This is a genomic window from Bradyrhizobium sp. LLZ17, assembly GCF_041200145.1.
GTDB lineage: Bacteria > Pseudomonadota > Alphaproteobacteria > Rhizobiales > Xanthobacteraceae > Bradyrhizobium.
In genome coordinates, this window is the sequence record NZ_CP165734.1 from 396075 (window position 1) to 1307791 (window position 911717).

General features: G+C 63.5%; 792 protein-coding genes, 15 tRNA genes and 108 pseudogenes (2 of these 915 cut by a window edge). 563 read left to right on the forward strand and 352 right to left on the reverse strand.

Features of this window, described 5'->3' with window-relative positions; all coding sequences use genetic code 11:
* Window positions 1-78 carry the start of a chaperonin GroEL gene (groL, locus tag AB8Z38_RS01895; protein ID WP_369722820.1) on the reverse strand. Its footprint begins 1563 nt before the window's first position, so 78 of the gene's 1641 nt are visible here — the first part of the coding sequence; its start codon is at window positions 76-78; the stop codon falls past the left edge of the window.
* 42 nt (window positions 79-120) lie between these two features.
* Complete coding sequence (locus AB8Z38_RS01900) at window positions 121-435, reverse strand: co-chaperone GroES (protein WP_369722821.1); 315 nt, start codon at window positions 433-435, stop codon at window positions 121-123.
* A gap of 383 nt (window positions 436-818) precedes the next feature.
* Here AB8Z38_RS01900 and AB8Z38_RS01905 point away from each other — a divergent pair, with 383 nt between their 5' ends.
* Together AB8Z38_RS01905 and AB8Z38_RS01910 are read left to right on the forward strand one after the other, a co-directional pair.
* Window positions 819-1106: an usg protein gene (locus AB8Z38_RS01905; RefSeq protein WP_369722823.1), complete on the forward strand. Its 288-nt coding sequence runs from the start codon at window positions 819-821 to the stop codon at window positions 1104-1106.
* A gap of 163 nt (window positions 1107-1269) precedes the next feature.
* Window positions 1270-1797: a cupin domain-containing protein gene (locus tag AB8Z38_RS01910; protein ID WP_369722825.1), complete on the forward strand. Its 528-nt coding sequence runs from the start codon at window positions 1270-1272 to the stop codon at window positions 1795-1797.
* A gap of 126 nt (window positions 1798-1923) precedes the next feature.
* Here AB8Z38_RS01910 and AB8Z38_RS01915 read toward each other — a convergent pair whose 3' ends face one another.
* Entirely contained in the window at window positions 1924-3174 is a 1251-nt protein-coding gene (locus AB8Z38_RS01915) for a NupC/NupG family nucleoside CNT transporter (protein WP_369722827.1), read from the reverse strand.
* A gap of 144 nt (window positions 3175-3318) precedes the next feature.
* Between AB8Z38_RS01915 and AB8Z38_RS01920 the strand changes: the two genes are divergently transcribed.
* The 7 genes and pseudogenes from AB8Z38_RS01920 to AB8Z38_RS01950 all read left to right on the forward strand — a co-directional run.
* Window positions 3319-4569 (forward strand): MFS transporter, encoded by a 1251-nt coding sequence (locus AB8Z38_RS01920; RefSeq protein WP_369722829.1) that lies wholly within the window; start codon window positions 3319-3321, stop codon window positions 4567-4569.
* Window positions 4570-4772: 203 nt separating this feature from the next.
* Window positions 4773-5657 carry a helix-turn-helix domain-containing protein gene (locus AB8Z38_RS01925; protein WP_369722831.1) on the forward strand — a complete coding sequence of 295 codons (885 nt, stop codon included), beginning with the start codon at window positions 4773-4775 and terminating at the stop codon, window positions 5655-5657.
* Between the two features lie 217 nt (window positions 5658-5874).
* A complete protein-coding gene (locus AB8Z38_RS01930) occupies window positions 5875-6948 on the forward strand; it encodes a sugar ABC transporter substrate-binding protein (RefSeq protein ID WP_369722833.1) in 1074 nt (357 codons plus the stop codon).
* 63 nt (window positions 6949-7011) lie between these two features.
* Complete coding sequence (locus AB8Z38_RS01935) at window positions 7012-7836, forward strand: ATP-binding cassette domain-containing protein (RefSeq protein ID WP_369722835.1); 825 nt, start codon at window positions 7012-7014, stop codon at window positions 7834-7836.
* Window positions 7833-9089: a sugar ABC transporter permease gene (locus AB8Z38_RS01940; RefSeq protein ID WP_369722836.1), complete on the forward strand. Its 1257-nt coding sequence runs from the start codon at window positions 7833-7835 to the stop codon at window positions 9087-9089. Before AB8Z38_RS01935 ends, AB8Z38_RS01940 begins: the two co-directional genes overlap by 4 nt.
* Before the next feature lie 24 nt (window positions 9090-9113).
* Window positions 9114-9842 carry an SDR family oxidoreductase gene (locus AB8Z38_RS01945; RefSeq protein WP_369722838.1) on the forward strand — a complete coding sequence of 243 codons (729 nt, stop codon included), beginning with the start codon at window positions 9114-9116 and terminating at the stop codon, window positions 9840-9842.
* A 47-nt stretch (window positions 9843-9889) separates the two neighbouring features.
* Window positions 9890-10144: pseudogene (locus tag AB8Z38_RS01950) on the forward strand (FGGY family carbohydrate kinase); the annotation flags it as partial.
* Between the two features lie 114 nt (window positions 10145-10258).
* Here AB8Z38_RS01950 and AB8Z38_RS01955 read toward each other — a convergent pair.
* The 5 genes from AB8Z38_RS01955 to AB8Z38_RS01975 all read right to left on the reverse strand — a co-directional run bounded on the left by AB8Z38_RS01955 (window position 10259) and on the right by AB8Z38_RS01975 (window position 15346).
* Window positions 10259-11017 (reverse strand): SDR family oxidoreductase, encoded by a 759-nt coding sequence (locus AB8Z38_RS01955; RefSeq protein WP_369722839.1) that lies wholly within the window; start codon window positions 11015-11017, stop codon window positions 10259-10261.
* Between the two features lie 46 nt (window positions 11018-11063).
* Window positions 11064-11822, reverse strand: coding sequence for a peptidase (locus AB8Z38_RS01960; protein ID WP_369722841.1), 759 nt, complete (start codon window positions 11820-11822; stop codon window positions 11064-11066).
* Between the two features lie 199 nt (window positions 11823-12021).
* On the reverse strand, window positions 12022-12858 hold the full coding sequence (locus AB8Z38_RS01965) for a transglutaminase domain-containing protein (protein ID WP_369726721.1): 837 nt from the start codon (window positions 12856-12858) through the stop codon (window positions 12022-12024).
* 120 nt (window positions 12859-12978) lie between these two features.
* A complete protein-coding gene (locus AB8Z38_RS01970) occupies window positions 12979-13923 on the reverse strand; it encodes an alpha-E domain-containing protein (protein WP_369722842.1) in 945 nt (314 codons plus the stop codon).
* A gap of 4 nt (window positions 13924-13927) precedes the next feature.
* Window positions 13928-15346, reverse strand: coding sequence for a circularly permuted type 2 ATP-grasp protein (locus tag AB8Z38_RS01975; RefSeq protein ID WP_369722844.1), 1419 nt, complete (start codon window positions 15344-15346; stop codon window positions 13928-13930).
* Between the two features lie 281 nt (window positions 15347-15627).
* On the opposite strand from AB8Z38_RS01975, the pseudogene AB8Z38_RS01980 reads away from it, so the two are divergent.
* From AB8Z38_RS01980 to AB8Z38_RS01990, 3 genes and pseudogenes are all read left to right on the forward strand, one after another.
* Window positions 15628-16364: pseudogene (locus AB8Z38_RS01980) on the forward strand (competence/damage-inducible protein A).
* A gap of 36 nt (window positions 16365-16400) precedes the next feature.
* Window positions 16401-16928, forward strand: a complete 528-nt coding sequence (gene gpt / locus AB8Z38_RS01985) for a xanthine phosphoribosyltransferase (protein WP_369722846.1) — start codon at window positions 16401-16403, stop codon at window positions 16926-16928.
* A gap of 143 nt (window positions 16929-17071) precedes the next feature.
* Window positions 17072-17689 (forward strand): hypothetical protein, encoded by a 618-nt coding sequence (locus AB8Z38_RS01990; RefSeq protein WP_369722848.1) that lies wholly within the window; start codon window positions 17072-17074, stop codon window positions 17687-17689.
* Here the strand turns inward: AB8Z38_RS01990 and AB8Z38_RS01995 are convergent.
* Complete coding sequence (locus AB8Z38_RS01995) at window positions 17686-17919, reverse strand: hypothetical protein (protein WP_369722850.1); 234 nt, start codon at window positions 17917-17919, stop codon at window positions 17686-17688. The genes AB8Z38_RS01990 and AB8Z38_RS01995 overlap by 4 nt on opposite strands.
* On the reverse strand, window positions 17919-18941 hold the full coding sequence (locus AB8Z38_RS02000) for a methionine synthase (protein WP_369722852.1): 1023 nt from the start codon (window positions 18939-18941) through the stop codon (window positions 17919-17921). Before AB8Z38_RS02000 ends, AB8Z38_RS01995 begins: the two co-directional genes overlap by 1 nt.
* Before the next feature lie 212 nt (window positions 18942-19153).
* On the opposite strand from AB8Z38_RS02000, the gene AB8Z38_RS02005 reads away from it, so the two are divergent.
* Both AB8Z38_RS02005 and AB8Z38_RS02010 read left to right on the forward strand, forming a co-directional pair.
* Complete coding sequence (locus AB8Z38_RS02005; protein ID WP_369722854.1) at window positions 19154-19762, forward strand: 2-hydroxychromene-2-carboxylate isomerase; 609 nt, start codon at window positions 19154-19156, stop codon at window positions 19760-19762.
* Window positions 19762-20739, forward strand: a complete 978-nt coding sequence (locus AB8Z38_RS02010; RefSeq protein ID WP_369722855.1) for an NADPH:quinone oxidoreductase family protein — start codon at window positions 19762-19764, stop codon at window positions 20737-20739. Before AB8Z38_RS02005 ends, AB8Z38_RS02010 begins: the two co-directional genes overlap by 1 nt.
* Window positions 20740-20836: 97 nt before the next feature.
* Here the strand turns inward: AB8Z38_RS02010 and AB8Z38_RS02015 are convergent, their stop codons facing one another.
* From AB8Z38_RS02015 to AB8Z38_RS02050, 8 genes and pseudogenes are all read right to left on the reverse strand, one after another.
* Window positions 20837-21727 (reverse strand): crotonase/enoyl-CoA hydratase family protein, encoded by an 891-nt coding sequence (locus AB8Z38_RS02015; RefSeq protein WP_369722856.1) that lies wholly within the window; start codon window positions 21725-21727, stop codon window positions 20837-20839.
* A 179-nt stretch (window positions 21728-21906) separates the two neighbouring features.
* Window positions 21907-23328, reverse strand: a complete 1422-nt coding sequence (locus AB8Z38_RS02020) for an amidase (RefSeq protein ID WP_369722857.1) — start codon at window positions 23326-23328, stop codon at window positions 21907-21909.
* On the reverse strand, window positions 23321-24493 hold the full coding sequence (locus AB8Z38_RS02025) for a M20 aminoacylase family protein (protein ID WP_369722858.1): 1173 nt from the start codon (window positions 24491-24493) through the stop codon (window positions 23321-23323). The genes AB8Z38_RS02020 and AB8Z38_RS02025 overlap by 8 nt, the downstream gene beginning before the upstream one ends.
* 13 nt (window positions 24494-24506) lie before the next feature.
* Complete coding sequence (locus AB8Z38_RS02030) at window positions 24507-26012, reverse strand: M81 family metallopeptidase (RefSeq protein WP_369722861.1); 1506 nt, start codon at window positions 26010-26012, stop codon at window positions 24507-24509.
* A gap of 213 nt (window positions 26013-26225) precedes the next feature.
* On the reverse strand, window positions 26226-27875 hold the full coding sequence (locus tag AB8Z38_RS02035; protein WP_369722863.1) for an ABC transporter ATP-binding protein: 1650 nt from the start codon (window positions 27873-27875) through the stop codon (window positions 26226-26228).
* A 127-nt stretch (window positions 27876-28002) separates the two neighbouring features.
* Window positions 28003-28889, reverse strand: a pseudogene (locus tag AB8Z38_RS02040) (ABC transporter permease).
* Window positions 28890-28908: 19 nt separating this feature from the next.
* Window positions 28909-29850, reverse strand: a complete 942-nt coding sequence (locus tag AB8Z38_RS02045; protein WP_369722865.1) for an ABC transporter permease — start codon at window positions 29848-29850, stop codon at window positions 28909-28911.
* A gap of 147 nt (window positions 29851-29997) precedes the next feature.
* Window positions 29998-31128 (reverse strand): M20/M25/M40 family metallo-hydrolase, encoded by a 1131-nt coding sequence (locus AB8Z38_RS02050; protein WP_369722867.1) that lies wholly within the window; start codon window positions 31126-31128, stop codon window positions 29998-30000.
* Window positions 31129-31399: 271 nt separating this feature from the next.
* Between AB8Z38_RS02050 and AB8Z38_RS02055 the strand changes: the two genes are divergently transcribed.
* Complete coding sequence (locus tag AB8Z38_RS02055; RefSeq protein WP_369722868.1) at window positions 31400-33010, forward strand: ABC transporter substrate-binding protein; 1611 nt, start codon at window positions 31400-31402, stop codon at window positions 33008-33010.
* A 239-nt stretch (window positions 33011-33249) separates the two neighbouring features.
* Window positions 33250-34848 (forward strand): glycosyltransferase family 39 protein, encoded by a 1599-nt coding sequence (locus AB8Z38_RS02060; RefSeq protein WP_369726722.1) that lies wholly within the window; start codon window positions 33250-33252, stop codon window positions 34846-34848.
* A 193-nt stretch (window positions 34849-35041) separates the two neighbouring features.
* Here the strand turns inward: AB8Z38_RS02060 and AB8Z38_RS02065 are convergent, their stop codons facing one another.
* Window positions 35042-36292: a multidrug effflux MFS transporter gene (locus AB8Z38_RS02065; protein ID WP_369722869.1), complete on the reverse strand. Its 1251-nt coding sequence runs from the start codon at window positions 36290-36292 to the stop codon at window positions 35042-35044.
* Window positions 36293-37865: 1573 nt separating this feature from the next.
* Window positions 37866-37954, reverse strand: a tRNA-Leu gene (locus AB8Z38_RS02070).
* 174 nt (window positions 37955-38128) lie between these two features.
* Here AB8Z38_RS02070 and AB8Z38_RS02075 point away from each other — a divergent pair.
* On the forward strand, window positions 38129-38554 hold the full coding sequence (locus AB8Z38_RS02075; RefSeq protein ID WP_369722870.1) for a twin-arginine translocation pathway signal: 426 nt from the start codon (window positions 38129-38131) through the stop codon (window positions 38552-38554).
* 24 nt (window positions 38555-38578) lie between these two features.
* Here the strand turns inward: AB8Z38_RS02075 and AB8Z38_RS02080 are convergent, their stop codons facing one another.
* Window positions 38579-39781 (reverse strand): FAD-dependent monooxygenase, encoded by a 1203-nt coding sequence (locus AB8Z38_RS02080; RefSeq protein ID WP_369722871.1) that lies wholly within the window; start codon window positions 39779-39781, stop codon window positions 38579-38581.
* A gap of 19 nt (window positions 39782-39800) precedes the next feature.
* Window positions 39801-40046 (reverse strand): zinc-finger domain-containing protein, encoded by a 246-nt coding sequence (locus AB8Z38_RS02085; RefSeq protein ID WP_369722872.1) that lies wholly within the window; start codon window positions 40044-40046, stop codon window positions 39801-39803.
* A 305-nt stretch (window positions 40047-40351) separates the two neighbouring features.
* Between AB8Z38_RS02085 and AB8Z38_RS02090 the strand changes: the two genes are divergently transcribed.
* The 3 genes from AB8Z38_RS02090 (at window position 40352) to AB8Z38_RS02100 (ending at window position 44452) form a co-directional block, all read left to right on the forward strand.
* The gene (locus tag AB8Z38_RS02090) at window positions 40352-41488 is read left to right on the forward strand and encodes a hypothetical protein (RefSeq protein ID WP_369722873.1); all 1137 of its coding nucleotides are present in this window, start codon (window positions 40352-40354) and stop codon (window positions 41486-41488) included.
* Window positions 41489-41630: 142 nt separating this feature from the next.
* A complete protein-coding gene (locus AB8Z38_RS02095; protein ID WP_369722875.1) occupies window positions 41631-42386 on the forward strand; it encodes an alpha/beta fold hydrolase in 756 nt (251 codons plus the stop codon).
* A gap of 1154 nt (window positions 42387-43540) precedes the next feature.
* Window positions 43541-44452, forward strand: a complete 912-nt coding sequence (locus AB8Z38_RS02100) for a prolyl oligopeptidase family serine peptidase (RefSeq protein ID WP_369722877.1) — start codon at window positions 43541-43543, stop codon at window positions 44450-44452.
* A gap of 126 nt (window positions 44453-44578) precedes the next feature.
* On the opposite strand, the gene AB8Z38_RS02105 is transcribed toward AB8Z38_RS02100, so the two are convergent.
* Both AB8Z38_RS02105 and AB8Z38_RS02110 read right to left on the reverse strand, forming a co-directional pair.
* On the reverse strand, window positions 44579-45037 hold the full coding sequence (locus AB8Z38_RS02105; protein ID WP_369722879.1) for a DUF4279 domain-containing protein: 459 nt from the start codon (window positions 45035-45037) through the stop codon (window positions 44579-44581).
* A 1387-nt stretch (window positions 45038-46424) separates the two neighbouring features.
* Window positions 46425-47809 (reverse strand): annotated as a pseudogene (locus tag AB8Z38_RS02110) (hypothetical protein).
* Window positions 47810-48058: 249 nt separating this feature from the next.
* Here AB8Z38_RS02110 and cysE point away from each other — a divergent pair.
* From cysE to AB8Z38_RS02125, 3 genes are all read left to right on the forward strand, one after another.
* Entirely contained in the window at window positions 48059-48883 is an 825-nt protein-coding gene (gene cysE / locus AB8Z38_RS02115; protein ID WP_369722881.1) for a serine O-acetyltransferase, read from the forward strand.
* A 159-nt stretch (window positions 48884-49042) separates the two neighbouring features.
* A complete protein-coding gene (locus AB8Z38_RS02120; protein ID WP_369722882.1) occupies window positions 49043-49261 on the forward strand; it encodes a DUF3126 family protein in 219 nt (72 codons plus the stop codon).
* 91 nt (window positions 49262-49352) lie between these two features.
* Window positions 49353-50546, forward strand: coding sequence for an FAD-binding domain (locus AB8Z38_RS02125; protein ID WP_369722883.1), 1194 nt, complete (start codon window positions 49353-49355; stop codon window positions 50544-50546).
* Window positions 50547-50731: 185 nt separating this feature from the next.
* On the opposite strand, the gene AB8Z38_RS02130 is transcribed toward AB8Z38_RS02125, so the two are convergent.
* Window positions 50732-51433, reverse strand: coding sequence for a hypothetical protein (locus AB8Z38_RS02130; protein WP_369722884.1), 702 nt, complete (start codon window positions 51431-51433; stop codon window positions 50732-50734).
* 222 nt (window positions 51434-51655) lie between these two features.
* On the opposite strand from AB8Z38_RS02130, the gene AB8Z38_RS02135 reads away from it, so the two are divergent.
* Together AB8Z38_RS02135 and AB8Z38_RS02140 are read left to right on the forward strand one after the other, a co-directional pair.
* Window positions 51656-51985: a hypothetical protein gene (locus AB8Z38_RS02135; protein ID WP_369722885.1), complete on the forward strand. Its 330-nt coding sequence runs from the start codon at window positions 51656-51658 to the stop codon at window positions 51983-51985.
* Window positions 51986-52075: 90 nt separating this feature from the next.
* A complete protein-coding gene (locus tag AB8Z38_RS02140) occupies window positions 52076-52606 on the forward strand; it encodes a gamma carbonic anhydrase family protein (protein WP_369722886.1) in 531 nt (176 codons plus the stop codon).
* Window positions 52607-52634: 28 nt separating this feature from the next.
* Here the strand turns inward: AB8Z38_RS02140 and AB8Z38_RS02145 are convergent, their stop codons facing one another.
* A complete protein-coding gene (locus AB8Z38_RS02145) occupies window positions 52635-52979 on the reverse strand; it encodes a hypothetical protein (protein ID WP_369726811.1) in 345 nt (114 codons plus the stop codon).
* Between AB8Z38_RS02145 and AB8Z38_RS02150 the strand changes: the two genes are divergently transcribed.
* Complete coding sequence (locus AB8Z38_RS02150) at window positions 52960-53316, forward strand: hypothetical protein (RefSeq protein WP_369722887.1); 357 nt, start codon at window positions 52960-52962, stop codon at window positions 53314-53316. The two genes, AB8Z38_RS02145 and AB8Z38_RS02150, sit on opposite strands and share 20 nt — an antisense overlap.
* A gap of 199 nt (window positions 53317-53515) precedes the next feature.
* On the opposite strand, the gene AB8Z38_RS02155 is transcribed toward AB8Z38_RS02150, so the two are convergent.
* The 6 genes from AB8Z38_RS02155 to AB8Z38_RS02180 form a co-directional block, all read right to left on the reverse strand.
* On the reverse strand, window positions 53516-54010 hold the full coding sequence (locus tag AB8Z38_RS02155) for a hypothetical protein (RefSeq protein ID WP_369722888.1): 495 nt from the start codon (window positions 54008-54010) through the stop codon (window positions 53516-53518).
* Window positions 54011-54179: 169 nt separating this feature from the next.
* On the reverse strand, window positions 54180-54911 hold the full coding sequence (locus tag AB8Z38_RS02160) for an aspartate/glutamate racemase family protein (protein ID WP_369726723.1): 732 nt from the start codon (window positions 54909-54911) through the stop codon (window positions 54180-54182).
* A 4-nt stretch (window positions 54912-54915) separates the two neighbouring features.
* Window positions 54916-55794: an ABC transporter permease gene (locus AB8Z38_RS02165; RefSeq protein ID WP_369722889.1), complete on the reverse strand. Its 879-nt coding sequence runs from the start codon at window positions 55792-55794 to the stop codon at window positions 54916-54918.
* A gap of 3 nt (window positions 55795-55797) precedes the next feature.
* Entirely contained in the window at window positions 55798-56757 is a 960-nt protein-coding gene (locus AB8Z38_RS02170) for an ABC transporter permease (RefSeq protein WP_369726724.1), read from the reverse strand.
* Complete coding sequence (locus tag AB8Z38_RS02175; RefSeq protein ID WP_369722890.1) at window positions 56757-58046, reverse strand: PotD/PotF family extracellular solute-binding protein; 1290 nt, start codon at window positions 58044-58046, stop codon at window positions 56757-56759. Before AB8Z38_RS02175 ends, AB8Z38_RS02170 begins: the two co-directional genes overlap by 1 nt.
* Before the next feature lie 41 nt (window positions 58047-58087).
* Window positions 58088-59074 (reverse strand): ABC transporter ATP-binding protein, encoded by a 987-nt coding sequence (locus AB8Z38_RS02180; protein ID WP_369722891.1) that lies wholly within the window; start codon window positions 59072-59074, stop codon window positions 58088-58090.
* 254 nt (window positions 59075-59328) lie between these two features.
* Here AB8Z38_RS02180 and AB8Z38_RS02185 point away from each other — a divergent pair, with 254 nt between their 5' ends.
* Window positions 59329-60036, forward strand: coding sequence for a GntR family transcriptional regulator (locus AB8Z38_RS02185; RefSeq protein ID WP_369722893.1), 708 nt, complete (start codon window positions 59329-59331; stop codon window positions 60034-60036).
* Between the two features lie 18 nt (window positions 60037-60054).
* On the opposite strand, the gene AB8Z38_RS02190 is transcribed toward AB8Z38_RS02185, so the two are convergent.
* The gene (locus AB8Z38_RS02190) at window positions 60055-60264 is read right to left on the reverse strand and encodes a hypothetical protein (protein WP_369722894.1); all 210 of its coding nucleotides are present in this window, start codon (window positions 60262-60264) and stop codon (window positions 60055-60057) included.
* 385 nt (window positions 60265-60649) lie between these two features.
* Here AB8Z38_RS02190 and glsA point away from each other — a divergent pair, with 385 nt between their 5' ends.
* The 4 genes from glsA (at window position 60650) to AB8Z38_RS02210 (ending at window position 65662) form a co-directional block, all read left to right on the forward strand.
* Window positions 60650-61648, forward strand: a complete 999-nt coding sequence (gene glsA, locus AB8Z38_RS02195; protein WP_369722895.1) for a glutaminase A — start codon at window positions 60650-60652, stop codon at window positions 61646-61648.
* 67 nt (window positions 61649-61715) lie between these two features.
* The gene (locus AB8Z38_RS02200) at window positions 61716-63356 is read left to right on the forward strand and encodes an MFS transporter (protein WP_369722896.1); all 1641 of its coding nucleotides are present in this window, start codon (window positions 61716-61718) and stop codon (window positions 63354-63356) included.
* Between the two features lie 361 nt (window positions 63357-63717).
* Window positions 63718-64281, forward strand: a complete 564-nt coding sequence (locus AB8Z38_RS02205; RefSeq protein ID WP_369722897.1) for an HdeD family acid-resistance protein — start codon at window positions 63718-63720, stop codon at window positions 64279-64281.
* Between the two features lie 25 nt (window positions 64282-64306).
* Window positions 64307-65662 carry an amidohydrolase family protein gene (locus AB8Z38_RS02210; RefSeq protein WP_369722898.1) on the forward strand — a complete coding sequence of 452 codons (1356 nt, stop codon included), beginning with the start codon at window positions 64307-64309 and terminating at the stop codon, window positions 65660-65662.
* Between the two features lie 157 nt (window positions 65663-65819).
* Here the strand turns inward: AB8Z38_RS02210 and AB8Z38_RS02215 are convergent, their stop codons facing one another.
* The 4 genes from AB8Z38_RS02215 to AB8Z38_RS02230 all read right to left on the reverse strand — a co-directional run bounded on the left by AB8Z38_RS02215 (window position 65820) and on the right by AB8Z38_RS02230 (window position 69919).
* Entirely contained in the window at window positions 65820-66446 is a 627-nt protein-coding gene (locus tag AB8Z38_RS02215) for a transglutaminase-like cysteine peptidase (RefSeq protein WP_369722899.1), read from the reverse strand.
* Between the two features lie 329 nt (window positions 66447-66775).
* A complete protein-coding gene (locus AB8Z38_RS02220; RefSeq protein ID WP_015685220.1) occupies window positions 66776-67327 on the reverse strand; it encodes a PilZ domain-containing protein in 552 nt (183 codons plus the stop codon).
* A 126-nt stretch (window positions 67328-67453) separates the two neighbouring features.
* Window positions 67454-68620: a CynX/NimT family MFS transporter gene (locus AB8Z38_RS02225; protein WP_369722900.1), complete on the reverse strand. Its 1167-nt coding sequence runs from the start codon at window positions 68618-68620 to the stop codon at window positions 67454-67456.
* 51 nt (window positions 68621-68671) lie between these two features.
* Window positions 68672-69919, reverse strand: coding sequence for an MFS transporter (locus AB8Z38_RS02230; protein WP_369722901.1), 1248 nt, complete (start codon window positions 69917-69919; stop codon window positions 68672-68674).
* A 246-nt stretch (window positions 69920-70165) separates the two neighbouring features.
* Here AB8Z38_RS02230 and AB8Z38_RS02235 point away from each other — a divergent pair, with 246 nt between their 5' ends.
* The 4 genes and pseudogenes from AB8Z38_RS02235 (at window position 70166) to AB8Z38_RS02250 (ending at window position 74530) form a co-directional block, all read left to right on the forward strand.
* The gene (locus AB8Z38_RS02235) at window positions 70166-71317 is read left to right on the forward strand and encodes a zinc-binding dehydrogenase (RefSeq protein ID WP_369722902.1); all 1152 of its coding nucleotides are present in this window, start codon (window positions 70166-70168) and stop codon (window positions 71315-71317) included.
* A gap of 140 nt (window positions 71318-71457) precedes the next feature.
* A pseudogene (locus AB8Z38_RS02240) lies at window positions 71458-71625 on the forward strand (glyoxalase/bleomycin resistance/dioxygenase family protein); the annotation flags it as partial.
* A gap of 102 nt (window positions 71626-71727) precedes the next feature.
* A complete protein-coding gene (locus AB8Z38_RS02245; RefSeq protein ID WP_369722903.1) occupies window positions 71728-72240 on the forward strand; it encodes a hypothetical protein in 513 nt (170 codons plus the stop codon).
* A gap of 314 nt (window positions 72241-72554) precedes the next feature.
* A pseudogene (locus AB8Z38_RS02250) lies at window positions 72555-74530 on the forward strand (DEAD/DEAH box helicase).
* A 63-nt stretch (window positions 74531-74593) separates the two neighbouring features.
* Here AB8Z38_RS02250 and AB8Z38_RS02255 read toward each other — a convergent pair.
* Window positions 74594-75118: a GNAT family N-acetyltransferase gene (locus AB8Z38_RS02255; RefSeq protein ID WP_369722904.1), complete on the reverse strand. Its 525-nt coding sequence runs from the start codon at window positions 75116-75118 to the stop codon at window positions 74594-74596.
* 168 nt (window positions 75119-75286) lie between these two features.
* Between AB8Z38_RS02255 and AB8Z38_RS02260 the strand changes: the two genes are divergently transcribed.
* The 4 genes from AB8Z38_RS02260 (at window position 75287) to AB8Z38_RS02275 (ending at window position 77624) form a co-directional block, all read left to right on the forward strand.
* Entirely contained in the window at window positions 75287-75676 is a 390-nt protein-coding gene (locus tag AB8Z38_RS02260) for a hypothetical protein (RefSeq protein WP_369722905.1), read from the forward strand.
* 166 nt (window positions 75677-75842) lie between these two features.
* Window positions 75843-76649: a transglutaminase family protein gene (locus tag AB8Z38_RS02265; RefSeq protein WP_369722906.1), complete on the forward strand. Its 807-nt coding sequence runs from the start codon at window positions 75843-75845 to the stop codon at window positions 76647-76649.
* 96 nt (window positions 76650-76745) lie between these two features.
* Entirely contained in the window at window positions 76746-76934 is a 189-nt protein-coding gene (locus AB8Z38_RS02270; RefSeq protein ID WP_369722907.1) for a hypothetical protein, read from the forward strand.
* A 198-nt stretch (window positions 76935-77132) separates the two neighbouring features.
* A complete protein-coding gene (locus AB8Z38_RS02275) occupies window positions 77133-77624 on the forward strand; it encodes a phasin (RefSeq protein WP_369722908.1) in 492 nt (163 codons plus the stop codon).
* A gap of 271 nt (window positions 77625-77895) precedes the next feature.
* On the opposite strand, the gene AB8Z38_RS02280 is transcribed toward AB8Z38_RS02275, so the two are convergent.
* Window positions 77896-78687, reverse strand: a complete 792-nt coding sequence (locus tag AB8Z38_RS02280; protein ID WP_369722909.1) for a Crp/Fnr family transcriptional regulator — start codon at window positions 78685-78687, stop codon at window positions 77896-77898.
* Between the two features lie 204 nt (window positions 78688-78891).
* Window positions 78892-79446, reverse strand: a complete 555-nt coding sequence (locus tag AB8Z38_RS02285; protein WP_369722911.1) for a PAS domain-containing protein — start codon at window positions 79444-79446, stop codon at window positions 78892-78894.
* Window positions 79447-79780: 334 nt separating this feature from the next.
* Between AB8Z38_RS02285 and AB8Z38_RS02290 the strand changes: the two genes are divergently transcribed.
* The 6 genes from AB8Z38_RS02290 to AB8Z38_RS02315 all read left to right on the forward strand — a co-directional run bounded on the left by AB8Z38_RS02290 (window position 79781) and on the right by AB8Z38_RS02315 (window position 85351).
* A complete protein-coding gene (locus AB8Z38_RS02290) occupies window positions 79781-81049 on the forward strand; it encodes a tyrosine-type recombinase/integrase (protein WP_369722912.1) in 1269 nt (422 codons plus the stop codon).
* Between the two features lie 441 nt (window positions 81050-81490).
* Window positions 81491-81793, forward strand: a complete 303-nt coding sequence (locus tag AB8Z38_RS02295) for a helix-turn-helix transcriptional regulator (RefSeq protein ID WP_369722913.1) — start codon at window positions 81491-81493, stop codon at window positions 81791-81793.
* A gap of 6 nt (window positions 81794-81799) precedes the next feature.
* Window positions 81800-82162 (forward strand): hypothetical protein, encoded by a 363-nt coding sequence (locus tag AB8Z38_RS02300; RefSeq protein WP_369722914.1) that lies wholly within the window; start codon window positions 81800-81802, stop codon window positions 82160-82162.
* Window positions 82159-82629: a bifunctional DNA primase/polymerase gene (locus AB8Z38_RS02305; protein ID WP_369722915.1), complete on the forward strand. Its 471-nt coding sequence runs from the start codon at window positions 82159-82161 to the stop codon at window positions 82627-82629. Before AB8Z38_RS02300 ends, AB8Z38_RS02305 begins: the two co-directional genes overlap by 4 nt.
* Window positions 82596-84107, forward strand: coding sequence for a VapE domain-containing protein (locus tag AB8Z38_RS02310; RefSeq protein ID WP_369722916.1), 1512 nt, complete (start codon window positions 82596-82598; stop codon window positions 84105-84107). The genes AB8Z38_RS02305 and AB8Z38_RS02310 overlap by 34 nt, the downstream gene beginning before the upstream one ends.
* Window positions 84108-84934: 827 nt before the next feature.
* Entirely contained in the window at window positions 84935-85351 is a 417-nt protein-coding gene (locus AB8Z38_RS02315) for a hypothetical protein (protein ID WP_369722918.1), read from the forward strand.
* 204 nt (window positions 85352-85555) lie between these two features.
* Here the strand turns inward: AB8Z38_RS02315 and AB8Z38_RS02320 are convergent, their stop codons facing one another.
* The 3 genes from AB8Z38_RS02320 to AB8Z38_RS02330 form a co-directional block, all read right to left on the reverse strand.
* Window positions 85556-86125 carry a hypothetical protein gene (locus AB8Z38_RS02320; RefSeq protein WP_369722919.1) on the reverse strand — a complete coding sequence of 190 codons (570 nt, stop codon included), beginning with the start codon at window positions 86123-86125 and terminating at the stop codon, window positions 85556-85558.
* On the reverse strand, window positions 86080-87168 hold the full coding sequence (locus AB8Z38_RS02325) for a hypothetical protein (RefSeq protein ID WP_369722920.1): 1089 nt from the start codon (window positions 87166-87168) through the stop codon (window positions 86080-86082). The genes AB8Z38_RS02320 and AB8Z38_RS02325 overlap by 46 nt, the downstream gene beginning before the upstream one ends.
* A 1624-nt stretch (window positions 87169-88792) precedes the next feature.
* Window positions 88793-89155, reverse strand: coding sequence for a hypothetical protein (locus AB8Z38_RS02330; RefSeq protein WP_369722921.1), 363 nt, complete (start codon window positions 89153-89155; stop codon window positions 88793-88795).
* Between the two features lie 419 nt (window positions 89156-89574).
* Between AB8Z38_RS02330 and AB8Z38_RS02335 the strand changes: the two genes are divergently transcribed.
* The 3 genes from AB8Z38_RS02335 (at window position 89575) to AB8Z38_RS02345 (ending at window position 91510) form a co-directional block, all read left to right on the forward strand.
* Window positions 89575-90303, forward strand: a complete 729-nt coding sequence (locus tag AB8Z38_RS02335) for a hypothetical protein (RefSeq protein WP_369722922.1) — start codon at window positions 89575-89577, stop codon at window positions 90301-90303.
* Window positions 90304-90362: 59 nt separating this feature from the next.
* Window positions 90363-90521, forward strand: a complete 159-nt coding sequence (locus tag AB8Z38_RS02340) for a hypothetical protein (RefSeq protein ID WP_369722923.1) — start codon at window positions 90363-90365, stop codon at window positions 90519-90521.
* 329 nt (window positions 90522-90850) lie between these two features.
* Window positions 90851-91510: a recombinase family protein gene (locus AB8Z38_RS02345; RefSeq protein WP_369722924.1), complete on the forward strand. Its 660-nt coding sequence runs from the start codon at window positions 90851-90853 to the stop codon at window positions 91508-91510.
* A gap of 457 nt (window positions 91511-91967) precedes the next feature.
* Here the strand turns inward: AB8Z38_RS02345 and AB8Z38_RS02350 are convergent, their stop codons facing one another.
* From AB8Z38_RS02350 to AB8Z38_RS02365, 4 genes are all read right to left on the reverse strand, one after another.
* On the reverse strand, window positions 91968-92711 hold the full coding sequence (locus AB8Z38_RS02350; RefSeq protein ID WP_369722925.1) for a Crp/Fnr family transcriptional regulator: 744 nt from the start codon (window positions 92709-92711) through the stop codon (window positions 91968-91970).
* A gap of 784 nt (window positions 92712-93495) precedes the next feature.
* Window positions 93496-93990 (reverse strand): VCBS domain-containing protein, encoded by a 495-nt coding sequence (locus AB8Z38_RS02355; RefSeq protein ID WP_369726725.1) that lies wholly within the window; start codon window positions 93988-93990, stop codon window positions 93496-93498.
* The gene (locus AB8Z38_RS02360; RefSeq protein ID WP_369722926.1) at window positions 93897-94925 is read right to left on the reverse strand and encodes a VCBS domain-containing protein; all 1029 of its coding nucleotides are present in this window, start codon (window positions 94923-94925) and stop codon (window positions 93897-93899) included. The genes AB8Z38_RS02355 and AB8Z38_RS02360 overlap by 94 nt, the downstream gene beginning before the upstream one ends.
* The gene (locus tag AB8Z38_RS02365; RefSeq protein WP_369722927.1) at window positions 94922-95629 is read right to left on the reverse strand and encodes a hypothetical protein; all 708 of its coding nucleotides are present in this window, start codon (window positions 95627-95629) and stop codon (window positions 94922-94924) included. Before AB8Z38_RS02365 ends, AB8Z38_RS02360 begins: the two co-directional genes overlap by 4 nt.
* Window positions 95630-96004: 375 nt before the next feature.
* Here AB8Z38_RS02365 and AB8Z38_RS02370 point away from each other — a divergent pair, with 375 nt between their 5' ends.
* From AB8Z38_RS02370 to AB8Z38_RS02380, 3 genes are all read left to right on the forward strand, one after another.
* Window positions 96005-96625, forward strand: a complete 621-nt coding sequence (locus AB8Z38_RS02370) for a FecR domain-containing protein (RefSeq protein WP_369722004.1) — start codon at window positions 96005-96007, stop codon at window positions 96623-96625.
* Window positions 96619-97446: a tetratricopeptide repeat protein gene (locus AB8Z38_RS02375; protein ID WP_369722928.1), complete on the forward strand. Its 828-nt coding sequence runs from the start codon at window positions 96619-96621 to the stop codon at window positions 97444-97446. Before AB8Z38_RS02370 ends, AB8Z38_RS02375 begins: the two co-directional genes overlap by 7 nt.
* 800 nt (window positions 97447-98246) lie before the next feature.
* The gene (locus AB8Z38_RS02380; RefSeq protein WP_369722930.1) at window positions 98247-98672 is read left to right on the forward strand and encodes a cupin domain-containing protein; all 426 of its coding nucleotides are present in this window, start codon (window positions 98247-98249) and stop codon (window positions 98670-98672) included.
* A 342-nt stretch (window positions 98673-99014) separates the two neighbouring features.
* Here the strand turns inward: AB8Z38_RS02380 and AB8Z38_RS02385 are convergent, their stop codons facing one another.
* Window positions 99015-99431, reverse strand: coding sequence for an ester cyclase (locus tag AB8Z38_RS02385; protein ID WP_369722931.1), 417 nt, complete (start codon window positions 99429-99431; stop codon window positions 99015-99017).
* A 1265-nt stretch (window positions 99432-100696) separates the two neighbouring features.
* On the opposite strand from AB8Z38_RS02385, the gene AB8Z38_RS02390 reads away from it, so the two are divergent.
* From AB8Z38_RS02390 to AB8Z38_RS02410, 5 genes are all read left to right on the forward strand, one after another.
* On the forward strand, window positions 100697-101032 hold the full coding sequence (locus AB8Z38_RS02390; protein ID WP_369722932.1) for a GYD domain-containing protein: 336 nt from the start codon (window positions 100697-100699) through the stop codon (window positions 101030-101032).
* A gap of 157 nt (window positions 101033-101189) precedes the next feature.
* Entirely contained in the window at window positions 101190-101501 is a 312-nt protein-coding gene (locus AB8Z38_RS02395) for a DUF3303 domain-containing protein (protein WP_369726726.1), read from the forward strand.
* A 133-nt stretch (window positions 101502-101634) separates the two neighbouring features.
* Complete coding sequence (locus AB8Z38_RS02400) at window positions 101635-101874, forward strand: hypothetical protein (RefSeq protein ID WP_369722933.1); 240 nt, start codon at window positions 101635-101637, stop codon at window positions 101872-101874.
* A gap of 508 nt (window positions 101875-102382) precedes the next feature.
* Window positions 102383-102904 (forward strand): hypothetical protein, encoded by a 522-nt coding sequence (locus AB8Z38_RS02405; RefSeq protein ID WP_369722935.1) that lies wholly within the window; start codon window positions 102383-102385, stop codon window positions 102902-102904.
* 129 nt (window positions 102905-103033) lie between these two features.
* A complete protein-coding gene (locus AB8Z38_RS02410) occupies window positions 103034-103216 on the forward strand; it encodes a hypothetical protein (RefSeq protein ID WP_369722936.1) in 183 nt (60 codons plus the stop codon).
* On the opposite strand, the gene AB8Z38_RS02415 is transcribed toward AB8Z38_RS02410, so the two are convergent.
* The 3 genes from AB8Z38_RS02415 to AB8Z38_RS02425 are packed head-to-tail and all read right to left on the reverse strand — an operon-like array spanning window position 103179 to window position 104138.
* Entirely contained in the window at window positions 103179-103469 is a 291-nt protein-coding gene (locus AB8Z38_RS02415; protein WP_369726812.1) for a hypothetical protein, read from the reverse strand. The two genes, AB8Z38_RS02410 and AB8Z38_RS02415, sit on opposite strands and share 38 nt — an antisense overlap.
* Window positions 103470-103481: 12 nt before the next feature.
* Window positions 103482-103799, reverse strand: a complete 318-nt coding sequence (locus tag AB8Z38_RS02420; RefSeq protein WP_369722938.1) for a PilZ domain-containing protein — start codon at window positions 103797-103799, stop codon at window positions 103482-103484.
* Window positions 103800-103829: 30 nt separating this feature from the next.
* Window positions 103830-104138: a hypothetical protein gene (locus tag AB8Z38_RS02425; RefSeq protein WP_369722940.1), complete on the reverse strand. Its 309-nt coding sequence runs from the start codon at window positions 104136-104138 to the stop codon at window positions 103830-103832.
* A gap of 346 nt (window positions 104139-104484) precedes the next feature.
* On the opposite strand from AB8Z38_RS02425, the gene AB8Z38_RS02430 reads away from it, so the two are divergent.
* Complete coding sequence (locus AB8Z38_RS02430; RefSeq protein ID WP_369722941.1) at window positions 104485-105453, forward strand: helix-turn-helix domain-containing protein; 969 nt, start codon at window positions 104485-104487, stop codon at window positions 105451-105453.
* A 447-nt stretch (window positions 105454-105900) separates the two neighbouring features.
* Here AB8Z38_RS02430 and AB8Z38_RS02435 read toward each other — a convergent pair whose 3' ends face one another.
* Entirely contained in the window at window positions 105901-106236 is a 336-nt protein-coding gene (locus tag AB8Z38_RS02435; protein ID WP_369722943.1) for a hypothetical protein, read from the reverse strand.
* Window positions 106237-107162: 926 nt separating this feature from the next.
* On the opposite strand from AB8Z38_RS02435, the gene AB8Z38_RS02440 reads away from it, so the two are divergent.
* Entirely contained in the window at window positions 107163-107375 is a 213-nt protein-coding gene (locus tag AB8Z38_RS02440) for a hypothetical protein (RefSeq protein ID WP_369722944.1), read from the forward strand.
* A 236-nt stretch (window positions 107376-107611) separates the two neighbouring features.
* Here AB8Z38_RS02440 and AB8Z38_RS02445 read toward each other — a convergent pair whose 3' ends face one another.
* The 3 genes from AB8Z38_RS02445 to AB8Z38_RS02455 form a co-directional block, all read right to left on the reverse strand.
* Complete coding sequence (locus AB8Z38_RS02445) at window positions 107612-107851, reverse strand: hypothetical protein (protein ID WP_369722946.1); 240 nt, start codon at window positions 107849-107851, stop codon at window positions 107612-107614.
* Between the two features lie 326 nt (window positions 107852-108177).
* The gene (locus tag AB8Z38_RS02450; RefSeq protein WP_369722948.1) at window positions 108178-108447 is read right to left on the reverse strand and encodes an SANT/Myb-like DNA-binding domain-containing protein; all 270 of its coding nucleotides are present in this window, start codon (window positions 108445-108447) and stop codon (window positions 108178-108180) included.
* 45 nt (window positions 108448-108492) lie between these two features.
* Window positions 108493-108780, reverse strand: coding sequence for a hypothetical protein (locus tag AB8Z38_RS02455; RefSeq protein WP_369722949.1), 288 nt, complete (start codon window positions 108778-108780; stop codon window positions 108493-108495).
* Between the two features lie 3611 nt (window positions 108781-112391).
* Here AB8Z38_RS02455 and AB8Z38_RS02460 point away from each other — a divergent pair.
* Window positions 112392-112658 carry a hypothetical protein gene (locus AB8Z38_RS02460; protein ID WP_369722950.1) on the forward strand — a complete coding sequence of 89 codons (267 nt, stop codon included), beginning with the start codon at window positions 112392-112394 and terminating at the stop codon, window positions 112656-112658.
* Between the two features lie 59 nt (window positions 112659-112717).
* On the opposite strand, the pseudogene AB8Z38_RS02465 reads toward AB8Z38_RS02460, so the two are convergent.
* From AB8Z38_RS02465 to AB8Z38_RS02480, 4 genes and pseudogenes are all read right to left on the reverse strand, one after another.
* Window positions 112718-112801 (reverse strand): annotated as a pseudogene (locus AB8Z38_RS02465) (cupin); the annotation flags it as partial.
* Between the two features lie 51 nt (window positions 112802-112852).
* Complete coding sequence (locus AB8Z38_RS02470) at window positions 112853-113569, reverse strand: Crp/Fnr family transcriptional regulator (protein ID WP_369722952.1); 717 nt, start codon at window positions 113567-113569, stop codon at window positions 112853-112855.
* Window positions 113570-114081: 512 nt separating this feature from the next.
* Window positions 114082-114714 carry an NYN domain-containing protein gene (locus tag AB8Z38_RS02475; RefSeq protein ID WP_369722953.1) on the reverse strand — a complete coding sequence of 211 codons (633 nt, stop codon included), beginning with the start codon at window positions 114712-114714 and terminating at the stop codon, window positions 114082-114084.
* A gap of 1262 nt (window positions 114715-115976) precedes the next feature.
* Window positions 115977-116195 (reverse strand): hypothetical protein, encoded by a 219-nt coding sequence (locus AB8Z38_RS02480; protein ID WP_369722955.1) that lies wholly within the window; start codon window positions 116193-116195, stop codon window positions 115977-115979.
* A 620-nt stretch (window positions 116196-116815) separates the two neighbouring features.
* Here AB8Z38_RS02480 and AB8Z38_RS02485 point away from each other — a divergent pair.
* The 3 genes and pseudogenes from AB8Z38_RS02485 to AB8Z38_RS02495 all read left to right on the forward strand — a co-directional run bounded on the left by AB8Z38_RS02485 (window position 116816) and on the right by AB8Z38_RS02495 (window position 117864).
* Entirely contained in the window at window positions 116816-116950 is a 135-nt protein-coding gene (locus AB8Z38_RS02485; RefSeq protein WP_369722957.1) for a hypothetical protein, read from the forward strand.
* A 248-nt stretch (window positions 116951-117198) separates the two neighbouring features.
* A pseudogene (locus tag AB8Z38_RS02490) lies at window positions 117199-117410 on the forward strand (hypothetical protein).
* Between the two features lie 217 nt (window positions 117411-117627).
* A complete protein-coding gene (locus AB8Z38_RS02495; RefSeq protein ID WP_369722959.1) occupies window positions 117628-117864 on the forward strand; it encodes a hypothetical protein in 237 nt (78 codons plus the stop codon).
* Between the two features lie 579 nt (window positions 117865-118443).
* On the opposite strand, the gene AB8Z38_RS02500 is transcribed toward AB8Z38_RS02495, so the two are convergent.
* Window positions 118444-118653, reverse strand: a complete 210-nt coding sequence (locus AB8Z38_RS02500) for a hypothetical protein (RefSeq protein ID WP_369722960.1) — start codon at window positions 118651-118653, stop codon at window positions 118444-118446.
* A 488-nt stretch (window positions 118654-119141) separates the two neighbouring features.
* Between AB8Z38_RS02500 and AB8Z38_RS02505 the strand changes: the two genes are divergently transcribed.
* Window positions 119142-119918: a hypothetical protein gene (locus AB8Z38_RS02505; protein WP_369722962.1), complete on the forward strand. Its 777-nt coding sequence runs from the start codon at window positions 119142-119144 to the stop codon at window positions 119916-119918.
* Window positions 119919-120104: 186 nt separating this feature from the next.
* Here the strand turns inward: AB8Z38_RS02505 and AB8Z38_RS02510 are convergent, their stop codons facing one another.
* Window positions 120105-122423, reverse strand: coding sequence for a hypothetical protein (locus AB8Z38_RS02510; RefSeq protein WP_369722964.1), 2319 nt, complete (start codon window positions 122421-122423; stop codon window positions 120105-120107).
* A 1392-nt stretch (window positions 122424-123815) separates the two neighbouring features.
* Window positions 123816-124950, reverse strand: a pseudogene (locus AB8Z38_RS02515) (IS3 family transposase).
* Window positions 124951-125111: 161 nt separating this feature from the next.
* On the opposite strand from AB8Z38_RS02515, the pseudogene AB8Z38_RS02520 reads away from it, so the two are divergent.
* A pseudogene (locus AB8Z38_RS02520) lies at window positions 125112-125311 on the forward strand (cold-shock protein).
* A 123-nt stretch (window positions 125312-125434) separates the two neighbouring features.
* Here AB8Z38_RS02520 and AB8Z38_RS02525 read toward each other — a convergent pair.
* The 3 genes from AB8Z38_RS02525 to AB8Z38_RS02535 are packed head-to-tail and all read right to left on the reverse strand — an operon-like array spanning window position 125435 to window position 127799.
* Window positions 125435-126493, reverse strand: coding sequence for a helicase-related protein (locus AB8Z38_RS02525; protein WP_369722965.1), 1059 nt, complete (start codon window positions 126491-126493; stop codon window positions 125435-125437).
* Window positions 126490-127275, reverse strand: coding sequence for an ATP-binding protein (locus AB8Z38_RS02530; RefSeq protein WP_369722966.1), 786 nt, complete (start codon window positions 127273-127275; stop codon window positions 126490-126492). The genes AB8Z38_RS02525 and AB8Z38_RS02530 overlap by 4 nt, the downstream gene beginning before the upstream one ends.
* Window positions 127275-127799, reverse strand: coding sequence for a DNA cytosine methyltransferase (locus AB8Z38_RS02535; protein ID WP_369722967.1), 525 nt, complete (start codon window positions 127797-127799; stop codon window positions 127275-127277). The genes AB8Z38_RS02530 and AB8Z38_RS02535 overlap by 1 nt, the downstream gene beginning before the upstream one ends.
* 1259 nt (window positions 127800-129058) lie before the next feature.
* On the opposite strand from AB8Z38_RS02535, the gene AB8Z38_RS02540 reads away from it, so the two are divergent.
* Entirely contained in the window at window positions 129059-129868 is an 810-nt protein-coding gene (locus tag AB8Z38_RS02540) for a rhomboid family intramembrane serine protease (protein ID WP_369722968.1), read from the forward strand.
* A 188-nt stretch (window positions 129869-130056) separates the two neighbouring features.
* Window positions 130057-130485, forward strand: coding sequence for a CBS domain-containing protein (locus tag AB8Z38_RS02545; protein ID WP_369722969.1), 429 nt, complete (start codon window positions 130057-130059; stop codon window positions 130483-130485).
* Window positions 130486-130488: 3 nt separating this feature from the next.
* On the opposite strand, the gene AB8Z38_RS02550 is transcribed toward AB8Z38_RS02545, so the two are convergent.
* Entirely contained in the window at window positions 130489-131520 is a 1032-nt protein-coding gene (locus AB8Z38_RS02550) for a patatin-like phospholipase family protein (RefSeq protein ID WP_369722970.1), read from the reverse strand.
* A gap of 232 nt (window positions 131521-131752) precedes the next feature.
* Between AB8Z38_RS02550 and AB8Z38_RS02555 the strand changes: the two genes are divergently transcribed.
* Window positions 131753-132850 carry a hypothetical protein gene (locus tag AB8Z38_RS02555; RefSeq protein WP_369722971.1) on the forward strand — a complete coding sequence of 366 codons (1098 nt, stop codon included), beginning with the start codon at window positions 131753-131755 and terminating at the stop codon, window positions 132848-132850.
* A gap of 338 nt (window positions 132851-133188) precedes the next feature.
* Entirely contained in the window at window positions 133189-133383 is a 195-nt protein-coding gene (locus tag AB8Z38_RS02560) for a hypothetical protein (protein WP_369722973.1), read from the forward strand.
* 836 nt (window positions 133384-134219) lie between these two features.
* Here the strand turns inward: AB8Z38_RS02560 and AB8Z38_RS02565 are convergent.
* From AB8Z38_RS02565 to thrS, 3 genes are all read right to left on the reverse strand, one after another.
* Complete coding sequence (locus AB8Z38_RS02565) at window positions 134220-135488, reverse strand: serine hydrolase domain-containing protein (protein ID WP_369722974.1); 1269 nt, start codon at window positions 135486-135488, stop codon at window positions 134220-134222.
* 63 nt (window positions 135489-135551) lie between these two features.
* Complete coding sequence (locus AB8Z38_RS02570) at window positions 135552-136115, reverse strand: nitroreductase (RefSeq protein WP_369722975.1); 564 nt, start codon at window positions 136113-136115, stop codon at window positions 135552-135554.
* Window positions 136116-136208: 93 nt separating this feature from the next.
* Window positions 136209-138251 (reverse strand): threonine--tRNA ligase, encoded by a 2043-nt coding sequence (gene thrS, locus AB8Z38_RS02575; RefSeq protein ID WP_369722976.1) that lies wholly within the window; start codon window positions 138249-138251, stop codon window positions 136209-136211.
* 316 nt (window positions 138252-138567) lie between these two features.
* On the opposite strand from thrS, the gene AB8Z38_RS02580 reads away from it, so the two are divergent.
* Complete coding sequence (locus AB8Z38_RS02580) at window positions 138568-138957, forward strand: hypothetical protein (protein WP_369722978.1); 390 nt, start codon at window positions 138568-138570, stop codon at window positions 138955-138957.
* Window positions 138958-139045: 88 nt separating this feature from the next.
* On the opposite strand, the gene AB8Z38_RS02585 is transcribed toward AB8Z38_RS02580, so the two are convergent.
* Window positions 139046-140332 carry an alpha/beta hydrolase gene (locus tag AB8Z38_RS02585; protein WP_369722980.1) on the reverse strand — a complete coding sequence of 429 codons (1287 nt, stop codon included), beginning with the start codon at window positions 140330-140332 and terminating at the stop codon, window positions 139046-139048.
* Between the two features lie 362 nt (window positions 140333-140694).
* On the opposite strand from AB8Z38_RS02585, the gene AB8Z38_RS02590 reads away from it, so the two are divergent.
* Window positions 140695-142062 carry an APC family permease gene (locus AB8Z38_RS02590; protein WP_369722981.1) on the forward strand — a complete coding sequence of 456 codons (1368 nt, stop codon included), beginning with the start codon at window positions 140695-140697 and terminating at the stop codon, window positions 142060-142062.
* A 2-nt stretch (window positions 142063-142064) separates the two neighbouring features.
* Entirely contained in the window at window positions 142065-143279 is a 1215-nt protein-coding gene (locus tag AB8Z38_RS02595) for a hypothetical protein (RefSeq protein WP_369722982.1), read from the forward strand.
* Here AB8Z38_RS02595 and AB8Z38_RS02600 read toward each other — a convergent pair whose 3' ends face one another.
* Both AB8Z38_RS02600 and yidD read right to left on the reverse strand, forming a co-directional pair.
* Entirely contained in the window at window positions 143280-143492 is a 213-nt protein-coding gene (locus AB8Z38_RS02600) for a hypothetical protein (RefSeq protein ID WP_369722984.1), read from the reverse strand.
* Window positions 143493-143586: 94 nt separating this feature from the next.
* Window positions 143587-143925, reverse strand: a complete 339-nt coding sequence (yidD, locus tag AB8Z38_RS02605; RefSeq protein WP_369722986.1) for a membrane protein insertion efficiency factor YidD — start codon at window positions 143923-143925, stop codon at window positions 143587-143589.
* Between the two features lie 237 nt (window positions 143926-144162).
* On the opposite strand from yidD, the gene AB8Z38_RS02610 reads away from it, so the two are divergent.
* Window positions 144163-145071 carry a hypothetical protein gene (locus AB8Z38_RS02610; RefSeq protein ID WP_369722988.1) on the forward strand — a complete coding sequence of 303 codons (909 nt, stop codon included), beginning with the start codon at window positions 144163-144165 and terminating at the stop codon, window positions 145069-145071.
* Window positions 145072-145076: 5 nt separating this feature from the next.
* On the opposite strand, the gene AB8Z38_RS02615 is transcribed toward AB8Z38_RS02610, so the two are convergent.
* Window positions 145077-145532: an iron-sulfur cluster assembly scaffold protein gene (locus tag AB8Z38_RS02615; protein ID WP_369722990.1), complete on the reverse strand. Its 456-nt coding sequence runs from the start codon at window positions 145530-145532 to the stop codon at window positions 145077-145079.
* Window positions 145533-145772: 240 nt separating this feature from the next.
* On the opposite strand from AB8Z38_RS02615, the gene folE reads away from it, so the two are divergent.
* The 4 genes and pseudogenes from folE (at window position 145773) to AB8Z38_RS02635 (ending at window position 149498) form a co-directional block, all read left to right on the forward strand.
* On the forward strand, window positions 145773-146462 hold the full coding sequence (gene folE, locus AB8Z38_RS02620; protein WP_369722992.1) for a GTP cyclohydrolase I FolE: 690 nt from the start codon (window positions 145773-145775) through the stop codon (window positions 146460-146462).
* Between the two features lie 29 nt (window positions 146463-146491).
* Window positions 146492-146913, forward strand: a pseudogene (hisI, locus tag AB8Z38_RS02625) (phosphoribosyl-AMP cyclohydrolase).
* Between the two features lie 185 nt (window positions 146914-147098).
* Window positions 147099-148166 (forward strand): lytic transglycosylase domain-containing protein, encoded by a 1068-nt coding sequence (locus tag AB8Z38_RS02630; protein WP_369722993.1) that lies wholly within the window; start codon window positions 147099-147101, stop codon window positions 148164-148166.
* Window positions 148167-148322: 156 nt separating this feature from the next.
* The gene (locus AB8Z38_RS02635) at window positions 148323-149498 is read left to right on the forward strand and encodes a DUF2336 domain-containing protein (RefSeq protein WP_369722995.1); all 1176 of its coding nucleotides are present in this window, start codon (window positions 148323-148325) and stop codon (window positions 149496-149498) included.
* A 124-nt stretch (window positions 149499-149622) separates the two neighbouring features.
* Here the strand turns inward: AB8Z38_RS02635 and AB8Z38_RS02640 are convergent, their stop codons facing one another.
* From AB8Z38_RS02640 to AB8Z38_RS02650, 3 genes and pseudogenes are all read right to left on the reverse strand, one after another.
* Window positions 149623-150201, reverse strand: coding sequence for an Hpt domain-containing protein (locus AB8Z38_RS02640; RefSeq protein WP_369722998.1), 579 nt, complete (start codon window positions 150199-150201; stop codon window positions 149623-149625).
* A 31-nt stretch (window positions 150202-150232) separates the two neighbouring features.
* Window positions 150233-150778: a response regulator gene (locus tag AB8Z38_RS02645; protein ID WP_369723000.1), complete on the reverse strand. Its 546-nt coding sequence runs from the start codon at window positions 150776-150778 to the stop codon at window positions 150233-150235.
* A gap of 98 nt (window positions 150779-150876) precedes the next feature.
* Window positions 150877-151655 (reverse strand): annotated as a pseudogene (locus AB8Z38_RS02650) (NAD kinase).
* A gap of 244 nt (window positions 151656-151899) precedes the next feature.
* On the opposite strand from AB8Z38_RS02650, the gene AB8Z38_RS02655 reads away from it, so the two are divergent.
* Window positions 151900-153471, forward strand: a complete 1572-nt coding sequence (locus tag AB8Z38_RS02655) for a S10 family peptidase (RefSeq protein ID WP_369723002.1) — start codon at window positions 151900-151902, stop codon at window positions 153469-153471.
* On the opposite strand, the pseudogene AB8Z38_RS02660 reads toward AB8Z38_RS02655, so the two are convergent.
* Together AB8Z38_RS02660 and AB8Z38_RS02665 are read right to left on the reverse strand one after the other, a co-directional pair.
* A pseudogene (locus tag AB8Z38_RS02660) lies at window positions 153461-154844 on the reverse strand (serine hydrolase domain-containing protein). The gene AB8Z38_RS02655 and the pseudogene AB8Z38_RS02660 sit on opposite strands and share 11 nt — an antisense overlap.
* A 101-nt stretch (window positions 154845-154945) precedes the next feature.
* Window positions 154946-155491, reverse strand: coding sequence for a tetratricopeptide repeat protein (locus AB8Z38_RS02665; RefSeq protein WP_369723003.1), 546 nt, complete (start codon window positions 155489-155491; stop codon window positions 154946-154948).
* A gap of 254 nt (window positions 155492-155745) precedes the next feature.
* Between AB8Z38_RS02665 and AB8Z38_RS02670 the strand changes: the two genes are divergently transcribed.
* The 4 genes from AB8Z38_RS02670 to AB8Z38_RS02685 all read left to right on the forward strand — a co-directional run bounded on the left by AB8Z38_RS02670 (window position 155746) and on the right by AB8Z38_RS02685 (window position 158205).
* Window positions 155746-156102 (forward strand): His-rich protein BRANT, encoded by a 357-nt coding sequence (locus tag AB8Z38_RS02670; RefSeq protein ID WP_369723005.1) that lies wholly within the window; start codon window positions 155746-155748, stop codon window positions 156100-156102.
* A gap of 207 nt (window positions 156103-156309) precedes the next feature.
* Complete coding sequence (locus AB8Z38_RS02675) at window positions 156310-156732, forward strand: hypothetical protein (RefSeq protein WP_369723006.1); 423 nt, start codon at window positions 156310-156312, stop codon at window positions 156730-156732.
* A 285-nt stretch (window positions 156733-157017) separates the two neighbouring features.
* A complete protein-coding gene (locus AB8Z38_RS02680) occupies window positions 157018-157725 on the forward strand; it encodes an outer membrane protein (RefSeq protein WP_369723008.1) in 708 nt (235 codons plus the stop codon).
* Between the two features lie 237 nt (window positions 157726-157962).
* Window positions 157963-158205 carry a hypothetical protein gene (locus AB8Z38_RS02685; RefSeq protein WP_369723009.1) on the forward strand — a complete coding sequence of 81 codons (243 nt, stop codon included), beginning with the start codon at window positions 157963-157965 and terminating at the stop codon, window positions 158203-158205.
* Between the two features lie 24 nt (window positions 158206-158229).
* On the opposite strand, the gene AB8Z38_RS02690 is transcribed toward AB8Z38_RS02685, so the two are convergent.
* Both AB8Z38_RS02690 and AB8Z38_RS02695 read right to left on the reverse strand, forming a co-directional pair.
* Window positions 158230-158484: a hypothetical protein gene (locus AB8Z38_RS02690; RefSeq protein WP_369723011.1), complete on the reverse strand. Its 255-nt coding sequence runs from the start codon at window positions 158482-158484 to the stop codon at window positions 158230-158232.
* A 298-nt stretch (window positions 158485-158782) separates the two neighbouring features.
* A complete protein-coding gene (locus tag AB8Z38_RS02695) occupies window positions 158783-159160 on the reverse strand; it encodes a hypothetical protein (RefSeq protein ID WP_369726727.1) in 378 nt (125 codons plus the stop codon).
* Between the two features lie 103 nt (window positions 159161-159263).
* Here AB8Z38_RS02695 and AB8Z38_RS02700 point away from each other — a divergent pair, with 103 nt between their 5' ends.
* The gene (locus AB8Z38_RS02700; protein ID WP_369723013.1) at window positions 159264-159428 is read left to right on the forward strand and encodes a hypothetical protein; all 165 of its coding nucleotides are present in this window, start codon (window positions 159264-159266) and stop codon (window positions 159426-159428) included.
* Between the two features lie 241 nt (window positions 159429-159669).
* On the opposite strand, the gene AB8Z38_RS02705 is transcribed toward AB8Z38_RS02700, so the two are convergent.
* The gene (locus AB8Z38_RS02705; protein ID WP_369723014.1) at window positions 159670-159843 is read right to left on the reverse strand and encodes a hypothetical protein; all 174 of its coding nucleotides are present in this window, start codon (window positions 159841-159843) and stop codon (window positions 159670-159672) included.
* 140 nt (window positions 159844-159983) lie between these two features.
* Here AB8Z38_RS02705 and AB8Z38_RS02710 point away from each other — a divergent pair, with 140 nt between their 5' ends.
* Window positions 159984-160244, forward strand: coding sequence for a PilZ domain-containing protein (locus AB8Z38_RS02710; protein ID WP_369723015.1), 261 nt, complete (start codon window positions 159984-159986; stop codon window positions 160242-160244).
* Window positions 160245-160311: 67 nt separating this feature from the next.
* A complete protein-coding gene (locus AB8Z38_RS02715; RefSeq protein WP_369723017.1) occupies window positions 160312-160584 on the forward strand; it encodes an NAD(P)H-binding protein in 273 nt (90 codons plus the stop codon).
* Between the two features lie 121 nt (window positions 160585-160705).
* Here AB8Z38_RS02715 and AB8Z38_RS02720 read toward each other — a convergent pair.
* Together AB8Z38_RS02720 and AB8Z38_RS02725 are read right to left on the reverse strand one after the other, a co-directional pair.
* A pseudogene (locus AB8Z38_RS02720) lies at window positions 160706-161912 on the reverse strand (ABC transporter substrate-binding protein).
* Between the two features lie 712 nt (window positions 161913-162624).
* Window positions 162625-163353 (reverse strand): GntR family transcriptional regulator, encoded by a 729-nt coding sequence (locus AB8Z38_RS02725; protein WP_369723018.1) that lies wholly within the window; start codon window positions 163351-163353, stop codon window positions 162625-162627.
* 122 nt (window positions 163354-163475) lie between these two features.
* Between AB8Z38_RS02725 and dctP the strand changes: the two genes are divergently transcribed.
* The 8 genes and pseudogenes from dctP to AB8Z38_RS02765 all read left to right on the forward strand — a co-directional run bounded on the left by dctP (window position 163476) and on the right by AB8Z38_RS02765 (window position 170471).
* Entirely contained in the window at window positions 163476-164465 is a 990-nt protein-coding gene (gene dctP / locus AB8Z38_RS02730; protein ID WP_369723020.1) for a TRAP transporter substrate-binding protein DctP, read from the forward strand.
* Window positions 164466-164562: 97 nt separating this feature from the next.
* The gene (locus tag AB8Z38_RS02735) at window positions 164563-165075 is read left to right on the forward strand and encodes a TRAP transporter small permease (RefSeq protein WP_369723021.1); all 513 of its coding nucleotides are present in this window, start codon (window positions 164563-164565) and stop codon (window positions 165073-165075) included.
* A complete protein-coding gene (locus AB8Z38_RS02740) occupies window positions 165075-166376 on the forward strand; it encodes a TRAP transporter large permease (RefSeq protein ID WP_369726728.1) in 1302 nt (433 codons plus the stop codon). Before AB8Z38_RS02735 ends, AB8Z38_RS02740 begins: the two co-directional genes overlap by 1 nt.
* A gap of 4 nt (window positions 166377-166380) precedes the next feature.
* Window positions 166381-166815, forward strand: a complete 435-nt coding sequence (locus tag AB8Z38_RS02745; protein WP_369723024.1) for a type II 3-dehydroquinate dehydratase — start codon at window positions 166381-166383, stop codon at window positions 166813-166815.
* A 78-nt stretch (window positions 166816-166893) separates the two neighbouring features.
* A complete protein-coding gene (locus AB8Z38_RS02750) occupies window positions 166894-167556 on the forward strand; it encodes a hypothetical protein (RefSeq protein ID WP_369723026.1) in 663 nt (220 codons plus the stop codon).
* Between the two features lie 421 nt (window positions 167557-167977).
* Window positions 167978-168031 (forward strand): annotated as a pseudogene (locus AB8Z38_RS02755) (hypothetical protein); the annotation flags it as partial.
* A gap of 125 nt (window positions 168032-168156) precedes the next feature.
* A complete protein-coding gene (locus AB8Z38_RS02760; RefSeq protein ID WP_369726729.1) occupies window positions 168157-169626 on the forward strand; it encodes an FAD-binding protein in 1470 nt (489 codons plus the stop codon).
* Between the two features lie 308 nt (window positions 169627-169934).
* Complete coding sequence (locus tag AB8Z38_RS02765; RefSeq protein ID WP_369723028.1) at window positions 169935-170471, forward strand: hypothetical protein; 537 nt, start codon at window positions 169935-169937, stop codon at window positions 170469-170471.
* Between the two features lie 26 nt (window positions 170472-170497).
* Here AB8Z38_RS02765 and AB8Z38_RS02770 read toward each other — a convergent pair whose 3' ends face one another.
* The 3 genes from AB8Z38_RS02770 to AB8Z38_RS02780 all read right to left on the reverse strand — a co-directional run bounded on the left by AB8Z38_RS02770 (window position 170498) and on the right by AB8Z38_RS02780 (window position 173077).
* The gene (locus AB8Z38_RS02770) at window positions 170498-171973 is read right to left on the reverse strand and encodes an FAD-binding oxidoreductase (protein WP_369723029.1); all 1476 of its coding nucleotides are present in this window, start codon (window positions 171971-171973) and stop codon (window positions 170498-170500) included.
* A 417-nt stretch (window positions 171974-172390) separates the two neighbouring features.
* A tRNA-Thr gene (locus AB8Z38_RS02775) sits at window positions 172391-172465 on the reverse strand.
* Between the two features lie 153 nt (window positions 172466-172618).
* The gene (locus AB8Z38_RS02780) at window positions 172619-173077 is read right to left on the reverse strand and encodes a hypothetical protein (protein ID WP_369723030.1); all 459 of its coding nucleotides are present in this window, start codon (window positions 173075-173077) and stop codon (window positions 172619-172621) included.
* Between the two features lie 265 nt (window positions 173078-173342).
* Here AB8Z38_RS02780 and AB8Z38_RS02785 point away from each other — a divergent pair, with 265 nt between their 5' ends.
* Together AB8Z38_RS02785 and AB8Z38_RS02790 are read left to right on the forward strand one after the other, a co-directional pair.
* Window positions 173343-173846 carry a hypothetical protein gene (locus AB8Z38_RS02785; protein WP_369723031.1) on the forward strand — a complete coding sequence of 168 codons (504 nt, stop codon included), beginning with the start codon at window positions 173343-173345 and terminating at the stop codon, window positions 173844-173846.
* A gap of 43 nt (window positions 173847-173889) precedes the next feature.
* Window positions 173890-174399 carry a hypothetical protein gene (locus tag AB8Z38_RS02790; protein ID WP_369723032.1) on the forward strand — a complete coding sequence of 170 codons (510 nt, stop codon included), beginning with the start codon at window positions 173890-173892 and terminating at the stop codon, window positions 174397-174399.
* A gap of 66 nt (window positions 174400-174465) precedes the next feature.
* Here AB8Z38_RS02790 and rlmB read toward each other — a convergent pair whose 3' ends face one another.
* A complete protein-coding gene (rlmB, locus tag AB8Z38_RS02795) occupies window positions 174466-175296 on the reverse strand; it encodes a 23S rRNA (guanosine(2251)-2'-O)-methyltransferase RlmB (protein ID WP_369723034.1) in 831 nt (276 codons plus the stop codon).
* A gap of 205 nt (window positions 175297-175501) precedes the next feature.
* On the opposite strand from rlmB, the gene AB8Z38_RS02800 reads away from it, so the two are divergent.
* Window positions 175502-175587, forward strand: a tRNA-Tyr gene (locus AB8Z38_RS02800).
* A gap of 48 nt (window positions 175588-175635) precedes the next feature.
* Here the strand turns inward: AB8Z38_RS02800 and AB8Z38_RS02805 are convergent.
* The 4 genes from AB8Z38_RS02805 to AB8Z38_RS02820 form a co-directional block, all read right to left on the reverse strand.
* The gene (locus tag AB8Z38_RS02805) at window positions 175636-176667 is read right to left on the reverse strand and encodes an LLM class flavin-dependent oxidoreductase (protein WP_369723035.1); all 1032 of its coding nucleotides are present in this window, start codon (window positions 176665-176667) and stop codon (window positions 175636-175638) included.
* Between the two features lie 96 nt (window positions 176668-176763).
* Entirely contained in the window at window positions 176764-178821 is a 2058-nt protein-coding gene (locus AB8Z38_RS02810) for an ATP-dependent helicase (protein WP_369723037.1), read from the reverse strand.
* A gap of 124 nt (window positions 178822-178945) precedes the next feature.
* The gene (locus AB8Z38_RS02815; RefSeq protein ID WP_369723039.1) at window positions 178946-179332 is read right to left on the reverse strand and encodes a YciI family protein; all 387 of its coding nucleotides are present in this window, start codon (window positions 179330-179332) and stop codon (window positions 178946-178948) included.
* A gap of 136 nt (window positions 179333-179468) precedes the next feature.
* Window positions 179469-180182: a substrate-binding periplasmic protein gene (locus AB8Z38_RS02820; protein ID WP_369723040.1), complete on the reverse strand. Its 714-nt coding sequence runs from the start codon at window positions 180180-180182 to the stop codon at window positions 179469-179471.
* Between the two features lie 347 nt (window positions 180183-180529).
* Here AB8Z38_RS02820 and AB8Z38_RS02825 point away from each other — a divergent pair.
* Window positions 180530-182937, forward strand: a pseudogene (locus AB8Z38_RS02825) (ATP-binding protein).
* A 349-nt stretch (window positions 182938-183286) separates the two neighbouring features.
* Window positions 183287-183360, forward strand: a tRNA-Gly gene (locus AB8Z38_RS02830).
* Window positions 183361-183840: 480 nt separating this feature from the next.
* Here AB8Z38_RS02830 and AB8Z38_RS02835 read toward each other — a convergent pair.
* Window positions 183841-185571, reverse strand: a complete 1731-nt coding sequence (locus tag AB8Z38_RS02835) for a winged helix-turn-helix domain-containing protein (protein WP_369723042.1) — start codon at window positions 185569-185571, stop codon at window positions 183841-183843.
* A 242-nt stretch (window positions 185572-185813) separates the two neighbouring features.
* Here AB8Z38_RS02835 and AB8Z38_RS02840 point away from each other — a divergent pair, with 242 nt between their 5' ends.
* From AB8Z38_RS02840 to AB8Z38_RS02905, 14 genes and pseudogenes are all read left to right on the forward strand, one after another.
* The gene (locus tag AB8Z38_RS02840) at window positions 185814-190328 is read left to right on the forward strand and encodes an autotransporter domain-containing protein (RefSeq protein WP_369723044.1); all 4515 of its coding nucleotides are present in this window, start codon (window positions 185814-185816) and stop codon (window positions 190326-190328) included.
* Window positions 190329-190989: 661 nt separating this feature from the next.
* On the forward strand, window positions 190990-191391 hold the full coding sequence (locus AB8Z38_RS02845; RefSeq protein ID WP_369723045.1) for a thioredoxin family protein: 402 nt from the start codon (window positions 190990-190992) through the stop codon (window positions 191389-191391).
* A gap of 97 nt (window positions 191392-191488) precedes the next feature.
* Window positions 191489-192196: a cytochrome c biogenesis CcdA family protein gene (locus tag AB8Z38_RS02850; RefSeq protein ID WP_369726730.1), complete on the forward strand. Its 708-nt coding sequence runs from the start codon at window positions 191489-191491 to the stop codon at window positions 192194-192196.
* 10 nt (window positions 192197-192206) lie between these two features.
* Window positions 192207-192761 (forward strand): sigma-70 family RNA polymerase sigma factor, encoded by a 555-nt coding sequence (locus AB8Z38_RS02855; RefSeq protein WP_369723046.1) that lies wholly within the window; start codon window positions 192207-192209, stop codon window positions 192759-192761.
* The gene (locus tag AB8Z38_RS02860; protein WP_369723047.1) at window positions 192762-193421 is read left to right on the forward strand and encodes an NrsF family protein; all 660 of its coding nucleotides are present in this window, start codon (window positions 192762-192764) and stop codon (window positions 193419-193421) included. It abuts the gene before it with no gap.
* Between the two features lie 323 nt (window positions 193422-193744).
* On the forward strand, window positions 193745-194236 hold the full coding sequence (locus AB8Z38_RS02865; protein ID WP_369723048.1) for a pyridoxamine 5'-phosphate oxidase family protein: 492 nt from the start codon (window positions 193745-193747) through the stop codon (window positions 194234-194236).
* Between the two features lie 123 nt (window positions 194237-194359).
* A complete protein-coding gene (locus AB8Z38_RS02870) occupies window positions 194360-196030 on the forward strand; it encodes a sulfatase-like hydrolase/transferase (RefSeq protein WP_369723049.1) in 1671 nt (556 codons plus the stop codon).
* 125 nt (window positions 196031-196155) lie between these two features.
* Window positions 196156-197142, forward strand: a pseudogene (locus AB8Z38_RS02875) (FGGY family carbohydrate kinase); the annotation flags it as partial.
* Entirely contained in the window at window positions 197061-197600 is a 540-nt protein-coding gene (locus AB8Z38_RS02880; RefSeq protein ID WP_369726731.1) for an FGGY-family carbohydrate kinase, read from the forward strand. The pseudogene AB8Z38_RS02875 and the gene AB8Z38_RS02880, both read left to right, overlap by 82 nt.
* Before the next feature lie 127 nt (window positions 197601-197727).
* Complete coding sequence (locus AB8Z38_RS02885; protein WP_369723050.1) at window positions 197728-199251, forward strand: sugar ABC transporter ATP-binding protein; 1524 nt, start codon at window positions 197728-197730, stop codon at window positions 199249-199251.
* Window positions 199244-200281 carry a ribose ABC transporter permease gene (locus tag AB8Z38_RS02890; RefSeq protein ID WP_369723051.1) on the forward strand — a complete coding sequence of 346 codons (1038 nt, stop codon included), beginning with the start codon at window positions 199244-199246 and terminating at the stop codon, window positions 200279-200281. Before AB8Z38_RS02885 ends, AB8Z38_RS02890 begins: the two co-directional genes overlap by 8 nt.
* Before the next feature lie 136 nt (window positions 200282-200417).
* Complete coding sequence (locus tag AB8Z38_RS02895; protein ID WP_369721816.1) at window positions 200418-201365, forward strand: ABC transporter substrate-binding protein; 948 nt, start codon at window positions 200418-200420, stop codon at window positions 201363-201365.
* Between the two features lie 181 nt (window positions 201366-201546).
* On the forward strand, window positions 201547-202617 hold the full coding sequence (gene gmd, locus AB8Z38_RS02900; RefSeq protein ID WP_369723052.1) for a GDP-mannose 4,6-dehydratase: 1071 nt from the start codon (window positions 201547-201549) through the stop codon (window positions 202615-202617).
* A pseudogene (locus AB8Z38_RS02905) lies at window positions 202598-203530 on the forward strand (GDP-L-fucose synthase family protein); the annotation flags it as partial. The gene gmd and the pseudogene AB8Z38_RS02905, both read left to right, overlap by 20 nt.
* Window positions 203531-203698: 168 nt before the next feature.
* Here AB8Z38_RS02905 and AB8Z38_RS02910 read toward each other — a convergent pair.
* Window positions 203699-204100 (reverse strand): formate/nitrite transporter family protein, encoded by a 402-nt coding sequence (locus AB8Z38_RS02910; RefSeq protein ID WP_369723053.1) that lies wholly within the window; start codon window positions 204098-204100, stop codon window positions 203699-203701.
* Window positions 204101-204171: 71 nt separating this feature from the next.
* A pseudogene (locus tag AB8Z38_RS02915) lies at window positions 204172-204294 on the reverse strand (hypothetical protein); the annotation flags it as partial.
* Window positions 204295-204451: 157 nt separating this feature from the next.
* Between AB8Z38_RS02915 and AB8Z38_RS02920 the strand changes: the two are divergent.
* From AB8Z38_RS02920 to AB8Z38_RS02965, 10 genes and pseudogenes are all read left to right on the forward strand, one after another.
* Entirely contained in the window at window positions 204452-204904 is a 453-nt protein-coding gene (locus AB8Z38_RS02920; RefSeq protein WP_369723054.1) for a DUF2231 domain-containing protein, read from the forward strand.
* A complete protein-coding gene (locus AB8Z38_RS02925) occupies window positions 204901-206235 on the forward strand; it encodes a sorbosone dehydrogenase family protein (protein ID WP_369723055.1) in 1335 nt (444 codons plus the stop codon). Before AB8Z38_RS02920 ends, AB8Z38_RS02925 begins: the two co-directional genes overlap by 4 nt.
* Window positions 206236-206245: 10 nt before the next feature.
* Window positions 206246-206449, forward strand: a complete 204-nt coding sequence (locus tag AB8Z38_RS02930; RefSeq protein WP_369723056.1) for a hypothetical protein — start codon at window positions 206246-206248, stop codon at window positions 206447-206449.
* 32 nt (window positions 206450-206481) lie between these two features.
* Window positions 206482-206652, forward strand: a complete 171-nt coding sequence (locus tag AB8Z38_RS02935; RefSeq protein ID WP_369723057.1) for a hypothetical protein — start codon at window positions 206482-206484, stop codon at window positions 206650-206652.
* 281 nt (window positions 206653-206933) lie between these two features.
* A pseudogene (locus AB8Z38_RS02940) lies at window positions 206934-208333 on the forward strand (MFS transporter).
* A 123-nt stretch (window positions 208334-208456) separates the two neighbouring features.
* A complete protein-coding gene (locus AB8Z38_RS02945) occupies window positions 208457-209305 on the forward strand; it encodes a 3-keto-5-aminohexanoate cleavage protein (RefSeq protein WP_369723058.1) in 849 nt (282 codons plus the stop codon).
* 111 nt (window positions 209306-209416) lie between these two features.
* Window positions 209417-210622, forward strand: a complete 1206-nt coding sequence (locus tag AB8Z38_RS02950) for an MFS transporter (protein ID WP_369723059.1) — start codon at window positions 209417-209419, stop codon at window positions 210620-210622.
* Window positions 210623-210780: 158 nt separating this feature from the next.
* A complete protein-coding gene (locus AB8Z38_RS02955) occupies window positions 210781-212010 on the forward strand; it encodes a CaiB/BaiF CoA transferase family protein (RefSeq protein WP_369723060.1) in 1230 nt (409 codons plus the stop codon).
* A gap of 144 nt (window positions 212011-212154) precedes the next feature.
* Window positions 212155-212370: a hypothetical protein gene (locus AB8Z38_RS02960; protein WP_369723061.1), complete on the forward strand. Its 216-nt coding sequence runs from the start codon at window positions 212155-212157 to the stop codon at window positions 212368-212370.
* 99 nt (window positions 212371-212469) lie between these two features.
* Window positions 212470-212862, forward strand: a complete 393-nt coding sequence (locus AB8Z38_RS02965) for a RidA family protein (protein WP_369723062.1) — start codon at window positions 212470-212472, stop codon at window positions 212860-212862.
* Between the two features lie 239 nt (window positions 212863-213101).
* Here AB8Z38_RS02965 and AB8Z38_RS02970 read toward each other — a convergent pair whose 3' ends face one another.
* A complete protein-coding gene (locus tag AB8Z38_RS02970; RefSeq protein ID WP_369723063.1) occupies window positions 213102-213773 on the reverse strand; it encodes a TetR/AcrR family transcriptional regulator in 672 nt (223 codons plus the stop codon).
* Window positions 213774-213982: 209 nt separating this feature from the next.
* Here AB8Z38_RS02970 and AB8Z38_RS02975 point away from each other — a divergent pair, with 209 nt between their 5' ends.
* The 3 genes and pseudogenes from AB8Z38_RS02975 (at window position 213983) to AB8Z38_RS02985 (ending at window position 217098) form a co-directional block, all read left to right on the forward strand.
* On the forward strand, window positions 213983-215218 hold the full coding sequence (locus AB8Z38_RS02975; protein ID WP_369723064.1) for an acyl-CoA dehydrogenase family protein: 1236 nt from the start codon (window positions 213983-213985) through the stop codon (window positions 215216-215218).
* A 103-nt stretch (window positions 215219-215321) separates the two neighbouring features.
* Window positions 215322-216381: pseudogene (locus AB8Z38_RS02980) on the forward strand (phosphotransferase family protein).
* A gap of 90 nt (window positions 216382-216471) precedes the next feature.
* Complete coding sequence (locus tag AB8Z38_RS02985; protein WP_369723065.1) at window positions 216472-217098, forward strand: LysE family translocator; 627 nt, start codon at window positions 216472-216474, stop codon at window positions 217096-217098.
* Between the two features lie 89 nt (window positions 217099-217187).
* On the opposite strand, the gene AB8Z38_RS02990 is transcribed toward AB8Z38_RS02985, so the two are convergent.
* From AB8Z38_RS02990 to AB8Z38_RS03000, 3 genes are all read right to left on the reverse strand, one after another.
* Window positions 217188-217484 (reverse strand): GIY-YIG nuclease family protein, encoded by a 297-nt coding sequence (locus tag AB8Z38_RS02990; protein WP_369723066.1) that lies wholly within the window; start codon window positions 217482-217484, stop codon window positions 217188-217190.
* 211 nt (window positions 217485-217695) lie between these two features.
* Entirely contained in the window at window positions 217696-218868 is a 1173-nt protein-coding gene (gene argE / locus AB8Z38_RS02995) for an acetylornithine deacetylase (RefSeq protein WP_369723067.1), read from the reverse strand.
* A gap of 1005 nt (window positions 218869-219873) precedes the next feature.
* Window positions 219874-220659 carry an SDR family NAD(P)-dependent oxidoreductase gene (locus tag AB8Z38_RS03000; RefSeq protein ID WP_369723068.1) on the reverse strand — a complete coding sequence of 262 codons (786 nt, stop codon included), beginning with the start codon at window positions 220657-220659 and terminating at the stop codon, window positions 219874-219876.
* Between the two features lie 134 nt (window positions 220660-220793).
* Here AB8Z38_RS03000 and AB8Z38_RS03005 point away from each other — a divergent pair, with 134 nt between their 5' ends.
* Window positions 220794-221492: a histidine phosphatase family protein gene (locus tag AB8Z38_RS03005; RefSeq protein ID WP_369723069.1), complete on the forward strand. Its 699-nt coding sequence runs from the start codon at window positions 220794-220796 to the stop codon at window positions 221490-221492.
* A 139-nt stretch (window positions 221493-221631) separates the two neighbouring features.
* The gene (locus tag AB8Z38_RS03010; protein ID WP_369723070.1) at window positions 221632-222399 is read left to right on the forward strand and encodes an SDR family NAD(P)-dependent oxidoreductase; all 768 of its coding nucleotides are present in this window, start codon (window positions 221632-221634) and stop codon (window positions 222397-222399) included.
* Between the two features lie 97 nt (window positions 222400-222496).
* Here the strand turns inward: AB8Z38_RS03010 and AB8Z38_RS03015 are convergent, their stop codons facing one another.
* Window positions 222497-223720, reverse strand: coding sequence for a serine hydrolase domain-containing protein (locus AB8Z38_RS03015; RefSeq protein ID WP_369723071.1), 1224 nt, complete (start codon window positions 223718-223720; stop codon window positions 222497-222499).
* 161 nt (window positions 223721-223881) lie between these two features.
* On the opposite strand from AB8Z38_RS03015, the gene AB8Z38_RS03020 reads away from it, so the two are divergent.
* From AB8Z38_RS03020 to AB8Z38_RS03045, 6 genes are all read left to right on the forward strand, one after another.
* A tRNA-Trp gene (locus tag AB8Z38_RS03020) sits at window positions 223882-223957 on the forward strand.
* Between the two features lie 353 nt (window positions 223958-224310).
* On the forward strand, window positions 224311-224580 hold the full coding sequence (locus AB8Z38_RS03025) for a hypothetical protein (RefSeq protein ID WP_369723072.1): 270 nt from the start codon (window positions 224311-224313) through the stop codon (window positions 224578-224580).
* Window positions 224577-225086, forward strand: a complete 510-nt coding sequence (locus tag AB8Z38_RS03030) for a hypothetical protein (RefSeq protein WP_369723073.1) — start codon at window positions 224577-224579, stop codon at window positions 225084-225086. Before AB8Z38_RS03025 ends, AB8Z38_RS03030 begins: the two co-directional genes overlap by 4 nt.
* A 637-nt stretch (window positions 225087-225723) precedes the next feature.
* The gene (locus AB8Z38_RS03035; RefSeq protein WP_369723074.1) at window positions 225724-225975 is read left to right on the forward strand and encodes a hypothetical protein; all 252 of its coding nucleotides are present in this window, start codon (window positions 225724-225726) and stop codon (window positions 225973-225975) included.
* Between the two features lie 222 nt (window positions 225976-226197).
* Complete coding sequence (locus AB8Z38_RS03040; protein ID WP_369723075.1) at window positions 226198-226410, forward strand: hypothetical protein; 213 nt, start codon at window positions 226198-226200, stop codon at window positions 226408-226410.
* Window positions 226411-226834: 424 nt separating this feature from the next.
* The gene (locus AB8Z38_RS03045) at window positions 226835-227038 is read left to right on the forward strand and encodes a hypothetical protein (protein WP_369723076.1); all 204 of its coding nucleotides are present in this window, start codon (window positions 226835-226837) and stop codon (window positions 227036-227038) included.
* 1035 nt (window positions 227039-228073) lie between these two features.
* Here the strand turns inward: AB8Z38_RS03045 and AB8Z38_RS03050 are convergent.
* Together AB8Z38_RS03050 and AB8Z38_RS03055 are read right to left on the reverse strand one after the other, a co-directional pair.
* A complete protein-coding gene (locus AB8Z38_RS03050; protein ID WP_369723077.1) occupies window positions 228074-228781 on the reverse strand; it encodes a hypothetical protein in 708 nt (235 codons plus the stop codon).
* Complete coding sequence (locus AB8Z38_RS03055) at window positions 228778-229173, reverse strand: hypothetical protein (protein ID WP_369723078.1); 396 nt, start codon at window positions 229171-229173, stop codon at window positions 228778-228780. Before AB8Z38_RS03055 ends, AB8Z38_RS03050 begins: the two co-directional genes overlap by 4 nt.
* Window positions 229174-229833: 660 nt before the next feature.
* Between AB8Z38_RS03055 and AB8Z38_RS03060 the strand changes: the two genes are divergently transcribed.
* A complete protein-coding gene (locus AB8Z38_RS03060; protein WP_369723079.1) occupies window positions 229834-230523 on the forward strand; it encodes a hypothetical protein in 690 nt (229 codons plus the stop codon).
* Window positions 230524-230595: 72 nt separating this feature from the next.
* Here AB8Z38_RS03060 and AB8Z38_RS03065 read toward each other — a convergent pair whose 3' ends face one another.
* The 12 genes from AB8Z38_RS03065 to AB8Z38_RS03120 form a co-directional block, all read right to left on the reverse strand.
* A complete protein-coding gene (locus AB8Z38_RS03065) occupies window positions 230596-231273 on the reverse strand; it encodes a hypothetical protein (protein WP_369723080.1) in 678 nt (225 codons plus the stop codon).
* Window positions 231274-231761: 488 nt separating this feature from the next.
* A complete protein-coding gene (locus tag AB8Z38_RS03070) occupies window positions 231762-232232 on the reverse strand; it encodes a hypothetical protein (RefSeq protein WP_369723081.1) in 471 nt (156 codons plus the stop codon).
* A complete protein-coding gene (locus AB8Z38_RS03075) occupies window positions 232225-232431 on the reverse strand; it encodes a hypothetical protein (protein WP_369723082.1) in 207 nt (68 codons plus the stop codon). Before AB8Z38_RS03075 ends, AB8Z38_RS03070 begins: the two co-directional genes overlap by 8 nt.
* Window positions 232431-233219, reverse strand: a complete 789-nt coding sequence (locus tag AB8Z38_RS03080) for a hypothetical protein (RefSeq protein WP_369723083.1) — start codon at window positions 233217-233219, stop codon at window positions 232431-232433. The genes AB8Z38_RS03075 and AB8Z38_RS03080 overlap by 1 nt, the downstream gene beginning before the upstream one ends.
* 1 nt (window position 233220) lies before the next feature.
* Window positions 233221-233385, reverse strand: coding sequence for a hypothetical protein (locus AB8Z38_RS03085; RefSeq protein ID WP_369723084.1), 165 nt, complete (start codon window positions 233383-233385; stop codon window positions 233221-233223).
* A gap of 2 nt (window positions 233386-233387) precedes the next feature.
* Entirely contained in the window at window positions 233388-233981 is a 594-nt protein-coding gene (locus AB8Z38_RS03090) for a hypothetical protein (protein ID WP_369723085.1), read from the reverse strand.
* Window positions 233974-234195 carry a hypothetical protein gene (locus AB8Z38_RS03095; protein ID WP_369723086.1) on the reverse strand — a complete coding sequence of 74 codons (222 nt, stop codon included), beginning with the start codon at window positions 234193-234195 and terminating at the stop codon, window positions 233974-233976. Before AB8Z38_RS03095 ends, AB8Z38_RS03090 begins: the two co-directional genes overlap by 8 nt.
* 485 nt (window positions 234196-234680) lie before the next feature.
* Entirely contained in the window at window positions 234681-235307 is a 627-nt protein-coding gene (locus AB8Z38_RS03100) for a hypothetical protein (RefSeq protein WP_369723087.1), read from the reverse strand.
* The gene (locus tag AB8Z38_RS03105; RefSeq protein ID WP_369723088.1) at window positions 235304-236233 is read right to left on the reverse strand and encodes a toprim domain-containing protein; all 930 of its coding nucleotides are present in this window, start codon (window positions 236231-236233) and stop codon (window positions 235304-235306) included. Before AB8Z38_RS03105 ends, AB8Z38_RS03100 begins: the two co-directional genes overlap by 4 nt.
* Entirely contained in the window at window positions 236224-237702 is a 1479-nt protein-coding gene (locus tag AB8Z38_RS03110; protein ID WP_369723089.1) for a DEAD/DEAH box helicase, read from the reverse strand. Before AB8Z38_RS03110 ends, AB8Z38_RS03105 begins: the two co-directional genes overlap by 10 nt.
* 134 nt (window positions 237703-237836) lie before the next feature.
* Window positions 237837-238067: a helix-turn-helix transcriptional regulator gene (locus AB8Z38_RS03115; protein WP_369723090.1), complete on the reverse strand. Its 231-nt coding sequence runs from the start codon at window positions 238065-238067 to the stop codon at window positions 237837-237839.
* Between the two features lie 660 nt (window positions 238068-238727).
* Complete coding sequence (locus AB8Z38_RS03120) at window positions 238728-239942, reverse strand: tyrosine-type recombinase/integrase (protein WP_369723091.1); 1215 nt, start codon at window positions 239940-239942, stop codon at window positions 238728-238730.
* Between the two features lie 532 nt (window positions 239943-240474).
* On the opposite strand from AB8Z38_RS03120, the gene secE reads away from it, so the two are divergent.
* From secE to AB8Z38_RS03175, 11 genes are all read left to right on the forward strand, one after another.
* A complete protein-coding gene (gene secE / locus AB8Z38_RS03125; protein WP_369723092.1) occupies window positions 240475-240666 on the forward strand; it encodes a preprotein translocase subunit SecE in 192 nt (63 codons plus the stop codon).
* On the forward strand, window positions 240666-241223 hold the full coding sequence (nusG, locus tag AB8Z38_RS03130) for a transcription termination/antitermination protein NusG (RefSeq protein ID WP_369723093.1): 558 nt from the start codon (window positions 240666-240668) through the stop codon (window positions 241221-241223). Before secE ends, nusG begins: the two co-directional genes overlap by 1 nt.
* Window positions 241224-241355: 132 nt before the next feature.
* Window positions 241356-241784, forward strand: coding sequence for a 50S ribosomal protein L11 (gene rplK, locus AB8Z38_RS03135; protein ID WP_007602986.1), 429 nt, complete (start codon window positions 241356-241358; stop codon window positions 241782-241784).
* A 6-nt stretch (window positions 241785-241790) separates the two neighbouring features.
* A complete protein-coding gene (rplA, locus tag AB8Z38_RS03140) occupies window positions 241791-242483 on the forward strand; it encodes a 50S ribosomal protein L1 (protein ID WP_369723094.1) in 693 nt (230 codons plus the stop codon).
* A 90-nt stretch (window positions 242484-242573) separates the two neighbouring features.
* Window positions 242574-243527, forward strand: a complete 954-nt coding sequence (locus tag AB8Z38_RS03145) for a 2-hydroxyacid dehydrogenase (protein ID WP_369723095.1) — start codon at window positions 242574-242576, stop codon at window positions 243525-243527.
* Window positions 243528-244103: 576 nt separating this feature from the next.
* On the forward strand, window positions 244104-244622 hold the full coding sequence (rplJ, locus tag AB8Z38_RS03150; protein ID WP_369723096.1) for a 50S ribosomal protein L10: 519 nt from the start codon (window positions 244104-244106) through the stop codon (window positions 244620-244622).
* Window positions 244623-244673: 51 nt separating this feature from the next.
* Window positions 244674-245045: a 50S ribosomal protein L7/L12 gene (gene rplL / locus AB8Z38_RS03155; protein ID WP_148750326.1), complete on the forward strand. Its 372-nt coding sequence runs from the start codon at window positions 244674-244676 to the stop codon at window positions 245043-245045.
* 502 nt (window positions 245046-245547) lie between these two features.
* Window positions 245548-249663 (forward strand): DNA-directed RNA polymerase subunit beta, encoded by a 4116-nt coding sequence (rpoB, locus tag AB8Z38_RS03160; protein ID WP_369723097.1) that lies wholly within the window; start codon window positions 245548-245550, stop codon window positions 249661-249663.
* Window positions 249664-249791: 128 nt separating this feature from the next.
* Window positions 249792-253988, forward strand: a complete 4197-nt coding sequence (gene rpoC, locus AB8Z38_RS03165; RefSeq protein ID WP_369723098.1) for a DNA-directed RNA polymerase subunit beta' — start codon at window positions 249792-249794, stop codon at window positions 253986-253988.
* 189 nt (window positions 253989-254177) lie between these two features.
* Window positions 254178-256232: an FAD-dependent oxidoreductase gene (locus AB8Z38_RS03170; protein WP_369723099.1), complete on the forward strand. Its 2055-nt coding sequence runs from the start codon at window positions 254178-254180 to the stop codon at window positions 256230-256232.
* A gap of 137 nt (window positions 256233-256369) precedes the next feature.
* Window positions 256370-258382 carry an ABC transporter ATP-binding protein gene (locus AB8Z38_RS03175; RefSeq protein ID WP_369723100.1) on the forward strand — a complete coding sequence of 671 codons (2013 nt, stop codon included), beginning with the start codon at window positions 256370-256372 and terminating at the stop codon, window positions 258380-258382.
* On the opposite strand, the gene AB8Z38_RS03180 is transcribed toward AB8Z38_RS03175, so the two are convergent.
* Window positions 258310-259548: an FAD-dependent oxidoreductase gene (locus AB8Z38_RS03180; protein WP_369723101.1), complete on the reverse strand. Its 1239-nt coding sequence runs from the start codon at window positions 259546-259548 to the stop codon at window positions 258310-258312. The two genes, AB8Z38_RS03175 and AB8Z38_RS03180, sit on opposite strands and share 73 nt — an antisense overlap.
* 637 nt (window positions 259549-260185) lie before the next feature.
* Here AB8Z38_RS03180 and rpsL point away from each other — a divergent pair.
* The 34 genes from rpsL to AB8Z38_RS03350 all read left to right on the forward strand — a co-directional run bounded on the left by rpsL (window position 260186) and on the right by AB8Z38_RS03350 (window position 282110).
* On the forward strand, window positions 260186-260557 hold the full coding sequence (rpsL, locus tag AB8Z38_RS03185; protein WP_007603006.1) for a 30S ribosomal protein S12: 372 nt from the start codon (window positions 260186-260188) through the stop codon (window positions 260555-260557).
* 15 nt (window positions 260558-260572) lie between these two features.
* A complete protein-coding gene (gene rpsG / locus AB8Z38_RS03190; RefSeq protein WP_045008219.1) occupies window positions 260573-261043 on the forward strand; it encodes a 30S ribosomal protein S7 in 471 nt (156 codons plus the stop codon).
* Window positions 261044-261075: 32 nt separating this feature from the next.
* Window positions 261076-263148: an elongation factor G gene (gene fusA, locus AB8Z38_RS03195; RefSeq protein WP_369723102.1), complete on the forward strand. Its 2073-nt coding sequence runs from the start codon at window positions 261076-261078 to the stop codon at window positions 263146-263148.
* 40 nt (window positions 263149-263188) lie between these two features.
* Window positions 263189-264379 (forward strand): elongation factor Tu, encoded by a 1191-nt coding sequence (tuf, locus tag AB8Z38_RS03200; RefSeq protein WP_129268061.1) that lies wholly within the window; start codon window positions 263189-263191, stop codon window positions 264377-264379.
* An 85-nt stretch (window positions 264380-264464) separates the two neighbouring features.
* Window positions 264465-264773: a 30S ribosomal protein S10 gene (gene rpsJ / locus AB8Z38_RS03205; protein WP_002712302.1), complete on the forward strand. Its 309-nt coding sequence runs from the start codon at window positions 264465-264467 to the stop codon at window positions 264771-264773.
* A gap of 53 nt (window positions 264774-264826) precedes the next feature.
* Entirely contained in the window at window positions 264827-265543 is a 717-nt protein-coding gene (gene rplC / locus AB8Z38_RS03210) for a 50S ribosomal protein L3 (RefSeq protein ID WP_369723103.1), read from the forward strand.
* 1 nt (window position 265544) lies between these two features.
* Window positions 265545-266165: a 50S ribosomal protein L4 gene (rplD, locus tag AB8Z38_RS03215; protein WP_369723104.1), complete on the forward strand. Its 621-nt coding sequence runs from the start codon at window positions 265545-265547 to the stop codon at window positions 266163-266165.
* On the forward strand, window positions 266162-266464 hold the full coding sequence (locus AB8Z38_RS03220) for a 50S ribosomal protein L23 (RefSeq protein ID WP_247436933.1): 303 nt from the start codon (window positions 266162-266164) through the stop codon (window positions 266462-266464). The genes rplD and AB8Z38_RS03220 overlap by 4 nt, the downstream gene beginning before the upstream one ends.
* Before the next feature lie 12 nt (window positions 266465-266476).
* On the forward strand, window positions 266477-267310 hold the full coding sequence (gene rplB / locus AB8Z38_RS03225) for a 50S ribosomal protein L2 (protein ID WP_369723105.1): 834 nt from the start codon (window positions 266477-266479) through the stop codon (window positions 267308-267310).
* A gap of 12 nt (window positions 267311-267322) precedes the next feature.
* The gene (gene rpsS / locus AB8Z38_RS03230; RefSeq protein WP_008136357.1) at window positions 267323-267601 is read left to right on the forward strand and encodes a 30S ribosomal protein S19; all 279 of its coding nucleotides are present in this window, start codon (window positions 267323-267325) and stop codon (window positions 267599-267601) included.
* A gap of 10 nt (window positions 267602-267611) precedes the next feature.
* Entirely contained in the window at window positions 267612-268001 is a 390-nt protein-coding gene (gene rplV, locus AB8Z38_RS03235; protein WP_369723106.1) for a 50S ribosomal protein L22, read from the forward strand.
* An 18-nt stretch (window positions 268002-268019) separates the two neighbouring features.
* Window positions 268020-268739, forward strand: coding sequence for a 30S ribosomal protein S3 (gene rpsC / locus AB8Z38_RS03240; protein ID WP_369723107.1), 720 nt, complete (start codon window positions 268020-268022; stop codon window positions 268737-268739).
* Between the two features lie 32 nt (window positions 268740-268771).
* Window positions 268772-269185 (forward strand): 50S ribosomal protein L16, encoded by a 414-nt coding sequence (rplP, locus tag AB8Z38_RS03245; RefSeq protein WP_063982581.1) that lies wholly within the window; start codon window positions 268772-268774, stop codon window positions 269183-269185.
* Between the two features lie 5 nt (window positions 269186-269190).
* Entirely contained in the window at window positions 269191-269397 is a 207-nt protein-coding gene (rpmC, locus tag AB8Z38_RS03250) for a 50S ribosomal protein L29 (protein ID WP_045008782.1), read from the forward strand.
* Window positions 269398-269410: 13 nt separating this feature from the next.
* Window positions 269411-269659 (forward strand): 30S ribosomal protein S17, encoded by a 249-nt coding sequence (gene rpsQ, locus AB8Z38_RS03255; RefSeq protein WP_369723108.1) that lies wholly within the window; start codon window positions 269411-269413, stop codon window positions 269657-269659.
* Between the two features lie 83 nt (window positions 269660-269742).
* Complete coding sequence (gene rplN / locus AB8Z38_RS03260) at window positions 269743-270111, forward strand: 50S ribosomal protein L14 (RefSeq protein ID WP_008549246.1); 369 nt, start codon at window positions 269743-269745, stop codon at window positions 270109-270111.
* On the forward strand, window positions 270111-270425 hold the full coding sequence (gene rplX / locus AB8Z38_RS03265; RefSeq protein WP_369723109.1) for a 50S ribosomal protein L24: 315 nt from the start codon (window positions 270111-270113) through the stop codon (window positions 270423-270425). Before rplN ends, rplX begins: the two co-directional genes overlap by 1 nt.
* Window positions 270418-270975 carry a 50S ribosomal protein L5 gene (gene rplE / locus AB8Z38_RS03270; protein ID WP_369723110.1) on the forward strand — a complete coding sequence of 186 codons (558 nt, stop codon included), beginning with the start codon at window positions 270418-270420 and terminating at the stop codon, window positions 270973-270975. The genes rplX and rplE overlap by 8 nt, the downstream gene beginning before the upstream one ends.
* A gap of 46 nt (window positions 270976-271021) precedes the next feature.
* Window positions 271022-271327 carry a 30S ribosomal protein S14 gene (gene rpsN, locus AB8Z38_RS03275; RefSeq protein WP_369723111.1) on the forward strand — a complete coding sequence of 102 codons (306 nt, stop codon included), beginning with the start codon at window positions 271022-271024 and terminating at the stop codon, window positions 271325-271327.
* A 14-nt stretch (window positions 271328-271341) separates the two neighbouring features.
* Complete coding sequence (rpsH, locus tag AB8Z38_RS03280; RefSeq protein ID WP_369723112.1) at window positions 271342-271785, forward strand: 30S ribosomal protein S8; 444 nt, start codon at window positions 271342-271344, stop codon at window positions 271783-271785.
* Entirely contained in the window at window positions 271758-272291 is a 534-nt protein-coding gene (gene rplF, locus AB8Z38_RS03285; protein WP_369723113.1) for a 50S ribosomal protein L6, read from the forward strand. Before rpsH ends, rplF begins: the two co-directional genes overlap by 28 nt.
* Window positions 272292-272302: 11 nt before the next feature.
* Window positions 272303-272665 carry a 50S ribosomal protein L18 gene (gene rplR, locus AB8Z38_RS03290; RefSeq protein WP_007603036.1) on the forward strand — a complete coding sequence of 121 codons (363 nt, stop codon included), beginning with the start codon at window positions 272303-272305 and terminating at the stop codon, window positions 272663-272665.
* A 44-nt stretch (window positions 272666-272709) separates the two neighbouring features.
* Window positions 272710-273300, forward strand: a complete 591-nt coding sequence (gene rpsE, locus AB8Z38_RS03295) for a 30S ribosomal protein S5 (protein ID WP_369723114.1) — start codon at window positions 272710-272712, stop codon at window positions 273298-273300.
* 25 nt (window positions 273301-273325) lie between these two features.
* A complete protein-coding gene (gene rpmD / locus AB8Z38_RS03300) occupies window positions 273326-273520 on the forward strand; it encodes a 50S ribosomal protein L30 (RefSeq protein WP_369723115.1) in 195 nt (64 codons plus the stop codon).
* Window positions 273521-273594: 74 nt separating this feature from the next.
* Window positions 273595-274080 (forward strand): 50S ribosomal protein L15, encoded by a 486-nt coding sequence (rplO, locus tag AB8Z38_RS03305; RefSeq protein ID WP_369723116.1) that lies wholly within the window; start codon window positions 273595-273597, stop codon window positions 274078-274080.
* A 147-nt stretch (window positions 274081-274227) separates the two neighbouring features.
* Complete coding sequence (secY, locus tag AB8Z38_RS03310; protein ID WP_354139697.1) at window positions 274228-275559, forward strand: preprotein translocase subunit SecY; 1332 nt, start codon at window positions 274228-274230, stop codon at window positions 275557-275559.
* Window positions 275560-275826: 267 nt separating this feature from the next.
* Window positions 275827-276672 carry an adenylate kinase gene (locus AB8Z38_RS03315; protein ID WP_369723117.1) on the forward strand — a complete coding sequence of 282 codons (846 nt, stop codon included), beginning with the start codon at window positions 275827-275829 and terminating at the stop codon, window positions 276670-276672.
* 187 nt (window positions 276673-276859) lie between these two features.
* Window positions 276860-277228 (forward strand): 30S ribosomal protein S13, encoded by a 369-nt coding sequence (gene rpsM / locus AB8Z38_RS03320; RefSeq protein WP_045008199.1) that lies wholly within the window; start codon window positions 276860-276862, stop codon window positions 277226-277228.
* Between the two features lie 131 nt (window positions 277229-277359).
* Window positions 277360-277749 (forward strand): 30S ribosomal protein S11, encoded by a 390-nt coding sequence (gene rpsK, locus AB8Z38_RS03325; RefSeq protein WP_007603045.1) that lies wholly within the window; start codon window positions 277360-277362, stop codon window positions 277747-277749.
* A 111-nt stretch (window positions 277750-277860) separates the two neighbouring features.
* Entirely contained in the window at window positions 277861-278892 is a 1032-nt protein-coding gene (locus AB8Z38_RS03330) for a DNA-directed RNA polymerase subunit alpha (protein ID WP_369723118.1), read from the forward strand.
* Window positions 278893-279013: 121 nt separating this feature from the next.
* Window positions 279014-279430, forward strand: a complete 417-nt coding sequence (gene rplQ, locus AB8Z38_RS03335; protein ID WP_369723119.1) for a 50S ribosomal protein L17 — start codon at window positions 279014-279016, stop codon at window positions 279428-279430.
* Between the two features lie 200 nt (window positions 279431-279630).
* Window positions 279631-280419 carry an SDR family NAD(P)-dependent oxidoreductase gene (locus AB8Z38_RS03340; RefSeq protein WP_369723120.1) on the forward strand — a complete coding sequence of 263 codons (789 nt, stop codon included), beginning with the start codon at window positions 279631-279633 and terminating at the stop codon, window positions 280417-280419.
* Window positions 280420-280428: 9 nt separating this feature from the next.
* Window positions 280429-280725: a DUF1330 domain-containing protein gene (locus tag AB8Z38_RS03345; protein ID WP_369723121.1), complete on the forward strand. Its 297-nt coding sequence runs from the start codon at window positions 280429-280431 to the stop codon at window positions 280723-280725.
* Between the two features lie 62 nt (window positions 280726-280787).
* The gene (locus AB8Z38_RS03350) at window positions 280788-282110 is read left to right on the forward strand and encodes a chloride channel protein (RefSeq protein WP_369726732.1); all 1323 of its coding nucleotides are present in this window, start codon (window positions 280788-280790) and stop codon (window positions 282108-282110) included.
* A 3-nt stretch (window positions 282111-282113) separates the two neighbouring features.
* On the opposite strand, the gene AB8Z38_RS03355 is transcribed toward AB8Z38_RS03350, so the two are convergent.
* Both AB8Z38_RS03355 and AB8Z38_RS03360 read right to left on the reverse strand, forming a co-directional pair.
* Entirely contained in the window at window positions 282114-283127 is a 1014-nt protein-coding gene (locus tag AB8Z38_RS03355; RefSeq protein WP_369723122.1) for a zinc-binding alcohol dehydrogenase family protein, read from the reverse strand.
* Between the two features lie 28 nt (window positions 283128-283155).
* Complete coding sequence (locus tag AB8Z38_RS03360) at window positions 283156-284751, reverse strand: OprO/OprP family phosphate-selective porin (RefSeq protein ID WP_369726733.1); 1596 nt, start codon at window positions 284749-284751, stop codon at window positions 283156-283158.
* A gap of 327 nt (window positions 284752-285078) precedes the next feature.
* Between AB8Z38_RS03360 and AB8Z38_RS03365 the strand changes: the two genes are divergently transcribed.
* The 3 genes from AB8Z38_RS03365 to AB8Z38_RS03375 are packed head-to-tail and all read left to right on the forward strand — an operon-like array spanning window position 285079 to window position 289086.
* Complete coding sequence (locus AB8Z38_RS03365) at window positions 285079-286485, forward strand: DegQ family serine endoprotease (protein WP_369723123.1); 1407 nt, start codon at window positions 285079-285081, stop codon at window positions 286483-286485.
* On the forward strand, window positions 286482-287819 hold the full coding sequence (locus AB8Z38_RS03370; RefSeq protein WP_369723124.1) for a replication-associated recombination protein A: 1338 nt from the start codon (window positions 286482-286484) through the stop codon (window positions 287817-287819). The genes AB8Z38_RS03365 and AB8Z38_RS03370 overlap by 4 nt, the downstream gene beginning before the upstream one ends.
* Window positions 287820-287871: 52 nt before the next feature.
* On the forward strand, window positions 287872-289086 hold the full coding sequence (locus AB8Z38_RS03375) for an RluA family pseudouridine synthase (RefSeq protein ID WP_369723125.1): 1215 nt from the start codon (window positions 287872-287874) through the stop codon (window positions 289084-289086).
* A gap of 144 nt (window positions 289087-289230) precedes the next feature.
* Here the strand turns inward: AB8Z38_RS03375 and AB8Z38_RS03380 are convergent, their stop codons facing one another.
* Window positions 289231-289677, reverse strand: a complete 447-nt coding sequence (locus AB8Z38_RS03380) for a hypothetical protein (RefSeq protein WP_369723126.1) — start codon at window positions 289675-289677, stop codon at window positions 289231-289233.
* Window positions 289678-289750: 73 nt separating this feature from the next.
* Here AB8Z38_RS03380 and AB8Z38_RS03385 point away from each other — a divergent pair, with 73 nt between their 5' ends.
* The 3 genes from AB8Z38_RS03385 to AB8Z38_RS03395 are packed head-to-tail and all read left to right on the forward strand — an operon-like array spanning window position 289751 to window position 292490.
* Window positions 289751-290545, forward strand: a complete 795-nt coding sequence (locus AB8Z38_RS03385) for an ATP12 family chaperone protein (RefSeq protein ID WP_369723127.1) — start codon at window positions 289751-289753, stop codon at window positions 290543-290545.
* Window positions 290546-290598: 53 nt separating this feature from the next.
* The gene (locus AB8Z38_RS03390) at window positions 290599-292230 is read left to right on the forward strand and encodes a flagellar hook-length control protein FliK (protein ID WP_369723128.1); all 1632 of its coding nucleotides are present in this window, start codon (window positions 290599-290601) and stop codon (window positions 292228-292230) included.
* Window positions 292227-292490, forward strand: coding sequence for an EscU/YscU/HrcU family type III secretion system export apparatus switch protein (locus AB8Z38_RS03395; RefSeq protein WP_369723129.1), 264 nt, complete (start codon window positions 292227-292229; stop codon window positions 292488-292490). The genes AB8Z38_RS03390 and AB8Z38_RS03395 overlap by 4 nt, the downstream gene beginning before the upstream one ends.
* A gap of 253 nt (window positions 292491-292743) precedes the next feature.
* Here AB8Z38_RS03395 and AB8Z38_RS03400 read toward each other — a convergent pair whose 3' ends face one another.
* The 3 genes from AB8Z38_RS03400 to AB8Z38_RS03410 form a co-directional block, all read right to left on the reverse strand.
* Window positions 292744-293739, reverse strand: a complete 996-nt coding sequence (locus tag AB8Z38_RS03400; RefSeq protein WP_369723130.1) for a dienelactone hydrolase family protein — start codon at window positions 293737-293739, stop codon at window positions 292744-292746.
* A gap of 230 nt (window positions 293740-293969) precedes the next feature.
* A complete protein-coding gene (locus tag AB8Z38_RS03405; protein WP_369723131.1) occupies window positions 293970-294566 on the reverse strand; it encodes a hypothetical protein in 597 nt (198 codons plus the stop codon).
* 157 nt (window positions 294567-294723) lie between these two features.
* Entirely contained in the window at window positions 294724-295128 is a 405-nt protein-coding gene (locus AB8Z38_RS03410; protein ID WP_369723132.1) for a DUF4260 domain-containing protein, read from the reverse strand.
* A gap of 140 nt (window positions 295129-295268) precedes the next feature.
* Here AB8Z38_RS03410 and AB8Z38_RS03415 point away from each other — a divergent pair, with 140 nt between their 5' ends.
* Entirely contained in the window at window positions 295269-296801 is a 1533-nt protein-coding gene (locus tag AB8Z38_RS03415) for an acyl-CoA carboxylase subunit beta (RefSeq protein ID WP_369723133.1), read from the forward strand.
* Window positions 296802-296960: 159 nt separating this feature from the next.
* A complete protein-coding gene (locus tag AB8Z38_RS03420) occupies window positions 296961-297308 on the forward strand; it encodes a hypothetical protein (protein WP_369723134.1) in 348 nt (115 codons plus the stop codon).
* 28 nt (window positions 297309-297336) lie between these two features.
* Here AB8Z38_RS03420 and AB8Z38_RS03425 read toward each other — a convergent pair whose 3' ends face one another.
* Complete coding sequence (locus tag AB8Z38_RS03425; RefSeq protein WP_369723135.1) at window positions 297337-297489, reverse strand: hypothetical protein; 153 nt, start codon at window positions 297487-297489, stop codon at window positions 297337-297339.
* Window positions 297490-297762: 273 nt separating this feature from the next.
* On the opposite strand from AB8Z38_RS03425, the pseudogene AB8Z38_RS03430 reads away from it, so the two are divergent.
* Window positions 297763-298076: pseudogene (locus AB8Z38_RS03430) on the forward strand (hypothetical protein).
* Between the two features lie 98 nt (window positions 298077-298174).
* The gene (locus AB8Z38_RS03435) at window positions 298175-298468 is read left to right on the forward strand and encodes a twin-arginine translocation signal domain-containing protein (RefSeq protein ID WP_369723136.1); all 294 of its coding nucleotides are present in this window, start codon (window positions 298175-298177) and stop codon (window positions 298466-298468) included.
* A 115-nt stretch (window positions 298469-298583) separates the two neighbouring features.
* Here the strand turns inward: AB8Z38_RS03435 and AB8Z38_RS03440 are convergent, their stop codons facing one another.
* The 3 genes from AB8Z38_RS03440 to AB8Z38_RS03450 all read right to left on the reverse strand — a co-directional run bounded on the left by AB8Z38_RS03440 (window position 298584) and on the right by AB8Z38_RS03450 (window position 300942).
* Complete coding sequence (locus tag AB8Z38_RS03440) at window positions 298584-298835, reverse strand: GCG_CRPN prefix-to-repeats domain-containing protein (RefSeq protein ID WP_249756523.1); 252 nt, start codon at window positions 298833-298835, stop codon at window positions 298584-298586.
* Between the two features lie 207 nt (window positions 298836-299042).
* Window positions 299043-300050: an alpha/beta fold hydrolase gene (locus AB8Z38_RS03445; RefSeq protein WP_369723137.1), complete on the reverse strand. Its 1008-nt coding sequence runs from the start codon at window positions 300048-300050 to the stop codon at window positions 299043-299045.
* A gap of 193 nt (window positions 300051-300243) precedes the next feature.
* Window positions 300244-300942, reverse strand: coding sequence for a metalloregulator ArsR/SmtB family transcription factor (locus AB8Z38_RS03450; RefSeq protein WP_369723138.1), 699 nt, complete (start codon window positions 300940-300942; stop codon window positions 300244-300246).
* Between the two features lie 246 nt (window positions 300943-301188).
* On the opposite strand from AB8Z38_RS03450, the gene AB8Z38_RS03455 reads away from it, so the two are divergent.
* Genes AB8Z38_RS03455 through AB8Z38_RS03465 form a run of 3 tightly spaced genes read left to right on the forward strand, consistent with a single transcriptional unit; the run spans window position 301189 to window position 302732 of the window.
* Window positions 301189-301497, forward strand: coding sequence for an NIPSNAP family protein (locus AB8Z38_RS03455; protein WP_369723139.1), 309 nt, complete (start codon window positions 301189-301191; stop codon window positions 301495-301497).
* Between the two features lie 23 nt (window positions 301498-301520).
* On the forward strand, window positions 301521-301871 hold the full coding sequence (locus tag AB8Z38_RS03460) for an antibiotic biosynthesis monooxygenase (RefSeq protein ID WP_369723140.1): 351 nt from the start codon (window positions 301521-301523) through the stop codon (window positions 301869-301871).
* A gap of 51 nt (window positions 301872-301922) precedes the next feature.
* Window positions 301923-302732 (forward strand): oxaloacetate decarboxylase, encoded by an 810-nt coding sequence (locus tag AB8Z38_RS03465; RefSeq protein WP_369723141.1) that lies wholly within the window; start codon window positions 301923-301925, stop codon window positions 302730-302732.
* A 58-nt stretch (window positions 302733-302790) separates the two neighbouring features.
* Here the strand turns inward: AB8Z38_RS03465 and AB8Z38_RS03470 are convergent, their stop codons facing one another.
* On the reverse strand, window positions 302791-303186 hold the full coding sequence (locus AB8Z38_RS03470) for a hypothetical protein (protein ID WP_369723142.1): 396 nt from the start codon (window positions 303184-303186) through the stop codon (window positions 302791-302793).
* Window positions 303187-303352: 166 nt separating this feature from the next.
* Here AB8Z38_RS03470 and AB8Z38_RS03475 point away from each other — a divergent pair, with 166 nt between their 5' ends.
* The gene (locus AB8Z38_RS03475) at window positions 303353-303997 is read left to right on the forward strand and encodes a trimeric intracellular cation channel family protein (protein ID WP_369723143.1); all 645 of its coding nucleotides are present in this window, start codon (window positions 303353-303355) and stop codon (window positions 303995-303997) included.
* A 190-nt stretch (window positions 303998-304187) separates the two neighbouring features.
* Here the strand turns inward: AB8Z38_RS03475 and AB8Z38_RS03480 are convergent, their stop codons facing one another.
* Entirely contained in the window at window positions 304188-305399 is a 1212-nt protein-coding gene (locus AB8Z38_RS03480; RefSeq protein ID WP_369723144.1) for a cytochrome c, read from the reverse strand.
* Between the two features lie 282 nt (window positions 305400-305681).
* Here AB8Z38_RS03480 and AB8Z38_RS03485 point away from each other — a divergent pair, with 282 nt between their 5' ends.
* From AB8Z38_RS03485 to AB8Z38_RS03525, 9 genes and pseudogenes are all read left to right on the forward strand, one after another.
* Entirely contained in the window at window positions 305682-309173 is a 3492-nt protein-coding gene (locus AB8Z38_RS03485; protein WP_369723145.1) for an indolepyruvate ferredoxin oxidoreductase family protein, read from the forward strand.
* 477 nt (window positions 309174-309650) lie between these two features.
* The gene (locus AB8Z38_RS03490; RefSeq protein ID WP_369723146.1) at window positions 309651-310808 is read left to right on the forward strand and encodes a thiolase domain-containing protein; all 1158 of its coding nucleotides are present in this window, start codon (window positions 309651-309653) and stop codon (window positions 310806-310808) included.
* Complete coding sequence (locus tag AB8Z38_RS03495; RefSeq protein WP_369723147.1) at window positions 310808-311197, forward strand: Zn-ribbon domain-containing OB-fold protein; 390 nt, start codon at window positions 310808-310810, stop codon at window positions 311195-311197. The genes AB8Z38_RS03490 and AB8Z38_RS03495 overlap by 1 nt, the downstream gene beginning before the upstream one ends.
* A gap of 202 nt (window positions 311198-311399) precedes the next feature.
* A complete protein-coding gene (locus AB8Z38_RS03500) occupies window positions 311400-312260 on the forward strand; it encodes a MaoC/PaaZ C-terminal domain-containing protein (protein ID WP_369723148.1) in 861 nt (286 codons plus the stop codon).
* A 123-nt stretch (window positions 312261-312383) separates the two neighbouring features.
* A complete protein-coding gene (locus AB8Z38_RS03505; RefSeq protein ID WP_369723149.1) occupies window positions 312384-313262 on the forward strand; it encodes an SDR family oxidoreductase in 879 nt (292 codons plus the stop codon).
* A gap of 106 nt (window positions 313263-313368) precedes the next feature.
* Window positions 313369-314316, forward strand: a pseudogene (locus AB8Z38_RS03510) (dihydrodipicolinate synthase family protein); the annotation flags it as partial.
* Between the two features lie 10 nt (window positions 314317-314326).
* Window positions 314327-315143 (forward strand): annotated as a pseudogene (locus AB8Z38_RS03515) (NUDIX hydrolase).
* Window positions 315144-315223: 80 nt separating this feature from the next.
* Entirely contained in the window at window positions 315224-316138 is a 915-nt protein-coding gene (locus tag AB8Z38_RS03520; protein ID WP_369723150.1) for a DMT family transporter, read from the forward strand.
* A 124-nt stretch (window positions 316139-316262) separates the two neighbouring features.
* Window positions 316263-318950, forward strand: coding sequence for a PAS domain S-box protein (locus AB8Z38_RS03525; protein WP_369723151.1), 2688 nt, complete (start codon window positions 316263-316265; stop codon window positions 318948-318950).
* A gap of 7 nt (window positions 318951-318957) precedes the next feature.
* On the opposite strand, the gene AB8Z38_RS03530 is transcribed toward AB8Z38_RS03525, so the two are convergent.
* Complete coding sequence (locus AB8Z38_RS03530) at window positions 318958-319308, reverse strand: GrlR family regulatory protein (RefSeq protein ID WP_369723152.1); 351 nt, start codon at window positions 319306-319308, stop codon at window positions 318958-318960.
* A 262-nt stretch (window positions 319309-319570) separates the two neighbouring features.
* On the opposite strand from AB8Z38_RS03530, the gene AB8Z38_RS03535 reads away from it, so the two are divergent.
* Window positions 319571-320068: a hypothetical protein gene (locus AB8Z38_RS03535; RefSeq protein ID WP_369723153.1), complete on the forward strand. Its 498-nt coding sequence runs from the start codon at window positions 319571-319573 to the stop codon at window positions 320066-320068.
* A 51-nt stretch (window positions 320069-320119) separates the two neighbouring features.
* On the opposite strand, the gene AB8Z38_RS03540 is transcribed toward AB8Z38_RS03535, so the two are convergent.
* Window positions 320120-320506 carry a VOC family protein gene (locus AB8Z38_RS03540; protein ID WP_369723154.1) on the reverse strand — a complete coding sequence of 129 codons (387 nt, stop codon included), beginning with the start codon at window positions 320504-320506 and terminating at the stop codon, window positions 320120-320122.
* Window positions 320507-320681: 175 nt separating this feature from the next.
* On the opposite strand from AB8Z38_RS03540, the gene AB8Z38_RS03545 reads away from it, so the two are divergent.
* The 3 genes from AB8Z38_RS03545 to AB8Z38_RS03555 all read left to right on the forward strand — a co-directional run bounded on the left by AB8Z38_RS03545 (window position 320682) and on the right by AB8Z38_RS03555 (window position 322132).
* Window positions 320682-321239, forward strand: a complete 558-nt coding sequence (locus AB8Z38_RS03545; protein ID WP_369723155.1) for a hypothetical protein — start codon at window positions 320682-320684, stop codon at window positions 321237-321239.
* Window positions 321240-321395: 156 nt separating this feature from the next.
* A complete protein-coding gene (locus AB8Z38_RS03550; RefSeq protein ID WP_369723156.1) occupies window positions 321396-321908 on the forward strand; it encodes a hypothetical protein in 513 nt (170 codons plus the stop codon).
* A 147-nt stretch (window positions 321909-322055) separates the two neighbouring features.
* Window positions 322056-322132: transfer RNA gene (locus AB8Z38_RS03555), tRNA-Arg, on the forward strand.
* 58 nt (window positions 322133-322190) lie between these two features.
* Here AB8Z38_RS03555 and AB8Z38_RS03560 read toward each other — a convergent pair.
* Both AB8Z38_RS03560 and AB8Z38_RS03565 read right to left on the reverse strand, forming a co-directional pair.
* The gene (locus tag AB8Z38_RS03560) at window positions 322191-323156 is read right to left on the reverse strand and encodes a helix-turn-helix domain-containing protein (protein WP_369723157.1); all 966 of its coding nucleotides are present in this window, start codon (window positions 323154-323156) and stop codon (window positions 322191-322193) included.
* 457 nt (window positions 323157-323613) lie between these two features.
* Window positions 323614-323886, reverse strand: coding sequence for a hypothetical protein (locus AB8Z38_RS03565; RefSeq protein WP_369723158.1), 273 nt, complete (start codon window positions 323884-323886; stop codon window positions 323614-323616).
* A gap of 320 nt (window positions 323887-324206) precedes the next feature.
* Between AB8Z38_RS03565 and AB8Z38_RS03570 the strand changes: the two genes are divergently transcribed.
* Window positions 324207-324668: a host attachment protein gene (locus AB8Z38_RS03570; RefSeq protein WP_369723159.1), complete on the forward strand. Its 462-nt coding sequence runs from the start codon at window positions 324207-324209 to the stop codon at window positions 324666-324668.
* 35 nt (window positions 324669-324703) lie between these two features.
* Here AB8Z38_RS03570 and AB8Z38_RS03575 read toward each other — a convergent pair whose 3' ends face one another.
* Entirely contained in the window at window positions 324704-324967 is a 264-nt protein-coding gene (locus AB8Z38_RS03575) for a hypothetical protein (RefSeq protein WP_369723160.1), read from the reverse strand.
* Window positions 324968-325263: 296 nt separating this feature from the next.
* On the opposite strand from AB8Z38_RS03575, the gene AB8Z38_RS03580 reads away from it, so the two are divergent.
* From AB8Z38_RS03580 to AB8Z38_RS03590, 3 genes and pseudogenes are all read left to right on the forward strand, one after another.
* A complete protein-coding gene (locus AB8Z38_RS03580) occupies window positions 325264-325710 on the forward strand; it encodes a hypothetical protein (RefSeq protein WP_369723161.1) in 447 nt (148 codons plus the stop codon).
* Window positions 325711-325815: 105 nt separating this feature from the next.
* On the forward strand, window positions 325816-326688 hold the full coding sequence (locus AB8Z38_RS03585) for a DMT family transporter (protein WP_369723162.1): 873 nt from the start codon (window positions 325816-325818) through the stop codon (window positions 326686-326688).
* Between the two features lie 95 nt (window positions 326689-326783).
* A pseudogene (locus tag AB8Z38_RS03590) lies at window positions 326784-327537 on the forward strand (hypothetical protein).
* A gap of 62 nt (window positions 327538-327599) precedes the next feature.
* Here the strand turns inward: AB8Z38_RS03590 and AB8Z38_RS03595 are convergent.
* A pseudogene (locus AB8Z38_RS03595) lies at window positions 327600-327912 on the reverse strand (histone).
* A gap of 66 nt (window positions 327913-327978) precedes the next feature.
* Window positions 327979-328530: pseudogene (locus AB8Z38_RS03600) on the reverse strand (FAD-binding domain-containing protein); the annotation flags it as partial.
* Window positions 328531-328653: 123 nt separating this feature from the next.
* On the opposite strand from AB8Z38_RS03600, the gene AB8Z38_RS03605 reads away from it, so the two are divergent.
* Complete coding sequence (locus AB8Z38_RS03605) at window positions 328654-330384, forward strand: methyl-accepting chemotaxis protein (RefSeq protein WP_369723163.1); 1731 nt, start codon at window positions 328654-328656, stop codon at window positions 330382-330384.
* Window positions 330385-330469: 85 nt separating this feature from the next.
* Here AB8Z38_RS03605 and AB8Z38_RS03610 read toward each other — a convergent pair.
* Window positions 330470-331130 (reverse strand): annotated as a pseudogene (locus tag AB8Z38_RS03610) (peroxiredoxin).
* A 381-nt stretch (window positions 331131-331511) separates the two neighbouring features.
* On the opposite strand from AB8Z38_RS03610, the gene AB8Z38_RS03615 reads away from it, so the two are divergent.
* Entirely contained in the window at window positions 331512-332084 is a 573-nt protein-coding gene (locus AB8Z38_RS03615) for a hypothetical protein (RefSeq protein ID WP_369723164.1), read from the forward strand.
* A gap of 41 nt (window positions 332085-332125) precedes the next feature.
* Here the strand turns inward: AB8Z38_RS03615 and AB8Z38_RS03620 are convergent, their stop codons facing one another.
* From AB8Z38_RS03620 to AB8Z38_RS03645, 6 genes are all read right to left on the reverse strand, one after another.
* Window positions 332126-333991 (reverse strand): alkaline phosphatase family protein, encoded by a 1866-nt coding sequence (locus AB8Z38_RS03620; RefSeq protein ID WP_369723165.1) that lies wholly within the window; start codon window positions 333989-333991, stop codon window positions 332126-332128.
* Between the two features lie 296 nt (window positions 333992-334287).
* Window positions 334288-334605 (reverse strand): response regulator transcription factor, encoded by a 318-nt coding sequence (locus AB8Z38_RS03625; RefSeq protein WP_369723166.1) that lies wholly within the window; start codon window positions 334603-334605, stop codon window positions 334288-334290.
* Window positions 334606-334656: 51 nt separating this feature from the next.
* On the reverse strand, window positions 334657-335172 hold the full coding sequence (locus tag AB8Z38_RS03630; protein ID WP_369723167.1) for an ABC transporter permease: 516 nt from the start codon (window positions 335170-335172) through the stop codon (window positions 334657-334659).
* The gene (locus AB8Z38_RS03635) at window positions 335169-335879 is read right to left on the reverse strand and encodes an ABC transporter permease (protein WP_369723168.1); all 711 of its coding nucleotides are present in this window, start codon (window positions 335877-335879) and stop codon (window positions 335169-335171) included. The genes AB8Z38_RS03630 and AB8Z38_RS03635 overlap by 4 nt, the downstream gene beginning before the upstream one ends.
* Complete coding sequence (locus AB8Z38_RS03640; RefSeq protein ID WP_369723169.1) at window positions 335876-336601, reverse strand: ABC transporter ATP-binding protein; 726 nt, start codon at window positions 336599-336601, stop codon at window positions 335876-335878. The genes AB8Z38_RS03635 and AB8Z38_RS03640 overlap by 4 nt, the downstream gene beginning before the upstream one ends.
* The gene (locus AB8Z38_RS03645; RefSeq protein WP_369723170.1) at window positions 336598-338025 is read right to left on the reverse strand and encodes an efflux RND transporter periplasmic adaptor subunit; all 1428 of its coding nucleotides are present in this window, start codon (window positions 338023-338025) and stop codon (window positions 336598-336600) included. Before AB8Z38_RS03645 ends, AB8Z38_RS03640 begins: the two co-directional genes overlap by 4 nt.
* Window positions 338026-338647: 622 nt before the next feature.
* On the opposite strand from AB8Z38_RS03645, the gene AB8Z38_RS03650 reads away from it, so the two are divergent.
* The 8 genes from AB8Z38_RS03650 (at window position 338648) to AB8Z38_RS03685 (ending at window position 343550) form a co-directional block, all read left to right on the forward strand.
* Window positions 338648-339283 carry a response regulator transcription factor gene (locus AB8Z38_RS03650; protein ID WP_369723171.1) on the forward strand — a complete coding sequence of 212 codons (636 nt, stop codon included), beginning with the start codon at window positions 338648-338650 and terminating at the stop codon, window positions 339281-339283.
* Between the two features lie 134 nt (window positions 339284-339417).
* Window positions 339418-339819, forward strand: a complete 402-nt coding sequence (locus AB8Z38_RS03655) for a curlin subunit CsgB (protein WP_369723172.1) — start codon at window positions 339418-339420, stop codon at window positions 339817-339819.
* A 122-nt stretch (window positions 339820-339941) separates the two neighbouring features.
* Window positions 339942-340334 (forward strand): curlin, encoded by a 393-nt coding sequence (locus AB8Z38_RS03660; protein WP_369723173.1) that lies wholly within the window; start codon window positions 339942-339944, stop codon window positions 340332-340334.
* Between the two features lie 17 nt (window positions 340335-340351).
* Window positions 340352-340762: a curlin gene (locus AB8Z38_RS03665; protein ID WP_369723174.1), complete on the forward strand. Its 411-nt coding sequence runs from the start codon at window positions 340352-340354 to the stop codon at window positions 340760-340762.
* Between the two features lie 182 nt (window positions 340763-340944).
* Window positions 340945-341283, forward strand: coding sequence for a curlin (locus AB8Z38_RS03670; protein ID WP_369723175.1), 339 nt, complete (start codon window positions 340945-340947; stop codon window positions 341281-341283).
* Window positions 341284-341328: 45 nt separating this feature from the next.
* Window positions 341329-341619 (forward strand): hypothetical protein, encoded by a 291-nt coding sequence (locus AB8Z38_RS03675; protein ID WP_369723176.1) that lies wholly within the window; start codon window positions 341329-341331, stop codon window positions 341617-341619.
* Window positions 341620-341752: 133 nt separating this feature from the next.
* Window positions 341753-342211, forward strand: coding sequence for a hypothetical protein (locus AB8Z38_RS03680; protein ID WP_369723177.1), 459 nt, complete (start codon window positions 341753-341755; stop codon window positions 342209-342211).
* Between the two features lie 634 nt (window positions 342212-342845).
* Entirely contained in the window at window positions 342846-343550 is a 705-nt protein-coding gene (locus AB8Z38_RS03685; RefSeq protein WP_369723178.1) for an SDR family oxidoreductase, read from the forward strand.
* A 92-nt stretch (window positions 343551-343642) separates the two neighbouring features.
* Here AB8Z38_RS03685 and AB8Z38_RS03690 read toward each other — a convergent pair whose 3' ends face one another.
* The 3 genes and pseudogenes from AB8Z38_RS03690 to AB8Z38_RS03700 form a co-directional block, all read right to left on the reverse strand.
* Window positions 343643-344203, reverse strand: a complete 561-nt coding sequence (locus AB8Z38_RS03690; RefSeq protein WP_369726734.1) for a serine hydrolase — start codon at window positions 344201-344203, stop codon at window positions 343643-343645.
* Window positions 344146-344985: pseudogene (locus AB8Z38_RS03695) on the reverse strand (serine hydrolase); the annotation flags it as partial. The gene AB8Z38_RS03690 and the pseudogene AB8Z38_RS03695, both read right to left, overlap by 58 nt.
* Window positions 344951-345793: an MBL fold metallo-hydrolase gene (locus AB8Z38_RS03700; protein WP_369723179.1), complete on the reverse strand. Its 843-nt coding sequence runs from the start codon at window positions 345791-345793 to the stop codon at window positions 344951-344953. The pseudogene AB8Z38_RS03695 and the gene AB8Z38_RS03700, both read right to left, overlap by 35 nt.
* 303 nt (window positions 345794-346096) lie before the next feature.
* Between AB8Z38_RS03700 and AB8Z38_RS03705 the strand changes: the two genes are divergently transcribed.
* The 3 genes from AB8Z38_RS03705 (at window position 346097) to AB8Z38_RS03715 (ending at window position 348017) form a co-directional block, all read left to right on the forward strand.
* Window positions 346097-346594, forward strand: coding sequence for a ferritin-like domain-containing protein (locus tag AB8Z38_RS03705; RefSeq protein ID WP_369723180.1), 498 nt, complete (start codon window positions 346097-346099; stop codon window positions 346592-346594).
* A gap of 75 nt (window positions 346595-346669) precedes the next feature.
* Window positions 346670-346987, forward strand: coding sequence for a hypothetical protein (locus AB8Z38_RS03710; RefSeq protein ID WP_369723181.1), 318 nt, complete (start codon window positions 346670-346672; stop codon window positions 346985-346987).
* Between the two features lie 187 nt (window positions 346988-347174).
* The gene (locus AB8Z38_RS03715; RefSeq protein WP_369723182.1) at window positions 347175-348017 is read left to right on the forward strand and encodes a hypothetical protein; all 843 of its coding nucleotides are present in this window, start codon (window positions 347175-347177) and stop codon (window positions 348015-348017) included.
* 46 nt (window positions 348018-348063) lie between these two features.
* On the opposite strand, the gene AB8Z38_RS03720 is transcribed toward AB8Z38_RS03715, so the two are convergent.
* From AB8Z38_RS03720 to AB8Z38_RS03730, 3 genes are read right to left on the reverse strand one after another with little or no spacing between them, the layout of a single operon-like run.
* Complete coding sequence (locus tag AB8Z38_RS03720; protein ID WP_369723183.1) at window positions 348064-349095, reverse strand: L-idonate 5-dehydrogenase; 1032 nt, start codon at window positions 349093-349095, stop codon at window positions 348064-348066.
* 26 nt (window positions 349096-349121) lie between these two features.
* Window positions 349122-349889: an SDR family oxidoreductase gene (locus AB8Z38_RS03725; RefSeq protein WP_369723184.1), complete on the reverse strand. Its 768-nt coding sequence runs from the start codon at window positions 349887-349889 to the stop codon at window positions 349122-349124.
* 11 nt (window positions 349890-349900) lie between these two features.
* Window positions 349901-351100 carry a mandelate racemase/muconate lactonizing enzyme family protein gene (locus AB8Z38_RS03730; RefSeq protein WP_369723185.1) on the reverse strand — a complete coding sequence of 400 codons (1200 nt, stop codon included), beginning with the start codon at window positions 351098-351100 and terminating at the stop codon, window positions 349901-349903.
* Between the two features lie 179 nt (window positions 351101-351279).
* Between AB8Z38_RS03730 and AB8Z38_RS03735 the strand changes: the two genes are divergently transcribed.
* The gene (locus tag AB8Z38_RS03735) at window positions 351280-352047 is read left to right on the forward strand and encodes a GntR family transcriptional regulator (RefSeq protein WP_369723186.1); all 768 of its coding nucleotides are present in this window, start codon (window positions 351280-351282) and stop codon (window positions 352045-352047) included.
* A gap of 21 nt (window positions 352048-352068) precedes the next feature.
* Window positions 352069-353433, forward strand: coding sequence for an MFS transporter (locus AB8Z38_RS03740; protein WP_369723187.1), 1365 nt, complete (start codon window positions 352069-352071; stop codon window positions 353431-353433).
* A gap of 8 nt (window positions 353434-353441) precedes the next feature.
* Here AB8Z38_RS03740 and AB8Z38_RS03745 read toward each other — a convergent pair whose 3' ends face one another.
* From AB8Z38_RS03745 to AB8Z38_RS03760, 4 genes are all read right to left on the reverse strand, one after another.
* Window positions 353442-354692: an arsenic transporter gene (locus tag AB8Z38_RS03745; protein ID WP_369723188.1), complete on the reverse strand. Its 1251-nt coding sequence runs from the start codon at window positions 354690-354692 to the stop codon at window positions 353442-353444.
* Between the two features lie 137 nt (window positions 354693-354829).
* Complete coding sequence (locus AB8Z38_RS03750) at window positions 354830-355270, reverse strand: EamA family transporter (RefSeq protein ID WP_369723189.1); 441 nt, start codon at window positions 355268-355270, stop codon at window positions 354830-354832.
* Between the two features lie 160 nt (window positions 355271-355430).
* Entirely contained in the window at window positions 355431-355835 is a 405-nt protein-coding gene (locus AB8Z38_RS03755; protein ID WP_369723190.1) for a response regulator, read from the reverse strand.
* On the reverse strand, window positions 355774-357897 hold the full coding sequence (locus tag AB8Z38_RS03760; RefSeq protein WP_369723191.1) for a PAS domain S-box protein: 2124 nt from the start codon (window positions 357895-357897) through the stop codon (window positions 355774-355776). The genes AB8Z38_RS03755 and AB8Z38_RS03760 overlap by 62 nt, the downstream gene beginning before the upstream one ends.
* A gap of 231 nt (window positions 357898-358128) precedes the next feature.
* On the opposite strand from AB8Z38_RS03760, the gene AB8Z38_RS03765 reads away from it, so the two are divergent.
* From AB8Z38_RS03765 to AB8Z38_RS03780, 4 genes are all read left to right on the forward strand, one after another.
* Complete coding sequence (locus AB8Z38_RS03765; protein ID WP_369723192.1) at window positions 358129-359199, forward strand: putative zinc-binding metallopeptidase; 1071 nt, start codon at window positions 358129-358131, stop codon at window positions 359197-359199.
* A 185-nt stretch (window positions 359200-359384) separates the two neighbouring features.
* Window positions 359385-361400 carry an acetyl-CoA carboxylase biotin carboxylase subunit gene (locus AB8Z38_RS03770; protein ID WP_369723193.1) on the forward strand — a complete coding sequence of 672 codons (2016 nt, stop codon included), beginning with the start codon at window positions 359385-359387 and terminating at the stop codon, window positions 361398-361400.
* Between the two features lie 88 nt (window positions 361401-361488).
* Complete coding sequence (locus AB8Z38_RS03775; RefSeq protein ID WP_369723194.1) at window positions 361489-362355, forward strand: oxaloacetate decarboxylase; 867 nt, start codon at window positions 361489-361491, stop codon at window positions 362353-362355.
* Entirely contained in the window at window positions 362352-362651 is a 300-nt protein-coding gene (locus AB8Z38_RS03780) for an acylphosphatase (RefSeq protein WP_369723195.1), read from the forward strand. The genes AB8Z38_RS03775 and AB8Z38_RS03780 overlap by 4 nt, the downstream gene beginning before the upstream one ends.
* Window positions 362652-362663: 12 nt before the next feature.
* Here the strand turns inward: AB8Z38_RS03780 and AB8Z38_RS03785 are convergent, their stop codons facing one another.
* Entirely contained in the window at window positions 362664-364184 is a 1521-nt protein-coding gene (locus tag AB8Z38_RS03785) for an ATP-binding protein (RefSeq protein WP_369723196.1), read from the reverse strand.
* A gap of 169 nt (window positions 364185-364353) precedes the next feature.
* On the reverse strand, window positions 364354-365208 hold the full coding sequence (locus tag AB8Z38_RS03790; RefSeq protein ID WP_369723197.1) for a LysR substrate-binding domain-containing protein: 855 nt from the start codon (window positions 365206-365208) through the stop codon (window positions 364354-364356).
* A gap of 110 nt (window positions 365209-365318) precedes the next feature.
* Here AB8Z38_RS03790 and AB8Z38_RS03795 point away from each other — a divergent pair.
* Window positions 365319-365740, forward strand: a pseudogene (locus tag AB8Z38_RS03795) (4-oxalocrotonate tautomerase family protein).
* A 60-nt stretch (window positions 365741-365800) separates the two neighbouring features.
* On the opposite strand, the gene AB8Z38_RS03800 reads toward AB8Z38_RS03795, so the two are convergent.
* Window positions 365801-366514 (reverse strand): DNA helicase, encoded by a 714-nt coding sequence (locus tag AB8Z38_RS03800; protein WP_369723198.1) that lies wholly within the window; start codon window positions 366512-366514, stop codon window positions 365801-365803.
* A gap of 197 nt (window positions 366515-366711) precedes the next feature.
* Complete coding sequence (lipB, locus tag AB8Z38_RS03805) at window positions 366712-367449, reverse strand: lipoyl(octanoyl) transferase LipB (protein ID WP_369723199.1); 738 nt, start codon at window positions 367447-367449, stop codon at window positions 366712-366714.
* 94 nt (window positions 367450-367543) lie between these two features.
* Between lipB and AB8Z38_RS03810 the strand changes: the two genes are divergently transcribed.
* Window positions 367544-367786: a FliM/FliN family flagellar motor switch protein gene (locus AB8Z38_RS03810; protein ID WP_015685538.1), complete on the forward strand. Its 243-nt coding sequence runs from the start codon at window positions 367544-367546 to the stop codon at window positions 367784-367786.
* A gap of 176 nt (window positions 367787-367962) precedes the next feature.
* Window positions 367963-368048: transfer RNA gene (locus AB8Z38_RS03815), tRNA-Leu, on the forward strand.
* Window positions 368049-368095: 47 nt separating this feature from the next.
* Here the strand turns inward: AB8Z38_RS03815 and AB8Z38_RS03820 are convergent.
* On the reverse strand, window positions 368096-368353 hold the full coding sequence (locus AB8Z38_RS03820; protein WP_369723200.1) for a hypothetical protein: 258 nt from the start codon (window positions 368351-368353) through the stop codon (window positions 368096-368098).
* Between the two features lie 290 nt (window positions 368354-368643).
* On the opposite strand from AB8Z38_RS03820, the gene AB8Z38_RS03825 reads away from it, so the two are divergent.
* Window positions 368644-369018 carry a hypothetical protein gene (locus AB8Z38_RS03825; protein WP_369723201.1) on the forward strand — a complete coding sequence of 125 codons (375 nt, stop codon included), beginning with the start codon at window positions 368644-368646 and terminating at the stop codon, window positions 369016-369018.
* A gap of 6 nt (window positions 369019-369024) precedes the next feature.
* On the opposite strand, the gene AB8Z38_RS03830 is transcribed toward AB8Z38_RS03825, so the two are convergent.
* Window positions 369025-370278 carry a polysaccharide deacetylase family protein gene (locus tag AB8Z38_RS03830; protein WP_369723202.1) on the reverse strand — a complete coding sequence of 418 codons (1254 nt, stop codon included), beginning with the start codon at window positions 370276-370278 and terminating at the stop codon, window positions 369025-369027.
* Between the two features lie 160 nt (window positions 370279-370438).
* Complete coding sequence (locus AB8Z38_RS03835; protein ID WP_369723203.1) at window positions 370439-371239, reverse strand: polysaccharide deacetylase family protein; 801 nt, start codon at window positions 371237-371239, stop codon at window positions 370439-370441.
* A gap of 82 nt (window positions 371240-371321) precedes the next feature.
* Here AB8Z38_RS03835 and mgtE point away from each other — a divergent pair.
* From mgtE to AB8Z38_RS03855, 4 genes and pseudogenes are all read left to right on the forward strand, one after another.
* Window positions 371322-372744: pseudogene (mgtE, locus tag AB8Z38_RS03840) on the forward strand (magnesium transporter).
* 250 nt (window positions 372745-372994) lie between these two features.
* Window positions 372995-373312, forward strand: coding sequence for a helix-turn-helix domain-containing protein (locus AB8Z38_RS03845; protein WP_369723204.1), 318 nt, complete (start codon window positions 372995-372997; stop codon window positions 373310-373312).
* A gap of 158 nt (window positions 373313-373470) precedes the next feature.
* Window positions 373471-374289, forward strand: a complete 819-nt coding sequence (locus tag AB8Z38_RS03850) for an aldo/keto reductase (RefSeq protein WP_369723205.1) — start codon at window positions 373471-373473, stop codon at window positions 374287-374289.
* Between the two features lie 48 nt (window positions 374290-374337).
* Window positions 374338-375246 carry a hypothetical protein gene (locus tag AB8Z38_RS03855; RefSeq protein ID WP_369723206.1) on the forward strand — a complete coding sequence of 303 codons (909 nt, stop codon included), beginning with the start codon at window positions 374338-374340 and terminating at the stop codon, window positions 375244-375246.
* 961 nt (window positions 375247-376207) lie between these two features.
* Here the strand turns inward: AB8Z38_RS03855 and AB8Z38_RS03860 are convergent.
* Window positions 376208-376927, reverse strand: a complete 720-nt coding sequence (locus tag AB8Z38_RS03860; protein WP_369723207.1) for a DUF599 domain-containing protein — start codon at window positions 376925-376927, stop codon at window positions 376208-376210.
* 124 nt (window positions 376928-377051) lie between these two features.
* Between AB8Z38_RS03860 and AB8Z38_RS03865 the strand changes: the two genes are divergently transcribed.
* The 5 genes from AB8Z38_RS03865 (at window position 377052) to AB8Z38_RS03885 (ending at window position 380162) form a co-directional block, all read left to right on the forward strand.
* Window positions 377052-377714: a glutathione S-transferase family protein gene (locus AB8Z38_RS03865; RefSeq protein WP_369723208.1), complete on the forward strand. Its 663-nt coding sequence runs from the start codon at window positions 377052-377054 to the stop codon at window positions 377712-377714.
* An 87-nt stretch (window positions 377715-377801) separates the two neighbouring features.
* Window positions 377802-378170 (forward strand): YidB family protein, encoded by a 369-nt coding sequence (locus tag AB8Z38_RS03870; RefSeq protein ID WP_369723209.1) that lies wholly within the window; start codon window positions 377802-377804, stop codon window positions 378168-378170.
* A gap of 188 nt (window positions 378171-378358) precedes the next feature.
* Window positions 378359-378562: a hypothetical protein gene (locus AB8Z38_RS03875; protein ID WP_369723210.1), complete on the forward strand. Its 204-nt coding sequence runs from the start codon at window positions 378359-378361 to the stop codon at window positions 378560-378562.
* 157 nt (window positions 378563-378719) lie between these two features.
* Window positions 378720-379679, forward strand: coding sequence for a hypothetical protein (locus AB8Z38_RS03880; RefSeq protein ID WP_369723211.1), 960 nt, complete (start codon window positions 378720-378722; stop codon window positions 379677-379679).
* A 42-nt stretch (window positions 379680-379721) separates the two neighbouring features.
* A complete protein-coding gene (locus AB8Z38_RS03885; protein ID WP_369723212.1) occupies window positions 379722-380162 on the forward strand; it encodes a DUF1489 family protein in 441 nt (146 codons plus the stop codon).
* Here the strand turns inward: AB8Z38_RS03885 and panC are convergent.
* Window positions 380159-381010, reverse strand: coding sequence for a pantoate--beta-alanine ligase (gene panC / locus AB8Z38_RS03890; protein ID WP_369723213.1), 852 nt, complete (start codon window positions 381008-381010; stop codon window positions 380159-380161). The two genes, AB8Z38_RS03885 and panC, sit on opposite strands and share 4 nt — an antisense overlap.
* A 260-nt stretch (window positions 381011-381270) precedes the next feature.
* Between panC and AB8Z38_RS03895 the strand changes: the two genes are divergently transcribed.
* The 4 genes and pseudogenes from AB8Z38_RS03895 (at window position 381271) to AB8Z38_RS03910 (ending at window position 385074) form a co-directional block, all read left to right on the forward strand.
* Window positions 381271-382194, forward strand: a complete 924-nt coding sequence (locus AB8Z38_RS03895) for a division plane positioning ATPase MipZ (RefSeq protein ID WP_369723214.1) — start codon at window positions 381271-381273, stop codon at window positions 382192-382194.
* Window positions 382195-382541: 347 nt separating this feature from the next.
* Entirely contained in the window at window positions 382542-383402 is an 861-nt protein-coding gene (locus tag AB8Z38_RS03900) for an alpha/beta fold hydrolase (protein WP_369723215.1), read from the forward strand.
* 127 nt (window positions 383403-383529) lie between these two features.
* Window positions 383530-384285: a VWA domain-containing protein gene (locus AB8Z38_RS03905; RefSeq protein ID WP_369723216.1), complete on the forward strand. Its 756-nt coding sequence runs from the start codon at window positions 383530-383532 to the stop codon at window positions 384283-384285.
* Window positions 384286-384349: 64 nt separating this feature from the next.
* Window positions 384350-385074: pseudogene (locus AB8Z38_RS03910) on the forward strand (molecular chaperone DnaJ).
* A 217-nt stretch (window positions 385075-385291) separates the two neighbouring features.
* Here the strand turns inward: AB8Z38_RS03910 and AB8Z38_RS03915 are convergent.
* The gene (locus AB8Z38_RS03915; protein ID WP_369723217.1) at window positions 385292-387088 is read right to left on the reverse strand and encodes a serine hydrolase; all 1797 of its coding nucleotides are present in this window, start codon (window positions 387086-387088) and stop codon (window positions 385292-385294) included.
* A gap of 385 nt (window positions 387089-387473) precedes the next feature.
* Between AB8Z38_RS03915 and AB8Z38_RS03920 the strand changes: the two genes are divergently transcribed.
* The 3 genes from AB8Z38_RS03920 to clpA all read left to right on the forward strand — a co-directional run bounded on the left by AB8Z38_RS03920 (window position 387474) and on the right by clpA (window position 391506).
* Window positions 387474-387812 carry a phasin family protein gene (locus AB8Z38_RS03920; protein WP_369723218.1) on the forward strand — a complete coding sequence of 113 codons (339 nt, stop codon included), beginning with the start codon at window positions 387474-387476 and terminating at the stop codon, window positions 387810-387812.
* Window positions 387813-388484: 672 nt separating this feature from the next.
* On the forward strand, window positions 388485-388817 hold the full coding sequence (clpS, locus tag AB8Z38_RS03925) for an ATP-dependent Clp protease adapter ClpS (RefSeq protein ID WP_014494655.1): 333 nt from the start codon (window positions 388485-388487) through the stop codon (window positions 388815-388817).
* 283 nt (window positions 388818-389100) lie between these two features.
* Window positions 389101-391506 carry an ATP-dependent Clp protease ATP-binding subunit ClpA gene (clpA, locus tag AB8Z38_RS03930; RefSeq protein WP_369723219.1) on the forward strand — a complete coding sequence of 802 codons (2406 nt, stop codon included), beginning with the start codon at window positions 389101-389103 and terminating at the stop codon, window positions 391504-391506.
* 96 nt (window positions 391507-391602) lie between these two features.
* Here the strand turns inward: clpA and AB8Z38_RS03935 are convergent, their stop codons facing one another.
* From AB8Z38_RS03935 to AB8Z38_RS03945, 3 genes are all read right to left on the reverse strand, one after another.
* Window positions 391603-393024 (reverse strand): MFS transporter, encoded by a 1422-nt coding sequence (locus AB8Z38_RS03935; protein ID WP_369723220.1) that lies wholly within the window; start codon window positions 393022-393024, stop codon window positions 391603-391605.
* A 148-nt stretch (window positions 393025-393172) separates the two neighbouring features.
* Complete coding sequence (locus tag AB8Z38_RS03940; RefSeq protein ID WP_369726813.1) at window positions 393173-393319, reverse strand: hypothetical protein; 147 nt, start codon at window positions 393317-393319, stop codon at window positions 393173-393175.
* Window positions 393320-393399: 80 nt separating this feature from the next.
* Entirely contained in the window at window positions 393400-394356 is a 957-nt protein-coding gene (locus AB8Z38_RS03945; RefSeq protein ID WP_369723221.1) for a helix-turn-helix domain-containing protein, read from the reverse strand.
* Between the two features lie 198 nt (window positions 394357-394554).
* On the opposite strand from AB8Z38_RS03945, the gene AB8Z38_RS03950 reads away from it, so the two are divergent.
* Together AB8Z38_RS03950 and AB8Z38_RS03955 are read left to right on the forward strand one after the other, a co-directional pair.
* On the forward strand, window positions 394555-395571 hold the full coding sequence (locus tag AB8Z38_RS03950; protein ID WP_369723222.1) for a carbon-nitrogen hydrolase family protein: 1017 nt from the start codon (window positions 394555-394557) through the stop codon (window positions 395569-395571).
* Window positions 395572-395600: 29 nt separating this feature from the next.
* A pseudogene (locus tag AB8Z38_RS03955) lies at window positions 395601-396640 on the forward strand (phenylacetaldoxime dehydratase family protein).
* Here the strand turns inward: AB8Z38_RS03955 and AB8Z38_RS03960 are convergent.
* Both AB8Z38_RS03960 and AB8Z38_RS03965 read right to left on the reverse strand, forming a co-directional pair.
* Entirely contained in the window at window positions 396637-397275 is a 639-nt protein-coding gene (locus tag AB8Z38_RS03960; protein WP_369723223.1) for an HAD family hydrolase, read from the reverse strand. The pseudogene AB8Z38_RS03955 and the gene AB8Z38_RS03960 sit on opposite strands and share 4 nt — an antisense overlap.
* Before the next feature lie 162 nt (window positions 397276-397437).
* Window positions 397438-398661 carry a hypothetical protein gene (locus AB8Z38_RS03965; protein WP_369723224.1) on the reverse strand — a complete coding sequence of 408 codons (1224 nt, stop codon included), beginning with the start codon at window positions 398659-398661 and terminating at the stop codon, window positions 397438-397440.
* A gap of 117 nt (window positions 398662-398778) precedes the next feature.
* Between AB8Z38_RS03965 and AB8Z38_RS03970 the strand changes: the two are divergent.
* Both AB8Z38_RS03970 and tsaA read left to right on the forward strand, forming a co-directional pair.
* Window positions 398779-399808: pseudogene (locus AB8Z38_RS03970) on the forward strand (transglycosylase SLT domain-containing protein).
* A 212-nt stretch (window positions 399809-400020) separates the two neighbouring features.
* Window positions 400021-400512, forward strand: a complete 492-nt coding sequence (tsaA, locus tag AB8Z38_RS03975; protein WP_369723225.1) for a tRNA (N6-threonylcarbamoyladenosine(37)-N6)-methyltransferase TrmO — start codon at window positions 400021-400023, stop codon at window positions 400510-400512.
* 141 nt (window positions 400513-400653) lie between these two features.
* Here tsaA and AB8Z38_RS03980 read toward each other — a convergent pair whose 3' ends face one another.
* The 4 genes from AB8Z38_RS03980 to AB8Z38_RS03995 are packed head-to-tail and all read right to left on the reverse strand — an operon-like array spanning window position 400654 to window position 403649.
* Entirely contained in the window at window positions 400654-401082 is a 429-nt protein-coding gene (locus AB8Z38_RS03980) for an HIT domain-containing protein (protein ID WP_369723226.1), read from the reverse strand.
* 59 nt (window positions 401083-401141) lie between these two features.
* The gene (locus AB8Z38_RS03985) at window positions 401142-402383 is read right to left on the reverse strand and encodes a GNAT family N-acetyltransferase (protein ID WP_369723227.1); all 1242 of its coding nucleotides are present in this window, start codon (window positions 402381-402383) and stop codon (window positions 401142-401144) included.
* 46 nt (window positions 402384-402429) lie between these two features.
* A complete protein-coding gene (locus AB8Z38_RS03990) occupies window positions 402430-403176 on the reverse strand; it encodes a glycerophosphodiester phosphodiesterase (RefSeq protein WP_369723228.1) in 747 nt (248 codons plus the stop codon).
* Between the two features lie 5 nt (window positions 403177-403181).
* Window positions 403182-403649: a RidA family protein gene (locus AB8Z38_RS03995; RefSeq protein ID WP_369723229.1), complete on the reverse strand. Its 468-nt coding sequence runs from the start codon at window positions 403647-403649 to the stop codon at window positions 403182-403184.
* 251 nt (window positions 403650-403900) lie between these two features.
* Between AB8Z38_RS03995 and AB8Z38_RS04000 the strand changes: the two are divergent.
* Window positions 403901-404745: pseudogene (locus AB8Z38_RS04000) on the forward strand (cell envelope integrity EipB family protein).
* Window positions 404746-404904: 159 nt separating this feature from the next.
* Window positions 404905-405306 (forward strand): RidA family protein, encoded by a 402-nt coding sequence (locus tag AB8Z38_RS04005; RefSeq protein WP_369723230.1) that lies wholly within the window; start codon window positions 404905-404907, stop codon window positions 405304-405306.
* A 6-nt stretch (window positions 405307-405312) separates the two neighbouring features.
* On the opposite strand, the gene AB8Z38_RS04010 is transcribed toward AB8Z38_RS04005, so the two are convergent.
* Window positions 405313-406602, reverse strand: coding sequence for a DNA polymerase IV (locus AB8Z38_RS04010; RefSeq protein ID WP_369723231.1), 1290 nt, complete (start codon window positions 406600-406602; stop codon window positions 405313-405315).
* Window positions 406599-406910: a DUF3572 domain-containing protein gene (locus AB8Z38_RS04015; protein WP_369723232.1), complete on the reverse strand. Its 312-nt coding sequence runs from the start codon at window positions 406908-406910 to the stop codon at window positions 406599-406601. Before AB8Z38_RS04015 ends, AB8Z38_RS04010 begins: the two co-directional genes overlap by 4 nt.
* 267 nt (window positions 406911-407177) lie before the next feature.
* On the opposite strand from AB8Z38_RS04015, the gene AB8Z38_RS04020 reads away from it, so the two are divergent.
* On the forward strand, window positions 407178-407543 hold the full coding sequence (locus tag AB8Z38_RS04020; protein WP_008566616.1) for a response regulator: 366 nt from the start codon (window positions 407178-407180) through the stop codon (window positions 407541-407543).
* Window positions 407544-407557: 14 nt separating this feature from the next.
* The gene (locus AB8Z38_RS04025) at window positions 407558-408931 is read left to right on the forward strand and encodes a PleD family two-component system response regulator (protein WP_369723233.1); all 1374 of its coding nucleotides are present in this window, start codon (window positions 407558-407560) and stop codon (window positions 408929-408931) included.
* A gap of 323 nt (window positions 408932-409254) precedes the next feature.
* Here the strand turns inward: AB8Z38_RS04025 and AB8Z38_RS04030 are convergent, their stop codons facing one another.
* Window positions 409255-409827, reverse strand: coding sequence for a TetR/AcrR family transcriptional regulator (locus AB8Z38_RS04030; RefSeq protein ID WP_369723234.1), 573 nt, complete (start codon window positions 409825-409827; stop codon window positions 409255-409257).
* 169 nt (window positions 409828-409996) lie between these two features.
* Here AB8Z38_RS04030 and AB8Z38_RS04035 point away from each other — a divergent pair.
* A pseudogene (locus AB8Z38_RS04035) lies at window positions 409997-411201 on the forward strand (MFS transporter); the annotation flags it as partial.
* A gap of 564 nt (window positions 411202-411765) precedes the next feature.
* Window positions 411766-412041, forward strand: a complete 276-nt coding sequence (locus tag AB8Z38_RS04040; RefSeq protein ID WP_369726735.1) for a YdeI family protein — start codon at window positions 411766-411768, stop codon at window positions 412039-412041.
* Between the two features lie 171 nt (window positions 412042-412212).
* Here AB8Z38_RS04040 and AB8Z38_RS04045 read toward each other — a convergent pair whose 3' ends face one another.
* On the reverse strand, window positions 412213-412341 hold the full coding sequence (locus AB8Z38_RS04045) for a hypothetical protein (protein WP_369723235.1): 129 nt from the start codon (window positions 412339-412341) through the stop codon (window positions 412213-412215).
* On the opposite strand from AB8Z38_RS04045, the gene AB8Z38_RS04050 reads away from it, so the two are divergent.
* Window positions 412331-413788, forward strand: coding sequence for a DUF5939 domain-containing protein (locus AB8Z38_RS04050; protein WP_369723236.1), 1458 nt, complete (start codon window positions 412331-412333; stop codon window positions 413786-413788). The genes AB8Z38_RS04045 and AB8Z38_RS04050 overlap by 11 nt on opposite strands.
* Window positions 413789-413949: 161 nt before the next feature.
* Here the strand turns inward: AB8Z38_RS04050 and AB8Z38_RS04055 are convergent.
* From AB8Z38_RS04055 to AB8Z38_RS04070, 4 genes and pseudogenes are all read right to left on the reverse strand, one after another.
* Window positions 413950-415064 (reverse strand): annotated as a pseudogene (locus AB8Z38_RS04055) (serine hydrolase domain-containing protein).
* Window positions 415065-415221: 157 nt separating this feature from the next.
* The gene (locus tag AB8Z38_RS04060) at window positions 415222-416343 is read right to left on the reverse strand and encodes an alpha/beta fold hydrolase (protein WP_369723237.1); all 1122 of its coding nucleotides are present in this window, start codon (window positions 416341-416343) and stop codon (window positions 415222-415224) included.
* 618 nt (window positions 416344-416961) lie between these two features.
* The gene (gene rpmG, locus AB8Z38_RS04065; protein ID WP_045008041.1) at window positions 416962-417129 is read right to left on the reverse strand and encodes a 50S ribosomal protein L33; all 168 of its coding nucleotides are present in this window, start codon (window positions 417127-417129) and stop codon (window positions 416962-416964) included.
* Between the two features lie 123 nt (window positions 417130-417252).
* A pseudogene (locus AB8Z38_RS04070) lies at window positions 417253-418577 on the reverse strand (LLM class flavin-dependent oxidoreductase).
* A 298-nt stretch (window positions 418578-418875) separates the two neighbouring features.
* On the opposite strand from AB8Z38_RS04070, the gene AB8Z38_RS04075 reads away from it, so the two are divergent.
* From AB8Z38_RS04075 to AB8Z38_RS04085, 3 genes are all read left to right on the forward strand, one after another.
* On the forward strand, window positions 418876-419415 hold the full coding sequence (locus tag AB8Z38_RS04075; protein ID WP_369723238.1) for a hypothetical protein: 540 nt from the start codon (window positions 418876-418878) through the stop codon (window positions 419413-419415).
* 85 nt (window positions 419416-419500) lie between these two features.
* Entirely contained in the window at window positions 419501-419953 is a 453-nt protein-coding gene (locus AB8Z38_RS04080) for a hypothetical protein (protein WP_369723239.1), read from the forward strand.
* Window positions 419913-420851: a hypothetical protein gene (locus tag AB8Z38_RS04085; RefSeq protein ID WP_369723240.1), complete on the forward strand. Its 939-nt coding sequence runs from the start codon at window positions 419913-419915 to the stop codon at window positions 420849-420851. Before AB8Z38_RS04080 ends, AB8Z38_RS04085 begins: the two co-directional genes overlap by 41 nt.
* 27 nt (window positions 420852-420878) lie before the next feature.
* Here AB8Z38_RS04085 and AB8Z38_RS04090 read toward each other — a convergent pair whose 3' ends face one another.
* From AB8Z38_RS04090 to topA, 4 genes and pseudogenes are all read right to left on the reverse strand, one after another.
* Window positions 420879-421628: an NUDIX hydrolase gene (locus AB8Z38_RS04090; RefSeq protein ID WP_369723241.1), complete on the reverse strand. Its 750-nt coding sequence runs from the start codon at window positions 421626-421628 to the stop codon at window positions 420879-420881.
* 32 nt (window positions 421629-421660) lie between these two features.
* Complete coding sequence (locus AB8Z38_RS04095) at window positions 421661-422101, reverse strand: DUF983 domain-containing protein (RefSeq protein ID WP_369726736.1); 441 nt, start codon at window positions 422099-422101, stop codon at window positions 421661-421663.
* Window positions 422095-424434, reverse strand: a complete 2340-nt coding sequence (gene rnr, locus AB8Z38_RS04100) for a ribonuclease R (protein WP_369723242.1) — start codon at window positions 424432-424434, stop codon at window positions 422095-422097. The genes AB8Z38_RS04095 and rnr overlap by 7 nt, the downstream gene beginning before the upstream one ends.
* Before the next feature lie 8 nt (window positions 424435-424442).
* A pseudogene (gene topA / locus AB8Z38_RS04105) lies at window positions 424443-427198 on the reverse strand (type I DNA topoisomerase).
* Between the two features lie 226 nt (window positions 427199-427424).
* On the opposite strand from topA, the gene AB8Z38_RS04110 reads away from it, so the two are divergent.
* Window positions 427425-427664, forward strand: a complete 240-nt coding sequence (locus tag AB8Z38_RS04110) for a hypothetical protein (protein ID WP_369723243.1) — start codon at window positions 427425-427427, stop codon at window positions 427662-427664.
* Window positions 427665-428003: 339 nt separating this feature from the next.
* Here AB8Z38_RS04110 and AB8Z38_RS04115 read toward each other — a convergent pair whose 3' ends face one another.
* Entirely contained in the window at window positions 428004-428471 is a 468-nt protein-coding gene (locus AB8Z38_RS04115; RefSeq protein ID WP_369723244.1) for a winged helix-turn-helix transcriptional regulator, read from the reverse strand.
* Between the two features lie 122 nt (window positions 428472-428593).
* On the opposite strand from AB8Z38_RS04115, the gene AB8Z38_RS04120 reads away from it, so the two are divergent.
* Complete coding sequence (locus AB8Z38_RS04120) at window positions 428594-429367, forward strand: SDR family oxidoreductase (protein ID WP_369723245.1); 774 nt, start codon at window positions 428594-428596, stop codon at window positions 429365-429367.
* Between the two features lie 175 nt (window positions 429368-429542).
* Window positions 429543-429758 (forward strand): hypothetical protein, encoded by a 216-nt coding sequence (locus tag AB8Z38_RS04125; protein WP_369723246.1) that lies wholly within the window; start codon window positions 429543-429545, stop codon window positions 429756-429758.
* 70 nt (window positions 429759-429828) lie between these two features.
* On the opposite strand, the gene AB8Z38_RS04130 is transcribed toward AB8Z38_RS04125, so the two are convergent.
* On the reverse strand, window positions 429829-430437 hold the full coding sequence (locus AB8Z38_RS04130; protein ID WP_369723247.1) for an FMN-dependent NADH-azoreductase: 609 nt from the start codon (window positions 430435-430437) through the stop codon (window positions 429829-429831).
* Between the two features lie 82 nt (window positions 430438-430519).
* Here AB8Z38_RS04130 and AB8Z38_RS04135 point away from each other — a divergent pair, with 82 nt between their 5' ends.
* Entirely contained in the window at window positions 430520-430933 is a 414-nt protein-coding gene (locus AB8Z38_RS04135) for a winged helix-turn-helix transcriptional regulator (protein ID WP_369723248.1), read from the forward strand.
* Here the strand turns inward: AB8Z38_RS04135 and dprA are convergent.
* Window positions 430930-432060, reverse strand: a pseudogene (gene dprA, locus AB8Z38_RS04140) (DNA-processing protein DprA). The gene AB8Z38_RS04135 and the pseudogene dprA overlap by 4 nt on opposite strands.
* Window positions 432061-432223: 163 nt before the next feature.
* On the opposite strand from dprA, the gene AB8Z38_RS04145 reads away from it, so the two are divergent.
* Both AB8Z38_RS04145 and AB8Z38_RS04150 read left to right on the forward strand, forming a co-directional pair.
* A complete protein-coding gene (locus tag AB8Z38_RS04145) occupies window positions 432224-432778 on the forward strand; it encodes a hypothetical protein (protein ID WP_369723249.1) in 555 nt (184 codons plus the stop codon).
* Between the two features lie 336 nt (window positions 432779-433114).
* Window positions 433115-434359, forward strand: coding sequence for an amidase (locus AB8Z38_RS04150; protein WP_369723250.1), 1245 nt, complete (start codon window positions 433115-433117; stop codon window positions 434357-434359).
* Here the strand turns inward: AB8Z38_RS04150 and AB8Z38_RS04155 are convergent.
* The 4 genes and pseudogenes from AB8Z38_RS04155 to AB8Z38_RS04170 all read right to left on the reverse strand — a co-directional run bounded on the left by AB8Z38_RS04155 (window position 434351) and on the right by AB8Z38_RS04170 (window position 438673).
* A pseudogene (locus tag AB8Z38_RS04155) lies at window positions 434351-435573 on the reverse strand (patatin-like phospholipase family protein). The gene AB8Z38_RS04150 and the pseudogene AB8Z38_RS04155 overlap by 9 nt on opposite strands.
* Before the next feature lie 147 nt (window positions 435574-435720).
* Window positions 435721-436317, reverse strand: a complete 597-nt coding sequence (plsY, locus tag AB8Z38_RS04160) for a glycerol-3-phosphate 1-O-acyltransferase PlsY (protein ID WP_369726737.1) — start codon at window positions 436315-436317, stop codon at window positions 435721-435723.
* A gap of 101 nt (window positions 436318-436418) precedes the next feature.
* On the reverse strand, window positions 436419-437726 hold the full coding sequence (locus AB8Z38_RS04165; RefSeq protein WP_369723251.1) for a dihydroorotase: 1308 nt from the start codon (window positions 437724-437726) through the stop codon (window positions 436419-436421).
* A complete protein-coding gene (locus tag AB8Z38_RS04170) occupies window positions 437726-438673 on the reverse strand; it encodes an aspartate carbamoyltransferase catalytic subunit (RefSeq protein ID WP_369723252.1) in 948 nt (315 codons plus the stop codon). Before AB8Z38_RS04170 ends, AB8Z38_RS04165 begins: the two co-directional genes overlap by 1 nt.
* A 206-nt stretch (window positions 438674-438879) precedes the next feature.
* Here AB8Z38_RS04170 and AB8Z38_RS04175 point away from each other — a divergent pair, with 206 nt between their 5' ends.
* Genes AB8Z38_RS04175 through AB8Z38_RS04185 form a run of 3 tightly spaced genes read left to right on the forward strand, consistent with a single transcriptional unit; the run spans window position 438880 to window position 442081 of the window.
* Entirely contained in the window at window positions 438880-439629 is a 750-nt protein-coding gene (locus tag AB8Z38_RS04175) for a M15 family metallopeptidase (RefSeq protein ID WP_369723253.1), read from the forward strand.
* A 20-nt stretch (window positions 439630-439649) separates the two neighbouring features.
* On the forward strand, window positions 439650-441293 hold the full coding sequence (locus AB8Z38_RS04180; RefSeq protein ID WP_369723254.1) for an acyl-CoA dehydrogenase family protein: 1644 nt from the start codon (window positions 439650-439652) through the stop codon (window positions 441291-441293).
* 23 nt (window positions 441294-441316) lie between these two features.
* Complete coding sequence (locus AB8Z38_RS04185) at window positions 441317-442081, forward strand: lysostaphin resistance A-like protein (protein WP_369723255.1); 765 nt, start codon at window positions 441317-441319, stop codon at window positions 442079-442081.
* A 131-nt stretch (window positions 442082-442212) separates the two neighbouring features.
* Here AB8Z38_RS04185 and AB8Z38_RS04190 read toward each other — a convergent pair whose 3' ends face one another.
* From AB8Z38_RS04190 to AB8Z38_RS04200, 3 genes are all read right to left on the reverse strand, one after another.
* On the reverse strand, window positions 442213-443133 hold the full coding sequence (locus tag AB8Z38_RS04190) for an AEC family transporter (RefSeq protein WP_369723256.1): 921 nt from the start codon (window positions 443131-443133) through the stop codon (window positions 442213-442215).
* Between the two features lie 3 nt (window positions 443134-443136).
* Complete coding sequence (gene ruvX, locus AB8Z38_RS04195; RefSeq protein ID WP_369723257.1) at window positions 443137-443628, reverse strand: Holliday junction resolvase RuvX; 492 nt, start codon at window positions 443626-443628, stop codon at window positions 443137-443139.
* A 78-nt stretch (window positions 443629-443706) separates the two neighbouring features.
* Window positions 443707-444597 carry a LysR substrate-binding domain-containing protein gene (locus tag AB8Z38_RS04200; RefSeq protein ID WP_369723258.1) on the reverse strand — a complete coding sequence of 297 codons (891 nt, stop codon included), beginning with the start codon at window positions 444595-444597 and terminating at the stop codon, window positions 443707-443709.
* Between the two features lie 100 nt (window positions 444598-444697).
* Here AB8Z38_RS04200 and AB8Z38_RS04205 point away from each other — a divergent pair, with 100 nt between their 5' ends.
* The 9 genes and pseudogenes from AB8Z38_RS04205 (at window position 444698) to AB8Z38_RS04245 (ending at window position 452836) form a co-directional block, all read left to right on the forward strand.
* Window positions 444698-445675: an NAD(P)H-dependent flavin oxidoreductase gene (locus AB8Z38_RS04205; protein WP_369723259.1), complete on the forward strand. Its 978-nt coding sequence runs from the start codon at window positions 444698-444700 to the stop codon at window positions 445673-445675.
* Window positions 445676-445693: 18 nt separating this feature from the next.
* Window positions 445694-446770, forward strand: coding sequence for an NAD(P)H-dependent flavin oxidoreductase (locus AB8Z38_RS04210; RefSeq protein WP_369723260.1), 1077 nt, complete (start codon window positions 445694-445696; stop codon window positions 446768-446770).
* A 77-nt stretch (window positions 446771-446847) separates the two neighbouring features.
* A complete protein-coding gene (gatC, locus tag AB8Z38_RS04215) occupies window positions 446848-447135 on the forward strand; it encodes an Asp-tRNA(Asn)/Glu-tRNA(Gln) amidotransferase subunit GatC (RefSeq protein WP_369723261.1) in 288 nt (95 codons plus the stop codon).
* Between the two features lie 81 nt (window positions 447136-447216).
* Window positions 447217-447431: pseudogene (locus tag AB8Z38_RS04220) on the forward strand (hypothetical protein).
* Window positions 447428-448903, forward strand: a complete 1476-nt coding sequence (gene gatA / locus AB8Z38_RS04225; RefSeq protein ID WP_369723262.1) for an Asp-tRNA(Asn)/Glu-tRNA(Gln) amidotransferase subunit GatA — start codon at window positions 447428-447430, stop codon at window positions 448901-448903. Before AB8Z38_RS04220 ends, gatA begins: the two are co-directional and overlap by 4 nt.
* The gene (locus AB8Z38_RS04230) at window positions 448894-449196 is read left to right on the forward strand and encodes a hypothetical protein (RefSeq protein WP_369723263.1); all 303 of its coding nucleotides are present in this window, start codon (window positions 448894-448896) and stop codon (window positions 449194-449196) included. The genes gatA and AB8Z38_RS04230 overlap by 10 nt, the downstream gene beginning before the upstream one ends.
* On the forward strand, window positions 449193-450671 hold the full coding sequence (gene gatB / locus AB8Z38_RS04235) for an Asp-tRNA(Asn)/Glu-tRNA(Gln) amidotransferase subunit GatB (RefSeq protein ID WP_369723264.1): 1479 nt from the start codon (window positions 449193-449195) through the stop codon (window positions 450669-450671). Before AB8Z38_RS04230 ends, gatB begins: the two co-directional genes overlap by 4 nt.
* Window positions 450672-452192: 1521 nt before the next feature.
* Window positions 452193-452459: a hypothetical protein gene (locus AB8Z38_RS04240; RefSeq protein WP_369723265.1), complete on the forward strand. Its 267-nt coding sequence runs from the start codon at window positions 452193-452195 to the stop codon at window positions 452457-452459.
* Between the two features lie 283 nt (window positions 452460-452742).
* Window positions 452743-452836 (forward strand) — tRNA-Ser (locus AB8Z38_RS04245).
* Between the two features lie 172 nt (window positions 452837-453008).
* Here AB8Z38_RS04245 and AB8Z38_RS04250 read toward each other — a convergent pair.
* The gene (locus AB8Z38_RS04250; protein WP_369726738.1) at window positions 453009-455420 is read right to left on the reverse strand and encodes a transglycosylase SLT domain-containing protein; all 2412 of its coding nucleotides are present in this window, start codon (window positions 455418-455420) and stop codon (window positions 453009-453011) included.
* 294 nt (window positions 455421-455714) lie between these two features.
* Here AB8Z38_RS04250 and dapA point away from each other — a divergent pair, with 294 nt between their 5' ends.
* From dapA to AB8Z38_RS04270, 4 genes and pseudogenes are all read left to right on the forward strand, one after another.
* Window positions 455715-456605: a 4-hydroxy-tetrahydrodipicolinate synthase gene (gene dapA, locus AB8Z38_RS04255; RefSeq protein WP_369723266.1), complete on the forward strand. Its 891-nt coding sequence runs from the start codon at window positions 455715-455717 to the stop codon at window positions 456603-456605.
* 55 nt (window positions 456606-456660) lie between these two features.
* Window positions 456661-457077 (forward strand): large conductance mechanosensitive channel protein MscL, encoded by a 417-nt coding sequence (gene mscL / locus AB8Z38_RS04260; protein ID WP_369726739.1) that lies wholly within the window; start codon window positions 456661-456663, stop codon window positions 457075-457077.
* Window positions 457078-457153: 76 nt separating this feature from the next.
* Window positions 457154-457626 (forward strand): annotated as a pseudogene (gene smpB / locus AB8Z38_RS04265) (SsrA-binding protein SmpB).
* Between the two features lie 4 nt (window positions 457627-457630).
* Complete coding sequence (locus AB8Z38_RS04270) at window positions 457631-458212, forward strand: peroxiredoxin (protein ID WP_369723267.1); 582 nt, start codon at window positions 457631-457633, stop codon at window positions 458210-458212.
* 28 nt (window positions 458213-458240) lie between these two features.
* On the opposite strand, the gene AB8Z38_RS04275 is transcribed toward AB8Z38_RS04270, so the two are convergent.
* Together AB8Z38_RS04275 and AB8Z38_RS04280 are read right to left on the reverse strand one after the other, a co-directional pair.
* Window positions 458241-458906 carry a uracil-DNA glycosylase gene (locus tag AB8Z38_RS04275; protein ID WP_369723268.1) on the reverse strand — a complete coding sequence of 222 codons (666 nt, stop codon included), beginning with the start codon at window positions 458904-458906 and terminating at the stop codon, window positions 458241-458243.
* Window positions 458887-459530: pseudogene (locus tag AB8Z38_RS04280) on the reverse strand (NYN domain-containing protein). The gene AB8Z38_RS04275 and the pseudogene AB8Z38_RS04280 overlap by 20 nt, the downstream one beginning before the upstream one ends.
* Window positions 459531-459852: 322 nt before the next feature.
* Here AB8Z38_RS04280 and rpoZ point away from each other — a divergent pair.
* The 12 genes and pseudogenes from rpoZ (at window position 459853) to AB8Z38_RS04340 (ending at window position 472311) form a co-directional block, all read left to right on the forward strand.
* Complete coding sequence (rpoZ, locus tag AB8Z38_RS04285) at window positions 459853-460245, forward strand: DNA-directed RNA polymerase subunit omega (RefSeq protein WP_369723269.1); 393 nt, start codon at window positions 459853-459855, stop codon at window positions 460243-460245.
* Between the two features lie 311 nt (window positions 460246-460556).
* Window positions 460557-462736: pseudogene (locus tag AB8Z38_RS04290) on the forward strand (bifunctional (p)ppGpp synthetase/guanosine-3',5'-bis(diphosphate) 3'-pyrophosphohydrolase).
* A 45-nt stretch (window positions 462737-462781) separates the two neighbouring features.
* Window positions 462782-463534: a pyridoxine 5'-phosphate synthase gene (locus AB8Z38_RS04295; RefSeq protein WP_369723270.1), complete on the forward strand. Its 753-nt coding sequence runs from the start codon at window positions 462782-462784 to the stop codon at window positions 463532-463534.
* Window positions 463531-463948 (forward strand): annotated as a pseudogene (acpS, locus tag AB8Z38_RS04300) (holo-ACP synthase). The gene AB8Z38_RS04295 and the pseudogene acpS overlap by 4 nt, the downstream one beginning before the upstream one ends.
* A 246-nt stretch (window positions 463949-464194) precedes the next feature.
* The gene (gene lepB, locus AB8Z38_RS04305) at window positions 464195-464959 is read left to right on the forward strand and encodes a signal peptidase I (protein WP_369723271.1); all 765 of its coding nucleotides are present in this window, start codon (window positions 464195-464197) and stop codon (window positions 464957-464959) included.
* A complete protein-coding gene (gene rnc, locus AB8Z38_RS04310) occupies window positions 464956-465777 on the forward strand; it encodes a ribonuclease III (protein WP_369723272.1) in 822 nt (273 codons plus the stop codon). Before lepB ends, rnc begins: the two co-directional genes overlap by 4 nt.
* Window positions 465767-466693 (forward strand): GTPase Era, encoded by a 927-nt coding sequence (gene era, locus AB8Z38_RS04315; protein WP_369723273.1) that lies wholly within the window; start codon window positions 465767-465769, stop codon window positions 466691-466693. The genes rnc and era overlap by 11 nt, the downstream gene beginning before the upstream one ends.
* A gap of 21 nt (window positions 466694-466714) precedes the next feature.
* Window positions 466715-467095, forward strand: coding sequence for a hypothetical protein (locus AB8Z38_RS04320; RefSeq protein WP_369723274.1), 381 nt, complete (start codon window positions 466715-466717; stop codon window positions 467093-467095).
* Window positions 467096-467192: 97 nt separating this feature from the next.
* Window positions 467193-467944 (forward strand): annotated as a pseudogene (gene recO, locus AB8Z38_RS04325) (DNA repair protein RecO).
* A gap of 100 nt (window positions 467945-468044) precedes the next feature.
* Window positions 468045-468329, forward strand: coding sequence for a hypothetical protein (locus tag AB8Z38_RS04330; RefSeq protein ID WP_369723275.1), 285 nt, complete (start codon window positions 468045-468047; stop codon window positions 468327-468329).
* 60 nt (window positions 468330-468389) lie between these two features.
* Window positions 468390-470647: pseudogene (gene parC / locus AB8Z38_RS04335) on the forward strand (DNA topoisomerase IV subunit A).
* Between the two features lie 120 nt (window positions 470648-470767).
* A pseudogene (locus tag AB8Z38_RS04340) lies at window positions 470768-472311 on the forward strand (GMC family oxidoreductase).
* Between the two features lie 41 nt (window positions 472312-472352).
* Here the strand turns inward: AB8Z38_RS04340 and AB8Z38_RS04345 are convergent.
* The 3 genes from AB8Z38_RS04345 to AB8Z38_RS04355 all read right to left on the reverse strand — a co-directional run bounded on the left by AB8Z38_RS04345 (window position 472353) and on the right by AB8Z38_RS04355 (window position 475951).
* Window positions 472353-473570: a YeeE/YedE family protein gene (locus AB8Z38_RS04345; protein ID WP_369723276.1), complete on the reverse strand. Its 1218-nt coding sequence runs from the start codon at window positions 473568-473570 to the stop codon at window positions 472353-472355.
* 177 nt (window positions 473571-473747) lie between these two features.
* Window positions 473748-475133 (reverse strand): chromate efflux transporter, encoded by a 1386-nt coding sequence (gene chrA / locus AB8Z38_RS04350; RefSeq protein WP_369723277.1) that lies wholly within the window; start codon window positions 475131-475133, stop codon window positions 473748-473750.
* The gene (locus tag AB8Z38_RS04355; protein ID WP_369723278.1) at window positions 475133-475951 is read right to left on the reverse strand and encodes a chromate resistance protein ChrB domain-containing protein; all 819 of its coding nucleotides are present in this window, start codon (window positions 475949-475951) and stop codon (window positions 475133-475135) included. The genes chrA and AB8Z38_RS04355 overlap by 1 nt, the downstream gene beginning before the upstream one ends.
* Window positions 475952-476149: 198 nt before the next feature.
* Between AB8Z38_RS04355 and dmeF the strand changes: the two genes are divergently transcribed.
* Window positions 476150-477106, forward strand: a complete 957-nt coding sequence (gene dmeF, locus AB8Z38_RS04360; RefSeq protein ID WP_369723279.1) for a CDF family Co(II)/Ni(II) efflux transporter DmeF — start codon at window positions 476150-476152, stop codon at window positions 477104-477106.
* Window positions 477107-477354: 248 nt separating this feature from the next.
* Complete coding sequence (locus tag AB8Z38_RS04365; RefSeq protein WP_369723280.1) at window positions 477355-478029, forward strand: N-acyl homoserine lactonase family protein; 675 nt, start codon at window positions 477355-477357, stop codon at window positions 478027-478029.
* A gap of 7 nt (window positions 478030-478036) precedes the next feature.
* Here AB8Z38_RS04365 and AB8Z38_RS04370 read toward each other — a convergent pair whose 3' ends face one another.
* On the reverse strand, window positions 478037-478228 hold the full coding sequence (locus AB8Z38_RS04370) for a hypothetical protein (protein WP_369723281.1): 192 nt from the start codon (window positions 478226-478228) through the stop codon (window positions 478037-478039).
* Between the two features lie 31 nt (window positions 478229-478259).
* The gene (locus tag AB8Z38_RS04375) at window positions 478260-479417 is read right to left on the reverse strand and encodes an MFS transporter (RefSeq protein WP_369723282.1); all 1158 of its coding nucleotides are present in this window, start codon (window positions 479415-479417) and stop codon (window positions 478260-478262) included.
* 165 nt (window positions 479418-479582) lie between these two features.
* On the opposite strand from AB8Z38_RS04375, the gene AB8Z38_RS04380 reads away from it, so the two are divergent.
* Window positions 479583-480839 carry an adenylate/guanylate cyclase domain-containing protein gene (locus AB8Z38_RS04380; RefSeq protein WP_369723283.1) on the forward strand — a complete coding sequence of 419 codons (1257 nt, stop codon included), beginning with the start codon at window positions 479583-479585 and terminating at the stop codon, window positions 480837-480839.
* Between the two features lie 115 nt (window positions 480840-480954).
* Here the strand turns inward: AB8Z38_RS04380 and AB8Z38_RS04385 are convergent, their stop codons facing one another.
* Window positions 480955-482199: an MFS transporter gene (locus tag AB8Z38_RS04385; RefSeq protein ID WP_369723284.1), complete on the reverse strand. Its 1245-nt coding sequence runs from the start codon at window positions 482197-482199 to the stop codon at window positions 480955-480957.
* A gap of 163 nt (window positions 482200-482362) precedes the next feature.
* On the opposite strand from AB8Z38_RS04385, the pseudogene AB8Z38_RS04390 reads away from it, so the two are divergent.
* A pseudogene (locus tag AB8Z38_RS04390) lies at window positions 482363-483716 on the forward strand (Nramp family divalent metal transporter).
* A gap of 6 nt (window positions 483717-483722) precedes the next feature.
* Here AB8Z38_RS04390 and AB8Z38_RS04395 read toward each other — a convergent pair.
* The 3 genes and pseudogenes from AB8Z38_RS04395 to hemB all read right to left on the reverse strand — a co-directional run.
* Window positions 483723-484499 carry an arginyltransferase gene (locus AB8Z38_RS04395; protein ID WP_369723285.1) on the reverse strand — a complete coding sequence of 259 codons (777 nt, stop codon included), beginning with the start codon at window positions 484497-484499 and terminating at the stop codon, window positions 483723-483725.
* 118 nt (window positions 484500-484617) lie between these two features.
* Window positions 484618-485151, reverse strand: coding sequence for an RDD family protein (locus AB8Z38_RS04400; protein ID WP_369723286.1), 534 nt, complete (start codon window positions 485149-485151; stop codon window positions 484618-484620).
* A gap of 239 nt (window positions 485152-485390) precedes the next feature.
* Window positions 485391-486449: pseudogene (hemB, locus tag AB8Z38_RS04405) on the reverse strand (porphobilinogen synthase); the annotation flags it as partial.
* Between the two features lie 123 nt (window positions 486450-486572).
* On the opposite strand from hemB, the gene AB8Z38_RS04410 reads away from it, so the two are divergent.
* The 12 genes from AB8Z38_RS04410 to AB8Z38_RS04465 all read left to right on the forward strand — a co-directional run bounded on the left by AB8Z38_RS04410 (window position 486573) and on the right by AB8Z38_RS04465 (window position 497176).
* Window positions 486573-487064 (forward strand): DUF6163 family protein, encoded by a 492-nt coding sequence (locus tag AB8Z38_RS04410; protein WP_369723287.1) that lies wholly within the window; start codon window positions 486573-486575, stop codon window positions 487062-487064.
* Between the two features lie 382 nt (window positions 487065-487446).
* Window positions 487447-487965, forward strand: a complete 519-nt coding sequence (ldtR, locus tag AB8Z38_RS04415) for a transcriptional regulator LdtR (protein WP_007603420.1) — start codon at window positions 487447-487449, stop codon at window positions 487963-487965.
* 199 nt (window positions 487966-488164) lie between these two features.
* Window positions 488165-488401: a hypothetical protein gene (locus tag AB8Z38_RS04420; RefSeq protein ID WP_369726740.1), complete on the forward strand. Its 237-nt coding sequence runs from the start codon at window positions 488165-488167 to the stop codon at window positions 488399-488401.
* A 37-nt stretch (window positions 488402-488438) separates the two neighbouring features.
* A complete protein-coding gene (locus tag AB8Z38_RS04425; protein WP_369723288.1) occupies window positions 488439-488660 on the forward strand; it encodes a hypothetical protein in 222 nt (73 codons plus the stop codon).
* 259 nt (window positions 488661-488919) lie between these two features.
* Window positions 488920-490218 (forward strand): serine hydroxymethyltransferase, encoded by a 1299-nt coding sequence (glyA, locus tag AB8Z38_RS04430; RefSeq protein ID WP_369723289.1) that lies wholly within the window; start codon window positions 488920-488922, stop codon window positions 490216-490218.
* A 41-nt stretch (window positions 490219-490259) separates the two neighbouring features.
* The gene (gene nrdR, locus AB8Z38_RS04435; RefSeq protein ID WP_045007969.1) at window positions 490260-490742 is read left to right on the forward strand and encodes a transcriptional regulator NrdR; all 483 of its coding nucleotides are present in this window, start codon (window positions 490260-490262) and stop codon (window positions 490740-490742) included.
* A complete protein-coding gene (gene ribD / locus AB8Z38_RS04440) occupies window positions 490739-491887 on the forward strand; it encodes a bifunctional diaminohydroxyphosphoribosylaminopyrimidine deaminase/5-amino-6-(5-phosphoribosylamino)uracil reductase RibD (RefSeq protein ID WP_369723290.1) in 1149 nt (382 codons plus the stop codon). Before nrdR ends, ribD begins: the two co-directional genes overlap by 4 nt.
* Window positions 491888-492496 carry a riboflavin synthase gene (locus AB8Z38_RS04445; RefSeq protein WP_369723291.1) on the forward strand — a complete coding sequence of 203 codons (609 nt, stop codon included), beginning with the start codon at window positions 491888-491890 and terminating at the stop codon, window positions 492494-492496.
* 157 nt (window positions 492497-492653) lie between these two features.
* On the forward strand, window positions 492654-493145 hold the full coding sequence (gene ribH / locus AB8Z38_RS04450; RefSeq protein WP_369723292.1) for a 6,7-dimethyl-8-ribityllumazine synthase: 492 nt from the start codon (window positions 492654-492656) through the stop codon (window positions 493143-493145).
* Between the two features lie 2 nt (window positions 493146-493147).
* Window positions 493148-493645 (forward strand): transcription antitermination factor NusB, encoded by a 498-nt coding sequence (gene nusB, locus AB8Z38_RS04455; RefSeq protein ID WP_369723293.1) that lies wholly within the window; start codon window positions 493148-493150, stop codon window positions 493643-493645.
* Between the two features lie 176 nt (window positions 493646-493821).
* The gene (gene thiL / locus AB8Z38_RS04460) at window positions 493822-494820 is read left to right on the forward strand and encodes a thiamine-phosphate kinase (protein ID WP_369723294.1); all 999 of its coding nucleotides are present in this window, start codon (window positions 493822-493824) and stop codon (window positions 494818-494820) included.
* 235 nt (window positions 494821-495055) lie between these two features.
* Window positions 495056-497176, forward strand: a complete 2121-nt coding sequence (locus tag AB8Z38_RS04465; RefSeq protein ID WP_369723295.1) for a sodium-translocating pyrophosphatase — start codon at window positions 495056-495058, stop codon at window positions 497174-497176.
* A 276-nt stretch (window positions 497177-497452) separates the two neighbouring features.
* Here AB8Z38_RS04465 and AB8Z38_RS04470 read toward each other — a convergent pair.
* Both AB8Z38_RS04470 and AB8Z38_RS04475 read right to left on the reverse strand, forming a co-directional pair.
* A pseudogene (locus AB8Z38_RS04470) lies at window positions 497453-498455 on the reverse strand (Bug family tripartite tricarboxylate transporter substrate binding protein).
* 96 nt (window positions 498456-498551) lie between these two features.
* Entirely contained in the window at window positions 498552-499058 is a 507-nt protein-coding gene (locus tag AB8Z38_RS04475; protein ID WP_369723296.1) for an outer membrane protein assembly factor BamE, read from the reverse strand.
* Window positions 499059-499156: 98 nt separating this feature from the next.
* On the opposite strand from AB8Z38_RS04475, the gene AB8Z38_RS04480 reads away from it, so the two are divergent.
* The 11 genes from AB8Z38_RS04480 (at window position 499157) to AB8Z38_RS04530 (ending at window position 506283) form a co-directional block, all read left to right on the forward strand.
* Complete coding sequence (locus AB8Z38_RS04480) at window positions 499157-499708, forward strand: ubiquinol-cytochrome C chaperone family protein (protein WP_369723297.1); 552 nt, start codon at window positions 499157-499159, stop codon at window positions 499706-499708.
* A complete protein-coding gene (locus AB8Z38_RS04485) occupies window positions 499705-500274 on the forward strand; it encodes a DUF177 domain-containing protein (protein WP_369723298.1) in 570 nt (189 codons plus the stop codon). Before AB8Z38_RS04480 ends, AB8Z38_RS04485 begins: the two co-directional genes overlap by 4 nt.
* Before the next feature lie 297 nt (window positions 500275-500571).
* Window positions 500572-501633 (forward strand): phosphate acyltransferase PlsX, encoded by a 1062-nt coding sequence (gene plsX / locus AB8Z38_RS04490; protein ID WP_369723299.1) that lies wholly within the window; start codon window positions 500572-500574, stop codon window positions 501631-501633.
* The gene (locus AB8Z38_RS04495) at window positions 501630-502610 is read left to right on the forward strand and encodes a beta-ketoacyl-ACP synthase III (protein WP_369723300.1); all 981 of its coding nucleotides are present in this window, start codon (window positions 501630-501632) and stop codon (window positions 502608-502610) included. The genes plsX and AB8Z38_RS04495 overlap by 4 nt, the downstream gene beginning before the upstream one ends.
* Window positions 502611-502744: 134 nt before the next feature.
* Complete coding sequence (locus tag AB8Z38_RS04500) at window positions 502745-503086, forward strand: integration host factor subunit alpha (protein WP_028171641.1); 342 nt, start codon at window positions 502745-502747, stop codon at window positions 503084-503086.
* Between the two features lie 24 nt (window positions 503087-503110).
* Window positions 503111-503686 (forward strand): MerR family transcriptional regulator, encoded by a 576-nt coding sequence (locus AB8Z38_RS04505; protein ID WP_369723301.1) that lies wholly within the window; start codon window positions 503111-503113, stop codon window positions 503684-503686.
* A 110-nt stretch (window positions 503687-503796) separates the two neighbouring features.
* Window positions 503797-503874: transfer RNA gene (locus tag AB8Z38_RS04510), tRNA-Pro, on the forward strand.
* Between the two features lie 187 nt (window positions 503875-504061).
* Window positions 504062-504373, forward strand: coding sequence for a hypothetical protein (locus AB8Z38_RS04515; protein WP_369723302.1), 312 nt, complete (start codon window positions 504062-504064; stop codon window positions 504371-504373).
* Complete coding sequence (locus AB8Z38_RS04520) at window positions 504373-504930, forward strand: toxin-antitoxin system HicB family antitoxin (protein WP_369723303.1); 558 nt, start codon at window positions 504373-504375, stop codon at window positions 504928-504930. The genes AB8Z38_RS04515 and AB8Z38_RS04520 overlap by 1 nt, the downstream gene beginning before the upstream one ends.
* Window positions 504923-505234 carry a hypothetical protein gene (locus AB8Z38_RS04525; protein ID WP_369723304.1) on the forward strand — a complete coding sequence of 104 codons (312 nt, stop codon included), beginning with the start codon at window positions 504923-504925 and terminating at the stop codon, window positions 505232-505234. Before AB8Z38_RS04520 ends, AB8Z38_RS04525 begins: the two co-directional genes overlap by 8 nt.
* Before the next feature lie 71 nt (window positions 505235-505305).
* Window positions 505306-506283: a DUF2806 domain-containing protein gene (locus tag AB8Z38_RS04530; protein WP_369723305.1), complete on the forward strand. Its 978-nt coding sequence runs from the start codon at window positions 505306-505308 to the stop codon at window positions 506281-506283.
* On the opposite strand, the gene AB8Z38_RS04535 is transcribed toward AB8Z38_RS04530, so the two are convergent.
* The 6 genes from AB8Z38_RS04535 to AB8Z38_RS04560 form a co-directional block, all read right to left on the reverse strand.
* The gene (locus tag AB8Z38_RS04535) at window positions 506270-507271 is read right to left on the reverse strand and encodes a tyrosine-type recombinase/integrase (RefSeq protein WP_369723306.1); all 1002 of its coding nucleotides are present in this window, start codon (window positions 507269-507271) and stop codon (window positions 506270-506272) included. The genes AB8Z38_RS04530 and AB8Z38_RS04535 overlap by 14 nt on opposite strands.
* A gap of 25 nt (window positions 507272-507296) precedes the next feature.
* The gene (locus AB8Z38_RS04540) at window positions 507297-507545 is read right to left on the reverse strand and encodes a hypothetical protein (RefSeq protein ID WP_369723307.1); all 249 of its coding nucleotides are present in this window, start codon (window positions 507543-507545) and stop codon (window positions 507297-507299) included.
* 3 nt (window positions 507546-507548) lie between these two features.
* Window positions 507549-507947 carry an HNH endonuclease gene (locus tag AB8Z38_RS04545; RefSeq protein ID WP_369723308.1) on the reverse strand — a complete coding sequence of 133 codons (399 nt, stop codon included), beginning with the start codon at window positions 507945-507947 and terminating at the stop codon, window positions 507549-507551.
* Window positions 507944-508357: a recombination protein NinB gene (locus AB8Z38_RS04550; protein WP_369723309.1), complete on the reverse strand. Its 414-nt coding sequence runs from the start codon at window positions 508355-508357 to the stop codon at window positions 507944-507946. The genes AB8Z38_RS04545 and AB8Z38_RS04550 overlap by 4 nt, the downstream gene beginning before the upstream one ends.
* Window positions 508354-508962, reverse strand: coding sequence for a lambda exonuclease family protein (locus AB8Z38_RS04555; RefSeq protein ID WP_369723310.1), 609 nt, complete (start codon window positions 508960-508962; stop codon window positions 508354-508356). The genes AB8Z38_RS04550 and AB8Z38_RS04555 overlap by 4 nt, the downstream gene beginning before the upstream one ends.
* Before the next feature lie 109 nt (window positions 508963-509071).
* Entirely contained in the window at window positions 509072-509509 is a 438-nt protein-coding gene (locus tag AB8Z38_RS04560) for a hypothetical protein (protein ID WP_369723311.1), read from the reverse strand.
* Between the two features lie 56 nt (window positions 509510-509565).
* Between AB8Z38_RS04560 and AB8Z38_RS04565 the strand changes: the two genes are divergently transcribed.
* Window positions 509566-510294, forward strand: coding sequence for a transcription termination/antitermination protein NusG (locus AB8Z38_RS04565; protein ID WP_369726741.1), 729 nt, complete (start codon window positions 509566-509568; stop codon window positions 510292-510294).
* A 163-nt stretch (window positions 510295-510457) separates the two neighbouring features.
* On the opposite strand, the gene AB8Z38_RS04570 is transcribed toward AB8Z38_RS04565, so the two are convergent.
* Window positions 510458-510961 carry a hypothetical protein gene (locus AB8Z38_RS04570; RefSeq protein WP_369723312.1) on the reverse strand — a complete coding sequence of 168 codons (504 nt, stop codon included), beginning with the start codon at window positions 510959-510961 and terminating at the stop codon, window positions 510458-510460.
* Between the two features lie 108 nt (window positions 510962-511069).
* On the opposite strand from AB8Z38_RS04570, the gene AB8Z38_RS04575 reads away from it, so the two are divergent.
* Window positions 511070-512202, forward strand: a protein-coding gene (locus AB8Z38_RS04575; RefSeq protein ID WP_369722007.1) for an IS3 family transposase whose coding sequence is annotated in 2 segments (ribosomal slippage) — window positions 511070-511325 and window positions 511325-512202 — 1134 coding nt in all. Because the reading frame shifts where the segments join, the coding sequence is not laid out codon by codon here.
* Here the strand turns inward: AB8Z38_RS04575 and AB8Z38_RS04580 are convergent.
* Window positions 512199-513374, reverse strand: a complete 1176-nt coding sequence (locus AB8Z38_RS04580; protein WP_369723313.1) for a caspase domain-containing protein — start codon at window positions 513372-513374, stop codon at window positions 512199-512201. The two genes, AB8Z38_RS04575 and AB8Z38_RS04580, sit on opposite strands and share 4 nt — an antisense overlap.
* Before the next feature lie 393 nt (window positions 513375-513767).
* On the opposite strand from AB8Z38_RS04580, the gene AB8Z38_RS04585 reads away from it, so the two are divergent.
* Window positions 513768-514127: a hypothetical protein gene (locus AB8Z38_RS04585; protein ID WP_369723314.1), complete on the forward strand. Its 360-nt coding sequence runs from the start codon at window positions 513768-513770 to the stop codon at window positions 514125-514127.
* Here AB8Z38_RS04585 and AB8Z38_RS04590 read toward each other — a convergent pair.
* Window positions 514104-514307: a hypothetical protein gene (locus AB8Z38_RS04590; RefSeq protein ID WP_369723315.1), complete on the reverse strand. Its 204-nt coding sequence runs from the start codon at window positions 514305-514307 to the stop codon at window positions 514104-514106. The genes AB8Z38_RS04585 and AB8Z38_RS04590 overlap by 24 nt on opposite strands.
* Before the next feature lie 182 nt (window positions 514308-514489).
* Here AB8Z38_RS04590 and AB8Z38_RS04595 point away from each other — a divergent pair, with 182 nt between their 5' ends.
* From AB8Z38_RS04595 to AB8Z38_RS04615, 5 genes are all read left to right on the forward strand, one after another.
* The gene (locus tag AB8Z38_RS04595; protein WP_369723316.1) at window positions 514490-515035 is read left to right on the forward strand and encodes a hypothetical protein; all 546 of its coding nucleotides are present in this window, start codon (window positions 514490-514492) and stop codon (window positions 515033-515035) included.
* A gap of 466 nt (window positions 515036-515501) precedes the next feature.
* Window positions 515502-515861: a hypothetical protein gene (locus AB8Z38_RS04600; RefSeq protein WP_369723317.1), complete on the forward strand. Its 360-nt coding sequence runs from the start codon at window positions 515502-515504 to the stop codon at window positions 515859-515861.
* Window positions 515862-516566: 705 nt separating this feature from the next.
* Window positions 516567-517406, forward strand: a complete 840-nt coding sequence (locus AB8Z38_RS04605; protein WP_369723318.1) for a hypothetical protein — start codon at window positions 516567-516569, stop codon at window positions 517404-517406.
* Window positions 517393-518283 (forward strand): hypothetical protein, encoded by an 891-nt coding sequence (locus tag AB8Z38_RS04610; RefSeq protein WP_369723319.1) that lies wholly within the window; start codon window positions 517393-517395, stop codon window positions 518281-518283. Before AB8Z38_RS04605 ends, AB8Z38_RS04610 begins: the two co-directional genes overlap by 14 nt.
* A 197-nt stretch (window positions 518284-518480) precedes the next feature.
* A complete protein-coding gene (locus AB8Z38_RS04615; protein WP_369723320.1) occupies window positions 518481-518894 on the forward strand; it encodes a hypothetical protein in 414 nt (137 codons plus the stop codon).
* 651 nt (window positions 518895-519545) lie between these two features.
* Here AB8Z38_RS04615 and AB8Z38_RS04620 read toward each other — a convergent pair.
* Together AB8Z38_RS04620 and AB8Z38_RS04625 are read right to left on the reverse strand one after the other, a co-directional pair.
* Window positions 519546-519998: a DJ-1/PfpI family protein gene (locus tag AB8Z38_RS04620; protein WP_369723321.1), complete on the reverse strand. Its 453-nt coding sequence runs from the start codon at window positions 519996-519998 to the stop codon at window positions 519546-519548.
* A gap of 165 nt (window positions 519999-520163) precedes the next feature.
* Complete coding sequence (locus AB8Z38_RS04625) at window positions 520164-520787, reverse strand: TetR/AcrR family transcriptional regulator (RefSeq protein WP_369723322.1); 624 nt, start codon at window positions 520785-520787, stop codon at window positions 520164-520166.
* 150 nt (window positions 520788-520937) lie between these two features.
* On the opposite strand from AB8Z38_RS04625, the gene AB8Z38_RS04630 reads away from it, so the two are divergent.
* A complete protein-coding gene (locus AB8Z38_RS04630) occupies window positions 520938-521912 on the forward strand; it encodes an alpha/beta fold hydrolase (protein ID WP_369723323.1) in 975 nt (324 codons plus the stop codon).
* A gap of 123 nt (window positions 521913-522035) precedes the next feature.
* Here the strand turns inward: AB8Z38_RS04630 and AB8Z38_RS04635 are convergent, their stop codons facing one another.
* Window positions 522036-522275, reverse strand: a complete 240-nt coding sequence (locus AB8Z38_RS04635) for a hypothetical protein (protein ID WP_369723324.1) — start codon at window positions 522273-522275, stop codon at window positions 522036-522038.
* Between the two features lie 326 nt (window positions 522276-522601).
* Between AB8Z38_RS04635 and AB8Z38_RS04640 the strand changes: the two genes are divergently transcribed.
* From AB8Z38_RS04640 to AB8Z38_RS04650, 3 genes are all read left to right on the forward strand, one after another.
* A complete protein-coding gene (locus tag AB8Z38_RS04640) occupies window positions 522602-523510 on the forward strand; it encodes a dihydrodipicolinate synthase family protein (protein WP_369723325.1) in 909 nt (302 codons plus the stop codon).
* Between the two features lie 144 nt (window positions 523511-523654).
* Window positions 523655-524626 carry an SDR family NAD(P)-dependent oxidoreductase gene (locus tag AB8Z38_RS04645; RefSeq protein ID WP_369723326.1) on the forward strand — a complete coding sequence of 324 codons (972 nt, stop codon included), beginning with the start codon at window positions 523655-523657 and terminating at the stop codon, window positions 524624-524626.
* Window positions 524627-524878: 252 nt separating this feature from the next.
* Window positions 524879-525994: an alpha/beta hydrolase gene (locus AB8Z38_RS04650; protein WP_369723327.1), complete on the forward strand. Its 1116-nt coding sequence runs from the start codon at window positions 524879-524881 to the stop codon at window positions 525992-525994.
* A 10-nt stretch (window positions 525995-526004) separates the two neighbouring features.
* On the opposite strand, the gene AB8Z38_RS04655 is transcribed toward AB8Z38_RS04650, so the two are convergent.
* Window positions 526005-526511: a MarR family winged helix-turn-helix transcriptional regulator gene (locus AB8Z38_RS04655; protein ID WP_369723328.1), complete on the reverse strand. Its 507-nt coding sequence runs from the start codon at window positions 526509-526511 to the stop codon at window positions 526005-526007.
* A 410-nt stretch (window positions 526512-526921) separates the two neighbouring features.
* Here AB8Z38_RS04655 and AB8Z38_RS04660 point away from each other — a divergent pair, with 410 nt between their 5' ends.
* Window positions 526922-528409, forward strand: a complete 1488-nt coding sequence (locus tag AB8Z38_RS04660; RefSeq protein ID WP_369723329.1) for a porin — start codon at window positions 526922-526924, stop codon at window positions 528407-528409.
* Window positions 528410-528686: 277 nt separating this feature from the next.
* On the opposite strand, the gene AB8Z38_RS04665 is transcribed toward AB8Z38_RS04660, so the two are convergent.
* The 3 genes from AB8Z38_RS04665 to AB8Z38_RS04675 all read right to left on the reverse strand — a co-directional run bounded on the left by AB8Z38_RS04665 (window position 528687) and on the right by AB8Z38_RS04675 (window position 530575).
* Window positions 528687-529163 carry a GcrA family cell cycle regulator gene (locus AB8Z38_RS04665; RefSeq protein WP_369723330.1) on the reverse strand — a complete coding sequence of 159 codons (477 nt, stop codon included), beginning with the start codon at window positions 529161-529163 and terminating at the stop codon, window positions 528687-528689.
* A 72-nt stretch (window positions 529164-529235) separates the two neighbouring features.
* Window positions 529236-529433 (reverse strand): hypothetical protein, encoded by a 198-nt coding sequence (locus AB8Z38_RS04670; protein WP_369723331.1) that lies wholly within the window; start codon window positions 529431-529433, stop codon window positions 529236-529238.
* 200 nt (window positions 529434-529633) lie between these two features.
* Complete coding sequence (locus tag AB8Z38_RS04675; protein ID WP_369723332.1) at window positions 529634-530575, reverse strand: acetamidase/formamidase family protein; 942 nt, start codon at window positions 530573-530575, stop codon at window positions 529634-529636.
* 189 nt (window positions 530576-530764) lie between these two features.
* Between AB8Z38_RS04675 and AB8Z38_RS04680 the strand changes: the two genes are divergently transcribed.
* From AB8Z38_RS04680 to AB8Z38_RS04695, 4 genes and pseudogenes are all read left to right on the forward strand, one after another.
* Window positions 530765-531532: a YdcF family protein gene (locus AB8Z38_RS04680; protein ID WP_369726742.1), complete on the forward strand. Its 768-nt coding sequence runs from the start codon at window positions 530765-530767 to the stop codon at window positions 531530-531532.
* Window positions 531533-531592: 60 nt separating this feature from the next.
* Window positions 531593-532375 (forward strand): annotated as a pseudogene (locus AB8Z38_RS04685) (DUF169 domain-containing protein).
* A gap of 9 nt (window positions 532376-532384) precedes the next feature.
* Window positions 532385-533563 (forward strand): trans-acting enoyl reductase family protein, encoded by a 1179-nt coding sequence (locus AB8Z38_RS04690; protein ID WP_369723333.1) that lies wholly within the window; start codon window positions 532385-532387, stop codon window positions 533561-533563.
* Between the two features lie 18 nt (window positions 533564-533581).
* Window positions 533582-534754, forward strand: a pseudogene (locus tag AB8Z38_RS04695) (trans-acting enoyl reductase family protein); the annotation flags it as partial.
* Window positions 534755-535192: 438 nt separating this feature from the next.
* Here the strand turns inward: AB8Z38_RS04695 and AB8Z38_RS04700 are convergent.
* The gene (locus tag AB8Z38_RS04700) at window positions 535193-536389 is read right to left on the reverse strand and encodes an FAD-dependent monooxygenase (protein ID WP_369723334.1); all 1197 of its coding nucleotides are present in this window, start codon (window positions 536387-536389) and stop codon (window positions 535193-535195) included.
* Between the two features lie 147 nt (window positions 536390-536536).
* Here AB8Z38_RS04700 and AB8Z38_RS04705 point away from each other — a divergent pair, with 147 nt between their 5' ends.
* Window positions 536537-537004, forward strand: coding sequence for a MarR family winged helix-turn-helix transcriptional regulator (locus tag AB8Z38_RS04705; RefSeq protein WP_369726743.1), 468 nt, complete (start codon window positions 536537-536539; stop codon window positions 537002-537004).
* Here AB8Z38_RS04705 and AB8Z38_RS04710 read toward each other — a convergent pair.
* The 3 genes from AB8Z38_RS04710 to AB8Z38_RS04720 all read right to left on the reverse strand — a co-directional run bounded on the left by AB8Z38_RS04710 (window position 536982) and on the right by AB8Z38_RS04720 (window position 541116).
* Window positions 536982-538229, reverse strand: coding sequence for an O-antigen ligase family protein (locus tag AB8Z38_RS04710; protein ID WP_369723335.1), 1248 nt, complete (start codon window positions 538227-538229; stop codon window positions 536982-536984). The genes AB8Z38_RS04705 and AB8Z38_RS04710 overlap by 23 nt on opposite strands.
* Before the next feature lie 88 nt (window positions 538230-538317).
* The gene (locus tag AB8Z38_RS04715; RefSeq protein WP_369723336.1) at window positions 538318-539865 is read right to left on the reverse strand and encodes an undecaprenyl-phosphate glucose phosphotransferase; all 1548 of its coding nucleotides are present in this window, start codon (window positions 539863-539865) and stop codon (window positions 538318-538320) included.
* Between the two features lie 117 nt (window positions 539866-539982).
* Window positions 539983-541116, reverse strand: a complete 1134-nt coding sequence (locus AB8Z38_RS04720; RefSeq protein WP_369723337.1) for a glycosyltransferase family 4 protein — start codon at window positions 541114-541116, stop codon at window positions 539983-539985.
* Between the two features lie 200 nt (window positions 541117-541316).
* On the opposite strand from AB8Z38_RS04720, the gene AB8Z38_RS04725 reads away from it, so the two are divergent.
* Window positions 541317-543551 (forward strand): GumC family protein, encoded by a 2235-nt coding sequence (locus AB8Z38_RS04725; protein WP_369723338.1) that lies wholly within the window; start codon window positions 541317-541319, stop codon window positions 543549-543551.
* Window positions 543552-543734: 183 nt separating this feature from the next.
* Here the strand turns inward: AB8Z38_RS04725 and AB8Z38_RS04730 are convergent, their stop codons facing one another.
* Window positions 543735-544916, reverse strand: a complete 1182-nt coding sequence (locus AB8Z38_RS04730) for a GNAT family N-acetyltransferase (protein WP_369723339.1) — start codon at window positions 544914-544916, stop codon at window positions 543735-543737.
* 129 nt (window positions 544917-545045) lie between these two features.
* Between AB8Z38_RS04730 and AB8Z38_RS04735 the strand changes: the two genes are divergently transcribed.
* Window positions 545046-546089, forward strand: coding sequence for a polysaccharide deacetylase family protein (locus AB8Z38_RS04735; RefSeq protein ID WP_369723340.1), 1044 nt, complete (start codon window positions 545046-545048; stop codon window positions 546087-546089).
* On the opposite strand, the gene AB8Z38_RS04740 is transcribed toward AB8Z38_RS04735, so the two are convergent.
* The gene (locus AB8Z38_RS04740; RefSeq protein WP_369723341.1) at window positions 546079-546300 is read right to left on the reverse strand and encodes a DUF2842 domain-containing protein; all 222 of its coding nucleotides are present in this window, start codon (window positions 546298-546300) and stop codon (window positions 546079-546081) included. The genes AB8Z38_RS04735 and AB8Z38_RS04740 overlap by 11 nt on opposite strands.
* A 139-nt stretch (window positions 546301-546439) precedes the next feature.
* Here AB8Z38_RS04740 and AB8Z38_RS04745 point away from each other — a divergent pair, with 139 nt between their 5' ends.
* Window positions 546440-547516, forward strand: coding sequence for a COX15/CtaA family protein (locus AB8Z38_RS04745; RefSeq protein WP_369723342.1), 1077 nt, complete (start codon window positions 546440-546442; stop codon window positions 547514-547516).
* 13 nt (window positions 547517-547529) lie between these two features.
* On the opposite strand, the gene AB8Z38_RS04750 is transcribed toward AB8Z38_RS04745, so the two are convergent.
* From AB8Z38_RS04750 to AB8Z38_RS04765, 4 genes are all read right to left on the reverse strand, one after another.
* The gene (locus tag AB8Z38_RS04750; RefSeq protein WP_369726744.1) at window positions 547530-547871 is read right to left on the reverse strand and encodes a hypothetical protein; all 342 of its coding nucleotides are present in this window, start codon (window positions 547869-547871) and stop codon (window positions 547530-547532) included.
* Between the two features lie 184 nt (window positions 547872-548055).
* On the reverse strand, window positions 548056-549336 hold the full coding sequence (locus AB8Z38_RS04755) for an O-acetylhomoserine aminocarboxypropyltransferase (RefSeq protein WP_369723343.1): 1281 nt from the start codon (window positions 549334-549336) through the stop codon (window positions 548056-548058).
* Between the two features lie 139 nt (window positions 549337-549475).
* Window positions 549476-550060: a CoA-binding protein gene (locus AB8Z38_RS04760; RefSeq protein WP_369723344.1), complete on the reverse strand. Its 585-nt coding sequence runs from the start codon at window positions 550058-550060 to the stop codon at window positions 549476-549478.
* A gap of 132 nt (window positions 550061-550192) precedes the next feature.
* The gene (locus AB8Z38_RS04765) at window positions 550193-551017 is read right to left on the reverse strand and encodes an enoyl-CoA hydratase (RefSeq protein WP_369723345.1); all 825 of its coding nucleotides are present in this window, start codon (window positions 551015-551017) and stop codon (window positions 550193-550195) included.
* An 85-nt stretch (window positions 551018-551102) separates the two neighbouring features.
* On the opposite strand from AB8Z38_RS04765, the gene AB8Z38_RS04770 reads away from it, so the two are divergent.
* The 6 genes from AB8Z38_RS04770 to AB8Z38_RS04795 all read left to right on the forward strand — a co-directional run bounded on the left by AB8Z38_RS04770 (window position 551103) and on the right by AB8Z38_RS04795 (window position 554788).
* Window positions 551103-551531: a PaaI family thioesterase gene (locus AB8Z38_RS04770; protein ID WP_369723346.1), complete on the forward strand. Its 429-nt coding sequence runs from the start codon at window positions 551103-551105 to the stop codon at window positions 551529-551531.
* 158 nt (window positions 551532-551689) lie between these two features.
* Window positions 551690-552154, forward strand: coding sequence for a 50S ribosomal protein L13 (gene rplM / locus AB8Z38_RS04775; RefSeq protein WP_018455120.1), 465 nt, complete (start codon window positions 551690-551692; stop codon window positions 552152-552154).
* Between the two features lie 2 nt (window positions 552155-552156).
* Entirely contained in the window at window positions 552157-552636 is a 480-nt protein-coding gene (gene rpsI, locus AB8Z38_RS04780; protein ID WP_007611021.1) for a 30S ribosomal protein S9, read from the forward strand.
* Window positions 552637-552865: 229 nt separating this feature from the next.
* On the forward strand, window positions 552866-554098 hold the full coding sequence (locus AB8Z38_RS04785; protein ID WP_369723347.1) for a diguanylate cyclase: 1233 nt from the start codon (window positions 552866-552868) through the stop codon (window positions 554096-554098).
* A 57-nt stretch (window positions 554099-554155) separates the two neighbouring features.
* Window positions 554156-554392, forward strand: a complete 237-nt coding sequence (locus tag AB8Z38_RS04790; protein WP_369723348.1) for a hypothetical protein — start codon at window positions 554156-554158, stop codon at window positions 554390-554392.
* 99 nt (window positions 554393-554491) lie between these two features.
* Window positions 554492-554788, forward strand: coding sequence for an antibiotic biosynthesis monooxygenase (locus AB8Z38_RS04795; RefSeq protein WP_369723349.1), 297 nt, complete (start codon window positions 554492-554494; stop codon window positions 554786-554788).
* Between the two features lie 88 nt (window positions 554789-554876).
* Here the strand turns inward: AB8Z38_RS04795 and AB8Z38_RS04800 are convergent, their stop codons facing one another.
* A complete protein-coding gene (locus tag AB8Z38_RS04800) occupies window positions 554877-556007 on the reverse strand; it encodes an AI-2E family transporter (protein WP_369723350.1) in 1131 nt (376 codons plus the stop codon).
* 280 nt (window positions 556008-556287) lie between these two features.
* Here AB8Z38_RS04800 and AB8Z38_RS04805 point away from each other — a divergent pair, with 280 nt between their 5' ends.
* From AB8Z38_RS04805 to AB8Z38_RS04825, 5 genes and pseudogenes are all read left to right on the forward strand, one after another.
* Window positions 556288-557061 carry a gamma-glutamyl-gamma-aminobutyrate hydrolase family protein gene (locus AB8Z38_RS04805; protein WP_369723351.1) on the forward strand — a complete coding sequence of 258 codons (774 nt, stop codon included), beginning with the start codon at window positions 556288-556290 and terminating at the stop codon, window positions 557059-557061.
* An 85-nt stretch (window positions 557062-557146) separates the two neighbouring features.
* Entirely contained in the window at window positions 557147-558304 is a 1158-nt protein-coding gene (locus AB8Z38_RS04810; protein WP_369723352.1) for a caspase domain-containing protein, read from the forward strand.
* A gap of 55 nt (window positions 558305-558359) precedes the next feature.
* Window positions 558360-558977 carry a hypothetical protein gene (locus AB8Z38_RS04815; protein WP_369723353.1) on the forward strand — a complete coding sequence of 206 codons (618 nt, stop codon included), beginning with the start codon at window positions 558360-558362 and terminating at the stop codon, window positions 558975-558977.
* 173 nt (window positions 558978-559150) lie between these two features.
* Window positions 559151-560533 carry a nodulation protein NfeD gene (locus AB8Z38_RS04820; RefSeq protein WP_369723354.1) on the forward strand — a complete coding sequence of 461 codons (1383 nt, stop codon included), beginning with the start codon at window positions 559151-559153 and terminating at the stop codon, window positions 560531-560533.
* Window positions 560533-561290: pseudogene (locus AB8Z38_RS04825) on the forward strand (slipin family protein). The gene AB8Z38_RS04820 and the pseudogene AB8Z38_RS04825 overlap by 1 nt, the downstream one beginning before the upstream one ends.
* A gap of 81 nt (window positions 561291-561371) precedes the next feature.
* Here the strand turns inward: AB8Z38_RS04825 and glnA are convergent.
* The gene (glnA, locus tag AB8Z38_RS04830; RefSeq protein WP_369723355.1) at window positions 561372-562781 is read right to left on the reverse strand and encodes a type I glutamate--ammonia ligase; all 1410 of its coding nucleotides are present in this window, start codon (window positions 562779-562781) and stop codon (window positions 561372-561374) included.
* A gap of 152 nt (window positions 562782-562933) precedes the next feature.
* Window positions 562934-563272, reverse strand: coding sequence for a P-II family nitrogen regulator (locus tag AB8Z38_RS04835; protein ID WP_007603495.1), 339 nt, complete (start codon window positions 563270-563272; stop codon window positions 562934-562936).
* A gap of 399 nt (window positions 563273-563671) precedes the next feature.
* On the opposite strand from AB8Z38_RS04835, the pseudogene AB8Z38_RS04840 reads away from it, so the two are divergent.
* Both AB8Z38_RS04840 and AB8Z38_RS04845 read left to right on the forward strand, forming a co-directional pair.
* Window positions 563672-564999: pseudogene (locus AB8Z38_RS04840) on the forward strand (NAD(P)H-hydrate dehydratase); the annotation flags it as partial.
* 175 nt (window positions 565000-565174) lie between these two features.
* Window positions 565175-565336, forward strand: a complete 162-nt coding sequence (locus tag AB8Z38_RS04845) for a hypothetical protein (protein WP_369723356.1) — start codon at window positions 565175-565177, stop codon at window positions 565334-565336.
* Here the strand turns inward: AB8Z38_RS04845 and AB8Z38_RS04850 are convergent, their stop codons facing one another.
* On the reverse strand, window positions 565337-566641 hold the full coding sequence (locus tag AB8Z38_RS04850; RefSeq protein ID WP_369723357.1) for a multicopper oxidase family protein: 1305 nt from the start codon (window positions 566639-566641) through the stop codon (window positions 565337-565339). It abuts the gene before it with no gap.
* 154 nt (window positions 566642-566795) lie between these two features.
* Here AB8Z38_RS04850 and AB8Z38_RS04855 point away from each other — a divergent pair.
* The 6 genes from AB8Z38_RS04855 (at window position 566796) to AB8Z38_RS04880 (ending at window position 574314) form a co-directional block, all read left to right on the forward strand.
* Window positions 566796-566880, forward strand: a tRNA-Leu gene (locus tag AB8Z38_RS04855).
* Window positions 566881-567060: 180 nt separating this feature from the next.
* On the forward strand, window positions 567061-568422 hold the full coding sequence (gene tig / locus AB8Z38_RS04860; RefSeq protein ID WP_369723358.1) for a trigger factor: 1362 nt from the start codon (window positions 567061-567063) through the stop codon (window positions 568420-568422).
* Between the two features lie 277 nt (window positions 568423-568699).
* On the forward strand, window positions 568700-569335 hold the full coding sequence (locus tag AB8Z38_RS04865; protein WP_369723359.1) for an ATP-dependent Clp protease proteolytic subunit: 636 nt from the start codon (window positions 568700-568702) through the stop codon (window positions 569333-569335).
* Between the two features lie 461 nt (window positions 569336-569796).
* Complete coding sequence (gene clpX, locus AB8Z38_RS04870) at window positions 569797-571068, forward strand: ATP-dependent Clp protease ATP-binding subunit ClpX (protein WP_045014137.1); 1272 nt, start codon at window positions 569797-569799, stop codon at window positions 571066-571068.
* A 318-nt stretch (window positions 571069-571386) separates the two neighbouring features.
* Window positions 571387-573810: an endopeptidase La gene (gene lon, locus AB8Z38_RS04875; protein ID WP_369723360.1), complete on the forward strand. Its 2424-nt coding sequence runs from the start codon at window positions 571387-571389 to the stop codon at window positions 573808-573810.
* Between the two features lie 99 nt (window positions 573811-573909).
* Entirely contained in the window at window positions 573910-574314 is a 405-nt protein-coding gene (locus tag AB8Z38_RS04880) for a GFA family protein (protein WP_369723361.1), read from the forward strand.
* A 504-nt stretch (window positions 574315-574818) separates the two neighbouring features.
* Here the strand turns inward: AB8Z38_RS04880 and AB8Z38_RS04885 are convergent.
* Window positions 574819-574893: transfer RNA gene (locus AB8Z38_RS04885), tRNA-Val, on the reverse strand.
* Window positions 574894-575025: 132 nt separating this feature from the next.
* Between AB8Z38_RS04885 and AB8Z38_RS04890 the strand changes: the two genes are divergently transcribed.
* Window positions 575026-575886, forward strand: coding sequence for a class I SAM-dependent methyltransferase (locus AB8Z38_RS04890; protein ID WP_369723362.1), 861 nt, complete (start codon window positions 575026-575028; stop codon window positions 575884-575886).
* A 210-nt stretch (window positions 575887-576096) separates the two neighbouring features.
* On the opposite strand, the gene AB8Z38_RS04895 is transcribed toward AB8Z38_RS04890, so the two are convergent.
* Both AB8Z38_RS04895 and AB8Z38_RS04900 read right to left on the reverse strand, forming a co-directional pair.
* Complete coding sequence (locus tag AB8Z38_RS04895; protein ID WP_369723363.1) at window positions 576097-577080, reverse strand: cation diffusion facilitator family transporter; 984 nt, start codon at window positions 577078-577080, stop codon at window positions 576097-576099.
* Window positions 577081-577208: 128 nt separating this feature from the next.
* Window positions 577209-577643: a hypothetical protein gene (locus tag AB8Z38_RS04900; RefSeq protein ID WP_369723364.1), complete on the reverse strand. Its 435-nt coding sequence runs from the start codon at window positions 577641-577643 to the stop codon at window positions 577209-577211.
* Between the two features lie 203 nt (window positions 577644-577846).
* Here AB8Z38_RS04900 and AB8Z38_RS04905 point away from each other — a divergent pair, with 203 nt between their 5' ends.
* Complete coding sequence (locus AB8Z38_RS04905; RefSeq protein ID WP_369723365.1) at window positions 577847-578740, forward strand: hypothetical protein; 894 nt, start codon at window positions 577847-577849, stop codon at window positions 578738-578740.
* Between the two features lie 51 nt (window positions 578741-578791).
* Here AB8Z38_RS04905 and pepT read toward each other — a convergent pair whose 3' ends face one another.
* The 4 genes from pepT to AB8Z38_RS04925 form a co-directional block, all read right to left on the reverse strand.
* Window positions 578792-580042 carry a peptidase T gene (pepT, locus tag AB8Z38_RS04910; protein ID WP_369723366.1) on the reverse strand — a complete coding sequence of 417 codons (1251 nt, stop codon included), beginning with the start codon at window positions 580040-580042 and terminating at the stop codon, window positions 578792-578794.
* A gap of 103 nt (window positions 580043-580145) precedes the next feature.
* Window positions 580146-580463, reverse strand: a complete 318-nt coding sequence (locus AB8Z38_RS04915; RefSeq protein WP_369723367.1) for an HU family DNA-binding protein — start codon at window positions 580461-580463, stop codon at window positions 580146-580148.
* Between the two features lie 216 nt (window positions 580464-580679).
* Window positions 580680-580756: transfer RNA gene (locus tag AB8Z38_RS04920), tRNA-Asp, on the reverse strand.
* 159 nt (window positions 580757-580915) lie between these two features.
* Complete coding sequence (locus AB8Z38_RS04925) at window positions 580916-581119, reverse strand: hypothetical protein (protein WP_369726745.1); 204 nt, start codon at window positions 581117-581119, stop codon at window positions 580916-580918.
* A gap of 242 nt (window positions 581120-581361) precedes the next feature.
* Here AB8Z38_RS04925 and AB8Z38_RS04930 point away from each other — a divergent pair, with 242 nt between their 5' ends.
* Window positions 581362-582270, forward strand: coding sequence for an alpha/beta fold hydrolase (locus AB8Z38_RS04930; RefSeq protein ID WP_369723368.1), 909 nt, complete (start codon window positions 581362-581364; stop codon window positions 582268-582270).
* Window positions 582271-582327: 57 nt separating this feature from the next.
* Here the strand turns inward: AB8Z38_RS04930 and AB8Z38_RS04935 are convergent, their stop codons facing one another.
* Window positions 582328-583620, reverse strand: a complete 1293-nt coding sequence (locus AB8Z38_RS04935; protein ID WP_369723369.1) for a spinster family MFS transporter — start codon at window positions 583618-583620, stop codon at window positions 582328-582330.
* A 55-nt stretch (window positions 583621-583675) separates the two neighbouring features.
* A complete protein-coding gene (locus AB8Z38_RS04940) occupies window positions 583676-584866 on the reverse strand; it encodes a Rieske 2Fe-2S domain-containing protein (protein WP_369723370.1) in 1191 nt (396 codons plus the stop codon).
* A gap of 176 nt (window positions 584867-585042) precedes the next feature.
* Between AB8Z38_RS04940 and AB8Z38_RS04945 the strand changes: the two genes are divergently transcribed.
* The 24 genes and pseudogenes from AB8Z38_RS04945 (at window position 585043) to mtnK (ending at window position 607142) form a co-directional block, all read left to right on the forward strand.
* Window positions 585043-585558, forward strand: a complete 516-nt coding sequence (locus AB8Z38_RS04945; protein ID WP_369723371.1) for a MarR family winged helix-turn-helix transcriptional regulator — start codon at window positions 585043-585045, stop codon at window positions 585556-585558.
* 506 nt (window positions 585559-586064) lie between these two features.
* The gene (locus AB8Z38_RS04950; RefSeq protein ID WP_018320139.1) at window positions 586065-586430 is read left to right on the forward strand and encodes an NADH-quinone oxidoreductase subunit A; all 366 of its coding nucleotides are present in this window, start codon (window positions 586065-586067) and stop codon (window positions 586428-586430) included.
* Window positions 586427-587008 (forward strand): NADH-quinone oxidoreductase subunit B family protein, encoded by a 582-nt coding sequence (locus tag AB8Z38_RS04955; protein ID WP_369726746.1) that lies wholly within the window; start codon window positions 586427-586429, stop codon window positions 587006-587008. Before AB8Z38_RS04950 ends, AB8Z38_RS04955 begins: the two co-directional genes overlap by 4 nt.
* 11 nt (window positions 587009-587019) lie before the next feature.
* Window positions 587020-587631, forward strand: a complete 612-nt coding sequence (locus AB8Z38_RS04960) for an NADH-quinone oxidoreductase subunit C (protein ID WP_369723372.1) — start codon at window positions 587020-587022, stop codon at window positions 587629-587631.
* A gap of 2 nt (window positions 587632-587633) precedes the next feature.
* On the forward strand, window positions 587634-588830 hold the full coding sequence (locus AB8Z38_RS04965) for an NADH-quinone oxidoreductase subunit D (RefSeq protein WP_369723373.1): 1197 nt from the start codon (window positions 587634-587636) through the stop codon (window positions 588828-588830).
* Window positions 588830-589792 (forward strand): FkbM family methyltransferase, encoded by a 963-nt coding sequence (locus tag AB8Z38_RS04970; RefSeq protein WP_369723374.1) that lies wholly within the window; start codon window positions 588830-588832, stop codon window positions 589790-589792. Before AB8Z38_RS04965 ends, AB8Z38_RS04970 begins: the two co-directional genes overlap by 1 nt.
* 11 nt (window positions 589793-589803) lie before the next feature.
* Complete coding sequence (gene nuoE, locus AB8Z38_RS04975; protein WP_369723375.1) at window positions 589804-590415, forward strand: NADH-quinone oxidoreductase subunit NuoE; 612 nt, start codon at window positions 589804-589806, stop codon at window positions 590413-590415.
* Window positions 590415-590621: a hypothetical protein gene (locus AB8Z38_RS04980; RefSeq protein ID WP_369723376.1), complete on the forward strand. Its 207-nt coding sequence runs from the start codon at window positions 590415-590417 to the stop codon at window positions 590619-590621. The genes nuoE and AB8Z38_RS04980 overlap by 1 nt, the downstream gene beginning before the upstream one ends.
* A gap of 15 nt (window positions 590622-590636) precedes the next feature.
* Window positions 590637-591962, forward strand: a complete 1326-nt coding sequence (gene nuoF / locus AB8Z38_RS04985) for an NADH-quinone oxidoreductase subunit NuoF (RefSeq protein WP_369723377.1) — start codon at window positions 590637-590639, stop codon at window positions 591960-591962.
* A 5-nt stretch (window positions 591963-591967) separates the two neighbouring features.
* On the forward strand, window positions 591968-592456 hold the full coding sequence (locus AB8Z38_RS04990; RefSeq protein WP_369723378.1) for a hypothetical protein: 489 nt from the start codon (window positions 591968-591970) through the stop codon (window positions 592454-592456).
* Window positions 592457-592463: 7 nt separating this feature from the next.
* Window positions 592464-594539, forward strand: coding sequence for an NADH-quinone oxidoreductase subunit NuoG (gene nuoG, locus AB8Z38_RS04995; RefSeq protein WP_369723379.1), 2076 nt, complete (start codon window positions 592464-592466; stop codon window positions 594537-594539).
* Between the two features lie 4 nt (window positions 594540-594543).
* A complete protein-coding gene (nuoH, locus tag AB8Z38_RS05000) occupies window positions 594544-595611 on the forward strand; it encodes an NADH-quinone oxidoreductase subunit NuoH (RefSeq protein WP_369723380.1) in 1068 nt (355 codons plus the stop codon).
* 14 nt (window positions 595612-595625) lie between these two features.
* Window positions 595626-596114, forward strand: coding sequence for an NADH-quinone oxidoreductase subunit NuoI (gene nuoI / locus AB8Z38_RS05005; protein ID WP_026232873.1), 489 nt, complete (start codon window positions 595626-595628; stop codon window positions 596112-596114).
* A gap of 9 nt (window positions 596115-596123) precedes the next feature.
* Entirely contained in the window at window positions 596124-596762 is a 639-nt protein-coding gene (locus tag AB8Z38_RS05010) for an NADH-quinone oxidoreductase subunit J (protein ID WP_369723381.1), read from the forward strand.
* The gene (gene nuoK, locus AB8Z38_RS05015) at window positions 596759-597067 is read left to right on the forward strand and encodes an NADH-quinone oxidoreductase subunit NuoK (RefSeq protein WP_092028826.1); all 309 of its coding nucleotides are present in this window, start codon (window positions 596759-596761) and stop codon (window positions 597065-597067) included. Before AB8Z38_RS05010 ends, nuoK begins: the two co-directional genes overlap by 4 nt.
* 8 nt (window positions 597068-597075) lie before the next feature.
* Window positions 597076-599178, forward strand: coding sequence for an NADH-quinone oxidoreductase subunit L (nuoL, locus tag AB8Z38_RS05020; protein ID WP_369723382.1), 2103 nt, complete (start codon window positions 597076-597078; stop codon window positions 599176-599178).
* A complete protein-coding gene (locus tag AB8Z38_RS05025; RefSeq protein WP_369723383.1) occupies window positions 599179-600687 on the forward strand; it encodes an NADH-quinone oxidoreductase subunit M in 1509 nt (502 codons plus the stop codon). It begins immediately after the preceding gene.
* Between the two features lie 22 nt (window positions 600688-600709).
* Window positions 600710-602146, forward strand: coding sequence for an NADH-quinone oxidoreductase subunit NuoN (gene nuoN / locus AB8Z38_RS05030; RefSeq protein WP_369723384.1), 1437 nt, complete (start codon window positions 600710-600712; stop codon window positions 602144-602146).
* Window position 602147: 1 nt separating this feature from the next.
* Window positions 602148-602954 (forward strand): biotin--[acetyl-CoA-carboxylase] ligase, encoded by an 807-nt coding sequence (locus AB8Z38_RS05035; RefSeq protein WP_369723385.1) that lies wholly within the window; start codon window positions 602148-602150, stop codon window positions 602952-602954.
* Window positions 602954-604623 (forward strand): annotated as a pseudogene (locus tag AB8Z38_RS05040) (ribonuclease J). The gene AB8Z38_RS05035 and the pseudogene AB8Z38_RS05040 overlap by 1 nt, the downstream one beginning before the upstream one ends.
* 67 nt (window positions 604624-604690) lie before the next feature.
* The gene (gene mce, locus AB8Z38_RS05045) at window positions 604691-605095 is read left to right on the forward strand and encodes a methylmalonyl-CoA epimerase (protein ID WP_369723386.1); all 405 of its coding nucleotides are present in this window, start codon (window positions 604691-604693) and stop codon (window positions 605093-605095) included.
* 9 nt (window positions 605096-605104) lie between these two features.
* On the forward strand, window positions 605105-605380 hold the full coding sequence (locus tag AB8Z38_RS05050) for a DUF1467 family protein (protein WP_369723387.1): 276 nt from the start codon (window positions 605105-605107) through the stop codon (window positions 605378-605380).
* Between the two features lie 92 nt (window positions 605381-605472).
* The gene (locus tag AB8Z38_RS05055) at window positions 605473-605820 is read left to right on the forward strand and encodes a hypothetical protein (RefSeq protein ID WP_369723388.1); all 348 of its coding nucleotides are present in this window, start codon (window positions 605473-605475) and stop codon (window positions 605818-605820) included.
* A gap of 35 nt (window positions 605821-605855) precedes the next feature.
* Window positions 605856-607142, forward strand: coding sequence for an S-methyl-5-thioribose kinase (gene mtnK, locus AB8Z38_RS05060; protein ID WP_369723389.1), 1287 nt, complete (start codon window positions 605856-605858; stop codon window positions 607140-607142).
* A gap of 112 nt (window positions 607143-607254) precedes the next feature.
* On the opposite strand, the gene AB8Z38_RS05065 is transcribed toward mtnK, so the two are convergent.
* On the reverse strand, window positions 607255-607662 hold the full coding sequence (locus tag AB8Z38_RS05065) for a hypothetical protein (protein ID WP_369723390.1): 408 nt from the start codon (window positions 607660-607662) through the stop codon (window positions 607255-607257).
* Window positions 607663-607888: 226 nt separating this feature from the next.
* Here AB8Z38_RS05065 and AB8Z38_RS05070 point away from each other — a divergent pair, with 226 nt between their 5' ends.
* The 5 genes from AB8Z38_RS05070 (at window position 607889) to AB8Z38_RS05090 (ending at window position 613551) form a co-directional block, all read left to right on the forward strand.
* A complete protein-coding gene (locus AB8Z38_RS05070) occupies window positions 607889-609478 on the forward strand; it encodes an ABC transporter substrate-binding protein (protein WP_369723391.1) in 1590 nt (529 codons plus the stop codon).
* A 60-nt stretch (window positions 609479-609538) separates the two neighbouring features.
* Window positions 609539-610462, forward strand: a complete 924-nt coding sequence (locus AB8Z38_RS05075) for an ABC transporter permease (protein ID WP_369726747.1) — start codon at window positions 609539-609541, stop codon at window positions 610460-610462.
* A complete protein-coding gene (locus tag AB8Z38_RS05080) occupies window positions 610459-611280 on the forward strand; it encodes an ABC transporter permease (protein WP_369723392.1) in 822 nt (273 codons plus the stop codon). The genes AB8Z38_RS05075 and AB8Z38_RS05080 overlap by 4 nt, the downstream gene beginning before the upstream one ends.
* Window positions 611277-612257: an ABC transporter ATP-binding protein gene (locus AB8Z38_RS05085; RefSeq protein ID WP_369723393.1), complete on the forward strand. Its 981-nt coding sequence runs from the start codon at window positions 611277-611279 to the stop codon at window positions 612255-612257. Before AB8Z38_RS05080 ends, AB8Z38_RS05085 begins: the two co-directional genes overlap by 4 nt.
* A gap of 265 nt (window positions 612258-612522) precedes the next feature.
* The gene (locus AB8Z38_RS05090; protein ID WP_369723394.1) at window positions 612523-613551 is read left to right on the forward strand and encodes an ABC transporter ATP-binding protein; all 1029 of its coding nucleotides are present in this window, start codon (window positions 612523-612525) and stop codon (window positions 613549-613551) included.
* Window positions 613552-613554: 3 nt separating this feature from the next.
* On the opposite strand, the gene AB8Z38_RS05095 is transcribed toward AB8Z38_RS05090, so the two are convergent.
* Both AB8Z38_RS05095 and AB8Z38_RS05100 read right to left on the reverse strand, forming a co-directional pair.
* On the reverse strand, window positions 613555-617349 hold the full coding sequence (locus AB8Z38_RS05095) for a hypothetical protein (protein WP_369723395.1): 3795 nt from the start codon (window positions 617347-617349) through the stop codon (window positions 613555-613557).
* A gap of 83 nt (window positions 617350-617432) precedes the next feature.
* Window positions 617433-618056 (reverse strand): LysR family transcriptional regulator, encoded by a 624-nt coding sequence (locus AB8Z38_RS05100; protein WP_369723396.1) that lies wholly within the window; start codon window positions 618054-618056, stop codon window positions 617433-617435.
* Between the two features lie 127 nt (window positions 618057-618183).
* Here AB8Z38_RS05100 and AB8Z38_RS05105 point away from each other — a divergent pair, with 127 nt between their 5' ends.
* Window positions 618184-618576, forward strand: coding sequence for a RidA family protein (locus AB8Z38_RS05105; protein ID WP_369723397.1), 393 nt, complete (start codon window positions 618184-618186; stop codon window positions 618574-618576).
* A gap of 42 nt (window positions 618577-618618) precedes the next feature.
* Entirely contained in the window at window positions 618619-619323 is a 705-nt protein-coding gene (locus AB8Z38_RS05110; protein ID WP_369723398.1) for an L-2-amino-thiazoline-4-carboxylic acid hydrolase, read from the forward strand.
* 225 nt (window positions 619324-619548) lie between these two features.
* On the opposite strand, the gene AB8Z38_RS05115 is transcribed toward AB8Z38_RS05110, so the two are convergent.
* The 6 genes and pseudogenes from AB8Z38_RS05115 to AB8Z38_RS05140 form a co-directional block, all read right to left on the reverse strand.
* Window positions 619549-619926, reverse strand: a complete 378-nt coding sequence (locus AB8Z38_RS05115) for a MaoC family dehydratase (RefSeq protein ID WP_369726748.1) — start codon at window positions 619924-619926, stop codon at window positions 619549-619551.
* Window positions 619927-620028: 102 nt separating this feature from the next.
* On the reverse strand, window positions 620029-620496 hold the full coding sequence (locus AB8Z38_RS05120; protein ID WP_369723399.1) for a MaoC family dehydratase: 468 nt from the start codon (window positions 620494-620496) through the stop codon (window positions 620029-620031).
* Window positions 620497-620623: 127 nt separating this feature from the next.
* Window positions 620624-621652, reverse strand: coding sequence for an ABC transporter permease (locus tag AB8Z38_RS05125; protein WP_369723400.1), 1029 nt, complete (start codon window positions 621650-621652; stop codon window positions 620624-620626).
* 11 nt (window positions 621653-621663) lie between these two features.
* The gene (locus tag AB8Z38_RS05130) at window positions 621664-623166 is read right to left on the reverse strand and encodes a sugar ABC transporter ATP-binding protein (RefSeq protein ID WP_369723401.1); all 1503 of its coding nucleotides are present in this window, start codon (window positions 623164-623166) and stop codon (window positions 621664-621666) included.
* A 6-nt stretch (window positions 623167-623172) separates the two neighbouring features.
* A complete protein-coding gene (locus AB8Z38_RS05135) occupies window positions 623173-624195 on the reverse strand; it encodes a sugar ABC transporter substrate-binding protein (protein WP_369723402.1) in 1023 nt (340 codons plus the stop codon).
* A gap of 143 nt (window positions 624196-624338) precedes the next feature.
* Window positions 624339-624742 (reverse strand): annotated as a pseudogene (locus tag AB8Z38_RS05140) (globin).
* Between the two features lie 470 nt (window positions 624743-625212).
* Between AB8Z38_RS05140 and AB8Z38_RS05145 the strand changes: the two are divergent.
* The 8 genes and pseudogenes from AB8Z38_RS05145 (at window position 625213) to AB8Z38_RS05180 (ending at window position 634343) form a co-directional block, all read left to right on the forward strand.
* Window positions 625213-625587, forward strand: a complete 375-nt coding sequence (locus AB8Z38_RS05145) for a DUF2946 domain-containing protein (protein WP_369723403.1) — start codon at window positions 625213-625215, stop codon at window positions 625585-625587.
* An 84-nt stretch (window positions 625588-625671) separates the two neighbouring features.
* Window positions 625672-628134, forward strand: coding sequence for a TonB-dependent receptor (locus AB8Z38_RS05150; RefSeq protein ID WP_369723404.1), 2463 nt, complete (start codon window positions 625672-625674; stop codon window positions 628132-628134).
* Window positions 628135-628175: 41 nt separating this feature from the next.
* A complete protein-coding gene (locus tag AB8Z38_RS05155; protein WP_369723405.1) occupies window positions 628176-628700 on the forward strand; it encodes a copper chaperone PCu(A)C in 525 nt (174 codons plus the stop codon).
* Between the two features lie 32 nt (window positions 628701-628732).
* Window positions 628733-629251, forward strand: coding sequence for a YcnI family protein (locus tag AB8Z38_RS05160; RefSeq protein ID WP_369723406.1), 519 nt, complete (start codon window positions 628733-628735; stop codon window positions 629249-629251).
* Window positions 629251-630812 (forward strand): annotated as a pseudogene (locus tag AB8Z38_RS05165) (copper resistance CopC/CopD family protein). Before AB8Z38_RS05160 ends, AB8Z38_RS05165 begins: the two are co-directional and overlap by 1 nt.
* Window positions 630813-630958: 146 nt before the next feature.
* Entirely contained in the window at window positions 630959-632278 is a 1320-nt protein-coding gene (gene proS, locus AB8Z38_RS05170) for a proline--tRNA ligase (RefSeq protein WP_369723407.1), read from the forward strand.
* Between the two features lie 72 nt (window positions 632279-632350).
* Complete coding sequence (locus AB8Z38_RS05175; protein WP_369723408.1) at window positions 632351-633631, forward strand: lipoprotein-releasing ABC transporter permease subunit; 1281 nt, start codon at window positions 632351-632353, stop codon at window positions 633629-633631.
* 7 nt (window positions 633632-633638) lie between these two features.
* The gene (locus tag AB8Z38_RS05180; protein ID WP_369723409.1) at window positions 633639-634343 is read left to right on the forward strand and encodes an ABC transporter ATP-binding protein; all 705 of its coding nucleotides are present in this window, start codon (window positions 633639-633641) and stop codon (window positions 634341-634343) included.
* A gap of 126 nt (window positions 634344-634469) precedes the next feature.
* Here the strand turns inward: AB8Z38_RS05180 and AB8Z38_RS05185 are convergent, their stop codons facing one another.
* Window positions 634470-635549, reverse strand: coding sequence for a zinc-binding dehydrogenase (locus AB8Z38_RS05185; protein WP_369723410.1), 1080 nt, complete (start codon window positions 635547-635549; stop codon window positions 634470-634472).
* A 111-nt stretch (window positions 635550-635660) separates the two neighbouring features.
* Here AB8Z38_RS05185 and AB8Z38_RS05190 point away from each other — a divergent pair, with 111 nt between their 5' ends.
* Window positions 635661-636500: a helix-turn-helix transcriptional regulator gene (locus tag AB8Z38_RS05190; RefSeq protein ID WP_369723411.1), complete on the forward strand. Its 840-nt coding sequence runs from the start codon at window positions 635661-635663 to the stop codon at window positions 636498-636500.
* A gap of 37 nt (window positions 636501-636537) precedes the next feature.
* On the opposite strand, the gene AB8Z38_RS05195 is transcribed toward AB8Z38_RS05190, so the two are convergent.
* The 5 genes and pseudogenes from AB8Z38_RS05195 to AB8Z38_RS05215 form a co-directional block, all read right to left on the reverse strand.
* Window positions 636538-636906 (reverse strand): avidin/streptavidin family protein, encoded by a 369-nt coding sequence (locus AB8Z38_RS05195; protein WP_369723412.1) that lies wholly within the window; start codon window positions 636904-636906, stop codon window positions 636538-636540.
* Window positions 636907-636921: 15 nt separating this feature from the next.
* Window positions 636922-637404 carry a CHAD domain-containing protein gene (locus AB8Z38_RS05200; RefSeq protein WP_369723413.1) on the reverse strand — a complete coding sequence of 161 codons (483 nt, stop codon included), beginning with the start codon at window positions 637402-637404 and terminating at the stop codon, window positions 636922-636924.
* Window positions 637355-638431 carry a CHAD domain-containing protein gene (locus tag AB8Z38_RS05205; protein ID WP_369723414.1) on the reverse strand — a complete coding sequence of 359 codons (1077 nt, stop codon included), beginning with the start codon at window positions 638429-638431 and terminating at the stop codon, window positions 637355-637357. Before AB8Z38_RS05205 ends, AB8Z38_RS05200 begins: the two co-directional genes overlap by 50 nt.
* A gap of 56 nt (window positions 638432-638487) precedes the next feature.
* A pseudogene (locus AB8Z38_RS05210) lies at window positions 638488-639793 on the reverse strand (MFS transporter).
* Between the two features lie 215 nt (window positions 639794-640008).
* A complete protein-coding gene (locus AB8Z38_RS05215; RefSeq protein WP_369723415.1) occupies window positions 640009-641061 on the reverse strand; it encodes a hypothetical protein in 1053 nt (350 codons plus the stop codon).
* 735 nt (window positions 641062-641796) lie between these two features.
* Between AB8Z38_RS05215 and AB8Z38_RS05220 the strand changes: the two genes are divergently transcribed.
* From AB8Z38_RS05220 to lpxB, 19 genes and pseudogenes are all read left to right on the forward strand, one after another.
* Entirely contained in the window at window positions 641797-642519 is a 723-nt protein-coding gene (locus tag AB8Z38_RS05220) for an outer membrane protein (protein ID WP_369723416.1), read from the forward strand.
* A gap of 475 nt (window positions 642520-642994) precedes the next feature.
* Complete coding sequence (gene dnaE / locus AB8Z38_RS05225; protein WP_369723417.1) at window positions 642995-646498, forward strand: DNA polymerase III subunit alpha; 3504 nt, start codon at window positions 642995-642997, stop codon at window positions 646496-646498.
* Window positions 646499-646612: 114 nt separating this feature from the next.
* On the forward strand, window positions 646613-647131 hold the full coding sequence (locus AB8Z38_RS05230) for a hypothetical protein (RefSeq protein WP_369726749.1): 519 nt from the start codon (window positions 646613-646615) through the stop codon (window positions 647129-647131).
* A gap of 127 nt (window positions 647132-647258) precedes the next feature.
* Window positions 647259-647999 carry a carbonic anhydrase gene (locus AB8Z38_RS05235; protein WP_369723418.1) on the forward strand — a complete coding sequence of 247 codons (741 nt, stop codon included), beginning with the start codon at window positions 647259-647261 and terminating at the stop codon, window positions 647997-647999.
* A gap of 182 nt (window positions 648000-648181) precedes the next feature.
* Window positions 648182-650535: pseudogene (locus AB8Z38_RS05240) on the forward strand (caspase family protein).
* 233 nt (window positions 650536-650768) lie between these two features.
* Entirely contained in the window at window positions 650769-651764 is a 996-nt protein-coding gene (locus AB8Z38_RS05245) for a 30S ribosomal protein S2 (RefSeq protein ID WP_369723419.1), read from the forward strand.
* Window positions 651765-651898: 134 nt separating this feature from the next.
* Window positions 651899-652821 (forward strand): annotated as a pseudogene (gene tsf / locus AB8Z38_RS05250) (translation elongation factor Ts).
* Window positions 652822-652881: 60 nt separating this feature from the next.
* Entirely contained in the window at window positions 652882-653598 is a 717-nt protein-coding gene (pyrH, locus tag AB8Z38_RS05255) for a UMP kinase (RefSeq protein WP_369723420.1), read from the forward strand.
* 57 nt (window positions 653599-653655) lie between these two features.
* On the forward strand, window positions 653656-654219 hold the full coding sequence (gene frr / locus AB8Z38_RS05260) for a ribosome recycling factor (protein ID WP_369723421.1): 564 nt from the start codon (window positions 653656-653658) through the stop codon (window positions 654217-654219).
* A gap of 116 nt (window positions 654220-654335) precedes the next feature.
* A complete protein-coding gene (locus tag AB8Z38_RS05265; RefSeq protein WP_369723422.1) occupies window positions 654336-655094 on the forward strand; it encodes an isoprenyl transferase in 759 nt (252 codons plus the stop codon).
* Window positions 655091-655936 carry a phosphatidate cytidylyltransferase gene (locus AB8Z38_RS05270; RefSeq protein ID WP_369723423.1) on the forward strand — a complete coding sequence of 282 codons (846 nt, stop codon included), beginning with the start codon at window positions 655091-655093 and terminating at the stop codon, window positions 655934-655936. Before AB8Z38_RS05265 ends, AB8Z38_RS05270 begins: the two co-directional genes overlap by 4 nt.
* Window positions 655937-655940: 4 nt before the next feature.
* Window positions 655941-657162, forward strand: a pseudogene (dxr, locus tag AB8Z38_RS05275) (1-deoxy-D-xylulose-5-phosphate reductoisomerase).
* A 44-nt stretch (window positions 657163-657206) separates the two neighbouring features.
* A pseudogene (rseP, locus tag AB8Z38_RS05280) lies at window positions 657207-658357 on the forward strand (RIP metalloprotease RseP).
* Window positions 658358-658532: 175 nt separating this feature from the next.
* Window positions 658533-661084, forward strand: a pseudogene (bamA, locus tag AB8Z38_RS05285) (outer membrane protein assembly factor BamA).
* Window positions 661085-661233: 149 nt separating this feature from the next.
* A complete protein-coding gene (lpxD, locus tag AB8Z38_RS05290; protein WP_369723424.1) occupies window positions 661234-662301 on the forward strand; it encodes a UDP-3-O-(3-hydroxymyristoyl)glucosamine N-acyltransferase in 1068 nt (355 codons plus the stop codon).
* Window positions 662298-662760, forward strand: a pseudogene (gene fabZ / locus AB8Z38_RS05295) (3-hydroxyacyl-ACP dehydratase FabZ). The gene lpxD and the pseudogene fabZ overlap by 4 nt, the downstream one beginning before the upstream one ends.
* Before the next feature lie 177 nt (window positions 662761-662937).
* Window positions 662938-663729, forward strand: a complete 792-nt coding sequence (gene lpxA, locus AB8Z38_RS05300) for an acyl-ACP--UDP-N-acetylglucosamine O-acyltransferase (protein ID WP_369723425.1) — start codon at window positions 662938-662940, stop codon at window positions 663727-663729.
* A gap of 19 nt (window positions 663730-663748) precedes the next feature.
* Complete coding sequence (locus tag AB8Z38_RS05305; RefSeq protein ID WP_369723426.1) at window positions 663749-664606, forward strand: LpxI family protein; 858 nt, start codon at window positions 663749-663751, stop codon at window positions 664604-664606.
* Window positions 664603-665781, forward strand: coding sequence for a lipid-A-disaccharide synthase (gene lpxB, locus AB8Z38_RS05310; protein ID WP_369723427.1), 1179 nt, complete (start codon window positions 664603-664605; stop codon window positions 665779-665781). The genes AB8Z38_RS05305 and lpxB overlap by 4 nt, the downstream gene beginning before the upstream one ends.
* A gap of 48 nt (window positions 665782-665829) precedes the next feature.
* Here the strand turns inward: lpxB and AB8Z38_RS05315 are convergent, their stop codons facing one another.
* The 8 genes and pseudogenes from AB8Z38_RS05315 to gltX form a co-directional block, all read right to left on the reverse strand.
* Entirely contained in the window at window positions 665830-666597 is a 768-nt protein-coding gene (locus AB8Z38_RS05315) for an SDR family NAD(P)-dependent oxidoreductase (RefSeq protein ID WP_369723428.1), read from the reverse strand.
* Complete coding sequence (locus tag AB8Z38_RS05320; protein ID WP_369723429.1) at window positions 666594-667709, reverse strand: ABC transporter ATP-binding protein; 1116 nt, start codon at window positions 667707-667709, stop codon at window positions 666594-666596. Before AB8Z38_RS05320 ends, AB8Z38_RS05315 begins: the two co-directional genes overlap by 4 nt.
* 10 nt (window positions 667710-667719) lie before the next feature.
* The gene (locus AB8Z38_RS05325) at window positions 667720-668577 is read right to left on the reverse strand and encodes a carbohydrate ABC transporter permease (protein ID WP_369723430.1); all 858 of its coding nucleotides are present in this window, start codon (window positions 668575-668577) and stop codon (window positions 667720-667722) included.
* Window positions 668570-669418, reverse strand: coding sequence for a carbohydrate ABC transporter permease (locus AB8Z38_RS05330; protein ID WP_369726750.1), 849 nt, complete (start codon window positions 669416-669418; stop codon window positions 668570-668572). The genes AB8Z38_RS05325 and AB8Z38_RS05330 overlap by 8 nt, the downstream gene beginning before the upstream one ends.
* Before the next feature lie 77 nt (window positions 669419-669495).
* Window positions 669496-670782, reverse strand: a complete 1287-nt coding sequence (locus tag AB8Z38_RS05335; protein WP_369723431.1) for an ABC transporter substrate-binding protein — start codon at window positions 670780-670782, stop codon at window positions 669496-669498.
* A 56-nt stretch (window positions 670783-670838) separates the two neighbouring features.
* Window positions 670839-672010, reverse strand: a pseudogene (locus tag AB8Z38_RS05340) (ROK family transcriptional regulator).
* A 177-nt stretch (window positions 672011-672187) separates the two neighbouring features.
* Window positions 672188-673424 (reverse strand): annotated as a pseudogene (gltA, locus tag AB8Z38_RS05345) (citrate synthase).
* A 260-nt stretch (window positions 673425-673684) separates the two neighbouring features.
* Window positions 673685-675111: pseudogene (gene gltX / locus AB8Z38_RS05350) on the reverse strand (glutamate--tRNA ligase).
* A 154-nt stretch (window positions 675112-675265) separates the two neighbouring features.
* Between gltX and AB8Z38_RS05355 the strand changes: the two are divergent.
* From AB8Z38_RS05355 to AB8Z38_RS05370, 4 genes are all read left to right on the forward strand, one after another.
* Window positions 675266-676945 carry a glutamine--tRNA ligase/YqeY domain fusion protein gene (locus tag AB8Z38_RS05355; protein WP_369723432.1) on the forward strand — a complete coding sequence of 560 codons (1680 nt, stop codon included), beginning with the start codon at window positions 675266-675268 and terminating at the stop codon, window positions 676943-676945.
* 7 nt (window positions 676946-676952) lie between these two features.
* A complete protein-coding gene (locus tag AB8Z38_RS05360; protein ID WP_369723433.1) occupies window positions 676953-677339 on the forward strand; it encodes a nuclear transport factor 2 family protein in 387 nt (128 codons plus the stop codon).
* A gap of 109 nt (window positions 677340-677448) precedes the next feature.
* Window positions 677449-677682 carry a DUF2171 domain-containing protein gene (locus AB8Z38_RS05365; RefSeq protein WP_369723434.1) on the forward strand — a complete coding sequence of 78 codons (234 nt, stop codon included), beginning with the start codon at window positions 677449-677451 and terminating at the stop codon, window positions 677680-677682.
* Window positions 677683-677776: 94 nt separating this feature from the next.
* Window positions 677777-680074: a ComEC/Rec2 family competence protein gene (locus AB8Z38_RS05370; RefSeq protein ID WP_369723435.1), complete on the forward strand. Its 2298-nt coding sequence runs from the start codon at window positions 677777-677779 to the stop codon at window positions 680072-680074.
* 179 nt (window positions 680075-680253) lie between these two features.
* Here the strand turns inward: AB8Z38_RS05370 and AB8Z38_RS05375 are convergent, their stop codons facing one another.
* The 5 genes from AB8Z38_RS05375 to AB8Z38_RS05395 form a co-directional block, all read right to left on the reverse strand.
* On the reverse strand, window positions 680254-680685 hold the full coding sequence (locus AB8Z38_RS05375; RefSeq protein ID WP_369723436.1) for a hypothetical protein: 432 nt from the start codon (window positions 680683-680685) through the stop codon (window positions 680254-680256).
* A gap of 191 nt (window positions 680686-680876) precedes the next feature.
* Window positions 680877-681080 (reverse strand): hypothetical protein, encoded by a 204-nt coding sequence (locus tag AB8Z38_RS05380; protein WP_369723437.1) that lies wholly within the window; start codon window positions 681078-681080, stop codon window positions 680877-680879.
* A gap of 186 nt (window positions 681081-681266) precedes the next feature.
* Window positions 681267-681968: a transcriptional repressor LexA gene (gene lexA / locus AB8Z38_RS05385; protein WP_369723438.1), complete on the reverse strand. Its 702-nt coding sequence runs from the start codon at window positions 681966-681968 to the stop codon at window positions 681267-681269.
* A gap of 176 nt (window positions 681969-682144) precedes the next feature.
* Window positions 682145-683356, reverse strand: a complete 1212-nt coding sequence (gene glp, locus AB8Z38_RS05390) for a gephyrin-like molybdotransferase Glp (protein WP_369723439.1) — start codon at window positions 683354-683356, stop codon at window positions 682145-682147.
* Between the two features lie 104 nt (window positions 683357-683460).
* Window positions 683461-684588, reverse strand: a complete 1128-nt coding sequence (locus AB8Z38_RS05395) for a helix-turn-helix transcriptional regulator (protein WP_369723440.1) — start codon at window positions 684586-684588, stop codon at window positions 683461-683463.
* Between the two features lie 398 nt (window positions 684589-684986).
* On the opposite strand from AB8Z38_RS05395, the gene AB8Z38_RS05400 reads away from it, so the two are divergent.
* From AB8Z38_RS05400 to AB8Z38_RS05410, 3 genes are read left to right on the forward strand one after another with little or no spacing between them, the layout of a single operon-like run.
* Window positions 684987-686501 (forward strand): YadA-like family protein, encoded by a 1515-nt coding sequence (locus AB8Z38_RS05400; protein ID WP_369723441.1) that lies wholly within the window; start codon window positions 684987-684989, stop codon window positions 686499-686501.
* A 43-nt stretch (window positions 686502-686544) separates the two neighbouring features.
* Window positions 686545-687111 (forward strand): hypothetical protein, encoded by a 567-nt coding sequence (locus tag AB8Z38_RS05405; RefSeq protein WP_369723442.1) that lies wholly within the window; start codon window positions 686545-686547, stop codon window positions 687109-687111.
* Window positions 687112-687140: 29 nt separating this feature from the next.
* Entirely contained in the window at window positions 687141-687923 is a 783-nt protein-coding gene (locus tag AB8Z38_RS05410) for a hypothetical protein (protein ID WP_369723443.1), read from the forward strand.
* 451 nt (window positions 687924-688374) lie between these two features.
* Here the strand turns inward: AB8Z38_RS05410 and AB8Z38_RS05415 are convergent, their stop codons facing one another.
* Window positions 688375-689001 carry an HAD family hydrolase gene (locus tag AB8Z38_RS05415; RefSeq protein WP_369723444.1) on the reverse strand — a complete coding sequence of 209 codons (627 nt, stop codon included), beginning with the start codon at window positions 688999-689001 and terminating at the stop codon, window positions 688375-688377.
* Between the two features lie 36 nt (window positions 689002-689037).
* Complete coding sequence (locus AB8Z38_RS05420) at window positions 689038-690168, reverse strand: alpha-hydroxy acid oxidase (protein WP_369723445.1); 1131 nt, start codon at window positions 690166-690168, stop codon at window positions 689038-689040.
* Window positions 690169-690474: 306 nt separating this feature from the next.
* On the opposite strand from AB8Z38_RS05420, the gene AB8Z38_RS05425 reads away from it, so the two are divergent.
* Entirely contained in the window at window positions 690475-691812 is a 1338-nt protein-coding gene (locus tag AB8Z38_RS05425) for a S41 family peptidase (RefSeq protein ID WP_369723446.1), read from the forward strand.
* 84 nt (window positions 691813-691896) lie between these two features.
* Here the strand turns inward: AB8Z38_RS05425 and AB8Z38_RS05430 are convergent, their stop codons facing one another.
* The 4 genes from AB8Z38_RS05430 to AB8Z38_RS05445 form a co-directional block, all read right to left on the reverse strand.
* The gene (locus tag AB8Z38_RS05430) at window positions 691897-694617 is read right to left on the reverse strand and encodes an EAL domain-containing protein (protein WP_369723447.1); all 2721 of its coding nucleotides are present in this window, start codon (window positions 694615-694617) and stop codon (window positions 691897-691899) included.
* Window positions 694618-694821: 204 nt separating this feature from the next.
* Window positions 694822-695052, reverse strand: a complete 231-nt coding sequence (locus tag AB8Z38_RS05435) for a hypothetical protein (protein WP_369723448.1) — start codon at window positions 695050-695052, stop codon at window positions 694822-694824.
* Window positions 695052-696077 (reverse strand): MFS transporter, encoded by a 1026-nt coding sequence (locus AB8Z38_RS05440; RefSeq protein ID WP_369723449.1) that lies wholly within the window; start codon window positions 696075-696077, stop codon window positions 695052-695054. Before AB8Z38_RS05440 ends, AB8Z38_RS05435 begins: the two co-directional genes overlap by 1 nt.
* A complete protein-coding gene (locus AB8Z38_RS05445) occupies window positions 696074-697489 on the reverse strand; it encodes an amidase (RefSeq protein WP_369723450.1) in 1416 nt (471 codons plus the stop codon). Before AB8Z38_RS05445 ends, AB8Z38_RS05440 begins: the two co-directional genes overlap by 4 nt.
* Before the next feature lie 120 nt (window positions 697490-697609).
* On the opposite strand from AB8Z38_RS05445, the gene AB8Z38_RS05450 reads away from it, so the two are divergent.
* A complete protein-coding gene (locus tag AB8Z38_RS05450; RefSeq protein ID WP_369723451.1) occupies window positions 697610-698203 on the forward strand; it encodes a CGNR zinc finger domain-containing protein in 594 nt (197 codons plus the stop codon).
* A gap of 6 nt (window positions 698204-698209) precedes the next feature.
* On the opposite strand, the gene moaC is transcribed toward AB8Z38_RS05450, so the two are convergent.
* The 4 genes from moaC to AB8Z38_RS05470 are packed head-to-tail and all read right to left on the reverse strand — an operon-like array spanning window position 698210 to window position 702500.
* Window positions 698210-698743 (reverse strand): cyclic pyranopterin monophosphate synthase MoaC, encoded by a 534-nt coding sequence (moaC, locus tag AB8Z38_RS05455; RefSeq protein WP_369723452.1) that lies wholly within the window; start codon window positions 698741-698743, stop codon window positions 698210-698212.
* Window position 698744: 1 nt separating this feature from the next.
* Window positions 698745-699566 (reverse strand): indole-3-glycerol phosphate synthase TrpC, encoded by an 822-nt coding sequence (trpC, locus tag AB8Z38_RS05460; RefSeq protein WP_369723453.1) that lies wholly within the window; start codon window positions 699564-699566, stop codon window positions 698745-698747.
* A gap of 7 nt (window positions 699567-699573) precedes the next feature.
* A complete protein-coding gene (trpD, locus tag AB8Z38_RS05465) occupies window positions 699574-700587 on the reverse strand; it encodes an anthranilate phosphoribosyltransferase (RefSeq protein ID WP_369723454.1) in 1014 nt (337 codons plus the stop codon).
* A gap of 14 nt (window positions 700588-700601) precedes the next feature.
* A complete protein-coding gene (locus AB8Z38_RS05470) occupies window positions 700602-702500 on the reverse strand; it encodes a SurA N-terminal domain-containing protein (RefSeq protein WP_369723455.1) in 1899 nt (632 codons plus the stop codon).
* Window positions 702501-702721: 221 nt separating this feature from the next.
* Between AB8Z38_RS05470 and tpiA the strand changes: the two genes are divergently transcribed.
* The 3 genes and pseudogenes from tpiA (at window position 702722) to AB8Z38_RS05485 (ending at window position 705802) form a co-directional block, all read left to right on the forward strand.
* The gene (gene tpiA / locus AB8Z38_RS05475; RefSeq protein ID WP_369723456.1) at window positions 702722-703477 is read left to right on the forward strand and encodes a triose-phosphate isomerase; all 756 of its coding nucleotides are present in this window, start codon (window positions 702722-702724) and stop codon (window positions 703475-703477) included.
* Between the two features lie 140 nt (window positions 703478-703617).
* Window positions 703618-704004, forward strand: coding sequence for a preprotein translocase subunit SecG (secG, locus tag AB8Z38_RS05480; protein WP_369723457.1), 387 nt, complete (start codon window positions 703618-703620; stop codon window positions 704002-704004).
* A 165-nt stretch (window positions 704005-704169) separates the two neighbouring features.
* Window positions 704170-705802 (forward strand): annotated as a pseudogene (locus tag AB8Z38_RS05485) (CTP synthase).
* Window positions 705803-705805: 3 nt separating this feature from the next.
* On the opposite strand, the gene AB8Z38_RS05490 reads toward AB8Z38_RS05485, so the two are convergent.
* The 3 genes and pseudogenes from AB8Z38_RS05490 to AB8Z38_RS05500 form a co-directional block, all read right to left on the reverse strand.
* On the reverse strand, window positions 705806-706468 hold the full coding sequence (locus AB8Z38_RS05490) for a class I SAM-dependent methyltransferase (protein WP_369723458.1): 663 nt from the start codon (window positions 706466-706468) through the stop codon (window positions 705806-705808).
* 110 nt (window positions 706469-706578) lie between these two features.
* Window positions 706579-707954: pseudogene (locus AB8Z38_RS05495) on the reverse strand (sensor histidine kinase).
* A pseudogene (locus tag AB8Z38_RS05500) lies at window positions 707951-708622 on the reverse strand (response regulator). Before AB8Z38_RS05500 ends, AB8Z38_RS05495 begins: the two co-directional pseudogenes overlap by 4 nt.
* 194 nt (window positions 708623-708816) lie before the next feature.
* Here AB8Z38_RS05500 and AB8Z38_RS05505 point away from each other — a divergent pair.
* From AB8Z38_RS05505 to AB8Z38_RS05515, 3 genes are all read left to right on the forward strand, one after another.
* On the forward strand, window positions 708817-709143 hold the full coding sequence (locus tag AB8Z38_RS05505; RefSeq protein ID WP_369723459.1) for an NIPSNAP family protein: 327 nt from the start codon (window positions 708817-708819) through the stop codon (window positions 709141-709143).
* 131 nt (window positions 709144-709274) lie between these two features.
* Window positions 709275-710126, forward strand: a complete 852-nt coding sequence (gene kdsA / locus AB8Z38_RS05510; RefSeq protein WP_369723460.1) for a 3-deoxy-8-phosphooctulonate synthase — start codon at window positions 709275-709277, stop codon at window positions 710124-710126.
* Window positions 710126-711337, forward strand: coding sequence for an MFS transporter (locus AB8Z38_RS05515; RefSeq protein ID WP_369723461.1), 1212 nt, complete (start codon window positions 710126-710128; stop codon window positions 711335-711337). Before kdsA ends, AB8Z38_RS05515 begins: the two co-directional genes overlap by 1 nt.
* Before the next feature lie 121 nt (window positions 711338-711458).
* Here the strand turns inward: AB8Z38_RS05515 and queF are convergent, their stop codons facing one another.
* A complete protein-coding gene (queF, locus tag AB8Z38_RS05520; RefSeq protein WP_369723462.1) occupies window positions 711459-711911 on the reverse strand; it encodes a preQ(1) synthase in 453 nt (150 codons plus the stop codon).
* Window positions 711912-711939: 28 nt separating this feature from the next.
* Window positions 711940-712911, reverse strand: coding sequence for a lyase (locus AB8Z38_RS05525; RefSeq protein WP_369723463.1), 972 nt, complete (start codon window positions 712909-712911; stop codon window positions 711940-711942).
* A gap of 177 nt (window positions 712912-713088) precedes the next feature.
* Here AB8Z38_RS05525 and eno point away from each other — a divergent pair, with 177 nt between their 5' ends.
* The 14 genes and pseudogenes from eno (at window position 713089) to AB8Z38_RS05595 (ending at window position 728462) form a co-directional block, all read left to right on the forward strand.
* A complete protein-coding gene (gene eno, locus AB8Z38_RS05530; protein WP_369723464.1) occupies window positions 713089-714372 on the forward strand; it encodes a phosphopyruvate hydratase in 1284 nt (427 codons plus the stop codon).
* Between the two features lie 34 nt (window positions 714373-714406).
* A pseudogene (locus tag AB8Z38_RS05535) lies at window positions 714407-715539 on the forward strand (zinc-binding dehydrogenase).
* A gap of 223 nt (window positions 715540-715762) precedes the next feature.
* Complete coding sequence (locus tag AB8Z38_RS05540) at window positions 715763-716314, forward strand: NADPH-dependent FMN reductase (RefSeq protein ID WP_369723465.1); 552 nt, start codon at window positions 715763-715765, stop codon at window positions 716312-716314.
* 175 nt (window positions 716315-716489) lie between these two features.
* The gene (locus tag AB8Z38_RS05545; RefSeq protein WP_369723466.1) at window positions 716490-716807 is read left to right on the forward strand and encodes a septum formation initiator family protein; all 318 of its coding nucleotides are present in this window, start codon (window positions 716490-716492) and stop codon (window positions 716805-716807) included.
* A 108-nt stretch (window positions 716808-716915) separates the two neighbouring features.
* Window positions 716916-717896: a GAF domain-containing protein gene (locus tag AB8Z38_RS05550; protein ID WP_369726751.1), complete on the forward strand. Its 981-nt coding sequence runs from the start codon at window positions 716916-716918 to the stop codon at window positions 717894-717896.
* A gap of 157 nt (window positions 717897-718053) precedes the next feature.
* On the forward strand, window positions 718054-719571 hold the full coding sequence (gene adh / locus AB8Z38_RS05555) for an aldehyde dehydrogenase (RefSeq protein WP_369723467.1): 1518 nt from the start codon (window positions 718054-718056) through the stop codon (window positions 719569-719571).
* 236 nt (window positions 719572-719807) lie between these two features.
* Window positions 719808-720830: a pyruvate dehydrogenase (acetyl-transferring) E1 component subunit alpha gene (gene pdhA / locus AB8Z38_RS05560; RefSeq protein ID WP_369723468.1), complete on the forward strand. Its 1023-nt coding sequence runs from the start codon at window positions 719808-719810 to the stop codon at window positions 720828-720830.
* Window positions 720831-720859: 29 nt separating this feature from the next.
* Window positions 720860-722250: pseudogene (locus tag AB8Z38_RS05565) on the forward strand (pyruvate dehydrogenase complex E1 component subunit beta).
* Window positions 722251-722253: 3 nt separating this feature from the next.
* On the forward strand, window positions 722254-722556 hold the full coding sequence (locus AB8Z38_RS05570; RefSeq protein ID WP_369723469.1) for a DUF5076 domain-containing protein: 303 nt from the start codon (window positions 722254-722256) through the stop codon (window positions 722554-722556).
* A 2-nt stretch (window positions 722557-722558) separates the two neighbouring features.
* On the forward strand, window positions 722559-722948 hold the full coding sequence (locus AB8Z38_RS05575) for a nucleoside deaminase (protein ID WP_369723470.1): 390 nt from the start codon (window positions 722559-722561) through the stop codon (window positions 722946-722948).
* A gap of 122 nt (window positions 722949-723070) precedes the next feature.
* The gene (locus tag AB8Z38_RS05580) at window positions 723071-724417 is read left to right on the forward strand and encodes a pyruvate dehydrogenase complex dihydrolipoamide acetyltransferase (protein ID WP_369723471.1); all 1347 of its coding nucleotides are present in this window, start codon (window positions 723071-723073) and stop codon (window positions 724415-724417) included.
* A 131-nt stretch (window positions 724418-724548) separates the two neighbouring features.
* Window positions 724549-725966, forward strand: a pseudogene (gene lpdA / locus AB8Z38_RS05585) (dihydrolipoyl dehydrogenase).
* A 206-nt stretch (window positions 725967-726172) separates the two neighbouring features.
* Entirely contained in the window at window positions 726173-727414 is a 1242-nt protein-coding gene (locus tag AB8Z38_RS05590; protein WP_369723472.1) for a threonine synthase, read from the forward strand.
* 76 nt (window positions 727415-727490) lie between these two features.
* Window positions 727491-728462 (forward strand): tripartite tricarboxylate transporter substrate binding protein BugD, encoded by a 972-nt coding sequence (locus tag AB8Z38_RS05595; protein WP_369723473.1) that lies wholly within the window; start codon window positions 727491-727493, stop codon window positions 728460-728462.
* Between the two features lie 200 nt (window positions 728463-728662).
* On the opposite strand, the pseudogene AB8Z38_RS05600 reads toward AB8Z38_RS05595, so the two are convergent.
* Window positions 728663-730821, reverse strand: a pseudogene (locus tag AB8Z38_RS05600) (transglycosylase SLT domain-containing protein).
* A 321-nt stretch (window positions 730822-731142) separates the two neighbouring features.
* Here AB8Z38_RS05600 and AB8Z38_RS05605 point away from each other — a divergent pair.
* The 8 genes from AB8Z38_RS05605 to AB8Z38_RS05640 all read left to right on the forward strand — a co-directional run bounded on the left by AB8Z38_RS05605 (window position 731143) and on the right by AB8Z38_RS05640 (window position 737938).
* The gene (locus AB8Z38_RS05605; protein ID WP_369723474.1) at window positions 731143-732879 is read left to right on the forward strand and encodes an adenylate/guanylate cyclase domain-containing protein; all 1737 of its coding nucleotides are present in this window, start codon (window positions 731143-731145) and stop codon (window positions 732877-732879) included.
* Window positions 732880-732985: 106 nt separating this feature from the next.
* The gene (locus tag AB8Z38_RS05610) at window positions 732986-733162 is read left to right on the forward strand and encodes a hypothetical protein (RefSeq protein WP_369723475.1); all 177 of its coding nucleotides are present in this window, start codon (window positions 732986-732988) and stop codon (window positions 733160-733162) included.
* A gap of 220 nt (window positions 733163-733382) precedes the next feature.
* Window positions 733383-733595, forward strand: coding sequence for a hypothetical protein (locus AB8Z38_RS05615; protein WP_369723476.1), 213 nt, complete (start codon window positions 733383-733385; stop codon window positions 733593-733595).
* Between the two features lie 152 nt (window positions 733596-733747).
* Window positions 733748-734044, forward strand: coding sequence for a DUF1488 family protein (locus tag AB8Z38_RS05620; RefSeq protein ID WP_369723477.1), 297 nt, complete (start codon window positions 733748-733750; stop codon window positions 734042-734044).
* Complete coding sequence (locus tag AB8Z38_RS05625; protein WP_369723478.1) at window positions 734041-734268, forward strand: CbtB domain-containing protein; 228 nt, start codon at window positions 734041-734043, stop codon at window positions 734266-734268. The genes AB8Z38_RS05620 and AB8Z38_RS05625 overlap by 4 nt, the downstream gene beginning before the upstream one ends.
* 10 nt (window positions 734269-734278) lie before the next feature.
* Window positions 734279-735043, forward strand: a complete 765-nt coding sequence (locus tag AB8Z38_RS05630) for a CbtA family protein (protein ID WP_369723479.1) — start codon at window positions 734279-734281, stop codon at window positions 735041-735043.
* 359 nt (window positions 735044-735402) lie between these two features.
* Window positions 735403-737127 (forward strand): dihydroxy-acid dehydratase, encoded by a 1725-nt coding sequence (ilvD, locus tag AB8Z38_RS05635; protein ID WP_369723480.1) that lies wholly within the window; start codon window positions 735403-735405, stop codon window positions 737125-737127.
* Window positions 737114-737938, forward strand: a complete 825-nt coding sequence (locus AB8Z38_RS05640) for a tetratricopeptide repeat protein (RefSeq protein WP_369723481.1) — start codon at window positions 737114-737116, stop codon at window positions 737936-737938. Before ilvD (AB8Z38_RS05635) ends, AB8Z38_RS05640 begins: the two co-directional genes overlap by 14 nt.
* 62 nt (window positions 737939-738000) lie before the next feature.
* On the opposite strand, the gene xth is transcribed toward AB8Z38_RS05640, so the two are convergent.
* A complete protein-coding gene (gene xth, locus AB8Z38_RS05645) occupies window positions 738001-738798 on the reverse strand; it encodes an exodeoxyribonuclease III (protein WP_369723482.1) in 798 nt (265 codons plus the stop codon).
* 134 nt (window positions 738799-738932) lie between these two features.
* Between xth and AB8Z38_RS05650 the strand changes: the two are divergent.
* Both AB8Z38_RS05650 and AB8Z38_RS05655 read left to right on the forward strand, forming a co-directional pair.
* A pseudogene (locus AB8Z38_RS05650) lies at window positions 738933-741262 on the forward strand (ATP-binding protein).
* A 67-nt stretch (window positions 741263-741329) separates the two neighbouring features.
* On the forward strand, window positions 741330-742457 hold the full coding sequence (locus tag AB8Z38_RS05655) for a dienelactone hydrolase family protein (RefSeq protein ID WP_369723483.1): 1128 nt from the start codon (window positions 741330-741332) through the stop codon (window positions 742455-742457).
* A gap of 158 nt (window positions 742458-742615) precedes the next feature.
* Here the strand turns inward: AB8Z38_RS05655 and AB8Z38_RS05660 are convergent, their stop codons facing one another.
* Window positions 742616-743518 carry a hypothetical protein gene (locus AB8Z38_RS05660; RefSeq protein WP_369723484.1) on the reverse strand — a complete coding sequence of 301 codons (903 nt, stop codon included), beginning with the start codon at window positions 743516-743518 and terminating at the stop codon, window positions 742616-742618.
* 182 nt (window positions 743519-743700) lie between these two features.
* Here AB8Z38_RS05660 and AB8Z38_RS05665 point away from each other — a divergent pair.
* Window positions 743701-744377 (forward strand): annotated as a pseudogene (locus AB8Z38_RS05665) (DUF4272 domain-containing protein).
* A gap of 280 nt (window positions 744378-744657) precedes the next feature.
* On the opposite strand, the gene erpA reads toward AB8Z38_RS05665, so the two are convergent.
* Entirely contained in the window at window positions 744658-744987 is a 330-nt protein-coding gene (gene erpA / locus AB8Z38_RS05670) for an iron-sulfur cluster insertion protein ErpA (protein WP_369723485.1), read from the reverse strand.
* A 116-nt stretch (window positions 744988-745103) separates the two neighbouring features.
* Here erpA and AB8Z38_RS05675 point away from each other — a divergent pair, with 116 nt between their 5' ends.
* From AB8Z38_RS05675 to surE, 12 genes and pseudogenes are all read left to right on the forward strand, one after another.
* Window positions 745104-746318, forward strand: a complete 1215-nt coding sequence (locus tag AB8Z38_RS05675; RefSeq protein WP_369726752.1) for a deoxyguanosinetriphosphate triphosphohydrolase — start codon at window positions 745104-745106, stop codon at window positions 746316-746318.
* Between the two features lie 9 nt (window positions 746319-746327).
* Window positions 746328-748117, forward strand: a pseudogene (gene argS, locus AB8Z38_RS05680) (arginine--tRNA ligase).
* Between the two features lie 140 nt (window positions 748118-748257).
* Window positions 748258-749799, forward strand: coding sequence for an SPOR domain-containing protein (locus AB8Z38_RS05685; protein ID WP_369726754.1), 1542 nt, complete (start codon window positions 748258-748260; stop codon window positions 749797-749799).
* 46 nt (window positions 749800-749845) lie between these two features.
* Complete coding sequence (gene nagZ / locus AB8Z38_RS05690) at window positions 749846-750874, forward strand: beta-N-acetylhexosaminidase (RefSeq protein WP_369723486.1); 1029 nt, start codon at window positions 749846-749848, stop codon at window positions 750872-750874.
* Window positions 750871-751710: a ScpA family protein gene (locus AB8Z38_RS05695; protein WP_369723487.1), complete on the forward strand. Its 840-nt coding sequence runs from the start codon at window positions 750871-750873 to the stop codon at window positions 751708-751710. The genes nagZ and AB8Z38_RS05695 overlap by 4 nt, the downstream gene beginning before the upstream one ends.
* A gap of 21 nt (window positions 751711-751731) precedes the next feature.
* Complete coding sequence (scpB, locus tag AB8Z38_RS05700) at window positions 751732-752469, forward strand: SMC-Scp complex subunit ScpB (protein WP_369723488.1); 738 nt, start codon at window positions 751732-751734, stop codon at window positions 752467-752469.
* 167 nt (window positions 752470-752636) lie between these two features.
* Window positions 752637-752870: a twin-arginine translocase TatA/TatE family subunit gene (locus tag AB8Z38_RS05705; protein WP_148739762.1), complete on the forward strand. Its 234-nt coding sequence runs from the start codon at window positions 752637-752639 to the stop codon at window positions 752868-752870.
* A gap of 88 nt (window positions 752871-752958) precedes the next feature.
* Window positions 752959-753525: a Sec-independent protein translocase protein TatB gene (gene tatB, locus AB8Z38_RS05710; RefSeq protein WP_369723489.1), complete on the forward strand. Its 567-nt coding sequence runs from the start codon at window positions 752959-752961 to the stop codon at window positions 753523-753525.
* A complete protein-coding gene (gene tatC, locus AB8Z38_RS05715; RefSeq protein ID WP_369723490.1) occupies window positions 753522-754334 on the forward strand; it encodes a twin-arginine translocase subunit TatC in 813 nt (270 codons plus the stop codon). The genes tatB and tatC overlap by 4 nt, the downstream gene beginning before the upstream one ends.
* A gap of 191 nt (window positions 754335-754525) precedes the next feature.
* A pseudogene (gene serS, locus AB8Z38_RS05720) lies at window positions 754526-755856 on the forward strand (serine--tRNA ligase).
* Between the two features lie 95 nt (window positions 755857-755951).
* Complete coding sequence (locus AB8Z38_RS05725) at window positions 755952-756302, forward strand: hypothetical protein (protein WP_369723491.1); 351 nt, start codon at window positions 755952-755954, stop codon at window positions 756300-756302.
* 90 nt (window positions 756303-756392) lie between these two features.
* Window positions 756393-757160, forward strand: a complete 768-nt coding sequence (gene surE, locus AB8Z38_RS05730; protein WP_369723492.1) for a 5'/3'-nucleotidase SurE — start codon at window positions 756393-756395, stop codon at window positions 757158-757160.
* Between the two features lie 22 nt (window positions 757161-757182).
* Here the strand turns inward: surE and AB8Z38_RS05735 are convergent, their stop codons facing one another.
* Entirely contained in the window at window positions 757183-757554 is a 372-nt protein-coding gene (locus tag AB8Z38_RS05735; RefSeq protein WP_369723493.1) for a response regulator, read from the reverse strand.
* A gap of 228 nt (window positions 757555-757782) precedes the next feature.
* On the opposite strand from AB8Z38_RS05735, the gene AB8Z38_RS05740 reads away from it, so the two are divergent.
* Together AB8Z38_RS05740 and AB8Z38_RS05745 are read left to right on the forward strand one after the other, a co-directional pair.
* A complete protein-coding gene (locus AB8Z38_RS05740) occupies window positions 757783-758433 on the forward strand; it encodes a protein-L-isoaspartate(D-aspartate) O-methyltransferase (protein WP_369723494.1) in 651 nt (216 codons plus the stop codon).
* A 109-nt stretch (window positions 758434-758542) separates the two neighbouring features.
* A pseudogene (locus AB8Z38_RS05745) lies at window positions 758543-759939 on the forward strand (peptidoglycan DD-metalloendopeptidase family protein).
* 81 nt (window positions 759940-760020) lie between these two features.
* Here the strand turns inward: AB8Z38_RS05745 and AB8Z38_RS05750 are convergent.
* Window positions 760021-761040, reverse strand: a complete 1020-nt coding sequence (locus tag AB8Z38_RS05750; protein ID WP_369723495.1) for an ATP-binding protein — start codon at window positions 761038-761040, stop codon at window positions 760021-760023.
* Window positions 761041-761219: 179 nt separating this feature from the next.
* Between AB8Z38_RS05750 and yajC the strand changes: the two genes are divergently transcribed.
* The 6 genes and pseudogenes from yajC to AB8Z38_RS05780 all read left to right on the forward strand — a co-directional run bounded on the left by yajC (window position 761220) and on the right by AB8Z38_RS05780 (window position 766873).
* Window positions 761220-761588, forward strand: coding sequence for a preprotein translocase subunit YajC (gene yajC, locus AB8Z38_RS05755; protein WP_148753779.1), 369 nt, complete (start codon window positions 761220-761222; stop codon window positions 761586-761588).
* A gap of 48 nt (window positions 761589-761636) precedes the next feature.
* Window positions 761637-763236: pseudogene (gene secD / locus AB8Z38_RS05760) on the forward strand (protein translocase subunit SecD).
* Between the two features lie 16 nt (window positions 763237-763252).
* A complete protein-coding gene (gene secF / locus AB8Z38_RS05765; RefSeq protein ID WP_369723496.1) occupies window positions 763253-764278 on the forward strand; it encodes a protein translocase subunit SecF in 1026 nt (341 codons plus the stop codon).
* A gap of 61 nt (window positions 764279-764339) precedes the next feature.
* On the forward strand, window positions 764340-764723 hold the full coding sequence (locus AB8Z38_RS05770; RefSeq protein WP_369723497.1) for an Mth938-like domain-containing protein: 384 nt from the start codon (window positions 764340-764342) through the stop codon (window positions 764721-764723).
* Window positions 764720-765583, forward strand: a complete 864-nt coding sequence (locus AB8Z38_RS05775; protein WP_369723498.1) for a phytoene/squalene synthase family protein — start codon at window positions 764720-764722, stop codon at window positions 765581-765583. Before AB8Z38_RS05770 ends, AB8Z38_RS05775 begins: the two co-directional genes overlap by 4 nt.
* 45 nt (window positions 765584-765628) lie before the next feature.
* The gene (locus AB8Z38_RS05780) at window positions 765629-766873 is read left to right on the forward strand and encodes a threonine ammonia-lyase (RefSeq protein ID WP_369723499.1); all 1245 of its coding nucleotides are present in this window, start codon (window positions 765629-765631) and stop codon (window positions 766871-766873) included.
* Between the two features lie 6 nt (window positions 766874-766879).
* On the opposite strand, the gene AB8Z38_RS05785 is transcribed toward AB8Z38_RS05780, so the two are convergent.
* The 7 genes and pseudogenes from AB8Z38_RS05785 to AB8Z38_RS05815 all read right to left on the reverse strand — a co-directional run bounded on the left by AB8Z38_RS05785 (window position 766880) and on the right by AB8Z38_RS05815 (window position 773986).
* Window positions 766880-768058, reverse strand: coding sequence for an aminotransferase class V-fold PLP-dependent enzyme (locus AB8Z38_RS05785; RefSeq protein ID WP_369723500.1), 1179 nt, complete (start codon window positions 768056-768058; stop codon window positions 766880-766882).
* Window positions 768059-768155: 97 nt separating this feature from the next.
* Complete coding sequence (locus tag AB8Z38_RS05790) at window positions 768156-768716, reverse strand: CAP domain-containing protein (protein WP_369723501.1); 561 nt, start codon at window positions 768714-768716, stop codon at window positions 768156-768158.
* Window positions 768717-768807: 91 nt separating this feature from the next.
* Window positions 768808-769902 (reverse strand): serine/threonine protein kinase, encoded by a 1095-nt coding sequence (locus AB8Z38_RS05795; RefSeq protein ID WP_369723502.1) that lies wholly within the window; start codon window positions 769900-769902, stop codon window positions 768808-768810.
* A gap of 7 nt (window positions 769903-769909) precedes the next feature.
* Window positions 769910-771336, reverse strand: a pseudogene (trmFO, locus tag AB8Z38_RS05800) (methylenetetrahydrofolate--tRNA-(uracil(54)-C(5))-methyltransferase (FADH(2)-oxidizing) TrmFO).
* A 126-nt stretch (window positions 771337-771462) separates the two neighbouring features.
* Window positions 771463-771615, reverse strand: a complete 153-nt coding sequence (locus AB8Z38_RS05805; RefSeq protein WP_018458011.1) for a DUF1127 domain-containing protein — start codon at window positions 771613-771615, stop codon at window positions 771463-771465.
* Window positions 771616-772110: 495 nt separating this feature from the next.
* Window positions 772111-772935 carry a lytic murein transglycosylase gene (locus AB8Z38_RS05810; RefSeq protein WP_369723503.1) on the reverse strand — a complete coding sequence of 275 codons (825 nt, stop codon included), beginning with the start codon at window positions 772933-772935 and terminating at the stop codon, window positions 772111-772113.
* 142 nt (window positions 772936-773077) lie between these two features.
* On the reverse strand, window positions 773078-773986 hold the full coding sequence (locus AB8Z38_RS05815; protein ID WP_369723504.1) for a DUF2189 domain-containing protein: 909 nt from the start codon (window positions 773984-773986) through the stop codon (window positions 773078-773080).
* Between the two features lie 333 nt (window positions 773987-774319).
* Between AB8Z38_RS05815 and AB8Z38_RS05820 the strand changes: the two genes are divergently transcribed.
* Window positions 774320-774733 carry a DUF3597 domain-containing protein gene (locus tag AB8Z38_RS05820; RefSeq protein ID WP_369723505.1) on the forward strand — a complete coding sequence of 138 codons (414 nt, stop codon included), beginning with the start codon at window positions 774320-774322 and terminating at the stop codon, window positions 774731-774733.
* Between the two features lie 51 nt (window positions 774734-774784).
* Here AB8Z38_RS05820 and AB8Z38_RS05825 read toward each other — a convergent pair whose 3' ends face one another.
* Entirely contained in the window at window positions 774785-775060 is a 276-nt protein-coding gene (locus AB8Z38_RS05825) for a GNAT family N-acetyltransferase (RefSeq protein WP_369723506.1), read from the reverse strand.
* Window positions 775061-775168: 108 nt separating this feature from the next.
* On the opposite strand from AB8Z38_RS05825, the gene AB8Z38_RS05830 reads away from it, so the two are divergent.
* Window positions 775169-776101 (forward strand): tetratricopeptide repeat protein, encoded by a 933-nt coding sequence (locus AB8Z38_RS05830; protein ID WP_369723507.1) that lies wholly within the window; start codon window positions 775169-775171, stop codon window positions 776099-776101.
* A 12-nt stretch (window positions 776102-776113) separates the two neighbouring features.
* On the opposite strand, the gene AB8Z38_RS05835 is transcribed toward AB8Z38_RS05830, so the two are convergent.
* Both AB8Z38_RS05835 and AB8Z38_RS05840 read right to left on the reverse strand, forming a co-directional pair.
* Window positions 776114-776389, reverse strand: coding sequence for a GNAT family N-acetyltransferase (locus AB8Z38_RS05835; protein WP_369723508.1), 276 nt, complete (start codon window positions 776387-776389; stop codon window positions 776114-776116).
* 107 nt (window positions 776390-776496) lie between these two features.
* A complete protein-coding gene (locus AB8Z38_RS05840; protein ID WP_369723509.1) occupies window positions 776497-776805 on the reverse strand; it encodes a hypothetical protein in 309 nt (102 codons plus the stop codon).
* A 176-nt stretch (window positions 776806-776981) separates the two neighbouring features.
* Here AB8Z38_RS05840 and AB8Z38_RS05845 point away from each other — a divergent pair, with 176 nt between their 5' ends.
* The 3 genes and pseudogenes from AB8Z38_RS05845 to AB8Z38_RS05855 all read left to right on the forward strand — a co-directional run bounded on the left by AB8Z38_RS05845 (window position 776982) and on the right by AB8Z38_RS05855 (window position 780319).
* Window positions 776982-778589: an acyl-CoA synthetase gene (locus AB8Z38_RS05845; RefSeq protein ID WP_369723510.1), complete on the forward strand. Its 1608-nt coding sequence runs from the start codon at window positions 776982-776984 to the stop codon at window positions 778587-778589.
* Between the two features lie 9 nt (window positions 778590-778598).
* Entirely contained in the window at window positions 778599-779459 is an 861-nt protein-coding gene (locus AB8Z38_RS05850) for a PCC domain-containing protein (RefSeq protein WP_369723511.1), read from the forward strand.
* A gap of 93 nt (window positions 779460-779552) precedes the next feature.
* A pseudogene (locus AB8Z38_RS05855) lies at window positions 779553-780319 on the forward strand (AAA family ATPase).
* Between the two features lie 746 nt (window positions 780320-781065).
* Here the strand turns inward: AB8Z38_RS05855 and AB8Z38_RS05860 are convergent.
* Window positions 781066-781725 carry an HAD-IA family hydrolase gene (locus AB8Z38_RS05860; RefSeq protein WP_369723512.1) on the reverse strand — a complete coding sequence of 220 codons (660 nt, stop codon included), beginning with the start codon at window positions 781723-781725 and terminating at the stop codon, window positions 781066-781068.
* Between the two features lie 68 nt (window positions 781726-781793).
* Between AB8Z38_RS05860 and AB8Z38_RS05865 the strand changes: the two genes are divergently transcribed.
* Together AB8Z38_RS05865 and AB8Z38_RS05870 are read left to right on the forward strand one after the other, a co-directional pair.
* Window positions 781794-782015 carry a DUF433 domain-containing protein gene (locus tag AB8Z38_RS05865; protein WP_369723513.1) on the forward strand — a complete coding sequence of 74 codons (222 nt, stop codon included), beginning with the start codon at window positions 781794-781796 and terminating at the stop codon, window positions 782013-782015.
* Window positions 781972-782370 carry a DUF5615 family PIN-like protein gene (locus tag AB8Z38_RS05870; protein ID WP_369723514.1) on the forward strand — a complete coding sequence of 133 codons (399 nt, stop codon included), beginning with the start codon at window positions 781972-781974 and terminating at the stop codon, window positions 782368-782370. The genes AB8Z38_RS05865 and AB8Z38_RS05870 overlap by 44 nt, the downstream gene beginning before the upstream one ends.
* Window positions 782371-782437: 67 nt before the next feature.
* Here AB8Z38_RS05870 and AB8Z38_RS05875 read toward each other — a convergent pair whose 3' ends face one another.
* From AB8Z38_RS05875 to AB8Z38_RS05890, 4 genes and pseudogenes are all read right to left on the reverse strand, one after another.
* The gene (locus tag AB8Z38_RS05875) at window positions 782438-782725 is read right to left on the reverse strand and encodes a hypothetical protein (RefSeq protein WP_369723515.1); all 288 of its coding nucleotides are present in this window, start codon (window positions 782723-782725) and stop codon (window positions 782438-782440) included.
* A 49-nt stretch (window positions 782726-782774) separates the two neighbouring features.
* Window positions 782775-785753: pseudogene (gene uvrA / locus AB8Z38_RS05880) on the reverse strand (excinuclease ABC subunit UvrA).
* 301 nt (window positions 785754-786054) lie between these two features.
* Window positions 786055-786744 (reverse strand): outer membrane protein, encoded by a 690-nt coding sequence (locus AB8Z38_RS05885; RefSeq protein ID WP_369723516.1) that lies wholly within the window; start codon window positions 786742-786744, stop codon window positions 786055-786057.
* Window positions 786745-786978: 234 nt separating this feature from the next.
* Window positions 786979-787761, reverse strand: coding sequence for an outer membrane protein (locus AB8Z38_RS05890; RefSeq protein WP_369723517.1), 783 nt, complete (start codon window positions 787759-787761; stop codon window positions 786979-786981).
* A gap of 444 nt (window positions 787762-788205) precedes the next feature.
* Between AB8Z38_RS05890 and AB8Z38_RS05895 the strand changes: the two genes are divergently transcribed.
* Both AB8Z38_RS05895 and gyrA read left to right on the forward strand, forming a co-directional pair.
* On the forward strand, window positions 788206-788703 hold the full coding sequence (locus AB8Z38_RS05895) for a single-stranded DNA-binding protein (RefSeq protein ID WP_369723518.1): 498 nt from the start codon (window positions 788206-788208) through the stop codon (window positions 788701-788703).
* 352 nt (window positions 788704-789055) lie between these two features.
* Window positions 789056-791795: pseudogene (gene gyrA, locus AB8Z38_RS05900) on the forward strand (DNA gyrase subunit A).
* Window positions 791796-791901: 106 nt separating this feature from the next.
* On the opposite strand, the gene AB8Z38_RS05905 reads toward gyrA, so the two are convergent.
* Both AB8Z38_RS05905 and AB8Z38_RS05910 read right to left on the reverse strand, forming a co-directional pair.
* Window positions 791902-793755, reverse strand: a complete 1854-nt coding sequence (locus AB8Z38_RS05905) for a potassium transporter Kup (RefSeq protein WP_369723519.1) — start codon at window positions 793753-793755, stop codon at window positions 791902-791904.
* Window positions 793756-793943: 188 nt separating this feature from the next.
* Window positions 793944-794201, reverse strand: coding sequence for a hypothetical protein (locus tag AB8Z38_RS05910; RefSeq protein ID WP_369723520.1), 258 nt, complete (start codon window positions 794199-794201; stop codon window positions 793944-793946).
* Window positions 794202-794449: 248 nt separating this feature from the next.
* Here AB8Z38_RS05910 and coaD point away from each other — a divergent pair.
* From coaD to AB8Z38_RS05945, 7 genes and pseudogenes are all read left to right on the forward strand, one after another.
* Window positions 794450-794948, forward strand: a pseudogene (coaD, locus tag AB8Z38_RS05915) (pantetheine-phosphate adenylyltransferase).
* Window positions 794949-794984: 36 nt separating this feature from the next.
* Entirely contained in the window at window positions 794985-795560 is a 576-nt protein-coding gene (locus AB8Z38_RS05920; RefSeq protein WP_369723521.1) for a peptidylprolyl isomerase, read from the forward strand.
* An 8-nt stretch (window positions 795561-795568) separates the two neighbouring features.
* Window positions 795569-795994, forward strand: coding sequence for a hypothetical protein (locus AB8Z38_RS05925; RefSeq protein ID WP_369723522.1), 426 nt, complete (start codon window positions 795569-795571; stop codon window positions 795992-795994).
* The gene (locus AB8Z38_RS05930) at window positions 795991-796455 is read left to right on the forward strand and encodes a peptidylprolyl isomerase (RefSeq protein ID WP_007590736.1); all 465 of its coding nucleotides are present in this window, start codon (window positions 795991-795993) and stop codon (window positions 796453-796455) included. Before AB8Z38_RS05925 ends, AB8Z38_RS05930 begins: the two co-directional genes overlap by 4 nt.
* 254 nt (window positions 796456-796709) lie before the next feature.
* A pseudogene (locus AB8Z38_RS05935) lies at window positions 796710-796805 on the forward strand (DUF2185 domain-containing protein); the annotation flags it as partial.
* Between the two features lie 187 nt (window positions 796806-796992).
* A pseudogene (gene queA, locus AB8Z38_RS05940) lies at window positions 796993-798065 on the forward strand (tRNA preQ1(34) S-adenosylmethionine ribosyltransferase-isomerase QueA).
* 203 nt (window positions 798066-798268) lie between these two features.
* Window positions 798269-798802 carry a hypothetical protein gene (locus AB8Z38_RS05945; protein ID WP_369723523.1) on the forward strand — a complete coding sequence of 178 codons (534 nt, stop codon included), beginning with the start codon at window positions 798269-798271 and terminating at the stop codon, window positions 798800-798802.
* Window positions 798803-798814: 12 nt separating this feature from the next.
* Here the strand turns inward: AB8Z38_RS05945 and AB8Z38_RS05950 are convergent, their stop codons facing one another.
* Entirely contained in the window at window positions 798815-799849 is a 1035-nt protein-coding gene (locus AB8Z38_RS05950) for a cysteine synthase A (protein ID WP_369723524.1), read from the reverse strand.
* A gap of 94 nt (window positions 799850-799943) precedes the next feature.
* A pseudogene (locus AB8Z38_RS05955) lies at window positions 799944-800376 on the reverse strand (class I SAM-dependent methyltransferase); the annotation flags it as partial.
* Between the two features lie 403 nt (window positions 800377-800779).
* Here AB8Z38_RS05955 and AB8Z38_RS05960 point away from each other — a divergent pair.
* From AB8Z38_RS05960 to AB8Z38_RS05990, 7 genes and pseudogenes are all read left to right on the forward strand, one after another.
* Window positions 800780-802249, forward strand: coding sequence for an efflux transporter outer membrane subunit (locus tag AB8Z38_RS05960; protein WP_369723525.1), 1470 nt, complete (start codon window positions 800780-800782; stop codon window positions 802247-802249).
* A pseudogene (locus tag AB8Z38_RS05965) lies at window positions 802239-803664 on the forward strand (efflux RND transporter periplasmic adaptor subunit). Before AB8Z38_RS05960 ends, AB8Z38_RS05965 begins: the two are co-directional and overlap by 11 nt.
* A 36-nt stretch (window positions 803665-803700) precedes the next feature.
* A pseudogene (locus AB8Z38_RS05970) lies at window positions 803701-806849 on the forward strand (efflux RND transporter permease subunit).
* Window positions 806849-809953, forward strand: coding sequence for an efflux RND transporter permease subunit (locus tag AB8Z38_RS05975; protein ID WP_369723526.1), 3105 nt, complete (start codon window positions 806849-806851; stop codon window positions 809951-809953). The pseudogene AB8Z38_RS05970 and the gene AB8Z38_RS05975 overlap by 1 nt, the downstream one beginning before the upstream one ends.
* Before the next feature lie 41 nt (window positions 809954-809994).
* Window positions 809995-810729, forward strand: coding sequence for a tRNA-uridine aminocarboxypropyltransferase (locus AB8Z38_RS05980; RefSeq protein ID WP_369723527.1), 735 nt, complete (start codon window positions 809995-809997; stop codon window positions 810727-810729).
* Window positions 810730-810891: 162 nt separating this feature from the next.
* Window positions 810892-810965, forward strand: a tRNA-Cys gene (locus AB8Z38_RS05985).
* 189 nt (window positions 810966-811154) lie between these two features.
* Window positions 811155-811301 (forward strand): hypothetical protein, encoded by a 147-nt coding sequence (locus AB8Z38_RS05990; protein ID WP_369723528.1) that lies wholly within the window; start codon window positions 811155-811157, stop codon window positions 811299-811301.
* 57 nt (window positions 811302-811358) lie between these two features.
* Here the strand turns inward: AB8Z38_RS05990 and AB8Z38_RS05995 are convergent, their stop codons facing one another.
* Entirely contained in the window at window positions 811359-811553 is a 195-nt protein-coding gene (locus AB8Z38_RS05995; protein WP_369723529.1) for a hypothetical protein, read from the reverse strand.
* 256 nt (window positions 811554-811809) lie between these two features.
* On the opposite strand from AB8Z38_RS05995, the gene AB8Z38_RS06000 reads away from it, so the two are divergent.
* The 11 genes and pseudogenes from AB8Z38_RS06000 to AB8Z38_RS06050 all read left to right on the forward strand — a co-directional run bounded on the left by AB8Z38_RS06000 (window position 811810) and on the right by AB8Z38_RS06050 (window position 823545).
* Window positions 811810-812073, forward strand: coding sequence for a hypothetical protein (locus AB8Z38_RS06000; protein WP_369723530.1), 264 nt, complete (start codon window positions 811810-811812; stop codon window positions 812071-812073).
* Between the two features lie 260 nt (window positions 812074-812333).
* Window positions 812334-813497 (forward strand): PspA/IM30 family protein, encoded by a 1164-nt coding sequence (locus tag AB8Z38_RS06005; protein WP_369723531.1) that lies wholly within the window; start codon window positions 812334-812336, stop codon window positions 813495-813497.
* 10 nt (window positions 813498-813507) lie between these two features.
* The gene (locus AB8Z38_RS06010; protein ID WP_369723532.1) at window positions 813508-814173 is read left to right on the forward strand and encodes an OB-fold-containig protein; all 666 of its coding nucleotides are present in this window, start codon (window positions 813508-813510) and stop codon (window positions 814171-814173) included.
* 30 nt (window positions 814174-814203) lie between these two features.
* Entirely contained in the window at window positions 814204-815910 is a 1707-nt protein-coding gene (locus AB8Z38_RS06015; protein WP_369723533.1) for a flotillin family protein, read from the forward strand.
* A 209-nt stretch (window positions 815911-816119) separates the two neighbouring features.
* Window positions 816120-816488 carry a hypothetical protein gene (locus AB8Z38_RS06020; RefSeq protein ID WP_369723534.1) on the forward strand — a complete coding sequence of 123 codons (369 nt, stop codon included), beginning with the start codon at window positions 816120-816122 and terminating at the stop codon, window positions 816486-816488.
* A gap of 135 nt (window positions 816489-816623) precedes the next feature.
* Window positions 816624-816698 (forward strand) — tRNA-Asn (locus AB8Z38_RS06025).
* Window positions 816699-816874: 176 nt separating this feature from the next.
* Window positions 816875-817054: a hypothetical protein gene (locus AB8Z38_RS06030; RefSeq protein ID WP_369723535.1), complete on the forward strand. Its 180-nt coding sequence runs from the start codon at window positions 816875-816877 to the stop codon at window positions 817052-817054.
* A 137-nt stretch (window positions 817055-817191) separates the two neighbouring features.
* Complete coding sequence (locus AB8Z38_RS06035; protein WP_369723536.1) at window positions 817192-817854, forward strand: protein-L-isoaspartate O-methyltransferase; 663 nt, start codon at window positions 817192-817194, stop codon at window positions 817852-817854.
* Between the two features lie 204 nt (window positions 817855-818058).
* Window positions 818059-819449: pseudogene (locus tag AB8Z38_RS06040) on the forward strand (TolC family outer membrane protein).
* A gap of 336 nt (window positions 819450-819785) precedes the next feature.
* Window positions 819786-820540, forward strand: a pseudogene (locus tag AB8Z38_RS06045) (PopZ family protein).
* A gap of 128 nt (window positions 820541-820668) precedes the next feature.
* Window positions 820669-823545 carry a valine--tRNA ligase gene (locus AB8Z38_RS06050; protein WP_369723537.1) on the forward strand — a complete coding sequence of 959 codons (2877 nt, stop codon included), beginning with the start codon at window positions 820669-820671 and terminating at the stop codon, window positions 823543-823545.
* A gap of 88 nt (window positions 823546-823633) precedes the next feature.
* Here the strand turns inward: AB8Z38_RS06050 and AB8Z38_RS06055 are convergent, their stop codons facing one another.
* The gene (locus tag AB8Z38_RS06055) at window positions 823634-824236 is read right to left on the reverse strand and encodes a DNA-3-methyladenine glycosylase (protein ID WP_369723538.1); all 603 of its coding nucleotides are present in this window, start codon (window positions 824234-824236) and stop codon (window positions 823634-823636) included.
* Window positions 824237-824366: 130 nt separating this feature from the next.
* On the opposite strand from AB8Z38_RS06055, the gene lipA reads away from it, so the two are divergent.
* The 3 genes from lipA to AB8Z38_RS06070 all read left to right on the forward strand — a co-directional run bounded on the left by lipA (window position 824367) and on the right by AB8Z38_RS06070 (window position 826669).
* A complete protein-coding gene (gene lipA / locus AB8Z38_RS06060; protein ID WP_369723539.1) occupies window positions 824367-825323 on the forward strand; it encodes a lipoyl synthase in 957 nt (318 codons plus the stop codon).
* Between the two features lie 6 nt (window positions 825324-825329).
* Entirely contained in the window at window positions 825330-825821 is a 492-nt protein-coding gene (locus AB8Z38_RS06065; RefSeq protein WP_369723540.1) for a type II toxin-antitoxin system RatA family toxin, read from the forward strand.
* A gap of 125 nt (window positions 825822-825946) precedes the next feature.
* A complete protein-coding gene (locus AB8Z38_RS06070) occupies window positions 825947-826669 on the forward strand; it encodes a mechanosensitive ion channel family protein (RefSeq protein ID WP_369723541.1) in 723 nt (240 codons plus the stop codon).
* Between the two features lie 61 nt (window positions 826670-826730).
* Here AB8Z38_RS06070 and AB8Z38_RS06075 read toward each other — a convergent pair whose 3' ends face one another.
* Both AB8Z38_RS06075 and AB8Z38_RS06080 read right to left on the reverse strand, forming a co-directional pair.
* The gene (locus AB8Z38_RS06075; protein ID WP_369723542.1) at window positions 826731-827342 is read right to left on the reverse strand and encodes a CinA family protein; all 612 of its coding nucleotides are present in this window, start codon (window positions 827340-827342) and stop codon (window positions 826731-826733) included.
* A 4-nt stretch (window positions 827343-827346) separates the two neighbouring features.
* Window positions 827347-828543 carry a bifunctional 2-C-methyl-D-erythritol 4-phosphate cytidylyltransferase/2-C-methyl-D-erythritol 2,4-cyclodiphosphate synthase gene (locus tag AB8Z38_RS06080; RefSeq protein WP_369723543.1) on the reverse strand — a complete coding sequence of 399 codons (1197 nt, stop codon included), beginning with the start codon at window positions 828541-828543 and terminating at the stop codon, window positions 827347-827349.
* A gap of 280 nt (window positions 828544-828823) precedes the next feature.
* On the opposite strand from AB8Z38_RS06080, the gene dusB reads away from it, so the two are divergent.
* The 3 genes and pseudogenes from dusB to ntrC all read left to right on the forward strand — a co-directional run bounded on the left by dusB (window position 828824) and on the right by ntrC (window position 832452).
* Window positions 828824-829825, forward strand: coding sequence for a tRNA dihydrouridine synthase DusB (gene dusB / locus AB8Z38_RS06085; protein WP_369723544.1), 1002 nt, complete (start codon window positions 828824-828826; stop codon window positions 829823-829825).
* Window positions 829822-830999: pseudogene (locus AB8Z38_RS06090) on the forward strand (nitrogen regulation protein NR(II)). The gene dusB and the pseudogene AB8Z38_RS06090 overlap by 4 nt, the downstream one beginning before the upstream one ends.
* 9 nt (window positions 831000-831008) lie before the next feature.
* A pseudogene (ntrC, locus tag AB8Z38_RS06095) lies at window positions 831009-832452 on the forward strand (nitrogen regulation protein NR(I)).
* A 165-nt stretch (window positions 832453-832617) separates the two neighbouring features.
* On the opposite strand, the gene AB8Z38_RS06100 reads toward ntrC, so the two are convergent.
* Entirely contained in the window at window positions 832618-832764 is a 147-nt protein-coding gene (locus AB8Z38_RS06100) for a hypothetical protein (protein ID WP_369723545.1), read from the reverse strand.
* Window positions 832765-832964: 200 nt separating this feature from the next.
* Between AB8Z38_RS06100 and AB8Z38_RS06105 the strand changes: the two are divergent.
* From AB8Z38_RS06105 to hflX, 4 genes and pseudogenes are all read left to right on the forward strand, one after another.
* Window positions 832965-835381: pseudogene (locus AB8Z38_RS06105) on the forward strand (ATP-binding protein).
* Between the two features lie 17 nt (window positions 835382-835398).
* Window positions 835399-836769 (forward strand): sigma-54-dependent transcriptional regulator, encoded by a 1371-nt coding sequence (locus AB8Z38_RS06110; RefSeq protein ID WP_369723546.1) that lies wholly within the window; start codon window positions 835399-835401, stop codon window positions 836767-836769.
* Between the two features lie 242 nt (window positions 836770-837011).
* Entirely contained in the window at window positions 837012-837260 is a 249-nt protein-coding gene (gene hfq, locus AB8Z38_RS06115; protein ID WP_007591126.1) for an RNA chaperone Hfq, read from the forward strand.
* Between the two features lie 11 nt (window positions 837261-837271).
* Entirely contained in the window at window positions 837272-838666 is a 1395-nt protein-coding gene (gene hflX, locus AB8Z38_RS06120) for a GTPase HflX (RefSeq protein WP_369723547.1), read from the forward strand.
* Between the two features lie 193 nt (window positions 838667-838859).
* On the opposite strand, the gene mazG is transcribed toward hflX, so the two are convergent.
* The gene (gene mazG, locus AB8Z38_RS06125) at window positions 838860-839720 is read right to left on the reverse strand and encodes a nucleoside triphosphate pyrophosphohydrolase (RefSeq protein WP_369723548.1); all 861 of its coding nucleotides are present in this window, start codon (window positions 839718-839720) and stop codon (window positions 838860-838862) included.
* A gap of 140 nt (window positions 839721-839860) precedes the next feature.
* Between mazG and queC the strand changes: the two genes are divergently transcribed.
* Complete coding sequence (gene queC, locus AB8Z38_RS06130) at window positions 839861-840574, forward strand: 7-cyano-7-deazaguanine synthase QueC (protein WP_369723549.1); 714 nt, start codon at window positions 839861-839863, stop codon at window positions 840572-840574.
* A gap of 175 nt (window positions 840575-840749) precedes the next feature.
* Here queC and AB8Z38_RS06135 read toward each other — a convergent pair whose 3' ends face one another.
* From AB8Z38_RS06135 to nthA, 3 genes and pseudogenes are all read right to left on the reverse strand, one after another.
* Window positions 840750-841127 (reverse strand): nitrile hydratase accessory protein, encoded by a 378-nt coding sequence (locus AB8Z38_RS06135; RefSeq protein ID WP_369723550.1) that lies wholly within the window; start codon window positions 841125-841127, stop codon window positions 840750-840752.
* A pseudogene (nthB, locus tag AB8Z38_RS06140) lies at window positions 841127-841785 on the reverse strand (nitrile hydratase subunit beta). The gene AB8Z38_RS06135 and the pseudogene nthB overlap by 1 nt, the downstream one beginning before the upstream one ends.
* Window positions 841782-842408, reverse strand: a complete 627-nt coding sequence (gene nthA / locus AB8Z38_RS06145; RefSeq protein ID WP_369723551.1) for a nitrile hydratase subunit alpha — start codon at window positions 842406-842408, stop codon at window positions 841782-841784. The pseudogene nthB and the gene nthA overlap by 4 nt, the downstream one beginning before the upstream one ends.
* A gap of 208 nt (window positions 842409-842616) precedes the next feature.
* Between nthA and AB8Z38_RS06150 the strand changes: the two are divergent.
* The 5 genes and pseudogenes from AB8Z38_RS06150 to AB8Z38_RS06170 all read left to right on the forward strand — a co-directional run bounded on the left by AB8Z38_RS06150 (window position 842617) and on the right by AB8Z38_RS06170 (window position 847827).
* Window positions 842617-844090, forward strand: a pseudogene (locus AB8Z38_RS06150) (DASS family sodium-coupled anion symporter).
* 231 nt (window positions 844091-844321) lie between these two features.
* Window positions 844322-845467 carry a methionine ABC transporter ATP-binding protein gene (locus AB8Z38_RS06155; RefSeq protein ID WP_369723552.1) on the forward strand — a complete coding sequence of 382 codons (1146 nt, stop codon included), beginning with the start codon at window positions 844322-844324 and terminating at the stop codon, window positions 845465-845467.
* Window positions 845457-846121: pseudogene (locus AB8Z38_RS06160) on the forward strand (methionine ABC transporter permease). The gene AB8Z38_RS06155 and the pseudogene AB8Z38_RS06160 overlap by 11 nt, the downstream one beginning before the upstream one ends.
* A 99-nt stretch (window positions 846122-846220) precedes the next feature.
* The gene (locus AB8Z38_RS06165; protein WP_369723553.1) at window positions 846221-846895 is read left to right on the forward strand and encodes an HAD family hydrolase; all 675 of its coding nucleotides are present in this window, start codon (window positions 846221-846223) and stop codon (window positions 846893-846895) included.
* Window positions 846896-847000: 105 nt separating this feature from the next.
* Window positions 847001-847827: pseudogene (locus AB8Z38_RS06170) on the forward strand (hypothetical protein).
* Here AB8Z38_RS06170 and AB8Z38_RS06175 read toward each other — a convergent pair.
* Complete coding sequence (locus AB8Z38_RS06175; protein WP_369723554.1) at window positions 847824-849017, reverse strand: M24 family metallopeptidase; 1194 nt, start codon at window positions 849015-849017, stop codon at window positions 847824-847826. The pseudogene AB8Z38_RS06170 and the gene AB8Z38_RS06175 overlap by 4 nt on opposite strands.
* 446 nt (window positions 849018-849463) lie before the next feature.
* Here AB8Z38_RS06175 and AB8Z38_RS06180 point away from each other — a divergent pair, with 446 nt between their 5' ends.
* From AB8Z38_RS06180 to AB8Z38_RS06200, 5 genes and pseudogenes are all read left to right on the forward strand, one after another.
* Complete coding sequence (locus tag AB8Z38_RS06180; RefSeq protein WP_369723555.1) at window positions 849464-850483, forward strand: TRAP transporter substrate-binding protein; 1020 nt, start codon at window positions 849464-849466, stop codon at window positions 850481-850483.
* 15 nt (window positions 850484-850498) lie between these two features.
* Window positions 850499-852398: pseudogene (locus AB8Z38_RS06185) on the forward strand (TRAP transporter large permease subunit).
* Window positions 852399-852410: 12 nt separating this feature from the next.
* Window positions 852411-854060 carry an acyl-CoA synthetase gene (locus AB8Z38_RS06190; protein WP_369723556.1) on the forward strand — a complete coding sequence of 550 codons (1650 nt, stop codon included), beginning with the start codon at window positions 852411-852413 and terminating at the stop codon, window positions 854058-854060.
* Window positions 854061-854202: 142 nt separating this feature from the next.
* A complete protein-coding gene (locus AB8Z38_RS06195) occupies window positions 854203-854895 on the forward strand; it encodes a TetR/AcrR family transcriptional regulator (RefSeq protein WP_369723557.1) in 693 nt (230 codons plus the stop codon).
* Between the two features lie 320 nt (window positions 854896-855215).
* Window positions 855216-856697: an NCS1 family nucleobase:cation symporter-1 gene (locus AB8Z38_RS06200; protein ID WP_369723558.1), complete on the forward strand. Its 1482-nt coding sequence runs from the start codon at window positions 855216-855218 to the stop codon at window positions 856695-856697.
* A gap of 154 nt (window positions 856698-856851) precedes the next feature.
* Here the strand turns inward: AB8Z38_RS06200 and AB8Z38_RS06205 are convergent, their stop codons facing one another.
* Window positions 856852-857337: a hypothetical protein gene (locus AB8Z38_RS06205; protein ID WP_369723559.1), complete on the reverse strand. Its 486-nt coding sequence runs from the start codon at window positions 857335-857337 to the stop codon at window positions 856852-856854.
* A 186-nt stretch (window positions 857338-857523) separates the two neighbouring features.
* Between AB8Z38_RS06205 and AB8Z38_RS06210 the strand changes: the two genes are divergently transcribed.
* On the forward strand, window positions 857524-858429 hold the full coding sequence (locus AB8Z38_RS06210; protein ID WP_369723560.1) for a helix-turn-helix domain-containing protein: 906 nt from the start codon (window positions 857524-857526) through the stop codon (window positions 858427-858429).
* A gap of 86 nt (window positions 858430-858515) precedes the next feature.
* On the opposite strand, the pseudogene AB8Z38_RS06215 reads toward AB8Z38_RS06210, so the two are convergent.
* From AB8Z38_RS06215 to AB8Z38_RS06255, 9 genes and pseudogenes are all read right to left on the reverse strand, one after another.
* Window positions 858516-859493, reverse strand: a pseudogene (locus tag AB8Z38_RS06215) (TRAP transporter substrate-binding protein).
* Window positions 859494-859521: 28 nt separating this feature from the next.
* Window positions 859522-860835, reverse strand: a complete 1314-nt coding sequence (locus AB8Z38_RS06220; protein WP_369723561.1) for a TRAP transporter large permease — start codon at window positions 860833-860835, stop codon at window positions 859522-859524.
* Between the two features lie 2 nt (window positions 860836-860837).
* The gene (locus AB8Z38_RS06225) at window positions 860838-861425 is read right to left on the reverse strand and encodes a TRAP transporter small permease (protein ID WP_369723562.1); all 588 of its coding nucleotides are present in this window, start codon (window positions 861423-861425) and stop codon (window positions 860838-860840) included.
* Between the two features lie 144 nt (window positions 861426-861569).
* A complete protein-coding gene (locus AB8Z38_RS06230) occupies window positions 861570-862367 on the reverse strand; it encodes an MBL fold metallo-hydrolase (protein WP_369723563.1) in 798 nt (265 codons plus the stop codon).
* 12 nt (window positions 862368-862379) lie between these two features.
* Window positions 862380-863154 (reverse strand): annotated as a pseudogene (locus tag AB8Z38_RS06235) (TatD family hydrolase).
* 13 nt (window positions 863155-863167) lie between these two features.
* Window positions 863168-865149: pseudogene (gene metG, locus AB8Z38_RS06240) on the reverse strand (methionine--tRNA ligase).
* An 86-nt stretch (window positions 865150-865235) separates the two neighbouring features.
* Complete coding sequence (locus tag AB8Z38_RS06245) at window positions 865236-866282, reverse strand: DNA polymerase III subunit delta' (RefSeq protein WP_369723564.1); 1047 nt, start codon at window positions 866280-866282, stop codon at window positions 865236-865238.
* Window positions 866279-866965, reverse strand: a complete 687-nt coding sequence (tmk, locus tag AB8Z38_RS06250; protein WP_369723565.1) for a dTMP kinase — start codon at window positions 866963-866965, stop codon at window positions 866279-866281. The genes AB8Z38_RS06245 and tmk overlap by 4 nt, the downstream gene beginning before the upstream one ends.
* A gap of 2 nt (window positions 866966-866967) precedes the next feature.
* A complete protein-coding gene (locus tag AB8Z38_RS06255) occupies window positions 866968-868230 on the reverse strand; it encodes a D-alanyl-D-alanine carboxypeptidase family protein (RefSeq protein ID WP_369723566.1) in 1263 nt (420 codons plus the stop codon).
* A 153-nt stretch (window positions 868231-868383) separates the two neighbouring features.
* On the opposite strand from AB8Z38_RS06255, the gene AB8Z38_RS06260 reads away from it, so the two are divergent.
* Entirely contained in the window at window positions 868384-869340 is a 957-nt protein-coding gene (locus tag AB8Z38_RS06260) for an alpha/beta fold hydrolase (protein WP_369723567.1), read from the forward strand.
* Between the two features lie 4 nt (window positions 869341-869344).
* Here the strand turns inward: AB8Z38_RS06260 and AB8Z38_RS06265 are convergent, their stop codons facing one another.
* The 4 genes from AB8Z38_RS06265 to AB8Z38_RS06280 form a co-directional block, all read right to left on the reverse strand.
* On the reverse strand, window positions 869345-870283 hold the full coding sequence (locus AB8Z38_RS06265; protein ID WP_369723568.1) for a septal ring lytic transglycosylase RlpA family protein: 939 nt from the start codon (window positions 870281-870283) through the stop codon (window positions 869345-869347).
* Between the two features lie 789 nt (window positions 870284-871072).
* A complete protein-coding gene (locus tag AB8Z38_RS06270; RefSeq protein ID WP_369723569.1) occupies window positions 871073-871354 on the reverse strand; it encodes a hypothetical protein in 282 nt (93 codons plus the stop codon).
* 242 nt (window positions 871355-871596) lie between these two features.
* The gene (locus AB8Z38_RS06275; protein ID WP_369723570.1) at window positions 871597-871788 is read right to left on the reverse strand and encodes a hypothetical protein; all 192 of its coding nucleotides are present in this window, start codon (window positions 871786-871788) and stop codon (window positions 871597-871599) included.
* 357 nt (window positions 871789-872145) lie between these two features.
* Window positions 872146-873588 (reverse strand): O-antigen ligase family protein, encoded by a 1443-nt coding sequence (locus AB8Z38_RS06280; RefSeq protein WP_369723571.1) that lies wholly within the window; start codon window positions 873586-873588, stop codon window positions 872146-872148.
* Between the two features lie 490 nt (window positions 873589-874078).
* Here AB8Z38_RS06280 and AB8Z38_RS06285 point away from each other — a divergent pair, with 490 nt between their 5' ends.
* Together AB8Z38_RS06285 and AB8Z38_RS06290 are read left to right on the forward strand one after the other, a co-directional pair.
* Window positions 874079-875155: an acyltransferase family protein gene (locus AB8Z38_RS06285; protein WP_369723572.1), complete on the forward strand. Its 1077-nt coding sequence runs from the start codon at window positions 874079-874081 to the stop codon at window positions 875153-875155.
* Window positions 875156-875165: 10 nt separating this feature from the next.
* A complete protein-coding gene (locus AB8Z38_RS06290; RefSeq protein WP_369723573.1) occupies window positions 875166-875444 on the forward strand; it encodes a hypothetical protein in 279 nt (92 codons plus the stop codon).
* A 133-nt stretch (window positions 875445-875577) separates the two neighbouring features.
* On the opposite strand, the gene AB8Z38_RS06295 is transcribed toward AB8Z38_RS06290, so the two are convergent.
* Window positions 875578-875667 (reverse strand) — tRNA-Ser (locus AB8Z38_RS06295).
* A 479-nt stretch (window positions 875668-876146) separates the two neighbouring features.
* On the opposite strand from AB8Z38_RS06295, the gene AB8Z38_RS06300 reads away from it, so the two are divergent.
* Window positions 876147-877985: a caspase family protein gene (locus AB8Z38_RS06300; protein WP_369723574.1), complete on the forward strand. Its 1839-nt coding sequence runs from the start codon at window positions 876147-876149 to the stop codon at window positions 877983-877985.
* 230 nt (window positions 877986-878215) lie between these two features.
* On the opposite strand, the gene AB8Z38_RS06305 is transcribed toward AB8Z38_RS06300, so the two are convergent.
* Window positions 878216-878389, reverse strand: a complete 174-nt coding sequence (locus AB8Z38_RS06305; RefSeq protein WP_369723575.1) for a hypothetical protein — start codon at window positions 878387-878389, stop codon at window positions 878216-878218.
* Window positions 878390-878669: 280 nt separating this feature from the next.
* Here AB8Z38_RS06305 and AB8Z38_RS06310 point away from each other — a divergent pair.
* From AB8Z38_RS06310 to AB8Z38_RS06325, 4 genes and pseudogenes are all read left to right on the forward strand, one after another.
* Window positions 878670-878955 (forward strand): annotated as a pseudogene (locus AB8Z38_RS06310) (caspase family protein); the annotation flags it as partial.
* A gap of 726 nt (window positions 878956-879681) precedes the next feature.
* A complete protein-coding gene (locus tag AB8Z38_RS06315) occupies window positions 879682-880764 on the forward strand; it encodes a helix-turn-helix transcriptional regulator (RefSeq protein WP_369723576.1) in 1083 nt (360 codons plus the stop codon).
* A gap of 139 nt (window positions 880765-880903) precedes the next feature.
* Complete coding sequence (locus tag AB8Z38_RS06320; RefSeq protein WP_369723577.1) at window positions 880904-881293, forward strand: hypothetical protein; 390 nt, start codon at window positions 880904-880906, stop codon at window positions 881291-881293.
* Window positions 881294-881413: 120 nt separating this feature from the next.
* Window positions 881414-881593 carry a hypothetical protein gene (locus AB8Z38_RS06325; RefSeq protein ID WP_369723578.1) on the forward strand — a complete coding sequence of 60 codons (180 nt, stop codon included), beginning with the start codon at window positions 881414-881416 and terminating at the stop codon, window positions 881591-881593.
* A gap of 77 nt (window positions 881594-881670) precedes the next feature.
* On the opposite strand, the gene AB8Z38_RS06330 is transcribed toward AB8Z38_RS06325, so the two are convergent.
* The 5 genes from AB8Z38_RS06330 to AB8Z38_RS06350 form a co-directional block, all read right to left on the reverse strand.
* Window positions 881671-883053, reverse strand: a complete 1383-nt coding sequence (locus AB8Z38_RS06330) for a hypothetical protein (protein WP_369723579.1) — start codon at window positions 883051-883053, stop codon at window positions 881671-881673.
* 195 nt (window positions 883054-883248) lie between these two features.
* Window positions 883249-883473, reverse strand: a complete 225-nt coding sequence (locus AB8Z38_RS06335) for a hypothetical protein (protein WP_369723580.1) — start codon at window positions 883471-883473, stop codon at window positions 883249-883251.
* 878 nt (window positions 883474-884351) lie between these two features.
* Window positions 884352-884675 carry a hypothetical protein gene (locus AB8Z38_RS06340; RefSeq protein ID WP_369726755.1) on the reverse strand — a complete coding sequence of 108 codons (324 nt, stop codon included), beginning with the start codon at window positions 884673-884675 and terminating at the stop codon, window positions 884352-884354.
* 342 nt (window positions 884676-885017) lie between these two features.
* A complete protein-coding gene (gene ilvD, locus AB8Z38_RS06345) occupies window positions 885018-886868 on the reverse strand; it encodes a dihydroxy-acid dehydratase (RefSeq protein ID WP_369723581.1) in 1851 nt (616 codons plus the stop codon).
* A 209-nt stretch (window positions 886869-887077) separates the two neighbouring features.
* Complete coding sequence (locus AB8Z38_RS06350) at window positions 887078-887980, reverse strand: VOC family protein (protein WP_369723582.1); 903 nt, start codon at window positions 887978-887980, stop codon at window positions 887078-887080.
* 781 nt (window positions 887981-888761) lie between these two features.
* Between AB8Z38_RS06350 and AB8Z38_RS06355 the strand changes: the two genes are divergently transcribed.
* A complete protein-coding gene (locus AB8Z38_RS06355; protein ID WP_369723583.1) occupies window positions 888762-891008 on the forward strand; it encodes a TOMM precursor leader peptide-binding protein in 2247 nt (748 codons plus the stop codon).
* Between the two features lie 95 nt (window positions 891009-891103).
* Window positions 891104-892480 carry a SagB family peptide dehydrogenase gene (locus AB8Z38_RS06360; protein ID WP_369726756.1) on the forward strand — a complete coding sequence of 459 codons (1377 nt, stop codon included), beginning with the start codon at window positions 891104-891106 and terminating at the stop codon, window positions 892478-892480.
* A gap of 298 nt (window positions 892481-892778) precedes the next feature.
* On the opposite strand, the gene AB8Z38_RS06365 is transcribed toward AB8Z38_RS06360, so the two are convergent.
* The 5 genes and pseudogenes from AB8Z38_RS06365 to pncA all read right to left on the reverse strand — a co-directional run bounded on the left by AB8Z38_RS06365 (window position 892779) and on the right by pncA (window position 898604).
* Window positions 892779-894149: a DUF1236 domain-containing protein gene (locus AB8Z38_RS06365; RefSeq protein WP_369723584.1), complete on the reverse strand. Its 1371-nt coding sequence runs from the start codon at window positions 894147-894149 to the stop codon at window positions 892779-892781.
* Window positions 894150-894328: 179 nt separating this feature from the next.
* On the reverse strand, window positions 894329-894646 hold the full coding sequence (locus tag AB8Z38_RS06370) for a GrlR family regulatory protein (protein WP_369723585.1): 318 nt from the start codon (window positions 894644-894646) through the stop codon (window positions 894329-894331).
* A 14-nt stretch (window positions 894647-894660) separates the two neighbouring features.
* Window positions 894661-896693 (reverse strand): annotated as a pseudogene (locus tag AB8Z38_RS06375) (NAD(+) synthase).
* A 152-nt stretch (window positions 896694-896845) separates the two neighbouring features.
* Window positions 896846-897961 carry an alpha/beta fold hydrolase gene (locus AB8Z38_RS06380; protein ID WP_369723586.1) on the reverse strand — a complete coding sequence of 372 codons (1116 nt, stop codon included), beginning with the start codon at window positions 897959-897961 and terminating at the stop codon, window positions 896846-896848.
* 16 nt (window positions 897962-897977) lie between these two features.
* Window positions 897978-898604 (reverse strand): bifunctional nicotinamidase/pyrazinamidase, encoded by a 627-nt coding sequence (gene pncA / locus AB8Z38_RS06385; RefSeq protein ID WP_369723587.1) that lies wholly within the window; start codon window positions 898602-898604, stop codon window positions 897978-897980.
* A 266-nt stretch (window positions 898605-898870) separates the two neighbouring features.
* Here pncA and glk point away from each other — a divergent pair, with 266 nt between their 5' ends.
* The 3 genes from glk (at window position 898871) to AB8Z38_RS06400 (ending at window position 900480) form a co-directional block, all read left to right on the forward strand.
* Window positions 898871-899839 (forward strand): glucokinase, encoded by a 969-nt coding sequence (gene glk / locus AB8Z38_RS06390; RefSeq protein WP_369723588.1) that lies wholly within the window; start codon window positions 898871-898873, stop codon window positions 899837-899839.
* Between the two features lie 135 nt (window positions 899840-899974).
* Entirely contained in the window at window positions 899975-900181 is a 207-nt protein-coding gene (locus tag AB8Z38_RS06395; protein ID WP_369723589.1) for a hypothetical protein, read from the forward strand.
* A 143-nt stretch (window positions 900182-900324) separates the two neighbouring features.
* Complete coding sequence (locus AB8Z38_RS06400) at window positions 900325-900480, forward strand: hypothetical protein (RefSeq protein WP_369723590.1); 156 nt, start codon at window positions 900325-900327, stop codon at window positions 900478-900480.
* Window positions 900481-900575: 95 nt separating this feature from the next.
* Here the strand turns inward: AB8Z38_RS06400 and AB8Z38_RS06405 are convergent, their stop codons facing one another.
* A complete protein-coding gene (locus AB8Z38_RS06405; RefSeq protein WP_369723591.1) occupies window positions 900576-900953 on the reverse strand; it encodes a response regulator in 378 nt (125 codons plus the stop codon).
* Window positions 900954-901064: 111 nt separating this feature from the next.
* Window positions 901065-901871, reverse strand: a complete 807-nt coding sequence (locus AB8Z38_RS06410; RefSeq protein ID WP_369723592.1) for a Spy/CpxP family protein refolding chaperone — start codon at window positions 901869-901871, stop codon at window positions 901065-901067.
* Between the two features lie 466 nt (window positions 901872-902337).
* On the opposite strand from AB8Z38_RS06410, the gene AB8Z38_RS06415 reads away from it, so the two are divergent.
* The 6 genes from AB8Z38_RS06415 to AB8Z38_RS06440 all read left to right on the forward strand — a co-directional run bounded on the left by AB8Z38_RS06415 (window position 902338) and on the right by AB8Z38_RS06440 (window position 908426).
* A complete protein-coding gene (locus AB8Z38_RS06415; protein WP_369723593.1) occupies window positions 902338-903678 on the forward strand; it encodes an ABC transporter substrate-binding protein in 1341 nt (446 codons plus the stop codon).
* Between the two features lie 144 nt (window positions 903679-903822).
* Window positions 903823-904761 carry a carbohydrate ABC transporter permease gene (locus AB8Z38_RS06420; RefSeq protein WP_369726757.1) on the forward strand — a complete coding sequence of 313 codons (939 nt, stop codon included), beginning with the start codon at window positions 903823-903825 and terminating at the stop codon, window positions 904759-904761.
* Entirely contained in the window at window positions 904761-905672 is a 912-nt protein-coding gene (locus tag AB8Z38_RS06425; RefSeq protein ID WP_369723594.1) for a carbohydrate ABC transporter permease, read from the forward strand. Before AB8Z38_RS06420 ends, AB8Z38_RS06425 begins: the two co-directional genes overlap by 1 nt.
* 6 nt (window positions 905673-905678) lie before the next feature.
* Window positions 905679-906779, forward strand: coding sequence for an ABC transporter ATP-binding protein (locus tag AB8Z38_RS06430; RefSeq protein WP_369723595.1), 1101 nt, complete (start codon window positions 905679-905681; stop codon window positions 906777-906779).
* A 34-nt stretch (window positions 906780-906813) separates the two neighbouring features.
* The gene (locus tag AB8Z38_RS06435; protein ID WP_369723596.1) at window positions 906814-907803 is read left to right on the forward strand and encodes a hydroxyacid dehydrogenase; all 990 of its coding nucleotides are present in this window, start codon (window positions 906814-906816) and stop codon (window positions 907801-907803) included.
* Window positions 907804-907970: 167 nt separating this feature from the next.
* A complete protein-coding gene (locus AB8Z38_RS06440; RefSeq protein WP_369723597.1) occupies window positions 907971-908426 on the forward strand; it encodes a hypothetical protein in 456 nt (151 codons plus the stop codon).
* Between the two features lie 10 nt (window positions 908427-908436).
* On the opposite strand, the gene AB8Z38_RS06445 is transcribed toward AB8Z38_RS06440, so the two are convergent.
* Window positions 908437-908934 carry a DUF1993 family protein gene (locus AB8Z38_RS06445; protein ID WP_369726758.1) on the reverse strand — a complete coding sequence of 166 codons (498 nt, stop codon included), beginning with the start codon at window positions 908932-908934 and terminating at the stop codon, window positions 908437-908439.
* Window positions 908935-909046: 112 nt separating this feature from the next.
* Between AB8Z38_RS06445 and AB8Z38_RS06450 the strand changes: the two genes are divergently transcribed.
* From AB8Z38_RS06450 to AB8Z38_RS06460, 3 genes and pseudogenes are all read left to right on the forward strand, one after another.
* Window positions 909047-909829 carry a transporter substrate-binding domain-containing protein gene (locus AB8Z38_RS06450; RefSeq protein ID WP_369723598.1) on the forward strand — a complete coding sequence of 261 codons (783 nt, stop codon included), beginning with the start codon at window positions 909047-909049 and terminating at the stop codon, window positions 909827-909829.
* A 169-nt stretch (window positions 909830-909998) separates the two neighbouring features.
* A pseudogene (locus tag AB8Z38_RS06455) lies at window positions 909999-910807 on the forward strand (DUF2147 domain-containing protein).
* 176 nt (window positions 910808-910983) lie between these two features.
* Window positions 910984-911334: a hypothetical protein gene (locus tag AB8Z38_RS06460; RefSeq protein WP_369723599.1), complete on the forward strand. Its 351-nt coding sequence runs from the start codon at window positions 910984-910986 to the stop codon at window positions 911332-911334.
* Here the strand turns inward: AB8Z38_RS06460 and AB8Z38_RS06465 are convergent, their stop codons facing one another.
* Window positions 911335-911717, reverse strand: partial view of a cupin domain-containing protein gene (locus AB8Z38_RS06465; protein ID WP_369723600.1) — the 3' portion only. Its footprint extends 22 nt past the window's final position; 383 of the gene's 405 nt are visible here — the last part of the coding sequence; the start codon falls outside the window, past its right edge; its stop codon occupies window positions 911335-911337. It abuts the gene before it with no gap.

Consider the following 911717-nt stretch of genomic DNA (forward strand, 5'->3'; position numbering starts at 1 on the left):
GGCGTTGGCGAGGATGTCGACGCCGCGCAGCATCTTGTCGCGTGCATCGACGCCGAATTTGACTTCTTTGGAGGCCATCTGAATTTTTCCTTGAGGGTTTGACTGGAGAGGGTGAGGCTCTTAGGCCGCCTTCTTCTTGGACTCGCTGACTTCGAGAACGCCCATGACGTCGCTCTCCTTCATGATCAGCAGGTCCTGGCCGTCAATCTTGACTTCGGTGCCGGACCACTTGCCGAACAGCACGCGGTCGCCGACCTTGAGGTCGATCGCGATCAGCTTGCCGGCTTCGTCGCGGCCGCCGGGGCCAACTGCGACGATTTCGCCCTGCGAGGGCTTTTCCTTGGCCGTGTCGGGAATGATGATGCCGCCAGCGGTCTTCTCTTCTGCGTCGATGCGCTTGACCACGACGCGGTCGTGAAGCGGACGGAATTTCATGCAGTCCTCCTAAGCAATTGCTCGGGTTGATGATTTCGGGGTGTTAGCAGTCGATACCCGCGAGTGCTACGCAGGCAAGCTTCAAATAGGGCAGGATTTTTGCGGGGGCAAGGGCTTCTAGCAGAAAAATAAGCACTCGGAAGCGCCGGCTGCCAGAATTCCTTGCCATCGTTAACCAGCCTTGAGCCGGGCTATAGGGACCGTATTAGCACGGTGCCCCTTCTGCTGCTAACGCATTGAATTTCAACAGCTTGTTAAACTTTTGGGCTTGAGATGGATTGTCAGTTTGCGTCACATTTGTCTCATGTGAGCGCATCTCCACCGGGTGGCTCCCGGTGAAACCGAGCCACCCCTGAATATGCGCTCCTGCAAAGGAGGTTGGCATGGTCACGCGGGTTGGGGTTGTTTCGGACGATTTCCGCAAGCAAGTGCTGGGGTATGGGCTGACGACGGCGCAAATTCTCTATCGAATGCCGGATCATCCCTCGCTGCTCCAGACCTATGTCTGGCAGAACTACGACATGTTTCCGAAATTCCCGGCGCTGAAGGATTTCCTGGCCTTCTGGCAGGAGAAGCTCGATGGTCCCCTTCATTCGGTGACCGTCGCGCATTCCAAGCTGATCAAGCCGGCCGAACTGCGCGCCGTGGACGGCGTGTTCAGGCTGCATTGAGCGAGGTCCTGCAAGGTGGGCGACTGGGCGCGCACTTCGCGCGCCGTGCCCACCATCTCTCCGCGATCGCGTTTTGCTAATGGTGGGCACGCTCCGCTTTGCCCAAGCTACGAAATCGTTTCCGTGCTAGCGTCTCCCCCACAACAAAAGCGGGAGGCGGCCCATGGCCAAGAAAGCAAAATCGCGTAGCGCAACGCAAGCCGCGGTGAAGAAACGCAGCGGAGCCAAGGCTGCGGCGCGATCATCGGCGCGCAAGGCGGTGAAGGCGAAGGCTCGTGCTGTCACTCCGAAAAAAGCTGCGCGCCCGAAGCAGCGGATCGCGATCAGCCATTACCGCGAGGAAGACTTCAAGGCCGACGGTCTGCGCGCCTATGCGAAATACCGTGACCTCGGCATCGCCGCTGCCTCCCACGGTCTGGCGCAAGCGCACGTGATCCGCCTGCAAGGCCCCTGCAATACGGAGGAAGTGTCGAAGCTCCACTTCCATGCCGTCGACTTCCAGATGGTCTACGTGCTCAAGGGGTGGGTGAAGACCTACATGGAGGGCGAGGGCGAGACCCTGATGAGGCAAGGCAGTGCCTGGACCCAGCCGCCGAGGATCAAGCACATGATCCTGGATTATTCGGATGACGTCGAGCTGCTGGAAGTGATTTTGCCGGCGGAGTTCAAGACGGTGGAGTTGAAGGCGTGACCTCCTTGTCATTCCGGGGCGCGCCGCTTGGCGCGAACCCGGAATCCATCGGGCGGCATCACGCGAAGTGAAATGGATTCCGGGCTCGATGCTGCGCATCGCCCCGGAATGACGGCGGGGAGAAACCTACGTCAACACCCCCACCACCGCCCCCATCAAACACGTCGTCAGCGTGCCCGACACGATCGACTTCAGCCCCAGCGCGTTGATCTCCTCGCGCCGCTCCGGCGCCATCACCCCCAGGCCGCCGATCATGATGCCGAGGCTGGCGAAATTGGCGAAGCCGCACATCGCGTACAGCATGATCAGCCGCGAGCGCGCATCGAGCGCGTCCGGCGCAAGTTTTGACAGGTCGACATAGGCGATCAATTCGTTGAGGACGGTCTTGGTGCCCATCAGGCTTCCCGCCGTCACCGCCTGATCCCAGGGCAGTCCCATCAGCCAGCACACCGGCGCCATCACCAGCCCAAGCAGGCGTTGCAGCGAGATCGCGCCGCCGCCGATGTTCGGCAGCAATCCGAGGATCGCATTGACGAGATAGACCAGCGCCACCAGCACCAGCAGCATGGCGACGATGTTGAGCAGCAGCTCGAGGCCTGCGCCGGTGCCTTTCACGATCGCATCCATGGTGCTGGAGACTTGCATCTCCGGATCCTCGAGCGCACCGCCGGTGCGCTTGTCGCTGGTCTCCGGCACCATGATCAGGCTGACGAGGATCGCCGCCGGCGCGCCTAGCACGGAGGCGATGACGAAATGCGCGGCCGCGTCAGGGATCAGATGAGCAAGCAGCGTCGCATAGAGCACCAGCACGGTGCCGGCGATCCCGGCCATGCCGCCCGTCATCACCAGGAACAATTCGCTTCGGCTCATCTGCGCCAGATACGGCCGCACGAACAGCGGCGCCTCGACCATACCGAGAAAGATGTTAGCCGCGGTCGACAGCCCCACCGCGCCGCCGACCCCGAGCGTGCGTTCCAATAACCACGCCATGCCGCGCACGATCGGCGGCAGCACACGCCAATAGAACAGCAGTGTCGTCAGCACGCTCATGACCAGCACGATCGGCAGCGCCTGCAACGCCAGGATGAAGTCGGCGCCCGGCACTTTGACCTCGAAGGGCAGGGTACCGCCGCCGATATAGCCGAACACGAACGAGGAGCCGGCGCGCGAGGCCGCGGAGATCGCGCTGACCGCGTCGTTGATGGCGCCGAAGGCGTGCGCGACGACGGGCACCTTCAATAGCACGATCGCGGTGACGAAGGTCATGGCAAGACCGATCGCCGCCTGGCGCAGCGAGACGGCGCGGCGATTCTCCGCCAGCGCGAAGGCGATCAGCAGCAATGCGAAAACGCCGAGTGCCGATTGCAGCCGCAGCATGATGTCCCCAATCCCGCAATGATTATGGCAGCGCCTGCGTTGCAAAGGCAATGCCGGGAGGCCGCCAAAACCGCCCGCTGTTGACAAGCAGGTCCGCGTCGGCCACGCGGGGCGCGTCGATATCAAGGGGCGGATCGTCCGGGCGTGACCGAACAGGCAAAGACAGAGCAGCTGATCTCAGCAAATCAGCCGGTCAGCGCCCGCGCGCTCCTCTCCCACCGCGCCTTCCTGTTCTTCCTGCTTTCGCGCAGCCTGTCGCGCTTCTCCAGCCAGATCGCGGCGGTCGCGATCGGCTGGCAGATCTACGATCTCACCGGCTCGGCCTTCGACCTCGGCATGGTCGGCCTTGTGCAGTTCCTGCCCACGGCGCTGCTGGTGTTCGTTGCCGGCCACGCCGCCGATCGCTACGAGCGCAAGCGCGTGGTCCAGCTGTGCCAGCTGGTGGAAGCGGCGACCGCGCTGTATCTCGCCATCAGCACCTATCTGGGCGCGGTCGGCGAGGTGCAGATTTTTGTCGCGACCTTCGTGCTCGGCATCGCCGGTGCCTTCGAAAGCCCGACCACCGCGGCGCTGCTGCCGCTGATCGCGCCGCAGGGATCGCTTCAGCGCGCAACGGCCATCGCGAGCGGCGCGGGGCAGGTCGCGACCATCACCGGTCCCGCGCTCGGCGGCTTTGCCTACGCAATCGCGCCGCATCTCGCCTATGGCCTGATGCTGCTGTTCTGGATTGTTGGGATGATCCTGACCGGCTTCATCCAGCCGCGCCCGCAGGCGGTCGCCAAGGAGGATAGCACCGACAACATCTTTGCCGGCGTCCGCTTCATCCGCGGCAATCCGGCGATCCTCGGCACCATCTCGCTCGATTTGTTCGCGGTGCTGTTCGGCGGCGTCACTGCGCTGTTGCCGATCTATGCCCGCGACATCCTCCAGACCGGCCCGATGGGGCTCGGCATCCTGCGCGCCGCGCCGGCAGTCGGCGCGCTGCTGATGACCATGGTGCTGGCGCGTCACGCCATCACGCGGCATGTCGGCATGCGCATGTTCCAGGCCGTGATCGTGTTCGGGATCGCCACCATCGTGTTCGCGCTGTCGTCCTGGATGTGGCTGTCGGTGCTGTCGCTCGCCGTTCTCGGCGCGGCCGACACGATCAGCGTCGTGATCCGCTTCTCGCTGGTGCAGCTCGCCACGCCCGACGAGATGCGCGGCCGGGTCGGCGCGGTCAACTTCCTCTTCATCAACGCCTCGAACCAGCTCGGCCAGTTCGAAAGCGGAGTGGCCGCCGCGCTGCTCGGTGCCATGCCGGCCGCGGTGTTGGGCGGCGTCTGTACCGTCGCGGTGGCGCTGCTGTGGATGAAGCTGTTCCCGACCCTGCGACGGGTGGAGAGCCTGGAGTAGGGGCCGGACGAGGCTTGAGGACGCCCGATATTGCGGCGCCCAGCCCAGAGATGTCAAAAGAGTATCGGTTCGGCATCTGAATCGTGGTGGCGGCAGCGGCCACCACTCGCTAGGTTTCGAGCAATAGCGAGAGCTGAGCAAATTCAGCCATCGGGGACGAGCCCGGATATTTAGAAACCGGGGCCGGCCAGGAGGGAACGGGCATGGAACCAGACCTGGAAGTCGTCCAGATACGGCGCGGCGAGTCGTTTAAGGCTTGGTCGCACGGATATCCGTTCCACACCGTCAGATGGCATTTTCATCCGGAATATGAGATCCACCAGGTCGTGGCGACCAGCGGTCGGTATTTTGTCGGCGATTTCATCGGCCAGTTCGAACCGGGCAATCTCGTGCTCACTGGACCTAACCTGCCGCACAATTGGGTAAGCGATCTGCCGGCGGAAACGACGATCCCGCTGCGCGGCCGCATCATCCAGTTCAGCGAAGAATTCATCGGCGACACGATGAGGCTGATGCCCGAGCTGTCGGGTCTCGCCGCGCTGCTGGAATTCTCCCGACGCGGTGTCCTGTTTGCCGGCAGCACAAGCAAGGAGCTGGCCCCGCTGATGGAGGAGATCGTGGCGGCCAAGGGCGTGCGTCGGATCGAGCTATTCATGATGATCCTGGGAACGCTCTGCCGCGCCCGCGGTGCACTGCCGCTGTCCAGCCCGAACTATTTGCCCGATCCGTCCGGCTACATGTCGGCTGGAACGAACAAGGCGCTGGCCTTCATCCGCGAGAACCTGACGCAGCCGTTCGGCGAAGCCGATCTCGCGGCGATTGCCGGTCAGTCGCAAAGCGCGTTTTCGCGTTCGTTCCGCCGGCACACGGGAATGTCACTTGTGCAATACGTCAAGCGGCTCCGCATCAATCTCGCCTGCCAGATCCTGATGAGCGACGAATACGCTTCTATCACCGACATCTGCTTCCAGGTCGGCTTCAACAATCTTTCCAATTTCAACCGTCAGTTCCTGGCCGAGAAGGGCATGCCGCCCTCGCGCTTCAGACGATTGCTGGCCGACAACATCAACGCGGCACGCGCCGCCTAACCGGGAGGAGCAAGGGAGGAGGACGATTACGGAAAGAATGACGTGGGCGTGCCGATGGCAGCCTGCGAAGGAGATTGTCTGTCCGGAAATTCCGCATGGCTTCGAAGGACTTCGGCGGTGACCGCCGTCGTCATCCGGCTGCAGAAGCAGGGAGGACGTGTCTCCGAAATATCAACGAGCAGCACTTTAACACCCAGTTTCTGAAAGGGAAGTCCGAATGACCAAGCCCTCGTTCAAGACTACATGCTCCGCCGCTGTCGCCCTATCGCTACTCGGCGCAACGGCCATGTCCTCGCGTGCCGCGGAGGTGAAAGACGCAACCGTCGCCTTCCTCATGCCCGACCAGGCCTCCACCCGCTACGAACAGCACGACTATCCAGGCTTTGCTGCCGAGATGAAGAAGCTCTGCCAGAGCTGCAAGGTCGTCTATCAGAATGCCAGCGCGGACGCCGCGCGCCAGCAGCAGCAATTCAACTCGGTGATCTCGCAGGGCGCCAAGGTGATCGTGCTCGATCCGGTCGACTCGGCCGCCGCCGCTTCGCTGGTCAAGATGGCACAGTCCCAGGGCATCAGGGTGATCGCCTATGACCGCCCGATCCCGGATGCCAAGGCCGACTTCTACGTTTCCTTCGACAATGAAGGCATCGGCAAGGCCATCTCGGAATCGTTGGTCAAGCACCTGAAGGACGCCAAGGTCACGCCGAAGGACGGTGAAGGGGTGCTCGAGATCAATGGATCGCCGACCGATGCCGCCGCGGGGCTGATCAAGAAGGGCATTCACGCGGGCCTCGACAACAGCGGCTATCCAATTCTCGCCGAATACGACACGCCCGAGTGGGCGCCGCCCAAGGCGCAGCAGTGGGCGAGCGGCCAGGTCACCCGCTTCGGCAAGAAAATCCTTGGCGTCGTCGCCGCCAATGATGGTACGGGCGGTGGCGCAATTGCCGCTTTCAAGGCCGCCGGTATCGACCCGGTGCCTCCCGTAACGGGCAACGATGCGACGATTGCCGCGCTTCAGCTCATCATCGCCGGTGATCAGTACAATACGATCTCCAAACCCAGCGAGATCGTTGCGGCCGCCGCGGCCCAGGCGGCGGTGGAATTCCTCTCCGGCGCCGCGCCCAAGGCGGAAACCACGCTCTTTAACACGCCCTCGAAGCTGTTCATTCCGGCGGTCGTGACCCAGCAGAACCTGAAGGCGGAGATCATCGACAAGAAGATCCAGACAGCCGATCAGCTCTGCACGGGCCGATATGCCGCCGGATGCAAGAAACTCGGCATCACGCAGTAAGCGAAGCAGCATCCCGGCCGCTCGATGCGGCCGGGATGAAAGAAGGGAAGGCGGGACGCGAAAATGTCCACGATCTCGGATGTCGATCGCGCGCAGGAGGGGCCAGGCGAACCCGTCCTGAGGCTTCGCGGCATTTCCAAGAATTTCGGCGCCGTGTCCGCGCTTGCCGACGTCGATCTCGACGTGCATGCCGGAGAGGTCGTGGCGCTTGTCGGTGACAACGGCGCCGGAAAGTCGACGCTGGTGAAGATTCTGGCCGGCGTGCACCAGCCCACCTCGGGGACAATCGCCTTCGATGGCGAACATGTCGTCCTGCCCGATCCGGCCACGGCGCTTCGCCTCGGCATCGCCACCGTTTTCCAGGATTTGGCACTCTGCGAGAACCTCGATGTGGTCGCCAATATCTTCCTCGGCCGCGAGCTCAATCCAATCAGGCTCGACGAGGTGTCCATGGAGATCCGGGCCTGGACATTGCTCAACGAACTGTCGGCCCGCATTCCGAGCGTGCGCGAACCCGTTGCGTCGCTGTCGGGCGGGCAGCGCCAGACCGTGGCGATCGCGCGTTCGCTGCTGACCGAGCCGAAGCTTATCTTGCTCGATGAGCCTACCGCAGCGCTCGGCGTCGCGCAGACCGCAGAGGTGCTCGACCTGATCGAGCGCGTGCGCGCCCGCGGCTTGGGCGTCATCGTGATCAGTCACAACATGGAGGATGTGCGCGCCGTCGCCGACCGGATCGTGGTGCTGCGCCTCGGCCGCAACAACGGCGAATTCGGACCCGACGTTTCCAACCAGGATCTCGTCACGGCCATCACGGGTGCCGACGAGAATTCGGTCTCCCGGCGCGCCAGCCGACGCCGCGCGCAGCAACCGCGGGAGGTGCGACCATGACCGACAACACGCAACGGGTTTCGACCGCTCGGTTGCTGGACCGTCGCGACGAGCGGGTCGCACATGCGGACACGATCGGCGGCACCATCGGCGCCTTTGTCGACCGAGTGCGGTCGGGCGACCTCGGCTCTCTGCCGGTGGTGGTCGGCCTGCTGATCATCTGCACCGCATTCCAGAGCCTCAACCCGGTCTTCCTGGCCCCTGACAATCTGGTCAATCTGCTGTTCGATTGCTCGACCGTAGGCGTCATCTCGCTCGGCATCGTTTGTATCCTGATGGTCGGCGAGATCGACCTCTCGGTTGGTTCGGTGAGCGGGTTCTCCTCCGCACTGGTCGGGGTGCTGTGGGTCAATCAGGATTGGCCCCTGGCGCTGGCGATCGTCACCGCGCTGGGGCTCGGTGCCGCCATCGGTGGCCTCTATGCCTTCTTGTTCAACCGTCTTGGCATGCCGAGCTTCGTCTCGACATTGGCCGGCCTGCTGGCGTGGCTCGGCCTGCAACTCTATCTGCTCGGCTCGTCCGGCTCGATCAACCTTCCCTATGGATCTCCGCTGGTCAATTTCGGACAGATGCTGGTCATGCCACCGGTCGTATCCTACGCGCTCGCAGCACTTGCCGGCGCGGTCGTATTCGCGACCGGCTATCGGATGGCCGCGCGCAGGCGAGCGGCGGGACTATCTGCAAGTTCGCTCGGCCGCCTTCTGCTGAAGGGTGCGCTAGTCGTCATCGTGCTCGAATTCATAGTGTACTATCTCAATCTCGCCCGCGGCGTTCCATGGATGTTCGGCCTGTTCGTCGGCTTGTGCGTGGTCATGAACTATGCGCTGAAGCGAACCAAATGGGGTCGCTCAATGAGCGCGGTCGGAGGCAATCGCGAGGCCGCCCGTCGCGCCGGCATCAACGTTCGCCGCATCCATGCGAGTGCCTTCGTGCTGTGCTCCACGCTGGCAGCTGCCGGCGGTATCCTTGCAGCTGCGCGGCTCGCATCTTCCAGCCAGCAGGCCGGCACGGGAGACGTGAACCTCAATGCCATCGCCGCGGCGGTTATCGGCGGCACCAGCCTGTTCGGGGGCCGTGGCAGCGCCTATTCCGCACTGCTCGGCATCATCGTCATCCAGTCGATCGCCAGCGGCCTCACGCTGCTCGATCTCTCGTCGTCGCTTCGGTACATGATCACGGGCGCCGTACTTGCCGTTGCGGTCATCGTCGACTCGCTGGCACGACGCTCGCGTGTCTCCCATGGCCGAGCCTAGACAACTCCAACAAGAGGATCGACCGTGGGCCAGGAACTTGCAGGAAAAGTTGCCGCGATCACCGGCGCCGCCTCGGGCATCGGTCTCGAATGCGCCAGGACGATGATCGGAGCTGGCGCGCGCGTCGTGCTGGTCGACCGGGCGGAGGATGCGCTGAATAGCGTCTGTTCCGAGCTTGGCGAGAACGCGATCCCGCTGCGCATAGACCTGACCGATCATGCGAGCATGGCGGGCATGATGCCGCAGGTGCTGGAAAGGGCCGGCCGGCTCGACATCTTCCATGCGAATGCCGGAACCTATGTTGGTGGCGAGGTGCTCGATGGCGACCCCGACGCCTGGGACCGCATGCTCAACCTCAACGTCAACGCGTTGTTTCGCTCCATCCACGCGGTGTTGCCCCACATGGTCGAGCGCAAGAGCGGCGACATCATTGTCACCAGTTCGATCGCCGGTCTCGTCCCTGTCGTCTGGGAGCCGATCTACACAGCCTCGAAACATGCCGTGCAGGCTTTTGTCCATACCGTGCGTCGGCAGGTCGCCAAGTATGGTCTGCGCGTCGGCGCCGTGGCACCCGGACCGGTCGTGACCGCGCTCATCAGCGACTGGCCGAAGGAGAAGCTCGAGGAGGAGATGGCGGCAGGTGGACTGATCCAGCCGACCGAAGTCGCGCAGGCGGTGCTCTTCATGTTGACCCGTCCGAGAAATGTCACGATCCGCGACCTCGTGATCCTGCCGCAGAGCAACGACCTGTAACGCTTCCGCATCTTCGATCTGTTGCTTTATCGGTGAGGGCATCCGAGGTGACTCGTCATTTTCTTGGCATCGACGTCGGTACTGGCAGTGCAAGAGCCGGCGTCTTCGATCGCTCCGGCAGACTTGCCGGCACCGATAGGGCTGACATCACGCTTTGGCGCGAGGCCGGCGACATTGTCGAGCAATCGAGCGAGGACATCTGGCGTGCCGTGTGCCGCAGCGTGCGCGGCGCGGTTGGAAAGGCCGGCATTGCGCCGGACAGCATCGCCGGTATCGGTTTCGATGCGACCTGCTCGTTGGTGGGCGATTGGGGACGCAGCACAGGGATTTAGTCGACCTCACTCACCCTGCTTGCCTAAGGCAGCTTGCAACCCCATGCCGCCTACTGTGCATGGGGTTGTTTTCGCAGTTTTGGTTCAGCCCCGTCCCACGAACGGCATCTTGCTCGCCATCACCGTCATGGTCAGCACGTTGGCATCGAGCGGCAGGCCGGCCATGTAGGCGACGGCATCGCCGACCGCCTTGGCATCCATGCGCGGCTCGTGCTTCATCGTGCCGTCGGCCTGCATCACGCCGGGACCGGCGACCATGCGGTCGGTCATCGGCGTTGCGGCATTGCCGATGTCGACCTGGCCGACCGCGATGTCGTACATGCGCCCGTCGAGGTTGCTCGCCTTGGTCAGGCCGGTGATGGCGTGCTTGGTCGAGGTGTAGGGCGCCGAGAACGGCCGCGGCGCATGCGCCGAGATCGAGCCGTTGTTGATGATGCGGCCGCCGCGCGGAGTCTGGTCCTTCATGATACGGAAGGCGTGCTGAGTGCACAGGAACGGGCCGGTAAGGTTGGTGTTCACCACCGCCTGCCATTGCTCGAGGCTCAGATCCTCGAAATTCACCGGCGGCGCGCCCATACCGGCATTGTTGAAGAGCACGTCGAGCCGGCCATAGGTCGCCTTGACCTTGTCAAACAGCGCGGCGATCTGCTCCGGCTTGGTCATGTCGGCGGTGACACAGAGGCTTTTTCCCGCTGGACCGAGCTTCGCCGTCTCCTCGAGCATGTCGAGCCTGCGGCCGGCGAGCACCACGGTGAAGCCGGTGTTCATCAGCGCCAGCGATGCTGCGCGTCCGACGCCGGTGCCGGCGCCCGTCACCACTGCGATCCTGTTTGCTTCACTCATCGTTTCCTGCCTTTTCTGTTAGGTCTTGTTGACTAGGTCTTGTTGATTAGCTCTTGGGCTCTTTTTCGTTCTTGTAGGGCGGCCGCGGAATGTTCTGGTGCGCGGCGCGCAAGGCCGCCGACCAGCGCGAGCGCAAATCGTGAAAATACGGCTCGCCCGCCTCGATGCGGTGATTGAGATCGGCGTCGCAGGCGTCCGCCCGCACCACCAGCACGTCGATCGGCAGGCCGACGCCGAGATTCGAGCGCATGGTCGAATCCATCGAGATTAGTCCGGTCTTCAGTGCTTCATAGAGTTCGACGTCATAGTGCATTGCGCGGTCGAGCACCGGCTTGCCGTATTTGTGCTCGCCGATCTGCAGGTAAGGCGTGTCGGTGGTGCATTCGATGAAATTGCCGGCGGTATAGACCATGAACAGCCGCATGCGCGCGCCCTTGATCTGGCCGCCGAACAGGAAGGAGACGTCAAACGAGACATCCTCGGACTTTAGCGCAGGGCCCTCGGTCGCATGCACCGCCCGGATCGCCCGGCCGATGCGCTGGGCGGCCTGGAACATGGTCGGCGCGTTCATCAGCGTTTCGATCTCGCCCGTGTTGGGATCTTCCAGGCCCTCGGTCAGGGTGGACAGCACCGATTGGCTGATGGCGAGGTTGCCGGCGCTGGCAATCGCCATGATGCGGTCGCCGGGCTTGGTGAAGATGTGGAGCTTGCGGAAGGTCGAGACGTTATCGAGGCCGGCATTGGTGCGGGTATCGGCGATCATGACGAGCCCGTCCCGCACCAGAATTCCGCAACAATAGGTCATTTCCAATCCCCGAACGCGTTTGCGCGGAATTACTAGCCAATTTCAACAGCCGCTCCAACCCCAATTCCCGCGATCCTCATGGTGAGGAGCGTGCGAAGCACGCGTCTCGAACCATGAAGGCCCGGATCTCGCCCGCGGCCATCCTTCGAGTCGGCGCTTGCGCGCCTCCTCAGGATGAGGTGTGTGCGTGTGGCGCGGCTCAGCTCTGCCGTTGTGATTGCGATTGCGATTGTCCGCCGCGGCCGGCCTGCTCGACCTTGACTTCGACCGACAGTGTCTCCGCGCCGCCGCCGTAGCGGGTGCCGCGCACGGGGGCGGCGCCGAGATAATCGAGCCCGATCGCGACGCGGACATGGGCATCGGTGGTGCAGATGCTGTTGGCGGGATCGAAGCCGACCCAGCCGAGACCGTCGACATAAGCCTCCGCCCAGGCGTGGCCGGCCTCCTGATGCACTGTGCCGTCAGACCGCAAAAAATGTCCGGAGACGAAACGCGCCGGCACGCCGCCGGTGCGGGCGCAGGCGATGAAGATATGCGCGTAGTCCTGGCACACGCCGCGCTTGAGCGTGAACGCTTCGGCCGCCGAGGTGCCGCTGTTGGTCGGGTCCTCGTCGAAGGTCATGTGCTCGCTGATCTGCGTCATCAACGTGTGCAGGAAGCCAAGCGTGTCGCTCTCCGCCTCGCTGCGCAACTGGCGCGTGACCGCCGCCATGGCAGGATTGACCTCGGTCAATTCGGTGGTGCGCAGGAACATGCCGGCCGGGAAGCGCTCGTCCGCGCCGCGCAGCACGCCGCCGGTGTCGTGGGTCTCGATCAGGCCCTCGGCCGTGATCCTGATGTCGTCGACGGGGCCGCAGGACAAGACATGGGTGACGTTGCCGAAGGCGTCCTCATGAGTGTCGAGCTTGGTGTCGGTCGAGACGTCGATCTGCCATTCCGCCACATACTGTCCGTCATGGCTGCACGGCGTCATGCGCAGGATCTGGATGACGCTGGTGGCCTGCGGCTCGTAGCGATAAGTCGTGATGTGCTGGATCTCGCAGGCGCATGGTGAACCGTTGTTCTGGCGTCATTCCCGGGCGGTGCGCAGCACCGGACCGGGAATCTCGAGATTCCGGGTCTGGTCCTTCGGACCATCCCGGAATGACGGCATGGATCAGATCAAATACTGCTTCGTGATGATTTCGCCCAGCCTGGAATTGTCCGTGATGAATTCCTGAATGAATTCATGGACGCCATGCTGGAAAATGTCGTTCATATTGCTGTGTTCGAGCCGGTTGCGGATGCCGCGGGCGTGGCGCTGGGCCGGGCCCTGGCGGCCATAGGCGACGCCGATCTGGTCGAGATTGCGCACCAGATTGCCGTAGCAGCTTGCCAGCGAGCGCGGCAGCGTGTCGTTGAGGATGAGCAGATCCGCGATCAGCCACGGCTTCAGCGTCTCACGATAGACCCAATGATAGGCCGTCAACGCGGAGACCGAACGCAGGATCGAGGTCCACTGATAGAAATCGAGCGGGCCGCCGACATGTTCCTCCTCGGGCAAGAGCACGTGGTACTTCACGTCGAGAATGCGTGCGGTGTTGTCGGCGCGCTCTAGATGCAAGCCCATTCGCGAAAACCAGTAGGCGTCGTTGCGCAGCATGGTGCGGTAGGCCGAGCCGTCGAAGCGCAGCGAGGTCTCCTGGACGAAGCGCAGGAATTTGGCCAATTCCTCGCGGGTCGAGGTGCCCTTGCTCCAGACCTCCTGCAATTCGATCCAGGCCGAGTTGATGGTGTCCCACATCTCGCTGGTCAGCGCGGTACGCACCGAGCGCGAGTTCAGCCGCGCCGCCTCGATGCAGTTCCGGATCGAGGACGGGTTGTTCGGCGAGAACGAGAGGTATTCGACGACGTTGTGCTCGTTGGCTTCTTCATATTGCTGATAGAAGCTCGCGGCGACGCCGGCGGTGAGAAGCGCCGAGTCCCATTCATTGGTCTTGCCGATATAGGCGGCCGGCAGAGCGGTAACGCGCAAGGTCGCATCGATGGTGCGCGCGAGATATTCGGCCCGTTCGACATAGCGGGCGAGCCAGTAGAGGTTTTCGGCGGTACGCGACAGCATCTCTCTACTCGTCCAATATCCAGGTGTCTTTGGTGCCGCCGCCCTGGCTCGAATTCACCACCAGCGAGCCTTCCTTCAGCGCGACGCGGGTGAGACCACCCGGCACGATCGTCGTGCTCTTGCTGCCGGTGAGCACGAAGGGCCGCAGGTCGACATGGCGTGGCGCGAGACCGGATGCCGTGCAGGTCGGACAGGTCGAGAGCGCCAGCGTCGGCTGGGCGATGAAGCCTTCCGGCTCGCGCTTGAGCTTTTCGCGGAACGCTTCGATGGTCGCCTTGGTCGCAGCGGGGCCGATCAGCATGCCGTAGCCGCCGGAGCCGTGCACTTCCTTCACCACGAGCTCGCCCAAATGATCCAGCACATAGGCGAGATCCTTCGGCTCGCGGCAGCGCCAGGTCTGAACGTTCTTCAGGATCGGCTCCTCGCCGAGATAGAATTTCACGATATCCGGCATGTAGGAGTAGATCGCCTTGTCGTCGGCGATGCCGGTGCCGACGGCGTTGGCGAGCGTGATGTTTCCGGCCGCATAGGCCGACATCAGGCCGGGCACGCCGAGCGCGGAATCGGGGCGGAAGGTGAGGGGATCGAGGTAATCGTCGTCGACGCGGCGGTAGATCACGTCGACCCGTTTCACCCCTTCCGTCGTCCGCATGAACACTTCGTTGTTCTTGACGATGAGGTCGCGCCCTTCCACGAGCTCGATCCCGAGCTTGTCGGCGAGGAAGGAGTGCTCGTAATAGGCCGAGTTGTAGACGCCGGGCGTCAGCAGCGCGACCGTCGGCTCGCCCGAAGCGCTCTGCGGCGCGACCGAGCGCAGCGCGGAGAGCAGCTCGTCCGGATATCGCTCGACCGGCGCCACCCTGTGGCGGGCGAACAGATCCGGAAACAGCCGCATCATGATCTCGCGGTTTTCCAGCATGTAGGACACGCCGGACGGCGTGCGTGCATTGTCCTCCAGCACGATGAAGTCGTTGGCGTCGACCCGGACGATGTCGATCCCGGCGATGTGCACGTAGACGTCGTGCGGCACCTGCTGGCCGTTCATCTCGGGCCGGAACACCGGGTTCTGGAAGATGAGGTCGTCGGGCACGATCTCGGCACGGAGAATGTCGCGGCCGTGATAGATGTCGCGCAGGAACATGTTCAGCGCGCGCACGCGCTGCTTCAGGCCCTTTTCCAGCAGCGCCCATTCCTTGCCGGACATGATCCGCGGGATGACGTCGAAGGGAATCAGGCGCTCGGTCGACTCGGCCTCGCCATACACGGCGAAGGTGATGCCGATCCGGCGGAACAGGAGCTCGGCTTCCTGGCGACGATATTCGAGCGCCTCGGGAGGCGTCTCCTTGAGCCAGCGCGCCAGCTCCTGATAGGCGGGGCGAAGGTCCCCGCCGGGAATGTTCATTTCATCAAACGCGACTGCCATAGATCCCGACTGTTTTCCCCAGGCGCTGCGCCATTGCTCAGGTCGTGTCGGTCCTGGTGAAGACCGCAACGTCCCGAGGCCATGCGGCGAGAGTGCATGACTTTCCTAGGCGGTAGCAAGGGCCGGGCCAGCGCGATAAGCATGGACTTGAGACATTTGGCTGATATCGCCTGGGGCTTGCCTGAAAAAATGGCTGAGGACTGCTTATTTCGGCAGCAAAACCGCGTGACTTCAACGCGTTACCCCGGCAAATTCGGCACGACAGGTAAGGGACGTAATTTATGAGCGAGATCGTCACGGCGGGCATTCTGGTCATCGGGGATGAAATCCTGTCCGGCCGGACCAAGGACAAGAATATCGGCTTCATCGCCGAATATCTGACCAATATCGGCATCGACCTGAAGGAGGTCCGATCGTCTCCGATGACGAGGACGACATTATCGCCGCCTTGAATGCGCTGCGGCATCGTTACACCTACGTCTTCACCACCGGCGGCATCGGGCCGACCCACGACGACATCACCGCCGACAGTGTCGCCAAGGCTTTTGGCGTCGGCATCGACCATCACCCGGAGGTGGTCGCCCGCTTCCGCGAGCGCTGGAGCGAGCAGGACCTCAACGAGGCCCGCCTGCGCATGGCCCGCATCCCCGATGGCGCCGAACTGATCCAGAGTGCCACTATCCTCGCGCCCGGCTTCAAGATCGGCAACGTCATCGTGATGGCCGGCGTACCGTCGATCATGCAGGCGATGATGGACATCGTCTCGCCCAAGCTGAAATCCGGCGTCCGCATGCTTTCCGAATCGGTCCGCGCCAACGCGCGGGAGGGCGACATCGGCAGCCCGCTGCGAGCGATCGCCGCAGATCACCCCGACACCATCATCGGCAGCTATCCTTTCATGGACGAGGACTCCAAGCCGAACACCAATCTCGTGGTGCGCTCGCGCGATGCGGACAAGCTCGCAGCCGCGATGGCGGCTGTGAAGGAAATGCTGGCAGGATTGAACATCACCCGGTAGCAGGAGCCGCCGGCAGACGAATGGCAGGAGACGATAATGGCTGGTGAACCACCCGAACTGAGCGCGCAGGAGCGCGCAGGCAAGGCCTTCCCGGTATCGTGGGACCAGTTCCACCGGGATTGCCGGGCACTGACCTGGCGCCTGAACGAGGTCGGTCCGTTTCATGCGGTGATCGCGATCACGCGCGGCGGCCTGGTGCCGGCCGCGATCGTGGCGCGCGAGCTCGGGGTACGCGTGATCGATACGGTCTGCATCGCCAGCTACGATCACACCAAGCAGGGCGACCTTCAGGTTCTCAAGGGCATTTCCGACGCGGCGATGAAGCTCGGCGGCGGCACCGGCAAGGGGCTTCTGATCGTCGACGACCTCGTCGACACCGGCAAGACCGGCAAGCTGGTGCGCGAGATGCTGCCCGATGCGCATTTCGCCACGGTCTATGCCAAGCCGAAGGGACGCCCGCTGGTCGACACCTTCATCACCGAAGTGTCGCAGGACACCTGGATCTTCTTCCCTTGGGACACCGCGCTGTCGTATCACCCGCCGCTGCGTGATGGCGCGGCGTGACTATCGCCGTCATTGCGAGGAGCCACCGGGTCCGCGCAAAGCGCGGCCCGATGACAGGCTCCGCGACAAAGCAATCCAGACTGCTTCCGCGGATGCATGTCTGGATTGCTTCGCTTCGCTCGCAATGACGGGCAGAGGCAGCCATGCCCCTGCAAAATCGCGTCACGCCGACCGGCGACATCATCGCCACGCCACATCGCGGGATGTTCACCGGCAATCGCGGCATCATCCACGATCCCGCGACCAAGACGCTGCTGAAAAGGCGCTGGTCATCGCCGGCCTGGATCACGTGCCTGTGTGAATTCCGCGGCTGGCGGCGGCCGGTGATGGCGCGGCGAAGCTGGACCGAGCTGTTCTTTCTCGATGAGGCGACAGCTCTTGCCGCGGGCCACCGGCCCTGCTTCTTCTGTCGCCGCGAGGATGCCATCCGGTTTCGCAACGCATGGAAAGCGGGGAATGGTGCAACCGACCTCAGCGCCAAGGCCATGGACGCAGTGCTGCACCGCGAGCGGCTCGATCGCGGCAACAAGCGGCTGCATGCGCTGCCGATGCCGCTCGCTGAATTGCCCGATGGCGCGATGATCCAGCAGGGCGATGAGAGCTTTCTGGTGACGCGTGGCAAGACGTTGCTGTGGTCACCCGCGGGCTACGCCCCGCATGCGGGCACCCTTGATCGCCCGATGTTGCTGACGGCACCTTCCACGCTGCGGGCGATGATCGCGGGATATCGGCCTGTGTTGCATCCGACGGCGCGCGGCTAGCGCAGCGGCTTACCGTCTTCGTCGACGCTGGTCCGCGCGTCGCGCAGCGCCCATTCGCGGATCACCTGGCGGCAGCGGGTCAGCTCGGCTTCGCTCGCAGCATGCGCATCCTTCGACGCGCGCTCGACCATGGCCTTGCAGTTGCGCAGCACGGAGCGATCTTCCGCGTGCGTCTGCATCGTGGTCGTCGCAAGCGCTGCGACAACAAAGCGCAGCCGGATCGCCGGCATCACACCAACTTCTCGCGCGCCAGCGCGGCGCCGGCGCCGAGCGCCATCAGCTTGGCTTCGGCGATGTCGCGCCGCATCGGCGCCATGCCGCAATTGGTGGTCGCGATGATGTTGCTCTTGGGCACGAATTTCGATACCGCGTCGATCACCTTGACGACGTCCTCGGCGGTCTCGACCGTGTCGCTGGCAACATCGATCACGCCGGCCTGCACGATCTTGTTCTGGAGCAGCGCGAGCAGATCGAGCGGCACCTTCGAATTTCGGCACTCGATCGCGACCTGCTGGATCGGACTCGCATCGATCGCCGGAAAAATCTGCTCATACTGCCGCCATTGGGTGCCGAGCGTTTCCTTCCAGTCGGTGTTGGCCTTGATGCCATAACCGTAGCAGATATGCACGGCAGTGGCGCAGGTCAGGCCTTGCGCGGCGCGCTCCAGCGCCTTGATGCCCCAATCGTTGACCTCGTCCATGTAGACGTTGAAGGCGGGCTCGTCGAACTGCACGAGATCGACACCATCGGCCTGCAACGCCTTGGCTTCTTCATTCAGAAGCTCGGCGAAGGCGAACGCCATCTTGACGCGGTCGCCGTAGTAACGGTCGGCGATGGTGTCGATGATGGTCATCGGGCCGGGCAGGGTGAACTTCAGCTTTTTCCTGGTATGCGTGCGCGCCACGCGCGCCTCGTCGGCATGGACGCGCCCCTTGAGTCGGAGCGGCGCCACCACCTGCGGCACCATCGCCTTGTAGCGGTCCTTGCGGATGCCCATCTCGACCTTGTGGGCGAAGTCGATGCCCTCGATCTTCTCCAGAAAACCGTGCACGAAGTGCTGCCGCGCCTGCTCGCCCTCGGTGACGATATCGATGCCGGCGTCCTCCTGGATTTTCACGGCAAGCATGGTCGCGTCGCGCTTGGCGCGGACAAGCTCGTCACCTTGCGACTTCCAGGGCGCCCAGAGCATGTTGGGTTCGGCAAGCCATTCCGGCTTCGGCAAGGAGCCGGCGATCGTGGTTGGAAACAGCATGGCGGCCCTCCAGCGGGGTTGTGTTGCGCCCCTTCCTGCCATGTCTTAACGTCGAGGTACAGGACAACAAAAGTCGCGCCTCGGACCGTAATCGTCATTGCGAGCGCAGCGAAGCAATCCAGACTGTCTCTGCCGAAAGATTCTGGATTGCTTCGCTGCGCTCGCAATGACGGAGGATAAAGCGAAAGACACACGACAAAACAGGAAACGCCATGATCGAATTCTTCTTCGACTGTTCCAGTCCCTGGACCTATCTCGCGTTCCACAACATCCAGCTATTGGCCAAGGAGCTCGGCGCCGAGATCATCTGGCGGCCGATCCTGGTCGGCGGCATCTTCAACACGGTCAACCCGAGCGTCTACGCGCAGCGCGAGACGCCGGTGCCGCTGAAGGCACGCTACATGAAGAAGGATCTCGCCGACTGGGCGCGCTCGGCGGGGCTCGCAATCAAGATGCCGCCGACGGTATTTCCGGTGAACAGCGTGAAAGCCATGCGCGGCTGCATCTGGCTCGGCAAGGACATGGTGCCGTTCGCGACCGCTGTGTTCGAAGCCTATTGGGGCGGCGACAAGGACATTTCGCAGGATGCGGTGCTGGCCGAGATCTGCAAGAAAGTCGGCATCGACGAGCAAAACTTCTTCGCGGGCATTTCGGAGCAGGCGATCAAGGACCAGCTCAAGGCGAACACGGAGGAGGTCGTGGCGCGCGGCGGCTTCGGCTCGCCGACGATCTTCGTCAACAAGGTCGACATGTATTTCGGCAACGACCGCCTGCCGCTGATCCGCGAGGCCCTGCTGCGCAGCAAGGCGAGCGCGGCCTGATGGTGCGGGCTGTCGTTTGCCGCGCGCTCGGTGCCCCCGAGACGTTGCGGCTGGAGGAGTTTCCATCGCGCGCCCTCGAGCCGGACGAGGTGCGCATTGCGATCCGCGCCGCCGGGTTGAATTTTCCCGATGTGCTGATGGCGGCCGGCGAATATCAGCTCAAGCCCGAGTTGCCGTTCACGCCCGGCATGGAAGCCGCCGGGGATGTCACCGAGGTGGGCGCGGAGGCGAGGGGCGTCGCCGTCGGCGACAAGGTCATCGCGAAAATGCGCCACGGCGCATTCACCGATGAAGCCGTTGTCAGGCCGTCGCAGCTCACGCCGATGCCGTCGACGTTCGACTATGCGGAAGCCGCGACTTATCTCGCCGGCCACGGCACCGCCTATCACGCGCTGATCGATCGCGGCCGGGTGGAGCCGGGCGAGGTGCTCTTGGTGCATGGCGCCGGCGGCGGCGTCGGCCTTGCGGCCGTCGAGATCGGCAAGATGCTCGGCGCCACCGTGATTGCGACCGCCTCCAGCGACGAGAAGCTCGCGATTGCCGAGACGCGCGGGGCGGATCATCTTATCCGCTACGACCGCGAGCCGTTTCGCGACGCCGTGAAGCGGATCACCGATGGCCGCGGCGCCGACGTCGTGTTCGATCCGGTCGGCGGCGAGGTATTCGAGAACTCGATGCGCTGCATCGCCTGGGGCGCGCGGCTGCTGGTGATCGGCTTCACCGGCGGCATCGGCTTGGCGAAAACCAATCTGCTGCTGATGAAGGGCGCAAGCGTCCTCGGCGTACGCGCGGGCGAAGCCGTGCGGAAAAATCCCGCGCTCGGCGAGGTGCGCCTGAAGGCGCTGCTCGCATGGGCAGAAGAGGGCAAGCTGCGTCCGAACGTGTCGCACCGCCTGCCGCTGCAGGACTATGCCAAGGCGATGCGGCTGCTGCTCGATCGCAAGGCGATCGGACGGGTCGCGCTGGTGATGGATTAGCTTCTACCGTCGTCATTCCGGGGCGCCCGCAGGGCGAGCCCGGGATCTCGAGATCCCGGGTTCGACGCTTCGCATCGCCCCGGGATGACGCTTCGCGTCACTTGTATTCCCGCTCTGTCCACCACGGAAAATAGTCCGGCATATCGCTCGATACCTTGTTCTTGAATTGCGCGGGGCGCTTCTCCAGGAACGACACCACGCCTTCCTTCACATCCTCGGAGCGCCCGCGCGCGTAGATGCCGCGGCTGTCGACCTTGTGGGCTTCCATTGGATCGTCCGCGCCCATCATGCGCCACATCATCTGCCGGATCAGCGCCACCGACACCGGCGCGGTCTTCGCCGCGAATTCCTTGGCGAGCGCGCGCGCGGTCGGCAACAGCTCATCCGGCGGCACCACCTTGCTGACAAGGCGGCCGGCGAGCGCTTCCTGCGCGGGAAACACCCGGCCCGAATAGCACCATTCCAGCGCCTGCGAGATGCCGACGATGCGCGGCAGGAACCAGCTCGAGGCGGCCTCCGGCACGATGCCGCGCTGGGAGAACACGAAGCCGAACCGCGCGGCGTCCGACGCAATGCGGATGTCCATCGCGAGCAGCATGGTGACGCCGATGCCGACCGCCGGGCCGTTGACCGCCGCGATCACCGGCTTCAGGCATTTGAAGATGCGCAGCGTCACCTGGCCGCCGCCGTCGCGCACCTGCGGATCGCTGTAGTCGACCTTGCCGTCGGCGAAGCGTTTCACCGGTCCGCGCCGCGCGTCGCGGTCAAAGGTGTTGACACCCGAGGAAAGATCGGCGCCTGCGCAAAAGCCGCGGCCTGCGCCGGTGACGATGATGGCGCGGACGTCGTCGTCCTTGTCGGCGGCGTCGAACGCGTCGATCAATTCGGCCTGCATCTGTCCGTTGAAGGCGTTGAGCTTGTCGGGCCGGTTCAGCGTGATGGTGAGGATCTGCTCGGCGATCTCGTACTTGATCGTCTCATACGCCATGGTGGTTTCCTTCCCTTGTTTCTTTGTTGATCTCTCTAGCATGTCATTCCGGGGCGCGCGAAGCGCGAGCTCAGGTGCGCAATTGCGCACCTGAGAATCCATTTCTCCACACGACTATGCGGATGAATGGATTCCGCGCTTGCGCCAAGAGGGCGCAACCCGGAATGACGCCGGTGCGATCAATCAGCCGGCGGGCTCGGCCACGGCCGCTGCGGGCCGCGCAGGCCTTCGAACGCCTTGGCCATGCCGAGCACGCCGATGTCGTCGAAGCGGCGGCCGACGATCTGCACGCCAATCGGAAAACCCTTGGCATCGAAGCCGCCGTTGATCGAGACGGCGGGATTCTCGGACATATTCCACGGCACGGTATAGGCAATATGCTCGAACGGCTTCATCGGATCGTTGAGGGGTGAAGCCCATTCCGCCGGAAAGTTGACGTTCGGCGCCGTCGGCGAGATCAGATAATCGAGCTCGCAGAACAGTTTTGCCGCGGCAGCGCGGATCGCCATGGTCTGGTTGAAGCCGCGGATCACGTCGACGCCGGACAGCTTTGCGCCGGACTCGCCCCATTTGAAGATGTAGGGCAGCACCTTGGCCTGGTCGGCGGGCGTCAGCTTCGACAAATCGTCCCACATCCGCGCGCGCCAAAAATTGTCGAGGCCGTCAAGCATCTCGCGCGTGAGGATGCCGTCGACTTCGGTGATGACGGCGCCGGCGGATTCGAACGCTTTCGCGGCCTTCACCGCGACGTCACGGACCGGCTTCTCCAGCGGCTGACCGACGCCGGGATCGAGCATCAGCCCGATGCGCAATTTGCGCGGGGACTTCTCCAGCCCCTTCCAGTTGAGGGGTTCGGCGGGCAGGCTGGTGCCGTCGCGCCGGTCCGGCTTTGCGATCACGCTCATCATCAGCGCGCAATCGTCGACGGTGCGGGTGATGGGTCCGGCGACGCGGCCGACATAGGCCGGATCGAGCGGCACCCGGCCAAAGCTCGGCTTCAATCCGACCAGGCCGCACCAGCCCGCGGGCAGGCGCACCGAGCCGCCGATATCGGTGCCGAGATGCAGCGGACCGTAGCCGGCGGCGGCTGCAGCGCCGGCGCCCGCGCTGGAGCCGCCGGGATTCTTGCTGAGGTCCCAGGGATTGCGCGCGAGCGCGTGGAAGCTGGAGAGCCCGGAGGACAGCATGCCGTAATCGGGCATGGTGGTCTTGGCGAAGATGATCGCGCCGGCCTCGCGCAGCCGTGCCGCGGGCGGTGCGTCCTTCTCCGCCGGCACCAGCTTGACGCTGGCAGCCCCCAGCGGCACCGGCACGCCCTTGGTCGCGATGTTGTCTTTCACCGTGACCGGCACGCCGTCGAGCGGGCCGGAAGGTTCGCCGCCGGACCAGCGCGCCGTCGAGGCCTTGGCGGCCTCGCGCGTGGAGTCGGGATCGAACGCATAGAGCGCCTTGAGGTGCGGCTCCCACGCGGCGACGTGCGCGAGCACATCCTCCAGCACCTCGCTCGGCGAGAACTGCTTTGCGCGATAGCCGGCGATCAGATCGACCGCGGAGAGATCGTGCAGCGGGGTGACCGCCTCTTCGACGTCCTTCTTACGCATGGGCACCGACCGGCATGCGCGTCTCGATGATGCGGGCGAACATGCTGGCGCCGATCGGCAGGATCTTGTCGTCGAGCACATAGCCGGGGTTGTGCACCGGCACCGAGCCGTCGTGGCCGACCCAGAAATAGGCGCCGGGAATGGTTTGCAGCATGTCGGCGAAATCCTCGCTGCCCATCTTCGGCTGGGTGCGGGTGATCACCTTGGCGGGGTCGACCACGGTGCGCGCGACCTCCTCGACCACCTTGGACTGCTCGACCTGGTTGACCAGCACCCCGAAAGTGTCGCGGATGTCGACGTCGATCTCGCACTGATACGCGGCCGCGATGCCGGCGCAGATCGTGCGGACACGTTCGCTGATCAGCGCGCGAACTTCATTCGAGAAGGTGCGGATGGTGCCGCAGAGATGCGCTTCGCCGGGGATGACATTGTAGGCGGAGCCGGCATGGATCTGGGTGATGGACACGACGGCGGCCTGGAGCGGCTCGACGTTGCGGCTGACGATGGTCTGGATCGCCTGTGCCAGGGTGGTCGCGATGATCACCGCATCCTTGGAGCGCTCGGGCATCGCGCCATGCGCGCCATAACCGCGGATACGCAGATCGAAGAAATCGGCGCCGGCCATCGCCGGGCCCGGCAGGATCGCGATCTCGCCGAGATTGAGATCGGGCGCATTGTGCAAGCCGTAAAGCTCGTCGCAGGGAAATTTCTCGAACAACCCGTCCTTGATCATCGCGCGCGCGCCGCCAAGGCCTTCCTCGGCCGGCTGGAAGATCAGGTGCACGGTGCCGTCGAAATTCCGGGTCTCGGCGAGGTAGCGCGCGGTGCCGAGCAGCATGGTGGTGTGGCCGTCATGGCCGCAGCCGTGGAAGCGGCCGGGAACGGTCGAGCGCCATTTCAGATTGGTGTTCTCTTCCATCGGCAGCGCGTCCATGTCGGCGCGCAGGCCGATCCGCTTGCCGCTCGAACCCTTGCCCTTGATGACACCGATCACGCCGGTGCCGCCGAGGCCGCGATGCACTTCGACGCCCCAGCTCTTCAGCTTGTCGGCGACGATGCCCGAGGTGCGGATCTCCTCGAACCCGATCTCCGGATGGGCGTGGAGATCGCGGCGGATCGCGGTGAGTTCGTCGGCATAGCCGTCGATGCGGTCAATGGTGGGCATCTGTCCTGTCCAGTTAGCGTGATGGAGGATTGAAAACGGGGCCGTTCGGCTTGATGCGGATGCCCGGCCGCAGGCGCGTCCAGGGCAGCGTAGCGGTGTCGGCCGGCATCGCGCCGGGCGCGGCGCAGATCATCAGCTTCGCTGCGATCGGCTCGAAATCGGCGCGGAAATGCACCGAGCTCTTGTTGACCAAAATCTTCTGTTCGGTCGGCTCGATGCCGACATAGCGATACATCGCCTGGTCGGCGAGTTGCGCCTTGTGCGAGCTCACGACGATTCGGACGTCGCCGATGCGCAAGCCTGCGGAGGGGCCCATCTCCATCTCGCGGCCGCCGTAATAAGGGCCGGGCGCGATGAAGCGGCCGTCGGAGAGGTTTTCGACCAGGAAGGTCTCGCGATAGGGCTCGTCGCCGGGAATGCCGGACTTGCCGCCGAGCGACAATGTCACGGTGGCGCCGACGCCGGCCGCATGCGCGGCCTTGGCCGATTCCGGATCGTAGATCGCGCCGGTCGCGGCACTCGCCTTGTTGCGCACCAGCGCGCGCAGCATGCCGGTGGTGTCGGAATCGCCGCCCGCGCCGGGATTGTCCTGGGTATCGGCGATGATGATCGGCTTGCTCGCGGCCTTCGCGAGTTCCATGGCGTGGCGCACGCCGTCGTCTGGCGACCAGATCTTGCCGTCGAAATCGTCCTCGTGGCTTTCGATCAGTTTGACGATCGCATCCGCTGCGCGGTCGGCGTCTCCCTGCGTCCTGCCATAGGCGAACACGCTTGGCCCGCAATCGCGGAAATCGGCGGCGGGGAAGCCGGGCGCGAACGAGAGTGTCGGAACCACGTCGCTCTCCAGCGCGGCAAGCCTCTCGTAGATGCCCTTGGTCGGTTGGTCGTTGGTGCACTGCCAGCTGATCGGAATCAGGAACGGCAATTGGCGGAATGATTTTGCGAAGCGCTGCTTTGTCTTGAGGAGCAGCGCGAGATGTTCCGCGCAGGCGCGGCCGGTCTCGGCCATGTCGACATGAGGATAGGTGCGGTAGGCGATCAGTGCGTCCGCATGTTCCATCATCTCCGGCGTGACGTTGGCGTGGAGGTCGAGGCTCGTGACCAGCGGAACGTCGTGGCCGATGACGCGGCGCACGCGCGCCAGGATCTCGCCTTCGCCGTCGTCGAGATGCTCGGTGACCATGGCGCCATGCAAATCGAGATAGACGGCATCGAGCGGACCGGCGGCGGCGATGCCGTCGACCATGACCGTCACGATGCGTTCAAAGGCATCGCTGGTGACATGCGCGGACGGGCTTGCGCCGCAGGCGATGGTCGGGATGAGTTCCCAGCCGTTGGCTTCAGCACTATCCACGAATCCGGCAAGGCCGACATTGATGCGCCGCATCACCCTCAGCACGTCGGCGCCTTGCGTCATCGCCGGCCAGCCACCGCCATGCTGAAAGTCTGCGAACGTCGCCTTTGTCGGGGCGAAGGTGTTGGTCTCGTGCAGAAAGCCGCCGACGGCGATACGTGTCATTCAGTTCAGTCCCACGCAAATGATGCGCGACGTTAGCCTTGGCTTTGACGAGAGAGCAAGGTGGAGAGCTCATGCCGCCGCGCATGGCTTTACGTCATTTTCGAATGCTGGTGATCGCCCCCCGTCATTGCGAGCGAAGCGAAGCAATCCAGAGTCTCTCCGCAGCGGCAGCCTGGATTGCTTCGCTGCGCTCGCAATGACGGAGTATGCGGCTTAAACCGTGGCCGCCACACCTTCCGCCACCGGCCGGAAGTTCGCAAAATCCCAACCGCGGCCGGGCGCGGCCTCAAGCAGGGCCCTGGTATAGGCCTCCTTCGGATGGGTCAGCACTTCGGCGGCGGGGCCCTGTTCGACCACGCGGCCGTGCTGCATCACCACCACCTCATCGCAGATTTGGGCGGCGACGCGCAGATCGTGGGTGATGAACAGGATCGCGATGCCGAGCCGCTTCTGGATCTCGTCGAGCAGTTCCAGCACCTGCGCCTGCACGGAGACGTCGAGCGCCGAGACGGCCTCATCCGCAACCAGCACGTCCGGATCGAGCGCAAGCGCACGCGCGATCGCGATGCGCTGGCGCTGGCCGCCGGAGAACTGGTGCGGATAGCGTGACACGGCGTCGGCGGGCAGGCCGACGAGCTCGAGCAGCTCGCGCGCGCGCTTGATCGCGTCCGCATGCGAGGTGCCGTAATTGACCGGCCCTTCCGCGATGCTCTCGCCGACGGTGACGCGCGGGTTGAGCGAGCGGTAGGGATCCTGGAACACGATCTGGATCTTCTGCCGGTGCGGCTGCAACAGGCGCCGCGAGATGTCGGAGATCTCGCGGCCGGCCAGGCGCACGCCGCCGGAGGTTGGGTCGATCAGGCGGACGATGCAGCGCGCCACCGTCGACTTGCCCGAGCCGCTTTCGCCGACGATGCCGAGCGTGCGGCCCTTGCGCAGTGTCAGCGTAACCTTGTCGGCGGCGACGACCTCGCGGCCTTTGCCGAAGAAGGCGCGCTCCTTGTAGACCTTGCCGAGCTCGTTGGCCTCGAGCACCACCGGCTCCCTGCTGTCCTCGCGCGGCGCGCGCGGCACCAGGCTCGGCACCGCCGAGAGCAGATTGCGGGTGTACTCCATGGTCGGCTTGCGCAGGATGGAATCCAGCGTACCGGTCTCGACCAGCCGGCCCTGGCGCATCACCGCCACCCGGTCGGCGATTTCCGCGACGACGCCCATGTCGTGGGTGATGAACAAGACGGCCGTGCCGTGATCGCGCTGAAGATCGCGGATCAGGGTCAGGATCTGCTTCTGCGTGGTGACGTCGAGCGCCGTGGTGGGCTCGTCGGCGATCAGCAGCTTCGGTTCGAGCACCAGGGCCATCGCGATCATGATGCGCTGGCGCTGGCCGCCGGAGAGGCGGTGCGGGTAGGAGGCGAAGATGCGCTCGACCTGGGGCAGGCGTACCTGCTCCATCATATCGAGGATGCGCTGCTTGCGCGCTTTTGCGTCAAGGCTGGTATGGGCGCGCAGCACCTCGTCGATCTGGCGGCCGACCGGGACCACCGGATTGAGTGCGGTCATCGGCTCCTGGAAGATCATCGCCATCTGCGTCGCGCGGAGCTGGCGCAGCCGGCGGTCGGTCGCGGTGAGAATCTCCTCGCCGACCAACTTGACGCTGCCGCCGGTCGGAACCAGCGTGCCTTTCGGCAGCAGACCCATGGTGGTGAGCGAGGTCACCGACTTGCCCGAGCCGCTTTCGCCGACGAGGCACAGCGTTTCGCCTTGGTGGACCTGGACCGAGATGCCGTCGATGATGTTGGCGCCCTTCGGTTTCTTGCCGATGGAAACGACGAGGTTGTTGATGTCGAGGATTGGGTTGGTCATGCGAGGTCTCCACCGTCGTTCCGGGGCGCGCGCAAGCGTGAACCCGGAACCTCGAGATTCTCAGGTGCGCAACTGCGCACCATAGTTCGGTGCTTCGCACCGCCCCGGAATGACGGGATAAATTGTTTCACTTCCCCTCCCGCTGCTTCATGCGGGGATCGAGTGCGTCGCGGGCGGCGTCGCCGATCAAATTGATGCTGAGGATGGCGATCGAGAGCAGAAGGCCTGGCCAGAAGATCAGTGTCGGCTTGAGCTGAAAATACTGGCGGCCCTCGGCCATGATGTTGCCCCAGGTCGGGGTCTCCGGCGAAATACCGGCGCCGAGGAAGGAGAGAATGGCCTCGGTCAGGATTGCGGACGCACAGACATAGGTGCCCTGGACAATCAGCGGTGCGATCGTGTTCGGCATCAAATGCCGCCACATGATCTTCGGCAGCGAGGAGCCAAGCGAGATCGCCGCCTCGACATAAGGCTCTTCACGCGCGGACAGCACGACCGAGCGCACCAGGCGCGCCACGCGCGGGATCTCCGGGATGGTGATCGCGATCAGCACGGTCCAGATGCTGGCGCCGGACAGCGACACCACGGCGATGGCGAGCAGGATGCTCGGCATCGCCATCAGGCCGTCCATGACGCGCATCAAGACCGAATCGACCAGCTTGAAGAAGCCGGAGACCAGGCCGATCGCGAGCCCGATGACGATCGACAGGATCGCCGACCCGACGCCGATCAGGAGCGACACGCGGCCACCATAGGTGACGCGTGACAAGAGGTCGCGGCCATAGGCGTCGGTGCCGAGCAGGAATTGCGCCGACGAAGGCTTCAGCCGCAGCGACGGCGACAGCTGGATCGGATCATGCGGCGCGATCAGCGGCGCCAGGATCGAGATCAGCACGATCAGCGCCAGCAAGATCGTTGCGGTAGCGATGATCGGCGTCGAGGTGAGGAATCAAAGCGCGGCCGCAGCGGCGACGTGATCGGAATGGACGACTGGGGAAGGGTATCGACCGACATTTTGTCCTTATCCTTGGCCCTAGTACCGGATCCGCGGATCGAGCAGGGTGTAGGCGACGTCGATCAGAAGATTGACGACGACGTAGATCAGCGAGGTCAGCAGGATCATCGCCTGGATCACCGGATAGTCGCGCGCCAGCACCGCGTCCACCGTAAGGCGGCCGATGCCGGGGATGTTGAATACGCTCTCGGTGACGACGACGCCGGAGATCAGAAGCGCAAAGCCGGTGCCGATCACAGTGATCACGGGCACGGCGGCATTGCGCAGCGCATGCCGCATCATCACGGCGACCTCGTTGATGCCCTTGGCGCGCGCGGTGCGGATATAGTCTTCGCCAAGCACGTCGAGCATCGCCGCGCGCGTCATGCGCGCGATCAGCGCGACGTAGATGAACGAGAGCGCGCAGGTCGGCAGAATGATGCGTTCGAAGAACGGCCCAAAGCCCGCGCTGATGCTCTTGAAGCCCTGCACCGGCACCCAGCGCAGATCGATCGCAAAGACCTCGATCAGGACATAGCCGATCACGAACACCGGCACGGAGAAGCCAAGCACGGAAAGACCCATCACGAAACGGTCGATCCAGGTGCCGTGCTTCCACGCTGCGATCACGCCCAGGGGAACTGCGACGACAACGGCGAGAATGATGGTCGACAGCGCGATCGAGATCGACGGCTCGACGCGCTGGCCGATCATCTTCATGACCGGGAGGTTGGAGATCAGCGACGTTCCGAGATCGCCATGCAGCAGCTTGTTCACCCAGGTGATGAACTGCACGATCAGCGGCTCGTTAAGGCCGAGCGAGGTGCGGATGCGCTCCAGCCGTTCCGGCGTTGCATTGTCGCCGGCGAGAATCGCGGCGGGATCGCCGGGCGTGAGGCGGAGCAGGAGGAACACGAACAGCGCGACGACGCCCATCACAGGCACCGCGGCGAAGATTCGGCGAACGAGATATCCGAGCAAGTTGAATCCGTCAGGTGAGAGTCAAATCGGGGGCAGCGGTCGTGGCCTGTTCTGCCACCAGCCTAACATTTCAGCAATTCCCGTGCCATCAGGGCCACAGATATTGCAGTGCGGCCCGTCGTTTTCAGTGCGACGTTCCCCGCGGCGTCATTCCAGGGTGGCCAACAGTCCCGCCATCAGGCGGCCGCGTTCGGCGAGGCTCTCGACCTCGATATATTCCTCCAGGGTGTGGGCATTGCCGCCACGCACGCCGAGGCCATCGAGTGTCGGGATGCCCATTGCGCCGGTGAAATTACCATCAGAGCCGCCCCCGGAGCTCGCATGCGGCAGCTCAGTGCCGAGCGATTTGGCGACGCCGCGCGCCTTTTCATAGAGCGCCATGGTCCCGGCATCCGGCTCCCAGACTGGCCGCGTGACGCCGCGCGTCACCTTGAAGCTCACGTCATTGCTGGTGCCGGACAACGCCAGCATCCGCTCGACGCCGCGGTCGAGATCGGCCTGGCGCTTCGCCATCGAGAGCGCCTCGCCGGTGGCGGTCGTGGCAACGCAATTGACCCATTGGCCGCCATGCACGACGCCGACCGAGAAGGTGCAGTCCTCGGTCGTCATCGCGTCGATCGCAAGAATCTGCCGCGCCATCTCGCGGATCGCCGAGCGTCCCGCCGACAATGTCGCGCCCGCGTGACTTGGCCGTCCGGTCGCCTCTAAATTGAATCGCGCAATGGCGTAACGTCCGGTGGTGACACCGTTGTCAGCGCGTCCGGGTTCCGGCACCAACACATATTTGTTGCGCGCAGCTTCCGCCTCGATGATGTCGCGGGTCGAGGGCGTGCCGACTTCCTCGTCCGGGGTGAACAGCACGGTGATCGGCAGCGGTGTCGTGAAGGAAGCGCGCGCGAGCTGCCGGATCGCTTCCAGCGAGAGATAGTTGCCGCCCTTCATGTCGTAGATGCCGGGGCCGTAGCATTTGTTGCCTTCGCGCCGCCATTTCAGCTTCTCGATGGTGCCGACGGGGTGAACGGTATCCATGTGCCCGGCGATCAAGATTCCCGGCTCACCCTGCTTCGGATGCGGGAAACGCGCGCGGACGACGCCGCCAAAGCCTTGGCGGCCGGCGATGCGTTCGATCGTCGCACCCATGATCGCCATGTCCCGCGCTGCAATGTCGAGCATGCGGTTGACCGCGTTCGCGTCCCAGGTCGGGCTTTCGCACTCCACCCAATTGTGCAGACCCTGGAGCATGGCGTCGGAATCAAAGGGAAGATTGGCTGGATTCATCGGAAGGTCTCTCAAGCTTTGAAAGATGAAGCGCGCATCGCACCCGCGAAAGCTAGGACAAGGGGACAGCGTTGTAGAGCTAATCCGTTGCTTGCGGAGCCCCATGCGCGCGCCGCCGTGGACTGCAGCGAAACCGGATTGACGCGCTCGACGCTGTCTGCAAGTCTCGAAAAGATAAAGGCATTGCATGAGGTTAGTTCGCCTAAAGAACAATCCGAATGCTCAACCAATAACCTGCCTTTGACCGGTTTCACGTCAGGAGAAACTTTCAATGTTCGATTTGATGCGCATGGGGCGTCGCGCGTTCGCCTCCAAGCTTGCGCTGTCGGTCCTCGCGCTCTCGACCGTGCTGGCCTCGCCAGTGCTTGCGGCCGGCAAGACCATCACCGCCGTGATGCATTCCGATCTCCGCATCATCGATCCGATCTTCACGACCGCCTACATCGCGCGCGACCACGGCTACATGGTTTACGACACGCTGATCGCGACGGACGCAAACTTCAAGATCCAGCCGCAGATGGCGGACTGGAAGATCTCCGACGACAAGCTCACCTACACCTTCACGCTGCGTGACGGTCTGAAGTGGCATGACGGCGCACCGGTGACGGCGGAAGACTGCGTCGCTTCGCTGAAGCGCTGGGCTGCGGTCGACGGCATGGGCCAGCAGATGATGCAGTTCACTGCGAGCATCGAGGCGACCGACGCCAAGACCATCACGTTGAAGCTGAAGGAGCCTTACTCGCTGGTGCTGGAATCGATCGGCAAGCCGTCTTCGCGCGTGGCCTTCATGATGCCGAAGCGTCTGGCCGAGACGCCGCCGGACAAGCAGATCCCCGAGCAGATCGGCTCCGGCCCGTTCAAGTTCGTGCAGAGTGAATTCCAGCCCGGCGTGAAGGCGGTCTACGTCAAGAACACCGACTATGTGCCGCGCAAGGAGCCGCCGAGCTGGACCGCCGGCGGCAAGGTGGTGAAGGTCGATCGCGTCGAGTGGATCACCATGCCGGATGCGCAGACCGCGGTGAACGCGCTGCAATCGGGCGACATCGACTTCATGGAAGTGCCGCCGTGGGATCTCCTGCCCGTGCTTGAAGGCAATTCCGACGTCAAGGTCGAGACGCTGAACAAGTTCGGCTACCAGACGCTCGGGCGTATGAACTTCCTCTATCCGCCCTTCGACAATCCGAAGATCCGCCGTGCAGCGCTTCTGGCGATGAACCAGAAGGACGTGCTCGACGCGCTGGTCGGCAATCCCAAATACTACAAGATCTGTGGTGCCTTCTTCATCTGCGACACCCCGTTCGCGACCGATGTCGGATCCGAATCGCTGGTCAAGGGCAACGGCATGGCGGAAGCCAAGAAGCTGCTTGCCGAGTCCGGCTATGACGGTACGCCCGTCGTGGTCATGGTGCCCGGTGACGTCGTGACTTTGAAGGCGCAGCCAACTGTCGCGGTGCAGCTGCTCCGTGAAGCCGGCTTCAAGGTCGACGCGCAGGCGACCGATTGGCAGACGGTGGTGAGCCGTCGTGCCAGCCAGAAGCCCCCGAAGGACGGCGGCTGGAACATGTTCTTCACCAACTGGGTCAGCGCCGACGTCTCCAACCCGATCTCCAATCTCTCGATCGGCGGGCAGGGCAAGAAGGGCGGCTGGTTCGGTTGGGCGGAAGATGCCAAGATCGAGAAGCTCAAGGACGACTTCGTCCGCGCTGCCTCGCTGGACGATCAGAAGAAGATCGCGACCGAGATCCAGAAGGAAGCCTATGATCAGGTGATCTACATTCCGCTCGGCCAGTATCTGGCGCCGAGCGCGTGGCGGAAGTCGCTGAGCGGTGTGCTCGACGGTCCGGCGACCCCGGTGTTCTGGAACATCGACAAGTCGGAGTAAGGCAACGCCGACTAGAAACAGGGCGTCCTGCCCTTCGTCCCATCGTCACGCGGCGCCGCTATCATCAGCGGCGCCGTTGTCTTTTGCGGGCGTTGTGCCGCAGGCCTCTGAGCTTTGACCGTTCAAGTCTGCGATTGTTGCTATTTGTTTCCAATCTGACCTAGATGGTCCGTCGTCAGACGACTTGCTTTCCCTCCCTCGATTCGAATCCCGTGCCGATCGATTTTGCATTCCAGGCGATGGCCGAACGATCAGATCGCGCCCCGGCGCTCTGGCGGCGGCCATTGCTGCGTTGGCTCGAGGGTGTCGAGGCGGGCTGGGCGGTGCCGTTGCTGCTGGTCTGTTTCGTTGCGGTCTGGACGCTTTACCTCGCCGTCGCCTATGCCGGCGGCGGCCTGCATCCCGACACGCTCGAGGCCTGGACGCTGGGACGGAATTTCGCGTGGGGCTATCTCAAGCATCCGCCGCTGATGGGTTGGAGTGCCGCGGCCTGGACCGCGGTGTTTCCGCTCAGCGACTGGTCACTGCAACTGATGGCGATGGCCAATGCCGGGCTTGCGCTGTTCTTCGTCGATCTGGTCTCGCGGCAGTTCGTGAGCGGGCACAAGCGCATCCTGGTGCTGCTGCTTTTGATGCTGACGCCGGCCTATCAATTCCACGCCCAGCGCTTCAACGCCAACGCCGTGCTGCTCGCGGTCTGGCCGCTGGCGACCTGGTGTTTCCTGCGCGCTTTCGAGACCCGCAGCACGTTCTGGGCGGTTGCGGCCGGTTGCACAACGGCGCTGGCAATGGTCGGCAAATACTATTCAGTGTTCCTGGTGGCGAGCTTCGCGTTTGCCGCACTGGCCCATCCGGCGCGACGCGCCTATTTCACCTCTGCGTCACCCTGGATCTCCGTCGTCACCGGGCTTGCTGTGCTGTCGCCGCACATCCATTGGCTCGCAACCACGGGCGCCTCGACCTTCACCTATGCGCTGACCCACGCCAACGGCAATACGGTGAGCTCGCTCAGTGACGTGAAGAACTTCCTGTTGGGCCTTTTGGCCGCCATGAGCGCGGCGGCGATCGTTTGGGTGCTCATCGCGGGGACGCGGCTGAAGCAGTTTCCGGCTGACTTCGCTGCCATGAGCCCGGGCCTGCGGCTTCTCGTCTACGTCTCGATTGGCACAATCGTGCTGCCGGTCGTGACGTCGCTCGCGATGGGCACCGATCTGCCCTCGCTGTGGGCGTTGCAGGGGCTGTTCCTGTTTGTGGTGCCGGTCGTGTGCGGCACCGGTTACCCGATCGAGCGATTCTACACCGTCAACCTCGCGGTCGTCACGGTAGTCGTCGCGGCTGCAGCCGTGTTCATTGCCGCGCCGATCCACGCGGCGTACCGCAACAGTCAGGGCTACGAAGAGGGCCGCAATTTCTATGCGCCGGCCGCGATCGAGCTCACCCGGCAATGGCGTGAACTGACCGGCGAGCCGCTTGGCGCCGTGAGCGGCGACGATTCGCTGGCGTTCGCCACGGCCTTCTACAGCCCGGATCACCCGCATTACGCGCGGCCCCTCGCGCATCAAGACGAATGGGGGCTACCGCGCAAGACGACGCTCCATCGCGGCTGGGCCGCGCTCTGCTTCCGTGACCAGGACGATTGTGGTCGCTGGATGGAATGGGTGTCCTCGCGCGCCGGAAATTTTGTCAGGCGCGAATTCACGGTGCAGGCGTCACTGTGGGGAAAATCCGGTTTGGCGCGCGACGTGGTGGTGCTGATGGTGCCGCCACGTGCGAACAGGGACGTATCGCCTGAAAGCGCCGCACAGGATTTCAGCGCCAGCAAGCGCAGTTCGGACTAGAGCGCATCTCAGCAGTGGCTGTCGCGAACGCCCTCAAGCCCCTCGCTGGCGAACGGCGGCGTGACGGGCTGCTCTGCGGGCGTACCCTGCGTCTCAGGCACGTCCGTCTCTTGATCGGCTTCGTTGAGTTCCGGTTCCATAAGGCGGCCTTTCGAATTGCTGCAGGACAACATCGAAAAGCGCGCGTCGTTCCTCACGCGATGGCGCGATGATGCGGCTTGAATAGCTGCCCCTTCTCCACGACCAGCACGATGACCAATGCGGCAAGCGTGGACAGGAAGAAGCCGACCGAGAACGGAAGCAAGGTTCCGTCAAAGCTTTGACCGATCGCCGTGCCGACCACGATGCCGATCAGCGTCGTGATCGAGCCGTAGAGCGAGGACGCGGTGCCGGCGATGTGGCCCTGCGGCTCCATCGCCAGCGCGGTAAAATTCGCGACCATCATGCCGAACGAAAACCTCATCAGGGCCGACAGCACCATGAACAGGGCAAGCGGCAGCATGCCGAGGCTTTCCGTCAGCAGCATCACGCCGGCCACAGCGGTATAGAGCGTCAGCGCACCGTGCGAGATCACACGCATGCCGAGGGTCCCGACAAACCGCGCGTTGAGGAAGCCGGCAATGGCGGTGCCGGCCGCGATCGCGGCGAAGGCGAGCGGGAAGTATTGGCCGAGGTGGTAGATGCCGGTGAAAACCTGCTGCGCGGAGAACACATAGGCGAACAGCGCGCCCATGACGCTGCCGGCCGCCGTCGCATAGCCGATGGTCTGTCGATTGGTGACGGTCTGGCGAAAGGCTGAGAGCACGTCGGCAGGTGCAAGCGACCTGCGCTCCGATTCGGGCAACGTCTCCGGCAGCCGCCACACGCTCCACGCCAGCGCCAGCAGGCCATAGAACATCAGCACGACGAAGATGCCGCGCCACTGCGTCACCAGCAGCACCGCTTGTCCGAACGAGGGCGCGATCACGGGCACCGCGATGAACACCATCATCGCCAGCGACATCACGCTCGCCATGCGGCGGCCGGCGTAACAATCACGCACGATCGAGGTCGCGATCACGCGCGTTGCCGAGGTGCCGAGCCCCTGCAGCGCGCGGGCGAGCAGCAGTGTCTCGAACGAGGGCGCCGCGACCGCAAGCACGCTCGCGACCGCATAGACCGCCATGCCGCCGAGCAGCACCGGGCGCCGGCCGAACCGGTCGGACAGCGGCCCCATCACGAACTGGCCCGCGCCAAAACCGATCAGGAAGGTCGACAGCACGAGTTGGAGATGGTTGGCGTTGGGAATGTCGAAGGCGGCGCCGATATTGGGCAGCGCCGGCAGCATCATGTCCATCGCGAGCGGATTCAGCGCCATGATGGACGCGATCACGATGACGAATTCGGGAAAGCCCATCGGACGGTGTCCCGCGGACACCCAGTCATCGGCATTGATGTCGGACAAGAAGCTCACCTCTGATTTCAGAGGCGTTATCTATCGTCCATGCTGCAATGCACAACCCATGTTTTGGGATGGCTGTCAGGCAGGTCGGTGTCGGACAAGAATTGGTGAGGAGCCGTTGCTTCCAGACGTTGGCGGCGTTCGCGCTACTGGCTGGAAACCAAGGATTCACCATAGGGGCGGGACCGCACACGGAGGAGATGAATCCGCAACCCATCCTGTCCATTGTGCCCGGAATGAGCGCCGGCAAGGCGCTGAGGAATCGCCGCCAAACAAGGTACCGCCGTGTCCGACACCACCAGTACAGCACGTTGGTTGGAGCCGCCCGCCGGCATGGCGGCGAGGCGCAACATCTGGCTTGCCTGCCTGATCGCGCTGGTGACGCTGCTGGTGCTTGGCAATCTCGCCAACGACACGGCGCTGGACGTGAGATATGGCTGGGATGTTCGCGTCAATTGCGCGGCGGTCGATGCGCATGCCGACGCGCTCGATCCTTATTTCGTCAAGAATTTGAAGGGCACGAAACTCTCTTATCCCTACCTGCCTGTGACCTTGGACGTTTTCCGCCCGCTGTGCGCGGGCGGCATTCTCGTCGGTGATCACAGGGGCGTCTTTCTGGTCCTTGCCCTGCTCTGCGGCCTGCTGCTGCCTGGTCTCGGCCGCCCGCGCAGCTTGCGGGACATCGGGCTCAGGGTGCTCTGCGCGCTCGGCGCTTTCGTCGGCTTCGAGTGGGTTTTGGCGTCGGGAAATTTTGCGATCCTGAGCGGCGTCCTGACCGCCGCCGCGCTCGCGCTTCTGCTTCGCCCGGCGATGTCTGCGGCACACGGTGATCGAGCTGACGTCCCTCGTCTCGCGGGGGCTGCATTGCTCGGTCTTGTCATGTCGTTCAAGCTGGTGTTCTGCCCGGTGCTGGCGGCGCTGTATTTCCTGCCGCTGCCGCGGCGGCGGAAAATCGTCCTGATCGCGGTGGCGGGCCTCGGCTTCGCGCTGCCGATCCTGATCTCGATCCTGTTCTATTCACAGCTGTGGTCGAGCTGGTTGCTCGCGATCACCGGAGGGATCCCAGATCAGCATTCGGTCCAGCTCGAGGAAACCAATCCGTCGCTACTGCTGCTCGCGCAAAGCGTCGTGGACCGCGTCGGCCTCCTCGACAGCAAGCCGATCGTGTTCGCCGTCTATGCGCTGGCGGCGGCCGCGTTCGTTCTCGCGCCGCTCGGGTGGTCGCTGCTGCGCGCCATCCGCAACAATCAGGGATCGTTACTGGGCCGCCTCGACCGCTGGCTGATCGATCATCCGGATGCTGCGATGCGCGTCACCGTGCTCGCGATGTACGGGCTTTATCTCTGCTCGCCGCGCCTCAAGGAATACGCGTTTTTCGAACTGGCGGTCTATGCCGCCGTCCTCATCGTCGATCTTCCGGCCGCGGCTCTTGCGGCCGTGCTGACCATCGGCATTGCCATTCCAACGCTGGTGTCGATCACGGGGAATCCGATCGAGGGCGGTTTTGTCCAGGTCGCGGTTGCGCTGATCTGCTTCTGGATCATGCTGTTGGCACAGTTCGCGCCGTCAGCTCTGGTGGTGCGGGCAGCCGGGGTCGAACCGGCACAGCGCTTGCGCACCGAGGGATTTTAAGTCCCTTGCGTCTACCAATTCCGCCATGCCCGCTTGATCCAACGAGATCAAACACTTAAGTCCTGCCCGGCGGTCTGGAATTGGCGCTTGTGGTGGCCCGGGCAGGCGGTTCTTCCTTAAGCGAGCCGGCCGCACAAGGCAAAGCCTCAATCCGGACATCTGGCCCTGCTTTAGGCATTCTCAATCCACGGGGACTATTCATCCGGCATGTCTGCTTCGCCTTCCTATCGCCTGCGCCTGTGTTGCACGGCTGCCGCGCTGCTCGCGGCCGGCTTCGCGTTGCCCGGCTGCGCCAGCGTGAGCGAGACGATCGCTCCAGCCTTTGCCGATCCCGCCAGGTACGAATTGTACGACTGCAAACAGATCGAGGCCGAGCGCAAGGGGCTCGCCGCCCGCACCGCGGAGTTGCAGAGGCTGATGGACAAGGCGGAGACCGGGACTGGCGGAGCTGTGGTGTCCGAACTTGCCTATCGCAACGACTACATCGCAGTGCGCGGCTCGGCGCAGCTTGCCGAAGACGCTTGGCGCCGCAACAGGTGCCGGGAAACGCCGCCTGATGCGGTCCCAGCGGCCTCGGCGCCTCAGCGGCCGGACATCAAGCCCGCCCCGCAATCCAGAGGCACGGCTCGCTGAGCACGCTGCGCCGGCGCTCGTGCGTCACGGACGCCAGCCGTAAATCCAGTCCTGGCGGGCCAGCATGCGCTCCGGCCCGAGTGCGCGGATCGCAAGATCGCGTGCGAGCGCAAGCGGGCCGCCGAGATGATAGATGCGGCCCTGCTGCCGTGCGGTCCGCTGCACCCGCCTGACGCGGGCCTGACGCGCCCGGCCGTATTGCTTCAGCGCCACCGCAATGCCGACTGCGCTCTCGGCGGCCTCGAGGCTCAACTGGCGGGCGAGCACGGCTGCATCCTCGATCGCCATGCCGGCCCCCTGAGCCGCGAACGGCAGCATCCCGTGCACGGCGTCACCAAGCAGCGCGACCGGATCTTTATTCCAGGGGCAGCCCTCGGGCACGCCGAACAGCGCCCATTTGCGCCAGCTGTCGACGGCCGCGAGCATCATCCGCGCCGTCGGTGGCCAGCGCGGCGCGGCGAAGGCGTCCATCACCTCGAACGGATCGCCCGGCGTGCTCCAGCCCGGTCTGTTCCAGGTGCCCGGCAGCACCGCCACGACGTTGATCTGGCGGCCGCCGGCGATCGGATAGGCGACCAGATGGGCGTTTTGGCCCATCCAGAGTTGCACGCGCCGCGCGGTGTAGTCCTTCGGCAACTGCGTGGCGTCGAGCGTGCCGCGCCAGGCGATCAGCCCGGAGAAGCGCGGCCGCACCTCCGGAAAGATCTGCTGGCGTACCGTCGACCAGATACCGTCGGCCCCGATCAGCGCGCTGGCCAGATCGCTGCGGCGGATCGTGCCGCTGCGATGGACGACCGTCAGTCCCTTGGCGTGAGGCGCGACATCCTCGAACATCGCGCCGAGTTTCAACTCGACATCGGGATGGTCGGAGACCGCGCCCGCGAGCGCAGCTTGCAGGTCGGCGCGATGCACCACCCAATAGGGCGCGCCGGCGCGGTTGGCGGCGGCTTCACCGAGCGGCATGCGCAGCAATTCGCCGCCGGCACGCGCGCTCATGATCGAGACCGCCTCCGGGACGACCGCGCGCAGCTTGAGCCGCTCGGTCAGGCCGAGCTCGACCAGCACGCGGCTGGCATTGGGGGAGAGTTGCAGGCCGGCGCCGACTTCCTCGAGCCGCTCGGCCTTTTCCAGCACGACGATGCGAAAACCGCGGGCCGCCAGCGCAAGCGCGGCCGTCAGTCCTCCGATTCCGGCACCTGCAATGACGATTGTTCGGGAGAGCGCCACTCCTGACCGATAAGACCGGTCAGGCCACCTTGTCCTTCAGGACGCATTCCGGCGGCCGGGCATCGCCAGCCTTCAGGTCGGCGGCGAAGCGGTAAAGCGTCGAGCAGTAGGGGCAGATGATCTCGTTGTCGTTGCCGAGGTCGAGGAAGACGTGCGGATGGTCGAACGGAGGGTTGGCGCCCACGCACATGAACTCTTGCGAGCCGATCTCGATGACGGCAACACCGGCATCGTTATGGAAGTGCGGGACGACATGATCGGACATCGTAACTCATCCTGGAGTGGCAACGGCGGTAGACACAATCAACGACTGGCGCGGCATCTTTAAGGCGCCGCGGACCATACTGGCGGGTGCAGATGATTGCTAGTCCAGCGGAACCGAAACGTCCGCAATGCCCCATGCTCATTTGCTCATGCAAATTCGACACAATCTTGCGGCCTGAGAGAAGCCCTTCTTTCGTCGGGGACGTTGTGTCGCAATTCTGGCATACTATGTCTCTGGACGCGTGTAATTGCGGCAAAAGACGAACCATCAGGCGCAACCGATCTTAGGACCGTCCAGGCTTTGGCATGAAGTGGCTGCGAATCACCACAGCGTTGACCGGAATCGCGGCGTGCGGCCTCGTGCTCGCGCAGGTAGCGCCGCAGGCCCGTGAGGCCGGAGCGGTTCTCACCGTTCAGGACGATCCGGCCGCGCTCTCCGAACTCAAGCTCGACGCGGCGCTGCGGAAGAACGACCGGCTGATCGAGGACAACATCGAGGCCGCGCTTGCCGCGGGAGATTCCGATCTCGCCGACAGTTTTGTCGCGCTCGCGCGCGACCGCAACCTCGCGCTTCCCGACGACCTGCTGAGCCGCGTCGGCGATGCGGTGAAGGAGGAGGGCTCCAGCTCGCATTTTGCAAAGCGCTTCGCCATCGGTCTCGTCACCGGCAATGCAGACGATGTTGCGAGCCTGTCCGGGACGGTGGCCGGCGATCTCTTCGTCATCGGCGATATCAGGGATGTCGTGCGCGAGGGTAAGCATCTCGCCATGGGCGAGGACACCGACCGCCTGGTGCTGGGCCTCGCCACCGCGGGGCTTGCGGTCACCGCCGCAACCTATGTCTCCGTCGGCGGCGCGGCGCCGGTGCGCGCGGGGCTGACGCTGGTGAAGGATGCGCGCAAGGTCGGGCGGCTCGGCGAGGGACTTGCCGCTTGGGCCGGCAGGTCCGCCCGCGAAGTGGTCGATACGCCAATGCTCCAGAACGCGGTTGCCTCGGGCTCTGTATTGCGCCCGGGCGAGACCGTGAGCGCGATCAAGGCCGCGTTCCGCGCCGAGAAGGCTGGTGCGCTGGTCCGGCTCGGCAAGGACGTCACGCGCGTCGCCGAGAAGACCGGCACGCGCGGTGCCATGGACACGCTGCGCATTGCCGAAGGCCCGAAGGACGTCGCCCGCGCGGCGCGGCTCGCGGAAGCGCAGGGCGGCAAGACACGCGCGATCATGAAGCTGTTCGGCCGCGGCGCCTTGCTGCTCATCGGCGGCGCGTTCGATCTGGCGCTCTGGCTGTTCGGCGCGGCGTTGACGCTGTTCGGCCTGTTGGCTTCCATCAAGGCAACGACGGAGCGCCTGACCCAGGCCTGGTGCGATCGCAAACGGGCGCGCCGGCTCCGCCGGGCGCAGCTCGCCGCTGAAGCCGCTCTGGCAAGCGCTGCCGTCGCGGCCTGAAGCGCGAAGCGCTTCAGCCTATTCTTTTGAGCATGATCTTGCCGGAAAACCGCTGCACAGTTTTCCGGATCATGCTCCAAGATCCACTTTCAAGATCAACCTTCAACATCAACCTTCCCCTCAACGACTTGCGGAACTGCTGATGCCGAGCTTTCACAACGGCGCCGTTGAAATTGCCTATCTCGACGAAGGCGAGGGCGATCCGATCCTCCTGGTGCACGGCTTTGCCTCGAGCAAGAACGTGAACTGGGTCTATCCGACCTGGGTCTCGGAGCTGCGCAAGAATGGCCGCCGCGTGATCGCGCTGGACAATCGCGGCCATGGTGAAAGCGCGAAGCTTTACGAGCCCGCGCAATATTCGATCCCGACCATGGCCGGCGACGTGCTCGCGCTGATGGACCATCTCGCCATCCCGCAGGCCGACATCATGGGCTATTCCATGGGCGGGCGGATGACGGCGTGGCTCGGGCTCAACGAGCCGCAGCGTCTGCGCTCGGCGATCCTCGGCGGCATCGGCATTGGCGGCCTGATCGAGGGCAGCGGGCCCGGCGAGAATGTGGCGAAGGCGCTGGAAGCACCCTCGCTCAATGACGTCACTGATCCCGTCGGCCGGACGTTTCGCGCGTTCGCCGATCAGACCCGCTCCGACCGGGAGGCGCTCGCCGCGTGCCTGCGCGGCACGCGTGAGCTGATGACGCGGGACGAGGCCGCGCGCATTGAGGTGCCCGTGCTGATCGCGGTCGGCACCGCCGACGACGTTGCGGGATCCGCGAGCGCGCTCGGGGCCATCATCCCCGGCTCGGAAGTGCTCGACATCCCCAACCGCGACCACATGCGCGCGGTCGGCGACAAGGTCTACAAGACCGGCGTGCTGGATTTCCTGTCACGCCGCGGCTGACCGTAAGCGGCCACTGGTTCCGGCGCCTCTCTCCAGATAGTACCCCACCGTGACGTCCGTTTACTGAGGTATGGCGGACAAGATTTGCTCAGGTTGAGTTCTTCGCATTTTGACCCGAAGCGGGCATTTCCGCATGGCTCGAAGCTTTCGAGCCATGCTGTCGATGTTTGGGACATTGCTGCCGGGAGGGTCGATTAACGGTGGCCCGATTGCCTGGCTTCGGCGACTAGCTTTTCGCCGGGCAACTTGCCGCCAGCCAGCAGGCTGGTGCAAATCCACCGAGACTCTCTGGGCGTCGCGCCAAGGAAACCCTTGGTCTCTACGCAGTGCGCGTAGCTGTTGTAGTTGAGTGTGTCTCGGCAGGTCGGCGAGAACGCGCTACCATCAACCCCTCCCTGGCCGGAAAGGCTACATCCAACCCATGGGGCGTTGCCGACCCTGTAACTTGTTTCGCAACCACCGTTGCAACTGCTCGCCGATCTCTCGAGCTTGGCAAGCCTGCCCAAGGCCGTATTCGGCCCGAACACCGGATTTTGAGCGGCTGACAGGCCGGTCGCACGATGGCCGGTTGCCCGATGGGATGTCGCGGTCGTTGGCCCCTGCCTCGGCACAACCGTTGGTCTTGCCTTCGGCGCTTCGACTGAGACGGCGGGAAGCGAGGAGTTTGGTGTGGGCTGCGACATTGCCGTACCGCTTGTGCTGCACAACAAGATAGCTGACAAGGTAACGACCATTGACGGCACGGCGAAGCCTAGTGACGATCTCATGAGGTACCTCCCAAATGCGGGACGGAACGGCCGCCCCAACAGCTAACGGTTGTATCACAACGTTGCGATACGGCCAATTTGGAGGCGAAAGCCCATTTGAGGATGAGGCGCCATCGACATGATCGCTCACCGAGCGCGGGCCGCTCGCGCCGTTGCGATGTGGTCTATTGGCCCGAAGGCGAAGATCGCCACTGCGTCCGGCACGTCGGCAGTCGAAACCAGACCGGACATCGGGAAGACGCGAGGAAATCGACGCGGATGACCCATTGCTGACGCGGAACTGGAGCGCTTCAATGTTGAACCCAGCGGGCTATTGAGCTCAATTAGAATACGATCGTACAAGATCGCGGAAGATCGGCTTTCGTCGCTGGACTGGGGGGATTATTCATGGATGTCCGATTGGGCCTGTTTGTAGCGACAATCTTGGTCTCGGTTTTTTCCGTGAGTCTGGCCTTTGGCGGGGAAACCTCGCCCGATTCCGCCGGATATCAGTATTCCCAGCCCATAGAACCAACTTTTTCCGATCTTCCCTATGCGACCCAGTCGCCGTCACAGAAGCTCGATCTCTATCTGCCTGTGGTGAAAAACGGGCCGGCACCATTAGTGATTTGGATTCACGGCGGCGGTTTCCGTGTCGGTGACAAGCACTCCATGCCCAGACACAATTTCGGCCCTGCACCCAAACCAAAAGGGCCAGACGGGCCTTATCAAATCCAGGTCCCAGATGTGGCCGCGCTGACCCGCGAAGGTTATGCGGTCGTCAGTCTCAATTACCGCCTCCTTCGCCGTCCTGGTGACCGTTTTGTCGATTTTGCCCGTCCCGCAGTTCAAGACGGCAAGGCCGCCGTGCGCTTTCTTCGCGCCAATGCGGCACTGTACGGTCTTGATCCTGGAAAGTTCGCAGTCTGGGGCAATTCGGCCGGAGGCTTCATCGCCGCGATGCTGGCGGCGACCGGAGACGATCCGACGATTTTCGACGATCCGGCTCTCGGTAGCCCCGACGTCTCCGGCGCGGTCCAAGCCGCCGTCATCTGGTATGGCGCGATTGAGGTCGACGACTTGAGTATTGCTCGCTACATTTCTGCAGCAAAAACCATCCCGCCAATCTTGATCGGCAATGGCGATGCCGACACCAGCGTTCCCGTAGTCGAAGCGATCCGGCTCAACGACGAACTGCTGAAGAAGGGGGCGAAATCCACCCTCACGATTTTGTCGGGTGCCGGTCATGAGGATCCGGCCTTCATGGCCACGCAGATGCTTCCCACGTTCAAGTTTCTCGATGCGGCTTTCGGCCGATGACAAAGCAGTGAACGTCGCTTCTTGGCCCGAAGGCGAAGATCGCCATCGCGTCCGGCACGTCAGCAGTCGAGGCCAGACCGGACATCGGGAAGACCCGAACAAATCGACGCGAACGACCCTAAGCAGTCATCGAGGAGGAGCCGTCCGCGACTGTGGAAGACCCGCGTAGCACTCGATGCCGAGTGATAGATCGAGCTCCACAAGTCGAGCAAGCATTACGCTGGACAATTCATCGGCGAGAAAGCCGTCCATGAATTGAATAATGATGCTTGCAGTTCCGCCGTTGGCTTTGATCTCCGAAAAGAACGCCTTGTGAGGCCCAAGTGCGTCGATCAGACGTGACAATTCAGACGCAAAGCCTGGATCTTCGACGACGTGTTCCGTGCTGCGCCGCCATCGCGTGTTAGCATACGTTCCGGATAGAGGCGTGCCTTTCGGGGTTGTTCGGGGAGCGCCGACACAATGAGTGACGTCGGGCTCCATTCCTAGGATTTTGGTGATTTCGTCCGGCAGCAAGGTTGGATGCACGATGAACAGGTCGAGAAAGAACCTGTACTCACCCGCGCTGCTGGATTGTTCGGCCATCGGGCGCTCCATAGACTGAGCGGTTGCTTAGTCGAGCGCAGCCACGAATGTCAATTTCCGGTTGTGGCCCATCGCTTCGGTTGGCGGTGCAGCTTTATGTGGGCTCGCAGGGGGAGACCGGAAGTTTGCATCCGTACGCCAAACCGACGCGAATGACCCAGATCGGACACCTCCGTGTCTAATTCCGTCAGCGACCCGCGTTCACTGACCTAGCTTTTTGATGCAAATCGGTTGGCCATTTGGGACAGGGGTGCAATCCCAATCCGGACCGAAGCCGTTATTCGTCTTAGAAGTTGGAAACCAATAGAAGCCGAAAGCGATAAGGCACAGCAGAACGACGATGAATAGAATACCCATCACATCACCGCGCCTTGGATACGCCAGTGGCCATCTCATGACAGTGTCTCATCCTCCGTCGCGCTGTTTGCATGCAATCCGCCGCGCCACGATGACAACCTTTAGGCGAAGCGCTCTTTCGCGTCGCTTAAACGCTTAATTCAAATCGTGCTGAATACCGGCTTCCAGGGGATAGGTCAAAAGTTTGCAACCGACCGTCAAACCGGTGCTTTTGACCCACAACGAACCAAAGACCTCATTTTGAGGCGATGCTGTCAGAGGCAGTTAGTCATTGTCAGGTACGAATTTGGAAAGCGGTCGTCGCTTTATCAAGCAATTCGATGGCACTGAGATATCAAACCCGAGACTGCAAAGCTCCCCAAGAGCCAAGGCTGTCCGCTTCGTCCATCAACGCTAGAGGAGGCCTTAAAACGCGCCGGTATTTCAATTGACGTCTATCTCAATCGACAGCCGGGCTCGCTGTTTGACGCGCATTTTTGGCCGCCCGGGCCCGATGTACCGTATGAACGCCTTTACATTCGTGTCGGCTCGATCCCGGTAGAACAGGTGGGGGCCGTGCGTTGCGAATTTGAGGCTAAGACAATTCCTGTGCTGGTGAAGTGGATTGCAGGCATTCTAGCGCAGGACCTAAAATCACCTGCTCGGCGTGAACAGCAGGTGCTCGACCTCCGGGTGGGCTAATGTCCGCTTCTGTGACTAAGCGCTCATGACCAAGAGCCCCTCGGATCTCCGTTTCGGAACGCAAACCGGTCGTTGCCCGTTCGAACCTGAAACGATGGACTTGATGGGTACAATCCCTAGCCGAATGGTTGAACGAGCAAATCAAGGCGCTCACACCTCTTTCATCGCTCTACGTTGGGACATTCAGACCACTTCCCGGGCAAGAGGAGCTGCCTGATGGAATTTTGCACGAAGTCGAAGTCGCGTGGCAACCGACGCCCAAAGGGCGTGAGTCAAGTGGGCGGGGAACGCGTCGGCGTGAGATAATGCTTAAACAAAAAGCCAAGCGCGATGACGCTGCATCCTAATCTCATTGCGCTTTGACGCCGTCGCCAAAGCGGCGCGCCAGCGCCATCAGCACCACGAAAGTCGCAACCCACACCATCCGCGCGCCGTAGCGGTCGTGCGGGCCCGAGATCACGCCGCAGATGAAAGCGTTGCCGAGCAGCGCCAGCGTGATCGTCGCCGCCAGTAGTGTCAGATCGTCCAGCCGGCGATTTGCGAGCGCGTGTCCGAGGAGCCCGACCAGCGCCAGCATCGAGACCAGCGCGACGGGGACGTGCAGCCAGTTGACATAATCGAAATTGATGCCCCAGTTTTGTTGGCGCGCCGCGCGCATCGGCGCCACTTGCGCAGGGATGTAGCGTTCGATGATGCCGTAAGTGTGCGGGATCCAGACACTGGCGCCTTCGCCGGTGGCGACATGCAGCAATTGCTGGCCCATCGCCCGCAGTGCTGCACCGGCCTGCCACGCAGGATAGTCGGCGAGCGAGTGCACGACGATGTAGCCCATCTCGTCGTTGAGCCCATCGAAGCGGCCAAGCGAGTTGAACATGCTCTTGCCCCACAGGAACTCGTCGGCGGTCGCCGGCAGCTCGTTGCGATAGGGACAGAGCTTGAAGGTCTCGCGCGGGCAGTGGTCGTTGAGATAGCGCGCGACGATGCCGTCCTGCATCATGCGGCCGAAGGCGACGCCATAGCCGCCGGGCGTCCAGGCCCATTTGCCCGACAGCGCATGGTTCGCCGAGACCAGCATCAGGCCGCCGACAACGATGGTCAGGCTCGCCTGCGTCAATCCGGCGAGTGGCAGCCGAGCCCTGAGGACCGGCCGCATCATCCAGCCGACGGCGCAGAGCCCGAGCAGCACGCCGAGCGTGGCGCTGTGGGTCGCGGCGGCAAAGGCGGTGAAGACGAACAGCGCGATCTTTTCGAGTCCAGAGAGCCGGTTGCCCCCGACGACCAGAAGAAACAGCGACAGGATCGAAAGCCCTGCAAAGATGTCGGTGAGCAGCATGCTCGCGAGCCAGGGCAGCGCCGTCGACAGGATCAGCACGACGCTGATCGCGACGAAGCGGGACGTCTGCATCAGCCCGAGCACGCGCAGGGTGAGCTGCACCAACCACAGCGTCGTCAGCGACTGAATGGCGAGGTTGATCCAGAACCCGGAGCTCTCGCCATAATGCAGATAGAGGCCGAACACGGTGGAGCGGCTCGGCACGAGATAGCCCTCGTACCAGCGCGCCAGATAGCCGCCGGTATCCCATTGAAGCAGGGGGTAGCCGTTCCAGAACGCCGGCGCGATCATCAGCAGGGGAGGGCCAGCGCGGCGAGCCGCAGCCAGATCGAGCCCGCTCTGCGCGCGCGTAAACTATCGCTGATGATGGTCAAATCTGCTCCGTCCTCGCTCACGACCATGCCCGCAATAATGGTTGAGACGAAATTCACCAATAGTTTGACGCCGCCCGGCTTGAATTTGGCTAAACTCTGACCACTTCAAGCCGACCTTGCCGCCCGGGGCGTCAGAAGAAACTGAGGTGATTCAACGCTTTGGCGTTCTTTCTGAGGGCAACGCGCTGTTCACTCTCAGGCAAGCCCGTCGCGACTTTGTCGCCTAGACTGTGCTATACAACCTACAAAGCCAGCCAATTCGAAAGAGCAGATTCCATGGCAGTGCATCAGGTCAATCCGGGAGGAAAGCTCGCTTCGCTCGATCCGATCTGGGAGCGGATCCGGGGCGAAGCGGAGGACATCGTTCACCGCGAGCCGGAGCTTGCGACCTTCATCTATTCGATGGTGCTGCATCACAGCCGCCTGGAAGATTCGGTGATCCACCGTCTCGCCGACCGGCTCGATCATTCCGCGCTGTCGGGCGATCTGGTGCGCCAGACCTATGACGAAGCGTTGCGCGACGATCCCGACCTCGGCAACGCCTTCCGCGCCGATCTCGTTGCCGTCTACGACCGCGATCCCGCGACCTCGCGCTTCATCGACCCCTTGCTCTACTTCAAGGGCTTTCACGCGCTCCAGACCCATCGCCTCGCGCACTGGCTGTTGCTGAAGGGCCGCAAGGATTTCGCCTACTACCTCCAGAGCCGCGCGTCTGCGGTGTTCCAGACCGACATCAATCCCGCCGCGCGCATCGGCCGCGGCATCTTCCTCGACCATGCCACCGGCTTCGTCTGCGGCGAGACGGCTGTGATCGAGGACGACGTTTCGATCCTGCATGGCGTCACGCTCGGCGGCACCGGCAAGGAGAATGAGGACCGTCATCCAAAGATCCGCCACGGCGTCTTGATCGGTGCGGGCGCGAAGATCCTCGGCAACATCGAGATCGGCCATTGCGCGCGTATCGCCGCCGGCTCGGTCGTGGTGAAGCCGGTACCGCACAATGTCACCGTCGCTGGCGTGCCCGCCAAGATCGTCGGCGAGGCCGGCTGCGCCGAGCCGTCGCGCACCATGGATCAGATGATCAACGCCATGGGACTGTGACATGGGGCTTTGATAAGGGACTTTGATACGGGGCTTTGAGTTCGAACAGGGCCGGTTTCCGGCCTTTTCATGCCCCTAATTCTTTGGCAATTGCTGCTGGCGGTTCGTCGCGTCTCGTCCTAAAAGCCCGCCAACCCAGATTTCGATTGGAGACTTGCCGTGGACGTCAAAGAAGTCAGAAAGCTCGACGCCTATCTGAAGCGCGTGTTCGGCAATCCCAAGCTCCGCGTCGTGCCGCGGCCGAAGAAGGATGACTCCGCCGAGGTCTATATCGGCGAGGAATTCATCGGCGTGCTGTTCGTCGACGACGAGGACGACGATCGCTCGTTCCAGTTCCAGATGGCGATCCTCGAGGACGATCTGGTCGACCAGGAATAGCGGGGGCATTTCGTAGAGGGAACTTCGACCCTCACGAACTGGTGTCCGCGGCGGCCGTGCGATCGGCTGTCGGTCCCCCTACATGCCGCTCATGAAAACTGTGCTGATCTCCGGAGCGGGGATTGCTGGTCCCACGCTTGCATTCTGGCTGAAAGCCGCTGGTTACGAACCGACGCTGGTCGAACGTGCGCCTGCGCCACGCAGCGGAGGCTACGTCATCGACTTCTGGGGGCTGGGCTACGATATCGCCGAGCGCATGGCCCTGACCCCGGCCATTACCGCCGCCGGCTACCACGCCCAGGAGATGCGCATCGTCGGGGACGACGGCCGCCGGATCGCAGGCTTCGGCACCACGGTCTTCGACGAACTCACTGCTGGCAGATACGTGACGCTCGCTCGAAGCGATCTGTCGCGCCTGCTTCTGGAGAAGATCAGCGGGTCGACCGAAGTCATCTTCGACGACGAGATCGTCGGGATCGACGAGCAATCCGACGGCGTCCGCGTCCAGCTGCGGCGTGGCGGTCAGCGTCGATACGACCTGGTTGTCGGGGCCGATGGATTGCATTCGGCGGTGCGGCGACTGATGTTCGGGCCCCAGGAGTCGTTCGAGAAGAATCTCGGCTACGCCGTCGCGGCGTTTCAGACCATCGGTTATCGGCCGCGCGATGAGAACGTCTATGTCATGTACGGACAGCCGGGGCGAATGATCGGGCGCTTTGCGCTGCGAGACGATCGCACCCTGTTTCTCTTCGTGTTCGGAGCCGACACTGAAGATCCGGCGGTCTCTGCGGACAAACACACGGCGGTCCTCCACCGCGTCTACGGTAACTGCGGCTGGGAATGCCCGCACATCCTCGCTGCCCTGGATCGCGCGAACGGACTGTATTTTGATCGCGTCAGTCAGATCCGGATGCCGAAATGGTCGCGGGGCCGCACGGTCCTGATCGGCGACGCTGCGTTTTGCGTTTCTCTGCTCGCCGGACAGGGCTCGGCGCTGGCGATAATTTCAGCGTATGTTCTTGCCGGTGAGTTGCGGAAGGCGGACGGAGATTACCAGCAGGCTTTCCGCGCCTACGAGTCTCGCCTCCGCGCCTATATCACTCGCAAGCAGCGGGGAGCCGAGCGCTTCGCAGCCGCCTTCGCGCCGAAGACCCGATCCGGGCTATGGTTCCGCAACCAGGTGGTCAGGGCGTTCGCGTTACCGGGCATTGCAAAGCTCGCGATTGGCAGGGACATCGCCGATCGGCTGGATATTCCCGTCTACGACTGGCGCTTGCCTGACTAGATCTTCTTCGATGGCATTATGCCCCTGTTTTGCCCGACGGCGCAAGCCTTACTTCGAAAAATACGAAAATGCTCCGTCCCGCCGATACTTGGCTACTGTGCATGGGGTTGTTTTCGCGTTTTCTTATCGGGAGGCCTCGGGCCGTCTCGGCGAGCTGATCTCGTAGCGAGCAGGGAGGCAGCGGATCAGCCCTTCGGCCCGCGCAACTGCGCCGTCAGCCGGTCCATCGCTTCCGCCACGTCGCGCCATTGCGAGAGCCAGCTCCGCGGAAAGCGGAAGGTGAGGTCGGCGCCGTCGACGCGGCGCTCGGACAGGCACATGCCCGGTGTGGCAGCATCGCGTGTGCAGCGCGCCGTGAGCGCTGGGCTCGTCCCCGAATACAGATCCTCGCTGCCATAGGGCGTATCGGCTCGGAACATCCGCATCGTCAGCCCGTCCTCCGGCATTGTCGCGGCCTGGTCGAGATAGCGCGGATAGATCGTGGCCATGCGTTGTTCGGGCGAGAGCGCATCGTGATGCGCCGCGATCGACAGGAAGATGCGGTCGATCGGCTGCATCGCGGCGTCGACGCTGTCGGCCGTAACGTGCTTCGCGACGACCGGCGGCTCCAGCGAGGGATAGAGGAAATCGAGGTCGATGCGCTCCTGCGGCCCGGAGTGCCGCTGGATCTTCATGCGGATCGCGGATGTCGGCAGGTTGAACAGCGTGCCGCCGACGCTCACCGGCAGCTTGTCCGGGGCGTCGGCGCCGCCTGTGCTCCAGGTCGGCCACAGCAGATAGGCGACCAGCGCGATTGCGCCAACCGCGAACGCGCCGCTGAGCGCGATCGGGACGAGATGCGACCGCGTCCAGGAGGACCGAGGGGAGGCTGCCGAAAACACCGTCATGACGTCGCGCGATGAGCCCATTGGTCGGCCGATGGCCGACGAATCAGCGGCGACTATGCCATGGGGCGGCAGTTTCGCGGAGCGCTCAGGGCTGGCGGCAATGGGGGAGGGCTCTGCGCGGAGGGGGCGCCGCTGTTAACCTTCGCTTAAGGATAATGTAGCGTTAACCGGCGCTTTTTGTCACAGCAAGCTTCCGGCGTTGCGTAAGGGCGGACCGTTCCCATGACACCTGAAGCTCTCAATACTTTCTTCTCGATCTGCATCGGCTTTGCGCTCGCGGGTGCCCTCGTGAGCGGATACCAGGCGGTGGCGGAACGGCCGGCCGGCTTCGGGCTGTTGCAGCAGGGCGTCGCTCCGAGAACGTTCGCGGCGGTTCCTTTTCTGGTGTTCGCCGCGCCCTTCATCATCATGCGCAACACCTTGCGCGGGATGCGGGTTGAGAGCCGCCGCTTCGAATTCGTGATGATGGCGACCGTCATTGCCGGCTTCTGGAGCATGATGAGCGGCACGTTCTTCCTGATGACGCTGCGCGCCGCCGGCGTTCTGGTCTGACGCGGATATTGCAGAGCTGCCCGGTGAGGCGGCCCTTTGCGTCCGCGCCGCCGTTTCGCTATGGCTTCGTCAACGCGACAGGAGACCTCCATGGCGATCTACGAGCTCGACGGGCAGGCGCCCGATCTTCCCGCCGACGGTAACTATTTCATCGCGGAGACCGCGACCGTGATCGGCCGCGTGCGCCTGAAGCCGGGTGCCAGCGTCTGGTTCGGCGCGGTGCTGCGCGGCGACAATGAATGGATCGAGATCGGCGAGGGCGCCAACATCCAGGACGGCTCGACCTGCCACACCGATCTCGGCTTTCCGCTCGTGATCGGGAAGAACTGCACCGTCGGCCACAACGTCATCCTGCACGGTTGCACCATCGAGGAGGGCGCACTGGTCGGCATGGGCGCGATCGTGATGAACGGCGCCAAGATCGGCCGCAACAGCATCGTCGGCGCCGGTTCCGTCATCACCGAAGGCAAGCAGTTTGCCGAACGCTCGCTGATCATCGGCTCGCCCGCACGCGTGATCCGTACGCTCGATGATGTCCAGGTGCAGAAGATGGGCAGTGCCGCGCGGTTCTATGTCGCCAACGGCCCGCGCTTCCAGAAGGGTCTGAAGCGGATCGGGTGAGATGGAGGCATCAATCGCGGGGGGCGTGTCAGCTTCCCTCGGACTCGCGAGCTTCTCTCGCGCTCGCAATCTTTTCGTGGCCGGCCGCCCACAGCGCATGCTCGTCGCTGCCGTCCTGATACGGGTTGGCTTCGGCCGGAATATTGTCGCGGGCGGCGCTTTCGCCCTCTGCAAAGGGATCGCGATTGGTCACCGTGATTTTCCCTTTCTGGCTTCGGGAGGCGCTGTGGCTGGCTGCCTGTTTCAAGCCGATGTGACGGCATTTGTTCCGAAACGCCTGTGATGAATGCCCCAATGACATTAGGCTGGCGCTGCTTTGATGTGTGGAGCGTTTCCACGCGGGGGATTGAGTGATGTTGCGCAAGACGATCATGGCTGCACTGGCCATCGCGACCGTGGGCCTCTCGGCACCTCAGGCTGCACAGGCGGGGGGCGGTCATTGGGGAGGCGGCGGCGGTTTCCACGGCGGAGGCTGGGGCCACGGCTGGCACGGCGGCGGCTTCTGGCCAGGCGTCGCCATCGGCGCAGGCATCGCGGGCGCGGGCTATTATGGCGGGTACTATGGTTACGGCTATCCGTACTCCGGTGACCCCTATTATGACGGCGCCGGCTATGGCGATGGTGGCTATGACGGGCAGTGTTACCTCGTGCGCAAGCGCGTCATGACGCAATGGGGCTGGCGAATCCGCCGCGCCCAGGTCTGTGAGTAAGGTCTTGCGAGGTGCGTCGAGATCCGGCCAGGCCACAAAAAACAAGGCCGTTGACGCAGTATACCGTCAACGACCTTGCCAGCCCCGGACATTGAAATCGGCTCACGCCATCCGGTCCGGCGAGCATCGCGCGGAATCATACGGACGAATGTGATCCAGTTCACAAGTGGCGAAAATAAAAGGCGGGGCGCCCCGCCGATCAGCCGTGAGAGCGCTTGCGCGCGCTGGCATGGACGCGGAGACGCGCCGGTTTCCTCCGGGTAACCGACGGCGTGTCGGCCTCGGTCGTCCGGACGCTGGCGAAGGATTGCCGCAAACCGTCGATGGACTCGTTCAACGTAGCGACCTGCTCCGAGAGGCGCTTGGTATCGGCCTGCTGCGAAGCGAGCAGCCGCTTCATTGTCTGTAGCTGGTCCTGCACGACCTGGAGCTGGTCGATCGATTCCTGCTGGGTCGCCTCTATTCCCTTGGTCTTTTCGACGAGTTGCTCGGAAGCCTGCGCCGTGCGGGCTTGGAGTTGCCGCGAGGCGACCACCCGGTCGGTCTCCGGTGCGGCGCCGGTATAGGCACGCCAGATCGCGATCGAGGTGACGGCGGCGATCAGGAGCAGAAGCGCCGCGGCGGTCAGCGCAATCGGCTGAGCGCCAAGGCGAAGCAGGGGATTGGACGTTGTGTCCTCGGCGAGATCGATCATCGCTGACAAAACCCAAATTGAAACTTGGTGATTGGCGAAGACCGGCAGCCCAAGAACACAGAGCAAGGCGGCCGGGGCGTCCCGAAAGTGTTACCCTTCAGCAACAATTAGGACGAAAAAGAGGCTGCGAACGAAAAAACCAGCGAAGGCCTCAACCCGAGCGACTGAATCAGGGCTGAAACGGCGAAAACGGGCCGGAATAGGCTTTTGAACGCGGCGCGGCGTACGGGCCGAGCCGCGAAGTCTTCAGCCCGAGCCGGACCAGCCCCTCGGCAAGCGTCACCGCGGCGGCCACGCCCTCGACCACGGGCAAGCCATGCTTGCCGGCGAGCTCCGCCGCCAGATCGGCCATGCCGGCGCAGCCGAGCACGATGGCCTCGGCGCGGTCGTCGCGGATCGCGGCGGTGATCTCGGCGGAGATTTTTCCGAGCGCCTCGGCATTGCGCTCTTCGAGTGCCAACACCGGTACCTCGGCGGCGCGGACGCGCGCGCAGCGCTCGGCGAGGCCGTATTTCCGCAAATTATGCTCGATCGGCACGATCGAGACACCGAGCGTCGTTACCACGGCAAAGCGCGCCGCGATCAGGCTTGAGATGTGGAAGCCGGCTTCCCCGATGCCGATCACAGGTGCTTTTGCCGCCGCGCGCGCGGCATCGAGGCCGGTGTCGTCGAAGCACGCGATGATGTGGGCGTCCGCGCCATCGCGATCGGCTTCGCGGATGCAGCCGAGCATGCCGGGCACGGCGAAGGCTTCATCGTAAAAGCCCTCGATCGAGACCGGTCCCATGGTCGGCTGGCGCGCATCGATCACGGTGTCGGGCAGTGCGATCGCGCGCGCCGCAGCGGCGATCTTCGCCGTCATCGACGCCGTGGTATTGGGATTGATGACGTGAAGTCGCATCAGATCAGACAAGCCCCTTGCCGGCGTCCGAGCCTTTGGCCGCCTGCCGCTTGTTTAGCATGTGGATGGTGCCCAGCGAGAGCGCGATCACCGCGAAGGACACCGCCGAGATCACGGTGCCGAGCGCGTAGATATCGGGGTTCGTCACGGTGGTGGTGAGGCCCTGGAGATCGAGCGGCAACGTATTCACCGCCCCGATCGCCTGGCTGGAGCGCGCGAGCTCATCCCACGACAGCGTGAAGCCGAACAGGCCGATGCCGATCACCGAGGGCAAAATAATCGGCAGCACGACGTGGCGGAAGGCCTGCCAAGGCGTCGCACCGAGATCGCGCGCGGCTTCCTCGAGCCTCGGATCAAAGCGGTTGAAGATCGCGAACATGATCAGCAGCCCGAACGGCAGCGTCCAGGTCAGATGCGCGCCCAGCCCGGAGGTGAGCAGACCCATCGAGGTCTCGAAATTCTCGTTGAAGAAGCCCTTGATCACATCGTCGATGATGCGGAATTCAAGCGAGATGCCGAGCGAGGTGATGATCGACGGGACGATGAGGCTCGCGATCGCCGAGTAGAACAAGATGCTCTGCGCCTTGAACTTCCTGCGGAACGCCATGCCCGCGGCGACCGACAGCACGACGGTGACGGCCATCACGATGACGCCAAGCAGCAGCGAGCGGCGGAAAGCCGCGCCGAGATCGACGATGCCGGTGCCCTGGAACAGCTTCGACAACCAGTAGGTCGATACGCCGTTCATCGGGAAGGTGAGGCCGCCCTGCGGGCCCTGGAACGACAGCACGTAGATCGCGATCATCGGGCCGTAGAGAAACAGCACATAGGCCGCGAAGAAGATCGCGAGCACATAGAAGCTGCGCGGGCGTCCCTCCGTCATTGCCTAGAGCTCTTTCTTGATGTCGACGATGCGCGACATCATGGTGATGATCAGGAAGGTGATGATGAGCAGGATCACGGCGTTGGCCGCTGCCGCCGGGAACTGCAGCGCGTTCACCCGTGTCTCGATGATCTTGCCGGCCGAGGCGATCTGCTGGCCACCCATCACGCCGATGGTGATGAAGTCGCCCATCACGATGGTAATGACGAAGATCGAGCCGATCACAATGCCGGGCTTGGCAAGCGGAATGATGACGTTGACGAGGGTCTGAAAGCCGGTCGCGCCGGCGTCGTAGGCCGCCTCGATCAGCGATTTGTCGATCCGCACCATCGAATTGAAGATCGGCACCACCATGAAGAAGGTGAACAGGTGCACCAGCGCCAGCACCACGGAGAATTCGGAGAACAGCAGCCATTCCAGCGGTTGGTTGACCAGGCCGGTCTTCATCAGCCCTGAATTCACCAGGCCGTTGCGTCCCAACAGCGGAATCCAGGCGATCATGCGGATGACGTTGGAGGTCCAGAACGGGATCGTGCAGAGCAACGACAACCCCATCTGCCAGGTCTTGGACCTGACGTGGAAGGCGAGGAAGTAGGCGACCCAGAAGCCGATGAACAGCGTGATGGCCCACACCGTCACACAGAGCTTCAGCGTCTTCACATAGGTTCGCCCGATCGTGCAGAGATCAGGCAACTGGGCGATGCAGCCTTCGAACGTGTCGGTGTAGCCGCGGCCCGAGAACGCCGGCAGCAACTGGTATTCATTGTAGTCCCAGAACGAGACGATGACGACGAACACCAGCGGGATCAGGAAGAAGGCGAGAAACACCAGCATCATCGGCCCGGCCTGGAGCCAGGAGATGAAGGACGGCGACAGGCGCGCCGCTTTTGCAGGGCGCGCCTTCTCCGATCCCCGGACAAGGTCCGGGGATGCCTGTTGCAGGATGTCCTCCGACGTATCCATCACGCGGCGATGAACTCGTTCCACTTGCGGACCATGTAGTCATTCTCGTCCATCACGGCGTTCCAGCACGCAACGCCGCCCATGCGGTCCTCATAGGAGCCGCCGTCGCGCACCGCACCGGCCTTCTCGAGCAGCGAGCCGTCGGGCGCCTTGATGTCCTTCTCGGCCGGCTTGCCTTCCATCCAGTACGCCCACTCGTAGGGCTCCATGTTGGCCTTCGCGGTCGAGAGCACCGCCGAGTAGTAGCCCTGGCGGTTGAGATAGGCGCCGGCATAGCCGGACAGGAACCAGTTGACGAACTCATAGGCCCAATCGAGCTTGGCGCCCGAGACGCCCTTGGAGACGCAGAAGCCCGAAGCCCAGGAGCGATAGCCTTCCTTCAGCGGCTGGAAGGTGCACGCAATGCCCATCGAACGCACCTTGGTCACCGCCGGCGACCACATCGATTGGATCACGGTTTCGCCCGAAGCCATCAGGTTGACGCTCTCGTTGAAATCCTTCCAGAAGGCGCGGAACTGGCCGGCCTTCTTGGCTTCCGTCATCACCTTCATGGTGAGATCGATCTCTTCCTTGGTCATGTTGCCCTTGTCGGCATATTTGTACTTGCCGGCGGCTTCCACGACCATCGCGGCATCCATGATGCCGATCGAGGGGATGTTGAGGATCGAGGCCTTGCCCTTGAACTCGGGGTTGAGAAGTTCAGCCCACGAACTGATCGGGCGCTTGATGATGTCGGGGCGGATGCCGAGCGTGTCGGCGTTGTAGACCGTCGGGATCAGCGTGACGAACTCGGTGGCCGTCTTCGAGAAGGTCTTGGAGTCCTTGCCTTCCAGATAGAGCACCTTCCAGGGCGCTGTTCCTTGGCCGCCGATCTTCTTGCCGCCGGGCGTCTCGCCCTTGGTGAAGACCGGGGTAATGTTGTCGAATTGCTTGATCTTCTTGGAGTCGAGCGCAAGGATATTGCCCGAGGGCACCAGCTTCTTCAGCGAGAAATATTCGGTGTCCAGCACGTCGAAGGAATTCGGCTGGGTCATCACGCGCTTGGTGACGTCGTCGGTGGTCGCCGTGATGTACTCGATCTTGATGCCGGTGTCCTTCAGACACTGCTTGGAGATGTCGTCGCCTTCGTTCACGGCGGTGCCGAGATAACGCAGCACCTTCGGCTCGGCCGACATCACATAGGGAAAGCCGGTGATGGCCCCTGAGCCGGCGGCAAGGCCCGCCAGACCCGCGGTGCTCTTCAATAGCGTGCGGCGGCTCACGCCGGTCTTTTTGGTGGTCTCGGTCATGCTCTTACTCCTCTGTTGCGCATTTTCATGAACGGCGGGCGCTATTGCAGGCGTTGCGCCTTGGCGGGATCCCAGGTGGCCAGCACGCGATCGCCCGGACGGAACGGGTGGACGTCGAAGGCGGCCTCGGGGAGGTGGGAGAACAGGGCGGTGCCGTCATCCAGCGTGAGCGAGACGGCGACATAGGAGCCCTGGTACTCGGTGTTGGTCAGCAGCGCCGGCGCGCCGAACACGCCATCGGCGAGCGGCTTGATGCCGAGCTGATCGGCGCGGACCGCGATCAGCTTGCCGGAGTCGCTGAGCACGTTGTGGCCGCCGATGAAGCGGGCAACGAATTCGGTGCGGGGATGGTGGAAGATGTCGCGGGCCGAGCCCTGCTGCTCGATCTTGCCCTGGTTCATCACCACGATGTGGTCGGCGAGCGCCATCGCCTCTTCCTGGCCGTGGGTGACCTGGATGAAGCTGATGCCGAGCTCGCGCTGGAGCCGCTTCAATTCGCCCCGCATCTTTACCCGCAGGAACGGATCGAGCGCGGAGAGCGGCTCGTCGAGCAGAAGGATCTGCGGCTCGGTGATCAGCGCACGGGCCAGCGCGACGCGCTGCTGCTGGCCGCCGGAGAGCTGCGCCGGAAGGCGGCCTGCATAGGGGCTCATCGCCACCAGCTCCAGCAGCTCGCCGGCGCGCTTGTGCCGTGTCGCCCGGTCGATGCCGCGCATTTTCAAGGCAAATGCGACGTTGTCGAGCACGGAGAGGTGCGGAAACAGCGCGTAGGACTGAAACATCATCGCGGTGCCGCGCTTGGCGGGCTCGAGGTCCGTGACGTTCTGCGGTCCCAGGATGATGTCGCCCTCGCTGACCGCTTCGTGGCCGGCGACCATCCGCAAGGTCGAGGTTTTGCCGCAGCCGGACGGGCCGAGCAGGCAGCAATAGGTGCCGGCCGGGATCTTCAGGTTGACGTTGTCGACCGCCAGCGTCGTATCGTAGCGCTTGGTGACGGCGACCAGTTCGAGAGCGGCGGGAGTGGCCATGGCGTGTCCGAAGGAGGGCGATGCTCGGCGTCTCTCCGCAAGGTCCGTGCCAACAGCGCCCGGTCGGCCGAATTCGAAAACTGTGCAGCGGAGTCAGATCGTTAGATCGAATCCGGCGAAATCACAGGGGTCGCAGGGCGGCCAGTAATGTGCACACAAAATGAGCGCGGATTGTATAAAGTTTCGCCTGTGATTGGATACAGCTGGTCGACTAATATTCGAGGCTGAACTTCGCCGATCGAGCCCTCACATCCATGGCTGCCAAAACCCGACCAAAATCCGATGCCCCAGACGCGAGCGACCGCGTCAGCCGGATCAGGGAGGGCGTGACCGCGGCGATCCTCGAGCATCGTCTGCTGCCCGGCATCAAGCTCGGCGAGGACGAGATCGGCGAGATCTATGGCGCCAGCCGGACGCTGGTTCGCACTGCGCTCCAGCAACTCGCGCATGAAGGCATCGTCAGCATCGAGAAGAACCGCGGCGCCTTCGTCGCACGACCGTCACCGGCCGATGCCCGTGAGGTGTTCGAGGCTCGCCGCCTGATCGAGCCCACCATCGTCGACCACGCTGTCGAGGCCGTCTCGCCGGCCTGGATCAATCGCCTCCAGCAACATCTGGCTCAAGAACGCGAGGCGGAGCTGCGCGGCGACGCGCGCGCGTCGGTGCGGCTCTCCGGTGAATTTCACCGGATCGTTGCCGAGATGAGTGGCCACAGCGTTTATCTCGGCTTCCTGAAGGAGCTGATCGCGCGCTCCTCGCTCATCATCCTGCTCTATCGCCGTCATGACACGCCGGGCTGCGGCACCGATCATCACGCCGAGATCGTCACCGCGATCCGCAAGCGGGACAAGCCGGCCGCGCGCGTGCAGATGCTGTCGCATCTGACGGAGATCGAAGCCGAGCTGTTCCTGAAAGATCCCGCCGCCGACGAGATGCGGCTCGCCGACGTGCTCGGAGCGTGAGCCGGATCGCGTTGCCGGCTAGGGCGGCGAAGATCTCTCGTTCCGCCTGACGATCTTCAGCACGAGCAGGCCGGCTCCAAGCACCAGCAACAGCACGCCGACGAAAGTCGTGCCGCCGGATTCAAGAGCCACGCCGACCGCGGTCAGCAGGCATCCGAAGATGATTGCGAAAAGCCCGCCGAGCTTCTTGACCAGCAGGACGTGACCGTCACTCGTTTGAGCCACCATGTTACGCCTCGTCGCTTGATGTCGTAGTCTGCTTTCAAAGCCCGCTCCTCGCTCCCTGATCCTCATCTCTTCTCGCGCAGACCGCGCGCATTGTACCGTCCCGAACGAGAGCTGCAATCTTGCGTTGATCACAACTCGAGTCCCGATTGCTACCCTTTTGAGTAGAGTTCGATGCAAGCGAGGCAGCAGCACTTACGCACCTTGCGGAGAGGCCATATTCGAACCGCGCGTCCAATGCACCTCTGATCGACTCGTATGGCTGAATTGCAGAATCGCTCACTGGTTGTAAATTGACTTGAGGCGCTGATCGGCATCAACTACTCCGTGCACGTCGAGTTCTCGAACGGAGCCGACATGAGTTAGATCCGTTCTGCGGAGTGGTGCGATGGTGTCGCGCTCGGTCGTCCATGAACGAGAGCCGGCCTACGTTTCGACCGGTCATTTGCCAGCTGCGGAGACTGTACAGTCGCTGGTGAACGAGGCGCATCGCCGGTTCCAATCAAATCATGACGGCGAAAACTCGCAAGTTTACCCGGCGCTTGCGCGGGTTCCGAACGAGCTGTTCGGCGTCTGTGTCGTCGGCACCAGCGGGCGCATCTACGGCGCTGGAGACGTCGACTACGAATTCTCGATCATGAGCGTGTCAAAACCGTTCCTGTTCGCGCTCGTCTGCGAAACCATCGGACCTGAGGATGCGCGTGAAAAGCTCGGCGCCAACGCGACCGGGCTTGCTTTCAACTCGCTCGCCGCGATCGAGCAGGGCGGCGGCCGCACCAATCCGATGGTGAACGCCGGCGCGATTGCCACCACCAGCCTGGCGCCGGGCTCGACCGCTGCGGCACGGTGGAAGTTCATCCATGAAGGGCTGTCGCGCTTTGCCGGCCGCGAGCTGCCGCTCAATGAAGAGGTCTATGCGTCAGCGTCGCAGACCAATTTCCGCAATCGCAGCATCGCGCGGCTTCTGGAGAGCTACGGTCGCATCTATTGCGACGCCAAAGAAGCGACCGATCTTTACACACGCCAATGTTCGCTCAACGTCAGCGCCCGCGACCTCGCAGTCATGGGCGCGACGCTCGCTGATGGCGGCGTCAATCCGGTCACGAAGCAGCGCGTGGTCGATGCCGAGGTCTGCCATTATGCGCTCGCCGTCATGATCACCGCCGGGCTCTACGAGACCTCGGGCGACTGGCTCTACGACATCGGCCTGCCCGGGAAGAGCGGAATCGGCGGCGGCATCGTTGCCGTGTCGCCCGGCAAGGGCGGCTTCGGCACCTTTGCCCCGCCGCTCGATGCGGCCGGCAACAGCGTGCGGGGACAGCTCGCCGCAAAATTCCTGTCGCAGCGGCTGGGGATGGATCTGTTCGTATCGCAACCGGAACAATGAATGCGCAGGAGATCGGGCAGGCTCTCGGGCCTGACCGATCGGAACGCCGATCAAGCCGGAGGACGCCATGGTCACACAGACAATCTCGATAGACGGCATTCACGGAGAAGAGCGCGCGTCATGGATTCCCATGATTTCGATCGCGCTCGGCCAGATGATCATGTCGTTCAACGTGGCTTCGCTTCCGGTGGCAATGGGCGGGATGGTCGCGAGCTTCGGTGTGGCGCCGACCACGGTGGCGACAGGGATCGTCGCGTACTCGATGCTGGTCGCAGGCTTCGTGATGCTCGGCGCCAAGCTGGCCCAGCGTTTCGGTTCCCTGCAGGTGTTCCGCATCGCGGTCGTTGTCTTCTTCGTCTCGCAAGTGATGATGACGTTCAGTCCGACGGCCACGGTGATGATTTCGGCGCAGGCGCTCTGTGGCGCGTCAGGTTCGGTGATCGTGCCCTCGCTCGTTGCCCTGATTGCCGAGAATTACGCCGGCCGCCAGCAGGCAACGGCGCTCGGCGCGCTCGGCTCGGCCCGCGCGGCCGCCGGCGTGCTCGCCTTTGTCATTGGCGGCGTGCTCGGCACCTATATCGGCTGGCGGCCGGCGTTTGGCATCCTGATTGCCGCATCGGCGATCGTCTTCCTGATGAGCTTCCGCTTGAAGCCGGATCGCGGCCGGCCCGACGTGCAGATCGACCTGATCGGTGTTGCCCTTGCCGCGAGTGCAATCATCCTCATCAGCTTCGGCTTCAATAATCTGAACGGCTGGGGTCTCGCAGTTGCGACCGCCAACGCGCCGTTCGATCTGCTCGGCCTTTCGCCGGCGCCAGTGATGATCCTGCTCGGAATCGTGCTGGGCCAGGCGTTTCTGCTGTGGACGCACCGCCGCCAGGCCGCAGGCAAGACGCCGCTATTGGCGCTGGAGGTGATCGACTCGCCGGAAGAGCGCTCCGCCGTGTTTGCGCTGTTCGCGGTGGTGGCGCTGGAGGCCGCACTGAACTTCACGGTGCCGCTCTACATCCAGATCGTGCAGGGACGTTCGCCGATCGCGACCGCGATTGCCATGATGCCGTTCAATCTCACGGTCTTCTTCTCGGCGATGCTGATCGTCAACGTCTACGAGCGGCTGACGCCGCGCCAGATCGGCCGCTACGGCTTTGCACTCTGCACCATCGCGCTGATCTGGCTCGCCTTCGTCGTGCGCAATGACTGGAGCGAGGTGCCCGTGCTGTTCGGACTGGTTCTGTTCGGCATCGGTCAGGGTTCGCTGGTGACTTTGCTGTTCAACGTCCTGGTGACGGCATCCCCGAAGGCGCTAGCCGGAGACGTCGGGTCTTTGCGCGGCACCACGCAAAACCTCGCCGCCGCGGTCGGAACCGCGGTCGCGGGCGCGCTGCTGGTCGGCCTGCTCAGCACCATCGCACTCGGCAAGATCACGGCGAGCCCGGTGCTGACGCCGGAGCTCCAGGCCCAGGTCGATCTCGGCAACATCACGTTCGTCAGCAACGATCGTCTGCGCAGCGTGCTGGAACGCACGAGCGGGACGCCGGAGCAGGTCGCGGAGGCGGTGCGCGTGAACATTGAGGCGCGGCTGCGGGCGCTGAAGATCGGGCTCCTGATCATGGCTGGTCTCGCGCTGATCGCGATCGTCCCGGCGGGACGGCTGCCGAACTATCTGCCAGGTGAGATTCCCGGCGAGGGGTCCGCCGCAAAAACCTGAGTTGGAAATCGGGCAGGGATTTCGAAGGAGAGCTTCATGAGTGAGATGGATCGCCGCGATGCGCTGCGCACCCTGTTTGGAGGCGTGGTCCTGGCTGGTGCAGGTGTGAGCCTGTGGTCGCGGGATGCGGCTGCGCTGGCCGAGGTGACGCAGACCGACCAGCCGGGTTCAACCAGGCGTGACTCTGCCGGCCGCATCTATGCGCAAACGACCCGTCCACGGCCAACTCCGGCCCACCGCCCGCCATCCCGGCCGAGGCCGCCGTCCTGGCACCGGCGTCGTCGGCGCTGGGTATGCTGGTGGCATCGTGGCCGCCGGCATTGCGGCTGGCGTTGGCATTAAAAAACAGAGGGAGGATGTCATGACGACTTACGACCATAGTGCGCCGATGGGCGCAACCGGCTTGCCGCAACCGCCCCGCTGGATCTGCGTCCTCCTGGGTCTCTTCATGGTGTTCACGGGACTGATGGTGCTGGGCGACGTTGCGTTTTTCACCGTCATCAGTGCGCTGTTCATCGGCTGGATGGCGATCGCCACCGGCGCCTTCGAGATTTTCCACGCGTTCTGGACCAAGGGATGGGGCGGCTTCGTCTGGCAGGTGGTGCTCGGCATTCTCTACATCGCCTTCGGCATCGTGCTCGTCAGCCAGCCGCTGACCGGAGCGCTGCTGCTGACTTACGCGCTCGGCCTCGCGCTCCTCGTCTCCGGTATCGTCCGCATGCTGATCGGCATCGGCCGTTGGCAACAAGGCGGCGGAATCATGCTCGCGTCCGGCCTGTTCGGCGTGCTCGCAGGTCTCATTATCCTCACCGGTTTTCCCACGACCGGGCTCTGGGTCTTGGGAATGCTTCTCGGCATTGACCTGTTGTCGCACGGCATCGGGTGGTTGACCTTTGCATGGCGGCCGGTGGCCGCAACCACGTAGCAGCGTATTGACCTGGAGACCGAACATGTCGGGATTGAAGGCGCAGGCCGCACTCGCGGCGCTGCTTACAGCGTTTCTCTGCAGCGCGCTGCCTGCATCGGCCCAGCAGGACTCCGCCATACTGTTCCGCAACGTCAAAATCTTTGACGGAAAGAGCGGCGCGCTCACAGCTCCATCCAATGTCCTCGTCAGGAACGGGAAGATCGAGACGATCTCGACCGCGGACGTGATGGCCACAGGCCAAACGACCGCCGCTCAAACGATCGACGGTGGCGGGCGCGTGCTGATGCCGGGGCTGATCGATGCCCATTGGCACGCAATGCTGGTGCGTCCAACCCCGATGGCGGCGCTTGCAGGCGACATCGGCTACAACAATCTGGTCGCGGCGAGCGAAGCGACCGCGACGCTGATGCGCGGCTTTACCACCATACGCGACATGGGCGGCCCGACTTTCGGGCTCAAGCAGGCCATCGACGAGGACGTCGTCGCCGGTCCGCGCATCTACCCCTCCGGCGCCTTCATCACCATCACCGGCGGCCATGGCGATTTCCGGCAGGTCTCGGACCTGCCGCGAACCATCGGCGGTATGCTCAGCCGCATGGAGCGGATCGGCGGCAGCATGGTCGCCGACAGTCCCGACGAGGTCCGCGTCCGCGCACGCGAGCAACTGATGCAAGGTGCTTCACAGGTCAAGCTCACGGCGGGCGGCGGCGTCGCGTCGCCCTTCAGTCCGCTCGACGTCTCCACCTTCACCGAGCCCGAGCTGCGCGCCGCCGTCGAGGCCGCTGACAATTGGGGCACCTATGTCGCCACGCATGCCTATACGCCCGTCGCGATCCAGCGCTCGATCGCAGCCGGCGTGAAATGCATCGAGCACGGTCATCTCATGGACGAGGCCAGCGCCAAGCTGATCGCGGAGAAGGGCATCTGGCTCAGCACTCAGCCATTCCTGGACATGTCCGCGGCCGCCGCGCTGGGACCTTCGGAACAGGACAAGATGCGGCAGGTGGTCGCCGGCACCGACAGGGTCTATGAGCTCGCAAAGAAATACCACATCAAGACCGCGTTCGGCACCGATGTCCTGTTCTCGAAGGCCATGGCGGAGAAGCAGGGCTCAATGCTGGCGGCGCTGACGCGCTGGTACACGCCGGCGGAGGCGCTGACCATGGCGACGTCGACCAATGCCGAACTCCTGAGCCTCTCGGGCCCGCGCAATCCCTATCCCGGCAGGCTCGGCGTGGTTGAGGAGGGCGCGCTCGCCGATCTCCTGCTGGTCGACGGCAATCCGCTCGACAACATTGGCCTGGTCGAGGACCCCGCGAAGAATTTTGTGGTGATCATGAAAGCCGGCAAGGTCTACAAGAACATCCTGCCGCACTGATGGGCGGGCGTCGATCGCGTCTTGTGAGTTCCGTCACCCCAAAAAAGTTGCGCCCAGCCATTGGGGGATGGCTGGGCGCGCGCGAACCGGTCTGGGACGGGGAGGGGTGGGGATGTGACCGGGTCGCGTATCTCGTTCCTTGTTGACGAATGATCGACTATTGATCTCTTGCGCTGGCGGTGGAGACCGCCGGCTTGGTATCGCCAAGCGAGACCCAGACGTTGGGATCGCTCTGCGACTGGCGCTTGACGAACCGGTAGCCGGTCTCAGTCCAGGCAACGACGTTCTCGTTCTGATTGTCGAGAACGAACTCGCCCTTGTCGGTCTTCACCGTCAACACCGCGTGTCCTTCACCTTTCTTGTCGCGCACGACGGTGATGAGCAGGGCCTCGCGCGGCCATCCGGCATCCATCAGCATCTTGCGCTTCAACAGCACGTAGTCTTCACAGTCGCCGTAACCATCGGTCGGCAGCGACCACTTCTCGATCACGCCCCAGTGCTCCTGGTCAGTCAAAGGCTTCACGGTCTCGTTGACCCAGCGGTTGACCTTGGTCAGGTCGCGCCACGCGGTCTGCGACATCACGATGTCGCGCGGCTGCGTCGCCCCGCCCTGACACTGGGCGGCATTCTCCGAACAGAACTCGACCCAGCCAATCGGTGCACGCGTGGTGTCACCGAGGCTCGCGTAGAGCAGTCGGCTTTCGCCGGCCTGCGCTGCCGCGCCGATCCCGAAAAGCATGGCGGCGATCGCCAGCGCTTTTCCCTGTCCCCTGAAATGAAACATCGCGGCCCCCGTTTCTTGTTGGGACCACATTTCGCATGGAGCTTTTGCGTTGCCGCTAAGTCAGCCAAGTCAAGTCGAGACGAATACAAGTAAAACGAGCGGAGAATTCGATCTATACTTGAACGATATTTGAATAAAATTTGATATGACTGGAATTGATTCAAATTGGAGCGATTAACGCGGGAAGACTGATGGAACTGCTGTTTCGCCCGCGAACGGGCCGCGCGTTAACCCATGCAGGGCCGTCTCAACGCATGAAAAAGGCGGCGTCCGCATCGCGAAGGCCGCCTTTGAGCTTGGAAAAACCGGGGTTTTGACGTCGTCGCGCTTTACCGCGCGGTAACGCTCTCTTCGAGTGTCTCGATCGGCTGAGAGTGCAGGAACTCCAGCGCGAAGCCGTCTTCGAGGTTTCGAACCACGCGGCCCTGGACCCGGCCGAGCAAAACCGTCGATTTGAGCGGCGGGCGGTTCTCTGCGGCGATGGCCGCGCCCGACAGCGAGAGATCGATGATGCGGCAGGTCATCTTGGTGCCGTCCTCGAGCGTCAGCACCGCGATCGGGTTGCGCGGCACGATACGGTCGTGGCGGCGGTCTTCCGGCAGGTTGAGAATGTCGCGGTTGGCGAGCCAGGTCAGCTGTGCCGCGAGCTTGTCCCGCTTGCGGGGCGTCGCCCCGACCGTCATGGCGAAGCCGTTGTCGATGATCCGGGTGATCTTGCCCTCGACCCGGCCGATATGGTCGAGATAGGCGACCACGCGGTCGCCGACATTGCCGATGCCGGGCGCGAGCAGCGCCAGCCCGCCCGGCGACATGTTGATCACCTGGCAGGGGAATTCACGGCGGTCCGGCAGCATGTAGCGGCCGAGCAGGTGAACCTTCACCCGCTGGAAACGCCGACGTTCCTCGGCGGCCGGAAGAAATTTTTGTTCGCCAACGCCATTTTCACTACCCGACCCCCGCCTGGCGGAGTCCAGGACGACCCTAAGGCGCATAGGGTTAATGCTGCGTTATGATTTCGCGCGACGATTGCGGACAGACACAATCCATTCGAAAAGCCACATCAGCGGCGGGCAGGCCAGTACGGCCAGCGCGCCCAGGTCGAGCGCGACCGCGGCGCTTCCGGCCGATTTGGCCAGCCGTCCCGCCACCGCCGGTCCCAGCATCATCGCGGCATAGAAGAGAGTGTAGAACACGCCCATCCCGATCGCCCTCGTTTCCGGCACCAGCACGCGGGCGGTCAGGCTCATGATCGGCCCGGCCGGATGGCCGCCGATCAAGCCGATCAGGACGAGAATCGTGATCACGGCATCCGAGCGGGTCAGCCAGGTCAGCAGGGCGGCCACCGCGAGGCTGGCTGCGATCGCCAACACGAATGGCTGTTTGAAGCGATCGGCCAGATAGCCGCCTGCGGGCACCGAGATCACCGACAGCCACATGACGACGCTGATCGCCGATCCGGCCGCGGCAATGCTCCAGCCGCGTTCGGCTAGCAGCGACGGGCCGAACGAGAAGATCATGGCGAAGCCGACATTATAGAGACCCCAGATCAGGCCGGCGACGATCACCGCCAGCAGCGCGAGGGGATCGAGCCGGCCCGAGCCGATTGTGCTGACTGTTGGCGCCGGCGGCGGTTGATAGAACATGATCAGCACAATGCCGATCGCGGTCAGTGCGCCGGCCGCCAGAAACACGGCGCCCGCACCATAGGCGGTGCCGATCGCCGGCAGCACCAGCAGCGAGATCGCGACGCCGGCCGGCCAGGAGTTGACGAAGATCGCCATCGCGGTTGCAATCTCTTTCCCGGCAAACCAGTCGGTGCCCATCTTGGTGAGCTGCACCGTCAGCAGCACGCCGCCTGCGCCGGAGGCGAGCCGGCCCGCCATCTGCCACCCCCACAGATCCGCCGTGGCCATGACCAGGCTGCCGGCGGTCATCAGCAGCAGTGCGATGATGGTTGTCTGTTTGTCGCCGAGGATCCGTCCGATCGCGCCGCCCGGCAGCGCCAGCACGATGCCCGGTGTGAAGTAGAGCCCGATCAGGATGCCGATGTCGGCGAGGCCGACGCCAAAGGTCTGTTGCAGCAGCGGCGCGACCGCGGCCACGCTCTGGAACTGGAATGCGATCGTCAGGCGCACAAAGAACAGGATCGCAAGAATGCCCCAGCGACTGCGCAATGCCTCATCTCCCCAAGCCCTGCGCGAGCGTGCGGTGGGGAGAAGCCGGAGTCAACCGGCCGTCTTCCTCGTCGCGCGCCCGTACAGGAGACACAGCAGCGCCAGCAGAACGGCGGCCGAGAGGCCGAGCGACCAGTGAATCCCGATCGCCGCGCCAAACAGCCCGACCGTGATGCCGCTGAACGCCCGCATCCCGAGGCCTGCCATGTTGTAGAGGCCGACGACGCGGCCGCGGATGTCGGGCGGTGCGTTCAACTGCACCAGCGCCTGCGCCATGGTGTTGAACGACAGCTCGAAGAAGCCGGCACAAAACAGCAGCACGATCGCAACGGGATAGATCCGCACCGAGGCGAAGCCGAGCAGCGCGACGCTCCAGAACATCGCAAGCATGATCGCGGTGCGCGGCGTGCCCTTGAGCCGCCCCCAGGATTCCAGTGCAATGCCCGAAAGCAGCGCGCCGGCCGCATCGGCCGCGAGCAGCACGCTATAGGACACGCCGGGATCGCCGTGGCCGAGATCGCCGGCGAAACCGGGCATCTGCGCGTGATAGGCGTTGCCGATCATGAAGGAGGTGAGGCCAGCGAGCCAGGTCATCGCCGTCAGCACCGGCTGCGTGCCGATGGCGCGGATGGTCAGGATAATGTCGGCAAAGCCGCGCACGGCGAAGCGCCGCACCGCGATACTCTTGTCGCGCACCGGCGCCCAGAACAGCCACAGCAGCATCGGCAGATAGAACAGCGTGTTGAAGATAATGCCATGCGAGGTGCCGAGCGTCAGCATAATTACGCCGCCGACCGCAGGTCCGACCAGAATGCCGAGATAGCGCGCCATCGCGTTCAGCCGTACTGCGCTCGGAAGATCAGCCGGGCCGACGAGGTCGTAAAGCAACAGCTGATTCGGCGTCTGCCACAGCACCCCGGCGCAGCCGTGGATCACCAGCAGCAGCATCGCGTGCCACATCTGGATCGTATCGGTGATGAAGAAGAAGCCCCAGCCGCTGGAGGCCACGATGAACAGCAGCATGCCGCACTGAATGATGCGGCGGGGGTCGAACCGGTCGGCAAGCCCGCCGACCGCGACCGAGAACAGCAGGAACGGCAGCCAGTGCGACAGCACCGCAAAGCCGGCCAGCGCCGGCGAATGGAATTTCTGGAACACCACCCAGTAACTGATCACATGCTCGATATTGTCAGCCATCATCGCCAGCACGTAAGCGATGAACTGGAGACGGTAGGGCACCGACTTCATGGCCGCGAACGAGCCGGACGCGGCAACTGGATTTTGGGGGAGGGGGTTCAAGGGGCACCTGGGCAGGACTTGGGCCGTCCCTACACGTTCAAGTGTAAGTGCTCAAGACACTTGGGTGTGCTGCGCCACGGCTCCGTAGCCCGGATGGAGCGCAGCGCAATCCGGGGCCGCTCCCCGCATTCCGCTTCGCTTCATGCGGGCTACAAGGCTGCACCTTGGCACCCGCGCCCGTCTCACATACGTTTCGCCTGAGCCCGTACAAATCAATCATAACGCATGGGCATCGAGGAAACAGCGATGGACCAAATCCGCGTCTGCACTCACGCAGGACCGGGCAGCGAGCCCGTCATCCGCACCGTGCCGTGGCCGAAGGTCGGCAAGAAGGGTGCGCTGATCAAGATCGGGGCGTGTGGCGTCTGCGGCACCGATCTGCACATCCTCAAGGGACACTGGCCAAAGCAGTTGCCATGGCCGTTCACGCTGGGCCACGAGCTTGGCGGAATCATTGTCGAATGCGGCGAGGAATTCACTGAAGATTTCATGAGCAAGCCGCTACGCGTCGGCTCCAAGGTGATGATCCCGCCGCTGATGCCCTGCGGCCGCTGCTATTACTGCATCCACTATTCGCAGACCGCCAACAAATGCCTGACGCCGGTCTATTACGGCCGCTATCTCGGCTTCGACAAACCGCCTCACATGTGGGGCGGCTGGGCCGAATATGTCTATGTCGATCTCGACATGCTGCCGGGCACCAAGATCTACAAATTGCCCGACGACATGTCGCTGCGGCTGGGCGCTCTGTCCGAGCCGCCGACCTCCTGCATCCGTGCCTTTAATCGCGCGAGCCGCGCCGGCGGCTTCAGCTGGGGCGACACGGTGGTGATCCAGGGTTCGGGTCCGATCGGCATTCTCGCTGTCGCCGCGGCACAGGAGATGGGGGCAGGGCGCGTCATCTGCGTCGGTGCGCCGGAGGAGCCGCGGCTCAAGCTCGCGCGCGAGTTCGGCGCGGAGACCACCGCCAACATCGAGGAGCTGAAGACGCCACAAGAGCGCATCGCGCGGGTGCGCGAGATCGTCGGAGGCTTTGGCGCCGATCTCGTCATGGACTGCTCGGGCCATCCGACCGCCGGGCCCGAAGGCATCGAGATGCTGCGTGACGGCGGCACCTATGTCGAGATGGGCCAGTTCACCGACGCCGGTTCGATCGAGACCTCCTGGCACCGCATCTGCACCAAGGATATCAATCTGCTGGGGTCCTGGGGCTTTACCGCCAACGACCTGCCGCTTGGTGTCGACATGCTGTACCGCACGCGGGACAAATATCCGTGGCTGAAGATGCAAACGATCTATCCGTTCACGGAAGAAGGCGTCGCGCAGGCGGTGAAGGATGCGGTGGCGATGAAAACCGTGAAGTCGACGATCGTTCCGTGGCCGGAACTAGTGGAGTAGGCAACGCCATCTGACGACGACGCCACCTGGCCGCGCCGCTGCTTCCCGGCTCCAGAATCTGGTAGCCCGGATGGAGCGCAGCGCAATCCGAGATCCTCGCTCGCGGCTCCCCGTATTCCGCTACGCTCCATACGGTCTACGTGCGGGCGTTTGGAATGAAGGACACGATCATGGACGAGAAGATACCCGAACCGAACCAGAGCCCCCGTTCACCCTTCAGCGCCATCCGCGCGATCGACTACACCGTCATCTTCGTGCGCGACATGCCGGCGGTGCGCCGCTTCCACGAGGATGTCCTCGCGTTTCCGCGCCACATTCTCCAAAAAGTTCCATCTGAAATCCGCGAACTATTCACGCTGAGGTGAAACTTAGGCCCCAGTTCCGGCTTTCAGTTCACGGGAGAGTTGACCGTGAAGCGAATCCTGAAACCCGTCACGTATATTCTGGCCGCCATCTACTTCCTGGTGGATGCGCTCTTCATGGCCGTGGCCGCGCCCATATCCCGCTGGCTTGCGCGGCATTTCGAATTCAAGCGATTGCGCGCCTGGATCAGGTCGCTGCCGCCTTATCCGTCGCTCGCCTTGTTTTCCGTTCCTGTGATCATTCTGGAGCCGATCAAGCCGGTCGCGGCTTACCTCGTCGCAACCGGCCAGTTCCTGAGCGGTGTGGCGGCGTTCATCGGCTGCGAACTGCTCAAGCTCGTGCTTGTCGAGCGCCTGTTTCATCTCACGCGCGACAAGCTGATGCGGATTCCGGCGTTCGCCTGGGCTTACGGAAAGTTCGTCGAGGTGAGGGCATGGCTCCAGGCAACCGAAGCCTGGCGCGGCATCCGCGCCTTGAGCCGGGCGGCAAGGGACTATGTTTTGCGGGCAAGAGCATGGCTGGTCGGCGGCGTCAGCAAGCTCGTGACCTCCAGGGACTAGCACCTGACCAGGCGTTCTCGTTCGCCTCCACGGCGAAAATCCTCTGCCTGGGCGCAAATTCTCCCTACATGCAGCAAAACGGCTCGAAAACTCTGGATGTAGTGGGTCAGGCTGGGCCGGTAAGCTTGTTCTCGGCTTCGTCAAAGCCATGCGTCACAGGCATGGTGATTTGCCCGCTCTTGGCGTAAAGAGCATCCAAATCAAATCGCCATGCGTGCTGCCGGGCCGTTTGCCCGACGCGCAAGCTTCAGGTCGCGCGGGCTCGATGTTCCGCGCCTGGACCAACCAAGGTTTATCCCGTGTCTTTTCCGACCATGAGTCCGCCGCTCGCCCGAGCCTTGGCCGAGCGCAACTACGACCGTCCGACCCCGTTCAGCTCGCCGTGCTCACGCAGGACGCCGCCGACCGCGACCTGCTGGTCTCGGCCCAAACCGGCTCCGGCAAGACCCTCGCTTACGGCCTGGCCATGGCCAAGGACCTGCTGGGCGAGGCGGAGCGATTTGAACGAGCGGGTGCACCGCTCGCCCTGATCGTCGCACCGACCCGCGAGCTCGCCTTGCAGGTTCATCGCGAACTTGCCTGGTTGTATGAGTATGCGAATGGGCGCGTCGTCTCCTGCGTCGGCGGCATGGATCCGCGGCGCGAGCAGCGGGAGCTCGCTGCGGGTGCTCACATCGTCGTCGGGACCCCGGGGCGGTTGTGCGATCATTTGCGGCGCAGCCGTCTGGACATCTCGGAATTGAGGGTTGTCGTCCTCGACGAGGCCGATGAGATGCTCAATCTCGGTTTTCGCGAGGATATGGAGTTCATCCTCAAGACCACGCCGGAGACGCGCCGCACCTTGCTGTTCTCGGCGACGTTTCCTCGCGGCATCGTGGCGCTGGCAAAGCAGTATCAGCAACAGGCGTTTCGGATCGAGGTCGCGGGCGACGAAGGCGGTCACGCCGACATCGAGTACCGCGCAATCCGGGTCGCTCCCGGTGATGTCGAGCATGCTGTCGTCAACGTCCTGCGCTTCTTCGAGTCGCCGAGCGCGCTGGTGTTCTGCAACACGCGCGATGCGGTCAGGCATTTGCAGGCCGCCTTGCTGGAGCGCGGCTTCTCCGTCGTGGCGCTCTCCGGCGAACTGACGCAGAACGAACGCACCCAGGCGCTTCAGTCGTTGCGGGACGGGCGCTCACGCGTCTGCGTGGCGACCGACGTGGCGGCGCGCGGCATCGACCTGCCGAGCCTCGACCTCGTCATTCACGCGGACCTGCCCAATGACGCCGAAGTCATGCAGCATCGCTCGGGCCGCACCGGACGTGCGGGCCGAAAGGGTGTCAGCGTCCTGCTGGTGCCGCCCGTTCGTCGGCGGCGCGCGGAGGTGCTGCTGAATCTGTCCGGCATCGACGCGATCTGGGGAACGGCGCCCCAGGCCGATGAGATCCGCAAGCTCGACCACGACCGCATGCTGAAGGATGCTCTGTTCTCCGAGGAGACGACCGCCGAGGATCTGGTTCTCGCGCAGGCCTTGCTTGCTGAGCGCTCGGCCGAGGATATCGCGGCGGCGCTTGCGCGGCTTTATCGCGCGCGGCTTCCGTCGCCCGAAGACATTCTCGATCCCGGCGAGGCGCGTGGCCGCACCCGTGACGATCGTGGCCGCAACGATGTCCGCACGCCGCGCGACGATCGCACGCCGCGCGACGATGCGCGTGGCTCGCGTGGCGATGATCGCCCTGCCGGTCCCCGATCGAAGCCGGGCAAATCCTCGCCGCGTCATGGCATGGAGTCCAGCGTCTGGTTCCGGGCCAACATCGGACGCAGAAAGAATGCGGAAGCTCGCTGGCTGTTGCCAATGATCTGCCGTCGTGGCGGCATCGACAAGGGCGACATCGGCGCCATCCGGATCATGGACACCACGACCGAGTTCGAAATCTCCGAGCGGGTCGCGGACTCCTTCGCTGCCAAGATCAAGCGGCCGGACAAGGAAGACAATATCCGCCTCGAGCCGATGACGGATGCGCCGCAAGCGCAGGCGCCTTCGGAGAAGCGGCCGCACACGCCCCGGCGCGAAGCCGGCGAGAGCGATGATCGTGCGCCTCGAAGCGATCATTCACGTGCCGCGACCGGACCGAAGCAGCATGGCAAGCCTTACGTGAAGCCTCACGGCAAGAGCGGCTCGAAATTCGGCGACGAGCCGGGTTTCGGAAAGAAAAACAAGCATCGGGACAAGCCCGGTCAAGCAACCGAGTGGTCTGCGAAAGCCTCATCTGGCAAGAAGGCAAAGAAGAAGCACCGCGGCGGCTGATCGAGGCCGGTTCGAGGCTCTAAGTTCACGCCCGTGTGAATCGGCGCGACCGCGGACGGGCGGCTATCTGACGGGGCGTTGCGAACCGGCAAGATCGCGCAACATGTAAGCCGCACTTTCGCCGTAGCACGCGAGCTTTGCGCGCAGCTCCGCATCCGGCGTTACAGCGTGAAAGCCGAAATGTTCCCACAGCGGTCGCGTGCCGTAGACCGACACCAGCGCAAGCGTCGCGATGCCTGATGATCGCGCAAGTCCTTGGATCGTCGCGACGTAAGCGCGCGCGACGCCGCCGCCGCGGAAGTGGGGCAGCACGGCGACGTCGTGCACGTAGAGGCAGTCAGATTTGTCAGGCAATGTTTCCAGGAAGCCGTCGAGTGGCGGGATCTGATGCTGCATCCACGGATGCGACAGCCCATAGCCGGCGATCTCATTCTTTGCGACGAGCACGCGGCAGCCATCCGGACAAAGCAGCATCTTCTCGGCGAGCACGTCGAGACGCTCAGTGAGATCCGGATGCATCCGCGCCGCGATCGCGCCGATCGCGGGTAGGTCGGTGGCGTGCGCGCATCGCCAATGCGGTTTGCTCATGTCGGACCGTTGTTCTGTCGTCCATTCCATTTTATTCCGTTGCGAAGCTGCGCGCAGCCAAAAATATCTTTGCGGCCGTCTCAGGAATACGACGCGCGATGCGGCGTCCTACACATGCAAGTCAATTCGCAAGCCCATTTGCAAGCCCATTGCATGACAGGAGACACCATGACGACATCCTCGATCCGCCTCGCGCTCACGCTCGTGGCGTCACTCGCGCTCACCTCGGCTGCATTCGCGGCGCCGCCGACCAAGACCGGCAAGACCGACAAGGGCAGCGTGCTCACCGACGCCAAGGGCATGTCGCTCTATACGTTCGACAAGGACATGGACGGCAAATCCGCTTGCAACGGCCCGTGTGCGACGAACTGGCCGGCGCTGAAAGCCGAGGCCAGCGACGCACCCGGCGAGGGCTACACCATCATCACCCGCGATGACGGCTCCAAGCAATGGGCCCTCAAGGGCAAGCCGCTCTACACCTTTGCCAAGGACACCAAGCCCGGCGACGTCACCGGCGATGGTTTTCTCAACGGCGCCTGGCATCTGGCGATGCCCTGATTGAACGCGCTTCCTTCGCTGCCTGCGCGGCGAGGGCGGCCAGTGCAATCCGCCTGCGAGCTCGGCGAGCGCGCGGAGCGCTGCGACACGAGAAATCCGGCTGACTGCCTTGTATTCGGTGGTTTCGTAGCCATTTCGAGTTGGCAGCAGCCGGAAAGGCGTTTCGATGAAGTTTCGTGTCGGATTCGAAATGCTCTACGATTTTCCGCAGCCAACGCCGATGATCATGGTGCTGGGCACGCATTTCACCCGCGCTTCGGATGTCATCAAGCCCGACTTTCTCACCTCGACGCCTGCCGTCGAGATCACACCCTATCGAGACGTGTTCGGCAATTGGTGTAGCCGCATGGTCGCGCCGGCCGGCCGTATGCGCCTTGCCGCTGACGGCGTCGTTCGCGACAGCGGTCTGCCGGACCCGGTATTTGCCTCGGCCATGCAGCACAGCATCGAAGAGCTGCCTGCCGATACTCTGGTCTATCTGCTCGGCAGCCGCTACTGCGAGACCGACCGGCTTTCGGAGATCGCCTGGAAGTTGTTCGAGAAGACGCCGCCGGGTTGGGCACGGGTGCAGGCGATCTGCGATTTCGTTCATCGCCACATCGTCTTCGGCTACGAGCATGCGCGCGCCACCAAGACGGCGTGGGAGGCGTACCAGGAAGGCAAGGGCGTCTGCCGCGATTATGCGCATCTCGCCATTGCGTTCTGCCGCTGCATGAATATTCCCGCGCGCTATTGCACCGGCTATCTGAGCGATGTCGGCACACCGCAGCCATGGGCGGTGGGTGACTTTGCCGGCTGGTTCGAGGCCTTCATCGGCGGCCGCTGGCACACCTTCGATCCGCGCAACAATGAGCCGCGGCAGGGACGGATCCTGATCGCGCAGGGACGCGACGCCTGCGACGTTCCGATCACGCAGACCTTCGGCCCGAACGAGCTGGTCAGCTTCAAGGTCTGGACCGACGAGATTGGGTAATGGCCGATCATTCCCCGCTCAGCAAGGTCGGCTCGGTCGAACGCCGAGGCGAGATTCCCAATCTGCTACGAGCGTCTCGTGGATGTGAGCTACGCAATGAAGCGGCTCGACGATCTCGAACTCACCGCCGCTGGCATCAGGCGCCAGGACGATAGGGTTCGCTACCTCGGCCCCCACGCTTTGGAATTGCTTGGCAGCGCTGATCTTAAGTTGGTGCATGCAATGGCAGCAACTTCAAAGACGCGGAATGCTGCCTGCGCCGCTGCGTTGCATCAATCGAACTAATTCGAATCGAGAGTCTGAAAGCGAACCGAAGCTTCCACTCTCGTCGGTCATAGTTGGCTCCGGCAGGGGGCGAGAGCTGCATATCCGCAGCAGCATCCCACCATCGTGAAAGTAGGAGCACTGGTGTCCCGGTGCAGCAAGCATCTGGACGCGTCGGGGAGTCTTCAATCCATCATCTAGTTTCGCTTGAAAGGATGAATGCCCGTGAGTGATGCCAATGTGAACGCCGAAACGAACGCCGCTCCGCTGAACGGAACGGCCAGCACAAGTGAAAAGCTCCAATTTGACACGCCGTTTTTCGGCATCCACGCGATCTTCGGCGGTTTCGCCGAGCCGGCGATCACGCGAGCCAAGGCAAATTTCGAGCAGATGAAGGAGGCTTCCGAGGCGGTCACCGCAGGTCTCTGCGACGCTTGTTCGGCCAGTGCCAATCGTGCTGCCGAGTACGGCACCAAGGTCATCGAAATCTCCAACGTCAACACGAGCTCGGCGCTGCAATTCTTCTGCGAGCTTGCGAATGTGAAGTCGTTTGCCGATCTTGTGAATCTCTCCACCGCCCACACCCGCAAGACCATTGAAGCGTCTTCCGCCCAGAACCGGGAGCTTTGGCACCTGGCTCGGGAGGTCGCGACCGAGACGGCCGATCCGATCAAGAAGAGCTTCAACCGGGTTCTGCACAAGGCTGCTTGAATCGAGGCTTCTGGCCGCGTGGATCGACTGGACGAGCGTCTCCGCAAGAAGAGACGCCGTCCAGTCGACGGCGGCCATCGCTGGGTGATGTCAAGCTGGAGGAAATCAGGATGGGTATGGTGATGATCAAGTGCCCGGAAACGGGAAGCGTCATTCCGACGGGCATTGAGATGGATCGTGAAAGATTTCGATGCAGTCCAGTGTTCTTTTCGCGCACCTATTGCCGGATGTGCGCAGCGACGCACGAGTGGTTCGCCCGAGAGGCGTGGGTCTACGAGCCGGCCTTGGCATACGGGAAGTCCGGAGGCGGGCAGCCGTTCGGCGCCGGCGCGGCGTGAAGGAGCCTTACCGCATCCTGCGTAACGATCCGATCGATCCTGCGGCCCATCACCTTGTAGCACTCGCATGCGACGACCTCGAGCCGTCGCCTGTCGATCTCGAGTTGGCCGCGCCGACTGGATTTTATGGCCCTTGATGTTCGAAGCGCGCTCACGGCGTGCGTAACCGTGGTGCGCCGCACGCCCAGCAATTCCGATAACGTTTCTTGCGTCAAGGGCAGGATGTCACCGCCTGCCGTCCGATCGTGAATGTGAAGCAGCCAGCGGGCCAGGCGCGCTTCGACGGAGTGTAGTGCATTGCAGGCCGCGACGTGCTGGAATTGTGTCATCAGCGCTCTCGAGAGAAGCTGAACTGCTCTTGCGATGGCGGGACTGCGTTCGAGCGCCGCGTGAAATCGTGTGGGCGAGATCTGCAGTGCGGTCCCGGCAACGCGGACAACCGCGGTCATGGGTGACCGGCCGGGACCAAATGCTGACATAAGGCCGACGGCTGCGTCGTTGCCGATCACGCCGGTTGCGGCCGTCTGTCCGTTCGGCAATTCCATGATGAGGGCGACCGCGCCGCTGCACGGGAAGTAAAGGTGTTCGATCCGGTCGCCCGATTGAACGAGCACTACGTCGCGCTGGAGAGGTACTTTCCGCAAATGTGGCGCAAGCAAAGCGAAGTCGGCCGACGGTAACGCAGCTAACAAGCGATTACTAACTCTGGTCGCGTGCTCCATCACGGGAATGGTCCCTCGACGGAGGCCGGGCTGGCAAACGCATTGTCTACAGCCGAGCCGCGTTGCCGTAGCGATAGTAGCAAGAAGGCGAACGCACCGTAGCAGGTAAGGTTCCAATGAAGGATCCATGCCCGCGCGCCGGCCCGCGTCTGAATAGGGATGAAGGGGGCCGTTTGCACACGCAGCGCGCACGCGGCGAGCGTTGCTCTACCTCAGCCCCTCATACACCATCAGCCCGCGTGCGATCTGCAATTTGCGGATGGCTCGCGGCAACAATTTCTCCGGCTGGTGCAGATAGCGCCAGGAGATGACGGTGAAGGGGCCCAGCGTCCCGCATTCGTCGTTGAACGGCGCGAGCACACCAGTGACGCTGAGAGGCGTGTGCGGCCGGGCGTTGAAGGGCAGCAGCAGCAGCTCGAGATGCGCCTTGCTGCCGTCCTCGCGCATGGCGCTGACGCCGGCGATGGCGCCGAGCGTCTCGTCGGCGACGATCGTGGTGATTTCCTCGATCTCGCCGCGGCTGGCTTCGGTGAACAGCGCCGCAAAGCTCCGGTCCTTGAGATCGCAGCCGGCGAGCGCACAGACGCGGGTGCCGGCGACCCGGAATGGAAAGCCAAGCTTCGGCTCGCAGGACAGCACGAAGATGTCGCCAAGCAGCTCGCGAACGGCGGCCGGATCGATATCGGATCTGTCAGGTGCCCGCGCAGCGCCGCGCTTGTTGTCCCAATACGCGAAGAACGCGCGGCTCGACGGATGTTTCATGACTGAACGCTTACCCCGGGGTCGCACCATCTGGGACAAAGCTGTCCCGCTTCAGTGCACCCAAGATCCCTTTGTTGTTGTGCAGGAGGGGATTTGCAGCGTCTATGCCGCGGCGGCGTTTTCGGCCCGACACCAGCACCTTTGCGTCGTTAACGTTAAATTTACCAAGCCGGACCCTACAGGCTTTTAGGGCTAAAGCCACAAAGGGTATGTTGTTGATTTAACTAGTTTTATTGTCACTGAACGGTGTTAAAGTTGTCCCGTTAAAGCACCATTTGGCGGCCTAAAGGCGAGGATTGCCTTATTGGGACCGCCCCAGCCTGGGGAACGGGGCATGCCGATTACGAAGTTAACTCAAACCTTCGTTGACAAGTTACGCGCGCCGCATCCCAGCGGACTGCAGGTGGTCTATTTCGACACGCTCACGAAGGGCTTTGGTGTTCAGGTATCAGGCAAGACGACTGCAAAGGACTACATCGCGCAGCGTGACCTGCCCAACACGGTTAAGGGCGCAAGGAAGCAGACCCGCCGTGTCAACGTTGGACCGGCAGAGGCCTTGCTTCTAACAGTGGAGGTAGCGCGCGAGCGTGCCGAGGAGGCGCTGGACCAGATTCGGCGGGGCATCGATCCCAAGGCCAAGGCCGAGCCCGGCCCCCAAGCGACGATGTACACGCTTCGCGAAGCGAAAGAGAAGTATTTCGTTGCCAACAAGAAACTGAGTGCGGGGAGCAAGCGTGCCTACGGCCAGATAGATCGTCACCTCGCAGACTGGATGGACAAACCACTGTCGTCGATCACCCCCGATGTGGTTGAGGAGCAGCATCAGAGGATAGCAGCCGCAATAGCTGCGAAGGGCGGTCGCTACGACGGCAAGACGACCGCCAACGCCACGATGGTGACGCTCCGCGTTCTGTGGCGTTGGGCCGCGAAGCGCGTTGCGCTGCCAGCATGCCCAGTAAGTCGAATGCAGGATGAGGACGCATGGTTTCCCGTGCAGCGTCGGACCAGCCGAGTGCCTGCCGATAAGAAACCCGCGTTCTACCAGGCGGTTTGCGGACTTGAAAACAGGACTTCGCGCGACTTCTTGTTGCTGCTCATGTTCACGGGTTTTAGAAAAACTGAAGCATCGCGACTGAAGTGGAGCGACATTGATCTTCTCCAGCGCATCATGACGCTTCCCGCTCCAAACACGAAGACAAAAAAGTCCGTCGAAATACCAATGAGTGATTTCATTTACGACCTGCTGGTTTCGCGCCGTGCGCTCGGCGACAAGTCCGAGTACGTCTTTCCTGGCCGCCGGGTGGGCAAGCCGATCCGCGATACGCAGCGGCCGTTTGCGAAGGTAAACGAGTCAGCTGGAGTGGCCGTCAGCGCCCACTCCTTGCGCCGGGGTTTTCTCAAAGTCGGAGCGTCCGCCCGAGTAAACATCGTGTGGCTGAAAGTGTTGTGCAATCACGCGCTTCCGGCCGATGTCACTGCCGAGCACTACTTGGCCCCCGACATTGAGGATCTTCGCGAGCCCGCCCAGCAGGTGTGCGACAAGATGCTGGCGCTGTGCAGTGTCCAGGCTGTCGTAGGAGGCAACGTCGCAAAGTTGCGCTAAGCCAGGGTAGCTTGTCGGCGATCGACTTGGTTCGGGGACGCCAGCGTTGCGCGCAAAAAGGTAGCCAATTGCTGCGCTGTGCGCGCGCCAAGCCACCCTGTCTCGGGCCAACACCTAAAGCAACGTTAGGTCAAGGGGTTACGTATACTTGCCCCAAAGGGTTATGTTGTTGTATATTATTGGTACACAAGACTACCTTGCGGAATCGTTCGGCGAGACCGCCGCAAGCTGGTGCATCCCATAGGCACACCCTTGAATCGCCGCTGCCAGAGGATCCAACCTCTCGCGGGACGTCAATCGGCACACACTGCCGAGACGGGCTTTAGCACGGAGGCGCGTCACAGCGCATTTAATGCCGGGCCAAAGTGCAGGGGTTCTACCAGAGACGCGTTGGGAGAGCGCGTCGCTAGCGGGCTAAGGCTCGCAACGGTAGGACTATAGATGGCTTCAACAGATCAACGGGGCGAGACCAGCAAGCCGCTGGGCAAGCTGCTAATCGACCGGCGTGCGCATCGCCTTGTCAACGCAGATTTCCATCGAGAAGAAATCCTCACGACAAAAGAGCTCGCAGCGTGGCTGGGAGTCTCTGTGCAATTTCTCGAAATCGGGAGAACGCGCGGCTACGGGCCGGAGTTCAAGCGGCTTACGGACAAGATAATCCGCTACCGTGTGGGTGACGTCATCGACTGGCTAAAGTCGCGGACGCACGCCTGTACTAGCGACTATCATAAGGGGGCGAGGTGAAGCCCCATGAATCAGAAAAACGAGCACCCCGCCGCAGTGGCAACTGCGGGGGGGGCAAGGGGCATTGCAGTATTTTCTCAGAATACAAACATAGCCCAAACTGTTGCCTCCGCCAATAGCCCAAGTATCACCAGCATCCGACGCGGACCGGGCGGCTGGGCCGAGTGGGTTGTTTCGATTAAGGGTGATGTCTGCGCTGAAGTGCATGTGGTCTGCACCGACGTACCTGTGAGCGATCAGTGTCTGCGAACATCCAAAAGATTTTGTAACGTCCTCTGGTATCGGTTCGGCGTCAACTTCAACCCGATGCCGCAGTCCGCCTGGTCGGCCATTGTCGAGGCCGCGATTGCGAAAGGCGGTGCATCATGAAGGCGGGTACTTCGCCCATGCTTGGCATCGCGCTGGAATACATCGCGCGCGGCCTTGCTGTCGTTCCGATCAGCTACAAGCAAAAATCACCAAAAATTAAGTCATGGGAAAAACTGAAAATCACGGCCGACAATGCCCCAATGTTTTTCAACGGTGCAGAGCAGAACATCGGCGTTCAACTAGGAGTAAAATCAAATGGCCTAGCCGACGTCGATCTCGATTGCGCCGAGGCCGTGAGATTGGCTCCTCGCTTTTTGCCTCGCACCGACGCGGTGTTTGGTCGAGCTACCAAGCCGTCCTCACATTATTTGTACTATATCGGCGATGCGCCGGAAAAGGCGACCGAGCAACTCAAGGACGAGAACAAGCAGACCATCATTGAACTGCGCATGGGGGTGGGACGGCAGCAGCGCAGACGGTTTTCCCGGGCAGCATGCACCCGAGCGGAGAAGCGATCCAGTGGGTAAAAAATGGTGCTCCCTCTACATCAAATTACCAAACGCTAAAGGAAGCGATTACGAAGATAGCCATCGGCTCCATCCTTATACGTCAGTGGCCAAAGGGTAGCGGCCACGAAGCCGCGCAAACAATAGGCGGCGTTCTAGCGCGCTGCGGCTGGGAGGCGGAGGAAATCGGTGACTTCGTCGGCATCCTTGCAAGCGTAGCTGGTGAACTACCAACCGAGGACGACAATAAGCGGACAGCAAGAAACGCCGCCGAGGCCCACATCAACGGACAGCATTCATTCGGCCTTCCTAAACTCACGGAGGACTGGGGCGAGAAGTCCGCCAAGGCCATCGCAAAGATCCTCGGATACAAGGGCGAGAAATTCGCGCACGCAACAGCTTCGACCAGTGGTCCTGTATGGCGCGAGAAGCGGGCCAACGGCATGCCGCGGCCAACCATGCATAACGCGCGGGTGGCCGTAACTGCGCTCGGTATCGAGTGTCGGCACGACATTTTCCATCACAAAATTCTGTTTGGTTTTCGGGGCGATGAGGTACGGCACGAGATGCAGTCGCTGGTCGGTGAGGTCACGGACGACGGCATCATTATGCTTCGTCAGTTGATGTCCGATCGGTTCGGCGTCGATTTCCTTAAGAACCCAACCATCGATGCGGTGATGTCACTGGCGAACCAGCATCGCTTCGATCCGGTTCTGGACATGCTGGCGAAGGCCGAGGCCGAGTGGGATGGTAAGCCACGTCTCGACCGCATGGCCGTTGACTACTTCAACACCGACGATACGGAGTTCAATGCGGCCTCACTCCGCATTACCATGATTGCCGCCGTACGCCGCGCGCGTCACCCCGGGTGCAAGTTCGACGAGATTACTGTCACCGAATCTCCAGAGGGGTTCGGCAAGAGCGGTGCGTGGCGCGTGCTGGCTGGAGACGATAATTTTAGCGACCAGAGCATTCTGGGCAAAAATGGTCGAGAGGTGCAGGAGCAACTTTCTTCGATATGGATTCACGAGAATGCTGAACTGGCCGGTTTGGGCAAGACGGAAATCGAATCCGTTAAGGCCTTCGCCAGCCGTCAAGAGGATATCGCGCGCCCTGCATATGGCCGGTTTGTCTACAAGCAACCGCGGCACAGCATCGAGGTCGGCACCACCAATGACGATGAATATTTGCAATCCCAGACGGGCAATCGTCGATTCTGGACACTCAAAATACGCAGGGCCATCGATCTAGATAAACTGCTTGCGGACCGCTTGCAGTTGTGGGGCGAGGCCGCAAAACGCGAAGCGCTAGGAGAGAGCATTAGGCTCGACGAGAAGCTTTGGGCGGTCGCCAGCATCGAGCAGGAAAATCGCCGCATCAAGGATGGCTGGGAGGACATCCTGGCGAATATACCGGCGTGGGTTTCCCTGCTTTTAAGGGGAACGGCGAACGTGACACGTATCAAGTTGTTCATCTGTCCGCCGATCAGGAAAAAGTGAGAAGCGCCGATATTCTAACTTACGTGCTGAACATTCCTGTCGAGCGACACAGCTCAGCGTACACAATGCGCATTGCGAAGATCATGAAGCGGAACGGCTGGCAGCGCCCCTCGAACGGCAAGGTCAGCATACGCGGCGAGCAGGCTCGCGGATACGTTCGCCAGCGCGACGGGGTTTTGCCACTTTCACAGAGCCCGTAGTTGCCCGAGGGAGGTGAGAGGCAAATAGCCGCCCTAACCGCCCAGCCAGGGATGTTTATAAACTGCTGGCGGGCGCCGTGGTGCGTGCCGGTGGCGGCTCGCTGCGATATCAGACAACCACCACCCGACAAGTTTCACCAAAGGGTGGCTAGGGCGGCTAGGGCGGCTACTAGCCTGGTAGTGTGGCAACTGCATTGCGGTGGGATGGCTAGGGCGGCTAACACCGCGCCCGGCCGCGCGCGCGGGTAGCGGGTCAACTTTGGCCGCCAGCCAAGCCCGCCTAACCCGTGCCTGACGCAACGGGGTACCCCCGGCCGCCTTCGCATTTTTTGTTGGGCCTCGCCGAATTTGCAAGAATCCGTAATATTCAATGGCTCTTTAATATTATCCGGGTATAATTTTCTCCGAGGGTGACAACCGGAAAGCGTCTCGGCAGATGGCATGTAGCTCGTTGAAATGCCATGGCTGCTCACGGGTCTGCAACGGATTGTCGATCCTGACGGGCTTGTGTGGGTCGCCAGCCGCCCGCGTGCCGATACGCCAGTGGCCTGTTGCCCGTAAAACGCTGCGTTTCGTCGCGGCGGTGCGGTAGCAGATTAAGCTAATTTAGGAAGGGATAGCTTAGCTATGCCTCGTCACAATAACCAGTTGAAAAAGTTCAAGCCGGGGGAGCGTCCGGTGGGTCGCGCCAAGGGTACTCAGAATAAGTTCACGCGCGAGCTCAAGGAAGCCATCATCACGGCGGCCGAGTTGAGCAAGCATTCGAAGAAGAAGGGCCTCGTCGGCTATGTCACGTATCTCGCGGACGACAAGCCAGGGCTGTTCGCGAGTCTGCTTAGCCGCCTGATCCCGCTGCAGGCGAGGGTGAATGTCGAGGGGAACGTCGAGCACACCATCATCAAGGCCAAGCCCGAGACCAACATGAGCCCGCAGGAGCTGGCAGACTACTACAGCAAGCTGTGCGCATTGCCAGCGAGTTCGAAGCCCCTCGTCGTCATCGACAGCGATACCGGCGAGCCGCTGTACTCGAAGGCTGCAAAATGATTGTGCCTGCTCTGCTGCAGTTGCTGGCCGAGCGCGACGAGCCAGTATTCGCTGGCCCCGCGACCTTGCACCTCCGAAAGCAGAGGCATTATGGCTCCGCGCTCATGAGAAAGCCCCGACGCCGCTTGGCTCGCCGGGGCTTTCCTCTTCGGATCGCCGTGGTTGGGTACTCAAGCCGCAATACTATGCTACGATACCGGACTGTCACCTGATGATCCCATATTCGAGCAATCTCTTGGTCGCCGCCTCGACGACACTTGGCTCAAACTGATCGCGATATTTCACAATCAGAGATTCGGCCGACATATCGGCCATTCCGAACTCGACTAGCTTTTTGAATCCCACCGACGGAGTCGGTTTCAGTGCGAGATCGGAGAGCGTTTTATGGATTCCGGCTCGGCTCAACTTTTGTCGCGTCCGATTCAGTCGCTTGGTTTTTCCCGCCTCCTGGGTAAGAGCTTCTTCAAGGGCCCGCATCACGACCGCGAACTCCGACTCTAGCGGATCATCAATGTTTCTGCCCTCAACCCTGCAGAGTTGCCGAAATGCGCTTTCGTAAACGTCGCTTCTGCCGAGGCGCTTTGCATTGTCCATCAAATTTCGAAGCTTTTGTCTGTCCCATTCGTTGGTAATCTGAGTGGTAGTTATGCTCATATGCCACCATTCAAATTGGAACTGGTCACCGAAAAACGTGAACGTTGCCGACGAGAGCGGCAGTACTGGTGTGCTCAGGGCTGCGCCCGCAGCGGATTCCGTGAGATGATTTTCGGGCATACAGCGTCCAAGGGGCAAGCGCCACAATCGGGTGTACCAGCGTGACACCACTGCCGCCCGACACGCCAGGTAGGCATATCAATCTCCCCCGGTCTTTCGGGACGTAGTGTGCGAGCCACGGAAATGATGTGATCTAATTCGTCGCGCTGCGCCAAGCCGGTTCGAAGAAAGACACGGCGAACATGCACGTCGTACGCTACATCGGAGCCTCCCATCGCAGAGATGGGTATGCTCAAATCGCGTTCGAGGATTTCGACTGCCATAGCGGCTTTCTTCTGGCCGATGCCTTCGAACTGATCTAGCCGTTCGAAGACTTCGCGAGCGGTAGGTTTGCCCGTCCAGACCCTAGATGCGTCTCCACCGTATTGATCCAACACGCGCGTCGCTCCCGCAACGATCCACTCAGCATATTTTTTAGGAAAGCGATGCAGAGAGGGCGGCCCGCGCACCGCAGCTTCCACGGCCGCTTGGTCGGCGACGATGCGGGAGGGATCGAGGTGACCTAATCGACGGTACAGGCCGTAAGGCAAGTACCAAGCGCGCTCTGCGGGCATGCCTTGGTCAGCGATGACTGCGCAAAGAAATGCCAGTGCATTTGATCGCAGAAATTCATTTGCACCGGTGTCTGGAGTTGGCGCAAATTTCGGTTCCCACTCTGGGCGGGCGAGGCTCCTTCCGAAAGTTAGCAGTGTGTCGACAATCTTACTTGGGCTGGCCTCGCCGATGCTCGATAGTGGCAGCGCGGTTTCCGGCGGTTTGGTTGTTCGTTCTGCTGATCGGACCAGAGTCAGCCTTTTCACAAGAACAGCTCGAATTGCTGCGTGCGTTGCCCACGCCGGCACGTTATCTTCCACGATCTTTATCGCGAGTGAGCGTGGGCTATGAGGCGCATTGATTTCGTCGCGACAGCTTACAATAGGAAAATCGTCATATTCCTTGGCAACATCAGCATCAGTTCTAGCGTGCTTCTTGTCATCTCGCCGTATCACGCTAAGCAGACCACGGGAGGTGCGATAGTCATCCGTCTCCACTCCCTCCACCACTGGCGCAGCTCCCAGCCACGTGACAGTATGGACTCGGTCCTTACCATAGACGTGTCGATGGCCGACAGCATGGCGAAACTCAAATGGGACTCCGTCGATTGCCACACGCCCCCGCCACGAACGATGAAATTTTTCGACCGTACGCGATGGCCATAACCACTCGAACTCGCCCGCTGGGGCATAATTGATTAGTCTAATTTCCACGACCTGCCCCCAACGATTGCTGAAAGCATGATTGTCGTAATTCAGTGCGCAGCAAGCAAGAGGCCCCAAGCGGGGTACTTCCGAAGAGCAGACGGAAAAAAGGTCGTGTTCGTAGCCGACCCGGCGCGGGCACCGGCGTCCTCGGATGTTATTTATGCGCGGCCGGACGATCCCGCCGACGATGGCGCTACGTGGCGAGAACAGGTCGCGCGGTACAACAGAACGCCTGACGTTAATCCGTTCGGCCTGAGTCGCGCCTACGAGCTATATGAGAACCAGACCTATGGCGAGCTTGTCCGCGGGTTTGGCCTCGATAACACGATGATCTTGTCCGCCGGATGGGGACTTATCACGGCTCGCTTTCTCACGCCACGGTACGACATTACGTTCAGTGCAAGCGCTGAGAGCTACGTACGTCGCCGAAAAACGGAGCCCTATAGAGACTTTTGCAGTTTGCCGACTGAGGCAAAAGGTCCAATCGTCTTCTTTGGCGGCAAAGAGTACGTGCCACTCTTCGCTTCGCTAACTGCACAGCTCGATCACAAGATCGTCTTCTACAATTCAGCCTCTCCGCCCTCGGCTCCGGGCTGCTCCGTTAGGCGTTTCAACACCTCGACGCGCACGAATTGGCACTACGAGTGCGCTCGGGCATTTGCGGCTGGAAGCTTGGACATATCTTGAAGGCTAATCATTGGCTGACATCGTGGTGGCCCGGTGAGGAATAATAGGACACTCGAGCAGCGGGGCCATGCCCCACATTTTTGTGTTGGTTTCGCTCGGTTATGCCACCCTAACCTTAGCGTTCGACTTTTCAGCTCGATGCATCTCAAGGATCTGTTCGCCCGGCGTCGCGGGCCTCCCTATCTGCCAGGCCTTTCGCCCAAGCTTTGCCTTGGGACGTATTAGGATCATAGGGATTGTCGGCGGCAAGTTGCGATAAAGGAAGATCGCGCCTGCAGTGCTTACAAACGATGGCCTCGCGTCTGATGGACTCTGCGCAGTAGGGACACTGCCTTGCCCTGCCTTCACGACGCTCCACCCATGACAAGCGTTCGGTCTCCTGGAAAGGCAAGGGGAGCGCTACGAGTAGAATGATTCGCCAGTAGGGGAGATATTACACATGCCAGAACAAACCAGCCCACCGGGTTTCTGCCACGACCGTTTGCAGCAATAGCGACAACGACCGCGAAGATACCCCAAAATACAACTACGCTCGTCCCCATCTGAGATACCTCGTCTTTGATGTCGTCGCTCACTACAAATGTCGCACACGCGGCGCCTGAAGACTACTGAACGTGCTTGCGGATTCGCCAGAGGCTCGGCTGGAGCGCAGAGCACGCGAAGAGCCATTGCGACTCGGTTACAAGCCTCAGGCAAGATGGACTACAGCAAGCCTCAACCGGCGATCGCGCAATGTGATCTACTCGTTAGCCTTACCGGACGGCTTGCGGTCGTTTTTCGGGATGCGTTTCTCGATATCCGCCATCATTCTGGCGAACGCTTCGCGCAGCTGCTCCGCGTGAGCTGCGCTCTCCGGCTCACTGAGATATGCAATCTTGATCAGCAGCCTGTTCAACAGATAGGTGATGCGTAGATTCTCCGAGTGCCGGGATCGCAGGGCCGTGATCTGCCGCCGCATCTCGCCGAGATCGAGCGTCTCGTGTTTCGACGGCCTCTTCAAAACGATACTCGCGCTTGGCCAGCGAACGAAGCCGACGCGCCGAGTATGATGGCGCGAAGGCTCGCCCGGGTGGACCCGGACGGGGCAATGTCCGGTGCGCAAACCTAACGCTCCAATGCGCCGCCGCAATCAAAGCCTCATATTAAGATTGATGTCCGTGCTGCGGGTTAATTCTGAAACTGGTCAGGCTCAATCTGCTCACGACGATTCTGCGGGGTGAGGTTGACTCTGTTTCGCCGCGATGCTCGGAGGTTCATCCAAAGCAGCATCAAGCCTGCTGTGATGAAAAAGACCGTGAGGAAATTCAGCAAAAGCGGAATCACGAAACCGATCTCGATCCTATTTGGCGGCCGATGCATGGCGGGTGTGGCCTGTTGATAATGTAGCGTGTATTGCAGCCTAGCAATATCCGACAGCGCCTTCTGCCTTGATTATGGCCCTCATCCGGTCAGTCATTTAACCAGCGAGACCGGCTAGGCTCGGCACATTGTTTCGGCGGGGCTGTGTGCCGAGCCGCCGCTGTGCGTCGTAAACACCGCGGGTGGAATCCCGCCAGTGCTGCGGCGGAGTACGGCGCGCAGTTCCGCAGCGATGTCGAGACCTTTGTCAATCGAGAAGCCGTGGAAGCGTGCGTCTCAGTGGGCGTCCAAGAACGTTCACCGATATCCGGCGTCACCTATTCGGCATTCGTTGATCCGAGCGGCGGAAGTGCTGACAGCATGACGCTAGCGATCGGCCACTGGCAAGACGACGTTGTCGTAATCGATGCCGTGCGCGAGCGTCGACCACCTTTTAACCCCGAAGACGTGGTGCTTGAGTTCGCCGCAATCCTAAAGAGCTATCGCATTTCGGCCGTGACCGGCGATCGCTACGCTGGCGAGTGGCCACGCGAACGCTTCCGGGAGCAAGGGATTGCCTACGAGCTGGCGACGAAGCCAAAGTCGGACCTCTACCGGGAATTTTTGCCCGCGATCAATTCGCGGATGGTCGATTTACTCGAAGACGCGCGACTTTTCGCGCAGATTATTGGCCTCGAGCGTCGTACTGCACGAGGTGGCCGCGACAGCGTCGACCACGCACCGGGCGCGCACGACGATTTGGCCAACAGCGTAGCAGGCGTGGTTGCTGCGCTGGCCTCGCGCGGGCACGGATATGATAGCTCGATGGAATGGGTCAGCGGACCCGAGCCCGGCCAAGGCCGGTCTCTCTGGGAGCATCCCTACTTCAACGGCGGGCGATCCCGGTGGTAGCAAGATGCATCTTCGCTAGTCATCCAGCGACAACGGAGTTGAGACGTCATGGTTCTTCCGTGAGATATAGGAACGATAAGGGCACGCGCGTGCGGCCCGTGATCGACAAGCAGCCTGAGCGCACGCGCTGTCCCAACCTCGCGGACGCCGTGGTCATGTACTGCTGGCCCGTCGACGAGCTGGCCTACGACACCGGAACGACGGCGCTACTGCGATGAGCCGGGTGGGCCCCATACAGCGTCTGGCTCGGCCGCGGGGGCCCACGTGGGCAACATCGGGATTCGCAGTGCCAGGGGCCCCAGCAACCGGCCTCCGGGCCCGGTCCAAGTGGCCGTCGCCAGCCAGAGGCCTCCTGCCGGTGCGGCGGCCCCCCGCAGGTGCTGCTTTGGCGACTTCCGCCGAAAATCTGCCACCGCCCCGAGGGGGCTTGTAAGGCCTCGCCTAGCTGGTAAAAATCTTACAAAAAGGCATTCAATTACAGTATGTTACGACGATTGCAACACGCCAACGCCGGTTGCCGTGTTGTACCTTTTAGGATTATAGTCTCATGACCAAGACCGCAATTGCGTACATTCGCGTTTCGACCGTGCGACAGGGGAAATCGGGCCTTGGACTCGAGGCCCAGCAAGCGGCGCTGGCCCGGTTCGCCGAAGCCGAGGGCTACGACCTAATCCAGACCTTCAAGGAGGTCGAAACCGGTAAGGGTGCAGATGCCCTCGATCGCCGACCGCAACTCGCGGCGGCGCTGAAGGCGGCTCGGAAGCTCAAATCGCCGATCATTGTTGCCAAGCTCGATCGGCTGAGCCGAGACGTTCACTTCATTAGCGGGCTAATGGCGCACAAGACGCCGTTCATCGCCGCGGAGTTGGGCGCTGACGCCGACCCGTTCATGTTGCATCTCTACGCCGCGTTGGCTGAAAAAGAGCGCGCGATGATTTCTCGTCGTACCAGGGACGCGCTGGCGGCCAAGAAAGCCCAGGGTGTCAAGCTGGGCGGACTGAACGCCAAGGGCATCCAGAACCGCGACGAGGCCAAGGAACGCGCTGAGCAGTTGCGTCCGATCTTCACCGAACTCACGGGCCGATCCGCGCGAGCTATCGCCACGGCACTGAATGAGCGCAAGATAGCCACGCCAACCGGTGGGAATTGGCACGCAGCGACTGTAATCCGCGTTCAAAAGCGGATTGCAGAAGGTCGTTCAGCCTGATGGGCGCAGTTTAGTCGTCGCCAACATGACTCTTTGTCCATGCTCGCTCACTGATGCGGTTTGCTAGCTGTGAGCTTTCAGGATAGTTCAGTAAATGCATTGCCGCACCCAGTAGCCACCGCTCACCCGTATCCACTGGCATGGGCTTGGAGGTGGCTCCTTGATGATCGGCCACCCGTGAATATCGATATTCGTCGGCGCGGTGATGCCGCGCCAATACACCGCATTCGCTTCGGAGGAACGGAAAACGAGGGCAGCCGCTAGACAGACAATGGCAACGCCGACCAAAAACAATCGATGCATTGGTTCTATCCGCCGAGATAAGTGGTTCCCGATGTTACCCCGGCTCCGCGACTAGGCCAAGAGACGGCGCCATATCGACAAGCGCGCTAAAATTCCTTGAGCAGGCTTTCTTGTCCTACCCCTCTTTATCCCTTGAGGGTATGCGGAGGGACTCTCAAAATGTCTGGGATATTAAAACGCGAGATCGGGCTGCATTCATAGAAAAGATCTCTTCGACTTCGAGACGCATGGTATCGCGGCATTCGCACGCCACCGTTGCGAGCCGCGATGGGTCGATCTCGATTTCGCCTCGCCGTACAGATCTGATCGCTCCGGAAGCGCGCAGGTTGCGCATCAGGAGCGTCACCGTCGTTCGTCGCACACCCAGTATTTGCGAAAGCGCCTCCTGGGTGAGCGGGAGGACGTCGTGGTCGATGCGGTCGCGAAGATGGAGCAGCCAGCGTGCCATGCGGGCTTGAACCGGATGCAGCGCATTGCAGGCTCCGCCGACTTGAAACTGTATCAGCATCGCCTTGAAGTGAATCTGGACAGCGTGACGGATCGCGAGGCTCCGGCTGAATGCGGTGTGGAATCGCGATGCCGGGATTCGCGAGGCGGTGCCCGCGGCACGAACGATGGCAGTAACGGCCGCAGGGGACGGCCCCAGCACGGAAAGAGTGCCTATGGCTCCCTCGCGCCCTATTACGGCGCTGGCGACCGTCTGCCCGTTCGCCATATCGATCATCACCGAAATGGCGCCACTATGAGGGAAGAAGACGTGCTCGGTCTGGTCACCCGCCCGCGAGACGACCGCATCCCGATCGAGCGCGACCATCTCTAGCTCCGGTGCCAGCAGATCGAGGTCCGCCGCCGGTAGTGCTGCCAGAAGTCGGTTACCAATTCCGCTTGGAAGCGTCACTGTAGCCCGCCGCGAAACATCCGCTGCATGGCATTTCGAGCGGTACAGGGCGGCAGCTTCAAACTTTGTTTAAATCCGCCTACGCTACGCGCTCCGAAAGTCAGTTCAGCTGCGGAAGCTCTCCATCGCAAAAATAAAACTCCAAACCCGACCGCGAGGCGAATTTCTGTCTCGCAGGATCGTTGAGAGGTTTAGATTCAGGGGCTACGCGGCACAATTGCAAAATGCGTATAGGTAACACCATAGGGAGTTCCAATTTCTGGGGCGCGGCAAATGCTGCGGCGATCTCGAAAGGGTGGTGCGCAGAATCACGCCGCGGACCGCGATCGGCGCGTTGATGCGCGCAAGCTACTGGAAGCTGGCGTCCAGGGACTCCGCCGACCCGTCCCGCCGAGACAGACGATGCCTGCATATCTCGCGCATGCGGACCAACCAGTCGTTCGGTCCGAAAGGGTGGCATCAGCGAAGTAGCGGCAGTGTTCTATGAGGTCCGCTCAGCGAGGCACGGCGGACCAGATTTTCTCACGTTGAGTTTTCCGCGTTTCACCCGGAACGGACATCGGGAATTCTGCAAGTGCTGCTCCTGTCGCCTTCCGAGGATGACCTTGGAGGTTACAATGACTCATTCATGGTGCTTGGGACGGACGTGAAGTAGTGGCCATTCATGCTTCTTGATGGCCGTGCAACCGATGCGGTGCGGGTCCGTGAATGTGATCGGCGTAACCATAGGAGCGCCTCCGGAAAACGCAAATCCGCCCGGACGCGACGAAGGTGTCGGCGGCTCTCAGAGGATGAGATCGTGTTGGAAGGGTGGGTGTCCGCCCTGGCCAGCAGCCTCCTGCTCGCCGAAACGCCAACCCTCCGGCGTTGGATCGGCCCGATGGGGCCATGCGGCTGTGGCGGAATCGTGCTCCGGATCGAGCACGGCGACGGGGGCCGAGGAAGCGACTGCCGGCGACGTCAGGCGCGCATGTTGTTGTTCCAAACTCGTGTCGAAATGGAAGGCGGACTCGACCCGGTCGGCTAAGCCGAGATTGTCGGCGCCGTGGATGACCACGGTCACGACCTGGGGGGTGCCGTCGATCGTGGTCACGGTGAAGGTGTCGGTCAGCGCGTCACAAGACCTCAAGGCCTGGACCGCAGGGTTGTCGGAATTGAGGACATATGTCCACGTGCCGCAGGTGGTCATGGTGAAATTCCCGTAGCCGTGGTCGCTCCCCTGCGGGCATGTCGTGGCTGTGAAGGTGTCGTCGGGATTATCGACGTCCCTGTCGGACAGAGTGCCGCTGGCGCGTGGCGGGGGGCGCAGGAGTTGCTTGGCTCGGTCACGCGTGCGCAAATATCGCCGCAGACGACCGCGGCGTCGTTGGCACCCTCGATGGTGACGGTTACCGTCTGTGCCGTGCCGTCAGCGGCCCTCACGGTGAAATCGTCAGTGAGCGACTGACCTGCGTTCAGCGCCTGCACCGCGCAATTGCCGTTGTCGAGCGCGAAGCTCCAGTGCCCGTCCGCGGTCATGGTGAAGCTGCCGTAACCGTGGTCGCTCGGCTCTGGACATTTGACGGGAACGAACGCGTTCGACGGGCCGTCGACGTCGGTCGCGGTCAGAAGGCCGCCCGCGGTTGGGACGCCCTGCGCGGAATTGTGGACCCCGCCCGCTTCGACCACGCGACCATGCGTGTCCCCGGAGATGACGGCCGGATCGTCGGCGCCTTGGATGGTCATCGTGACGACCTGCGGCGTGCCGCCGATCGTGGTCACGGTGAAGGTGTCGGTCAGGGTCTGGTGCGCTGTAAGCGCCAGCACCGCGGCGCTGGCGGAATCAAGCGCGTAGGTCCAGTGCCCATCGGACGTCATCGTAAAGCTGCCATAGCCTTTGTCGCTGGCCTGCGGAGAACTCACCGCCGTAAACGTGTTGGCCGGATCGTCGACATCGGTGTCGGCGAGCTTGCCGGTCGCGGTTGGGACGTCGTGCGCCATGGCCGCCGCCGCGATTGCGGCGGCAGTCATGGCGATCGCGGCGACGGATCCGCCGGTCTCACCGCTTATCGCCGCCGCGTCGTCGGTGCCGGCGATGTCGATCGTGAAGGTCTGGCTCGCCGAGGCGAAGCCGTCGGACGCCGTGATTATGAAGCTGTCGGCGTTCGGCGCCTTCAGCGCGTTGATGGCGTCGTTGTTCGGTACGTAGGCGTAGGAGCCGGTCGCACTGTTCAAGTACAGGATCCGAACGAGCCGGCCTTCTCGACATCATAACTTGCGCCCGCGTCGGTGAAGGGGCCGACCGCGCCGCCCGCGATGCCAAAGGTCGGCGTCGTGCCGGAGCCGAAGCTCGTGGCCGAGAAGCTGCCGCTGCTCGCCGAGAACTTATCGAACGCGACTGTGTCGATCTCGACCGGGCCCGACCCGAGCGTTAGTGTCGGTGGCGAATGGATCAAGGGCCCATCCGGCACGATGCTGGCCGGCACCACCAGCCCGGGAAGGGCATGTTGGGGACTGGGCCCGTCCGGCGCCTGGAAATCGATCGGCTGCGGCGCCTCATCAACCGCTTCGCCCGGAGGCGTGCCGGATCCGGCCGGCCCATGGTCCTTCGAGTAGTTGGCAAGCACGTCCTGCTGCTGGCGCTGCAGGTCCTCCATCCGTGACGCGTTGTTGCCGATCTGCGCGAAGCTGACGGACGATCCGGTGTTGCTCAGGACGACCGTCTGCCCTGGATCGTCGACGATGATGTGTCGCGGCACCGCCTCCTTCGTGACGAGTTCGAAGGTGCCATGCTCGAACCCTTTGTAGGTGATGGAGGCGTCGTCGAACACGGCGAGATCGGGATCAGCCGCCGACGCTTCTTTCACCGCCGACAGGATCAACGCGACGAAGGACAGCCCTCCGGCCCATCCGAGTCCCGCGACGACGGTCGACTCCACAGCGCGGCGGCCGCTGACGGACGGCGGACTGCGTTGGTCCGGCGCCGGCAAAAGACCACTGAACACACGTGCGAGCGACATCCTGAACGCCTCGCATACTGCCGCTTCCGCCGAAGAGATCGATGTAGCGTGAGTCAACGCGTCGGGGTTTCCGGATCGACGCCCCAAAGTAGGCTTTCTCGTCCCGGCGCCCCTGCACCGCAATGTCGACTCAGTACGCGCAAATGCGCTCTTTTGTTAGCGCGGAGCGGTCAGGACCGCCGTCCGCCTTGACTAAAAAGGGGTAGTCACATTTTGCGATATGGTGCGCCGGGCGCGGCTCTGGCAACATTGGCGCCGGGGTGGATCGGGCTCTCAACTGACGGGAGCGGCCGCATGCGCGGACAAAGGACGGTTGCAGGGCTTCTGGGCCTTTTGCTCGTGACGGTGGCGTGTTCGCCTGCGCCGGTTCGGGCGCAGGACGTCAAGCCGATCGGCAAGGTCGTGACCGTCGCTGGCAAGGCAATGATCGAGCATATCGATGCCGCGGTTGTGCAGGCGAGACTGTCCGACGATGGGGCCAGCGCGAAGGTCGGCGATCCAATCTATCGGGGCGACGTCGTCAGGACCGGCGCCGACGGCCGCCTCGGCATCAATTTCGCGGACGGCAGCTCCTTCAGCCTGTCGAGCAACGCCAGCATGGAAATGAACGAGTTCGTCTACGATCCGGACGGCAAGGACAATTCAACCTTGATCAGCCTGACCAGAGGCACCTTCACCTTCGTCGCCGGCAGCGTCGCCAAGACCGGAAGCATGAAGGTGGACACGCCCGTGGCGACGTTGGGGATCCGGGGCACCACGCCTCACATCGAGATCTCCGACGACGGCACGGTCAAGTTCGCCACCCTGATCGAGGAGGGCAAGGACGCCGTCATGAAGCGCAAGGCCGGTCCGGCTGTTGCGCCTCCCCGGCAGCGGAGGGCCGACCGCGCGCTCGGCGTCTGCCGGGGATGCTGAAGGTCTTCGGGACGGCGCCGGTGATGATCCTGTTACTGGTCGCCCCCGCGTCGGCGCAGAAGCCGGAAGGTCAATTCCGGAACGTCGAGCTCTGCAACGCCACCTCATCGCCCGACCGCAGGATCGAGGCCTGTTCAGCCTTCATCGTAGGCGGCCGTGGTGGGCCGCAGGCCATGGCCATCGCCCACAACAACCGCGGCATCGCCTACGCGGCGAAGGCCGACTACGACCGCGCCATCGCCGACTTCGACGCGGCCATCGACATTGATCCGAGCTTTGCCAAGCCCGTCAACAACCGCGGCGCGGCGAGACTGAGGACAGGGGACTACGACGCCGCGATGGAGGATTTCGACCGGGCCATCGCGCTCCAGCCGGCCTACCCCGGCGCCTTCGTCAACCGCGCCGAGGTCTGGCTGAAGAAGGGCGATCTCGTACGCGCCGAAAGCGACTACGCCACGGCGACTCGTCTGAACGCCGACATGGAAGGGGCCTGGAGCGGCCTTTGCTGGATCCGGGCGAGCACGGGCGACCCGCAAGGCGCGGTGGAAGCCTGCGACAGGGCGATCGGGTCGGGCGCGCATACGGCCGCGACCTACGATTCCCGCGCGCTCGCCCACCTGAAAGCCGGACGGACCGACGCGGCCATCGCCGACTACGACGCCGCACTGCGCATCGACCCCGGGTTTGCCGCAGCGCTATATGGCCGGGGCCGGGCGAAGATCCGCAGAGGCGAGACGGTTTCCGGAGAAGCCGATGTCGCGGCCGCGAAAGATATCCGGAGCGACATCGGCGAGGAATTCGCGCGCTACGGGGTACGGTAGTCCGTCCTCAACGCGTGCTCGTCGGAGAATGCCTTCGCCGCCGCGACGCTCGCGCTGGTGGGAGCTAATAACTACGGGCGATGCACAACGCGCTGCACTTGAACTGCGGCCATTTACCCTTTCGCCGAGTTGGAATGCCAAACTCGTTAAGAGCTGCTGCAAGCTCCCTCAGCGTACGCAGCGAGCCTTAGCTCCGCTCATCGGGGCTACGTCGACAGCGATGTCCTTAGCGCGATTTTGCGGGGCTTCTCACGCCCATTCCCGTGTTTTGCTCCCAGCACGACAACTCAATCACGAGCGGTGGGCAGATGAATACCAAGCGATCTCCCAGTGGAGTTTCCCACCAAGCTCGAACTGATAGTCAACAACAAGGCCGCCAAGGCGCTCGGATTGGAAATTCCACTGTCTGTCCTTGTGAGGGCCGATGGAGTGATCGAGTGAAGTCTGAAGTCATCGCGCCAAGCGGGCCCTTGGTCTCACCATTCCAAGCTCCGTCCTTTTGCGAGCCGACGAATTGGTCGAGTGACGCCGTTCAGTCTCAAAAAACATATGCGCAAACTCAAGACCCGAACTTCCGCTATTGGCCCGAATGCGAAGTTTGCCGCTGCACCGACAAAGTCAGCTTGTCAGCAGACCGGAAGCCATCAGCCCTGTGCCTAACCCGCGCTTTTGACCGATGCCAGACATCATTGCCCAATAGACATGCCCAAGGTCCGGCCATAGGCTTTCTGCTGATACTTCGGTACGGATGAGCTGAGCCGTCCCGCGATCTTTTCTATGGCGTCACGGAAGGCACTACAATGGCTGAACTTATCAAGGTTGGCGAAATGCAATTGCGGTTTTTGCGCACCAAGTATGATACCAGCGGGGCGCTTGATATGTTTGAGGTGGTGATCCCGCCCAACTCCCGTATGCCGGTCCCGCACCATCACCGTGACTGGGAAGAAACGATCTATGGTCTTGAGGGCGTCATCACCTGGACGGTCGCCGGCAAGCGCATCGAGATCAAGCCCGGAGACGATCTCTTCATCCCGCGCGGTGTTGTCCACGGGTTCGTCAACGAGACGCAGGCGATTGCGAAAATGCTTTGCGTTCTCACGCCAGGCGTTCTCGGGCCGGAAGTCTTCCGAGAAATGGCGATAGCCGTCGGCGGCCCTGCGCCTCCTGATCCTGCCCGGATGGGCGAGATCATGAAACGTCACGGCCTGATACCTGCGCCATCTTGATTAAGTAGGCCGGCTGCATTCGCGCTCTGCTCGCGAACCGCGTGTTATTTGTGAATGTCGCTTGTTGGCCCACCCAACTCGGACCTCCCGACCGGCGCCCGTGATGTCCGCCCGGTGCTCAACCCGAAGTGAGCAGCCGAGGATACGGAAAGCCGCTTGTGACCCAACGCGGACATTGGGCCTAGCTCGACAGCAGCCCGACCAACCCCGGCAGACAGGTCCCGTTGGGAGTGCCGATGCCAAGACACCACCTACGCATAATCGCGCCATCTACGAACGGTCGCAGTCATGTAGCAGATTGCTGGGTCGCAAAATCAATGCACTCAAGAGCTACGTGCGGGCTCATGACTTGGGCGGCGTGAGGCCGCCCAACTGGATCATGAGACCGAGAAAATCTGCACTGGACCAACGTTCAACAACACGGTCGCCAGAGAAGCGCATCATCGTGATACCCGGCAGCACTATTGGCCGGCCGGTCGTTGCAACTCCCATGAAGGAACCCCGGTGTAGACCTGTCATGGTAAAACGGCAGCAATAAAGATCGCCGTCCGTCATTACTTCATGGAATTCCAACGGGGGAGGATCGCCGAACGAAGACCAAATCTGTTGGTAGAACCCGCTCACGTCGGCCTTGCTCATAGGCTCGGGCGCGTAACCGTGCAGCTTGATTGTCTCGTCATAGAGCCTGAGATATCCCGGCAGATCGCCTTCATTCCAACGCTGACGCGCCTCTTCAACACGGCTGGCGATCGCATTCATTGCTGCCTCCTATCGCAGTCACTGAATTATTCATTCTGTCCGTTCAAATTCTCAAACCCGCCGGCCAAGCGTGTTATTCATCGTCAATTACCGCGTAGCCGCAGCAGCAGGCTAAAGGAATGCAACAATTGCGAAAAGGGCCGAGAAGTCTCTTTCTGTCCCATCTGCGACTTCGGAGGGCATCCGCTCATCGCCGATGTGGGCGGTGAACCGAACATCAGGCGGCCAGCCGCCTAATAGCTACGTGCTCTAGTCCGGCGCCGGACCACGAAAATAGTTTGTTAGCTTGTGCGTGTGAAACTTGGAGCGTGCCGATTACCGCCGATTGCGGCACATGGAATGGGAATACCGGCCCCGGCTGTTTTCTCCCAACCTGCGGCCGGGACCGTTTGAACTTGTGAGGCATCGTTCAACCCGGTCCACAACAATGTTTAGAGGCGTTGCTATCGCGCTATTTGGGCTGACCATTCTTTCGCAGCTCGATCAGGCGCTCTTCTATGGACGAAATACTGACGCTGCTCTCAGACTTGTGCGGGAGATTAGTCGCGGCTTTGGGCTGTAGGACGGCGCCGCGCATTCATCGGGCCACGCGCCAGCGGCGGCTACTTCTTCAACAGCAGCCCTATCGTTCGCGCCATTCGCCTCACTGATCCTGCGTGACGGCCCAGCTCCGTCTCAGCAGCGTAGCGGTGTAGCAGAACCACCTGCGATTGGGCTGCTGATGCTATGAGGTCCGGACACGCTGTCCGGCCCTCGCCCCTAGTCGCCTAGAGGTGTCGAGACAATCCGGAGACACGGAAGGCACCTGTATATGCGCGCACCTTTCCGATCTCCAATGGCAGGCAATCTTCCGATTGGCGTCATTTCGCGAGTGCACTTCTCGCATTCGGGAGGTCGCTTAGTACCGTCATCGACTGACATACTTGAGCCATACCAGATCGGGCGACGGCGCGGTACTTGGGACATTTACGGATGGGCGACTTACTCTACGCCAAGATCGGCTTGGCTCAGGGTGAGGCTAGTCACTGCGAAGACTTCGCGGTCGCGGATCAGAATTTGTTTTCCGCACGGCACATAATTGATGTAGCCTAATAGTACAGCCGCCAGCGGGTAGTGCCGAACGCCCGTCTATTTTTCAGCGGTATGTTGCCCCACGGCGGGGTCTATGGTCCTGCACTCGACGCGGCTTTAGCCGCCTGTTTGTTGAGCTCGAAGTAAATCTGACGCCTTAATTTCTGAACATTCCCCGACAGGAGGAAGTCACCATGCATTTTTGTATGACAGGGCAATACACACCAAAATCTCTCAACACCATCATGGAAAATCCCAAAACCAATCGCTATGAGGCGGCCAAGAACCTTATCGAAGCCGCCGGTGGAAAATTGATATCAATGTATAGCACCGCTGCCGAAGGCCCCGGCGTCTTGGTCATCTTCGATGTGCCCGATCCCAGCGCAGCACCGGCCATTTCCGGCACAGTGGTAGCAGCCGGCGCCATCCACAATGTGAGCCTCATTAGGCTTTGGACACAGGACGAAATTGCCAAAGTTCGTCAAACTGCAAGCCAGCTTCGCGGAAAGTACTCCCCGCCCGGCAGCTGAAGATATCGGGCGCCTGTCCACAGCCAAACTAAGTAGTTGCTTCAATGTTGGTGGCAGTCACTCTGCCAGCAACTGCCGACCAACGTACTCAGCGAAGCTGTCTGTTGCAACAAAGTCAGCTTGATCTAATTTCGAAAAGGAGATTTTCGTGAAGTACATGATTGAATACACAATCCGTGCAACTGGGCTAACTCACACCGAGAACTTTGCGAGCGCTCAGGCTCTATTGGCCGCGTTCGGCAAGTGGAAACCCGAGGATGGATTGACGGTCCACGCTTTCACGTCAAACCTCGCTGGCAACGCAGGCTACGTTTTCGTCGAAACAACCGATCCGAAGGTCATCGTCTCGTTTGTCTCGAAGTACAATTTTTGGAACGAGGTCAAAGTAGTGCCTGTGATCGATGTCAGCGAGGCGGTGCCGGTAACAGCGGCCTCTCTAGGTTGGGCTCAGAGCGCATCAAAGAGCTGATCACCGGACCGGCATCTGCAAGCTTGGACCGGCGCTTTTGATGAGCATCGCGGCTTTCCAGCGGCGACTATTCTGGTATGAAAAGCCGACTACCGTTCTTGTGTTTATTTCGAAATCGTTTTGAGGTGGGCATATGTTTGTGACCGTTGTCGCTGTGCTTTGCCATTTTTCATCAACCGCTTGCATCGAAGAAATCGTCACCAGCTCGGCGTTAGACAGCGCCGTGACGTTTCAGAGCTGCGCCATCGGAGGTCAAGCGGGCCTAGCCAAATGGAAGGAAGATCACCCGGTCTATCGTTCTGAGAATTGGCATATCCAGCGGTACAAGTGCGTGCCGGGGGATTACAAGCTGATTGCTCAACATAAAATCTAGGCGGCCGAGATCGGCGCGGATAGATCGCGCATGCTAAAGCGATGCGCCGTCATCATCGTTCTTGCCGACGAACTTGCCCTGTCCACCGAGATCGCCGACATCATGAGGGCAACAGCAACAGGGCTGGAGGAGCGTCGATCTCGATCTCGAACATATTGCAAGCAAGCTGACTGCTCTCCGGAGAGAGGACCGCGTGGGGAATGGTGCAACCAGTATTAGTAGGGCAGCCATCGCCCTTGCCTTTTGGCGTGGTGAGGATGCGGGAGCATGTCTCCCCTCGGCAGGCATTCAACGGCCTCTGTTAATTTCTTAGCCGGACCCGCTATAGAGGTGTATGGTTCAGTCGCTACTTTGAGCTGCCACCGAGAATGTGCCGAGCATTCACTTTTCACAGGCAGCGACAGGGCTATCGGCAGGCAGCAAGGCTGTCCAAAGCCAAGCGACTTTATTTGGGCTGTTGCCCTCGATCAATTCTGCCAAAGCACACTCGATTGCAGGAGTAAATTCAATGAGAAAGCGTTTTCTGTTGACGGTTGTGGGTCCCGCACTCGCTTTGATCAGCACGTTCGGAATGGCGCGGGCCGAGACTATCGGGCGGTATGATTGCAACATCGTTGGGGCGGCCAGCCAAGACCCCATCGGAGACCACGATGGGCATCGCATCACCGGCACGCAATATGCTTGCGTCGGCGTTGAGGGCCTCCTGAAAGGCGCGCTTTACACCGGAAGTTCTACGAGTGAGTGGGATGGTCCCAAGGGGCGGTACTTGAACGGGATCGGTATGCTGCGGTCGCCCGATGGGATTGGGGTCACAATGGTCACGGAGGGCGTCGGCTCGGTGGTCATGAAGGACGGAAAGCCAGTCGGAAGCGAAAGCACGGGGAAGGCGATCTATCAATTCGCAACTGGCGTATTTGCGCCGCTCTCTGGAAAAGCGGTTAAATGGGCCGTTCGACCCGCAGGCTTTAATCGGTTTAGCCTCGAAGTCATGACAGACGACGAACTGACCACTGCCGCTGCGAAGCAATAGTTCTTGGCGCTCGAGGGGCTCCGTCTTGAGAAGGGTTTCAAGGCGGGGCAGCGGGCAATCGGCGCGAAACTACCCTTGAGCGGACGTTTCGCGGCGCCACGCGTACGATCAACTTAGATTTCGTGTCGTATGCCGTGCCACCGCGCCAACTCTGCTCTGGATCAATACGAGCAGGCAGTCGATGAGATCGCCGCCGCTTGTGACGGTGATTTGCGCGGCGCGCTTCGAGCGCTGATGCTCCTCAATGAGCAGCTAGAGCAGGAGCTGGAGCTAGTCAGCGGGATCCATCCTCCTCACCAGCGGCTGCACTAGTCGAGCCGATGCTTATGTATGTCCTCACCCCCAGAATGACCCCCCTCTCTTCTGCGGGCTCGTTGAGCCATATCAGAGCCTCCCGTGGTTCTAGAAACAAGACGCGCTCTTCCGTGATGGATGGCGCCTCGCCCCTGGAGAGGTAAAGGATGAAGCCTTTGCGCTTGTCGTGCAGCAGCGCTTCTCTGGCGTGGCTCTCTGAGAGAGATTGGGTATCGATGTACGGAATAGTTCGAGAGGAGATAAGCTGCACTTTAAGGCTCATCTACTGTGAACGAACGAGGCGCTTTTCTGTGCTCGCCTTGCCCTTTGTCTTTGCGGTGACGAAATGCACGCCGACCTGAGAGCCATCGACCCAAATCAGCGCGCACCTCCGAAATGCCAGACCAGTGGAGGACAGAACCAGAAAGAATTCCTGCGCTTTGAGGGGGTCGATCGAGCCCTCGACCTCAAGTTTGGCGCCACTTGCAGAGGCGTCGAGAAGAATGCAGCTTCGCCGCCATGTCCCATCGACACCCATGATGCTGACGGTGTGCTTGTGTTCAAACCGAACACGGTTCGCCTTTCGATTGTTTCCGATCATTTGCAATTCTCCAGTAACAAATCATTTTTTTTAAAATAGATGCGGTGCCTCCTTGCGCACTGCCTCAATGAGCTGCCCGATCCTCCCAGCCTGTGTCATTAACGTCGTTCTGGCTATCTCATCCATATCGGTCTGCCTGATAATCAATCGGATGGAGATATTCGCGAGATCAAGAATGAAGATGGCCCGGCGTAGGTCCTCCGTCGTTTGAATTTGTAGAGCTTCAACTTGCGCCACCAGAGCAGCGGTCGTCGCCCAAATGTTGAACGGCGTTGGGCGCGAGAGGCTTGGTCCGGATTTCCGCTGCTGACATCGCTGAAATTTTAGAACGTTAGGCACCGTCGAAATCCTCTCCGGCGTATCGCAATCACTTACGGCTTCGCTTCTCGAAGGCAAAAAGGACGATAAAAACGCAAGCTCTCTACGGCCCACCAAGCGTCGCTTGAAGTACGCGAACTTTGACCAGCTTTGCCCAGACCGGGGCTCCGCCAATCCAGTGCGGGACAACCAAGTTTAATGCTGGGAATTTCACGTCCAACCGGTTAACAAAAACCTATCAAGTTGCGTCGGCCGGTATCGCAGTATTGAAAGTTGAATAAGTTACGTTGTCGAAATTTGGCAATCTTTGGCGAACCGTCGTTTCGTCGCCAGTTGCTCAACGGTACTATTCCGGGGAAATCTTCCGATGAGAGAGACGTCAGGCCCCCTGACACGGACAAATAGCCAAGGTTTCCCACGGCTGGCGCCGAAAATATATCGCTTTACCGATCTCGATCAGTATCGAACTGCCGTCCGAAATCTGGACGTGGAATTTACACCTCTCGTGCGGAGGATTTCTGCCGAGCAAATCATTCTAAATTTGCCAGGCTGCGACATCAATTTCGCCAAGTCCTTTCCACGTATCGCCCATGGTCGGCTTGCTCAAAATTCCACCGCTATCGGCTTCTCGATGGACGACGGCGTCCCCATTCGCTTCAATGGAGCGGAAAGAGATCATTCGGCCATCGTGATTGGAAGCAACGGCGCCGCATACACCACCGTCGAACGGGCCGAGCGGCAATTTACGTCCATTATTTTCACTCCGGAGATACGGGGTCGTGGCTGGCCGGAAGCAGGTCCAAATTGGAGAGTGTTCGAAACGAGTGCCGCTGCGCAGCATCAGTTGCGGGAGCTAGTAAGGCAAGTCATGTCGATTTCCCCGAGCTTCTATGGGTATGAGGCGAGCGACATTTCCTCTGCGATAAAGGAGTCCGTGCTTGCCGGCGTCGATGCCGCATTTTCACACTTGGTTGACGCAAGATGGGCTTCTCGTGCGAACTCCATTCGGCATTTCAAAACTTATCGGAATATTCTCGCGGTATTGTCTGGCAACATTGGCCGTCCGATCTACAGCGAAGAACTTGCGCGGCAAGTCGGTGTCTCCGTACGCAGCATGCAGGCTGCGATCCAGCTATACCAGGGAATGAGCCTGCATCTATATTTGCGCCTGAGGCGGCTTTGGCTCGTGCGGCAACGGCTGTTGGCCGGAGCGGATAGTGTAAAGGCGTGTGCACTCGCTTTCGGATTTTGGCACCTGGGCGATTTCGCCAGGAGCTATCGCCTTCACTTCGATGAAACGCCCTCGGCCACTCTGGCAAGATCGCGTCAGTTGTGATGCGGGTTCGTAGAACCGCCGGTCGCGAACGTTGCGTCGGCGCCCCTTGCTCGAAGGAAGCAAAAGCCTCGGAACCGCCGATCTGGGTCCGGTACGGTGGTTGTCGGTGCGGATCGCCCCGCCGGAGTTGTTCGGGACACTATAGGGACACCAAAACCCAACCATTTGAACCATACGACCAGTTAGAGTGACACCTTCTCCCATAAGAACGGGAGAACGTGAGGTCGTCCCTATCGAAGGCCGTGGGCGCTGTTTTGAACCAGCAGCTGGACGCAACGTAAGACGAAATCGCCAGTTTAATAATCACCATGCGACAACAGAAGATCACCTTCGGCGAGCTGCGCGAGATGGGCGTTCACGGCGTCCTGATCTATTGCGCGGATTGCAGTTGCAATGACCCAGCCGGAATGCGGCGCGCGCTCGCTGAATTAATTGCGAGGGCTTAGTTTATTGATCTCGACGGCAAAGATTCATCGCGCCGCGGCCACCAGCAACGCGCATCATATGCCATCCATCGCGGACCCAGTGCCATTTTTCCTGATAGAAACCTGGCCTCGCTTGATGGCTCATGACAAAGCCATTGCAGTAGCAACCAACCCCAGGGGCCGTTCTGGGGCCGCAAGGACCAATTCCCATTCCTGTCGTCATCTGAGTTTCTATAACTTCGGCATCTTCTTGCGCATTGAAATAAACTCCCTTGCTCACATACGACGGATCGAATTCCGCGTGGGCGAAAGAGAACCAGCTAGTTAAACACAACAGGAGAGGTAAAGCGGTTTTCATCGTCGTTCCTATTCTTACGAAATGGATTTAACTCGCCTTGGGGGATGTCCCTGGTAATCGGCGTCCGGATGCCTGCAAACAGCTATTCCCCCGACCACTCAGCTTCGTTCGCGCCGCGATGGTCGTCTCGATCTCCTGCACCATTTCTCGGAGCCGTGCGGCGAGGCGTTCGAACAGCGCGCGTCTGCCTGTCCAGCGCTGTTCTGGCCGATCGAGTACAGTGGTCCGCCTCTGCCCGAAACTTGTCTAGCAGACCAATCAGTTCCTCCATCCCTTGCGTCTCACCCGCTGGTGCATTCAACAGCGGATATGTAGCGACCAGCGCCAGGGTGGACACTTGGCAAATTTCCCAGGGTGAGAGCTACAGTTGTGCCGCAGGACAAACCGGGGATGAGTGCAGCGACCTCTCCTCGATGACGCGCTGAAGATCGTCGCGCGCAGGAGCGGCAAGGAACTTGCCGAAAGGCGAAGTGGCGGAGTGAAGTTTGCAGCCAACCGCCTGTTCGCCGACCCGGAAGCCGCCGCCGCCAGCTCGTTCAGCTCGCGGCGAGCATTGAGCCGGTACAGGACGGTCGAATCCACATCGAGAAGATCAATTATCCGTTGCTCTGCACGCTCCACGTAAGCGGCGCGGAGTTTGGCGCCGGCATCAGGTGCGCTGTCGAGAAGGGCTGGCTGGAGCTGCATGAGAGCGGGACTACTTTCGGCTGTTGGCGCCGGGCGAGGAATTGTTGGGGTGCTGAGAGGAACCCGCCGGGCATGTTTGGCTTGAACCCGCGCTGGCTCGCCGCCTGAGTTGGCGGAGCGGTCCCGGCGTCCCCCTGCATTAGCCCCGAGCCGGGGCCGTCTCTCCGCCGCCTGAGTGCATTTGTTCACGGAGTCCAGCTACGCTCCCATTTTGGCTTGTTTACCTGTGAGGTGTTTGAGTGGTCAAAACCAATTGCGTCATTGTACGAGCTCACGGCAGGCAACTTGATCTATTGCGTGGGGAAGCTTCTCGTGTTGCTCGGGGAAGCAAGCTCGACTGGTGGATCGAGCGAGCTGACAAGGGCACGCGCTTTTGCTTCGAGGATGCTGAAGCGAAAAAGAGCTTTGCCTTGATCTGCGAAAACTTCGCCGTGCCGTGCCTTGATGGGTAGCGAAGCATCTGCCTGCTACCGTGCTCGGCGGGCCCTTTAATTAGAGTTTTTGCCGGCGATTCACCTAAGCTAAAGCCGGATATGGCTTCCAAGCTAATGCGAGTGCCCTGCCGCGTTGCGTATTGGCAGGCCTCTGGCCCCAGCGCTCATCTCCTCCAGAGATTGTGCAAGGCGCTGGGGCCTTCGCCCGGGCTGTTCCCTGCTCGACGGCAGGGCTCATCAGCGATTGCTTTCGCTCAGATCGCGCCAATCTTCAGGCAGATCACGTAAACAACCATGAACGCGGTAAGAGCACCGAAAAACCAGACCACATTGTCCGCACCGCGGTCGGATGCAAACTCGCGGTTCGCATCCATCTCTCTAGCATGAGGCACGATCGAGAGGACCCGACTTGGACGCATGCGTCTGGATGCCCGCCTGAGGAGCTGTTTCACAGCAGCTTTTTGCTCGCTCGTGACCTGGGGACCGATCGTCATCGACGTACTCCTCTCACCTAAACTCTGGGAAGATCAAGCCGGCCTACTGCTTCTCATCAGGAGCGCTAGCGCTAGCGCCTCTCAGCGGTTCAGGCGGAGCTGCGGCCGGACTGTCCTGCGCCGCTGGTGCCGCAGCAATGCAGTCGCCCGCCCAGATCTTGGTGCCTCGTACCGTACCGACGACTTTGCAACCCAACGGCGTCTGCTGCTTGGTCTGAACAGCCGGCTTCTTAGCGGGTTTCGGTGGAGATTGAGCAAGGGCGGCAGTTGTAAAGAGCGGCACGAGGAGTCCGATTAGCGGCTTCATGTTTCTTCTCCTCAGCACTTCATTTCCCCTTCGCCTTTGGCTTAAACCACTTCAATGGGAGCCCGATTGCGTAGGCGCGGGCCTTGACGCTGTGAACTGACCGATTCAGCACCTTCGCGATCAGTTCAGGGCGAATGTTTGCCTCTGCCATCTTCCGAAAGGCATCATCCTCCGCTGGTGTCCACCGATTGCCGCGGGTAGAGCTCATCACACCAGCTTTTTGCGTATTGCTCATTTCGCCTTCAGCCCCGGTCTCGACCAGACGGCGGATCGCCTCGGAGCGGGTCACGCCGTTCGCCTCTGCCCACGCGTCAAGATCGGCTGCTCCGCACGATCAATCTAAATCGACCAAATACACTGGCAGCCCCGCATCCGCGGATCGCGCAGCCGTCTGCTCTCGGAACCGGTTTTTTTCGTCTGGATTGGCTAGTCGAACGCGCAAGATTGCCAGATCGTCGCAAAGAGGTTTTCCGCCCGATCGCGTCACGCTGAGTTTAGCGCGTATCCTATTGTCGGCACAGATCGCCTCGGCATCCGAATATTTTCGAGCTGAAAAAGCAATGACCGGCATTCGATCCACCTCGATTGTGAATAGCGAGAGCGAAAGCTTGTCGTCGATCATGCCTAATCCCTAAACTTCACGCCCCTTTTTTCGCTGCACCACGGCCATCAATCTCGCTAGCCGCCTGATCCGCCGGACGCTGTCAGCGAAACCGCGGCGAGGGAGTTCGCTTCTTGATCTTGAAAACTAAGCTTCGAATCCGACTTAGCATGAAATCACGTTCGTAACTTGTTGTCTCACGCGACCGCCGGCTCACGTTGGCGGCCCTTTCAGTTTTTGGATTAGCTGCGGCACGAGCGGCCCCCCTTAAAACCGCGTCGAGGGTCTTGAGCCGCATACCTGGACGAGATCTTCCTCTTTTGCCGCTTGGGCACGGATGATCGGGACACTCGGGCAACTAGCCACAGATCGCTGCCGCAGCTGGCGCATTCATACAGCTTCAGCTCGTAGCCTTTGGCCACGGGGAAAATAGCTTTGAGCAGTCGAGCTTGGCTACAAACCGTGCATCCAGCTTCGCCGTTCACGATTGCCCCCCGCCAGAAATTTGATGATCCGAATGAGAACTGAGTCTCGGTTCAGGAGCAAGAGCGGGCTCACGCTCGCGGGGCCTGTTTTGATGCGGGCGGCCGGTAGTCGTCCGGAGATGTAAGCGCCGGCCAATCGAATTACGGTCGTCATATTTGGGCGGACCGGTAATGGCGCGCGGCGATCACACGGACAACCCACAAACCCTCATCTGCGGCAGATGTCAGCGGCCGATGGATTATCTCGCGATGCTGCCGGCAACTGCAAGCCTACCCGCCGCTTGCGTTTACAGGTGCATGCCTTGCCTTCGAGTTGAAACTATCGTTCTGGGCTGAGGGAAGGCACCGCCGGGGCTGGGCTGTGGCGGGCCTTCCCCCAAGCACAAGGCCGCGTATGTCCCCTCGGCCCCGTCTCACAGGACAGCCTGCGCCGGTTGCGTTAATCGCCGGTTGCGCAGAGCCGGGTTCACACCGGCGGGCCGCCGTTGCCTATTTGGCACACTTCACGATTATCGCCCGGCCAATCGTCCGTATGTAAGGTAATCGACAGACAGCATCGGGAAGAGGCGAGTACGGTTGAGGCGGGTTGGTAGGCGTATTCGCGTCACTTCGCCATGTCGGAAACTGCACTACGATTCCACCGGTTAGCCGAGGTGTGTAGGGAACGAGCGGCCCAAGCCCGACACCCCATCGATGCAGAGCCGTGGCTCACACTTGCCGACGACTGGCTCGAATTAGCACGAGCCTACCAGCAAGGGTCCCACAAAACGGCGAGCCTAGGAGACCGCGCTGCATCCGATGAACGGCGATAAGAAGATCTCTGGCCGCTCGAGCACTTCCACCAGCCTGTCCAAGATAATGCGCTCGTTGTTTCGGAGCCTCGGTTCTAAGTATTCCTCGAGAATGCGCTGCGCATGACTAACAGCCTGGAGAGTTAGCTGTTCATCCGACATCACCTCCAGTGGACCATTCAGGACGGAGAAAACTTCCGTCTAAAGAAGTTCCAGATCCATTAATTGCCGCTCAGGGTTGCTGGAACCGAATGCACGATACTTACATTTCGGTTCCGGTGAAATCAGTTTACGTTGACGGCGAAGTTAGGGTCACGATATTTCGACAGGGTTGGCTGCATATTGGACTTGTATATTTAACCTGTTTTTCAAGTAACCTCCCGCTGCGGCCTTCGTATTGCGCGGTAGGCCAAGCGCCCGCTTGTCGAAAGGCGCTTGAACGAGAGCAATCGAAGCTGCGAATATTGGGCCGCAAGCTTATTCCGGTCGCACGCTCGAGTGCGAACAAGTCGTCACGAGCAGCAATGTTCGGCTGCATTGCCACTCTTGTCCCAAAGTCGGTTCAATTACTCCGCGAGGAGTGCCGATTGCCATAGTAGCACCAGCGGCCACCAGAACGACGACCGTCACTGCGAACAATCGACAGGTTGTCAATTTCCACGTCATGGCACTTCCCTCCAGTGGAAGCGCGCACGCTACGCTGGGCGATACCGGCCGCTTGTGAACTACTTCACACAATGCGCATCACACGCGCGTGCAGGAGGCCCGCCAGCGTGAACCGGAGGGCCTCTTCGCGCCACGCAAGAAATCATTTCGCACCCTCGGCGAAATCACCCTGAAACAGAACCATTCGACAGTGGCAGCGTCGAACACAGGGATGCCAACATGCTATTCCTGATGAACCTGATCTGGCGGCGACTTGCCTACACGGTGCTGATCGGTATGCGGTCCAAGCTCGTCAGGCAGTAAGGGCAACGCGTGCCGTTGGCGCCTTTGGGCGCGCGCCTACGGCCGCCTACGCTCCGCCCAAGCATCGATATATTTGGCCGCTGCGAACGTGAGGCCTAGAGCTAAAAAGCCTACGCCGCCCGTAATCAATAGCCCTGCTACTATAGGCGCAAGTATTCTCGCGCAGGCATCAGGACGAGAATACACCAATATTAACCAATTGAAACAGCTAGGCCCGCCAGTGTGAACACGCGGCCCTTTTGATCAATTAAGCTATCGCGGCCCGGTGCGCCCTTGTCCGGTGAGGCGCGCCGGGCCTAACCATTCCCCGCTTCCCCCGTGAGGTTTGGCTGAGCCAGCATAAGGCGATTCTAGCAACGGCCTCATACGTGTCTGTGCAATCCGAAGCACGGGGAGCCGAGGGCGTCGGCGCCCGCCGACAGCGGGCTCATGATGCATGGACCTCGTCGAGACGCAACAGAAGTCGCGCAAATTGTGGTGGCGGCCGAGCAGCAACTGCCTCGGGGTAGGTTTGAGGTAGGCAAGGCGCCCGGCCGCCGGGTCGCGGGGCGGCCGCGACCGGCATCACAATGATCTCGACTCGGATTAGATGCGCCCGCTTTTGATAGCAGATGATTGAATTTTCGACGTACCTCCGAAGCGGCTGGCCCCTTCTAAATTTCCCGAGAAGGCGCTCGTTTAGGTAGTGGCATTCTTCCTGGCCTTAGACACCGCTCCGATCGGGATCGCACTTTTCGCGATTATGCCCAACGCCAAGCGCTTTCGGTTGCGACGGGCACCAGCGCTCGCAAAAGCCAAAAGAAACGACCGTCGGGCTGAAGCATCTGGCCGATGTCTGCACCGGCCGCGCGAGCGCGGGGCGAAGCCCGCGGCACGGACTTTGCTGAGGCTTAGCTGCTCGCCATTTCACAGGCCCAGATTGAAACAGGGCGCGGCCGGGACACTGCATTTCGAGCTCGGAGGCGCGTCTTTTAGGGACCAGTGGCACAACCGCCCGGCCGGCAGAACTGAACGGCTGTAAATGAAATGCGGATTTTTTTGATGATGGTTCGCTTACCTATAGTCGTTGTCATCTCGCCCGACGGGGAAAGGTCGTATTGGGTTGCAGCAGTCGAACCTGAGAAGGCGACCGAAGCGGTTGCGCGGGTCGTCGGTCACGGGCACAGCACGAGGTTGTTGGAGCACCGTCAGCGCGTGAAATCAGATGCGCTTCGACCAGGCGAAGTCCGCCGCCTCACGTTCTGACCAGAAGGCGTACCCACCAAGCGCATTTATCCCCTTCAAAAGAGCGGAGTTCTGGGTTTCTCAGCCGGTCTATTTATCGGGCGCTACATTCGCGGAGTGAGACCGGGGTTCTCGCTGCCGTCCCTTGAAGCGGGAGGTGCGGATGACCCGATTCTTTTTCCACGTTCACAACGGCATTTCCGTCTTTGACGATGTCGGATTGGAACTTCCGGACATCGAAGCTGCGGAAGCAGCCGCGATCGAATTGTTCGGAGAAATTCTCAACGATGGACCGTCCGGTCCATTGTGGCAGAATAACTCATGGCGTGTCGAGGTTTCGGACGGTCCAGGACTCCTCGCGCGGACTTTCCTGAAGGTTCAATTTTCGATCACGCGCCCGACAAACAATCGTACCGCGGTAGCCGGCTGAAGTTCTGCATCAAGGTGAAGAGCCGTAGCCATCCCGCGATACGGGCCATAGTTGCATCCACTGGTCGATAGACGCCTCGAGCGAGCTTCCGGATGCCCTCCAATGATCCACGATGGTTCGATCGGCGAAGGCTCGAGATCCACATTGCTTCGCTTACGGGCAGAGCGGAACTGATCGGCTCACTTTTCGCGGAATCAGGCGGCCAACTCCTCGTCATACATGCGATTGATTCTGTATCGCATCACGGCGTAGCACTCGCAGGCGATCTTCTCGAGCCGCCTTCGATCGATCTCCAGTATTCCGCGTCGGTCGGATAAGAGGCCGCCGGCAGCTCGAAGTCTGCGCATCGTTAGCGTCACGGTCGTTCGGCGGACCCCGAGAAGTTGTGCTAGCGCCTCATGCGTTAGCTGGATTCCCCTGTGCGCGGCGCGGTCGTGAATCTCAAGCAACCATCGAGCCATACGGCACTCAGCGGGATGCACCGCGTTGCAGGCTGCGGCGTTATTTAGCTGCAATAATTGCGTGCGGAGATGGAGCCGTAGAACACGCCTAATCGTGGAGCTTTGCTCAAAAGCAAGCTGCAACTGTGAAACAGGGACCTGGAGCGCGGTTCCAGAGACGTAGGCAGTTGCTGTGACTGGGGAGCGCGAGGGACTTAGAACCGAGAGAGCGCCGACCGCGCCTTCCGAGCCCATGAGAGTTGACGCGACAATGCGTCCGTCCGACATTTCAACTAGGAACGCTATGGCCCCGCTCATGGGGAAATAGACCTGCTTGAACTCATCTCCCGTTCGCACCAGTACGGTATCAAGGTCGAACGACTTTTTTTGGGTGTAGGGCGCGAGCAAGTCAAGATCCGCGGGCGGCAATGCAGCCAGCAGCCTATTCCCAAGGCCATTCTGGAGCGACATCGCCGATATTCCTCTAAACCACGCAGAAACAATCACGGCTCAAACCGTCGCTCAGGAGGTCTGTTCCAATTTGCTGGCATTTCTACTGGCCAATTTTCCGCGCGCCTCGGCCCCAATTTCCAGTCGCGGTGAGAAGCAGCGGGGGGGTGGGGCGGACCCAACTACCTCGCACCGGAAAGCGAGGTGCCGGAGGCTCGGCCGACCGCGCTATTTCGGCTGATGAGGGACTTGACCTTGTTGACGGCGGCTAGGGAAACCCAGCGGGCTCGCCTTAGACACCAAAACCCCGCAGGTCTCCATCATAGCGGCGCCGCTAGCCTTCAGGAGTGTCGCCGGTCAGCAACACGCTCGTGAAAAACAGCGTGAGCAAACATTTAACGTTACAATCCGCACCGACCGAGCATCAGCACTCCGCTCCACTTGATCCGTTGCCCAGCACCTAAAGCTTACTTGCGATCAGCTCGGCGCGAATGCCGAGCTTATTCGCTAGATGTCCTCATTCTTGCTCGGAATCAGTTCTCGAGAACGCTATCGTTTCCCTTCGGTCCCGCGGCGGTCTCACGCTCTGGGGGCCGCTGCGTGTGATAGCGCGACTCCCGCTCGCGCGGAGGCGGGCGTTCGGACGGATCGCGGCCGATCTTAGCCCGGAGCTCGATGAGGTCGGTGAACACGTCGGCCTGGCGGCGCAGCTCGTCGGCGATCATCGGCGGCTGGCTCGCGATGGTGGAGATGACGGTGACCCGAACCCCGCGCCGCTGTACCGCCTCGACTAGGGACCGGAAGTCCCCATCACCGGAGAACAACACCATCTCGTCGATCTGCTCGGCGAGCTCCATGGCACTGACAGCGAGCTCAATGTCCATGTTGCCCTTCACCTTGCGCCGGCCTTCAGCGTCGATGAACTCCTTGGTCGGCTTGGTGACGACAGTGTAGCCGTTATAATCAAGCCAATCGATCAGCGGACGGATCGAGGAGTACTCTTGGTCCTCGATAATGGCCGTGTAATAGAACGCGCGCAGAAGCGTACCGCGGCTCTGAAATTCGCTCAGCAGCCGTTTGTAATCGATATCGAAGCCGAGCGTTTTTGCGGTGGCATAGAGATTGGCTCCGTCGATAAAGAGCGCAATCTTACTGGCGGGGGACATATCGTAATCTCGGAAGCATGAAGTGCCATGCTGCGGGGAGCATGAACCCGCCAATGAGGTGGCACTTCCAAAGCTTTCATCAAAGCCGGGAGCTTCCGATGCTATACCGGGCTCCTTTAACCCTCAAACAGTTTTGCTCGGACCAAAATTAAATTCACAACGCCCCGGTCCTACGAAAATTCCCCCCCGGGCGACGTAGAAGAGTATGTCCGCCCATGCTGGATTGGGTCGGCTGCTTCGGCTATTCTCGACCTGTCCGCAATTTTGTGCAGCGCAGTGCCTGACCGATTCGAACTCTTTGATATTGCCGTAGAGCGCCGAGGTCGCGGATGGACTTGGTGCGTGTGCACCAGCGAAGAGAAGACGTTGATGTCCGGACGCGAGGACAGCCGTGCCGCTGCCAGATACAGAGCGGCTAGGGCGCTTTTCCTGATGCTGCTCTCAGCTTCGTATGGATCTAAGAGAGCAAAAGCGTCCAAGAAGGGTCCGGGTCAACGAGCAAAACCGCCTGACCAGTCGCAGCGAAGACTGGCATCATAGCTGATCTCGCGCGAAGCTTATCAGAGCCCTGAGGCGGTCGTTTTCTTATCCGGTCCGGAGTGTGTGTTTCGATCTGGGAATGCCTGAGGTCGCCGACGCCCTGGCCCAGCGCGCCCTCCAGGCTGTCATCGCGCCAATGTGACGAGCCGTTTCGACTTCAGCTCGTCCTTGCCGCTGCGCGGCTCCGCTTACTGCGTTGCGTGTTTGCAGGCCTCTGGCCGCAGCGCTCTTCTCCTCCAGAACAATGTGCAGGCGCTGGGGCGTTCATCTGGGCTCCCCTGCTCCATGCCAGGCTGGCCAGCGAGAGGCCTCGGCCGTCAAGTCTGGCGGCAAAGGCCGGCCCAAGAGGATGAGTCCTGGCCCGAAGTTCTACGCGTCCGCTCCGAGACACTGCCCGAAGTTGGAGACGAATGCGCCCCGATTGCCGGTTGTTCGAACTCGCAAAATTCGGAAAAACGCCTATCTTGAATGGCGTACGAGCTCTGCCTGGCGGGCCGCAGCTTAGTGCGAGATGATCATACAGGCCCGCCACTAAGGTGCGGCCGCAACTCGCAACAGCGTCATTGTTTCAGGCGTGCCCTTCCGCAACGCAATTGTGCGTGATGTGAGGTGAGCATGCTGGCAGAGACGGTTCTCAGACTTTGTCGATGATGCGCAACGTCCGCGTTGCGCGGACCACAGCGCACAAATAGCGCCGCCGGGCTTCTGTCCCGTGTGTTCGTTTAGGACCATGGCGGCTCTTCGCCTGTCCCTGCTGCCTCGTGGTGGATCGTGACACCCGCCGAGCGCAACCCGGTCAGCAATACAGTTCTTACAGAGGCAGGATCAAATCCAATATCCTTGGCGTTTGGTGGATGCGCCTCGCTGTCGTTCAATCGGAGCGCCAAGTGCAATTGCTCGCAAAGATGCTGAACGACGAGAGTGACCTGATCGTCTGTCATGATCAGCTTCTCCTATCATTGTCTAACAGTCTAACAAACTAGGTAGCACACATGAAAATAGGGCGGTACGTGATTGGACCTCGCCAAGGATCAAGCCAACGCGATTGCCCATGAGTGGGTCCCATCGTCGCGCGTCGGGCTACACTCCGTATCCGCGCGCATCCAACGCAGCGACCCCGCCTCGCTTGAGCTTGGCAGGGCCGCGTGCTCTCCGGGCCGGGGCTGGGGGGCAGGTCAAACCCGGTTAGCACGGGCAAGTCTACGCCAGAATTTCAGAAGGAAGGACTGATCAAAAGAGGCACCTCTCTGGAACCAGTCCTAATTCCCTCTGCAACTATCAACCGAGCATCCACATCGCGAACGGGCGCGCGGGCAGACCGTCACCGCGGCAAAGAACCGGTCGGTTTTATCCATGCCGATCACCCTTCGGATCACTGCATACAAGTTGACGGTCAGAAGTGGCACTAAGATGGCGTGTGCAGGTTAAGCAATTTGTTACCAGTCATCGTCACCATATCGGCAATTGCATATGCGCCGCGATTTGCGGCCCATGGAATTCCTGAAGTGGTTTGAACCTGGGCAAGCCGGGTTAGTGGTCTCTTTCAAGAGGAGAGGCCCCGATGTTGAAGGGCTTCGCGGTCGTCGTTATGGCGCTGATCAGTACAGCGCAGGTCGATCAATACCTAACCCACGGTCGGTACACCGACGCGGCGATGGTCATGCTGCGGCAAATTCGTCATGCGTTTGGATTTTAGATAGTTGTTTGCGACGGAGACGCGTCATGGACGGCATCTCATGGGCCGATCTCGATAGGGATGAACAACGCGCCATGGCGCTATTGGGAGCCGGTCTTTCCATTGAACTGTGCAGCCCCCTTGCTCTCCTGACGTTAGCTCGGCTCGGTCTGATCATAGGATCTCATTTGACGGCTGCTGGAGACACTTTGCGGAGAGATGCCGTTTTGAACGGTTTAGCAGGGTAAGGCTCAGAACGGCGCTCGGGTATGCCAAACGCGATCGAACTCATTGTAGAGGGTTACGTGAGCCTGCAAGACCGGAGGGCTCTCGACGATTTGCGCATGCAGCGCCGCAAGCTGGCCGTGGACTAAAGGCGCTTACCGGTTTTGATTGCCGGACGACGATCCAGCAGATCGAGGAAGATATCGTCGTGATCGAGGCTGGGCTGGCGCGGGTGGATGACGCGGCGACGAGCTAAGCTGCCAAAGGCGTTATAGACAAATGCGGCCCGGCTGTCTGGCTTGGACTTGGCGCCACGGTTCGCCCGGTGCCAGTGCGGTCGCGATGCGTGTGTGTGTCCCAATTCCCACGGTCGCGACTAGAAGAGCATCCGTTTGTCACCTTTCGAACAGACAGCCCAAATCCACTCCGTTCCAACTCCGCCATTGGAAGCAGTCATCGGTAGGGGAGGCGAAATGGAACGTTCCCTGTTAGTTGACATGGCGCGCGACAAATATGTCGAGCGGTGCAAGCAACGGGCCTTCGATCATCTCGAACGAGACGATCTTAGGAACGCGGTCGCCTCGTTTGTCGGCAATATGAACGCGCGTCCCGATTGCGAACTGCCACACTACTTGGCAACGCTTGGCGCTTCGCTGCTAACGGCAAATGATGCGCTCGGCTGGAGGACGCTCATTGAGGGATTGAGGTGATGACCGATGATCCACACGCGGGATCGGCAATGACCGAGCGCGACAGGGCGTCTCCTCCATCGAGGTTCTTGGTTCGCCTCAGGTCCAAGGGCTGGATGGTTTACGATCGGCAACGTAGGGGACCGGCCATGATTGGGACCAGCCTGGCAGTCAATTTGACCAAGGAACAAGCCGAGCGCGTCGAGCGGGCGCTAGTGGATAAGTGCGAACGTGGGATCATCCCTGACTAGGGCAGAATTCTATTACGGCGTTGGGTTGATTGTGTGCAACAAGATAGTAGGAGGCTTAATGACATATTGTATAGTCGTCAGAGCATCTGGGCGACAGCTAGATCGCCTGCGGACACATGCTGCACAAATTGCGCGCGCTCAGAAATCAGATTGGTGGGTGGAGGCAACTGAGAAAGGAAAAGCGTTCTGCTTTGAGCACGCAAACGCGAGGGCATCATTCAGTGCGGCCTGCGAAAGAGACAGTATTCAGTTCACTGAAGTCTAACCGGCAGAGAGGGGCGCGAGGATAACGGCTTGGTTGGTCGTGATGCTGTAGAGATTGCGCAAATCGAGAACACCGGCTCGCCACCTACTCCAGCTCGATCATTCGGTCCTTGGTGACCCGCAGGCTGCGGAGGTAGTAGCCTTGTGCCTGAAGGGCTGACTTGATTTCGTGGCTGACCTTGAGAACTCGTTTTCTGCTCTTGCGCCACTTATATGCAGAGTAAAGCACGGGCACGGCAGAGCCCGTACTTAGAACGAGCAAGTCGCGCTTGTCGTTGCGATAGACATCAAACATCTTTCTCCCCGCTGATCATATTGAACTAAGAATGAAATATGTTTCGGTTGTCTCAGTTGTTGACCTTAGTATCTCGAATGGCTGTGTAGGTTGGAAATCTGCAACGGCCCCCCGAATTTGCTTCACCGCGTTCCGGATTTGGAACGAACAGAGCTGGTCCCGGTTGTCTGAACAGAGTTTCCGCGTCGATAGGCGAGCCTCTGCAGGGGTTAGGCTGCCATGCGGAGGGGCGGGGGTGAAGTAGGCTTGATCCTGCGTGATGCCGTGAACGGCACAAGGCAACGGTTCTTTAGCCAGCCGCGCAGCGCGACGATGACGTGTTGCGGATGGGCTGTCGCCGTTCGAGCCCGATCCGATTGCCCGCGCTTGCTGAAGGCCGAGCAGGCCAAGAAGAACTAACACCGTGGCATAAAACGCTACAATCCGGAGTGACCGAGTTCCTTCTCTCCTCTAGGCTGCGCCGCAGGGTTGCCTAGAGGGGGAAATCGATGCTGCGCTTCGTTGGCTGTCTGCTGCTAGCCGTTCTTTGGAATTGTCAATCTGTTTTAGCGGAGGAAGTCCGCATCGGGCATCTCGAGACGAATGACGATACGGGCATCAACTGGCTTTACTTCAATTGCCAGAAATCGGGTTCTGCGCAAATGCAATGTGACATTCTTCAAACATTGATATCGAAAAAGAAGACTGATGTCGAAATCGACGCAGAGTTGAAGGAGCTAAATGGAACGGACTCTTTGGCCCAGTTTAACAAAATCTTCGGTGAAGGTTGCAAGTCGCTCGTCGCAAATGAAGGGAAGCTTCGGTCGGCTCAGAAGTCCGGAATAGGAGTGGATGGCAAACCAGTCAATCTGCGGATCGCGGCGGCTGGTTGGCCGATGATGTTTGGGATGCTTGATGTCTGCAAAACACCGACCCAAGAGAGTGCAAGTCGATTTTTCAAGTTAACGACGGACGAGGAGCGACGAAGCTGCAAAGTGCATACTTTTATGTCGAAAGCATCGTTCACCTTCATCCGCGAAACCAATTCATGGACAACCAAAGAAGGCCCAACCGGGCCGTGCGGAACGTTTGTGCTGGGCACACTGACCCAAGACCAAAAAACCAGTTTTTGGTCCTACGTCGAGAAAACACTTCGGACCAATCCTAAAGGTGTTCTTCCCCTCGGGCAGTCGTGCTCTCTATTTCCAGAACACACCGCTAATTATTCGTGGCGGACAACAAGAACTTTAGCGGCCTGTGATTTTATCGAAAGCGAGCCCGATTGAGCAAAAGCGCCGCAGCCTGGGCAGCATCAGCGAATCGCTCGTGTCTGATCGCGTGTCGTCCGCGAGTCGCAGCGCGAGCAACATGCCCAGCCGCGCTACCGCAACGGGGTGACAGAGTGGAGGTGAAGGAAATCGACTTTGCATTTGCAAGGACTCCGCAATTGCGGGCGCGGGGCGGGAGCCTAGCTAATCGAAATCGTCCGGGGATACTGGCTCTGTCGCGGTGCCAAGCGACAGAATATCCGCCATCTCCGTCAGGAGCACACGAACTTTCGCCCTCTCGATCTGGTTCATCGCATGAAGGACCGTGTCCAATTCGAACTCCCTTGGACGTAGGGAAGCAGCTTGCTCCCGAAGTTGGCGCGCCGCTCGGTCCCGGACTTCCTGTTTCGGCGCATCTGGCTCATTCAATTTTTTCGCGGCTTCTGATTTGAGCCACGGAATCAACTGAAGCTCGTCCTTCCACAAAACGAGGGCGACCAAGGCGATCATACTGCGGCCAAGAGTTCCCCAACCAGTCTCATGCCGACCGGCCTTGAAAGCCCAGCCGATCAGCAGATTACTACCGCTCTTTGTTACGAGTAGGCTGGCTCCCTCTATTGCGTCAAGAGTTGCCTCGAATAGCAACTCGATCATCGAGAAACTCTCAACGAATTGGGTCGTTTCCTTATCTCCAGGTATCCACGAAATTACGGAGATCAAGCAGTCGGCATTCTTCTCAAGTGCCGTTCGGGTATGCTCGTCGGCAATTGGCGCTCGCGCAAACGCAACCAGTAACTTGGTGACGTGCGCTATCCAGTGCAGACTATCGAAGGTAAACTGTGACCTCTTTTCAATCGCGAGTAACAGTAGCGTCTTCTCGGTGCGATATAGTTCATCCGACCAAGTCTTTATGTTTCCTATGATGCGTCTGGCGACCTTGTCGTCATTTCCAGCATCGATGAGCGCGTTACTCAGTTGGATGAGTTTATCGCCCAGCGAGTCAGTCTTCGTGAGGGAGTAATAGGGTGCAAGGTAGCTGCTGTGAATGTTGGCGCGAGGCGCATCTGGAACGCCGAGAAAAATCTGAGCGACGAGTTCAACGTGTTCGCGAAGACGCTTTGCAGCAAAGCGAATATCATGTGCGTCCGTGCGCAGTAAACCAAAAGTCAGATTCGCTAGCTGCTCCATGCCAGTGAGTGTCAGGGCCCGGTAGTCAGGCTTTACAGCGCCTGCAATGGAGAATGTTGAAATCTTTTCTACCAGTGAGATTATTTCATTCGGTTGGCCGACAACCAGAAAAGCGTGAGCTGAACCTCCCGTAAGGCGGATACCTTCCATTATTACATCCGGTAAATCACGCGGCAGGACACCATCAACTGCGGCTGTTAGGTAACCAGCAGCAAGCTGGGCATGTTCCTTACTCTTTGTGTGCGGAGCCGCATAATCGATAGTCATGTAGACTTGTATAAGCGCCGCGATTGTTCGGAGAGTTTGCCGGATTGCCTCTTCGTCGCCACGCGAGGTCGAGGTGTGCGCAAACCGCCTCAAGTGCTCTAGCGCCTCGTTGATGAAATTGTCGTTAGCGTGCGAGGTTTCAAGGAGCGGATTGGAAGCAAAGAATGTTCGTCCCTTCGTTGCCACGTAAGTAGAGTTGATAAGGACGACTACTTCTAGAGCGCGGCCAGAGACCTCAAAGTCACCTTGCTCGGCATAGCGTCGCGCAAATGAGACCGCATGTGCCATCGCATGGCGCGCTTCGCTGGTCCATTGAGGATTTGCTTTGAAAAACGCCATGCGTGGCAAGTCGTGTTTCGAACTATGGTCATCCTCCTTTTCGGCACTTGCAGGCGCGTTAGCTACTAGCGGCGCCATGCGTTGTGCGCGCCGTGCCCAGCGGCGTAAATCTTTCTGTGCAGTTGCTGCGACGAGGCGGAGTTGAACAGTTGGATTGATGAGATCGAGAGCCCTGCGGTAGCCATAAAAAAAGAGCAGTAAGATTAGGATGGTTGCCCATGTCGCGGAAATTAGGGCGACTGCTGTCCAACTGGCGTCCGGGACTAACGAGAGTGCGGACACACCGATTGCCAGCAGGAACGTCATTGCAAACGAGCCAAGCAATCTGAAGTCGGAACTTAGCTTTCGGAATAGACCGTGAGGCATACGAGCAAAATTCAGCTGAACCGCGATCATCACTACTGAAAAACCGATCGCAGTCGCACCTACCAATGCTCCGCCAGTGGTCGCTAAGAGGTTGCGCAGTAAGAGCAAGCGATCGGCAGTGAAGTACGATTCAACAACACCCTGAAAGGCAAGCGCAAACGAGTAACTGGCTAGGATCAAGGCAACGAGTGCGATACCGGTGCCGACGCGACCGTGCCTTGCTAGTCGGTTTTGCAGCGTGTAGCGGGTAAGGATTATGCGTCGTTCCGTTAGGGCCAAATGCCTTCGCGCTGTAACGCGAAGCTTCGGAAGGTCATTTTGCACATCGTCGCGGATGAGGATTATTCGCCGTCCTATCAGCACCAGATGCTTTCGCGCCCTTGCGACATGGTGCTTCGTGAAAAAAGACTCGTCAGTCGAAGTTTACGAAGCCCGCGTGCGGCACGAATCGTCTGCCACGGGACGAAAAGGCGGACTTTCGTAGACAGGTCACGTCGCCACTTGGCGGACAGAAACGATCTCAAGATAAAGTCTCTCTCTGTGCCGCGCGGCAGAACTCCGCAACGATAATGGACTCACTATTCGAGGTTGGTGTTGAATTATCAAGCACGTTGCGGCTGCTGATACCCAAGCGCGCTTAGTGTGTTCACAACGGGAATCATCCTACCGGGTCGCGAAAAACCCGGTAGGAGACACCGAGCGCGCTCTCCGTCAGCGTCTACCGCCATCCACGGCTGCATCGGCATTCATATAATTTTATCAGCCTGAACGCCCCCGGAATCGCGACATGTAGACAATGCGGCATCATATCGTTGATATAACTAGGCTTTTAATGCCAGCAGTAGAAGACGCGCGCGACACATCATCCGTTTGTGCGGCGCGAAAGGATTTGCCGGCGCGAAAGGATTTGCCGCCTCGCGCTGTCCGTAATCTTACGGACGTTGCACATCTGCAAGTTTCGGCGTCTTGATTGTTATTATGACGATCTGATTTCCAGACGAGAAGGCCCATCAGCGTCAAAGCCATGATGGCGACGATCCTCTAAAACCAATTGACGTTGCACGGCGTGCATTCATTGACGACTTCCCACTGCCAAAAGATCATAGAACTGCTGATTGAGCACCAGAGGGCTGAAGCTAAACTTGGCCGCGCGCGAGATAGCCGACAATCGCCAGCCGCGATAGCGCGGAATCAGCCAAACGTGTGGTCGGCCATGCTTCTTGCGAGGTCACCCAGTTCACGCTGCTGCTCATTGCGAGGGGACGAGATGACCGAGAAGCAGTTGGCGAGACTACCTCGCTTTGCTCGGTTCGCCCGCGCTGCGCATCAGGCGATCCGCCTTCACCAGCACTCGATCGTCGGCCGACTGCGGCCGCAGCCAAGAGCTGATCGCGCGACGAACGCCAAGCAAAGCACCAAGCCCACCGCCATCACGCGCCGGTGGGTCGGTCTATCAGCATTATGAAACGATGGGATCATTTGGGCACCTCATTGAGGCGGTCCTCGGGACACCCTTCTTATTTGTCGGCCTGGGAAGAGATGAGGTTCAAGCCTGAGCCCACCGGCTGGCGGCCGTTTGTCGCGATCGGTGACCAGTTCACAAATGCAAAAGGCGTCGTCTGCTATTGGTGAGCCATTGCTACACCAAATCATTGCTCGAAAACGCCCCCAGCGCGCGACGCTGGGGGTTTTTGTGAGCTGGTCCCGTTTGTCTGAACAGAATCTCCGCGTCGATAAGTGGAGCCTCTGCCGGGGTTAGGCCGCCGCGCGGAGCGGCGGAAGGTTGAAGTAGGCTTGATCCGGGGTCATGTCGTCAAGACTCGAATGCGGACGTCGTCCGTTGTAAAAATGGAGATACCGGCCAATCGAATGTCGTGCCTCGCCGACGGTTTCGTAGGCTCGCAGATAGACCTCCTCGTATTTGACGCTGCGCCAGAGCCGTTCGACAAACACGTTGTCCCGCCATGCGCCCTTGCCGTCCATGCTGATCGCGATGCCGTTGTCGGCGAGCACGTCGGTAAAGGCCTGGCCGGTGAACTGCGAGCCCTGATCGGTGTTGAAGATGTCCGGCTTGCCGTGACGAGCCAAGGCATCTTCCAGCGTCTCGACGCAGAAGGCTGCTTCCATCGTGATCGACAGCCGCCACGACAGAACACGACGGGTTGCCCAGTCCAGCACCACGGCGAGATAGACGAAGCCGCGCGCGCCATCGGGATGTAGGTGATGTCCATCGCCCAGACCTGGTTCGGTCGCGTGATCTCCATGCCGCGCAGCAGGTATGGATAGATCTTGTGGCCGGGTTCCGGCTTCGTTGTGCGCGGACGGCGATAAAGCGCCTCTATCCCCATCCGCCGCATCAGCGTCTTCACATGCCGCCGGCCGATCTTGCACCCCTCGGCAGCCAGCAGGCCTCTCAGCATGCGCGAACCGGCGAAGGGAAACTCCAGATGCAGCCGGTCGAGACGCCGCATGATCGCGAGATCGGCGTCCGGCACCGGCCGCGGCAGGTAATAAACGCTGCCGCGGCTGATCTGCAAAACTTCCGCCTGCCTGGTGATCGACAGATCGTGCTCACGGTCGATCATCGCTTTGCGCTCAGCAATCCCGCCTTGGTGAGCGCTCCTTCTAAAAAATCGTTCTCCAGCGTCAGCTCCCCGATCTTGGCGTGCAGCGACTTCACGTCGATCGCAGGCACGGCCGGCGCAGCGCTGCCAAGTCCAAAAACTCCGGAAGCTCCGCCCTCCAGCTGAGCCTTCCACGCCGTGATCTGATTGGGATGGACGTCAAACTGCTCGGCCAGCTGAGCTATCGTCCGGTCGCCCTTGACGGCGGCAGGCGCCACCTTCGCCTTGAAAGCCGGTGTGTGGTTCCGGCGTGCTCGTCTGCTCATCGTCGCTCCTGATTCGCAGGCACCAGCGTGCCCGCTGTCAGGCAGAAACTCCACTTACCGACCTGTTCAAATTTGCGGAGCCGGCTCTTTTGCTTGCCCGCTCCTGCGCCCTCGACCTAGGCTGTTGCCATTATTCAACCGGAGGCGGACGTGCCGACAGCATTGTGAAGTGGTTCAACGCGACCAAGGGATTTGGTTTCATCCAGCCCGATGACGACGGCCAAGATGTTTTCGTGCATATCAGCGCAGTAGAGCGCGCTGGTGTATCGGGCTTGGCTGAGGGGCAGAAGGTATTCTTACGAGATTCCAAATGGATCGGAAGCGCGGCAAGAGCAGCGCGGAGAATCTAAGGGTTGGCTAGCGATCATGGCCTGTCGGCATGAAATGAAATCGGATTTCCTACGCTGCCCTGCGAACATCAAGATGTGGTGCCTTACAAAGCATAGCCTCAGAGAGTGAGGCGATCACGCACTAAGCGGGCTGTTTAACCCGCTGCCACAATCGCCTTGAGGCTTTCGAGAGCCTGCGCCGTCCCGGTGTCGGCCGCGTCGAGATTGTACATCACAAGGAGCTCAACAGGCGCAGTGCGGCCAAGCTGTTGAAATCTTCCGTAGACCTGCTCCAGGGTAGATCTCGTCTGTGGCAAATCATAAAGTATGACGGTGTCAACTTGGGGGAGAGCAACACCTTCGGTCATGGTCGCTACGGTGGCAATCAATACGCCACCTTCCGCCCCGAAGCATTCAATTCCTTGACGTCTCTCATCGACGCTCATCGATCCGTGAAGAATGATGCTTCCAAACCCCAGCTCCTCCAATTGTGCCTGGAGATAGAATAAGGTCGAACGGAATTCAGTAAGGACTACCAGTCTAAACCGAAGCGCGCTCGTGGCCCGAATCGCTGAAAACTTTTCGAGAAAGGCTTCGAGTTTGGAGTCTCCTGGTAAGCAATCGATCTCCATTAAGCAGTCGTCCAAGGCCTTAGCCAATTCCTTGTCTGACGACGCTGACGGGATGGGGGTGTCACCATCTTCGTCGGTCGTCTCGGGCGAACTAGGTTGGAGCAGTCCCGACGCGAATCGGTCGCGGAGCCGACGCACAGTTCCCTCCAACGCAGATGGGCTCGAAGCTAACGACCTTCGAAAGATTGTAACGATAGACGGCGCGTTAATTGTCTTGGGAATTCTCGCTGCAAGCTCCTCGACCACAAATTCGCGCACGAATTGGTCTGCTGCACTTTCGTGAAATTCGATAAGCTCAACGAGGTTCCTTATTCGTGTAAATAGCGCCTTGCCGGTGTGGTCTACGGCCATCGATCGATGCCAAGTGGTCGTCTCGACCTCATCGCCGCCGAACAAATGCGTGTATCCATGGCGTCGTAAAAGCGCGATCGCGTCTCGGACGATCGTTTCGGGCGGAATAACGAGAAGCTGTTGCTTTTCCGGGATGATGCGATTGATGCGATGAAATAGCTCCGAGACTGGGTCAAGCTCGCGTGAGACACTTGGGTCATCGAGCACCCGGAGCTGAGCGAAACCAGTCATTTCCGCTTTCCATTCCATGCTGGTAATCGCAAGGGCAGCGCGGCGACGGTCGCCGCCTGGCCCGCATGCCGCACTCGTTCCGAAGGCAGCTCGCGGGTTGAAGGATGCGCGGTTTGAAACGGGTCCCAGGCCTTTATCGGACGTCCGTTGAGAATGATCGCAAGCTTGGTTGCATCACCGTTGATGAACCGATGAAAGACCATGCCGAGGTGAGCCCGGATATCCTCAAGACGAAGATAGAAGGCCTCTTTTCCGAGTCCTGACAGGCCGCCCAGCGAGTCCATCCGATCCCACAGGACCAGCGTGCCATGTTCAAGCTCGAGCAGCTTGGCGACGAAGGGGTGCTGCGGCATGGGCGCCGGAACAGTCGCGAACCATCCACGCTTTGCTATCTCATCGACATCCAGGACCAGAGCCGATGTCTTGCTGGCTGTTCTGCTGATGATTGTAAGCTGACGGCACTGTGATAATGACGCCGTCTTCAGCCCCAGACCGAACCTGCCCAGATCACTGGCGGCACGCGTGGCGGATGGACCCATGCCGCCGAGGCGCAACGCCTCGGCCAGTGTTGCACGGTTCATCCCATTGCCGTTGTCGAACAGAGCGACCTCGGGATGGCCGTCGTTCCACTCGATTGCAAGTTCGATGGTTGCGGACTCTGCCGCAATGCTGTTGTCGATCAGGTCGGCGATGGCCGTTTCTGGTGAATAACCCAGTCCTCTGAGAGACTCTATCAGAGCTGCTGCCGACGGAGTGATTTCGACGGGCCGCTCCTTAGCCATCAGGCAACCTGACGATCGCTGGAGCTGTCCAGGTTCTTGGCAGCGTGGTCCAGCTGTTCACGCAGGACTCGGGCAACGGCAAGGCCAAGCAGAGGAGGCACTGCATTTCCGATCTGTCGGAAGGCCGCGTTCATCGCGCCTGCGAAGACGAACCCGTCCGGGAAGGACTGCAGACGTGCGGCTTCGCGCACGGAAATGGTCCGGCATTGCTGGCTGTCATAGTGGATGTGCGAATAGGTATCCTTGCCCATGTGAGCCGTCAGGGTCCGTGACGGCTTGGCAGGATCAACCTTCCACCACTTGTTTGGAAATTTCTCGGGATCGTAGGGCGGCACCATTTTGGCTCGAAGATCACGATAGGTCGCAGAGTTCTTGTGAATGCTGGTCAGGCGCTTTTTGCGCAGGGCCTGCTCGAACATTTCTTCGGCGATCCTTTTCGCCTGGGGATAGTCCGCGCCGTGATGCATGGCTTCAAAGATGGGAAAGTCGCGGGGCGTGAGACGCACAAGGTGCCCGTCAGTCATGGTCCCCGCGGCGAAGCCTTTCCACTCCCGCATCGCGCGGGCGTATGGCCGATCCGCGCTCGGTGATCGCAGAGGACGATGGCGAAGGGATACCAGAAGCCCAGATTGCGCGCGTACTCGAAAGAGGTGGACGACTGGACCAACAGGGTTCGGGCAGGGGGCGTGGCTTGGCAATCGCCCAGGATGTCCGAAGCAACAACCCCGATTCCAACGGCTGACATTCCTGCCCCCTGTCGTTGATCCCACTACGACAGATGTGGCGATCACGTTTGTGATTTGGAGCCAATGTCTTGGGAATATGCGCCACTCATTCCAGCGAGCGTAAACATGGTGCTGGCCCGCTGCCAAAAGCTTGGCAGCGCGGTATGTCGCGAGGCAAGAGGGGTACCCATCTTCGGAGCGCCAGCCCCCCAGTAACCCAAACATCCTCACTACGGTGTCGACGCGCTCCCCGCCTAACGCGGTAGACGGAGGCGCGGCCAATGCGCACTCCTTAGCCATTGGAGATTCACGATGCTGCCACGCTGCACATCGAGAAGCGCTTCGCGGCATCGTTCGTTTGGACACACGCGCTGCTCACCGCGCAGATGTTGCTGGCGGGGTAGGCCAATTTGCCGCCTAGTTGCGAAGCGTTGGTAGCGAAAGGCGTACAGGGCGTCTTTCGCGCTGCCCGCGCTAGGCGCGCCCCGGCCGAAAACGCGCGCCAGCGGAGTCCCTAACCCAATTGCGGTGCGGTTTGGCACGACGTCAAACGGCCATTTACAGGGCGGCAATTGCCTTATTGGTTCACCACCTCAATAAGGCGCGACCAAATAGATGAGTCGACACAATGGCTTGCAGGTTGGGGTCGCCTTTGCGTCGTTAACGTTAAATTAACGATGCGCTTTGCGTGGCCTGCACGCCTGCTATGGTGATCGCGGTCGCAAGCTTCGCCGCTTTCTTCCAGGTTTCCGGCGAGGCCTGTACACGGGCGTCAAACAGTTTGGTCACTGGCCGCGGGGAGGGGTGGGGATACTCCTTATTCCTCTAAGCATGATCCGGAAAAGTTTTTCCGGAAGGATCATGCTCAAACGACAACCTGAAGCGCGGTGAGGCGCTTGAGGTGCCGGGAAGATCGACACGGACAGGCAGGGCTCTCCAAGGCCCTGCCTTTTCCTTTGTGCACTTGCACTGGGTGGGTAAAGGCGACTATCTCCAAGGTCGGTCGTAAAGGCCTGTCGTTAAGATCGTTGCTCCGATCGCCCCTGAAAGCGCAGCCCTTGGATTCCCCGCCACAACCTCCGTCGGACGAACCGGTCTCAATCGAGCGGGCTCCACCGCGCGAGCCGATCCTGACGCTGCCGCTGGCGCTGACCGCCTATGTCGTCCTGCTCGCGCTGGTCCACCTGCGGGTGCTGCTGCCGCCGGAGCTCGAGAACTGGACCATCGACGTCTTCGGCTTCATCCCGAAGCGTTACGATTCCTCGCTCGCCAATTTGCAGATTCCCGGCGGCGCCGGCGCCAAGGTCTGGAGCTTCTTCACCTATTCGCTGCTGCACGCCAATCTCACCCATCTTGCCTTCAACGTGCTGTGGCTTTTGCCGTTCGGCAGTGCATTGGCACGACGGTTTGGCCCGGTGCGGTTCTTCCTGTTCCTGGCGGTAACGGCCGTCGCCGGCGCGCTCGCCCACCTTGTCACCCATGAGCATGCGGTGGTGCCGATGATCGGCGCCTCGGCCTCCGTCTCTGGCGCGATGGCGGCGGCGATCCGGTTTGCTTTCGTGCGCGGCAGCTTTCTGTCGTTCAGCCGGTCGGATGCCGATACCGCCGCCAAGGTTCCGGCGCTGCCGCTGCTGCGCGCGCTGCGCGACAGGCGGATCGTCGGCTTCCTCGTGGTGTGGTTCGCCCTCAACATCATCTTCGGCGTCGGGGCAATCGGCGTCGATAGCGAAAGCGCGGGCGTGGCGTGGGAAGCGCATATCGGCGGCTTCTTCGCAGGGCTGTTGCTGTTCGCGCTGTTCGATCCGGTGCCGCGTGTGCGAAGCGATGCTGCGGATGCGTCATCACAGGACATTTCAAACGGTATTTGAAGCGGCGCTTGCGGCGCGGCCCGATTTCATCCATCATTCTCGTGAAGAATGTTCCGAAGCGACAAGCCGCTAGCGGCTTTGTCTCGCACGACGCCTGAGCGTGAAACCGGCGCCGAAACTGTTACTTGAAGACTCGCGAACAAGTCCGGACCGCGAAACGCGGACGGGTCCGATTCAGGGAGGCGACAATGACGGTACGTTCGATTCTCAACACCAAGGGCCACCAGATCATGAGCGTCGAGCCCGACGCGAAGCTGGCTGCCGCAGTCAAGCTGCTCGGTGAGAAGAAGATCGGCGCCGTGCTGGTGATGAACCAGAGCAGGCTCGAGGGCATCCTGTCCGAACGCGACATCGTCCGCGTCATCGGCGAGCGCGGCGCGACCGCGCTGGAGGAGCCCGTCAGCCAAGTCATGACCCGTAAGGTCGTGAGCTGCAGGGAGACCGACACGGTCGCCGAGCTGATGGAGATGATGACCACCGGCAAGTTCCGCCATCTGCCAGTGGTCGAGAACGGCAAGGTGGTCGGCCTGATCTCGATCGGTGACATCGTGAAATGGCGCGTCCAGGAATACGAGGCCGAGCAGGAAGCCCTGCGCGATTACATCAAGACGGCCTGATCCTCACTCGGTCGCTTTCGGCGCGGCACCCTCGGGCGGCGGCGCCAGCACGTGGATCGCTTCCTGAATCAGATCCAGCGCGCGCTCGGCGGCGCGGGCTCCGAGCGCGATGAGGTCATCGGCGCGGTGGAAGTCGAACCAGCCGAACTGGCCGACCCGCGGCGTGATCAGCAGGTCGGGCGGATCGCCGGCGAGCCGGGCGCGGGTGATGCGGTCTTGCATGATGTTGAAAGCGTCCACCATCACCGAGGAGAGCCCGGGACGATCGCCACCGCCGCCGAAGAACTCGCGCTTCACGGTCTTCTCCGCCGAGAAGAATCTCGGAAAGCGCCGTTTGGCCGTCGTCTCTTCGGCTGCAGGAACCGCCGGCTCGGGCGCCGGGCCGTGCGAATAGACCGTGGTGGAATAGGTGAAGATGTCGCTGGAAAGATTTGCAGCGATGACGATTTCCGCGCCGAGCGCGCGCGCAGCCGAGACCGGCACCGGGTTCACCAGCGCGCCGTCGACTAGCCAGCGGTCGCCGATCAGGATCGGGGAAAAGATGCCGGGCAGCGCGTAGGAGGCCCGCATCGCGTCGACAATGCGGCCGCGCGTCAGCCAGATCTCATGGCCAGTGCGGACCTCGGTCGCCACCGCGGCGAATTTCACCGGAAGATCCTCGATCAGGGTCTGGCCGATCGACTCCTGGAGGCGGGTCGCGAGCTTTTCGCCGCCGATCAGGCCGGAGCCATTGAGGCGGATGTCGAGATAGCCGAGGATGTTGCGCACACCTTGCAGGCTGCGACCCCAGTCTTGGAGCGTATCGAGCTGGCCGGCCGCATAGGCACCGCCGACCACGGCGCCGATGGAGGTGCCGACCACGACATCAGGCACGATGCCGTTGGCGAGCAGGGTCCTCACGATCCCGATATGGGCAAAGCCGCGCGCCGCTCCGCCGCCGAGCGCCAGGCCAATGACCGGCCGGCGGATGCTGCCGAGCCCGACCTTCTCGCCACTGGAGCCGTTTGCGCTCCGACCCTTCAATATGTCCAGCACCGAAACTCTCCTACGCCGGGCCAGCCCTGAGACTAGGCAGCGGACTTGCACTCCGCCACAACCCGGGCGAAGCATGGTTTATGCCGCTTTGGAAAGCGCGCGGGGCGGGAGTATGGCAGTCGATGCTTGCCTGCGGACTAATCACGCAGGCGTCAACGAGGTTCCAAATGTCCGTATTCCCTGGGGCCACTGAGGCTTGAATTTGCCGCGTTTTCAGTGAAAAGCAGGTGACATGACACTCGGGGGTGACGGCATCATCGGATGGCGGCGCAGCGCATCGCTGCTGCCGGGGCTAATCGTGGCCGTGTGCCTCCTCACCCTCGGCCAATTTACCCTCGGCCAAGGCGCTGCGCAGGCGCAGCTTTTCTCGGATCGCCCACCGCCGGTGCCGCCGGCTTCAGTGCCCGACCCCGGCGGCGCCGTCAGCCTGGCGCCGCCCTCCGGGCTGGGGTCTGCGCCCCCGAGCCTGCCGCCGACCCTGATGCAGCCGGCTTCCCCCACCATTCCTCCGGCGCTGACCACCGTGCCGCCGGTCGCGCCGCTCAATGCGGCGGTGCCCGGACAGGCCGTGCTGTCGCTCACCGCGAAATACGGCAAGGACACCCCTCCGATCACCAGCGGCCTGGTCTGGCGGGTGTTTGCCGACCGGCCCGACGAGAACGGCACTTTCAAGCTGGTCCGCGAGGACCGCAACGCCACGCCCAACATCGTGCTGCCGCCCGGCAATTACGTCGTGCACGTCGCCTTCGGCCTCGTCAGCGCGGTGCGCACCGTCAGCCTGAAGGCCGAGACCGACCGCGAATCCTTTGTGCTGCCGGCCGGCGGCCTGCGCATCGAGGGCCGGGTCGGCACCAGCCGCATTCCGCTGAACCAGATCTCGTTCGCGATCTACAAGGGCAGCCAGTTCAGATCCGGCGAGCGTGCCTCGCTGGTGCCCAATGTCGCCGCCGGCGACGTCGTGCTGCTGCCGGAGGGCACCTATTACATCATCTCCAATTACGGCGATCCGGCCAGCCTGGCGAACTCGGTGGTGCGTTCGGACATCCGTGTCCAGGCCGGCAAGCTCACCGATGTCATCGTCACCCACCGCGCCGCGGTGATCACGCTCAAGCTCGTCAGCGACAAGGGCGGCGAGGCGCTCGCCAACACCGCCTGGTCGGTGCTGACACCGGGCGGCGACGTCATCAAGGAATCGATCGGCGCCTTCCCGCGCGTCGTGCTCGCCGAAGGCGAATACCGCGCCGTCGCCAAGAACGAGGGCAAGGTCTATGAGCGCGGCTTCAACGTCGTCAACGGCGTCGACGGCGAGGTCGAAGTCGTCGCGCGCTAGTCAACTCGGACGGCGCTGTCAGTTCGGCTCTCTCGCACAGCTCCGCCACCGTTCGGCACGTGTGATCCGGAACATTGTACCGCACTTCCCATCGCGCGCACGAAAAGCGAGTTAGAGCACCTCTGTCAGCGCTACCAAGCGTCTCGGAGAGATCTCCGCTACACCAGCGGCGGCGGCTTATTCCCGAACCACCGCGACTTCGTCATGACCGGTGCAACATACTTATTTCCGATCATCAATTTCATTCTCTTTCCGTCCTGCTGCGTTATATGTCGGGTCTCCTATAACGGGGCATGCCGGTGCGAGACCGGCAAGGAGCAGGGGACCAAGCGGTCGGCATGTTCGAAGTGATCCTCACCAGGCGCAAGCGCTTTGGCTGGCGATGGCAGGTGTGCGACCAGTCCGGCAAGATATTCGCCGATGGTTTCGAGCGCACCCGGCCGTCGGCCAAATATCATGGCGACCGTGCGTTGTTCTTCCTGTTGTCGCAGGCCTATCTGCGCAATCGCTCCGCCGCGTCGAGCGAGGACTAGCGGCCTCCGTCGGTTCCGTAGAGCCAATTTGGTGGTCAGGCTACAAACCATTGCGTTGCCCGACGGGCAAAACATCCCGGCGCTAGGTCAACACACGTCGTCAAAAATATTCCGCTTTACCGAAATTCGGAAACGGCGTATCTGTCGCCGCGACCCGGCCCAAGGAAGAGGGGCGTATCGCGATCGTCACGAACGCGGGCCGGGCGGCGGTGGACGTAAGCCACATCGGCGCGAAGGTGATCGCAGGGCGGGCAACCGTGAGCGAAGCGCATCGCGCGCACGACCGGTGTGGTTCGCGTACGGCAAAATCGTGTGGTCCTGGCGCCCGGGGTCTGTGCGCCAAGTCTTGCGGTGATGTGGCGGCCCAACCGGGCACGCATGTCAGTCAGCCGTGAGGCGACGGGGGCAATAGTGCATCGCTCCCCGGGGAGAGCGCGACATAAGCCGTCAAACCACTGCGCAGGGAAGGCCGTGTGTTGGGCTTCACCTGTATGCCGCTGTGCAGATTTCCTACTGCAACTTCGCACAGTGGACCGCGGGTGCCAGCCGGCACCCGGTCTTCCCTGCGCCCTCTTTCATTTGAGGGTAAGGCGACGAAGCAAGACTCGGGCGAATGCGCCGCGAGAATGCGAAGGTGCGTCTGCAATTGAAAATGCGCGCTGCAGAAGCGACGTCGATGCTCCTTGCTCCGTCATTGCGAGCGCAGCGAAGCAATCTAGAAATGCATCTGCGGAAAGACTCTTGATTGCTTCGCTACGCTCGCAATGACGATGTTGAAGCAGTTGCGCGAGATATGTCCCCACCTTCGCCGGAACGACGCCGAGGGCCAGCACGTCTCACGGGTGGCGTAGCTCCGGCGGAAAGGTGTCATAGACCAGGGCCTTGAACGCCGGCGTGATCCGCCCGCGCTCATTCTGGGTCTGCTGCATCAAGATGTAGACCATGTCGAGCTTTGGATCGACGCCGAAATACGTTCCGCTGCCGCTGTCCCACTTCAACTCCCCGATCGAGCCCGGCGGCGGCGGCTTCGCATCGCCGGGATCGGTGCGCACCGCAAGGCCGTAGCCATAGCCAAAGCCGTCGCCAGGAAAATAGAAATAGTCGCGGCCGACGCCGGAGCCTGGTCCGATCTGGTCGGTCGTCATGTCCTTGAAGGCGGCCGGACTGAGGTAGCGCTTGCCGTCGAACTCCCCGCCATTGAGCAGCATTTGCGAAAAGCGCTGATAGTCGGTCATGGTCGAGAGCAGGCCGCCGCCGCCGGATTGCCATTCCGGATGGGCGAGACGTTCGCGCTCAGCGTCGAGCAGGATCTGGTCACTCGGCAGCGGCCGCGCCATGCGCTCGAGTTCATCAGGCGTTGTCAGCACGAATTTGGTGCTGGTCATCCCGAGCGGATCGAAAATGCGCTGCTTCAGCGCGTCGTAGAGCGTCTGGCCGGTGATGATCTCGATGACGCTGCCAAGCACGTCGGTGGAATGCCCGTAGCGCCACAGCGTCCCGGGTTGGCGCGCCAGCGGCAGCTTGGCGACGCGCTCGGCGAATACCTTGTTGTCGAATTGACCCGCGAAGATGTCGGCTTCCTTGTAGGCGAGCTCGACCCATTTGCCGCCGATATAGTCGTAGCTGATGCCCGAGGTGTGCCGCATCAGGTCCCTGATGGTCACGGGATGGATCGGCGGCACGAGGTCGAGCGCCAGGGAGCCGTCGGGCTTGGTGATTTCGAGTCCGACCTTCGTGTCCGCGAAGAGAGGGATGTATTTCGAAACGGGGTCAGTGAGCGCAAGCTTGCCTTCGTCGATCAGCATCATCGCAGCCAGGCTGGTGATCGGCTTGGTCATGGAATGGATCGCGAAGATCGTGTCCGGCGTCATCGACAGGCGGGTCCGGACGTCGCGGACGCCGAACATCTTGAAATAAACCGGCTTGCCGTGCTGCTGGATCAGGACGATGGCGCCCGGCAAACGGCCGGTGGTGACCTCGTTCTCGAAGAACGAGGTGACGCGTTGCAGCTTGTCGGCCGCCGGCGCGGGAATGTCGACGGCGCGGCTCCGCGCCATCGTGCCGGCCAGCATCGCCGCCCCGACCAGAAATTCACGACGCTTCATCCGGACTTCCTCCCTCGTCGGGAACAAAGCCGCAAGACGTCAGGGGCGTCAACAAGACTTCGATTAAAAGCGCGTCACGATCTCAGACAGCACCGGTCGCGGGCGGTCCTCGCTCGGCTTGGTCGGCGTGCCCATATGGACGAAGCCGGCAAGCTTCTCGTCCGGCTTGAGGCCAAGCCCGTCCAGCACATCGCGGTCGAAGGAAAACCAGCCGGTCAGCCAGCAGGCGCCGTAGCCGAGCGCGGTCGCGGCCGTCACGATGTTCATGACGCTCGCGCCCGCGGACAATTCCTGCTCCCACGCCGGCACCTTCGGATGCGGCCGGGTGAAGCTGACGATGCCGATCACCAGCGGCGCGTCGGTGAGGCGCTTGCGCTCGACCTCGACATCGGCCGCGGGCGCACCGGGATTCTTCCGGGCAAACACCTTCGCGATCACCTCGCCGGCGCGCATCCGGGCGTCGCCCTCAAAGATGATGAAGCGCCAGGGCGCAAGCTTGCCGTGGTCGGGCACGCGCGCGCCGATGGTCAAGATGGTTTCGAGCTCGGCCGGCGAGGGGCCGGGCCCGGTCATGTCGCGCGGCTTGATCGAGCGGCGGGTCTTCAGGAGTTCGATGGCGTCGGGCACTGGGGCTTCCTCTTCGGCTGGTCGTCGGGCGTGCACGCCCCAGATAGGAATGCACGCCCGCAACCGAAACCGAGTTTAGACCGATTTCAGGGATCAGGCCCGCTCGCGCATCCGCCGGACATCCGGCGGGGTGGCCTCGTCGACCAGCGCGGCGATCGCCTCGGCCGTCGGCATTACCTTCTGCCCGTCACTGCCGAGCCGGCGGACCGAGACCGAGTGCGTCTCGGCTTCCTTCTTGCCGACCACGAGCAGCGCCGGGATCTTTGCCAGCGAGTGCTCGCGGACCTTATAGTTGATCTTTTCGTTGCGCAGGTCGATCTCGACCCGAAGCCCGGCCCGACGCGCGGCTTCCATAACCTGCTTGGCGTACTCGTCGCCTTCCGAGGTGATGGTCGTGACCACCGCCTGCACCGGCGAGAGCCAGAGCGGGAAGTTGCCGGCATAGTGCTCGATCAGGATGCCGATGTAGCGCTCCATCGAGCCGCAGATCGCGCGGTGCACCATCACCGGCGGTTTCTTGCTGCCGTCGTGGTCGATGTAGAACGCACCGAACCGTTCCGGCAGGTTGAAGTCGACCTGCGTGGTGCCGCACTGCCAGTCACGCCCGATGGCGTCGCGCAGCACATATTCGAACTTCGGCCCGTAGAACGCGCCCTCGCCCGGATTGATCTCGGTCTTGATGTGATTGTTCTGCGACTGGATCTCGCGCAGCACCGTCGCCATCACGCGTTCGGCGTGATCCCACATCGCATCGGTGCCGACGCGCCTCTCCGGCCGGGTCGACAGCTTCACGGTAAGCTCGCCCGTGAAGCCGAAGTCCGCATAGGTCGACAGGATGAGGTCGTTGATCTTCAGGCACTCGTCAGCGAGCTGATCCTCGGTGCAGAAGATATGCGCGTCGTCCTGGGTGAAGCCGCGCACGCGCATCAGCCCGTGCATGGCGCCGGAGGGCTCGTAACGATGCACCACGCCGAATTCGGCGAGCCGCAAGGGCAGGTCGCGATAGCTCTTCAGGCCGTGCTTGAAGATCTGAACGTGGCCCGGGCAGTTCATCGGCTTCAGCGCGAACCAGCGCTTGTCCTCGGCCTCGTCGCCGGCGGACTGCGCCGCGAACATGTTCTCGCGATACCAGCCCCAATGGCCGGACGTCTCCCACAGCGACTTGTCGAGGATCTGCGGCGCGTTGACCTCGCTGTAATCGCCGGTCAGGCGACGGCGCATATAGGCGATCAGTTGCTGGAAGATGGTCCAGCCCTTGGGGTGCCAGAACACGACGCCCGGACCTTCCTCCTGGAAATGGAAGAGGTCGAGCTCGCGCCCGAGCTTGCGGTGGTCGCGTTTCTCGGCTTCCTCGATCTGCTTGAGGTAAGCGTCGAGATCCTCCTGCTTGGCGAACGCCGTCCCGTAGATGCGCGTCAGCATCGGGTTGTTGCTATCGCCACGCCAATAGGCGCCGGCCACCTTCATCAATTTGAAGGCGTTGCCGACCTTGCCGGTCGAGGTCATGTGCGGGCCGCGGCAGAGATCGAACCAGTCGCCCTGATAATAGATCTTGATCGGTTCGTTGCCGGGAATGGCATCGACCAGCTCGACCTTGAAGGCTTCGCCCTTGTCGCGGAACACCTGTTTGGTCTTCTCGCGATCCCAAACCTCTTTCGTGAAAGGCTTGTCGCGCGCGATGAGCTCGCGCATCTTCTTCTCGATCGCGGCAAAGTCTTCCGGGGTGAACGGCTCGTTGCGAAAGAAATCGTAGTAGAAGCCGTTCTCGATCACGGGTCCGATGGTGACCTGGGTGCCCGGCCACAGCATCTGCACGGCCTCCGCCAGCACGTGGGCGCAGTCGTGGCGGATCAGCTCCAGCGCGCGCGGATCGTCGCGGTTCACCAGCTCGATCTTCGCGTCGTTCTCGATGGCATCGTTGAGGTCGGCGAGCTCGCCGTCCAGCGCCATCGCCACCGTGCGTTTGGCCAGCGACGGCGAGATGCCCTTGGCGATCTCCATCCCGGTCGTGCTCTTGGGGTATTCGCGCCGGGCGCCGTCGGGGAAGGTGAGGGTGATCTTTTCGGGCGGGGTCACGGGTCTCAAATTGCTGAGGCTGTACTGGAAGCCGGATTCGGACTTGGGCTGGTCGGTCATGTCTTTTCTCCTGAGGCTCACTCCTGCGAACGAGCGCAGGTAAGCGGGAACGAGCGATATATCAGGCGATTCGGCCTGTGCAATCCGGCAATTCCAAGAAAGCGGCCGCCACAGGCCGGTGTCTTGCACCAACTATTTCGCATGGCGGCCCTCAAGTCGCGGTCTTGTCGTGCTGGAGCTGGTCCTGGCGGTCCTGGCCCCGGCCGGCCGCTGCCGCTCCGGCCTGAGGCCAGCGTCTCCCCTGCGCAAGGCGCTTGGCAAACCGCCGGAGACAGCGCTAGAAGCCAGTCATGGGGACCAAAGAGAGTTGACTGAGATGAGGATCATTCTGGCGGTTGCTGCGGTGCTCTATTCAGCCTCCGCGCTTGCACAAACCGATAAGCCACCGATGGTGGGGGACAAGCCGCTGATGCAGGTCAAGCCCAAGGGGACCAAGGGCACCAAGGAGGCCGCCGCCAAGCCGGCCGCTGCCGCGCCGAAGGGCAAGCCGCAGTCGATCGCGGTGCGGCTCCAGGCCTGCCTGGACCTCGATGACGGTACCAAGGACCGCCTCAATTGCTACGACGCGGTGATCCCGCCGGCGCCGAAGCCGAAGCCCCCGAAGGCCAAGGGCGTCGCCGATTGTCGCCTCTTCAAGGAAGAGGACGAGCGGCTGGCCTGCTTCAACGGCTTTGCCGAGAGCATTCCCAAGCTGCCGAAGACTTGAGCGACAACAATCGAGGATCACGCGCTGCGCGTCTGCGTGATCCTATCTGAACGACGTCGTCATTGGAGCGCTGGACGCAACCGCCAAACTAGCGGCCCGATACCGATGATGTGGTGGCGGCAACGCGCGTGAGCGCCAGGGCCGGCGTCGCCGACATCTTCACCAGCACATCCTTGAGCGGATATTGCGTCCATGCGCGGTTGACGTAGTCGCGATGGGTAATGCCGTCGCCGGTTTCGACGAACACCACGCTGCCAGGATGTAGCGGCCCATCCATCTCTTCGGAGACGCTGATGCCCTTCTGCCGCAGCATGCTCATCAGCTCGCGGTCGCGCCGCGCGGTGTAATGGGTATAGGAGCTGACGAAAAAGCCGGAACGGTGGCTCTCGATCCAGGAGGCGAACTTGTCCATTTCGCCATAGACCGCATCGAGTAGAACGACGCCGCGAACGCGGTCGCTGATGCCGCCGACCTCGAGGCTCCAGGCGGTCGGCAGGAAGCCGCCGCTGTAGCCGACGATCACGATCGGCATATCGGCGAAGGCGCGCGCATTGTTGGGATCGCCGGTGAGGCGGGCCAGATGCTCGGCCGATTCCGTCATGAAGCGCTTGAGGCCGCCCGGCTGCCAGAACTTGCCGGCGCTGGAATCTGCGGCGTCGACCGCCATCTGCGGTGCGAGGAGCACGGCATTGGCGCCGGAATCGCTGATCTGCTGCGGCACCAGTTGCCGGTCGCGCACGTCCCGCTCCAGCGTCGCCCCATTGCCATGGAAGAACACCACGATGACGCCCGGCTTGCGCACGTCGAAATGTTCGGGAACGTGCATCAGCACGCGGCTGTCATTGTAGGTCTCGTCCTGCCAGAACACGCGACCGGAATAGCTGCGGTGGCCGCGGCGGTCGCCCTTTGAGATGTTGAGGAAGGGCGCGTCGGAAGCCGGGTTGTTGCCGAAATACGGGAAGGCGGACGACTTCATGCTGACGAGGGTGGTCAGGTCTTCGCGCGGCGGACGCTGATAGGGGACCTGCGGCGCGAGCGAGGCGACCTTGTAGGGTGCCTGCTGGGGCTGCTGCTGCACGGCGCGCTTGGGCGAGAAGTCCGACATCTGCCGTTGCAGCAAGCTCTCGCTCGCGGCGGGGAAGCGCTCCCTGAATTGCGGAGCAGGGAAGCGATCCTCGAACGTATCGCTGCTCGCGACTTGCGAATTGGTCTTGGCGACGACCTGAACGTTGGCTTGTGAGTTCGCGGCGAGCGCCGCCGGATTGGGCGAATTGCCGCATTGAACCAGCATCAGCGAGATCGGCACCAAGGCTGAGATCAGGGTGAACCGGAGCGCACGACCGCGTCGACCGGACCTCGTCCGATCAGCACGCATGTCAGCTCTCACGTTAGCAACGGCCCCGACCATCCACCCATGACCCCAAGCCATGAACCCAAAGTCCAGCGGCAATCTTTAAGCAAATTGAACCGACTGGCATTTAGGCGGCGTTAAGTGTCCGGACAAACTTCCCCACATCCGGAACGATCAAAAGGACCATGCAATCGTGTCGTGATTGTGGGGAAGGGGAACGGGATTCTCCGGGCTCTGGGAGTCTTATTGCTTAAGGGCGTCCACGCGCGGTGTTGTGGTACCTATTTCGTTTGCCTCATTTAACCCGTGTTAACCCTGCTTGAATTGACTGGACCAATCTGCACGATGCATCCCATCAGGCGCGATGCCTGAGCTTAAGGACCCCGATGACGGCATCAGATGCGGCAACCGTGCCCTGGACTGGCCGCTTGACCGGAGGCGGCTCCGGGGTCTCCGTTCTGGTCGCAACCGCCATCGTGGTCGCCGACATGATCGGGGTCGGCGTCTTCACCAGCCTCGGTTTTCAGGTCAAGGATATCCCGTCCGGCTTCTCGATCCTCCTGCTGTGGACCGTCGGCGGCATCGTCGCGCTGTGTGGGGTGTTCTCCTATAGCGAGCTGGGCGCGATGTTTCCGCGCTCGAGCGGCGAGTACAATTTCCTCGGCCGCGCCTACCATCCCGCCTTCGGCTTCCTCGCCGGTTGGGTTTCGGCGACGGTCGGTTTTGCCGCGCCGGTGGCACTCGCCGCCATGGCCTTCGGCGAATACGCCAAATCGGTCATTCCCGGCTTGCCGCCGATCCCGCTCGCCATCGGCGTGGTGTGGCTGGTCTCGCTCGTGCAGCTGACCGGCGTCAGGCACTCCGCGAGCTTCCAGCTGATCTCGACCATCCTGAAGGTCGTGCTGATCGTGGCCTTCCTGGTCGCCGGCTTCGTCATCGGCACGCCACAGCCGATCTCGTTTGCTCCGCAGGCCGGCGATCTCGCCCACGTCGTCAGCGCACCTTTCGCGATTGGGCTCGTCTTCGTGATGTACTCGTTCTCAGGCTGGAACGCCGCGACCTACATTATCGGCGAGATGAACACGCCGGAACGGAGTCTTCCGCGAGCGCTGCTTGCGGGGACGCTGATCGTGCTCGTGCTGTATGTCGCGCTCAATGCGGTGTTTTTGTACTCCACGCCGATCGGCGCGCTGGCCGGCCAGCTCGACGTCGCAAGCATCGCCGGCAGCGCCATCTTCGGCGGGATTGGCGGCAGGGTCGTCGGTGCGATGATCTGCGTCGGGCTGATCTCCTCGATCAGCGCGATGATGTGGATCGGCCCGCGCGTGATGATGACGATGGGGGAGGACATTCCGGCGCTTCGCGTGTTCTCGCGCAAGTCGACGAGGGGCGCGCCGGCCTATGCCATCCTGTTTCAGCTCGCGGTTTCGAACCTGCTGCTGTTCACGCGCAGTTTTGAGGCGGTGCTCGACTTCATCCAGTTTGCGCTGCTGTTCTGCTCGTTCTTCACGGTGGCCGGCGTCATCAAGCTGCGCATCAGCGATCCCGACCTGCCGCGGCCCTATCGCGCCTGGGGGTATCCGTTTACGCCGCTGGTTTTCCTGCTCGTGACCGCGTTCATGATGTACTACCTCTTGACCGAGCGGCCGGTGCAGTCGCTCATGGGAATGCTCGTGATGTTCTCGGGCCTGTTGATTTATGCTGTTTTCCGCGGGCGGCCGGTCGCCGCTGCCAATCCATTACATCGCGAATAGATATGTTCCGATCTCTGAGAATTGCGGCCGCCGCTATTGCGCTGCTGGCCGCGGCCATCTCCTCCGCGCGTGCTGCCGAGGTCACCTTCGACGACACCGCGCGCTTCCTTGCGGGCATGCAGCCTTCGGCGGATTCGCCGCTGGTGGCGCTCACGAGGGACCCGTCCTGGCAGCATCACGCAAGATTCTTCGATAGTGCTTTCGCCCAGCTCGAGCAGCGGCAATTGTCGAAGATCCGGATCTGGTCCGATGTCAACCTCGCCGCGCCCCGGCCGACCATGTTCTACATGTTCAGCGGCCCGGATTTTCTCTACGCCAATGCGTTCTACTCGAAGGCCAGCACCTATGTGCTCGGCGCGCTGGAGCCGGTCGGTGCAGTGCCTGACCTGTCCAGGCTGCCGCGCGGTTCGGTTGGTGCGGCGCTCTACAATGTCGAGCGCTCGCTCGGCTCGATCCTGAGCTTCTCCTTCTTCATCACCAAGCAGATGAAGGTCGACCTGCACGCCAACCAGGTCAACGGCACCTTGCCGATCCTCTATGTCTTCCTGGCGCGCTCCGGCAAGACCATCCGCAACGTCGAGATGGTCGCGGTCGACGACAAGGGCGGAATGCACACGGGCAGCGACAACCCGGGACCGAATGCCACCCGCGGCGTCCGCATCGTTTTTGCCGGGAGCGACGGTGAGGCGCGCACGCTGTATTATTTCTCGACCGATCTCTCGAATTCCGGCGCGCGCGCAGCCGGCTTCCTGAAGTTCTGCGAGACGCTCGGGCCCGGCAACAGCCTGATCAAGAGCGCGTCCTATCTGCTGCATGGCGGCAACTTCACCGTCGTTCGCGACTGGCTGCTCGCCAACAGCTCGAGCATCATCCAGGACGATTCCGGGATTCCGCTGGCGAACTACAATGCGCGGCAATGGCGGTTCTTCCCGTTCGGCCGCTATCTCGGGCCGATCAATGAATTCCCCGGCCGCTATCAGGAGCGATACGCGGAATTGTTCACGCGCGCGCAGCCGATCGATTTTGGCGTCGGCTATCGCTGGCGGATGCACGAATCGAATTTGCTGCTGTCGGTGAAGGTGCCGGGGAGCGAGATCGCGCCCACCGGGGAGACCACCTCGTCGGCCGAGCCGCCGCCGAAACCGCCACGCCCGAAACGGCCGCGTCCGCCCGAGCCGATCCCGCCGCCGCCGGGGCGCTTCTTCTGGTTTCGCTAGCTACCAGTGCACGCTCTGGCTTGGCACAATGAACGCGGTCGTGCTGACTGGCGTTGCAAAGCTCGTGGCGAGGTACCAGCCGGAGCCTAGGACGAGCACGAGCAGGGCGACCACGGCGACCATATCGATGGCTCTGGGATCGCAATCCCTCGGATTAAACCTGGGACGCGCACCAAGCCCGAGGTGAAGATGAGGGCTGATTTTCCAGCGCATTGTTGTTTCCTCCCTTAGGGAGCATCACAACAACGCGAGGCAACAATTCAGGTTCCGGTCAGAGCAGTGATGCGCAAAGCGCCGCAGCATGTGGCTAGGATGGGTTGACGCCGCGCCACCGAGCGTAACGCCAGGGCCGATACCAGCTTGCGCCTGGCGGTGCGGTGAAGGGCACGTTGTCGATTCCGGACGTGCCGAAGGGATTGCAGCGCAACAGGCGCGCCAGCGTCATCCAGCCGCCGGCCCAAAGTCCAAAGCGCTCGATCGCCTCGTCGCCATAAACGGAGCAAGTCGGCAGGTGCCGGCAGTTGTACCCGACCAGTGGCGAGAGAGTGTGGCGGTACAGCCAGATTAGCGCACGGCCGAATCTGCGCGGCAGTCGCAGCGTCTCGGCCATCGGACCGGAACCGTGCTCGCAGGTTGAGTGCTTCATGTGCGCTCTGCCGCCGTCCTGTGCGCCCCGATGTGCAGTTCCCGTGCAGGGAACTGCAAGCTGTTGTTCGTACGCCATATTTTGCCTGCTTTCACGGAGCAGTGCAGCAAGTACCTATGGACGATCTGTATTCCCCCGGATACCATTTTTGTGACGTCCGTGTGAGACTCAGGGAACATCGGGGCTTGCCTGAATCGGCTCAGACTTAACCGCTTGGGGCTTGGGGAAGGGACCAGTTTGAAACTTCTGAAGTCGCTTAATCTTCGCGGCTGGTTATTGGTGGGAACCGCCGCTTCTGGAGTCGTGCTGGCTGGCGCCGTCGCGACTTTCGGTTCGTCGGCCCGCGCCGGCGGCTCTCTCGAAGAGCGCAAGCTGCCGATGAAATTTTCCTGGGTCGCCTGCGAGCCCAACTGCCGCGGCTGGGTCAGCGCGGTCGGCATCATCACCACTGACACGCCGAAGGATTTCGACGATTTTGCTCGCGGGCGGCAGATCGGCGGCGCGACTGTCGTGCTCGACTCGAGTGGCGGTTCCGTCAACGACGCGATCACGCTCGGTCGGCGCTTTCGCAATCTCGGCCTTTTGACCACGGTCGGCATCACGCAGCAGAACCGCGGCGCACAAAGCGCCCGTCCTGCGGTCGCCTCGGACGCTTATTGCAGATCGATGTGCGTGTTCCTGCTGCTGGCCGGCAAGAAGCGCTACGTGCCGGAAGCCGCGCACGTCCGCGTTCACCAGATCTGGATGGGCGATCGCGCTGACGACGCCAGAGCGGCGAGCTACAGCGCGCAGGACCTGATGATTGTGGAGCGCGACATCGGCCGACTCGCCAAATACACCTTTGATATGGGTGGCTCTGGTGACTTGCTGTCGCTCGCGCTCAACGTGCCGCCGTGGGAAGACCTGCACGAGCTCGACACAACCGAGCTGAAGCTCACCAACCTCGTGACGACCGATCTGGTGACGGACGTGCTGCCGCATGTGGACGTCGCAGCGCCGGCGGTGGCGGACCTTGCGCCGAAGACGCAGGCAAGGTTCGGCGAGGAACCGGAGCAGAAGCAGCCTGCCAGGTCGACCAAGACGGCGGAAGCGATGGTACCTGTCGGAACTGCGCCGGTCGCGCCGGCATCGGCAGCGCAAAAGTAAAAGCTTCAACCCTGCGCCGCAGCCGGCTGCTTGGCCTTGGCCTCGATCTGGCCAATGGCATCGACCACGGCATCGAAGGTGAGAAGGGTCGAGGCGTGGCGCGCCTTGTAGTCGCGGACCGGCTCGAGGAACTTAATCTCCTCCCATTTGCCCTCGGGCGGCGCGCCATTCTCCTTCAGCATCTTGCGAACGGTTTCGCGTAACTCACGGAGTTCGCTCGCAGTCGAGCCGACAACGTGACTTGCCATAATGGATGAAGAGGCTTGCCCCAGCGCACAAGCCTTCACGTCGTGGGCGAAATCGGTGACCCTGTCCCCCTCCATCTTGAGATCGACCTTCACGGTCGAGCCGCACAGTTTGGAATGGGCCGTGGCACTAGCATCGGGGTCCGAAAGCCGACCGAGACGCGGAATATTGCCGGCCAGCTCGATGATGCGCTTGTTGTAGATGTCGTTCAGCATGTGATGGAGTCCAACGCTTCCGGGCGGGATCGGCCTTGGCGGGCGCCGTCCACGGTCCTATATAGGGGCGGAACAGGCGGAAAAACAGTCCAGCAGTCCGGCGGCGCTGATCCAGAAACACGCGGCGGCCGTTAGAGTTGTAGGGCTTTTCGCCGAGACTATTCTCTTCAGGCGTCCGGCGGGCTTGCCGCCACGTCTGCCGGTGACACTCCGGCCGTAAGGCCGTCGAACGGAGTCGACATGGACGCTACGATCAAATCCATCCGCCCCAGCAAGTCTTCCGACAAGCAGCCCGAGAGCCGCCCGGCAGAGCTTGATCCGTCCGAATTCCTCGCGGCCGCAGTCCGCGCCGATCAGCCCCGTCCGGCGCGCGCCGAGGCTGAGCAGGCGGTGAAGACGCTGCTCGCCTATATCGGCGAGAACACCCAGCGTGAGGGCCTGCTCGACACGCCCCGGCGCGTGGTCGAGGCGTTCGACGAGCTCTATCAGGGCTATCACCAGTGCCCGGCTGAGGTGCTCGACCGCACCTTCGGCGAGACGGCTGGCTATGACGATTTTGTGCTGGTGCGCGACATCGAATTCACCTCGCAGTGCGAGCATCACATGATGCCGTTCTACGGCAAGGCGCACATCGCCTATACGCCGGTGGAGCGTGTCGTCGGCCTGTCGAAGCTCGCGCGCCTGACCGATATCTTCGCCCGCAGGCTCCAGACCCAGGAGCATTTGACGGCGCAGATTGCAGCGGCGATCGACGAGGTCCTCAAACCCCGCGGCGTTGCGGTGCTGATCGAGGCCGAGCATACCTGCATGTCGGTGCGCGGGGTCGCCAAGCATGGCGCCTCGACGTTCACCAGCCGCTTCACCGGCATGTTCCGCGACAATCCGGCGGAGCAGGCCCGCTTCCTGTCCTTGGTGCGGGGCACGCGCTGACCTCGCGAACGCGTTTGGCGAGGATGACCGTGTCCGCTCACTCTCATGAGATCGAGGAAGGTCTAACTTTCCTTCCCAACTTCGATGCTGCCGGCCTCGTGACCTGCGTTGCGACCGACGTCGCCACCGGCGACGTGCTGATGGTCGCTCACATGAACAGCGAGGCGCTGCACAAGACCATTGCGACCGGGGAAGCCTGGTACTTCAGCCGTTCGCGCAACGTCTTGTGGCGAAAAGGTGAGACCTCGGGTCGGACTCAGCGCGTGGTCGAGATCCGCACCGATTGCGATCAGGACGCGGTCTGGCTTCGCGTCGAGCAGATCGGCGCGGCCTGCCACACCGGACGCCGGTCCTGCTTCTACCGCAAGATCGAGGCGGGGGGGGCGGCGCCAAGCTCGTCTTCGTCGATGCCGAGCGACTGTTCGATCCCAGCGACGTTTACAGGAAGTAGCAGCCATCATTCCGGGGCGTGCGAAGCGCGAGCCCGGAATCCATTCTGCGGCACCATCTGCGGTCAGATGGATTCGGGCTCATCGCTGCGCGATGCCCCGGAATGACTCGGGGAGGGGATCAACCCCAGAATTTAACCCCGCATTAACCATAACTGTCCCACGGTGGGACGACAGGGCGTCCGAATTGCCGGCGCCGTTCAACGCCGCGCGGGGCGGGCACTCCATCATGTCGGTCGACAATTCCAGTGCCATGCAGACGGCCGCGACCGAAGGCTCGAAGCGCGTCGCTGGCGCCATCAAGCAGGCCTCGAGCCAGACCGGCGTCAGCTTCGAATACATGCTGACCACCGCGAAGATGGAATCGGACTTTGATCCGAGCGCCGGTGCCACCACCTCGTCCGCCCATGGGCTCTACCAGTTCATCGACCAGACCTGGCTCGGCACGGTCAAGGAGGCGGGCACCCAGCTCGGCTATGGCAGCTATTCCGACGCCATCAGCAAGACATCCTCAGGGACCTACACCGTCGACGATCCCACGATGAAGCGGTCGATCCTGAAGCTGCGTGATGATCCCGAGGCCGCCTCGAGCATGGCCGCGGCGTTGACGCAGTCCAACAGTTTCAAGCTGACCGGGCTTCTTGGCCGCAGGCCGAGCGACAGCGAACTCTACATGGCGCATTTCATGGGTGTCGGCGGTGCCGCGAAACTGATCGCCAATGCCGAGGACAATCCGCAAGCAGTCGGCGCCCGGCTGTTTCCGAATGCGGCGTCAGCCAACCGCTCGATCTTCTATGCCAAAGACGGCCGTGCGCGCAGCGTCTCCGAAGTCTATTCGGTGTTGAACGCCCGCTATGCGAGCGCCGCGAATGCGAAATCGACCCGCAGCGCGATGGCAATGTATGGCGACACGCCGTCGACGACGCAGGTCGCGAGCGCAAATGGCGTGCAACCCTCCGCGCCCTTGATCAATGGCGCTGCCTATCTCCAGACCTTCCCGGACACGCGCTCGGTGGCGCCCGTCAGCGCAACCTCGACGACGACCGTCGCCGACAATGCGCCGGGCACGCCGGTGTTTCGCTCGATCTATCAGCCCGCCGAAGCCACGCAGCCGGTCTCGACGACGGTGCAGAAATTGTGGGGCAACAACGCCTCGCTCACCTCGGTCGCGTCAGCGACCTCGGCGACGCCCGACGTGCGGCCGCCGCAGCCGCTCGATCTGTTCAGCGATCGCACCGGCACGTTCTCGAGCTAACGTGCTGTCACACGGCGAGAGCGCTTCCCGTCCTTAACAAAACGTCAATAATACCAGCCAGTTATGGTGAACGCTTTATTAAGCGTCGTGGTTTATTTTGTGTCGCAGGTGACAAGCCGTCACCGCTTCGTCTTCGTAGCGTAAGCCGGAAGCAGCATGATCGTTCGGCAGTTCATCAATTGGATCAGGACCGCGTCCGCCGGTGAGCGGGCCGAGGCGACGCGGGCATTGGCCCGGGCCTGGCTGATCTCGGACCTGTCCCATGACGACCGCGTCGCGGCCGAGGGCGCGCTGCTGATGCTGCTCGACGATCCGTCGCCCCTGGTGCGACAGGCGATGGCGGAGGCTTTTGCGCGCAGCACGGACGCGCCCGCGGCGATCGTGCGGGCGCTGTCGGCCGACCAGCCGTCCGTCGCGCTTCCCGTGCTCGAACATTCGCCGCTGCTGATCGATGCGGACCTCGTCGACATCGTCGCGACCGGCAATGACGAGGTCCAGTGCGCCGTTGCCCGCCGTGTCGCGCTGCCGGCTTCCGTCTGTGCCGCGATCGCCGAAGTTGGCTGTGCAGCGGCCGCCCTCGAGCTGATTGAAAATTCCTGCGCCGAGCTCGCACCGTTCTCCTGGAATCGCATCGTCGAGCGTCACGGCCATCTCGCCGCGATCCGCGAGGCGATGCTGGTGCTGGAAGATCTGCCGGCGGCGACGCGGGCCGCACTGGTGGCAAAGCTCTCCGAGACACTGGCGCAGTTCGTCGTGGCGCGGAACTGGCTGAGCCCTGACCGCGCCGACCGCATGACGATCGAGGCGCGTGACCGCTCCACCATGAACATTGCGGCGCGCTCGCGCGGCGAAGACATGCAGGATCTGGTGCGGCATCTCCGTATCACGGGCCAGCTCACCGCGGGCTTGATCCTGCGCGCGCTGCTGTCGAGCAATCTCGAATTGTTCGACGCCGCACTCGCCGACCTGGCCGATCTGCCGCTGGCGCGCGTCTCCGCGCTACTGCACGATCGCGGCGGCAATAGCCTGTACGCGCTGCTGCGCCGCGCTGGGCTTCCCGAGGCGACGTACGCGGCCTTCCGGGTCGCGCTCGATGCCTGCCACGAGCAGGGCTTTGTCGATACCGACGGCAGTGCGGCCCGACTGCACCGGCGCATGGTCGAGCGTGTGCTCACCCATTGCGAGACCGATCGTGGCGCCACCGAGCCGCTGATGGTCCTGTTGCGCCGCTTCGCCACCGAGTCCGCGCGCGAAGAGGCGAGACTGTTCTGCGACGAACTGGTGGCGGATGATGCGATCGATCCGATGTATGAGGATCTGATCGCGGCATAGTTCGAGGTCGGTCCCGCAAACTCCGTCATTGCGAGCGCAGCGAAGCAATCCAGAATCCTCCGTGGAGACAGTCTGGATGGCTTCGCTGCGCTCGCAATGACGAGAGGGGGAAAGAGTTGAGCCCTTACTCCGCCGGCACGATGCTCGACGCCATGATCACCTCGAGATGCTCGGGGCGATCGCGATTGACGTCGGCCAGATAGTCGTCGGCGACCTTGCGCAGGCGGCGGCTCAGCTCGGCAGAGACGCTGACGCTATCGAGCTTGGTGTTCTCGTGCACGATGGCCAGGATGGCGTTGATGTGGTGTGTGAACAGCTCGGCCGGCACTCTCTCGAGATCCGGCGCGTGCTCGATGACGCGGCACAGGCTCTCGGCAACTCCCGCCGCCGCAGGAAAGCCGAATGTTGCGGCGTCGCCCTTGATGTCGTGCGCGGCGCGGAACAGCTCGTCGCGCCTCTCCTTGGTGAAGCCGTCGTTGCGTATCGCCACGTAGGCGGCTGACAGCCGGTTGACCTCGGTCGCCATCCAGTCCTTGAACTCGCCGGACAGGCCTGCCAACGCCTGCTCGGCGCGACCGACCGGATCGTCCATATCCTTTTCCTCGACCCGGCGCAGTACCTTCCGCAGCGGATTGGGCTGTGTGATCAATTGGTGCGTGGCGAAGGCCTTGACCTCGATGTCCCGTCCACTGTTCTTCGCCATTGGTAGTTGCCTCGTCGCTGAAGACGTTGCGCTAGATGGAGGAGCGGGCCTTGTCGAGCAGCGAAGGCTGCTGGAGCACCTCGTGCTTTTCGCCGACGCGGCGCTCGGGTCCCATATAGGCAGTATTGGTGTTGCGGCGCCGGTCCGGCCCGAAATAGGTCTTGGTCTTGATGAAGGGCCGGGGACTGGCGACCACGTTGAGGATGCGTTGGTAAAGGCCCTTGGCCGAAATCGGCTTGGCCAGGAATTCGGTGACACCGGCATCGCGCGCAACCGTGACGCGGCGCTTCTCGGAATGACCCGTCAGCATGATGATCGGCGCGTAAGGGTTGCCCTTGGAGTCCGGCTGCCGGATCATCTGCGCGAGCTCCAGCCCGTCGAAGATCGGCATCGCCCAATCGGTGATGACGATGTCGGGGACGTAGTGGCTGTACATTTCGAGCGCAGTGGCACCGTCCTCGGCCTCGTAGACTTCGCGCGCGCCGAACGAATGCAGCAGCGTCCGCAGAATGCGCCGCATGTGCGGGTTGTCGTCGCAGACGAGGAAACGGAGCTTGTTGAAGTCGATGCGGAACATGACGCCTGGGCCAGAGCGGTCAACCTTCGTTAACCATATCGTGCCGAGGGTTAACGAAGCGTTGCGACCGGGACGTCCCGCCGCGCCGTGCAGGCAGCTCAGGAGCCGAACTGCTCCCGCAGGATGCGCTCTTCCAGGCTGTGGCCAGGATCGAACAGCATGTGCATCGAGATGGTCTTGTCGGTGAGCACTTCGACGCGGCGGACGTCGCGGACCTCATCATGGTCGGCCACCGCGGCGACCGGCCGCTTCTCGTCTTCCAGCACCTCGATCACGACGTAGGCAGTGTTGGGCAAAAGGGCGCCGCGCCAGCGTCGGGGGCGAAAGGCGCTGATCGGGTCAGTGCGAGGAGCGCGGCGTTGATCGGCAGGATCGGTCCCTGCGCGGACAGATTGTAGGCGGTCGAGCCGGCCGGCGTCGCCACCATGATGCCGTCGGCCATCAACTCGGGCATGCGCTCGCGCTCGTCGATCACGATCCGCAAGCGCGCCACCTGATAGGTCTGACGGAACAGCGCGACCTCGTTGATGGCATGATGCAGATAGACGCGGTCGTTGACGTCGGTCGCGCGCATCAGGAGCGGGTTGATCTCGGATTCCTGCGCCGCCTCGAGCCGGGCGCGCAGATCGATGGTCGAGTACTCGTTCATCAGAAAGCCGACAGTCCCGCGGTGCATGCCATAGATCGGCTTTCCCGAGTGCATGTGCTGGTGCAGCGTCTGGAGCATGAGCCCGTCGCCGCCGAGCGCCACCACGACGTCAGCCTCCTTCGGGTCGCAATTGCCGTAGCTTTGGGTGAGCTGGGTCAAGGCGACCTGCGCTTCGCTGCTCGAGCTGGCGACGAAGGCGATCCGGTCGTATCGCGATGGCTTGGTCATGGCTTCCGGGGCAGGGCCGCTGGCTCGAGAAAGTTCCGCCGAGGTCGTCTATACGACCTGGGCCGGCATTGTCGAGGATGACCGTCCGGCAAGGCAAACGCGGGCGTCTCGGCTTGGGGCAAAAGCCGGACGGATCGGACGCGGAAAGCCCGCCCGGGGCCTCTGATCCCCCAAACCGTCGCAATTTGCGGCTAGAATTGCGGCCATGCTGATCTGCGAGCGCCGCGGCGCAGGGAGAATAGTCATGATGATGGGTTCGCCGGCGCTGCGCCGCGCCGGGCTGGTGCTGGCAGTCTCTGCTTTCGCGCTCGCAGGCCTGGCGCGGGCGGACGATCCGCCGCAGCCACGCAATGAGGCGACCGCGCCCGCGGGACAGAAGGGCGGCCGTGGCGGCAATGCAGCCCAGTCCGCGCCATCCGCCGCCGAGCAGCACCGTCTGCCGGCAGACTCGACCACGAAGCAGACCCTCGATCTGCCGGGCCGGACCCTCAATTTCGCCGCGACCGCCGGCTCGATCCGTGTGTTCGACGATAAGGGCGAACCGCTGGCCGACATCGCCGCCACCTCCTACGAGCTCGACGGCGCCGACCGCGGTACGCGCCCGGTGACGTTCCTGTTCAACGGCGGGCCGGGCGCCTCGTCGGCGTGGCTCCAGTTCGGTGCGGTTGGGCCATGGCGGCTGCCGCTCGACGGCGAGCGGCTTTCGCCATCGGCCTCGCCCGAGGTGAAGCCGAACGCGGATACCTGGCTCGACTTTACCGATCTCGTCTTCATCGATCCGGTCGGCACCGGCTACAGCCGTCTCATTGCGAGTGGTGAGGATGCGCGGAAGCGGTTCTATTCGGTCGATGGCGATGTCAATTCGATTGCGCTGGTAATCCGCCGCTGGCTCGAGAAGCACGACCGGCTGACCTCGCCGAAATACGTCGCGGGCGAGAGCTATGGCGGCATTCGCGGGCCGAAGGTCGTGCGCCAGCTGCAGCTCCAGCACGGCGTCGGCGTCAGGGGATTGATCCTGGTGTCACCGCTCGTGGATTTCCGCGAGTTCACCGGTAGCAGCCTCCTGCAATATGTCGCGACGCTGCCGAGCTATGTGGCGGTGGCGCGCGAAGCCAAGGAATCGACCAAGGGACCGGTCACACGCGCCGCTCTCGCCGACGTGGAGGCTTACGCGCGCGGCGAATTTCTGAATGACCTCGTCAAGGGCGAGGCTGACAGGGAGGCGACCACTCGTCTCGCCGACAAGGTCGCCGAGCTGACTGGCATCGACCAGGCGGTAAGCCGCAGGCTTGCCGGCCGGTTCGATGTCGGCGAATTCCGCCGCGAATTCGACCGCAAGAACGGCAAGGTCACCGGACGATACGATGCCTCCGTGCGCGGCTTCGATCCCTATCCGGATTCGAGCAGCTCTCGGTTCGGCGATCCCTCGGGCGATGCGCTTCAGGCGCCGCTGACAAGTGCCGCGGTCGATGTCCTGACACGCAAGCTCAACTGGCGGCCCGACGGCTCCTACGAAGTGCTGAACGGCGCCGTCGAGCGCAACTGGGACTTTGGCGGCGGCATCAACCCGCCGCAATCGCTATCGGAGCTACGCCAGATTCTTGCCACCGACGCCAAGCTGAACGTGCTGGTCGCGCACGGCCTGTTCGATCTCGCCACGCCCTATTTCGGCACGAAGCGGGCGCTCGACCAGTTGCCGGCCTTCGCGACCCAGCGCGTCAAATTCGTGGTCTATCCCGGTGGCCACATGTTCTATTCGCGCGACGGCTCGCGGCAGGCGTTTCGCAGCGAAGTCGAGGCGCTTGTCAGGGAATAGGGCGGCGTTTCCGTGGTGGGTATCGGCGCGCGATCTCGCGCGCGACGACACTCGCAGGCTTGACGTTGGCGCCGGCGAGCCAGATGTCGCTGACCTTGCCGTGCTTGTCGCGGACACGGCGCACCGGCTCGCCATGGCTGGAGTACCCGGCGGCCGAGGCAAGCCTGCCGGCGTCCCGTCCGGTCACCTCGATCTCGGCGGCATCCATGAACGGGTTATTGAACTGCGGACTGGCGACGAGCACGCGCTTGCCCATCGGCACCAGATCGGTCGCGCCCCAGATCGTCCACCAGCGGCCGGTCCAGTCGCGGACTCGACGGTCGGGTGCGCCACGGCTCTCGAAGACGCGCAGGATTTGCATTGCCCCGTCCATCCAGAACGGCGCTGCGCCATCGATGGAGTTGCTGAGGATGCTGATCGCCAGCTCGCAGGCTGGGATGGAGCAGGTCGAGAGATATAGCCCTGGAAACCGCCGCCATGGCCAAACCAGTCCCAGCCGTCGGTCTTGCCGGCGTTGACGCCCAGGCCGTAATAGGCCTCAAAACTTTGCGGTACGCGCCAGTGGTGCCGCGTCATCTCGCGGCGGCTTGCGACCGACAGCACGCTCTTCCTGGCATTGGGCGAAAGCTGCGCAAAGAAGCGGGCCGTATCGGCCGCGGTCGCGACGAAACCCGCTGCGGATGTCATTGCGTGAGCGGGATTGTCGCCGGGGATCACGCAGCGCTCGCCCAGCGGCACCTTTCGCGTATGGCCGCGCGCGAACGCCGCACCCTTGGGAAGCGGCGCGTCCGGCTCGGTCTCGCGCAGACCCGCCGGCTCAATGATCTCGCGCTTGATCCAGGCGGTATACGGCTCCCTTGTCACGGCTTCAATCACGAGCCCGATCAGGCCAAAGCCGTGATTGGAATATTGAATCGGGTGCCGGGCTCGATCGCGGTGGGCAGCTTCAAGTCCGCACGCAACTCCTTGTCATTCAGATAGGGGCGGCTGTCGATGAACTGGCCTGAGTCCGCGCCATCGCGCGTCAGTCCGGCGCTGTGCGACAGCACCTGCGCAATCGTCGTCTCGGCGACGCGCGGATGCAGGCCGCCGACATGCTGGCCGATCGGGTCGTCGAGCCGAATCTTGCGCTGCTCGCGCAGCTTCATGATGCCGGCCGAGGTAAAGCTCTTCGAATGCGAGGCGATGCGGAAGCGGTGGCGCGGGGTAAGCTTTTCGCCGGTGTCGAGATTGGCGAGGCCGAAGGCATGCTCGGCGACGACCTCGCCGCGATGGGCGAAGGCGATGATGACGCCGGGCTGCTGGATTGCGGTCTGCTGGAATTCGATCCAGGAGCCGATGTAGTCGATCGCGGATCGCAGCCACGTGTCCATTGCGCACCACTTGCCGGGGAGGATGCGCGGAGGCTAGCCGAAAAAGCAGAACCGGCACAACCCGGAGGTTGTGCCGGTCCTATGGTTCGGAAGGGAGATGCTCAGTAGACCAGCGTCGCGCCGGTCGGCTTGTCGAGCGCGGCGGCAAGCGAGCGATACTCGGAGCTGTCTGTGCCGGCGAGCGAGGCGATCTTGTTCAGATGATACTGCGCCTGTTCGCGGTTGCCCTGCTCGAGCTGCCACAGGCCGTAGTACTGCCAGGTGCGAACGTGGTTCGGGTCGTCCTTCAGCGCGAGCTCGTAATAGGTCTTCGACGACTGGTAGTCGCCGAGCTTGCGATAGGAGTAGCCGATCAAATTGGCGACGTCGGCGACGTCGTCGCGCTTGAGCGATTTCAGCTGGCCGATGGCGCTCGTATAGTCGTGGTTGTCGTAGATCGTGGTGTAGGCGGTGCGGTAGGCCGCGAGGAATTTCGGATCAGTGACGGAAGAGCTCTTCTTCTTCTTTTCTTTCTTGGTCGAGGTATCCGACTTCGGCGGCGAGGAGGGCTCGTCGCCGCCGGCCGCATAGGCGCTCGTCAGCACCGGCCCGGCCGCCAGCGCCATCGAGACAAGTCCCGGTACCAGAAGCATCGAAAGTTTGCGCATCTAAGTTCTCCCGAATGGAACGCGGCGATCCTACACGATTGCCTGAAGACGGGAACACCCGTCAGGCCAAAACATTCCCCGCCGTCCGCGGCTGTTTCGCCCTCGGGCGCCAGGATGACAAACTTGTCATCCAGATGAACGGGAGCCTGCAGCCGGCTTCAGGGTGGGTTCAGCGCGCGCCATCTAGGCTCTCCCCATGATCGAAGAGTTGGCGAGAGGGCGCCGCCTCAAGATCCTTTCAAGAGGAGACCACCATGCTGAAGACCATTTCCGCAGCTTTGCTCGCAGCCTCCGTCATCGCAGCACCGGCCTTCGCGGCCGAGGCCGGCAAGACCGCCACAAATGCGCCGGTGATCAAGGCGGACCAGAACCAGACCAAGGTGTCGAACACCGCGGCGAAATCCGACACCGGCCTCAAGGCCGGCGCGAAGACCGCCGATGTCAAGTCGGACGCCAAAGCAAAGGCCATGAACGCCAATGCCGCGATCACGCCCGACGAGCACAAGCTTGTGCGGACGCATCGTCATCACCACAAGCATCTGTCGGCCAGGAAGTCGCTGAAGGCGCAGCCGGACGTCACCAAGCCCATGACCACCGAGAAGCGCAGCTAACTACTGAGCCCGCGAGGCGGCATTCCTAAGCATTGCCCCGCCGCCTCGCGCGGAGTTCAGGCCCGACCCGTCCCGTCATGCCTCGCGCGAGAGCTCGAGGCCGGGGCGGGTCGGCGCGTCTTGTGCCCGGCCGAGGAAGCGAATTCCCTTTGCGCAAGCTTGGAGCTAGAACACCTCCGGGTCTGTTGGGTCGGAGAATGTGGTTCCTTGGGGCGATTGGCGAAACGCGCGGTGATCCTGGTGCTGCCGCTGGCGCTTGCGGCATGCTTCGGCAGCGACGGCGACCGGCCGTCCCTGATGGAAGGGACCCAGGCCGGAGGTCCGCAGCCGTTTCCGGATAATTTCCGCGGCGACACGCTGGCGCTGATGCGCGCTTATCTCAACAATCCGGTCGGCGTGCGCGAGGCCGGCCTTGCCGAGCCGGTGCTGCGCGAGATCGGCGGCCGGCAATTCTACGTGAGCTGCCTGCATTTCACGCCTCGCGAGGCCGACGGCAGCTACAAGGCGATGCGCGAGCGCGCCGCTATCTTCGTCAACGGGCGCGGCGATCGCGTCACCGACCGCACCACCGAGTTCTGCGCTGGCGCGGTTTACACACCCTTTCCGGAACTGGAAAAGATGGCGCGATAGCGCAAATCCCGCCTTTATCGGGCGGTGTTAAAACCAGGACTGCCGGAGCCGCTGGATCACATTTTGGCGAGCTTCGAACTGGACGGGTTTGGCTTTCGACACATCGTTACGGCAGGCCTGCGCGGACGACAAAATCAGTCGTGCAACGGGACGTGACGGAACAAAATGCCGTTGTTGCCACGCCGTCACAGTTACGAACGATCAACGTTCCGGCATCGCCGCGAAGCAACCCAATTCACGCCACGTTGTTTCCTGAGTGTCGAAAATGAAAGAACGGGGATGATCATGAAGACGATTTTGCTGGGCGCAGCCGCGCTGCTGGCGCTGGCAGCGCCAGCCGTAGCCGCCGACATGCAGCCGCGCACCTACACCAAGGCTCCGGCCTATACGCCGCCGCAGGTGATCTACAACTGGACCGGCTTCTACATCGGCGGTCATGTCGGCGGCGCGTTCGCCGGCAACAGCAGCTTCCAGTCGAGCGACGCCCGCTTCCTCGGCGGCGTGCAGGGCGGCTTCGATTACCAGTTCGCGCCCAACTGGGTGGTGGGTGTCGAGGCGCAGTATTCCTGGCTGCCGACCAACAACAATGGCGTCACGTTCCCGCTGGGGACACAGGTGACGTCCAACACCGACCAGATTGGCTCAGTGACCGGCCGCCTTGGCTACACCTGGGGTCCGGCGCTGGTCTACGCCAAGGGCGGTTACGCCTGGCGCAACGGCGGTCTCGGCGTCAATGTCGCCGGCGTGCCGCAGGCCTTCACCGCCACCGGCAACAGCAAGGACGGCTACACCGTCGGCGCTGGCCTCGAATACATGTTCGCGCCGAACTGGTCGGCCAAGGCCGAGTACCAATACTATAATTTCGGCAGCACGACCTTCACCTCCGGCCCGGCCGATGTCGTCGGCGTTCGCGGCCGGGAGGACGAGCATACCGTCAAGGTGGGTGTGAACTACCGCTTCGGCTGGGGTGGTCCGGCAGCTTCGCGCTACTGACTGCCCGCGGAGACCACGAACTGATAAAGGCCGGCTTCCGCCGGCCTTTCGTTTGCCGCCTTGTCCGTGTTGCCAGGCGTGGACAATCTGGCGCGTCGTTTGCACGCAAACGTTCGACGCGCGCCTTCTCACGCGCGTCACGGGGCTGAGGTAAAGCAAAAATAATTCTTGCGGCTTACGGAACTCGTGCTCCGGAGCGCGTTATTATCGGATTGCCGGGCGGGTGGAACAACGAATATGCGTATCTTGGCGTCGGTGGTGGTGGTCTCGTGCTTCGTCGCCCTGCCGTGCTCTGCACAGACAATCCTCAAATCCGAGCCTCTCATGCTGGCACCCTACGAGGTGGCCTTCGTGAAGGACGCCTCCTGTCCATCCGGCAAGGTCCTGAAGGTCACCGGCGCGATCCGGGGGCTGCACCGCCGGAAGGCCTGTGTGGTTCTTGCCGACGAGCAGGCCTCCCTGGCGACCGCGACGCCCTGAGGCGATCCGGCCTGGGGCCGGATCTCACGAACTCAGCTGAAGCTCCATCCGGGACTCCCGCTCGGCCTCCGCCTTGTTCTCGGCGGGGTCCTCGTCTTGGGCTGGCCGGCAGGACTTGATCTCATAATCGTTGTCGAGCACCCGGCGCGGCCCCGGCCGCTCCTGGTCGGTACCGACGTCCACGACCAAGCCGCTCCGCTGCGCGAATTTCCAGACGTCGGCCTCGCTCGGATAGGCTTTGCTGATCTGGCTGTCATTGCAGAACAGGGCGTACGGCATTCTTTCCGCTCCCATAAACCGCGTTAACGGTCTGCCGCAGGGAGGGTTTCCGGCACGGCGGCTCGATCACGGGGCCGTGATCGAGGTGGCGGACCCTGAGTCGTAAACGAGTCCTGAATCCGCAAAAAAGAATCCCTGGGACTCTCCAGCCGGAATCAGCGGATGTTTCCGGCCATGACGACCGACCTGAAAACCTCCTGCGGGCACATGCTCCTGCCGCTGACGCTGGCACTGGTCGGTGCCTGTGCGGCCAATCTCTGGCTGGTGTGGTCGTGGCTGTGAGAGGCCTAAGTCCGCCTCACTTGTGCGCCGGCGGGCGGGCGGAGGGATCGCGGATGGCAGCGCGGAGCCTGGTCAGGGTCGCGGCACAATATTCCTCGCGCTCGCGCTCGAAGCGCTCCTGATGCTTCCTGAAATTCGCGATTCGGGCCTGCATCTCGCTGCGGAAGTCGCCCGTGGACCGCGGCGGGAGAGGCAAGGGCGCGGGCTCGGGCGCCGGGCGAGCCGGTTGGGGCTCGGCTTCGACCGCTAAAGCCTGGACGGTCACAATCTCCGTGGTCAACGTGAACGCAGTCAGGGGCTCCGGCGGATGGAGGTCATCCTTCTTGCCGGTTACCGATTGGACGAAGGCCAGTGTCTGCGCGATCAGCGCGTCGCGTTCCCTGATCCACTTCATGGTCCACCCTTGCTTCAGGCTATTCCAGCAAAGCTGGGGCGCCGAATCAAGGCGGTCGCTGCAGGGGATTGCATATTTTTCCCGCTCGCCCGACATTGGGCGGATGGAATCATGGGATAGCCAGTCGGACGAAGCGCAGGGGTTGCGGCTCGTGCGCGCCTTTTTATCACTGCCGCCCGACAAGAGGGCGGAGGTGCTGGCGTTCGTCGAGGACCTGCTGATCGCCCACGGCCGGCCTGAAGAGGGCCAGGAGGCTTCTCCGACCTGAGCCGGATTGGCGTTGGGCACGAAGCTAGCGCGCCAGCAGCAATCCCATTGCGATCGCAAACAATACGGCCGTCATGACCACGGCTGCGACGGCGCCGGCGGCGATCCTGGCTTTCTCTCGGGTGGTATAGGGAAGCATGCGACGTGCACTTTACCTCGTGTTGAAGCCCGATCCAATCTGTCGTCAGTAGCCGTCCCGCGCAACGCGCGACGAACATCTGTGTCCGAGCCCCGACGCGCGGTCAGGCGGTGAGCTTTGCCTGCAAGAACTTCGTGACGCGATCGATCGCGTTTGAGGTCATTGGGTCGGTTTCGGAGAAATCAAAGCCGTGGGCTCTGCCTGGATAGGTCACGAACTCGGCCTCGGCGCCGACCGACTTGCCAAGCTCTAAACGCGTGATGCACAGGCCAAGCACCTGCTTCGCAACATCCTAACGTGTGTGCCGCATCGCGACGCTGTTCGGCTTTCGAGCCGAACAGCGCCGGTTTTACAATCGATCTATATTCTGCCGGTAACCTGCCCCGGCTTGCTTTGCGATCAAGCGGGTCAGGGGTTATGGAGTGGCAAGAAAACACGCTGGATAAGCGAGTCGTATTCGAGCGGCCCATCGAGGCGCGCTTGATGGCGATTGATGGCACATGGCAGCGGGCGTGCAAGATTCACGACGTATCGGAATTGAGCGCCAAGCTGGTGATTGACGGCGCTATCAACGACATTGGCCAGAGGGAGTTTTTCCTCGTTCTGTCGCCTACCGGGCTTGCCTATCGGCATTGCGAACTCGCGTGGGTTAACGGCGAATTTGTGTGCAATTTCTAAACCGTGGAAGAGCGTCGAAGAGAGCTCGGCGCGGCGAAACGTTGGTGACATAGGTTGGGCGCGCAGCGTGCGCATCGATGCCGAAGCTGACGGTGCCGGATCTGTTCTTATCGCTAAAGCACTGGTGCCGGCTGAGGGGATTGAAGGGTACATCAAGCGAAGCACGTTGGATTGGGTGATCGTCCGCCCCGGGCGGCTAACAAAAAGACCATTCACGGGGAGATATCGGTTCGGTGAGGATGTTGCGGAGAGAACCCTGCTGGCGTCTATCTCAGGTGCCGACGTGGCAGATTTTATCGTGAAGCAGTTTACGTGCCAGCTTCAGGTCGATCACCGCTGAAACATACCTCGATCGCCCCAATCACTCCTTCGCTTTCCGTGCTGAAGAAAACGCCGACTGCGAAAGAGCGCGCCACGGGCGCGCCCCTGTTCTTGCGACCATCCTGTGCGGGGCGCAGGTATCAGTGCGTGACCAGCGGACAAGCTGAGTCGGACAACTTCCCGAACGCCTCTTCTCCCGACATGGTCTGAATCAGCTTGTAGTAGTCCCAAGGTTGTTTGGATTCCTCGGGTTTCTTGACCTGCATAATGTACATCTGATGCTCCATCAGGCCGTCGGCGCGGATCTTGCCGCTGCTGGTGAACATGTCGTCGATCTTCATCCTCTTGAGCTCGGCCATGACCTTGTCTGAATCCGTGGTGCCCGCAGCCTTGACAGCATTGAGGTAGGTTAGGGTCGCCGAATAGTAACCCGCCTGATTCATGGTGGGTTCGCGTTTGGTTTTTTCGTAGTAGCGTTTCGCAAAGGCGCGAGTCTTGTCGTTGAGATCCCAGTACCAGCCTGTGGTGAGATAGAGGCCCTGTGCGGTCTTGAGCCCCAGACTGTGGATGTCGCTGATGAAGGCCAGCAATGCTGCCGGCTTCATCGTCTTGGCAATGCCGAACTCGTCGGCGGCCTTGATCGAGTTGGTGAAGTCATTGCCGGCGTTGGCCAGTCCCAGGACCTGGGCCCCAGCGTTTTTGGGCCTGGAGAAGATAGCTCGAGAAGTCGGACGTGGAGAGCGGAACGCGCACCGCACCGATCACCTTGCCGCCATTCGCTTCGACCACCTTCGAGGCGGCCTCCTGCAATTGGGTGCCGAAGGCGTAGTCGGCCGTAAGGAAGAACCAGGTCTTGCCGCCCTGGTTCACCATGGTCTTGGCGGTGCCATTGCCGAGCGCGGTCGTATCGTAGACGTAGTGCACGGTGTAAGGTGTGCAGTCCTTGCCGGTCAGCGACGCGCCGGCAGCACCGATAGCGATGAACGGAATCTTCTTCTCCTTGGCTACATTGTTCATCGCCAGGCTCACTCCGGTGTTCGATCCGCCCAGAACCATGGTGATGCCGTCGCGGTCAGCCCATTCGCGAAATTTCTGGGCTCCAGCGTCGGGCTTGTTCTGGTGATCGGACACCATGAATTCGATCTTGCTGCCGAGCACGCTCCCACCAAAATCCTCGATAGCCATCTTGGCCGCCTCGACGCCGCCGGGACCGATCACGTCGGCATAGAGGCCGGACATGTCGTCGATGTCGCCGATCACGACCTTGTTTTCGGCTGCGTACGCACCTGTTGCCGCCATCGACGCTACAAGCAGCCAAGGGACGGTTCTTACCGCAATGAATCTCATCTGGAGCGTTCCTCATCTTGGTTGGAGTTCGGCGCGACGTTAGAAAGACGATGCGTCAGCTCCAATTGGTCTTTCGTCGACGATAGAAGGCGAACGCCGGCCGATAATTTCTTGCGTGCCATAAATGCCCGTTGCCGGCGCGGGCGCTGAGATCAGTTGCAGAAAGCGCGCCATCCTTGGCGATCCTTCGCGCAAAGCACGCCTCGTAGCGAGCTTCGAAAAGGGCCTCGGCGTGGCGGTACTGCCAACCGTGAGACCGGCAACGACAGCTGGCGCTCAAAAGCCGCGACGATGTTCAAACAACCCGCGCTCGCGCCGTCTCCGCAACCCCGACCAGCTCCGACGGCCCGAGCGCCACCAGCAGAGCACGCCGATCAAAGGGGGCCCTTTTGGATGCCGATTAGGGGGTGCCAGTCGAACGCCGATTGAGACGCTGGCGGTTCCGGTTTGGCATATCTATCGAAATTCGTCTTTTCCGACCCGTAACGCGCCAGAGCCAGACGGCCGAGACAGTTTGGTCCGCTTTTCAGCGCGCCTGACGTTCGACCATATCCGCTATTGGCCAATTTTGCTGCGAAAGGCGGTCGTGGCACGCCGTACCGAGGATCATTTGGTGCAGAGTTCTGGTGTGGACGATCGGCGCTGCCGTTCATCCCGCCCGTCGATCGATCCGTCCGGTCAACTGCGCAACTGGCACTCCGCTCCGCCCAGCCTAGGGCAAGGACACTTGGCTTTTGCCCCTCATCGTCAGGGCCGCACTGCTCCGGGCCATCGGGCCTTTAGCCAATGTGAAGGCGACGCACTCCTGGACGTGAAGGACGAGCACATCTTTGGCGGTCCGGACGTCGCGCTTGAGGGCGCATTCAAGCAGCGCGCGATGCTCACGCGCGGTAACCTCACCGCGAAAGACGACCGCGATGAGCAGGTAACGCAGATATTTGTCGAAGACCGCCGAATGGGTCTCGAGCAGCACCTTCGAACCGCAAGCCGAGAGCAGTGCATGGTGGAACTCGAAATCGTAGCGTTTCCAGGCGTCCGCCCCCGCGCGGTTGCCGGATAGCATGCGGCTTTCGACCAGAGAAAGCTTGTGATGAGCCGCGACCACCCGGCCTTCCCAGTCCATGTCGCCGGCCGCGAACGATTCCTCCAGCGCATGGATTTCCAGAAGCTGGCGCAGGTTCGCCACTTCCTTGAAGTTCTGGACGGAAATCGGCGCCACCTCGAAGCCACGCGCGCCCTCGGCGACGATGAGGCCCTCAGAGGTGAGCCGGTTCAGGAGTTCGCGCAGTGTACTGATGCTGACGCCGTAGGTCTCCTTCAGGCCATCGAGCCGCAGCCGCTGCGACGGCTGCAGGACTCCACTTACGATGTCGTCCCGAATGCGGCGATAGGCCTTTTGGCCCGCCGTCTCAACAATGCTCCGATGATCCTCAGTCCACATGTTTCACCTGACGATCGCGCGTCTATCTGACGATTTCATTTTTGCGTATTGAAGTCGTCTCCGCAAGAGCGAATAGTTTTCGCAGGATGGACGCTAAAAGTGCCACCGCCGGGAGGATAGCAATGACAACGACCTATTCACGCCGCAGCGTTCTCGCTGCCGGCGCGTCACTATTGGCCACAGCAACGATGGCGCCGCGGACCGCACACGCCGCGACCAAGCTGCGCTTCAGCTCCGCGTTCACCGAGACCGACCTGAGGGCGCAGGCCTACAAAGACTTCGCAGCGGCGATCAAGGACGAGTTCGAATTCGAGCCGTATTGGGGCAACACTCTGTTCAAGCAGGGCGCCGAGCTGGTCGCGCTCCAGCGTGACAACCTCGATCTCTGCAATCTCGCGCCTGCCGACATCTCGAAGCAGATTCCTGCCTGGTCGCTGCTGACTTCGGCGTTCCTGTTCCGCGATGCCGACCACATGACGAAGACGTTCAAGAGCGACGTCGGCAAGAGCTTCATCACGATGGCGAAGGACCAGCTCGGCATCCAGGTCATCACACCGATCTACTTCGGCTCGCGCAGTATCAACCTGAAGCCCGCCAAGGAGATCAAGACGCCAGCCGATATGGCCGGCATCAAGCTGCGCATGCCGCCCGGCGAATTCTGGCAGTTCCTCGGCGAGTCACTCGGCGCCAACCCGACGCCGGTGGCGTATGCCGAGCTCTATACGGCGCTCCAGACGGGCACCGTCGACGGCCAGGACAATCCGGTCGTCGCCTCGAAGCTGATGAAGTTCGACGAGGTGACGACGCAGTTCGTGCTGACGAAGCACGTCATCGCCTACGATGTGATGGTGATCCGCTCCAAGATCTGGGACACCATGAAACCGGAGCAACAGGCCAAGTTCCAGGCCGCGGCGGACAAGATCTCGGCGGAGAACATCAAGCGCTTCGATTCGCAGGAGGCCGAGACGCTCGATTACTTCAAGAAGGAAGGCAAGAAGGTCTATACGCCGGACGTCGCCTCGTTCCGATCGTTTGCGCAGAAGAAGTACATCGATCGCTACGGCAAGGACTGGCCCAAGGGTGCGCTCGATGCGATCAACGCCATCACCTGATGCCTGCCGCCTTTCGCGGAAGCGCGCGCCCGGCGTTCGGCAGCCGGTCGCGGGCCCGAGCAATCTCGCCTGACGCGCGATGCCCGGGAGATCGCCGATGCATGCCCGTCTCATCGCCGTCGCACACTGGCTCCGTCGACGCGCCGAAAACGTCGCCGTCGCGCTGCTGGCGGTCATGTTCGGCGCCTTCATCCTGCAGATCTTCTTTCGTTACGTGCTCGGCAATCCGCTCGGCTGGTCGGAAGAACTCATCATCGCCACCTGGTTATGGACGGTGCTTTGGGGCGCCGCGTTCACGCTGGGCGAGTCCGAGGAGATCCGCTTCGACATCATCTACTCACAAATTTCGGAACGGACGCGCCGCGTCTTCACGGTCATCACCGGATTGGCTCTTGTGCTGCTCTATGGCATCTCGCTTCCGGCGGCCTACAATTACGTCAGCTTCATGAAGGTCGAGCACTCTGCGTACCTGCGCGTGCCGCTGAACTGGATGTACTCGGTCTTTATCATCTTCATGGTTGCCTGCATTGCCCGCTATTGCTGGCTCACTTGGCGGGCTGTCCGCGGCGACAAGTCGCCCGAAACCGATCCGGCGAAGATCGGGGAGTGATCATGGTGATCTCGCCCTTCGCCCTCTGCATCGTCAGCATCGTCCTACTTGGCGCGCTCGGCCTGCCGATCGGGCATGCGATGATCGTGTCGTCCGTCTTGTACCTTCTGCTCAGCGGTCTCGACCTCGGCACTGCCGCCGAACAGATCCTCAATGGTCTGTTCAATAGCTACGTACTGCTCGCCATCCCGCTATTCATCCTGGCCGCCGATCTGATGAACGTCGGCAGCCTGACCGACCGGCTGCTGCGCTTCTGCCTGGTTCTGGTCGGGCGCTTCCGCGGCGGGCTCGGCCACGTCAACGTCGTCTCCAACATGATCTTTGCGGGCATGTCCGGCTCCGCGATCGCCGACGCGGTTGGCATCGGCCGCATTATTATCGGCATGATGACCAAGGACAATCGCTATCCCGTGGCCTACGCGGCGGCGATCACCGCTTCCGCCGCCATCATCGGTCCGATCATCCCGCCGTCGATCCCGATGGTGGTGTATGCGCTCGTCTCCGACACCTCGATCGGCTATCTCTTTCTCGGCGGCTTCGTGCCGGGCATCTTGCTCGGTCTCGGCTTCATGATCATGAACTCGATCATCGCGCGGCGGCGGAATTATCCGGTGGAGCCGGCTATCCCGCTCAGCGAGATGCCGCGCATCACGATGCGCGCCTTCCCGGCGCTGATGCTGCCGGTGATCCTGCTGTTCGGCATTTACGGCGGCGTCATGACACCGACCGAAGGCGCCGCGGCGGCCGCCTTCTATGCGCTGATCGCCTCCACGGTGCTCTATCGCGCCGTCACTTGGAAGCAGCTCTATGAGGCGGTCCTGACGAGCAGCAAGGCGACCGCCTCGATCGGCATGCTGATCGCCGGTGCCATGATCTTCAACTATGTGGTCACCATCGAGAACATCCCCGCCTCGCTGGCGCGCTTGCTGCATGGCCACGACATGAGCGCACCGGTTTTCCTGCTGGTGGTGAACATCCTTCTCCTGATCCTCGGCTGCCTGCTTGAGGGTACGACGATCCTGCTCATCATCGTGCCGATCTTCATCCCGACGGCGAAGCTGCTCGGCATAGACCTCGTGCAGTTCGGCGTCGTGGTCGTCGTCAACATCATGATCGGGCTTCTGACGCCCCCCTATGGTCTTTTGCTGTTCGTGCTCGCCAACATGACGCGGCAGCCGCTTGGCGCCATTGTGCGCGAGGCCGTGCCCTTCATCCTGATGTCTCTCGCCGTACTTGCCATGATCACTTTCATTCCCGATGCCGTGCTCTTGCTGCCGCGGCTGTTCGGCTACAAGGGCTGAAACCATGCAGAACGCGATTTATGTGCTCAACGGACCTAACCTGAACCGGCTCGGCAAGCGCGAGCCGGAGATCTACGGCCGCACGACCCTCGCCGAAATCGAATCGATGTGCCGCAACGAAGGCGGCAGCCGCGCGCTCGAATTTCGCCAGACCAATCACGAAGGTCAGATGATCGACTGGATCCACGAGGCGATCGATGATGGCGCCGCCGGCATCATCATCAACCCCGCGGGATGGACGTTCACCTCGATCGCGCTGATGGACGCGCTGAAGATGTTCCCCGGGCCGATCATCGAGCTGCATATCTCCAATATCCACCGGCGCGAAAGCGTCTATCACAACTCGCTGGTATCCAAGGTCGCGACCTCGGTGATCGCCGGGCTCGGTGCGAATGGCTATCGCACGGCTGTCGCAGCGATGAAGGAGATGCTGGTTTGAGCCGTCGGCGGCCACGATGCCGGGCTTATTGCAGAGTCTTGAGGAGGAGCGGACATGCCGCTTAAGGGCAGAGCTTTCATGGCGATCTGGCACGATATCGAAGCCAGCGGCGAGGCGGAATACAGCGACTGGCATACGCGCCAGCACATGCCGGAGCGGCTCGGGGTTCCCGGCTTTCTGGCCGGCCGGCGCGGCGTCGACTGGGACTTGGCCCATCAGCGCTGGTTCACGCTCTACGAGACGCGCACGCTTGAAGTCCTGAGCTCAGACGGATATCGCGCGCGGCTCAACAACCCGACGCCCTGGAGCAACCGTGTCCAGCCGAATTTCCGGAACTTCGCGCGCTCGGCGTGCGTCCTGTCGGCCAGCACTGGACGCGGTTTCGGCGGCGCCATGGCCACCATCAGGCTCAACACGCGTGAAGCTGAACTGGCTGGGTTCGAGGCGGCCGCCGACCGTCTGGCGCATCGGATCGCTCTCATCGATGGCGTGTGTGGCGCGCATCTGGGCGTGGCCGCCCCGCAGACCACACGCGCCAAGACCCGGGAAAGCGAACTGCGCGCCTCGACCGGCGAGGACGTCTTCGATGCGGTGGTGCTCGTGGACGGCGTCGGCCGCCGTGAGTTGAGGCGGGTTTTGCCCGACGTTCAAAAGCTCCTCGATGCAGCATTGACCATCACGTCGCATCTGGCTGGGATCTACGATCTCGCTTATCTCCTGACGGCAGAGGACGTCGCGTGAAGATCGTCGATGGCGCGACGAGGGTGCTCGGGATCTTCGGCGATCCGATCGCGCAGGGCGCGCGCTCCGGAGGTTTGGAGTGCGCTCGTCCGCGCCAATGGCGTCAATGCGCTCTGCATCCCCTTCCACGGCCGCGGCCGCATGCGGCTGCCACGTGCAGTCGGGAACGGTGATGATGGATCAACAACTCGTGGCCATGCAGACATTTCTCGGATTCGAGAACGGCGACTACACGCCTGCCGCGGTTCGCCGCGCCTACGGCGAGGAGACGATTTGAACGCGCGATTGGCCCGATGCAACCGTCGCTGCCGATCATGCCGAGGGGCCAGGCAATGGAAGGCCGTGATTAATGCCGCCGCACCGGGAACAGCCGTGGGACCTCGAGAGTGATCTTCTTGTTGTCGGGGCTGGTGCCGCAGGGATGACTGCGGCGCTGGTCGGCGCGCTCGAAGGGCTCAAGGTCGTGCTCTGCGAAAAATCGGACATGGTGGGTGGCACCACCGCGTTTTCGGCAGGCAGCGTCTGGATTCGGGCAGCAGCCAGAGTCGGAGCGCAGGCACACCGGATACGACCGAAGCCGCCAGGACCTACCTCGGTGCGATACTTGGCGAACATGCGAACGACGCCCGGCTGGACTTCTACCTCAGGATGGCTCCGCGCGCGCTCGACGACCTCGAGGCACGAACCAGCCTCCGATTTGCCGCGCCGCCGGTCCATCCCGACTACAAGGCGCTGCCGGGCGCCGCCGTCGGCGGCAGGGCGCTCGCGGCCATGGCTTTCGACGGTCGCAAGCTCGGCGCCGACTTCGACCGGCTGAGGCCACCGCGACGCGAGTTCATGGTCCTCGGCGGCATGATGGTGGGAAAGACTGATGTAGAGCCGCTGCTGCATCCGCTTCGATCATGGAGCAATTTCACCCACGCATTCCGGCTCCTGTGGCGACAATCCCTGGACCGCATTCGCTACCCGCGGGGAACGCGGCTGGTGATGGGCAATGCGCTGGCCGGCCGGCTGTTCTACGATCTGCGCAGAACGGGTGTCGACGTGCGGTTCGATACCGCCCTGCAGAAGTTGGTTGTCAAAGACGGCCGCGTGACCGGCGCGATGTTCACGAGTCGTGACGGCACCCTCTCCATCGATGCAAGCAAGGGCGTCGTACTGGCGACGGGCGGCATAGGGTGGGGCGCGGGGCTGCGCGCACGGCTGCTGCCGCCTCAGGCGCAGCGCTTTTCGATGGCGCCGCCATCCATTACCGGCGACGGGCTTTCGGCGGCGGAAGCAGTTGGCGGCGAGATCATCTCAGATCTGGAGAGCCCCCGCTCTGTGGATGCCGAGCTCGGTCATGCGGCAGGCGGACGGGCATCTTTCGGTCTTCCCGCACATTATCCTCGATCGGGCAAAACCGGGGCTTGTTGCCGTGAACGGCGCCGGCCGGCGTTTCGTCAACGAGGCCGACTCTATCACGACTTCGTCGTAGCCATGCTGCGGGCCGACGGCAACACATCCGGAGTGCCGTCCTTTCTGATTTGCGACCGGCGCTTTATTCGCGACTACGGGCTGGGGCTCATCCACCCCGGAACGCGCAATCTCAACACCTTCATCAACGCCGGTTATCTCCGCGAATCCGATACGGTCGAAGGGCTGGCACAGGCGATCGGCACCGATCCGGCCGAACTTCGCGCCAGCATCCAGCGCTATAACCACTACGCAGAGAGCGGCGTGGACGAAGAGTTCGGCCGCGGCGAGAGCGAGTTGAACCGGTTCAATGGTGACCCGTCGAACAAGCCGAACCCGTGCCTGCGCAGCATCGGGCCCGGTCCTTATTACGCTCTGGCGGTTTGGCCATCCGATCTCGCCAGCAGCGCGGGCCTGCGGACGGATGTGCAGGGGCGTGTGCTCTTGAGCGATGGCGAGCCGCTGGGCGGGCTCTATGCCGCGGGAAATGATGCCGCCTCGATTTTTCGCGGGACCTATCCTGGACCGGGAGCCATGTTGGGACCAGCGATCGTATTCGGGTGGTGTGCCGCAATGGAGGCCGCGGGGGCGCTGAACCGACGCCGGTGGTTATGACCGCATTGGCTGCGCTGCTGGGTTTCATTTCCCTCACGCATTCCATCTTTTCGCGGCGATGGTCTATAGGCTGATCGGCGGCACCGCGCTGATCGGGCGTCTCACTCGCCAGATGTCTTGCGGTGGCCGATATCTTCGCTCGCTGCTTCTTCGTCGCTGCGATTGTCGCGCGATTGCATCGACGTTCGCGCCATGGAGTTAACCTAGGTTAATCGCGCGCTTTCTCCCGCCGCTCTTCAGACCCATTTCAGCCAAATCATTATTGGTTGTTCTTATCGGGGCAGGACCCTCCAACCCAGAGTCCTGCAATGATCAAGCAAGTTGTTTCCGCGTGTCTCGCTATTGCCGCCAGCTCCATTGCCGCGGAAGCGCGGCCCTCTCGGAATCTTCAAGCGCCGGAGTGCAACGTCACCATGCCCTGCGATTTCTCGTATGCGCAGCCGCGCCGCGGGCGGGCTCAGAGGCCGTCATTGCAGGCCTATGGCGCGACACAGATGTCGGTGGCCAATGCGGGTTACACCGCCACGACGATCAGCGTCTCCGGCGAGCGCGTCATCGGAGGCCGGCCCGCCGGTTGCCCGTCGTCGTTCTGTGGCTGCGGCGCCGCGCTGCACGTGTTCGGCCATGTCGTGCCGGAATTGAATCTGGCATCCAACTGGCTGCGGTTTCCACGCGCCGCGCCGGCGCCAGGAATGGTCGCGGCGCGACGGGGTCATGTCTTTGTTCTCGAGCAGTCTCTCGGTGGCGACATGTGGATGGCGTATGACGCCAACTCGGGCGGTCACGCCACACGCATGCACGCGCGTTCGCTGCGAGGCTACACCATCGTCAACCCGCGCGGCTGAGGAAACGGCGAGGTGCTCGGCCTCCATCACACCCGCAGCACCTTGCCCGGATTCATGATGTTCTGCGGATCGAGAGCGCGCTTGATGGTGCGCATGATGTCGAGCTCGGTCTTCGAGCGGTAGCGGCTGAGCTCGTCGAGCTTTTCGATGCCGATGCCGTGCTCCGCCGAGATCGAGCCGCCCATGGAGGTGATGAGGTCGTTCACGGCGCGCGTGATGGCGGCGGTGTATTGGTTCAGCGTCTGCTGATCCATGCCGATCGGTCCCATGAACGAGAAATGCAGATTGCCGTCGCCGATATGCCCGAGCGGATAGGGGCGAATGCTCGGGAGAATGTCGAGCACGGCCTTGAGCCCCTTGTCGATGAACTCGGGAATCCTGGAGATCGCCACCGACACATCGTAGCTGATCCCCGGTCCCTCGGCGCGGGAGGCCTCGGCCATGGCTTCCCGGATGCGCCACATGTTGCGCGATTGACTGACGGTTTGCGCGATCACCGCGTCGAGCACGCGACCTGCTCCGAGTTGATCGGCGAGAAACTGCTCCAGCTTCTCCGACATGCCGTCGGCGCCGTCCTGTCGTGGACGCGAGGACGACCATTCAAGCAGCAGGTACCATGGTGTATCCGCCCTGAGCGGATCCTGGACCCCGGGAATGTGACGCATCACGAGGTCGACGGCCGCGCGGCTCAGCAGCTCGCAGGACCCGACATTGTCCTCGGATGCCGCATGCGCTTCGGAGAGGATCTCCAGTGCCGCGCGCGGATCGCGAACGGCCAGCCACGCCGTGCAGACATCCTTGGGCGCCGGCCACAGCTTGAGCACCGCCTTGGTGATAATGCCGAGCGTGCCTTCGGCGCCCATGAAGAGGTGCTTGAGGTCGTAGCCGGTGTTGTCCTTCTTCAACGCGCGCAATCCGTTCCAGATATCCCCATTGGGCAGCACGACTTCGAGCCCGAGTACGAGATTGCGGGCATTGCCATAGCGCAGCACCTGCACGCCGCCAGCGTTGGTCGAGAGGTTGCCGCCGATCATGCAGGATCCCTGGGCACCGAGGCTGAGCGGCAGGAACCTGTCATGACTGGACGCGGTCTCCTGAAGCGTTTCCAGCACACAGCCGGCCTCGACCGTCATGGCATAGCCGACGGGATCGACGTCGAGCACGCGGTTCATCCGACCGAGCGACAGCACGATGCCGGTGTGCGCGGGCCAGGGCGTGGCCCCGCCCATCAGCCCGGTGTTGCCGCCCTGCGGCACGATCGCGACGCCGTGCTCATGGCAGAGCCGGACGACATCAGAGACTTCCTCGGTGCTGCCAGGACGAACGACAGCCCCGGCGCTGCCAAACAGCAGGCCGCGCCAGTCCGTCACGAACGGCTGCATGCCGTGCTCGTCCTCGATAAGACCCTTCTCGCCCACGATCGCGCGCAACGCATCGTGCATCTCTGCGGTCAAGGGAACGGTCGGAATTGCGGGGACGGGCGACGGGAAGGCAGTCGGCATGTGTTTCCTGGGGCGCATCTTGATGTGCACTGCGCGCGCGAAGCGCTTGAGGCTGTATTGTTCACGTTTAGGCCGCGAAAGTCTAACGGCGCGGCTGACCAAACCGGCGCCGATTCACCGGAAACGTTCTCATGTGAGGAGCATCCGGCGATTCCAGGCGGTGAGTCCCGCGAATGGTTTGCTGAACCATTCAGCGTTGGTTGACGACTCGGTGAGCCGTCGCGTGCAACGAGCCGTTGACGGTCTTTGCGGCGGATGCTTTGCCGAGTTTGGGAGTGCCAATCCGACGGGCGAGGTACGAATGTGGTGCCCTACGGACTTCATTATCGGAGTGTAGCCCGTGTATCCCTAAAGCCTAGATGCGGCGGGCGAATGAAAAAGCGGGGCTACATTTATCAGCTAAGCCATTGTAAACACTGGTGCCGGCTGAGGGGATTGAACCCCCGACCTTCGGTTTACAAAACCGCTGCTCTACCGCTGAGCTAAGCCGGCAACGCTTCGAGGAAGCGGGCAGGGGCCGCGCCGGGCTGCCCGCCCGCGCGTCGCAATACCAGACCTGGTTGGAAAGTGCCAGAACCCGCGATCAGCGTGGCGGCATGAATCAGGCGGCCCGGAGGCCGCCTGATTCCGTCCGAATGCAAACGTTTACTGGCAGATGTGGCGGCGGCCGTCGTCGCCCTTGAACCAGGTGCCGGGCGTGCAGACGAAGCCGTTGCGCTGAGCGTAGCTGCGGTTGTCCCAACCGCGATTATAGGAATTGTCGTAGGCGTAGCTATTGTCCATGGCCCGGAACGGAGCGGTGGCGATCGCTCCGGCCGTGCCGATAGCTGCGCCCGCAACGTCACCCGCGACGTCGGTCGGCCAGAAGCCGGTATGGGTTCTGTTCCAATCGTTATAGTCGCCACGGTTCTGGCGATAGCTCACGCGGTGATGGCGATAACCGCTGCTGGTGTAGGGATTGCCGGGTCCGAAATTCTGGCAATTGGCGTTGGGGAATTGCGCCTCGCAGCGGCCCGGATTGCCCACGACCCCCTGGGCCATGGCGGAGCCGGTCAACATGGTCGCTGCGACAGCGGCGGCGCCGAGAAGCTTCATCTTCGTCATCGTCGTCTCCGATCTGATTGCGGTTCGGGCTAAACGTCGAAGACGCGAGACGTTCCGCTGAAACAGGGATGAATTCCCGCGCCGGCGGTCAAACGGATGTGAGCGCGTCGAAGGGTTCCGCCGTTAACGCTTCGCTAGTGCGCTTGAGAGCATTTGAGCTGCTATCGCCCCTTGCGCATTAGGCTTACCGGCATTTGGTCAAGCGGCTTTAACCCTCTCTGCGTCGCGATCGGATAGTTCTGTTCCCGACAACCGGAACCCTTCCATGCGCGCTCTGGCGCTTACGGCCTTTCTGATCGGACTGCCCGCGACGGCTTTCGCCGGTGGCGGCTTCGATATCGTCGTGCCCGGCCGTCCCGGCGTTCCCATCATCATCAATGGCATCGACGCATCCTATACCGTCGTCGAAGGCGTCTGGGGCCTGGGCAAGAACGTCCAGGTGCAGCCCACGATCTATGGCGGGCGCTATATCGCCGAGCGGCAGCCTTCCGATGTCGGCCACTATTATCCGAGCATGGGTTTGCAGCCCGGCTATGGCCGGCTCGAGGTCGAGCCGCCCGCGAAACGCAAATTGCCGCAGCCGGCCGAGAGCTATCACCAGAGCTGGGGCGCGCATTCCGCGCCGCTACCGGCGCAGATGGATGTCCCCATCAACCCGCCGCCGGTGATCCTTGCACCCGAGATCAACGTCGATCCGCAGCACCATCGGCGACGACCACGTGCCGAGGGGCCCGCCAAGCTGCCCGATCACGACGAGCCACGCGGTTAAGAAACGTCAAATCCAACGAAACGGAAATCAACAGGAGAGAGTAATGCGTCAGATGATTTCGGGACTGGTCGCGGCGGCTGCCGTGATGATCGCAGGGGCCGCGCCGGCCATGGCCTGCGGGTTCAATCCGTGCCAGCCGGTTGCGCCGGTCTATTCCGGCTGTAACACCGGCTGCGGCGGCTACGGCGTTGGTTATGGCTATGAGCGCCTCGCCGAGCCGACGAGCCAGTACTATTATGTCAATCAGGGCCCGACCTATACCGGCCCGGGCTCGTTCGCGCCGTACCCGACCTATCGTGAGGATGCGGTCGTTGCGCCCGCTGAGTACGGCTATGGCCGCGGTTACGGCTACGGCTATCGCGGCGCTGCCGCGGTCGAAGGGCCGGCAGCCTATCCCTATCGCCGGTCGTATTATCGTCCGCATCGCTATGGCTACGGTCCGCGCTACAGCTACCTGCCACGTCCGCATTACGGCTATGGCCCGCGTTATGGCTACGCGCCCCGCCACGTTCCGTACTATGGCGGCCACCGCGTGCTGCGCCGCTATTACTGATCGCCTGATCGGTTGAGTTGAGTTCACAAGCGCCCGTTCGCATCCGCGGACGGGCGTTTTGTTTTGCTATCGCTTCATCAGCCCGAGCCGGCTCGCGCCGACATAGAGCGAGAGCACGGCGGCGTTCGATACGTTGAGGCTCTTGATCTCGCCGGGCATGTCGAGCCGCGCGACGACACTGCATGTTTCGCGTGTCAATTGCCGCAGGCCCTTGCCTTCCGCGCCCAGAACCAGCGCGAGCGGCTCGCGCAACGCGACGTCGCTGAGGTCCTCGCTGCCTTCGCTGTCCAGACCAACGGTCTGGAAGCCGCTGTCGTTCAGCTCGTTCAGCGCGCGGGCGAGATTCTGCACGGTGATCATCGGCACGAGCTCGAGCGCGCCCGAGGCGGCTTTCGCCAGCACGCCGGTCGCTTCCGGACTATGGCGGGCGGTGGTGACGATCGCCTTGACCGCAAACGCCGCGGCCGAGCGCAGGATCGCCCCGACATTGTGCGGATCGGTGATCTGATCGAGCACCAGCACCATGCCTTCCTGCGCCAACGTCTCGATGTCGGGTGAGGGCAGGGGATCGGCCTCGGCAAGCAGGCCCTGGTGCACGGCATCGGGTGACAGCAGCCGGTCGATCTCCTGCGGCCGGACGATCTCCGGCGCGATACGGGTCTCGATGTTTTCATCCGCCAGACGGCGGGCGGCGTTCTCGGTCAGCGTCAGCTTGCGGATCTGCCGCTGCGGGTTGGCGAGCGCCATGGTGACCGTGTGCCAGCCATAGAGGATGACGGGCCCGTCGGTGTCCGAATCGCGATCGCGCCGGGCCGGGCGACCAGCCGATTTTCCGGGCCTGTTGAAGGGCTTAGACCCACCGCGGGGGCCCCTCGGGTTGAATTTTCGATCCTTCATGGGCTCGCTTGTGTCACGGGTCCCGGAATATGGCAATTTGGGTGGTGTCGGGGCGATTTTAGCTGTTCGCCTCGGTTGACTTTACCCCACCGCTTCGCCGATAACCGCGCCCGGTCGCGCCCCCATCCGGGCTGTCGCGGCCTTCACGTTCCATGGCCGTCTTCGGTCGCCGGCAAGGTCCGGCCCGATTGTGCTGCCGTCGAGCGGGGGAGTGTCCCGAGTGGCAAAGGGAGCTGACTGTAAATCAGCCGCCTTATGGCTTCGCAGGTTCGAGTCCTGCCTCCCCCACCATCCTTCGCTCGCTTCGCGAGCTACGGCTGGGCAAGCCAACCCACCCGCTCAACCCACCATCTCCCGCACCAACGGCACGACCTTACGCCCGTAAAGCTCGATGCTCCGCATCAGCTTCTCGTGCGGCAGCGGGCCCGCCGAATATTTCAGTTGAAACCGCGAAATCCCGAGCGTCTTCGCCGTCTTGGCGATCTTGCGCGCCACCGTCTCGGGCGAACCGACATAGAGCGAGCCGTGCTCGGCTTCGCTGACGAACTCGTCGCGGCCCATCGGCGGCCAGCCTCGCTCCTTGCCGATGCGGTCGCGCATGGCCTTGTAGTCCGGCCATAGCTCTTCGCGTGCCTGTGCGTCGGTGTCGGCGACATAGCCGGGCGAGTGCACGCCGATCGGTTTTGCGGGCCGGCCGAATTCCTTGAAGGCACGGTGATAGAGATCAACATAGGGCGCAAAGCGCGTGGGATCGCCGCCGATGATGGCGAGCATCAGAGGCAGGTCGTAATGCGCGGCGCGCACCACCGATTGCGGGCTGCCGCCGACGCCGATCCAGGTTTTGAGCGGGCCATTCTCGACCGGGGGATAGACCAGCTGGTCTTTCAACGGCGGGCGCAGCTTGCCCTCCCATGTCACCGGCTGCTGCGACAACAGTGCCGCGAACAGGTCGAGCTTCTCCTCGAACAGCGCCTCGTAGGCCCGCAGGTCGAAGCCGAACAGCGGAAATGATTCCGTGAACGAGCCGCGGCCGAGAATCACCTCGGCGCGCCCGTTCGACAGCGCGTCCAGCGTGGCAAAGCGCTGGAAGACGCGGATCGGATCGTCGGAGCTCAACACCGTTACGGCCGAGCCGAGATGGATGCGTCTGGTGCGCGCGGCAATTGCGGCCAGCACGGTCTCGGGCGATGAGATCGCGAAATCGGCGCGGTGATGTTCGCCAAGCCCAATGAAATCGAGCCCGAGCTCGTCGGCCAGCACCGCTTCGTCGACGACGTTGCGGATCACCTGCGCATGCGCAAGCATGGCGCCCGATGCATCCCTGGTGACATCGCCAAAGGTATCTAGTCCGAATTCGAGCGGTGCGGTCATCGATCAGGTCTCTGTGGGGAAGATGGGCGAGAGGTAGTAGGTGACTGCTGCCTCACAAGGCCGACATTCGGAAATGCTCGGTTTCTGTTTGCCGACCTACCGCCACATCCCCCGCATCCGTGCGCCGATATCGACCTTGGGGCCCTGCGCCGCGGTGCGGGCGGCGCCTGCGGCGGCCTTCGGCCATGCGGTGCGCTCGAACAGATGGACCACCTGCTCCGGGATGAAGCGGGTGCGCGAGGCGTAGACGTGGCGGTCGCCCCTCGCGGCCTGGCCGTGAACGAAGAAGCGCTGCGGCACAATGAGGTGCAGATCGTCCTTGGCGCGGGTCATTGCGACATAGAGCAGCCGCCGCTCTTCCTCCAGCTCGGCGCTGGTGCCGGCGCCGAGATCCGAGGGCATGCAGCCGTCGACGACGTTGAGCACGAACACCGATTTCCACTCCTGCCCCTTGGCGGAGTGGATGGTGGAGAGGATCAGATAGTCCTCGTCGCGCAGGGGTGGCCCGGATTTGTCGCTTGTCGCATCCGGCGGATCAAGCGTGAGCTCGGTTAGGAATTTTTCGCGCGAGGCATAGCCGCTTGCGATCTGCTCGAGCTGCATCAGATCGGAGCGGCGCGTTTCGGAATCCTCGTGGAGGCGATCGAGATGGGGCTCGTACCACAGCCGCACGCGCTCGAGATCGGCCGGCCATTCCGAATAGCGGAGGTTTTCGACCGTGCGGGCGAAGTCGGTCCAGTCCGCGCCGGTGCGCGGCGGCGCCGGCAGCTGGCTGAGCGCGGCAATCGGATCGGGGCTCTCTGCCATCTGGTCGAGCACGCGTTGCGCAGTCGCGGGGCCGATGCCCGGCAACAGATGCAGGATGCGAAAGCCTGCGACGCGGTCGCGCGGATTTTCGGCGAAGCGCAGCAGCGCCAGCACGTCCTTGACGTGCGCGGCGTCGAGGAATTTGAGCCCGCCGAATTTCACGAAGGGGATGTTGCGGCGGGTCAGCTCGATCTCCAGCGGCCCCGAATGCGACGACGTCCGGAACAGCACCGCCTGGTGTTTGAGCAGCGCGCCTTGCTCGCGGTTGGCCAGCACTTCGTCGACGATGTAGCGGGCCTGGTCGGCCTCGTCGTGCACGGTCACGAGCTGCGGTTTTTGCGAGGAGGCGCGGTCGGTCCAGAGATTCTTGGTGAAGCGCTCGCGCGCCAGCCCGATCACGCCGTTGGCCGCCGCCAGCACGGGTTGCGTCGAGCGGTAGTTGCGGTCGAGCGTGATGATGTCCGCGCGCGGCGAGAAGCTTTGCGGGAAGTCCAGGATATTGCGCACGGTGGCCGCGCGGAACGAGTAGATCGACTGCGCGTCGTCGCCGACCACGGTAAGGCCGCGTCCGTCCGGCTTCAGCGCCAGCAGGATCGAGGATTGCAGGCGGTTGGTGTCCTGGTATTCGTCGACCAGCACGTGATCGAAGCGGCCGCCGATCTCTTCGGCGATCAGCGCGTCGCTCATCATCTGCGACCAGTAGAGCAGGAGGTCGTCGTAATCGAGCACGTGCTGGGCCTGCTTGGCCTCGACATAGGCCGCGAACAGCCCCTTCAGCTCGGCCGCCCAGCCCGCGCACCAGGGATAGTGTTGGCCGAGCACCTTCTCGATCTCCATCTCGGCATTGACGCAGCGCGAGTAGATCGCAAGACAGGTGCCCTTGGCCGGAAAGCGGCTCTCGGTCTTCGACAGGCCGCGCTCGTGCCGGACCAGGTTGATCAGGTCGGCGGAATCCTCACGATCGTGGATGGTGAAGGCGGGGTCGACGCCGATCCGCTCGGCATATTCGCGCAACAGCCGCGCGCCGATGCCGTGGAAGGTGCCCGCCCAGGTGAGTGCGTCGCGCATGATCGCGGCATTGTTTTCGCCGAGCACTTTGCGGGCGATGCGCTCGACCCGGCCGGCCATTTCAGCCGCCGCGCGGCGCGAAAACGTCATCAGCAGGATGCGGCGCGGATCGCTGCCCGCAACGATCAGATGTGCGACGCGGTGGGCCAGCGTGTTGGTCTTGCCGGAGCCCGCGCCTGCAATGACGAGCAGAGGCCCGCCCACGGTCGCGCCATCGGCCACGCCGTGCTCCACGGCGCGGCGCTGCTCCGCATTGAGCGTGTCCAGATATGACGCCACGAATCGCCCCGGTGAAACGGCGAGGGTCGGCGATTTGCTTGCGAATCGCAATGCGGCGCGGTGGAACCGGGGCTGGGACTTTGTGGCCGCGCGCCGGGCGGGCACGGACACGCAAGTCCGGCGCTTATTTGCCTGGCGGCGTGGCGCCGAACCCATCGGCGGGCAGGAAAAGCCTGATCGGGCGGATCTCGTAAATCGCGCTCGGATTGGCCTTGCGCAGCTCGCGCGCCGCCGCAATAGCGCCGTCGTCGCTGTCGAACTCCATGACGTAGAAGCCGAGAAGCTGCTCCTTGGTCTCGGCGAAGGGGCCGTCCAGCACGATTCCCGCACCCGGCCCGCGGAGCGTGCGAGCCTTGCGGGTCTCGTCGAGCCGGGCGGTCGGCCCGAAATGGCCCTTGGCCCGTAGCGGCTCGCGGACGGCGCTCAAGTTGGCCATGACGGTCGCGTCCTCCTCGGCCGTCCAGGACATGACCTCGTCTTCCACATGGTAGGCCAGGATGGCGTAGAACATCGTCACCTCGTTGTTTTGGCTTGCGCGGGCCCAAAGGACGTATCGGCACAGCCAAACCCGACAATGGCGAGGCACAAAATATTACGTGGTCAGGGTTGCGAACAAGCGATGCCGGAACCCGATCGATCAGGCTGCGTCAGGGCGCGCTCAGGACCTGCTTGACGATGCTCTCGCGCAGCGTTGCCAACTCGCCGCTCGTCTCCATCTGCTCGATCACCTTGCCGACCTTGGGCACCAGATCGCGATGGCGCTCGTGCAGGTAATGGTAGATGCGGATGCGCTCAAGCGGCGGGGAGAGCGGGTAGATCCTGGCCTGCAGGTTGAGTTTGCGGACCGCCACCAGTCCGCTGAACAGGTCGGTGACCATCACGTCGAACCGGTCGGCATCGAGCATACTGACCATGTTGTCGAGGCTCGTGGTCGCCGTGACGCGGGTCATGCCGCGCGTACCGGCTTCCGACGAGCCGACGCCGCGGACGATGCCGATGCTGTAGTCCCTGATCGAATTCCAGCCGTCGACGTCGAAATGAAGTTTTGCGGTAAAGACGGCGGGCTCGATGTAATTGATCGCGGGCCTCACCTGGATCAGCGTCGGGTAGTCGCGCGAGAGCGTTCCGATCCGCTGGATCTCGCCGTCGACCTCGCCGGCGCTCGACAGCGCGAGCGCGCGCTTGCCGGGGACGTCCTCAAACTCGAGCTTGATGTTCAGCTTGGCGTAGACGGCACGCAGCATCTCGCCGCCGACATATTGGTCGGGGATGTCGGCGATGCGCGCCAGCCGGATGACCTCTTGCGCCTGCAACGGGCCGGCTGCGAGCAGCGACAGACAGACCACGACTATCCGCCACATGACGCGTCTCCCTCGGCATGCCTTCTGGCGCGCATTGCCACTACTGGATTCAGATGCCCGCACGATCTACCGGAGATGGCGTCTGCGCCGGGCCGCAACGCTCACACCGCGCCCGCCGCGCGGGCGATTCCGGACTTTCACCGATGTCATTCTAGCATGCGAGATGGTAGTTTGCGCGAGATTCCTGTCGCTGGGCGCAACATATGACCCCGCCGACCTCAAGCCGCCCATGGGCCGACAGGATCACTGCGCGCATCGCGCGCTGAGGCAGAGTCTCGATCGTTGAACTTGGTCGCGGCTGCGGTCGGCAGCTGAGCAGGGTATCGCCATTTTCGGGGACGTGGTGCATGGGCAGCGCAGGTGCAGGTAACGAGGATCCCAAGCGCGGCCGCGCCGTTGTGCCGGCGACAGCGAAGCAGGATTTGACCGGCATTGGCCCCGCACTCACGCCGCCGATGTTCGCGGCGCTGCTGTCACGGATGTTCAACTGGTCGCGCAGCGGCATCGGGCCCCGCTTGCTGGCGGCCGTGCTGCTGTTCTCATCCGTCGTGACGCTGACACTGACCGCCCTTCAACTCTATCTGGATTACGATCGCGAGATCGGACTGATCGCGACGCGGCTCGACGAGATCGGCCGGAGCACGACGGGCAGCCTCGAGAGAGTCTGTGGAATCTCGATCAGAACCAGCTCAAGCTCCAGCTCGACGGCATTCTGCGGCTGCCTGATATCCGTGCGGCAGAGATCCGCGAGGTCGCCGATCGGCCCAATCCGATCCGCGTCGAAGTCGGCGAGCGAAATACCCGTTCGGTCATGACCCGGGAATTTCCGCTGACCACCATGGTGCAGGGGACCTCGCGCGCCATCGGCACGCTGCGGGTCGAGGCCACGCTAGCCGAGGTCTATCAGCAATTGCTGAACAGGGCGCTCGTCATTCTGGCAAGCCAGGCAGCAAAGACGTTCCTCGTTTCCCTGTTCATCATCTACATGTTTCATCTGCTCGTGACGCGGCACCTCGTTGCGATCGCCGAGTTCGTCGGCAAATACAGCCTCGGACGGCCGCCGCCGCCTTTGCACCTCGATCGCCGGCCGCCTCGCGATCCGGACGAGCTGGACAAGGTGATCGATGCCTTCCACGCGATGTGCGCCAACCTCGAACGTGCCTATGGCGAGCTGCGCGAGGCCAACGGGACTCTCGAGCGTGACCTGAATATTCGCAGACGCGCGGAGGAGGATGCACGCGCGAGCGAGCAGCGCTTCCGCGACTATGCCGAGACCGCATCCGACTGGTTCTGGGAGACCGGACCGGATCACGTGTTCACCTACATTTCGGATCGAGCCGATGCTTTCGGCATGGACCACAAGGCCCTGATCGGCAGGCGCCGTTCGGATGCCGCCTTCGACCGCGATGCCGAGCCGCAGAAATGGCGCGGTCACCTGGCGACGCTGGATCGCCACGAGCCGTTCCGCAAGTTCGAATATCGCGGCCGCGATGCGACCGGACACCCGCGCCATTTCAGCGTCAACGGCCAGCCGGTGTTCGCGGCGGACGGGCGCTTCATGGGCTATCGCGGTTCGGCCACCGATCTCACCGAGCAGCACGAGACCGAGGAGCGGCTTCGCCAGTCGCAGAAGATGGACGCGATCGGCCAGCTCACCGGCGGTGTCGCGCACGATTTCAACAACGTGCTCACCGTCATCACCGGCACCATCGAGATCATCCAGGAGGGACTTGCGGACAAGCCTGAGCTTGCCGCGATCGCCCAGCTCATCGACGATGCGGCCGCGCGCGGCGCGGAGATCACCTCGCAATTGCTGACCTTTGCGCGTCGTCAGCCGCTGGAGCCGCGTGAGATTGACGTCAACGCTCTCGTGCTGGAGACGGCGAAGCTCTTGAAACCGATCCTGGGCGAGCATGTCGAGATCGTGACCCGTCTCGCGGACGATGCGTGGCCCGCGATGGCCGATCCGTCGCAGCTCTCGTCGGCGATCGTCAACCTCGCCGTCAATGCGCGCGATGCGATGCGGGGCGGCGGCAGGGTCACGATCGAAACTGCCAACCGGGAACTCGACGGGACGGGCAACGGCGACGCCGAGACCGGGCCGTTCGTCATGGTCGCGGTGGCCGACACCGGCCATGGTATTCCGGCCGACATCCGCGACCGCGTGTTCGAACCGTTCTTCACCACCAAGGGGGTTGGCCGCGGCACCGGACTTGGACTGAGCATGGTCTACGGCTTCGCCAAGCAGACCGGCGGCACCGTTGCGATCGAGAGTGAAGAAGGCCGCGGCACCGTGATGCGGCTGTTCCTGCCGCGATCGGCAGGCGAGGCGCCCGCCAGGACGGGGCCGGTGCAGGCGCCGGTGGCGGCGCGCGGGCACGAGACAATCCTCGTGGTGGAGGATGATCCGCTGGTGCAGGGCTATGTCATCGCCCAGCTCGGCAGCCTCGGTTATCGCACGCTCACCGCCAGCGATGGCGCAACCGCGCTCGCGCTGGTCGAGCAGGGCGCCAGCTTCGATCTCCTGTTCACCGACATCATCATGCCCGGCGGCATGAACGGGCGGGAATTGGCCGAAGCCGTCCGGCTGCGCCAGCCCAGGGTGAGGGTGCTCTACACCTCCGGCTACACGGATGACGCCATTGTCCATGAGGGACATCTCGATCCCGGCGTGGCGCTGCTCAGGAAGCCTTACCGGAAATCGGACTTGTCGCGGAAGATCCGCGAAATTCTCGCCGGCGAGCCGCCCGCCTGAGCGGCGCACCCGATATCAACGACCCGATACAACGAAAAAGGCGCGGCGGGGAGAGCCCCGTCGCGCCCGATTTCTTGCTCGCTGGTCCAGGGCCGAGAGCGCCCCGATGCCAAGCCCTTTTCAAAGCTTAGCGGGCGATCCCAGCGAGGTGACAGCGCTTGGTAAGAGACACTGGATCACCTCCTTTCGTTGGTTGCGGAAGACATCAATATAGGCGGCAACGCCGCGCTTGTTAAGGGGAGGCGGCCGGGAAGCAACGATGGCCATCCACCAAGGCCCGGGAACGCTGCCGAAAGCCGCCTCCTGGACAGTTGAGACCACCGCCCGGCCGTGTTAGGGAGCCCGTGATGCGGGTGTAGCTCAATGGTAGAGCAGCAGCCTTCCAAGCTGAATACGAGGGTTCGATTCCCTTCACCCGCTCCAGAGTTTCAATGACTTAGCTCCTAGACTTAGCGAGAGGGTCGGATTTCATTCTGACAAATGGGCTGCATTACACGTTCTGGTGCTCGCTTTCCGATCGACGGCTTCACGTGTCGCTTGATGCGCTGTCGTATTCCCCGCGCTACCCCGGACCTCTTGAGGTACGAACTCATCAAAACCGAATCTCCTGGTTTGGAGAAGAGCTACTGAACGCGCGTGCGGAAATCGGCGACAGTGGCGTAAGAAAGGACGGATCGAACACAAGCTTCGCGAAAATTTGCGCGGATGAGTGGTCAGACGATCAGTCGGCGTAGTGTCCTGCGACGGTGATCTGCGCCTCAGCTCCCGAACTGAAGTTGAGCTGCCGGGATTTGACCAATCGCTTAAACCAGGCTCCTGACATCGATCCGAGCGATCCTTTGAAGTTAATGCTGCCTAAAGCTCAGAGCAATGAGGTCAACGCCGTCGTGGTCGCCACCGCGTTCACTGTTCCGGCAATCCGGCATCGACCTCGGCCTGAACGACGCGATCCCAGGCTGCGATACAGACCGGACTTGCGTTCTTCATCGGCGGCCAGACGGTGAGCCTGGTCGTGCCGGGCCGCAGCCTCAGTCCCTCCGCGACCGCCGCCTTCGCCTCCTCGAACCGACCCGATCTCTGATAGGCGGCAGCAAGCAGCAAATGCGAGCGCCCGGTCGCCGGCGTTACGGCGATCGAACGTTGCAACCACGGCAGCGCCTCCTCGTCGCGCCCCATCAGGACATTCGCAAGGCCCGCGCCGAGCAACCAGGTCCAGCGCGAGGCCGGCGGCGTGTCGTAACGATCGGCTTGCTGGAATATCGCGAGCGCATCGTCGAAGCGGCCGAGATAGATTTGGCCTAAGCCGATCAGATAGAGCGCAGAGCCGTTCCACGGATCGAAGCTCAATGCCTTGCCGCAGGTGACGAGACTTTCCACGAAATGATTGGTGGCGCTGAGGAAGCGGCAATGGGCCTCGAGCACCGGAATCGAATTCGGCTTCGACCGCAGCGCCTGCTCGAGCGTCGCATTGGCCTTGGCCTCGACCGCGACGGCCTCCTCCGGGCTGAACCAGACCATCTGGATGCCGCGCAGCTGCAGCGAGGCGAGCGCGACGGCGAGATCGACGTTATCAGGGTCGTCGGTGAGCGCCTTCTGCAGCATGCTCTGCGCCGCGCCAAAACGCTCGCGCGTGGTCTGGTTGATCGAGGCGAGCGCCTGCTCGACGGCGACCCTGTCGCCGCCCGCCGACGATTTGCGCGATGACGATGCACTCGGCTCCAGGATTTCATTCAAGCGGCGCGCAAGCACATGGCCGGCGCCGGCAGCGAGCCGCGATTGCGCTAGCTGCGCATCCGCCTCGTCCCCATTGACCGAAGCTGCAACAACCGACTGAACCTCGCCGGTGCCCGCCTTGATGATGCGCGCCCGCAGCGTCCAGGATTGATCGCCGTGCTGCAGTTCGCCACGCAGTTCGTAGCCGGATGAGGTGGCAGGTATGGTAGCGCTTTCGCCCCCCGCCACCACCGCCAATCGTGGCGCAACCACGCTGATGTTCTGGATCCTGGCAAAACCGTCCGTGAGACGAGCAGTGAGCTCGGCGGCCATCACCGCGCCGCGCGGGTCGTTGCTGGCATCGACGATTGGCATCACGGCGAGCCGCGGCGGTGTCCGCTTGAACAGGAGATCCGGCTTCAGCACGGGCGCGGCAACCGCAAGCCCTATGATGACCACGCAGAGCCCGGCCGCGGCAGCGACCGTGGCCTGCCGGCCCAACCCGAATCTGACGCGCCCGGGCCTCACGGCCACCGCGACGATCTCGGCCGGCGGTTCGGGTTCGGTCCCCCTGGTCGGAGCCGAGCGCGGCACCTCGGCTTGTGCCGGGACCTCCGGCGCCTCCACGACCTCCGTCGCCAGCAGATAGCCGCCGCCGGAGGCGAGCTTGATCAGCTGCCGCCGCTCGTCATGAAGCGTCGTACGAAGCTCGCGGATGCATTGAAACAGGCTGTCCTCGCCGACATGGACGTTTGGCCAGACGGCCTCCATCAGCTCCTGCTTGCTCAGCACCCGGCCGCCGCTGGTCGCGAGCAACCGCAGCATCTCGAAGGTCTTGGGGCGGAGCTTGATCGGCGTGCCATTGGCCCCGCGCAGCTCGGCGCGCTGCTGGTCCAGCTCGAAGCCGGCGAAACGAAGCAAGCTATCCCCCAAAGCGTCTCTCAAGGCGGCTCATATAGCGGAAGTCTGCCGAAAATACCCGAAAATCGGCTCTGAAAGACAAATATCAGAAATCTTCAGAATCTGACCACCCCCTTATCAGGACACCAGCCCGGACCCGATGCGAAGAATCCTGTCGAGGACTCGCGGGTCGCGTGCTGGGGGAAGTGGTGAGAACGGGGAAAGATTGTTTCGCGGCGACTCGCCGTCTGCGGGCCGCGCTGTTGACGTCGTCAGCGCTGGCCTTGGCCTGGGCGCTGCCGGCTGCGCCGGCGCGCGCGTCGGATGGCACCTGGCTCACCTCTCCCGCTAGCAACGACTATGGCACCGCCTCCAACTGGGATGGCGGCTTTGTGCCATCAGGCACGGCCACCTTCGGGACCTCGAATACCACCAGCCTGTCGATTTCGAACGCCGGTGTGAGCGGCTGGACCTTCAATGCCGGCGCCTCGAACTACACGTTTGATGTCAGCGGCCAGTTGAACATGGCGGGCGCCGGAATCACGGTCAACAGCGGCAGCGTCACGATCAACTACAACGGCGTCAACGCGTTGGGCAACTTCGTTGGATCAAGCACCGCCGGCGCCGCCACCATCAACGTCAACAACGGCGATCTCCAGTTTTTTGACCACAGCACGGCCGGCAATGCCGCCCTCAACGTGAGTGGCCTAGGTCAAATTCTATTCCTGACGTCGGGTCCTGTCACGGCCGGCTCGATCGCCGGCGCCGGGACATACGACCTTGGCGGCAACCAACTGACGGTTGGCTCGAACAATCTGTCAACCGTCCTAACCGGCGGCATTATTCTGAACGGTTCGCTGGTCAAGATCGGTACAGGCACGCTGACGCTCGCCGGCGGGTACCAGACCATGGCCGGCGACGTCACTATCAACGGCGGCACGCTACAACTCGGCTCTGCCAGCATTGGAGCCAGCCAAGCCATCCGCGGAGCGGTCACTGTCGGCGCCGACGGCACCTTCGCCGTCGTCAACTCGGACCTTGCCGGCACCACCAGCATCTCCAACAGCGGGACCGTGACCTTCCACAACTCCCGCTTCGGCTCGAGCAGCGCCAGCTCGGCTAGCATCTCGAACAGCGGCACCCTCTCCTTCTACGACGATGGCACGGCCGGGACCTCGACCATCACCAACACGGGAAGCGGCACCGTCAACTTCTACGACCGCAGCACGGCCGGAAGCTCCACCATCGCCACCGATCCCGCCAGCGGCAACCGCGTGACCGTCAGCTTCAACGATTCGAGCACGGCCGGAAACGCCAGCCTTACCAACAATAACACCCTGGCCTTCAACAATTCGAGCACGGCGGGAAGCGCTGGCATCACCAACAACGGCATTATGAATTTCCGCGACAGCAGCACGGCCAGCAGCGCGACCATCACCAACAACGGCGGCTTGATATACTTCTACGGCACGAGCACGGCCGGCAGCGCCGCCATCACCAACAACACCTACGGCCAGCTCATCTTCAGCGATACGAGCTCCGCCGCAAACGCCAACATCACCAGCGGCTACTACGGCTTCGTCGGCTTCGACAATTCGAGCACGGCGGGCAGCGCCACCATCAACATCAACAGCAATGGCGGCACGTTGAATTTCCACGGCACCAGCACGGCCGGCAGCGCCACCATCACCAACGCCGGCAACGCGATCTTCTACGACACCAGTACCGCTGGCAGCGCGACGATCAACAATAGCGGCATGCTTTCCTTCTACGGTTTGAGCACGGCCGGAAATGCCGTCATCACCAACACCAACTTAACCAATTTCAACCAAGCCAGCACGGCCGGAACCGCCGGCATCACCAACAACGGCGTCTTGAGTTTCGGCGGCTCGAGCACGGCGGCAAGCGCAACCATCACCAACAACGTCGCGACGTATTTCGACGGCGCCAGCACGGCTGGCAGCGCGGCCATCACCAACACCTATAATCTCGTTTTCAGCGGCACCAGCACGGCCGGCAACGCCGTCATCACCAACAATGGCGGCGGCATCTTCAACAATTCCGTCGGAACGACCACTTTCCAGGGCAACTCGACCGCGGGCAATGCGCAGCTGATCAACAACGACCCGAGCGCCGTCTTCGATTTCTCCGGCAGCTCCGGCCCGAACGGCGACAACAAGCTCAGCGCCGGCTCGATCGCCGGCGACGGCACCTTCTATCTCGGCGCCAACGAACTCACGGTCGGCAGCAACAATCTGTCGACCACCGTCAGCGGCGTGATCGCCGATGGCGGCTACAGCGGCGGCGCGGGCGGCTCGCTGGTGAAGATTGGCACCGGTACGCTGACGCTGTCAGGCGCCAACACCTATACCGGCGGCACCACCTTCGCCGGCGGAACGGTCAGCGTCTCCTCAGACGCCAATCTCGGCGACCTCGCGGGCAGCCTGACCTTCAACGGCGGGACCCTGCAGGTCACCGGCACGGCATTCAATGCCACCGCACGCACCATCAATCTGGGTGCCGGCGGCGGCACATTCGATATTGCGGACGTCACCAACGATTTCGTCATCAGCCAGGGTGTCAGCGGCAGCACGCTGACCAAGTCCGGCGCCGGTACCCTGACCTTGACCGGCGCCGAAAGTTTTTCCGGCGCGACGGTTTCCGCCGGCACGCTGGCGTTCAGCGCCAATGCCACGGCCGGCAATGCGGCCATCACCAACGCCGCCCAGTTGGTCTTCGCCACCAGCGCTACGGCCGGCAACGCCACCATCACCAACAACAATCAATTGACGTTCTACGGCCACTCCACGGCCGGCAACGCCATCATCATCAACAGCAGCAACGTGCTGTTCGACGGCGACTCGACGCCCGACAACGCGCAGCTCACCAATGTCGCGCCCGGCGCCGTCATCAATTTCTACACCCCCGGCCTGAACAGCGACGGCAAGATCAGCGCCGGCTCGATCGCCGGCATCGGCCGCTTCGACCTCAACGGCGCTGCGCTGACGGTTGGCAGCAACAATCTGTCAACCACTGTCACCGGCGTGCTCACCGGCGACGGCATACTCACCGGGACATCGCTGATCAAGGTCGGCGCCGGCACACTGACGCTGGCGGGCATCAACACCTACACCGGCGCCACAATTGTCGATGGCGGCGCGCTCGGCGTGAGCGGCTCGATCGCCGCCTCGAGCGGCGTCACCGTCACCAGCGGCGCTGCCCTGGGCGGTGGCGGCACGGTGGGCACCACAACCGTCAACGCCGGCGGCACGCTCGCGGCAGGCAACGGCGCCGCCAACTCGTCATTGAACGTGGTGGGCAGCCTCGCCCTGCAGTCCGGTGCCTACTACATGGTGCAGATCAATCCGGCGACGTCGAGCTTTGCCAACGTCACGGGCACGGCGACGCTGGGCGGATCGACGCTCAAGGCGGTCTATGCCAATGGCAGCTACGTCGCCAAGCAATACGCCATCCTGACCGCCGGCAGCGTCAGCGGCACGTTCGGTTCTGTCGTCGAGACCAACCTGCCGTCGAACTTCAGCCGCACGCTGAGCTACGACGCCACGCACGCCTATCTGAACCTGATCCTGGACTTCGTCGCGCCGCCGGGCAGCGGCCTTTCCGGCAATCAGCAGAAGGTCGGCAATGCGATCATCAACTCGTTCAACGCGAACGGCGGCATCTCGCTGGTCTATAGCGGGCTCACCGCCGCCGGCCTGACCCAGGCCTCCGGCGAGACCGCGGTGGGTTCGCAAGGGACCACGTTCCAGGCCATGGGCCAGTTCATGGGCCTGCTCACCGATCCCTCCGGCGCGGGCCGCGACACCGGCGGCTCCGTTGCGCCGGCCTATGCCGACAGCGCGCCGGCAGGCGCCGCGCGCGACGCCTTTGCGATGCTGGCCAAGGCGCCACCGACCAGGACCTTCGAGCAGCGCTGGAGCGTGTGGGCTTCCGGCTTCGCCGGATCGCAGACGACGGACGGCAACACCGCGCAGGGATCGAACAGCGCGACCAGCCGCCTGTTCGGCACCGCCGCCGGCGCCGAATACGCCTTCTCGCCGCAGACACTGGCCGGCTTCGCGCTCGCCGGCGGCGGCACCAGCTTCTCTGTGACTGGTGGCGGCTCCGGCCGCTCCGACCTGTTCCAGGCCGGCGCCTACGTCCACCACACCAATGGCCCGAGCTATATCTCCGCGGCGCTGGCCTATGGCCGGCAGGATGTCACCACCGACCGCACCGTGACACTCGCCGGCGTCGATCGCCTGCGCGCCGAGTTCAACGCCAATGCGTGGAGCGGCCGGCTCGAAAGCGGCTATCGCTTCGTCTCGTCATGGATCGGCGGCATCGGCCTCACGCCCTATGCCGCGGGCCAGTTCACGACGTTCAACCTGCCGGCCTATGCCGAAACGGTCGTCTCGGGCAGCAATGCGTTCGCGCTGGCCTATGCCGCCAAGAGCGTGACCGACACCCGCAGCGAACTCGGCCTTCGCGCCGACAAGTCCTTTGCCATGCAGAACGGCGTGCTCACTCTGCGTGGCCGTGCCGCCTGGGCGCACGACTTCAATCCGGATCACTCGGTGGCCGCGACGTTCCAGGCGCTGCCCGGTGCGAGCTTCGTCGTCAGCGGTGCGCGGCCGGCAGCCGACTCCGCGCTCACCACCGTCTCAGCGGAGATGAAATGGCTGAACGGGTGGTCGGCCTCGGCCAGCTTCGAGGGCGAGTTCTCCAACGTGACGCGCTCATACGCCGGCAAGGGTACGGTGCGCTACGCCTGGTGAGGCCGGCGGAGGACCTGCCTTGAGGGGCAAGCCAAATCTCAGGGTGGGTGGATAGGGCGGTTGGCTAGGCAAGCCGTTGAGGCCAGGGAAAATCACGAGCGGCGGGAGTCTGTGGGGGCATCTGTTGTACCTCGCCGATTGAACCTATCTCGACCCGAGCCAAATGTTCTGCAACATGGGACTCGCAACCGCCATTCTGACAACGAGAAATTCCGCAATGATCTCAATGGGCCAAAAAAGCCGAAAATGTCAGAACGGCTTTTGGAAACACTGCGAAAATCCGAGACTTCCAAGCTGAATACGAGGGTTCGATTCCCTTCACCCGCTCCAGACGTTTCAATGACTTGGCACGATTTTCCAGATTCCATTCCGACAACACGGCTGACACAGATCTAAACTCGGCGGTTTTCTCGGTCTAGCGAAGCGACGTTATCACCACGGTAACTGATCGCACTTCCGGCGCACGGTGTTCGCGTGCATGTGTGCCAGAGACGTTGGGTAGCGACGGAGTCCCGGTGCCGAAGTCGGCGCCCAGGCTTTGCCATGGACGGATACAAAATCCCCTACCGACGGCTGTAACCTTTTGGCGGAAAGATCCGAACATTGGATCACAAGCCCGGCTGCATTTGCTGGGCGTTCACAAACTGCCAGGAGATTTGCAATGCATTTTTCGAGAACCATGGCTGTGGCCGCCTTGGCCCTGGGCCTTTTTGCGGGGCTAGGCCCTGCCGCTTTCGCTGCGACGGAGGTACCGTTCACGCAGCAGGTGTTTGAGGCCAGCCAACACGAGGGCAAGCCAATTCTGGTCCACATCACCGCCCCCTGGTGCCCGTATTGTGCCAAGCAGAGGCCGATCCTGGACAGTCTGGAGAATGAAGCCGCGTTCAAGGATCTGGTCGTCTACAACGTCGATTTCGACACGCAAAAGGACATTGTCCGGGCCATGGGCGCCCAGAAGCAAAGCACGCTGATCGTGTTCCACGGTGCCGCCGAAAAGGGTCGCTCAACCGGTGATACCGATGCCGGTTCGATCAAGGCGCTGCTTGAAAAAGCGAACGACTAGCTTTTTGTTTTGACGCGTTGCTTCGCGCGAACCGGGGCTAGCTTCGCTCGAAAACGCAACTTGAGGAAACATCGGAGTGACCTTGCCATTCGTCAGCATGGGGTTCGGGTTTATCGCGGGAATGCTCTCGACGCTATCCCCGTGCGTGCTGCCACTGCTGCCGCTCGTGCTCGGGCCTGCCCTCGCCGTGCATCGACTGGGTGTGCCTGCATTGCTCGCCGGCCTGGTGCTTTCTTTCGCCAGCATCGGATTGTTCGTCGCTACGGTGGGATTCGCGATCGGTCTCGACGGCGACGTGTTCCGCGACATCTCCGCTGTGCTGTTGGCCGGATTGGGCGGCATCCTGCTGAGCGGCGCATTGCAGCAACGCTTCGCGATGGCTACCGGTGGCGTCAGCAACGCTGGAAGCCGGCTCATCGCCCGCATGACCCCGACCGGTGTCAAGGGGCAGTTCGTGGTGGGCGTTCTGCTGGGCGCCGTCTGGAGCCCCTGCGTGGGACCCACACTCGGCGCGGCGTCCGTGCTTGCGGCGCGGGACCAAGATCTCGTAAGCGCGGCAGCGGTTATGGTCGCATTCGGATTAGGGACGTCGGTCCCCTTGCTCATCGCTGGATTGCTGTCCCGAACGGCGATGATGCGCTGGCAGGGCAAAATGATGAATGCCGGAAAGGTTGGCAAGCTCTTGCTCGGCGGAAGCGCGGTGACGGTTGCAGTTCTAATCCTGACCGGTGCGGATCACGCCCTGGAAGCCGCGCTTGTCGCCGCGTCACCCGCTTGGCTGACCGATCTCACCACGCGGTTTTGAGGTGTCCGGTTTGCGCGCGACGGATCCGCAGCAGTGGACGGCGCTCATGGTGCGAGGGCAATGCGGCGACACCGACGCCTATCACCGCCTGTTGCTCGGCATCACGCCTTATTTGCGGACGATTGCGAACCGGGCGCATCGCAATGCCAGCGATGCCGAAGATACCGTCCAGGACATCCTGCTGACACTGCATGAGGTTCGGCAAACATACGACCCGTCACGCCCGTTCAAGCCCTGGCTGGCTGGTATCGCACGGCACCGTGTTGCAGATCGCTTGCGCGCTCTCGGGCGCGTCGCGGCAGGAGAAGTGATGTTGGAAACCAAGCATGAAGCCTTTGCAGCCCCCGACCAGACGAGTGAGCACGCGCTGGATAGCCACACCGTGGGCGTCGCCCTGCAGTCTCTTCCGACTGGCCAGCGTCAGGCTATCACGCTGTTGAAGTTGCAGGAGCGGTCGTTGAGGGAGGCTGCGGAGCAGAGCGGAGTGTCTATTGCGTCTTTGAAGGTTTCTGCCCATCGGGGCATCAAGGCGCTCAGGCGCCTTCTGGGCGAGGGAGGCAACTAGATGGAGACCACAGATCTCATTCAGACCCTGGCGAACGCGGCGCGACCAGTGCGCGTCATTCGCCCTCCGCTGTTCCGTGCCGGCTGTTGGCTTCTGATCGCGCTCGTCGTCCTGATCTTGCTTGTTGTCGAACATGGTCTTCGGTCAGACATTGCAAATCAGCTACGCAACCCGTCTTTCCTCGTTGGGACGACGGCCTCCTGCGTGACGAGTGCGCTGGCCGCATTCAGTTGCCTGATGGCAAGCCTGCCCGACCGTTCGCGGTTCTGGCTGCTGCTTCCGCTGCCCTCGCTAGCGGTGTGGATGGCGACCCTCGGCTATGGTTGCCTCACGGACTGGGTGAGCTACGACACAGGCAGCCTGCGGATGGGCGTCGCTTTTCAGTGCTTCGCCACGGTGCTCCTCATTAGCCTACCGCTGTCGGTATCGATTTTTGTGATGTTGCGTCATGTAGTCCGCCTGCGCCCCGCCTTGGTGACGCTGGCGGCCGGACTGGCTGTCGCCGGCATGACTTCGACAGCCATGTCGCTTCTCTATCGCCTCGATGCCACCATTATGAACCTGATCTGGAATCTTGGAACGGCTGCATCGATTGTCCTCATTGAGGCCATCATTGGACGGCCTGTCCTGACAAGGATGGCGGACTCGGCCGAACGCTGATCCGAGCCGTGAAATGCGTCCACCTCCGTCGATTGGTGGCGTCTTATTTTTGACCGCTCAACCGGCACGACAACTCCTGCTCGAAGGAACTGATAAAGCAATCGCCGGTGCAGCAAAGCGCTCTGGGCTGCTGGCACGGTCGTGTTCGCCCGCTCGACGCGGCGCCGCGCAAGCAGCGCTACTTCTCGGGTGTTCCGGCACGATCAGGAACGGATCGGCCGTTTCCGGTTTGTCATGTGCTGTGCCGGCAATTCCAGTGCGGTCGCAAATGACCACGGATCGCTGGACCGGGTCACTTCGAACACTGCAGCTCGGTTTAACTTATGAGCAAGAAAGATCCTGTCGACCGCGTCTGGGACATTATCCAAAACGTCGGCGTGTGCATGCTGACGACGCAGTTCGGCGATGGACTGCGTGCGCGGCCGCTTGAAGCGAGACCCGACCGCGATGCCGGCGTGATTTTCTTCGTAACCGACCTCCATAGTCCCAAGGAGGACGAAATCGAGGCCGCGCCCGATGTCGGGCTGGTCTTCATCGATTCGAGCGCCAACGCCTACCTGTCGATCACCGGTCGCGCCTCGGTCATGCGCGATCCCGACAAGATCAGGGCCGTGTGGCGAAAAACCGACGAGGTGTGGTGGCCGGGTGGCCCGACCGATGCAGACGTATCTTTGTTGCGGGTCGAGCCTTTCACCGCGGAATTGTGGGACGGACCGGCGAGCTCCGCCGTTGCGGCATTCGAGTTTGCCAAGGCGAGGTTGACCGGCGAGAAACCTAATCTCGGTGAGAACCGCAAGCTGACGATCAAGATGTGAGTACGCGGACCGAGCTCATCCCGCGCAGAATCGAGGACTTGTGAGCCGCAGCCGCGATCTGCACCCCGTCAATAGGCCTTCAGCCTCATTGAAGAGGTCGCGCTTTCAGAGCATCATGCCGCGATGTTGTTGGGTTTGGCGATTGTAGGAGCCATCGGCCTCGTTGTGCTGGCGGAACGGAGTGCCGAGCAGCTTCTGTTTGCAATGGCCGCACTGTTGTTTACCGCCGCCCTGATGCTGGTTTTCGTTGCGGATCTTGAGAGGGCGGTGCTGCTGTCTTGCCTTCTGGTGATCGCGATTGCCGGACTATCGATCGTCAAATTCGATCACAGCGCACTCAAACTCACCGTGTCCGACTTGCCGCTCGTGTTCGCAGGGACGGTCCCATTTTTTGTGTCGCAATACCCACGCATGATGTTGGGTGTTCTGGTGGGAAGCTTCCTTTTCGCCTTTGCGTCGGCCGCGGTGTTGTTCTACGCCGCTGGATCTCCCATTTCGATCGAGCTTCGAATTCTCCTGTTCGGTCTCGCCCTCATTTGCTTCGCCAGCATCTTTGCGAAAGGCGCGTCGTCTTGGCGGCTGACGCTGTCCCAGCCGCGCTGCTTCTACTCGAGCTTCATGGCCTCGCTCGTCGACCCCGCTTCCTGGCAGCAGTTCGGCCGGCTGACGCTCAGTGACATCGCAATCGAGCCACTGCCGCTCAGGGCGGCGGTGCCGGCGCGCTCAACCCGCTTTCCCGACATTATCGTGATCCAGCACGAATCGGTTTTCGACCCGCGCGTTTTTGGCTTGCCGATTGAGCCCGCCGTCGAGGCCTTCCTGTCCCCTGAAGACGGTGAACACGGGTGCCTCAACGTGGACATCTTCGGGGGCGGATCGTGGCAGTCTGAATTCAGCCTGCTGACCGGTCTTTCGAGTGCAAGCTTCGGGTCGAGTGCCTACCAGCTCTTCAGAAAGGGCGCAGGTCGATTCCACAGCAGTCTCACCCATTCGCTGGCCTCGCTCGGCTATCAGACAACGCTGATGTCGAGCTGTCGCCGCAGTTTTCTCAACTATGATGAATTCTACAGCTCGATCGGGATGAACGAACGCATTTTCATCGACGACATTCCGCCACCGTTCGATATCAGGCGTTTCGAGGCGACAAATTCCGACGCGTTGTTCCTGGAGGCGGTGATCGACGGCTATGCAAGCAGCATCGCCGACAATCCGGCAACGCCTCGATTTCTGTATGTGCTGACCAACTTCAATCATGGCCCGCATGACAGGCGCCTGGTTGCGCCGGGACAGTTTGAAAGCGAGCGCGCTTTCGCTATGGCGCACCTGCCGGATCGCAGATACGCCGAGTATTATGCGCGGCTGGTGGAGACCGCCTCAACCTGGCAAAAGCTCAAGCTGAAGCTGGAAACAACCCTTCCAGAGCGCCCGCTTCTCGTGGTGCACTATGGCGATCACCAACCCGTATTCACCAATCAGATCGATCGGCAGCTAAAGCTCGCGGCCGACGCGCGGCGTGCGTTCCGAACATTTTACGCGATGGAGGCGTTGAACATCACTCCCGAGCAATTCGGATCGGGACGAGGCGCGGATCTCGACATCGCCTTTCTTGGAACTGTGGCATTGCAGCGCGCAGGCCTCCCGCTCGATCCGATATTCTCGACCCGCGCCAGCTTGCTTGAGGATTGCGGGCAAACCTACTTTGCGTCGGCCTCCGAACGGAAACGCCGGTTCCACCGCACGTTGGTCGATATGGGCCTGGTAGACCTGGTCCGAAATGTTCGACAGGCGGGCTAGTCCAGCCTCGATGATCAGCTTGGGAGGCGCGCGTCCCTTGACGCGATCAGCCTTCTTGGATTGATTGGACGATCCGACGTCGCGGCGCGCGTCGTCCATTTCGACGCCAGCAATTGTAAGCATCCATGTATCTCGGCATCGATCTCGGCACGTCGGCGGTCAAGACTGTTCTTGTCGACGGCGCCCAGCGCGTGATTGCAAGCGAGAGCCGGGCGCTGACGTCCGCCTCACCGCTATCAGGCTATTTCGAGCAGGATCCCGCGCAGTGGATCGACGCGGCTTTTGCCGCCCTGGACGCCTTGCAGGCGAGGCATGCCAGAGAGTTGGCGGCGGTCGAAGGGATCGGACTGTCCGGCCAGATGCATGGCGCCACGCTGCTTGACGCGCGCGCGAAGCCGTTGCGGCCCTGCATCCTGTGGAACGACGGACGCTCCGCCGCGGAGTGCCGCATTCTGGAACAACGCTGGCCCGCTTTGCGTGCGACAACTGGCAACAAGGCGATGCCAGGATTCACCGCGCCCAAGCTGCTCTGGATCGCTGCGCACGAGCCTGAGATTTTCGCGGCGACGAAGCTCGTCCTGCTTCCCAAGGCCTATCTGCGCCTGGTGCTGACGGGCGAAGCGATCGAGGACGTTTCGGATGCATCGGGCACGCTGTGGCTCGACGCCGCGCGCCGGGACTGGTCGGATGCGGCATTGGCGGCGACCGGCCTGTCACGCGTGCACATGCCGCGTCTGGTCGAGGGCTGCGCGCCCGCGGCAACATTGCGCAACGAGCTCGCGCAGCGCTGGGGCATGACTAAGCGGCCGATGATCGCGGGCGGCGCCGGTGACAATCCGGCGGGCGCCATCGGCATCGGCGCGATCAGGCCTGGAAACGCCTTTATTTCGCTGGGGACCTCGGGTGCCTTGCTGGCGCCGACCAGCACGATCGCCGCCAACCCCGACCGCGTGGTCCACACCTTCTGTCACGCGATCCCGGCAATGTGGATCCAGGCCGGCGCGATCCTTTCGGCGGCCTCCTGCCTGGCCTGGGTCGCGCGCCTGTTCGGCGTCGCCGAGGCCGAGCTGCTGGCGCCGCTTGGGCCGCGCCCGCAGGCGCCGTCCACCGTGAACTTCTTGCCTTATCTCGCGGGCGAGCGGACCCCGCACGACGACCCGCCGTGCGCGGCATGCTCGACGGGTTGAGCCACGGCACCGATCGCACGACGATCGTGCAGGCCGTGCTTGAGGGCGTCGGCTTCGCGCTCGCTGACTGCCGGGATGCGCTAGCTCACGCCGGCATTGCGGTCGCGGAAGCAGACGTCATCGGCGGCGGTTCACGATCCCGGTTCTGGCTGTCGGTGCTGGCCAATGTTCTGGATATTCCGATCCATCGCTTTGCCGACGGCGAGACCGGTGCAGCGTTCGGTGCGGCGAGATTGGGGCGGCTTGCTGTCACGGGCGAGGCAGTCGAGGCCGTCTGCACGCCACCGCGACGGATCGAGACATTCGAACCTGAAAGCCTGCTCGTCGATGCCTATGCCGAGCGGCTACCGGCGTGGCGCGAATTATACAGGCCGCGCCACTAGCATCATTCAATTTCACATTCCTCGCTGTTCGGTATTGCCGTGCGCCGCGGCCTTTTGTTTAATGCGCGAACCGCGCTGGCAGGACACGAGACGCGGGTGGGAAACGCGTTGTGCGCCGGGAGGCACGATGAACGATCCGATCCTCGAGATGCGCGGGGTCTCAAAATCCTTCTTCGGCATCAAGGCGCTGCGTGCGGTTGACCTGACCGTCTATGCCGGCGAGATCCATGCGCTGATGGGGGAGAACGGGGCCGGTAAATCAACCCTGATGAAAATTCTATCGGGTGCCTACCGGCCCGATGCCGGGGGCGAGATCCGCATCGAGGGCAAGCCGGTGCGGATCGAAGGCCCGCTCGGCGGCCGTGCCGCGGGCATCTCGATCATCTATCAGGAACTGTCTTTGGCCCCCAATTTGAGCGTCGCGGAGAATATTTATCTCGGTCGCGAGGTGTCCCGTTCCGGATTTTTGGCGCGGGGCGCCATGCGCGAGGGCGTTGGCCCGATCCTGGAGCGGCTGGGCGCGGATTTCCTGCCGTCGACCTTGGTGGCGCATCTCTCCATGGGCCAGCGCCAGCTCGTCGAGATCGCGCGTGCGCTGCACGCGAGGTCAAAAATCCTGATCATGGACGAGCCAACCACCGCGCTGTCGGCCGGCGAGAGCGAGCGGCTGTTTGCCCTGATCCGCCAGCTCCGTGCCGAGGGGCTCGCCATCATCTACATCTCGCACCGCATGGACGAGGTCTATGCGCTCGGTGACCGCGTCACCGTGCTGCGCGACGGACGCCTGGTCGGCTCGCTCGACAAGCAGGATATCCGGGCCGACACCATCGTCCGCCTGATGGTCGGGCGCGACGTCTCCTCCTTCTACAAAAAGGATCATGATCCCGGGGCCGGAAAGGGGCACCCCGTGCTCGCTGCGGTTGATATGGCCGACGGGCAGCGCGTCAAGGGCTGCTCGCTCACCGTGCACGCCGGCGAAGTGGTCGGGCTCGCCGGCCTGATCGGTGCTGGCCGCACCGAGCTTGCGCAACTCATCATCGGCGCGGCGCCAAGAACATCGGGACATCTCGAGCTAGAAGGCCGCCCGATCGACATCCGAACCCCGGGCGAGGCGCTCGAGGCCGGCATCGCCTATCTCACGGAGGACAGGAAGGCGCTCGGCCTATTTCTCGACATGTCATGTCTGGACAACATCAACCTCGCGGTGCTCGGGCGTGATGCGAAGCTTGGCTGGTTCCTGGATCGCGACAAGGCGCGCGAGCGCGCCAACAGAGCCTTCACGGGGCTCAGTATCCGCGCCGCCAATGTTGGCGTCTCCGCAGGTGGCCTGTCCGGCGGCAACCAGCAAAAGGTGCTGTTGTCCCGGCTGCTTGCCATTGCGCCGAAGGTGCTGATCCTGGACGAGCCGACGCGCGGCGTTGACGTCGGCGCCAAGTCGGAGATCTATTCGATCATCGACAATCTCGCCAAGGCCGGCACCGCGATTCTTGTCATTTCGTCCGATCTGCCTGAAATCATCGGTATCTGCGATCGCGTCCTGGTCATGCGGTCGGGGCATATCGCTGGCGAGGTCAGGCGCGGCCCGACTTCGCCGCTGACACAGGAAGACATCATGGCGCTTGCGACTGGGATGGAGCATCTCGATGCCTGAAAATGGAGCCTCGAAGGCCCAGCCCACACCAACGACCAATGGTGCTGCCGCAGAGACGAAACGACTGCGGGTGAGGGCCCTGATCAGCGCACTCGGCATGCTGCCGGTACTGCTGCTGCTCTGCATCGGCTTTCACTATTTGTCGGAGGGCCGTTTCTTCACCGGCCAAAATCTCGGCATCGTCCTGCAACAGGCGGCCGTCAATACCGTGCTTGCCGCGGGCATGACCTTCGTCATTCTCACCGGCGGCATCGATCTCTCGGTCGGCTCGATTCTGGCAGCAGCGGCGATGGCGGGCCTGACGATGTCGAAACTGCCCGAGCTGAGCGCGCTGTGGCTGCCGGTTGCGGTGCTCACTGGGCTCGGCTTCGGCGTCGTCAATGGCGCGCTGATCGCGCTGTTGCGTCTGCCGCCGTTCATCGTCACGCTGGGATCGCTCACCGCGGTGCGCGGTCTGGCGCGGCTGCTCGGCGCCGACACCACCGTGTTCAATCCATCCATTCCCTACGCCTTCATCGGCAACGGCTCACTGACACTGGTTCCGGGCGTCGTGTCGATCCCCTGGCTCTCGGTGATTGCTCTGCTCGTCATCCTGTTTTCGTGGCTGGTGCTGCGCCGGACCGTGCTCGGCGTGCACATCTACGCCGTGGGCGGCAATGAGAGCGCGGCGCGGCTTGCCGGTATCAAGGTCTGGGCCGTCCTGATCTTCGTCTATGGCGTGTCGGGATTGCTGGCTGGGCTCGGGGGTGGCATGCAGGCGGCGCGGCTCTATGCGGCCAATGGCTTGCAGCTCGGACAAAGCTACGAACTTGATGCCATCACCGCGGTCATCCTCGGCGGCACCTCTTTCGTCGGGGGCATCGGCTCGATCTGGGGCACACTGGTCGGCGCGCTGATCATCGCCGTTCTCTCGAACGGCCTGATCCTCACCGGCGTCTCCGACATCTGGCAATATGTGATCAAGGGTCTGGTGATCATCGGCGCCGTGGCGCTGGATCGCTATCGGCTGCAAGGCTCCGCCAGAACCTGAGGCTCCGGCAGAAGTTGAAGGCTCCGCCAGAACCTGAAGGCCCGGTGCGCAGCTGAGTGCGTAGGGTGTGACGCGAGATTCCGTTACGGCGACTGGTCTGCCGTGCCGGATTGAAGATAGACCAGGGAGGAAGCCAATGTTGAAGACGATCACGCTCGCCGGCGCCGCGATGGCGCTTGCCCTGAGTACCGCGCCGTCCTTTGCCAAAGAGCTGAAGTCGATCGGCGTCTCGCTGGGATCGATGGGCAACCCGTTCTTCGTCGCGCTGTCGAAGGGCGCCGAGTTCGAGGCCAAGAAGACCAATCCCAATGTCAAGATCACTACCGTTGGCTTCGAATACGACCTCGGCAAGCAGGTCACCCAGATCGACAATTTCATCGCCGCCGGCGTCGACCTGATCCTGTTGAACCCCGGTGATCCCAAGGCGATCGGGCCGGCGATCAAGAAGGCGCAGGCGGCAGGCATCGTGGTCGTCGCGGTCGACACCGCGGCCGAAGGCGCCGATGCCACCGTGACCACCAACAACGTCCAGGCCGGCGAGATTTCCTGCCAGTACATCGTCGACAAGCTGGGCGGCAAGGGCGACGTCATCATCGAGAACGGACCGCAGGTTTCCGCGGTGATCGACCGCGTCACCGGCTGCAAGAATGTTTTCTCGAAGAATCCCGGCATCAAGGTGTTGTCCAGCGACCAGGACGCCAAGGGCTCGCGCGAAGGCGGCCTCACGGTCGCGCAAGGCTATCTGACCCGCTTCCCCAAGATCGACGCTATTTTCGCCATCAACGATCCGCAGGCGATCGGCACCGACCTCGCGGCGCGCCAGCAAAACCGCACCGGCATGATCATCACCGCGGTCGATGGCGCGCCCGACATCGAGGCCGCGCTCAAGGACCCGGCGGCGGCGCAGATCCAGGCGTCCGCTTCGCAGGACCCGTTCTTCATGGCGCGGCGCGCGGTGCAGATCGGTGTCGGCATACTCAACGGCCAGAAGCCGGCCTCGACGGTCGAGCTCCTGCCCTCGAAGCTCGTCACCCGGAACAATGTCGCCGAATACAAGGGCTGGACCTCGGACCGGTCGCAGTAACAGTCCGGATTCGCGGGCTGCGGCCCGATTCAAGCATGGCATCCCGGGAAACCCGCCCGGGCTTGCCTGTGAAGTTGACCCCAGCGTCCGATATGTCAAAGAAGGAGGCGGTGTTTCGACGGTGGCGTCGACCGAGATCGCAGTCGCCCGACGCGGGGCGGTCGCGGGAGCAAGGGTACATATGCGTGAGCGGATCGCTCTCATCACTGGCATTACCGGGCAGGACGGCGCCTATCTCGCCGAATATCTGCTGTCGCTCGGCTATGTCGTGCACGGCATCAAGCGGCGCTCGTCCTCGTTCAACACCGCGCGTGTCGACCACCTCTACCAGGACCCTCATGTCGGGAACGTGCCGTTCCTGATGCATTACGGCGACATGACGGACTCGACCAATCTGATCCGTCTGGTGCAGCAGATCCGGCCGACCGAGATCTACAATCTCGCGGCGCAAAGCCATGTCGCAGTCAGCTTCGAGAGCCCCGAATACACCGCCAATGCCGACGGCATCGGCGTGCTGCGGCTCCTGGAAGCGATCCGCATCCTCGGCATGGAGAAGGAGACGCGGTTTTATCAAGCCTCGACCTCCGAGCTCTATGGCCTGGCGCAGGAGGTCCCGCAGAAGGAGACCACGCCGTTCTATCCGCGCTCGCCCTACGGCGTGGCGAAACTCTACGGTTACTGGATCACGGTGAACTACCGCGAAGCCTACGGCATGTTCGCGGCCAACGGCATCCTGTTCAACCACGAGAGCCCAATCCGCGGCGAGACATTTGTCACCCGCAAGATCACCCGCGGTGTCGCGCGCATCGAGGTTGGACTCGAGGAGACGCTCTATCTCGGCAATCTCTCGGCCAAGCGCGACTGGGGCCACGCCCGCGACTATGTCGAAGGCATGCACAAGATCCTGCAAGCGGAGAAGCCTGACGATTTCGTGCTCGCCACCGGCGAGACACGGTCGGTGCGCGAGATGGTCGAACTGTCGTTCGCGCAAGTAGGCCGCCGCATCGAATGGCGCGGCGAGGGCATCGACGAGACCGGCGTCGACACGAAGAGCGGCAAGACCGTGGTGAAGATCGATCCCACTTACTTCCGCCCGACCGAGGTCGATCTCCTGGTCGGTGACGCCAGCAAGGCGCGCGACATGCTCGGCTGGAAGCCGAAGCGAACGTTTGCGGAACTCGTCGCGGAGATGATGGCGAGCGATCTGGCCGAAGCAAAGCGGGACGCTGGCAGTGCCAAACGCACCGTTTGAACTGAAGGGCAGGAGCGTCTACGTCGCCGGCCATCGCGGCATGGTCGGCAGCGCGCTGCTGCGCCGGCTGGCGCGCGAGGAGGTGAATCTCGTGACGGTGGACCGGCGCGAGGTCGATCTCTGCAACCAGGCCGCCGTGTTCGACTGGTTTGCGAGAACGCGGCCGCAAGTCGTATTCCTTGCCGCCGCCAGGGTCGGTGGCATCGTCGCGAATGCCACGCTGCGCGCCCAGTTCATCTACGATAACATCGCGATCGCAGCCAATGTGATCCAGGCCGCGCATCAGAACGGGGCCGAGAAGCTGATGTTTCTGGGCTCCTCCTGCATTTATCCGAAGCTGGCGCCGCAGCCGCTGCGCGAGGACTCGGTGTTGACAGGCCCGCTGGAACCGACCAACGAGCCCTATGCGATCGCCAAGATTGCGGGCATCAAGATGGCGGAGGCCTATCGCAGCCAGTACGGCAGCGACTTCATCAATGTGATGCCGACCAATCTCTACGGTCCCGGCGACAATTATCACCCCGAACTGAGCCATGTCGTCGCAGCGCTGATCCGGCGTTTCCACGAGGCGAAGCTCGCGGGCGCCAAGAGCGTCGTGGTGTGGGGCACCGGAACGCCACGGCGCGAGTTCCTCTATGTCGACGACATGGCGGATGCCTGCGTGCACCTGATGAAGACTTATTCGAGCGCGGAGCTGGTCAACATCGGCACCGGCGAGGACATCACCATCGCCGAATTCGCTCGCGTCGTCGCCGAAATCGTCGGCTACAGCGGCGAAATCAGTTTCGACACCTCGCGGCCCGACGGCACGCCACGCAAGCTGCTCGACGTCAGTCGTCTCGCAAAGCTCGGCTGGCGCGCGACCACCTCGCTTCACGACGGCTTGAGGCGGGCGTACGAGGCCTATCTTGCCGCCCCAAATCTCTCCCTGCCTCATAGCACCCAGCTGTTCAGCGCAATTATTTCGTACCCTTCTCCTCGCGATCTTCGCGGGCGCGATCGACGGCGCCGCCTTGCGGTTGTCAGCTCACCTTCACGCCAGGACGATGATCGATCTGACATCTCGTTCAAGCTCGGCGATCTATTCCCTGTGGTCGTCGATTTCGGCTGCGACCTGTCCATAATTCAGCAGGGCGACCAGGGTCGTTCCGCCCAGGATGTTGCCGAGCAGGGTCGGTAGAAAGAAGTCGAAGGCGTACTGAGTCAGGGACGCCCTGCCGCTTTGCACCAGGAAGGCGCACTCGACGGAGCCGGCGATGATATGCGCGAACTGGCCGAGCGCGACAACGTAGGGCATCACGACGACGATGTGCGCGCGAGATCCCTTGGTGGCTGGAAGAAGCCACGCCATCAAGGCGATCAACCAGCCCGCAAAGATCCCCCGGACGAGCGTCTTCCCGAATGTCCCCTCGACGGTGCGGCGGCTGAGATCGAAGAAGGCATCCAAGATGCGGGGTTCGAAGATGCTGGTGTGAGCGAGCACGGATCCGACCCCCAGGTTCCGGCGATGTTCGAGGCGAGAACCAGGACCCACAGCCTGAGTACGCTCCCCAAAGTGCCGAGATCCCGGTTGTGCAACAGCGGCAGGATCGGTGTCAGCGTGTTCTTGGTGAAGAGTTGTTGGCGTCCCAGCACCACGATAGCCGAGCGGGGCAACCAGGCGGCGAACCGCTTCATCCGAGATCAGCGTGGGATTTCAAGGCGGCGAAGCTCGCCCGGTTCCTGTGAGTGTCTGGTCGCTCTGAGCCGTTTGCGGCCTACGGAAGCCCAGGAACCTTCGCGCCGAGCAAGAGTTGGCCGCAGGGACGGGGCGAAAACTCACACGAGGCCAACCGTGCAAGAAGCTGTGCGCGTGCGGTCCACCGCACAAATCGCAGGCCATCCGATTCATCCGATGCTGGTGCCCATCCCGATCGTGTGCTTCATCGGGGCATTGCTGACCGACATCGCCTATGTCGTCAGCGCCGAGATCATGTGGGCGGATTTTTCCGCCTGGCTCCTTCTCGTCGGCGTCATCTTCGGCGTGCTGGCCGCCATCGCTGGCCTGACTGATTTCCTTGGTAACCGCCTGGTGCGAGCGCAGCCGCCGGCCTGGCCGCATCTGATCGGCAACGCGGTGGCGCTGATCCTCGCGATCATCAATGCGCTCATCCATACGCGCGACGCGTGGACCTCGGTATGGCCGTGGGGGCTCGTTCTCTCAGTCTTGACTGTCCTGATCTTGCTGGTCACCGGCTGGCTCGGCTGGGCCATGGTGTACCGCTACGGCGTCGGAGTCGCGCGATGACCTTCCCATTTGCCCGCGCACTGCTGTGCTCCTCGCTGCTGTGTCTTGCCGGCTGCAACGACGGCAGCGGCGATCCCAAGGCGCAAATCGGCGCCAACCCCGTGCTGCCTGACATCCAGCAATATCTGCTGCCGCCGATGCACATCGCGCGGATTGTCGGCTGGAAGAAGGACGAGACGCCGACCGTTGCGCAGGGCTTGCAGGCCAAGGCCTTTGCGACCGGCTTGCAACATCCGCGCTCGCTCTATGTGCTGCCCAACGGCGACGTGCTGGTGGTGGAATCCAAGGCGCCGAAGGCCGCGGCGATCAAGCGGCCGAAGGAAATCGTCATGGGTTTTGTCGAGTCCTGGGCGACATCCGGCGGCGATCCCGGCGAGAGCAACCGCATCACGCTTCTGCGCGACAGCAATGGCGATGGCGTGCCGGACACGCAAAGCGTCTTCCTCGACCATCTCAACTCGCCCTTTGGCGTAGCGCTCGTCGGCAACGATCTCTATGTCGCCAACACCGATGCGATCGTCAAATATCCCTACACCGAGGGCGATACGAAAATCACCGCACCCGGCACCGTGCTGACGCCGCTCCCGGGCGGACCGATTGATCATCACTGGACCAAGAGCCTGGTGGCGAGCCCCGACGGTTCAAAACTCTACGCCGGCGTCGGCTCCAACAGCAACATCACCGAGAATGGGTTGGAGGCCGAGCACAATCGCGCCGACATCCTCGAGATCGACCGCGCCACCGGCCGCTGGCGGATATTCGCGAGCGGCTTGCGCAATCCGAACGGTCTCAGCTTCGAGCCGCAGAGCGGCGCGCTGTGGGCAGTCGTGAACGAGCGTGACGAGCTCGGCCCCGATCTGGTCCCCGACTACATGACATCGGTGAAGGATGGCGGCTTCTACGGCTGGCCCTACAGCTATTACGGCCAGCACGTCGATCCCCGGGTCAAGCCGCAGCGCCCCGATCTCGTCGCCAAGGCGATCGTGCCGGATTACGCGCTGAGCTCCCACGTCGCGCCGCTGGGCCTTGCCTTCGCCACCAGCGCCAGCCTGCCGAGCGCTTATCGCGGCGGCGCCTTCGTTGGCGAGCATGGCAGTTGGAACCGGCAAGTCTTGAACGGCTACAAGGTCGTGTTCGTGCCGTTCAGCAACGGCAAGCCGAGCGGGCCGGCGCAGGACGTCGTCACCGGATTCCTCAACAGCGACAACCAGGCGCGTGGCCGGCCGGTCGGAGTCGCCATCGACAAGACCGGTGCGCTGCTGGTTGCCGACGACAGCGGCAACACGGTTTGGCGGGTGACAGCCGCGCAGCCGCAGGTCACGCAACGATAGGAGGTGGATGATGGGCCTTGCTCAATACGCGATCGTGCCGGTCGAGGACGAATGGGGCGTGCTGCACGATGGCAACGTCAACGGCAAATACGCCACCAAGGAATCGGCGTTCGAGTCGGCGGTAGCGGCCGCCTCGCTGGCGCTCCGCCAAGGGCACGAGGTTCACGTCAGCGTACCCGGCCGCGAGAAGGGCGACAACGCGCTCGGCATATAGGGCCTGCGCACGTGCAAGAGGAGGAGGCCGCGATGACCAAGCCTCGTGAGCCGAATGGCATCGAGCCGTCCCGGTCTGAGGACGACATCCAACGCGATCAGCTCGGTCCGCGTGGCGTGCCGGGCGCGCCCGATCCGACCAAGATGACCCCGCAGCGCGAGAAGAAGACCCCGAAGCAGGTCGATCCCGGCCACACGGCCTGAGACCCCCGAACAGCTAGCCAGCACCTCACACGGCGCAGATGCGCCAACGTTCGTCGCCTGCGCCCGGATGCTCCGCAGGGCGCACATAACATCATGTTAGGTTTCCCGTATAACAGGGTAATTGTGTTACCTGGCGGCAGGCCTATTCTCGCACGCAATCGGACACGTATCGGCAGTGACAAGCGCTCCGCGAGCTGGCGCTGCGCGCCCGGTGAGTGCTGACCAATTTCGACGAAGCCCGCCAACGGGACGTCACGCAACCAGGTGGAGGAATTTCTGAGATGACCACGACGCGCGCGATTCATGACACGGGCCAATCCAGAAAGGCCGCTGCGAGCGGCTGGATCGGGTCGGCTCTCGAATATTATGACTTCTTCATCTACGCGACCGCCGCGTCGCTGGTCTTCCCGCAAATCTTCTTCCCGTCTCAGAATCCAACTGTCGCGATCGTGGCGTCGCTGGCGACCTATGGAGTCGGGTATGTGGCCCGGCCGATTGGCGCGTTCGTCCTCGGACATTGGGGCGACACCCATGGCCGCAAGACGGTTCTCATTGTCTGCATGTCCTGATGGGCATCTCCACGATGGCGGTGGGTATCCTGCCGACCTACCAGCAGGTCGGCATCCTGGCGCCAATTCTGCTCGTCATTCTGCGCCTCGTGCAGGGATTTGCCGTTGCCGGCGAGATCTCAGGCGCAAGCTCGATGATCCTGGAGCACGCGCCGTTCGGTCGGCGCGGTTTCTACGCCAGCTTCGCCCTTCAGGGCGTGCAGGCCGGACAGATTCTCGCCGCAGCAATCTTCCTGCCCCTGGCGGCCTATATGCCGACCGAGGCCTTCAACAACTGGGGCTGGCGGATTCCCTTCCTGCTCAGCTTCTTCGTCATCGTCGCGGGCTACATCATTCGTCGCGAAGTCGACGAGACCCCTGCCTTTGCCCGCGAGGGCGAACGGGGAGAAACGCCGCGGGCGCCCATCGTCCAGGCTATCAGGCTGAGCTGGCGCGACATGCTCAGGGTCATCTGCATGGCGCTGATGAACGTCATTCCGGTGGTTGCGACCATCTTCGGTGCGGCCTATGCGGTCCAGCCCGCCTATGGCATCGGCTTTGCCAAAGACGTCTATCTCTGGATCCCGGTCCTCGGAAATATGCTGGCCGTGTTCGTCATTCCCTTCGTCGGCAATCTCTCCGACAAGGTCGGTCGCAAGCCTCCGATCATCGTAGGCGCGCTTCTCTCCGGCTTGCTCGCCTTCTGCTATCTCTATGCCATCAGCATCAGGAATGTGCCGCTGGCAATAGTGGTGTCGCTGCTGATGTGGGGCGTGGTCTACCAGGGCTACAACGCGATCTTCCCGAGCTTTTACCCGGAGCTGTTTCCGACGCGCACCCGCGTCTCGGCCATGGCGATCTCGCAGAACATCGGAACGACCATCACCGCATTGCTTCCCGCCCTGTTTGCGACCGTGGCGCCTCCCGGCTCGACCAACATTCCGTTGACGGTGGGGGCGATCGCCTTCGCCATCACGGTCATCGCGGCGCTGGCGGCCCTGACCGCGCGGGAAACCTATCGGATCAGGATCGACGATCTCGGCAATCCCAATGCCGTTCCGATGCCGCGGGCAGATTATGACCGGCAGCGTGCCGACGCCGCGGTGAGCGGGGCTGCCACGGTTCGGACCTGAGGGGTATGGTAGAGGCAACTGCCGCCGCGATCGATGATAGTCGCGGCGGCAGGGCCTCACTGGAGAGCCAGACTGCCGATTCGAATTTGGTGCGCGTGAGCGCGATCGATATGAGGTTGCAAGATGAACCCTGCTGTCATTGCCGTCGCGATCACCGGCTCCGTTCCGCGCAAGAAGGACAATCCCGCGGTACCGATCTCGCCGTCCGAGCAGATCGACTCGACGCACGAGGCCTTCGAGGCCGGCGCCACGCTTGCGCATATCCATGTTCGGAACGATGACGAGACGCCGTCATCCGACCCGGAGCGGTTTGCCTTGGTGCAGGAGGGGATCAGGAAGCACTGTCCGGGGATGATCGTTCAGTTCTCGACCGGCGGGCGCGGCCGCGATCCCTCGGCGCGCGGATCATCGCTCTATCTGAAGCCGGACATGGCCTCGCTGTCCACCGGCTCGGTCAACTTTCCGACCATCGTCTATGAGAACAGCGCGGCTCTGGTCGAGACGCTCGCCACCAGCATGAAGCAGGGCGGCATCCGTCCGGAGATCGAGATCTTCGATCTGTCGCATCTGCACGGCGCCCGCCGCTTGATCGAGGCCGGGCTGATCGACGCGCGTCCGCACGTGCAGTTCGTCATGGGCGTCAAGAACGCGATGCCGGCCGACGAGCATGTCCTCGACATCCTGCTGGGAGAGCTCAGGCGGCTGATTCCGAAAGCGACCTGGACCGCGGCCGGGATCGGCCGCCATCAGGCCGAGGTCATGGGATGGGCGCTTGCGCGGGGCGCCGATGCGGTTCGCACCGGGCTCGAGGACAATATCAGGATCGACAAGACGCGCTTGGCCGCCAGCAACGCGGAGCTCGTGACCATCGCCGCCGCGGCTGTCACCCGCCACGGCCGCCGCGTGGCGACTGCGGCCGAGGCGCGATCCATGCTCGGGATCGCGGGGGAGCGACGCGCGTCCTTGGCCTGACATGCTCCCGGCCGCCTTCTGCCATTCGGCAGCCGGCGTTCCGCTGCGCCCAAACTCCCGCTATGACGTGTCTGCGCGCATCGCATGATCTGGCGCAGGCAACGGGGCGGAATGCGGTTTCTGAAAACTGACGGCAGGCTCTTCACCGTCCTGGTCGTGCTTGCAATCACCCAGCTCATCGGATGGGGCACGATCGGCCTTCCGGCCGTCGTGGGCCGCGACCTTGCGGCCGATCTCGGCCTGAGCCTGCCGGCGGTGTTCGCCGGCAGTTCGGTCCTCTATGTCACCATGGGGCTGTGCGCGCCCTGGCTCGCCAAGGCTTTTGCGCGGCACGGCGCGCGCAGGGTGATGATGGCGGGCACGATCGTTGCCGTGCCGGGTTACGTCGTTCTCTACTTTGCGCGCGAACCGATGCTCTATTTCGCCGGCTGGGTCATTCTCGGCATGGGCGGCAGCGCGACGCTGTCGACCGGCGCCTACATCATGCTCAACGAAGTTGCCGGACGGCAGGCCAGGAATGCGATCGGCGCGCTCATGCTGGTGACGGGCCTGTCCAGCAGCATCTTCTGGCCGACCACCTCGTTCCTCAGCGGTCATTTCGGCTGGCGCATCACCTGCCTGGTCTACGCGGCCATGCTGATCCTGGTCTCGCTGCCGCTCTATGCCTTCGGCGCACCGCGCCGGAGCGTGGTGAAGCAACACGGCGGCACCGCAGCAAAGCCCGCCGCCGCGCCCGCGATTGCGAGAAGCACGTTCAATCTCGTCGTCTGCGCGATCACGCTCAATGCCTTCGTCAATTTCGGCCTGGGCGCCATCCTGATCGAGCTGTTGCGGGCCGAGGGCCTCGGGCCGGCGCAGGCCATCGCGTTCGGCTCGGCGCTCGGCGTGATCCAGGTCAGCGCCCGCGGGCTCGATTTCCTCGGCGGCGCGCGGTGGGACGGGATCACGACCGGGCTTGTCGCAGGCACGGCGCTCCCTGTTGCGATGCTGCTGCTGATGATGAGCGAGGGGTCGACCTGGGCGGTCGCGGTCTTCATTCTGCTTTACGGCGCCGGCAGCGGCGCAATGGCGGTGGCACGCGCGACCATCCCGCTGGTGTTCTACGACCAGGCCGAATTCGCCAGGGCGATGTCGATGATCGCGCTGCCGCTCAATTTCGCCTCCGCGATCTCGCCACCGCTTCTCGCCGGCTTGCTGACCGAGTTCGGCAGCCGCGGCGCGCTTGCGCTGACGCTGGTGTGCTCCTGCGCAACGGTGCTGATCCTGGTCCTGCTCGGCCGCCGCCGTCCGCACGCGGCGGCAGCCACCGCGACCTGAGGCAATATCGCGGCGCGGAAATTCGCTGATGCTTCTGCCGCGGGGGATGGCCGTATGCTGCCAGTGCAGTGCTCAGGGCGCCAAAATGGTGTATCCGCAGGGAGCGCGGCCCGCGATCTCGCCGCCGCGCCAAGATTCAGTTCCCGGAGGACATCGACATGTCGGCCTTGCCGCTCTCAGGCATCAAGATCCTTGACCTCACCCGCGTGCTCGCCGGGCCCCTGTCGGCCCAGATGCTGGGCGATCTCGGCGCGGAGGTGATCAAGATCGAGCGGCCGGGCACCGGCGACGACGCACGCGCCTTCGGCCCGCCTTACCTGACCGATCCCGAGGGCAAGGCGAACAACAACAACTCATTTTATCTCTGCGCCAACCGCAACAAGAAGTCTGTCACCATCAACATCGCCAAGCTCGAGGGGCAGGCGATCATCCGCGAACTCGCCAAGGACGTCGACGTCTTCATGGAGAACTACAAGTTCGGCGATCTCAAGCGCTACGGCCTCGACTACGAGACGATCAAGGCGATCAACCCCGGCATCATCTATTGCTCGGTGACCGGCTTCGGCCAGACCGGCCCCTACGCGCCGCGCGCCGGGTACGACGCCATCCTGCAGGCGATGGGCGGCCTGATGAGTGTCACCGGCCATATGGACGGCGAACCGGGCGAGGGCCCCATGAAGGTCGGTCCCTCCATCGTGGACTACATGACCGGCATGAACACGTCGATCGGGATTCTCTCGGCGCTCTATCACCGCGACGCCAATGGCGGCGTAGGCCAGCATCTCGACGTCTGCCTGCTGGACACCGTGATCGCCTCGCTCAGCCATTGGCTGCAGATTTACCTCGTCAACGGCACGACCCCGCCGCGCCGCGGCACCTGGGGCAATGGCGGCATGCCGGCCGGCGTGTTCCGCTGCACCGACGGCGAGCTGATGCTGGTGGTCGGCAATGACGGCCAGTTCCAGCGCACCTGTGCGGTGCTTGGCGAGCCCGAGCTCGCCAATGACAAGCGCTTCGTCAGGAACAACGACCGGGTCGTTCACGGCAAGGAGATCATGGCGATCTTCGCAGGCCTGTTCCTCAAGAAACCGGTGGCGTACTGGCTGGAGGAGCTCGAGAAGGCCGGCGTGCCCTCAGGTCCCATCAACGATTTCTCGCAGGTGTTCGCCGATCCCCACGTCCAGTCGCGCGGCATGCGGGTCAAGACCGAGCACAAGTTCGAACCGCAGCTGTCGCTGATCCGCAACGCGCTGACCTTCTCGGAGACCCCGATCGAAACCTATCGTGCGCCGCCGCTGCTGGGTGAGCACACCCAGGAAGTTCTCGGCGGCAAGCTCGGCTACGATGCCGGCAGGATCGAGGCGCTGAAGCGGCAGGGTGTGATCTAGCTCCATCTTGCCGGCTTGCTTGTGCGAGGCTTGCGCACAATCCCCAGATGATTCCGGTCCGTAGTCGACACGGCTTCCACTTTTCGCCCGACTCTGATTCGATATTGATCATCCGATGCATCAGCGTTCGGGGGGAACAAACAAATGTCCTACACGATCGGGTTTCAAGCCAGGAACCAGAAGGCAGTTCTGGCCACAGAGGCGGCCACGGCCAACCAGGCCGTCGCCATTGTTGCCGCGCTGCGGCAAAGTGCCGAGGAGATAAAGTTCATCCGCTCACCGCAGGAAGGCGACATGGGCATCGAGATGCTGCTGTTGCTCGCCAAGGAAGAGGCCGAGGAGATGCCGCAGCGGGTCTAGCCCCGCGGTTGCGGTCACATTTCGATCGGATGCGAAACATGCCGACTGCAACATAATGTAGTCAGGCGCTCATCTCGCTCGAACCGAAGGTGGCCGCCCATGAAACGCGAAGCGCTCCGCGTCGAACCCATCTCGACGTTCCTCGACCGCTGGAAGGCGCCGACCTCGCCGGTGACGCGCGCCGGCAACATGATCTTCGTTGCCGGCCTGCCGCCGTTCGATCCTGACACGGGCGAACTCGCGCAGATGCCGATCGAGCGGCAGAGCGAGCTCGTCATCGAGCAGATGAAGCTATGCCTCGAGACGGCGGGCGCGAGCCTCGACAACGTGATGAAGTGCAATGTGTATTGTACGTCGACAAAACACTTCGCCGCCTTCAACGCGGTCTATGCGCGCTATTTCCCGATCGATCCGCCGGCACGAATTTTTGTCTGCACGCCGGAATGGTTCGGCCCCTTCGATATCGAAATCGACTGCATCGCGATGATGTGACCATAGCCGCCGCAGCGCCAGTGCGCTTCCTCGCCCCGCTTGCGGCACGGCCATCGCATATGAGGCAGATTTCTTTGTGGCCATCCTTCGAGACGCCCGCCTTTGGCGGGCCCTCAGGATGAGGACCGAGTTTGCGGCAACAGGTTCAACGGGCTCCGATTGCCGCTTAGCCTCCTCCTAAGGAGACCGCGAAGCGGTCGTCTCGAAGGACGATGCGTGCGCGCCGTCGCGCTCCTGCGTCAGCGTGCGTCTCTCGCCAGCGCGCGCGCCGGTGCCTTTACCCCCGTCCGTCCGCTGGTCAGCGCCATCGTCGCCACGCTGACCACACGCGCAACCACGTCTTCGACGTCGTCGAGGTCGCACTTGCCTTCCGACAGCTTCGTCAGCCGTTCGCTCTCGCGGATGGTGTGGTGCGCCATCGCAAGTGCGAAGTTGAGGCCCCAGTAGATCTCGACGTCGCTGCGATCGGGCAGGGAGCGGCGCATGGCGCCGACGAATTTGCGCAAATGGTCGATCTCGCGGTTCTTGATGCGGCGGATTGGCGGCACGGATTCGATCGAGGCGCGGATCATGAAGCGCGCCGCGGTCGAGCGCTGGTTCTCCGGGCCCAGGCAGCCGCGCAAAGTCGGGCCGACCAGGGCGCGCAAGATCACCTCGATCGGCGCGCGGCCGCCGCCTTGCTCCTCCGCGGTTTTCAGTTCGTGCAGGCGTTCGCGGTTGGTTGCGATCGACCGGGTGACGAACAGCTCTGCGATCAGTTCGTCCTTCGAACCGAAATGATAGTTCACTGCCGCAAGATTGACATTCGCCGCCGCGACGATGTCGCGCAGCGTCACGTCGCCAAAGCCGCGATCGGCGTAGAGCCGTTCCGCGGCGGCAAGGATGGAGGTCCGGGTGTGATCGCTGGCCATGGATGCCCTCAGCGAGGGAGTTGCATTTCAAACACTTGTATGAAACTATCGTTTGAAGGTCGGAAAAGTCAATCCGCAATCGGGACTCGTTCGCAACAAGATCGGTTCCGTAGCCTCGCAAGCTGCGCATTCATGCTTGCGGGCCGCGCGCGGCGGAACGACAGTCCGGCGCAAAAGCGATCTGTGAAAAGAGAACCGAGGAGCGTCCCATGGATTTCGATCTGTCCCCCAAGCAGAAGGAATGGCTCGACCGCGTGCAGTCCTTCATGACCAGGCACGTGCGTCCGGCGGTGCCGATCTACAATGAGCAGGACAAGAGCGGTGATCGCTGGAAGGTGATCCCGGTGCTGGAAGAGCTCAAGAAGAAGGCGAAGGCCGAAGGCCTCTGGAACATGTTCATGCCGCCGAACGAGCATGAGGACGATGAATTCCGCGGCGCGGGATTGACCAATCTCGAATATGCGCTGCTGTCGGAGCAGATGGGCCACATCTCCTGGGCTTCGGAAGTGTTCAACTGTTCCGCGCCCGACACCGGCAACATGGAAGTTTTCATGCGCTACGGGTCCAAGGAGCAGAAGCGCAAATGGCTGCGGCCGCTGATGGACGGCGAGATCCGCTCCGCCTTCCTGATGACCGAACCGGCGGTGGCATCGTCGGACGCCACCAACATCGAGACCAGCATCGCGCGCGACGGCGATCACTACGTCATCAACGGCCGCAAATGGTGGTCGTCGGGCGTCGGCGATCCCCGCTGCAAGATCGCGATCCTGATGGGCAAGACCGACTTCAAGGCGGCCAAACATCAGCAGCAGTCGCAGATCCTGGTTCCACTCGACACCCCCGGCATCAAGGTGGAGAAGATGCTCCCGGTGTTCGGTTTCGACGATGCGCCGCACGGCCACGCCCAGGTGCTGCTCGAGAACGTGCGGGTGCCGAAGGAGAACATCCTGTTAGGGGAGGGCCGCGGCTTCGAGATCGCGCAGGGCCGCCTCGGTCCGGGCCGTATCCATCACTGCATGCGCACCATCGGCAAGGCCGAGGAAGCGCTGGAGAAGATGGTGAAGCGGCTGATGTCGCGCACCGCTTTCGGCAAGAAGATCGTCGAGCATTCGGTGTGGGAGCAGCGCATTGGCGAAGCCCGCACCAACATCGAGATGACGCGCCTGTTGTGCCTCAAGGCCGCCGACATGATGGACAAGGTCGGCAACAAGACCGCGCAGGCCGAGATCGCCATGATCAAGGTCGCAGCACCCAACATGGCGCTGAAGATCATTGACGAGGCGATCCAGGCCTTTGGCGGCGCCGGCGTGTCCGACGAGGCGGGCCTTGCCAAGGACTATGCCGGCATCCGCACGCTGCGGCTCGCCGACGGTCCGGACGAGGTGCATAATCGCGCCATTGCCAGACTTGAAGTTCGGAAGTATGCAAATTCTCCCGCGCGCTAATCAAATGGGGGAGAGCGCAAGCCGCTCTCCGCGCCGTCATTCCGGATTCGCCTCTTCGAGGCGCCCCGGAATGACGGACAAAGAAAAATGAGGGAGCGTCACATTGGCTGACGGCGTCAGGAAAGACGAGGAGTTCTCGGGCACCAAGCCGGTCGAGGAGCGTCATCGCTTCGACGAGATGCGGCTCGAAGCCTGGCTGCGGGACAACGTCGACGGCTATGAGGGGCCGCTGGTCGTCCTTCAGTTCAAGGGCGGCCAGTCGAACCCGACCTACCGGCTCGACACGCCGAAACGTTCCTACGTGATGCGCCGAAAGCCGTTCGGCAAATTGCTGCCGTCGGCCCACGCGGTCGATCGCGAGTATCGCGTGATTGCGGCGCTGGGAAAGCAGGGCTTTCCGGTCGCGCACGCCTATGCGCTGTGCCAGGACGACAGTGTCATCGGGGCCGCTTTCTACATCATGTCGATGGAGGAGGGGCCGGGTGTTCTGGGATCCGTCGCTGCCGAGCCAGACGCCGGAGGATCGCCGAAAGATATTCACCAGCAAGATCGAGACGCTGGCCAAGCTCCACATGTTCGATCCGGTCGCGATCGGGCTTGGCGATTTCGGCAAGCCCGGCAATTATTTCGCGCGCCAGATCGACCGCTGGACCAAGCAGTACCGGGCCTCCGAGACCCAGATCATTCCGGAGTTCGAGAAGGTGGCCGAATGGTTGCCGAAGACCGTGCCGGAGCAGGCGCGTGTCTCGATCGTCCACGGCGACTACCGTCTCGACAACATGATTTTCCACGCGACGGAACCCCGCGTGCAGGCCGTGCTCGACTGGGAACTGTCGACACTCGGCGATCCCATGGCCGACTTCACCTATCTGTTGATGCAGTGGGTGATGCCGGGATTGCAGGGTGTCGATCTCAAGGCGCTGAACATCCCGAGCGTCGAAGAGGCCGCGCAGATCTATTGCAACGTCACGCGGATGAGCGTGCCGGATCTCAACTGGTATTTTTCGTACAACCTGTTCCGGCTCGCGGGCATCACGCAAGGCATCGCCGGCCGCATCCGCGACGGCACCGCCGCCAACGCCAAGGCGCTGGAATCCGCCAAGCGCACCGTGCCGCTGTCACAGGCGTCATGGGACTACGCGCAGAAGGCGGGCGCGGTTTGAAGAATCCAAAGGCGCGGCTGACGGCCGCGCCTTTGCTTGCGTTCCTCTCGTGTCCGGGACACGGGACAGAATGACGAGAGAGCTGCCCGCATGATCGACCACACCACGCTAATCACCTACATCCTCATCGTCCTCGGCTTTGTCTTCATTCCAGGTCCGGCGACACTGCTCACCATGGCGCGTGCCGCCAGCTCGGGAACCAAGGTCGGCATCGCGACGGGCGCGGGGATTGCGGCTGGTGACGTGGTCCACACCACCATGGCGATCGTCGGCCTCTCTGCGATCATCGCAACTTCGGCGCTCCTGTTCAGCGCCGTCAAATATGCGGGCGCAGGCTTCCTGATCTATCTCGGCATTCGCGCCATGCTCGACAAGACGCCGCTTGAGGTGAATGGCGGCGCGCCCGCGATCAGCGCAGCGCGGGCATTCCGGCAGGCCGTGTTGACCGAGGTTCTTAATCCGAAGACCGCGCTGTTCTTCCTTGCGTTCCTGCCACAGTTCGTCCGGCCGGAACACGGCTCGATGACGCTGCAGCTCGCGCTGCTCGGCGCTGTCTTCGTGTTGCTCGGCCTCGTCAGCACGGTGGTGTTCGCCGTCGGCGCCGGCCGTCTTGGCAATTTGCTACGTCGCCATCCAGCCGTCGTGAAATGGCAGGGCAAGGTGGTCGGGACCATCTACTGCGCGATTGGCGTGCGGCTGGCTTTGCAGGAGCGCTGAGGCGTGGGGCGGATCAGCAATTCTTCAGTCGCTCTCGTGTCCCGGACGCGGTGCAGCGCGTAGCGCTGCTCCGCAGGGCCGGGACCCAGTCACGTCGCCAACGTATTCAGTTCGTCCGTAAGATCGCGCCAATCCGGATTGAGTTCTTCGATCAGCTTGAGCTTCCACGCGCGTCGCCAACGCTTCAGCGAATGTTCGCGTGAGCGTGCCTCGAGTACGGACTCGAAGGTTTCGAAGTAGACAAGCAAGGTCACGCCATATTTCTGCGTGAAGCCGGGTACGAGTTTGGCCTTATGCTCGGTCATTCGCCGAGTAAGGTCATTGGTAACTCCGACATAAAGAGTTCCGTTTCGTTTGCTCGCAAGGATGTAAACGAAAAAGGACATGTACACGCAATCGCTGGTTATATACGTCCCGACTTAAGATTGCATATTTGAACGGCGTCGCCAAGTGCTGGGTCCCGGCTCTGCGGAGCGTCACTTCGTGCCGCACCGCGTCCGGGACGCGAGATCGCATTTCCCGGCGTCTATATTCCGTCGTGGCGAGATGCGTGAGCGTTGCTGCGCAGAGCCGAGACCCAGGAATTGCGAACTCCGCTTACCCCTTCGCGCAATGCGCGATCAGCTTCTCCACGAACACCGCGCATTTCTCCAGCTCCGCCATCTCGACGAACTCGTCCGGTGTATGCGCCTGGGCGATGGCGCCGGGGCCGATCACCACTGAGGGGATATCAGCCATGCTGGCGAACAGGCTCGCCTCGGTGCCGAAGGCGACCTTGGCGTGGTCGTTGCGCCCCGCGAGGCTCTTGGCCAGCGTGACGATCGCGGCATCCGCCGCGGTGTCGAGAGCGGGATAGTCGAGGATCTCCTCGAAATCGATGCCGCACTCCGGATGTCGCGCCTTAATTGCCGGTTCGATCTCGGCCTTGGCCCAGGCGACGATCGCATCCGTCACCTCCCTGGACTCGGTGATGCCGATGCCGCGGCATTCGAAATCCACGGTACAGGTGTCGGGCACGATGTTCAGCGCCGCGCCGCCATGCACGATGCTGGTGAGCAGGGTCGAGTGCGGGACGTCGTAGAGGCTGTCGGTTGATTTGGTGGCCGCAAGTTGCACCGCGCGCCGGCGGATCTCGACGATCAACTCGGCGGCATATTCGATCGCGTTGACGCCGTCAGGCGCGATCGAGGAGTGGCGGGCGAGGCCCCTGAATGTCGCGCGGACGCCGTGCTTGCCCTTGTGGCCGATGATGACCTTCATCTCGGTCGGCTCGCCGATGAAGGCGCCGAGCGGCTTGATCGGCTTCTTCGCGACCTCGCGCAGCATCGGCCGCACGCCGACGCAGCCGATCTCCTCGTCATAGGAGATCGCGAGATGAATTGGCGTTTTGAGCTTCGCTTGCAGCATCTCCGGCACCATCGCGAGGCACACGGCCACAAAGCCCTTCATGTCGGTGGTGCCGCGGCCGTAGAGCTTGCCGTCGCGCTCGACCAGCTTGAACGGATCATGGCTCCAATCCTGGCCCACGACCGGCACGACGTCGGTATGGCCTGACAGCACCATGCCCGGCCGATCTTCGGGGCCGATCGTGACCCACAGCGAGGCCTTTTCCCCAGTCGCGTCGGTGATGCGCTCGCTCTTGACGCCGAGCGCGGCGAGGTAGCTTTCGATATGCGCGATCAGGGGCAGGTTGCTGCGGTCGCTGATGGTGTCGAAGCCGACAAGGTCGGCGAGGAGATTGCGGATACGGTCGGGTCTTGAGCTTGGCATTGTCACTTCTTGTCAGGAATTGCAGAGGATAGGTCGCTTGCATGAACCATACCAAGGCAGTAGCTGGTCGGGCAAATCAACATCTCAAGCGTCATTCCGGGGCGATGCGCAGCATCAAGCCCGGAATCCATTGGCCCGCATCATCTGCTGCGAAATGGATTCCGGCTTCGCGCCTTCGTCGTACCCCGGAATGACGACGGATGCTACCGGCCCTTGCGTTGCCCGACGGGCAAAACACCCAGGCTGCTGGTCAACCCGTGCCGTCGAAAATATTCCACTTTACCGAAATTCGGAAATGGCGTATCTGTCGCCGCAACCCGGCCCAAGGAAGAGGGGCGATCGCGATCGTCACGACGCGGGCCGGGCGGCGGTGGACGTGGGTCACATCGGCGCGAAGGGTTTTGCAGGGCGGGCGGCCGTGAGCAAAACCGTCGCGCGCACGACCGGTGTGGTTCGCGTACGGCAAAATCGTGTGGTCCTGGCGCCCGGGGTCTGTGCGCCAAGTCTTGCGGTGATGTGTGTGGCCCGACCGGGCAGGCACATCAGTCAGCCGTGAGGCGACGGGGGCAATAGTGCATCGCTCCCCGGGGAGAGCGCGACATAAGCCGTCAAACCACTGCGCAGGGAAGGCCGTGTGTTGGGCTTCACCTGTATGCCGCTGTGCAGATTTCTTACCGCAACTTCGCACAGTGGACCGCGGGTGCCAGCCGGCACCCGGTCTTCCCTGCGCCCTCTTTCGTTTGGGGGTGACGGCGACGAGCAAAACTCGGGCGAACAGGCCGCGAGGATGCGAAGGTGTGTCTGCAATTGAAATGCGAATTGAAGCAGCGACAATGTCACCCACATTCCGTCATTGCGAGCGCAGCGAAGCAATCCAGAATCCCTCCGCGGAGACGGTCTGGATTGCTTCGCTACGCTCGCAATGACGATGTTGAAGCAGTTGGGCGCAGAAACCGCGGTCGCGTGCACCGGACGCAGCACGCGTCGGGGACACGAGAGCCCCTGCTAAACCGGCTTCCCCGCATACGGCATCGACGCCGTCAGCCCGCCGTCCACCGGGAATGCCTGGCCGTTGACATACGACGCCTCGTCGCTGGCCAGGAACAAGCCCATGGCGGCGAGCTCGTGCGGCTGGCCGGGGCGCTTGAGTGGATTGAGCTGGCCGATCTTGTCGGCGGTGCCGCGCTCCTTGGCGCGATCGAAGATCGGCTTGGTCATGCCGGTTTCGATCAGGCCGGGGCAGACCGCGTTAATGCGCACGCCGGTGCCGGAGAGCGAATAGGCGGTGGTCTGCACCAGCGAGATCACGCCGGCCTTGCTCGCGGCATAGGGATGACCGCTGGCGCCGGCCTTGAGACCCGCGACGGATGCGGTCAGCACGATCGCGCCGGACTGTTGCTTCACCATGTGCGGCATTGCATGCTTCACCGCGAGGAACGGGCCGATCAGATTGATCCGCAAAACTTCCTGCCATTGCTCGACGGTCTGCTCTCCGAGCGGCACCAGCCCGCCGCTCACGCCGGCATTGGCCCAGATCACGTCGAGCCGGCCATGCGTCGTCACCGCCTTTTCGATCACGGCGATGACGTCCGGCTCGGAGCCGGCATCCGCGACCATGGCTTCGGCGATGCCGCCGGCCTTTTTCACCTCGTCCACGGTCTCCTTCACCGCCTCGGTGCGATCGACCGCGATCAGCTTGGCGCCTTCTTTGGTGAACAGCAGCGCAGCCGCGCGGCCGATGCCGCTGCCGGCGCCGGTGATGATGACGGATTTGCCTTGCAGGCGGCCCATGCGTTTCTCCCTCGTGCTGCTCGCGCGACGCTTGCCGCGCGATGGAATTTCAAACAAGATTTCAAACGGTAAAGTGTCTTGAGACACGTTCGCTACTGACGTACAGCGACATCACACCGGATGGAAGGGTTTCGATGACAGCCGCAGACAAGCCGAATGTGGTCACGACACGGTGGTGGTGGGTCCGCCACGCGCCGGTGCGCAACGACGGCGGCAACATCTACGGCCAGACCGACATCGCCTGCGATACCAGCGACACCTACGTGTTCAACGCTGTTGCCAAGGTGCTGCCGCGCAATGCGGTGTGGTATTCGAGCAACCTGATGCGCACGCACCAGACCGCGGAAGCGATCTGGGCGGCCGGCTTTCCGAGGCCGGCGACGATGACGTGGGAAGCGGACCTCGCCGAACAGAATCTCGGCCGATGGCAGGGCATGAACCGCGCCGCATTCATCGCAAGCCGCCCGGTGGGCTCGAGCTGGTTTGCCGACATCAACGAGCCCGCGCCCGGTGGCGAGAGTTTCATGGATCTCTACAACCGCACCCGCCGCACCGTCGAGCGCATCAACCATGATGCCGCCGGTCGGGACGTCATCGCGGTCGCGCATGGCGGCACGATCAAGGCCGCGCTGGGATTGGCGCTCGATGGCCAGCTCGAGAAGGCGCTGTCGTTCGACATCGACAATTGCTCGATCACGAGGCTGGACTATTTTGCAAGTTCCGAGCGCTCGGTCTGGCGACTGCCGATGGTGAACCAGCAGCCGTGGATCGCGGACGATGCGCATGCGGAGATGCATCAGCTCGCAGGACCGGAAGTCAAGAAGCTCGCCTGAGCGAGCTGTCATTCCGGGACGGTCCGCAGGACCGGGCCCGGAATCTCGAGATCTCAGGTGCGCAATTGCGCACCATAGTTCGATGTTTTGCATCGCTGCGTAACGACAATGAACACGACAATTGATCTGGGAGAGAAACATGAACTTGTTCGACATGAAGGGCAAAGTCGCCGTCATCACAGGATCCACCCGGGGCATCGGGCTTGCGATTGCCGAGCGGATGGCCGAGCACGGCGCCAAGGTGGTGATCTCCTCGCGCAAGGCCGACGTCTGCGACCAGGTCGCCAAGGGGATCAACGACAAGTTCGGGAAAGGCACGGCGGTGGCGATCGCCGCCAACATCTCGTCGAAGGAGAATCTGCAAAACCTCATCGACGAGAGCAACCGCGCCTTCGGCAAGATCGACGTGCTCGTCTGTAATGCAGCCTCGAACCCGTATTACGGTCCGCTCGCCGGCATCTCCGATGATCAGTTCAGGAAAATCCTCGACAACAACATCGTCGCCAATAACTGGCTGATCTCGATGGTGGTGCCGCAGATGATCGAGCGCAAGGACGGCTCGATCATCATCGTGTCCTCGATCGGCGGCCTCAAGGGCTCGACCATTCTCGGCGCCTACGCGATCTCCAAGGCCGCCGACATGCAGCTCGCGCGTAACCTGGCGTGCGAATATGGCCCGCACAATATCCGCGTGAACTGCATCGCGCCCGGCCTGATCAAGACCGATTTCGCCAAGGCGCTATGGGACAACCCGGAGAACCTGAAAGCTTCCACCGCGCGCTCGCCGCTGTTGCGCATCGGCATTCCGGACGAGATCGCCGGCGCAGCCGTGTTCCTCGGCTCGAAGGCCGGCGACTTCATGACCGGCCAGACCATGGTGATCGACGGCGGCGCGACGATTAGTTGAGGCGATAGAGCGTCATCCCGGGGCGCGCTTAGCGTGAACCCGGGATCTCGAGATTCCGGGCTCGGTTCTGCGGACCGCCCCGGAATGACCCTTCGGGTCAATCCACCGCCGCGTAAACCAGATCGCGCACCAGCGTGCGCGTGTAGTCGCGCTGGCCCGGGCCCTGGCTCATGAACACGACGAACAGGTCCTCTTTCGGATCGATCCAGAAGAACGTGCCCGCGATGCCGCTCCAGAAATACTGGCCGACGCTGCCGGGGAACGGGGCGATGCCGGCGTCACGGCGCACGGCGAAGCCGAGGCCAAAACCGTGGCCGGGCGACAGAAGCGTGCCGTTGGTCACCACGTGAGGTCCGAGGTGATCGGACGCCATCAGCTCCAGCGTCTTGCGGCCGATGATCCGGTTGCCGTCGAGAGCCCCGCCATTGCGCAGCATCAGCGCGAAGCGGGCGTAGTCCATGGTGGTCGAAACCAGCCCGCCGCCGCCGGACTCCATCACGGGCTGCTCCAGCATGTTGAACAGCGCCACCTTGTCGCCGGTCCAGGGGTCGGCGGCGAAGGGCTCGGCGAGGCGGCCGGCGTTGGCCTCGGCCGTCGCGAAACCGGTCTCGGCCATCTGGAGCGGCGCGAGGATGCGGTCGGTGAGGTAGGCGCCGAGCGATTTGCCGCTGATGACCTCGATGATGCGGCCGAGGATATCGGTGGAGCGGCTGTAGTTGAACTCGTCGCCGGGATGGCAGACGAGCGGAAAGCTCGCCACCAGCGCGGCATGCTCGGCATTGGTGATCTTGCGGCTGCGCACCCGCGAATCCTGGTAGAGCTTGTGGACGGGGCCGTCGCCCTGGTGCTCGTAGGTCAGACCCGAAGTGTGGCGGAGCAGGTCCTGCACCGTCATCGGCCGCTTGGGCGGAACCAGCTCCAGCTTGCCGCCGCTGACCAGCCCGACCTTCTGGTCGGAGAATTCGGGGATGAATTTTGCGACGGCGTCGCTCAGGAGCAGGTGGCCGTCCTCGACCAGCGCCATGATACCCACCGACACGATCGGCTTGGTCATCGAGAAGAGCCGGAAGATCGAATCATGCGCCATCGGCGCCGTGCCCGACGGGCTCTGTTTGCCGATCGCCTCGAACCAGCCGACCTGGCCACGCCGGCCCACCAGCACGGTGACGCCGGGCACGGTTCCCTTGTCGATCTCGCGCTTGAACGCATCCGACATCGCCTGGAGGCGGGACCGCGACAGCCCCAGCGTCTCGGGCTTGGCCTCGGGCAAAGGCGGGGTTTTCGGCGCGATGGCGGCGTGAGGGGCGGCTGTGGCGGTCATGTTCACTCCCGGGGCACTTTATCCTTGGTAGCGAACTGTGGCCCAGAAGCCGCGGCACAGACAAGCGAGGCCGACGCGCTTCACCCTTGCAATCCGTCCTTGCAATCCGGCCGCCCCTTGTGCTTGAAAGCGCCCTTGATCCGCGGCGACGCAGGGTCCGTAGGAGTGTAGCTCAATTGGTAGAGCACCGGTCTCCAAAACCGGGGGTCGCAGGTTCGAGCCCTGCCACTCCTGCCAAGCAATCTCAATGACTTAGCAGGAATTCGACGGGGCCGCGCTACCGGAAAATTGGCCCTAGGTAGCGCCCGGGTAGCAGCGCGATAGTTGTCCGCCATCTCCAGCAGGTCGGCTCGTTCCAATCTTTCGCCAGTTCCGGTTCAGCCGCTCGATGCGCCCGAGCTCGTCGATGTCGTGCCGGACTTTCGCGACCGAACCGGGACGGGAGTGGCTTTACGAGAAATTAGGACCGATTAGGTCTTATCCGTCGTTCGACTAGATCGCCCAAGTCAACTCTGCGAAGGTCGGGTACCGACATCCTTCCGCGCCACATAGATACTGCGTAACATAGCCGCGAAACGCCGCGAGGTTGCATGCCATCTGAAAAGAAAATTAAGATTGAGTTCGTGCCAGGCCAAATCGTTGAAGGCCACGAAGTGAGTGTGGACGAGTCGACTGAGAAGTGGAGCGAATATATGCTGTCCGATGGTACCGTCTTGCGCGGTAAGATCACGATCATCGGCGCCGTCAGGGTCGAGGGCCATTGGGATCCTCAAGGAAACCCCATGTACCAGATGAACATGGCGCCCACGGTCGTAATTTCGAGTTCTCCTGACAGGTTGAAGCAGAGAACAGGCAAATGAGATTGCGCACTCAAACCAACAAATTGGTTACTCAATACGCGGTCAATGCTTGTGCTCTCGAAAAGGTTCGGGAGACTGAGCAGTTTAGCCTGCTAACTGGGGCTTCCTTTGCGCCGATCGAATGTCGCACCATCTCATTCATGGGTTATCAGACCATCGGCCTGACGGTAGTGTGCGAGATGGACAGCACAAAGGTGCTGGTAGATCACGACTGGGCACTCTTCCAGGAGCTGGTGCGGCAATGGCATAGTCAGCGGGGCACAACATCTTCGCCGCTCGACATGGCGATGTGTCCTGCCTATCAGCAAATGCTCGCAATGGGCGAGCGCGCTGTACCTCTTATTCTGAAGCAATTAGAGCTTGAAAGCGATGACCCAGATCATTGGTTCTGGGCACTGAATTTTCTTACCGGTGAAGATCCCGTCCAAGATGAAGATCGCGGAAATATGAGAAAGATGAGTGCCGCATGGCTGCGCTGGGGCCGCAACAACCTACTTGTGATTTAACCGGGGGAAGTTGGAGGCAGGCTGACCATCCAAAACTGAATGACAATAATGGTCGCGTCACCAGTCCGAAGAAAAACTCCTACAACTGCATAGCTTGGGCCGCCACCGGGTCTACGGAGTCCGAGTGGTGGTGGCCCACGCTTCCGGGCATGCCAAAAGTTAGCTATTGGCCGCCTGAAGCGCCATCGGAACTCACGATCTCAGCGTTCGAAAAGGCCTTCCAAAGCGTGGGTTATGCCAGCTGCAAGGATGGCAAGCCTGAAGAAGGATTCGAGAAGATCGCACTTTATGCGAAGAAAACTCCATCCGGACCGATCCCAACTCATGCGGCCCGCCAACTCGCTGGTGGGAAGTGGACGAGCAAAATGGGACCCCTTCAGGACATAGAGCATCACAAGCCGGGGCACGTGACAGGCCCCGTATACGGAGCAGTAGTTGGTTACATGAAGCGGAGGCTTCAGGACCCTCTGACAACCGCGGAGGACGCCGGTCCTTCGCAAGCTAACGAAAGCTGATAGCCCGAAGATACTAAGCTTATCCCATTTTCCACACCCACGACGCGCAGTAGCTCTCGCGCGCTCCGAGGCCCAAGCCATTGACGATTTGACTCTCGCCGGCGCCTCGTTTGGATGGCGGCATGAGCAAGGCGGAGAACCGGGCGGCTGCGAAAGCCTATCACCAGGAGCAAGAACGGAAGCGCCGAGAACTAGCACGGGCTGAAGCTATCAAAGCGGACCTGGTCGAGCTCGAGCGGCTTCGGCGCTACCTGATGTTCGGCAAGAAGGTCGGCGAACCGGCGCACGAGCTCATCGACGCAATTGATGACTATGTGCAGAAGCTGACCGGTGACCGCACGACGCTCCACACGCATAACCATCGGTGCGGATAATGGTCCCCCGGAAGCTGCGGCAAGCGCTGCGCCCCTTAGGAACTCGCGCCCGGGACGCTGCTTGATGTTTGCCGGCTTGCCCCAGAGCTGGCAGAGCGGCCCCGGCGGTAACCCCATCTCCCTTGAAGGCCGGGGCCGTCTCTCCGCCTTGACGTGGAGCTGTCTGAAGAGACAGGGTACTGTCCCATTCTTGTGTTTTCTATTTTCCTCCGAGGTGTTTCCATGGCCAAAACGAATTGTTTGATTGTCCGGGCCTACGGCAGAAAACTGGATCATCTGCGTGGTGAAGCCTCCCGCATTGCTGGGGGAAGCAAGGCCGATTGGTGGGTCGAGCGAGCTGACAAGGGCACGAGATTTTGCTTCGACGATGCTGCTGCCAAGAATTCCTTCGCCTTGATCTGCGAAAACTCCGCCGTCCCGTGCCTTGAAGCTTAGGCCCGCCAGCGTTAACCAAGGCGCCTGAGGCTCGCCCTCTCAGCTCTTGTGCCGCTGCCTCCGTGATATAGTCCCTGGCATGCGTCTCCGACACTTTGCAATACAGATGCTGGTCTATTGGCTGTCAGTCGCCCTCGGCTTGTATCTGATTGCAACTGCGACCAGCGTAGCGGTGCTTTTGCTGATCATAGGCGGCCTTCTACTCGGATGGCTTTACTGGTGGGCCATTTTACGCGTCCGATGGGACATGCAATGGAAGCGTGACAGGCTTCGTCGCATCCGCGAAATCCAAGCTAACTCTAATCAGTTCTGGAAGGAGCCGCCGGGTCAACATGCAGCCGATGGGCAGCACAGGGTTGGCTTCTAGGCCTGGGGACATTGACCAACAGACTTGCTAAAGTCGGCCAATTCCCGGGAGGCTCTGGTGAAAGACGTCAGTTTTTGGATTGCGACGCTTGCCGCCTTTTCATCTGCGGTTCTTGGAGTAAGCGCTGGAGTGCTGAGAATGCGTGACAATGAGGACAAATTGATCGACGATCTAAGGCGGCAGTCTCACCTCGCTGCATGGGCAGCAGCCTTCGCTGGCATATCTGTGCTCGCGCAGGCGATCGAACGAATGTTGAAGTAACAGCCAACCGTTCAGATCTTGCGATCGTCGACAGGGCAACACCGCGGGGCCGCAACCTCGCTCCCCCTACTGCGGCAGGCACAGTCCGGTGTACGCGTGGAAGTCGTACCCCTCCGGGCAGACCGCTGAGCCAAGCCGATTCCAACGCGGTGGAACGCCCCCGCCGTAGCCGCCGCCGGCGTACCCGCGGCGACCGCCAGAATACCCGCGGGAGATACACAGACCATCGCCAGCGTAAAAGTCGAAGCCGTTCGGGCACACGGCCGAGCCCTGCCAATTCCAGCGAGGCGGCACAGCTTGCTGGGCCGATGCGGCCCCATTGGATACCGAGAAAACAGCCATTGCAACTGCAGCGGCGGCTACGGATTTCACGACCAATCTCCCCTCGTGACGGCGAGCATCTCTCCTGACCGCTGAACTGTAGCTGAACGACGAAACGGTCCGCCCGTAAACCGGCGACGAATTCAGGAGGTGTTCAGGTTGTTAGCCCTAAGTCGCGGACCCGGAGAGGTACATGTCGATACTTCAGGTAGTGCTGACGGTTGCTTTGACTTTCCTGGCCGCGGGCCCGGCTTTGGCTGGGTTGATTGACGAGCCTCGAGCTCCGTTACCTGAGGTTCGAGCATCTTGGAACAGGGCCGGTTCGGCCGTCTGCCCGCCAGATTACGATTACGTTGCACGGATTCGTCGCTGTGTTGCGCGTTCGGCTATGGTGGGCGCCGTCCCTGCGCAGCGAAATCGCAGCGGCTCGGCTGTTTGCCCGCCGTACTACGACTACTTGGTGCGGTACAGGGTCTGTCTTCCACGATAATCTCGATTATCGAGGAGCGAGCAACCCGTGAAATCTCAACGAAAAACCCGCCGGCTACCGGAGCCGGCGGGTTCTCAATGCCCATGCGTACCACGGTACTCGTCACCAATCCGCGATGATCGATCGTACCGCGCACCCGTTGACGGCTGGTTACCGCCTCAGCCGCCTTCTATGCGTCATCAGCCGCTGCCGGTCGCGCTTTCGGTGGATCTTGCGCCGGCGCTTCATAGTCCGCGCTCCCTCAAGATCCGGTCGACCATGGACTCGATCTTGCGTTTCTGAGCGTCCGGCAAGGTCCGCACCACCGCCGCAAGCTCTGCACCTGTCATGTTGGGGCCCAGCACGATCGGATCAGCCTCGAAGACGCGCCCCTTGCCTCCGAGCAACCATTCCACGTTGACGCCGTGCTTCTCGGTGAACTCGGCTATCGCGTGATGCTTGAGCGAGAGGGTCGGTTTAATCTCCTGGTGCGACAGGTCGCGAGCCGCGGCGACGTGCCTGATGCGCTGCCGCATCGCTGCTTTGAATTCCCGCCGATGTTCGAGCTCCTCGGTTTTAGAGCGGCGCTGTGGTTCAATGAGTGGTGCCGGCGCAGGGGGCGACGACTGGGCTGCGGCAATCGCGGCCTGGAGTTTGCTTTCGGCGGTCGTGAGTAACTTGTCGCGCGCGGCCGCGTGCTCCCGGTCGCGCTGCAATTGCTGTTGGATGGACCTGAGCTTGGTCCGCGCCTTGCCGATATCCCGACGGACGTCATACGATAGAGCCGCCTCGTCAGCTTTCACGATCGAATTGTAGCTGCGGAAGACCAGGGTGTGTATGGCCGGTCCGCTTTGCCTGCGGCTGACGGTCTGGCGGAAATTGCCGGGCCGGTCGTTCTCGGAAGACAGAGCACGGGCAGATGGCCGGGCGAACAGTTCGAGGATGTTGCTCATGCCCGCACCCCGCTCTGTTCGATCGCCGCGGCGACGCTCGTGCAAAGCGTCTTCACGACCTTGACGCTGCCGGACTCATCGAGCCCTGGCGGCATCTGCCAGTCCTCGAGCGTCGTAATGTATTTCAGCAGGGCTGCGACGCCGGCGAGAGTCGAGGGCCGGAACGTGAAAAGGACATCTATTTGCTCAAACAGCGCGTCGCTCGTCCGCGAGGTCTCGTCCTCCGCATCCGAACGGTCCGGGTGCGCGTGCTCCAACGGCGCCCACCTGTCGACGGCGGCGGTGTATTCGACGGAAAGCAGTTTGTACCGATCGATCGCCGCAAAGACGGGATCGGGCACAGCCGCGGCGGCCGGCAGTGCAACGGGCAGCACGGTCAGGGCGCCGAGCATGCTCCGGCGGGATAGGCCCTGAGCGGGCTTGCGGCACTCGCTGGCGCGTTCGGGATTTTCCCGCAGTCTGGTGGCGGATTGGGACGGAAACGAATCCACGGACTCCGCTCGCGGCGGATTAGGTCTTTCGATGGTCATGGTGGTGCTCGCGGTTTGAACCGGCTTCTGAAGGCCGGGCGCCAGCGGGACGGCACTGGCACCGGGAGTTTCAGAACACGTCCGCGAGAACGTGCGCCATCGGCCTTTACCCCGAAGGGCTGTTGCATAGCCGTGGCACTCCCGGCATAGTGAGCCGGTCGCAGCCCACGGCAAAATGGGCGCGGTACAATTTCAGCGGACAAGGAAGCCCGGCAAGGCTCTTGGCCCGCCTATCGCGGATGAAGCGCAATCCCCGGCAAGGGACCGCTTCGGGAGTTCTGAAGCTCCGCGATCATCCCATCATGATTTGCTTAACGAAGTCCATCCCCTTTCGGGGCCGAGCCACGGACGACGTCGCCCGGGGGCCCGCCTCAATCGTGCAATGTCGCGGCCTGAACCCGTTTCGCAATGTAGCCCGCTGACCGCCAGATGCCGTAGGCGAATATTTCAAGCTGACTTGGAACCTCGCAATTGGGGGCCTAGTTGATCATCTTTGTACGTGCTCACGTTGATGGAGGAGCCATGCTTGAACTAGTGTTCAAATGGGGACCGCCCATCGTAGGCGTGATGACACAACTCGTGAAGGCCTTCGATGACAGATCGACACTCCCAGAGCGCGTCCGCCGCATCTTGTACAAGGAGTTTTTGACCGGTCAGGAGGAGCTTGATCGTGCCAAGGCGGCCGAAGAGGATATCAGAAAGGTAGCAATCGAGCAGGACGAAGAAAAAATTCGCGGCCTGTTGGAGTATCGACGCCTCCGCCTTGAGCACGCCATGAACCTCTTCGCAGTTGCGGCCAACGCGCTCAAAGGAGTAGAGCGAGCTTGGTCACTCTATTATTTCGCGATCTGCGCCGCCAAGCTGGGCTACTCAATACCAGCGGAGCGCGAGCTTCTGAAGGCGAAAACTGAAAGCAAGAAGCTGCGGAAGGATCTTCTGGCGAAGGCGCCGGGAAGGATTGGAATGCTTACCGTCATGTTTGCAATTTCGGCAGGCGTTCTAACTTCACTGGTATGGGGCTGGTGGTTACCCGGATTATTGGTCGGGCTCATTTGGCTGTTCGCGGCCGCTGTGTTCAACAGCGCGAACCCAGAAGATGCCGCTGAACTGGTCGCACTACGCGAGCTGGACGAAACGATTGCACCTGATGATCCGAAATCACGATGGCCCGTGCCGCGATGGGCTCTGCAGTACGCAAGCGCCAAGAGTTAAAGGCGTTCTCGGTTCTGACATCGCACAACACGCGCGCATCGGCCATCATGCCGATTGCCGGGCATGATGAGATCAATACAGCCCGCCGATGCCGCTGGGGTCTCCGACCGCTGATTTTGCCGCTTGGCCGACAACCGCAGCTTCTGGGGCGACGAACAAGGACGCAATCTTGAACGCCGAGCTGATAAAATCGCCGGCAGCTCCAATCTTGCTTGCCGACCTGGTGTCGCTCGCAAGCTGGTCAGTTTCCGACGCGATATGCTGCTCGCCAGCCGCCGTGGTGCGCGCCGCATCTGCCATTGCCTTGTAGGAGTCAGCCTGTTCCTGATAGCCGGCCTCGGTGATCAATCCTTGCTGCCCGAGCACGGCCTTGGTGAGCGCGCCCTGCGATGCACTGTCGCGAAGGATGTCGAGTGCAGAACCAGACGCTGCAAATCCGGCGCCGGCAAAGTCCGCTCTCTGCTGGCCGATCTGCATGGTATTGCTGCGCTCCAGTTGCATTTGCTGGATTGCTGTCGACTGTTCGGTGAATTTCTCGTTTGCCTCGGCAAGCGAAGTCGCGCGATCGTAATTCGTCGCCTCGGCAAGATCGCCGGTGGCCTTCAACCGCAGCCCCTCGGCCTGGATGTTGAGGCCCTTCGCCTTCAGGTTGCCTTGTGCGAGGTCGCCGAAGCCGCTGAACAAGCTGGAAACCGCGTCGCCCCCATTGTCGAACGTGGACGACGAGACGGAAGGAAGAAGGTTCGGCATCGCCTAAGCCCACACCCCAATCAGGTCGTGAAGGGTCTGCCGTGGGCCATCGAGCCCATTGACCGCAGCGGATGCTAAAATCGAGCGGCAGTGTGCAACGTCCGCGGCTTTCACGGCCGCAGCGTATGCTGCATAAGTCGCCGGTGTGCCGTCGTACGCAGCCTTTGCCGTCCCGAGCGCGGCCTGCCTCGTGCCTTCTGCGGCGACGATGTTCGCTTTGTGGGCCGATTCTTGTGCCGATGTGGTCATTGCGATCTTCTCCTGTCAGGAAAGATAGACTTGCTTCGGTGGCTCGCTGTGCAGAAAGCCAGCGGGCACCTCCGAATATGCTTTTCGCAGCGCGTAGGCCTCCGCGGTGACGTCGGCAGTTTCGCACCCCTTGTGCCGGCGCAGGCTCTCAATCGATCGGCATTCCTCTGAACTGAGCGATGCAACGACCGTTCTGCATTCGCCCGTGGTGCGGTGTTCAAATTGGCACTGGTATCGCATTAGGCTTGCTCCGTTTTCAGTGGGGACGACAAGATCACGTTCGCGACGAGCAAATGACGCTTCGCCTCGACATCGCCACTCATCAGGCGCTTCACCCAGTCGGGGTTGCTCATGTGATCGGCTTTCCATTTCGTTGCCATGTCGATCTCGGCCTGGCTCGCCGGGCGGCCTTCCAGCGTTTCCTGGATCGAGAGCGGCGTGAAGCCGGCATCCTTCAGCAAACTCGCGGTGCCAACCATTGCCCTCAAATCGGACGACGACATCTCCGGCAGAACGCCGGCCATTGCGGCGCCTACATCGTCCGCCTTGGCCGCAATTTCGTGCAGATCCTGAAACTCGCGGACTTGGGCGGGGCCGCCGGCCAGAAACCCATCCCGCCATTTGGGGTCAGATTTCAATTGGTCGAGGCGGGTCACCGCTTCGGCGGGGGTCGCCGGCAAGGCCGGCGTCGGAACAACTGGCTCAGTCATTTGGCACCTCGTGAATGTTCCTCACGCCGATGGCCTTGCAAGCGTCGGCATAGCGCGCGAGCACGGCGGGCGTTTTCAGGGCTTTCTGAACACCGCACATGAGGGGATGGGCGCAGTACGGCATCTCGGTGATGACGCAGCGCTCGGCATTGCAGCCGGCGGGGCAGGTCTCTTTCGTCATGCCCTTGAAGTCGGTCATTACGCGGCCTCCCGTTGGGCATTGGCTGCAGCCATGTCGCGCTCGTTCAACCGTTGGACCTGCTCCTCGAGGCTGCTGAGGATCGCCTGATCGGCAAGCCGTAATTCGTCGGCGCCCGGCGGGACTGCTTCCGGCTTCATCCGCACTAATTCCGAGGTGGGCTTGGCGAACTCCATCACGATCCTTCCGAGGCCGTCCTTGCGCTCTGGAGCGAGCCGCCACAGTTCCGCCAGCAGCAGGCGGGAGGCCGGACCGAACGCAGGGCCATAGGCTCCTTCAGGGCCAATTGCCATTTGCGGGATGGTGGTCCCGGTGGGCACCGCTATCTGTGCCGTGAGGGTCGCTTCGGCAAACCCGCCGTATTCGGCAGCGGCCTGGCCGAGCAATTCCAGTGCGCGGGCCATTTTCTTGCCTCGCACCTCCATTGCCTTGCGAAATGCCGACAGCTGCTCGTCACGCATCTGCGCCGCGCCCGCGGCGGCCGCCTGCCGATCAAGCCGCTCTGCCAGGGCAAGCGCGCGCGTCAGTTCGGACACGCGCAGCTCAGCCGCGGAGAGCGCAATACGGTGTTCGGCGAGGGTCTTCTCCGCATCTGGTCCGCCTTCAATGTGGTCGAGCGCGAGCGCGGCGACGTGGGTATCAAGAGCGGCGAGGGCGGCGATCGCCTCGTCGAGCTTCTTCCGCGCCAGAGGAGCACGGAGCCCATCGGGCGCTCGACGCTCCGGTGACGTTTCCAGGCGCGGGGGCATCTGGGGCGAGGAGGGCGGCTTCCGCGACAGAATCGCCATGCTAGGCCACCATCGCATTGGACTGCTTTGCCGCCTCGAGGTGATCCTTGACCAGGCAGCGCAAATAGTTCGCCAGTTTCCGATGCTGTGCCGCCGCAAGCCGCTCCAGCGCTTGCCGGTCGTCCTTCTCCACCCGCAGCACGATCTGCTCGTCAAACTGCTTCATCTTCACTTCTCCGAATTCGAAGCGCCTACATTGCGTTCGGCGGCCATCTCCAGCAACGCACCACGTGTTCGCCGCGGCCGCATCTTGGGACGAAGGCGCGGGACCCAGCGCGACCGCATGCGCGCCGCTATTTCGGGATCTTCGACAAACTCAACTCTCGCGATGCCGAGCGCGAGCGCGCCGAGGATCAAGCTGAGCGACTGCGGCCCCAGCCGCCTCAGCGGCTCCGGCGAGAGGACCTTGCTGGCATAGCCAGACGCCCAACCGGTCAGGTGGTCGATCGATTCGTGCGTCAGGGAAAGGGCGTCACGGCGCCGGCGGATCAAGTCGAGCAGTTCGTCCGGCGTCGTGACGACACGCGGCACCGCCGGAGGCTCTCCGGGGCCTGCCGGAGCGGCCGCTGGTGCGCTGGCATTTGCTGGAGGTGGTGTGAACTCCGCCTGAACTGGCGCCGCTCTTGCAGCCTTCGCGCGCTCGAACTGCGGCGGCACGCTGAGTGCACCGGCGCGCCACCGCTGTTCGCCGCGCGTGCCCTCGTTCGACGTGAACGCGCTCTGCCCGATGATTTCCTCGAGGAGGTCCAGCTGCTCACCCATTGCGGCTGGCCAACGCAGTCGATTGCAATGCCGGACCGGATTTTTTGAAAGCCGCCGCCAAAATTTTCAGTGGCGCTTCGGCAACAGGTTTTTTGGGGGAGCCGCGAAAGAGAATGGGGAGGTCGGTAATACAGACAGTGGTTCGATCTTCCCCCACCCCCCGTACCACCCCGGTCTTTTTCGTTGAAATCATCGATCTATCGGCCATCGCCATGCTTGGCGGCCGCGCCAACGATCGTCTCGCGCGTCTGCTTCCAAGAGTTGTTCGGTTCATGAGAGAGCGCGCGCGTGAAATGGTTCGCCGCTCCATCGGCTCGATACCTGGCCGTGATCTTCCCATGGCTTCCGGTGCTACCTGTGCGCTACCGATTGGCGAGCAAATCAGCGCTGGCAGAGCTTACACCACAGTAAACCATTGAAGCAATTGACATGCATTGCAATTGGCTGCAAAGCGGCACCTGTCCACAAGACTGATGGTCTACTGATAACGGTGATAACTGGTTATCATTGCCGGCTTCAGCGAAATGCGAGCCTTTGCCGAGGGCTGAGCGACAAGCCGGAGAGCGAAGCCGGATCTCGCGGTTACGTGTGTGTGGGTCAGATTGAGTTTGTTCTAGACCCAAGACTTCCACCTCGGCAAAGACCTCGATCGGCTAGCTCGGTGTGAGACAACTCCGTGAGCAGCGTATACAGAGACCCTTACGCTGCGCATGGACTTGTCTCAGCGGCCGGCTTGCCCAGGCGATACCAGCGAGCACGGCTCATGCCGAGGGCTTCCCATGGCTTGCTGCGGCTCACCGATTGAGCTTCGTACTCGGCGCGTGTCTTGGAACCATTGGCACGTCGGCGTTGCTCCTCACGCTGCCGAGCGCGCTGCTTGCGGCGGGCCAGACGTTCGGCCTTCCCTACGTCTACGCCACCGATCGTGGTGATCTTCAACCGGGTCCGGTCGACGTCCATCAGGTTCAGACGCTTGCCTATGGTATCAGGGCCCCATCTGTAAGGCTTGGCGATGAGCTTGGCAGTAAGGGCCTGCACCTCGTCGGCGGGCATCCATGGTGCCCAGAGAGACAGCCAGGACGGAATTCGCCGTTGGGCGTTCGGCCGCCATGCCAATGCATTCACCATGACGAAGGCGTCGTCCCGGCCGGCATCATCGTCGGGCAGCTCACGACCGTATCGGTCCGCGAGAATGCGTTGGATCTCGTTTGGGCGTGCCGCGGCCACACTGAAAGGCTCCCGGTCGCGCTTGCGCCGGTCGCTGGCGTTCCGCACGTCTATCTCGTGCAGCTTCGCCTTGACGATGTGCGGGGCGGGGCGGGTCATCCGCGGAGCGCGTCGTTCCAGTCGGTGCCGACGCGATCCGGGATCCGCACATCTACTACAACTCGTCCGGCGAGCCGCGCGGCGAGGGCATAGGCGGCGCGCTGGCCGGCGCCGTTGAGGTCGTGGTCGCCGAAGATCACCAGGCGGCGGACCTCGGCCGGTGGCTCGAACTTTTCCACACCGCCATCGCTCAGTGCCGCCCAGGTCGGGACCGAAAACAACTGCATGGCCGCAAAGGCGGTCTCGATACCCTCGGCGACGCCCATCTCGTCAGCGGGCGCGACCAGCCGCACCGCGCCGCCGGCGGGGACCATGCCCGGGCAGAACATCCTGACCTTGTCGACCGGGGCCTTCTTGCCGTCGCTGGTGATGTAGGTCCGATGGATGGTTGCCGGCCGGCCTGATGCGTCCGTGACCATGGCTAGCATGCCGGGATGCCACGACACGGGCGGGCCGCTGTGGCGCACCCTGAGCGCGGTGCGGAGGGGTCTGGGGTAGGTGCCTACATGAAGCCCGCGTCCAATCATCCACATGTCGGCGGGGTCGCCCGGCTGTACTGGCCGGCTTGCCTGCCAAAGCTTATTGAGGGCCGCGCGCTGCTCCGCTGCCGACCGCTCGGTGGCGATCTGCTCGAGCGGCGCTTCTCCCAGGATGCGCTCAATCCGCGTGGCAAGTTCCTTGAAGGGCTGGCCGGTGAAGCGCAGTGCGAGGGTGATCCCCTGGCCGGCCCCGCATTGCGAACAAATCCACGTGCCGTCGCCGCGCTTGTTGTCGAACCTCCAGCGATCGCGGCCGCCTGGGCAAAGAGGGCAGGGTCCGTTTTTTCCGCTGAGATAGCTTTTGTGGATGCCGAGGGCCGGCAAGATGGAGGTCCAGCGCCCGCGGGCGCGCTCGTGCAGCGGCGTGTTGTTGTAGGTCACCGCCATGACGACGACCCCTTCGCCTTCGCAAAAGCGATCTGCCGCGACTTAACCCACGAGCGGGTTGCTGCAGATGCCGCGAGGGTCGGATGGTTGTTCCAGTTCCATGGCGGGAAGTGGCCGAACTTGACCTTGTACTGCTGAGCCGCCCAACCGTCCTTGTAACCGCGCTCCTGCGCGATCGACCTAAGTTCGCTGTAGAACCTGAACTGCTCCTGCTGCTCAGCCGATTTTACAGCACTGCGTGATCTGAACTCGACGAGCTCGCCGTCCTTGCTGACGACATCGCACTTCGGTTCGGGCTTGAAGCCGCAAGCCGGGCAATTCGGGGTCTTCGGCGGCTTCAGGAACGTACACTTCGGGCACTTCTTCGGCAGCACCTCCTTCGCCTTCGGCTCCGCCTTCTGGCGCTCCCTGCCGTCGTCGAGCTTGTCGTGGTGGATGTCGGTGACAAAGCCGAGGCGAAGGTGATTGTCGCTGTGGTCGAGGATCAAGCAGTCATCTTTGCCGTCGGCCGTACGCAGGCCGCGACCGATCATCTGGACGAACAACATCTCGGACTTGGTTGGCCGGGCGAGGATGATGGCGCGAACGTCCCAATCGACGCCAACCACCAAGACGCCGACGTTGCAGACGATCTCAACCTCTCCGGCGTGAAACCGCTTTGCGATAGCCTGGCGTTCCAACGCCGGGGTGTTGCAGTCGATGTATTCCGCGACGACGCCAGCGGCGACGAACTTTTGCTGTAGGTTTTTCGCGTGCGCCCGATCGACGGCGAAGCACAGCGTCGGCCGGCCACGCCCGCGCTCCATCCAGGTGTCGACGACGTCCGCGACGAGTGCCGACTTGTCCATCGCCTTCGACAGGTCGTCCTGTTGATAGTCCCCCGCCTGTGTGCGCACGCCGGTCAGGTCGGGCGAGGAGGGGGCAAACACGCGGAAGCGCGAGAGGTAGCCGGCGTCGATCAAGTCCTGCGTAGTCGCCGCAATGATCAGCTTGTTGTAGATCTTGCCCAGCCCCTTCGACCACGGCGTCGCCGAGAGGCCGACGACCGGGATGTTCGCCATGTCGGGTCGCGCCAGCCAATCCTTGATGAACTCGAATTGCTGGTGTGCCTCGTCGATGATGACGAGATCGAAATCTTGTATGTGCTTGCGGCGCGCCAACGTCTGCACGCTCGCGACCTGGACCGGCCGGCTGTAATTCGTAAGGTGGTGATCTGCCTGGATGACACCGAGATCGCGAATGCCGTCGGCGTAGAAGCGCTGCACCGTCTGGTTGATGAGCTCAATAGCGGGGACGATGAAGATAATGCGCCAACCTGCAGCGAGCGCCTCCAAGATCAGCTCGGCCGCAGTCTTGGTCTTGCCTGCACCGGTCGGTGCCATCAGCATAATTCGGCGTTCGCCTTCCTTGATGGCAAGGCGGATTTCGCGAATAGCTCGCTCTTGGTGGGGACGTAGGGTCGCGCCCATGAGGTGCCTTTCGGCGGGCGGGCCTTGCGAACGACTGCGGGAACGATTACGACAACAGCGTCGATGTGGTGGTCGGCAAGCTGAAACGTTCCCACGGTCCGTGTGCGAAGACCTCGCGCGCGGGCTGTGTCGTTTTAGGAGGCTGCGGGAACGACGCCCTGCTCAACCTCGAGCTGGCGCATGTGGGCGTCGAGCAGCGACTGGCGCCACAGGAGCTTGCCGTTGATGCGGGTGGGGCGGGGCACCTTGCCGGTGCGCACCAAAACGCGGAAATGGCTTTCCGAGTAGCCGTAATAGCTGGCTGCGCCCGCCGTCCCAAAATAGGGGTCGCGAACTGCGATGTTGTCGTGCGTAGAAATCTGCATTTCCGTCACCGATTTGCGGTTATCGATGACGATGGGGTACGGCCCTGTCGGCGAATCGTCGGACGGCAAGGGCTGGTAAAGGCCGCTATCTAGTTGCCGGCCTCAATCGATTTGAGCAGGCGAGGAACTTGCTCGCGAATGCGCGCCTCGCCGAGCGACTCATTGCGATGGTCGAGCAACTCTGCCACCCAGCGCTCAACGTCAGCCTGCCGGCGCCAGCCAGGATCATCATTTTCGTCCGTTGGCGGCCCGCGCCGCCCGACTTCCTCTCGCAAAGCGAGCTCAACGGCATCCCAATCGGCCTTGGGACGCCGGCCCCCTTCGCCTTTGGGCCTGCCTGCGACGTCCCGGGCTGTCGACCTAGCCAGTCGAGCAGATCGTCCTCGCTTATGGTCGATCGAGCGGGTACGGGCGTCAGATCGTAAGAAGTTTTATTACCATCTGCGTCGATGCCAGCCTTTAACTGCGCACCGGGCCGCATGTTCATGCCGACAATGCCGTCGTCGGCCATCAGCAGCACAGATCGATCTGGGCTTGTTCTGAAGCGAACTTCACCGGACGCCTTAGCATCTCGCAGTATTTTTTGGGAGCGCCCAACGCTGCCCCCGGCGCGGGTTCGAACCAATTCCATAGCTTCATCGGGGGAAAGCCACCGCTCGCTCATGCCGCGGCCTCCGCGGGCTGCTCGGTCACGATCCTGTCCAGATGCTTAGCCCAACGGTCGAGTGCTATGCGCTTCTCGTCGGCGTAGAGGTAGGTCTGGTAGGTTCGCTCAAGTTTCGGCGGCAGATGATTCAAGCAAGCTTCGACGATGTGCGGCTCAGTTCCTATTCGCTGCAGTCCGTTTGCAAACGAACGCCTCAGATCGTGAATTGTCCACGGCGTGAGCTTGTGCCCGGCCTCGGCGATGCGCCTGTCGAGCGCCGCCTTCGCTTTTGACCATCCCGAAAAACCGCGCGTTGTGCCGTGACCGAAAACAAAATCTTCGCGCGCTTCCACTGCGGCGGCCAGAAGCTCTACTGCCAGATCGGAGAGCGGGACCATGTGTTCGCAGCCGTTCTTCGAGCGAGCGGCGGGCAACATCCATTCAGCTTTTGCGAGGTCAATCTCTGAGGTAGCTGCGTGGCCAACCTCATCGCGACGACCGCCGGTGAGGAGAAGTAGCTTTACAATTTTACCGAATTGATCGTCGCGACACGCCTTCCAAACAATGGCAAGTTCTGAATCGCGGAGGGTGCGCTTGGGCTTGTCATCCTTTTCCGCGGCGCCGTCATAGAGCGCAAAGACGTTCTTCTCGAGTATCCCACGGCCCATGCACCAGTGCATGAATGCGCGACCGGTCGACCACACATGGCTGGCAGCGCCTGGGCCGGCGCTCCGCGAGATCTTCTTATACAAGCTGGCGATATCGTCCTGGGTGATAGTGCGAATTGCCCTAGATGAGAGCGGCCTGCAGTGGTCTTCCAGATGACGCTTCACCTCAGCATAGGAGCGAGGGCGCATCGGCTTCTTGTTTTGCTTAATTGGGTGCAGCTTCTCGTCTAGGTATTCGGCGACAAGCTCGCCGAAGTGGTCTTTGTGCTTGGCCTGAGCCTGCCGCCGCAGATCGATAGGGTTCTCACCCTTCGCCACATGTCCCGCTGCGATCTTAGCCTCAGTCTTGGCTTGCTCGCGATTGAATTTGGCAACGTCGCCGATTTCGAACTTGTAGGTGCGACCGCCCTTGGTCATCCGATACTGGTAGACCCACTTTTTCCTGCCGCTGCGATAGACCCTGACGCCGAAGTTTTCGATCGAGTTATCGAAAAAGATCTTACCGTCCGGATCATCGGTAGCGAGAGCCAGTTTCTTCACAGCATTGTCGGTGAGATTCATAGGCTGCTTTCGGTAGCGCACAGGTAGCGCTGGCACCATCAGGGAACATCAAAAATCGCTACCCATGATCACCGAAAACTGATGGTAGTCTACAAAAATCGGCTATTATGCACAGCATAGATACCGATAAGCACCGATCGTCACTAGGACCATCAAACTCCAAAACCGGGGGTCGCAGGTTCGAGCCCTGCCACTCCTGCCAGCTAATCCCCGCCGCCTGCGACCAGAACGCCCGGAAGCTCGTGCCGCGGTTCACCATGACCGGGTAAGCCATTGATCCCGATCAGGTCCGCAAGTCGCGGCCGCGAGCATGCCGGCCGGCTCGCATCTTGACCTTTGGCGGCATCCGCAGTATCTACCCCGCACTCGCAGCCGGCCCGTTGAGATGCGGATATCCGGCGCGGCTTTGAAATCCCCGAACAATCGAGCCCGGTTTCCGGCTCATCCTTCGAGACAGAGGGCTGGGCCAACGGCGGCTGTTCGGATCCCCGAAATTCATTCGCGTCTGTCGACGGACGTTGGACATCAAACGATGGCAGTCAGCCCGTTCAAGTTCTTGCAGGAAGTGCGCTCGGAGACCGCCAAGGTCACCTGGCCGACCCGCCGCGAGACGACGATCACCACCATCATGGTGTTCATCATGGTCGCCGTGGCGTCGGTCTTCTTCTTCGCTGCCGACCAGATCATCCGCTACCTCATCACTTTCCTTTTGGGCATTCACTGATGGCAACAGCCGCTGCAACCCAATCGTCCGACAAGCGCTGGTATATCGTCCACGCCTATTCGAACTTCGAAAAGAAGGTTCAGGAATCAATCCGCGAACAGGCCAAGCAGCGCGGGCTTGAGGATCTTTTCGAGCAGATTCTCGTGCCCACCGAAAAGGTCACGGAAGTGCGCCGCGGCCGCAAGATCGACGCCGAGCGCAAGTTCTTCCCGGGCTACGTGCTGGTGAAGATGAAGCTGACCGACGAGGCGTTTCATCTGATCAAGAACACGCCGAAGGTGACGGGCTTCCTCGGCGCCGAAAACAAGCCGATGCCGATCTCGGAAAACGAGGCCATGCGCATCCTGCACCAGGTGCAGGAGGGCGTGGAACGGCCGAAGGCGTCGGTGTCGTTCGAGATCGGCGAGAACGTGCGCGTGGCCGATGGCCCGTTTGCCTCGTTCTCGGGCGTTGTCGAGGAAATCGACGAGGCGCGCTCGCGCGTGAAGGTCGCGGTGTCGATCTTCGGCCGCGCCACGCCGGTCGAACTGGAATTCGGTCAGGTCGAGAAGGTCTGATCGGACGGAGGCGTGAGGCTTCGGTCTCACGCAACAAGAGGCCGTGGGGAGGGAGAGGGCGGTTGCCAGCCGCATCCGACCCAGACCACGAACCTGAAACCGCTGGCCCCGCCGGCACAACAGGAGTGATACATGGCAAAGAAAGTGACCGGATACCTGAAGCTTCAGGTCCCGGCCGGTGCGGCGAATCCTTCGCCGCCGATCGGTCCCGCGCTTGGTCAGCGCGGTCTCAACATCATGGAGTTCTGCAAGGCGTTCAACGCCCAGACCCAGAAGGAAGAGAAGAACACCCCGATTCCGGTGGTGATCACGATCTACGCCGATCGTTCGTTCACCTTCGAGATGAAGACGCCCCCGATGTCGTTCTTCCTCAAGCAGGCCGCCAAGATCCAGTCCGGTTCGAAAGCTCCGGGCCGTGACAAGGCCGGCGCGGTGACCAAAGCGCAGGTGCGCGAGATCGCCGAGAAGAAGATGAAGGATCTCAATTGCGACTCGATCGAATCGGCCATGAAGATGGTCGAGGGCTCTGCCCGTTCGATGGGTCTGGAAGTGGCGGGGTAAGGGCTCATGGCAATCGGAAAGCGTTTGAACAAAGCCCGCGAAGGTGTTGACCGCGAAAAGCTTTATCCGCTCGCGGATGCCATCAAGATGGTCAAGGAACGCGCGAAAGCGAAGTTCGACGAGACCATCGAGGTCGCGATCAATCTCGGCGTCGATCCGCGTCACGCCGACCAGATGGTCCGCGGCGTCGTGACCCTGCCGAACGGCACCGGCCGTACGCTCCGCGTCGGCGTGTTCGCCCGCGGCGCCAAGGCCGATGAGGCCAAGGCTGCGGGTGCCGACGTCGTCGGCGCCGAAGACCTGGTCGAGAAGGTGCAGAACGGCACGATCGAATTCGACCGCTGCATCGCCACTCCCGACATGATGCCGCTGGTCGGCCGTCTCGGTAAGGTGCTCGGCCCGCGCGGCCTGATGCCGAACCCGAAGATCGGGACCGTGACCATGGACGTCACCGGTGCGGTCAAGGGTGCCAAGGGCGGCTCGGTCGAGTTCCGCGTCGAGAAGGCCGGCATCCTGCAGGCCGGCGTCGGCAAGGCCTCGTTCTCCGAGGAGAAGCTGGTCCAGAACATCAAGGCTCTGGCCGACGCTGTTTCGAAGGCCAAGCCCGCCGGTTCCAAGGGGACCTACATCCAGCGCGTTGCGGTGTCCTCGACGATGGGCCCCGGCGTGAAGGTCGAGCCGGGCACCATTCTCGGCTGAGGTTTGGAAATTGCATGAGTTGAGGGGCGGAATCGGGCAACCGATTCCGCCCCTCATCGTTTGTGGCGGCGTTTACCGGAAACAACAACAATGGCTGACAAGGTCCTGATCTACTCCCGCTTTCCCAAGTCGATGATGGCGCGCTTCGCGGAGCGATTCGACCTGCTCGACACCGGTGGCAAGCCGGCGCCGGAGCTGTTTTCGGCCGACGAACTCGGCGGCGTTCGCGCGATGCTCACCGCTGGCGGCACGCCGCTCGAAGCCGAGGCGATGGACCTGTTTCCACAACTCGGCGCCATCGTCTGCTACGGCACCGGCTACGATGGCATCGACCTTAAGGCGGCCGCCGCGCGCAACATCGCGGTTGGGCACAGCCCCGGGGCCAATGCGGCCTCGGTCGCCGACATCGCCATGACCCTGATGCTTGCGACGACGCGGCGGATCCTGGTCGCCGATCAGTATGTTCGCAGCGGCGATTGGGCTGCGTCGAAACCGTCGCCGATGATGCGGTCGCAGGCCGGCATGCCCGGCCGCCGCATAGGCATCTACGGCATGGGCGAGATCGGCCGCAAGATCGCCGCGCGCTGCGCGGCTTTCGAGAGCGAGGTCGGCTATTTCAGCCGCAGCAAGTACGATCTGCCGTACAACTATTTCCCGTCGCTGGAAGCGCTCGCCGACTGGTGCAGCGTGCTGATGATCGCGGTCCGCGCCGGTCCTGAGACCCAGCACGTCGTCGACGCCGGTATCCTCAAGCGTCTGGGCGTGGACGGCTATGTCGTCAATATCTCCCGCGGCTCGGTGATCGACGAGAAGGCACTCGTTGCGGCCCTGAGCGACAAGGTCATCGCCGGGGCCGGCCTCGACGTCTACGACAAAGAACCGCACGCGCCCGACGCGCTGACCGCCCTTCCCAACGTGGTGCTGGCGCCGCATATCGGCGGACACACCCTCGAATCGCATGTTGCCATGCAGAATTGCGTGCTGGCGAACCTGACCGCGTTTTTCGAGGGCAAGTCGTTGCCGTATGAAGTCAAAACGCCCTGAATCGGTCCTTTTGGGCCAAGATCAAGCCCCGGCACCAATCGATTGGAACTGGTGCGAATTTTGCTCTTGGCAATCAGGCCGAGAGCGGTTAAAGAACCGCCTCCGGACGCACCGGCCTTGGCTGGCGCGTTCGTGCACGCATTCCGAAAACCCGACACGACAGGAGATCATTCCTTTTCAGGACATCCGCAAGGATTTGCCGGAAAGGAAGGAAAGCCATCGGTTGGTGGGATGCGGGCAGAGGTCAGGCGGTTCGCCGGCTGGCCTTGTCCTGTCCAAGACTGCAGGCGCCCGCGGGAAGTTTCGATTTCCCAACGGCTTAATCGCATGGCCTGCATAGACGGGTGAAGACCGGATTTCACGTCGCGCTTCGCCTTCGGGCAGGTGCGAAATGGGTTTGGTTCGGACCTCGACACGCCGTGGGCTCTAGCGGGCTCCCGGAGGGCAGGCTTTGAATTGTCGTCTTGCCCGGCGTGTCCGATGGGTTTTGACCCTGAGGTTCAGGTTTGGGCGGGACGATGGGTGCAACCCGGCGGTCCCGCTTTTGCGATGACCGCCAACCGGAAAGAGCTTGCTGTGGAACGAGCGGCAAAAAAGGAAGCGGTCGAACAGCTCAATGGGGTCTTCAAGGCCACGAGCGTCGCGGTCGTTGCCCAATATTCCGGCCTGACCGTTGCCCAGATGCAGAAGCTGCGTACGCAGATGAAGCAGGCTGGCGCCTCGGTGAAGGTCTCGAAGAACCGTCTCGCCAAAATTGCTCTTGAAGGCACTGACGTCGTTGCCATCGGCCCCATGCTGAAGGGACCGACCGTGATCGCTACTTCGAACGATCCGGTAGCGGCGCCAAAGGTCGCCGTCGAGTTCGCCAAGGCGAACGAAAAGTTCGTCATCATTGGCGGATCGATGGGAACGACCGTCCTGAATGTCGACGGCGTGAAGGCGCTTGCCTCGCTGCCGTCGCTTGACGAACTGCGTGCCAAGATCGTCGGCCTCCTCGTGGCCCCGGCGACCAAGCTTGCGCAGCTCGCAAACGCGCCCGCGGGCAAGCTCGCGCGCGTCATTCAGGCTTATGCCTCAAAGAGCGAAGCGGCCTGACGCCCTTCGCAAAACTCAAACCCGAACCAGACTAGTTAAGGAAACAGAACAATGGCTGACTTGCAGAAGATCGTTGACGACCTCTCGAGCCTCACTGTGCTCGAAGCTGCCGAACTCGCGAAGCTCCTCGAAGAAAAGTGGGGCGTGTCTGCCGCTGCGGCCGTGGCCGTTGCCGGTCCTGCCGCTGCTGCCGCCGCTCCGGCGGAAGAGAAGACCGAGTTCACGGTCGTTCTGGCCGCCGCCGGCGAGAAGAAGATCGAGGTCATCAAGGAAGTCCGCGCTATCACCGGCCTGGGCCTGAAGGAAGCAAAGGACCTCGTCGAGGGCGCGCCGAAGCCTGTCAAGGAAGGCGTGAACAAGGACGAGGCCGAGAAGCTCAAGGTCCAGCTCGAGAAGGCTGGCGCGAAGGTCGAGCTCAAGTAAGCGCAGCTTACTCGAGCGAGATCCCGGGCAAGCGTCAGCGCGACCCGGGATCCCGACCCGCAGATTCAGTGGCTGTTTCCAGCCATGGAGCGGCGGGTCTGATGCAAAAGGCGTGCGACGGAACATCCCGACGCAGGCCGAACACGAAAAAGTGTGGGGATTTGAGGGTGTACCCCTCGGATCTCCACTATTGTCGCCCCATATCGGGTCGGCAGCACGAAAGCGCGGTGGGCAGGGATGCGATTTCCCTGGAAGCCGTTGGGAGAGCAGGCTATTTCGGGCTTTTGCAGTCCGTGAAAACGATCGTTGTGACGGGCGGGCGTGCCTATGCGCCCCGCGCGTCGTTTTGCGTTTTGAAGGTCTGAAGAACAGATTCAGGACATGACGGCCTGAAACTGGACTTTTGGTCCCCAAAACGGGTTCGAAAAATTCAACCCGGGGAGCGGCGGCAGCTGCGTTCCGGAGGGCGCGCCCACACCGGGCGCCGAAATGAGAGGCCACGATGGCGCAGCAGACATTCACCGGTCGCAAACGCGTTCGCAAGTTCTTCGGACACATCAAGGAAGTCGCCGAGATGCCGAACCTCATCGAGGTTCAGAAGGCGTCCTATGACCAGTTCCTGATGGTCGACGAACCCCAGGGCGGGCGGTCGGACGAGGGCTTGCAGGCGGTGTTCCGCTCGGTGTTTCCGATCTCGGACTTCTCCGGCACCTCGATGCTGGAATTCGTGCGCTACGAGTTCGAGCCGCCGAAATACGACGTCGACGAGTGCCGCCAGCGCGGCATGACCTTCGCGGCACCGCTCAAGGTTACGCTGCGCCTCATCGTGTTCGATATCGACGAGGAAACCGGTGCGAAATCGGTGAAGGACATCAAGGAGCAGGACGTCTACATGGGCGACATTCCGCTCATGACGATGAACGGCACCTTCATCGTCAACGGCACCGAGCGCGTCATCGTCTCGCAGATGCACCGTTCGCCCGGCGTGTTCTTCGACCACGACAAGGGCAAGACCCATTCCTCGGGCAAGCTGCTGTTCGCTGCCCGCGTGATTCCGTATCGCGGCTCCTGGCTCGATATCGAGTTCGACGCCAAGGACATCGTCTATGCGCGTATCGACCGTCGCCGCAAGCTGCCGGTGACCTCGCTGATGTTCGCGCTCGGCCTCGACGGCGAAGCGATCCTCAGTACGTTCTACAAGAAGATCCTCTACAAGCGGACCAAGGAAGGCTGGCGCGTTCCGTTCGATGCCAACCGTTTCCGCGGTTACTCGACCATCAACGATTTGATCGACGCCGACACCGGCAAGGTCGTGCTCGAGGCCGGCAAGAAGCTCACCGTGCGCGGTGCGCGTCAGATGCAGGAGAAGGGCCTGAAGGCGCTGCGCCTGTCGGACGAGGAGCTCGTCGGCAACTACCTCGCCGAGGACCTCGTCAATCCCAAGACCGGCGAGATCCACGCGGAAGCCGGTGAAGAGATCACCGACAAGTCCATGAAGGCCCTCAACGAGCAGGGCTACAAGGAGCTGCCGCTGCTCGACATCGACCACGTCAATGTCGGCGCCTACATCCGCAACACGCTCGCGGCCGACAAGAACATGACGCGTGAGGACGCGCTGTTCGACATCTACCGCGTGATGCGTCCGGGCGAGCCGCCGACGCTGGATTCGGCACAGGCGATGTTCCAGTCGCTGTTCTTCGACGCCGAGCGCTACGACCTGTCCGCGGTCGGCCGCGTCAAGATGAACATGCGTCTCGACCTCGATGCGCCCGACACCCAGCGCACGCTGCGCAAGGAAGACATCCTCTCCGTCATCAAGACGCTGGTGGATCTGCGCGACGGCAAGGGCGAGATCGACGACATCGACCACCTTGGCAACCGCCGTGTGCGTTCGGTCGGCGAGCTCATGGAGAACCAGTACCGCATCGGCCTCCTGCGTATGGAGCGCGCGATCAAGGAGCGCATGTCCTCGGTCGACATCGACACGGTCATGCCGCAGGACCTGATCAACGCGAAGCCGGCGGCTGCCGCCGTGCGCGAGTTCTTCGGCTCCTCGCAGCTCTCGCAGTTCATGGACCAGACCAACCCGCTGTCGGAGATCACCCACAAGCGTCGTCTCTCGGCGCTTGGACCGGGCGGTCTGACCCGCGAGCGCGCCGGCTTCGAGGTGCGCGACGTGCATCCGACGCATTACGGCCGTATCTGCCCGATCGAGACGCCGGAAGGCCCGAACATCGGTCTGATCAACTCGCTCGCCACCTTCGCGCGCGTCAACAAGTACGGCTTCGTCGAGACGCCTTACCGCAAGGTCAAGGACGGCCGCGTCACCGACGAGGTCGTGTACCTCTCGGCGATGGAGGAGGGCCGCTACACGGTCGCGCAGGCCAACGTGCCGCTCGACGCGAAGGGCCGCTTCACCGAAGACCTCGTGGTCTGCCGTCACGCCGGCGAAGTCTTGCCGGTGACGCCGGACAAGGTCGACTACATGGACGTGTCGCCGAAGCAGCTCGTTTCGGTCGCCGCGGCGCTGATCCCGTTCCTCGAGAACGACGACGCCAACCGCGCGCTGATGGGCTCGAACATGCAGCGCCAGGCGGTGCCGCTGGTTCGCGCCGAAGCGCCGTTCGTCGGCACCGGCATGGAAGGTGTCGTTGCGCGTGACTCGGGTGCTGCGATCGCGGCGCGCCGTTCGGGCGTGATCGACCAGATCGACGCGACCCGCGTCGTCATCCGTGCGACCGAAGATCTCGATCCGACCAAGTCGGGCGTCGATATCTACCGGCTGATGAAGTACCAGCGCTCCAACCAGTCGACCTGCATCAACCAGCGTCCGCTGGTGAAGGTCGGCGACATGGTCAAGAAGGGCGACATCATCGCCGACGGTCCGTCGACCGATCTCGGTGAGCTCGCGCTCGGCCGCAACGTGCTGGTCGCGTTCATGCCGTGGAACGGCTACAACTTCGAAGACTCGATCTTGCTCTCCGAGCGGATTGTGAAGGAAGACGTCTTCACCTCGATCCACATCGAGGAGTTCGAAGTGATGGCCCGCGACACCAAGCTCGGGCCCGAGGAAATCACCCGCGACATTCCGAACGTCTCGGAAGAAGCGCTGAAGAACCTCGACGAAGCCGGTATCGTCTACATCGGCGCGGAAGTCCGCGCCGGCGACATCCTGGTCGGCAAGATCACGCCGAAGGGCGAAAGCCCGATGACGCCGGAAGAAAAGCTTCTGCGCGCCATCTTCGGCGAAAAGGCCTCCGACGTTCGCGACACCTCGCTGCGCGTTCCCCCGGGAGTGCAGGGCACCATCGTCGAAGTGCGCGTGTTCAACCGTCACGGCGTCGACAAGGACGAGCGTGCGCTGGCGATCGAGCGGGAAGAGATCGAGCGTCTGGCCAAGGACCGCGACGACGAGCAGGCGATCCTGGACCGCAACGTCTATAACCGTCTTGCCGAGCTGCTCGAGGGACGGCAGGGCATCGCCGGTCCGAAGGGCTTCAAGAAGGACACCAAGATCACCCGTGCGGTGCTCGAGGAGTACCCGAAGTCGCAGTGGTGGCTGTTCGCTTCGCCGAACGACAAGCTGATGGCCGAGATCGAGGCCATGCGGAAGCAGTACGACGAATCGAAGAAGGGGCTCGAGCAGCGCTTCCTCGACAAGGTCGAGAAGCTTCAGCGCGGTGACGAATTGCCGCCCGGCGTGATGAAGATGGTCAAGGTCTTCGTCGCGGTGAAGCGCAAGATCCAGCCCGGCGACAAGATGGCCGGCCGCCACGGCAACAAGGGTGTGGTGTCGAAGATCGTGCCGATCGAGGACATGCCGTTCCTGGAGGACGGTACGCATGCCGACATCGTGCTCAATCCGCTGGGCGTGCCTTCGCGCATGAACGTCGGGCAGATCCTCGAGACGCATCTCGGCTGGGCTTGCGCCGGGCTCGGCAAGCGCATCGGCCAGACCGTCGATGCGTATCTGGCGAAGCAGGACATCAGGCCGCTGAAGGAAACCTTGAAGAAGGTCTACGGCGAGGACGAGACGATCAAGTCGCTCAACGACGGCGAACTGATCGAGCTCGGCCGTAATCTGAGCCACGGCGTGCCGATCGCGACGCCGGTGTTCGACGGCGCCAAGGAAGCCGACATCGAGGAGATGCTGAAGCTCGCGGGTCTCGACGCATCGGGCCAGTCGACCGTCTATGACGGCCGCACCGGCGATGCCTTCGATCGCAAGGTGACCGTGGGCTACATCTACATGCTCAAGCTGCACCATCTCGTCGACGACAAGATCCACGCGCGTTCGATCGGTCCGTACTCGCTCGTCACCCAGCAGCCGCTGGGCGGCAAGGCGCAGTTCGGCGGCCAGCGCTTCGGCGAAATGGAAGTGTGGGCGCTCGAAGCTTACGGCGCGGCCTACACGCTCCAGGAGATGCTGACCGTGAAGTCGGACGACGTCGCCGGCCGTACCAAGGTGTACGAGGCGATCGTGCGTGGCGACGACACCTTCGAGGCCGGTATTCCGGAATCGTTCAACGTGCTGGTCAAGGAAATGCGCTCGCTCGGCCTCAATGTCGACCTGCACAATTCCAAGGTCGGGCCGGGGACGGCGGAAGCGGCCGAGTAACGCGATCTATCATGCCCGGCCGCCTCGGCCGGGCATCGGCGCCCCTCCCAAGGCCTTGAGGGCAGGGCGCCCCGCATAGTGATTTTCGAATTTGCTGCCGGAGGCGACCGGCACGCGAGGAGAAGACGATGAACCAAGAAATTATGAATCTCTTTAACCCGACGACGCCGGCTCAGGTCTTCGACCAGATCCGGATTTCGATCGCGAGCCCCGAGAAGATTCTGTCCTGGTCGTACGGCGAGATCAAGAAGCCGGAGACCATCAACTACCGTACCTTCAAGCCCGAGCGCGACGGCCTGTTCTGCGCGCGCATCTTCGGGCCGATCAAGGATTACGAGTGCTTGTGCGGCAAGTACAAGCGCATGAAGTACAAGGGCATCATCTGCGAGAAGTGCTCGGTCGAGGTCACGCTGTCGCGCGTCCGGCGCGAGCGCATGGGCCATATCGAGCTCGCGGCGCCCGTTGCCCATATCTGGTTCCTGAAGTCGCTGCCCTCGCGCATCGGCCTGCTGCTGGACATGACGCTGAAGGATCTCGAGCGGATCCTTTACTTTGAATATTACGTCGTGCTGGAGCCGGGCCTCACCGCGCTGAAGGACCGTCAGCTCTTGTCGGAAGACGAGTATCTGAAGGCGCAGGACGAGTACGGCCAGGATTCCTTCACCGCCATGATCGGCGCGGAAGCGATCCGCGAGCTGCTCAAGGGCATGGACCTCGAGAAGCTCGAATTGAGCTTGCGCGCGGAGATGCAGGAGACCGACTCCGACATCAAGCACAAGAAACTCGCCAAGCGCCTGAAGATCGTCGAGGCGTTCCGCCATTCCGGCAACAAGCCGGAATGGATGATCCTGACCGTGGTCCCGGTGATCCCGCCGGATCTGCGTCCGCTGGTGCCGCTGGACGGCGGCCGCTTCGCGACGTCGGATCTCAACGACCTCTATCGCCGCGTCATCAACCGCAACAACCGCCTGAAGCGGCTGATGGAGCTGCGCGCGCCGGACATCATCATCCGCAACGAGAAGCGCATGCTTCAGGAGGCCGTCGACGCACTGTTCGACAACGGCCGCCGTGGCCGCGTCATCACCGGCGCCAACAAGCGTCCGCTGAAGTCGCTCGCCGACATGCTCAAGGGCAAGCAGGGCCGCTTCCGCCAGAACCTGCTCGGCAAGCGCGTCGACTATTCGGGCCGTTCGGTGATCGTGGTCGGTCCCGAGCTGCGCCTGCATCAGTGCGGCCTGCCGAAGAAGATGGCGCTCGAGCTGTTCAAGCCGTTCATCTATTCGCGGCTTGACGCCAAGGGCCTGTCCACCACGGTGAAGCAGGCGAAGAAGCTGGTCGAAAAGGAACGGCCCGAGGTCTGGGACATCCTGGACGAGGTGATCCGCGAGCATCCGGTGCTCCTGAACCGCGCCCCGACGCTGCATCGCCTCGGCATCCAGGCGTTCGAGCCGGTGCTGATCGAGGGCAAGGCGATCCAGCTTCATCCGCTGGTCTGCGCCGCGTTCAACGCCGACTTCGACGGCGACCAGATGGCCGTGCACGTTCCGCTGTCGCTCGAAGCGCAGCTGGAAGCGCGCGTCCTGATGATGTCGACCAACAACATCCTGCATCCGGCCAACGGTCAGCCGATCATCGTGCCGTCGCAGGACATCGTGCTTGGTCTGTATTACGTCTCGGTGATGCGTGAAGGCCTGCCCGGCGAGGGCAAGCGGTTCGGCGACATGGCCGAGCTCGAGCATGCCCTGCACGCGAAGGTCATCCACCTCCACACCAAGATCAAGTATCGGTGGCAGGGCATGGACGAGACCGGCAAGGTCTCGACGCGCTGGATCGAGACCACCGCAGGTCGCGTCATGCTCGGCAATCTGCTGCCGAAGAACCCGAGAATTTCGTACGAGATCATCAACAAGCTGATGACCAAGCGCGAAATCTCCGGCGTGATCGACCAGGTCTACCGTCACTGCGGTCAGAAGGAGACGGTGATCTTCTGCGACCGCATCATGGCGCTCGGCTTCTACAACGCGTTCAAAGCCGGCATCTCGTTCGGCAAGGACGACATGGTCGTGCCGCACTCGAAGTGGAAGATCGTCGATACCACCCGTACGCTGGCGAAGGATTTCGAGCAGCAGTACAACGACGGTCTGATCACCCACGGCGAGAAGTACAACAAGGTTGTCGACGCCTGGTCGAAGGCGACCGAGGAAATCGCCAAGGCGATGATGAAGGAGATCTCCTCCACCAAGAAGACGGCAAGCGGAGCGGATGCCGACATCAACTCGATCTACATGATGGCGCACTCCGGTGCGCGCGGTTCGCCGGCGCAGATGCGCCAGCTCGCCGGCATGCGCGGCCTGATGGCCAAGCCGTCGGGCGAGATCATCGAGACGCCGATCATCTCGAACTTCAAGGAAGGCCTCTCGGTGCTCGAGTACTTCAACTCGACCCACGGCGCCCGCAAGGGCCTCGCGGACACCGCGTTGAAGACCGCGAACTCCGGCTACCTGACGCGGCGTCTCGTCGACGTGGCGCAGGACTGCATCATCACGCAGGACGATTGCGGCACCAAGCTCGGCATCAAGATGCGCGCCATCGTCGATGCCGGCACCGTGGTCGCTTCGCTCGGCTCGCGCATCCTCGGACGCACGGCCTGCGAAGACGTGCGTGACAGCTCGGGCAAGGTGATCATCAAGCGCGGTACGCTGATGGAAGAGAGCCATCTGGATGCCATCCACCAGGGCGGCGTCCAGGAGGTGAAGATCCGCTCGGCGCTGACCTGCGAGCTCGTCAACGGCATCTGCGGCAAGTGCTACGGCCGCGATCTTGCTCGCGGCACGCCGGTCAACCACGGTGAAGCGGTCGGCGTCATCGCGGCGCAGTCGATCGGCGAGCCGGGTACCCAGCTCACCATGCGCACCTTCCACATCGGTGGTGCGGCGCAGCTCAACGAGCAATCGTTCGTCGAATCCAACTTCGACGGCAAGATCGTGATCAGGAACAAGGCCATCGCCCGCAACAGCGAAGGCCATCTGGTTGCGATGGTGCGCAACATGGTGGTCGCGATCGTCGATGCCGACGGCACGGAGCGTGCGACGCACCGTATTCAGTACGGTTCGCGCCTGCATGTCGACGAAGGCGACACGGTCAAGCGCGGCCAGCGCATCGCCGAGTGGGATCCCTACAGCCGTCCGTTGCTCACGGAAGTGGAGGGCACCATCGGCTTCGAGGATCTGGTCGAGGGGCAGTCGATCACGGAAACGCTGGACGAAGCCACCGGTATCGCCAAGCGCGTGGTCATCGACTGGCGCTCGCAGCGCGGCGGCGCGGATTTGCGTCCGGCCATCGTGGTCAAGGGCAAGGACGGCAAGGTCCTCAAGCTCGCCCGTGGCGGCGATGCCCGCTACATGCTGTCGGTCGACGGCATTCTGTCGGTCGACGTCGGAGCCAAGGTCCAGGCAGGCGACATCCTCGCCCGTGTCTCGACCGAAAGCGCCAAGACGCGTGACATCACCGGCGGTCTGCCGCGGGTGGCGGAACTGTTCGAGGCACGGCGTCCGAAGGATGCGGCGATCATCGCCGAGATCGCGGGCACCATCCGGTTCGGACGCGACTACAAGAACAAGCGTCGCATCTCGATCGAGCCGATGGACAAGACCGACGAGGCGCGCGAGTACCTGATCCCGAAGGGCAAGCACATCCACCTTCAGGACGGCGACGTCGTCGAAAAGGGCGACTTCATCGTGGAAGGCAACCCGGCACCGCACGACATCCTGGCGGTCAAGGGTATCGAAGAGCTCGCGGCCTATCTGGTCAACGAAATCCAGGAGGTCTACCGGCTCCAGGGCGTGCTCATCAACGACAAGCACATCGAGGTGATTGTCCGTCAGATGCTCCAGAAGGTGGAAGTCACCGACCAGGGCGACACCGACATGATTTCGGGCGAACAGATCGACAAGATCGAGTTCGACCAGATCAACGAGAAGACCAGGGAAGAGGGCAAGAAGATCGCCACGGGTACGCCGGTTCTGCTCGGCATCACCAAGGCGAGCCTCCAGACCCGCTCCTTCTTCTCGGCGGCTTCGTTCCAGGAGACCACCCGCGTCCTCACGGAAGCGGCGGTCAACGGCAAGGTCGATCCGCTCGAAGGTCTCAAGGAGAACGTCATTGTCGGCCGGCTCATCCCGGCAGGCACCGGCGCCTCCATGGCCAAGATCCGCGAAGTCGCCGTCAAGCGCGACAAGATGATCCTCGACGAGCGCGAGAAGCAGGCTGCCGTCGTGCCGCCGGCGCCGGAAGTGGAGCCGATGGCGCTGCCGCCCGCGGAATAATGGTTCATCCGTAAGAATACCGAGGACAATGAAAAGGCCGGCGCAAGCCGGCCTTTTTGCTGCTTTGTTTGCCTGTTGCGTTGCGGCGCCAACCTTTGTTCATCTTTCCTTCAGGCGCAAAAGCGCTTCTGCTAGGGAGCTTAGACCGGTGGTCCCGCGGGGGGCAGGGCCGGAGACCACGGAACTGACATGCTTGATCTCGCAATCGTAGGCGGCGGCCCCGGCGGGCTGATGAGCGCCTGGTATCTGAAGCGTAAGCTCGGCGACCTCTGCCGCATCACGATCTATGAGGCCTCCGACCGGCTCGGCGGCAAGATCGTCACGCGCAAATTCGATTCCGCACCCGCAATGTACGAGGCGGGCGTTGCGGAGATCTACGACTACTCGATGACCGGGCCCGACCCGTTGCGCGAGCTGATCCAGCATTTTGGCTTGCAAACCATTCCGATGGACGCCGAGCAGGTGCAGTTCGGCGGCGAGCTCCTCAACGACGTCGCCGGCATGCGCCGCAAATACGGCGCGAAGACTGCGGCCGCAATCGAGGCGTTCCGCCAACGTTGTGCCGAGAAGATGTCGCCGATCGAGTACTACGAAGGCGTCGGCGCGCACGACAACGAGAACCCCTGGGCCTACAAGACGGCCGAGCAAGTGCTCGACGAGGAGGTCGAGGACGAGACCGCAAAACGATTTTTCAAGGTGATGGCGCGCTCCGATATCGCCACCGAGAGCCACAACACCAACGGGCTCAACGCGCTCAAGAATTATTTGATGGATGTCGACGGCTATATCGGCCTCTACTCCATCCAGAACGGCAACGAGCAGATCATCGAGTGCCTCCAGTCGGAGGTCGATGCCGACATCCAGCTCAATCACCGTGTGCTCGCCGTCGGCAAGGCGCCGACCGGGCGCTATCAGCTCAAGATGATGAACGGCAAGGGACCGGAGACGCGCGACTTCGATCTCGTGCTGGTCTGCCTGCCGCATTCATGGCTCGCGACCATGGGCTGGGAGGGCGAGCAGCTTCGCAAGTCGATGGTCAAGCACGTCTCCTATTTCGACCGGCCGGCGCATTATTTGCGCGTCTCGATCCTGTTCGATTCCCCATTCTGGGGCGACAAGATTTCCGGCGCCTGGTTCATGTCGGAAGCCTTTGGCGGCTGCTGCGTCTACAACGAGGGCGCACGCCACGACGTCGGCAAGCACGGCGTGCTGAATTGGCTGATTCCCGGTTCCGATGCGCTCGCCTTCGCCAATTTGTCTGACCAGGAGCTGATCGACGCCGCGCTGAAATCGCTGCCGGCTTCCCTCGGGAATGCGCGCACGCATTTCATGGAAGGCAAGATCCATCGCTGGCTGTCCTCGGTGAACGCTATACCGGGCGGCCTGCCCGTGCGCGACGTCATGACCAATCACCGGCCCGAGCCGAAGGAACATCCCGGCATCGTGGTGGTCGGCGACTATCTGTTCGATTCGACACTGAACGGTCTGCTCGACTCCTCGGATGCGGCGACCGACATCATCCTGACCGAGATGATGCGCCTGCGCCGCGTGCGCAGCCAGGACGCCAAGCCGCTGTCGGACAAGATCGACCGCGACTATTTCGAGAACTATCGCGGCCAGGGACCTTACAGCGAAGCGTGGCAGCGCTTCACCGATCCCGACTATTTGACGAAGCTGATCGGCATCGTCTGGGGCAAGGCGCAGGGTGCCAAGCTGCTGGTCGCGGGCTCGGCGAGCGGCGAGCTGGTCGGCGCGCTCCGCGAACGCGGGTTCGATGCCTTCGGGATCGAGAACAACCGCGCCATCCACGCCAAAACGCCGAAGGCGCTGAAGAAGTACAACAAGCTCGGCTCGATCACCGACATGCCGTTCAAGGACGGTGCGTTCGACTTCGTGTTCGAGACCAGCCTCTGTCATATTTCCCCGAAGCAGGTGGTCCGTGCGATCCGCGAGCTGAACCGCGTGGTCAAGACCGGCCTCGTATTCGGCTCGATCACGTCCGACATGGCACCGGCGCTGATCGACCGTTACGACCTGTTGCGCGGCGTCAAGAAGCTCGGCACCTGGTGGGAATGGTCCGAGCTGTTCTTCGGCAACGGCTTCGACCTTGCGATGCACCGCAAGGACTGCACCGACGCGCTCTGGGAGGCGACGCTTGCCGCGAACAAGGGCCCCGGCCAGTGGTATGCCGACGCCGACAGCTTGCGCTATTCCTTCTTCGACAAGATCGAGGACGAAGACTAGCCGTTTGAGATCGGATGAGCTCGTCCAATTGCTTTGCCGAATTCACCCTGATCGCATAGAATCGGTGCAGTAGCGGCTTTCCGCTATTTCTCTCCTTTTCTCTGCGGTCATGCCGGCCGTCAGCATCGGTTGGTTTCATGGCGTCCAGGCCTCTCTCTCCCGACAAACAGAAGCTCGCCGCGCAAGAGGCGGCAGAGCTGGAACAGAAGATCGCCGCGGTCGAAAGCCCCGACCTTGAAGAGGACGACGAAGACGAGGACGACGAGCTGGAGCTCGACGACGAGGATGAGGACGAAGACCTCGTCGTCTTTACCGCCCGCGAAGCCGCCGGCGCGCTCGCAACCATCTGGGGTTTCGTCAAACCCCATCTCGCCAATTACAAGCGGATATTGGCGTACGTGGCGTTCGGCGTACTGATCGAGACGCTGTTCAACGTCATCATGCCGCTCAGCCTGAAATTCCTGATCGACGACGCGCTCGGCGAGGAGGATTTCCAGGCGCTCTACAAGATCCTCGGCGTGCTCGCGGTCGCGGGGATCTTCACCTCGATCGTGGCGGTCTGGTACGAGCGCTGGGACGCGCGGTTAGCCGCCTGCGTCATCTCCGACGTCCGCAAGCGGCTGTTCGAGCACGTTCAGGACCTGCCGGCGGCGTATTTCGGGCGTACCAAGCGCGGCGAGATTCTGTCGCGCTTTTCCGTCGACCTCGCCGCCTTCGAGGGCTCGGTCAAGAGCTTCGCCAACAGCGCGGCGTTGCCGCTCCTGGAGTTGATCGCAGGCATCATCCTGATGTTCTTCCTCAACTGGCAGCTCGCGTTGGTCGCGCTGCTGGTGTTTCCGATCACGCTGATCGGCCCCCGCATGCTCACGCCGCATGCGGTGCAGGCCAATTACGAGCAGAAGCTCAACGAATCCGCGCTGCTCGGCATGGTGCAGGAGAACGTGGCGGCCCAGGCCGTGATCAAGGCGTTCAGCCTGCAACGCAGGATGTTCGGCTTCTTCACTTTCCGCAACGATGCGACCCGCAACAGGATGGCGTCGGCGGCGTTCCTGTCGACCATGGTGGAGCGCACCGTCACCATCTCGGTGCTGCTTTTGCACCTCGTCGTGCTCGCGATCGGTGCCTATCTCGCGACCAAGGGCCAGATCACCATCGGCACCTTCGTGACCTTCGAGAGCGCATTCTGGGAGGTGTCCTACAACATCGCCCACGTGATGCACTTCATCCCGGTCTCGATCTCCTCGGCCGCGGCCGTCCGCCACATCCAGGAACTCCTGGACGAGCCGACGCGCGGCGCCGATCGTCCCGGCGCGCCCGATCTGCCGCGCATCAGCCACGACATCACCTTCGACCGTGTGACCTTCCGGTACGAAGGCAGCCAGACGCCGGTGCTGGACAATCTCAGCCTCAAGCTCGACGTCGGCAAACGAATCGCCATCGTGGGCCCCAGCGGCTCCGGCAAGAGCACGCTGCTCAATCTGATCCTGCGCCTCTATGTGCCGGACGAAGGGCGCCTCACCATCGACGGTGTCGATGTCCGCAAGGTGACGCTGGAATCGCTGCGCCGGAGCATGGCCGTCGTGTTCCAGGAGAACATGCTGTTCAACATGTCGATCCGCGAGAACATCCGCCTCGGCAAGGAGGGCGCGACCGACGAGGAGGTGGAGGAGGCGGCCAGGAAGGCCGAGATCCACCGCTACATCGTGAGCCTGCCGCAGCGCTACGACACGTCGGTGGGCGAGCGCGGCGATACCCTGTCGGGCGGCCAGCGCCAGCGCATCGCGATCGCACGCGCGATTATCCGCAATCCGTCCGTGCTGCTGCTCGATGAAGCGACCTCGGCGCTGGACCAGACCACGGAAGCGGCGATCAACCGCACGCTGCTGAAGGTTGCGAAGGGGCGCACCATGATCTGGTCGACCCACCGCCTGACGTCGGTGGTGGAGATGGACGAGATCATCGTGATTTCAGGGGGCCGGGCGATCGAGCGCGGCTCGCACGCCGAGCTGCTCAGCAAGAACGGCACTTATCGCAAGCTGTGGGACGATCAGACCCATCAGCCGCACGGCGCTCCGGCTCACGCCGAGGACGACAGTGACGACGATCTCGACGAGGATGATGAGGACGAGGACGACGAGGAGGAGGAGTGACCGAGGAAGTTCGGCTCCAGATGGATCACGCCGCCAAGCCGCCGCAATAATCCCTGGGCCGACCACGCAAAGAAGCGCGCCCAGCGCTGCGCCATCCAGTAGGGGCTGGTCGCGATCGAAACCGAGCGGAAGTCGAACGCCTTTGCCACCGACCATTCATCGCAGGCCCGCTTGACCGGATCGGCATAAAAGGTGGCGATCTTGTCCGCGTCCATCCCATCGGAGGCCAGCCACTGCGGAATGTAGACGCTGCAAAGCCGTTCGACGTCGGTGAACACCTTGTCGCAGCCGGTGCCGGCGACCGGGCAGGAGGTCGAGAAGGCATCACCCACCAGCACCAGGCCAGGCTGATGGCTGGCGTCATTCACATAGAGATCAACTGGGCGGATCCTGATCTCGCCGGCGATGTCGAACGGGCCGGTGATACGCTTGAGCCGCGGCAGGGCGGCATCCAGTGTCGCAGCCGGCGCCCGGCGTAGCTCGCGCAGCCAGGGATCGTCGAAGCCGCGGTAGACGAACAAATTGGCGCGCATCCGCGGGCCGATCGGAAACAGCGAGATGTAGGGGATGCGGTCGCTCGGCCGCTCCGAGAAATAGGTCAGCGCCGGGAAATCGAACGAGGTCCGCTCCGTTGGCACGATGTCGAACCCGATCGAGATCGAATGGCAGGCGCTGACGATGTTTCGCGTGATGCCGAGCTGGTGGCGCAGGCCGACGTTCAATCCGTTCGCGAGCACGACCAGGCGGGCGGAGATCGTCGCGTCGTTGGCAAGGGTGATTCTCTGCCGCTCCGGGCTTGTTTCGATCGACACCGCCTTGGCCCAGACGCGCTCGACGTTCTCGGGGATCTCGTCGCGGATGACGTTGACCAGGCAATCGTAGAGAATGTTGAACTGCCGGCTCGGCGCCTTGTCGAGCAGGCGACCGAATCGCGCGATCCAGTTCTCGCCGGCAAAAGTCGCGTGGCGCAGCACTGACTCGGCAATTCCAGTGCGCGCGAATCGCTCGATTTGGATGTGACCGCTGAGTTTTTCGACGCGAAAATCGGCCGGATAGGTGGCATGCGGATCAATCAGCACCGTCGAAATACCGGCGCGGCCGAGCATTGCAGCGGCCGTCGAGCCGGCGAGCCCTCCGCCGATGATCGCAATGTCGGTGTACCGCATGACGCAAATCTCTGCCGAACGGGTAGATTGACGCTCGAAGAGGAAAAAAAGCCTTAGTAGCGGTTATAAAAGTATATTTCATCCGGGTATAATGTGCATCTGGGCTGGTGAAGAGGCCGCGGCTCACTATGTCGGTAGGGTGTGCGGGGAGGGGCGCCAAACGCGGTGTGGCTCCGGCGCAAGCTGCGCTCCTGACTGTGGTTTCACCTTGACTCGACTGATTCCGACTTATAGAAAGCGCATCACTTAACGACAGGCGGTGAGCATCGCCAGCGTCGGTACGGAGCACCTGCCTGACCCCCTCGGGGTCGCCTGGCAGGCACCAACCTCGACGAATGCCGCTCAAACGCTGTCGATCATAGCTAGGCAATGCCAGGCGTTTTAGTTCTCTTGAGCATGTTCTCTTGAGATCGAACTCGGATGCATGACCTCGGTGCGTGGGCTGCGGCATTTCGCTGATCAGCTCAAGAATCGCGGTCCTCTGTGGCGTCGAAGCGCTTTCCGCTCAGTGATGAGTGGTTGGCGCGATTTCGCTTTGTGCGGTTGTTCCGTGCATGGCGGCCTCGTCGGGCGGGTAGCTTGAGAAGAATTTGCGGACCCGGTGACGGGCCGCGGCAGAAAAAGGGTGAAGGCCAGAATGCCGACGATCAACCAGCTGATCGCACAACCGCGGGAAGTGCAGAAGTCGCGCAAGAAGGTGCCGGCGCTGCAGCAGTCGCCGCAAAAGCGCGGCGTTTGCACGCGCGTCTACACCACGACCCCGAAGAAGCCGAACTCGGCGCTTCGTAAGGTCGCCAAGGTGCGCCTGACCAACGGCTTCGAGGTGATCGGCTACATCCCGGGCGAGGGCCATAACCTCCAGGAGCACTCCGTGGTCATGATCCGCGGCGGTCGCGTCAAGGATTTGCCCGGCGTGCGCTACCACATCCTCCGCGGCGTTCTGGATACCCAGGGCGTCAAGAACCGTAAGCAGCGTCGTTCGAAGTACGGCGCCAAGCGTCCGAAGTAAGCGGGAACCAGATCCATGTCTCGTCGTCACTCAGCGGAAAAGCGCGAAGTTCTGCCGGATCCGAAGTTCGGGAACATTATCATTACGAAGTTCATGAACTCGGTGATGTACGCCGGCAAGAAGTCGGTTGCCGAAGGCATCGTCTACGGTGCGCTCGGCCTCATCGAATCCAAGACCAAGCAGAACCCGCTCGGCGTGTTCGAGCAGGCACTCGAGAACGTCATGCCGACGATCGAAGTGCGCTCCCGCCGCGTCGGTGGCGCGACCTACCAGGTTCCGGTCGAGGTTCGTTCGGTGCGCCGTCAGGCGCTGGGCATTCGGTGGCTGATTTCGGCTGCGCGCGAGCGGAACGAGAAGACGATGACCGAACGGCTTTCGGCGGAGCTTCTCGACGCATCGAACAGCCGCGGTAACGCCGTCAAGAAGCGCGAAGACGTGCACCGGATGGCGGAAGCCAACCGCGCCTTCTCGCACTATCGCTGGTAACGGCGACACACTCGGACTCGCAAGGAACGCCTATGCCCCGCCAACATGCCATCGAGGACTACCGCAACTTCGGTATCATGGCGCATATCGACGCCGGCAAGACCACGACGACCGAGCGCATCCTCTATTACACCGGCAAGAGCCACAAGATCGGCGAAGTGCACGAAGGTGCCGCGACGATGGATTGGATGGAGCAGGAGCAGGAGCGGGGCATCACGATCACCTCGGCTGCGACCACTGCGTTCTGGGCCGGCAAGCGACTGAACATCATCGATACCCCGGGCCACGTCGACTTCACCATCGAAGTCGAGCGTTCGCTGCGCGTACTCGACGGCGCCGTCTGCGTGCTCGACTCGAACCAGGGCGTGGAGCCCCAGACCGAGACCGTCTGGCGCCAGGGCGACAAGTACAAGGTTCCGCGGATCGTCTTCGCCAACAAGATGGACAAGACCGGCGCCGACTTCTTCAAGTGCCTGGCCGACATCGTCGACCGCCTCGGCGCCAAGCCGATTGCGATCCAGCTTCCGATCGGCGCTGAGAACAACTTCAAGGGTCTCGTCGACCTCGTGAAGATGAAGGGCATTGTCTGGAACGATGAATCGCTCGGTGCGAAGTTCGACTATGTCGACATTCCGGAAGATCTCGTCGAGCAGGCCAAGGAATACCGCGAGAAAATGGTGGAAGCCGCCGTCGAGCTCGACGACGATGCGCTTGCTGCTTTCCTCGACGGCAACGAGCCGGACGAAGCGACGCTGAAGCGGCTGATCCGCAAGGCGGTGCTGACCGGCGCGTTCTATCCCGTGCTCTGCGGCTCGGCTTTCAAGAACAAGGGCGTGCAGCCGCTGCTCGACGCCGTCGTCGACTATCTGCCGTCGCCGATCGACGTGCCCGCGATCAAGGGCACCGACGACCGCGGCAATGAGGTCTTGCGCAAGGCCGACGACAAGGAGCCGCTCGCGCTGCTGGCGTTCAAGATCATGGACGATCCGTTCGTCGGCACCATTACCTTCTGCCGCATCTACTCGGGCGTGCTCCAGAGCGGCACCGGTGTCGTGAACTCGACGCGCGAGAAGAAAGAGCGCATCGGACGCATGCTGCTGATGCATGCGAACAACCGCGAAGACATCAAGGAAGCCTATGCCGGCGACATCGTCGCGCTGGCCGGTCTGAAGGAAGCGCGCACCGGTGACACGCTGTGCGATCCCGACAAGCAGGTGATCCTCGAAAAGATGGAATTCCCCGAGCCGGTCATCGAGATCGCGATCGAGCCGAAGTCGAAAGCCGACCAGGAAAAGCTGGGCGTGGCTCTGGCGAAGCTCGCCGCGGAGGATCCGTCCTTCCGCGTGTCGACCGACCAGGAGTCCGGCCAGACCATCCTCAAGGGCATGGGCGAACTCCACCTCGACATCAAGGTCGACATCCTCAGGCGCACCTACAAGGTCGACGCGAACATCGGCGCACCGCAGGTGGCGTTCCGTGAGCGCGTGACCAAGAAGGCCGAGGTCAAGTACACCCACAAGAAGCAGACCGGCGGTACCGGTCAGTTCGCCGAAGTGTCGATCATCGTCGAGCCGAACGAGCCCGGCAAAGGCTACGAGTTCGAGTCGAAGATCGTCGGCGGCGCGGTGCCGAAGGAATACATCCCCGGCGTCGAAAAGGGCATCAACAGCGTCTTGAGCTCTGGCGTCGTGGCGGGCTTCCCCGTGGTCGACGTCAAGGTGCAGCTCGTCGACGGCAAGTATCACGATGTCGACTCGTCGGCGCTCGCCTTCGAAATCGCGTCGCGCGCGGCCTTCCGCGAAGCCTTGCAGAAGGGCAAGTCCGTCCTGCTCGAGCCGATCATGAAGGTCGAAGTGGTGACCCCGGAAGACTATACCGGCTCGGTCATCGGCGACCTGAATTCCCGGCGCGGTCAGATCCAGGGTCAAGACATGCGCGGCAACGCCAACGTCATCAACGCGATGGTGCCGCTCATGAACATGTTTGGGTACGTGAACAACCTGCGCTCGATGAGCCAGGGGCGCGCGACCTTCACCATGCAATTCGATCACTACGCAGAAGCGCCGGCAAACGTGTCGGCAGAAGTCCAGAAGAAGTTTGCCTGATTGTCGTCGGTCTCGAACTGACGATTGAACGGAGAGTCAAATGGCCAAAGCAAAGTTTGAACGTAACAAGCCGCACTGCAACATCGGCACCATCGGTCACGTCGACCATGGCAAGACGTCGCTGACCGCGGCGATCACCAAGATTCTCGCCGAGACCGGCGGTGCGACGTTCACGGCGTACGACCAGATCGACAAGGCGCCGGAAGAGAAGGCGCGTGGCATCACCATCTCGACCGCGCACGTCGAGTACGAGACCAAGAACCGCCACTACGCCCACGTCGACTGCCCCGGCCACGCCGACTACGTGAAGAACATGATCACCGGCGCTGCCCAGATGGACGGGGCGATCCTGGTCGTGTCGGCTGCCGACGGCCCGATGCCGCAGACCCGCGAGCACATCCTGCTCGCCCGCCAGGTCGGCGTGCCCGCGCTCGTTGTGTTCCTCAACAAGTGCGACATGGTGGACGATCCGGAACTGCTCGAACTGGTCGAGCTCGAGGTCCGCGAGCTGCTCTCCAAGTACGAATTCCCGGGCGACAAGATCCCGATCATCAAGGGTTCGGCGCTCGCCGCTCTCGAAGATTCGGACAAGAAGCTCGGCCACGACGCCATCCTCGAGCTGATGAAGAACGTCGACGAGTACATCCCGCAGCCGGAGCGTCCGATCGATCAGCCGTTCCTGATGCCGGTTGAAGACGTGTTCTCGATCTCGGGCCGCGGCACCGTCGTGACCGGCCGTGTCGAGCGCGGCATCGTCAAGGTCGGCGAGGAAATCGAGATCGTCGGTCTGCGCGCGACCCAGAAGACCACCGTCACCGGCGTCGAAATGTTCCGCAAGCTGCTCGATCAGGGCCAGGCCGGCGACAACATCGGTGCGCTGCTCCGCGGCACCAAGCGCGAGGACGTCGAGCGTGGCCAGGTGCTGGCGAAGCCGGGTTCGGTCAAGCCGCACACCAAGTTCAAGGCCGAGGCCTACATCCTCACCAAGGAAGAGGGCGGTCGCCACACCCCGTTCTTCACCAACTACCGTCCGCAGTTCTACTTCCGCACCACCGACGTGACCGGTGTCGTGCATCTGCCGGAAGGCACCGAGATGGTGATGCCAGGCGACAACATCGCGATGGAAGTGCACCTGATCGTGCCGATCGCGATGGAAGAGAAGCTCCGCTTCGCGATCCGCGAAGGCGGCCGTACCGTCGGCGCCGGCGTCGTCGCCTCGATCATCGAGTAATCACGCGAATAGGGAATGGCGAGTGGCGAGTGGATGAAATCCATTCGCTGTTCGCTACTCGCCACTCACTAAGAAAGACACGGCAATGAACGGCCAAAATATTCGTATCCGTCTCAAGGCGTTCGACCATCGAATTCTCGATACGTCGACCCGCGAGATCGTGAACACGGCGAAACGTACCGGCGCGCAGGTTCGCGGACCCATTCCGCTGCCCACCCGCATCGAGAAGTTCACCGTCAACCGTTCGCCGCACGTCGACAAGAAGAGCCGCGAGCAGTTCGAGATGCGCACTCACAAGCGCCTGCTCGACATCGTCGATCCGACCCCTCAGACCGTCGACGCTTTGATGAAGCTCGACCTGGCCGCCGGTGTCGACGTCGAGATCAAGCTCTAAGATTTTTGGATCACGTTCGCGCCTAGCGGACAGAAAGAACAGGAAGCACGCCGATGCGCTCCGGAGTGATCGCACAAAAGGTCGGGATGACGCGGGTCTTTACAGAGGCCGGCGAACATATCCCCGTGACCGTGCTGAAGCTCGGCAATTGCCAGGTCGTAGCCCACCGCACTGAAGAGAAGAACGGCTACGTCGCGCTCCAGCTTGGTGCCGGCAGCCGCAAGACCGTGTATCTGCCCAAGGCAGAGCGCGGCCAGTTCGCGGTCGCCAAGGTGGAGCCGAAGCGGCAGGTCGAGGAATTCCGCGTCTCCGCGGATGCCATGATCCCGGTTGGTGCCGAGATCCTGGCCGACCACTTCGTCGTCGGCCAGTTCGTCGATGTCACCGGTACCTCGGTCGGTAAGGGTTTTGCCGGCGGTATGAAGCGCTGGAACTTCGGCGGTCTGCGCGCCACCCACGGCGTGTCGGTCTCGCACCGTTCGATCGGTTCGACCGGTGGTCGTCAGGACCCGGGCAAGACCTGGAAGAACAAGAAGATGCCCGGCCACATGGGTGTCGATCGCATCACCACGCTCAACCTTCGCGTCGTCCAGACCGATGTCGAGCGCGGCCTGATCCTCGTCGAAGGCGCCGTTCCCGGCTCCAAGGGCGGCTGGATTCGCGTGCGCGATGCCGTCAAGAAGCCGCTGCCGAAGGAGGCTCCGAAGCCTGGCAAGTTCAAGGTTGCCGGCGGCGAAGCCGAGGCTGCGGCCCAGCAAGAGGGAGCGTGAGATGGAATTGAAGGTCACGACCCTCGAGGGCAAGGAAGCCGGCTCGGTCCAGCTTTCCGACACCATTTTCGGCCTTGAGCCGCGCCAGGACATCCTTGCACGTTGCGTGCAGTGGCAGCTCAACAAGCGTCAGGCCGGCACGCACAAGGCCAAGGGCCGCGCCGAGATCTGGCGCACCGGCAAGAAGATGTACAAGCAGAAGGGCACCGGCGGTGCTCGTCACGGCTCGGCCCGCGTGCCGCAGTTCCGTGGCGGCGGCCGTGCCTTCGGTCCGGTGGTGCGTTCGCACGCCACCGGCTTGCCGAAGAAAGTCCGCGTGCTTGCGCTCAAGCATGCGTTGTCGGCCAAGGCCAAGGACGGCGATCTGCTGGTGATCGACAAGGCCGCGCTGGAAGCCGCCAAGACCAAGGCGCTGCTCGGTCACTTCTCGGGCCTCGGCCTGACCAACGCGCTGATCATCGACGGTGCCGAGCTCAACAACGGTTTTGCCGCTGCCGCTCGCAACATCCCGAACATGGATGTGCTGCCGATCCAGGGCATCAACGTCTATGACATCCTGCGCCGTCGGAAGCTGGTTCTGACCAAGGCCGCCATCGATGCGCTGGAGGCGCGCTTCAAATGACGAAGAACATCGAGCCCCGCCATTACGACGTGATTGTCGCCCCGGTCGTGACCGAAAAGGCGACGCTGGCGTCCGAGCACAACAAGGTCCTGTTCAAGGTGGCCGCGAAGGCGACCAAGCCGCAGATCAAGGAAGCGATCGAGAAGCTGTTCGACGTCAAGGTCAAGAGCGTCAACACGCTGGTCCGCAAGGGCAAGACCAAGATCTTCCGCGGCAATCTCGGCTCGCAGTCGAATACCAAGCGCGCGATCGTGACCCTCGAAGAGGGCCACCGGATCGACGTTACCACCGGTCTGTAAGGTCGCACGACGATGGCACTGAAGACATTCAATCCCACGACGCCGGGCCAGCGCCAGCTGGTCATGGTCGATCGTTCGGCGCTCTACAAGGGCAAGCCGGTCAAGGCGCTCACCGAAGGCAAGCACTCCTCGGGCGGTCGCAACAACACCGGCCGCATCACCGTGCGTTTCCGTGGCGGCGGCCACAAGCGGACGCTGCGGACCGTCGACTTCAAGCGTGACAAGATCGACGTTCCCGCGACCGTCGAGCGGCTCGAATACGATCCGAACCGCACCGGCTTCATTGCGCTGATCAAATACGAGGACGGCGTGCAGGCCTACATCCTGGCGCCGCAGCGCCTGGCCGTGGGTGACACCATCATCGCCGGCAACTATGTCGACGTGAAGCCGGGCAACGTCATGCCGCTCGGCAACATGCCGGTCGGCACGATCATCCACAACATCGAGACCAAGATCGGGAAGGGCGGCCAGCTCGCGCGTTCCGCGGGCACCTATGCCCAGCTCGTCGGTCGCGACCAGGACTACGTGATCATCCGCCTGAACTCGGGCGAGCAGCGCCTGGTGCACGGCCGTTGCCGCGCCACGATCGGCGCGGTGTCGAACCCGGATCACATGAACACCTCGATCGGCAAAGCCGGCCGCACACGTTGGATGGGCCGTCGTCCGCACAACCGCGGCGTCTCGATGAACCCGATCGACCATCCGCACGGCGGTGGTGAAGGTCGTACCTCGGGCGGTCGCCACCCGGTGACCCCGTGGGGCAAGCCGACCAAGGGCAAGAAGACCCGCACCAACAAGTCGACCAACAAATTCATTCTCCTAAGCCGCCACAAGCGGAAGAAGTAAGGAACGCCGGACATGGTTCGTTCAGTCTGGAAAGGCCCGTTCGTCGAGGGTTCTCTGCTCAAGAAGGCAGATGCCGCGCGCGCTTCCGGCCGTCACGACGTCATCAAGATCTGGAGCCGTCGCTCGACTATCCTGCCGCAGTTCGTCGGTCTGACCTTCGGCGTCTACAACGGCCAGAAGCACGTGCCGGTGGCGGTCAACGAGGAAATGGTCGGTCACAAGTTCGGCGAGTTTTCGCCGACCCGTACTTTCCATGGCCATTCGGGCGACAAGAAAGCCAAGAAGGCTTGAGGATTAAACGATGAGCAAACCTAAGCGCGAACGGAGCCTCGCCGAGAACGAGGCGAAGGCGGTCGCCCGGATGCTGCGGGTGAGCCCGCAGAAGCTCAACCTGGTCGCCCAGCTCATTCGCGGCCGGAAGGCGTCTGCGGCACTCGCCGACCTGCAGTTCTCGCGCAAGCGGATCGCGGTCGACGTGAAGAAGTGCCTGGAGTCGGCGATCGCGAATGCCGAGAACAACCACGACCTGGACGTCGACGATCTCGTCGTGACCCAGGCTTTCGTCGGCAACGGTCTCGTGATGAAGCGCTTTGCACCGCGCGGCCGTGGCCGCTCGGGCCGTGTCTACAAACCATTTTCGCAGCTGACGATCATTGTGCGTCAGGTCGAAGCCGAAGCAGCAGCGGCTTAAGGGACGCAGGAGAAAACGATGGGTCAAAAGATCAATCCGATCGGTCTGCGTCTGGGCATCAACCGGACCTGGGATTCCCGCTGGTATGCCGGCAAGCAGGAATACGGCAAGCTGCTGCACGAGGACGTCAAGATCCGCGAGATCCTGCACAAGGAGCTCAAGCAGGCGGCCGTCGCCCGCATCGTGATCGAGCGTCCGCACAAGAAGTGCCGCGTCACCATCCACTCGGCTCGCCCGGGCGTGGTGATCGGCAAGAAGGGCGCCGACATCGACAAGCTGCGCAAGAAGGTCGCGGACATCACCGCGTCCGACGTCGTCATCAACATCGTCGAGATCCGCAAGCCGGAGCTCGATGCGACGCTGGTGGCCGAATCGATCGCGCAGCAGCTCGAGCGCCGCGTCGCGTTCCGCCGTGCCATGAAGCGCGCCGTGCAGTCGGCGATGCGTCTCGGCGCGGAAGGCATCCGCATCAACTGCTCGGGTCGCCTGGGCGGTGCGGAAATCGCGCGCATGGAATGGTACCGCGAAGGCCGCGTGCCGCTGCATACGCTGCGCGCCGACATCGACTACGGCGTTGCGACCGCGTTCACGACCTTCGGCACCTGCGGCGTCAAGGTCTGGATCTTCAAGGGCGAGATCCTCGAGCACGATCCGATGGCCCAGGACAAGAGAATGGCCGAAGGCGAGACGGGCGGCGGTGGCGGCGGCCGGCAGCGCCGTGACAACGCTGCGGCCTGACGCCAGCACAGAGAATTTGAGGGCTTGAAGCCATGATGCAACCTAAGAAAACGAAGTTCCGGAAGGCGCATAAGGGCCGTATCCACGGCGTGGCGTCTTCGGGTGCGACGTTGGCGTTCGGCCAGTTCGGCCTGAAGGCGACCGAGCCTGAGCGCGTCACCGCGCGCCAGATCGAAGCCGCTCGCCGCGCGCTGACCCGCCACATGAAGCGCGCCGGCCGGGTCTGGATTCGCGTGTTCCCCGACGTTCCGGTGTCGAAGAAGCCGGCCGAAGTCCGCATGGGCTCCGGCAAGGGCGCGCCGGAACTGTGGGTGGCGCGCGTCAAGCCGGGCCGGGTGCTGTTCGAGATCGACGGCGTCAACACCCAGACCGCGCGCGAGGCGCTGACGCTGGCGGCCGCCAAGCTGCCGATCAAGACGCGCTTCGTCGAACGCATTGCGGAGTAATGGCCATGGCCCAGATGAAGATCGAAGACATCCGCGCGCTGAGCCCCGACCAGCAGGATGATGCTGTGCTGAACCTGAAGAAGGAGCGCTTCAACCTGCGCTTCCAGCGCGCCACCGGCCAGCTCGAGAATACCTCGCGGCTGCGCGAGGCCCGTCGTGACATCGCCCGGATCAAGACCGTCGCCGCGCAGCAGCGCGCGAAGAAGAAGTAAGAGGCTTACGAAGATGCCAAAACGTACTTTGCAAGGCGTGGTCGTCAGCGACAAGACAGCCAAAACCGTCGTGGTGCGCGTCGACCGCCGCTTCACGCACCCGATCTACAAGAAGACGATCCGCCGTTCGAAGAACTACCACGCGCACGACGAAGGCAACGAGTTCAAGCCGGGCGATGTGGTGTGGATCGAGGAATCGAAGCCGATTTCGAAGTTGAAGCGCTGGATCGTGATCCGGGGCGAACACAAGAAAAGCGCCTGATCTGTTGGCTTTGGCCGACTGACTTCAGGTAAATGTTGAGCGCCGGCTAGGCTGGCGCAAAGAGAAGAGGACGAGGTGCATCAATGATTCAGATGCAGACCAACCTCGACGTGGCCGATAATTCTGGCGCACGCCGTGTCATGTGTATCAAGGTGCTCGGGGGCTCCAAGCGCCGCTACGCCACGATCGGCGACATCATCGTCGTCTCGATCAAGGAAGCGATTCCGCGTGGCAAGGTGAAGAAGGGCGACGTGATGAAGGCCGTCGTGGTGCGCGTCCGCAAGGACATCCGCCGCGCTGACGGTTCGGTCATCCGCTTCGACCGCAACGCCGCCGTCCTGATCAACAACCAGGCCGAGCCGGTCGGCACCCGTATCTTCGGGCCCGTGCCGCGCGAGCTGCGCGCCAAGAACCACATGAAGATCATCTCGCTCGCGCCGGAGGTGCTGTGATGGCTGCGAAGATCCGCAAGGGCGACAAGGTCGTCGTGCTGACCGGTCGCGACAAGGGCCGCACCGGCGAAGTGTTCGAGGTGCGTCCGGACGCCGGCACGGCGCTCGTGCGCGGCATCAACATGGTCAAGCGTCACCAGAAGCAGACGCAGGCCCAGGAGGGCGGCATCATCTCGAAAGAGGCGCCGATCCAATTGTCCAACGTCGCCTATATCGGCAAGGACGGAAAGCCGACGCGCGTCGGATTCAAGATTCTGGCGGACGGCAAGAAAGTTCGCATCGCCAAGAGCTCGGGAGCTGAGATCGATGGCTGAGACCGCTTACACCCCGCGCCTGCGCGCGGAATACGACGCGAAGATCCGGACGGAGATGACCGAGAAGTTCGGTTATGACAACGTCATGCAGGTTCCGCGGCTGGACAAGGTCGTGCTGAACATGGGCGTTGGTGATTCCGTCAACGACCGCAAGAAGGCCGAGAACGCCGCTGCCGAATTGACCCAGATCGCCGGCCAGAAGGCGATCGTGACCTATTCGCGCGTCGCGATCGCGACCTTCAAGCTGCGTGAGAACCAGCCGATCGGCTGCAAGGTCACGCTGCGCAAGGCCCGTATGTACGAGTTCATCGATCGCCTGGTGACGGTCGCGCTGCCGCGCGTCCGCGACTTCCGCGGCCTGAACCCGAAGAGCTTCGACGGCCGCGGCAACTATTCGCTCGGCATCAAGGAACACATCATTTTCCCCGAAATCGACTTCGACAAGGTCACCGAAGCCCGCGGTATGGACATCACCGTCTGCACCACGGCCAAGACCGACGACGAGGCGAGGGCCTTGTTGACCGCTTTCAATTTCCCGTTCCGGCAGTGAGACGCTGACCTAAAGCCTCTCAAACGCGGATACCCAGGAGCCAAGCATGGCAAAGAAGAGTTCAATCGAGAAGAACAACCGGCGCAAGCGGATGACGAAGAACGCCGCCCCGAAGCGCGAACGGTTGAAGGCGATCATCGGCGACAAGACGCTGCCGATGGAGGAGCGGTTTGCCGCGACCCTGAAGCTTGCCGAGATGCCGCGCAATTCGTCGGCGACGCGCATTCGTCTGCGTTGCGAGCTGTCGGGCCGTTCGCGCTCGAACTATCGCAAGAACAAGCTGTCCCGTATCGCGCTGCGCGAACTTGGCTCCAAGGGCATGGTCCCGGGCCTCGTCAAGTCGAGCTGGTAAGGAGGGTCGTTTAGATGTCCACGCACGATCCAATCAGCGATCTGATCACCCGCATCCGCAACGCGCAGATGCGCGCCAAGAACAAGGTCTCCACGCCTGGTTCGAAGATGCGCGAGAACGTCCTCGAAGTGCTGAAGAGCGAGGGCTACATCCGCGGTTACGCGACGCTCGAGCATTCCTCGGGCCGCAGCGAGATCGAGATCGAGTTGAAGTATTTCGACGGCGAGCCCGTCATCCGCGAGATCGAGCGGGTCTCCAAGCCCGGGCGTCGCGTTTACGCCTCGGTGAAGAACCTGCCGCGGGTCAATAACGGACTCGGTATTTCGGTGTTGTCGACGCCGAAGGGGATCATGGCCGACCACAGTGCGCGTGAAGCGAACGTGGGCGGTGAAGTCCTCTTCACGGTGTTCTGGAGAAGGATTTTTGATCCATGTCACGAGTTGGCAAAAGGCCGGTAGCGGTGCCGTCGGGTGTGACCGCGTCCGTCGACGGGCAGACCGTCAAGATGAAGGGGCCCAAGGGCCAGCTTCAGTTCGTCGTCCATGACGACGTCGAGGTGAAGCTCGACAACGGCCAGGTCAAGGTGAACCCGCGGGTCGAGACCAACCGCGCGCGGGCGCTGTACGGTACGGCTCGCGCCCAGGTGGCGAATCTGGTCGAAGGCGTCACCAAGGGCTTCGAGAAGAAGCTCGAAATCACCGGCGTCGGTTACCGCGCCGCGCTGCAGGGCAAGAACCTGCAGCTCGCGCTCGGCTACAGCCACGACGTGGTCTACACGATTCCGGAAGGGATCACGATCACCGTGCCGAAGCCGACCGAAATCACGGTGACGGGCAGCGACATCCAGCGTGTCGGCCAGGTCGCCGCCGAGATCTGCTCCTATCGTCCGCCGGAGCCCTACAAGGGCAAGGGCGTGAAGTATGTTGGCGAATTCATCTTCCGCAAGGAAGGCAAGAAGAAGTAACGGAGCCGGTCATGTCGAAAGCCAAGGTTACGAATGCCCGGCGCAAGCGGAGTGTGCGGCTGAAGTTGCGCCGCTCCGGTGGCGGCCGTCCGCGTCTGTCCGTGTTCCGCTCGTCGAAGCACATCTACGCCCAGGTCATCGACGACCTGAAGGGCGAGACGCTGGCCTCTGCCTCCTCGCTCGAGAAGTCGATGCGCGACGGCGGCAAGACCGGCGCCGACATCGATGCGGCGAAGGCGGTCGGCAAGCTGCTGGCCGAGCGCGCTGCCGAGAAGGGCGTCAAGGAAGTCGTGTTCGATCGCGGCAGCTATCTCTATCACGGGCGCGTCAAGGCGCTGGCCGACGCGGCGCGTGAGAGTGGGCTGAGCTTCTAACAGAATTTGAGGATTGAGGCGCAAGCCTCTGAAGGATTGGAAAAATGGCAGAACGCGAACAACGTGGTGGACGCGATCAACGCGGCGGTCGTGACCGCCAGCAGCGCGAGGAGCGTGACAGCGAGTTCGTCGACAAGCTGGTCCACATCAACCGCGTGGCCAAGGTCGTCAAGGGCGGCAAGCGCTTCGGTTTCGCAGCGCTGGTCGTGATCGGCGATCAGAAGGGCCGCGCCGGCTTCGGTCACGGCAAGGCACGCGAAGTTCCTGAGGCGATCCGCAAGGCCACCGAGTCCGCCAAGCGCAATCTGACCCGCGTGTCGCTGCGCGAGGGCCGCACGCTGCACCACGACATTGCGGGCCGTCATGGCGCGGGCCGGGTCTATCTGCGTGCTGCTCCGGCCGGTACCGGCATCATCGCCGGCGGCCCGATGCGCGCCGTGTTCGAGACGCTCGGCGTCCAGGACGTGGTGGCGAAGTCGATCGGCTCGTCGAACCCGTACAACATGGTGCGCGCGACTTTCGACGCGCTGAAGCACCAGGATTCGCCGCGTTCGGTCGCAGCCCGCCGCAACATTAAGGTGTCCACCCTGCAGGCCCGTCGCATCGGCGGCGATGCCGAAGTGGCTGCCGAGTAACGGAATCTTTTCGGAGTAGACCACGATGGCCAAAGCCGCAAAGACGATCAAGCTTGAGCAGACCGGCAGCGCGATCCGCCGCCATCACTCGCAGCGTTCGACGCTGATCGGGCTCAAGCTCAACAAGATCGGCCGCGTCAGCGAACTGCCGGATACTCCGGCCGTCCGCGGCATGATCGACAAGGTTCACCATCTCGTCCGCATCGTCGACGAGAAGTAAGCAAGGCGCGTGATCCCGCAAGCCGGGTACCGGTTTTCGGGCGAGATCATGAGCAGGAAACAAGGAGCAGGGCGATGAAGCTCAGCGATATCGCCGACAACGCCGGCTCGCGCAAGAAGCGTATGCGCGTCGGCCGTGGCATCGGTTCGGGCAAGGGCAAGCAGGCTGGCCGCGGTGGCAAGGGCCAGACCGCGCGCTCGGGCGTGCGCATCAAGGGTTTCGAAGGCGGCCAGATGCCGATGCATCGCCGTCTGCCGAAGCGCGGCTTCACGAACATCTTCCGCGTCGAGTTCGTCGAGATCAACCTCGACCGGCTCCAGGAAGCGGTCGATGCCAAGAAGGTCGACGCCGGGAGCGTTGTGAACGTCGAGGCTTTGGTGAAGGCCGGCGTGCTGCGCCGCGCCAAGGGTGGTCTGCGGCTGCTTGGCCGCGGCGAGCTCAAGGCCAAGCTCAACATCGAAGTGCACGGCGCCTCGAAGACCGCGATCGCGGCCGTTGAGAAGGCCGGCGGCTCGGTGAAGATCCTCGCCGCTCCCAAGGAAGAAGGCGAGGCGGCGTAACAACTGCGTCATTGGCCCGCGCCTTGCGGGCCATACGCATGCGGGACGATGGACTTATCGAAGCCGAGCACCAGATAATGTCCGGCGTCTGCCGATTTGCCCGGCTGCGGGCATGACGGCGCAAACGGCGGCGGGAGAAAGTCCAAAATGGCCTCAGCAGCGGAACAACTGGCAGCCAACCTCAATTTCGGCGCGTTCGCCAAAGCCGACGAGCTGAAGAAGCGCATCTGGTTCACCCTGGGTGCGTTGCTGGTCTATCGGCTCGGCACCTACATTCCGCTGCCCGGCATCGACCCCAACATCTGGGAGCAGGTGTTCAAGTCGCAGGCCGGCGGCATCCTCGGCATGTTCAACATGTTCGCCGGCGGCGGCATTCACCGCATGGCGATCTTCGCGCTGAACATCATGCCGTACATTTCGGCTTCGATCATCATCCAGCTCCTGACCACCGTCTCGCCGCAACTCGAGGCGCTGAAGAAGGAAGGCGAGTCGGGCCGCAAGCTGCTGAACCAGTACACCCGCTATCTCACGGTGATCCTGGCCGCGTTCCAGTCCTACGGTATTGCGGTCGGCCTCGAAGGCGCCGGCAACGTCGTCAGCGACCCCGGCATGTTCTTCCGTCTCTCCACCGCGATCACCCTGACCGGCGGCACCATGTTCCTGATGTGGCTCGGCGAGCAGATCACCTCGCGCGGCATCGGCAACGGCATCTCGCTGATTATCCTGTCCGGCATCGTCGCCGAGCTGCCTTCGGCGCTCGCCAACATGCTCGAGCTCGGTCGTCAGGGCGCGATGTCGACCGGCCTGATTCTGGTCGTGATCGTGATGGCGGTCGCCGTGATCGCCTTCATCGTGTTCATGGAGCGCGCCCAGCGCCGGCTCCTGATCCAGTATCCGAAGCGCCAGGTCGGCAACAAGATGTTCGAGGGCCAGTCCTCGCATCTGCCGCTCAAGCTCAACACCTCGGGCGTCATCCCGCCGATCTTCGCATCCTCGCTGCTGTTGCTGCCGACCACGGTTGCGAATTTCAACGCGGGCCGCGGTCCGGAGTGGTTCCAGTGGATCACGACGCAGCTCGGCCACGGCCGTCCGCTGTTCCTGATTCTCTATCTCGCGCTGATCGTGTTCTTCGCGTTCTTCTACACCGCGATCGTGTTCAACCCGACCGAGACCGCGGACAACCTGAAGAAGCACGGCGGCTTCATCCCGGGCATCCGTCCCGGCGAGCGCACCGCCGAATATATCGACTACGTGCTGTCGCGCATCACCGTGCTCGGTGCGATCTACCTCGCGATCGTCTGCTTGATCCCGGAGATCCTGATCTCCTACGCCTCGGTGCCGTTCTACTTCGGCGGCACCTCGCTGCTGATCGTCGTCAGCGTCACCATGGACACGGTGGCGCAGGTGCAGGGCTATCTGCTGGCGCATCAGTATGAGGGGCTGATTCGGAAGTCGAAGCTGCGGGGCCGCCGCCGCTGAGGCGCGGCGTCCTCTTTCGACTTATATCGCCGATTCACCGCGCCCAGCTGCGCGGTTTCCGCGAGATGCGGACGGACCGTTCGGTCACATCGGCAGCGCTGCTTTCACTGCGCTTCAATCACTGATTTCAAAGCCGTTGTTGGCGTCCGGGCATCCGCTCCCCTATGATATGGGTAGCGGTGTGGCGCCGATTATGGTTTGCACTGTTGCTGATCTTCAAACACAGGTGCGCGACATATCGCTCACCAATCCGGGGGGCGTACGCCGATGAGAATTATACTTCTGGGGCCGCCGGGGTCGGGCAAGGGGACCCAGGCGCAGCGGCTGGTGCAGCGCTATGGCATCATCCAGCTCTCGACCGGCGAAATGTTGCGCGCGGCCGTGGCGGCCGGTACGCCGGTCGGGCTGAAGGCCAAGGAGATCATGGCCCGCGGCGGCCTCGTGCCCGACGACGTCGTGGTTGGAATCATCTCCGACCGGATCGACCAGCCCGACGCGCGCAATGGTTTCATCCTGGACGGCTTCCCGCGCACCGTGCCGCAGGCGGAAGCGCTGGATGAGCTGCTCAAGCACAAGCACCTCAAGCTCGACGCCGTGATCGAGCTTCGCGTCAACGAGAGCGCCTTGTTGAACCGCGTCGAGACCCGCGTGGCGCAGATGCGGGAACGTGGCGAGGAAGTCCGGGTCGACGACACGCCGGAAGTCCTGACCAAGCGACTCGCCAGCTATCGCAGCCTGACGGAACCCCTGATTCACTACTATTCCGAGCGGCGGAAGCTTTCGACCATCGATGGCATGATGGCCATCGACGAGGTGACCCGCGCCATCCACCGCCAGTTGCTGGCGCTGGGGGCGGTCGAACCCAAAGGCCACGCCCGGAGCTCGGTCACAGCAGCTGCCGGCAAGAAGGCGGTCACGAAGGCCAAAGCTGCCAAAAAGCCGGCGAAAACGGCCAAAAAACCTGCCAAAGCGACCAAAAAGCCAGCGAAGAAGGCTGTGAAGGCGACCAGGAAGACGGCGAAGAAGGCGGCCAAGAAGGCCGCCAAGAAGGCTGTCAAAAAGGGGGCCAAGAAGGCCGCAAAAAAGGTCACGAAAAGGCGAGCTAAGCGCTAGCAGCGGTTGACGAAAGCCCCCTGAATCCCTTAATAAGCCCCGCATCCAAGTCGGATAGTTTCAGACGATGCCGGGCCCCAGGAAGACCAGGGGTGGGCGTCGTGTTCGCGTTTGTGAACACCTGCCCGAGAAACCAAGCACTTAAAGCCTGATTCCTGACGAGGGATCGGCAACAGGAGAGAAGGCCGTGGCCCGTATTGCCGGCGTGAACATTCCCACCAACAAGCGCGTGCTGATCGCGCTTCAGTACATCCATGGCATCGGCGAGAAGATTGCCGGCGAAATCATCGAGAAGGTGAAGATCCCGGCGGATCGTCGTGTCAATCAGCTCAGCGATGCCGAAGTGCTTCAGATCCGCGAAGTCATCGACCGCGACTACCTCGTCGAGGGCGATCTGCGTCGTGAAGTCGGTATCAACATCAAGCGTCTGATGGACCTCGGCTGCTATCGCGGCCTGCGTCATCGTCGCGGTCTGCCGGTGCGCGGCCAGCGTACCCACACCAATGCGCGCACGCGCAAGGGCCCGGCCAAGGCCATCGCCGGCAAGAAGAAGTAAACTCGCGAATAGGGAATGGCGAATGGCGAGTAGGGAGCATCCCTATTCGCCATTCGCAGCTCACCATTCGCATCCACAGGTGTAGCCGCTGGCATTACGGCGGCGTTTGAGATCTCCAGGAAAGGTACTCTATGGGCAAGGAAGCCACCCGCGTTCGTCGTCGTGAGCGCAAGAACATCGCCTCCGGCGTCGCGCACGTGAACTCGTCGTTCAACAACACGACCATCACCATCACCGACGCGCAGGGCAACACCATTGCCTGGTCCTCCGCCGGCACGATGGGCTTCAAGGGCTCGCGCAAGTCGACCCCGTACGCCGCGCAGGTCGCAGCTGAAGACGTGTCCAAGAAGGCGCAAGAGCACGGCATGCGCACGCTGGAAGTCGAAGTCGCCGGTCCCGGTTCGGGTCGTGAGTCGGCGCTCCGCGCGCTCCAGGCCGCAGGCTTCACCGTCACCTCGATCCGCGACGTGACCACGATCCCGCACAACGGTTGCCGTCCGCGTAAGCGTCGGCGCGTCTGATACGAAGTTGCGGGCGCATCGTCGCCCGCAATGACTTTTTGCAAAGCCGCGGGAATGACCTGCGGCCTTTCTCCAACGCCAGTGTCTGCGACAGCAGTTTGACTGGCCTGTATGGGTGAAACAGTGACGATCCAGAAAAATTGGCAAGAACTGATTCGGCCGAACAAGCTCCAGGTCCAGCCCGGCAGCGATTCGAACCGTTTTGCGACCATCGTCGCGGAGCCGCTCGAGCGCGGCTTCGGCCAGACGCTCGGCAATGCGCTGCGCCGCATTCTGCTCTCCTCGCTCCAGGGCGCGGCGGTGCAGTCGGTGCATATCGACGGCGTGCTGCATGAGTTCTCCTCGATCGCCGGCGTCCGTGAGGACGTCACCGACATCGTGCTCAATATCAAGGACATCGCGATCAAGATGCAGGGCGAAGGCCCCAAGCGCATGGTCGTGAAGAAGTCCGGCCCCGGCGTGGTCACCGCCGGCGACATCCAGACCGTGGGCGACGTCGTGGTGCTCAATCCGGATTTGCAGATCTGCACGCTGGACGAGGGCGCCGAGATCCGCATGGAGTTCACGGTCGCGACCGGCAAGGGCTACGTGCCGGCCGAGCGCAACCGTCCCGAGGACGCGCCGATCGGTCTGATCCCGGTCGACAGCCTGTACTCGCCGGTCCGCAAGGTCTCCTACAAGGTCGAGAACACCCGCGAGGGCCAGATCCTCGACTACGACAAGCTGACCATGACGATCGAGACCAACGGCGCGCTGACGCCGGATGATTCCGTGGCCTATGCCGCGCGCATCCTCCAGGACCAGCTCAACGTGTTCGTCAACTTCGAAGAGCCGCGCAAGGAAGTCGCCCAGGAGATCATCCCGGACCTCGCCTTCAACCCGGCCTTCCTCAAGAAGGTGGACGAGCTCGAGCTGTCGGTGCGTTCGGCCAACTGCTTGAAGAACGACAACATCGTCTACATCGGCGACCTCGTGCAGAAGTCGGAAGCGGAAATGCTCCGCACCCCGAACTTCGGCCGCAAGTCGCTGAACGAGATCAAGGAAGTGCTGGCCCAGATGGGTCTGCATCTCGGCATGGAAGTGCCGGGCTGGCCGCCGGAGAACATCGACGAGCTCGCCAAGCGCTTCGAGGATCACTACTGATCCGAACTCACCACAGGCTAAAGCGCGAAATCATCGCGCTTTAGCGGGCGAACGCAGGCAGCCCACCTGAGCAACATGTCCGACGAACCGTCGCGGCAATCTTTACGTAAGGAATAGACACATGCGTCACGGCAAGGTTCATCGGAAGCTCAACCGCACCGCCGAGCACCGCAAGGCGATGTTCGCCAACATGGCGGCCGCGCTGATCAAGCACGAGCAGATCGTTACCACGCTGCCGAAGGCCAAGGAGCTGCGCCCGATCGTCGAGAAGCTCGTCACCCTCGGCAAGAAGGGCGGCCTGGCCATGCGCCGCCAGGCGATCTCCGAGATGCGCGACAAGGATCAGGTCCGCAAGTTGTTCGACACGCTGGCCACCCGCTACAAGGACCGCCAGGGCGGCTACACCCGTATCATCAAGGCTGGCTTCCGCTACGGCGACAACGCGCCGATGGCCGTCATCGAGTTCGTCGACCGCGACGTCGACGCCAAGGGCCAGGACTCCGGTCCGGTGCAGGCGAAGGAAGCCGAGGCGGCGTAAGCCGGTCGGTATCAAGTTTCGAGAAAGCGGCGCCTTGGGCGCCGTTTTTTTGTCGGCGCAGTTGTTTCATCGGCTACTGAGGTGTCGTCCCGGCGAAGGCCGGGACGACACTATCCATCTTCCCTCACGCATCGGTGAGCGCTGATTGCCAGGACGCTGGCAACGCCCAATATCTCCGTCGACATCAACGGAGATCGCGCATGAACATCGACCTTTCCGGAAAGACTGCCCTCGTGACCGGTTCGACAGCCGGCATCGGCCACGCCATTGCCAAGGGCCTTGCCGCGTCGGGCGCCAGCGTCGTGATCAACGGGCGCGGCCAGGACAAGGTGGATGCGGCGGTGCGCAAGCTGGAAACAGCGGGGGGCAAGGTTCGCGGCATCGCCGCTGACGTCTCGACCGCGGCCGGATGCAAGGCGCTTGTCGCGGCGCTGCCGGAGGTCGACATCCTCATCAACAATGCCGGCATCTTCGAGCCAAAGGACTTTTTCGACATCCCCGACGAGGACTGGAGCCGCTTTTTCGAGGTCAATGTGATGAGCGGCGTGCGGCTGTCGCGGGCGTATTTGAAAGGCATGCTCCAGCGCAATTGGGGCCGCATCGTCTTCATCTCCTCGGAGTCCGGGCTCAACATTCCCGTCGAGATGATCCATTACGGCATGAGCAAGACGGCGCAGCTCTCGGTCGCGCGGGGCCTGGCGCAGCTCACCGGTGGCACCGGCGTCACCGTCAATTCGGTGCTGCCGGGTCCGACCATGTCGGAAGGCGTCGCGACCTTCGTGAAGGATCTGGCCAAGCAGAACGGGCAGTCGGTGGATGAGGCCGCGGCCAATTTCGTCAAGCAGCATCGGCCGAGCTCGCTGCTGCAACGCTTCGCCAGCGTCGAGGAGATCGCCAATATGGTGGTCTACGTCGCGTCCAAGCAGGCGTCCGCGACCAACGGCGCGGCGCTTCGCGCGGAAGGCGGCATCGTCAATACGATCGCGTGAGGCGTGCAGATGCCGGCCTATGTGATTTCCGAGGTCGAGGTGCGCGACCAGGCCGCGATGCAGGCCTATCGCACGCTCGCCGCACAAACCATTGCGCGCTATGGCGGCCGCTACCTCGCGCGCGGCGGCGCCACCGAATTGGTGGAGGGCGGCCCGCCGCCCAAGACCATCATCATTGTGGAGTTTCCTTCGATGGCTCGCGCGCGCGAATGGTACGCATCGGCTGAATATGCCGAGGCCCTGAAACTGCGGCGAACGGCTCTGGAGCGGCGGCTGATGTTCGTCGAGGGCGCAGTTCCGGACTGACTGGTCTGCTCGCTTGCCGCTTTCATTTGCGCTGCGACCGGCTAAAGATCGGCCTCATGATCATGGTCAGGTCTCTTCGCAACAAGCGGCGGTTGAGAATCACGTCTGCCCGCTGGCAGCGGCGGGCGATTTTTCTGTTGGGCGGGATTGTCGTTGGCGCCGCGGCCGTGGCCCTGGCCCAACTCGCCGACCTCGCCCAGCACGCCTTCAGGCTGCTGCTTGCCTATTCGCGCTATGCGGTCCTGCTGGTGACGCCGCTCGGCTTCATGCTGTCGGCCTTTCTCACCATCCGGGTGTTTCCCGGTGCCCAGGGCAGTGGAATTCCGCAAGCCATTGCCGCGCGGCATCTGAGCGATCAGGCGGCGCGGGGGCGGCTCGTCTCGATGCGCATTGCCGTTGGCAAGATGATCCTCACCCTGTTTGGACTGCTGTGCGGGGCATCGGTCGGGCGGGAAGGGCCCACGGTGCAGGTCGGCGCCTCCGTCATGTTCGCGATCGGCCGCGTCTCGCCGCGCCGTCAACCCGGATTGATCCTGGCCGGCGCGGCAGCTGGGGTCGCCGCGGCGTTCAATACCCCGCTGGCCGGCATCGTGTTCGGGATCGAGGAGATGAGCCGCGCTTTCGAGACGCGCACCAGCAGCCTCATCATCGCCGCGGTCATCGCGGCAGGCCTGACGTCGTTGGCGTTGATGGGCAACTACACCTATTTCGGCAGCAGCGCGATGTCGCTCGCCCGCGGCATCGACTGGCTGGCGGTGCCCGCCTGCGGCGTGGCTGGGGGTGTGCTCGGCGGGCTCTTCAGCCGAACCGTCATCACCATGTCGCGGGGGCTTCCCAATTCCGTTGGGCACGCCATCAAGGCCCACCCGCTGTGGTTCGCGCTGGCCTGTGGCTTTGCCGTTGCCGGCTGCGGCCTGGTCTCCGGCGATACCATCTATGGCACCGGGTACGAGCAGGTGAAGATGTCGCTGGAGCACGGTTCGCCTCTGCCGCAGGATTTTGGCGTGCTCAAATTTCTCGCGACGACCTTCGCCGCGATTAGCGGCATCCCCGGCGGCATCTTCTCACCTTCGCTGGCCATCGGTGCCGGCCTCGGCAGCAATGTCGCGCAGCTGTTTCACGATGCACCGCTCGGCGCGATCATGCTGCTCGGCATGGTATCCTATTTTGCCGGTGTCGTGCAGGCGCCGATCACCGCGTTCGTGATCGTGACCGAGATGACCGACAATCACGGCATGGTGGTGCCGTTGATGACGGCGGCGCTGATTGCGCACTTCGTGTCTCGATTGATCTGCGAAGAGGGCATCTATCACGCCCTCGCAAAGGGCTTTATCGAGCGGGCGACGCTTTCGCCGGAGACGAAGCCGCCGCCCGCCTCGGATTGAAGCCTACCACCCCTCCAGCACGATCTTGCCGCGCGACTTGCCGCTCTCGAGCAGCGCATGGGCGCGCTTGAGGTTGGACGCGTTGATCGTGCCGAAGGTCTGGTCGAGGGTGGTACGCAAGACGCCCTTGTCGATGAGGTCGGCGACGTCGCCCAGCAGGTGATGCTGCGCGATCATGTCCGGCGTCTGGAACGAGGAGCGCGTGAACATCGATTCCCAGTGCACCGAGATCGCCTTGCCCTTGAACACGCTCACGGTGAATTCCGGGGGATCGTCGATCAGGCCGAACTTGCCCTGCGGCGCCATGATATCGGCGATCGCCTTGTAGTGCTGGTCGGTGAAGGTGAGGCTCGCCACCAGCGCGACGGGCGGCAGCCTGAGCTTCTCGATCTGCTCCTTCATCGGCTTGCCATGGTCGATCACCGCATGCGCGCCGAGATCGAGGCACCATTTTTGCGATTCCGGCCGCGTCGCGGTGGCGAGCACGGTCAGTCCGGTCAGGCGGCGGGCGAGCTGGATCAGGATCGAGCCGACGCCCCCGGCACCGCCGGTGATCAGCAGCGTGCGCGGATCGACGCTCTTGCCGGGCACCGCGCCGAGCCGATCGAACAACAATTCCCACGCGGTGATGGAAGTCAGGGGCAGGGCGGCGACCTGCGCGAACGAGAGCGACTTCGGCTTGTTGCCGACGATGCGCTCGTCGACCAGGTGGAATTCGGAATTGGTACCCTGGCGCAGGATCGAGCCGGCGTAGAACACCTCGTCGCCCGGCTTGAACAGCGTCACCTCGGACCCGACGGCGTCGACCACGCCGGCGGCGTCGTAGCCCAGTATTTTCACCTCACCTTCGGGCGGGGCGGCGCGCTTGCGTACTTTGTAATCGACCGGATTGGCCGAGATCGCCTTCACGGCAACACGGATGTCGCGTCCCTTTGGCTCGGGTTTTGCGGTCTCGAAATCGATCAGCGAATTCGTATCCTCGATTGGAAGCGACTTTTTGTAGCCGACGGCCTTCATGGCTTGTCTCCATCAATGGTAGATCGCATCAGAACGCAAATTGCGTGCGCATCGCCACGGCATCGAATTTCGAACCGACATCGGCGGTCGAGACCGGCGAGGCCTGCTTGGAGATATTGCCATGCAGGTAGTCGAGCATGAAGCGGACATTGCCGTTGACATACCAGTTGAGCGCGAGCGTGTAGACGGTCTGGCGTCCACCGGCGACGCCACTGGCGGTCGCGAGCTGATCGTTGAGGTCGATCTGGCTCACGCGTCCAGCGACTTCCCACGCGCCCCAGCCGCCGCCGTCGAGCGAAAACGGATGCGCCGGCTTGACGCCGTTATAGGCGGCGTTGGCCGCGTTGTAGCTGCGACCTTCGCCTGTCAGGACGTAGCCGGCCTGCGCGTAACCGCCCTGGAACTTCAGGCTCGAGGCACCGACCAGCGGCACGCCGGTGTTGGCGGTGCGATCGACATTGTACCAGAAATACTCACCCTGGAGGATCAGCGGACCGTAGGTCGCGGCCGCCTCGAGACTGTACACCTGCGCGCCCGAGACATTGGCGATCGCACCGGTCGACACCAGCGTCGTCGGGTCGAGACGCAATTCCGGACGGTCGCTCAGCGTGACCGTCTGTGTGTTGGCGATGAGATTGCGCGGCGGCTGCATCAGCCACTGCGCATCGGCGCCGAGATGCACCGAATAGTCCTTGCCGCTGATGGGATTGCCTGCAACACGCGCCACGGCCCCGTACTGCTCGCTGGTGCCGGCTGGCGCGGCGCTCGAGGCGGAGTGGATCGCGCCCGCCGCAGGTCCCGTGACATAGCCGCCGATCCAGAGCTGGTCGTTGTACCACCGCGTGCCGGCCGCGGAGCGGAAGTCGCCGGCGGCGATGTTGGTGGCGATGACGCCAGGCGAAGCCCGCTCCATGAACATGATGTCGTTGGAGCTCGTGGCTTCGTCCAGCGTGTAGGGCAGGTCCATGATGCCGGCTTCGACCGCCATCCTTCCGCCGAACGGCTTCAAGCCGGTGTAGCTGAGATAGGCGTTCTCGAGGCCCGAGATGCCGCCGCCGGGCAGCGATCCCGGAGCTGCCCCGCCAAATCCGTCGGAGGTGCCGCCGAAATCATAGACCAGTGCGAAATTCCAGTCGTTGAAGAATTTGCCGGCGAGCCCGATGCGGGCGCGGCGGACGTTCTCGCCGCTGTCGAGCCTCTGCGGCACGGTGGCCGCGGTGTTGGGACGATAGTCGTAGCCGCCGACATCCCAATGCACGCGCCCGGTAATGGCGACGCAGTTCGCCTGGTCGGCGGTGCAGATCGTCGGCCGGTTGTTCGGCATCGTTACGACAACGCCGGATGCCGGTGCAGGGCCCTTGACTGGAATCGCAGCATTGGCGTTGGCGACGACGGCCTTCGCTTCGGAGCGGGCTTCGGCTTTGGCTTCAGCCTTTACCTCGGCCTTGGTCTTCGCCGTGGCCGCTGCGTTCGCAGTGGTCTGGCTTTGCAGTCTGTCGAGCTTCTGCTCGAGCATTTTCAATTGCTGCTTCAGCAGTGCGATCTCCTGCTCGCTATTGCTCGCCGATTCTGCCTGCACTTGCGAGGCCGCCAGCGCGCCCGCGAGACCAATCGCCGTGGCCATGAATCTTGCTTTGCTCACGTCATCACTCCTTCGGTTGACGAGCTTCCCAAGTCGAAAGCGCAGAGCCTAAGAACGATCGATGACTGCTCCGCGACGGCGCATCACGGTTGCCGGTTCCCACTGATGTAAATTCGTCGCAACCGAATCCGTCCGTCCAGAATGCAAGATGACGGGCGTCATGCCAATGCGCGGCGAGGCAAATTGTCGGCCCGCTCGCAAAGCTTGCAGCCCGAAAGGCGCCAGAAGCGGGCTGAATATTGCCGTCCGGCGGCCTTCTAATGGGGGGCGAACGCGCCTATATTCCGGCGTCTTTTCCGAGAGGTAGGAATGTTTCGATCGATCTGGACCGCCGTCGTGACGGCATCGTGCCTTGCTTTTTCGGCCAGTCTCAATCTGGCGTCCGCCCAGGACCGTCGCGTCCCGTCGTCGCCGGCAGAGCTGCGGTTGTCGTACGCGCCAATCGTCCAGCGGGTGCAGCCCGCGGTCGTCAATGTCTATGCCGCCAAGATGGTGCAGAATCGCAACCCGCTTCTGGACGACCCGATCTTCCGTCGCTTCTTCGGCGTCCCGGGCCAGCAGCCCGAGCAGATGCAGCGTTCGCTCGGCTCCGGGGTCATCGTCGACGCTTCCGGCCTCGTCGTCACCAATGTCCACGTCATCGAAGGCGCCGACCAGGTCAAGGTGTCGCTGTCGGACAAGCGTGAGTTCGAGGCCGACATCGTGCTGAAGGATACCCGCAGCGATCTCGCGGTGCTGCGCCTGAAGGACACCAAGGAGAAGTTTCCGACGCTCGACTTCACCAATTCGGATGAGCTGATGGTCGGCGATGTCGTGCTGGCGATCGGCAATCCGTTCGGCGTCGGCCAGACCGTGACCCACGGCATCATCTCGGCGCTCGCGCGCACCCAGGTCGGCATCACCGACTACCAGTTCTTCATCCAGACCGATGCCCCGATCAATCCCGGCAATTCCGGCGGCGCGCTGGTCGATATGAGCGGCAAGCTCGCCGGCATCAACACCGCGATCTATTCGCGCTCCGGCGGCTCGCAGGGCATCGGCTTTGCGATTCCGGCGAATATGGTGCGTGTGGTCGTCGCCTCCGCCAAGGGCGGCGGCAAGGCGGTGAAGCGTCCTTGGCTTGGTGCACGTCTCCAGGCGGTGACACCCGACATCGCGGAAAGCCTCGGCTTGCGCTCGCCGTCCGGCGCGCTGGTCGCAAGCGTGGTCCCGAATGGGCCGGCCGCCAAGGCCGGGTTGAAATCCTCCGACCTGATCGTTGCGATCGACGGCCAGAGCGTGGATGACCCCAACGCGTTCGACTATCGCTTCGCGACGCGGCCGCTGGGCGGTACGGCGCAGATCGACGTGCAGCGCGGCGGCAAGCCGGTGAAGCTGGCGGTGGCGCTGGAGACCGCGCCGGATTCGGGCCGCAACGAGCTCGTCATCACGACACGCTCGCCGTTCCAGGGTGCGAAGGTCTCGACCATCACGCCTGCGGTTGCCGACGAGCTGCATCTCGATGCCGACACCGAAGGCGTCGTCATCACCGAGCTCGGCGACGACTCGCCGGCAGCCGGTGTCGGCTTCCAGAAGGGTGACATCATCCTCGCCGTCAACAGTCAGAAGATCGGCAAGACCGGCGATCTCGAGAAGGCGGCGGCCGCAAGCCAGCGGCTGTGGCGCATCACGCTGGTGCGCGGCGGCCAGCAGATCAACGTCACGCTGGGCGGATGAGTCCGAAGCGACCACAGGAGACGCCGACGCTGTTTGCCGCGGCGGGGCTCGATCACGAAGCTCCGCATCCGCTGCCGGACCGGCTGCGGCCGCGTGCGCTGGCGGAGGTCGTCGGTCAGGATCACATCCTCGGCCCCGATGGCGCGCTGACCCGCATGCTGGAGACGCGCACGCTGGGCTCGCTGGTGTTCTGGGGGCCGCCGGGCACTGGCAAGACCACGGTGGCGCGGCTGCTGGCGGATGCGACCGACCTGCATTTCGAGCAGATCTCCGCGGTGTTCTCCGGCGTCGCCGATCTCAAGAAAGCCTTTGAAGCCGCGCGCGCCCGCCGCGAGATGGGAAAGGGCACGCTGTTGTTCGTCGACGAGGTGCACCGCTTCAATCGTGCCCAGCAGGATTCATTCTTGCCGGTGATGGAAGACGGCACGGTCGTCATGGTCGGCGCCACCACCGAGAATCCGTCCTTCGAGCTCAACGCGGCGCTTTTGTCGCGCGCGCGTGTGCTGGTATTTCATTCGCTCGACGCGGCTGCGATCGAGAAGCTGTTCGTGCATGCCGAAGCGGTCGAAGGCCGCAAGCTGCCGCTCGATGCGGAAGCGCGCGCCGTGCTCGTGCGCATGGCCGACGGCGATGGCCGCGCCGCGCTGACGCTCGCCGAAGAGGTCTGGCGCGCCGCCCGCAAGGACGAGATCTTTGACGCCGCCCAATTGCAGGACATCTTGCAGCGCCGCGCGCCGATCTACGACAAATCCGCCGACGGCCACTACAACCTGATCTCGGCCCTGCATAAATCGGTGCGCGGCTCCGATCCCGACGCCGCGCTGTATTATCTCGCGCGCATGCTCGATGCAGGCGAGGACCCGCTGTTTCTGGCCCGCCGCGTCGTGCGCATGGCGGTCGAGGACATCGGGCTCGCCGATCCGCAGGCGCTCGTCATCGCCAATGCCGCAAAGGATGCGTTCGACTTTCTCGGCCATCCCGAGGGCGAACTCGCCATTGCGCAAGCGGTGGTCTATCTCGCCACTGCCCCGAAATCGAACGCGGTCTACACCGCCTTCGGCGCCGCCATGCAGACGGCAAAGCAGGCTGGCTCGCTGCTGCCGCCAAAACACATCCTGAATTCACCGACCAAGCTGATGAAGTCGGAAGGCTACGGCGCGTCTTACGAATACGACCACGACACCCCGGAGGCCTTTTCGGGGCAGGACTACTTTCCAGAGGCCCTCGGCCGTCAGACCTTCTACGACCCGCCGGACCGCGGTTTCGAGCGGGAGATCCGCAAGCGGCTGGATTACTGGGCCAAGCTGCGCAAGGAGCGGGGCGGCTCGCGCTAGAAACGGCCATTTCGCCGTGACGGGGGCCGGCTTTTAGGGTACGCAGGCAACCATGAGCCGCCGCATCAAGAGAATGAACCCAAAGCCCCGTTCGCGTGACGAGCGCGACGATTCACGCCCGTTCAAGGCCCGTAGCGTGAAGAAGGCCGGGCCGCGACCGGGTAGCAAGTCGGGTGCAAAACCGCCGCGGTTTGCGGCGGAGCGCGCCGAGCGGCGTCCGCCAAAAGCCGAGCTGGAAAGGGTTGCGCCGGCCAAGCCTGTCGAGGCGCTGCCGACCAAGGTGCAGACCGTCACCGTCACCGCCGACGAGAACAACATGCGCGTCGATCGTTTCCTGGAAGCGCGCTTTCCCGGCCTGTCGTTCTCCCACATCCAGCGCGTCGTCCGCAAAGGCGAGCTGCGCGTCGACGGCAAGCGTGTCGACAGCAAGGACCGGCTGGAGGAGGGGCAGAGCGTCCGCATTCCGCCGTTGAAGCTGGATGCGCCGAAAGCGGCGCCCGGCTCGCTGTCGGAAGCCGCCCAGAAGACGCTTGCTGCGCTGAAGGAGATGACGATCTACGAGGACGACGACGTTCTCGTGCTGAACAAGCCCGCCGGGCTCGCGGTGCAGGGCGGCTCGGGCCTGACACGGCACATCGACCAGATGCTCGAGGTGATGCGCGATTCCAAGGGACAGAAGCCGCGCCTTGTGCACCGGATCGACCGCGAGACATCGGGCTGTCTGCTCGTCGCCAAGACGCGCTTCGCCGCGAGCCATCTGACTGGCGCCTTCCGCTCGCGCTCGGCGCGGAAAACCTACTGGGCGCTGGTGCCGGGCCTGCCGAAGCCGAAGCAGGGCCGCATCTCGACCTTCCTTGCCAAGGAGGAGAGCGAGGACGACACCATCATGCGCATCGCGCAGCATGGCGACGAGGGCGCGAGCCATGCGGTCACTTACTACGCGGTGGTCGAAACCGCCGGCAACAAGCTGACCTGGGTCTCGTTGAAGCCGGTGACGGGGCGCACCCACCAGCTCCGCGCGCACATGGCGCATATCGGTCATCCCATCGTTGGCGATCCCAAATATTTCAACATCGAGAATTGGCAATTGCCGGGCGGCTTGCAAAACCGGCTGCACCTGCTGGCGCGCCGCATCGTGATCCCGCATCCGCGCGGCGGCGTGATCGACGCCACCGCGCCGCTGCCGCAGCATATGCAGCAGTCGTGGAATCTGCTCGGGTTGGATGCAACCCGGTTTGATCCGATCGAGAACGCGCCGGAAGAGTAGTGGTGCTATGAGGCGCCGCTGCTAGCCCCGTCATTGCGAGGAGCTCTTGCGACGAAGCAATCCAGTCTGTCCCCGCGGAAAGACTTCTGGATTGCTTCGCTGCGCTCGCAATTACGGCGTGGAGACAGCGGTGGTTGGTGCCGCTCACTTCCGAAACTGCTCCAGAAACATCCGCAGGCTGTCATGCGGGCTTTCGACATCCGCGATCAGCCATCCCTCCGGCCCGTTGACCAGGATGAAGTTCAGCGTCACCGGCCGGCCGTGATTGTCGAACTTCGCCGCGACGTAGGTCTTGTCGTATTGCTTGCGCAGGATTGCGATCGCGACCGGGCCGAGCTTCCAGCTTGGGCTCTGCACCAGGAAGTCATAGGGCTCGGCCCTTGGCGCGGACCACGCCTTGCGCAGGCTGGGGTCGAAGAATTGCCGCGCGGTCGCGGCATCCCGCGGCAGGCCTTTGGACAGCTCCGGCGTGCCCTCGCCATAATAGGCATAGACGTTGCGCACCAGCGATTCCGGGCTGCGGAAGCCGGCCTGCGCGGTGGCCAGGCAAAACCCGGCGAAGAGCGCCAGAATGCCTGCAAGTTCCCTCATCCCGCCGCTCGCTTTATCGGCCGCCGGTCTTATCTTAAAGGCCTAGCATTGTGCGTCCGGGGCCAAAAACCAAATGCGTGAACTTTTCGACGAGATGGCGGGGCGATCCCCGCTCGATCCGCAGGAGGCGGTCCGCCAGGCCGCGCGCAAGCCGCAGCGCAAGCGCTTTTATAAGGAGGCTGGTGTTGCCGAGGCCGAGGGCGGTTTTGCCATCACGCTCGACGGCAAGCCGATCCGCACGCCCTCGGGCCGCCAGGTGGTGATCCCCTCGCGCGCGCTTGCCGATGCAGTTGCCGCGGAATGGGCGGCGCAGGGGGAGACGATCGCCCCCCTGAGCATGCCGCTGACCCGGATTGCCAACAGCGTGGTCGAGGGCGTCGTCGATCGCGTCGATCTCGTCACCGACGACCTCGCCAACTACCTTCAGTCCGACCTGCTGTTCTACCGTGCCGGTCATCCCGAGGGGTTGGTCGCCCGCGAGGCCGCGCATTGGGATCCCGTGCTGTTCTGGGCCGCGGAGACGCTTGGGGCCCATTTCATTCTGTCCGAAGGCATCATGCACGTGAAGCAACCGGATGAGGCCATTCAGGCTGCGCGCGCCGCACTGCCACAGGATGCGTGGTCGGTGGCAGCGCTCCACGTGATCACGACCCTGACTGGTTCGGCCCTGCTGGCGCTGGCGCTGGCGCACGGGGTGCGCGACGCGGACCAGGTCTGGGCGGCTGCCTACGCCGATGAGGACTGGAATGCCGAGAAGTGGGGCGTGGACGAGGAATCGGCCGCCCGCCGCGCCGCCCGTCTGAGGGACTTTCAGGCCGCCGTGACGGTTCTGACGGCCATGCAGCCCACGACGGCCGAAGGTCCTTAACGAGAGGTTTACGACGCTGGCGGTAGGGTGGCCCGTGCTCCTGGGCTCCTGAGATGGCAACGCCGATCAGCTCCATTACTCCGGTCAGCGCTGCCAGCCCCGTGGCTGATGCGGCGACGCCGGACCTCGTGCTTCAGGCCGGTAGCGTCGTCGACGCCAGGGTCGTGAGCCTGCTCGCCGACAATCTGGTGCGGATCGCGATCGCAAACCTGTCTCTGGACGTGATGTCCGAAGTGCCGCTGACGCCAGGGCAAAATCTCCAGCTTGCGGTGTCGCAGAACGACGGCACCATCCGGCTCGCTGTCATCAACGGAGCGGGCGAGGCTGCAACAGCGGATCAGATCACGCTGACGCCGGGCGCGGCCTCGCTGGTGGAGAGCCCGTCGCTTGCGCCGTCCGCCACCACGGCTCGCAATCCTCTGACGCCGTCCGAGCAGGTCGCCGTCACGTGGGCCTCGGCTGACGCCGTCACCAAGCAGGGCAGCCAGGCCCCCTTGTTCGCCAACCTGGCCTCCGTCGTCATTGGCAGCGACTTGCCGGCAGGACTGAAGCAGGCGGTGCTGGACGTGCTGGCGCAGCAGACACCGCTCAATACCGGCCTTGACGGAGCCGACATCCAATCCGCCTTCCAGAAGTCCGGGCTGTTCCTCGAGGCCTCACTCGCGGCGGGCGCTGCGCCATCGCCCGTGCCCGACCTGAAAGCCGCGCTGCTCGTGCTGCGCCAGACGCTGACCGCGACCTCCGGTGCGCTCGAGAGCGGCGTGCGGCAGATGGCAACGCAAGGCGCCGTACTCCCCGCGAACTCCGCGGCCACGCCGCAGCTCGCAGGTCCGATCGCTCAAACTGTGCGCGAGGCCACGCAGGTGATGTCGCCGGCAGTTGACGTAGAGATCGCCCCATCGCTGCAAACGCCGCGCGGCGCCAATCTCGCGACCGCCGTGTTGACTGAGATAGCCGCGGGAGCCCAGCAGGCGCTCCCGCGCACCATGTCCGCCGGTCTGGCCGCAAGCCTGCTGCAGGAGGTCACGCAAAACCTGCCGCGCATGATCGGCAACGTTCCCGGCTCGAACAAGGCCGTGCCGGATGGCCACATCTTCGAGGCGGCCGCGCGCGTCACGCCGCCGCCGTTCCGCGGCGCGCTGCCATCGCCGCAATCTATCGCGTCACCATCGCTCGCGCCGGATACGCCGCTCGCCGCAGCCGTGCACCGCCTGCTCGACGACGCCGATGCCGCGATCGCGCGGCAGACCTTGTTGCAGGTCGCCTCGCTTCCGGATCGCGTCGATGCCAGCGGCCATCGCGTCGATCCGACGGTGCCGCAGTGGAATTTCGAGATTCCCTTTGCAACCCCGCAGGGCACTGCGATGGCGCAGTTCGAGATCTCGCGCGACGGCGGCAACGAATCCGCCGATCCTGCCAGACGCGCCTGGCGCGCGCGCTTCTCGCTCAATGTCGAACCGACCGGCCCCGTGCACGCGCTGATCACGCTCAATGGCGACAAGACCTTTGTGCGGATGTGGGCGGAGCGGCCGGCGACGGCGCAGCAGCTACGCGCCGGTATCGGCGAGCTCAGCCAGGCGATGACGAAGGCCGAGCTCAAGCCCGGCGACATCGTGGTGCGGGACGGCACTCCGCCACAGCCCGCACCGGCCCGCGCCGGGCACTTTCTGGATCGTGCCACATGAGCGACGCCTCCAAGCTCGCGATTGCGCTGCATTACGAGAAGGGCAGCGGCGCGCCGGTGGTCGTCGCCAAGGGCAAGGGCGCGATCGGTGCAAAGATCGTCGAGATCGCCAAAGCTCACGACATCCCGATCGAGGAGAACGAGGTCCTGGCCGGCGCGCTGTCCAAGATCGAGCTTGGCGAGGAGATCCCGCCCGACCTCTATAAGGCCGTCGCCGAAGTGCTGGTGTTCGTGCTGCGCCTGTCGGGACGGGTGCGGTAGAGCGTGATCCGGACCCGTGCTGGTCCGCGCGGCGCGGAAGCATGGAGCGGCGGCCTGTCTCATGGCTGGCAGAAGTAGCAGGAGCCATTCAAATCCGGTGAACCGTAGGGCTCGTCATTGCGAGGAGCTCTTGCGACGAAGCAATCCAGACTGTTGCCGCGGAAAGATTCTGGATTGCTTCGCTGCGCTCGCAATGACGGAGCATGGGGGCGGCCCGACTCTCCCACCCTGCATCGGCGCGGACCGGGCAGTCTCAACCGAGCTTGAACAACACCTGCAAAAACTCCACCACGGCTTTGCGCGACTCGGCGGCGGTCGTCGGATTACCGCCGACATGCGGGTTGAGCTCGATGCAGGAGTCCTTGTAGGTGAAGGGTGCCTGGGTGTCGGCGTTGACGAGCACGCCGCCGTCGCCTTCGCGGATGTGGCAGTTGCGCGCGGTCTGCGCGCCGGTTGAGACGGTCACGGTGTTGACGCCGAGCAGGCCGCTGTCAAAACCGTGCGCGCTGTCGGGATATTCCGTCAGCACCACGTCACGCCCAGCCGTCTTGAGTCGCTCGACGAAAGCCTTGCAGCTCTTCACAGGATTATAGTCGTCGGGCGTGCCGTGGAAGACCCGGATCGGGCGCGCCGCGACTTCGGTATCGGTCTGATAGGTCGTCGAGCAATCCGGATAGAACGGGATGTAGGCCGCGAACTGGATGCCGGACTTGTTCCAGAGCTTGTTGAAGCGGTCGAGGCTCGCATAGAGGGCGGCCTGGCCGCCGCGCGAAAAGCCCATCAGCACGATGCGGTCGGGATCGACGCGGGGATGCTTCGCAAGAATTTCAAGCGAGCGGTAGATGTCCACGATCAGATTGAGCCGGCCGAGCAGGGCCTGGTTCGGCCCGACCACCGTCAGCCCGCGGCCGGTAAAGCCGTCGATCACGAAGGTCGAGATGCCCATTGAGTTGAATTCGTGCACCCAGGCTTCGGTGGTGGCGCCGACGCCGCTCGATCCGTGCATCAGCACCACGACGGGGAGCTTTCCGCTTCCTTGCGCAACGCGGAATTCGCCCGCGACCGTCACCGGCTTCCCGGCCGCCGCATCGCCGTTGAGGAATTGCTGGTCCGACAGTGTGAGCGAGGGGAACGGGAAGATCTCGGTCCGGCTCGCGGCGTCCCTGGGAAGGGATTGCGCGTTGGCGGCAATGCCTGCGAACAGCATAGACATGCAAAGCGCCATGGCGACGCGGAATGCCGTTGGCATCGGATCCTCCCTTGTTATTTTGCCGAGTAGAACAACAGGCTCGTGCGCTGTCAATTTAGGGCCGCGGCGATTGGCTCCAGCGTCATGGCCGGGTCCCGGCCATCCACGATCTTTCTCCAATGCGCCAAAGAACGTGGATGCCCGGGCCTTCGCCTCGCCGAAGCGGCTTCGGCCGCGCAGGCGGGACAAGCCCGGGCATGACGACCAATCGCGAGGTGATTGCGTCAGTCTCAGGCTTTGTCGGCTTGCTTCTTCACCGCCAGCGCCTGATCAATCGCAAAGCCGCCGATCTCGCTCATCGCCTGCGAGATCACGTGGCCCTTATGCGCAAAGCCGCCCGAGAGATAATCGAACTGCGTCCGCGCCAGCCGCAGCACCTCGATCGGCACGGAGACCACGGTCTCGTTGAAGCTGTCGACGGAGGCGCGGAGCGTTTCGAGCTCGGTTGTCAGCTTGCCGATATGGCTTTCCGCATCCTGCATCAGGCCGAGCAGCTTGCCGCGCTCGGTGTCGAACGCGGTCCGCTCAGCGGTGGCCGCCGCCGTCACTTCGGCGAGCTGTGTCCGCAGCGCGGCGATCTGGCCGACCATGGCGTCGGAGGCAAGCTCGGCGGCCTCGTGCCGCTCGGCGTTGCGCGTGCTTTCTTCCTGCGCCTTGTGAAAGAGCCGCTCGGCCGTCATCGCCCGTTGGGTCAGGGACTCGATCAGCGCGGCGGCACGCAGCAGCATCTCGCGGTTCCGCCCCGACACCATGCTGGCCATCCGCCGCAGGAAGCCGGTGGTTTCGGACGACGAGTTCGGCGGCAGCGAGACGACCGTGGCGGACATGGGTGATGCCAGACGTGATGACCGCCGCCGTACCGACTGAGCTCACGCAACATTCGGCGCCTGATCCTGAAGCGTGAGCAAGCCTGAATCGGCTGCGCCGGTCAACCGGCCGCCGCCGACAAAATGGCTGCAATCCCGCCGCGAAAGCGCGCAAGGATCAGGCGCCTGTTTGCCGCCCGATCCGCCCGAGATGGGTGAAGCCGAAGCCGGCCGCGTATTTCAGGCCGTACCCGAGCGCCCGGTCGATGCCGATATGGGCGAGCCAGATCAAGGCGATGGACAGCGTCAAGGGCGAGGCGAAGCCGAAGCCCAGCGTCAGCAGCGTCACCGGCGCCATGTAGCTGTGGGCGGCATTGTAGACCGTCGCGCCGAACCGCGCGTCGGCGAGGTACGCGAGGAAGCTGAGATCCGGGACGAAAAACAGCAGGGCGAACACCAGCCAGGAGCCGCCCCAGGCCGCGTAGAGCATCACCATGCCCACGAACAGGGTCAGCCCCTCCAGGCGAAGCAGGATCTTGACGCCGCCGGTCACCGCGCCGGTCTCGGCAGCTCGCTCGTCCATGGTCGTCTCCTCCGGCAAAACTTTGTAATCCCTCACGCTTTCGGCACCGGCAGGGCAGCCCTGCGAGCCCGAAAGGGCGCTTTCCGGCCCGCAAAACGCCGTGTTAGAACCCCGCATCAGTTAAGACCTGGCGGGAGCAAATGAAACATATCCTGGACGCCCTTGAAGACCGTCGCGCCGGCGCCAAGCTCGGCGGCGGCGAGAAGCGCATCGAGGCGCAGCATGCCCGCGGCAAGCTGACCGCGCGCGAGCGCATCGAGCTCTTGCTCGACAAGGGATCGTTCGAGGAATTCGACATGTTCGTCGAGCATCGCTCCACCGAGTTCGGCATGGAGAAGAACAAGGTGCCCGGTGACGGCGTCGTCACCGGCTGGGGCACGGTCAACGGCCGCAAGACGTTCGTGTTCGCCAAGGATTTCACCGTGTTCGGCGGCTCGCTGTCCGAGACCCACGCGCTGAAGATCACAAAGCTTCAGGACATGGCGATGAAGGCGAGGGCGCCCATCATCGGCCTCTACGACGCGGGCGGCGCCCGTATCCAGGAGGGCGTCGCCGCGCTCGCCGGCTATTCCTACGTGTTCCGCCGCAACGTGCTCGCCTCCGGCGTGATCCCGCAGATCTCCGTCATCATGGGCCCCTGTGCCGGCGGCGACGTCTATTCGCCGGCGATGACCGACTTCATCTTCATGGTGAAGAACACCAGCTACATGTTCGTCACCGGCCCCGACGTGGTGAAGACGGTGACCAACGAAGTCGTCACCGCGGAAGAGCTCGGCGGCGCGAGCGTTCACGCCACGCGCTCCTCGATCGCGGACGGCGCATTCGAGAACGATGTCGAAACGCTGCTGCAGATGCGGCGCCTGATCGATTTCCTGCCGTCGAACAACACCGATGGCGTGCCGGAATGGCCGAGCTTCGACGACATCGGCCGCGTCGACATGTCCCTGGACACGCTGATCCCCGACAACCCGAACAAGCCTTACGACATGAAGGAGCTGATCCTGAAGGTCGTGGACGAAGGCGACTTCTTCGAGATCGCGGATGCCTTTGCCAAGAACATCGTCACCGGCTTTGGCCGCATCGCCGGCCGCACCGTCGGCTTCGTCGCCAACCAGCCGATGGTGCTCGCTGGCGTGCTCGACTCTGACGCGTCACGCAAGGCCGCACGCTTCGTTCGTTTTTGCGACGCGTTCAATATCCCAATCGTCACCTTCGTCGATGTGCCCGGCTTCCTGCCGGGCACCGCGCAGGAATATGGCGGCCTGATCAAGCACGGCGCCAAACTGCTGTTCGCCTATTCGCAATGCACCGTGCCGCTGGTCACCATCATCACCCGCAAGGCCTATGGCGGCGCCTTCGACGTCATGGCCTCCAAGGAGATCGGCGCCGACATGAACTACGCCTGGCCGACCGCGCAGATCGCGGTGATGGGCGCCAAGGGCGCGGTCGAAATCATTTTCCGCAGCGATATCGGCGACCCCGACAAGATCGCCGCGCGCACCAAGGAATACGAAGACCGCTTCCTGTCCCCCTTCATCGCCGCCGAGCGCGGCTACATCGACGACGTCATCATGCCGCACTCGACACGGAAACGGATCGCGCGGGCGCTGGCGATGCTCAGGGATAAGAAGGTCGAAACGCCGGCGAAGAAGCACGACAATCTGCCGTTGTGAATGAAGCGTCTGGTGGGTCAGGCGAAGCCGTAGCCCACCAGGACGCAATCGATGCAGGTAGCCGAAGACGAGCCTGATATGCCGAATGTCTTCGACTTGCCTGAAGATCATGCTCCGCGCGTTATGCACAAGACGTGCATCGCGACGATTTGAAATCCTATGACCGAAGACGATCCGACCGACGAGATCTCCGACATCGAAGCGCGGATCGAGGCGCTGGCCGAGATCGCCGAGCGATGCCGCAAGTACATTCTGGCCTCCAAATTCGCCATCGGCGCCGGCGCAGCATTGCTGCTGGTGACGGTCCTCGGCGTGTTTGGCTTCGGTCAAACCGCGGCGCTCGGATCGATCGCTCTGGTGCTTGGCGGAATTGTCTCGCTCGGCTCGAACGTCAGCACGTTGCGGCAGACGGAGGACGCGATCCGTTCCGCGGAGGCGCTTCGGGCACAACTGATCGGAAGCATCGACCTTCGCGTGGTTGCCGATACGCCGATGAAGCTGGTGTGACGCCACGTTTGCGGGCGCACTGCATGCATCAAGCCGCAGCCCTGTGCGTCAGCTCCTGTAACTCCGTGCGGCATTCGGCTGCGTAGGCCTGAAGCCGCTCCACGGTCTGCTGATCGAGGATGGCTTTCGCCAGCCGCTCGGCGCGGGCCAGTTGCTCTCTCAGATATTCGATGCGGGCCATGGGTCACCTTCCGCTGCGATAATTTGAAGCAAATTGCTTGGTTCCGGCGGCTGTGATCCTATGGTTATCGCCGGGTTAATGATGTGCGGCTCGTCACGTTCCGGTGCGCGCTGCGTCCGCCGCGGTTCTTGTAGGATGGGAAAGGCGCGCTTGCGCCGTGCCCACCATTTTTGCGGTGGCCGAGGTGGTGGGCACGCTGCGCTTTGCCTACGCGATCGCTGGGTTTCGCTTACTGCCAAGCTTCGTTGGCGCCAAACAACAGGAGGACATCCGATGCCTGCCGCCTTCTTCGTCGTCCGTGCCATCGTCACCGATCCCGGCAGGCGCGCCGCCTTCGAGACATGGTACGAGACGGAACATTTGCCCGACGCGGTGAAGGCGTTCGGCGTCACCATGGCCTGGCGGTTCTGGGTCTCGATGATCCATCGCTGCATCAGGCGATGTATCAGTTCGACGACGAGGCCAGGCTTGCGGCCATGCTGAAAGGCGACGCGCTGAAGCAGTTGGTCGCCGATTTCAATCGGGAGTGGCCGGATGTGAAACGCACGCGCGAGACGCTGGTGCTGATGCAGGAATTTGGGACGTAGCTGCGCCAATCTGAACGTGCGATTCAGTTTCGGTTCATGTCGTCACGGCGACACTTGCCTCTGCATCACGGGCACGATGATCCAAGAGGAAGATGTTCATGGAACGCCGTAATTTTCTCAAACTGGCCATTGGTGTCGCGGCTGGCGCCGCCGCGTTCACGGCCGCCGCGCAGGCCGCGCCGCTGTCACCGCAACCGATCGACGGTCCGACCCACCTGCCGGACGCGAACACCGATCTCCGACCGGCCGTCACCAGCAGCGAGGAAGTGGCCGGCATGAAGCCGGAGCAGGTGCGCTGGCACGGCCATTGGCATCATCGTCACTGGGGTTGGCGCCACCGTCACTGGGGCTGGCGTCGCCGCTGGCATCGCCGCCACTGGCGGCACTGGTAGCCGCGTTCTGGAACGGAAAAGGGGATCGCGATTACGATCCCCTTTTTCCGCTGCGGGTCTCAACGAAATGGCCGCGCAGGCTTTCGCCGCCCGGCCATTTTGCTGTGTGAAAAAATCAGAACGGGCGGCAGCGGCCGGCGTACCAGCGGAAGCCATAGGGGCACACGCGCGCGCGCGGCACGACCACGACAGGGGCCGGCGCAACCACGATCGGACCCGGGCGGACAACGACCGGACCGCGCATCGGGCGGCAGCCGCCATAGGGGCCTCGGTACCAGCCCGGACCGCAACCGCCGGCGGCGCTGGCGGCCTCGCTGAAACCAACGACCGCGCTGGCGAGCATCACGGCGGCGAACAGATATTTCATTGATGGTCTTCCTTCTCGTGCTTGAGGGTGGATCTTGGAGGCAGGTCTAAGGGGAGAGAGCTTGCGGCGCAGAATGAATCAAAAGAGAGGATTCGACACGTTAAAATTAGTGCAACGTGCCGAGACGTCGCACCCCAAACCTGCCCACCACGACCTGAATGCGGCATGAACGCTGCCGGCATCCCGCTTGAGGCGACAGCGATGGCGTTAATGGCCGAGAAAGCCCAGCACCAACTCCTTGTACCTCTCCGGCGCCTCCAGGAAGACGAGGTGGCCGGTGTCCGGAATGACCTCCGCCCGCGCATTCGGCATCTTCGCGGCAAACGCTTTCGCGAGCTCGGCGTTCTGCCCCATCTTCGCCCGCAGCGCCTCCGGTGCGTTCGGCCGTCCCGGCGCGTTGTGGTCGTCGGCGCCCATGATGAACAGCGTCGGTGAGGTGATGAGCGCGATCTCGTGCGCGACCGGTTCGCGATAGATCATCTGGCCCGAGCTGACGAAGGCCCGCAGCCAGCGCGGATAATCGGGGCTGCCCTTGATGTTGAAGCGGGCGTCGATGAACGGCGTGATCGCCTCGGGCGGCAGCTTGATCGCGTAATTGGTCTGGAGCTGCTTGCGATAGCCCTCGGCGGTGAGCTTGTCCTCGGCCTCGATGATGCTCTCGGTCCGTGTCGGCGGCACGTAGAGGCGGTAATCCTCGAGCCCAATGGGCGCGGTCAACACCAAATGCGCGACGCGATCCGGATAGGCGCGGGCGATGCGCACCCCAAGCATGCCGCCGAGTGAATGGGCGACGATCTCGGCCTTGTCGATCTTGAGATGATCGAGCAGCGCCATGGTGTTGCGCGCCAGCGTGTCGAAATGCAGCTCGCCTTGCGGCTTGGAGGATTTGCCGAACCCGATCTGGTCCGGCACCACGACGCGGTAGCCGGCCTCGGCCAGCATCTTGATGACGGGCGCCCAATAGCTCGACGGAAAGTTGCGGCCATGCAGCAGCACCACGGTGCGGCCGTTCGGCTGCGCTGGGGCCACGTCCATATAGGCCATGCTGAGCTGCTCGCCGTCGTTGACGACCGGCAGCAGGTGCACGGGATAGGGGTAGGCAAAACCTTCGAGCGCGATGCCGTAAGGCTCACGTAGCGCGTTGTCGGCGGCTTGTGACGCAAACGGGATAGTAACAAGAGCGACTGCAAGCGCTGCCGGGAGGATGCGATACATGGAGATTCTCATAGCTGATGGCGTCGTTCCGGGGCGCGCGGAGCGCGAACCCGGAACCTCGAGATTCCCGGTTCGATGCGTTGCATCGCCCCGGAATGACGGAGGCCATAATCCCGCGGACGGCCTAGTCAAGCCCGGCCATGGTGAGAGACCCGTTCACACGCGATTGTGTGCGGTCACGCATCTTGCGCGATCAGTCGTTGCCATTGCCGAACAGCGCCGCGAACTGCTTCTCGCCGGTGCGGGTGAAATTCACCACGCGGCTGCCGGGGGTGGCATCGCGCGCGGCCCATTTCAGCTCGGCAAAACGCTGCATCATGGCCGCACCGAGCGTGCCGGCCAGATGGTGGCGGCGTTCGCTCCAGTCGAGGCACGCCTTGCAGACCGGGCGGCGCGGATGGGCGAGCATCTCCGGCGAGATCTGCAAATGGTTGGCGAGGAAGCGCTCGCCTTCCGGCGTCAGCTCGATCTCCTGCTTCTTCTGCCTGACCAGGCGCCGTTCGCGCAAGCTGTCGAGCATCTGCACGCCGAGATCGCCGGCGAGGTGGTCGTAGCAGATCCGCGCGCGGCGCAGCGCCGGATCCTTCGGCCCGGTGCGCACGCGCATGTGGCCGGTCCGTGCGGCAAGGCCCGCAAGGCCTTCGAGCACGCCGGCAACGTCGTCGTCGGTGAGACGGTAGTAGCGGTGGCGGCCCTGCTTCTCCGGTTCGACCAGCCCGCCGGCCTCGAGCTTGGAGAGATGCGAGCTCGCCGTCTGCGGCGTGATGCCGGCCTCCTGCGCCAGCTCGCTCGCGGTGAGCGCGCGGCCGTTCATCAGCGCCGTGAGCATGTTGGCGCGGGCGGGGTCGCCAACCAGCGCGGCGACCATGGCGATGTCGGGTCCTGATTTCATGCTTCGATGATAACCGAAGCATTGAAGTCGATCAAGGGCGTAGCGTGTTGCCACAAACACGTCATTGCGAGCGAACGGCGTAGCAAAACTGAAATCTCGATCCTCACCCTGAGGAGCGCGCTCTTGCGCGCGTCTCGAAGGGCGAGGCCACCGGCGGGGCCTTCATCCTTCGAGACGCTTGCTGCGCAAGCTCCTCAGGATGAGGAACTGGCGCTTCGCTCGCGCAACAAGAAAGGGGAAACTTAGATGTCCATCACCGTCTTCATTCGTTACCAGCTCGATCCCTTCAAGCGCGCGCAGTTCGAGGACTATTCGAAGCGCTGGCTCAGCATCATCCCGAAATGCGGTGGCGACCTGATCGGCTATTTCATGCCCCATGAGGGAACCAACAACATCGCGTTCGCGCTGATCACTTTCGAAAGCCTTGCCGCCTACGAGGCCTACCGCGCAAGGCTGCGGCAGGATGCCGACGGCATGGCGAACTTCCATTTCGCCGAGGACAATAAATTCATTCTCGCGGAAGAGCGCACCTTCCTGCGCAAGGTGGTATTGTAGGCCATCAAGTTCAGGAGATGCCCATGATCGCCGTGATCTTCGAAGTCTGGCCCAAGCCCGAACACCGCCAGGATTATTTCGAACTCGCAGCAGATCTGAAGCCGATCCTGCAAACCATCGACGGTTTCATCTCGGTCGAACGTTTTGAAAGCCTGACCGAGAAGGGCAAGATCCTGTCGTTGTCATTCTGGCGCGACGACGAAGCTGTCGCCGCCTGGCGCAACACGATGGAGCACCGGCGCACCCAGGCCAAGGGCAGGGCGCAGATCTTTGCCGATTATCATCTGCGCATCGCCAGCGTCATCCGTGACTACGGCATGAATGATCGGGAGCAGGCGCCAAAGGACAGCCGCGCGGTGCACGACGCGCACTAGCGTTGTCTCGGGCGCGTGCCTATGTCTGCGCGGCTAACAAGGGAGAGAAACATGCAGGTCACCACCGCAAACAAGCGCGCGACATTCAAGAAGATGCACGAGAGCGGCTGCTTCATCCTGCCCAATCCGGTCGATATCGGCAGCGCCAAGGCGTTGCAGCATCTCGGCTTCAAGGCAGTGGCGTCATCGAGCGCGGGCTTTGCCTGGACCATCGGCAAGGCCGACAATCACGTCAGCGTCGAGGAGGTCTGTCAGCATCTGGCAGCATTGTGCTCGGCGGTCGACATCCCCGTGAACGCGGATTTCGAAGGCGGCTTTGCGGTCGAGCCGGACAAGGTCGCGGATCACGTCGAGCGCGGCGTGCGCACCGGCGTCGCCGGTCTGTCGATCGAGGATTCCACCGGTGACAAGGACAAGCCGATCTATGAGCGCGCGCTCGCCGTGGAGCGCATCAAGGCCTCGCGCAAGGCGATCGGCGACAGCGGCGCGCTGCTCGTCGGCCGCTGCGAGGCGTATCTGTGGGGCGTGACCGATCTCAAGCTCGTCATCGACCGGCTCACCGCTTATGCAGACGCCGGCGCCGACTGCCTCTATGCACCGGGCCTCAAGACCCGCGAGGACATCGCTGCGGTGGTGAAGGCTGTCGCACCGAAACCGTTTAACCTGCTGATCGGCGGCTCCGGCCTGTCGTTGCAGGAAGCCGCGGATCTCGGCGTGCGCCGGATCAGCGTCGGCGGCTCGCTCGCCCGCGCGGCTTGGGGCGGCTTCATGCGCGCTGCAAAAGAGATGGCGGAGAAGGGCACCTTCACTGAGCTCGGCAGCGGTTATCCCGGCGGCGAGCTCAACAAGATGTTCAGCTAGAGGTCAACGAAAAGCGGCGGGACTTTCATCCCGCCGCTCTCGTATGTCGTGATCGCCGCTACTTGGCGCCAGACGGCGGCGTCTGCGCATCCGGGGCTGGCTTGCTCGGTGCGGCACCCGTGGTCACGCCCGGCGCGGTATTGTTGCGCGGGGTCACGTCACGCATGCTCGGAGGCGCGGCCGGATTGGTGGCCGGTGCGGTCTGCTGAGCAGTCTGCGTCGACGGGGCGTTGCTGGCCTGGTTCGGCGTGCTCGAATTGTTGAGCCCGTAGAATACGGCACCCAGCACCAGGGCTATTGCGACCGCAAACAACGCGATCTTGCCGCTGGAGGCGGGGCCTTCGCCGAGTTCGGGATCGACCTGGAGGTCGGCATCCCGTCGCGCCGCACTTCGATACGCATCGTCGGCGAGATTCGGGCGATACGGATCGTTCGGAAAACGGTCGTCTGCCATCGATTGGATCTCCTCGATTATTGCGGCTGGACAACCCGGGGATGCGAGGTTCTGTTCCCCGGCCTTTATGCTTTCGTCGCATGTTGCTCGCGCCTCAGGAATCGGGAACCTGTTCATCCGGGAACTCCGGACGTAGGTTGCGCTGCGAGATCAAGGGAACAAGGCGATGTGGAGCCTGCCGCCGGGCGATAGCGTGCTGCATCTTTTGACGCTGGTCGCCTTGGCGTCCCAGGGCATGACGGCAGCGCTGGCTGCCGGCCGGCGCAGCATGGACTATGTCGGCGTCTGCATGCTCGGCAGCATCACGGCGCTCGGCGGTGGCACGCTGCGCGACCTGTTTCTCGGTCATTATCCGTTGGCCTGGGTCGCGAACCCGGTCTATCTCGTGCTGCCGGGCGCGTCGGCGCTGCTGACGATCCTGATCGCGCGGCTGGTGCATCGGTTGAGCGTCGCTTTCATCGTGCTCGATGCCATCGGCCTCGTCGTCTTCACCATGACCGGATGCGACGTCGCCTGGCAGATGGATGCTTCGCTGCCGATCGTCATCGTCTCCGGCATGGTGACGGGCTGCGCCGGCGGCGTATTGCGCGACGTGCTCTGCAATGACGTGCCGCTGCTGTTCCGCTCCGAACTCTACGCCAGCGTCTCGGTGGTGACCGGACTGTTCTATGCGACGGCGTTCGGACTTAATCTCAACGCCGAACTCTGGACCATCCTCACCTTCATTCTCGGCATCAGCTTTCGCTTGCTCGCAGTCCGCTACAAATGGGACATGCCGAAATTCGTGTTCACGGGGGACGAGGAGCGGTAACTTCTCTTCGCCTCTCCAGCTTGCGAGTGAGGGGGAGTCTCCGCGAGTCGAGCTGGTCGGCACACGCGCACTGCTTTTCAGCGTCGTCATTGCGAGCGCAGCGAAGCAATCCAGTCTGTCCCCGCGGAAAGACTCTGGATTGCTTCGCTGCGCTCGCAATGACGGCGAGGAGGCGCCATGAGGGCGTCGGCTACGGCTCCTGCCCACGCGCCTTCGCCACTTGCGCCGGTGTCACCAGCGGCGCGGCATTGCCCCAGGAGTTGCGGATGTAGTTCGTCACCGCCGCGATTTGCTCGTCGGACAATTGCCCGGCATAGCCTGGCATCTCGCCGGTGTTGGGCGCGCGCGGCGTCGTCACGGTGTGAGCGCCGTCGAGGATGACGCGGAGCGTGGAGGATGGGTTGATCGACTGCAGCAGCGCATTGGCCGGCAGTGGCGGATAGATGCGCGGCGCGCCGGAGCCGTCGGCTTCATGGCAGGCGATGCAGAGTTTTGCGTAGACGGCCTGACCGGCCTTCATCTCGGCCTCATCCGGCGGCATCACCTTCGGCTCGCGCCGTGCCGGCGGCAGGTCTTTCAGATACACCGCGATCGCATGCACGTCGGCGTCGCTCATCTTCGACGTCGAGTTCACGATCACCTCGGCCATCGGGCCGCCGGCATGGCTCCTGGCGTTGCGGCCGCTCTGCAGATACTCGACGATGTCCGCTGCGCTCCACGACTGTAACCCGGTGCGGGCAGCGCCATCGAGCCGCGGCGCGAACCAGCCGCCGATCTCGCTGCCGGAGAGCGCCTGCGCGGTCTTGTCCGCGCCAAAATAGTTCTTGGGGGTGTGGCAGGCGCCGCAATGGCCGAGCCCGGTGACCAGATAGCCGCCGCGATTCCATGCCCCGGTCTTGCCCTGGTCGGGCTCGAACAGGCCGGGCTTGAAGAACAGATAATCCCAGACCCGCATCAGGCCGCGATAGCCGAGCGGCCAGCGCAGCTCCGGCGGCTTGTTGCGGCTGGCGACGGGCGCGAGCGTGCCGAGATAAGCCCGGATCGCCAGCGTGTCGTCCTTGGTCATCCTGGTGAAATAGGGATAGGGGAACGCCGGGTAATAAAGCGAGCCGTCCGGCGCGGTGCCGTAGCGCACGGCGCGGGTGAAATCGGCATCGGTCCAGGCACCGATCCCGGTGTCGCGATCAGGCGTCAGGTTTGGCGCATAGATCCCGCCGAACGGGGTGTCGATGCGCTTTCCGCCGGCGAACGGCCTTGCGGGATCGGCGGTGTGGCAGCCCGCGCAGTCGCCGGCCTCCACCAGCGCCTTCCCGCTGGCGATCAGCTCCGGTGACGGCTCGGCGGCCAAGGCGGCACGCGCAACCGCACTGCACAAGAGCACCACAGCCAGAATCGTCCGCATCGAAAGCCTTCTTCCCGCGACCAATCGTCAAGTGCCGGAGTATAGCGGCGTCACGTCATTGCGCGACAGCCGGGTAGGGTGACAGAAACTGAAAAGGCGTGCGCCCTTTCCGGCCACGAAATTGCGTTTTTTTCCCGTCGGCAGGTCGAGCCCAGATTTGTGGTGCGGAGCGTTAAATATCCGACATAGAGTGGCGCGGATGGTCGGCGCGCCCTAGCTAAAAACAACGGGCAGGCAACGGCTTAAGCAGCCAGGCGCTCAAAAGGGCGGAAGAGGACAACGATGGGCATCAACCAGGGTCCGATCAGTCTCGATCAGAAATATACCCAGCAGACCGGTCACGTCTTCACCACGGGCATCCAGGCGCTGGTTCGCCTGCCCATGGCCCAGATCCGGCGCGACCGTGCCAGTGGCCTCAACACCGCGGGCTTCATCTCCGGCTACCGCGGCTCGCCGCTCGGCGGCTACGACCAGCAGCTCTTCGCCGCCCGCAAGCACCTCGAGCAACACAACATCAAGTTCCAGCCTGGCGTAAACGAGGATTTGGCCGCGACCGCGGTCTGGGGCTCGCAGCAGCTCAACCTCTCGCCCGGCGCCAAATACGACGGCGTGGTCGGCATCTGGTACGGCAAGGGCCCCGGCGTCGACCGCTGCGGCGACGTCTTCCGCCACGGCAATGCGGCCGGCTCGGCCAAGAACGGCGGCGTGTTGTGTCTCGCCGGCGACGACCACGGCGCAAAATCGTCCACCGTTCCGCATCAGTCCGACCATGCCTTCATGTCGGCGCTGATGCCCTATCTCTATCCGTCCAGCATCCACGAGATGATCGAGATGGGCCTGCTCGGCATCGCCATGTCGCGCTACTCCGGCTGCTGGGTCGGCATGAAGGTGATCACCGAGACGGTGGAGACCACCGCCGAGATCGACCTCACCGACGAGATGACGCCGTTCGTGATCCCCACCGATTTCGAGATGCCGGAGGGTGGCCTCAATCTGCGCTGGCCCGACGACCGCTTTGCCCAGGACCGCCGGCTCCAGGACTACAAGGGCTTTGCCGCGATCGCGTTCGCGCGTGCCAACAGGGTCAACCGCGTCACGATGGATTCGCCGAACGCCCGCTACGGCATCATGGCATCCGGCAAGAGCTATGAGGACGTGCGGCAGGCGTTGCGCGAGCTCGGCATCACACCCGAGGTCGCCGCCAAGATCGGGCTTCGATTGTACAAGATCGGCATGCCGTGGCCGCTGGAGCCGGAAGGCGTCAGGCAATTCGCCGTAGGGCTCGAGGAAATCTTCATCATCGAAGAGCGCCGCGAGATCGTCGAGAACCAGGTCAAGCAGGAGCTGTTCAACTGGCGCGACGATGTCCGTCCCCGCATCATCGGCAAGATGGACGATCACGACAAGCGCTTCCTCCCCTTTGCCGAAGAACTCAGCGTCGCCTCCCTGGCCAGCTCGCTGACCGAGCGCCTGCTTCGACTTGACCTCAATCCCGAAATCGCAGCCATGCTGCGCGCCAAGGCCGACTGGTTCAACGGTCGCCAGGCCACGCAAATGCAGGCGACTGCGCCTGTCTCCCGCACTCCGTATTTCTGCTCCGGCTGCCCGCATAACACCTCGACCAAGGTGCCCGAAGGCAGCCGCGCCTTTGCCGGCATCGGCTGCCACTTCATGGCGCTGTGGATGGATCGCTCGACCGAGACCTTCACCCATATGGGCGGCGAGGGCGTGCCGTGGGTCGGTGTCGCGCCCTTCACCAAGGAAGAGCACGTGTTCGCCAATCTCGGCGACGGCACGTATTTCCACTCCGGCAGCCTTGCGATCCGCCAGGCGATCGCCTCGGGCGCCAACATCACCTACAAGATCCTCTATAACGACGCGACCGCGATGACCGGCGGCCAGCATGTCGACGGCGAATTGTCGCCGCAGCAGATCACCTTCCAGCTCCACAGCGAAGGCATCCGCGAGATCTATCTCGTTTCGGAAAATCCAGACGCCTATCCCGCCAACGAGATCGCGCCGGGCGTCAAGACCGCGCATCGCGACGAGCTCGACGCGGTCCAGAAGACGCTGCGCAAGGTCAAGGGCGCGTCCGCGATCGTGTTCGTGCAGACCTGTGCCGCCGAAAAGCGCCGCCGCCGCAAGCGCGGCACGCTGGAGGATCCGGCGCGCCGCGTGCTCATCAACCCGGCGGTGTGCGAAGGCTGCGGCGACTGCTCGGTGCAATCCAACTGCATTTCGGTCGAGCCCCTGGAAACGGAGATGGGGCGCAAGCGCGCCATCAACCAGTCGAGCTGCAACAAGGACTATTCCTGCGTCAAAGGATTTTGCCCGTCCTTCGTCACCATCGACGGCGGCCAGATGCGCAAGCGCGCGCCGGCGGGCGTCGGCGACATCGGCGATCTGCCGGAGCCGGCGTCGCGGCCGACGCTGGAGCGGCCCTACAACATCGCGGTCGGCGGCGTCGGCGGGACCGGCGTGCTGACGATCGGCGCGCTGCTGGGCATGGCCGCCCATATCGAGGGCAAGGCCTCGATGATCCTCGACATGTCGGGTCTCGCGCAGAAAGGTGGCGCGGTGCTGAGTCACGTGCGGCTGTCCGATCATCCGGCCGAAGTGACCTGCTCGCGCATCGTCACCGGCACGGCCGATGTCGTGCTCGCCGCCGACGAGGTGGTCGCGGTCGCCAAGGACACCATCTCGCTCTGCGACAGCAGCCGCACCCGCGGCATCATCAACAGCCACGTGATTCCGACCGCCGACTTCGTCCTCAATCGCGATTTCAACTTTCAGACCCGCAAGCTGGACGGGCTTTTGGAAACCGCTCTGCACAAGGATTCGGTGTTCTTCGACTTCACCAAGCCGGCCGAGCAGCTGCTCGGCGACAGCATTGCCACCAACATGATGATGATGGGCTACGCCTATCAGAAGGGTCTCTTGCCCTTGTCGGCCGACTCGATCGAGCAGGCGATCGAGGTCAACGGCGTCTCCATCAAGATGAACAAGGAGGCTTTCCGCCTCGGCCGCCTCGCGGTCGCCGACCCAGTCCGGCTCGCCGGCATGCTGAAGGGAACGGACGAGGTCGTCGCGCCCAAATCTTTGGACGCCATGACGTTGGACGAGATCATCGAGCACCGCGCAAAGCATCTCACCGCCTACCAGAACGGCCGCCTCGCAAAAAGCTATCGAAAGCTGGTCGACCAGGTCCGTGACGCCGCGGTCAAGGGCGGCTATGGCGATGCACTGCCGCGCGCGGTGGCGATCAACTACGCAAAGCTGCTGGCCTACAAGGACGAATACGAAGTCGCGCGCCTCTTCACCGACGGCGCCTTCGAAAAGCAGCTCCGGGACCAGTTTGAGGGCGACTTCAAGTTCAACTTCAATCTCGCCCCGCCGATCCTCAGCAGCGGCGTCGACGCGCTCGGTCGTCCGAAGAAGCGCGCCTTCGGGCCGTGGATGCTCGGTGTGTTCGGCGTGCTGGCCAAGCTCAAGTTCCTGCGTGGCACGCCGCTCGATATCTTCGGCTATAGCGCCGACCGCAAGCTCGAGCGCGACCTGATCGTCGGTTACGAGAAGGACGTCGCCACCGTGCTCGTCCTGCTGTCGCCGCTCACGATCGACACCGCGGTCGAACTGCTGTCGCTGCCCGACCGCATCCGCGGCTACGGCCCGGTAAAGGAGAAGGCGGTTGCGGACGCCAAGGCCCGCTACGCCCAACTCGCCGCCGATCTGGCCAACCCGCCGCCCGCACCGAGGCAGATCGCGGCGGAGTAGCCGGTCTCGTAGGGTGGGCAAAGGCGCAAAGCGCGGTGCCCACCATCTCACGAGAATTGAATCAGAAGAGGTGGGCACGCTTCGCTTTGCCCACCCTACGAATTCCTGTTTGAAATCAATCCCCGCTCTACTGTGCATGGGGTTGTTTTCACGAATCGAGTTGCTTCGGCAAAACGAAAATCGCTTGTGTCGTCGGGCAAAACACCTTTAGGCTTCTGCCCGTCGTTCCCGTCATTGCGAGCGCAGCGCGCAGCGAAGCAATCCAGAAATGCATCCGCGGAAAGATTCCTGGATTGCTTCGCTCCGCTCGCAATGACGACTGCGGCAGCAGGGCCCTTCCACCGCACCTTGGGATGATGCAGCGGCGATTTGCGCCAGCCCGCTGCCCTCTCGCCCGACGGAATATTTCCGCGCTTGCCAACAGGGCAACGGCGGTTCAGAAAAAACCGGAAGTGAGAACGCCAGCGGAGACCTTATTTGACCATCAAGGGCAAGGCCTACATTGCCGGGATCTACGAGCACCCGACCCGGCATGCGCCGGACAAATCCACCGCGCAGCTCCACGCCGAGGTCGCCAAGGGCGCGATCGAGGATGCCGGGATCAGCAAGGACGACGTCGACGGCTATTTCTGCGCCGGTGATGCCCCGGGCGGCGCCTGGCCGATGGTGGATTATCTCGGGCTGAACACCAATAAGCTCCGCCACGTCGATTCCACCGAAACCGGCGGCTGTTCCTACATCATCCATCTCGGTCATGCCGCGGAGGCGATCGCGGCGGGCAAGTGCTCGATCGCGCTGATCACGCTCGCCGGCAAGCCGCGCACCGGGGCAATGCCGCCGCGCGCCGCCGGCGCGGAAGCCGATTTCGAGACCGCTTACGGCGCGACCACCCACAATGCCTATGGCATGTGTGCCATGCGCCACATGCACGACTATGGCACCACCTCAGAGCAGCTCGCCTGGATCAAGGTCGCAGCCTCGCATCACGCGCAATACAATCCGCATGCGATGCTCAAGGACGTCGTCACCGTCGAGGACGTCCTGAACTCGCCGATGATCTCCGATCCGCTGCACCGGATGGATTGCTGCGTAGTCTCCGACGGCGGCGGCGCGCTGATCGTGACCACGCCCGAGATCGCGAAGAGCCTGAAGAAGCCGCTGGTCAAGCTGATCGGCCATGGCGAGGCGATGAAGGGCCCGCGCGGCGGCAAGGACCTCGACCTCACTTACTCCGCCGGCATCTGGTCCGGGCCGCGAGCGTTCGAGGAAGCCGGCATCACGCCGAAGGACATCAAATACGCCTCGATTTACGACAGCTTCACCATCACGGTGCTGATGCAGCTCGAGGACCTCGGCTTCTGCAAGAAGGGCGAGGGCGGCAAGTTCGTCGCCGACGGCAATCTGATCTCGGGCGTCGGCAAGCTGCCGTTCAACACCGACGGCGGGGGCCTGTGCAGCAACCATCCCGTCAACCGCGGCGGCATGACCAAGATCCTCGAGGCCGTGCGGCAGTTGCGCGGCGAGGCGCATCCGAAGGTGCAGGTCAAGAACTGCGATCTCGCCATCGCCCACGGCACCGGCGGCCTTCTCGGCGTCCGCCACGCTGCCTCGACGGCCATTCTGGAGCGCGTGTGATGAGTGAAGCGAAGAAATATCCAGCTCCCGTGACGAATCCGGAGACGGCTGCGTTCTGGGAGGCCGCGAAGGCCGGCAAGTTCATGATCAAGCGCTGCACCGCCTGCGGAGAAGCGCATTACTTCCCGCGCGCGATCTGCCCGTTCTGCTACTCCGACAAGACCGTGTGGGAGGAGAGTTCGGGCGAGGGCACGATCTACACCTATAGCCTGATGCGGAAGTCGCCGACTGGTCCTTATGCGATCGGCTACGTCACGCTGAAGGAGGGTCCTTCGCTTCAGACCAACTTTGTCGATTGCGATCTGACGGCGCTGAAGATCGGCCAGAAGGTGAAGGTGGTGTTCAAGCCGACCGATGGCGCACCGCTGCCGTTCTTTACGCCGGTGTAGTTGCTTTCTTCCTTCTCCCCTTGTGGAAGAAGGTGGCGCGAAGCGCCGGATGAGGGGTATCGCTCTGCACGAGGAGTCTCGCTGCGGAACCAACCCCTCACCCAAACGAGTTTGCCGCACGGCTCTCGCGGCCCTCTCCCACAAGGGGAGAGGGCACTTCGACTGGCAGCGGCGCAGAGACGTCCGAGAGGAAACAAACAAAATGTCCGCCAGATACGAAGAACTCAAGGCCCTCAAAAACACCGGCCAGAAATACGCCTACACCGATCGCGATGTGATGCTTTATGCCTACGGCATCGGGCTCGGCGCCGATCCGATGGACGAGAACGAGCTCGCCTTCGTCAACGAGGGCACGCTGACGCCGCGGCCGCTGAAGGTGGTGCCGACCTTCGCCTCCGTCGCGGCGTGGGGCGCAGGGCCGGGCGAGATGAACCTCAACCGCGTCATGGTGGTCGACGGTGAACGCGATATCACCTTCCACCAGCCGCTGCCGGTGGCCGCGCATATCACCGCCGACTCTTCGGTGATCGAAGTCTACGACAAGGGCAAGGACAAGGGCGTCATCATCAGCCATCAGACCGTGCTGAAGAACGAGAAGGGCGAGAAGCTGGCAACCTTAGTGGCTTCGCGCTTCGCCCGCGGCGACGGCGGCTTTGGCGGACCGAGCCTGACCCAGCCCGACCCGCACAAGATCCCGTCGCGGTCGCCTGACAAGACGATCGACATCACCACTCGTCCCGACCAGGCATTGATCTATCGCCTCTGCGGCGACCGCAACCCGCTGCACTCAGATCCCGAGTTCGCCAGGAAGGCCGGCTTCCCGCGGCCGATCCTGCACGGCATGTGCACCTACGGCATCACCTGCCGCGGCGTGCTCCAGACCTATGCCGATTACGATGCGTCGGCCTTCCGTCAGCACGTCGCGCGGTTCTCCTCGCCGGTCTATCCCGGCGAGACCGTGACCATGGACCTCTGGAAGGACGGCAACGTGATCTCGTTCGAAGCCAAGGTGAAGTCGCGCGGCGTCACCGTGATCAAGAACGGCAAGACGGTTTTGGGTTAGCCTTCGCTGTCATTCCGGGGCGCGCGAAGCGCGAACGCGGAATCTCGCGCTACACCTCTGGATTCGGGTTCAGCGCTGCGCGCTGCCCCGGAATGACAACAACAAAAACAGGGAGAAGCCACCATGGGATTGCTCGATGGCAAGGTTGCGCTGATCACCGGCGCGGGCGGAGGGCTCGGTGAGGCCTACGCAAAACTGTTCGCGCGGGAAGGGGCATCCGTCGTGGTCAACGACCTCGGCGGCCCCCGCGATGGCTCCGGCGCCGACACCTCGATGGCCCAGCGCGTGGTCGACGCAATCAAGGCCGAAGGCGGCAAGGCGGTCGCCAACGGCGACGACATTTCCAGCATGGAGGGCGGCCAGTCCCTGTTCGACGACGCCATCAAGCACTTTGGCCGCGCCGACATCCTCGTCAACAACGCCGGCATCCTGCGCGACCAAACCTTCGCCAAGGGCTCCGAAGCCGATTGGGACAAGGTCATCAAGGTGCATCTGAAGGGCACCTTCTGTTGCACCATGCCGGTGTTTCGCTGGATGCGGGAAAACGGCGGCGGCGTCATCGTCAACACCTCCTCGACCTCTGGCCTGATCGGCAATTTCGGCCAGAGCAACTATGGCGCAGCCAAGGGAGGCATCTGGGGCCTGTCCAATGTGCTGGCGATCGAGGGCCGCAAGTACAACATCCGGATATGGACGCTGGCCCCGGGCGCGCTGACCCGCATGACCGCAGACCTGCCCCGCTACAAGGAGAACCCCGGTGCGGCGCTGGGGCCGGACGGCATCGCGCCGGCCGTGCTATACATGGTCAGCGACTTGTCGGGCGACCAGACCGGCAAGGTGCTGGGCGTGTCCGGGCCCCGCGGCGTGCGCGAAATGCGGATGATGGAAATGGAAGGCTGGAAACCGCCGCATACGGGCTGGAAGGCCCAGGATATCGCTGATCATGCCAAAGAGATCTTCTTCTCCGAGGAACAGATCAAGATGGGCGCGCGGCGGTTTTAGGCCATGGTCGTCCCGGGGCGCGCAGCGCGCGAACCCGGGACCTCGAGATTCCGGGTCCGATGCTAACGCATCGTCCCGGAATGACGAACAAGAGGATAGAGGACTAATGAAACTCACCGCCGACGCCAAGGGCACCTTCGCAATCGCGCCGACGCCGTTCCACGATGATGGCCGGATCGACGAGCGTTCGATCGACCGCCTCACCGAGTTCTACGAAGAGGTCGGCTGCGATGGTGTCACGGTGCTGGGCATCCTTGGCGAGGCGCCGAAGCTCGATGCCGCCGAGGCCGAGCAGGTCGCCATTCGCTTCGTCAAGCGCGCCAAGACAATGCAGGTGATCGTCGGCGTCTCCGCGCCGGGCTTTGCCACCATGCGTGCGCTGGCGCGGGCCTCGATGGATGCGGGCGCCGCCGGCGTGATGATCGCGCCGCCGCCCTCGCTCCGCACCGACGACCAGATCGTCGGCTATTACAAGCAGGCCGCGGAGGCCATCGGCCCCGACGTGCCCTGGGTGCTGCAGGACTATCCGCTGACACTCTCGGTGGTGTTCACGCCCGCAGTCATCCGCAAGATCGTCACAGACAATCCGAACTGCGTGATGCTCAAGCACGAGGACTGGCCGGGCCTCGAGAAGATCTCGACCCTGCGCGGTTTCCAGAAGGATGGCTCGCTTCGTCCGCTGTCGATCCTCTGCGGCAATGGCGGGCTTTTCCTCGACTTCGAGATGGAACGCGGCGCAGACGGTGCCATGACCGGCTATGCTTTCCCCGAACTCCTGATCGACGTCGTGCGCCTGTCGAAGGAAGGCAAGCGCGACGCCGCGCACGATCTGTTCGACGCGCATCTGCCGCTGATCCGCTATGAGCAGCAGCCAGGCGCGGGGCTTGCCGTGCGCAAATACGTGCTGCAGAAGCGCGGCGTCATCGCCTCGAGCGCGCAGCGCAAGCCCGGCGCGACGATCACGCCGGCGGCGAAGGCGGAGGTCGACTATCTGCTCTCACGCGTGGCGAAGACCGACAAACGCGCCAATCTCCAGCCGCAATCCAGCGCCGCAGGTTGGTTGCATGGCCGAGACGGCAGCATCGCGCCCAGCTTCGACGATCCTCCTGCTCCGCGACGGCGCGGATGTCGACGGCAAGAGCCGCGGCGAAATCGAGGTCTTCATGATGGTTCGCCATCATCAGATCGAGTTCAACTCGGGTGCGCTGGTGTTCCCCGGTGGCAGCGTCGATGCCGGCGATCAGGAGATCGTCAAGCGAGCCGACCTGTATTCGGGCAGCGAGGGCTTGAGCGAAGCGGACTGCGGTTTTCGTATTGCCGCGATCCGCGAGACGTTTGAGGAGAGCGGCATCCTGCTGGCGCGGTCGAAGCATTCGGGTGCGGCTGTTGATGCCAAGCGCGCCGGCGAGATTGCGGACGCGCATCGTGTCGCGCTCAACGAGCACAAGATCGGCTTCCTGGATATCCTCGCCGACAACGGCCTCCAGCTTGCGCTCGACACGCTGGTGCCTTACGCGCACTGGATCACGCCGGAGGGCATGCCGAAGCGGTTCGACACCTGGTTCTTCCTTGCCGCGGCGCCGCCCGACCAGCTCGGCGCCCATGACGGCGAGGGAGTCCACCGACTCGATCTGGGTCTCGCCGCGCGAGGCGGTAGAGGGCGGCGACAGCGGCCGCTTCAAGCTGCCGTTCCCGACCACGCGCAATCTGATCCGGCTCGCCAAGCAGTCGAGCGTGAGCGCGGCGCTGGAGCACGCCCGCGGCATGTCTGTCGTGACGGTGATGCCTGTCATGACCAAGACCGATACCGGCCGCCAGCTCCGCATTCCCCCCGAGGCCGGCTATGACGGCGAGGTGTTCGAGGTCGGGGCGGTCGGCTAGGACAGTTCGACACACAACGAAGTATCGGCGAGGGCAGACGCGCTAGGTTCCGTCCCTGACAACGGGATCGAGCGCGCGACATGGACAACCGGCAGGACAACAACATTGCCGTCGAGCTGGCGTTGCTGGTGGCGCTCGCGACGCTCTGGGGCGGCTCCTACACCTTCATCAAGCTCGGCGTCGCCACCATTCCGCCGATCACGCTAATCGCGGCGCGCACCACGATTGCGGGCCTGCTGCTGCTCGCGATCATGTGGGCGCGGGGCATCAGGATGCCGGCGGATGCCGCGACCTGGCAACGCTTCGCCTTCCAGGCCGTGCTCAACAGCGTGATCCCCTGGACGTTGATCGCCTGGGGCGAGCGCCACGTCGATGCCGCGCTCGCGACCATCCTCAACTCGGCCGGCCCGATCTTCACTTTCCTGCTCACGGCCGTCGTGACGCGTCACGAGGCGACGACACCGCGCAAGCTGGTCGGCGTGGTCGCGGGCATGACCGGCATCCTGCTGATCGTCGGCGTCGATGCCGTCCATGACGTCGGAAGCGGCCTCGTCGCGGAGGCCGCCATCGTTGCGGCCACCATCTGCTACGCCTGTGCCGCGATTTTCGGCCGCAGCTTCAAGGGCCTTGATCCCATGGCGCCCGCGGCCGGCTCGCTGCTGGCGGGAGCGGCGGCGCTGATCCCGACCTCGCTCATCGTCGAGCAGCCCTGGACATTGTCGCCCTCGCTGACTTCCGTGCTGGCCCTGGTCGCGCTGGCGATTTTCTCGACCGCCGCGGCCTTCGTGATCTATTTCCGCCTGATCCAGAGCCTGGGCTCGGTCGGCACCACCGCGCGGGCCTATCTCCGGGTGCCGATCGGGGTTGCCATCAGCGTTGCCTTCCTCGGCGAGAGCCTGAGCCGGACCGCCTGGATCGGCCTTGCCTGCGTCGTCCTCAGCGTCGCCGCCATGACCATCCCGGCGCGGCGGTCGGCCGGCGTCAAAACGTCATAAAGTCGAGGCCGAGGCGGGCGGCAGGGCGGTAGTATTAAGGATATTCGGCCGCCAGACGCATGTTCCCCCGGGACCGCAATACGTCGTATATTGGAGCTCCAATAGCCCGGTCCTCACATCACCGATGTCCGCCGAATTGACGCAGACCCCTGAGAAAAAGCGAACTTTTTCGCTCTCCATCGGCCAGCTCACGTTCGGCAGCTTTCTGTTGGTGCTGCTGGTGATCATGGTCACCTCGACCGCGAGCGTGATCGCGATCCGCCACATCGACACGACCTTTGCCGAGTTGCAGCGGCTCCAGAGCGTCGGCGACCTCGCCGAGGATATCGACCGCCGCATGAACGAACTGCGCCTTGCGGCGCGCGACTTCGTCACTGATCCCGGCGCCGGCATCCAGTTCAAGCAGGTCGGCGAGGCCGCCGCGACCCTCAGCGACATCCTGAAGAAAACCCGCATCGAGCTCGCGCCCGAGCAACAGGACATGATCGACGGGGTTACGGAGCGGCTTGCGACCTATCGCAGCGGGCTGGAGCGGATCTCCACTCTGATCGACCGCCGCGCGCAATTGCTCGCTGGCTTGCCGCCGCTGCGCGACCAGTTCGACGCTGCGGTCGCGGGTGCTGCGGACCGCGAGCTCGCCTCCCGCCTGTCGGAAGCGCAAAGCCGGATCGCGCTGGGGCTGCTCGCGCGCAATCCGTCTGCTGCCGAGCAGGCCGCGCAGAGCATGCGGACGATGGCTACCGCCGATGCCGCGCTGAAGATCGCCGTCGACAACTACGCCGACGCCATCATTGCCGTCGCCGTCCGCGAGCGGCAGATCGCCGATATCGATCGCGAGGTCCTGGGAACCGAGGGCCGGCTGATCGGGCGCGTCACCGAATTGCTGCGCGAAGTCAGTGCGCGGCGCGGCCATGTGCTGTCGCGCGACTTCGCCCGCACGCTGACCGAGGCGCGGTGGCAGAGCATCGTGCTCGGCAGCATGGGCGTGTTGATCGGCATTCTCGCAGCCGGCTTCGTGGTGCGGCGGACGGTGCGTCCGCTGGCTCAGATCGCGCGCTCCATTCGCGCCCTTGCGGCGGGCGAGAAGGATACCTCGATTCCGTCCGCCGACGTCGACAACGAGATCGGCGACATCGCGCGCGCTGCCGAAGTGTTCCGCCGCGCGCTCGACGAGGCGGACACCGCGCGCGAGGCGGCGGTGCGCGCGCTCACCGAGCAGCGGCTGGCCGAAGAAAGCTATCGCAAGCTGTTCGAGGGCTCGGTCGACGGCATCTACGTCACGACGCCCTCGGGCGATCTCCTCAACGCCAATCCGGCGCTGGCGCGGATGATGGGCTATGACAGCCCGGAGTATTTGATCGACAGCATCAACGACATCGCCCACACCATCTACGTCGATCCCGAAGCGCGCGCGGAATACCAGCGGCTGATGCATCGCGACGGCATGGTGCGCGAGTTCGAATACCAGGTGCGTCAGCGCAGCGGCAACATCCTCTGGCTCTCCGATAGCGCGACCGGCGTGCGGGACGAGCAGGGCCAGATCGTGCGCTACGAGGGCACGCTGCGTGACATCACCGACCAGAAGCGGGCGGAAGACGCCATCGCCGAAGGCCGGCGCCTGCTCCAGCAGGTCATCGACACCGTGCCCGCCGTCATCAACGTCAAGGACCGCGAGCTGCGCTATGTGCTGATGAACCGCTACATGGCGGGGATCTTCGGCATCGAGCCGGGCGACGCGCTCGGCCGCACCACGGCGGACCTGATGTCGCGCTATGGCGCGGCCAAGACTGACGAGAACGACAAGCGCGTGCTCAGTTTCCGGAAAGGTCTCGGCTTCTATGAGGAAGAGTACAAGGACGCTTCCGGCGACATGCGGCAATGGCTCGTCAACAAGCTGCCGCTGCTCGATGCCGAAGGCGAGATCGAGCGGATCGTCACCGTGGCGCTCGACATTGGCGAGCGCAAGCGCGGTGAGCAGGAGATGCGGAAGGCGAAGGATGCCGCCGAGACGGCGTTGCGCAATTTGCGCGAGACCCAGGCCTCGCTGATCGAGGCGGAGAAGCTCGCCGCTCTCGGTCGTCTCGTCGCCGGCGTCGCGCATGAGGTCAACAATCCCGTCGGCATCAGCCTGACGGTTGCCTCCGCGCTCGAGCGCAAGACCGCGATATTCAGCGCCGAGGTCGAGCGCGGCGAACTCCGCCGCTCGACGCTCAACGACTATCTCAACACCAGCCGCGACGCGTCCTCGCAGCTTGTCTCCAATCTCAACCGCGCCGCCGAGCTGATCCAGTCGTTCAAGCAGGTCGCAGCCGATCGCAACTATTCCGACCAGCGCAGTTTCGATCTCGCCGACCTTACCGAGCAGGTGGTGATGAGCCTGCGGCCGGGGCTGCGCAAGCAGAACCTGACGCTCAATGTCGATTGCCAGCCCAATCTCACCATGAACAGCTATCCTGGTCCGTATGGGCAGGTGCTGACCAATTTGTTCCTCAACTCGGTGGCGCACGCGTTCCCGGACGGGCGGCCCGGCATCATCGACATCCAGGTGCGCGAGTCCGGCAAGGACAATGTCGAGATCATCGTCGCCGACAATGGCTGCGGCATGAGCCTCGACGTGCGTCGCCGCGCGTTCGATCCGTTCTTCACGACGCGGCGCGACCAGGGCGGCACCGGTCTGGGGCTGCACATCGTTTACAGCATCGTCACCAACCGGCTGGGCGGGCGGCTCGATCTCGATTCCGAGCCCGGCCGCGGTACGCGGATCCAGATGATTCTGCCGCGCACAGCGCCGCTCGAGCAAGCGGCGGAATAGCTCGCGCTCAGTCGACGTCTGCGAGCTTGTGCAGCGTGGCGCCAAAGATCTGGCTGGCCTTGCCGACGAGCGCCGTGCCCGTCATGTCCGCGCGCGTATCGGTGAAGGTGCCGCTGACGCCGATGCCGACTGCCGCAGGCCCGCCGAACAGAGGATTGTCGTCGCCGCGCGGGGAGGTGTGCCGCTGCACCAGCACCTCACCCTTGAAGGTGTTGTCCTTCGCCGTGTAGCTGCCGGTGTAATAGAGATAGGCGTCGCCGCCGACAATCTTGCCGTCGCGGAAAACAATCACGCCGCTGCCCTTGCCGGCTCGACCATCGAGCAAGGTCACGTGAATCGAATAGAGGCCGTTCTTCATCAGGTCCCGCAGGCCGGCCGCCGCCGCCCAACGGCGTAACCGGTGAGGCTTTTATGCCAAAGCGCAATCCCTCGCGCAACGCGGCAGTTTGCCGGCCGCTAAGCCAGCCCCCAATCACGCGAGCCGTAATTGTCCCGTCTTGCCTGTGGCGCGGATATGACGGTTTCATCATGTGGCGCGGCCAGTCGTTCCGAATCAGAGTTGGCCCGCGAAATGCATAACCATTGTTGCACTGGCCGCGGGGTGCTGGAGCAAGACAAACGTGACCAACTGGATCGATTCCGGCGGCCATGAGCCGCGTCTGTACAGTGCGCGTCCCACCAATTGCGAAAGACGACAACGGCGAATTCGCCACGCGACACGCAGGCGAACCATGACAAGGTTCGGCTGTACCTTGCTGCTGATTGCGCTTGCTGCCCCGTTCGGGCACGCGCGCGATCGGGGCCAGTTCGTCAACACCAGTGCCGAATTGAAGGCCTGGTTCGACAGTCTGCGCAGCAGCAAGGGGCCATGCTGCTCCGATGCCGACGGCTCGGCGATCTCGGACTCCGATTGGGAGAGCAAGGACGGGCACTATCGCGTCCGCGTCCCGCGCTATGGCTACATGCGCGAAGGCCAGCAGCAAGAGCTGGTCTGGGTCGACGTCCCCGAGGAGGCCGTGATCTCGGAGCCGAACCGGGTGGGGCGCACCATGGTTTGGCCGATCTACGGCTACATGGGCGTCGCGATCCGATGCTTTATGCCCGGAAGCATGACCTGACCGGGCAATAGCTCGCCCGGTCTCGGTGGCGCTCGATGCGGCCGTGCCGTCTCAAGTGTACTTCTTGTCGCGCTCGAGCAGCTCGATGGAGATGCCTTCGGGACCGCGGATGAAGCACACGCGGACGCCCGGCCGGAGCGTGGTCGGCTCGCGCGTGAAGACGACGCCCTTGGCCTTGATCTCGGCTGCGACGGCATCGATGTCCTTCACCGTGAGCCCGAAATGGTCGAGGCCCTGATGCGGATGCAGCGGCGGCGGGCTGACCACATTGTCGCCCTCCAGCGGCGCGATGAAGATTTTTGCGCCGCCGAGCTGCACGTCGATCCGCCCCGGTGCGCGCACGATCTCGCCGCCGAGGATATCCCGCAGCCAGGCCGCCGTAGCTTCCGGATCGGGGCTGCGCAGATGGACGTGATCCCAAGTGACGGCGAACGGCATTTCAACTTCCTCCCAACGGTCTTGCCAACGGATATTGGCGGCGTTGCAGCGCATGTTAGCGATCCGGACCGGTGATCGCCACCATGCGTCTTACCCGCGATTCGCTCGCCCGCGGGAACCTTAGTTCGTCCCGCGGATTGAGAAGATGCCCTGGCCGGCATTCGGTGATGCACCCATGAACGCAAGGTTTGGCCGGATCGGAATGGGAAGCCGCGTCAATAACGGCGAGGATTTGTCACGGACCGCGCCTGCACCAAGCATCTGGCTCAAGCGCGGCCTGCTGTGGCTGCTGGCCGCGATCATCACCGGCTGCGCCGTCTCGATTCTCATGCCGCCCTCCGAAGGCAATGTCGGGCAAACCGAGCCGGTGAGTTTGGCGCTCGCAACGATTGATCCGACTGCCACGGCAACGGCGTCGGAGACTTCCGCTGCGGAGCCCGTGGGGCTCGACCGGCTCAAGATCTCCTCGCAGACCTGGCGCCGCGGCGGGCTCGGTTCGAAGGCCCTGGTGACCTTCACCGTACGAAATGACAACGACTATGCCGTAAAGGATGTCGAGATCGTCTGCGCCTTTGCGCGGCGTGACGGCAGCCATCTGACCGACCGCAGCCGCGTGCTGGCCGACACCGTGGGTATGAAGAGCCGCAAGACCTTTACCCGCGTTCCCGTCGGCTTCGTCAATGTGGATGCCGATCAGGCCAAGTGTTCGCTGGTCACGGCGCGGCGTGCGTAAAGGCCGCGTTTCACTAGCGGAAAAGTTACCGTCCTTGCCTCTTGGTCAAAAAACTTGGCGTTGCCATTTGAACCATCGGGCAGGGGGCAGGAACAAACTAAAAGATCGCCTGTTAAGGCGAAGAGCCCGCGCGGATGCGGGGGCGGAGCGCGGTCAATGCCCATCTTTCGCTATTTCATGTTCGTCGGTGGAGCGCTGCTCGCACTGTTGTTCGCCGCGGATTTCGTTTGGCCGGCGCCGCCGGTTGCGCAGGCCGTCGCGACAGCAGGCTATGACCAGCCGTTGATCCGGATTCGGTCCGATCGCCATCTGCCTGATCGTATCGTGCTCGACACCACTCAGCCGACGATCGCAGCGCCGGTGGTGAGGACGGCTGCCGTCGCGGCGCCCGAGCCGCCGGCGCAGGCGGACAAGCTGGCCGAGATGTCGGCGAAGGCGCGGGTGCGCGAGACCTTCGCCCAGTTCACCCCTGCCGGGGGGAAGGCCGATGCGTCCTCAGCCAAGAAGGCCGACGCCAAGCCGGAACCCCAGGTCCAGGTGTCGCAGGTCCACGCTCCGGCCCAACCGAGGCGCAAGGTGGCCAGGACGCATCTGGCCCCGCAGCGCGGCCAGCCGATGATGCTGGTGGCACAGCAGCCGCATTTCGGTCTGTTCGACATGACCTGGTGAAGAAGGGGTCTGATCCGCCCCAGGAGGGCGGCTGGGGCTTTTTATTGTCTCACCTCTCTGCTAATTCGAAGCCATCCGAATGCCCCGGTGCACTGGCTTGCCAGCGATGACCCGGGGTATTTCGGTTGTGGCCCAACACGCGGTCAGGCGCTCGTAGCTCAGCTGGATAGAGCATCGGATTTCGATTCCGAGGGTCGGAGGTTCGAATCCTTCCGAGCGCGCCATTTGCGAGTATGCGCATCGGGTCCTGAAGGCTTCGACGGGCGCCCTATGCGCGAGCCGCTAGGTGGCCCGAAGGCTGGTCTGCCGGCCTCGCGCCAGCGTCTCCGAGGGGGTCTCGTGGAAGGTCGCGCGGTAAGCCGCGGCAAATTCGCCCAGATGATGAAAGCCCTGAGCACGCGCGCAAGTCGCGACCGTCGTGCCGCCGCCTCTGAGCAGGCGCGCTCGGGTGGCCCACAGCCGCTTCAAGCGGATGTACCGATGCAGGCTCATGCCACGCACCTTGGTCAAGGCGCCGCTTAGTGTCCGAATTGAAACGCCGAATTCGTTGGCGAGATTCGCCGTGTAGATCGGTGCGGTCGGATAGGCCGTCACGAAATCGTCGATCCGCTGCACGAGCCTGGCGGATCGCGCGCCCGCAATCGAGGCGCTGCGATTCGACCGCGGATCAATGTGTAACAGGTCGTCCATCGCGAGCAGCAGGCCCTCCTGGAGATGCGCGGCGACATCCGTGGCTTCGAACATGCGGGGCTCCACGGACGCGGTGCGCAGTATGTCGAGCACAAGCTGTCGCGCGTGGAGCAGAGCAGTGCCCTCGCCGATGCTGGTCCACAATGTGTCGGCCCGATCGAACCACCCGCGATCCCTCAGAGCGGGCGAGAAGATGATCAGCGCGTGATAATTGGTTTGAAACTCGACGAAATGGCAATCATCGTTACCGCGCAACGCCAGGAAAAAGCGTGAGTCGAGACTGATCCCGTTCGAACTCGCTCGCAGATCGTCGCTCATCGGCAGGATCACCATGCCGCCCGGCGCGCGATACGCGGTATCGAGGATGCGCGCAAATGATCTCGCCACCACGATCTGGCACGCCGGCAGGCTGACGATTGCCCGCGCCGCCGCGAAGTTGGTGACATCGAGAGGAATGCTCCGGGCATGTTCGATCGACTCCACCGGCCGAAACGCGTCGACGTCGGCGAACTTGATCAGCTGGAGCGCGGAAGACGGGGCGAGAGCGTCGAAGAACATTTGTCTGGCCGGAAATTGAAATGTGACAATGAAATGAGCGGCAGTGCAGTCCCATCAATGACCAAACATCGCGATTCAGTAAACGGGATACCGGTCCGTAGTATTACTGTTATCATCTCATGGGGACGTCGGATTGAGGCTACCATCAACGTTCTCGACTCATCGGTTGACCGGAGGCGAGGTCGATGAAATGGAGGCGCGTGCAGGCGGGACAGGCAAACGCCTCAAAGCTCCGCCCTTCCTGTCTTTGCTGCTTCTCGAGATGCGTCTGCACGTTCATACCCGTCTGAGGGCATTGGAAAACGATCAAATCAGCCATCGGTGCAGAATGACGGCACGACGAATTTAATCTTTGATCTAGATCAGTTTTGGACGCTCCCCGCCCCCCCCCTCCGACGCGCGCCCACGCAACACGCTTCTCTAAAAAGCGAAGGGGCCTCAAGGGCCCCTTCAGATCTCACCAGCGGCGATAGCCGTGATAGCCGTAATAGCGCGGACGCGGTGCGTAATAGCGCGGCGGCGCATAATATCCGGGACCATAGCCGTAGCCGTAGCCATAGTTCGGACGCCACCAGCAGCGTCCCCAGGCATTGCAGACCATCCGGACCTGCTCGACGTTGCCGGCCTGCGGTGTCGCAGGTGCAGGCGCAATAGGTATGGCGGACGCCACCGACGATGCCGCGAGGGCACCCAACAGGGACGCGGCGACCAGGCCAATCTTCAACTTCATGATGTCTTCTTCCTCTGCTTACGCAATACAGTTATCGAAGATGTTCTGATCAAATTGTGGCGGACTCAAAATGTAACGCTGATGAACAAACCGCCAGCCATCCGCCGCAGCCCTGATCCAGCGCCGCCAAGCTATCCCAGGTTTGCGCCGATCGCCAATGCCAGGGCCTGAGCTGCAGCCTTCCGGATCGTCGCCGCCATCCTTTGATCCTGCGCAATTCGCACGGCCCGCTTCCAACTTAGTCTTGTCGCGATAGGCCGCCTTTCCTGGCATTCGAAGCGCATGTCCGGCCGGCCTCACAGATTGTTTGGAGCAGTGCAATGAACAAGATGAGGATCGACAAGGGCGACTGGCTCATCGTGTGCGACGGCCGCAAGGCGCTCATCCTGGAAAATCTCGGCGACGAGATGTTTCCGAACCTTCACACCAGGGAGGTCCACGAGCAGGCCAATCCCGCCACGGCCGCACAAGGGACTGATGCACCCGGCAGGCTGCATGCGGCGGTCGGCGGCGCCCGGAGCGCACTCGAGCAGACCGACTGGCATGATGAGGCCGAGCGGGCCTTCCTGCGTGGCCTCGCCGGACGGCTCGACATCGCGCTCAGCTCAGGGGAGACCTCAGCCCTGACCATGGTGGCCTCGCCGCGCGCGCTGGGCATGATCCGTATGGATTATTCGGACGCGGTGCGCAAAGCGCTTCGAGGCGAGGTCGGCAAGGACCTCGTCAAGCTGCCGGTCTACGAAATCGAGAAGCAATTGCTGCTGTCGGGGGCCGCCGGCTAAGGCGCCCGCCCGTAGGGGCACGCCGTCGGCGCCACTCAGTAACAGGGGTGCCGGCGACGGTCCTGGCCGACATAGGCGGCGGCGCTCTGGTAGCAGTGATTGGTCGAAGGGCCGTCGTAATAGGCGAAGGTGCCGGCGGTGAGCCCGGGGCCGTAATTGTGCACATAGCTGATCGGGTAGGGCAGCGGATTGGTGTAGTGGTGATGGTACCGGTGATGCACCCGTGCCTCCGCGAGGCCGGGGGCTAGGATTGCGGCCGACAGGGCAGCAACCGCGGCAACAAATTTCAGCTTGCTCATCTCGATTCTCCGGAACCCACGCTTAGAGGTCGGTTCCTTATAGCCATTTTGGGCGGGGTGGGCACCCATCCAGAGGCCGTAAACGGGCGCTCATCCCGCGGATTCCCGGGCGGGTGTGGCCGAAATGCCGGAGCCGGGGGGCGCGATCCGCCCATTTTTGGCCTTTTCGGGATGCTTAACGAATTCCCCACACAAGTATGGCCAAAGAGAATTCGGTCAAAGATTGCTCCCGCCGGGCCTTTGGGGTGCTGTTCAGGCCGGTTCGTTCCTCGCAAGGTTTTCGCCGACACGCTGCCATGCGCATCACGCTCCTCAGCCTGCTGTTGTTCTTCGTCGCGGCCGCCACGCCAGCGCGGGCGGAGCTGCACATCACCCGCGACCACGGCGGCTACGTCGAGGAGTACAAGGCCAAGTACAAGCGCGTTCGCGAAAAAGGCGAGCGCGTCATCATCGATGGCATCTGCAACTCGGCCTGCACCCTGGTGCTCGGCATCGTGCCGATGAACAAGATCTGCGTGACGCCGCGCGCGAGCCTCGGCTTCCACCAGGCCTATTACGACAAGGCCTTCACCTTCGGCATCAAGGTCACCAGCTCGGAAGGGACGTCGGACCTGATGTCCTATTATCCTGATACGGTGAAGGACTGGATCCGCCGTAATGGCGGGCTGACCACCGACATGAAGAAGATCAAGAACGGTGTCGAGCTCTGGAAGATCATCGATCCCTGTCCGGACGAATGGTGAGCGGCTGATCCAGCCGCCGCGCGCGCCGTCGATCATGCAGCGCAACATTCAACAGCCGGAAATTCGCGTTGCCGCATCGCCCTTGGTCGGGCATTGAGAGCGGCAATGAATCAAAATCAAGACTCCCTGACCGCGCGGGCGGCGCCGGTCCTGTTTGTGGTGCTCTGGAGCACCGGATTCATCGGCACCAAATACGTCGTCAACAATGCCGATCCCTTGACCTATCTCGCCATCCGCATGGCGGTGGTGGTCGGCCTGATGGCGATCATCGCCGCCATTGCCCGTCCGAAATGGCCTGATCGCACCGGCATCGCCCACAGCGCGGTCTCCGGCATTCTTGTCCACGGCTTCTATCTCGGCGGCACCGCGATCGCGATCGCGCACTCGATTCCGGCCGGGCTCTCCGCGCTCATTCCAGGGCTTCAGCCCATCCTGACCTCGACCATCGCCAATCGCTGGCTCGGCGAGAAGGTGACGCCGGTGCAATGGGCCGGGCTTCTGCTCGGCCTTGGCGGCGTGGTGATGATCCTGCACAACCGCCCCATGACCGGCGAGGCCGGGATCGGTTGGCTCGCCTCCGTGGTCTCACTGATCAGCATCACGCTCGGCACGCTTTATCAGCGGCGCTACTGCAACCAGATCGACTGGCGCGCCGGCAACCTCGTGCAATATGTGGCCGTCACCGTCTTCTTCGCGGCCGGAGCCTTCCTGTTCGAAGATCGCGTGGTGCATTGGACGCGCGAGTTCGTGCTGGCGCTCGGCTGGCTCGCCGTGGCGCTCTCGATCGGATCGATCGGGCTGCTGTATTGGCTGATCCGCCACGCCGCGGCGACCTCGGTCGCGAGCCTGTTCTATCTGGTGCCCGCCGTCACGGCGCTGATGGCCTATCTGCTTTTCGACGAGAAGCTCGACGCGCTGGCGATCGCCGGCATGGCGATTTGCGCGGCCGCGGTGTTTGTGGTGAACCGACGCTCTTAGATCGAGGTTCGGCCCTCGATATGCATCCCTGACGTGCGCGGCGCGTCGTGCTAGGCTCGTCGCATTTCAGCTTCCTTTTCGGCACGGTGACTTCCATGAAGAAGGCCAAAAAGAGCGTCGGGCGCGCACTGCTCGGCAGGTCCACCAAGCCGGTTCGGATCGCCTGCATCAACTACGCCGGGGGAGATCGACGACCGAACGATGGGCAAGCTCACCGCGGCGCTCCAGAAATGCTACGACGACCATTTCCTGCCGGTGTGGGGCTATCCGGTCGAGCTCTACGTCACCCGCAAGCCGAAGCGGACCGACTGGCAGCTCGTCTATTTCGACGACGCTTCCCACAAGAACATGCTCGGACGCCATGAGCTGACACATCGGGGACAGCCGATCTCGAAGATCTTCGTCAAGGCGCTGGGTGACGAGCCGGTCAGCGTCGCGGCCTCGCACGAGCTGTTCGAGATGGTGCTCGATCCCATGGCCAATCTGTGGGCCGACAAGAATCGCCACACGCAATATGCCTACGAGGTCTGCGACGCCGTCGAGGAGGATTCCTTCGTGGTCAGCGGCTTTCCGATGTCGAACTTCGTCTATCCCTCCTGGTTCGAGCCGTTCAAGCATCCCCGCGGCACCAAATTCGACCACAAGGGGACGCTAAAGGAGCCGTTCTCGATGACCGAGGGCGGCTATCTCATCAAGAAGGTCAACGGCCGGAAGGTGATCAGGGCGTTTGGCTCACCCGAGAAGCGGCGGCGCTTCGCGAAAGAAGACCGGCGCGGCCATCGCAGCGAATTTCGCGATCCGCAAGGGGTCCATCATCCGGGCCGGCGCGCATCCAAACGGGGAGCGTAGGGCCACAGCGGAGGATGATCTCCGGGCGCGCGCCGCACCCGGAGACCCGCTCGAAATTGCGGTCAGCGCTTGGCCTTGCTGGCCTTCTTTTTCGACTTGGCGGCTTTCTTCGGAGCTTTCTTGGCGCCTTTTTTGGCGGCCTTCTTCACGCTCTTCTTGGCTGTCTTCTTCGCCGACTTCTTTGCGGCTTTCTTCGTTGTCTTCTTGGCCTTCTTTTTGGAACGCCTTCGCCTTCTTCGACGCTACTTTCTTCCCGGCCTTCTTGGCGGCCTTCCTGACCTTCTTGACGGCAGTGACTGCGGCGTCCTTGGTCGCTTCCACGGCGGTGGTGATCGTCTCCATCGCCTGTTCGGTGATCGGCTTGTCGTCGTCCATAACGTCCCCCAATGCTTGAATGGCGCGACAACGATAGCGGGTTTCAAAATTGTGTCAAAGCAGTGCTCAACCTTTGCGGATCCTGGCGTAGGCGGTCAACGCACGCTCGCGCCCCTCGGCATGATCGACGATCGGCCGCGGATAGGTTTTGCAGAGGGTAATGCCGGCACTCGCCAGCTCGATCGGTGTTGCTTGCCAGGGCTGGTGAATGAGCTTCGCCGGCAGCTCCTTGTTCCGGCACCCAGCGCCGGACATAGGCTCCATCAGGGTCGAACGTCTCACCCTGAATCATCGGATTGAAGATGCGGAAGTAAGGCGCGGCGTCAGCGCCGCAGCCGGCGACCCACTGCCAATTGGCTGGATTGCTGCCGGCATCGACCAGCGTGTCCCAGAACCAGCTTTCACCCTCGCGCCAGGCGATCAGGAGGTGCTTGACCAGGAAGGAGGCGACGACCATCCGGACTCGTTATGCATGACGCCGGTGTGCCAGAGCTCGCGCAGGCCGGCATCGACGATCGGATAGCCTGTGCGCCCGCGCTGCCAGGCGGCGAGCGGCTGCGTGTCAGCTTTCCAGGGGAAGTCATCGAAGCTGGTTTGCAGGTTTTCGGTGGCAAGGTTCGCTTGGCGTGATCAGGAGTCTCCTCGTTTACAATCTGTAAAGCATGTCGCAGTGCGAAGGCCGTTAATGCGACCGTAAGCCGATTGCACGAATATGCACGAATTACGGGGGTCATTCCATTCATGTCCAAACTCGCGACGGCGAAATTCCTGCCGCAATTCAAGCTGGGCACCAAGGCCGTGCTGTGCGCCGTGCTGCTGATCGCCGTGAATACGGCGCTGGTGGTCGGCGCCGGCTATTGGTCGCTCACCACAGCCATCAATGATCGCGCGTTGCGCGACATCGAGGTCAATCTGCGCACGCTGGCGCTCGCGTTTGCCGAGACTGCTTCCGACGCCAGGATCACCATGAAGGATGGTGCTGTGGCGCGCGCCGAGATTCCCAAAATGCCCGACTTCAAGGATCACGCCATCGTCGATCGCGCGGTGTCCTATGTCGGCGGCACCGCGACCCTGTTTGTGTTTGACGGCGCCAGCGGCCAGTTCGTCCGCCGCTCGACCAACGTGAAAAAGGAGAATGGCGAGCGCGCGGTTGGCACCCAGTTGGCCGCCGACCATCCGGCGCAGGCCCTGCTGCGCCGTGGCGAGGCCTACAAAGGGCCGGCGACCTTGTTCGGCAAAACTTTCATGACCGCCTATCTCCCGATCGCAGATGCAAGCGGCAAGGTCGCCGGCATCCTCTATGTCGGCATCCCGATGGCGCAGTTCGAGAGCATGTTGGCCCAGGCGATCGCGAGCATGGCGGTCGCGGCAGCCGTCGCGGCGCTGCTGGTCCTGATCCTCACCATGCTGGTCGTCCGTCGTGTTACCCGGCCACTCACCTCGGTCACGCACTCGCTGACGGCGCTCGCCAATGGCGAGAGCGACGTCGCGATCGATTGCGAGGACCGCGCCGACGAGATTGGCGAGATCGCCCGCACGGTCGCGGTGTTCAAGAGCAATTCGTTGGAGCGGGCGCGCCTGCGCAGCGAACAGGCGGCGGCCTCCGCCGCCGCGGTCGAGCAGCGCAAAGCCGACTTGCGCAATTTCGTCGAGGAGTTCCGCGGCAGCGTCGGCGGCATCCTCGACGAGGTGCTGCACTCGTCCGGCGAATTCGAGCGCGTTGCGCGGCAACTGACCGACACCGCACGCTCCACCGCCGATCTGTCGGCGCAGTCGGCCGGCGCGTCCGAGACCGCCTCCGACCACGTGCGCTCAGCGGCCTCAGCTTCCGACGAGCTGTCCCAATCGATCTCCGAGATCACCCGCAGGGTTCAGGAATCAAACGCGATCTCCGCCGAGGCGGTGCAACAGGCCGAGGCCACCGACCGGCGCATCGCGCAGCTCTCGGAGGCAGGCGCGCGCATCGGCGATGTCGTCAAGCTGATCACCTCGATCGCCGAGCAGACCAACCTGCTGGCGCTCAACGCCACCATCGAGGCGGCGCGGGCGGGCGATGCAGGCCGCGGTTTCGCAGTGGTGGCCCAGGAGGTCAAGACGCTTGCCGGCCAGACCGCCAAGGCGACCGACGAGATCTCGAACCAGATCGCCAGCATGCAGCTCGCGACCGAGGAGTCGGTCACAGCCGTCAAGGCGATCGGCCAGACTATCGAGCGCATCAGCGGCATCGCGGGCTCGATCTCGGCTGCGGTCGAGCAGCAGAGGAGCGCGAGTCAGAATATCGCAGCCAGCGTTCGCGCCGCGGCGTCCGGCACGGCGGATGTCGCCGTCAACGTCCGTCATGCCGCCAAGGGTGCGAGCGAGACCGGCGAGACTTCGAGCCGGATGTTTGCTTCGGCCCAGGCGCTGTCGGGCGAGAGCCTGCATTTAAAGGCCGAGGTCGACGGCTTCCTCGACCGCGTGCGTGCGGCTTGATCTAGATCGTGATGACCGCGGTCTCCTCGACCGCGGGTCTGTTGCTGGCGGACCGGTTGACGGCGTGAGCCGTCACTTTTGGCCGTTATTTGGGCTGCGGCACGATCCGGATGTACGGCTTCGGCTCTTTCCAGCCCTGCGGATAGATCGTTTTGGCCTCGTCGTTGGAGACCGAGCCCGCGATGATCACGTCGTCGCCCTGCAACCAGTCGGCCGGGGTTGCGACGCGATGCTTGGCGGTGAGCTGGAGCAGAATCGATGACGCGCAGGATTTCCTGGAAGTTGCGGCCCGTTGTCATCGGATAGACCAGCACCAGCTTGATCTTCTTGTCCGGCCCGATGATGAAGACGTTGCGGACGGTCTGGTTGTCGGCGGCGGTGCGGGTGAGGGGATCGCCCGAGATCGCGGCCGGCAGCATGCCGTACAGCTTGGAGACGTTGTAATCGGTGTCGCCGATCATCGGGTAGTTGGGGTCGGCACCTTGGGTCTCCTTGATGTCCTCCGACCATTTCGAATGGCGGTCGACCGGATCGACCGAGAGGCCCATCAGCTTGACGCCGCGCTTGTCGAATTCCGGCTTCAGCTTGGCGAGCGCGCCGAGCTCGGTCGTACAAACTGGCGTGAAGTCCTTGGGGTGCGAAAACAACAGCGCCCAGCTATTGCCGATCCAATCGTGGAACTTGATCTTCCCTTCAGTTGTCTCGGCTTCGAAGTCTGGGGCGGTGGCGCCGATCGGAAGTGTCATGGTTCTACCTCATCGCATTGAATTTGCTTCGGAATTTGTGTCGGACCGTAATGGCTAGTATAGGGTCTGGGCGACCCCAAGTGAACTGCTTAAAGCAAAATGTGAATTTCTTCTCTGAAACGCCGATTTCCTAGCACCTTTCTGTTACAGGAGCGCCTGCGGCGAAACATCTCCACCGAGGGGCACACGGTCTCGATTGCCCCGATAAAGCCTTTATGACCCGCATCACGCTCGCCCGACGTTTGATGGAACCAAAAAGGTCCTGATAGCGACCAATTGGCAACCATTGAGAAAAGTCGCGATCCCCGTATCGAATCATTAACCACCCCTTTACGCCCGCATGAAAATGCTGGTCGATCAGAAGAAATCTGGAAGTGAACTATGTCTGCCGTACTGCCTAAGTCAGTTGAGTCGCCGTCCCTCGAACCGTCCTGCCGCGATACCGCAGCTCATGCACTCTCCGTCGTGCGCGACGGCGTGATCACGGGCGAAGGCCCGACCACCAAGGGCCGGGTGCACTTTTCCCGCTCCATCGATGCCGATGATACCGCCTGGTGCGCGCGCATCCTGACGGCCGCGGCCGTCAACGACCAGCCGGTCAGCCGCGGCGAGGCCGAGGCGCTGTTCGAGATCAACGAGGCCGCGACCGAGCGCACCGACGGCGGCCGGTTCGATGACCTCCTGGCCAAGGCGGTGGCTCACTACGCCGCGAGCGCTTCGGGCCTCAAAGTGCCGCCGCGCAGCGTCGCGCTCTCGGCCGAGTCCGACATCGAAAGCTGGGCGCCGTCCTATGCGTCCAAAGTCAACAGCGAGATGCTGGAGTGGATTGCCGGCCAGATGCGCGGCAAGCGCCACAACAACCGTCGCCTGATGGCGATGGTGGCGACCTTCCTGGGCGCCACCGCGCTGCCTCTGGCGGGCCAGTTGCCGAACGTGTTCGACATTGGCATGTAAAATTCGCGCCTGAGATTTTAGCGCGCGAGACAGCGGCGGGGTTATTTCCCCGCCGTTTTTTGTTTGCCGGCGTTCGGCTCAAGTCCCAGCGTGCGGCCAGGGAAGCCGGCAGCATCGAAATAGCGCTGGCTGCCGACGCGCTGGAGGTTGAGCACGGTCTGAAGTCCGTTTTCGGACATCTTTGATTTCTCGACGGCCTTGTAGGCCTTCGGCACGATCCCGTTCGGCAGCGCTTCCGACATCACCCGGCCGACTAGGCCGCCATTGTGCGAGCCGCGCAGGCCAAGCAGCTGGGCGGCGGTCATGCCGACATCGGCATTGCTGACCGGCAACTCGTCGACGAAGCCGGCTTTGAAGTCCGGTCCGATCGCAGCCATGAAGTTGAAGGTATCGCCGCGGCTGAAGCTGCCATGCATGCCCTGGCCCTGCCGCAGCACGGTGTCGGCGACCTCGACCGAGCAGTTGGTCGGCGCCTCGCCGCAATCGCTGGCATAGGAGCGGAAATTGACGACGATCGCCGGCGTCGGCGTCGCCGCCTTGCCGCGCAGATTGATGCTCGACAGCGGCAGCGTGCCGGGGAAGCGGCCAAGTGAATCGTCGACAAACACGCCGGAGCCGTAGTCCTGGTCGAGCAGCGCCTTGATGGTCTTCGCCGCCAGTTTCTTGTCCTTGTTCGGCAGATAGATCAGGTCCGAGCCGCCATTGGTGGCGACGACGAGCTCGGGCTTGGCCGGATCCTTGCCGAGCACGCCATTGCCGGCCTTTGGATGCGCATTGCCCGTGACGGCCGCGTTCTTGTCGTTAGGGTCGAACAGCGGCAGGTCGAGCGCCTTGGCCAGATCGAGAGCGACGAAGCCCATGGGCAAGAAGTCCTTCGGCGTATCGTCATAGCTGACCTTCGCCGAGGGGCTGGTCTTGCTCTCCTTGGAAATGGTCGAGAAGCCGTGGTCGGCCTGGACCATGATGTTGGTATTGGCGGCAAGCCCAAGCTCGTCCAGTGCCTTGCGGAGCTGGGCGAGGTTGTTGTCGGCGTTCTTGATACCGGCCATCGAGGTCGGGCCGTTGATGCCCGGCAGGATGTGGTTCAGGCTGTCGCCGGTGTTGTGCTGGCTGCCGTCGGGATCGCGCGACCAGAACACGAGGACGAACGGCTTGTTGCGGGCCTTGAACATCGGCAGCACGACCTTGGTGGCGACATCGGCGAAATAGGCCTGCTGCCTAACGTTGGCGACCGTGGTGCCCGGCGTCTTGGCATCGCCCGCCTTGGCATTGTCGCCACGTGACGGAGCGGCAACAGGCAGCCCGGCGTTGGTCAGCGCCGCCTTCACCTCGTCCGAGAGCGGTACCCCATTCTTGCCCCCGGTGGCATCGTCGAACACGACCGAATGCAGGCCGGGCTTGTCGGCTCGGTCGGTGTGATCCCATTGATAGGTCGGACCATGCTTGCCCAGCGCGGCGGTGCTGAAGCCCTTGTCGCGGGCCAGCTTCAGGATCGTGTCCTCATTGAGATAGTCGCCCTTGAAATGCTCGTCGATGTCGCCGAGCACCGCGTCGTTCTCGATGAAGGGGACCACGGTGTCGCCGGCCGGGACGGATGTGTAGTTGGTCCAGATCGTGTTGGAGAACACGCCGGTGTCGCCGAGATAGTGGCCGGTCGACATCGCCGAGCCATTGGCCATGGTGAACGTCGGGAACAGCGAATGCGAATTCTTGAAGTTGACGCCCTTGTCGCGGACCTCGGCCATCGCCGGTGCCGTTTCGGGCGTGATCTTCAGCGCGCGCAACCCGTCAGGGATGAACAGGATCAGGTTGCGCGGGGTGTTGTTCTGGGCGGAGGCAAGCCCGCTAGGAAGTCCGGTGGACAAAACTGTCAGTCCGGCGGACAGCAACACCAGTGAGCGGCGCATCAAATCTCTCCCTGCCTGCAATGAGGCGGCTTGGCGGCCGACCCCGACCGCCGCCTTCGTTTAGTTTGGCTAAATGACAGTTTAGTTACAAGAGCCACCGGCCATGCAACAGGTGCAGGGAGAGCGACCTTGTTGCCATGGTCTCGTGAGTGCTCCCAGGGTGAAGCAGTGGATCGTTGCGCGGCGCGGTTAGGCCGCCTCTCAGCGGAACGAATCGTCGAAACCAGATTTCCAAATTCAAATCGCTAGAAAATTTTTGCTTGTTGGTATCGTCAATCAAGGCATGAGGCTGGCGGTCACTCTGGCGCGGTGAGCACTCGTGGATCTTGGGTAGGCACTGGCCCGGGCTTCGCCGTCACCGGATCGCCTTTGGAATTGGCAAGATCGCGCTGTAGCGAACGCGGCGCCGCCTGGAGCGCGAAGATGATGGCGATCTGGGTTCGGTTATGAAGGCGGTATTTGCGCATGATGTTGCCGATATGCGCCCGCACCGTGTTCTCGGAGATATTGAGCTCGAAGGCGATGTTCTTATTCTGCAATCCGCGCGCGATGAGCATCATCAGCTCGCGCTCGCGCGGCGTCGGTCTGATCAAGTCTTTTGGATCCGGGCTCATGACTGGCTCCTCCCTGGTGTTGGTTTGATGGTGTGGCCATCCCGGCCGTTCTCACTCCGTCTTGAGCGCCTCGATTGGACTGAGCTTGGACGCCTTATGTGCGGGATAGAAACCAAACAGGAGGCCGGTCGCGATCGAGAAGGCGAGGGCCAGGGCAATTGCTTCACTGTCGATTGAGGTGATCCACCCGGCCATGCGCGCGACCGTCATCGAGAGCGTGACGCCGCCGAGAACGCCGATGGCGCCGCCGAGGAGGCAGAGCACGAGTGCTTCACAGAGAAACTGGAGACGGATGTCCCGCATCCGTCCTCCGAGCGCGCGGCGGATGCCGATTTCCCGGGTGCGCTCGGTCACTGACACGATCATGACATTCATGATGCTGATGCCGCCGACAAGCAGCGAGACCGATGCGATCGCGACGAGCAGGAGCGCCACGGTCCGGATCGCGCCCTGCTGCGCTTCCATGGCGGCGGCTGGATCCTGGACCTTGAAGTCGTCCTCCTGGCCGGCGGCGATCCGATGCCGCTGCCGCAGCAGGTTCTCGATCTCGGATCTCGCCCCGGTCATCTGACCGTCGGCGGCCACCTTCGCAATGATGTAGGCGACCGATCCCGGTTGATGTTGCTCGCGCTGCCGAGGAAGCGCAGCTTGGCCGTGGTGAGGGGGACGAACGCGACATCATCCTGGGCCGGTCCCTTGCGATCGAGCACGCCGACCACCTCGAGCGGGACCTTCATGATCCTGATCTGTGCGCCGATGGGATCATCGCCCGGCGCGAACAGTTCGCTGGCGACCGTGCTTCCGAGGATCACGACTTTTCCGGCGGCGGCCTCTTCGGCGCTGGAAAAGTAGCGTCCGGACGCGAGCTGCCAGTCGCGCACCATGAAGTGCCCGGTCGTCGTGCCATTGATCGTCGTGTTCCAGTTCTTGCTCTCGTGGATAATTTGAGCCGTTCCTGCGATCGAGCCGGCCGCGGCCTGGATCTCCGGAATTTGCTCGATGATCGCCTGTACGTCACTTTCGGTCATCGTCAGCTTGGTGCCTTCCTTCAGACGCACGCCACCCTGATAGACCGCGCCAGGCGTGATCATCAGCACGTTGGCCCCGATCGAGCGGATCTGCTCCTGGAGACGCAGTTGCGCGCCGGCGCCGATCGCGAAAACCGTCACGATCGATGCGACGCCGATCACGATGCCGAGCATGGTGAGGAAGCTGCGCAACGGATTGAGGCGCAAGGCGTGCAGAGCGATCTGGAACCCCTGGAGCATCGTCATGACACAACGCTCCGCTTCGGCACCACCGGGGCTTGCGTCTCGTCGCTGACGAGTTCGCCGTCGTGCAGGCGGATGGTGCGCCGGCACCGGGTTGCGATGGCCGGATCGTGCGTGATCATCACGATGGTCTGGCCGGTCTGGTTGAGCGCGGCGAACAGCGCCAGGATCTCGGCACCGGTGCGGCTGTCGAGTGCCCCGGTGGGCTCGTCGGCGAGCACGATCAGCGGGGAGGCGATCAACGCGCGCGCGATCGCGACGCGCTGCTGCTCGCCGCCCGACAGCTGTCGCGGGAAATGATGCGCCCGGTGCAGCATGCCCACTGCTTCCAGGCTCTGTTCGGCGCGGGCAAGGCGCTCCTTGTGGCCCACGCCGCAATAGACCAGCGGCAGGGCGACGTTCTCGATCGCGTTGTGGCGCGCGAGCAAATTGTAGGACTGGAACACGAAGCCGATGCTGCGGGCGCGCAAGGTCGACCTGCGGTCTTCCGAGAGCTCGGCGACGTTGGCGCCCTCGAGATAGATCGCGCCCTCGCTCGGAAGATCGAGCAGGCCGATCATGTTCATCAGCGTAGACTTGCCGGACCCCGAAGGTCCCATCACGGCGAGGATCTCGCCCGGCTCGATGTCGAAGCTGACATTGCGCACCGCCGTCACCGCGACGCCGCCCGTGCGGTAAGTCCTGCCTACGGATCGGAGGCTGATGAGGGGCGGGAGCGCTGTCATGATCCGAACCTGATGCCGAGAAATTCCATGCCGGCCGGCCGGATCGCCTGTCCGACGGCGACCTGGCTGCCCTCGACGAGCTCTCCGCTCTTGAGCGCGACCTGTTCGGTGCCCGCGGCACCGACGGTCACGGGGATACGCTGAAGCGCGCCATTGGCGGTGCGCACCCAGACGCCGCTGCGCCCAGGAGCCGTGTCTGCCCGCGCGCCCGAGGGCTGGAAGCGCAGCGCGGCCAGCGGCACTTTCAGCACGTTGTCCTGCTGCTCGATCACGATCTTGACCAGGGCAGTCATTCCGGGGAGCAGCGCGCCGTCGAGATTGGAGGTCGCCAGCACGACGGTGTAGGTGACCACGTGCTGCTGATTCTGCGGCGCCTTGCGCACCTGGCGCACCACCGCCTCGAAGCGGCGGTCGGGGTAGGCGTCCACCGTGAAGTGCGCCCGCTGGCCGGCAGCGATGCGCCCGATATCCGCTTCGTCGACCTGTGCGTGGATTTCCATGTCTTCCAGGCGATGGGCGACCACGAAGGTGGTGCGGGACTCTAGGCCGACCGCCAGCGTCTGGCCTTCGTTGACGAACCTGCCGACCACGACCCCGTCGATCGGCGAGCGGATCACGGTGCGGTCGAGATCTGCCTGGGCCGCCGCAAGGACCGCGGCCTTCTCCGGCACCGCCATTCGGGCCTGGTCCAGCTCGGCCTCGATCCGGCGGACGTCGGCCTGCGCGCCGTCGACGGCGTAGGCATTCAGGGACATGAGGATCTCGGCCTCGCGCTCCTGGGCCATGCGCGCGGTGAACTCCGTCTGGGCGTCGTCGACCGTCGACGTCGCCACGACGTTTTGCGACTGGAGTGCCAGCTTGCGTTGCAGGGTCTTCTGCGCCGACGCTTTGACTGCCTGAGCGCTGTCGAGCTTGGCTGCGAGTACGTCCCTGCTGCCCTTGGCGTTTTGCAGGTCTATTCTGGCACGATCGAGCTTGGCCCGCTCGATGTCGACGAAGGAGTCGGCGACCGCCAGCGCGGCCTTGGCTTCGTCGACCTTGGCTGCGAAGCTGCGGGGATCAATCAACGCAAGCGGCTGGTCCTTGCTGACCGTGTCGTTGAAATCGACATAGACCCGGGCGAGCTGCCCGGACAATTGCGAGCCGACCTCGATGGTCTTGACGGGTTGCAGGGCACCCGTGACGGTCACCGACTGTTCAATGCTGCCGCGCTGAATTGCAGCGTAGCGGAACAGGGGCGCATCCGAGCCGAAGGTCGGGGTTTCGCCGCCAGGCTTCAGGAACTGCTTCGTCGACCGATAGGCACGGCTGGCGCCGTCCGCGGCGCTTCCGGCCGCGCCCGCGACGAGGTCCGGTACCGCGCCATAGATGGCGGCGAGGCCGCATGCAGTTCCAAACAGCACAATGACTGGCACAAATCGCATATCAAAAGCCGCCTTCTTGAAATGACTATGCTGGCGGAAACGTAGAACACTCGCGCAATGGTTGTATTCAGCCCGAGCTAATGCTGCTGTCTCGAGGATATGTCGTCATTGATAGTGCGACGGTCGGGTGCTCTCCATGATCCAGAAGTAAAACCAACGGTTGCGACTTTTCGTGACTTGCGCACAACCCATACTCGCCGTATCAAAAACATGCGCGCGGTATCGAACTCGACAAGCTCACTGAACGTCCCGTCTGGTCTGGCCCAATCGGCTGCCCGTCGGCGTTCAAGTCGGCGCATGAGTAGCGATGCCATGACGCAGCTGGCGATATCTCGGCCGCAACGCCTGATCACCGCATTCCGGATCGCCACATTCGTGATACGGCGCCTCGCCATGGTTCCGCGGTCGGCGGCGTCAAGTCTTTCAGATCACGAAGCCCGATATGTGAACGCCTTCACTCGTCTTGGGCGCGTGCCCGCCGTAAGACCTCACATCGGCGAGTCGTCGCGACGCGACTCGACTCTGTTCTCGCCGATGCACTCAAGCACCTTGTTACCGCTTGCAAGAACAATGGTTGGCTCGTTGCTGGAACATCGAGCGCCAAGTCCGGGAGCGTATTGCTATGAGTTCAAATCAAGCCACAGTTTATGTTGTCGACGACGAAATCCAGATAAGAAACGCGCTTGGCAGCCTTTGCGAGGAGACGGGACATCAGGTGAGGCTTTTCGCCTCGACGGACGAGTTCCTCACCGAGAGTCTTTCCGGCGGACCGTCATGCCTCGTGCTCGACGTCCGCTTTCCCGGCACGTCGCCGACCGGGATCGAGCTTCAACGCAGGCTCGCTGAATCGGGCGTGCCGATCCCGATCGTCTTCATCAGCGGCCATTCGGACGTCCGTATCACCGTCGAGGCAATGAAGCGCGGCGCCGTCGAATTTCTGCCGAAACCCTTCCGTGAACAGGAGATCCTCGATGCTATCAGGCACGGTATCGAGCGCGATCGCAGACGGATGGAGCGCGAAGACTCGGTGCGCGAGGCCCGTCAGCGCGTCGAAACTCTGACCGCCCGAGAACGGGAGATCATGCTGCTGATGGCGGAAGGACTCGTCGCCAAGCAGATCGCGGCAAGACTCGGGGTCAGCGAGGTGACCGCGAAGGTCCATCGCGCCAGGATGATGCGAAAGCTCGAGCTGCGTTCGCCGATCGAAGTGGTGAGGTTGATCGACAGCATGGGTCGCGAGATGCCGCACAACGTCTAGTCCGTACCGATTAGCATGAACTGCAGTCTGTCGCGCAGTCCGCGATCGGTTCAGAGTGATCCCACGATGTCGACCTCCTCCAAGACCGGCATCTTTAACTTGGTCAGATCACTTGAACAGAAAGGGATTACTCCATGCGCAAATTTCTCCTCGCTTCCGTTGCCGTGTTCGCTCTGTCTTCCGCGGCTCAGGCCGCCAACACCTCGACCACGGTACAGCTCGGCATCGTCAATGGTTCGAGCACCACGCAGAACGGGCTCACCAATGACAGCTCGTCCACCACGCAGGTCGGCCTCCTGAACGGTCAGACCACGATGCAGGGCGCAAGCTCGCCCTCGCTCAACAACGCCAGCACGGTGAACCAGATCGGCATCCAGAACTCGTCGAGCACTGGCCAGGTGGCCTTCGGCAACAACGGCAGCTCCGTCACCCAGAATTCGTTCGGGCCTGCTGCCCTCCAGAACAATGCCGCCGGCATCGCGCAGATCAGCGCCTTCGGCGTCAACTCCAGCACCGTCTCGCAGACGGCGCACTGAACCAGCCCCGTTTGGCCGGGCGCGCCACAGCGCGGCGCGTCCGGGCCATTCTCGAAAGCACCGCAATCGGGCCGGTCGACCCAATGAGGCGTCGCTCGCCGGCTTTCGCGGAGGAAAATGACATGAGAACCAAATTTATTGTCGCGACAGCCGTCGCAATCAGCTTGATGACCGCTGTCGATGCCCAGGCCGGCAACTCGGCCAGCGTGTTGCAATTCGGCGCAACCAACAACTCCTTCATCTCCCAGAGCGGCGGGACCAGCAACAGCGCCACGACGTTGCAGTTCGGTGCAACCAACACCGCGACGACGCTGCAGATGGGCTCGCTCGCCACCGTCAACAATTCGGTGACCGGGCAGGGCGGCACCACGGCGACCGCGACCAACACGGCGCTGACCGGACAAGCCGGCGGCTCCAACACGAGCTTGATCGGGCAGATCGGCGCGAACAACGCGGCTGGCGTCGCCCAGCTCGGAATCCTGAACGGCTCGACGATTCTCCAGCAAGCTCCGTAATCCCGGCGAGGCATGTCATGAAACATATTCCAGGGCTCGCCTGCGTTGCGCTTCTCGCGCTCGGTTGTGCAGGCGCCGGATCGGCGGATGCACAGACCGCCGATATCAAAACCATCGTGTCGATCGGCGGCCCGCCCGTCGTGCTGAACCAGAACAGCCAGCTCAATGCCGCAGGCGTGTTCATGATCGGCGGCAGCACCAGCGCGACGGTCGTCCAGAACGGCACCAACAACGCCACCGGAATCCTGCAATTCGGCGGAACGAATTCGGCCTCGGTCGGGCAGGCGGGCGTGAACAATATTGCCTTCGTCGGCCAGACCGGCCAGTCGGCGACGAGCCTCGTGTCCCAGCTCGGCACGATGAACACGGGGACCATCGCGCAATTCGGCGCGGTGAACTCATCGACGGTGATCCAGAAAAGTCCGTGAGAGACGCGACCTCGCCGTCGTCGGGTGTGAAGTGTTGATGGGGCAAGGCGATGAGATATAGTAGCGGGCTCTTGGCACTGGTGACGTTGTCGGCCGCCATCAGCGTTGCGTCAGAGGCATCCGCGGGATCCAGGCCAAGGCCGCCTATTGACGGATTCGCGCACTCCCAGACCAACGCGAACGTGAGCATCGAGACCGTGGTGGAGTTCGGCAATAATCCGCAGCCGATCACGATCGTCGAGAATAGCAGCAACAATATCGCCCGGGTGATCGAGATCGGTACGGGCACCGTCGATGCGACCATTGTGCAGAATGGGACGCGCAACTATGTCGATGTCATTCAGGTCGGCGGCACCACCAATGCGTTGATCGGCCAGTCAGGGGTGAGCAACATTGCGGATATCACCCAGGTCGGCAACTCGACGAACGCGTTGCTGCTTCAGGTCGGTGACATGAACACGGGAGCCGTCAGCCAGTTGGGACGCTTCAACTGGTTGGCCATATTTCAGTTCGCACGATGATGCCATATTCCAGTTCGCACGATGATCAAGACAATGAGGTATGAGATGAAATTCCTCCTGCTCGCATCCGGAATGGGCCTCATGACCGCGATTGCGATGACACCGGCCGGGGCCGGGGAGGCCGGCGACGGCCACACCACCGTGGTCCAGGACGAAAACGGAACGGCCATCATCACACAAAGCGGCGATCCGGCGCAGGCCGAGGTCAAGGTCGACAGGGAGCCCGGCCGCACCACCGTCTATCGCCGCAGCGGCGGCAATACCGCGATCGTGTCACAGGGCACGGGCAATGCGCAGGACATGCTGGATTGGCTCCGGAAACAGCAGGGCCGCTGACGCGCCCCAGCCCCGCGCCCTGTTAAGCCTGTGCCTTAACCAATAATTAATTATACATTTGCGGGCGGGCGATGGGCCGGCCTAGCGTGCAATGGGGAGCAGTATCGCGAAGCCAAACGAGTTGGTGCGTATCATGATGTCCAGACCATATGGGGCGTTGCTCGCCTCGCTCAGCGCAGCCGCGCTGCTCCTTGCTTCCAGCGACAGTTTTGCAAGACCCGGTGGTGCCCCGCATGGCGTCGTGGCCGCTGCCGCGCCACCGGCCGCAGCACGTCCGCCGATCGCGCCGGGAGCGCGGTTCCGCGGCCGCAACAATGGCTTCAATAATCCTTGGGTTTACTGGCCCGGTGGCGGCGGTTTCGTCTACGACGGCGCGACCTACAGCGATCCTTTCGCCAATGCCGGGCAGCCGGTCTCCAACGAGGTGCGCTACACCTACACCTATGACGTTCCCTGGGACTGGGCTCACCGCTTCCCGCCGAATGTCGTGCCCTCCGACCGGCCCTATGTGCCGAGCTGTCCGACGGAGTCCGTGACGGTGCCTGGCCGCGGCGGCGGCGAGCACACCGTCAACGTCATGCGTTGCTATTGAGCGGCGTGCTTTGTTAGAGAATTCCTGCCGCGGCGGCGTGGTCGCGGTCGGACTGCTTGCGCCTGACCGTCGCTAGCTCGCGGCTGCAGGCCTCAAATGGTTTGGTATCCGGGCGCAAGCCGAACTGTCCGCAGACATCACGATCCTCGTCCGCAATGACCCGTGCCAGCTCCGCCTCAGCGCTCTCGCGCATCGCGGGACCCAAGATCAACAGCGTGTGCAGCCCGAACGCCGCCAGACGGCAAGCAGCAGCGCCGTCGCGAGCGCGGGGCGCGCCAGATCGCCTGCAGTGTGCCGAGGAGGGCGGACCCTGGTTCTGGCTTCGGTCATGAAATCCTCACTTCAATGAAAATAGCGATTGGCGAAAAAAAGACATCGAGCAAAAGGGTCTTCGAGCCGGCCCCGCAAAGCAGGGATCCTCACCCCTACACGCTGGGCGGCCGCGGCTATGTGAAACAGATTACAATAATTCCAGTCGGGCTAGCTGAGTCCTAACAGGACGTGGTCGCGACAGGCTCGCGGCCCCATGATGATACCTTCGGCGATGGACCTGCCGGCAAGTCCGGCTGTAGAAGGCTCCCATGACAGGCGGACTGCTGGCTCGCCTCAACGGTGTCAAAAGGGATGATCGGCCATGGCAGTACAAAAAGTAGCACTCGTCACCGCGGGTGGCAGCGGCATGGGAGCGGGGGCTGCGCGTCGGCTTGCAGCTGACGGCTTTTGCGTGGCGATCCTGTCATCCTCCGGCAAGGGCGAAGCGCTTGCGGCCGAACTCGGTGGGCTCGGCCTCACCGGCTCGAACCAGTCGAGCGACGATCTCAAGCGCCTCGTCGACGGTACGATGGCCAAATGGGGGCGCATCGATGTGCTCGTCAACAGCGCCGGCCACGGGCCGCGCGCGGCGATCACGGAGATCACCGACGACCAGTGGCATACTGGCCTGGACACATATCTTCTCAACGTGATCCGTCCGACGCGGCTCGTGACGCCGGCGATGCAGGCTCAGAGGGCGGGCGCCATCATCAACATCTCGACCGCGTGGGCGTTCGAGCCGAGCGCGATGTTTCCGACCTCGGCGGTGTTCCGCGCAGGCCTGGCTGCGTTCACGAAGATATTCACCGACACCTGTGCCGCGGACAACGTCCGGATGAACAACGTGCTGCCGGGTTGGATCGACAGCCTGCCGCAGACCGATGCGCGTCGCGACAGCGTGCCGATGAAACGCTACGGCAAGGTCGAGGAGATCGCGGCGACGGTCTCGTTCCTGGCCTCCGACGGGGCGGCCTACATCACCGGCCAGAACATCCGCGTCGACGGCGGACTGACGCGCTCCGTCTGAAGCGCGCAACGTCCGTTGATCGGCCATCCCAGACGTTGGTCACCATCCCGGCGTGGAAAGCCCCCGCTCAGCCCACCCTTCGGCTTTGAGGTTCAGCCGCCATGCGCGGCCACCAGCTGAGCCAGCGCGGGCAGGATCTTGTAGCGGGCGATCTCGTGCGGATATTCGCCGCGATTGGCCAGCAGCACGATGCCGATCCGCCGTGATGGCACCAGGCCGATATAGCCGGAGGCATTGTTGAGGCCGCCCGGCTTGTCGACGACGGTGACCTCGGGAAGATGCACCGTCTCCCAGGCCATGCCTTGCCCGAATTTCTCGTCGACCCGGAAGGCCTCATGCTGGGTCATCCGCAGTGCCTCGCGCAGATTCGGGTCGGCCGATCGGCCGTCGACGCATGCGGCCGCGAATGTCGCGATGTCCCGCGCCGACGAGAACATCTGCCCGGTGCCGGGAAGATCGAAATAGCTCTGCTGATCGCCGGCTGGACCGAGCGCGGCGCCCTGGTCGAATAGCCTTGCACCACGCGCTGCATCCAGGTCCCGTCCATGACGGCGCGGTTGTCCGGTCCACGTTCCGGAACGAACGTCGCCTGCATTCCGAGCGGCTTGAGAATGCGGCTCTCGATCAGCTCGCGGATCGGCGCGCGGTAGCAGCCTTCGAGCACGAGTTGAATCAGCACGTAGCCGGCATGCGAGTAGATGCGCTGCTTGCCGGGCGCGACGCCTGCGGGCGGTGTCCAGCCGTTGAGCATGTCGATGAATTGCGCGCGCGTGAAGGATTCGTTCGGCCAGGGCGGGTGATCGGTCGGCAGCAACAGTCCCGACGTGTGCGTGACGAGCTCGCCGACCGTGACGTGGCGGATGGTGTTGCCGTGGAGCTCCGGAAGATATTTCGGCAGGGGATCGTCGAGCCGCAACTCGCCGCGGAGCGCGCCGAGCGCCACCAGCGTCGCCTCGAAAGGTTTTCGCAAGGACGCGAGGTTGAACAGCGTGTCGGCTGTTACCGGGCGTTTGCTGGTCTCGTCCGCGAAGCCATAGCTGAAGAATTCGACATGGCGGCCGGCGTAGAGGGCAGCCGCCAAGCCGCCCGGATGATCAGGGGTCGCCGTGGGTGCGAGCTCGGTGGCGACGATGTCGCGCATCTGCTGGATCATATCGGAATCCGCCGAGGCGCGGCGCGGCCGGGGGGAGCGCGATTGCGAAGGGAACAAGCGCCGCCCGAGCGAGGGTCCGCCGCGTGATGTGCGATGAGATGACAATAGCCGGCACGTGCCCTGCGAAATGCTCTGATGCGCCCCGGTCTCTTTTAGCGGGGAGAGCCCGGCATCCCAACTCACGATTGCGCGTTCCGGGTTCCGCGGCTGCGGCCCCGCGGAATTGGGCGCGCGCTCCGCGTGCGCGTCAGCGCTGTTGACTCTCGGGGACCGCAACTTCATCGAATCGCAAGGCGAGAGAATCGAGCGCGGCTCTCATCTCCGCACCTTGCATTGCCGCACCATGGCCGGTCACGACAATCTCGGGACCAAGTGCGGCAAGCTCGCGCACCGATGCTTTGGCACTGACCCAATCCGGTGTGAAATACATGGGCGGCCCATGCATCTCAGGGGTTTGCGTCACGGCGGCGTAAACCGACTCCTGCCGCGTTGTGATGAAGGCATCACCCGCGATCAACACGCGGTCGCGTTCGCGCCAGAGCGAGACGTGTCCTGGCGTGTGGCCGGGGGTCCATCGCCAATCCTGCATGAATGGCACGCTATGATCCGAGGGAAGGTCATAGAGCCGCGATGCAACGTTGACCGGCTTGGTGGGAAACAGCGGAGACAGCCGGGCGAGCAACCCGCCGCCGACGCTCGGATCCGCCGGCGGATAGGACTGGCTGCCGTCGAGATAGGGATGCTCGGCCGCGTGCGCATAGACCGGCACGTCCCACTCGCGCGCTAGCGTCTCCAGCGCGCCCACATGGTCGAAATGAGCATGGGTCATGACAATGCATGCCGGCCGGCCTTGTCCGCCGAACCGTGCGCTCGCTGCCGAGCGTATCGCCTGCGCCGAGCCGGGAATGCCGGCGTCCACCAAAACCCAATTGCCGTCGCCGGCGCTCTCCAATCCAACAAAGATCACGTTGACGATCGCAAGCTGCCGGTAGGCCACGTCGGCCACGATCTGCCTCGTATTGTCGTTGCGATCGAGATCGAATTTGGGATGTTCCGCTTCGGCGGCGGAAGAGAGGGGAATTTGTGTCATCTGCGTTCAGCCCGATACACCCGATCTCGATGATCCCGATGCGCCAGATCTTCTTCTGCAGCAGCATCACTCCGTAGGGTGGCCGTACGGTCGAAGTCCCAGAGTTGCCGTGAGGCACGCGGAAAACGACGATTCCGTCGCGGACGTTCCTAAGGCGGAGCGCTGTTTTGTCGTCTGCTATCGCAGGTTAGCTCAAGGTCCGAAGGCCGGAACAGCTCGCGATCTCGGCGCAATCAGCATAGGAACCATCCGCAACCATCGCGGGTTGGCGGCCACGAAGCCAGCCAGATGGAGGACCAGGAAATGGCTAACGAAGCCCGCGATACGTTCGTGGTTGGACTACGCAACGCGCATGCGATGGAAATTCAGGCGCGAGAGCTGATGGAACGACAGTCGGAGCGGCTGGACGAATATCCGGAAGTCAAGGCGAAGCTCACGGCCCACCTTCAGGAGACCAACGAGCAGCTGAAGCGATTGGAAAAGTGCCTGGAGGCGTGCGGCGAGAGCACGTCCAGTCTGAAGGACACCGCACAATCGATGATGGCCAACGTTCAGGCGATGGCGCACGCGACGGCCGGCGACGAGATTCTCAAGAACACGTTCGCCAACAACGCGTTCGAGAATTTCGAGATTGCCGCCTATAAGTCTCTGCTTGCGCTCTGCACCGCCGCCGGCATAGCGGAGGCCAAGGGACCGCTGGAGACGTCGCTGAAGGAAGAGCAGCGCATGGCGAGCTGGATCGACTCCAATGTCGAGAAGGTGACTATGGAATACCTCTCACACCAGCGCCAGGCGGCCTGACAGGCTCGCGTCGAGGCCAGAACCACCGGCGCGCCAGGCGCGACCGGTGGTCCTGCGTATCCAGCTCTGCTGCTCGTGGGCAAAAAGACCGACAGGAACGCGGCCGTTCGTTTCGGTTTGATACAGATGGCGCACATTATCTTCAGCGACTATCGCAATCCCGCTGCTGAACAGGCCTACGAGATCGCGTGGGACTTTCTCGCTCGCACAGGGGTCATCCGCGACGAATTCGAAGCCTGCGTGTTCCTGGCCCAGCGGGTCACGGTGATGGTCGACCAGGGCCAGACGAACCGGATTAGGATGGCCAATCGCGCGATCACCGAATACCGGGATTACGTGGAGGAACGTGACGATCTGATCCGCTCCGGCGGCTATCGTCGCGAGCGCCGCTGACCGCCAGGATCCGCTTCCGTCCGCGCCTCAGGCAATCGCTTCCTTCCGCGGGCGCGAATCCGTTCCGACTGTTGACAAAATACGGCATCGGAGCGATCGGACGCGCGGATTTTTGTAGTGATTGCAAGCCATCTTGTGACAGTATTATTACCACAGGATGTCAGGTTCATTACAGCGGAGCGGCTCGATGTTGCGGTGGCAGGCGCGGTCAAATCCCCTGGCGTGGTGGTGGGGGTCCCTGACGCTGGTCAGTACCGCCAACATCGTCGTCTGGTTCATGCTGTACCGCGAGTTTTATCCGACACCCGCAAGCAGCCTCGGCGGCGGCTCCAGCATCGGGCTGATGCTGCTGCTTTGTGCAGGCTATGTGTTCGGCTGCGCCTTCCGTTCGTTCCTGCCGCGCGCCGATGTGCAGCGCATCTGCCTGTTCGACACCTGGCTCTCCAGCGTGTTCGTCGGCCGTTCGGTCGCGACTGTGGCCGAGCTGTGCTTCGTCGCGCAATGGGCGATCATCCTGCACCAGCTCGGCACGATGACGGGCGCCGATACCGTCGTGAACATCGCATGGGTGATCGTACCCATCATCATCATCGCGGAGTGCTTCTCCTGGTACGCGGTGGTGACCACCAATTTTCTTTACAACGCGGTCGAGAACTCGCTGTGGGCGGTGACGTTCTTCATCGCAGGAATCGCGCTGTGCCGGCTGATGCCGGAATTCCAGGGACCGGTGCGCTGGGCGCTGATTGCCGGCATCATCGGCATCGCCTGCTTCCTCGCCTTCCTCGTCACCGTCGACGTGCCGATGTATCTGAGCCGCTGGCGGGCTGGCCATGCCGAGGGCAACACCTTCCTCGGCTTCCTCGAGGGGCTGCACGACGTCTCGACGCGGTGGGTCGTGACCCACGACATCGCGCACTGGAGGGGCGAGCTGACCTGGATGTTCCTGTATTTCACCGCCGCGGTGTGGTCGAGCCTCGCACTCTGCGCGCTCTACGCCATGGACGGCTATCTCACGCGCTATCTCGCCTGAGCATCAGGCCTCGCCGAGATCGATTAACCTGAGGCTTCGACCAGCGTCAGAACGTCAGCTGCACTTTCATCGATTGCGCGCGGTCGCTGGCGAGCTCGAAGGCGGCGACCGCGTGCTCGAACGGCATGGTCGCCGTGATCAGCGGCTTGACGTCGATCAGGCCTTCGCCCATCAGCCGCACGGCGAGCTCGAACTCGGGATCGAAGCGGAAGGTGCCGCGGAGCTGCAGCTCCTTGGCGACGATGGAATTGATCGGCAGCGTCATCTCGCCGCCGAGACCGAGCTGCACCAGCGTTGCACCGGGCCGCAGCACGTCGAGCGCGGTCCGCAGCGCGGCCTGGTTGCCGGAGGCTTCAAACAGGGTGTCGAACACGCCCTTGCCGGTGCGCCAGGGATCGAGTGCAGCGGCAACGCTCCCGACATTGATGGCGTGAGTGGCCCCGAGCTTCCGCGCAACCGCCAGCGGTGCGTCGGCGACATCGGTCACCACGATCTCGGCGGCGCCGCCGAAGCGGGAGACCAGGATCATCAGCGCGCCGATCGGGCCGCAGCCGGTGATCAGGACGCGCTTGCCGAGCAGGGGGCCAGCCTGCTTTCCGGCATGCAGGCAGACCGCGAGCGGCTCGGCGACAGCTGCTTCCGCCAGCGACAGCTTGTCCGCGATCGGCACGGCCTGCGTGGCATCGATCGTCAGAAATTCGCGAAAGCCACCCTGTACATGGGGAAAGCGCATCGCGCTGCCGAGGAAGCGCATGTCGAGGCACTGGTTGCGCATGCCCTCCCGGCAATGCAGGCACTGGCCGCACGGCTTGCTCGGATTGACCGCGACGCGTGTGCCGGCCTTCACGTTGGTGACGCCGTCCCCCACCGCTTCGACCACGCCGGCGATTTCATGGCCGAGCGCCATCGGCTGCTGGATGCGCACGACGCCAAAGCCGCCGTGATGATAGTAATGCAGGTCGGAGCCGCAGATACCGCCATTGGCAATCTTGACGCGGACCTCGCCAGGGCCTGGCGCCGGATCGGGGTAGCTGTCGATCCGCAGGTCTTTCGGTGCGTGGATGACGACGGCGCGCATGGGCTCGTTCCCTCGGAGTTTCGCGATCACATCGCGGCGATCATGCCGCCATCGACATAGATGATCTGGCCGTTGACGTAGGTGGAAGCGTCCGACGCGAGAAAGATCGCGGCGCCCACCAGCTCGTCCGGCCTGCCCCAGCGCTTTGACGGAATGCGGCCCATCAACCAATTGTTGAAGTCGGTGTTGTTGACGAGCGCCTCGTTCATGTCGGTCAGCATGTAGCCGGGGCCGATCGCGTTGGCCTGGATGCCGTGCTGGGCCCATTCCACCGCCATCGAGCGGGTGAGATTCTTGATGCCGCCCTTGGCCGCGGTGTAGGGCGCGATGGTAGGACGCGCCAGCTCGCTGCCGAGCGAGCCGATATTGATGATCTTGCCGCGCTTGCGCGGGATCATGCGCTTGGCCGCCTCGCGGCCGATCACGAAGGCACTGGTGAGATTGGTCTCGATCACCTTGCGCCACTCGTCGGTGGTGAACTCCACCAGCGGCTTGCGGTGCTGGATGCCGGCATTGTTGACGACGATGTCGATTGCAAGTCCGGTCTTGTCGAAGTTTTCGAAGGCGGCGAGGATGGCTGGCTCGTCAGTCACGTTGAAGGCGGCGCCTTCGGCCTGATGCCCGGCAGCGCGAAATTCGGCCACGGCCTGCTCGACCCGCTTGGGATCGACGCCGTTGATGATCAGTTTCGCACCGGCCTTGGCCATGCCCTCGGCGATGGCGCGGCCAAGCCCGCGGGAGGAGCCGGTCACGAGCGCGGTGCGGCCGGAAAGATCAAAGAGGGCAGTGCTCATCTCAAGAATCCTTAAGAGTTGGAGCGGCGCACGGTGAGATCGCTACGATCGAACACCGCGGGCAGCAGATCGACGCCAAGGCCGGGGCCTTCCATCGGGAAGACATAGCCGTCCTTGATCACAGGCATCGTGGTGACGAGCTCATTGTACCAGCCCTTGTAGAAGGCGCGCACCGATTCCTGGATCAGCGTATTGGGCTGGCTGAACGACATGTGGATCGCGGCGATGAAGCCGATCGGGCCGATGCAATCGTGCGGTGCAAAGGGCCGGTGATAGGTCTCGGCCATCGCGGCGATCTTGCGGCCTTCGGTGAGGCCGCCGGTCCAGCACAAATCGGCCATCACCACGTGCATGGCGTCGCGGTCGAGCATGTCCTTGTAGGGGAAGCGCGACCCCAGCGTTTCGCTGGCGCAGACCCAGACGTCGGTGGAGCGCGCATATTCGGCGAGCGCCTGCGGCGAGTTCATCCGGATCGGGTCTTCGTACCAGGTCGGCTTGTAGGGCTCGAGCGCGCGCGCGATCTGCTTTGCCGTCGGCAGATTCCAGAGCGAATGGAGCTCGACCATGATCTCCATCTTGTCGCCGACCGCTTTGCGGATCTTCTCGAACGGCTCGATTGCCTGCTTCATCTGAGCGGCGGTGATGTAGAGGCCCTTGTTTTCCTGCGCCGCCGGATCGAACGGCCAGATCTTCATGGCCGAGATGCCGCTTTCCAGCAGGCTTTCGGCCAGCGCATCGGCGCGGGTCATAAAGGCGTCAAGATCCTCGTAGGGGCCTTCGGAGGCACCGAGATTCCAGTTCGACACCGGGCTGATATTGGTGGAGCGGACATATTGGGTGCCGGCGCAGGTGTTGTAGATGCGCTGCTTGTCGCGGCAAAGGCCGCCGAGCATCTGGTGCACCGGCTGATTGCAGACTTTGCCGAACAGGTCCCACAGCGCGATGTCGATCGCCGAGGCAGCGCGGTATTCCACACCGGTGGAGGACTGCGCCATCGGCAGGTTCAGCATGTCGCGATGGATCGCCTCGATGTGCAGGGGATGGCGGCCGAGCAGGCGGCCCGCAAAGGTGTCGTGGATCTGCGCCTCGACTGCGCCGGCGCCATAGAAGGTCTCGCCGAGACCGATCATGCCCGTATCGGTGTGAACGCGGACCCAGATGACGTTGGAAAATTCCTCGGTGCGCAGGGTCTCGATCGACGTGATCTTCACCGCAACATCCTCCCATCGCCGGCGCGTTGCGCCCGTCTCGTTGTCATTGTGCGCCGCAATAGCTAGCGGGCCAGCAGACGTCTTACGCTCGCTTGTAATATATCACAACATGTTTTAAGGGTGTCACAAATAAGGCGCCGCGCTGCGAAGCGACAGCAGGCGGCCGGGAGGACAATGTGATGGCACGGCGCAAGCGCGCGCTTGAGGTGGTGAGAACGGACCGCGACGGCGAGGGCAAGCCGAGCCGACGCAACCGACTCAACTTCTTCGAGCTCGCCTATCAGAAGATCGAGGAGCTGCTCGTCCACTGCGAGCTCAAGCCTGGCCAGTTCATGACCATGCTGGAACTGCAGCAGATCACCGGCTTCGGCCGCACGCCGGTGCATCACGCCGTCAATCGACTCTCCGCCGACACGCTGATCATCATCCGCCCGCGCCATGGCCTGCACATCGCGCCGATCGATCTGGCGCGCGAGCGCATGCTCTTGGGTTTGCGCCGCGACATGGAACGCTTCGTGATCCGCCTTGCGGCCGATCGCGCCAGCCTCTCGCACCGCAATCAGGCACTGCACATCGAGCGTCTCCTGCGCGAGCGCCGCTCCAGCCTGACCCTGGACGAATTCAACAGCATTGACCGCCGCATCGACGCGCTGGTCCTGGATGCGGCGGGCGAGCCTTTCCTTGTGCACACGCTGCGGCCGCTGCACACGCTGTACCGCCGCATCGGCTACATCCATCACCGCTTCATGCCTGGGCAGGCCGAGCTGTCAGGAACGATTGATCGTCATCTGGCTATTCTCAGGGCGGTCGCCAATCGCCGCGTCGGCGACGCGGTGAAGGCGAGCGATGCCCTGATCGACTACATGGACCAGATGTTCGAGGGAATGGAGACGGGGATCGATCCGCGTTTGCTGGATTGCAGCATCGAACCGCTGCTCGGCACGTAAAAAGGTTTAGGAGGACCAAACATGTCAACGATGGCGATGCCACAACCGACCGCGAGCGAAGCCGCGGTCCGCTACCTCATTACGAACTACAGTCCCAAGGGCAACAAGGTCGGCTGGCTGATGATGGCCTCGATCCTGGTCGAAGCCTGGGACCTCTATTCCATCGCCTTCGTGCTGATCTTCATCAAGGAGCAGTACAATCCCGACCCGCTGATGCTGGGCCTTGCCGCGGCAGGCACGCAGGGCGGCGCCCTGGTGGGCGCGCTGCTCGGCGGCTGGCTGTCCGACAAGATCGGCCGCCGCGTGATGTTCCTGGTGACGATGGTGATGTTCATCGTGCTCGCCGTGGCGCAGGCCTTCGTGCCCAGCGTCGGCTGGCTGGTCGTGATCCGCTTCCTGCTTGGGGTTCCCCTCGGTTCCGACATCTCGACCGGCTACACCTACATCATGGAATCCATGGCCAAGGGTGAGCGCGAGGTCATGGGCAACCGCTGGCAGTTCATGTTCGCCGTGGGCGAGGTGCTCACCATCGGCGTCATCGTGATCTTCCTGCTGCTCGACATCCAGCACGAGATGCTGTGGCGGGTGACGCTCGGCCTCGGCGCGGTGCCGGCGCTGATCATCCTGATCATGCGCCACGACGTGCCGGAAACCGCGGTCTGGCTGGTGCAGAAGGGACGCTTCCGCGAGGCCAAGATGGTGGCGCGCGAGATGTTCAACGATGATCTGGCGATGCTGCCGGACCGGGATGTGGTGGTGCCGAAGGTCAGCACCCGCGCCTTCCTCGCCGATCTCAAGAAGGATCCGATCCGCTGGCGCGCCACGATCTACGGCTGGATCGCCTGCTTCGCGCAAGGCAGCGAGTTCTCGACGTTCGCGTTCTACCTGCCGGTGCTGTTCGTGATGGTCGGCGTGTCGAGCGTGCTCGGCAACAATTTGGTGACGATGGCGCTGTTCTGCCTCGCCGCGGTGTCGGGCTGGGTCGGCCCGCTGCTGACGCCGAAGATCGGCCATCGCGGCATCGCGATCGCCGGATTCGGCATCGTGCTGGCCTCGCTGCTGGTCGCGGCCTTTGCGCTCTACACCGACAACAAGATGCTGCTGCCGTTCGCGGCCGCCGCGATGCTGTGGGGCCATTACTGGGATGCGTCGAACTGCATGACGATCCCGACCATGGTCGCGAAGCCGAAATATCGCGGCACGGCGAGCGGCTTCGCCTACATGTTCGTGAAACTGCCGTCGTTCCTGGCGATCTTCCTGTTCCCGTCGCTGTTCGCCGCGATCGGGCAGGCTGGTGCCACGTTGTTCGTCGCGATCTTCCCGCTGATCGGATTGCTCGCCGCAATCTTCATCCTGCCGGAAGTCTACGGCTACGAGAACGACTAAGAAGCACGCTACCTGATCGCGGCCGCGAGCGCCGCGATCAGGGCGGGCGGCGTCACCAGCATGCCGAGCTTCAGGAATGGCCAGGCGCCGACCTCGATCTTTTCCCGGCGCAGCGCGACGAGCCAGAGGATGGTCGCGAGCGAGCCGGTCACCGACAAATTGGGTCCGAGATCGACACCGATCAGGATCGCGCTGACGACAGCCCCTGGCAGATGATCGCTGGCGGCAACCGAGCCTGCGACGAGGCCAACCGGCAGGTTATTGGCAATGTTGGTGGCGACTGCCGTCGCAATGCCCACGCTCCAGGCGGCTTGTGGGATTGATTGCGCGACCGCCTCGTGCAGCAGCGCGCTGAGCTGTCCGATGACGCCGGTCTTCACCAGGGCTTCCACCATCACGAAGAGCCCGCCGACCAGCGGTAGCACGCTCCAGGAGACGCCCCGCAGCACAGGCAGGGGCGACTGCCAGTTGAACAGGAGCACGATCGCGGCGGTGATCACGCCGCAGACGAAGGTCGGCAGCCCGAGCGGCTTGTCGAGCGCGGAGGCCGTGACCAGCACGACGCCGATGGCCACGATGCCTGCCGCCGTCAGCCTGCCGCCGCGACCGAGTTTTGGATGCGGTACCTTGCGCGCAATGGTCTCCTCCTTCAACGCGCGGTGCTGGGTCAGGCGCAGCACGACATAAGTGAGCAGGATCGAGGCCGCCGAGGGCAGGGCGAACAGGCGCAACCATTCGGTGAGCTGCGGCATGCGCGCGCCGAACACCACGAGATTGGCGGGGTTCGAGATCGGCAGCACGAAGCTCGCGGCATTGGCGATGAAGGCGCAGACGAACAGATAAGGCAGCGGTTTTGCGCCTGCCGCGCGGGTCGCGGCGAACACGGCCGGCGTCAGCACGATTGCGGTGGCGTCGTTGGAGAGCAGCACCGTCACGAGCGTGCCGACGAGGTAGATCAGCAGGAACAGCCGCTGCGGCGAGCCGCCGGCATATTCCACCGCGAGCGCGGCGAGATAGTCGAACAGGCCCTCGAGCCGGGCGAGCTCGGCGATCAGCATCATGCCGATCAGGAAGAGATAGACGTCGATGCCTTTCTCGAGTCCCGTCAGCGCATCCTGCCACGGCAACAAGCCGAGCAGCACCAGTGCGGCGGCACCGATAACGGCCCAGATCGCCTCGGGCAAGCGAAACGGGCGGATGATGACGCCCGCGGTCGCGGCGACGATGATGCTCCAGGCCCAGATGGCGTCATGCGGCACGGTCAGTCCTTGAATGGATTGGGTTCATTCGGCAGCGATAGCGGAAGCCGCCGCCGCTGTCTTCCCCCGCGGATTCGGGGCGCCATGGGCGACTTGCGTGTCTCAGGCAGGGGATTTCGCGACAGCTTTGTTCCGCCTCAGAATTTCACCGCCAGCAGCACCGCGCCGGCGCCGATCATGGCGATGCCGACCCAGCCTTGCGCGGTCGGGCGCTCGCCGAGAAACGTGAAGGCGAACATGGCAACCAGCACGACGCTGAGCTTGTCGATCGGCGCTACGAGCGTCGCGGGTCCAAGCTTCAGCGCGCGGAAATAGCACAGCCAAGACGCGCCGGTCGCAAGCCCCGAGAGCACCAGGAACAGCCAGGTCTTTGACGAGACCGCCGATGGCGCGGCGAACTGCCCGGTGAAAAACAATAAGATCGAGAAAGCGAGCAGCACCACGATGGTGCGGATGAAGGTCGCAAGGTCCGGGTTAATATTCTCGACGCCGACCTTGGCGAAGATCGCTGTGAGTGCGGCAAAGCAGGCGGAGAGCAGCGCCCAGGTTTGCCAGGCAGAGAGAAGGGCGGTTTTCATATCGTTCAAAAGCCTGTCGGGTTGGGGCGGCGCGCCAGCGCCGTCATTGCGAGGAGCTCTTGCGACGAAGCAATCCAGACTGTCGCCGCCGAACGATTCTGGATTGCTTCGCTGCGCTCGCAATGACGAAGTCTGAGGAGGCGTCTCGCGAACTTCACTCTCACCCCGACACCGACAGCTTCTCCGAGATCGCCTTGCGCAAAATGCGCGACAGCGACTCCACCGAATATGGCTTCTGGATCAGCTCGAAGCCGCGATGCGCGTTTTCGGCGAGCACGTTGCTGTAGCCGCTCGTGAGCACGACCGGGAGACCCGGATAGCGCTCGCGGATGATGCCGGCGAGCTCGACCCCATTCATGCCGGGCATGATGACATCGGAGAAAACGAGGTCGACGGCGAATTCGTTCTCGCCGAGGATGCCCAGCGCCGCATTGGCATTGGCGACGCGGCGGACGACGTAGCCGAGATCTTCCAGAAGCTCGGTCGAGAACTGGCCGACATCGTCATTGTCCTCGACCACCAGCACGCGATAGCCGCGTCCGGTCGTGGCGGCTTCGTGGGTCAACGCCGCGGCTTCCTTGTCCGCGGCGGGGCTCTGCGCCTGCGGCAGATAGATGGTGAAGGTCGCGCCCTTGCCCGGTGCACTCGTCACCGCAATGTCGCCCTCGGACTGCTTTGCAAATCCAAAAGCCTGACTGAGGCCAAGGCCGGTACCCCTTGCCGACTTCCTTGGTGGTGAAGAACGGCTCGAAGATCGAGTCGAGGTGTTCCGGCGCGATCCCGCTGCCGGTATCGGCGACCGAGATTGCGACATAGTCACCGCTGCGCGCCGATTGCGAGCGCAGACTCGGGGTGCCCAAAACCTTGCGGACCGCAATGGTGAGGCGGCCCTCGTCTTCCATTGCATCGCGGGCATTGATGGCGAGGTTGATCAGCGCGGTCTCGAACTGGGCGATGTCGGCGATGGTGTAGCAGTCGGAATCGTGCACCTCCACGGCGATCTCGATGCGGCCGCCGACCAGTGGCCGGACCAGCTGTGCCACGCCCTCGACCTGACTGCCGACATTGAATATCTGTGGCTTCAATGGCTGCCGGCGCGCAAAGGCCAAAAGCTGCGCGGTCAGCTTGGAGGCGCGCTCGACGGTGTCCGAGATCGCGTCGACATAGCGACGCCGGCGCTCCTCCGGTAGCTCGCGCCGGCGCAGGAAGTCGGTCGCCGAGCGGATGATGGTGAGGAGATTGTTGAAATCGTGCGCGACGCCGCCGGTGAGCTGGCCGATCGCCTCCATCTTTTGCGATTGCCGCAGCGCTTCCTCGCCGCGGCGCCGCTCGGTGATGTCGACGGCTTCGGGCACGGCGCCGGTGATGCTGCCGTGGCGGTCGAGCACCGGGCGCATGCCGAACTCGAAATCGCGCTCGCCGACGGGAAGGCGCAGGCGGATCTCCATCCTGACGGCTTCGCCCTTGAGCACGGTCTCGAACGCCTCGCGCACGATCGCGCTCATGCCTTGGGTGCCGGTGAACCAGGCTGTCTCCCAGAGTGGCTTGCCGATGACGTCCCGCGCTTCCGCGCGTATGTCATCGAGTGCGGTTTTGTTGGCGTAAAGCAATTCGCCCCTGAGATTGACCAGGCCTTGATACTGGTTGCTGGTTTCCAGGATCGCGCGCAGCCGCGCCTCATTGGCTTCGAGCTCGGCGGTGCGCTCGATGATGCGCTCCTCGAGTGTCTCGTTGAGCCGGCGGAGCTCGATCTCGGCCTGCTTGGCGGCGGTGATGTCATGGGCGACACCGATGAAGCCGATATGCTTGCCGGTCGGATCCCAGCGCGGCTGGGATTCCGAGCGCAGCCAGCGCCATTCGCCACTGGCGTCCTTGTAGCGCGCTTCCAGCACGAACGGCTTCAGGGAGGCTTCGCCCTGCACCGATTGTTGCAGCACACGCGGCAGGTCGTCGGGATGCAGCACCTTGCGCCAGTCGAAATCGATGGCCTGGTCATAGGGCAGGCCGAGGAAGTCGACATAGGCCTGGTTGGCGAAGGAGCGCTTGCGGTCGAGCTTTGTGACCCAGATCGGCACCGGCGCGCTGTCGGCGATCAGCCGGAAGCGCTCCTCGCTCTCGCGCAGCGTCTCGCGCGCGACCATCTGGTCGGTGATGTCGATATGGGCACCGACCAGGCGGATAGCGCGGCCCTCGCTATCGCGCTCGATCTTGGCGACGACACGGATCCAGCGGGTCTCGCCGTCGCTCGGACGAATGATGCGGTATTCGGCCGTATAATCCTCGTTGGTCCCGGCGAGTGCCTCGAGGAAATGCTTGACGGTCGCGTCGCGGTCGTCGGGATGGATGCGGCTAACCCAGTCCTCGTGCGATTCGTCGACGGCCTCGAGCGGCAGCCCGTGGATCATCAGGTATTCAGGCGAGCGGCGATTCTTGAAGCCCTCGCGGAAGTCGACCTCGAGCCCGCCGACCTTGCCGATGCGCTGGATGCGCGCGAGCTCGGCCTCGCGCTCCTGAAGCGCGTGATAGGCATTGTCGCGCTCGCGCGCGATCTCTTCCAGGTGCTGGCGCAGCCTTTCGGCGGCGATGGTCTCGGGCAGGGGATCGTTCAAGGCGTCGGCCGTTGTCATGCGGGTGCGCACGTGCCGGACTGATACTCACACAGAAGGAGCGTGATGGCCATTGCTCAAAGGAAAATATCGAGAGGAGGTCCTGCGCCTTGTGAAAGGCGGGAAAAGTCCGTCCAGTCAACCTCCGGGCTGGCATTTTGTTCCCAGGGTTGGAACGATCGGCCCGCCGCGGCGTCTTCGCGAGGCGCCGAGCGATCCGCTATAAAACTCCCTTTCCGAAGAGGCCAAATCTTGAAGCTCTTTGTCTGCCAGGCCTGCGGCAACGTCCTCTATTTCGAGAACCGCGCCTGCGAACGCTGCGGCCACCGGGTCGCCTTCCTGCCGGAGAAGGAGACGATGTCGGCGCTCGAGCCCGATGGGGACGGCTGGGCCACGCTCGCCGACAAGGGCAAGGGACGCATGCTGTGCCGCAACGCCGAGTATGATTCCTGCAACTGGCTGACGGATGCGGGCGATAGCACCGGCTATTGCCGTGCCTGCCGCCATAACGGCATCGTGCCGGACCTGTCGGATTCCGCCCAGCTTGCCGGCTGGCGCGAGCTGGAGGTGGCGAAGCACCGCTTGTTCTATTCGTTGATCCGCTGGAAGCTGCCGCTCCAGACGCGGCACGACAATCCCGAACACGGCCTGATCTTCAACTTCCTCGCCGACGATCCGAGCAGCGGCGAGAGGATCATGACCGGCCATGACAACGGCCTGATCACGATCGCGCTCACCGAGACCGACGAGATCGAACGCGAGCGGCGCAGGCTGGAGATGGGCGAGCCGTACCGGACCTTGCTCGGGCATTTCCGCCACGAGGTCGGCCACTATTTTTGGGACGTGCTGGTCCGTAATGGGGGCAAGCTCGACCAATGCCGCGCGGTATTTGGCGAGGATTCAGTGGATTACGGCCAAGCCTTGCAGCGCCACTATGCCGAAGGCGCTCCGCCTGACTGGCAACAGAACTACGTCTCGGCCTACGCCACGACGCACCCCTGGGAAGATTTCGCGGAAACCTGGGCGCACTATCTCCACATCGTCGACACTCTGGAGATGGCCTCCGAGTTCGGCATGGAGGTGCGGCCACGGGTCGACCGCGACGGCGAGCTGACCGCGCGGATCCGCTTCAACTCGTACCAGGCCAAGGACGTCGAGGTCCTGGTCAATGCATGGCTGCCCTTCACCTTCGCCATGAACAGCGTCAACCGCGCCATGGGCGCGCGCGACCTCTATCCCTTCATCCTGTCGCCCGCGGTGGTCACGAAGCTCGGCTTCGTTCATGCCCTGGTGCGGGACGCGGCCAGGCCCAAAGGACCGTAGCGCGAAGCAGCGCGTCGGCGGGATCCGTGGGGCCGGGTTCGGTCCCGTCTGGTACGCCAGGGGCCTGCGGATTTTGACCGTTGCCTCCGCCCAATTTTGATGTACCACGGGAGCCACACGGCCCGTCCCGATAGGCCCCAACGGCCGGGGAAGGGTCCCGCCCAAGGTCGAGACTCAAGAAAAGCATGTTCAAACGCATCCTGATCGCCAATCGCGGCGAAATCGCCTGCCGGGTCATCAAGACCGCGCGCCGCATGGGAATTGAGACGGTTGCGGTCTATTCCGAGGCCGACCGCGACGCCCTCCATGTCGAGATGGCCGACGAGGCCGTGCTGATCGGGCCGCCATCAGCGGCCGAGAGCTACCTGGTGATCGAGAAGATCGTGGAGGCCTGCCGCAAGACCGGCGCGCAAGCCGTGCATCCCGGCTACGGCTTCCTGTCCGAGCGTGAGGCGTTTCCGCGCGCGCTGGAGGCCGCGGGCATTGTCTTCATCGGCCCCAACCCGGGCGCAATCGCCGCGATGGGCGACAAGATCGAATCCAAGAAGGCCGCCGCCAAGGCCAAAGTCTCGACCGTGCCCGGCTATCTCGGCGTCATCGAGGACGACAAGCACGCGGTCCGCATTTCGGATGAGATCGGCTATCCCGTGATGATCAAGGCCTCCGCCGGCGGCGGCGGCAAGGGCATGCGTATTGCGCATTCGAGGGCCGAGGTCGCCGAGGGCTTTAATCTCGCCAAGGCCGAGGCCAAGGCCTCATTCGGCGACGACCGCGTTTTCGTCGAGAAGTTCATCGTCGATCCCCGCCACATCGAGATCCAGGTGCTGGGCGACAAGCACGGCAACGTCATCTATCTCGGCGAGCGTGAATGCTCGATCCAGCGCCGCAACCAAAAGGTCATCGAGGAGGCGCCGTCGCCCCTGCTCGATGAGGCCACCCGGCGCAAGATGGGCGAGCAGGCGGTCGCGCTCGCCAAGGCGGTGAATTACGATTCCGCCGGCACCGTCGAATTCGTCGCCGGCCAGGACAAGAGCTTCTTCTTCCTGGAGATGAACACGCGCCTCCAGGTCGAGCATCCCGTGACCGAGCTCGTCACCGGCGTCGATCTCGTCGAGCAGATGATCCGTGTGGCCGCCGGCGAGAAGCTCGCGATTGCGCAGAAGGACGTCTCGCTCAAGGGCTGGGCCGTGGAATCGCGCCTTTACGCCGAAGATCCCTTCCGCAACTTCCTGCCCTCGATCGGGCGCCTGGTGAAATACCGACCGCCGGCGGAAGTGAGCAAAGACGGCATCACCGTGCGCAACGACACCGGCGTGCAGGAGGGTGGCGAGATATCGATCCATTACGATCCAATGATCGCCAAGCTGGTCACGCATGCGCCCTCGCGTGCCGCCGCGATCGAGGCGCAGGCGACAGCGCTGGACTCCTTCTATGTCGACGGCATCCGCCACAACATCCCATTCCTGTCGGCCTTGATGCACCATCCGCGCTGGCGCGAGGGCAACCTCTCGACCGGGTTCATCGCGGAAGAATTTCCCAAGGGCTTTGCGGTGCGCGTGCCCGAAGGCGAGGTCGCACGTCGCATTGCGGCGGTCGGCGCCGCGATCGATCACGTGCTCGGCGAGCGCAAGCGCCAGATCTCCGGCCAGATGGGCGGCCGCATCGTGCAGCGCGAGCGCCGGCGCGCGGTCTGGCTCGACCGCCAGGAGATTTTGCTCGAAGTTGCGCGCGAGGGCGAGGCGATCGCCGTGCGCTTCGTCGATGCCGACGGCAAGGCCGGCCAGGCGCATCTGTTGCAGTCGCCTTGGAAGCCGGGCGATCCGGTCTGGCAGGGCACGATCGACGGCCAGGTCGTGGCGGTGCAGGCGCGTCCGATCGCGAACGGCCTCCGCCTTGCGCATCAGGGTGTCGAGGTGCCGGTCTATGTCTGGACCGAAGCGGAAGCTGCATCGGCACGGCTGATGCCGGTGATGACGGCCGCCGATACCGGCAAGAAGCTGCTCTGTCCGATGCCCGGGCTCGTGGTCTCGATCGCTGTGACCGAAGGGCAGGAGGTCAAGGCCGGCGAGACGCTCGCGGTGGTCGAAGCCATGAAGATGCAGAACGTGCTCCGCTCCGAGCAGGACGGCACCGTGAAGAAGATCCACGCCAGCCCCGGCGCCACGCTCGCGGTGGATGCGTTGATATTGGAGTTTGCGTAAGGTGTGAGTGGGGCTCTCGCCCGGGCCCCACCAACTTCGTCATTGACGGAGTATGTTGCGACGGCGTTGCACTAACCGAGACAGCACCATGGCCTTCCGTTCCCGCCGCGAAACACTGCGTTCGATCTTGTCGGGTTCGGCCTGCATCCATCCCGGCTCCGTCTACGACGCCATCTCGATCCGCATCGCCGAGGATCTCGGTTTCCCGCTCGGCATGTTCGGCGGCTCGGCTGCCTCGCTCGCCGTGCTCGGTGATGCCGACGTCGCGCTGATCACGCTGACCGAACTCGCCGAGCAGATGCGGCGGATGTCGCGCGCCGCAACACTTCCGGTGCTGGTCGATGCCGACCACGGCTATGGCAATGCGCTCAACGTCCGCCGCACCGTGCAGGAGCTGGAGACGGCGGGCGCGGCCGGCCTCACCATCGAGGACACGCTGTTGCCGGCGGCCTTCGGGGAGACGAAGGCGCAGTTGATCTCGCTGGAAGAAGGTGTCGGCAAGATGAAGGCCGCGCTCGATGGCCGCAGCGATCCCTCGCTTGTCATCATGGGCCGTACCGGCGCGGCGTCGATCACCTCGCTCGACGACGCCATTTGTCGCGCGCAGGCCTATGAAGCCGCCGGAGTCGATGCCTTGTTCTTCACCGGGATCAAGTCACGCGCCGAGCTCGATGCGATTGCGGCGGCGACGCGTCTGCCGGTCGTGCTTGGCGGCGCGCCGGAGGAATTGAACGTGCTCGACTATCTCGCCGCCCGGCGCGTCCGCATCGCGCTCCAGGGCCACGCGCCGATCGCCGCCGCAACGCAGGCCGTTTACGACACGCTGAAGGCGTTGCGCGAAGGCACGTCGCCGAAAGCGCTCAAGGGATTGGCGTCTGCCGAACTGACCAGCCGCGTCATGCGCGAGGCCGACGTCAAGGCGCGCAGCGCCGATGTCCTCGGGCTGAAGAAATGAGCCGGGCGATCCTGCAGGTCGTGATCCGCGGCCGCGTCCAGGGCGTCGGTTATCGGGCCTGGCTCGAATCCCAGGCGGTCAGCTGCGGGCTCGAAGGCTGGGTCCGCAACCGCCGCGACGGCAGCGTCGAAGCGCTGTTCGCTGGCGCGCCAAAGCATGTCGCCGAGATGGTCGCCCTGTGCCGCCACGGCCCGCCGTCCTCGCGCGTCGACAATGTCACCAGCGAGACGGCCGGTGTGGACGAGTTGAACTTGCGCAGGGCAGGGGAAGCGTTCTCGGTGCTGCCGACGGTTTGAGGGAGGCTCGCGTTACCGCGGCAGCTTGGCGATCGCTTCGCTCAATTCGTGGATTTCATACGGCTTGCGGAGGATCGGAAAATCGCCGCGGACATCGGCGGCGGCTTCGCTGTAGCCGGTGGCGAGCAGGATCGGCAGGCCGGGATGAACCTGGCGCAGATGGTGAGCGAGACTGAGGCCATCCATCTTGCCGGGCATCACGATGTCCGAGAACACGAAGTCGACGCCGTTGTGCTCGAGTTCGCGCAGCGCGGCTTCGGCGTCGGGGACACGGCGGACGCGGTAGCCGAGCTGCTCCAGCAGGCCGACACTGACGACGGCGACATCGGGATTATCTTCGACCAGCAGCACCGTGCCGCTGCCGCGGAACGACGGCACCTCTGCCGTTTCCCGCACCGGCGCGTCCGTTCCGCGCGGCAACAGGATGGTGAAGGTGGTGCCCTTGCCGAGCTCGCTTGCGACCTTCACGGTGCCGCCGGCCTGGTGGGCGAAGCCGTGCACCTGAGAGAGACCGAGACCCGTGCCCTTGCCGATCGGCTTGGTGGTGAAGAACGGTTCGAAGATCTTGTCGACGACGTCGGAGGGAATGCCGAGCCCAGTGTCGGCCACGCCGATCGCGACGAACTCGCCCCTCAACAGCGTCTCGTCCAGCACGAGGTTGCGGGCGCTGATCGTGACGGTGCCGCCCTCGGGCATTGCATCGCGGGCGTTGATGACCAGATTGAGCAGCGCCGTCTCGAGCTCGGAGGCGTCGGTCCTGATCGCCCAGACCTCGCGGTCGATGTCGAAGGCGAGGCGGACGGAGCTGCCGACGCCGGCATCGAGCACCTCGCGGATCGCGGCGATGCGTTCGGCAAAATCGATCGGCTGCGGATTGACGCTCTGTCGGCGTGCGAAGGTAAGGAGCTGGCTCGTCAGCGCCGCGCCGCGCTTGGTCGCGGTCTCGATTGCGGAGATCGCTCGATGAAGCTTGGGATCGTCGGCCGCGCCCTTCTTCAGCATGTGAAGGCTGCCGCTGATGATCATCAGGAGATTGTTGAAGTCGTGGGCAACCCCGCCGGTGAGCTGGCCGAGTGCGTCGAACTTCTGAGACTCGGCGAGCTGCTTCTGCATCGCCTCAAGTTTCAGCTGCGCATCGCGCCGTTCTGTGATGTCGCGTGTGATCTTGGCAAAACCGATGAGCTGACCGTCTTCGCGGATTGGGTCGATGACGACACTCGCCCAGAAGAAGCTGCCGTCCTTGCGGACGCGCCAGCCTTCCTCCTCATAGCGTCCCTTGTCGCGCGCAATGCCGAGCGCCCGGGCCGGCTTGCCGTTCGCCCGGTCGACCTCGGTGTAGAAGCGCGAAAAGTGCTGGCCGAGGATCTCGTCGGGCGAATAACCCTTGATGCGCTCGCCGCCGATATTCCAGCTCGTGATGATCCCCGATGGGTCCAGCATATACAGTGCGTAGTCGGCAACCCCTTCAACCAACAGCCGAAAACTGCGCTCGCTTTCGAACAAGTCTCTCTGCTGACTGGCCTTTTTGAACATTCCGGAACCCCGCCTGAACGGAAGCAAACGCAGCACGGGCCGATATGTTCCCGCTGCTGGGACAATTTTAGGCAGATTCTGCTGACCCGTATGCAGGCTTTAACGGCGCTCCGCCTGCTTGAATGGGTATGTCCTGTATCGAGCGCGACGATCCGATCCGGCTGATTGCCTATGTCGCCGCAAGGCTCCGAAACGTCGCCGCGATCGCGCGTAGCGCGGCTACCTTGGCGGGATCGCTGACCTTCGAATGCAGCATCACCTTCGAGCTGCCGAGTTTTGGCAGCTTGTGGGCGGGCCCGATATCGATCAACCCGGGAGGCGCGATCCGCCGCGCCAGCGGTGCGATCGCAAGGCCGGCAAGCGTGGCCGCAACCACCGCGGTGACGCCGCCGCCGACAAAGCGCTCGCGCCAGGCGACCCCGGCTTTGTCGAGCGCGCGCACGGCGATGGCGCGGACGCCGCAGGGAGGGGCGAGCGTTGCGAGCGGCAGCGGCTCTCCCTTCGGCAGCGTGAAGCGCCTCGCCGCGAACCAGCCGAACTCGTCCTCGGTCAGCTTCTCGCCGCCACGGCGGCTGCCTTCCTGGCGGACGACCACTGCATCGAGCCGTCCTGCGTCATAGGCATCCTGCATCTCGCGCGAGAAGCCGATGGTGACGGCTAGGGTAAGCTGCGAGGACATCGCGTGCAGCCGCTCGAGCAGCGGTACCAGCTCCGGGCCGGCGGCGTGATCGGAGATGCCGAGCGAGAGCGATTGCACGGCAGACGCCTCGCCCGACAGCGCGCGGTCATGCGCCTGCATCAAGGCGCGGGCACGATCGAGGAACGCGGCGCCATCCGCGGTGAGCCGGAGTGCGCGTGGCGACCGTTCGACGAGGCGCTTGCCCAGCAGCGTCTCCAACCGTTGCAGTTTCAGGCTGATGGCCGCCTGGGTCGTGCCGAGCACTTCGGCGGCACGCGTAAAGCTCTGGAGGTCGGCGACCAGCAGGAAAGCGTGGACGGTGGCGATGTCGAGGGTGGCTGCCATTACGAATACTTATCATTGATATCAACAATCATAAGATACCAAAATGATTGGCGGAGGTCTAGCTTCTCATCAACGCCGCGCAAGCCGCGCGACATTTGAGGAGAACGACCATGCCCCTGATCACCGTGTCCTACACCACCTCGCGGCAATCGCCCTCGCTGAAGGCCGACATCGCGAACGCCGTGTCCGAACTCACCGCCGAGATACTCCACAAGGATCCCAAGGTGACGGCCGTCATCGTGAAAGCGGTCGCGGCGAGCGACTGGTTCGCCGGCGGCAAGTCGCTCGCAGAGGAGAGGCTCGCGAGCTATTGGATCGACATCCATATCAGCGAAGGCACCAACACCAAGGACGAGAAGGCGGCCTATCTCGCGGCGATGTTCAAGCGCATGGCCGGGATCCTGGGCCCGCTGCATCCCGAGACCTACCTGCATGTCGACGAGGTCAAGGGGATGCCTACGGTTTCGGCGGCCTGACTCAGGAGCGGCGCTATATCGCCGGCAAGCTCGAGCTCTCGCCGGAGAAGACGTGAAGCCGCAAGCCGCGGGTGAGCGATCTCACCCGCGGCCATTACCGCTTGCAAGGGAGATATTCAGCTCGCTGCGCGGAACTGAACCTCGGCATCGTTCAGGAAGCAGGTCTTGTCGAACAGCTTCAAATCGAGCGGGTTCGGCAGCCTGACATCGCTGAGATCGGGGCAGGGCTTGACGGAGGGATCATAGGACCGGTCGATCTGGGAGATGAAGACGACGATCAGGCCCTTGTCGCGTGCGAAGGATTTCAGCGCGCGCACCTGGACGGTCAGATCGGGGTTTTCCCGCCGCTGGTCGAGCAGTTGCAGATAGTCGATCACCACGACCGTGCCGGGGAGCGCCGCGGCCATCTGCTTGACGACGTAATCGGCGCTGATCGCGTCGGAACAATCGACCTCGAACATGTCAGCGAATTGCGCCGGGTCCACGCCGATCGCGCGGATACGGTCCAGCACATCGCGCTCGGTATATTCGAGCGAGAAGAACGCGGCTCGACGTCCCGACCTCATGGCCTCGACGGCAAGTTCGAGGCTCATCAGGGTCTTGCCTTGGCCGGGACGCGCCCCGACCAGCACCAGGTCACCCGGCTGGACGTGGGGGAACAGTCGGTTGGCCGGCGTCACTGCGGCGGCTTTCGCCGCGAGCATGCTCCAGGCCGAAAACCCTTCGCTCACGGCAATGCGGTCGAGCGCATCGTGCAGCGGAATGCCTTCTCCGCGGGACAGGCGCTTGGCCTTGCGCTTGAGATGATAGATCGGTGCGGACAATCTCATCGTAGAAACCTCCCATTGCGAGCTGAAACGCAATCCCTCCTTATGCCTGGCGCTCGAACAGTCGGTCCGATGATCAACTCGCCCGGCATGACATGTACTTTCCCGGCGGAGGGGGAGGCGTGGGCGACACCGATTCAAGCGTAGCTGATTCCGCCTCAACGGAGAACGGGCATCGGTGCGTGTCCAACGAGAACGCGCTAGGCGGCGGCTTCCGGCACCAGCGCTCTGGTCGGGCCGAACAGCTCTTCAAAGGCTTGCCGGAGCGCGATGTCGACATCGGCCATGGTCACGAGCTGGCCGAGATCGACCAGCGAGGTGACGCCGTAGCGAGGATCGGCGACGCCGCAGGGCACGATGCCGTCGAAGTGCTCCAGCTCCGGCTCGATATTGATGGCGATACCGTGGAATGACACCCAGCGTTTCAGCCGGACGCCGATCGCGGCGATCTTGTCCTCGTGCTCCGTCCCCTTGTCGGGCCGCTTGACCCAGACACCGACCCGATCCTCGCGCCGTTCGCCGCGAACGTTGAACGCCGCGAGCGTGCGCAGGATCAGTTCCTCCAGGCTCGCGACATAGGCCCGCACGTCCGGCCGGCGCCGCTTGAGGTCGAGCATGACATAGGCCACGCGCTGGCCGGGCCCGTGATAGGTGAGCTGCCCACCGCGACCGGTCGCAAAGGTCGGGAATCGGGGGTCGAGCAGGTCGGAAGCCTTGCCCGAGGTGCCGGAGGTATAGAGCGGGGGGTGTTCGAGCAGCCAGACCAGCTCCGGAGCCTCGCCTGCGGCGATCGCCGCCACTCGGGCCTCCATCACGGCCACAGCCTCCGGATAGGGCACGGGCGCGTCCGAAATCCGCCACTCCACGGGTTCGCCCGTGGCGGCGGAAAACGGCGCTAGATCGAGGTCCTGGCGAGGGTTCTGGGGCGAGTTAACCATTGGCTAACCATAGCCAGGTGATGATTGCAGGCGCAAATGCCGAGTCCATAGTCTCAAGTCCAGTCTCAAGTCCCAAGTTGCGGTGGTGCTGACAGTGCCTACTCTCGATAAAGTCACCGTGGATCTCATGGTCGTCCTCGGGACGACCACCATGCCGATCCATCAAGTATTACGTCTTTCCCGCGGTGCCATCATCGAGCTGGACGCAACCGAGGCCGACGAGGTCAAGGTTTTGGCCAACAACCTGCCGGTCGCGTCCGGCGTCGTGCTGGTCGACCGCAACCGCATCGCAGTCGAGGTCAAGCAGATGCTGCCACGCACGACCGGCACGCGGTAAGCGGCCGGGGCACGCGGTAGCGGGCCGGGCGCCAGGTCAAGGCCGGATGGCGGAAGGAACTTTCTTCCCAAGCTTGTGGAATTCGGGGCCTTTGCAGGCTTGTACCCCTCTGATGGATTTGTTAGATCGGCGCCATTGATCCGGCAGGCCTCAAGCCTTAAGCCGGTATCCCCAAAGCGCTCGTGGCGGAATTGGTAGACGCGCTGCCTTGAGGTGGCAGTGAGTAAAATCGTGGGGGTTCGAGTCCCCTCCGAGCGCACCACATCCCAAAAATCCTGATCTGACGAGAACTGGCTCGGCCCGGGCCTGTCAGCCATATTCCTCGCCGATCCCGTATTCCTTGTAGATCTCCAGCGGATCTGTCTCCGGAAACAGCCGGCATTTGGCCTGGGCAAGATGCAGGGTCACCGCCGCCGGTTCCTTGCCGCTTGAGAGCATCTTCCGGATGTCGTCCATATGGGTGCTCGGCTGATGCTTCGGCTTGAGCTGCTCCAGCGCCACCAAAGCGGTCGCCAGCGCCTCGGTCAGAACCCAATCGTCGTGGCCCGTGATTCCCTTTTTCGGCATCGGCAGACCCCGTATGCGAGTTGCGGCGACACTCTATCGCGGCTTTTGCCGAATCTCCATCGAGCCCGTTGCGCGCGCGTATGTAAAAGGTGGCCCGCCCTGGTTGCTTGCAGGATGGCCGAGTGTGGCTAAAAGGCGTCCGGCACAGGGGTGATCTTATTCTTGCCGCAACGAAGTTAGCGTAGATCCGCTGCATGGCATTCGGGCTGGCCGTTCCAGCCTGCAGGCCGACACCCCCCTGAAATCGCAACAACTGCCCGGTTGCGCGCCTTCTCTCGGCTGGAGCCAGCATGGCCTTTCTAAGCATCATCTACCGCTTCCTGACCAACTTCGCGTTCATGGCGATGGTGTATTTCAGCCTGAACTTCATGGAGAAGTATCCGAACAGGGCGATGCTCGCGATCCTGGTGCTGGTCTACAGCGCCATGCGCGGGGCCTCGACGCTGCGCTCGTTCTATTTCTTCCAGAAGATCGAGAAGCTCGAGGCCGAGACGCGGCGCCTCCAGGGCCCGATCAATGACGGGAGCGGCGGGACGAACGCGCGCAAGCAGGTCGTCACCGACGTCGCGCGACTGCGACGCGACGGCGAGATCAAGTCCTATATGGACCTGTTCTTCCTGGCGCTGATCGTGCTGCTCTGCGTCGCCAACATTATGCGGCAGTAAGCAACGCTACTGCGCCCGCTTCTTCAGGCTGGCGACCCGCGTCGGCGGCGGCGTAGCGCCGTTGGCCTGGCTTACGTGTTTCGGCGCGGCATGCGCAGCGCGCGCCGTCCGCCGCGCCTGCATCCTGGCTGCCTTGCCTTTGCCGGCATGAGGCGTCTCGGCCGCCATGGCGAGCCGCGTCGCGGCGCGCCGCGACAATGTCGTCGACAGCAGCACCTCGATCGATCCTTCCGGGATCGCGAAGAGATCGCGGCCGGGCACGGGCAGGGTGGCCGCGACATCCGCCTGCGCCATGGTCCTGCGCGGCAGTAGGGCCTGGTGCACCGCTTGCACGTTGAGATCAGCAACGGCGGGCGCCGGAAGCGTCCGGGTCTGCATGAACACGAAATTCGGCACCGCCGGCCAGCGCGCGATCGGCGTCGTCTCCGTCGGCGGATGCAGCAGCCATTCCACCGGCGCGGTCGGCGTCGCCGGCCGGTCTGCGGTGGCGGGCACCACATGCACGATGCGATAGCCGCGCGCCTTCAGCTCGCGGATGATCTTTGGCAGCGCCGCGACCGTGCGGGGCTGGATGTCGTGCAGCAGCAGAATGCCCTTGCCCTTGGCCTCCAGCCGCTGGATCGCGAGCTGGTAGACGCGGTCAGGCGACACGTGGCGCCAGTCGTCCGCCGGGAAATCCGCGCTCCACACCTGGATGCCGCGCGAGATCAGATACTCCTCGACGCGTTCGGCGCGCATCAGTCCGGGAATCCGGAAAAACGGCGCAAGCTGCGACGGATCGGTCATCGCGGCCGACGTCCACTCGATGCCGCCATTGATCTCGGCCTCGGCCTTCTCGATCGGCATTCTGTCGAACGTCAGCGGATGGGTCATGCTGTGCGTGGCGACGGTGTGGCCGGCTGCGACCAGCTTGCGCACACCCTCGGGGTTGGCCTTGGCCTGCGCGCCGATGGTGAAGAAGGTCGCCTTGATGCACTCGTCAGCCAGGATCTTGAGCACCTGGTTGGAATATTTCGGCAGCGGCCCGTCGTCGAAGGTCAGGACCACTTCGTGGTCCTTCAGCGGCAGCGTCTCGCGGTACTGCATGGTGCCGATGCGCGGATGCTCGCGCGGATCGACAACGATGGTACGGGACGTGCCGAGCGCGCCCGGATGACCCGGACAATCGGCCGCAAGCGCCGCCGGCGAGCCCGTGGTCAGCAATCCCAGAAGCAGGACGGTCCATGATCGCGTCTGGAGAGCACCGCTACTGCCGATCATGAATCCGGTCTACCCTCATATGCGACTGTCGCCATCATAGGTCGGAGGCGCCGAAGAACGGTTCAGGCGCAGGACCCCTTGATCATTGCACGGCGTAGCATGAACGGAGTGTTAATAGGGCTCAAATCACCCCATTTTGCACCGGCGTGACATTCCGGCATCAATGCGCGTCGGCATTCTTCTGCGCCGCGCCTGCCGGTATGATGTGAACGACGTGGTAGCCGTTCTCGCGCAAATACCGCAGGAAGGCCGGCATCATGGCCGCAGTGCGCGCCTTGGGATCGTGGAACAGGATGATGCCCTTGCCGGCCGCGGCCAGGCGCTCGGTGATGAGCTTCAGTTCCTCGTCCGGCGTCATCTCTTCCCAGTCGCTGGCCCAGAGATCGGCGCCGAACACGGCGATGCCGCGCGACTGGAGCAGGTCGAGCTCGGCCTGCGTCTGTTCGAAATAGGGGAAGCGGAAAAACGGCGTCGAAGGCGTCGTCGTCGCGGCCCCGTTCAGCGCCATCTCGTCGGCAGCGATGCCGCGGTCGATCTCGGACGTCGCCTTGTCGAACGGGATCCGCGCCATGTACGCATGCGACCAGGTGTGGTGGCCGATCGTGTGGCCCTCGCGGGCGATGCGCTTGACCATGTCGGGATGCTCAGAGGCGGGCAGCCCGACCAGGAAGAAGGTCGCGCGCACGCATTCCTGCGCGAGCGCCGCCAGCACCTTCGAGGTGGTCGGCGGATTTGGACCGTCGTCGAAGGTCAGCACGACCTCGTGGTCGGCGAGCGGCAGGGTCTGCGGAAAGCTCTTCAGCCCCACGCGCGGCGTGGTCCTGGCATCGACGCTCAGCACCCGCGAGGTGCCGAGCGTGTCCTTGCGCGGGCAGTCGGCGGCCGAGGCGGTGCCGACGAGCGCGGCGAGCGCTACGGCCACCGACATCGAGGTGCAGCTCAGTCCAAGTATCTTTGTCATTGCGCTCGCAGCCGCCTTGTGGGTATTGCCTGAACCATCAGCTCAGCCCACTCGTTCCAACCTGTCAACGGCGAGGCGCGCCATGGATGAACATATGGACGGTGCCGCATCCGCCGAGGCTTCGGTACTCGACCACGTTCCGATGCGCAATGAAGACGGCGAAATTCGTCACGAATTCGTCGAGGAGATCGCGCACGCGATCGAGGCCGGCGACAGTGCTGCATTGCGAGCCTGCGTCGCCGAGCTGCACGAGGCCGATCTCGGCGACCTGATCGGGGCCCTGGAGCCTGACGACCGCGTCCGCCTGGTCGAACTGACCGGGCGCGACTTCGACTTCTCGGCATTGAACGAGCTCGACGAGGGCGTCCGCGAGGAGATTCTCGAGGAGTTGCCGCCGGAGACGGTCGCCGAAGGCGTCCGCGAGCTGGAATCCGATGACGCGGTCGAACTGCTGGAAACCCTCGACCAGGCCGATCAGGAGGAGATCCTCGAGAAGCTGCCGTTGCAGGAGCGCGTCGCGCTCGAACGCAGCCTGCTGTATCCGGAAAACTCCGCCGGCCGGCGCATGCAGACCGAGTTCATCGCGGTGCCGCAGGACTTCACGGTGGGCCAGGCGATCGACTACATGCGTGACACGCCCGATCTGCCCGAGCGCTTCTACGAGATCTACGTCGTCGACAAGGACCAACACTGGCTGGGCGCTGTCTCGCTCGACGCGCTGCTGCGCGCCCGCCGGCCGGTGTCGCTCACGGAGCTGACCGATGAGGATCGCCGCCGCGTCTCCGTCCTGGAGGACCAGGAGGAGGTGGCGCGCATGTTCGGCAAATACAACCTCGTCGCCGCACCCGTGCTCGACACCCAGGATCGCCTCGTCGGCGTGATCACCGTCGACGACGTCGTTGACGTCATCGAGGAAGAGGCGGACGAAGACCTCAAGGCGCTCGGCGGCGTCAACAGCGACGAAGAACTCTCCGACACCGTCTTCACCATTGCACGCGCGCGGTTCAACTGGCTGCTGGTCAATCTGGCAACGGCGTTCCTGGCGTCCTCGGTGCTCGGCCTGTTCGAGGGCCAGCTCGAAAAAGATGGTGGCGCTCGCCGTGCTGGCGCCGATCGTCGCGAGCCAGGGCGGCAACGCCGCGACCCAGACCATGACCGTCGCGGTGCGCGCGCTCGCTACCCGCGAGCTCGGCTCGTTCAACGCCTGGCGCGTGGTGTTGCGCGAGGCCCTTGTCGGCATCGTCAACGGCCTGGCCTTTGCCGTGATCACCGGCATTGCCGCGGTGGTCTGGTTCAGGATCCCGGGCCTTGGGATCGTCATCGGGCTCGCGATCATCTGCAATCTTGTTGCGGGCGCGCTCGGCGGCATCCTGATCCCGATGGCGCTCGACCGGGTGCGGGCCGATCCGGCGGTCGCCTCCGGTACGTTCGTGACGACCGTGACCGACGTCGTCGGCTTCTTCTCTTTCCTGGGCATCGCAACACTCTGGTTCGGGCTGAAGTAGGCGGTGGTTTGAGGCACATGCTCTCTCCTCGTCATTGCGAGCGAAGCGGCGAAGCGAAGCAATCCAGAATCTCTCCGCGGCGGCAGTCTGGATTGCTTCGTCGCAAGAGCTCCTCGCAATGACGGGGTGCGGCCGGCGCCCCCCCATCGTGTCCCGGGCGCGCTGCGCTGGGTCCGGAGCGCGAGACCAACCTCGCCACCTTTAATCCGAACTTAAGCGTGCTGCCGCATCATCCCGCCTGCTTGGGGGAATGAGCATGCGTGTGCGGCTGAAGGCGGACGGACGGATCGTCGAGTTGCGGGACGGGCAGGAGTTTCCTGTTCAGCCGTTTCCAATCCAGCCTGCGACCAACGCGGCGCCGGCTGACGCTGGCTCGCTTAGGGTGCGCGACCTGCGCCGCCGGGCCTGCCTCACCCAGATGGAGTTCGCCGCAAAGCTCGGCGTGCCCGTCGAGACCATCCGCAACTGGGAACAAGGCAAGCGCGCCCCGCGCGGTCCGGCGAGGGCGCTGCTCGCGGTCATCGCGCATGCGCCCGATATGGTTTTCCAGGCGCTCGCCAAGGCATGACGAGAAGGTATGACGAGAAGGCCTGACGAGAAAGCCTGACGCGAACCTCGCGTTGGCATTGCCCAGAATATCCATTCCCGCTGCCGCGGCATTGGTTGGCAGCATCGCGGGCCGGGTCCATAATGCATCGGGGGCGACCGCAACTGGGAGGCTTCCTCATGCTGTTCGTCGAGGCCAACGGTGCAAGCATCCCGGCGATCGGGCTGGGGACCTGGGAGTTGAGCGACCGGACCTGCGCGCGCGTTGTCGAGCAGGCGCTGCGGCTCGGTTACCGCCACATCGACACCGCGCAGGTCTATGACAATGAGCGCGAGGTCGGCGACGGCTTGCGCGCCTCCGGCGTGCGTCGCGAAGACGTTTTCGTCACCACAAAAGTCTGGACCAACCATTTCGCGCCGCATGATCTCGAGCGATCGCTCAAGGAGAGCCTGGTTCGCTTGCGGCTTCCTTCCGTGGATCTCGCGCTGTTGCACTGGCCCAATTCGCACGTGCCGCTGGCGGAGACGCTGGGCGCGCTGTCGCATGCCAAGCGTATGGGCCTGACGCACCACATCGGCGTCTCCAACTTCACGGTGGCGCTGATCGAGCAGGCGGTTGCACTGTCGCCGGAGCCGCTCGTCTGCAACCAGGTCGAATATCATCCCTATCTCGACCAGGCGAAAGTGAGGGCGGCCTGCGACCAGCACGGCCTGGCGCTGGTCGCCTACAGCCCGATCGCCAAGGGCCGCATCAAGGCTGACCAGACACTCGCCGAGATCGGGCGCGCCCATCGCAAGACGCCGGCGCAAATCTGTTTGCGCTGGCTCGTGCAACAGAATGTTTCCGCGATTCCCAGAACTTCGCGCGTCGAGCGCCTATCGGAAAACATCGAGATCTTCGATTTCGAGCTGGCGGAGGACGAGATGGCCCGGATCGCATCGCTGGCCAATCCGAAGGGCCGCCTGACTGATTTCGGCTTTGCGCCGAAATGGGATTGAGGGCCGGTTGGGTTATGCTACGACCAGCCGGCAACCCAAGATCGGGCGATGGAAACGCGGAAGATCATACGGACGGATATTGCAGCGTCGGCGATCGCGCATCTGACGCTGGTGGCTCTGGTCATCCTGGTCAGCGAGGTCCGTCCGTTTCATCCGGCGCCGCCCGAGGCTGTTACGGTCGACGTCGTCACGCCGGAGCAGGTCAAGCAGGAGGAGGCCAAGGCCGAGGAGAAGGCGAAGGAGAAGGCGCTGGAGACGCTCCCCGACCTGAAGCTGCCGAAGCTCGATTTCACCGAGAAGGACAAGGCTGAGGCGGCGGCGCAACCCTCGGTCAAGCCGCAGAAGCCGTCGCAGCCACAATCCGCGCCGAAGCAGCGCGAGGCCAACGCTCAGCCTCAAACGCAACCGCCGCAACCACAGGCCCAGCAACCGCAACAACCGCCAGCGCAATCGCAGTTGCCTGCGCAACAGTCTCCGCCACAGCCTCAGCCGGCCTCGCAGCCTCCCGCAATGCCGCAGCCGGGCCCGCCGGCCTATCAGCCGCCGGAGCCTGATGTCACCATCAAATACGGCGTCCTGCTGGGCTTGCCCCCGGAACTGCCGGCCGAACCAAAGGACGACGGCGGCGATGCCAAGGATACCACCGCTACGAAACTTGCCCCGGAGGTGATCGCCGAGCTTCGCCGGCATCTCAGGAGTTGTGCAAAGCTTCCGGCCGGCGTCGCAGTAACCGACAATGTGCGCATCAAGCTGCGCGCGGTGCTCACCACCGACGGCACCCTGGCGCGCCCGCCGATCCTGATCGAAGCGCCGCCATCCGCCAAGGGCGTTGCCGTCGTCAAGTCCGCGATGAGCGCGCTTCAGGCCTGCCAGCCGTACAAGATGCTGCCGGTGGACAAATATGAGGAATGGAAGGTGTTGGATTTGCCGTTCACGCCGCAGGATTTCGGCGGGTAGCGCCTCCATGCGGTCCGTTCGGGCTACAACAGCTTGGGTTGATCGTCGGGCAAAACGCCCAACCGCTTGGTCAATCGGCTCACTTCAAAATATTCCACTTTACCGAAATTCGGAAATGGCGTATGTGTCGCCCATCCCGGCTCATCCTTGAGGGGCGATCTCGTTGTCGTCTTGATTGCGAGCCGGGCTTGCGGTGGACGCGGCAGCGTCGGCATGAGAGGTGCAGGCAGGGCGGGTAGTCCCTGTGAGTCCGCGGCCGCGTGCGGACGAGCGGCGCTGTCAGGTTCGTCTCGCCAGCATGCTTTCGGCAACGTCGACAACGCCGGGAGATCATGTGGCGAACAAGCGAGCCGCGCGTACGGCAAAACCGTGTGGTCCTGGCCGTCGTTGCTACGGTCAAGTCTTCGCGAAGGTGCGAGCGAGCCCAACCGGGCGGACTGCATCATCCAATTCGCGGGACGAGGGAGGCCAGAAGGAACTCGGCTCCCGGGAGAGCACGGCATAAGCCGTCCAACCATCGCGCAGGGAAGGCCGAGTGATTGGCGCCACCTGTATGCTGCTGTGCGGTTCTTTTGCGCTACATCTTCGCGCAGCGGACCGCGGGTATGAGGTCAGCACCCGGCCTTCCCTGCGCCCTCTTGGCTTGAGAGGGTGGAGCGACGAAGCAATGCTCGGGCGAAATGAGCCGCGAGGACGCGAAGGCATGTCTGCAACCATACAATCGCTGTCATCGCCCGGCTTGACCGGGCGATCCAGTATTCCAGAGACGGCTGCGGTTGAGCCGAGAAGCCGCGGCGTACTTGATTCCCCGCCTTCGCGGGGAATGACAGTGGTATTTGGAGGACGAAGCCGTCCTCATACTCCGTCATTGCGAGCGCAGCGAAGCAATCCAGAGTCTTTCCGCGGAGGGATTCTGGATTGCTTCGCTGCGCTCGCAATGACGACGTGGAGAGAGTTGAGATCAATGAGCGCGCTTTCGCATCTCCTCGCCATCTCCCACCACCTCCGGCGCCATGGCCTCCCACGCGCTCGACGCGAACTGCCGGCGCCAGGTCACGATCACCACCGCTGCTGTGGTCACGAACAGCAGCCACGGGCTGACGAACCAGCCGAGATAGCCGAGTGCGAAGAAGAAGGCGCGCTGGCCGCGGTTGAAGTGACGGCCGGCGGATTCGAACACGCGGGTGGTGCGGATGACGTGGGCTTCGGCCTGCGGCGTATCGCGCTGCGAGGCCGGCGGCATGCCGCCGAACAGGATCGCGACATAGTTGAACAGCCGATAGGCCCAGGCGAATTTGAAGAAGGCGTAGACGCAAATCAGCACCAGACCGACGCATTTCAATTCCCACAGCGCCGGCGAGGGGCTGAGATCGATCGGCAGCTTGCCCAGGATGGTGATGGCGTCGTTGGTCGCATGCAGCAGCGCCAGCGCGCCGCCGAGCGCGAACAGGCTGGTGGAGGCGAAAAACGCGGTGCCGTTCTGGAGCGAGGCCATGATCTGCATGTCGACCATGCGGGTGTCGCGGTCGAGCAGCCGGCGCACCCAGACCTCGCGATAGCGGTTCATGCGGGCCGACAGGCTGTCGCGGCCATAGGCCGAGTGCTCCAGCGTCAGGGCATAGGCGGTCCATTCGATGATGAAGAAACCGACCGCGGTGATGTCGACCCAATGCCTGCTCATGTCGCTCTCCTGGGCGAGGATCGCCACGATTGCCATGCATGGTGAGTTGCGGCAACGATTGATTGGCGGCAGGCGATGGCGCTAAAAGCAGCCGCATCCGCGAGACTCGGGAAGGATTGGTGATATGGCAGCGCTAAAGCTTGCGATCGGCAACAAGAACTACTCGTCCTGGTCGATGCGGCCGTGGCTTGCGTTGCGCGCCAACGACATCCCGTTCGATGAGACCGTGATTCCGCTCTACACCGACGATCCCGCGGACAAGGCCAAGATCCTCTCCTTCAGCCGCGCCGGCAAGGTGCCGGTGCTGGTCGACGGCGACATCACGGTGTGGGATTCGCTCAGCATCATCGAATACATCGCCGAGCGCTATCCGGACAAGAAGCTGTGGCCGGATGATGTGGCGGCGCGCGCCCATGCCCGTTCCGTGTGCGCGGAGATGCATTCGGGCTTCGTAGCCCTGCGCAGCGAATGCGGCATGAACCTGCACCGCCCCGTCCGTCCGGTGGCGCTGTCGGCGGATGCGCTGGCCAACATCGCGCGGGTGCAGGAGATCTGGCGCGAATGCCGGACGCGCTATGGCGCCAACGGGCCGTTCCTGTTCGGCCGCTTCGGCGCGGCGGATGCGATGTATGCGCCGGTCGTGCACCGCTTCCGCACCTTCGCGATCGAGGTTGGGCCCGAGGCCAAGACCTATATGGACACCATGATGGCGCTCCCGGCCTTCCAGGAATGGACTCGCGACGGGCTCGCCGAAACGCTTGTCATCGAAAAGTTCGAGACCGTGTGAGCATGATTGTGATTGAGCCCAGCTTGACGGCATGCCGTCTCGCGGCGCTCAATCAGAGGGAATGACGGCTTGGGAGAGGGCACGGCCATGGGAATTCTGGACTCGCTGGAAAACAATCCAGCATTGCGCAGCGCGCTCGGCCAGCTCGGCGCCGCGGTCTTGCCGGCCGTGCTGAGCGAAGTGCTCGGCAGCAATAACCAGGGTGGCCTCAGCGCCATCGTCGCAAAGCTTCAGCAGGCGGGCTTGGGCGACCAGGTCAAATCCTGGCTTGGCAATGGCCAGAACATACCGATCTCGGCCGACCAGCTCCGCGCCGTGCTCGGCAATGACACCGTCCGGCAGCTCGCCGCCCGCTACAACATCCCGGTCGATCAACTGAGCCAGATTCTGGCCCAGGAGCTGCCCAAGGCGGTGGACCAGGCAAGCCCGGAGGGCCATCTGCCCCATACCGCCTGAGCCCGGTTCCAGCGGTATTAAACGGCAGGCCGTTGTTCTCGTTATCACCCTGATAGGACTTCAAAATTGGCCCGTTTGCCATGCTCGCATGAGGCTGGCCAAAAACGCCGCATGCGTGCTATATGACGGCCGGGCTTTCGGCCGGCCGCCGCAGTGGGACCATGTGCGAGGCAGGCGCTGTTTGAGTGATGGAGAGGGTGTTGAAGCACAAATTCCCCGTTGGAACGCACGTCTTGTTCACGGCCAGCAATGTTGCGCGCCCGGCTGCCAGCGGAGCGTATGAGATCATCCGCCTGCTGCCGACCGATGGCGACGACTGCCAGTACCGGATCAAGAGTTCGACCGAGGCGTTCGAACGGGTCGCCAAGGAAAGCCAGCTCGCACTCTCCTGAAGCGTGGACGGCACGATGCATTGACGTCGCGGACCAATTTGCTCCGCTCGCCGTCAAAAGGCCCGCTTCGCCTCGACAAGGTGGACCGGGGGCAGTTGCCGACTCGCGGTGCTCGCTTTGACCATTCGCTCTTTGCTCGCGTGAGGGGACGTCGCGCATGAACTGGGCATGGACCACTTCGCTCGACGAAATCTGGCGCTCGCCGGCCTTTCCGATGTGGATGACGCTGGCGGCTGCCGGCTTCTTCGGACTGATTCTCCTGATCACGCTGGTGCGTGCCGAGAAGTCGGTCGCCAACGGCGCGCTGACCGTCATCACGCTGCTCGCGATCGGCATCGCGGTGGCCGCCACTATGCGCGTCTATGGACCGACTGGGCCGACCACGCCCAGCGAAGTCCGCGCCCAGGCGGTGGCAGCGGCGAACTTGCCGGCGCTGTCCTGCCTCGACGATCTCGCCGGTGATGCCGTACTCGCCGGGTGCGAGAAGGCGTTGTTCGGCTCGCCCGATGCTGCGGCTGCCGCCGTCTCCTACACCGCGGCCCGAATCGATCGGCTGACCGCGCTCGGCGATGCCGCCTCCGCGGACAAGAACCTGACGCCGGACATGAAGGTGCTGCGCAAGTCGCTGGAGCGGGACCGCTACGGCTTCGTCGCGCAGGTGCTGGTCGCGCGCGACGGCTGCACCCAGTTCGATTGCGCCACCTTCCGCTCGCTGAGGGATCAGCAACAGGTCGCCGCCAACATGGACGCCCATCTCTACGACATGCTGGTCGCGCGCTACGCGCCGGCCTGGAACACGCCCGCCACGGGACCGGCGATGCCGGCCGCGGCCGCGCTCGCGGCGCTGCCGCAGACGATGCCGACGGGCAAGCCGACCAATGCTGAGTTCCCGAGCGCCTCGTCGACGCCACCGGTGAGCATCATGAATCCGGAGCCGGCGACGCGCCCGGCGCCCGCCGCAAATGCTGCTGCTGCCCCGGCGCCGCGCGCAGCGGCCGCAGCTTCAGCTCCTGCCGCGAAGAAGCCGCCGGCGCCGAGGGCCGCGCGTGCCAGCGCTCCGGTTCCGCTGGCGCCACCGGCCGCCGCACCGGCTCCCGCGGCTGCGGATAACCAGTAGATCGGCTTTGAAAACCCGCGGCCGGCCCGTTAATGCTGGGGCATGCCACTTCATCTGATCAAGCTTGCCGTCGGCTGCGACTCCGTCAAGGAATTGAAGGGGTGGATCGCCGAACGGATGCAGACGGCCAAGAAAAAGGGCCTGCCGCAACATCACATCCACATCACCCGCATGGTGCCCAAGCGTGACGCCGAGATCCTCGCGGGTGGCTCGCTCTATTGGGTCATCAAGGGTGAGGTCGCCGCCCGCGAAAAGATCATCGGCATCGAGCCGTTCCGCGACAAGGACGGGATCGGGCGCTGCAGGATCGTGATGCAGCCCAAGGTGATCTCGGTGTCGCCGCGGCCGATGCGCCCGTTCCAGGGCTGGCGCTATCTCGCCGACGATTCCGTGCCGGCCGATCTCGGCAAGTCGGCTGCCGGCACCATCGCCGCGATGCCGGAGCCGATGCGGCGCGAGCTGCGCGATCTCGGATTGCTCTAGACCGCGATATTGTCGATCAGCCGCGTCGTGCCGAGCTTGGCGGCGACCAGGATCCGCAACGGTCCGTCCCCGCTCGAGGTGACCGGCACCAGCATCTCGGCATGGCGCAGCTCGAAATAGTCGAGCGCAAAACCGGCCGCCTTGATCATCTCGGCGCCGCGCGCCATCGCGGGCGCGATCGGTTCACCGGCCCGGATGCGCCCGGCGCTCTCCTTCATGGCGCGGAAGAGCATGGTCGCCGTCTGCCGCTCGTCGGCTGAGAGATAGACGTTGCGCGAGGACATCGCGAGCCCGTCGCGCTCGCGCACCGTGCGCGAGCCGATGACCTTGACGCCGAGGTCGAGGTCGCGCGCCATCTGCGCCACCACCCGCAATTGCTGAAAGTCCTTCTCGCCGAAGATGGCCACGTCCGGCCGGCATTGCGTGAACAGCTTGCCGACGACGGTGGCGACGCCGCCGAAGAAGTGCGGCCGAAAGCGGTCCTCGAGGCCGGCGAGCGCCGGTCCCTCCGGCACGATACGGGTCGCAAAGCCCTCCGGATACATCGCTTTCACGCCTGGGTGCCAGACGATGTCGACGTCTTCGGCTGCGAGCCTGGCGATATCGGCCTTCCAGGTTCGCGGGTAGGCGCCGAAATCCTCGGTCGGCGCGAACTGGGTCGGATTCACGAAGATCGAGACCACGACGCGGCCGGCGCGCCGCTTGGCGAGGCGAACCAGCGACACATGGCCGTCATGAAGCGCCCCCATGGTCGGCACCAGCGCGACCGTGGCGTTTCGCTTGCGGAGATTGTCGAGGGCGCGTCGCAGGGTGGGGACCGTGCGGGCGATCAAGGGGCCTGCTGACATCAGTACTCGAGGTGGTTGGGCGCGACCGCCTAATCTTAACAAGCGGCGATCGTGGACGCCACGCATCGACATGCGGCACAGCATCCCGCGCAGCGCCGCGCGGGAGTTCGCGACATTGTGGGCTGGATCACAGACGCGATACGGCAGCGCGATTCATGATGAAGAGCGGCGCGCTGCGATTTCGTTATCCTGTCACGCATTTAACTTGACCGCAGACGCGGCCAACTCGAAGATATTCGTTAGGGGTGTTGAGGATCGCTATGCTTGTGCAGGCTAGCCAAGGGCAATCCGGCTCGGCGCACGTCGTCGTGCTCGGCAACGAGAAAGGCGGCTCCGGCAAATCGACCACCGCCCTGCACTTCGCGGTTGCGCTTCTGAAGGCCGGCCAGCGCGTCGCTACCATCGACCTCGACTGCCGCCAGCAAAGCTTCACCCACTACATCAACAATCGCTCTGCCTGGGCGCGCCGCACCAGGCTCGACCTCGAGCTGCCGGTGCATCGCTGCATCAAGCTCGGCGAGACCATGCAGATTGCCGAGAACGAAAATTCCGAGTTCCAGCAGTTCATGGAGGCGGTCTCGGCGGTCGAGAGCAGCTTTGACTTCATCGTCATCGATACGCCCGGCACCGACAGCTACCTGATGCGCCTCGCGCACTCGATGGCCGACACGCTGGTCACGCCGATCAACGACAGCTTCCTCGACTTCGACGTGCTCGGCACTGTCGATCCCGCCAATTACGCGGTGACGGGCGAGAGCCATTATGCCGAGATGGTTCGTGACGTCAGGCGCAAGCGCCGCCAACTCGACGGCTCGAGCACCGACTGGATCGTGGTGCGCAACCGCCTCTCGATGCTCGGCTCCCGCAACAAGCAGCTCGTCGCCGACGGCTTGAAGGATTTGTCGCTGCGGCTCGGCTTCCGCTACGTCGACGGCTTTGCCGAGCGCGTCGTCTATCGCGAATTCTTCCCGCGTGGCCTGACGGCGCTGGACGAGATCGACGAGGCGACGCTCGGCATGCGGCCCAATCTCGGCCATCTCACCGCCCGGGAGGAGGTGACGAGCCTGCTGCGCCAGCTCAAGCTGCCGCTCGACGAACGCGGCCGCCGCCGTGCGGCCAATCGCGCCGAGTGGTTCAGCCAGGTCGACAGGCCGCTCGAGGTCCACGACATCCTCGGCGCCTGACGGCGGGCGGTACGGTGCTACTTGTGCGCGATTAGCACCGTCGGCTCCCGCCGGAACCGAGTCCGCGCAAACCCGTTTTCACCCGACGTTCACCCTGAAATTGAACGCGGCGGAGACGAGTTGCGTCGGATGATAGCCTGTTCCCTGATTTAGCCATTTGAGACGGGATGCCTAACAAACGTGTGCGTCGCACAATGAAAGGGCTGCCGGTTCACAAAATTTGGCCTTCCTGTCACGCTGCTGTGACGTATATTGGGGAATAGGCGCGAGGGGGCCAAAGAGCTCCCCGAACAAACACGGTTTCGACAGGGACTTCAGGTGAGACAAGCCTGAGGCTGAGGACGAAAATGAAGCGTGGAATTGCCGTTCTGGTTTGTGTCACTGCCCTCTGCGGCGTCGCCTATTTCACGGCGAGCAAGTGGGCGATCAGGCATGAGACCATCACTTTCTACGATGCTTCGCGCGACAACCGTCCCGTGCCTGTCGACATCGCGATCCGCCGCGACAAGGAAATGCAGGCCAATGCCGGTATGATCACGATGCCCGTCGCAGTGATCAATCACGGCAACACCGTCAAGAACACCGAGTACGGCTTCCTCGCCAACATTTTCGCTGCGCGCGGCTACCTCGTGGTCAGCCCGCAGCATGATTTGCCGACCGATCCTCCGATGGTGACCAAGCCCGGCGAACTCTATGTCGGCCGGCTGCCGCAGATCCTGCGCGGTGTCGCCAACATCCACCTCGCGATGCAGGAGATGAAGAAGGTTCAGCCCAACGCCGACTATGAGAGGGTGACGATGGTCGGCCACTCCATGGGCGGCGACATCACGATGTATTTCGCCAAGCAGTATCCTGACGAGGTGAAGAAGGTCGTGACACTGGATAATCTCCGCGTGCCGTTCGTGACCGCGGGTAAGTTCAAGATCCTCTCATTCCGCTCCAAGGATCCGCAGTTCAAGACCGACCCGGGCGTGATCCCCACTGAAGAGGAATGCGAGAAGGCCGGTATCCAGGTCGTGAAGACGGAGTTTCAGCATAACGACATGCGCGACACAGGCCCGGATGACGCCAAGAACTCGATCCAGAGCATGCTGGACAAATTCCTGAGCGATACCGATAGCGCAGTAGCCCCGGTGGACACCACGTCGTCTCCGCCGAAGATCCTTGAGCCTGGTCCGGTCGCCCTGATGGCGCCCGCCAAGAGCTGAACGCCCTCGGGCATCGTCGAAAACAAGTTCAAGGCCTCTGCCGGCATCCGCCTGCGGCGGCTTTGCTCATTGACCGGGCAGGCCGCGCTATCCACATTGGTGGCCTTGGGACCAATTGCGACCGCGGATGTCCGGCGAACCAGTCAAACCACGCAACAGCGATAGCGTTTCGGCGAAGGCCGAACGAGACGGCGCGTTGCCGCCGGCAAAGACATCGACTTCGGAGGACGTCGCCGCCTTCGTCGCTAAAGCGCGTGCGCTATCGCCGCATGCGCCTGGCGCGAAGGGGCGGCTTATCTTTGCGCTCGACGCGACGATGAGCCGGCAGCCGACCTGGGACATGGCCTGCGCGCTGCAGGCGGACATGTTCCGCGAGGCCGGGGTGCTCGGCAGCCTCGACATCCGGCTGGTCTATTATCGCGGGTTCAACGAATGCCGCGCCAGCGGGTGGATCTCCGACAGCGGCAAGCTTGCGGCGTTGATGAGCAAGATCGACTGCCGCGGCGGCGACACCCAGATCGGCAAGGTGCTGACCGAGGCGCGACGCGAGGCGGTCGCGTCCGGCGTGCGCGCAGTGGTCTTCGTCGGCGACGCGATGGAAGAGAAGGTCGACGAGCTCTGCGCCAAGGCCGGCGAACTCGGCATGCTCAAAGTCCCGGTGTTTCTGTTTCAGGAAGGCCATGATGCCGTGGCCGAGCAGGCGTTTCGCGAGATCGCGCGCCTGACGGGCGGGGCATGGTGCCGATCCGATCCCGGCGCGGCCGCGCAGTTGCGCGAGCTGTTGCGGGCGGCTGCGGCCTACGCCGCCGGCGGGCGCGAGGCGCTGTTGAAATTGTCCCGGACTGCGAGCGGTGCGGCGAAGCTGATCGGCCAGATGAAGTGAGCCGCGCTGGCGACGCTCGCGGCTGTCGCATGCATTCCGTGTGCGAGGGGTCTATATTCGGGCCATGACACTGATCGCCGGCGTTGTCGCCATTATCACCCTTTATCTGCTGCTCCAGATGTTCCGCGCCGCCAATCCGGCGGTGCTGGCGCGTACCATCAAGCTCGGCGGCGGCGTGGTGGCGCTCGCGGTTGCGGCCTTCACGGGCTTGCGGGGCGAACTGGCGGTTGCGATTCCGCTGGGAATATTCGGAGCCGGGCTGCTCGGCTGGACGCCGCTGGCGAATGCTGGCTTCGGCAATATCGGTGGACTATTCGGCGGCGGCGCCACGCGCCCGTCCGGCAAGACCTCGCGCGTGCGCTCGCAATTCCTCGACATGCGGCTCGACCACGATTCTGGCGAGCTCACGGGCGACATCGTCGCCGGGCCGCACGCAGGGCGTGGTCTCCACGAGTTCGATCTCGCTGGCCTGCTGGCGATGGTCCCGGCGTTCGACGCCGAGAGCGTGGCGTTACTGGAAACCTATCTGGACCGCCGGTTTCCCGCTTGGCGTCAGAACGCGCAGGGCGACGCGGCAGGGGGGCAGCGCCGCACGGCGGCGAGCGGCAAAATGACGACGGAGGAGGCCTATCAGATCCTTGGCCTGCAGCCGGGCGCGGGGCGCGACGACATCGGCCGGGCGCACAAGTCCCTGATGAAGAAACTGCATCCCGACCAGGGGGCTCGACGTACCTCGCTGCCCGTGTAAACGAGGCCAAGGATACTCTGCTTCGTACGCATAACGGCTGACTCCGGCACCACGCTACAAACGCTCGTACCGCGTGAGCTCCGCTGCTCTGTTCGCCGTCGCCGATGCCCGCCATTGCGGCGTGGTTGATCCCTTGCGTAAAGTTTTAACCGTAAATCGTTGACGAGAGGTTGTCGTGGGAACAGCGGCATCACCGCGTCCCAAAAACAAAAATGCCCGCGTAAGCCGCGGGCATTTTGATTGGGGCCGGGCGAGAGATCAGTTGCGCACGGTCATGCAGGAGATCTCGGCGCGCTTCAGGGCGCGGCATACGGCCTCGGCCTGATCCCGCTCCAGCCCGGCGAAGCGGGCGCGATAGAGCTTGCGATTGTCCTTGGCCACGACCGGCTCGGTGAACGGATCTGCCCTGCTGAGCAATCCACGGGCCGAGCTGCGCGCTGCGTCGATGCGCTGCTGGGCTTCGTTCTCGCTTTCGAGCGCGCCAACCTGGACGATCCAACCGCTGTGGGTGACGACCGGCCTGGTCGGGGCGCTCATCTGGACCGGCAGCGGCGCCGGATCGGCCGAGGCGAGCTTGGCGGCCGCGGGAGCGGCCGGCAAGACGCCCAGGATGCCGTTGCCGGTGCCGAAGCCCGCCGGCTGCTCAGGCAATTCAGCGCGGGCAGCCTCGGCTCTAGCTGGCTCTGGCTTGTTGGCGATATCGGCCTTGGCGACGACCGCGCCGGAGGTCTCCGCGACGTCGTTGCGAGGCGTAATCGTGTTAGTGACCTGCGGCGCGACTTGTGTCGGAGCAGCGGACGCGACCTTCACGGTGCCGGCCTTGACCTGGACCGTCTTGACCCGGACCGGCTTCATCGGCTCGGACGATCCCGGAATGAGCGAGAGCGGCTGGCTCGAGATCACGCCATTGGTGAGCGGCGCGGGCTCGATCCTGGATTCGGTGGACTTGGCCTCAGGCTTGGGCTGGGCCGGCGGCATCGCGGCGGTTGCGGCGGCTGCCAGCGCCGACAGGCGCGAGGCCGGACGAGGCGCGGGTGCCTCGGGTGCGGCCGTGGCCTGAACCTGCGGAGCGAGGCGGGCCGGGGTGTCGGAGGCGTCGGCGACATCGGTGCTGGCGTCGGCGCCGCTGCGCTCGGTGACCGCCACGACCGTGTGAGTGGTCGCGCCCTTCTCGAGATTCTCCGCGAGCAAATTGCGCATGATGGCGTCGCGCGAACCGCCGCTGCGCCCGCCGAGCACGACCCCGATGAGGTGGCGGTTGCCGCGGCGCATCGAGGTCACGAGGTTGAAGCCAGAGGCGCGGGTGTAGCCGGTCTTGATGCCGTCCACGCCCTCGACGCTGCCGAGCAGGTGATTGTGGTTGCGGATCGACTCGCCGCGCCAAGTGAATGAGGTGGTCGAGAAATAGCGGTAGTAACGCGGGAAGCGTTCCTGGATGGCGCGGCCGAGCGTGGCCTGGTCGCGCGCGGTAGTGACCTGCTCGTCGTTGGGCAGGCCGTTGGCGTTGCGGTAGATCGTCTTGGACATGCCGAGCGCGCGCGCCTTGCGCGTCATCATCGCGGCGAAGTCATCCTCGTCGCCGCCGATCGCTTCCGCGATCACCACCGCGGCGTCGTTGGCGGAGCGGGTGACGAGACCCTTGATCGCGTCCTCGACGCGGATGGTCTGGCCCGCACGCAGATTGAGCTTGGTCGGATCCTGGTCGGCGGCGCGCTGCGACACCGGCATCTCGGTGTCCAGTTTCATCTTGCCGGACTCGAGACGCTCGAACAGCAAATAGAGCGTCATGATCTTGGTGAGCGAGGCGGGATGGCGCAGCGCGTCGGGGTTGGTCGACTGGAGCACCGCGCCGGAATTGCCATCGACGATGATCGACGCGAATTGCGGGCTATAGCTCTCGGAATCACCGTGATGCACCCGGTGGTGCGCGTAGTGGCGCCGGAAGCGCCGTGCGTCCGCGGCATCGGTCGTGAAGATCACGGCTGTGGTGACCGTGAGAAGTCCGAAGATGCCAACCCGCGCCAAGCGCGAGGAAGACCAGTTGTTACGAAGCATGGAACCCCGTCCCCGTTTGTGACTTGATCACCGGCTCGTGAGGCGAAATTGTGCCCTGCGGACCCGGGATCATTACCTGCTCAAGCTGTCCCTCCGCCGTTGCTCGCTGCGCGGGACGTTAGCCTGAGCCGCTGTTCTGGCTAAGGTGGTGTTCTCAAACGGCTTTTGACCGTCTGCGGAAGGTGAACACGTGCGGGAATCAGGGTAGGGGCCCGGGGTTTCCAAAAGCTTAAGAAAGCATTGCGGGAACAATCGGGAATTTCTGCAACTTGCATTCATTTTTGTGCGTCGCACAAGATTGTTGACTTTTTTGTGCGTTGCACTAATCGTGGGCAGAGTCAGGGAGCCGGGCTTCCGGACCAAAGCCAGGGAAAAGGGATCCAAGATGTTCAAGGTTGAAGACTTTCAGAACTACGGCAAAGAGCATTTCGAGCAGTACGTCGCCTCCGCCACCACGGTGCAGCACGGCATTCAGGCGATCGCCAGCGCCTATGGCGACTACACCAAGAAGTCGTTTGAAGACACCAAGTCCTTCGTCGAGAAGCTTTCCGGCGTGAAGTCGCTGGACAAGGCGATGGAAGCGCAGACCGATTTCGCCCGTTCCGCCTACGAGACCTTCGTCACGGAATCGCAGAAGATCGCCGGCCTCTACAGCGATCTCGCCAAGCAGGCGTTCAAGCCGGTCGAGACCATCGTGTCGAAGTTCACCCCGGCCGCCAACTGATCTTTCTGGAAGTCCTGGAATCAAAAGCCCGGCTGAAGCAGCCGGGCTTTTTTTAGTTCGGGAGCGGCGGCGGCTCCTAGGTGTGACGCGAAGCTTCGACGCAAGTTTGCCGATGTCCTTGAACACGAGACGGTCTGGGCCGCCGAGGCGATCAGGTCGAAATTCTCGGCGCTGCTGGCGCAACATTGCAGCACGCGCGCTGCCATTGCCGCAGTCATTTTGGGCCACGCCGTTGAACTACTGGCAAGTTGGACCGTAGAAAAGCGGAGCCACTCCTCGCGCCAAACCGCTGCGGTTCATGCGCACTCAGGTTCCTGGTCTCGACGTTCCAAGCAATCACGTTGGAAGCTTTTGTCAAATCAGTCCGGATTGATTAACGTTCGCGGGGATCGCCGGGCCGGGAATCGGGGCTTCCGCGACGCATCGGCCGGATCTTCGCACGCTTGCGGCGAGCCGGAAGCGGCCCCATATTCCCTGCAATCGATCCGGGTTGAACCGGACCGGTTGGAAGCGGCGATCCACCAAGGCGGCGCGCCTGTGCGAGGCACCCAAGTCGCGGGCCTGCGCGGCGGACCGTCATTCGCTTCCGTGGGGAATTTGAACGCCTGAGCCATGCCGCAACTGACTTCCAGACCAGACCTGTCCGCGGCCGCCGCCGCCCACGCTCCCCGGATGAGCAACGACGAGAACCGTTCCGGGGGCCCGACGGGTCCGAACACGTCGGTGATCACCAAGGTCAAACCGAAGACCAAGCGGCCGAACCTTTATCGCGTGCTGATCCTGAACGACGACTACACGCCGATGGAGTTCGTCGTCCATGTGCTGGAGAAGTTCTTCCAGAAGGACATCGAGGCCGCCACCAAGATCATGCTGCACGTCCATCATCACGGCATCGGGGAGTGCGGCGTGTTCACCTACGAGATCGCCGAGACCAAGGTGACGCAGGTGATGGATTTCGCGCGCAAGCACCAGCATCCCCTGCAATGCGTGATGGAAAAAAAGTAGGCGATCACGGCCTTCCTGGCCGGCGCTTGTTCTGTGTAACAGTGTAATCGTCGCGTGATGCCTCCTGCATGTCCGTTGCGGCCGGCAAACGGGCGGAAATTTGTGCCCGCGCCAATCCCGCCCAAATGGGAACGGGTTTTGCATCGAAAATACCGCAGGTACGTCGCCGCCGACTCGCGGAACCGGTCTTACGCCGCGATCTTGGATAACTATATGTGACAAAGGTTGTTGTTGCCTGACCGGGCGATGGCGATCATGATGGTGGGGGCCATAGAGGACGCGAATGCCGACTTTTTCTCAAAGCCTTGAACAATCCCTGCATCGTGCACTGGCGATCGCCAACGAGCGTCATCACCAATATGCGACGCTCGAGCATCTCTTGCTCTCCTTGATCGACGATTCCGATGCAGCCGCCGTCATGCGCGCCTGTAGCGTCGATCTCGACAAGCTCCGCACGAGCCTCGTCAATTATCTTGAAACCGAATTCGAGAATCTGGTGACGGATGGCGCCGACGATGCCAAGCCGACCGCCGGCTTCCAGCGCGTGATCCAGCGCGCGGTCATCCACGTGCAATCCTCCGGCCGCGAAGAGGTGACCGGCGCCAACGTCCTGATCGCGATCTTCGCCGAACGCGAAAGTCATGCCGCGTATTTCCTGCAAGAGCAGGACATGACGCGCTACGACGCGGTCAACTACATCAGCCACGGCATCGCCAAACGGCCGGGTGTCTCCGAGGCGCGGCCGGTGCGCGGCGTCGACGAGGAGACCGAGACCAAGGGCAGCGAGGACGCCAAGAAGAAGGGCGAGGCGCTCGAAACCTATTGCGTGAATCTCAACAAGAAGGCCCGCGACGGCAAGATCGATCCCGTGATCGGACGCAATTCCGAGATCAACCGCGCGATCCAGGTGTTGTGCCGCCGGCAGAAGAATAACCCGCTATTCGTGGGCGAAGCCGGCGTCGGCAAGACCGCGATCGCGGAGGGCCTCGCCAAGCGCATCGTCGACAGCGAGGTGCCGGACGTTCTGGCGGCTGCGACCGTGTTCTCGCTCGACATGGGCACGCTGCTCGCGGGCACGCGCTACCGCGGCGACTTCGAGGAGCGCCTGAAGCAGGTGCTGAAGGAACTTGAGGCGCATCCGAATGCGATCCTGTTCATCGACGAGATCCACACCGTGATCGGTGCGGGCGCGACCTCGGGCGGAGCGATGGATGCATCGAACCTGCTCAAGCCGGCGCTGGCCTCGGGCACCATCCGCTGCATGGGCTCGACGACCTACAAGGAATACCGGCAGCACTTCGAGAAGGATCGCGCGTTGGTGCGGCGTTTCCAGAAGATCGACATCAACGAGCCGACGGTCGAGGATGCGATCGCGATCCTCAAGGGTCTCAAGCCGTATTTCGAAGACTACCACCGGCTGAAATACACCAATGAGGCGATCGAGGCTGCGGTGCAGCTCTCCTCGCGCTACATCCACGACCGCAAGCTGCCCGACAAGGCGATCGACGTGATCGACGAGTCGGGCGCGGCGCAGATGCTGGTCGCCGAGAACAAGCGTAAGAAGACCATCGGTATCAAGGAGATCGAGACCACGATCGCCTCGATGGCGCGGATCCCGCCGAAGAGCGTGTCGAAGGACGATGCCGAGGTGCTCAAGCATCTCGAGCAGACCCTGAAGCGCACGGTGTTCGGCCAGGACAAGGCGATCGAGTCGCTTGCGGCATCGATCAAGCTGGCGCGCGCCGGCTTGCGCGAGCCGGAGAAGCCGATCGGCTGCTACCTGTTTTCGGGCCCGACCGGCGTCGGCAAGACGGAGGTGGCAAAGCAGCTTGCGGCAAGCCTCGGCGTCGAGCTGTTGCGCTTCGATATGTCCGAATACATGGAGCGGCACACCGTGTCGCGCCTGATCGGCGCACCTCCCGGCTATGTTGGCTTCGACCAGGGTGGTCTGCTCACCGACGGCGTCGACCAGCATCCGCATTGCGTGGTGCTGCTCGACGAGATCGAGAAGGCGCATCCCGACCTCTACAACGTGCTGCTTCAGATCATGGACCACGGCCGGCTCACCGACCACAACGGCAAGCAGGTCAACTTCCGCAACGTGATCCTGATCATGACCACGAACGCGGGCGCGTCGGATCTGGCCAAACAGGCGTTCGGCTTCACGCGATCCAAGCGCGAAGGCGACGACCACGAGGCGATCAACCGGCAGTTCGCGCCGGAATTCCGCAATCGTCTCGATGCCGTCGTGTCGTTCGGCCATCTCAGCGTCGAGGTGATCGGCACGGTGGTGGAGAAGTTCGTGCTCCAGCTCGAGGCCCAGCTCGGCGACCGCGACGTCACGATCGAGCTGTCCGAACCGGCCAAGGCGTGGCTGGTCCAGCACGGCTATGACGAGCAGATGGGTGCGCGGCCGATGGCCCGTGTGATCCAGGAGCACATCAAGAAGCCGCTCGCCGACGAAGTGCTGTTCGGCAAGCTCAAGGGCGGCGGTCACGTCCGCGTCGTCCTGGTCAAGGACGAGGCCGACGAGACAAAGGACAAGATCGGCTTCGAGTTCGTCGAGGGACCGGTAACGCCGAAGCAGGAAAAACTGCCCGCCCGCAAGCGTCCGCCGGGCAAGTCCAAGCCGGGTGGTCCCGGCGGCTCGAAGGGGCCGACGTCGAAGGGACCGCTGGTCAAGGTCTGATCGCAGCTCGCAGGAATCGGAAAGGCCGGCTGAGAAGCCGGCCTTTTTCGTTTTGGCACCACGCGGGCTCTCACCTGCCGGCTTCGGGTGCCTCCCTTATTCGCCGCGCAGGCGCTGGTCGTCTTGCACGCGGACATGCTCGGCGCCGCGCGCGCCCGTGGGTGAGAGCCGCAGCATGCTCAGCATGGCGCCGCACAGGGCGAAGCCGACCGCCGTGAGTAGCGCGATCCGGGTTCCCTCCAATGGATAGCGGCCGAGGAAGAGCGCCACCAGTGCCGCGCCAGTGGTCTGGCCGAGCAGCCGGGCCGTGCCGAGCATGCCGCTTGCGCCGCCGGAGCGCTCACGCGGCGCGGCAGCTATCATGGTGCGGTTGTTCGGCGTCTGGAACAGGCCGAAGCCGGCGCCGGCCAGCGCCATCCGCCAGATGACGTCGAGCGGTGTCGGCGCTGCGGGCAGGAAGGCGAGCGCGCCGAGGCCGCAGGCAAACAGTGTCAGCCCGATGCCGCCGAGCAGGCCCGCTGGATAATGCTCGACCAGACGGCCGGCGAGGGGGGCTGCGAAGGCCACCGCGATCGGCCATGGCGTGATCAAGAGGCCCATATGCACCGCCGAATAACCAAACCGGCTCTGCAGGTAAAAGGGGATCGCGACGAAGGCCAGCATCTGCCCACAGAACGAAGCGATCGACGTCGCAATCGACAGCCCGAAGACGGGGATGCGCAGCAGATCAATGGGGAGAAGCGGCGAGGCCATGTGGGTTTCGCGGTAGATCAACAGCAGGCCGGCGACGACGGCGATTGCGAACTGGACCAGGCAGGTGACGAGCGCCTCGCCATGACCGACGCTGTCGATCGCGGCGATACCGATGCCGAACGTGATCGCCGAGAGACCCGCGCTCTGCCAGTCGAAGGAGCGGTCCGCGAGCTTGGTGTGGGGCAGGCTGCGCCAGCCGAACGCCAGCGTCACCACGCCGAGCGGCACGTTGATGGCGAATAGCCAGGGCCAGCTTCCAACCGCGAGAATGCCGGCCGCGATCGTCGGGCCGACTGCGGCCGAGAAAGCCACGACGAGCGCGTTGAGCCCGATGCCGCGGCCGAGCAGGCGACGCGGATAGGTGAAGCGCACCAGCGCCGCGTTGACGCTCATGATCCCGGCCGCGCCGAACCCCTGCACGATGCGCGCGATCGTCAGCAGCGGCAACGTATGCGCCAGCGCACAGAACGCGGATGCAAGCGTGAACAGCACGAGCCCAACCAGGTAGACACGACGATAACCGACGATCTCGCCCAGAGAGGCCAGCGGCAGCAGCGAGATCGTGATCGCGAGCTGGTACCCGTTGACGATCCAGATCGAGAAGGCCGGGCTCGCGTTCAGATCGGCCGCGATCGTCGGCAGCGCCACGTTGGCGATGGCGCTGTCGACCACGGCCATGATGATGCCGAGCGCAATGGTCAGGACCGCCTGATTGCGCTGCGGCTGCGGCAGGCCATCGGCATGCTCGATCGGGACAGATGACATGGTGGAGGCGTGGTTGATTCGAGCCGTAACTGATCTCCGGACTAGGAAATTGCGAGATGCATCGCAACCCGGCAGGACACGGACAGTTCCTGCTTCGGGAGCGGGTCCCCCGGCGCCGCGGGCATGGATCAGGACGGCTTTCGCGGCTTCACCAGCGCGATGCCGACTTTCCGAAAAGAAAGAGCACGACGAGGCCCACCGTCACCGCCGTCGAAGCGATCAGGACAGTGCGATCCCAGTCGATCCGCGTCCGGTCCGAGCGGTTGAAATTGAGAGCCGTGAACAGGGCCTTCATGGCAAATCGGCGCATCGGGCGGCCTCGCGAGGGCCTGCACGATGCCACGCCCGGTGCCGGCCGGCTTGATGCAGCTCAACTCAATGCCGCAACTGGCTCTGCCGGAAGTCGCGCGGCGACATGCCAAAATGCTCGCGGAAGACCCGGCCGAAATGCGAAAGATCGTTGAAGCCCCACGCGAAGGCGATCTCGCTGATGTGACGGTGGGCGAGCACGGGCGAGGCAAGGTCGCGCCTGCATTGCGCGAGGCGCTCCGCCAGCACATGGCGTTGGAACGAAGTGTCCTCGTCGGCGAGGAGATCATTGACGTAGCGCGGCGAAATGCCGAGCGCAGCAGCGGTCTCTGGCAGCGAGAGGTCGGGATCGGCAAGGTTACTGCGAATGTGCGCCTTCAACCTGTAGAGCAGCGCGGAGCGATGGGTCGAGGACGGCAACGAATGGTTGCCGAGCCGTTCGCTCAGCGACATCGCCAGCAGATCGACCGCCTGCTCCGACAGAGCGGCGGCATTGGTCGGCGCCAGCCGGTCCACGCTCTGGCAGAGCCTGAAGATAAAATCATAGGCGAGCCGCTCGAGCGGAACGTCGGCGCCGAACGAGATCGCGGTGAGTGACTCCGTGCCGCCGAGCCGCCGCTGCAACATCTCGCGCGGCACCTTGAAGATGGTCTGCGTGAACGTGTCGTTGAACTTCAGCTCATAGGGACGCGTGGTGTCGTATAGGGCGAACTCGCCGGGATGGATCAAAGTCTCGCGGCCGTCCTGGACGACGCCGCCGTCGCCGCAATTGCCGAGCGCGACGAGAACGAAATCCTGATCCGAGCGCGCGATGCGCGACGGCGTGCGGAAAACGTGCTGGCGGTCGGAGCTGACCTCGGAGCACACGGCCTTGCCGAGCGAAGCCTGCGTGACCGAGCCGTGAAAGGCGCTGCCAAGGTCCGACTTGCAGTCGAGCCCGACAAAGACGTCGCAGACGATGTCCTGCCAGAGGGCGAGCCGGCGGTAGCCCGGGCTGCCTTCCGTCGTGAACTGGATTGGCATCGCGCAACCCTCCCTTTCACACCCAGCAAAACCGCATGGTGGCACAGATCCAGCCTGACCGCAGGCAAGTTCCGTACCGGGGTGGCAATTCCTTCCGGTCGAGTTTTTGTTCCGTCCTGGTCGAGCGCCCGGCCTCCCGGCTTGCTCAAACAGACTGCATCGGACGTGGCTTCCGATCAACCGGCAATGGAGGTGGCAATGGGCATCGAACATCCGAAATACAAGGTGGCGGTGGTGCAGGCGGCGCCTGCCTGGCTCGACCTCGACGGCTCGATCGAGAAGTCCATCGCCCTCATCCGGGAGGCGGCCGAAAAGGGCGCGAAGCTGATCGCGTTTCCGGAAGCTTTCATCCCTGGTTACCCCTGGCATATCTGGATGGACTCGCCGGCCTGGGCCATCGGCCGCGGCTTTGTGCAGCGCTATTTCGACAATTCGCTCGCCTATGACAGCCCGCAGGCCGAGAAGCTGCGCGCCGCCGTGCGCAAGGCGAAGCTGACGGCCGTGATCGGCCTGTCCGAACGGGACGGCGGCAGTCTTTATCTGGCGCAATGGCTGATCGGGCCCGACGGCGAGACCATCGCAAAGCGCCGCAAGCTGCGGCCGACCCATGCCGAGCGCACGGTCTATGGCGAGGGCGACGGCAGCGATCTCGCCGTTCACGCGCGATCCGACATCGGCCGCATCGGCGCGCTGTGCTGCTGGGAGCATCTCCAGCCGCTGTCGAAATACGCCATGTACGCCCAGAACGAGCAGGTCCATGTCGCGGCCTGGCCGAGCTTTTCGCTCTACGATCCCTTTGCGCCGGCGCTCGGCGCCGAGGTCAATAACGCCGCCTCGCGCGTCTACGCGGTCGAAGGCTCGTGCTTCGTGCTGGCGCCTTGCGCGACAGTATCTCAAGCCATGATCGACGAGCTCTGCGACCGGCCTGACAAGAACGCGCTGCTGCATGTAGGCGGCGGGTTCGCCGCGATTTACGGACCCGACGGCAGCCAGATCGGTGACAGGCTGGCGCCGGACCAGGAGGGGCTGTTGATGGCCGAGATCGATCTTGGAGCGATTGGCGTTGCCAAGAACGCGGCGGATCCCGCCGGGCACTATTCGCGGCCCGACGTGACGCGGCTGCTGCTCAACAAGAAACGATACCAGCGCGTCGAGCAATTCGCGCTGCCGGTCGACACAGTCGAGCCAACGGACATCGCGGCGGCGGCGAGCTGAGCATCTCGGGAGAGCGTATCGCCATGGACATCGAATCCGCAATTCCCGTGCACCTCAGATCGACGCGCTCGCGCCACAAGCGGGTGCCGGATGATTACCAGCCGCCATATCCCTCGTTCGTGGCGCGCTACAAGCCCGCAATCAGCCACGTCGTGATGGCCTATTTTGGCGTGCAGCATCGCGGCGCGCTGCCGGCGGCAGCGACGGAAGCGCTCGCGGAAATCGGCCGGTGCTTCACGGCCGAAGCCAGTCCCTCGCATTGGGACCGCGCGCACTATGTCGATCAGGCCGGCTACGACAACGTGGTCTCGGTTGCCTATTGGGACGACGTCGCGCGCTTCGATGTCTGGTTTGCAGCGGCGCGCGAGGCCTGGACCGGAAAGCAGCGAGACGGCATCGGCACTTTCATCGAGGTGCTGCGCCCGTCAGTCGCGCGGCACGAGACCTTGTTTTCGTCGCTCGGCCGGCCCGAGGGGTCGCCGCCATCGCCGACGGCATGAGCGGGGAGGTGCAGGAGCACGCCTATTGGGGCGGTATGCGCGACCGCATCCCGCTGTCGCAGACCGACGCGATGGCGCCGGCCGGTGCGCCGGAGCTGATCCGCGATGGCGCGCGGCTGCGGGTTCAGGCGAATGACAATGTCTGCCTGATCCGCTCCGGTCAGGACTGGAGTGACACAGAGGCGTCGGAGCGGAAACTTTACCTCGACGACGTCGAGCCGGTGTTGCGCGAGGGCATGGATTTCCTGCGCGACGACGGCCTCGCGATTGGCTGCTTTGCAAACCGCTACATGCGCGTGCTCTCGGCTGACGGCAGTACGAGCGAAAAATCCTACGGCCAGAGCTGGTGGAAGAGCCTCGCCGCGCTGGAACGCTGGGCGGAGTCGCATCCGACCCATGTCAGGATTTTCGGCGCGGCGATGAAATATCTTTCCGCGCTCGGGCCGTCGGCAAAACTGCGACTCTATCACGAGGTCACGGTCGCGACCGCGGACGAACAATTCTTCGAATATCTGAATTGCCATTCGAAAACGGGCATGTTGGCGGCAGTCGAGACCGTAGGCGCCTAAGCCAGGCAATGGCCGAGCAGTTCGGCGTGTGCGGCGCAGATGTGATGCGCGCCGGCATCCCTCAGTTCGGCCTCGCTGCCATAGCCATAGAGCACGCCGATCGCGGTCATGCCATGGCTGCGGGCGCCGATGACGTCATGGCTGCGGTCGCCGATCATGATGGCGCTGCTCGCATCGACTTTGGCCTCGTCGAGCGCGTAGCGGAGGAGGTCGCGCTTGTCGACCCGCGTGCCGTCGAGCTCGGAGCCGAACACCCGCTCGAAATACGGCTTCAGGCCAAAATGCTCGACGATGCGGGTGGCATAGACCGCTGGCTTGCTGGTGGCGACGAACATGCGCGGCGTTGTCGCTGCAAGCGTCGCCAGGGTGTCCACGATACCGGCATAGGCTTCGTTCTCGAACAGGCCGATCTCGCTGAAGCGTTCGCGATAGAGGAGCAGCGCGCGATCGGCCAGCTCGTCGCTCCCGGTGAGCCTTTTCAGGCTGGCGTGCAGCGGTGGTCCGATGCACCAGGTCAGCTCGTCCTCGGCCGGCACCGCGAGGTCAAGCCGCTGCAGGGCGTGCTGGATCGAGCGCGTGATCCCGGGCTTTGGGTCGGTCAGGGTGCCGTCGAGATCGAAATAGATTGTAGCCATGCTGGCGCTGCCCGTGTTGATAGTGGCGTCTGTTGATGCCCGTACCGCTTTAAAGCTCGCTATTGATGGAGGGCAAGCGTAGAGTCGTACGATCACCGCCCTTCCCACGGCTTCCATAAGTCTTGTGACTGCCCGATCCTCCGCAAGTCCGAAAGCGGCGCGCTACGGACGGCAGCGAGACCGGCATCGAACAAGTTCGCCGTCCCTGGTCGGGGTCGAGCAGATAATGGCGGAGGAGCACAGATGAACCAGCGACTTGAAATATTGAAGAAAGCCCGCGATCGCATGATCGAGGACCGAGACCCCCATGCGAAAGTTCTGGCCGCTCCCTTCGATCATGACAAGGCCGAGCGGGCGCGGAACAAATTCGTCGAGCTCCAAACGCTGATCGATGCCCTGGACCGCGCAATCACCGCAGAAATGCCGGTCTCGCCGCAGGACCGAAGCGGGCAGTAGCCGAAACCTTATTGCTGTCCCGCCCATTCGACGATCGCGGCCGCATCCGCACCGGCCCGGGCTTTCCAGGTCGTGATCGCGCCCGTTGCGGCCGTTCGAAGCGCTGCGATGAGCGACGCCGGCGCGGGCTCTGCGATGCGGACGCCGTTGTCGCGCATCCGCGCATAGTTCTCGGAGGTGCGATGAGCCAGCAGCGCGAACTGGCTCTGCTCGGTTTCGGCTGCGGCGGCCAGCACCTCGCCCTGCATCGGCTCGGACAGCGCGGCGAATGCCTCCGCTGCGGATGAAGGCGATCGAGACCGGCATCGCGTAGTTGATGGCCGTGAAATACGGCAGGAAGTCCCACAGCTTGCGTCCCGCACCGCCATCACCTGAGGTGAGGAACGCATTCAGCCGATGCTCCCTGAGCGCCGTGATGGCCATGTCCATCGGCAAGAATTGCGCATTGGCGCCGGCCGCGCGCATCACCTCGGTCGAATTGCTGTCGTAGCCTCGCACGTTGAGCTTCGGTAAATCGTCGGCCCCTGCAAGCGACCCCTCCGACCAGAGGCCCGTCGCCGGCCAGATCGTCAGATAGAGCAGCTTGAGGCCGCGCGCTGCCAGCGCCTTCTCGTAGAGCGGGCGCGCCCGCGCATTAGCGATGCGGGCCATTTCGGCCGATTGGACCAGGAAGGGCAGGGTGGACAGACCGAGGACCGGGTCGAGCCCGGAGAGCGCGCCCGCCAAGGCATCGCCGCCGGCGATCCGGCCGTCCAGCGCCGCGCGCGGCATCTCGCCCGAGCTGATCTTGAGCTCGTTGTCGAAGGCATTGGTGACGCTGACGAAACCCTTCGTCCGTGCGGCGACGCGATCGGCGAAACTGGTGAGCCCGATCCCGGAAATGTTATTTTGCGGGTATTCCGTGGTCATCCGCCAGTTGACCTGCGCCATGGCCGGCGCCGCGGACAGGACGAGCACGGCGAGGGCAAGGATCGCTTGGATCCGTTGGGCAGGGGAGCGCATTGGGAGAAGCGGGTCAGGCCGCATATATTACCAACTCGTCGAACCATGGCACGATGCCACAACATGGCAGATCACCTTGTTGCATGCTGCGCCGGCGCGCGCCACCATCCTGCCTGCACGTGGTTGGTGCAGATCGTATTGCGCGTCATCGGTGTGCTGCTTGTCTCGCTCACACAGGCGGCGGCATGGGACAGTTCACCGGCAAAAACCGACGTGGCGGTGCCGAGCGTCGAGGAACTTGCGAGGCCGCCGGAGAAGCCGGCGGATGCCCGTGGAGCGACACCCGGAGTCGATCTGCCTGATCATCGAGGCTGCCGCGCGCGACGCCAACCTGCCGCTGGAGTTCTTCGCCCGCGTGATCTGGCAGGAAAGCCGCTTCCAGGCCGATGCGGTGGGTCCGACCACGCGCAGCGGCGAGCACGCGCAGGGAATCGCACAGTTCATGCCGGGCACCGCGAGTGAGCGCGGGCTGCTCAATCCGTTCAATCCGGTGCAAGCGCTGCCGAAGTCGGCGGAGTTTCTCAACGAGCTGCGCAACCAGTTCGGCAATCTCGGCCTGGCTGCCGCGGCCTACAACGCCGGGCCGCGGCGGGTGCAGGAATGGCTGGCCGGCACCGGTGGGATGCCGGAGCAGACCCGCAACTACGTCTATGCCATCACTGGCGCGACGGTCGATGCGTGGGCCAAGGCAGGCGCGACCGGCAAAGGGCCGTCGAGTTCGCCGCCGACGAACTGTCGCGATCTGATGGCGCTGTTGAAGCGGGCGCCAAATCCCTTCGTCGCCGAGCTCGAGCAGCATGTGCAGCTTGCCGCCGCCAAGGTCTGGGGCGTGCAGCTCGCCGCCGGCTTCGACCGCAACAAGGCGCTGGCGATGTATTCCCGCGCCGTGACGCGCCTGAACGCCGTAATCGGTGACCGCGACCCGAGCCTGCTCTCCTCGGTGATGCGCAGCCGCGGCACGCGCCCCTTTTATCTGGTCCGCATCGGCGCCGAGACCCGCAGCGAGGCCGATGACCTCTGCAATCGGATCCGCAAGGCTGGCGGCGCCTGTTTCGTGCTGAAGAACCGGGCCTGAGCGGGCAGGGGGCGATCTCTCTCCCCGTCATTCCGGGGTGCGCCTCTTGGGCGCGGATCTCTATGGCCGAATGCATTCCGGACTCACGACTTCCTCGTGCCCCGGAACGACGGGTAGTGTCTTTGCCGGAGTGGTCGCCGGTGAGGTCTTCCTGCTGGCCGGCAAGTGGTGGTTGGGCTAAAACCGCTTCCGAACAGCAAGGAAGTGGAAGTATGGTTCGCCAAAACGAGCTCCGCGAGGGCGAGGTCGCGATCGAGTTGCCGCCGACGCAGGATGCCGGGCTGGTCTTCATTGGCCGCATCCGCACGCCCTGGACGTCACGGCTGGAGACGCCGCGGCAAGGCCGTCACGACGGCCCGGTGTGCCGGCTCGAGATTTTCGATCCCTTCGTTCCGGCGATCAAGGGTGTCGACTTCTACAGCAATCTCGAAGTGCTCTACTGGCTCGACAAGTCGCGTCGCGACATCGTTTTGCAGAGCCCGAAGAACAACCAGAACACCCGCGGCACGTTCTCGCTGCGCTCGCCGGTGCGGCCCAATCCGATCGGCACCTCGATCGTCAAGCTCGTCGGTATCGACGGCAATACGATTTTGGTTCGCGGCCTCGACTGCATCGACAACACGCCGCTGATCGACCTCAAGCCCGACCGCTGCGAGTTCACGCCGCTCGCTGCGCCGCAGGCGGGAGACTTTCAGACGGAGTAGTCCGCCATTCCCGGGCGCGCCGAAGACGCGAGCTATGATGCGCAATTGCGCATCTGAGAATCCATCGGGCATCAGAGACGGTGGTGAAATGGATTCCGGGTTCGACGCTTTGCGTCGCCCCGGAATGACAGGTGGAGAAAGTCAACCCGCCTGCAACGCCGCGATCAGCTTGGCCGCATTTTCTTCCAGTACCTTGACGTCTTCCTTGCGGCTCGCGGGCGGCAGCATCGCCACGCCGTCGTGGCGGGGCATCACGTGCATGTGGAGATGAAAGACGACTTGTCCGCCGGCGGGCTCGTTGAATTGCTGTACCGTGATGCCGTCGGCCTTGAACGCCTTCATTGCGGCAGCGGCGATCTTGTGTGCGCCGCGGGCGACATGGGCGTAGTCGTCGGACTTGATATCGAGGATGTTGCGGGCAGGCACCTTCGGGATCACCAGCGTGTGGCCGGGTACGCGCGGCATGATGTCGAGGAAGGCGAACACGTGCTCGTCCTCATAGACCTTATGGCAGGAAAATTCGCCGCGCAGGATCTTTGCGAAGATGTTGTTGGGGTCGTAGGCGGTCATGGCAGCTCCTCGGCGGCTCCCTCAATTTTGCGCTTACTGTCACCAGCCAAAGCGAACCGTCAAGGCGCCTCGTCGGAGCCTTTCCGGAACGGGCCGAGCTCGGCCAGCTCCCGGCCTGCTTCCGCGACGTAGGCGCGCTCGCGCTTGAGGTAATCGTCGATGGCGCGGCGCAGGCCCGGATCGGCGATGAAGTGGGCGGAATGGGTCGTCTGCGGCAGGTAGCCGCGCGCGATCTTGTGCTCGCCCTGCGCGCCGGCCTCGACGGCTCTGAGCCCGTGCTTGATCGCAAAATCGATCGCCTGATAGTAGCAGACCTCGAAATGCAGGAACGGATGATGCTCGACTGCGCCCCAGTTGCGCCCGAACAGCGTGTCCGAGCCGATGAAGTTGATCGCGCCCGCGATCCAGCGATTGTCACGGCGTGCCATCACCAGCAGCACATCTTCGCTCATGGTCTCGCCGATCAGTGAGAAGAATTCGCGCGTCAGGTACGGCCGCCCCCATTTGCGCGAGCCGGTCTCCATGTAGAATGTGAAGAACGCATCCCAGGCATCTTCGGTGATGTCTTTTCCCGTTAGCCAGTGAATGGTGACGCCGGCGGCGAGTGCGTCGCGCCGCTCGCGCTTGATCGACTTGCGATGGCGTGAATTGAGCGTTGCCAGGAAATCGTCGAAGCTTGCAAAGTCCTCATTGTGCCAGTGGAACTGCTGGTCGGTACGCTGAAGGAAGCCATGCTCCGCGAGCAGTTTCCATTCGTCCTCGCGGGCGAAGGTGACGTGCACCGAGGAGGCCTTGCTGACGCCGCACAGCGCGATGAGCCCGCTCGCCAGCGCCTCCGCAATGCGCTCGCGATCGACGCCGTCGCGGATCAGCAGCCGTGGCCCTGTCGCCGGTGTGAAGGGAACCGAGACTTGCAGCTTGGGATAATAGCGCCCGCCGGCGCGCTCATAGGCGTCAGCCCAGCCTCGGTCGAAGACGTATTCGCCCTGTGAGTGCGATTTCAGATAGCAGGGGACGATTCCGGCGACACGGCCGCCGATCTTGGCCACGAGATGCCGCGGTCCCCAGCCGGTCCGGATCGTGGCAGAACCCGATTTCTCGACAGCTGACAAAAACGCGTGTGAGACGAACGGGTTGTAGGCGGGTTTCAAGACGCTGGCGGAAGTGCCTGGCGGTCCGGATGAGGTTCCCGCGCCATGCCCGTTGCAAGCCTTGCCGGGATTGGCGCAGGCGTTCCAGTCTTCCGGCGACACTTCGCCAATCGAAGGTACGGCCTCAAGGGTGATTTCGGGGGATGTCATTGCGTCAAAGATCGTGCATTGCAGCAGCGACTTCAAGAGGGCGGCGCTAGGGTACGAACCCCTCAAAAATCATCTGATCGGCATACTGTCCGACGCGCGTCCGCTGCTCCGGCGTGCGCACGGTCCAGGCGAGCAGCGCGCAGCCGAACAGGTTCCGGGCGATCCATGGCGCCGGGGCCGGGAGGTGGTCGACCTTGAAGGCAACGAAGTGCGGCTGGGTCTGAAAGCCGTGGCGCAGGTACAGCATGTTCTGGCGTTGGACTGGCGTCAGCTTGGCCCAGTACTCGTCCTCATAGCTCCGCTGCGCGACGATGCCGCGTGGCCGCGACGGCAACAGCTCGCGCAGCGCCAGCACCTGGTCGGGATCGAAGGACATGCCGACGGCCGGGCCGCTGTATGTCGAGAGCACCTCGGCCATCCGCTTCACCAGCTTGCGGTCACCGTCAAAATGGCTCTTCAGCTCGATCACCAGCGGCACGCGGCCGGCGACGATGGTGCAGAGGTCACTGAGCGACATCATCCGCTCAGTGGTGTCCTTGAACCTGAGCGCCTTCAGCTCCGCCGCGGTTCTCTCGACCAGCTCGCCGGTGGCCTCGGTGAGGCGGCCGAGCGCGTGGTCGTGATGCACCATGGCTTCGCCGTCGGCGGAGAGCTGGATGTCGACTTCGACCGAGAAATTGCCGGCGATCGCAGCCTGCACCGCGCCCGGCATGTTCTCGACGATGCCACGCGAAATCTCATGCAGGCCGCGGTGGGCGACCGGCCGGGCTGTCAGCCAATCCGGAGCACGCATCGGCCTCAGGCGACCTCAAACACGCCTTCGACCTCGACCGCCGCATCCGCGGGCAGCGAGGCGACGCCGACGGTGGTGCGCGCGTGGCGGCCCTTGTCACCGAAGGCGGCGACCATCAGGTCGGAGGCGCCGTTCAGTACTTTCGGCCCGTCCAGGAAATCGGGCGCCGAGTTGATGAAGCCGCCGAGGCGCACCACGCGCACCACCTTGTCGAGGTCGCCGACCGCTGCCTTGACCTGGGCGAGCAGGTTGACGGCGCAGCCGCGCGCGGCCGCCGCACCATCTTCGAGCGAGACGCCGGCACCCAACTTGCCCTTGGCGATCAGTTTGCCGTCGGGTGCGAAGCAGACCTGGCCGGACACGAACAGCAAATTCCCGGAGCGCACGAACGGCACGTAGTTGGCCACAGGGGTGGGCGCCTCGTGCAGCTTGATGCCGTGTTCCGCCAGTTTCTGCTCGACCGTACCCGCCATCTTCGACCTCGTTGTCCAGGAATTCATCAGCTCCGGACGTCTGAATTTCGCGGCCGGACGCGCCCTGTTTCGCCCATCGCGCCGCCACATGCAAGCAGGCCGGCAGGGCAGGAGGGGCGGGCCGAATTGCGTTTTCTTGAGGCAGGTCAGCGGGTTCAATGACGAGGCGCAACTTTACGTGAAACTGCCGCAGTTGCGACGCAATGGAACGGTCATTAAAGTGTCGAATCTGCGCTTCCCAAGGGACAGACATGGTGCACCTTTTCCGAACATCGCTCGGTGTGATGGCGCTCGCGGCGGCCGGTTTCGGCACAGGCGGTGGGGCTCACGCGGCCAATGGTCCGTTCCTTCCGCACCAGGCGCTGTATGATTTGAGCCTCGTCAAATCGCGCTCAAACTCGATCAACACGCGCGCGGCCGCATCCTTTACGATTTCGCCGGCAGTAGCTGCGAGGGCTACACCTCGGAATTCCGCCAGGTCTCCGAGCTCGACAGCGGCGAAGGCAAGATCACGCTCAGCGACCTCCGCTCCAATTCCTGGGAGGACGCCGCGGGAAAAAGCTACCGCTTCAAGATCGAGACGCGGATGAACGAGGCCGATTCCGGCCAGGTTGACGGCTCGGCGGAGCGCGACGGCGACCACATCAACGTCAAGCTGAAGCTGCCGGCGCCGAAGAATTTTACTCTCGACGGCAAGATCGTGTTCCCGACCGAGCAGATCCAGCGCATCATCGCCGCCGCCAAGGAGGGCAAGCCGCTGCTGGAGCTCTCGGTGTATGACGGCTCCGACGATGGCCAGAAAGTCTACAATACGCTGACCGTGATCGGCCAGCCGATCCCGGCCGATCGCACCGCTTCGCCCGATCCGTCGACGTCGGACGAGCACATGAAGTCGCTCAAGCGCTGGCCGGTCACCGTCAGCTATTTCGACCGCGACGTCCAGCAGAAGGAAGGCGAGCAGACGCCGGTCTATGCGATGTCGTTCGAGCTCTACGAGAACGGCGTCTCCCGCCAGCTCGTGCTCGACTACAATGATTTCGTGATCTCCGGCGCGATGGGCAAGTTCGAGGTCAAGGACAGCAAGCCCTGCAATTGAGGCTTTCGTCGTCATTGCGAGCGTAGCGAAGCCATCCAGAATCTCTCGGCGGAAAGATTCTGGATGGCTTCGTCGCAAGAGCTCCTCGCAATGACGGCTGGTTCTCCGCTGCGTCTCCCGCTAGTCTGCTCCCAACCACAAAACCTCGGGAGCCAGCCCATGCCCAAACTCGATCACCTCCGTCCCAGCGGCCTGCATCACAATCCAGCGTATTCGCACGTCGTGACCGCAACGGGCGCGCGGACCATCTACATCTCGGGCCAGGTGTCAGTTGACGAAGAGGGGCGGATCGTCGGCGAGGGCGATATCGCCGCGCAGACGACCCAGGTGATGCAGAATCTCGGCCACGCCCTGAAAGCGGCCGGTGCGAGTTACGCCAACATCGTCAAGATCACGACCTTCGTCGTGAATTACAAGCCGGAGCTGCGCCCCATCATCGGCAAGGCCCGCAGCGTCTTCTTCCAAGGCATGGAGCCGCCGGCCTCGACCCTCGTCGGCATCTCCGCGCTCGCCGCACCCGAATGGATGATCGAGATCGAGGCGATCGCGGTCGCGGATTGAGGCCGCTCACTCCTCCGCCTTCTCCGGCCCTTCATACGCAATGCCGCGGATGACCGCGGCACTGCCGAATTTCTTCCGCAGGCTGTCCACTGCGCGCTCGGCGTGCGCGGCGCGGCGGTCGAGCATGTCGGTGTCGTCGGCGGCCGAGCCTTCACGCAGCGCGCTGACGCCGGCGCCCATCAGGCGAAAGGCGGTGCCGTCGATCTCCTTGGCCAGCATCTTGCGGCAGATCGCGAAAATCTTTGCGGCGAGCTGCGTGGGCGCCGCGATCGACTGCGAGCGCGTGCGCTGGCGGAAGTCGGCGGTCTTCAGCTTCAGCGTGACGGTCGAGCCCGCGAGTTCGCTGCTCTTGAGCCGCGACGACGTCTTCTCGCACAGCCGCCACAAAATACGTTCCAGCGTCGCGAAGTCGCGGATGTCGGTCTCGAACGTGGTCTCGCTCGAAATCGTCTTGGCGCCGCGGTCTGGCTCGACGCGGCGATCGTCGATGCCGCGCGCGAGCCGCCACAGCCTGCGGCCCTCGCTGGGAAACTGCCGCATCATCTCGATCTCATCGGCGTTCTGGAGATCGGCGATGATACGGAAGCCGCGCTGCCCCAGGCGCTCCTGGGTCGCGGGCCCCACACCAAAAATGAAGCCGACCGGCCTCGAAGCCAGCATCACGCGCGCCTCTTCCTGGTCGAGCGCGGCAAAGCCGCGCGGCTTGTCGAGATCGGAGGCGATCTTGGCGAGAAACTTGTTGCAGGACAGGCCGACCGAGACGCTGATGCCGATGTGGCGCTCGACGTGGCGGGCAAAGCGCGCCAGCACCTTCGCCGGGATCATCCCGTGAACCCGCTCGGTGCCGGAGAGATCGAGAAAGGCCTCGTCGATCGACAGCGGCTCGACCAGCGGCGTCAACGCCTGCATGGCCTGCCGCACCTCGCGGCCGACCCGCACATACTTTGCCATGTCGGGCCGGATCACGGTTGCATGCGGGCAAGCTTCCAATGCCTTGAACATCGGCATCGCCGAGCGCACGCCATAGGTGCGCGCGATATAGCAGGCAGCCGACACCACGCCGCGCTTGCCGCCGCCGATGATGACGGGCTTGTCGGCGATCTCGGGGTTGTCGCGCTTCTCGACCGTCGCATAAAAGGCGTCGCAATCGATATGGGCGATGGTCAGCGCCGACAGCGCGCGGTGGCGGACGAGGCGGGGGGAACCGCAGGCGGAGCACCGCCGCACGCCCATGTCCAGATCGGCCAGACAATCCCGGCAGAAGCAGCGAGGCCCGGCCGGATCGGAGGCGCTCACGGCACGTCGCGCTCCCAGGTGCGGTCGCCGAGCGCATCGCCCAGCACCTGCCGCGCTGCGGCAACGTTGGTGGGGTGTAGTTCCGATGCGGTCGCAAACGCCTTCACGGTGGCATCGTCGCGCATCACGAAATCGAGCACGCTGAGCAGGAAATTCGGGTCCGACGCGGCGTTGCGAAGGCTCTCCGGACCGACGCCTGTCTCAGCCAGGAACAGGCCCAGCCGCTCCGAATCGCCAGCGACGAAGGACAGCACCTGAATCGCAACGATTTCAGCGACTTCGCGAGGGTTGTGAACAGGCTTTTTCACGGGCCCGGTTTGCCTTTCCGTTAACTTTCGGTGTCTACTTTGAGCTCATCATGCCCGAGTCTTGCGACCAAGTCTCTGGCGACCGAGTCTTGTCCGGGTCTTGCGGCCCCCAGGCAAGCAACTGGAAACCACATCGCAGAAAGTCGGCCGTCGAGTTTAACGAAACTCAAGCAATCTGAGGCTAGTTTGAATCCAGTTTTCGAAGCGCCGGCAAGCGGCGCCTGAGGCGTCACATGCATTGCTCTCCTTGCCAATCAGGAGGACGGGATGGCTAAGACCGTCCTGATCGTGGAAGACAACGAGCTCAACATGAAGCTCTTCCGCGACCTGTTGGAGGCGCACGGCTACCAGACCTCGGGCACCAGCAACGGCTACGAGGCGCTCGACCTCGTTCGCAAGATGCGACCCGACCTCGTGCTGATGGATATCCAGCTGCCGCAGGTCTCGGGGCTGGAGGTGACGCGCTGGATCAAGGACGATCCGGAGCTGCGCGCCATTCCCGTCGTCGCGGTCACAGCCTTCGCCATGAAGGGCGACGAAGAGCGCATCCGCGAGGGCGGCTGCGAAGCCTATTTGTCCAAGCCGATCTCGGTCGGCAAATTCATTGAGACGGTCCGGCGTTTCATCGGATAGGAAGTGAGTTCAGAGTGTCCGCGCGTATCCTCGTTGTCGACGACGTCCCTGCCAACGTCAAACTGCTGGAGGCCCGTCTCTCCGCCGAATATTTCGACGTGATGACCGCCTCGAACGGCAACGAGGCGCTGGCGATCTGTGCCCGCGCCGAATGCGACATCATCCTGCTCGACGTCATGATGCCCGACATGGACGGCTTCGAGGTCTGCCGCCGCCTCAAGTCCGATCCCACCACCCACCACATTCCAATCGTGATGGTCACCGCGCTCGACAGCCCCGCCGATCGCAACCGCGGGCTCGAGGCCGGCGCCGACGACTTTTTGACCAAGCCCGTGTCCGATGTCGTGCTGATCGCGCGGGTGCGCTCGCTGACACGGCTGAAGATGATGACGGACGAGCTGCGCATGCGCGCCGTCACCTCGCTCGAGATCGGCATGCAGGCGCCGGAGCGCACCGCGGTGGCCGATACCGGCAAGGGCGGCCGCATTCTGCTGGTCGACGACCGCCAGTCCTCCTATGAGCGGCTGGCGACGCTGCTCGCGGCCGAGCACACGGTCGACGTCGAGCCCAATCCGACGGAAGCGCTGTTCCACGCAGCCGAAGGCAATTACGATTTGCTGATCGTCTCGCTCGATCTCAACAATTTCGACGGGCTGCGGCTGTGCAGCCAGGCGCGTTCGCTGGAACGCACCCGGCACGTGCCGATCCTCGCGATCGCGGAGGCCGAGAACGCGACGCGGCTGCTCCGCGGCCTCGAGATCGGCGTCAACGACTATTTGCTGCGCCCCATCGACAAGACCGAGCTTTTGGCGCGCGCCCGCACCCAGATCCGCCGCCGCCGCTACACCGATCATCTGCGCGACAACGTGCAGAACTCGATCGAGATGGCGATCACCGACGCGCTCACCGGCCTGCACAACCGCCGCTACATGGAGAGCCATCTGGCGACGCTCGCCGAACAGGCCGCGACCCGCGGCAAGCCCTTGGCGCTGATGATCCTCGACATCGACTATTTCAAATCGATCAACGACAATTACGGCCACGACGCCGGCGACGACGTGCTGCGCGAATTCGCCGTGCGGGTGCGCAAGTCGATCCGCGGCATCGATCTCGCCTGCCGTTACGGCGGCGAGGAGTTCGTCATCGTGATGCCCGAGACCGATCTCCACGTCGCCGGCATGGTCGCCGAACGCCTGCGCCGCTCGATCGCCGGCGAGCCCTTCGCCGTCCACAAGGGCACCAAGCGCATCGAGGTCACGATCTCGATCGGGCTCACCACGCTGGAGCAGAAGGGCGAGGCGGTGGCCGACGTGCTCAAGCGCGCGGACACCGCGCTGTACCGCGCCAAGCATGACGGGCGAAATCGGGTCGTCTCGCACGCGGCGTGAGACGGGCCGAACATAAAAGACGCGAAAACAACCCCATGCACAGTAGCCGGCGCTAGCGGGATCAACGGCTTACGTGCGTCGTGCAAGGACCTGCGCTGAACCGCAATGCCGTTTGACTCGTCGGGCAAAACAGGAGCATTAATTTATCATCGGGCAGTGATGCCGATCTAAGACGAATGCTGTCGCTCCATGACCAGCGTCGTCCCGGCGCAGGCCGGGACCCATAATCCCAAGAAGGGCTTATGGGCGAGCTGGCAACCACGAGTTCTCGTCAAATTGCTTTTTGTGGTTATGGGTCCCGGCCTTCGCCGGGACGACACTGATTATTTTGGCGCGCGCTTGTGCTCCCCCACATCCACCCCCGCATTCCGCAGCAGCACCTTCGCCGCTTCCTTCGCCGCGCGGGCCATTGCGGGATCGTCGCGGACGAGGTCCTGCGCGATGGAGCCGTCGACCAGCAGCACGAGCTGGGTCGCGAGCGCCTCCGCCTCCGCGACGCCGAGCTCGTTCAGGCGGTCGCGAAACCAGATGCGGCGGCTTTCCTTGAAGGCCTTGGCGATCTTCTTCACGGTGCGGACCTCGCCGCCGACTTCGGCAACCGCGTTCACGAAGGGGCAGCCGCGAAAATCGGATGACGCGAAGCGCCGCTCCAGCAGATCGAAGGTCGCGAGGATCTGCTCCAGCGCCGACTTCGCCGAGGCTGCGGGCTGCGATGGCGGCGGGCGCACGAAGCGGCGTTCGAGATAGGCGGCGATCAGCGCATCCTTGGACGGGAAGTGGTTGTAGAGAGTGCGCTTGCTGATGCCGATCTCGGCCGCGATGGTGTCGACGCCGATGGCGCGGATGCCTTGCAGATAGAACAGTTTGTCGGCGATCTTGAGGATGCGTTCCTTCATGTCGGATTTTTCGGCAGACGGCATAACACAGACCTGTGTAACAGGCGCCTTGACAGCGGCGCGCCGTTGCATTCTATATTACACAGGTCGGTGTAATCAAGTCGCACCGCGTCGGTTGCCTCGATCGTGCCGCCAGAAAAAGACCAGAAAAAGAACAGGGAGATCAACCATGCCGCTGCTGCAAGCGCTTCGCCCGACGCTGCCGATCCTGATCGGCGCCTCGCTGATGCTGACGCTCAGCATGGGCCTGCGGCAGTCGCTCGGCATCTTCATGCAGCCGCTGACCCATGACGTCGGCATCTCCGTGTCGGACTTCACGCTGGCAATCGCGGTGCAGAACCTCGCCTGGGGCTTCCTCCAGCCGCTCGCGGGCGCACTCACGGTGCGTTACGGCTTTCGCGTCATCATGATGGCCGGTGCGCTGCTCTACATCGCCGGCCTCGCGCTGCTGACGGGCGCCCAAGGCATGATCTCGGTGATGATCGGGGCAGGGGTGCTGATTGGCATTTCGCTCGCCTGCACCGCCGCGGCGATGGCGATGTCGGTCGGGGCGCGCGCGGCGCCGAAAGCGTGCGCTCGACCGTGCTCGGCATCGTCTCCGCGGCGGGATCGCTCGGCGCGCTGTTGTCGGCACCGATCGGGCAGGTGCTGGCCGAAAGCTATGGTTGGCGGTTCGGGCTCGGCGGATTCGTGCTGCTGTCGCTGCTGATGCTGCCGGCGGCGTGGTTTGCCGGCCGGATCGACCGGATTCCGCTGCCGAAGAGCAGCGGGCTCGGCGATGTCTCGGCCGCGACGGCCACCACCACGGCGTTCGGCAACGCCTCCTTCGTGGTGATGACGGCCGCCTATTTCGTGTGCGGCATGCAGCTCGTCTTCATCACCACGCATTTGCCGTCCTATCTGGTGATCTGCGGCATGGACCCGATGCTGAGCGCCAAGACGCTGGGGGTGATCGGCGGCTTCAACGTGCTGGGTTCGCTGTTCTTCGGCTGGGCCGGCCAGCGCTGGAACAAGCTCGCGCTGCTCGGCGGCATCTACGCCACGCGCTCGCTGGTGCTGGCCTGGTATTTCATGCTGCCTCCCACGGAGGCCTCGACGCTGGTGTTCGGCGCGCTGATGGGTTTTCTCTGGCTCGGCGTCGGGCCGCTGGTCGCGGGCGCGGTCGCGGAGATGTTCGGCCTGCAATGGCAGGCGATGATCCAGGGCCTCGCCTTCATGAGCCACCAGCTCGGCAGCTTCGTCGGCGCCTATGGTGGCGGGCTGATCTACGATGCGCTCGGATCCTACAACATGGCCTGGCGGATCGGCGTCGCGGTCGGGCTTGCCGCCGGCATCGTCCAGATCGCGTTTGCGCTGATCCGGCCGACCGCGCCCCGCTGCTGCGGACGGCATAGGCTGTCGCCGGACCGAACTGCATGCCATGGGGATGGTCCGTCCCGGATTGCGCTGCGCTCCATCCGGGCTAAAGCGAGCGGATGGAATTTCCGTAGCCCGGATGGAGTGCAGCGCAATCCGGATTTCGTGCGACGTGATGGAACCGTTGGCAGCGAGAGACGGCAATTGCGCGTGTGGACCTCCACACGGATTCCGGCAGTATCGGTCCGGGTCGATGGAGAAGCAGGGCGCTGCATGACGGAAGAACGATCAGGCTTGCCGGTTGTTGGCTTCGCGGATCAAAAATCACTCGAAAGATGGCTCGCGGCTCAACCAGCCGATGCCGTCGGCGTTTGGATCAAGTTCGCCAAGAAGGCGGCGACAACAGCGAAACTGACGAAAGCAGAAGCGGTTGACGCTGCGCTCTGTCACGGCTGGATCGATGGAAAGCTGGAAAAGTATGACGACCAACACTGGCTAGTTCGCTTCACGCCACGCAAATCGCGTAGCAAGTGGTCGGCGCTGAACCGCAACAGAGCGCTCGCGCTCATCAAGGAAGGGCGTATGAGACCTGCGGGCCTGGCGCAAATCGAAGCCGCAAAAGCAGATGGCCGGTGGGAGGGCGCCTACGCTCCGGCGAGTCAGGCCGAAGTCCCCGTCGACCTCCAGAAGGCGCTGGACAACAACCCGAAGGCGTCCGCATTCTTTGCAACAGTGAATAGTCGAAATCGCTACGCAATCCTGTACCGAATAGGCAACGTCAAAAAAGCGGAGACGAGGGCGCGCAAGATTGCGGAATTCGTAGCCATGCTCGAGCGTGGCGAAACAATTTACGGCTAGGAAAGCTGCCGATGATTGCGTGCCGAGCCCGACGAGCTAGTCCCACATGAGGCTTTTGGGAATCGCACTTGGTCCACTGTGTGCCCATCTCGGACCTCCTGACCGGCGCCGGTGATGTCCGCTCCGGAGCTCAATTGGAAGTAAGCAGCCGGGATGCCGAAAGGCCGCTTGTCACCCATAAGCGACATGGGCGGATTGAAAATCCTTGCAGTGCAACAGGCCGTGCAGCATCGGATGGCTCGCGAGGACCTGGCGAAGCTGATAGATTGCCATGGTCAGGAGGTGATCGATGACATCCATTGACGAGCGTCTTCTCGAAAGCAAGATGACACAGATCGAGCAGGCCCGCACCTGGAGCCCGCGGGTCATCTCCAAGTTCGAAACGCTGATCCGCAGCGCTGACGACGTCAGCCTGTACCGCGCCAATCCGCTGGCGTTCGCCCGTGATCGCAGTGTACCTGAGCCGGAGTCGATCGATCTGTTTCTCCATGCCGCTCGCGCGGGGCTGGTCGACATGCATTGGGACATTCTCTGCCCCCACTCGGGTCTGGTGCTAGAAAGCTTCGGGAGGCTGCGTGCGCTCCGCAGTCATTTCGTCTGCGGGCTTTGCGATATCGAGGGTCAAACCGAACTCGACGACTTCATCGAAGTGTCCTTCTCCGTCTCGCCGCAAATTCGGCGCCTCGCCTTGTATGACGTCGATAATCTCTCGATCGAAGATCTGCACTGGAAGCTCAAGTTCGCCAGCAGCGGACGGCTGCCCGGCGGACACACCCGATTTGTCGATGTCTTGCGCGGTTTCGTTCGCGGAATGACTTATCTGCCATCCGGCCTGACAACGACGCTACAGGCCGATATTGGGCAAGGCGCGGTCTCAGGCGTCAATGTCCAGACGCAGGCGGGCTTTACGCTCCCGGTCGCGTTCGCTCCCGCTGCCGTGCAGACGCCGGATACTCCGACGATCGTTCGTATCACCTATGACGGACAGCGGTTTACGCCCGCCGTTTCGGCCGTCCCGTCGGGGCCTGTCGTCTTCGAAATCAGCAACGCCGGCCCTAAGCGCGGTTCGTTGCTCCTGATCAACTGGCCGCCCGAAATCTTGGAAATGCCAGAGAAGCCGACGCTCGAATTCGATCCCTACGTCTCGGGCGGGATGCTGCTGACGCGTCAGACCTTTCGCAAGCTCTTCCGCTCGGAGCGCGTGGATGAGGAGGAGGGCCTCGGCGTTCGGCAGGTGACGTTCCTGTTCACGGACCTGAAGGGTTCGACCGCGCTCTACGAGCGCCTCGGCGATCTTAATGCCTATGCTCTCGTGCGCGAACATTTCGCTCTCCTCGACGCAATTGCCCATCGGCATGGGGGTGCCATCGTGAAAACCATCGGCGACGCCGTCATGGCTGCGTTTTTCCGACCGGTGGATGCCGTGGAGGCGGCGCTGCACATTCTGCGGGACATCGGGCAGTTCAACTCCGCGCACGGCCAGCCCGCCGTCGTGCTCAAAATGGGGGCACATTGCGGGCCCTCCATCGCCGTGACCCTCAACGAGAATCTCGACTATTTCGGCCAGACCGTGAATATTGCCGCGCGGGTGCAATCATTCGCCGACGCCGGCGAAATCTGTCTCACGGAAGCACTCTACACTGCGCCCGCTGTTCGCCAGCTGCTGGCGGGCCACGATGTCGAGGAGTTCGACGCGCCGCTGCGTGGCGTCGAGGGCGAGGCGCGAGTCTACCGGATCACCGCCTGATTATAGCCTAGGCTCTGCGCAGTCCGCGCTAGCGTAGCGATCGAAATGTATTTCCAACCTCTGGCCGCCGCGAGCCGGCTTTTCTTGGACGACAAGAGCAAACGAGTCTGCTCGTGGCCCGAACCGAACTTCGCGCCGTCTGCATGCAAAATTCAATCGACTCAACGATTCCGGCGCATGCGAAACCAATCAAACAATCCGCCGCCACTCACATTTCGAGAGTAATTGAGCCATAGGAATGCCGGGTGGTCGCCCGGCATAAGCCGATCGATGACATCCGGCATGATCGCCATCCCGTTGGAGCCATTCGTGAAGACAACAAGGGCAGAATGATCCTTCATTGATCCGATCACAAACGCCTTGAACTGGCCGTTGTCACCCCAGTGGAAGAATGAACCCCCATCGGGTTCTAGCCCCCAGCCCAAACCCCATGCGATGTGCTGATCTGAGTCCGCTGCATCGGTTGCAAGACATTGAATGCAACGCTGTCGAAGCCTGACTTGCGGTTCGAGCCATTGCTTCGCAGTGTCAGGTTTGAGACGAGCACCGGATAGAACCGCTTGCAGGAAGCGGGCGTAGTCCGCCGCCGTCGTGTGCAGGGTGGAAGCGCTTCTGGCTTTTGAAGGCCGCTCTTTATGACTCGGCGCAGGTTCGGCGTCGTGTGGAAGCGCAAAATCCGCCTCAAAGTCCGCCCGCCAGATATAACTGGATTGCCTCATCTCCAGCGGATCAAAGACCAAACGTGTCACGACTTCATTTAAAGGCTGACCCGTCATTTTCTCGACGACGCGCTGGAGCCAAACAAATCCCTCGCCCGAATAGCTGAATCGTTCGCCCGGTATGAAATACGTCCTGAGAGGATTCGTCTCGCTACGCCAGTTCGGTAAGCCCGATGATTGGCTGAGAACATCGCGAACGGTGATTAATGCCGCACGTGGATCATCTTTGACGTAATTGGGCACGTACATCGAGAGGGGGTGTCCAGCGACAATAGCCCCGCATCGACAAGTTGCAACACGGCATAGGCAAAAACCGGTTTGGATAATGAAGCGGCTTCGAAGATCGTGTTCCCGTCGACCGGCGCACCTGTCGATGCGTCACGTACACCTATGGCTCTTGTTTCGGCAATGCTGCCGCCGCGTACGATAGCAAAAGCGAGCCCGGGTACTCGACCGTCTTTGAGAAGCTGCTCAATATCTGCGGCGCGACCTTGGCTGGGCCCGATTACACATAACCAAATGCAAACCGAGACCATCGCGACACAAAGAAACCGCATCTCAAGGCACCTGCTTTGTAGCGACGCTTTTCGTCATCTGTAACACGTCGCGTTGTCAAATTCCGCCGACTTCCGAATTGGCCCTCAGCCGGAGGTCGCCTTAAGACATCTCATGTCGGCTGCCGCAGGCAAACCGGACGTCGATCCAGCCTGGCGTCTACCGCCGCTTCCGGGCCTTCGGTGCTGAGCCCAAGAGATTTTTGCTCACCACCCAGCTGCGGATGGCCTGGATGAGTTCGGCCTTGCGTTCCAGCGGCAGCCAGTGTCCCGAGGGCAGACTCGTCACGGTAAGGTCCGCGCAGGCCGCGCGCATCGGATCGGCTTGGCGATTTCCAGTGATGCTGCAGATCTGGTCAAAGTCGCCGTTGACGAACAGCACCGGCTGCGACAGGCGGCCGCCATTCGGCGCCCTGCGCGCGTAAGCGATGTTGGCGTCATCGTTCAGGTACCACGCGCAGGAGGGACGGAAGCCGTGAACCCTGAATGCCTGCACCAGCACGTCGAAGTCCGCCGGCGGCCAGAGCGCCGGGTCGGGTTGAATCAGCGATGCGCGGTGCGCGGCGCCAAAGCGCCCGCCGTTGCGCGTGACCACCGCATTCGGCGAAACCTTGCCGACGCCCGCGGCATCGCCTCGCCGGAAGATCGAAGCCAGCGATGCCGCCTGGTCTGCATCGAGGTCGGCGACCGCCGCCTCGAAATGCGTCGTGTAGTAGCGGTAGTAGTCCCATTGACCATCAGGATACTGGTCAGCCGGATAAATCGTCCGGTCTACCAGAGGGACGACCGTGCGTAAGACGTGCCCGTCTGGCTGATAGGCCAGCGAAGTCAATACGACGCCACGGCTGCGCTCCGGCTCATGCGCCGCCAACTCAGCGGCCACGACAACGCCCCAGTCGTGGCTGACCCAGATCGCAGGCTTGCCGCCGAGATGGTCGTGGAGCTCTGTCATGTCCGCCACGACTTCCTCGATGGCGTAAGCGTCGTTGGATGCAGGCGCGGAGGAGCCGCCGAAACCACGCAGATCAGGCGCGACGCAGTGCCAGCCGTCGGCGGCGAATGCGTCCATCTGGGCGCGCCACATCAAACCGATGCTCGGCCAGCCGTGAAGGAAGATCATCAACGGTCCGTTGGCCGGCCCGCACGCGATGTAGTGCGTTGTCTGACGCGGCGTGCTGAAATTGTGAGAAATCAGCGTGGAAGGTTGCGTTCGCGGTGCTGCGGCCGAAGGGGGCGTGGTCAGTGCAGCTTCAGGACCGGGCGGGTGAAGTGGTGCTGTCATGGTCAAGCTCCGGTTGACTCACATCGCCCATTGAAATGCAGACCTCGAGGAGGGGCGGGCGTTCGCGATAACGCTTGGGCTAGCGGGCCGTTCACCCTGCCTCTCCCAGGGCTATCGCATATGGAGCCGATTTCTCTGTGGCCATCCTTCGAGACGCCCGCCTTCGGCGGGCCCTCAGGATGAGGACCGAGTGTGCGGCAGGAGTTTCAACGGGCTCCGATGCCGCTTAGCCTCATCCTGAGGAGACCGCGAAGCGGTCGTCTCGAAGGACGAGGCGCGCGCTCAGACCGCCGAAAATGCCATATGCGATCGCCCTGCTGTCTCTCCCGGCCCGGCCTGCCTTCGTCGAACGGCCCTGGCGAGAGGGACCGCGCGCTCAACCACATTCGTCATTGCGAGCGAAGCGAAGCAATCCAGATCCCTGCGCGCAGGCACTCTGGATTGCTTCGTCGCAAGAGCTCCTCGCAATGACGGCGCGGAGAAAGCGTAGCGCGTCAACTTTGGTCTCGTGCGCGGACGTCGCGCGCTGGCGCGCTCGCACGTTTTGGTCGCGAGGGGAGGCCAAAAATGAAACGGGGCCCGCAAGGGCCCCGCAAAAGTCTTCAACGTCCCGCGATGTTACTTGATCTTGGATTCGCGGAATTCGACGTGCTTGCGCGCGACCGGGTCGTACTTCTTCTTGACCAGCTTGTCGGTCATGGTGCGCGAATTCTTCTTGGCGACGTAGTAAAAACCGGTGTCGGCCGAGGACACGAGCTTGACCTTGATGGTGACCGCTTTGGCCATGTTCTGAACCTCAGGAAATAGGGAATCTGGAGCCGGCCAAACGGCCCGCGTTGGCCGGCAACCTAGCCAGAAACCGCTTGGTGTCAAGGTTTTTGGGCCCAAGAACTACTCAAATCGGCCCAATCACCCCTCGAAGAACCGGTTTTTCGGTCGCGGCAGGCCCAGATTGTCCCTCAAAGTGGGCCCTTCATAGTCTTTGCGGAAAATCCCGCGGCGCTGCAGCTCCGGGACGACCTTGTCGACGAAATCGTCGAGGGCCGCCGGGACGAACGGGAACATGATGTTGAAGCCGTCGGAGCCGCGGCCGACCAGCCATTCCTCCATCTGGTCGGCGATGGTCTTGGCCGTGCCGACGAAGGACAGCCCGCCATAGCCGCCGACGCGGTGGGCGAGCTGGCGCACGGTGAGCTTGTCGCGGGCGGCGAGATCGACCATCCGCTGCCGCCCGCTCTTGCTGGCGTTGGTCTCCGGGATTTCGGGGAGCGGGCCGTCGGGATCGAAGCCGGAGGCATCGGTGCCGAGGATGACGGAGAGCGAGGCGATGGCGCTTTCGTAATGCACGCGGCTGTCGAGCAGGGCGCGCTTCTCCTTGGCCTCGTCGACGCTGTCGCCGACCACGACGAAGGCGCCGGGCAGGATCTTGAGGTGCTCGGGATCGCGGCCAACCTTCTCCATGCGGCCCTTGATGTCGGCATAGAGCTTCTGTCCATCGGCGAGGCTGCCGCCGCCGGTGAACACGGCTTCCGCCGTTTCGGCCGCGAGCTGCCTTCCGTCTTCGGACGCGCCGGCCTGCACGATCACCGGCCAACCCTGCACGGGACGGGCGATGTTGAGGGGCCCGCGGACTTTCAGATATTTGCCCTGGTGGTCGAGCACATGCATTTTCGACGGCTCGAAGAACAGCCCGCTCTCGACGTCGCGCACGAAGGCGTCATCGGCGAAGGATCCCACAGGCCGGTGACGACGTCGTAGAACTCGCGGGCGCGCTTGTAGCGCTCGGCATGTTCCATGTGGTCGTCGAGGCCGAAATTCAGCGCCGCGTCGGGATTGGATGTGGTGACGATGTTCCAGCCCGCGCGGCCGCCGCTGAGATGGTCGAGCGAGGCGAAGCGCCGCGCCACATGATAGGGCTCGTCGAAGGTGGTCGATCCCGTCGCGATCAGCCCGATCCGCGCGGTGACCGCGGAGAGCGCCGACAGCAGCGTGAACGGCTCGAACGAGGTCACGGTGTGGCTGCGCTTGAGCGCGTTGACCGGCATGTTCAGGACGGCGAGGTGATCGGCCATGAAGAAGGCATCGAACTTGCCGGCCTCGAGCTTCTGGATCAGCGTCTTGATGTGGCCGAAATTGAAATTGGCGTCAGGCCAGGCCCCCGGATAGCGCCAGGCGCCGGTGTGGATGCTGATCGGGCGCATGAACGCGCTAAGCTTGAGTTGCCGTTGTGCCATCGCGCGGTGTCCGTTCTGGGTGTTGTCGCCGAAGACATAGGGATGCCGCGGAACTCCGCCATCGTCGGGGCGGGAAGATTATTTTGTTTTTCGCGACACCTTCAGCACAATCCCGTCATTCCGGGGCGTCGCGTAGCGGCGAGCCCGGAATCCATCAGGCCGCAGACATCGTGGAGAGATGGATTCCGGGCTCGCGCCAAGAGGCGCGCCCCGGAATGACGGTGGAGAGTGGGGCTGACGCCTCGAACCGATCCGCCGCTCGCGCCGACCAAGCCATGAGCTCGTGGGGAAGCATGACATGGCCGACGCAATGACCGATGACAGGATCGTCCGTATCGACCGGCCGATGCCCTGGATCGGGCGGCTGCTGTCGCTGCCGCTGCTGGCGGCAAGCGTCTATCTGCTGTGGAACGTCGGCCTCGGCCTGCGCCAGGATTTTTCCGGCTTCGGGAGACTGGCCGATGATCTCGTGCCGGTGCTGGTGTTCACGGGGCTCGGGCTGCTCGTCGGCATCCCCGGCCTCATCCTGCTGACGTTTCGCACTTTTGTCGTGCTCAACGAGACGCTGCGCCAGATCGTCATCACCAGGCAGTTCGGCCCGCTGAACATTCGCAATCACCGCAATCTCGCCGACTATCACTTCGTCAGCATTACCGACGATGATGATCCGGAGCTGACGAGCTATGACGTCAATCTCTGCGGCAACAAGGGCACCGAGGCCATCGCGCTGATGAGCTTCACCAAACGCGACGAGGCCAACCAGTTCGCCAACGAGCTCGGGCGGTCGCTGAAGCTTCCGGTGCGCGACTATGTCGGGACCGAGCCTGATGATTCCTGATTAAGGCCAGTCACGAGCTGTTGCTACCCATTGCGGAAATTGCCATCCTCGCGGCCGAACACCGCAATGGAAGGCAAAGACCTCAGTGAACGATTCCATTCCCGCGATTCTGCCGCGCGGCAAGGGCCACCAATTTCTTCTCTATGGCGACTCCTGTTCGGGCGTGCCCGCTGCACCGCACGAACAGACCTTCGCCTCGGTCAATGCGGTCGTTCAACGTCTAAGACCGCAACCTGAATTCATTCTGTTTCCGGGCGATGAAATCATCGGACTAACGCCCGATCCGGGCGTGCTGCGCGCGCAGTGGCGCTACTGGCTGGATACGGAAATGGCATGGCTCGACCGTGCGGCCACCCCGATCTGGCACACAACCGGCAATCACACGACCTATGATCTGATGAGCGAGGCAGTGTTTCGCGCGGTGCTGGACCTGCCGAACAATGGGCCCCCCGGGGCAAGCCGGCCTCTCCTATTTCGTGCGGCGCGGCGACCTCTTGATGGTGTTCGTCAACACACTCTGGAGCGGCCTTGGCGGTGAAGGCCATGTCGAACTCGCCTGGTTGGAAGCAACGCTCCGGGAACATGGCGACGCCCGACATAAGCTCGTGCTTGGCCATCATCCGGTATTTCCGATCAACGGCTTTACGGGGACGTATCAGCGCGAGATCGGCCACGAATATTCTCGCCCGTTTTGGGACATCCTGGTGAACCAAAACGTGCTGGCCTATCTGTGCAGCCACATCCTCGCCTTCGACGTGCAGGCGCATCGCGGCGTCCTGCAGATTTGCACTGCGGGCGCGGGAACGGCCCACAGGATGCCGGAAGGCGTCGAGTACCTGCATTGCGTTCAGGCTGCGCTTGACGAGCAAGGCCTGCGTTATCAGGTGCTCGATATCGACGGCGCCGTCAGGGAGCGGATGGAATGGCCGTTGCCCGATCCTGATCCTGCCGGGTGGAGAGAGCTGCCGCTCGGAGATGTCGAAGCGCCGTTGAGCGGGTGTGTGCAGAGCGGAGGTCGGATCGAGCTGAGACTATTGGGGCAAAGCGCCGCGACCGATGTCGCGTCGGCCCAGACGATTTTGACGGCCTTCGCGCCTGGTTCGATCGCGCCGTTCTGGCTCGGGCTCCGCGGGCCGAAGCAAACCCTGACAGCGATCGTTGGTCGTCAGCCGGGGCGTAGTCCGTCCTATTGGTTTGGACCTGATCTTCCAGCAGGCGACGGTTTCGATATCCACGTCACGATCTATCCGGATATGGGTCCCGGCGGTCTCCTGTACCGCCATCACAACTCCTCCCTCTGGTCGTCGTTCACTGCTGCGGCGGCGCAAGGCCTGGAGCAGCTTTCGTGGCCGCGGCATTGGGCGATCGGTCACGGGCAAGGCGGCAGCGAAGACCGCGCCTTCAGAGGTGCGGCCTTGAATGTGCTGATCGCGTGAGCGGGCCTCAAAAAATCTGCGGCTGGGTCAGCTCAAGACATCCTTCTGCATCTTGCCGCCGTAGAAATGGAAGAACGGCACCGGCGCGTCGTGGCGGAGCGGGCCGGTGGCAAGGCGGGTGTCGAGCTCGTTGAGCACGTTGCGCGTCATCGGATGCAGATCGGCAAGCGGCTTTGAGCCGAGCTCGACCCAGACCAACTCGACCAGCTCAGCGTCCGCATGAATCACGCCCTCGACGCGGTGGGTGATCGCGGAGGCATCCGCCGTGAAGAAGCGCGTATCGAACCGCTTGACGCGGCCGGGCGGGGTGATCGCGCGCGCGATCAGGAACAGGCTTGATGGGTCAGGCAACAGGCCCGCGTCCGCAAACGGCTTCCAGTTGCCCTCGAGCTTCGGCACTTTGCCCTCCGCCTTGCGGCCGAGGCAAAGGCCGGTCTCCTCGCAGGCCTCGCGGATCGCGGCGATCGCCAGCGACTTCGCGCGCGAGGCCGGTGTCTTCGGACTGCCCTTGGCGAGGTTGGCTTCCAGCTCGGGCGTGATGGGCGCCGCGCAGGGCACGCGATGGTCGTCCTTGTCGACACGGCCGCCGGGGAAGACGAATTTTCCGGGCATGAACACCACCTTGTCGTGGCGCTTGCCGACCAGAACCTTTGGAATGGCGCCGCTGCGATCGACCAGGATCAGTGTCGCGGCATCCTTCGGGCGGAAATAGGGATGGTGGTCGGCTTCCTTGCCCTCGTGAATCTTGGCCTTTTCCCCTTGCGCAATATCCGTCATGTCCTCACCCGCAACCGCTTTTGCTTATTTGGCTACACCGGCGGAATACCATCCGGCGGGCTGTCGTCAAACCCGTGCATGCGCAGAGCCCATTGCAAGCCGACCACAGCTCCCTTCACCGGTTGCAACAAGGCCAGCGAGGCGACGAAGGTGAAGGGCAGATAGGCCGCGAAGCTGAGCCAGATCGGCGTGGTGTAATTGGTCTCGATCCACAAGATGGAAGGCACCACGACGTGGCCGACCATGACGATGACGAGATAGGCGGGCAGATCGTCGGCACGATGCGGGGTGAAGTCGAGGCCGCAGGCCGAACAATTGTCCGCCGTCTTCAGGAAGGCGCGGAACAGCTTGCCTTCGCCGCAGCGCGGGCAGCGGCCGCGAAAGCCGCGCCGCATCGCGCTCCAAAGATCGCGCTTTTCGATCAGGCCGGTCTCGCGCGTCCAGATCTTTGGGACCGTGTTCATCGCTACCAGGCCTTGCCCTTTCCGCTCTTGCCCTTGCTTTTGCCCTTCTTCGCCTTGCCGGATTTCTTCTCCGGCTTGCGCTTGCTCGGGCTGCGTCCGGGATGCGCCATGAACGAGGGACGGCGCTGCGGACTGGATGACCTGCGGCCGCGCGGTGCGGTCTCGCCGCTCGACGACAGCAGCTCGAAGCGCAGCGCGCCTGCGATCGGGGCTGCTTCGATCAGCCGGACGTCGACCACGTCACCCAGCTGATGCATGGTGCCGCTGCGCGTGCCGACCAGGGCGTGGCGGCCCTCGTCATAGTTGAAATATTCCGTGCCCAAGGACCTGATCGGGATCAGCCCGTCGGCGCCGGTATCAGCGAGCTTGACGAACAGGCCGGCGCGCGTGACCCCGGAGACGCGGCCCTGGAAGGTCGACCCGATGCGGTCGGCGAGGTGATGCGCGATCAGCCGGTCGACCGTCTCGCGCTCCGCCTTCATCGCGCGCCGCTCGGTCACCGAAATGTGGGCTGCGACTTCGCTTAAGGTTTCCGGCGTCTCGCTGTCGGGCAGCGCACCCTCGCCAAGACCGAGCGCGCGGACCAGCGCGCGGTGCACGACGAGATCGGCATAGCGGCGGATCGGCGAGGTGAAATGCGCGTAGCGGCGCAGGTTCAGGCCGAAATGACCGTAATTCTCCGCGGAATATTCGGCCTGCGCCTGCGCGCGCAGCACGACTTCGCTGACCAGCGGGAAGTGGTCCTGGCCTTCGAGCTGCGCCAGCGCGCGGTTGAACAGAGCGGGGCGCAGCGCGCCACTTTTGGCGAAGGGAACGTCGAGCGTCTGCAAAAACTCTGCGAGGGCGTGGACCTTCTCCAGCGTCGGCTCGTCATGCACGCGGTAGATCAGCGGCAGCGACTTCTTCTCCAGCATCTCGGCGGCCGCGACATTGGCGAGGATCATGAACTCCTCGATCAGCTTGTGCGCATCCAGCCTGTCAGGCACGATGACGCGATCGACCGTGCCGTCGCTCTTGAGCAGGATCTTGCGCTCGGGCAGATCGAGATTGAGCGGATCGCGCTCGTCGCGGGCGCGCTTGACGCAGGCATAGGCGGCATAAAGCGGCTTCAGGATGGGCTCGAGCAGGGGACCGGTGGTGTCGTCCGGCCGTCCGTCGATCGCGGCCTGTGCCTGCGCGTAATTCAGCTTGGCCGCGGAGCGCATCAGGACGCGGTGGAAGCTGTGCGAACGCTTGCGTCCATCCGGCGCAATGATCATCCGCACCGCGAGTGCGCCGCGCGGCTCGCCCGGCACCAGCGAGCAGAGATCGTTGGAGATGCGCTCGGGCAGCATCGGTACGACGCGGTCGGGGAAATAGACCGAATTGCCGCGGTCGAGCGCGTTGCGGTCGAGCGCGGTGCCCGGCCGGACGTAGAAGCTCACATCGGCGATGGCGACGTCGACGATGAAGCCGCCCTTGTTGTTCGGATCGGGATCGGGTTGCGCATGCACCGCGTCGTCGTGATCCTTGGCATCGGGCGGATCGATGGTGACGAGCGGAACGTCGCGCCAATCCTCGCGTCCCCTGAGATTTGCGGGCTCGGCCGCTTCCGCCTCGCGCTCCGCCGCGGGCGAGAATTGCAGCGGGATATCGTGGGCGTAGATCGCGATCAGGCTGATCGCCTTCTCCGACTTGACCGAGCCGAGCTTCTCCTTCACGCGCCCGGAGGCGAGGCCAAAGCCGCGCGAGCGGACGATGTCGACGCTGACGAGGTCGCCGTCCTGCGCGCCGTGGGTCTCGGTGGGGGCGATGTTCAGTTCGCGGTCGGCAGACTTCTTGTCCACCGGGATCAGCCGTCCACCGCCTTCGGGAAGCTCGCGGAACACGCCGAGGATGCGGGTCTTGGTCTTGTCGAAGACCTTGATGATGTGGCCGCGATAAGCCGGGCCTTCGCTCTCGTTCGACGGCTCGACGTGCAGCAGCGCGCGATCGCCGACGCCGGCTGCAGTGCCGGGCTTGGGCCGGCGCGGCATTTGGATGATGATTTTGGGGGGCTCGCCGCTCTCGACCTCGTCCCATTCGGTGGGGGAGGCGATCAGCTCGCCGTCGGCGTCGCGGCCGGTGATGTCAGCGACGAGCGTCGGCGGCAGGCTGTCCGGCTCCGAGATCTTGTGGCGTTTCTTCTTGACGACACCATCATCGGCGAGCTCGCGCAGCATGCGCTTGAGCTCGACGCGATCGGCGTTCTTCAGGCCGAACTCCCGCGCGATCTCGCGGGTGCCGACATTTCCGTGGTTTGCCTTGATGAAGGCGACGATGGCGTCCCGGTCGGGAAAGCCACGGTCATTCTTGCGTTTCACTTAGCCTCTTAAGTCGTGCCGGCACTCTTCTTGGCCGGAGCTTTGGCGGCAACCGCCTTGGTCGCCGACGCCTTGACGGCCGAAGTCTTGGCCGTCGACGACACGGCTGCGCGCGCCTTGCTGGTGGATTCGGATTTGGTTTTGGCCGCGGCTTTCTTCGCGGCCGGTTTCTTCGGCTTTGGCGCGGTGTCCGCGCCATCGGCGGCTTTGGCGGCCTTCGCCTTCTTCGCAGGCTTGGCGGCCTTCTTCGGCTTGCCGCCACCCTTGGCCGCGCGTTCGTCGATCAGCGCGATCGCTTGCGCCAGCGTGACCGAATCCTTCTCGAACTCGCCGGGAATGGTCGCGTTGACGCCGCCGGCGGTGACGTAGGGGCCGTAGCGGCCGCCCTTCACTGTGACGGTGCCGAGGGTGGGATGATCGCCGATGACCTTGCCGGGATCGGCGCCGAAACGGCGGCTCGGGCCCTTGGCAATTTTCTCGGCAATCAGCGTCACGGCGCGGTTGAGGCCGATGTCGAAGACCTCATCGCCGGCCTCCAGGCTGGCGTAGGTTTTCTCGTGCTTGACGAACGGCCCGAAGCGGCCGAGGCCTGCGGTGATCGGCTCGCCGGTTTCCGGATGCTTGCCGATCTCGCGCGGCAGCGACAACAGCTTGAGCGCATGCTCGAGCTCGATATCGCCGGGCGAGGTACCCTTGGGGATGCCCGCGCGCTTCGGCTTCTCGCCTTCGGCATAGTCCTTCTGCTCGCCGAGCTGGATGTAGGGGCCGAACCGGCCGGCCTTGACCCAGACGTCGCGACCCGTATCAGGATCCTGTCCCAGCGACCGGTCGGCGCTGGCCTCGCCGTCGGCGGCGAGCTGACGGGTGTAGCGGCATTCCGGATAGTTCGAGCAGCCGACGAAGGCGCCGAACTTGCCGGCCTTCAGATTGAGCCGGCCATTGCCGCAACTCGGGCACTGCCGGATGTCGCCGCCGTCGGTGCGCTGCGGATAGATGTGCTGTCCGAGGAGGTCGTCGAGCACGTCCAGCACCTGCGCGACGCGCAGATCCTTGATCTCGTCGACCGCGCCGATGAAGCCGGTCCAGAAATCCTTCAGCACCTGCTGCCAGGAGATCTCGTTATTGGAGATGCGATCGAGCTGCTCTTCCAGATTGGCGGTGAAGTCATACTCGACATAGCGGCTGAAGAAGCTTTCGAGGAACGCGACCACGACGCGGCCCTTGTCCTCGCCGTGCAGGCGCTTCTTCTCCAGCTTGACGTAGCCGCGGTCCTTCAGGACCTGCAGGATCGAGGCGTAGGTCGAGGGCCGGCCGATGCCGAGCTCTTCCATGCGCTTGACCAGCGAGGCCTCCGAAAAACGCGGCGGCGGCTCGGTGAAATGCTGGGTGACGGCGAGCGACTGCCGCTTCAGGGCGTCGTTCGGGCTCATCGCCGGCAGGCGGCGGAATCCTCATCCTCTTCGTCGTCGCGGCCTTCCTGATAAAGCGCGAGGAAACCGTCGAACTTGACGACCTGGCCGGTGGCGCGCAGCTCCAGCGTGCGGCCGCCGACCTTCGCGGTGATATCGACCGTGGTGCGCTCCAGCTCGGCCGATTCCATCTGGCTCGCGATGGTGCGCTTCCAGATCAGCTCGTAGAGCCTGGCCTGATCGGAATCGAGCCTGCGGCTCATGCTGTCGGGCCGCCGCGACATGTCGGTCGGGCGGATCGCTTCGTGCGCTTCCTGGGCGTTTTTGGCCTTGGCCTGGTACTGGCGCGGGGCCTCCGGCACGTAGGCGTTGCCGTAATCCTCGCCGATCACCTTGCGGGCCTGGGTGATCGCGGACGGATCGATCTGCACGCCGTCGGTCCGCATATAAGTAATGAGTCCGGTGGTCTCGCCGCCGATGTCGATGCCTTCATAAAGGCGCTGCGCGATCCGCATCGTGTGCGCCGGCGCAAAGCCGTATTTGCGGCTGGCTTCCTGCTGCAGCGTCGAAGTGGTGAAGGGCGCCTGCGGATTGCGCCGGGCCGGCTTGGCGTCGACCGCGGTCACCGCGTAGGCGGCGGCTTCGAGCGCCTTCTTGAAGTCCTCGGCTTCCGCGCCGGTGCCGATGTCGAGGCGCTGGATCTTCTTGCCGTCGGCGCCGACCAGACGCGCCTCGAAGGCATCGCCGCGCGGCGTCAGCAGCGTCGCGATCAGCGACCAATATTCGCGCGCCACGAATTTCTCGATCTCGAGCTCGCGGTCGCAGACCAGCCGCAGCGCCACCGACTGGACGCGGCCGGCCGAGCGGGCGCCGGGCAGCTTGCGCCACAGCACGGGGGAGAGGGTGAAGCCGACCAGATAATCCAGTGCGCGGCGTGCCATATAGGCGTCGACCAGCGCGCCGTCGATCTGGCGCGGATGCTTCATCGCGTCCGTGACGGCCTGCTTGGTGATGGCGTTGAACACCACGCGCTCGATCTTGTGATCCTTGAGCGCGCGCTTCTCCTTCAACACCTCCAGCACGTGCCAGGAGATGGCTTCGCCCTCGCGATCAGGGTCGGTGGCGAGAATCAGGCGGTCGGCGCCCTTCAGCGATTTGGCGATGTCATTGAGCCGGCCGGCCGCCTTGGGATCGATCTCCCAGATCATCTTGAAATTGGCGTCCGGATCGACGGAACCGTTCTTGGCGGGCAGGTCGCGGACATGGCCGAACGAGGCCAGAACCTCGTAGGACGAGCCCAGATATTTGTTGATCGTCTTGGCTTTCGCCGGCGACTCCACAATAACGATATTCATGTAGTTCCAGTAACTTACGGGGAAATTATGGGCCGAATTCGACGAGATTCGCGTCGGCCGCTTCGACCCGAACATGGGTGGTGAGGCCTCCGCTGTCAAATCGGAGGGTGTTGAAAGGCTCCCGGATCGGAAAAGTTTCATATCGGGTAAGTTGTAGAATACCACCTTGGAGTTGCGGTCGGTGTCAGCGTACAGTTTCGGCGGGGATGGATTCGGATGGGGTCTGTTGGCAAAGCCAAGAAAGAAACGGGGGCGCGCCGCGTCTGGCGTGCAAGGACGCGCGCGCCACGAGGAACCGGGTGAGGGCGGGGCGGATGAGGCCGTCGCCTTCATCGCCGAGCAGGTGGCCGTACTGCGCAAGCTCGCCGAGCGCCACAGACTGGACGTGCTGCATCATCTCCTGGGAATGACGCAGCTGGAGGCCGACGAGCATTTGCGGCTGCGGACCAGGCGCAAGCTGTCGTGAGGGGCGAGGCGGCTACCGGTCGGTCATCCTGCGGCGCGAGTGGCGCGATGCCAGGCATCGCGCCCGGAGCCTCGAAGGATGAACGGCCAGAATGCAGCCGGGCCGTCGCCCTTCGAGGCTCGCCGTGCGCTGCAGGCCGAGCACCTCAGGATGATGGTGAGAGATTTGAGCGCGCTGCGCGACCCCCGGCATTGCAATGACGCTGCGGACGAGGCGCAAGCTCGTGAGGGGCGCGATTCTAAAGTAGCCCGGATGGAGCGCAGCGAAATCCGGGGCGTCCCGTCGCGGAGAGACTTTCCCGGATTGCGCTGCGCTTCATCCGGGCTACGCGCGGATCCGTCACGCCGACCGCCGGCGCTGCGCGGGGCGCGGCTTCAGCGTGGTGTCGGCCTGGCTGAGCAACCGTCCGTCCGCCGCGCGCAGTTCGAGCTTCCGCACCGGGCGGCCTTTCGCGCGATCGACCAGGAAGGTCGCGATTTCCTCCGGGCGATCGTCGAAGGCCTCGCTCCATTGCCGGAGCGCGACCAGGATCGGGAAGGTGCCACGGCCCTTCGCCGTCAGCACATATTCCTGATAGGGGCTGCCGTCGGAGGCGGGCGCGGTCGCCAGGATGCCGTGGTCGAGCAGTGAGCGCAGCCGCACGGCCAGGATGTTCTTCGCCATGCCGAGCTTGCTCTGGAATTCGCCGAAGCGGCGGACGCCGCGCAGCGCCTCGCGGATGATCAGCAGCGACCACCAGTCGCCGATCGCTTCCAGCGACCGTGCGATCGGGCAGGCATCGCCCTCGAAGCTCGTTCGTTTCACCATGGTGTCGTCCCGCTCATTCGACCGGATCCCCGGCGCCGATCACGCGCTTGTGTGGTTGCATCATAAAACCATATGCCCTAGATCGCAAGTGTAGTTTCATTATGCAACCACTGGAGGCGAGCGTGAGGCTCAGCAAAAAGACGGCACTGATCACCGGCGGCAACAGCGGCATCGGGCTTGCGACGGCAAAACTGTTCGTGGCCGAGGGCGCCAAGGTGGTGATCACCGGGCGCAACAAGGAGACGCTCGAGGCCGCTGCGAAGGCGCTCGGGCCGAACGCACTCGCGCTGGCGGCCGATGCCACTGACATCGCCGCCACCGAAGCCGCGATCAAGAAGGGCGCCGAAAAGTTCGGCAAGTTCGATATCGTGTTCGCCAATGCGGGCATCGCAGGCGGTACGCCGCTCGGCTCGGCCACGCTGGAGACCTTCGAGAAGGTCATCAGCACCAACCTGACCGGCGTGTTCTTCACGGTCCAGTCGGCGCTGCCTTATCTCAACGACAATGCCTCCATCGTCCTCAACGGTTCCGTGATCTCCGTGCTCGGCATTCCCGGCTATTCGGCCTACGGCGCCGCCAAGGCCGGCGTGCGCGCGATGGCGCGGATCATGGCGTCCGAGCTGTCGCCGCGCGGCATTCGCGTCAACGTCGTTGCGCCCGGCGCGATCCGCACGCCGATCTGGGGGCCTGCGACCGCAACGCCCGAAGCCGAGAAGGAGTTCGAGAAGCGGATCGCGCTGTCGACTCCGCTCGGCCGCATCGGTGAAACCGATCACGTCGCGAAAACCGTCTTGTTCCTTGCATCGGATGATTCCGCGCACGTGCAGGGCCAGGAGATCTTCGTCGATGGCGGTTCGACGGGATCGCCCGCGGGCGCGCCGATCTATCGCGGTTGATCAATTCAAGTGAAAATTGAATCGGCCGGTGCATCGACAGCGGTTGCGCCGGTCGGTTCCCGCATCCAGCGAGATGTATTTTCTGAAGCTTGCGTGATGCGTTGAACCTTCACGCGTGCTGCCAAGACCTTTTTACGGGCCGGGATTATAAGATCACCCATTTAAGGGAACCGTCATGCCGAAGGCAGCTCGCATTCTCTCACCGATTTCAGTGCCGCGTATTTACACCGAAAAAACCGCGACGCCCGCGAAGCGCTCCGACACAGCCGCGACATCTTCCGCGAAGCGCTCCGACATGTCGGAGTTCGTCGGCGTCGCGCTGTTCTCCGGGATCGGGCTGCTCATTTCGCTGGTTGCCGTCATCCTCGGCGTGCAGGGCGCCTGGTTCTAGCTTTTGCGGAACATCCGCCGGTCCATCAGCCGCCGCAGAAATTCTGGCGGCTGATGATGTCGGCGTGGCCTCAGGCCGCGTGCAGGGTCGTTGCCGCATGGAGCGCATTGGCGAGCGACTTCTCCCGATGCTCGGGGCCGACCTGGATGCCGTCGGCGATGATGAATTCCGGATTTGTGATGCCCATGAAGGCGAGCACGCCGCGCAAATAGGTTTCGAGGTGCTCCAAAGCTGCGGCTGGCGTGCCGGCGCCGTAATAGCCGCCGCGCGAGATCGCCACGATCACGCGCTTGCCGCCGGCCAGGCCCTCCGGCCCGTTCGCGCCATATTTAAACGTCTTTCCCGCCGCCATGACGCGGTCGATCCAGGCCTTGAGCTGGCTCGGGATCGTGAAATTGTACATGGGCGCGCCGATCACCACGATGTCGGCATCCAGGAACTCGTTCAGAACAGCCGCGCTCGCGGCAAGGTCGGGGCCGAGTTCCGCCGGTGCCGGCGCACCTTGCGCGGCGGCGAGGTGGGGTCCGGAGAGGTGGGCGAGCGGGGTCTGGGTCAGGTCGCGATAGACGATATCCAGCTGCGGCGTCGCCTGACGCAGACGATCGACGATGGCAGCGGACACCTGTCGGCTGACGGAGTGCGGGCCGAGCACGCTGGAGTCGATATGGAGGAGTTTCATTGAGATCACCCATGGTATATGTTTGTAACCAGAGCTACATGAGTGACTGTCGAAATCTCCGCAAGAACGCACTTTTTGAGCCATGGGCACATTATTGAAACCTGCGCACACCGATTTGCCTGCCCCTCCGGCGCGGCCGGACCCCAACCACGCCGGTTGTCGCGGCGTCGCCTCGGTGCTCTCGCGCGTCGGAGACAAATGGAGCGTGTTTGTCATCATGGCGCTTGGCGATGGACCGAAGCGCTTCAACGAGCTCAAGCGCATCATCGACGGCGTCTCGCAGCGGATGCTGACCCTGACCCTGCGCGGGCTCGAGCGGGATGGACTGGTGACGCGAACGGTGTTTCCGACCATTCCGCCGCGGGTCGATTACGAACTGACCGGACTCGGCCGCGGCCTCGCGGACCCCGTGCAGGCGCTCGGCAAATGGGCATTCTCGCATCTGCCGGAGATCGAGGGCGCGCGGACGCGCTTCGACCAGAGGAACAACACCTAAAGCAGCGAGACCAGCCCGCCGCCATGGCGTTCGAGCCGGCCGGCAAGCTCGAGCTCCAGCAGCACCGTGCGCACGATCGCGGGCGAGGCGCCGGACATCCGCACGAGGTCGTCGATCGAGATCGGGGTGGGGCCGAGCAGGCCGGTGATCCGTGGCCTTGCGGATCGTTCTCGAACGGCTCGCTGTCGGGCTCACCTGCGCTGCGCATCACCGGCCGTTCCATGATCGGCTCGACCGCGTTGATGATGTCGGCGGCTTCCGTGACCAGCGTTGCGCCCTGCTTGATCAGATCGTTGGTGCCGGCGGCGCGCGGATCGAGCGGCGAGCCGGGGACAGCGAACACCTCACGGCCCTGTTCGACGGCCATGCGCGCGGTGATCAGCGAACCGGAGCGGTGCGCCGCTTCGACGATCACCACGCCGAGCGCAGCGCCTGAGATCAGCCGGTTGCGGCGGGGGAAATCGCGCGCGCGGCTCGTGGCCCAGCGGCATCTCGGAGATCGCGGCGCCGTTGCGGTCGAGGATCGCCGCGAGCAGGTCGCCGTGCTCGGGCGGATAGATGCAATCATGGCCGCCGGCGAGCACCGCGATCGTGCCGCTCTCGACGCTGGCGCGGTGCGCGGCCTGATCGACGCCGCGCGCCAGTCCCGAGATGACGATGAAGCCGGCTTCGCCGAGCTGGCGCGCAAGCTGGCCGGCGAATTTCAAGCCGGCGCCGGAGGCGTTACGCGAGCCGACGATCGCGATCATCGGCCGCATCAAAGTGTTTGTGTCGCCGCGCACGGCGAGCAGTGGAGGGGCGTCGTCGAGCGTCGCCAGCCGAGGGGGATAACCATCCTCGCCAGGCGCGAGCCAGGCGATGCCGAACTTGCGGCTCGCGGCCAACTCGGCCCTGGCTTCATCCGCACTACAGATGCGCCCCGATCGCGCCGCCCCGCCACGGCGCGCCAGATCAGGCAGCCGCTCCAGCGCGGCGCGCGCTGAGCCGAAATGATCGACCAGCGACCGAAACGTGCGTGGCCCGACATTGTCGGACCGGATCAGCCGCAGGCGATCGACCCGCTCGGTCTCGGTCAGCTCCACACTCGGATTGATGGCGTCCACGGCAGCTCCTTGTGGGAGTAGCATGGAACAACCTGAGCGCGTGGGCAACAGGGGCGTGCGCTTGCGCGGTCTCGCATGGCGGAAGAAACAGAGCCGGCGCGGGGCACACTCCCGCAACATTCTTCTTTGCGTGTATTGCGGCGCTGGAACCCGAAAGGGTAGCATTGGAGAGATTTAGCGTCGATTCTTGATTTCAACGAACAAGATCATCGTTCCGATGCCACCAATAGCGACGATCGTCGCCGCAGCGACTAGCGAAATGGCCAGCCACAACGGAAATGAACCGTGGATTTCTCTGGAGTCGGCCGCTTGGTGGTTCGACAAATCCAGCATCGTACTTGCAGTCAGCCTGTTTATTGGCTTCGTCTGCACCGTCATCATCATCGTCACCGGTATCGCCAAGGAACACCACTGGGATTTGGCGCGTGAAGCGGCTGCAAGAAAAACCGAGCTATTGCGGGCGGAAAATCTGGCGTTTGAAAAATATATCGGACCGCGTTCAGTTGACGAACGGGCGCTTGCCGGGGCGCTGGCCGGCCATCCGGCTGGGCAAATTGAGGTGGTTCTACTCAACCATGTGTTTGACGGACAGAAGCTGGCAGAGCCATTCGTTAGACTACTACAAAAAGGCTGGTTGGGGAGTGACGTTAATCTCCCCGGAAAATTCAAGCGAAGAAGAATTGACTTCCATTGCAAGAATAATCACCGATCCTCGCGGCCTGATACTGTTATACTCCGCTAGTTCTCCCGACCGATATGACGCTCCGGGCAAAAAGCCGGGGAACGGTTGGACCGGTTCGTTGAAAACCGCGCTAAATGCCATGGTAGCGTCCAAGGCGGATTCTGCCGGACGACTTAAGGAAGACGGCAGGCTAGCACCTGACACACTCCGGATTTTGATCGCGCCAAAGGACCCGCATTAGCCGGTCGGGCAAATAGCCAATATTGCAATTCCCCGCATTGACCACTCCCTTCAAGTGGTCGGTGCGATGGCGCCTGAGGGCGTGGGCAACAGCCGCGTGCGCTTGCGCGGTCGCCTCGCGATGCTAAAAGCGATGCCGATAAGAAGGGCATTGCCATGATCTCACTCGCCGACCTCCAGCGCCGCATCGAGAGCAGCGAGCTTTCGCCTGATGCTGCGATCGCGCAATCGCTCGCGGCGATCGAGGCCAGGGAGAAGGACGTTCACGCCTTCGTCCGCCACGACACATCCGCGAAGGCGCAGGCGTCCGGGCCGCTGCGGGGCATCGCGGTCGGCATCAAGGACATCATCGACACCGCGGATTTTCCGACCGAGATGGGCTCGGAGATCTACCACGGCTGGCAGCCGCGCGCCGACGCGCCTGTCGTAATGATGCTGAAGCGGGCTGGCGCCACCATCATCGGCAAGACCACGACCACCGCGTTTGCCTCGCGCGATCCGACGCCGACGCTCAATCCGCATAACCTTGGCCATTCGCCGGGCGGCTCGTCGTCCGGTTCGGCGGCAGCGGTCGGCGCCGGCATGATCCCGCTGGCGCTGGGCACCCAGACCGGCGGCTCGGTGATCCGGCCCGCCGCCTATTGCGGGGCTGCCGCGATCAAGCCGTCGTTCCGCATGCTGCCGACGGTCGGCGTGAAGTGCTATTCGTGGGCGCTCGACACGGTCGGCCTGTTCGGCGCGCGCGCGGAGGATCTCGCGCGCGGATTGCTGGCGATGACCGGCCGCACCGAGTTCTCCGGCATCGTCCCGGCGAAGTCGCCGCGCATCGGCGTGGTCAGGCAGGAGTTTGCCGGCGCCGTCGAGCCCGCGGCAGAGCAGGGGCTACGGGCCGCGATCAAGGCCGCCGAACGCGCCGGCGCCAGTGTGCAGACCATCGAGCTGCCCGAGGCGGTGCAGGAGGCCTGGCGCATTCACGGCATCGTCCAGGATTTCGAGGCGCATCGCGCGCTCGCCTGGGAGTTTTCGGAGCATCACGACGAGATCGCGCCGATGCTGCGCGCAAGCCTCGATGCAACGGCCGCATTGACGCCAAAGGAATATGACGAGGCGCGCCGGATCAGCCGCCGCGGGCGCCGCGAGCTCGGCGAAGTGTTCGAAGGCGTCGACGTGCTCCTGAGCTATTCGGCGCCGGGCACCGCACCGGCCAAGGAGCTCGCCTCCACCGGCGACCCCAAATACAACCGGCTCTGGACGCTGATGGGCAATCCTTGCGTCAACGTCCCCGTGCTCAAGGTCGGCGGCCTGCCGATCGGCGTGCAGGTGATCGCGCGCTTTGGCAACGACGCGCGCGCGCTCGCGGCAGCGTGGTTCCTGGAAGATGCGCTGGCGACATCAGGCTAAAGCGGGCTCGGCGGGGGCAACGCGCTGAACTGCCGGCGACGCCACGCCGGCACTTGTACCTTGCCCGAGCCAGCGCCCGGCGGCTTCGCGGCCGCTCCGATGCAGCAGGCGGATGAAGCCACGGCCGAGATCGGCCGATGAGCGCTGCGCCAGACCGTCGATCGATCTTCCGCGGCGATTTTGGAGAGCCGCAGCGAGGGCATTGCCTGCGATTGCGCCCATTCGATCGCCGCGATTTCGGCATTGAGCGCGGCATTGGCCGTGATCTGGTCGAGCCGGCGGTCGATCGCGGCGAGCGTGATCGGCACATAGCTGTCGCGCGAGGGCGTGAGCTGGATCAGCAGCACGTCGGTCGCAGAACTTTGCTGCACCAGCTTGATGAGCGGCGGATTGCCGCCAAAGCCGCCATCCCAATAGGCCTCGCCATCGATCTCGACCGCGCAATGAACCAAGGGCGGACAGGTCGACGCGAGCGCGACGTCGGCGGTGACAGTGTCATTGCCGAAAATCTGCTGCTGACCGTCGCGGATCCGCGTGGCCGCGATCAGCAGCTTCGGGCAGTTCGCGTTGCGCAGCGCTGCAAAGTTGATGTCGCGCGACAGCGCCTGCCGCAGCGGATCGAGATCAAAGGGATCGAAATGTCCGGAGCGCAGCGTCGGACCGAACGCGACCGAGCTTCCCGCCGGCGAGAAACCGCCGACCAACATCAGCGAGCGGAATGAAGCCTCGTGCATCAGCCGGATCCAGAACCGGTTGAGCCGGGCGCGGGCGCCTTCGCGGCCGCCCTCGGCGAATCCGGAGGCGAGCAGCAGCGCGTTGATCGCACCGGCGCTGGCGCCGCTGATGCTGTCGATCTCGATGGTTGGATGTTCCAGCAGCCGCTCCAGCACGCCCCAGGTAAAGGCGGCAAAGGTGCCGCCGCCCTGGAGGGCCAGCGACAATTTCCGTGGCGGCCATTTCTGGGGCGGTGATCGCGTCGGTCCCTGATCGCGCGCGATCGGCGCGGCGACGCTTACAATTTCGACCAGTTTCGACGTGTCCAGGATCGGATCGGGCTTGGGCGATGCTGGCGAGACGGGAGCAGGCTGTGGCGCTGCAAGCGGTGAGGGCACGCCGGACCAGATATCCGTCGTCGAGAGCAGCCGGCTTGCCGCGGTGCACGCTGCACCTTGCAAACCGCCTTCGTCTTGCACGCCGACAATCTTCTCGCTCATTCTGAGCAACCGCGTAGAGCCATGCCCACGATCGGGACGACAGCCCAGGAACCCGTTCGTTCATTCAGCCGTGATTCGGCCGCAACTAGCGAACGGCATTTGCGATATAATGCAGAAGGGGTGCCGCGGTATCCGTAGACCCCCGGTCTATCCCTTCTCGCCGATCCGGCTTTCCTTGCCCGATTGCAATCGCTTGATGTTCTCGCGATGCGCATAGAACAGCAGCAGCGTGAGCACCACCGCCAGCGCCGCGAGCGCGAGGTGACCGAACCACCACAGGAACAGCGGCGTGATGAACGACGCCACCAGCGCCGAGAGCGAAGAATAGCGGGTGGTGAAGGCGGTTGCCAGCCAGAGCACGCAGAACACCAAGGCCGCCGGCCAGAACAGTCCGAGCAGGATGCCGATATAGACGGCGACACCCTTGCCGCCTCTGAACTTCAGCCAGACGGGAAAGAGATGGCCAAGGAAGGCGCCGAGGCCTGCCACCATGGCCGCATTGGGGCCTGCGATGTGGCCGGCAATCAGCACTGCCGCTGTGCCCTTGAGCGCATCGAGCAGCAGGGTGGCGGCGGCAAGGCTCTTGCGGCCGGTGCGCAGCACATTGGTGGCGCCGATGCTGCCGGAGCCGATCGAGCGAATATCCTCCGTGCCGGCGAGTTTGGTCAGGACCAACCCGAACGGAATCGAGCCGAAGAGGTAACCGATGACGAAGGCCACCGGCAGGAAGGCTTCAGGCCCCATGTTGACAAATCCCTTGGCCGCATCCGCATGCTGAACGGCGACGCCACGCATGATCACGCCTTGAGCGGTCACGGCACGCGGCGAGACCCAAAACCGTCTCCCTAGACATGCTCATAGACCGTCCGCCCGCCAACGATGGTCCGCATCACGCGGCCTGTAAAGCGGGCTTCGTCGAACGGGGTGTTCTTGCAGGGCGATTTCAGATCGGCGGGATCGACCACCCAGGGGACATCGGGATCGATCACGATGATGTCGGCCGGGCTGCCTGCGCGCAGGGTTCCGCCTGGCAGGCCCAGGATCTCGGCCGGCCGGGTCGACATCGCCCGGATCAGCGTCTTCAGGTCCAGTTCGCCATTGTGCACGAGGCGAAGACCGGCCGGCAGCATGGTTTCAAGTCCGATCGCGCCGGGTGCTGCTTCCGCGAACGGCAGGCGCTTGACCTCGACGTCCTGCGGATTGTGGTCGGACATGATGACCTCGACGAGGCCGGCGGCGACGGCTGCGACCAGCGCACGGCGGTCGTCCTCGGTGCGCAGCGGCGGCGACAGCTTCAGGAAGGAACGGTAAGGGCCGATGTCGTTTTCGTTCAGCGCAAGGTGGTTGATCGAGGCCGAGGCGCTGACGGCAAGGCCTGCGTCGCGGGCGCGCTTCAGGATCTCGAGCGACTCGATGCAGGTCAACGAGGCCGCGTGATAACGGCCGCCGGTGAGCGCGACCAGGCGCATGTCGCGCTCCAGCATCACGGCCTCCGCCGCGTTCGGGATGCCCATCAGGCCGAGCCGGGTCGCGAACTCGCCCTCGTTCATCACGCCTTCGCCGACGAGATCGGGATCCTCGGTGTGGTGCACGATCAGCGCGTCGAAATCGCGGGCGTAGGTCAGCGCGCGCCGCATCACCTGCGCGTTGGTCACGCTCCTGTCGCCGTCGCTGAAGGCAACGGCGCCGGCGGCCTTGAGCAGGCCGAACTCGGTCATCTCCTCGCCGCGCATGCCCTTGGTGAGCGCCGCCATCGGCAGGATGTTGACGATCGCGGTATCACGGGCGCGGCGCATCACGAAATCGACCGTCGCGGAATTGTCGACGACAGGCTCGGTCTCGGGCTGACAGATGATGGTGGTGACGCCGCCCGTCGCCGCCGCCAGGCTCGCCGAGGCAAAGGTCTCGCGATGGCTGAAGCCGGGCTCGCCGACAAAGGCGCGCATGTCGACCAGGCCGGGCGCCACGATCTTGCCGGAGCAGTTGACGACGTCGGTGCCTTCGGGAACGCCGGCCGCGCCGATGCCGCGGCGGGCCTCGCGGATGAGTCCGTCGGCGATCAGGACGTCACCGGGGCCGTCGAAATCGCGGGAGGGATCGACGATGCGGGCGTTGGCAAGCAGGATGGGGCGGCGGTCGGTCAACATGAGCATCACGCGTTCGGCAGGTTGCGGGCGAGCGCTTCGAGCACGGCCATGCGCACGGCCACGCCCATCTCCACCTGCTCGCGGATCAGGGACTGCGCGCCGTCGGCGACCGCGGTGTCGATCTCGACGCCGCGGTTCATCGGGCCGGGATGCATCACGAGCGCATCCGGCTTGGCGTAAGCGAGCTTCTTCTGGTCCAGCCCGAAATAGTGGAAATATTCGGAGGTCGACGGCACGAAGGAGCCGTTCATGCGCTCGCGCTGCAGCCGCAGCATCATGACGATGTCAGCGCCGTTGAGCCCCTCGCGCATGTCGCGCGCAACCTCGACACCCATGCGCTCGAGCCCCGGCGGCAGCAATGTGGTCGGACCGACCACGCGGACGCGGGCGCCCATGGTGTTGAGCAGGATGATGTTGGAGCGGGCCACGCGCGAATGCAGCACGTCGCCGCAGATCGCGACCACCAGGCCCTCGATCCGGCCCTTGTTGCGGCGAATGGTCAGCGCGTCGAGCAGCGCCTGGGTCGGATGCTCGTGCGCGCCGTCTCCGGCATTGATCACGGAACCGTCAACCTTGCGGGCCAGCAGTTCCACCGCGCCGGAGGCGTGATGCCGGACCACCAGGATATCCGGGTGCATCGCGTTCAGCGTCATCGCGGTGTCGACCAGCGTCTCGCCCTTTTTCATGGACGAGGAGGAGACCGACATGTTCATGACGTCGGCGCCGAGGCGTTTTCCCGCGAGCTCGAACGAGGATTGGGTCCGGGTCGAGGCCTCGAAGAACAGGTTTACCTGCGTCCGTCCACGCAGGACGGTGCGCTTCTTGTCAACCTGGCGGTTGAGCTCGACATATTCTTCGGACAGGTCGAGCAGGCCGGTGATATCGGCCGCGGAAAGGCCCTCGATGCCCAGCAAATGCCGGTGGCCGAGGACGAAGGTCGATTTCGATGTCATTAAAGCGAGAGCTATAGGCGGGGATGGCTGGGGGGGCAAGGGCCAATGCCGGGGCGGGGAGTTATCCCCTGATCTGTACCTTGTCGTCATTCCGGGGCGATGCGAAGCATCGAACCCGGAATCTCGAGATTCTCTGGTGCACGAGCCCGCACCATAGTTCGGCTCGTCGAGCCGCCCGGAATGACGCCGGAGAATGTGGAAACATCGTGAAAACAGGTCTTACTGCATTTGTAGCAATCGGCTTCATCTCATCCGCCCACGCCCAGTCGCTTCCCGGCGGCTTCGTCCATTTGCGCGACATCGATCCCAGCATCATCCAGGACATTCGCTACGCGGGCTCCAACAATTTCATTGGCCGTCCCATGAGCGGCTATGGCGCGGGCGAGTGCGTGGTGAAGCGCGAGGTCGGGCTGCGGTTGAAAGCGGTCCAGCAGGAGCTGGCGGCGCAAAACCTGTCGCTGAAAATGTTCGACTGCTACCGGCCGGCGCGGGCGTCGCTCGACATGGTCAGATGGTCGCAGAACGGCCGCGAGACCGCCGCCGAGCGGCGCTACAATCCCAAGATCCCGAAGACCGAGCTGTTTCGGCTTGGTTACATCGCGAGCCGCTCTCAGCATTCGACCGGTGCGGCGCTCGACCTGACCCTGGTCGATCTCAAGGCGGACAATTCCGCCAGATACGATCCGTCAAAGACCTATGCCGATTGCACCGCGCCGGTGGCGGCGCGAATACCGGAAGCCAGCGTCGATATGGGCACCGGCTATGACTGCACCGATGCGAAGGGACATACCGCGGCAGCCTCGATCACGCCCGACCAGCGCGCCTGGCGCAAGCGGCTGGTGGCTGCGATGGCCAAGCAAGGCTTTGTGAACTATTCGAAGGAGTGGTGGCATTTTTCCCTGCCGGGGGCGGGCGGGCCGGCCTATGATTTCCCGATCCAGCCGCGGCGGAACTGATTCCGGTCCGAGGAAGCATGATGACCCAGCAGAGCTTCGCAACCCACGAGGTCTTCAACCAGTCGCCGCCCTTCGAGAACGTCGATCTCTTCGCCGTGGATCGGCCGCTGGTCGACGCTGTGACGGTCAATGGCGGCGCGGCGGCGGAACGGGAGCTGTCCGAGTTCGGGAAACACTGGGGCTCGGCGGCCATGGCCGAGCGCGGGCGTCTGGCGAACGAGAACATTCCGAAGCTGCGCAGCTTCGACGCAAAGGGCAACCGTCGCGATCAGGTCGAGTTTCATCCGGCCTATCACGAGCTGATGGCGCACAGCGCCCATGCCGGCGTGCACAACTCGACGTGGACTACCGAGGGCACGCCTGCGGGCGATGCGGCCGAGGTTATTCGCGCGGCCAAATTCTATATCGCCGCCCAGGTCGAGACCGGTCATCTCTGTCCCATCACCATGACCCGCGCCTCTGTCGCGGCGTTGGCGGTGCAGCCGGATCTGCGCGCGCGCGTGATGCCGGTGCTGTCGACGAAGAGCTACGATCCGAGCTTCGCGCCGTGGTGGGACAAGCGCGGCATGACGCTCGGCATGGGCATGACCGAGAAGCAGGGCGGCACGGATGTGCGCGCCAACATGACGCGCGCGGTGCGCGACGGCGAGGCCTATCGCATCACCGGCCACAAATGGTTCATGTCGGCGCCGATGTGCGACGCGTTCCTGGTGCTCGCGCAGGCCGAGCACGGTCTGACCTGTTTCTTCATGCCGCGATTTGCGCCGGACGGCTCCGTCAACGCGATCCAGTTCCAGCGGCTGAAAGACAAGCTCGGCAATCGCTCCAATGCATCCTCCGAGGTCGAGTTCGTCGGCGCTTACGCCGAACGGATCGGCGAGGAAGGCAAGGGCATCCGCACCATCATCCAGATGGTGCAGCTGACGCGGCAGGATTGCGCGATTGCCTCCGTCGGACTGATGCGCTCGGGGCTGGCGCATGCGCTACATCACGCCCGTCATCGCAGCGTGTTCCAGAAACATCTCGCCGACCAGCCGCTGATGCAGGCCGTGCTGTCGGACATGGCGCTGCATGTCGAGGCAAGCGTCGCCCTGGTGATGCGGCTCTGCCGCGCTTTCGACCGCACCCCGCATGATCCGGCTGAAGCGGCCTATATGCGGCTGCTGACGCCCGCGATCAAATACTGGACCTGCAAGAGCGCGCCGCCGTTCCTCTATGAGGCAATGGAATGCCTCGGCGGCAATGGCTATGTCGAGGACGGCATCCTGGCGCGGCACTACCGGGAATCGCCCGTGAACGCGATCTGGGAAGGCTCGGGCAACGTCATGTGCCTCGACGTGCTCCGCGCGCTGGCGCGCGAGCCGGAGGCGGCGATGGCCGTGCTGCAAGAACTTGCGGCTGCGACGAAAGATTTGTCCGGGGCAGGCGAGGCGACCACGTTCATCGGCAAGAGCTTCCGCCGCGCCGACGGCGAACGCGTCGCGCGGCTCGCGGTCGAGAAGCTGGCCCTGCTCGCCGCGGCTGCCGCGCTCAACGCCGTGTCGCCGCACCATGCCGAGCTGTTCGCCGCCACGCGGCTCGTGGCCAATCACGCCAGCATGTATGGCGCGGTGGAGCTGGAGAGCGCGGACGTTCGCGCGCTGCTGGAGCGGGCGCTGCCTTGAACCTCCCTCACGAAAGCCTTCTGATGGACTCGCTGAATCCCGACCATCCGCCGCTGATCGTGACGCCGGCGACACCGGGCGTCTGGAAGTTCTGGGGCACGGCGCTGTGGGGCCTGCTCATCTTCATCGCGATGTTCGTGGGCCAGATCGGGGCGATCCTGCTGCTGGCGGCGCTTCGCGGCCTTCCGATTGACATTGCGTCGATCCAGCTCGTCGGCCGCGAGCCGCAAGCGCTGGCGTTGTCGGTGATCATGGGCCTGCCGGCGACGCTTGTCGCGGTCTGGGTGGCCATCCGGTTCAAGAGAGCGTCCTTCGTTGATTATCTGGCGCTGCATTGGCCGTCCTGGAAGCAGCTCCTGCTTGGCGCCGTCGGTCTGATCGTGATCGTGCTGGCCTGGGAGGTCGTCTCGCGCTCGCTCGGCCGTGAGGCGACGCCGGGTTTCATGACCGACCTTTTGAAATCGGGACGCGATAACGACGCCGCGCTGATGCTGCTGTTTGCCTTCAGTGTGGCCGCGCCGATGTCTGAAGAAGTTCTCGCGCGCGGCTTCCTGTTTCGTGGCTGGTCGGCGAGCTTCCTGCGGGTGCCCGGCGCGATCATGCTGTCGTCGCTGGTGTGGACGGCGGTGCATCTGCAATACGATTTGTACTTCCTCGCCGAGGTCTTCTCCATCGGCGTCTGGTTCGGCTACATGCGCCATCGCGCCAACTCGCTCTGGCTCACCATCGTGCTGCATGCGCTGAACAATCTGACGGCCGTGGTGCTGACGATGTGGCTGGGGAGCTAAGGCCTCACACTCCGTCATTGCGAGCGCAGCGAAGCAATCCAGAATCGTTCCGCCGAGGCAGTCTGGATTGCTTCGTCGCAAGAGCTCCTCGCAATGACGAGGAGGGAGTGGCGCGCTCGCAACGATGAAGTCTAAGCCACCAGCGCGATCGCGATCGGCGTGACCGCCGCCAGAATCGTTTGCAGCGTGATGATCTGCGCCAGCAGCGGGGCATCGCCGCCCATCTGGCGGGCCAGGACATAGGCGCTGGGCGAGGTCGGCACCGCCGCGCAGATCGCGACGATCGCGAGGCTGTCACCTGAGAGCCCGAACCACGCGGCGAGCGTCAGCGCGAGCGCGGGCATCAAGACCAGCTTCAACGCCACGCCGAGCGTCGCGCTCACGCTGGGGCGAAGCAGGCCTTTGAGTTGCAGGCCGGCGCCGGTGACGAGCAGGCCGATGGCGAGCGACGAGCGGCCGAGCGCGTCGGCGACCTCGTGCCAGATTTTTGGTAATGGCAAATGGATGACGTTGACGAAGAGGCCGATGGCGCAGGCCCAAATCAGGGGATTGCGGATCAGGGTCATGACGATGGCACCGGCGGACTTCTTCTCATGCGAGGCGTAGTGCGCCAGCACGGCGACGCTGAACACGTTGACCAGCGGAATGATCGCGACCATCGCCACGGAGGCCAGCGCCAGCCCGACATCACCGAACATGTTGGCAGAGACGGACAGCCCCACATAGGTCTGCCAGCGGACCGCGCCCTGGAAGATCGAGGAGAAGGCCGGGCCGTCGATCTCGAGCCGCGCCAGCGCGGGGCGGAGCGCGAGGCAGAGCAGCGACATCGCCAGCGTCGACAGCAGCAATGCGCCGCCGACGCCGGCGACGGGCACCCTGGAGAGATCCGCCTTCACCAGCGTCTGGATCAGCAGCATCGGAAACAGCACGAAATACGTCAGCCGCTCCAGCCCGTGCCATTGCGTGTCGAGCCGCATCAATGTGCGTTTGAGCACCACGCCAAGCACGATGAGGATGAAGACCGGCAGTAGCGCCGCGATCACGACGGCCATGGATCAGCCATTTTCGGAGGCGGCGCGGAGATTGGCGAGGCGGTCGAGCGCGCCTTGCAGGATGAAGATCGCGGCGTGCTCGTCGATCACTTCGGCGCGCTTGGCGCGACTGACATCCATGCCGATCAGCTCGCGCTCGACCGCGGCGGTCGAGAGCCGCTCGTCCCACAGCCCGATCGGAAGCGCGGTGAGGCCGGCAAGGTTACGGGCGAAGGCGCGGGTCGATTGTGCCCGCGGCCCTTCGCTGCCGTCCATGTTGATGGGCAGGCCAAGCACGAAGCCGACCGCGTTGCGTTCGCTCGCGATGGCCAGCAGGCGGGCGGCGTCCTGCTTGAACGCCTTGCGCTGGATGGTCTCGACCCCCGTGGCAAGCCTGCGGTCCGGATTGGATACGGCAACGCCAATGGTCTTGGTGCCGAGATCGAGGCCGACCAGCCCGCCGCGTTCGGGCCAGTGGGTTGCAGCATCGATCAGGGGCAGAATGAGAGCGGGCATGATCTAGCGCATATCACGCGTCGCGCTGCGGCGTGAACCCGGAACATGGATGCACTAGCGTTATTCCGCCTGTTTGCATCAGGCCGCGATGACCGCGTCGTCGCTGTTCAGGCAGGACACGAAGCCGGCGAGGGCGCTGTATTGATGCCCGGCACGGCGCTGGATGAACAGGGTCTCGACGCGGGCATGCGAGGGGCTCAGCGCGTGGATCGACACGCTGCCGCTCATCGCGCTGCGTTCGACCACAATGCGCGGCAACAGCGTCACGCCCATGTCGGCGGCGACGCAGCCGATCATGCCGTCGAGCGTGCCGAGCTCGAAGCGTACGGCCGACGGCCAGCCGAATTCGACCAGGATCTGCTCGAGCCGCTGGCGATAAGTGCAGCCGGTACGGAATACGAGCGCGGTCGGCCCGGATTCCGGCGTGCCGGCGCGCAGCTCGGTGAGCGAAGACCAGCGCCGCGCGCTGACCAGCACCAGCTCTTCGCGGAATGCGCTTGTTGTGACGAGGTCGGCATGGGCGATCGGGCCGGCGACAAAGGCGCCGTCGAGCGTGCCTTCGAGCACAGCGGCGACGAGGTCGGTGGTGGTCGCCGTGCGCAACGCCAACCGTACCGCCGGGAAGCGACGGTGGAAGTCGGCAAGCAGCGGCGGCAATCGAACCGCGGCGGTGGTCTCCATCGAGCCGATCGCGAGCGGGCCCTTCGGTTCGCCGTGGTCGCGCGCGGCGAGCACAGCCTCGTGCGACAGCGCCGCCATTTTTTGTGCGTAGGGCAGCAGGCGCTTGCCGGCAGCGGTAAGCGTCATGCCGCGGCTGTGACGCTCGAACAGCGCGGTGCCGATTTCAACCTCCAGCGCCTTGACGCGCTGGGTGACATTGGACTGCACGGTGTTGAGCTCTTCGGCGGCGCGGGTGATGCCGCCGGAGCGAACGACCGCGGCAAAGGTCTTGATGTCGCTGAGTTCCATGGTGCCGTTTCGTTTTTCAGATGACAGCGTTCGCTAGAATTCAATTTTAGAGAATGGTAGTCGGCCGTATTGTTGATGTCCAGACCGGGGAAACCACCATATGCCGATCACCACGCCACTGACGGAGCTTCTCGGGATCAGGCATCCGATCCTGTTAGCTCCCATGGACACGATCGCGGGCAGCAGGCTGACCCGCGCCGTCAGTGAGGCCGGCGGTCTTGGCATCTTGGGCGGTGGTTACGGCGACCGTGCCCGCCTTCAGGCTGAGGCCGCGGAGCTGAAGGGCTTTGCGCCATTCGGGATCGGCTTCATCACCTGGAGCCTGGCACAACAGCCCGAGCTTCTCGACATCGCGCTCAATGCCCGCCCGCAGGCCGTGATGCTTTCGTTCGGCGATCCCGCGCCGTTCGCCCAGCGCATCAGAGCGAGCGGCGCACGATTGATTTGCCAGGTGCAGAGCGAGGACATGGCGAAACAGGCGCTCGACGCCGGCGCGGAAATTTTGATCGCGCAAGGAACGGAGGCGGGCGGTCACGGCGCGTCGCGCACGACCGTCGACATTGTGCCTGCCATCGTCGATTTCGCCGCCGGGCGCGTGCCTGTTGTCGCGGCCGGCGGCATCGCCGATGGCCGGGGCCTCGCCGCCATGATGATGCTCGGTGCATCCGGCGTGTTGGTTGGCACCCGCTTCTATGCGAGCGTCGAGGCCAATGGCTCCGCCGAGGCCAAGCAGCGCATTCGCACGGCCGATCCAAACGACACCGTGCGCGGCGTCATAGTCGACTGGTCGCGGAGCCTGTTCTGGCCAGCCCCCTTCACCGCGCGAACCCTGGTCAACGACCACATCAGGCGTTGGACCGGTCGTGAGATCGAGTTGATGCAGCGTGCTAGCGAAATTGCCAAGGAATATGCCGCCGCAAAAATGGCGGGCGATCTCGAAATCGCGGCCGTTTTTGCGGGCGAAGCCGTCGGACTGATTCATGATATTCTACCAGCCGCCGAGATCGTCGAACGGATTGCGGCCGAGGCCGAGCAGCTCATCGCTGACCGTCGCAATTCCATCGCTTCCGCAGTCTGAAACGCGAGAGACAAAACCATGTGGCCTGACCGTCGACTGATCGATCTCTTCAAGACCGAATTGCCCATCGTGCTGGCGCCGATGGCCGGCGTGATGGATGCGGAGCTGGTGATCGCCGTCGCGGAAGGCGGCGGGCTCGGCTCGCTGCCAAGCGCGATGCTGTCGCCCGAAAAGGCGCGCGAGCAGGTCAACATCATCCGCCAGCGCGTCCGGGCTCCCGTCAACATGAACTTCTTCTGCCACACGCCGGTCGCGCTCGAGGCGGCGGCGGAAGCGCGCTGGAAGACGCGTCTTACCGGCTATTACAGCGAGCTCGGCCTCGATCCGGCCGCGCCGATCAATGCGGCGAACCGCGCACCGTTCGACACGGGCTTCTGCGAGGTCGTCGAGGAGTTGAAGCCGGAGGTCGTGAGCTTCCATTTCGGACTGCCGGATCAGGCGCTGCTCAAGAGGGTCAAGGCGGCCGGCTGTCTCGTGATCTCCTCGGCGACGACGGTGAAGGAAGCGGTCTGGCTCGAGCAGCACGGCGCCGATGCCGTGATCGCGCAGGGTGCGGAAGCCGGCGGCCATCGCGCCATGTTCCTGACCGAGAATATCGGCGAGCAGCCCGGCACCTTTGCGCTGGTGCCGCAGGTGGTCGACGCGTTGAAGGTGCCCGTGATTGCGGCGGGCGGCATCGCGGACGGACGCGGCATCGCGGCCGCCTTCGCGTTGGGCGCGGCCGGTGTCCAGATCGGCAGTGCCTATCTGCGCTGTCCGGAATCCAAGGTCACACCGGGCGGCCGCAAGGCGCTCGCCGAGGCGCGGGATGATTCCACGGTCATCACCAATGTCATGACCGGACGGCCCGCCCGCGGCGTGCAGAACCGCGTGATGCGCGAGGTTGGCCCGATTTCGGCGGACGCACCCGCATTTCCGCATGCGGCGACCGCGCTGGGACCGCTGAAGGCAGCTGCCGAAAAGCAGGGCAGGGTGGATTTCACCAATCTCTGGGCCGGACAGGCTGTCGCCCTGGGCCGCGACGTCCCGGCGGCCGAATTGACCCGGGACCTCGCCAAATCGGCGCTGGCCCGCCTCCGCCAGATGGCTGGCTAGTTCCCAGCGCCGGTTGCGGCGCAAAAGCGGCCTCTGCTATACGGCGGATAGGTTTTTGCCGTCCGAGGCCCCATATAATGTCAGTCGACGCTGCCACCGTCCGCCGCATCGCGCATCTCGCGCGCATTGCCGTTCGGGATGACGAAGTTTCGCACCTGCAGGGCGAGCTCAACGCCATGCTCGCCTTTGTCGAGCAGCTCTCGGAGGTCAATGTCGAGGGCGTCGAGCCGATGACGTCGGTCACCCCGATGCAGATGAAGAAACGGGCCGACGTGGTCAGTGACGGCGAGATCGCCGATGATATCGTTGCCAACGCGCCCGCGACCGAAGGTCACTTCTTCCTGGTGCCCAAGGTTGTCGAGTGACATAGCGTTTTCGAGCGAAGTGGATCCCGGTTCGCGTCAAGAAAACGCGTCAAACAGAAGAGCAATTCAGGACGCTGTCCGATGTGCATGCTTTGCGACGACGAGAAGGCCTATCAGGCCTACATGAACTACCTCGACAAGATGGAGCGGCAGGGCAAGGCCGCCGATCCCAATGTCGCCGTCAATGCCGTGCTCGACGAGATCGAGGCCGCTGCGAACGCCGCTGCCAAGAAAAAGACGACCCGGCCAACGACAAGACCCTGTCCCCGTTCTTCTGCAGCCCGATCAATAAATGACCGATTTGACATCGCTGACGCTCGCGGAGGCCCGCAAGGGCCTCGCGGCCAAGACTTTCACGTCACTCGAGCTGACCGACGCGCATTTGTCCGCGATCGAAGCCGCCCGCGTGCTCAACGCCTTCGTCATGGAGACGCCGGACCAGGCGCGCGCCATGGCGCGTGAGGCGGACGGCAAGATCGCCAAGGGCGACGGTGGCCCGCTCGCCGGCATCCCGCTCGGCATCAAGGATCTGTTCGCGACCAAGGGCGTGCGCACCACGGCCTGCTCGAAGATCCTCGGCAATTTCGTGCCCACCTACGAATCGACCATCACCTCGCAGCTCTGGCGCGACGGCGCGGTGATGCTCGGCAAGCTCAACAACGACGAATTCGCGATGGGCTCGTCGAACGAGACCTCCTGCTTCGGTCCGGTCGCCAATCCCTGGCGGCGCGACGGCTCCAACGCGACGCTGGTGCCGGGCGGCTCGTCCGGCGGCTCGGCGTCGGCGGTGGCTGCGCTCTTGTGCATGGGCGCGACTGCGACCGATACGGGCGGCTCGATCCGCCAGCCGGCGGCATTCACCGCGACGGTCGGCATCAAGCCGACCTATGGCCGCTGCTCGCGCTGGGGCATCGTCGCCTTTGCCTCCTCGCTCGACCAGGCCGGCCCTATCGCGCGCAGCGTGCGGGATAGCGCGATGCTGCTGCGCTCGATGGCCGGCCACGATCCGAAGGACACCACGTCGGTCGACATTGCGGTGCCGGATTACGAGGCTGCGATCGGCAAGTCCGTGAAGGGCATGAAGATCGGCATCCCGAGGGAGTATCGTCTCGACGGCATGCCGGCCGAGATCGAGAAGCTCTGGAGCGAGGGCGCGGACTGGCTGAAGGCGGCCGGCGCCGAACTCGTCGAGGTCTCGCTGCCGCACACGAAGTACGCGCTGCCGGCCTATTACATCGTGGCGCCGGCGGAGGCCTCATCCAACCTCGCGCGCTATGACGGCGTACGCTACGGCTTGCGCGAGCAGGGCAGGAACATCAACGAGCTGTACGAGGACACCCGCGCCGAAGGCTTTGGCGCGGAGGTGAAACGGCGCGTCATGATCGGCACCTATGTGCTGTCGGCCGGCTATTACGATGCCTATTATTTGCGCGCGCAAAAGGTGCGCACGCTGATCAAGAAGGATTTTGAGGATTGCTTCGCCAAGGGCGTCGACGCGATCCTCACCCCCGCGACGCCGTCGGCGGCCTTCGGCATCGGCGAGAAGGGCGGCGCCGATCCGGTCGAGATGTATCTCAACGACATCTTCACGGTGACCGTGAATATGGCGGGCCTGCCGGGCATCGCGGTGCCCGCCGGCAAGGACGCGCAGGGGCTGCCGCTCGGGCTTCAGCTGATCGGCCGTCCCTTCGACGAGGAGACGCTGTTCTCGCTTGGCGAAGTGATCGAGCAGGCGGCCGGGCGCTACACGCCGGAGCGGTGGTGGTGACGCTGGCGGCTTACATCGCCAGCCTCGACGGCGCTTCGCCTGCGCCGGATCTCAGCGCGCCGCTTGCCGGTCTCTGGTGGGCCGCCAAGGGCGACTGGGACCAGGCGCACAAGATTGTCCAGGACGAGAGCAGCTGTGAGGCCGCCTGGGTGCACGCCTATCTGCACCGCGTCGAAGGCGACCTCGGCAATGCCGGCTACTGGTATCGCCAGGCCGGCCAGCCTGCGGCAAAGGATTCATTGCAGGCGGAGTGGGAGCGGATCGCTGCCACGCTGCTCGGGAGCAAGACATGAGCACGGCCACGCACAAGCTTCTCAAGGGCGCAACCGGTGACTGGGAGATGGTCATCGGCATGGAGATCCATGCCCAGGTGACCACGAACTCAAAATTGTTCTCGGGCGCCTCCACTGGGTTCGGTGGCGAGCCGAACAGCCATGTGTCGCTGGTGGACGCGGCGATGCCGGGCATGCTGCCTGTCATCAACGAGGAATGCGTCAGACAGGCTGTCCGGACCGGGCTGGGGCTGAACGCAAAGATCAACCTGCGCTCGGTGTTCGACCGGAAGAACTATTTCTATCCGGACTCGCCGCAGGGCTACCAGATCAGCCAGTACAAGTCGCCGATCGTGGGCGAGGGCGAGGTGATCGTCGAGCTCGACGGCGGCAAGACTGCGACCATCGGCATCGAGCGGCTGCATCTGGAGCAGGACGCCGGCAAGCTGCTGCACGACCGGTCGCCGACGATGTCCCATGTCGATCTCAACCGCTGCGGCGTGGCGCTGATGGAGATCGTGTCCAAGCCCGACATCCGCGATGCCGAGCAGGCCAAGGCCTATGTGACCAAGCTGCGCTCGATCCTGCGCTATCTCGGCACCTGCGACGGCGACATGGAGAAGGGGTCGTTGCGCGCCGACGTCAACGTCTCCGTGCGCAAGCCCGGTGCGCCGCTCGGCACCCGCTGCGAGATCAAGAACATGAACTCGATCACCTTCATCGGCCAGGCGATCGAGCACGAGGCGCGGCGCCAGATCGAAATCCTCGAGGAGGGCGGCGCCATCGACCAGGAGACGCGGCTCTACGATCCCAACAAGGGCGAGACGCGCTCGATGCGCTCAAAGGAAGAGGCGCATGACTACCGCTACTTCCCCGATCCGGATCTGCTGCCGCTGGAGTTCAACCAGACGTTCGTCGACGAGCTGAAGGCGAAGCTGCCGGAGCTGCCGGACCAGAAGAAGGCGCGCTTCGTCGCGGACTTCGGACTGTCGGCTTACGACGCCAGCGTGCTGGTCGCCGAGCGCGAGAGCGCATTGTTCTACGAGACGGTGCTCGACAGGCTCGCCAACCGCGCCCGCGACGGCAAGATGGGGGCGAACTGGGTGATCAACGAGCTGTTCGGCCGTCTCAACAAGGAAGGCCGGGATATTACGGGCTCGCCTGTTACGTCGGAGCAGTTGGCTGCGATCGTCGACCTGATCGGCGAGGGCACGATCTCCGGCAAGATCGCCAAGGATCTGTTCGAGATCGTCTGGCAGGAGGGCGGCGATCCCCGCGCGCTGGTCGAAAGCCGCGGCATGAAGCAGGTCACGGATCTTTCGGCGATCGAAAAGGTTGTCGATGACATCATCGCGGCCAATCCCGACAAGGCCGCGCAGGTCAAGGACAAGCCGCAGTCGCTCGGCTGGTTCGTCGGCCAGGTCATGAAGTCGTCGGGCGGCAAGGCCAACCCGCAGAGCGTCAACGACCTGCTCAAGTCCAAGCTCGGCATTTGAGTCACGCGTTCGGACGAGGTGATGGACGATCTTCGTCGCCTCGCTTCAGCTCGAGACGCGACCGCGCGCGTCATCGGCGGCCAACGTCATCCCATTGAACCACGCGGCGGCGACCGAATCGCCGTGACGCGATTCGCGCAAAACGGCGGCTTGCGCGCGCTCCGACGAGCGCTCGCGGCGTTAAGCATGAAAATATTTTCGTTGCCAAAAACCGCGACTCAGAGTCCGCGAAGCGCCTCCGCGAAGCGATCGGGCTATTCGCGGCGTACGCCACCGCGTTGATCACGCATCATGCGCAAGTGCAGAAAAATACTTGCTGCATAGAGTTTTTTTGCAGTCGCTACTGTTGCCGACATCGATGCAATGACCGCTCCGCGCGATCGCGAACGCATGTCTCTGCGCGCACTTGCATCGCGCTCGCCAAGCCCAGGCGCTCTGCTCCGTCAACACTTCCTTAAGTGAGAAGATGTTTTTTTCGTCGTGTTGGTGTATTCGGGATGAGTGCATTCGATCCCCGAATGCGCGCAGCGATTAAAGCCATCTCACACATCGGAGGGCAACATGGCCAAGAAAGCAAAGAAGGCGAAGAAGGCGAAGAGCGCAGTGAAGAAGACTGCGAAGAAGACCCGCAAGGTCGCCAAGAAGAAGAAGTAACTTCGCTTCTGAAGTTGCCGGCTCCTAGAGAGCCGGCACGTCATCAGCGCCTCTCAACAGGTTCTGGTCGACGATAGAGGGTGTCGGCGAGACATCAGGTCAACGGTCGGATCGTTCTCTTTCGCGGGTTCGCTCGCCAAAGTCCGGTCCGGCAGAAGAAACAAGTTTTCTTCGTTCGGTGCGGCTCCGGTATTCCGGCTCCGCAATTTCACGAGTAGCCTCGCGGTCAAAGTGGAATCTGGTCCTGACGTGTTCGCCGACGCCCTCGTTCCCTTGAAGCCGGGGCATTGCCGGCATTCCCTTTCCCAACATTGCTGATCTGACCCTAGCGTGGTCGCGCTGCCTTGACCGTCCCGGCTGTGGGCAGGCGAGGGCTGCGGCCCGATTGCACGCTGCTTGCGCGGCGCTTCTCCATTCGCGTTGTCATCGCCCGGCTCCGACCGGGCGATCCAGTACGCCGAGACGGCGGTGGCTGCACCGACGAGCTGCGGCGTCCTGGATTCCCTGCCTGGGCGGCGAATGACAGATGGGCCTGGCCACCCTCCGTGCGCGATGGTTATCGTTCTCCCAAGATCACGCAGTAAACCAAATCTGACCAATCCTGGAAGTGCCTGCAAAGCGTGAGCTTTTTGCATTCGACCCGCGCGCGCCGCGCTGTCGCGTTTACGTCTGCTTCATCGCGATGCTTAAACTGCCATTCAAATTTGCCCGCCATCATCGTCTCCAACAAGCCGGCAAACGGCACGAACGAAAAAGAACTCGGGGATGAGTTGAACAGCGCTTGATCCAGATTGGATCAGGCAAATCAGAGATGGACGGGAGCCGCGCTCGGGGGACGGGGCGGCATAAGAAAAAAGGGGATGCGTGATGTTTCAGGGTACTTTCGATCTGGAGACGGCGACGGCGATCGACACGAGCGCGCTGTCGGACGTGCTGTTCGAGCGCGGGATGTATTGGGCGAGCGGCCGTTCCGGCCTGGTCGATCTCGTCGCCGCGCATAAATGGTTCAACCTCGCCGCGCTGAAGGGCCGCAAGGACGCCGTCACGCTGCGCCAGGAAGTGGCCGGGCAGATGTCGGATAGCGAGATCTCGGCCGCTCAGCGCGAGGCGCGGGCGTGGGTGTCCGCGCACTGAGCGGCGCGAGGCGGCCTAATTCACGGATGGCGAATGGCGGCCCATTAATACGAGCTGGAACTCGGGCGGCCGCGCAGAACGGGCATTCTGCGCTGAACCCCCGGACTGCGCACCTCTTGATCTGGACCTTCCACGCCGGCGCAGCTCGGGCTGCCGGCTGACACGCCGATTCCAGCGCCGGGCCCGTGCGGCCGTCGCGATGCCGGCTTTCAGGTGAAAGAACGCGACATCCTCAATTCTGCCGCTTGCGGCTCGCCGCCGGGTCGGGCATACCGCGCATATTGGAGACGTGGCCGAGTGGCTGAAGGCGGCGGTTTGCTAAACCGTTATAGGCTTGTAAAGGCCTATCGAGGGTTCGAATCCCTCCGTCTCCGCCAGCCCCCAATCAAGCATTTGATTTAGTTCCGCTTTTCCGGCTCGTGCGCTGCCGCCAGCAATGCTGCGCCCCAGCTCAAGTCAGGCTGCGGCCCGTCTCAACATCCGTCGACGAAAAACGTTGCGCTCCGGCCCCCGAGCGGTCGCTGCCGACAAACGGGGGCAGGGACGCGGCTATTCCACGCTGCCGGCGCCGCGGCGCAGATCGGCCTCGATCTGCAGCCGCGTGCCGCCGCCGAAACGGGCGCGGTAGACCTGCAGGTTCTCCATGATCCGCTGCACGTAGTTGCGGGTCTCGGAGAACGGGATCAGCTCGACCCAGTCGACCGCGTCGATCTTCGGGTCGCGCGGGTCGCCGTAACGGTCGATCCACTTCTTCACGCTGCCGCGGCCGGCATTGTAGGCCGCGAACGTCATGATGTAGGAGCCGCGATAGTCCTCGAGCAGTCCGCCGAGCTCGGCCGAGCCGAGCGTGGCGTTGTAGGCCGCATCGTTCTTCAGCCGCGAGATATCGTAGGTGGCGCCGTGCCGCTTGCAGACATAGCGCGCGGCGTCCGGCGTCACCTGCATCAGGCCATAGGCCTGCGCCGGCGAGACCACGGCCGGGTTGAACGCGCTTTCCTGCCGCGCGATGGCGTAGACGATGCTGCGCTCGACCTCGGGACCGATCGGGGTGAACTTCGGAATGCCGTTGACGGGATAGGCGTAGAAGTCGAACGGCAGGCCGCGATTGAGCGCGGCCTTGCCGACCAGCAGCATGCCGCGGGCGTCGCTGTAGTGCTGGGCCAACTCGCCAAGCCCGGCGAGCGCCTCGGGATCGCCGTTCTCGCCCATGTCGGCGAGCATCGGCACCGCCAGCTCCCGCTCATCGAGCTCGTACAGCAATTGCGCGGCGCGCACGATCTCCAGCCGCTCGGCACCACGGCCGCGCGGCGGGCTGTTGAGTTCGATCTGCGGCAGGCCGAGCTTGGCGCGGGCGAGCTGGCCGTAATAGCTGGTCGATTGTTCGGCGGCGCGGGCATAGGCGTTGCGCGCTTCCTGTTGGCGCCCTGCGGCTTCGGCCGCGCGGCCCTGCCAGTAGCCGGCACGCGCCAGCGTGGTCGGATTGACGCTGCCGACGCCGATGCGCGCGAAATGCTGGGCGGCGGCCGCGGGATCGTTGAGGAAGCGCAGCGCGATCCAGCCCGCGGTGAACTCCTGCTCGGTCTTGTAGATGTCGCGCGTGGGCAGCGCCGCGTCGCGCGCGATCAGATAGGCGCTGCGGAATTCCTCGGTGTCGATCATCTTGCGCGCCAGCAGGCGCCGCTCGATCCACCATTCGTCGAGATTGTAGAGCCGGTTCGGATCCTTCGGCGCCGACAGCATGAGCTGGGCGGCTTCGGCGAATTTCTCCTCGCGGCGCAGGAGCTGGATCTTGCTGAAGATGAACCCGGGATCGCTGTGCAGCTCGCGCGGCACCTCTTCGAGCAGCGCGCGCGAATTCGGCGCCTTCTTGTAGGAGGCGATGCGGGCCCTGGCGAGCGCGACATAGCCGGCGCCGAGACGTTTCGCGGCGCGCAACGCCGCCTCGTGCTCGCTGCCGTAGAGCAGCGTGTCCATCCGTGCCTTCTGGTCGCCGGGCGTGAGCAGCGCCCCGAACTGGTCGAGCGCGTTGTTCTCGGTCTCCTCCGACATCGGATCGCTGCGCCAGGCCTCGCGCACGAGCCGTTCGGCATTGGCGCGGTCGCCGCGCGCCAGCATCGCCTTGGCAAGCGTGAAGCGGCCCTTGGCGGAGACCGGGGATTCGTTCTCGAACCACGACCAAGCGACCGAATCGTCGCGCCTGTCGTCCCACATCGCCGCCTCCAGCCGCCGGCGCAGGAAGGTCTGCGACGGCCAGCTCGGATTGGCGGAGAGGAAGGCGCGGTAACGCTCAACGCTGGCGCCATTGTCCTCGCTGCGCAGGATGATCCATTCCGCCAGTTTTCGCGCGACGGGATCCGAGATCGTCGCTGCTGCGTCGGTGGCATCACCCGGCCTGCGCCTGCGCACGAGCTCGATGACGTTTTCCAGCGTGGCCTTGTCGGCTTGCGATGTCGAGGAGGTCGCAGCCACGGCCGCTGGCGTGACCGGCTTGCGCGGTGCGGCGTGCTGGCGGGTCGCCGGTGCCAGGACGGGAGCCGCGACCGGCTTGGCGACGGCCGGGGCGGCCGGTCGGATGGTGGCCGTCACGGCCGGCGCCGCCTTGGCGGCCGGACCGTTGGCGGTCGATCGCGATTTCGGAGTGGGCGCCGCTGCTGCAGGCTTAGGCTTGTCCTTTTCCTTGCCGGCGGCCTTGGGGGCCGTCTTGGCGGCATCCTTGGCCGGGCCTTTGGTCGCGCCCTTACTGCCTTCCTTGGCTGCTTCCTTAGCGGTTTCCTTGCCAATTCCCTTGTCGGTTGCCTTGCCAGTTGCCTTGCCAGTTCCCTTGGCCGATCCTTTGACAGGGACCTTCGCGCTGTCCTTGACGGCTGGCTTGGGGGTGTCCTTGGCCCCTTGCTCGGTCGTCTCGTTGGATTTGTCGTTGGACTTGGCCAAGGCGGCGCAGCCGACCGACAGCCCTGCCATCAGGCAAACGACCAGACCGGTGGATCGCCACGCGGCACGAGGAAGGAAAATCACGGCGTTACGTCGCCCCGAATCAGTCAACTGGCCCAGACCTGCTTGTACAAGATTTGGCTGTATTTGATTGAATATGCGGGCAAAATACCAACAGCCCCTTACCGAGGACCGCTTTGCACCACCACCGCGGCAAAATCGCGGCTTAAACGGTGCGTCACGCGGATGCGGCCTTTTACCGGCCGGACAGACCCGATATGTATGGCGCTTGCTCTAAAATCTCGCCGCGTACGGAGGAAGTCCATGGCAGCCAAGACGAAATTCCGGGGGTCCTTCACCGCCTTGGTCACGCCCTTCAAGAACGGCGCGCTGGACGAGGCGGCATTCCGCTCGCTGGTCAATTGGCAGATTTCCGAGGGCACCAACGGCCTGGTCCCGGTCGGCACCACTGGCGAGAGCCCGACGCTCAGCCATAACGAGCACAAGAAGGTGGTCGAATGGTGCATCGGCGAGGCCAAGGGGCGCGTTCCCGTGATCGCCGGCGCCGGCTCCAACTCGACGACGGAAGCGGTCGAGCTTGCCCAGCATGCCGAGAAGGCAGGCGCCGACGCCGTGCTGGTGGTGACGCCCTATTACAACAAGCCGACGCAGGAGGGGATGTACCAGCACTTCAAGGCGATCAACGACGCGATCGGGATTCCGATCGTCATCTACAACATTCCGCCGCGCTCGGTGATCGACATGTCGGTCGACACCATGAAGCGGTTGTGGGAGCTGAAGAACATCGCGGGCGTCAAGGACGCCACCGCCAGCATGGTCCGCGTCTCGCAGCAGCGCGCGGCGATGGGCGAGGATTTCAACCAGCTCTCCGGCGAGGACGCGACCATCCTCGGCTACATGGCGCACGGCGGCCATGGCTGCATCTCGGTGACCTCGAACGTCGCGCCGCGGCTGTGTTCCGAGTTCCACATCGCCTGGCAGAAGGGCGATCATGCCACTGCGCTGAAGCTGCACGACAAGCTGATGCCGCTGCACAACAATTTGTTCATCGAGAGCAATCCGGCGCCGATCAAGTATGCGTTGTCGCTACTCGGCAAGATGGACGAGACGCTGCGGCTGCCGATGGTCCCGGTCTCCGAGCCGACGCGAATTGCCGTGCGCAGCGCCATGGTGCACGCCGGCCTGATCAACTGACACGTTCGCTTTTCGGGGAGCTTTCATGGGCGCGGTCGACGAAAAGGGCAGGCGGATGCTCACGGAGTTCCGCGACTTCGCCATGAAGGGCAACGTCGTCGACCTCGCGGTCGGCGTCATCATCGGCGCGGCCTTCGGCGCCATCGTCAACTCGCTGGTCGGCGACGTGATCATGCCGATGATTGGCGCCGCCACCGGCGGTCTCGACTTCTCGAACTACTTCACCCCCTTGTCGGCGAAGGTCACCGCCACCAATTTAGCTGACGCGAAAAAGCAAGGTGCCGTGCTGGCTTGGGGCAGCTTCCTGACGCTCACGATCAACTTCATCATCGTCGCCTTTGTGCTGTTCCTGGTGATCCGCGCCATGAACACCTTGAAGCGGAAGGAAGAGGCGGCACCGGTCGCGCCGCCGAAGCCGTCGGCCGAGGTGGCGTTGCTGACCGAGATCCGCGATCTCCTCAAGAAGTCTTGACGCGCGCACTTCATCCAAACTGTTAGCGTCCGACGCGCATCTCGATCGGGTTTCTCTGCCGGGTTTTTGAACGAAGATGGCCGATAAGAAAGAACGTCCGATCAAGGTCATGGCGGAAAACCGCAAGGCCCGCTTCAACTATGCCATCGAGGATACGGTCGAGGCCGGCATTGCGCTGACCGGGACCGAGGTCAAGTCGATCCGCAACGGCAAGAGCACGATCGCGGAATCCTACGCCGATCTGAAGGACGGCGAGATCTGGCTGATCAACGCCACCATTCCCGAATATCTCCAGGGCAATCGCTTCAATCACGAGCCCAAACGGCCGCGAAAACTGCTGCTTCATCGCAAGCAGATCAACAAGCTGATGGGTGCCGTCGACCGCGAGGGCATGACGCTGATCCCGCTCAAGCTCTACTTCAACGAACGCGGCCGGGCCAAACTGCAGCTCGCGGTGGCGAAGGGCAAAAATTGCACGACAAGCGCGAGACCGAGAAGAAGCGGGACTGGAGCCGGGAGAAGGGCCGGCTGATGCGGGCGAGGGGATAGCGAGATGAATCAGAAAAACCTGATCGAGGTCGACTGGAGCAAGATCCCGGCACCCGCTGACGACGGCGGCGCTGCCCATCTGAGAGGCCTGACGCTGCCCGCGATCAGCCTGCTCGCGACCGACGATACATCGGTGACGCTGTCGGCGCTCTCCGGCCGCACCGTGGTGTTCGCCTATCCGCGCACCGGCGAGCCCGGCAAGATCTCGCTGGTCGACGACTGGGACATGATCCCGGGCGCGCGCGGTTGCACCCCGCAGACTTGCGCATTTCGCGATCTGTTTGCCGAGCTGAAAGTCGCGGGCGCTGCCCAGGTGTTCGGCCTCTCGACGCAGAGCAATGCCTACCAGACCGAGATGGCGTCGCGGCTGCATCTGCCGTTCCCGGTGCTCTCGGATGAGAAGCTGGTGCTGACACGCGCCCTCAATCTGCCGACCATGGGAGTCGCAGGTCTGACGCTGATCAAGCGTCTCGCGCTGATCATCGATGACGCCGAGATCGTGCAGGTGTTCTACCCGGTGTTCCCGCCCGACCGGAACGCTGGCGATGTGCTGGACTGGCTCAAGGCCAATCCCGCCAAGGCCTGACTCAGGACCTGATCCAGGCTAATCGAGGTCAGCCTTCACCTTCGCGAACACACTTCGGAACATGTCCGGCGTCAGCACGCGGGTGTTCGTGTTGTAGCGCGAGCAGTGATAGCTGTCGTAGAGCTTGAACGCGCCGGCCTGATGCACCGCGCCATGGCCGAAGAGGGGCTTGCGAGGCCTTCAGATTGAGCGGCTTGAGCACGCTGTCGTGCGCAATCCGCCCGAGCGCGACGATGGCGCGCAAATTCGGCATCGTCGCGAGATTGGCCACGAGAAACTGGCGGCAGGTGTTGATCTCCGCCGGCAGCGGCTTGTTCTGCGGCGGCACGCAGTGCACGGCGTTGGCGATCCGGCAGTCGACCAGCCGCAATCCGTCGTCAGGCCGCGCTTGGTAGCTGCCCTTGGCAAAGCCGTATTCGATCAACGTCGCGTAGAGCAGGTCGCCGGCATAGTCGCCGGTGAACGGCCGGCCCGTGCGGTTGGCGCCCTGCATCCCCGGCGCAAGGCCGACGATCAGCAGGCGCGCCTTGGTGTCACCAAATGGCGCAACCGGCGCGTTGTGCCACAACGGCTCCCGCGCGCGGTTCGCCTCGCGAAACGCGACCAGGCGCGGGCAGAGCGGACAGTCGCGATCGGGTACGAGTGTGAGGGCCCGGCGGCTCAGCCGGGCCGTCTCATTCCTCGAAATCGTCATCGCCCCTCGGCGCCATGGTGGTCGCGCGCTGGAGGAACTGCGGGGCGTGGTGGCGTGCTTCGCGCTCGCCGCGATCGCGCGGGCGGGGCGCTCGGACGGATCGCGGCCAAGCTTGGACTGCAGCTCGACCAGATCGGTGAAGACGTCGGCCTGGCGGCGCAACTCGTCGGCGATCATCGGCGGCTGGCTGGCGATCGTGGAGATCACCGTGACCCGCACGCCGCGGCGCTGCACGGCCTCGACCAAGGAGCGGAAGTCGCCGTCGCCCGAGAACAGGATCATCTGGTCGATGTGCTCGGCGAGCTCCATGGCGTCGACCGCAAGCTCGATGTCCATGTTGCCCTTGACCTTGCGGCGGCCGGAGGCGTCGATGAACTCCTTAGTCGCCTTGGTGACGACGGTGTAGCCGTTGTAGTCCAGCCAGTCGATCAGCGGACGGATCGAGGAGTATTCCTGATCCTCGATGATCGCGGTGTAGTAGAACGCCCGCAGCAATGTCCCGCGGCTCTGAAATTCCTTCAGCAGGCGCTTGTAATCGATGTCGAAGCCGAGAGTTTTCGCTGTCGCGTAAAGATTGGCCCCGTCGATAAAGAGCGCGATCTTGTCGGTGGAGGAAGGTGACATTCAGTTTGCTCGCGTAGAGTTCGTGATCAATCGTTTTTTGTTGGCGGCGCAAGCCGCGCAGCTCAAGGTCCTGCCGAAACCCGTCGAAACCGCAAATCCGGAGAAGTCGGGGCAATCAAGGTATAGTTATGGCGGACTTTCACACACCCGGCGCCACCATCAATGGCAGCCCGGGAAACCACCCATCCCAGCCCCAATGTGGGGTTAGCAGAGCCGTTTGGCGAGGCCAAATCACAAATTGGCCTTGCGAAACGGTCTTGGTCCCTATAACTACCCCCAATCATCCACATATTTTGTCCCACCCACAGCGGAGCGACAGTCCATGGCTCGCGTCACCGTAGAAGATTGTATCGACAAGGTCGACAACCGGTTTGACCTGGTCCCGCTGGCCGCCCACCGCGCCCGCATGATCTCGTCCGGTTCACAACTAACGGTTGACCGCGATAACGACAAGAACCCTGTTGTATCTTTGCGTGAAATTGCCGACGAGACCATCTCGCCGGAGGATCTCCGCGAGGAGCTGGTGCACTCGCTCCAGAAGTTCGTCGAGGTCGACGAGCCTGAGCCGGATACGGTGCCGCTGATCGGTTCCGCGGGTGCGAGCGTCGATGCGGACGATACCGAAGTTGCCGTGGAACGCATGACCGAAGAGGAGCTCCTGAAGGGCCTCGAAGGGCTCGCGCCGCCGGAAGAGCAGCCCGAGGAGGACGAGTAATCGTCCCATCGCGATCGTCGAATTGTTGTGATCTTATCAAAGGCCCGAACGCTCGTTCGGGCCTTTGCTTTTGTTGGCGTTTTCGTGGTTACCATAGCGTTGTCGGTTGGCGCCGCACCTGTCACTGAATTGATCGGACGCGGGCGCGATCGGAGCTAAGATGTATACAACGGGCTGTTTTATGGTCCGTTTGAAGGCAGGACGGCATGGTGTATCGACGCCGCGGACTAACGCAGATGCAGGCCGCAACCGAATCGGTTGCCGTGGCCCCGACTGCGCCGGTGGCGCGGCCGGCGAAGCCGCGCGCCCGCATGATGCGTCAATATGACCTCGTCGAGCGCGTCCGGTCCTACAACCCCAACACCAACGAAGACCTGCTGAACCGGGCCTATGTCTACGCCATGAAGGCGCACGGCTCGCAGACCCGCGCCTCCGGCGATCCATATTTCTCGCACCCGCTCGAAGTGGCGGCGATCCTCACCGACCTGAAGCTCGACGATGCGACCATCGTCGCCGCGCTGCTTCACGACACGATCGAGGACACCGAGGCGACGCGGGCCGAGATCGACCAGATCTTCGGACCGGAAATCGGCGCGCTGGTCGAGGGCCTGACCAAGCTGAAGCGGCTGGAGCTGGTGTCGCGCGAGGCCAAGCAGGCCGAGAACCTGCGCAAATTGCTACTGGCCATTGCCGACGATGTCCGCGTTCTCCTGGTGAAGCTCGCCGACCGCCTGCACAACATGCGCACGCTGGAATTCGTGCCGACGGAATCGCGAAGGCGCATTGCCGAGGAGACGCTCGACATTTATGCGCCGCTGGCCGGCCGCATGGGCATGCAGGAAATGCGCGAGGAGCTGGAGGACCTGTCCTTCCGCACCCTCGATCCCGAAGCCTATTCGGTGGTGATGCAACGGCTCGACGCGCTCGCCGAGCGCAACCGCAATTTGATCGGCGAGATCGAGGCGCAGCTCTCCAACAATCTGCGGCACCGGGGCTTGGGGGCGCGGGTCTATGGCCGCCGCAAGAAGCCGTTTTCGATCTGGACCAAGATGGAGCGCAAGTCGGTCGGCTTCGAGCAACTGTCCGACATCTTCGGGTTCCGTGTCGTCGTGAACGACGTCGAGTCCTGCTATCGCGCGCTCGGCATCGTCCACACCACCTGGCCGGTCGTGCCGGGCCGTTTCAAGGACTACATCTCGACGCCGAAGCAGAACGACTACCGCTCGATCCACACCACCGTGATCGGTCCCGGCAACCAGCGTGCCGAGCTCCAGATCCGTACCGAGGCGATGGACCAGATCGCCGAGCGCGGCATCGCGGCGCATGTGTTCTACAAGGAGGGCGTCGGCTCGCCGACCGAATTCCTCAAGCGCGAATCCAACGCATTTGCCTGGCTGCGCCACACCGTCGGCATCCTCACGGAGAGCACCAATCCCGAGGAATTCCTCGAGCACACCAAGCTCGAATTGTTCCACGACCAGGTGTTCTGCTTCACCCCGAAGGGCAAGCTGATCGCACTGCCGCGCCACGCCAACGTGATCGACTTCGCCTATGCCGTGCATACGGACGTCGGCAACAGCGCGGTGGGCTGCAAGATCAATGGCAAGTTCGCGCCGTTGTCCTCGGAACTCCAGAACGGCGATGAAGTCGAGGTGCTGACCTCAGAAGCGCAATCGGCGCCGCCGTCCGCCTGGGAAACGCTCGCGGTCACCGGCAAGGCGCGCGCCGCGATCCGCCGCGCCACACGCACGGCCGTGCGCGATCAATATGCCGGCCTCGGCCGACGCATCGTGGAGCGCCTGTTCGAGCGCGCCAAGATCGAATATGCCGACGACAAGCTGAAGGGCGCGTTGCCGCGGCTTGCGCGCGCCTCGATCGATGACGTCATGGCGGCGGTCGGCCGCGGCGAGATCAAGGCCTCCCACGTCGCGCGCGCGATGTATCCCGACTACAAGGAGGAGCGCGTCGCGCGCTATGGCATCAAGAAGGGGCTCGCCAAGCTCAAGGAGAAGGTGACCTCCGGGCCGCCCCGCAGCACGGTCGCGATCCCGATCCGCGGCATCAATTCCGACCTGCCGGTGAAGTTCGCGCCGAACGGTGGCGCCGTGCCCGGCGACCGCATCGTCGGCATCGTGACGCCGGGCGAGGGGATCACGATCTATCCGATCCAGTCGCCGGCCCTGAAGGACTTCGAGGAGGAGCCGGAGCGCTGGCTCGACGTCCGCTGGGACATCGAGGACCTGTGCCGCAGCGCTTCCCGGCCCGCATCAAGGTCGAGAACGTCAACGAGCCTGGGGCGCTGGCCCAGATCGCGACCGTGATCGCCGAGCATGACGGCAACATCGACAACATCAGCATGCAGCGCCGCTCGCCGGACTTCACGGAGACCACGATCGATCTCGAAGTCTACGATCTGAAACATTTGAGCGCGATCCTGGCCCAGTTGCGCGCCAAGGCGGTCGTCGCCCGCGTCGAACGTGTTAATGGATAGGCGTCTTTCGTATTCGCCTGTCCCACCGAATTTGTGAGCCTTGCAATGCCCGCTCTTCCGCTTCGCCTCGGCGTCAATGTCGATCATGTCGCGACCCTGCGTAACGCGCGCGGTGGCCGCAAACCCGATCCGGTGCGCGCGGCGCTGCTGGCGATCGAGGCCGGCGCCGACGGCATCACTGCGCATCTCCGCGAGGATCGCCGGCATATCCGCGACGACGACATGGCGCGGCTGAAGGCGGAGATCTCCAAGCCGCTCAATTTCGAGATGGCGGCGACCGACGACATGCTGCGCATCGCCCTCGCCACCAAGCCGCATGCGGTGTGCCTGGTGCCGGAGCGCCGCCAGGAGGTGACGACCGAAGGCGGGCTCGACGTGGTCGGTCAGCACAATGCGCTGGCGCCTTTCATTGCGCGGCTGAACGATGCCGGTATCCGGGTCTCGCTGTTCATTGCAGCCGACCCCGCACAGATCGAGATGGCGGCGCGGCTGCGCGCGCCGGTGATCGAGATCCACACCGGAGCCTGGTGCGACGCCGTGGTTGACGGTCATGCTGACAAGGCTGACGCCGAATGGCAGCGGATCGTGGCCGGCGCCAAGCTCGCGAAGGCGGCGGGGCTGGAGGTCCATGCCGGGCATGGGCTCGATTATGCGACGGCGGAGACGATCGCGGCGCTGCCGGACATCATGGAGCTCAACATCGGCTACTACATGATTGGCGAGGCCTTGTTCGTCGGACTTGCCGAGACGGTGCGAAGCATGCGCCTGGCGATGGACCGCGGCCGGAGCCGGGCATGATCATCGGCATCGGCTCCGACCTGATCGACATCACCCGCGTCGCCAAGGTGATCGAGCGCCATGGCGAGCGCTTTCTCGATCGCATCTTCACTGCGGCCGAGCGGGCCAAGGCGGAGCGGCGGGCCAAGAACGAGAAGATGGTGGTGGCGACCTATGCCAAGCGCTTCGCCGCCAAGGAGGCCTGCTCCAAGGCGCTCGGGACCGGCATCCGTCGCGGCGTCTGGTGGCGCGACATGGGGGTGGTCAACCTGCCGGGAGGCCGGCCGACCATGCGGCTGACCGGGGGCCCTGGCCCGGCTCCAGGCCCTGACGCCGGAAGGTTTCGAAGCGCAGATCGATCTTTCGATCACCGACGACTGGCCACTGGCGCAGGCCTTCGTCATCATTTCCGCCATCCCGTCGGCGAAGCCCTGACGGCGCGCTGGTAATTTTATAATTCTTGTTGAAATTCAAGAAGTTATGCGTTTTTCATGCGATCCTCGATTGCGTGGCCAGCGACAACCGTCTAAAAGTCCGCGAACGCAAATCAGCCTGGGCGAATTCGGCTTTACGCCGGAATTGGCCCTCACTATCAGGACAATCTCCGTGGCGCCGCGCAGCGATGGGCCGTTCGCGGCCTGGGAGGGCGCTCTGTGACCGCCGGTCGGAATTGAGAAAGCAATGAGCGTGACTTCGGGAACGAAAACTGAAAGCGGCGTCGGCGAAACGATCCGGGTCGTCATCCATGCTCTTCTGATCGCGCTGGTGATCCGCACCTTCCTGTTCCAGCCCTTCAACATCCCGTCCGGCTCGATGAAGGCGACATTGCTGGTCGGCGACTATCTCTTCGTCTCGAAATATTCCTACGGCTACAGCCACTACTCGATCCCGTTCTCGCCGCCGCTGTTCTCGGGACGGATCTGGGGTTCGGACCCGAACCGCGGCGACATCGTCGTGTTTCGACTGCCGAAGGACGATTCCACCGACTACATCAAGCGCGTGATCGGCCTTCCCGGCGACCACATCCAGATGAAGGACGGCCTGCTCTACATCAACGACACGCCGGTCGAGCGGCAGCGCATGAGCGAATTCGTCGGCGAGGATCCGTGCGGCTCCGAAGGCGGCGGCATCTCGCGTGTGAAGCGCTGGAAGGAGACGCTGCCCAACGGCGTGTCCTACGAGACGCTGGATTGCGCCGACAACGGCTACATGGACAACACCAACGTCTACACCGTGCCGCCGGGCCACTTTTTCATGATGGGCGACAACCGCGATAACTCGACCGACAGCCGCTTCCTCGGTCAGGTCGGCTACGTGCCGCAGGAGAACCTGATCGGCCGCGCCCAGATGATCTTCTTCTCGATCGGCGAAGGCGAGCATGCCTGGATGTTCTGGCGCTGGCCATGGGCCGTGCGCTGGAATCGTTTCTTCAAAATCGTGCGATGAAAGACGAAGCCAAGGACATCACGACCGAACCAATCGAGGCGCCAGCAGGCCCTGAGGGCGCAGCTGTGCCAAAAGCGGCCGCCAAGAAGAAGCGGACGCGGGGCGGCAAGGCGAAGGGGACGGATGCGAACGCGGCGCTCGAGGCGCGCATTGGCTACAGCTTCACCGATCCGAACCAGCTGATCCAGGCGATCACGCACGTTTCGGCGCTCAAGTCCGGGCGCAAGCGTGGCGACAGCTATCAGCGGCTGGAATTTCTCGGCGATCACGTGCTCGGGCTCGTGGTTTCCGACATGCTCTATCATGCCTTCCCCAACGCCGATGAGGGCGAGCTGTCGAAGCGGCTTGCCGAACTCGTGCGCAAGGAGAGCTGCGCCGACGTCGCCAAGTCGCTCGGTCTGCTCGACGACATCAAGCTCGGCTCGGTCGGCCCCAGCGCCGACGCCCGGCTGCGCAAGTCCATCCTCGGTGACATCTGCGAGGCCGTGATCGGCGCCATCTTCCTCGACGGCGGCCATGCGGCCGCGGACGAGTTCGTCAAGCGCAACTGGACCGAGCGCATGCATAAGCCGCGGCGGCCGCTGCGCGATCCCAAGACCGTGCTCCAGGAATGGGCGCAGGGAAAGGGACTGCCGACGCCGGTCTATCGCGAGGTCGAACGCACCGGTCCGCATCACGACCCGGAGTTCCGCGTCGCGGTGGACCTGCCGGGACTGGCGCCGGCCGAAGGCACCGGCGGCAGCAAGCGCGCGGCGGAGAAGGTGGCGGCCTCGGTCATGATCGAACGTGAAGGTGTTGGCGGCAGCAATGACGGTTGAAGCAAGCGGCGAGACGCCCGCCGCGACGCGCTGCGGCTTCGTGGCACTGATCGGCGCGCCCAATGTCGGCAAATCCACGCTGGTCAACGCGCTGGTCGGGGCGAAGGTCACGATCGTCTCGCGCAAGGTGCAGACCACGCGCGCGCTGATCCGCGGCATCGTCATCGAGAACAACGCGCAGATCATCCTGGTCGACACGCCCGGCATCTTCTTGCCCAAGCGTCGGCTCGACCGCGCCATGGTCTCCACCGCCTGGAGCGGGGCGCACGACGCCGATCTCGTTTGCGTGCTGCTCGACGCCAAATCCGGCATCGACGAGGAGGCCGAGGCGATCCTCGCCAAGGCCGCAAGCGTCAAGCACGACAAGATCCTGGTCATCAACAAGGTCGATTTGGTCCAGCGCGAGAAGCTGCTGGCGCTGGCGCAGGCCGCCAACGAGCGCATGGCCTTCACAAAGACCTTCATGATCGCGGCCATTTCGGGCGACGGCGTCGATGACATTCGCAGCACGCTCGCCGAGATGGTGCCGCCGGGCCCGTTCCTCTATCCCGAAGACCAGATGTCGGACGCGCCGATGCGGCATCTCGCGGCCGAGATCACCCGCGAAAAGATCTATCGCAAGCTGCACCAGGAATTGCCGTATCAGTCCACGGTCGAAACCGACAAGTGGGAGGAGCGCAAGGACAAGTCCGTGCGCATCGAGCAAACGATCTTCGTCGAGCGCGAAAGCCAGCGCAAGATCGTGCTCGGCAAGGGCGGCGCCACCATCAAGTCGATCGGCGCGGACTCGCGCATCGAGCTCGCCGAGATCCTCGGCGTGCCGGTGCATCTGTTCCTGTTCGTCAAGGTGCGCGAGAACTGGGGTGACGATCCCGATCGCTATCGCGAGATGGGCCTGGAATTTCCCAAAGAATAACCAAGAAAAGATCGGTATTTGATGAGTCTGCCCCGCAATGTCCAGCGCTTCGAAGCGTTGCTCTATGCATCGCTGATGCTGGATGCCCTGTCGGTCGCGGTGCAGGACCGCACGCCCACCGCCGACATGACCGAGCAAATGATCATGACCTCGACGCTGCTCGCCGGCGCGATGATTTCGCTGCTTGTCTATTTCGTCTGGCTCGCCGCGCATGGGCGCAAGAACTGGCCGCGCTGGGTGCTGGCGGCGGCGCTGGTGCTGTCGGTGATCTCGCTCGGCCAGATCATCGGCGAGAGAGGGCTCGAGCTCGACAGCGTCATCGAAATCGCCTCCTGCGTGCTGACGGTGTGCGGGCTGTATTTCTCCTTTAGCGGCGACGCGCAGGGCTGGTTCAACGCGTGAAGTCAAATGGGTGGGTACGCTTCCGCCTTCGATCTTCGATCTACGGCGGACAAGTCGCTTTGCCCACAATCCCTCGAAATGCGCTACACTTGCGCCCATGGAATGGACCGACGAAGGCATCGTGCTGGGGGTGCGGCGGCATGGCGAAAGTAGCGCCATCGTCGAACTGCTGACACGCGAGCACGGCCGCCATCTCGGCCTCGTGCGCGGCGGCGCCGGCTCGCGGATGCGTCCGCTTTTGCAGCCGGGGAACACCGTCCGGGCGGTGTGGCGGGCCCGCCTCGACGAGCATCTCGGCACCTATGCGATTGAGGGCCTGAAGCTGCGCGCAGCGACGCTGCTGGCATCGTCCCATGGCGTCTATGGTGTCACCCATCTCGGCTCGATCGCGCGGCTTCTTCCGGAACGCGATCCGCACGGGGAGATCTTTGCGATGCTCGAGCATTCGCTCGACGATTTCGACGATGTCGGCAGCGCCGCCGTGCACGTGATTCATTTCGAGCTGGCGATGCTCTCCGAGCTCGGCTTCGGGCTGGCGCTGGAAAACTGCGCGGTGACCGGGGAGACGACGGACCTGATCTACGTCTCGCCAAAATCCGGCGGCGCGGTGTCGCGCACCGCAGGTGAGCCATGGCGCGACCGGCTGTTGCGGCTGCCCCGTTCCTTCGCCAGCGCGAGATGCACGCCGACCTCACCGATCAGGATCTCCAGGATGGGTTTCGACTGACCGGCCTGTTCCTGCTGCGCCATGTGCTGGAACCGCGCGGGCAGGGCCATTCCGACGCGCGGGCTGGCTTCATCAACGCGCTGACACGGCAACAGGCGCGAGCGGCGGTTCCAGCGCCATGAGCTAGTCGCGGATCCGCATTGCGCAAAAAGGGGCGACCTTGGAGGAACAAAACCGGGTTTCCCGGATTGGCCTTTCGGGTTCCAACCCGGGGATAATCTGATGCTGATCAAGGGATTTGTGATCGCGGCAGCGCTGATGGCGCTGGTGCCGGACGCCCTCGCAGGCGAGCAACCGGGACTGTTTCGCCGCGCCTCCTGCACTGTCGTCAGATACTATGTGGCCAAATATTCGGCTGCTGCCGCAGAGGCATGGGCGCGGTCCAAGGGCGCGACCGAGGCTGAGATCGAGACGGCCCGGCACTGCCTGACCCATGCGCCCGCCGGGACACAGGCCAAAAATCCGCAAACCACCCCGACCTTCACCGCTGGCTGGGCCGGGCAATAGCGGCCGCCCCGGAACCAATCGATCCTTGCCCGATCTGCTCCCACGGTTTAACCGGGCGGCATGGGAAAACGATTGATTCCGCCGGAAGAACCGGCCGAAATTCACGATGTGCCGCTGCGCGACGCGCTGGAAGAGCGCTATCTCGCTTATGCGCTCTCCACCATCATGCACCGGGCGCTGCCGGATGCGCGCGACGGCCTGAAGCCGGTTCACCGGCGTATTCTCTATGGCATGCGCCTGCTCAGGCTCGATCCGGGCTCGGGATTCAAGAAATCCGCAAAAATCGTCGGCGACGTGATGGGTTCGTTCCATCCGCACGGCGACCAGGCGATCTACGATGCCATGGTGCGCCTGGCGCAGGATTTCTCCTCGCGCTATCCGCTGGTCGACGGCCAAGGCAATTTTGGCAATATCGACGGCGATAACCCCGCCGCCTACCGCTACACCGAAGCCCGCATGACCGACGTCGCGCGGCTTCTGCTCGACGGCATCGACGAGGACGGCGTCGAGTTCCGCCCCAATTACGACGGCCAGTCGAAAGAGCCTGTCGTGCTGCCCGGCGGCTTTCCCAACCTGCTCGCCAACGGTGCGCAGGGCATCGCGGTCGGTATGGCGACCTCGATCCCGCCGCACAACGCCGCCGAGCTCTGCGATGCCGCCCTGCATCTGATCGAGAAGCCCGACGCGAAATCCAAGGCGTTGCTGAAATGGGTCAAGGGTCCGGATTTCCCGACCGGCGGCATCATCGTCGATTCCAAGCAGGCGATTGCCGAGGCCTACACGACCGGCCGCGGCTCGTTCCGCGTTCGCGCCAGGTGGGAGCAGGAGGAGGGTGCCCGCAACACCTGGGTGGTCGTGATCACCGAGATCCGTTCCTGGTGCAGAAGTCGCGCCTGGTTGAAAAGATCGCCGAGCTTCTGGATCAGAAGAAGTTGCCGCTGGTCGGCGATTTCCGAGACGAGTCCGCCGAAGACGTCCGTCTCGTGATCGAGCCGAAGTCGAAGAACGTCGATCCTGCTTTGATGATGGAATCGCTGTTCCGGCTGACCGAGCTGGAAAGCAAGATCCCGCTGAATCTCAACGTGCTGCTGAAGGGCCGCGTCCCCAAGGTGGTCGGCCTTGCCGAAGCCCTGCGCGAATGGCTCGACCATCTGCGCGACGTGCTGATCCGCCGCACCAATTATCGCAAGGCGCAGATCGAGAATCGGCTGGAGGTTCTCGGCGGCCTGCTGATCGCTTATCTGAACATCGACGAGGTGATCAGGATCATCCGCACCGAGGATGAGCCCAAGCCGGCGTTGATGAAGGCGTTCAAGCTGACCGAGGTGCAGACCGAAGCCATCCTCAACATGCGGCTGCGCTCCTTGCGCAAGCTCGAGGAAATGGAGATCCGCTCCGAGGAGAAGAACCTTCGCAGCGAACTCAAGGGCATCAACGCGCTGCTCGCGTCCGAGCCCGAGCAGTGGAAGAAGGTCGCCGAGCAGGTTGGCAAGGTCCGCGACATGTTCGGACCGAAGACGCCGCTCGGCAAGCGCCGCAGCACCTTTGCGGACGCGCCCGAGCACGATCTTGCCGCGATCGAGGAGGCCTTCGTCGAGCGCGAGCCGGTTACTGTCGTCGTCTCCGACAAGGGTTGGATCCGCACCTTGAAGGGCCATGTCGAGGATCTCTCGGGGCTGGCCTTCAAGCAGGACGACAAGCTTGGCCTTGCCTTCTTCGCCGAGACCACCTCGAAGCTGCTGCTGTTCGCCACCAACGGCAAGTTTTACTCGCTCGACGTCGCCAAACTGCCCGGCGGCCGCGGTCACGGCGAGCCGATCCGCCAGTTCATCGACCTTGAGCCCGAGGCCGCTCCCGTCGTGCTGTTCGTCAACAAGGGCGGGCGCAAATTCCTGGTCGCGAGCCACGAGGGCCAGGGCTTTGTCGTCAACGAGGACGATTGCGTCGGCACCACCAAGAAGGGCAAGCAGGTCCTCAACGTCGATATGCCGAACGAGGCACGCGCGGTCACCGAAGTGCTCGGCGACACCGTTGCGGTGATCGGCGAGAACCGCAAGATGTTGATCTTCCCGCTCGACCAAGTCTCGGAAATGGCGCGCGGCCGCGGTACGCGGCTGCAGAAGTACAAGGATGGAGGTCTCTCCGACATCGCCGTGTTCGACGCCAAGGCGGGCCTGACCTGGAAGGACTCCGCCGGTCGCGAATTCTCGGCCACCATGAAGGAGCTCGCCGAGTGGCAGGGTAGCCGCGGCGACGCAGGCCGCCTGCCGCCGAAGGGTTTCCCGAAATCGAACAAGTTCGGCAGGGTGATCGGGTAGGGTGAGAGCGTCGCTTCGCTCGCAATGACGGGGAGGAGGCACGGTCTTGCTTTGATGGCCGGTTTGCCCAATCCGATGCCGTCCGCTATCCCGGTTCTCTGCAACGTTGAGAACTAGCCCATGTACGATGTCATTGTGGTCGGCGGCGGCTCTGCCGGTGCTGCGGTTGCGGCGCGGCTCTCCGAAGATCCCGCACGCCGCGTGCTTCTGCTCGAAGCAGGGCTCGACTGGCGCGCCGACGAGGCGCCCTGGGAAGTGATGACGCCCAATCCCATTCCGATCATCCACAAGCGCGAGTTTCAGGAGAAATGGCAGTGGCCGATCTGCTGACGCGCCGCGTGGCCGGGCAGGAGCCGCGCTTCTACTGGCGCGGCAAGGGTCTCGGCGGCTCATCGATGATGAACGGTCAGATCGCCATCCGCGGCGTCGCCAATGCATTCGACGAATGGGCAGCCAATGGCTGCACCGGATGGTCGGCCAGGGATGTGATGCCGCTGTTCTCGGTGATCGAGGACGATCTCGAATTCGGCGACGCCCCGGGACATGGACGCGGCGGACCGTTGCCGGTCTATCGCGCGCCGCCGGAAAAATGGGGCCCGATCGATCGCGGCTTGCGCGATGCGGCGCTGGCGAGCGGCTATCCCTGGTGCGCCGACCTCAACGGTCCCGACGGAGAGGGCGTCGCCTGCTATCCCATCAACAGCCGCGACAGCCGCCGCATCACGACCAACGAGGGTTATCTGGAGCCCGCGCGCGGTCGCGCCAATCTGGAGATCTGCGGCCATGCGCTGGTCGATCGCGTGCTGATCAGGGAAGGTCGGGCGACCGGTCTCCGCGTGCACGTCGAGGGGCAGGGCACGAGCGAGATCAGCGCGCGCCAGATCGTGCTCTGCGCCGGCGCCATCCACAGCCCGGCGATCCTGTTGCGCTCGGGCGTCGGACCGGCCGGCGAGTTGAAGGCGATGGGCATTGCGGTCCAGCAGCACTTGCCGGTCGGCCGGCACTTCTTCGACCACCCGCTGTTTCGCGCGACCATTCAGCTCCGCGAGGATATCAGGCCCACCGATCCGGATACCCGCCACACCAATTGTTGCGTGACCTATTCCTCGGGCCTCGCCGGTGGCGGCAAGCGCGACATGATCCTGATCGCCTTCAATCATCGCGGCATCGGCGTGCCCGGAGCGATCGGCGCCGGGCTGTTCAACGCCTATTCGCGCGGCACGCTCAAGCTGGCCTCAATCGATCCCGAGGTTGATCCGATCGTCGAGGAGAACATGCTGGCCGATCCTCGCGACATGCTGCGCATGATGGATGCGGTGCGACGGCTTGCTGTGATTACCTCCCAGCCGGCGCTGGCCGGTATCGCCGACTGGATAAAGCTGGCCGACAGCGAACTGACGCTGCCGCAGGCTGCAGCACTGCCTGATCACGAGCTCGATGCGTTGCTGCGCCGTGAAACCGGCGACATCCAGCACGCCGCCGGCAGCTGCCGCATGACCGGCTTCAAGGACAGCGATGGTGTGGTCAATCCCGACGGCGCCGTGAAGGGCATCGCCGGCTTGCGCGTCGCCGACGCCTCGATCATGCCGTCGGATTGCCGGGCCAACACCCACTTCACGACAGTGGTGATCGGCGAGGCGATCGCGCGGATGATGATGCGATAGTCCAACACGCCCATCGCCGACGCGGATGTAACGGTGAGGACCTAGCGTTCGACGGCCAAGCCGAACAGCGGCCGAAGCTGCGTTCCCAGGATATTGCCGAGGAAAGCCGCGACCAGCCAGCACCAGCCGTGCAGGCTGCCGGAGGCGATCCCGCTGAAATAAGCGCCGATATTGCAGCCATAGGCCAGCCTGGCACCATACCCGAGAAGCAGGCCGCCGAGGATAGCGGCGACCAGCGAGCGGCCGGAGATGCGCCAGGTCGGATTGAACTTGCCGGCCAGGCCTGCCGCCAGCAACGCCCCGATGATGATGCCGAAATCCATCACGGAAGTGACATCCGCGAAGATGCTCTGGTGGAGCGATGCAGCGCGGGCGCCCTGCCAATAGGACCATGACGCCACGTCGACGCCGCCGAAGCTCATCAGGACCTTCGATCCCCAGAGCGCAAAGGCCGAGGTGATGCCCCATGGCCGCCCTGCGAGATAGAGCGTGGCGAAATTGCCGATCGCAAGCAGAACCGCGCCCCACAGCAGCGGCCACGGCCCCTGCATGAAACGGCGCGCGCCGCGCAGCTTCGTCCGCGCTCCCGGCTCAAGGTCGCCGTGCCGCCGGATCTCGGCCATTCTGGTCAGGACATAGATGGCGGCCATCACGGCCCAGCACAGCACAAGCGCCGGCAGCCATCCCAAGCTCTCGATCAACGACACTGTCCCGACGTTCGGGAGCGCACTCCACCACGGCAGATGCAACGCCCCCAGAGTAGATCCGGCAATGAAGGCTGCGAGCGTCACCAGCATCCGGGTGTTGCCGCCGCCGGCGGTATACAGCGTTCCCGAGGCGCAGCCGCCGCCGAGCTGCATTCCGAGGCCGAACAGAAATGCCCCGGTCACCATGCCGATGCCGACCGCGCCAAGTTCGCCGTGCACGGCCTCGCCGAACAGCGAGCCTTGCGCCAAGGCGGGGAAGAATAGAGCTGTCGCCAGCGCAAGCATGACCATTTGCGCGCGGAGTCCCGCGCCTCTTCGGGTCACGATAAAGACACGCCAAGCCGAGGTGAACCCGAACAGCGCATGGTACAGCGTCAGGCCGAGTGCGCCTCCGAGAAGAAACAACCATCCTTGACGCCAGGAGATCGTGCCTGACAAAGCTACTGCGCCGGCGAGAAGAATTGCTGCGGCGACAGCAACGATGATGAGATTGGCGCCGTGCCGATCATTGTCAGGAGCAAGCAACCGCGCATCGATGGACAGATCAGTCATGTCTTCACCGGAAGGAACCCCCTCGTGGCAATGGGAGCTAACCTTGATGAACACGCACTGTTCCAATTCTCTCGCCGTTCCAAGCGCGAGTCGATCTGTCTTGGAATTTATCTTGGAACAAGTCCAATGAGCGACAAGGGCCTTCGGTTGGCTTTGTTCCGATCGCCCGAAGCCTTGCTAAATCAGCCCCGCCAGTCGCAGCGCCACGCCTGCCGCACAGCTGCCGGCGAGCACGGTCAGCATGCCGAGCTTGAAACGGAAGATCGCGGTCGCGGCTGCGATCGAGAGCACGAGCGCTGGAATATCGACGCTGGTCAGCACCGGCCGGTCGAAGGCGAACGGGAAGGCCTGGACCGGCACGGTCTCGCGGAACAGCGTGTGCAGCGCGAACCAGATCGAGAGGTTGAGGATCACCCCGACGACCGCAGCCGTGATTGCGCTGAGCGCGCCGGCAAGGCCGGTGTTGCCGCGCAGCCGCTCGATATAGGGGGCGCCGGCGAAGATCCAGAGAAAGCAGGGCGTGAACGTGACCCAGGTCGCGAGCAGCCCGCCGAGCGTGGCGGCCAGCATCGGCGACAAGCCGCTGGCGTCGCGGTAGGCCGCCATGAATCCCACGAACTGTAGCACCATGATCAGCGGACCGGGCGTGGTCTCGGCCATGCCGAGGCCGTCGAGCATCTCGTGCGGCTTGAGCCAGTGATAATGCTCGACCGCCTGCTGGGCAACGTAGGCCAGCACCGCGTAGGCGCCGCCGAACGTGACCAGCGCCATTTTTGAGAAGAACAGCGCGATCTGGCTGAACACGTTAGCCTGTCCGAGGGCCAGAAGCAGCGCGATCACCGGAATGAGCCAGAGCGCCAGCCAGAGCGCGCCGACGCGGATGGTGCGGGCGGTGTCGGGGCGGACGTGATCGGGCACGGCTTCGCCGAGCATGCTGTCGATCAAGGCGGCGCCGCCGCCATGACCGTGACCGGCCGGCGCGAATTCCGGGCGGCCGCTTCTTGCGCCGATATAGCCGATCACAGCGGCGGCGATGATGATGATCGGGAAAGGAACAGCGAAGAAGAAGATCGCGACGAAAGCGATTGCGGCCAGCGCAATCATGATGCGGTTCTTCAGCGCGCGCTTGCCGACCCGCACCACGGCCTCGACCACGATGGCGAGGACCGCGGCCTTCAGCCCGAAAAACAACGCCTCGACGAAGCTGACATTGCCGAAGGCGGCGTAGACGTAGCTCAGGCCCATGATGGCGATGATGCCGGGCAGGATGAACAGCCCACCGGCCATCAGCCCGCCGGCGGTGCGATGCATCAGCCAGCCGATATAGGTGGCGAGCTGCTGTGCTTCCGGACCCGGCAGCAGCATGCAGTAGTTCAGCGCATGCAGGAAGCGGCCTTCGGAGATCCAGTTCTTCTCCTCGACCAGGATGCGGTGCATCACCGCGATCTGGCCCGCGGGCCCGCCGAAACTCAGACAGGCGACCCGGAGCCAGACGCGAAACGCTTCAGCGAAGCTGATGCCGTGACCGGCATCAGCTTCTGCCTGGACCGCGCGAGTATCCATTACGGCTTCGCCTTGTTGGTCGGCCAGTTGTGGGTCTCGCCGGTGGCGTCACGGCACCAGCGGTAGAAGGCGTCGTAGAGCAGCATGCCCGCCTCGAGCTGTTCGAGATCGTCGTCATACATCCGTGACAGCCCGAGCGAAGCGGCGAGCAGGCCGGGAGCCTCCGGCGCGAGATCGGGCCGCGCGGTGTCGGCGCCGCGCACCAGCGTGGCGAGCCGGAGCAGCGGCGGCGCGGCGATCCCGAACTCCTCGATCATCACGTCGAACGTGCAGAGTTCGCCACGGTGGCTCCAGAACACGTTCTCGATATCAAAGGGCGCGGCGTTGAAGCGTTCGCCGACGGCGACCACTTCGGAAGGTGCCACGAACAGGAATATCGCATTGGGATCGACGAAACGCCGGATCAGCCAGGGGCAGGCGATGCGGTCGACTTTTGGCCGCGCCCGCGTCACCCAGACGGTGCGTCCCTTGGCGTCGCGCGGCGGCAGCTTGCGGGCGTCGACGAGCGGCAGCTTTGCCGCTTTCCAGCCCTCGAAGCCGCCTTCCAGCGTCTCGGCCCCGACGCCGAGTTGCCTGAGCCAGGCTGCGGTGCCCTGCGCAAGCTTTTCGCCGCGGAAGCATGAGACGATCGCGGAGCGGCCGGCGAAGTCGGCCGCCCAGTCCGAGACTTTCTCGTGGCTGAGCTTGATGGAGCCCGGGATCAACCGCCGGTCGGCGGCAAAATCCTCGTCCGTGCGCACGTCGATCAGGGCAGGGGCGTTCGCCGTGCCAATCAGCCGTGCCAGTTTGTCAGATGATATCGTCGTGTAGGAAGACATGATGCGCCCTCGTAAAATCAAACGGGACGCGATACTTGGGCATGTCGCCTCGTGGGGAGATCGCTCAAATCCCCATGGGCTTCATTACACCGAAACACCACCGGCCTGTCAATCGGCTCGTTTCGCCGGATTTTGCCCCGGAACACCTGCAGGTCTATATTGCGGTCAACACGCCGGACCTTCTCGGAGAAATTTTCAATGCATTCCCATTCCATCGATCAATGGACCCATGAGCACGCCTTCCTGGGCGAGAAGCATGACGAGAACGAGCGGCGCACCTGGCTGGTCGTCGTCCTGACGCTGGTCATGATGGTCGGCGAGATCGTCGGCGGTTCGCTGTTCGGCTCGATGGCGTTGCTCGCCGACGGCTGGCACATGGGCACCCATGCGGCGGCGCTCGGCATTGCCGCGTTCGCCTACCGCTTCGCACGGCGGCACCTGGGCAACGCGCATTTCACCTTCGGCACCGGCAAGTTCGGCGATCTCGCCGCCTTCTCCAGCGCGATCATTCTCGGCTTGATCGCGGTCGAGATCGCTTACGAGAGCGTGCTGCGGCTGTTCACGCCGGTGCCGATCGTCTACGGCGAAGCGATAGCGGTCGCAGCCCTTGGGCTGTGCGTCAATCTCGCTAGCGCGTGGCTGTTGCGCGGCAGCCATGATCACCATCACCACGGACATGATCACGGCCACGGTCATGCGCATCATGATCACGACCATGATCATCACCATCATCACGACAACAATCTTCGCGCGGCTTACGTGCATGTCATGGCGGATGCGGCAACCTCTGTGCTGGCGATCGGCGCGCTTGCGGTTGCGATGTATTCGGGATGGGTCTGGGCTGATCCGGCCGTCGGCCTGATCGGCAGCGCGGTGATCGCGAGCTGGGCGTTCGGCCTCGTCAAGAGCTCGGGTGCGGTGCTGCTTGACGTGCGTGCCGACGAGAAGCTGGAGCGGGTGATCCGGGCCCGCATGGAGGTTGGCGACGACCGCGTCACCGATCTGCACCTCTGGCAGGTCGGCCCCGGCCATTGCGCCGTGCTGGTCTCGGTGGTGTCAGACAAGCCGAAGCAACCGGCCGTCTACAAGAAGCGCCTCGCCGGGTTGAAGAGGCTCAGCCACGTCACCGTCGAGGTCGAAACCTGCCCGCATTGATGTGATCGGCGGAACCGGAATTCTGGAGAGAGGCCGGGGTTGATCCCCGGTCGCAGCACGACTAACCGCTGCAAGGAGAGACCAAGGATGATGCCCAGGATCGCGAAGATCGCATTCGCCTCACCGTCACCGCGCTCGCGCTGTCCAGCCATACGGTCGCGGCACAGGAAAAGCCGGGCGTCGAAAAGCTCTACATCCTCAATTGCGGGGAAGGTATCACGAGTGACGTGTCGCGCTGGACACCGGGCATGAACGAGGGCAAGCCCATGGCGTTTGTCGACACCTGCTATCTGATCAGGCACAGCAAAGGCTGGTTCCTGTGGGACACTGGGGTTCCGGACGCGGTTGCGTCGATGCCCAATGGCCTTGTTCCCTCGGACCCCAAGGCGACGGTCTGGCGCAGGCCGAAGACGCTCGCGGCCCAGCTCGACCAGCTCGGCGTCAAGCCCGGCGACATCAAGTGGATGGGCGTCTCGCACACCCATCCGGACCATACCGGGAATGTCGAGATGTTTCCGCAGGCCATACTCTACGTGCAGAAGGTCGAATATGACTGGCCCGGGGCCAACAACGAGCCGCGCTTCAAGCCCTCGCATCCCGTCGAGCTGTTGTCGGGCGACAAAGACGTGTTCGGCGATGGCAGCCTGACCATCCTGTCGACGCCCGGACACACGCCTGGACACCAATCGTTGCTGGTGAAATTGCCAAAGACCGGCGCTGTGGTCCTGTCAGGTGACGCCATCCATTTCAAGAGCAACTGGGATAACCGCGTGGTGCCGGGCATGAACGTCAGCAAGGACCAGACGCTCGCCTCGATGCAGAAGATCGCCGACACGCTCGACAAGGAGAAGGCGCAGCTTTGGATCAACCACGACAAGGCGCAGCGCGACAGCCAGAAGATGTCGCCGGAGTTTTACGACTGACGCGCAATTAGCCTTTCGGCGCGGTGACCGCCGGTGAGCTCGCGTCCGGCGTCTTCTTCGGTTTCAGCGTGCCGGCGTAGAAGGAGACGAGCCAGACCAGGATGATGGCGAGGAGATAGACGCCCCAGGCCTGCGGTGGCGTCGTCGCCCAGCGCAGCAGGCCTTTGAACGTGCGAGGCGGACGGTTGTCTTCGGTCATGGTGCGCTTGTGCGCGAAAGCAGCAGTGCGGTCAATCCGGCCGCGGCTCGGCGCGGATCATGAACAGAGCGGCCAGCGCCGAGAGGCTGAGCGCGGATGAGACCATCAGCACCTTGGCTCCCATGACGTCGATGAGCAGCCCGAAAGCCAGCGGCGCCACCGCCTGCGCCATCCGCGCCGGCGCGCCGATGATTCCGAGCCGGTAGCCGAAATCCTTTGGGCCGAAGATCGACAGCGGCAGCGTGCCGCGTGCGATGGTGAGGATGCCGTTGCCCGAGCCGTGGAACAGCGCGAACGCGCTCGCCGCCACGCCGCCGAAGATCGCCACGACCACCGCGCCGATCGGATGGGTCAGGCAGGCAAGCCGCGTTGACCACAGCGGATGAAAGCGGCTCAGGAAGCCGGCTTCGAGCAGGCGGGCGCCGACTTGCGCGGGCCCGATCAGCGCGCCGGCCGCGATCGCTTCGACCGGCGTCGCGCCCGTCGTCTCCAGAATACGCGGAAAATGCGCGGCCATCGCGCCGGTGACGGTCCAGACCGCGGCGAAGACGAAGGCGAGCAGGATCGTGGTGCGATCGAGCGGTACGTGCGGCTTTTCCGCGGTCGCCGCGGTCTGCCTTGCCTCCTTGACCGGCGGCAGCATGAAGAAGTTGAGGGGGAGGCCGATCAGGATGTTGGCGGCCGCCCAGGCGAAACAGGTCTCGCGCCAGCCGATATGGGCGAGCCCCCAGGCCGTGAGCGGCCAGCCGACCGTCGAGGCAAAGCCCGCCATCAGCGTGATGCCGGTGATGGGCCTGCGCGCCTCGGTGCCATAGATGCGGCCGAGCGCGGCGAAGGCGGCATCGTAAAGCCCTGTCGCCATGCCGAGGCCGAGCACGAGCCAGGCGATCACCATCACCGTGACCGATTGCGAGAGGCCGAGCAGCGCGAGGCCGGCGGCAATCATCAGGTTCGAGGCGGATAGCACCTGCCGTCCGCCGACGAGGTCGATCTGCCGTCCGATCCGCGGGCCGAGCAGCGCGGAGATCACCAGCGAGGCCGAAAACGCGCCAAAGATCCAGTTCGAGGAGACGCCGAGATCGCGCGCCATGGGATCCGCGATCAGTGCGGGCAAATAGTAGCTCGAGGCCCAGGCCAGTGTCTGCGTGGTGCCGAGCGTCACGATGATCGGAAGCTGGCGCTGGCTCATATCCCTGTGCTTCTGGTCGGTGATCTCATCGGTTCCGTTTGCAGCGATGGCGAGGGCGCGTCAACAGCATCCGCGGCATACTCACCCTGCTGTGGGCGGGAGCCTTGGTTGTGCGACGTCGGCGCGCGAGCTTTCGCTCGTCACGAATGCACGCCATAATGGCGTATGCAATTGACCTCGCGCCTTGCGCTGATGAACTGGTTGGCCGGCCAGGGGCTCACCGGCCTGCCCGAACCCGAACTGCTGCGTGGCTTCTGCGAGTGCTGCGCCGAGGGGCTGGAACTCTCGCGTGGGCTGGTCGTCATCGATACGCTGCACCCGATCTATGAGGGTCGCGCGTTCCGCTGGAGCGATACTCCGAGCAACGAGAGCGACGTCGTCGAATACGGCTCGACGGCCGAGGGCGACGCAGCGAAGAATTGGCGCCGATCGGTGTTCTATCATTTGCTGGAGCATGGTCATGACGAGATGGTGATCGACCTCGCCGACGCGCCCTCGCTCGATTTCTCGCAAATCGGCGACCTCGCCGAAACGGGTCACCGCCATTTTCTGGCTTTTGTACACCGCTTCGGGGAGACCGGAGCGCTCGGGCAGATGGACTGCCTCTACTCCTACTGGACGACGCGACGCGAGGTTGGCTTTACCGAAGCCGAGCTCGCCGCGCTGCGCGATGTGGTGCCGGTGCTGGGACTCGCGATCAAATCGGCGCAGCAGGTCGACATCGTGCGCACGCTCGGCCGCGTCTATCTCGGCCGCGATGCGTCAGAGCAGGTCTTGCGCGGACGTATCTCGCGCGGCGTCACCGAGCGCATCAATGCCGTGCTCTGGTATTCGGATCTGCGCGGCTCGACCGGGATCAGCGAGAGCATCGGCCCCGACGAGATTATCCCGTTCCTGAACGATTATGCGCAAGCCGTGATCGATGCGATCCACGATGCCGGCGGCGACGTGCTGAAACTGATCGGCGACGGCGTGCTCGCGATGTTCACCGGTGAGGATATGGCGCATGCGCGGCGCGCCGGGCTACGGGCCGAGCACCTGTTCCGCAAGAACGTCGCAGCGCTGAATGCGCGCCGGGAAGCGGATGGCCGTCCCACCACGTCGGCCTATATCGGCTTGCATGTCGGCGAGGTCCTTTACGGCAATATCGGCAGCGAGGACCGGCTGGACTTCACGGTGGTTGGCCCGACCGTGAACGAGGTCAGCCGCATTGCCTCGATGAGCCGCTCGGTCGATCGCGAACTGCTGGCGTCGTCCGAGTTCTACAAGGGCCTCGACACCGCCGGCCGGCGCTATCTCGTCTCCACCGGTCGCTACGCCCTGCGTGGCATCGGCCGCGCGCAGGATCTCTACACGCTCGATCCGGAGATCGACGTGAGCGGGCCGGTGACGGGGAGTTACGAGCGGTATCTGTCGAACTAGTCCAACTACCTCAGCATACTCCGTCACTGCAAGGAGCTCTTGCGACGATGCAATGCAGACTGTCTCCGTGGACGGATTCTGGACTGCTTCGCTTCGCTCGCAAATGAGGGTGCGGCTAACACCGCACCGCCGCGCCGTCCTCCACCATGTCCGGCTGCCGATCCAACGCGACCGCAGGCGAGAGCCAGATCACCAGCGCCTGCACGCCGAATACAGCGGCTGCCAGATAGAGACACGCTTCCGCACTGTAAAACCCGCCGACGATTGCGCCTAGTGCCGAGCCGAGCGGACGGGCGCCGTAGCTCATGATGTTGATGGCCGAGACGCGCCCCAACAGGCGCGGCGGCGTCACCGACTGGCGCAGCGTCGTGGTCGAGATCACCCACAGGATGGGCCCGACGCCGAGCAGGAAGAAGCTGAGGCCGGCGAGCCAGGGCGAGGGGACCGGCACCGTCAGCGCCATCACCACGGCGGCGACGAAGCCGGTGACGGGGCCGAGGCCGACAACGGTGCCGAAGGCGATGCGCTTCATCACGCGGGTTGCGAGCAGCGCGCCGATCACCATGCCGACGCCGTACATGGTCAGCACCGTTCCGACACCGGCGGCGCTCAGGCCGAGATGACGCACGGCGTAAGGCACGAACACCGCGATCTGCAGAAACCAGCCGGTGTTGAAGATGAACTGAGTGATGAACACTGGTCGCAGCAGCGGGTGGTGGAACACGAATCCCGCGCCTTCCCGGATGTCTTGGAACGGATGGCGCCGCGGCGTGGGCGCGCGCGCCGGCTCGTAGATTCCGGAGAGCAGTACGACGGCGATCGCCGAAAGTGCCGCGGCAAAGCCGAAGGCCGGGCTCGCGCCCCACCAGCCGACCAGCGCACCGCCGAGCGCAGGACCACTCGCGAAGGCGACGGTGCGCGCGAGCTCGATGCGGGCATTGGCGGCCGGCAGCAGGTCCGAACTCACCAGCGAGGGTACCAGGGCCGGCGCGGCCACGCTGTAGACGACCGTGCCGCACACAGCGGCGAAGCCGAGCAGCGCCAGGAGGAGCAGGTTGAGCGCGCCGAGGGCGAGCAGAAGGACGATAGCGGCTAGCGCCACCGCCCGCAGCGCCTCGGCGCTCGCCATCAGCGAGCGGCGCGAGATGCGGTCGGCGAGCAGGCCGGCCGGAATGGCGAACAGCACGAAGGGCAACGTGAGCGCGGTCTGCAGCAGGCCGGTCCGGCCTTCGGCCACGCCGAGCGTCAGCACGGCGACAATCGGGGCCGCCGCCAGCGCGATCTGCTCGGCGGATTGTGCCGCAAGGTTGGACCAGGCGAGGCGGTTGAACGTGTCGGGGAGGCGGGGCATTTTTGACATGGCGCATTTCCTGCGAAGTCGGTTGGCGCCAGTATCCGCCCCAGGCGACTGCCAAACCCACCCGCTTCCCGACAGCCGGGGATCGGACCGCGGCGGGAACTAACGCAGCCAGATGCAGTTGCAAATGAGTTGCAATAAGGTCCAGCTTCGGTATTCTCGCCTCATGGATGCCCGATCTCCCGATCTGATCCCGGAAGCCCCCGGCTGGCGCGCTGACGCGCCGACCATCAAGAGCCTCGCCGAGGTGAATGCCTCGGTTGCCCTCCCGGCGTCCGGCCGCTGGTGGCGGCGACTGCTCGCTTTCGTTGGTCCGGGTTACATGGTGTCGGTCGGCTACATGGACCCCGGCAACTGGGCGACGGATCTCGCTGGCGGATCGAAATTCGGTTACACGCTGCTCTCGGTCATCTTGCTCTCGAACCTGATGGCGATCCTGTTGCAGGCGCTGGCGGCACGGCTCGGGATCGCCACCGATCGCGACCTCGCGCAAGCCTGCCGCGCGACCTATTCGCCTGCAACCAACTTCATGCTGTGGCTCGCTTGCGAGGCGGCTATCATCGCCTGCGATCTCGCCGAGGTCATCGGCACCGCGATCGCGCTGAAGCTGTTGTTCGGCATTCCTCTGCTTGGCGGCGCGTTGCTGGCTGCACTGGATGCCTTCCTGCTGCTGCTCCTGATGAACCGCGGCTTCCGTTTGCTCGAAGCCTTCGTGATGGCGCTGCTTGCGGTGATCGCGGGTCTGCTTTGCGGCCCAGATCGTGGCCGCGGCGCCGCCGGTCGCGGACGTCCTGCACGGCTTTATGCCGAAGACCGAGATCTTCACCAATCCGGACATGCTCTACATCGCCATCGGCATCATCGGCGCGACCGTGATGCCGCATAATCTCTACCTGCATTCGTCGATCGTGCAGACGCGCGCCTATGAACGCAACGATACGGGCCGTCGCGAAGCGATCAAATGGGCGACGACGGACTCGACCATCGCGCTGATGCTGGCGCTGTTCGTCAATGCCGCGATCCTCGTCGTGGCCGCTGCGACGTTCCACGGAAGCGGCCATTCGGATGTCGCCGAGATCGGCCAGGCGTTCGAGCTGCTCTCGCCCCTGCTGGGTCTTGGCATCGCCTCGACGCTGTTTGCAATTGCGCTGCTCGCCTCGGGCCTCAATTCGACGGTGACGGCGACGCTCGCCGGCCAGATCGTGATGGAGGGTTTTCTCGACCTGCGCCTGCCGAGCTGGGCGCGCCGCCTCTTGACGCGGGGTATCGCCATCGTTCCGGTGATCGCCGTCACCGCGATCTATGGCGAGCGCGGCACCGCCGATCTGCTGGTGTTCAGCCAAGTCGTGCTGTCGATGCAGCTACCGTTCGCGGTCATCCCGCTGGTGCGGTTCGTCTCGGACCGCCGCAAGATGGGGAAGTTCGCGATTGCCAAATGGGTCGCCGCGATCGCGTGGATCGTGGCGGGCGTGATCGTCGTTTTGAACGTGAAGCTGCTGGCCGATATGCTGTTCGGGTGAGGGCGGCTAGTCCTGCGGCTCGGACGCCGCGTCGCCCTGCGCGTCGATGCGCAGCCAGCCTGAGGGCGCGAGGCGCTGCTGCGGCAGGAAGCGAGCCTTGTAGTCCATCTTCTTGGAGCCCTCGATCCAGTAGCCGAGATACACATAAGGCAGCCCTTGCCGGCGGGCGCGCGCGATGTGGTCGAGGATCATGAAGGTGCCCATCGAGCGGCTGACCTGGCCCGGCTCGAAGAACGAATAGACCATCGACAGGCCGTCGCTGAGCACGTCGGTGAGCGCCACCGCGATCAGCTCCTCGCCCCGGCCGGTGATGCCGCTATCGGGGCCGCGCTTGCGGTACTCGATGATACGGGTCTCGACGTGGCTGTCCTCGACCATCATGGCGTAGTCGAGCACGGTCATGTCGGCCATGCCGCCATGGCGGTGGCGGGAATCGAGATAGGCGCGGAACACCGAATATTGCTCGGAGGTGGGCACCGCGCTGCGCTGCTCACCGATGATGTCGGAATTGCGGGCGATCACCTTGCGGAAGTTGCGGGACGGGCGGAACTCGTTCGCGATCACCCGGACGGAGACGCAGGCGCGGCACTGGTCGCAGGCCGGACGGTAGGCGATGGACTGGCTGCGGCGGAAGCCGCCATGGGTCAGCAGGTCGTTCAGGTCACCGGCACGCTCACCCACGAGGTGCGTAAACACCTTGCGCTCGTGTCGTCCCGGCAGATACGGGCAGGGGGACGGCGCCGTCAGGTAAAATTGCGGGGTGTCGCGCGAGTGCTGGGTCACGGGACGTCGTGGGCCTCCGAAGTGAGTATCAGCATCGCGCTACGAAGGCCCCTGGTCAATCGGTCTGCTCGGCAGATCAGCTCAGACAACTTATTCGGTCCTGGTTGATAGGTTATGATCAGTAGGTTCTGGTGGCCTGAGGCACGGGTGCACGGACGGAATTGTTGATGAGGACCGTTCCCAGCACGAAATCGTGCAGCAGGCGCCGACGGCCGTTGAACAGGCCGACCAGGACCACAAAGGGGGACAGGAACGACACCGTCACCCAGAACAGCACGGCGTGGGTGGCGCCGAGCACGAAATAGCCGGGTGCGCCGTACCAGGTGCGCAACTCCAGGTCCATCACCCGCATACCGATCGTCGCCGAGCGGGGACCACCGATGCAGGCGCCGTAATAGACGATCGCCCAGACCACGGATGCCGGCCATGCCAGCCAGAACAGGGCCCAGCCGATGCCGAGCGTGACCACGCCGAACACGGCGATGAAGAGATAGCCGAGGATGACAGGGACGGAGATCACGACCATGTCGATCAGGAAGGCAAACACCCGCCGAGTCGCCACGCCGCGGAACAGTTCCGGGTTCAGATAAGGGTCGTAGGCATGCGCCCCGCCGTCATTGCGCCAGGCATTGTCCGAATCCGAATACGACATGTCCGTTCTCCCGGGGAAAACTCCCGTGGAAGGACATGGGAGCAGGCGATCCGCGTGCCAAGGGCGCGTCAGGATTAACAAGCCGAAATATTCCGGCGATTCTGGGGGCGGCCTGCTGGGAGCCACCGCTACCAGCTCACACTCGGTGTCGTCTCGGCGAAAGCCGGGATCCATAACCACAGGAATTGGTTTGGCGAAGACTGGTAGTTTGTCCTTCGCCGGTACGACGGCCTGCTTACCCCCTGCGCCCGCAGCTTCTCGGCAGCCTGGGCTGCGAAATAACTGAGCACGCCGTCGGCGCCGGCGCGCTTGAACGCGAGCAGGCTTTCCATCATCGCGCGTTCGCCGTCGAGCCAGCCGTTGTTGGCCGCAGCCGCGATCATCGCGTATTCGCCGGAGACCTGGTAAGCGAAGGTCGGCATCGCAAACGTGTCCTTTACGCGGCGCAGCACGTCGAGATAGGGCATGCCGGGCTTCACCATCACCATGTCGGCGCCCTCGGAAATGTCGAGCTCGACTTCGCGTAACGCCTCGTCGGTGTTGGCGCTGTCCATCTGGTAGGTGCGTTTGTCGCCGGTCAACGCCTTGGCCGAGCCGATGGCGTCGCGGAACGGGCCGTAGAAGGCGGAGGCGTATTTGGCGGCGTAAGCCATGATCTGCACGTCGAGCAGGCCCGCCCGATCCAGCCCCTCGCGGATCGCTGCAACACGGCCGTCCATCATGTCGGAGGGTGCGATGATGTCGCAGCCGGCTTCGGCCTGCACAAGTGCCTGGCGCACGAGCACGGCGACCGTCTCGTCGTTCAAGATCCTGCCGTCGGCAATCAGGCCGTCATGGCCATGGCTGGTGAAGGGATCGAGCGCGACGTCGCAGAGGATACCGAGATCGGGAAATTCCTTCTTGATCGCGCGCACGGTCTTGCAGACCAGATTGTCCGGGTTGGTGGCCTCCGAGCCTTCCTCGTCGCGCAGTGACGGGTCGGTGTAGGGAAACAGCGCGATGCAGGGAATGGTCAGCTTCATCGCACGCTCGGCGTCGCGCACGGCCTGGTCGACGCTCAGCCTGTCGACGCCCGGCATCGAGGCGATCTGTTCGCGCTTGTTATGGCCGTCGATCAGGAACAGCGGCCAGATCAAATCGTCGGTGGTGAGCACGTTCTCGCGCACCATGCGCCGGGCCCATTCGGCCTTGCGGTTGCGGCGCGGGCGGATGGTCAGATCGAGGGCAGGGGAGGCTCCCGCGCCGTCCCCGCGCGAAACCTCGCGCAATTCGATCGGACGTCCGTATTTGATCGCCATCAACTCTTCCTCCGGCTGGAATTATTCTTATACCAGTTCGCATCCTTCCCGTCACCGCGGCTTGACCTGCCGCAAGGGATAGCGGCCGATTGATTTTGCGGGGCGAAACAGCCAGAAGGGGGCATGTCCGATATTTCCAGCCGCGACGCGGCGCGCGACAGCGCCAATGCCAGGGATACTGCCCGCGACAATGCAATGTCCGTGGCGGCGATCTCGTCGGAGCGCCCGGAGTCCGACGACAATGTCTGGACGCGCCGGCTCGTGCTGTTCTTGCGGGTGATGGCGCTGCTCTCGATCCTCAAGGGCCTCTATCACTGGGCGCAGGTGACGGGCTTCGTCGGCGGTGAGGACGAGGCGTTCGAGAACCAGTCGATGGCGTGGCAAGCCTCGACGATCTACTTCGCCGTGATCGAGCTCGTCGCCGCCGTCGGCCTGTGGCTGGCCACGCCCTGGGGCGCGGTGGTGTGGCTGACCACCGTGGTGTCGATGGCGGTGATCGAACTGATGTTCCCCGGTATCTACGGCGGCAGCCTGGTCGTCGTCGCGGTCGAGGCCATCATGCTCGCCGCTTATCTGGCGCTCGCCTGGATGGCGGCGCGCGAACGGCCGCCATAGTTGCTGTTCAGCTTCGGGACGCGACGCGGTTTCACGCGAGCTTGGTTGACCACTCGTTGCTTCAAATTCGAGGCAAGTTTTCGTTGACCTGGCGCGATCCGCCATAGCTGTTATGGGCACGTTTCGAAACGGGGCGGGGCTGTTCTGGAATGCGACACAATGGTCGGACGGAGGGTGAACAGGACCTTGCCACGGTGAACAGACGGTTGCGAAAAGTGCTTGTGGCACAGGCTTAATCCGCAATTCACTGTCTTAAATTCATGATCTCTTTATTCTCTTATTTAAGCCGATCTTCAAACGGCGCCCCTTAAGTTGCACCTATCAGACGGGACACAAGTTTCGTCGAATGAGTGTCGATAAAAACGACAACAGGGGAAGTGTCATGATGAAAGCCGTCGCAACTGCGGCAGATACCGCGGAACGCGTCTCCGGCCAGCAGGGCTCGGTGCAGACGCTCTATCTGGAAGCCTTGACTCTGGTGGAGCGGCTGCATCGCCGCCTGCTCGACGTCATCAAGGACGAGTTCGATCGTCGTGGCCGCGCCGACATCAATTCGGTGCAGGCGCTTCTGCTCTACAACATCGGCGACAAGGAGCTGACTGCGGGCGAACTGCGCACGCGCGGTTACTATCTCGGCTCCAACGTCTCCTACAATCTGAAGAAGCTCGTCGAGCTCGGCTTCCTCGATCATCAGCGCTCGCGCGTTGACCGCCGCTCGGTTCGCATTCGCCTGACCCCGCAGGGCCAGGAAGTCCGCCGAATTGTCGACTCGCTCTACCAGAAGCACGTCAAGACGGTGGAGCAGGTCGGCGGCATCTCGGGCGAGGAGTTCTCGACCCTGAACAAGTCGCTGCACCGCCTCGAGCGGTTCTGGACCGACCAGATCCTGTATCGGCTCTGAGTTCCCAAGAACGACGAGGGCCAAGCCGGCCCAACAAGACCGGCGAGCCTTCCAAAAGTGTCTCACTTCCCCAAGCGCATCGGTCCGGCTACTGCCCGGACCGGTGCGTTTTGCCGTTTTTGCAGTTGCGAAAAAAACCTCACAGCCGATCGGAACCAGTTCCCTTTTTGGCGGTTATGTCCGCGGATCGGAGGACGTGATGCTGGTCGAACGCGGGTTGCAGGCTGTGAACGTCGAACTCGTGAGCGATGCCTACGCCATCGCGGCGAATTACCTGCGCCGCTCCGGCGCGATCCCCGATACGCTGGTCACCAATGAGGGGCTGCTCGAGATTATCATCAAGCTGCTCCAGCACGGTGAATTCAACAGGATCAGGCTGGCCAACAAGGCCATCGCCAGGTTCGAGGCGCAAGCCGAGGCCAGAGCGGTTGCCTGATCAAAACTCCGAAAATCTCCCAAAATCAGAGGGTGCCATGGAAGCCACCATCGACCGCATCATGCAAACCTATGACCTGCTCGCCAATCGGACGTCCGCGGCGAGTGCAGAGGCGCGGGAAAAGGTGACAAACTACCTTAACACTCTGATGGAAGCCGGTGAGAAGGACAGCCACAGGTTGACTGTGTGCGGCCTGACCTATCTGCGCCAGCTGGACGGCACCGTGGACCCGGTGAAGGCGGGGTATACCGGGCTGTAGAGAGCGGACGAGCACCATGGGACGACCTTGGCGTTAAGGTCCAGATCGGCCCTTTTGGATGAGGCGAGACCGGAAGGTTCGCGCGAGCTCGCCCATGGTCCGTGTCCCCACCACCATATCTTGCATAAATATCCGGCCCGACCCGCAACTACTTGGCCGGGGGCGGGCAATGTGGTAGATCGCGCTCGCCGCTTCCGATCGCCACACCAGACCCGCCCGTAGCCCGCCAAAAGGCTGCGGCGGTGGAGATATTCGCAAGATGACCTTCGCCAAAACCGCCTCCGCACCCGATTCGTTTTTTACCGCCCCGCTCGACCAGGCCGACCCGGAAATCGCCGCCGCCATCAAGGGCGAGCTCGGCCGGCAGCGCCATGAAGTCGAGCTGATCGCCTCCGAGAACATCGTCAGCCGTGCCGTGCTGGATGCGCAGGGTTCGGTGATGACGAACAAATATGCCGAGGGTTATCCGGGCGCGCGCTACTACGGCGGTTGTGAGTGGGTCGATGTCGCCGAGAACGTCGCGATCGACCGCGCCAAGAAGCTGTTTGGCGCTGGCTTTGCCAACGTCCAAGCCAATTCCGGCAGCCAGATGAATCAGGCGGTGTTTCTGGCGCTGCTCCAGCCCGGCGACACCTTCATGGGCCTCGACCTTGCGGCTGGCGGCCATCTCACCCATGGCTCGCCCGTCAACATGAGCGGCAAATGGTTCAAGGCTGCGCACTACACCGTGCGCCGCGAGGACCAGATCATCGACATGGACGCGGTGGCCAGGCAGGCCGAGCAGGTCAAGCCGAAGCTGATCATCGCAGGCGGCTCGGCCTATTCGCGCACTTGGGATTTCAAGCGTTTTCGCGAGATCGCGGACTCCGTCGGCGCGTACCTGCTGGTCGACATGGCGCACTTCGCAGGGCTTGTCGCGGGCGGCGTGCATGCTTCGCCTGTCCCGCACGCCCACGTCACCACCACGACCACGCACAAGTCGCTGCGCGGTCCGCGCGGCGGCCTGATGCTTTGGAATGACGAGACGCTGACCAAGAAGCTCAACTCGGCGATCTTCCCCGGCCTCCAGGGCGGGCCCTTGATGCATGTGATCGCGGCCAAGGCGGTGGCGTTCGGCGAAGCGCTGCGGCCGGATTTCAAGGTCTATGCGAAGAACGTCGTCGAGAACGCCAAGGCGCTGGCCGAGACGCTGAAGAGCCACGGCTTCGATATTGTCTCGGGCGGCACCGACAATCATCTGATGCTGGTCGACCTCCGGCCGAAAGGCCTGAAGGGCAATGCCTCGGAGAAGGCGCTGGTTCGCGCCGCCATCACCTGCAACAAGAACGGCATTCCGTTCGACCCCGAATCGCCGTTCGTCACCTCCGGAATTCGGCTCGGCACGCCGGCTGCGACCACCCGCGGCTTCGGTGTCGCTGAATTCCAGCAGGTCGGCGGCATGATCGCCGAGGTCCTGAACGCGATCGCGCAATCCTCCGACGGCAAGGCGCCGCTGGTAGAGGCCGCGATCAAGGAGCGGGTCAAGGCGCTCACCGATCGCTTCCCGATCTATCAGTAAGATCCAAGTGAACTGGTAAGAAAACCGGTCAAGGTAAACGGATGCGCTGCCCGAACTGCAACAGTCTCGATACGCAGGTAAAGGACTCGCGTCCGACCGAGGACTCGTCCGTGATCCGCAGGCGGCGCGTGTGCGTCGCCTGCAATTTCCGCTTCACCACCTTCGAGCGCGTGCAGCTGCGCGAGCTCACCGTGATCAAGCGCAACGGCCGTCGCGTGCCGTTCGACCGCGACAAGCTGATGCGCTCGGTGTCGATCTCGCTGCGCAAGCGCCCGGTCGAACCGGAGCGCGTGGAGAAGATGGTCTCCACTATCGTGCGCGAGCTCGAGACCGGCGGCGAGGCCGAGATCTCCTCGGAGGTGATCGGCGAGACCGTGATGGAACATCTGCGCACGCTCGACGACGTCGCCTATGTTCGCTTTGCTTCAGTCTATCGCAATTTCCGCGAGGCCAAGGATTTCGCCGACGTGCTCGGCGAGCTCTCCGGCGAGGAGGAAGCGCGGCTTGCAACGGTACGCAAATGATCTTCCGCATCCTGGAAGATCAATTTGCGCAGAAGGCCCGCGAGACCAAGGACGCCGATCGCCGTTTCATGCAGCTTGCACTGGCGCTCGGCCGGCGCGGGCAGGGCCGGACCTGGCCTAATCCGGCCGTGGGCGCCGTCATCGTCAGGGACGGCGTGATCGTCGGCCGGGGTTGGACGCAGCCCGGCGGTCGGCCGCATGCCGAGCCTGAAGCGCTGAGGCGCGCGGGCGAGGCGGCGCGCGGCTCGACGCTCTACGTCACGCTGGAGCCGTGCTCGCATTTCGGCAAATCGCCGCCCTGCGCCGACGCGGTGATCGCGGCCGGCATCAAGCGGGTGGTGGCGGCGATCGAGGATCCCAATCCGGAGGTGGCGGGTCAGGGCCATGCCCGCTTGCGCGCAGCCGGTATCGTGGTGGATGTCGGGCTATGCGCCGACGAGGCGGCATTCGACCATGCCGGCCATTTCCGCCGCATCCGCGACAAGCGCCCGCAGGTGATCCTCAAGCTCGCGGTCTCGCCCGACGGCAAGATCGGCGCGGCCGGCGGCAAGCCGGTTGCAATCACCGGCGACGCCGCGCGCAACCGCGTGCATCTGTTACGCGCCTCGATCGACGCCATTTTGGTCGGCATCGGCACGGTGCTGGCGGACGACCCACTTCTCACCTGCCGCCTGCCGGGCATGGCCGCGCGTTCGCCGGTGCGCGTGGTGCTCGACCAGAGCCTGCGCATTCCCGCGTCGAGCCAACTCGTGCGCACCGCGCGCGAGACGCCGCTCTGGGTGCTCGGCTCGGAGCTTGCGGAAGCCGCCGCAGCGACACGGCTTGGCGCTGCGGGTGCGCAGATCATCCGCATACCGCCCGCAAGCGCCTCCGGGCTTGATCTTCCGGCTGTGCTGCATGCGCTGGCCGAGAAGGGCATCACGCGGCTGATGGTCGAGGGCGGCAGCCGTGTTGCCGCATCCTTCGTCGCCGCCGAGCTTGCCGATCAGATATGGCTGTTCCGCGGGGCGGAAGGGGTCGGCGCCGATGGGGTTGATGCGCTCGATGCATTGCCCCTGTCGAAAATCACGCAGTCGCAGGGATTCCGCGTTCATGCTAGCGAGACATTCGACAGCGATACTCTCACCATCTACGAGCGCGCATAAATGTTCACCGGCATTGTCACCGATATCGGCGAGATCGTCAGCCTGACAGCTGTGGCGCAGGGGCAGTTGCACCGCCTTCGCATCGCCTGCCGCTACGATCGTGCGACCATCGCCGACGGCGCATCGATTGCCTGCAACGGCGTCTGTCTGACAGTGGTCGCCTCCGGTGTTGACGGCGCCAAAACCTGGTTCGACGTCGATGCTGCGGCCGAGACGCTGGCACTGACGACGGCGAAGCACTGGAAGGTCGGCTCAAAGCTCAATCTGGAGCGCGCTCTGAAGATCGGTGACGAGCTCGGCGGCCATATCGTGGCCGGCCATGCCGACGGGATCGCGACCATCGTCAGCCGCGAGGACTTGCCCGACATGGCGCGGTTCGAGCTTAGCACCACGCGCGAGCTGGCGCGTTTCATCGCCACCAAGGGCTCGATCACGCTCGATGGGGTCTCGCTGACCGTCAATACGGTGAAGGATGTGACCTTCTCGGTGCTGATCATCCCGCACACGCTGACGGTCACGACGATCGGCGGCTGGAAGGCGGGCGCCGAGGTCAACATCGAGGTCGATTTGATGGCCCGCTATGCGGCGCGGCTGACGGAAATGAAGTGACGGCGTAGCCGTCATTCCGGGATGGTCCGCAGGACCAGACCCGGAATCTCGAGATTCCGGGTTCGATGCTTCGCATCGCCCCGGAATGACGGTTTAAAACTTGGCTTAGCCCCTCGCGGCGACTACATAACGCCGACCCTCTGAAACGGATTTGACTATGGCAGACGCGCGGCGCGCACCCCTGAAGGACCAGACCGACATTTCCGGCGCGCGCGCGCTGATTGTCGAGGCGCGGTTCTATGACGATCTCCAGGACGCGATGCTCGAAGGCGCCGTGGCTGAGCTGAAGGCGGCCGGCCTGACCCACGACGTCATCACAGTTCCCGGCGCGCTGGAAATTCCCGCGGCGATCGCCATCGCGGTCGACGCCGCGGCGGGCAGCGGCAAGCCCTATGATGCGGCGATCGCGCTCGGCTGCGTGATCCGCGGCGACACCATCCATTTCGAGATCGTCTCGCAGGAATCCTCGCGCGCGCTGATGGATATTGCGGTGGCGCGAAAGCTGCCGCTCGGCAACGGCATCCTGACCGTCAACACCGAGGCGCAGGCCTGGGCGCGGGCGCGCGCCAGCGAGCTCAACAAAGGCGGCGACGCCGCGCGCGCCGCAATTGCGATGCTGCGCATCAAGCGCCGGCTGGCGCGAGCTTGATCATGGCCGACAACAGCAAAAAGCCGCCGGCTGGCACGGAGAAGAAGGCGAACCGACGCGGTGCGGCGCGGCTCGCAGCCGTGCAGGCGCTGTACCAGATGGATGTCGGCGGCGCCGGAATCAACGACATTTTTGCGGAGTTCGAGAGTCACTGGCTGGGCAACGAGGTCGAGGGCGACACTTATCTCCCCGCGGAAGCAGCATTCTTCCGCGACGTCGTCTCCGGCGTCGTGCGCGACCAGAAGAAGCTCGATCCGCTGATTGACGAGGCGCTTTCAAGGGGCTGGCCCTTGAAGCGGATCGAGGCGATTCTGCGCGCGGTGCTGCGGGCAGGGGCCTACGAATTGGAACACCGCAAGGACGTGCCGGGCCGCGTCGTCGTGTCCGAATATGTCGACGTCGCCAACGCCTTCGTCGACCGCGAGGAGACCGGTATGGTGAACGCGGTGCTCGACCAGATCGGCCGCCAGTTTCGCGGTGACGAGTTCGGGCGGGGGTAGGACGAGACGCAGGGCGGTGAAGTGATGCGACGTGGCTGCCCCATATTCCGTCGTCATCACCCGCGAAGGCGGGTGATCCAGTACTCCGCGGCGGTCGTGCTTGAGCAGAGGCGGCTCGGCGTACTGGATCGCCCGGTCAAGCCGGGCGATGACAGCGATGTGTGTGGCCGACGCTGATGGCAAGCCCACAGAATCCCTCCGGCGAAGACTCCCTCATCGCGCGCTATTTCAAGCCGCTGGCGACCGATCCCGGCGCGTTGGGGCTGGTCGACGACGCCGCGATCCTGCAATCGCTCGGTGAGGACATCGTCGTCACCACCGACGCCGTGGTCGAAGGCGTGCACTATCTTGCCGGTGATCCTCCCGATACCATCGCGCGTAAGGCGCTGCGGGTGAACCTGTCCGACCTCGCCGCCAAGGGTGCGATACCGGCCGGTTTCGTGCTGACGCTGGCGCTGCGCAGCAAGGAGGATGCCTGGCTCAGGCCATTCGCGGAGGCGCTGGGCGAGGACGCCAAGACTTTCGCCTGCCCGCTACTCGGTGGCGACACGGTATCGACGCCGGGGCCGCAGATGATCTCGATCACCGCCTTTGGCCGCGTGCCGCGGGGGCGGATGGTCGGCCGTAGCGGCGCCAGACCGGGCGACCGTATCCTGGTGACGGGCACAATTGGCGACGCCGCGCTCGGTCTCGACGTGCTCACGGGCGGTGCGCTGGCCGGGGCGCTTGCGTCCGATCCCGCTGCAAGGGATGCACTGGTCTCGCGCTATCGCGTGCCGCAGCCGCGCAATGGGCTGGCGCGGGCCGTGCGCGACGATGCGACGGCCGCAATGGACATCTCCGACGGGTTCGCCGGCGATCTAACAAAACTCTGTGCGGCGTCGGGCGTCTCGGCCACGGTCGATGTGGCGAGCGTGCCGCTCTCAGCCATTGCGGCAGGTCTGGTCGCGCGCAACGCCGTTCGCCTCGAGACGCTGCTTGCCGGGGGCGACGACTACGAGGTGCTGTGCACCGTGCCGGCCGCCCAAAGCTTTGCGCTGATTACCGCCGGGCGGGCTGTAGGGATTGGCGTCACGGCGGTCGGCACGATCATCGAGGGCAATGGACGGCCGCACTTCCTGGATTGCATGGGCCGGGAACTGGCATTGAAGCGGCTGTCCTACAGTCACTTCTAGGACTTGCTCCAGCCTGGGTCCAAGCCCTTGGGACGAGGCTAAATACCTGCCGAGATCGGTCTTTTCGGCCGCTTACGGCGTTGCACACGCATTCTGATTTTGGCAAGCTTGTGGCTGAACAGGGCCGCCCCTTCGGGCAGGGGCGGCCCTGTTCAACATAAAGGTGCCGCACCGCAAGACGGAAGAACAAAGGCGCCGGGGGTACGTTCATCAAGGATCTGAGGCAAAAAATCACATGACAGCATTATGGTTGATTGTGCTCTGCGGAGTGCTTTCCGTCGTCTACGCGATTTGGGCGACGTCTTCGGTGTTGAGCGCGGATGCGGGGTCGCCGCGCATGCAGGAGATCGCGGGTGCGGTGCGTGAAGGCGCACAGGCCTACTTGCGGCGTCAATACACCACCATCGGTCTCGTCGGCATCGTCATCTTCGCGCTGCTCGTCTACTTCCTCGGTCTGTATGTTGCGATCGGTTTTGCCATCGGCGCCATCCTGTCGGGGGCGGCCGGTTTCATCGGCATGAACGTCTCGGTCCGCGCCAATGTGCGGACCGCCCAGGCTGCGACGACGTCGCTGGCGGGCGGGCTCGAGCTCGCCTTCAAGGCGGGTGCCATCACCGGCATGCTGGTCGCCGGCCTCGCGTTGCTCGGCGTGACGCTCTATTTCGGCTTCCTGGTCTATTCGCTGAAGCTCGCGCCTGACAGCCGGGTCGTCGTCGACGCCATGGTGGCGCTCGGCTTCGGCGCCTCGCTGATCTCGATCTTCGCCCGTCTCGGCGGCGGCATCTTCACCAAGGGTGCGGACGTCGGCGGCGACCTCGTCGGCAAGGTCGAGGCCGGCATTCCCGAGGACGATCCGCGCAACCCGGCCACCATCGCCGACAACGTCGGCGACAATGTCGGCGACTGCGCCGGCATGGCCGCTGATCTGTTCGAGACCTATGCGGTGACCGCGGTCGCCACCATGGTGCTCGCGGCGATCTTCTTCGCCAAGACGCCGATCCTCATGAACATGATGACATTGCCGCTCGCCATCGGCGGCATCTGCATCATCACATCGATCGTCGGCACCTTCTTCGTCAAGCTCGGGCCGAGCCAGTCGATCATGGGCGCGCTCTACAAGGGCCTGATCGCAACCGGCGTCCTGTCGCTGGTCGGCATTGCCGGCGTCATCTACACCCTGATCGGCTTCGGCAAGCTCGACGGCGTCGAGTTCACCGGCGCGGCGCTGTTCGAATGCGGCATTGTCGGCCTCGTCGTCACCGCATTGATCATCTGGATCACCGAATACTACACCGGCACCGACTATCGCCCGGTGAAGTCGATCGCGGCGGCCTCGGTGACCGGCCACGGCACCAATGTGATCCAGGGTCTGGCGATCTCGATGGAGGCAACCGCGCTGCCTGCGCTCGTCATCATCGCCGGCATCCTTGTCACTTACAGCCTTGCCGGCCTGTTCGGCATCGCGATCGCGACCGCCACCATGCTGGCGCTCGCCGGCATGGTCGTCGCGCTCGATGCGTTCGGTCCGGTGACCGACAACGCCGGTGGCATCGCCGAGATGGCGGGTCTGCCGAAGGAAGTGCGCAAGTCGACCGACGCCCTCGACGCGGTCGGCAACACCACCAAGGCGGTGACGAAGGGCTACGCGATCGGCTCTGCCGGTCTCGGGGCTCTCGTACTGTTTGCGGCCTACAACCAGGACCTCAAATTCTTCATCGCGGACTCGGCGCACCACGCTTATTTCGCCGGCGTCAATCCGGACTTCTCGCTCAACAACCCCTATGTGGTTGTCGGCTTGTTGTTCGGCGGTCTGCTGCCCTATCTGTTCGGTGCGATGGGCATGACCGCGGTGGGACGCGCGGCCAGCGCGATCGTCGAGGAGGTGCGCCGGCAGTTCCGGGAGAAGCCGGGCATCATGCAGGGCACCGACAAGCCGGATTACGGCAAGGCGGTCGACCTGCTGACCAAGGCGGCGATCAAGGAGATGATCATCCCGTCGCTGCTGCCGGTGCTGTCGCCGATCGTGGTCTACTTCCTGATCTACGCGATCGCGGGCGGTGGCGCGGCCGGCAAGTCGGCGGCGTTCTCGGCCGTTGGCGCGATGTTGCTCGGCGTGATCGTGACAGGCCTGTTCGTCGCGATCTCGATGACCTCGGGCGGCGGCGCCTGGGACAACGCCAAGAAGTATATCGAGGACGGCCATTACGGCGGCAAGGGCAGTGATGCCCACAAATCCGCTGTTACCGGCGACACGGTCGGCGATCCCTACAAGGATACGGCCGGCCCCGCGGTGAACCCGATGATCAAGATCACCAACATCGTGGCCCTGTTGCTGCTGGCGATCCTGGCGCACTGAACCTGTCAGGCGTCCCGAACGACAAACCCGCGGTGCAAGCCGCGGGTTTTTTCTTGTCGGCTTTACAGGGGACCGTCGCCATGACGTTCGAGACCATCAAGTGTATCCAGTGCGGCTGCGACATGCTGGCGGCCGATACTGTCTGTCCGGCGTGCGGCAAAACGCAAAGAGGCTCCCGGCAATCCGGGCCTCGCACTTTGCTGGCGGCCGCGCTGGCGGGGGCTGTTCTCTTGGCTTTCAACTGGTTCAAGGCGCCTGCGCCGCACGGGGGACAGGCTACTGCACATCCATCTGCAAGCCTTCCTTCTCGATGATGCCGGCGAACTTCTTGGTCTCGGCATCCACGAAGTCGGAGAACTGCTGCGGAGTGCCGTAATCGGCGCGGGCACCCATGGCGGTGATCTGCTTCTTGATGTCCTCGCGCTCCAGCATCGCCTTGACTTGAAGATTGAGCGCTTCGAGCACCGGAGCGGCGGCGCCTTTCGGCAGGAACACCGCGAACCAGGACGACACGTCGAAGTTCGCAAGCTCCGGCGCGCTCTCGCGCATGGTCGGCAGGTTCGGCGCGAGCTCGCTGCGCTCGGTCGTGGTGACGCAGAGGCCGTTGAGCGTGCCGTTCTGGCACCTGCGGTAGGCTTGGGTAGAGATTGTCGAACAGGATCTGGATGTCGCCGGCGAGGGCAGCCTGGAGCGCGGGGCCGGCACCGCGGAACGGAATGTGCGTCATCTTCAGCCCGGCAAGCTGGAGGAACCAGGCGCCGGTGAGGTGAGGGCTCTGGCCGACGCCGGAGGAGGCGTAGCTGAGCTTGTCTGGATTGGCCTTGAGGTATGCGATCAGCTCGGGAATCGATTTGATGCCGGTTTTCGGATGCGCCGAGACGATGTTCGGGATCCGGATCATGTTGGAGACCGGCTGGAGCTGGTTCGGCTTGTAGTTGAGGTTCTTGAAGATGCTGTAGGCGATCGCGTTCGGTCCGGGATTGCCGATCAGGATGGTGTGGCCGTCAGGCTTCGAGCGCACCACTTCCGCCGTGCCGATTGTGCCGCCGCCGCCCGAGCGGTTCTCCACGACGGCAGTCTGGCCCCAGGCGGATTGCAGATGAGCGGCGAGCAGCCGGCCCATCACGTCGGTCGAGCCGCCGGCCGCGGCCGGCACGATGATGCGGACATTCTCGGTCGGCTTCCAGTCGGCGAAGCTCGATCGCGGCAGGATGGCTGCCGCCGACAGGCCTGCAGCACCGGTCAGCACGCGACGACGCGACAGCAACTTCTCGGACACGAATCCACTCCCCACTGCTTGTTTTGCAGAGAGCGTAGGGAACCCGGCGCACGACGGCAAGCCGCACGAGGCGGCACGACGCCGCAGGCTGAAGCCTCAGTTAAAGCTCAGCAGCTTGAAAAGCGGCGCGAGATAGCTCATCTCCTGACCCGAGGTCGGCGTAGTCCGGCTGATGAAGTCGAAGATCTTGCCGTCCTGGAGGCCGTAATTCGCAAGCCGGCGCACGCGCCGGTTCTTGTCGAAATAGATCGCGATGACGCGCTGATCGACCAGCTTCTGGTTCATGAAGGCGACCGGCCGCTCCGAGCGCTGCGAAATGTAATAGAACACCTCACCGTCCAGCGTGGCGACGGTGGAGGGCGTGCCCATCACGATCAGCACCTGATCCTGGCTCGCGCCGATCGGAATTTGCTCGAGCGCGCCGGGCGGCAGGATATAGCCCTTCTGGAATTGCTCACCGGTGCAGCCGGCCAGCGCCGCGCCAACCAGGGTCACGGCCGCGAGCATGCGCAGGCCGCGCCAGCGCGAATTCAAGGCGCGCCAGCGCGAATGAAGGCCGCGCGGTCTGTCGGCGCGCGGGCGGCTCTGGTTCGTTATCGTCATTGCGGAACTGATTCCGTCCCCTTGCGTCGCGCGAGGCGCTGAAGTACCGGGCGGAGGCTCTGAATGCAACACGCGCGCGCCCGCTTGCGGAAACCACAATGCTTTGGCCGTTCAATCACTTCAGGAAACCCCGGCTAACCCCGGCCGGCACCATTGAGGCCATCTATGGCATGATCGTGACGCAGGCGCGAGAACCCATATTTTACCGGGACTTGGGCGTGCCGGATACGGTTAACGGCCGTTTCGACCTATTGCTGCTGCATCTTTGGCTGCTGCTGCGGCGCCTGCGGACCGCCCAGGACGGCGTGGAGCCGTCGCAGGTACTGTTTGACCGCTTCTGCGAGGACATGGACGACAATTTGCGCGAAATGGGCGTGGGCGACCAGACCGTCCCGAAGCGGATGCGGGCCTTCGGCGAGGCCTTTTACGGCCGCGTTCAGGCTTACGACCAGGCGATCGATAGCGGCGCTGAGGCGCTGGCGCAGGCGATCTGCAAGAATATCTTGAATGGCGCCGGGATCGATCGGGCGCGGCGGCTCGCCGTTTACGCGCAGGCCGCGGAGGCGGCTCTCGGCTTGGCTGGCGAACAGGCGCTGCTGCTCGGATCCTTCAAGTTTCCCGCGCCAAATGGGAAGGACGTGACGCCATGAACCGACCGATGACCGAATCCAAGCCCGACCCCTGGCGCGCGCCCGTGATGGTTGCCCATATTCCGGACACCGGCCTACATCGCGAGCTCGAGGCGTCGCCCGCCGAGCGTCAGGCTGTGGCCGAGTTTGCCGGCCTGCGCGAAATTCTGCCGCTCCACGCCAGTTTCGACGTCGTGCCGAAGAGCGGCGGCCGGGTCCATGTCACAGGCCACGTCCGTGCCAAAGTCGGCCAGACCTGCGTGGTGACGCTCGATCCGATCGAGAGTGAAATCGACGAAGAGATCGATCTGATATTCGCGCCCGAGGCCGAGGTGCGGCGGCTGGCCGATCTGATCGAGGAAGGGCGGGACGATCAGGAGCCCCCCGAAGTCGCCGATCCGCCCGAGCCGATCGTCAACGGAATCATCGATCTCGGCCGGCTTGCCACCGACGCGCTGTTCCTGGCGATTGATCCCTATCCGCGCAAGCCCGGTGCCGTGTTCGAGGCGGAGGTCACCGCTCCCGATCCCGAGGACAATCCCTTTGCTGCACTGAAGGCGCTTCAGGACAAGAAGAAGGGCCCGTAGCTCGGCCGTCCCGCGGGGCCGTTTTGCGCCGTCGCGCGAGGTGCTTGCCTGGGCGGATTGAAAGGTCGTGCTATCTGCTTGATTTGTCCATATTTCCTTCAAACTTGCTGACTCGTGGCCAGATCGTCCGCAATCCAAAAGACTGGGGGCAAGAGGTTGTTTCGGGATCACAAAACGCTATTGTCGCGCCCCGGTCGGAGCGCGTCGCCGCGCTTGGCCGGTCGCCATGTTCGTGGCGTACCCATTTCGCGGCCCCGCTAGTTGACGACCGCACCAGACCAGGTTTCCGGGATTTTGATGCCAAGCAAGGTTCGTATTGCGCTTGACGCCATGGGGGGCGACGTGGGCGCCGCCGTGGTCATTCCAGGCGCGGCCATCTCGCTCGGCAGGCACAGCGGGACCGAGTTTCTGCTGGTGGGTGACCGCGCCAGGATCGAGCCCGAGCTTGACCGTTACCCGGAGCTCAAGGCCGCCTCCCGGATCATCCACACCGACGTCGCTGTCAGCATGGAGGACAAGCCGAGCCAGGCGCTGCGGCGCGGCCGCAAGACCTCCTCGATGTGGCTCGCCATCGAGGCGGTGAAGAAGGGCGAGGCCGATGTCGCGATCTCCGCCGGCAACACCGGCGCGCTGATGGCGATGGCGCGCTTCTGCCTGCGCACGCTGCCGGGGATCGACCGTCCCGCGATCACGGCGGTATGGCCGACCATGCGCGGCGATTCCGTCGTCCTCGACCTCGGTGCCACCATCGGCGGCGATGCGCGCCACCTGGTGGCGCTCGCGCTGATGGGCGCGGCGATGGCGAGCGTGCTGTTCAACAAGAAGCGTCCGACCGTCGGTCTGCTCAATATCGGGGTCGAGGAGATCAAGGGGCATGAGGAGATCCGCGAGGCCGGCGAAACCCTGCGCGCGATGAACCTGCCGCAGCTCGATTATATCGGCTTCGTCGAGGGCGACGGCATCGCCAAGGGGCTGGCCGACGTGATCGTCACCGAGGGCTTCAACGGCAACATCGCGCTCAAGGCCGCCGAAGGAACCGCGCGGCAGATCGCGGCCTTGCTCCGCGAGGAGATGCGCCGGAGCTGGATGTCGAAGCTCGGCTATCTGTTCGCGCGCCGCGCCTTCCAGACCCTGCGCGAGAGAATGGACCCCAACAAGTCCAATGGCGGCGTATTCCTTGGATTGAACGGGGTGGTGGTCAAGAGCCATGGCGGAACCAACGCCGAAGGCTTTGCCTATGCGATCGATGTTGGCTATGAGATGGCCAAGTTCGATCTTCTGAACAAGATCAATCAGATGCTCAACCGAGATGGGGGTGCGCTCAGTTCCGTGCCAACCGCTCCGGAGGATGTTTCGTGACGACAATTCGTTCGGTCGTGCTGGGCTGCGGTGCCTATCTGCCGGAGCAGGTGGTGACCAATGCCCAATTGGCGGCGCGCATCGACACGTCCGACGAGTGGATCGTGCAGCGCACCGGCATCCGCGAGCGGCACATTGCGGCCGACGGCGAGTTCACCTCGCATCTCGCCATCAAGGCGGCGCAGGCCGCACTCACCGATGCAGGCATCGATGCGCAGTCGATTGAGTTGATCGTGCTCGCGACCTCGACGCCTGACAACACATTCCCGGCAACCGCGGTCGCCGTGCAGCACGCGCTCGGCATCAACCGTGGTGCGGCGTTCGATCTGCAGGCCGTGTGCTCGGGATTCGTATTCGCACTTGCGACCGCCGACAATTTCCTGCGCACCGGCGCCTTCAAGCGGGCGCTGGTGATTGGTGCGGAGACCTTCTCGCGCATTCTCGACTGGAACGACCGCGGCACCTGCGTGCTGTTTGGCGACGGCGCCGGCGCCGTGATTTTGGAGGCGCAGGAGCAGCCCGGCCAGGCCGCGACCGACCGCGGCGTGGTGACCACGCATCTGCGCTCCGACGGCCGTCACAAGGCGAAACTGTTCGTCGACGGCGGCCCGTCCTCGACTCAGACCGTCGGCCATCTGCGCATGGAGGGCCGCGAGGTCTTCAAGCACGCCGTCGGCATGATCACCGACGTGATCGTCGATGCCTTCGAGGCGACCGGCCTCAATGCCGACAGCATCGACTGGTTCGTGCCGCACCAGGCCAACAAGCGAATCATCGACGCGTCCGCCCACAAGCTCCATATCGCGCCGCAGAAGGTGGTGCTGACGGTCGACCACCACGGCAACACCTCGGCGGCATCGATTCCGCTGGCGCTGTCGGTGGCGCGCAAGGACGGCCGCATCAAGCGCGGCGACCTGGTTTTGCTCGAGGCAATGGGCGGCGGCTTCACCTGGGGCTCCGCGCTCGTGCGCTGGTAAGGCCACAGTCGATAAAATTTTGCCGGAATTAGCTCCGATTATCGATGCGTCTGCATTGATGAGCGCTGTTGACCGTCGTATCGTAACCTCATAATTTCAGACAAGAATTGTTCGCCGTGATGTGGGGCAGGGCGATGACCGATACAAGCAAAACCGTAACGCGTGTTGATCTCTGCGAGGCCGTCTACCAGAAGGTGGGACTGTCGCGGACGGAATCGTCTGCCTTCGTGGAACTCGTGCTGAAGGAGATCACCGACTGCCTTGAGAAGGGCGAGACGGTGAAATTGTCGTCATTCGGCTCCTTCATGGTCCGCAAGAAGGGTCAGCGCATCGGCCGCAACCCGAAGACCGGTACCGAAGTGCCGATCTCGCCGCGCCGGGTCATGGTGTTCAAGCCGTCGGCGATCCTGAAGCAGCGCATCAACGCCCAGCATCGCACCAACGGCGACGGCAGCAAGGTTCAACCGGAGGCGTAACCGCTCTCCAGAAGGATTTGGCATTTGGACAAGGCGCCGGATGCGTTCCGAACCATCAGCGAAGTAGCGCAGGAACTCGACATTCCGCAGCACGTGCTGCGGTTCTGGGAGACACGATTCTCACAGATCAAGCCGATGAAGCGCAGCGGCGGCCGCCGCTACTACCGCCCCGACGACGTCGACCTGCTCAAGGGCATCCGCCGTCTCCTCTACGGCGAGGGCTACACCATCCGCGGGGTGCAGCGGATCCTCAAGGAACACGGCGTCAAATCGGTGCAGGGCTTGGCCGACAGCGCGGCCGCGGTCTCGTTCGGCGCGATCGAGGACGCCATCGGGGCGAGCCTGATGGAGCCCGAGGAGGAGACCGGCGTCCGCGGCAGCCGCGACACCGACGATGACGATTTCCAGGGCGAGGAGGCGGAAGGCATCGACTTCCGCTTCTCGGAGACCGATGACGAGGAAATCCTGACCACCTTCCGCAAGGGCGGCACCGCGGCGCCGGCGGGTCCCAGCGCGATCGACCGGGAGCGGCTGGGACGGGTGCTGAGCGACCTCGTCGCCTGCCGGGACATGCTCGATCTGGCGCTGAAGGACGGCTGAGGGGCGGTCCGCCGGCTTTGCGGGCGGTTCCGGGCACTATCGGCGGAGACACCAAATTGGTGTGACCTCGCCTTGCGCAAAGCAGCGATCCTAGCTAATGGAACGACGTTCGGAGCGTGGCGCAGCCCGGTTAGCGCACTAGTCTGGGAGACTAGGGGTCGGAGGTTCAAATCCTCTCGCTCCGACCAAATTATCCAATAAAATCAGATCTGTTTCGAGGGCGGTTGTTTTCCATCAACCGCCCTTTGCCAAATCTTTGCCAATTCTGTTCGTCGAGTGTTCCCGATTGGCGTGCTGAAACAGCCACGGCGTCGAAATCTCTGATTCACGATAACGCTTTTTTCAATCACGATATGTGATATCGGATGTAGTACTATGGATCGCAAGAAACTAGATCAGCTATGGAAGGACTTGAAGGCGGCGCGTCGCAGTCCGCAAAAGGCGAGTGCTCTAGAGGCTTTGGCAAGGGACGCGGGAAGGACGGTGCAAGCTGGAGGAAATCATCCGATGTGGAAAAGCGCTTTCGTCGCACATCGAGCGTTTCCGATAGGACGCCATGGGGGCAACCCAGACCTCTCTCCTCGCGTGCGGAAGGTAATACTCGACCACTTGGAGGCTGATGCCGCTGCGTGGGAGGACTGGCTCGATGAGAAGAATGCCGAGCCCGAAGAAGAGGGAGAAGAATGATGGACGCACATGATTATTTGAAGCGGGCTTATGCCCGTATGGTGGTGCCAGACGAGGATGGAAGTTATTTTGCCGAGATCGTCGAATTTCCGGGCTGCTTTGCCACGGGGCAATCAGCGGTCGATGCACTGTCAAATCTCGACGACGTTGCCGTTGATTGGATCAACACGGCAATTGCTCAGGGGCAAAATATCCCTGATCCGATGGATGCAGCCGATTACAGCGGGAAGCTGGTTCTGCGGATGCCAAAGGGATTGCATAAGCGGGCTGCTCTTTGGGCAGAGCGCGAAGGCGTAAGCCTCAATCAGCTAATTACGACTTGCCTTGCTGAGGCCCTCGGTGAACGCGCGCGGCCAAGTCGCGTCGCGGCTGAGGTATCGCATTCTGGAGTCGCGTATCAAACGATCCGAGTCGCGACCGCCAGCGTGAGCATGCAGCAACCGCTGGGAAACCATCTCGTGCTCAATCAGCTCTTTGCGGCGAATGGCTCGTCGGTTGCTAAACTTCCGATTGCAATTTGGCAGCATCAGCGAGACCAGGAACGACGGCATGGCTGAGGTTAATTCAATTACCGTCCAGCAGAAAGAACTGGTCGAACTTCTTATCAAAAATGCGGGCGTGCATGAGGGGAAGTGGATGCTCTTAGTAAACTTCGGGTTCGGCGCGATGAACGGTGGACCGTCTCCCGACCAGATGATGCCCACTGCGGTAGTAGCCTTGCAAAGCATCGGTATCCAGAGAGCGGAAGAGGGCGCGCCTCCATCGATGGTGGTTGATGCAGCTCAGGTTAACCCTTCCGCTGATGGCAGGGAAAGCGCTGGCAAGGAGGCCCGCGCACCTAAGAAGCCTCGGACGAAGTAGTGTCAGTGATGCTCGTCCTGGGCCGTTAGGATCCGACGCTACAGGCGGTTTACAGCTATGGGGCGGAAGCAGTGACCGATTTGATCGATTTCATAAAGAGTGTGCCAGGTTTGGCGAAGGCCTTTACGGAACTGGTCGGTGATGTCGGGCGGCTGGGCTCTTCAATCGCAAAGCTTGGCACTACTAAGGTTGATCAAGGCAGAAAAGCCATCGAAGATCAAACCAGTCGCGATAGCGCCCTCTCACATGCGAAAACCGAGAGCGACATCCGGATCGGCAACGCGCTCACTAAGGCCGCTGCCCAATATATTCAGGCCAACGCGATGGACTTGGGTGAGCGCGCCTTGGAACGCTGCGTACACTCCATGATCAAGCACCAGCTCAATCGAGAGAAGGTTGTCGTCACGACTGGCGAGATTTTGCGCCTTAATCCTCCAAAGACAACGGAAATGCCTTCCGAGGACTGGCTAAACGTTTTCGGGAAATATGCGGAGAATGCCAGTTCGGAAAAAATGAGAGACCACTGGGCGTATATTCTTTCAGGAGAAATTCGAAGGCCGGGATCGTTCTCCTTTGCGGCCCTTCATCTTGCCTCGATCATCGACACACGTATTGCGGAGAAAATCGAGAGATTCCGCCCTTGGTTGATCGGAAATTCGATCCCTTTGATTCCGGCGACGAAACAGGCGGGTGGTTACGACGACCTTTTGATCTTGGCTTCGATCGGCTTCCTCAATCTAGGGGGAGCTCACATCAGAATTGTTGAGGACGGAGCAGAGAAGGCCGAGTTCGAGCTGGAAGGTTGCAAGCTTCTGGTCACCCCTAAGCCACAGGTAAAGCTTGGCAATCAAGTCATGAGCAACGGCGTGTCGATTGCAGTTGCGGTTGTGGGACCTGCTGGGGACGAATTGTTGAGCGTACTCCCTCCGGTTGCTCAAGATTCAAGGCTCCCAGAATTGCTAGTAGAAGATCTGCGGCCACTCTGCGCAGACGTCGTGATAGTGTCGAATGACGAGAGTGAAATGGGGCCGCCGCCTACCGTCCTTTAGGCATCCTCTCCCGATATACCTCAAGTTTCGCAATCGCGTTCGCCGCCAGTACCCCGCGACGGGCTAGATAGGTGTCAATAATCCGCTGCGCCTTGTCCACGGTCCAAGTCAGCGCCTCGGCTATCTCGGGCGCCGTAGCGCCGGCCTCGGCAAGCAGTGTTGCGGCGGTGCCGCGATTGTCATGAAAATTGAGGTCTCCGGCCCCAACAGCGTCCGCGTCCTCGCGCCAGTGCTCATTGAAATAGCGGCGCTGGTAGGCCTTCCCGCTCGGGGTGAGCATCACAAGCGCGCCGATGCGCGGAAGGCTATCCAAATGCTCCCGCAGCTCGCGCGTTGCTGGTATCCATAGCCACTTCTTCCCTTTGCTTGACCGGATCTGAACGCGCTGGCCGTCGTAGCGGGTCCAGGCGAATTCGCGGATATCCTTCGCCCGCATAGCCGTGTTGCGAACCAGGATCATGGCCGTTTTCATCGCAAGGCGCGCGGTGCTGATGAATTGCTGTTGCAGCTCGGGCGGCCATACCTTGTCGGCCCGCTCGCTCTTGTAGAGCCGTTCAAACGACGGGATGGGGTGGAATTTGATGCGGCGCTTTTCCTTCGCGAAGCTCAGAACGCGGCAAAGCGCCGACATGAGATTGTCGGCGGAGCGGTGCGAGGTCTTGCCCAACTCCTGATGCCATGCGAGCGCGTCCGCTGCGAAGGCGTCCGCGTCGTCTTGGTTGTTGAAAGTCTCCTCGGGGACGGTGCCCCAGCGCTGTTCGACCCGCTTTAACTTCCAGGGATACTGCTTCCGCACCTCATCGCTGAGTGAGGCGAAGGTCTCGGAAGTATCAAAAAACCGTACCAGGTCGGTCAGGGTCCTTTGGCCAGCCCGCCGCTTCTTCTTCTCGGCTTCGGCGAAGCTCTCGACCAAGCGCGTTTCGTCCAACGGCGCGCCGGTGGTTCGGTGATAGAGGTAAATCTTCACTGAACCGTCTGCCATTTTCATGGCAACCCGCTTGACGCCTTTGATCTTAAGCGGCTTTCGTTTTAGTCGTGGCATCCTGGCCGGCTTTCCAACGCTGATACGGCGACAAGTCGGACGATTCTGTCACAATGCCCGACGCAAGGTCTAGTGCCCGGTCGATCGCCTTCCGGTCCCACCGATTGGTGCCGGGGATCGCATCCGGGACAATGCCCTTCGCCCGCCACTGATCGAAGGCGGCGAGGGTCTTGCAGCCGCAATATTCTGCGGCCTCCTGCTTCGTCAAAACGCGATTCACGGCCTAGAAACCCCTCCACTTCTCGATTGGCGATGACGCGCGGCGCTGCTCTGGCACCTTCTCGAAACCGCGGCTCTTGATCTTCTGCCGCGGCTTCGTGAGGCCAAGATGCGCCGCGCGCTTGCGGTACACGCGCGATTTCTCGGCGACGTCCTGGGCGGTCTTTTCCTTGTGCGGCTTGCCTCTCAGGATCGGCGCCATGTTGCCTTCGCGGTTCTCTCCGCCGTTGATGAGCGCGATCACATGGTCAACATCCCAATGATCTCCGGGCCGGATTGTGATTCCGGACCAATGGCACTTTCCCTTGTAGCGCTCGAAAATGCGCAGCCGCACATGCGGCGGCGGCCTGGTGTCCGGCGTCTTGCCGATCCACTCCTTGGTGCTGCGCGCGGTCTCGGTCATGAGCCTTGCTCCTGGCTCTCGCGCATCTTCGGATCGTTCCACTGGATTCCGTGCTCGGCGCCGAACGCGAACATGGACTCGATGAGGTCCGACATTTCCTTGATTGAAAGGTCGGAACTCGATTGGCCGTAGGGGATGAACTTCCCGTCAAGCGATGGGATGAACTGCGCCTCTCGCCCTAGCTCGTGCAGGAAAATCACCTTCCATTGATCGGTGGTCCACTTCCGGCCGTTCAACGTCGCTTGCGTCGCAATGTCGGTCAGCATCGCCCACATGCGATCGGACTGCTCGACGGTGCGCTGTGGTCCCTTGAAGTCCAGGCGCGTATGGGGCGGCGCCTGCTCGATCCAGCGGTGCGCCTTCTGGCGCATCCCCGGATTGCTCAAGACGATCTGCGCCCGGTCGGTCATGCGGCCACCGCTTCGCCCCGCCGGCGGATTTCCGCCACAACGGCGTCAAGCTCGTTATTGAAGCGATTGACTTCGGTGGCGAGCGCCTGGATATAGTTTTCGTCGCGATAGGCGCGCTTCGTGAACAGCGGAACGCCGCGATAGTAGACGGCCAAATCCCACCATTCGCGCTTCGTGACCCAAAGCGTTCCCTGCACCTGGGCGACATGCTCGGACGGGAATTGATCCTTCAAAATCGCTTCGATCAGAAGGTGCGGCAGCTTCGTCTTGATCTCCAACCCACCGACGTCGCCAATGAGCAGATCCGGCGAGCAACCGGCGCGGCCGTTGCGCACGAAACCGACACGGCGCAACTCGGCGCCGGTCTGGAAGGTGTAGAGGTCGCGCGCTTCGTCCTCCATCGCGTGGCCGCGCTCGGTGTGCTCGTTAGAAAAGCTCTCCATCGGCTCGCCGGTGATGATCTCGCCGGCGAGTTTCAGCATGTAGGTCCGCCGCGTCTTGCCTTCGCCCTTCGCGAGCAACTGGCCAAAGGCGGAGGCGGTTGGAATGCCCATCCGCGCGCGGAGCCATTCGGGCGAGTTCTGTTCAACTTCGAAAATCTGCACTGTCCTGGTCCCTTACTTGCCGGCGAGCATGTCGGCATACATGTGAGCGGCGAGGGCGAGCCCGGCGGCGCATCCAAGCCAAAGAGGATTGATCGGATCAACGGGCGCCTCAGTAGTTGACGGCGACGTGAGGGATTCGGCCGTCGGTGAGGGCGGCAACGATCTCGTTGGCGTGGTCTTGGGTCGCGCCGGTCGCGGCGATCAGGGCCGCGGTGATCTCGGCGTGAACCTTCTCGCGGCGCCGCTTGCTCTCGGCGCGCTTCTTCTCGGCGGCGGCCTGCGCTGCCTCCTGGGCGGCAACCCGTTGGCGCTCCTGCTCGACGGCGCGGGCGGCGGCTTCCTCTGCCTGGCGCTTCGCGCGCTCCTCCTGCTCGGCCTTCCAGGCTGCAAGCTGTTCTTGCCGGGCCTTCTCCTCCGCCTCGCGGCGTGCCTGCTCGGCCTGCTCGCGCTCGACCTTCTCGGCCGCGAAGATCGAGCACCAATTGCCCCGTGACGAGAAGCTGGCAACTGAGATTGCCGACGTTCTCGCAATGATCGGCTGAGCCATGACGGGGCTTCCTCTGTTCGATTTCACAGACCGTAGCGTCGCGACAGCTGCGCGTGATGACGGGAAGGCGAGCGCGAAAGAACGGCGGATCACTGAGCGCAAGTTTGCGAAAATCGGTTGGCAAGTCGGGAACAAGCCCGGTCAACACCGTTGCCCATCCTGCGTCTCTGCTGCTCTCAATCGTTCAACGTCGAATCAGCGCGCGATTGGGGGACAGGATGCAAGAGCCGCAAGTTTCGTTTAACGGTCCGCAGTGGTTTTGCCTGGTCGTTGATCCAGGCTGTCACCGTCAAATCGAAAGCGCGCTCGCCATGCTCGGCTATCGGCCGTTCTCGCCGAAAGTCAAACGCTGGATCAGCCATGCGCGCGTTAAGAAGGTGGCCGAACGTCCTTTGCTCGGCCGCTACCTGTTCGTTGAGATCGATTATCCTCGGCAGTCGTTCGCTCCGATCATGGAGCAACGCGCCGTGCAATATGCGATCTCGGTTGCCGGCGTGCCCTGGCCGATGCCTCGGCCGGACGTTGAAGCGCTGTTGCATCGCTACATGGCCGGCGAATTCGATGAGGTCGCCTACGGCCCCGTTCCGGTCGGCGCTCGGGTGGCGATCGTCCAAGGCCAGTTCGAAAACTGGCTCGCGACCGTAACCGGGCAAGAGCGCGGCGGAAAGCTGACGTTGAAGCTTCTCGGCCGCAACGTCCAAGTTAGCCGGGTGTCCCCGCATGATGTGCGGCCGGCCTTTGGCTTTGATCTCGATCGGCAGAATCCGGATGAGGTGGCCGCTTGACTGGCACCGCGACTGCCTGGCGCGGGGCGGCTCGATGAGGTCCGCGCGGGCCATTAGCCTCCGGCGGAAATCGTGCGCAGAGTTCTACCTTTGATGCAAATTTTCGAATTCCTGGTGGTGGGCGCTCGATGTGCGCAGCGCGAGCGCCCTTGGCGTGGACCTCTTAAGGAGTGACAGAAGATGTCACCATTTGCCGGTGGCCGAGATCGTCAGCTATTTTTGGCAACATATTATTCAGGTACGTCACTCGAGCTGCAATCGGACTCTCCTTTACCAAGAAATGGAAGCTGTCTTTTTCTCCAGCAAACATATGGGTATCATTGAATGCCCAGATTTCTGATGACGGTTTCGTTGGTGGATTCCAGCTAATAGTAAAGCCGGGAATGTTTTTAACGCCCTTAAAAGGCGGCTTTGAATCGGAGAACGATATATTTTTTGCGAACTTCATCGTCCCAACAATTTCAAATCCTTTACCCACTCTGACGGCGTGTATGGTTTCGTCCTGAAACCAAATTAGCCAAGTGATCGCCAGGTGGAGCGAAAGTTGTCCCGGATTGTCAAGCCCATAAGCTTTGGTGATATCGCATACTACTGGACAATAAACCCCCTTATACTTGGCAAACTGGCCAGAGTTTTCCTTTTCTGCGCGATTAAAAAAAACAACCATTCTGTCGATCACATCATGATAGAGCCGGCTCCGCAAATCTGAACGGGTCGATAAGTGGAGTTTCTGCCTGACAGCGGGCACGCTGATGCCTGCGAATCAGGAGCGACGATGAGCAGACGAGCACGCCGGAACCACACACCGGCCTTCAAGGCGAAGGTGGCGCTTGCCGCGGTCAAGGGCGACCGGACGATAGCCCAACTGGCCGAACACTTTGATGTCCATCCCAATCAGATCACGGCCTGGAAGGCCCAATTGGAAGGCGGCGCTTCCGGGGTTTTCGGCTCGGGCAGCATGTCGCCCGCCGCGCCTGCGATCGACGTGAAGTCGCTGCACGCCAAGATCGGAGAACTGACGCTGGAGAACGATTTTTTAGAAGGAGCGCTCACCAAGGCGGGATTGCTGAGCGCAAAGCGATGATCGACCGTGAGCACGATCTGTCGATCACTAGGCAGGCGGAGGTTTTGCAGATCAGCCGTGGCAGCGTTTATTACCTGCCGCGTCCGGTGCCGGACGCCGATCTCGCGATCATGGGGCGTCTCGACCGGCTGCATCTGGAGTTTCCCTTCGCCGGTTCGCGAATGTTGAGAGGCCTGCTGGCTGCCGAGGGGTGCAAGATCGGCCGCCGGCATGTCAAGACGCTGATGCGGCGGATGGGGATAGAGGCGCTCTATCGCCGTCCGCGCACGACGAAGCCGGAACCCGGCCACAAGGTCCATCCGTATCTGCTGCGCGGCATGGAGATCACACGGCCGAACCAGGTCTGGGCCATGGACATCACCTACATCCCGATGGCGCGCGGCTTCGTCTATCTCGCCGTCGTGCTCGACTGGGCGACGCGCCGGGTTTTGTCCTGGCGGCTGTCGATCACCATGGAAGCAGCCTTCTGCGTCGAGACGCTGGAGGATGCCTTGGCTCGTCACGGCAAGCCGGACATCTTCAACACCGACCAGGGCTCGCAGTTCACCGGTGCGGCCTTCACCGGCGTGCTCGCCGACAACGGCATCGCAATCAGCATGGACGGCAAGGGCGCATGGCGGGACAATGTGTTCGTCGAACGGCTGTGGCGCAGCATCAAATACGAGGAGGTCTATCTGCGAGCCTACGAAACCGTCGGCGAGGCACGACATTCGATTGGCCGGTATCTCGATTTTTACAACGGACGACGTCCGCATTCGAGTCTTGACGACATGACCCCGGATCAAGCCTACTTCAACCTTCCGCCGCTCCGCGCGGCGGCCTAACCCCGGCAGAGGCTCCACTTATCGACGCCGAAAATCTGTTCAGACAACCGGGACCAGCTCTGATAGTCGGCCCAAACTTTGAATTGGTTTGGCGCCAAAAGGTGCTGTTTCAAAACAAATCCAGACCTTCCATCGTCGGTAACGATCCGCACCCAGACGTGATCGATAGCTGTATGCGGAAATTGATCGTCAAGATTGGAATAGTTCAAATTGTACTCTGCAAGTGCCGTCACCTGTGATCGTACCGCAAGCCTGAACAGGCCGGCAGCATTCTCGTCCGGCCCGCGTCGCGCCTGAGTATTGTCGTGAATCACAAGGTATTTTGTAGACTCGGGAGCATTGATCTGTGCCTTGATGGATGAATCAGGGACAAGATCCTGGTGAGGCGCTTCTATAGGTGCAGCTTGAACTCTGCCTCGCAAATAAAATTCGCCCGTGATGGAAAGGGATAGCTCGGGTAGCTGCTTTTGGGAGGTTGAATCGTACACGTCGTTGCTGATACGGCGGAAAATAGTGCCAATCTCTTCCTGATCTTCAATGTGTCTCAGGAATGCCTGCGTGTACGGGCTGTTCCGTCCGCTTCCGTCCTCAGCCGTTCTACCGGCCTGGGTGGCATAAGACAGGATGACCCCCTGTGCGTCGATCTTTGCCAGCCCACTTTGCAGCGAGAGTGCCCTAGTAGTTGCAATTGACCTCTTCAGTTGATCTGCCAGCGGATTGTCACGGCAAGCATCAAGGACTAGGATTCGCAGTGACTTCGCCTGCTGGAGATCTGAAACGACCTCATCCACTCTAACCATGCGGCGCAAATCGGCTTCGTCGGCCAGCTTGATGTCGATCGGCGCGAGATAATTCACGCCAGCGAACTGGAGCGCATGACCGCTGTAATAGAAGATGGCAACGTCGGCGTCCCGAGCGGCCTTTGCAAAAGCGATGGTCGCATCCTCCATCTTGTTCTTTTCGAGATCGGTTAGGACAGTTGTCTGAAAGCCATCCCTCTGAAGGGCAGCACCCACGTCCCTCGCATCGTTCGGAGGGTTCGGTAGTGTCGGTGCGTTCACATAGGCACCGTTGCCGATCACCAACGCCACCCGCACCTCGGCTGACGCCTGGCTGGCAACAACGCTGGGCATCGTAAGCAGTAGGAAATAGCAAAGCCGCAACATTTTCATATGAACCCTCGTCCGACGTCGCGACGATGCGCGCGCGATCCAAAGTTGTCTGTGATTCATATCACGCCCGCAGCTGCCGTTCCAGCGGGCGCCGCAATACCAAACGGGCTGCAGGTCGCCTTTGGCTCCTAAATAGACGTACTCAACGGGCCTCCCGTGTCTGCTTCCGAGGCTAGTGGGAAAGTGCCCTTGATAGCTACCAACCACAGTTGTTCCGGACTTGTGCACCGATACCGCGAAGCGGGCGCCTTCGACGTCTTGATGCGCCAAAGCAAATCGCGTTGAGGTCTCGTCGCTGCGGTTGACGGTGAGCGATGATCTGCGATTGCGCGAACAGCTCCCGGCCGTTGGCGGCTGGTATCAGGGCGTTCGCCGCGACTACGGGGCGCAATGATGTCCGAAGGCGACAAAAACGGCGCGCATCACCCGATCACGTTCCAAATTTTGGACAAGCTCGCACAGGTGCAAAGCCAGCTCGCCGGGCTCGCCGCGCAAACTGCCGCAATCCTGTCGGAACAAGCCCGCGCGAATGACGGGCGCCGTGAAGTCTATGCGCGCCTTGAAGCGCTCGCGCTCAAAGGTGCGGAGGTCGATCGCATCGCCCCCCTGGTCGACAAGCACGAAATCGCACATCAGCGGAACGCTGGAGTTGGCCGCTTCGTCAATGCGGCCTGGATGGCCGTTTCCGGCGCGGTGATTGCCGCGGGGACGCTGCTCGCAAATCACTATCTAAACGGGCCTCCGGCCCACTGACATTCCCGCCGGGCGGCTCCCGGCATCTACGTCAATTATTTCTAAGGTTGCTTTGTCCTCGTTCGGGTGGGCCGCGAAATTATCGAAGTTGCGAATGGCATCAACTGTTTCGCGTAGCCTTCTAGGAAGAGCCTTTAGCGGATCGGTTTCCGCGAGCAGACGATCAATCTCCTGCGGCAAATCCTTGGCCTTACGCGGGCGATTGCTGCGGCAACTGCTCCAGCTTCACGATGGTCCGAAACGGCACCTGCCTGAAGTGCGAGACGTGCGGCGAAACCACGGGGTGCTGGCCATCGACGCCAAACGAGCATTGATAGCGATCTGCTGTCGATTTACTGTCCTGGTATGTGGAGCCAGCCCCAATGAGCAGCTTCGGGTTGTTTTTGGCAATATTAATATGTCTAGCTGTATTGCTGCTCATGACCTATGCAGCTTACACGTTGAGTCTGGGTCATTCCGGCGAACTATATGTGATCTTTTATATCTTCTCTTTATTCGCCTTTGTTTCCTTGCCTTTACACGCTGCTGCCCTTGCAAGCGGCCAAGAAATCGAAGATTTTTTGGGTCCATTAAAATTCGCGTATAGCGTTTTGACAAATACGGAAGACGAAATTTACTTCGTTCTAGGTATACTATACCTGGGCATTGGTCCCCAAATACTGACGTATGTCCTAAGCGGCTTCTTCGGCTCAGCTGCATTGCCGATGTTCGTTCGACAAATTCAGACGATCGCCATTCTGAGCCTAGTAAAATTTATGGCAGGTCTAAGTGGAATTATGTCGGGAAAGGTGCTCGCGAGCGTGTATTTCGGCCGGCCCACGGCTGTAGATACAATTCTTGCACTCGTGTCCCTTTACATCGCTTTGTGGGGTGCGTTTATTCATTACTTCGGAAATGAACTTTTTTAAAGCTTCTTCGCGGCCGCATCAGTCGCCCCATTCTCCGGTCGTTCTATGCAATTCATCGTTCGTTCACGAGACGCAGTCGGCCACCCAGTCCTAGGCGGCCGCCGCTCGTTGAGCGACTTGTTGCCAAAACGAGTGACGCGAGCAGAATTTTTAGGGCCCGCTGCCGGACCCTGTGCCGGTTGATTGCGCGCGCGACGTCATAGAGGTGCTGATCGTAGACTTCCGACAAATGGCACCAGGGCTATCCCCAGAACCCACCGTTCTGTTAGCGTTTGACCACGGCGGCGGAGCCGAGCGAATTCCCAATTGTCGTGAAAATGTATTCCGCAGTGAGGGCAGATCTGACGCACCTTGCGAAGAGGAGAGGCCTAATGGCTGCCGCGGACTACGCTAAGGGGACGCATCATCCCGATTCTGGAAGGCATCGTCGGCGCTCGGCAACAAGAGCCTCCGCCGCGGCCTGCCAATGCGGCGCCTGGTGCTCCCGGCGGGGCAAAGCGGCGACGGCATCGCGGAAGATGATGAGTTCGCCGCCGCAGGGCAGGGCGATGGGGGTCAAACGTGCTTTTCCAGCTCAACGGCTGGCTTTCAGCGCCTCGCGCTCGGCTCGAGCAAGCTGCTTGGCTTGTTCCTCGGCCTCGGCGCTCGTGAGCAATTCGGGTCTCAGCCGCCGGCTTGGAACGTCATCCCAATAGAAGAACCGGCTCGGGCGGCCGTCCCCGAAGCGAACCTCAAAGCTTCCGCATTCGGCAATGATCTGGTGTCGGAATATGCGGATCGGATCGCCTTGCATGCAACCGATGTCTTTGCCAAACCGGATGGATAGTCATTAGAAATCAGCAGCGGGATTTTTTGCAATTTGCCACAAAAAGGCGAGCAAAAACAACGATCGCCCCGCGCCTGGGAGACTAGGGGTCGGAGGTTCAAATCCTCTCGCTCCGACCATTTTTCTCAAATCATCTGTCGGTGGATTGAACGGTGGCATGGAGCCATCTGCTGCCGGTAACGCATGCGCCACGGTCGTATCGGCTGGCTGCTTCTGTGGCCGGCAAACCAAAATGCCGAAAACAACCCCATGCACAGTAGCAGTGCCATTGGCGGGATACTGTTTTTCCGAAGCGATTTGACGCGTCGGGCAAAACAGGGGTATGGTGTCATCATGCTGGCTGTGGATGCGGAAGTTTCTACGACGGTTCGGTCACTGCGTTCTGTCCCGTGAATTTTGGAGCGCGGTCGTCCGGAGCCCAGTTAGCGCACTAGGGGAGAGAGGGTGGGAAGTTCCGGTCCCTGCTCCGACCAAATATCTATTAAAATCAACCAGATATTTGAGCGTTCGGTTTGCAGCGGATTGCCCGTTCGCAAAGTGTTTGCGGTTCGGTTCGTCCGATGTTCAAAGGCGCCCAAGAGTCGGCGGCCGGACAAGGGCGATATTAAGCCTTTTCCAGCATGGATGGCCTGCACTCACCAATCGGCCAAGTTGTGCGATCGGATTAGTTTCGCTACGAGTCCCGCTGAGGGCAAAGGGTTCAGAATGTCGTTTCGACCAGCGAACGAGCAGCATGCGATCCAGGTGGCGGCGTTCGCCATTGGCCTGAACAAGCCGGTTGCGTGGAATTCAGTCGAAGCCTTGATCAAGGGGCCGGCTGAATGGCGCAGGTCTCTTCCGGCCATGGACCTAACCCACGTGGTCGACGTTCAGGTGAACCCCCAGAGTGGGGCACCGGTAAACAGGGTATTCCGAGGCGTCGAATTCTCTCACAAGCGACCCGACGGGTCCGCTGAATGGCAATTGAGCGTGGTAGGACCGGAGCTGAAGGTGGAAACCACCGCCTACACACGGTGGAATGACGTCTGGGCGAAGGCGGGCGACATTCTGATCAATGCCGCAGGCTTGATCGGTATTTCCGAAATGAATAACGATCTAAGAGTCGCCAGCCTCACAATGGTTTTCTCGGACGTATTCTTCACTTCCGATGCCGAACCGGACTTTGGTGAATTGTTTTCGCGATCGTGCGACTTGTTGCCGCCCGCCATCTTTCAGCGCGGCCCAGTGTGGCATGCATATACCGGATGGTTTGAGGAACGACCGGAGGGAAATGTCCTCAACCAGCTGAACATAGATGTCCGAAAGGGACTACCGGAAGGGACCCTAGGCGCAATGCCGGGTGATCAGATCGCCGTAACGGTTCAACATAACCAAATCTATCGGCCGGGGGCCGTGCTGACTTTGCAACCAGAAGAAGGTTTGAACGCGATAGAGAACCTACTGTTGCAGGAAATCCCTTTGATGCATACTTACAATAAGTATCTGATACGGCAGCTGCTCGTTTCTGGAATACAGAATTTGATCAACATCAATGTCGACAATTAGCACATCTCAAAAGATTGGTTCTTCGGCACGTCGGCAGCCGCGACAGGCTGCTGCCGCTGCGGCGGCTGCGATTGCGGCTGCCTCTGGTGCAGCGCAGGCAAGCTCTCAAGAGCCAACTCGTGCCTCTCTCAAGCTGGACGCGGCTTGGTTTTTCGATGAATCGAGCGCGATAGGTTGCGACGTTCTTTTGAAGGACTTAGTCGAGCGTAATCTGTTTCAACATGCTCGGTATAAATTTCGGGTGTCTGGTCCTCTAAACACGATTCCTCAAATCGAATTGGCATCAGGGCATTTGGCCGTCGTGGGACTTGGTAGCTATGGAGACACAGCTTCTGGGCTTACCAAAGCGCTGACGGGCAGCGCTATGCGGCGGATCGGAAAAGATGCGCTCGCGCTCGAAGATGATGATAAGATCAATGTCCTGAATCTACGGCCCTTGCAGTCTCTCCATTTGCCATTTGGCCACGGTTCAGCCACGGATGATCTGGCTCATCGCCTGTCCAGTTGGGCGGGCATGCTGACTGTCGATTCAAAGCATGAGCTCCTTCGTGGTTACGAGCAGTATTCGGCAAGCAACTGGGACGGCGATGGTGCCGAGGCCATCACTAAAGAAACATTGGATTACGCTCATCTCCTTATGGTGGGGCTTCCGGACAACTTTGGTCCTCCAGAAGTCTCACCTGGGCTGGACGGCTCCATCGCGCTCGAGTGGGTGCCGGAGAATCACAGAAATCTGCACAAACTCTTTTTGGACATTGGACCAGGGCCGCGCTGGCGCGCGTATTGGAAACTCAGGAGCGGTGAATTCGATCGGGTGACGGGTGAGACAAGCGAGGTTCGCCCGATATTACAACCGTTGTTCGACAAACTGAGCTAGCACCATGCCCCTTCGGGAAGGCGAGGTTGCTCCCGATGGAGACGTGTGGTTTCGCCTGATCACCAGCGAATCACACATCAGCCGCGGCAAGATCAAGCATGGTGCATTCAAGGGAAAATTCTTAGGGCGCGCCAATTCTGACCGTCCCTATACTACGGAGATATCTGGTCGGCTGCGATCCGAAGCGGGAAGCATCGATGAAATTCGTGCTCATGCGGAAGCGTATTGTAAGGCTAAGGGCGAGCTCTGGGCAAAAGTTCGCAGGCCTAATGTTCTGCCAGAAAGCGGCTGCCGCAAAAGTCTTCGACCAGTTCTCTATGAACGTCTATTTTACACCGATCACCTCCGAGCCCGACGTGGACCCAGCCCACTCCGATATCGGCATCGCCGGTCCGCCAATTGTGGACGGCTCGCCGGAGTATGATCGGTTGGTGATAGAGCTGTCAGACCTTTTGCGAGGATTACACAGCCCCGACCAAATTGACCTACTTCCAGAAGCTATTGCTGATGGACCACCATCAACAGAGATGTCTCAGACGGAACTTGAGCCCGGGGCGGTCGCATCGGACAGTTTGCCAACGAAGATCCTTCGTTTCCTAGGAATACGCTGATCGAACCTGCACTCTCGCAACCATTTATTCCGGTGTAGCTCCTGTTTTCGATCGCATTCGTTGCGAGCGTGCCCTCGCGTGCTGTGTAGGTCCCAACCATTTTCTGAGAGCGGTCCAACGTCCAGCAAAGTGCGTCCGCGATCTCGTGCGGGACGCACCAGGTCTTGCCGCGGTGCCCCCGTTGTCGTGCTTCGAGTGAAAGAGCGTCGTAAGTCAGTTAGAAAGGCAATAAGAAAAAAGCAAGTTGCTCCGACAACAGCTCCGCCTGGGCAATGGATCCGCCGAGACCGGATTACGGTGACAGTGCACTTAACTGATCTAACGCGCCGCCCGATAGAGTCGCAGGGCTCTGCCTTGATTCAATGAGGTGCACTGGACTGCACCCCGTAAGTGAGACGCGGTAAATTTCTGTGACAGGTTGTCTCCAAGGGTGACCGATGACAGACAAAATGGCGACCCGAACGTTTCCCACGGCGTTCAAGTTGAAGGCGATCAAGCGTGCCGAGGGAGGCGAAGGCGTTCTGCCTGTGGCCCGCAAGCTCGGCAAAACATGTCGCGCTGTTCGAGGCAGCCGGCTCGCGAGCGGGGGCCGGATGAACGCCTCTTACTCCATCCCGCCTCCCGATCCGCATAGAAGCGTTTCGTCAGGCACTAAATACCCATCCTCTCTTTGGCCGTCTCGGCCTCTTTTCGGGCCGAGGCAATAAGAGGTGCGCGACGTTTTAGGATCTCCTGTGTCAGCGCCGGTCCGGCGCCCTCTGGGCTGCCGGCGGCGAACGGTGGCTTTGGATCGTATTCGATCAGAAGCTGGATCCGCTTGGCGGTTTCCTCATTCGAGAGGCGAGCCGCGAGCGTCAGCCCAAAGTCGATCCCGGAGGTCACGCCGTCAGCAGTGATGCGGTCGCGATCCTCGACGACGCGCTCTGCCTTGAGCGTAGCGCCCATCAAGGGCAACAGCTCGCGAACATACCAGTGCGACGTGGCCTGATATCCTCTCAGCAGGCCTGCGGCGCCGAGCACCAATGATCCCGTACAAACGCTCGTCACATAACGAGCGCGAGCACCTCTCGAGGCGACGAAGGCGGTGACTTCCGCGTCCTTCATGCAGGCGATGGATCCCCGAGACCGCCAGGGACGAACAGGACATCCAGATCCATCGGACATCGCTATCCATCATGACAAGGCCTTCAAAGCGCATCCATCAGGTTGTGGCTGCCGATTCATGAGTCCGCGTCCTGGTTCTCGGTAAGGCTTCCCGGCGCAGCAACATTACCTCAAATACCCGACCACCATCCGCGTCGTCTCGTCCACCAGCGTCCGCACCATCTTCTCCGACAACAGCTCCGCCTGGTTCAGAACCGCGTTGTGCGCCACTGCTTCGATCGTGCTGACGCAGATGAAGGTGGCGAGCCCCGGATCGATCCTGCGCATCTCCTTGCGGCGGCTTTCGAGATAGGCGCGGACGAGGGTGTGGACTTCGCGGTTGAAGGCTTCGACGTAGGCGAGCTGACCGGTGCGGGGAATCTGCTCGGCGAGCACGCGATGCAATTTTGGGTCGATGCGGTGAGCTTCGACCGCGACGGTCACGAGCTTGCGCACGGCTTTCTCGATCGGAAAGTCGGCGACTTCGGCGAGCGCGGCGCGCACGACCTGCATGATCTTCTCGTTGTGACGGTCGATCACCGCCGCGACCAGCGCCTCCTTGCTGGGAAAATACTGGTAGAGCGAGCCGACGCTGACGCCTGCGACTTCGGCGATGCGGTTGGTGCTGGCCTTCTCAAAACCTTCCTTGACAAGAATGCGAGCGGTTGCCTCGACCAAGGCGTCGACGGTGACGCGGGATCGCTCCTGCGAGGCATTTTTCCGGGGTTTTGTGGGCGGTTTGCTGGCCACGACCTTGTGATCTGAATGCGAGTAGGAAAAGCGAGTGAATGCTCGCATTATAGCGGCAAATGGCGGCGGGTCGGCAAGCCTCTCTGTCGCCCTGCCGAAAGAGCCAGATGGGGATGTAGCCATGAGTTTTGCAAAAATGAGCGTTGCAAGATGAGTGTTGCAAGACTTGTGTCGGCCTTGCAGTTCTGTCCGGGCGGTTGCGTCTTCAGTGCGCCGTCCCGGCGCGATCCCGCACCAAGCCTGCAAAGCCGCGCCTTCAACATGCTGCTGAGGCAGCTTCCCTACAAGGCACAGCTCGCGTCCGCCGAGGCGGTGCAGGCGCACGTGCAAAAGCTCGCGCTGGAGCCGGCCTCGTTTGAACCGACGGGGCTCGGGCGCGGCGTCGAGGCGACGTTGACCAAGATGGGAGGGTGGCCGGTCTATTACACGGCGCCGCCATTGGGCCATGAGGGCTGCAACTACGTCATGTTCCTGCATGGCGGCGGCTACATCAACGAGATCGTGCCGGCGCACTGGCGCTTCGTTGGCCAGATGACGCGCAAGGCGGGCGTCGTCTGCGTGGTGCCGATCTATCCGCTTGCGCCGCGCGCGACCGCGAAGGACGTCGTGCCGGCGACGGCCGAGCTGTTGCGGATGCTGCTGGAGGATGCGGGTCCCGCAAAAGTCACCGTGGTCGGCAATTCGGCCGGCGCGGGCCTGGCGCTCGCCGCCTGCCAATGGCTGCGTGATCACGGGCATCGGCAGCCGAACCGGCTGGTGCTGATCTCGCCCGCGGCGGATGCGTCGATCAGCCGTCCGGAGCAGGTCGAGATCGCCGCGCGTGATCCCATGCAGGACATTCCGGGGATTGTCGAAGCGGGACGGCTCTATGCCGGCGAACTCGATGTCGGCCATCCCTTCGTCAGCCCGCTCAACGGCGCGTTCCGCTCACTCGCGCCGATGACGATCTTCTCGGGCACGCGCGATCTGCTTTACCCCGATAGCGTCGATCTTGCGGAGCGGGCGAGGGCGGTGGGCGTGCCGGTTGACCTGCAGCTTTTGCGTGATCAGCCGCACAATTATGCGCTGATGCCGACGCCGGAGGGGCGGCAGGCGCGTGCGATCATTCTGCGTGCGATTGCTTGAGGGGAAGGCGTGATCGTTGTCACAGAGCGCGCTGCCTCAAGCGGCTGGCGCTAGCGGTGCCCATGCGGAGCGACAAGGCGGCCTCCGGGGCGTCTCCTCGATAGCAGTAGTTTTGCGTGGCCCTCAGGCGTGGCCCTTGATCTCGTAGTGGCCCGGCACGCATTTGTAGCGGTCGAGGCGCCAGTTGGCGTGATAGATCGGATGCTCGCCCATCCATTTCGCAAGCGGAGCCTGTGCGCCGATCGCGCACTGCATCATCGACATCTCGGGCGTCATGTTGCTGTCGGTCACGATTTCCTCGACACAGCCGCCAGAAGCAGCTGCGCCGAGCCGGCAGAGCACGGCAACGACGGTTATGAACATTCCAGTTACCTCATCGGTCGTTTCTGATGACGAAGAGGATGCAAGCGGAGTGCCAGAGCCTGTGACACAAACAACACGCTGGCCTGGCCGACTCGACCCAGCGTCCACCCCCATTTGGCGATTCGGATTGTAAAAAATTTCCCCTTAAACCGAAGCCGGACAACTACGGGGAACCCAACGAATAACGGCAGGAATGACCGATTGTGGGGGCAGCGCCGCGCGGGAGGACCTTCACAGGCGTCATGCAGCCGATAGGCTCGGAAGCATGCGGATGCCCGTCAAAAGAGCGGGGCCGCCACAGGGTATTGGAAACGCGAGGACAGAGCATGAAGGTACGACCGACCGGCGTGATCCCGCCGATGACGACGCCGTTCCGGAAGGATGGCGAGATCGATCACAAGCTCCTGGCGCCGCAGGTCGACTGGATGATCGCTGCCGGCGCCCATGGCGTTGCGGCCGGCGGTTCGACCGGCGAGGGCCACACGCTCGACCATGAGGAATATCGCGACCTGATCGCCGCGACGGTGGACGCGGTGCAGGGACGCATTCCCGTGATCGCCGGCATCATCGTCGACTCCACGCGCGATGCGATCCGCCGCGGCAAGCTCGTGCGCGACATGGATGTCGCGGCCCTCCAGGTCACGCCGGTGCACTATCTGTTCAAGCCGGATGACGAGGCGATGGTGAGGCATTTCCGTGCCATGGCGGATGAGACCGGCATGCCCATCATCATCTACAACGTGGTGCCGTGGTCGTATTTGTCGCCGGCGCTGTTGACACGGATCATGACCGAGGTGCCGCTGGTCGTCGGCGTCAAGCAGAGCGCAGGCGACCTCAAGCTGTTCGCCGACCTCATGATGATGGCGCCGGACAAGCTGATCTACAGCGCGGTCGATGCGCTGATGTATCCGTCCTACACGCTGGGCGCCCATGGCTCGATCGCCGCGATCCTGACAGCGGCGCCGCACGCCTCGGTCGCGCTGTGGGATGCGGTGAAGGCGGGCGATCACCCGCGCGCGCTCGAGCTGCACAAGAAGCTGCTGACGCTGTGGAACGCGATCATTGCCGACAATCTGCCCGCTTGCACGCGTTACGCGCAGATGCTCCAGGGCCTGCCCAGGACCTATCCACGCGCGCCGATGCCGGAAGCCTCGCCCGCGCAGCAGGCCGCGACCCGCAAGGCGCTGCAGGCGCTCGGCGCCTTGAACGGCGCGGGGGTCGAAGCGGCCGAATAGTCCGCACACTGAAATCATCGACGCCGAAGCCGGCAGCGCCGATCCGCTTTTACCTGCGGATGCGGCGCTGCTACATTGGATCCGTCGCCGCGGCGCGCCGAGGATGAAGAAAACAAACTGACAAGGGGAGGGGCCGAAGTCCCGATGAAGGAATTTGCAGGAAAGATCGCAGTCGTCACCGGTGGCGGCACGGGAATGGGGCGGGAGCTCGCGCGGCAGCTCGTGGCCGAGGGCTGCAATGTCGCCATGTGCGACATCTCGGAGGCGGCGATGGCCGAGACCAAGCGGCTCTGCGAGGCCGAGAAGCTGCCGCAGGGCCTGCGCGTCACCACGCATGTCGCCGATGTCTCGATCGAGGATCATCTCAAGCGCTTCCGCGACGAGCTTGCCGACCAGCAGATGACCGACAGGATTCATCTGCTGTTCAACAACGCCGGCATCGGCGGCGGCGGCAGCCTGTTCACCAACACGCGCGAGCAGTGGGAGCGCACCTTCAACATCTGCTGGGGCGGGGTCTATCTCGGCGTGCGCACATTCCTGCCGATGCTGGTGAAGGCGGACGAGGCCCATATCGTCAATACCGCGAGTGTCAACGGCTTCTGGGCCTCGATCGGCATGAACCAGTCGCACACCGCCTATAGCTCTGCGAAGTTCGCCGTGAAGGGTTTTACCGAAGCGCTCATCAACGATCTCCGCCTGCACGCGCCGCACGTCAAATGCTCGGTGGTGATGCCAGGCCATATCGGCACCTCGATCGTCTCCAACTCGCGCAAGGTGCAGAGCGCCGATGGTTCGGAACGTCTCAACCCCGACGAGGTGGCGCTGACCCGCACCCGCATGGTCGCGGCCGGCGTGCCAGATGCTGACAAAATGTCGGACGAAGACATCCAGGCTGTATTTGCCGAGCGCGCCCGCAGTTTCCTCGAGGATGCACCGACTACGGCTGCGCAAGCCGCGAAAATCATTCTCGACGGCGTGAAGGCGGAGCGATGGCGCATTCTGGTCGGCGAGGACGCCAAGCGGCTCGACGAGCGCGTGCGTGCGACGCCCGAGCAGGCCTACGACCGCGCCTTCTACGAAAGTTTTACCCAGGAGGTCGGCTGGCGGCTTGGCTGAGACCGTCAACGATGGCGCGCCGATATAAGTATGACGTTCATCATGACAAGAGGCGCGCAACTAATTTATGCGGCGTCGGGTCGCATGCATTCGTCGTCGTATGTCGCAAGGGAATGTCATGGATGTGGGAATCATTCACGCGTTCAAGAGATGGTGATCTCGGACGCGTCTCATTCGGCGCAAGCCAGCTTGGTCGGCGAATTAAAATAGTTTAATGAATCGGGGTAGCGCCACGATCGAGCGTAGCTCCCGATGATACCCGCATGCCTCTCCGACGACTGGACCCTCTGCCCGGAGAGAGAGGATATCTCCGCTGAATTCACGCGGCTGCTCACCGCGGCCCAGGAGGGCGGCGCCACCATCGCCGAATGCCTGATGATCGCCCGGCAGCTGAAGCGCGGCGACGAGCAGTCCTGGCATCGCGAGTGGAAGAAGCTGGCGCGGGCCAATCGGCAGCGCGCCGAGGCTGCGTTCGCGGAGGGCCATTTGGCGACCGCGCAGCGCAATTGGCTGCGCGCCATGAACTACTACAGCGCGGCCGCGATGCCGCTCGATGCGGCCGACGAGCGCCGCTGGGTTGCGGTGCTCGCGATGCAGGATTGCGCCCGCCGCTTCCTCGCGGCGCGCAACCCGGCCGGCGAAGTCGTGACGGTGCCGTGGGTCGAAGGGCATTCGCTACAGGGCTACTTCCTGCCGGCGCCATCCGCCAACGGGCGGGCTCCGACCGTGATCTGCATCGGCGAGCCCGGCCATCGCAAGGAAGAGTTTCTGTTCAAGCTTGCGCCGCATGCACGCGAGCGCGGCCTTTCGATGCTCGCTCTCGACCTGCTTGGCGAGCAGCGCGACGATCACCTCGACCAGGTGTTGCAACGCCGGGATCTCGAGAGCTCGATTGCCGGCGCGATGGATTATCTGGAGACGCGCAGCGACGTCGATGTTGATCGCGTCGCGATCGTGGCGGACGGGTGGGGCTCTTCATTTGTCACACGTGCGGTGTTGCAGGAGCCGCGGCTCGCTGCAGCCGTGTGCGATGGCGGCCTGTGGGATCTGCACGAGCGGTCCTTCTTCGCCAGCCGTTTCGCGATGCGTGATCTCAGCATCGTTCCGGTGCCGCATTCGCTGCTGATGGCCTCCAGCGTCGACTGTCCGGTGCTGATCACACTTGGCGAGGACGGTTGGCTTGAGGCCGACCGGGCGCGTCAGATCGTGCAGGAATCGGGCCTTGCCAGTTCGGATCTCGTGCTGAAGGTGTTCACCGCAGCGGAGACCGGCGCGGCGCAGGCCCACGCGGACAATCCGAGCCTTGCCAACGAATACATCTTCGACTGGCTCGAATCGCAGCTCGGCGCCGCGGGCCGGGGAACCTGAGCGGAGCGTCCTAGTAGTCGAGCGACATCCGGACGCAGGCCTTTTCGAGCCGGGACTTCAACGTCGCGAGCTTGGTGGTGAATTCGGTCAGCTCGTTCTCGTCGAATTCCTGGAAGACGAATTCACGGATCGTCTTGTACTGCTCGTTGAGGCTCGCAATATGCTTCTGCGTCTTGTCGAGCAACGATAGGCGCACCACCCGCGCATCGGTGGTCGACGGCCGCCGCCGCAACAGGCCCTTCTTCTCGAGCAGCTTGGATTGGGTGGTGACGAAGGAGGGATCGACGTGGAGGAGCTTCGAGACCACGTTGACGGGGACGCCATCGTCCTTGTCGAGATCGGAGATGGCCATCAGGATCAGCCATTGCGGTCCGCTGATGCCGAGCGTCCTTGCCCAGAACTGACGCAGCTCCTCCAGATACATGTTGATCGACGATATCTCCCAGGTGAATCGCCTGATGATATCGAGATTGCCGACGGAGCGGAGACGCGCCCCTTCTTTCCTCGTCGCTGACACGGCGTCACTCCCGTCGGCCAATTTCTTTCTTTCCGGTGTTCGCGAGCCATAGTCCACGCAACTCTGCCCTGACGCAAGTGCAGAGCAGGGTAATTGTCTCATGGAAATTACAAAGATGATCAGGACAGGCTTTTTCGCCGAGCCCTGGGTGTGTTGCCTTGCAGACACAGAGTTACTGAAACCGGAAAGCTTATCTAATAAAGTATTTTGATTAGAAGAACGCCACATGCATATTGATCCGTGGCGGTGGGGGGTACTCGATCGTCCCGTTGCAGGTGGTCCGCTCACGTCCCTCGCGTCTCAGGCGGGTGTGTCCGAAAGCGCGAAGCGGCCGAGCGGATTTAGGAGACGGGGATCTGGGGGGCCTCACGGTCCGGTCTCCGTAAAATGAGCAACTTGGAGGTTTTAAAATGAGAATGGTGAAGAGCGTTTTGCTCGGCACTGCGGCGGGTCTGATCGCCGTCGGTGGAGCGCAGGCGGCTGATCTTCCGTTGAAGGCCAAGGCCGTCGAATATGTGAGGATCTGCTCCCTGTACGGCGCGGGTTTCTACTACATGCCAGGCACCGACACTTGCATCAAGCTCGGCGGCTATGTGCGTGCCGACATGATCCTCGGCGGCGCAGGCGATTATAGCTTCCAGCAAGGCACGCCCGCAGGCGCGAACAACCGTCTGACCGACTACTATCATTCCCGCGCTCGTATGGACTTTACCGTCGATACGCGCACGGCGACCGAGTATGGTGTGGTTCGCACTTATGCCGATATGGTCTTCACCTGGGATACTCCGTCGGTCACCGGCAGCACCCCGTCGGCGTTCGGCACCGGTTCGGCTTCGCTCGGCCTCTACCACGCGTTCATCCAGTTCGCCGGCTTCACCTTCGGCCGCACGGTTTCGTTGTTCGACGCTCCGTGGCAGAGCTATCCCGCTGGCGGTCCCGATACGCTTCCGGGCGGCAGCAACCACGTGAACGGCGTCAACCAGGTTGCCTACACGGCTGACTTCGGCCAGGGCATCACCGGTTCGATCGCGTTGCAGGACGAGACGTCGGCGAATGGTGGCCAGTCGAACCTCTGGAACACCACGTTCGCCACGCCTGCTGCTGCTGGCGCTGCGTTCGTGACGGGCACCTATGGTGCCAACGATTGGGGCGGCACGCGTACCCCTGACATCATCGGCCAGGTTCGCGTCGATCAGGCCTGGGGTCTGGCCCAGATCTCGGCTGTCGCGCATGAGCTCCATGCCGCCTACTACGGCGCGACCGAACCCAGTGGCCATCCCGAGGACAAGTGGGGCTGGGCGGTTCAGGGTGCGTTGTCGATCAAGAACATCCCGACCGGAGCTGGCGACAGCATCAACTTGCAGGCTGTCTACACGGATGGCGCGACTCGCTACAACTTCCAGAGCTTGTTCCCGCAGAGCTTCTTCATGTTCGGCGGTAGCGGCACGGCCTACCAGAGCGTCGGTATCGCCGGTCTTGCTGACGGTGTCTTCGGCGTCGGCACCGGCATCGATACCGTCAAGACCTGGGGCATGCGCGGTGGCTACACCCACAACTGGAACCCCTACTGGTCGACCAGCATCTACGGTGCGTATGCTCAGTTGAAGTACGGCGATGCCGGCAAGGCGATGATTTGCGGCAACTTCGCTGCGATCGCGCTCCCGGGTTCGACTTGTAACCCGGACTTCAACTTCGCAGCCATCGGTGGCAACGTCGCCTGGACCCCGGTCAAGAACCTGACCTTCACGGGAGACCTGAGCTATTCGCATCTGGATCAGAAGTATTCGGGTACGATCGCGAGCCCGGGCATTGCCGCCGCCGCCAAGCCGGCAGCTGTCTATGAACTGAAGGACCAGAACTCGGTCACCATGATGCTGCGCGCTCAGCGCAACTTCTAAGATCGAGTCTCGCGGATCGATCAGAGAACCCCGGCGGGAAACCGCCGGGGTTTTTTTGCGAAGCAAGCGAGCTTTCGAATGGCAGAAGCTTCTACGCAAACAGGAAGACAGCCATGCGATTCCACCGCCACCAAATTTATTTACTTAGCTGAGTTACTAAGCTATATAGCTCTCAGCCGATTTCGAAAGTCACGGCTCTTGGCTGATGCTAAGCCTCCAGAAACCTCCGGCGATGCCCCGCCGGAGGTTTTTCATTTTGGGACAAGATGACCCGGCCTCAGCCGCGCGCGACGCGCGCGCGGGAGTTCGGCCGGTAGGCGAGGCGGCTGTGGCCGGCGCAATAGGACTGCCCGTCAGGTGCAGCGTTGCCGCAGAAGCAGAAATCTTCGGCACCCGGCGTCGAGATCGGCCAGCGGCAGCGGTTTTCGCCGAGCTCCAGCAGCGAGCAGCGGTTGGCGTCGTCGATCGGCCGGTCGATCGCGGGCTCGCTGGTTTCGCCGTAGATCGTGGCGAGCATTTCGAACTGCAGGCGGGGCACCGCCTTCGCGCGCGCCGGCGGAAAATTCCTGTCCTGAAGCCTGCGCTCGTCGACGGAGCGGCCGCGCGTGAGATTCAATCGGGACAGCTTGCCGATCACGGCGTTGCGGCTGACGCCGATATCGGCGGCGATCTCGCGGCAGGACAGGCCGGCCTCGAAATGCTGCTTCAGAAGTTCGATGCGTTCGTCGGTCCAGGTCGGTGAAAGAACAGGCATTTGAACGGTCCCAGGTTGCAGATGTCGGCCATCCGCCGCTCGAGATCCGTCCGCTTCACGCTCGCTGCGCGCTCAGGTCCTGCCATTGTCGCAGATCGACAAAAGCCCGTCCTTGATGGCGAGACGGATGCCTTCCTCGATCAAAGTCCGTGCGACGCCGGGAACGCTGGTGCCGTGGGTGCCCTGTCTCACCAGTTTTTCCAGATAGGTGATGGTCGAGAGCGCCAAGGTTACGGGAATGCGGTCAGTCTCGGCTTTTTCGGTGGCCATGTCCGAACGCTAGCCTCATACGCGGGTACAGAAAAGTAACGATTAAGACTCTATTTAGGTTCGATAGCGGAAGTCAAATCCCGATCGCGGCTATTCTTGAGCTTGTTGGAATCGCTGGAGAAAACGTCCACGACGTCGGGCGCCGCGCCGGTATCCGGTGCGGCGGTGGAGCTGGACGCGGAGAAGGGAGAGGGGCTGAGCTAGCTGTGCACGATGGTCTTTTCGATCATGCAGTGAATGCCCTTGGAGCCGTTCACGGTCTGCGTCACCCGCAAATCGGCGGCGAGACTGCACAGCGTGTAGGCGTCCTCGCGCGACAGGTTTCGCCTTTCGCCGAGCAGTACGATCATGTCCCGCAACGCCCGCACCACGCACTGGTCGAGGTCGGGGTCCATCGCCATGGTCATGTAGTGGGTCGGCGTTTCACCGCGCGGATAATCGAGCCGCAGATCCTTGCGCAGCGTCAGCCGGAAGCGGCCCTGCAACGCGGTCTCGATCGCGGTGACGCAGACTTCGCCGTCGCCCTGCACGCCGTGGCCGTCGCCGCAGGAGAACATCGCCCCCGGCACGAACACCGGCAGATACAGCGTCGCGCCCGCGCCGAGCTCCTTGTTGTCGAGATTGCCGCCCATCGCGCGTGGAATCAGCGAGGTGATGCGGCCCCAGGCCGGCGGCGGCGCCACACCCATCACGCCGAAGAACGGCTTCAACGGCAGGTCGAGGCCCCACGGCATGCGGCCGACCATCCGCGCCCGGTCCAGCGGGATGTTGAGCAGGCGCGTGTCGGGAAAATCGTCGGGCAGGGTGCCGGCAAGCGGCTTGATCAGATTGTAGCCCCAATCCTGCCGGAGCTCGATCTCGAGAATCTCGACCGCGAGCACGTCGCCGGGTTCGGCGCCATCGATTGCGATCGGGCCGGTGAGGATATGGCCCGGGAGCATCCGTTCGGATTTCGCATGCACCTCGAACAACTCGGGCGGAACGTGAAACCGGCTGCGGTCCGGCACCACCTCCGGGCCACCGCTGATGGTGTCGATGGTGACCTCGTCGCCGCTCTTGATGGTCAGAACCGGCTTGAGCCTGGCCTCGAAGTAGCCCCAGTGGCAGGTGTCGGGGCTTGCATGCAGGTGGTGATGGGTCATTGGCGGTGTCCGGTCGTTTTCATTGACGGCAGCAGGAGAACTTGTCACGGCCGGGCTTGACCCCGCAATCGATCCTCTTCAAGAAGATTTCCGAAGACGGGCGGGCAGGTCAAGCCCGCATGTCATAGGCTCGATCATTTCAGCGAGGTTCTCCTGTTCTTCATCCTGTCCAAGACGCTCGGTGCCGCGCTGCTGCCGATCAATCTGCTGGTCGAGCTTGGCCTCGTGTCGCTCATTCTAATGGTGACGCGCTTTGCGGCGTTGGGTCGCAAGCTCGCCGTGACCACGCTGATCTTGCTGGCCTTGGCCGCGTTTTCTCCGCTTGGCAATCTCCTGCTCTATCCGCTCGAGTCGCGTTTTCCGCAATGGGATCCGTCGCGCGGTGCGCCGGATGGCATCATCGTGCTCGGCGGCTCCGTCGACACGGACCTGTCGGCGGCGCATCACTCGCCCGTCGTCCCGCATGCGGCCGATCGCCTGTTTGCACTGGCCGAGCTCGCGCGCCGCTATCCCAATGCGCGCATCGTCTTCACCGGGGGCAACGCGAACCTGGTTTCGACCGATGCCCGGGAATCCGACTACTCTGCGCCGATCCTCGAAAACCTGGGGGTGCCGAAGGAGCGCCTGGTCCTGGAACGGAATTCGCGCAACACCTACGAGAACGCGATCTTCACCAAACAATTGGTGGCGCCGAAGCCGGGCGAGCGCTGGCTTCTGGTGACTTCGGCGTTCCACATGCCGCGATCGATGGGAATTTTTCGCAAAGCCGGATTTGACGTCGAGGCCTATCCGGTGGACTGGCGGATGGGCGGACGCGACGAGCTTTTCGCCTTCACCAATATCGGCGCGGACGGGCTCGGCCGGACCGACGTCGCCATGCGCGAATGGATCGGCCTTGTGGCCTATCGCCTGATGGGCCGCACCGGCGAGTTGCTTCCCGGACCAGCCAGGGACTAGAACCGGAACTGGAAAAACAACAACAGCACCGGCGCGCGATCGCCGGCCCGGAGGAACGCCATGCCGCAACAGAGCGCCGAGACGATCGACCTTGCCGGCCTCGTCACCGATCTCAACAGCCTGTTGCGGCTGAAGACGACGGTGATCGGCATGAAGCTGTTCGCGCGCGTCGCGGAGATGGAGGCGATCCCGAAAATCCGGCGGCCGAACGCGGTCCATACCACCGACCAGATCGTCAGTATGGCTTCGCGGCTCGGCTGGACCGTCGGCATCACCGCCGACGATCTCGTAGGCCACCAGTGCCGCGCCGTGATTGGCCTCGCGCCGCAGGACGAAAAGTGGCTCGCCGGTGAAAACTATGTCGGCGTCTGGCACGGCACGGCGGAGGACGCGCGCAAGCGCCAGGAGGCGCTGGACGTGGTTCCGTTCGGCCAATACCAGGCGCTGGCGGTGAGCCCGCTTGCGAGCGGCCGGCTCGATCCGCCCGACATCTGCCTCGTCTATGCCACGCCCGGCCAGATGATCATCCTGATCAACGGGCTGCAATATACCGGCTACAAGAAATTCGAATGGGGCGTCGTCGGCGAGACGGCTTGCGCGGATTCGTGGGGGCGGGCGCTCAAAACCGGCGAGCCCAGCCTGTCCTTGCCATGCTATGCCGAACGGCGCTATGGCGGCGTGCCGGACGAGGAGATGCTGATGGCGCTGAAGCCCCAGCACCTCGCCAAGGCGATCTAATGCATGAAGGCACTGGCCAAAAACGGCCTGCGCTATCCGATTCCACCCTATGGTATTCAAAGCGATGTCCGTGCCGGCATGGGCGTGAGCTACGCGAAGAAGTAAAGGCCGACCATGAGCTCTGCGAAATTCGACATCGTCGTCTACGGCGCGACCGGCTTCACCGGCCAGCTCGTCGCCGAATATCTGACGCAGCATTACAAGGGCGACATGGCGCCGAAATGGGCCATGGCAGGCCGGAGCCTCGGCAAGCTCAAATCGGTCCGCGATGCGATCGGCGCGCCCGGCAATACGCCGCTGATCGTCGCGGATGCGTCAGACGCCGCCTCGCTCAGGGCGATGGCGGAGCAGACCATGTCGGTGATCACCACCGTCGGTCCGTATCAGCACTATGGCGAGGAATTGTTAGCTGCCTGCGTCGCCACCGGCACGGACTATTTCGATCTCTGCGGCGAGCCGATCTGGATGCGGCAGATGATCGACAAGTACGAGGCTGAAGCGAAGGAGAGCGGCGCGCGCATCGTGTTCTCCTGCGGTTTCGATTCCGTGCCGTTCGAGCTCGGCGCGTTCTTCGTGCAGGAAGAGGCCAAGCGCGTGCTCGGCGCACCGGCCGCGCGCGTGAAAGGCCGTGTGCGCGACATGCGCGGCACGCTCTCGGGCGGCACCGCGGCGAGCGCGAAGGCGACCTTCGACGCGGTCGCAAAGGACATCAGCCTCATCACCATCCTGAATGATCCGTTCGCGCTGACGCCCGGGTTCACCGGTCCGAAGCAGCCGAGGGGCAACAGGGCGGCCTTTGAGGAGGATCTGCAATCCTGGGCCGCGCCGTTCATGATGGCGTTGATCAACACGCGCAACGTCCACCGCTCCAACATGCTGATGGGTTTCCCCTACGGCCAGGACTTCGTCTACGACGAGATGGTCCTGACCGGTCCCGGCGAAAAGGGCGAGGCCAACGCCAAGCGCGTGATGGCGGCGAACGCCGAGAAGACCGGCCCGAGCGCGCCGAAGCCGGGTGAGGGCCCGTCGAAGGAAGAGCGCGAGACCGGCCGCTTCGACGTGCTCTATGTCGCGATCGCGCCCGACGGCCGTCAGGTTCGCGCCGGCGTCACCGGCGATCGCGATCCCGGCTACGGCTCGACCTCGAAGATGATTTCAGAATGCGCGATGTGCATGCTGCGCGATGTGACGGACGTCCCGGCCGGCTTCTGGACGCCGGGCGCAGCGATGCAGCACAAACTGATCAAGCGGCTGCAGGAGCATGCGGGACTGACGTTCGGAGTCGAAGCCTAAGTGAGCTCGGGGCCGCCTTTGTCATCGTCCAAATTCGATATCGTCCTCTACGGTGCAACCGGGTTCACCGGCCAGCTCGTCGCCGAATATCTTGCTGCGCGATCAGAGGACGACAAGACGTTGACATGGGCGATGGCCGGGCGAAGCAGAGACAAGCTTGCCTCGGTGCGCGACGCGATAGGCACGGCGGCTGATACGCCGCTCATCCTGGCTGATGTCAGCGATCCCGCGTCGTTGCAGGCGATGGTCGATCAAGCGAAGGTGGTGGTCACCACTGTCGGTCCGTACCAACTCTACGGCTCCGACCTGCTCGCCGCCTGCGTTGGCTCCGGGACCGACTACATGGATCTCTGCGGCGAGCCGATCTGGCTGAAACAGATGATCGACAAGCATGAGACGGCCGCAAAAGCGAGCGGCGCGCGCATCATGTTCTCCTGCGGCTTCGACTCGGTGCCGTTCGAGCTCGGTACGTTCTTCGTGCAAGAGGAGGCCAGGCGAGTGTTCGGTGCGCCGGCGCCGCGCGTCAAGGGCCGTGTGCGGGACCTCAGCTGGAAGTTTTCCGGCGGCACTTCGGCAAGCGCAAGGGTCACCTTCGAGGCGGTTGCGCAGGATCTCAGCCTGGTGTCGATCCTTAAAGATCCGTTTGCCTTCACGCCGGGATTCGAAGGTCCGAAACAGCCGCGCGGCAACAAGCCTGTGTTCGAGGAAGACCTGCAGTCCTGGTCCGCCCCGTTCGCGATGGCGACGGTCAACACCCGCAACGTCCATCGCTCCAACATGCTGATGGGATTTCCCTATGGCAGGGACTTCGTCTACGACGAGATGGTGCTGACGGGAGCGGGAGACGAAGGGCAGGCCAACGCCAAGCTTGTCATGGCGGCCAACGGCCAAAAGACCGGTCCCGAAGCGCTGAGGCCTGGCGAGGGGCCGTCAAGGGAGGAGCGCGAAAACGGTCATTACGATCTGCTCTATATTGCAGTCGCTCCTGACGGCCGCCAGGTCCGAGCCGGGATCAAGGGAGACCTCGATCCAGGCTACGCGTCGACCGCGAAGATCATCTCCGAATGCGCGATCTGCCTGTTGCGCGATGTGACGGACGTGCCGGCCGGCTTCTGGACGCCGGGCGCAGCGATGCAGCACAAGCTGATCAAGCGGCTGCAGGAGCATGCGGGACTGACGTTCGAGGTGGAGAATCTAGCTGCCGGCTTCGCCTCTCCCCGCTTGCGGCAGGGCAATCGCATATGCGTGCACGGTGCAGCGTCATCGGCAGTCGGCCCCCTCTCCCGCTTGCGGGAGAGGGTTGGGGGAGAGGGTATGTCCGCGTCGGGATTGTCGAGAATTGCGGAGATTGTCCTGCGTGGTGAGAGCCCTCACCCGCCGCGCGCGGGACGATGCTTCGCATCGCCCGGGGCGCGTCGGCCTCTCCCGCAAGCGGGAGAGGCCGAGCAAGCCGCGCGGTCCTCGTGTAATCCATATGCGATTGCCCTGCCACTTGCGGGGAGAGGCCGGATTGGCACAGCAATCCGGGTGAGGGGGAGCCTCAGCGAGTCAAACTCTCAGCGCTCCCGCCGAGGCAGCCCCTCACCCCAGCCCTCTCCCCCGTAAGAACGGGGAGAGGGAGAGAGGCGGCTACACCGCCCGCGCGTCGTACGCGTACATGAACTCCATGCTCTTGGAGCCCAGCGGCAACAGCCATTTCATCATCTGATTTCGCACCCAGGCGCCGGTGGCGCTGAATTCGCGCTTGCCGTTGCCGTTGCGGCGGGCCAAGGCGACGATCTTTTCCGCGCGCGGGCGCCGCTCTGCCTCGAAGGCCTGGAAGGTGGCGCTGAGCTCCTGGCCATCCTGCATCAGACGGGCAAGCCGCATCGCATCCTCGAGCGCGAGCGAGGCGCCCTGGCCGGCGTGGGGGCTGGTCGCATGCGCGGCATCGCCAATCAGCAGCGAACGCTTGCGCGACCAGGTCGGCAACGTGGCGACGTCGAGCGTATCGGTGACCACGATGGTCTCGGCGGCCTCGATGATCGCGGGGATCGGATCGTGCCAGCTATGGTGGAAGCTGCGCAGATGCTGCTTCAGCGTCCGCTCATCGAGCGCGCGGAACATCGCGGCGTCCATGCCGTGGGCGGGCTGCGTGCTCCACCACATCACACCGTCGCTGGGATCGGGGCTGCAATAGCCGTAGCCGAAGAAGCCGCTCTGACCGAACGTGGTTTCGACGTGGCGGCCGACCGGCCTGCCGTCAAGAACCGAGTGCGGAACGAAACCGCCGAAGCCGATTAAGCCGGTGTTGAACGGCTGCGGCCCGTCCGGCACCACCTGGCGCCGCGCCACCGAGTGCACGCCGTCCGCGCCGATCAGGAAGTCACCTTCGGCGGTGGTGCCGTCGGCAAAATAGGCGATGATCGACTGGTCGCCGCGGTCCTCGACCTTGATCAGCCGCTTCTCGAAATAGAGCGACACGCAGGAGCACCAGGCCTTGTCGATCAGCATCTCGTTCAGCGTTGCGCGGCAGACGTTGACCGCGGGCTGGCCGAAACGCCGCGCCATGTCGCGGTTGATCGAGCCGAGCCTTCGGCCCTCCTGCGAATAGAAGTTGAAGGACTCCGCGACCGAGCCGCGGCTGATGAGCTCGCCGGCGAGCCCGATCTCGTCGATGACCTGCATGCCGTTTGGCGCGATCTGGAGGCCGCCGCCGATGCCCTTGGAGTAGGGCCAGGTTTCGTAGATCGCGGATTCGATCCCGGCGCGGCGCAGCAGGATCGCGGTGACGGGCCCGGCGATGCCGGCGCCGATGATCAGGGCCTTGCGGGGACGATGGGACATGGCTTGCTCCGGGGGCTTCCGCGGTGATAGGAGAAATCACGGTCGCTAAATATCTTAGTGGCTAAGATATATATTCGGTAAGATATGAGGTCGGCCGTGTCAAGGGCGAAGGCGCGCGCGTTGTTGTTGGAAGAGCTCGAGGAGGCGATGCGGCGGTCGTCCGCGCAAGGCGTGCTCTATGGCCAGGCCGTTGCGGACGTTGCCGGAATTGCCAATTCCGACCTCGAATGCATGGACATCCTCTACCTGGAAGGCCGCGTCACCGCGGGCCGGCTCGCCGAAGTCACGGGGCTGACGACCGGCGCCATCACCGGCGTGGTCGACCGGCTCGAGAAGGCCGGTTTGGTGCGCCGCGAGCGCGACGAGACCGATCGCCGCAAGGTCTTCATCGCCGTGGTGCCGGAGACGGCCATGAAGATCGGCCGGCTCTACGTGCCGATGCAGCAGGCGATGGAGAAGGTGTTCAATGCCTATTCCGACGACGAGCTGCGGCTACTGCTGCGCTTCGCCAACGAGGGCTACAAGGGCGTGGTTGCGGCGACAGCGGCGCTGAAGGGCCTGCTCGATACGCCTCCGGATAAGCGCCCCGATCTCAAGCTGAAGAAGCGTCGTTAGTCTTGTAGGCCTGTGCGGCCGCGATCATGCCCCACATCGCGCCCAGCATCATCCAGAAGTGCCGCCAGTGGTCGGTGTCGATCACGAAGCTTTCGCCGACGGTGCCGACGAAGGCCGAGAACACCGCGAGATAAGCGCGCTGCCACGGCACCCGCACGAAGATGTGGCGGAAGCCCATCATCACCGTGGTGAAGACCAGCGCGGGATAGCACACGCCCGACAGCCAGCCGCCGGACATGAAGGCGTTGAGGTAGGAATTGTGCGTGTCCTCGGGGAAGAAGCGGTGAAATTGTAGCGGGCCGATGCCGAACGGCAGGTCGAGCGCCATCTCGGCACCGAGGATGTGCCGGCCGAACCGGCCGAAGCGGCCTTCGTCATAACTCTGGTCGAAGCTCGCGCGCTGCTTGAACATCTCGGCGATGCTGTCGAATGACAGCAGCACCGCGATCAGCGCCAGGCCCAGCACCACGGCAACGATCGCCATGATGATGATGCGCGAGCGCTGCGCGTTGGTGCGGCTGGTCAGCACCATCAGCGCCAGCATGAAGGCCGAGGTCAGGACCAGTCCGCCCCAGGCGGCGCGGGAGAAGGCGAGCAGGATCGCCAGCGACATGACGCTGAACGCAATGAGATTGCGGAATGCCTTGCCCACCTTGTCCGAGACCACACTCTGGAGCGAGAACAACGCCGGCAGGATCAGGAAGGCGCCAAGCACGTTCGGATCCTTGAACGTGCCGCGGGCGCGCTCGTACAGGGTCAGAAGGTCGTGGCCGCCGGGAACGAGGTTGAAATAGCCCGCGACCGCCGAGAGCGCGGCGACCATTGCGCCGATCACGAGGCCGCGGCGCAGCATGTCGAGCCGGGCTGTCGTGTCCTCGGACATGACCATGGCGAAGAACACCACGGTCACCGCCATGTACCAGGAGGTCGCGATCCAGCTCGCGACCTCGGACTGATCGAGCAGCGGGATCGCGCTGATGGTGTAGCCGACATTGAGCAGCACCAATGCCAGCAGCAGCGGCATCAGCACGAGCTTGAGCCGCAGGCCGGTGGCGAAGAAGGTGACGGTGGCGAGCAGCGTCACGATCTCGTAGGGGCTCGGCTCGATGAAGACGATCGCGCCGGACGCGCCGACCAGCCACACCAGCGCGCGCTGCAGGGCCAGCACGCCGGGCGCAGCGCGAACCGCTACACTCATGTCCCCGGTCGTTGCCGCATACGCCATTACACGCTCACACGTTTACGCAAACTGGTACACACACACGCTCGCTGTCATCGCCCGGTCGAGCCGGCGCATGACAGAGAAACTCAACTCAATACGCGTTCTCGTTCTTGGTCAGCAGAGCGATCGGCGTTTTCAAGAGAATGACCAGGTCGAACAGCACTGACCAGTTCTCGATGTAGTAGAGGTCGAACTCGACGCGCTTCTGGATCTTCTCCTCGTTGTCGATCTCGCCGCGCCAGCCATTGACCTGGGCCCAGCCGGTGATGCCGGGCTTGACACGGTGGCGGGCGAAGTAGCCGTCGACGGCCTCGTCGAACAGCCGGCTCTGCAGCTTGCCCTGCACCGCGTGCGGCCGCGGGCCGACCAGGGAGAGATTGCCGGAGAAGATAACGTTGAACAGCTGCGGCAGCTCGTCCAGGCTGGTCTTGCGAATGAAGCGGCCGACGCGGGTGACGCGCGGATCGTTCCTGGTCACGACCTTCGAGGCCGTCGGGTCGGCCTGGTGATGATACATCGAGCGGAACTTGTAGACGTCGATGCGCTCGTTGTTGAAGCCGAAGCGCTTCTGGCGGAACAGCACGGGGCCGGGACTGTCGAGCTTCACCGCCACTGCGACCAGCGCCATCACGGGGAGCGCGGCCAGCAATGCGAGGCCGCCGACGATACGGTCGAACAGCCATTTCATCACCAGATCCCAGTCGGTGATCGGCGCCTCGAACACGTCGAGCGTCGGCACCGTGCCGAGATAGGAATAGGAGCGGGGACGGAAGCGCAGCTTGTTGGTGTGCGCGGACAGCCGGATGTCGACCGGCAGCACCCAGAGCTTCTTCAGCATCTCGAGGATGCGCGTCTCCGCCGAGATCGGCAGCGCGAACAGCACGAGATCGACCCGGGTGCGGCGGGCGAACTCGACGATGTCGTCGACCTTGCCGAGCTTGGGCGCGCCGGCGCAGGTGTCGAGCGCACGGCTGTCGTTGCGATCGTCGAACACGCCGAGCACGTGGATGTCGGAATCCTCCTGCGCCTTGAGCGCCTCCACCAGCTGCTCGCCATTGTGGTCGGAGCCGACGATGATGGTGCGGCGATCGAGCCGGCCCTGACGCGCCCAGTTGCGCACCAGCGCGCGCAGCACGAGGCGCTCGCCGACCAGCCCGGCCAGTCCAAGAAAGAAGAAGGAGGCGAGCCACAGCCGCGACACCTCGCCGCCGAGCTTGGCGAAGAAGGACGCGCCAATGAACAGCAGGAAGACGAAGGCCCAGGACGAGATCATCCGCGTCATCTGCCGCAGCTGTCCGCGGAACAGCTGCACTTGGTAGATGTCGGCGGCCTGGAAGCAGACGACCGCGGCAGTGGCCACGGCGAAGATCGCCGCGAGATAATCCCAGCGGAATCCGGCGAGCGGTATGATATAGCCGGCATAGACCACGATGCCGATGAAGCTCAGCAGCAGGAAATCGGCAGCGCGCGCGATGCCGGTGATCACGATCGGCGAATAGGCGCGGGCGACCTTCTGATTGACGATTTCGAGCGCAGCCGGCGTCAGCCGGCGGCGGCGTTCGACGAAAGCTGTTTCAGCCGGGTTGGCCGCGGCGCTGGTCGCGGCATCGAGCATCGAGCGTGCGTTGAGCGGTTCCACGGGCGTCCCGTCCATTCCAACAGCCCCGGGCCACGGCTTGGCGTCCCGGGTGAGCATCCCCCGGGCTCATCGCTATCCGACAAATCGGAAGATTCTCTAAAGCGGTCTTAAGAATGGTTAATGATTTGCAAATGCGGCGCGGTACCCCGCGAGCACGCCGTCGACCATTGCCTGCTGGGAGAACTGCGCCGATATCCGCTCGCGAAGCGTCGCCGCTCGTCGTGCGGTCGCTTGCGGGTCTCCAAGCGCGGTCGCGATGGCTTCGGCCATCGCATCGGGATTGCTGGCGGCGAACAGGGCTGGGCTCTCCGCGCCAAAGATTTCGGGGATGCCGCCGACGCGCGCCGCGATCATGGGGATTCCGGCCGCGCCCGCCTCGATCACGACATAGGGCATGGAATCGCCGCGCGATGGCACGACCAGGAGCCGCCCCTTGGAAAAACCGTAGCGCGCCTTGACGTGGCCGATGAAGCGGATCGATCCGGTCAGGCCGAGCTTCTCGACCTGTGCCTTGAGTGCGGCCGTCTCTTCGCCGTCGCCGCCGAGCGTCAGCGTGACCTTCTTGCCGCCGGCATGCAGCCGCGCCACCGCATCGACCAGCAGGTCGGCGCCCTTGATGTGCCTGAACTCGCCGACATAGGCGAGGTCGGTGGCGTCCTCCGCGACGACGACGGGCTCGAACTCTTCCGGTGTCACGCCGTTGAAGACGCAATGCACCACGCCCTTGGGCGTACCGACGATGCGCTGGTAAGTGTCGCGGGCAAAGGCGCTCTCGAACAGGAACAGATCGGTCGCATGCATCAGCGCCCGCTCGAGCCGCGCGTAAAACTCGCCTTTGAAAGTGTTGAGCGGGTAGTGCAGCGAGCCACCGTGCGGGGTGTAGATGCGAATGGTCTTGTCCGAACGCCGCCGCATGCGCACGAAAGCGCCGGCCTTGGCGCCGTGGCCGTGCGTTACGTCGGGCTTGAGTTGCGCGATCAGGCGCCGCATCCGAAGCCACACCAGAAAATCCGCCGGCGAAGGCTCGCGGTGGATCGCCAGCCGATGCACGCCGAGCTTCAGCCGCGGCGCGAGCTCGGCCAACGCCTTGTCGGCGCGCTCGCCGCCGGTGAGACTGTCGGCGAGAATGCCGACATGATGACCGCGATCGACCTGCCCGTTGGCGAGATCGAGGATGTGCCGGATAATGCCGCCGACGGGTGCGCGCACGGCGTGAAGGATACGAAGCGGCTGGTCGGGAGAGGGGGGCATGATCAAACCAGCGCTCGACGGCGAATGCCGAACAAGTTCTCGGATATCGAGACGGATTAAGGGCCTTCATGGTTAACAAACGGTGACGAGCGCGCGCGTGGCGGTTGTGACACGCCACGATTAACCCAGCGGCAACCTTAATCGAGTGTAATCGCCCCGCTTGAGGTGGTTTGGTGGCGTTGCCCCCACGGGAGTGTTCGATGCGTTTAGCGTTCTGGCGTGCCGGCAAGGACAGGGCGGTAATCGAGCGGGTTGTGTCGAAGCCCAAAGCCGAAGCCAGGCCCGAGGCAAAGCCCAAGATTGAAGCCAGGCCCGCGCCCGTTGCCGCGAAGCCGGCGCCAGCCGAATCCGGTGACATCGATCTGCACGCGCTCGGAGGCGCGCTGGGTCGCAAGCGCAGCTGGATCATCGTGCCGACGGTACTGGTGCTGGTGGCCTCCGTCGCTGTCGTCAACCTGGTGACACCCCGCTTCAAGTCGGAATCACGCATCCTGATCGACGGCCGCGAGAACGTATTCCTGCGGCCGAGCAGCGACCGCAGCACCGAGGAGCGGCAGGCGCTCGACCCCGAGGCCGTGACGAGCCAGGTCCAGCTGGTGCTGTCGCGCGATCTCGCGCGCGAGATCATCAGGAAGAACAAGCTTGCGGAGCGGCCGGAGTTCGATCCGGTGCTGGGAGGCGTGTCCCCGCTGAAGTCGCTTGCGGCGCTGGTCGGCATCGGCCGCGATCCGTTCTCGATGACGCCGGAAGAGCGCGTGCTCGACGCTTATTACGATCGCCTCCAGGCCTATGCCGTCGACAAGTCGCGCGTGATCGTGGTCGAATTCCAGTCGGCCGATCCGGAGCTTGCCGCGCGCGTCGCCAATTCGATTGCCGACGGCTATCTCGTTCTGCAGCAGAATGCGCGGCAGGACCAGGCGCGCAGCGCCAGCCAGTGGCTTTCGGGTGAGATCGAGAATCTGCGCAAGAAGGTCTCCGATGCCGAGGCAAAGGTCGAGGATTTCCGCTCGAAGTCGAGCCTGTTCATCGGCACCAACAACACCACGCTGTCGAACCAGCAGATGGGCGAGTTGAACACCCAGCTCAACAATGCGCGCGCGCTGAAGTCGGACGCGGAATCCAAGGCACGCCTGATCCGCGAGATGCTCCAGAGCGGCAAGCCGATCGAGGCCTCGGAGGTGGTGAACTCCGAACTGATGCGGCGGCTGTCGGAGCAGCGGGTGACGCTGCGGGCGCAGCTCGCCGAGCAATCATCCACGCTGCTCGGCAATCACCCGCGGATCAAGGAGCTCAAGGCGCAGCTCGGCGACCTCGACAATCAAATTCGCGACGAGGCGGCCAAGATCTCGCGCTCGCTCGAAAACGACGCGCGGATCGCCAGCGGCCGGGTCGACGGCCTGACCGCGAGCCTCGAACAGCTCAAGAAGCAGGCGACCTCGACCAACGGCCAGGACGTGCAGCTCCGCGCGCTCGATCGCGAAGCCAAGGCCCAGCGCGACCTGCTCGAGACCTATCTCGCCAAGTACCGCGAAGCCAACGCCCGCGAGACCATCGATACCGCGCCGACGGAAGGCCGCATCATTTCCCGCGGCATCGTCTCCAACACACCGGCCTATCCCAAGAAGCTGCCGATCGTGCTGATCGCGACACTGGCCACGCTGCTGCTTTCCTCCGGCCTCGTCGTCACCGGCGAACTCCTGCGCCAGACCGCCCCGCGCGCCGTAGCCGCGCTGATTCCGGCAGCGGCTCGTCGTGAACCCGCCGTGGATTCCGTGGTGGCGGACTCCGTGCCGCTTCAACCGGAGATGACAGCCGATGCCGATGTCGGCGATTTCGCGGAGATCGGGCGGCTGGCCGAGAAGCTGCGAGCCGCCGGTGCTGCGGCGAAGAAGGTCACGGTGCTCGGCACCGCATCGGGCGATGCCATCACGCTGTCGGCGCTGACGCTCGCCCGTCATCTGGCGCGCGACGCGCGTGTGGTCGTGGTCGATCTCGCCGGATCTTCGCCGATGATTGCCGCGGTGTCGGCCGATCCGATGGCTCCCGGCCTTGCCGAACTGATGCAGGGCGAGGCTTCGTTTGCGCAAGTCATCACCAAGGACAGGCTCTCGCGGCTGCAATTGGTCGTCGCCGGCCGTCCTGGCTTCGACCGCAGCCTGCTTCAGTCGCCACGGGTGACGCTCGCGATCGACGCGCTGCTTCGCGCCTACGACCATGTGCTGATCGATGCCGGCAGTGCCTCCGATTTGCCGGCCGAGCTGCTGACCGCGAATGCCCGCGCGGTCGTGGTGCCCGATAGCGCGATGGAGCCGGATGCGCGCGCGCTGATGTGCGAGCAGCTGAGAGCGGTAGGTTTCAGCGAGGTGACGATGCTCAGCAAGCCGGTGCAGCCATCCAATCCCGGCGAGCCCGCCCGGCGCGTGGTGGCGGCGTAGTTCTTACCTTCCCCTGCGGGAGAGGGGGCTCGCCGCGATAGCGACGGGTCAGGCATCTATCTCCGCGAGTTCGGGATCGTAGGGTGGGCAAAGGCGCACTTGCGCCGTGCCCACCATCTTTCAACGATCGCGGTTGACAGGGTGGGCACGCTCCGCTTTGCCCACCCTACGACAGTTCGGCGCTTACCCGAACGCCTGCCGCAGCCGCCGGGCCAGATCGAACAGCATCTGGTTCTGCTTCACCAGCCGCTTGCCGCGGTTGAGCGAGGACATTGCCATGGCTGCGAGCTTGCCGCGCGAGGTCAGCGGGACGAAGCTGTCGAAGATGTCTTCGTCATCCTTGCAGAACATCCGCTTGTAGCCGTCAGAGCCGATGCCGAGGTCGAGCGAGCGGTAGCCCCGCTCGCCGTAGCGGTCGATGATGTTGCGCATCAGGATCAGGCCGGGACTGTAGCGGGCCTGCTCCGACAGCGTGTAGGTGTTGAACATCATCGAGAAGCGCTGGCCGTCGGCGACCCCGGCGAAGATCGCGATCACCTCGTCGTCGCATTCGAGCGCGTGGATGTCGATGATGCGGCCTTCGCCGCGCGGTGACAGGCATGCGCTGCGGATGAACGGCTCGACGCCAGGATCGGCGAACACGTTGGGTAGCTTGTGTTCAGCCATCCGCGCCGGCTTGACCCGAAAGAACCAGTCGAGCAGGCGGGTGATCTCTGCGTCGGTGGTGGCGAGGTGATAGCGGTAGCCGCCGAGTGCCTGGAGCTTCTTCTCCTTGCTCTTCAGACGGCGGCGGAACGAATTGCTGATCCGCGATGCCGGCGGGCCGCCGGGCTGCATCACCAACAAGGGGCAGCCGTTGATCGAACTCTGCCGCGGTAGAAGCGCAAACGGATTTTGCCGGTCGTGCCATTGCTTCGGCTGCTGCATCAGTGCGAGGACGTCGACGTGCTCGCGCAGCGGCGCCATCAGCGCGTCGAGATCGGCGAGCACCGCCTGCGCGGCGAACTCGGCGTTCCACAGCCCCATGTTGAAGGTCGTGTGCTTGCCGCCCATGAAGCAGGCGGTGCGCACGCCGTGGCTTTGGCGCAGCGAGAGTGGCAGCAGCGCGAGTGGCTTTTGCTCGGCATCACGGGCAATCACGATGAACGGGCGGGCGCCCTCGATCTCGCCAACCAGCCGCTGCCAGGGGCTCAACAGATCGAAGCGCTGATACGGCGTGAAGAAATGACCGGGCTCTTCGAAGGCGCGCCAGACCGGCTCGGCGCGGCCGAGATCGGCGACGATGTCGACATGCGCGATGCGGCTCGCTTTCGACCGCGCTGGCGCTCCTGCCGTCCGGCCTTGCATCGCCGCAGCCATGGTCATTCACGAAACCTGTCGGGAAAGCAAAAAATGCGTATTTCGGCCTGTGGCCGACCTTTGCAAAGAAATGTCAACAAAGGGTAATGACAATGAGCGCGGAGACCGGCCGCCGGCGAACCCGAAGGTGGGATATTGGCATCCGACGACAGATGGCTGGAGCGGTTGCGGCTTGAACTGGCCTGGTTCACCGGCCAGCCGCTGCTGCGCAGCCGCGGCGAGGGCGCCATCCTTCGCTTCCAGCGCGTGCGGCCACGGCGGCGCGGCGGGTTTCAGCCGCTGCGCAACAACGAGATCTCGCCGCAATTCCTCGACCGCGCCATTCGCGCGCTGAAGCGCTGGAAGTATGATTTCGTCGGCATGGACGAGGTTTGCCGGCGCGCGGTCACGCTGCCGGAGAAACGGCGCTTCGTGGCGCTCACCTTCGATGGCGCGGCCAAGGACGTCATCAGCTTTGCCTATCCCGTATTGGCCCGCCACGCCGTTCCCTTCACCATCTACGTTCCCACCGCCTTTCCCGATGGCGTCGGAGAGGCGTGGTGGCTCGGGCTCGAGCACGTGATTGCGCGCGAGGACCGCGTCAGCCTGTTGATGGGCGACAGGGAGCAGCGCTTCACCGTGACCGGCAATGCCGAGAAGCAGGCGCTGTTTTCGTTTCTCGAGGGCTGGTTGCACTCGTTGCCGCCGGCGGAACTGTCGGCCGCGATTGCCGACCTCTGCACGCGTTACCGGATCGATCTCGCCGCACTCTCGCGCGAGGCGTCGATGAATTGGGAGGATCTGGCGAAGCTCGCCGCCGACCCGCTGGTCACGATCGGCAGCGCGACCGTGAACTATTTCGTCCTGGCCAACATGAAGGATACGGCCGCGCTGCGCGAGATCACGATGGGCAAGGCGGTGGCGGAAGCGGCGTTCGGCCGCGAGATCCGGCATCTGGCGTTTCCGTTCGGCGATCGTGCCTCGTTCCGGCGCAACCACGTCGTGATGGCGGAGGAGGCGGGCTTTGCCAGCGCTGTGTCGACGATCCCAGGCATCGTGGATGCGGAGGGGCGAACCAATCTGCGCGCGCTGCCGCGGATTTCCTGGGACGGCCGGGTGCGCTCGCTGCGCATGATGCGCGTGCTGATGTCCGGAGTTGCGTTTTCGCCGGTGAAACCGACCGGCGGCGCTACGAGCTAGATTTGACGCGGTCGGGCCGCTGCATCCAGCTCACGATCGGCATCGCGGGCAACACCCAGCCCATGCCGACCACCACGTAGTAGATCGCCTGCCGCCAACCGGACTCGGCAATCCACGGCACCTGCGCCAGCGCCATGCCGAGCAGGGCCCAGACGGTGGCGAGCACCAGCAGCAGGATGGTGCCAAGGAACTTCCGGGTGCGGCTGGACATGATGGACTGTTGTGGCTTTGCGTAACTTGCGCTGCGGGAGCGGGGGACTATAAGGGGCACGCTATCCGGTTCAAGTCTCAACGGTTCAAGTCTCTTGGATTCGAGTTCCTTAGATTCACGTTCTGGTTTCGACCCCGAAATGACGACGATCTCCACCCCGTCTGAGCCGCATCGCGCCGTGCGCTGGTGGCTGATCTCGGTAGCCGCTTTGATCGCGCTGATGGTGCTGGTCGGTGGCGCAACGCGGCTGACGGAATCCGGGCTCTCGATCGTCGAATGGAAACCGGTCACCGGCAGCTTGCCGCCGCTCTCGGCGGCGCAATGGACCGACGCCTTCGAGGCCTACAAGAAGATCCCGCAATATCGCGAGCTCAACGCCGGCATGAGCCTGTCCGAGTTCAAGGAGATCTTCTGGTGGGAATGGAGCCACCGGCTGCTCGGCCGTTTCATCGGCGTCGCCTATCTGCTGCCGTTCCTGTTCTTCCTGTGGCGCGGCGGATTGTCCGGTGAGTTGAAGCGGCGTCTGTGGTTCCTGTTCGCGCTCGGCGGCCTCCAGGGCGCGGTCGGCTGGTGGATGGTGGCATCTGGCCTCTCCGAGCGCGTCGAGGTCTCGCAATACCGGTTGGCGACGCATCTGGTGCTTGCGCTCTTGATCTTCGCCGGGATCGTCTGGACAGTGCGCCGGCTTGCCGAACGGCCACCGATCGCAGCGCCTGCGCGGTTGCGGTTGACGAGCGCGCTGCTGCTCGTGATGACTTTTCTGCAGATCTATTTTGGCGCGCTGGTCGCGGGCCTGCGCGCCGGGCGCGCGTACAACACCTGGCCGGCGATCGACGGCGCGTTCATTCCGTCGGCCGACCGGCTGTGGTTCGAGACGCCGTGGTGGCGCAACATGTTCGACAACGTGCTGACGGTGCAGTTCGAGCACCGCATGACCGCCTACGCGCTGTTCGTGCTTGCGGCCTTGCATGCGTTCGATGCGGTGCGATCGCGTGCGGCGGCGGGCGGCGCGTTGTGGCTGTTCGCGGCGGTGAGCCTGCAAGCGGTGCTCGGCATTCTCACGCTGCTCAACCAGGTGCCGATCGGGCTTGCGCTTTCGCACCAGGCCGTGGCGATCGTGGTGCTGACGCTTGCGGTGATGCAGGCGGAACGGCTTGTGTCGCGGCAGGCTGCCGAAGCGCAATCGCGCGCGGTCGCGGTTGGTCAGGCCGGCTGATCAGACCCAGCCGTCAGCAATAGCCGTAGACGCCGCAGGCGTAGGGCAGCCGCCAGAAATAGTCGACCTGCTTCCCGCCGTAATACGAGCCCTGATAGTCGTAGTCCCAGGGCCGGCCGTAATAGCCCGGCAGCGTGTGAGAGCCCGGCAGCAGCGGCGTGCCCGGCAGATTGCGGATGTAGCTGCCGATGCCATAGGCCGGAGAGATCAGCGCGTCCGGATCGGTCTCGACATAGACTTTGGGCGGTTCTGGCGTAGCGCCGGCGCGCCGCTTCGGTGTCGCAGGCAAATCCGCCGCGAGCGCGCCTGAAACCGTCAGCATCGCCGCAAGGGCGGGCATCATCCAGCGCAGCAGCATCGTCGGCTCCAGATCAAAGGGGCGATCCCAAGCACGATGTATGTGGCCGCTATGGTTAACGACTATTAACCGGCGATCGTCATTCCGGGGCGGTGCGAAGCACCGAACCCGGAATCCAGAGATAATTATGCCACGTCAAGATTCCGGGTTCGCGCTGTCGCGCGCCCCGGAATGACAAGAGCTACGCCCCCAGCGCCTGCTCCAGATCGGCGATAAGGTCTTCCTTGTCCTCGATGCCGATCGAGAGCCGGACCACGTCGGGGCCGGCGCCGGACTTGATCTTGGCGGCGTCGTCGAGCTGGCTGTGCGTGGTCGAGGCGGGGTGGATCACCAGCGAGCGGGTGTCGCCGACATTGGCCAGATGCGAGAACAACTGCAATTTCGAGACGAGGCCCACACCCGCGTCATAGCCGCCCTTCAGGCTGAAGGTGAACACGGCGCCTGCGCCCTTGGGCGCGTATTTGCGCGCGAGCTGGTAGTATTTGTCGTTCGGCAGGCCCGCATAGCTCACCGAGGCCACCGCCGGATGCCCGGCGAGGAATTCGGCGACCGCTTTGGCATTATCGCAGTGCTTCTGCATGCGCAGCGGCAATGTCTCGATGCCTGTGAGGATCAGGAAAGCATTGAACGGTGACAGCGCCGGTCCGAGATCGCGCAGGCCGAGCACGCGGCAGGCGATCGCGAAAGCGAAATTGCCAAAGGTCTCCTGCAGCCTGATGCCGTGATATTCGGGCCGCGGCTCCGAAAGCATCGGATATTTGCCGCCGGTCGACCAGTCGAAGGTGCCGGCATCGACGATGATGCCGCCGATCGAATTGCCGTGGCCGCCGAGAAATTTCGTCAGCGAATGCACGACGATGTCGGCACCATGATCGATCGGGCGGATCAAATAGGGCGAGGCCAGCGTGTTGTCGACGATCAACGGCACGCCCGCTTTGGTCGCCACGGTCGAGATCGCCTCGATATCGGTGATGCTGCCGGCGGGATTGGCGATGGACTCGATGAAGATCGCCTTGGTGCGCGGCGTGACCGCACGTTCGAAGCTTGCGATGTCGTCGGGGTCGGCCCACACCACGTTCCAACCAAAGCTCTTGAACGCGTGCGTGAACTGGTTGATCGAGCCGCCATAGAGCTTTCGCGCGGCGATGAACTCGTCGCCGGGCTGCAGCAATTGCTGCAACACGACCACCTGCGCGGCATGGCCCGAGGCGACCGCGAGCGCGGCGGTGCCGCCTTCGAGCGCGGCGACGCGCTCTTCCAGCACGGCGTTGGTGGGATTGCCGATGCGGGTATAGATGTTGCCGAACGCCTGCAAGCCGAACAGCGAGGCGGCGTGGTCGGCGTCGTTGAAGACGAAAGACGTGGTTTGATAAATCGGAGTCGCGCGCGCACCGGTGGTCGGGTCGGGCTGTGCACCGGCATGCACGGCGAGGGTCGAAAATCCCGGAAGGCGATCGCTCATTGAGGGCGTCCTGTTCTTGTTGTCCTGAAATCGCGCGGCATGCTGATCGGCGCCGCGCCCGCCGTCAAGGCGCCGGTTCACATCAGGGCAATCGTGCTACGCATTGTCGCGTTCGCGAAATGAATGCTTCGCAATTGCGTCAGCTTTGCTCGCTCTTGTTTTTGGCGGCGCGGTCCGACGCCGCGGTGTCGCCACCGCCCACACTCATCCGATTGAGGGATAGCCGCATGCCCTGCGTCGGTGCTGGTGCGCGCTTGGAACTGAGTGTGCGCGAATTCACGCCCATCCAGGAGATTTCGGACGACAGGCGGCCGTATTCGATCTTGGGGCAGCGGTTCATCACCACCTTGATGCCAACCGCTTCCGCCTTTTCTGCCGCCGCGTCGTCACGCGCGCCCAGCTGCATCCAGATCACCTTCGGCAGCGGATCGAGCCTCAGGGCTTCCTCGACCACCGGCATGATGTGGCTGGAATTGCGAAAGATGTCGATCATGTCGATGGGATGGCCGATGTCGGAGAGCGAGGCGACGAACGGTTTTCCAAGCAGGTCCTTGCCGACATGGCCGGGATTGACCGGGATCATATCGTAGCCGCGCTGCGCCAGATATTTGAACGCAAAATAGCTCGGCCGCACGTTGACCGGCGAGGCGCCGACCATCGCGATCGACTTCACGCTGTTGAGGATGGCGCGGATGTAATTGTCGGGATAGGCGTCGTGGTTCATCTTTTTCTTTCGTTCGTCGTTCCGGGGCGATGCGCAGCATCGAACCCGGAATCTCGAGATTCTCAGGTGCGCAATCGCGCACCATAGTTCGGCTCTGCGAGCCGCCCCGGAATGACGGTGCAACAAGTACAGTCACTCATCCCGCCATGTCGGCGTGCGCTTATCGATGAAGGCGCCGATGCCTTCCTCGGCGTCGCGCGCCATCATGTTCTCGGTCATCACCTCTGCCGCATAGCGATAGGCGTCCGCAAGGCTCATTTCGGCCTGACGGTAGAATGCCTCCTTGCCGAGCTTGACCGTGTAGGCCGACTTCAGCGCGACCTGCTGCGCCAGCGCAATCGCCGCGTCGCGCTCGGTGCCGGCGGCGACCACGCGATTGACCAGACCAATCTCGCGGGCACGCACGGCCGGGATCGGCTCGCCCGTCAGCAGCATTTCCATCGCCTGCTTGCGCGGCACGTTGCGCGACAGCGCCACCATCGGCGTCGAGCAGAACAGCCCGATGTCGACGCCCGGCGTGGCGAAGCTCGCTGTTTCCGATACGACCGCGAGATCGCAGCTGGCGACGAGCTGGCACCCGGCCGCGGTCGCGATGCCCTGGACGGCGGCAACAACTGGCTTCGGCAGGCGCACGATCGCCTGCATCATCGCGCTGCAGGCGTTCATCATGTCCGCGAAGAAGGCGCGGCCGCGATCGGGATCGGCGCGGCGCGCGGTCAGCTCCTTCATGTCGTGGCCTGCGGAGAAGGCGAGACCGTTGGCTGCGATCACGACGCCGCGGACGGCCTTGTCGTCCCTGACGGCATCGAGCTCTGCATGCAGGCCGGCGATCATCGCCTCCGACAGGCTGTTGCGCGCGTCCGGGCGGTTCAGCGTGAGAACCGCGATGCTGCCGATAGTCTCACGCAGCAGGATCGGCGGTTGCGGGGAAGGGGTACGGGCGGCCTGGACGGACATTGACGCGATTCCGCTGGATCATTGCAATTGGATGACGCAGATAACTTAATGTAGCAGGCGCAGTGAAGCGAGGGTGGGGAACAGCATGGCGTTGGCGAAAATGAGCGTGGCGGAGCTTGAGGACTTTCTCCGGAACGAATTTCCCCAGGCGTTCAGCGGCGACGACATCACGATCGAGAGCGCGGACGGCCAGACCAGCCTTTTGCGGCAGCGCTACGGTGAAAAAATGCTCCGGCCCGGCGGAACCGTGTCGGGCCCGACACTGATGGCGCTGGCCGATTTCGCCATGTACGTGGTGCTGTTGTCGGCCATTGGGCCGATCGGGCTCGCGGTCACCACCAATCTCAACATCAACTTCCTGCGCAAGGGCCAGCCGGGCCAGGACGTGCTGGCGGAGGCGCGCCTGCTCAAGCTTGGCAAGCGCCTGGCGGTCGGGGAGGTGAACCTGCTGTCCGGCACCTCGCCCGATCCCATTGCCCATGTCACATCGACCTATTCCATTCCAAATGTTTGATCTTTTTGCAGGTAACATCGCACCATATTTTTAAACCTTTGATATTGCTTCTATAATTTCAATCGTTGGGCATTGACCGTTGCGCGTCAGTTCTCTAGAAAGCCGCGCAGTCCGGTGCGGTGTTCGCGCCGATGCCTCCCGTCCACGGAAACTCTGACATGAAAACCTTTTCGGCAAAGCCGGCCGAGGTGACGAAGAAGTGGGTGCTGATCGACGCCAAGGGTCTGGTCGTCGGCCGCCTCGCCACCATCGTCGCCATGCGCCTGCGCGGCAAACACCTCCCGACCTACACCCCGCATGTTGATTGCGGCGACAACATCATCATCATCAATGCCCAGCATGCTGTCCTCACCGGTCGCAAGCGCGAGCAGAAGACCTATTACAAGCACACCGGCTATGTCGGCCACGTCAAGGAGCGCACCGCGCGCCAGATCCTCGAAGGCAAGCATCCCGAGCGCGTGCTCGAGAAGGCCGTCGAGCGCATGATCCCGCGTGGTCCGCTCGGTCGCGTCCAGATGGGCAATCTCCGCGTTTACGGCGGCGCCGATCATCCGCACGAGGCCCAGACGCCCGAGAAGATCGACATCGCCAAGTTGAACCGCAAGAACACGAGGGCCGCATAATCATGGCCGAATCCATTCAGTCGCTCGATCAGCTCTCGCAGCTCAAGACCGCAGCGGCGCCCGACGCGCCCAAGCACGAGAAGAAGGTCGACAAGTTCAACCGCGCCTACGCCACCGGCAAGCGCAAGGACGCGGTCGCCCGCGTCTGGATCAAGCCGGGCGCCGGCAAGGTCACGGTCAACTCGCGCGAGGTCGAGGTCTATTTCGCCCGTCCCGTGCTGCGCATGATGATCGAGCAGCCGTTCTCCGTGGCCGCGCGTTCGGGCCAGTACGATGTGATCTGCACGGTCGCCGGCGGTGGTTTGTCCGGCCAGGCCGGCGCCGTCCGTCACGGCATCTCCAAGGCGCTCACCTATTTCGAGCCGGAGCTGCGTACCGTGCTCAAGAAGGGCGGCTTCCTGACCCGCGACTCCCGCGTGGTCGAGCGCAAGAAGTACGGCAAGGCCAAGGCCCGCCGCTCGTTCCAGTTCTCGAAGCGTTAATCGCTTCGGTCACATTCGCTGCGAAAGCGGCTTCAATGAAATGCAAAAGGGCGCTGATTTCAGCGCCCTTTTTGTTGTTCGTTTGTACGCAAATTGATGACGTGTTTCCGGAAAACTTGGCCTCGCGTGAAAACCTCAATGGAACTTGCGGGACATAGCGTCGCATCTGGAAGGGCGCGCAAACCGGTTGAGCCGATCGCGCAACTGCTATGTTCAAGAGGGGGCCGACATGATGTCGCTCGATAGCATCACGCTCTATTTGGTTGCCACGATGGTCGCCGCCTTGCTCGGCGCCATGATGGTATTTTTCGGCAAGCAGGAGAACAGTCCCGCGCTGAAATGGTGGGGCACCGCATATCTCCTCGGCGCGGCGTCCGTCGCGCTGTGGACGGCGACTGGCGACAAGCTCGGTCCGTACCTCTATCTCGCGCTGAATGCAGTGGGCTTCGTCGCCTGCGGAATGGTATGGAATGCGGCGCGCGTCTTCCACGGCCGCAAGCCGAACTGGCTCGGTCTCGTGCTCGGCGCGCTCGCCTGGGTCGCGACAGTGACGTTGCTCGATCCCGCCGCCTCCATGCTGCGCATGATCATCGGCGCCGGCATCGTCTCGGTCTACGCGGCGCTGACCGCAAGCGAGCTCTGGGTCGAGCGGCGCAAGAGCCTGCAGCGGCGCTGGCCGGCCTTCGTGGTACCGGTGATGCACGGCTGTGTGCTGATGCTGCCGATCCTGCTCGGCAGCGTCCTTCGCCCGAACGATGCCGGGTTTTCCGGCAGCGTCTGGGTCACGGTGTTCGCGGTCGAGCTCGTGCTCTATGCCGTCGGCACCGTGTTCGTGATCTTCATGCTGGTGTCGGAGCGCACCGTCACCGCGCACCGGACCGCGGCGTCGACCGATCCCCTGACCGGCATGCTCAACCGCCGCGGCTTCTCGGAAGCCTGTGCCCGCGTGATCGAGCGCGAAGCCAAGGGCGGCCGTCCGGTTACCGTGATGATCTTCGACATCGACCACTTCAAGTCGATCAACGATCGCTTCGGCCACCCCGCCGGCGACGAGATGCTGAAGCTGTTCTCGACCGTGGTCGTCAGCAATCTGCGGATCTCGGACCTGTCGGGCCGTATCGGCGGCGAGGAGTTCGCGGCGCTGTTGCCGTGTTCGCTGGAGGAGGGGGTGGTGGTCGCCGAGCGCGTGCGCGAGGCATTCGAGACCTCCGGCGTCGTGGTCGACGAGGGCCCGGTCGACACCACCGTCAGCATCGGCGTGTCCGGCGGTCCGGCCGGCACCGAGCTCGAGGTGCTGCTGGCTTCGGCCGACACTGCGCTTTACCAGGCCAAGCGCGGCGGGCGTAACCGCGTCGAGGCGGCGGAGGAGTTGCCGTTGTCGCTGGAGAACTGGCGCCGCCAGAGCGCCGCGCGGATCGGTGTGCCCAAGACACAATCCAAGGCACAGCCGGCGACGGCTTAAGCCACAGAAGTCTCGCGGTAATCCTCTGTTTACCATTCGGTTCCTACCATTGCGGTCATGGAATCGATCCGTCGACGGAATCCGCAGGCCGCCCTGCTATCGCTCGAAGCCGCTGCTGTCTCGGCACGCGGCGGCTTCGCCTGCCTGTTCTCGACCGCAGACGAATACGAGAGCGCAGTCATCACCGAGCGCCGCGCGCAGGGGCGCTATACACAGAGCCGCAGCGCCTGGCCGCTCACGCTGTTCGTCGGTTGCGCCCTCGTCGTGGCAGGCGCGGTTCTGCTGTTCGCCTGAGAGCGCCGCGTTTTGAGCCGATCAGGGCGCCGTTCGGGCGCCTTTTTCTTTGTCCCCGGCTGCGGTAGATACGCCCATCAAGCAACAAGGGCGGAAACGATGATCACCGAGATCGCGCAAATCGACATCAAGCCGGGCAGCGAGAAGGATTTTGAGGCGGCTGTCGCCAAGGCCAAGGCCGCCTTCGGCCGCTCCAAGGGCTTTCATGGTTTCGAGCTGCACAAGTCGATCGAGAAGCCGCAGCGCTACCGCTTGATGGTGAAGTGGGAGACGCTGGAAAATCACACCGTCGATTTCCGCGGCTCGGAGAATTTTACCGAATGGCGCGGGCTGGTCGGCCAGTATTTTGCCTCGCCCCCGGACGTCGAGCACACCGAGACCGTGCTGACGACCTGAGGGCTTTGTTTCAGGAGCATGATCTCCGCGCAAACGCGTTCCGCGTTTGTCGCGAGGGAAAACCGCGCCACACTTTTCCGGATCATGCTCAGGCCGCCTCTGCCAAAGGCGGCGGCTCATACGTCTTGAAATGGTCGATCATCACCTTGGCGATGGCGACCAGGGGCAGCGCCAGCGCGAGGCCCCAGATTCCGAAGACGACGCCGAGCAGGATCTGGAACGCGAACAGCGTGGCCGGCGGGATGTCCAGCGCCTGGCGCTGGAGCAGGGGCGTCAGCACGTAGCTCTCCATCGCGTGCACGCCAAGGAACAGGACGAAGGCGGATAGCGTCGCGATCCAGCCCGAGGCGAGGCTCGCCAGCACCACGACGACGCCGGCGATGATGGCGCCGACGGTCGGGATAAAGGCGAGCAGGCCGGCCTGGATCCCCAGGATGAACGAGCCGGGGATGCCGATGATGGCGAGACCGATCCAGGTCACCATTCCGACCGCGAGCATGACGATCATCTGGGCGATCAGCCAGCGCTCCAGCGTCTCGCCGATATGGTCGATGACGAGGGTGGCGCGGACACGGTGTCTCGCCGGGACGAGGAACAGCAATCCGTCGTGATAGACCGCGGGCTGCGCGGCAAAGGCCAGCCCCAGGAACAGCACGATGAAGACGTTGCCGACGGCGCCGATCGTGCCGAGCAGCAGCTTGAAGGTCTGGCTCACGATGGCGCCACCGCTGGAGGCAAGCGCGCCGGCGCCCGGCAAATTGCCGTGCGAGGCCGGGCTCGGGGAGGGAGTGGGTCCCGCGTCGGTCGAGGCGTCGGCGCCGGCGTTGCCGAGATCGAACACGCTGGTGTCGATGCCGTGGCTGTCGAGGAAGGACTTCACATTGGTGATCTGGGACTTAATGGTCTTGCTGAGCAGCGAGGCCTGGTCGGCGATGGTGGCGCCGCCGAGATAGGCGACGCCTGCGAGCATCAGCGCAAGCGCGACGCAGACGATCGCGAGCCGGAGGGCATGCGGCAGGTGAACGCGGCGCCCCAGCGCGTTCGTCAGCGCATTGAGGCCGACGCCGAGCAGCATGCCGGCGAAAATCAGGAGCAGGGTGGTCGCAAAATACCAGGTGAAAGCGAGTAGCGCGGTGAACAGCACCACGCCGATGCCGCCAACCGAAATCGCCCAAGCCAGATCAGAGCGGGTCCCGGGCCGTCCATCCGTGGGAATCATCACGTTGTATCCTTCTCGTCGGCCTTGTCGGGCAGTCTTTCGTGAAATCCCGCAAAGGAGCAAGCGATCCAGCGATCCGGCCGAAGCCCGGACCCGCGCGCTGGTTGGACGCATCCGCGGCCCCTCGGGCCAACGGTGAGGGGCTAGACGAGTGGCACAATTGCCTCCGGCCGGACGTTTGCGCGAAATAGCATTGCCGTCCCGCGATCCCTTTGGTTGAATTTGTTCCATCGGAAGGGCATGTTTGCAGAATCTTCTTAACGGGAGGTCGGAACGGGAGATGAGAAAGCCGGTCGTCGGCGTGATCGGGAACGCCCATCGCGTCGAGAATCGATTTCAGGTGCAGATGGTCGGCGAGCGCAACTTGCGCGCGGTTGCCGAGGTCTCCGGCGGCTTGCCGGTGATGTTTGCGGGCTCCCCTGACATTACCGATATCGGCGCACTGCTCGATGCCGTCGATGGCATCGTGCTCACCGGTGCCCGTGCCAATGTCCATCCGACCCGTTTCAACGTGGACCCCTGCGAGAAGCACGAGCCCTACGACATCCATCGCGACGAGGTGGCGCTGGCGCTGTCGGTGGCCTGCGTCGCCCGCGGTATCCCGATATTCGGCATCTGCCGGGGCTTGCAGGAGATGAACGTCGCCTTCGGCGGCTCGCTGCATCCCGAAATCCGCGAAATTCCCGGCCGCATCAACCATCGCATGCCGCGGCTGGAGAACGGCGAGATCCATCCGGACCCGACCGTGGTGTTCGCCGACCGCCACGACGTCGACCTCACGCCCGGCGGCGCGTTCGCAAAACTGCTCGGTTGCGAGAGGATCCGGGTCAATTCGCTGCACGGGCAGGGCATCCTCGATCCCGGCAAGCGCGTGCTGATCGAAGGCGTCGCCGAGGACGGCACCATCGAAGCCATCCGCATCGCCGAAGCGCCGAGCTTTGCGCTCGGCGTGCAATGGCACGCCGAATACGACCCGCAGCGCAATCCGATCAACCGCAAGCTGTTCGAGGCGTTTGGCGAGGCCTTGGTGGAGCGGCAGCGCGCGGCGGCGTAGCGGTCCGAGCCCGCAGCGACTCCTCTCGCTGCTTGGCTTGGGTGGTTGTACAAGACCACGACCTCGAATCCGTTCGTGAGCCGATATGGACCGACGCGGGCTAATTTTGGGATTGGGCCTCATCGCGGCGTTTTCAGGCGCGATGCGGGCGGCGCGGTCGGCCGAGGGCAAGCGCGTCGCATTGGTGGTCGGCAACGGCGCCTACAACAACGTGCCGGAGCTGCCCAATCCGCCCAATGACGCCAGCGACCTCGCTGCGGCGCTCGGGCGGCTCGGCTTTGCGGTCACGCTTTTGACCAATGCCTCCTTCGAGGAGATGCGTCGCGGCTTGATCGCGCTGGGCCGCGAAGCGGCGGGCGCCGACATGGCGGCAGTGTTCTTTGCCGGGCACGGCATGGAAATTGTCGGCGAAAACTGGCTCATTCCGGTCGACGCGGAATTGAAGAAAGACACTGACGCGGAGAACGAGGCGATCAGCCTCCGCAGCGTGATGTTGCAGGTCTCGAACACGACGAGCCTTGGTCTCGTCATTCTCGACGCCTGCCGGAACAACCCATTCACCGCGAAGATGCGCCGGTCCATGGCCCTGCGTGCCGCGCCTGGCCGGGGCCTCGGACCGATCGAGCCGGTTGGCAATGTGCTCGTCGCCTATGCCGCTCGCGACGGCACGACGGCTCTTGATGGTGATGGGCGCAATAGCCCCTTCACTGCGGCGCTCCTGCGCAACATCGAAGCGCCGGACGTCGAGGTCACCTTCATATTCCGCAACGTCCATGACGATGTCATGGAGGCGACCAGGAACGAGCAGCAGCCATTCGTTTACGGCTCTCTCTCGCGCAAGGCGATTTATCTCGCAAGGACCTCATTGGCCGACCAGGCCAGCCAAAAACAGGCCAATGCTGCATCGGCGATTGCAGCTGAACCGTTGAGGGGGCCCACGCCTGCTCTCCTGGTTGATCCTGCCCTCGTCGGGACATGGGAGATCACAGTCCCGAACGATCGCGGCTTCTCGCGTTGGATCTGGCACATCATGCGCGACGGCACCTACAAATTTCGCGCAGAGGGATCACGCGCTGCACCGGCGCATGAAGGCACGATGACCGCCACCAACGGTCACTGGACGTTGCATGCGACCAAGGGACTCTCGAACTATAACGATGGAGGCTCATACGAAGTACGGGACGCAACTGCGGTGATCACCGGCAAGCTCGGGACTGGCCACTGGCGACAGAGCGGCTTGTGACCCGAAACAGGCTATCTGCGCCGTAACTTCCAGCTCGTTTCCAGATTGGAATTGCATGTCGATGATACGCAATGCGGCCGCTGCCACTCTTGTCCTGCTCACATCGCCCGCATTCGCGCAAACCGCGCGGCCGCAGGGAGGTCCGATCACCTGCGCTTCGCCAATTGCACGTGACGACCCTGAAACGAGCCTGAAGCTGCGCTTCGGCAAGGAGGCGGTGGTACAGGACCTCGCGGACGCCGAGGGCGAGACCCACAAGGGGCTCGTGCTGTTTCCGAACGCTGCGGACCGGCGCATCGAGGTCTCCTTCTCCGAAGACAACGCCAGGCGCGTCTCTCGCCTGGCCCTGCGCGACACCGCCGAGACCAGCCGCTGGAACGTCAATGGCGTCACGATCGGCTCCAGCCTTCTTGATGTGCAGAAGGCCAACGGCAGGCCGTTCCTGGTCAACGGCTTCGAATGGGACTATGGCGGTCTGGTCACCGACTGGAAAGGCGGCGCGCTCGGCCGGCCGCTGCAAGGCGGCTGCACGGTCACAATCCGTTTCGACAAGAATGCCGCCGCGCCCAAGTCGCTGCTGGGTGACAGCGTGAAAGCGGCCTCCGACGACGCGGCCCTAGTGAAGTGGGCGCCGCGGGTGAGGGAGATCGGGGTCAACTTTCCGGAGAAGTGACGCCGCCGTGAAAGGGCACGATATGGATGTCGATGCGACTCTCACCGTGTAGCTTGGGGGACGCCATGGGCTACCGCAGTCGCCCCGCGCATTGCATCGCACAACGCAGCTGCAAGCCACCGCATTGAGGTTTGGGAGGCGCACACCATATCTGAGGCAAGGGAGCCCTTGCCGTGCAGACTATGAAGGCGGCCCTCGTTGCGGCGATCGGCATCGTCGCTTTTCTTGCTTTTCTCCTTCCTGGCTCAGCGGAGGAGAACAGACGTGTTGCACTCGTCGTCACCATCGATGGGGCCATTGGCCCGGCGTCGGCCAGTTACGTCAGGGAGGCGTTGCTCAGGGCAGGCCAACGACGCGCCGAGATCGTGATTCTGACAATGAACACGCCTGGTGGTCTCAACTCCAGCATGCGCGAGATCATCGCGGATGTGCTCGGCTCGTCTGTTCCAGTCGTCGGCTACGTCGCGCCGGCAGGCGCCCACGCGGCGAGCGCCGGGACCTACATCCTGTATGCGACCCATATCGCGGCGATGGCGCCAGGCACCAATATCGGTGCCGCGACGCCGGTGCAGATTGGCGGACCGCTTCCGGGCCTGCCGAGCGGCACACCCGACAAGGACAGCAAAGACAAGAAGGATGAGCCGAAGGACGCGATGACGGCGAAGGTGACGAACGACGCCGTCGCCTTTATCCGCAGTCTCGCCGAACTGCGCGGCCGCAACGCCGATTGGGCCGAGAAGGCGGTCCGTGAAGCCGCCACCCTGTCCGCCAACGGCGCGTTGCAGGCGCACGCCATCGACCTCGTCGCGCGTGATCCCGCCGAATTGCTCAGGCAGATCGATGGTCGCCTCGTCGAGGTCGCGGGTGGCAAGACGCAACGCCTGGCAACGCAGGACGCCGTCATCGAAGCCGTCGATCCCGGGTGGATCTCTCGATTCCTGGCGGTCATCACCGATCCCAACATCTCGTTCATTCTGCTGATGGTTGGCATCTACGGCCTGATCTTCGAGTTCGTATCCCCCGGCGTCGTCGCTCCGGGAGTGGTCGGGACGATCTGCCTGCTGCTCGGCCTTTACGCCCTCAACATGCTGCCGATCAATTATGCCGGCCTCGGCCTGATGCTGGTCGGGATCGGGCTCCTCGCCATCGAGGCGTTTAATCCAACCATCGTGATCGGCCTCGGAGGCGTCGTTGCCTTCGTGCTTGGCGCCGTCATGCTGGTCAGGGTCGAAGCGCCGGGCTACCGGCTCTCGTGGTCGGTCATCGCCGTCGTCGCAGCGATGTTCACGGGTTTCGTTCTGGTCGTGCTCGGCGCGCTTCGGCGCGCCCGCCGCGGTCCGCCGCGGGTCGGCGCGCAAGCCATGCGCGGACTGATCGCCGAGGTTCTCGACTGGAACGAGAACGCCGGGCACGTCTTTACGCATGGCGAGCGCTGGCAAGCGCGCGGCGCGGATACCTTCAAGCCCGGCGAGAGGGTCGAGGTCGCCAATATCGCCGGTTTGACGCTGGTGGTTCGGCGTCCGAGCGCTGCGAGCGGTGAAGGAGGTCAGCTCTGATGTTTGAATATTCGATCTATGCAGCGCTTGCGCTGATCGTCATCCTGTTTCTCACCCAGGCGGTTCGCATCCTCAGGGAATACGAGCGCGGCGTTATCTTCACGCTCGGCCGCTTCACCGGGGTGAAGGGGCCGGGTCTCATCATCCTCATTCCGGTCGTGCAGCAACTCGTCAAGGTCGACCTCAGGGTGATGGTGCAGGTCGTGCCGCCCCAGGACGTGATTTCGCGCGACAACGTCTCGGTCAAGGTCAATGCCGTTCTCTACTTCCGCATCGTCGATCCCGAGCGCGCCATCATCAAGGTCGGCGACTACATGGCCGCGACGAGCCAGCTCGCCCAGACCACGCTGCGCTCGGTGCTTGGCAAGCACGAACTCGACGAGATGCTCGCCGAGCGTGACAGGCTGAATGCCGATATCCAGGAGATCCTCGACAAGCAGACCGACATCTGGGGCATCAAGGTCACGGAATCGAAATCAAGGACGTCGACATCAACGAAACCATGGTGCGCGCGATCGCCAAGCAGGCCGAGGCGGAACGGTTGCGGCGGGCGAAGGTGATCAACGCAATGGGCGAACAGCAGGCCGCCGAAAAGCTGGTCGAGGCCGGCCGGATTCTCGCGCAGGAGCCGCAGGCGATGCAGCTACGTTATTTCGCGGCTCTGCACGACATCGCCGGCGAACGGTCGTCGACGGTCGTGTTTCCGCTGCCGATCGGCCTGCTCGATCATCTGTTGCCGCGGCGGGAGAAGCCGTAGCGTGAAGGCCCTCCGCTCTCAAACAAAAAAGGCGCCTCCTTGCGGAAGCGCCTCTTGCCTGTCGTGTCCTGTTCGAGCCGATCAGCCCGAATAGTACATGTCGAACTCGACCGGATGCGGGGTCATCTCAAAGCGGGCGACTTCGGTCATCTTCAGCTCGATGTAGCTGTCGATGAAGTCGTCGTCGAACACGCCGCCGGCCTTGAGGAAGGCGCGGTCCTTGTCGAGGTTTTCAAGGGCCTCGCGCAAGCTGCCGCATACGGTCGGGATCTGCTTCAGCTCTTCCTTGGGCAGGTCGTAAAGGTCCTTGTCCATCGCCGGACCCGGATCGATCTTGTTCTTGATGCCGTCGAGGCCGGCCATCAGCATCGCGGCGAAGCCGAGATAGGGGTTGGCGAGCGGATCGGGGAAGCGCACCTCGACACGCTTGGCTTTCGGCGAAGCTGTGTAGGGGATGCGGCAGGACGCCGAACGGTTGCGCGCGGAGTAGGCGAGCAGCACCGGGGCTTCATAGCCGGGGACCAGACGCTTGTAGGAGTTGGTCGACGGGTTGGTGAAGGCGTTGATCGCCTTGGCGTGCTTGATGATGCCGCCGATATAGTTGAGGCAGGTCTCGGAGAGGTCGGCATATTTGTTGCCGGCGAACACCGGCTTGCCGTCCTTCCAGATCGACTGATGCACGTGCATGCCCGAGCCGTTGTCGCCAAAGACCGGCTTCGGCATGAAGGTGGCGGTCTTGCCATAGATGTGGGCGACCTGGTGGATGCAGTATTTGTAGATCTGCAGATGGTCGGCCATCAGCGTCAGCGTGTCGAACTTCATGCCGAGCTCGTGCTGGGCGGAAGCGACCTCGTGGTGATGCTTCTCGACCTTGACGCCCATCTTGGCCATGGCGCCCAGCATCTCCGAACGCATGTCCTGGACGGAGTCCTGCGGCGGGACCGGGAAGTAGCCGCCCTTGGTGCGAATTCGATGTCCGAGGTTGCCGCCCTCATATTCGGTGTCGGTGTTGGTCGGGAGCTCCGAGGAGTCGAGCCGGAAGCCGGTGTTGTAGGGGCCGGAGGAGAAGCGCACGTCGTCGAACACGAAGAACTCGGCTTCGGGACCGACGAAGACGGTGTCGCCCACGCCCATCGACTTCACCATGGCTTCGGCCTTCTTGGCGATGCCGCGGGGGTCGCGGTTGTAGGGCTCGCCGGTGGTCGGCTCGAGCACGTCGCAGGTGATGACCATGGTGGTCTCGGCGAAGAACGGATCGATCGTCGCGGTCACCGGATCCGGCATCAGGCACATGTCGGACTCGTTGATCGCCTTCCAGCCGGCGATCGAGGAGCCGTCGAACATCGTCCCTTCGGCGAAGATGTCGTCATCGATCATGCTGACGTCGAACGTCACATGCTGCCACTTGCCGCGCGGATCGGTGAAGCGCAGGTCGACGTATTTGACGTCGTTGTCCTTGATCGATTTCAGGACGTCTTTGGCGGTCTTCATGCATACCCCTTTTGGCTCTGCGGGTCGGTTTCCAGATGAGCAAAATTATTCTCGCTTTCGGCGAGTTTTGCGCGACCGCATAAACGAAATCAGGCCGCCGAAGCAGCCTTATTTCCTATCAGAGTGTCGCAAAATGCGGGATAGCACCCGGCTCAGATAGCGTCCAGCCCGGATTCGCCGGTCCGGATGCGGATCGCCTCTTCGATATTGGAGACGAAAATCTTGCCGTCGCCGATGCGCCCGGTCTGGGCGGCGCGGCGGATCGCGTCGATGGCGCGCTCGACCAGGTCGTCGCCGATCACGATCTCGATCTTCACCTTGGGCAGGAAGTCGACGATGTATTCTGCGCCGCGGTAGAGCTCGGCATGACCTTTCTGACGGCCAAACCCCTTGGCCTCGGTCACGGTGATGCCCTGAAGGCCGACTTCCTGAAGCGCTTCCTTCACCTCGTCGAGCTTGAATGGCTTGATGATGGCTTCGATTTTCTTCACTGCGCGCCTCCCGGCCTTTCGAACAAATAGCAACGTCTTCGTCAGGATGCGCTTTTCTCAACGCACGAGATTCGCTGTGCCGTGATCCCTGACCAGCCCGGCAACGACGGCCGGCCACACCCAGATAATGCCCGTGAGCACGACGAACCGAAGCGACTTCCTCGAAAGCAGGGTCTATGCCAAGTTGCAAATCCCCTGATTGTTGAAGTGTTATCAGCCTTTTAACGAGCATCTCGGATGGGTGGACCCGACCGGCACAAAATACCGCAGACTACGAAATAGGCAAACGGTCAATGTGTGTGCAGTCATCTGTTCCGTGTATGGGATCGGCACGGAAGATGCCTGTTGAAGAGGCGTTTGTACCAGGGAAGTGGCATGGAAGTTCTGACCAACGCTGAAATGCAGCGGGCCGACCAGCTCTCGATCGCGGCCGGTACGCCCGGGTTCAAGCTGATGCTGAGCGCCGGCCACGCGGTCGCGGAAGCTGCGAACGCGCTGGTGGAGCAGGGGCCGATCCTGATCGTGGCCGGTCCCGGCAATAATGGCGGCGACGGTTTTGTCGCAGCCGCCGAACTCGCAGCCCAGGGGCGCGAGGTCTCGGTGATCCTGATGTGCGAGCGCGACCAGCTGCAGGGCGACGCGGCGTCGGCGGCGCGCGGCTGGAAGCATCCGGTGCTGCCGTTCACGCCGCAGGCGATCGGCAAGCCCGCGCTGATCATCGATGCGCTGTTCGGCGCCGGGCTCAGCCGTCCCATCGAAGGCGAGGCGCGTGCGATCATCGAGGCGATCAATTGCAACGGCGCGCCGGTGCTCGCGGTCGACCTGCCGAGCGGCATCAACGGCACCAGCGCGGCCGTGCTCGGGCTGGCGGTGAATGCCACCGAGACCGTCACGTTCTTCCGCAAGAAGCCGACGCATCTTCTGCTGCCGGGCCGGGTGCATTGCGGCCGCGTCCGCGTTGCCGATATCGGTATCGAGAGCCAGGTGCTCGACGAGATCGGGCCGCGGATCTTCGAGAACGATCCGGATTTCTGGGGCGCAGCCTTTCCGGTGCCGCGCATCGACGGCCACAAATACGCGCGAGGCCATGTGCTGGCGGTCTCGGGCGATGCTGCGGCAACCGGTGCGGCGCGGCTCGCTGCGCGCGGCGCGCTGCGTGCCGGCGCGGGCCTGGTGACGCTGGCGAGCCCACGCGATGCGCTCGCGATCAATGCAGCCGCGCTGACCGCGGTGATGGTCCGCCCGGTCGATACCGCGGTCGAGTTCGGCGAACTGCTCGGCGACAAGCGTTACAACACCTGCATGATCGGACCCGGTGCCGGCATCGGCGACCGCACCTGCGATTTCGTCCACACGGCGCTTAACGCGCAGCGGCATCTCGTGCTCGACGCGGACGCGCTGACGAGCTTTGCCGCGAACCCCGAGCGCTTGTTCGAATCGATCAAGTCGTCGCACGACAATGCGGTGGTGCTGACGCCGCACGAGGGCGAGTTTCCACGGCTGTTCTCCGACCTCAGCAACAAACATCCGGGACGCTCGAAGCTCGAGCGCGTGCGCGCCGCCGCCGAACGCTCCGGGGCAGTGGTGCTGCTGAAGGGCCCCGACACCACGATCGCCGCGCCCGACGGCCGTACCACCATCGCTGCCAACGCGCCGCCATGGCTCGCCACGGGGGCGCCGGCGACGTGCTCGCCGGGATCATCGCCGGGCTGCTGGCGCAAGGCGTTCCGGCGTTCGAAGCCGCCAGCATCGGCGTCTGGATGCATGGCGAAGCCGCGAACGAAGCCGGCCCCGGCCTGATCGCGGAAGACCTGACCGAGACGCTGCCCGCCGTGCACCGGCGGATTTATGGTGCGCTAGGGGTGGAGTACTAAATTCTGGCGTGTTTCAGGGGGATGCGAGATGGCCGCGAAATTGACGACCTATGATCCTGCCGACGATTTACAAACCAATGAGGCCTTCGCCGTCTTTATGGAAGAAGCCTTAAAGACCGAAGACGAAGCTTACGTCTCGCACGCTCGTCGCGTCGTTGCCCGTGCGCGAGCCGCACGGCAAAACCGCTAATCACTCCACCGCGTACCAGCGAACCAGCCGCGGGGCGGCCCAGTCGGTGACGACGGATTCGATCAGCCATCGGCCGGGCGCGGTGGCCGCGAATGCAATGCGCTGGGTCTGGGTGGGCTCGATGGCGAGCGTGTCGAGCCAGTAGGGCTTCCAGCCGTCGTCGAGACGGTCGAGCAAGCGGAAATGGTGGCCGTGCAGGTGGAAGACGTTGGTGACCGGCCCCGGATTCTTGAGGGCCAGCACGACGGTGCGACCGGCCTTGGCGCGGAAGGCGGGGCTCGACGAGGTGGAGAAATTTGCAGGCCGGGTCCAGCCGCCATCGGGTGCGCCGAGCGCGACATCGAATCGCAGGGCGCCGCTTAGATCGAGCTTCTCGGGAAGTTCGTTCGAAGGCAGGGGCTGCGGCTCGAGCAGCGGAGCGCGCCGCTCTGACCAGCCGGTAACCGCGAGAGCGCCGATCTGGTGCGCCTCCTTGCCGTCATGCAGCAGGAATGGAGCCGATTTCGTCGTATCGACAAAGGCGTCGGCGCGCGCGCCCGGAGCCAGCATCAGGGCGCCATTGCGCGCCGGGAAGGGCTCGGCCGGCTGTCCGTCCATGGCCATCACGCGGACGTCGTGGTTTTCCAATTTTATCGCCAGGACAGTGCGTTGCGAGCCATTGATGAAGCGCAGCCGCAGCCGCTGATTGCCCAGCGCCGAGAGTTCGAATGAAGTCTGCCCGTTGATTGTATAGAGCGGGGTCGTGTCCTTCGGGTCGCGGCCCGGGGCAAGCGCGGTCCCGTCCGGCCGCAGCCGCCATTCCTCGATCAGCAGGACCTCGTCGCGATCGACCACGACGGGATTTGTCTCGGAGGCGATGATCGGAAGCGGGCGTGCGGGCTGCTTGAGGCCATCCTCGAAGAGGCGGAAGTCGGCCAGCAGGGTCCCCGCGCTAGGGATTGAAATGATTGATGTTTCGGTCGCGTCGGGCGGGGTTGGCGCACGTCCCCGCAGCGGGTCGCCCGCGGCGGCGCCATCGAGGCCGTACCAGACTGGCGCAAGCGGCACAGGCAAGTCGTTGCGAAAGACCACTTCGCAGCGGTCGCCCCGCTTGAGATGGACATTCCCGATATGGCTTACGGCGGCCAGCTCCCAGGTCGGCGTCGCCGCCTGACCCGGCCGCAGCGCCAGGGTCGCGGGGCGGGCCTGGAGGGCGAGCTGGGCGGTCGCGGGCGCCGTTGCGCCACCGCCAAGCAGCCCTGTCGCCGCAGCTCCCAGGCCAGCCAAAACCTCGCGTCGGGTGGGGGCAAAAATCTGCGCGCTCATGCTGCCGATGCGGACCACGGCGCGCTGGATAAGTCCAGCGGCCATGCCTACTTCAAGCTGGCGTCCACACGGGCATTTTTTTGCTGCGAACAGGCGGGCACATGCTATAAGCCCGCCGCCCGCGGCATCGCGGCCGGTCTTGATGCAAATTTACGCGGGCGTGGCGGAACTGGTAGACGCGCTGGATTTAGGTTCCAGTGACGAAAGTTGTGGGGGTTCGAGTCCCTCCGCCCGCACCAAGCGCTTTCAGCGTTTGCACGGATTACTGACGGGCCTGCTTCTGGCGGATGTTTTTCCGTCTGGGGCCGGGTCCGATGAACCCGCCGGCGCAGGGGCATTTGGCTTCGCGCGCCGGATCGATTGATGACAGCGTCCCGACGCATGCGTGCCGGGACCGAACGAGAAGAAGATTGGACGCCATGCAGGTCACAGAAACGCTCTCGGAAGGATTGAAGCACGAGTTCAAGATCAGCGTTCCCGCGTCTGATCTCGACGCCAAGGCTGGCGCGAAGCTCGTCGACCTCAAGGACAAGGTCCGCATCAACGGCTTCCGTCCCGGCAAGGTGCCGGTGACCCACCTCAAGAAGGTCTATGGCCGCTCGGTGATGGCCGAGACCATCGACCAGACCATCCGCGACACCAATACCCAGCTGTTCTCCGAGCGCGGCTTCCGCCTCGCGACCGAGCCGAAGATCACCATGCCGACCGAGCAGGCCGAGGTCGATGAGCTGCTCTTGGGCAAGTCCGACCTGACCTACACGGTCGCGATCGAGGTGGTGCCGTCGATTGCGCTCGCCGACTTCAAGGCGTTCAAGGTCGAGAAGCCGGTTGCCGACGTCTCCGACACCGATGTCGACGAGGCGATCAAGCGTATCGCCGATTCGAACCGCGGCTACGCGGCGAAGGCCGAGGGCGCGAAGGCCGAATCCGGCGACCGCGTCACCATCAACTTCAAGGGCTCCATCAACGGCGAAGTCTTCGAGGGCGGTACCGGCGAAGGCATCCAGGTCGTGATCGGCTCCAACACCTTCATTCCGGGCTTCGAGGAGCAGCTCACTGGTATTGGCGCCAACGAGACCCGCACGCTGAAGCTGGCGTTCCCCAAGAACTACACGAACGAGAAGCTCGCCGGGCAGCCGGCCGAGTTCGAGACCACCGCGACGCTGATCGAGGCGCCGCAGGACGTCGCGATCGACGACGAGTTTGCCAAGACGCTCGGTCTGGAATCGCTGGACAAGCTCAAGGAAGCCGCACGCGAGCGGCTGGCCGCCGAGTTCGCGGGTGCGACGCGCCAGCGCGTCAAGCGCGCGCTGCTCGACCAGCTCGACGAGGCACATCGCTTCGAGGCGCCGCCCTCGCTCGTCGACGAGGAGTTCAATCTGATGTGGAACTCGGTCAAGGCCGAGATGGACTCCGCCGGCAAGAGCTTCGCCGACGAGGACACGACGGAAGACGCCGCCAAGGAAGAGTACCGCAAGATCGCCGATCGCCGCGTGCGCCTCGGCCTCGTGCTTTCCGAGATCGGCGAGAAGAACAAGATCACCGTGACCGACGACGAGGTCGGCCGCGCCGTGATCGAGCGGGCGCGTTCGATGCCGGGCCGCGAGAAGGAAGTCTGGGATTATTACCGCAACAACGCCCAGGCGTTGGCCCAGCTTCGTGCACCGATCTACGAGGACAAGGTGGTCGACTTCATCCTCGAGCTCGCCGACGTGAGCGAGAAGAAGGTCTCGCGCGAGGAGCTCTACAAGGACGACGAAGCGGAAAAGACCGCCGCCTGAAGGCGTTGAGAAAGCTTTCTGTTAAGGATGATCAGCCAAGGGATCCAGCTAGCCAGGTGGCCGGCTGGGCCTCTTGGCGCGAATCAGTTTCAATCGCCGCTTGGATTAAGCCTTAATTCGTTCGGCACTTGTCTGGCGCGAATTGGGTTATATCTGTCGCTCCACCCCTCTACCCAAGTTCCTGCATCACGGGACGTCCATCGGCCTTCCGGCAAATCCAGCCAGGAGACTGGCAGCCGAGACTGCGATGGTCGCGCCCGAAAAACCTAGGTGACTCATGCGCGATCCGGTTGAAACTTACATGAACCTCGTGCCCATGGTGGTCGAGCAGACCAACCGTGGCGAGCGCGCCTACGACATTTTCTCGCGCCTGCTGAAGGAGCGCATCATCTTCCTGACCGGGCCGGTCGAGGACGGCATGTCAACGCTGGTGGTCGCGCAGCTGTTGTTCCTGGAGGCGGAAAATCCGAAGAAGGAAATCTCGATGTACATCAACTCGCCGGGCGGCGTGGTGACGTCGGGGCTCGCCATCTACGATACGATGCAATTCATCCGCCCGCCGGTGTCCACGCTGTGCACGGGGCAGGCGGCCTCGATGGGTTCGTTGCTGCTCGCCGCCGGCGAGAAGGACATGCGCTTCTCGCTGCCGAACGCGCGCATCATGGTGCATCAGCCCTCCGGCGGCTTCCAGGGCCAGGCCACCGACATCATGCTTCACGCGCAGGAAATCCTGAACCTGAAGAAGCGGCTGAACGAGATCTACGTGAAGCACACCGGGCAGACCTACAAGGCGATCGAGGACGCGCTGGAACGCGACAAGTTCCTCACCGCGGCCGACGCCAAGGAGTTCGGCCTGGTCGACAAGGTCATCGACAAGCGCGCGGAAGAACCGGCGGGCGCGAAGAGCCCGTAGCACGACGGGACGCAACATCGATCCCGGGGAACACACGGTGAATTCCTGGGGATCGGGAGTTCGACGTTGACGTTAACGGCGCACTTCACACGGGGCGCAAAACGCGATTTTGCGCCCTGCGGCAGGCAGAAAGTTCCGCTTTCGTGCTTGTTTTTCGTGGTAATCCAGCAACGCCGGGGTGATTTCGATCACTTCGACCGTGCCAAGACCTGAAATCACGGTATTGTCACGGGTAGCCGGCGGCTCCCTGATTAGCGAATTCTTGATAGTCGGGTGACAGCATGGTTGGCTACGATTGATCGGCTATGATCGCGGAGAATCGAGCGACCGTGATTCGCACGGGATGTAACGCGTAGGGTCTTTTTTGGTACGGAATTTGCTCTATTTGAATAACTGTGCCGGCTGTCGTGCCGGAATAGGGCGATCGAGCGGACGGGATCGAACCGCGGACGGAGACATGAATGAGTAAAGTCGGCACGAGCGACTCCAAGAACACGCTGTATTGCTCGTTCTGCGGCAAGAGCCAGCACGAAGTCCGTAAACTGATCGCGGGTCCCACGGTCTTCATTTGCGACGAGTGCGTCGAGCTCTGCATGGACATCATCCGCGAGGAAAACAAATCCTCGCTGGTCAAGTCGCGCGACGGGATTCCGACGCCGAAGGAAATCTGCAAGGTGCTGGACGATTACGTGATCGGTCAGAGCCATGCGAAGAAGGTCCTGTCGGTCGCGGTGCACAATCACTACAAGCGCCTCAACCATCAGACCAAGCACAACGACGTCGAGCTCGCGAAGTCGAACATCCTGCTGATCGGTCCGACCGGCTCGGGCAAGACGCTGCTCGCGCAGACGCTCGCCCGCATCCTGGACGTTCCGTTCACGATGGCGGATGCGACGACGCTGACCGAAGCCGGCTATGTCGGCGAGGACGTCGAGAACATCATCCTGAAGCTGCTCCAGGCCGCCGACTACAACGTCGAGCGCGCCCAGCGCGGCATCGTCTATATCGACGAAATCGACAAGATCAGCCGCAAGTCCGACAACCCCTCGATCACCCGCGACGTGTCGGGCGAGGGCGTGCAGCAGGCGCTGTTGAAGATCATGGAAGGCACGGTGGCCTCGGTCCCGCCGCAGGGCGGCCGCAAGCATCCGCAGCAGGAATTCCTGCAGGTGGATACCACCAACATCCTGTTCATCTGCGGCGGTGCTTTCTCGGGCCTGGAAAAGATCATCTCGGCACGCGGCCGTTCGACCTCGATCGGTTTCGCTGCGCAGGTGCTCGCACCGGAAGATCGCCGCACCGGCGAAATCTTCCGTCATGTCGAGCCCGAGGATCTCCTGAAGTACGGCCTGATCCCCGAGTTCGTCGGCCGTCTGCCGGTCGTGGCGACGCTGGAGGATCTCGACGAGGCTTCGCTGAAGAAGATCCTGGTCGAGCCGAAGAATGCGCTGGTGAAACAGTACCAGCGTCTGTTCGAGATGGAGAACATCGAGCTGACCTTCGCCGACGAGGCGCTTGGCGCGGTCGCCCGCAGGGCGATCGAGCGCAAGACCGGTGCGCGTGGCTTGCGCTCGATCCTCGAAGCGATCCTGCTCGAGACCATGTTCGACCTGCCGGGCCTGGAAGGCGTGGAAGAAGTCGTGATCTCCCGCGAAGTCGTGGAAGGCACGGCGCGTCCGCTCTACATCTACGCCGATCGGTCCGATCGCGCCGTCGAGAACGCCAGCGCCTGAGCGGCGCTGGAACGCTCCAATCGTCCTGCGAATTAAGGCTGCGGAATGTATCTCCGCAGCCGGTGTTGCGTCGCTTATCCGCGTGCGTAAGCGCCTGATGGCGCGCGTCTTTCAATGACTTGACACCCCCCGGGTCGATAGCCACCTAATGTCGGCGGCGAGCGAGAATTCCCTTCAAGATTCGCCTCAGTTCCGATCCGGCAGGCCCGGTCCGCCCACGAATGGTAGACCGGTTTTGCGGATCAATACGGCACCTTGTGGCGGTTGCGCATGAGCAAGCGGACTGCGTGCGAGGGGGCAAAGCAAAAGGAAAAGGCCATGACCAATCCCAAACCCCGGCCAACCATCGTCCATGGCGAAACGCACGCTTATCCCGTGTTGCCGCTGCGCGACATCGTCGTCTTCCCGCATATGATCGTTCCGCTTTTCGTCGGCCGCGAGAAGTCGATCCGCGCGCTCGAAGAGGTGATGAGGAACGACGCGCTGATCATGCTCGCGACGCAGAAGAACGCGTCGGACGATGATCCAGCGCCCGATGCGATTTACGAGACCGGGACGCTTGCCAGCGTGCTTCAGCTCTTGAAGCTTCCCGACGGCACCGTGAAGGTGCTGGTCGAAGGGCTCGAGCGTGCGCGCGTGGAGAAGTACACTGAGCGCGCCGAGTATTACGAGGCAACCGCAATTGCGCTCGCCGACACCGATGCCAAGTCGGTCGAGGCGGAAGCGCTGTCGCGCTCGGTCGTGTCGGACTTCGAGAGCTACGTGAAGCTCAACAAGAAGATCTCGGCCGAGGTCGTCGGCGTCGTGCAGGCGATCACCGATTTCGCCAAGCTCGCCGACACCGTTGCGTCCCACCTCGCCGTCAAGATCGCGGATCGCCAGGGCATCCTGGAGACGCTGTCGGTCACGCAGCGCCTGGAGAAGGTGCTGGGCCTGATGGAGAGCGAGATTTCGGTGCTCCAGGTCGAGAAGCGCATCCGCTCCCGCGTCAAGCGGCAGATGGAGAAGACCCAGCGCGAGTACTATCTCAACGAGCAGATGAAGGCGATCCAGAAGGAGCTCGGCGACGACGACGGTCGCGACGAGCTCGCCGATCTCGAAGAGAAGATCTCCAAGACCAAGCTCTCCAAGGAAGCGCGCGAGAAGGCGCAGCATGAATTGAAGAAGCTGCGCCAGATGTCGCCGATGTCCGCGGAAGCGACCGTCGTGCGCAACTATCTGGATTGGCTGCTGTCGATCCCATGGAACAAAAAGTCCAAGGTGAAGAAGGATCTGGAAGCCGCGCAGGCGGTCCTGGATGCCGATCATTACGGGCTCGAGAAGGTCAAGGATCGCATCGTCGAGTATCTCGCGGTGCAGTCGCGCGCCAACAAGCTGACTGGGCCGATCCTCTGCCTGGTCGGGCCTCCCGGCGTCGGCAAGACCTCGCTCGGCAAGTCGATCGCGAAGGCGACCGGACGAGAGTTCGTGCGCGTTTCGCTCGGCGGCGTGCGCGACGAGGCCGAGATCCGCGGTCACCGCCGCACCTATATCGGCTCGATGCCCGGCAAGATCATCCAGTCGATGCGGAAGGCCAAGTCGTCGAATCCGCTGTTCCTGCTGGACGAGATCGACAAGATGGGCGCCGATTTCCGCGGCGATCCGTCTTCGGCGCTGCTTGAGGTCCTCGACCCCGAGCAGAACGCGACCTTCAATGACCACTATCTCGAGGTCGACTACGATCTGTCCAACGTGATGTTCATCACCACCGCGAATACGCTCAACATTCCCGGCCCGCTGATGGACCGCATGGAGATCATCCGGATCGCGGGTTATACCGAGAATGAGAAGGTCGAGATCGCGCGCAAGCACCTGATCCCGAACGCGGTATCCAAGCATGGCCTGGATTCCAAGGAGTTCTCGATCGACGACGAGGCGCTGCTGCTTCTGATCCGCCGCTACACCCGCGAGGCGGGCGTGCGTAATTTGGAGCGTGAGCTTTCGACACTCGCCCGCAAGGCGGTGAAGGAGCTGATGATCTCCAAGAAGAAGTCGGTCAAGGTCACCGAGAAGACTCTGGAAGAGCTCCTGGGCGTGCCGAAGTATCGTTACGGCGAGATCGAGAGCGAGCCGCAGGTCGGCATCGTCACCGGCCTTGCCTGGACCGATGTCGGCGGTGAGTTGCTGACCATCGAAGGCGTCATGATGCCTGGCAAGGGCAAGATGACGGTCACGGGCAATCTGCGCGACGTGATGAAGGAATCGATCTCGGCGGCGGCGTCCTATGTCCGCTCGCGCGCGATCGTCTACGGCATCGAGCCGCCGCTGTTCGACCGCCGCGACATCCACGTGCACGTGCCGGAAGGCGCGACGCCGAAGGACGGTCCGTCCGCGGGCGTGGCGATGGCCACCGCAATCATCTCGGTCATGACCGGGATTCCGGTCCGCCATGATGTCGCGATGACCGGCGAGATCACGCTGCGCGGCCGCGTGCTGCCGATCGGCGGCCTCAAGGAGAAGCTGCTCGCCGCTGCCCGCGGCGGCATCAAGACGGTGCTGATCCCCGAAGACAACGCCAAGGATCTCACGGAGATTTCCGATGCGATCAAGGGCGGAATGGAGATCATCCCGGTCTCGCGCCTCGACGACGTCGTCGCCAAAGCGCTGGTGAAGAAGCCGGTGCCGATCGTCTGGGAAGAGGACACCAAGGTCACCGTGAAGCCGGACGGCGACGAAGCCGCCGGCGGCCTGACCGCTCACTGAGATCGCAGCTCGCAAAAGATGATAAAACGGCGCCTTCGGGCGCCGTTTTTGTTTTGGGCAGTTCTTTCTGGAGAACAGTTCTTTCTGGAGAACAGGGTCATGCAGATCGACGGGCAATGCCATTGCGGGCAGATCAGCTTCGAAGCCGAGATCGACCCCGAGGCGGTTGCGGTGTGCCATTGCACGGATTGCCAGACCCTGACGGGCTCGCTGTTCCGTGTGACCGCCGTCTGTTCCGGCGCCGACGTCAAACTGACCCGCGGTACGCCCACGATCTACGGCAAGCGCGGCGACAATGGCCGGATGCGCTTCCAGCACTTCTGCGGCCATTGCGGTTCCCCGCTGTTCACCAGCGGCGAGGGCGACGAGGCCGACGATTGGGGCATCCGCTGGGGCAGCATCCGCCAGCGCAACGCCTTGCGGCCAAGCCGCCAGATCTGGTGTCAGTCGGCAGCGCTGTGGATCGATGCGGTGCCGGGGCTGCCGGGCAGGCCGAAGGATTGATCCGGGGCCCCTGCAGGGAAGACCGCAGTATCCCGGATGTGCTCAACCTGGAAATTAGGACAGTGTGTTGGAACCTTTGTTCCTCTGGGAACTTGGACAGGTCCGGACCATCTCACTGCCTCCCGTCCGGACTGGAGTGCCGGCCCCAGCGTTCCAGCCCCCGCTGGGGCCGCTTCCACGCCCTTAGCCGATTTGAATTAGGTCAGTGCATCCGACGGTAATTGTCCGGATTCCCTCCATCATCACAGTACCGCTATCGTGGCCTTCGCCGGGGCTGGCATTTCATCCCGAACAAGATTTCAACCGGCAAGGGGTCGCTGAAACGCGGCCCCTTCTGATTCCGACATGGTGGAGGACGGCTAAACTCCTCGCGCAGATCCGGCGGGACGGATCATCGAAAGCTGCGCCCGGTCTTGATGGACGCGGCCGCCCGTCCCGTCCCCGTGCGGCTGCGGCCCCGAAGGTGATTTTGGAGGCTGGCGTGCCAGCATCATGCGCGAGGAATGGTGGGCGGTGCAGGGATCGAACCTGCGACATCTTCGGTGTAAACGAAGCGCTCTACCGCTGAGCTAACCGCCCCGACGGCGCCTCTTTAGCGCTCCGGCGGGGGAGGGGCAAGGGGGCGATCGGTAGCGCAGACCGCGCCTGATTTTGACCGCTTGAGCGGCTTTCGACATGGTATCACCGCCCGTGAAAGCGAAAGAGGGTTTGATGCAACAGCCAAGCGGACACGAACTCAACGCCGATCAGATCGCCTATTGGAACGGGCCGAGCGGACAGCGCTGGGCCGACCGCCACAAGGTGCAGGAGACGTTGCTCGGACCGATCGCGGACGTCCTGATCGATCGCGCCAGGCCGAAGCCGGGCGAGCGCGTGATCGACGTCGGCTGTGGCTCCGGCGCGACCACGGTCGCGTTCGCGAAGGCTGTCGCGCCTGATGGCTTCGCGCTCGGACTCGATGTCTCCGATCCGATGCTGTCGCAGGCGCGTGCGTTTGCGCCAAAGGGCCTGCCGCTCGATTTCATGCTGGCGGACGCGACAGTGCATCCGTTCGAGCCGGCGAGCTTCGTTCTGCTGGCCTCCCGCTTCGGCGTCATGTTCTTCGCCGACCCGATCGCGTCCTTCACGAATCTCCGTCGCGCGCTGAAGTCGACGGGACGGCTTGCCTTTGTCTGCTGGCGCGAGCCGAAGGAAAATCCCTGGATGATGACGCCGCTGATGGCGGTCTACAAACACGTCCCGAAAATGCCGCCGGTCGGGCCGGAAGAGCCGGGCCCGTTCGCCTTCGCATCCGAAGAGCGGGTAATGCGCATCCTGAAAGGTGCCGGCTTCGTCGACGTCGCGATGGAGCCGCACAATCTCCCGATGGATATCGCAATCGGCGGCGGGCTCGATGCCGCCGTCGATGGCGCGCTCCAGATCGGCCCGGCCAGCCGCGCGCTTCAAGGCCATCCGCCCGAAACCTACGAGGCCGCCAAGGCATCCATCCGCGAGACGCTCGCGCCGTTCCTCAAAGGGGACTCGGTAGCGTTACCGGGCGCGATCTGGATCGTGACGGCGAGGGTGGCGTAGGCGCGATTGCGGTAGTCGGTGCCTCACACTCAGTGTCGTCCCGGCGAAGGCCGGGACCCATAACCACAAGGAGCAGTTGTCGCACGAAGTTGGCAACTCCGAGTCTTCGCTAAACCACTCCTGTGGTTATGGGTCCCGGATCTACGCGCGCTTTGTGCGCGCTTGTCCGGGACGACAGCAGAGATTGAGGCTACGGGTGCAAACGAGCCCTCACACCACATCATCCGGCGCGAGCGCGCAGCCATTGTCGGGGTGGGTCTCCACCTGAAGCGTGGTGTGGCCGATGCGGAAGGAGGTCTTCAGCAGCCGCGCCGTCTCGATCAGAAACGCGTCCCCGGTGGTGCCGTCGGGCATCACGAGGTGACAGGTCAGCGCCGTCTCGGTGGTCGAGATCGGCCAGACGTGGAGGTCGTGGATCCCCGAGACGCCGGGGCGCTCGAGCAGAAACGCCTTGATGGCGGCAAGGTCGGTGCCGCGCGGTGCTGCCGCCATCGACATGTCGATGGAGCCGCGGAGCAGGCTGGTCGTGCTCCAGAGGATGGCAGCGCAGATGACGAGGCTGGTGACCGGATCGAGCCAGAGCCAGCCGGTCCAGATGATCAGCGCCGCCGAAACCACCACGCCAAGCGAGACCGCGGCATCGGCCGCCATGTGCAGATAGGCGCCTTCGATGTTGATGTCGTCCTTGCGTCCGCGCGCGAACAGCATGGCGGTGAAGCCGTTGACGAGGATGCCGATGCCGGCGACCACCATCACGGTGACGCCCGCGATCGGCTCCGGCTCGCGCAAGCGCAGGATCGCCTCCCAGCCGATCGCCCCGGTCGCGACCAACAGGAACACGGCGTTCGCCAGCGCCGCCAGGATGGTCGAGGCGCGCAGGCCATAAGTGAAGCGGCCGCTCGGTGCGCGCCGCGCCGCGATCGAGGCGCCCCAGGCCACGATCAGGCCGAGCACGTCGCCGAGATTGTGGCCGGCATCCGCAAGCAGCGCGGTGGAGTTGCCGATATAGCCGTAGACAGCCTCGGCCGCGACCAGCGCTGTGTTGAGCGCAATGCCGATCGCGAACGCTCCGCCGAAACTGGCCGGCGCATGGACATGCGCGTGGCCGGAATCATGACCATGGTCGTGGTGGTGACCATGATCATGCGCGTAGCCGGCATGGTCATGATGACCGTGATGGTCGTGGCTGCCCAATTCGAGCGCTCCCCGGAAGCTGTCAAATCAGGCGCCATTGTAGGCGTTTCGCGCGCCCCGTCACGCGGTGCGATTGCTACGTCTCTGGACCGGTTGCCGCAGCAGCAGCGCCTCGCTTGCGACCGCTGTCATTGTCGCACGATGACGTCCCGTGCGCGGCGAATGTCTGGATCGTCAACTGCGCGCACCGATTCCGGAGCCGCGCAGCTATCGCCGCGCTCGACCGTAATGGCGGCGCGGCAGCCCGCTTCCCTCGCGCGCTCCAGCCATTTGATGGCCTCGTCGATCCATTGGTCGTGGTTCTCGGGATCGGCGAGGGCCTTTTCCCGGAATGCGTCCGCCTGTTGCAAGCAGGCCGTTCTGCGATCCACGCGGCTCTCCCGATCTGGAGGATCCGCCCCGATCGCATCCTGGATGATCCCGGCGTCCGCGTCGTTAACATGGGACAAGCCAGGAAACTCCCCAAGCAACAGGCCAAAGAACTCGTGATGGCGATGCAACGCACGGAAAGGCCCCAGCTCCGGGGCTGACCGGCTGGGGCCTTTTGTGCTCACAATCTTCATCCTCGGGACTTGAGCAGATAATCCGCATCCCGCAGGTTCGTTCCCGCGCGGATGCAGAAATTGGAACGTTCGTCACTCCTCCTGATTAGCCGACCAGGAGTTTCGAGGAGGACGGACTATGGACGGACTGATCTATCTCATCGGCTTGATCGTCGTGATCATGGCGATCTTGTCGTTCTTCGGCCTGCGCTGAGAGAACCGCGATGACAATGGAAACGCTTGTGCGGGAAGATGTCATGGAAGGCGGCATGGCAGCCGCCGGGGAGCGCCGGAGCATTCAGTGGAGCTCTATCTTCGCCGGTGCGCTCGCGGCCGGCGCGATGTCCTTCATTCTGATCGGCTTTGGCGTCGCTATCGGCCTCGGTGTCAGTTCGGCCTCGCCGACCTGGCGCGATGCTTCGGCGGCGCTGGCGCTGTTGTCGGGGCTGTATCTGATCCTTCAGGCGATCATCAGCTTCGGGTTCGGCGGTTATATCGCTGGCCGTACGATGCGACCGGAGCCCGCGCTCGCAACCATCGAGGAGGACGGCGAGCGGCGGGACGGGGTTCATGGGCTGATGTCATGGGCGCTCGCCGTGCTGATCGGCGCGGCGCTGCTGGCGATCCTGGGCGCGTCCGCGATCGACCGTTCACCGGCGCGCAGCTCGACCAGCAACGCGACGTCCGCCGAGCCGCTGTTGAGCTATGAGCTCGACAAGCTGTTCCGCGCGCCGCGGCGGCCGCCCAACACCGACATGCGGGAGGCCCGCGCCGAGGCCGGACGCATCCTGATGACATCGTCCAGCCATAGCGGCCTCGGCAGTGATGACCGAACCTATCTGGTGCAGCAAGTTGCCACGCTGACCGGATTGGCGGCGCCCGATGCAGAGCGGCGGGTCGACACGGTGATTGCGGACTCCAAGGTGGCAATCGACCGCGCGCGCCGCAACTCGATCATCGTCGCGTTCTCGGTCGCGGTGGCGACCCTGATCGGCGCCGTGGTGGCGTGGGCTGCGGCCGTTGCCGGCGGGCGGCACCGCGACGGCGAGCCGCTGCCGAACTGGATGGCGAGTTCAAATCGCTTCCATCGCAATCCTCGCGTGATGCCGGTGCCGTAACGCCCACGAAATGGCCGGGAGCAAGCCCGGCCATTGCCTCGGTGACACGCGCTACGCCTTCTCCTCCCAGATCATCGCCAGGTGCACGATGGTCTGGACCGCCTTCTCCATGTCCTGCCGGCTGACCCATTCGAGGCGCGAGTGGAAGGCGTGTTCGCCGGCAAAGATGTTGGGGCAGGGCAGACCCATGAAGGACAGGCGCGAGCCGTCGGTGCCGCCGCGGATCGCGGTACGCATCGGGCGGAGACCCGCGCGGCGGATCGCCTCAATGGCATATTCGAGGATGTGCGGGTGACGGTCGATCACCTGCTTCATGTTGCGGTACTGCTCCCTGACCTCGAACTTGTAGCTCGAGCGCGGGTAGTCCTTCATCACGTCCTTGACGATGTCCTCGAGCAGGATCTCCTTCTCCTTCAGCCCTTCCTCGGTGAAGTCGCGGACGATGAAGGAGAGTGTCGCCTGCTCCAGCGCGCCCTCGATGCCGACCGGATGCAGGAAGCCCTGCTTGCCTGAGGTCGTCTCCGGCGAGCAGCCTTCCTTGGGCAGGCGCTCAACGATGGCGGCGGCAATCTTGATCGCGTGCTCCATCTTGCCCTTGGCGTAGCCGGGATGGGCACTGACGCCGTTGATGGTGATGGTGGCGCCATCGGCCGAGAACGTCTCGTCCTCGACGCTGCCCGCGCTCTCGCCGTCCATGGTGTAGCCGAAGTCGGCGCCGAGCTTCTTGATGTCGACATTGTCGACGCCGCGGCCGATCTCTTCGTCGGGCGTGAACAGGATCTTGATGGTGCCGTGCTTGACGTCTGGATTGTTGATGAAGAAATGCGCGGCATCCATGATCTCGGCGACACCGGCCTTGTTGTCGGCGCCCAGCAGCGTGGTGCCGTCCGAGGTGATGATGTCGTTGCCGATCTGGTTCTTCAGCGCTGGATGCTCGGCAAAGCGGATCACCTGGCTGGGGTCGCCCGGTAGCGTGATGTCGCCGCCGCGATAGTTCTGCACGACCTGCGGCTTGACGTCCTTGCCGGTCACATCGGGCGAGGTGTCCATATGCGAGCAGAAGCAGATCACCGGCACCTTCTTCGTGGTGTTGGCCGGGATCGTTCCGTAGACGTAGCCGTAGTCGTCGAGATGGGCGTCCGCGATACCGATGGCCTTGAGCTCGGCGACGAGCACGCGGCCGAGATCCTTCTGCTTCTCGGTCGAGGGCGAGGCCGGCGATTCCGGATCGGACTGGGTGTCGATGGTGACGTAGCGCAGGAAGCGCTCGGTCACGGTATGCGTGAAGGTGAGGGAGGACATTTCTGGTCAAACCGCCGAGGTCAGGGGGAGCAAGCGGTATACCAGAAAAGAGGGCCAGGTTGCGGCCGCAACGACGCCTGATCCGGCTTAAAGAACGCAGCGCTCAGATCGCTTCCTTGAGTTCCTTCACCGGGCGGAACGCGACCTTCTTGCTGGCCTTGATGTGAATCGGCTCGCCGGTGGCCGGATTGCGGCCGGTGCGGGCGGCGCGCCTGCGGACCTGGAGGATGCCGAGCCCCACGATGCGGACGCGGTCGCCCTTCTTGAGATGCTTGGTGATCAGGTCGATCGTCTCGGTCAGGACGGCCTCGGCGCGCTTCTTCGAGAGGTCCTGGCTCTCCGCAATGTCGGCCGCCAGATGCTTGAGCGTGATGGTGGCTGGAGCGGCTGCCTTCTTCGCCATGCTGTCTGGCTCCTCCATGGTCGCAGGGAGCGCGCAAGGCTCCAATCCGCAAGTCCGGCAGGCCTAGACGATTCGGGCTGGGACTGACTACGCCAGCCCTCCGGCGACGCCGATCGGAGCAGCCGAATCCGGGCGTTCTTGCCGGAGACAGGGAGCGGAAACACCGCGATCTGGCGAGACGCCGCTGATCAGGCTGAGGATAATCGGGTAAGATCTTGGGGTTGCTGCCAAAAATGGCGCGAGAGACGGGGCTCGAACCCGCGACCTCCGGCGTGACAGGCCGGCGCTCTAACCAACTGAGCTACTCCCGCGTGGCTCGCTGAAAGCGCGCGGAACGAGGGGGGACTTAAAGGGGGACATGGTGAAGTCAAGGACGTTGCGCTTTGCTGGCGCGGCCCGGCTAAGTATGGCTCCGGAAAACGAAAAGGCCGCCCGAGGGCGGCCATCGGTCTTCCCGGAATGGGGCCTTGTCAGCGAACCGCCGAAGTGCCCGCGCTGGTGATCACCACCGGCTTGCCGGCCTTGATCACATGGGTGGACTGGGCGGTCTGGCTGTAATCGGCGTTGGTGCGGGCTGCGATGCCGAAGGCGGCTACTGCGATGCCGGCCACCAGCGCCACAACCACGATCTTCATATGGGTACCACGATCAGCAGAGTGAATTGAGTGGTTCATCTGAGCCTCCCGACGGGCTTTGCCGCCGTCTGTTGGCTCTTTTCTAGAGATCATCTGTTTCGGGATGGTTTCGCGGGTTCCGCAAAATGGTTTCATCTGGCCGTTTGGTTGGTTTCTCCCCGGGGCGGCTGAAAGGCCTTCAGCGATCTTACCTGGCGCGTAATCGCGCAGGTGGCCCCGCCTCGTCATGATCGCTTCCATCGGCCGCGAACGATGACCCGATCCGGCAAGGGAGAAGCCCCATGAATCGTCCAACCGTCCTCGAAGCCACGGTGTTTGGAAGCGCGCTTGCGGCGTCAGCGGCCGCGAACGCCCCTGTGGCAGCGGCCCAGCAGGCTCCGCGGTCGCCCTATGTGACTGCCAGGGATGGCACCAGGCTGTTCGTGCAGGATTGGGGCAGCGGCCGCCCGGTGCTGCTGCTGTCCGCCTGGACCTTCGACGCCAGCACCTGGGGCAACCATATTGCCGCGCTCAATGCCAAAGGCTTCCGCTGCGTTGCGCCCGACAGGCGTGGGCACGGCCGGTCCGAGATGCCGTCCACCGGCTACGACCTCGACACGCTGACGGACGACGTGGCCGCATTGATCGAGGCGCGCGACCTGCGAGACGTGACGCTGGTCGGCTTCTCGATGGGATCGGTCGAGGCGGTGAACTATCTGGCGCGATACGGATCGGACCGGATCGCAAGGCTCGTGCTGGTCGCGCCGACGACGCCGTTCCTGGTCAAGACCGACGACAACCCGGATGCAATTCCGAAGGCCATGATCGAGGCCGAGCAAGCGACCATCGCGCGCGACTTCGCGAAATGGATTGCGGCGAACGAATCACCGTTCTTCACCGCGGAGACGCCCGAGATCACACGGACCTGGATTCGCCAGATGATGCTGAGCGTGCCGCTGCCGGTCGCACTGGCGTGCCGCCAGCCCATCTCGTTTTCCGATCTGCGCATGGCGGCCGCCGGGATTGATCGTCCGACGCTGATCCTTCATGGCGACAAAGATGCCAGCGCGCCGCTGCCGCTCACGGGTGCCAAGACCGCCAAACTGATCAAGGGCAGCAAGCTGATCGTTTACGAAGGCGGGCCGCATCCGTTGCCGCTGACGCATGGCGAGCGCCTGCTTGCGGACATGCTCGCCTTCATGAGCGACTGACTTATTGTTTGAGCATGATCTCTTCGGAAAACCGCAGCACACTTTTCCGGATCATGCTCAGCTCGCCCGTGTGATGTCAGCCCGGATGGTTCGCGCCGCCCACACGAAGAGAATGGCGCCGAGCGTCGTCGTGATCGCCGCCGAGAGCAGCGAATAGCGCACGGCGTCGGCGCCAAAATTGCCCTTCAGGGCGTCGTTGACCACGCCGACCGCGAGCGGGCCGACGCCCTGGCCGAAGCAGGTCGCGGTCAGCGCGATCAGCGCGGAGGCCAGCGCCCGCATACTGGGCTTTGCCACCGTCTGCGCGATCGCGAAGATCGGCCCGAGGTGGAAGCCGACCAGGAACGAGGTCAGCGCCAGCATGGCGACCATCATGGCGAAATCCTGCGTCAGCATGCACACGGCAAACACCGGACCGGCGAGGCCTGATGTGATCGCCGGCGCCCACAGCTTCCAGCGGTCGTCGCGACGGCTGATCCTGGCCACCACGAAGCCGCCGAGCAGGGTGCCGGCCATGCCGGCGAGCCCCTTGAACGTGCCGGCATAGGTGCCGATCTCGGCGCTCGACAGATGGTGCAAGCGGGCGAGGAACGGCGGGATCCAGGCTGAGGTCGCGTAATTGGTATACGTCGTCAGGCAGAAGCCGATCAGCACGATGACAAAACTCTGCTGCGAGGCGAGGAAGCGCAGCGTCGGTCCGAGCGGTTCGGGCACGAAATTCTCCCGCATGGCGCCGCGCTTCGGCTCGGAGACCGTCAGCCACAGGATCAGCGCGAGCAGGATGCCGGGCACGCCCGCGACATAGAACGCCATCCGCCAGCCATAGTGCTGGTTGACATAGCCGCCGACGAAATAGCCGAGGAAAACGCCCAGATAAGTACCGACGGCGTAGATGCCGAGCGCGCGCGGGCGCTCGTTCTTGGCGAAGAGATCGGCGACGACGGATTGCGAGGCGGGAGAGCCGGCGGATTCGCCGATGCCGACGCCGATCCTGGCGAACGCCAGCGCGGTCACGCTCGACGCCATGCCGCACAGCGCCGTCATCGCGCTCCAGAACGCGAACGCCATTGCCACGATGTTGCGCCGATTGAATCGGTCAGCCACGCGCGCGATCGGGATGCCGAGCAGGGAATAAAACAGGGCGAAGCCGAAGCCTGCGAGCAGGCCCATCATGGTGTCGCTGAGCGCAAACTCCTTCTTGATCGGCTCGATCAGGACATTGAAGATCGTGCGGTCGAGGAAGTTTAGGGCATAGATGATGGTGAGCAGGCCGAGCACGTAGTAGCGCCGCGCCGACGGCTCCGCCGCGGCGGCCGTTTGCACCGGCATTTGTGACGCCACATCGACCATTGCTTCCCCCCAACGTGTCCTGTTGTTGTCACTGGTCCAGCCCTTGTGGGGCTTGTCAGCCTTCGCGGATGTAGTTCCCCGCTTCGAACGCGACCGGCGGCGCGCCGGCATCGAACGACACGCCGATGGGGTGGCGGCCGTCGGCGATTGCCTCCAGTTGCTCGCCCAGCATCCGCCGGATCATCAGGATGCCGCGATCGCTCTGGCCAAAATGCTCCTCGGAATGGAGGGTCTGCGCGCCCTGGCCGACCTGGGCCTCGTAGTCGCCGGGCAATTGCTGGTGCTCGGCCTCAGTCATGTCCCACCAGAACTTTCCGTTGAACTTCGAGCGCATGCGGCCGATGTCACCGGAAGTCTTGACGCGGCCGGCGACGTAGATGCGGAACGACGTATCGTCGATCGGCAGCGTCCAGCCGATCGACTCGACCCGGGCGAACTGCGCCACGCGCGGGTTCGGCACGACGCGCAAGGTGGGCAGCGCGGCTTCAGTGACGCGGTAAAACACCTTGCCGTCGTCCTGCTTGCGGATCGAGCGGACGGCGATCCCGCGCGGTGTTTTGTCGAATATCACCTCGGGCATCGAAGCCATCATGTTGGTGAATTGCGGGCCCGAGAACGAACCGTGCAGGACAGGCACATGATAGGGATCGACCACGTTTTCGAAATGCTGGAGCCAGTTGCAGGGGATGATCGCAGGGCCGCCGCCGCCGATCGATGAATCATCGGCGTCGACGAACTCGCCGTCGTCCATGGTCTCCAGGCATTCGTAGCGCGGCAGCACCGGGCGTTTCTCGGCCGGGCCCATATAGGCGAAGATCAGACCGTAGCGCTCTTCGACCGGATACCAGGGCTGGCGCACCTTGTCCTTGAACGGGCCGCCATCGGGCTCGCAGGGCTGCTCCAGGCAGTGACCCTCGGTGTCGAACTTCCAGCCATGATAGCAGCAGCGGATGCCGTCCTCTTCGACCTTGCCGTAATAAAGCGTGGTGCCGCGGTGGCAGCAGCGCGCGTGCAACAGGCCGGCGCGGCCGCGCTTGTCGCGGAACAGGATCAGATCCTCGCCGAGCGCGCGCACCTTTTTCGGCGTGTCGGTGGCGTCGCTCACAAGCCCGACTGGATGCCAGTAGCGGCGGAGCAGCTCGCCCATCGGCGTGCCGCGCACCACCGCAGTGAGCTCGGTGCGCGTATGCGCCGGCTTCATCGCATAGGCGGTGCCGAGATCGAGATCCCGCTGGGTGACGCTCATGCTGATCCTCCCGCCGCAGGCCTTGGATGGCCCGGGTCGCTTATTCATCTGTTGACCCAGTGAAATATAGATCGTTGATAATGTCAACGATGTCGGTATAGCTCTTCATTTGGACGACCGGACGGGCTGCGGCGCGCGGGCTTGGCAGGCCACGGCTTTCTTGGCAGAGGTGGCCCATGAGCGAGACACAGAGCAGGGAGGGGCGCCCATCGCCCGAGGCCGACGACAGGGGGTCGCCCGCACCGATCACCTTGATGCTGTCGTCGCGGCTGATGGTGCTTGCCAATCTGCTCAAGCGCGGGGCCATCCTGCGCTACAAGCGTCTGGCCGGATTGTCCTCGGTCGAGTTCGGTCTGGTCGCTTCGCTCGGCCGCCGACCGCCGATGAGCGTGGCGCGGCTCGCCGAAGCCGTCGGCCAGGACAAGGGACAGATCAGCCGCGCGCTGGCTGGGCTGGTCTCGCGCAAGCTGATTGCGAAGTCAGAGAACCCAAGGGACTGCCGCGAGGTGCTGGTGTCGCTGACACAGGCCGGGCTCGCCGCGCATGATGCGATCGTCGAAGGTGCGCAGCAGCGCAATCGCCTGCTGCTGGAACAACTGAGCGATGACGAGTTGGAGACGCTGCTTGCGCAGATCGAGCGTCTCACCGCGACGGCAGAGGCGATGCTCGAAGCGGAGAAAGCTCCGCGCTGATCTCTTGGCAATCTGCGGAAAGGTGGATCGAGCTTCCGATCGACAGCGGTTTATATTCGGGCAGGCTTCGACGGAAGCGAGCCAGCACTGACGCATTCGCCACACGAGCCCCGATGCCGTCCTGATGCATGGCTGGTCCGATCCATCGCGCCTGTGGATAGATGTCTGTGCTGCACCTGTCCTGCCGGCGGCTGCGTGACGGTGGGCGCGCCTGTCATCATTGTAATCTGGACTTTGCTGCGTCGCGGCCTAGATAAAGTGAGCTTCTCAAAACGTGGATATTGCGGCCAAGCGCGCCTGGACTGATCGGGGTCGCCCTTGCTGGGGCGATCGATCTGCTCCATACCAGCCGCGGGGCGATTCCGGGATTTCTACCGTTCTGGGGGCGGCAAGGGCCTGAAAATAGCGTGTCTTGCGCCCATTGGTGCACTGCGCTAAGGCTCAGAATAATTCCAAACTGGACGAATCCGTGGCTGTCCCGAGGTCGCGGGAAAAAGGGCTCGCCAATGAGCGGCATTCTGCAGAACTATCTTCCTCTCGTGGTCTTTATAGGGGTGGCAGGGCTCATCGGCCTCGTGCTGCTGATCGCGCCCTTCGTCGTCGCCTTCCAGCAGCCGGACCCGGAAAAACTGTCGGCGTATGAGTGCGGTTTCAACGCCTTCGACGACGCCCGCATGAAGTTCGACGTTCGCTTCTACCTGGTCGCCATTCTCTTCATCATCTTCGACCTCGAAGTGGCGTTCCTGTTTCCGTGGGCGGTGGCGTTCGGCAAGCTTGGCGCGACCGGGTTCTGGTCCATGGTGGTGTTCCTCGCCGTGCTGACGGTCGGGTTCGCCTATGAATGGAAGAAAGGGGCACTCGAATGGGATTGAACCCAGCGCCGTCCGCCGGTCCGGTTCTCGCGCCGGCTCCCAAAGGCATCCTCGATCCGTCGACCGGCAAGCCGGTCGGGGCCAATGACCCGTTCTTCCTCGAGGTCAACTCCGAGCTGTCCGACAAGGGCTTCTTCGTGGCCGCGACCGACGACCTCATCACCTGGGCGCGCACCGGTTCCCTGATGTGGATGACCTTCGGCCTGGCCTGCTGCGCGGTCGAGATGATGCAGATGTCGATGCCGCGCTACGACGTCGAGCGCTTCGGCTTCGCGCCGCGCGCCTCGCCGCGCCAGTCCGACGTGATGATCGTTGCCGGCACGTTGACCAACAAGATGGCGCCGGCGCTGCGCAAGGTCTACGACCAGATGCCGGAGCCGCGCTACGTCATCTCGATGGGCTCCTGCGCCAATGGCGGCGGCTATTATCATTATTCCTACTCGGTCGTGCGCGGCTGCGACCGCATCGTTCCGATCGACATCTATGTGCCGGGCTGCCCGCCCACCGCGGAAGCGCTGCTCTACGGCGTGCTGCTGCTTCAGAAGAAGATCCGGCGCACCGGCACCATCGAACGCTAAGGTTTTACGTCATGGACGATGGCAAGCTCGACGCCTTGGGGCAAACGATCGTGAGCGCGCTTCCGGGCGCCGCCACCGGTCACAGCGTGGCCTTCAACCAGCTCACGGTCGATGTCGAGGCCAGCAAGATCGTCGAGGTGGTCAAGTACCTGCGCGACGATGCGAATTGCCGCTTCATCAGCTTCACCGACATCACGGCGGTGGATTATCCGGACCGCGAGAAGCGTTTCGACGTGATCTATCATTTTCTGTCGCCGACGCTGAACACGCGGATCCGGCTCAGGGCCCAGGCCGACGAGACCACGCAAGTGCCGTCGCTGATCGAGGTGTTTCCCGGCGCCGACTGGTTCGAGCGCGAGGCCTATGACCTCTACGGCGTGATCTTCGTCGGTCATCCCGACATGCGCCGCATCCTCACCGATTACGGCTTCGAGGGTCATCCGCTGCGCAAGGACTTTCCGCTCACTGGCTTCGTCGAGGTCCGCTACGACGACCAGGAGAAGCGCGTCGTGTACGAGCCGGTCCGGCTCAACCAGGAATTCCGCAAGTTCGATTTCCTCTCGCCATGGGAGGGCGCTGACTATCCGCTCCCCGGTGACGAGAAGGCGGGGCCGAAGGTCTGACCATGAACGAGCAACCCGAAAACCTTCGCAACTTCACCATCAATTTTGGTCCGCAGCATCCGGCGGCGCACGGCGTCCTGCGCCTGGTGCTGGAGCTCGACGGCGAAGTGGTCGCGCGCGTCGATCCCCATATCGGCCTGCTTCATCGTGGCACCGAGAAGCTGATCGAGGCGAAAACGTACCTGCAGGCGGTGCCGTATTTCGATCGGCTGGACTACGTTGCGCCCCTGACCCAGGAACACGCGTTCTGCCTCGCGATCGAGAAGCTGCTCGGCATCGAAGTGCCGCGCCGGGGACAGCTGATCCGCGTGCTCTACCATGAGATCAGCCGCATTCTCTCGCACCTCCTCAACGTCACCACGCAGGCGATGGACGTCGGCGCGCTGACCCCGCCGCTGTGGGGTTTCGAGGAGCGCGAGAAGCTGATGGTGTTCTACGAGCGCGCCTCCGGCAGCCGCATGCATGCGAATTATTATCGGCCCGGCGGCGTGCATCAGGATCTGCCGCCGAAGCTGATCGACGATATCGAGGCCTGGTGCGATCCGTTCCTGAAGGTGGTCGACGATCTCGACCGGCTGCTCACGAACAACCGCATCTTCAAGCAGCGCAATGTCGATATCGGCGTGGTGCCGCTGAGCGAAGCCTGGGCGTGGGGTTTTTCGGGCGTGATGGTGCGCGGCTCCGGCGCCGCCTGGGACCTGCGCAAGGCGCAGCCCTACGATTGCTACGCCGAAATGGACTTCGATATTCCCATCGGCAAGAACGGCGACTGCTACGATCGGTACCTGATCCGCATGGAAGAGATGCGTCAGTCCGTCCGCATCATGAAGCAGTGCATCCAGAAGCTGAAATCGGCGGACGGGCAGGGCCCGGTGCTGGTCCAGGACAACAAGATATCGCCACCCCGGCGCGGCGAGATGAAGCGCTCGATGGAAGCGTTGATCCATCACTTCAAGCTCTACACCGAGGGCTTCCACGTGCCGGCCGGCGAAGTCTATGCCGCGGTCGAAGCGCCGAAGGGCGAGTTCGGCGTCTATCTCGTCTCCGACGGCACCAACAAACCCTACAAGTGCAAGATCCGCTCGCCCGGCTTTGCGCATCTCCAGGCCATGGACCACATCTGCAAGGGCCATCTGCTCGCCGACGTCTCCGCGATCCTGGGTTCGCTCGACATCGTGTTCGGAGAGGTCGATCGGTGATGGCGCAGGCGCCGATCCAGTTTGACCGTGCCTCGGGGGCCCTCGAAGGGGCCAACCTGTGGGAGCGGACGGCTGCCTTGGCGCTGGTGACGGGATCGAAGATCTCGTCGCACTTCTCGCATATGGGCTACATCGCTTGCGCCAATCTGCTGCGCAAGACGCTGCCCGAGCGCAACATCGCGATCAAGCTCAATCCCGACGCCGTGTTCGAATTCCCCTACGGCGACGGTTATTGGAGCAAGCTGCTCAACCGCGCCTATCATTACGAAGACGAGCTGGAGCTGCTGTTCGCAGACTCCATCGACGTCGATTACACCTTGCTCGATTGCGGCGCCAATTACGGCTATTGGTCGGTGCTGATCTCGAGCAAGCCGTTCGGCTCGCACAAGGCGATCGCGATCGAGCCGTCGGGGCAGAACTACCCGAAGCTTGCCAACAATGCGCGCGTCAACGGCAACCGCTTCGAGGCCCTGAAATGCGCGATCGGCGCGGCCCGCGGCACCGCGCGGCTGTCCGGCACCAAGCACGAGGCCTTCAGCATCGCCGGCAATCCGTCTGACGGAGGCGAGGACGTGACGGTCATCGCGCTCGATAATCTCATCGACGACGGCAAGGTCGCCGCCAACGGCAAATATCTGATCAAGCTCGACGTCGAGGGCGTCGAGATCGAGGCGATCAAGGGCGGCGCCCGGCTGCTTCAGGCCGACAGCGTCATCATGTGCGAGGAGCATGGCAGCGACCGCTCGCACGCGGTGTCGCGCTACATCCTCGAGCAGACCCCGCTGAAGCTGATCGTGCTCGATCCGCGCAGCAACCGGCTCGAGACCGTGAGCGATCTGTCAATCCTCGACCGCATCAAGGTTTCGACCCACGTCGGCTACAACGTTTTCGGCACCGCAAGCGCATTCTGGCAGGACAGGATCGATGCCCTGAATGCGAAAACCGCGCGCCGTATGCAGTGAGAGAATAAGCGATGTCCGTCCGCCGATTAGCACCGAAGGAAGTCCAGCCCGCGAGCTTTGCGTTCACGGACGAAAACCTTGCGTTCGCGAAACAGCAGATCGCGAAATATCCGGCGGGGCGCCAGGCCTCCGCGGTCATCGCGATCCTCTGGCGCGCGCAGGAGCAGCACGAGGGCTGGGTGTCCGAAGCCGCGATCCGCGTCGTCGCCGACATGCTCGACATGCCCTATATCCGCGTGCTCGAGGTCGCGACCTTCTACACGATGTTCCAGCTCGCCCCGGTCGGCAAGAAGGCCCATGTGCAGGTCTGCGGCACCACGCCGTGCCGGCTGCGCGGCGCCGAGGATCTGATCCATGTCTGCGAGAGCCGGATCCATCACGATCCCTTCCACCTTTCCAAGGACGGCAATTTCAGCTGGGAAGAGGTGGAGTGCCTTGGCGCCTGCGTGAACGCGCCGATGGTGCTGATCGGCAAGGACACCTATGAGGACCTGACCAAGGAAACCTTTGGCAAGGTGCTCGACGGCTTTGCCTCCGGCAATCCGCCCAAGCCCGGTCCGCAGAACGGCCGCCAGTTCTCGGCGCCGATCAACGGGCCGACGACGCTGAAGGAGGTTTCCTGATGCGTGATCTCGCGACGCCGGCAAGGGGAGGGAACGAGGCCGTGAACAAATGGGGCTTCGTCGCCATGCACGCCGCGGGTGCGGCTGCTTTCATGTTTCTGATTCAGCGCTTCATGATGAGCGCGTCGCAGGAAACCAGTCTGCTCTGGGCGCTGACCTTCGCCGTCTGCGCCGCCGGGCTTGCCTACAAGCAAGCCAACCGTTGATCGGAAAGCACTGATATGCTCGAGGACAAGGACCGCATCTTCAAGAATCTCTACGGCCTCCACGATTGGGGCCTCGAGGGTGCGCGGCGCCGCGGCGCCTGGGATGGCACCAAGGGTATCATCGAGAAGGGTCGCGACTGGATCATCAACGAGATGAAGGCGTCGGGCCTGCGCGGCCGCGGCGGCGCCGGATTCCCGACCGGCCTGAAATGGTCGTTCATGCCGAAGGAATCGACCGACGGCCGGCCGAGCTATCTCGTGGTCAACGCCGACGAGTCCGAGCCCGGCACCTGCAAGGATCGCGAGATCATGCGGCACGATCCGCATCTGCTGATCGAGGGCTGCCTGATCGCGAGCTGCGCGATGAACGCGCATGCCTGCTACATCTATGTCCGCGGCGAGTTCATCCGCGAGCGCGAACATCTCCAGGCCGCGATCGACCAGGCCTATGAGGCCAAGCTGGTCGGCAAGGACAACGTCAACGGCTGGCCGTTCGACATCTATGTCGCGCACGGCGCCGGCGCCTATATCTGCGGCGAGGAGACCGCGCTGCTCGAAAGCCTCGAAGGCAAGAAGGGCCAGCCGCGGCTGAAGCCGCCGTTCCCGGCCAATGTCGGCCTGTACGGCTGCCCGACCACCGTCAACAACGTCGAGTCGATCGCGGTCGCGCCGGACATCCTGCGCCGTGGCGCGGCCTGGTTCGCCGGCATCGGCCGTCCCAACAATGTCGGCACCAAGCTGTTCTGCATCTCCGGCCATGTCGAGCGCCCCTGCAACGTCGAAGAAGCCATGGGCATCCCGTTCCGTGAGCTGATCGAGAAGCATTGCGGCGGCGTCCGCGGCGGCTGGGATAATCTGAAGGCCGTGATCCCCGGCGGCTCCTCGGTGCGCATGGTGCCGGCCGAGCAGATCATCGACACCCCGATGGATTTTGACAGCCTGAGCAAGCTGCGCTCGGGTCTCGGCACCGCGGCCGTGATCGTGATGGACAAGTCGACCGACCTGATCCGCGCCATCGCCCGCATTTCCTATTTCTACAAGCACGAGAGCTGCGGCCAGTGCACGCCGTGCCGCGAGGGCACGGGGTGGATGTGGCGCGTGCTGACCCGCATGGCGGAAGGCCGCGCGCATAAGCGCGAAATCGACATGCTGCTCGAGGTAACAAAGCAGGTCGAAGGCCACACCATCTGCGCGCTGGGCGACGCCGCCGCCTGGCCGATCCAGGGCCTGATCGCGCATTTCCGTCACGAGATCGAAGCGCGCATCGACGAATATTCGCACAAGGCAGACATCGACGATGCCGGCGTCCGCGATCCCGTGAACATGGCCGCGGCGGAGTGATAGCGATGTCGCAGCCGAGCTCCTGGTGGCAGAGATACGGAACGCTGGCGCAGATGGCGCAGGCGAGCGTCGCGCTGCTCGGCTTCGTTGCGATCCTGTTCCAGATCAACGAGATCCGCACCGGCAACCGCGCCGCCAGCGCGCGGCAAGCGTTTCTCAGCTACACCGACCTGGCGTTCAAGAATCCGAAGTTTGCGCAGCCGGATTACGAGAAGATCAAGGCCAGCGGCCACGACGAGCAGGTTCAGTACGAGAGCTTCGTCACCTATTTGCTCTACGCCTGCGAGGAAGCGATCAGCGCGTTCTCGGGAAAGCGCGAGTGGCTGGCGTCCTGCGACTATGACCTGAAGCCGCATCTGCCATTCCTGTGCGAGATGAGCGCTGCGCAGCCGGCCTACCTGTCCACCTACGGCACCGAGACCCAGCAATGGATCAAGGCCTCGCTGAAGACCGCCAGCATTACACCGCCAGATTGCAAGCTGGGAAAGACTTGAGACCGCAATGACCAAACTCATCATCGACGGCAAAGAGATCGATGTCCCCGCGGAGTACACGCTGCTGCAGGCGTGCGAAGCCGCCGGCGCCGAGATTCCGCGCTTCTGCTACCACGAGCGGCTGTCGATCGCCGGCAATTGCCGGATGTGCCTGGTCGAGGTGAAGGGTGGCCCGAAGCCGGTCGCGAGCTGCGCCTGGGGCGTGCGCGATTGCCGTCCGGGCCCCAAGGGCGAGCCGCCGGAAATCTCCACCCGTTCGCCGATGGTGAAGAAGGCGCGCGAAGGCGTGATGGAATTCCTGCTCATCAACCATCCGCTGGATTGCCCGATCTGCGATCAGGGCGGCGAGTGCGACCTGCAGGACCAGGCGATGGGCTACGGCGTCGACACCAGCCGCTTCGCCGAGAACAAGCGCGCGGTCGAGGACAAATATCTCGGCGCGCTGGTCAAGACCTCGATGAACCGCTGCATCCAGTGCACGCGCTGCGTCCGCTTCTCGGCGGAAGTCGCCGGTGCCCCCGAGATGGGTGCGACCGGCCGCGGCGAGGACATGGAGATCACGACCTATCTCGAGCACGCGCTGACGTCCGAATTGCAGGGCAATCTCGTCGACATCTGCCCTGTCGGTGCGCTGACCTCGAAGCCCTATGCCTTCGCGGCGCGGCCCTGGGAGCTCGGCAAGACCCAGTCGATCGACGTCATGGACGGCGTCGGATCTGCGATCCGCGTCGATACCCGCGGCCGTGAGGTGATGCGGGTGCTGCCGCGCATCAACGAGGCCGTGAACGAGGAGTGGATCTCCGACAAGACCCGTCACATCGTCGACGGCTTGCGGACCCAACGGCTCGACCGGCCCTATATCCGCGAAGCCGGCAAGCTGCGCGCGGCGAGCTGGCCCGAGGCCTTTGCCGCGATCGCCGCCAAGGCGGCGCGCACCGACGGCAGGCGGATCGGCGCGATCGCAGGTGATCTCGCCGGCGTCGAAGAGATGTTCGCGCTGAAGGATCTGCTCGCCAAGTTCGGCTCGGCCAATCTGGCGGTGCAGGGCGGCGACGCCTTCGATCCCGCGCTTGGCCGCGGTTCCTACATCTTCAATCCGACGCTTGTGGGCGTCGAGCAGGCGGATGCGCTGCTCATCATCGGCGCCAATCCGCGCAAGGAAGCGGCCGTGTTCAACGCCCGTATCCGCAAGCGCTGGCGCACCGGCGGCTTCAAGGTCGGCGTGATCGGCGCCAAGCCCGATTTGACCTATGACTACGATCATCTCGGCGCGGGCACCGACACGCTCGGTGAGTTCGCGGCCGGCAAGCACTCCTTCATGGACGTGCTCAAGAACGCCAAGAACCCGATCATCCTGGTCGGCGCGGGCGCGGCCTCGCGTCACGACGGCGCCGCCATTTTGGCCGCCGCCGCCAAGCTCGCGCTCGATGTCGGCGCGGTGAAGGACGGCTGGAACGGCTTTGGCGTGCTGCACGAGACCGCCTCGCGCGTCGGCGCGCTCGATATCGGCTTTGTCGCGGGGCCCGGCGGGCTGAATGCCGCGCAGATGACGACGTTTGGCACGCTGGATTTGCTGTTCCTGCTCGGCGCCGACGAGATCAAGGCGCCGGACGGCACCTTCGTGGTCTATATCGGCACCCATGGCGATCGCGGCGCCCATCGCGCCGACGTGATCCTGCCGGCGGCGGCCTACACCGAGAAGTCCGCGATCTATGTCAACACCGAGGGCCGCGTGCAGATGACCGGCCGCGCCGCATTCCCGCCGGGCGAAGCCCGCGAGGACTGGGCGATCATCCGTGCGCTGTCGGAGGCCGTGGGCAAGAAGCTCGGCTATGACTCGTTGTCGGCGCTGCGCCAGGCCATCTTCAAGGCGGTGCCGCATCTGATCCGTCTCGACCAGATCGAGGCCGGCTCCGCCGATCAGATCAAGAAGCTGGCGGGCAAGGGCGGCACGACGGAGAAGGCGCCGTTCAAGCCTCTGATCGAGGACTTCTATTTGACCAACCCAATCGCGCGTGCGTCCGCCGTGATGGCGGAATGCTCGCGGCTTGCCTCCGGGCAGATGCTGACCGCAGCGGAGTGAGGTGATGGAATTCTTCGCAAGCGCATTCTGGACCGGCTTCCTCTGGCCGCTGATCATCATGATCGCGGAGAGCGTGCTGGTGCTCGTCGTCCTCCTGGTCGCGATCGCCTACATCCTGCTCGCCGACCGCAAGATCTGGGCGGCTGTGCAGATCCGCCGCGGCCCGAACGTGGTCGGGCCCTGGGGCCTGTTCCAGTCCTTCGCCGATTTGCTCAAGTTCGTGCTGAAGGAGCCGATCATCCCGTCCGGCGCCAACAAGGGCGTCTTCCTGCTGGCGCCGCTGGTATCCTGCGTGCTCGCGCTGGCCGCCTGGGCGGTGATCCCGACCAATCTCGGCTGGGTGATCTCCGACATCAATGTCGGCATCCTCTTCATCTTCGCGATCTCGTCGCTGTCGATCTACGGCATCATCATGGCCGGCTGGTCGTCGAACTCGAAATACCCGTTCCTGGCGGCGCTGCGCTCGGCGGCGCAGATGGTGTCCTACGAGGTCTCGATCGGCTTCGTCATCATCACGGTGCTGCTCTGCGCCGGCACGCTGAACCTCTCGGCGGTGGTCGAGGCCCAGCATATCCGCGGCCTTGCCAGCCTGATCGGGCTGCCGCAGCTCACGATCCTGAACTGGTACGTCTGGCCGCTGTTTCCGATGTTCGTGGTGTTCTACGTCTCGGCGCTGGCGGAGACCAACCGTCCGCCGTTCGATCTCGTCGAAGCGGAATCCGAGCTCGTCGCCGGCTTCATGGTCGAATACGGCTCGACGCCGTATCTGCTGTTCATGCTCGGCGAGTATGTCGCGATCGTCACGATGTGCGCGATGGCGACCATCCTGTTCCTCGGAGGCTGGCTGCCGCCGGTGGACCTGCCGCCCTTCAACTGGGTGCCGGGAATCATCTGGTTCTCGCTGAAAGTGTTCTTCATGTTCTTCCTGTTCGCGATGGCAAAGGCGATTGTGCCGCGCTACCGCTACGACCAATTGATGCGCCTCGGCTGGAAGGTGTTCCTGCCGCTGTCGCTGGCGATGGTGGTCGTGGTGGCAGGCGTCCTGCAATTCGCCGGCATCGCGCCGAAGTGAGGACCGTCATGGGTATCAACATCAACGCCACTGCACGCTCGCTTCTGCTGTCGGAATTCGTCTCGGCGTTCTTCCTCGCCATGCGCTATTTCTTCCAGCCGAAGCCGACGCTGAACTATCCCTTCGAGAAGGGGCCGATCTCGCCGCGCTTCCGCGGTGAGCACGCGCTGCGCCGCTATCCGAACGGCGAAGAGCGCTGCATCGCCTGCAAGCTGTGCGAAGCGGTGTGTCCGGCCCAGGCCATCACCATCGAGGCCGGCCCGCGCCGCAACGACGGCACCCGCCGCACGGTGCGCTACGACATCGACATGGTGAAGTGTATCTATTGCGGCCTGTGCCAGGAGGCCTGTCCGGTCGACGCCATCGTCGAAGGTCCGAACTTCGAGTTTGCGACCGAGACCCGCGAGGAACTGTTCTATGACAAGGCCAAGCTGCTCGCCAACGGCGATCGCTGGGAACGCGAGATCGCAAAAGCGATCGAGCTCGACGCGCCGTACCGGTGAGATGAGAGCATGATCCTTCCCGCGCTGTTCTTCTATCTGTTCGCCGCCGTCTGCGTCGCCTCGGCGGTGATGGTGATTGTCTCGCGCAATCCCGTTCACTCCGTGCTGTTCCTGATCCTGGCCTTCGTCAACGCCTCCGGCCTGTTCGTGCTGATGGGTGCCGAATTCCTGGCGATGATCCTGATCGTGGTCTATGTCGGCGCGGTCGCGGTGCTGTTCCTGTTCGTGATCATGATGCTCGACGTCGACTTCCTCGAGCTGCGCGAGGGCTTCATCGAGTACTTGCCGGTTGGTCTCGTGATCGGCGGCATCTTCCTGTTCGAGCTGCTGCTCACCGTCGGCTTCTGGGTCATCAATCCCACCGTGAGCAAGACGATAACCGCGGCGATCCCGACCAACGTCTCCAACACCGAGGCGCTCGGGCTCGTGCTCTATACCAAGTACATCCACTACTTCCAGCTTTCGGGCATGGTGCTGCTGGTCGCGATGATCGGCGCCATCGTGCTGACGCTGCGCCACAAGGCGAGCGTGAAGCGGCAGGACATCAACGTTCAGAACGCGCGCACGCCGGAGATGGCGATGGCGATGCGCAAGGTGGCACCGGGGCAGGGGCTTTCGGACGCCGATGCGGCGGAGTGGGTGAAATGACGGTCGGGCTCGGGCACTATCTGGCGGTCGGCGCGATCCTGTTCACGCTCGGGATCCTCGGCATCTTCCTGAACCGCAAGAACATCATCGTCATCCTGATGTCGATCGAGCTGATCCTGCTCTCGGTCAACATCAATCTGGTGGCGTTCTCGACCTTCCTCGGCGACATCGTCGGCCAGGTCTTCGCACTGCTGGTGCTGACCGTCGCTGCCGCCGAAGCCGCGATCGGTCTCGCTATCCTGGTGGTCTATTTCCGCAACCGCGGCTCGATCGCGGTTGAGGACGTCAATCTGATGAAGGGCTGAGCTCAGTTATGGTCCAGGCAATTGTCTTTCTGCCTCTGCTGGGCGCCATTCTCGCCGGCCTGATCGCCATTTTCGGCGCGCATGCCCGCAATCCGAGTGGCGACACGGTCGAGCATCACGATGACCATGGTCACGGTGCGCAAGCCCATGCGTCCGATACGATCAACGAGGATGCGTCGGTCATCCACGAGACCCATCACGAGCCCGGCGATGGGCACGACGACCACCACGTCTCCGAGCCGCCGGCGGCGGGCTCGCGCGGGGCGGAGCTGATCACGACGGCGCTCTTGTTCGTGGCGGCCGCGCTGTCCTGGATGACGCTGGTCGATGTCGGCTTCAATGGCCACGACGCCCGGATCCAGCTTCTGCCCTGGATCTTCTCCGGCGACTTGCAGGTCTATTGGACGCTGCGGGTCGACACGCTGACCGCCGTGATGCTGGTGGTGGTGACGACCGTGTCCTCGCTCGTGCACCTCTATTCCATCGGCTACATGGACGAGGACCCCTACCGGCCGCGCTTCTTCGGCTATCTCTCGCTGTTCACCTTCGCCATGCTGATGCTGGTGACCGCGGATAATCTCGTGCAGCTGTTCTTCGGCTGGGAAGGCGTGGGTCTGGCGAGCTACCTCCTGATCGGCTTCTGGTACCAGAAGCCCTCGGCGAACGCAGCGGCGATCAAGGCCTTCGTGGTCAACCGCGTCGGCGATTTCGGCTTCGCGCTCGGAATTTTCGCGATCTTCTACCTGACCAACTCGACCGATTTCGAGACCATCTTCCACCAGGCGCCCGGCCTCACCGGCAAGACCATCGACTTCCTCGGCTGGCATGCCGATGGGCTGACCCTGACCTGCCTGCTGCTGTTCATGGGCGCGATGGGCAAGTCGGCCCAGTTCCTGCTGCACACCTGGTTGCCGGACGCGATGGAAGGCCCGACCCCGGTGTCGGCGCTGATCCATGCGGCGACCATGGTCACCGCCGGCGTCTTCATGGTGGCGCGGCTGTCGCCGCTGTTCGAGCTCGCGCCGAACGCGCAGGCCGTCGTGATGTTCTTCGGCGCCACCACGGCGTTCTTCGCGGCGACCATCGGTCTGGTCCAGAACGACATCAAGCGCATCGTCGCCTATTCGACCTGTTCGCAGCTCGGCTACATGTTCGTGGCGATGGGGGCAGGGGCCTATTCGGTCGGCATGTTCCATCTGTTCACGCACGCCTTCTTCAAGGCGCTGCTGTTCTTGGGCTCCGGCTCCGTGATCTACGCGATGCATCACGAGCAGGACATCCGCAACATGGGCGGCCTGTGGCGCAAGATCCCGTATACGTTCGGGGTGATGACCGTCGGTACGCTGGCGCTGACCGGTTTCCCGCTGTTCGCCGGCTACTTCTCCAAGGACGCGATCATCGAGTCCGCCTACGCCTCGCATAATCCGTTCTCGATGTACGCCTATCTGCTGACGATCGCGGCCGCCGGCCTGACCTCGTTCTACTCCTGGCGTCTGGTGTTCAAGACCTTCTTTGGCGAACCGCACGACCAGGAGCACTACGAGGCCGCGCACGAAAGCCCGATCTGGATGCTCATTCCGATCGGCGTTCTCGCGATCGGCTCGATCCTGGCCGGCTTCCCGTTCAAGGAGATCTTCACCGGGCCTCACGGCGTGGAAGAGTTCTTCCGTGAGTCCGTGAAAATGAACCCGCATATCCTCGAGGATATGGAGCACATGCCGGCGCTGCTCGGATGGCTGCCCTTTATCATGATGGTGCTGGGCTTCGTGGTGTCCTACACGTTCTACATTCGCAAGCCCTACCTCCCGGTCGAGCTCGCGAACACCCAGCCGATGCTGTACCAGTTCCTGCTCAACAAATGGTACTTCGACGAGCTCTATGACGTCATCTTCGTTCGTCCGGCGAAGTGGATCGGGTACCAGCTCTGGAAGAAGGGCGACGGCTTCATCATCGACGGCTTGGGCCCCGACGGCATCTCGGCCCGCGTGCTGGATGTCACCCGCAACGTCGTGAAGATCCAGACCGGCTATCTCTATCACTACGCTTTCGCCATGCTGATCGGCGCCGCCGGCCTGATCACCTGGTTCATGTTCGGCTTTGGAGGCCAGTAAATGACGACCTGGCCCATTCTATCGGTCACGACCTTCCTGCCGCTGGTCGGCGCGCTGATCGTTTATCTCAGCCGCGGCGATGACGAGGCCGCCCGGCGCAACTCGCGCTGGATCGCGCTGTGGACCACGCTGATCACTTTCGCCGTCTCGGTGCTGCTGGTGCTGCGCTTCGATCCGTCCAATGCGGACTTCCAGTTCGTCGAGAAGGCGAACTGGCTTGCCACCGGCATCACCTACCACATGGGCGTGGACGGCATTTCGCTGCCGCTGGTGATCCTGACCACCGCGATCATGCCGTTCTGCATCATCGCGAGCTGGAAGGCGATCACGAACCGCGTCCGCGAATACATGATGGCGTTCCTGATCCTGGAAACGCTGATGATCGGCACCTTCTCGGCGCTCGATCTCGTGCTGTTCTACCTGTTCTTCGAAGGCGGCCTGATCCCGATGTTCCTGATCATCGGCGTCTGGGGCGGCCCGCGCCGGGTCTACGCATCGTTCAAGTTCTTCCTCTACACGCTGCTCGGCTCGGTCCTGATGCTGCTCGCCATCATGGCGCTGTACTGGAATGGCGGCACCACCGACATCCCGACCCTGATGCACACTGCCGTGCCGCGGTCCTTGCAGACCTGGGCCTGGCTGGCCTTCTTTGCGTCCTTCGCGGTGAAGATGCCGATGTGGCCGGTGCACACCTGGCTCCCCGACGCGCACGTCGAGGCGCCGACCGCGGGCTCAGTGGTGCTGGCCGCGATCCTGCTGAAGATGGGCGGCTACGGCTTCCTGCGCTTCTCGCTGCCGATGTTCCCGCTGGCCTCGCATGACTTCGCGCCGCTGATCTTCACGCTCTCGGCCATCGCCATCATCTACACCTCGCTGGTGGCCTTGATGCAGGAGGACATGAAGAAGCTGATCGCCTATTCCTCCGTGGCGCATATGGGCTTCGTCACCATGGGAATCTTCGCCGGCACCATGCAGGGTGTCGCCGGTGGCGTGTTCCAGATGATTTCGCACGGCATCGTCTCCGGCGCGCTGTTCCTCTGCGTCGGCATCGTCTACGACCGCATGCACACCCGCGAGATCGCGGCCTATGGCGGCCTCGTCAACCGGATGCCGCTCTACGCGCTGACCTTCATGGTCTTCACCATGGCCAATGTCGGTCTGCCCGGCACCTCCGGCTTCGTCGGCGAGTTCATGACGCTGCTCGGCACCTTTAAGGTCTCGATCTCGACCGCGTTCTTCGCCACCTTCGGTGTCATCCTGTCGGCCTGCTACGCGCTGTGGCTCTACCGCAAGGTCGTGTTCGGCGCGCTGATGAAGCCGTCGCTGGCGAGCATCAAGGACCTCACCTTCCGCGAGGGCCTGATACTGTTTCCGCTGATCGCGCTGACGATCCTGTTCGGCGTCTATCCGAAGCCGGTGCTCGACATGTCGGCGGCCTCGGTCCAGCAACTCGTCAACAACTACAACACCGCTGTGACGGCCGTGAAGGCCGCCGCACTGCTCCAGTGAGCGGGCAGGTCAGGATATCGCCATGAGCTTTTCGACTGCAGGTTATCAACTGGCGCCGGTGCTGCCCGAGCTCGTGCTCGCGGTCGGCGCCATGGCGCTTCTGATGCTCGGGGCCTATCGCGGGCAGGGCGCCACCAAGACGGTCACGACGCTGGCGGTCCTGCTCCTGATCCTGGTCGGCGTGCTCGAATATCTGCTGCCCGCGGGCAAGCAGGTCACGTTCGGCGGCAGCTTCATCGTTGACGATTTCGCGCGCTTCATGAAGATCCTGGCCCTGATCGGCTCGGCGGTGACGCTGGTGCTGTCGACGGAATTCCTGTCCGATCCGTCGCGCCGCATTTTCGAATATGCGATCCTGGTGCTGCTCTCGACGCTCGGCATGATGGTGCTGATCTCGGCCGGCGATCTGATCTCGCTCTATCTCGGCCTCGAGCTGATGTCGCTCGCGCTCTACGTCGTGGCGGCCTCGAACCGCGACAACGCCAAGTCGACCGAAGCCGGCCTGAAGTATTTCGTGCTGGGCGCACTGTCCTCGGGCATGCTGCTCTACGGCGCCTCGTTGGTCTACGGCTTCACCGGCACGATCAGCTTCGCCGGGATCGCGACGGCGGCGACGGCCGCGAATGTCGGTCTGGTGTTCGGCCTCGTCTTCCTGCTCGCCGGCCTCTGCTTCAAGGTTTCGGCGGTGCCGTTCCACATGTGGACGCCTGATGTCTACGAGGGCGCGCCGACCCCGGTGACCGCGTTCTTCGCCTCCGCGCCCAAGGTCGCCGCGCTCGCGGTCTTCACCCGCGTCACGCTGACCGCATTCCCGGGCATTGTCTCGCAGTGGCAGCAGATCCTGGTGTTCGTGGCGATCGCCTCGATGGTGCTCGGCTCGTTCGCAGCGATCGGCCAGAGCAACATCAAGCGTCTGATGGCCTATTCCTCGATCGGCCATATGGGCTTTGCCCTGGTCGGTCTCGCCGCCGGCACGGTCGAAGGCGCGCAGGGCGTGCTGATGTACATCGTGATCTATGTCGCGATGACGCTCGGCTCGTTCTCGATCATCCTCGCGATGCGGCGCAACGGCCAGGCCGTGGAGCAGATCAGCGATTTCGCCGGTCTGTCACGCACCAATCCGCTGCTCGCCTTCATGTTCGCGATGCTGCTGTTCTCGCTCGCCGGCATTCCGCCGCTCGCCGGCTTCTTCGCCAAATGGTACGTGTTCGTCGCCGCCATCAAGGCCAACCTGTTCACGCTCGCTGTGGTGGGCGTACTCTCCAGCGTCGTCGGCGCCTACTATTATCTCGCCATCGTCAAGACGATGTATTTCGACGAGCCGGCCGGCCAGGTCGATCCTGTCAGAGTCGAGGTGAAGACGGTGCTGGCGGTCGCAGGCTTGTTCAACATTCTCTTCGCGGTGTTTGCGGGCCCGGTGGTAAGCGTGGCCTCCGCCGCCGCAAAGTCGTTGTTCTAGGATGGGCTTCGCGCTCGGTCCTCGCGCTCTGTCGGCGGGCTACAAGCTCGCAGCCTTGGAGCGGACCGGCTCGACCAATACCGACGCGATCGAGAGCGCACGCGCCGGCGAACGCGGGCCGATCTGGTTCGTCACGTCTGAGCAGACCGCCGGCCGCGGCCGGCGCCAGCGCGCCTGGATCGCGCCGCGGGGCAATCTGGCGGCCACCGTCCTCGAATTCGTCGACGTCGCTCCCGCGGTTGCCGCCACGATCGGTTTCGCAGCCGGGCTGGCGGAAGAGGCCGCGCTGGAAAAGGTCAGCCTCGAAGCCGCGCTACGGCTTGGTCCTGACCGGCCCCGATACGCCCTGAAATGGCCGAATGACGTCCTCGCGAACGGCAGGAAGCTGGTCGGCATCGGGCTCGAGGCCGAAGCCATCGGCGATCGCCTTGCCGTCGTCGTCGGCATCGGCACCAACGTCGTGGCGGCGCCGGAGGGCACGCCGACGCCGGCGGTGTCGCTCGCGGCGCTCGGCGTGCAGATCAGCGCGGAGGAGCTGTTTTCAGTGCTGTCGGACGCCTGGGTGGAATTCCGCGGCATCTGGGACAATGGTCGCGGCTTCGCGGAGATCCGCCGGCTGTGGCTGGAGCGCGCCGCCGGTCTCGGCGAGCGGGTTGCGATCAACACGGGAGCGACGACGCTGGAAGGCATTTTCGACACGATCGACGACACTGGTTGCCTGATCGTCCGCACCGCTGACGGCCGACGCCTGCCGGTGGCGGCCGGCGAGGTGTTCTTCGGCTCGGCCGCCTCCGTGGGAGCTGCGTGATGGCGAAGTCTGACGAACTGGTCTTTGCGCCGCTCGGCGGTGTCGGCGAGATCGGCATGAACCTGTCGATCTACGGCCTCGGCAACCGCCAGCAGCGCGCCTGGCTCGCGATCGACCTCGGCGTCTCCTTCGGCGACGAGGAGCATTTGCCGGGCATCGACCTGATCATGCCCGACATCAGCTTCCTGGAGAAGGAGCGCAAGAACCTGATGGGCCTAGTGCTGACCCACGCCCATGAGGACCATTTCGGCGCCATCATCGACCTCTGGCCGAAGCTGAAATGCCCGATCTATGCGACGCAGTTCAGCGCCGCGCTGTTCGAGGCCAAATGCGCCGCCGAGCGCAACGCGCCGAAGATCCCGGTGACGGTGGTGCCGTCGGGCGGGCGCATCGATGTCGGTCCGTTCAACGTCGAGTTCATCCCAGTCGCGCATTCGATTCCGGAATCGCATGCGCTGGCGATCCACACCGAGATCGGCACGGTCTTGCACACCGGCGACTGGAAGATCGATCCGACGCCGATCATCGGCCGGCCGACCGACGAAAAGCGGCTGCGCGAACTCGGCGATGAGGGCGTGCTCGCCCTGATCGGCGATTCCACCAATGCCGTGCGCGACGGCCGCTCGCCGTCCGAATCCGAAGTCGCCAAGACCATCGCCACCCTGGTCAAGGCCGCCAAGGGCCGTGTCGCCGTGACGACCTTCGCCTCCAACGTCGCGCGTATCAAGGCGGTCGCGGACGCCGCCAGGGCCGCCGACCGCGAAGTCGTCGTGGTCGGACGGGCGATGGAGCGCGTGTCGCAGGTCGCGCGCGAGACCGGTTATCTCGACGGCGTCCAGAGCTTCCGTTCGACCGACGTCTACGGCCATCTGCCGCAGGACAAGGTGCTGGCGCTCTGCACCGGCAGCCAGGGCGAGGCCCGCGCGGCGCTGGCGCGCATCGCCAATGACGACCACCCCGAGATCACGCTCAATCGCGGCGACTGCGTGATCTTCTCCTCGCGCACTATCCCCGGCAACGAGAAGGCGGTCGGCTCGATCATCAATAATCTGATCCTGCAGGGGGTCGAGGTCATCACCGACCGCGACCATCTGGTCCACGTCTCCGGCCATCCCCGCCGCGACGAATTGCGCGACATGATCGGCTGGGTCAGGCCACAGCTCCTGATCCCCGTCCACGGCGAGGCCCTGCATCTGCACGAGCATGCCAAGCTCGCGCGGGCCGCCGGCGTGCCGCGCGTGCTGGTGGTCCGCAACGGCGACCTGATCAAGCTCGGCCCCGGCGATCCCGGCATTATCGGCGAACTGCCGTCCGGCCGTCTCTACAAGGACGGCTCGATCCTGGAGGATTCCAAGTCGCGCGCGGTGATCGAGCGGCGCCGGATGGCGTTTTCCGGCTGCGCCTTCATCGCCGTCGCCATGACCGCGCAGGGCGAGCTCGCCGACGATCCCGAAGTGGATCTGGTCGGAATCCCCGAGAAGAACCGGGCGGGCGAACCCTTCGACGACCTGGTTTTCGATGCGGTCATGTCCACGATCGAGGGCCTGCCAAAGGCCCGCCGCCGCGATCCCGATGCGCTGGCGGAGTCGGTCCGGCGCGCGGTGCGGGCCGTCATCAACGAACATTGGGGCAAAAGCCCCCCTGTCTGGTCCATGTCCTGACAGTCTAATTTGGGCATGATCTTTTAGGAAAACCGCTTCACACTTTTCCGGATCATGAACTAACGGGAGAGAAACATGCTGGGCCGGCTCAACCATGTCGCGATCGCGACCAAGGACGCCGTCAAGGCGGCCAGGATCTACGGCGCCGCGTTCGGCGCGCAGATCTCGGAGGCGGTCGGACTGCCCGGGCACGGCGTCACCACCGTGTTCGCGACGCTGCCCAACACCAAGATCGAGTTCATCGAGCCGCTCGGCGAGGGCTCGCCGATCGCGAAATTCCTCGAGCGCAATGCCGACGGCGGCATCCACCACATCTGCTACGAAGTCGTCGACATCATCGCCTCGCGCGACACGCTGGTGAAGGAGGGCGCCCGGGTGCTCGGCGACGGCGTGCCGAAGATCGGCGCCCACGGCAAGCCGGTGCTGTTCCTGCATCCGAAGGATTTTTCGGGCGCGCTGGTCGAAATCGAGCAGGCGTAGGGCCGAACCATGGCCTATCAAATCTCGACCGGTCTCGCGATCTACTTCGTCATCTGGTGGATCGCACTGTTCCTGACGCTGCCGTTCGGCGTGCGCAGCCTGCACGAGGACGGCGGTGGCGCGCCCGGCACCGATCCCGGCGCCCCGATCCTGACCGGCATGCGGCAGAAGCTGATCTGGACCACGATCATCTCGGCGGTCATCTTCGCGCTCGGCATGGCGGCCTATCAGGCCGGATATCTCCAGATCGAACGCTTGTCGAAATTGATGGGCATGCCGTTCTAGCGGCGTGATCCGACGAGAGACGAGGATTGTTGACCAAGCTCGCGATGACGCCGGAGATGCTTCGCATACCGAATCGAAGTGGGGGGATGCAAATGACCTTTCAGAAAATCGTCGTCGCGCTTCTGGTGCTGATCGTCGCCGGGCTTGGCGGCATCGGCTATTTCGAGTGGCGGATGGCGGCGCAGGTGCGGACGCTGAAGGCGTTCGTCGAGGGCTATGTCTTCAGCGACGCGGTGATGGCCTGCGAGCGGGCGCAGAGCTCGACGCCGTTCAAATGGAACGGCGGCAAGAGCACCTCGGTCATCGGGCTGAACTCGGTCAAGGCCGACAAATACACGGTCAGCGCCAGCTACACGCTGGTGGCGGACAACGTCTATTGCGATTACGATCCGATCAAAAGAAAGGCCGAGATCGGCTCGAGCTTCCTGGAGCGGGAGTAGCGATCCGGCCGTACCAAGCATGGAACGGGATCGTCATGACCGAGGGGCGAGGGGACTACCGGATTCTACAAGAGGCCGCCTTGCGGGATTATCTCGCGGGCGTTCCGGAACTGGCGGCGTTGCTCGGCGGTGAGCCGGCGTCCTGGTCGATCACCGAGGTCGGCGACGGCAATCTCAATCTCGTCTTCATCGTGAAGGGCGCAAGCGGCGGCGCCGCCGTGAAGCAGGCGCTGCCTTACGTCCGCCTGGTCGGCGAAAGCTGGCCGCTGCCGCTGTCGCGGGCGCATTACGAGTATCTGGCGCTGTCGCGGCAGGCCCAGCTCGCGCCCGGGCTGGTGCCGGCGCTGCTGCATCACAACGAGGCGCTGGCGCTCACGGTGATGGAGCTGCTCGAACCCCACATCATCATGCGCAGGGGCCTGGTCGCGGGCGCGCACTATCCGCGCTTCGTCGAGGACATCACGACCTTCATGGCGCGGACGCTGTTCTTCACCTCCGATCTGGCGCTCTCAGCCGCCGAGAAGAAGCAGGCGATCGCGGCGTTCGCCGGCAACCATGCGCTGTGCAAGATCACCGAGGATCTGATCTTCACCGATCCCTACCGCGTCGCCGAGCAGAACCGCTGGACCGCACCGTATCTCGATGCAGTCGCTGCCGAGTTACGCGAGGACATGGAGCTGCACGTCGCGATCTCCCGGCTGAAGCTGAAATTCATGGCAAGCCCGGAGGCGCTGCTCCATGGCGACCTCCACACCGGCTCGATCATGGTGACGGAGAACGAGACGCGCGTGATCGATCCCGAATTCGCGTTCTATGGCCCGATGGGCTTCGACGTCGGCGCAGTGCTGGCCAATCTCCTGATGGCCTATTTCGCCTCCGCCGGCCACGAGCGCTCGCCGGGCGAACGGGCCGCGTTCGAAACGTGGTTGCTCGAGACGGTCGAGAAAGTCTGGAGCGAGTTCGCCCGCAAGTTCCTCGATCTCTGGCGTGACGGCGCCGTGGGCGACGCCTATCCGCTCTCGCTCTTTGCCGGCGAGAAGGGCGCTCTGCGGCTGGAAGCCGAGCGGCAGGCCTATGTGCAGCGGCTCTTCGCCGACACCGTCGGCTTCGCCGCCGCAAAAATCATCCGCCGCATCTTCGGCCTCGCCCACAATATCGATTTCGAGCTGATCGAGGACCCGAAGCAGCGCGCTGTCAGCGAAGCCCGCGCGGTGCGGCTGGCACGCGCGATGATGGTGGAGACGGCGGCGTTTCGGACGATCGCCGAGATCACCGCCGCCGCGCGAAAGCTGCGGGACTGGCAGCCGGAATTATCAAACTGAGGTCGTCGCGAGAGCACTCCGTCATTGCGAGCGCAGCGAAGCAATCCAGACTGCCTTTGCGGAACGATTCTGGATTGCTTCGCTGCGCTCGCAATGACGCGGTGAGGGCACGTCAATACAGCCGCAGCGGAAGCAGGGCGCCATCCGGGCCGACCAAGAGACCCCAGGTCTCGTTGGCCGCGACCTCGACCTCCCGATTCTGTGCCGCGCTTCCAGCCACCTCGAGCGTAACCTTGTATTTGCCCGGCGACAGATCGAGCTTCTGGCTATCAGACAGTTCGCCTGCCGCATCGTCGGAGTTTGCCAGTTTCTCTCCGGCGTGCGCCGCCAATCTGATGGTTTGTTCGTTGACGGTGATGACGGCCTCTTCATCGGTCTTGTGCCGAGCATCAGCTTCACTTGTCCGGGCTTCGGCAGCAGGCCGGCCGTTGCGACCGCCCGCTTGCGCTGCGACAGCTCGCTGATCGTCTTGTCGTCCTGACGGGAGAGCCGAAGCAGGGCGGGTCCATGGGCCGTTCATAGTTGTCCACGATCGTATCGACAGCGCAAGACGTTGGTCCGCCCGTAGATCGTTGTTTCCTCTCCCGATTCTCTGACCTCAAAGATCCGAGGAGCCTCGCCGAAGCGGGCACCTCGAACATGGTCTGCAAGGAACCGCGCCATCAAGACGAAAGAGAAGCTTGCGTTCGACGTGCGCTGAATGGTCAACTCGCGAACTGGAATACGCCTGCATTGCCGGAGGGACCATGATGTTCAGGATGATGGCGATCGTCGCGGCTTTGGGATTGGCGCTTGCCGGATCAGTGGAGGCCCAGACTCCACGCAGGGGCGGGACCATCCGGATGACGGCGCCTTATGGGTCGAGTTTCACCAGCCTGGACATCCACACCACCCAGCGCGCCCAGGACGAGATCTTCGCCAAGGGTCTGCACCGGTCGCTCTACATCTGGGATTCCGCGGAAGGAAAGCCGGTTCCGGAATTGGCCAAGGAGGTCGTCGTCTCCGGCGGCGGCCTCGTCTACACCTTCAAGCTGCGCGACGACGCCTATTTCCACAATGGCCGCAAGATGACGGCCGACGATATCATCTGGTCCTACAACCGCATCATGGACGGCAGCAAGGCCTATCCCGGCGCGCGTTATGTCCGCGTCATCGAGGGCGCGGCCGACGTGGAGAAGGGGAAGGCCAAGGAAATCTCCGGGTTGAAGAAGATCGACGACTTCACCCTCGAAATGAAGCTGACCGAGAAGGTCGATCCTGGCTTCTACCTCTTCACCGCGCTGACCTCGATCTATCCCGCCGACGAGGCGGTCAAGGACGGCTTCATCCAGCATCCGATCGGGCTTGGACCGTTCAAGTTCGTCGAGCACGTGCCGGGATCGCGCATCGTCCTGGAGCGGTGGGACCGGTTCTACAAGCCCGGCAAGCCCTATGCCGACAAGATGATCGTGTCGGTCATGGGCGAGGCCGCGGCACGCGATGTGGCCTTCCGCAACAAGGAGATCGACACTTCGGTGCTGGGACCTGCGCAATATGTCGCCTATCAGGCCGACCCCAACCTCAAGGGTACCATCGTCGAGGTCGCCGAGGTCTTCACCCGATACATGGGGATGAATCCCGCGTTCAAGCCGTTCGCCGACAAGCGCGTCCGGCAGGCGATCAACTATGCGATCGATACCGATTTGATCATCAACAAACTCGTCAAGGGCAAGGCCTATCGCGCCACCAGCTGGCTGCCGCTGACCTCTCCGCTCTACGACAAGACCATGAAGCCTTACCCGTTCGATCCCGCCAAAGCCAAGCAGCTGCTCGCCGAGGCCGGCTATCCCAACGGCTTCGAATTCGAATGGACCACCAGCCAGAATGAAAGCTGGGGCCTGCCGATCGTCACGGCGGTCATCCCGATGCTGGACCGGGTTGGCATCAAGGCCAAGGTCAAGCAGGTCGAGGCCGCGGTGCTGTCCGAGGTGGTTCGCACCGGCGACTACCAGGCCTTTATCTATTCCCAGCAGACCGGCCCGGATCCCCAGGCGGCGCTGAAATGCTTCCACTCGTCGACGCCGCCATCGGCCTGCAACTACATGAATTTCAAGAACGCCGAGTTCGACAAGTTGATCGACGAGGCCGGGCAGAGCGACGATTCCGCCAAGCGCGGCCAGCTGCTGCAAAAAGCCAACGCGCTGCTCTACGACGAGGCGCCGGTCTGGTTCTTCAACTACAACAAGGCGGTGATGGCCGTGCAGCCGTGGCTCCACGGTGTTCAGCTGAACGCGACCGAGCTGACCCACCAGAATGTCGAAGACCTCTGGGTCGACGAGACCTCGCCCGCGAAGTGACACGCGCCCGCGCGCTCCCTCCATCGCGACGTCTGATGGAGGGAGGGAAGAAAAATGCCGATGCTCTCCTTCCTGATCCGTCGTCTCCTGCAAACCATTCCGACCGTGCTTGCCGTCGTGCTGCTGGTGTTTGCGTTGTTCAGCGTCGTGCCCGGCAGCATCGTCTCGACCATGAGCGACGACAGCGATCCGCAGGTCGAGGCGCGCATGAAGAAGCAGCTCGGCCTCGACGAGCCCGTCTACATCCGCTTCGGCTCCTACATCGCCAAGCTTGCCACCGGTGATTTCGGCACCTCGTTCCGGACGCGCGAGCCGGTCACGGCCATGATCGCCAAACGGGCCTGGCCGACGCTGCAACTGATCTTCGCATCCATGGCGTTTGCAGTTCTGATCGGCGTGCCGCTCGGCTTCGTCGCGGCATTGCGGCCGGGCGGCATCGTCGACAGCGCGGCGATGGTCCTGGCGGTGTCGGGCCTGTCACTGGCCAAGTTCTGGCTGGGGCTGCTGCTGATGTACCTGTTCGCGCTGAAGCTCGGCTGGCTGCCGAGCTTTGGCTATGGCGATGGCGGAGGCAAATATCTGATCCTGCCGGCCGTGACCCTCGGCGTGTCGCCGATGGCGCTGCTGGCCCGGACGACGCGCGCGGCCGTCCTTGAGATCATGACCGCGGATTTCGTCCGCACCGCGCGCTCGAAGGGCATGAGCGAGACCCGGGTCGTGAAATGGCACGTGATGCGCAACGCGCTCGTCCTCATTCTCACCACCATGGGCCTGCAATTCGGCGCGTTGATGGGGCAGGCGGTCGTCGTCGAGAAATTGTTCTCGTGGCCGGGCATCGGCTCGCTGCTGGTCGACAGCGTTCTCCAGCGCGACATTCCCGCCGTGCAAGGCTCCATTCTCGTGGTGGTGCTGTCCTTTCTCGCACTCAACCTGTTGATCGACCTGCTCTACGGCGTGATCGATCCCAGGATCAGATACGCATGAAGCTTCGCGCCAATCTCGTCATCGGCGGGGCCTTGTTCGCGCTTGCGATCGTCGTCGGCCTGCTTGCGCCCTGGCTGGCGCATACGGATCCCGTGCTGGATGCCAATTTGATGAACGCGGAGGAGGCCCCGAGCTGGACCTGGTGGTTCGGGACCGACGGGCAGGGCCGCGATATCTATTCCCGCGTCGTCTATGGCGCGCGGATTTCGCTCACGGTCGGCATCGTCTCGCAGCTCATCAACAGCGTCATCGGCGTGGCGCTGGGCCTGAGCGCCGGCTATTTTGGCGGCTGGTGGGACGATGTCGTCAACGGCCTGACCAATCTCATGCTCGCGATTCCCTCGCTGATCTTCGCGTTGGCCATCATGGCGGTGCTCGGGCCCGGCCTGACCAGCCTGCTGATCGCACTCGGCTTGACCAACTGGTCCTTCACCTGCCGGATCGCACGGGCCTCGGCGCTGTCGCTGCGGAGCCAGGGCTATGTGCAGGCCGCAACCGTGCTTGGCTACGGCGATGTCCGCATCATGCTCACGCAGCTGCTGCCGAACATGCTGGGGCCGATCATCGTCATCGGCACTCTCGGCATGGGCAGCGCGGTGTTGTCCGAAGCCGCCTTGTCGTTCCTCGGCCTCGGCGTCCGGCCGCCTTACCCAAGCTGGGGCAGCATGCTGTCGGAGGCCCGCGACCAGATCACGACGGCGCCGTGGCTCTCGGTTTTTCCGGGCCTTGCCATCTTCCTGACGGTGCTCGGCCTCAATCTGCTCGGCGACGGCCTGCGTGACATTCTCGATCCACAATCGCGGAGCCGGCGCACATGACGGGCCCGCCGCTGATCGAAGTCGAGAACTTGCGCATCGATCTCGACGACGGATCGAGGCGCGTTGCCGCGGCCGAGGGCATTTCATTCCGGATCGATCGCGGCGAGACCTTCGGCCTGGTCGGCGAATCCGGCTGCGGCAAGAGCATCACCGCGCTCGCCTTGATCGGCCTCTTGCGGCAGCCACTCTCGATCGGCGGCGGTGTCATCCGGTTTGACGGCCGGGAGATCCAGCACCTTTCGGCGGCCAAGCAGCGCGAGCTGCGCGGCAATCGCATCGCCATGATCTTCCAGGAGCCGATGACGGCGCTCAACCCGGTGTCGCCGGTGGGACGGCAGATCGCCGAGATGTTCGTGCTGCACAAGGGCAAGAGCTGGCGCGAGGCCAACCAGATGGCCGTCGAGGCACTGGCGAATGTCCGCGTGCCCGCGCCCGAGCGGCGCGTCAAGGACTACCCGCACCAGCTGTCGGGCGGCATGCGCCAGCGCGTGATGATCGCCATCGCGCTCGCCTGCGGTCCGGATCTCCTGATCGCCGACGAGCCGACCACCGCGCTCGATGTCACGGTGCAGGCGGAAATCATCGAGCTGATGCGGAATTTGTGCGCCGAGCGAGGGACGGCCATTTTGATGATCAGCCACGATCTCGGCCTGGTCGCCAATGTCTGCCGCCGCGTTGCCGTGATGTATGCCGGCCGCATCGTCGAGCAGCGCGGCTCGGCCGACATCTTCCGGGCGCCCGCGCATCCCTATACGCAAGGCTTGGTGGACTCGCTGCCGCGGCTGGGCAGCCGCGCTGCGCTCGGCCGCAGCCGGCTCAGGGAGATCGCGGGCGTGGTCCCGGCGATCACGAATTTTCCGGAAGGCTGCAGGTTCAATCCCCGTTGCGCACAGGCGACCGATATCTGCCGGACGGTCGCGCCGGAGACGGATTCGCTGAGCGCCGGCGGTCTGGTGAGGTGTCACCACCATGCATGAGGGCAGGGCAATCGCCTATGGATTTCACGAGGACCTGGCGGGCTTGCTCCGCCTCTCCCGCTTGCGGGAGAGGCCGACGCGCCCCGGGCGATGCGAAGCATCGTCCCGCGCGCGGCGGGTGAGGGCTCTCACCCCACAGGGATGTTCTCCGCAATTCTCGACAATCCCGACGCGGAGACACCCCCACCCCAGCCCTCCCCGCAAGCGGGAGAGGGAGCCCCGTGCCGATGCCGCCGCATCGTGCACACCATATGCGATTGCCCTGATGCATAGAGGCAAGCCGGACGACGATCTCATTCTCAGCGTCGAGGATCTCGCGGTTCATTTTCCGCTGGGTGGCGGCTTGCTGGGCGGCGGCCGGCGGCTGCTCCGCGCCGTGGACGGGGTCGATCTCAAGCTGAAGCGGGGCGAATGCCTCGGTCTGGTCGGCGAGTCCGGCTCCGGCAAATCGACCGTCGCCTTGTCGATCCTTGGCTTGTTGACGCCGACGCGCGGCCGCATCGTTCTGGACGGGCAGGTTGTGACGAACCGGCAAGCCGGCGATCGAAAGTCGCTGGCCCGCACCGTGCAAATGGTCTTTCAGGATCCCTACGCCTCGCTCAACCCGCGCCAGACCGTTCGTCGCACGCTGGAAGACCCGCTGCGCGTGCACGGCGTGACCGCGGCAAGCGAAATCAAAGACCGCGTCGCTACGATGCTGCGGCATGTCGGCCTGCGGCCCGAACAGGCCGACCTGTACCCGCATGAATTCTCCGGCGGCCAGCGCCAGCGCATCGGCATCGCGCGCGCCCTGATCCTCAGCCCAAAGATCGTTATCTGCGACGAACCGGTCTCGGCGCTCGACGTCTCGATCCGCGCCCAGATCATCAATCTGCTGCTGGAATTGAAGGACACGCTTGGCCTCTCCTACATCATGATCAGCCACGACCTTGGCGTCGTCGAGCACATGAGCGACCGGGTCGCCGTGATGTATCTCGGCCGCATCGTCGAGAACGGCCACTGGGGCGAAATCTTCGAGCGGCCCGCGCACCCGTACACGCAGGCCCTGATCGCCGCCATCCCCGATCCGCTGCGCCATGCGCCGTTAGGGACGACCGGTGGCGATCTCCCCAACCCGCTCAATCCGCCGAACGGATGCGCGTTCAGCCCGCGGTGCCGGTATGCCGAAGCGGCGTGTCGCCGCGAGCCGGGGCCGTTGCTGGAGACGCGGGTGGACGGGCACGCGGTGAGGTGTTGGCGGAGCGAGGAGATTGCGGGGCAGGCGGCCTCTAGCGAGCCGAACTCCGTGCCCTAGTCCTCAAACCGACCGCTGCGTGCCCGGCTCTCTGCTGCCTCGTCTTTTTCGCTCTTTGGCGATCCACTCCTGGAGGTCAGCCTTGGCTTTGCTTATGGCATTGGCAAGGTCTGGAGCGTGATCGGTCGGAAGCTTTTCAAGCAGCTTCAACCGTTCTTCCAGTTTCGTCGCAAGTGATCCGCTCCAGCTCCACGGACGTAAGCGGCGCACGATCTCATTCAATACGGCATCAGGATCGGTGCTCTTGTTGAGCAGCTTCGAGGCCAGGGGGAGCCACTCATGCGGTTCGTTGTTCGCAGGACGCTTAAACAGGCCCGCCGATGCCGCCATGAGGGGATAGCGGACTGCCGGATCAGCATCGCACCATGCGAGAAGGACGTCATCCGGCACGACGCCCAGCGGGTTCTTGTGAAAGCGCTGGAAATCGAGGAAGACCTGCACGGCTTTTTGCCGCGCCTTGGCGTCGCCCGAGAAGGCCTCGTCGAGCACGATCTTCGGATGAACGCGAAGCAGTCCGGTTACTAGATCATCCTGATTGTATGCTCGGATGTCGTAGCGGCCGACCGCGACCATCATTTTCCGGATGATGCTTCGCACGATCGGAACGCCTTCGTCGCCGAATAACGACACATGCGCAATTCGCCCTAGCTCCCGATCCTCCCGATCCGTGCGGCCATTCTTCTCATGGAATTCAAAAGCATCGAGGAGAACGCGTCCAGTCTCGGCAACCTCGGGCACCGGCTCCCGCTTGTCGATCCCATTTGCAACCAAACGCATCGACAGGATTTCCAAAGCGACCGCCAGGCCACCGGGCTTGCCCGCAATGGCAAGGAGAAGGTCTCGGAACTCCGGTCCCGAAATCTCTTCGCTCGCGCGGCCGTGAGTCAACGCGTAATATTGGGTGATGTCCGCTTTGCCGAGTTCGAGGGCCCGGTGCAGGCGCTGAACGCCTTTCTCATCCACAATGACCCGCGCCTGAAGGTGCGGAAAATACACCCCAACTGATGGGTGTTCGACGGCCTCGTCCAAAATTTTGTCGGCCAACATGGCATTCCGCTTTTGCAGACCCGTTAAGAATCCGCCCATCAGACCTGTGTCGGGCTTATCCGCTACCGAGAATTCGGTCACGAAGGCCTGCCAAATCTCGTAGGGCTTCTCTGTGGTGCTTCCGAGGCCGACGCCGAACAGAGGAACGCGAGAACCGCCGCGCACGAGGCCCGGCAGCAGCGCTTTGAATGCCTCATCGTCGTTCGCAACATCCTTTCCGAGATTTTCGACTGTCTGATTCATGCGCACCATCGCGCCCTCGTAGTCGTCATTTTCGATCTCGTCGAGATCATCCAGGTCGATGTTGCGCCCCGATCCCAGGACCACGCCGTTCACCTTGTCGACGAGATTCTTAGGACGAAGAAATTCCTCTAATGCCGACAGCCGCTCGCGTATCTCGGCAGGCATGTGTTCGGCATCAAAAATTCGCGTCTGATGCACGGCTACCCAACCTTCGCGCCAGAATCTCTTGCTTGCGATTTGCCTCATTAGCGCTTCCAAAGCGTCCGCTTGGCCCGCGTTGCACCAGAGACCCCGGAATTCATGAGCGATGGCAGTGCGGACACCGGGCGCAGCTGGGGCATCGGATAGCGCAAGGGGTGAAATCAGGTGCAGCACTGCCGCGAACCAATCCTGCACATCCTGGCCGGTTGGCGGATAGTAGCCGTAGTCACGCGAACGCGCGCCGAATTCAAAACTATGGGCCGAGGAGAAATGGTCGGTCTTCAGGACGGCGTCGAGGGATTTCAACCCCAGCGCGCTACACCCGGGCTCGTCGGACTTTAGCAGACCTTCCAGAACTTTCAGCCGCATGACGATCGGCGCATGCGTGCCGGACAGAACAATGTAGAACAGCGACGGCGCGATACCCGCGGCGCCGCTGTCATCATCGTCATTCGCCGCCAGGGCGATCTTGATCAGCAAGGCGATCGCCCGCTCGAATTGTTCCGGCTCATAGGCAAGCGAGCGAAGCAGCCGCACCACATGCGTGGCCCTGGCCAGCGTAGGCTCGTCGGCGTCCTTCAAGACGCGCTCGATGGCTGCCAGGGTCTCATCCGGCATGACAGGCGCGACGTTTGCCAACATCGTTCGTTCATCTTCGCCAAGATTGGTGATGTCCGCGAGCATCCCTCCCGGGGCGAGCCAGGCCTGCACGATGGACCGGGCCTCCATGCTGCCGTCGAGATATCCAAGCCTTCGCGAGAATGAACGCCTAAGGCGCGGAGGTGCATCGCTCACCAGCGTCTTCAAGATCGTCGCCGCGGGAATGTTCTGTAAGGCGAGCGCAGCAAGGCGATTGGCAATTGCGTGCGGCAGCACCGCGCGCCATTCTGCGCGTTCCTGCAACAGATCGCGTCGTTTCAGTTCGGCGACCGCAGCGTAAACCTCCGATACGGGCTTGCCGATGAGCCCTGCAACAATGGGCAGCTCGGCACCTTTACCTTCTGTTTTGACACCTTCGAAGGAATAGACGAGCGAGCACGCCTGGGCTATCAGGAGCAAATCGGGGTCGTGTTCATGCCGCTGCTGAAAGAGCCGCTTGAACAGATCCGCATCGCTGAGCTTGCTGATGGAATCATTTTTCCCAATCGTGGTGGCCAATGCGAGTGCCACGCGCGCGTTGCCGCCCGAGAACTGCGCAATGGTTCCTGCGTCGATTTGTGAGACCTGGGGATAGCGCCGCGCGACTAACTTTTCGATAAGGGGAAGAGAGGACGTATCCAGTGCGAAGAGATCCGTGCCCTCAGGCTGATCATCACGGATATCGTACTCGACCGTGATCACGCTGATAGTCGAGTTCGCCTCGCGCGCGACCTTCGCCAATTCACCGTGAAGCTCGAAGGGACAGTTGTCAATGACGAGGATACCACGCCTGCGCGCGGCAATCAGGTCGGAGGCAAGACCGATGGGTGGCGGGTTTGGATCTTCAGCAACATTAGTGTAGTAGGCCAGTGAAGGATCAAGCCCTCCGTTGCCGACTTTGTCTTCGAACAGCGCTTCACAGAGCCGGGTCTTGCCCACACCTGAAAGGCCAACGAGCCGGACCACCTGTCTCGGCTGACGCAGAACGTCACGGATACGGTTGATGCCGTCGATCGCGCTCAGTCCTTCGCCCTCTTTTTCATCGCCGGTCTTGATACGGGCTTCGCCATCGACCAGATATGAATCATCGGTTCCGCCGGGCGCCCGCGACCAGGAGCCGAACGACTGCCAGCCCGGGATAGATTTGCCGATCAGGCATCGCACCCACGGAATGAGCCCGGGATGATCACGGAGCCACGTCGCCACGCGGTTGCGGTCATAGAAATCGAGCACGAGCTTCGATGCGTCGGCGATGCCCTCGACCGCATCAGCCATCGCCTTCTTGCGGTTCTTGAGAGCCGAATGAGCCGTGGACCCCGTCGCACTTACGATGATGTATGAACCTGACGCCTGGGCGAGCTCAACAAGGATAGGACGCACCACGCCGTCCGGCTTCATCTCATCGAGAATTTCCTGTCTGGGCATATCGGGCTTCTTTACCTGAAACCCCGTCTCTGGCCGGGGGATGAAGCCGTTGATGCTGGCGCCGGTCGGCAGCCCCACATGCACATCAAGCCCGCCGTCCTTGGCAGTCTGGCTGCCACCCCACGTCACGTGGGACACGGGATGACCTTGCCGGCGCAACTCGGCCTCGCAAAGCCGTCCGATCAGCGCGCGTAAATCCGTGTCATTCAGAAGGGCAATATCGTCGCCGGTGATCTCAAACATGATTCGAAGCTAGGTATGCCGCGGTCTTGCGTCAACTACAGATGGAAACGCTCCGCCTGATATCCCGCCTGCTTCGCGCCTCCTCAATTCCTAACGCCAACCAGACGAGGGCGGCGATCTGCAAGCGGCCTCTCGACCGGCAGGGCACGCAGCCATTCGCGGACGCTGACGATCTCGGGACAATCCGCGGTACCCTCAGGCGCAATCAGCCAATCACCCAGACCTGATCCCTCATCGACCCGGTCGCAGCGATAGCCCGGATGGTGGCCAAGACTGCGAGCGATCAGCAGGTCGACCTTGCCTTCGACCAATTCGTGCAGGCCGGCCGGATGCAGCACCCGCAAGCCGATCTCCGCATGCGTGCCCCGAAACGCTGCGAGATCGAGGCGGCGGAGGTCGAAGCTGCCATGGACGCCCAATTGCAGCAGCACGGCACCTGCCGGTCTCAATTGCGAGGTCGCTTCCGCAATGTGGCGAAAGCCTTCGGAGACCCCGGGCAGATAGGCCTGACCGGCGACGGTGAGGATGAGCTGCTTATGCAGCCGCTCGAACAGCTGCACGCCGAGGCGCGCCTCCAGCGCCTTCACCTGCTGCCCCACTGCGGCCGGCGTCACGTGCAACTCGTGTGCGGCCAGTTTGAAGCTGAGATGCCGGGCGGCGGCTTCGAACGCGCGGAGCGCGTTGAGTGGGGGAAGGGCGTAGGTCATCACACTCCATTTTGACACTGATGGGTTGCGGGCTTGCAATAGATTTTCTTGCGCTGAACCGCAGCAATGATGCTTTGCGGAGCGGTGATGGCGCTGGATACGGTCGAGCACAATCCGGAGAAACCCTATGCCGCCAGCGCATATCGTCAGCCACAACCCCGCAACGGTCCATCCTCCCGCCGGCGGCTACTGCATGGGGCTTGAAGTGACCCAGCATCGACGCCTGTTGTTCATCAGCGGTCAGGTGCCGGAGAGACTCGACGGCACCGTTCCCGACGGTTTTGAGGCGCAATGCGAGCAGGCCTGGCGCAACGTGATCGAGGTGCTCGCCGCCGCCGGCCTTGGCGTCGCGCATCTGGTCAAAGTCAACACGTTCCTGACCGACCGCGATCAACTTGTGATCAACCGCTCCATTCGTCGCGCGATGCTGGGCGAACACCAACCCGCGCTGACGGTCGTGATCGTCGAGACCGTCGACAGCAAATGGCTGCTGGAGATCGAGGCGATCGCCGCCGAATGAAACCGGCCGACATCCCAATGAACCAATCATATCAGGTGCCCCGTGGCTGAGATCATCCATCCGTTTTACGAAGCGCATCGCGGTGCGATGGAGGCTGCCATGCGCGATCGACTCGACCTTGCCGAGGCGATGTTGCGCGAGCGCGCGCATCTCGCCGGCATCGACGGAATCAAGCGAGAGGTGATGGACGAGTTCGAGATCGTGCTCACCCAAATGCCCTATATCGGTGGCGCGGCAAGTCGCATGAGCGATTTCTTCATGCGTCTGACGGGCTTTATGGCGATCAGCCGCGTATTGCGACGACACGGCGTGCCGCTGCCTGTGATGGGCGAGATCGAGCGGGAAACCTACAAGGCGCAATTGCTCACCGGTTCAGAAGCGGAACGCCTCGCCTCGGGCCGTCAATTCATGTCGCCGGAGAACCGGGCTTTGCTGCGCGAGCAGGCAGCAAGAAGCGTTGCTGAAAGCCATCAGACCGAGTTTCCGGAAGATTTCGTCTACGATTTCGTCGAACCCGGACCGGGGGACGGTTTTGAATTCGGCATCAACTACAAGGCTTGCGGCTTCTGCAAACTCGCGGAGCGCCATGGCGACAAGGACATCCTGCCGAACATCTGTGGGCTCGATTTCGTCGCCTACGCAACGCGAGGCATCCGCCTGGAGCGGACACAAACGTTGGCCGGCGGCGCGAGCCATTGCGACTTCCGATTCTCGTGGCTCCCGTCGGGCGAGAAGGCCGCGAGTTAAGCGCCTCCTCATGCTCCGCGAACGAGATGGTTCTGGACTACACCCGTGTTGCCAAATCGTCATTGCGAGCGCAGCGAAGCAATCCAGACTGCCTCCGCGGAAAGACCATGGATTGCTTCGCTGCGCTCGCAATGACGGAGCTTGGGGCATTGGTCCTGAGCCTATAAAGCTGTCTTCGTAACGCGGTGGTGGGATTGATGCAGACCTCGGGGCGTTACACCCCGGTCAGGCCGCGATTGAACCGGATATCGGAAATTCGACCATGGCTTCACCGGCCGCGACGTGTTCGCCGTTTTGATTGCGGACCAGCACGTCGATCAGCACCCAACGTGATTTCTGTGTCGACTGCTTGGACTTCACGATACCCAGGGGCTGAATGGTGTCCCCGGGTTTGACCGGTTTGAGCCAGCGCGTCTCCAGGCGACGCAGAATGGCGCCGGCAGGATAGGCCCAATCGGTCAGCATCCGGGTGATCAGCCCGAAATTGTTCATGCCGTGCATGATGATGCCGCCGAAATTGGTCTTGCCGAAATTGTTCTTCATGTAATCGTCGTCGAGATGCAGAGGGTTGTAGTCGAGCGACCCGTCGCAGAACAGACGGATGGATCGCGTGTGACGTCGAACGTTGGACCGTCGATCGTGTCGCTGACGCTGAGGTTTTCGAAGCTGGTGCTCATACCGTGTTTCCGTTGTCTGTCGTCGCGATCATGCGGGGCGGATGGTCTGGCCGCGGCCGGAACAGATGACGTCGCCGTGCTGGTTGAAGAACACGTTGTCGTGGACGACGAAGAGGCGCTCGCGCTTGATGAATTTGTCCAGTGCGCGGGCCTGCAGCGTGATGGTGTCTCCGGGCCGTGCAGGCTTGTTGTAGCACCAGGATTGGCCGGCATTGATCGTCCCCGGCGTTCGCATCCAGTCGTCCATCGGGGTGCAGGCGAACATCAGCAGGATGTGGATCGACGGCGGTGCGATCAGCCCGCCATAGTGCGTTGTCCTTGCGTAGGCCTCGTCGAAATAGAGCGGGTGATCTTCGCCGACGGAGCGGCAATAGAGCTGGATCGCTTCGAGCGTCAGCTTGTAGGGGATCGTCTTGCGCGGCTCACCCGGGACGATCTCGTCCCACACCTTGCGCAGATTGGCGTCCTTCCAGAAATCGGTCTCGAATGATGACATCGTGCTCCTGTTTTGCCCGACGAGTCAAACACCGCCAAGAAGCGGGTTCAAGGCAGCTCACACCAAGTTCGCCAATGATTTGTACTGTGCATGGGGTTGTTTTCGCTTTTTTTATCTCGAGGGCCTTCTACTCGGCCGCCTTCTCCCGCAGCCGCTGCGCATAGACGTTGATGACCAGCGCTGCCAGCAGGATCAGGCCGCGGATCAGGATCTTCAGGAAACTGTCGATGTTGACGTGGTCGAGGCCGTTATTGAGAACACCGAGGACGAAGAGCCCGACGATGGTGTTGCCGATGCCGCCGCGGCCGCCGAACAGGCTGGTGCCGCCGACCACGACGGCGGCGATGGAGTCGAGCAGATAGGTGTCGAACTCGTTCTGCTGCGCGCTGCCGAAATGGGCGACGCCCAACATGCCGCCGATGCCGGAGCACACCGCCGAGATCACCATGACGGCGCCGAGGATGAGCTTGACGTTGAGGCCGGAATATTCGGCCGCCTCGCGATTGCCACCGACCATGTAGACGTAGCGGCCAAAGCGCGTGTAGGTCAGCACCAGATGGCCGCCGAGCAGCATGATCGCGGCGACGATGACGATCCAGGGGATGCCGCCGATCGCGCCGGAGCCGAGCGTGGTGATCAGATCAGGCACCTTGTAGGCGATCTGTCCGCGCACCAGCAGCGCCGAGATGCCGGCCGCGATCTGCATCATGGCGAGCGTCATGATGAAGGAGGGGATGCCGATCACGGTCAGCCCCAGCGCGTTGACGAGGCCAAGGGCCGCACAGAGCAGGATCGCGAGCAGGATCGCGGCTGCGCCGGGCAGGGGAATGTTGGGAATGTTGACGTAGGATTCCTGCAGCGTGAAATAGGCAACCGCGATGCCGGTGACATTGGCGATGCTGGCGATCGATAGGTCGATCTCGGCGCAGAGGATCACGAAAGTGAGGCCGACCGCGATGATGCCGGTCACCGACACCTGCGTCAGGATGTTGCCGAGATTGTCGAGCGTCGCAAAGGAAGGGCTGGCAAGGGCGAAGAAGGCCGACAGGAAGATCAGCGTCAGGAACGGCGCGATGTTGCGCATCTGAGAGCGCAGGAACGGCGCAAGGCCCCGCGCTCGCCGGGCCGCCGCTGGAACCGTCTCACTGCTTGCCATTGGCTTCTCCGTCACGCCGCCTCCAGCAGGCGGTCCTTGCTCACAGCTTCGTTGGCAAATTCCCGCACCAATGCGCCGCGTTTGAGCACGAGGATGCGGTCGGCCAGCGACAGTACCGTTTCCGGCTCGGTCGACAGCACGATGATCGCGAGCCCCTTGGCGCGGAGGTCGCGGACGATGTTGATGACGTCGTTCTTGGCGCCGACATCCATGCCGCGCGTGGGTTCACATAGCACGAGCAGCTTCGGCGGATAGGTCAGCCACTTTGCCAGCGCGACCTTCTGCTGGTTGCCGCCGGAGAGCATGCCGAGATCGAGGCCGACCACCGGCGGCCTGATCTGCAACTGCTCGACCTGTCGCCTGGCGATGTCGCGCTCCTGCGCCGGCTTGAGCAGCAGCGTGGAGATACGATCCAGAATGCTGATCGAGATGTTCTTGTAGACCGGCTCCTGGTGGAACAGCATGGCGCGCCGGCTCTCCGGCACCAGCGCCACGCCGGCCCGCCGCGCGGCCGCCGTGCTGGCAAAGGTTTTGGCCTTGCCGTCGACGACCAGCGTTCCGCCATCCGGCTTCAGCTTGCCGAACAGGATCCGCGACAATTCCTGCTGGCCGCACCCCATGAAGCCGTAGATGCCGAGCACTTCGCCGGCGCGCGCCTCGAAGGAGACATCCTGCAGGCTACGAGCCAGCGAGAGCTGGTCGACCTTCAGGACCACCGAGCTGCCGCTCGGGCGCGGCAGCATCAGATCGTCGCTGTAGCTGTGCTCGAGCGCTTCGCCGGCGCGGCCGATCATGGCCTCGATCAGCGCGCCCTTGCTGGTCGCGGCGGCCGCGGTCTCCGCGACTTTCCGACCATTGCGGAACACCGTCACCGTATCGGACACGCGCAAGATGTCCTCGATGAAATGGGAGATGAAGATGATGCCGGTGCCTTGTTCGCGCAGGCGCCGCAGCGTCGCGAACAGCCGCTCGACTTCGGGCGGGGAGAGGGCGGAGGTCGGCTCGTCCAGGATGACGATGCGGGCGCCTGAGAACAGCACGCGGGCGATCTCGATCAGCTGCTGCAGCCCGATCGGGAGGTCGCCGAGCCGGCTCATCGGATCGACGTCGATGCCGAAGCGGGCGAGCTGCTCGCCGGCCTCGCGCGCCATGCGCCGCCATTGCACCAGGCCGAGCCGGTTGGTCGGCTGATTGCCCAGGAATACGTTCTCCGCGACCGTGAGATCGGGCGCGACCGAGAGCTCCTGATGCACCATGGCGATGCCGGCCGCGTGCGCATCGCGGGCCGAGCGGAAATGCGTCTCCTGGCCGTCGATCAGGAAGCGGCCGGAGAATTCAGCGTGCACGCCGGCGATGATCTTCATCAGCGTGCTTTTGCCGGCGCCGTTCTCGCCGACGAGACCGTGGATCTCGCCGGGTGAAAGCGCAAAATCGACGCCACGAAGCGCTTCGACGCCGCCGAAGCTCTTCGTGATGCCTTTCAGTTCCAGAATGGGCGAACGACCCGTTGTCATGAAGGATCAGATCAGGAAGTGATCTTCCATCCACTGCATGCCGGGGGCGTTCGCCTTGGTCACGACCGGGCCGTCGGTGACGACGTTCTTGGGGATGCCCTGTCCGCTCTTCTCGCCGCCGACCACCGCGGCGACGCCCGCGATGATCGCGCCGCCATGAATGCGGCAGGACGGATTGCGCACCGTTGCGAACATCCGGCCTTCGCTCACCGCCTGGATTGCCGGCGGCATGGCATCGACGCCGCCGATCAGGATGTTGGTGCGGTTGTGCGCCTTCATGATGTTGGCGGCGGCGAGCGCCATGTCGTCATTGTGGAAGAACGCCGCGTCGATCTGCGGATATTTGGTGAGATAGGTTTCCCAGAGCCGCGCGGTCTTCGACACGTCCCAATCGGCCGGCTGGGTGTCGAGCACCTCGATATTGGGGAACTGCTTGATCACCGAGTTGAACCCTTTGGCGCGGCCCTGCGCACCGGTGTGACCAAGCGCGCCCTGCGTCATGATGATCTTGCCCTTGCCGCCCATGGCCGTGCACAGCGCCTGCGTCACCGACGCGCCCATGAACTCGTTGTCGGGGGCGAGGAAGGAGTGGACGTTAATTTGATCGAGCGGAGCAATCAGCGTGTCCATGTCGATCACGGGCGTGCCTGCGTCGATCATCTTCTGCACGGGCTGGGTCAGGGTGCCGATGCCGAACGCCTGGATCGCGACGAAGTCCCATTTCTGCGAGGCCATGTTGTCGATCGCGGCGCGCTGCTTGACCGCATCGAGCTGGCCGTCGAACCATGTGACTTCGACATTGAACAGCTTGCCCCAGAATTCCGCGGCCTGCTTGCCCTGCGCGCACCAGGTGGCCTGGAGGCCGGCATTGGAGAAGGCCGCCTTCAGCGGCTTCTCGGATCGTCCGACTTCGGCAGCAAGGGCGGGGTTTATGCCCATGCTGCCGAGGATGGCAGTTGCGGCGCCGGCGGTCGCTGCCGCCTGAAGAAGATCGCGCCTGGTCGTCGAAAAATCTTTCGTCCCGGACATCGCTCGCTCCCATATATCTTGTCGTCGGCGCGTCATTGATTGCGCGACCGATGTCCGAAAGTGTCTCACAATCGCTGGGTTCGCGCCACCCAATCTGCAACACGCGAAGAGCAAGCCGGGCCGCGTTGGTGCAGCGCAAAGCGTTACGCTGCGACGCCAGCGAAGGCGTCGAGATCGGCGAGCAGTTGGTCCCATGCAAGCGCAATGTCCGGCCCCCATTCATGGCCGAGGAGATCTCGCAGCGTATCCCTGATGACGGCGAAGAAGGCGATGAACAGCTCGCGCGGCGTGCCATAGGCATCGTGCGAGGCGACTTCGCAGGCGATCAAGCGGAAATGCCCGCGGCGCTCGCCCCGAAGTCGAGGATCGCCTCGATCGTCAGCGCGAGCATCGATCCCTTCACGAGCTCACTGCCTTGCGTGCGGAACATCGCCTGCGTTTCGGGATGCTCGCAGAACAGCCGTCGGTAAACCAGCGGGGTGAGATCCGCGCAGCGCATCGCTGCCAGTTCGAAGCTCCGTTCAATCGGGTTGGAAGGGAGGTCCATCGGGCGCATCAGCCCCGCAGACAAAAAAAGAGCGGGGCCCTAGCCCCGCTCAAAAATTGTGTCGACCCTATTATCCCCGATTCTAAGATTTGATCTTGATTGGCGGGGCGACGCTGCGTTTTGCGCGCCAGGGGCTCCTCCCGAGACTTGGACCACCAGACTTCGACCTCACGGCCAGTCTGAGCAAGAGGGATGCTAGATCAACTTTTCTCACTTGTCATCATTTTCGGCAACGATTGTTCAAAATTCGAGCAATTGACGAAATGATCGGGCTGATCACCCGATAAGCAGCTGAAAAACATGAGAAAATTTCGGCTTTATGGGGTGCTGCCGCTGCCTCTCCGGCCGCCGGCCGGGCAGTTGGAACACAGTTCGCGAGAAACTTGCGCCAGCCCAAGTAGACAGGCGAAGCGATCTCGACTCGGAACGGGTGTGATGTTTAGTTAGCAGGCGAACGAATGGTTCGGCGGATGCGTGCAGGCCTGCAAAAATTCCTACCGGTTGTCCTGCTCGCTCTGGTGATGCAGGTGCTGGCGCCGATTGCCGCCTGCTGGGCGGCGGGTCAGGCTGTTGCCGATCCGCTTACGACTGGCCTCATCTGCCACAGCGTCGGCGAGCAGGGCGGTCCGGGCGACCAGAACGGCTCCCCCACGGCACATGCCGGTGCGTGTGCGCTGTGTTGTCTGGCGCAGGCCAACACGTCGTTCGATTCGCCGCCGCAGGCTGTACTCTCCATTCCTTTCCGCCACGCCGAGCGCGTGGTGTGGCATGCGGCGGACGTATCCGTCGACGCTGCCCGCAAGGGCGCGAGCGCCCAGGCACGCGGGCCTCCGCAGTTTTCCTGACGACCTTCGGTGTCGCCGCGGTCCGTCCGCCGGCGATTGATGTGTCAATTCACCGGCGATCTGTGCCGGCGCCAGGAATGCACCATGTTATCTCGTCATGCCCGCCGCGGCGTGAGCGTCGTCGCCGTTCAGGCCGCGCTGCTGGTCTCGTCAAGCGGAGGTTTTGCACAGTCCGCCGAAAGCGCGCTGCCGGCGGTGACCGTCGATGCACCTGCGACGGTGAAACCGAAGCCACGCAAGCCCGTCGCTCAGGCGGCTGGAGTCAGGAGATCATCGGCAAAGCCGGTTACGGCGCAGCCGGCCCCGGTCGCCGCGACCAATGACCAGGGCGCTGGCAGCCCCGGAGCTGCGCTGGACCAGCCGGCGGCTGCGGCGCGCTATCAATTGCCCCAGCGATCCTTCAGCGTCACCGCGAAGCAAATCGACGAGACCATCAACCTCAAGGATCCCGAAGACGCGGTCAAATACATGCCGAGCCTTTTCGTGCGAAAGCGCAACGACGGCGACAATCAGGCGGTGCTGGCGACGCGAAGCTGGGGGCTGAATTCGAGCGCACGCACGCTGATCTACTACGACGACCTGCTGATCTCGGCCCTGATCGGCAACAACAACTCCGGCGCCTCTCCGAAATGGAACCTGATCTCGCCCGAGGCGATCGGACGGGTCGATTTCCTCAATGGTCCGTTTGCCGCGGCGTATCCGGGCAATTCGATCGGTGGCGTCCTGCTGATCACGTCCAAGATGCCGGACAAGCCGTTTGCCGTGGCCAAAGAAACGGTCTCTGTGATGCCGTGGAATCAATACGGTACCAAGGACACCTACGTCACCAGCCAGACCAGCGCCGCCGCCGGTAATCGGGACGGCAAGTTGTCGTGGCTCGTGAGCGCAAACTATCTCGACAGCTACCAGCAACCGCTGACCTACACGACTTTCGGCAGCATCCCCGCAGGCGCCACCGGCGCTTTCGCGGCAAGGAACAAGGTCGGGCAGGAAGCCGATGTCGTGGGTACCGGCATTCTCGCGCATTCGCAGCAGACGTCCGGAAATCTGCGGCTTGCCTACGATCTGTCGCCACTCGTGCAGGCAACCTACTCGTTGGGCATCTGGAATAATCACCAGGTTTCCGACCCGCAGACCTACTTGCGTTCGACAGTGACGGGGGCACCGACCTTTGCCGGTATCAGCACGTTTGCGAACGGGAAGTACATCTGGGACGAGACCCACTTGAGCAACGCAGTCGCCCTCAAGAGCGACAGCAAAGGTATGTTCGATTTCGATCTCTCTGCGTCCAGCTACAATTATCTTGAGGATACTCAGCTCAATCCGTTCACGGTAACCAGCGGTGTCGGGTTCTCGCAGAACGGCAAGATCACGCGCATGGACGGAACCAACTGGCAGAATGCAGACGCCAAAGGCATCTGGCGTCCGTTCGGGTATGACGGCCCTCACGAGATTAGTTTTGGCCTGCATGGTGATCGCTACCGCCTGGAGAATCCCACTTATGCCTCGACGGTCTGGTACCAGACCTCTTCCACCGGCACCGGGCAGCTCTATGCAAGCGGCGAGGGGGAGACACGGGCCGGCGCACTGTGGCTTCAGGACGCTTGGAAGATCCAACCGAACCTGAAGCTCACCTTGGGAGGGCGGCTGGAGAGCTGGAAAGCGTTCGATGGGTTCAACGTCGTGACCGCGACCACGGCGGCGGGCGCGATTGCCTCCACCTTCGCGACGAACCAGCCGGGACTTGCATCGGCGAACTTCTCGCCCAAGGCTTCGTTGTCGTACGATCCGAATAAGGATTGGAACGTCACCGCCAATTTTGGCGAGGCTTACCGCTATCCGACAGTTCTGGAACTCTACCAGAACGTGACGGTCGGCAGCACCATCACGGTTGCCAATCCTTTCCTGAAGCCTGAGCAGGATTTTACGGGTGAGCTCAACATTGAGCGTCACTGGAGCGACGGCCGGGTGCGCCTGACGCTGTTCAGGGAGCGGACCAACAATGCGATCATCTCACAAACCAACGCGATCAACGCAACGCAGACGGCCACGACGTTCAGCAATGTCGACGCGGTCAGGATGCAAGGTGCGGAGTTGTCCGCCGACAAGGATAACGTCTTTATCCAGGGCCTTCAGCTTTTCGGGAGTCTGACCTATGTCGACTCGCGCATCCTCGCCGATGCAAGCTGGGCTGGCAAGGATCCCTTGACGGGTGTTCCGACAACGGCAGCCGGCAAGCGTGTGCCCAATGTGCCCGATTGGCGCGCCAAGTTCGGCGTGACCTATCGACCTAACGAGAGCTGGGCTTATACGGTCGCGGCGCGCTACAGCGGCAAGCAATATTCGACGTTGGACAACACCGACAGCGTTTCGCACGTCTACGGCGCCTTCGATAATTTTTTCGTTGTGGACATGAAGATCCACTACAACGCGACGAAGAATTTTGCGTTCGATTTCGGGATCGATAATCTGTTCAACGCGCAGTACTTCCTGTTTCATCCGTTCCCGGGACGAACTTTCGTTCTCGCCGGCAAGTACACGTTCTGACCGGCGGGACAATCTCAACGGCGACAAGAAAGGCAAACGACATGAACAACCTCTCACGCATCCTTGCTCTCGCGACGCTCTCGGCCGTCGTGATCGCCGCGCCGGTCCGCGCCGACGAGGTCAAGGCCGGCGATCTCGTGATCTCGCAAGCCTGGAGCCGGGCAACCCCGAGCGGAGCAAAGGTCGCCGGCGGCTATCTCACGATAGAGAACAAGGGGACGGCGCCGGATAAGCTCCTCAGCGTCTCGGCCGAGATCGCGGGCAAGGCAGATCTCCACGAGATGACGACGGAGAACGGCGTGATGAAGATGCGCCCGCTGGACAAGGGCCTCGTGATCGAACCGGGCAAGACCGTGAAGTTTGCACCGGGCGGCTATCATTTGATGCTCCAGGAGCTCAAAGCGCCGCTCAAGCAGGGCGACAAGGTGCCGGTCACGTTGGAGTTCGAGAGGGCGGGCAAGATCGCGGTATCACTCGACGTCCAGGGCGTCGGCGCGCAGGCGCCCGGCGGAGGCGGAAGCATGATGATGAAGAAAATGCCCGATCATTCGGGAATGAAAATGTGACGAGCGTGATCCAGCTCTCCGGGAGACCAAACATGTCGAAGACATCCTGGCTGGTCCTGATGGCTGCGCTCGCCGCATCGCCCGCGGCGGCGCACGTCTATCTGGAAGGCAAGCAGGCTACGGTCGGCGCGTCCTATAAGGCCGTCTTCGCCGTGCCGCATGGCTGTTCGGGCTCGCCCACGATCAAGATTCGTGTGCAGATCCCCGAGGGCGTTATCGCAGTGAAGCCGATGCCGAAGGCTGGCTGGAGCGTCGATGTGGTCGAGGGCCAATATGCCGGCGATTACGATTATCACGGCAAGAAGCTGTCCTCGGGAGCAAAGGAAGTGGTTTGGTCCGACGGCAAGCTGCCGGACCAGAACTATGACGAGTTCGTCATGAGCAGCTTTCTCACTGACGGTTTGAAGCCGAACACCACGCTGTACTTTCCTGTGGTGCAGGAATGCGAGAAAGGAATCAGCCGCTGGATCGAAATCCCTGCGGAAGGAGCAGGGCACTCACATGAAGAGAAGTCCCCGGCGCCAGGCGTGAAATTGCTGCCAAAGCCCTAATGCGCCTGATCGCTGCACTCACGACACTGCTGGTCCTTGTCGGTTGTACGACCGGCGCGTTCGCGCATGCGGCCCTGATCGCAGTCGAGCCGGCTAGCGGCAGTATCCTCGCGAGTGCTCCGAAGGCGGTGGAGCTGCGCTTCAACGAGGCGGTGACGCCCGGCGCAATCCAGTTGATCGACGGGACGGGCAGGGCGCGTGGCGACGTGCGAGTCACCATTTCGGGCGAGAGCATCTCTGTCGCGATGCCGCCGGACCTGCCGCAGGGCACGGCGGTCGTGAGCTACCGCGTGATCTCGCAGGACGGTCATCCCGTCGCCGGGTCCGTGCTTTTCTCGGTTGGCGCTCCGACCGCGACGAAGCCGCCGGCCAATGCGCAGGGCCGGCTGAACGCACTGATCTGGCTGGCGCGAGTCGGTCTCTATCTCGGGCTTTTTGTCGGCGTTGGCGGCGTGTTCTTTGCCCGCTGGTTTGCGGGCTCGACGACGGGCATGACCGTGCCGCGCGTCGCGCTCCTTGTTGGTCTCGCGAGCGCTGTTGCCTCTGTTGGCGTACTTGGCCTCGATCTCCTCGGCCTGCCGCTGGCGGCGGTTGTGACGGCGCGCCCGTGGATGATCGCATTTGCGACCAGCGCCGGTCCCGCGTTGCTGGTTGCCATCGCCGCGATGCTGCTCGCGCTGATGGCGCTGCGCAGCGCGTGGTACGCCCGTGCTGTTGCCGTCGTCGCGTTCGTCGGCGTTGGCCTGTCGCTCGCCATGACCGGGCACGCTGCAACGGCGCCCCCGAAATGCTGACGCGCCCTGCGATGTTCCTCCACGGCCTCGGCGTCGCCTTCTGGATTGGCGCACTCGCGCCGCTGACAGCACTGGTATCAAAGCCAACCGCCGCAACCTTGCCAGTCCTGGACCGCTTCTCGCGCATCGCAATGCCGGTTGTGGCAGCGCTGGCGCTGACCGGCCTGTTGCTCGCGATCATTCAGCTCGAAAAGCTGTCGGCGCTGGTGGAGACCAATTATGGCCTCATCCTCGCGATCAAGCTGGCGCTGGTCTTCTTCCTTGTGGCACTCGCCGCGCTCAATCGATTCCGGCTGATGCCGGCGCTGGCGCACAATCGCAAGGCCGCGCCTGCGCTTAAACGCGCGATCCTGCTAGAGTGCGGGGTCGCGGTCGGTATCTTCGCCGTCGTTGCCGGCTGGCGCTTCACGCCGCCCCCGCGGACGATCGTTCCCGAGACGCCGCTGGCGATCCACATCCACACCGACAAGGCGATGTTCCAGGTGCTGGTGTCGCCGGGCAAGCCGGGTGTGGACGATTTCGTGCTCCAGCTCATGACCGGAGAGGCGACGCCGCTTCAGGCCAAGGAGGCGACGCTGACCTTGAGCCTGCCCGAGCGCGGTATCGAGCCGATGGAGCGCGACGCCGAGCTCGGACCCGATGGCTACTGGCACGTGCGCAACGTGGAGTTGCCTTTCGCGGGCCGCTGGCGTCTGCGTATCGATGCGCTGGTGACCGATTTCGAGAAGATCACGCTCGAGGACGAGCTCGAGGTCGCGCCGCCTTGATGTTGCCCGGTTCAAGCTGAACCTGAAGTCGACGGAAAAATGACAGGAATTCCGCTGCGTTAGCGGCTTTTCCTCATTCCCGGTCTTGTGTTTTCGCTCCCAATCCGGTTTCACTGCAAGCCGTCGCTGATTCTTTGAGTGTTGCCATGCGGTTGTCACGGTTCTTTCTGCCTATCCTGAAGGAAAATCCGAAAGAGGCGGAAATCGTCTCGCATCGCCTGATGCTGCGTGCCGGCATGATCCGTCAGGAGGCTGCCGGCATCTATGCCTGGCTGCCGCTCGGCTTTCGCGTGCTGAAGAAGATCGAGCAGATCGTGCGCGAGGAGCAGGACCGCTCCGGCGCGCTGGAGCTCCTGATGCCGACGCTCCAGCTCGCCGATCTCTGGCGCGAGAGCGGCCGCTACGACGCTTATGGCCCGGAGATGCTGCGCATCGCCGATCGCCACAAGCGCGAGCTGCTGTATGGACCGACCAACGAGGAAATGATCACCGAGATCTTCCGTGCCTATGTGAAGTCCTACAAGAACCTGCCGCTCAATCTCTATCATATCCAATGGAAATTCCGCGACGAGCAGCGTCCGCGTTTCGGCGTGATGCGCGGCCGCGAATTCTTGATGAAGGACGCTTATTCCTTCGATCTCAACGAGGCGGCGGCACGGGTCGCCTACAACAAGATGTTCGTGGCCTATTTGCGCACGTTCGCGCGGATGGGGCTGAAGGCGATTCCGATGCGGGCCGAGACCGGGCCGATTGGCGGCGATCTCAGCCACGAGTTCATCGTGCTCGCCGAGACCGGCGAATCCGGCGTTTTCATCAATCGCGATGTGCTGGATTTGCCGGTGCCGGGCGAGGACGTGGATTATGAAGGCGATCTGACCCCGATCATCAAGCAGTGGACGTCGGTCTATGCCGCCACAGAGGACGTTCACGATGCCGCGCGCTTCGAACAGGAAGTCCCCGAGGACAAGCGGCTGAACACCCGCGGCATCGAGGTCGGCCAGATCTTCTATTTCGGCACCAAATATTCCGAGCCGATGAAGGCGATGGTGGCCGGCCCCGATGGCGTCGACGTGCCGATCCATGGCGGCTCCTACGGTGTCGGCGTCTCCCGCCTGCTCGGCGCCATCATCGAGGCCTGCCATGACGATTCCGGCATCAAATGGCCGGAGGCCGTGGCGCCGTTCCGAGCCGTGGTGCTCAACCTCAAGCAGGGTGACGCGGCGGTCGATGCGGCCTGCGAAAAACTCTATGCCGAGCTCTCAGCCAAGGGCGTCGACGTGCTCTATGACGACACCGACCAGCGCGCCGGCGCCAAATTCGCCGCCGCCGATCTGATCGGGATCCCCTGGCAGATCATGATCGGGCCGAAGGGCCTCGCCGACGGCAAGGTCGAAATCAAGCGCCGCAGTGACGGCGCCCGCGAAACGATGTCGCCGGCGGACGCAGTCGCTCGCCTGGTCGGCTGAATAGTGTTCATCGCGCGATAATGGGCCGGCAATCCGGCCACAATTGACCCCAGATCATGGGATTATCAAGCGATGGATGAGACCATGACCGAGACTGCACACACCGCGCCTTTCGCCCCCTTCGAGTGGATGCTGTCGGCGCGCTATCTGCGCGCGCGGCGCAAGGAGGGATTCATTTCGGTCATCGCCGGGTTCTCCTTCCTTGGCATCATGCTGGGCGTGGCGACCCTGATCATCGTCATGGCCGTGATGAACGGCTTCCGCAAAGAGCTGCTCGATAAGATATTGGGCCTTAACGGGCACATCCTGGTGCAGCCGCTGGAATCGCCGCTGACCGACTGGAAGGACGTGGCCGAGCGCATCAGCCAGGTTCAGGGCGTCCGGCTCGCAGCCCCGGTGGTCGATGGTCAGGCGCTGGCGTCCTCGCCCTGGAACGCCTCGGGCGTCCTGGTGCGCGGCATCCGTTCCGACGACCTCAACAATCTCACCTCGATCGCCAAGAACATCAAGCAGGGTTCGCTCGAGGGCTTTGACGACGGGCAGGGCGTCGCGATCGGCCGGCGCCTCGCCGATCAATTGTCGCTGCATGCCGGCGACAGCGTGACGCTGGTGGCGCCGAAGGGCGCGGTCACCCCGATGGGCACGACGCCGCGCATAAAACCCTACAAGATCGTCGCGGTGTTCGAGATCGGCATGTCCGAATATGATCTCGGCTTCGTGTTCATGCCGCTGGCGGAAGCGCAGGCCTATTTCAACCGCAGCAGCGACGTGACCTCGATCGAGGTGTTCACCACCAATCCTGATCGCATCGACGCATACCGCAAGGCGGTATCGGAGGCTGCCGGGCGTCCGGTTTTCCTGGTCGACTGGCGGCAGCGCAACTCGACCTTCTTCAATGCGCTCCAGGTCGAACGCAATGTGATGTTCCTGATCCTGACCATGATCGTGCTGGTCGCCGCGCTCAACATCGTGTCCGGCCTGATCATGCTGGTAAAGGACAAGGGCAGCGACATCGCGATCCTCCGCACGATGGGGGCCTCCCAGGGTTCGATCATGCGGATATTCCTGATCACGGGCGCCTCGATCGGCGTGGTCGGCACGCTGGTCGGGTTCGTTGTCGGGCTGGTGATCTGCCTCAACATCAGATCCATCCGCCAATTCCTGTCCTGGCTGACCAGCACGGAGCTGTTCTCGCCGGAGCTGTACTTCCTTTCGAAGCTGCCTGCCGAGATCGACGTCGGCGAGACCACGGCCGTCGTCGTCATGGCGCTGACGCTGTCGTTCCTTGCGACACTGTACCCGTCGTGGCGCGCCGCGCGCCTCGATCCCGTCGAAGCGCTGCGGTACGAGTGAGGGGCTGATGGAGCGGGAGCAGGGGGCGGAAGATGTACCGGTCATTTATCTCCACGAGATAAAGCGGCAGTACTTGCAGGGCGAGGCGGCGCTGACGATCCTGGACGGCGCCAAGCTTGCGCTGTGGGCGGGCCAGTCGGTCGCGCTGGTGGCGCCATCGGGCTCCGGCAAGTCGACGCTGCTGCATATCGCGGGCCTGCTCGAAGCGCCCGATTCCGGCGAGGTCTACGTCAATGGCGCGCCGACCTCGCAATTGCCCGACATCGAGCGAACCCAGCTTCGCCGCACCGATATCGGCTTCGTCTACCAGTCGCATCGACTGTTGCCGGAATTCTCGGCACTCGAAAACGTCATGATGCCGCAAATGATCCGCGGCCTGAAGAAGTCCGAGAGCGTCAAGCGCGCCAAGGAGATCCTCGGCTATCTCGGGCTCGGCGACCGCATCACGCATCGCCCGGCCGAGCTGTCGGGCGGCGAGCAGCAGCGGGTGGCGATCGCACGCGCGGTGGCCAACGCGCCGCGGGTGCTGTTCGCGGACGAGCCGACCGGCAATCTCGATCCGCACACCGCCGACCACGTGTTCCAGGCGCTGATGCAGCTGGTCAAGGCGACCCGGGTCTCGATGCTGATCGCGACCCACAACATGGAACTGGCCGGCCGCATGGATCGGCGCGTCTCGCTGGCGAATGGCCAGGTGATCGAGCTCGACTAAAAAGTCGAAAACAACCCCATGCACAGTAGCCGGCCGTTGCCGGCGACAATCGGGGTGGCGCCTGCCAGCCATTTGACGCGCCTGGCAAAAGTGCGGCGACGGCGCACCGCCGCCGCGTCAGGCGGGTTATGGCCGGATCACTGTCATGTTGAACGGGCCGGACTTGGCGGCCGCATAGGCCACGGCGTCGTTGGCATGGTCGAGGTCGAAGGCCGTCGTCTCGTAGTGATCGAGGCGCAAGAGCCCTGCGCGGACCAGTGCGATCAGCCGGACGGCCGCGTCGGGCGGGTACATCCAGACGCCGTGAATGGTAATGCATTCACGCATGATCCAGTTATAGGGCAGCTCCAGGCCCGGGCCTCCCAGCATGTTGACGCCGCCCATCAGCACCACACGCCCGTAGGGCCGCACCGTCATGATCGCGGCGCGCACCACCGTCGTCGAGACCGAAGGCGGCATGATGTCGAATACGCAATCGATCGGGCCCGGCGCGGCGCGCTCCATGCGCTCGCGGTCGTCGGCCTCGTTGTCCGAGAGCTTCACCGGCCTCACGCGGTCACCGAAACGACGCACGAGCTCGGCGAGCACGCTCTCATTACGGCCCGGCGCCACGACGCAAGCAGCCCCCATCGCCAGCGCCACCGTCACGGCGGCGCTACCGAAATTGCCGGTGGCGCCGCTCACCAGCACCGTCTCGCCGGGCCGGAGGTTGGCGGCCAGGAATCCGCCATAGGGCACGAGCATGTTGCCCAGCGCACACCACTGTGTCGCTTCCGCCGCGTTGATGTGGCCCAGCCGTTTCACGTTCTCGGTCGGCACCCTCATCTGCTCGGCAAAGGAGCCGTCGCGAAAATACTTCTGCAGCCGCATGCCGCCTTCGCCGCGCGCGCTCGCGCCCTGCAGTGTGATGTCGGGCGCTATCGCATCGTCGCGGGAACGCACCGTCGGATCGCAAATCACCCAGTCGCCGACGGCAAGTTTGGTCGCGTCCGGTCCGATCGTGCGCACGCGCCCGACGCAGCCGGCGCCGGGGATCACCGGCAGGTCGAGCAGATATTTGCGCTCGCCGCTCAAAACCTCGTTCGTATAGGACAGCACGCGAGTTGAAACGACATCAACGACAACCTCGCCGGTGCCGATGACAGGCTCCGGGACGTTCTCTATGACCAGTGGGGATCCAAACGATTTGAGCACGGCAGCTTTCATGACATTCACCTCGGAGGCTTCTGGTGCACGGCATATGTCGGCATCTTGCGCTCCCAGGAAGCCCTGGTATTATCCTAGTATTGTTCAGACCCTCTCTGGCGAGGTGAGCTCTTGTCCGATCCGCGCCGCGTCGAATTCGGCGACTTCCTGCGCTCGCGCCGCGAAAAGCTGTCGCCGAAGACCGTAGGCCTTCCCGCAGGCCAAAGGCGGCGCACCATGGGCCTGCGCCGCGAGGAAGTCGCGCAGCTCGCCGGGATCGGGGTCGACTGGTACATCCGGCTTGAGCAGGGCCGCACCGTCAGCCCGTCGGTCACGACCGTCGATGCGCTGGCGCGCGCGTTGCGCCTCAGCAAGGCCGAGCATACCCATCTCAAGGCGCTTGCGCGTGACGGCGACCGGCGTCCGTTCGTGCGCGAGATCGTGCCGCCGCCGATCCTGAGGCTGATCGAGAGCCTGACCCAGCCGGCCTACATCACCGGGCGGCGCTGGGACGTGCTGGCCTGGAACGCCGCCGCCGAAGAGGTCTTCGCATTCGGGCGATTGCCGGAGGAGGACCGCAACACGCTGCTGCTGATGATGACTAACAAGCAGACGCGAAGGGCTTACGGTGCCGGCTGGGCCGAGGTCGCCAAGCGCATGGTCGCGATGTTTCGCGCCACCTACGACGTCTGGGCGGGCGATCCTGCTTTCGTGGACTTGACGGCGCGGCTGCGGCAGGGCAGCCCGGAATTCGTCAAATGGTGGGGCGCGCACGAGGTCCACAGCACCCTGTCGGGCCGCAAGACCATGTCCCATCCCACCAAGGGCGTGCTGCATTTCGAGCACACCAGCTTCCAGGCCAATGATGATCCGGCGCTGAAGCTCGTGATCTATACGCCGGTGAAGGGAGAGGGGAGCGCCGCGCACGTTGTTGGATCCTCGATCAAACAGCGCTCCGAAAGATCAGATTGAGGCAGGCTCCTGCGATAGATTGGTTGGCTGCGACGCTCTAGATGCGCTCGAAGGTGTCGACATTGGTTGTCACGGCGCGCCACCAGTTCAAGGGCTTGAGCTTTGCGGGATCGCCTTCTCGGGCGGCGCTCAGCGCTTGATCTGCGACCACGAACCAGACGGTCTCCATTTTCCCGTGACGCAGCAGTCCCGTGTACGAAACCACTCGGTCGCCCGCGGCAGACGAGCCCACGGCGACAAAGCCAATACAATTGCCCTTGTGAAACCCGATGATCGGAACTGTTTGCCCGTAAAAGCCGCTGTCTTCGAGCGCGGTTTCGAAATTGCCGTCGATGCGGCCCTCTGCATCGCCGGTGATGCGCAAGATCGAACCGAATTGATTTTGCCAATTGCCGACCCACGTCATGATGGTCTCCCAAGGTCACTTGTTCGGCTGAACACCCAGGCGGCGCAATCGGCGCAGATCCTTTGATGCGTGCTCGATCAAGTCCTGAGCGGCTTCACGTTCCTGCCCAATGATGAATCCTGCCGCGAATGCCTGGGCGCGCCGATTTGCGGGAGGCGCCGCCAGCGCTGCCTCGATCGCCAACTCGCGATGCGCCATGAAATCGTTCAACGATCCCAAGGCGGACTGAATCCGTTTCAGCCGGGCGGAAAAGCCGGCGAGCTCGTTTCGGTCGCTATCCCGGTAGAGGCTTTCGAAGAAGTCGACGGCATACCGGATCTTCTTGATCCTGATCCGCAATTTGTGGCGCTGTCGCGGATCGAGATCGCTCAGCTGCTTGCCTTGCTTTCGCGCCTTCTTGACCCGCCGGTCGAGCACTTCGGCGCCGTAGGCAGCGATCGTTCGATCGTCAGCGGTGCGGGGGCGTTCGGTTTCTATCCACTCGGCCGCATCGATCAAAAGTCGGCGGTAGCGGCCCAGAATCGACCGCGTCGCGGGCGTGCCGGAAGGCAGCCATGCGCTGCTCCGAGAACGTCTTGCGGATCGCGCGAGACCCACGCTTCGGGACGTCCTGCTCGGTGATCGGCTGAATACTTTCCTTGAGAAAAACGTCGATCTCCCGCGCCGGCGCAAGCTCGTCCGTGAGCCATTTGAGCTCAGCCTTGATCCGGCCGGTGCTCGCGCGCGGCAGGATGTCGTCGAAGAGGGAGATGGCCGCCCGCAACCGCCGCAGACCGACGCGCATTTGATGGACGCCCTCGGGATCCATGTTGCGCACCGGATCGGCATTGGTGGTGATGTGCCGAAGTGTCGAACGCGCGATGACGCGGAAGGCATCTTGCGGTGAAAGCTCGGGCTTCAGCCGGATCGGTTCGGCGTGTTGCGCGCCTTCGCCCTCCCGCGTCAGGAGCCGGTAACCCCGCTCGGATTTCGAGCGCAGGTCGAGCTCCGCCTCCGTCTTGCGTTCGATGTCGCGCGCCAAGCGAAACAGATCTGCGACATGCCCGGACTTCAGCTCAAGTTCAAGCTCGGCGATAGGTCGCGAGCGGCGGCCGGCTCCGATCCGGCCGCGGTCCACCGCGAGCTCGATCTGGCTCCCCCGGACCCGCCGTACCTCGGCCGTCCGATGCACGTTGGTCTGGAAGACCGGTTTGAGCTTGTGCGAGAGTTTCTCAGTGGCCACGCCGTCGAGCGCTGTATCCCTCGCTTGCTTGAGGTCAGGCTTTGGGCCGCTGACCTCGTGCTCCCATTCGCCACGCGTCAGGCTCCCCGACGAGCCGTTCGCCTTCACGGTTTGGACGTAGCGGCCTTCGACCTTGCGAACCCGAAGCGTGAGGCCGTTTCGTTTGAGCTTGTGCTTGCTCGTATCATAATAACTTGACACGAGCGCCTGCTCCGATAGATCGCGCCCTCTGCTGCCGCTGCGCAAGATGGAGGCCAGCTTTCGTGGCGCAACCTGGAATTTGAGTTCCGTTTCTGCGTTCATGGCGCGCGCTTTCCGTCACTCGATCTCAAAGTGGCGCGACGGAAAGAAGTTCCGCGTTAGGCCACCGGATCCTTGTGATGATGCGAACGGGCCCGGTCGTCCGGTGCCAGCGGCGGCGCCGCGCGCGAGGGTGGGGTCTCCACCGGCGCGGCGTCGCGTCCCGTGGACTCCTTGACCGGAGCGGCTCTGACGTCCCGGTAGGCGATCAGCCAGATCAGGAAGCCGGCAAGCGCCAGAGCGGCGCCGACTGGACCGGTGGAGGTCCAGCCCAGCCCATGGCGAATGGCAATGCCGCCGAGATAAGGGCCGAGTGCATTGGCGGTGTTGAAGGCCGAATGGTTGAGTGCGGCAGCGAGCGCCTGCGCGTCCCCTGCGACGTCCATGAGCCGTGTCTGGAGGATGGCTCCGAGCGACACGCCGGCGCCGATCGCGAAGACGTCTGCCGCGAGCAGCCACGGATTGCCGGCGACAAGCGGGAACACCAGCAGCGCGCCGGCCGAGAACAGCAGGATGACGCCCGCCGTCGGCATCAGCGCGCGGTCGGCGAAGCGCGGCACGAACAGATTGCCGAGTGTGGCTCCGATCCCGAACACCGCGAAAAAAAAATGGGATGACCGCGGGGCTGACCCTGGTGACCTCCATCAGTGTCGTCGCAAGATAAGTGTAGACGGCGAACATGCCGCCGAAACCGATGGCACTGATCGCCAGCGTGATCCAGACGCGGCCGCTCTTTAACGCGCCGAGCTCTCGCAGCGGATCCGACCCGCCGGCCCGGTCGCGCGGCGCGAACAGGGCGCACAGCAGCACGGTGAGCAAGGCCAGCAACGACACCAGGCCGAAGCTTGCGCGCCAGCCCATTGTCTGACCAATCAGGTTGGCGAGCGGCACGCCAATGATGGTGGCGCAGGTCAGGCCCAGCATCACCTGGCCGACCGCCCGAGAACGGCGATGTTGAGGAACGAGCGAGGCTGCGACCAGCGCGGCGATACCGAAATAAGCGCCATGCGGCAATCCCGAGAGGAAGCGGGCCACGATCATCCAGCCATAGCTCGGCGCCAGCGCGGTGAACGCATTGCCGAGCGCAAACACGACCATCAGAACCAGCAACTGCGTGCGCCGGGCGAACTGTGCACCAAGCACGGCGATCAGCGGCGCGCCCAGCACCACGCCGAGCGCATAGGCGCTGATCACGTGCCCGGCGGTGGGTTCGTCGATCTTGAGGTCGGCCGCAAAAAACGGCAGCAAGCTCATCGATGCGAATTCGGTGGTTCCGATCGCAAAGCCGCCCATCGCGAGCGAGAAGAGGATGATACCGAGGTGAGGGGACACCGAGGCCGTAGTCGCGGAGGGCGATGTCGTCATGTGTCCTGCATTGGTGGCGTCAACGGGAACCAGCCCAGCGAACGTTGCCACCCTGCATTATTTGTCTACGGTACTTAGACCGGGATCAGCTCGCGTCAACAACAGAAGCTCGGCGAAGGCAGATTGCATATCTGCGTCCCGATTGCGTCTGGCCAGCGCTCGAGCAGCGCGCCGCCGTGTCACACAATGCAGGGCGCCGCGACAGGTTTGTCGGCCTACGGTGTGGCCGAAGGAGTTGCGCTGACGCTCGGCGACAGAGTTGCGGGCCCAGGAGCTGTCGGCCACGGACTCGCCGGCCAAGGACTCTTCGCGCTGATCATGGCCGATGCGCACGATGCCGAGAGCTGTGGCCATACTGGCGCCAGGCTCGTCACCTCGATCTCGAATGTTGTAGCGTTGGGCTTTCCGTCCGGCATCGGCGTGGTTTCGCGGACCTGGAGGGTGCGCGAGGCCAGCATCGCCTTGACCATGTCGGAGCCGAGGGCGCCGCTCCAGACCTCGTACTTGCCAACGCGCAGCGGAAACCCTCCGGCTTCCTGCTTGGTGTCGGCGCTTGCCGCCATCAGGATCGTGCTTTTGCCGACGGCGGTCTCGTCGATCTCGGCCGCGGATCGCAGCGGCACGCGGTCCTTGTTTTCGCAGGACAGGCGCCACTCCATCATCCGGAACGAGGCGCCGTTCTCCTTCTTCAGCATCGCGAACTTGCTGATGGAGGGCCGCGCTCCCTTCTCCAGGGTCCACGTCGTCTCGGCCAGTGTTCGCGTATCGATGCCGAAGCGATGGAGCTCGCCTCGCGTCAGCGTATGCGGGCTCTCGAACTTCACTGTCCGGATCAAATCATCAAGCTCGTGGCTGATGCCCATCGCCGCCACGAACGCAGTCCGCGCGCGGTTTGACGTCTCGATTTGACGCTGCCTGGCATCCGCGACCAATTTCGCCGGCGGATGCCCGTGGATGACGAGCATCAGCCTGGAGTTATGGACCGCCATCGCCGCGTCCGGCGCCACCTCGCGAGATGTCGCCCCGAGAAACAGGTAACCGCAGGCCGAGTTGCACATCGCATTGCGGGTGGTGAGTTCAGCCTCGACCTCGCCGCCTGCGTTCTTGATCTTGAGGCATGCGGCGTCCAGCTGCGTGCCCGCGGCGCACGCCGTCGCAATCGTGCGGCCGACGCGCGCGACCGCCTTGCGACTGCGCAGCAACCGCCCGATGACGTAGGACTGCTCCACGTTCCCGCCCGGCGAATGCAGGTAGATCGGTCGCTGCATGTCCTTGACGCCGGCGAGGAAGCGTCGAATGCGCGGGCCTGCGTCCTGGTCGACCTCGCCCTCGATGGCAATCCAGCGGTCGCAGCCCGGCCCGCATGCGTCAGGGCCCCCTTCGCAAGGTAGATCGTCAGCCTGGACTCAAATCCGGCCTTCTCGGCCGGGAGTCCTTCTGCATGCAATGCACCGGGGATCGACAGCGAGGCCACGAGAAGAAAAAATGCGGGCAAGCATGCAATGAGGGGACCGCGCGGGGAAAGACACGTGCGGACGTTATACGATGATCGGCGTGACCACAACTTTCGGTAGCGTATTGGGTGCGCTCATTCGGCGACGCTACGCCGCCCATCAGCCGCGTGAAGCGCGTCGGGCGGTTGATTCCCGTGCGCGGGAGGCAAGCGCTAGGCATGTCATCGCGCGATCGCAAATGTGGCGAACGCGCGCGAAACTGTGGCGAGAATGGGGAGAGAAAATATTGTGCGCATCGCCAACTTCAAATCACACGATTGTGCGCGCGACGTTGTTACGCGCGCTCGCGCAAAACGTGGTCCAGTGAACATTGGAACTGCGGAAAACTCTTGTTTCAAAGGGTTTCCGCGCACGCGTCGCTAAACCTTCGTTAATGAAGCGCGGCCCTTTGGGGCGAAGTGTTGCGTCGAGGTTACAGCAATTCCGTCGATCGCTGATATGACGACGCCAGGCCCGGGGGCCTAACGACGAAACTGGAACGGGATTAAAATGAACAAGAATTTGTTGCTTGCCGCTGTCAGCCTTGTCGCGCTCAGCGCGGCTGCGCCGGCGGTGGCTGCTGATCTCGCGGCGCGGCCTTACACCAAGGCGCCTGCGATGGTCGCCACGCTCTATGACTGGAGCGGCTTCTACATCGGCGTCAACGGCGGCGGCGGTTCGGCGCATTCGACCTGGGATCTGGTCGGCGGCGGTCGCGAGGGTTCGCATGATGCGACCGGTGGCACCGTCGGTGGTCAGATCGGCTACCGCTGGCAGTCCGGCCAGTGGGTGTTCGGCGTGGAAGGCCAGGGCAACTGGGCCGACTTCTCCGGCGACAACGTCAGCGCGCTGTTCGCGACCCGCAACCGCTCGAAGATCGATTCGTTCGGTCTGATCACCGGTCAGATCGGCTACGCCTGGAACAACGTCCTGCTCTACGTCAAGGGCGGTGCGGCTGTGACCGGCGGCAAGTACGAGGTGTTCAGCACGGCCACCGGCGCGCTGCTGGCCTCGAACGACCAGACCCGCTGGGGCGGCACCGTCGGCGCCGGCATCGAGTATGGTTTTGCCCCGAATTGGTCGGTTGGCATCGAGTACAACCACATCTTCCTGCAGGACAAGGACGTCACCTTCGCGCTGGTGCCGTCGACCGACCGCATCCGTCAGGACGTCGACATGGGCCTCGTTCGCCTGAACTACAAGTTCGGCGGCCCGGTCCTTGCGAAGTACTGAGACCAGTCGCTCCGTTTGAGCGATCGTCGAAGCCCGGCCTGATGGCCGGGGCTTTTTATTGTCTGAATTCATCGAGTTAACCATCCCATTTCGAGATGGCTGAGAGATGCTTGACTCCCGAGAACAAAATGAGAACAATGTTCTTCATACGTTCTCAATATGGAGTGAGCCATGTTCAGGATTTTCGTGGAAGAAGCCGCCGCACTGACCTCGATCGCGCTGTTCGTCGGGATGATCGCGATCTGGGCCCAGGTACTGCCGCAACTCTGACTCGTGCTCGGCGCAAAACACTTGCCTGGGAACTCGCGGATGCGAGCTTGGGGAAAACCGGGACGACGCGGCCGATCGGCCGCTCCGGCGTGGACTCCGGCGTGGCGAGCCCTCACCATTGCGAGGCGAGTCGGCCGGGCGAGTGCATGATGCCTTGAGGAGCCGGTGACCGCTCCATCTCATCTGCAAGAGGCCGTCACGCGAAATGCCGAGCGCCGGATTTGTCCACCTTCACGTTCACTCGGCCTATTCGCTGCTCAAGGGCTCGATCAAGATCGCCAAGCTCGCCGAGCTTGCCAAGAAAGATCACCAGCCGGCCCTGGCGCTGACCGACACCGACAACATGTTCGGAGCGCTGGAGTTCTCCGACAAGATGGCGGGCTCGGGCATCCAGCCGATCGTCGGCTGCGAACTCGCGATCGATTTCGGCGATCAGGATCCGAATGCCCGCAACGCGCTGCTGCCGTCGCGCATCGTGCTGCTGGCGGCGCAAGAGCGCGGCTATCGCAGCCTGATGCGGCTGAATTCGCGGGCGTTCCTGGAGACGCCCGACACCCACGCCTGCCACATCAAATTCGACTGGCTCGAGGGCGAGACCGAGGGCCTGATCGCGCTGACGGGCGGTCCGGACGGGCCGATCTCGCTGGCGCTGGGCGCCGGCCATCCCGAGCTTGCCGCCGCGCGCTGCGAGCGTCTCGCCAGCCTGTTCGGCGATCGCCTCTATATGGAGCTGCAGCGTCATGGCCTGGACAAGGAACGGCGGGTCGAGAGCGGCCTGATCGACATCGCGTTCGCAAAAGGCCTGCCGCTGGTTGCGACCAACGAGCCGTATTTCGCCGCGACGGACGACTACGAAGCGCATGACGCGCTGCTTTGCATCGCCGGCGGCCGGCTAATCGCGGAGACCGAACGCGAGCAGCTCACGCCCGATCACCGCTTCAAGACGCGGGCCGAGATGGCGGTGCTGTTTGCCGATGTTCCGGAGGCGCTGGCCTCCACCGTCGAGATCGCCGAACGCTGCTCGTTCCGGCCGATGACGCGCAAGCCGATCCTGCCGTTCTTCACCGTCGGCGCCGCGTCGAGCTCGGATGCGGCCGCGGTCGAGGCGGCGGAATTGAAGCGGCAGGCGGAGGAGGGGCTCGCCAATCGGCTGCGCGTGCACGGCCTGTCGCAGGGCACCACCGAGGAGGACTACAGCCAGCGGCTGGCGTTCGAGCTCGACGTCATCATGCGCATGAAGTACGCGGGCTACTTCCTGATCGTGTCCGATTTCATCAAATGGGCCAAGGGCCAGGGCATACCGGTCGGACCGGGCCGCGGTTCAGGCGCGGGCTCGCTGGTGGCCTGGGCGCTGACCATCACCGATCTCGACCCGATCAAGTTCGGGCTGCTGTTCGAGCGCTTCCTCAATCCGGAACGCGTCTCGATGCCGGACTTCGACATCGACTTCTGCCAGGACCGCCGCGGCGAGGTGATCCAGTACGTCCAGCAGCGCTATGGCCGCGACCAGGTGGCGCAGATCATCACCTTCGGGACGCTGCAGGCGCGCGGCGTGCTGCGCGACGTCGGCCGCGTGCTGCAAATGCCTTATGGCCAGGTCGACAAGCTCACAAAACTGGTGCCGCAGAATCCGGCCGCGCCGGTGACGCTGGCGGCCGCGATCGAGAGCGAGCCGAAGCTGCAGGCGTTTCGCGACGAGGACCCGGTGGTGGCGCGCGCCTTCGACATCGCGCAGCGCCTCGAAGGCCTGACCCGCCATGCCTCGACCCACGCGGCCGGTATCGTCATCGGCGATCGCCCCCTGAGCGAACTGGTGCCGCTCTACCGCGATCCCAAATCCGACATGCCGGTGACCCAGTTCAACATGAAATGGGTCGAGCCGGCCGGCCTCGTCAAATTCGACTTCCTCGGCCTGAAGACGCTGACCGTGCTCGACGTCGCGATCAAGCTGCTCAAGCCGCGCGACATCCACGTCGATCTCGCCACGTTGCCGATCGACGATGCCGAGAGTTATCAGATGCTGGCGCGCGGCGACGTGGTCGGCGTGTTCCAGGTTGAAAGCCAGGGCATGCGGCGCGCGCTGATCGACATGCGCCCCGACCGTTTCGAGGACATCATCGCGCTGGTGGCGCTGTATCGCCCGGGTCCGATGGCGAACATCCCGACCTATTGCATGCGCAAGCACGGCGACGAGGAGCCGGAATATCTGCATCCCGTGCTGGAGCCGATCCTGAAGGAGACCTTCGGCGTCATCATCTACCAGGAACAGGTGATGCAGATCGCGCAGGTGATGTCGGGCTATTCGCTCGGCGACGCCGACCTGCTGCGCCGCGCCATGGGCAAGAAGATCCGCTCCGAGATGGAGAAGCAGCGCGAGATCTTCGTCGCGGGCGCGGTGAAGAACGGCGTGCCGAAGGGGCAGGCCGACACGATTTTCGAGCTGTTGGCGAAGTTCGCCGACTACGGCTTCAACAAGAGCCACGCAGCGGCCTATGCGCTGGTGTCCTACCACACCGCCTACATGAAGGCGCATTACCCGGTGGAGTTCATCGCGGCGTCGATGACGCTCGATCTCAACAACACCGACAAGCTCTCCGAATTCCGCTCGGAGGCGCAGCGCCTCGGGATCAAGGTCGAGCCGCCGAACATCAACCGTTCCGGCGCGACCTTCGAGGTCGGCGACAAGACCATCTATTACGCGCTCGCCGCGCTGAAGGGCGTCGGCATTGCCGCGGTCGAGCAGATCATCGCGGAGCGGACCAGGAACGGCCTGTTCACCTCGCTGGCCGACTTCGCCGCACGCGTCAATCCGCGATCGGTCAACAAGCGCATCATCGAAAGCCTCGCGGCCGCCGGGGCCTTCGACACGCTGGAGCCGAACCGCGCCCGCGTCTTCGCCGGTGCGGACTCGATCCTGGCCGCCTGCCAGCGCGCGCACCAGGCCGAGACCATCGGCCAGAACGACATGTTCGGCATGTCGGCGGACGCGCCGACCATCATGCTGCCGCAGGTCGAGCCGTGGCTGCCGGCCGAGCGGCTGCGCCGCGAATATGATGCGATCGGCTTCTTCCTGTCGGGCCATCCGCTCGACGATTACGCGACGGTGCTGAAGCGGCTGCGGGTGCAGAGCTGGGCGGAGTTTTCGCGCGCGGTGAAAACCGGCGCCACCGCCGGCAAGGTCGCAGCCACCGTGGTGTCGCGCATGGAGCGACGCACCAAGACCGGCAACAAGATGGGCATCATGGGGCTGTCTGATCCCACGGGCCACTTCGAGGCGGTGCTGTTCTCGGAGGGGCTCGCGCAATATCGCGACGTGCTGGAGCCTGGCGCAGCCGTGCTGCTCCAACTCGGCGCCGAGCTCCAGGGCGAGGACGTTCGCGCCCGCGTGCTGCACGCCGAACCGCTGGATGAGGCCGCCGCCAAGACGCAGAAGGGCCTGCGCATCTTCCTGCGCGACACCAAGCCGCTGGATTCAATCGCCAAGCGTCTGGCCGGCCCCGAGATGGCCGGCGCGAACGGCGCAGCACCGAGGGTCGGCAGTCCCGGCATCGCACCGCGCTCCAACGGCGACGGCGAGGTCTCGCTGGTGATCATGCTCGACCTCGAGACCGAGGTGGAAATGAAGCTGCCAGGCCGCTTCAAGGTTTCGCCGCAGATCGCCGGCGCCATCAAGGCGGTCGCGGGCGTGGTGGACGTGCAGCAGGTCTAGCAACACGCACGACGGTGCGGCCGATTGCATGTTTTGCGCCGGATCCGTGCCGCTGCTGTTGCAACCAGGCGGTGTTTTTGGCTAGCATGCCCTCGGGAATGAATTGGGGGCGTGATGTTACTGCGTGGGCTGGTGCTGCTTACGGCGGCCGTTTTGCTGTGTGGCTGCGAGACGGCGAGAAATGGGCTCGACTATTCCGAGACGGTTCGAAAGATAGGTCCGCCGAAAGCCGGGCAGACGCGCGTCGTGGTGTTTCGCGAGAAAGGTTATGGCGGCATCGGCGATTCGGACTGGGTGTTCTCTCTCGACGGCGCCCCGATCAAGGGACTGAAGACCGGGACGTATGTCTATGTCGATCGCCCGGCGGGCCAGCACCAGTTCGTGGCAGAAGAGGCGGCCCTCGGAACCACGCGCGTGGACTTCTCGGCTCAATCCGGCCAGACCGTGTTCTTCGTGACGCGCATGAGCGAGCGCAAGAGCGCCATGATCGCAAATGCAAGCACGGGCTTGCTGGGCTGGGGTCTCACGCTCGCGATGACCTCCGGTTACAAGAATCAAGGACCGCTCGATTTCCTGCCGCTGGACGAACAGGCGGCAAGGACGACGATCGCGGAGCTTAAGCTGGCGGAATAGGTCGGCCGCGCCAGATGGCTGGCGCGCGGCGCGGTCGAGCTTGTGGTTTCGTCACATCATTGCGAGTATGATCGTTACAATGCGGCGCGCCTGCGAGCACGCGTTCGTTGCGCCGCGAGGAATCGCGATGTGTGACAGGTGCTCCGAATCTGCGCAGGACAGAATCGCGCCATCGCGGCGATCCGCGATGCTGCTTGCCGCCTCCGCCCTGAGCCTCGCCTTCGCCGGTCGAGTGCTCGCCAAGGAAACCAGGGCGCCGCCCAAACCGCAGAACGTGCTGTCGCCGGACGCCGCGCTGAAGCGGCTGATGGCGGGCAATGCGCGCTATGTCGACGGCGTGTCGCGGCGCCACGATTTCAAGCATGAGCGTGAGGTGCTTGTCGGCGGGCAGAATCCGTTCGCGGCGGTGCTAAGCTGCGCGGACTCGCGCATCGCGCCGGAATACGCCTTCGACACCGGCCGCGGCGATCTCTTCGTCTGCCGCGTCGCCGGTAATTTTGCCGGCGTCGAGACCATTGCCAGCATGGAATATACGGTGGCCGTGCTGGGCTCACCGCTGATCCTTGTGCTCGGCCACGACAATTGCGGCGCGGTCGATGCGACGCTGAAAGCGCTCAAGGACAACAAGCCGCCGCCGGGACACATTCCCTCGCTGGTCGATGCGATCGCGCCCGCGGCGAAAGCCGCGATGCAGCAGGGCGGGGATGTGCTCGACAACGCGATTAGGCAGAACGTAATCGACAACGTCGCGACGCTGAAATCGGCCGCGCCGATCCTCAACGCGGCCGTGGATCAGGGCAAGCTGAAAATAGTGGGCGGCATCTATCGGCTCACGACGGGAACGGTAGACCTGATCGCACAGGGCTGAAGCTAAAAGGCTGACCCTGACATACAAAGGGCCGAAGCTGACGCGGAGCTGACGCGACTCGCTGCGGCTGGCCGGGTGCCATGCCGCCGCCTTAATCCCAGCCTTTCGTTCAAGTGCCGTTCATCCGGCCGTGCGCCTCATGCGTGGCGATGACTCAACAAGCAATAGCGGGCAAGCAAGCCATGCGTGGGACACACAAGGTCTTCATCTGCTTCCTTCTGCCGATTCTGCTGCTTGCTGCGGGCACGCCCGATGCGGCACGCGCGCAGCAGCAGGAAAAGCGCATCGCGCTCGTGGTTGGCAACGGTGCCTATGCCAAGTCGCCGCTGGCAACCACCGCGAACGACGCCGGCCTGATCGCGCAGACGCTGCAAGCAGCGGGCTTCGACGTGGTCGGCGCGCGCGATCTCGACGGCGACACGCTGCGCAAGAGCTTTCGCGATTTCATCCAGAAGGCGCAGGCCTCCGGTCCCGGCACCGTCGCGATGGTCTATCTGGCCGGTTACGGCGTGCAGCTTGCCGGCGAGAACTATTTCATCCCGGTCGATTCCAACATCACGCGCGACACCGACATTCCGACCGAAGGCTTGCGCATCAGCGACTATGTCCGCCAGCTCGCTTCGATTCCGCTCAAGGCTGACATCGTCGTGCTCGATGCGGCGCGCGCGCAGCCCTTCATCGAGGGCGGCCAGCCGATCGCGAGCGGACTGGCATTGGTCGAGCCGGATCCGAACATGCTGATCGCCTTCAACGCTGCGCCCGGCACGGTCGCGCCCGAGGAGCCTGGACCTTACGGCGCCTACGCGCAGTCGCTGGCCGAAATGATCCGCACCGGCGGCCTGTCGCTTACCGAGGTGTTCGACCGCGTTCGCCTGCGCGTCAATGACGCCTCCAAAGGCGCGCAGGTGCCCTGGGACGACCAGAAGATCAGCGCGCAATTCTCGTTCTTCGAGCGCGGGCCCGATGCGCCGCCGCCGCAGTCCACGCCGGATCAGGTCGCTGCGACCCGCAACAAGCCGATCCGCGATCTCGGCGTCCAGGATGCCTATGCGGCCGCGCTCGAGCGCGACACGCTGCCGGCCTATGAGGAGTTTCTCGCGGCCTATCCCGGCGACCCGCTCTCCAAGCGCGTGATGGCGATCGTGGCGGCGCGACGCGAAGCCATCACCTGGCGGCGGACCTATCGGACCGACACGCCGGAGGCCTATTGGTCGTATCTGCGCCGCTATTCGCGTGGGCCGCATGCGGGCGATGCACGCCGCCGCCTGGCGATCCTGACGGCACCGGTCGAGCCGCCGCCGAGCTTTGCGATGATCGACTATGACGTGCCGCCACCGCCGCCGGACGAGATCGTCTATGTCGATCGTCCGGTGCTGCTGTTCGGCGATCCCTTGTTCGGCTTCGCACCGCCACCGCCGCCGCCGGTCTACTATCTGCCGCCGCCGCCGGCGGACTTCGTCGTGCTGGCGCCGCCGCTCGCCGTCGTCGGCCTGTTCGTGCTGCCGCAGCCGGTATTCGTGCCGATCCCGGTGTTCGTCAGGCCGCCCGTCTATGTCGCGCCGCCGCCGAACAACATCATCTACCAGAACATCCACAACACCACGGTCATCAACACGGTGATCAACCGGCCGCCGCCGACCGGGGCAGGCGGGCTTGCGGCAGGGAGCCTTGCACCTGCCGTCGCCGGCCGCGCGACAGCCGCCGGACCGGCCGTGCCGCAGGCGGTTGCCCAACGCGCCGCCCTGATCCAGCAGGGCAAGGCGCCGATGCCGCCAAGCGCGGCCATCCATGCGACCGCGCGGCCGGGCACGCCTCCGGTAACGCCTGCGAATGTCGCTCCGACGGCCCCGCCGCAGACCCGGCTGCCCGAGGCCAACACGCTGCCGGTCCCGGGCGGCCACGGCGGCCCGCCGGCGCCGGTCGGGGCAGGGCCCAACGCTCGGCCCGCGCCAGCGACCGCGACTGCGCCGAACACGACGTTGCCGACCCATACGGGGGCACCGGCCGCTGCCGCGCCGGCCACCGCTACGCCTGCCGCGGGCACCGCGGCGACCGCACCCGGCCAGCCGCCGAAGGTCCCGGTGGCGCAGACCCCGGCCGCGGCCGGCCCTGCCGAACGGGCCAACGAACGCGCCAATGAACGGGCGAAGGCCGCAACACACCAGCCGGCCGGCTCGCCATCTCCGGGGTCCCGGTTGGGAAGCCTTCGGCCAGCGCCGCAAAGCCGGTGACGCCGCCGGCATCGGCTGCGCACGAGCGGATCAAGCCGCAGAATCAGCCCGTGCAGGCGGCAAGGCCTCCGGCGGCACCCCCGCGGCCTCAGGCCGTGGCGAGGCCCACGCCTCCGCCGCCGCGTGCGGTTGCGCCGCCGCCCCGGCCTCCTGTCGCCGCCGCGCGACCCGCGCCGCCGGCAGCTCGGGCGGCCCCGCCACCACCGCCGCCGCCACGGGTGGCCGCAGCCCCGCCGCGTCCGGCCGCTCCGCCACCGCGCCCCGCTGCGCCGAAGAAATGCCCACCCAACCAGCCCAGGTGCTAGGCTTGGTGTCTGGCCAACCGCCAAGTGGGCGGGCGGTATTCGGGAACGGGCCTTTCGCGGGCGACAAACGCCCTTGAAAGGCCCTTATTTCCTTGCTTCTGGCCGAAATCGCGGTATACAGCGCGCCATCTCACACGGAAGCATGGCTCACAAGGCCGTCCGGTGGCAGCCGGGGCGACAACGCTCCGTTTTGCTCACACGCTTCCGGAGGAACCAACCGGAGAATTAGAACGATGGCACTACCCGATTTCACTATGCGTCAGCTGCTCGAGGCTGGCGTGCACTTTGGTCACCAGTCCCACCGCTGGAATCCGAAAATGGCGCCGTTCATTTTCGGCGCCCGCAACAACATCCACATCGTCGACCTCGCGCAGACCGTGCCGTTGCTGCATCACGCATTGCAGGCGGTCAGCGACACCGTCGCCAAGGGCGGCCGCATCCTGTTCGTCGGCACCAAGCGCCAGGCGCAGGACGGCGTTGCCGATGCGGCCAAGCGTTGCGCGCAGTACTTCGTCAATTCGCGCTGGCTCGGCGGCACGCTGACCAACTGGAAGACGATCTCCGGCTCGATCAAGCGCCTGCGTCACCTCGACGAAGTGCTGGCCGGCGGCGATGCCAGCTCCTACACCAAGAAGGAGCGTCTGACGCTTCAGCGCGAGCGCGACAAGCTCGACCGCTCGCTCGGCGGCATCAAGGACATGGGCGGTCTGCCCGACCTGATCTTCGTGATCGACACCAACAAGGAAGACATCGCGATCCAGGAAGCCCAGCGGCTGAACATCCCGGTCGCCGCGATCGTCGACACCAATTCGGACCCCAAGGGCATCACCTATGTGGTGCCGGGCAATGACGACGCTGGCCGCGCGATCGCGCTCTATTGCGACCTGGTCGCGCGCGCAGCAATCGACGGCATCGGACGTGCCCAGGGCGATTCCGGCATCGACGTCGGCGCGTCGGCCCAGCCGGTCGTCGCCGAAGAGCTGCCGCCCACGACTGGCGGCTTCCAGGGCCTCGCCGGCCCGCGCGGCACCGCCGACGACCTCAAGAAGCTCCCGGGCGTCTCGGGCGCGATCGAGAAGAAGTTCAACGACCTCGGCATCTTCCACTTCTGGCAGCTCGCCGAGCTCGATCACGACACCGCGCACAAGATCGGCGAAGAAGTCGGTCTGCCCAGCCGCGCGGATGCCTGGGTGGCCAAGGCCAAGGCGCTGACCGCGGAAGCGGAATAGTCAAAAAAGAGCGATGGGTTGGCCGGATAAGCTCCGGCCACCATTTCAGTTGACGCGAATTCCTGAAATGGACCGCGGCGGGGCAATTGGATGCCACGCCGCGGCAAACCGGCAGGCAAAAGGGATTTTCAACGATGGCAACGATCACAGCAGCGATGGTCAAGGAGCTGCGCGAGTCGACCGGCGCGGGCATGATGGACTGCAAGGCCGCGCTCACCGAGACCAACGGTGATTTGGAAGCGGCGCAGGACTGGCTGCGCAAGAAGGGTCTCTCGAAGGCCGCCAAGAAGTCGGGCCGCGTCGCGGCCGAGGGCCTGATCGGCGCGCTCACCAAGGGTAGCAAGGGCGTCGTGGTCGAGGTCAACTCCGAGACCGACTTCGTCGCGCGCAACGGTCAGTTCCAGGGCCTGGTCAAGATGATCGCCCAGGTCGCATTCGACGTCGGCGCCGATGTCGAGAAGATCAAGGCCGCAAAGGTCGGCGACGTCACGATCGAAGCCGCGATCAATGACGCGATCGCGACCATCGGCGAGAACATGTCGCTGCGTCGCGCTGCTTCGCTCGAAGTGAGCCAGGGGGTGGTGTCGAGCTACGTCCACGGTGCCGTCATCGACGGCGCCGGCAAGATGGGCGTGATCGTGGCGCTCGAATCGCCCGGCAAGAGCGACGAGCTCGCGACGCTGGGCCGCCAGATCGCGATGCATGTCGCTGCCGCCAACCCGCTCGCGCTCGATCCGTCCGGTCTCGATCCGGCGGTCGTGAAACGCGAGAAGGACGTGCTCGCCGACAAATATCGCCAGCAGGGCAAACCGGAGAACGTGATCGAGAAGATCGTCGAGTCCGGCCTGAAGACCTACTACAAGGAAGTTTGCCTGCTCGAGCAGGCCTTCATCCACGACACCGGCAAGTCGGTGGCGCAGGCGGTGAAGGAGGCCGAGGGCAAGGTCGGCGGCCCCGTGAAGATCGCGGGCTTTGTGCGCTATGCTCTCGGTGAGGGATCGAGAAGCAGGAATCGGACTTCGCGGCCGAGGTCGCGGCGGCCAGCGGCAAGAAGTAAGCGCCGGAACGTTCCTTCCGGCGTGCCGCCGGAAGCGGCGCCCGGACGAGGAAAGTGCTCATGACTGATCCGGTCTATCGTCGCGTCGTGATCAAGTTGTCCGGCGAATACCTCGCGGGGCAGCAGGGCTTTGGCATCGATCAGCCGACCATCGACCGGGTTGCGGACGATCTGATCGCGGCCCGGCATCTCGGCACCGAGGTCGCCGTCGTGATCGGGGGCGGCAATATCTTTCGCGGCGTCGAAGTCTCCTCCCGTGGCGTGTCACGCCCGACCGGCGACACAATGGGCATGCTCGCCACCATGATGAACTGCCTCGCGCTCGAAGCCACAATCGAGCGCAAGGGCACTCCAGCGCGCACGCTGTCGGCCTTCGTCATGCCCGAGATTTCCGAGCTGTTCACCCGCACCGCAGCACACAAATACCTCGCGGAGGGGCGGATCGTGCTGCTCGGCGGTGGAACCGGTAATCCGTTCTTCACCACCGACACGACGGCGGTGCTGCGCGCCGCCGAGATCGGCGCCGAGGCGGTGCTGAAGGCGACCAATGTCGACGGCGTCTACTCGGCCGACCCGAAGAAGGATCCGACTGCCACGCGATTCGACCGGCTGACGCATTCGCAGTCCGTCGAGGGCGGCTATAAGGTGATGGACGCGACCGCCTTCGCGCTTGCCCGCGAGACGTCGCTGCCTATCATCGTGTTTTCGATCGCGGAGCCCGGTTCGATCGGCGCCATTCTGCGCGGCGCCGGCCACGGGACGATCGTCGCCGGCTGACGGCTCACGGAAAAGAGGGCGAGGGGCGTGCCGCCGGTTTTTTGAAGGAGAAGCGAGATGGTCACGGGAAATTTCGATATCAACGAAGTGAAGCGCCGCATGCAGGGCGCCGTCCAGTCTCTCAAGCACGAACTCGGCGGCTTGCGCACCGGCCGCGCGTCCGCGTCGATGCTGGATCCGGTCCAGGTCGAAGCCTATGGCAGCCACATGCCACTCAACCAGCTCGCCACTGTCAGCGTGCCCGAGCCGCGGTTGATCTCGGTTCAGGTCTGGGACAAGTCGATGGTCAAGGCGGTCGAGAAAGCGATCGTCGATTCCAATCTCGGCCTGTCGCCGGCGACCGAAGGGCAGGTGTTGCGGCTGCGCATTCCGGAGCTCAACGAGGAGCGGCGCAAGGAACTGGTCAAGGTCGCGCACAAATACGCCGAAGCCGCCAAGGTCGCGGCGCGTCATGTCCGCCGCGACGGCCTCGATGTTCTGAAGAAGCTCGAGAAGAACCACGAGATGTCAGAGGACGACCAGGAGCGTCTGGCCGGCGACGTGCAGAAGGCGACCGACAGCACGATCACCGAGATCGACCAGTTGCTGGCTGCCAAGGAAAAAGAAATCCTCACCGTCTAGAGCGCGACCAATCGCGCTTTAGGTTATTGTTCGCGCATGATCTTTTTCGGAGAACCGCTTCGCACTTTGCGCTAGTGCGGCGCTTCGGGTCCGGATCACGCTTTAGGGCCGCCTTCATGTCCAACGCCGCCGCGCCCGTCACGGAAGGACCCGACAGGTCCGAGGCGCCCGCGCATGTTGCCATCATCATGGATGGCAATGGACGCTGGGCCGCCGCGCGCGGATTGCCGCGGGCCGAAGGCCATCGCCGCGGCGTAGAGGCATTGCGCCGCGTGGTTCGCGCCTCGCACGAGCTCGGCATCCGCTATCTCACCATCTTCTCCTTCAGCTCGGAGAACTGGTCGCGGCCGGCGAGCGAGATCGGCGATCTCTTCGGCCTGCTCCGCCGCTTCATCCGCAACGATCTCGCCAGCCTGCATCGCGACGGCGTCAAGGTGCGCATCATCGGCGAACGGGACGGGCTGGAAGGCGACATCTGTGCACTTCTCAACGAGGCCGAGGAACTGACGCGCGACAACACGCGCCTGACGCTGGTCGTCGCCTTCAATTACGGCTCGCGGCAGGAGATTGCGAAGGCGGCGCAAGTGCTCGCGCGCGAGGTTGCGGAAGGCCGGCGCGATCCGGCCTCGATCGATGCCGAGACACTTGGTGCCCATCTCGACGCGCCGGACATTCCCGACCCCGATCTCATCATCCGCACCAGCGGTGAGCAGCGCCTGTCCAATTTCCTGATGTGGCAGGCCGCCTATAGCGAGCTCGTGTTCGTGCCGATCCACTGGCCCGATTTCGACAAGGCGGCGCTCGAAGGTGCGATCGCCGAATTCGCCAGACGCGAGCGCCGTTTCGGCGGCCTCGTCGCGAAAACCGCCTCGTGAGCGAACCCGACGCCGCACCGGCCGGCTCCGCGCCCGCCTCGAGCAATCTCGTGATGCGAGTCCTCGCAGCGCTCGTGCTGGCGCCGCTCGCCCTTGTGCTCGCTTATGCCGGTGGCTGGCTCTGGGCGCTTCTCGTCACGCTGGCCTCGATCGGATTGTTCGCGGAATGGCTGACGGTGGTGGGCGCGGCGGGCTCGGTGGTTCTGACCGCGTCCGGGACGGCCGTCCTCGCCATCATGGGCTTCTGCGTTGCCTTCGGCGCGCTCAAGACCGCCGTCATCACCGGCCTCGTTGGCGGCGCGATCGTGACCCTGCTTGCGCGGGGCATGTTGGTCTGGGCCGCCACTGGTTTCGCCTACGCATCGGCCGCGCTGCTGGCCTCGATCCTGGTGCGACAGGATCCCGTGAACGGCTTCGCCGCGCTGATGTTCGTGCTGCTCGTGGTGTGGGCGACCGATATCGGCGGCTATTTCGCGGGCCGCGGCATTGGCGGACCGAAGCTATGGCCGCGGGTCAGCCCCAAGAAGACCTGGGCCGGCGCGTTCGGCAGCTTTGCCGCGAGCCTTGGGGTTGCGGGCGGCTTTGCCGCCTGCGGGATAGGGAAGGCTATTCCGCTGCTGCTCGTGAGCGCTGTCCTGACCGTGGTCTCGCAGCTCGGCGATCTCTTCGAATCCGCCGTGAAGCGGCGCTTTGGGGTCAAGGATTCCAGTCACTTAATTCCCGGCCATGGCGGGCTTCTGGACCGTCTGGACGGCTTTGTCGCTGCCATCCTGGTGGCATGGATTATCGGCTTTCTCCGCCATGGTGTGCATAGCGCCGGAAGCGGTCTTATGGTTTGGTGAGGATATGAGCGCGGTCCCATTGCGTAACAACAAGGCTGCGGCGACGAGCGTCCGCAGTGTCACGGTCCTTGGTGCCACCGGCTCGATCGGCGACAGCACCATGGACCTGATCCGTGCAGCGCCCGAACGCTACCGGGTGGAGGCGCTGACTGCGAACAGCAATGTCGAGGCGCTGGCAAAGCTCGGCAGAGAATTTTCCGCGCGCTTCGTCGCGATCGCCGACGCCTCCAAGCTTGCTGAGCTCAAAGCCGCGCTGGCAGGAACCAGCACGGAATGCGGCGCCGGCGAAAGCGCGGTGATCGAGGCCGGTGCGCGTCCGGCCGATTGGGTCATGGCGGCGGTCAGCGGTGCGGCCGGACTGAAGCCGGCTTTGGCGGCGGTCGATCGCGGTGCCCACGTTGCGCTCGCCAACAAGGAATGCCTCGTTTGCGCCGGCGACTTTTTCATGCAGCGCGCCGCGAAAGCGGGCGCCTGCATCTTGCCGGCGGATTCCGAGCACAATGCGCTGTTTCAGGCGCTCGGCTCAGGCAATCGCGATGAACTCGTCCGCGTCATCATCACCGCCTCGGGCGGTCCGTTCCGGACCTGGAAGAGCGCCGATATCGAGCAGGCCACGCTGGCCCAGGCGCTGAAGCATCCGAACTGGAGCATGGGCCAGAAGATCACGATCGATTCCGCTTCGATGATGAACAAGGGGCTCGAGGTGATCGAGGCGTCCTATCTGTTCGCGCTGTCGCCGGACGAGATCGACGTGCTGGTTCATCCGCAATCGATCATCCACGGCATGGTCGAATTCTCCGATCGCTCGGTGGTGGCCCAGCTCGGCTCGCCCGACATGCGCACGCCGATTGCGCATTGCCTCGGCTGGCCCGACCGCATCAAGGGACCGGCGGCCAAGCTCGATCTGGCCAAGATCGGCCAATTGACCTTCGAGGCGCCGGATTACGAGCGCTTCCCAGGCCTTCGCCTGGCCTTCGATCCGCTCCGGACCGGGAAGGGGGCGACCACCGTCTACAACGCCGCCAACGAGGTCGCGGTCGCCGCGTTCATTGCCGGCAAAATCCGGTTCGGCGCCATCGCGCGGCTGGTCGAAGCGACGCTCGAGGACTGGGTCGAGCGGAAACCAGGCGCCCATGACCTCGGCGGATGACGCAATATCCGTTGACCATGTTTCGCGAAATAGGGCCGCCGCCCTATTGCCTCAAATTGCCTTAAAGGCATCCTAGGTAGTTCGGGGCCAGGGCCTTGCGGCGCTGGATGAGGGAATTCGATGATCGACTTTTTCGTCCACAGTTTCAATACGTTGAGCCATGGGCTCCTCGGTTACGCCGTTCCCTTCCTGTTCGTCCTGACCATCGTCGTGTTCTTCCACGAGCTTGGCCATTTTCTGGTCGCGCGCTGGGCTGGGGTTCGGGTGTTAACCTTTTCGCTCGGTTTCGGGCCTGAGCTGGTTGGCTTCAACGACCGCCACGGCACGCGCTGGAAGATCTCGGCGATCCCGCTCGGCGGCTATGTCAAATTCTTCGGCGACGAGAGCGAGGCCTCGACCCCGTCCGCCCAAACGCTCGCGGCCATGACCGCCGAGGAGCGCGCCGGCAGTTTCCACCACAAGAAGGTCGGCCCGCGCGCCGCCATCGTCGCGGCCGGTCCGATCGCCAATTTCATCCTCGGCGCGCTGATTTTCGCGGGCATGGCCTTGTACTATGGCAAGCCGAGCACGATCGCGCGTGTCGACGGCATCGTGGCCGACGGCGCGGCGGCTTCTGCCGGGTTCAAGGTCGGTGACGTCGTCGTGCAGATAGACGGCAAGCCGATCGAGAGCTTTGCGGACATGCAGCGATCGTGGCGACGAACGCGGGTTCCGCGCTCGTCTTCGAGGTGAAGCGGGACGGCGCACTCGTGTCATTGACCGCGACGCCGGCGCTGCTGGAGCGCAAGGATCCGTTCGGCAACAGCCACCGCCTCGGCGTGCTGGGTGTGGAGCACAAATCTCAGGCCGGTGAAACGTCGACCTCGCCGGTCGGTGTGGGCGAGGCGCTGAAGATCGGGGTGGACCAGGTCTGGTTCATCATCAGCAGCACGTTCAAGTTCCTGGGCTCGCTGTTCGTCGGAAACGGCAATCCGAACGAGGTCAGCGGCGTCCTTGGAATCGCGAAAATGTCGGGGCAGGCGGCCAGCGCCGGGTTCCAGTTCGTGATCAATCTCTGCGCCGTGTTGTCGGTCTCGATCGGTCTGTTGAACCTGTTCCCGATCCCGCTGCTCGATGGCGGTCACCTTCTGTTCTACACAGCTGAGGTGGTCCGCGGTCGTCCGCTGTCCGAGCGGACCCAGGAGATGGGGTTCCGGATCGGGCTGGGTCTGGTGCTGATGCTGATGGTGTTCGCGACCTACAACGACATCCTTCGGATGGCCTCGTCCTGATAGGGGCTTTTTTGTGACGTTGCTCTTGGGCAACGTCTTGGATTGAAATTGAAATTGGGGCGCGCTCGGCCGTTTGCGGCGTCGGTGAAATTGGCTACAAGCGGCTTGAACTTGGGGATTCTCCAGACCGGCGTTGGGGTTGGGTCTGGAGCGGAATGATGAGGGCGCGTTGCGCATGATGTTTGGACTGCGACTCCGGGGCGGCTTGCTTGCCACCCTGATCATGTTCGGCGCGGCGGTGGTTGCCCCGGTCGGGGCTGTTTTTGTGTCCTCGTCTGCGCTTGCGCAGACCGTGCAGTCGATTTCCGTCGAGGGAAATCGCCGCGTCGAGGTGGAGACGATCCGCTCCTATTTCAAGCCGGGACCCGGGGGCCGCCTTGATCAAGGCGCCATCGACGACGGCCTCAAGGCGCTGATCGAGACAGGCCTGTTCCAGGACGTGAAGATCAACCGCGGCCCGGGCGGCCAGATCATCGTTTCCGTGGTCGAAAACCCGGTGATCGGTCGCGTCGCCTTCGAGGGCAACAAGAAGATCAAGGACGAGCAGCTCACCGCGGAAATCCAGTCCAAGGCCCGCGGCACGTTCTCTCGTGCCATGGTGCAGTCGGACACGCTGCGTATCGCCGAAATTTACCGTCACTCCGGCCGCTATGACGTGCGTGTCACGCCGGAAATCATCGAGCAGCCGAACAACCGCGTCGACCTCGTCTTCACGGTCGAGGAGGGCGTCAAGACGGGCGTCAAGTCGATCGAGTTCGTCGGCAACAACGCGTTCTCGTCCTACCGCCTCCGGGACATCATCAAGACGCATGAATCGAATCTGCTGAGCTTCCTCGGCAGCAACGACGTCTACGATCCCGATCGGGTCGAGGCCGACCGCGACTTGATTCGCCGCTTCTATCTCAAGAACGGATCGCCGACGTCCAGGTCGTGGCCGCGCTCACCGAATATGATCCGGACAAGAAGGGCTTCAACGTCACCTTCAAGATCGAGGAAGGCCAGCAATACCGCGTCGGCGCGGTCGATTTCCGCACCAGCATTGCCAATTTCGACCCGACCACGCTGCGCTCCTTTTCGCGCGTCAATGTCGGCTCGCTCTACAACGTCGAATCGGTCGAGAAGTCGGTCGAGGACATGCAGATCGAGGCCTCACGGCGCGGCTTCGCCTTCGCCGTCGTGCGTCCCGGCGGCGACCGCAATTTCGATGCGCACACCGTGTCGGTGGTGTTCAACATCGACGAGGGTCCGCGTACCTACATCGAGCGCATCAACATCCGCGGCAACACCCGCACGCGCGATTACGTGATCCGTCGCGAGTTCGACCTCTCGGAGGGCGACGCCTACAACCGCGCGCTGGTCGACCGGGCCGAGCGGCGCCTGAAGAATCTCGACTATTTCAAGAGCGTGAAGATCACGACGGAGCCTGGCTCCTCCAGCGATCGCGTGGTGCTGATCGTCGATCTCGAAGAGAAGTCGACCGGCGATTTCTCGGTGTCGGGCGGTTACTCCACGACCGACGGTGCGCTGGCCGAAGTCTCGATCGCCGAGCGCAACCTGCTCGGCCGCGGCCTGTTCGCCAAGGCGTCGGTGACGTACGGGCAGTATGCGCGTGGCTATTCGCTGTCGTTCGTCGAGCCGTACCTGCTCGACTATCGCATCGCGCTGGGCCTCGACTTGTATCAGCGCACCCAGCTCTCCAACAGCTACATCTCCTACGGCACCAAGACGCTGGGCTTCTCGCCGCGCCTCGGCTTCTCCTTGCGTGAAGATCTGGCGCTGCAGCTGCGCTACTCGGTCTACCAGCAGCAAATCACGCTGCCGTCCTACCTGGCGAATTGTAACAACATCGTCGGTTCAGGGGCGTTCAACCCGTCGCCGGCATACGCCAACACGCCGCAAGGTGCCGCCGACATCGCCGCCAGCGGCTACAACTTCGCCGCAACCAACGGCCTCGGCTGCTACAGCGACGGTGAAGCCTCGCTGCCGGTGCGCAAGGAGCTCGCGAATGGCAAGACGCTGACCTCGGCGCTCGGCTATTCGCTGACCTACAACACGCTCGACAACAACAAGAACCCGACCGACGGTTTGATCGTCGACTTCAAGCAGGACTTCGCCGGCGTCGGTGGCGACGTCTCCTATCTGAAGACCGCGGCCGATGCGAAGTACTACCAGTCGCTGGTGTCGGACCTGGTCGGCCTCGTCCATCTCCAGGGCGGCGTCCTGACCAAAGTCGGCAGCGACCTGCGCATGCTCGATCACTTCCAAATGGGTCCGAACCTCGTCCGCGGCTTTGCCCCGAACGGCATCGGCCCGCGCGACCTCAATCCCTACGGCACGCAGGACGCGCTCGGCGGCACCAAGTACTGGGGCGCTTCGCTCGAATTGCAGATGCCGTTCTGGTTCCTGCCCAAGGAAGTGGGCCTGAAGGGTGCGGTCTATGCCGACGCCGGCGGTCTCTACGACTACCAAGGCCCGACGACGTGGGCACTCACTGGCGAAACGACTCGCCCGCCGTCCTGTACGCCTTCGACGATCAATCCAGCGACGCCCGGCACCTGTACCGGCCTGGTCTACGATGACAGCAAGGTGGTGCGATCGTCGGTTGGTGTCGGCTTGATCTGGGCCTCGCCGTTCGGTCCGCTGCGCTTCGACTACGCGGTGCCGCTGACCAAGGGCAAGTATGACCGCACGCAGGAGTTCCGGTTCGGCGGCGGCACGACGTTCTAGCTCGATCAGCAGGGCATGACCCGGCCCTTCGGGAATTTGTCCGGAATTCCTTTGGGGGCGGGTCTCCAAAAAGATCGTTCTCAATCCACGAGATGAGGCATGATGCGGCCTGGCCGCTTCATGCCGAAGCCGGACCGCGAAGGGGTGGAATGGCGCAGCCGACCTTCTTCACAAAACCGCCGGCCTCAGCGCTGGCTGACATCGCCGCGCTCGCCAAGGCGCAACTGGTCGATCCTGCCAAAGGCGACCACGTCATCACAGGCGTCGCTTCGCTCGACGAAGCCGGCCCGATGCATCTGGCGTTCTTCGACAACCTGAAATACGCCGACGAGCTCAAGGCCACCAAAGCCGGCGCCTGCTTGGTGAGCCCGCGCTTTGAGGCCCAGGTGCCGGCGCATGTGGCTGTGCTGCGGGTGGCGCAGCCGTTCCGCGCCTTTGTCAGGATCGCGCGCGAATGGCACGGCGACGCGCTCAGGCCGCAATCCTGGGTGGGCCATGACGGCATCGCGCCGTCGGCCATCATCGATCCCTCGGCGCGGCTCGAGGACGGCGTGGTCGTCGATCCGCTGGCCGTGATCGGTCCGGGCGTCGAGATCGGTAGCGGCACGGTGGTCGGCGTCGGCGCGGTGATCGGCCCGGGTGTCAAGATCGGCCGGGACTGCAATGTCGGCGCCCGCACGGCGATCCAGTGCGCCCTGATCGGCAACAATGTCCTGATCCATCCCGGCTGCTCGATCGGCCAGGACGGCTACGGCTTCATCTTTTTCGGCCCCGAGGGCCATCTGAAAGTGCCGCAGACCGGACGGGTGCTGATCCAGAGCGACGTCGAGGTCGGCGCCAACACCACCATCGACCGCGGCAGCTTGCGCGACACGGTGATCGGCGAGGGCACCAAAATCGACAATCAGGTCCAGATCGGCCACAATGTGACCATCGGCCGGCACTGCCTGCTGGCGGCCCAGATCGGGCTCGCGGGCAGCCTGACCCTCGGCGACAACGTGGCGCTGGGAGCGAAGGTTGGCATCAACAACCACGTCAAGATCGGCGACGGGGCTCAGGTGACGGCCATGAGCGGCGTCAAGGACGACATTCCCGCGGGCGGGCGCTGGGGCGGCTTTTTTGCCAAGCCGACCAGGCAGTGGTTCAAAGAGATTTTGGCGGTGGAGCGCCTGGCGCGCGACGGCAAGGCCGATTCGAAGGATGAGGGACGGGAATGACGGAGGAAGCACCGGTCAGGTTCGCGCTTGTGGACATCAACATGATCCTGCAAACGCTCCCGCACCGCTTTCCGATGCTGCTGATCGACCGCGTGATCAACATCCGCGCCGATTACAGCGGTATCGGCATCAAGAACGTGACCTTCAACGAGCCGCCGTTCCAGGGCCATTTCCCCGATCGTCCGGTCTATCCCGGTGTGATGATGATCGAGGCGATGGCGCAGACGGCGGGCGTGATCGGCATCAAATCGGTCGAGGGCACTGGAGAAGCCGCGGGCGGTCTATTTCCTCACCATCGACAAGTGCAAGTTCCGCAAGCCCGTGATGCCCGGCGATACCATCGAGTACCACATGCGCTCGATCGGCCGCCGCAAGGCCATGTGGTGGTTTCACGGCGACGCCAAGGTCAACGGCGTGGTCGTCGCGGAGGCCGATGTCGGGGCCATGCTGACGGACTGAGGACGACTGGCGAACGGCGAGCAGAGAGTGGCGAATAAGCTGCTCTATTCCGCTCTATTCGCCCATTCGCCGTTCGCTTTGAAACGAGCCGAGATCATACGTCACTGGACAGATCGGCCGAAGTCGCGCTAACCACCGGAAAACCGAGCAACTTCAACACATAGTCAGATCTTTTTGATGAGTAAGATTGATCCCGCCGCGCGGGTGGAAGACGGCGCATTGATCGGCGAGGGCACTGAGATCGGGCCCTATTGCATCATCGGCCGCAACGCCAGGATCGGGGCGAACTGCAAGCTGATCGGACAGGTTACCGTCATCGGCCACACGTCGATCGGTGATGGCTGCGTGATCTCCCCGTTCGCGGTGCTGGGCGGCGCCCCACAGGATCTCAGCTACAAGGGCGAGCCGACCACGCTCGAGATCGGTTCCGGCAACATCATCCGCGAAGGCGCGACGATGAACGTCGGCACCGTCAAGGGCGGTGGCAAGACGCGCGTCGGCAACGACGGCTATTTCATGAACAACAGCCATGTCGGCCATGACTGCATGGTCGGCAACAACGCGATCTTCGCGACCTCGGCGACGCTCGGCGGCCATTGCGAGATCGGCGACGCCGTCTATGTCGGCGGGCTATCGGCGGTGCACCAGTTCACGCGCATCGGGTCCTATGTGATGGTCGGCGGCCTCTCGGGCGTGCGCGACGACATCATCCCGTACGGGCTCGCCAACGGCCAATATGCGGTGCTGGAGAGTCTCAACCTGATCGGCATGAAGCGGCGCAAGTTCACCAAGGAACGCCTCGCCACCGTGCGCGCGTTCTATCAGAAGCTTTTCCACGGTCCCGGCATATTCGCCGAGCGGCTGGAGGCGGTACGGCCGCTTGCGAGCGACGATCCGGCCATCGCCGAGATCATCGACTTCATCGGCAAGGGCAAGCGCCCGCTGTGTCTTCCCGCCGTCGAAAAGTGACCTTGGGATGGCCGCGGACATGACATCGGCGGCTTCGGAGATTTCATCGCCGGTCGGCGTGGTCGCAGGCGGCGGCGCCATGCCGTTCGCGGTCGCCTCGTCGCTCGCCGCGCGCGGCATTACCCCGGTGCTGTTTCCGCTGCGCGGCGCCTGCGATCCGGCACAGCTCGAAAAATTCCGCCACCGCTGGATTTCGGTCGGCCAGCTCGGCCGCGCGATGCGGCTGTTTCGGGAGGAAGGCTGCCGCGACCTGATCTTCATCGGCACGCTGGTGCGGCCTTCGCTGTCAGAGATCCGGTTCGACTTCACGACCTTGCGGCTGCTCGGCAACGTCATCCGCGCCTTCCGCGGCGGCGACGATCATCTGCTGTCCGGCGTCGGTCGCATTCTCGAGCAAGGCGGCTTCCGCATGGTCGGCATCAAGGACGTCGCGCCCGACCTCCTGATGCCCGAAGGCTGCATCACCCGCGCCTGGCCCAGCGAAAACGGCAAGAGCGATATCGAGCGGGGGCGTGCGGTGCTCACTGCGCTCGGGCCGTTCGACATCGGCCAGGCCGCTGTCGTGATCGACGGCCACGTGGTGGCGGTCGAGGATATCGAGGGCACTGATGCGCTGCTTGCGCGCGTGGCGCGCCTGCGCGAGGAGGGGCGCATCCGCGCCGCCACAGGGCGCGGCGTGCTGGTGAAGGCGCCGAAGAGCAGTCAGGATTTGCGCTTCGACCTGCCGACGATTGGCGCACGCACCATCGAGGGCGTCGCAGCCGCCGGCCTCGCCGGGATCGCCGTGATCGCCGGCAACACCATTGCCGCCGAGCCGCAGGCGATGATCGCGCTCGCCGACGCAAAGTACCTGTTCGTCATTGGCCTGCCGGCGTGATGCAGAGCCGCGATCCCAAGCGGAAGATCTTTCTCATCGCGACGGAGGAATCCGGCGATCGGCTCGGTTCGGCGCTGATGAAGGTGCTGCGCCAGCGGCTCGGAGACGGCGTGCAGTTCGAAGGCGTCGGCGGCAGCACCATGGCGCGGGAAGGGCTGGTCTCGCTGTTCCCGATCGATGAACTGTCGATCGTCGGCTTCGCCGCGGTGGTGCAGCAACTGCCGAAGATCCTGCGCCTGATCCGCGAGACCGCGGCTGCGGTGACCGAGGCCGCGCCCGACGCGCTCGTCATCATCGACAGCCCCGATTTCACCCATCGCGTCGCCCGCCGCGTGCGGGCGCGCAATCCGGCGATCCCGGTGGTCGATTACGTTTCGCCGTCGGTCTGGGCATGGCGGCCGGGCCGGGCGCGCGCCATGCTCGGCTATGTCGATCACGTACTGGGTCTGTTGCCGTTCGAGCCGGAGGAATATCGCAAGCTGAGGGGCCCGCCTTGCAGCTATGTCGGCCATCCCCTGATCGAGCAATTGCCGTCGCTGCGGCCGAACGCCGAAGAGCAGTTGCGCCGCGACGAAGAGCCGCCGGTTCTGCTCGTGCTGCCCGGCAGCCGCCGCAGCGAGATCAGACATCACCTCGAGGTGTTCGGCGCGACGCTCGGCCGATTGCGCGCCGAGGGCCGCGCGTTCGAGCTGTTGCTGCCGACCATGCCGCATCTCGAATCCACCGTCCGAGAGGGCGTCGGCAGCTGGCCGGTCAAGCCGCGGATCGTGGTCGGCGAAACCGAGAAGCGCGCCGCCTTCCGCGTTGCGCGCGCGGCGCTGGCGAAATCCGGAACGGTGACGCTGGAGCTCGCGCTATCAGGCATTCCGATGGTGACGGCTTATCGGGTCGGCGCGATCGAGGCCTTCATCCTGCGCCGCGCCGTCAAGGTCTCGTCTGTGATCCTCGCCAATCTCGTGATCGGCAGGGACGTGATCCCCGAGTTCCTGCAAGAGGACTGTACGCCGGAGAAGCTCGCGCCCGCGCTGTCCGAGGTGCTGACGGATTCGCCGTTGCGCCGGCAGCAAGTCGAAGCGTTTGCCCAGCTCGACGCCATCATGTCGACCGGCAACACATCGCCGAGCGTGCTCGCCGCCGACATCGTGCTCGCGACGATGCGCAAGGTGCGGCGATAGACGATGATCTTGTCGGGTGGGCACGCTGCGTTTTGCCCACCCTGCATATTAGCCGAGACCGCCGTCGACCTGAAAGCATTGGCGCGTGATGCGCTGGCTCGCGTCGGAAGCCAAAAACAGCGCCATGTTCGCGATATCGTCGGGCGTCACCGCATCGGGAACGGCTTGGCGCGTGCGCAGCTCGGCGATCGCCTGCTCGTCCGGATACCATAGCCGGCGCTGGCGCTCCGTGATGACCATGCCCGGCGCAATCGCGTTGACGCGGATGCGGTCGGGGCCAACGAGCCGCGCCAGCGAATTGGTGAAGCCGACGATCGCAGCCTTGGCCGCCGCGTACACCGGAAGTGCCGGCGCTCCGCGTATCCAGGCAATCGACGACATGTTGATGATCGAGCCGCCGCCTCGCGCCCGCATCTGCGGCACCACCGTCTGTGCGGCAAAGAAGACGTGCTTGAGGTTGACGCCGATCATCCAGTCGAATTCGGATGGCGTGACGTCCGTGAGCACCTGGCGCTGATCATTGGCAGCGTTGTTGACGAGGACCGCGGCATCGCCAAGCGATCCCTGGATTTGGGCCATGGCGGCGCGCAAGGCGTCGATGTCCAGGAGGTCGCAGGGCACGAACAGCGGCGCGGCGCCGGAGGTGCCGGCCAGCTCCCGAACCAGCGCCTTGCCGGCGTCCGCATCGACGTCGAGGAAAGCGACACGTGCGCCCTGCGCTGCGAATGCGCGCACGAAGGCAGCGCCGATGCCGCTGGCGCCCCCGGTGATCAGCACCACGCGGTCCGCGAGGCCGGCATAGCTCGTCTTGGTCATGCGATTAGTCGCTCCGTCTCGGGGTCGAACAGGCAAATACGGCGGGTGTCGAGCGCGAAGGGAGCAGGCGCGCCCGGCGTGGGGCGGATATCCGGCGTGATGCGCGCCAGCGCCGGCTCGCCGCCGAGCCGCAGCAGGACAATGGTCTCCGCGCCGGTGGGCTCGACCATCTCGACAGGCGCGGAGACGACAACGGGCGCACCCACGGCACCGGAGAACACGCGGTCCCCCTCGGCGATGCATTCCGGCCGGATTCCGAGTACGACCTCGCGGCCGACGTAAGGCGCCGCGGCATCGTAGCCTTGCAGACGGAGGCGCACCTCATCCGGCCGTCCCGCACCGATCACGATCATTGGCCCGCCGGCATCGGCCTCGAGCCGGGCCGGCATCGTGTTCATGGGTGGAGAGCCCATGAAGCGGGCGACGAACAGATTGGCGGGATAGCGGTACACCGTGTCCGGATCGGCGAATTGCTGCACCACGCCCCGGTGCATCACGGCGATGCGCGTTGCCATCGTCATCGCCTCGATCTGGTCGTGGGTGACATAGACGATGGTGGCGCCAATGCGCTGATGCAGCCGCTTGATCTCCATCCGCATCTCGACCCGCAGCTTGGCATCGAGATTGGAGAGTGGCTCGTCGAACAGGAAAAGCAGGGGATCGCGTACCAGCGCTCGGCCCATCGCCACGCGCTGGCGCTGGCCGCCGGACAATTGCGACGGCTTGCGGCCGAGCAGGGGCTCGATCTGGAGCAGCCGGGCCACATTCGCCACGGCCTTCTCCTGCTCCGCCTTGGCGACGCGTCGGCATTCCATGCCGAAGGTGATGTTCTGGCGCACCGTCATCGAGGGATAGAGCGCATAGGACTGGAACACCATGGCGATGTCGCGGTCCTTGGGCGGGACGTCGTTGACGACGCGCCCGCCGATTTCCACCGTCCCTTCGCTCGGACGGTCGAGTCCGGCGATGATGTTGAGTAGCGTGGACTTGCCGCAGCCGGATGGCCCGACCAGCACGGTGAATTCGCCGCTCTCGATGTCGAGGTCGATGCTCTTCAGAACCTCCAGATTGGCGTAGCGCTTCGACAGGGCGCGAATGCTCAGTGCTGCCATGACAACCCCATCATTTCACGGCCCCGGCGGTGAGGCCGCGCACGAAATACCTGCCGCCGAAGAGATAGATCAATAAGGTGGGCAGGGCCGCGATGATCACCGCAGCGCTCTGCACGCCATGCTGCGGGATATCCGCCACCGCGGCAGATAGTGCGATGAGAGCGGCCGTGACGGGCTGCTGCTGCCCCGTCGTGAATGTCACGCCATAGAGGAACTCGTTCCAGATGTGGGTGAACTGCCAGATCACTGTCACGATCAGGATGGGAGACGAGAGCGGCAGAATGATGCGCCAGAAAATGCGGAAGAACCCGGCGCCGTCGATGCGCGCGGCCCTGATCAGTTCATGTGGAATGGCGATATAGTAGTTTCGGCAGAACAGCACTGTAAAGGAGAGCCCCTGGATCGTGTGGATCAGCACGAGGCCCGACAGGGTGTTGATGAGGCCGGTGTCCCGCAGCACGATGGTCCAGGGCAGCAGGCGCATCTGCTGGGGAAGGAACAGGCCGAGGGTGACGATGCCATAGATCCAGTTGTCGCCGCGAAAACGCCAGAGCGACACGGCGTAACCGGCGACAGCACCGAGCAGGGTCGAGAAGATCGTCGCGGGAATCGTGATGAGCGCGGAGTTCAGCATGTACGGCCGGATGCCGGCGCAGGTCTCGGCGACGCAGAATCCGCTCCAGGCCAGGGCATAATTGCCCCAGGTCAAATGTTGCGGCCAGCCGATCATCGAGCCCTGCGCAATCTCCTCATTGGTCCGGAGCGAGTTCAGCACGACGACGATCAGCGGCGCGAGATAAGCGGCGGCGAAGAATGTCACGACGAGATAGATGACAATCCGGCTCGGGGCGAAGCTGCGGTCAGGCATGGGTGGCCTGCCGTCGCTGGACATAACGCCACGCTGCATAGGGCAGCAGCACGGCGAGAAGGATGAGCAGCATGAGCACCGCCGCTGCCGCACCCCGGCCGAGCTGGCCGCGCTGGAACATGAGGTCGTAGACAACAAGGGCCGGCAGCTGGGTCGCTATGCCGGGCCCGCCATTGGTGAGCGCGCGGACGAGGTCGAAAGCCGAAATGGCGAACTGCAGCTGGACGACCACGACGGTGATGGTGATCGGCCAAAGCGTCGGCAAGATCACACGCCAATAGGTCCGGATCGGTCCTGCGCCGTCGATCTGCGCGGCCTTGATGATGTTGGCATCGACGGACCGAAGCCCGGCAAGGAAGAGCGCCATCCCGAAGCCCGAGGATTGCCAGATCGCGGCGATGACGATGGTCCAGATCGCCATGTCGCGGTTGACCAGCCAGTCGAAATGGAAGGAGATCCAGCCGAGGTCGTGGGCAAGCTTCTCGATCCCGATACCGGGATTGAGCAGCCAGCTCCACACCGTGCCGGTCACGACGAACGAGACCGCCAGGGGGTACAGGAAGATGGTACGCAGCACGTTCTCGCCACGAATGCGCTGATCGAGCAAGATCGCGAGCACGAGACCGGTGATCAAGCTCAGCAGCACGAAGGCGATGCCGAACAGCAGCAGATTGTCGAAGGCGATTTGCCAGTTGCGCGACGCAAGGACCGAATTGTAGTTGCGCAATCCCACCCAGCCCGTGACCGGCACAAGCGTGGACGGCGTAAACGACATCCAGATCGTCCAGATCGAGAACGAAATGAGGTGCGCCGCGGACAGCAGCAGCGGCACCCAGATCATCAGATATTCGGGCAGCCGGCCGACCACGGCTGGTATTGCCGGGCGGCCGGGCTGCGTTGCTGTGGAGACGATGTCGGTCAACGGGCGCCCTCGACAGCCTCGGCAAGGCGGGTGACCGCCTGATCCGGCGTAATCGTCTTGTTCTTTGCGTATTCGGTGAACACGTCGATCATCGCAGCGGTCAGGCCATTTTCCTGCGCCATGTTGTGCGCGAGGCTCAGGACGGCCTGATTGCTGGCGACAGCCTCCTTGAGTGCGGCTGCGGTTCGCCTTTGACCATCGGACCAGCCTTCACCGGACAGATCGACGTCGGTGCGCACCGGGATCGATCCCGTGATTTGCGAGTACATGGTCTGGATCGCCGGATCCATCACGAGCTGGGCCATCAACGTCTGTCCGGCCTGCAGATCGGGCTCCTTGCGCTGCCAGAAGATGAAGGCGTCGGCATTGAGCAGGAACACCGGCTTGCCATTGTCGCTGGGACCCGGCGCGATGGTAAAGTCGTCCAACTTGAAACCGGCGTTGCGCAACACGCCCTGCGCCCATCCGCCCATGATCAACATGCCCATGTCGCCATCGATGAAGCGCTTCAAATTGGTGGCATAGGGTTGGGCGCCAACATTGGGGTCCATCCAGTTGGTGATCTTGCGCATCTGTGCGAAGGCCGCCTTGATCTCGGGACCCTCCAGGGCCTTCTTGTCGAGATTCATCGCGGCTGCGCGATATGCGGTCGGACTGATGCCGGCGAGCGAGGCCTCGAATTTTTGCCCATCGTCGGCGCGGGTGCCACCGTTGGCGACCGGAAAGGTGACCCCGGCGGCTTTCATCTTCTCGGCAAGATCGTTGAAGTCAGCCCAGGTCACGGGGGGCTTATCGGCCTTGGCTTTGTCCATGGCGCGCTTGGAGAGAAATAGCATGTTGGTGCTGTAGATCTGCAGCGGCAGGGCAATCCACTTGCCCCCCGGCTTGTGCAATTTTGCAAGGTCCGGCGCGACGACCTTCTCGTAGCCGGCGGCCGCGACAAGTGCGTCAAGATCGACGGTCGGAGCGATCTTCGACCAGGCTGCGATCTCGGGGCCCTTGAGTTGCGAACAAGCCGGCGGATCGCCGGCGATGATCTGAGCACGTAGCTTGTTCATCATCTCGGTGGTGAACCCGGGGACCGGCGAGTGCTGCCACGTCCCGCCCTTCTCCTCGAATTTCTTGCCGAGTGCGGTGATCGCCGCGCCGTCGCTGCCGGCGGACCATTGCGAGATCACGGTCAGGCGCGGCTTGACCGCGCCTTGCGCGCGGGCAAAGGCAGGCAGCGCGAGCGCAGCGGCAGAGCCAGCAAGAAGACGACGCCTCGTTGTGGTGATCGGCATGGCAAGTTCCTCCCGGGTGTGAACTCTTCGCGCGAGAGCCGCGCAGCATCAGTATCTCAGGCAGCCTCCGTCGACGCGGCGGGCATGCCACCGCATCTCGCCAGGCAGTACGCAGCGAAGGCCAACGCGGCATGCGGATCATTGCCGGTCGAGGGTGGCACGAAAGCGAGCGACACCTGCGCCAATTGCCGTCCGCCGAGCAGAGAGGCGTCGATCCCTTCGATCACGGCCTTGCGATCGTCGTCAGCGAGAAGCGAGGGCCAGCCGCTGATGGCGACGCCGCGGCAGGGTTTCACGTTCAGCGTATTGCCGATCGCCAGGCCAAGCCGGAACAGCCGCTGGCGCAGCTCCTGGCGCACACGCGGTGAGATCGGAATCGTGGTCACCCAGTCGTCGCCGAGCTGGAGCAATTCGGCTTCGCCCACGCCAAGCAGCTCGGCCAGGGCCGGAAGGGACGCATAGGCTTCGACGCAGCCATGATGTCCGCAGCGGCAACGCGGTCCGTCAGGCCCGAACACCATATGGCCGAGCTCGACCGGCTGCAGCGTGTCATCCTCGATCGGATCATCCATCCAGGCGCCGGCAACGCCCTGGCCAACAAAGACGAACAGATGCGGGCTGCTGAATGGATAAGCTTCCGTGCGGCTGCGGTGAAAGGTGGCATGCGCGACCACCGAGTTGGTGAAGTCGACCGGCACGCCGGCAAACATCGCGCCGACCACGTCGCTGACACGATCGATGTCAAGGGAATGATCGGGTTGCCGAACTCGCTCAACCGGCCGAGGCCCGGAACCGAGACGCCGATGTGTGCGAGCCTGATGCGCCGCCGCCGCGTCCAGTCGCGCAGCAATGTCAGCGCTTCCTGGAACACCCGGCCGACGGACTCGACGGTCAGCTTTGCCGGCAGCGGTACACGCTCGGTGTAACGCAACTCGCCCGACAGGCTGCCGACGCCGACGCTGAGCCACTGAGCGGTCAGCTCGACCGCTGCAAGCGCCACCGAACGATCGAGCGACACCAGAGCCGTTGGCCCGCCGACATACGGGGCAGGGCGCCGCACCTCCTCGATCAGGCCTTCGGCCTTGAGGTCAAACAGGATGCGCGAGAGGCTCGCTTCGGACAGGCGCACGGCCTTGGCCAGCGGCGGCCGAAACGAGCCGCCCGACTGAAGCAGGTGGGTCAAAATGGCAGCGCGCGTCTGCCGCCGACTTCTCGGCTGCTCCGGCATTTCCGTCCCTGTCATCATTCTTACTTACTGTAAGGATGCGCGCGGGGCATTGCGGCTGTCAAGCGTCGGCCGGCGCGACGAGCCGACTTGTTATTGTGCGCGGCAGCAAGGATCCGCACAAACGAAAACGGCGCCATCTTGCGATGGCGCCGTTCCGTTGGATCCTACAGTCCGATGTTACTTCCGATCCTTGATCGCCACGTAGTCGCGGCGGGTGACGCCGGTGTAGAGCTGGCGCGGACGGCCGATCTTCTGGTGCGGATCCTCGATCATCTCGCTCCACTGGCTGATCCAGCCGACGGTGCGGGCGACCGCAAACAGCACGGTGAACATCGAGACCGGGAAGCCCATCGCCTTGAGCGTGATGCCCGAATAGAAATCGACGTTCGGGTAGAGCTTGCGGTCGATGAAGTATTGGTCGCTGAGCGCGATCTTCTCCAGTTCGAGCGCAACCTTGAGCATCGGATCGTCGCCATGACCGGTCTCCTTGAGCACGGCGTGACATCTTCTGCATGATCTTGGCGCGGGGATCGTAGTTTTTGTAGACGCGGTGGCCGAAGCCCATCAGGCGGACTTCAGAGTTCTTGTCCTTCACCTTGGCGATGAATTCCGGAATCTTGTCGACCGAACCGATCTCGGCGAGCATCGCGAGGGCGGCTTCGTTGGCGCCGCCATGCGCCGGGCCCCACAGGCAGGCAATGCCGGCGGCGATGCAGGCAAACGGGTTGGCGCCCGAGGAGCCGGCGATGCGCACCGTCGAGGTCGAGGCGTTCTGCTCGTGATCGGCATGCAGGATGAAGATCTTGTCCAGCGCGTCGGCCAGCACCGGATTGATCTTGTACTCCTCGCACGGCACCGCGAAGCACATGTTGAGGAAGTTCTCGGCGAACTTCAGCGAGTTTTTCGGATAAATGAAGGGCTGGCCGACCGTGTATTTGTAGGCCATCGCCGCCAGCGTCGGGATCTTGGCGATCATCCGCATGGAGGCGATCATGCGCTGCTTTGGATCGTTGATGTCGGTGGAGTCGTGATAGAATGCGGCGAGCGCGCCGACAGCCGCCACCATGATCGCCATCGGATGGGCGTCGCGGCGGAAGCCCTGGAAGAAGCGGGCCATCTGCTCGTGCACCATCGTATGATGGATCACGCGATCGTCGAAGTCCTTCTTCTGCGCGGCGGTCGGCAGGCTGCCGTAGAGCAAGAGGTAGCAGGTCTCGAGGAAATCGCCGTTTTCGGCAAGCTGCTCGATCGGGTAGCCGCGATATTCCAGCACGCCCGCGTCGCCGTCGATATAGGTGATTTTGGACTGGCAGCTCGCGGTGGAGGTGAAGCCGGGATCGTAGGTGAAAAGGCCGGACTGGCCGTAGAGCTTGCCGATGTCGATGACTTCAGGCCCGACGCTGCCGCTGAGGATCGGGAGATCGTAGTTCTTATTTCCGACCGTCAGCGTGGCGGTCTTATTGCTTGCTTTTGCGTCCATCAGAGGTCCCCGATGTATGGTGAAACGGGCCGGACCCGGAAGGCCCCGATGAGATCGTGGGCAGGCCGGATATTCCAGAAGCTACGGTCAAGATGGGTATATTATTGCTGTGTGCGCTGCAAGATGGCGCCACGCATGCTCGACTTACGTCGTACCCGGTCCTTGGTGGGCAAAGGCTTGAGCCTACCCTGGGCCTAGCCCTTGGCCTGGTCCTTGAGCCGGTGCAAACTTTCCTGGCGTCCAAGCACGTCCAAAACCTCGAAAATCCCCGGCGAGGTGCTCCGCCCCGTGAGCGCCGCCCGCAAAGGCTGCGCGACTGCGCCGAGCTTGAGATTATTTTCCTCGGCAAAAGCGCGCAGCGCAGCCTCCGCAGAAGCCGCATTCCAGGCCTCCACATTCTCCAGCGCGGAATGCAGCTGGCCGATCAGCTTGCGGTTCTCGGGCGTCAGCAGCGCCGCCGCCTTGGGATCGAGCTCGAGCGGCCGGTCGGCGAAGATGAAATAGGCGCTGTCGATCAGCTCGATCAGGTCTTGGCGCGTTCTTTCAGGGCCGGCATGGCCTTGAGCAGCTGCGCGCGCGTGGTGTCGTTTAGCTTGGCCTTGATCTCGTCGCGGCTGGGCACGACGTGGTCGAGCACGTCCTCGAACATCTTCACGAGTGATTGATCGTCCGCATGGCGGATGTAATGGCCGTTGAGGTTTTCCAGCTTGGCGAAATCGAAGCGGGCGGCGGCGCGGCCGACGTTCGCAAGGTCGAAGGCCGCGATCATCTCCTCGGTCGAGAAGATCTCCTGGTCGCCATGGCTCCAGCCGAGGCGGACGAGGTAGTTGCGCAATGCTGCCGGCAGGTAGCCCATGGCGCGGTAGGCATCGACGCCGAGCGCGCCGTGGCGCTTGGACAGCTTTGAGCCGTCGGGACCGTGGATCAGCGGGATGTGGGACATGTTCGGCAGGGCCCAGCCCATCGCATCGTAGATCTGCTTCTGGCGCGCGGCGTTGATCAGATGATCGTCACCGCGGATCACGTGGGTGACACCCATGTCGTGGTCATCGACCACCACCGCGAGCATGTAGGTCGGATTGCCATCGCCGCGCAGCAGCACGAGGTCGTCGAGGTTCTCGTTCTGCCAGACCACGCGGCCCTGGACCTGGTCCTCGATCACGGTCTCGCCGGTCTGTGGCGCGCGCAGCCGGATCGTCGGCTTGACGTCGGTGGGTGCGGTGGCCGGATCGCGGTCGCGCCAGAGGCCGTCATAGAGGCGGGTGCGGCCCTCCGCCCGGGCCTTCTCGCGCATCGCGGTGAGCTCTTCGGCGGTGGCATAGCAGCGGTAGGCCTTGCCCTCGGCGAGCAGCTGCTCGGCGACCTCGCGGTGGCGCGCGGCGCGGCTGAACTGGTAGATGACATCGCCATCCCAGCCGAGCTCCAGCCATTTGAGCCCGTCGAGGATGGCGCCAATCGCAGCCTCGGTGGAACGCTCGCGGTCGGTGTCCTCGATCCGGAGCAGCATCTTGCCGCCGTGCTTCTTCGCATAGAGCCAGTTGAACAGCGCCGTGCGGGCGCCCCCGATATGGAGGAAGCCGGTCGGGGAGGGTGCGAAGCGTGTGACGACGGAGGAGGTCATTCTTGGCAGGGCCTATGCATTGGAGGCGGTGGTATATAACAGGACCGGAGCATAACTAAAGCCCGGGAGCGGACCTGCCAGGCCTTGCTTAAGCCCTTGGCTCAGCCAAGCGAATTTGGCAGAAGGGCCGAAGATTTCCCGACAGGATTGCAGGATGAGCACAGAACCGGTGGCGAACGAGGTTGGGCGCGATTTCATTCGTGACATCATCCAGGCCGACCTCGACCAGGCCAAATACAGGGAGATCGTGACCCGGTTCCCGCCGGAGCCGAACGGCTACCTGCATATCGGTCACGCCAAGTCGATCGCACTCAATTTCGGCATCGCCCAGGAGTTTCCGGGCCGCTGCCATTTGCGCTTCGACGACACCAATCCGGTCAAGGAAGAGCAGGAATATATCGATTCGATCCAGGCCGATGTGCGCTGGCTCGGCTTCGACTGGGGCAAGAACCTGTTCTTCGCCTCCGACTATTTCGACCGCCTCTACGAATGGGCGGAGAAGCTGATCCGTGACGGGCTCGCCTATGTCGACGACCAGACCCAGGACGAGATCCGCGCCTCGCGCGGTACGTTGACCGAGCCCGGCAAGAACTCGCCGTTCCGCGACCGCTCGGTCGATGAAAATCTGGACCTGTTCCGCCGCATGAAGGCCGGCGAATTCCCGAACGGCGCGCGGGTGCTGCGGGCGAAGATCGACATGCGAGCGGGCAACATCAATTTGCGCGACCCCGTGCTGTACCGGATCCTGCACGCGCATCATCCGCGCACGGGCGACAAGTGGTCGATCTATCCCAGCTATGACTATGCGCACGGCCAGTCGGACGCGATCGAGGGCATCACGCACTCGATCTGCACGCTGGAGTTCGAGGATCACCGGCCGCTCTACGACTGGTTCATCGAGAAGCTACCGGTGCCGTCGAGGCCGCACCAGTACGAATTCGCACGGCTCAACCTCACCTACACGCTGCTGTCGAAACGCGTGCTGACCCAGCTCGTGCGCGAAGGCCATGTCGCGGGCTGGGACGATCCGCGCATGCCGACCATGGCGGGGATGCGCCGCCGCGGCGTACCGCCGGCGGCGCTGCGCGAATTCGTCAAGCGCATCGGCGTTGCCAAAGCCAACAGTGTCGTCGATGTCGGCATGCTGGAGTTCTGTATTCGCGAGGAGCTGAACCGCACTTCGCAGCGGCGCATGGCGGTGCTGCGGCCGCTGAAGGTCGTGATCGAGAACTATCCGGAAGGGCAGGTCGAGGAACTCGACGCCATCAATCATCCCGACGATCCCTCGGCCGGCACGCGCAAGATCACGTTCGGCCGCGAACTCTATATCGAGCACGACGACTTCATGGAGAACCCGCCGAAAAAGTTCTTCCGGCTGTCGCCGGGCAACGAGGTGCGGCTGCGCTACGCCTATTTCGTCAAGTGCACCGGCGTGATCAAGAACGCCAGCGGCGAGGTGGTGGAGCTGCGCTGCAGCTACGATCCCGCGACCAAGGGCGGCAATGCGCCCGACGGCCGCAAGGTCAAGGCCACCATGCACTGGCTCTCGGCGGCGACCTCCAAGCCTGCGGAAATCCGCATCTACAACCAGCTCTTCGCCAACCCGAGCCCGGACGCCTCGAACTTCGCCGCCGATCTCAACCCGCAGTCGCTGGAGATATTGTCCGACGCCCGGGTCGAGGCCTCGGTCGCCGAAAGCAATGCGACCGAGCCGATGCAGTTCGAGCGGCAGGGCTATTTCGTGCGCGACAAGGACTCCACGCCCGGCAAGCCCGTGTTCTCGCGAACCATCGGTCTGCGCGACACGTTCGCCAAGGAAGTCGCCAAGGGCTGAGGCGCATATGAGCAACGAAGCCGACGAAATCGTTTCCGCGATCATCGCGAAATGGTGCGCCGGCTTCGCCAGGCTCGATGCCGCCGCGCTGTCGTCGCTCTATTCGACCAACGCGTTCTTCTTCGGATCAAACCCAAGACTCTACCGGGGCAGGGACGGCGTTGCCGAGTACTTCAACGGCCTGCCGCGATGGCGCAAGCCGAGCGCGGCGTTTTCCGAGGTGCAGGTGGTGCGGGCGGGGCCGGACTTGATCAACATGGCTGCGACCATCTCGTTCGACCTCCCCGGCGAGCGACCCGATCTCATCGTCAAGATGAGCTGGGTCATCATCCGCGAGGCCGGCGACTGGAAGATCGTCAATCACCACGCCTCGTCGCAGGCACCGCTGATCTAGCCTCGTAATTGGGTGTCGTCATTCCGGGCTCGCGCCGATAGGAGCCCCGGAATCCCGGCAGAACCGAACCGCGTCTCACGCGTTGATCGGGTCCAGAAGAGGATCCCCCATGCAGAACATCGCTGAACATATGGAAGTCATCGGCGCCGATGGCGTCCACATCGGCACGGTCGACAAGATCGAGGGCAATCGCATCAAGCTGACCAAGAAGGACAGCGGCGAGGGTAGCCACAAGGGCCATCATCACTTCATCGACAAGGGCCTCGTCGCCGACGTCGAGGGCAACAAGGTCCGGCTCTCCGCCAAGGCGGATGTGGCCGTGACGATGGAAGAGGAAAAGTAGGCTTTTAAGCCGTTCGTTCCTGATCTGTACCGCTATTCGCCTGCCTACACGTTCCGGTAGCTTCGAGCTCCGTTGCGTATTGTCAGGTGTAACGATGGCGGAGCCCGGGCGGCCAGTACGCTCCCAAGGGATCGCACAAGGGATCGCGGGAACTTGGCCCGTGGGCCGCCCCGCGTCCGCCGGCGGCTTTGCGCCAGCGGGCTTCGGCGTCTGGCCTTCACTGGTCGAGACGCTGCGCGAATGGGGGCGGGCTGAGGCCGGCGCCGGGCGGCTGTTTCCCTGGGTCCCCATCGCCTTCGGCTGCGGGATCGCGCTCTATTTTGCCGCCGATCGTGAGCCGGTGCTTTGGGTCGTAGCCGCGACCGCGGCCGTGCTCTCGCTCGGCGCTATGCTGTTGCGGCGAGGCCGATTCTTCGCGCCAGCCATCATGATCGCGGCGGTCGCGGCCGGCTTTGCGATGGCGACCTGGAAGACCGCGCGCATCGCTCATGCCGTGCTGGCAAAGCCGCTCTATTCCGTGTCGCTGTCGGGCTTCGTCGAGACGCGTGACATCCGTGAGCGCACCGACCGGTTCGTGCTCCGCGTCACCGCGATGGAGACCCAACGCGGCGACATCCAGCTGGAGCGTGTACGGCTGTCGGTGCGCAAGGGGACGGCCCCCGAAGTCGGCAGCTTCGTGCAGTTGAAGGCGCGGCTGATGCCGCCGCTCTCGCCATTGCGGCCCGGCAGCTACGACTTCTCGCGCGACATGTTCTTCCAGGGCATCGGTGCCTCCGGTTTCGCGATGGGGGCAATCACGGTGGCGCCCCCGCCCGAAGCCGGGGGCATCAGGCTGCGCTACGCCGCAATGATGCAGGGGCTGCGCGACGCCATCGACGCACGCATCCGTGCCACCCTCGACGGCGACAACCGCGCCATCGCGACCGCGCTGCTGACCGGACGTCGTGACGCGATCACCACGCCCGTCAATGATGCGATGTTCATCTCGGGGCTCGGCCATGTGCTGTCGATCTCGGGTTACCATATGGCCGTGGTCGCCGGCGTCGTGTTCTTCGCGGTGCGGGCGCTGCTCGCGCTCATTCCGGGATTGGCCGCCGCCTTCGCAATCAAGAAATGGTCGGCGGCGGCCGCACTGTTCGCCGCCGCGTTCTATCTCCTGCTGTCGGGCGCGGAAGTGGCCACGCAGCGATCGTTCTTCATGACGGCGGTGGTGTTGATCGCCGTGATCGTCGATCGCCGCGCCATTACTTTCCGCACCCTGGCGGTGGCAGCCCTGATCGTGCTTGCGGTCGCGCCGGAGGCGCTGGTGCATCCGAGCTTCCAGATGTCGTTCGCGGCAACGCTGGGGCTGGTGGCGCTGGTGCAGGTCGGCATGCCGAACCTGTTTGCCTCGCCGGATCATTCGACCACTGCGCGGATCGCGATGTGGGGCGGGCGCGAGATCGCGATGCTGTTCATGGCCTCCATGATCGCGGGGCTTGCGACCACGCCCTACGCAGCCTTCCACTTTCACCGCGTCACGCCGTACGGCGTGCTCGCCAATCTCGGCGCCATGCCGGTGGTTTCGGCGCTGGTGATGCCTGCCGGGCTGTTGGGATTGCTTGCGGCGCCGTTCGGACTGGACGGCGTGTTCTGGTGGCTGATGGGGATCGGCATCGATTGGATGATTGCGGTCACGCGATGGGTCGCGGCATTGCCGGGCGCGGTCGGCCATATCGGCGCCTTCGGCACCGCGCCCCTGGTCGCGGCGAGCCTCGGGCTCGTCCTGATGGGATTGTTGCGCACGCCGCTGCGTTGGTCGGGCGCGCTGGTGCTGCTGGTTGCGATCCTTTGGGGCTTGTCCGTCCGGCAGCCCGACATCCTGATCGCCGGTGACGGGCAGAGCGTCGCGGTGCGGGGCAGGGACGGGCAGCTGCATCTGATCAGGATGAACAAGGACAGCTTTCTGCTGAAGGAATGGCTGGCGGCCGACGCCGATCCGCGTGATGCCGGCAGCGCGTCGCTGGCCGATGGCGTCTCGTGCGACGATTTGGGCTGCGTCACGCCGCTCGCCGACGGGCGCCTGGTCGCAGTGGCGTTGCGCATCGACGCGCTGGCCGATGATTGCAATCGTGCCGCGCTGGTGGTGATCGCCCGGCCGGCGCCGCCGGATTGCACGGCGATGGTGGTCGATCGGCAGCGTCTCGCAAGCCAAGGCGCGCTCGCGCTGATGCGGCGTGGTGATGGTTTTGCCGTTCAGGCGGTGAAGGCAAGGGGCGCAGACCGTCCCTGGTCGCCGGCTGCCGCAGGCGCGGCGGATTATGATGGCAGCCTTGCGCCGAAGACGAAGACAGCCTCTCCCCGGAGCAATGACGCAACGCCGTCCGAGGCCGATCTCCAAGCCGAGGACTGAAAGCCGAGGGCTGGATTTGACCTCTCAGCCGATCGTCAGGCCGGAATGGCTGGCCGTCCGACATGCGGCGGGCGGATCACTCGATCGGCTTTGCGAGACGCAAACCGCTCCACTTCGCCGGCCTCGGCCGGCGATGGGCATTTCAATCCGGGCCTCGACCCCTCGTTGGGTCGGCGGCGTCAGCCGATCGGCAGGCGGGTGATCGTTGGCTGCCTGTCGGCGATCTCTGGCTTTTGCTCCCGCTCGCCGAGCGGCTGGGTCACCGGCAATTGCAGCACGGTGGCGCGCTGGCCTTCGACGAGCTGCGTCACCAGCACGTATTTGCCGTCCGGAAATTCGATGGCGTCGTGATGGCGATCGGGAATGTGCGGATCGACCTTGCCGAACTTGCCGACGCGGGAGTTGATGGTGCGCGTCCAGATCCAGCGATTGTCGTATCGGACGCTGTCGGCGAAGGCGAGCTCCGTTCCCGGCAGCAGGCAGACCGCGACCGACATATCGGCTTCGGAGGCGAAGCCGCGCGTCGAGGTGCCGCGGAAAGTTGTCGTGACGATTGTCTCGCCGACTTCTGCGGGACGCGTCGCGACGGCGTGCAGGCTGTAGTCACACATCGGGGTGCTCCTCAATCAGGATAGCGACCCGCGCCTCTTCTGAGGCGCAGGCCTCTATCAGAGTAGAAGCCTGCAAGCGTCTGCTTGGTTGTGGGCAAATCTGCGGCTTGGTCCGCGCGCTGCAATCACAATATCTTTTTCAATTGCGCGAGGAACAAAGCCTGCTCCCGTGCATTCGGGCAGTTTCGCCATTAGCGGCCAGCGGGCGCCGACCAGCCGGAATATTGCCAGGCCCGTTGCGACGGCTGCTCGACCGCGTTGCCGGCATTTCGGAATTGCTCGCTCGTCGCCAGTGGCACTTTGCGGACGCGGGGCTGCGTTTGCGCCGCGAGGGCTTGCGACGCTGATGCTGCGATCAGCGCCATCGCGACAGTGCTCAGAAAGATGTTGCGCATGGTTGTCTCCTCGGTCTCTCAAAGGCCTGCGAAGCGGTGCGCGCTTCGTCGCGGCGTGCCGAGGATGTAGCGCCGGAGGGGTGGCCGGATAATCTGCGCAAAACCAGAAAGACTATCCAGCCGGAGCGGACAATCGTCCGCTCCAATCGCTCGTGCGCGGCGGCCGACCGACCGTCCGCAGCCGGCTCAATACTTCCGGTAAAGCCCGATCAGCTTGCCCTGAATCTTCACCCGGTTGGGCGGCAGGATGCGAACCTCATACGAGGCGTTCGCCGGCTCGAGCGCGATCGAGGCGCCGCGGCGCCGGAAACGTTTCAGCGTTGCCTCCTCGTCGTCGATCAGCGCCACAACGATGTCGCCGGTATCGGCGCTCTCGTTACGCTGGATCAGCGCCATGTCGCCGTCGAGGATACCGGCATCGACCATGGAATCGCCGCGCACTTCGAGCGCGTAGTGCTCACCGGAGCCGAGCATGTCAGGCGGCACGCTGATGGTGTGGCTGCGGGTCTGCAACGCTTCGATCGGCGTACCGGCCGCGATCCGGCCCATCACGGGCACCGCGACGGGGCGCTCGCCGTCATCCGCCGACCCGCTGGAGCTCGCGCGGACCTTGCCGAGATTGCCCTCGATGACGCTGGGCGTGAACCCGCGGCGGCTGCCGGCCGCGGCCTGAAGCTCCGGCAGCTTGATCACCTCGATGGCGCGGGCGCGGTTGGGCAGGCGCCGGATGAAGCCGCGCTCCTCGAGCGCGGTGATCAGGCGATGGATGCCCGATTTCGAGCGCAGATCGAGCGCGTCCTTCATCTCGTCGAAGGAGGGCGGCACGCCGCTTTCCTTCAGCCGCTCGCTGATGAACCGCAGAAGCTCGTATTGTTTGCGCGTTAACATCTCGACCAAATTCCCCCGGTTGATGTCGTTCGATTCCGAGACGCTGAGTTCAGCGATGAGCCGCTACATGCTCGAAACAAATCATGAACGGACACTATATGTTCGATATGTGTTCCGCAACTGGTTAATTTAGCGTGAACGCGACAAACTTCGCGGAACGCGAGCGAGCGACGCGTTCAGACCGGCAATCGCAGCACCTCGCAGCGCGTGCCTGCCTCGGCCTTCGGCGCAAACGGCGCACGTACGAGAAGTGCCTGTGCGGCAGCCAGATTCGCGAGCAGCGAGGAATCCTGATGACTCACGGGATGAGCGATGAGGGTGCCGTCGTCGCGCAATTCAAGGCGCGCGCGAAGATAGTCCTCGCGCTGGTCGTTGGCACCGACATCGCGGCCGAGCACGGCGCGTTCGCGACGGTGGTGAATCACTTCGCGGCCCGAGAGCGCGCGAATCAGCGGCACCATGAACAGGAACGCACAGACGTAGGACGACACGGGATTGCCGGGCAGGCCGATCACGCGCATCGCGCCGAGCTGACCGTGCATCATCGGCTTGCCCGGGCGAATCGCGATCTTCCAGAACGCCATCGAGATGCCTTCGGCCTCGAGCGCCGGCTTGACCAGGTCGTGGTCGCCAACCGAGGCGCCGCCGGTGGTGATCAGGACGTCCGCCCCGCTGTCGCGGGCGCGGCGGATGCCGGCCGTGGTCGCCTCAACCGTGTCGGCGGCGATGCCGAGGTCGATGGTCTCGGCGCCTTCGCTGCGCGCGAGCGCGTGCAGGGCATAGCCGTTGGAATAAACGATCTGACCCGCGCCGGGGGTGACGCCGGGCATCACCAGCTCATCGCCGGTTGCGAGGATCGCAACTCTCGGCCGGCGGCGGACGGGCAGGCGCGGGTGGTTCATCGCGGCCGCGAGCGCCAGGTCACGCTCGGTGAGTCGGGTTCCTCGCTTCAGCAGCAAATCGCCTTCGCGAAAATCGACGCCGGCCAGGCGGATGTGCCGTCCGATGAGGGCGGCTTCCTTGATCGTGACGCGCTTGCCCTCGACCGCAGTATCCTCCTGGATCACGACCGCATCCGCGCCATCGGGAACGACGCCGCCTGTGAAAATCCGTACGGCTTCGCCAGCGCCCACCGTTCCCGCGAACGGCTGGCCGGCTGCGACCTCGCCAATCAGATTGAGCTGTGCATCGATCCTGGCCGCGTCGGCGGCGCGCACTGCGTAGCCGTCCATGGCCGACATCGCCTGCGGTGGCTGCGTACGGCGCGCCGCGAGATCGCGCGCCAGCACCCGGTGCCAGGCCTCGTCGAGCGCAACCATCTCTTCCGCCAGCGGCTCTGCGCCGGCAAGCACCGCGGCAAGCGCGTCGGAAACCGGCATGAGGGCCACGGTGAAAACTCCTGCTCGGGCAATACGACAATCGGGTCGCGGCAAGCGTTCTAGCCGACAGTGGCCGTCGAGGCAAAACGGACGTGCATGCGCGTGGACGCAGCTTATCTATGGAGCAATAGCCGCACCAGTTCGGCCTGCCGGTTCACGCCCGTCTTGTCGAAGATTTTCGACAAATGGCTGCGCGCGGTTCCGTCGGTGATCCCTAGCCGTTCCGCCGTCGCTTTGCGGCCGCCGCCCTTGACGATCTCGAGCGCAAAGGCGGCTTCGGCACGGGTGAGGCCGTAACGCGTGCGCAAAGCGTCGAGTCTTGATCTCGCGTCCGGCTCGGGGTCGGTGATGAGCACCATCGCGCTCGATCGCCAGCCGGAGGCAAGCGGCACCGAACTCTCCGCCCAATCTGTGCCGACTGGCGTCACCTGCACGTGCAGCGGCATGCGGCCTGGATGCCGCCGCAAGCTCATCTCGCCGCCGATGCGATCGGGATGATCGATGCTGCACGAGCCGATCAGTGATTGCAGAGAGCGGCCGTCTTCGCTGTTGATGGCGCTCAGCGCGCCTGCCTCAAGCACGATGCTCTCGGCGGCATCGAGCCATTCGCGCGCGCGGCGATTGACGAAGATCGGGCGCGCCTCAGCGTCTGCGAGAACGAAGCCGTGGTCTAGCCCATCCAGTCCCGCTAGCGCAGCGCGGCCGGTGACGTCGAGCTGGTGGGTACGCCGCTGGATGGCAACGGCGCGTACGAGATGCTGCGCCAGCGTCGCAAACAGCCGCCGTGCGTTATCGTCATATGAAGGCAAATTGGACGGCCGGTGGCTGGTCAGGATGCCCGTGGCGTTATGATCGACCAGCAAATTCGTCGTCAACGGCTCGGTATCGAAGCCGGCTGGCTGCCACCATTCGTTGTAGTAGTCGGTCGCGGTGAACTCATCGCGTGTGATGAAGTCGCCGATGGTGAAGACCTCGCCCGGCGTCCTGCCGATGCCAAGCGGCAACAGGGGATTGCGCGGCGCCCAGCCGAGCAGCTCTTGCACGCGGTCGGGGTCGATGCGCGGCGACACCAGGCTGGAGAGGCCGTTTGCGGGGTCATAGACACCGAACAGGATGCGACCGCCCATCGCCTCGTCGATGCGCGTCAGCACACTTTCCCAGCGGCTTCCGTCGAGCGCGGCCTCGTAGATGGCGCCGATGAGGTCAAATACGGAGTCGTTGGAAATATCGTCCGTCCCCAAGACAAAATGCCTCAAAATGCAATGAGGCATCTCAGCGCAGCGCCGCGCCAGGGCAAGGACAGAAAAAGCGGCAGTCGAGCCGATGTTGCCGCAAAGCAGCGCGGCATCGGGAATCTGAGGTTCGCGAGTGGCGAAGGCGAGGTGCAATGCTGAATTGCAAGCATATTGCGGGATGTTGCTGCGATGTCTCACTCCTCAAACATTCAGGTCGAAAGGCCCGCTTTCCCTCCGATCTCTGACGAACGTCAGATGCGATCGTCCTGCGGCTTGGAGAAGCTGCCCGGAGCGGTAGGTCAATCGACAGAATCGGGCCGTCCGTTCGAGGGGCTCTCATGTACGCGCATCGGCGTCACGACACTATTTTTGGGGCACTTAGGCGCCTGTCTCGCAAGGCCGGCTTGCTCGCCAGCAGCATGCTGACCGGCGTGGGTGTGCTGGGTGCCGGTGCGGTGCTCTACCCTTCGGCAGCTCTTTCTGCCGACTACGCCGCCGGCGGCGGCGTGATCAACGCGCCCAGCGGCAACGCGACAGCGGTTGGCAGCGGGGCCACCACGACCGGCTCCGACGCGACGGCTTACGGTGCAGGCAGCATCGCGAGCGGAGACGGCGCGACGGCGACAGGACATGTCAGTCAGGCCAAAGGCATCTCCGCGACCGCAACGGGAGAAAGCAGCATCGCAAACGGCGCCTACGCGACGTCGACGGGACAAAACAGCTTTGCGAACGGCACGTTCGCGACCGCAACTGGACAGGTCAGCACCGCAGACGGGACCAACGCGACGGCAACGGGACAAACCAGTGATGCCAACGGCACCAACGCGACCGCGACAGGCCAAGCTAGCTTTGCTAACGGCACCAACGCGACGGCGACGGGACAGGCCAGCACCGCCAACGGCGCGGACGCGACCGCGACCGGTAGTCTAAGCAAGGCAAATGGCTTTGATGCAACGGCAACAGGTATTCAAATTTCTGCAAATGGCACCTTCACGACTGCGACGGGCGCCCAGAGCGTCGCCCACGGCGACAGCGCGACCGCGACTGGCCAAGGCAGTTTCGCAAATGGCGATTTCGCGACCGCGACTGGTCAAGGCAGCAACGCAAACGGGACCAACGCGACGGCGACGGGACAAGGCAGCGTCGCGAACGGTGTGAACGCGACCGCGACCGGTAGTCTCAGCAACGCGAATGGTACCAACGCGACCGCGACGGGTGCCCAGAGCGTCGCCCACGGCGACAGTGCGACCGCGATCGGCCAAGGCAGTTTCGCAAATGGGGATTTCGCAACCGCGACTGGTCAAGGCAGCATCGCCAATGGCCTGACAGCGAGCGCGTTCGGCCGAAACAGCAACGCCACCGGCGACGCCACGACCGCGATCGGCCAGGGCAGCACGGCGAGCGCCACCGGCGCGACGGCGGTCGGTGCGGGCGCCACGGCGACCTTCGCCAATTCGACCGCGATCGGCGCGGGTGCGACAACATCAGCGCCCAACCAGGTCTCGATCGGCACCAGCACGAACACCTACCGCATGTCCGGCCTCACCTCGGCCGCGAGCCTTGCCGCACAATCCGGCCCGACACAGGTGGTGACAACGGATGCCGCCGGGCATCTGGCCGCCGCAAGCTTCAGCGGTGCGGATATTTCCACGCTGCAGTCCAACGTCTCCACGTTGCAGACGCAGATGCGGCAGGCCTTCGAGGGCACCGCCATCGCCATCGCCATGGGCGGCTCGGCGCTGCCATCGGACAAGCGGTTTGCGGTCTCCACCAACTGGGGCACGTTCCGCGGCCAGAACGCCATGAGCCTGGGCGCCCAGATGCGCCTCAACCAGTATGTCGTGCTCAATGGCGGTGTTGCGGCCGGGTTCGCGCAAGGCGGCGTCGGTGGACGCGCCGGAGTGACGGTTGCGTGGTGATGGCGGCGTGCTGAGCGGAAAGCAACGGGCGTGGCGGGCGTTAATGCTTGGGGCTGCGCTGATCGCGGCGGCCGCCGCCGGTCATGCGGAAACACCTCCGCCGGCGCCAAAACCAGCGCAGATCGACCGCAACGGCGTGCTGATGCTGGTCCGTTCCTCGCTGCTCGCACTCGACCACGCCAACAAGACCGGCAATTACACGGTGCTGCGCGATATCGGCGCGCCCGGCTTTCAGGTCAACTCGGCGGCGCGGCTGAGCGAGATCTTCGCCAAGCTGCGCAACGACAATCTCGACCTCTCGGGTGTCGCCGTGATCGATCCGCAGCTCAATCTACTGCCGCAGATCGAGGCCAACGGACTGATGCATATGGCGGGCTTCTTTCCCTCGGTCCCGAACCAGGTCAATTTCGACCTGGCCTTCGCACCGGTGAACGGACAGTGGCGGCTGTTCGGGATCTCGGTCTCGATCGGACAGAGCGGGCCGGCGGCGCCGACCGCGCCCGAGCCGCGTGTTGAACAAAAACAGACTCCGACAAATCCCAGCAAGCAGCCAGTGGCGGCCGTCAAGCCCGCACCGGCGAGCAAACCGCCGGAGAATGCGCCGAAATAGACGCAGCAACGCGGCCTGACGAGCGAGAAATGCTACCCGACGAAGCGCTGAAATCGATGAAGGTGATGTTCGCGACGCCGTGCTACATCTCGGCGGTCAGCATGCATTATGTCACCAGTATCTTCGAGCTGACTCATCACTGTAACCGGTTCGGGCTGCAGTGTATCCTGCACATGCATTCGGAGAGCCTGATCACCCGCTCGCGCAACAAGATGGTGCTCAAGTTCCTGTCCGACGAAACACTGACTCATCTGTTCTGGATCGATTCCGACATCGCCTTCACGCCGCAAGCGGTGTGCCGCCTGCTCCTGATCGATCGCGACGTGACCGCCGGCGTCTATCCGATGAAGAACTTCAACTGGCCGGAGGGTGGCCTGCCGGCGGCAACGACCCGACAGCAATTCGAAGATCGCTACACCGAATATCCCTTCAACCCGATCGGACATGGCGCCGAGCGCGTCAGCACCTATGCCGATGCCGATGATTTCGTGGAGGTGGCGGAGGCGCCGACCGGTTTCATGTGCATCAAGCGCGACGTGTTCAGGCGGATGATGGAGCACTATCCCAAGCTGAGCTACGTCCCGGACGGCCCGCCGAACAATCCGCTGGCGCATCTGCACTGGCTGTTCTTCGACTGCATGATCGATCCGGAGTCCGGCCGCTATCTGTCGGAGGATTATGCGTTCTGTCGCCGCTGGCGCGATATCGGCGGCAAGATCTGGGTCGACCTGCAGTGCAAGTTGCTCCATCTCGGTCAGCATAATTTTCGCGGCGACCTCGAAGCGAGCCTGAAGCTTCAGGGCCGCTGGTGAGCCGGGGCTGCCTGAATGGGCCGAAGCGGCTCAGATGCTGAGCTCGTGAGAAAAAAAACGGCTGAGAGCAGGATGGCCGGGGGACGGCCCTCAGGCTGTCCCGGTTCCATTTTCACGATCAACGTCCGGCGCCTTGAGATCCCGATCCTTGTCGGGCAGCGGGTCAGCCTGAGACTTCAGATCGGCAGCCTTGCTGATCAGCTTGGCCGAGAGCTCCGAATCCGAGGTGGTTCTGGCGAATTGGAGAAGGAGAGGCTTGCTTGGTAAGGTAGGTCTTGCCCAACACGATGATGCGTCCGTCCGTAGAAGTACCGACGGATTGAAGAGTCCGGAGGCCTGCATTCCGTTCCCGGAACTCTGTATAAAAATGCACAAAGTGATTTGGTTCCTCATTCCGAGCCAAATTAGTTCCGGGAACCGCCGCACCTAACGCCCTTCACGACGTCCGCGGTCAGACTCCCAGCGCCTTCAGCGCATCGCCGACATCGAGGGGCGAGGTCACATGCACTGCGGTCAGCCCGCGGGCGCGCGCGCCTTCGACATTCTCGGCAAGGTCATCGAAGAACACGATGCGTTGCGCCGGCACGCCGATTGCGGCCACGACGTGGTCGAAGGCTTCCGCATCCGGCTTGCGCAGGCCGATGCTGGAGGACAAATACAGCTCGCGGAAATGGCCGAGCACGTCCGCATATTGCTTCGAAAAATAGTCGATATGCGGCCGGTTGGTATTGGAGAAGACATAGAGCGGCAGATGCCTGGCCGCGCGCGGCAGCAGTTCCGCGATGTTAGGCATCTCGCCGGCGAAGATTGCGTTCCACCCTTCGAGGAACTGCGCATCGGAAATGCGGATCCCGAGCGAGGCGCGCAGCGTCTCGAAATAATCCTCGTCGCTGATCTTGCCGACCTCGTGCAGCCGGTAGGCTTCGCTGTCGCGCACATAGCGCATGACGATGGCCTCCGGCTTGCAACCGGCATGTCCCGCCCAGCAGGCGATCGCCTTGGAGAAATCGATATCGAGCACCACGCGCCCGAGATCGAACAGAAGCGCATCCGCGCTGCCGGGAGAGAGCGATGTCATTGCTTTCCTTTGCACCTCAGTGTCTGTAGTTGGCGGTCAGTACCGGTAAGGCTCGTGGTCAAACAGCGGGAACGCGCTGAATACGCTCGGTGCGTTGGTGGCGGTTGCCGGATGCAGGCAGGACTTGTTCACCTCGGCGAACGAGGTGGCCCCGAGCAGGCCGAGACAGCGCAGCACCTCGTCCTCCAGCAGTTCCAGCATGCGCGTCACGCCGGCTTCACCCGCCGCCGCCAACGCCCAGCATTGCAGCCGGCCGACGCCGACGAGGTCGGCGCCCGCCGCGATCGCCTTGACAATATCGGTGCCGCGGCAGATGCCGCCATCGACCATGACCTTGGCGCGGCCTTTCACGGCGTCGACGATCTCGGGGAGCACGTGCATGGCGCCGCGGCCGTGATCGAGCTGCCGCCCGCCATGGTTGGAGACGTAGATCCATTCGACGCCGTGATCGACCGCGATCTGCGCGTCCTCGGCGGTCGCAATCCCCTTGAGGATCAGCGGCATCTTGAACTTGTCTTTGATCATCTTCACGGTCCGCCACTCCAGACCCTTCTGGTAGTCGCCGCCGGTGGCGCGCAGGCGGCTCTCGCGCACGTAGCGCTTGGCGATGTCACGCTCACGACGGCTGTAATGGGCGGTGTCCACCGTCAGGCAGAAGGCCGCATAATTGTGCTTCCCGGCCCGGCTGACGACATCGGCGACGAAGGCATCGTCCCCGCGGACATAGAGCTGATAGAGCCGCAATGCATCGGGCGCGGCTTCGGCGGTCTGCTCCAGGCCGGGCTCGGACACCGAGCTCAACATATGGGCGGCCCCGAAGGTGCCGCAGGCGCGCGCCACGCTGGCGGCTCCGTGCGGGTCGAAGATTTCCAGCGCGCCGACAGGGGCGAGCACGACCGGCAGCCGCATCTTGCGGCCGAACTGCTCGACAGAGCCGTCGACCTTGCGCACGTCGCGCAGCACGCGCGGGCGGAAGGCGATCTCGTCCAGGGCCATGCGGTTGCGGCGCATCGTGGTCTCGGTCTCGGCGGCGCCGACGATATAGTCCCAGGCGTTCTGGTTGAGGTTGGAGCGCGCCTTCCGGATGAGTTCGTGCAGGTTCTGGAACGGCTCGTCGCTGGAGCCAAGTTCGACATTCCTTTGCGGGATGCGGGGCGCTTCGTTCATTGTTGTCCTCCCGAGAATTTGAAGCCTTATGTCATCGCCTATCCCGTCCGGAGCTGCAAAACCATCCTAATATCGCATAGCTGGAGGGCGCGAACGGGCAGGCCGATTCGCTCCCGCGGCGAGACGGTTTCGGAACGTTGCCAAAAGTTTAGGCCGGGGCGAGGGGGATTTTGACAATCTACCCGCCAGCGTGGCATGCCGGCCTTGAAGAAACCAGAATGATATTGTGAGAACCGGGATGGATCGCCATTTGCATGGCGCCTCCCAAGCCCAAGAGAACCGCCAAGCAAAAAGGCCAACCATTCCATGCGGAAAACCCTGCTGTTCCCCCTGGGCGCGCTCACCGGAGCATGCCTGACCCTTCTGGTAGCCAGTCCGCACGGCGGAGTCTGGGCGGCTCGGGCGGCAGCGAGTGCGGATGACGCCTATTCCCAGCTCAATTTGTTCGGCGAGGTCTTCGAGCGGGTGAAGGCGAGCTATGTCGAGAAGCCCGACAATGCCAAGCTGATCGAAGGCGCGATCACCGGCATGGTGACCTCGCTCGATCCGCATTCGCGCTACATGAACGACAAGGCCTGGACCGAGATGCAGGAGACCACCTCCGGCGAGTTCGGCGGCCTCGGTATCGAGGTCACCATGGAAGACGGCCTGGTCAAGGTTGTCTCCCCGATCGACGACACGCCGGCTTCGAAGGCCGGCATTATGTCGGGCGATCTCATCAGCAAGATCGACGGCGATGCCGTGCAGGGGCTGACGCTCGAGCAAGCCGTCAACAAGATGAAGGGCCCGGTCGATACCAAGACCAAGCTCACCATCGTGCGCAAGGGCGCCGACGCTCCGCTTGACGTGGCGATCACACGTGAGATCATTCATGTGCGCCCGGTGCGATTCCACGTCGAGAACGGCGACATCGGCTACATCCGCGTCACCTCGTTCAACGAGCAGACCACGGACGGCCTGAAGAAGGCGATCGCCTCGATCTCGCGAGACGTCCCGCCGGAGAAGCTCGCGGGCTATGTGATGGATCTGCGCAACAATCCGGGCGGACTGCTCGACCAGGCCGTGTCGGTATCCAGCGCGTTCCTGCAGCGCGGCGAGGTCGTCTCGACCCGAGGGCGCAATCCGGAAGAGACCCAGCGCTTCACCGCGCATGGCGGCGATCTCACCAAGGGCAAGCCGCTGGTGGTCCTGATCAACGGCGGCTCGGCATCGGCCTCCGAGATCGTCGCCGGTGCCCTGCATGATCACAAGCGTGCGACCATCATAGGTACGCGTTCGTTCGGCAAGGGTTCGGTGCAGACCATCATTCCGCTCGGCGCCGGCAATGGCGCGCTGGCGCTGACCACGGCCCGCTACTACACGCCGTCGGGCCGCTCGATCCAGGCGCAGGGCATCGCGCCCGACATCGAGATCCTCCAGGACGTGCCGGCCGAGCTGAAAGGCCGGATGGACACCATGGCGGAATCCCAGATGCGCGGCCATCTCTCGGCCGCCGAAGGCGCCGAGCAGACCGGCTCGCAATCCTACGTTCCGCCTGAAGAGAAGGACGACAAGGCGCTTCATGCGGCCGACGACTTCCTGCACGGCGTCACCGTGAATGCGGCGGCTGCGAAGCCGGCGCCGAAGACGACGGTACCGAACTAGCCTTTGCCGCGCTGCGTCGCGCTCTCTCGTCCCGCAAGCGGGGCGAGGGGGCACGGAGAGCTCCTCGAGAGACCGAACTGATGGCTAGCCCGCCTCGCGGCGGCGGCCTTGATGGGCGCCGTGTTGGGCGAGGCGGCTGCGATGCAGCGCGAACAGCTCCAACACCTTGTCCGCCGGTTTCGCGGCACTGAACAGATAGCCCTGCATCTCTGTGCAGCCGAGCGTGCGCAGCAGGCGCTGCTGTTCCTCGGTTTCGACGCCCTCGGCCGTGGTCGCCATGCGGCGGGCGCTGGCGAGATTGACCACGGCCTGCACGATGCTGGCGGAGCCGTCGGGACCCGCGATGTCGCTGACGAAGCAGCGGTCGATCTTGATCTTGTCGAACGGGAAGCGGTGCAGGTAGCTCAGCGACGAGTAGCCGGTGCCGAAATCGTCCAGCGCGATGCGCACGCCGATGGCACGGAGCTCGTGCAGGATCGCGAGCGCCGTGTCGTCGTCGCGGATCAGCACGGCCTCGGTGATCTCGAGCTCGAGCCGGCTCGCGGGCAGGTTTGAGGCGGCCAGCGCCGCCATGATCTTCAGCGCCAGCGTGCCGCTCTTGAATTGCACCGGCGAGACGTTGACGGCGAGGCGGATGTCGTCGGGCCAGGTCGCCGCGTCGCGGCAGGCGGTCGTCAGCACCCATTCGCCGATCTCGTTGATCAGGCCGGTATCCTCCGCGATCGGGATGAATTCGGCCGGCGAGACCATGCCTCGTTCGGGATGACGCCAGCGCACCAGCGCCTCGCAGCCAGTGATGCGATCGTCCTTCAGGCTGAGGCAGGGCTGGTAATAGACCTCCAGACCGTCATGGGAGATGGCGTGACGCAGATCGATTTCGAGCTGACGCCGTTCGCGGACCTTGGCGTCCATCTCCGGCTCGAAGAAGCGATAGGTGTGACGTCCCGCGGATTTGGCGGCATACATCGCCAGGTCCGCGTTCTTCAGGATCTGGTCCAGCGCGGTGCCGTGCCCCGGCGCCAGCGCAATGCCGATGCTGGCGTCGGCGGTGAGGTGATGGCCCATGCAATCGAACGGGGTGCGAATTGCCGCGAAGACACGCGCAACGAGGTCGTTGACCTGGTGCTGCGACGTCAAGCCACTCTGTACGATCGCGAATTCGTCGCCGCCGAGCCGCGCCACGAAATCCATCGGACCCGTGCAACGGCTGAGGCTTGCGGCAACCGACTTCAAGAGCTCGTCGCCGACGAGATGGCCGAGCGCGTCGTTGACGCCCTTGAACTCGTCGATGTCGATATAGTGGACCGCAAGCTCTTCGCCGTCGCTCAGCGCGAACAGCTCCTCGCGCAAATGTTCGTGGAACATGGCCCGGTTGGGCAGGTCGGTCAGCGCGTCGTAATGGGCGAGGTGAGTGATGCGCTCTTCGATGCGTCGGCGCTCGGTGATGTCCTCATGCGTCGCCACCCAGCCGCCGTCACCGAGAGGCTCGTTGAGGATCTGGATCGAACGACCGTCGCTGGTGTCGACCACCATGGAGTTGCGCCCATGGACGTCGCGCAGCACCCGCGCGACATACTGATCGACGTCGCCCGTGAACGAGCCTGTGGCTTTGCGATGCGCGATGATGTCGTGGAAACTGCACCCCGGCTTCACGATCTCGGCCGACAATCCGTACATTTCGATGTAGCGCTGGTTGCAGATCACGAGATGTTGCGACGCGTCGAACAACAGCAGCCCTTGCGTCATGTTGTTGACGGCGCGGTCGAGCCGCTGCTTCTCCAGCATCAACCGCTCGCGCGAGAGACGATGCTGCTCCAGAAGTTTGCGCACGATCGCAATCAGCACGCCCGCGATCGCGAGCGCGGAGGCGCCGGCGACCGAAATCAGGATACCGATCTGCTCGCGCCAGTCCGCCAAAGCGGCCGCGCGCGTCGTGGTCGCCATCATCAGGATCGGGAAGTGGGGCAGGGCGCGCGCGGAAATCAGCCGGTCCTCGCCGTCAACCGGACTGGTGAGGCGCCCGGCGAAGTGATCGAGCCCGAAAACGCGTTGCTGCTCGAACGGGCCGGTCTTGAAATTATGTCCCATCAGGTCGCTCGAATGGGGATAGCGGGCAAGCAGCGTGCCGTCCCGGTGCAGCATCGAGATGGTGGCGCCTTCGCCGAGCACCACGGTTTCGAAGAACTTCTCGAAACCGGCGGGCTCGATGCCGCGCCCGATAGCCCCTATGAACTCGCCATTGGGGCCGACGATCTTGCGGACGATCAGGATGGTCCATTCCCCGGAGACGCGGCTGTGCAACGGCTCGATCAGCATCTCGGGCGAATGGGGATCATATCGGAAGGTGCGGAAATAGGCGCGGTCGGCAACGTTGACCTTCGGAGCCGGCCAGGCCGTCGACGAATTGATCAAATTGCCGTCGGCATCGATGATGTTGACACCGCCGATGTAAGGCAGCGCCTCGATCTTCGAGCGCAGCATGCGATGGATGTCCTGGCCGGACAGCCGATTGCGATAGTCCTCGGCGTTTGTGATCCCGCTCGCGCGAACATGGTCGATGAAATCCTTCTGGATGACAGCGAAGTCCTGCAATTGCTGATCGAAATGTTGGGCGAGCAGCAGCACGGTGTTTTCCAGCTCGCGGCCCGAGTTGCGCAGCGCGCGCTCGCGGAAATTCTGTGCCATCAGCACCGCGCCGACGGCGATCGCCGCAATCAGGAGTGTGCCGCCCACCACCAGCCAGCGGATCGGTCCGCTGCGCGCGAAGGCCTGTTCAAAAAGGCGACTGCCGTACTTCGTCTTCATGTCGATCGATGCCGCGCACACGTCAGGGTCAACTTCCGGCCCTGGAAACATCCGTTGGTTTACGGGAACGATGTGGAGGCGAAGTTAGCAAGCTGGGTTAATGCGACATGAACTGAAATGAGAAAAATCGATCGACGGGGATCGAACCGAATACGGTCCGATCGCCGCCAGTGTCCCGCCTGCCATCATCACTGCGGGGATCGATCAGCGCGTCGCCGCGCTGACCGCGTGTGTCCTGCTGCGCGCCAGTATCGCCACCACGATCAACGCCGCGACCATGTTCGCGGCGGCGCTGACCAGGATTGGCAGCGTGTAGCTGTGATTGACGTCGTAGGCGAAGCCAGCGGCGCTCGGGCCAATGAGCGTGCCGAAGGCGATGCTGGTGTAGAGAATGCCGATGATTCCGCCGACATTGCGTCCTCCGAAATAGTCCATCACGACGGCGGGCAGGACCGCGACCCACCCCCGTAGAAGGTGCCATAGACGAAGGCGAAGGCGGCGAGAGCCCAGGTGTTTGCCGCCACTGCCCAGATCGCCATGGCGAGCGCCATTCCGATCAGCACGATGATCAGCGAGCGGTCGCGGCCCACGCGGTCGGCGAGTGCGCCGAGAAAGAAGCGGCCCGCAGTGCTGCCGACCCCGATCATTCCGAGCAGCGCCACGGCAGACGATGCCGTGACGCCATGGTCCCGTGCATAGGGCACGAGATGGACGAACGGGACGAAGGCGCCGAACGAGCAGACCAGACAGGACACGTAGAGGCCGATAAAGCGCGTCGACCGGACGGCCTCAGGAACCGAAGCACCGCTGGGCTTGGTCGCACCCGATGTCTCGCGGAGTGGGTCGCCGTCGGGACCAAGGCCGCGGTCCTTCGGGTCATTCTCGATCAGCAGTGAGAGCCCGCCGCCGAGCACCAGCGCGATGGCGCCTAGCGCGAGATAGGCGCCGCGCCAGCCCGCCCATGCGATCAGCAGGGAGGCGAGCGGCGGCATTGCCAGGGTGCCGAGCCCGATACCGCTGACGGCCAGACCGGAAGCAAAGCCGCGGCGTTTCACGAACCAGCGCTGCACCGCGCCGATCGCCGGAACATAGGCGCAGCCGACGCCGAGTCCGACACCAAGTCCGTAGGCGAGGTAGACCTCGACAAGGGAACGCGCAGTGCTCGCGGCCGCAAGTCCGGCTGCGACCAGGATCATGCCGGCAACGGCGAACGGGCGTGAGCCGAACCGGTCGGCAAGGGGACCGCTGACGATGCCAAGGGCGAAGTACAGGAAGCCGGCGATCGAGAATACCAGCGAGATCGAACCACGAGAGGCGCCGAAATCGCGCTGGAGCGGTTCCAGAAATGCGCTGAACGTGTAGGCGGATCCGAAGCCGACGAACATGATCGCGAACGCGCCGGCGACGACGAACCAGCCGTAGAAAAAGCTTCGATGAGCCTGGGCGAACTGAATGGTCAATGTTGCCTCCGTAAGGTGAGGGCGGGATGGCGACGATGCCATGAGGTGGCGCGCTGGAATGCCGCACCAGCGCGTAAGAGCACGGCTTCCTTGAGATGACCGGCGACGAGCTGGAACGCGATCGGCATTCCGTCGGCCGATGCTCCGCCCGGCAGTGTGATGGTGGGATGACCAGTCATGTCGAACGCGCAGGTGTAGCGCTGCATTTTCGCGATCAGGTCCGGCTGCTCGCCGAGCGTCCGGATCGGGGCGAGCGTCACGGGCGGAAACGGGTGCACCGGGATCAGCAGCAGGTCGATCGTCTCGAACAGTGCGGTCACACGGCCGCGCAGTGCCAGCCGCCGCAGCAAGATCTTTTGATAATCGAGAGCCGAGAGCGCACGACCGGCCTCGATGACCGACGCGAGGATCGGACCATACTGGTCCTTGCGGGCGGGATAAGTCGCCTCGTGCGCGACGGCAGCCTCCACCGCACAATTCGGCGTCCAATCGACGACCGCCTGCTTCACGTCCGGAAATTGGACATCGACAATGTCAGCCCCATGTGTGCGGAAAGCATCGATGGCGTCGGACAATACACGCTGCGTCGCAACGTCCACGTCGTTGCCGTTCCAGGCTGCGTCGACGCCGATACGCAAGCCTCGTACGTCCTGTATGGCCGCGGCCAAATAGTCCGGCACCGGATCGAGCAGCGAGGTCGGGTCGCTCGGGTCGTGTCCGGCGATCACGCCGAGCAGCGCGGCGGTATCGACAGCGCTGCGGCCGATCGGTCCGACATGGTCGAGGCTCGCTGCCAGCTCGAACGTGCCGTGGCGGCTAACACGGCCCCAGCTTGGCTTCAGCCCGGTCAGTCCGTTGGCGGCGCACGGCCAGCGGATCGAGCCGCCGGTGTCGGAGCCAAGCGAGCCGAAGCAAAGTCCGGCGGCCGTCGCGACCGCCGAACCGCTCGACGAAATGCCCGGCCAGTAATCCGCGTTCCAGGGATTCTTCGGCGGCGTCACCAGCGGATGGTGGTCGGAATAGGCGCCTTCGGTGAGTTGCAGCTTGCCCAGCACAATGGCACCCGCGTCCTTGAGCCGGCGCACGACGGTCGCATCTTCATCGGGTCGAAAGTCGCGATGCAGGGTGGTGCCGGCGGCGGTCGGAATGCCCTTGGTCCAGAACAGATCCTTCAGCGCAATCGGTACGCCATGCAGCGGACCGCGGTAGTGGCCACAGGCGATTTCGGCGTCCGCAGCTTTCGCCTCGGCGATGGCCGATTCCGCCATCACGTGAACATAGCTGCCGAGGTCGCAATCCAGGGCACAGATGCGGTGGAGCTGCGAACGCGTCACGTCCAGCGCGGAGATTGCGCGCGCCTTGAGGCGTGCGGCGAGCTCGGTAAGTTCGAGATAGTGCAGGGCATCAGCCACGGCTCGCAATCTCCAGTCTCGTTGTCGCAACAGATCGACACCTGTATATAAATTATACTGGTTTCGGTTGCTGTCAACCGGTAAAGCTGCTTTAATGGTGTTCCAACGCTTGGTGTTCCGATGTCCAAAGAGTCGCGCAAATTCAAAGTTCCCGACGAGTTGGCGAACGTCTACGATTTCGCCAACACGCTCGATGCTCGGCACTTCACGCATTTCGGCGTGGAGCACCCGCAGGGCGATGAGCTCGGCGGGCCGAAGCAGCTTGCGGAGTGGATGCAGGAACGCGGGCTCGATACGGGCGGCGGTCGTGTCACGCTCCCGATGTTCGAGACCGCCCTGCGGCTGCGCGGAGCGTTGCGTGCCTATCTGCAATGCGAGCCGGCAGAGCGGCGTCGGAACAAGGATGTGCTCGGTGCGCTCGATGACGCGCTGGCGCCGTTTCCGTTACGGGTGGAGGCGCGTGCGGGGCGGGGTGCGATCTTGTCGGCGGTGCGCGAGGATGCGCTCGCGGGACTCTCCGCCATCGCGATCGAGCTGCACGATGCAACGCTTACGGGAACGTTGGATCGATTGAAGATGTGTGCCTCGGAGGAATGCCGTCGGGTGTTCTTCGACCGGTCGAAGCCATCGACGCGACGATGGTGCATGTCGACGCTATGCGGCAACCGGATGAAGACGCGCGCCTATCGCGAACGACAGCGCGAGGCGAGATAGATCGCGTCAGGCGCGATAGTGGCCCGACTTGCCGCCCAGCTTCTCGACGAGGTGAATGCCTTCGATGCGCACGCCGCGTTCCACCGCCTTGATCATGTCGTAGATAGTGAGGCAAGCGACCGTAACAGCCGTCAACGCCTCCATCTCGACGCCGGTCGGGCCCGTGACCTTCACGCTGGCCCGAACAAGGCAGCCCGGCAGTTTTGCATCCGGCTCGATGTCCACCGTCACCTTTGACAATGCGAGCGGATGGCAGAGCGGGATCAGCTCCGAGGTGCGCTTGGCGGCCATGATGCCGGCGATACGCGCGGTGCCGAGCACGTCGCCCTTCTTGGCGTTGCCGGAGACGATCAGGTCAAGCGTCGTCTTGCTCATGACGACCCGGCCCTCCGCGACTGCGAGCCGCTCCGTCGCGGGTTTGTCCGAGACGTCGACCATGCGCGCCTCGCCGGAGGCGCCGATATGGGTAAGGCCAGGGCCGGCCTTCGCGGTCGCGAGGAGAGACTTGGCGGACTTGGTGTTCGACGGCTTGCGCGCCATGTCAGCGGGTACCCGCGGCGCGCGGTGCGGTCTCGCGGGCGAGCAGCGTGCGTGTAGCTGCGGTCACGTCGGTTTGCCGCATCAGGCTCTCGCCGACCAAGAAGGTCGACATGCCGACGCGCTCGAGCCGGGCGAGATCCGCCGGTGTGAAGATGCCGCTCTCGCCGACCATCAGCCGGTCTTGCGGAATCAGCGGCGCCAGCATCTCGCTGGTCGCAAGCGTGGTCTCGAAGGTGCGCAAATTGCGATTATTGACCCCGATCATCGGCGAGCGCAGCTTCAGCGCCCGGTCGAGCTCGGCGCGGTCGTGAATCTCGATCAGCACGTCCATGCCATAGGCGAGCGCCGCGTCCTCGAGATCCCTCGCCGTGGCATCGTCGAGCGCGGCCATGATGATGAGGATGCAATCGGCGCCGTGCGCGCGCGCCTCGACCACCTGATAGGTGTCGAACATGAAATCCTTGCGCAGCACCGGCAGTGAGGTTGCGGCGCGCGCCGCCACCATGAAATCGAGATGGCCCTGGAACGAGGGCGTGTCGGTCAGCACCGACAGACAGGCGGCGCCGCCTGCTTCATAAGCCTTGGCGAGCTCAGGCGGATCAAAATCCGCGCGGATCAGTCCCTTCGACGGCGAAGCTTTCTTCACCTCCGCGATCAGCGCGTAGTCGCCGCTGGCGTGCTTGGCCTTGATCGCACGCAAGAAGCCGCGCGGCGCGGCTTGCGTCTTGGCCTTCGCTTCCAGCGCCGACAGCGGCTGCGCGCGCCTGGCGGCAGCAATCTCCTCGCGCTTGTAGGTTTCGATCTTGGTCAGGATGTCCGACATGTCAGGCTCAGCCGTTCGAGATCGCGATCAGATGTTTCAGCCGTGCGCTAGCCGCGCCGCTGTCGAGCGACTTCGCGCCGATTGCGACCCCGTCCTTGAGATCCTTGGCACGTCCGGCCACCATCAACGCGGCGGCGGCGTTGATCAGCGCGACGTCGCGATAGGGGCTCGGCTTGCCGTCAAGCACGCTCTGGAGTGCGAGGGCATTGGCGTCGGCGTCACCGCCCTTCAGGGCGCCGGGCTCGCAGCGCGGCAGGCCAGCCTCCTCCGGCGTCACCTCGAAATTCCGGATCTCGCCATTGTGGAGCGCGGAGACGAAGGTCGGGCCGGTGAGGGTGATCTCGTCCAGGCCATCGGAGCCGTGCACGACCCAAGCGGATTCGGAGCCGAGGTTCTTGAGCACCTGCGCCAGCGGCTGCACCCATTGTCGCGAGAACACGCCGACCATCTGTCGCTTAACGCCGGCCGGGTTGGACAGCGGTCCGAGCAGATTGAAGATCGTGCGCGTGGCGAGCTCGACCCGGGTCGGGCCCACGTTCTTCATGGCCGGATGGTGGGCCGGCGCGAACATGAAGCCGATGCCGCATTCGCGCACGCAGCGGCCGACCTGCTCGGGCTTGAGGTCGATCTTGACGCCGAGCGAGGCCAGCACGTCGGCTGCACCCGAGCGCGACGACAGCGCGCGATTGCCGTGCTTGGCCACGGGCACGCCTGCGCCCGAGACGATGAAGGAGGCGCAGGTCGAGACGTTGACCGAGCCGGAGCCGTCGCCGCCGGTGCCGACGATATCCATGGCGTCAGATGGGGCCGTCACGGTCAGCATCTTGGATCGCATGGCCGAGACCGCGCCGGTGATCTCGTCCACGGTCTCGCCGCGCACCCGCAGCGCCATCAACAGGCCGCCCATCTGCGAGGGGGTGGCTTCGCCGGACATCACTGCGTCGAAGGCGGAGGCCGCTTCGTCACGCGACAGGCTGGCGCCGGTCGCCACTTTTCCGATAATCGATTTCAGGTCGTCCATCGCGTGCTTTCAACTCACTGGTTCGCGCCCGTCACCTGCGCGAAGGCGGCCTGATTAATGCTGGTCCCGATCTCGGTTTCAAGCTTGTTGACGTAGGAGGCAACCTGCTCGTCGGTCAGCGCCCGATCGATGCTGTCCTTCAGCTTCTTGACGGCATCGGAGGCGGCGTCCAGCGCGGGATCGACGATGTCGGTGACGCGGAAGACGATGACTTCGCTGCCGCCGGTCACGGGCGTCTGTCCGACGCCGTCTTTGGCGGTGCGGAAGGCGGCCGCGACCAGGTTGGTGGGCACGCCAGCCGGCTGATCGTCGCGCTTGAAGCCGTTCGCGGTCTCGACCTTGGCGCCGATCGCCGCAGCCTCGTCGGCGAGCTTGCCGCCTTGTTCGAGCTTCTGCACCATCTCCGTCGCCTTGGTCTTGAGCTTGGCGGCGATCTGGTCCTGGCGCCAGCGCGCCTCGACCTGGTCGCGGACCTCGTCGAGATTGCGGTCGCGCGAGGGGGTGATGGCCAGCACGTCGTACCAGACATAGCCGCCGCGGAACGAGATCGGGTCGTTGTCGACGCCGACGTCGCTGTTGAAAGCCTGCGACACCACGTCGAGGCCCTGCGGAATGCTGGCGACGGGTTGGCCATCCGGCGCGCGGCCGGAGCGATCGACAGCATCGATGGTCACGGCCGTGAGCCCGAGCTTCTGCGCCGCGTCGACCACGCTGGTGCCGGCGCCGCGCTCGTCCTCCATCTTGTCGCGGAGCTCCCCGACCTTGACGCGGGCACGCTCGGTCGCGATCTCGCGCTTGATCTCGCCGGCCATGCTGGCGTAGTTCGGCTCGACACCCGGCTCGATCTTGTCGACCTTGACGATCGCGGTGCCGAGACGGCCCTGGATCGGTTGGCTGATCTCGCCGACGGGAAGTGCAAAGACGGCGTCGGCGATGGCCGGATCGAGTGAGGACTTGGTCACCAGCCCAAGGTCGACGTCGGAGGCGCTCAATCCGCGCTCCTTGCCGAGATCCTCGAACGACAACCCGCCGACAAGACGCTCGCGCGCGGCCTGCGCCTCAGCGACGTTGGGGAATACGATCTGGTGGACCTCGCGCTTCTCCGGCGTGCCGAGCCGGTCCTTGCGCTGGTCGAACAGCTTCTTCGCGTCCTCGTCGGAGACCTGGGTCCATTTGGCGATCTCTTCCGGCGCGATCACGACGAAGGCAATCTTGCGGAATTCGGGCGCGCGGAATTGAACCTTGTGGTCCTCGAAATAGGCGGCGAGCGCCTCGGGCGAGGGCGCATCGATGGTGCCTGCCTGCGCCGCGTCGAGCTTCACGAACTCGATCGCGCGCTGCTCGTTCTGGAAGCGCGTCAGCACCTCGAGCATCGCCTTCGGCGGCTCGAGGCCGGCGCCGATCGTGCCGGTGATCTGCCGGCGCAGCGACACCTTGCGCTGGTCGGCAACGTAGCGCTGCTCGGTGTAGCCGAAATTGCGGATCACGGCCTGGAAGCGGTTCGGATCGAAATTGCCGTCGACGCCCTTGAAGTTCGGATCGTTCATGATGAGCTGGCGGACCTGATCGTCGGACTGACCGAGTCCGAGCCGGCGCGCCTCTTCGTCGAGGGCTGCTTCCGCGATGGTCTGCTGAAGCACCTGGCGGTCGAGTCCGAATGCGCGCGCCTGGTCAGGCGTGAGCGGGCGCCCAACTTGGCGGCCGATCTGCTGGAGGCGATCGGTGTAGATCTGGCGGAACTCGTTCAGCGAAATCTCGGTGTGGCCTACTTTGGCCACTGTGGACTGCCCGAAGCCACGGAAAATGTCGGCGATGCCCCAAACGCCGAAGCTGATGATCAATACGCCCATCACTAAGGCCATAATGGTCTTGCCGACCCAGTTTGATGAGGCCTTGCGCATTCCTCGAAGCATTTGGTCCAACTTGTTTGTCAGGAGGGGAACGGGAGCGCGTCTTAATGCAGATTCCGCAAGAGCGCGTCACCAAATTGATATGCCATCATAAAGTGGCGGCTTTCCCCCGCAACCTCAGGTCCGGCCCGTCGCTGCTTCTGCGGTTAAAAGCCCCTGGTCTCTGGAACTGCAGCAGGACCTCTGCTAGCGCATGCACAAACCTCATTTCGCTGGAAATTGACATGACCGATGCCCTCCGACCGCTGATCGCCGGCAATTGGAAAATGAACGGCCTGAGGGCCGCGACTGCCGAATTCGACGCCATGCTCAATGGCGCGGCAGAGGTAAACGGCAAGGCCGATCTGCTGGTCTGCCCGCCGGCGACGCTGATCGCGGCCTTCGCCGATAAGGCCCGCGGCAAGGCGATCGCTGTCGGGGCGCAGGATTGTCATCCCAAGCCTTCAGGGGCCCATACCGGCGATATTGCCGCCGAAATGCTCGCGGATGCCGGCGCCAGCGCCATCATCGTCGGCCACTCCGAGCGCCGCGCCGACCACGGCGAGAGCGACGCTTTGGTGAGACAGAAGGCCGAAGCGGCCTGGCGGGCGGGGGTGCTTGCGATCGTCTGCATTGGGGAGACGCAGAGCCAGCGCGATGCCGGGCAAACCCTGGACATCCTGCGCGGCCAGCTCAATGGCTCGCTTCCTGACGGCTCCACGGCTGCCAATCTGGTCGTGGCCTATGAGCCGGTCTGGGCGATCGGCACGGGACTCACCCCCACCGCTGGGGATGTCGAGCAGATTCATGGCTTTATCCGGGAACTCCTGACCTCCAGGTTCAAGGCCGACGGTGCCACGATGCGCATCCTGTATGGCGGCTCGGTCAAGCCGTCGAACGCGTCCGAGCTGATGGCGGTCAAAAACGTCAACGGCGCGCTGGTCGGTGGCGCCAGCCTGAAAGCGGCCGATTTCCTTGCGATCGCCAAGGGCTGTCCCTAGCTAAGCCAGGAATGCGAACGGGACCGATCGGGGGTGGCAATGCCGTTTCCGATCGTGTAACACCGCGCAACTTCAGGAAAACCCGCGAAGCGCGATCGGCTGCCGGTACCGGCGCTGTCGGCTTGTGACGGAAGGATACCATGCAGACTGTTGTCATCGTCATCCACCTCATGATCGTCGCCATCATGATCGGTGCCGTGCTGCTCCAGAAGTCGGAGGGCGGTGGCCTCGGCATGGGCGGAGGCGCGGGCTTCATGTCGAGCCGCGGCACCGCGAACCTGCTGTCGCGCACGACTGCGGTGTTGGCGGCGGGCTTCTTCCTGACCAGCCTGTTCCTGTCCTGGTACGCCGGCTACAACCGTGCGCCCTCATCGATCATTGGCGCGCCGGCGTCGCAGACGCAGCCGGCCGGAGGCGCGCCGGTCGCGCCGCCGACCTCGGGCGGCATCCTGGATTCGCTGAAGAAGGCGGACGAGCAGCAGCAGGCCCCGGCGCCTAGCGGCCCGCAGGTGCCGCGCTCGCAATAAAGCAGGGGGCTATGCAGGGCGGCTGCTACCGTTCTGCATCAACAGTCCCCATCAAGACCCTGTCACTACTCTTAGTTTTGGCTCACCCACAGGCCCGCAGAATCTTTGGGGCGGAATACAGATCGCTTTGGCGAATCGAATTCGAGGGATTAGAGGTTAAGCCCCATGGCGCGGTACATATTCATCACCGGCGGCGTGGTTTCTTCGCTCGGCAAGGGTTTGGCTTCAGCGGCGCTCGGTGCCCTGTTGCAGGCCCGGGGCTACAAGGTCCGCCTCCGCAAGCTCGATCCCTATCTCAACCTCGATCCCGGAACGATGTCGCCGTATCAGCACGGCGAAGTGTTCGTGACCGATGACGGCGCGGAGACCGATCTCGATCTCGGTCATTACGAGCGCTTCACGGGGCGGCCTGCGACCAAGCAGGACAACATCACCACGGGCCGCATCTACCAGGACATCATCACCAAAGAGCGCCGCGGCGACTATCTCGGCGCAACCATCCAGGTGGTTCCGCACGTCACCAACGCCATCAAGGAATTCGTCCTCTCCGGCAACGACGATTACGACTTCGTGCTGGTCGAGATCGGCGGCACCGTCGGCGATATCGAGGGCCTGCCGTTCTTCGAGGCGATCCGCCAGCTCAAGAACGAGCTGCCGCGCGATCACGCCGTCTACATCCATTTGACGCTGCTGCCGTACATTCCGAGCGCCGGCGAGCTCAAGACCAAGCCGACGCAGCATTCGGTCAAGGAACTGCGCTCGATCGGCATCCAGCCCGACATCCTGCTGTGCCGCACCGACCGCGAGATTCCGAAGGAAGAGCGGCGCAAGCTCGGCCTGTTCTGCAACGTGCGCGAAAGCGCCGTGATCGAGGCGCGCGACGTCGACAACATCTACGCTGTTCCCGAGGCCTATCACAACGCGGGCCTCGACGACGAAGTGCTGGCCGCCTTCGGCATCGGCTCGCGGATTCCGCCGGCGCTGCAAAGCTGGCAGCGCATCAACGAGCGCGTCCGCAATCCCGAGGGCAACGTCACCATTGCGATTGTCGGCAAATATACCGGCATGAAGGATGCGTATAAGTCGCTGATCGAGGCGCTCTCGCATGGCGGCATCGCCAACAAGGTGAAGGTCAATCTCGACTGGATCGAGAGCGAGATCTTCGAGAAGGAAGATCCCGCGCCGTTCCTCGAACACGTCAACGGCATCCTGGTGCCCGGCGGCTTCGGCCAGCGCGGCGCGGAAGGCAAGATCCGCGCGGCGCAGTTCGCGCGCGAGCGTGACGTGCCGTATTTCGGCATCTGCTTCGGCATGCAGATGGCGGTGATCGAGGCGGCGCGAAACCTCGTTGGTATCGAAGAGGCCAACTCCACCGAGTTCGGCCCGACCAAGGAGCCCCCTGGTCGGCCTGATGACGGAATGGCTGCGCGGCAACGAGCTTGAGAAGCGTTCCAACGCCGGCGATCTCGGCGGCACGATGCGGCTTGGCGCTTATCCGGCGGCGCTCAATCGCGGCAGCCGCGTCTCCGAGGTCTATGGCGGCGCGACCGAGATTTCCGAGCGCCACCGCCACCGCTACGAGGTCAACACTGCGTACAAGGACCGTCTCGAGCAGCACGGTCTGAAGTTCTCCGGCCTCTCGCCCGACGGCGTGCTGCCGGAGATCGTCGAGTACGAGGATCACCCCTGGTTCATCGGCGTCCAGTTCCACCCCGAGCTGAAGTCGCGCCCGTTCGAGCCGCATCCGCTGTTTGCGTCGTTCATCCAGGCGGCAATGGTGCAGAGCCGGTTGGTCTGAGGCTCAAGCTGGGGTGGTGTTGTGACGCTCCAGTCGCATCAGCTCCGGCGAGACTGGCGTTGAAACGTCCGGCGCGAGCGATCCCACAACGAGCTTCATCTGCGGCCGTCGCGTCAGCTTGTAGACGGCGGCAGGCGGCACGTTCAGCAAGGTGCGATCCACGAGCTTTGCGCGCAAGCCGAGGCGGTCGAGCACCGGCCGCGGGATTGGACAGCCCACGCCGTAGGTGAACTGGTAGAACGCGCCGCCCGGGCGGACATAGCTGAACGCGCCACCGATGATCGAGACGACCTTGCGGGTCGACATGTTGAGCAGCGGCAATCCGCTCACGACCGCGCCAACGGGCGCGCCGTCATAGAGGCGCTTCGTCGTCAGCCGCCCCGCATCCATCCACAACACGCGCGCGCTGGGAAAACGCAATTGCAGAAGCTTCATGAAGTCGGATCCGTATTCGACCAGCGTGAGATCCTGCTGGCGCACGCCGCGTTTGAGGAGCTTGTAGGTGAAGGCGCCGGTGCCAGGGCCGAGCTCGAGAATTGGGCCGCTCGATGCCGTGATCTCGCGGGTGATGAGATCGGCCAACGCCGCGCCCGACGGAGCGACCGCGCCGACCTGACGTGGGGCCGACATCCAGGATAGAAAGAACGAGAGGAAATCGTTGGGCATGAGCACTCCGGCATCTTGGTTGCACCTCGCGCGATCAGAGGTGAGGCGGATCCAATGTCGCGGGAGTGCATTGCGACAGCATTGCGCTTCAGAGGCGGAGGCGAATTGAATCAGCTCTGCCGGATCGGCGGCAGCGAAATCCTGAAGCAGGCGCCGCCGTCGGGACCGTTTTCGACCGAGACGTGGCCGCCATGCAGGAGCACGATCTCGCGAACCATATTGAGGCCAAGGCCGGCGCCGCGGTCGCGCGGCGTGAGCCGATAGAACGGCTCGAAAATCTGTTCACGCTGGTCGGCCGGAATGCCGGCGCCTTCATCGGTGACTTCGATGGTCGCGGGGCTGCTGACACGAATGCCGATGGTGCCGCGGCGCGGGCCGTGCTGGATCGCATTCTGCACGAGGTTGGTCAGCGCGCGTTCCAGCGCGGCTGCGTCGCCGATCGTCTCGATCGGCGTGGCGGGCGCATCGAGCCCCAGCTCGTAGCCGGCGGCAATCGCCAGCGGCGCGAGGTCGGCCGCCGCACTTTGCGCGATCGCAACGAGGTCGATGCGCGCAAATGGATGGGCGCAGCGGTCCAGCCGCTGGATGTCCAGCAATTGCTCGGCGAGCGTTGCCAGCCGCGCGGAATCCTCCAGCAGCCGGGCCTTGTCCGGTCCTGATGGAAGCGACTCCAGTCGCGTGTTCAGGATCGCGATCGGCGTACGCAATTCGTGCGCGGCATCGGCCACGAATCGCTTGTGGCGGGCGTAGCCCTGGTCGAGCCGCGCCAGCGCGTCGTTGACCGCATTCACGAGCGGCACGACCTCCAGCGGAATACTTTCCCGCGACAGCCGCGCGCCGCGCTGATGGATGTCGATGCGCCGTGCCTGGTCCGCGGTGCTATCGAGTCCTCTGAAGGCACGCCGCACGATCATTGGTGTTGCGATGGAGTCGCCGTTGCCATCACCAGCAGGCCGGGCAGGGCGATGCCGAGGAATGCAAGCGAAGTCATGAACAGCGCCTTGGTACCGGTGAGTCTGCCTTGTGTCGCCGTGATGACCTGCACGTTGCCGGCGTCGGTGTCGACCCGCTTCAGCCGCGCCGCTGGCTTGCGCGGATCGTCCTCAAAAAGCTGCCAGCCGAGTCGCGCCTGACTGATCTGGTCGAGGCCGCCGCCGATCGCGGCGAATTCGGCCGGCACGGCACCTTCGGAGAGCGAATGTCCCTGGCGGTCGCGGACCAGGAACCAGAGATCCGGTGCCTCGCCTCGCAACTGCTTCAGCTCGGGCGTCGGCCGCAGGATCAGTCCACCTTGCGGGTGGCGCGCGAGTGCGCGCTGCACGACGTCGATCACGCGATCCTCATCGCGCTCGGCGAGCACGAAGCCGGATGCGCACAACGCTCCGACGACGACGGCCACCATCGCCAGCAGCAGCGCGGCCTGGAGCGAGAGCAGCCGCCAGCTCAGCCGCGAGCGCAGGCAATAGGGATCGTCGTGCTCGCTCATGGTAGTTTCTTCAGGAGATAGCCGACGCCGCGAATGCCGTGGATCTCGATGCCGGCATCCGCCTCGGCAAGCTTGCGGCGCAGCCGCGAGATGTGTGTCCAGCGCGTTCGACGCGATCTCGTCGTCGAAATTATAGACGGCCTCTTCCAGCGCGGAACGCAGCACGGAGCGGCCCATGCGGCGGATCAGGGCTTCGAGCACCAGCAGCTCACGGCGCGGCAGCTCGAACGGTTGGCCGTCGATGCTGGCCTCGCGATGGCCGAGGTCGAAGGCAAGGCGGCCCGCGCGGATGAGGTCCGGGGAAAGGCCTGCGGGCCGCCGCAGCACGGCGCGGAGGCGCGCCAGCAGTTCCTCGACCGCGAATGGCTTGGCCAGATAATCGTCGGCGCCGCTGTCGAGGCCGGCGACGCGGTCGGCGAGCTCGCCACGTGCGGTCAGCACGATGATCGGAACGCCGCCAGCGCGCGTCGAAGCTTCGGGATCAGGGCGAGGCCGTCGCCGTCGGGAAGCTGGCGGTCGAGCAGAACGGCGGCATGGACATCGGCGGAAATGGCCTCTTCCGCCTCCGCAAGGGTCGGGACATGGTCCACCACCATGTCGTAGCGCTTCAGCGCCGACGCCAGCGCGCCGGCCATCTCCGCCTCATCCTCGACGAGTAAAATCCGCATGATCCGCACCTGAAACGCCACTGGGCCATTCTAGCGGCCTGATCATTGCGGCAGCATTGCGGGAACCGGGCACGCGGTGCGTTGCGCGAGCCTGCCCAGCCATGCGCGAAACGCCTCAGGGGCGCCCGGGTGGTGCTCAAGACAGCGTCGTGGCCAATCGCTATAACCGCCGCACTGTTCAGGGAGGAACACGAATGATCTACGAAATGCGGATCTATCGCTGCGTGCCCGGCCGATTGCCGGCGCTGCTGAAGCGGTTCGAGACGGTGACGCTGAAGCTGTGGGAGAAGCACGGCATCAAGCAGGCCGGGTTCTTCACGACGCTGATCGGCGAATCCAACCAGGAGCTGACCTATTTCCTCGCCTGGGAGTCGCTCGCCGACCGTGAAGCGAAGTGGGGCAAGTTCATGACCGATCCGGACTGGGTGAAGGGGCGCACCGAGAGCGAAGCGGACGGCCAGATCGTCGCCAACATCGTCAGCCAGCTCCTGACGCCGACCGCCTTCTCGTCGGTGAAATAACGCCTCCTGGCGCCGCCGGGGCCTTGCGAACAGCCCCGGCGCAACCCTGATATTCGAACGGCCCGGGCCGAACAGGGTTGATCGGCCTCTCATCGCCGCTATGGTCGCGGCGAAAGCGGGGAAAATTCATCGTGAGCTCTTCGATATCAGCGGCGCCAGTCGTCACCATTGGTGCGGTAAAATTCGGGAACGATCTGCCGATCTCGATCATTGCAGGACCCTGCCAGCTCGAAAGCCGCCAGCATGCGCTCGAGGTGGCCGCCGCGCTGAAGGAGATCGCCGCGCGGCTCAATGTCGGCCTCGTCTACAAGACCTCCTTCGACAAGGCCAACCGCACCAGCGCCTCGGCTGCGCGCGGCCTCGGGCTTGCGCAGTCGCTGCCGATCTTCGCCGAAATTCGTTCCTCAATCGGCCTGCCCGTCCTGACGGACGTGCATGATGCCGCGCAATGCGCCGATGTGGCCCAAGCGGTGGATGTGTTGCAGATCCCGGCTTTCCTGTGCCGCCAGACCGATCTGCTGCTGGCCGCGGCCGCAACGGGCAAGGTCGTGAACGTCAAGAAAGGCCAGTTCCTGGCGCCGTGGGACATGGCGAACGTCGTGGCCAAGATCACCAGCGCGAACAATTTCAATGTGCTCGTCACCGAACGCGGCGCGTCCTTTGGCTACAACACGCTGGTCTCGGACATGCGTGCGCTGCCGATCCTGGCGCGCACCACCGGTGCGCCCGTGATCTTCGACGCCACCCATTCGGTGCAGCAGCCGGGCGGGAAGGGGGCTTCCTCAGGCGGCGAGCGCGAATTCGTGCCGGTGTTGGCGCGCGCGGCTGTTGCGGTCGGAGTCGCCGGCGTCTTCATCGAGACCCATCCCGATCCCGATCGAGCCCCCTCGGACGGGCCCAACATGGTGCCGCTGCGCGAGTTCGAAGGGCTGATCCGCACGCTGATGGCGTTCGACGCGCTGGCCAAAAGCACCACGCGCTGATGCACCAGCCTGTGACCGGGCCGTCCTCCGACCAGAAGTTTCCACCTGCGATCAACATCATTGCGCTTGCCGGGTTCTCGGCGGCATTGTCGACGCGTGCGCTTGATCCTGTGCTGCCGCACGTCGCGGAGGATTTTGCGATCAGCATCACGACGGCCGCAAGCATCGCGGCCGGCTATGCCCTGATTTACGCGCTGGTCCAGCCGGTGGTCGGCGCCGCCGCCGATCTGTTCGGCAAGGCGCGATTGATGACGTTGTGTCTGGCGCTGCTCGGTGTGTCCTGCATTCTGGGCGCGCTCGCCACCTCCTTCTCGGGCCTGTTCGCGAGCCGCATCCTCGCCGGCATCGCATCCGGCGGCGTGTTTCCGGTCGCGCTCGGCCTGACCGCCGACCTGGTCGCGCCGGCCAAGCGGCAGGTCGCGATCGGGCGCACGCTGGCCGGTTCGATGACCGGGAACCTGCTCGGCGCGTCGGCGTCCGGCATCATCGGCGATTTGATCGGCTGGCGCGGTGTGCTCGTGGTCCTCGGTGCGCTCGGCCTCGTCGCGGCCGTTGCTGTCGCCGCGGGCTTTCGCGGTGCCGCACTTGCGGCCCCGCCGAAGACCGATCTCAAGACTTTGCGGCAGGGCTACCGCACCATCTTCAAGAATCCCAACACGCGTTACTGCTATTCGGCGGTGTTCGTCGAGGGCTGCTGCGTGTTTGGCCTGTTTCCGTTCATCGCCGCTCTTCTGTTTGACCTCGGTGAAAAGTCGCTCTCGATCGCCGGCATCGTGATCGCGGGTTTTGCGATCGGTGGGCTGTTCTACACCTTCACGGTCTCGCGCTTCCTGCCGTGGCTCGGCGTCAGGGGCATGATGATTGCCGGCGCGAGCCTCGTGGCGCTGCAACTCAGTGCGCTGGCTTTCGGTCCGGGCTGGAAGCTCCAGTTCCTCAGCATGCTGGCGATGGGCTGGGGCTTCTACATGATCCATGGCTGCTTGCAGGTGTTTGCCAGCGAGCTCTCGATCGGGGCGCGGGCGACGGCAATGTCGCTGCACTCGTTCTTCTTCTTCATGGGACAGACCGTCGGACCACTGGCCTATGGCCTCGGCCTTCAGCACGGCGGCAAGGTGCCGACCCTGATCACGAGCGCCGCGATCATGGTGGTGCTGGGCCTCCTCTGCGGCCGGATGCTCAAGCCTCGCGCTCCGGCTGATGCACGCGCCTGACGGAAGTAGCCAATCGACCTCGCTCGTCAGCGAGCCGCGAACGATAGCGTAGGGCGCCGGGCGGCGCGATCAGGCAAGGTCCGTCGCCGCGTGATGCGATTTCATCGTCATTCGTCCCCAGCTAGCCCCGCCCGCGATAGGGCGCGACGCCTTGCTCCGGCACCCACAGCCCTTTCGGCACACGGCCGGTCTGCCAGAACACGTCGATCGGGATGCCGCCGCGTGGATACCAATAGCCGCCGATGCGCAACCATTTTGGCTTGATCTCGGAGGCGATGCGCTTGCCGATCATCACGGTGCAGTCCTCGTGGAAGGCGCCGTGGTTGCGGAAGCTCGCGATGTAGAGCTTTAGCGACTTCGACTCCAGCAGCCACGGACCGGGTGCGTAGTCGATCATCAGATGCGCGAAATCCGGCTGGCCCGTCACCGGGCACAGCGAGGTGAACTCCGGCACGGTGAAGCGGACCAGATAATCGGTGCCTTTCTGCGGATTGGGCACGTGGTCGAGCTGGGCTTCTTCCGGAGTGTGCGGCCATTCGACCGCGCGGCCGAGCTGGAGGGTCTTTTTCGCCATCGTGTTTGCGTCCTTTTGGGACGCTTCTTTAGGCGATCGTCTGGACCATGACCACCCTGTCGTTGCCGGACTCGCAGCCCCAGAGTTCGCCGGGCCGACCATCGAGCTGGCGGACATTGGCGTTGGCGCGGTCGCTCGGGAAGCTGGTGAACTTTTCTGTCGCGGGATCGAAGCGGACGATCGCGTTGGCCGAAAAATCGGTCAGCCAGACCTTGTCCTTGTCATCGACATAGATCGCATAGGCACGCGGGCGCTCGCCCGGCAGCTTCCATGTCTTCCAGGAGACTTCCGCGGGGTCGTGCACCGAGACGTGACCGCTATTCCACTCGCTGACCCAGATCCGGCTCTTCGAATCCGACCAGACCCGCCGCGCGCCTTGGTTCGGCGTCGGCGGCTCGACCACTTTGGCGTTGCCGGTTGCAAGGTCAATCTTCGCGATATAGCTGCCGGCGAGCGAGGCGTACCAGACATCGCCCCTGGGCGTGACCGCAATGCCGTAAGGACCGACGCCCTTCGGCGCCTTGAACACGGTCATCTCGCCGGACTTCGGTGCCAGGCGGCCATAATAGCCGGACTGGCCGGTGAACCAGTAGGTGCCGGCCTTGTCGAACACGCCGGTATTGAGATTGGCGTAGGCGAATTTTTCGGGCAGGTGGAACAACGTGACCTTGAGATCGGAAGGATCGACCCGCGCAATCGCGTTCTGGCCACCTTCGGTAATCCATGGCGCCCCGTCGGGTCCGATCGTCACGCCGTGCGGGGCGGCGCCTTGGCCGAGGCTGATGGTCTTGAAGGTGCCTTCGCTCGGATCGAGTCTGCCGAGCAGGCCCTTGCCCTGTGCGGTGAACCAGACCGTGCCGTCGGACGCGGGGGCAAGGTCATGCAAGCCGATGCCGGGGCTAATGGGAAAATATTTTGTTCGGAACGGGCCTTCCTGCGCAAAACTTGGGCGGGTTGCGAGGAGGGCGGCGCTTGAGGCAAGAAACTGGCGGCGATTCATGGCGTTACCCCGACTGTTTCAGAATGAGGTTGGACGCGCAGACCAAGCGGCCTCAAGCTTAGCCCTGAGCGCTTCAAGCGTCAGTCGAAGCGGGGTATCCAAGCGTTCACATTTGCTTGCGCTCCGTGTAAGACCCGCGGCGAACCGATCAGCTCCAACGAACGGAAGTGCAACATCATGACAGCCATCGTCGATATCATCGGACGCGAAATCCTGGATAGCCGCGGCAATCCCACCGTCGAGGTCGATGTCGTGCTGGAAGACGGCGCGCTCGGGCGCGCCGCCGTGCCATCCGGCGCCTCCACCGGTGCCCATGAGGCGGTGGAGCTGCGCGACGGCGACAAGGCCCGCTATCTCGGCAAGGGTGTCACCAAGGCGGTCGGCTCCGTCAATGGCGAGATCTTCGAGGCCCTGAGCGGCATGGATGCCGAGCAGCAGGTCCAGATCGACCAGATCATGATCGACCTCGACGGCACCGCGAACAAGAGCCGGCTCGGCGCCAATGCCATCCTCGGCGTCTCGCTCGCCGTCGCCAAGGCGGCCGCGAACTCGCTCGACATGCCGCTCTATCGTTACGTCGGCGGCACCTCGGCGCGACTCTTGCCGGTGCCGATGATGAACATCATCAATGGCGGCGTGCATGCCGACAACCCGATCGACTTCCAGGAGTTCATGATCCTGCCGGTCGGCGCGTCCTCCTTCGCCGAAGGCCTGCGCTATGGTGCCGAGGTCTTCCACACCCTGAAATCGGAGCTGAAGAAGGCCGGCCACAACACCAATGTCGGCGACGAGGGCGGCTTTGCCCCGAACCTGCCGTCGGCGGACGCCGCCCTCGAGTTCGTCATGAACGCGATCGGCAAGGCCGGCTACAAGGCGGGCACCGACATCGTGATCGGCCTCGACTGCGCCTCGACCGAGTTCTTCAAGGACGGCAAATACGTCTATGAAGGCGAGGGCAAGTCCCGCTCGGTGTCCGAGCAGGCCAAATATCTTGCCGACCTCGTCCGCCGTTATCCGATCGTGACCATCGAAGACGGCATGTCGGAAGACGACATGGACGGCTGGAAGGAGCTCACCGACCTCGTCGGCAAGAAGTGCCAGCTCGTCGGCGACGACCTGTTCGTCACCAACGTCAAGCGCCTCGCCGAAGGCATCAAGGCGGGCCGCGCCAACTCGATCCTGATCAAGGTCAACCAGATCGGCACGCTGACCGAGACGCTCGCCGCCGTCGAGATGGCGCACAAGGCCGGCTACACGTCGGTGATGTCACACCGCTCCGGCGAGACCGAGGATTCCACCATCGCTGATCTCGCGGTGGCCACCAATTGCGGGCAAATCAAGACCGGCTCCCTTGCGCGTTCCGATCGCACCGCCAAATACAACCAGCTGCTGCGCATCGAGCAGCAACTCGGCAAGCAGGCGCTCTACGGCGGCAAGGCGGCACTGAAGGCGCTGGCATAAGCCAGCGTTTGGACGAAACAAGGGGAGGATCGACATGAGCGACGGTAAGACCGGACTGCAACTGCGTTCGCTGATCAAGGCGAGCGGTGAGCTGGAAATCTCCCTGCTCGACGTGCCGACCCCCGAACCCGCCGCGGACGAGGTCGTCGTCCGCGTCGAGGCGGCGCCGATCAACCCGTCCGACCTCGGGCTTCTGATCGGCGCGGCCGATATGAGCACGGCGAAGGCATCGGGCGCGAAAAGTCTCCGGTCGTCACCGCGAAGGTGCCGGAAGGCGCGATGCGGGCGATGGCGGGCCGGCTCGACGAATCCATGCCGGTCGGCAACGAAGGCGCCGGCGTCGTCATCAGGACAGGCTCGTCGGATGCCGCGAAGGCGCTGATGGGCAAGACCGTCGCCATGATCGGCGGCGCGATGTATTCGCAGTACCGCACCCTGAAAGTGCGCGAGTGCCTGCCGCTGCCCTCAGGCACGACGCCGGCCGAGGGCGCATCCTGCTTCGTCAATCCGCTGACAGCGCTCGGCATGACCGAGACCATGCGGCGCGAGGGTCACAAGGCGCTGGTGCATACCGCGGCCGCCTCCAATCTCGGGCAGATGCTGAACAAGATCTGCATCAAGGACGGCATCCCGCTGGTCAATATTGTGCGCAGCAAGGAGCAGGCCGACATCCTGCACAAGATCGGCGCCAAATACGTCGTCGACTCCTCCGCGCCGAGCTTCCTCGGCGATCTCACCAACGCGTTGGTCGAGACCGGCGCCACCATCGCCTTCGACGCCATCGGCGGCGGCAAGCTTGCCGGCGATATCCTCAATTGCATGGAAGTCGCGATCAACAAGACCGCGAAGGAATACAGCCGCTACGGCTCCAACGTGCACAAGCAGGTCTACGTCTACGGCGGCCTCGACGTCCGCCCGATCGAACTCCCGCGCGGCTTCGGCATGGCCTGGGGCGTCGGCGGCTGGCTGCTGTTTCCGTTCCTGATGAAGATCGGGCAGGCCGACGGCGCCAAGCTGCGCCAGCGCGTGGTCGACGAATTGAAGACGACCTTCGCGAGCCACTACACCAAGGTGGTGTCGCTTTCCGAGACGCTCGATCCGGCCAATATCGCGGTGTACGCCAAACGCGCCACTGGCGAGAAATTCCTGATCGCTCCGAATAAGTAACTCCGTTGGCCTGTGGGCCAACGATCTGACGAAACCACATTTGCGCCGAAGATCAGGCCGCCGCTTGGCGGCCTGATCGTTTTGGGCAACGATCTCCTTTGGCGAAACGCTGCGTTTCCAAATCGGATCGGTTCATGCACTTGCATACATCGGTCGGGATCGATTAACTGCCGGCCCGGCACTCCCGCTCAAGATCTCCGGGACAACACATCAAGGACAACCCATGGCCTACAATATCGTCGTGATCGCCGGCAGCCTGCGCAAGGACAGCTTTTCGCTGAAGGTCGCCAACGCGCTCGCAAAACTCGCGCCGGCCTCCCTCAGGCTCGAGGTCATCACCCCGGCGGGGATCTCGTTCTTCAACCAGGACCTCGAGGGCGCCCCGCCAGCTGACTGGCTCGCGTTCCGCGACAAGCTCCAGAAGTCGGACGGCATCATCTTCGTCACGCCGGAATACAATCGCTCCATCCCCGGCGTGCTCAAGAACGCCATCGACGTCGCCTCGCGGCCCTATGGCAAGAGCTCGTTCAACGGCAAGCCGGTCGGCATCATTTCCAACTCGCCGGGTCCACTCGGCGGCGTCAGCGCGGCCAAGCATCTGCAGACCATCCTGCCGGGCATTTCCGGGCCGATCCTGCAACAGCCGGAGGCGTATCTGAACGCTGTCGGCGACGCCTTCGATGCCGGCGGCAATCTGGTCAAGGACTCCCTGAAACCGGTGCTCCAGGCCTATGTCGACGCGTTTGCCGCGCACGTGGCGAAGCATCACGGCTGAGGCCGACTTCGCCGCGCCCGGGTGGCGAGTTCTTCATCCTGGAGGCGATCGCACAGCGGTCGTCTCGAAGGGTTCGCGACGGCACTTCGCGCGCGCCGCCTCACCATGAGGATCCGGAAGCGCGCGTGCAGGGGACATTAGCAGTCCCTTAACCAAGCTGCCCCATCTTGCCAAAATGGTCTCGCGCGCGCGCCTGAAATCGATCCTGACCGGTCTTGCCCTCTATGCGATGGCGGCTGCGATCGTCGGCTATTTCGGCGTCAACGCCTATACCGGCAAATACGGTCTCAACGCCCGCCAGGAACTCGATCAGGAGATCATCGCGCTCACGAGCGAACTGGCGCAGCTCAAGCGCGAGCGCGCCAGGAACGAGCAGCGGGTCTCGCTGCTGCGCTCGGAGAAGATCGATCCCGACACGCTGGACGAGCAGGCGCGGTTTCAGCTCGACTATGTCAATCCGCATGATCTCGTGCGGATGATCCCGCCGAACTGATCAGAGCGTCGCGAGCCTGGCTGCACCGTCGGCGGCGACCTTTTGATGAATCCCACGCTGCACGCCAGGTTTGACGCAGATCAATCAGGCAGCGCCGGCACACTCTAGATTGCCGCCCGGAGGAACAGTGATGAATGGGCAAACCCCCGGCATCACGCGGCCCGCGTCGAGGCTGCCATCGCGTCAGGCCAGGCGGCTCGCTCCGCGCTCGTGGCCTCGTGGCGCCGTTCGTCCCGGCTGCATCATCTCGATCCCGGCGGCCGCCACGCGCCGATGCGGCTGAGCGAAGCCGAGTTGCGAGCGGCGCGCGAGCGCATCGCGCCGCTACTGTGCGCCGCGCGCGGGGCCATGGACCGGCTCTATCAGGCGGTCGGCACCGCCGGCTGCTGCGTGCTGCTGGCCGATGGCGACGGCGTGCCGGTCGATCGTCGCGGCACTCCGGCCGACGATGCCACCTTCGACTCCTGGGGGCTGTGGACCGGTGCGCTGTGGAGCGAGGAGCACGAGGGGACCAACGGCATCGGCACCTGCGTCGTCGAGCAGCGTCCGCTGACGATCGACCGCGATCAGCACTTCTTCACCCGCAACACGTTGCTGAGCTGCACCGCAGTTCCGATCTACGATCATGACGGGAGGTTCGCCGGTGTGCTCGACGTCTCCTCTTGCCGCGCCGACCGCACCGATGCCTTCGCCAGTCTGATCGCGCTCGCGGCCGGCGAGGCGGCCAGGCGGATCGAGGCCGACCTGTTTCGCAACGCGTTCGCCCATGCCCGCATCGTGCTGACACCGGCCATTGATGGCCAGTGTGGTGGTCTGGTCGCAGTGGACGCGGATGATCTCGTCATCGGCGCGACAAGATCCGCCCGGATCGGACTTGGAATTGCGCCCGGCCGCCCGTTGCAGCCGGTGCCCGCGGCCGATCTTCTCGGCGGCGATATCGCGCACGATCACCTGGCCCGCGGTCAGCGCGCGGTGCTGCAGCGGGCGCTGCTCCGCGCCGGCGGCAATGTATCGGCCGCCGCCAAGGCGCTCGGCGTCAGCCGCGCCACGCTGCACCGGAAGCTCAACCGGTTCGGGCTGAACCATTAGCGTTCGCGGTCGTCCGTCGTCACTGTCGCAGAACTGCGACAGGTCGGCTCGATCGTCGTCTCCGCCCGGGCTGACAGAACACCACTCCCGCGACATGGTCGGCGCAAGTCGTGAGCACACGACGGATTGCGCAAACAGCAAACATCGGGAGTGATCAATGAACAAGGTGGAATTCCTCAGCGTCACCAAACATCCCTTCGCCGCACGCTACGACAATTTCATCGGCGGCAAGTTCGTCGCGCCGATCTCGGGCCGGTATTTCGACAATGCCTCGCCGGTGAACGGCCAGATCGTGTGCAAGATCGCGCGCTCCGACAGTCAGGACGTCGAGGCCGCGCTCGACGCCGCGCATGCGGCCAAAGCTGCTTGGGGACGCACCAGTATCGCCGAGCGCGCCGCGATCCTGAACAAGATCGCCGATCGCATGGAAGACAATCTCGAGCGCCTCGCGATTGCCGAGACCTGGGACAATGGCAAGCCGATCCGCGAGACCCGCGCCGCCGACCTGCCGCTGGCGATCGATCACTTCCGCTATTTCGCCGGCGTCGTGCGCGCCCAGGAAGGCTCGATCGGCGAGATCGACCACGACACCATCGCCTATCATTTTCACGAGCCGCTCGGCGTCGTCGGCCAGATCATCCCCTGGAACTTCCCGCTGCTGATGGCCTGCTGGAAGCTCGCGCCCGCGCTCGCCGCCGGCAATTGCGTGGTGCTCAAGCCCGCCGAGCAGACGCCGGCCTCGATCATGGTCTGGGCCGAGATCGTCGGCGACCTCCTGCCGCCCGGCGTGCTCAACATCGTCAACGGCTTCGGCCTCGAAGCCGGCAAGCCGCTGGCCTCGAGCCCGCGGATCGCCAAGATCGCGTTCACCGGCGAGACCACGACGGGCCGACTGATCATGCAATATGCCAGCCAGAACCTCATTCCCGTGACGCTGGAGCTCGGCGGCAAGTCGCCGAACATCTTCTTCAAGGACGTCACCGCCGAAGACGACGACTTCTTCGACAAGGCGATTGAAGGCTTCGTGATGTTCGCGCTGAACCAGGGCGAGGTCTGCACCTGTCCGAGCCGCGCGCTGGTCCATGCGGACATTTATGACCGCTTCATGGAGCGGGCGCTCAAGCGGGTTGCCGCAATCAAGCAGGGCGATCCGCGCGAGGCCGACACCATGATCGGCGCGCAGGCCTCTAGCGAGCAGTTGGCAAAAATCCTCTCTTACATCGACATCGGCAAGCAGGAGGGTGCGAAGGTCCTCGCCGGGGGCGGACGTGCCGAGCTGCCAGGCGATCTCGCCGACGGATTCTATGTCCAGCCGACCGTCTTCGAGGGGCACAACAAGATGCGGATCTTCCAGGAGGAGATCTTCGGCCCCGTCGTTTCCGTCACGACCTTCAAGGACGACGACGAAGCGCTCGCGATCGCCAACGACACGCTTTATGGCTTGGGGGCCGGCGTCTGGAGCCGCGATGCCAACCGCTGCTACCGCTTTGGCCGGGCGATCCAGGCCGGGCGGGTCTGGACCAATTGCTACCATGCCTATCCGGCGCATGCGGCCTTCGGCGGCTACAAGCAGTCGGGCGTCGGGCGCGAGAACCACAAGATGATGCTCGATCATTACCAGCAGACCAAGAACCTCCTGGTCAGCTACAGCCCGAAGAAGCTCGGCTTCTTCTGACGGGCACGAGAGGGCGGCGCCTTTCTGGCGCCGCCCTCTGCCGCAAACGGCCGCGACGGGAGAAGCCACGCAGCGCCGGTGATTAAATTTGTTGCCGCATCAGCGCCAAAGATTTTCCAATATTTCGATCACGTTGCAGTGCGGCATAATGAAAGTGGTGCCATGCCGCCGCGGCGCTTTCGCGCGCGATTGAGTTAGGTTAGAGAGGGCTTAGTTTTCTCTGACCCGGAATTCCTATGGCCGCACCTAAGAAAGCCGCCGCAAGCACCTCACACGACAAGACCAACGGCGGCTCGCCCCCGGAATTCACCAGGGAGCAGGAGCTGAAGGCGCTCCGCGACATGCTTTTGATTCGGCGGTTCGAGGAGAAGGCCGGCCAGCTTTACGGCATGGGCGCGATCGGCGGCTTCTGCCATCTCTATATCGGCCAGGAGGCCGTGGTGGTCGGCATGCAGATGGCCCTGAAGCAGGGCGATGAGGTCATCACCGGCTATCGTGACCACGGTCATATGCTTGCCACCGGCATGGAGGCCAAGGGCGTGATGGCCGAGCTCACCGGCCGGCGCGGCGGCTATTCCAAGGGCAAGGGCGGCTCCATGCACATGTTCAGCAAGGAGAAGCATTTTTACGGCGGCCATGGCATCGTCGGCGCCCAGGTCTCGCTCGGCACCGGGCTTGCGTTCGCCAATCATTATCGCGGCAACGACAATGTCAGCGTCACCTATTTCGGCGACGGCGCGGCCAACCAGGGCCAGGTCTATGAGAGCTTCAACATGGCGGAGCTCTGGAAGCTGCCGGTGATCTACGTCATCGAGAACAACCGTTATGCCATGGGTACGTCGGTCTCACGCGCCTCTGCGCAGCAGGATTTTTCCAAACGCGGCGCGTCCTTCAATATTCCCGGCATGCAGGTCGACGGCATGGACGTCCGCGCGGTCAAGGCCGCCGCCGACGAGGCCACCGCCTGGTGCCGGGCCGGCAAGGGACCGATGATTCTGGAAATGCAGACTTACCGCTATCGCGGCCACTCGATGTCCGACCCCGCAAAGTACAGAACGCGCGAGGAGGTCGAAAAGGTCCGCCATGACCAGGACCCGATCGAGCAGGTGCGCAACCGCCTGCTCGCGGCCAAGGTCAGCGAGCAGGATCTCAAGGCGATCGACGCGGAGGTGCGTGAGATCGTCAACGCGTCCGCCGATTTTGCCCAACACGACCCCGAGCCGGATCCCGCCGAGCTCTGGACCGACGTTTACCGCTGAACGCGCGCAAGCTTTCCCTTGGAGTCGATATGCCAATTCAAGTGCTGATGCCCGCGTTGTCGCCCACGATGGAGAAGGGCAACCTCTCCAAATGGCTGAAAAAGAGGGTGAGACGATCAAGTCCGGCGATGTCATCGCCGAGATCGAGACCGACAAGGCCACCATGGAGGTCGAGGCGACCGACGAGGGCACGCTCGGCAAGATCCTGATCCCCGAGGGCACCGCCGACGTGGCCGTCAACACGCCGATCGCGACCATTCTGGCCGATGGCGAGAGCGCGGCCGATCTTGCGAAAACGCCCGCGCCTGCGCAGCAGCACAAGGCCGCGGAGTCCGCGGCTCCTGCCGCCGCAAAGGCCGAAGCGCCGCAGCCCAAGGCCGCACCGTCCGCGCCGCAAGCGGTGGCCGAACCTGATCCGGAGGTGCCCGCCGGCACCGAGATGGTGACGCAGACCATCCGTGAAGCCTTGCGCGACGCCATGGCCGAAGAGATGCGCCGCGACGCGGACGTCTTCGTGATGGGCGAAGAGGTCGCCGAATATCAGGGCGCCTACAAGGTCACGCAGGGGCTGCTCCAGGAATTCGGCGCCAAGCGCGTGATCGACACGCCGATCACCGAGCACGGTTTTGCCGGCATCGGCGTCGGCGCCGCGATGACCGGATTGAAGCCGATCGTCGAGTTCATGACCTTCAACTTCGCCATGCAGGCGATCGACCAGATCATCAACTCCGCGGCCAAGACGCTCTACATGTCCGGCGGCCAGATGGGCTGCTCGATCGTGTTCCGCGGCCCGAACGGCGCCGCCGCGCGCGTTGCCGCCCAGCATAGCCAGGATTACGCATCCTGGTACTCCAACATTCCGGGCCTGAAGGTTGTCGCGCCGTTCTCGGCGGCCGACTACAAGGGTCTGCTCAAGGCTGCGATCCGCGATCCCAATCCGGTGATCTTCCTCGAGAACGAGATGCTCTACGGCCATACCGGCGAAGTGCCGAAGCTCGACGACTTCGTGATCCCGATCGGCAAGGCGCGCATCGTACGCTCCGGCAGCCATGTCACGATCATCTCCTGGTCGAACGGCATGAGCTATGCCCTGAAGGCGGCCGACGAGCTCGCCACGGACGGCATCGAGGCCGAGGTCATCGACTTGCGCACGCTGCGGCCGATGGACACCGAGACCATCATCAACTCGGTCAAGAAGACCGGCCGTGCGGTGACGGTGGAAGAGGGCTGGGCCCAGAGCGGCGTCGGTGCCGAGATCGCCACGCGCATCATGGAAAACGCCTTCGACTATCTGGACGCGCCGGTCGCGCGGGTCACCGGCAAGGACGTGCCGATGCCCTATGCCGCGAACCTGGAGAAGCTCGCGCTGCCCTCGGCGGCCGAAGTGGTCGAGGCCGCCAAAGCCGTCTGCTACAGGTAGGCCATGGCGGGCCCGAAGGAGCAGCCATTGCCGCCCGACGTCCTCGCCCGCGACGATGCGGTCGAGATTCTGCGCGTGTTCGTGCTGGACGGCGGGTTGTCGATGGCGTTCCAGCGTGCTTTCGAAGAGCCGGATATGTGGGGCCTGCTGTTGGTCGATCTCGCCCGCCATGCCGCGCGCGCCTATGCGCGCGAGAGTGAATATACCGAGGAGGACGCCATGAACCGTATCCTCGAGATGTTCCAGGCCGAGATCGAGCGACCGACCGACACCGGAACGACCACACCACGGGCGAAGGGACACTGACCGTGGCAGTTGAATCCCGCCACTTCGATTTCATGCTGGAGGCGATCCGCGAGGCGGAAGCCTCGATCGCGCAGGGCGGCCTGCCGATCGGCGCCGTGTTGACGCGCGACAACAAGATCATCGCCCGCGGCCATAACAACCGTGTGCAGGAGAACAATGTCATTCTGCACGGCGAGATGAGCTGCTTGCGCGAGGCCGGCACCATCTCATTCCACGACACCGTCATGTACACCACGCTGTCGCCATGCTCGATGTGTGCCGGCGCGCTCGCTTTGTTCAAGGTCTCGCTGGTGGTGATCGGAGAATCCGTCACTTTCGCGGGCTCCAAGGACATTCTCGACAAGTTCGGGATTCCTGGATCGACCTTGCCGACGACCGCTCGATCACCATGATGAAGTCGTGGCGTTCCATCCCTGCCAATGAGCGCCTCTGGCAAGGCGACATCGGCAACTAACCTGGTCTGTTCGTCCTCGCTCCCGGGGACGAATTTTTGAAAGTTCTTCGTGAGGTCAGCATGCCCATCAACATCCTGATGCCCGCTCTTTCGCCAACGATGGAGAAGGGCAACCTCGCCAAGTGGCTGAAGAAGGAAGGCGACAAGGTCAAATCCGGCGACATCATCGCCGAGATCGAGACCGACAAGGCGACCATGGAGGTCGAGGCCATCGACGAAGGCACGATCGCCAAGATCCTCGTCGCCGAGGGCACGCAGGACGTCCCGGTCAATGACGTGATCGCGGTGCTGGCCGGCGAAGGCGAGGATTTGAAGGCGGCAAGTGCGGGGGCTGCGAAGCCCAGCGCCTCCGCTGCGCCACCCAAAGCCGCTGCAGCTCCCGCTGCTGCGCCGGCGCCCGCACCCGCTGCTCCGAAAGCTCCGCCGCCTGCCGCCGCACCGCAGGCTGCGGCTCCGGCTGCACAGAGCAACGGCCATGGCGGTCGCGTATTCTCCTCACCGCTGGCGCGCCGTCTCGCCAAGGATGCCGGTATCGATGTTGCGATGGTGACGGGGAGTGGTCCGCACGGCCGCGTCGTTGCGCGCGACGTCGAGCAGGCCAAGTCCGGCAAAGGCCTTAAGGCACCCGCCGCGGCTCCATCCGCGGCGCCGTCGGTTGCGCCGACCATGTCGGACAAGCAGATCCTGTCGCTGTTCGAGCCCGGCTCCTACGACGTCGTCCCGCATGATGGCATGCGCCGCACCATCGCGCAGCGCCTGACCGCGTCGATCCAGAACGTGCCGCACTTCTACCTCACGATCGATTGCGACATCGGCAAGCTGCTCGCCGCACGCGAGGAGATCAACGCGGCTGCTCCCAAGGACAAGGAGAAGAAGCCGCTCTACAAGATCTCGGTCAATGATTTCGTCATCAAGGCGATGGCCGTGGCGCTGCAGAGGATCCCGAACTGCAATGTGAGCTGGACCGAGTCCGGCATGGTCAAGCACCACCATTCCGACGTCGGCGTTGCGGTCGCGATGCCGGGTGGCCTGATCACGCCGATCATCCGCAAGGCCGAGACCAAGACGCTCTCGACCATCTCCAACGAGATGAAGGATTTTGCCGCCCGCGCCCGCTCGCGCAAGCTCAAGCCCGAGGAATACCAGGGAGGCACCACCGCGGTCTCAAATCTCGGCATGTTCGGCATCAGCCACTTCACGGCCGTGATCAATCCGCCGCATGCGACCATCCTCGCGGTCGGCACCAGCGAGGAACGCCCCGTCGTGCGCGGCGGCAAGATCGAGATCGCAAATATGATGAGCGTGACCTTGTCCTGCGATCATCGCGCCATCGACGGCGCGCTCGGCGCCGAGCTGATCGGCGCGTTCAAGCAGCTGATCGAAAACCCCGTCATGATGATGGTCTGAGCCGAGAGCTGTGAATACGTAGGGTGGGCAAAGGCGCAAGGCGCCGTGCCCACCTTGTTTCGTACGCGTTAAACGGCGGTGGGCGCGCTTCGCTTTGCCCACTCTGCGAAGTCAGTTGAACGGGAGCCCGCATGGCCGACACATCCTTCGACGTCATTATCATCGGCTCCGGTCCTGGCGGCTATGTCACGGCGATCCGGGCTGCGCAGCTCGGCTTCAAGGTCGCGATCGTCGAAAAATCCTATCTCGGCGGCATCTGCCTGAACTGGGGCTGCATCCCGACCAAGGCGCTGCTGCGCTCGGCGGAGATCTATCACTACATGCAGCACGCCAAGGATTACGGTCTGTCGGCCGACAACGTCTCGTTCGATCCGAAAGCCGTGGTGCAGCGCTCGCGCGGTGTCTCCAAGCGGCTGAATGATGGCGTCGGCTTCCTGATGAAGAAGAACAAGGTGAGCGTGATCTGGGGCGCGGCCTCGATCGACGGGCCCGGCAAGGTCACGGTGAAGAAGTCCGACGTCGAGGGGCCGAAGGGCGCGCTGGGCGAGGGCAGCTATCAGGCCAAGCACATCATCCTCGCGACCGGCGCGCGGCCGCGCGTGCTGCCGGGGCTCGAGCCCGACAAGAAGCTGATCTGGACCTATTTCGAGGCGATGGTTCCGGAGCGGATGCCGAAGTCGCTGCTGGTGATGGGCTCGGGCGCGATCGGGATCGAGTTCGCATCTTTCTTCAAGACGATGGGCTCTGATGTCACGGTGGTCGAGGTGCTGCCGCAGATCTTGCCGGTCGAGGACGCCGAGATTGCCGGTCTGGCCCGCAAGCGCCTTGAGAAGCAGGGTATCAAGATCCTCACCAACACGGGTGTAACGAAGCTCGAGAAAAAGAGCGACAGCGTCGTCGCAACGCTGGACGACGGCAAGGCCAAGCAGACCGCGGAATTCGAGCGCGTGATCTCGGCCGTCGGCGTCGTCGGCAACATCGAGAATCTCGGCCTCGAAAAGCTCGGCGTCAAAACCGATCGCGGTTGCATCGTGATCGACGGTTACGGCAAGACCAACATTCCCGGCATCTACGCCATCGGCGATGTCGCAGGCCCCCCATGCTCGCGCACAAGGCCGAGCATGAAGGCGTGGTCTGCGTCGAGGCGATCAAGGGCCTGCATCCGCATCCCATGGACAAGTTGATGATCCCGGGCTGCACCTACTGCCAGCCGCAGGTCGCCTCGGTCGGCCTGACGGAAGCCAAGGCCAAGGAGAACGGCCGCGAGATTCGCGTCGGCCGCTTCCCCTTCGTCGGCAACGGCAAGGCGATCGCGCTCGGCGAGGACCAGGGCCTGGTCAAGGTGATCTTCGACAAGAAGACCGGCCAGCTGCTCGGCGCCCATATGGTCGGCGCGGAGGTCACCGAGTTGATCCAGGGCTACGTGGTCGCCATGAATTTGGAGACCACGGAAGAAGAGCTGATGCACACGGTCTTCCCGCATCCGACCCTGTCGGAGATGATGAAGGAGGCTGTGCTGGATGCTTATGGGCGGGTGTTGAATATCTGATGGGCGCGCGTCGCATCTGCCAGTCCGTCATCCTGAGGTGCGAGCTGCGCGGTGCGCAGCGCCGTGCAGAGAGCCTCGAAGGATGAACGGCCGAGATGCAGCAGCGGGGCTGTCGCTCCCCATACGGCGCGATGCGCCGCATGGCTCGCACCTCAGGGTGACGGTCTAGTAATGAATGGATCAGAATAAGAAGAGGAAATCACCCCATGCACGACAACGACAACCTCACCATCGAGCGTCCGACCTTCGTCACCCATCTCGAATGCGCGATGGAGGGCGACCACTACGCCGCTGACCAGGTCCACAACCTCTCCAAGGCCGGCAAGCCGCTGCTGGTGCGCTACGATCTTGCTGGCGTCAAGAAGTCGCTGACCAAGGACGCACTAAGCCAGCGCCCCGCCGACATGTGGCGCTACCGCGAGCTGATGCCCGTGCGCAAATGCAAGGACATCGTCTCGCTCGGCGAGGTCACGACGCCGCTGATCCGGCTGCCGAAGCTTGGCGCAAAGCTCGGTGGCGGCGAGATCATCGTGAAGGACGAGGGACGGCTCCCGACCGGCTCGTTCAAGGCGCGGGGCCTCGTGATGGCGGTGTCGATGGGCAAGGCGCTGGGCATCAAGCATATGGCGATGCCGACTAACGGCAATGCCGGCGCGGCGCTCGCGGCCTATGCGACGTCCTGCGGCATCAAGACCACGATCTTCTGTCCGGCTGACACGCCGGAGGTGAACGTCAGCGAGATCGAGCTTCAGGGCGCGACGGTTTACCGCGTCAACGGCTATATCGACGATTGCGGCAAGATCGTCGGCGAGGGGAAAACGAAAGTCGGCTGGTTCGACACCTCGACGCTGAAGGAGCCGTATCGCATCGAAGGCAAGAAGACGATGGGCCTCGAACTCGCCGAGCAGCTCGGCTGGGACGTGCCCGACGTGATCTTCTATCCGACCGGTGGCGGCACCGGCCTGATCGGCATGTGGAAGGCGTTTGACGAGCTGGAGAAGATCGGGTTCATCGGCTCGAAGCGCCCGCGCATGGTCGCGGTACAGGCCTCCGGCTGCGCGCCGATGGTGCGCGCGTACGAGGCCGGTACGGAGCATGCGACGCGCTGGGAGGACGCTCACACCATCGCGTCGGGCATCCGCGTGCCGCAGGCGATCGGCGACTTCCTGATCCTGCGCGCGGTGCGCGAGAGCAAGGGCTTTGCCATTGCGGTCGACGACGACAAAATTTCGTCGGCGCTCAACGAAGTCGCGCGCGAGGAGGGGCTGTTGCTGTGCCCGGAGGGCGCCGCCACCTACGCCGCTTACAAGGACAGCCTCGCCGATGGCCGCGTCAGCAAAAACGACCGCGTGATGCTGTTCAATTGCGCCACCGGTTTGAAATACCCGCTGCCGCCGGTGACCCGTACGCTCGATCGCCACAAGCCAATCGATTATTCGCAGTTCTAGAACTTCTCCCTCGCCCCGTTCCCCGTAAGCGCGGCGAGGTGAAGAAAAACAAAAGCGACAATGCTGGGAGAGAACAATGACCAAGGCCGTCTCGGCCGCACTGATCGGCATTCTCGCTCTCACTGCCGCCGCGCGCGCCGACAATTATCCCTCGCATCCCATCACCATCATCGTCCCGTTTGCGGCCGGCGGTCCGTCGGACGCAATGGCGCGGGTGCTGGCCGACCGGATGCGCGTCACTCTCGGTCAACCGCTGGTGATCGAGAACGTCACCGGCGCCGGCGGCTCGATCGGCGTCGGCCGCGCCGTGCATTCGGCGCCCGACGGCTACACCATCTCCTTCGGCCATCTCGGCACCCATGTGGCCAATGGCGCCGTCTACAAGCTCAACTACGATCTCGTCACCGATCTCGAACCTGTCGTGCTCTTGCCGAGCAACCCGATGATCGTCGTCAGCAAGAACGCGGTGCCGGCGACCTCGGTGAAGGAATTGCTGGCCTGGCTGAAGTCGCGACCGTCGCCGCCGACGGCCGGCACGGCTGGCGCAGGCTCCGGCAGCCATATCGCCGGCGTCTATTTCGAGAACGTCTCCGGCATCAAGCTGCAATATGTGCCGTATCGCGGCACCGCGCCTGCGCTGAACGATCTCATTGCCGGCCAGATCGACATCATCGTCGACCAGACCTCCAACTCCATCAACCAGGTCCGCGCCGGCACCATCCGCGCCTACGCCATCACCGACGACAAACGGCTTGCGTCCGCGCCGGAGATCCCGACCGCGGAGGAGGCGGGGCTGAAAGGCTTCAAGATGACGCTGTGGTCGGGCCTCTGGGTGCCGAAGGGTACGCCGAAGGAGATCGTGACCAAGCTCAACGCCGCCGCGGTGGAAGCGCTGAACGATCCCGCCGTGAAGAAGCAGCTCGAAAGCCAGGGCCTCGAGATGACACCTTCGGATCAGCTCACCCCCGAAGCCCTCGGCGCCCGCCAGAAGGCCGAGATTGCGAAATGGTGGCCGATCATCAAGGCGGCGAATATCACGGTGGAATGAAGGCGAACTCGCGTGTCTCGGCTCACTCTCCGACCTCATCCTGGGGAGGCCGTCACCGGGTCCGCGCAAAGCGCGGCCCGATGACAGGCTCCGCGGCCGTCTCGAAGGATCGCCGCGGGCGAGAGCGGGGGCCTTCATCCTTCGAGACGCCTGCCTCGCAGGCCCTCAGGATGAGGCGGTAGAGCGGATGCCCGCCAAACTTATTCCGGTCCCGTATATCCCACCGGCGTCGCCTTGGCGCTCGCATCATGCGTCACCACGCGCTGGTCGCTCTTCCCCGCCACCACGCCACTGCCCTCGAACCGCGCGCGATAGACCAGCACGTTCTCCATCACGCGCTGGACGTAGTTGCGCGTCTCCGACAGCGGAATGCGCTCGACCCAGTCGACCGGGTCGACCTTGGGATCGCGGGGGTCGCCATGCGCCTGCACCCATTCGCGCACCCGGCCTCGGCCGGCATTGTAGCCGGCGAAGGTCATGATCTGGCTGCCGTGATATTCCGACATCAGCGCGCTGAGCTCGGCCGCGCCCATCTGCGTGTTATAAACGGGATCGGAAACCATCCTGTCCCAGTCATACGTGACGCCGAAGCGCTTGGCGGTGTCGCGGCCGGCTTCCGGCGTCACCTGCATCAGGCCGACGGCGTTGGCGGCCGATTTGTCGCGCTGGTTGAACGAGCTTTCGGTGCGCGCCACGGAATAGATCACGCTGGTCTCGATCGCGGGCGCAACCTGCTTGTGCTCGGGAATGCCGATGGTCGGGAAGGCGTACTGGTCCAGCGCCAGCCCGCGTGCCAGCGCCGACTTGCCGATCTCAAGCATGACACGTGCATCGTTGCGTCGGCCGGCGAGTTCGGCGAGTCCATTGAGGGCGGCGACGTCGGTGCTCTCCTTGGCAAAATCCTCGGCGTAATAAAACACCAGGTCGCGCTCGCCGATCCCGTAGAGCATGTCGGCGGCGCGGACGCGCTCGTCCGCGGGCGGCGTGTCGGCTGAGGTCAGCACCGGCGAGGGCCCGCGCAGCTCGATTCCCTCGAGGCCAAGCCGTGCACGGGCAAGCTGGCCGTAATAGGCGGTTGGATAGCGCGCGGCCGCTTGATAACTCAGACGCGCGTCGGCCGTGGCGTTCATCGCCTCCGCCGCTCGGCCGCGCCAATAATGCGCCCGCGACAATGCGATCGGATTGGCCGAGCCCTCGTCGATCGCGGCGAAGTGCATCATGGCCGCCTTGGGATCGTCGAGATAGCGCAGTGCGATCCAGCCGCACATGAAGTGATAGTCAACGCGGTAGACCTCCATCTCCGGGATCGCGGCCGCGCGCACCACGTCATAGGCGGTCTTGAACTTGCCCTGGTCGAGCAGCTTTCGCGCAAGCAGGCGGCGCTCGCGCCACCACGCATCGGTGTCCTGGGCCGCCATCGTGTCGGGCGCGGCGGCCAAAATGACATCGGCAGCGTCGTCGATGTGGTCCTTCTGGAGCTGCCATTGCGCGCGGCACAGCACATAGCCGAGATCGCGGCGCGCCTCGGTGGAGACCTCGTCGAGATAGTCCTTGGCTTTGTTTTCCTTGCCGTTGACCGCGGCGCAGGCCTTGACGATCGCCAGCGCGTCCTCGCCGAGCCGCTTGGCGGCGCGCCGTGCACCGGCATAGTCCTTGGCGCCCAGGCGCTTGTCCATGCGGGCGCGATGATCCTCGGCGCTCAGGAGATCGTGGAACGCTTCGTAGAATCCTCCTCGCTGCGTTCGGACAATTCATCCGTGCGCCAGGCCTCGCGCACGAGACGTGCGGCCCTGTCGCTGTCGCCTTCCATGAGCAGCACGCGGGCGAGCGCAAATTTGCCTTTGGCGCTGGTCGGTCGGTCCATCGTGAATTTGTGCACGGTGGCTGCGTCGCTCTTTTCCTGCCACAGCCGCGCCTCGGCGCGCCGGCGCAGAAGCGCGCTGCTCGGCCAATCCGGATTGGCGGCGAGGAAGGCGGCGTAGCGCTTGAAATTCGCCGTGCTCTCGGAATGGCGCAGCATGAACCAGTCGGCGAGCTTTTGCCCGGCGGGATCGGCGATGCGGTCGCGCGCCGCGCTCGCCTCGTCGGTCTTGCCCTTGCGCGCGAGGTCGATGGCGTCCTTCAGCGCGGCGAGATCGCCCGTGAGCGGCGGCGGTGCCGGCTTGTCCGCGGGCTCATCGTCGTGCTTCTTCGATTTGCGTTTGGCCTCGGCATGCTTGCCGTGCTTGCCGGCCTTGGCCTCATGCGTCTTTTTCGACGCGGATGATTTGTGACTGCTCTTGGCTGCCAGCTCCGTCGGAACGAGCGCCAAGGCAGCCATGGCAACGACACACGCGAGCGAGCGTAGGCACTGGTTCATTGCGTGGTCCCCCTGCGAAACCAGTACAAACCAAATCCGCGACGACATGCGGCTCGAGAATCAAAACGCCATCAAAAACGGCGACGCAGCATCGTTTCGCATTCCTCACGCTTCCGCAACAATGCGGCAAAATACGGATGGACGGCGGGAACTTGTACAACGGGCGGTAGAACGGGCCTTTAATCTTCATTAACGAATAAGGCTGGTGCGACAGGAGAGGGCGGCGCTCGGGGCCGGAATTGGCCAGATTGCGCGTATTCCCGGGCCCAAAACCGGTGTATTGAGTTCCATATCCGTCCTTTCAGCGTTTGCCCCGCACATATGCCGATTTTCAACCAGTCGATCCGTCGCAAGATCGTCGGGATCGCCCTCGGGCTGATCGTCCTGATGCTGGTCACCTCTGTCCTGTCGATGGTGATGTCCAGCCAGGTCGGCATCCTCCTGGACGAGCTGACCAACCGCTATATCCCGGCCTATGGAGATCTGGCACGTGCCAATATCCATTCGCTGGAGCGGGCGGTGGCGCTGCGGCGGATGGTGATGACGAAGATGGAGTCTCCGACCGACGAGGAGACCTATGCGGCGCGCCTTCACGAGTTCGAGGAGGCCGACCGCAACATCGAGCAGGAGGCCGAGAGCGCGCGCAAGAACATCAACGCGATCATCGACGATCCCCGGACCCCGTCCGACAATGCCGCGCTGGCGCGGATCGAGACCCGGATCGAGACCGCGGTCAGCGAGCTGCGCCGCGATCAGAGCCAGGACCACGCAAAGCTGCTCAAGCAGATCGACGCCAAGCAGATGGTGGAGGCCCGCAGCACGCTCGAGCACATCGATGCGTTGCGCGATCAGTTCAACCAGAAGATCGACGCGATCCGCGGCGACATGCTGAACCAGGTTTTTTTCAGCACGTCGCAGGTGACCCGCCACCAGCGCCAGGCGATCATCATTTCGGGCATCGTGACCCTGCTTGCGGCGATTGTCGGCTTCGCCTTTGCGCTGCTGGTCAGTGGCGGCATCACGCGCCCGGTGCGGCTCTTGCTCGCCGGCACCCGCGAGGTCGAGGCGGGGCGTTTCGACAAGACCATCGCCGTCTCGACCCAGGACGAGATCGGCGAGCTCGCCGCCGCCTTCAACCGCATGGTCGAGCAGTTGCGCCAGAACGAGCGCATCCGCGAGACGTTTGGCCGCTACATCGATCCCAAGGTGGTGCAGGGGCTGATCGACCGGCCGGAGGTCGCCGTCGACGGCCAGCGCCGGGTGATGACCATCATGTTCTGCGACATGAGCGGCTTCACCTCGATGAGCGAGGGCATGACCCCGCGCGGCCTGGTCAAGGTGATGAACCACTATTTCACGCTCATGTCCGGTCCGATCAGGAGCAATCGCGGCATCATCGACAAGTATATCGGGGACGCCATCATGGCCTATTGGGGGCCGCCCTTCGTGGAGGAGGACGAACAGGCTCTCCTTGCCGGCGCTGCAGCAATCGAGATGACCGATCAGGTGCCCGCACTCCAGAAGCAGCTGCCCGACCTGCTCGGAATCCGCACCATGCCGGCGCTTTGCGACCTGCGGATCGGCATCGCCACTGGCGAGGTCCTGACCGGCAGCATCGGCTCCGAGCTGATGATGAGCTTTACGGTCATGGGCGACGCGGTGAACCTCGCCTCGCGGCTGGAGGCCGTCAACAAGCTCTACGGCACTCGCATCTTGATCTCGCAGGCAACCGCGGATGCGATCGGATCGCGCCTGGAGCTGCGCGAGATCGACCGTCTTGCGGTCGTCGGCCAGAGTGCACCGCAGCCGGTTTTCGAGGTGATGGGCAGGACAGGCGCGCTCGCCGCCTCGCAGGGGAACCTGCGGCAGCGTTACGCCGAGGGGCTCGCCGCCTACCGCGCGTGCCGCTTCGATGCCGCACGCACCGCGTTCAACGCCGCGCTGGAGAGCGTCCCGGGCGACGGCCCGTCGCTGACGATGCTCGCCCGCATCGCGCAGTTCGAGGCCAGTCCGCCGCCGGCCGATTGGGACGGCGCCTGGCGGATGGAGAGCAAATAGAAGTCTGCGCCGGGAAAAATTGATTCTACCCGATAACGATGTTGGCCATGACGTATTTCGCGGGCTTAGGCTTGTCGTCCTTGAGGCGTTTGATGGGGATACGCCGATGACTGATCTTGAGGACAGGTTGGAACGGTTCGAGACGCTCACCGCCGAATGCGAGTTGATCACGAAGCTCGCCACCGACAGCCGGAAGCGCGAGTTTTACCTGAAGCTTTCGGAACAATACCGCATGCTGGCGATGGATATGCGGCAGGCAATCGCGACCAAGGCCGCAGCCTGACCACGCTGAGAGGCGTCAGTCGGATCGAAGCTGGATGCCGGGCATCCCTGTCTTTACGGGATCTCGCGCGATCGCAAGCCGTTCTTAACGTTTGGCACGCATCCTCAAAGCGGATGTGAGGGATCTTCGTGGCGATTCCTCACGCTGGGAATGCCGGGGCTCATTGCGATGCAGTGACCTCCGCGAACGTCGCTTTGCCGTTGGCTCACGGTGCGGTCCCATGCGTCTTCTTGCGGTCATCATTTTCGCGCTCATGACGGCGGCCTGCAATCAGGAGCAGGACGTCACCGGCTCGACCGCGGTTTGCCAGCTGCGGAACTTCAGCTCCTATAATCCCCGCGACATGAACCAGTGCGTCAACGCCTGCAAGTCGTGCGATCACGGCAACACGGTGACCTGCACCACCTCCTGCACGCTCAAGGGCGCGCACTGAGGACCGCACGAGGTGCTTGGCCGCATCGCGGCAGTTCATCTCCCGGCCAATGTGCTAGGATGGCCATCCATGGCCGCCGACATACAATCGCCTCACGCAAACCGTTTCCGGCTTCACCCGATCGCCCTCGCTCGCGGGCGTGCGATATCGACTTGAGCGACGAAGCTCAATGGCGTGACGACATCGCCTCCCTGGCCTTTCCGGTCGGGGGGCACGGCGCATTTTGCGCCGTGCATCGCGGCGCATTCCGGACCTTGATCGGCGCGGAGCCCTCGCCGCAGGATTGCCTCGGCTATTTCCGCCGCTACGAGACCGCATTCCGCGAGGCGGCTCGCGCCAAGATCGCCCGCAAGGGCATTTCGCAGGGGACAAGCCTGCATCTTACCAGTCGCGACGTTGCCCGGAAGCTGATAGAAGACCACCAAATCGCCCACGGAGAACAGTCATGAGCCAATCCCAGTTGTCGAATGCCCAGTTCTCGAACGCCCAGTTCTCGAATGCTCAGGTCGCGCATTTGCCGATCGCCGCCGGGCAGGTGGGACGGCTTTCGCAGGCTCTGATGGCCATGGTGCTGGGCCTGTTCGTCGTCGGCGTGGTTGGATTCTCGCATATCGACGTCGTCCACAACGCCGCGCACGACGTGCGCCATTCGAACGCCTTCCCCTGCCACTAACCGGGGCGGCATGAGCACGTTTCGTTCGATCGTTTTCTCCTCGATCATTGCCGGTTTCATCGTTGGTCTCGTTGTCACGGTCGCCCAGCAGTTCGGTACCGTCCCCCTGATCCTGAAAGCCGAGGTCTACGAGAAGGCCGCGGCGACCCATCTGCATGAGGCCGTGGCGGCGCCGCAGGCGGCCGCAGCCGGCCATGACCATGCAGCTCATGACCACGCTTCCCATGATCATGGCGCCGAAGCGTGGGAGCCGCGCGATGGGTTTGAGCGCAACGCCTACACGGCTGGCGCGAACGTGCTGACTGCGATCGGCTTCGCGCTGCTCCTGGCTGGGTTCTTCGCCATCCGCAGCGGTGCGACTGGCGAAACAGTCTCGTGGCATCAGGGCCTGATGTGGGGATTGGCGGGCTTTGCCGTATTCACCATCGCCCCCGGTCTCGGCTTGCCGCCGGAGCTGCCGGGCGTGCCGGCCGCAGCGCTCGTGTCGCGCCAGATCTGGTGGACGGCCGCTGTGCTGTCGACCGCTGCGGGCCTGGCCTTGATCGTCTTCCGCCGTTCGGTGCCGGCGGCCATTGCAGGCGTGATCCTGCTGCTCTTGCCCCACCTGATCGGCGCGCCCGAGCTGGAGCATGTCGAGACCAACGTGCCGTCCTCGCTGTCGCATCAGTTCGTCACCGCGGTCACGGCGACGAGCCTGGTGTTCTGGACCCTGCTCGGTGCTGCGACCAGCGCGATCTTCGCGCGTTTCGACCATGGCGCGGATGTGCGCGCCTAGACCCGGCTGGACGCCGATCGCGACTCACCTCAACTCGCCCCGGGACGGGTAAAGGGGCGCCGGCCTGCTCTAAAATCTGAGGTTGTGGACGCTCTCTCCACGAGGGTATCGCAGTAAGCTTATCCGTGTCCTCTGAGCCACGATTGTGCTGTCTATGCAACATTCACGGGCGATTTAACCCTCATCGCAGTCGGTTCGCATGGACGCCGCTTTTTGGCCACACCCAAACATGAATAAAATCACTCGAATTATTGAGGGGCAGCGGCAACCGACGAAGGCGGCGGGAAATCCCAAGGTCGATTCAAATCTTGGCTCTGATTTTCCGGGTCTGAAAGGGTTAGCCGAGGAAACTGGTCGCGATGGACGCGAAGGCCAACATCAAGCAGAGGCTGCCGAGCCGTCACGTGACGGAAGGTCCCACGCGCGCGCCGCATCGCTCCTATTTTTACGCGATGGGTCTGACCACCGAACAGATCCACCAGCCCTTCGTCGGCGTCGCCTCATGCTGGAACGAGGCTGCCCCCTGCAACATCTCGCTGATGCGCCAGGCGCAGGCGGTGAAGAAAGGCGTGGCGTCGGCCGGCGGCACGCCGCGTGAATTCTGCACCATCACCGTCACCGACGGCATCGCCATGGGCCACGACGGCATGCGCTCCTCGCTGCCGTCGCGCGAATGCATTGCCGACTCGGTCGAGCTGACCGTGCGCGGCCACGCCTACGACGCTCTGGTCGGGCTCGCCGGCTGCGACAAGTCGCTTCCGGGCATGATGATGGCGATGGTCCGCCTCAACGTGCCGTCGATCTTCATCTATGGCGGCTCGATCCTGCCCGGCAATTTTCGCGGTCAGCAGGTCACCGTGCAGGACATGTTTGAAGCCGTCGGCAAGCACTCCGTCGGCGCGATGTCGGATGAGGACCTCGACGAGATCGAGCGCGTGGCGTGCCCCTCCGCCGGCGCCTGCGGTGCGCAGTTCACCGCCAACACCATGGCGACCGTCTCCGAGGCGATTGGGCTCGCGCTGCCTTACTCTGCCGGTGCTCCCGCACCCTACGAAATCCGCGACGCCTTCTGCATGACCGCGGGCGAGAAGGTGATGGACCTGATCGCGTCCAACATCCGCCCGCGCGACATCGTCACGCGCAAGGCGCTGGAGAATGCCGCGGCCGTTGTCGCGGCCTCCGGCGGCTCGACCAATGCTGCGTTGCACCTACCAGCGATCGCGCATGAGGCCGGCATCAAGTTCGATCTGTTCGACGTCGCCGAAATCTTCAAAAAGACACCATATGTCGCGGATTTGAAGCCGGGTGGCCGTTATGTCGCCAAAGACATGTTTGAAGTTGGTGGCATACCGCTTCTGATGAAGACGCTGCTCGACAACGGATTTCTCCACGGCGACTGCATTACGGTCACCGGTCGAACGATCGCCGACAACCTCAAGAGCGTGAAGTGGAATCCGCACCAGGACGTGGTGCACCCGGCAGACAAGCCCATCACCGTCACCGGTGGTGTGGTCGGTCTGAAGGGAAATCTGGCGCCAGAAGGTGCGATCGTGAAAGTCGCGGGAATGTCCAACCTGAGGTTCACCGGTCCGGCTCGCTGCTTCGACCGGGAGGAGGACGCGTTCGAGGCCGTCCAGAACCGCACGTACCGCGAAGGCGAAGTCATCGTGATCCGTTACGAGGGCCCCAAGGGCGGCCCCGGCATGCGGGAAATGCTCCAGACCACCGCGGCGCTGACCGGCCAGGGCATGGGCGGCAAGATCGCGCTCATCACCGACGGCCGCTTCTCCGGCGCCACCCGCGGCTTCTGCATCGGCCATGTCGGGCCCGAAGCTGCCATTGGCGGCCCGATCGCCCTGTTGCAGGACGGCGACATCATCGAGATCGATGCCGTTGCCGGAATCCTTAACGTAAAATTGAGCGACGCCGAGCTCGCTCAACGCAAGACCAAATGGAGCCCTCGCGCGACTAACCATACGTCGGGCGCGCTCTGGAAATATGCTCAGCAGGTTGGGCCAGCGGTCGATGGGGCAGTGACCCATCCGGGTGGCGCGCACGAGAAACAGTGTTATGCGGACATCTAGGCGTACCATCGTTGCGTTTGTGTTGGGGGCTAGCGTGCTGGCTATGCCGGCGCTCGCCTTTGACGGCGCGCCGGTCAACCAGAAGGATGCGACCATCCCCGTGGTGACCACGTTGCCGGGCGCAGCCGGCGCGGTGCGCAAGTCGGCGCCCCCGGTCGCGACCCAGGAAACAACCCTCAGCGCGCTGCAATATGCCGCCGAGGGCGGCCATCCGATCGCGCAGTGGAAGCTCGGCCGCATGTACGCCAATGGCGACGGTGTGGCCCAGGACGACGTGCGCGCCTTCGAATATTTCAGCCGGATCGCCAACGCGCATGCCGAGGACAGCCCGTCGGCGCCGCAGGCGCAGGTCGTGGCCAACGCTTTCGTGGCCCTCGGCCGTTATTATCTGAGCGGGATCCCGAACTCGAAGGTCAAAGCCGACCCGGACCGGGCGCGGGAGATGTTCTCCTATGCCGCGTCCTATTTCGGCAACGCGGATGCGCAGTACGATCTCGCCCGGCTCTACCTGAAGACGCCGGACGCCTCGCGCGAGGATTTCCGCTACGGCGCGCGCTGGCTCGGCCTCGCCGCGCAGAAGGGCCAGCATGAGGCGCAGGCGCTGCTCGGACAGATGCTGTTCAACGGCGACCGCCTGCCGCGGCAGGCCGCGCGTGGCCTGATGTGGCTAACCTTGGCGCGAGACAGCGCCGGCGCCGACGAGACCTGGATCAAGGAAAACTACAACCGCGCCTTGGCCAAGGCCTCGGACGACGACCGCGCCATGTGCCTGCAAATGCTGGAGCAGTGGGTGCAGGGCCGCCACGAGTGAGCCTTTAGAACGTTTTCGAGTGAAGTGGGCACCGGTTCGCGTAAAGAAAACGCGAGGCGGCGTCACGCCGCCTCCAGATCCAGATCCGCCCACACCGGCACGTGGTCCGAGGGCTTCTCCCAGCCACGCACATAGCTGTCGATGCCGACATTGGCGAGCCGGTCACTGGCCTGCGGCGACAACAGCAGATGGTCGATCCGCAGGCCCTGGTTCTTCTGCCAGGCCCCGGCCTGGTAGTCCCAGAAGGTGTAGAGCCCGGGCTCGTCGGTCACCGCCCGCAGCGCATCGGTCAGGCCGAGGCCGAGCAGCGACTGAAAGCTCTCCCGTGTCTCGGGCTTGAACAAGGCGTCCTCGATCCAGGCGGCGGGATTGTGCACGTCGCGGGCGGCTGGAATGACGTTGAAGTCACCGGCGAGGATCAACGGCTCCTCGGCTTTGAGCCGTTCCTTCGAATACTCAAGAAGCCGCGACATCCAATTGAGCTTGTAGGGGTATTTCTCGGTCCCGACGGGGTTGCCATTGGGCAGATAAAGACAGGCTATGCGTAACACCCCGCGCTTGAGCGTCACCACGCCCTCGAGGAAGCGGGCATGCGCATCCTCGTCGTCGCCGGCGAGCCCCGACTTGGTCTCGTCGAACGGCAGTTTTGAGAGGAGAGCGACGCCGTTGAACGTCTTCTGCCCGTGCGTGACCACGTTGTAGCCGAGCGCCTCGATCTCCAGCCGCGGGAACGCCTCGTCGACGCATTTGATCTCCTGGAGGCAGACGATGTCGGGCTGGCACTCCCTGAGCCAGGTCAGGAGAAGATCGATCCGCTGCCGGACCGAGTTCACGTTCCAGGTGGCTACTCTGATGGACATTGCGGGAAGCTCCAGACGAGGGGCCTCGTTAGAACAAACTGCAAACGCGCCCGTCAAGGACGCCGCAAAAACTCCCACAAAATTAACCCGCCTTAAGCAGGCCGCAGGCCATTGGTGCGGAAGAGGTTCCGCGGATGGGATGGCCCGACAAATCCACCAAGCAGACTGAGCCGCAAGACGGCCTGATCGGCACGTTCCTGTATTGGCTGGGCGGCTTCGGGATCGAGGACGGTCTGACCGCCAATCTCAGCGAGCGCGAGCAGCGTCGCATCCGTGCCAAGCAGATCGAGGCGGTGACGCGGCTGATCCCGGTGGCGATGGCCGTGACCATGCTCAATGTCGCCATCGTCCTGATCCTGTTCTGGGGCAGGGGTTGGAACGACTTCCTCGCGATCTGGGGCCTGACGCTCGCGACCACAGTCTCGCTCGCGGTTCGCGACTGGCGACGCTCTCATCAGCGCCCGCCCCACGAGGCCTCATCCGCGCAGCGCGGCAGATGATGCGCCAGGCATTCTTCCTTGCCGCGATCTGGGGCGCGCTGCCGCTGGCGCTGTTTAGCCGCCTGGAGCCGACCAGCCAGCTGGTCCTGGCCTGCCTGATGGTCGGCATGATGTCCGGCGGTGCCTTCACGCTCTCGACCTTCCCACGCGCCGGCCTCGTCTATCTCGCGACCATGACCGTTGCCTGCGCCGGCGCGATGCTGTTGTGCGGTGGTGGTCCGTACGCCCTGACCTCAGTGCTCCTGTTGCTGTTCGCGTTCTTCATGGCGCGCAACATCGTCTCGCAAGGCAATCTCTTCCTCGGCAACCTCAAGGCACAGCTCGAGCTGGAACGGCAGACCGAGATCATCTCGCTGCTGCTCAAGGATTTTCAGGAGAACGCCAGCGACTGGCTGTGGCAGACCGATGCCGAGGGGCGTCTCACCGACGTGCCCGAACGCTTTGCTGACGTCGCGCAGCTGCCGCTCCAGCTCCTAAAGGGATCGCATTTTGCCGACGTGCTCGACATGCTCTGCCCCGACGACAAGGCGGCTGCCTACAACGTCGTCGGCCTGATGGATCACGTCGAACCGCTGCACGAGATGAACATCAAGGTCGTTGCCGGCGGCGAGGCGCGGCTTTGGTCGCTGACGGCGAAGCCAGCCTACGACCGCGATGGTCAGTTCCTCGGCTACCGTGGTTTCGGCCGCGACGTCACCGAGCGGTGGCGCGCGGAAAAGGCCGAGGCCGAGAGCCGTGCGAAATCGGATTTCCTGGCGGTGATGAGCCATGAAATCCGCACGCCCATGAACGGTGTGCTCGGGCTTGCCAGCATGCTGCTCGAGACCAAGCTTGATCCGGAGCAGCACGATGCCGTCGCCAGCATTCACCAGTCCGGCGACAATCTCCAGCGCATCCTCAACGACATCCTCGATCTTTCCAAGCTCGAAGCTGGACGTTTCACGTTCGAGGCGATCGACTTCGCCCCGCAAATGCTGGTCGAGACGGTTGCTGCCATCGTGCGCGCCGGCGCCAAGAGCAGGGGGCTTGCGGTCAAGGTCGAGCTCGACCCGAACCTGCCGCCGACCCTGCGCGGTGACGTCGCGCGCATCCGCCAGGTGCTGCTCAACCTCGCCTCCAACGCGGTGAAGTTCACGGATCAAGGCGAGGTGACGATATCAGCCACTTGCCAGGCTCGCCGCGACCTGCTCGCCACCGTCGAATGGACTGTGACCGACAGCGGGATCGGCATCGCGCCCGAGAAGCTCGGCCAGCTCTTCAGTGACTTCGCGCAGGCCGACGCCTCGATCAGCCGTCGCTTCGGCGGCACCGGGCTTGGGCTGGCGATCTCGCGGCGCATCATCGAGCAGATGGGCGGCACCATCGGCGTCACCTCGACGCCGGGCGAGGGCTCGAGCTTCAGCTTCACACTGGTGCTGCCCTGGAGCCAGGTGCAGGCATCCGACCAGAACGCGGACCGCGACGAAGCCGACGAGCTCAAGGTTCGGATTGCCGGGCTCGATCGGTCGTTGAAGGTGCTGGTCGCGGAGGACGATGCGGTCAACCGCATGGTCGTGAGCAAGATGCTGGGTGCCTTCGACGTCGAGCTGCGCGTCGTGACCGACGGCGTTGAAGCCGTCGAGGCGGTCTCAGACGGCGACTACGATGTCGTGCTGATGGACGTGCGCATGCCCGAGATGGACGGCCTCGCCGCGACCCGCGCGATCCGCGCCGAGGGCGGACGCTTCGCGGCCTTGCCGATCATCGCGCTGACCGCCAATGCCTTCCCCGAGGACGTCAAGATCTGCCGCGAGGCCGGCATGTCGGATTTCCTCGCCAAGCCGCTGCGCAAACCCGCGCTGGTCGCGGCTCTGCTGCGCGCGCTTGATGGACATGGGATGGCGGAAGACGCGCCACTCCAGCCGGAGCTCTTGCCGGTCGAGGTGGAGTGGACCGATGAGGAAAGGCAGATGACGGGGGCGTAGGCGTTAACCCCGTGCATGAATATGCGTGTCGCATCGGTTGGCCGGACGCAGGCAATTCAGATGCACCGTGTTACCTTTCAGCGCCATGCGCCTGGTTGCCCTGCTTCTGATCTTGTTCACCGCCTCCGCCCGCGCCGGCGACGGGCCGCTGATGAGCGCGCATATGATGTTGCCTGTCGTGATCTCCGGCAACAAAGTGTCGCTGGAAAGCTTCGTCATTCGTCCTGATCGCCCCGGCAAATTTCCTCTCGTCGTGATCACTCACGGAATGCCTCACGGTGTCGGCGAGGAATTCTTCACTGAAATCCTCAACCGCTCTCCGGTCGACTACAACAAGGCCGCCGTTGCCTTCGCCCAGCGAGGATATGCAGTGGTCTCGATCATGCGTCGTGGCTATGGCCGATCCGGGGGCGGGTTCTCCGAGTCTTTGCGGCAGGCCTGCGACTATCTTCCGGCCGTGCGCTCTGCCAGCGACGATGTCATTGCGGCGGTCGCTTCACTGCGTCGTGAGCCCTGGGTCGACGCTGAGCATGTTGTCTTGCTTGGTCATTCCGTTGGGGGGCTCACGGTGATGGCCGTCGCCGGACAGAACATACCGGGGGTCGTCGGCGCCGTGAATTTTGATGGCGGTCGGAATAGCTTCTCCGCACCCAACCAACCTTGCTCGCCTGATAATTTGGTCGATACAGTCGCCGCATTGGGGCGCACGGCCCGTATCCCCGTGCTTTGGCTCTATGCCGAGAACGATCAATTCTACGGTCCAGACTTGGCACGGCGCATGTTCGCGGCCTACAGCGCTGGCGGTGCGCCCGCGCAGTTGCATGTGCTGCCTCCGTTCGGATCGAACGGCCACAATACCGTCATGCTCGCGCCGGCAGACACCTGGTTTCTGTCCGTCGACCCCTTTCTTGAAAAGTTAGGTCTTCCAGCCAGGACTGTCGTAGAGGCGCCGTTGTTCGCACAGCTGCCAATCCCGCCGGGGGCTGTCGCCGCGTGCCAGGAATCGTTCGCGGCCTACCTCGCCAATCCCGATGATGCCAAGGGCTTCGCGGTGAGCACGCGCGGCCACTGCGGGACTGGATTTGGCCGCACAGCTCTCGAGGCGCGCGAGCCTGCGTTGATGAAATGCAAGATCAATTCGCGCGGCGACGATTGCAGTCTTTACGCGGTCGGACAGAAGCTTGCGGGGGATTGAACCACAGTCCATGCGATCCTTTGCAAGATGCGGAATCTGACTCTGGCCCATTGTGACGAAGTGCACCGCAGCACGGCTTGGTTGCTGTTGGAGCAGAGCGAGCGCGAACCAGTACTCTATCCAGGTGGACGACAGCCGTCAGTGTAAACGCGCCGCCGCTACAGTTTTCCATGGACTCGCGCGGCGACCACCTTCAGGCGCTCGACCGAGCCGGACTCCGGATGCGGCTTGACCGGCGCGAACAGGATCGAAGCCTGCCTGCCGTTCTTCCAGACGAAGATGTTGACGGCGTTGCCGTTGCCCTTGGTGCAGGAATGCTCGCCGAACGCTTCACTGCCGAGCTCGGGGATCGCGACGTGCTGGCACGGGCCGGTGCGTTTCATCATGCTGACGGCCGTGTCGCGCGAGATCGCGATCACCGCGACTGCCATGGTGTTGGCTTCGCGATCGAACATCATGCAGCTTCCTGCGCCGGTCCGCTGGACCTGCAGCGTGCTCTTGTCGAGAAAGCCGTCGGCATCGGCGGCCGTGAGCCATTCGCAAGTGCCGAACCGCTCGCTGGTCTTGCTCACATTGCCAATGGCGACGCGCGCGGCTTGGGTGGTCGGTCCGAGCAGTGCGTCGTCGGCACGCCGGCCGATCGGATAGACGCTGATCTGCAGAATGTAGTCGCCGGACAGAGCAACGACGGAGGCCTCCTGGCGCTCCGCGCCGGCCGCGCTCGTTCCGCCCTGGCCTTCGTCGCCGATACCGGACACCGCGTTAAGCGGCATGCGCTCGCCAAGCGTTTTGACGAAGGTCGCGTACAATTCCTTGGCGCGGTCCTTGTCGGGATTGCGGAACACGGTCAACATCATGGTGTCGCCGCGTCCGCCCTGGTAGATGCAGCCGCGGCCGTCCTGATTTGAAATCAGCGACCATTTGAGCGCCGGCATCGCGCCAGCGAGCTCCTGGGTGCTGATGAACGGGCAGGGCTCAGTAGCGTGCACGGGAAGCACCGGGATGGCTGCGATTGCAAGGAATAGAACGAAGCAACAGAACAGACGATCGATCATGCGCATTTGATAATTGACTTCCGCTATTGGTACGCCACGGCCGATCAAGATGGGCACTATTGCTTCGCCGTGGCGCTATGATGCCGCAGTCAGGCATGCGCTCCAAGCGGCAGCATGCTCGATCTTGTCGCGGGGCGAGGATGTCTCGTGATATTGTATGTTTGACAAGCGTTGGGGGCATTGGCGCGATGAACGGGAGGGTGTCAACGGAGAATGGGGCGATCTCAGCGGAAGCTATTGATAGAAGGCGCAGATCAGAGAGGATCCTTCAAGCCGAGGGCGTACCTTTCTTTGCTGCATTACCGGTTATTGAGACCACGGCTGAGGCGCTGAAGCGATCTAAAGAAGAAGTCGCGCTGCGCACTCTTTGTCTCCTTTTCGTTGCTGCAAAAGGCGAAGGACTTGACGAGGAGTTAGTTGAACGAATTCTAGAAACATATGAACTCCGGCCACATCTAACCCCCAAGGAGCTCTCCTTCGTGCTCGACAATTCTCCCTCGCAGCACGACCGAATTCAATTCACTTGGAGGCACGAAGCCGCCTGGACTCTGCTTTGGGCATTGGGCTTCGTTGCGCAACTAGGCAAGCCAGCGCAGATTTGCGATGTGGAATTCGCCGCAGGGACAATGGCCGAAAGGACAACCTCTCAATTCATCGAAGACCCGAACTTCGTCCGATCGCCGAGATTCTTGATCAGGCCGATCTGATCTACAGGTATCACTGGGCTGTTACGAACGCCCGTATCAAAGGACAGCAGGTACCGGCAGCTCTAGATCCTGGCGTCACCCAAGAAAGACACTATGCTTTGAACTGGCTTGTCGGATACAGCGAACAACCGTGGGATCAGGTCACGACTGACACTTAACCACCATTCAGAATCTGCGGACGGCTCGCTAAGCCAAACTTGCGCGATCGCTCAATCTCGTCGATTTGCGATGTGGACTGCGCCAGGGGCCGCATCGGCGTTGGGCTGTATCGAACCCACCACGTGTGTGCGCCGTCGAGCCCCCGTTGGGGACCTCGCGATGATCACACATTACCCCTGTTTTGCCCGACGCGTCAAATGATTTTCGCAAAAGCCGAAATGCGCGGTGGCGGCATCCCGGCTACTTTGCATGGGGTTGTTCTTCAGATTTTGAGTTGGGCTAGATCGAGAAACTGGTTCCGCAGCCGCAGGAGGCGGTCGCGTTCGGATTGTTGACGCGGAACGAGGCACCGATCAGGTCGTCGACGAAATCGACCTGCGATCCCGCCAAAAACGGCTGGGACGCGGAATCGACCAGCACCACCGCATTGTCCTGCTCGATCACGAGATCATCGTCGGTGCGGGCACGGTCAATGTCGAACTTGTACTGGAAGCCGGAGCAGCCACCGCCCTCGACCGAGATCCGCAGCATCGCGCCAGACCCTTCGCCCTTGAGGATCTCCCCGATCCGGCGCGCGGCCTTGGCACTGATGGTCACGTCAGTCGTCATGGTTCGTCTCCGATCGTCCGGCGGTCATATCAAGGTCAATTGCCCAATTCGATTGGTATCCCGCACGCGACATAGTTATGTGTCACCATACGCAGAATCAAATGGATAGGGACTAAATTCGCCGTGTCCGTCGGAATGGCTGCCCCCGCGCATCCTATGCCTGTGACCCCGATCGCAGCCGCGGCCGGCTGGTCGCGGAGCCGCCGAGCCAGACCCGCAGCCCGTTCCGGCGGGATTGCGACCGGGTGATCCACTCCACCGCGTTCCGCCGCCTGAAGTACAAGACCCAGGTGTTCGTGTTCCACGAGGGCGACCATTACCGCACCCGGCTGACCCACTCCCTGGAGGTGGCGCAGATCGCCCGTGCACTGGCGCGTCAGCTCGGGCTGGACGAGGACCTCACGGAAACATTGGCGCTCGCCCACGATCTCGGCCATCCGCCGTTCGGACATGCCGGCGAGCGGGCGCTGGATGCCTGCCTGAAGGATTTCGGCGGCTTCGACCACAACGCCCAGACCTTGCGCGTCGTCGCTTCGCTGGAGCACCGCTACCCCGAGTTCGACGGTCTCAACCTGACCTGGGAGTCGCTGGAAGGCATCGTCAAGCACAACGGGCCGCTGACGGATGGCAGCGGTGCGCCGGTCGGGCGCTACCGTGAGCACGGCGTTCCCGTCGGGATCGCCGACTACGTCAAGACATACGACCTCGAGCTCTGGAGCTTCGCCTCGCTTGAAGCGCAGGTCGCGGCGATTGCCGACGACATCGCCTATGACGCCCATGACATCGACGACGGCCTGCGTGCCGGCTTGTTCCACCTCGACGATCTCAAGGTGATGCCGCTCACCGCCGAGATCATCGCCGAGACCTCTGCGCATTATCCTGGTCTCGAAGACGTCAGACGCGGCGCCGAACTGGTGCGCGAGCTGATCTCGCATCTGATCGGCGCGGTATTCGCGGAAGCGCAGAAGAACCTTGCCGCGGTCAGGCCGCTATCGGCCGAAGATGTGCGCGGGCAGAGCCGGGCGGTCATCTCCTTCCCGGCGGCGGTCGCCGAGGAGGAGGCCGCGATCAAGCGCTTTCTCTACCAGCATATGTACCGCCACAAGCGGGTGGTGCGGGTGATGCGGGAGGCGGAACAGATCCTGTTCGACCTGTTCGCAAAATACCTGACATCCCCGGGCGAACTGCCGCCGGAATGGCTGGTGGAGGCGGAGGGGGACGACGAGGCCGACCGGGCCCGCCGGATCGGCAATTTCATTGCCGGAATGACCGACCGTTTCGCCCTGACCGAGCACCAACGGCTCTTTGACTCGACCCCGGATTTGCGTTAGGCGGCGGCCATGCCCGACACATCCTCTTCGCTGCATCTGTTCGCCGACGTGCTCGCGCGCGTGCGCGCCGCCTGCCGCGCGCTCGCGGCGGAAGCCAGCTGGCCCGAGGGCATCGACTTTTCGCGCGTGGTGGTCGAGCCGCCGCGCGATTCCTCCCATGGCGACATGGCGACCAACGCCGCCATGGTGCTCTCGAAAGAGGCAAAGGCGAAGCCACGCGATCTCGCCGAAAAGCTCGCCGAGCGGCTCCGCGCCGACGCCCTGATCGCCAGGGTCGATGTCGCCGGTCCCGGCTTCATCAACCTGACACTGAAGCCCGCCGCTTGGGCGGAGGCGCTACGGACGGTGCTGCGCGAGGGGGCCGATTACGGCCGTGCCCGTGGCGGCTCCAAGGCCAACGTCGAATACGTCTCGGCCAATCCGACCGGACCGATGCATGTCGGCCATTGCCGCGGCGCCGTGTTCGGCGACGCGCTGGCGAGTCTGCTTGATTTCGCAGGTCACGACGTCACCCGCGAATACTACATCAACGATGCCGGCGCTCAGGTCGATGTGCTCGCGCGCTCCGCCTTCCTTAGGTATCGCGAGGTGCTTGGCGAGGATATCGGCGCCATTCCGGAAGGGCTCTATCCGGGCGACTATTTGAAGCCGGTGGGCGCGGCGCTCGTGAAAGAGCATGGCGATAAGCTGCTCGCGAAGAGCGAGACCGCGTGGCTGCCGGTGGTTCGCACCAAGGCGATCGCGATGATGATGGACGAGATCAAGGACGATCTCGCCGCCCTCAACATCCGCCACGACGTGTTCTTCTCGGAGCGTTCCCTGATCGAGAACGGGAACAACAAGGTCGCTCAGACCATCGATTTCCTGCGCGCCAAGGGCGACGTCTACGAAGGCCGCCTGCCGCCGCCGAAGGGGCCCCGGTCGAGGATTGGGAAGACCGCGAGCAACTGCTGTTCAGGTCGACGGCTTACGGCGACGACGTCGATCGCCCGCTGATCAAGTCGGACAATTCCTACACCTACTTTGCGTCCGACATCGCCTACCACAAGAACAAGTTCGACCGCGGCTTCGCCGAGATGATCGACGTGTGGGGCGCCGACCATGGCGGCTACATCAAGCGCATGCAGGCGGCGGTAAAAGCTACGACCTCCGGCAAGGGTGCGCTCGACGTCAAGATCGTCCAGCTCGTCCGGCTCCTGCGCAATGGCGAGCCGGTGAAAATGTCCAAGCGGAGCGGGGACTTCGTCACCTTGCGTGAGGTGGTAGATGAAGTCGGCCAGGACGCCGTCCGCTTCATGATGCTCTACCGCAAGAACGACGCGGTCCTCGACTTTGACCTTGCCAAGGTCATGGAGCAGTCGCGCGATAACCCGGTGTTCTACGTCCAGTATGGCCACGCCCGCGGTCACTCGATCTTCCGGAATGCGCGAGCCGACGTGTTCCCGGAACTCCCGGAGGACTCCGACAAGCGCATTGCGTGGCTCCGCGAGTCGGCGGTGGAACGGCTGTCAGACCCGGTGGAACTCGAACTTCTTAAGCGCCTCGCAACATATCCGCGCATGCTGGAAGGGGCCGCCAGCGCCCATGAGCCGCACCGAATTGCCTTCTATCTCTATGATTTAGCCAGCGAATTTCATGCACTTTGGACGAAGGGGCGCGATTTGCCCTATTTACGCTTCATTATCAATAATGATGCAGATCTAACGAAGGCGCGGCTGGCCATGGTCCAGGGCGTCGTCTCCGTCCTGGCATCGGGCCTCGCCATCCTCGGCGTCCATGCCCCGGACGAGATGCGGTAGTTTTGGGGCGAACTACTTAATGGGAATTTGGGGATACCGGCAGAAGCTGGATCGCTTAGACTTGGTTGAAAGCCTTGTGGGTCGAAAGCCGCGCCTTGGTCGAGGGGCGCGCGGCTTTCCCGAAGGGACGCATCATCACGATGGCCGATCGATATCACGACAGACCGTTTCCTTCCGACGACTTTGGTCGCGGTGCCGATCAGCATGCCAAGGCGGAGAACGATCCGCTGGCCGAACTCGCCCGCCTGATCGGGCAGACCGATCCCTTCGCTGCACAAGGCCGACCGGGTGCGCGGCCGGGGCCGGCGCCTGCGCAGAGCTATCAGGAAGACAATTATCCGCAGGACGACGACCAGCAGGACTATGCCGAGCCGGCGCCGCCGCAGCAGTCTGGACCGCCCTCATGGATGCGGCGTGCCAATGTGCAGCCACAGTCTGCTCCCGCTTCCGAGCCCGAATATCCCGTCTCAGTAAACCCGGTTCATCCGTTGCACCGTTATTCGGCCCAGCCAACCGCGCCCGAGCCTGATTTTCGTCAAGCGCACGCGCGTCAGGATCACGCCTACCAGGATCAAGCTTATCAGGACCCGGCCTACCGTCAGGAACAAGCCTACCAGGAGCAACACGAGCAACCGGATCCGGCGCGCTACGATGATGCGCTCTACGGCCGGCTGGAGGCGGGCGAACAGGATCTTCAGCGCGAGCCGGCCTATCCGGACGATCCCTACGCCTTCCAGAGCGAGTATCCCGAGGCCGATCTCGACGAGCCCAGGAAATCGCGCGGCGGCATGATGACGGTCGCGGCGATCCTGGCGCTGGCAGTGGTCGGAACCGGCGGCGCCTTCGCCTATAAGACCTATATGGGCTCGCCCCGCAGCGGCGAGCCGCCGATCATCAAGGCCGACAACACGCCGACCAAGATCGTGCCGGCGCCGACGGATTCCTCCGCCAAGGTGCCGGACCGCATGGTCACTGGCGACGGCAGCGAGAAGATCGTGCCGCGCGAGGAGGCGCCTGTGGATGTGAACACCAAGGCGGCCGGTCCGCGCGTGGTGTTCCCGGCGCTGAACCAGAACGCCAGCCCGCCGCCGGTCGCAAGCGTATCGCCGTCCACCGTTCCACCGCCGAGCGCCGGTCCTGTTCCGAGCAACGGAACGATGCCGGGTAACGCGCCGCGTTCCGTCAGGACCGTGGCTGTGCGGGGCGATCAGACCGACAGCACCGCCCCGCAAGCGGCTGCGCCGTCCGCCGCAAAGCCTGTCGCCGCCCCGAAGCAAGTCGCCGCGCCGCGCACACCGCCGACCTCGGCCAACGCCAGTGCTAATCAGCCGCTCTCGCTGGCGCCGCAGGCCGCGCCGGCTGAGCCGCCGCAGCGGATGGCCGCAACCAATCCAACGCAGATCGCGCCGGCGACCAGCGGAGGCGGTGGCTATGTCGTGCAGGTGTCCTCGCAGCAGAGCGAGGATAGCGCCGCCGCGTCCTACCGGGTTCTGCAGAGCAAATATGGCAGCGTGCTTGGCTCTCGCGGACCGGTGGTCAAGAGGGTCGACCTGACCGACAAGGGCAAGGGAATCGTCTACCGCGCCTTCGCCGGGCCGTATGGTTCGCTCGAAGAAGCGACGCAAGCCTGCAACAATCTCAAGTCCGCTGGCTTGCCGACCTGCTTCGTCCAGAGGAATTAGCGGCGGTTTCCTTGACCCCCTCACGGGGCAGGGTTAATCGGCGGTCATGAGCACGCGGGCCTTCATCACCGGCGTTTCCGGAACCGGACTGACCGCCGCCGAGCGGGAGTTCATCCGTGCCGAGCGCCCGTGGGGCTTCATCCTCTTCAAACGCAACGTCGAGAGTCCGGCCCAAGTTGCTGCATTGGTTGCGGAATTGCGCGCGGCCTCCGGCGCCGCTGGCGTTCCCGTCCTGATCGATCAAGAGGGCGGACGGGTGCAGCGGCTGGGCCCGCCACATTGGCCGCTCTACCCAGCGGGCGCGGTTTTCGGGACGTTGTACGACACTGATTCGGCGCTCGGACTGACCGCTGCACGTCTCAGCGCCCGCCTGATCGCGGCCGATCTGGCCGACCTCGGCATCACCGTGGATTGCTTGCCGTTGGCCGACGTCCCGGTCGCGGGCGCCGATGCCGTGATCGGGAACCGGGCCTACGGCACCGATCCGGGCAAGGTCGCGGCCATCGCCCGAGCTGTGACGCAAGGGCTGGAGCAGGGCGGTGTGCTGCCCGTGCTGAAGCACATTCCCGGCCACGGCCGGGCCACCGCCGACACCCATTTCAAGCTGCCGACCGTCGATACGCCGCGGGACGAGCTGGAGCGGACCGACTTCGCGGCGTTCAAGCCGCTCGCGGATCTGCCGATGGCAATGACTGCACATGTTGTGTTTAGCGCCGTGGACCCCGCCCATCCGGCGACGACTTCTGCGACAATGATCGCTCAGGTGATCCGTCACGCGATCGGGTTCCAGGGTTTGTTGATGAGTGATGACGTGTCGATGAACGCGCTGGCTGGAAATCTTGCCGAGCGCACTCGCGCCATCTTCGCCGCAGGCTGCGACATGGTCTTGCATTGCAACGGCAAGATCGAGGAGATGCGCGACGTCGCCGCCCAGACGCCCGAATTGTCAGGCATCGCGCTGGCGCGGGCGAACGCCGCGCTCGCCGCGCGCAAGCCGCCGCAGCCGTTCGACCGGACGGCCGCACGCGCCGAACTGGACGCATTGATCGTACGGGCAAACACGGCCTCCGCATGACCGCAGAAATCCTATCGTTTGAAACCGGGCGGCCCGCCGAGCTTGCCGACGGCGAGCCGGCCTTGGTGGTTGACGTCGAGGGCTACGAAGGCCCGCTCGATCTGTTGCTCGCGTTGGCGCGACAGCAGAAGGTCGACCTGTCCAAGATCTCGATCCTGGCGCTGGCCGACCAATATCTCCACTTCATCGAAGCCGCGCGAAAGATCCGGCTTGAACTTGCCGCCGACTATCTCGTAATGGCGGCCTGGCTTGCCTTCCTGAAGTCGCGTCTGTTGCTGCCGGAGCCGCCGTCCGCGGAAGGGCCGAGCGCGGAGGAGATGGCCACCGCGCTTGCCAACCGGTTGCGCCGGCTCGAAGCCATTCGCGAAGCGGCCAACCGGCTGATGAACAGGCAGCAATTGCTGCGCGATATCTTTCCGCGCGGCGAGCCCGAGCATATCGCCGAGATCAGGCATCCGAAATATACGGCGACGCTTTACGACCTGCTCACCGCCTACGCCGCGCAGCGCCAGTCGCGCGTGCTGGCGAACGTGCATCTTGCCAAACGTACGGTGTGGTCGCTCGCTGAGGCGCGCGCCACGCTGGAGCGGCTGGTCGGCAGCATCACCGAACAGGATGACTGGGGCGTCCTCGACGACTTTCTGCTCCAGCACGTCGCTGACCCGACGCAGCGCGCGACGGTGCTCGCCTCGAGCTTCGCCGCGGCTCTGGAATTGGTGCGTGAAGGTCAGCTGGAGCTGAACCAGAAAGAGGCGTTTGCGCCCATTTATTTCCGCAAGGGACGCCATCAACCGGTTCCGGACGCAGCTCCCGCGCCCGACGCGCCGGTCGGCTAAGTGCAAGAAGGAGAAGCTGCCATGGCTTTGGCGGAAGTTCGCGTAGAAGAGGTCGAGCCGATGGAGAACGAACCCCAGGCGCGCCCGGAAGAGTTGCGGCTGCTCGAAGCGCTGCTGTTTGCTTCGAGCGAACCGCTGGATACCGCGACGCTGGCCAAGCGCATGCCGGAAGGCGTCGATGTCAAGGTCGCGCTGGCACAGCTGCAGGCCGACTATGCCACGCGCGGCGTCAACCTCGTGCGCGTCGCCAACAAGTGGACGTTCCGTACTGCCGGCGATCTCGCCTGGCTGATGACGCGCGAGAGCACCGAGACCCGTCGGCTGTCGCGCGCCGCGATCGAGGTGCTGGCGATCATCGCCTATCACCAGCCGGTGACGCGCGCCGAGATCGAGGAGATCCGGGGTGTCCTCACCTCGAAGGGCACCCTCGACGTGCTGCTGGAGACCGGCTGGATCAAGCCGCGCGGCCGCCGCAAGACCCCTGGCCGTCCGCTGACTTTCGGAACCACCGAGGACTTCCTGTCGCAGTTCAGCCTGGAACAGCTCGGCGATTTGCCAGGGCTAGAGGAGCTGAAGGGCACGGGCCTGCTGGATTCGCGTTTGCCGACCGGATTCAGCGTTCCGAACCCGTCCGACGATCCGACGCTGCGCGAGGATGAGGATCCGCTGGAACCGGGCGAGGACCTGGATCTCGCGCTGGCGCCGGCGGTTGAGCCGGAGACCCCGGAAGGCGGCAATGAGGGGGGCGACGAGAGCTGACGTCCGGTCCTCGTTTCGACGCCTGCGACCAGTTAACACTAGCAAGATTACGTAGTGCCAACAGCGAATTGGCGCTGCCTTGGTCCTTGTTTTTGACACCTGCGAAGCCTACGTTTCCGGTGAAGATCGGCCGGGGTCCCGGCCATGCGCGTTTGGAGGGTTGCAGGATGGGTTCGCTTAGCATTTGGCACTGGATCTTGGTGATCGCAGTTGTCCTGCTGCTGTTCGGTCGCGGCAAGATTTCGGATCTGATGGGCGACGTGGCGCAGGGCATCAAGGCCTTCAAGAAGGGCATGCAGGACGACGACAAGGTCGCCGACAAGCCCGAGCCGTCCAAGTCCATCGAGCACACCGCCGCGCCAACCGCGGCGCGATCCGACGTCGGCAGCAAGGCCGTCTGAACCAGAGAGCACGCGAGACGCGGGTAGCGGACCCGATCCTGCGCGCAAGGATTGGGCCGGTCGTGGCTTTGCGTGAACGGAAGACGTGATGTTCGACATCGGGTGGAGTGAACTGGTTCTGATCGGGGTCGTGGCCCTGGTCGCCATCGGCCCGAAAGAGTTGCCGGGCGTGTTGCGCATGGTCGGTCAATGGATGGGCAAGGCCCGCAAGATGGCCGCCGAATTCCAGGGCCAGTTCCAGGAAGCGATGCGCGAGGCCGAGATGGCCGACCTCAAGAAGAGTTTCGACGAGGTCAAGGAAGCGGCTTCGGGTTTCGCCGGCAACAATCTGATGACCTCGCTCCAGAAGGACGTCAGCGACGCCCTGCGCGTCGATCCGCTCGACAAGCCGGCCGAAACCACCACATCCGCTGGCCTCGACGCTCCTGCGACGTCAGCTGAAGCGCTGCCGACTTCAGGCGAAGCGTCGCCCGTTTCAAGCGAAGCTGCGGCAACTCCGACGACACCCGAAGCCCCGACACCTGAGACCTTTGTCGAAGCCGAGGCGCATGCGGCGGTGAACGAGCCGCTTGCGATCACCCGCGAGGTCGAGCCGGCCGAGGTCATCCAAGACACCGCGCCGTCCGAGGCGATCAAGGACGCCAAAGCGTCATGAGCGACGCCGAGATCGAGGCCAGCAAAGCCCCTTTGATGGACCATCTGATCGAGCTGCGCTCGCGGCTGATCAAGGCGCTGCTCGGCTTCGGCCTGGCTTTCATCTTCTGCTTCTTCTTCGCCAAGCAGATCTACAACGTGCTGGTCTGGCCGTTCGTGTGGATCGCGGGGCCGGAGAACTCGAAATTCATCTACACGGCGCTGCTGGAATATTTCATCACCCAGCTCAAGCTCGCGCTGTTCGGCGCCGGCTTCATCTCATTCCCGATCGTAGCAACCCAAATCTACAAATTCGTCGCGCCCGGCCTCTACAAGCACGAGAAGCAGGCTTTCCTGCCATATCTGGTCGCAACCCCGTTCTTCTTCGTGCTGGGCGCGGCGCTGGTCTATTTCGTCGTGCTGCCCATGCTGGTCCGCTTCTCGCTCGGCATGCAGCAGGCGGGCAGCGACGAGACCGCGCAGATCCAGCTGCTGCCCAAAGTCGGCGAATATCTGTCGCTGATGATGTCGCTGATCTTCGCCTTTGGGATCGCCTTCCAGCTTCCGGTGATCCTGACGCTGCTCGGCCGCATCGGCATCATCACCTCGAAAATGCTGCGCGAGAAACGCCGCTATTTCATTGTCGTCGCCTTCATCATCGCGGCCGTGCTGACGCCGCCCGACGTGCTCAGCCAGTGCTCGCTCGCGGTCCCGCTGCTCGCGCTCTATGAGGGCTCGATCATCGCGGTCTCCATGGTGGAGAAGAAGGCAGCCGCCTCGCAGGCCTCGTCCGGTACCGACGCGTCGTCGCCAGCCAATCCGGCGGAATAGGGCGCCACATTCCCGGTGTCATTCTCCGCGCAGGCGGGAATCCAGTATGCCGCGGCCGCTCGGATGATCGCCGACACCTCTGGAATACTGGATCGCCCGCTTTCGCGGGCGATGACAGGCGTGCTAGGGGCTATGTGCGAGCTTACAACGTCGAACGTTGCAAGTTGGCGACAGCCCTCAGGACCACGGCCATGCACGATATCAAATCGATCCGCGACAATCCGCAAGCCTTCGACGCCGGCCTCGCACGGCGCGGCCTGAAGCCGTTGTCAGCCTCGCTGCTCGCGATCGACGAGAAACGGCGGGCGGCGATCCTGGCTTCGGAGCAGGCGCAGGCGCGTCGCAACGCGGCTTCGAAGGAGATCGGCGACGCAAAGAAGGCCAGGGACGACGCGCGCGCGGCCAAGCTGATGGCCGAGGTGGCGGCGTTGAAGACCACGATGCCGCAGCTCGAGGCCGCCGCCAAGGCAGCCGACGAGGAGCTGACGAAAGAGCTCTCCGCGATTCCAAATCTGCCGCTGGATGAAGTCCCCGATGGTCTCGACGAGCACGGCAATGTCCAGCACCACGTCTTCGGCAACAAGCGCAACTACAGCTTCGCGCCGAAGCTGCACGACGATCTCGGCAACGCGCTCGGTTACATGGATTTCGAGGCGGCGGCAAAACTCTCCGGCGCGCGCTTCGTCGTGCTGAAGAAGGGACTGGCACGACTCGAACGCGCGATCGGCCAGTTCATGCTCGACCTGCACACGACCGAGCACGGCTACGCCGAGATCAACCCGCCGCTCCTGGTGCGCAACGAGGTGATGTTCGGCACCGGGCAGTTGCCGAAATTCGAGGACGATCAGTTTTGGGCGATCAAGGGCGAATTGCTCGATTCACCAGATCACGAGCGTCTGCGCACCGAGCGCCTTGGCTTGATTCCGACCGCGGAAGTCTCGCTCACCAACCTCGCGCGCGATCTATTCTCGACGAGAAGCAATTGCCGATGCGGCTCACCGCGCTGACGCCGTGCTTCCGCGCCGAGGCCGGTGCCGCCGGGCGCGACACCCGCGGCATGATCCGGCAGCATCAATTCACAAAAGTGGAGCTGGTCTCGATTACAACGGCCGAAAGCAGCAAGGACGAGCATGAGCGAATGCTGGCGTGTGCAGAAGAGGTGCTGCGTCGACTTGACCTGCATTATCGCGTGATGACGCTGTGCGCAGGAGATATGGGCTTTTCGGCGCAAAAAACCTACGACATCGAGGTCTGGATGCCCGGGCAAGGTGAGGGTGGCGCCTTCCGCGAGATCTCGAGCTGCTCGGACTGTGGCGACTTCCAGGCGCGGCGCATGGATGCGCGCTCGCGCGGGCCCGACGGCAAGCCGCGTTTCGTGCACACCCTGAACGGCTCCGGCACCGCGGTCGGCCGCGCGCTGATCGCTGTGATGGAGACCTATCAGCAGGAGGACGGCTCGATCGCGGTCCCCAGCGTGCTCCAGCCCTACATGGGCGGGCTCAAGGTGGTCGCGCGCGAGTAATTGCGTTGTCCGTCTGAAAACGTCGAAACGTTTGGTTGCGAAGATCGGGCGGCCGGTTATCCTACCGGCCACCCGTCATTGCGAACCGACCGTCCATGGCCTTGCATCGCGATATCTTCTGGGTCGGCAGACAATGGGCGGTGACGGGTGCTGGCATCCAGGCCGTCGACCAGCGCCTGCGTGGCGTGCTGGACATCAACATCGAAAGGCTCTGGGACGAGGCGCATGTGCAAAGCCGGCGGGCCAAGCCCGGCGTCAATCTCGAGGATTTTGACGCGGCCGTGACCATGGCACGCGCGCGCTTTCCCGGCATGACGGCACCCGCGCTGACCGACTTGCTGGCCCCGCCTCCGGCCGCGGCACGCCCCCCGGTTCCCGCGGCCTTCGTGCTGCGGGCGGAGGGCAGGCTCGCACGGTTCTTGCCGCAATGGCGCATCCGCAGCTGACGGACCGTTTGGCGAGTGCCTGGCGGTTTGCCTGATCGGCGATAGCCGGATAAGACGGCTTGAGCTCCGCTTCAGGAATCGACCTTTCGCATGCGCATTCTCTGCACCAATGACGACGGTATCCACGCTCCCGGCCTCAAGGTCGTGGAGGAGATCGCCCGCGCATTGTCTGACGACGTCTGGGTGGTCGCGCCCGAACTCGACCAGTCCGGCGTGTCGCATTCGCTCTCCCTGAACGATCCCCTGCGCCTGCGCGAGATTGGCCCGCGCCACTTCGCCGTGCGCGGCACGCCGACCGACTGCGTCATCATGGGGGCGCGCCATATCCTTGGCGCCCAGCTGCCGGATCTCGTGCTCTCCGGCGTCAACAAGGGCCGCAACGTCGCCGAGGACGTGGTCTATTCCGGCACCATCGCCGGTGCTCTGGAAGGCACCATCCTGGGCATTCCGTCGTTCGCTCTGTCGCAGGAATTCAGCCTTGAGACCCGCGAACGGCCACTTTGGGACACTGCGCGCAAATTCGGGCCCGACATCCTGCGCAAGGTGATCACCGCGGGCATCCCGAAGGACACCGTCATCAACGTCAACTTCCCGGCCTGTGCTCCGGAAGATGTGTTGGGCATCCGCGTCACGCGGCAGGGCAAGCGCAATCTCGGCTTTCTCAGGATCGACGAGCGCCGGGACGGCCGCGGCAATCCCTATTTCTGGATCGGCTTCGAACGCGCGGCGATGATGGACACACCCGCAGACGGCACCGATCTCGCAGCCCTGCGCGAGCGCTACGTCTCGGTCACGCCGCTCAGGCTCGATCGCACCAACGAAGCATTTTCCGAAGCGCTGGGCGCGACGCTGAAATAAGGCGCGGATTTGGCGATAGCGGCTAGCGGCCGCGCAGCGCGGCTGCAATGGTCTTGCTGAGCGCTTCGAGCTGGAATGGCTTCTGCAGCGCCGGCCGGTCGCGATATTGCTCGGGCAGGCCCGATGAGCCGTAGCCGGTTGCGAAGATGAAGGGGCAGCCCTTCGCCCTGATCACGTCCGCGACCGGCGAGATGACCTTGCCGTTGACATTAACGTCGAGGATGGCGATGTCGAACTCGGTCGCCTGGGCAAGCCGCATCGCTTCGGCGATATCGCCCGCTTCGGCCGCGACCTTGTAGCCGAGCTCTTCCAGCATGTCCGCGACCATCATTCGGATCATGACCTCGTCCTCGACGAGGAATACAGAGCGGCCCGAAAGCCCTGTCGCAGTCATAACCGAGTCCTTGCCCATTGCAGAAAACGATCGCAGATAACGCCAAGCGACGCAATGCGCGTTTACACCAACGCAAACCTGCAAATAGCCTAATCTGTCGCAAGCCAATCGTGGTCAAGTGCTGCGCCGGAAGGTTATCATAGGTTCCTGATACGGAACAAGATTTTCAACCGGACCGCTACAACGCAAAAGATCGATCCAGCCCCTCCGAGACGAATGCAGACAGCAATGGCTTCCCATCAGCACCCGCCGGAAAAGATGATGTTTCAGCTCAAGCTGAGACGTCGGGGCATCAGCGATCAGGCGGTGCTGCGGACCATGGAGGAGGTGCCTCGCGAGCTGTTTGTCGACGCAGCCGACCGCGACGGCGCCTATCGGGACAGTGCGCTGCCGATCGCCTGCGGCCAAACTATCAGCCAGCCCTTCGTGGTCGCCTACATGACCGAGCAGCTGCAGCTCCAGAAGCAGCATCGTGTGCTCGAGATCGGCGCCGGATCCGGCTATCAGGCAGCCGTGCTGTCGCGGCTGGCGGGCCAGGTTCTGACCGTCGAGCGCTACCGCAGGCTCGCGGATGCCGCGCGCGCCAGGCTTGAGACGCTCGGCTACCACAATGTCGAGGTGATGCTCGGCGACGGCCTCAACTTGCCTCCCAATATCGGCCCCTTCGATCGCATCATCGTCACCGCCGCGACGGAGCAGATTCCGGAGAACCTGATCGAGCGGCTCGAGCTCGGGGGCATCCTGATCGCGCCGGTCGGTCCTCATCAGGGCGTGCAGACGCTGACCCGCCTGCGCCGCGGCGAGGCCGGAATCGAGCGCAAGGAACTCGTCGAGGTTCGCTTCGTGCCCGCGCTGCCCGGCGTGGCGCGGGAGCTGTAGATTTCCGGATTGGCTGTGCTGCCAACATCTTATTGGGAGGGTTAAGCCGTTATTTACTCGGCGCGTGTTTACTTAAAACATCAGTTCTGTTGCGTACCAGTGAGTAACCATGTCTGTTGTCGCCGAGTTGCTTTACTCGCGCCGCGTGCCGCAGGTTGCGGTGCTGGCGCTGATCTCGTTCAGCTTTGCAGGGTGCAGCGCCGACATGCAGTCGCGGCTGTCCCAGTCAAACTTCTCGAATCCTTTCGCGTCCGAGCAGACCGGCTCGGTGCAGCAGGCACCTCCGCAGCGTGAGCTGCCGCAATATTCGCGGCCGCAGACGCAGCCCGGTTCTTACCAGTCTCAGCCCTTGCCGCCGCCGGCGGTTGCCGCGCCGCAGTCCTATCCCGTTGCCGCAGGCGGTGGCGTCTCCGGAGGCGGACGTGGCGTCGGCTCCTATGCGCCGCCGGCCCACCCGCGTCTTGAAACCACCGGTACCGTGCCGCCGCGCTCGGTCGCTGCAGCCCAGCCGGCCGGCGGGACCAAGATCATCGTCGGCACCAGCGACACGCTCGATGTGCTTGCCAAGCGCTATCACGTCACGCCGCAGGCGATCATGGCGGCCAACGGCTACAAGGGCCCGCGCGCGCCTCGCCGGGCCAGCAATTGGTGATTCCGCATCCCGGCGCGACGGCTGCCGCAACCACACCGGCGATGGCTCCGGTCGCGGCGGCTCCCGTGATGGCTCCGGCGACGAAGCCGGTCGCTGTCGTGGCCGCGGCACCGAGCATTCACTTCGTCAATCACGGCGACACGCTCGCCAGCATCGCCCGCAAGAATCATATCTCGGCGGCCGAACTCGCCCGCGCCAATGGTCTCGAAGCGTCGGCAAAACTCAAACTCGGCACCAAGTTGACCGTACCGGGTGCCAGGACCGCTGCGGTCGCGGCGCCGATGGCTCCGGCGCCTGTCACGGCCGCCCCTGTTGCGGCGGCGCTGCAACCCGTTGCGATAGCTCCCGCGCCCTCCACCAAGATGGCTGCCGTTGCCACGCCGGCGCAGAGCGCCCGTCTGGCCCAGGCCACCACCAACATCGAAGACAAGGCCGCCGAAACGCCGGCGAAGGCTGCCGAAGCCACTGGCGCGCTGCCGACCTTCCGCTGGCCAGTGCGCGGTAAGGTGATCACGAGCTACGGCGCCAAGACCAACGGCAAGTCCAATGACGGCATCAATGTCGCGGTGCCCGAAGGGACGCCGGTCAAGGCGGCGGAAGACGGCGTCGTTGCCTATTCCGGCAACGAGCTGAAGGGTTACGGCAATCTGGTCCTGGTTCGGCACGCCAACGGCTACGTCACGGCATATGCCCATGCGAGTGAGCTCTTGGTGAAGCGCGGCGATCCCATCAAGCGCGGCCAGATCATTGCCAAGTCGGGTCAATCCGGGGAGGTGGCTTCGCCGCAACTCCACTTCGAGATCCGCAAGGGATCGAGCCCGGTTGACCCGCTTCAATTCCTCAACGGCGCGTGAGGCGTACGTAGCCTTCGCATGGACGGTGTTATCGCCCGGCTTCGCGGGCGATAGCAGGATTGAGTGGAGCGATAGCTAGCCTTACTCGGCCGTCAGCCTCACGCTGAGCCGTCCCGCAAGCTCCTGCACGAATTGCCAGGCGACGCGGCCCGAGCGCGAGCCGCGCGTGGTCGACCATTCCAGTGCCTCACGCTCCAGCGCCTCGTCGCCGACCTTGATGGCGAAATGGCTGCAATAGCCGCGCACCATGGCGAGATATTCGTCCTGGCTACAGCGGTGGAAGCCGAGCCAGAGGCCGAAGCGATCCGACAGCGACACCTTCTCTTCGACGGCTTCGCCGGGATTGATCGCGGTCGAACGCTCGTTCTCGATCATCTCGCGCGCGAGCAGATGCCGACGATTGGAGGTCGCGTAGAGGATGACGTTCTCGGGCCGCCCCTCGATGCCGCCTTCGAGCACAGCCTTGAGCGACTTGTACGAAGCGTCGTTGCCGTCAAAGGAAAGATCGTCGCAGAACACGATGAAATGGAACGGCGAGGCGCGCAATTGCTCCATCAGCGCCGGCAGGGTCTCGATGTCCTCGCGATGGATCTCGATCAGCTTCAGCTTCTCGGCGGGCTTGCGCTCCGCGTTGATGCTGGCGTGCGCGGCCTTCACCAGCGACGATTTGCCCATGCCGCGCGCGCCCCAGAGCAGGGCGTTGTTGGCGGGCAGGCCGTTGGCAAAGCGCTCGGTGTTCTCCATCAGGATGTCGCGCATCCGGTCGACGCCCTTGAGCAGGAACAGCTCGACACGGCTGACCCGTGGCACCGCGGCGAGGCGTCCGTCCGGGTGCCAGACATAGGCATCCGCCCGCGTGAACGATTCGGGCGTTGCGACGGGCTTGCTCTGGGCGGAGAGGTGCGCCGCTATGGTCTCCAGCGCGCGGACGATGCGCTCCTGGGAGAGGTCCGTGGGAGCTGGGATGGAGACTGCCCTGGAGGTTGCCTTGGACGCTGCCTTGGAGGTCGCCTTGGGGCCTTTTGCCGCAACGCGGGCGGAGTTTCCGGCAGGGGTACGGGGGCCTTTGCCGGCCGGGCTTTTGCTTGGTTTTCTGGGCATGTCCGAAGTTCCTGAGAATGCAGCCTTATCGGGCCTGAGGCGGCGCCGCAAGATAGCCAAATCGACGGTCTGGCAGCGTTGCAATTGGGACGGTGGCCGCTATAGTCCGCGCGAATTTGACCGAACCGGTCGCCCTCAGGGCCTGACCGGCTTCCCCCGTTTCCACGAGGATCGTCCGAATGTTCATTACCCCTGCGTATGCCCAGGCTGCGGGCGCCGGCGACACCAACAGCATGTTGATGTCGCTGCTGCCGTTCGCCCTGATCTTCGTGATCATGTACTTCCTGATTCTGCGTCCGCAGCAGAAGAAGGTGAAGGACCATGCCGAGCTCGTGAAGAACATTCGCCGTGGCGACACGGTCGTGACCTCGGGCGGCCTGGTCGGCAAGGTCACCAAGGTCGTCGATGACGACCAGATCGAGTTCGAGATTTCCGACGGCGTGCGGGTGCGCCAGATGCGTTCGATGATTTCCGGCGTGCGCGCCAAGGGCGAGCCGGCCAAGGATAGCGCAAAGGAAAGCGCCAAGGACGACGCCGCGGCGAAGTAAAGCGCCGGCGCGAGTCTCCCAAATCTCCTGATCTGATAGGTCCAGTCGATGTTGTATTTCACGCGGTGGAGAGCGCTCGGGATTATCCTGACGGCGCTGATCGTGTGCCTCTGCGCGGTCCCGAACTTCTTCCCCGAGGCGCAGGTGAAGACCTGGCCGGCGTGGGCGCAGCGGCGCCTGGTGTTGGGTCTCGACTTGCAGGGCGGCTCCTCTCTGCAGCTCGAGGTCGATTCCAACTATGTTAAGAAGGAAAGGCTCGACCAGATCCGCGACGACGTTCGTCGCGTGCTGCGTGAGGCCAAGATCGCTTACACGGGTCTCGTCACGAAGGGCGATGCCGTCGAGGTGCGCGTCAAGGACCCGGACACCCAGACGGTGCTCGCCAAGTTGCGTGAGCTTGCGCAGCCGATTGGTGGCCTTGTGGGGTCCAGCGGTCAGCGTGACCTTGAAGTCTCCGATGCCGGTGGGGGATTGATCCGCCTCACTATTCCGGAGTCCGCGATGATCGAGCGTTTGCGCAAGACCATCGAGCAGTCGATCCAGATCGTCGAGAAGCGCGTCAACGAGCTCGGCACCGTCGAGCCTATCATCCAGCGTCAGGGTAACGACCGCATTCTGGTTCAGGTGCCGGGTTTGCAGGATCCCACCCGTCTGAAGGAACTGCTGGGCAAGACTGCGAAGATGGAATTCCGCATGGTCGATCCCTCGGTGCCGCCGGACCAGGCGCAGCGGGGCAGCTTGCCGCCCGACACCGAGTTCCTGCCGAGCGCCAACCCGCCGCCGCCCGGCTACGTCGTCAAGAAGCAGGTGCTGGTTGCCGGCAGCGACCTGTCCGACGCCCAGGCGGGCTTCGACCAGCGGACCAACGAGCCGATCGTCAGCTTCAAGTTCAATAGCTCGGGCGCGCGCAAGTTCGCGCAGGCCACGCAGGAGAATGTCGGGGTGCCCTTCGCGATCATTCTCGACAACAAGGTGATCTCGGCGCCGGTCATTCGCGAGCCGATCACCGGTGGTCAGGGCCAGATCTCCGGCAGTTTCACCGTGCAGTCGGCCAATGACCTCGCCATTCTCTTGCGCGCCGGCGCGCTACCGGCGCCACTGACTGTCGTGGAAGAGCGCACGGTCGGCCCGGGCCTCGGCCAGGACCTCGATCGAGAAGGGCGAACTCGCTGCCTATGTCGGCTCGATCCTGGTCGTCGTGTTCATGCTGTTGACGTACCGGCTGTTCGGCGTGTTCGCCAACATCGCCGTCTGTATCAACGTTGCCATGATTTTCGGCCTGTTGTCGCTGCTCAGCGCCACGCTGACCCTACCCGGCATCGCCGGCATCGTGTTAACGGTCGGTATCGCAGTCGACTCCAACGTGCTGATCTATGAGCGCATCCGCGAGGAGTTGCGCGGCGGGAGAACCCCGATCTCGGCGATCGACGCGGGCTTCAAGCGGGCGCTCGCCACCATTCTCGACTCCAATATCACCACCTTCATCGCCGCTGCGGTGCTGTTCATGATCGGCACCGGTCCGGTGCGCGGCTTCGCAGTCACGCTCGGCATCGGCATCATCACCACGGTCTTCACCGCGTTCACTATGACCCGCCTGATCGTGGCATGGTGGGTGCAGTGGAAGCGGCCGAAGACCGTGCCGATTTGATCATTCGAGGCCGGCTGTGACCACTACTCAAATCGTTCTCATCTCCCTCGGCGTCCTGATTGCCGTGCTGACCGTGGTCAGCGTGCTCGGACTGCTGCCGTCGCTGCGCATCGTGCCGGACGCCACGCATTTCGACTTCACCCAGTTCCGCCGTATTTCGTTCCCGATCTCGGCGACGCTCTCGATCTTCGCCATCGTGCTGTTCTTCACTCACGGTCTGAATTTCGGCATCGATTTCAAGGGCGGCACCCTGATGGAGGTGCGCGCCAAGTCAGGCACGGCGGACCTCGCGCAGATGCGGTCAACCCTCGGCAGCCTGGGTCTCGGGGAGGTCCAGCTGCAGCAATTCGGCGGCCCTGCCGACGTGCTGCTCCAGGTTGCCGAGCAGCCGGGCGGCGACAAGGCGCAGCAGACAGCGGTGGACAAGGTTCGCGGCGCACTCGGCGAGTCCGTGGAGTATCGCCGCGTCGAGGTGGTGGGCCCGCGTGTCTCCGGCGAACTGCTGGGTTGGGGCATGGCCGGTCTGATGCTCGCGATCGTCTCGATCCTGATCTACCTTTGGTTCCGATTCGAATGGCAGTTCGCGCTTGGTGCCATGATCGCCAACGTGCACGACATCGTGCTGACCATCGGCTTCATGTCGATCAGCCAGGTCGACTTCGACCTGACCAGCATCGCGGCGCTTCTGACCATTCTCGGCTATTCGCTCAACGACACTGTCGTCATCTACGACCGTATCCGTGAGATGCTGCGGCGCTATAAGAAGATGCCGATGCCGCAGCTGCTCAACGAGTCCATCAACTCGACGCTGTCACGCTCGATCATCACCCACTTCACGGTGACGCTGGCGCTGCTTGCGCTGCTGCTGTTCGGCGGGCACGCCATCCACAGCTTCACGGCCGTCATGATGTTCGGCGTGGTGCTGGTCGGCACCTACACCTCGATCTTCATCGCGGCGCCGATCCTGATCTATCTCGGCGTCGGCGAGCATCGTGAAGATGCGAAAGAAGAGGCTGCGTCGGCGAAGAAAAACAAGGCATGATCCGAACCGCCAGCCCTCGCAGGCGTTTGCGAGGGCAATAAGCCCCATTCGGACGAAGCTCATGGCCGGCGATCCCAACGCTCCCCATTTCCCGCGTTCGGCACCCATCGAAGCCTATGGAAAAGGCGGCTTTGCCTTTGCTGGCATGTCCCATCGCGGCTCACTGCTCTGCCTGCCCGATGCGATCTGGGCCTGGGACGTGACCGATCCCGCCAGGATCGACCGCTATTCGCTGGAACGGGTCTTCACGGCAGCCAACTCCATCGACACGCTGCTGATCGGCACCGGAACCGGCGTGTGGCTGCCGCCGCCGGAGCTGCGGCAAGCCCTGAAAGCGGTGAGGGTGGTGCTGGACACGATGCAGACCGGCCCCGCCGTGCGCACTTACAACATCATGATGGGCGAACGGCGTCGCGTCGCGGCCGCGTTGATCGCCGTGCCATGAACAGCGCCGCACCTGCCGCCGATAGCGCCGCCTTCTGCGCCGATCTCGTTCGCACCAACGACTTTCCGCACTATGCCGCGACGCTGTTCACACCCGCTGCCGAGCGTCGCGCGCTGCTGGCGCTCTACGCCTTCAATGTCGAGATCGTCCGCGTCCGCGACCAGGTGAGCCAGCCCTTGCCGGGTGAAATCCGACTGCAATGGTGGACCGACATGCTGTCGGGTCATGCCCATGGCAGTGCCGAGGGCAATCCGGTCGCGGCGGAGCTATTGCGGACCATCCGCGATTTTGAGCTGCCGGTCGAGCCATTGTCACTGCTCGTCGACGAGCACCAATTCGACCTCTACAACGATCCAATGCCGACGATGACGGCCTTGGAGGGGTATCTGGCCGCGACCTGTTCGGCGTTGTTCGCGCTCGCGGCCCGGATCATGGCGCCGCCTTCGGACGCGGTCGAGCATCTCGCGCGACATGCCGGGCTGGCGCAGGGCATCGCGCAGATCGTCGCCAACCTGCCGCGCGCCGCCGCGCACCGGCAGCTGTTCCTGCCGCAGCAACTCCTGGCAAGCCACGGCTGCAGCATGGAGGATGTCTTTGCGGGCAAGCAGAGCTCCGCTCTCGGTGCCGTTCTGGATCAACTCGTGAGCGAGGCGCAGCAGCACTTGGCAACCGCCGTGTCGCTGCTGCGGGAGGTGCCGTCGTCAGTGCGGCCTGTTTTTCTGCCGCTAAGCCAGGCGCGGGCAGATCTCAAGAATCTGTCGCGGCTGGGCCGCAATCCCTTCGCGCCGCAGCCAGTATCGCGGTTGCGCACGCTGTGGACGCTGTGGCGGGCTTCACGATCTCGGGAATTTACCAAATAGCGTTCGGCTTATCGCCTGGGCCGGCCAAATGCTCTATGCTGTCCTATGGCTGACGTCTCCCAAACCGTGTCCTCCGATCTGAGCGACTTTCCAGTCGCGCCGGCCGACATTCACGCCGCCGCCGCTACGATCCGCGGCGCCGTGGTCGAAACGCCCTGCAGTTACAGCCGGACGCTGAGTAACATCTGCGGCTGCGAGATATGGCTCAAATTCGAGAACCTCCAGTTCACCTCCTCGTTCAAGGAGCGCGGCGCGCTGAACCGGCTCACCGCGCTGACGCCGGAGGAACGGGCGCGGGGCGTCGTCGCGATGTCGGCGGGGAACCATGCGCAGGGCGTTGCCTATCACGCGAAGCGGCTCGGTATTCCCGCCACCATTGTCATGCCCGTTGGCACCCCGATGGTGAAGGTCGAGAACACCCGGCATCACGGCGCAGAGGTGGTGGTCACGGGTGCGACACTGGAGGAGGCGGCCGCGTTTGCGCGAAGCCACGGCGAGGCCCGCGGCATGATCTTCGTTCATCCGTATGACGATCCGCTCGTCATCGCGGGGCAAGGTACCGTTGGCCTGGAGATGCTCAAGGCGGTGCCGGACCTGGACACGCTGCTCGTCCCGATCGGCGGCGGCGGCCTGATCAGCGGCATCGCCATTGCCGCGAAATCGCTGAAGCCGTCGCTGCGGATCGTGGGCGTCGAGGCCTGGCTCTATCCCTCGATGTACAACGCGATTCATGGCGGCGCTCTGCCCGCGCGCGGCGATACGCTGGCCGAAGGCATCGCAGTCAAATCGCCCGGCAAGATCACCACCGAGATCGTTCGCCGGCTGGTCGACGACATTGCACTCGTCAACGAAGCCGAGCTCGAGCGCGCGGTCGCAACCCTGATCTCGATCGAGAAGACGGTCGTCGAAGGCGCGGGTGCTGCCGGCCTCGCGGCTGTCATGTCCGATCCGTCGCGCTTCACCGGCGAGAAAGTCGGGCTGGTCCTGAGCGGCGGCAACATCGACACCAGGCTGATCGCCTCGGTGCTCACGCGCGAGCTCGCGCGTGAGGGACGGCTGACCCAATTGTCGCTCGATATCCCGGATCGGCCCGGGCAATTGGCTGCCGTCGCAGCGCTGCTGGCCGAAGCCGGTGCCAACATCATCGAGGTCTCGCACCAGCGGACGTTCTCCGACCTGCCCGCCAAGGCGACACTGCTGCAGCTGGTCATCGAAACCCGCGACAGCGCGCATCTCGACGAGGTCATGGCGAGGCTTAGTGCATCCGGATTGAGTGCGCGCTGCGCGTGAGCGGCGCTACCGCGGAACCAAATCTGTGAGGAGGCCGATCAACCGATCGATCTCGGCTTCCGTGTTGTAGTAATGCGGAGAGGCGCGCACGACTACCGGCAGCGAGCGCATTTCGGCGTCGATGCGGGTGCTCGATGGATCCGATGCGCCGATCGTGATGCCGGCCGCGGCGGCGCTGCTGACGATGGCTTCCGCCTCATACCCCTTGATCGTGAAGCTGACGATGGCACCAGGCGCGTGCCCGAGGTCGCGAATTGTGACGCCACGAATGGAGCCGAGACCGCTGCGAAGGCGGTCCGCAAGCATGCGGCAGCGCTGTTCGACCGGGCGTATTCCGACATTGAGGGCGTAATCGACGGCAGCCCCGAGTCCAAGCCGGGCTGTGTAGTTGTTCTCCCAGGTCTCGAATCGGCGCGCATCGTCGCGCAGCCGGTATTGATCGCGTGCGACCCAGGGCGCTGCGAAATGATCGATCATCGGCGGTTCGAGCCGCTGCAACAGCGCGCGGCGGACGTAGAGGAAGCCGGTGCCGCGCGGGCCGCGCAGGAATTTGCGGCCGGTGGCCGACAACATGTCACATCCGATCGCTTCGACGTCGACCTCCATCTGCCCGACTGCTTGGCAGGCGTCCAGCAAATAGGGAATGCCGTGTGCCCGCGCGATCTTGCCGACCGCCTCCGCAGGATTGACGAGCCCGCCATTGGTCGGGACCCAGGTGATCGCGATCAATTTGACGCGCTGATCGATCATGCGCTCGAGCGCATGGATGTCGAGTTCGCCGCTGGCATTGCTCGGCACGATGTCGATGATCGCGCCCGTTCGCTTCGCGACCTGAAGAAAGGCGACATAATTGGCGGCGTATTCCGCCTCGGCGGTCAGGATCCGGTCGCCCGCGCGCAACGGAAGCGCGTAGAACGCCATCTGCCAGGCAACCGTTGCGTTCTCCGTCAGAGCGATTTCATCCGGCGCGGTATTCAACAGCCGAGCGACTGAGCCATAGACTGCCTCAAGTCGAGCGGACTCACGGTCGGCCGCGGCGTAACCCCCGATCTCACTCTCCAGATCGATATGCCGTTTCATGGTTTCGACAACGGGAGCGGGCATGAGAGCCGCTCCGGCATTGTGGAGGTACGCAAGACGTGAGGCGGCCGGTGTATCGGCACGTATTCGGTCGATGTCGATCAAGCGCGCCTCCGCTTCTCGCAGTCCTCCTGCATGAATTAGACACGTCCAGGTACCCGAGCAAGATGGCGGGTAGCAGGGAATAGTGCCTGAGATCGCCTCAGATACAGAGGCCGAGCAGCTTGATGTGGCAGTTGCTGGAGTTGTGCTTGCTTGCTGGAGCGGTCTCGCGCTTCACGGCCACCAGCGGTTCCTTGTCCTTCGTGCCTTTGCCTGGCTTCGGCGCGTAGTCGCCGGCGATCTCCATCGCCCAGTAGGTCCGCTTCCCGCTGGCATTTTTGGCGCTCGCAATGCCGATGCGGGAGGCGTTGTGCAGCAGCAGGTTCTTGCGATGACCGGAGGAATCGATCCACTGGCCGAGCGTTTTCTCGAAATTGTCGTAACCGTACGCGATGTTTTCGGCGGCACGGCCTGCGCCGGCCGGTGCGATCCGCCTGTTGAACGGGCCGAGCGTCTCGTGGCTCAGATCATCCTTCGCCGCCATGGCGCGGGCCTGATCCATCGCAATGCGGTCGAGGGTGGCATCACGTACGACGCGGACCTCACCATGCTTGAGGCGGAAGCTGGAGATCAGTTCGGCCGGCGACTCCGCAGCCATTGCAGGCAACGCCGCCAGCAGCAGACTGCCTGCGACAGCTCCGCCAAATGCCCGAAATGTCATCGTCCCCCAGGTGCTCATTGCTTACCAAGCCGGCGCGCTACCGGCCGCTTCTCCATTGGCAATGTGGACGCTTCAAGGCGCGGGCCCCGCGCTAGCTTGCCGGCAGGTCCGCCTCGAAATTGAAGCGGTCGCGCAGGTTTTTGCGCTGCTCCAGAATGTCTTTCAGAAAGGCGCGGTCCTGATCGTTCTTCATCATCGGCTCGATCAGATCGAGCTGGTTCATGGCGACCAGTTGCAGGATCTCGGTACGTGGATTGCCGCTGGCGTCGCGCGGCAATGCGTGCACGACCTGGATGTGTTCCGGCGGCTTCGGGCCTTTCGCGGCGCTGAGCTCGTTGCGAAGCGCGCCCTCGAGCGCAGATTGATCCGCTTCGACGAAGGCATAGAGCCCGACGCCCGAGCGGCGGTCGGCAAAGGCGACGATCGCGGTGTCGCGCACGGCTGGATTCTTGCGGATCAGTTCGGCCAGTACCGGCGCATCGTTGACGAGCCGGCGGCCGCCGCCCTCGCGGTCGGTGAAGTTGAACAGCCCGCGTGTGATCGCGCGATAGACCTTCTTGCCGGTCGCAAGCCACAGGCTCGCGGCGAATGACTTCTTCGCGAGGATCTTGCGCTCCCGGGCCGTCAGCGCCTCGGGCGCATAGGAACGCTTGTGCTTGAGGAGATGCCTGAGGTCCTCATAGGCCAGGATGCGATAGAGCCGGCCACGGCGTCCAAAGCAGGCGGCGAGCTGGAAGTCGGTCACATAGGCGCGGCCATCGCGGCCGACCAGCCAGTTCTGCTCCTTGGCGAGATCATTGTGGCAAATGCCGGCGCGGCGCAGCCGACGCAGCGCGGCCTTGGCCGAGCGGAAATAGGCGAGGTCGCCATGCGGCTTCGCCAGATGCAGCGCGACGCCGTCAACGAAGCCCCGCATCAGGGCGCGGCGGCCGGCCCACAAGAGCTCGGGACCGACGTCAAGGCCCTTGGCCAGAGCCAGCGCATGCTTCTCGCGCGCGAACAGATGGCGTGCCAGCAGGAACGACCACCACGGCACCTCATCGAGCCGGCGCAGCACGGCGTCGACTTCGCCATTGTTGCCACGGAAGCGGCCGCGCTCGACCGTCGAGAACACGTCGCGCTTGAGCAGCACGCCCTCGATCCAGCGCGCCGAAAGCACCGCGGCGTCGTCTTTGGGGAGAGTCATCGAAAACTCACGCGGCGGCGGCAATGCGCAGGTGATTGGCGATCCAGCGATCGAGATCGGCAAGCGCCAGTGCGCTCATTGCCTGCTTCTTGGCAATTGTTTTCTCGTTGCCGCGCAGGCGCGTGCCGTCCGGCTTCTTCGTCGGCGCGCTCACAAGCGGCGGGAACAGGCCGAAATTGATGTTCATCGGCTGGAACGAGCGCGTGCCAGGCTCGATGGTTTCGATATGGCCGCCGGTGATGTGGCTGAGCAGCGATCCGAGCGCCGTCGTGCTTGGTGGGCTCGCAAGTCGCTCGCCACGTGCGTCGGCTGCCGCGTAGAGGCCGGCGATCAGGCCGACGCTGGCGGACTCCACGTACCCCTCGCAGCCAGTCATCTGGCCGGCAAAACGAAGGCGGGGCTGCGCGCGCAGCCGCAATTGGCCGTCGAGCAGCTTGGGTGAGTTCAGAAAAGTGTTGCGATGCAGGCCGCCGAGCCGTGCGAACTCGGCCTTCTCCAGACCCGGAATGGTGCGAAAGATACGCTGCTGCTCGCCATACTTCAGTTTCGTCTGGAAGCCGACGATGTTGTAGAGCGTGCCGAGCCTGTTGTCCTGCCGCAGCTGCACGATTGCGTGGGCCTTCGTCGAGGGATCGTGCGGATTGGTGAGGCCGACCGGCTTCATCGGACCGTGGCGCAAGGTCTCGGGGCCGCGCTCCGCCATAACTTCGATCGGCAGACAGCCGTCGAAATAGGGCGTGTTGGTCTCCCACTCCTTGAACTCGGTCTTCTCCCCGGCAGTCAACGCAGCGACGAAGCCGTCATACTGGTCCTTGGTCATCGGGCAATTGATGTAATCGGCGTCCGTGCCGCCGGGGCCGACTTTGTCGTAGCGCGACTGGAACCAGGCCACCGACATGTCGATGGATTCGCGATGCACGATCGGCGCGATCGCATCGAAGAAGGCCAATGCGTTCTCGTCAGTCAGTTCGCGGATGGCGTCGGCCAGGGGGCGGAGGTGAGGGGGCCGGTCGCAATGATGACGTTGTTCCACTCGGCTGGTGGCAGGCCTGTGATCTCGCCACGGGCAATCTCGATCAGGGGATGATCGTTGAGCGCCTTGGTGACGGCGGCCGAAAAGCCGTCGCGATCAACCGCCAGCGCGCCGCCGGCCGGCACCTGGTTGGCATCGGCTGCGCGCATGATCAGCGAGCCCAGGCGGCGCATCTCGGCATGGAGCAGGCCGACGGCGTTGTTGGCGGCATCGTCCGAGCGGAACGAATTGGAGCACACAAGCTCGGCGAGCCCGTCGGTGCGGTGTGCCTCGGTCATACGGTCCGGCCGCATCTCGTGCAGCACCACGGGCACGCCGGATTTCGCCAGCTGCCAGGCGGCTTCGGAGCCGGCAAGGCCAGCGCCGATGACGTGCACGGTGTTAAATTGGGATCCTGTCATGGGGCGGACAGGTAGCGCTTTTCGGCGGCCAGTGGAATCGCCGAGATTGAGTTTTCTGCCGCTGAAAACGACAGCGCCCGCACGAGGCGGGCGTTATCGGTTTGTCCGGTCAGGAGCTGAACGATATCAGCCCTGGTACTGGCCGGCGGCAACGCGCGGGATGTCCGAGCGATCGAGGCCGATGTCGGACAGCTCGCGATCGCTGAGCTGGGACAACTCGGCAACATTGCGCTGATAGTCCCGGAAAGCCTGGATCATGCGGATGAGCGAGAGCAGCATTGGTAGTCTCCTGTAGTTCGATTCAGCCCTTGCCCGGGCGTCATCGTTAAAATGAATATAGGTGAGAGTGGTGCGGTGCAGAAGTTCCGATGTTGCGATGCAGCTAAGCGAAGGGCGCATAGCACGGGTAAGAGACGATTAACCTCTCGGCAGCCAAACCTAATAGACAGGCGAAGTCTGTCGGAAAGCGAGCTAAGCCACCGTAAAATCACGGATTTATCAAGCGGCCCGAGTTCCCTCCGTTCGGAAATGAGTTACGTTCTCGCGACCTTCAAGATGTCGTGCCAGCTTGTAAGCCCAACTTGCGCATGCGTGATTCGCATGCAGCAAAGCTCCATAACAATGAATATAAATTCATTGCAGACGAGAACTTGCCGGAATTGAGAGGAAGCGGAGATTCGCCGACCGCGGCGCCAAGCACGCTTCAAGCGAGGGCCGGTCGCCGGGCGATCGGCCCTACGCGTTCGTTTCAGGGCTTGCGTTTCAGGGTTTGCGTTAAGGCGCGTGCGCGAGCTGAGTGGCGAAATATGCGACGGTCTTGGAATAGACCTCGCTCTTGTTCCACTGCAGTAAGACCGCGAAGTTCGGGCTGCCCGGCTGCCAATCCTTGCCGCGTTGCCAGCCATAGCCGGCCAGATAGTTGGCAGTGGAAGCGAGCACGTCGGGTGCGCTGTGCAGGAGGTCGCGCTTGCCGTTGCCGTCGAAATCGACGGCATATTTCATCCAGGACGAGGGCATGAACTGGGTCTGGCCGAGTTCGCCGGCCCATGCACCGCGCATGTCGCCCGGTGCGAGATCGCCACGCTGGACGATGCGCAGCGCATCCATCAGCTCACCGCGAAACTGCTCGGCGCGGCGACAATCGTAGGCGAGCGTCGCCAGCGAGCGGATGGTCGCAAACTTGCCGGTGTTGACGCCGAAATCGGTCTCGAGACCCCAGATCGCGACCAGCACCTCGCCCGGCACGCCATAGGTCTGCTCGATGCGCGAAAGCACCGAGCCGTATTGCTTCATCATATTGGAACCGCGCTGCAGACGCGGCGGAACCATGCGGCCGGAAAACTCCTCGAAGGTCTGGCTGAAGACCTTTTGCGAGTGGTCGCGGTTGAGCACGCCCTGATCCAGCGTCACGCCAGCGAGCCCGGCGGTGATTGCCTGTTGCGAGATGCCCTTGGCTGCGGCGTCGGTTTTGAAATCCGTAAGCCAGGCGTCGAAATTGCCCGAACCGCAGGCGACCGCGGCGAGTGCCGGCTCGGCGGAGAGGATTGAGAAGGTGAGGGCGAAGGCTGCGAGGGCGAGACGAGAAATCGTCGAGGTCATTCGAGTAGATTGATTCCATGAAGTGGCATGACCGGCGTCGGCAATCTCGGTGGTAACCGCGGCCAAAGCAAGGCGTATGACCAAGGCGTCTGACTTCGCCCGATCCTGCCCGGATTCGGCAGGATCGGACGTCACGAGGTGGTCAGGCGTCCGTCCGGTTTCGCCACGGGAAGAGATTGGCCGGGAAGTCGGCGGCCGGCTTGCGCGGACGCGGCGGCGGAGGCGGCACCGGCCGGGCATTCGGGTCGGAGACGATCGCCTTGCGATAGAGATGCCAGGTGGCGTGGCCGAGCAGGGGGATGACGATCGCAAGGCCGAGGAAGGCCGGAATCGTGCCGAGCGCCAGCAGTATCGCGACGATCAGGCCCCACGCCGCCATCGGCACCGGGTTCTTGGCGACGACCCGGAGCGAGGTGACCATGGCCTCGAACGCGCCGGCATGACGGTCGAGCATCAAGGGGAACGACACGGCGCTAATGCACAGCGCGGCGAGCGCGAACAGGAATCCGGTGCCGCAGCCGACCGCGATCAGCCACCAGCCCTGCGATGTTGTCAGCACGCGCGTCACGAAATCCGAAATCCCGGTCACGCCCTCATAACCGAACGCCGCGACGTAGATCGCCTGCGCAGTCGCGACCCAGGTCACGAACAAGGCCAGCAGAAGCGCCCCGAGGCCAAGCATGGCGCCGAAGGAAGGCGAGCGCAGCACCTCCATCGCGTCCCAGGCGCTGGCCTCCTCATGGCGTTCACGCCGGCTCGAGAGCTCGTAGAGACCGAGCGCTGCGAACGGGCCGATCAGGGCAAAGCCCGCGGCCAGCGGAAACAGCAATGGCAGCACCGAATAGCCCATCACCACGCGGGCGAGCACGAGGCCCAGCACTGGATAGATCACGCAGAGGACGATGGCGTGGCTCGGGACCGCCTTGAAATCTTCCCAGCCGCGTTTGAGCGCGTCGTGCAGATCGGAGAGTTGGATGGCTCGGATCACCGGTCCAGCCGCATCTGCGGTCTGGGCCATCGTGGGGACATTGCCCTGGTAGAGTGTGGCCATAGTCGCGTGCTCCCTTACCATGCAGCCGAATCCGGCGCCGGCAAACGGCGCGAGCGGCCGCTTTTGGATGATCGCGATTCCGACCGGACGCGAATTCCGGACGGCGTCGCGAACTGAACCGAAAGCCTACTCCCAATCCCGAGTCCTGTCCCTCACGCTTGGGTGAGATCGATGCCGCGGTGCAACCGCGATGAAGTCATTCGGTCGTCATTTCGCCGCAGATAAGCTCATGGTGCTGCGGGTGGTTCGCGAGAACACCGCGCGCGCAACACAAGAACTTCGTCTATAAGTGCACTCAAGGCCCTTCCAACCTATCCTTTTCGGGGAACAGACATGAGCATTTTCGGTAAAATCATGGGCGCGATCTTCGGCAGCCATCCGGCTTCCGCCGCGCCTGCCGGTGGCGCAGCTTCGGGCAGCGCGCCGGCAGGGGCCGCTCCGAGCGCGTCGGCGCCGGGCGCGGCACCGTCTGCCGCACCTGCGCAGACCGTGGACGTTGCGGCCGTCGTCGATGCGGCTGTCGCCGCGCACAAGGGCGAGAAGCTGGAGTGGCGCACCTCGATCGTCGACCTGATGAAGGCGCTTGACGTCGATTCCAGCCTTGCCGCGCGCAAGGACCTCGCCAAGGAGCTGGGCTACACCGGCGACATGAACGATTCCGCGAGCATGAATGTGTGGCTGCACAAACAGGTGATGTCGAAGCTCGCCGCCAATGGCGGCAAGCTGCCGCCCGAGATCAAGCACTGACCGACAGGTCGGTCGTTGCCGGGGGCCCGCCATCGCGCGGGCCCTTTGCGTTTAGGCGACGAGGTCCGCATCGTCCGGGTGCTTGTCGAGATAGTCGGCGACGAAGCCGCAGCCCGCGATCACCTTGTTGCCGTCGCGCCGGATCAAGTCCAGGGCGCCCCTGACCAGCTCCGAGGCGATGCCGCGGCCGCGCAGCGCCCGCGGCGTTTCGGTGTGGGTGATGATCACGGCTGCTGGCGTCAGCCGGTAGTTGGCGAAGGCAAGCTCATTGCCCAGATCGAGCTCGAAGCGGCTCCTCTCCTTGTTGTCGCGTACCGATGCCGTCATGCGAGATCCTTCCGAAGCGAGGCTTGCTGGCTGATCTAGGTGCCTGAACCCGGCCTTGCCAAGGCGCGACGAAGGGAGGTTGCCGCAGGGGAGATATCCGGAAAATACGTGTCCCGCTCAGCCTCATGGCATTGCTCGCCGCGCTGGTCTCGACCGCGCCGGTGCCGGCCGCGGCCCGGGGGCGGTCCGGCCTGGGAGGCCTGCGTCGGGCCGGCCAGCACGCCGGAGCAGCGGGTCAAGGCCTGCTCGACTGTCATCCATACCCAGAGCGAGACCGGCCGCAGGCTCGCCGGCGCCTATTGCAATCGCGGACATGGCCTGACCGAGAAGCGCGAGCTCGATGCCGCGCTGTCCGACCTGGACCAAGCGATCCGGCTCGATCCGACCTATGCCTGCGCCTTCAACAATCGCGGCCTCGTCTACAGCTTCAAGCGCGACTATGATCGCGCCATTGCCGATTACGACGAGGCCATCAAGCTCGATCCGTCGCTGGCGCTGGCCTACAACAATCGCGGCGAGTCCCGTTTCAACAAGGGCGACCTCGACGGCGCCTTCGCGGATTTCGACGCTGCGATCAAGCACGATCGCAACTATGCCATGGCCTACGCCAATCGCGGCCTGGTGTATTATCGCAAGCACGACATGCCGCATGCGCTCACCGACTACACCACGCGGATCAAGCTTGCGCCCGATCTGCTCGCCTATATCGATCGCGGCAACGTCTACCGCGGCAGCGAGCAGCTCGATCGCGCCGCCGCGGACTATGGCGAGGCGATCCGCATTGCGCCGACCGATGCGCGCGGCTGGCGCAATCGCGGCATGATCCGCCTGTACCAGGGCGACAACAAAGGCGGTCTCGCCGACTACGACAAGGCGCTGCAATACGATCCCGCGGACGTGTTCTCATGGAACAATCGCGGCCAGGCCAGGCTACGGCTTGGCGACAAGCCGGGTGCGATTGCCGATTTCCGCAAGGCCCTGGAATTGAAACCCGGCTTGCCGACGGCGCAGGAACAGCTGAAGAGGCTTGGGGCGCTGTGAGGAGCCCGTTGGTTACGCCCCCACCAAGTCCTGATAGTCCGGGTGCTTCTCGATCCACGCCTTCACGAACGGGCATTCCGGGATCAGCTTCAATCCGTCCGCGCGGACCTGGTCTAGCGCGCCTTGCACCAGCTTCGAGCCGACGCCCTTGCCGCCGAGTTCCTTCGGCACATCCGTGTGCTCGAATGTAATGACGTTGCCGTCGAGCTTGTAATGTTCGGTTGCGAGATGGCCCTCCAGCTCGAGCTCGTAGCGGTGATCGGCTTTGTTGTTGACCACGTTGCTCATGAGGTCTCCCGTCTGCTGACCTTTGCGCACCAGGTCATAACGCACGATCTGGTTGGCGGGTTTGCGGTCGACGCGTATGTCGGTAAACAGCGGAGCTGCGGTTGGGTTCAATCGGTCGCTTTGGCGAGCCGTGAATCTTCCTGCTGAGGCGTCGACCGCAGGCATCCCTGGCAGATGACGAGGGAGCGATTGACCTTGGCGTCCTGGTCGGCGTCGATGCCGTCCCGCTCGGGGCTGGCAGCCATGCGCGTTGAATGCGTCGAGGCCGAACGCGGCTGATTTGGATCCTCGCCGGCGCCATCCCAGGCGTAGCGTGCGGGTTTGAAGGCGGGATCCGAGGCCAAATTCGCTTGCGGGGTCATGGCACAGCCGGCAAGCGCCAGCGACAACAGGAGGAGGGCGGACGCTTTGACCATGATGCGGCACTCTGTACGCGGATACTGATCGAGGTTGCCCCCATCATGTTTAAAATTCCTTGAACGAGCGCTTCGACGGTGCGCCGCCGGCGGCCTTGCGAGGGTGCAGGCGATGGCGATAAATGACCGGCAATGAGCGGGCGGCTAGCGCCGTTCGCCATCGAAGAGGAAGCCCCATGCCGTCGCTCCGCATGTCCCGCCGTGTCATGAACCTCGCTTACATGCTGACCCAGAATGCGCGGCGGCATGGATCGCGTCCCGGTTTCGTCTGGGGTGACAAGTCCTGGACGTGGCGCGAGATCGACGCGCAGGTCTCGGCGCTCGCAGCGGCACTCGCCGCGCGCGGTGTCGGCAAGGGCGACCGCATTCTCGTCCATTCGAAGAATGGCGACGAGATGTTCTTCTCGATGTTTGCCGCGTTCCGGCTCGGCGCGGTCTGGGTGCCCACCAATTTCCGCCTGATGCCCGACGAAGTCGCCTACCTCGCGCAGGCCTCCGGGGCGAAGGCGTTTCTGTGCCACGTCGATTTTCCAGAGCACGCCGCGGCCGTGCAGGGCGGCGCGCTGGCATTCACGTGGAGCATCGACGGCAGGGCATCTTTCGGCGAAACGTCGGTTGCAGATGCTGTTGCCTCGCGGGCAGGCAGCACGGTCGAGAACGTTGCTGTCGAGCATGACGACCCCTGCTGGTTCTTTTTCACCTCCGGCACCACCGGCCGCTCCAAGGCCGCGGTCCTGACCCACGGTCAGATGGGTTTTGTCGTGACCAACCATCTTGCCGATCTGACGCCGGGCGTCACGGAAGCAGATGCCTCGTTGGTGGTCGCGCCGCTGTCGCATGGTGCCGGCGTGCATCAGCTGGTGCAGACCGCGCGCGGGGTGCGGACCGTGCTGCTGCCGACCGAGAAGTTCGACATCGACGAGGCGTTCCGTTTGATCGAGGCGCACCGCGTCGGCAATCTGTTCACCGTGCCGACGATCCTGAAGATGATGGTCGAGCACCCCGCTGCCGACAAATACGATCATTCGTCGTTGCGCCACGTGATCTATGCCGGCGCGCCGATGTATCGCGAGGACCAGAAGGCCGCGCTGAAGAAGCTCGGGAAGGTCATCGTGCAATATTTTGGCCTTGGCGAGGTCACCGGCAACATCACCGTGCTGCCGGCAGCACTGCACGATCCCGAAGACGGGCCGCATGCCAGGATCGGTACCTGCGGCTTCGACCGGACCGGCATGCAGGTCTCGATCCAGGACGACGACGGCCGTGAGCTCGGGGCCAACCAGAGCGGCGAGATCTGCGTGATCGGTCCCGCCGTGCTCGCCGGTTACTACGACAACCCTGAAGCCAATGCTAAGGCGTTTCGCAACGGCTGGTTCCGCACCGGCGATCTCGGCCACATGGATGAAGAGGGATTTCTCTACATCACGGGACGTGCATCCGACATGTACATCTCCGGCGGCTCCAACATCTATCCGCGCGAGATCGAGGAGAAGATCTTGACGCATCCTTGCGTCGGCGAGGTCGCCGTCCTCGGCGTGCCCGATGCGACCTGGGGCGAGGTCGGCGTCGCCGTCTGCGTCGCGCGGGAGGGCAAGACGCCGGTGAGCGAGGCGGAGATGGCGGCGTTCCTTTTGCCAAAAGTGCCGCGCTACAAGATGCCAAAACGCTTCTTCTTCTGGGAGGCGCTGCCGAAGTCCGGCTATGGCAAAATTCCAAAGCGCATGGTGCGTGACGAGCTCGAGGCACGTGGGCTGCTCGACCTCGACAAGACGCAGGCGGGTTGAGTGCCGGTCATGCGCAGCATCAAGCAGCCGGGCGCGCCGGTCGCCGAACGCATCCAATGGGTGGAGGCGAGGGGGCGTGCCTTCTCGTTCACGCTTCAAGCAGGTCTTCCGCTGTTGGAAGCCGCGCGCCGCGGTTTTGCGGCTGAGGGATTTGCCGGCGGCGTGCTGAGGTTTGGCAGTGGAGCGCTGGGGCCGTTCGCCTATGTGATGCCGGCGCTGTCCAAGACCGGCGAAAATGCGGCGTTCTACAGCGAGACCTATCGGCCAACGGGCATCACCCGCACGAAGCTCGGCTGCATGACGCTGGGCACGCGCGACGGCGCGCCGTTCTTTCATTGCCACGGGCTGTGGACCGAGGCCGAGGGCCGCGCCAGCGGCGGGCATATGCTGCCGGACGAGACGATCGTCGCCGAGCCGTTTTTGGTCGAGGCCTTTGGTCTCGATGGCGCGATGTTCATCGCCGAGCCGGATCCCGAGACCAACTTCAAGCTGTTCGGGCCGGTCCCTGCTGCGAGCACCGGTGCAGGCACGACCAGCCGCGCTTTCGCGCTGCGGCTGCGGCCCAATCAGGATTTTGCCGGCTGCCTCGAACAGTTTTGCCGGGAGCATGGTATCGCGCGCGCCAAAATCCGCGGCGGCGTCGGCTCGACCATCGGCGCATGCTTTGTCAATGGCGGCGTGACTGAGCCATTCGCCACTGAGCTCGCCGTTACGGTCGGCACGATCACACCTGGAAACTCCGGCAGTCTGGTGGCCGCGCTCGATGTGGCTCTGATTGACTACACGGGCGGTATCGCCGAGGGACGCCTGGTCCGCGGCGACAATCCCGTGCTGATGACCATGGAGCTGGTGCTGGAAGCGCTGGATTGACCTGCGACCTGGGCCCGCGGCTGCAAGATACGACTTTCGCAATCCGATTGTTCCGGTTATGTTCCCGGACAATTGGAGTTTCGGAGGCCGACATTGGCGCGGAAGGGCTATCGCACGATCAACCTGCCTGCGCCGTATCTGAAGCGGGTCTGGCTCGACCCGTCGCACGTTCGCGATCGCGCTGCTTATCCGTTTTGCTTGCCGATCTTTCCGGATGATTTCGAGCTCAACTTTGACGCCGCCATCACGATCATCGTTGGAGAGAATGGCACCGGGAAGTCGACGATCCTGGAGGGGATCGCAGCGCTCGCCGGCTACGACGATGCCGGTGGAGGCAAGGGTTACATGCCGGTCGACCATTCCGATGCACGCGAGAAAATGGGCGGCCAACTTTCCAAAGCGCTGCGCGCGAGCTGGTTGCCCAAGATCACGAACGGCTGGTTCTTTCGTGCCGAGAGTTTTTTCTCGGTTGCCAGATATCTCGACAAGGCCGCTCGCGACGCGGGGCAGTTGGGACCCGATTTCCTCTCTCATTCGCACGGCGAGGGCTTTCTGCGTTTCTTTGAAGAGCGCTGCCAACGCCAAGGCATTTTCATCTTCGACGAGCCGGATCCGCGCTGTCGCCGGCGCGACAGATCGAATTCCTGAAGCTTTTGCGACGCATGGAAGATTCCCGCATCTGCCAGGTCATCATGGCAACCCATTCGCCGATGCTGATGGCCTATCCAAATGCGCAGTTGCTCCGGCTCGGGAAATACGGCCTGGAGCCGACCACGGTGGAGCAAACTGATCATTACCGGGTGATGCGCGAATTCTGTGACGATCCGCGCGGGTTTGTGGAGGCGACGCTGACCGAGTGATCGAGGCGGGTGACCGACACTCGCTCTCTCCATCGTCATTGCGGAGCGAGAGGCATTGGCTGTTCTCCAGCAACGCGCATCTCAATCGCGGACACACCTTCGCGCCCTCGCAGCATATTCTGCCCGAGCTTTGTGGTCATCATCGCCCTCGAAAACGCCGAGGGCGCAGGGAAGGCCGGGTGCCGGCTGGCACCCACGGTCCACTGTGCGAAGGTTGCGCTACAAGAGGCTGCACAGCGGCATACAGGTGAAGCCAAATATCCGGCCTTCCCTGCGCAGTGGTTTTACGGCTTATGTCGTGCTCTCCCCGGGGAGCGATGCACTATTGCCCCCGTCGCCTTGCGGATGGCTGATGCTGCGGACCCGGTCGGGCCGCCACATCACCGCAAGACTTGGCGCACAGACCCCGGGCGCCAGGACCACACGATTTTGCCGTACACAGGCTGCACCGGTCGTGTGCGCGCGGGTCGTTGCTCACGGAGTGACCCGCCCTGCAAACCACCTTCGCGCCGATACCGCCTGTGTCCACCACGTCCCATCCCGCGTGTCGTGACGATGGGATGATCTTCTATATGATAATCCGAAATACGGATAAAGAGAAATATTTTTGCGTCGTGCGATTGACCTCTTGTTGGGTGTTTTGCCCGCCGGCGGCGCAAGCCGTTGTGTGCACGCGAGCGCTCGTCGCACGACTATCTGTAGCGGATCGCAATGTCTCTGGAGAAGCACGAGCCGTCGCGCGGCAGCTAGGCTGACGTCGAACCACCCAACTCCATGGCGCCTGCAAGCAATGCCGGTGCGATATCGTCGATGCGTTCGAAAACGAGGTCGGGTCGACGCGCCCGCAGCGCCGCCGGCGCCGCATAGCCCCAGCACACCGCGCCGCAGGCGATGCCGATCGCCCGCGCCGCTTCGATGTCGCGCAGCTCGTCGCCGATCGCGATCACGCGGCCGGCCTCCACGCCGGCGCGCCGGATGACCCGGCGAAATTTTGCCGGCTTGCCGTACAGCGAGGCCGCGCAGTCGAAATGCGTGAACAGAGCGGACGCCTCGCCAAGCTTCTGTCGTGCATTGGCTTCACTGTCGGAGCTCACGAGCGCCAACTGCACGCCGCGCCCGGCCAGCGTCCGTAGCATCGTCTCGACGCCCGCGAATAGCGAGATCTCGGCCGCAGCCTCGCCCTTCAGCCGCCGCGCATGCCGCGCGATCGCCGGCAGCTTCCACACGGGCACCTCGAGACGGCTGAGGATCTCCCGCGTCGAAGCATTCCGCAGCGCCTCGACGTCCTCATCCCGCACGCGGCGAAAGCCGAAGCGGTCGGCGACCTCGTTGATGGTGCGCAGGAACCAGGGAAAGCTGTCGGCCAGCGTGCCGTCGAGGTCGAAGATGACGAGGGCGTAGGGCATTGGCTGAACTGGGGCCGCTGACAAGCGAGAGGCGATATGCTATTCTTCAGAAAAGTTCGAGGACAGCCATGCGGCACGAGCGGATTGAAATCAACCCCGCGGTTATGGACGGCAAGCCTGTGATCCGAGGTACACGTATCCCGGTTGAGCTGGTGCTGCGTGAACTCGGCGCGGGCATGACGAGTGAAGCCATCGTCTCTGAGCACCCACGGCTCACGCTTGAGGACATTCGAGCAGCGCAGGCCTTTGCGGCCGATTATCTGGCAGACGAAGACATCATTTATCGGTGAATTTGTGCGCTGGCTGGCGGACGAGTGCGTCTCATTCTCGCTGGTTCGAGAGTTTCGCAGGGTTGGCCACGACATGCATTACGTCGCCGAGTTCGCTGCCAGCGTGAGCGACACAGAGGTTATAGCGCTGGCGTCTCGAGAAGGACGTCTTCTCCTCACGGCAGACAAGGACTTCGGCGAACTTGTTTTCCGTCGCGGGCAAGTCGTCCCTGGTCTCGTTCTGCTGCGCATTGACCCAGGGAATGGGGCGCTCGTGTGGGCGCGTCTGTTGGAGGCCATCAACCAATTCGGAGAAGGCCTCTTTGGGCGTTATGTGGTGGTTGATGAGATTCGCTTTCGATCCCGTTCGTTATAGAACCGGATTAGGGCACTGGGGATCAGTGACTCACCGCTACTTGCGCACGTCAACATTGATGTCGAGATCAATGTTGCTGACGCAGGTCCTGAGTCCTTCGGTGAGAGCCGCCCTCGTGCCAGCGGCCCTCGCGCGCCGAGGCATCGCTGACATTGGCCAGCTTTAGGCACCGCCATTGCGGCAATGGCCCGCTGCTCTCGCCAGCGAATTGCCAAGCGAGCACTGCCTCCTCACCGTTCTTGTTGGTCCCGATGACATGCGGGCAAAGTTCACGATATCGCCGTTCGTAGACGCAGGTCACCTGCTGTTCAGCGAGAATGGCCTTGCGAAATAGGGCGTACGTTGGGCTGGGCATCGAGTTCTCACAGGTTTGATCCCCGATCACCCCCGCAGACGAATAAGTCCTACTCCGCCGCCTCGCTCGCCGCGCGCCTCCGCTTCGGCTTCCGCGCCTTGGCCAGCACAGGTGCCAGAAACTGTCCCGTATAGCTCCTTGGCGCCTTCGCGATGTCTTCCGGCGGACCCCAGGCGACGATCTCGCCGCCGCCGTCGCCGCCTTCGGGGCCGAGGTCGATCACCCAGTCGGCGGTCTTGATGACTTCGAGATTGTGCTCGATGACGACGACCGTGTTGCCCTGCGCGACCAGCTCGTGCAGCACCTCCAGAAGCTTCTTGACGTCGTGGAAATGGAGGCCGGTGGTCGGCTCGTCCAGGATGTAGAGTGTGCGGCCGGTGGCGCGTTTTGACAGCTCCTTCGCCAGCTTGACACGCTGGGCTTCGCCGCCCGAAAGCGTCGTGGCCTGCTGGCCGACATGAATGTAGTCGAGGCCGACGCGGTGCAGGGTCTGAAAGGTCTCGCGCACGCGCGGCACCGCCTTGAAGAACTCGGCGGCTTCCTCGACGGTCATGTCGAGCACGTCGGCGATGCTCTTGCCCTTGAACAGCACCTCGAGCGTCTCGCGGTTGTAGCGCTTGCCCTTGCAGACGTCGCAGGTGACGTAGACGTCGGGCAGGAAGTGCATCTCGATCTTGATGACGCCATCGCCCTGGCACGCCTCGCAGCGGCCACCCTTGACGTTGAACGAGAAGCGTCCGGGCTCGTAGCCGCGCGCTTTCGACTCGGGCAGGCCGGCGAACCATTCGCGGATCGGCGTGAACGCGCCGGTGTAAGTCGCGGGGTTGGAGCGCGGGGTGCGGCCGATCGGCGACTGGTCGATGTCGATGATCTTGTCGATGTGCTCGAGGCCCTCGATGCGGTCGTGCGGGGCGGCGCCTTCGCTCGCATTGTTCAGCTTGCGGGCGATCGCCTTGTAGAGCGTGTCGATCAAGAGCGTTGACTTGCCGCCGCCGGAGACGCCGGTGACGCAGGTGAACAGGCCGAGCGGGAATCTCCGCGGTGACGTTCTTGAGGTTATTGCCCCGCGCGTTCACCACCTTGATGGTGCGGCGATGGTTCGGCGGACGCCGCTCCGGCACCTCGACCTCGAGCTCGCCGGTGAGATATTTTCCGGTCAGCGAGTTCGGGTTGCGCATGATCTCGGCCGGCGTGCCTTCGGCGATGATGTTGCCGCCATGCATGCCGGCACCGGGGCCGATGTCGAGGACGTAGTCGGCGAGCAGGATCGCATCCTCGTCATGCTCGACCACGATCACGGTATTGCCGAGGTCGCGCAGTCGCTTCAGCGTGTCGAGCAGGCGGGCGTTGTCGCGCTGGTGCAGGCCGATCGAGGGCTCGTCCAGCACGTAGAGCACGCCGGTCAGGCCCGAGCCGATTTGCGACGCCAGGCGGATGCGCTGGCTCTCGCCGCCCGACAGCGTCCCGGAAGAGCGGGAGAGGGTGAGGTAATTGAGACCGACGTCGAGCAGGAAGGTGAGGCGCTCGCGGATCTCCTTGAGGATGCGGCCGGCGATCTCATTCTGTTGCGCATTGAGCGCCTCCGGCACGGTCTCGAACCACGCGCCGGCGCCCTTGACCGACAGTTCGGAGATGTCACCGATATGCTTGCCGCCAATCTTGACGCAGAGCGCCTCGGGCTTCAGCCGAAAGCCGTGGCAGGCTTCGCAGGGCACGTCGTGGAAATACTTCGCCAGCTCCTCGCGCGCCCACTCGCTCTCGGTCTCGCGATAGCGGCGGTTGATATTGGTGATGACGCCCTCGAACGGCTTCTTGGTGTCGTAGGAGCGGACGCCGTCCTCATAGGAGAACTTGATCTCGTCCTCGCCGGAACCGTAGAGGATCGCGTCTTTGGTCTTCTTGGCGAGATCCTTCCACTTGGTGTCGAGCGTGAATTTGTAGTGCTTGCCGAGCGCGGTCAGCGTCTGCACGTAATAAGGCGATGACGATTTGGCCCAGGGCGCGATCGCGCCCTTGCGCAGGGTGGTTTCCTTGTCGGGGATGACAAGATCCTCGTCGACATGCTGCTCGACGCCGAGCCCGCCGCAGGCAGGACACGCGCCATAGGGATTGTTGAAGGAAAACAGCCTGGGCTCGATCTCGGGGATGGTGAAGCCGGAGACCGGACAGGCGAACTTTTCCGAGAACAGCATGCGCTCGGGCCCGCTCTTGTCGTGGATCTTCGCGGTCTTCTTCTTTTCTTCGACCGGCGCTGCTGCGGGAGCGTCGGCGAATTCGACGACGGCGAGGCCCTCGGCGAGCTTCAGCGCGGTCTCGAAGCTTTCGGCGAGGCGCTGGCCGATGTCGGCGCGCACCACGATACGGTCGACGACGACGTCGATGTCGTGCGGGAATTTCTTATCGAGCGTCGGCGCCTCGGCGAGCTCATGGAAGGTGCCGTCGATCTTGACGCGCTGAAAGCCCTTCTTGAGCCATTCGGCGAGCTCCTTCCGGTACTCGCCCTTGCGGCCGCGCACGACCGGCGCAAGCAGATAGAGGCGGGTGCCCTCGGGCAGCATCAGCACGCGGTCGACCATCTGCGAGACGGTCTGGCTTTCGATCGGCAGTCCCGTCGCGGGCGAATAGGGCACGCCGACGCGCGCCCACAGCAGGCGCATGTAGTCGTAGATCTCGGTCACGGTGCCGACGGTCGACCGCGGGTTCTTCGAGGTCGTCTTCTGCTCGATCGAGATCGCCGGAGATAATCCGTCGATCTGATCGACGTCCGGCTTCTGCATCATTTCGAGGAACTGGCGGGCATAGGCGGACAGCGATTCGACGTAGCGGCGCTGGCCCTCGGCATAGATGGTGTCGAAGGCGAGCGAGGATTTGCCGGAGCCGGAGAGGCCGGTGAACACGACGAGCTTGTCGCGGGGATCTCGACGTCGACATTCTTGAGGTTGTGCTCGCGCGCGCCACGGATCGTAATTGCGCGCAGGCTTGAGCCCGCGTTGGTGGCTTGGCGCTTCGCCTTGATCACTTCATCCATCCCGGTGGTCCTCAAGGAATCCCAAAGGCACGCGATCGCGCCAACATTCGAGGCGCGCTTCGCCCGGAACCGGGATCGGCGCCGATGGGTATGGCAGCGAACGTAGGAAGAACGGGCGCGGATTTCCAGTGGGACTTGCAGATCGTCAACGGATTGTTGGCGCGCTGGCGGCATTTGGCAGCAGCGGGGCTCGGAACCACCCCGAGGCGCGCCGCTGCGAGGTTGCACAAAAACAAAAAGGCCGGCGCAAGGCCGGCCTTTCGTAACGCGATGGCGTTGGAGCCGAAGCTCAGTACTTGGCTTAGTACTTGGCGACGACCGGGCCGTTGAAGTGATAGTTCACGCCGAACTGCACGGTGTGGAAGTTGAGCGTGCCGGAGGGCACGGCGCCCGAGAAATAGGTCTCGCCGCCAAGGCTGCGATAGAGGTACTCGCCCTTGATCGACCACTGCGGGGCGATGAACGCTTCGACGCCAGCGCCGACGGTCCAGCCCGAGTGGAATTTGCTGTCGGAGATCGAGACCGGGCCCAGCGTCGCAGTGATCTTGTTGTCGATCCAGGCGTAGCCGCCGGTGCCGTAGAACAGGACATTGTTGACAGCGTAGCCGATGCGGCCGCGCACGGTGCCCATCGCGTCCGTCTTCGAGCTCACCGAGGCGGGAATCGCACCGACGCCCGGCACGAAAACCGCACCAGCTGCCGACGCGCTGACGTCAGCCCACGCGCCATCGGCCTCGACGCCGAACACGACGTTGCCGGTCTGCCAGTTGTAGCCGGCGGTACCGCCGACGAAGCCGCCCTTCATCTTCGGGTCGCCGGAAGCGTTCTCCCAGGCGCCGCCACCGACGATACCGAGGTAGAAGCCGGTCCAGTTGTAGACCGAGGCGATAGCGACAGGAGCCTTGGTGTAGGGGCGAGCCGCCAGATCGGCAGCCGAGGCGGCGCCAGTGAGAGCGAGCAGACAGGCCGAAGCCAGCAAAATTTTCTTCATTTCAACAAATCCCAGTCCCAGTTTCTGATTTGCCTTCCGTGCGTCGGAAGAGCATCGGACGCGTTGGTCCAACTGATGTCGTACCTACACCACTGAAGCCGCAAGTTGTGTCTCCCGAAAGTCACAACGGCCTAAAAATGTCGCAGATGCTGACCTATTAATTCCCCGTTTGCGCGGGCACAAAAAAAGGCCGGCACGAGGCCGGCCTTAGAGACGCGCGTGAAACCAGTGCTATCAGTACTTCGCGATGACGGGCCCGCCCCAGCGGTAGTTCAGCCGGATCAGTCCCATATCCACGTCCTGCCCGATTCGGTCGCTCCCGAACGCCGCGCCCGCTGGCGTGGTGAAGCCGACCGTGCGATGGCCGAGGAACAAGTGGTCGTACTCGACGCCCACCGACCAGTTCGGCGCGAAGCCGAATTCCAGACCGGCGCCGATCGCTCCGCCCCAGCGGGTTTCGCGTGCCGAAGCCAGCAGCGCGCCCGCGCCGGGCGTGCCGGCGGCGGCATAGACGTCGTACCTGTCTCCGACCACGGCGCCGCCGCCCTTCACGTAGAGGAGCACGCTGTTCCAGGCGTAACCAACCTGACCGGTGATGAGGCCGAACGCGTCGATGCGCGAACGGTTGCGATCACCCGTGACCAGAGCGCTGCCTGGGAAAAGTGTGCTGACGTTGTCGCCCCGGAAATCGGCCCAGTTGCCTTGGCCTTCAAGACCGAACACCCAATTGGCCGACTGCCAACGATAGCCGATCTGGCCGCCGATGGTGCCGCCCGTCGCGTTGTGACAGCCTTCCCCCACCAGCACCCCGGTCCCCGGTGTCACGAAGTCCCAGCATTTGTGGCTCGAACCGCCACCGCCGTTGATGCCGATATAGAAGCCGCTCCAATCGTAGATCGTCGCGATCGCAGGCGCCGGCGCCTTGGTGTAAGGACGGGCCGCAAGATCCGCTGCGCTCGCGGGAGCCGAGAGGTTGAACGCAATTAGGCCAAATGCACTTAGCAGGATTTTTTTCATTGCAGTCTCCCCAATCTATTGTTGCTTGCTTCAAGGTCCCCGAAGTGGCCTCAGGCGCGACGCCCATCCGAGCCATTCCAAGGCAAGTCTAGCCCCGTAAGGGCCCGGGTCCGTCTCCGGAACGCCACAGTCGGCGGTCAATCGAACGGGCTGCAAGTTGATGAATGTTAAGTATTTTTCGGGATAGGCGGGAACCCAAAAAGGTTCCATCGACGCACTGAAGCGAGCGGGACCGTGCTGCGGCCAAGCGCCGGTTTGCAGTGTCGGATTTCGGGCGGAACAAAGCTGGAACGGATCCCGTGTTGATGCTATATGTGGGGATAACCGAGGGCCTGGCGGGCCGATCGATGCCCGTAAGCGTATAGGGTCGCCCAACAGGCGGCGATGGCGCGGGCGCGCGAGCCCGCTAGTCGAATTCAGTGGCATTTGGAGTGGAGAGCGGCGATGGCGGGAAGCGTCAACAAGGTCATTCTGGTTGGAAATCTCGGCAAGGATCCGGAAATCCGCCGCACCCAGGACGGGCGGCCGATTGCGAATTTGAGCGTTGCGACGTCGGAAACGTGGCGGGACAAGGCGACCGGCGAGCGCAAGGAAAAGACCGAGTGGCACCGCGTCGTGATTTTCAACGAAGGGCTCTGCAAGGTCGCTGAACAGTATTTGAAGAAGGGCGCCAAGATTTACGTCGAGGGCGCGCTCCAGACCCGCAAATGGACCGACCAGAGCGGCGTGGAGAAATACTCCACCGAGGTCGTGCTTCAGGGCTTCAACTCGACGCTGACGATGCTCGATGGCCGCAGCGGCAGCGGAGGCGGCAGCTTCGGTGAGGAGCAGGGCGGCGATTTCGGCTCCTCCGGTCCCGTCTCGAGCGCGCCTCGCCGGCCCGTGGCCGCGGGCGGCGGTGGCGGCCGCAACAGCGACATGGACGACGACATCCCGTTCTGAGGACGCGGAGCACACGAGGAGGCGCCGGTTGGATCGGACGGCGCTTCACACGTCGTGTCGGCAATCTTGCCGTCGCGGGAAGGGCTCGGGATTTCCGGGCCCGCTTTCTCTTTGGGGGACATCGGATTGCGTCACGGCAAACCGGCCGACAGGGCAGGCTGGCCACGCGGTTTTCCCGGTGTTAGAGGCGGTTTCGCAAAGCCTGTTCCAGGCCGTTTCGAAGCGCTCCTCGCAAGGCCTTAAGTTATTGGAAAAATAAGCGGAAAAAGCACTTCCCGAAGGTCCGCAAGGGTGGTTATCAGGGCCTCGATGCGCTATATGATTCCCAGATAAAAACTCACCGGATTCCCCCTTGGCCGACGACGACAACAAGAGGCCCGGCGACGAGCCGGAGCGCTCGGATATTCGCCCCGTCTCCATCTTCGAGGAGATGAAGAAGTCCTACCTCGATTACGCCATGAGCGTGATCGTGGCGCGTGCGTTGCCCGATGCCCGCGACGGATTGAAGCCGGTGCATCGCCGCATCCTGTACTCGATGCACGAGCAGGGCCACACGCCCGACAAGAAGTACGTGAAGTCCGCCCGCGTGGTCGGTGACGTCATCGGTAAGTATCATCCGCACGGCGACCAGTCGATTTACGACGCCATGGTCCGCATGGCGCAGGACTTCTCGATGCGCGTGCCGCTGATCGACGGCCAGGGCAATTTCGGCTCGGTCGACGGCGATCCGCCTGCCGCCTATCGTTACACCGAAGCACGGCTGACCAAGTCGGCGCTGGCCCTGCTGGCCGACATCGACAAGGACACGGTCGATTTCCAGCCGAACTACGACAACAACGAGACCGAACCGTCGGTCCTTCCGGCCAAGTTCCCGAACCTTCTGGTGAACGGCGCGGGCGGCATCGCGGTCGGCATGGCTACCAACATTCCGCCGCACAATCTCGGCGAAGTCATCGACGCCTGCGTGGCGCTGATCGACAATCCCGCGCTGACCATCGACGAACTCATCAATATCGTGCCCGGACCGGATTTCCCGACCGGCGGCATCATTCTCGGACGGGCGGGCATCCGCGCCGGTTATCATCTCGGCCGTGGCTCGGTGGTGATGCGCGGCAAGGTCACGATCGACACCGTCCGCAAGGAGCGCGAGGCGCTCATCGTCACCGAGATTCCGTACCAGGTGAACAAGGCGACGATGGTCGAGCGCATCGCCGAGCTCGTCAAGGAGAAGAAGATCGAGGGCATCGCCGATCTGCGCGATGAATCCGACCGCGACGGCTTCCGTGTCGTCATCGAGCTGGAAACGCGATGCCGTGCCCGACGTGGTGCTGAACCAGCTCTACAGGTTCACGCCACTGCAGACGAGCTTCGGCGTCAACATGGTGGCGCTGGACAGTGGTCGGCCGCGGATCATGACTCTGAAGGATCTGCTCGCCATCTTCGTCGATTTCCGTGAGCGGGTCGTCACGCGGCGGACCAAGTTCCTGCTGGGCAAGGCGCGCGACCGCGCGCATATCCTGGTCGGCCTGGCGATCGCCGTCGCGAATATCGACGAGATGATCCGCGTCATTCGGACCTCACCCGACCCGACCACGGCGCGCGACACCCTGATGTCGCGCGACTGGCCGGCCCGCGACGTCGAGGACATGCTGACCCTGATCGACGATCCGCGTCACCGCATCAGCGAGAACGGCACGATCCGGCTGTCGATGGAGCAGGCGAGGGCGATTCTCGACCTGCGTTTGCAGCGCCTCACTGCACTTGGTCGCGACGAAATCCGCGAAGAGCTCGACACGCTCGCCGGCGAAATCGCCGATTATCTCGACATCCTGCGTTCGCGCGCCCGCGTGCTCGACATCGTCAAGACCGAGCTCGCCGAGGTAAAGGCCGAGTTCGCCACCCCGCGCCGCACGGTGATCATCGAGCAGGAGGGCGAGGTCGAGGACGAGGACCTGATCCAGCGCGAGGAAATGGTCGTCACCGTCTCGCATGCCGGTTACGTCAAGCGCGTGCCGCTGTCCGCCTACCGGGCCCAGCGCCGCGGCGGCAAGGGCCGCGCCGGCATGCAGACCCGCGACGAGGATTTTGTCAGCCGCCTGTTCGTCGCCTCGACGCATACGCCCGTGTTGTTCTTCTCCTCGCGTGGCCAGGTCTACAAGGAAAAGGTCTGGCGGCTGCCGATGGCCGCGCCGAATGCGCGCGGCAAGGCGCTGATCAACATCCTGCCGCTGGAGCAGGGCGAGCGCATCACCACCATCATGCCGTTGCCCGAGGACGAGTCGACCTGGGGCAACCTCGACGTGATGTTCGCGACCACCGGCGGCAACGTCCGGCGCAACAAGCTGTCCGATTTCGTCGACGTCCGCCGCTCCGGCATCATCGCCATGAAGCTCGACGACAACGAAGCCATCGTCGACGTGCAGATCTGCACCGAGCGCGACGATGTGCTGCTCACCGGCGCCGGCGGCCAGTGCATCCGCTTCCCCGTCAGCGACGTGCGCGTGTTCACCGGGCGGACCTCGATGGGCGTGCGCGGCATTGCACTGGCTGAGGGCGACAAGGTGATTTCGCTGGCGATCCTGCGCCACGTCGAAACGTCCTCGGACGAACGTTCGGCGTACCTCAAGATGCGCCGCGCGGTCGCCGGCGAAGCCGCGGCCGAGGAGCCTGCTAGCGATGCCGAGCTCGAGGAGACCTCCGGCAGCTTCCAGCTCTCGCAGGAGCGCTATATCGAGATGTCGGCGCAGGAGCAGGTGGTGCTGACGGTGTCCGTCAACGGCTATGGCAAGCGGACCTCGTCTTACGAGTACCGCACCACGGGCCGCGGCGGCAAAGGCATCGTCGCGATGAGCGTCAACAACCGCAACGGTAACCTCGTGGCGTCGTTCCCCGTCGAGGATGCTGATCAAATCATGCTGGTCACCGACAAGGGCCAGCTCATCCGCTGCCCGGTCGAAGGCATCCGCATCGCCGGCCGCTCGACCCAGGGCGTAATCGTGTTCGACACCGCCGAGGACGAGCACGTCGTCTCGGTCGAGCACATCACGGAAGAGGCCGAGAACGGCAACGGCGAGAATGGGAACGGGCACTAGCTTCGAGGGGCTGTAGCCCGGATGGAGCGTAGCGAAATCCGGGAGACTTTGTAGGTTTGCGAGAAACCCGGATTGCGCTGCGCTCCATCCGGGCTACTAACCTTCGCTAAATCTCCAGCTCCGTCCCGAACTCCACGACCTGCTTGGTCGGCACGCCGAAGAACGCGGCGGAGCGTTCGGCGTTGCGCTGGAGGAAGGCGAACAGGGTTTCGCGCCAGACCCACATGCCCGGCACGTCCTCGCGCGGGATGATGGTCTCGCGGCCGACATAATAGGTGATCTCGGAGAGGTCGATGCCGGGCAGCTTGCCTTTGCCGCAGGCCAGCGTCAGCCCGTCATAGATCGTCGGATTCTGCATGAAGCCGTAATGCAGGATGACGCGAGTGATGCCGGGGATGATCTCGATCACCTCGGTGCGGTCCTCATCGGCGATGTGGGGAAGCTCCTCGATCAGCACGGTAACGAGGACGACGCGTTCGTGCAGGACATGGTTGTGCTTGACGAACTGGGTCAACGCGAGCGGAACACCTTTGGGCGCGGACGCCAGGAACACCGCCGTCCCGGGCAGCCTTGCGCGACACTTGTTGACCGCCGTCTCGATCAGGTCTTCCTCGGGCTGGCGCAGCTTGGCGCGGGCCGCCTCGACCAGCTTCACGCCGGCGCGCCAGGTCAGCATCAGGAACGCGACGAGGGCCGCGAGCAGCAGCGGGAACCAGCCGCCCTCGAACAGCTTGATCGAGTTGGCTGCGAAGAAGATCATGTCGATCACGAAGAAGAAGCCGTTCACGGCCACCACGAGCCAGGGTGAATAGCCCCACTGAATGGCAACCAGCGCTGCCAGCAGCGTGGTGATAGCCATCAGGAGCGACACCGCAATGCCGTACGCGCCGGCGAGCGCATCCGAGGTGCCGAAGCTCAAGACCGCGCCGAGGGTTGCGACGGCGAGCAGCCAGTTCACCAGGGGCACGTAGATCTGGCCGATCGCAGCGCTTGTGGTGTGGCGGATCTGCATGCGCGGCAGGAAGCCGAGCTGGATCGACTGCTGAGTCAGCGAGAACACGCCGGAGATGATCGCCTGTGAGGCGATCACGGTTGCGACTGCCGAGAAGGCGACCAGGGGGTAGTGCAGGGCGTCGGGGCAGAGCTGGAAGAACGGATTCTCGATCATGCCGGGATCGGTGATCAGGAGCGCGGCCTGGCCGAAATAATTCAGCACCAGCGCGGGCAGGCAGATCGCGAACCAGGCGAGCCGGATCGGCAGGCGGCCGAAATGTCCCATGTCGGCATACATGGCCTCGCCCCCGGTCACGGCGAGGAAGGCCGCGCCAAGGATCGCAAAGGAGATGTGGAAATCCTGGTGGATCAGGAAGTCGAAGGCATAGAGCGGGCTGAGTGCCGCCAGCACCGCCGGTGCCTTGATGATACCGTGGATGCCAAGCGCGGCCAGCACGAAGAACCAGGCCAGCATCACCGGCCCGAAGATCCGGCCGATGAAGCCGGTGCCTTGCTTCTGGATCATGAACAGGCCGACCAGGATGGCGATTGTGACGGGCACCACCACCGGCGCCAGCGAGGGCGCGTCGACCTTGAGGCCTTCGATGGCGCTCAGCACCGAGATCGCCGGGGTGATCGCGCCGTCGCCGTAGAGCAGCGCGGCGCCGACGAGGCCGACTACCAGCAGATGTGCGCGCCAGGTGCCGGGCTGCGCGTGGCGGGCGTGCAGCAGCGCCAGCAGCGCGACGATGCCGCCTTCGCCGCGGTTGTCGGCACGCAGGATCAGCAGTGCATATTTCAGCGAGATGATCAGCAGCAGCGCCCAGAGGATCAGCGAGGCAACGCCCAGGACAGCTTCGGGTGTCACCGTCGCGCCATGGGCGGCCGCCTTCGCGGCTTCCTTGAGGGCATAAAGGGGGCTGGTGCCGATATCGCCGTAGACCACCCCGAGGGCGCCCATGGTCATGGCAATCGGCAACGGATCAGGATGATGGCCGGATGCAACTGCGGGCGTACTGGACAAAGGCAACCCCCCAATGGGTTCGCGCCCAACGGGCCATTCCGTTGGGCGCGAGCGTCATGCACTCTGCGATGGGACGCTGCAAATATCCATGGGGTTATACCGGCGTTTGTGACGCCAAGCTGACAGGCCGCTTACGGGGTACGATCGGCGGTCACCAGGCGAGCCACGCGAACGTCAGCCTTGGTACCGGCCCGGCGCAGGCAGGACGCCTCGAAATTCGGCCAGGCCTGCTGCGAGCAGTCCCTGCCGATGGTCTTGATGTCGAGCCGGTCGCTCTTGGCGAGAGCCTGCGGCACGCTGGCTTCGACGGTCGGCGCGAAGCCGGGCAGGAGGGTGAGGGCTGCGGCGACGCACGCGGCGAGCACAATCGCTGAAAGAGTCTTGATCATTGACGGTCCCCTGTGATGCGGCCGCTACGCCCAACGTGCGGCCCGTCATTTGTTGGGTGGATCAGTAACCATGGCCAGTTTCCGGATGTCTTCGTGGATACGGGAAATGGTTTCGTTCGCGCCCGGTTTTGTTTCGTGGCTGCCCGAGGACGAAACAAAGCGGTGGTTTCCAACATGGTTTGGCGGAAAAATCGGCAGGGAACCTGCCCCGGCTTGCCGGTCCGGGCCGGGCGGAGTAGGAGGAGACCATGCCGCGCATTGCCTTCTATCCAGGTTCTTTCGACCCGATCACCAACGGCCATCTGGACGTGGTCCGGCAGGCCGTTCCGCTGTGCGACAGGCTGGTTGTTGCAATCGGCGTCCATCCCGGCAAAAAGCCGCTGTTCTCGACAGAGGAGCGCCTGAAAATGCTCCACGACGTCTGCGGGCCGGTGGCAACAGCGGCCGGCTGCACCCTGGAAGCCACCACGTTTGACGACCTCTCCGTCACCGCGGCGCGTAGAAGCCGGCGCGACGATCATGATTCGCGGTTTGCGCGACGGCACTGACCTCGACTACGAGATGCGGCTTGCCGGCATGAACGAGGCCATGGCGCCGGAGGTGCACACGGTTTTCCTGCCGGCGTCCCCCATGGTCCGCCCGATCACCGCCACTTTGGTGCGCCAGATCGCAGCCATGGGCGGCGATGTCTCGACGTTCGTGCCGCCGCTGGTCGCATCGCTACTCAAGGCCAAATTCGCCGGCTAACGGCGCGCTTTCCACCTGACCTGATCCGGAGTTCTCATGATCCGTCGTCTCGCAATTCTTGCCACGATGTTTGCCGCGCTTCTTGCCACGTTCCCCGCGGGCGCTCAGACCCTGCCGGCCGGCCTCGACAAGGCCAACGCCATCGTCATCGACTCCACCAAAGGCCGCATCGTCATCAAGCTGAGGCCGGACCTTGCGCCCCAGCACGCCGAGCGCATCAAGCAGCTCGCGCGCGAGGGCTATTACAACAACGTGCCGTTCCACCGCGTCATGGACGGCTTCATGGCGCAGACCGGCGATGGTCAGAACTTCAACGGCACTGGCGGCTCGAAATATCCGAACCTGAAGCAGGAATTCTCCAAGGTGCATTTTGCGCGCGGCATCGTCGGCATGGCCCGGCGCGGCGACAGCGTCGACACCGCCAATTCGCAGTTCTTCATCATGTTCGCCGACGGCGGCAGCCTCGACAACCAGTACACCGTGATCGGCGAGGTCGTGCAGGGCATGGACGTCGTCGACAAGCTGAAGAAGGCGCCTCCCGGATCGAGCGGCGGCACCGTCACCGACCCCGACAAGATGGTGAAGGTGCAGGTCGCTTCCGACATCAAATAGGAGAGGCGATGGCGCGCTGCAGTGGCAAGCTCCTGCTCGTTGCCGCAGTGCTGCTGCTCGGCGTCCCTGGCGCTATCGCCGAGGACGCACAGGTCAACACCATCCAGGACATCTTCCGGCATCTGCGCACCTGCTGGAAGCCGCCGCCCGCCGCCAAGGCCCGCCCGATCGACATCACCGTCGTCGTGAGCTTTAACCGGGCTGGAAACATTCTGGGCCATCCGAGGATTACCTATGAATCCGCGGAGGCCTCCGACGATGACCGGCTGCAATACCGGGTCGCGGTGATGGAGGCATTGCAACGCTGCACGCCGATGCCATTTACCGATGCGATGGCTGGCGCCGCTGCGGGGCGTCCATTCGCGATCCAGTTTCGCAACCGCAAATCTTCACCTGACAGGACTTCACCCCCAACCCAAGAGAGACGAGCATGAGCGCCACCGAAAACACACTGATCCTCGAGACCACGCAGGGCCCCGTCACCATCGAGATGCGGCCTGATCTGGCGCCGGGCCACGTCGCGCGCATCAAGGAACTCGTGCGTGAAGGCTTCTACGACGGCATCGTGTTCCATCGCGTGATCGACGGCTTCATGGCGCAGACCGGCTGCCCGCAGGGCACCGGCACCGGGGGCTCAGGCAAGAAGCTGAAGGCCGAGTTCAACAAGGAGCCGCATGTGCGCGGCACCACCTCGATGGCGCGCGCTGCCAGCCCCGATTCCGGAGACAGCCAGTTCTTTATCGTGTTCGACGACGCCCGCTTCCTCGACAACCAGTACACGGTGTGGGGCAAGGTCACCGAGGGCATGGAGAACGTCGACAAGATCAAGCGCGGCGAGCCCGTGCAGAACCCCGACAAGATCGTCAAGGCGCGAATGGCGGCTGACGCGGAGTAGGCGTTTCTCCTCATGGTGAGGAGGCGCGTAGCGCCGTCTCGAACCATGGAGGCCAAGCTGCAGCAGCGGGGCCTTCATCCTTCGAGACGCGCGTCCCGCGCTCCTCAGGATGAGGAGTGACTGGCTGACGGAGGTCTTGCTTGACAACAAAGCAATTTGTGATCGCGCCTCAGGACATAAGACCGCTCGCCCCGGAAAAGGGTGCGTGCTTGGCCTCCGATCGGATTACGGTCGGTGGTCAGCGCGTCGGTTTCATGTATCGTGAGGCGCCCGACAATACCTCTGACAGCGGCTGGCGCTTCTTTTCGGGCGAGGAGAGCCAGGACTTCGCCGATGATCCGAATAATTTCGAGATCTACGATGTGAACACAATCGCCAATTACGATCCAGATATCATCCCGCTTCTGGGTCGCCTGCTTTCTCTGCCTTCGAACGCGAGCCTAAATCGTCTGCATTCGTTCGCACGGACTTTCCCGGCTGATGCGGGAAAGCCGCCAGAATCGCCTAATGGGCTGAAGACTATCCAACCTAGGTTCCATGCGCACCGACCTCTTCGATTTCGACCTGCCCGCCGAGCGCATCGCATTGCGCCCGGCGAGCCCGCGCGACTCCGCGAAGATGCTGGTTGTCGATCGCGGCACGTTGCGCGAGCAAATCATCGCCGACCTGCCGCAATGGCTGAAGCCGGGCGACCAGCTCGTCGTCAACGACACCAAGGTGATCGCGGCGCAATTGAAGGGCCGCCGCATCGGCCGCGACACCGAGCCGAAGATCGAAGCGACGCTGATCAAGCGGCTCGACGGTTCGCGCTGGCAGGCGCTGGCGAAGCCGGCGAAGAAGCTTGTCGCCGGCGACCGCATCCGCTTCGGCAATGAAGGCAAGGTCTGCCTGCTCGGCCATCTCGATGCCGAAGTCAGATCAAGGGGAGTGAGGGCGAGGTGACGCTGTCATTCTCGTTCCACGGTCCTGCGCTCGAGCAGGCCATCGCGGATCTCGGCAGCCCGCCGCTGCCACCCTATATCGCCTCGAAGCGCACGCCCGACGAGCAGGATCTCGCCGACTACCAGACCATGTTCGCGGCGAATGAAGGCGCGGTTGCGGCTCCGACCGCAGGCCTGCATTTTACGCCTGCGCTGGAGCAGTCCCTGCGCGATCGCGGCGTCGGGATCAATCGCGTCACGCTGCATGTGGGGGCAGGGACCTTTCTGCCGGTAAAGGTGGACGACACCGAAGGCCACAAGATGCACGCCGAGTGGGGCACGATCTCGGCCGCGACGGCGGAAACACTCAACGCGGCGCGAAAGAACGGCGGCCGCATCGTCGCGGTAGGCACCACGTCGCTGCGGCTGTTGGAAAGCGCCACCGCCGAGGATGGGACGATCCGGCCGTTTGCGGCTGACACCTCGATCTTCATCACGCCCGGCTATCGCTTCCGTGCCGTCGATATTCTGCTGACCAATTTCCACCTGCCGAAGTCGACGCTGTTCATGCTGGTGTCGGCGTTCTCCGGGCTCGAGGCGATGAAGCAGGCGTATGCGCATGCGATCGCGAATGGCTATCGGTTCTATTCGTACGGCGACGCGTGCTTGTTGTTTCGGGCCGCGCCGTAGGACCTCTTACCGTGCGTCAAGGCGCGAATATCCCTAGTGAACCGAGCATAGCGGCGTGCTTGACGCAGTCCTGCGGCGGAGCTGAATCCTAAAGTTTTAGCTATTCCTGCCGCGACCTGGAAACCATGCTGCCGGGCGACCGCCCGCCGGTTCATGCGTCCGAAAGCTATTCCTGCGCAAGTGGCCCCAAAAAGGGTGCGCCAATGCTCGGCTTCGTGTTCGGCCTCAATGCCCGTCTCGGGCGCTTGCATTTCTTCCTGGCCTCGGTCGCGCTTGCGATCGTGATGACCGCGATCTGCTTTGCGATCGCCATGGCCGTTCTGCGCACCATCTCGCCCAGCATGATCCGTCCGGAAGACCTGATGACGAATTGGTCCATCATCGCCGCGATCGTGTTCTTTGGAATGGCGACCTTCACACTACAATCGATGCGCATCCGCGACATTGGCTGGGATCCGGTCTGCGTGATCCCGGCCTGGTTTGCGCTCATGATCGTCGATCACGTCGTCGCAGGGCGGTTTCCGGCCTGGGCGATCGGACAAGAGCACCAGAGCACGATTCTCGGCGGGCTGGTTAATCTCGGGCTGATGCTGGCGCTCACGTTCTGGCCGAGCGGCGACAGCGAAGGCTCTTACAGCAGTCCCGGCCAACCGAGCCGGAGCGCAGCCAAGCCGTCGATGTCGAACGAACGCCTTGCCCGCGTATCGCAGGGCACGGTGCGTCCGACCTGGAGCTAACCTGCCCGGACCCTAGACGTAGGGCGGCTTGATGTTGCTGCGCTTCTCCAGCCATTCCGGCACCGGCAAATTCTTGGCGCGCATGAAGTCGGCGTTGAACAGCTTTGACTGGTAGCGGCTGCCGGAATCGCAGAGCACCGTGACGATCGTCTTGCCCGGTCCGAGCTGCTTCGCCAGGCGCATCGCTCCGGCGATGTTGATTCCAGTCGAGCCGCCGAGGCAGAGACCCTCGTGCTGGAGCAGCTCGTAAATCAGCGTCACGGCTTCTTCGTCGGGGATGACAAAGGCGTCGTCGACCTTGGCGCTCTCGACGATGGCGGTGACACGGCTGAGCCCGATGCCTTCGGTGATGGAGTCGCCGGGCGTCACCTTCGCCTCGCCATGGCGGAAATATTCGTACATGCCGAAACCGCGTGGATCGGCGCAGGCGATGCGAACGTCCTTGTTCTTTTCCTTCAGATAGCGGCTGACGCCGGCGAGCGTGCCGCCGCTGCCGACCGCGCAGACGAAGCCGTCGACCTTGCCGCTGGTCTGCTCCCAGATCTCGGGGCCGGTCGATTCGTAGTGCGCCTTGGCGTTGTCGAGGTTGTTCCACTGGTCCGCGAACAGCACACCGTTGGGCTCGCTCTTGCGGAGCTCGTCTGCAAGTCTGCGGCCGACATGCTGGTAGTTGTTGGGGTTGGCGAACGGCAACGCCGGGACCTCGATCAGTTCCGCGCCGCACAGCTTGAGAAAATCCTTCTTCTCCTGACTCTGCGTCTCCGGAATCACGATCAGCGTGCGGTAGCCGCGGGCGCTGGCGACGACGGCAAGCCCGATGCCGGTGTTGCCGGCGGTCGATTCCACCACGAGCCCGCCGGGCCGCAGCTCGCCACGCTTCTCCGCTTCCAGGATCATCCATTTGCCGGCGCGGTCCTTCACGGACTGGCCGGGATTCATGAACTCGGCCTTGCCGAGAATAGTGCAGCCGGTCAATTCCGAAGCGCGCTTCAGCTTGATGAGCGGGGTGTTGCCGATGGCTTCGACAACGTCGTTTCTGATGGTCATGTCAGGCAATTACCGGCTGGTTATCTCGTAGGCGTCGACCCTAAAGTAGGGTCGCCAGCCTTACAAGCGAGCCCTAGCGATCTGCCGCAAACTCTTATTGCTGCTTTGCGAAGATGACCTGCCGGACGTCGATATTCCCGGACGGAATCCGGCCGCGCAATAGGCGAGATAGTACTCCCACAGTCGCCGGAACCGGTCGTCAAAGCCGAGCGGGAGGAGAGCCAGCCAAGCGTTGCGGAAGTTATTTCGCCAGATGGCGAGTGTCTTGGCATAATCTTGCCCCAAGATGCGCTCGCGGATCACGGGGACACCGAACCGCTCGCCGAGCGATTTGAGCACAGCCGGCGAGCAGCACGCCGCCACGCAACTGCGCGAAATACCCGTGGCCAGAACGGCTCGCCGACCGCCTCGATCGGGGCGATCCGGTCATAGCGGTCGCCGCCGATATCGAGCAACGTTTGGCCCGGCTTCAGGTCGAGCGCCTCGGCAAGGCAGCGATGTTTGTTGGTCAGCGCAGCCGTGAGGTCGCGCATGCGTGGATGCCTCTGCCTCGTGCTGGACAAGCTACGGTGGTTGCGCGCAGGTTTCAGTGGTGTGCGGCTGTTCTTCGCTGGTCGCGCCGCCGGTGTGGCCAGAATATCACATGAAATCTTGGTAAGCTTGAACGCGCGCGGGCAGGCATACAAATTCAAAAAGCCCTGCAAGACAGTGACATTGTGTATTTTCATGGTCCAGGCATCGGCGCGTTTGGGCGTGTGCTTCGCGGATGCGGGACTGTCCCGCAGTTCCGTGCCCGGCTAGAATGGATCTCAGGCCCGCAGAAAGCATCGCCGCTGTGAACGAGTTGCCCAAAGTCCCCCGACTGTCCCGCTGCAGATCGGTTAATCCGGCCGTGCGGTGGCGGTACGGTCTGCCCGGCAGGGGGCAGATGTGACACAGCGGTTTCCGGCGGTTGGCAGACGGCGATGCCGTGGTTCTGCGTCCCAGCCGCTGCGCTGGCTCGCGGCGGTGTGCCTGGCGGCAAGCTCGGGGGGCTGCGTGCTCACGCAGGATCTTCCCGATCCCGCGCTCGACGTTCCCACGCAATACAAATACGCCGGCAAGCCGGATGCGCCGCCGCCGCTGGACTGGTGGCGCGGATTCCGATCCACGGAGCTGACGCAACTGATGGAAGAGGCGCAAACCGTCAACCTCGACATCGCCGCCGCCGTCTCGCGCATCGTGGAGGCAGACGCCCAGGCGCGGCAGGCGGGCGCGGCCCTGCTGCCGAGCCTTTCCGGTACCGGGCAGGAGACTTATTCGCGCACCTCCGGCTCCTCCGCCTCGGGGCTCACCAACGGCGGCCGTGAGGTCGTCAACTACCAGGCTTCGCTGAGCGCAAGCTATCAGCTCGACTTCTGGGGGCAGAACCGGGACGCGCTGCAGACGGCTGAAGAGACAGCCCATGCCAACCGCTTCGATCGCGACGTCGTCGCGCTGACGACCCTGGCAGGCGTCGCCAATGCCTATTTCCAGGTGCTGGCCTCGCAGGATCGTATCCGGACCTCACAGCGCAACATTGCGAGCGCGCAGCGCATCCTCGACGCCGTCAGGGAACGGCGCAAGGCGGGCACCGGTACCGATCTCGACGTTGCCCAGCAGGAGAGCGTGCTCGCCAACCAGAAGGCCCTGGTGCCGCCGCTGCGCCAGACGCTCGACCAGAACGTCAATGCGCTCGCCGTGCTGGTGTCGCGCCCGCCGGAGAGCGTGCGCGTGCTCGGCGGCTCGCTCGACCGGATCGCGATCCCGCGGGTCACGCCCGGCCTGCCGTCGGAGCTTCTGACACAGCGGCCGGACATCCGTCGGCAGGAGGCGCAGCTCGCTTCCGCCACGGCGAATGTCGGCAACGCACGCGCGCAGTTCTTTCCGACCATCCAGCTGACCGGCAATGGCGGCTATCAGAGCTCGGCGCTTGTCGCGCTGTTCCAGCCGCATGCGGCGTTCTTCCAGCTCGTCGGCAGCGCGACGCAGCCGATCTTCGACGGCGGCAGGATTCTCGGCAATTTCGAATATGCCAAGGCGCGGCAAGACGAATTGCTCCAGACCTACCGCAAGACCATCGTCCAGGCCTTCAGCGACGTCGACAATGCGCTATTCTCGATCAAGCAGACCACGATCAAGCTGCAGTTGCAGCGCGATGTGGTCGCGGCGTCGCGGCGCGCTTTCGATCTCGCCGAGCAGCAATTGCGCGCTGGGACGGCCGACATCGTGACCGTGCTCAACACCCAACTCACCCTATTCCAGGCCGAAGACACGCTGTCGCAGGCGCAACTCGCACGGCTTCTGGCCGTCGTCAGCCTGTATCAGGCGCTCGGCGGCGGCTGGGAGCCGCGAATGGAGAAACCGGTCAATGCTCTTTAAGCCGGATATGAAGGATGATGCGAAGCAGCCGACCGCGAAAAAAATCGCGGCGCGGCGGCTTCGTCATGACCCTGGTGACGCTCGCGATCCTCGGCGGCCTGCTCTATCTCGGCTGGACTGTCTGGCATCAGCAGCCGCAGCAGGCGAACGGCCGCAACCAGCGCCCGGATCTGCCTGTGCCGGTGCTGGCGGCCACGCCCCGCGTTCAGGACGTGCCGGTGTATCTCGACGGCGTCGGCGCGATCCGCGCGCTCAACACCGTGACCGTGCGCTCGCAGGTCGACGGCAAGCTGATTGCAGTAAATTTCACCGAAGGCCAGGACGTCAAGAAGGGCGACGTGCTCGGCGAGATCGATCCCGCGCTGTACCAGGCGACGTATGATCAGGCCGTGGCCAAGAAGGCGCAGGACCAGGCGCAGCTCGCCAACCAGCGCATCGACCTCACGCGTTACGAGCAGCTCGCTGCCACCAATGCCGGCTCCAAGCAGCAGGCCGACACCCAGCGCGCCGCGGTCGCGCAGACCGAGGCGCTGGTCAAGGCCGACCAGGCTTCGATCGACAATGCGGCGGCGACGCTGAGCTACACCAAGATCGTGGCGCCGATCTCGGGCCGCGCAGGCCTGCGCCAGGTCGACCAGGGCAACATCATCCACGCCTCCGACAGCACCGGGCTGGTCGTCATCACGCAATTGCAGCCGATCGCTGTGTGGTTCAGCCTGCCGCAGCAGCAGATCATGCGGGTCAATGCCGCGGCCGCCAAGAGCGCGCTCGCCGTCGACGTGTTCGGCAATGACGGCCTCACCGTGATCGACACCGGCAAGCTCACCGGCATCGACAACCAGGTCGACCAGACCACCGGCACGCTCAGGCTCAAGGCGGAATTCCCCAACGCCAATTATCAGCTCTGGCCCGGCCAGTTCGTCAATGTGCGCCTCAAGGTCGAGACGCTGACGCAGGCGCTGGTGGTGCCGACCTCAGCGGTGCAGCGCGGCCCGATCGGCACCTTCAGCTATGTCATCGGCGAGGGCGACGTCGTCTCGGCCAAGCCTGTGACGGTGACGCAGCAGAACGAGCACGACGCCGTCATTGCGAGCGGCCTGTCGCCGAACGATCGCGTGGTGACGACCGGCTTTGCCAATTTGTCCGACGGCTCCAAGGTCGTTGTCGGCCGCGACGAGCAGACGCCGTCGGCCGATCTCGCCCCGCGCAAGCGCACGCGCGCGCCGCAGGGTGACGGGAAGGGCGGTCAGGCCAAGGATGGTCAGAAGGATGGTCAGAAGGACGGTCAAGGCAAGGACGGCGAATTCCGTGCCAAGCGAAAGAGCAGCGAAGGCGACCAGAAGGGCCAGACCGGACCGGCACCGGGACCGGGCGCAAGTCCGGGGCCATCGGGAAGTGGAGCCAAGCAGCCATGAACCCGACAACAGCCGCTTGAGCGGCAGGCGCATCCCATGGGTGTCTCAGAACCCTTCATCCGCCGGCCCATCGCGACCTCACTGCTCGGCATCGCGCTGCTGATCGGCGGGCTGCTCGGCTATTTCGCGCTGCCGGTGTCGGCGCTGCCACAGGTCGACTTCCCGACCGTGCAGGTGACGACGCAGCTGCCGGGCGCGAGCCCCGACGTGATCGCATCGCTGATCACCGCGCCGCTGGAGCGGCAGCTCGGGCAAATCCCATCGTTGTCGGCGATGAACTCGACGAGCTCGTTTGGCGTCAGCCAGATATCGCTCCAGTTCGATCTCAATCGCGATATCGATGGCGCGACCCAGGACGTGCAAGCCGCGATCAACGCCGCGGCCGGCGTGCTGCCCAAGACGCTGCCTTATCCGCCGACCTACGCCAAGGTGAACCCGGCCGATGCGCCGGTGATGACGCTGGCATTGCGCTCGGACACGATCTCGCTGCGGGCGATGAGCGACATCGCCGATACGCTGCTGGCGCAGCGGCTGAGCCAGATTTCCGGCGTCGGGCGCGTTTCAGTGCTCGGCGGGCTGAAGCCGGCTGTGCGCATCCAGGCGGATCTGGCACGGCTTGCCGCCTATGGCATTGCCATGGAGGATCTGCGCGCCGCCATCGCTAACGCCAACGTCTCCGGGCCAAAGGGCTCGCTCGATGGCGCGCAGCAATCCTACATCATCGCGGCCAACGACCAGATCGCCGCGGCCGACGCCTATCGTCCTATCATCATCGCCTATCGCAACGGTTCGCCGGTCACGATCGGCGACGTTGCTCAGATCGTCGACGGGCTTGAGAACGACCGCACCGGCGGCTGGTACCAGGGCAGCCCTGCGGTCATCATCGACATCCAGCGCCAGCCCGGCGCTAATGTGATCAACGTCGTCAGCCAGATCCGGGCCGAAATCCCGAAAGTCCAACGCGCGATTCCGGCCGGCGTCAACCTGACGATCGTCTCCGACCGCACCGTCACCATTCGCGCTTCGGTCCATGACGTGCAGTTCACGCTGATCCTTAGCGTCGTGCTGGTGACGCTGGTGGTGCTGCTGTTCCTGCGCTCGTTGCGGGCCACGCTGATCGCGGGTGTGGCGCTGCCGCTGTCGCTGATCACCAGCTTCGGCATCATGTATTTTGCCGGATTCAGCCTCGACAACCTCTCGCTGATGGCGCTCACGATCGGCACCGGCTTCGTGGTCGACGATGCCATCGTGATGATCGAGAACATCGTGCGCCACATGGAGAATGGCGACAGCGCGATGCAGGCTTCGCTCAAGGGCGCCAGTGAAATCGGCTTCACCGTGATCTCGCTGACGGTGTCGCTGATCGCGGTGTTCATCCCGTTGCTGTTCATGTCGGGCCTTGTCGGGCGCATGTTCCGCGAATTCGCGCTGACGCTGACCATCGCGGTCGTGACCTCCGCCGTGGTTTCGCTGACGCTGACGCCGATGATGTGCTCGCGCCTGCTCAAGCACGCCCATGAGGAGCTCGCGGTGCCCGGGCTGGCCGCCATCAGCGGCTTCATCGACCGTACCGTCGAATTCTATCACCGGACGCTGCTCTGGGTGCTGGAGCGCCAGCGCGCCACGCTGGTCGTGACCTTCGCCACGCTGGCTGCGACCCTCGCCCTCTACATCGTCGCGCCAAAGGCTTCCTGCCGCTGCAGGACACGGCCTCGATCACCGCGGTGACGGAGGCGGGGCCCGATGTGTCCTTCGCGGAGATGCAGAAGCGACAGGCCGATGCCGCCGACGCCATCAAGGCCGACCCCGACGTGACCGGCGTGGTGTCCGTGATCGGCGCGGGCTCGGTCAACCCGACCACCAATGTCGGGCGCCTCGTGATGACGCTGAAACCGCGCGGCGAACGGCGCGACGATGTCAGCGCGGTCATCACCCTGCTGAAGCAGAAGGTGGCCGGCATCCCCGGCATGACCGTCTATTTTCAGCCAGTGCAGGACGTGCAGATCTCGACCCAGTCGAGCCGCTCGCAATATCAGTACACGCTGACCGGAACCGACGCGACATTGGTCTCGGAATGGGCGCGGAAGCTCGTCGACGAGATGCGGCGCGACCCACTGTTCCGCGACGCGTCCTCCGAGGCCCAGGAAGGCGGATTGCGGGCGCAACTCGAGGTCGACCGCACGCGCGCCGGCCAGCTCGGTGTCAGCCTCCAGGGCATCACCGACACGCTGAACGATGCGTTTGCGCAGCGCCAGATCTCGACCATCTACGGCCAGGCCAACCAGTACCGCGTGGTGCTGGAGGCGCTGCCGATGTACCAGCGCGATCCCTCGATCCTGTCAAAGCTCTATCTGCCGGGTGGCGCCAGCGCTACCGCCGGCGCGCCCAACGCTCAGGTGCCGCTCGACGCGGTGGCGACGTTGAAGCGCACCACGGCGCCGCTGGCGATCTCGCACCAGGCGCAATTTCCTGCGATCTCGCTCAGCTTCAATATCGCGCCAGGCGCCGCGCTCGGCGATGCCGTCCAGGCAGTGAAGACGATCGAAACCCGCATCGGCATGCCCAACAGCATCGTCGGCGTCTATGCCGGCGACGCCGCCGAATTCGCCAAGGCGCTTGCGGGCCAGCCCTGGCTGCTTCTCGCCGCCGTGATCACGATCTACATCGTGCTGGGCGTGCTCTACGAGAGCTACATCCACCCGATCACGATCCTGTCGACGCTGCCCTCGGCCGGTGTCGGCGCGATCCTGGCGTTGATGCTGTGCGGACAGGACCTCTCGGTGATCGGCCTGATCGGCATTATCCTGTTGATGGGCATCGTCAAGAAGAACGCGATCATGATGATCGACTTCGCGCTCGAGGCCGAGCGCGGGCAGGGCATGCCGGCGCACGAGGCGATCGTGCAGGCCTGCCTGTTGCGCTTCCGCCCGATCATGATGACGACCCTGGCGGCGCTGTTCGGCGCCCTGCCGCTGGCGATCGAGAGCGGCACCGGTGCCGAGCTGCGCTTCCCGCTCGGCATCTCCATCATCGGCGGATTGCTGCTGAGTCAGTTGCTGACGCTCTACACCACGCCCGTGATCTATCTGGCGCTCGACCGCATCAACCGCCGGCTCGAGCAAGCGTTGCCGCCGCCGGTGCCTGATGCACCGCCCACGGCAGGCGCCACCGAGGGGATGCAGTGATGGCATCGATCTCGGAGCCGTTCATCCGCCGGCCGGTCGCGACCACGTTGCTGTCGATCGGGTTGTTCCTGCTGGGGGGCGTCGCCTACGAGTTCCTCCCGGTTGCCTCGGTGCCGAACGTCGACTTTCCCGCCATCTTCGTCTCGGCGAGCCGGCCCGGCGCCGATCCGTCGGTGATGGCCGCGACTGTCGCCGCGCCGCTGGAACGGCGGCTCGGCGAGATCGCCGGCATCAACCAGATCACCTCGACGAGCTCGCTTGGCGTCGCCAACATCCAGCTCCAGTTCGATATCGGGCGCAACATCGACAAGGCCGCCCGCGACGTGCAGGCCGCCATCAATGCAGCCCTGGTCGACCTGCCGAGCGACCTGCCGGCGCTGCCGCGCTTCCGCAAGGCCAATACCGCCGGCGCGCCGGTCTTCGTGCTGGCGCTGACCTCGAAGACGCTGTCGGCGAGCGCGATCTACGACGTCGCCGATACCGTGCTGGCACAGCGCATCTCGCAGGTGCCGGGGGTTGGCGACGTGACGGTGAGCGGCGCGGACCAGCCGGCGGTGCGGATCCAGCTCAATCCCGTGGCGCTGTCGAATGCCGGGATCGCCACCGACGATGTGCGGACCGCGATCATCAACGCCAATCCGCTCGGCCCCGTCGGCATCTTCAACGGCGAGCGCCAGAGCGAGACGCTGTCGCTCAACCGGCAGATGCGCACGGCGAAAGAGTTTCGCGATATCGTCATCAAGAGCTCGAATGGCAACTTCGTGCGGCTGTCCGATGTCGCCGATATCGAGGACTCCGTCCGCAACGCGCGCTCGATTGCCTGGTTCAACAAGCAGCCGGCGGTGCTGATCCAGATCACCAAGCAGGGCGATGCCAACGTCATCGACACCGTCGACCGGGTCAAGGCCCTGATCCCCGATCTGAAGCAATGGATTCCGGCCGGCGTCGACGTCTCCACCCTGGTCGACCGCACCAGCACGATCCGCGCCAGCGTGATGGACATGCAGTGGACGCTGCTGGCGACCGCCATCCTGGTGATGGTCGTGGTGTTCGTGTTCCTGCGCCGCCTGACCCCGACGATCGCGGCCGGCATCTCGGTGCCGCTGGCGCTGGCCGGAACCTGCGCCGGGATGTGGGTCGCCGGCTACTCGGTTGACAATCTGTCCTTGATGGCGCTGGCGATCTCGGTCGGTTTCGTGGTCGACGACGCCATCGTCATGATCGAGAACATGTTTCGCAATCTCGAGCATGGCATGGCGCCGTTTCAGGCGGCGCTGGAGGGGGCCAAGCAGATCGGCTTCACCGTGGTCTCGATAAGCCTGTCGCTGGTCGCGGCGTTCACGCCGCTGATCTTCATGGACGGTATCGTCGGCCGCCTGCTGCGCGAATTCTCGCTGACGCTGACCTTTGCGATCGTCGTCTCGACGCTGGTGTCGCTCACGGTGACGCCGATGATCTGCGCCCATTACGTCCGGCAGACCACGTCCGGATCCGCAACCCTGTTCGATCGCGTCATTGAAGGCTCGCTGTCGCGCATCGTCGCCTTCTACACCCGTACCTTGCGCACCGTGCTGGAATTTCCGCTGCTGACGCTGCTGGTGTTCTTCGCCACTATCGGCCTCACCGTGGTGCTCTACATCAAGGTCCCCAAGGGCTATTTCCCCACCGATGATTCCGGCTTCGTGATCGGCGCGACGCGGGCCTCGGCCGACATCTCGTTCCAGTCGATGCTGAGCCTGCAGCAGCGGCTTGCCGATATCGTGATGCAGGACCCCGCCGTGGCCGGCATCGGCTCCACAGTCGGTGGTGGAGGCGGGCCGGGCGGTGCCACCTCGAATCGCGGCACCATGTTCATCAGCCTGAAGCCGCCGGAGCAGCGCGATCACGTCTCGACCCAGGTCGTGATCGACCGTCTCAGGCGCGCTTTGTTTCCCGTTCCCGGCATCCGGCTTTTCATGTTTGCCGCCCAGGACGTCCGCGCCGGCGGACGACAGAGCGATTCCGACTACCAGTACACGCTGTCCAGCACCGATCTCGGCCTGTTGCAACAATGGGCGCCGATCGTGGCCAAGCGCATGGAAACGGTCGAGGGCATCACCGACATCTCGAGCGACCGCGATCCCGGCGGGCTTCAGCTCACTTTGAACATCGATCGGCAGAAGGCAGCAGCGCTCGGCGTCCGCGTCCAGGACATCGACAATGCGCTGAACAACGCCTTCTCGCAGCGGCAGATCGGGATCATCTACACCCAGCGCAATCAGTACATGACGGTGCTGGAGATCGACCCGAAATTCCAGGTCGATCCCTCCAATCTCGACCGCATCTATGTCGCCGGCGCCAAGGACGTGCAGGTGCCGCTGTCGGCCGTCGTGCATGCGACGCGCGGGCTCGCCGCGCTCGCGGTCTATCATTCGCAGTCGGTCCCCTCGACCACGGTGTCGTTCAACCTGTTGCCGGACGTGCCGCTCCAGGCCGCGACGCAGAACATCCAGCGCGCAGTCGAGGAGTTGCACATGCCGGAGGGAATCCGCGGCAGTTTTGAGGGCAATGCCGGCGATTTCGCCAAGACCAGCGGTCGTCAGCCGCTACTCATCCTCGGCGCGCTGGTGGCGATGTATATCGTGCTCGGCGTGCTCTATGAGAGCCTCGCGCATCCGCTCACGATCATCTCGACGCTGCCTTCGGCGGGTCTCGGCGCGCTGCTGGCTTTGCAGATCACGAATACGCCGCTGACCGTGATCGCCTTTATCGGCATCATCCTATTGATCGGCATCGTCAAGAAGAACGGCATCATGATGGTCGATTTCGCGCTCGACGCCGAGCGCCAGCGCGGCCTGTCCTCGGCGGAGGCGATCTTCGAGGCCTGCCAGGCGCGTTTCCGCCCGATCCTGATGACGACGATGGCGGCGCTGTTTGCCGGCATTCCGCTGGTCGTCGCGACCGGGCCGGGCACGGAGTTGCGGCGCCCGCTCGGCATCACCATCATCGGCGGCCTGTTCGTCTCGCAGATCCTGACGCTCTACACGACGCCGGTGATTTATCTGCTGATCGACCGCCTGCGGCGTCGTTCCGAGCCCCGCGCGGTACCTGCGCCAGCGGAATAGGCGGGTTGTTGAAGCGCGACGCGGAGCGTATAGCGGCGGTCATGTCCAGCCCAGCACCGACCGCAGCGCCCGAACCGATCCCCGAATGTCCGCACTGCCAGAAGCCGATGCCGCTGTGCATCTGCGACAGTGTCACGCCGATCGAGAACCGGCTTGGCCTCCTGATCCTCCAGCATCCGCAGGAGCAGGACAGGGCGCTCGGCACCGCGCGGCTGACCGCGAAGCATTTTGCCAAAGCGACGCTGCGGGTGGGTCTGTCCTGGCCGAGCCTGTCCAAGGCGCTCGGACATCCGGTCGAAAATGCCGCGCGCTGGGCCGTGCTCTATCTCGGCTCGGCACGCGCGGCCGATCTCGACGCCGAGGGCGAGATCGTGGCGCTGACCCGCAAAGGTGGGATTGCAGAGAACCAGCGCGCCATCCTGGGCAAGCTCGAAGGCGTGGTGCTGCTCGACGGCACCTGGAGCCAGGCCAAGGCATTGTGGTGGCGCAATCCCTGGATGCTGAAATGCCAGCGCGTGATCCTGAATCCGGCGCATCCCTCGCGCTACGGGCGCCTGCGCCGCGAGCCGCGGAAGGACGGGCTGTCCACCATCGAGGCCGCCGGTATGATCCTGGCCGGGCTGGAGCGGCGCCCCGACATCGCTGAAACCTTGAATGCCAGTTTCGAGCGGCTGTTGACACGCTACCGCGAGGTTCAGGCCGAGATGCCGGAATTGGCGCCCAAGCCGCCGGTGAAGGACCGCCGGCGCGGTGTCCGGCGAGCCAAACGAGCCTAGCTCCGGCTCATCTCGTTCATGCGGTTGATTGCCCCGCGCGGAGATCGCCGAGCCGGCACGACCGAGGAAATCCTCAGCCGATACCTCACTGGCGAGCCGAGGGCATAGCCTGCCCGGGGTTGCCTAAACCCCTGATCCCCTATATTGCTCCGCCCTCGTTGGGGCCACGTGGCGGAGTGGTTACGCGCCGGTCTGCAAAACCGTTTACTCGGGTTCGAGTCCCGACGTGGCCTCCATCACAAGCCTCTGATGCACATCATAAATTCGATGACGGCGTGGGTTCCGCCGAGCACGTCAGCGCTGCTTGGCCGCGCGCGGTCACCGGGTTTGCCCGGGGCCCGTTGGAAACCCCCGATTCAGGTCGCCTGGCATAGAGTTCGCATGGGCCGGTGATGCAGCCCCACCCATCGAGCGCTGGAGAGCATGTGAGCGACGTCGTCCGATTTATCCCGAAGTCTGAGCTGGAGCGGGCTCGCCTCATTCGCGAGGCCCGTGCGATCTACGACAGCATTTTCCCGCCCGCCGCACCCGACCGGGCGCCGCAGGACGGCGAGGAGAGCGTCAAGGCTTGATCGGCGGGGGCGGGTGCGCGATGCACACGTCCGTGCGTTGAGTCTGGCCACGCGGGCTCAGCAGGACGCGCACCAGCTGTCCGGAAAGGGCAGGAGGGGCCAGGCGCCCTCGTTGTCGTTCGCCGCCTTGAGCGTCGCGTCAAAACTCCACGAACGGGGCACGAATTTCTCCTCCGGCGCGAACGTCAATTCGTCATGGACCATGGCGTTGCGGACGGTATCCAGCAGCAAGTTGAATTCGGCTTCGCTCATCGCACCCTCCGGATCTCGGATGACGCAATGTCGCAAAGCCAGTTTGTTTCCTGATTGCGCGGATCGTTTGCATTTTAACGATCCGGCGATCGGGTCCCATATGGTTAGTGATTTCTGAAAATCCCCAGTGGAACCCTAGGTGTCTCGGACGCGCTGCCAGTGTGAAAGAGATCACATTCTTCGCTGTTTATTCCTCCTACCGCTTGCACACACCGGCCAACCGGGGCCGGGCAGACAGGCAGACAGGAGACTGGTCATGAAGGCGAGGTTCTTGCGGTTTGCGGGAGTGAGGAGCCGAGCACGTCGGGCTTCGACCCTCGGGCTGTTCCTGACGCTGTTCGCCTCCGCCGCCCATGCGCAGCAGGGCACCCCGGAGCAGCGCCGGGCCTGCACCCCCGATGTCTACCGGCTCTGTGCCGGCGAGATCCCCAACGTCCGCGCCATCACCGCGTGCCTGCGGCGCAACCGGTCCAGTCTGAGCGACGCCTGCCGCTCCGTGTTCGACCAAGCCGGCGGCTGAGCGGCCGCTGTGGATTTGTGCGCAGCAAGTAGCTCGTGAAACCTTGCAAATCTGCTGCAACCAGCCTGTGAATATGCTGCGGATAAGCTGTTGAGAAGAGTATCAGCCGAGCATATTCACCCCTCATTCGGCAATGACCACGTTGAGAATCGCCCGCCTTGAACGTGCGACCGGCGGAACGCGACTAACCGACAGAGTGCATAAGGATCAGTGGAACGTGATCGAAGTTTCCCTTCTTAAAGCACCAAAATGGTGCTTTAGTGCTTTCGATGAGCCCGTCGCCCAAAAGCGCTCCGTCCGCGCTGCGTTACCGGCTTGCCCCTGATGCGGCCGCCAAGGCTGCGATGGAGGCGACGTTCCAGGCCTATGACCGCATGATGGAGATCCTCGACGAGGTCGCGCGCAGCCATAACGTCGGCTCCAACGTCGTCCTGCTGCATGCCTATGCCTATGAGCCGATCCGCAAACAAACCGCGCTGCCGTCACGGCTGGTGACGCTGGGCTTGCGCGATCGTGCCGACTATCGCGCGGCGGCCGGCCGCCGGCTGCCGCTCGACGACAAGCTCGCCAAGATCAAGGGCCCCGCCACCATTTCGATTGCGACCGTGCAAGGGCGCTTCAGCGTGCCGTTCGACTATGCCGGCTACGCCGACGGCTGGGGGCAAAGCGCGCCCGCGCACCTGATCCGCACCGACGAGGGTTTCGAGATTCACTACGGCGTCACGCCGAACAGCCTGCCAGAGGAGGAGAACGCCATGGATACCATCGCTGCCGCTCCCGAAAACTTCCTGTCCCGAGTCGGACGCCTGATCGCCGGGATCGCCTATGATGCGATCGAGCAGGCGGAGGGCAAGAACAAGCTCGGCGTGGTCGGACAGGCCATCCGCGAGATCGAGCGTGCCGAGGCCGAGGCACGCGACGCGCTCGCGGCTGCGCGCGCCGAAGAATACCGGCTCAACGCCAGGCGCACCGAAATCGAGCGCGAGATGACGGATCTCGCACCGAAGATCGAAGCTGCGATCGCCGATAGCCGCGACGATCTCGCGCGCGCCGGCATCGCGCGGCAGATGGACCTGGAGGCGCAGTTCGAGGTGCTTTCGCGCGCCATCGACGAGAACAACGAGAAGATCGAGCAATGCATCACCTCGCTGCGCGCCGTGCTCTCGGCGCTGCAGGACGCCGAGCAGCGCCGGGCCGATCTCGCAAAGAGCGAGGCGGCCGCGAGCCATCAGGCATCCGGGTCGCCCCGGAAACCGGGCGGCGCTTCGGCTGCGGCGAAGGCGCTGCGTGCCGGCAGGGCGGTGGCCCGCGCCACCGGCGTTCCGGCAACAATCCCGTTTTCAAGCGACATCGACGAGCTCAGCACGTTGCATCGCGACAAGGAGATTGCAGCGCGGCTGGCGCGATTGAAGTCGCGCTCCTGAGTCATGTGTCATGAGCACATTGCTCGAACACGTCATGGCGCCGGAGGTCAGGCCGTTCGCAATCGCGGCGGCGATGATCGTCATCGTCGGCTCCGTCGAGGTGGTCTCGATGCTGGTCGGGGCCTCGTTGAGCGAGATGCTCGGCACCAGCATCGATTTCGGTCACCCCAGCGACAACGGAATCATCAACGCCATTTCCTGGATCAATGTCGGTGGCGTGCCGCTGCTGATCTTCCTATTGCTGCTGCTCGGCGCCTTCTCGATCACCGGCTTCCTGATCCAGGACGTCGCGCGGATGGTCGCCGGTCCGTTGCCGGCAAGCATCGCCTCGGTCGGGGCGGTCGTCGTCTCGGTTCCGCTGGTCCGCGTCGCCAGCGGCGCCATCGCACGGGTCATTCCCAAGGATGAGAGTTACGCCGTCAGTCTCGGCGACCTCGTGGGTCGTGTCGGCGAGGTCGTCATCGGCCCGCTCGACCAGGGCCCGCCGGGCCGGGTCAGCGTCGCCGACGTCCACGGCAACAGGCACTTCGTCTGGGCGGTCGCAGCGCCCGCCTCCGGCCCATTGCCGCAGGGAACCCTGGTCCTGCTCGTCGATCGCGCCGGCACCCTCTTCGTGGCGGTCAAGGCCGGCGATGAACTCAAACCATCGAACCCTTCTCTAACAAGCCGATTCTAAGTCGCCAGCAAATCATTATCGGAGAAAATCATGTTCGACATCGCAGTCCCGGCCATGATCGGCGTCGCGCTGATCCTCGTTCTGGGCATCGTCTTCACCGTCCTCTACAAACGCGCCACGCGCGACGAGGCCTTTGTGCGCACCGGCCTCGGCGGCAAAAAGGTGGTGCTCGACGGCGGCGCCATGATCCTGCCGATCTTCCATTCCTATGCCAGCGTCAACCTGAAGACGCTGCGGCTCACCGTCGAGCGCAAGGAGCGGGAATCCCTGATCACCAAGGACCGCCTCCGCGTTGACATCGTCGCCGAGTTCTACGTGCGCGTCCGTCCCGATGATGAGAGCATTGCGCTCGCGAGCCAGACGCTGGGTGCGCTGACGAACGACGCCGAAGCCCTGCGCAACCAGGTCGAGGCAAAATTCGTCGATGGCCTGCGCTCGGTGGCGGCCACCATGACCATTCTGGAACTTCAGGAAAAGCGCAGCGATTTCGTCAAGCATGTGCAGGCGACCGTGGAGTCCGACGTGAAATCTAACGGTCTCGAGCTTGAATCGGTGTCCCTGACCAAGCTCGACCAGACGGATGTGAAGTTCTTCAATCCCGAGAACTTCTTCGACGCCGAAGGCCTCACCCAGCTGAAAACCGTCACCGAGACCCGCCGGCGCGACCGCAACTCGATCGTGCGCGACAATGAGGTGGCGATTGCGCAGAAAGACCTCGAAGCACGGCAGCAGACCCTGACCATCGAGCGCACCAAGAAAGAGGCCGAGCTCTCGCAGGAGCGCGACATCGCCAACAAGACCGCGAGCACCCGCGCCGAAGTCGCGACCGCGACGCAGACCGCCCGTCTCACCGAGGAGAACGCCCGCATCGACACCGATCGCGCGGTCGCCGAGAAGGAGGCTGGGGCCAAGCAAGTCAAGGAAACCGCCGTCATCGAATCGGATCTGGCGATCAACAAGCGCAAGACCGACGCGCAGCGCGAGATCCAGATCGCGACCCAGGAGAACGAGATCCAGATCGCCTCCAAGAGCAAGCAGACCTCGGAAGCCGTCGCGCAAGCCAAGACGGCGGAAGCGGTTGCCGTCTCCGCGGAAGAAAAGGTCGTGACCGCTCGTGCCGTCGAGGTCGCCGACCGTGCCCGTCTCACCCAGGTGCTCGCGGCGAGGACCGAGGCCGAGCGCAAGTCGACCGAGGTGATCGTCGCGGCCGAAGCCGAGAAGAAGGCGGCGCTCGATCGGGCCGAGGCCACCAAGACGCTCGCGACCGCGGAAGCGGAGTCCAACAAGATCAAGGCAGTCGGCGTCAGGAACATCGGCGAGGCCGAGGCTGCCATCATCACGCTCAAGAACGAGGCCCAGAACAAGCTCGGTCCCAACGTGATCGATTTCGAGCTCGCCAAGAAGCGGATCGAGACCATGCCCTTGGCGCTGGCCGAGATGGTCAAGCCGATCGGCAACCTCAAGGACGTCCGCATCCTGCACACCGGCAGCGCGTTCGGCGGTGGAGGGCCCGGCGCCGGCAATGTCGGGTTTGGTGAAGGACTCGCCGGCGAACTCCTCAAGGTGCACGCGCTGCGTCCGATGATCGACGAGATCCTGCGCCAGGGCGGGTTTGCCCCCGGCGACGATCCCGTGAAGGCGCTGGTTGGCGCCGTCACCGGCAAAGCCAACGGCGCCGTCGTAACGCCCCCGGTCGTGCCAGCTCCGGAGAAAACAAACGGCGCCGACTTATTATGAGTGCTCGTTCGTTGCAGCCGTGAATGGAATCGCCAGGAAACAAGACGCGCGCGTCTCGCGTCGCGCACGTCTTCGGAGTGCTGGTCTATTGGGTGTTGAACCTTTCGATCGCAACCCGGACGAATGTTTCAGGCAACATCATTAGTTGCCGCGGCGCCTGTGCCGATCGACCTCGGGCGTCGAAGCCGTTTTCAATCGGGGAAATTCATATGAAATATTTTCTGTCTGCAATGATCGCCATCGGTTTTTCGATGGCCGCCGCGCCGTCCTTTGCCGCCGATGCCCGCAACGTCTCGGTCGTCAACGAGACCGGCTATGCCATCAAATTTCTCGGCTTCAACGGGCCGGACGACGGCATGGACGAGTGGGACAATGAACTGGACAAGGTGCTCCAGAACCAGGCGACCACCTATGTCGAATTCGACGATGATGATGAGGGATGTGTCTGGAACGTCCGTGTCGACTGGCAGAATTACAATGAATCGGTGCTGTGGAAGAACGTCAACCTCTGCAAGTTCAACGTGCTGAGGCTGCGTTACGACTCCGGCACCAAGACCACGTCCTTCATCGCCGAGTAATCTTGCCTTCGGCGGCCGGGAGGAGGGGCCGCACAGGCCCTTCCTCGATGCGCTGCGTAAGATGACGAATTCGTCCTTTGCAAGCGCAAGCGGCTTTGTTATACGCAGCCGCGCGCGAACGACTGGTTCGCCTTTTCCTCGGTAGCTCAGCGGTAGAGCATCCGACTGTTAATCGGATGGTCGCTGGTTCGAATCCAGCCCGGGGAGCCAAATTTCACCGCATATTCAGCGACTTATCTCGAGATTCTGATCTGGCGCGTGATCTCGTTGCGGCAGAGTCTCAATTGAATGTGTGCGGTATCAGAGAGCATGCCGCTGCTGGGACGCCAAATCGACTCAATTCAAATCGAGCTTCCAAGGGCCGGGCCTTTACGGAGCTGATTCCCATGCGAGACATCCAGGTCGACCGTTCCCAGCGGGCCCCTTCGTTTCTGCCGGCCGACATTCCCGAACTCAGCGACGATGAGTGCCTGGCGCGGCTCGCGCGAGCGGTTGAGACACCCGAATCGGCGCGGCTGGACGAGGTCGCTGCGTTGATCGGCCGCCTTGCGGTCGCGATCGAATAGGCCGGCTCGCTTCCGCTGCCGTAAACCGAGCGTTCTGCAGGCGACCCGGCCAACGGACGTGTTGCGTTTTCGCGGAGCCTGCTCCAAAGATGCCGCAACTTTCGTTCGCGGCGTCGGCCGCATTGCAGGATCCGCAAATGTCCGGTTTCGCGACCGCGCGCCAGAAAATGGTCGATGGCCAGGTGCGCACCTCTGATGTCACCGATCGTCGCATCCTTGATGCCATGCTGATGGTTCCGCGCGAGGCGTTCGTTCCGGCGAGCAGGCAGGCTTTGGCCTATCTCGATCTCGATCTCGACGTGAGCGAAGGGGCCGCCAAGCGGTACCTCATCAAGCCGGCGCTGACGGGGAAGCTGCTCCAGGCCGCGGAGATCGGCGAGAGCGACAACGTGCTGGTGGTCGGCTGCGCCACCGGCTACCTCGCGGCGCTGACCGCGAAGCTTGCGCGTCAGGTCACTGCGACGGAATGCGAATCGGCTCTGGCCGTGAAGGCCAAGGACGCCTGTGCCGCGATCGGGCTCACCAACGTGACCTGCAAGGCCGCCGCCTGCGCGGATGGGGACGCGGCTGCCGCTCCCTATGATGTGATCATCCTCAACGGCGCCACTGAGGTGATGCCGGACGGGTTGTTCGGCCAGCTCAGGGAGGGCGGTCGCCTGGTGGGGGTCTCTGCCGAATCCAGGCCGTCGCGGGCCATGGTCGTGACCCGTTCCCACGGCGAATTCGGTTATCGGCCGCTGTTCGATGCCGCCGCCCCGGTGCTTCCCGGCCTCGAACGGGCCGCCGCCTTCGTCTTCTGACGGCCCAAAGCCTGTAAAATCCCGTTCTGAATCATTAGTGTGGCCGGGATGCTGCACGTGAAGAGTTTCCGCTGGGAACTACCGCCAGGTGGTTCCGTCGCGCTTAACCGCGTCCTATGTTGCTGCGGGGTAACGACTCCACTCGGATACGGTAACCAGGCTCGCGGGCACGAGCCTGACGTGAGAATGAACGGAATTTCAGGGATGCATGGGGTGAAGCTCTTCACCGGAGTTGCGGTTTCGGTCCTGCTGACGGCGCTTGCCGGGCCGGCGCCTGCCTTGGCGGACACGATCGAGGCTGCGCTGGTGCGCGCCTACCAAAACAATCCGCAGCTCAACGCACAGCGCGCCCAAGCGCGCTCGACCGACGAGAACGTGCCTCAGGCCTTGTCGGGCTATCGCCCCAAGGTCAATCTGAGCCTCGCCACCGGGTATCAGTATCAGGACATCCAACAGGTGCAGAAGGGCCCGACGATCCATACCGACCCGCCCCTTCAGCCCAACAGCGCCAGCCTGACCGTCAACCAGACGCTCTACAACGGCAATCAGACCGCCAACAGGACGCGTGCGGCGGAGAGCCAGGTCTCGGGGTCGCGCGAGGCGTTGCGTGTGCTCGAGCAGACAGTCCTGCTGCAGGCCGCCACGACCTACATGGACTACCTGCGCGATTCGGCAACTCTCGAGGTTCAGCGCAGCAACGTGCGCGTGCTCGAACAGACGCTCAAGCAAACGCGGGATCGGTTCAATGTGGGCGAGGTCACGCGCACCGACGTCGCACAATCCGAAGCGCAGCTCGCTGCCGGCAGGACGCAAGCGCTCACCGCCGAATCAGAATCTGACGACGACGCGCGCGAACTTCCGCAGGATCATCGGCAACGAGCCGGGGAACCTTGCCCCGGGCTCGCCGGTCGATCGCTTCCTGCCAGGCTCGATCGCCTCCGCGGTCAGTCTGAGCCTGGTGGAGAACCCGAACGTCACCGCTGCGATGTACGGCATCGACGTCAACTATCTCCAGGTCAAGATCAACGAAGGCGCGCTGCTGCCGACGGTCTCGCTCCAGGCTGCCGTCACTACGTCCTATCAGCAGACGCTGACGGTCTTCAGAACGAACACGGCTTCGGCCATCGCGACGGCCTCCGTGCCGATCTACCAGGGCGGTGCAGAATATTCGCTCATCCGCCAATCGAAGAGAATCTGGCGCAGCAGCGCCTGAACCTTGAGACCACCCGCGACCAGACCCGCGCCAACGTCGTCCAGGCCTGGGGTCAATTGGAAGCCGGCAAGGCGCAGGTGCAGTCCGCGCAGGCGCAGGTCACGGCGTCGAGATCGCGCTCAACGGCGTCCGCGAAGAGGCCAAGGCCGGACAGCGCACCACCCTCGACGTCCTCAATGCCCAGCAGGCGCTGGTCAACGCGCGCGTTGCCCTCGTCACCGCGCAGCACGATCGTGTGGTTGCATCCTATTCCGTGCTCAGTGCAGTCGGCCGTCTCGCACCGCAGGTGCTCGGTCTTTCGACCACGGTCTACGATCCCAGCGTGCATTACCAGCAGGTCCGCGACAGCTGGGCCGGTGTGCGCACGCCGGACGGACGCTGATTGCCATAGTTGTCCGGTCGACCTCGCAAACAGTCGAGGTCGATCGGCGCTTTGCTTGCAATCGTCAAAATCCCTGACATAGCCTTGCCGAGACGCTGCGGGTCGATTCGCGTCGCATCCGATGTTGCGTGCGTACTGCTTGAGTGACGGGGAGGGGCGCACCGCCGCACGTTGCGCCGTGATCTGGGGACAAGTCTGATTGTCACGACGAAAATGTCGGGGCCGACTGTCCGGAACCGGCCAATCCTGCCGTGCTTGGTGTAAAACAACGCATGCGAGGGCGTTGATGATTTGGAGTCGGAGATGACGCAGCCTGCAAAGGTCACAGAACCCTCCATGGAGGAGATTCTGGCCTCGATCCGGCGCATCATTGCCGACGACGAGGCCAAGCCGCCGCCGGCCGAGGCCGCGAAGCCAGCGCCTGCCGCGCCTGCGCCAAAGCCGCAGGCGATGAACGACATTCCACCCTCAAGGTCGCCCCTGCAGCGAAGCCTGCTGCCGAAAGACCGGCGCCGCCGCCCGCCGCTGCCAAGCCTGTGCCGCCTCCGGAGCCTGCAGCTGCTGAATCCAACAACCAGGACGATATCGACGCGCTGCTGGCTGGCCTCGACGGCGCCACCGCGGCGCCGGAGGTGCGGGCCCCCGAACCGGAGCCTGAGCCCGAGCCCGAACCGGACGTTCTCGAATTGACCGACGAGATGGCGGTCGAGGTTCCCGCGCCGACGCCGTCACCCCCGCCGCCGAGCTTCCGCAAGGTGGAGCCACGGGACGATCTTGAGTTCGCTGAGCAGCCGGCCGCCCCGCGCCGTGCGCCACCGCCGCCACCGTCGTCTTACGAGCCGGTTGACTACGACGCGCCGCAGTTGCCGCCACAGCAGCCGATCCTGGCGCAAACGACCGTCTCGGCGGTCGAATCCGCGTTCAATTCGCTCGCCCACACGGTGCTCAGCAGCAATGCACGGACCCTCGAGGATCTGGTCAAGGAAATGCTGCGCCCGATGCTGAAATCCTGGCTGGACGACAATTTGCCGGGGCTCGTTGAACGCATCGTGAAGGCCGAAATCGAGCGGGTCTCGCGCGGCGGCAGGTAGGGTGGTCCGTACCGCCCCGGGAAACCCCGCTCCTGTGTCATATTGAGCCTGCCCGCCGGGCCGGAAAGCCCTTTTGCCGCTGAGCTTTCCGTTGACTTGAACCCCGCGCGCGGCTTTCTACCAGCCCCATGATCGAGAAAAATTACCAGCCCGCCGATATCGAAGCCCGCATGTCCGTCGTGTGGGAGGACAGCCTTGCCTTCAAGGCCGGCCGCCCCGACCGCCGCGACGCCGCGCCCTTTACCATCGTGATCCCGCCGCCGAACGTGACGGGCTCGCTGCATATGGGCCACGCCCTCAACAACACCCTCCAGGACATCCTGTGCCGGTTCGAGCGCATGCGCGGCCGCGACGTGCTTTGGCAGCCCGGCACCGACCACGCCGGCATCGCCACCCAGATGGTGGTCGAGCGGCAGTTGATGGAGCGGCAGCAGCCGGGCCGCCGCGAGCTGGGCCGCGAGAAGTTTCTGGAGCGGGTGTGGCAGTGGAAGGCCGAGAGCGGCGACACCATCATCAACCAGCTCAAGCGGCTCGGCGCCTCCTGCGACTGGTCGCGCGAGCGCTTCACCATGGACGAGGGCCTGTCGAAGGCCGTCGTCAAGGTGTTCGTCGAATTGCACCGCGACGGCCTGATCTACAAGGACAAGCGGCTGGTGAACTGGGACACCAAGCTCTTGACCGCGATTTCCGATCTCGAGGTGCAGCAGACCGAGGTCAAGGGCAGCCTGTGGTATCTGCGCTATCCGATCGAGGGCAAGACCTTCAGCCCCGAGGATCCCTCGAGCTTCATCGTCGTCGCCACCACCCGGCCCGAGACCATGCTTGGCGACACCGGCGTAGCCGTGCATCCCGAGGACGAGCGCTATCAGAAGCTCGTGGGCAAGAACATCATCCTGCCGCTGGTCGGCCGCAAGGTTGCGATCGTCGCCGACGACTATTCCGATCCGGAAAAGGGCTCCGGTGCGGTGAAGGTCACGCCGGCGCACGACTTCAACGATTTCGAGGTCGGCAATCGCCACGGCCTGCGCCGGATCAGCGTGCTCGACAAGGAAGGCTGCCTGGACCTCCTCGACAACGAGGATTATCTGCGCGACCTGCCCGAGGGCGCCGTGCAATTCGCCGAGGAATTCCACGGCGTCGACCGCTTCGCCGCGCGCAAGCGGATCGTCGAGCGGCTGGAGTCGTTTGGCTTCGTCGAGCAGATCGAACCGCACACCCATATGGTGCCGCATGGCGACCGCTCCGGCAGCGTGATCGAGCCCTATCTTACCGACCAATGGTATGTCGACGCCAAGACGCTGGCCAAGCCGGCGATCGCGGCGGTGCGCTCGGGCGAAACCAGTTTCGTGCCGAAGAACTGGGAAAAGACCTATTTCGAGTGGATGGAGAACATCCAGCCCTGGTGCATCTCGCGCCAGCTCTGGTGGGGCCACCAGATCCCGGCCTGGTATGGACCGGACGGCAAGGTGTTCGTCGCCGAGACCGAGGAAGAGGCCGTCAGCCACGCTCTCGGCTATTACGTCGAGCAGGAAGTGATCACGGTCGAGCAGGGCCGCGAGATGGCGCTCGACCGCAACAAGCGCGACGGCTTCATCACCCGTGACGAGGACGTGCTCGACACCTGGTTCTCATCGGCATTGTGGCCATTCTCGACGCTCGGCTGGCCCGACGAGACGCCGGAAGTGCAGCGCTACTACCCCACCAACGCGCTCGTGACCGGGTTCGACATCATCTTCTTCTGGGTCGCCCGGATGATGATGATGGGCCTGCACTTCATGAAGGAGATCCCGTTCTCGACGATCTACATCCACGCCCTCGTCCGCGACGAGAAGGGCGCCAAGATGTCGAAGTCGAAGGGCAACGTCATCGATCCCCTCCACCTGATCGACGAATACGGTGCCGATGCGCTGCGCTTTACGCTGGCGGCGATGGCGGCGCAGGGACGCGACATCAAGCTCGCCACCAGCCGCGTCGAAGGCTACCGCAACTTCGCAACCAAGCTCTGGAACGCGTCCCGCTTCGCGGAGATGAACCAGTGCGCCGTGCCCGATGGTTTCGAGCCGGCGAAGGCGAAGGAGACGCTGAACCGCTGGATTGCGCATGAAAGTGCGCACACCACCCGCGAGGTGACCGAGGCGATCGAAGCCTATCGCTTCAACGATGCCGCGGGCAGCATCTATCGCTTCGTCTGGAACGTCTATTGCGACTGGTACGTCGAGCTCGCCAAGCCCGTGCTGCTCGGTCCCGACGGTCCGGCCAAGGCTGAGACCCGCGCGATGGTCGCCTGGGCGCGCGACGAGATCCTGAAGTTGCTGCATCCCTTCATGCCCTTCATCACCGAAGAGCTGTGGGAGGTGACGGCGAAACGCGACGGCTTGCTCGCACTGGCTCAGTGGCCACTGAAGCCGGCTGAGCCGACGCCGGAGCAGCTCGCGATGCTCGCCGCGGCGACGGGGCCAACCGAGTCGCTTGTCTCGCCGATGTTGGCCATGCCGATGTTCGATCACGCCGACTTCACCGATCCCAACGCGGAAGCCGAAATCGGCTGGGTCATCGACCTGATCACGCAGATTCGTTCGGTGCGCGCCGAGATGAACATTGCGCCGGCCACGTTGACGGCACTGGTGCTCGTCGGTGCTTCCGCCGAAACCAGGGAGCGCGCTCCCCGCTGGACCGACGTCATCAAGCGCATGGCGCGGCTGTCCGATATCTCCTTCGCCGATCGCGCGCCTGACGGTGCGGTTCAGCTTCTCGTGCGCGGCGAGGTGACCGCACTGCCGCTCAAGGGCGTGATCGACGTTGCCGCGGAGCGCGCGCGTCTCGACAAGGAGATCGCGAAGGCCGACGCCGACATCAAGCGCGCCGAGTCCAAGCTCGCGAACGAGAAATTCGTCGCCAACGCAGCCGAGGAGGTCGTCGAGGAGGAGCGCGAAAAGCGCGAGGCCGCGCTCGCGCGCAAGGCCAAGCTGCTGGGGGCGACGGAGCGGCTGAAGCAGGCGTCGTGAGACGCCCGTCATTCCGGGACGGTCCGAAGGACCAGTTCCGAATCTCGAGATTCCGGGTTCGACTCTTCGAGCCGCCCCGGAATGACGATCACTTCGGAAACGGTTTGCTGAGAAATTTCGAACCCTTGACGCCGTAGCGCCAGGGCAGCTCGACCGCCTTGGTGATGCCGATCCGAATGCCGGCCAGCACCTCCGGATCCTCGGTCCGCGCATGCAGCGCGATCGGCGGCCGGTCCAGCGGCAGGGCGTTGTGCGCGATGGTGATGCCGAGCGCTTCGGTCAGCTTGCCGGGGCCCGAGCAGAGCGCGTGGACATCTTGGAGATGGCGGCGGCGGCGCATCGCCGCCAAACCATGCGTCGGCTCGAGCGCACGGATCAGCACGGCCGCGGCCGAGCCTTCCGCCTCGCAGACGAAGTTGACGCACCAGTGAATGCCGTAGGAGCGGTAGACATAGGCAAAGCCGGGCGGCCCGAACATGACCTGGTTCCGCGGCGTGGGGCCATTGTAGGAGTGCGCCGCCGGCTCGGTATGATGATAGGCCTCGACCTCGACGATGATCCCGCCGACGCCATCGATCAGCAAGGTCGCACCGATCAGGTCGGGCGCGACCTCGTGGACGCTGCGCCCGAAAAAGGCACGCTTCAGCGGCTTGCCGAGCCGGGGAATAGAGGTCTTCGAGACTGGAGCCATTCGAGGTGAGAATCGCCTGAGAACAGAGCAGGATATTGCCCATATCTGCCATGATCCCTGAAGCGGTGCGAGCCGGGTTGCGATGGCGGGCGAGACCGACTAGGTAGGACCTGAACAGACCGGACACCCCATGGTCGTTATTGTCGACACCATCTCGAACCCGCTGCGCCCGCGCCACCCCGAAAAGGTGAACCGCCCCGATTCCGCTTCGCCGCCGAAGCCGGACTGGATCCGTGTGCGTGCGCCGAACACCCGCGGCTATGCCGACACCCGTAACATCGTGCGCGCCAACGGCCTGCACACGGTGTGCGAGGAGGCGGGCTGCCCGAATATCGGCGAGTGCTGGGATAAGAAGCACGCGACCTTCATGATCATGGGTGACACCTGCACCCGCGCCTGCGCCTTCTGCAACGTCAAGACCGGCATGCCCAATGCGCTGGATGCAGCCGAGCCGCAGAACGTCGCCGAAGCCGTCGCCAAGTTGGGGCTCGCCCACGTCGTCATCACCTCGGTCGATCGCGACGATCTTGCCGATGGCGGCGCCGAGCATTTTGCCCAGACTATCCGCGCCATCCGGGCCGCGTGCCCCACGACCACGATTGAAATCCTGACGCCCGACTTCCTGCGTAAGGAGGGAGCGCTGGATGTCGTCGTGGCGGCGAAGCCCGACGTCTTCAACCACAATCTCGAGACCGTGCCGTCGCGCTATCTCACGGTGCGTCCGGGCGCGCGCTACTTCCATTCGATCCGGCTGTTGCAGCGGGTCAAGGAGCTCGATCCCACCATCTTCACCAAGTCCGGCATCATGGTGGGCCTGGGCGAAGAGCGCCACGAGGTGCAGCAGGTGATGGACGATCTGCGCTCCGCCGACGTCGACTTCCTGACCATTGGTCAGTATCTCCAGCCGACCCGCAAGCACCACGCGGTGATGCGCTACGTGCCGCCGGACGAGTTCTCGTCCTATGAAAAGGTCGCCTACACCAAAGGCTTTCTGATGGTGTCGGCAAGCCCGCTCACCCGTTCGTCGCATCATGCCGGTGAGGATTTCGCGAGACTGAAGGCTGTCCGGGCCGCGCGCGCCCGCTGAACCGCTATGCCAAGATTTTCGAGCAAGCGCCGTGTCAATCACAGCGCGTCCGAAATGTTCGATCTGGTCGCCGACGTCGAGCGCTACCCGGAATTCGTGCCGCTGTGCAGTGCGCTCAAGGTCCGCCAGCGCATGGCGAAGCCCGACGGCACCGAGGTGCTGGTCGCCGACATGACGGTGTCGTTCAAGCTGGTCAAGGAGTCCTTCACCAGCCGGGTGACGCTTGACCGCGCCAACCTGAAAATCCTCGTTGAGTACCTGCAAGGTCCGTTCAGCAATCTCGAAAACCGCTGGACCTTCGAGCCCAAAGGCCAGGAGGAGGGCCATGACGTCTGCGACGTCGGCTTTTTCCTCGCCTACGAGTTCAGGAGCCGCATGCTGGCGCTGCTGATGGGCTCGATGTTCGACGCGGCGTTCGCGCGCTTTTCCGCGGCGTTCGAGGAGCGGGCGGATGCAGTTTATGGGCGACGTAAGCTCGCACCGTCGTCGAACGCGTAAGCGAAGGTTGGCTGCAGCAGGGCGGAATCCAGCCGTTATTGGTGGGCGTGAGGCGCCTTCCATCTCCAATAGGATCAATTTGCAGGGCGGGGCGTTCTCAGCCGGTTGTCCCGGTTGGAGCTGCCATGACCATCAATTTCGAAACGCTGAAAGCATCGCTCGTGCTTTACGGGCTGGACGCAATCTACGCGATCGTGCTGCTTGCGATCGGCTGGTACCTCTCGGGGGCGATGCAGCGCTTCGTCACGCGCGTGCTCACCGTAACCCACCGCGTCGACCCGCTCGTGACGTTTTTCGTGGCGAGCGTGGCGCGGTACGGTGTGCTGGCGATTGTCGGCATCGCCGTGCTCCAGCTGTTCGGCATCCAGACCGCAAGCCTCGTCGCCGTGTTGGGCGCAACGTCGCTCGCGATTGGCCTCGCCTTGCAAGGCACGCTGTCCAATCTCGCGGCCGGCGTGATGCTGCTGCTGTTTCGGCCGTTTCATATCGGGCATGATGTGGAGGTGGCGGGCAAGGCCGGGAAGGTCAGATCGCTGTCGCTGTTCATGACCGAGCTGATTGCGGCCGACAATACGCAGATCCTGTTGCCGAACGGGCAAGTGTGGGGTGCGGCCATCATCAATCATAGCGCCTATCCCGGCACGGGCGAGGTCAAGGTGGCGTTTCCGGTTCCGGCAGGCAGTGCCAACACGCTGGCGGATCGAATCCTGGAGGAATTGCGGAAAGACCCGCATCGACGATCGTGCCGAACCTGCTGTCTCCGTCACCAGGGTCCTCGATGTCGCCAATCCCGCCTCGCCGATCCTGGAATTGACGGTCAGCGCGAAGGCGAAGCCGTCGGACGCTGACGCGGTCAAGCAGTGCGTGCTCGATCATGCGAGCGCGCTGCTCGCGGCGGCGTAGGGCGCCTCAACCCCGCGGCAACCGTGGCGACCTGCGTTTTACGGCGTGCCGGCGCGGTGAACGCGTCGTGCGGGGGCGCAGGCGGCTTGCGGCAGCGGCGCGGCGTGGCTTGGCCGCGGCCTGTGGCCCGCGAGCGAGATCCAGCAACATGCGCAGCGCCTCGACGACAGAGCGCTGGCGCACGGCACTGCGGCCGATCGCGCCAAAGCGCTGCTCGCGGTGGACGATACGGCCGTCGCGCGCGGCGACGGCGAAGTGGACGAGCCCGACCGGCTTGCCGGGCGTGGCGCCGCCGGGGCCGGCAATGCCGGTAATTGCGACGGCGAGGTCGACGCCGGCACGTTCCAGCGCGCCGACCGCCATGGCGGTCGCGGTCTCCTTGCTGACGGCGCCGAAATTCGTGAGCGTGCTGGCTTCGACCCCGAGCATGGCGCGCTTGGCGTCGTTGGAATAGGTGACGAAGCCGCGGTCGATCACGTCGGAGGAGCCGGGGATATCGGTCAGCGCGCCGGCGACGAGGCCGCCGGTGCAGGATTCAGCAGTCGCGATCGTCAGCTTGCGCATGCGGCACAGGTCGAGCAGCGAGCGGGAGAGGGCGCGTGCGTCGCTGCCGCCCATCGCCTTACGCGCTCCAGGTCTTGTCGTTAAACGGCAGGCGGATGGTGGCGCTCGCGGTGGCCGCGATGCCTTCCTCGCGACCGGTGAAGCCAAGCCGCTCGCTGGTCGTCGCCTTCACGGCGACGCGGGAGATGTCGACCCCGGAGATCTCGGCGATGCGCGCGCGCATGATGTCGCGCAACGGGCCGATCTTCGGCCGCTCGCAGATCATCGTGACCTCGAGATTGGCGACGCGGCCGCCGCGTTGGGTGATGCGCTCGACGGCGTATTTCAGGAACTGGTCGGAGGAGGCGCCCTTCCACTTGACGTCGCTCGGCGGGAAATGCGAGCCGATGTCGCCGTCGGCCAATGCGCCGAGGATGGCGTCGACCAGCGCATGCAGGCCGACATCGCCGTCGGAGTGCGCCAGGAAGCCCTTGCTGTGAGGCACGCGCACGCCGCAGATCATGACGTGGTCGCCTTCGCCGAACGCGTGCACGTCGTAGCCGGTGCCGGTCCTGATGTCGCCGAGCAGGCTGGCCATGCGCGCTTCCTCGCGCACGAAATCTTCCGGAGTGGTGAGCTTCATATTGGCAACATCGCCTTCAAAAGTCGCAACCGTCAATCCCGCCCATTCGGCGATCGCGGCATCATCGGTGAAATCGCTGCGTCCGTCCTTTGCCGCGCGATGATGCGCCTCGAGGATGACGTCGAAACGAAAGGATTGCGGCGTCTGCGCGATGCGTAACCGCGCCCGGTCCGGCGTGTCCTCGACATTGCCCCCTTCGCCGGTGAGCTTGATGGTGTCGGTCACGGGGATCGCGGGGATTGCGGCGCCGGTGCGGTTGGCCGCTTCGATGGCGCGGGAAATCAGGCCCTGCGAGACGAACGGGCGCGCCGCGTCGTGGATCAGCACGATGTCGGGCTTGTGCTGGGCGAGCGCTTCGAGACCCGCGAGCACCGAGGCCTGACGGGTGGCGCCACCATTGGTCGGCGGCTCGTGGCTGAGGCCTGCGACCGCTGCCGTGAACATGGCGCTGTCGTCCTGGTTCACCACGGGCTGTACGGCGAAGACGTCCGGATGACGGCTGAACGCTTCCATGGCGCGGAAGATCACAGGCTGCCCGCCAATCTGGCGATATTGCTTCGGTCCGCCGGCACCCGCCCGCAGGCCGCGTCCGGCCGCGACGAGGACCACTGCGGTGCGTTGTGAATTCGCCATAGGACTCAAATACTCAGTTGCTGGTGAGGAGTCGGGGAGTGGGCTGATTGCCGGCATGCCTCTAGCACGGCAGGGCCGCAAGAAAAGGGGTTTCCCCGGATTGTGGGAAACAGCATTATGCTGCACTGCACTTGAAAAACTTGGAGAACTGTCTAAAGTGTAGGCATGACGCTTGACTGCACAAGAATTGTGCGCAAGATAGGTCATGGCAGACGCGACGAGGCGCTGCCCAGTCAACGAGACCCTTGTGACCGGCCCGGTAGGATCAGGCTCTAAGCCCTTGAAGATAGGCGATATTGAAATCGCTACCCCGGTCTTCCTGGCACCGATGTCGGGGGTGACTGACTCGCCCGTCCGACGGCTCGCCGCCGAGCTCGGCGCCGGTCTGGTCGTGTCCGAGATGACCGCCAGCGATGATCTCGTCAACGGCCACGCCATGTCGCGGTTGCGTTGCGAGGCCGCCGGAGTGGGCCCGCATGTGGTTCAGCTCGCCGGATGCGCGCCGCACTGGATGGCGGAAGGCGCCCGGATCGCGGAAGCTGAAGGCGCTGACATCATCGACATCAACATGGGCTGTCCTGCCCGCCACGTCACCGGCGGCCAGTCCGGCTCCGCGCTGATGCGCGACCTCGACCACGCCGTCAGCCTGATCGCGGCGACGATCGCGGCGGTGAAGGTGCCCGTGACGCTGAAGATGCGGCTCGGCTGGGACGACCGCACCCGCAATGCGCCGGAACTGGCACGCCGCGCCGAAGCCGCCGGCGTCAAGCTCGTCACGGTCCATGGCCGCACCCGCTGCCAGTTTTACAAGGGCGAGGCCGATTGGGACGCCGTCCGCGCCGTGCGCGAGGCCATTTCCATTCCGCTCGTCGTCAATGGCGACATCACATCCTATGAAAAGGCGCTCGCGGCGCTCGAAGCGTCCGGCGCCGATGCCGTGATGATCGGCCGCGGCGCACAGGGCCAGCCCTGGTTGCCGGGCCAGATTGGTCGCCGCCTGAACGGCGGGGCGGCGGAAGCCCTCCCGTCACTCCAGACGCAACTCCATTACGTCCGCACGCTCTATGAGGGCGTCTGTGCGCTCTATGGCCTGCGCATTGGCCTGCGGCATGCACGCAAGCATCTGGGCTGGGCGCTCGACGTCGCAGCCGATGCGAGCCGGGCGCCGGCCGAGACGCTGAAAGTCTGGCGCCAGAAGATTCTGACATCCGAAGATCCACGCCTGGTCCACCACTCGCTGCAAGATGCCTTCGACGACTTCGCATGGAGCGCTGCTGCATGAGCTCAGCTGCTGAACATCGTCGGCCGCTTCCGTCCGACAGCGACGCGATTCTGGATGCCTTGCCCAATCCCGTGCTCCTGATCGGGGCCGGACGGCAAGATCGTCGGCGCCAATATCGCAACCGAAGCCTTCTTCGATATTTCGACGCAGTTTCTGAAGCGGCAGTCGCTGAAAGAGCTGGTGCCGTTCGGTAGTCCCTTGCTGGCGCTGATCGACCAGGTGCGCTCGTCCAACGCGCCGGTCAACGAATACAAGGTCGATCTAGGCACCCCGCGGATGGGCGGCGACCGCCAGGTCGATCTCCATGTCGCCCCGCTCACCGAGCGGCCCGGCCACATCGTGGTGATGCTTCAGGAGCGCTCTATCGCCGACAAGATGGACCGCCAGCTCACCCACCGCAGCGCCGCGCGTTCGGTGATCGCGCTCGCGGCCATGCTGGCGCATGAGATCAAGAACCCGCTCTCCGGTATTCGCGGCGCGGCGCAGCTCCTCGAGCAGCAGGCGTCCTCCGAAGACCGCATGCTGACCCGGCTGATCTGCGACGAAGCCGACCGCATCGTCACGCTGGTCGATCGCATGGAGGTGTTCGGTGACGAACGGCCCGTGGTGCGCGGACCCGTCAACATCCATTCGGTGCTCGATCACGTGAAGCGGCTGGCGCAGTCCGGCTTTGCCCGCAACATCAGATTCGTCGAGGATTACGATCCCTCGCTGCCGCCGGTGCTCGCGAACCAGGATCAGCTGATCCAGGTGTTCCTCAATCTCGTGAAGAACGCCGCCGAAGCCCTGATCGACGTTCCCGAGGGCGAGATCCACCTCACCACCGCGTTCCGTCCCGGCGTGCGCCTGTCAGTGCCTGGTCAAAAATCCCGGGTATCCCTGCCGCTCGAGTTCTGCGTGAGGGACAACGGACCGGGCGTTCCGGACGATCTCCTGCCCAACCTGTTCGATCCCTTCGTGACCACCAAGCAGACCGGCAGCGGTCTCGGCCTGGCGCTGGTCGCAAAGATCATCGGGGATCACGGGGGCATCATCGAATGCGAGATCTCAGCCGCGGAAAACCACCTTCCGCGTGCTGATGCCGATGTATTCCACATCGGTCAAACATGCCGATCACAGCAGTCACGACGGCTCTGCCGGGAAGTCGTCGTCTGCATCACAGGGGGCAAAATGAGGATCAACAATGCCCGCAGGTAGCATTCTCGTAGCTGATGACGATACCGCCATCCGCACGGTTCTCAACCAGGCACTTTCCCGCGCCGGGTATGAAGTCAGACTCACCGGCAATGCCGCGACGCTGTGGCGGTGGGTCAGCCAAGGGGAGGGCGATCTGGTCATCACCGACGTGGTGATGCCGGACGAAAACGCCCTTCGATCTGTTGCCGCGGATCAAGAAGATGCGGCCGAATTTGCCGGTCATCGTCACGAGCGCGCAAAATACCTTCATGACGGCGATCCGCGCCTCCGAGCGCGGCGCGTACGAATATCTGCCCAAGCCCTTCGACCTGAAGGAGCTGATCGCCATCGTGGGCCGCGCGCTCGCCGAGCCGAAGGAGCGCGTCTCGACGCCGGACGAGGACGCCGAGATGGAGGCGATCCCGCTGGTCGGCCGCTCGCCGGCGATGCAGGAAATCTACCGCGTGCTGGCGCGCCTGATGCAGACCGATCTCACCGTGATGATCACGGGCGAGTCCGGTACCGGCAAGGAGTTGGTGGCGCGCGCGCTGCACGATTACGGCAAGCGCCGCAATGGCCCGTTCGTTGCGGTCAACATGGCGGCGATCCCGCGCGACCTGATCGAATCCGAGTTGTTCGGCCATGAGCGCGGCGCCTTCACCGGCGCCAACACCCGCGCCTCCGGCCGCTTCGAGCAGGCCGAAGGCGGCACGCTGTTCCTCGACGAGATCGGCGACATGCCGATGGAAGCGCAGACGCGACTTCTGCGCGTGTTGCAGCAGGGCGAATACACCACCGTCGGTGGCCGCACGCCGATCAAGACCGACGTGCGGATCGTTGCTGCCTCCAACAAGGATCTGCGCGTCCTGATCCAGCAGGGCCTGTTCCGCGAGGATCTGTTCTTCCGCCTCAACGTCGTGCCGCTGCGGCTGCCGCCGTTGCGCGAGCGCATCGAGGACCTGCCGGATCTCATCCGTCACTTCTTCGCGCTGGCCGAGAAGGACGGCTTGCCGCCGAAGAAGCTCGACGCGCTGGCGCTGGAGCGGCTGAAGCAGCATCGCTGGCCCGGCAACGTGCGCGAACTCGAAAACCTCGCACGGCGCCTCGCGGCGCTCTATCCGCAGGACGTGATCACGGCCTCGGTGATCGATGGTGAGCTCGCGCCGCCCTCGGTCAGCCCAGGTGCCGCGGTCCAGCAGGGCATCGACAATCTCGGCGGCGCGGTGGAGGCCTATCTGTCCTCGCACTTCCAGGGCTTTCCGAACGGCGTGCCGCCGCCCGGCCTCTATCACCGTATCCTCAAGGAGATCGAGGTGCCGCTGCTGACGGCCGCGCTTGCGGCCACCCGCGGCAACCAGATTCGCGCCGCGGACCTGCTCGGCCTCAACCGCAACACACTGCGGAAGAAGATCCGGGATCTCGATATCCAGGTCTATCGGAGCGGCGCCTAGTTTTCCGGAGCCGACGGTGGCTCAGCTCCGCTTATCAAAGCGGGGCTGAGCCTGTCCGGATCGCGCTGGCCGTTGTGGCTGACGCGGTGAGCAGAAGTCGGACTCAGGCTCAATGTTCCGCGACCATGCTCAAATTCGTCATTCGACCATTCCTGGGCGTCGCCTCTATTTGATCAGGCTGCCCGATGCCGGCAGGATGTCGGCGATCTGGGCTGTCTGCTCCTGAATCACCGGGCCGTTGACCAGGAGGTCCTCGGCCACAATCAGCAGCAACACGGCCGAAACCATCATCGCGAGAAAGAACCTGTCCATGCCGGGTCAAGCCGGAATGACAGCAATCCGTTCCCCGCGATCTCCGCCAGCGGCGGACGCGTCCCGAAGTCGCGGCTGTGGATGCGCCGGTCCGCCGCGGGACCGGCGCCGCGGAATTGTCGCAATTCGGCAACAATGTGGTACGAATACATCAGTATCCGCCGCCGCGGCGGACCCCTTTTTCAGCACCCATTGCCGGAATGACCAGCGCAGACACCTCGGCCGCATCCTTTGACACGGCCCCAACCGAAGAGCTCCGGCGCTGGTCGGTGTGGCGCTGGCTGGGTCCGTTTGCAGTTGCTCTTGCGCTGCTGTCGGCGCTTCTGACCTTCCTGGTCCTGACCGGCCTGACCAGCATCGAGCCGACCCGGGAGGTCGTCAGCTCGTTCCTGGCGATCAATGCAGGCACCATCCTGCTCCTGATCGGGATCATCGTCCGCGAGGTCCGGCAGATGATCCAGGCCCGCCGGCGTGGGCGGGCAGCGGCGCGGCTGCACGTCCAGATCGTCGGTCTGTTCTCGATCGTCGCAGTGCTGCCAGCGGTGCTGGTCGCCGTCGTCGCCAATGTCACGATCGAGCGCGGCCTCGACCGGTTGTTCTCGGGACCGACCAAGGAGGTCATTCAGAATTCGCTGATCATCGCGCGCGCCTATGTGCAGGAGCACGCGCAAGTCATTCGCGGCGACATTCTCGGCATGGCTAACGACGTCTCGCGCGTTCCGCTGCTGTTCGATCAGGATCGGCAGTCGTTCCTGGAGCTGTTGACCTCGAGCGCGGCGGCACGCAACCTCCCGGGCGCGATGCTCATGGGCAAGGACGCCAATCCGATCCTGTCGGCAGAGACCGGGGGTGTCCCGCTCACCTTCGCGCCGCCTGCGCCGGAGTTTCTTCAGAACGTCAACGAGAACGAGCCCGAGATCGCGGTCCTGCCCGATCAAAATCTGGTCGCCGCCGTGATCAGGCTGAGGGGCTTTACCAATACCTTCCTCTATGTCGCTCGCCCGCTTGATCCAAGGGTCGTCGCCCAGCTCAAGCAGACCGAGCTGAGCGTCGCGGAATACGCGCAGATCGAGTCGCGCAAGTTAGGCATCCAGGTCGCGTTCGCGCTGATGTTCGCGGTGATCGCACTGACCATCCTGATGGCCTCGGTGCTGATCGGTTTGAACTTCGCCAACTCGCTGGTGGCGCCGATCCGGCGGCTGATGAACGCGGCCAACACGGTCTCGACCGGAGATCTGCACGTCCAGGTACCCGTGCACAAATCGGAAGGCGATCTCGCCCAGCTCGGTGAGACCTTCAACAAGATGACGCAGGAATTGCGTAGCCAGCGCGACGAGCTGGTCAATGCCAGCGATCTCATCGACAGCCGCCGCCGCTTCATCGAGGCCGTGTTGTCGTCGGCAAGCGCGGGCATCATCGGCGTCGATAGCTCGGGCAGTGTCGGCATCCTCAATCGTTCCGCCGAGAAGCTGATCGGGCATGCCGAATCCGAGACGCTCGGCCATCCGCTCTCCGACGTGCTGCCTGAGCTCGAAGACATGATGAAGGCGGCGCGGGAAGGGACCCAGCGCCTGGTGCAGGGCCAGATCACGATCACGCGCGACGGGCAGGAACGCAACCTCTCGGTCCGCGTCAGCGCCGAGAAGACCAGCCAACCGCACGACAGCTACATCATCACGCTCGACGACATCACCGAGCTGGTCTCGGCGCAGCGCACGTCGGCCTGGGGCGATGTCGCGCGCCGCATCGCCCACGAGATCAAGAACCCGCTGACGCCGATCCAGCTCTCGGCCGAGCGCATCCGCCGCAAGTTCGGCAAGGACATCACCGAGACCAAGGACAAGCAGATCTTCGAGCAGTGCACCGACACCATCGTGCGCCAGGTCGACGACATCGACGCATGGTCGACGAGTTCTCGCGCTTCGCGCGGATGCCGAAGCCGGTGATGGAGGGCGAGGACGTCGCCGACACCGTGCGGCAGGCGGTGTTCCTGATGAAGGTCGCCCATCCGGAGATCGATATCGAGGCCGAATTCCAGGACGATCCGCTGCGTGCCCAGTTCGACCGGCGGCTGATCTCGCAGGCGGTCACCAACATCATCAAGAACGCGACCGAGGCGATCGAGCAGGTCCCGCCGGAAGAACTCGCCAAGGGTCACGGCAAGGGCCGCATCGATGTCGTAGTGTCGCGCGAGGGCGAGGACGTCTTGATCGACGTCATCGACAACGGCATCGGCCTGCCCAAGGTGGCGCGCTCGCGCTTGCTGGAGCCGTATGTGACGACGCGCGCCAAAGGCACCGGCCTTGGGCTCGCGATCGTCGGCCGCGTGCTGGAAGACCATGGTGGACGCATCGAATTGAAGGACGCCTCCGACTTCCGGGAAGGCCAGCGCGGCGCCTGGATGCGGATGCGCTTTGCGATCTCCGGCGCTCCCGCGAAAAGCGAGGGAAGTGAGCCGGCACCGGCCGCCAAGGAGACGGTCAAGGATACGGCGAAGGAAGCGGAGATCGCCGAATCCGTCAAGGACCCGGAAACAAAAGAGCCGGCCTCCGGAACCAAAGAGCCGGCTGAAAAGACCAATGATTCAACGAAAATCGAAGCCTCAACAGGCAACTGACAAGACAGGCGCGACCTATGGCAAGTGAAATTCTGATTGTCGATGATGAGGCCGATATTCGGGATCTCGTTGCGGGCATCCTCGAGGACGAGGGGTTCGTCACCCGGACCGCACGCGACAGCGATACGGCGTTGGCCGAGATCGGCAACCGCAGGCCGCATCTGGTGTTCCTCGACATCTGGCTCCAGGGCTCCAAGCTCGACGGGCTCCAACTGCTGGAGCAGGTCAAGAAGGACAATGCCGATCTGCCGGTGGTGATGATCTCCGGCCACGGCAACATCGAGACCGCGGTCGCGGCGATCAAGCGCGGCGCCTATGACTTCATCGAAAAGCCGTTCAAGACCGACCGGCTGATCCTGGTCGCCAACCGCGCGCTGGAGAATTCGCGGCTCAAGCGCGAGGTCAAGGAGCTGAAGCAGCTCGCGCCGAGCGCAAGCTCGCTGGTCGGTCGCTCGCCCAGCATGAACCAGCTGCGCCAGACCATCGAGCGCGCGGCAAAGGCCAACAGCCGCATCCTGATCGTCGGCCCTGCCGGCGCCGGCAAGGAGCTCGCCGCGCGCACGCTGCACATGGCTTCGGGTCGCGCCGATGGCCCCTTCGTCGTGATCAATGCGGCCGCGATCACGCCGGAGCGCATGGAGCACGAGATGTTCGGCGTCGAGCAGTCCAATGGCGAGCAGGCGCGCAAGGCGGGCGCGCTCGAGGAAGCCCATGGCGGCACGCTGTTCATCGACGAGATCTCGGACATGCCGCGCGAGACCCAGAACAAGATTCTGCGCGTGCTGGTCGAGCAGTCGTTCCAGCGCGTCGGCGGCACTGCCAAGGTGCAGGTCGACGTCCGCATCATCTCCTCCACCGCGCGCAACCTCGAAGAGGAGATCGCGGCCGGCCATTTCCGCGAGGACCTCTATCATCGCCTCTCGGTGGTTCCGATCCGCGTGCCGGCGCTGTCGGAGCGTCGTGAGGACATCCCCGAGCTGATCGACTATTTCATGGAGCAGATCTCGGCCGGAAGCGGCCTGCCCAAGCGGCAGATCGGACAGGATGCGATGGCGGTGCTGCAATCGCATGTCTGGCCCGGCAATGTGCGCCAGCTCCGCAACAATGTTGAGAGAGTCATGATTCTCGCGGCCGGCGGCCCGGAGGTGATCATCACCGCCGACATGCTGCCGCAGGACGTCGGCTCGATGGTGCCGGCGATGCCCACCAGCAACAACGGCGAGCACATCATGGGCCTGCCGCTGCGCGAGGCGCGCGAAGTGTTCGAGCGCGACTATCTGATTGCGCAGATCAGTCGTTTTTCAGGAAATATTTCTCGCACGGCTGAGTTTGTTGGCATGGAACGGTCGGCGCTGCATCGCAAGTTGAAGGCGCTCGGCGTCGGTTGACGTCCCCCAAGGGTCGGATTACGCAGGGCAAAATCACCTGTTTCCGTAGTTTTTCGGGGCAAGTCGGCAGGGCCTGCCGCGTGAAGCGGCTTGCCTAATAAGCCGACCTGTCCTCTAATCGTGCCGCTGTTCCCTCGGAGGGGGATCTCATGGGGAACAGCAACCGGACGACGCCTCACAATTTCAAAAAAGAGGGCCGCAACCGGCGCAATAACAAGAAACTCAAAGCGAGAAAAAAAACAATGGCGGCAGACCGCGCACAAAACCTACAGGACACCTTCCTTAATCACGTTCGCAAAACCAAGACGCCACTGACGATCTTTCTGGTCAACGGAGTGAAGCTCCAGGGCATCGTGACCTGGTTCGACAATTTCTGCTTGCTGCTTCGGCGCGACGGTCACTCGCAGCTTGTCTACAAGCATGCGATCTCGACCATCATGCCGGGCGCTCCGATCCAGTTGTTCGAAGGCGGCGAGGATCAGCCGGCTTGAGAGTGATCTGATTGGAACCCCGGAATTTTGACGGGGATGCCGACCGTCCGCGGCCGGCAGGGGCTAAGCAGACGGGGCGGGTGCTTGTCATCGGCCCTTACTTGCGTGTGCGCGCCGGCGGTGCCGACGCGCCATCGGAGAGTCACGTCACGTCTCACCAGATCCTGCGAGACGCCCAGGCCCGACTCGACGAAGCCGCCGGCCTCGCGCGCGCGATCGACCTCGTCGTCGCGGATGCGATCATCGCGCCGATCAGCCAGATCCGCCCAGCGACCTATATCGGCAAGGGCAAGGTCGAGGAGATCGCTGCGCTGGCCAAGAGCCTCGACGTCGAGCTCGTGGTGATGGATTGCGCGCTGGCGCCGATCCAGCAGCGCAATCTCGAGAAGGAGTTGGACGCCAAGGTGCTCGACCGCACCGGGCTCATCCTGGAAATCTTCGGCCGCCGCGCCAAGACCAAGGAAGGCTCGCTCCAGGTCGAACTCGCGCATCTCAACTACCAGCGTTCGCGCCTGGTGCGATCCTGGACCCATCTCGAACGCCAGCGTGGCGGCTTCGGATTCATGGGCGGTCCGGGCGAGACGCAGATCGAAGCGGACCGCCGCTTGATCCAGGAGCGCATCTCCAAGCTCGAGGGCGAATTGAAGAAGGTGCAGGCCACGCGGCGGCTGCATCGTGCCGGGCGCCAGCGCGTGCCGTATCGCGTGGTGGCGCTGGTCGGCTACACCAATGCCGGCAAGTCGACGCTGTTCAACCGTCTGACGCGCGCAGACGTGCAGGCCGCGGACATGCTGTTCGCAACGCTCGATCCGACCCTGCGCGCGCTCACGCTGCCCCATGGCGGCAAGGCGATGCTATCCGACACCGTCGGCTTCATCTCGAATCTGCCGACGCAGCTCGTCGCCGCCTTCCGCGCCACACTGGAGGAGGTGCTGGAGGCCGACGTCATCCTGCATGTGCGCGACATCTCGCACGAGGATGCGGAAGCGCAGCAAAGCGACGTCGACGCGGTGCTGCGCCAGCTCGGCATCAATCCGGACGACTCCGGCCGCATCATCGAGGTCTGGAACAAGATCGACCGTTACGATTCCGAGCAGCGCGAGGAGCTTTTGAACATCGCGGCCCGCAGGCCTGAGGATCACCCGGCCATGCTGGTCTCGGCCGTGTCGGGCGAGGGGATCGACGCACTGCTCGCCGCGATCGAGCAACGTCTGGCTGCCAAGCGGACCACGCTCGACCTGTCGATCGATGCCGCCGACGGCGCGGGCATCTCTTGGTTGCACCGTAACGCTGAGGTGCTGGCGAAAGAGTTGCACGACGGTCGCTTCGACATGACCGTGCGGGTGGACGAGACCAAGCGGGATATCGTGGTGAACAGGTTTGATGCCGTGCCGCGCGTGGCGTGATTTCTCCCCAGGTCGTCCCGCGAGTGAGCCAACCGCTGCCTCAAGCCAAACTGTCGTCCCGGACAAGCGTAAGCGCAGATCCGGGACCCATAACCACAACCGGTTGGAATTGGCACGCTGGTGGCTCCAGCGCTGCTTCAATAATGTACGACCGGGGTAATGGGTCCCGGCCTTCGCCGGGACGACAGCGGAGTTAGCGGCGGCCCTGGTTGCTCCCCGCAACGGCAGGAGCATTCTGCTTCTCCCCCTTCGCCGCACTCCAAAGCGCATCCATCTCCGCCAGCGACGCCTGCTCCAGCGTGCGCCCCTGCGCCTCCAACGCCCGCTCGATATAGGCAAAGCGCCGTTCGAACTTCGCGTTGGTGGCGCGCAGCGCGGCTTCCGGATCGGCGTCGACATGGCGCGCGAGGTTGACGAGCGCGAACATCAGGTCGCCGGTCTCTTCCGCAAGCCCCTCGCTGTCGTTGCGGTCGAGCGCGGCCTCGATCTCGTCGGCTTCCTCGCGGATTTTTGCAAGCACGGCGCGCGGGTCGTTCCAGTCGAAGCCGACGGTGGAAGCCTTGCGCTGAAGCTCCATGGCGCGGGTCAGCGCCGGCTGGCCGGCCTTGACGCCCGACAGCAGCGATTTGTGCGGCGGCATTGCCTCCGGCGGCCGGCGCGCGGCGCGCTCGGCCTTCTCCTCGGCCTTGATGCGGTCCCAGACTTCCTTGACGTGGGAGGAGGCCAGATTGCCCTCCTTGTCGGCGAAGACATGGGGATGGCGCCGGATCATCTTGCGCGTGATGGCTTCGACGACATCGCCAAAGGCAAAGGCGTTCTGCTCCGACGCCATTTGGGCGTGGAACACGACCTGCAACAGCAGGTCACCCAGCTCCTCGCGCAAATCGTCGAGATCGCCGCGGTCGATCGCGTCGACCACCTCATAGGCTTCCTCGATCGTGTAGGGCGCGATCGTCGCAAAATTCTGCTCGAGGTCCCAGGGGCAGCCGGTCACCGGCGTGCGCAGCGCGGCCATGATCTCGATCAGGCGGGAAATGTCGCGGGAAGGGGTCATTGCGGGGGGCGTCTCCTGGGTCTTAAACCTTATGCCAAAAGCGGCCCGCCGTTCCCAGCGCAAGCCAGCGGAACGGACCGATTTCCACCGATCGGCGGGCCAGATTGGCGGGCTCGCCCCGCGGTGCTAAAGCGCCGGCCATGAGTGATGCATTTTCATCCCAAACCGCGCTGGTGCTGTTTTCCGGCGGTCAGGATTCCACCACCTGCCTCGCCTGGGCGCTGAGCCGTTTTGCAGGCGTGGAAACGCTGGGCTTCGAGTACGGCCAGCGCCACGCCGTCGAGCTCGACTGCCGCGACCGGCTGTTCGACGGCATCAAAGGCCTGCGCGCCGATTGGGCTGCAAAGCTCGGCGAGAGCCATACGCTGTCGATCCCGACCCTGGCTGCGATCTCGGACACGGCGCTGACGCGCGACATCGCGATCGCGATGGGCGCCGATGGGTTACCCAACACCTTCGTGCCCGGCCGCAATCTTGTGTTTTTGACCTTCGCCGCGGCGCTGGCCTACCGGCGCGGCATCACCCACATCGTCGGCGGCATGTGCGAGACCGACTATTCCGGCTATCCCGATTGCCGCGACGATACCATCCGCGCCATGCAGGCCGCGCTCTCGCTCGGGATGGCGAGACAATTCGAGCTGCATACGCCCTTGATGTGGATCGACAAGGCCGCGACCTGGAAGCTGGCGCACGACCTCGGCGGCGAGAGCCTGGTCGATCTCATCCGCGAGCAATCGCACACCTGCTATCTCGGCGAACGCGGCGCGCGGCATGATTGGGGATACGGCTGCGGCGAGTGCCCGGCGTGCAGCCTGCGGGCAAAGGGGTGGCGGGAGTATGTGGCGGGGAGCTAGCGCGCCTCACTCGCCGTCATTGCCATCTCCGCTGTCATCACCCGCGAAAGCGGGTGATCCAGTATTCCAGAGACGGCGCTTGAGCCGAAAAGCCGCGGCGTACTGGATTCCCCGCCTTCGCGGGGAATGACAGTCCTGGTCGAGGTGAACAGTGCCCGCACAACGCGCAAGCAGCTTACGGAAAATCCTCGTCCCGCAGCTCGATCGGTTTCCCGTGCGGCGTACGATCGGCCGCGTGGTCCCAGGCGTCACGGTAGCGGTGCAGCGTCTCCGTCGACGCGACACCCTTGCGCGCGACCAGTCCTTCCAGCGTGGCGAGCCAGTGCAGGTAATAGGTCTCGCCGGTGTCGGGATCGCCGGCAGCCTGCGCGCGCTTGATCTCGTCGGCCAGCGCTGCGGCCCATTCCGGCCAGGTGAACACGCCGCGGTCATGCAACGTCAGCGCCATCGCGAACGCGTGGGCCTCCCAGGGCGCGCGGAACACCGGGCCGTCCTCGTCGCGCGGAATGCTGGGTATCGCCGCCGTCGCAGCGGCAGCAAGCGTGCCGCTCATCACGCCGGATCCAGATAGGGCTCGAAGGCATCGATCGAGACCCTCAACGTCGGATCACCGTCCGCGCCCCAGAGATCTCGGCCTTCGAACACGACCGTATAGAGCCATTGCGGATTTTCACCGAGCTCCATCGCCGCCGAATCCGGAAACACCTGACAGCCGTGGTTCAACTCGACCACGCCGGCGTGACCGCGCACATAGCGCGGCAGCCGCGTGTGTGTCGCGGGATGGATATTCCTGGCGCGCACGCGATCGCCGATCTTGAACTTGGGCGGCGCCGCAGCGGGCGGGCGAACTTGCCGCGGACCATGGTGCGCTCGACGTCGTCGCGCTTCAGCTTGCCGGGCCGGAGCGGCTTTGCAGGCTGCACCGCATGCCCGGCGGCGACATCCTCCCGCGATATGTAACCCTTCTCGATCAGCATCTCTTCGAGCCCCAGGAACCATTTCTTGTAGTAGGAGCTCGAGAGATAAACATCCGGCGGCAGCGTCTCGCGATAGAAGCGCGAGGTGTCGATATTGAAGGCGCCGGCCGCGCCCATCGCGCGTACCATCGCGAGCACGCGGGCTTCCCAATCTGCGTGGAACACCGGCTCGTTCGGCTCGGGCTCGACCTTGCCGAACCCGTCCATGCCGCCCATGTCGTGCACGCCGTTCACGACGGCGCTCCGGGCGTCTTGGGAAAGCCGGTGCCGATCATGGAATCGCGGGTGACAAGCTCGGCGAGCTGCTCTTCATTCCAGCCTTCGGTGCCTCCGGGCCGCATCGGCAGCACCAGGAAGCGCGTTTCGGCGGTGGAATCCCACACCCTGATTTCCGTGTCCTTCGGCAGCGTGACGCCGAAATCGGCGAGCACGCCGCGCGGGTCCTTGACGGCGCGCGAGCGGTAGGGGGCGGCCTTGTACCAGACCGGCGGCAGCCCGAGCATTTCCCAGGGGTAGCAGGAGCACAGGGTGCACACGACCATATTGTGCCGCTGCGGCGTGTTCTCGACCACGACGAGATGATCGCCGACGCGGCTGACGTGGCCGAGCGTGCCGATGGCCTTGCTGCCGTCCTCCAGCAGCGCGGCCTTGAACGTCGGATCGGTCCAGGCCCTGGCAACGACGCGCGCGCCATTGTGCGGACCGATCCTGGTCTCGTAGGCCTGGATGATCGCGTCGAGCGCAGCCGGCTCGACATAGCCCTTTTCGGTCAGGATGGTCTCGAGCGCGCGCACGCGCAGCTCGGTCTCCGACAGTTCGGAATGGTCGTGATCGTGGTGATGAGGATGCTCGCTCATTGGGCGAAGATAGTCCCAGAATCCGGGCGTTGTCGAGGCGAAGACTCTGCTGGCGTCGCGCCACGGCTGTACAGCGGGACGAACCGGAATAGGCTACTCTCCTCTCCAAGCCATTGATCGCGCCATCGACTGTCCCTATACGGCAGCCGGGACAATGAGGCGCGGTGAACGAACCGGTAAGATACCATTGGAATTGAGGGGAGGGACGATGGCCGCGGGTTCAAACCCATCTGAGGCGAAAGCGTTTCGCTGGAAGCTGATCGCGCCGCTCGTGGTCTGGCTCGCGATCTATCTGTGGCCGGTGCCAACAGGGCTCAACCTTAACCAGTGGCACTATTTTGCAATCTTCGCGGCCGTCATCACCGGCCTCATTCTGGAATCAATGCCGGTCGGCGCGGTCGGCCTGATCGGGCTGACGGTTGCCGGCATCTCTGGCTATATCGATCCCGATCCCGGCAAATCGCTGCGCTGGATGCTGGCGGGTTTCGCCGAGAGCACGGTCTGGCTGATCGTCGGCGCTTTCGTGTTCTCGATCGGTTATCGCAAGAGCCAGCTCGGCCGGCGCATCGCGCTGGTGCTGGTGCGACGACTCGGCACCAACACGCTGGGGCTTGGCTATGCGGTCGCGATGTCCGACTTCCTGCTCGCGCCGGCAACCCCGTCCAACACCGCGCGCAGCGGCGGCATCGTCTATCCCATCATCAGCAATATCCCGCGCATCTACGGCTCCGAGCCCGGACCGACCGCCGGCAAGATCGGCACCTATGTGATGTGGACCGCCTTTGCAGCGACGGCGATCACGAGCTCGCTGTTCTTCACTGCGCTGGCGCCCAATGCGGCCGCGCTTGCGATCGCCAAGAAGACGGTCGGGGTCGACGTCAGCTGGGGCCAATGGTTCGTCGGTTTCGCGCCGCTCGGAATCCTGCTGATGCTGCTGGTGCCGCTACTCAGCTACGCGATCTGCCGGCCGGAGGTGAAGCGCAGCCCCGAGATATCGAATGGGCGGCGAGAGAGCTCGCCGAGATGGGCCCGATGTCGCGCAACGAGTGGATCATGCTCGGCCTGATCATCCTCGCGATGTTCCTGTGGATCGCGGGCTCAAGCCCCAACATTCACGTGCCCTTGCTCGGTTCGAACTTCGTCAATGCCACCACCGTCGTGTTCATCGTGATCTCGCTGATGCTGGTCACGGGCGTGATCGAGTTCGCCGATATCGCCAGCGAGAAGAGCGTCTGGGAGGTGTTTTCTATTTCACCTCGCTCTTGACGCTCGCCTCGGGCCTCAACGAGATCGGCTTCATCAAATGGTTCGCCAATGAATTCGCCAAGCCGCTCGCAGGGCTCTCGCCATCGACCGCGATGATCATGCTGGTCGCGCTGTTCTTCTGGATCCACTATTTCTTCTCGAGCATCACCTCGCATGCCGCCGCCGTGCTGCCGGTGGTGCTGGCGGTCGGCTCGGGCGTCCCCGATCTGCCGGTCACGACGCTTGCGATGCTCTGCATGTATTCGCTCGGCCTGATGGGCGTGATCTCGCCTTACGCGACCGGACCCGCGCCGATGTATTTCGGCAGCGGCTATATCGGAAAGGGGCAATTCTGGGGCTTTGGCCTGATCTTCGGGTTGCTTTATTTTGGCGGGTTGCTCCTGATCGTGATGCCGTGGCTGCAGATGGCCCGGTGAGGGGGCCGCAGGGTGCTGCCCCCGGCAGATGAATTTTCTTCGCCGGGCAGGGACCGGGAAAATTTCGTCCAAGTCCCGCAAATATCTGAAATTGCAACAAAGACCGGATCGCGCGATGGTGTGCTGCAGTGCAGCGCCGCCTTTGGAAGCCCCGCCGCTGTTCCAACCTTCCGTCGCGTCATGCCACCTGGGTCTCGCGCGCCGCTCGGGCGGACGAGCTCATCATCCCGCATGAAAGCCGCTTCAATGAACGTGCAGCCATCGCTGCTGGTCGGAGATCCCGTCGAAACCCGAGACGCGCCCGCCGCGGTTGACGGCGATGCGATGGTTCGTTTCGCCGGCATCTCGAAAACCTATCCGGCCTATCGCGGCAAGCCCGGCGTCAACGCGCTCGAGGGGATCGACTTCGCGATTGCCCGCGGCTCGATCACCGGCGTGATTGGTCGCTCCGGTGCGGGCAAGTCGAGCCTCGTTCGGCTGATCAACGGGCTGGAGAAGCCGACCACAGGCCGCGTGATCGTCGATGGCCGCGACATCTCAGCGCTCGCCGGTCGCGAATTGCGGCTGGCGCAGCGCTCGATCGGCATGATCTTCCAGCACTTCAACCTGCTGTCGTCGCGCACGGCGGCCGACAACATCGCGCTGCCGCTCGAAATCGCCGGCTGGGCCAAGGCCGACATCCGCGCGCGCGTCGCCGAGCTGCTCGCGCTGGTCGACATCGCCGACAAGCACGACCGCTATCCTTCCGAGCTCTCGGGCGGCCAGAAGCAGCGCGTCGGCATCGCGCGTGCGCTGGCGACACGGCCGAGCGTGCTGCTGTCGGACGAGGCGACCTCCGCGCTCGATCCGCAGACCACCCGCGCGATCCTCGATCTGCTTGCCAACATCAATCACGAGCTCGGCGTAACCATCGTGCTGATCACCCATGAAATGTCGGTGGTGCGCCAGCTCGCCAGGGACGTGGTCGTGCTCGACGCCGGCCAGGTGGTCGAGAGCGGCCACGTCGCCGACATCTTCACCCATCCAAACCACCCGATTACGCAGTCCTTCCTGGCCGAGGTGATCGGCGACAGCCTGCCGGTGTCGCTAGCGAGTCGGATTTCACAGGAGCCAGTTGCGGGCAGCCAGACCGTGATCCGTGTCCAGGTGCGCGGGGCAGGGACCGGCGATACGCTGATCGCGCGGATCGCGCGTGAGCTCGGACTTGACGTGTCGCTGCTGTCGGCCCGCATCGACGAGATCGGCGGCCAGCATGTGGGCTCGCTGGTGCTCGGCATTCCCGTTGGCAATTCTCGCGGCGAGGACGCGGCAGGCCGGACATTGGCCTGGCTTTCTCAACATCAATTCTCGGCGGAGCGTCTCGGCTATGTCGCCTGAACTCATCAACTTGATCATCCAGGCTACCGGCGAGAGCCTCTACATGGTCGGGGTGGCGGCGCTGATCGGCACGGCCTTCGGCCTGCCGCTCGGCGTGTTCCTCGCGACCAGCCGGAAGGAGAGCTGTTCGCGGCCCCCGCCGTCAATCGCCTGCTCGGCATCGTCGTCAATGCGACACGCTCCACGCCCTTCATCATCCTGGTCGTCGCCATCATCCCGTTCACGCGGCTGATTGCGGGCACCTCGATCGGATCGACCGCGGCCATCGTGCCGCTGACGATTGCCTCAGTGCCGTTCATCGCGCGCCTGGTCGAAGCCGCGATCCGCGAGGTCGATGGCGGGCTGATCGAGACAGCATCTTCGTTCGGGGCGTCGCCGCTCCAGATCGTGTTCAAGGTGCTGATCCCCGAGGCCTTGCCGGGTCTGCTGCTGGCGCTGACGCTCGCAGTGGTCAGCCTGCTCGGCTACTCCGCCATGGTCGGCGCGGTCGGCGGCGGCGGGCTTGGCGATCTCGGCATCCGCTACGGCTACCAGCGCTTCATGCCGGAGATGATGCTGGCCGTCGTCGTCGTGCTGATCGCGCTGGTTCAGCTGGTGCAGAGCGCCGGCGACTACCTCGCACGCCGGCTCAACCGCCGGCTGCGGCATCGCTGACGTCAAAAAAGGAACAAGCTGTTGTCTTGATCGTATGCTTGCATGTCGCGCGGCAGAGGCGAGGGCGCCTCCGCAGCGACACTGCAATGGAGAGCTTGCATGCGCATCGAGCCGGTGTTCCTGTTTGACCTCGACGGCACGCTGGTCGACAGCGTCTATCAGCATGTGCTCGCCTGGAAGCATGCGCTTGACGCCGAGGGAATCGAGCTTTCGGTCTGGCGCATCCATCGCAAGATCGGCATGAGCGGCGGTCTGTTCACCAACCAGCTGCTGCGCGAGATCGGCGTCGAGATCAGCGAGGAGCGGATCGACAGGCTGCGGCGGGCGCACGCGGCCTCCTACCAGCAGCAAGCGCGCCAGATCAGGCCGCTGCCGGGAGCGCGTGAATTGCTGCAATGGCTGACGGAGGCCGGGATTCCCTGGGCGATCGCAACCAGCGGCCGGATGGAAACCGCGGCGGTGAACCTCGCCTCGCTCGGTGTCGATCCGCAGCGCACGCCTGTGGTGACGCGCGACCAGGTCAAATACGCAAAGCCCGACCCGGACCTGTTTCTCGCAGCGGCCGCGCGGCTGAACGCACCGATTGAGACCGCGGTCGTGGTCGGCGACAGCGTCTGGGACATGATGGCTGCCGTGCGCTGTCGCGCGCTCGGCGTGGGCCTCCTGAGCGGCGGCTACGGGCCGGACGAGCTGCGCCAATCCGGGGCTTTCCGCGTCTATGACGATCCCGCCGATATGCTGCGCCGGATCGACGAGGTCGGCGGCCGGCGTTAGCCTCACACTCCGATCACGAGGCGAGGGCGCCGGCGGCTTCGCGGATGAACCTTCCGAGCAAGCACAGCCACAAAGAGGGGAGATGGTCCTCGCCCCGGATGTCCCATGAAGTGGTTTGCCTTGCTCTGCCTGTTCGTGTTCGCCACGCGCGCCAATGCGGCGTCTCCCGAGCAGCACTATCTCGATCTGCGCGACCGCTACATCAGCAAGTTCTCGAAGGCGCCGGAGAACGATGAGACCTCCAGGCAGCATGACGCGGCCCTCAAGGAGTTGACCGGCGTGCTGCGCGGCCTGGTCGGGCCGGTCGCGATCAAGGGGCTGCCCCGGAGGGAAGCTCCAACGTCGACACGCTGTTCAAAGGCGACTCGGGCTTCGGCCATCTCGACGGGCTCGGCTTCGCCTCCGAAGGTGACAAGATGCAAGCCGTGGTCACGACCACCGTATTGCTCAAGCATTGGCTTGCCGAGCACCGCGAGGACGGCATGCCGCAGGAGATCGGCGCCGCCTTCAAGTCGGACCGCTTCTACTATCAAGCGATCCAGGACTCCGCCTTCGCCAAATATGCGGAGCTGCCGATCATCAAGCCCGCAGCGGCGAGTGTCGCGGTCGCCGTGCTGGGCGTGCGCGGCAATGGCGACCTGAAGGGACCGCCGCATGAAATCGACGTCGTCGCGATCCAGGGCGAGAAGGTCTTCTTCCTCGCCGTCACGGACGCGCTGAAGACGACCGAGATCCCGGCTTGCGAGAAGGTCTGGAAACAGATGATGACCAAGCCGGTCAACAAGAAGGACCCGCGCGGCGATATGACCCGCGAGGACCAGGCGATGGACGCCATGACGGCGTGCTTCGCCAAGGAAGCGCCAAGCCAGGGCTGGTTCGCTGCGGCGGTGAAGAAGGCGCAAGCCCAGTTGGACCTGCTGCCGCTGCGCTAGCGCGCGCTGCCGCCGAGATTCCACCCGCGACCGTCCTCGCCAAAGATCTCGTATCCACCCGCCGTCACCGCCACCGTGTCCTCGAGCTTGATGAAGCCGCGCTTGGGATGCTTCATCGTGGTCTCGATCGACACCACCATGCCGGGCTCGAGCGGCAGGCGGGCGTCGGTGTCGTCGGGAACCGGACCGCTGGCGGTCAGGCGAGGGGCCTCGTGGCTGACGAGGCCCATGCCGTGGGCCAAAAACTCCGTGCAGTCGCGCTGGGTGATGTGGGCCAGCTGCCGCTCGGCCGCGACGTAGATGTCACCGCCCATGGCGCCCGGCCGGACCGCGGCAAAAGCCGCGCGCTGGACCGCTTCGATCTCGGCCAGGCAGTCCTTCAGCTCGGTGTCCGGCTCGCCCAGCACGGCCATGCGCGCGAGGTCGCCGATATAGCCGTGATAATTGCCGCCGGAGTCGAGCGACAGCACATCGCCTTGCTCCCAGCGCTGTGCCGACGGCGCCCGGTTGTGGCTGCTGCCGCAGGCGAGCAGGCAATATTCGAACGTCAGCCCACGGTTGGCCTCGGCGACACGCAACGCATCGGACAATTGCTGCTTGGTCGTGCCCGGGCCCTGCCCGGCGATCACCTCCAGCATCGAGGCGATCACCAGTTCCGACGCGGTCTTGAGTTTTGCCAGCTCATGCGCCGACTTGACCGCACGCAGCCGTTCCAGCACCAGCAGCGCGTCCTTGAGCTCGGCGTCGGGCAGGGCGTCGCCAAGCGCCTTGCCTGCGTCCATCGGCAGAAACGCCATCTCGACGCCGATCCGCTTGATCGGCACGCCGGCATCCTTCAAGGCGCGCGCGGCCCGCATCACCGCGTCCACCGAGCCATTGGACTCGGTCCGGACTTGCGGCACCCAGGGCGGCGCCACGGCGCGCTGATGGGTTTCCAGCCGATGGCCGATATAGACGGCCTTGTCCGGCGCGCCTTTGGGATAGGCCAGGACCGGCAGATATCGGCTCACGCCCAGGGCATCCATGTAGTCGAAGAAGATCGCGCGCTCGGCCCCCAGCAAGTACTGCACATTGTGCTTGGAGGTCGCGACCAGGACGTCGAGACCGGCCGCGTCCATCAGGCGGTCGAGCTTGGCGGCATCGAATGGAATGGCGCGCGAGGCGCTCGCGCGAGTGGCGTTCTCCTGCATGACGAAACCTCCCAATGGCGGCGTGGCTCGAGCGGCCGCGTCCGTTGTCTGCCGTTGATTGTGCGCCCGGAGCAGGGTTCCGGATATCCCTGGATTGGGCTGGCCTGACCTGCACGGTCACATCCGTAATTCGCATAAGGTATATTATGGAATATATTTATCTACAACTTGATCAAAGACTTAGATCGAACTCCTTCCACCACGCCTTCGCTCAGCGGCGGTTTTCGGCCACGCGCCAGATCATCGCCGCAGCTCTTGACGGCTACTGTGCATGGGGTTGTTTTCCAGTTTTTGTATCCGGCCCATCGCTCCTAAAGCCGATATTGCCGCAAGGATGTCCGGCTGCAATAAGCGAGGCTTCGCGAGATCGCAGATGACCTTCTGACGCCACGTCCGTATAGGTTTGCGTCTCACAACAAGAACAAACTTTTGAGGAAGCAGACCCAATGAGCTTTTCCCGACGCACGCTTCTCAAGGCCTCCGCCGCGACCGCGGTCCTGGGCGGCCTCAGCGCGCCCCATGTCGCGCGGGCCGAGAGCGCCGAGTTCACCTACAAATACGCTAACAACCTGCCAGACACCCATCCCTTGAACGTGCGCGCCAAGGAGATGGCGGCGGCGATCAAGAGCGAGACCGGCGGCAAGTTCGACCTCCAGATCTTCCCGAACAACCAGCTCGGCTCGGACACCGACATGCTGAGCCAGATCCGCTCAGGCGGCGTCGAGTTCTTCACGCTCTCCGGACTGATCCTGGCGACCTTGGTGCCGGCGGCCTCGATCAACGGCATCGGCTTCGCATTCCCGGACTACGACACGGTCTGGAAGGCCATGGACGGCGACCTTGGCGCCTATGTCCGCGGCGAGATCAAGAAGTCCGGCCTCGAGGTCATGGACAAGATCTGGGACAACGGCTTCCGCCAGACCACGTCGTCGAGCAAGCCGATCACCGGCCCGGACGATTTCAAGGGCTTCAAGATCCGCGTGCCGGTGTCGCCGCTGTGGACCTCGATGTTCAAGGCGTTCGACGCGGCGCCCGCCTCGATCAATTTCAGCGAGGTCTATTCGGCGCTCCAGACCAAGATCGTCGAGGGCCAGGAGAACCCGCTGGCGATCATCTCGACCGCAAAGCTCTACGAGGTGCAGAAATACTGCTCGCTGACCAACCACATGTGGGACGGCTTCTGGTTCCTGGCCAACCGCCGCGCATGGGAAAAATTGCCGGAGGATATCCGCAAGGTCGTCGCCAAGAACATCAATGCCGCCGCGCTCAACGAGCGCACCGACACCGCGAAGCTGAACGCCAATCTGCAGCAGGAGCTCGCGGCCAAGGGCCTGACGTTCAACCAGCCCACGGTTGCGCCGTTCCGCGACAAGCTGCGGAGTGCCGGCTTCTATGCGGAGTGGAAGGGCAAATACGGCGAGCAGGCCTGGGACCTTCTGGAGAAGGCCGTCGGCAAGCTATCGTAACGCGTCGGGGCCGGCATGGCTCATACCGAGGTTGAGGTGAGCGCAGTGGCGGGCGAGGTGGCTGATCAGTCCCCTCGCCGACCTTCGCTGCTGGCTGCACTGGAGCGTCTCCTCGGCCTCATCGTCGAAATCCCTGCGGCGATTTTGGTCATCGCCGAGATCGTGATCCTGTTTGCCGGCGTGGTGGCGCGCTACGGCCTGCACCGGCCGCTGATCTGGTCCGACGAACTCGCCTCCATCCTGTTCCTGTGGCTGGCCATGCTGGGCTCAGCCGTGGCGTTTCGCCGCTCCGAGCACATGCGCATGACCGCGATCGTCGCCACCGCCAGCCCGGCGATGCGGGCTTGGCTCGATCTGGTCGCAACCTGCGCCGCGCTGGCCTTCCTGGCGATGGTGGTGTGGCCATCCTGGGACTACGCCTACGAAGAAAGCTACATCACCACGCCGGCGCTCCAGATCTCGAACATGTGGCGCGCGGCAGCGCTCCCGGCCGGGATCTGCCTGATGGCGGCGTTCGCGCTGTTGCGGCTGGTGCGCACGGCAGATTACCGGATGGTTGCGGCCGCAATTGCCTCGGTTGCCATCGTCATCGGCCTGTTCTGGCTGGCTGAGCCGGCGTTGCGGCCGCTCGGCAATCTCAACCTCGTCATCTTCTTCGTCGGGGTCGCCGGCTTCTGCGTCTTCGCGGGCGTTCCCATTGCGTTCGGCTTCGGCCTCGCCATCTTCGGCTATCTGGCGCTGACCACGCGGACACCCGTGATGGTGCTGGTCGGACGGATGGACGAGGGCATGAGCCACCTCATCCTGCTCTCGGTGCCACTCTTTGTATTTTTGGGGCTCTTGATAGAAATGACCGGCATGGCCCGGGCCATGGTGGCGTTTTTGGCCAGCCTGCTCGGCCATGTCCGCGGCGGCCTGCACTATGTCCTGGTTGGCGCCATGTACCTGGTCTCCGGCATCTCCGGGGCCAAGGCCGCCGACATGGCGGCGGTCGCGCCAGTGCTGTTTCCGGAAATGAAGCAGCGCGGCGCCCGCCCCGGCGATCTCGTCGCGCTTCTAGCGGCGACGGGTGCCCAGACCGAGACCATCCCGCCGAGCCTGGTGCTGATCACCATCGGCTCGGTGACGGGCGTCTCGATCGCCGCGCTGTTCACGGGCGGCCTCCTGCCCGGCGTGGTGCTTGCGGTCACGCTCTGCATGCTGGTCCGGTGGCGGTATCGGCACGAGGATATGAGCCACGTCCAGCGCGCCCCCCGCTTCCGAGATCGGCAAGACCTTCATCATCGCCCTGCCCGCGTTGGCGCTGCCTTTCGTGATCCGCTACGCAGTGGTCGAGGGCATTGCGACGGCCACCGAAGTTTCGACCATCGGCATCGTCTACGGCGCTCTCGTCGGCCTCCTGGTCTACCGCCGGTTCAACTGGCGGCGGCTGTTTCCGATGCTGGTCGAAACGGCGGCGCTGTCCGGCGCCATCCTCCTGATCATCGGCACCGCGACCGGCATGGCCTGGGGCCTGACCCAGTCCGGCTTCTCGCGCTCGCTGGCGGCGGCCATGACGGGGTTGCCGGGCGGGTCGGCGAGCTTCATCGCGGTCTCGATCCTGGCCTTCACCGTCCTCGGCAGCGTGCTGGAGGGCATTCCGGCGATCGTGCTGTTCGGGCCGCTGTTGTTTCCGATCGCGCGCGCCGTCGGCGTGCATGAGGTGCACTATGCCATGGTGATCATTCTTGCGATGGGGATCGGGTTATTCGCCCCGCCCTTCGGCGTCGGCTATTATGCCGCCTGCGCCATCGGACGCGTCGATCCGGCCGAAGGCATCAGGCCGATCTGGGGCTATCTGCTGGCGCTGCTGGTGGGATTGATCATCGTCGCGGTCTTCCCCTGGATCTCGATTGGATCCTTTGACGCGGCGTGAGGGAGGGTGTCGATGAGTGAGCGGCAGAACCAATACAATGTCGGCCTGGACAAGACGCCCGCCAACTACGTCCCGCTGACGCCGCTGAGCTTCCTCGCGCGCAGCGCCGCCGTCTATCCCGATCACGTCAGCACCGTCTACGAGGGCCGCAGCTTCAGCTGGGCGCAGACCTACGAGCGCTGCAAGCGCTTCGCCTCCTACCTCGCGGGCAAGGGCATCGGCGTCGGCGACACCGTCGCAGCGATGCTGCCGAATATTCCTGCGATGAACGAGGCGCATTTCGCCGTGCCGATGACGGGCGCCGTGCTCAACGCGCTCAACATCCGCCTCGATGCACCCTCCATCGCCTTTCAGCTCGAGCACGGCGGAGCGAAGATCATTTTGGTCGATCCCGAGTTTCCGGGCGTGATCACTGACGCGCTGGCGCAGATGAGCGGCCCAAAGCCGTTCGTGATCGACGTCGACGATGCCGCCTTCATGGGCGGCAAGCGCATCGGCGAGATCGAATACGAGGCTGCTGTCGCGCAGGGCGATCCAAACTTCACTGCGATCCCGCCCAGGGACGAATGGGACGCGATCGCGCTGAGCTACACGTCCGGCACGACAGGCAATCCGAAGGGCGTCGTCACCCATCATCGCGGCGCCTATCTGAATGCCGTCAGCAATATCCTCGCAGGCCAACTCGGCCAGCATCCTGTCTATCTCTGGACGCTGCCGATGTTCCACTGCAACGGCTGGTGCTTCCCCTGGACCATTGCAGCCGCCGCCGGCATCAATGTTTGCCTGCGCAAGGTCGAGCCGACGAAAATCTTCGAGCTGATCAGGACGCACGGCGTTACCCACATGTGCGGCGCGCCGATCGTCTACAACACGCTGATCAACGCGCCCGATGCGCCGAAAGGTAACGCCGCTCGCCGCGTTGTCGGGTTGATCGCAGGCGCCGCGCCGCCGGTTGCGGTTCTGGAGGGCGCAGAGAACATCGGCATCAAGCTGACCCACGTGTATGGCCTGACCGAGGTCTACGGCCCCGCCTCCGTCTGCGCGGAGCAGCCCGGTTGGGACGATCTCCCCGCCGCCGAGCGCGCCAGCATGAAGCGCCGGCAGGGCGTGCCCTACCCGCTCGAGGAAGCCGTCACCGTCATCAATCCGCAGACCATGAGGCAAGTCCCGCGCGACGGCGAGACCATCGGCGAGGTCATGTTCCGCGGCAACATCGTGATGAAGGGCTACCTGAAGAACGAGAAGGCGACCAAGGAGGCGTTCGAGGGCGGCTGGTTTCACACCGGCGATCTCGGCGTGCTCGACGAGCACGGCTACGTCATCATCAAGGACCGCTCCAAGGACATCATCATCTCCGGGGGCGAGAACATCTCCTCCGTCGAGGTCGAGGACATCCTCTACAAGCATCCCGCCGTGCTGTTCGCGGCCGTTGTCGCCAAGCCGGACCCGAAATGGGGCGAGGTGCCCTGCGCCTTCGTCGAGTTGAAGGACGGCGCCAGCGCCAGCGAAGCCGACATCATCGCCTTCTGCCGTACGCATATGAGTGGCTTCAAGACGCCGAAGGCGGTCGTGTTCGGGCCGATCCCGAAGACGTCGACGGGCAAGATCCAGAAATTCCTGCTGCGCAACGAGGTGGGATCGGCAAGGGCGATTACGGCCTGAGCCGATTCCCTGGACCTGCCCGTCCTAATTGCTTGATAAAGCTGGACAGGCAAGGCAGTTTCCGGCCGGGCTCGCCGAGTCAATCCTGCGAACCGTCCGCTCAGCCTTCGCGCGCGAAGGAAAAGCTCCCTATCGAGGCTCTATGGCAACCAGGTCCGCCGACAAGCTGAAAGTCTTTCGCATCCGCCGTGCGCCAAAAGGCGGCCGCAAGGAAGCGCCCGGCCCCGACATCGAAGGAAAAATTCTCGATGCGGCGGAGTTCGTCTTTGGGCATTTCGGCTTTCGAGGAGCGACGACGGCACTGATCGCCAAAAAGGCGTCGATCGCGAAGCCCCACATCTACTACTATTTCGAGGACAAGGAGGATCTGTATCGCGCGGTGCTGGAACGCGCGATGAACATGTGGGCACGAGACATGGATAGTCTCGACATGACGTCCGACATCGAGACCATCCTCGTGCGCTACGTCAGCAGGAAGATCGATTTCTCGCGAGACCACCCGCATCTGTCGCGCATCTACGCCAACGAAATCATCAGCGGTGCGCAATTCATCGGCAGCTTCATCGAAAAAGTCTCGACACCGTTGCTGCTCGAGAAGGTCAAGACCCTCGACCAATGGGCCGCGAGCGGGGCGATTCGGCGGATCAGCGCTGTCGATCTGTTCTTCTGCATCTGGGCGATGACCCAGGCCTATGCGGATTATTCCAGCCAGATGATCATCATGAAGGGCAAGAGACAGCTCGAAGAGGCCGATTACGCCGCGGCCAAGGCGACGATCCTCCAGCTCGTTTTCGGCGGACTTGGCCTTTCGGACCCCGCCGGGCCCGGCACCTAGCCCCTTGTTCGGCCGCTCGTTTTTCGCGAGCGCACCTACTCCCCCGTATCGCCATTTCGCTCATGCGCGGGACATCTTGGCCAGAACCTGCTACTCTACCTACGATTGCCGTCAAGAATTAGGCCGATCGTCGATCGCAAGATCGAAAAATCATGTTTGTAAAATTATTTTATCAATCGTAAAATGATTTTAACGATCGTTATAAAAATGGCATGTCGCTTGCTTCGATCCGATCGTCCGCAAGACGCGGGCATCAACAGCGGGATTACGGCTTCCAACGAGGCAGTTACTCCTGCGCCAGCAAATTCGAGGTAGAGGACATGTCATCCAACAGCGGCGACGTTCCCACGCTGATCATCACCGGGGCCCATCCAAAGCTTTACAATCACGACCTTGCTCCAACCGCGCCCGAGGGGCGAACCTGGGGTGTCTTCAGCCTGTTTGCGATGTGGATGTCGGACGTCCACTCGGTCGGCGGCTATACGTTCGCGGCAAGCCTGTTTTTTCTCGGCTTGACCGGATGGCAGGTCCTCATTTCGATGACGGTGGGCATCACGGCGGTCTACTTCCTGATGAACCTCATCGGTCGGCCATCCCAGCGCTACGGGATCCCCTTCCCGGTCATGGCGCGCGTGTCGTTCGGGGTGATGGGAGCCAATCTTGCCGCCACGGTGCGCGGGGTCGTCGGCATCGTCTGGTACGGCGTGCAGACCTACTTCGCCTCGAAGGCGGTTCAGATCCTGATCGTCACCCTAATTCCCTCGGCGGCCGATCTGACACATAACAGCATCATTGGCCTGTCGACCCTTGCCTGGTTCAGCTTTCTGTTCATGTGGCTGTTCCAGCTCATCATCTTCCTGAGCGGGATGGAGCGCATCCGCCGCTTCATCGATTTCTGCGGGCCGGTGGTTTACGTCATCATGTTCGCCCTTGCGATCTGGATGCTGTGGCAGAGCGGCCTTTCGAGCCTGTCGCTTCAGCTCAGTCCTCCCGCGGCCTCGAACGCGGCAACGGTTGGCGTGATGGCGAATGCCGCCATGCTGATCGTCGCCTACTTCTCGGCTCTCCTGCTCAACTTCGGCGACTTCGCCCGGTTCGCCAAGGACGAGGACGCCATGAGAAAGGGAAATCTGCTCGGCCTGCCCGTCAACTTCCTGGTGTTTTCGATCATCACGGTGATCGTGACAGCCGGCACGCTGAAGGTTTTCGGCGAAGCGATCATGGATCCGGTCCTGATCGTCGAGAAGATCGGCAATCCGATTGTGGTCATCGTCGGCTCGATTACGTTCATCGTCGCGACCATGGGCATTAACATCGTCGCCAACTTCGTCTCGCCCGCCTATGACATCTCCAACCTCAATCCGGAGCGCATCAATTTCAAGATGGGCGGGCTTATCACGTCGATCCTGTCGGTGCTGGTCTGTCCCTGGTTGTTCGTCGCGAGCCCCTCGGCCATCACGCTGTTCGTCAGCGTGTTTGGCTCAACGCTCGGACCGATGTTCGGCATCATGATCGCCGACTATTACCTCGTGAAAAGGCAGATCGTGAAAGTCGAAGACCTCTACACGATGTCGCCGGGCGGCGCGTTCAACTACGAGGGAGGCTGGAATCACAAGGCGCTGATTGCGCTCGCCCTCTCCGGCACGCTGTCCATCGGATTGTCCCTGTTGGGCGCCTATGGACTGATCTTCAACGTCGGTGACTGGGGATGGCTCATCGGGGCCAGCGCCGGCGGATTGATCTACCGGGCGCTCTCGAAGGAGCAAAGGCCGGTTGCCGTCATCGTCGGGGCGGGCGAATGAGTTTCGGAGTTGCGGGTCGACCGTCATCTGGGCGGCGCTCCCGCAACACAATCAGCATGCGCGTTCGGTCGAACGCGCATGCCAGTCTAGTACGATGTCGCAGCGATCGGTGGCGATGCCGCTACTTGTCGCCACTCCCATCACCGGTCTTGACCTATTGCAGATCTGCGACCGCCTCCTCCAATATGGTGGCAACCTCCAGCAGCGAGATCACCAGGCGCGGCGTGCGCCTGAGCCTCTCGTCGACCGCGACCGCGGACAAATCGTTCCGCTTCCGGCCACCAAGCAATCCCCGTCGTCCAAAGGCGACCTTATGGACGTTACCGGAGACATATCCCACGGAGGCCCATGACTGCTTCGATTCCAGCAAGAGCTCGCCGACCATCCGATCCATCACGGTGAGGATAGCGGTCAGATCTTCGGTCGCGCCCGCTAGACCGTGCTTGCGGCTACCCGGATTGATGTCGCGGGATCTCCGTTCGCCTAAAGGCTTCGGCAATGACCTGGCTTGCGGTTCAGCAAGTCTGTCCAGCAACGCGCTGAATCGGGAGCGGGCAGCGCGAACGAGATCTTCCAGGAAGGACAGATTGGTCTGCGCCGATGCCGACATGACGTGCGGCTTGATCGTTCTGAAATGCATCGATGCTCCGGGGGCAACCAGCGTGGAAGTCGAAGTGGCGCCACAATCTAGGGGCGCCGGCCCCGGGGCGCTTGAACGTCCTGAGCCACGATTGATCGAAACAAGCCTGCAAGAAAATCAGGCAAGGGCATCACAACCGAGCGCAGACCGGACCGATCGGGCTCGACCGCGTGTTGGCAGCGCATCATGACCGATGCTGGCCTCTACGGAGATCGGCTTGCGAAGCTGTTTCCAATGATCAGCGAGCCGCGCTCGGGCCTGGTCAAGTCGCTGCAAAAAGGAACGTTCGCCGCGGCGCGGATGGCATATTCCGGACCGGTCGGCGATCCGACGCTGCCGTCCCCTCCGGACGAGGCCTTCGCACTTTGCCTTCGGCTGCAGTATCAGCGAGCCGAGTCGTGGCTGGACGGTCGATACGCGCCCAAGGGCGCCTTGAAGGACGAGACGAGCATCTACGATCTGCGATGTGAAACGGTCGTTCACTTCCGCGATCCCTTTGACTTTATTTACCTGTATCTGCCCCATGGCACGCTAAACGACCTGGCGAACCAGCTTGAGCTTGGTCGCGTTGAATATGACGTTGCCGCGGGCGCGAACTTCCTCGATCCGGTCATGGCTCATCTGGGCCATTGCCTTCTGCCGATGCTCGAAAGGCCCCATGAGGCCAACGAGCTCTTCGTGGGCCACGTTGCGATGGCGCTGAACACTCATTTCCTCAACAAATATGCCGTCGGCCGACCCCGCGTTCGCTCTTACCGTAGCGGATTGGCGCCATGGCAACTTCGGACGGCGAAGGCACTCATTCGCGCGAATCTCCATGGCGAAATCCCGCTGGCACGGATCGCCAGCGAATGTGGCGTATCAGCCGCCCACTTCGCCCGCGCTTTCCGGGTCAGCACCGGAACTCCGCCGCACCGATGGTTGATGAATCAGCGCATCGAGCAAAGCAAGGTGCTGCTGGCGGACTCGCCGCTGTCGCTCACGGAGATTGCGATCAAATGCGGCTTCGCGGATCAGAGCCATTTTACCAGAGTCTTCTCAGCGGCAACCGGCGCCACACCCGGACGCTGGCGATTGGTTCGCAAAGGTTGATCCATGAGGCCGCGTATCGCAGGAGGCCGATTGCCGATGCGATAACAAGCGCGGATAGACGCCGCGCTTGTAGGCGCCGTCCCGATTCACATCTTCTTATAGGCGTCGATCAAGGCCTGGCCATCGGCGCCGGCCTTCTTGAGCCAGTCGGCCGTGAGCTGCTCGCCAACCTTCTGGAAGCCGGCCTTCAGCGCAGTGCTCGGCGGCTCGACCGTCATGCCCTTGGCCTTGAGCTGGTCGATGTACCAATTGGCCTTCTCTTCCCAGGCTTTCCAGCCGCGCGTCTCTGCGGTGGCGGCGGCCTTGAGGATGGCTTCCTGGGTCGGCTTGTCGAGCGCGTCGAAGGCGGCCTTGTTGACGAAGGTGTAGTCCTTGGGGATCCAGGCCTGTACGTCGTAGAAGTATTTCAGCGACCCTCAGGCCTTCGCATCATAGCCGGTGCCGCCCGACGACATGAACGAGTTTACGACGCCGGTGGCGAGTGCCTGCGGCAGCTCGGCCGCCTGGATCGTGACCGACTGGGCGCCGACCAGTTCGCCGATGCGCGCGGTTCCGACATTGTAGGCGCGCCATTTAAGGCCCTTCATGTCCTCGATCGTGGCAAGCGGCTTGTTGACGTAGACCCCCTGCGGCGCCCAGGGCACGGCGAAGAGCAGCTTGAGGCCTTGTGCATCCAGCTTCTTGGAGATCAGGGCCTTGGAGGCCTGATAAAGCTTCATCGCATCCGGAAAGCTGGTCGCAAGGAAAGGCACGACGTCGATACCGTAGACCGGGTCCTCATTCTCATGGATCGACAGCAGTACCTCGCCCATTTGCGCCTGGCCGGTCATCACCGCACGCTTGATGTCGGGGGCCTTGAACAACGAGGCTCCCGGATGGACCGTGATCTGAAGCTTGCCCGAGGTGGCGGCTTCGACGTCCTTGGCGAAGGCGACTAGGTTCTCTGAATGCGGATTGTCGGCGGGGTATGCTGCCGGCAAGTTCCACTTAGTTTGGGCCGAGACGGGCGTTGCGGCGAGCAAGGCGCCGGCGATCAGGCCTGCGCGAATGAGACGAGACTTCATTGGACTTCTCCTCACGGTCGAATTGAGATCAGTCGGGGAAAGCGAGTTTGGGCAGAAGCATCACGATCCGCGGATACTCGGTGATGATGAACACCGCGGCCAGCAGCAGCACAAAGAACGGGAACGCCGCCCGCGCAACCGTGATGGTGTCGCGGCCGCTCATGTTCTGAAGCACGAACAGGTTGAAGCCGACCGGCGGCGTGATCTGCGCCATCTCGACGTGGATGATCAGATAGACGCCAAACCAGACCAGATCGAGCCCGGCCTGCTTCACCATCGGCAGCACGATGACTGCGGTCAGTACGATCATCGAAATGCCGTCGATCAGACATCCCAGGATGATGTACATGATGCTGAGATATAGCGCGAGCATGCCCGGCGTAAGGTGCTGCCCCTGGACCCAGGTGGCGAGCGCCGCGGGGATGCCTGTATAGGCCATCGCCGCCGTGGTGTAGGCCGCGCCCGCCAGAATCAGCATGATCATGCAGGTCAGGCGCGTGGCGCTCATGATACTCTCGAAGAAGTTCTTGCGCGTCAGCGTGCCGCTCCACCACGCCAGAAGCAGTGCGCCCGTGACGCCCCATGCGGCGCATTCGGTTGCGGTTGCAAAGCCGAGCACGAGGGAGAGGAAGACCGCGAGGATCAGCAGCAGGCAAGGTGCAAGCCGCGCCGACTCGCGCAGCTTTTGCCGGAACGGCATCGGCGGGTCGCGGGGCGGAATTTTGCTTGGGTTCAGCAGTGACCAGATGATGATGTATCCGGAATAAAGCACCATCACGAGTACGCCCGGCAGGAAGCCGCCGAGGAAGACCTGGAGCACGGAGACGTTCGCCGTGACCGCGTAGACCACCATCGGAATCGAAGGCGGAATCAACAGGCCGAGCGTGCCGGAGCCAGCGAGAGAGCCGAGACTGAGAGCCTTGTCGTAACCACGCTTGTCGAGCTCCGGCAGGGCGATCTTGCCGATGGTGGCACAGGTCGCTGCCGACGACCCTGACACCGCTGCGAAGATCCCGCAGCCGATCACGTTCACATGCGTAAGCCGGCCCGGCAGCCACTGCACCCAGGGCGATAGGCCACGGAACATCTCCTCGGACAATTTAGTGCGAAATAGGAGTTCACCCATCCAGATGAACAACGGCAGCGCGGCTAGCGTCCATGACGAGCTCGCGCTCCAGGTGGTGGTGGCCAGCACCGACCCTAGGGGCAGGCTCGTGGTCAGCGCCATCGCGACGAAGCCGACGAGCCCGAGCGAAACCGCGATCCAGACCCCACTTCCGAGCAGCAGGATCATGACGCCGAGCAGGACGAAGGAAAGCTCAATCATGCCGAGATTGGCCATGGTCAACCTCCACCGCCCTGCGAGATGCGCTCGATGAATTCGTCCGGCGTCTCGTCCGGCGAGCCCTTCTCGTAGGTTGGCCGCTTGCCGCCCACGACACTGACCATCTCGTCAATCAGCGCGATCGACAGGATCACGAGGCCGCCGGCAAAGCCAAGCTGGGGAATCCAGAGCGGAACCGCGAGCACGCCTTGCGCCACGTCGTTGAAGCGCCAGGAGTCGTAAGTCATTTGCAACGCGTGTCGGGTGAAATAGAGAACGAAGGCGGTCGCAATTGCGAGCGCCACGATCTCCGCGACCTGCTTGGTCCGTCCGTGCAGGCGTTCCAGCAGCAGGCCGACGCGGATCATCTCGCCGCGCTTGAAGGTGTGGGCGAGGCCGAGAAAGGCCATTGCGGCCATGCACCATGATGCGAAATCATCACCGGCTGGAATGTTGAGCGCAAACTGCCGCCCGACCGACATCGCCATCATGATGGCGAAGATCGCAACCAGGAATACGCCGGCCGCGATGCCCGAGCCGAGATAAAGCAGATCCAGTGCGCGCCGGACCAGTCCGGCAGAGTTTACATCGTGCTCGTGCCCTGCCACGCGGTCCCCATCCTCATCCAGCGGCCTAATCAAGCCTGACTATCGCCACCAGCCCAGCCTCTGTCCTTCAGACGTTAGACCAACACGATGAGGCTTGCGAAGCAAGGAGCATCCCACCCTGCAGCAAATTTCTGCTGGATATGCTCAGTGCGTCTCCAGCCGCATTCCGTCATAGGCCGGCACCACGCCGGATGGCAGCGATTGCCGGATCACTTCGTAATCGACGTCGGCCGTCATGTTGGTGATGACTGCGCGCTTCGGCTTGAAGCGTTCGATCCAGGACAGCGCGTCGTTGATGCTGAAATGGCTGGGATGGCCGGTATAGCGCAGGCCGTCGACGATCCAGAGATCGAGATTCTCCAGCGCGTCCCAGCTCTCGCGCGGGATGTCGTTGAGGTCGGGCGTATAGGCCGCATTGCCGATGCGATAGCCGAGCGCGGGGATCTGGCCGTGCTGGACCACGAAGGCAGTCATCGTGACGTCCCCGCCCTTGCCGCCGATCACCCGCGTCTCACCGGCCTCAATCGAATGCCGGCTGAGGATCGGCGGATAGTCGCTGCCCTCCGGTGAGATGAAGCAATAGGAGAACCGCGCCATGATGTCCTTGGCGGTCGACTGATTGAAATAGACCGGAATGCGCTTGCGCATATGGATCACGACCGAGCGCAGATCGTCCATGCCGTGGGTCTGGTCGGCATGTTCGTGCGTCAAGAACACGGCGTCGATGTGGTCGACATTGGCATCGATCAACTGCTCGCGGAGGTCGGGCGACGTATCGATCACGATGCGCGTGGTGCCATGACCTGATGTCTGCTCGACCAGCAGCGAGCAACGGCGGCGGCGGTTCTTGGGATTATTGGGATCGCAGGCGCCCCAGCCGAGGGCCGGACGCGGCACGCCGGCGGAGGAGCCGCAGCCCAGGATTGTCAGCGTCAGTGTCATGCGGCTCCCAATTCAGGCTTTCACCTTCGAGAACAGGCGGAAGAAGTTTTCGGTGGTTTGGCGCGAGATCTCCTCGACCGACACGCCGCGGCTCTCGGCCAGCACCTTTGCGACCTCGACGACATAAGCCGGCTCGTTGCGTTTGCCGCGAAACTTGCCGGGCGCAAGATATGGAGAATCCGTTTCGACCATAATGCGATCGGACGGCAGTTCGGCCGCAAGCGAACGCAGCGCCTCCGACTTCTTGAAGGTCAGGATGCCCGTGAATCCGATGTAGTGCCCAAGCGACACCGCCTTCAGCGCCAGCTCGCGCCCACCCGTGTAACAATGCAGCACGGCGCGAAACGATCCCTTCGCGGCTTCCTCTTCCAGGATGCGGGCGCAATCCTCATCGGCCTCGCGGGTGTGGATCACGAGCGGCAGACCGGTCGCGCGGGCCGCGGCAATGTGGGCGCGAAAGCCTCGCCTGTGCCTCGGGCGAGCCGTCATCGTAGAAATAGTCGAGCCCGGCTTCGCCGAGCGCCACGACTTTCGGATGCTGCGTCAGCGCGATCAGCTCGTCTGGTGCGATGCCGTCCTCCTCATCCGCATTGTGCGGATGGGTGCCGACCGAGCAATAGACGTCGTCGTATCGTTCAGCGATCGCGATGAGGTCGTTGAGCCGGCGCACCCTGGTCGAGATCGTGACCATGCGGCCGATGCCGGCCGCGCGGGCGCGCGATACGATGCCGTCGAGATCTTCGGCAAAGTCCGGAAAATCCAGATGGCAGTGACTGTCGACCAGCATCGTGCGAACGCCTCTAGGCCGCCGGCTCTATGTAGCGCGGGAACGCCGGTGTCGGCGCCGGAAGCGTTGAGCCTGGCATGATGCGCTTGGCGCCGCCAAGCATGGCGAAGTCGCGCTCGGCCGCTGGGACACCGAGGCTGTCGAGCAGCAATCCCGATGCGGTCGGCATCGCCGGCTGGGCCAGGATCGCAACCTGGCGCACGACTTCGGCGGTGACATAGAGCACCGTTTTCTGGCGTGCCGGATCGGTCTTGGCGAGCGCCCACGGCGCCTCGCCCGCAAAGTAGCGGTTGGCTTCCGCGACCACGGCCCACACGGTATTGAGCCAGTGATGGATCTGCTGCGTCGCCATCGCCTGGCGGCTGGCTGCGATCATGCCGTCGGCCTGCGCCAGGATCGCCTTGTCGTTGTCGCTGAATTCGCCCGGCTCCGGCAGCACGCCGCCGAATTGTTTTGCGATCATCGACAGCGAGCGCTGCGCGAGGTTACCGAGGTCGTTGGCGAGATCCGCATTGATGCGCGCGACGATGGCTTCGTGATTGTAGTTGCCGTCCTGGCCGAACGGCACTTCGCGCAGAAAGAAATAGCGCATCTGGTCGACGCCATACTGGTCGGCGAGATTGAAGGGGTCGACGACGTTGCCGACCGATTTCGACATCTTCTCGCCCCTGCTGAACAGGAAGCCGTGGGCATAGACCCGCTTCGGCAGGGCAATGCCGGCCGACATCAGGAATGCCGGCCAGTACACGGCGTGGAAGCGGATGATGTCCTTGCCGATGATGTGCACGTCGGCTGGCCAATAGCGCCAGTTTTTGTCGCCCTCCTCGGGGAAGCCGACGCCGGTGATGTAGTTGGTCAGTGCGTCGACCCAGACATACATCACGTGCTCTTCGTCGCCGGGTACCTTGACGCCCCAGTCGAACGTCGTGCGCGAGATCGAGAGGTCGCGCAGCCCGCCTCGTACGAAGCTTACCACCTCGTTCTTGCGCGAGTCAGGGCCGATGAAATCGGGCTGCGCCTCGTAGAGCTTGAGCAGTTTGTCTTGATAGACCGACAGGCGGAAGAAGTAGCTCTTCTCCTCGACCCACTCGACCGGCGTGCCCTGCGGCCCGAGACGAACCCCGTCGTCGTTCAGGCGCGTTTCATCCTCGGCGTAATACGCCTCGTCGCGCACCGAGTACCAGCCGGAATAGATGTCGGTATAGATGTCGCCGTTCGCAGCCATGCGGCGCCAGATTTCCTGGCTCGAGCGGTGGTGCTGCTCTTCGGTGGTGCGGATGAAGCGGTCGAACGACACGTTCAGACGCTCGTCCATCTCCCTGAAACGGCCGGCATTGCGGGCGGCGAGCGCGGATGGGGTGAGACCCTCGTTCTGCGCGGTCTGGATCATCTTCAACCCGTGCTCGTCGGTGCCAGTCAGGAAGAACACGTCCTTGCCGTCGAGCCGCGCAAAGCGCGCCAGCACGTCGGTCGCGATCGCCTCATAGGCGTGGCCGATATGTGGACTGCCGTTGGGATAGGCGATCGCGGTCGTGATGTAGAAAACGTTGTCGCGCGCAGCTGCCGCTACGGGCGCTGTAGCCTTCGGGGCAGCACTCTTCGGCGCGCGCGGCGCCTTCGGCTTGAGGGCTTTCGCCGGAGCAATGACAGGAACTGGCGCCGCAGCCGGCGCAATTGCCGTCGCTTTTTTGGCTATCTTCTTCGCTGGCGCGGTGTTCTCCGAAGGTGCCTTGGCCGGCGTCCTGGCCGCCTTCTTCGTCGATGCCTTCTTGGTCTTTGATGATTTCTTGGCGCCGAGCCGTTTTTTTTCGCAGCCTTCTTGCCGGCTGTCTTTGTCGCCTTCGTCACGCGTTTTTTGGAGGCCGCTCTCTTGGCTTTTTTCTTGGCCTTGTTGGACGCCTTAGACGCACGCGCCTTCGCAGCCTTTTTCACAGGCTTCTTCGCAGTCTTCCTGCCGCTCTTGCGCTTGACGGTTTTCTTAGCTCGCGATGCCACCACGAATTCCTTTGCCGGCTTCTCAAAATTTGGAAACGAACGTCATGATCCTCGGAAATCCGCTGCACACTTTTCCGGATCATGCTCTAGCGCGTTGCGTCCGCCAGCCAGCCGAACACCGAGAAAACCAGGGGCTTTCGCTCCAGATTGTAGGTTTCGGTGTCGCGCGCGGCGCGGACGATCTTTTCCCATACCTCCGCAAGGCGCGCAAGGCGCGGCAGGTTCTGGTTGGCATTGGCCTCGACCGCATGTAGGCGTTCCGCAATCCAGCGGTCGATGCCGTCGATGAAGGCCGCAAGCGCGACGCGGTCGCTGCTGCCGAGCGAATCGCCGAGCGTGTGCAATTCACGCGGATCGACCTGCGGCAGGCGCGCCAGCAACGCCGCCGTCCGCTGTTGCAGCTTGAGCGCATCGCCACCGAGCAGCGTCAGCGCCCGCGCGACGCTGCCCTCGGAGGCCTCCGCCGCTTCGCGCAGTGCCAGGTCGGTTCGAGCGAGACCGGCGGCCGAGGCCGCAGCGTCGATCACCTCTTTGGTCGCGAGCGGCCGCAGGCGCAGCTTGCGGCAGCGCGATTGGATGGTGGCCAGCACGCGCGCCGGCGCATGGCTCACCAACAGAAACAGAGATTGCAGCGGCGGCTCCTCCAAGACCTTCAGGAGTGCATTCGCCGCATTGGGGTTGAGCTCGTCGACGGTATCGACGATGCAGACACGCCAGCCTTCGGCCGCAGCGGTCGAGCCAAAGAACGAGATGGTCTCGCGCGTCTCGTCCACCGTGATCACGGTGCGCATCACGCCACGGTCGTTCGCGGTGCGCTCCAGCGTCAGCAGCCCGCCATGCGAGCTGGCCGCGACTTGCCGCGCCACGGCGTGGTTGGGATCGATCGCGAGATTTTCGGCGCGTTGCACGGAAGGCGCCAGTGGTTGGGCGTGAGCGAGCACGAAACGCGCCATGCGATAGGCCAGCGTCGCCTTGCCGATCCCCTGCGGTCCACCGATCAGCCAGGCATGCGGGATGCGCCCGCTGCGATAGGCTGCCAGCAGCGCCGTCTCTGCCTCGCGATGGCCGAACAGCAGGCTCGTCTCGCGCGGGTGCGGAATGGCGCTCTCGCGCTCGACCTGACGCGGGCTCATGCTGAAACCACCGATGCCGGCGTGGGAAGCAGGCGTTCGTGCAACGCGGTCCAGATCCGTCCCGCGACGGTCTCGGGGTCGGAATTGGCATCGATCAGCACGCAGCGCGCGGGCTCGTCCGCCGCGATTTTGCGATAGGCTTCGCGCAGGCCCTGGTGAAACCGCAGGTTCTCGCCCTCGAACCGGTCAGGCGCGCCGCTGCCGCGCCGCGCGGCGGCGCGCTGCAAGCCGATCTCGACCGGCAGGTCGAGGATGATGGTGAGGTCCGGCTTGAGATCGCCAATCGTGACCCGCTGCATCGCATTGATGAGCGCGGCCGGCACGCTGCCGAGGCTGCCCTGGTAGGCTCGCGTCGAGTCGGCGAAACGGTCGCACAGCACCCATATGCCCCGATTGAGCGCGGGCTCGATCAGAGTACGGACATGGTCGTCGCGGGCGGCGGCAAACAGCAGCGTCTCGGCCTCGGGGCCGAGCAGCTTGCCCATACCCGAGAGCACCAGATGGCGCATGATCTCGGCGCCCGGCGAGCCGCCCGGCTCGCGTGTGACCAGGGTGCGCAGCTTGGCCGCATGGAGGCGGTCTGCGAGCTTCTTGATCTGGGTCGACTTGCCCGTCCCCTCGCCGCCTTCAAAGGTGATGAAGCGTCCGCGTCCGGACGGCCGCTGTCCTGCGCTCTCACTCATGATCAGAGCTTCTCGGCGCCTGCGCGGAACATGCCGATCGCGAGCTCGCTGGCGCCGTCGATCGCACGGCGGACGGTCGAGCCGGTGCCGATCGCATCAGCCGCATAGACTGGCGTCTCCACCGCGATGTTACCGCCGCGCCAGACCCGCACCACGCCGACCTGCTGGCCGGCCTCGACCGGCGCGCGCACCGGACCGCTATAGACGACGCGCGCAATCAGCTTGTCGCCGCCGCTCTTGTGCACCATCACCTTCACCGGCGTCTTGGCAACCAGCTTCACCGATCGGCTCTCGCCCCCGAACACCTTGGCGTAGCCGACCGGTTGGTCGGCGGCGATCAGCGTGCGGGTCTCGAAATTGCGAAAGCCCCATTCCAGCATCTTCTTGGCTTCCGTGGCGCGGTCCTCCGGGTCTTCCAACCCGTTGACGACGACGATCAGCCGCGTGCCGTTTTGCACAGCCGAGCCGACCATGCCGTAGCCGCCTTCCTTGGTGTAGCCGGTCTTGAGACCATCGGCGCCTTCCATCGAATTGAGCAGTGGATTGCGGTTGGGCTGGCGGATCTTGTTCCAGGTGAACTCCTTCTCGCCGAACAGTTTGTAGAATTCGGGGAAGTCCAGGATGATGTGACGCGCGAGAATGCCGAGCTCGCGCACCGTCATCTTGTTGCCGGGGTCAGGCAAGCCGTTGGAGTTGGCGAAGGTCGACTTGGTCAAGCCGAGTTCGCGGGCGCGCTTGGTCATGAAATCGGCAGCGAAAATCCGCTCGCTGCCGGCGATGCCTTCGGCAAGCGCGATGCAGGCATCGTTACCGCTCTGGATGATCGCGCCGTGCAGGAGGTCGTCGACCGAGACCTTGCTATTGATGGCCGCGAACATGGTCGAGCCGCCGGACGGGGCGCCGCCCTTGCGCCAGGCATTCTCGCTGATCCGGTATTCGTCCGTCAGCTTGACGTCGCCCTTCCTGATCGCATTGAACACGACTTCCGCGGTCACGAGCTTCATCATGCTGGAGGGCGCGCGCAGCTCGTCGGCGTTTTTCTCGAACAGGACGCTGCCGCTGGAGGCCTCGATCAGGATCGCGGTAGGGGCGTCGCCGTCAAAGCCGGCGTCTTCGGTCTTCTTGGCGCCCTGGACGCTCTGGTTGGCGGCATAGAGCACCCCGCTCCAACCGACGCTTGCGACCAGCACCCCGGCAACGAGTCCGCGCATCAACGCTCCGGCCGTGAACCGGGTGAGACGCAGCGAAGTGAGACGAAATGCCATGGCCAAGCCCTGAGAGCGGCGTTCTAACAGCTGGAACCGGAGCGAACAACACGAGGATGGCTGCTTGCTCTCGAGATTGCACGATTCGCGTCACGCCCCTATCGTGGCACCTGATGTTTCGCGACCAAACCTCTGAAACAAGGCGGAAAAGCGATGTCCTCCACCCGCGTCATCAAGGCCAACGGGATCGACCTCTTCATCCGCGAGGCAGGCCATGGACCGCTGGTTGTGCTGTGCCATGGCTGGCCGGAACTTTCCTATTCCTGGCGACACCAGATCCCGGCGCTCGCGGCCGCCGGATTTCACGTCGTCGCTCCCGACATGCGCGGCTACGGCCAAAGCTCGGCGCCAACTGACGCCGCCGCCTACTCGATCTTCGACACCGTCGGCGACGTCGTCGGCCTCGTCCAGGCGCTCGGCGAGACCAAGGCGATCGTGGTCGGCCACGACTGGGGCGCGCCGGTCGCGTGGCATGCGGCACTGTTCCGTCCCGATATCTTCACGGCTGTCGCGGGCCTGAGCGTGCCCCCGCCGTTCCGCGGTCGCGGCAAGCCGCTCGAGCTATTACGTCAGGGCGGCATCACCAATTTCTACTGGCAGTATTTCCAGACCCCTGGCGTCGCCGAGGCCGAACTCGAGCGCGACGTGGCCCGCACCATGCGCATCGTGCTCGGCGGCCGTGGACTTGCCGATCCGACCGCGGCGATGTTCGTGCAGGAGGGCAAGGGCTTTCTCGGCCATGCCACCTCCGAGGACCCGTTGCCGGCGTGGCTGAGCGAGGTTGATCTGGCCTATTTCACCGAGGCCTTCCGCAAATCCGGCTTCCGCGGCGGGTTGAACTGGTATCGCAACATCGATCGCAATTGGGAGCTGACCGCGCCCTGGCAGGACGCGCAGATCCACCAGCCTTCGCTTTTCATCGCCGGTTCGCGGGATGCCGTCATCACCGGCCTGATCGGCGCCAAGCGTGTCAACGAGCTGGAGCGCGTGCTGCCTAATCTCACGCGAAAGCTGATCATCGAGGGCGCCGGGCATTGGGTGCAGCAGGAGCGGCCCGACGAGGTCAACGCGGCACTGATCAACTTCCTGCGCGAAGCCGCGGCACGGTAACCGTCTAATACAGGCCGCGCCCGCTCAGGATGCCGCGGGCCTCGGCTGCGCCGCTGTCGGAGAAGGAGGCCGAGGTCGGGCCGTTGTCGGCGGTGTAACGGCCATCCTCGTCATAGGACACCGCGCGGGCGTTCTGGAGCGCCCGGCCCCGGCTGCGGCTCGAGGCTGACATCTCCGACGTCGCGTTGATCGAGGCGAGATCGGCCGAGGTGTTGCCGAGATTGTAGGGACGCCCCTCCGGCGTCGGAACCTCGCCACGTATGGCACCGCGGGTCGATGAGGGCAGCTCCGGCACAAACGGCCTCGCCGAGGCGACCCGGACCATCGAGGGCGACGGCGCCGGAACGCCGCTGCGCAAGGTGGCCATCAGCTGGCGGTCGTCGGAGCCTTCCAGCGGCGCCCGGCCGACATATTCGACGCGGACCCTGGCGACACCATTGCCTTTGAATTCAAGGAGTTCAGCGGCCTTGTTCGAGACGTCGATGAGCCGGTTGCCGTGATAGGGGCCGCGGTCATTGACCCGGACGATCAGCGACATGCCGTTCGAGAGGTTGGTCACCCGCGCATAACACGGCATCGGCAAGGTCGGATGCGCCGCCGTCAGCGAGCCCATATCGAACACTTCGCCATTAGCAGTCTGGCGGCCGTGGAAATCGTCGCCGTACCAGGACGCCAGGCCCTCGGCGCGGTAGTTGACGTCCTCCTCCGGCACGTAGGTCCGCCCGGCAACCACATAGGGCTTGCCGACGCGGTAGGTGCCGCCGCCCTTGGGGACCGGGTCGCCCCAGGCCACGACCCGGGGGCTCGAGGACACGCCGTATTTCGGGTCGACGCGGCTGGCGAATTTGCCCGACGAGGCGCAATTGGCGAGCGCGAGGCAGGCGGCCACCGCAGCAACGCTACGTGCGGCCCGCACCACCGAATCTGATCGTCGGATCCCCATTCGCCCCAAATACCATTTCGCCGGAGATGAGCCCAACCCGCTTTGGCTACGGGGAGCGTCGTCCGGTCCTCAAGCTCCGGGGCGGCCCACCACCGCGCCGGAAGTCGTGACGATATCGCAACCCGAACACGGCGGAAATGGGGAGCCCACAACGTTCGCGCCGAGATGGTAAACGAAATGCGCGCCCTTCCCCCGTCAATCTACGGAGCATGGGAGCATCGCGGCGGCCGTGTCTGTGTCACGCTTGAACAAGCTGTTGCGCCAAATCCTCACTCCACCCCCATTGTCTGAGGCTGCACTGGAATTCTTTTGACTGTGCAAGGCTGCCCGCGTTTTCTCGCATGCAGGGGCGGGATTGGAATTCAACGATGATCGAGACGGTTTCGGCACTGATGGGTCTGGTAAGCGCTGGGATCTTCCTGGCCCATGCGTTTGAAGGCTACCGCACGAGGGCCTGAAGCACTCGCGCGGACGACATTGCACCACCTCTTCATGACGGCACGTTCGGACAATTTTAATCGATCCGATCGAGCATCGCAGACGAGAGCAGCAGGTGTCCCATGCGTAACCATGATCTCGTATCCGATGGCTTCCTGGCATTGACCGCAGGCGGATTGGTCCTGCTCTGCTCGAGCCTCGTGGCCCTGGCCTTCGGCTAATCCTCCGACACGCTTCCCCCTGCCAAGCCGCGACGCAGCATGCGTCCCGTCCGGGATTGTCGCGCTCCCGCCGGTGAAGCTGCCGAACCAGAAATAGCCGAGCCCCCTCTGAAGCTGAGATACGCGCCGTTCAGCGCAAACCCAACAGCGAGCGGCGATAGAGGCTGTCGCGGGCCTCATTCAGGCAGACGAAGCTGCCGTCAAAGCCCTGGCGATAGCGCTTCTGTCCCTTGGCGTAATAGACGCCTTTCCTGAAATCCAGCCACACCACCTTGTCGACCGGGCAATGCCGCTGCGCCTGCGCCTCGTCGCGAAACGGCGTCAGCGGCAGCGCGGAGACGTCCGTGATGCCGGCGCCGAAGATCGCGATCAGGATCGCGCCGAGCGCCTTGCCGGGGATATTGCAGAACACAGGTCGGCCTCCGATCCGGGCCGCTCTCGCGACGACCTTCGACAGGATAGCACAGGACGGTGCGATCCCCCGGCGCCGTGAGCAGGATCGCGTCTTCCGGCGGCCATCTTGCCGGGCTACATGGGACGAGCTTTCACCTCGATCATCTCGATCATCGGACGCCGCATGTCGGCTGAGCCTGAGACGACCACCAGACCCTGACCGCGCTAAGATCGCCCTGAGCGCCGCGTAACGGTGTGGGATCAGCCTTTGTTCGCGGCCGCTTCGCGCGCGAGCCGCTCGGCTCTCAACCTTTCTCTATTGGCATAGAGCGCCTTCTGCGCAGCCTCATGGTCGCGCATGGCCTTCTCCGCCTCGACGCGGCGGGAGGCGTCGCGCGCCTGGCGCTGTTCAGGTGTCAGGGGTTTGCGTCGGAATGAAAGGTCTTCAGTCATGCCGGTACAACGCAGCCGCGTCGAGGCAGTTCCACACCATGCACCCGAACGGGCGTACGGAACTGACCGACCGCTCTCGATAAAAAAGTGAAAAACAACCCCATGCACAGTAGCCGGGACCTGCAGGATCAATGACTTACGCGTCTGCCAATCCCGTTTGACCCGTCGGGCAAAACAGGAGCATGATCCAATCATCGGCAGGTCCATCGGGAGCGTCGCTACGCTGGCTGCCAGGACAAGTTGCTGATCCGCTCCGGGCACTCCGGCCAAAGCAGTCACTGAGCTACCCACCGACGCTGTATCTGGCGATCGTCTGGCGGAAGGCAGTCCGGCGATGCTGTTCGCAGCTAGCGACGATCAGGTCTCAGGATACCACTCCTGACCGTATTGCCTTCTCATCTCGCGGTACGCACGCCTCTTGAACAGATACCGGACCGCTGCCATCGCGCACCAGCCAGCGCCAAGCGCCAACGCGACAGCAATCCAATCATTGGCCCATCTCCAATAGATGTTCGAGGCCGAGATCACGAATATGACCGAGACGCCGATCACGGTCTCGATGGATCGACTGGCTCTCTGAAGCCATTCCGTGAATAGCACGCGATCGAAGTAACGACTGGCATCACCCGCCCTCAAAGCAGGCATGCTCAATCGGGGCTGATGATCCGTCGGTGCACGATACGCCGACAATGCCGCAGCTTTCGAAGCGTTCTTGATGGCGCCGCCAGCGACGCCCACGCCGAGGACGTACAGCCACCCCTCGTTAAAATCAAAAAGGTGGGAGTTGACCAGACTGCTCAAGATATTTTGAGTTACGACAATCAGACCAAGCCAGTGGGCGAAGGATTTACCCAAGAAGAGTAAGACATGAGCACACCACATTGCGAACAGCAGGAGAGTGCCTACAAGTCCCCATTGGACAGCCACGTAGAGGGTCTGGTTGTGGGGATTGCGCACCGTATTGGCCCATTCACCCTCTTTGCCCTTCGCGGCATTCGCAAAGATCGTTTTGGTTGAACCGGTTCCGTGCCCAAAAATCGGCGCTTGCATTATCGCTTGGAGGGACGTGCGCCAATAGAAAAACCGCAGTCCTTGCGACGTCGCCAAATCAGTGTGGCGCTCGACTTCGTAATCTCTGATCGACAGTTCGACGCGCTGACGCAAGCTTGTCGAGGTCGAGAAACTCGCTATCGTCAAGCAGATTAGGCCACACAAAAACAACGTGGCGGTATAGCGATTGAGGTATCTCCAAACGAAAAGAAGTATCAGGACCGGGAAGTAAAGGAGCGCTGTGCGCCCCACCACAACGGTTGCCAAATTCTCGGCAGATCCCATCAACAAGACGGTGTAACCAAGGACAGCCACCGCTCGGCGTTTCCTCAGTGAATTCGCGAGAAGAGGTAGTAGCGCGAAAATGCAAAGCGCAAATTCTTGGGTTTGATCGATGTAATTTCTGACTGGGACGCCTGGGACCTCTGCCGCGCCAATCTTCAGGTTGGGTGCAAGGTAGACGATCCAAGAGAGAACCATAAGCGCCGAACACGAGAGAAGAAATGCGATGAAAGTCCATTCTCCACGCGGCGAACGTTGAAAATGGTAAATCAGCAAAGGGAGAGCGGCGAACTTAACGACGGGGCCAAGCCCCTGCGCCATGCCGGTTCGATCGACATCGGTCCACGACAGTCCAACCACCGCGAGCGCGAATAGGACCGCCGGTAAAAAACTTTCCGGTCGAACGAAAGATCTTTTCAGTTCGATCGGGTCGACCGTGGGAACCAAAACAACCAGCCAGATGGCCAACAAGATCTCGACGGCCGTTGTCGACCATGGCAATGCAGCTGCCGCGAGCGCCGGGTACCAGTCAACGCAGAGAAGCCAAAAGCGCGACCGCGGCCACGTCGCGATCGTGCGCAGCATTGAATAAGACAAACAATGGCCCCCCGGCCCAATTCACTACCCTCAGATATGATCTATTTTCTTTTCTGCTGCCACCACACGTAGCGTGCGTCTAGCATTGGTGCTACTCGTGGCTGCGCTGACGCTGACCTTGTGCTTCGGAGTTACAGCTTGGCGCCAGTCGGCCGGCAGAGACGTTGATATCAAAGCAGCGATCCCGCATCAGGAAATCGGCTGGCGAGCGAGGCCGAGCAACTGAAGGCGCTCTCACGCTCCGCCTCCATCCCACCATGATTCAACGGGCAACCATCCCCTTTCGGGGCACCTGGGCGCGCGGGAACGTTCGACCTTCTCCCGAGTCCTAGACGGGACCACTCATGTCGAGAGCGCCCGCATGGAACCGAACAAGCTGCAGGGTCTGCAAGCCGGGAGAGCACTGGCGGCGCTATCGGTCGCGTACTTCCATTCATACATGCTGCTCAACGGGTGGCCCCAGGACTATGTTTTTCGCATTCCTGGTCTCAGTGAGCACGGCTACCTCGGCGTCAATTTCTTCTTCGCGATCAGCGGATTTGTCATCAGCTCGGTCTGTGACAAACCTGAATTTTCACCGCGCCCATTTTTGATCAAACGCGTTTTCAGAGTTTATCCGGTTTATTTAGCCGTCATTCTCCTGACTATCGTCCTGAAGCTCGCGGGCGTCGCGATGCCCGGCGTGCTCTACAACTTCCCTCACGTCGCCTACTCGCTGACGCTGCTTCCCCAGGACGGTCAACCGTTCTACCCGGTGACGTGGTCGCTCGAATACGAGGTGATGTTCTATTTGCTCGCAGTTCTGGTCGTGCCGTTTCTCGGAGTGTGGGGACTTGCTGCGGTTCTGCTCGGTCTCGTCAGGTGGTCTATCACCAGCCCTCCGGACTTCTTTACCCTGCACCTCGTCTCAACAATCAATGCAGATTTTCTTGCTGGCGTACTCGCCTACTTGCTCCGGAAGCCGCTCTCTTTCATCCCACCGCTGCTTCTGATCGGCGCCGGATTGTTCGGCTATTACTGCGTCGCGGTTGAGCAGGTTTCATTTTCAGGCTCGGCCGGAGGGTTTCTTCTCGTTTCGGGATTGATCAACGCGCGATGGCGTTGGGATCATGCACCGTTGAAATGGCTGGCCAAGCTCGGCGACGCCTCCTATTCGCTCTATTTGTTGCACTTCATCCTGATCTGGATCGCTGTTGCTTTATTCGAGAGGACTCGATTGCCGCCGGCCTGGACAGCCGAGCCCCTGCGTTTCGCTTATGCGGCCGTTTGCATTTGGCTGTCAGTTCAGACTTATCGCCTGATCGAGCGGCCCATGATCCGACTTGGGAACCAGATCGTTGCGACCAGGGGACCGGAGCGCCTTCCCGTTCAAAATCCGGCCTCCGTGGGCGAAACCAGGCGCGGTGTTGCGGCGTTTAGCACCTACAAAGAAGTCTAGGAGAATATCCATGGTCCTCGGAGCAGCTGCTGCAGCGCTGGCCCTCCAGCTCGGGATGACCGCGCCGACGGTGCAGAACGAAACGCCGAACTTGGTCCAGGTCCGTGAAGGGCCGTGCAGCTACGGCTATGACATCGACGTTTACGGTCGGTGTTACCCGAACGGCGTGATCCCGCCGCAATATCAGGCCGCGCGCCAGTATCCGCGGTATCGGGACTCATACGGGTACTATGAACCGCGTCGAGCCTACAGGGACCAGTACCGCCGGCGCTACTACCGGGACGATTGAGGCAAAACGCCGACACTGGTCCAGCCTGGTCGATATCGCGGCGCGAGATGCGTCAGCCAGCGGGCACTCGGGGTTGAGGTGAGGTGCGCGCGGATCGGACGTGCGTCGCTCAGCCACGTAAGAGACGTTGTCCTGGCGGAAGAGGTGGGATTCGAACCCACGGTACCCTTGCGGGCACGCCGGTTTTCAAGACCGGTGCCTTAAACCACTCGGCCACCCTTCCGGACCAGCAGCATCAAGCACTTACAGGCGCCGAGATCAAGAACAGCCGTGAACAGAGTGTGGTTGGACACAAGTTTGGACAGTTTCAGAGCCGCAGCAAGCGCATAGTTGCGGAGTAGGACGGCCGGATGGTCGCCGATGCGCTGGGCCAGCGCGTGTACAGGAATGCGAGCATCGAGCAAGGGGGCTATGGATGCCGCGCAATCATCCTAGTTTTTCCCTGCCCCTACAACACCAGCCCAGGGTGCAATTCCTTGCTGAAATTGCGCAGGCTGCGCGGCGCAGTGAAGGCGAACTCCTCCCGCAGATTCGATGCCGCGGACAATAAGGAGGCGCCGGCAGGCAGCCGAACAAGCGATAGATCGACGTCTGCCGCATCACGCAACCCCGAGCAGGTACGATTGTGACGACAGTCACAGACCAGCCGCTTGCGTTCCGGAACGCTCCGAATACTCTGATCACATTCTGATTTGGGGCTTTATGGGCGCGCTTCGGTTATTGGCCTTATTGCTTTTCGCGACTTGGCTGGGCTGCGGGGTAGCCCATGCCGAGCGCCGGGTTGCGCTGGTGATTGGCAACTCCGCGTACAAGAGTGCGCCCCGGCTCGCCAACCCGGTGAACGATGCAACGCTGGTCGGCGGCATGTTCAAGAAGGCTGGGTTCGACAACGTCGACATCCGGCTGGACGTGAGCGCCGCCGAGATGCGCAGGGCACTGAGGGAGTTTGCCGGTAGGACTCGCGATGCTGAAGTCGCCGTGATCTACTACGCCGGCCACGGCATCGAGCTGGACGGCAACAACTACTTGATCCCTACGGATGCCACGCTGGAGACCGATGGCGATGTACTGGACGAGACGGTGGCGCTGGATCGCGCGTTGTTCGCCGTCGAACCTGCAAAGCAGCTCCGGCTCGTTATTCTCGACGCCTGCCGAGACAATCCTTTTGCCAAGACGATGAAGCGCACTTTGGCTTCGCGCGCGATTGGACGCGGCCTCGCCAAGATCGAGCCGACCAGTCCCAACACCATGATCGCGTTTGCGGCGAAGGCGGGCTCTACCGCCTCGGATGGTGACTCCAGGAACAGCCCGTTCTCAACGGCGCTAGTCGAGCGTTTGCCGACGCCGGGGCTCGGTCTGCGCAAAGCCTTCGGCTTTGTCCGCGACGATGTCCTCAAGAACACCGGTTACAAGCAGGAGCCCTATGTCTACGGCTCGCTTGGTGGAGAGGATGTGCCGCTGGTCCCAGCCAAGTCCGCAGCCGCTCCAGGACCGCAGGCAAGCCCGCAGGATGCGATCCGCAGGGATTATGAGCTGGCGTTACAGGCTGGCGACCGCGACGCATGGGAGGCGTTCCTGCAAGCCTATCCTGACGGCTTCTACTCGAACCTCGCGCGGGTGCAGTTGAAGAAGATAACCGCCGAAGACGTTCGTGCGGCGGCCGCCGATAAAGCTCGGCAGGCCGAGGAGGAGAAGGCCCGTCTCGTCGCCGAGCGTGCCAAGAAGACTGAGCAGGACAAGGCGGCAGCCGCTGCCAAAGCCGCTGAGGATGCCAGGCTGGCTGCCGAGAAGGCCAAGCAAGTCGAGGAGACGAAAGCCGCCGCCGCTGAGCAGCGAAGGAAGGAGGCAGAAGCGGCTGCGGCGAAGGCGCTGGCGGACAAACAGGCGGCCGAGAAGGCGCTTGCCGATAGGATCGCGAGTGACAAGGCGGCAGCCGAGCAAGCCAAGCAGACAGCCGAAAGTAAGAAGCAGATCGACAGCGAGCAAAAGGTGGCGGCCATCGCGCCGATCTCATCCACACCCACCCTGTCTTCTCAGGAGACCGCAAAGCTTGTCCAGTCAGAGCTGCGCCGCGTCGGCTGTCTGGCCGCCCCTACGGATGGTGACTGGAACGTATCGTCGGAGCGATCCCTCTCGATGTTCAATAAATATGCCGGCACGAAGTTCGACGCCAAGCTCGCGAGCTTCGAGGCGCTCGATGCCATCAAGGCCAAGCCGGGCCGGGTCTGCCCGCTGGTGTGCGATCACGGCTTCAAGGCCGATGGCGATGCTTGCGTCAAGATCGCCTGCCGCGTCGGCTATCGCATCAATGACAACAATGAATGCGAAAAGGTGCAGGACAAGAAGCCGGTTGCGACCCGCGAAGATGCCAAGCCGCGCGACGGCGAGAGGAGAAAGGTCGAATCAGCGCCGTCGAAGCCGCAGGCGTCTGGTCAGATCCTTTGCAACACTACAGGCTGTCGGCCGGTAAAGTCCGGCTGTCGCATTGTTAACTCGAAGAATTCAAGCGACTCAGGGTCACAAAGGGAAATGTGCAACTGAGCGGCGGCCGAGAGGCTGTGTGTTTAGCCCCCTACGCTCCAGGGCGCTCTCCCTCACAGGCGCATCATCCCCAACCGGCGAACCAGCAGCAGGGCTTCTATGGCCGCCTGCCATTCCGGCCGTCATGAACCGCCTTCAGCTTGGCGATGTAGCGGGCCGCGTCCAGCAGCGTGACCAGCTCGCCGCGCGGAACCCGGATTGGATCGTCGAAAGGCCGCCCCAGCCCTTTGTCATCTGGTCCTTCGGTCGCCGTCGCGCTCAGCCCCTGCCAGTGTGCGGGCCTGCTCCAGCGCTTCCGCCTCGGTCAGGAGATCGGCCCGGAGTCGGCGCCCGGCGCCATCATCCCAATAGAAAAAGACGCTGGCCCGGCCATCGCCGAAGCAGACCTCGTAGCTGCCGGTCATAGGAGCAACTTCATGCTTGCGGATGCGAACGGTAGTCATGCCGCCATCGAAAGGGAGGCGTGGGTGACGAGTCAATTGTCGATTTGCGGTGTATGGGGGGAGACGCCGAGCTATTGCCCGTCGTGGGTGTAATAACGAAAGAGGCCACCGAATTTCGATGGCCTCTGGTTTCATCGGTTTTGCGGTTGCAGCGGTTGTTTCTAATAAGGCGGGAACCATTGTAAGTCGCGATTTGCTCCGGCCCATGGTGCTCGCCTTTGAAAATCAAATGCTACTCCGTGCCTGCGTGAAGATCACCTGTCGGGCGGGCTATCGCGTCCAACGACGACAACGACTGCGAGAAGGTGCAGGACAAAAAGCCCGTGGCAACACGCGATGACGCAAAGCCGCGAGACGACCAGAGAAAGAAGATTGAGGCCTCCCCCTCAAAGCCGCAGGCGACCGGACAGATGATTTCTAATAGGGCGGGCTGCCGTCCGGTGAACCCCGGATGCCACGTGGAGCCATATCAACAGTATAAACACGGAACAACCAGCACTGGTCAGCCCGTCGAGGTTTGCAACTGATCTCTCAGACCTCCACCCCGCGCGAGCGCAGGAAGGATCAAGCTGGATCGCCGACGCGAAACGCCTCTCGATGTCGGACAGCCGCACCTCATCGGGCCAAGGGTCGGCGCTGACCGCGACGGAATGGCATCGGGTACAGGCGCCGAGATCAAGAACAGACGCGAACAGAGTGTGGTGGGACACAAGTTTGGACACTTTCAGGGCCGCAAGAAGCCAGCAGCCAGAGAACTGATCGTCGCCGACGGGCTATTGTCTGCCTGCGTCGAGCGTTTCCGCTTCGCGTAAGTTGCCGAGCAGGACGGCTGGATCGTCGCCGATACGCTGAGCCACGGTAAACATTGGGATGCCCGCATCCAGCAATGCGGTTGTGTCGATGCCCCGAAGGTCATGGAAACGGGGTTTCCGAATCCAAGAACACCAGCGCCGCGTGCGATCTCCTTGCTGAAATTGCGTGGTTGCGCGGGGTCGTGAACGAGAACCCCTCCTCCGCGCTCGGCGCTGCTGGAAACATCAACGCGCCGGCAGGCAGGCGGACCGGCGAGAGGTCGACATCTGCCCCATCAGGGTTGGCGATTAAGCGTTGCAACGTCCGCGAACTTTCAACACAATCACCCCCGCGCCTCATATTGCCAGGCCTGCGGCGCGGCGAGCCTTTATTTCCGTCCTCGTCGCGCAAAATCCAGCACAGCTTGACCTTAGTACGCCAGAACATAGAGCGGTAAATCCATGGAAGCTGAGCTGATCGACCGGATCTACGAGTGCGGCTTCGTGCCGGAGCTCTGGCCGCAAGTCTTACGAGATACTTCGAAAATATCCGAATCCGCTGGCGGCTCCCTGTTCGTCACCAATCCCGAAGTGACGGCCTGGACGGCTTCGAAAAACACTCGCGACATAGCTGGCCGCTTCGTCGCCGACGGCTGGTATTGGCGCGGTCGGGTTATGTCGCTCATTCATAAAAGCCGCCATCCGGGCTTCCTTCGCGAAGTTGATCTGTTTTTGCCAGGCGAACTGGATGAGGAACCGATTTTTCGCGACAGCTGGCGCAAGATGGGCCTTGGCTGGGGTGCGGCGACAGCTTTTGCGCTACCGACTGGCGAGACCCTTGCGATCGTCTTGTCTCGCACCATCGCCCAGGGGCCTGCCGACGCTGCCACCATTCAAAGGCTCGATATGCTGCGACCGCATCTCGCCCGCACGGCTGTGATGGCGGCACGCTTGCACCTCGAGCGCGCGCAGGCCGCAAGCCAGGCACTGGCGGCGCTTGGTCTAGCGGCGCTGGTGCTGGACGAGGCCGGCAAAGTCCTCGCCGCCAATGCTTTGGTCGAAGGCATGGCCAATCTCGTGCATTGGCGGTCGGCCGACCGGGTGACGCTGAAAGATCGTCGCGCCGACGAAATGCTCACGGAGGCGCTGGCGCGAATCGCGCTGAACGACAATGGCGGTGTTCGTTCGTTTCCGGTCCGGGATGCGGTCACAGATGCCTTGATGGTCGGTCACGTCGTGCCGATTCGCTATTCCGCGCGCGATATCTTCGCCCGCAGCACCGCCGTGTTCGTCCTGATGCCGGTCGCCGCGCCAACCTCGCCGCCGGTGGAGCTGGTGATGTCGCTGTTCGATCTCACGCCGGCCGAAGCCCGTGTCGCCCGGGGCCTTGCGGCCGGGAAAACGGTGGATGACCTCGCTGGCGACAACGGCGTGTCGCCGAACACCGTTCGTGTGCAAGTTCGTGGCGTGCTGGAGAAAACAGGCTGCCAGCGCCAAACCGACGTTGTCGCCTTGCTCGGCGGGATTTCCCCGATTCGCGGCTAACGCCCGCCGGCAACCGAATTGTCGGACCCATAATTAGAATTGATGATGAAGGCAAGACAACCGCCGCCTACCAATCTGCCCAGGCAGAGTCGGGCATTTTCGACGCAGCCATTGAAAGCGCTGTGGTTGGAGACGGGCCATGCTGCCGGAAAACCTCGACTTCCTGACCTTGACCTACGGGTTTTTCAACATGCTGCGGTTGATGTCCTACGCGCCGCAATTGGTTTTGCTCGCCCAGGACAGGAGCGGCGCTAAAGCCATATCGGTTTCAAGTTGGCTGATCTGGACCGGGGCGAACTTGACCACCGCGGTTTATGCTTGGGTCCGGCTCGCCGATGTCCCGCTTTCACTACTCAACGCCTTCAATACCGGCTGTTGCGCTACGATGCTGGCATTGTTGATCTACAAGCGGACGAAGGCGGGGCTGGACTGCAGCAGAACTGACATAGGTGGCGCGCCTAGCCGGTGCCTGCATCGACCGTTTCGGCGCTCGCCTGTTTTAAACCCGAGTGGCCTAAGCCGATTTTGAGGGTGGCCCAGCTTGGCGTTCGTGTGTGACGTGCCTCACGACGGTCGCCTTGAAGCTCAGTGTATCCATTTGATCACGGCTGGCGGGAATTGTCCCTCCTCCGACGAACAGGAGAGAGACATGCATAACGACATTCGCGAACTGAACACCGGCGAACTCGATTCCGTCACCGGTGGTGATTTTGGCATCTTCGAGTGCATCGCGCTCGGCGTGGCCGGAAACGCGGTCTATGAGTTCATGAAATCGCATCAGGGGGTTTCGGACGCAATCAACTACATCAAGCAGCAGGCCGGCAAATAATTGAGATCAGAGGCCGCCTCAGTGGGCGGCCTCATTGATTGCAGACCTTTGCCGTCGTCCTACGCATTGACGCTCGCTCAGGTTCGCCCGCGCCACCACCTCAAAAAGGACCTGTCTTGCTCCGGTCCGGTCGGCTGCGTTTTGGGATGCACTGAAATGTGCCTGGCGCTCAGCAGAGCGGCAATGTCGGCGGGGGCGAACTTCCCGGTTGCCACCATCTCGTCCGTCTTGAACTCGTCCACGACGAATGGCTTGCCCGCTTGCCTGCACACCAGCTTGACCGTGCAGGCGACGTTTCCGGGGATCGCTGCCACGGTGTTCGCTTCGCTCAGCACGTTGCGTTCGCTTGCGTAGAGCGAGTCGCGGAACTCAGGGCTGAGGGCAACAAGAGCGGCCTCCTGCCGATCGCTCAGGATCAGCCTGAGCAGAAGAGCTGCGACCATCGCGTCCCGGCAACGATCCGGACCGATCCGTCTCGCAACATAGCTCGCCTGCATGCGGTTGAAAGCGACGCCGAGGCCGATCGCCAGGGCGAAAATCAAATCGAACTCGGCATTGCCGAAAATGCCGTGGCCCAACCATTGGGTGATGCAAGCGGCAAGCCCGATGCTGATGTACAACGCGGTAAACCTCGCGGGCATCGAGCGGGGGTCGAAGATCGCCCATGCGGCCCAGATCAGAAGGGCCAGCGCCGACCATTGTAGATGGCCTATGTTCGCCACCACGTTCGACCACGCGTATTGCCGGGTCGCCAGCAAATCAGGGATGAAGTCGGGCCCGAAGATCGCGACACATGCGAGAAGCCCGGCAATAGTCGCCAGGCCGCTCAGGAATGTCGCCCTGACCGCATCGCGGTTCGAAGAGATGAAAAGCCAGCAGATCGCCGTTAGCGGGACACCGACAATGTTGTGCTTCCAGAATCCCGCGACGACCATGAGCAGCAGCGCGGGCACCGGAGACCGCTTCTGCTGGCAGAGCCGAAGGAAATACACGAGCCCCGCGCCCATGATCGCGAGGCCGGCAAGCTGCGGATCGTTCGCGCCGACGTAGATAGTCGAGTTGCGCGCCATGATCGCGACATACCAAAGCGCCGCAACAGCGCCGCCGAGGCGGCCCAGCGTCAGGATCCGGACCGAAAGGAATACCTCAAACGCCAGCGCCGCCAGGGCCAGCTGCGAGAGCGCGCGCCCCACAAACAAATTGTCCATATCCAGCAGCTTGCCAAGCGCGCCGATCGCGTAGAACGAGAGCGGCGGGTAGTTATTGCCGGCAAGGCTATCTGGCCCGGGGTACATCGGCCGCCACGCAGCCGCCGCGTCCTGCCAATAGGCGTTCCACGACTCCGTCGGCCAGATCTCAATCAAGAACTGCGCGCGCCAAATCGGCCAGGCGAGGAAGTAGCCGGCAGCGAGCGACAACAGCACAAGGTAAACAATCGCGCGGCTGTCCACGCGCGACAATGGTCGCGTTTCCGCGACCGCAATCGAGATAACCAAAAGGAGCCCTCGCCCAGACCCGTAAAACAATGGGCGGAAGCATGCAGGGCGGATGGCGGCGACGCAATCGGGTAAATCCCGGTGCTGGGAATATGGTAAGATAATGCCGGCAGGGAGCTGCCGACCCGGCCTATTCCGCTTCCGATCCCGGCGGCGGGCTCATTCTGCCGCGCGCAGACCTTGCTCTGTCGGCTCATAGCGCTGGCCGTGCTGTTCGAGCCAGCCGCCTTCGACCATCTTCCGCGCCATCGCCATCGTACATATCCGCTGGTTGCCGCCCGGATGGTAGAGGCCGTCGCCGCGCTGGATCAGGAAGCCGTAGACACGGGCCAGCCGTAGCGGCTTGATCATCCCGGGAAAGAGAATGATGGATTTGCTCGTCATTGCCCGCTCCCAAACGCCGGCACAATCAATCGTTCCAGAGTGTGTTGGGCGGATCTATCGGCAGGGTCGGAACTTCACGGGCGCCGCCACTTCCGCGTAAACGGCACCGCTCGATCTGGCATGTCATGCCAGTTCGGAACGACGTTGGAGGCGCCTGCGCCGCAGGCCTGGCAGACCATGGAGCGCGCGACCTGTGCCCATGGCCGTCCTTGTGGCAGTGCGTCGAGACGGACGTCGACCATGCGGGCGCAGCCATTGCACTGGAGTTACAAGTGACGTGGCCGTCTGCGATCCAGTCGGCAGGAGTGCCGAGCGGGAAGCGGACCGACGATCCGCTGGCGCGATGCTGCATGCCACCATTGAAGGGGCTTCCCAGCAGATCGCAAATTATCCATTGCTGGGAGGCGCAAGCGACTGCGGGCTACCGCCGGTCGTGGCTGTGGACAAGCCTCTTGGCGGACCTCTTGGCGGAGCGGCTCGATTTCAGAACGATCGTATCGACCCTCCGACACGGCAGGCACCTGTAGGCATACACGGGGGGCAGGTTTACAATCTCTGGCAGCGTCGCAAGGTAGTCCATCGGGCTCCTGCATTTGCTGCAAATGAGGATTGGTGGGTTACCCTGCTCGTCGGCGCGCGTCATCCAAGTCCGTCCGGAAGCCCCGCAGGGTAGTTCCAGTTGGACGGCCGCGCATCTCCGGTGGAGTACCGGGTGCTATCGGAATTCGGAATCCTGCGTGGCTTGGCTTTCGACACCGCTCGCGCTGATGCGAGCTGATGCCGGCGCCCTTCCCTTCACCGATGCCGTTTCGGCGGCCGAAAAAGAAAACGCGGCGCCCCTGGGGAGCGCCGCGCGAAATCTTCCGCTGTGCCTTGGCTCAGTACCCGCAGGAGGCGCAGCCCGTGGCCACCGGGGCGTAATAGGAATACCCCGGCGAGACCATCTCGACGCGCTGGCGCGTGGCGTATTGCGGCGGGATGCGCTCGTACTGGACGCTCGGCGGCGCCACCATCACGGTCTGCGGGACCATCACGGTGCGATACTGCGCCGGCGCACGATGGGCGATTGTGGCGCCGGGCGACACCATCACGGTCTCGTCGACGGTGCGGTATTGCGGCTGCACATATTGCTGCTGATAGCAGGTCGTGCACGGCGGCGGCGTGTAGCAATTGTAGCAGCCGGCGGAAGCCGCGCCCGTCATCGACATCGCGGCGACGGCCGTTGAGAAAACGACAGCAAGAGTACGAGACATTGTGGTGGCGCCCCAGTTGCCCGAAATGGATTTGCGAAGGTCGCAGCATTATACGCCGCGAAATCCCAGGCTGCCGAAGTTCGTCGGGGCATCCTTAATGCGAACGCGAAGCCGCGGACCATCGATAAGGATTCATTGACCATGCATGCCGCGCCAGCGTTGCCGGACGCGTAGCCCGGATGGAGCGCAGCGCAATCCGGGGGCCGATCCTCCGCTCTCGCACTTGCCCCGGATCGCACCAATGGGCGGCGCTTTGCGCCGACCATTGGCTCCATCCAGGCTACAACCAGTCTACTTCACGCGCCGCTTCACTTCGCGCACCGCGCCGCGCGCGGCGCTGGTGGTGAGCGCCGCATAGGCCTGCAGCGCGGTCGAAACGTTGCGCTTGCGGTTCTGCGCCTGCCAGGCGGCATCGCCCTTGGCCTCTTCCGCCGTGCGGCGGCTGGCGAGTTCCTCGTCGGAGACCTCAAGGCTGATGCTGCGGTTCGGAATGTCGATCGCGATGCGGTCGCCGGTGCGCACGAGGCCGATATTGCCGCCTTCGGCCGCTTCCGGCGACAGATGGCCAATCGACAGGCCAGACGAGCCGCCGGAGAAACGGCCATCCGTGACGAGCGCGCAGGCTTTGCCGAGCCCCATCGATTTCAGATAGCTGGTCGGATACAGCATCTCCTGCATGCCGGGACCACCGCGCGGGCCTTCATAGATGATGACCACGACCTCGCCGGCGACGACCTTGCCGCCCAGGATGCCCTCGACTGCTGCGTCCTGGCTTTCGAACACGCGGGCCGGGCCGGAGAATTTCAGGATCGAGGCGTCGACCCCGGCGGTCTTCACGATGCAGCCGTCCTGCGCGAGATTGCCGTAGAGCACGGCAAGCCCACCGTCCTTGCTGAAGGCGTGCTCGAGATTGCGAACCACGCCCTTCTCGCGATCGGTATCGAGCTCGTCGTAGCGGCGCTCCTGGCTGAAGGCCACTTGCGTCGGGATGCCGCCGGGCGAGGCGCGGAAGAAGGTGCGCACCGCTTCGCTCTTCGAGCGCTTGACGTCCCAGCGCTCCAGCGCGTCGCTCATGGTCGGCGCGTGCACGGTCGACACGGAGGTGTCGATCAGGCCAGCGCGATCGAGCTCGCCGAGAATGCCCATGATACCGCCGGCGCGATGCACGTCCTCGACATGCACGTCGGCGACTGATGGTGCGACCTTGCACAGCACGGGCACGCGGCGCGACAGGCGGTCGATGTCGCGCATCGTGAACGCGACCTCGCCTTCATGGGCAGCCGCAAGCAGATGCAGCACCGTGTTGGTCGAGCCGCCCATCGCAATGTCCAGCGTCATCGCGTTTTCGAACGCCCTGAAGTTCGCGACATTGCGCGGCAGCACCGAGGCATCCTCCTGCTCGTAGAAGCGGCGCACGATATCGACGATGGTATGGCCGGCCTCGACGAACAGGCGCCTGCGATCGGCATGGGTCGCCACGACCGTGCCGTTGCCGGGCAGCGCCAGACCCAGCGCCTCGGTGAGGCAGTTCATCGAATTCGCCGTGAACATGCCCGAACAGGAGCCGCAGGTCGGGCACGCCGAGCGCTCGATCACCTTGACGTCCTCGTCGCTGACCTTGGAATCGGCCGCCGCCACCATCGCGTCGATGAGGTCGACGGCCTTGGTCTTGCCCTGGAGCTTGACCTTGCCGGCTTCCATCGGGCCGCCGGAGACGAACACCGCAGGGATGTTGAGGCGCAGCGCGGCCATCAGCATGCCGGGCGTGATCTTGTCGCAATTGGAGATGCAGACCAGGCCGTCGGCGCAATGGGCGTTGGCCATGTACTCGACGCTGTCGGCGATCAGCTCGCGCGACGGCAGGCTGTAGAGCATGCCGTCATGGCCCATGGCGATGCCGTCGTCGACCGCGATGGTGTTGAACTCCTTGGCGACGCCGCCGGCCTGCTCGATCTCGCGGGCGACGAGCTGGCCGAGGTCCTTGAGATGGACGTGGCCGGGCACGAACTGGGTGAAGGAGTTGACGACCGCGATGATCGGCTTGCCGAAATCGCCGTCCTTCATGCCGGTCGCGCGCCAGAGGCCGCGGGCGCCCGCCATGTTGCGGCCGTGGGTGGTGGTGCGGGAGCGATAGGCTGGCATGGCGTTTCCGTCCTCGGTTTGGCTGGCCGGGCGGGAAATATCGAAGCCGCTCAGGCCTTTCCGGCCGGATAGCGCACGGGGTGATCAGGCGCAACGGGAACTTGGCCCCGACGGGGCCGGATCGGCCTGTCGCAGGCCTCCCCTGCTCCGGGCGCGGGCTATGGCGATGTCGGTTGCCAGAACCGGTTCGCACCTGTCCGGATCAGGCGTTAGCGCTTTGGCTTTGGATTGGGCTTCGGCTTTGGCTTGGACTTTGGATCGGGCAGCACCATTCTGCCCTGAGACTCAGTCTCGCCCCACTTGGCGGACCACGTGATTTCCGAGGCCGAGGATGGCGCGATGCCTGCCGGACCTCGCGTACCCTGCAATGCAAACAGGGCGCCCTGGGGATCGACGCATCGCGCGATCCAGCAGCCATCGGGCAATTCGATCGGCCCCTGGAGAATCCGTCCGCCGCCAGCATTCACCTGCTTCGCCGCAGCGCCGATGTCGTCGACGTTGAAGTAATGCAGCCAGCTCGGCTGCGCGACACTCGGAAACTTCGTCAGCATGCCGCCGACGGTCTGCCCACCCGCGGAAAACAATTGATACAAATCCGCCGGATCGGTTTGGGCGTCGGCCTTCTGCCAGCCGAACAGCTCCTTGTAGAAATCGAAGATCACGGTCCGGTCGGCGGCCAGCAGCTCATGCCAGCCAACGCGTCCCGGCTCGTCCGGCCGGCCCGATTTCCGGTCGCCATATGTGGGTTGCGCGATCAGCCCGAACGTCGCTTGCTGCGGATCGGCAACGACGGCTATTCGGCCGATATTGGTGTCGGTCGGCGGCACCATGATCGCACCACCGAGACGCCCGATCCGCGCGGCGATCCCGTCCAGATCGTCGACGGCGACGTAACCCATCCATCTCGGCGTTGCCCCCATCCGCCGCCCCTCTTCCGGCAGATCCATCAATCCGCCGACCGGCGCGCTGCCGTTACGAAGCACCGTGTAGGCCAGCTCCGACGTTGACTCGTCCTTCAAAGTCCAGCCGACCACCTTGCGATAAAATGCGCTGGCGGCCGCGACGTCTGTGGTCAGGAGTTCATACCAAGCGAAGCGCTCTGGCTGATCCACGCCGATCTCTCCGTTCACGCTTCCGTCTTGCGGCACTGCACCAAGCAGCACCAACGCAACGCGCCGATACTGTTCACGAACATGAATGTCATGAAGATGAATGCTTCCTGAGCGTGCGGCACAATGTTTTTGTCCGCATCATTGTTGCTTGCCTCATTTTCAGGGCGTAGACTTACCGCGGCTGGGATGCTTCTTGCAATGCTCGGAGGTTCGACCATGCGGCAGGCGAAGCAGAGTTCTAAAGCGAAAAAGCGAGTGACCAAAGTCGCCGTGCCGGCATTCGGAGCCGCAGGGTTGACGTTTTCGCTGGCGGGAAGCGCAATGGCGTCCGCCGTGCCTACCCCCGATGTACGGCAATTGCCGAACTTCGGATCGGATCAGGCCATCACCTTCGGCGAAGAGGAAATGGCCGACGTCAGCCTCGCCACGTTCCACCTGTTCGACAAGGAAGACGTAGCTGGCCGCGTGCAGGTGGCTTACCGTGGATGCGGTGGTTGTCGCGGATGTCGTGGCTGTCGGGGATGCCGGGGCTGCCGATGTGGCGTCGGTTGCCGAGGCTGCGCCGTTGGCGTGGTGGGATGCGCCGTGGGGTGCGCCGGTTGCTGCGCATCGTGGGGCCGTTGCCGCTGGTGCTAGACTCCGGCGCGTTCCGAATGGCGTGTCGAGAATCCGATAGATCATTGGCCGGCCCCGAGAACGGGTCCGGCCAATTGCTTGGTTTCGCGACCGCGCTTGCGCCGGCGATCCGAGGTAACGGCAACAGGATCAGCGTGCTCACTCAATGACGGCCAATCGCAAGACCCGCGTTGCGCGGCAGAGCCGCAAAGACATTCTCCGATTTGCACCGAACTTCACCGCCTACGAACTACCTCCCGATGCGGTTTGCCTCTATTCCGAGGATCGCAAGTTTTTCCTGCATGGCGAGCTCTATTGCGCCTTGGCCAACGCCATCGGACAACATGGCAGGACCAGGCCGGAGATCATGCGCCGGCTTTCGAAGCGCTTCCCGGCCGACAAGATCGAGGAAGCAATCAAGCGGCTGCTCGATCGCCGATATGTCATTGCGCGGACTTCGCAAGCCTTCAACGAGACCGTCGGCGGTTTCTGGGCAAGCCTCGGCCTGTCGCCGGAGGTCGCGGAACAGAATCTTCGCGGCTGCTCCGTGCAGGTCGAGGCGATGGACGTCAAAGGCGCCAGGGAGCTGACCGTCGCCCTGAGCAAACTCGGCGTTCAAATCGCCAAACGCGCGCCGAAGCTCACGATCACGCTGGTGAACGATTATCTTGATCGACGGCTCGGCGATCTGAACCAGGAGCGTGTGACCGGCAAGACCCCATGGCTGCTGGTGCAGCCCTCCGGCGCATTTCCACTGGTCGGACCCGTGTTCAAGCCTGGCGAGAGCGCCTGCTGGATCTGCCTGTTCGATCGCATGATCCGCAACCGCGAGATCAAGGGGTTTCTCGACCGGGGACCGGCGCGTGCGGTCGCCGTATCGCCGCTCGTCAGCGAAAGCGTCGGACAGAGCGCAATCCATTTCGCAGCCGTCGAGATCGCGAAAGCAATCGCCTCGGGCTTTCGCACCGATCTGCGCGATCACATCGCAAGCTTCGACCTGCCCGGTGCCGTCATCGCCAAGCACTACGTCGCGCGACGCCCGCAATGCCCGACGTGTGGCAGCAGGAAGCTGAACAACCCGCGCCGGCCTCCGATCCCGGTCGAGATCGGCGAAGGCAAGAAGCTCGTCATGACCAGCGGTGGATATCGCACCGTGACCTCTAGGGCTACGGTGTCGCGCTTCCGCAAGCATGTGAGCCCGCTCACAGGCGTGGTGACCAGGCTCGAGCGGATCGACGCCGATCTGCCGATGAACACCAATTATCTTGCCCAGCATAATTTCTCCGCGCCGGCCCACAGCATCGACCAGCTCCGGTCCGGATTGAGCGGCGGCAGTTTCGGCAAGGGCTCGACCGCCGAGCAGGGCGAGGCCAGCGCGCTGATGGAGTCGATCGAGCGCTATTCGGGCATTTTCCAGGGTGATGAGATCAGGACGACGCGCAGCTTCGGCGACTTCGCGCCGGGCGAGGCCATTCTTCCCAACGATATTCAGCTGTTCAGCGACACGCAGTTCAACCACAGGTTCCTCCAGCAGCCGGACGATTCCCATCCGGTGCCGGAGCCGTTCGATGTCGCGGCGAAGACCGAGTGGTCGCCGGTCACATCGTTGCGCGACAAACGTTTCAAATATCTGCCGACCGGCCTGCTGTACTTCTTCTATGGCGGCTTCCATACGGATTCCAACGGCTGCGCGGCCGGCAACACCCGCGACGAAGCCATCGTCCAGGGCTTCCTGGAACTGATCGAGCGCGATGCCTATGCGATCTGGTGGTATAACCGGGTGCAGCGCGCCGAGGTTGATCTCGCGCAGTTCGACGATTTCTATGTCCGCGACCTCCAGAGCCAATTTGCCGAAGCCGGGCGCAAGCTGTGGGTGCTCGACATCACCAGCGATCTCGGCATTCCGACCTACGTGGCCATCATGCACTGGATGCAGAATGGACACGAGAATATCGAGTTCGGTTCGGGCGCGCATTTCGATCGACGTATCGCGCTGCTGCGCTCCCTCACCGAACTGACCCAATTCATGTCCGTCGGCATGATGGGCGGTGCAAGCGGCGAGAAGCCGAGCCTCGACGGTGTCACGCCGCTGCGCCTGGAAGATTATCCGTTCCTGATACCGAGTGAGCGCCCGATCGTCCCGCCGGCGCCAAGCCTCGATCTGCACAGCAATACGCGGGACCAGGTCATTGCCTGCGTCGAGATCGCCGCCCGTGCAGGCTACGATTTCCTCGTGCTCGACCAGACAAGGCCTGATGTCGAGGTCCCCGTCGTCAGGGTGCTGGTGCCGGGCCTGCGTCATTTCTATCGCCGCTTCGCGCCCGGCCGCCTCTACGACGTGCCGGTGAAGCTTGGATTACTGGAGCGGCCGCGCCTGGAAAGCGAACTCACCCCGTTCCTTCCGCACACCTGAAGGGCTGCTGTTTCGTGCGTGTTCCCCGGAAGAAGCCGACCAGGAAGACCGCGCCGGAGATTGCTGCTCGACTGAGCCATCGCTTCTCGCTTCAGATGCAGATGGACGGAAACGTCGCCGCTTCGCTGGGAGACTATTCCGTCAGCCTCGGCCAGTTCAGCCAGGCCGCGACGGTTCGCGCCCGCGACCTGAGCACCGGCCTTTCGCTCGCGTCCTTTGCAGGGAAGAGCGTGCTCGCCAGGGAAGTCGACGCGCTCGTGCGTCGGTTGGCCCGGCATGGGCTTCTGGAATACCGCCTCTCCTCGCCGCGTCATGAGCAGGACCTCGTGGTCATCGAGCCCCAGATCGCCGACTACTGGCCGCGACGTGCGAAGCTCGGCAGCCGTGACACCGTCGTGTTGTCTCGCTTTGCCTATCTGCGCCGGCGCGGCAACGAGATGGTGCTGGAATCGCCGCGCGCAGGCGCGCTGTTCCGGATCGGCGACCCCGCCATCGCCACGACCCTTGCCGAGCTGTCGCAGCGTCGGAAAATCAACAAGCTCAACCTGCGGGCGGCGTCCTCGACGCTTTGTCTGCTCGAACTGTTGCTGGACAGCCAGATCTTGATCAAGATCGGCGCCAAAGACGAAGACGGCCTCCGGATGAACGAAGGCGACGGCAATCTCGTTCTCTGGGATTTCCATGATCTGGTGTTTCACACGCGCAGTACGGAGGGCCGGCAAGCCAATCCGGTCGGCGCCGCCTTCACCTATGCGAGCGTCGTTCCACCCTTGCCCGCGGTACGTCCGCCCTGGCCCGGCAGCAAGATCGACCTGCGCAAATTCGCCCGCGCCGAACCGAACTCTCCCTTCCCGAAGCTGTTGCGCGAGCGCCATTCAACACGGGATTTCGACGACAAGCATCCGGTCACGCTCGGCGAGCTCGCGCAGTTTCTCGACACCACCGCGCGCGTCCTGTCCGAATGGAAGAGTGGCCCGTATTTCGAGGGCGGGACCGACGTTACCTACAGCACGAGGCCGTATCCGTCAGCCGGCAGCGCCTACGAGCTGGAATTGTACCTGACGGTCACGAATTGCGAAGGGCTGGCGCGCGGCCTCTACCACTACGATGCAGCGAGCCACGCGCTGGTCGCGATCGGCGCTTCCACTCGACAACTCCAGGCGCACGCGGCGGCCGCCCAGTTTGCCATGGATGCCCCTGGTCAGCCGCAAATCCTGATCACGATTGCCGCGCGCTTTGGCCGGATCTCCTGGAAATACAGCGCCATCGCGTACTCCCTGATCCTGAAGGATGTCGGCAGCCTGATTCAGACATTCTATTTGGCTGCGACCGATATGGGTCTCGGCGGCTGCGCCATCGGCAGCACCAACATCGATCTGTTCGCGCAGATGACGGAACTGGAATTCCATATCGAGGGCCCGGTCGGCCAATTTGCGCTCGGGCGCGGCAGGAACCCGGACGTCCACGGCTAGCGCGTGCAGGCGCATCGTCATCGCGCGGAATCAAGCACGTTCGAATCCGTAGTGATCCGGAATGGAATCCTATTTGGATGTCGCGTACATCGCGCATATCGATCGGCGGCCTTCCAAGGGCATCACCCTCTGATCGCGCTACATGGGGTTGGGGGACCACGTGGGCGGGGGATCAAAGGCTGGGGCAAGGTTACGAGGTCCGGACTCCTAGGCACTCCGGACCTCGTGCTTTTGATATTGAAAGCGATCACGCGCCGCCCGGCTTTCCAGCCTGGCGGCGCGTTTTCGTGTTGGGCGCTCAGCGCGTCTGCGGCTCGATCGTCACGGTGCAATCGCCCTGCCCTTGCGTGGCGACCACGATGTCACCGGTCGGGGCTCCGAGTGCGATCGGTGCGGACGAGCCGCCGCCGGGCAACTGAACAGTCACGCTCAACGAGTCCGTGCGGGCGCTCGAGCCGACCGTTGATGGTTCTGCTTCGGTGACGTTGCCGGACGCGTCGCGCCGCATGATGCGGCAGTTCACGTTGCTGGTCCCGCTGCCACCACTGGCCGCCGCCATGCTCGACCCGCCACGATCGTTCATTTGCGCACGGGCGCGCGAGGGATCGCGCGGCACTTGGCTGACGATCCGATGCGTCTGGGGCTCTACAATGACGACGTCGTCATCGGTCGCGAAATATTCGTAGTCGCGATATTCGGGCTCGATCGAAACGATGTCGGGCGGCAATCGGTGAAGACGGACGCGCGGCGGAATCGTCTCGCCGACGCGGATCGAGATGTTCAGGTTGCGCTCGGGTTCGATGCGTTCGCGGCTCAAGGTTTCGGAGATCCGCACCTGCTTTTCGGGATTGATGCGGTTCTGCTGACTAACTTGGGTGTTGGTCTGAGTTGATTGACTGGCTTGATTGGTCTGCGTGCCCGTTTGAGAGGGCGTCGTCTGTGCATTGTTGGTCGCAGGGGTCCGGTTGGTGTCGGTTGCCGTGGCCGGACGGTTGCCCTGTTGCGCAGGCTGCTGCTGCTCGGCGGCGTTGCGCGGTGGCTGGTTCTGGTTCCGCTCGTTCTGGTTCGCCGCCGTGCCCGCGCGGTCATTGTGCTCGCCAGCTGTTCCCGCCTTTGATTTCTCGGACTCGGCCGTCGACTTCTGCGGTGCCGACTTGTCCGGCTTCGTCTCGGCGCTGCTCTTGCCACTCTCGTTCTTGCCAGCGTCGTTCTTGCCAGCGTCGCTCTTGGCAGTGTCGCTCTTGGCAGTGTCGTTCTTGCCAGTCTCGTTCTTCCCACTCTCACGGCCCTGCTTGGCGCTTTCCGCCTCGCGGTTGCGATCTCGCCCCGGCTCGCGGGATTCCTGCGCCTGCTCTTTCGCGTTGGGTTGATTGCGCTCGGAAGCCGCCGCGGGCCGGTTCTTCTCTTCGTTGGCCTGGCGATTGGCGCCGCCCTTATCTTCCCGTCCGGCCCCCTGCATTTTCTCCTGGCCGCCTTGCGCGCGTTCCGGACCGCGTTCCTGAGTCCGTTCCTGGGCCGATCCACGTTCGCGCTGCTGCGCGGCGCCTTTCGCCGGCTCCTCGGTACGTTTCGGTTCGTCTTTTCGCTCACCGGGCGCCTGGGCATAGGCCAGGCCCGATGCGAGCATCAGCCCGACGGCGGCAGTCGACAACATCAAATGCTTGCGCATATCCCTCTCCTCGTCATTTTTCCAACAGAGGCGAACGTCGCGCTCGCGTGAAGGTTCCTGAAGGGGAAACGGCGGGACGCGCTCATCGGCGCGCCGGATCAGATCGCGCTCACATCGCGTCCTTCAGCGTGAGTCGCGCCGTGAACGTTACGCTGGTCTTGCCGACCAGCGCCATGCCTTCAACCTCGGCGCGGTCGGCGGAGTAGTGGCCCGAGAAGCCGCAGGTCACCTCTCTGCCGCCGAAGGCGAAGTGTCTTGCCGACGGCCTCGGTGTGCTGATTGACGGTCATGTCGCCGCGCCACTTGCCGTTCCGGAAGGTGTAGCTGCCGGTGTAGTAGAAATAACTGTCGCCGCCCATGATGCGGCCATCGCAGAGCACGACGACACCTTTGGCCTGGCCGCGCTTGCCATCGCGCATCTCAATTTCAAAGATGTAGAGGCCATTGCGAACGCTGTTCTGGACGTCGCCCCGCTCGGACGCATCACCGGTCGACATGGCTCATCCCCTGCTCAAACCGGCACGTTTCGTTCCAGATCCTCAAGCCATGCCGCTGCGCTCGAATCCGAGGGCGCGCGCCAGTCGCCACGCGGCGACAGCGAGCCGCCGGCCGAAACCTTCGGTCCGTTCGGCATGGCCGATCGCTTGAACTGGCTGAAGGCGAAGAAGCGGCGCAGAAACACCTCGAGCCACCGACGGATTTCGGGAAGATCATAGGCCTTGCGCCGGTCGTTCGGGAACGCCGGCGGCCACTCGCCCTTCGCAACATCCTTCCACGCCTGGAGCGCCATGAACGCGATCTTGGAGGGCCGCATGCCGAACCGCAGCGTGTAGAACAGGTTGAAGTCCTGGAGTTCGTACGGCCCGACCGCGGCTTCGGTACTTTGCGGCTTCTCGCCGGGCTTGGCCGGAACCAGCTCCGGCGAAATCTCGGCCGACAGGATCGATGCAAGGGTCCGGTTGACGTCGTCGCTGAACTGTTTCGAGGCGATCACCCAGCGGATCAGATGCTGGATCAGCGTCTTCGGCACGCCGGCATTGACATTGTAATGCGCCATCTGGTCGCCGACGCCGTAGGTGCACCAGCCGAGCGCGAGCTCGGAGAGGTCGCCGGTGCCGATGACGAGGCCGCCATGATGGTTGGCGAGCCGGAACAGATAATCCGTGCGCAGGCCCGCCTGCACGTTCTCAAACGTAACGTCGTAGACCATCTCGCCCTTGCCGAAGGGATGGCCGATATCCTTCAGCATTTGCGTGGCTGTGGTGCGGATATCGAGTTCCTGCCAAGTCGTCTGCAACGACTTCATCAGCGCGAACGCATTGGTCTTGCTCTCGCTGCCGGTGGCAAAGCCCGGCATGGTGTAGGCGAGAATGTTTTCGCGCGGCAGGCCGAGCAAGTCGACCGCCTTGGCGGCGACGATCAGGGCGTGAGTGGAATCGAGCCCACCCGACACGCCGATGACCACACGCTTGGTGCCGGTGGCGCGCAGGCGCTGCACCAGGCCGGCGACCTGGATGTTGTAGGCTTCGTAGCAATCCTGTTCGAGCAGGCTCTCGTCGCTCGGGACGAACGGAAAACGTTCGACCTTGCGCAGGAAGCCGATATCGGCGGCCGGTGGCTTAAGGGCGAAGTCGACTTTGCGGAAGAAGCCATCGCGCTGGCGGCGGTTGTCGTCGAACGTCCCCATCAGCGCGCGCTCCTGCCGCAGCAGGTCGAGATCGACGTCCGCAAGCGTGATCTGCCCGCCCTGCCGGAACCGCTCGCCCTCGGCCAGCAGCACGCCGTTTTCGTAGATCGAAGTCTGGCCGTCCCACGCCAGATCAGTGGTGGATCCCCTGCTCCGGCGGCAGAATAGACGTAAGCCGCAAGGCAGCGCGCCGAGGTCGATTGGCACAGCAATGCGCGCGAGCGCGCCCGGCCGATCGTGATCGGGCTGCCCGAGAGGTTGATCAGCACGCTCGCGCCCGCGAGCGCCAGCTCCGAGGCCGGCGTCACCGGGATCCACATGTCCTCGCAGATCTCGACGCCAATCGTCAGGCCAGGAACGTCCTCGGCCGCAAACAGCAGATCGACCCCGAAGGGTGCGCGTAGCGCGCCGATCGCGATCACCTCTCCGACGATCCCAGCGCCGGAGGCGAAATGCCGCCCTTCGTAGAATTCGCGATAGGTCGGCAGGTAGCTCTTCGGCACGATGCCAAGGACGTTGCCGCGGTGAATGACGACCGCGCAATTGTAGATGCGGGCCCCGAAGCGCAGCGGCGCGCCGACGATGAGAACGGTCATCAGGGCCGAGGAGGCCTCGACGATCGTGGCGAGCCCCCGCCCGACCGCATCGAGCAGCGGATCCTGCTTGACGAGGTCTTCGATCGCATAGCCGGACAGGCACAGCTCGGGAAACACGGCGACCGCCACCGACTGCTCGTGGCAGGCATGCGCCGCCGCCAGAACCGCCTTGGCGTTGGCGGTGGGATCGGCCACATGGGACGTCGTGACGCAGGCCGCGACGCGCGCAAATCCGTGGGCGTAAATCGAGTGAAAACTCATCGAGCGCAGTACCTTCGATCTCTTCGCGACCGGAGGTGATCCGGCCGCCATCGGCTCCGACTGTATTTAGCCCATCGACGCCGCCCCGTGCAGGCCATTCGCCGTCATGCATAACGGAATTGCAACTCGCCTGCCCCGCCCCGCCGGCGGTGTCAGGCGCTGCGCGCCAGCACGCCGGGCCGATCCTCGCGCAGCCATTCGGTGATCCGGACCCAGGCATAGGCATGCGTGCGTGCGCCCATGAACAGACCGAGATGGTTGCTGGGCTCGGAGGCCGCCGCAATGAACGCCGGCGGCGTGCCGAGGAGCTTGGCGGTGGCGAGCGCTTGCGCGGCCGGCACCACCTCGTCGTCGAGGCCCGCCAGCAGGAACACGGGCGTCTTGACGTCCTTCAGATCAATCGCGCGCCCGAGTGCCGTGAACTGGCCGCTCGCAATGCGGTTCTCCCGGAAAATCCAGTTGACGATCTGGAGATAGTAGGTGCCGGGGAGATTGAGCGTTTCGGTGTTCCAGCGGTCGAAGCGCGCGAGCAGTGCCGCGCCTTCCTCGCCGGCGAGATCCCTCTGCAAGGCCGCCGCGATGTCGTCGTGGCTTGGCGCTTTCGACCAGACACGCAGCATCTCCTCGCCGCTGACATTGCCGCCGCCACGTGCGACGAGCTGGTCGTAGACCATTTCAGGCGCATTGCGGGCAAGCCGGCACAGCGACGAGTCGATCGCGAGATCGACCGGAGCGCCAACCAAAACCAGCCGCCGCACCTTGGCCGGAAAACGCGCCGCGTAGAGCAGCGACAACCATCCGCCCTGGCACAGGCCGACGAGATCGACGGGCGGACCGATCGCGTCGACGGCGACATTGAGGTCGGCGAGATAGCTGTCGATCGAGAGATAGCGCATGTCCGGCGCGGCGGAGCGCCAGTCGGTGAGATAGACCCGGTCGATGCCGCCATTTTGTAGCGACTGCACCACGCTGTGGCCGGGCGCGAAGTCCGCGATCAGCGCGCGATGCAGCGCATAGGGTGCACAAACCAGGGCTGCGTGGCCTGACCGCGCCCTGGTGCATTCGCGCAGGCGCATGGTCGCAAGCTCCAGCGCCACGGTGTTGGGGGTGGCCCACGGCAGGCTGCTTTCGTCCTGCTCCGCCGGGCGGTGCTCCAGCCACCAGAAACAGGCATCCATGGCAAGACGAGCCGCTTCAAACGGCCACAGCAGCGCATCCTGCGACACATGCGCCGCTCCCTTCGGGTGTTTGCCGCTGTTCTCTGCCACGACTACCTCGCGATCTTCACTGGAACGCCTCGCTGCTCATGACGGAAACGCCAAGGTCCCGAAAACTCTGATGGGCCGCGGCGATCGAGCCGAGCAGATCGAGGCCGCGGCAGGCGTCCTCGATGACGGCCACCTCCAACCCTGCCTTGCGGGCATCCTCCGCGGAAAAGCGAACGCAATAATCGAGCGCGAGCCCGGCGACGAACACCGTCTTCAGCTCGCGCTCGCGCAAATATCCGAGCAGGCCGGTCGGCGTCCGGTGATCGTTCTCGAACAGGGCCGAATAGGAATCGATGCCGGGGCGAAAGCCCTTGCGCACCACCAGGCTTGCCCGGGTGATCTCGAGCGCCTGGTGGAATTCGGCGCCGGACGTGCCCTGCACGCAATGGGATGGCCAGAGCACCTGGGGACCATAATCGAGCTCGATGGTCTGGAATGGCTGCCGCCCCGCATGGTTCGCCGCAAACGAGACATGGTCGCGCGGATGCCAGTCCTGGGTCAGCACCACATTGGCGAAATTTTGGGCGATACGGTTGATGGTCGGCACGACTCGCTCGCCGCTGGGGACGGCGAGCGCGCCGCCCGTGCAGAAGTCGTTCTGCACGTCGATCACGAGGAGCACGTCACGGTCGGACGCCTTCATCGCAGGGCCTCATTGCATCGGCCGGGCGCAACGGGCGCCGGCCGCTTGCTTCAATGTCGATCTTCCCGGGCTGCTTCGCAACCACCGACACTGCAGGGATGTCGCGCAAATCGTCCGACCTTCGTCCCCAGCATGCAACGCTTTGGCGCGGTCCGTGTTGACTAGCCTCATCCAAGGGCGGATTCTGCCATGTCCGCGACATGCGGATCGAAGGAGCGGAGGAAAAAGGCTCGCGCAGCCGGCAAGGCCGCGGTAGCCAGATGGGCATGAGTATCGGCAAGCCAGGAACGATTCTTCTCGCCGATATCGGCGGCACCAATGCGCGCTTCGCGCTGAGCGAGAGCGACCAGATCGGAGCAATCGACTATGTAAAGGTCGCCGACCACCTGACGGTCCAGGAAGCCATCATCGATGTGCTGCGACGGACCGCCGGCGAAAAGCCGGCCAGAGCCGTGCTGGCCGTCGCCGGTCCGGTCACGAACAATCGCTGCGTCATGACCAACAGCCCGTGGATCATCGACGGCAACGAGCTCCAGCCGGCGCTCGGCTTCGACAGCGTCCATGTGCTCAATGATTTCGAGGTGGTGGCCTGGTCCCTGCCCGCCTTGCAGCCAAGCGACCTCATTCCGCTCGGCGGACAGGACGGCTTGCCGGGAGAGCCGTTGCTGGTGATCGGCCCCGGGACGGGCTTCGGGGTATCCTGCTTGGTCGAGCGCCATGGTGCGCGGCTGGCCGTCGTCACCGAGGCTGGCCACGCGACCCTGCCGGCGGAGAACGAACGCGAGGAACGCGTCATCGCCTGCCTGCGTCGGCGCCAGGGTCACGTCTCGATCGAGCGCGGCGCGCTGTCCGGCTCCGGCTTGCAAAGCCTTTACGAGGCGCTGGCGGAGGTCGATGGCGTGCAGATACCGCAGCGCGACGCCGCCGGCATCACCAAAGCGGCGCTGAACAGCAGCTGCGAGCTCAGCCGCGCGACGCTCAGTATGTTTTGCGCGATCCTCGGCTCCGTCGCGGGCAATCTTGCGGTGACCTTTGGGGCCCGAGGCGGCGTTTACATCGGCGGCGGGATCGCCCCGCGCTTTCCCGACTTCCTCGCGGCCTCCGCGTTCCGGGCGCGCTTCGAGGCGAAGGGGCGTTTCCAGGACTATCTGCGCAACATCCCGACCCTACTGATCACCAAACCCGATGCCAGCTTCGTCGGCCTGAAGATGTTCGCCGACCACAATCTGGGTTGAGGCCCGCGCGCTTCTCGCGCGCCACGGTTGAGCAATTCACAGCTGATTGCATCGAATGCACGTTTCCGCGCAGGATCGCGCTTGCCGGTTCGTGTGAGATGGGAAACAATCCAGCCGTGTGTACGGGGGCGTGACATGCGTAAACCAGATCTCGGCTTCGACTATCACCGCTACCACCGGCTGCTGACCGAGGCAGATGACGACGACAAGCGGCAGGCCTTGATCGAGCTCTTGATCGAGGAAAAAGCCAGGGAGCGGCTGGCTGCGCAACGCGCGTCGGATCGCGCCGCCATGACGGCCCATACCATTGCCAACGTGCTGAAGGCCGGCGCCCGCAACTGAGACTTGCAGAGCGTACGCTACTCACGCGATCGCGCGAGCGCTTGCGAGTCCGTTAACGATCCCTGGCAATCTCGCGTCAAACTTTGTGCTGTAGGAGTTCCCCATCACCTGATGCAATTCAGGGGTCAACAGGGGGAATGAACATGAGCATGATTTCACTCGCCGCGGTTCCGGCCGGCGTCGAAAGCCAATCCAGCGACTACTCGTTCAAGACCATTGTCGTGTTCTGCTGCACGGGGCTTTTCGCCTCGTTCAGCCTGATGGCGCACGGCATCGACCTCAGCGCCGGCCTGATGTGAGACGACCGGACTTTGGATCAAGACGGCCGCCCCTCTTGGCGGCCGTTTTCGTTAGGCTATGGCAGAATGCCTGACCTAACGATTTGCCTGCCCGATCAGTGCGGAACCCTGAGGGTGGCTTCCGGAAACAGCGACTCGATCATGGCCTTGAGGTCGTCGAGGGCGATCGGCTTGCGCAGGATCGGTCTCCGCCGCAGCAACGACGGCAGCAGTTCCGGCCCGTAGCCCGTGGCGAACATGAACGGCTTTCCACGGCGCTCGATCAGGTCGGCGACAGGATCGACATAGAGGCCCATCAGGTTGATGTCGAGAATGGCGAGGTCGTACTGCGCGGTCATCGCGAAGGCGCTGGCGTCCCGCACATTGTCGGCTTCCGCGACGACGTGGTGGCCAAGCTCCTCCACCATGTCGGCGATCATCATTCGGATCAACGCCTCGTCTTCGACCAGGAAAACGGAGAGTCCGCCCGTCATGTCAACCCCGCAGCCAACGCACTAACCTAATCATACTCGAAGCTGCGGGAGGGGTCACGAATTCGTGGCGGGCGATGTTAATTCGGCTGCGCTCGTTCTGCTTCAACTTGATCAATCCAGGCCGCGCTCGTGGCTCAGGTGAACCATCTCCTGAATGAAGACCTGCTTCTGCTTGTCGTCCAGACTCGAATACAAGGGCTCGGCGGCGTCGGCGACATTACGCTGATCGGCGGCGCGGTCGATCAGGAACTGCGCCTCGTTGCGCATCTGCTCGATGATGTCGTCGGGCGGATCCCGCTTGGCGCGCTCGACCCGAAGATTGAGCCGTTCCGCGCCATTGTGCCCCAGATAGTGCATCGAACTGGAGAAGCCGAACCAGTGCTTCTCCTGTTCAGGCGTGAGGTTGAGCTCGGTCTTGATGCGCTCGATATAGGCATCGCTGTTGGCGACGATCTGGTCGGGGGTCAATTGCGGCGCGCCGTTCTGGGTCAGGACCGTCACATCCTTGTCCTGCGGCTCATTCTTGGCTTCCTTGGTCGCCTTGGCGCCTTTGGCCGCCTTGGTGGTGTCCTTGGCGCTCTTGGCATCCTTGTCCTTGCCGGCGCCCTGCTGCTTTGCGTCCTTGCTCGTATCCTTGCCCGGATCCTTGCTCGCGTCCTTGGCAGCCGGCTGGCTGCCATTGTTGTTGTTGACGCCGAGCACACCGGTGAAGACACCGACCACGCCGCCGATAGCGCCGCCCAGAACGCCGCCAACGGGCCCCGCCGCCTTGTTGCCCGCCGCGGCCCCCTCCTGAACGCCTTTGACCAAACCCTGTGCGTTCGCGACTGCCGCGGCGCCGAGCAGCAAGGTGAGGACGGATCCGAGTGCGAGCCATCGTCGCAGGCGAAGCCGCGCAGGCGGCGCCGGGGTCATCATTCTGGTCTCCATCTCGATCTGCCAACCTTTCGAACGGCAGGCCTCCTGCCGGTTGCAACTCTATCGGTTTCCGCACGCGGAGGTCTAGGCGCGGACCGCCACCGTCCCCATGCGAAAGCTCTTTGCCGCGAAGCGGTTATGCAGGCTCATTCGGAACTGCGGCGTAATTGCGCACGGATCGTCCTTGATCCGGCCGGCTCCGTGTGTGCGTCGCAAAAAGAGCAGCCGCGGTTCATGGCCAATGCACGCGACCGCGTTTCATACGCAACGTTAGTTCTAGAGCGCGAGGCATTCGGCTTTCTCGACAGACGCAATCAATCATGATCTGATCGCGCTACCAATTTGCCGCATTTTTCGCGTGGTTTTCCAATCGGAAGGGCGGCTCCAACAAGAAACTTGCAAAGCAAAAACTGAAAAAAGCTGAACGAGGAAACTCCAACAACAAGTACCCAAGCGAGGAAACGAGATGTCACGCAAGAAACTGACGCGACGTCAATTTGTGACTGCCACTGCATTGTCCTCCGCGGCGCTGATCACGGCGCCCTATGTCCGAGGCGCCTACGCCGCCGGCAAGCTCTCGATCGGCTTCTGGGACCATTGGGTGCCCGGCGCCAACGACGCCTCCACCGCGCTCGTCAAGGAATGGGCCGACAAGGAGAAGGTCGAGGTCTCGATCGATTACATCACCAGCAACAACAAGAAGATCGAATTGACTGCCGCTGCCGAAGCGCAGGCCAAGTCCGGTCATGACATTCTTCAGATGCCGAGCTGGTGGCCGCATGCTTATTCCGAGAATCTCGAGCCGCTTAACGACGTCATGGAGCCGCTCATCAAGCAGAACGGCGAGGTGAACGGCACCGTCAAATACCTGGGACAACTGGACGGCAAATGGCTTGCCGTGCCGGCCACGCCGGGGAGCCAGATCAAGGGACCCTGCTCCCGTATTGATCTCATGAAGAAACACGCCGGCATCGACGTTCAGGAGATGTATCCGGCCGGCAGCCCGCCGAAAGATGACAACTGGACGTTGGAGACGTTCTTGAAGGCCGCGGAAGCTTGTCAGAAGGCCGGCTTCCCCTTCGGCATCGGTCTCGGCGAGACCACCGACAGCGTCGACACGGCGGGTGCAATCTTCCAGTCGTTCGGCGCCGAGCTCGTCAATGCCAAGGGCGACGTCACCGTCAAGACCGACGCGGTGCGGCAGGCACTCGAGTTCTACAAGAGGCTGATCGCCGTGTTGCCGACCGATGCGCCTTCCTGGGATGACGCCTCCAACAACAAATGGCTGATCTCGGGCCGCGGCGCGATGATCATGAACCCACCAAGCGCCTGGGCGGTCGCCAAGCGCGATGCGCCGCAGGTCGCCGAGCAATGCTGGACGCACGGCTTCCCGTCCGGTCCGAAGGGACGTTTTGCACCCTTCCTGCCTTACTTCTGGGGCGTATGGGCCTTTGGGAAGAACAAGGAAGCGGCCAAGAGCTTGCTCGTTCACCTGTCCTCGCCAGCTGCGATCGAGAAGTTCGTCGCGGCGAGCGGCGGGTACGATCTCCCGGCCTACGCGAATATGACGAAGTTCAAGACCTGGGCCGAGGAAGGGCCGCCGAAGGGCACGCTCTTCCACTATCCGGATCCCTACCATCGTCAAACCCTGTCGATCGCCGCGTCACCGGCGCCGCCGAAGATCGCCCAACAGATCTATTTCCAGGCGACGCTGACCAAGATGGCGCTGCGCTTTGCGCAAGGAGAGAAGCTGGACACGGCGCTCGCCTGGGCCGAGGGCGAGTGCGAGGGCTTCATGCGGACCTGAGCCGGGTGAGTGCCATGGCGGTTCACGCCTCTCGCGTGAGCCGCCGAGGCACCTCTTGATCAATCCGCGTGCCCAATGAAGCTGACCGTTGCGCCAGCTTCGCCGTTCCACATGTGCTACATGTCCTCCAAAGAGGCTAACGTCATGGCCGATGTCGTCGTTGAGCAAGGCCGTCTCGCTCGTGCTGCGAGCCCGCGCAAACGGGCGAGCCTGCGCAATGCAATGGGACGGAAATCGACCGTAGCGTTCTTTCTGACGCTGCCGCTGATCCTCCTGATCGCCCTGCTCGTGCTCTATCCAGCCTTCTATTCGGTCTATCTGGCGACACTGAACAAGGCGATGACGAAGTTCGTCGGCCTCAGCAATTTCACGTTCCTGTTCAAGCGCGAAACGTTCTGGATGGTGGTGAGGCAGTCCTGCATTTTTGCGATTACCGCCGTGGTCTTCAAGGCGCTGATCGGCTTCATCGTCGCGCATTTCGTCCACAACATTCCCGGCAAAAAGCAACGCAAATGGCGCGGCATGCTGCTGGTGCCCTGGGTGATCCCGCCGGCGATGAGCACGCTGGCCTGGCTGTGGCTGTTCGACCCTTCCTACAGCGCCTTCAACTATACGCTCTCGTTCTTCGGGATCGGTCCCATCCCCTGGCTCGGTGATACCTTCTGGGCGCGTTTCTCCGTCATTCTCGTCAACGTCTGGTACGGCGCACCGTTCTTCCTGATCATGTACCTGGCCGCGCTGAAATCCGTGCCCGACCAGCTCTACGAAGCCGCAGCGATCGACGGCGCCAATTGGTGGCAGAAGATCTGGCACATCACCTTGCCGATGATGCGCAACATCATCGCCATCACCACTCTGTTCTCGCTGATCGTCACTTTCGCCAATTTCGACATCGTGCGCATCCTGACCTCCGGCGGTCCGCTCGACCGGACCCATCTGTTCGCCACCTGGGCGTTCCAGGTCGGCATCCAGAGCAGCGACATTCCGCTCGGCGCCTGCGTCTCACTGTTCATGGTGCCGATCCTCGCCGTCGCAGCGGTCTTCATCCTGCGTGATGTCTCCAAACGCGGGAACGAAGCCTGATGAGCACGATGGCAATCGACAAGGCGGGACCGAATCGCAAAGTCAAACTGCGCAGCATGAGTCGGGACCGCACCTGGGCGTTGCGTTGGTCCTACTTCTTCCTGGTGCTGTTTGCGATTTTCTTCCTGATACCACCGGTCTACATGCTGATCACCTCACTGAAGAGCAGCGCGGAGATTTCGGCGGCGACCAATCCGTGGTGGGTATTTCACCCGACGCTGTCGAACTATGTCGAGCTCCTGACATCGAACCAGTTCCTGCGCTTCTTCTGGAATTCCTCGATTATCTCGATCGTGGTCGTGATCGTGACGATGTTGATCAGCATCCCCGCGGCATTCGCGCTTGCGCGGATGAAGTTCTGGGGCTCGGCGACGCTCGCGACCGGCGTATTCCTCACCTATCTCATTCCGGACAGCCTTCTGTTCATTCCGCTGTTCAAGGTGCTCGCGACGGTCCAGGAGTTCACCGGCATCCCTCTGCTGAACCGGTGGTACGTGCTGGTGTTCATCTATCCGACGCTGACCGTGCCGTTCTGCACCTGGATCATGATCGGCTATTTCGCCTCGATCCCGAAGGAGCTTGACGAGGCTGCTCTCATCGACGGCGCCTCATGGCTCCAGACCCTGACACGGATATTCATCCCGGTCGCGCTGCCGGGGCTGATCGCTGCCACCATCTTCGCCTTCACCGTGTCCTGGGCCCAGTTTCTCTATCCGCTGGTCTTCACTACGTCGATCGACCAACTCGTGCTGCCCGTCGGTATTACGACGACGCTGATCAAGGGCGACGTTTTCAACTGGGGGCAGATCATGACCGGCGCGCTGCTTGGCGCCGCGCCGCCGCTGGTCATCTACGCCTTCCTGATGGACTATTACATTGCCGGCCTGACCGCCGGTGCGACAAAGGGTTGATGTCTTATGGCTGAAGTTGCATTGCGGAAGGTGGTCAAGCGTTACGACGAGGTCGAGGCGGTGCGCGGCATTGATCTCGACATCGCCGACCATGAGTTCATCGTGCTGGTGGGGCCCTCCGGCTGCGGCAAGTCGACGACGCTGCGCATGATCGCAGGGCTCGAGGACATCAGCGACGGCGACATCATGATCGGCGGCGACGTCGTCAACGACGTGCCGCCAAAGGATCGCGACATCGCGATGGTGTTCCAGAACTATGCGCTCTATCCGCACATGACGGTCGCGGAGAACATGTCGTTCGGGCTGCGGCTGAAGCACTATCCGAAGGCCGAGATCAAGGCGCGGGTGACGGAAGCCGCGCGGCTCCTCGACATCACCGACCTGATCGACCGCAAACCGAAGCAGCTGTCCGGCGGCCAGCGCCAGCGCGTCGCGATGGGCCGCGCCATCGTGCGCAATCCGAAGGTCTTCCTGTTCGACGAGCCGCTGTCCAATCTCGACGCCAAGCTGCGCGTGCAGATGCGGATCGAGATCAAGAAGGTGCACCAGAAGGTGCGCACCACGACGGTCTACGTCACCCACGACCAGGTCGAGGCGATGACGCTGGCCGATCGCGTGGTGGTGATGAACAAGGGGCGCATCGAGCAGATCGGCACGCCGAACGAGCTCTACCACAAGCCGGCGACGCGCTTCGTCGCGGGCTTCATCGGATCACCAGCGATGAACTTCATTCCGTGCCGGCTGGAAGAGTCAGGCGGCAAGCTCAACATCCGCCTGACCGACCGCATCGCCTTCCCGCTGCCACCGGCCCGTGCCGCCCGCTACAACGCGCTGCCGCGAACCGAAAACCTTCTGCTCGGCATTCGCCCCGAGCATCTCACGGAATCGCATGCGCATCTGGAGCCCGGCGTCGAGACTTTCGACACCGTGCTCGACGTCACCGAGCCGATGGGGATGGAGACCCTGGTTTATTTCGGGCTCGAGGGCACGCCGATCTGCGGCCGTGTCGATCCCAATGCCGGCGCCAAGGACGGGGCACCCATGCGTTTGGCGATGGACCTCAACAATATGCACCTGCTAAACGAGGCGACCGGCGTCGTGCTGTGACGGCACGACCATAAGCGCGAGCAGGCGGGGGACGATGGCGACCAACAAGAAGAAGATTTTCGTTACACAAACCTTGTCGCAAGGCGCGCGCACTCTTCTCACCCAACGGGACGATATCGAGCTCGTCGAGTTTCCGAACCTGATCTCGGCCAAGGACTTCGAGGCGCTGCTGAAGAGCCATGCGCCGGTCCACGGCGTGGCGCTGGGCGCCACCCCGTTCGGCGAGACAGAGCTCGAAGCCTCCAAGGACATGAAAGTGGTGACGCGGATCGGCGTCGGCTACGACGCCGTCGACGTGCCCGCCCTCTCCCGCCGCAAGGTGCCGCTGATGGTCGCAGGCAGCGCGAACTCTCCCTCCGTCGCCGAACAGGCGCTTTTCATGATGCTGACGCTAGCCAAGCGCGCGCAGGAGATGCACGCCTGCGTCAAGGATGGCAGATGGGCCGACCGCCTCGGCATGCTGCCATTCGATCTCTACGGCAAGACCGTGCTGATCGTCGGCTTCGGCCGCATCGGCACGCGCACCGCCAAGCGCTGCCTGGCGATGGAAATGAAGGTCCAGGTCTACGATCCCTACAAGGATGCCACCGAGATCAAGGCCGCCGGTTGCGAACCCGCGGCCGACCTCGACGCCGCGCTGCCTAACGCCGATTTCGTCACCATCCATTGCCCGAAGACGCCGGAGACAATCGGGCTTTTCAACGCGGCACGGATCGGGCTGATGAAGCCGACATCCTATCTCATCAACACCGCGCGCGGCGGCATCGTGAAAGAAGCGGCGCTGTACGAAGCGCTGACCACGGGCAAGCTCGCCGGCGCCGGCATCGACGTGTTCGAGCAGGAGCCGCCGCCGGTCAGCCACGCGCTGCTCGCGCTGCCCAACGTCATCATCGCTCCGCATGTCGCCGGCGTCACCGTCGAGGCGGTGATCCGCATGAGCGAGCAGACCGCGCGCAACATCCTGAGTGTGCTCGACGGTGATCCGATCCGGCAGAACATCATCAATCAGGACGTGCTCGGCTGAAGAGAATCCAGGGCGGGTGGCCCATCCACCCGCCTTCGCAGCGCCAGAATGCGTCCCATTTTGGTGCAGATCGAGCCCCAACTCAGCCTTAATCAAACCCGCGTATAAGCCAGCCGCGCCGGCAGTGGGACCAATTTGCCGGCGGCGTCGAGCTGGAGGATGGACTCTTGTCAGAAATCGACCCGACCGACCAAGCGCTGGCGACCATCGCCAGCATTTTTGAGCACTCCGAGCCCCCGCTTGCCGTCCGGGACACCGAGTCCGAAACCGCGGTCAGCGATGAACATTCCATCGTCGACGAGCACGAGCACCCCGTGGTCGAGGAGCAGCCGCTGGTACCAGAGCCGGCCGACGCCGATGGCTACAGCAAGCTCGGCCCCGGGCCGATGGTCGCGATCCGCCTCAAATGGACGGTCCATCGCGGCGACGATGGCCAGTACTACGTGCACGAGACCATCGGCGAACAATCCGCGCCGGTGATCAGCGGCCCGATGACGAGCGAAGCCGCGGTGCATTTCGTCGATGCGCACCAGGACGAGGCGCATCGGCGCTTCGAAGAGCTGCGCAGCGAGATCGCAGGCCGCAGCTCGCTCGCAGATTACGAGCGCAAGGGCGAAGCGTAAGCTCATCGCCTCACTTCCGGGCGAGATAATCCTTCTTGACGAGCTCGACGCCTGCGTGCCGCAGCAGGTCGTAGGCCGTCGTCACGTGAAAGAAGAACTGCGGGACGCTGAACGTCAGCAGCAGCGTCCGCCCGGTGAAGGGCAGCTCGGTGCCGTTCTTCAGCCTGAAGAAGACATGCCGCTCCGCCGCCGCATCGATGTCGGCACGCGGCAGGCTTTCGATAAAATCGATCGAGGTTGCGATGCGCGCCTGAAGGCCGGCCATGTCGTGCTCCAGCGCCGGCAGCGCCACAGGCTCCTGCTGCGCCAGCAACGCCGGCGCGATCGTGGCGTGCCGGCAGGCTTCGCCGACCTGCTGCGCCAGATCGTACATGTTCGGCGACAGCCGCATCCCGAGCAGGACGGCCGGATTGAACTTGCGGGTCTCGGCATAGGCGACGCCCTTGTCGAGCAGTCCGGACAGATTGCGCAGATGCGGCACGAACAGGCCGACCGAGGCCTCGTACATCGAGATCGTCACCCCAAATTTCCTTTCAGATCCTGCTCGCCAGCAATTGCCATCTGGTCTAAATCCACATCAAGAGCGGCACAATGACAGCTCGGGCATCGGTGGAAAAGAGATGATCGTTCAGATCGTGGCGGCCCTGGCCGTGATGTTGCTGGCAAACCTTTCGGCCCAGGCGCAGCAGCCGGGACCCTCGCGCCTCGACGACATCGTCAAGCGCGGCACTTTGCGGGTCGGCATGACCGGCGACTACAAGCCCTTCACCTATCTCGACAAGGCCACCCAGCGATTCTCTGGCTTCGATGTCGACATGGCGGAGGCGTTGGGCAAGGCGCTCGGCGTCAAGGTCGAATATGTGCCGACGGCCTGGCCGAAGCTGATGAAGGATTTCGAGGCCGACCAGTTCGACATCGCGATGGGCGGCATCTCGGTCACGCTCGACCGGCAGAAGAAGGGCTACTTCTCCGCGCCGATCATGCGCGAGGGCAAGACGCCGATCGCGCGCTGCGCCGACGTGGGCAAGTACCAGACCATCGCCGATATCGACAAGAAGGGCACCCGCGTCATCGTCAATCCCGGCGGCACCAATGAGCGTTTTGCGCGCGCCAACGTCAAGGACGCGGACATCAACGTGTTTCCGGACAACACCGTGATCTTCGACGAGATTGCCAAGGGCAATGCCGACCTGATGATGACGGACGCCTCCGAGACACGTTATCAGCAGAAGCAGCATGCCGGCGTGCTCTGCGCGGTGCACCCGGACAAGCCGTTCGACTTCTCCGAGAAAGCCTATTGGCTGCAGCGCGACATGGCGCTGAAGGCCTTCGTCGACCAGTGGCTGCACATCTCCATGGAGGACGGCAGCTACAAGAAGATCTACGCCGCCTGGTTCGACTAGCGCCCACCCCTTTCGCTTGCCTCAGCCAAACTTTGGACCGGCTCCGCGCGTATTGAACCCGGACCGCCGGGAGGACGACTCATACCGAGAACAGTGATCTAGATCACTTTTTGCGATCGGGCCGGGGCGTAGGCGTCGGTGCGGGGACCACCTGTTTCAGGAGATTGAAATGAGGAAGCTGTTGGCGATGGCCGCATTCCTTTTGGCGAGTACCGCAGCGCAAGCGCAGTACACCTTCGATTACGGCGGGCGGACCATCCGCATCGACCCCGATCGCGGCACGGTGTCGATCCCCGGCGTCTACGACAACACCGGCCAGGGCAAGACCAAGAAGGCCAAAAAGAACGACGCGAAGCCGGAACAGGCTCCGCAACAGGCCAAGGTCGATCCGCAAGAGCCGGCCGCACCGGCCGCCGCTCCCGCCGCAGCGCCGCCCGCGGCCGAGCAGGCTCCGGCCGCGGCTCCTGCAGCTGCAGCGCCACCGCCCGCTCCGCCAGCACCTGCGTCGACAGCGACCGCCAACAATGCTCCGGCCGACACGGCCGTGCTGCCGCCCGCGCCGCCCCCGGCCCCGACTGTAGCTGCCGCGCCCCGGCGCCGCCTCCGCTCCCAGCGCCAGCGCCGGTTCAGTCGGCGGCCGTCAGCCCGGCTCCCGCCGCCGCACCGGCGCGTGATCTCAATTCACCGCTGGGCGTCTGGCTCACGGAGGAGAAGGAAGGCAAGGTCCGCATCGAACAGTGCGGCAACAATCTCTGCGGCTATTCGGTCGACAGCAAATCGAACCAGAACGGCGAGCAGGTCCTGATCAACATGAAGCCGACAAAGGACCAGAAATGGTCCGGCCGCATCCTCGATCCCAACAACGGCTCGACTTACGACTCGACGATCGCACTGAAGGGCACCGACCGTCTGCGGGTGCAGGGCTGCGCCTTCGGCGGCATGTTCTGCGGCGGCCAGACCTGGACGCGCGTGAACTGAGCTACGCGTACGGCGTTCCGACTTCGAAAAGGGCTCCACGATGCGGGCCCTTTTCCTTGTGCCCGTCGTTGCGGGGTGCGCCACCTCACACAGCCCCATGCGCGCGTGACTGTCATCACATCGCGTGTCCCCCGCGTCTGCCAGGATGCAAGCAGGTTCAACCACAGGGGCGTGTCATGAATTGTTTTCGCAAAGGGCTGTTCGTTACCGTGTTCGCCTTGGCTCTGCCGGTCGCGCAAGCGAACGCCAGCACGTTCGACGGCGCATGGAATGTTCGCATCGCGTCGTCGAGCGAGACCTGCGGCAACGGCGCAACCGTCGCGATCGGCATCAACAATGGTCAGATTGCTTCGAGCAGCGCCGCGGTGACGGCGTCCGGCCGTGTCGCCGATGCTGGCAGCATCAACGTCACCTTGAGCACGGGCCTCAAGCGCGCCGTTGGCTTCGGCCGGCTCAGCGGCACCTCCGGCTCCGGCACATGGCGTGGCGCCATGTGCACGGGGACGTGGACCGCTGAGCGGATATAGCTAGCCGACTGCCGCGCCGTACTCGGCGTCGGTCACCGGCTCCAGCCAGGTCGAATAGACGCCGTCAAGCGCTTCCTGCATCGCGATGTGGGTCATGCCGTTGGTCGGCGTCGCCCCGTGCCAATGCAGTTCGCCCGGCGGAATCCAGACGGTATCGCCGGGACGGATCTCGCGGATCGGGCCGCCCTTGGCCTGGACCCGGCCGACGCCGGAGATGACGTACAGCGTCTGTCCGAGCGGATGATGATGCCAGTTGGTGCGCGCACCCGGCTCGAACGACACGCGCGAGCAGTTCAGCCGTGCTGGCGCGGGCGCCATGATCACGGGGTCCTGCAATACGGTGCCGGTGAAGTTTTCCTTGGGCGCGCGGCGGGTCGGCCGCG

Bases quoted from the DNA above. Each gene is read 5' to 3' on its own strand.
- AB8Z38_RS06055 (WP_369723538.1), bottom strand. From the start codon at position 824,236: ATGGCTCCAGTCTCGAAGACCTCTATTCCCCGGCTCGGCAAGCCGCTG.
- AB8Z38_RS02390 (WP_369722932.1), top strand. From the start codon at position 100,697: ATGCATTTTTGTATGACAGGGCAATACACACCAAAATCTCTCAACACC.
- AB8Z38_RS01995 (WP_369722850.1), bottom strand. From the start codon at position 17,919: ATGCCGGCGATCCGGCTGCGCTTTGTTGTCGCAGCGCTTGCGACGACC.
- AB8Z38_RS03785 (WP_369723196.1), bottom strand. From the start codon at position 364,184: ATGTTCAAAAAGGCCAGTCAGCAGAGAGACTTGTTCGAAAGCGAGCGC.
- AB8Z38_RS02560 (WP_369722973.1), top strand. From the start codon at position 133,189: ATGTTCGAAGTGATCCTCACCAGGCGCAAGCGCTTTGGCTGGCGATGG.
- yidD (WP_369722986.1), bottom strand. From the start codon at position 143,925: ATGAAGCACTCAACCTGCGAGCACGGTTCCGGTCCGATGGCCGAGACG.
- pncA (WP_369723587.1), bottom strand. From the start codon at position 898,604: ATGAAGGCGTCCGACCGTGACGTGCTCCTCGTGATCGACGTGCAGAAC.
- AB8Z38_RS02545 (WP_369722969.1), top strand. From the start codon at position 130,057: ATGACGGTACGTTCGATTCTCAACACCAAGGGCCACCAGATCATGAGC.
- AB8Z38_RS03040 (WP_369723075.1), top strand. From the start codon at position 226,198: ATGGCCAAAACGAATTGTTTGATTGTCCGGGCCTACGGCAGAAAACTG.
- AB8Z38_RS05860 (WP_369723512.1), bottom strand. From the start codon at position 781,725: ATGCCCTACGCCCTCGTCATCTTCGACCTCGACGGCACGCTGGCCGAC.
- AB8Z38_RS02375 (WP_369722928.1), top strand. From the start codon at position 96,619: ATGCTGAAGGTCTTCGGGACGGCGCCGGTGATGATCCTGTTACTGGTC.
- AB8Z38_RS05590 (WP_369723472.1), top strand. From the start codon at position 726,173: ATGCACGACAACGACAACCTCACCATCGAGCGTCCGACCTTCGTCACC.
- AB8Z38_RS02890 (WP_369723051.1), top strand. From the start codon at position 199,244: ATGCCTGAAAATGGAGCCTCGAAGGCCCAGCCCACACCAACGACCAAT.
- AB8Z38_RS04570 (WP_369723312.1), bottom strand. From the start codon at position 510,961: ATGGTTGTTTTTTTTAATCGCGCAGAAAAGGAAAACTCTGGCCAGTTT.
- AB8Z38_RS05305 (WP_369723426.1), top strand. From the start codon at position 663,749: ATGACATCGGCGGCTTCGGAGATTTCATCGCCGGTCGGCGTGGTCGCA.
- AB8Z38_RS05505 (WP_369723459.1), top strand. From the start codon at position 708,817: ATGATCTACGAAATGCGGATCTATCGCTGCGTGCCCGGCCGATTGCCG.
- AB8Z38_RS05890 (WP_369723517.1), bottom strand. From the start codon at position 787,761: ATGAAAAAAATCCTGCTAAGTGCATTTGGCCTAATTGCGTTCAACCTC.
- glsA (WP_369722895.1), top strand. From the start codon at position 60,650: ATGGTGTCGCGCTCGGTCGTCCATGAACGAGAGCCGGCCTACGTTTCG.
- AB8Z38_RS03920 (WP_369723218.1), top strand. From the start codon at position 387,474: ATGTTCAAGGTTGAAGACTTTCAGAACTACGGCAAAGAGCATTTCGAG.
- cysE (WP_369722881.1), top strand. From the start codon at position 48,059: ATGGCAGTGCATCAGGTCAATCCGGGAGGAAAGCTCGCTTCGCTCGAT.
- AB8Z38_RS04375 (WP_369723282.1), bottom strand. From the start codon at position 479,417: ATGAGCCAGCGCCAGCTTCCGATCATCGTGACGCTCGGCACCACGCAG.
- AB8Z38_RS04850 (WP_369723357.1), bottom strand. From the start codon at position 566,641: ATGAGCGCGCAGATTTTTGCCCCCACCCGACGCGAGGTTTTGGCTGGC.
- AB8Z38_RS06275 (WP_369723570.1), bottom strand. From the start codon at position 871,788: ATGACTGAAGACCTTTCATTCCGACGCAAACCCCTGACACCTGAACAG.
- AB8Z38_RS05010 (WP_369723381.1), top strand. From the start codon at position 596,124: ATGATCCTTCCCGCGCTGTTCTTCTATCTGTTCGCCGCCGTCTGCGTC.
- AB8Z38_RS02405 (WP_369722935.1), top strand. From the start codon at position 102,383: ATGAGAAAGCGTTTTCTGTTGACGGTTGTGGGTCCCGCACTCGCTTTG.
- AB8Z38_RS04760 (WP_369723344.1), bottom strand. From the start codon at position 550,060: ATGAACCACGACGCCTATCCCGACAATTACATCCGCGCCATCCTCAAC.
- AB8Z38_RS06450 (WP_369723598.1), top strand. From the start codon at position 909,047: ATGATCGTTCAGATCGTGGCGGCCCTGGCCGTGATGTTGCTGGCAAAC.
- AB8Z38_RS04520 (WP_369723303.1), top strand. From the start codon at position 504,373: ATGGACGCACATGATTATTTGAAGCGGGCTTATGCCCGTATGGTGGTG.
- AB8Z38_RS02380 (WP_369722930.1), top strand. From the start codon at position 98,247: ATGGCTGAACTTATCAAGGTTGGCGAAATGCAATTGCGGTTTTTGCGC.
- AB8Z38_RS06065 (WP_369723540.1), top strand. From the start codon at position 825,330: ATGCCAAGATTTTCGAGCAAGCGCCGTGTCAATCACAGCGCGTCCGAA.
- AB8Z38_RS05025 (WP_369723383.1), top strand. From the start codon at position 599,179: ATGACGACCTGGCCCATTCTATCGGTCACGACCTTCCTGCCGCTGGTC.
- AB8Z38_RS03530 (WP_369723152.1), bottom strand. From the start codon at position 319,308: ATGAAGAACGGCCTCTATTCGATTCACGTGACCTTGCTCGATGGTCGA.
- AB8Z38_RS03860 (WP_369723207.1), bottom strand. From the start codon at position 376,927: ATGAGCAGGCATTGGGTCGACATCACCGCGGTCGGTTTCTTCATCATC.
- rpsE (WP_369723114.1), top strand. From the start codon at position 272,710: ATGGCAGAACGCGAACAACGTGGTGGACGCGATCAACGCGGCGGTCGT.
- AB8Z38_RS05425 (WP_369723446.1), top strand. From the start codon at position 690,475: ATGCGGAAAACCCTGCTGTTCCCCCTGGGCGCGCTCACCGGAGCATGC.
- AB8Z38_RS04675 (WP_369723332.1), bottom strand. From the start codon at position 530,575: ATGACCCATCACCACCTGCATGCAAGCCCCGACACCTGCCACTGGGGC.
- AB8Z38_RS05050 (WP_369723387.1), top strand. From the start codon at position 605,105: ATGGCCTATCAAATCTCGACCGGTCTCGCGATCTACTTCGTCATCTGG.
- mce (WP_369723386.1), top strand. From the start codon at position 604,691: ATGCTGGGCCGGCTCAACCATGTCGCGATCGCGACCAAGGACGCCGTC.
- AB8Z38_RS02145 (WP_369726811.1), bottom strand. From the start codon at position 52,979: ATGATCGTCTTGCGCAACATCACTCAATCCCCCGCGTGGAAACGCTCC.
- AB8Z38_RS02025 (WP_369722858.1), bottom strand. From the start codon at position 24,493: ATGCCCACCATTGACCGCATCGACGGCTATGCCGACGAACTCACCGCG.
- AB8Z38_RS03875 (WP_369723210.1), top strand. From the start codon at position 378,359: ATGGAGAGGGTGTTGAAGCACAAATTCCCCGTTGGAACGCACGTCTTG.
- AB8Z38_RS04620 (WP_369723321.1), bottom strand. From the start codon at position 519,998: ATGAAGGACGCGGAAGTCACCGCCTTCGTCGCCTCGAGAGGTGCTCGC.
- AB8Z38_RS02190 (WP_369722894.1), bottom strand. From the start codon at position 60,264: ATGGTGGCTCAAACGAGTGACGGTCACGTCCTGCTGGTCAAGAAGCTC.
- AB8Z38_RS03605 (WP_369723163.1), top strand. From the start codon at position 328,654: ATGTCCAAACTCGCGACGGCGAAATTCCTGCCGCAATTCAAGCTGGGC.
- AB8Z38_RS05835 (WP_369723508.1), bottom strand. From the start codon at position 776,389: ATGAGCAACGTGGTCAACAACAAAGCCGATCACCGCTACGAGCTCGAG.
- AB8Z38_RS05405 (WP_369723442.1), top strand. From the start codon at position 686,545: ATGCTTGGGGCTGCGCTGATCGCGGCGGCCGCCGCCGGTCATGCGGAA.
- AB8Z38_RS03390 (WP_369723128.1), top strand. From the start codon at position 290,599: ATGGCAACGCCGATCAGCTCCATTACTCCGGTCAGCGCTGCCAGCCCC.
- AB8Z38_RS02600 (WP_369722984.1), bottom strand. From the start codon at position 143,492: ATGCGCTGGAAAATCAGCCCTCATCTTCACCTCGGGCTTGGTGCGCGT.
- AB8Z38_RS06175 (WP_369723554.1), bottom strand. From the start codon at position 849,017: ATGCAGGAGAACGCCACTCGCGCGAGCGCCTCGCGCGCCATTCCATTC.
- AB8Z38_RS03620 (WP_369723165.1), bottom strand. From the start codon at position 333,991: ATGCGCCGCTCACTGGTGTTGCTGTCCGCCGGACTGACAGTTTTGTCC.
- AB8Z38_RS02185 (WP_369722893.1), top strand. From the start codon at position 59,329: ATGGCTGCCAAAACCCGACCAAAATCCGATGCCCCAGACGCGAGCGAC.
- AB8Z38_RS05885 (WP_369723516.1), bottom strand. From the start codon at position 786,744: ATGAAGAAAATTTTGCTGGCTTCGGCCTGTCTGCTCGCTCTCACTGGC.
- AB8Z38_RS01990 (WP_369722848.1), top strand. From the start codon at position 17,072: ATGCCCCTGCAAAATCGCGTCACGCCGACCGGCGACATCATCGCCACG.
- AB8Z38_RS01910 (WP_369722825.1), top strand. From the start codon at position 1,270: ATGGCCAAGAAAGCAAAATCGCGTAGCGCAACGCAAGCCGCGGTGAAG.
- AB8Z38_RS05245 (WP_369723419.1), top strand. From the start codon at position 650,769: ATGGCACTACCCGATTTCACTATGCGTCAGCTGCTCGAGGCTGGCGTG.
- AB8Z38_RS04135 (WP_369723248.1), top strand. From the start codon at position 430,520: ATGGGCACATTATTGAAACCTGCGCACACCGATTTGCCTGCCCCTCCG.
- AB8Z38_RS02125 (WP_369722883.1), top strand. From the start codon at position 49,353: ATGAAAACTGTGCTGATCTCCGGAGCGGGGATTGCTGGTCCCACGCTT.
- AB8Z38_RS02945 (WP_369723058.1), top strand. From the start codon at position 208,457: ATGAACCCTGCTGTCATTGCCGTCGCGATCACCGGCTCCGTTCCGCGC.
- AB8Z38_RS06155 (WP_369723552.1), top strand. From the start codon at position 844,322: ATGAAAGCCGCTTCAATGAACGTGCAGCCATCGCTGCTGGTCGGAGAT.
- AB8Z38_RS06290 (WP_369723573.1), top strand. From the start codon at position 875,166: ATGGTCCTCGGAGCAGCTGCTGCAGCGCTGGCCCTCCAGCTCGGGATG.
- AB8Z38_RS02210 (WP_369722898.1), top strand. From the start codon at position 64,307: ATGTCGGGATTGAAGGCGCAGGCCGCACTCGCGGCGCTGCTTACAGCG.
- AB8Z38_RS03445 (WP_369723137.1), bottom strand. From the start codon at position 300,050: ATGTATCGCATCCTCCCGGCAGCGCTTGCAGTCGCTCTTGTTACTATC.
- AB8Z38_RS03880 (WP_369723211.1), top strand. From the start codon at position 378,720: ATGAACTGGGCATGGACCACTTCGCTCGACGAAATCTGGCGCTCGCCG.
- secY (WP_354139697.1), top strand. From the start codon at position 274,228: ATGGCCTCAGCAGCGGAACAACTGGCAGCCAACCTCAATTTCGGCGCG.
- AB8Z38_RS06410 (WP_369723592.1), bottom strand. From the start codon at position 901,871: ATGATGACCCCGGCGCCGCCTGCGCGGCTTCGCCTGCGACGATGGCTC.
- AB8Z38_RS02285 (WP_369722911.1), bottom strand. From the start codon at position 79,446: ATGAAACATCCGTCGAGCCGCGCGTTCTTCGCGTATTGGGACAACAAG.
- AB8Z38_RS03700 (WP_369723179.1), bottom strand. From the start codon at position 345,793: ATGACACAAATTCCCCTCTCTTCCGCCGCCGAAGCGGAACATCCCAAA.
- adh (WP_369723467.1), top strand. From the start codon at position 718,054: ATGAACAAGGTGGAATTCCTCAGCGTCACCAAACATCCCTTCGCCGCA.
- rpsN (WP_369723111.1), top strand. From the start codon at position 271,022: ATGGCAAAGAAGAGTTCAATCGAGAAGAACAACCGGCGCAAGCGGATG.
- AB8Z38_RS03660 (WP_369723173.1), top strand. From the start codon at position 339,942: ATGAGAACCAAATTTATTGTCGCGACAGCCGTCGCAATCAGCTTGATG.
- AB8Z38_RS03450 (WP_369723138.1), bottom strand. From the start codon at position 300,942: ATGAAATCAGGACCCGACATCGCCATGGTCGCCGCGCTGGTTGGCGAC.
- AB8Z38_RS05490 (WP_369723458.1), bottom strand. From the start codon at position 706,468: ATGCCCAACGATTTCCTCTCGTTCTTTCTATCCTGGATGTCGGCCCCA.
- AB8Z38_RS05075 (WP_369726747.1), top strand. From the start codon at position 609,539: ATGCTCTCCTTCCTGATCCGTCGTCTCCTGCAAACCATTCCGACCGTG.
- AB8Z38_RS05840 (WP_369723509.1), bottom strand. From the start codon at position 776,805: ATGGTCAAAGCGTCCGCCCTCCTCCTGTTGTCGCTGGCGCTTGCCGGC.
- AB8Z38_RS05320 (WP_369723429.1), bottom strand. From the start codon at position 667,709: ATGGCAGCACTGAGCATTCGCGCCCTGTCGAAGCGCTACGCCAATCTG.
- AB8Z38_RS05625 (WP_369723478.1), top strand. From the start codon at position 734,041: ATGAGCCAATCCCAGTTGTCGAATGCCCAGTTCTCGAACGCCCAGTTC.
- AB8Z38_RS05205 (WP_369723414.1), bottom strand. From the start codon at position 638,431: ATGAACGCAGAAACGGAACTCAAATTCCAGGTTGCGCCACGAAAGCTG.
- pyrH (WP_369723420.1), top strand. From the start codon at position 652,882: ATGACTGATCCGGTCTATCGTCGCGTCGTGATCAAGTTGTCCGGCGAA.
- AB8Z38_RS03520 (WP_369723150.1), top strand. From the start codon at position 315,224: ATGGACAACCGGCAGGACAACAACATTGCCGTCGAGCTGGCGTTGCTG.
- AB8Z38_RS03580 (WP_369723161.1), top strand. From the start codon at position 325,264: ATGCGCATCACGCTCCTCAGCCTGCTGTTGTTCTTCGTCGCGGCCGCC.
- AB8Z38_RS04525 (WP_369723304.1), top strand. From the start codon at position 504,923: ATGGCTGAGGTTAATTCAATTACCGTCCAGCAGAAAGAACTGGTCGAA.
- AB8Z38_RS02215 (WP_369722899.1), bottom strand. From the start codon at position 66,446: ATGTTTCATTTCAGGGGACAGGGAAAAGCGCTGGCGATCGCCGCCATG.
- nagZ (WP_369723486.1), top strand. From the start codon at position 749,846: ATGAGCACGCGGGCCTTCATCACCGGCGTTTCCGGAACCGGACTGACC.
- AB8Z38_RS04595 (WP_369723316.1), top strand. From the start codon at position 514,490: ATGAGCAGCTTCGGGTTGTTTTTGGCAATATTAATATGTCTAGCTGTA.
- AB8Z38_RS03025 (WP_369723072.1), top strand. From the start codon at position 224,311: ATGCCATCTGAAAAGAAAATTAAGATTGAGTTCGTGCCAGGCCAAATC.
- rpoB (WP_369723097.1), top strand. From the start codon at position 245,548: ATGGCGCAGCAGACATTCACCGGTCGCAAACGCGTTCGCAAGTTCTTC.
- AB8Z38_RS02075 (WP_369722870.1), top strand. From the start codon at position 38,129: ATGTCTGCTTCGCCTTCCTATCGCCTGCGCCTGTGTTGCACGGCTGCC.
- hfq (WP_007591126.1), top strand. From the start codon at position 837,012: ATGGCGGCAGACCGCGCACAAAACCTACAGGACACCTTCCTTAATCAC.
- AB8Z38_RS04650 (WP_369723327.1), top strand. From the start codon at position 524,879: ATGATACCCGCATGCCTCTCCGACGACTGGACCCTCTGCCCGGAGAGA.
- AB8Z38_RS02270 (WP_369722907.1), top strand. From the start codon at position 76,746: ATGAAGCGGCTCGACGATCTCGAACTCACCGCCGCTGGCATCAGGCGC.
- AB8Z38_RS05865 (WP_369723513.1), top strand. From the start codon at position 781,794: ATGCGGCACGAGCGGATTGAAATCAACCCCGCGGTTATGGACGGCAAG.
- lpxA (WP_369723425.1), top strand. From the start codon at position 662,938: ATGAGTAAGATTGATCCCGCCGCGCGGGTGGAAGACGGCGCATTGATC.
- AB8Z38_RS04275 (WP_369723268.1), bottom strand. From the start codon at position 458,906: ATGACGATTTCGAGGAATGAGACGGCCCGGCTGAGCCGCCGGGCCCTC.
- AB8Z38_RS05950 (WP_369723524.1), bottom strand. From the start codon at position 799,849: ATGACCATCAGAAACGACGTTGTCGAAGCCATCGGCAACACCCCGCTC.
- era (WP_369723273.1), top strand. From the start codon at position 465,767: ATGACGGTTGAAGCAAGCGGCGAGACGCCCGCCGCGACGCGCTGCGGC.
- AB8Z38_RS03845 (WP_369723204.1), top strand. From the start codon at position 372,995: ATGAGCATGCGTGTGCGGCTGAAGGCGGACGGACGGATCGTCGAGTTG.
- AB8Z38_RS05770 (WP_369723497.1), top strand. From the start codon at position 764,340: ATGGCCGGCGATCCCAACGCTCCCCATTTCCCGCGTTCGGCACCCATC.
- AB8Z38_RS03830 (WP_369723202.1), bottom strand. From the start codon at position 370,278: ATGATCGGCAGTAGCGGTGCTCTCCAGACGCGATCATGGACCGTCCTG.
- AB8Z38_RS03115 (WP_369723090.1), bottom strand. From the start codon at position 238,067: ATGCAGATTTCTACGCACGACAACATCGCAGTTCGCGACCCCTATTTT.
- AB8Z38_RS02780 (WP_369723030.1), bottom strand. From the start codon at position 173,077: ATGACGAAGATGAAGCTTCTCGGCGCCGCCGCTGTCGCAGCGACCATG.
- AB8Z38_RS05540 (WP_369723465.1), top strand. From the start codon at position 715,763: ATGGCCTACAATATCGTCGTGATCGCCGGCAGCCTGCGCAAGGACAGC.
- clpX (WP_045014137.1), top strand. From the start codon at position 569,797: ATGAGTAAAGTCGGCACGAGCGACTCCAAGAACACGCTGTATTGCTCG.
- AB8Z38_RS03680 (WP_369723177.1), top strand. From the start codon at position 341,753: ATGATGTCCAGACCATATGGGGCGTTGCTCGCCTCGCTCAGCGCAGCC.
- rnc (WP_369723272.1), top strand. From the start codon at position 464,956: ATGAAAGACGAAGCCAAGGACATCACGACCGAACCAATCGAGGCGCCA.
- AB8Z38_RS03820 (WP_369723200.1), bottom strand. From the start codon at position 368,353: ATGCCGAAAAAGGGAATCACGGGCCACGACGATTGGGTTCTGACCGAG.
- AB8Z38_RS03415 (WP_369723133.1), top strand. From the start codon at position 295,269: ATGAAACATATCCTGGACGCCCTTGAAGACCGTCGCGCCGGCGCCAAG.
- rplC (WP_369723103.1), top strand. From the start codon at position 264,827: ATGCGCTCCGGAGTGATCGCACAAAAGGTCGGGATGACGCGGGTCTTT.
- AB8Z38_RS04240 (WP_369723265.1), top strand. From the start codon at position 452,193: ATGTTTCAGGGTACTTTCGATCTGGAGACGGCGACGGCGATCGACACG.
- tmk (WP_369723565.1), bottom strand. From the start codon at position 866,965: ATGAGTGAGAGCGCAGGACAGCGGCCGTCCGGACGCGGACGCTTCATC.
- AB8Z38_RS03640 (WP_369723169.1), bottom strand. From the start codon at position 336,601: ATGACAGCGCTCCCGCCCCTCATCAGCCTCCGATCCGTAGGCAGGACT.
- AB8Z38_RS04185 (WP_369723255.1), top strand. From the start codon at position 441,317: ATGGACTCGCTGAATCCCGACCATCCGCCGCTGATCGTGACGCCGGCG.
- AB8Z38_RS04150 (WP_369723250.1), top strand. From the start codon at position 433,115: ATGATCTCACTCGCCGACCTCCAGCGCCGCATCGAGAGCAGCGAGCTT.
- AB8Z38_RS06400 (WP_369723590.1), top strand. From the start codon at position 900,325: ATGAGCATGATTTCACTCGCCGCGGTTCCGGCCGGCGTCGAAAGCCAA.
- AB8Z38_RS03030 (WP_369723073.1), top strand. From the start codon at position 224,577: ATGAGATTGCGCACTCAAACCAACAAATTGGTTACTCAATACGCGGTC.
- AB8Z38_RS05660 (WP_369723484.1), bottom strand. From the start codon at position 743,518: ATGCGCATGATCGATCGTCTGTTCTGTTGCTTCGTTCTATTCCTTGCA.
- AB8Z38_RS03095 (WP_369723086.1), bottom strand. From the start codon at position 234,195: ATGGCGATGGCCGATAGATCGATGATTTCAACGAAAAAGACCGGGGTG.
- AB8Z38_RS03915 (WP_369723217.1), bottom strand. From the start codon at position 387,088: ATGCTTCGTAACAACTGGTCTTCCTCGCGCTTGGCGCGGGTTGGCATC.
- AB8Z38_RS05705 (WP_148739762.1), top strand. From the start codon at position 752,637: ATGGGTTCGCTTAGCATTTGGCACTGGATCTTGGTGATCGCAGTTGTC.
- AB8Z38_RS03400 (WP_369723130.1), bottom strand. From the start codon at position 293,739: ATGCCAACGGCATTCCGCGTCGCCATGGCGCTTTGCATGTCTATGCTG.
- AB8Z38_RS03940 (WP_369726813.1), bottom strand. From the start codon at position 393,319: ATGAAGGCCCTGTTCACGGCTCTCAATTTCAACCGCTCGGACCGGACG.
- AB8Z38_RS05145 (WP_369723403.1), top strand. From the start codon at position 625,213: ATGCGTGCAGGCCTGCAAAAATTCCTACCGGTTGTCCTGCTCGCTCTG.
- tsaA (WP_369723225.1), top strand. From the start codon at position 400,021: ATGGTTCGCCAAAACGAGCTCCGCGAGGGCGAGGTCGCGATCGAGTTG.
- AB8Z38_RS04630 (WP_369723323.1), top strand. From the start codon at position 520,938: ATGAGTGTTGCAAGACTTGTGTCGGCCTTGCAGTTCTGTCCGGGCGGT.
- AB8Z38_RS02345 (WP_369722924.1), top strand. From the start codon at position 90,851: ATGACCAAGACCGCAATTGCGTACATTCGCGTTTCGACCGTGCGACAG.
- AB8Z38_RS02455 (WP_369722949.1), bottom strand. From the start codon at position 108,780: ATGATCGACGACAAGCTTTCGCTCTCGCTATTCACAATCGAGGTGGAT.
- AB8Z38_RS05430 (WP_369723447.1), bottom strand. From the start codon at position 694,617: ATGAAGACGAAGTACGGCAGTCGCCTTTTTGAACAGGCCTTCGCGCGC.
- AB8Z38_RS02100 (WP_369722877.1), top strand. From the start codon at position 43,541: ATGGATGTCCGATTGGGCCTGTTTGTAGCGACAATCTTGGTCTCGGTT.
- AB8Z38_RS03375 (WP_369723125.1), top strand. From the start codon at position 287,872: ATGAGCCGCCGCATCAAGAGAATGAACCCAAAGCCCCGTTCGCGTGAC.
- AB8Z38_RS05335 (WP_369723431.1), bottom strand. From the start codon at position 670,782: ATGCCGATCACCACAACGAGGCGTCGTCTTCTTGCTGGCTCTGCCGCT.
- AB8Z38_RS05735 (WP_369723493.1), bottom strand. From the start codon at position 757,554: ATGACTGCGACAGGGCTTTCGGGCCGCTCTGTATTCCTCGTCGAGGAC.
- AB8Z38_RS01955 (WP_369722839.1), bottom strand. From the start codon at position 11,017: ATGAGTGAAGCAAACAGGATCGCAGTGGTGACGGGCGCCGGCACCGGC.
- AB8Z38_RS01925 (WP_369722831.1), top strand. From the start codon at position 4,773: ATGGAACCAGACCTGGAAGTCGTCCAGATACGGCGCGGCGAGTCGTTT.
- AB8Z38_RS03855 (WP_369723206.1), top strand. From the start codon at position 374,338: ATGGAAACGCGGAAGATCATACGGACGGATATTGCAGCGTCGGCGATC.
- AB8Z38_RS02130 (WP_369722884.1), bottom strand. From the start codon at position 51,433: ATGACGGTGTTTTCGGCAGCCTCCCCTCGGTCCTCCTGGACGCGGTCG.
- AB8Z38_RS02495 (WP_369722959.1), top strand. From the start codon at position 117,628: ATGGAACGTTCCCTGTTAGTTGACATGGCGCGCGACAAATATGTCGAG.
- trpC (WP_369723453.1), bottom strand. From the start codon at position 699,566: ATGTCGGACATCCTGACCAAGATCGAAACCTACAAGCGCGAGGAGATT.
- AB8Z38_RS02430 (WP_369722941.1), top strand. From the start codon at position 104,485: ATGAGAGAGACGTCAGGCCCCCTGACACGGACAAATAGCCAAGGTTTC.
- pdhA (WP_369723468.1), top strand. From the start codon at position 719,808: ATGGCCGCACCTAAGAAAGCCGCCGCAAGCACCTCACACGACAAGACC.
- tig (WP_369723358.1), top strand. From the start codon at position 567,061: ATGCAGGTCACAGAAACGCTCTCGGAAGGATTGAAGCACGAGTTCAAG.
- fusA (WP_369723102.1), top strand. From the start codon at position 261,076: ATGCCCCGCCAACATGCCATCGAGGACTACCGCAACTTCGGTATCATG.
- AB8Z38_RS02260 (WP_369722905.1), top strand. From the start codon at position 75,287: ATGACGACATCCTCGATCCGCCTCGCGCTCACGCTCGTGGCGTCACTC.
- AB8Z38_RS04705 (WP_369726743.1), top strand. From the start codon at position 536,537: ATGCGGCGGTCGTCCGCGCAAGGCGTGCTCTATGGCCAGGCCGTTGCG.
- AB8Z38_RS02160 (WP_369726723.1), bottom strand. From the start codon at position 54,911: ATGCGACTTCACGTCATCAATCCCAATACCACGGCGTCGATGACGGCG.
- AB8Z38_RS04085 (WP_369723240.1), top strand. From the start codon at position 419,913: ATGGTGTTCGTCAACACACTCTGGAGCGGCCTTGGCGGTGAAGGCCAT.
- AB8Z38_RS02290 (WP_369722912.1), top strand. From the start codon at position 79,781: ATGCCGATTACGAAGTTAACTCAAACCTTCGTTGACAAGTTACGCGCG.
- AB8Z38_RS02055 (WP_369722868.1), top strand. From the start codon at position 31,400: ATGTTCGATTTGATGCGCATGGGGCGTCGCGCGTTCGCCTCCAAGCTT.
- AB8Z38_RS04535 (WP_369723306.1), bottom strand. From the start codon at position 507,271: ATGAAAATGGCAGACGGTTCAGTGAAGATTTACCTCTATCACCGAACC.
- tuf (WP_129268061.1), top strand. From the start codon at position 263,189: ATGGCCAAAGCAAAGTTTGAACGTAACAAGCCGCACTGCAACATCGGC.
- AB8Z38_RS06325 (WP_369723578.1), top strand. From the start codon at position 881,414: ATGCATAACGACATTCGCGAACTGAACACCGGCGAACTCGATTCCGTC.
- AB8Z38_RS04800 (WP_369723350.1), bottom strand. From the start codon at position 556,007: ATGATTCCCACGGATGGACGGCCCGGGACCCGCTCTGATCTGGCTTGG.
- AB8Z38_RS03900 (WP_369723215.1), top strand. From the start codon at position 382,542: ATGAAGCGTGGAATTGCCGTTCTGGTTTGTGTCACTGCCCTCTGCGGC.
- AB8Z38_RS03050 (WP_369723077.1), bottom strand. From the start codon at position 228,781: ATGAGCAACATCCTCGAACTGTTCGCCCGGCCATCTGCCCGTGCTCTG.
- ruvX (WP_369723257.1), bottom strand. From the start codon at position 443,628: ATGCCCGCTCTCATTCTGCCCCTGATCGATGCTGCAACCCACTGGCCC.
- AB8Z38_RS03905 (WP_369723216.1), top strand. From the start codon at position 383,530: ATGTCCGGCGAACCAGTCAAACCACGCAACAGCGATAGCGTTTCGGCG.
- AB8Z38_RS04935 (WP_369723369.1), bottom strand. From the start codon at position 583,620: ATGGTCGATGTGGCGTCACAAATGCCGGTGCAAACGGCCGCCGCGGCG.
- AB8Z38_RS05355 (WP_369723432.1), top strand. From the start codon at position 675,266: ATGAGCACAGAACCGGTGGCGAACGAGGTTGGGCGCGATTTCATTCGT.
- AB8Z38_RS05795 (WP_369723502.1), bottom strand. From the start codon at position 769,902: ATGACTCTCCCCAAAGACGACGCCGCGGTGCTTTCGGCGCGCTGGATC.
- AB8Z38_RS02265 (WP_369722906.1), top strand. From the start codon at position 75,843: ATGAAGTTTCGTGTCGGATTCGAAATGCTCTACGATTTTCCGCAGCCA.
- AB8Z38_RS05215 (WP_369723415.1), bottom strand. From the start codon at position 641,061: ATGCAGCGACCGATCTACCTGCATTCGCCGGGCGGGAACGTGGAGCAG.
- AB8Z38_RS03575 (WP_369723160.1), bottom strand. From the start codon at position 324,967: ATGAGCAAGCTGAAATTTGTTGCCGCGGTTGCTGCCCTGTCGGCCGCA.
- AB8Z38_RS02805 (WP_369723035.1), bottom strand. From the start codon at position 176,667: ATGACCGCACCGCTCGAATTCGGACTAGATACCTTTGGCGATGTCACC.
- rplD (WP_369723104.1), top strand. From the start codon at position 265,545: ATGGAATTGAAGGTCACGACCCTCGAGGGCAAGGAAGCCGGCTCGGTC.
- AB8Z38_RS02305 (WP_369722915.1), top strand. From the start codon at position 82,159: ATGAAGGCGGGTACTTCGCCCATGCTTGGCATCGCGCTGGAATACATC.
- AB8Z38_RS02565 (WP_369722974.1), bottom strand. From the start codon at position 135,488: ATGAAGCGTCGTGAATTTCTGGTCGGGGCGGCGATGCTGGCCGGCACG.
- AB8Z38_RS06425 (WP_369723594.1), top strand. From the start codon at position 904,761: ATGAGCACGATGGCAATCGACAAGGCGGGACCGAATCGCAAAGTCAAA.
- AB8Z38_RS02735 (WP_369723021.1), top strand. From the start codon at position 164,563: ATGCATGCCCGTCTCATCGCCGTCGCACACTGGCTCCGTCGACGCGCC.
- AB8Z38_RS03090 (WP_369723085.1), bottom strand. From the start codon at position 233,981: ATGGGTGAGCAGCTGGACCTCCTCGAGGAAATCATCGGGCAGAGCGCG.
- AB8Z38_RS04250 (WP_369726738.1), bottom strand. From the start codon at position 455,420: ATGGCAGGGCTGTCGGTCGGCTGCGCCGCCTTGGCCAAGTCCAACGAC.
- AB8Z38_RS04990 (WP_369723378.1), top strand. From the start codon at position 591,968: ATGTCGCAGCCGAGCTCCTGGTGGCAGAGATACGGAACGCTGGCGCAG.
- AB8Z38_RS05895 (WP_369723518.1), top strand. From the start codon at position 788,206: ATGGCGGGAAGCGTCAACAAGGTCATTCTGGTTGGAAATCTCGGCAAG.
- AB8Z38_RS02680 (WP_369723008.1), top strand. From the start codon at position 157,018: ATGAAGACGATTTTGCTGGGCGCAGCCGCGCTGCTGGCGCTGGCAGCG.
- AB8Z38_RS06430 (WP_369723595.1), top strand. From the start codon at position 905,679: ATGGCTGAAGTTGCATTGCGGAAGGTGGTCAAGCGTTACGACGAGGTC.
- AB8Z38_RS02685 (WP_369723009.1), top strand. From the start codon at position 157,963: ATGCGTATCTTGGCGTCGGTGGTGGTGGTCTCGTGCTTCGTCGCCCTG.
- AB8Z38_RS02030 (WP_369722861.1), bottom strand. From the start codon at position 26,012: ATGACACGTATCGCCGTCGGCGGCTTTCTGCACGAGACCAACACCTTC.
- tatB (WP_369723489.1), top strand. From the start codon at position 752,959: ATGTTCGACATCGGGTGGAGTGAACTGGTTCTGATCGGGGTCGTGGCC.
- AB8Z38_RS02965 (WP_369723062.1), top strand. From the start codon at position 212,470: ATGAAACGCGAAGCGCTCCGCGTCGAACCCATCTCGACGTTCCTCGAC.
- AB8Z38_RS03035 (WP_369723074.1), top strand. From the start codon at position 225,724: ATGAGCAAGGCGGAGAACCGGGCGGCTGCGAAAGCCTATCACCAGGAG.
- AB8Z38_RS02315 (WP_369722918.1), top strand. From the start codon at position 84,935: ATGCCTCGTCACAATAACCAGTTGAAAAAGTTCAAGCCGGGGGAGCGT.
- rplV (WP_369723106.1), top strand. From the start codon at position 267,612: ATGAGCAAACCTAAGCGCGAACGGAGCCTCGCCGAGAACGAGGCGAAG.
- rplN (WP_008549246.1), top strand. From the start codon at position 269,743: ATGATTCAGATGCAGACCAACCTCGACGTGGCCGATAATTCTGGCGCA.
- AB8Z38_RS03070 (WP_369723081.1), bottom strand. From the start codon at position 232,232: ATGACTGAGCCAGTTGTTCCGACGCCGGCCTTGCCGGCGACCCCCGCC.
- AB8Z38_RS04045 (WP_369723235.1), bottom strand. From the start codon at position 412,341: ATGGATGTCATCGATCACCTCCTGACCATGGCAATCTATCAGCTTCGC.
- AB8Z38_RS03675 (WP_369723176.1), top strand. From the start codon at position 341,329: ATGAAATTCCTCCTGCTCGCATCCGGAATGGGCCTCATGACCGCGATT.
- rpoZ (WP_369723269.1), top strand. From the start codon at position 459,853: ATGGCTCGCGTCACCGTAGAAGATTGTATCGACAAGGTCGACAACCGG.
- AB8Z38_RS04810 (WP_369723352.1), top strand. From the start codon at position 557,147: ATGGACCGACGCGGGCTAATTTTGGGATTGGGCCTCATCGCGGCGTTT.
- AB8Z38_RS04115 (WP_369723244.1), bottom strand. From the start codon at position 428,471: ATGGTGAAACGAACGAGCTTCGAGGGCGATGCCTGCCCGATCGCACGG.
- AB8Z38_RS04410 (WP_369723287.1), top strand. From the start codon at position 486,573: ATGTCCGATATTTCCAGCCGCGACGCGGCGCGCGACAGCGCCAATGCC.
- plsY (WP_369726737.1), bottom strand. From the start codon at position 436,317: ATGGGGCCTGAAGCCTTCCTGCCGGTGGCCTTCGTCATCGGTTACCTC.
- AB8Z38_RS06080 (WP_369723543.1), bottom strand. From the start codon at position 828,543: ATGGCGAATTCACAACGCACCGCAGTGGTCCTCGTCGCGGCCGGACGC.
- AB8Z38_RS02595 (WP_369722982.1), top strand. From the start codon at position 142,065: ATGTTCCGATCTCTGAGAATTGCGGCCGCCGCTATTGCGCTGCTGGCC.
- AB8Z38_RS02150 (WP_369722887.1), top strand. From the start codon at position 52,960: ATGTTGCGCAAGACGATCATGGCTGCACTGGCCATCGCGACCGTGGGC.
- AB8Z38_RS05695 (WP_369723487.1), top strand. From the start codon at position 750,871: ATGACCGCAGAAATCCTATCGTTTGAAACCGGGCGGCCCGCCGAGCTT.
- AB8Z38_RS06050 (WP_369723537.1), top strand. From the start codon at position 820,669: ATGATCGAGAAAAATTACCAGCCCGCCGATATCGAAGCCCGCATGTCC.
- queC (WP_369723549.1), top strand. From the start codon at position 839,861: ATGAGTGATGCATTTTCATCCCAAACCGCGCTGGTGCTGTTTTCCGGC.
- AB8Z38_RS01970 (WP_369722842.1), bottom strand. From the start codon at position 13,923: ATGCTGTCGCGTACCGCCGAAAACCTCTACTGGCTCGCCCGCTATGTC.
- AB8Z38_RS02710 (WP_369723015.1), top strand. From the start codon at position 159,984: ATGGAGTGGCAAGAAAACACGCTGGATAAGCGAGTCGTATTCGAGCGG.
- folE (WP_369722992.1), top strand. From the start codon at position 145,773: ATGGACGCTACGATCAAATCCATCCGCCCCAGCAAGTCTTCCGACAAG.
- AB8Z38_RS04665 (WP_369723330.1), bottom strand. From the start codon at position 529,163: ATGCCTGTTCTTTCACCGACCTGGACCGACGAACGCATCGAACTTCTG.
- AB8Z38_RS02035 (WP_369722863.1), bottom strand. From the start codon at position 27,875: ATGACCAACCCAATCCTCGACATCAACAACCTCGTCGTTTCCATCGGC.
- AB8Z38_RS02745 (WP_369723024.1), top strand. From the start codon at position 166,381: ATGCAGAACGCGATTTATGTGCTCAACGGACCTAACCTGAACCGGCTC.
- AB8Z38_RS04040 (WP_369726735.1), top strand. From the start codon at position 411,766: ATGAGACCTGCGGGCCTGGCGCAAATCGAAGCCGCAAAAGCAGATGGC.
- AB8Z38_RS06285 (WP_369723572.1), top strand. From the start codon at position 874,079: ATGGAACCGAACAAGCTGCAGGGTCTGCAAGCCGGGAGAGCACTGGCG.
- AB8Z38_RS01905 (WP_369722823.1), top strand. From the start codon at position 819: ATGGTCACGCGGGTTGGGGTTGTTTCGGACGATTTCCGCAAGCAAGTG.
- rlmB (WP_369723034.1), bottom strand. From the start codon at position 175,296: ATGAAGGATCGAAAATTCAACCCGAGGGGCCCCCGCGGTGGGTCTAAG.
- AB8Z38_RS02255 (WP_369722904.1), bottom strand. From the start codon at position 75,118: ATGAGCAAACCGCATTGGCGATGCGCGCACGCCACCGACCTACCCGCG.
- AB8Z38_RS05925 (WP_369723522.1), top strand. From the start codon at position 795,569: ATGGCGCGCTGCAGTGGCAAGCTCCTGCTCGTTGCCGCAGTGCTGCTG.
- AB8Z38_RS03465 (WP_369723141.1), top strand. From the start codon at position 301,923: ATGCAGGTCACCACCGCAAACAAGCGCGCGACATTCAAGAAGATGCAC.
- tatC (WP_369723490.1), top strand. From the start codon at position 753,522: ATGAGCGACGCCGAGATCGAGGCCAGCAAAGCCCCTTTGATGGACCAT.
- AB8Z38_RS03420 (WP_369723134.1), top strand. From the start codon at position 296,961: ATGACCGAAGACGATCCGACCGACGAGATCTCCGACATCGAAGCGCGG.
- xth (WP_369723482.1), bottom strand. From the start codon at position 738,798: ATGTCCATCAGAGTAGCCACCTGGAACGTGAACTCGGTCCGGCAGCGG.
- AB8Z38_RS03370 (WP_369723124.1), top strand. From the start codon at position 286,482: ATGAGTCCGAAGCGACCACAGGAGACGCCGACGCTGTTTGCCGCGGCG.
- AB8Z38_RS04610 (WP_369723319.1), top strand. From the start codon at position 517,393: ATGTCGACAATTAGCACATCTCAAAAGATTGGTTCTTCGGCACGTCGG.
- AB8Z38_RS04365 (WP_369723280.1), top strand. From the start codon at position 477,355: ATGAACGAGGGCAAGCCCATGGCGTTTGTCGACACCTGCTATCTGATC.
- AB8Z38_RS05980 (WP_369723527.1), top strand. From the start codon at position 809,995: ATGTCCAGCCCAGCACCGACCGCAGCGCCCGAACCGATCCCCGAATGT.
- AB8Z38_RS05820 (WP_369723505.1), top strand. From the start codon at position 774,320: ATGAGCATTTTCGGTAAAATCATGGGCGCGATCTTCGGCAGCCATCCG.
- AB8Z38_RS04740 (WP_369723341.1), bottom strand. From the start codon at position 546,300: ATGTCCAGCCGCACCCGGAAGTTCCTTGGCACCATCCTGCTGCTGGTG.
- AB8Z38_RS03790 (WP_369723197.1), bottom strand. From the start codon at position 365,208: ATGGCAGCCACCCTCGACATCGCCACCGTCCACGCTTTCCTGCTGGTC.
- AB8Z38_RS05850 (WP_369723511.1), top strand. From the start codon at position 778,599: ATGCGCAGCATCAAGCAGCCGGGCGCGCCGGTCGCCGAACGCATCCAA.
- AB8Z38_RS04905 (WP_369723365.1), top strand. From the start codon at position 577,847: ATGACAATGGAAACGCTTGTGCGGGAAGATGTCATGGAAGGCGGCATG.
- AB8Z38_RS02505 (WP_369722962.1), top strand. From the start codon at position 119,142: ATGCTGCGCTTCGTTGGCTGTCTGCTGCTAGCCGTTCTTTGGAATTGT.
- AB8Z38_RS02165 (WP_369722889.1), bottom strand. From the start codon at position 55,794: ATGACGGAGGGACGCCCGCGCAGCTTCTATGTGCTCGCGATCTTCTTC.
- AB8Z38_RS06335 (WP_369723580.1), bottom strand. From the start codon at position 883,473: ATGACGAGCAAATCCATCATTCTCTTTCCCGGGATGATCAAGCCGCTA.
- AB8Z38_RS05685 (WP_369726754.1), top strand. From the start codon at position 748,258: ATGGCCGATCGATATCACGACAGACCGTTTCCTTCCGACGACTTTGGT.
- AB8Z38_RS05120 (WP_369723399.1), bottom strand. From the start codon at position 620,496: ATGTCATCATTCGAGACCGATTTCTGGAAGGACGCCAATCTGCGCAAG.
- AB8Z38_RS02790 (WP_369723032.1), top strand. From the start codon at position 173,890: ATGCGTCAGATGATTTCGGGACTGGTCGCGGCGGCTGCCGTGATGATC.
- AB8Z38_RS05180 (WP_369723409.1), top strand. From the start codon at position 633,639: ATGGAGCGGGAGCAGGGGGCGGAAGATGTACCGGTCATTTATCTCCAC.
- AB8Z38_RS04755 (WP_369723343.1), bottom strand. From the start codon at position 549,336: ATGAGCGATCGCCTTCCGGGATTTTCGACCCTCGCCGTGCATGCCGGT.
- ribH (WP_369723292.1), top strand. From the start codon at position 492,654: ATGGCAGACGCGCGGCGCGCACCCCTGAAGGACCAGACCGACATTTCC.
- AB8Z38_RS04960 (WP_369723372.1), top strand. From the start codon at position 587,020: ATGGACGATGGCAAGCTCGACGCCTTGGGGCAAACGATCGTGAGCGCG.
- dmeF (WP_369723279.1), top strand. From the start codon at position 476,150: ATGCATTCCCATTCCATCGATCAATGGACCCATGAGCACGCCTTCCTG.
- AB8Z38_RS06200 (WP_369723558.1), top strand. From the start codon at position 855,216: ATGTCATCCAACAGCGGCGACGTTCCCACGCTGATCATCACCGGGGCC.
- AB8Z38_RS03990 (WP_369723228.1), bottom strand. From the start codon at position 403,176: ATGCGTGCTCCGGATTGGCTGACAGCCCGGCCGGTCGCCCACCGCGGC.
- AB8Z38_RS02645 (WP_369723000.1), bottom strand. From the start codon at position 150,778: ATGTTCCGCATCGACTTCAACAAGCTCCGTTTCCTCGTCTGCGACGAC.
- AB8Z38_RS06230 (WP_369723563.1), bottom strand. From the start codon at position 862,367: ATGACACTGACGCTGACAATCCTGGGCTGCGGCTCCTCCGCCGGCGTG.
- AB8Z38_RS06265 (WP_369723568.1), bottom strand. From the start codon at position 870,283: ATGGGGATCCGACGATCAGATTCGGTGGTGCGGGCCGCACGTAGCGTT.
- AB8Z38_RS05945 (WP_369723523.1), top strand. From the start codon at position 798,269: ATGCTCGGCTTCGTGTTCGGCCTCAATGCCCGTCTCGGGCGCTTGCAT.
- AB8Z38_RS03665 (WP_369723174.1), top strand. From the start codon at position 340,352: ATGAAACATATTCCAGGGCTCGCCTGCGTTGCGCTTCTCGCGCTCGGT.
- AB8Z38_RS03775 (WP_369723194.1), top strand. From the start codon at position 361,489: ATGGCCTTCCGTTCCCGCCGCGAAACACTGCGTTCGATCTTGTCGGGT.
- AB8Z38_RS02960 (WP_369723061.1), top strand. From the start codon at position 212,155: ATGTCCTACACGATCGGGTTTCAAGCCAGGAACCAGAAGGCAGTTCTG.
- AB8Z38_RS03865 (WP_369723208.1), top strand. From the start codon at position 377,052: ATGGCAGCGCTAAAGCTTGCGATCGGCAACAAGAACTACTCGTCCTGG.
- AB8Z38_RS02640 (WP_369722998.1), bottom strand. From the start codon at position 150,201: ATGGCGAAGAACAGTGGACGGGACATCGAGGTCAAGGCCTTCGCCACG.
- AB8Z38_RS04165 (WP_369723251.1), bottom strand. From the start codon at position 437,726: ATGCTCATGTTGACCGACCGCCGCCCCATCCTGCTTGCCAACGCCCGC.
- AB8Z38_RS02410 (WP_369722936.1), top strand. From the start codon at position 103,034: ATGCCGTGCCACCGCGCCAACTCTGCTCTGGATCAATACGAGCAGGCA.
- AB8Z38_RS03385 (WP_369723127.1), top strand. From the start codon at position 289,751: ATGCGTGAACTTTTCGACGAGATGGCGGGGCGATCCCCGCTCGATCCG.
- AB8Z38_RS04900 (WP_369723364.1), bottom strand. From the start codon at position 577,643: ATGAAGATTGTGAGCACAAAAGGCCCCAGCCGGTCAGCCCCGGAGCTG.
- AB8Z38_RS03750 (WP_369723189.1), bottom strand. From the start codon at position 355,270: ATGAAAACCGCCCTTCTCTCTGCCTGGCAAACCTGGGCGCTGCTCTCC.
- AB8Z38_RS02020 (WP_369722857.1), bottom strand. From the start codon at position 23,328: ATGCGTAAGAAGGACGTCGAAGAGGCGGTCACCCCGCTGCACGATCTC.
- AB8Z38_RS06420 (WP_369726757.1), top strand. From the start codon at position 903,823: ATGGCCGATGTCGTCGTTGAGCAAGGCCGTCTCGCTCGTGCTGCGAGC.
- AB8Z38_RS03180 (WP_369723101.1), bottom strand. From the start codon at position 259,548: ATGCGGTACACCGACATTGCGATCATCGGCGGAGGGCTCGCCGGCTCG.
- AB8Z38_RS04050 (WP_369723236.1), top strand. From the start codon at position 412,331: ATGACATCCATTGACGAGCGTCTTCTCGAAAGCAAGATGACACAGATC.
- AB8Z38_RS04950 (WP_018320139.1), top strand. From the start codon at position 586,065: ATGAGCGGCATTCTGCAGAACTATCTTCCTCTCGTGGTCTTTATAGGG.
- AB8Z38_RS02895 (WP_369721816.1), top strand. From the start codon at position 200,418: ATGTTGAAGACGATCACGCTCGCCGGCGCCGCGATGGCGCTTGCCCTG.
- AB8Z38_RS04645 (WP_369723326.1), top strand. From the start codon at position 523,655: ATGAAGGAATTTGCAGGAAAGATCGCAGTCGTCACCGGTGGCGGCACG.
- plsX (WP_369723299.1), top strand. From the start codon at position 500,572: ATGCCAAGCAAGGTTCGTATTGCGCTTGACGCCATGGGGGGCGACGTG.
- AB8Z38_RS05070 (WP_369723391.1), top strand. From the start codon at position 607,889: ATGATGTTCAGGATGATGGCGATCGTCGCGGCTTTGGGATTGGCGCTT.
- AB8Z38_RS05090 (WP_369723394.1), top strand. From the start codon at position 612,523: ATGCATAGAGGCAAGCCGGACGACGATCTCATTCTCAGCGTCGAGGAT.
- AB8Z38_RS05605 (WP_369723474.1), top strand. From the start codon at position 731,143: ATGCCGATTTTCAACCAGTCGATCCGTCGCAAGATCGTCGGGATCGCC.
- AB8Z38_RS02845 (WP_369723045.1), top strand. From the start codon at position 190,990: ATGCATTTTTCGAGAACCATGGCTGTGGCCGCCTTGGCCCTGGGCCTT.
- nrdR (WP_045007969.1), top strand. From the start codon at position 490,260: ATGCGCTGCCCGAACTGCAACAGTCTCGATACGCAGGTAAAGGACTCG.
- AB8Z38_RS04170 (WP_369723252.1), bottom strand. From the start codon at position 438,673: ATGACATCGAAATCGACCTTCGTCCTCGGCCACCGGCATTTGCTGGGC.
- gpt (WP_369722846.1), top strand. From the start codon at position 16,401: ATGGCTGGTGAACCACCCGAACTGAGCGCGCAGGAGCGCGCAGGCAAG.
- AB8Z38_RS01935 (WP_369722835.1), top strand. From the start codon at position 7,012: ATGTCCACGATCTCGGATGTCGATCGCGCGCAGGAGGGGCCAGGCGAA.
- rplB (WP_369723105.1), top strand. From the start codon at position 266,477: ATGGCACTGAAGACATTCAATCCCACGACGCCGGGCCAGCGCCAGCTG.
- gmd (WP_369723052.1), top strand. From the start codon at position 201,547: ATGCGTGAGCGGATCGCTCTCATCACTGGCATTACCGGGCAGGACGGC.
- AB8Z38_RS03705 (WP_369723180.1), top strand. From the start codon at position 346,097: ATGGCTAACGAAGCCCGCGATACGTTCGTGGTTGGACTACGCAACGCG.
- AB8Z38_RS06340 (WP_369726755.1), bottom strand. From the start codon at position 884,675: ATGACGGGCGCGGCTTCCGCCGGCTGCTACAATTGCTACACGCCGCCG.
- eno (WP_369723464.1), top strand. From the start codon at position 713,089: ATGACAGCCATCGTCGATATCATCGGACGCGAAATCCTGGATAGCCGC.
- AB8Z38_RS02155 (WP_369722888.1), bottom strand. From the start codon at position 54,010: ATGATCGATCTCGCCGAGGACACAACGTCCAATCCCCTGCTTCGCCTT.
- AB8Z38_RS04425 (WP_369723288.1), top strand. From the start codon at position 488,439: ATGGAAGCCACCATCGACCGCATCATGCAAACCTATGACCTGCTCGCC.
- AB8Z38_RS03105 (WP_369723088.1), bottom strand. From the start codon at position 236,233: ATGGCGGTGACCTACAACAACACGCCGCTGCACGAGCGCGCCCGCGGG.
- AB8Z38_RS02870 (WP_369723049.1), top strand. From the start codon at position 194,360: ATGTTGTTGGGTTTGGCGATTGTAGGAGCCATCGGCCTCGTTGTGCTG.
- AB8Z38_RS05725 (WP_369723491.1), top strand. From the start codon at position 755,952: ATGGCCTTGCATCGCGATATCTTCTGGGTCGGCAGACAATGGGCGGTG.
- AB8Z38_RS04730 (WP_369723339.1), bottom strand. From the start codon at position 544,916: ATGACCATGGCTGCGGCGATGCAAGGCCGGACGGCAGGAGCGCCAGCG.
- AB8Z38_RS03960 (WP_369723223.1), bottom strand. From the start codon at position 397,275: ATGGCTACAATCTATTTCGATCTCGACGGCACCCTGACCGACCCAAAG.
- AB8Z38_RS03410 (WP_369723132.1), bottom strand. From the start codon at position 295,128: ATGGACGAGCGAGCTGCCGAGACCGGCGCGGTGACCGGCGGCGTCAAG.
- AB8Z38_RS03625 (WP_369723166.1), bottom strand. From the start codon at position 334,605: ATGAGCCCGGATCCAAAAGACTTGATCAGACCGACGCCGCGCGAGCGC.
- rpoC (WP_369723098.1), top strand. From the start codon at position 249,792: ATGAACCAAGAAATTATGAATCTCTTTAACCCGACGACGCCGGCTCAG.
- AB8Z38_RS02500 (WP_369722960.1), bottom strand. From the start codon at position 118,653: ATGTTTGATGTCTATCGCAACGACAAGCGCGACTTGCTCGTTCTAAGT.
- AB8Z38_RS06460 (WP_369723599.1), top strand. From the start codon at position 910,984: ATGAATTGTTTTCGCAAAGGGCTGTTCGTTACCGTGTTCGCCTTGGCT.
- yajC (WP_148753779.1), top strand. From the start codon at position 761,220: ATGTTCATTACCCCTGCGTATGCCCAGGCTGCGGGCGCCGGCGACACC.
- AB8Z38_RS04940 (WP_369723370.1), bottom strand. From the start codon at position 584,866: ATGAGCGTCACCCAGCGGGATCTCGATCTCGGCACCGCCTATGCGATG.
- AB8Z38_RS03585 (WP_369723162.1), top strand. From the start codon at position 325,816: ATGAATCAAAATCAAGACTCCCTGACCGCGCGGGCGGCGCCGGTCCTG.
- AB8Z38_RS02370 (WP_369722004.1), top strand. From the start codon at position 96,005: ATGCGCGGACAAAGGACGGTTGCAGGGCTTCTGGGCCTTTTGCTCGTG.
- AB8Z38_RS03220 (WP_247436933.1), top strand. From the start codon at position 266,162: ATGACGAAGAACATCGAGCCCCGCCATTACGACGTGATTGTCGCCCCG.
- thrS (WP_369722976.1), bottom strand. From the start codon at position 138,251: ATGACCGACCAGCCCAAGTCCGAATCCGGCTTCCAGTACAGCCTCAGC.
- moaC (WP_369723452.1), bottom strand. From the start codon at position 698,743: ATGGCGCGCAAGCCGTCGAACACCAAGTCCGCCAAGTCTCTCCTCGCG.
- AB8Z38_RS05415 (WP_369723444.1), bottom strand. From the start codon at position 689,001: ATGACATCGCTCTCTCCCGGCAGCGCGGATGCGCTTCTGTTCGATCTC.
- lipB (WP_369723199.1), bottom strand. From the start codon at position 367,449: ATGGTTAACTCGCCCCAGAACCCTCGCCAGGACCTCGATCTAGCGCCG.
- AB8Z38_RS02690 (WP_369723011.1), bottom strand. From the start codon at position 158,484: ATGCCGTACGCCCTGTTCTGCAATGACAGCCAGATCAGCAAAGCCTAT.
- AB8Z38_RS04815 (WP_369723353.1), top strand. From the start codon at position 558,360: ATGTCGATGATACGCAATGCGGCCGCTGCCACTCTTGTCCTGCTCACA.
- secE (WP_369723092.1), top strand. From the start codon at position 240,475: ATGGCAGTCAGCCCGTTCAAGTTCTTGCAGGAAGTGCGCTCGGAGACC.
- AB8Z38_RS06210 (WP_369723560.1), top strand. From the start codon at position 857,524: ATGACCGATGCTGGCCTCTACGGAGATCGGCTTGCGAAGCTGTTTCCA.
- AB8Z38_RS02850 (WP_369726730.1), top strand. From the start codon at position 191,489: ATGGGGTTCGGGTTTATCGCGGGAATGCTCTCGACGCTATCCCCGTGC.
- AB8Z38_RS03440 (WP_249756523.1), bottom strand. From the start codon at position 298,835: ATGAAATATCTGTTCGCCGCCGTGATGCTCGCCAGCGCGGTCGTTGGT.
- AB8Z38_RS05435 (WP_369723448.1), bottom strand. From the start codon at position 695,052: ATGGACTATTTCGGAGGACGCAATGTCGGCGGAATCATCGGCATTCTC.
- AB8Z38_RS04845 (WP_369723356.1), top strand. From the start codon at position 565,175: ATGGCCGCGAAATTGACGACCTATGATCCTGCCGACGATTTACAAACC.
- AB8Z38_RS04635 (WP_369723324.1), bottom strand. From the start codon at position 522,275: ATGTTCATAACCGTCGTTGCCGTGCTCTGCCGGCTCGGCGCAGCTGCT.
- AB8Z38_RS04945 (WP_369723371.1), top strand. From the start codon at position 585,043: ATGAGCGAGACACAGAGCAGGGAGGGGCGCCCATCGCCCGAGGCCGAC.
- AB8Z38_RS05420 (WP_369723445.1), bottom strand. From the start codon at position 690,168: ATGAACGAAGCGCCCCGCATCCCGCAAAGGAATGTCGAACTTGGCTCC.
- AB8Z38_RS03550 (WP_369723156.1), top strand. From the start codon at position 321,396: ATGCCCATCTTTCGCTATTTCATGTTCGTCGGTGGAGCGCTGCTCGCA.
- AB8Z38_RS03645 (WP_369723170.1), bottom strand. From the start codon at position 338,025: ATGCGATTTGTGCCAGTCATTGTGCTGTTTGGAACTGCATGCGGCCTC.
- AB8Z38_RS03735 (WP_369723186.1), top strand. From the start codon at position 351,280: ATGGCACGGCGCAAGCGCGCGCTTGAGGTGGTGAGAACGGACCGCGAC.
- AB8Z38_RS04385 (WP_369723284.1), bottom strand. From the start codon at position 482,199: ATGTCAAAAATGCCCCGCCTCCCCGACACGTTCAACCGCCTCGCCTGG.
- AB8Z38_RS02170 (WP_369726724.1), bottom strand. From the start codon at position 56,757: ATGGATACGTCGGAGGACATCCTGCAACAGGCATCCCCGGACCTTGTC.
- AB8Z38_RS06315 (WP_369723576.1), top strand. From the start codon at position 879,682: ATGGAAGCTGAGCTGATCGACCGGATCTACGAGTGCGGCTTCGTGCCG.
- AB8Z38_RS05265 (WP_369723422.1), top strand. From the start codon at position 654,336: ATGTCCAACGCCGCCGCGCCCGTCACGGAAGGACCCGACAGGTCCGAG.
- AB8Z38_RS04605 (WP_369723318.1), top strand. From the start codon at position 516,567: ATGTCGTTTCGACCAGCGAACGAGCAGCATGCGATCCAGGTGGCGGCG.
- AB8Z38_RS02205 (WP_369722897.1), top strand. From the start codon at position 63,718: ATGACGACTTACGACCATAGTGCGCCGATGGGCGCAACCGGCTTGCCG.
- rplP (WP_063982581.1), top strand. From the start codon at position 268,772: ATGATGCAACCTAAGAAAACGAAGTTCCGGAAGGCGCATAAGGGCCGT.
- AB8Z38_RS02700 (WP_369723013.1), top strand. From the start codon at position 159,264: ATGGAATCATGGGATAGCCAGTCGGACGAAGCGCAGGGGTTGCGGCTC.
- AB8Z38_RS06405 (WP_369723591.1), bottom strand. From the start codon at position 900,953: ATGACGGGCGGACTCTCCGTTTTCCTGGTCGAAGACGAGGCGTTGATC.
- AB8Z38_RS03345 (WP_369723121.1), top strand. From the start codon at position 280,429: ATGCCGGCCTATGTGATTTCCGAGGTCGAGGTGCGCGACCAGGCCGCG.
- AB8Z38_RS05175 (WP_369723408.1), top strand. From the start codon at position 632,351: ATGGATGAGACCATGACCGAGACTGCACACACCGCGCCTTTCGCCCCC.
- rplF (WP_369723113.1), top strand. From the start codon at position 271,758: ATGTCACGAGTTGGCAAAAGGCCGGTAGCGGTGCCGTCGGGTGTGACC.
- AB8Z38_RS01960 (WP_369722841.1), bottom strand. From the start codon at position 11,822: ATGACCTATTGTTGCGGAATTCTGGTGCGGGACGGGCTCGTCATGATC.
- frr (WP_369723421.1), top strand. From the start codon at position 653,656: ATGGTCACGGGAAATTTCGATATCAACGAAGTGAAGCGCCGCATGCAG.
- AB8Z38_RS03800 (WP_369723198.1), bottom strand. From the start codon at position 366,514: ATGAGATTGTCCGCACCGATCTATCATCTCAAGCGCAAGGCCAAGCGC.
- rpsS (WP_008136357.1), top strand. From the start codon at position 267,323: ATGGTTCGTTCAGTCTGGAAAGGCCCGTTCGTCGAGGGTTCTCTGCTC.
- AB8Z38_RS03460 (WP_369723140.1), top strand. From the start codon at position 301,521: ATGATCGCCGTGATCTTCGAAGTCTGGCCCAAGCCCGAACACCGCCAG.
- AB8Z38_RS04200 (WP_369723258.1), bottom strand. From the start codon at position 444,597: ATGGAACTCAGCGACATCAAGACCTTTGCCGCGGTCGTTCGCTCCGGC.
- AB8Z38_RS02950 (WP_369723059.1), top strand. From the start codon at position 209,417: ATGCGGTTTCTGAAAACTGACGGCAGGCTCTTCACCGTCCTGGTCGTG.
- AB8Z38_RS04090 (WP_369723241.1), bottom strand. From the start codon at position 421,628: ATGACGGATATTGCGCAAGGGGAAAAGGCCAAGATTCACGAGGGCAAG.
- AB8Z38_RS02535 (WP_369722967.1), bottom strand. From the start codon at position 127,799: ATGACTGACGGGCACCTTGTGCGTCTCACGCCCCGCGACTTTCCCATC.
- AB8Z38_RS04380 (WP_369723283.1), top strand. From the start codon at position 479,583: ATGCAATTGACCTCGCGCCTTGCGCTGATGAACTGGTTGGCCGGCCAG.
- AB8Z38_RS04480 (WP_369723297.1), top strand. From the start codon at position 499,157: ATGCTTTGGCCGTTCAATCACTTCAGGAAACCCCGGCTAACCCCGGCC.
- AB8Z38_RS02530 (WP_369722966.1), bottom strand. From the start codon at position 127,275: ATGGCTAAGGAGCGGCCCGTCGAAATCACTCCGTCGGCAGCAGCTCTG.
- AB8Z38_RS05775 (WP_369723498.1), top strand. From the start codon at position 764,720: ATGAACAGCGCCGCACCTGCCGCCGATAGCGCCGCCTTCTGCGCCGAT.
- AB8Z38_RS04550 (WP_369723309.1), bottom strand. From the start codon at position 508,357: ATGACCGACCGGGCGCAGATCGTCTTGAGCAATCCGGGGATGCGCCAG.
- AB8Z38_RS03380 (WP_369723126.1), bottom strand. From the start codon at position 289,677: ATGAGGGAACTTGCAGGCATTCTGGCGCTCTTCGCCGGGTTTTGCCTG.
- AB8Z38_RS04690 (WP_369723333.1), top strand. From the start codon at position 532,385: ATGAGCTCTGCGAAATTCGACATCGTCGTCTACGGCGCGACCGGCTTC.
- argE (WP_369723067.1), bottom strand. From the start codon at position 218,868: ATGCCAAGCTCAAGACCCGACCGTATCCGCAATCTCCTCGCCGACCTT.
- AB8Z38_RS04670 (WP_369723331.1), bottom strand. From the start codon at position 529,433: ATGGCCACCGAAAAAGCCGAGACTGACCGCATTCCCGTAACCTTGGCG.
- AB8Z38_RS04660 (WP_369723329.1), top strand. From the start codon at position 526,922: ATGAGAATGGTGAAGAGCGTTTTGCTCGGCACTGCGGCGGGTCTGATC.
- AB8Z38_RS02885 (WP_369723050.1), top strand. From the start codon at position 197,728: ATGAACGATCCGATCCTCGAGATGCGCGGGGTCTCAAAATCCTTCTTC.
- AB8Z38_RS05920 (WP_369723521.1), top strand. From the start codon at position 794,985: ATGATCCGTCGTCTCGCAATTCTTGCCACGATGTTTGCCGCGCTTCTT.
- AB8Z38_RS05375 (WP_369723436.1), bottom strand. From the start codon at position 680,685: ATGTGTGACTACAGCCTGCACGCCGTCGCGACGCGTCCCGCAGAAGTC.
- AB8Z38_RS02295 (WP_369722913.1), top strand. From the start codon at position 81,491: ATGGCTTCAACAGATCAACGGGGCGAGACCAGCAAGCCGCTGGGCAAG.
- AB8Z38_RS05525 (WP_369723463.1), bottom strand. From the start codon at position 712,911: ATGAATCGCCGCCAGTTTCTTGCCTCAAGCGCCGCCCTCCTCGCAACC.
- AB8Z38_RS04770 (WP_369723346.1), top strand. From the start codon at position 551,103: ATGGCGTTGGCGAAAATGAGCGTGGCGGAGCTTGAGGACTTTCTCCGG.
- AB8Z38_RS06110 (WP_369723546.1), top strand. From the start codon at position 835,399: ATGGCAAGTGAAATTCTGATTGTCGATGATGAGGCCGATATTCGGGAT.
- AB8Z38_RS06075 (WP_369723542.1), bottom strand. From the start codon at position 827,342: ATGGGCGGCAGCGACGCACGCGCCCTCTCCCGCTCGCTGCTCGACCTG.
- rpsI (WP_007611021.1), top strand. From the start codon at position 552,157: ATGGCCGAATCCATTCAGTCGCTCGATCAGCTCTCGCAGCTCAAGACC.
- AB8Z38_RS01915 (WP_369722827.1), bottom strand. From the start codon at position 3,174: ATGCTGCGGCTGCAATCGGCACTCGGCGTTTTCGCATTGCTGCTGATC.
- AB8Z38_RS04060 (WP_369723237.1), bottom strand. From the start codon at position 416,343: ATGACAGCACCACTTCACCCGCCCGGTCCTGAAGCTGCACTGACCACG.
- AB8Z38_RS04560 (WP_369723311.1), bottom strand. From the start codon at position 509,509: ATGGCTCAGCCGATCATTGCGAGAACGTCGGCAATCTCAGTTGCCAGC.
- rpsK (WP_007603045.1), top strand. From the start codon at position 277,360: ATGGGCAAGGAAGCCACCCGCGTTCGTCGTCGTGAGCGCAAGAACATC.
- AB8Z38_RS03060 (WP_369723079.1), top strand. From the start codon at position 229,834: ATGCTTGAACTAGTGTTCAAATGGGGACCGCCCATCGTAGGCGTGATG.
- AB8Z38_RS02050 (WP_369722867.1), bottom strand. From the start codon at position 31,128: ATGAATCCAGCCAATCTTCCCTTTGATTCCGACGCCATGCTCCAGGGT.
- AB8Z38_RS06300 (WP_369723574.1), top strand. From the start codon at position 876,147: ATGGGCGCGCTTCGGTTATTGGCCTTATTGCTTTTCGCGACTTGGCTG.
- AB8Z38_RS03740 (WP_369723187.1), top strand. From the start codon at position 352,069: ATGTCAACGATGGCGATGCCACAACCGACCGCGAGCGAAGCCGCGGTC.
- AB8Z38_RS03080 (WP_369723083.1), bottom strand. From the start codon at position 233,219: ATGGCGATTCTGTCGCGGAAGCCGCCCTCCTCGCCCCAGATGCCCCCG.
- AB8Z38_RS03545 (WP_369723155.1), top strand. From the start codon at position 320,682: ATGAACGCAAGGTTTGGCCGGATCGGAATGGGAAGCCGCGTCAATAAC.
- AB8Z38_RS02275 (WP_369722908.1), top strand. From the start codon at position 77,133: ATGCCCGTGAGTGATGCCAATGTGAACGCCGAAACGAACGCCGCTCCG.
- queF (WP_369723462.1), bottom strand. From the start codon at position 711,911: ATGGCGAAAAAGACCCTCCAGCTCGGCCGCGCGGTCGAATGGCCGCAC.
- AB8Z38_RS05815 (WP_369723504.1), bottom strand. From the start codon at position 773,986: ATGGCCACACTCTACCAGGGCAATGTCCCCACGATGGCCCAGACCGCA.
- AB8Z38_RS02485 (WP_369722957.1), top strand. From the start codon at position 116,816: ATGTTGAAGGGCTTCGCGGTCGTCGTTATGGCGCTGATCAGTACAGCG.
- AB8Z38_RS04880 (WP_369723361.1), top strand. From the start codon at position 573,910: ATGCAGATCGACGGGCAATGCCATTGCGGGCAGATCAGCTTCGAAGCC.
- AB8Z38_RS03000 (WP_369723068.1), bottom strand. From the start codon at position 220,659: ATGGGCCGCCTGCAAGGCAAATCCGTCATCATCACCGGCGCCGGCAGC.
- AB8Z38_RS06255 (WP_369723566.1), bottom strand. From the start codon at position 868,230: ATGGCATTTCGTCTCACTTCGCTGCGTCTCACCCGGTTCACGGCCGGA.
- AB8Z38_RS06415 (WP_369723593.1), top strand. From the start codon at position 902,338: ATGTCACGCAAGAAACTGACGCGACGTCAATTTGTGACTGCCACTGCA.
- rpmC (WP_045008782.1), top strand. From the start codon at position 269,191: ATGGCCCAGATGAAGATCGAAGACATCCGCGCGCTGAGCCCCGACCAG.
- AB8Z38_RS03945 (WP_369723221.1), bottom strand. From the start codon at position 394,356: ATGCCAATCCAGTTCACGACGGAAGGCAGCCCGGGCTACCGCCGGCTC.
- trpD (WP_369723454.1), bottom strand. From the start codon at position 700,587: ATGGACGACCTGAAATCGATTATCGGAAAAGTGGCGACCGGCGCCAGC.
- AB8Z38_RS04205 (WP_369723259.1), top strand. From the start codon at position 444,698: ATGCCGATCACCACGCCACTGACGGAGCTTCTCGGGATCAGGCATCCG.
- rpsQ (WP_369723108.1), top strand. From the start codon at position 269,411: ATGCCAAAACGTACTTTGCAAGGCGTGGTCGTCAGCGACAAGACAGCC.
- AB8Z38_RS06015 (WP_369723533.1), top strand. From the start codon at position 814,204: ATGTTCGACATCGCAGTCCCGGCCATGATCGGCGTCGCGCTGATCCTC.
- clpA (WP_369723219.1), top strand. From the start codon at position 389,101: ATGCCGACTTTTTCTCAAAGCCTTGAACAATCCCTGCATCGTGCACTG.
- AB8Z38_RS06010 (WP_369723532.1), top strand. From the start codon at position 813,508: ATGAGCACATTGCTCGAACACGTCATGGCGCCGGAGGTCAGGCCGTTC.
- AB8Z38_RS02865 (WP_369723048.1), top strand. From the start codon at position 193,745: ATGAGCAAGAAAGATCCTGTCGACCGCGTCTGGGACATTATCCAAAAC.
- AB8Z38_RS03505 (WP_369723149.1), top strand. From the start codon at position 312,384: ATGGGATTGCTCGATGGCAAGGTTGCGCTGATCACCGGCGCGGGCGGA.
- AB8Z38_RS06320 (WP_369723577.1), top strand. From the start codon at position 880,904: ATGCTGCCGGAAAACCTCGACTTCCTGACCTTGACCTACGGGTTTTTC.
- AB8Z38_RS03075 (WP_369723082.1), bottom strand. From the start codon at position 232,431: ATGACCGACTTCAAGGGCATGACGAAAGAGACCTGCCCCGCCGGCTGC.
- AB8Z38_RS04445 (WP_369723291.1), top strand. From the start codon at position 491,888: ATGTTCACCGGCATTGTCACCGATATCGGCGAGATCGTCAGCCTGACA.
- AB8Z38_RS04640 (WP_369723325.1), top strand. From the start codon at position 522,602: ATGAAGGTACGACCGACCGGCGTGATCCCGCCGATGACGACGCCGTTC.
- AB8Z38_RS06000 (WP_369723530.1), top strand. From the start codon at position 811,810: ATGAAGGCGAGGTTCTTGCGGTTTGCGGGAGTGAGGAGCCGAGCACGT.
- AB8Z38_RS04130 (WP_369723247.1), bottom strand. From the start codon at position 430,437: ATGAAACTCCTCCATATCGACTCCAGCGTGCTCGGCCCGCACTCCGTC.
- gatA (WP_369723262.1), top strand. From the start codon at position 447,428: ATGACCGATTTGACATCGCTGACGCTCGCGGAGGCCCGCAAGGGCCTC.
- AB8Z38_RS04795 (WP_369723349.1), top strand. From the start codon at position 554,492: ATGATCACCGAGATCGCGCAAATCGACATCAAGCCGGGCAGCGAGAAG.
- AB8Z38_RS05125 (WP_369723400.1), bottom strand. From the start codon at position 621,652: ATGGCAAGCAGTGAGACGGTTCCAGCGGCGGCCCGGCGAGCGCGGGGC.
- AB8Z38_RS05370 (WP_369723435.1), top strand. From the start codon at position 677,777: ATGGCGGAGCCCGGGCGGCCAGTACGCTCCCAAGGGATCGCACAAGGG.
- AB8Z38_RS06220 (WP_369723561.1), bottom strand. From the start codon at position 860,835: ATGGCCAATCTCGGCATGATTGAGCTTTCCTTCGTCCTGCTCGGCGTC.
- AB8Z38_RS03965 (WP_369723224.1), bottom strand. From the start codon at position 398,661: ATGGCGCAGGTCAACTGGCGGATGACCACGGAATACCCGCAAAATAAC.
- AB8Z38_RS06435 (WP_369723596.1), top strand. From the start codon at position 906,814: ATGGCGACCAACAAGAAGAAGATTTTCGTTACACAAACCTTGTCGCAA.
- gatC (WP_369723261.1), top strand. From the start codon at position 446,848: ATGTCAGTCGACGCTGCCACCGTCCGCCGCATCGCGCATCTCGCGCGC.
- AB8Z38_RS05825 (WP_369723506.1), bottom strand. From the start codon at position 775,060: ATGACGGCATCGGTACGCGACAACAAGGAGAGGAGCCGCTTCGAGCTC.
- AB8Z38_RS04615 (WP_369723320.1), top strand. From the start codon at position 518,481: ATGAAATTCGTGCTCATGCGGAAGCGTATTGTAAGGCTAAGGGCGAGC.
- AB8Z38_RS04320 (WP_369723274.1), top strand. From the start codon at position 466,715: ATGAGTCTGCCCCGCAATGTCCAGCGCTTCGAAGCGTTGCTCTATGCA.
- rplE (WP_369723110.1), top strand. From the start codon at position 270,418: ATGGCTGAGACCGCTTACACCCCGCGCCTGCGCGCGGAATACGACGCG.
- mtnK (WP_369723389.1), top strand. From the start codon at position 605,856: ATGACCGAGGGGCGAGGGGACTACCGGATTCTACAAGAGGCCGCCTTG.
- AB8Z38_RS05450 (WP_369723451.1), top strand. From the start codon at position 697,610: ATGTCCAAAGAGTCGCGCAAATTCAAAGTTCCCGACGAGTTGGCGAAC.
- AB8Z38_RS02445 (WP_369722946.1), bottom strand. From the start codon at position 107,851: ATGACGATCGGTCCCCAGGTCACGAGCGAGCAAAAAGCTGCTGTGAAA.
- AB8Z38_RS03655 (WP_369723172.1), top strand. From the start codon at position 339,418: ATGCGCAAATTTCTCCTCGCTTCCGTTGCCGTGTTCGCTCTGTCTTCC.
- AB8Z38_RS05905 (WP_369723519.1), bottom strand. From the start codon at position 793,755: ATGACCATGGGCGCCCTCGGGGTGGTCTACGGCGATATCGGCACCAGC.
- AB8Z38_RS02085 (WP_369722872.1), bottom strand. From the start codon at position 40,046: ATGTCCGATCATGTCGTCCCGCACTTCCATAACGATGCCGGTGTTGCC.
- AB8Z38_RS05080 (WP_369723392.1), top strand. From the start codon at position 610,459: ATGAAGCTTCGCGCCAATCTCGTCATCGGCGGGGCCTTGTTCGCGCTT.
- nusB (WP_369723293.1), top strand. From the start codon at position 493,148: ATGGCCGACAACAGCAAAAAGCCGCCGGCTGGCACGGAGAAGAAGGCG.
- rplA (WP_369723094.1), top strand. From the start codon at position 241,791: ATGGCAATCGGAAAGCGTTTGAACAAAGCCCGCGAAGGTGTTGACCGC.
- AB8Z38_RS03065 (WP_369723080.1), bottom strand. From the start codon at position 231,273: ATGCCGAACCTTCTTCCTTCCGTCTCGTCGTCCACGTTCGACAATGGG.
- AB8Z38_RS05065 (WP_369723390.1), bottom strand. From the start codon at position 607,662: ATGAACGGCCCATGGACCCGCCCTGCTTCGGCTCTCCCGTCAGGACGA.
- AB8Z38_RS02695 (WP_369726727.1), bottom strand. From the start codon at position 159,160: ATGAAGTGGATCAGGGAACGCGACGCGCTGATCGCGCAGACACTGGCC.
- AB8Z38_RS02010 (WP_369722855.1), top strand. From the start codon at position 19,762: ATGGTGCGGGCTGTCGTTTGCCGCGCGCTCGGTGCCCCCGAGACGTTG.
- AB8Z38_RS03455 (WP_369723139.1), top strand. From the start codon at position 301,189: ATGTCCATCACCGTCTTCATTCGTTACCAGCTCGATCCCTTCAAGCGC.
- AB8Z38_RS03685 (WP_369723178.1), top strand. From the start codon at position 342,846: ATGGCAGTACAAAAAGTAGCACTCGTCACCGCGGGTGGCAGCGGCATG.
- AB8Z38_RS02970 (WP_369723063.1), bottom strand. From the start codon at position 213,773: ATGGCCAGCGATCACACCCGGACCTCCATCCTTGCCGCCGCGGAACGG.
- AB8Z38_RS01900 (WP_369722821.1), bottom strand. From the start codon at position 435: ATGAAATTCCGTCCGCTTCACGACCGCGTCGTGGTCAAGCGCATCGAC.
- lon (WP_369723360.1), top strand. From the start codon at position 571,387: ATGACCAATCCCAAACCCCGGCCAACCATCGTCCATGGCGAAACGCAC.
- AB8Z38_RS06370 (WP_369723585.1), bottom strand. From the start codon at position 894,646: ATGTCGACCGGTGATGCGTCCGAGCGGGGCGACGTCCAGAACAGCGTT.
- AB8Z38_RS02580 (WP_369722978.1), top strand. From the start codon at position 138,568: ATGAGGATCATTCTGGCGGTTGCTGCGGTGCTCTATTCAGCCTCCGCG.
- AB8Z38_RS05410 (WP_369723443.1), top strand. From the start codon at position 687,141: ATGCTACCCGACGAAGCGCTGAAATCGATGAAGGTGATGTTCGCGACG.
- AB8Z38_RS04075 (WP_369723238.1), top strand. From the start codon at position 418,876: ATGGCCGACGCAATGACCGATGACAGGATCGTCCGTATCGACCGGCCG.
- AB8Z38_RS03360 (WP_369726733.1), bottom strand. From the start codon at position 284,751: ATGGCCACGGCGATTGGTCTCGCGGGCGCGCTGGCGGCCTCGCAAGTG.
- dctP (WP_369723020.1), top strand. From the start codon at position 163,476: ATGACAACGACCTATTCACGCCGCAGCGTTCTCGCTGCCGGCGCGTCA.
- AB8Z38_RS06365 (WP_369723584.1), bottom strand. From the start codon at position 894,149: ATGCGCAAGCATTTGATGTTGTCGACTGCCGCCGTCGGGCTGATGCTC.
- AB8Z38_RS03980 (WP_369723226.1), bottom strand. From the start codon at position 401,082: ATGACCGCCTACGACCCCAACAACATCTTCGCAAAGATCCTGCGCGGC.
- AB8Z38_RS05100 (WP_369723396.1), bottom strand. From the start codon at position 618,056: ATGACCTACGCCCTTCCCCCACTCAACGCGCTCCGCGCGTTCGAAGCC.
- AB8Z38_RS02525 (WP_369722965.1), bottom strand. From the start codon at position 126,493: ATGACTGGTTTCGCTCAGCTCCGGGTGCTCGATGACCCAAGTGTCTCA.
- AB8Z38_RS05365 (WP_369723434.1), top strand. From the start codon at position 677,449: ATGCAGAACATCGCTGAACATATGGAAGTCATCGGCGCCGATGGCGTC.
- rplQ (WP_369723119.1), top strand. From the start codon at position 279,014: ATGCGTCACGGCAAGGTTCATCGGAAGCTCAACCGCACCGCCGAGCAC.
- AB8Z38_RS04915 (WP_369723367.1), bottom strand. From the start codon at position 580,463: ATGGAGGAGCCAGACAGCATGGCGAAGAAGGCAGCCGCTCCAGCCACC.
- AB8Z38_RS02135 (WP_369722885.1), top strand. From the start codon at position 51,656: ATGACACCTGAAGCTCTCAATACTTTCTTCTCGATCTGCATCGGCTTT.
- AB8Z38_RS05330 (WP_369726750.1), bottom strand. From the start codon at position 669,418: ATGATCTGGGTGCCGCTGCTGCTGTCCGCGGCGCACCTCATTTCGTTC.
- AB8Z38_RS06020 (WP_369723534.1), top strand. From the start codon at position 816,120: ATGAAATATTTTCTGTCTGCAATGATCGCCATCGGTTTTTCGATGGCC.
- AB8Z38_RS06305 (WP_369723575.1), bottom strand. From the start codon at position 878,389: ATGACCGGCAGCTACGAGGTCTGCTTCGGCGATGGCCGGGCCAGCGTC.
- AB8Z38_RS02615 (WP_369722990.1), bottom strand. From the start codon at position 145,532: ATGCTGAACGACATCTACAACAAGCGCATCATCGAGCTGGCCGGCAAT.
- AB8Z38_RS02475 (WP_369722953.1), bottom strand. From the start codon at position 114,714: ATGTCCCCCGCCAGTAAGATTGCGCTCTTTATCGACGGAGCCAATCTC.
- AB8Z38_RS02725 (WP_369723018.1), bottom strand. From the start codon at position 163,353: ATGTGGACTGAGGATCATCGGAGCATTGTTGAGACGGCGGGCCAAAAG.
- lipA (WP_369723539.1), top strand. From the start codon at position 824,367: ATGGTCGTTATTGTCGACACCATCTCGAACCCGCTGCGCCCGCGCCAC.
- AB8Z38_RS04890 (WP_369723362.1), top strand. From the start codon at position 575,026: ATGCAACAGCCAAGCGGACACGAACTCAACGCCGATCAGATCGCCTAT.
- AB8Z38_RS02460 (WP_369722950.1), top strand. From the start codon at position 112,392: ATGACCCGATTCTTTTTCCACGTTCACAACGGCATTTCCGTCTTTGAC.
- AB8Z38_RS02635 (WP_369722995.1), top strand. From the start codon at position 148,323: ATGATCGTTCGGCAGTTCATCAATTGGATCAGGACCGCGTCCGCCGGT.
- AB8Z38_RS05875 (WP_369723515.1), bottom strand. From the start codon at position 782,725: ATGCCCAGCCCAACGTACGCCCTATTTCGCAAGGCCATTCTCGCTGAA.
- AB8Z38_RS04980 (WP_369723376.1), top strand. From the start codon at position 590,415: ATGCGTGATCTCGCGACGCCGGCAAGGGGAGGGAACGAGGCCGTGAAC.
- AB8Z38_RS04790 (WP_369723348.1), top strand. From the start codon at position 554,156: ATGGAATCGATCCGTCGACGGAATCCGCAGGCCGCCCTGCTATCGCTC.
- AB8Z38_RS03780 (WP_369723195.1), top strand. From the start codon at position 362,352: ATGAGCCGGGCGATCCTGCAGGTCGTGATCCGCGGCCGCGTCCAGGGC.
- AB8Z38_RS06070 (WP_369723541.1), top strand. From the start codon at position 825,947: ATGACCATCAATTTCGAAACGCTGAAAGCATCGCTCGTGCTTTACGGG.
- AB8Z38_RS05380 (WP_369723437.1), bottom strand. From the start codon at position 681,080: ATGCGCAACATCTTTCTGAGCACTGTCGCGATGGCGCTGATCGCAGCA.
- AB8Z38_RS04465 (WP_369723295.1), top strand. From the start codon at position 495,056: ATGACAGCATTATGGTTGATTGTGCTCTGCGGAGTGCTTTCCGTCGTC.
- AB8Z38_RS05910 (WP_369723520.1), bottom strand. From the start codon at position 794,201: ATGATCAAGACTCTTTCAGCGATTGTGCTCGCCGCGTGCGTCGCCGCA.
- glk (WP_369723588.1), top strand. From the start codon at position 898,871: ATGAGTATCGGCAAGCCAGGAACGATTCTTCTCGCCGATATCGGCGGC.
- AB8Z38_RS02555 (WP_369722971.1), top strand. From the start codon at position 131,753: ATGACACTCGGGGGTGACGGCATCATCGGATGGCGGCGCAGCGCATCG.
- AB8Z38_RS06190 (WP_369723556.1), top strand. From the start codon at position 852,411: ATGAGTGAGCGGCAGAACCAATACAATGTCGGCCTGGACAAGACGCCC.
- AB8Z38_RS05545 (WP_369723466.1), top strand. From the start codon at position 716,490: ATGGTCTCGCGCGCGCGCCTGAAATCGATCCTGACCGGTCTTGCCCTC.
- AB8Z38_RS03560 (WP_369723157.1), bottom strand. From the start codon at position 323,156: ATGTTCTTCGACGCTCTCGCCCCGTCTTCCGCGCTCCAGCTGATCAAG.
- AB8Z38_RS05580 (WP_369723471.1), top strand. From the start codon at position 723,071: ATGCCCATCAACATCCTGATGCCCGCTCTTTCGCCAACGATGGAGAAG.
- AB8Z38_RS03630 (WP_369723167.1), bottom strand. From the start codon at position 335,172: ATGACCGGGGCGAGATCCGAGATCGAGAACCTGCTGCGGCAGCGGCAT.
- AB8Z38_RS02000 (WP_369722852.1), bottom strand. From the start codon at position 18,941: ATGCTGTTTCCAACCACGATCGCCGGCTCCTTGCCGAAGCCGGAATGG.
- pepT (WP_369723366.1), bottom strand. From the start codon at position 580,042: ATGTCCTCCCTCACCTTCACGCATACCGTGACCGAGCGCTTCCTGCGC.
- AB8Z38_RS05790 (WP_369723501.1), bottom strand. From the start codon at position 768,716: ATGACATTTCGGGCATTTGGCGGAGCTGTCGCAGGCAGTCTGCTGCTG.
- AB8Z38_RS02060 (WP_369726722.1), top strand. From the start codon at position 33,250: ATGGCCGAACGATCAGATCGCGCCCCGGCGCTCTGGCGGCGGCCATTG.
- panC (WP_369723213.1), bottom strand. From the start codon at position 381,010: ATGTCAGCAGGCCCCTTGATCGCCCGCACGGTCCCCACCCTGCGACGC.
- AB8Z38_RS02420 (WP_369722938.1), bottom strand. From the start codon at position 103,799: ATGATCGGAAACAATCGAAAGGCGAACCGTGTTCGGTTTGAACACAAG.
- AB8Z38_RS02015 (WP_369722856.1), bottom strand. From the start codon at position 21,727: ATGGCGTATGAGACGATCAAGTACGAGATCGCCGAGCAGATCCTCACC.
- AB8Z38_RS05740 (WP_369723494.1), top strand. From the start codon at position 757,783: ATGGCTTCCCATCAGCACCCGCCGGAAAAGATGATGTTTCAGCTCAAG.
- rplK (WP_007602986.1), top strand. From the start codon at position 241,356: ATGGCAAAGAAAGTGACCGGATACCTGAAGCTTCAGGTCCCGGCCGGT.
- lpxD (WP_369723424.1), top strand. From the start codon at position 661,234: ATGGCGCAGCCGACCTTCTTCACAAAACCGCCGGCCTCAGCGCTGGCT.
- AB8Z38_RS02860 (WP_369723047.1), top strand. From the start codon at position 192,762: ATGGAGACCACAGATCTCATTCAGACCCTGGCGAACGCGGCGCGACCA.
- AB8Z38_RS04180 (WP_369723254.1), top strand. From the start codon at position 439,650: ATGACCCAGCAGAGCTTCGCAACCCACGAGGTCTTCAACCAGTCGCCG.
- AB8Z38_RS04765 (WP_369723345.1), bottom strand. From the start codon at position 551,017: ATGTCCGTCCAGGCCGCCCGTACCCCTTCCCCGCAACCGCCGATCCTG.
- AB8Z38_RS03635 (WP_369723168.1), bottom strand. From the start codon at position 335,879: ATGACGATGCTCCAGGGGTTCCAGATCGCTCTGCACGCCTTGCGCCTC.
- AB8Z38_RS02985 (WP_369723065.1), top strand. From the start codon at position 216,472: ATGATCGACCACACCACGCTAATCACCTACATCCTCATCGTCCTCGGC.
- AB8Z38_RS02770 (WP_369723029.1), bottom strand. From the start codon at position 171,973: ATGCCGACTGCCTTCCCGTCGCCCGTCCCCGCAATTCCGACCGTTCCC.
- AB8Z38_RS03175 (WP_369723100.1), top strand. From the start codon at position 256,370: ATGGCGTCCAGGCCTCTCTCTCCCGACAAACAGAAGCTCGCCGCGCAA.
- rplL (WP_148750326.1), top strand. From the start codon at position 244,674: ATGGCTGACTTGCAGAAGATCGTTGACGACCTCTCGAGCCTCACTGTG.
- AB8Z38_RS03935 (WP_369723220.1), bottom strand. From the start codon at position 393,024: ATGTCATCTGTCCCGATCGAGCATGCCGATGGCCTGCCGCAGCCGCAG.
- AB8Z38_RS06445 (WP_369726758.1), bottom strand. From the start codon at position 908,934: ATGTACGAGGCCTCGGTCGGCCTGTTCGTGCCGCATCTGCGCAATCTG.
- AB8Z38_RS03525 (WP_369723151.1), top strand. From the start codon at position 316,263: ATGTCCGCCGAATTGACGCAGACCCCTGAGAAAAAGCGAACTTTTTCG.
- nuoK (WP_092028826.1), top strand. From the start codon at position 596,759: ATGACGGTCGGGCTCGGGCACTATCTGGCGGTCGGCGCGATCCTGTTC.
- AB8Z38_RS05135 (WP_369723402.1), bottom strand. From the start codon at position 624,195: ATGTCCGGGACGAAAGATTTTTCGACGACCAGGCGCGATCTTCTTCAG.
- AB8Z38_RS02585 (WP_369722980.1), bottom strand. From the start codon at position 140,332: ATGCGTGCTGATCGGACGAGGTCCGGTCGACGCGGTCGTGCGCTCCGG.
- AB8Z38_RS03950 (WP_369723222.1), top strand. From the start codon at position 394,555: ATGGGCATCGAACATCCGAAATACAAGGTGGCGGTGGTGCAGGCGGCG.
- thiL (WP_369723294.1), top strand. From the start codon at position 493,822: ATGGCAAGCCCACAGAATCCCTCCGGCGAAGACTCCCTCATCGCGCGC.
- mscL (WP_369726739.1), top strand. From the start codon at position 456,661: ATGCTCACGGAGTTCCGCGACTTCGCCATGAAGGGCAACGTCGTCGAC.
- rpmG (WP_045008041.1), bottom strand. From the start codon at position 417,129: ATGGCCAAAGCGGTCACCATCAAGGTCAAGCTCGTGTCCTCGGCCGAC.
- AB8Z38_RS03120 (WP_369723091.1), bottom strand. From the start codon at position 239,942: ATGAATCTCACCGACAATGCTGTGAAGAAACTGGCTCTCGCTACCGAT.
- AB8Z38_RS05150 (WP_369723404.1), top strand. From the start codon at position 625,672: ATGTTATCTCGTCATGCCCGCCGCGGCGTGAGCGTCGTCGCCGTTCAG.
- AB8Z38_RS02975 (WP_369723064.1), top strand. From the start codon at position 213,983: ATGGATTTCGATCTGTCCCCCAAGCAGAAGGAATGGCTCGACCGCGTG.
- AB8Z38_RS02955 (WP_369723060.1), top strand. From the start codon at position 210,781: ATGTCGGCCTTGCCGCTCTCAGGCATCAAGATCCTTGACCTCACCCGC.
- nuoG (WP_369723379.1), top strand. From the start codon at position 592,464: ATGACCAAACTCATCATCGACGGCAAAGAGATCGATGTCCCCGCGGAG.
- AB8Z38_RS01940 (WP_369722836.1), top strand. From the start codon at position 7,833: ATGACCGACAACACGCAACGGGTTTCGACCGCTCGGTTGCTGGACCGT.
- AB8Z38_RS02175 (WP_369722890.1), bottom strand. From the start codon at position 58,046: ATGACCGAGACCACCAAAAAGACCGGCGTGAGCCGCCGCACGCTATTG.
- rpsC (WP_369723107.1), top strand. From the start codon at position 268,020: ATGGGTCAAAAGATCAATCCGATCGGTCTGCGTCTGGGCATCAACCGG.
- AB8Z38_RS03985 (WP_369723227.1), bottom strand. From the start codon at position 402,383: ATGACATCCCCCGAAATCACCCTTGAGGCCGTACCTTCGATTGGCGAA.
- nuoH (WP_369723380.1), top strand. From the start codon at position 594,544: ATGGAATTCTTCGCAAGCGCATTCTGGACCGGCTTCCTCTGGCCGCTG.
- AB8Z38_RS04600 (WP_369723317.1), top strand. From the start codon at position 515,502: ATGCGGCGCCTGGTGCTCCCGGCGGGGCAAAGCGGCGACGGCATCGCG.
- AB8Z38_RS05780 (WP_369723499.1), top strand. From the start codon at position 765,629: ATGGCTGACGTCTCCCAAACCGTGTCCTCCGATCTGAGCGACTTTCCA.
- AB8Z38_RS02310 (WP_369722916.1), top strand. From the start codon at position 82,596: ATGCACCCGAGCGGAGAAGCGATCCAGTGGGTAAAAAATGGTGCTCCC.
- AB8Z38_RS04970 (WP_369723374.1), top strand. From the start codon at position 588,830: ATGGCGCAGGCGCCGATCCAGTTTGACCGTGCCTCGGGGGCCCTCGAA.
- rpmD (WP_369723115.1), top strand. From the start codon at position 273,326: ATGGCCAAAGCCGCAAAGACGATCAAGCTTGAGCAGACCGGCAGCGCG.
- AB8Z38_RS03485 (WP_369723145.1), top strand. From the start codon at position 305,682: ATGGGCATCAACCAGGGTCCGATCAGTCTCGATCAGAAATATACCCAG.
- AB8Z38_RS05105 (WP_369723397.1), top strand. From the start codon at position 618,184: ATGCCGCCAGCGCATATCGTCAGCCACAACCCCGCAACGGTCCATCCT.
- AB8Z38_RS04515 (WP_369723302.1), top strand. From the start codon at position 504,062: ATGGATCGCAAGAAACTAGATCAGCTATGGAAGGACTTGAAGGCGGCG.
- AB8Z38_RS05610 (WP_369723475.1), top strand. From the start codon at position 732,986: ATGACTGATCTTGAGGACAGGTTGGAACGGTTCGAGACGCTCACCGCC.
- AB8Z38_RS04745 (WP_369723342.1), top strand. From the start codon at position 546,440: ATGACGACGATCTCCACCCCGTCTGAGCCGCATCGCGCCGTGCGCTGG.
- AB8Z38_RS01930 (WP_369722833.1), top strand. From the start codon at position 5,875: ATGACCAAGCCCTCGTTCAAGACTACATGCTCCGCCGCTGTCGCCCTA.
- AB8Z38_RS03365 (WP_369723123.1), top strand. From the start codon at position 285,079: ATGTTTCGATCGATCTGGACCGCCGTCGTGACGGCATCGTGCCTTGCT.
- lexA (WP_369723438.1), bottom strand. From the start codon at position 681,968: ATGTTAACGCGCAAACAATACGAGCTTCTGCGGTTCATCAGCGAGCGG.
- AB8Z38_RS02785 (WP_369723031.1), top strand. From the start codon at position 173,343: ATGCGCGCTCTGGCGCTTACGGCCTTTCTGATCGGACTGCCCGCGACG.
- AB8Z38_RS03475 (WP_369723143.1), top strand. From the start codon at position 303,353: ATGTGGAGCCTGCCGCCGGGCGATAGCGTGCTGCATCTTTTGACGCTG.
- AB8Z38_RS05640 (WP_369723481.1), top strand. From the start codon at position 737,114: ATGCGGACATCTAGGCGTACCATCGTTGCGTTTGTGTTGGGGGCTAGC.
- AB8Z38_RS03330 (WP_369723118.1), top strand. From the start codon at position 277,861: ATGGGTGAAACAGTGACGATCCAGAAAAATTGGCAAGAACTGATTCGG.
- AB8Z38_RS04925 (WP_369726745.1), bottom strand. From the start codon at position 581,119: ATGAACCACTCAATTCACTCTGCTGATCGTGGTACCCATATGAAGATC.
- AB8Z38_RS05570 (WP_369723469.1), top strand. From the start codon at position 722,254: ATGGCGGGCCCGAAGGAGCAGCCATTGCCGCCCGACGTCCTCGCCCGC.
- AB8Z38_RS06030 (WP_369723535.1), top strand. From the start codon at position 816,875: ATGCGAGACATCCAGGTCGACCGTTCCCAGCGGGCCCCTTCGTTTCTG.
- AB8Z38_RS04485 (WP_369723298.1), top strand. From the start codon at position 499,705: ATGAACCGACCGATGACCGAATCCAAGCCCGACCCCTGGCGCGCGCCC.
- AB8Z38_RS03480 (WP_369723144.1), bottom strand. From the start codon at position 305,399: ATGCGGACGATTCTGGCTGTGGTGCTCTTGTGCAGTGCGGTTGCGCGT.
- rpsL (WP_007603006.1), top strand. From the start codon at position 260,186: ATGCCGACGATCAACCAGCTGATCGCACAACCGCGGGAAGTGCAGAAG.
- AB8Z38_RS05805 (WP_018458011.1), bottom strand. From the start codon at position 771,615: ATGCTGCTCTCGCTCATCCGCATGATCCAGGCTTTCCGGGACTATCAG.
- AB8Z38_RS06165 (WP_369723553.1), top strand. From the start codon at position 846,221: ATGCGCATCGAGCCGGTGTTCCTGTTTGACCTCGACGGCACGCTGGTC.
- AB8Z38_RS03615 (WP_369723164.1), top strand. From the start codon at position 331,512: ATGTCTGCCGTACTGCCTAAGTCAGTTGAGTCGCCGTCCCTCGAACCG.
- AB8Z38_RS04965 (WP_369723373.1), top strand. From the start codon at position 587,634: ATGAACGAGCAACCCGAAAACCTTCGCAACTTCACCATCAATTTTGGT.
- AB8Z38_RS02590 (WP_369722981.1), top strand. From the start codon at position 140,695: ATGACGGCATCAGATGCGGCAACCGTGCCCTGGACTGGCCGCTTGACC.
- AB8Z38_RS04330 (WP_369723275.1), top strand. From the start codon at position 468,045: ATGCTGATCAAGGGATTTGTGATCGCGGCAGCGCTGATGGCGCTGGTG.
- AB8Z38_RS03010 (WP_369723070.1), top strand. From the start codon at position 221,632: ATGAACTTGTTCGACATGAAGGGCAAAGTCGCCGTCATCACAGGATCC.
- AB8Z38_RS04370 (WP_369723281.1), bottom strand. From the start codon at position 478,228: ATGACCGAAGACAACCGTCCGCCTCGCACGTTCAAAGGCCTGCTGCGC.
- AB8Z38_RS02105 (WP_369722879.1), bottom strand. From the start codon at position 45,037: ATGGCCGAACAATCCAGCAGCGCGGGTGAGTACAGGTTCTTTCTCGAC.
- AB8Z38_RS05230 (WP_369726749.1), top strand. From the start codon at position 646,613: ATGTTACTGCGTGGGCTGGTGCTGCTTACGGCGGCCGTTTTGCTGTGT.
- AB8Z38_RS06100 (WP_369723545.1), bottom strand. From the start codon at position 832,764: ATGGACAGGTTCTTTCTCGCGATGATGGTTTCGGCCGTGTTGCTGCTG.
- AB8Z38_RS04805 (WP_369723351.1), top strand. From the start codon at position 556,288: ATGAGAAAGCCGGTCGTCGGCGTGATCGGGAACGCCCATCGCGTCGAG.
- AB8Z38_RS04700 (WP_369723334.1), bottom strand. From the start codon at position 536,389: ATGTCCCATCGTCCCCGCAAGGCCCTGATCATCGGCGCCGGCATCGCC.
- AB8Z38_RS06360 (WP_369726756.1), top strand. From the start codon at position 891,104: ATGCAGATGGACGGAAACGTCGCCGCTTCGCTGGGAGACTATTCCGTC.
- AB8Z38_RS06195 (WP_369723557.1), top strand. From the start codon at position 854,203: ATGGCAACCAGGTCCGCCGACAAGCTGAAAGTCTTTCGCATCCGCCGT.
- dnaE (WP_369723417.1), top strand. From the start codon at position 642,995: ATGCCGAGCGCCGGATTTGTCCACCTTCACGTTCACTCGGCCTATTCG.
- AB8Z38_RS05995 (WP_369723529.1), bottom strand. From the start codon at position 811,553: ATGAGCGAAGCCGAATTCAACTTGCTGCTGGATACCGTCCGCAACGCC.
- AB8Z38_RS05155 (WP_369723405.1), top strand. From the start codon at position 628,176: ATGAACAACCTCTCACGCATCCTTGCTCTCGCGACGCTCTCGGCCGTC.
- AB8Z38_RS04295 (WP_369723270.1), top strand. From the start codon at position 462,782: ATGCCCGCTCTTCCGCTTCGCCTCGGCGTCAATGTCGATCATGTCGCG.
- AB8Z38_RS06205 (WP_369723559.1), bottom strand. From the start codon at position 857,337: ATGCATTTCAGAACGATCAAGCCGCACGTCATGTCGGCATCGGCGCAG.
- AB8Z38_RS03395 (WP_369723129.1), top strand. From the start codon at position 292,227: ATGAGCGACGCCTCCAAGCTCGCGATTGCGCTGCATTACGAGAAGGGC.
- rplO (WP_369723116.1), top strand. From the start codon at position 273,595: ATGAAGCTCAGCGATATCGCCGACAACGCCGGCTCGCGCAAGAAGCGT.
- AB8Z38_RS04545 (WP_369723308.1), bottom strand. From the start codon at position 507,947: ATGACCGAGACCGCGCGCAGCACCAAGGAGTGGATCGGCAAGACGCCG.
- AB8Z38_RS03895 (WP_369723214.1), top strand. From the start codon at position 381,271: ATGCTTGTGCAGGCTAGCCAAGGGCAATCCGGCTCGGCGCACGTCGTC.
- AB8Z38_RS03340 (WP_369723120.1), top strand. From the start codon at position 279,631: ATGAACATCGACCTTTCCGGAAAGACTGCCCTCGTGACCGGTTCGACA.
- AB8Z38_RS04030 (WP_369723234.1), bottom strand. From the start codon at position 409,827: ATGAAGGAACGCATCCTCAAGATCGCCGACAAACTGTTCTATCTGCAA.
- AB8Z38_RS05470 (WP_369723455.1), bottom strand. From the start codon at position 702,500: ATGCTTCGAGGAATGCGCAAGGCCTCATCAAACTGGGTCGGCAAGACC.
- AB8Z38_RS05615 (WP_369723476.1), top strand. From the start codon at position 733,383: ATGCGTCTTCTTGCGGTCATCATTTTCGCGCTCATGACGGCGGCCTGC.
- AB8Z38_RS03565 (WP_369723158.1), bottom strand. From the start codon at position 323,886: ATGAAGTTGAAGATTGGCCTGGTCGCCGCGTCCCTGTTGGGTGCCCTC.
- chrA (WP_369723277.1), bottom strand. From the start codon at position 475,133: ATGGATACTCGCGCGGTCCAGGCAGAAGCTGATGCCGGTCACGGCATC.
- AB8Z38_RS04725 (WP_369723338.1), top strand. From the start codon at position 541,317: ATGCGTTTAGCGTTCTGGCGTGCCGGCAAGGACAGGGCGGTAATCGAG.
- AB8Z38_RS04355 (WP_369723278.1), bottom strand. From the start codon at position 475,951: ATGTCTTCCTACACGACGATATCATCTGACAAACTGGCACGGCTGATT.
- AB8Z38_RS03055 (WP_369723078.1), bottom strand. From the start codon at position 229,173: ATGCTCGGCGCCCTGACCGTGCTGCCCGTTGCACTGCCGGCCGCCGCG.
- AB8Z38_RS03470 (WP_369723142.1), bottom strand. From the start codon at position 303,186: ATGGCAGACGACCGTTTTCCGAACGATCCGTATCGCCCGAATCTCGCC.
- AB8Z38_RS03850 (WP_369723205.1), top strand. From the start codon at position 373,471: ATGCTGTTCGTCGAGGCCAACGGTGCAAGCATCCCGGCGATCGGGCTG.
- AB8Z38_RS05845 (WP_369723510.1), top strand. From the start codon at position 776,982: ATGCCGTCGCTCCGCATGTCCCGCCGTGTCATGAACCTCGCTTACATG.
- AB8Z38_RS03500 (WP_369723148.1), top strand. From the start codon at position 311,400: ATGTCCGCCAGATACGAAGAACTCAAGGCCCTCAAAAACACCGGCCAG.
- AB8Z38_RS05095 (WP_369723395.1), bottom strand. From the start codon at position 617,349: ATGTTTGAGATCACCGGCGACGATATTGCCCTTCTGAATGACACGGAT.
- glyA (WP_369723289.1), top strand. From the start codon at position 488,920: ATGACCTTCGCCAAAACCGCCTCCGCACCCGATTCGTTTTTTACCGCC.
- AB8Z38_RS05160 (WP_369723406.1), top strand. From the start codon at position 628,733: ATGTCGAAGACATCCTGGCTGGTCCTGATGGCTGCGCTCGCCGCATCG.
- nuoE (WP_369723375.1), top strand. From the start codon at position 589,804: ATGTCCGTCCGCCGATTAGCACCGAAGGAAGTCCAGCCCGCGAGCTTT.
- rplM (WP_018455120.1), top strand. From the start codon at position 551,690: ATGAAAACCTTTTCGGCAAAGCCGGCCGAGGTGACGAAGAAGTGGGTG.
- AB8Z38_RS04500 (WP_028171641.1), top strand. From the start codon at position 502,745: ATGACCGATACAAGCAAAACCGTAACGCGTGTTGATCTCTGCGAGGCC.
- AB8Z38_RS05055 (WP_369723388.1), top strand. From the start codon at position 605,473: ATGACCTTTCAGAAAATCGTCGTCGCGCTTCTGGTGCTGATCGTCGCC.
- glnA (WP_369723355.1), bottom strand. From the start codon at position 562,781: ATGAAGACCGCCAAAGACGTCCTGAAATCGATCAAGGACAACGACGTC.
- rplX (WP_369723109.1), top strand. From the start codon at position 270,111: ATGGCTGCGAAGATCCGCAAGGGCGACAAGGTCGTCGTGCTGACCGGT.
- AB8Z38_RS05595 (WP_369723473.1), top strand. From the start codon at position 727,491: ATGACCAAGGCCGTCTCGGCCGCACTGATCGGCATTCTCGCTCTCACT.
- AB8Z38_RS04930 (WP_369723368.1), top strand. From the start codon at position 581,362: ATGAATCGTCCAACCGTCCTCGAAGCCACGGTGTTTGGAAGCGCGCTT.
- AB8Z38_RS06395 (WP_369723589.1), top strand. From the start codon at position 899,975: ATGCGTAAACCAGATCTCGGCTTCGACTATCACCGCTACCACCGGCTG.
- AB8Z38_RS01975 (WP_369722844.1), bottom strand. From the start codon at position 15,346: ATGGCAGTCGCGTTTGATGAAATGAACATTCCCGGCGGGGACCTTCGC.
- AB8Z38_RS03995 (WP_369723229.1), bottom strand. From the start codon at position 403,649: ATGGCGGGTACGGTCGAGCAGAAACTGGCGGAACACGGCATCAAGCTG.
- nthA (WP_369723551.1), bottom strand. From the start codon at position 842,408: ATGAGCGAGCATCCTCATCACCACGATCACGACCATTCCGAACTGTCG.
- ilvD (WP_369723581.1), bottom strand. From the start codon at position 886,868: ATGCCAGCCTATCGCTCCCGCACCACCACCCACGGCCGCAACATGGCG.
- AB8Z38_RS05130 (WP_369723401.1), bottom strand. From the start codon at position 623,166: ATGACAACGGGTCGTTCGCCCATTCTGGAACTGAAAGGCATCACGAAG.
- AB8Z38_RS06245 (WP_369723564.1), bottom strand. From the start codon at position 866,282: ATGAGCCCGCGTCAGGTCGAGCGCGAGAGCGCCATTCCGCACCCGCGC.
- AB8Z38_RS03725 (WP_369723184.1), bottom strand. From the start codon at position 349,889: ATGAGCACTGCCCTCTTTGATCTTTCCGGCCGCACCGCGCTCGTGACC.
- ldtR (WP_007603420.1), top strand. From the start codon at position 487,447: ATGATGAAAGCCGTCGCAACTGCGGCAGATACCGCGGAACGCGTCTCC.
- rpsH (WP_369723112.1), top strand. From the start codon at position 271,342: ATGTCCACGCACGATCCAATCAGCGATCTGATCACCCGCATCCGCAAC.
- AB8Z38_RS04475 (WP_369723296.1), bottom strand. From the start codon at position 499,058: ATGACGATAACGAACCAGAGCCGCCCGCGCGCCGACAGACCGCGCGGC.
- AB8Z38_RS04270 (WP_369723267.1), top strand. From the start codon at position 457,631: ATGAATCAGAAAAACCTGATCGAGGTCGACTGGAGCAAGATCCCGGCA.
- AB8Z38_RS05315 (WP_369723428.1), bottom strand. From the start codon at position 666,597: ATGACCAAGACGAGCTATGCCGGCCTCGCGGACCGCGTGGTGCTGATC.
- AB8Z38_RS05630 (WP_369723479.1), top strand. From the start codon at position 734,279: ATGAGCACGTTTCGTTCGATCGTTTTCTCCTCGATCATTGCCGGTTTC.
- mazG (WP_369723548.1), bottom strand. From the start codon at position 839,720: ATGACCCCTTCCCGCGACATTTCCCGCCTGATCGAGATCATGGCCGCG.
- AB8Z38_RS02385 (WP_369722931.1), bottom strand. From the start codon at position 99,431: ATGAATGCGATCGCCAGCCGTGTTGAAGAGGCGCGTCAGCGTTGGAAT.
- AB8Z38_RS03315 (WP_369723117.1), top strand. From the start codon at position 275,827: ATGAGAATTATACTTCTGGGGCCGCCGGGGTCGGGCAAGGGGACCCAG.
- proS (WP_369723407.1), top strand. From the start codon at position 630,959: ATGCGGTTGTCACGGTTCTTTCTGCCTATCCTGAAGGAAAATCCGAAA.
- secG (WP_369723457.1), top strand. From the start codon at position 703,618: ATGCAGACTGTTGTCATCGTCATCCACCTCATGATCGTCGCCATCATG.
- AB8Z38_RS04720 (WP_369723337.1), bottom strand. From the start codon at position 541,116: ATGCCCCCCTCTCCCGACCAGCCGCTTCGTATCCTTCACGCCGTGCGC.
- AB8Z38_RS02090 (WP_369722873.1), top strand. From the start codon at position 40,352: ATGAAGTGGCTGCGAATCACCACAGCGTTGACCGGAATCGCGGCGTGC.
- AB8Z38_RS04125 (WP_369723246.1), top strand. From the start codon at position 429,543: ATGCCGAAGGCAGCTCGCATTCTCTCACCGATTTCAGTGCCGCGTATT.
- AB8Z38_RS03870 (WP_369723209.1), top strand. From the start codon at position 377,802: ATGGGAATTCTGGACTCGCTGGAAAACAATCCAGCATTGCGCAGCGCG.
- AB8Z38_RS02665 (WP_369723003.1), bottom strand. From the start codon at position 155,491: ATGCGCAAACTTTCGATGCTTCTGGTACCGGGACTTGTCTCGATGGCG.
- AB8Z38_RS03720 (WP_369723183.1), bottom strand. From the start codon at position 349,095: ATGCGCGCCGTCGTCATCCACGCACCGAAAGACCTGCGGATCGACAGC.
- AB8Z38_RS02005 (WP_369722854.1), top strand. From the start codon at position 19,154: ATGATCGAATTCTTCTTCGACTGTTCCAGTCCCTGGACCTATCTCGCG.
- AB8Z38_RS02200 (WP_369722896.1), top strand. From the start codon at position 61,716: ATGGTCACACAGACAATCTCGATAGACGGCATTCACGGAGAAGAGCGC.
- AB8Z38_RS03540 (WP_369723154.1), bottom strand. From the start codon at position 320,506: ATGCCGTTCGCCGTCACTTGGGATCACGTCCATCTGCGCAGCCCCGAT.
- AB8Z38_RS03495 (WP_369723147.1), top strand. From the start codon at position 310,808: ATGAGTGAAGCGAAGAAATATCCAGCTCCCGTGACGAATCCGGAGACG.
- nuoL (WP_369723382.1), top strand. From the start codon at position 597,076: ATGGTCCAGGCAATTGTCTTTCTGCCTCTGCTGGGCGCCATTCTCGCC.
- AB8Z38_RS02480 (WP_369722955.1), bottom strand. From the start codon at position 116,195: ATGACAGACGATCAGGTCACTCTCGTCGTTCAGCATCTTTGCGAGCAA.
- AB8Z38_RS02670 (WP_369723005.1), top strand. From the start codon at position 155,746: ATGCTGAAGACCATTTCCGCAGCTTTGCTCGCAGCCTCCGTCATCGCA.
- AB8Z38_RS03825 (WP_369723201.1), top strand. From the start codon at position 368,644: ATGGCCTTTCTAAGCATCATCTACCGCTTCCTGACCAACTTCGCGTTC.
- nuoF (WP_369723377.1), top strand. From the start codon at position 590,637: ATGCTCGAGGACAAGGACCGCATCTTCAAGAATCTCTACGGCCTCCAC.
- AB8Z38_RS05515 (WP_369723461.1), top strand. From the start codon at position 710,126: ATGCACCAGCCTGTGACCGGGCCGTCCTCCGACCAGAAGTTTCCACCT.
- AB8Z38_RS02435 (WP_369722943.1), bottom strand. From the start codon at position 106,236: ATGAAAACCGCTTTACCTCTCCTGTTGTGTTTAACTAGCTGGTTCTCT.
- rpsG (WP_045008219.1), top strand. From the start codon at position 260,573: ATGTCTCGTCGTCACTCAGCGGAAAAGCGCGAAGTTCTGCCGGATCCG.
- AB8Z38_RS05195 (WP_369723412.1), bottom strand. From the start codon at position 636,906: ATGACGTGGGTCGGCAATTGGCAAAATCAATTCGGTTCGATCTTGCGC.
- AB8Z38_RS06180 (WP_369723555.1), top strand. From the start codon at position 849,464: ATGAGCTTTTCCCGACGCACGCTTCTCAAGGCCTCCGCCGCGACCGCG.
- AB8Z38_RS04580 (WP_369723313.1), bottom strand. From the start codon at position 513,374: ATGAAAATGTTGCGGCTTTGCTATTTCCTACTGCTTACGATGCCCAGC.
- AB8Z38_RS02925 (WP_369723055.1), top strand. From the start codon at position 204,901: ATGACCTTCCCATTTGCCCGCGCACTGCTGTGCTCCTCGCTGCTGTGT.
- AB8Z38_RS02140 (WP_369722886.1), top strand. From the start codon at position 52,076: ATGGCGATCTACGAGCTCGACGGGCAGGCGCCCGATCTTCCCGCCGAC.
- AB8Z38_RS02180 (WP_369722891.1), bottom strand. From the start codon at position 59,074: ATGGCCACTCCCGCCGCTCTCGAACTGGTCGCCGTCACCAAGCGCTAC.
- AB8Z38_RS05035 (WP_369723385.1), top strand. From the start codon at position 602,148: ATGGGCTTCGCGCTCGGTCCTCGCGCTCTGTCGGCGGGCTACAAGCTC.
- AB8Z38_RS05975 (WP_369723526.1), top strand. From the start codon at position 806,849: ATGGCATCGATCTCGGAGCCGTTCATCCGCCGGCCGGTCGCGACCACG.
- AB8Z38_RS05185 (WP_369723410.1), bottom strand. From the start codon at position 635,549: ATGAAAGCTGCCGTGCTCAAATCGTTTGGATCCCCACTGGTCATAGAG.
- AB8Z38_RS04400 (WP_369723286.1), bottom strand. From the start codon at position 485,151: ATGTCGTATTCGGATTCGGACAATGCCTGGCGCAATGACGGCGGGGCG.
- AB8Z38_RS03760 (WP_369723191.1), bottom strand. From the start codon at position 357,897: ATGACAACGGCCGACGCCTTGAACGATCCCCTGCCCGAGACCATCGCC.
- AB8Z38_RS03650 (WP_369723171.1), top strand. From the start codon at position 338,648: ATGAGTTCAAATCAAGCCACAGTTTATGTTGTCGACGACGAAATCCAG.
- AB8Z38_RS03005 (WP_369723069.1), top strand. From the start codon at position 220,794: ATGACAGCCGCAGACAAGCCGAATGTGGTCACGACACGGTGGTGGTGG.
- lepB (WP_369723271.1), top strand. From the start codon at position 464,195: ATGAGCGTGACTTCGGGAACGAAAACTGAAAGCGGCGTCGGCGAAACG.
- AB8Z38_RS05085 (WP_369723393.1), top strand. From the start codon at position 611,277: ATGACGGGCCCGCCGCTGATCGAAGTCGAGAACTTGCGCATCGATCTC.
- AB8Z38_RS06135 (WP_369723550.1), bottom strand. From the start codon at position 841,127: ATGAGCGGCACGCTTGCTGCCGCTGCGACGGCGGCGATACCCAGCATT.
- AB8Z38_RS04005 (WP_369723230.1), top strand. From the start codon at position 404,905: ATGCCCAAACTCGATCACCTCCGTCCCAGCGGCCTGCATCACAATCCA.
- AB8Z38_RS03110 (WP_369723089.1), bottom strand. From the start codon at position 237,702: ATGGGCGCGACCCTACGTCCCCACCAAGAGCGAGCTATTCGCGAAATC.
- AB8Z38_RS03835 (WP_369723203.1), bottom strand. From the start codon at position 371,239: ATGACAAAGATACTTGGACTGAGCTGCACCTCGATGTCGGTGGCCGTA.
- AB8Z38_RS02655 (WP_369723002.1), top strand. From the start codon at position 151,900: ATGATGATGGGTTCGCCGGCGCTGCGCCGCGCCGGGCTGGTGCTGGCA.
- AB8Z38_RS04020 (WP_008566616.1), top strand. From the start codon at position 407,178: ATGGCTAAGACCGTCCTGATCGTGGAAGACAACGAGCTCAACATGAAG.
- AB8Z38_RS04210 (WP_369723260.1), top strand. From the start codon at position 445,694: ATGTGGCCTGACCGTCGACTGATCGATCTCTTCAAGACCGAATTGCCC.
- AB8Z38_RS05750 (WP_369723495.1), bottom strand. From the start codon at position 761,040: ATGCCCAGAAAACCAAGCAAAAGCCCGGCCGGCAAAGGCCCCCGTACC.
- AB8Z38_RS06035 (WP_369723536.1), top strand. From the start codon at position 817,192: ATGTCCGGTTTCGCGACCGCGCGCCAGAAAATGGTCGATGGCCAGGTG.
- AB8Z38_RS03145 (WP_369723095.1), top strand. From the start codon at position 242,574: ATGGCTGACAAGGTCCTGATCTACTCCCGCTTTCCCAAGTCGATGATG.
- AB8Z38_RS04565 (WP_369726741.1), top strand. From the start codon at position 509,566: ATGACGGGAAGGCGAGCGCGAAAGAACGGCGGATCACTGAGCGCAAGT.
- AB8Z38_RS03355 (WP_369723122.1), bottom strand. From the start codon at position 283,127: ATGAAGGCCGTCGGCTACAAAAAGTCGCTTCCAATCGAGGATACGAAT.
- AB8Z38_RS02095 (WP_369722875.1), top strand. From the start codon at position 41,631: ATGCCGAGCTTTCACAACGGCGCCGTTGAAATTGCCTATCTCGACGAA.
- AB8Z38_RS05235 (WP_369723418.1), top strand. From the start codon at position 647,259: ATGTGTGACAGGTGCTCCGAATCTGCGCAGGACAGAATCGCGCCATCG.
- AB8Z38_RS02400 (WP_369722933.1), top strand. From the start codon at position 101,635: ATGTTTGTGACCGTTGTCGCTGTGCTTTGCCATTTTTCATCAACCGCT.
- ilvD (WP_369723480.1), top strand. From the start codon at position 735,403: ATGGACGCGAAGGCCAACATCAAGCAGAGGCTGCCGAGCCGTCACGTG.
- AB8Z38_RS02395 (WP_369726726.1), top strand. From the start codon at position 101,190: ATGATTGAATACACAATCCGTGCAACTGGGCTAACTCACACCGAGAAC.
- AB8Z38_RS03435 (WP_369723136.1), top strand. From the start codon at position 298,175: ATGGAACGCCGTAATTTTCTCAAACTGGCCATTGGTGTCGCGGCTGGC.
- AB8Z38_RS02320 (WP_369722919.1), bottom strand. From the start codon at position 86,125: ATGCCCGAAAATCATCTCACGGAATCCGCTGCGGGCGCAGCCCTGAGC.
- rpsJ (WP_002712302.1), top strand. From the start codon at position 264,465: ATGAACGGCCAAAATATTCGTATCCGTCTCAAGGCGTTCGACCATCGA.
- clpS (WP_014494655.1), top strand. From the start codon at position 388,485: ATGAGCAACGACGAGAACCGTTCCGGGGGCCCGACGGGTCCGAACACG.
- AB8Z38_RS05220 (WP_369723416.1), top strand. From the start codon at position 641,797: ATGAACAAGAATTTGTTGCTTGCCGCTGTCAGCCTTGTCGCGCTCAGC.
- AB8Z38_RS04585 (WP_369723314.1), top strand. From the start codon at position 513,768: ATGTCCGAAGGCGACAAAAACGGCGCGCATCACCCGATCACGTTCCAA.
- erpA (WP_369723485.1), bottom strand. From the start codon at position 744,987: ATGACGACTGACGTGACCATCAGTGCCAAGGCCGCGCGCCGGATCGGG.
- scpB (WP_369723488.1), top strand. From the start codon at position 751,732: ATGGCTTTGGCGGAAGTTCGCGTAGAAGAGGTCGAGCCGATGGAGAAC.
- gatB (WP_369723264.1), top strand. From the start codon at position 449,193: ATGAGCACGGCCACGCACAAGCTTCTCAAGGGCGCAACCGGTGACTGG.
- AB8Z38_RS03570 (WP_369723159.1), top strand. From the start codon at position 324,207: ATGAACAAGATGAGGATCGACAAGGGCGACTGGCTCATCGTGTGCGAC.
- AB8Z38_RS03085 (WP_369723084.1), bottom strand. From the start codon at position 233,385: ATGAAGCAGTTTGACGAGCAGATCGTGCTGCGGGTGGAGAAGGACGAC.
- tpiA (WP_369723456.1), top strand. From the start codon at position 702,722: ATGACCGATGCCCTCCGACCGCTGATCGCCGGCAATTGGAAAATGAAC.
- AB8Z38_RS02935 (WP_369723057.1), top strand. From the start codon at position 206,482: ATGACCAAGCCTCGTGAGCCGAATGGCATCGAGCCGTCCCGGTCTGAG.
- AB8Z38_RS04785 (WP_369723347.1), top strand. From the start codon at position 552,866: ATGATGTCGCTCGATAGCATCACGCTCTATTTGGTTGCCACGATGGTC.
- AB8Z38_RS02470 (WP_369722952.1), bottom strand. From the start codon at position 113,569: ATGTCGCTCCAGAATGGCCTTGGGAATAGGCTGCTGGCTGCATTGCCG.
- AB8Z38_RS03405 (WP_369723131.1), bottom strand. From the start codon at position 294,566: ATGTCCGCCACGGTCGTCTCGCTGCCGCCGAACTCGTCGTCCGAAACC.
- AB8Z38_RS02300 (WP_369722914.1), top strand. From the start codon at position 81,800: ATGAATCAGAAAAACGAGCACCCCGCCGCAGTGGCAACTGCGGGGGGG.
- AB8Z38_RS02765 (WP_369723028.1), top strand. From the start codon at position 169,935: ATGATCAAGCAAGTTGTTTCCGCGTGTCTCGCTATTGCCGCCAGCTCC.
- AB8Z38_RS03350 (WP_369726732.1), top strand. From the start codon at position 280,788: ATGGTCAGGTCTCTTCGCAACAAGCGGCGGTTGAGAATCACGTCTGCC.
- surE (WP_369723492.1), top strand. From the start codon at position 756,393: ATGCGCATTCTCTGCACCAATGACGACGGTATCCACGCTCCCGGCCTC.
- AB8Z38_RS03425 (WP_369723135.1), bottom strand. From the start codon at position 297,489: ATGGCCCGCATCGAATATCTGAGAGAGCAACTGGCCCGCGCCGAGCGG.
- AB8Z38_RS03170 (WP_369723099.1), top strand. From the start codon at position 254,178: ATGCTTGATCTCGCAATCGTAGGCGGCGGCCCCGGCGGGCTGATGAGC.
- AB8Z38_RS06355 (WP_369723583.1), top strand. From the start codon at position 888,762: ATGACGGCCAATCGCAAGACCCGCGTTGCGCGGCAGAGCCGCAAAGAC.
- AB8Z38_RS04345 (WP_369723276.1), bottom strand. From the start codon at position 473,570: ATGACTGATCTGTCCATCGATGCGCGGTTGCTTGCTCCTGACAATGAT.
- AB8Z38_RS03015 (WP_369723071.1), bottom strand. From the start codon at position 223,720: ATGACCGCCACAGCCGCCCCTCACGCCGCCATCGCGCCGAAAACCCCG.
- AB8Z38_RS02235 (WP_369722902.1), top strand. From the start codon at position 70,166: ATGGACCAAATCCGCGTCTGCACTCACGCAGGACCGGGCAGCGAGCCC.
- AB8Z38_RS05810 (WP_369723503.1), bottom strand. From the start codon at position 772,935: ATGACCTCGACGATTTCTCGTCTCGCCCTCGCAGCCTTCGCCCTCACC.
- AB8Z38_RS05360 (WP_369723433.1), top strand. From the start codon at position 676,953: ATGAGCAACGAAGCCGACGAAATCGTTTCCGCGATCATCGCGAAATGG.
- AB8Z38_RS02930 (WP_369723056.1), top strand. From the start codon at position 206,246: ATGGGCCTTGCTCAATACGCGATCGTGCCGGTCGAGGACGAATGGGGC.
- rplR (WP_007603036.1), top strand. From the start codon at position 272,303: ATGTCGAAAGCCAAGGTTACGAATGCCCGGCGCAAGCGGAGTGTGCGG.
- AB8Z38_RS05325 (WP_369723430.1), bottom strand. From the start codon at position 668,577: ATGCCTGACCGCAGCTTCGCCCCGAGCCGGATTGTCATCTATCTCGTC.
- AB8Z38_RS02815 (WP_369723039.1), bottom strand. From the start codon at position 179,332: ATGTTCTACGCCATCCTGGCCTACCATGTGGAAGACGAGGTCATGTCC.
- AB8Z38_RS02990 (WP_369723066.1), bottom strand. From the start codon at position 217,484: ATGTCCTTTTTCGTTTACATCCTTGCGAGCAAACGAAACGGAACTCTT.
- nuoN (WP_369723384.1), top strand. From the start codon at position 600,710: ATGAGCTTTTCGACTGCAGGTTATCAACTGGCGCCGGTGCTGCCCGAG.
- AB8Z38_RS06260 (WP_369723567.1), top strand. From the start codon at position 868,384: ATGTCCTCCACCCGCGTCATCAAGGCCAACGGGATCGACCTCTTCATC.
- AB8Z38_RS04710 (WP_369723335.1), bottom strand. From the start codon at position 538,229: ATGGCGTATGCGGCAACGACCGGGGACATGAGTGTAGCGGTTCGCGCT.
- AB8Z38_RS03885 (WP_369723212.1), top strand. From the start codon at position 379,722: ATGCCACTTCATCTGATCAAGCTTGCCGTCGGCTGCGACTCCGTCAAG.
- AB8Z38_RS04420 (WP_369726740.1), top strand. From the start codon at position 488,165: ATGCTGGTCGAACGCGGGTTGCAGGCTGTGAACGTCGAACTCGTGAGC.
- AB8Z38_RS05930 (WP_007590736.1), top strand. From the start codon at position 795,991: ATGAGCGCCACCGAAAACACACTGATCCTCGAGACCACGCAGGGCCCC.
- AB8Z38_RS03715 (WP_369723182.1), top strand. From the start codon at position 347,175: ATGTTGCGGTGGCAGGCGCGGTCAAATCCCCTGGCGTGGTGGTGGGGG.
- AB8Z38_RS02750 (WP_369723026.1), top strand. From the start codon at position 166,894: ATGGCGATCTGGCACGATATCGAAGCCAGCGGCGAGGCGGAATACAGC.
- dapA (WP_369723266.1), top strand. From the start codon at position 455,715: ATGGCAGCCAAGACGAAATTCCGGGGGTCCTTCACCGCCTTGGTCACG.
- AB8Z38_RS03100 (WP_369723087.1), bottom strand. From the start codon at position 235,307: ATGACCCGCCCCGCCCCGCACATCGTCAAGGCGAAGCTGCACGAGATA.
- nusG (WP_369723093.1), top strand. From the start codon at position 240,666: ATGGCAACAGCCGCTGCAACCCAATCGTCCGACAAGCGCTGGTATATC.
- AB8Z38_RS04190 (WP_369723256.1), bottom strand. From the start codon at position 443,133: ATGGCCGTCGTGATCGCGGCGCTACTGCCGGTCTTCATCCTCATCGTG.
- AB8Z38_RS04865 (WP_369723359.1), top strand. From the start codon at position 568,700: ATGCGCGATCCGGTTGAAACTTACATGAACCTCGTGCCCATGGTGGTC.
- ribD (WP_369723290.1), top strand. From the start codon at position 490,739: ATGATCTTCCGCATCCTGGAAGATCAATTTGCGCAGAAGGCCCGCGAG.
- AB8Z38_RS02820 (WP_369723040.1), bottom strand. From the start codon at position 180,182: ATGTGGCGGATAGTCGTGGTCTGTCTGTCGCTGCTCGCAGCCGGCCCG.
- AB8Z38_RS03770 (WP_369723193.1), top strand. From the start codon at position 359,385: ATGTTCAAACGCATCCTGATCGCCAATCGCGGCGAAATCGCCTGCCGG.